The following is a 922746-nucleotide window of genomic DNA, read 5'->3' on the forward strand; positions in this document are numbered from 1 at the left end:
CGAAGGTCAGACATGCTGGCCTCCGGTGTTCGGGGAAAAGGGGGATTCACGGCCAGGCATGACGGGGCGCATGGGAGATCCTCGGGGCAGTTGGAGTTGTTATCGAGAACCCGCGTCTCTAAAGGACGGCTGAGTAGCTGGCGCTGTCAGTGCAGCGCGTGGCCAGAGTAGGGCGCTGCCGTATCAGGAAAAATTCATATTTGATTGGGCTGACATCAATGAAGGCTGATGTTTGTGGGCGGATTGCCGGAATGATGCCAGGGAACCGGTGTGGCGGGCAGCGGATTGCCCTGTTGCGAGCAGAGCTGCTGTCGATGCGGTTGGAGCTTGCAAGATGCACGAGCCGCTCTACGGCGCTGCCGCTCGGATCAGCGAGTAGGGCGTATAACCCGGAACGGGTTATCCGCCACTTCGGCGGATAACGCCCAGGCGTTATGCACCCTACGAAGGCGCTCAGGGCAGGCGCAGGGTATCGAGGCTTGTGGGTTCGGTCAGGGGATGCGGTTTGCGAGCAAGGCCCACGCGTTCCCCATGGTTCTACAAAAGGTGACGAGTTTGCCGGGGGAGGAACCGGGAGCGACGGCGCGCTCCCGGTGTGCAGCGCTATCAGCAGTGCTTGTCCTGCCCGGCCTTTTTCTCGGTGTCCGGCTGAGCGTTCTGCGCGGTCTGCTGCTCGGCGTCGGCCTTGGCGCGAGCGGCTTGCAGGGCCTGGTAGTTGGCCTCGGTCAGGCGGTTGGTCATCAGGGCAGATTCTTCGGCCATGGACGCCTGGCTGGCGAGCAGGGCGGCAAGGGTGAGGGCACTGGCAGTGAGCAGTTTCATGGAGATGTTCTCGGTAGGGAAGTGCAGTGGGGTGGTGCTCGCGAGTGGCCACAGTCTAGTGAGCGGCTGCCGCGGTGACCCATGAAGAAAACTGGTACGAATGATCGAATCGCTCGGGTGGCGGGTTTGATGCCAATCCCTGCCGAGTCGGGAATTGGCATGAAGCCCTTGAGCACCCTGGCCTCCGTCTTGGTCCCCGAAACTCCGCCATGGGTCATGAACTGATCGATTCTGAAGCTCCGCTAATGAGTCCAAGCAGGCAGCCTGATAAATGGCGACACGCCTCAGGCCTTGATATAGACCCACGCCTGGAGGCCGGACTGCAATTGCACGTTGACCCGCTGGTAGTCCGATACCTCGTACGCATCTGCCGCCAGCAGCTCCTGCGGGGTGATCTCGAAGACGGTTCCGGGTACCCGGTCGGCATCCGCTCCGCTGTACTGGACGATGGGGTGGTGGGTCTTGCCGCTGGTGGCGAGTACGGCAGGGTCGGTGATTTCCACCCAGTCCTGGCGGAACCCCACCAGGGCGTCGACATGTCCGTGCAGTTCGCGGCCGAAGCTGGCCAGTTGCACGGCCTTGTCCTGCAGGGTGCCGTAGGAGAACAGCAGTACGGTTTCGCTCATGGCTTGTGCTCCGCGTCAGGCCAGCAGGTCTTCGTAGAAGGCGCCGTAGGCCTTGCTCGGGTGGGCGAGCTGGATTTCCAGGATCCACAGGCCGCCGCCCGGATGCTCGGCGTAATCGCCCAGATCGCCGGCACGGTAGATGGCGTGGGGGAAGTCGCTGACGCGGTGGCCCTTGATGTCCAGGTTGAGCAGCCAGCCAAGTTCCCTGGCCCGTTCATGGGCAAAGTCGTACAGCGCCACGCCGCTGCAGCCGGTCTCGCGCCAGCGCGCCTCGACGCACTCGAACAGGGTTTTCGCCGCTGCCGCGCAGGCGGCCATCTCCGGATCGTTGCCGGTGACGAAGGTGGCGCCGGCATCGCCTTCATGGCCGCGCCAGACCACGCCCATGTCGATGAAGAAGATGTCGTTCTCGCCCAGCACCGGGTTGCCCTCGGAGCGCTGCTTGAAGGTCTTCAGGGTGTTGGCGCCGAAGCGGATCAACAGCGGGTGCCAGATGCGCTCCATGCCCCGCTCGGCGAGCACCTGCTTGCCGATGGCGACGGCTTCCAGTTCGGTCATGCCGGGGCGTATCTGCGCGGCGATGGCGTCCACGGCTTCCCAGGTGCGGGCCTGGGCGTATTGCATCGACTCCAGCGCGTAATTCGCGCCAACGGCTTCCTTGGCGTACACGGCGGTGTTCATGTCCTTTCCTCTGAGCGACAGGCTAATCGGCGTATATATTTCTACATAGCGATAGCGGAATTCAATCGGAGTTTCAGCAGCAGGACATGGCGCAGGCGATGAAGGCGGTAGTCAGGGTGGTGATGCTCAGCCCCACCAGGAACAGGGTGTCGGCTACGCGTTCCAGACGGTGATTGCGTTGCAGCTTGCGGGTCCGCAGGCCGAAGTAGGCGGTGAGGGTGGTCGCCAGGTAGATCACCGTGTTCAGCGCGAGCATGTCCTGGCCGATCAGGTCCACGCGGTGCTGGCCGACGATGATGCGCAGGATGCCGACCACTGTCAGGCAAACGCCGACCATGGCGCCGGACGCGGCGAAGATATGCACGCAGATGTCGTCGTCCAGTTGGGCGGTGTGGCTCTTGTGGCTCATGGCGGGTCTCCTGCGCCGGCCGCTGCGGTTCATCCGCTCGACTTGCCGGCCTCGATGTGGCTGCCATGATAGGTAGGACGCGACGCTTGCTGTACTCGCTTTCCCGGTGGCCCCAGGTGAACCGAAAAACAGCGGAAAATCAGCCAGATAGCCGTCGTCTGCCACGGCAGGCGCGGGCGCTGGAGAAGGTCGAACTCATATTGGAGGCGTCGCGGCGCATCCTGGAGCGCCACGGCCTGGAGGGCTTCACCACCAACCATGTGGCGGAGTTGGCCGGGGTCAGCGTCGGCTCGCTCTACCAGTACTTCCCCAACAAGGAGCGAATCCTCGACGAGCTGGCCCGGCGCGAACTGGCAGCGTTGGCTGCTGGCATCATGGGCGCGCTCACTGGTCGCCCGCCGGAGACGCCCGGCGAGCGCATCCGCGCAGTGATCCACGCCGCCGTCAGTGCCTATGGCGGGCGCACCGGCGCGCACAAGGCGCTGATGCACTACCTGATGACGCGCGGCGGCGGAAGCCCGCTGCCGGCCTTGCGCGGCAGCGTCATGACCCACCTGGTGACCCACGGCCTGGTCGACCACGACCAGCAATTGCGCAAGCTCGACGAGGCCGAGGTATTCGTCCTCGCCCATGCCGTGGGCGGCGTGCTGCGTGCCCTGTTGGAAGACCCCGGCGCCCTGGCCCCGGGACGGCGGGAGGGCATCGACGAAGCTCTGGTGCAGCTGGTGCTGGCGTACTACCGGTTATCCGCGACGCCGAACGGCTGATACGCGGCGCGATCAGTCACCGTTGGCCGGGTAGTCGAAGCAGGCGAACTGCTGGCCGCCGTACTCGTTCTGCTGCCGTTGGCAAGCGTTGTTCTGTGCTTCGCAGGCGGCCACCGATCTGGCGTCGGCGGCGGGCACCACGATGCGTACGCTGGGCAGGCCCTGCTCGTAGCCATGGGCGATGAGCAGCTCGCCAACGCGAGCCAGCAGGTCGGGGTCCTTGCAGCTTTCGGCCAGGTTGGCGCAGGCGTGGCCGACATCCCGGACCTGGCTGGCATCGGGCTCCAGTACGAGGCTGGCGATGCCGGACCGGTTCTGCTCGCCGTCCTTGAACACGTCATAGAAGATCACCGGGGCGCCGGTCGGTTTGAAGACTTTCACTTCCCTTGGCTGCAGGCTGAAGCCCTCGCCGTAGAGGACTTGCGCCTCGGCGAAGGTTTCGCCGGGCTGGATGGCGCGCAGATCTTTACCATTGACGACGGTCATGTTGAGTGCTCCGGCAAGAGTGGCCCCCCGCTCAGCCTAGCCCCCGCACCGCAGGCACTCATCATTCATTTGAAGGAAGTGGCCGCGCTACAGCCACCAGCGCAGCAGGTAGAACGCGCCCATGCTGAGGATCACGCTGAGCAGTACGTTGCGTGTCCAAAGCACCAGGGCCACGGCGACGATGGCGCCGAGCAGGTAGGGGTTGTCCACGCGCAGGTTCAACTGGTGTTCGGGGAGGAACACGATGGGGCCGCAGATCGCCGTGAGCATCCCCGGCACGGCGAAGCCCAGGAACTGCCGCACGTTGCTGCTCAGGCGGATCGGCAGGCGCGGTTCGAGGAACACGTAGCGGTTGAAGAACACGATCAGGCCCATGCCGAGAATCACTGCCCAGACCATCATGCGCGCACCCCCGAGAGTTTCTGGCAGAGAAAGCCGGCGAACATCCCCGCCAGCCCGGAAAGCACCAGCGCCGAGCCGACCTGCCAGTAGCTGAAGAGCACCGAGCAGAACAGCGAGACCGCGACGCAGACCACGGTGGGCACGTTCTTCACCACCGGCGCGATCAGTGCGACGAAGGTGGCGGCAATGGAGAAGTCCAGCCCCAGGTGCTCCAGCCCCGGAATGCTGCTGCCCACCAGTACGCCGGCCAGGGTGAACAGGTTCCAGGCGATATAGAACGTCAGCCCCACTCCCAGGGCGTACCAGCGGTTGAAGGTCTCGCGGTCGTGGCCGCTGGTCAGGGCGAAGAATTCATCGGTGAGCAGAAAGCCCAGGCCGGCGCGCCAGCGTCCCGGCAGGCCGGAGATCGTCGGGCGCATGGTCATCCCGTAGAGCAGGTGCTGGGAGGTCAGCAGCAGGGTGGTGATCATGATCGAGAAGAACCCTGCGCCACCCTTGAGCATGCCAATGGCCACCAGCTGCGCGGCGCCGGCGAAGACGATGGCGGACAGGCCCTGGCCTTGCAGTGGCGAAAGCCCGGCGTCGATGGCCAGGGAGCCGGCGAGCAGGCCCCAGGGCAGGACCGCGAGGGACAGCGGCATGATGTCGATGGCGCCCTTGAGGAAGGCGCGTGAAGGAAGCTGATCTTGGGACATGAACGTTTCTTGCAGGCAGATAAGTGCCTTCAGAGTGGCAGAGAAACGCGGCGCCTGGCTTGAACAATCTTGCTGTCGTGAGGGGGCTTCCGGGGAGCTGTCACGACGGCGGGCGAGACAGGAACGCCAGCAGGGTGGCTTCCTCGGCACTCAGGTTCTGCCGCTTGCGCGCTTTGCGCAGCCCGTTGAGTTCACCGGCGAGGAAGGCCTCGATCACCCGTGGATGTATGTAGCATTTGCGGCAGATCGCCGGGGTGTTGCCCAGCTCGTCGGCTACTTGCTGGATGATCGCCTTGAGCTGGCGGTTGGCGCTCTTCTCGTCTTCCCAGCGGGTCCTGCGGCAGTGCTCCAGGGCCAGGGTGGTGCCGGCCCAGGTGCGGTAGTCCTTGGCGGTGAACTCCTCGCCGGCGTGCTCGCGCAGGTAGGCGTTGATGTCGCGGGAATCGATCATGTGCCGCTGGCGATCTGCGTCCAGGTACTGGAACAGCTGTTGCCCGGGCAGCTCCAGGCAGCGCCGGAGGATGCGCGCCAGGCGCGGGTGTTCGATGTCCACGCTGTGGCGGATGCCGCTCTTGCCACGAAAGGCGAAGCGGATGCGCGTGCCCCGGACCTCGACATGGCGGTTGTTCAGCGTGGTGAGGCCGAAGGAGCGGTTCTCCTTGCGGTAGCGTTCGTTGCCGATGCGGATCAGGGTGCGATCGAGTAGTTCGACCACGGTCGCCATGACCTTTTCCGCACCCAGTCCGGGCTGCGCCAGGTCCCGCTCGATGCGCCTGCGCAGCGCCGGCAGGCTTTGCCCGAAGCGCAGCAAACGCTCGTACTTGGCGCCATCGCGCACCTCGGTCCAGCGTGGGTGATAGCGGTACTGCTTGCGCCCGCGCACGTCGCGCCCGGTGGCCTGCAGGTGGCCCAGGGGGTCGATGCAGATCCACACATCGATGTACGCCGGCGGAATCGCCAGGCGGTTGATGCGCTCGATCTCCGCTTCCACGCGGATGCGCTCGCCGCCCGGATCGAAGTAGGCGAAGCGCCCGCGCAGGCGACGCCGGCTGATGCCCGGCAGGCTGTCGTCGACATAGTGCAGGTCGGAGGGAAGGTCCAGCAGGTCCGGCGGTGTGCTCATGGCGGCTCCTCGAGGTCTCTTCCGCAATGGATCGCGGAAGGGCAGCAGGAGTGCGGTTTTTTTCCTCCGGCGGCATGGCGAAGCTCAAGTGCGACCATCTTCGGCGCCCAGGTGCGTGGGCGAGATCAGTCTCGGGTCGCTGCCGCCGAAGAGCGTGCGCAGGTAATCCTCCTGGCTTTGCAGGCCGTGACGCACCAGCCAGTTGCGACCGCCCGGTACAACGCGCAGCAGGCAGTGGCAGATGAAGCGGGGCGGAGCCGTCAGCAACGGATACCAGGGCAGGCTGCCGCGGGGCAGGCCGAGGGCGCGCTGGCCCTGGGCATCGATGAAGGTGCTGGCGATGCTCAGGTGGATCGCCCGGTTCAGGCGCCCGCGCAACCATGGGAAGTTGGCGTAATGGCGCTGCAGGGGTTCGTCCACCAGCGCGAAGCCCAGGATGCGGCTGCTCTCGTCCGGTGGCGCCTGGGATAGAAGATTGTGGTAGAGCGCGCGGATCGCGTCGTTTTCGCTGGCGCACAGCCAGCGTTCCTCGACGCCCATCAGCCAGGCGATGTAGCGCCAGAGGTGGATGATGGCTTCGCGGTCGCTGCGGCTCAGGGCAACGCCCAGCATGCGTTGGCCGATCAGGAAGATCGCCGAGAAGGCCAGGTAGGTCGCATGCATGTCGCCCTGGTTGACTGGTAGCCCGTAGTGGGCGAAGTCCCAGTCCGGCAGCCGTGAAACCCGCCGTCGCACCAGGGCATGCACCAGCCGTACATGCAGCGTGCTGCGATAACCCGCTGCGCCGTGCGTCATGCCGCCGGGGCGGGTGCAGTCGATCCACCATTTGGTGGTTTCGGCGATGCGCCGCTGCGGGCCTTTCTCCAGTGCGCCGGTGAGCACCAGGGTGCGGTTGATCGCGGAGGCCTGGTATCCGGCCAGCAAGCCAAGATCGCGCAGCACGCGCATGCCGGTCAGCCCGGAAAGTCCGCAGGCGCGGGCGCCCTCGTCGAGGCGCTGCGGGTCGACCCAGGCGGGCGGCGCCTCGACACGGGCGAAGAAGGTTTTCAGTGCCTCGGGTGCGTCGGGGATGGCGGCAATGCCCTGGTGCAGCGCCTGCTCATACAGGCGCATGCTCTTGCCGAGGCCGACTTCGAACATCCACTCCAGCAGCGCATCCATGGGAGCATCGCCCACCGTGAGGGATGCGCCGATGGCCTGCCAGGCCGCGGTATCCGGCTCGCTCGGGCCCTTGAGGAAACGCTTGACCGGCGCAGCGGTGCGCCGGGCACGCTGCAGGTCGGCGCCGTGGCGGGTGGGCAGGGCAGTTGCGCTCATCGATTCATACCTTGGTTTGGTTGCCGGGCGAAATCCTCCCATTACGCTATTGCGAGTATTTGCTCGCATTCAACTCGCATCCGGCTCGTACCAGGAGAGAGGCATGAGGAAGCAACCCAAGCAGCAGCGCGCCAGCGAGATGGTGGCCGTGCTGGTCGAGGCCGCGGCGCTGGAAATCGCTGAGCACGGCCTCGATGGGCTGACCACCAACCACGTCGCGCGCCGCGCCGGGGTGAGCGTCGGCTCGCTTTACCAGTACTTCGCGAACAAGGAGATGATTGTCGAGGCGCTGCTGATGCAGCGCGCCGGCACGCTGATGAAGGTGGTGCATGAGCGCGTGACGCCGATGCTGGGCGCGGACATCGGTAGTGTCACCCGGGCGGTGCTGGAGGGGATTTTCGAGCAGGTGGAGGGCGACGCAGCACAGCTGGAGCTGCTGCGTCACTGGCACCGACTCAATTCCGCACCGGTGTTCCGGACCCTGGAACAGCAGATGATGGAGGTGTGCCGGCAGTACCTGATGCGCCACTTCGACGACTACCGCATCGACAACCTGCCGGCGGTGCTCTTCGTGGTGATCAACTCCGTGCAGTACACCTGCGCGCGTTACCTGAGCGAGGCGCAGCCGCTGCTGGGGCGCGAGGAGGTGATCAATACCTTGGCGCGGATGGTTGAAACGCTGTGCCTGCCGCGCGCTGTGCGGCATCCGTAGGGACGACTGTCTTCTCCCGGCGAGCCTGCGCATGCAAGGAGTGAGGCAGGGTCCGTCCGTAAAAAAGCCCCGGAAGGCTCGCGCCAACCGGGGCTTTTGTTCAGCGCATCAGGCCACGACGGGGATCATCGGATCGGCCGCCGCCAGCGCGGTGGCGCGATCGGCGGCCGGCGGGTAGATCCACACGGTGTTGATCTCGGTCTTGATCTTCTTGCCTTCCTCGCGCTGGAAGCGCACCTGGCGGTCCCAGCCTTCGGTGAACAGTGCGCCCCAGGCGCCCAGGTCCAGGCAGGTCACGTACTTCTCCTGGCTGTAGGGGATGGGTGCTACGCCCAGCAGGTCGGCGGCAGCGTTGTTGCCGGCCGAGCGGCCCAGGGCGATGGCGTGCTGGCAGGTCATCAGCGCGTAGTTGCCGGCGTTGTCCACGGCGGCGTAGGCGACGTCGCCGGTGGCGAAAACCGCGTCCTGGCCGATCACCTGAAGGTTGCGATCCACATGCAGGCGGCCCTGGCGGTCACGTTCTCCGGCGACCTGTTCGGTCAGCGAGCTGGCGCGCACACCGGCGGTCCAGATCACGGTCTTCGCCTCGATGCGCTCGCCGCTGGAGAGCGTCACGCCGTTTTCGTCGATGGATTCCACCGAGGCCTTCAGGCGCCATTCCACGCCCAGTTCGGCGGAGGCTTCGGCCACCACGGATTGCGACGTGACACCCAGGGCGCCGCCGATCTCGGCGCCGCGATCAACCACGATGACCCGCACCTTGGCGTCTGCGCCCAGTACTTCACGCAGGCGCGCCGGCATTTCAGCGGCTGTCTCGATGCCGGTGAAGCCGCCGCCAGCGACGATCACGGTGTTGCGCGCTGCGGATTCCGGCAGCTGGTTCAGCGAGCGGATATGCGTTTCAAGGCGCACGGCCTGGTCGATGTCGTCGACGTCGAAGGCGTGTTCGATGCCCGGCAGGGCGGGGCGGGCGACCTTGCTGCCGCTGGCGAGGATCAGGCGATCGAAGCCCAGGGTGGCGATCTCGCCGCTGGCATCGCGGTAATCCAGCTGGCGGCCGTCGACGTCGATCTGCTCGGCGCTGCCCTGGATGAAGGTCACGCCCACGGCGCCGAACAGGTCGCCCAGCGACGCGGCCATCTGGTGCACGTTCGGCTCGTAGAAGCGCGGACGGATGCGCAGTTCGGCCTGGGGGGCGAGTACAGCGACTTCGACATCGCCGCGCTGGTGCAAGTCGAGCAGACGCGTGGCGCTCAGGGCGCTCCACATACCCGCGAAACCGGTGCCGACGATCAGGATGCGTTGTTTCATGGTCTCTCCGACGAAAAGAATGAATCCAGGTTGTAGGGTTCCCGAGTGCCTGACATCGGAGCGGTTCGCTTCCCGGCTCGCCTCGGATAACTGCGACTATATTTGTCGTAGTTATCCGGCGCAACTGATTTCTGCTCCAAACTCCGACCGTTCGTCACGCCTGGCGCGGAGACAATAGCTCTGCTTCTGTTTATTCAATGGACGCTTTGAAGTGCTGAAAGCCGTGCTCTGCGGGTTACAATTCGTCTGATCGCATGCTTGAGTGCTTGCCGGGCGCAGGCTTTAGCTTGAGAATAATGCGACTAACCTTGTCGGAGTTTGTGATGGCTTTATACAGCGCAGGGGTGGAGTACGGCATTCACTGCCTGCTCTTCCTGACGGATGAGAAGGGCGACAGCCGTGACTCCAGCGTGCGAGCGCTGGCGGAGCTGCAGGGTGTGCCCCAGGAATTGCTGGCCAAGGTCTTCACCAAACTGGCCAAGGCTGGGCTGGTAGCGGCCACCGAAGGCGTGCGCGGTGGTTTCCGCCTGGCGCGGCCGGCGGACGAAATCACCGTGCTGGACATCGTCAAGGCCATCGATGGCGACAAGCAGATTTTCGAGTGCCGCGACATCCGTGGCCGATGCGCGGTATTCGAAGGTTCGCCGCCGGAATGGGCGACCTGCGGTACCTGCTCGATCCACTCCGTCATGCTGACCGCGCAGAAGCGCATGGAAGAGGCGCTGGCCCAGCACACCGTGCTCGATCTCGCACGCCGCGTCGGGCGCAAGGCGCCGCCGGAGTTCGGCGAGGCCCTGGTGCGCTGGATGGATGCGCAGCGCGACGGCACCAGCGCCGTCAGCTAACGCGCATCGCCGCCGCGGGGCTTGTAGAAGACGAACTCGTCTGTCTCGGCCGTGCGGATGTATTCCTTCGCCCAGGACGGCGAGACGTGGCGGTCGTGGAAGTACATCGCGCCGCGCGTGCGGTCGCTCAGCTGCTGGTTCAGCGCCTTGCGGGCGATTTCCTTGGCGATGTCGTAGCGGTTCTTCTCCTCCACCTGGTCAGAGCGGCCGTCGCACCACCAGGAAAACTGGCAGTGTTTCTGCTCCTGCCCCTGCTTGACCACGCCGCACACGGTGTCGGGGAAGCCACCGTGGCCCATGCGGTTGAGCACCACATTGGCCACCGCCTCCATATCGGCGCGGCCGCCACCCTTGGCTTCCCAGTAGATGGTCCGCGACAGGCAGACGACGGCGTCGTCCAGCGGCGCCTTGCCGGCGGGGTCGACGGCTTTCACTTCGGCCTTGGTGATGGGGGCTGCGGTGGTTACCGCGGTAGCGGGGTGGGCGACCTGTTGTTCCAGGACTTCGCCCTTGGTCACGGCGGCCTGGGCTTTCTCATCGGTGGATGTGCCCAGCTCAGCGGCGATGGAAGAGGGTGCCCAGAGCGCGAGCAATAACAGCGGAAGCAAATGAAGGCGGCACATGATCGAACCTACCTGCGCGACAAAACCAGTCCGGCCGTTACGCAGGGCCCTTCCGGTACCCGCGCGACGGCGCCCTTGAGGCTGCTCCCTGGGAAAAGAAAGCGAAGCGACGGCGCCTGGTCGTTGTGACCGTCCTGCACGAACCCGGATTCAATTTTTCAGCCAGACGGTATTACCTGCGCCCCACGACTGACGGGACCTGGGGCACATGGCGCTGGAAAAACTCGGTCACCGCCTGCAGCACGGCAGGTTGCTGTTCGCGGTGCGGAACATGTCCGCAATCGGGCAGCAGCCTGAGCATCGTCGGTACGCCCGGTATCGAGGTGAGACGCTGCGGGTGGGCGGCCGAGCCGTACTCGTCCTGCTCGCCATGCAGGCTGAGGGTCGGGCACTTTACCTGCGCCAGTTCGGCGTCCAGGTTCCAGTCGCTGAAATCGTCCGACAGCCAGGTGTCGACCCAGGCGCGCAGCACCCAGAAAGCCTTGTCGCCATGGTACTTCTGCAGGCGTTGCAACTGCCCCTCGCGGGTGAATTCCAGTTCCGCGGCGCGGATGCCGTCGCGGGTCCGGTGCTCGACGAAGGCCTGCGCCGACTCGGTGACCAGCGCCTCGCAGGTTTGCGGATGCCGTGCCACGCACGTCACGGCCATGGCGCCGCCAACGCTATGGCCGAACACCACGCAACGTTCGAAACCGAAGTGCTGCTGCAGCAGAGGGAAGACGGTGCGCGCTTCCTCGTCGATGAAGTCCAGGGGCAGGGCGCCGGGGTAGCGCTCTGAACGGCCGAAACCGAGGCGGTCATAGGCGATGACCTGGCGGCCGGTGGCGCCGGCGAGACTTTCCGGGAAATCGCGCCACAAGGTGACGCAGCCCAGCGAATCATGCAGCAGCAGGATCGGCTCGCCGGTGTTCCCGGCGGGTGTCCAGTCCTGGGCGAACAGTTGGCCTTTCTCGCTGCTGATCCAGTGCTCGCGGGTGACGATGGCGGACGACATGACGTGTTCCTGATCGGGGCTGAGGCGCATGGTAGGGCCCTGGCCCGGCCAGTGCCAAGCATTGGCCGGGCACTAAGGAAACCTTAAGGCTGTTCGGGGATGATGACGACTCGCGGCCGGGGCTGTCCCGGGCAGTGCTCACACCGGGCCCGGTCGCTTTTTTTGAATCAATAGAGGAGTCCTGCCTTGGACACTTGCCCTGGTCGATTGCGACAGGTCTGAACAGCGAGCCGTCCGGCAGAACCCTGCCACTGTCTCGCTGCGTTGCGGACAGTGGCGATACGCATCCCGCCGCGGGATGACGTCTCACCATTCCCCTGCGGGGCCAACCGGCCCTTCGCTCCCTCGCAATCCACCACCCGAATGCGCGCCGGCATTGCCCGGCGCATGGAGCGGCCGAGCGCCGCGAACGAGGTGGAACATGGATTGGAAAATCTTCCTGCTGCGGGTTGCCGCGGCACTCATCCTGGGCGCCCTGATCGGCGCCGAACGCCAGCTGCGCCAGCGCCTGACCGGCCTGCGTACCAACGCGCTGGTCAGCACCGGTGCCTGTCTCTTTGTGCTGATGACCCAGGCCATGCCGGAGCTCTCGGCCGACGCTCCGCGCATCGCCGCTTATGTGGTGTCCGGCATCGGCTTCCTCGGCGGCGGCGTGATTATGCGCGATGGTCTGAACGTGCGCGGCCTGAACACCGCTGCCACGCTCTGGTGCACTGCCGCCATTGGTGTGCTGTGCAGCATGGGGCTGCTGCTGGAGGCCGCGCTGGGTAGCGTGGTGGTGCTCTGCGCCAACATCCTGCTGCGCGACATCGCCCAACGCCTGAACCACCAGGACGTGGTGCCGGCCAGTGAAGCGGAGCAGCGTTATGGCGTTGCCATCATCTGCCGCGCCGAGGACGAGATCCAGGTGCGCAGCCTGATGCTGCACAGCCTGGACAGCAGCGAACTGCGCCTGCAATCGCTGCACAGCGAGGATCAGCCCAACCCGGCGAAACTCGAAGTGCGCGCCGAACTGCTCGGCGGCCATGGCGCCGCCGGACAACTGGAGCGCATGGTCAGCCGCATCAGCCTGGAGAAGGGCGTCAGCTCGGTGCGCTGGCAGCTGTTCGAGCTGGCCAGCGATTGAACCCGAGCCAGCTTTTGGGTAGGAGCGAGCTTGCTCGCGAACAGCCTTGGCAGCGGACTTCAGCCAGTTCGCGAGCAAGCTCGCTCCTACAAGTGCAGGTTCTATCCCCTGCGTAGGAGCGGACTCGGTCCGCGATTGGCATCAGGCCACTGCGGACTCAACTCTCGCGGGCGGCACGACAACCACAGCGCGGCACCGGTGTGCGGGCTTCCTCGGCCACCACGCCGCGCCACCAGCGCTCGCCCTGGTGCGGAGACTGGATGTCGATGCGCTCGCCCATCATCGGCGTGGTGACGGGCAGGCCGCGTTCACCGGCAATCTCTAGCACGCGCTCGAAGGGTTCGTACCAGGCATGCATGGCCAGGTCGAAAGTGCCGTTGTGGATCGGCAGCAGCCAGCGCCCGTTGAGGTCCTGGTGCGCCTGCACAGTCTGTTGCGGGTGCATGTGCACGTAAGGCCAGTGCTCGTTGTAGGCACCGGTTTCCATCAGCGTCAGGTCGAAGTGGCCGAAGCGCCGGCCGATCTCGGCGAAGCCGTCGAAGTAGCCAGTGTCGCCGCTGAAGAAGATGCGCAGGCTGTCGTCCTCGATCACCCAGGAGCACCACAGGGTGCGGTTGCCGTCGCGTACACCGCGGCCGGAGAAGTGCTGCGCCGGGGTGGCGGTCAGGCACAGGCCGTCCACCGTGGTGCTCTGCCACCAGTCCAGTTGGCGGATCTTCTCTGCCGGTACGCCCCAGTCGAGCAGGCGGTCGCCCACGCCCAGCGGGGTGAGGAAGACCTCGGCGCGCTCGGCCAGCACGGCGATGGTCGCGCGGTCGAGGTGATCGTAGTGGTCGTGGGAGAGGATCACGCCGCGGATCGGCGGCAGGTCCCGCAGGGCAATCGGCGGTGCGTGGAAGCGCTTGGGCCCGGCGAAGCTGAAGGGCGACGCGCGTTCGGAGAACACCGGGTCGGTCAGCCACCAGCCGCCGCGCAGCTTGAGCAGCAGGGTCGAATGGCCGAGGCGATACAGGCTGCGGTCGGGCGCTGCGTCCAGCTCGTCCGGAGTCAGCGCGCGCACGGGCACCGGAGCGCGCGGCACGGTGTTCTTCGGTTTGTTGAACAGCACATCCCAGAGCACCCACGCGCTTGGCTCGGGCATGTCGGCCGGGCGCGGAGTGAGGTTGTGGAAGCGGCCTCCGCGCGATTGCGCAGAGTGGTCGTAGTCGCCGATGGGCGCGCGTTGCAGTGGGAGGCGGGGCAAGGCACTGATCCTCTGGTGGCGGAATCTGTCAGGACAACACGCTACAGGCTCCGCTGCCAGGGATCATTACCGGCATTTTGATTCAGAACATCACCGGCATCGATACAAGCCGCGCGCCACGGGGGAGGCCCTGCAGGAGTGAGCTTGCTCGCGAGCCCCTTGACGCCGGAGCCGCCTGGGACACATCGCGGACGGAGTCCGCTCCTGCGCAAAAGCACGCGCCGGAGTTTGCCTGCAGAAGCGCCCCATGGACGCGATCACTGGCATGGCCCAGCGCATCAATCCAGCTTCGAGAGGATGTCCCAGGCCAGCTTCACCCGTGCCTCGTTGGGGTAGTTGCGGTTGGCGAGGATGACGATGCCGCGCTGCTTCGACGGGACGAAGGCGACGTAGGCACCGAAGCCGCCGGTGGCGCCGGTCTTGTTCACCCAGACGTTCTGCTGCGGCGGCAGCGGCTTGCGCAGAGCCTTCACCGGCTGGCTGTCCAGTACCATCGAAGGACCGTTGTATTGCTGCAGTTCGGTGAGTTTTGGGGGGTAGGCATACTGCTCCCAGACCAGGTCCTGGGTCATCGGGCCGACCTGGTAATAGCCGGTGCGGGTGGCATCCACCGCCGCCTGCAACTTGGCACCGAGCTTGACCTCGCCCAGTTGCACCTGGACGAAACGCAGCAGGTCGCGGCTGCTGGATTTCACCCCGTAGGCCTCATCGGCGATCTGGTCCGGGTTCACCCGCACGGGCTGGTCGCCCTTGTCGTAGCCCTGGGCATAGACACCCTGGCGCGTCACGGGTACATCGATGTGGGTATTGCTCAGCCCCAGCGGGGCGAAGACGTTGCGTTGCATCGCGGTCTTGAACGGCACATCGAGGGCGCGCGCGGTGGCGATGCCGAGCAGGCCGATACTGGGGTTGGCGTAAGTCCGCTGGGTGTTGGCGGGATACTGCGGCTGCCAGTTCCTGTAGTAGTCGGTGAGCTGTTGGGGAGTCTTTACTTCATCGGGCAGTTGCAGCGGGAAACCGCCGGTGACGTGGGTGGCGAGCTGGATCAGCGTCACCTTGTCCAGGGCGCTGCCGCGTAGTTCCTTCAGATAATGTGTCGGGCTGTCCTGCAGCTTGAGCTTGCCGCTGGCCTGGGCGAAACCGGCGAGGGTGGCGGTGAAAGTCTTGCTCACCGAGCCGATCTCGAACAGCGTATCGCTGCTCACCGGCTGCTTGCTCTGCTTCGACGCCACGCCGAAATTGTAGAAATGCTGCTCGCCATGGTCGGTGATGCCGATGGCCAGGCCGGCGATGTTCTGTTCACGCATGACCTGCTGGGCGAGCTTGTTCACCTTCGCATCGAAGTCCGGCGGGGTGGCTTGGGCGAGGTTGGCGAATGCGAGTGCGGTGAGGCTGAACGCGAGGGGAGCGGTCCGGCGCATGAAGACGTCCTGTTACGGTGTAGAAGGACTGAACCTAGCACCACCCGCCCCGTCGCTCCAGCGGTAGGCGGGGCACGGTGCCCCGCCTGGCGTCGATCAACGAATGTTGTTGATGCTGCCTTTGTTGCCAGTGACCTTGACGTCCACCTTCTTGAAGATGAAGTAATCCTGCACGTTCACTTCGTAGCGCGGCGCGACGATCAGATCGGAACCGGAGCTTTTCACGGCCTTGTACGCGGCAGCGGCCTTGACCGAGGAAACCGGGTCGAAGGCAGCCAGGCTCATGCCCGAACCGCTTTCGGCGCCGTAGGTCACGCCATCGGCATACTGGCTGTCGCCGCCGAACTTGATGAAGCCGAACAGGATGTTGACCTGGGACTGGCCGCTGATCGGGCCACCGACGGCGACGTCCGCCTTCAGGTCGGTCTTGACGGCGCCGGCGATCGGAGCGATCGGCTGGCTGACGTTGTAGCTGGTGCAGCCGGTGGCGAGGGCGGCGACCGAGACGAGTGCGGCGGCGCTCAGGAACTTCTTCATGCTTACTCCTTGTATGCAAATGCCCCTTTTTGCATTGGATTGGGGGCGGCGGCACTGTAGGGCCCCGATGAACGGTTGCTGAATAAGACGAATCTCAAAGCAGGATGCGCGTTGTTGTCGCAGCGAGGCGTCTACGACGCACATTTCAGCGCCTTCGACCGGCAGCGCTACGCCGCATCGGCGCCGGGTGGTAGGATTCGCGCCCCATGCGAATCTCCGACCTCGACCAACGCCTTGCCGACCTTGGCGCGCTGCCCCTGCATCGCGCCCGGATGCTGCGTGCCTGGCTGCAGGGCAAGGCGCTGGATGCCGGCACCAAGCGGCAGGCGACCGAGGACTTCCTGCCGCTGAGCGTGCGCAACGGCGTGGCGCAGATCGCCGCCGAGCTGGATGCCCTGGCGACGGTTCATTCCCGCCATCCCGGCGGTGACAACTCCGAGCGCCTGCTGGTGCGCCTGGCCGACGGGCAAATGGTGGAAAGCGTGCTGCTGCCGCGCGGCGGTGTCTGTGTGTCCACCCAGGTCGGCTGCGCGGTGGGCTGCCGCTTCTGCATGACTGGTAAGAGCGGCCTGCTGCGCCAGCTTTCCACCACCGAGATCGTCGCCCAGCTGGTGCTGGCACGGCGCGTGCGGCCAGTGAACAGGGTGGTTTTCATGGGCATGGGCGAGCCGGCGCACAACCTGGACAACGTGCTGGAAGCCATCGACCGCCTCGGCACCGACGGCGGCATCGGCCACAAGAACCTGGTGTTCTCCACCGTGGGCGACCCACGCGTCTTCGAGCGCCTCCCGCAGCAACGGATCAAGCCGGCCCTGGCGCTATCGCTGCACACCACTGATGCCGAGCTGCGCGAGCACCTGCTGCCGCGTGCACCGAAGCTCACTCCCGAGGAACTGGTGGAGCAGGGCGAGGCCTATGCGCGCGCCACGGATTATCCGATCCAGTACCAGTGGACGCTGCTCAAGGGCATCAACGACAGCCAGGAAGAACTCGACGGCATCCTGCGGCTGCTCAAGGGCAAGTTCGGCGTGCTCAACCTGATCCCGTTCAACGCCCTGGAGGGCGACCAGTACCAGCGCCCGGACAGTGAACGCATCGTCGAGATGGTCCGCTACCTGCACAGTCGCGGCGTGCTGACCAAGGTGCGCAACAGCGCCGGGCAGGATGTCGACGGCGGTTGCGGCCAGCTGCGCGCGCGGGCGACCAATCTGATCGCTACCCACCGCGAGCGTCGTTCGCCGTAGAGCGCAGAAAGGGCAGGCCGGCAAAGGAAGGTGGAAGGCCCGGCCACCATGGAGGGGGCGCCTGCCGTGTTGTTGGTAAACTTCCACTCCCTGATCGTTCCCTCTGCAATAAGAGCAGCGAGCTCAACTCCACTCGTTCATAGGGTGGCGATCAAATAATAAAACCTGCGCCAGAAAGTATAATTGCGCTGAATTGTGGGATGCGTCTTGCGATAATCGGATAAGTGAAGCGAGTAGCCTGTCAGGAATTTGATTGCGAATAGGACAAATCCTACATGTAGGTTGGGATTGTACTACCTAATAAGGTTAAAGTTTCCCATAGAGTCGCCACCGTATTCTCTGCGGTCTTAAGTAACGGAAATTCTTTGTTTCCCACAGGTGGCCTCATGAAACTCAAACTTCTTGCTTATCCGGCTCTCCTGCTGGCGCTGGCCGGGTGCGGTCCGCACGAAGCGGCCGGCCCCTCGAGCACCAACTCACGGCTCAGCGTACCGGCGCTACCGGTGATCCAGGACGCCGTGCGCTCGCTGTATCCCACCTTCAACGGCAAGGACGTTCCGGCGCTGGTCCAGCAGTTGTGCGCGCTGGCCAATGGCGGCGTCACCGCGGAGCAGAACAAGGCTCGACTGCTGGCCCTGGGAATCAACCCTGCCGGCTTGCCCGCCAGCAGCCCTGACGCCGTTGCGCTGCTGGTCAATGCGGATACCGCCGGCCAGGCGACGGCCTGCGCTGCCTACCATGCGGTTTCCGCGCTGAAGCCTATTGACCCCACGGACATCCTGCGACCCTCTGCAGGGGGCGCGGGGGACATCGCGAAAGGCGATGGGGCGCAGAACAGTGGCCGTGGTGCGAAGAGTGAAAACGGAACGGGCAGCAATTCCTCCATTGAACTGGATAGCTTCGCCGCCGAACGGCTGATGGCCCTGCGGGTCGCCCAGAGCCGTGCCAATGCCGATATCTTCGCGCTCATCGCCAGGCGGCTGGCGACGACGCCGGGGCTCAGCGAGAGCGACTACCGGAATCGCGCCGCGAAGCTGTTCGGCGAACTGGCGCCGCGTTACCTGGATGACCTGAAACAGCAGATCCCACCGGCGGGCACGCGCTATCGCCTGGATCGACTGACCCCCGAGCAGTTCGCTTTCAGCTCCGACAGCGGGCTGCGCTACGTCGTGTCGAAGGTGGATGGCGTGTCCCTGAGCCGTGATGGCCAGCTCTGGTTTGGCCGCGGCGTAATGCTCGGCAGGACCTACTATCTGCCGGTTTCCGTCCACTGACCCGATGCCCGTTGTTCCCCACTCGCTGCTGCTCGGCAGCCGCAGTGGGTCCCCACACCTGGCTGGCGCACCGTCGCGAATACCGAGTCGCGGCTGGTTGCGCGCCAGGTGTTTTCATTGGCGCGTGCCTTCCCGGTGCGTTCGCTGTGATCTCTTCTGGTCGTTGATTCGCAAATAAGCGTACTTGTCTGCTGGGCTAAAAAATTGGCGCTGCGCATTCTTAGGGTGTTTCTCGTCGCAGTGTAAGAATTACATTAAGAATTCGCCTACACAGTGCCAAGAGTTCTCTGAATTCCTAGGAAGTTGCCCGCAAATAACATGGCCTCAATGTCGTCCCGATTCGATTTTTCCTAGGACGATTCCTAGTCATTGTTTGAGGGCAAATCTTATGAATCGCGCATATCGCAGTATCTGGAACGAGAAGACCGGAACTTATGTGGCGGCCGCCGAGACGACCAAGAGCCGGACCAAATCGGGCCGCACCCTCGGTCGAGTGATTTCCTTCGTCCTGATGAGTGCGGCCGGCTTTGCGTCGGAAGCATTCGCCGGTGTGTCACTCTCCGACGCCGGGGTAACGGTCAACGGCAACGCAACCTCGCGTGCGGCCGGATCAGCCGGTGGCTGGGGGGCACAGGCCAACGTCATTGGCATGGCGATGACTCCCGACGGCGACTGCCAGGACCTCGCCGCCAGCTACACGACCGGCCCATCGGCCTTGGCCAACATGAGCACCATGTTCTCCAGCCTGGCCCCGCAATACACCACCACGGCCGACTACACCACCCAGGCCAACAAAGGCTCGTCCTACGTGAACTGGGGCTCGAGCCAGTTCATCGGCGGTAGTGGTGTGATCGGTACCAACCCTGGTGGTGCGTCCATCTATAACGGTGCGACCCTGGCCTATGGCATGGACTCCACCGCCATTGGTTGCGCCACCCGTGCATACGGTTTTGGCTCCACCGCCATGGGCTTCGGCTCGATGGCACAGGACTCCGGCGGCATCGCCATGGGTGTCTACGCCACTTCCAAGGGCAATGGCTCCATCGCTCTGGGTACCCTGGCGTCGGCGGTGGCCGATCACGCCGTTGCGCTGGGTTACGGCGCCAGCGCCTCGGCTGCGGATAGCCTGGCGCTGGGCACGTCTGCAAAGGCAAGCGTCGCCAACAGCCTTGCCCTGGGTAACGCCGCCAGCGCAACGGCGACCAACTCCGTCGCCCTGGGCTCGAACTCCAGCACCTCTGCGAATCTCGCGGCTGCCGGCTTCAATCCGGGAGTCGCCACCTTGTCGGGCACGGCATCGGCCACCAACGGTGAAGTGTCCATCGGTGCGTCGACCAAGGAGCGTCGTCTGACCAACCTGGCGGCCGGTGCGGAAGCGACTGATGCGGTCAACGTCAGCCAGCTGCAATCCGAAGATGCCAAGGTCAACAACCTTGCCGCTACCGCAGCCGCGGTGCTGAGCACGACAGTGGGCGTCAACGGCACGATCAACGCCCCAAGCTACCTGCTGCAGAACGCCAATACGCTCGCCGGCGCCACTGGCGTCGCCGCCAGTGTCGGCTCGGGTTTCGACAAGGTCGATGGCGCCCTCGGCGCACTGGATGGCCGTGTCACCCAGAACGCCACGGACATTGCGGGCAACACCGCCTCGATCGGCGATCTGGACAGTCGCACCACCCAGAACACCGCTGAAATCGCCGGCAACACCGCCGCGATCACCGGCATCGACAGCCGCCTCACCAGCGTCGAAGGCAGCGTGACCAACCTCGACGGTCGCATGACCAACGTCGAAGGCGACATCACTAGTATCACCACCAACCTCAACAGCGGAACCATTGGCATGGTCCAGCAGTCCGCTGCCGGTGAAAACCTGACCGTGGGCAAGGACAGCGACGGCGCTGCCGTCGATTTCCTCGGCACCGCCGGTGCCCGCCAACTGATCAACGTGGCCGACGGCACCGTAGCCGCCGACAGCAAGGAGGCCGTGAACGGTGGCCAGCTGTTCACCACCAACCAGGACGTAGCGCAGAACACTGCGGACATCGCTGGCAATACCGCAGCGATCACTGGCCTGGACGGTCGTGTTACCCAGAACAGCTCCGACATCGCGAGCAACGCCGCCTCGATCACCAACCTCGACGGTCGCATGACCAACGTTGAAGGCGACATCACCAGCATCACCACCAACCTCAACAGCGGCACCATTGGCATGGTCCAGCAGTCCGCTGCCGGTGAAAACCTGACCGTGGGCAAGGACAGCGACGGCGCTGCCGTCGACTTCCTCGGCACCGCCGGCGCCCGCAAGCTAATCAACGTGGCCGACGGCACCGTGGCCGCCGACAGCAAGGACGCCGTGAATGGCGGCCAGTTGTTCAGCACCAACCAGGACGTAGCGCAGAACACTGCGGACATCGCTGGCAACACCGCCGCGATCACTGGCCTGGACGGTCGTGTTACCCAGAACAGCTCCGACATCGCGAGCAACGCCGCCTCGATCACCAACCTCGACGGTCGTATGACCAACGTTGAAGGCGACATCACCAGCATCACCACCAACCTCAACAGCGGCACCATTGGCATGGTCCAGCAGTCCGCCGCGGGTGAAAACCTGACCGTGGGCAAGGACAGCGATGGCGCCGCCGTCGATTTCCTCGGCACCGCCGGCGCCCGACAGCTGATCAACGTGGCCGACGGCACCGTAGCCGCCGACAGCAAGGAGGCCGTGAATGGCGGCCAGCTGTTCAGCACCAACCAGGACGTAGCGCAGAACACTGCGGACATCGCCGGCAACACCGCCGCGATCACCGGCATCGACAGCCGCGTCACCAGCGTCGAAGGCAGCGTGACCAACCTCGACGGTCGCATGACCAACGTCGAAGGCGACATCACCAGCATCACCACCAACCTCAACAGCGGCACCATTGGCATGGTCCAGCAGTCCGTCGCGGGTGAAAACCTGACCGTGGGCAAGGACAGCGATGGCCTGGCCGTCGACTTCCTCGGCACCGCCGGCGCTCGCAAGCTGGTCAACGTGGCCGACGGCACCGTGGCCGCCGACAGCAAGGACGCCGTGAACGGTGGCCAGCTGTTCAGCACCAACCAGGACGTAGCGCAGAACACTGCGGACATCGCCGGCAACACCGCCGCGATCACCGGCATCGACAGCCGCCTCACCAGCGTCGAAGGCAGCGTGACCAACCTCGACGGTCGCATGACCAACGTCGAAGGCGACATCACTAGTATCACCACCAACCTCAACAGCGGAACCATTGGCATGGTCCAGCAGTCCGCTGCCGGTGAAAACCTGACCGTGGGCAAGGACAGCGACGGCGCTGCCGTCGACTTCCTCGGCACCGCCGGCGCCCGCAAGCTGATCAACGTGGCCGACGGCACCGTGGCCGCCGACAGCAAGGACGCCGTGAACGGTGGCCAGCTGTTCAGCACCAACCAGGACGTAGCGCAGAACACCGCTGACATCGCTGGCAATACCGCCGCGATCACTGGCCTGGACGGTCGTGTTACCCAGAACAGCTCCGACATCGCGAGCAACGCCGCCTCGATCACCAACCTCGACGGTCGTATGACCAACGTTGAAGGCGACATCACCAGCATCACCACCAACCTCAACAGCGGCACCATTGGCATGGTCCAGCAGTCCGCCGCGGGTGAAAACCTGACCGTGGGCAAGGACAGCGACGGCGCCGCCGTCGATTTCCTCGGCACCGCCGGCGCCCGCAAACTGATAAACGTGGCCGATGGCACCGTGGCCGCCGACAGCAAGGAGGCCGTGAACGGTGGCCAGCTGTTCAGCACCAACCAGGACGTAGCGCAGAACACTGCGGACATCGCTGGCAATACCGCAGCGATCACCGGCCTGGACGGTCGTGTCTCCGGCATCGACAGCCGTGTGACCAGCGTGGAAGGCAGCGTGACCAACCTCGACGGCCGCATGAACAACGTCGAAGGCGACATCACCAGCATCACCACCAACCTCAACAGCGGCACCATCGGCATGGTCCAGCAGTCCGCTGCCGGTGAAAACCTGACCGTGGGCAAGGACAGCGATGGCCTGGCCGTCGACTTCCTCGGCACCGCCGGCGCTCGCAAGCTGGTCAACGTGGCCGACGGCACCGTGGCCGCCGACAGCAAGGAAGCCGTGAACGGTGGCCAGCTGTTCAGCACCAACCAGGACGTGGCTCAGAACACCGCCGACATCGCTGGCAACACCGCTTCCATCGGCGATCTGGATACCCGTACCACCCAGAACACCGCTGATATCGCCGGCAACACCGTGGCGATCAGTGGCCTGGATAGCCGTGTCACCCAGAACACCACGGATATCAGTGGCATCAACACCACTCTCGCCAACATGAGCGGCACACTGTCCGACGCCCTGGTCTACGACTCGGCGGCACACGACAAGGTGACCCTGGGGAATACCGGCAAGAGCGTCCAGTTGACCAACGTCAAGGCCGGCCAACTGTCCGAGGACAGCACCGATGCAGTCAACGGTGCGCAGCTGTTCGATACCAACAACAAGGTCGCCGTGATCGATGGTCGCGTCACCGGCCTGGAAAGCAGCGTCAGCAACATCGTCAGTGGCGGTGGCATCAAGTACTTCCACACCTCGTCGAGCCTGGCCGATTCGGTGGCCAGCGGCGCCAATGCCATCGCCGTCGGTGGCAATGCCAAGGCCAGCGGCGACGGTTCGGTCGCGCTGGGTGAGGGCGCCGAAGCTTCGGCCAAGGGCAGCGTGGCGCTGGGTCAGGGTGCGAGCGACGGCGGTCGCGGTGCGCCGGCCGAGGCTTACGTCGGGCAGTACTCGGGAGCGAGCAACGACAAGGTCGTGGGCACCGTGTCCGTCGGCAATGCCGCGACTGGCGAGACCCGCACCATCAGTAACGTGGCTGATGCCCAGGAGGCCGGCGATGCCGTCAACCTGCGTCAGCTGGATGGGGCGGTGGCTGCATCGAAGTCCTACACCGATAGCCGGGTTGAAGGGATCGCCGGGAGCGTCGCCAATGTCGATGAGAGCATCGCCAAGGTCGACAACCGGGTTGCCCAGGTCGAAGACAGCGTCGGCAGTCTGGGCGCGGTGAACAATACCGCGAAGCTGCAGAAACCGACTGCCACCGGTACCGACGCTGTCGCAGTCGCTCCGGGGGCGGAGGCCACGGGTTCCAGCAGCACGGCGGTGGGCTCCAACGCCAAGGCCAAGGGCAAGAACTCGGTGGCCGTCGGCGCCAACTCGGTGGCCGAGCGCGATAACAGTGTTGCTGTCGGTAGTGCCGGCAACGAGCGCCAGATCACCCACGTGGCGGCAGGCGTCGAGCGTACCGACGCCGTCAACGTCGGCCAGGTGGAGGATGCGCTGGGCAGCCTTGCGGGGCAGACCAACTCGCAGTTCAACAGCCTGCGCAGTGATCTGAAGGAGCAGGACGACCGCCTGAGTGCCGGTATCGCCGGTGCTATCGCCATCGCCAGCCTGCCTCAACCGATGAGCAACGGCGGTAGCACCACCTCCGCCGGTATTGGCAACTTCAATGGCCAGTCGGCTGTGTCGGTGGGCGTATCGCACATCTCCAACGACGGCAAGTGGACGACCAAGGTCGGCGGTAGCGTCGATACCCAGAGCAACTTCTCCCTCGGTGCGGGGGTGGGTTACAACTGGTAAATCAGTGGATACCTCCCGCTGGAAACTCGGCGGGAGGGGCTCTTGCAGGAAGCTCGAAAGAATGACGGGGCGCTCAGGCGCCCCGTTTTCTTGTCCGTTTTCACAGGGCTCCGGGCAATGCGGCGATACGCTGCCCCGACCACTGACAGCCGAGCTCTCCTTGCACCCGGCGTACGCCGGTTGGTAGCCTTCCCCATCTGAAAAAACCAGCAGGGCTGGGTATGGCGATCCGGGTTGTCGAAGCACAAGAAGTAGATCAGCAGCGAATTGCCATTCCTGGTTGGGAGCAGCAGTACACGCAGATGTCCGCCGGGCGCTTCGCCGGGCGCATTCTGCATGCCGAGGTCGAGGGGATCGAGCTCTACGAGGAGCAGATGAACCTGCGCGTGGAGCAGGAATTCCACGCTCCGCCCGGTGCGCTGGTGTTCAGCTTCGACATGTCCGACAACGCGCTCTACCTGCTCGACGGGGAAACCCGCAACGCCTGGGTCACGCCGGAGAACTACCGCGAGGTGGCGGTGGTGATCAAGGAGTCCGCACATTGGGGTCAGCCGGCGGATGCCTTCGCCGACCTGGTGCTGACGCCGCTGCGCTCGGGCCACTGCCAGTCGGTGGCGACCTCGTTGAGCAACCTGCTCACCGGCGCGACGACGGGTGATGACCCGATGGATGCACCGGGTGTGGCGCAGAGCATCGTCTCCAACTGTTTCTCGCTGCTGTGCGAGGCGCCCCTGGATGGCGAGCGCCGCGCGCGCTCCATCGTGCAGGCCAAGCGCGTGGTGCAGCGGGTCAAGGAAGTGGTGAACGATTGCCCCGACGAGCAGTTCGGCATGGCCGATCTCGCCGCCAAGGCGGGTGTTTCGCCGCGCACGCTGCAGCAGTCGTTCCTGCACTATGCCGGCATCCCGCCCATCGTCTGGCTGCGCAACCGCCGCCTGAACGCCGCGCGCCGCGACCTGCTGGCCGCCGCCGAATCCGGCATGACCGTGGCCGAGGTGGCGATGAAGTGGTCGTTCTGGCACCTGGGACGGTTTTCCCAGTCGTATTTCGCGTTGTTCGGCGAGTATCCGAAGACCACGGCCAAACTGGGCGGCCGGGTCTGAACCCATTGCCTGCAACGGAGCGGTAGCTGAGCCATCGCGGACGGAGTCCGCTCCTACGTAACCGGCGAACGTAGGAGCGGACTCTGTCCGCGATCGGCAACCGGCGGCGCTGGGACTGGTTCGCGAGCAAGCTCGCTCCTACAAAGTCAGCCCAGTAGCTCGCGCACCCGATACCACGCCATCCCCAACGCCAGCAGCGGCGAACGCAGCAGCTTGCCGCCAGGGAAGGTCAGGTGAGGCACCGCGCTGAACAGGTCCAGCCCCTTGCTCTCGCCCTGGTGGATGGCTTCCGCCAGCAGTTTGGCCGACCAGTGCGTGACGTTCAGCCCGTGGCCGGAATAGCCCTGGGCGAAGTACACATTGGGATGGGCCTTGAGCCGCCCGACCTGCGGGAAGCGATTGGCAGTGATGCCGATCATGCCACCCCACTGGTAGTCGAGCTTCACCTGTTCCAGTTGCGGGAACACCTTGAGCACCTTCGGCCGCATGTAGGCGCCGATGTCCGCCGGGTCGCGCCCGGAGTAGTGGCAGGCGCCGCCGAACAGCAGGCGACGGTCGGCCGTCAGGCGGTAGTAGTCCAACCCAACCTTCTGGTCGCACAGCGCCATATTCTGCGGGATCAGCTGCGCCGCCAGTTCCGTGGACAGCGGCTCGGTGGCCACCACGTAGCTGCCGGCGGGCAACACCTTGCCCGTCAGCTTCGGTTCCAGCTCATCCAGATGCGCATTGCAGCCGAGCACCAGGGTGTTCGCCAGTACGCGGCCCTGGGCGCAGTGAACGACGGCGGTTGCACCGTGCTCGATGCGCAGCACCGGGCTCTGCTCGAAGATCTGCGCGCCGAAGGCCTTGGCCGCACGGGCCTCGCCCTTCACCAGGTCGAGCGGGTGCAGGTGGCCCGAGCCCATGTCGATGTGCCCGCCCGCGTAGCAGTCGCTGGCGACCACTTCGCGCATGCGCTCCGGCGGTACCAGCCGGGTCTCGTGCGGGTAATCCGAAGTGCTCAGCGACTCCTGTTCGCGGACCATCGCAGCGTATTGCGCCGGGGTATTGGCCAGCTCGCAGAAGCCCCAGCGCAGGTCGCACTCGATATCCAGCTCGCGGATGCGTTCGGCGACCAAGGCCACCGAATCGACACCTGCCTGCTCGAGGTAGTGCACGCCTTCCTCGCCGACGTACTTGGCGAAGCCGCTGACGTCATGGCCGATGCCACGGATCAGCTGCCCGCCATTGCGCCCGCTGGCGCCCCAGCCGATGCGCCGGGCTTCCAGCAGCACCACGGAGTGGCCACGCCGGGCCAGCTCCAGGGCTGCGTTCACGCCGGTGAAGCCGCCGCCGATCACGCAGACGTCCGCCCGCACATCCCCGGTGAGGGAGGGGTACTGCTGACGGTCGCGGGCGGTCGCGGCGTAGTAGGACGCGGCGTGCTCCTCGGTGTGCTTCATGGGACTTTCTCGTTTCATTGGTTGAACTTGATCTTGCTCCAGCTGCGGGTCATCAGGCGCATGATCTTGGGCGGCGGCGCCTTGGCGATGTACAGCTTGTCGAGCACGGCCTGGCTCGGGTAGACCTCGGGGTTGTTCTGCATTTCCTCGGGCAGGAGGGTCTTGGCGTCAGCGTTGGCGCTGGGGTAGCCGACGTACTCGCTGATGCCGGCGATCACCTTCGGATCGAGGACGTAGTTGATGAACGCCAGCGCCTGTTCCGGATGGCCCGCATCCGAGGGGATCGCCATCAGGTCGAACCACAGGTTCGCGCCTTCCTTGGGAATGCTGTAGGCGATCTCGATGCCGTTCTTCGCTTCCTTGGCCCGCGCGGCGGCCTGGAACACGTCGCCGGAGTAGCCGAAGGCCACGCAGATGTTGCCGTTGGCCAGGTCCGAGATGTACTTCGAGGAGTGGAAGTAGGTCACGTATGGGCGCACCGCCACCAGCTTCGCCTCGGCCTTGGGATAGTCCTGCGGGTTGGTGCTGTTGGGGTCCAGGCCCAGGTAGTTGAGCACCGAGGGGATCATCTCGTCCGGCGAGTCCATGAAGGCCACGCCGCACGCGCTGAGCTTCTTGATGTTCTCCGGCTCGAACAGCACCGACCAGGAGTCGATCTTGTCGACGCCCAGCACCTGCTCGACCTTGGCGACGTTGTAGCCGATGCCGTTGGTGCCCCACAGGTAGGGCACCGAATGCTTGTTGCCCGGGTCGTTCTGTTCCAGCAGCTTGAGCAGCGTCGGGTCCAGGTGCTTCCAGTTCGGCAGCTTGCTGCGGTCGAGTTCGAGGAACACGCCAGCCTGCACCTGGCGGGTCAGGAAGTGGTTGGACGGCACCACTACGTCGTAGCCGGAACGGCCCGCCAGCAGCTTGCCTTCGAGGGTCTCGTTGGAATCGAAGACGTCGTACACCGGCTTGATCCCGGTGGTCTTCTGGAAGCCGGCGAGGGTGTCCGGGGCGATGTAGTCGGTCCAGTTGTAGATGCTGACCGTCGGTGCAGCGTGTGCGGCCGAGGCAAGGGCTGCCAGGGCAAAGGGCGCAAGGGTGCGCAGCAGTCTCATGGGGACTCCCGAATTGTTGTTGTGAAGTCGGTTGAGAGGGTCAGACGCTCAGCAGCAGGAACTCGCGCTCCCAGGAACTGATCACCCGCTTGAAGTTCTCGTGCTCGGTGCGCTTCACCGCCACGTAGCCCTGCACGAATTTCTCGCCGAGGAATTCCTTGAGCACGGCGCAGTCTTCCATCTGCTGCAGCGCGTCCTCGATGGTGATCGGCAGGCGCAGGTTGCGGCGCTCGTAGGCGCGGCCCTGGACGGCGGCGCTGGGATTGATCTGCTCGATCATGCCCAGGTAGCCGCAGAGCAGGCTGGCAGCGAGTGCCAGGTAGGGGTTGGCGTCGGCGCCCGGCAGGCGGTTTTCCACGCGCATGGCGATCGGCGGAGCGGCGGGGACGCGCAGGCCCACGGTGCGGTTTTCTTCGCCCCATTCGACGTTCACCGGCGCGGAGGTGTCCGGCAGGAAGCGGCGGAAGGAGTTCACGTTCGGCGCGAACATCGGCAGCACTTTCGGGATGTACTTCTGCAGGCCGCCAATGTAGTGCAGGAACAGCTGGCTCATGGAGCCGTCTTCGGCGGCGAAGATGTTCTTGCCGGTGGCGATGTCCAGCACGCTCTGGTGAATGTGCATGGCGCTGCCGGGCTCGTCGGTGATCGGCTTGGCCATGAAGGTGGCGCTGACGTCATGCTTGAGCGCGGCTTCGCGCATGGTGCGCTTGAACACGATGATCTGGTCGGCCAGGCTCAGCGCGTCGCCATGACGGAAGTTGATTTCCATCTGCGCCGGGCCGTCCTCGTGGATCAGCGTGTCCAGGTCCAGGCCCTGCAGTTCGCACCAGTCGTAGACGTCCTCGAACAGCGGGTCGAATTCGTTGGCGGCGTCGATGGAGAAGCTCTGGCGGCCGCTTTCCGGGCGGCCCGAGCGGCCCACGGGGGCTTCCAGCGGGAAGTCCGGGTCGCTGCTGCGCTTGGTCAGGTAAAACTCCATCTCCGGCGCCACCACCGGGCTCCAGCCCTTGTCGGCGTAGAGCTTGAGTACGCGCTTGAGGACGTTGCGCGGCGACAGTTCGATGGGATTGCCAACCTTGTCGAAGGTGTCGTGGATGACCATCGCGGTCGGCTCCAGCGCCCAGGGCACCAGGAAGATGGCGTCCGGGTCGGGGCGGCAGACCATGTCGATGTCTGCTTCGTCCAGCAGGTCGTAATAGACGTCGTCATCGACGAAATCGCCGGTGACCGTCTGCAGCAGAACACTTTCGGGGAGACGCATGCCCCCCTCGCCGAGGAACTTGTTGGTGGGGGAAATCTTGCCGCGGGCGATGCCGGTGAGATCGCTCACCACGCATTCGACTTCGGTGATTTTCTGTTGCTTCAGCCGTTGCTCCAGTTGCTCGGCGGGGGTGGTCATACAAGCCTCGGTTTTTGATTTTGTAATGGATGCGCACGCAGCGTCTTGCTGCCAGGCGGGGCTAGTGTCGGCTGGAGGCGCGGGGTCGTTCTATCCACTTTCCGCAAGGCTTGGGGATCGCCGTAAAAAAGGTATACCCGGAAACGCAAACAGCCCCGGACGCCATCGGCGGCCGGGGCTGTTGATGTAAAGGGAAGGACTCGGGAATCAGACCCCGGACTTGATCCGGCTCCAGTCCCGGGTGATCAGGCGCAGGATCGACGGGCTCGGCGGCAGGCTGACGTACATGCCCTTGACCAGTTCGGCGTTCGGGTAGACCGCCGGGTTTTCGCGGACCTTCTGCTCCATCAGCGCCTTGGCCGGCACGTTGGCGTTGGCGTAGTGCAGGTAGTCGCTGGTCCTGGCGATCACGTCCGGGCGCATCAGGTAGTTGATGAACGCGTGGGCGCCCTCGGGGTTGCGAGCGTCCTTGGGGATGGCCAGGTTGTCGAACCAGATGTTGGTGCCTTCCTTCGGCACGCTGTACTCCACCTGCACCGAACCACCGGCTTCCTGCGCGCTCTTCTGCGCCTGCAGCACGTCACCGGAGAAGCCGATGGCCACGCAGACGTTGCCGTTCGCGAGGTCGGCGATGTACTTGGTCGAGCTGAAGTAGGTCACCGAGGGCTTGAGGCTTTCGAGCAGCCTGGCGCCCGCCTCGTAGTCCGCCGGGTTGTTGCTGTTCGGGTCCTTGCCCAGGTAGTGCAGGGCCAGCGGCAGGATCTTCGCCGGCGAGTCGAGGAAGGCCACGCCGCAGCCCTTGAGCTTGGCGAGGTTCTCCGGCTTGAACACCAGGTCCCAGGAGTCCAGCGGCGCGTCGGCACCCAGCGCGGCCTTGACCTTGGCCGGGTTGTAGCCCACGCCGACGGTGCCCCAGAGGTAGGGCACGGCGAAGCGGTTGCCGGGGTCGGACAGCGCGACTCGGGCCAGCAGGTCGGGGTCGAGGTTCTTGCGGTTGGGCAGCAGCGCGTCGTCCAGCGGGCGGTAGACGCCGGCCTTGAGCTGGCGGGCGAGGAAGTCCGCCGAGGGCACTACCACGTCGAAGCCCGAATGCCCGGTGAGCAGCTTGGCTTCCAGCACTTCGTCAGATTCGAAGGCGTCGAGCACCACCCTGATCCCGGTTTCCTTCTGGAAGTCCTGCAGCACGGTCGGCCCGATGTAGTCGGCCCAGTTGGCGAAATGCACCTCTTGCGGCGCTGCCATCACCGGCAACGCGGCACCGGCCAGCAGGCCGGCCAGACAACCCAAAGCACGCTTGTTCATCTTCACTCCTGAGGGCGCCGGCTTGCGCAGCGCCAATGCAATCGGCAGGTGGGAATCGGGCCTTGTTCTGTTGTTTTCGGCCCTGGCCGAAAACTAGGCGTGGCGTGGTTTTGCGTCGTTCTTCCGTGCACGGGCGGAATCGGCGATGCTGCTGCGGACCCGCGGCACTGTGCAGCGCGATACTCGCGCCCTACGCTGCGGGCCTGGGCGGAGGGAAAACAATGAATGAAGAAACCGAGCGCACCCGCGAGGTGGTCACGCGCTACCACCAGTGCTGGATGAACCGCGACGTCGAAGGCGTGCTGGCGATGTTCCATCCGCAGGTGCAGTACTGCGACTTCTACAACGACCTGGAAATCCCCGCCAGCGAACTGCCCGGATACATCCGCACGGCCATGCCGCGCAGCCCGCAGCATCACATCGAGCATATCGACCAGATTCGTGCCGATGGCGACACCGCGTTCATCCAGTACCGCTCGCGCCTGACGCTGCGGCGCAGCAGCCGGCTGGCCTCGTTCCGCGCCAGCGAGGCGATCACCGTGCGTGACGGGCTGATCTGGCGTGTCCATGAGTATGCCACGCCCGTGCGCGAGCAGCGCGAGGAGGGCGTCAAGGACCAGCGCCGCCTGGGGCTTAACTCCGCGCAGGTGGGGAAGATGCTGCTGGATATCGAATCCTATTTCGGCAGCGCCCATCCCTATCTCGATCCAGAGATGGACCTGGAGCGCCTGGCACGGGCCACCGGCTACACGCGCAACCAGATTTCCTACCTGCTCAACCAGGTGCTCGGGCAGAGTTTCTACCGCTACCTGAACCAGGCGCGCATCGGCCACCTGCTGGAGCGCCTGCGCGAGGAGCCGGCGGCGCGCATCGACGAACTGGCGTTCGCGGTGGGCTTCAATTCGCTGTCGGTGTTCTATCGTTGCTTCCGCGAGCACACCGGGCAGCCGCCGCGTGCGTACCTGGCGGCCATGCAGGAGGGAGGCCCGGCCTGACGCAGGCGTCAGGCCGGGCTCGGTCAGAGGACCGCGTCGAGCAGCCGGTACCAGGCGATACCGACGCCGAGATAGAGGCGCTGCAGCCCGTGGAAGGGGATCGGCCGCACCGGCGTGACCGGGAAGGGGAAGTCCTTCTCGCGGTCGAGCAGGCGCTCGGCCAGGTGGCGACCCAGTGCGGAAGCCATGGCGATGCCGCGACCGTTGTAGCCCAGCAGGATGCTCAGGTTCGGCGCCGGTTCGTGCAGCCGCGGCATGAAGTCCGGCGTCAACGCCACGCGGCCACTCCATTGGTACTCGAACTCGACCTCGGCCAGCTGCGGGAACAGCCCCAGCAGCGAACGCTTCAGATGCAGCCAATCACCGGGCGAGCGCGGCTCGGCGAACGGGCCGCGGCCACCCAGCAACAGCCGGCCGCGGGCGTCCTGCTTGAAGTACAGCAGCAGGCGGCGCGCATCCGAGCAGACCTCGCCACCCGGCAGCACGCTGCGCCGCAGGTTCTCCGGCAGGGGTTTGGTGGCGACGATGAAGCTGTTGGCGGCGATCACCGTCTGCCGCAGCTTCGGCCAAAGGTCGTCGGTATAACCGTTGGTGGCGAGGACAACGCGCTCGGCAGTCACGCTGTGCCCAGTGGACGTGCTGAGCTGCCAGCCGCTGCCGTGGCGGCGCAGCCCGGTCACGCGGTTGTGGCCGTGGATCGTGGCACCTTCGGCCAGCGCGGCGCGGGCCAGGCCACGCACGTAGCTCAGCGGCTGCACGCTGCCGGCGCGCGGGTCGACCCAGGCGCCGAGGTAGTCGTTGCTGCCGATGCGCTGGGCGGCGCTGCTCTTGTCGAGCATCTCCACCGGCACGCCGCGCTGGCGCCACTGCTCGGCGCGTTTTTCGATGGCGCGCAGGGCGGCCGGGGAGGCGGCCGGTTGAATCCAGCCCTTGCGGGTGGCTTCGCAGTCGATGTCGTAGCGGCGGATCAGCTCGAAGACTTCATCGGCAGCGCCCCCGGCAACTTCGATCAGGCGCTCGGCCTGGTCGCCGCCGAACATCCGGCGGAGGTCGTCGGGATCATGCTTGAGGCCGGGAATCACCTGCCCGCCGTTGCGCCCGGAAGCGCCCCAGCCGGGCTCGCCGGCGTCCAGCACGCAGACGCGCACGCCATTGCGGGCCAGATGCAGCGCGGTGACCAGCCCGGTGTAGCCGGCGCCGACGATGGCGACGTCGACCTGCTTGTCTTCAGCCAGTGCCGGGTTTGCCGGGCCGGCGTTCGCGGTGGCCGCCCAGAGCGAGGGCGGCAGTGCCAGGGGCTGGGCGTTCATGCCTGGCCCCCGTCGGTGTTGAGCAGGCGGCGGAGGAATTCCTGGGTGCGCGGCTGGCTCGGCGCGCCGAGCACGTCCTTGGCAGCGCCTTCCTCGACGATGCGCCCGCCATAGAGGAAGCACACCTTGTCCGCCACTTCGCGGGCGAAGCCCATCTCGTGGGTGACCACGACCATGGTCATGCCTTCGTCGGCGAGCTTGCGCATCACCGCCAGCACTTCACCCACCAGCTCCGGGTCCAGCGCCGAGGTCGGCTCGTCGAAGAGGATTGCCTTGGGCCGCATGGCCAGGGCGCGGGCGATGGCGACGCGCTGCTGCTGGCCGCCGGAGAGTTCGTCCGGGTAGGCATCCATGCGATGGCTCAGGCCGACTTTTTCCAGCAGGGCGCGAGCGTGTTCGCGGGCTGCTTCCGGGCGCTCCTTCTTCACGTACACCGGGCCTTCCATCACGTTCTGCAGGGCAGTGCGGTGGGGGAACAGGTTGAAGCGCTGGAACACCATCGCCACCTGGGTGCGGATATCGTGGATGGAGTTGGCGTGGCGGTCGACACGCTCCTGGCCGACCAGGATGTCGCCACCCTCGTAGGTCTCCAGGCCGTTGATGCAGCGCAGCAGGGTGGACTTGCCCGAGCCGGACGGGCCGATCAGGCACACCACCTGGCCGCTCTCCACGGACAGGTCGATGCCTTCGAGGACGCGGGTGCTGCCGTAGCTTTTGTGCAGCGACTGGATGCGGATCATGCTTTCTTCCTCGTGGCGATGCGCGCTTCGAGGCGGCGCAGGGCGTACGACAGCGGCAGGCTCAGGGCCAGGTAGAGCAGGGCCACCAGGGTGTAGACGGTCATGTTCTCGAAGGTCGAAGAGGCGATCAGCTGGCCGGCGCGGGTCATCTCGGCCACGGTGATGGTGGAGACCAGCGAGGAGTCCTTGAGCATCATCACCAGGGTGTTGCCGTAGGGCGGCAGGGCGATGCGGAAGGCCTGCGGCAGCACGACCCGGCGCATGATCATCGGGCCGCGCATGCCGAGGGATTCGGCGGCTTCGATCTGCCCCTGCTGGATGGCCTGGATGCCGGCGCGGAAGTTCTCCGCCTGGTACGCCGAGTAGGCGATGCCCAGGCCGATGATGCCGGCCTGCATGGCGCTGAGCTGCACGCCGAAGTCCGGCAGCACGAAGTAGATGTAGAACAGCTGCACGATGATCGGCAGGCCGCGGATCACGTTGACCACGGAGATGCCGAACAGCGCCACGGCGCGAATCTTCGACACCATCATCAGGGCGAAGGCCAGGCCGATGAGCGAGCTGAGCAGGAACGACGCAATCGTGACCTGCACGGTGACCACCGCGCCACTCAGGAGAATGGGCAGGAAGTCCAGAGCATTCTGGAGAAACATGGGAAGTGTCCGTGAGCGGAAATCAGAGAGCGCCCGTGGCCGGGCGCAGGAGGCGCGCGAGAAGGGCGGACGTCAGTCCAGGTGCCACTTGTCGATGATGCCGGCGAGGGTGCCGTCGGCCTTGATGCTGGCGATGCCCTTGTTCACCTGGGCGAGCAGAGCCGGGTCGCCCTGGCGCAGGATCAGGCAGACCTCGCCCTTGATCTGCGGCTGGTAGCTGTCCACCAGGCGCACCTTCTTCAGGCTGCCCTTGGCCATCTGGTAGGCGAGGATCGGGTGGTCGCCGAAGCCGGCCTTGATGCGCCCCAGGGCCAGGTCGCGGGTGAGGTCGGCGAGGGAGTCGTAGCCGCGCACTTCCTTGAAGATGCCGCGCTGGTTGAGCTTGTCGATGAAGATGGTGCCGACCTGGGCGCCAACGATCTCGCCCTTGAAGTCATCCATGCTGGTGTAGGCCTTGTCGTCGTCGGCGCGTACCACCAGGCCTTCGCCGTACTCGAACACCGGGTCGGAGTACTGCACCACTTTCTCCCGCTCGGGAGTGCGCAGCATGGCGGCGGAGATCAGGTCGATCTTCTTCGCGGTAAGCGAGGGGATCAGTGCGGCGAAGGTGGTCTGGGCGATCTCCACTTCGAAGCCGCCGGCCTTGGCCACGGCCTGTGCGGAGTCGACCATCATGCCCTGGATGCTGTTGGTCTTGACGTCGAGGAAGGTGAAGGGAACGCCGGTGGCGGTGGCGCCGACTTTCAGAGGTTCGGCCTGGGCGGCCAGGGATGCGGCGCAGCTGGCGACGAGCGCGAGGGCGCAGGAAAACACGCGGAGGCGAGGATGCATGGATGAACTCCCATTTGACGCGGTTTGTTGTCTTTATGCGTTATGGATAGCCTCGAGTATCGGCAGGAGGCGTTGGCCGCAATATAAATGATTTACAAAAATCGTAAAGAGATTTATAAATATCGCATATCGATATTTACAGTCTAATAAGAACCTGATCCTTCGCAAGGACGAGACATGAGCGACAACGAAAACAGCCTGTTCAACCAGTCGCTGGAAAAGGGCCTGGCCGTGCTGCGTGCGTTCAACGCGCGCAACCGCACCATGAACCTGGCGGAAGTGGCGGAGGCCGCCGACATCACCAAGAGCTCCGCGCAGCGGATGATCCACACGCTCGAAGCGCTGGGGTATGTCAGCAAGCACCCGCAGACCAAGCGCTTCCAGCTGACCCCGCAGGTGATGGAGATCGGCTACAACTACCTCGCCGCCGACACCCTGGTGGACGTCGCCAACCCCTTCCTAGCGGAGCTGGCACAGACCACCGGCGAAACCACCAACCTCACCGAGCCGGTGCGCACCGACATGCTCTACGTGGCGCGCTTCGTGGGACCGAAATTCATCCCGATCCACCTGCCCATCGGCAGCCGCATCCCCATGTACTGCACCGCTTCGGGCCGCGCCTTTCTGAGTGCGCTGAGCGACGACGAGGTGCTGGAGCTGCTGCGGGACAGCGACCTGTCCAGCCACACCCAGTACACCCGCACTTCGCTGGAGGAAATCCTCGCCGAGATCGCCGAGATTCGCCGCAAGGGCTACGCGATCAACAGCGAGGAACTGTTCCTGGGAGACATGGCGGTGGCCGCGCCGGTGCGCAACAGCCAGGGGCGCCCGGTGGCGTCGGTGCACGTGGTGGCGCCTACCAGCCGCTGGACTCGCGAGGACGCCGAGCGCCGCTTGGCACCGGCGGCCATCGAGTGCGCGCGGGCGATCAGTACCTCGATCAGGACGCTTTGACGCGCCGCTCGGCCAGGGGCGGGACGGTCCGCCCTCAAGGGTGCACCTGAAGACTGGAGCGCTCGTCATCCAGCAGCCGCTGCAGATGCACCAGCGCCTGCTCGAAGTCGAAGCCTTCGATGGCCGCGGCCACCTCCTGCAGGTGAGCGGCCCTGGACCGATCCTGATAGAAGCCCTCCAGGCGGCCGACGAGGTCGCCGGCGCTGGTATCGCTGTGCAACAGCGCGTCCTGCAATCGGCGGAGCAGGGCGCTTGCCTCGGCATCCGCCATGCGAGGCTGGGCCGCGGGCGACTGTGGCGAGACCAGATGGCGTGCGAGACCGGCCAGCACCACCTCCAGCTCTGACCGCAAATCGAACAGCAGGCGCGAGATCGAGGCTTGTGGGGCTTGCGCCTGGCAGGCGTCCTCCAGTGCGGTGGCCGCCCTGGCCAGCGACTGGGCGCCAATGTTGGCGGCTGCGCCGCGCAGGGTATGCGCCGCCCTGCGTTGCGCCTGCGGATCGCTGCCCGGCTCCAGGGCGCGGAACTCGTCGACGAAGCCCTGATAACTGGTGTGGAAGCGGCGCAGCAGCCGTTCATAGAGCCCGGCCTTGCCGGCGCAGGTGGCAAGGCCTGCGCGGGTATCGATGCCGGGCAGGGCGAGCTGGCCGTCTCCCTGCTCGACGGCGACGGGGGCGCCGGCAACGGCCTCCGGCTGCCGCGGTTTTATCCAGCGCGACAGGGTGAGGAACATCGCAGGCGGGTCGATGGGTTTGGCGATGTGGTCGTTCATGCCCGCGGCCAATGCCAGCTCGCGGTCACCGGCCATGTTGTTGGCGGTCATGGCGATGATCGGCAGCTGTTCCAGCTCCGGACGCAGGCGTAAAGCACGGGTGGCCGCGTAGCCATCGAGCACCGGCATCTGGCAGTCCATCAGCACGCAGTCGAAACGCTGGTCGACGGCCAGCCTGTCCAGTGCTTCCTGGCCGTTGCAGGCGAGCACGATCTCGATGCCGGCGTCGCCCAGCAATTCCATCGCCAGCTCCTGGTTCAGCTCGTTGTCCTCCACCAGCAACATCCGGCTGCCGGCCACGCTGGCCAGGGCATCGTCGGTGGCGCTCTGCCGTTCCCGGCTGCGCGGTTCGACGAAGCTCTGCCTGCCCAGGGCGATGTTGATCGACTCCAGCAGGGTGGAGGGCGTCACCGGCTTGGTCAGCACGGTGCCCAGTTCGACACCGCGCTCCGCTGCGGCGTCCAGTGCTTCTTCGCGGCCGAAGGCGGTGACCATGATCACTGCCGGGACATTGTCGCAGTGGCCATCGTGCAGGCGCCCGACTACCTCGATACCGTCCATGCCCGGCATCTGCCAGTCCACCAGCACCAGCTGGTACGGCAAGTGCCGCTGTTCGGCCTCGCTGATCCACTCCAGTGCTTCACTGCCGTTGCGCGCGACGTCGACTTCCAGCCCGTAGCTCAGCGCCATCCCCGAAAGAATCTCGCGGGCCGAGGCGTTGTCGTCGACCACCAGCGCCCGCACGCCCAGCAGCTCGTCCGCCCGCAGCATGCGCCGGGGCGCAGCGGTCGAGGGGATGCCGAAGTGCGCATGGAAGTGGAAGACGGAGCCCTTGCCCGGTTCGCTGTCCACCCAGATGCTTCCGCCCATGAGTTCCACCAGGCTCCGGGAGATCGACAGCCCCAATCCCGTTCCGCCATAGCGGCGCGAGGTGGAGGAGTCGGCCTGGATGAAGGACTGGAACATGCGTCCGCTCTGCTCGGCGGTCATACCGATGCCGGTATCGCGCAGCCAGAAGTGCAGCTCCGCCTCCTGAGCGCCGAGCGCAACCGGCTCGATGCCGAGGACGATTTCCCCGCATTCGGTGAACTTCACCGCGTTGTTGCCCAGGTTCAGCAGGATCTGCCCCAGCCGCAGCGGATCGCCGATCAGCGAGGTCGGCAGTTCCTGGCTCAGCTGGAAGAGCAGCTCCAGGGACTTTTCCTCGGCCTTGAAGCCGACCAGGCCGGAGAACTGTTCGAGCACGTCTTCCAGGCGGAATTCGACGTGCTCCACGTTCATCATCCCGGCCTCGATCTTCGAGAAATCGAGGATATCGTTGATGATGCCGAGCAGCCCTTCGGCGGAACGGTTCACCTTCTGCACGTAGTTGTGCTGCCGGGCGTTCAGCCCACTCTTGAGTGCGAGGCTGCTCATGCCGATGATCACGTTCATCGGCGTGCGGATCTCATGGCTCATGTTGGCCAGGAACTCGCTCTTGGCCCGTGTCGCTTCCTCGGCCAGCTCCCTGGCGCGGTGGGTCTGCTGCTCGGCCTGCTTGCGCTGGGTGATGTCGTACAACCAGCCCAGCACGGCGAACTCGTCCAGGTGATGAATGGGCAGGAAGGTCGCGAGGATGTCCCGCTCGCTACCGTGGCGGTCGCGCAGTCGCATCTCGCGCTCAACCATTCGCTCTCCGGCCTGCATCGCGCTCCAGACCGCCTCGCGGTCCGCCTGCTCGACGTACAGCCCGGAGGTGGCGTCGCCGACCTTGAGTCCGAAGGTCTCGATGAAGGCGGGGTTGGCCAGGTGCAGATGGTCCCGGGTCGAGATGGCGACGCTGACCGGGCTGCAATCGAGGATGTACTGCAGGCGCTTTTCGCTTTCCTGCAGCGCGAGGGACTGCTGCTCCATCAAGTCGGCCTGGGTCAGGGTTTCCGCCAGCAGTTGCTCGGTGCGTAACGTGCGTTCGAGGATTTCCAGGTTCATCGCGAGCAGTGGGACGACTTCCTCGAGGAGGCTTTTGCGGCTGTGCTCGATGACCTCCAGGCTTTCCAGCGTCAGCACGCCGACCAGCCGTTCACCGTGGATCAGCGGCAGCACGTCGACGAACAGCGGCGGTGCGAAATCAGCTTCCTGGGTGGCCGCATCCCGGCGCAGATGGATCGCCTCGCGCCGCTTCGCGCACTGGCCGATCAGTTCCTGCCCCACGGCAACGCGCAGCGGCAGGTTCCCGTGCGCGGCGTAGCTGCCCAGCAGGACGAGTTCGGCGCTTTCCTCCTCGTGGACATGCACGCAGGCGCGCCGTAACGCCAGCAGGGGTGCCAGCGCCTCCAGGGTGCGGTCGCCCAGCTCGCGGGAGCCGGCGACGGACTGCATGGCGCTGCTGAGCGAGGCGACCTGGGTCTTTACCCAGCGCTGGTCGGCCATTTGTCTGGCTTCGGACTGCAGGGCGGTGATCGCCCTGGCCATTTCACCGATTTCGTTGGGGTAGTCCTGGAAGGGCACTTCCGTGTCCAGTTCGCCCTTGCTCAGCGCGTCGACCGAGAGCCGGAGCCGATCGGCCGGACGGCGAATGGAAAGGCTGATGAGGATGCCGAACAGGAAGCCGCCGCCCACGCACAGGGCGAGGAGCCAGAAGGTCAGTTCGACGCTGCGGCGAAAGTGCTCGGAGGCGCGATTGACCTCCAGGTCCGCCCCGGCGCGCTTGATCTGCGCCACTCCGGCCAGGGCCTGGTTGGCCACCTCGCCCGGCCGTTGCAACTGGGTGGAGGACAGCAGGGCGATGGCTGCCAGATCGGTCGAACGGCCCGCGCTGGCGGGCTGGTCATTGAGTTGCAGTACCCGTTCGACCTGGCCCTGATACTCCTCGTAGGCGACTTCGAAGCGAGTCAGGTCTTCCTGGGCCAGGGAGCGATAGATCAGCGGGCGTGCCTGTTCGATTTCCTCGCGCAGGGTTGCCTTGGCTTCCTTGAGTTGCTCCAGGGCCTGCTCCCGCGCGCCCGCGTCCGCGGCCAGCACTGCCTGGCGTACGTTCCTGCCGATGCTTGCCAGCGCAACACGGGCAGCATCGATATGCGAGAGGCCGAGCATCTCCTTCTCGTAGATCTGGGTGATCCGCTGGTTCTGCTCGCGCTGGACGTAGAGGCTGTACAAGCCGATGAACAGGGCGAACAGCAGGATGCCGCCAAACCCGATCACCAGCCGGGTCCTCAGCTTCAGCCGCTGTAGAAAACCGAGTGGGGTCACCATCGGGCCGCCTCCTGGCGGGTCTGCCCTGGATCGATGAGGAAGGAAATCAGCCGACCGCGCGTGGGGGAGTTTCGGTGTCTGCGAAGCGTCCGGCGATGCTGCGGAACTCGTCCTGCAGGGCGAGGAAGGCATCGACCACGTCGGGATCGAAATGCTGGCCGCGCTGGCCGTGGATGTACTCCACGGCTGCCTCGTGGGGCATGGCGTTCTTGTAGATACGGCGACTGATCAGCGCATCGTAGACATCGGCCACCGCCATCAGCCTTGCCGACAAGGGAATCGCGTCGCCGACCAGGCCCAGCGGATAGCCCGAGCCATCCCACTTCTCGTGGTGGCCGTAGGCGATCTGCTTGGCCAGGCGCAGGAAGGGCACGTCCATGCCCAGGCGCTCCTCGGCCTTCTCCAGGGCATCGAGCCCCAGCGTGGTGTGCGTCTTCATGACGTCGAACTCTTCGCTGGTGAGCCGGCCCGGCTTGAGCAGGATATGGTCCGGGATGCCGACCTTGCCGATGTCGTGCAGCGGCGCCGACTTGAACAGCAGCTGGCGGGTCGCCTCATCCAGCTCGGCGGCAAAGCGTGGGTGCTGCTGCAGGTGCTCGGCCAGCGCGCTGATGTAATGCTGGGTGCGGCGAATGTGGTTGCCGGTCTCGTTGTCGCGGGTTTCCGCCAGGGAGGCCATGGCGAGGATGGTCACATCCTGGATGGCAGCCAGCTCGCGGGTGCGACGCTGGACTTCCTGTTCGAGGAACTCGTTCTGGTCACGCAGGAAGTCGCCGGCGGCCTTGATGCGCAACTGGTTGTCCACGCGCATCAGCACGGTCGGTGGGTTGATCGGCTTGGTCAGGTAGTCCACCGCGCCAAGTTCCAGACCGCGAATTTCGTTGTCGGCGGTGCCCTGGGCGGTGATGAAGATCACCGGGATATGGCACGTCCGTGGGTCTTCGCGCAGGCGCCGGCAGACTTCGAAACCGTTCATGCCGGGCATCATCACGTCCAGCAGGATAATGTCCGGCGGTTCCTCGGAACGGGCGATCTGCAGCGCCTTCTCGCCCGTGCGGGCGGCCTTGACGCGGTACAGCAACTTGAGCAGCTCGGAGAGGAGCGTCAGGTTTTCGGGGGCATCGTCGACGATCAGGACTGTCGGACGAACAACGGGAGCAGGCGCATTCATTGACCATCCTCCGCTGAAAGGGGCGCGCCAGAGCAATTCCTTCTGCGCGTCGATTGAGTATAGACCGCGCCGTGCGGGCCTCTCGGCCAATCGGCGATCGATCCGGCAGTCCGCTCAGCCGTTGTGCTCGACCTCGACGAAGTGCCGTGTGCCGGCCTCGACATCGTAGATGTGGTAGTTGTTCATCATCCGTCCGTACAGGTGCAGGCTGACTGCCCGCGGGCGGTCGGCCGGGACTCCGGTGACGTGGATGTGGTCGGGGTTGGGCACGAAGCTGGTCACCGCACCCGGTGGCAGCAGGATCATGCCGCCCTTGACCAGTTCGATGCCGTCGTCGCGCGAGCGGTCGGCCGAGAGGCAGACGTAGCTGCGCTCCTCCAGTACACCCTCGACAATGCCGACTACTCCCCAGCTGCCGTGGTCGTGAACCGGCGTCCACTGGCCCGGAGACCAGACCAGGGCGTAGAGCGACAGGTTATCGTCCGGCGACTGGTAGATCAGGTTGCGCGCATAGTGGGCCGGGTCGCTCTGGAAGTGGTGCGCTTCGAGGAAGTCGCCGGCATTGGCGAGCAGTTCCATCATGAAGGGCGCCAGCGAGGCCACGCACTGGCAGGGCTCGGATTCCTCGCGGTTCAGGCGGGTGGCGTGGTCGATGAAGCGGGAGAGGGTGGCATGGGGCATGAGCGGTGCGCTCCGGCGGGTGTTGGCGACACAACGGAAATCACTCTAGCCGCTTTTGCCGAGCCTGCTCGGAACCGTCGGGCGCAAAACCCGGCACGGGTTGTCCGCCCAGCGTGGGGGCTCAGTCGCCCTTCGGCGCGCGCCGCAGCAGGTAGGTGTCCATGATCCAGCCGTTGGCCTCGCGGGCGTCGCAGCGGGTGCGCTGGATGTCTTCGCCAACCTCGACGAGCCGGCCGCTGCGGAGGATTTCATCGGGCGTGCCGACGTAGGCGCCCCAGTAGATTTCCAGCTGCGGGTCCGCCAGCTGGCGGTAGGTGTCCTCGGCGTCGAGCATCACCACGACACTCTCTGCGTTGTCCGGGAAACCTTCGGCCAGGCGCCGACCGGTGGTGATCTGCACCGACTGGCCGATGGCATTGAGCGGTACCCGGTGGCGCGCGGCTAGGGCCTGCACGCTGGTGATGCCGGGGATGACCTCGTAGTCGAACTGCACGCGCCCCTGGCGCAGGATCGCGTCGAGGATGCGCAGGGTGCTGTCGTACAGCGACGGGTCGCCCCAGACGAGGAAGGCGCCACACTGGCCGTCCGGCAGTTCATCGTTGATCAGCCGCTCGAAAACCTGCTGCTTGGCGTGGTTGAGGTCGCGCACCTGCCCGGTGTAGTCGCCTTCGCGCACGCGCTCGGGGCTGTCGGCCTCGACGATGCGGTAGTCGGAGTGGTTGACGTAGCGCTGCAGGATGTCCCGGCGCAGCCGGTTCAGCTTGTCCTTGCTCGCGCCCTTGTCCATGAGGAAGAACACGTCCGCGCGGTTCATCGCGTTGATGGCCTGGACGGTGAGGTACTCGGGGTCGCCTGCGCCGATGCCGATGATGAGCAGCTGCTTCATGTCTGGTCCTGCGTGCCGTGGATCGAAGGGCTTCAAGACTACGCCTGTCCGGCGACGTGCTCATCTGTCGGATCGACGCAGTAGCCGCAACGTAGGGCGCATAACCCGGCACGGGTTATCCGCCGTGGCGGATAACGCCTGGAGCGTTATGCGCCCTACGGGGCGTCATCGACCCGCGTTCAGCCCAGCAACGCCACGTCCCTGCGCAGCTCGCGGGCCGCGGCGACCATGTTCACCAGGGCCGCTTCCGTCTCCGGCCAGGCGCGGGTCTTCAGGCCGCAGTCCGGGTTGACCCACAGGCGTTCTGCAGGGATGCGCTGCGCCGCCTTGCGCAGCAGCTTGACCATCTCGTCCTTGCCCGGTACGAGCGGCGAGTGGATGTCATAGACGCCCGGGCCGATCTCGTTGGGGTATTCGAACTTCTCGAAGGCGTCCAGCAGCTCCATGTCCGAGCGCGAGGTCTCGATGGTGATCACATCTGCGTCCATGGCGGCGATGGACTCGATCACGTCGTTGAACTCGCTGTAGCACATGTGGGTGTGTATCTGCGTTTCATCGCGCACGCCCGAGGCGCACAGGCGGAAGGCTTCGGTGGCCCAGGCCAGGTAGCCGCCCCAGTCATTGCGGCGCAGTGGCAGGCCTTCGCGGAACGCGGCTTCGTCGATCTGCACGATGCGGATGCCGGCGGCCTCCAGGTCGACCACTTCGTCACGGATCGCCAGGGCCAACTGGCGTGCCTGCTCCTCGCGAGCGATATCCTCGCGCGGGAAGGACCACATCAGCATGGTCACCGGGCCGGTCAGCATGCCTTTCATGACCTTCGCGGTGAGGCTCTGGGCGTACCGGATCCACTCCACGGTCATCGGTTGCGGGCGGCTGAGGTCGCCGAAGATCACGGCCGGCTTCACGCAGCGCGAGCCGTAGCTCTGTACCCAGCCGAAGCGGGTGAAGAGGTAGCCGTCGAGTTGCTCGGCAAAGTACTCGACCATGTCGTTGCGCTCGGCCTCGCCGTGTACCAGCACGTCCAGGCCCAGATTTTCCTGGATCTCCACGGCATGGCGGATTTCGCTGTGCATCGCCTCGGTGTAGTCGGCGCTGCTCAGTTTGCCCTGCCTGAACGCCTGCCGCGCGAGGCGAATGGAGGCGGTCTGCGGGAACGAGCCGATGGTGGTGGTGGGGAAGTCCGGCAGGTCCAGGCCGGCGCGCTGCTTGACGATGCGCTGGGCAAAGGGCGACTGGCGCTGGCTGTCGGCGGCTTTCACAGCGGCCAGGCGGGCCTTCACCTGCGGCTTGTGGATGCGCGGCGAGGCGGCCCGGCTGGCTTGCACGGCGCGGCTCTGCTCCAGGGCGGCAAGGATATCCGGCGCCTGAGGTTCATTGACGGCGCGGGCGAGCAGGGCAACTTCGGCGCACTTCTGCACGGCAAAGGCCAGCCAGCTCTTCAGCTCGGTATCCAGCTTGTCCTCGCGCTCCAGGTCCACCGGGCTGTGCAGCAGCGAGCAGGACGGCGCGACCCACAGGCGTTCGCCGACACGCTCATGGGCGTAGCGCAGTACCTCCAGGCTTTTCTCCAGGTCGCAGCGCCAGACATTGCGGCCGTTGACCACGCCGAGGGAGAGAATCTTGTAGGCCGGCAGGCGGTCGAGGATGGTCGGGAACTGCTCGGGAGCGCGCACCAGATCGAGGTGCAGGCCATCCACCGGCAGGCCGGCGGCCAGCCCCAGGTTGTCGTCCAGGCCGCCGAAGTAGGTGGCCACCAGCTTCTTCAGCGGCTCGCTCTGCAGCAGGTTGTAGGTGCGCTCGAAGGCGTTCTTCCAGGCTTGCGGCAGGTCGAGGGCGAGGATCGGCTCGTCGATCTGCACCCACTCCACGCCTTGCGCGGCAAGGCGGCGGAAGATCTGGCCGTAGAGCGGCAGCAGGCGCTCGACGAGGTCGAGCTTGTCGAAGTCGCTGCCCTTGGTCTTGCTCAGCCAGAGATAGGTCAGCGGGCCGATTACCACGGGCTTTACGGCGTGACCGAGGGCATGGGCCTCTTCCACTTCCTCGAACAGTTGCTCCCAGCTCAGCTCGAAATGCTGGTCAGCGGTGAGCTCGGGGACGAGGTAGTGATAGTTGGTGTCGAACCACTTGGTGAGCTCCTGCGCAAGAAGGGGTTGCGCATGGGCGCCACAGCACCCCGTGCTGGCGCCCCGCGCCATGGCGAACAGGGTCTGCAGGGACGGCTTGGCGTCGCCATGGTCGCGGAAGCGCTCGGGAATCACGCCGAAGGTCAGCGAGTGGGTCAGGACCTGGTCGTACCAGGCGAAGTCGCCCACCGGCAGCAACTCGATCCCGGCGTTCTTCTGCACCTGCCAGTGGGCGGCGCGCAGTTCGCGGCCGACGGCGCGCAGGCCGGCTTCGTCCAGCTCGCCTTTCCAGAAGGCTTCCTGCGCCTTCTTCAGCTCGCGGTCGCGGCCGATGCGGGGGAAGCCGAGGTTGTGTGCCAACGCCATGTGAATCTCTCCAGTGAATCAACGATGGGGAAATTCTCCGTGGCGCGCCTTCATGAGACAAACTCAATGTTCTCGTGATGAACACAAGAAATATTCATGTTTGCTCGTATCAGCTTCCCGCACGCATCTGCCGCGCCAGGGCACCGGGCGAGGTCCTCAGTTGGCGCTGAAACAGTTCGATGAAGGCCGAGGTGGATTCATAGCCCAGCTCGCCTGCGATCAGCGTGACCGACTCGCCGCGCTCCAGGCGAGGTAGCGCCGCGAGCAGCCGTACCCGCTCGCGCCACTCGCGGAACGACAGCCCGGTCTCGTCGCGGAACAGCCGCGCCAGGGTGCGCCGCGAGGCGCCGACGCGCTGTGCCCAGTCTTCTATTCCCAGCCGCTCGCCGGGGTGTTCCTGCAGGTGATCGGTGACCCGCCGCAGGCGGGCATCGCGCGGCAACGGCAGGTCCAGGCCGGAGTCCGGCGCATTGTGCAGCTCATCCACCAGCACCTGCATCAGCCGGGCTTCCGGCCCATCGTCGGGGTAGTCACTGGCGAATTCGCTGGCGCGCTGGATGAGGTTGTCCAGCAGTGGCGAAATCTCCACGACGCGGCACGGTCCCAGCCCGGCGGCGATCTCCGGGGCCAGGTAGAAACTGCGGAACACCACGGCGGTGCGTGCTCGTACACTGTGCGTCACCCCCGCTGGCAGCCACATGGCGCGCCGGGGCGGGATGAGGCAGGCGTGCTGCTCGGTGCTGGCCTCCAGCACTCCGCTGGCGGCATACATCAACTGGCCCCAGGGATGGGTATGCGGCTCCACGCTGTGGCCAGCCGGCATGTCGAAGGCGCGCAGCCAGACAGGCCGGGGCAGGGCGGCGAAGCCGGGAAGCGCCAGAGGATCCTGTCCCGTTGACGGCATAGCTTGTCTCTCTCACGGAAGTGGGCCACTTGACGCCGATGGTAGCGTCTTCCCCGATCAATATCAGCCCGTGAAGAGGAAACCGCATGAGCAGCCATCGCCCGCAACAACGCCTGTCCACCCAGGAGGTTCGTCAACGCCGCGAGCCCGGCAGCCTCGTCGTGCTGACGGCCTACTCGGCCCCCATGGCGCGTTTGCTCGACCCGCACGTTGACGTACTGCTGGTGGGTGATTCACTGGGCATGGTGCTCTACGGCCTGCCGGACACGCTGGCCGTCAGCCTGGACACCATGATTGCCCATGGCGCCGCGGTGGCCCGTGGCTCGCAACGCGCCTGCGTGGTGGTGGACCTGCCTTTCGCCAGTTACCAGGCCTCGCCGCAGCAGGCCTTCCTGGCCGCCGCGCGGGTGCTTGCGGAAGGCGGCGCGCAGGCCGTGAAGCTGGAGGGCGGCGCGGAAATGGCCGAGACCATCGCCTTCCTGGTTGAGCGTGGCATTCCGGTGATGGCGCATATCGGCCTGATGCCGCAGAAGGTCAATGCCCTGGGCGGCTTCAAGGTGCAGGGCAAGGAAGAAGCCGGTGCGGCTCGGGTGCTGCGCGATGCCGAAGCGGTGGCATCCGCCGGGGCGTTCAGCGTGGTGCTCGAAGGCGTGCTGGAACCGTTGGCGCGACAGGTCTGCGAGCGGCTGGAGATCCCGGTGATCGGTATCGGCGCGTCCCCTGCCTGCGCCGGGCAGGTGCTGGTGAGCGAGGACATGCTGGGGCTTTCCGGCGAGCAGATCCCACGCTTCGCGCAGCAGTATGTGCGGGTGGACGAGCTGATCTCGGCGGCGGCGCAACGCTTTGCCCGCGAGGTGCGCGAGCGGCAGTTCCCGCAGGCGCGGCATTGCTTCGGGATGGCGAAGGATTGATGCCTGGGAGCGGGTCTCGTCCCTGCGGTCGGATCACGGCGGTGACCCGTTCCCGCAGGGTGTGCTAGAACCCGCTTTCGCGCAGGGCGACCGCCAGCAGGCGGGTGAAACCTTCGCCCAGCCAGCTGCGCCTGGCGCCCTCGATCTGCAGGTGCCCGCGGGTCTCGTGCAGGCCCGGCGGCGCGCCGTCGAGCTTCACCAGTACATGGAACAGCGCCGGGTTGGGCACCAGGGTATCGCCCTGCGGGTTGACGTTCAGCGGGCCGCCGTAGCGCGAAGCGAGCATCGGTTGTTCCAGCTGGCTGATGCGCGTGGTGCCGATCAGCACCACCTGGCCTTCGATGGGGCTCGGCACGCCTTCGGGGTAGAAGCGCACGTGGCCGCCGTCGGTGAGGCGCTGCACTTCGTCCTGCTTGACGTAGGCATCCACCAGCCAATGCTGCGGGTCCACCAGTACGCCGATGGGCTCGCGGGTGTTGATCCACTGGCCGGGCTTCCAGTCCGGGTTGACGTCCCGCCACTGGCCGGCAAAGGGCGCCTGGAGGTTCAGGCGCGCCATTTCATTGCGGGCGGCCCGCGCCTGCTGGTACTCCACACCCAGGCGCTGGCGGGTGACGGCTTCCTCGGCGAGGCCGGACGGGTCGGCCAGCATGCCGGCCAGGCGACCCTGGTAGCCGCGGATGCCGGCTTCGCTGCCACGCACCTTGGCGGCGATGTCGGGCTCTTCCATCACAGCGAGCGTTTCCCCCTGGCCGACCGCGCCGCCTGGGCGCAGGTCGCGCAGCAGCGCCGGGAAGGGCGCATAGACGTGCAGTTGCTGCGCCGCGCGGGCCACGCCCATGGCGTGCACCTGGGTGCGCCATGGGATGGCGAGCAGGAGCAGCACGCCGCCGAGCACGGCCAGAAAGACCAGCTTGCGGCGCGGCTTCACTTCCGCGCGGCGCTGCCACCAGACCTTGAGTTCGCGCCACACGGGCTGAACGATGAACCAGCTGATTTCCACGGCGAACAGGAAGATCCCCAGCAGTTTGAAGAAGAAGTAATAGACCGCCACGGCGATGCCGAGGAACAGCAGCAGTCGGTAGACCCAGGTGCCAAAGGCGAAGGCCACCAGCGCCCGGCGCTTGCCGGTGGGGAAGTGCTCCGGCCAGGGCTCGTCCAGCCCCAGCAGGTTGCGCCGCAGCGTGGTGCGCGCAAGCGCGCCGGCGCGTTCATGCAGGTTGGGGAAGTCCAGCAGGTCGGAGAAGATGAAGTAGCCGTCGAAGCGCATGAAGGGGCTGGCGTTCAGGGCCAGGGACAGCGCCCAGCTGGTGGTCGCCAGGTACAGCAGCGCATTGCGCAACGGGCCCGGATCGGCCAGCGCCCAGCCCAGCGTGGAGAGCCCGGCCAGTCCCAGTTCGGTGATGATCCCGGCGCTGGCGATCGCCAGGCGCTGGCGGTTGCTGCGCAGCTTCCAGCTTTCGCCGGTGTCGGTATAGAGCATCGGCCACATCACCACGAAGGCGATGCCCATGTGCGCCACCTTCAGCCCCAGGCGCGTCGCCACCAGCGCGTGGCCCAGCTCGTGGAGCGTCTTGGCCACCACCAGGGCGGCGGCGAAGCTGAGCAGGCCCTCGAAGGAGAAGGACTCCACCACGTCATGGGTGAAGGTGTCCCACTGGTGTGTCACCAGCACGATGCCGGCGAGGCTCAGGAGCAGCACCAGGATCGCCACGTAGCGATTGAACAGCCAGTCGAGGCTGCCGGCGATGGCGCGCAGGAAGCGCTGCGGGCGAATCAGCGGGATGCGGAAGAACAGGTAGTGGTGCAGCCACCAGTTCCAGCTCATCCAGGAGCCGCCCTCGCTGCGCGCCTGGAGCCGCGCCAGGGCTTCGGCACCGGGGCGGAGCAACTGGTGCTGTTCGAGGAACTGGCGAAAGCCCAGCACTTGCTCGGCCTCGGGCTTGAGCGCGGTCTGCTCGGCGATCTGCTCGCTGATCTGCCGGGGCGTCTGCTCCCAGCGCAGCAGGCATTCGAACTCCAGCCAGCCGATGCGGTAGAAGCGGTTGAGCACGCTGTCGTGAATCACCCACACCGGCTCGCCGTCCGGGCCGGGTGCTGCTTCGTCGAGGCGCAGGTCGTCACGCAAGGGCGGAGTGGGCAGGTCTTCGGCGGCAATGTCCATCGGAGCTACCAGCCCGTCCAGGCACGCAACGAAGCCAGGGGCCGCCGCAGCAGGTAGTAACCGAGCACCACACGCTCGCCGTAAAGCTTGGCGGTGCCGTGCAGGCCAAGACGGGCATGGGGCGGCGCGTTTTCCACGCTGGCCAGCAGGCGGTAGGAGGCGACGCCTTCGTCGCTGGGCTTGGCCTGGTAGCTGGTGTCGAGGATTTCCCCATGCAGCGGGTCGAGCGGATAGGCGGTGAGGAACAGCGCCACCTTCGCCCCCGGCTCCAGTGCTATGGCGTCGGCTACCGGCAGCTGGATGCGCATGCCCGGTGCCTTCGGGTCGGCGATCTGCAGGATGCGCTCGCCGGTAACCACCGGTTTGCCCAGCCAGTCGTTGGGGTCGCTGTACACGGCCACGCCGGCACGCGGGGCGAGCACGCGGGTACGTGCGAGCTGCGCCTGCACGGCGGCCAGTTCGGCGCGACGCTGGCGCGCGCGGCCGTCGAGCACCGTGAGTTCGCTCTTGCTCTGCGGATTGTCGAAGGCCCGCTGGCTGGCGGCCATCAGCTCGGCATCGGCCACCGCGACTTCCTTGGTCAGCACGTCGGCGCGGCTGCGCAGGGTGGTTTCGTCCAGTTCGAAGAGCGGAGTGCCGACCTCCACGCTCTGGTTGGGCCGAACCAGCATCTTGACGATGACCCCGTCGATGGGCGAGCTGATCACCTGGGCGTTGCGCGAGACGACCTCCGCCGGTGCCAGGGCCGTCTGCCGCACCGGGATCAGCAGCAGCGCGGCCAGCGCGACGACAGCGACCAGCACCTGGCGTTTGCTGGGCCGCCAGTAGCGCAGCTGGCTGCGCGGACCGAAGGAGGCCCAGGCGTGCGCCCAGGTCTGCCAGATGCCTTGCAGCAGCGGCTGCAGGTTGCGCGCCGGTGCTTCGTCGAGAAGGAACAGCACCAGCCCCAGGCGTTTGCCCGCACGGTTGTGCAGCGGCACGCACCAGAGGCCGGCCGGCCACCATTCGGCCCAGCCTTCGGCGATATCCGCCGGCGGCGCGGTGGTCTCACGGGCGAGCCAGGCGGGCGTGGCGTCGGGCAATTGCGTGGCAACCCAGCGGCTGGCGCGCTCCAGCCAGACCAGGTAGGGCGAATCCTCGGTGGGCTTGGCCAGGCCGGACACCGCCAGCAGTTCGTTGCGCGTGTCGTGGCAGGCGAACACCAGAGCCTGGTGGAAGCGCAGCAATGGGAACAGGTCGTTGGCGATGCTGAAGGCCAGGCCGCCGAGGGAGTCGGCCGCCAGCGCCTTGTCGCGCACATTGGCCAGGCTCAGCAGCAGCTGGGGTGGCGGCAGCAGCTCACTCATGGCTTTCGGGGAAGCGCGCGACCCCGCTCATGCCGGCGATCAGTTCCGGGTAGCTGGCATCCAGCTTCGCCTCCAGTTCCACCGTCTGCGCCACGGCGTCGACCCGCGCGTTGATCACGCTGACCTTGGCCGGGTAGTGCTTGCCGGTCTCGTGGATGTCCACCTCCAGCGGCATATCCGGACGCAGGTTGGGCAGCATCGAGGAGGGCACGTTGAGGCGCACTTTCAGCGCGCCGTCGCTGACCAGGTCGAACAGCGGCGTGCCGGCGGAAACGGTCTGGTACGGCTTGACGTAGACCTTGGCGATACGCCCGGAGAAGGGCGCATCGACCAGGCAGTAACCGGCCTGCGCCCGCGCCAGGGTGAGGGCGCCGTCGGCCTTCTGCAGCTCGGTGTTGGCCATGGCCACTTCCAGGTCGCCCACCGCGTCGAGCTTGCGCAGGTTCTGCTTGGCGGCGAGGCTGGCGCGGGCCATGTTCAGCTCGGCGGCGGCGACCTTGGCGCGGGCGTTGACTTCGACGCAGTTGAGCTGGGCCAGCTCGGCGTCCTTGGCGACCTTGTCGCCGAGGCTGGCCTTGAGCGCACCGAGGGTGCCGTTCATCTGCGCGGAGAGGGTGGTTTCCAGGGCGGAGACCAGCAGCACGCGGATGGCGCCGGGGTCCTGGTTGTCGGGCATCGGCGGCAGGCCGGTACTGGCATCGTCGGCCAGCGCCGGCTGCAGGAACATCAGGCACAACGGGAGAAGCAGGTACGACGTTTTACTGCGCAGGTGCGGCATTGGCGCTTCCTTGTTGACTGCTCGGGGTGCTGCTGGCGAGGAGGTTGGTGCTGGTCTGCTGTTCGAGGGTGCGCTGGATCTCGCGGGCCAGCGTCTTCACGTCGTGGTTCTCGATCTCCTTGGGCATTACCTCGAAGCCCACCGAGTTGTACAGGCGACCCCACGCGGCCTGGGCGTCGGAGTAGGCGGCTTCGCGCTGGTAGCGCGAGAGCAGGTAGCGACCTTCGGCGCGGATCAGCTCCAGCTCGCTGCCCAGGGCGGCGCCACGGGCGGACTGGGCGTAGCTGAGCAGGCTCTGGTCGACGCGCAGGCTTTCGTCGGCGAACTCCACTTCCTGCTTCGCCAGCTGGTAGCGCAGCAGGCCGACCCGGACCTGGGTGAGAATGGCCATGGACAGCGCGGTGCGGCGCATGTCGTCGGTCTTCTCCTGGCTGGCTTCGGCGGCCTTGATGTCCGGGTACTGCGCCAAGCGCAGCAGGTTCATCGAGACGTTGATGCCGGTCTGGTTCCAGTCGTTGTTGTACAGGTACTTGTTGGAGTCGTACTCGTAGCCGTAGTTGAAGCTCACGTTGGGCCACAGCTGGGCCTTGGCGATCTTCAGGTCGTTCATGTCGACGCGTTTGCGGTACCACTCCTCCATGATTTCCGGGCGGCGCTCAAGGGACAGGCGCTCGAGCTGGTCGACGTTGTTGGTCACCAGCGGCAGCGGCTGTTCGCCGACGTCGGCCAGGACCATTTTGGTATTCGGCGGCAGTGACATCAGCGCGGCCAGCTCGGCGCGGGCGAACTCCAGGTCCTGGCGGCGCACGGTGAGCATGTACACCGAGTCGAGCAGGGCGCGCTGGTAGGCGAGGATGTCCTGGCGTGGCAGCAGGCCCTTGCCTTCGGCCTCGCGGGCGGAGGTCAGGGCGCGGTGGGTGCGCATCAGCAGGCCGTCCACTTCCGGCAGCAGGCGCTGGGCGCCCAGGGCGCGCCAGTAGGCGTTGCGCACGTCCTGCAGGACGTTCTGCGCGACCTTCTCGCGGCGCTCTTCGGCCATCAGCATCTGGTCGTTCTTCTGCTGGGTGCGGAAGTAGGCGACGCCGAAGTCCAGCAGGCTCCAGGACAGGCCGAGGCTGTAGAGCTGGCGGTAGCGCTCCTCGGAAGTCGAAGGCCGCAAGCTGACCTGGCGGTCCTCGATGCCGATGGAGGTGCCACCGGAATCGTTGTTGCGCCCGGCGTAGCCGGCGGAGGCGACCACGCGCGGCAGCATCTCGTGGCTGGTGACGTCGCGCAGGTCGGAGGCCAGCGCGCTTTCCAGCAGCTTGAGGCGGTAGTCGAGGTTGTATTTCAACGCTCGCGCGGAGGCTTCGTAGAAGGTGATCGGCCCGCTGACCGGTTCCTGCTCTTTGTACATCCGTGCCTGGTCTTCGATCACCCGCTGGCGCATTTCCTCCTCGGTGTAAGGCTTGGGCTCGAACGCCGAACAGGCGCTGAGCAGAATACTCACGGTGATGGTGGCGCTCAGGCATTTCAGTGCATAGGCGGGCATGTTCTGTCCTTGATCGATCTGAATGGGTCGCATGTTCCTCATTGGCCACCGCTCCGGCGCTGGGCAGCCTCACGCAGCTGGGCACGGAAGCCTGGTGCGGTCTGCGCGGGTTTTTCCGCCTTGCCCACCATGTCGGCGGGGAAGGGCGCCCACAGCGATGGGTCGGGCAGCAGGCCGTCGGCGGTCAGGCTGATGACGCCGTGGCGGCCATCGACCCAGCGCGTGTCGAGGTTGGCGGCACGGCGGCTTTCGGCCACGGCGCGAGCGACGAACTGGCCTTTCACCTGGCCCAGTTGCGCGCCCAGCGACGGGCTTTCGATCTCCGGCGTGGCGAAGATGTCGATGTTGCTGCCGTCGGCACCCCAGGCCGACAGCGACAGCCGATCATCGATGCGCTCGACCACCGGTTGCACGAAGATCGCCGGGTCGACGTCGGGTATCCGGTCGCGCGGGTAGCCGTCGTCACCGAAGCGGTCGAAGTGTGGCCCTGCCGGGATGAAGGGCGTGGCGATGTTCAGGGTGATGGTCAGCTGCGCCTGGTCGGTCAGGCCGACCAGGTCGCTGATGGTGTAGGTGAAGTAGTCCTTGAGGATCTGCCCCAGGCCTGCAGCGGCGAGGACTTCGCGATTGCTCAGGTCGATGGTGTAGGTGTAACTGCCGTCGGCATTCAGCACCAGGGTGCCGTAGCGGCCGGCAATCGGCTGGCCGACGACGCCGGCCGTGCCGCTGGCGGTTTCCTCGCCGGTACGGATGCCCGAGACGGTCAGGCGGTCGCCGCCATCCACATCGCTGTCGTTGGGCAGTACGTTGCCGGTGGCCTGCGGCGCCGGGGTTTCGTCGCTGGCGACATTGTTGTCGTCGCGCGCCACCGGGTTGTCGTCGGCGCCCTGGACGGTCACCGTCAGGCGCGCGTCGGAGGTGGCACCGGCGGTGTCGCGCATGCGGTAGGTGAAGACCTCGCGCAGGGTTTCGCCGGCGGTGCGCAGGGCTTGCACCGTCGGGTTGGCGTTGTCCACGACGTACTGATAACTGCCGTCGGCGTTGATCGTCAGCTTGCCGTAGAGCCCCTGGAGCACCTGGCCGGCGCTGACGGTGTTGCCATTCTCGCTGGTGTAGTGGACGACAGTCCTGGTCTCGCCGTACTGCACGCCATCGACGTCGGTGTCGTTGTCCAGCACGTTGCCGCGCGGGTCGACGCCGGGGGTGCCATTGTTCACGCCGCCAGCCTCGACGGCGGTGGCGGTATCGTCACTGGCGATCGGGGTATCGTTGCGCCCGTCGATGGTGATGGTCAGCAGGCCGGGCGTGGCGCCGCCCCAGATGTCCGAGCCGAGGTAGGTGAACTTGTCCTGCAGGGTCTGGCCGCTGGCGCGCAGGGCTTCGACTTCCGGCAGGGTGTTGTCCAGGGCGTAGCTCCAGCTGCCGTCCTGGTTGAGCGTGAGCGTGCCGTACTGGCCGCGCAACGATTGGCCGGGCGCGGTGACAGTGGTGGACGTCGGGCTGTCGCCGGCCCAGAACGAAACCACGTGCATCACGTCCTGCGGGATGGTGGTGATGGTGTCCGGGTCGGTGTCGTTGGCCAGCACGTTGCCCGAAGGATTGCTGCCCGGCACGTTGTTGTGCAGGCCGCCGTCCTCCACCGCGGTGCCGAAGTCCGGCGAGGTGATCGGCGGGTCGTTCTCGCCGCGGATCAGGATGACCAGGGTGGCCTGGTCGCTGAGGTTGCCGTCATCGGTCACCTGGTAGGTGAATTCCTCGATGGCGAATGCCAGCGGGCCGAGCGCCCGGATGGTCGCGTTGTTGCTGTCGACGAAGTACTGGTAGCTGCCGTCGGCGTTGATCACCAGGGTGCCGAAGGCGCCCAGGATGGTCTGCGGGCTGCCCGGCACCACCGCGACGGTATTTACCTGCGCGCCCTCGGGGCCCTTGGCGATGGTGGTGACGCGCATGTGGTCACCGGCATCGACATCGGTGTCCTTGCCGATACCGTCGAAGATCCCGGTCAGGCCGGTGATCACGTTGCCGGTGGGGTTGCGCCCGCCGCTGCCGTCGAGGTTGGCCACGGCATAGTTGATGTCGTCGTTGGCCACCGGGGCGTCGTAGCTGCCCTGGATGGTGATGGTGATCCGCGCCAGCGAGCTGGCCCCCGCGGTGTCGTGCATGCGGTAGGTGAACGTCTCGACCAGTGTGTCGCCGGCCTTCAATGCCTGCACGGCGGCCAGGTCGTTGTTGACGACGTAGACGAAGTTGCCATTGGCATCGATGCTCAGGCTGCCATAGCTGCCGGCCGCCGCGGCTGTTCCTGTCGACACCTGGATGAAGCTGCCATTGGCGCCGAGCACGCCGAAGCCGATGCCATCGACGGTCTTGCTGTCGCCGGAGTCGACGTCGGTGTCGGCGCCGGCCCCGGTTCCGGGTACGCCGGTGAGGGCGTTGCCGCTGGCGTTCTGCCCGCCGCTGCTGTTGTTGGTGCCGCCGGCCTCGATGGCGGTGGCGGTGTCGTTGACCGCGATGGGTGTGTCGTTGCGGCCGTGGATGACCACGGTGAAGGTCGAGGTGACGGTCTTGCCGTTGCCATCGCTGACGCTGTACTGGAAGACTTCGGTCAGGCGATCGGCGTCGGTGCGCAGGGCTTGCACCGCGGCATTGGCGTTATTCACGACGTAGCGGTAGTTGCCCTGGGCATCGAGCACCAGACTGCCGTAGCGGCCGGCCAGGCTCTGGCCCACGGTGCCGTTGTTGCCGGTGGGGCTGATGACGCCGGTGATGGTCAGGGTGTCGCCGTCCGGATCGCTGTAGGACGAGCGGATGCTGCCGCTCGGGTCCACGCCCGGAATGTTGTTGTTCAGGCCACCGGCTTCGATGGCGTCGACCGTCACGGGGTTGACCACGGGCGGGTCGTTCACCCCGGTCACGGTGATCACCAGTTGCGCAAGGTCGGTCAGGTTGCCGGTGTCGTGGATGCGGTAAGTGAAGATGACGTCCAGGCTCTGCCCGGCGGTAAGAGCGCGGATGGCCGGATCGGCGCTGTTGACGATGAAGCTGTAGGTACCGTCCTCGTTGAGCGTCAGTTCGCCGAAGTTGCCGCTGATGAGGGTGCCGTTGGCCAGTCTTGCCACGGTGCCGAAGATATCGGCGGGTGTGCCGGTGGTGACTGGGGTGAGCGCTCCACCGGCGGTTTCCAGACCCGAGCGCACGCCGTCGACCTTGAGCTGGGTGGCGTTGGGCTGGTCGAGCCGATCGATGTCGGTATCGGCCCCGACGCCATTGCTATCACCGGTGATCACGTTGCCGTTGGCGTTGACCGCGCCCGGGGTGCCGTCGCTGGCGGCGGCGGTGGCGGTGTTGTGGTCGTCCACCGCCACCGGTGCGTCGTTGGCGCCCTGGATGGTGATGGTCAGGGTGGTGACGGAGCTGAGCCCGCCGGCGTCGGTCATCTGGTAGGTGAAGTCTTCGACCAGGGTATCGCCAGGGGAGAGCCGCTGCACGGCCGCCAGCGTGTTGTCGATGACGTAGCGGTAAGATCCGTCGGCATTGATCGTCAGGGTGCCGAATGCACCCTGGACGGACGTCGCAGCGCCGGTACTTACCGGGAATACGCGGCCGCCGCCGGGGCCGTCGTAGCGGATGAGGGTGACGGACTTGGTCTCGCCCAGGGCTACCGAGTCGACATCGGTGTCGGCGCCGGCGCCGGTGATGGGGTCGCCGGTGAGCACGTTGCCGGTGGCATCCTGGCCCAGCGTGCCGTTGTTGGTGCCGCCGGCCTCGATAGCGGTGCCGACATCGCCGTTGGCGATGGGGGTGTCGTTGGCACCGTGGATATCGATGGTCAGCGAGGTCGAACTGCTGAGGCCGCCGCTGTCGGTGATGAAATAGCCGAAGGATTCGCGCAGCACGTTACCGGGGGTGCGCAGGGCCTGGACCTCGGCATTGTTGTTGTCTACCACGTACTGGTAACCGCCGGTGGCGGTGATGGTCAGCGTGCCGTAACGACCGACGAGGCTGACTGGGCCGGCGGCCGGGACCGTGACGAAGCCGCCGATGGAGTTCTCCACCCGCGTGACCTTGATTACATCGCCGTTGGTGGCGATATCCACGTCGGTGTCGTTGTCCAGCACGTTGCCGGTCGGATTGACGCCCGGGTCGGCATTGTTCAGGCCGCCGGCCTCGATGGCGATACTGATGTCCGGGCGGGCGATGGGGGCATCGTTGACCGGGTCGATGATGATGGTCATCACGTCGGTGTCGGTCAGCGCGTCATCGGGGTTCTCGCCCGGGATGCCGTCGCCGTCCTTGTCGCCGAAGTTGCCCTGGTCGTTGGTGACCATGGTCAGGGTCTCGCTGTTGCGCGAGGTGTTGAAGTCCTGGTCGCCCTTGTAATAGATCTGGCTGAGCAGCACGTTGATCTGCTGCAGCGTACCGGTCAGTACCAGCGTGCGGCCTGCGCCGGCCGGTGGCGCGTCAGTGGCACCCGGTGCCGTGGCGCTCTGCCAGATCGTGCCATGCACCACCGTCAAGGTGACGGTCATCACGCCATTTGCGTTGCCTGCGTTGACGTCGACGTCGCTGGTGGCCAGGCCGACGATATGCAGCACGGTGTCCTCGACGCCGTGCTGGTTGGCCACGGTGTTGATCGGGGCTTCGTTGAGGTGCACGTAACCGGCATCCGCGGTGCCGATGGTGCCTTCGCCCAGGGCGAGGTTGATGCTGCCCAGGCCGGTGGTGGCGGTACCGGTGTCGGTGTCGATGCGCACCTGGAAGCGATTGTCGGTCGCCTGCTGGAAGTTCTGTGCCACGGCAACGAGGTAGTTGCCCGATGGCAGCAGGGCGAACTGGTAGGTCCCGTCGCTGGCGGTCACGGTGCTGAAGGTGCGGTCGTCGCCGTTGCCGAAGATGCCATCGTCGCCGGCCCAGGTGAGATTGACGGCGATGCCGCCCAGGCCCGGCCCGTCAGGTGTCACGCTGTTGGTGGCGGACTTGGTGTCGTCCCACAGGGTACCCCGGACCACGCCCATGCCGGCGCCGTCGGCGAGGATGTAGTTGTTCAACCCACTCGCACCGTCCGCGCCGGTCCGCTCACCGTCAGCGCCGCCAGCGGTCAGCGGCAACGAGCCGCCCCAACCGGCATTCTCGAAGCTTGTGGGCAGGCTGGTCCAGGTCAGCACCGCGGAGCTGTTGGCGTCGTCGGGGATCACGGTATTGGGCAGGGTGACGTTGTAGATCACCTGCACCTTGTCGTTGACGTTCAACTGGTCGAAGTTGAGCACCACCTGGCCGCCTACGACGCTGGCGGTGACGCCCGCCGGCAGGTTGCCGGTGGTGTAGCTGGTGCCGTTGATGATAACGCTCTGGATGGCGTAGTCGCTGCCGCTGGGGAACTGGTCACGCAGCACGACGTTGTAGGCCGGTACTTCGCCGTTCTGGGTAAAGCTGACGGAGACGGTGGCGTTGGTCGTGCCCGCCACACTGCCGGCGGCGATGTCGATGACCGACTTGTCCATGCCGGTGAAGCTGGGCTCGACTACGCGCTCGAAGATCGTATCGCTCTTGCCGCGATCGACCCCGTCGCCGAGGCCTACGTGCTCCACGACATTCATGCCCAATTGCGCGCCGGTCTGGTTGCTGGCGATGTTGGTGACGCGCACGTTGAATTCCAGGATCACGCCTTCCAGATCGCCGTCGTTCACTTCGGTGTTGGTCAGGTTGCCGAGGCTGAATGTGACGGTCTGGCGACCGGTGACGGGGTCGGTAACGATGTTCAGGCGGCCGCTGTTGATATTGAAAATACCGGTGGGGTGATCGCCGGACAGGTCCGGGTGGATCGCCTGCGCCACGTCGCTGGACTGGTTGCCGATCATGCCCAGGCTGCCGCCGCTGATCAGGTTGGTGGCATCCGTGGTGAGGCCGCCGATGGCGCTGGAACCCAGGGCAATGAGAATGTTGTTGAGGTTGGCGGGAATGAACTCCAGCCCGGCATCCAGCTCGATGCGGATCTGGTAATTGGGGTTGTCGCCGGTGGGCACCAGCACCGTCACGCGGTAGCGGACGATCTCGCCGACCACCACGGTTTCCTGCAGGCCGGTGGTGTCGATGGCGCCCGAGGAATTCGTGGCCGGCGGGGTGGCGTCGACACCGCCGATACGCGAGACCAGGATGCCGTTGGTGACCGGGATCAGCAGGGTGCTGATCTGCCGGTAGTCGTTGAGCACGCCGGAATTGAGCAGGCCGTCGTCGCCGCCACGCTCGCCGGCGCTGGTGTCGGTGGTGTTGCTGGTGCCGTCCAGGCTGGTCCAGCGCACCACGACATTGTTGGGGATCACTGCCAGGCCGGCAGCGCTGGCGTTCACCACCCCGGTCAGGTGAATGACGATGCTGCCGCCATTGGCGATGTCGATATTGGCGCCATTGGCGGTGATCAGTTGGCCGTTCTGGATGATGAAGTCGATGGTTCCATTGTTGGTGGCGCCATTGTTGTAGGTGATGGTGCCATTGAAAGCGATGTTGTCGATCTGGGTCGGCAGCACGTTCAGCAGGCTGATGTCGAAGGCATTGGTGCCGGAGTTGTTGGCGATGGTGATGTCGAAGGTGACGGTATCACCCTGGTCGAAACCGCCGAAGGCAGGTGTGGTGGTGATCTGTTGGGTCACCGCCAGGGTCGGCTCGACGATGGTCACGCTGGGCTGCTGGGCACTGTTCAGCGCGCGGTCGACGGCGGTGGCGCCGTTGGGCGTGTCGCCGTCGGGATCGCTGTAGACCAGTTGCGCGCCGTTATTCAGCACCACGCCCTGCTGGTTGCCGATCACATTGTTCGCCACCAGCACCAGACGGATGACGAAGGCGTTGTTGCCGGTGTTGTTGTCGGCGTTGGAGCCCGCCGTGCTGAATACCAGGTGCATGTCACCGCCGTCGCCAGCGTCGACGGAGAAGCTGGAGACGTTCAGGGTGCCACCGCCGAAGTCCTGGGCCAGCGCACCACTCCCGCCATTGGCGAGGGTAGTGGTAATGATCTGGTAGCCCACGCCGTTGAAGCTGGTGTCCAGGCGCATGCCCGGCGGGATCAGGTCGTTGATGCGCAGGTTGCCGGTGAAGCCCTCGGGCAGGGTGACGACGATGTCGTAGGTCATGCTCTCGCCGATCACCAGGTTGCTGCCGGTGGTGTGGCCGGCGCTGGAGTCGTCGGCGCTGAGGCTGCCGTCCTTGTAGCCCTTGACGATGGTCGGGGCGGCAACCTGCTGGTTGGCGATTTCCGTCAGGTCGGTCGGGGTGAAGTCCTGGCCGCCGTTGACGCTGGCGTAGTTGGTCAGCGAGGCGCTGGATTGCAGCGTGCGCGAGGCGAGGATGGCATTGTCGACGGTGACGTCGTAGGTGATCACCACCACGTTGCGGCCGGCAGCGTCGTTGCCGTCGGCGGCGCCGGCGCGGCCGGCGAGGAGGGTCGCCTGGCCGTTGGCGTCGAGGAAGGTGATGGTGTTGCCGTTGACGCTATAGTCCACCCCGGCGATCAGTTGGGTTCCATCGCCCCGGTATATCTGCAGGTTGGCAGCGCCCAGGCTGCCACCGACGAAAGTGACGCCGGCTGGCAGCGTGACGCTGGTGGTGACGTCGTAGGCGCCGCCGCCACCGGTGTTCTCTATCGCCGTGGCCAGGCGCAGCGTATCGCCGCCGTCGATGCCGCTGACGTTGCCATCCACCGCCGTGATAGCCGTGACGCTTCCGCCGAAGGGCACTCCGCTGGTGCCGGGAGCGGTCCAGCTGCCGGTGGTGCCGGTGACCGTACCGTTGCTGCTGGAAACCACGCCGTGCTTGATGTCCAGCACCGGCTCGGCGACCGAGACGATCTCCGCGACGTCGGAGGAGATCAGTACCGTCTTGTCGATGGTGGTGGTCTGGCTGGATTGCGCCAGTACATCCAGCGAACGATGGTCGGCATAGGGCTGGTCGCCCACGCGCATGGTGAATTGCACCTGCACCCGGCCGCCATTCAGGCCACCCGAGGCGAAGTTGCCGAAGTTGAAGATGATCGAGTTGCCCGGCCCGGTGGTGACGCTGTCGGGCACGTCGCCGATATTGTTGCCGCTGCCGAAGGTCCATTGGCCAACACCCGCGCCCTGGCTCCAGTTGATGCCATTGGCATTCAGCAGCGGCAGGGGCAGGTAGGCGGTGAGGGTGAAGTTCTCGTAGTCGGCGACCAGCAGGTCGTAGGTGATGGTGAAGGTCACCACATCGCCCGGACGCAGTTCCCCGTCTGCGGGCGGCACGTTGCCATTGACCGTGGTCAGGTCGATGTCGACGTTGGAGGTCTGGATGGTGCTGGTGGTGCTGGAACCATCGGTCTGGATGCCGCCGATGTTCACCGAGTCGCGCAGCACGGAGGCATCGACCGTGGCGTTATTGCCGACGCTGTCGCCTTCGTTGAGCTGGTCGTGGGGCGGGTGATCGGAGGTGTACGTGGTGTCGACGACCGCGTCATAGACGATGGTCAGACTGGTAGCGCCTTCGAGCGGATCGTTGCCCCACAGGTCGCCGTACAGCGCGTAGACACCCGGCCCCTGCACAGCGGCGGCGATGGATTGGGCGATGTCGAAGACCAGCGTCGTGCTGCCATCGGCGTTGACCGTGGCGGTGTAGATCAGCGGGATCACCTGGCTGCCGCCATGCATCTGGATGACGATGGTCGGCGGGTTGGTGGTGCTGAAGGTCTGGCCGTCGCTGAGATGGTCGGTGATGGTGAACTGGCCCTGGCCGAGGATGTTCTTGCCGAAGGCGAAGAAGTCGGAGATGGCCACTTCCATGTTGTAGCGCAGGGTATCGCCGGGGGTCAGGCCGGCCTGGCCGACGTCGTTCTGCAGGTTGACTTCCTTGAGCAGGGTGATGGATTTGGCGACGAAGGTGACGCCAGCGCCATTACCGGTCTCGGTGAAGGGATAACCGTTCGGATCGGTGGGGCGGTCGCGCGGGTCCAGCGGGTTCCAGTTGCCGTTGACGGTCGCGGTACCGAAGGTGATGGTCGTCGGATTGCCGGTGGCCGGGTCGATCACCGGGCGACCGTTGGCGTCGATCTCCGGCACGTAGAAGCTGACCTGGGTCGTGCTCGGGCCGCTCAGGGTGTCGTAGTGGATGGAGTAGCTGCTGACGAATACGTTGGGGTTGGCCAGGGCCGCGGCGATCAGCGCCGGGTTGGTCAGCACTGTGCCGTCATGCAGGGTGATCGAGGTCAGCGTGCCGCCAGCGCCGGGGGTGATCGCACTGACGTGCACCTGGTCGGGGACGGTCTGGGTAACGGTGACATTGGTCAGCGTCTGGCCGGTGGCGGGGGTGACGGTGACGGTCTCGGTGCGCGTGAAGTTCGGTCCGGTGACGGTTTCGCCTTCGGGCATGTCCACGGTCTGGGTCACCGACAGCAGCGTCGGGGTAATGATGAAGCTGTGCAGCGCGGCCTCGACGAGGGTCGGGTCCTGCGCCGGGTTGTTCAGCGAGTCGTTGCCGTACTCGAAGCCGCCGCGGGCGTTGATTGTGAGGTTGGGCGCGCCGTCGGAGTAGGTGGTGTCGGCAAGGTTGCTCAGGTGCGCGGTGACCTGGATGTCGATGCTCGGCTGGCCGTTGATCACGCTGGCGTAGGGCAGTTGCAGAACCACCATCTGGTCGCCCGGCTTCATGCCGACGCTGGCGGCGTTGATCACCAGCGGATTGCCGTTGGCGTCCTTGGCCAGGGGATGGGTGGCGTTGCCGCTGGCATCGAAGTTGAGCACCGTGGCGTTCACCGCACGGCCAAGGTAGGTCGCACTGACGAAGCTCGCGCCGTCGTTGCCGTCGCGGCCGGTGGCCGGCAGGAAGACATCGATGTAGGGGGCGTAGCCCACTTGCGTGGAGGTGTTGCTGAAGCTGACGGTGAAGGTCACGTCGTCGCCCAGGCGCACCGCCGATCCACCGCTGCCCATGCTGACGGTCGGACTGGCGTCGGCCAGCAGGCCCCGGAAGTCCACCAGCGTCGTGGCACTGAGGGCGATGGCCTTGTCGACGTCTCCCGAGCGCACTTCCAGGTTCCAGTCGCCACCGGCGCTGGTGGAACCCGTGGCATTGCTTGAGGCGCCGACATCGGCGCCGGTCCAGCGCGCCAGTTCATTGACCAGTGCCTGCCCGGAACTCCCCGCGCCGACGTCGCAGCCATAGAGCTGAATGTCCGCACCGGCGTTCAGTTCGCCGCGCCAGGCGCTGAGGCGATCGCCGAGCTGATCGACGCTCTGGCTGGTGAAGGTCTGGTTGCCCAGGGTGAACTGGCCAGTGGCGCCGTGGGAGAAGATCTGGATCGAGTCGACCTTGCCCAGTTGCGTCAGCGCGTTGCTGATCGCCGCGATGGCGTCCTGCCCGGCGTCGACCACCAGCGCGGTGGTGCCCACCGGCAGGTTGGCGGCCAACTGGTCGCGGTTCTCCAGGCGCGCATCGATGACCACCAGGTTGCGTGGCGCGGCCTGCGCGGGCGCCGCCGCCTGGGCCCGTGCTTCGACCGCGGTGGCCGGCTTGGCCGTGTCCTTGGCGTCGGCGCCCGCAGTGGCGTCATGATGCTGTTGATCGACAGCCGCTGCGGCAGCGCCGTCGAAGAGAATGCGTTGCTCCAGCGCGAGCGCGTGGGCGGCGGGCTGGAACAGTTTCGAACGGAATTTGGCCTGCATTTCCTAACTTCCGGCTAAGTAAGTCCCCGAGGAAAGCAGTCCTACGCATATCTGCTTACGCAATTTACGCTAGTACCAATCCGAATTATCGCAAGCAGAACAGCGACATAAGCGACAGTTAAGTATCAAAAATCTTACAGCCGAATGGATCAGTTCTGCGCCCGGCGCGGCTTCCGCAGTAACGACCGACAAATGGAGACGTTTCGCCGCATGTCCGGCGCAAATTCCGACTTTGGCTACGCTTGAGCGAGCGGTCCTTGAGAGGCCGGGACAGGGCGCCGGAGCGACGGGGGTTGGGGATGGGGAAAGTGCTGGGCAGGTGTCTGCTGCTGGTGTGGCTGGCAGGGCTGTGGGCGCAGGCAGGGATCGCCGCCGAGATGCCGGCCACGGCCGTACGCGCTGCCGACGATGCCGCGGCGGAACTGAAAGTCGAAAATCGCAACATCCTGGTGTTTCGCGCCACGCTGCTCGGCGAGTCACCGCAGGTGCGTGCGCACCGCGCCAAGGCGACCATCGAGGAAGCCCTGCAGGGTGGCGATGAGCTGAAGGTGAATCTCGACCCGATCCAGGACAGCTACATGGTCCTGCTCGGCTATAGCCGCGCCTTCATCGTTTCGCCCGAGGATGTCGACCCGCCGGGCAGTTCGGTGCGTGCCGCCGCCGAGGCAGCCGCCGCGAACCTGCGCCTTGCGGTGGCCGAGAATCGCGAAGCGGGCAGCGTGCGCTATCTGCTCAGCGCGCTGGGGCTGGCGGCGGTGGCCACCTTGGCCTATCTGTTGCTGCTGCGCGGCGTCGGTTATGTGCGGGGCAAACTGCTGGCTCGCCTGCCCGACGTGATGAGCCGGCACAGCGGCCGTCTCAAGGTTGGCCAGATGCCCCTGCTGGGCAGCCGCTACCTCTATTACCTGGTGGGGCGGCTGATCTGGCTGGTCTACTGGCTGCTGGTGTTCCTCTTCAGCTACCAGTGGCTGAGCTTCGTGCTGTCGCGCTTCCCCTATACCCGGCCCTGGGGCGAGAGCCTCAATGTGCATCTGATCAACCTCGCGCGATACCTGATCAACGGCATGCTCGACGCGCTGCCGGGGCTGGCAGTCGCCTTGTGCATCCTGATCATCGCCCGCGCCATCAGCGGCTTCTCCCGCCATGTACTGCAACGCATGGCACGGCCGGGCAACCTGCGCTGGCTGACCGAGGAAACCCTGCAGCCGACCACGCGGCTGACCTCCCTGGCGATCTGGCTGTTCGCCATTGTCATGGCCTACCCGTACCTGCCCGGTTCCGGCACCGAAGCCTTCAAGGGCCTTTCGGTGCTGGTCGGCCTGATGATTTCCCTCGGTGCGTCCAGCGTGATCGGCCAGGCTGCCTCGGGGCTGATCCTCACCTACTCGCGCACGCTGCGGGTGGGCGAGTTCGTCCGCATTGGCGACAACGAGGGCACGGTGACCGAGGTGGGCGTGTTCAATACCACCATCCGCACCGGCCTGGGCGAGGTGCTGACGCTGCCCAATTCGATGATCACCGGCTCCGTGACGCGCAATTATTCGCGCATCGTCCAGGGCCAGGGCTACGTGGTGGATACCGTGGTCACCATTGGCTACGACACCCCGTGGCGGCAGGTGGAAGCCATGCTCATCGAAGCGGCGCGGCGCACCGACGGGATACTGCAAACCCCGGCGCCGCAGGTGTTCCAGACCGCGCTGTCGGACTTCTACCCCGAATACCGCCTGGTCGCCCAGGCCATCCCCAGCGAGCCGCGCCCGCGCGCACTGCTGCTGAGCGTACTGCACGCGAATATCCAGGACGTGTTCAACGAATACGGCGTGCAGATCATGTCGCCGCACTACCTGGGCGACCCGCAGGAAGCGAAATGGGTCCCCAGGGAGCAATGGCACGCGGCGCCAGCGAAGCCTGAAACACCTTCCGACCACTGAGGCCTGCGCCTTGCGGGCCTTCATCTATCCTGTTCCGTCCACGGGCCCAGGTTGCGATGCCGCGCCCGCCCCATACTTCCGCCCCGGAGACACCCCATGAACCTGCATTTGTCCGACAAGCTCGCCCTGGTCAGCGGTTCGACCAAGGGCATCGGTTTCGCCGTTGCCCAGGGCCTGGCCCGCGAAGGGGCGAGGGTGATCCTCAATGGCCGCAGCCAGGCTTCCGTGGACGAGGCGCTGGGGCGCATCCGCGCCGCCCAGGCGGACGCCAGGGTGGAAGGCTTCGCCGGCGATCTTTCCGACCCGCAGCAGGTTGCCGCGCTGGTGCAGCGCTATCCGGCGGTGGACGTACTGGTGAACAACCTGGGGATCTTCGATCCCAAGCCCTTCGAGGAGATTCCCGACGAAGACTGGGTGCGCTTCCTCGACGTCAACCTGCTCTCCGGTGTCCGTTTGTCCCGCGCCTACCTGCCGGGCATGAAGCAGAAGAACTGGGGCCGGGTGGTGTTCATCAGCAGCGAAAGCGGCATGGTGATCCCGGTGGAGATGATCCACTACGGCGTCACCAAGACGGCCCAGCTCAGCCTGTCCCGCGGGCTGGCGGAGACCTGCGCCGGCACCGGCGTGACGGTGAACGCGGTGCTGCCGGGGCCGACCGCCTCGGAGGGCGTCAACGAGTTCGTCGAGAAACTCTCCGGCGGCCAGCCGTTCGCGGAGTTCGAGGCCGAGTTCTTCCGCAGTGCGCGGCCCAGCTCCCTGCTGCAGCGCTTCGCGCGCCCGGAGGAGGTGGCCAACCTGGTGGTCTACGTCTGCTCCGAGGCATCGTCGGCCACCAATGGCGCGGCATTGCGGGTGGACGGCGGCGTGGTGCGCTCGCCGTTCTGAGTCACTCGGCGCTGCGGCTCTCGAACTCCAGCCCCAGCGCCAATTCACCACTGCCGAGCCGGCCCAGCCACTGTTGTGCTTTCGGGCCGGACAGGTGCGCCTCCAGCTCGGCCTGGCTGGCCCAGCAGGTCGATACCTGCCAGCGGTCGGCGGCCAGCGCCTGCAGCTCGCCGGACTGGCAGCCCGGTTGGCGGCGCACCTGTTCGAGCAGCTCGCCCAGGTAGGAACCCAGCGCGCTGGCCTGGCCGGGGAATGCCTGGACGCGGACGATGGCAATGGCGGACGGGGACATGACGGGGCTCCTTCTGCAATGGATGGCCATTGAGCGCTGGCGCTGGCATCCGGTAAAGGCCGGAACCGGCTTTCAAAACCGATGCTGGAAGGTTACGGCCACGCCGCCTGCGCATGAACGGCCAATTCCCGGGAAAACCGTTGGGCCAATACGCCCCGCGTGACGGACCTGTAGGAGCGAGCTTGCTCGCGAACAAGCCCAGTGCCATGCGGTTCGCGAGCAAGCTCGCTCCTACGCTCGCTGGGCATGATGGTATGGCTCAGGTCAACTGCTGCAACAGGTCGCGCACCTTGTCCAGGGCCGGGTCGATATCCAGCGTGTCGATGGCGCCGAAACCCAGCAGCAGGCCGTCGCGCACCGGCACCTGGTGGTGGAAGGGCGCCAGGCCGTAGAGGCCGACTTCGACCTTGCGCGCCAGTTCGGTGAGCAGCGCCACGTTGGCTGGCTGGCGCAGCAGCGCGGTGAGGTGGAAGCCGGCCACCGAGGGCACCACCTCCAGCCAGGGCGCCAGGTCGCCGGTCAGCCGCGCGAGTATCCGTTCGCGGCGCCCGGCGTAGATGCCGTGGCAACGGCGGATGTGCTTGAGCAGGTAGCCTTCGGCGATGAACTTGGACAGCGCCCATTGCGGCAGGGTCGAGCTGTGCCAGTCGCTGATCTGCCGGGCGCGCACCAGCGCGGTGAACAGGCTGGGCGGCGGGATCAGATAGCCCAGGCGCAGCTCCGGCAGCAGCACCTTGGAGAACGTTCCGATGTAGGCCACCACGCCGTCCCGGTCGAGGCTCTGCAGCGCATCGGTGGGCCGGCCTTCGTAGCGGAACTCGCTGTCGTAGTCGTCCTCGATCACCAGCGCGCCCAGCTCCAGCGCCCGCGCCAGCAGCGCTTCGCGGCGCGCCGGGCTCATTGGCATGCCCAGCGGGAACTGGTGCGACGGGGTGGTGTAGATCATCCGCGTGCCTTCGGGAATCAGGTCAACGCAGATGCCCTCGGCGTCCACCGGCACGCTGGCCACGTCGGCACCCAGGGTCTGGAAGATCAGCCGCGCCGGGGTATAGCCGGGGTCTTCCATCGCGACCTTGTCACCCGGGCGGAGCATGACGCGGGCAAGCAGGTCCAGCGCCTGCTGCGCGCCATTGCAGACCATCACGTCGTCCAGTTGGCAGTTCACCCCGCGTGCGTAGGATATGTGTCGGGCAATGCCATCGCGCAACGGCGCGATACCCTCGGGGGCGCTGTAGTGCCCGCGCATGCCGGCCATCTGGCGCAGCGCATGGTTCACGCAGCGCCGCCATTCTTCCTGGGGGAACTGCAACTGGGTGGTGGCGCCGCCGATGAAGTCGGCCTTCGCCGTGCCGGCGGCGCCGGGGTGGCGCAGGCGGGTGTCGAGGCTGGACCAGCGCTCGATGTTTTCCTGGCTGGCGAAGCGCACGCCATCCTGGCGCCGGTCATGCCGCGGCAGGTGCGTGTTGACGAAGGTGCCGCTGCCGATCTTGCCCACCAGCACGCCTTCATAGGTGAGCTGGGCGTAGGTGTCGGAGATGGTCTTGCGCGAGATACCCAACTGCTCGGCAAGCAGGCGGCTGGGCGGCAGGCGGGTGCCGGCGGCGAGGCGGCCGGAGTCGATGGCTTCGCGCAGCTGGCGATAGAGTTGCCCGGCGAGATCTTTCTGGCCGTGGATGATCAGGTGCAGCTCCAAGGGCGAACTCCGGGGCAGGGCGGTCGCGCAAGCGTAGCGCCGGCATTGGCCGTGGTGAAGTTGCGCGGTGCAATTTCCGCGGATTGGCCACCTCTCAGGACGAGGCGCCGGCGCACAATGGCCGGGTCATCGTCTGGAGTTCCCGTCATGGAGCCGCGTCTGGATTACTACACTGCCTCGCCGGAAGCGCTGAAGGCAGTGCTGGCACTGGAAGCCGCCATCTTCGAGCTGTCGGTGGAGAAGCCACTGCTGGAACTGGTGCGCCTGCGCGTGTCGCAGGTGAACAACTGCGCCTTCTGTGCCGACATGCACGCCATGGAAGCGCGCCGCAATGGCGAGACCGAACGACGCCTGTTCGCCGTCAGCGTGTGGCGCGAATCGCCGTTCTTCACCGAGCGTGAGCGTGCGGCGCTGGCCTGGAGCGAGTCGGTGACGCTGCTGTCCGAGTCGAAAGTGCCGCTGGAGGTTTTTCAGCTCGCTCGCGAGCAGTTCAGCGAACGCGAACTGGTTGACCTCACCGTGGCCATCGGCGCCATCAACGTGTGGAACCGCCTGGGCGTGTCCTTCCGCCAGCAGCCGCCGGCCTGAACAGGCGCGACGTCGGCTGCTTTATGTAGGAGCGAGCTTGCTCGCGAAAGGAGTTCCAGGCAGCGGCAGTGTTGAGGCTATTCGCGAGCAAGCTCGCTCCTACAGGATATCGTGCGGCGCAGTGGCAGGCAGCACAGCGCGCCGATCAGCAGGGCGCTGGCGGCGGCGCCCAGGGCCGGAATGAAGCTGCCGGTCAACCCGCGCAACGCACTGGCGGCCAGCGGGCCGGCGATCTGCCCGACGCCATACAGCGCCGTCATCGCCGCCAGCATGTTGAAGCGCACCTGCGCGGCCACCGCGCGGGCCGCCGGCATGGCGATGGTCACGGTGCCCATGAAGCTGCCACCCACCAGCACCGCGCTGCCCAGATAAAGGAAGGCGGACTCGCCCAGTGCCGGCAGCATCACACCGACGGCCTGCACCAGCAGGTTCAGCGCCAATGCGCGACGGCCACCGAGCCTCACGTGCAGCCGATGCCAGAGGAAACACGACGGTGCCGCACCCAGGCCGAAGGCGGCCCAGACCTGCAGCGGGTCGATGGCGCCCAGGCCGCTCTTCATCAGCAATGGCAGGTAGGTGGCGGTGATGATGTAGCCGAAGCCGGCCAGGCCGTAGACCAGCAGGATGATCAAGGCGGACAGCTCGGGCATTGGCCCCGTACCGTTCGTTGTCTGCTGCGGCGCAGTCGGTGCTGCGCGGCCCAGCGCGGGGGTGGCCAGCAGCGACAGCACCAGCCCGGCCAGCGCCAGTACGCACCAGATCGCGGCGCTGCGCAGGCCGAAGGCGTTGCCGGCGACAATCAGTTCCGCCGAGACCAGGATGCCGACGCCCACACCGGCGAACATCATTGGTGCGCCATGGCTTTCGCCCATGCTCTGCAACAGCCATTGCGCCGCGCTGACCAGCACCATGGCCGTGAGCACGCCCGCCAGCAGACGCACGCCGACGGCAAACCAGACGGGTGCCGGAATGGCCATGGCGGCGAGAGCGGCCAAGGTGCCGACCAGGGCGATCAGGCAGATGCGTGCCGCATGTCGTTCGTGGCTGCGCGCCAGCAGCAGCGCGCCCAGCAGGTAGCCGGCGTAATTGGCCGAGGCCGCCAGCGAGCCGCCGGTGACGCTGAGCACGCCGTCGCGCACCATCAGCGGGTAGAGCCCGGTAAAGGCAAACCGGCCAAAGCCCATGCCCACGGCAAGGATCAGTGCTGCCGACAGCGCCGCGGGCAGGCGGCGGGTGCGGCTCACGGGCGTGCCTCGAGGGCTTCCCGCCAGCGCTGGAAGGCGCCGGTGGCATAGCCTTCGCGCCAGATCAGCAGGGTGTCCACTTCCAGCAGCGGCACCACCTGCAGGGCCGGCATATCCCGATGCAGCTCCAGCACTGAACGAGGCAGCACGCCAAAGCAGGAACCGGCGTTAACGCAGGCGAGGATGCCATGGTACGAACCGACCTCCTGCACGGCGAGCGACGCTCCCTTCAACCAGCGCTCCAGCAACTGCCGGTAAGTGCAACCACGGGCGAAGCCCACCAGCGTGCGGATCTGCACATCCTCGGGCCGGGTTACCGGTGGATGGTCGCCCGGCAGCACCAGCAGCAACTCCTCGCGGAACACCGGTTCGGCGCACAGGCCGCGCTCCAGCAGTGATTCGAAGCCGGGTTCGGCGTGGAGAATGTCCGGATGGGAGATCAGCGCGCAGTCGAGCTGACGGTTCAGCACTTCATTGATCAGCTTCTGGCTGTGGCCGGTGGTGATGTGCAGCTCCACGTCGGGATAGGCCCGGTGAAAGCGTGCCAGGATTTCCGGCAGCCGGCTGGCGGCGGCGGCTTCCATGCTGCCCAGGCGCAGGCTGCCGGTGGCGCTGCTCGGGTGCAGTGACTGGCGGGCTTCGGTGGCGAGGGCGAGCAATTGCTCGGCGTAGCGGAGGAAGTCGCGGCCCTGGTCGGTCAGCGTCATGCGCTTGCCGTCGCGCAGGAACAGCGCCGCGCCAAGGTCTTCCTCAAGCTGGCGGATGCGCGTGGTGACGTTCGATTGCACGCGCTGCAGGCGGGCCGCGGCGCGGGTGACGCTCTGTTCCTCGGCCACGCAACGGAAGATTTCCAGGCTGGAGAGATCCATGATTAATCTTCAATAGAGAATATGTTGCGACGAATATTCTCTTTATGAGATTTTAAGTCAAGCCATCACAGGCCAAACGGCGACTTCGCCGACCCTGACGTTGAGGACCCCGTCATGCGCATCACCGATCTGCTCGGCATCCAGTTTCCCATCATCCAGGCACCCATGGTTGGCGTGTCCACCCCGGCGCTGGCCGCGGCGGTCTCCAATGCCGGCGGCCTGGGTTCCATCGGCCTGGGCGCCAGCAACGCGACGCAGGCCCGCGCCTTGCTGGAGCAGACCCGCGCGCTGACCGACAAGCCGCTCAACCTCAACCTGTTCTGCCACCGCCCGGCGGTGGCCGATCCGGCACGCGAGGCGGCCTGGCTGGAGCATCTGCGCCCGCTGTTCGCCGAGTTCGATGCGCAGCCGCCGCAGCAGATCACCGAGATCTATCGCAGCTTCCTGGCCGATCCGGACATGCTGGAGTTCCTCATCGAGGCGCGCCCGGCCGTGGTCAGCTTCCACTTCGGCCTGCCGCCGCAGCGCTGGATCGATCGCCTGAAGGCCGCCGGTATCCGTCTTCTGGCGACTGCCACTTGCCTGGAAGAGGGCCGCTCCATCGAGGCAGCGGGCATCGATGCGATCGTCGCTCAAGGCTATGAGGCCGGTGGTCACCGGGGCGTGTTCGAGCCGGAGAAGGACGCCCGTATCGGCACCTTCGCGCTGGTCCGCACGCTGGTGAAAGGCACAGGCCTGCCGGTGATCGCGGCGGGTGGAATCATGGATGGGCAGGGCATGCGCGCGGTGTTCGAACTGGGCGCCCAGGCTGTGCAGATGGGCACGGCATTCATCTCCGCCAATGAGTCCTCGGCCAACGCCGCATTCAAGGCGGCACTGCGAGGCGAGCGTGGGGAGCGTACCGAGGTGACGGCGGCAATTTCCGGCCGTGCCGCTCGCGGGATGGTGAATCGGCTGTTCACCGACGTGGGCAGTGCCGATGCGCCGGCGTTGCCGGATTACCCGATCACCTATGACGCTGCCAAGGCGTTGACCGCCGCAGCCACCGCCAAGGGCAACAGCGATTTCGCTGTGCAATGGGCTGGGCAGGGCGCGCCGCTGGCGCGGGAGATGCCGGCGGCGGATCTGGTGGCGACCCTCATGGCCGAGTTCCGCACCGGCGTAAATTTTTAGGAGCGAGCTTGCTCGCGAACCGCCTGACTCCAGCGCCGCCAGGCGCTCCGTTCGCGAGCAAGCTCGCTCCTACAAGGGCCTGATGCCCCGCTTCGGACTGAGGTGATTGGTGGATGGCGCGCCTGGATCAGCGGGCGCCGATGACGGCGGGTTTCTCCCGTGGCCGCCAGAGTTCTGCCAGCAGCACGCCGCCCAGGATCAGCGCGCCACCGATCAGGTGGTAGCTGGTCAACTGCTCGCCCAGCACCACGGCGGCGATGGCGGCGGTGATCACCGGCAGCAGGTTGAAGAACAGCGCCATGCGGCTCGGCCCCATGCGCTGCACGCCCTGCATCCAGGCCAGCGCGCCGACGATGGAGGCCAGCAGCCCGGCATACAGCACCAGCGGCAGGTTGGCGGCGTTCAGGCCATGGTGCGGCGAGGCCAGGTACAGCGGCGCCAGCGCAACGATGGCCACCAGCACCTGCAGGTACAGCATCAGCAGCGGTGGCAGCGGCAGGTTCCATTTCTTCAGCAGCACGCCATAGATGCCGTAGGCGAGGGTGGCGACGATCATCATGCCGTCGCCCAGGTTCACGCCGTGGCTGATCAGCTGCCGCGGGTTGCCCTGGGTGATTACCAGCAGCACACCACCCAGCGAAACCAGCGCGCCGAGCAGCGCGGCGGCGCTCATCTTGTGGCGCAGCAGGATCGACGCCAGGGCGAGGGACATCAGCGGCATCAGCGACAGGATGATCCCCATGTTGGTCGCCGAGGTCAGCGCGGCGGCGTAGTAGGCCAGGCATTGATAAACAGCCATGCCGAGCAGGCCGAGAGTAACGATCCTGCCCAGGTTGGCGCGGATCACCGGCCAATGGGCGAGGGTGGCGCGCAGCAGGAAAGGAGTCAGCAGCGCGCCGGCCAGCAGCCAGCGGAAGAAGCCGATTTCCGCCGGGGCGATCTGCCCCACGGCGAGCTTGTTGACGACGGTATTGCCGGACCAGATGACCACGGCCAGCAGGGGGAACAGGTAATTCATGGGTTCTTGCGGGTCTCGGGTTTGGCTTCGGAGTGGGACTGTTTCCCTCTCCCTAACCCTCTCCCTGAAGGGAGAGGGGACTGTCTGGAGTTGCCGGAACGTCCAGTGTTAGCCGGCTGACTCCGTTATTGCGCTGACTGCCAAACGGCTCCCTCTCCCTTTGGAGCGGGGCGCGTAGCCAGGGCTGGGGGAGAGGGCTCCATAGATGGCACCCATTTTCGCTTCGTCCGAATCAAGACGTATAATGAAAACCGGACAATCCACCCCGGCTTTCGGACATGACCCGCGTATTGCCGCTTCCCCTTCCTGACATCGATCGGCTGCCGGCCGATCTGTACTTCCGCTACGACGAGTTCGATGCCGGTACCCACTCGCCCAGCCACCGCCACGCCTGGGGCCAGCTCAATTACGCTTCCCACGGGGTGATGGAACTGGAAGTGGACGGCCAGCGTTTCCTCTCGCCGCCGCAGTACGCCGTCTGGGTGCCGCCGGGGCGTTTACACAGCTGCTACAACCGCCAGGCCATCGTCTATCGCTCGCTGTACGTGTCCGCCGAACTGGCGCGCAAGCTGCCGGAGAACCCCTGCACCCTGGCGATCAGCGACATCCTCAAGGCGATCCTCTCCGACTTCGCCGCACGCCGGGTGAACATCCCGCAGAGCGCTGCCGACCAGCGCCTGGCCGAAGTGGTTTTCGACCAGCTGCATGCCGCGCAGCCTCACGACGATTACCTGCCGTACGCCAATGGCGGTGCGCTGGGCGAAGTGCTGGCCGCGCTGCAGGCCGAACCGGGCGACAACCGCACCCTTGCGCAATGGGCCGAGCGCGTGCACAGCACCGAGCGCACCCTGGCGCGGGCCTGCCAGCGGGAGTTGGGAATGTCATTCGGCGAATGGCGCCAGCGCCTGCGGTTTCTTGCCGCCATCGAGGCGCTGGCATCGGGAGAGGGGGTGCAGCAGATCGCCTTCAACCTGGGCTACAGCAGCCCCTCGGCATTCATCGCGATGTTCCGGCGGCTCTCGGGTACCACGCCGGAGCAGTATCGGCTGGTCAGAAAAGACCCGTAGCTCATCAATTCTAGAGCTTACGGCTATGAACCCCGAGCGAGGCATGCTCGCCTTACCAAATAGAAGTAGGTCTTTGCAACACCTGGCTGAGGGTTGTACTGTTTGCCCCTGCTTTTAAGTAAGCGGTCACAGATATTTAACGATTTTCAGACACTTTCAGATTGAGCCACCCAGCCGGGCTAGACATGGAGCGTTCCAATGAATGCATGCAGTGATTTTCATCTTGAAAGTCGGGGGTTCTGCCCGACCTGCGGAAAGGAATCGACGTTCGAAGCTTACAACCCATGGCTCAGGGATCATTTCCTCTGCACGCAATGCGGCAGCATTCCCCGTGAAAGGGCGTTGATGCGTGTCATCGAGCAGTTCATGCCAGATTGGCGAGAGCGAACTGTCCATGAGTCCTCTCCTTGCATGCGCGGTGCAAGCCTTAAGCTTCAAAACGAGTGTGGCAACTACATTGCATCGCAATTCTTCCATGACGACGACCTGGGGACGCTTGTCAACGGCGTGCGCAACGAGAATCTCGAAAAGTTGAGCTTCGGTGATAACTCGATTGATCTTCACGTCACGCAAGACGTCATGGAGCATATTTTCAATCCTGAGCAGGCATTCCGCGAGATACACCGGACTCTGCGGCCTGGCGGTATGCACATATTCACAGTTCCGTTGGTTCAGAAATTAGGCCCATCGCGAACGAGAGCTTTCAGTGCTCACGGCGAAATAGTGCACATAGAACCCGAGTACTACCATGGCAACCCGATTGGCGATGGGCGCGCGCTGGTGACGACGGACTGGGGTTATGACATCTGCCAGTTCATTCACACCTATACGGACAGTTTCACTCAGGTTATCAGCATCGATGACATGAGTAGTGGCATCCGAGCGGAGTACATCGAGGTTCTTGTGACCGTGAAACCTGTTGGACGGGTGGCACTGGAATCATCGGCCGTCGTTCGGCGTTCCGCTTGAAAACCTCGCTTTGAGAGGCTCGGCCTGCGCGTTGCGGCTTTGTCCGTGACGCCATGCTTCTTCAATCGCGCATCATCGCCTATTCTCCTTTTACTGCATCTCAGCTGCGACCTTCTTCCAGGCCCTTGAGGGTCTTGCGGCAGTGGATCAGCGCGTCACGCACCATGAAGTTCACCAGGGTCGGGGAGACGCCCAGTTCCTCGGCGATTTCCTTCTGCGTGCGGCCGTGCAGGCGGTACATCTCGAAGGCGTAGCGGGTGCGCTCGGGCAGCGTCTGCAGCGCGCTGGAGATGGCTTCCAGGGTCTGCCGGTCCTCGTGCTCCATTTCCGGTGACGCGGACGGCGTCGCGATGTGCATGCCTTCTTCCTCGCTACCCGAGTAGCGCTTCTCCAGCGCCTGGCGGCGATAGAGATCGATGGCCAGGTTGCGCACCACGCGCATCAGGTAGCCGCTCTGCGACTGGATGCCGGGGGTGAGGTCGCTCGCATTGAGCTTGATGTACGCATCGTGCACCACGTCTTCGGCATGGCTGCGGCAGCCGAGGATGCGTGCGGCCGCATTGATGAAGGTCTGCCGGTGGGTGGCGAACAGCTCGTGGAGAGCGGGGCGCGACTCGGCGGGCATTGGCTTGGACATGCAAGGTGTTCCTATGCGGCGGCGGAGGCGGGGACGTCCACATGGGTTGAGGCGGTCAATCTAGATCAAATGATAATTATTATCAATTTATTCGGAAGAGTCCGACACTCGCTCTGGAACAGGGTTCCCACACGAGTGTGAAGATTTTTCGTTCGCATCCATTCGTCAGAACTCTCGACTTACAGGTGAAGGACAAGCCAGGAAATTTCGCCGGTGCATATATTATGAGAATTAATCGCATCCGAGAACACTAACTATTTCATTGCCTCCCTCGTCTTCATGGCAGAGCTGGAAAAACTGGGTAGTGGCCCAGCGCCGGCATCGCCATCTGGAGAGAGGAGAAGAGCAATGGCTTTCGATCGCGAAGACGCGGTTTACAAGGTGCTGGTCAATGGCGAAGAGCAGTACTCGCTGTGGCCGGACTACAAGGAAGTCCCGGCCGGCTGGCGCGAAGCCGGCAAGCGGGGGAGCAAGGCCGATTGCCTGGCCTACGTCGAAGCGAACTGGACCGACATGCGCCCCTTGAGCCTGCGACAGAAGATGGACGCCCAGGCTGCGGGGCACTGACCCGTGCTGCGTCTGTTCTGCCTGCCGTATTCCGGGGCCAGCGCCATGCTCTATGCGCGCTGGAAGCGCCAGTTACCGGAGTGGATCGAGGTCTGCCCGGTGGAGCTGCCCGGCCGCGGCCGGCGCTTCGCCGAAAGCCTGCAGACCGACCTGCGCGCGCTGGCCGGCCAACTGGCCGACGAGATCGCCGGGCGCCTGGACCAGCCCTACGCGCTGTTCGGGCATAGCCTCGGCGGCCTGCTGATCTTCGAACTGGCCCATGCCCTGCGTGAGCGCGGCCTGCCGCTGCCGCAGGCCCTCTTCGCCTCGGCCGCCTCCGCGCCGTCACGCCGTGACAGCCACCGCGAACTGGCCCAGGAGCAGAGCGACGCGCAGTTGATCGAACGCATGCAGCGGCTGGGCGGCACCTCGGCGGCGGTGTTCGCCGATGCCGAGATGCTTGCCCTGACCCTGCCGGTGATGCGCGCCGACTTCCTCCTCTGCGGCCGCTACGACTACCGCCGGCACCCGCAGCTGACCTGCCCGATCCATGTGTTCGGTGGCAAGGGCGACCGGCTTTCGGTCGAGTCGCTGTCGGCCTGGCAGGACGAGACCTGCGCCGGTTTCTCCCTGGAGATGCTCGAAGGCGGCCACTTCTTCATCAACACCGACGAGGCGCGCCTGCTCGAACTGATGCTCGGCCGCCTGCAGCAACCGGGGAAACCGTCCAGCGCAGCGCTGGCCTGAGTGCCCCTCGCGGAGAATCCAGATGCCTACCTCCACTCTGTTCGATATCGCTTCCCTGGTTGAAGCGCGCAGCGGCCTGCCGTTGCTGGTGCAGGCGCGCGGCGAGGGTATCGGCCTGCTCGATGCTCTGGCCGAACTGCGCCCGCTGGTTGAAGAGCGCCTGCCGGTGTGCGCCGGCATTCTCTTCCGTGGTTTCCAGGTCGGTGCGGCGGAGCGCTTCCGCGAGTTCGCCGCCGGCTTCGGCCATCCGCTGCTCAACTATGAATTCGGCTCCACACCGCGCAGCAACGTCACCAGCGGCGTGTACACCTCCACCGAATACCCGCCGCACCAGCACATCCCGCTGCACAACGAGCAGGCCTACACCCGCGAGTGGCCGATGAAGATCTGGTTCTACTGCGTGCAGGCCGCGCAGAGCGGCGGCGAAACCCCTATCGCCGACAGCCGCGAAATCTACCGCCGGGTGGATGAAGGCATCCGCCGCCGCTTCACCGAGCGCGGGCTGATGTACACGCGCAACTTCGGCAACGGCCTGGACGTGGCCTGGGAGCAGGTCTTCAACAGCGACGACCCGGCCGTGGTCGAGGCCTATTGCAGGGCTCACAAGATCGGCTGGGAGTGGAAGGAAGACGGCGAGCTGCGAACCCGCCAGGTCTGCCAGGCGGTCGCGCAGCACCCGGTGACCCGTGACTGGGTCTGGTTCAACCAGGCACACCTGTTCCACGTCTCCAACCTGCCACCGGAAGTGCGCGAGAGCCTGCTGGAAATCGTCGACGAGGAAGACCTGCCGCGCAACGTCTACTACGGCGACGGCAGCCCCATCGAGCCCTCCGTACTCGACGAAGTCCGCGGCGTGCTGGAGGAGGCCAAGGTGAGCTTCCCCTGGTACAGCGGTGACGTGCTGATGCTCGACAACATGCTGGCGGCGCATGCGCGCTCGCCGTTCAGCGGGCCGCGCAAGGTAGTGGTGGCGATGGCGCAAGGGCATGGGGCGGATGCACAAGCCTGAACACCGCACGGATAGCTCCCTCTCCCCGAAGGAAGAGAGGAGGGCTCGGAGTCGTCAGAAGTACGCCGGACCTATCAGCCGGCACAGATAGCTCCCTCTCCCTTCAGGGAGAGGGCGGGGGAGAGGGCAGCGCCCAGCTCCGGAGTGGTCGGAAGCACCCTCTCCCTAACCCTCTCCCTGAAGGGAGAGGGAACAGTTCGGAGTACCGGGAAAGCCCATGCCAAGCAGGGGCCTCGGTAAGTCCCAAGAATTCCCTCCGGCAGGCCCCACACGCCCGCCGCCAGAACAGGTGATGTCATGAACGACCGTTACGAAGCCGCAGGAAACCTGGTCGAGGCCCTGCTGCAGCGCGCCTGCGAAATGCCGCGCAAGACTGCCCTGCGATTCATCGCCGAGAACGTCGAACAACCCATCAGCTTCCGCGAGCTGGACGAGCGCGCCCGCGCCATGGCCGCCTGGATGCTGCGCCACGGCCGGCACGGCGACCGCGCCGTACTGCTGCTGCCCAGCGGCCCGGACTACGTCACGGCGTTCTTCGCCTGCCTCTACTCGGGCATCATCGCCGTGCCGGCCTATCCGCCGGAGTCGGTGCGCCCGCAGCACCTGGCGCGCCTGCGCTCGATCCTCGATGACGCCGAGCCCAGCCTGGTGCTCACCGACTCCACACTGATCGAAGCCCTGCGCCCGGCCTGCGCCCGCGAGAACGGCGAGAGCCCGCTGCTGCTGGCGGTGGACCAGGCCGATCCGGCGCTGGCCGTCGAATGGCAGATGCCCGAACTGGCCGACGACGACATCGCCTTCCTGCAATACACCTCCGGCTCCACCTCGACGCCCAAGGGCGTGCAGGTCAGCCACGGCAACCTGGTCGCCAACGAGCGCCTGATCCGTCACGGTTTCGGCATCGGTGACGACGACGTGATCGTCAGCTGGCTGCCGCTGTTCCACGACATGGGCCTGATCGGCGGGCTGCTGCAGCCGATCTACAGCGGCATCGAGTGCGTGCTGATGTCGCCGCGCTACTTCCTCGAGCGCCCGCGCCGCTGGCTGGAAGCTATCGCGCGCTTCGGCGGTACCGTCAGTGGCGGCCCGGACTTCGCCTACCGGCTGTGCTGCGAGCGGGTCAACGAAGCCGCGCTGGAAGGCCTGGACCTGAGCAAATGGCGCGTGGCCTTCTCCGGCTCCGAGCCGATCCGCCCGGACACCCTGGAGCGCTTCGCCGCCTGGTTCGCCCCCGCGCAGTTCGACGCCTCGTCCTTCTACGCCTGCTACGGTCTCGCCGAAGCGACCCTGTTCGTCACGGGCGGCGTGCGCGGCGAGGGCATCGGCCAACTGGAAGTGGACCTCAACGCCCTGGGTGAAAACATCGCCCGCCCAGGCCGCGGTACTTCGCTGATCAACTGCGGCCGCACCCAGCCGGACCACGACGTGCAACTGGTCGACCCGGTGAGCGGCGAAACCCTCGGCCCGGACCGCGTCGGCGAAATCTGGAGCAGTGGCCCCAGCGTGGCGCTGGGCTACTGGCGCAACCCGGAAGCCAGTGCGCGCACCTTCGCCCTTAAGGACGGCCGCACCTGGCTGCGTACCGGCGACCTGGGCTTCCTGCACAACGGCGAACTCTTCGTCACCGGCCGGCTCAAGGACATGCTCATTGTTCGCGGGCAGAACCTCTACCCGCAGGACCTGGAACGCTGCGTGGAAGAAGAGGTAGACCTGGTGCGCAAGGGCCGTGTCTCCGCCTTCGCCATCGAACACCAGGGCCGCGAAGGCATCGGCATCGCCGCCGAGGTCGGGCGCAGCGTGCGCAAGCTGATTTCCGCCGAAGCCCTCGCCAAGGCCATCTCCGCCGCCGTTGCCGAGACCTTCCAGGAGGCGCCGCTGGTGGTGGCGCTGCTGGAACCGGGCGCACTGCCCAAGACTTCCAGCGGCAAGCTGCAGCGCTCGGCGTGCCGCGCGCAGCTGCTCGATGGCAGCCTGCAGGCCTACGCCATCCAGCGCGCTGGCGAACCGATCAGCGATGGCGCCAGCGCCAGGCCGGTTGCTGCACTGACTGCCGAGGAGCAAGCCATCGCTGCGCTGTGGAGCGAAGTGCTGGAGCTGCCTGCGATTCGCCGTGACGACAATTTCTTCGCCCTGGGCGGCAATTCGATCAAGGCCACCCAACTGATGGCGCGCCTGCGCGAGCGTCTCGGTCGCGCCGTGGAACTGCGCCTGCTGTTCGAAGCGCCGGAGCTGGGCGCCTTCGTTGCTGCACTGGCCGCACTGCCGACCACTCAGGTCGAGGCCGTGCCGCAGGTCCCGCGTGACGGTTTGCTGCCGCTGTCGCCGGCCCAGCGCCGCCTGTGGTTCCTCTGGAAGCTGGAGCCGGAAAGCGCCGTCTACCACATTGCCGGGCGCATGAACCTGCGCGGCGAACTGCGCCGTCCGGCAGTGGAGCAGGCGTTCGCCGTGCTGCTGGGCCGCCACGAAACCCTGCGCAGCCGCTTCATCGAACAGGCGGACGGCGAAGTGTCGTTGAGCCTCTCCAGCGACACGCTCGTAGAACTGACCGAGAGCGACTTCAGCTCCCTGGGCAACGCCCGCCGCGATATCGCCGCCCGCGAAGATGCCGATGCCTTTGCCGCCGAACCCTTCGACCTGGCCGCCGGCCCGCTGCTGCGCCTGCGCCTGCAGAACCTCGGTGGCGGCCGTCAGGCGCTGCTGCTCGGCGTGCACCACATCATCGCCGACGGCTGGTCGCTGAACCTGCTGCTGGATGAATTCGCCGAGTGCTACCGCGCCATCGTCGAGCAGCGCGAGCCGGTGCTGCCGGCGCTGTCGCGCCAGTACCTCGACCTTGCTGCCGCCCAGCAGAGCAAACTGGAAGCGGGCGAGGGCGCCCGTCTGCTGGACTGGTGGAGCGAGCGCCTGGGCACCGCCCATGCACCGCTGGAATTGCCGTTCACGACCGGTGAAAAAGGCCAGAGCGCCGCACTGATCGAACAGGAAGTCGATGCCGACCTGACGCGTCAATTGCGCGGCCTGGCCCAGGCCCACGGCGCCACGCTGCCGATGCTCCTGCTCAGCGCCTACAACCTGCTGCTGCAGCGCTATAGCGGCCAGCACGACCTGCGCATCGGACTGACCCAGGCAGGCCGCGAGCAGCTGGACAGCGAGCGACTGGTCGGCTTCTTCGTCAACCTGCTGGTGCTGCGCAGCGAGCTGCCCGAAGGCGCCAGCCTGCGCGGCGTGCTCCGCCAACTGCGCGACGACCTGCTGCAAGCCCAGGCGCACCAGGGCCTGCCGTTCGAGCAACTGGTGGAAGCCCTGCAACCCGAGCGCGGCCACGGCCGCCACCCGCTGTGCCAGGTTGCCTTCGACCACCAGTGGCAGCCGCGAGCCGGCAATGGCCTGCCGGGCCTGACCGTGGAAGCCCTGGAACAGCTCGATCTGGAAACCCCGTTCGACCTGGTGCTGCGCGTCCGCGAGGGCGAACACTCTTTGCGCGTGAGCTTCTGCTACGCGAAGGAACGCTACGCCGCCGCCGGCATGCAGCGCCTCGTCGGGCACTTCCTCGATCTGTTGCGCGCACTGCCGAAAATGAATGCCGACGCCGTCCTCGACGCCCGCGACTGGCTGCCCGCCAGCGACTGGAGCATCGCCGTGGCCGGCGAGGCACCGGCCCTCGAGGCGCTGAGCGAAACCATCGCCGCCCAGGCCCGCCGCTATCCGGCGAAGGTCGCGCTAATCGACGAGCAACGCGAGGTGAACTTTGCGGAACTGGAAGACCGCTCCAACCGTCTGGCGCAGCGCCTGATCCAGCGCGGCATCGGCCCGGAGCGCCGGGTTGCCGTGGCGCTGCCGCGCGGCGTGGATATCCCGCTGGCCCTGCTGGCCGTCATGAAAGCCGGCGGCGCCTACCTGCCGCTGGACGTCGACTATCCCGAGGAGCGCCTCGCCTGGCTGATGCAGGACGCCGGTGTGGACCTGCTGCTTACCAATGCCGCACTGGCCGAGCGCCTGCCGTTGCCCGAAGGCGTCGAGCGCCTGGTGCTGGAAGAAGCCGACCTCGCCAACGCCCTGGCCGTGCGCCCGCTGCTGCGCATCCAGGCGCAGAACCTTGCCTACCTGATCTACACCTCCGGCTCCACCGGCCAGCCCAAGGGCGTCGCCGTCGCCCACGGCGAGATCGCCGCGCACTGCCGCGCCATCGGCCAGCGCTACGCGATGACCAGCGAAGACCGCGAACTGATCTTCATGTCCTTCGCCTTTGACGGCGCCCACGAACGCTGGCTCACCGCGCTGTCCCACGGTGGCAGCCTGCTGATCCGCAACGACGCGCTGTGGACCGCCGAACAGACGCTCGACCAACTGCGCCGTCATGCAGTGACCGTCGCCGCCTTCCCGCCGGCCTACCTGCAACAGCTGGCGGAACAAGCAACGATCCACGGTCACGCGCCGAGTATGCGCATCTACTGCTTCGGCGGTGACGCGGTACCGGAAGCGGCCTACCAGCTGGCGCACCAGGCACTGAAGCCCGAACACCTGATCAACGGCTACGGCCCGACCGAAACCGTGGTCACCCCGATGCTCTGGAAGGCAGACGCGCGCACCGCGTGCGGCGCGGCTTATGCGCCCATCGGCGAAGTGGTCGGCGAACGCAGCCTGTATATCCTCGACGACCGCCTGCAACCGCTGCCGCGCGGCGTGGCCGGCGAGCTGTACATCGGCGGCCACGGCCTCGCCCGTGGTTACCACCAGCGCGCCGGCATGACCGCGGAACGTTTCGTGGCCGACCCCTACGCGGACGGGCTGCGCCTTTACCGCAGCGGCGACCGCGTGCGCTGGCGTGAAGACGGTGCGCTGGATTATCTCGGCCGCGTCGACCAGCAGGTGAAGATCCGCGGCTTCCGCATCGAGCCCGGCGAGATCGAAGCCCGCCTGCGTGCGCTGCCCGGCGTGCGCGAAGCGGCGGTGATCGCCCGTGACAGCGAGCGCGGCAAGCGCCTGCTGGGCTACGTGACGGGTGAAGGCGTCGCCGAAGACATCCTGAAAGCCGCGCTGCGTGCGCAACTGCCAGACTACATGGTGCCGTCGCGCATCCTTGTACTTGCCGAAATGACGCTCAACGCCAACGGCAAGATCGACCGCAAGGCGCTGCCTGAGCCACAGGACGCCGCCAGCACAACCGAAGCCCCGCGCGACGGCCTGGAAAGCCGCGTCGCCGCCGTCTGGGCCGAAGTGCTCGGCGTGCCGGCTATCGGCCGCGAGGATGATTTCTTCGAGCTGGGCGGCCACTCGCTGTTGGCAACCCAGGTGATCTCCCGCCTGCGTCGCGACCTGCATTGCGAAGTGCCGCTGCGCGACCTGTTCGAAGCCAGCCGCCTGGACGAATTCGCTGCCCGCCTGGGCGCTGCGAATTCCGCTACTCGCCCGCCGCTGCGCGCCGTGGCCCGCGACGGCGACCTGCCGCTGTCCGCCGCGCAGAGCCGCCTGTGGTTCTTCTGGCAGATGGAGCCGGCCAGCGCCGCCTACAACGTTCCCGGAGCACTGCGTCTGCGCGGTGAACTGGACGAAACCGCCCTGCGCCGTGCCTTCGATGCCCTGGTGGCGCGCCATGAAACCCTGCGCACCACCTTCGACGAAGTGGATGGGCAGGCCTTCCAGCGCATCCAGCCGGCGCAGCCGCTGGACCTGGCGCGGGTCGATCTGTCCGCGGAGAAAGATGCCGAAGTCACCGCACGCCAGTTGGCCGAGGAAGAAGCCGAGCGTCCGTTCGACCTGCGCAACGGCCCGCTGCTGCGCCTGACCCTGATGCGATTGTCTCCAAAAGAAGTGGCCGACGCCGACCACGTACTGCTGCTGACGATGCACCACATCGTCTCCGATGGCTGGTCGATCCGCGTGCTGGTGGACGAGTTCAGCCGCCTCTACGGCGCCTTCGCCGCTGGCGAGGAACTGCAATTGCCGGCGCTGCCGGTGCAGTACGCCGACTACGCCCAGTGGCAGCGCGAGCTGCTGGCGGGCGAGGAGGGGCAGCGTCAGCTGAACTGGTGGACCGAGCAACTCAGCCAGGAAACGCCTGTGTTGGAACTGGCCGCCGACCGCCCGCGTCCGGCCGTGCAGAGTTACCGCGGCGGCAGCCTCGGCTTCAGCCTGGACGCCGGGCTGGGCAGCCGCCTCAAGCAACTGGCCCGCGAGCAGGACGTTACCCTGTTCATGCTGCTACTCGGCGCGTACGCCGTGTTGATGCAGCGCTACAGCGGCCAGCGCGACCTGCGTGTGGCCGTACCCATCGCCAACCGCCAGCAACTGGAAACCGAAGGCCTGATCGGCTTCTTCGTCAACACCCAGGTCATGCCGTGCGCACTGGCGGATGACGAGTCCTTCGCCTCGCTGCTGGCCCGCCTCAAGCCGCTGGCCCTGGGCGCGCAGGCGAACCAGGACCTGCCGTTCGAACAGCTGGTGGAAGCGCTGCAACCCGAACGCAGCCTGGCCTACAACCCGCTGGTGCAGGTGAAGTTCAACTTCGGCTTCGACGTCAGCCGCCTGCCCGACGCCGGTGCGCTGAAGCTGGAGCTGTTCAGCGAGGAGCAGTACGGCGCGCGCTTCGACCTCGCTCTGGACATGGCCGAGGCACTGGACGCCAGCGGCGCGCCGGGCGATGAACTGCGCGGCAGCTTCGTCTATGCCCGCGACCTGTTCGACGAGGACAGCGTCGCCGCTATCGCCGGCCAGTTCGAGGCGCTGCTTCGCCAACTCTGCGCCGAGCCGCAACGCGCCATTGGCGAGCTGCCGCGCCCGGTGGCGTCGCGCCGTCGTGGCAAAGCGCGCCAGTGGCCGCAACAGGATGTGCTCGGCCTCTTCGCCGCGCAGGTAGCCGCACAGCCGGATGCCATTGCTTTGCAGGATGACCACATCCGCTATAGCTACTCCGAACTGGATCAGCGAAGCAACCGCCTGGCCAACGCGCTGATCGAAACCGGCGTGGAGCAGGGCGAGTGCGTCGCCATCTGCCAGGAGCGCAGCGCGCAGTGGGTTCTTCTGCTGCTGGGCCTGCTCAAGGCCGGTGCCACCTATGTGCCGCTGGACCCGGCGCAGCCGGCCGAGCGTCTGCGCCAGCTGCTCAAGGACAACGCCATCGGCCGCGTGCTGGTCAGTGATGCGGCGCTGGTAGAGACCTTCGGCGAAGCCGCCATGCTGATCCCGGCCGGTGGCCCGGAGCAGGGCATTGATGCCGCGCCCGCGCGGAACATCGATCCGCAGCAAGCCGCCTACGTCATCTTCACTTCCGGTTCCACCGGCCAGCCCAAGGGCGTGCGCGTCAGCCACGCGGCGCTGGCCAACTACGTGCAGGCCGTGCTGGAACGCCTGCAACTGGACCAGGGCCGCGCCCACGGTCTGGGCATGGCCATGGTCTCCTCGGTGGCCGCCGACCTTGGCCACACCACGCTGTTCGGCGCGCTGTGCGGCGGTGGTCGCCTGCACCTGGCGGATGCCCAGGCTGTGGCCGATGCCGAGCGCTTCGCCGCGTTCATGCAGGACGTGGACGTGCTGAAGATCGTCCCCAGCCATCTCGCCGGTCTGCTGGCCGCCGCGCCGAACGCTGCCGCCGTGCTGCCGCGCCGCCTGCTGGTGGTGGGCGGTGAAGCCTGCGACCGCGCGCTGCTGCAACCGCTGCGCGAGCTTGCACCCAAGCTGCGCATCGTCAACCACTACGGCCCCAGCGAGTCCACCGTGGGCGTGCTGACCCTCGAATGGTCGCTGGTGGATGATCTGCCGGCGGGCAGCCTGCCCATCGGTACGCCGCTGGCCAACACCGCCGTCCGCGTACTCGACGAGAACGGTCGCGACCTGCTGCCGGGTGTACCGGGCGAGCTTTACATCGGCGGTGCCGGCCTGGCGCTGGGCTACCTCGGCCAGCCGGAAATGACGGCCGAACGCTTCGTAGAGATCGAGGGGGAGCGCCTGTACCGCAGTGGCGACCGTGTGCGCCTGAACCGTCGTGGCGACGTGGAGTTCCTCGGCCGCGTCGACGACCAGGTGAAAATCCGTGGCTACCGCGTCGAGCCGGGCGAACTGGCACAAGCGCTCAAGCGCCTGCCGGGCGTGCGCGATGCCGTGGCGCTTGCCGAGCGCGAAGGCGACGGTCCGATGAAGCTGCTGGCCTGGGCCGTGGCCGAGGGCCAGAGTGTGGAAGCGCTGCGCGAAGCCCTGACCGGTGAAGTTCCGGAATACCTGCTGCCAGCCCAGCTCATCCTGCTGGAACGCCTGCCGCTGAACGCCAACGGCAAGGTTGACCGCAAGGCCCTGCCGCGTGCCGAGTCGGTCGCCAAGGCAGTGGACAGCGCGCCGCTGAGCGAACTGGAACAGCGCATCGCCGACATCTGGCAGGCCGTGCTGAAAGTCGAGCACGTCGGCGCCGAGGAGAACTTCTTCGAACTGGGCGGCGACTCGATCCTCAGCCTGCAGATCATCGCGCGCATCCGTAAGCTGGGTTACAAGCTCAGCCCGAAACAGCTGTTCGAGCGCCAGAGCGTCCGCCAACTCGCGCAATGGCTGGAAAGCCGCGCGCCGGCTGCCGCTGCGGCACCGGCTCCGGTGGCTGTCAGCGGCGAGGTGGTGTTGTCCCCGGTGCAGGCGCGCTTCTTCGAACGCGTGCCGAGCGCCCAGCGCCACCACTGGAACCAGGCGCTTCTGCTGCAACCGCGTGAAGCACTGGATGGCGACGCCCTGGCTCGTGCCCTGCACTGGCTGATGGGTCAGCACGACGCGCTGCGCCTGCGCTTCAACGGCAGCAGCCAGCGTTACGCTGAACAGGGTGCGCTGGACATGACCCTCCTGTGGCGCCGCCGCGCCGCCGATGCCCGCACCCTGGAGCGCCTGTGCGACGACACCCAGGCCAGCCTGAATATCGCCAACGGCCCGCTGCTGCGCGCCATGCACGTCACGCTGGAAAGCGGCGGCGAACGCCTGCTGCTGGTCATCCACCATCTGGCGGTGGACGGCGTGTCCTGGCGAATCCTGCTGGAAGACCTGCAGTACGCCTACCGCGAACTGCGCGCCGGCCGCACGCCCGCCACGCTGCCGCGCAGCGACAGCTACCAGGCGTGGAGCGCTCGCCAGCAGGCAGCCGCCAACAGCGCCGAAGTCGCTGCCGAGCTGGCTTACTGGCAAGGCGAACTGCGCGGTGCGCCGTCGCTCAAACGTGCCCACACCGATGCTCCGGGCACCTGGAAAGAAGCCGCCAATGCGCGCTTCAGCCTCGACGCCGAAACCACCCGCCAACTGCTCGGCCCGGCGCTGAAAGCGCAGCGCGTGCAGATCAACGACCTGCTGCTGACTGCCCTGGCCCGTGCACTGTGCGCCTGGACCGGCGAGTCCTCCGCGCTGGTGGAAATGGAAGGCCATGGCCGCGATGCCTTCGATAACCAGGCAACGCTGGACCTGAGCCGCTCCGTGGGCTGGTTCACCGCGCTGTATCCGCTCCGCCTGCAAGCCGGCGGCGAGCCGGGCGCGGACCTGCGCGCCACCCGCGAACACCTGCGCAACTTGCCGCGCGCCGGCATGGGTTACGGCCAACTGCGCTATCTCAGCCAGCACGCGGCCAGCCTGCGTGCCCTGCCGACGCCGCAGGTGACCTTCAACTACCTCGGTCAGCTCGACCAGGCCTTCGCCGACGCCGACTTCCTGCCGGCCTTCGAAGGCGTGGGCCGGAGCCAGCCGCTGAACGCCTCGCTGGGCAATGCGCTGGTCTACGCCGGCCGTGTGCTCGGCGGTGAGCTGAGCCTGGAAGTCACCTACAGCAGCGCCATGTTCGACGCTGCCGACATCGATGAGCTGCAAGCGCTGCTGCGCGGCGAATTGCAGGCGCTGGTGGCTTACTGCCTGGCCACGCCACGCAAGGTGGAAGCCGCCGAGCTGCCGCTGGTCGGTCTGGATCAGGCCCAGCTCGACGCGCTGCCGCTGCCGGCTGGTGTCGATGACCTCTATCCGCTGTCGCCGATGCAGCAAGGCATGCTGTTCCACGCCCTCGACGTGCCGGGCTCGTCGCTCTACGTCAACCAGCTGCGCGTCGACCTGGACGGTCTCGATGAAGTCCGCTTCCTCGACGCCTGGCGTGCGGTCATTGCCCGCCACGCCAACCTGCGCACCGGCTTCCTCGCCAGTGCGGATTCGGCGTCGTTGCAGTTCGTCCTGCGTGAGGTGCAGTTGCCGGTGCAGTCCTTCGACTGGCGCGACCAGCAGGTCAGCGAGCAGCAGTTGGAAAGCGTCGCCGACGCCCAGCGCAACCTGGGCTTCGACCTGGCTCAGCCGCCGCTGCAACGCCTGGCGCTGGTGCGCCTCGGTGAGCGCCGCTACCACCTGATCTGGACCTGCCACCACCTGCTGCTGGACGGCTGGAGCAGCGCGCGGCTGATCGGCGAAGTACTCGCCCTCTACCGTGGTGAGACGCTGCCGGCGCCCGTCGCGCAGTACGGCGACTACATCGGCTGGCTGCATGCCCAGGACGGCGCTATCGGTGAAACCTTCTGGCGCGAACGCCTGAAAGGCTTCGACGAGCCGACCCTGCTGGCCACCGCCTGCAGCGCGAGCTTCCGCGAGGAGCCGCTACGCGAGCTGCACAGCCGTCTCGACACGGCGCCGCTGCAACGCTTCGCCCAGGCCCAGCGCATCACCCTCAACACCCTGGTGCAGGGCGCCTGGGCGCTGCTGCTGCAACGCTACTGCGGCCAGCGCAGCGTGACTTTCGGCGCTACCGTCGCTGGTCGCCCGGCGACCCTGCCGGGGGCGGAGGAAAGCCTCGGCCTGTTCATCAACACGCTGCCGATCCTGCAGACCCCGGACGACGCCCAGCGCGTCGGCGACTGGCTGCGTGAGCTGCAGGCCTTCAACCTCGACGTGCGCGAGTTCGAGCACACGCCGCTGTACGACATCCAGCGCTGGGCTGGCCGTGGCGGCCAGGCGATGTTCGACAGCCTCATCGTGTTCGAGAACTTCCCCATGGACGCCGCGCTGTCGTCGTCCGCGAACGATGAGCTGCGCATCCTCGGCCATCGCCCGGTGGACGGCACCAACTACGCCCTGGCCCTGGTGGCGAGCGCCGGCGAGCAGCTGGACGTGCGCTACACCTACCGCGCCGACCGCTTCAGCGCGAGCCAGATCGAACAGCTGCGCGGCCATTTCGAGCGCTTGCTGCTGGCTCTGGTGGAAGACGCCGAGCGCCCGCTGGGCCGCGTCAGCCAGCTCTCCAGTGATGAGCGCAACAGGCTGCTGCAGCGGTTCAACGACACCGATGCCGCTTTCCCGGCAGACGTACAACTGCAAAGTCTGATCGAGCGCCAGGTTGCGGCGACTCCGGACGCGCTGGCCCTGCAATTCGGCGAGCAGCGCCTGAGCTACGCCCAGCTCAACGCCCGCGCCAACCAGCTTGCGCATTGGCTACGCGGCCAGGGTGTCGGCCCGGACGTGCTGGTCGGTGTGGCTGCCGAGCGTTCGGTGGAGCTGGTGGTTGCCCTGCTGGGAATCGTCAAGGCCGGCGGCGCCTATGTGCCGATGGACCCGGACTACCCGCAGGATCGCCTGCAGCACATGCTGAGCGACAGCGGCGTCAATCTGCTGCTGACCCAGCAGCACCTGTTGGAACGCCTGCCTCAGACGGCTGCGAAAACCCTGTGCCTGGACAGCCAGTGGAGCAAGATCGCCACGGCTTCCGAGCAGAACCCGGCAATCGAGGGCAGCCCGCAGAATCTCGCGTACCTGATCTACACCTCCGGCTCCACCGGCAAGCCCAAGGGGGCCGGCAACAGCCACCGCGCGCTGGTCAACCGCCTGCACTGGATGCAGAAAGCCTATGCGCTGGATGCCTCCGACCGCGTGCTGCAGAAGACTCCGTTCAGCTTCGACGTGTCGGTGTGGGAGTTCTTCTGGCCGCTCATGACCGGTGCGGCGCTGGTGGTCGCCGCGCCCGGCGCGCACCGCGATCCGGCAGCACTGCGCCAGGTGATTGAGTCAGGGCAGGTCACTACGCTGCACTTCGTGCCGTCGATGCTGCAGGCCTTCGTTGCTTCCGGCGAACTGGAGCGCTGCCCGTCGCTGCTGCAGGTGATGTGCTCCGGCGAGGCGCTGCCCTACGAGTTGCAACAGCAGTTCCGCCAGCGCAGCAGCGCGAAACTGCACAACCTCTACGGCCCCACCGAAGCAGCGATCGACGTCAGCTTCTGGGCCTGTGACGAGGAGAGTGCGCGGCAGGTCGTGCCCATCGGCCGGCCCATCGACAACCTGCGCCTGGTGCTGCTGGACGAGCGCCTGGAACCGGTGCCGCAAGGCGTGGCCGGCGAGCTGTACATCGGCGGCGTCGGCCTGGCGCGCGGTTACCACGCACGTCCCGGCCTGACCGCCGAGCGCTTCGTGGCCGATCCACACGGGCAGGGTGAGCGCCTGTATCGCACCGGCGACCTGGCTCGCCAGCGCGAGGACGGCGCCATCGAGTACCTCGGCCGCCTCGATCACCAGGTGAAGATTCGCGGCCTGCGCATCGAACTGGGCGAGATCGAGGCGCGCCTGCAAGCGCAGCCGGAAGTCACCGAAGCCGTGGTGGTCGCGAAGGACGGCGTACTGCTGGCCTATGTGGTCGCCAGCGCCGAGCCCGAAGCATTGCGCCAGACGCTGCTCGGCGAGCTGCCGGACTACATGGTGCCGTCGCGGATCATCACCCTCGATGCCATGCCGCTGTCGCCCAACGGCAAGCTGGACCGCAAGGCCCTGCCGGACCCGCAACTGAGCGCGAGCCAGCGTGAGTACGTGGCACCGCGCAGCGACCTGGAAGTGGAACTGGCCGGTATCTGGCAGCACGTATTGCAGGTGGAACGCGTCGGCCTGCACGACGACTTCTTCGAGCTGGGCGGCCATTCGCTGCTGCTCACCCAGGTCGGCTTGACCCTGCGTCAGCGCCTGGGGCTGGAGTTGCCGCTGCACCGTCTGTTCGAGCTGAGCAACATCGAATCACTGGCCGCCTGGATCGAAAGCCAGCGGGCAAGCTCCGCCAGCGCGGAAGAGGAACTGGACCTGATGGATGAACTGCTCGGCGAGCTGGAGAACCTGTAATGAGTCAACCGATGGACGCCCAGCTGAAACAGGTCGCGGAGCGCCTTGGTGCGCTACCCGAGGACAAGCAGATCGTCTTTCTGCGCCAGCTACGCGAGAAAGGCGTGAGCCTTTCGCGCCTGCCCATCCTGCGCGAGGGTCGCGAGCTTGCGCCACTCTCGGCGGCCCAGGCGCGCCTGTGGTTCCTCTGGCAGATGGAGCCGCACAGCGCCGCCTACAACATCCCGGCCGCCGTGCGCCTGCGCGGCGCGCTGGACGAGGGCGCGCTGGAGCGTGCTTTCACCGCGCTGATCGCGCGCCATGAAAGCCTGCGCACAGTCTTCCGCTCTGGTAGGGCGAATGACGCGCAGCGTCATCCGCCGCAACCTGGGCAGGATGCGACGGCGGATAACGCTGGCGCGTTATGCGCCCTACGGGAATCGGATGGCGAGGTCATGCAGTGTGTCCTGCCGCCGGTGCCGGCGCAGCTGGAGCGAAAGGACTTCGCGAATGAGGCCGAGGCTCGCCAATGGTTGAACCAGTGCGCGCAACGCTCCTTCGATCTCGCCGAAGGCCCGCTGCTGCGCCTGCACCTGGCGCGGCTGCCGAGTGAGGCGCTGCTGCTGGTGAACCTGCACCACATCATCGCCGACGGCTGGTCCATCGGCGTACTGATTGACGAGTTCGCGGTGCTGTACAGCGCCGAGGTGCAGGGCGCGAAAGCCGACCTGGCCGAGCTGCCGATCCAGTACAGCGACATCGCCCGCTGGCAGCGCCTGTGGCTGGCGGCCGGCGAGGGCGAGCGGCAACTGGCCTACTGGAAAGAGCAGCTGGGCGACGAATCGCTGCTGCTGACCCTGCCGGGCGACCGGCCGCGCCCGCTGGTGCAGAGCTACCGCGGCGCCACCCTGGACTTCGAGCTGCCGCGCGGGCTGAGCGATTCCCTGCGCGAACTGGCGCGGGGGCAGGGCGCCACGCTGTTCATGCTGATCCTCGCTGCGTACCAGCTGCTGCTGTCGCGCTACAGCGGCCAGCGCGAGCTGCGCGTCGGCGTGCCCATCGCCGGCCGTGGCCGCGCTGAGAGCGAGCGGCTGATCGGCTTCTTCGTCAACACCCAGGTGCTGTCCGCGCGTATCGATGGCGACGAATCCTTCAACGCCTTCCTCGCCCGCACCCGCGAAGCGGTGCTCGGCGCCCAGGCCAACCCGGACCTTCCGTTCGAACAACTGGTGGATGCGCTGCAACCCGAGCGCAGCCTGAGCTACAACCCGCTGTTCCAGGTGGCCTGCAACCACCAGCCGAGCCGTCGCGACGCGCTGCGCGAGCTGCCCGGCGGCCTGCAGCTGGAAAGCCTGGAACTGGACAGCGGCATCGCCAAGTTCGACCTGACCCTGAACACCGAGGAAAGCCGCGACGGCCAGGTGCGCGGGCAGTTCATGTACGCCACCGACCAGTTCGACGCGTCGACCATCGAACGCCTCGCCGGGCATTTCCTCAACCTGCTGCGCGGCATCGTCGCCGAGCCGCAATGCCCGGTCGCGCTCCTGCCGTTGCTCGACGGCCGCGAGCGCGAGCAATTGCTCTACGGCTGGAACGCCACCGACATCGATTACCCGCGCGACGCCTGCCTGCACCAACTGATCGAGCAGCAGGCGGCGCGCTCGCCGAACGACATCGCGCTGACCGATGGCCAGCGCAGCTTCAGCTACGCCGAGCTGAACAGCCGCGCCAACCGCCTCGCGCACTGGCTGCGCGAGCAGGGCGTTGGTCCGGACAGCCGGGTCGGCGTGGCGCTGGAACGCTCCGTCGAACTGCCGGTGGCTTTGCTCGCCGTGCTCAAGGCCGGCGGCGCGTATGTGCCGCTGGACCCGGAATTCCCCGCCGAACGCCTGGCGCACATGCTCGAAGACGGTGGCGTGCGCCTGCTGCTGACGCAGGAACATCTGCTCGGCGAGCTGCCGCAGACTGGCGCCCGCGCCTTCTGCCTGGACCGCGACTGGGCGCAGCTGGACACCTATGCCGACAGCGACCTGCACAACCTCGCGCGCCCGGACGATCTCGCCTACGTCATCTACACCTCCGGCTCCACCGGCAAGCCCAAGGGCGTGGCGGTGCGCCACGGCGGGGTGGTCAACTTCATGTTCAGCATGGCCCGCGAGCCGGGGCTGGAAGCGCAGGACCGCGTGCTCGCGCTGACCTCGCTGTCCTTCGATATTTCCGCGCTGGAGCTATACCTGCCGCTCCTGGTCGGCGGCCGCGTGGTGCTGGTGGACCGCGACGTCGCCCGCGACCCGGCGCGTCTGCTGGGCGTGGTGCTGGAGCAGGGCGTGACGGTGATCCAGGCGACGCCGAGCACCTGGACGCTGCTCGGCGGCCATGAAGACTTCTCGCGCCTGACCGGCTGCCGCTTCTTCTGCGGCGGCGAGGCGTTGTCCGCCGAGCTGGCGGACAAGCTCACCACGCAGACCGAGGCCCTGTGGAACCTCTACGGCCCCACCGAAACCACCATCTGGTCGGCGGCCTGGAAGATCGACAAGGGCGCCCGCGCTTTGCTCGGCAAGCCCATCGCCAACACTCAGCTGTACATCCTCGACGGCGAGCTGCAACCGGCGCCCATCGGCGTGGCCGGCGAGCTGTACATTGCCGGCGACGGCCTGGCGCGCGGCTACCACGGCCGACCCGAACTGACCGCCGAGCGCTTCGTCGCCGATCCCTACAGCAGGGATTCCAATGCGCGCATGTACCGCACCGGCGACCTTGCGCGCTGGCGGGCAGATGGTGTGCTGGAGTACCTCGGCCGCATCGACCATCAGGTGAAGATTCGCGGCTTCCGTATCGAACTGGGCGAGATCGAGTCGCGCCTGCTCGGCCAACCCGGCGTGCGCGAGGCAGTGGTGATCGCTCGCGATGCGGGGCAGGTCAAGCAACTGGTCGGCTACGTCACAGGGCAGATCGATATCGACCTGCGTGCCGCGCTGCTGGAAGAGTTGCCGGACTACATGGTTCCGGCGCAGATCGTCCAGTTGGAGCGCATGCCGCTCACACCCAACGGCAAGCTGGACCGCAAGGCCCTGCCGGAGCCGGATTTCAGCCTGCTGCAGAAGAGCTACCGCGCGCCGGAGAGCGAGCGCGAGCAGACGCTCGCGGCCATCTGGTGCGCCGTGCTGGGCCTGGAACGGGTCGGCCTGGACGACAACTTCTTCGAACTGGGCGGCGACTCCATCGTCTCCATCCAGGTGGTCAGCCGCGCGCGTGCCGCCGGGTTGCAGCTGAGCCCGAAGGACTTGTTCCAGCACCAGACGCTGCAAGCCCTGGCCCGTGTGGCAGGTGATGTCGTAGCGGTCGAAGCGCCGGCACGCAGCGCGGCCATCGATGCGCCAGATCATGTCCAACTGGCCGCGCTCGGTCTGAACCCCGGCGAGATCGAAGACCTCTATCCGCTGTCGCCCATGCAGCAGGGCATGCTGTTCCACGGCGTGGACGGCAGCGAAGGCGGGGTCTACGTCAACCAGCTGCGCGTGGAAGTGCAGGGGCTGGACGTCGAGCGTTTCCGCAGCGCCTGGCAGGCCGCGCTGGATGCCCATGACAACCTGCGTGCAGGCGTGCACTGGCAGGGTCTCGATAAACCGCTTCAGGCCGTGCACAAACGTGTCGAGCTGCCGCTGGAAGTTCTGGACTGGCGTGGCCGCGAGGACATGGATGCAGCACTGGACGATCTGGCTGCCGCCGAACGCCGCCGCAGCTTCGACCTGGAACGTCCACCGCTGCTGCGCCTGGTACTGGTACGCAGCGCCGAGGACAGCCACCAACTGGTCTACACCCATCACCACATCCTGCTCGATGGCTGGAGCAACGCCCAACTGTTCGCCGAGGCGCTGCGTCGCTACAACGGCGAGGCCATCGCCGAACAGGGCCGCTACCGCGACTACATCCACTGGCTGCAAGCGCAGGATCAGCAGCAGGCTCAGGACTTCTGGGGCGCGCGCCTGCAAGGCTTCGCCCAGCCCACCGTGCTCGCCGACAGCCTGGCGCGCCCGGCCGAGGGCAGCGGCCACGGCCTGGAATACAGCCGCTACGACGCGGCGGCTACCGAGCGCCTGAAAGCCTTCGCCCGCAGCCAGCGGGTGACGCTGAATACCCTGGTGCAGGCGGCGTGGATTCTCCTACTGCAACGCTACACCGGCCAGCAACGCGTGGCCTTTGGCGCCACCGTGGCCGGTCGGCCCGCGCAGTTGCCGGGTGCCGACAGCCTGCTGGGCCTGTTCATCAATACGCTGCCCATCGTCCAGGCGCCGGCGGAGCACGCCGACCTGGGCGACTGGCTGCGCGAACTGCAGGCCTACAACCTGGAAGTGCGCGAGTTCGAGCACACGCCGCTTTACGACATCCAGCGCTGGGCCGGCCAGGCCGGGCAGGCGCTGTTCGACAGCATCATCGTGTTCGAGAACTACCCGGTTGACGAGGTGCTGCGCAGCGCCCAGGGTCCGCGTTTCGGCGAGCTGAAATCCAAGGACGAGACCAGCATTCCGATGGACCTCGCGGTGCGCGTCGGCGACAGGCTGGAGATCGAGTACCAGTACCTGCGCGCGCACTTCAGCGCACCGGCCGTGGCGCGCCTGCGCGGCAACCTGGAACAGGTGCTGGACAGCCTGCTGCACGGCGCTGGCAAGCGCGTGGGCGAGCTGCAATGCCTGTCCGCCAATGATCGCGCAGCGTTGGCTGCCTGCCGTGGTCCGCACCAGACCTTGCCGCCGGCCGAGCCGGTGCATCTGGCCATCGCTCGTCAGGCCGCTCTGCGCGGCAACGAGGTGGCGCTGATCTGTGGCGACGAAGAGGTCGACTACACGGCGCTGGAGCGCGACTCCAACCGCCTGGCTCATCGGCTGATGGCGCTGGGGGTCGGCCCGGAAGTTCGCGTCGGTGTGGCGTTGCCGCGCAGCACGCGTATTCCCTTGGCGCTGCTGGCGGTGCTCAAGGCCGGCGGTGCCTATGTACCGCTGGACGCCGAGTACCCGCGCGAGCGCCTGGAATTCCAGATGGCCGATGCCGGCATCGCGCTGCTGATCACCGACAGCCGCTTGCGCGAGCGCCTGCCGCTGCCAGCGGGCGTGACTTGCCTCGAGCTGGATCACCTTGACCTCACCGGCGAAGACAGCGACCTGCCGGTGGTGGCGCTGGAACCGGAAAACCTGGCCTACCTGATCTACACCTCCGGCTCCACCGGCAAGCCCAAGGGCGTTGCGGTCAGCCATGGTCCCCTGGCCATGCACTGCGCGGCCATCGGCGAGCTGTACCGGATGCACGCGGCTAGCCGCGAGCTGCACTTCATGTCCTTCGCCTTCGACGGCGCCCACGAGCGCTGGCTGACCACCCTGGTCCACGGCGGCAGTCTGGTGCTGCGCGGCGATGAGCTGTGGACGCCGGAGCAGACGTACCGCGTGCTGCACGACAAACAGGTGAGCGTGGCGGCCTTCCCGCCGGTCTACCTGCAACAGTTGGCTGAGCATGCCCTGCGCGACGGCAACCCGCCGCCGGTGCGCATCTACTGCTTTGGCGGCGACGCGGTGCCCAACGCCAGCTTTGAACTGGCCAAGCGCGCACTGCGCGCCGAGCACCTGATCAACGGCTACGGGCCTACGGAAACCGTGGTCACGCCGCTGCTGTGGAAGGCTGATCGCGCCACGGCCTGCGATGCCGCCTATGCACCCATCGGCAAGGGTGTCGGCGCGCGCACGCTGTACATACTCGACGAGCAACTGCGCCAGGTTCCGCTGGGCGTAGCGGGCGAGCTGTACATCGGCGGCGACGGCCTGGCGCGCGGCTACCACGAGCGCGCCGGATTGACCGCCGAGCGTTTCGTGGCGGACCCGTTCGATGCTCGCGGTGGCCGGCTCTACCGCTCCGGCGATCTGGTGCGTGGCCGCGCCGATGGCGTGATCGACTATGTGGGCCGGATCGACCATCAGGTGAAGATTCGTGGCTTCCGCATCGAACTGGGCGAGATCGAGGCGCGCCTGCAGGATCACCCGCAGGTCAGCGAAGCGTTGGTGGTCGCTCGCGACGGTATTAGCGGCAAGCAACTGGTCGGTTACGTGGTCGGTGAAGTCGACGGTGACACGCTGCGCAGCTTCCTCCGCGCCCAGGTGCCGGACTACATGGTACCGGCGCAGATTCTCAAGCTTGCGCGCTTCCCGCTGTCGCCCAACGGCAAGATCGACCGCAAGGCACTGCCCGAGCCGACCTGGCAGGGGGAGGCCTACGAGGCTCCGCGCAACGAGCGCGAACAGGCTCTGGCGGCGATCTGGCAGGACGTGCTGCAAGTGGAGCGCGTCGGCATCCGCGACAACTTCTTCGACCTCGGCGGCGACTCCATCCTCAGCCTGCAGATCGTTTCCCGTGCGCGCCAGGCGTTGGGCGAGGGCGTGGAGATTCGTCTGCGTGACCTGTTGCAGTACCAGACCATCGCCGGTCTGCTGGAGCGCGCCGAGAGCGTGGCCGAAGCGGCCCCGATAACAGCCGTGGAAGTCGCCGATGATGGCGAATCCTTCGGCCTGGTGCCGATCCAGCAATGGATGTTCGAGCAGCAGTTGGAGGAGCCGAACCACTTCAACCAGGCGGTGTTGCTGGAGTGTCGTCAGCGTCTGGATGCCGATGCGCTGGAGGCGGCGTTGCAAGGCTTGCTGGCTGAGCATGGCAGCCTGCGCCTGTCCTTCGCCCGTGGCGCGGATGGCGTGTGGCGCCAGCGTTATCGCGACGCCAGCGAGATCACCGGCGCGTTGCTCTGGCAGCGCCAGGCGGCGAATGCCGAGGAGGCGCTGCTGATTGCCAACCAGGCGCAGCGCAGTCTCGACCTGAGCGAAGGTCGCCTGCTGCGCGGCGTGCTCACCGACATGGCCGGCGGCACCCAGCGCCTGCTGCTGGTGATCCACCACCTGGGCGTGGACGGTGTGTCCTGGCGCATCCTGCTGGAGGAACTGCAACAGCGTTACGCGGCGCAGCTCAACGGCGATCCGGCGCCACGCTTCGAGCGCACCAGCGCCTACCGCGCCTGGGCCGAAGGTCTGCGCGAGTATGCTGACAGCCAACTGGCGCAAGGCGACCTGCCGTACTGGCTGGAGCAGACCGATACCGCCGGCCTGGGCGAGCCGCAGCGCGACAACCCGCGCGGCACCGAGCGCATGGCGCACCTGGAGCAGACGTTCCTGCGCCTGGACCGCGAGCAGACCCAGCGCCTGCTGAAGGTCGCGCCCGAGGCTTACCGCACGCAGATCAACGACCTGCTGCTGACGGCACTGGGGCGCACGCTGTGCCAGTGGTGCGACAGCGAGTCGGTGCTGATCGGGCTGGAAGGCCACGGCCGTGAGGACATCCTCGACAGCGTCGACCACAGTCGCACGCTCGGCTGGTTCACCAGCCTGTTCCCGCTGCGCCTGACGCCGGGGCAGGGCAGTTACGCCCAGTCCATCCCGACGATCCGCCAGCAACTGCGCGCGGTACCGGACAAGGGCATCGGTTACGGCGCGTTGCGTTACCTGGGCGACAGCGCGCTGCGCCGCCAGCTCGCTGCCCGCGCCGAGCCGCGCGTCACCTTCAACTACCTCGGCCAGTTCGACCAGAGCTTCGATGACCAGGCGCTGTTCGTGCCCTTGCAGGAGAAGCCCGGCGACACCTACGCCGCCAGCACGCCGATGAACAACTGGCTGGAGATCGTCGGCCAGGTCTACGACGGCGAGCTGACCCTGCGCTGCATGTTCAGCCGCCGGGTGTTCCGCCCGTCACGCATCGAGGCGCTGATGGCAATGCTGCGCGAGGAGCTGGACGGTGTAATCGGCCATTGCTGCGCACAGGTCGAAACCGCCAAGGAAAAGGCCACGGTATGAACGCATTGATGACAGAGGTCGGCATGCTGCACCCGGAGATTTCCGCGTTTCTCGATATGGTCGACGAGGGCCGCCGCAGCGGTCGCCCGGCGCTGCATGAACTGCCGGTAGGGCAGGCGCGGGAGGACTTCGAAGCCTCGTCCGAGTCGCTCAAGGCCGGAGCGCCGTCGATGCCCGTGGAGGCATTGCGGATTCCTGTGCGGGATGGCCGCGAACTGCCCGCACGGCTGTATCGGCCCGCTTTCACCGGAAACGGAATGGGCGACGCGGCGATCCTGTATTTCCACGGCGGCGGCTACACGGTCGGTAGTCTGGATTCCCACGACGGCCTGTGCCGGTTGCTGGCGAAACACTGCGATTGCTCGGTGATTTCGCTGGGCTACCGACTGGCACCGGAGGCGCCTTTCCCGGCGGCTACCCACGACGCCCGCGATGCCTGGAACTGGCTGCTGGCTTCTGCCGCCAGCCTCGCCCTGAACCCGCGCCGCGTGGCGGTGGGCGGCGACAGCGCCGGCGCCACCCTGGCCACGGTGCTCTGCGCCGAACTGGCGGGCGAGGGCGTCGAGCAGCCCTGCGCCCAGTTGCTGTTCTATCCCGCTGCGGATGCCAGCAAGCGCAGCGAATCCCAGGAGTTGTTCGCCGAAGGTTATCTGCTGGAAACGGCCAGCCTGGACTGGTTCTACGAGCAGTACGTGCCCGATGCTGCGCAGCGCCGCGATTGGCGTTGCTCGCCGTTGCAGGCGGGCGCGGCCCTGCAAGGCAGCGCCCCGGCGCTGCTGTTCGCCGCGGAGTTCGATCCGTTGCTGGACGAAGGCCTGGCCTACGCCCATACGCTGGTAGCGCAGGGCGTGGAGGTGGAAGCCGAGCGCTGCTGCGGCATGACCCATGACTTTCTGCGGATGGGCAACCTGGTGCCGGAAGTTGACGGGTATTACCGGCGGGTGGCGGAGTTTCTTGCCGCTCGCTGGTGAGCTTCCCTGTAGGAGCGAGCTTGCTCGCGAACCCTCCGCCGCCCGAGCCGGGATATCGGCAGAGTGCGGTTCGCGAGCAAGCTCGCTCCTACGAAGAGCACGGGGCTGGCTATTGGAGTGCCGCCACTGGCTGCGAAGCCAAGTCGCGGCTGGCGGCGTCCTGCAGCGCCGGGCTGGCCCAGTCGGCGGCTTTGAATTCACGGCGGATCAGGCCGTAGTTCTTGGCTGCCGTGATGGACGCATCCAGGCGCCCGAGGAAATCGACGTCCAGCTTCGGTGACAGGACTTCCGCCAGCGGCCGGCCCTGGAATTCGCTCTTGAAGATCACCGTCGGGTAGCCGGCCTGCTGCGATACCAGGTCGATGAACGCATCACGGTTGCCTTCTGTGCTGGCCCACTGCACTGCTTGCAGCTGCACCTTGAGCAGGCGTTCGGTGATGTCCGGATGAGCGTCGACGAACTCGCCGTTGCCCACCAGCAGCGCTTGCAGGGTGCCGGCGCCACCGAGGTCGTGGGTGCTCAGCGGGATTTCCGCCAGGCCCTTGTCGCGCAGCGCGAACAGGCCGGCAAGACCCCAGGTGGCGTCGATCTGTTTGGCCGCCAGGGCGGCGAGGGCGGCGCTGAAGTCGAGGTTGATCACCTTCAGGTCCTTCTCGGATAGCCCGGCGCTGGCCAGGGCGTTGTCGAACGACAGCTGGCTGGCGGTGCCACGGAAGATTCCCACGCGTTTGCCCTTGAGGTCGGCCAGGGTCTTGATCCCCGAACCCGGCTGCACGCCCAGATAATGGTTGACGCCGCGCGCGGTGGCGGCCAGCACGCGGCTATCCAGCCCGCTGGACTTGCCGATGATCGCCGCCAGATCGCCCAAGTAGGCGAAGTCCACTTGGCCATTGGCGAAGGCTTCGTTGACCACCGGGCCCGCGCCCTTGAAGAAGCTCCACTTGATCTGGATGCCGTCGGCAGCGAATTCCTTTTCCAGGAGTTGGCGGGTGTAGAGGACGTCCACCACGCCTCCGCCGGAATGGTTCTGCCCGGCGCTGACGTCCGGCACGGCGATGCGGATTTCCTTCACCGGGTCGGCGGCCTGGGTCACCAGTGGATAGGCGCCGAGCAGGCCGGCCAGCACTGGCGCAGCGAAAAGGGAGAGCAATTGATCAGTGAGGGCCTTCATGGCGCCTGCCTCCTGCAGTGGGGGAGCGCATGTGGCTCCGGCGCCTGCACTTAAGGCATGGGGCTTTCCATCAACAAAATAATAAAAAGACATTTTTTAGTAATTTTTCGAGCTAAGCGAACAACCACAGGGCTTCGCCGGCAGATGCCCTGGCGGCATAAAAAATATTCGCCGAATGCATTGGATGAGTGCCGGGGGCTTCCCTTAAATGGCCTGAGTTAGCTCATTAATGCATTTAAAATACTATTAATATTCCAATGAAGAATATATCGAAGCCCTATCGCCTTGCTCTTCCCCCGCCGCGCCTGGGGTTCTCGCGGCCGTCCTGGCACTGGCTCCAGGCCGGCTTGCCGTGGTTGTTGCCGCTGACCCTAGGCGTCCTCTGGTGGATCGCCAGCCATCGCCACTGGATGTCCGCGCAGATTCTGCCGACACCGGAACTGGTCCTCCAGGCCGGCCGCGAGCTGCTCGCCGGCGAGCTGTGGCAGCAGTTGGGCGTCAGCCTCAAGCGCCTCGCCTGGGGTCTGCTGGCTGGCATTTTCAGCGGGCTCGCACTGGGCGCCTGGCTCGGCTTCAGCCGCCTTGCCGAGCGCCTGGTGCTGCCCACCTTCAGTGCCCTGGCGCAGGTCCCGACCCTGGCCTGGATTCCGTTGTTCATGCTGTTCTTCGGCATTGGCGAGTTGCTCAAGCTGGTGGTGCTGATCAAGGCCATTATCGTGCCGGTGACGCTGCACACCCTCGTCGGCGTGCGCGATGCCCAGCCGCGCCTGCGCGAGGCCGCCGCCGTGCTGCGCCTGCCGCGCCACCTGCTGCTGTGGCGGTTGATCCTGCCGGCGGCGCTTCCCGCGTTCCTTACCGGTGTGCGCCTGGCGCTGGCGCAAGGCTGGACCTCACTGCTGGCCGTAGAGCTGCTGGCTTCCAGCGAAGGCATCGGCTACCTGATGGTGCAGGCGCGGCAGCTGTTCATGCTCGACATCGTGTTCGTCTGCATCCTGGTCATCGGTCTGGTCGGCGCGGCGATGGACAGAGGTATCCAGGCCCTGGACCGGCGCCTGGTGCACTGGCCGCAGCAGGCCGCCGGGGAGCTCCGCCGGGGAGCGCTCCGTCGCAGCGGCGCAGGGCAGGGGTGGCAATTTCTGCAGCCGTGGCTGTTGCCGCTTGGCCTGCTGGCTATCTGGCAAGCAGCGAGCGCGGGGCAGTGGGTCGATCCGGCGATCCTCGCCAGCCCCGCGGCGGTGGCCGTCGCGCTGTGGGATGGGCTGCTGGACAACAGCCTGACCACTGCACTGTTCGCCAGCCTGCAACGCACGCTCGCCGGATTGCTGCTGGGTGGCTCGCTGGGCTTCCTGTTCGGCCTCGGGCTTGGCCTGTGGCGCCCGGCGGAGCGGCTGCTCGGCCCGTCCTTCGCGGCGCTGCGGCAAGTGGCAATCTTCGCCTGGGTGCCGCTGCTCACCGCCTGGTTCGGGCTGGGCGAGCTGGCCAAGGTGGTGTTCGTCGGCCTGGCCGCGTTCTTTCCGCTGCTGCTGGCGACCCAGCGCGGCATCGCCAGCCTGCCGGCGCAACTGACCGAGGCGGCCATCGCGCTGCGCCTGTCGCCCTGGCAACGGCTGCGCCGACTGGTGCTGCCCGGCGCCGCGCCTTCGGTGTTCGCCGGGGTGCGCCTGGCGCTGATCTACGCCTGGCTCGGCACCATCGGCGCCGAGTACTTCATGCCCTCGGACGGCGGTATCGGCAGCCTGATGATCGGCGCGCAACAACTCTTCCGCATGGACCTGGTCGGCGCCGGCATGTTGCTGGTGGGCCTGACCGGAGCTCTGCTGGCTGCCGTCGGCCAGCGCATCGAAGCGCGGGTGACGCGCTGGAGACACGCATGAACGCATTCGCTTCCCCGGCCCTGGTGAGCTTTCGCCAGGTCGCCAAGAGCTTCCCCGTGGACGGCCGCGAGCTGCAGGCCATCGAGCGCTTCGACCTGGAGATCGCCCACGGCGAGTTCATCGCCATCGTCGGTGCCAGCGGTTGCGGCAAGTCCACCTTGCTGCGCCTGCTGGTGGGGCTCGACCGCGAGTTCCAGGGCGAGATCCGCATCGACGGCACACCCATCGATGGCATCGGCGGGGAGCGCGGCATCGTGTTCCAGGAGCACCGTCTGTTCCCCTGGCTGACCGTGGAGCAGAACGTCGCCCTCGGTCTGGTCAACGAACCGCTGAGCGAGACCGGCAAGGCTGCCAGGGTCGCCGATTATCTCCAGCTGGTGGGCCTGACGGCCTTCGCTCGAGCCTACCCGCACCAACTCTCCGGCGGCATGGCGCAGCGCGTGGCCATCGCTCGCGGGCTGGTGGCCAGCCCGCGCATCCTGCTGCTGGATGAGCCATTCGGCGCCCTGGATGCGCTGACTCGCCAGCAACTGCAGGAGGAACTGCAGCGTATTCGCCAGCGCGAACGCATCACCACTGTGCTGGTGACCCACGACGTGGAAGAGGCGCTGTTCCTCGCCGACCGCGTGGTGGTGATGGCTCCGCGGCCGGGGCGGATCAAGCGCATCGTCGAGGTGCCGCTGGAGCACCCGCGCGAGCGCGGCGGCTACGACTTCCTGCGCCAGCGCGAGGCGCTGCTGCACGAGCTGACGGGAGAGGGCGACTACGTCGCGCCGCAGCTCAAGCGGGTGGAAGACCTGCCGTTCGAGTTCATTGCCTGCTGATCCAAACACCAAACCCTGTAGGAGCGAGCTTGCTCGCGAATCGCCCCGCAGCGGGGTTTCTTCGCGAGCAAGCTCGCTCCTACATAGAACACCCACCTACCGAGCCCGACCATGAGCAAACGCCCCAACTTCCTCGTCATCGTCGCCGACGACCTCGGCTTCTCCGACCTCGGCGCCTTTGGTGGCGAGATCGCCACGCCACACCTGGACGCGCTGGCCCTCGAAGGCCTGCGCCTGACCGATTTCCACACCGCGCCGACCTGCTCGCCGACGCGCTCGATGCTGCTCACCGGCACCGACCACCACATTGCCGGCATCGGCACCATGGCCGAGGCGCTGACGCCGGAGCTGGAAGGCAAGCCGGGCTACGAGGGTTACCTGAACGACCGCGTCGTGGCGCTGCCCGAACTGCTGCGCGAGGCCGGCTACCAGACGCTGCTGTCCGGCAAATGGCACCTGGGCCTGAAGCTCGAACAGGCGCCCCATGCGCGCGGCTTCGAGCGTTCCTTCTCGTTGTTGCCGGGCGCCGCCAACCACTACGGCTTCGAGCCGCCGTACGATGAGACCACGCCGCGCATCCTCAAGGGCACGCCGGCCCTGTACGTCGAGGACGACCAGTTCATCGAGGAACTGCCGGCGGACTTCTATTCCTCCGACGCCTTCGGCGACAAGCTGATCGACTATCTCAAGGAGCGCGACCAGAACCGGCCGTTCTTCGCCTACCTGCCGTTTTCCGCGCCGCACTGGCCGTTGCAGGCACCCAAGGAGGTGGTCGACAAGTACCGGGGCCGCTACGACGCCGGCCCCGAGGCGCTGCGCCTGGAGCGCCTGGAGCGGCTCAAGCAGCTGGGCCTGATCGACGCCGACGTGCAGGCGCATCCGGTACTGGCGATCAGCAAGGAGTGGGCGCGCCTGAGCGACGAGGAGAAAGCGAAATCGGCGCGCGCCATGGAGGTCTACGCGGCGATGGTGGAGCGCCTGGACTGGAACGTCGGTCGCGTCGTCGAGTACCTGCGCCAGCAGGGCGAGCTGGACAATACCTTCGTCCTGTTCATGTCCGATAACGGCGCCGAAGGTGCGTTGCTGGAGGCCTTCCCGCGCTTCGGCCCGGACCTGCTGAGCTTCCTCGACCAGCACTACGACAACAGCCTGGAAAACATCGGCCGCGCCAACTCCTACATCTGGTATGGCCCGCGCTGGGCCCAGGCAGCCACCGCACCGTCGCGGCTGTACAAGGCCTTTACCACCGAGGGCGGCATCCGAGTGCCGGCGCTGGTGCGCTACCCGGCGCTGAAACGCCAGGGCGAGGTCAGCCACTCGTTCTCCACCGTGATGGACATCACCCCGACCATCCTCGACCTGGCCGGCGTGCGCCATCCGGGCAAGCACTGGCACGGCCGCGAGGTCGCCGAAGTGCGCGGCAAGTCCTGGCTGGGCTGGCTCTCCGGCGAGACCGAACAGGCCCACGACGAGAAGACCGTCACCGGCTGGGAGCTGTTCGGCATGCGCGCCATCCGCCAGGGCGACTGGAAGGCGGTGTACCTGCCGGCGCCGGTCGGCCCGGCCACCTGGCAGCTCTACGATCTGGCCAACGACCCGGGCGAGACGCGGGACCTCGCCAAGAGCGAGCCTGCGCGCCTGGAGGCGCTGATCGAACACTACAAGCAGTACGTCAACGAGACCGGTGTGATCGACGCGCCGCCGCCGTTTCTGGCGCGCTGAAGGTCGGCACCCCAGCGCCCTTTCCTGCCTGCGGTCTGGCGGGAGGGGGCGTTGAAACGCATACGGCACGAAAAGCCGGTAGCCGCCCGACTGCTCGGACTGACGGCGGCACCGGCATGCGCTTCGAGCCGGGCTGGTCACTTCGCTGCTGTATCTTGCTCGCTCATGCGGGCCCATCCTTGAGGCCGTCCTGGTGGGCGGCGGACAGGTGGGGTTCCTGCCGGCTGTCCTCCGGTTCGATGTCCACCCATTCCTCCAGTGACTCCTCGCGGGTCACTTGCGGATCGGGGTCGGGGATATCCACGGGGTTTTTCATGCTCACCTCGCTTGCCGGGCCTGTTTGTCGGCAAGGGCGCGCAGGCGTACACCGGCCACCACCACCTTGCGCGGCCGGTGGGTCGGGTTGACGGGGACGAAGGTCTGCAACTCGATGCGCTTGAGGAACCAGTCGACGTTGTCCTCGTCCAGCGGCCCTTCCACGGTCATCAGGTCGCGGCGGATGCGCTCCACCAGGTTGTTCAGCAGCACGGCGCTGGATTGCTCTTCCTGCTGGATGACCCGAGAGATGAGGCGCTTGCCCGCGGCATTGCGCAGGTTGATCAGCAGCGTACCGTCGGGCCTGGTGGCGAATTGGGGACGGTAGTCACTGAACAGGTGGCTCAGGTGCTCGATGGCGGCATTGCGGCAACTGGACATGTCTTTCCCTCCCGGTGGTTGGCAGAGGCCGGAGCGCCGGCCTGAGCCAGGAACCTCGCATCAGCCATGCCAGGCCGGGGAAAGCTGTTTCATCCGCTTAACAGGTTGTTATTGCTGCAAATGCCCAGCGCATACTGGCCAATGGTCATTTGCAGGATGCAAGAGCGCACCAGCAGGGGGCTGGAAAATGCACGGCCCGGCGCATCGCCCGCCCTTTAGCTCGGCACGCCTTCCGTCTGAAACCCGCATCGATTTGAAGTGTGTATTCGGCCGCCAGTACCGCTTGCCATGGCTGGCGCTCCGCCCGCCATGGCCGGTGAGCCTTTGGTGCCTGGGCCAATCGCCAGCATTTCTCTCAGGCGCTCGGGCAGGCAGGGTTCAGCCAGAGGAGAGGAGGTGGCCATGACGCAGTTGCGACGCCTGGATGTGGAAGCGGTTCTCCACGAAGCCTATCCGCTGTTCGATTTCTCCTGCTTCCGGGAGGCAGGCGGCCGCTATTCGATCCGCTTCGGCAGCCAGTTGGCGGATATGCCCTGTGTCACCGTGGTCGGCATCCACGGCGATGAGTTGAGCAGCGCCGGACGCGTCCGCAGCCTGGGCCTGGAGCTGATCGACAGTTTCATCGATTCGTAGCGGACGTCACGCCTGCTTGAGCATCGGGACCGGCGCGCGGTGGCGAGCGAGCGGGCCGCTGACCACCGCTCGGGCATCAATGATGATTGCGGCTCAAGGCGCAGGCCGCAGCCAGCAGGCCTGCGGCTGCGGCCAGTATTGCCGCCGTCTGCCAGGGATGTTCGCCGGCATATTCGCTGCCGGCACGGATGGCCCGGCGACTGCGGTGGATCAGGTGTTCACTGGTCTCCCGGCTCTGGTCCACCAGATCGCGCAATTTCGCCTTGAACGCCGGGAGCTGGTCGGCCGTCAGGTCCCGGCCGCTGACCAGCAGGCTTTCCAGGTCATCGACCAGTGATTGCAGTTCCTGCACGCCGCTGGTGCGGCTGGAGGGGAACCATCGATAGCTGCCCATGGGGTGTCTCCTTGTCTGTTCGGGGTGGAAGGGGCGCGGAGGGGGCGTTCGGCTTCGCTGTGCTGCTCGACAGTATTCCGGCACCGCATGCGTCGAGCCCCGGACGCGCTACCTCGCGCTTTCGCCAATTGGCGGAGCCATTCGGAAGAGTCCGACGCTCGCCAGCCGTTCACTGATTCTGATGAGTGGAACCTGACGGTTGGCGCCCGGCGTGCTTGAGTGCAGGAGGCGCTTGCAGGCATCGGGTCACGGCGAAACGGGTGCGAGCAGGTGCGACAATTGGCGGCAGTGCGTGGGGGCGCGCAGCGATGATCCCTTGTGCGAGGATGCCGCCCGCCACGCCACGAGCACTTCAACGAACCGGGGGATTGCAGCCGATGATGATCCGCGACTTTCGCAACGACGACATGGACCGGGTGCTGGATATCTGGCTGCGAGCTTCGCAGCAGGCTCACGACTTCATTCACGCCGACTTCTGGCGTGAACGCCTGCAGGACATGCGGGAGATCTACCTGCCGGCCGCTGCCTCGCGGGTCGTCGAGAACGATGGCTGCATCTGCGGTTTCTACAGCCTGCATGAAGGCGCACTGGCGGCCTTGTTCGTCGCCCCGGAATGCCAGGGCAAGGGCATCGGCTCGGTCCTGCTGAGTGACGCCAAGATCCACCTGCCGATGCTGGAGCTGGCGGTCTACTCCAACAATTCCGGCGCCGTGGCCTTCTACCAGCGGCACGGCTTCGTCGTGCTGGAGGAGCGGCAGGACGAGCACACCGGCCACCCTGAAACCCTCATGGGCTGGACGGCGCGGGCGATTTCCTGCGGGTGCTAGGCGGGAGAGGTGCGCCGCGGGCTACCAGAAACTGCTGGCGTGCCGGCTGGACGCATAGTCCAGGTGCAGGGCGAATGCGCTCTGGAAGAACTCCAGGAGGCGGGTGTCCAGCACCAGTTCGTTGAGTGAGGCGATAGAGCCGATCACCTGCTTCACATCGGCGTCGGTTTCCCCGCAGCGGTTCTCATGGCAGAGACGCTGGGTCTGCGGGTCGGCGCTGATGCGGCAGATGCATTCGGTGGTGCGGCAGGAGTTGCGTACCTTCAGGCTCAGCTCCGGCAGGTCGCGGCGGCCATCCAGCAATTCCACGCTGCATTCCAGGCCATGCCGGCGGGCGAATTCGCTGGCACGTGCGAAGGCAGGCAGGGCCACTGCCACCAGGGCGTTCTGGTAGGTGTCGGCGAAACTCTCAGGGTCAGCGCTCATCCGGTTTCTCCTGGGCTCAATGCACAAATCCCGGCGCATGGCGGGCCGGGCTAGTGTGATGGACCACGGAAGGTGCGGCTTGCGCGATGGCTCGGCGGATTTTCCGCCGAGCGGTTGCACGGTTGGGCACCTCAGGCGACAGCCGGCATCTCTGCTTCGGCGCGCAACGCCTCGATCACCGCCGGGCGTGTTCCGACCGCCTGGCGGAAGCGGCGGATCGCCGGATAAGCGCCCAGGTCGACCTTCAGCTGTTCGGACCAGCCCAGCACGGTGAACAGGTACGCATCGGCAATGCTGAAGCTGTCACCGGCAACCTGGCCGTTCGCTGCCAGCACCTGTTCCAGGTAACCCAGGCGCCGGGCCAGTTTCGAGCGAAGAAGGTCCTTCACCGGATCGGGGATCTCGCTATCGAACAGCGGGCTCATCCCCGCGTGCAGTTCGCTGCCGATGAAGTTCAGCTGCGCCTGAAGGTGCGTGCGCGCAAGCGTGCCGTTGGCGGGTGCGAGGCCCGCATCGGGTTGCAGGTCGGCGAGGTACTGTAGAATCGCCGCGCCCTCGGTCAGCACAGTGCCGTCTTCCAGCTGCAGCGCCGCTACATAGCCCTTCGGATTGATGCGGTAGAAGTCCTGGCCATCGGCGGTGCGCTTGGTCCGGTTGTTCACGCGCACCAGCGAGAACGGCAGGCCCAGCTCGCGCAGAACGATGTGCGCCGCGAGAGAGCAGGCGTTGGGGGCGAAGTAGAGTTTCATCGGGTCGGGCCCTGGTTTGAAGTGGGCCGCCAGTATTCCCGACCCCGATGCGGCACGTAAGAACGCACTTTTTTGTGGCTTGGGCACAAAAAGGTTACCGGGAAGGACAGATGAAGAAGAACGTTTCGGGCTGCTCGGTCGAAGAAGCCATGCGTGTGATTGGCGGCCGCTGGCGCCTGTTGCTGGTGTCGTACCTGCTCGATGGCAGCAAGCGCTTCAACGAGTTGCGCCGCGACATGCCGGAGATTTCCCAGCGGGTGCTCACCGCCGAACTGCGTGCGCTGGAAGAGGCAGGGCTGGTGATCCGCACCGTCTACCCCGAGGTTCCGCCCCGCGTCGAGTATTGCCTGAGCGCCGACGGCGAGCGGCTGCGGCCGGTGGTGGAGGTGGTGAAGACCTTCGGTCTGTGGCTCAAGGCAAGGCCGGAGGCGCAGGAGGCTGTATAGCCAGATGGAGTGCTCCTGCAACTGAGCTGCGGGAATACTACGGGTTGCACCTTTTCCAGCGCTGGCACGAACACTGCTTTCTACCTGCCGTCCGGCCGGCCCTCGCGGGTTGCAGCCGGGCGAGGCCGTTGGTGTGCTCCGTTTGGTAGCGCCGGGTGTGGGAAATGTCACCGGTTGCACCGGATTCGCGCGTACGACCAAAGGCTTGTTTTTATTGGGTTGCACCTGGTTGCACCTTGTAATTCGGCGGTATAACCTTGCGCCGTTTTCAGGCACACCTTCTAACAACAGGAAGCCCCATGGCCACCACCACCCTTGGCGTGAAGCTCGACGACGCCACCCGCGAGCGCCTCAAGCTGGCTGCCCAGCAACTCGACCGTACCCCGCACTGGCTGATCAAGCAGGCCATCTTCTCCTACCTGGAGCAGGTGGAAGGCGGCCTCACCCCGGCCGAGCAATCCGGCCTGGCTGCGGCGGCGGGCGATGAGTCGCTGGATTCGCTGAACGAACAAGGGTTGCAGGTTTTCCTCGATTTCGCCGAGAGCATCCTGCCGCAGTCGGTGCTGCGCGCGGCCATCACCGCCGCCTATCGCCGCCCGGAAACCGAAGCGCTGCCGATGCTGCTGGACTTGGCCCGCCTGCCCAAAGAGCAGGCTGGCGCCGCCAACAAGATGGCGTTGGGCATCGCCGAGAAGCTGCGTAACCAGAAGAACGCCGGTGGCCGCCAGGGTCTGGTGCAAGGCTTGCTGCAGGAGTTCTCGCTGTCTTCCCAGGAGGGCGTGGCGCTGATGTGCCTGGCCGAGGCGCTGCTGCGCATCCCGGACAAGGCCACCCGTGATGCGCTGATCCGCGACAAGATCAGCAACGGCAACTGGAGCCAGCACCTGGGCCAGAGCCCGTCGATGTTCGTCAACGCCGCTTCCTGGGGCCTGCTGATCACCGGCAAGCTGGTCTCGACCCACACCGAGACCGGCATGTCCTCGGCGCTCAACCGCATCATCGGCAAGTCCGGCGAGCCGCTGATCCGCAAGGGCGTGGACATGGCCATGCGCCTGATGGGCGAACAGTTCGTCACCGGCGAGACCATCGCCGAAGCCCTGGCCAACGCGGCCAGCATGGAGTCCAAGGGCTTCCGCTACTCCTACGACATGCTCGGTGAAGCCGCGCTGACCGAGGAAGACGCCCGTCACTACCTGGCGTCCTACGAGCAGGCCATCCATGCCATCGGCAAGGCCTCCCATGGCCGTGGCATCTACGAAGGCCCGGGTATCTCGATCAAGCTCTCGGCGCTGCACCCGCGCTACAGCCGCGCCCAGTACGACCGCGTGATGGACGAGCTGTACCCGACCGTGCTTGGCCTGGTGAAAATGGCCCGCGACTACGACATCGGCATCAACATCGACGCCGAGGAAGCCGACCGCCTGGAAATCTCCCTCGACCTGCTCGAGCGCCTGTGCTTCGAGCCGTCGCTGGCAGGCTGGAACGGTATTGGCTTCGTCATCCAGGCCTACCAGAAGCGCTGCCCGTACGTGATCGACTACGTGATCGACCTGGCCAAGCGCAGCCGCCACCGTCTGATGATCCGCCTGGTGAAGGGCGCCTACTGGGACAGCGAGATCAAGCTGGCCCAGGTCAACGGCCTGGAAGGCTACCCGGTCTACACCCGCAAGCCGTACACCGACGTTTCCTACCTGGCCTGCGCGCGCAAGCTGCTGGCCGTGCCGGAAGCCATCTACCCGCAGTTCGCCACCCACAACGCCCACTCGCTGTCGGCCATCTACCAGCTCGCCGGGCAGAACTACTACCCGGGCCAGTACGAGTTCCAGTGCCTGCACGGCATGGGCGAGCCGCTGTACGAGCAGGTCGTGGGCAAGATTGCCGTCGGCAAGTTCAACCGCCCGTGCCGCATCTACGCACCGGTGGGCAGCCACGAAACGCTGCTGGCGTACCTGGTGCGCCGCCTGCTGGAAAACGGCGCCAACACCTCCTTCGTCAACCGCATCGCCGACCACAGCATTTCGCTGAAGGACCTGGTACTGGACCCGGTGCTGCAGGTTGAGCAGATGGCTGCGCAGGAAGGTACCCTGGGCTTGCCGCACCCGCGCATTCCGCTGCCGCGCGATCTTTATGGCGATGCCCGCCTGAACTCCGCCGGCATCGACCTGGCCAACGAACACCGGCTGGGTTCGCTGTCCTCGGCACTGCTGTCGAGCACCAACCATGCCTACGTCGCCGAGCCGATCCTCGGTCTGGCCGATGCGGCGCCGGGCGAAGCGCAACCGGTGCGCAACCCGGCCGACCTGCGCGACGTCGTAGGCCACGTGCGTGAAGCCAGCGAAGCCGACGTGAACAATGCCATCCTCGGCGCGCTGTCCAGCGCGCAGATCTGGCAATCGACCCAGCCGTCCGAACGCGGCGCCATCCTGATGCGCGCCGCCGACCTGATGGAGGGCGAGATCCAGTCGCTGATGGGCGTGCTGGTGCGCGAGTCGGGCAAGACCTTCGCCAACGCCATCGCCGAAGTGCGCGAGGCCGTCGACTTCCTGCGCTACTACGGCGCCCAGGCCAGCACCCACTTCGCCAACGACAGCCACCGCCCGCTGGGCCCGGTGGTCTGCATCAGCCCGTGGAACTTCCCGCTGGCGATCTTCAGCGGCCAGGTAGCCGCCGCTCTGGCCGCCGGCAACACCGTGCTGGCCAAGCCCGCCGAGCAGACCCCGCTGATCGCCGCGCAAGCCGTGCGCATCCTGCTCGAAGCCGGCGTACCCGCCGGTGCCGTGCAACTGCTGCCGGGCCGTGGCGAAACCGTCGGTGCCCGCCTGGTGGGCGACGAGCGCGTGCGTGGCGTGATGTTCACCGGTTCCACCGAAGTGGCCGGCATCCTCCAGCGCAACATCGCCGGGCGCCTCGACGCCCAGGGCCGTACTATCCCGCTGATCGCCGAAACTGGTGGCCTCAACGCGATGATCGTCGACTCCTCGGCGCTGGCCGAGCAGGTGGTGGTGGACGTGGTCAACTCCGCCTTCGACAGTGCCGGCCAGCGCTGCTCCGCGCTGCGCGTGCTGTGTGTGCAGGAAGACGCTGCCGACCGCGTGATCGCCATGCTCAAGGGCGCCATGGCCGAGTACCGCGTCGGTGCGCCGGAGCGCCTGCACACCGACATCGGCCCGGTGATCGACGAGGAAGCCAAGGGCAATATCGACAAGCACATCCAGGTGATGCGCGACAAAGGCCGCAAGGTATTCCAGAGCGCCCGCGTGGATGCCGAGGAAATCAAGCGCGGCACCTTCGTCGTGCCGACCCTGATCGAGCTGGAGAGCTTCAGCGAGCTCAAGCGCGAAATCTTCGGCCCGGTGCTGCACGTGGTGCGTTACGAGCGTGCCGAGCTGGACCAGCTGCTCGCGCAGATCAACGAATCCGGCTACGGCCTGACCCTGGGCGTGCACACCCGCATCGACGAGACCATCGCCCAGGTCGTGGGCAGCGCCCACGTCGGCAACCTGTACGTCAACCGCAACGTGGTTGGCGCCGTGGTCGGCGTGCAGCCCTTCGGCGGTGAAGGCCTGTCCGGTACCGGTCCCAAGGCCGGCGGCCCGCTGTACCTGTACCGCCTGCTCTCGACCCGCCCGCAGGAGGCGGTGGCCAACCAGCTCAAGGGTGACGGCGCGCAGGCGCTGCCGCGTCCGAAGGATGCCGAGAAGGCCCTGGAAGCACTCGCCCAGTGGGCGCAGAAGGACACCGCCCTGGCGGCGCAACTGGCCGGCTATGTCGCTCTCTCGCAGAGCTTCACCCAGCAGGTGCTGACCGGCCCGACCGGCGAGCGCAACAGCTACACCCTGCTGCCGCGCGAGCACGTGCTGTGCCTGGCCGAAGACCGCTCCGACCTGCTCACGCAGCTGGCCGCAGTGCTCGTGGTGGGTAGCCGTGCGCTGGTCGCTGAGGCCAATGCCGCCGTGGTGAAGGAACTGCCGAAGGAAGTCGCCCAGCGCATCGAGCTGGTCGCCGACTGGAGCACGACCGACAAGGTGTTCGACGCCATCCTGCACCACGGCGATTCCGATCAGCTGCGCGCAGTGTGTGAACTGGCTTCGCAGCGCAAGGGCGCCATCGTCGGCGTGACGGGGCTGAACCGCGGGGAAACCGATATCCCGCTGGAGCGCCTGCTGATCGAACGCGCGCTGAGCGTCAACACCGCTGCCGCCGGTGGCAACGCCAGCCTGATGACCATCGGCTGACGTCGATGCCGCAAGCGCCTCACCGGGCGCTTGCGGCAAGCTTTCGGCCGCGCCTGCGGCCATCCGGCCTGCCAGCCTTTCGGGTGGGGCTATCCGCTCCCGGCAGACCGTTCCCCTCGCGCCTTCGGCGCAAACCGTTTCGGGCTTCGTGCCCGGCACAACGGCGGAGCTACCCGCTCCGCCGCTTCCTTTCCCTGGGTTTCAGGCCGGCGCCGCGGTGCGGGTCAGTTGCTCCAGCAGTTCCAGGTCGGTACTCATGCCCGAGGTCTCGCGGATACGCGCGAGGATCTGCTTCTTCAGGGCGATGAATTCCGGAGCCATCTTCATGTCCTGATTCCGCTCGGCGGGCAGCGGCACCTCGTAGACGCTGTCGATGCGTCCGGGACGCGGCGCCATCAGCACCACGCGACCACCCAGATAGATCGCCTCGTCGACGTCGTGGGTGACGAACAGGATGGTGCTGTTCTCCAGCCGGTGCACGTGGCGGATCAGGTCGTGCATGACCTCGCGGGTTTGCGCGTCCAGCGCGCCGAAGGGCTCGTCCATCAGCAGTATCTGTGGCTTGGGCATCAGCGCGCGGGCAATCGCCACGCGTTGCTGCATGCCGCCGGACAACTGGCTGGGGTAGGCCTGGGCGAAGGCCGACAGGCCCATCAGGTTGAGCAGCGCGTCGGCGCGGCCGCTGGCCACTTCTATGTCCGCGTCGCCGCGCACGGTGTCGGAGACCACCTTGAGCCGGCGGCAGAACTTGATGTTCTCCATTACCCGCAGCCATGGGTACAGGCTGTAGTGCTGGAAGACCATGGCGCGGTCGATGCCGGGGCCGTCCACGGCGCGGCCGTCGACGAGGATTTCGCCGCCGCTGTGGCGCTCCAGCCCGCCGATGCTGCGCAGCAGGGTGGACTTGCCGCAGCCCGAGGCGCCAACGAAGGTGACGAACTCGTTGGCGCGGATATCCAGGTTGATGTCCTGCAGTGCCTGCACATGGCGGCCCTGGCTGCTGAAGACCTTGTCGACGTGGCGGATGGCGATCTTGCTCTGGCTCATGCCGGTTACCTCTTCATCCAGGGGAAGGCCGCCCGGCCGAGCCAGCGGAATGCCTGGTCGGTGAGCAGGCCGATGACGCCGATCAGCAGGATGCCGGCGAAGATCTTGTCGGTCTGCATGTAGCGCTGCGCCTTGAGGATGGCGTAGCCGAGGCCCGAGTTGGCGGCCACCAGTTCGGCCACCACCAGGTAGGTCCAGGCCCAGCCGCAGGTGATGCGCAGGGTGTCGAGCAGCGCCGGGCGCGCCGAGGGCAGTACCACCAGCTTGATGATTTCCGCGCGGCTGGCGCCCATGGTCTGCGCCGCCTCGATCTGCGCCATGGGCACCCGGCGCACGTCCTCGGCGACCATCAGCACCATCTGGAAGAAGGTGCCGATGAAGATGATCAGCACCTTGGAGCCTTCGTCGATGCCGACCCAGAGCATCACCAGCGGGATGAACGCCACCGCCGGCATGTAGCGGATGAAGTCGGTGAGCGGTTCGAGGAACGCCTGCACCGGGCGATAGGTGCCGATGTACAGGCCGATGGGAAGGGCGATCACCGCCGAGGCGAGGAAGCCGCCCATGACCCGGTAGACGCTGATGGCGATATCGCCGACCAGGCCTTCGTCGCTCCACCAGTGGCCCAGGCGTGCGAGCACGGCGTCGGGGCTGGGGAAGAACATCGGGTTGGTCAGCCCCAAGGCGCCGCAGGCCCACCAGAGCACCACGGGCAGCAGCAGGCCTGCGCTGGCCAATGCCCAGAAGGCGCCGCGCGGCAGGTCGCCGCGAATCACCCACCAGTGCTGGCGGGCAGGTTGCGCCAGTGGGCGCGGCAGGGGTTGGTGGGCGGTCATGGCGTCACCTCCTCGGGGAGCAGGGGCAGTTCGCAGGGTTGCCAGCCACCGACGGGCGGCGTGGCGCCGAGGCTGTTCAGCCAGGTGGCGTCGGCCAGCAGTTCGGGGTGGTCCGGATCGACTGTGGAGGACAGCAGGTCGGCGCCGATGCGGGAGGGCAGGGTGGACAGTTCGATCTTCCAGGGCGTTTCACCGCCGTGGTGGCGCCCGAACGACAGCTCGAAATCCAGCAACTCCGGGTGGTCGCTGTCCAGCAGGGCGGCCAGTGAGTCGGCCATCGGCAATGCCTGGCGGCGGCCGGCGGCGAACAGGAAACAGTCGCCGGCCAGCAGCAGGCAACCCTGGCGGCCATCTGCGGCGCTTAACCACACGCCGCGATTGCGCCCGATGGATTCCGGCAGGCGCTCCCAGACTTCGTGGTAGCTGCCATCCAGGCCGTCTTCCAGCACTTTTTCGCTGCTTTCGAAGTGCATCCGCCCGATGTCCTCGCCGCCATTGGGTGGCTGGAAGTCGATTGCCCGGTGCCACTGGCAAATGTCGCCGGTGATCTCGGTGATACCGGCGAATCCCGCCTGGGCGGCCATTGCGCTGGGTGATTGAGGCGCGGGCAGGGGAATGCGCAGGTCGGCGAACAGGCGCTCGGTCTGCAGCCAGTAGACGCGGGTGCTGGTGTCGCGGACGCCCGCCGTGGTGGTCAGCAGGGTGCGTTGCCAGACGCCGAGGTAGGCGGGCGGCACCGGGGAAACATTCAGGCCAGGCATGCGTTTTCCTCCCATTCGACGAGTACGCTCCGGCTGTCCAGCACCCGGCCGAACAGGCCGCCTTCCACCTCGACCATCGCCAGGGCGGCAGCGTGCAGTTCGGCACTGGGCGAGCCGCAGGCATCGCTCACCAGAGTACAGGCATAGCCCAGTTCCACCGCCGCGCGCAGGGTGGAGGAAACGCACACTTCGGTGGTCACCCCGCACAGCACCAGGTGGCCGATGCCGCGGCTGCGCAGCAGCAGGTCCAGGTCGGTGTAGGCGAAGGCGCTGTAGCCGGGCTTGTCGATCACCGGTTCGCCGGTCAGCGGGCGCAGTTCATCGATCAGGTCGTGGCCGTACTCGCCGCGCACCAGCAGGCGGCCCAGCGGACCCTGGTGGCCGATCGGCGCACCGGCGAACTCGGCGCGGTGGCGCTTGCTGGCGTGCAGGTCGCTGAGATCGGCGCGATGGCCTTCGCGGGTATGCACCACCAGCAGGCCAAGGCTGCGGGCGCTGTCCAGCAGCCGGGAGATGGCCGGAATCGGCGCGCGCAGGCGGTCGATGTCCAGCCCGGCCTGATCGGCGTAGCCGCCGGGGGCGCAGAAGTCGCGCTGCATGTCGATGACGATCAGGGCGGTGCTCACAGGCGGAACTCCTTGCGCACGGCCTGGGCGATGCCGCCAACGATGTCGCGGGCCATACGCAGGCCCTTGTCGGCGCTGGAGCCGCGCGCCGAGGAGAGCACGCCCGACGGCGGCACCCACTCGGTGCGGCTGGGGTACATGTCGTAGGGCGGGAAGTCGGCGGGGCCGTCGTCGGGGATCAGGTCCAGGCGCACGAGGTTGGGCAGGTAGTGCAGCATCAGCGAGGTCTCGATCACCGCCGCGTGCTCCAGGGCGAAGCCGGGGAAGCCGTCGGGGAAGACGTCATTCAGAGTGGTCTCGCTGCAGAAATCCCAGTGCTCCAGGCGCATCACTTCCAGCGGGCTGGAAGGCCCCAGTTCGCGCAGCGCGAGCTGGATGCCTTCGGTGACGAACCATTGGTTCTCGTAATGGCCGTCCACCAATACCAGGCGGGTCACGCCGTGGCGGGCGAACTCGCGCACGGCGTCGCGGACCAGCGCAATCAGCGTCTGCCCGTCGAGGCTGGTGGTGCCGCAGAAATGCTGGCCGCCGCCGCACTTGGGCTGCGACTTGTAGCCATAGGAGAGCGCGGGCGCGACCAGCCCGTCGACCTGCCGGGCGACGTCTTCGCACAGCGCGCTGGCCAGCAGCGCGTCGGTGCCCAGCGGCAGGTGCGGGCCGTGCTGCTCGGTGGCGCCGCAGGGCAGGAATACCACGGGGGATTGCTCGCGCACCCGGCGCGCGTACTCGACCCAGCTGAGCTGGTCCATCCGGACAGTCATGATTCGGCCTCGCAGAGAGTGGGGGAAGGTTCGGGTGAAGGGCGCGCGGCGATCAGTGCCGCGGCCAGTACCAGCGAGCCGCCGAGCCATTCGCGCATGCCCAGCTCGCGCTCGCCGATCCAGGCGGCGGTGAGCACCGCCACCAGCAGTTCGATCACCACCAGCACCGCAGCGCGGCTCGCCTCGACATGGCTGAAGCCGTATTGCGCCGCGCCCATGGCGGCCAGCCAGAACAGGCCGAAGGCGGCCAGTTGCAGCCATTGCTGCGCGTCTACGGCCGGTAGAGGTGTGCCTTGCAGCCAGCAGAACAACCCGCCCAGCACGGCGCTGCCGATGAAGCCGACCACCGCCTTGCTGGTCAGCGGCACCTGCTCGGCGGCGCGGGTGGCCAGGTTGTTCAGGGCGAAGGCAAAGCCGGCGGAGAGCGCCAGCCAGTCGCTGGCGCCCAGCGGGCGGAAGGTTTCGCGGCTGACGCCCAGGGTCAGAGCGATGCCGCACATGGCCAGTAGTAGCGCGCCGAGGCGTGGCGGGGTGAGGCGTTCGCCGAACAGCACTCGGCCGCCGATCAGACCCCATACCGGCGCCAGATAGAACAGCAGCATGGCGCGCACCACGTCGCCCTCGGACAGCGCCGCCACCAGCCCCGCCGTGGCCCAGCCGCCGAACATGCAGATAGCCAGCAGGGCATTGCGTTGTGGCCACCATTGCCGGCGCTGGCGCAGTACCAGCGGAATGGCGACGAGGCTGAGCAGCCCGTAGGTGCAGAGCACCACCGGCATGCCGGACAGGCCCTGGCCGGCGAAGTGCGCCAGGGGTATCCAGCCCAGGCCCCAGAGGCTGGCGCCGAGCAGCAGGACGACCTCCGCGCGCATCACGCGCCCATCCAGGCGCCGCCATTGGCGCCGAGCATCTGGCCGTGGAAGAAACTGGCTTCGGGCGAGACGAGGAACAGCACGGCCGCCGCGATTTCCTCGGGCTTGCCCAGGCGACCGGCGGGAATCGCCGTTTCGCGGGCGATCATCGCTTCGCTCATGTGCTCCACCGAGACCATCGGCGTGTCCACCGGCCCCGGCGCCACGCCGTTGATGCGGATGTGCGGGGCGAACTCGCGGGCCAGCGCCTTGGTCAGGCCGATCACTCCGGCCTTGGCCGCGCAATAGGCGGCGTAACGCTCGCGGCCGAGCTGGCCAAGTTCCGAGGCGATATTGACCACGCAGCCATCCTCGCGCGCCTGCATGTGCGCCAGGGCGTGGCGGCAGCAGCGATAGACCGCCGTGAGGTCGACGCCGAGCAGCGCGGCCCAGTCGTCCTCGCTGGTGTCGAGAAAAGGTTTCTCCAGGATGATCCCGGCATTGTTCACCAGGATGTGCAGGTCGCCCTCGGCAAGCACGCGGGCGAACAGGGTCTCGACCTGCTGCGGCGCGGAAACGTCAGCTTGCACCGCGTAGGCCCGTCCGCCCGAGGCGGTGATGCTCGCCACCAGTGCGGTGGCGGCTTCGGGTTGGTCGAGGTGGTTGATCCATACCGTCGCACCGGCTCCCGCCAGCGCCAGGGCGATGGCGCGGCCGATACCCTGGGTGGCGCCGGTGACCAGCGCGGTCTGTCCTTCGAGCGGTTTCATCAATGCATGACCTCGCCATGGCTGACCGACAGCGCCTGGCCGGTGAGGGCGGTGGCCAGCGGGCTGCCGAGGAACAGGAAGGTGCCGGCCAGGTCCGCCGGCGTCAGCAGTTCGGGCACTGCCTGGGCGGCGAGTATCTGCGCCAGTTCCTCGGTTTCGCTGCGCCCATTGGCGGCGGCCATCACCGCGAGCGAGCGCATGGCCGCCTCGGTGGCGATCCAGCCGGGACACACGGCGTTGACGCGGATACGCCGTGGCCCGAGCTCCCAAGCCAGCGAGCGAGTCAGGCCGATCACCGCGTGCTTGCTGGCGACATAGGCGGAAAAGCCCGGCACGCCCTTCAGGCCCCAGATCGAAGCCTGGTTGATTACGCTGCTGCCGGCCTTGAGGCTCGGCAGCAGGGCGCGGGTCAGGCGCAGCATCGAGGCGACGTTGTTGTCCAGCAACGCCTGCCAGCGGCTGTCCGCTTCGCCATCCGGGTCGTCCAGCGGCGTGGCGTATTCCACGCCGGCATTGTTGATCAGCACGTCCAGCGGCGTGTCTTCGCGACCTGCGGCGAAAGCAGCGATGGCCGCGCTGTCGCCCAGGTCCAGGGCGTGGCTGCGCACATCGCACAGCGCTGCCAAGTCGTCGACAACTGCCGCCAAGGCAGCGGCGTTGCGGTCCAACAGCTCCAGTGTCGCGCCCTGTTCGGCGAATGCCCGCGCCAGGCCCTTACCGATGCCGCTTCCGGCACCGGTGATGAGCACGCGTTTGCCCCGGTAGTCGATCATGCTCAGACCGCCGTCAGGAAGGAGACGCCCACGGCGCCGTAGAAGCCGTCGGCGCGGTCCTTGCCCTCGGGCGCCACCTCGCCGTAGTGGTCGTCGACCACGCGGCGCAAGCGGTGCCGATGGAAGCCCTTGAACAGCAGGTGCATCGGCAGAACCTGGGCGTAGCCGTCGCCATACAGCTCGTGGTGCAGTTTGCGCAGGCGGTACCAGGGCGCCACGGGCTTCTCGTGGTGGGCGTTGTGGTAGGCGAAGTTGAGCAGCAGCAGGTCGAGCACCGGCCAGCGCACCGAGACCACGTTGGAGTAGGTGTTCATCTGCTCGTAAGTGCGGTCGCGAGACTTGTCGTCGGGGATCTTGCCGCCGTCCTCCAATACCGCGAAGGCGTCGTAGGTGTGCTGGTAGGCGTCGGTGAAGCGCAGCACGATGATCATCAGCGTCCAGGCGACGAAGTACAGCACCAGCGCCTTCAGCGAAACTGCCGCCACCAGGGCGAACAGTGCGCCGCGTACCAGCAGGGTCAGCGCCACCCGGCGGCGGTTGGCGCGATGGCGCGGGTTGTCGGTGATGAAGGGCAGCAGGATCACGTAGTAATGCATGATCAGCTCCACCGCCGGCACGTAGGCCCATTCCGCGGCCAGTACCAGGCTGCGGGCCCACCGCGGGCAGCGGGCGAGGAAGGCCTTGGTGTCGAAGGTGATCACGTCGGCGCGGTCGACGTGGTGGCGCATGTGCTTGCGGCGCAGGTCCTGGAAGCCGGCGTAGCAACTGCCACAGAGCCAGCTGCAGGCCTCGCCGGCCCAGGTGTTGTGCGCCGGCTTGGCGAAAATGGTGCCGTGGGCGAATTCGTGGATCAGGTAGGCCGCGACGATCATCGCGTGGCCCAGCAGCAGGGTGCCGGCGGCGTTGAGCAGCCAGTTGTCGGCGAACAGCAGGGCGAAGCCGGCGGCATAGCCGCCAAAGGCATAGGCCAGGGCCAGGCTGTTGGGCAGTCGGCCATCGGCGTAGCGGTACAGGGACGCGGACATGGATACCTCCGTGAGCGCTCCCGCCGTCCTGGCGGGAGCGGTGGCTGAGCGTCTTACTGGGCGAGGGCCTGGACGAATTGCGCGTCGAAGGTCTGGGCGAGGTCGGGGATCGCCGGGATCTGGCTGTTGTCCTTGAGCAGTTGGGCGATCACCGCGCCGCTGCCGAAGAAGGAGCTGGTGGCGTCGGACTTCTCGAAGTTCTTGCCCATCTCCGCCAGCGGGATGTTGTAGACCCCGGCCATCTGCTCCTTGGCCTCGGCGGCGCTGACGCCCAGCACCTTGCCGATGATTTCGGCGGACTCGTCCGGGTGCGCCTTCATGTAGGCCAGGCCGTCGGCGTAGCCCTGGATCATCGCGCTGATCGCTTTCTGGCGTTTGCCGATCACCGCCTGGTTGAACACCAGCACGTCGGTGATCAGGCCCGGTGCGTCTTTCGACGAATACACGACGTGGAACTTGTCGCCCGGCATGCCGAGGATCTGCGAGACGTTGGGTTCGTAGGTCACGCCCACTGGCAGGCTGCCCGAGGCCATGGCGCCGGGGATGCCTTCGGGCGTCATGTTCACCGGGCTGACGTCCTTGTCGCTCAGGCCGTGGCTCTTGAGCGCGTAGGCGAGCAGGAAGTCGGACGGCGAGAGCGGGTTGAAGCCGATCTTCTTGCCCTTGAAGTCGGCGACCGACTTGATCGACTTGTCCGCGACGATGGCGTCGCCGCCGTTGGAGAAGTCGATGGGCATCACCACGCGGTACGGCTGGCCCTTGGCGACGCCGCCGACCACCTGGTCGTAGGTGAGCATGCCGCCATCCAGCGCGCCGCCGGTCATGGCGGTGGGGATCAGGGCGGGATCGTTGAAGAACTGCAGCTCCACCTTGAGGCCGTGGGGCTTGTAGAGGTCGAGCTTGTCGGCGACGTAGAAGGGCGCGTAACCGGCCCAGACGACGGTGCCGATCTTGAGCTTCTCGGCGGCTTGCAGAGTCAGCGGCACGACCCCGGCGGCAGCAACCAGACAGGCACCGAGCAGGGTCTTGCGCAGGGAACGCAGGGAAAGCGGCATGGTCATGGCATTGCTCCTAACGGTTGGAAATCGGCACGGGATGACATCACGTCTCCCGGGCTTTTCTCCCGCCGTGTAGCCCTGTCCCTAGGGCCGGAAAACTCTCGGACCAGACATCCCCTCACGGAGACCGGAACCCTAGTTCGCCTGTGGTGCAACTCCAGTGTGTGCCTTGCTGCGTTCGCTCACCCGGTGGCTACCTTGCCGTGGGCGATGCATCCCGTTGCAGGGGACAGAGCAATTGAAATGCCAGTTTTCGTGAAGCGGAAAAACCACTGGGGATTTCAATTGCTTAGCTGAAATTCCCGGTGGGGAGCGGGTATTGGTGCTGCACGCGGCGGCACCAAGTCGATGCGCCTTGCCTTCTATTGAGGCATCAGGCGGTGCGCACGCTGGCGCGGCGCAGCGAGGCGGCTGCGGTGGTGACGAACAGGCCGGCGGCCAGCGCCAGTGCCACCGGCACGCCTTGCGGGCCGAGGTCCATCAGGCTGCCGCTGAGCAGGGGGCCAAGCAGGCTGCCAACGCCCCAGAGCATGCCGGCGGCGGCGTTGGCGGTAACCAGGTCGCGGCCGCGGAAGCGCTGGCCGATCAGCACCAGCGCCAGGGTGTAGACGCCACCGGCCACCGCGCCGAGCACCATCAGCGCTGGCCATAGCAGCGCCGGCTGGCCGATCAGCCAGGGCAGGGCGAGGCCGATCAGCATGGCCGCCACGCCGCACAGCAGGTGCAGGCTGGAGCGGTCGAGTCGGTCGGAGAGCCAGCCCAGCGGCATCTGGAAGAGCATGTCGCCCAGCAGGATCACCGTCGCCATGAAGGCAGCGATGCCCACCGCATAGCCGTGGCTGGAGGCGTACACGGGGAAGAGCGACAACACCACGCTGTCGAAGAAGGAGAAGAACAGCACGCCCATGCACAGCGCTGGCGCCACCCTCAGGAAGCCGGCGAGGGAGAAACTGCGCGGCTCCTCGACGTGCTCGTGGATGCCGTCCTCGGGCATGGCGAGCGTCACGGTGGCCAACGCAATCAAGTGCCCGGCGCTGACCAGCAGCACGACCCAGGGCGTCTGTGCGCCGAGCAGCGCCACCAGGGTCGGGCCAAGTAGCTGGAAGGCGGTGAAGCTGGTGGCGTACAGCGCCACGATGGTGCCGCGGTTGTGCTCGCCGCACAGTTCGTTGACCCAGGCCTCGCCGAGGATGATCGCGATGCCCATGCCGACACCCAGCGCCAGGCGCGCAGCAGCCAGCAGCCACAGGGAATGGCTGCTGAATTCGATGGCGACGGTGCTGGCGGTGGACAGCACGAAGCACAGCAGATAAAGGCGGCGCCGGCTCATCAGCTGGCAGGCGCGGTCGACCAGTGTGGCGGCGAGGATCATGCCGGCGGCGGGTACGGCGGAGAGAATGCCGATCTGCAACGCGCTGGCGCCGTTCTCCAGCAAGCGCAGCGCCACCAGCGGCAGGGTGGCGCCCAGGCTCAGGCCGACGATGGAAACGGCGAACAGCAGCACCGCCAGCAGGGGCTTGTTGAGGGTAGTCGGGGTATTCATGGAAACCTTCTCTTGCCCGGGCGCTCAAGCTGCGGGCGTGCCAATGCAAACGAGCCCGCCGGGATTCACCGGTGGGCGGAGTCGAAATGCGGAATGACCGGCGCGAAGGCGCGCGGTATCCGGCTCAGTGGCCGGTAGGCGGGGAGAAGGTGAAGGCGAAGAGGACGCTGCGACGCAGGTTCAGCACGGCATCGACCTTGCGCACGCGCGGAGGCTCCCGCAAGAGGGCGAGCGACGAATCGGCGAAGCGGCAGAACGGGGTCATGATGCGGGTGCAGCGTAGGATGTAGGAAAGCGCGCACTCTAGAGCGTGCGCGGCAGAGCGTCAATCTCGGCCCGCCGCGCGGTTATTCGGTGTGGCTGGCGTCAATCGGGTTCGCGAGCAAGCTCGCTCCTACGAAGAGCACGCGCTCCGTGTAGGAGCGAGCTTGCTCGCGAACCACCAGCGACACTGATCTTACCGACCGTAAACCGGGCTGCCTGCCGACACCTCCTGCGGCCGGGTCAGCACATCGCGCCCCGGCAGGAAGGTGCCGAACACGCGCTCCTTGCCCAACGCTTCGGGGAAGCCGCTTTCACGCCGATACGCCACGCGGCCATTGATCAGAGTGGCGTCCACCGCATCGTCGTTGCGCTTCACCAGCCGCGTCAGCCCGATGACCTCCATGGGCGCCTCGCTGACTTCATCCAGCTCGTCGGTCAGCCCGGCCGGGTTGACCACCACCAGGTCGGCGCGGTCGCCGACGCGGATGTAACCGGCGTCGATCCCGGCGAAATCCGCCAGCTCGCCGGTCAGGCGGTGCACCGCCCGGCCGGTATCCATGAAGCTCTGCCCGGCCAGTTCGGCGTCGCGCACGTACTTGAGCATGCGCAGCGGGAAGTTGTACTGCGCATGGGAGGCCAGGTGCGCACCGGAGTCGGCGAAGCCCGGCTGGGTCCACGGGCTGGCCAGCAGCTTGCCCATGATCTCGGGGCGGTGGTTGCCGTAGCAGGTGGTCCATTTGAGCTCGTTGCGGTACTGACCGGCCAGCTCGAAGAAGGCGTCCACCGGGTCGAGTCCGCGCTCGCGGCCGATGTCCTCGAAATTGCGCCCGACCATCGATGTGTCCGGGCACTCGCGCACCCAGCAGTCGGACAGGTTGCGGTGCCACAGGCCTAGGCTGAGGGTTGCCTTGATGTCCTTCTTGAAGCGTTCACGGAAGGCCGGGTCCTGGATGCGCGTGTAGAGCTCTTCCGGGTCCTTGATGTCGCGCAGCACTTCGCCGGCGCCAAACTCCTCGAAGCCGTTCATGTTCAGCCCCTCGATGCGCACCACGAAGGGCGCTGGCAGGGTCTGCCAGCGGTAGCGGCCGCGCAGCAGGCGGTTGGCGACCCAGCCGGAGGCGCGGGTGATGCGGTGCATGAAGGGCTGGGACTTGAGGTCCAGCGCGGTGAGCATCGAGCACTTCAGCGGCCGGCGGAACCAGCCGTGGGCCTGGTAGAGGAAGGCGAACACGTTGATCTTGGTGACCGCGTTGGGCGCGCCCTGCATCAGCGCGTTGCGCCGGCGCAGTACAGCGAACAGGCGGGAGAATTCCTTCCAGCTGGCGAAGGTGGAGGGCAGCGGGCTGGACCAGGCGCGGTCACCGTCCATCTTGTCCAGGCGGGTGGTCATCACCGACAGGCCGAAGCAACCGGCATCCAGCGCCTGCTCCAGCAGCTCTTCCATGCGTTGCAGTTCGGCTTCGGTGGGCTTGGCGCCGCTGATGGCGCGCTCCAGGCCCATCACCGTGACGCGCAGCTCGGAGTGGCCGAGGAAGGAGCAGAGGTTCGGCCCCAACGGTTGCTGGTCATAGAAGGCGCGGTAGCCCTTGGCGTCCTTCCAGGTACGCTTGTCGCGCAGGATCGGCAGCACCTGCTCGCGCGGCACGGCTTCCACGCGGGTGAACAGGTCGGAACAGTCCTCGGCCTCGCCCAGCACCATGCTGATGGAGCAGGAACCGACGGAGACGGTGGTTACGCCGTGGCGCACCGATTCCTTCAGCGCCGGGGCGGCGATGGCCTCGGCGTCGTAGTGCGAGTGGATTTCCAGGAAGCCCGGGGTGACCCAGCGACCGCTGGCGTCGATGACTTCCGCGCAGCCGCTTTCGTCCAGCGGGCTGACGCTCAGGGTGTCGATACGTCCATTCTTGATGCCGACGTGGCGCAGGCTGCCGGGGGCGTCGCTGCCGTCGAAGTACAGGCCGTTCTTGATGATGATGTCGTAGCTCACAGGAGACTCCAGGGCGACAGCAGCAGGACGCCGCTGACCAGCAGCAGGCAGTGGATGGCGAGGCGGAAATGGTGTTCCTCGAAGCGGTGGTGCAGGCGTTCGCCCAGCCACACGCCGAGCAGCAGCAAGGGTGCGTAGGCGAGCACCTGCGGCAGCGCCGGGCGCAGGCGCCCGTCGAGGAGGAAGGCCAGGGTCAGCAGGCCGTTGAGGGTGAACCAGACGCAGACCAGCGTGGCGCGCAGGCGAGTCTTGTCCAGTGGGCGAGTAGAGAGCGCATAGACCAGCAGCGGCCCGCCGGAGGCGAAAAGTCCGTGGCAGACACCGGCGGCCCCGGTCGCCAGGCGTACCACCCAGCTGGGTGTGTGGCCGCGTGCCGGTGCACTGGCGCGCAGGCGCCACAGTTCGCGGCCGGCGAACCAGAGAATCAGCACGCCCAGGCCGCGCTTGAGCGGTTGCGGGTCCAGATGCGGCAGCAACAGGTAGCCGATCACCATGCCCACCAGCATGCCCGGCAACACGGTACGCAGCAGCAGACGGGTATCGATCAGGCGCCGGTGACGCCAGCACAGGTAGCCGGTCATGCCGATGTTCAGCGGCACCAGGATCGGCAGCAGCGTCTCGATGGGCAGCAGCAGCGCGCCGAGCGACAGGGCGATCACCACACTGCCGAAGCCGGTGATGGCTTCCAGGGTGTAGGCCAGCAGGATGAAGCCGCCGAGGGCGAAAGCCTGTGCGTTCACCGGCCCGCCCCATTCACTGCCGCGACGCCGCTGTCACGCGGCTCGCGGCGCGCCCACCATTGGGCCAGGAGCAGCCCGGAGAACAGCTGCCAGCAGCCCCAGAATGCGGCGATCAGCAGCATGCCGCCGGCCTGCGGGAAGAAGGTGAGGATCAGCGCCATGCCCAGCGCCGAGTTGTGGATGCCGCTTTCCAGGGTGACGGCGCGCACGTCGGCGTCCGGCAGTTTCCATAGCCGCGCGCAGGTGTAGCCCAGCAGCAGCGCCGTGCCATTGAGCAGCAGCACCAGCCAGAAGAACAGGTGGAAGTAGGCCATGAACTGCTGGAAGTTCTTGGCGAAGGCCATGCCGACGAAGCCCAGCATCACCAGCAGCGACAGTTGCCGCATGGGCTTCTCAAGGCGCCGCGCGAGCTGTGGCTTGTGCTTGCCCAGGGCCATGCCCAGCAGCATCGGCAGGATCAGCACCAGTAGCACCACACCGACCAGTTCCAGCGGGTCGATGTGGATCTGTGTGAGGCGGTCGCGGGTGGCCGGGTTGATGCCGGCATACAGGGCGAAGTTCAGCGGCGTGAAGATGCCCGCGCTGAGGCCAGACACCGCCGTGACGCTGGCCGACACGGCGACGTTGCCCCGCGCCATCCAGGTCATGATGTTGGAGAAGGTGCCACTGGGGCAGGTGGCGACCAGGATCATTCCCAGCGCCAGTTCCGGGTCGATGGGCAGGGCGATGGTCAGCAGGCAGGTGGCGGCCGGCAGCAGCAGGAACTGCACCAGCATGCCGATCACCGGCGCCTTGGGCTGGCGCAGGATGCGGGCGAAATCGTCACGGCGCAGTTCCAGCGAGACGCCGAACATCATCAGGGCGATGATGGCATTCAGCGCGATCATCGAACCGCCGGAGAACTCGAGATGGACTTCAGGCATCGCCGTTCTCCCGCAACTGGACAGTGGGGAATGGCGAACGGGCTGCAGCCGGCGGCACGGGCGCGGCTCCGGTGGGATTAGGCATGCAAGGCGACTCTTGTTTGTATTTATCGTTGTAATTGGCAAGCATAGGGCAGCGTTACCGCCCGGTAACGGCTCAATCGGGACCTTCGCCGGTTAATTCGAGACCATGCCGCACACCATTACTGTCCATTACGCCCAGGGCATCCTGCAGGCCGCCGAGCGCCTGGGGCTGCCGGTGCCTGCCGATCTGCAGGCGGCCAGCCTGGAGCCGCGCATTCCGTTGCAGCGCCAGGACGCCTTCTGGGAAGCCATCTGCGCCGCTTCGGGCGATCCGTTGCTGGGCCTGCGCCTGGGCAGTGCGCTGCAGGTCGGGCACCTGGACATGGTCGGCGCGCTGCTGATGAGCTGTGACCACTATGGTGAGGCGCTGGACGCCTTGCTGGAGTATTACCCGATCATCGCCGAGGGCAGCGAGTTCCAGCGCGAGCAGGACGCGACGCAGGTCCGCCTGGTTTATCGGCCGAGCTACGCCGTGCGCCGCGAGGAGCGTGTGGAGGCCGCTCTGGCCAGCCTGGTGCACCTGACCCGCTGGATCACCGGCGACCGGGTCAAGCCGCAGCGACTGACCCTGAGCCATGTCGCACGGGGCGAGCCGGCGCGGTATGTCGAGGTGCTGGGATGCCCGGTAACCTTCGAGGGTGCCGAGAATGCCCTGAGCTTTGCCGTGGCCGACCTCGACGTACCGCTGATTCAGGCCAACGCCCTGATGCGCGAGCACCTGCGTGCGCTGGCCGACGCGCAGCTAGAACGTCTGGGCGCGCAGAGTTTGGCCGCGCGCGTGCAGCAGCTGCTGCGGCAGAACCCACGCTGGGGCAAGGAGAAGGTCGCCGAGCAACTGGAGCTCAGTGGGCGCCACCTCAACCGCAAACTGGCGGAGGAAGGCACCAGCTTCAAGCTGCTGCGCGAACAGGTGTTGCATGGCATGGCCGAACAGCTGCTGCGCGAGTCCTCGCGGCTGGGCGAGGTGGCCGAGCGCCTGGGGTTCTCCGACGAGAGTGCTTTCGCCAAGGCTTTCCGCCGCTGGAGCGGGATGACGCCGGGGCAATTCCGTCAGGGCAACTGAGCCACCTACTGGCGGTCGCGGTCCAGCGACGCCAGCGCATGGGCGGCGGGCAGGTCGATGCGTTGGGGAATGCTGTGCGGGTGTTCGATGGCACCGGTGCCGGGCAGCTTCGACACGAAGAACTGATCGACGCCGAAGAACAGCAGGACCAGGGCGATAGCGCCAATCCAGCAGAGTACGTCGTAGTCCAGCGGCCAACCACGGTGCTGGCGCTGTGAACGGAGGGGAGGCTGGCTTTTCTTCATGGCGGTCACCGCGATCGGGTTGAGGATCGGCGAAGCCAGGGGAGTGCCTGGATTCGCCGACCATTGTCCGGTTGGCGGTGATGTCGGGAACTCAGGGAGCTCTGTAGGACGAGTAGGAATTTCCTCTGTCTGAAAATTCCAGGCTCGTAGGGCGTACAGGGTTCGACGTTATACGCCGTTTCGCTCAGGCGCCCGGCAGCGACTTGTCCTTGGGCCAGAGCAGCCACAGCTGACCGTCCTGCTTCATGTGCCCGGCGAGCTCCCCGGCGGCATCGCCGGTGCCCCAGAACAGGTCCGCGCGCACCTCGCCGACAATGGCGCCGCCGGTGTCCTGCGCTGCGACCGGGCGTACCACAGGCGCGCCATCCGGTCGGGTGGTGGAGAGCCACATCAGGCTGCCCAGTGGGATCACCTTGCGATCGATGGCCACGCTGTAACCGGGCGTCAGCGGCACGTTCAGCGAACCGCGCGGGGCTTCGTTGCTGTCCGGACGCTGGCTGAAGAACACGTAGCTGGGGTTGCTTGCCAGCAGTTCGTCGACGCGCTGCGGGTGGGCGCGGGCCCAGTCGCGGATGCGCGCCATGCTGACTTCTTCCTTGCTCAGCTCGCCCTGTTCCACCAGCCAGCGGCCCACCGGCTTGTACGGGCGACCGTTCTGGTCGGCGTAACCCAGGCGCAACTGGCGGCCGGAGGCGAGCTCCACCCGGCCGGAGCCCTGGATCTGCAGGAACTGCAGGTCCATCGGGTCAGGCAGCCAGGCCAGTACGGGCGCATTGACCCCATCGCGGCGGATGCCGGCGGCGTCAGCGTAAGGTACCAGGGTGTTGCCTTCGAGCTTGCCGCGCAGGCGCTTGCCCTTCAGCTCCGGGTAGACGCTGTCCAGTGCGACGGTGATCAGGTCTTTCGGCACGCCATAGACCGGTACGGTGTGCGTGGCGTCGCGCTGCTGGCTGCCACGGTAGACGGGCTCGTAGTAGCCGGTGATCAGGCCGTTCCTGCTGCCTTCGCCGGAACGCAGCTGGTAGGGCTGCAACCGGGCCTGCATGAATTGGCGGATCGCCGGGGCAGAAGCCGGCACGCTCGCCGCTTCGGCGCAGGTCGCGGCCCAGATGTCATCCTTCTTCAGGCGTACCGCGCAGGCCGAGCGCCAGGCGCTGAAGCCTTGCAGCACATCGGTGTCGGCGGTCTGGGGCAGGTCCGACCAGTCGGCCTTGGAATAGGTGGGCGCCTGGGCTTCTTCGGGCTTTTTGCCGAACAGGCCGCAGCCTGAAAGCAGGGTGGCGAAACACAGGGTGGCGAGGAGAGGGCGGGTCCAGTGGCGGGACGAGTCGGTCACGGGCGAGTCCTGGCAGGCAAACGAAAGCCCGCTAGCTTGGGCAGACGCGGGGCGTGCGTCAAACGCATCGGTCGGATTTACACGCCTTGCAACGAATCCGCGGCCGGACCGGTAGAATGACGTTCTGATTCGACAGACGGGTGGTTAGAGCGTGGAGGCAAGGCAGGGTTTCGTCCTGACCCGACATTGGCGGGATACGCCCGAAGGCACCGAGGTGGGCTTCTGGCTGGCCACCGATGAAGGGCCCCGGCATGTGCTGCTGCCGCCGCAGACCTCGGTGGCCTTCGTGCCGGCCGAGCAGCGCGCCCGCGCCGAGAAGCTGTTGGCCGGCGAGCGCGGTGCCGAACTGCGCCCGCTGGGCCTGCGCGACTTCCAGCAGCGTCCGGTGCTGGGCTTGTACTGCCAGCAGCACCGCCAGTTGATGAACCTTGAAAAGAAGCTGCGCGAGGCGGGCGTCGAAGTATTCGAGGCAGACATTCGTCCGCCCGAGCGCTACCTGATGGAACGCTTCATTACCGCTCCGGTGACCTTCAACGGTGAGCCAGGCGAGGGCGGCAGTATCCTCACGGCGCAACTGCGGCCCGCGCCGGATTATCGGCCAAGGCTGAAGCTGGCCTCGCTGGACATCGAGACCAACATCCGTGGCGACCTTTACTCCATTGCCCTGGAGGGCTGTGGCCAGCGCCAGGTGTACATGCTCGGTCCCGCCAATGGCATCGACGGCGAACGCGATTTCGAACTGGAATACTGCGAGAGCCGTGCGCAGTTGCTGGAGCGCCTGAACCAGTGGCTGGCCGAGCACGATCCCGACGCGATCATCGGCTGGAACCTTGTGCAGTTCGACCTGCGCGTCCTGCAGGAGCACTCCAAGCGCCTGGAGGTCCCGCTGCGTCTGGGGCGTGGCGGCGACGAGATGGGCTGGCGGCAGCATGCCTCGTCCAATCACTTCTTTGCCGCGGCGGCCGGGCGGCTGATCATCGACGGCATCGAAGCGTTGCGCTCGGCGTTCTGGAGTTTCCCCTCGTTCAGCCTGGAAAGTGTCTCGCAAAGCCTGCTGGGCGAAGGCAAGTCCATCGACAACCCCTACGACCGCATGGCCGAGATCGACCGCCGTTTCGCCGAAGACAAGCCGGCGCTGGCGAAATACAACCTCAAGGACTGCGAGCTGGTCACGCGCATCTTCGAGAAGACCCGCATCCTCGACTTCCTGCTGGAGCGCGCCAGTGTCACCGGGCTGCCGGCCGACCGCAGTGGCGGCTCGGTGGCAGCCTTCACCCACCTGTATCTGCCGCCGATGCACCGGTTGGGCTACGTCGCGCCGAACCTCGGTGGCAAGGCGCCGGAGGCGAGCCCTGGCGGATTCGTCATGGATTCGCGGCCGGGGCTTTACGAGTCGGTGCTGGTGCTGGATTACAAGAGCCTGTATCCGTCGATCATCCGCACCTTCCTGATTGACCCGGTCGGGCTGGTCGAAGGGCTGAGCGAGCCGTCCGACGAGGCCTCGATCCCCGGCTTCCGTGGCGGGCGCTTTTCGCGCACGCAGCATTGCCTGCCGGCCATCGTCGAGCGCGTCTGGCAGGGGCGCGACGCCGCCAAGCGCGATGGCAACGCGCCACTTTCCCAGGCGCTGAAGATCATCATGAACGCCTTCTACGGCGTGCTCGGCTCCAGCGGCTGCCGCTTCTTCGACCCACGCCTGGCATCATCGATCACCATGCGCGGCCACGAAATCATGCGTCGTACCCGAGAGCTGATCGAAGGTCAGGGACATCGGGTGATCTACGGCGACACAGACTCCACTTTCGTCTGGCTTGGCCGTGCCCATGGCGAAGAAGAGGCAGCACGGATCGGGCGCGATCTGGTGCACCACGTCAACCAGTGGTGGGCGCAGCACCTGCGCGAGGAGTACGGTCTGGAGTGCGCGCTGGAGATCCAGTTCGAGCGGCACTTCCGGCGCTTCCTGATGCCAACCATCCGTGGCGCGGAAGAGGGCAGCAAGAAGCGCTATGCCGGCCTGGTGCGGCGTGAGAACGGCAGCGACGAGATGGTCTTCAAGGGCCTGGAAACCGTGCGCACGGATTGGTCGCCGCTGGCCCAGCAGTTCCAGCAGGAACTCTACCTGCGCATCTTCCAGCGTCAGCCGTATCGCGATTACGTGCGCGACTACGTGAACCGGACCCTCGCCGGCGAGCAGGACGAGCTGCTGATTTTTCGCAAGCGCCTGCGCCGCCAGCTCGGTGACTACGAACGCAACGTGCCGCCCCACGTGCGCGCGGCGCGCATCGCCGACGACTACAACGAGCGCCAGGGGCGCCCGCGGCAGTACCAGCGCGGTGGCTGGATCAGCTACGTCATCACCGTCAACGGGCCTGAGCCGCTGGAAACGCTCAGCTCGCCCATCGATTACGACCACTACGTCAGCCGACAGCTGCAGCCGATCGCCGACGCCATCCTGCCGTTCGTGGACGACGACTTCGGTGGGCTGATCGACAAGCAGATGGGCCTGTTCTGAGTCCAGAGCTGAAACGAAAAAGGCCGGCGAATGCCGGCCTTTTCTGTACCTGCGAGGCGAATCAGTCGCCGCGGTATTCGCAACCGCTGGTGCAGGTCTCGTGCACGCGCACCTTGAACAGCTCCGGCAGCAGCGGCTTGAGCTGTTGCCAGATCCAGCGGCAGAGATTTTCGCTGGTGGGGTTTTCCAGGCCGGGGATGTCATTCAGGTAGTTATGGTCGAGCTGATCGTAGATCGGCTTGAAGATCTGCTTGATCTCGGCGAAATCGCGAATCCAGCCGGTATGCGGATCGACCTCGCCCTCGATGTAGATGGCAGCTCGGAAGGAGTGGCCATGCAGGCGGCCGCACTGGTGCCCTGCGGGAACGTGGGGCAGGCGGTGGGCGGATTCGAAGGTGAACTCTTTGAACAATTCCACGTGGTGCACTCTGTGACGATTGCCGGCCCGGGAGCGGGTCGGCCGGAAAATGGCTGCATAGTCTATCACCATCGTGCCGCTGGCCCCGCCAGCGGTTCATCCGATTTCCAGCTGCACGATCCGGCATTCGACATGGAGTTTTTCAACTGCTGGTTCGTCCTGCGGTGGAGCACTGCCCAGCCTATTGCCTCACGGTTTCGTCTCTCGTTCCTACAGCTCCAGCAGTGGCCAATCGCAGGTGCCGGTTTTGCGCTGTAGTCCTCTGTGATTGCAGTTGCGGCGAATCCCCATTGATCTGCCGAATTGTCCTACAAATGGCTAAAGGGCTCCCGCCTTAAGCTGGCCACCGCAGTTTTTTTATGTGGCTGGATAAGGAAAACACAGATGTCCGCTGAAAAAGTCCAACTGGTAGAAGTGTCCGAAAATGCAGCCCAGCGGGTTACGTTCAAGGATGGTGGCAAGGTCAAGGCAAAGATCGGTACCAAGTACCTCCTCAAGCTCGACAACAGCGAAGTGGCTCCGGAGAACGTCACGGTCAAGCGGGACGGCAAGGACCTGCTGGTCTTCTTCCAGGGCAGCGACAAGCCTGACCTGGTGATCCAGGACTTCTTCGCCGACGGCATGGACACCCAGCTCTATGGCGTATCCGAAGACGGCCAGATGTATGCGTACGTGCGTACCGACGGTGAAGGCTTCTACAGCCAGCTGTTGCTGGCCGATGGCGAGATGACCCCCATCGCCCTGGGCGGCAACCCGCTGGGTGCTGCGCCGGTGGTCAACGGCGAAATCGACGAATCCGCCGGCTTCCTGCTGTGGCCGCTTCTGGCGGGCGCAGGAGCGGTGGGTGGTGTGGCCGCAGCGACCAAGAGTGATGACAAGCATCACACCAAGACCAGCCCCTCCGTCACTGATACCCAGATCACCGATCATGTGGGGCCGAAGCAGGGCGTGATCGCCAATGGCGAAGCTACCGACGATCCGCGGCCGGTCATTTCCGGCAAGGGTGAGGCGGGCGCAATCATCCACATCTATGACAATGGTCAGGAAATCGGTAGCACCACGGTCGGGCCGGACCAAACCTGGACATTCACCCCCAATGTTGACCTCAACGACGGCAACCACAGCATTGATGTCGTCCAGGAAGGTAAAGGGGAAAAACCCAGTGCTCCCGTCCATGTCATCGACTTCGCCGTCGACACGGTTCCGCCTTCTGCTCCCACTGCCGAGATAAGTGGTGCCGTCGAGCACGATGGCCAGACTTACTCGCCCAGCAATGAACCTTCCATCCATGGTACCGGCGAACCCGGCGATACCATCATCGTCGTTTACCCGACAGGTGAAACCGTTACGGTTGACGTCAAGGACGACGGCACCTGGGTTGCCCCGCCGCCCACTCAGCCGCTCCCCGAAGGCAATAACGACATCAAGGTTATCGCGCAGGACCCAGCGGGCAACCAGACCGAAATCGTCATTCCGGTCATCATCGACACCATCGCTCCGGAAGCGCCGAAAGTCTGGCTGGACCCTGACTCGGACACTGGCGTCAAGGGTGACAACATCACTAATGACACCAGGCCGACCATCGATGGTCACACCGAGCCGGGCGCAGACGTCACGGTGAAGTTCCCGACCGGTGAAACTGTAGTTGTCACCGCCGACGCGAATGGCGATTGGTCCGTCACCCCGACGAAGCCATTGCCGGACGGAGCTGGCGACATCACTGTTGTTGCTACGGATCCCGCTGGCAACCCGAGCCAACCCACAGTCATTTCGCTGGATATCGACACCACAGCTCCCGATGCGCCCAAGGTTTGGCTGGATCCGGCATCCGACACCGGTATCAAGGGCGACAATATCACCAGCGATACCAAGCCAACTATTGACGGCAAGACCGAGCCGAATGCGGACGTCAAGGTGACGCTGCCAACCGGCGAAGTGATCAACGTCAAGGCAGACGGCGACGGTAACTGGTCAGTGACTCCGACCAAACCGCTGACGGAGGGTGACAACAGCATCAGCGTCACCGCGACGGATGCTGCAGGAAACGCCAGTCAGCCGACTGTGATTGTGGTCAACATTGACACGACCAATCCGCCCGAGCCGGTAATTGGTCCGGATGGCACACTCGACATGGTTTACGACAACGTCGAGCCCAAGGTTGGACCGCTCAATAGCGGTGACAGTACCAACGACACTCGGCCAACCTTCTCAGGTAACGGTGAGCCGAATCAGACCATCACCCTGTACGACGGTGGCAAGAAAATCGGCGAGGCAGTTGTCGGCCAGGATGGCAAGTGGAGCTATGAGGCTCCCCAGGATAAGCCACTGTCTGAAGGTGCTCATAACATCACGGTGACCGTGACCGATGTTGCGGGCAATGTCAGTCCGTCTTCGGCCCCGTTCGTCGTGGTAGTGGATACCATTGCCCCGGATGCTCCACAGGTCTGGCTGGACCCTGACTCCGATACGGGCGTCAAGGGCGACGGTATTACCAATGAGACCAGGCCGACCATCGACGGCCATACAGAGCCTCATGCCGATGTGACGGTTACATTGCCCACCGGAGAAGTCCTCACCGCCAAAGCGGATGACAACGGCAACTGGTCGGTTACGCCGAGCCAACCACTGCCGGAGGGTAACAACAACATCAGTGTCACTGCGGCGGACGCTGCTGGAAATACCAGTCAGCCGACCGTTATCGTGGTTGATATCGACACCACTCCACCGGACATTACCAAGCTGTTGATTACGGGTGTGGAAGACCATGTGGCGCCGATCACCGGTAATGTCCCGAATGGCGGCGAAACCGATGATGCGCGTCCGGAGATCAGCGGCAAGGGTACTGCTGGTGATACCGTCATCGTCTTCAGCAAGGACAGCACCGGCAACCATGAGATCGGTCGCGCCACTGTAGGTGCTGATGGTACCTGGAAGCTGACCCCCGCATTTCCACTGGTTTCTGGTACGAACGACCTGACTGCTGTCGAGATGGACGTAGCGGGCAACAAGACCGATCCGAGCGCGAAGTACAGCATTGACGTTGTGATTGGTACGCCGTCGGTGCCGACCATCATCAGCGTTCATGACGATGTCGGTCCATACCAGGGCTTCCTGCAGAAAGGTGATGTCACTGACGACAGCACACCGACCTTCAAGGGCTCCGCTGACGGCGGCAGCGTCATCAAACTGTATGACGGTAGCGCGCTGATCGGCAGCACCATGGCCGATGCCAGCGGTAACTGGAGCATCACCACCGATAAGCTGGCCGACGGTCCGCATGAGGTGATTGCCACCGCTACCAACAGCGTAGGTCAGAGCAGTGATCCGACGGGGGTGTGGAACTTCATCGTCGACACTACCGCGCCGGACAACGTGACGGGTTTGAGCGTCACCGATAACGTCGGCACGGTAACTGGTCCGCTGCATGCCGGTGATACCACCGACGACAACCGTCCGGTGTTCAGCGGTGGTGCCGAGCCAAACGGCAAGGTCATCATCTACGACAACGGCAAGGCAATCGGCGAAGCCGATGTGGGGGCCGATGGCAAATGGAGTTTCATCCCGACCGCCGCGTTGGCTAATGGCGACCATGCGTTCAGCACGGAGGTGCTCGACCGGGCTGGTAACAGCAGTGGTCAGAGCGTTCCACTGAACGTGATCGTGGACACGTCCAAGGTGCTGGTCTCGATCACCCACCTGATCGACGATGTCGGCAGCATCACTGGTGACATCAGTAACGGTGGCTCCACCGACGATACTCGTCCGACCATCCAGGGTACTGGCAAGGTCGGCAGCATCATCACCGTATATGACGGTTCTACCAAACTGGGAACCGCCGGGGTGATGGCTGATGGTAGCTGGACCTTCAAGCCAACGGCCTCTCTGTCCGAAGGTGCGCACACCATCAAGGCCACTGCAACCGATCTGGCAGGCAATGTCAGCGACCCAGCGACGTTCGTTTTCATCGTTGATACCACTGCGCCAGGCAAGCCGACTATCGACCAGGTTCTGGATGATGTGGGCGCGGTTCAGGGGCCGATCGCCAATGGCGGGGTGAGTGACGACCCGAACCCGACCCTCTCGGGGAAAGCCGAAGCTGGCTCCAGGGTGGCGGTCTACGATAACGGCGCCAAGCTGGGCGAAGTGATCGCCGACAAGTCGGGTCAATGGAGCTATACACCAACCACCCCGATCACCGAAGGTAAGCATGACTTCACCGTCACTGCGACCGACGCTGCTGGAAATACCAGCGCCAACTCGGACGTCTTCAGTATCACCACTGACTACAGCGCCCCCGTCAAGCCGAGCATCGATTCGGTGTACGACTATGTGGGCGAGATCCAGGGCGTGGTTGCCAGGGGTGGCGTGACCGATGACTCCAAGCCGGTCCTCTCCGGCGAGGCGGAGCCCGGTTCCAAGGTCATTATCTACGACAACGGCTCGAAGCTGGGTGAAACGGTCGCCGATGCCAATGGGGCTTGGAGCTACACACCCGCCATTGCGCTTTCCGAAGGTCATCATGACTTTACGATCACAGCGACCGATGCTGCAGGAAACGTCAGCGTCAAGTCCGATGTTTACGCGGTAGATACCGACTACACCCCGCCGGACTTTACCAAGCTGTCGATCACCGGTGTTGAAGATCACGTCGGCCTGATCACAGGCAACATCGTGAATGGTGGCGAGACCGATGACGCGCGTCCGGAGATCAGCGGTAAGGGTACCGCTGGCGATACCGTCATCGTCTTCAGCAAGGACAGCACCGGCAACCATGAGATCGGCCGGGCCACTGTAGATTCTGATGGCACCTGGAAGTTGACCCCGTCACTCCCACTGGTTTCCGGCGTTAACGACCTGACCGCTGTCGAGATGGATGCGGCAGGCAACAAGACCGCGCCATGCGAAAAGTACAGCGTCACCTTGGTGACGGTAGGCCCATCGGTACCAGCCATCGATAACGTGTACGACGATGTAGGGCCGTATACCGGCTTCCTGCAGAAGGGCGACGTGACCGACGACAGCCAGCCGACCTTCAAGGGCTCCTCCGATCCGGGCACCATCGTCAAGTTGTATGACGGCAGCACCCTGATCGGTAGTGCCGTTACCGATGCCAATGGCAAGTGGGAAATCACCACAAGTGTTCTGGCTGACGGTACGCACAATGTAGTTGCCACTGCGACCAATAGCGTGGGTCTGGTTAGCAGCCCGACGGGAGGCTGGAACTTCAGCGTCGACACCACGGCACCGGCCAACGTGACCGGCCTTACGGTGACCGACAACGTTGGCGCGGTAACTGGCCCGCTACACGCCGGTGATACCACCGACGACAACCGTCCGGTGTTCAGCGGTGGTGCCGAGCCGAATGGCAAGGTCATCATCTTCGACAACGGCGCGAAGATCGGCGAAGCCGATGTGGGTGCCGACGGCAAGTGGAGCTTCACGCCGACCGCCTCGTTGCCTGATGGCAACCATGCATTCAGCACGGAAGTACTGGACAAGGCCGGCAACAGCAGCGGTCAGAACAGTCCGCTGAACGTGATCGTGGATACCATTGGCATGCCGGTCTTGATCACACATGTGGTCGACGATGTCGGCAGCATCACCGGCGACATCAGCAATGGTGGCTATACCGACGATACCCGTCCGGAGATCCAGGGTGTCGGGAAAGCCGGTAGCATCATCAAAGTCTTTGATGGCAACGTCGAACTGGGCAGCACCACGGTGAAAGCCGATGGCACCTGGAGTTTCACCCCGGTCTCGGACTTGGGGCAGGGTGCGCACAGCATTACCGCCACCGCAACAGATAAGGCGGGTAACGTCAGCGATCCGACCACGGCGTTCACCTTCACCATCGATACCGTGGCACCGGTCAAACCGACCATCGACCTGGTAATTGATGACGTGGGCGCCATCCAGGGCCCGATCGCCAACCATGGCGTGACGGACGACCCGACCCCGACGCTGTCGGGCCAGGCCGAAGCCAACTCGAAAGTCACCATCTACGACAACGGCTCGGTGCTGGGCTCGGTGATGGCCGACGCCAATGGCGCGTGGAGCTACACGCCAACCACCGGTATCAGCGAGGGTGATCACAACTTCACCGTCGATGCGACCGACAAGGCTGGCAACACCAGCACCAAGTCGGATGTCTTCAGCCTCACCACCGACTACACCCCGCCGGACTACAGCAAGCTGGCCGTTACTGGCGTGCTGGACAGCGTGGGTGAAGTGACCGGTAACGTCGCCAACAATGGCAGCACCGACGACACCCGTCCGGTGATCAGTGGTACCGGCACGGCCGGTGACACGATCTTCGTCTACGACAAGGACTCCACTGGCAACCATCAGATCGGCAGTGCCATCGTCGATGCCAGCGGCCACTGGTCGCTGACCCCGACGGCCCCCTTGATCTCGGGGGTCAACGAGCTGACTGCGGTCGAGCGTGACGTGGCAGGCAACACCACGGCGCCGAGCGCGAAATACAGCGTCACCGTGGTGACGGTAGGACCAGCTGTGCCGACCATCGAAAGCGTCTTCGACGATGTAGGGCCGTATACCGGTTTCCTGCAGAAGGGCGACGTGACCGACGACAGCCAGCCGACCTTCAAGGGCACTTCGGATGCGGGCACTACCGTCAAGCTGTACGACGGCAGCACCCTGATCGGCAGTGCGGTGGCCGATGCCAATGGCAGCTGGAGCATTACCACCAGCGCGCTGGCGGATGGTCTGCACAACGTCACTGCCACGGCGACCGATCCTATCGGTCAGGTCAGTGCACCGACTGGAGGTTGGAACTTCAGCGTCGACACTACGGCACCGGCCAACGTGACCGGCCTGGCGGTGACCGACAACGTGGGCGCGGTAACTGGCCCGCTGCATGCGGGTGATACCACTGACGACAACCGTCCGGTGTTCAGCGGCGGAGCCGAGCCAAACGGCAAGGTCATCATCTACGACAACGGCAAGGCAATCGGCGAGGCCGATGTAGGTGCCGATGGCAAGTGGAGCTTCACGCCGACCGCCTCGTTGCCTGATGGCAACCATGCGTTCAGCACGGAAGTGCTGGACAAGGCTGGCAACAGCAGCGGTCAGAACGCCCCGCTGAGCGTGATCGTGGATACCTCCAAGGTCCTGGTCTCGATTACCCACCTGATCGATGATGTCGGTAGCATCACCGGCGACATCAGCAACGGTGGCTATACCGACGATACCCGTCCGGAAATCCAGGGTACTGGCAAGGCTGGCAGCATTGTCACGATCTCCGACGGCACCACAGTACTGGGCTCGGTGACCGTGGGTGCGAGCGAGAAGTGGAGCTTCACCCCGGCCTTCGATCTGGGGCAGGGTGCTCACAGCATTACCGCTACCGCAACGGATAAGGCAGGTAATGTCAGCGATCCGACTGCGCCGTTCACCTTCATCATCGATACCGTGGCACCGGTCAAGCCGACCATCGACCTGGTAATTGATGACGTGGGTGCCATCCAGGGCCCGATCGCCAACCATGGCGTGACGGACGACCCGACCCCGACGCTGTCGGGGCAGGCCGAAGCCAACTCGAAGGTCACCATCTACGACAACGGCTCGGTGCTGGGCTCGGTGATGGCCGACGCCAATGGCGCCTGGAGCTACACGCCGACCACCGGTATCAGCGAGGGTGATCACAACTTCACCGTCGATGCGACCGACAAGGCTGGCAACACCAGCGTCAAGTCGGATGTCTTCAGCCTCACCACCGACTACACCCCGCCGGACTACAGCAAGCTGGCCATTACTGGCGTGCTGGACAGCGTGGGTGAAGTGACCGGTAACGTCGCCAACAATGGCAGCACCGACGACACCCGTCCGGTGATCAGTGGTACCGGCACGGCCGGTGACACGATCTTCGTCTACGACAAGGACTCCACCGGCAACCATCAGGTCGGCAGTGCCATCGTCGATGCCAGCGGCCACTGGTCGCTGACCCCGACGGCCCCCTTGATCTCGGGGGTCAACGAGCTGACTGCGGTCGAGCGTGACGTGGCAGGCAACACCACGGCGCCGAGCGCGAAATACAGCGTCACCGTGGTGACGGTAGGACCAGCTGTGCCGACCATCGAAAGCGTCTTCGACGATGTAGGGCCGTATACCGGTTTCCTGCAGAAGGGCGACGTGACCGACGACAGCCAGCCGACCTTCAAGGGCACTTCGGATGCGGGCACTACCGTCAAGCTGTACGACGGCAGCACCCTGATCGGCAGTGCGGTGGCCGATGCCAATGGCAGCTGGAGCATTACCACCAGCGCGCTGGCGGATGGTCTGCACAACGTCACTGCCACGGCGACCGATCCTATCGGTCAGGTCAGTGCACCGACTGGAGGTTGGAACTTCAGCGTCGACACCACGGCACCGGCCAACGTGACCGGCCTGACGGTGACCGACAACGTCGGCGCGGTAACTGGTCCGCTGCACGCCGGTGATACCACCGACGACAACCGTCCGGTGTTCAGTGGTGGTGCCGAGCCAAATGGCAAGGTCATCATCTTCGACAACGGCGCGAAGATCGGCGAAGCCGATGTGGGTGCCGATGGCAAGTGGAGCTTCACGCCGACCGCCTCGTTGCCTGATGGCAACCATGCGTTCAGCACGGAAGTGCTGGACAAGGCTGGCAACAGCAGCGGTCAGAACGCCCCGCTGAGCGTGATCGTGGATACCTCCCAGGTGCTGGTCTCGATTACCCACCTGATCGATGATGTCGGTAGCATCACCGGCGACATCAGCAACGGTGGCTATACCGACGATACCCGTCCGGAAATCCAGGGTACTGGCAAGGCTGGCAGCATTGTCACGATCTCCGACGGCACCACAGTACTGGGCTCGGTGACCGTGGGTGCGAGCGAGAAGTGGAGCTTCACCCCGGCCTTCGATCTGGGGCAGGGTGCTCACAGCATTACCGCTACCGCAACGGATAAGGCAGGTAATGTCAGCGATCCGACTGCGCCGTTCACCTTCATCATCGATACCGTGGCACCGGTCAAACCGACCATCGACCTGGTAATTGATGACGTGGGCGCCATCCAGGGCCCGATCGCCAACCATGGCGTGACGGACGACCCGACCCCGACGCTGTCGGGCCAGGCCGAAGCCAACTCGAAAGTCACCATCTACGACAACGGCTCGGTGCTGGGCTCGGTGATGGCCGACGCCAATGGCGCCTGGAGCTACACGCCGACCACCGGTATCAGCGAGGGTGATCACAACTTCACCGTCGATGCGACCGACAAGGCCGGCAACACCAGCGTCAAGTCGGATGTCTTCAGTCTCACCACCGACTACACCCCGCCGGACTACAGCAAGCTGGCCATTACTGGCGTGCTGGACAGCGTGGGTGAAGTGACCGGTAACGTCGCCAACAATGGCAGCACCGACGACACCCGTCCGGTGATCAGTGGTACCGGTACGGCCGGTGACACGATCTTCGTCTACGACAAGGACTCCACTGGCAACCATCAGATCGGCAGTGCCATCGTCGATGCCAGCGGCCACTGGTCGCTGACCCCGACGACAGGGCTCAATTCGGGTCTCAACGAGTTGACCGCGGTCGAGCGTGACGTGGCGGGCAACACCACGGCGCCGAGCGCGACATACAGCGTCACCGTGATGACGGTAGGGCCGGCTGTACCGACCATCGAAAGCGTCTTCGACGATGTAGGGCCGTACACCGGCTTCCTGCAGAAAGGCGACGTGACCGACGACAACCAGCCGACCTTCAAGGGCACTTCGGATGCGGGCACTACCGTCAAGCTGTACGACGGCAGCACCCTGATCGGCAGTGCGGTGGCCGATGCCAATGGCAGCTGGAGCATTACCACCAGCGCGCTGGCGGACGGTCTGCACAACGTCACTGCCACGGCGACCGATCCTATCGGTCAGGTCAGTGCACCGACTGGAGGCTGGAACTTCAGCGTCGACACCACGGCACCGGCCAATGTGACCGGCCTGGCGGTGACCGACAACGTGGGCGCGGTAACTGGCCCGCTACACGCCGGTGATACCACCGACGACAACCGTCCGGTGTTCAGCGGTGGTGCCGAGCCGAATGGCAAGGTCATCATCTTCGACAACGGCGCGAAGATCGGCGAAGCCGATGTGGGTGCCGACGGCAAGTGGAGCTTCACGCCGACCGCCGCGTTGCCTGATGGCAACCATGCATTCAGCACGGAAGTACTGGATAAGGCTGGCAACAGCAGCGGTCAGAACAGCCCGCTGAACGTGATCGTGGATACCTCCCAGGTGCTGGTCTCGATTACCCACCTGATCGACGATGTCGGTAGCATCACCGGCGACATCAGCAATGGTGGCTATACCGACGATACTCGTCCGGAAATCCAGGGTACTGGCAAGGCTGGCAGCACCATCAAAGTTTCCGATGGGACTGTCGAGCTGGGCAGCACTACGGTGAAAGCCGATGGCACCTGGAGTTTCACCCCGGTCTCGGACATGGGACAGGGTGAACACAGCATTACCGCTACCGCAACGGATAAGGCCGGTAACGTCAGCGATCCGACAACGCCGTTCACCTTCATCATCGATACCGTGGCACCGGTCAAACCGAGCATCGATCTGGTGACCGATGACGTGGGCGCCATCCAGGGCCCGATCGCCAACCATGGCGTGACGGATGATCCGACCCCGACGCTGTCGGGGCAGGCCGAAGCCAACTCGAAGGTCACCATCTACGACAACGGCTCGGTGCTGGGCTCGGTGATGGCCGACGCCAATGGCGCCTGGAGCTACACGCCGACCACCGGTATCAGCGAGGGTGATCACAACTTCACCGTCGATGCGACCGACAAGGCCGGCAACACCAGCGTCAAGTCGGATGTCTTCAGTCTCACCACCGACTACACCCCGCCGGACTACAGCAAGCTGGCCATTACTGGCGTGCTGGACAGCGTGGGTGAAGTGACCGGTAACGTCGCCAACAATGGCAGCACCGACGACACCCGTCCGGTGATCAGTGGTACCGGTACGGCCGGTGACACGATCTTCGTCTACGACAAGGACTCCACTGGCAACCATCAGATCGGCAGTGCCATCGTCGATGCCAGCGGCCACTGGTCGCTGACCCCGACGACAGGGCTCAATTCGGGTCTCAACGAGTTGACCGCGGTCGAGCGTGACGTGGCGGGCAACACCACGGCGCCGAGCGCGACATACAGCGTCACCGTGATGACGGTAGGGCCGGCTGTACCGACCATCGAAAGCGTCTTCGACGATGTAGGGCCGTACACCGGCTTCCTGCAGAAAGGCGACGTGACCGACGACAACCAGCCGACCTTCAAGGGCACTTCGGATGCGGGCACTACCGTCAAGCTGTACGACGGCAGCACCCTGATCGGCAGTGCGGTGGCCGATGCCAATGGCAGCTGGAGCATTACCACCAGCGCGCTGGCGGACGGTCTGCACAACGTCACTGCCACGGCGACCGATCCTATCGGTCAGGTCAGTGCACCGACTGGAGGCTGGAACTTCAGCGTCGACACCACGGCACCGGCCAATGTGACCGGCCTGGCGGTGACCGACAACGTGGGCGCGGTAACTGGCCCGCTACACGCCGGTGATACCACCGACGACAACCGTCCGGTGTTCAGCGGTGGTGCCGAGCCGAATGGCAAGGTCATCATCTTCGACAACGGCGCGAAGATCGGCGAAGCCGATGTGGGTGCCGACGGCAAGTGGAGCTTCACGCCGACCGCCGCGTTGCCTGATGGCAACCATGCATTCAGCACGGAAGTACTGGATAAGGCTGGCAACAGCAGCGGTCAGAACAGCCCGCTGAACGTGATCGTGGATACCTCCCAGGTGCTGGTCTCGATTACCCACCTGATCGACGATGTCGGTAGCATCACCGGCGACATCAGCAATGGTGGCTATACCGACGATACTCGTCCGGAAATCCAGGGTACTGGCAAGGCTGGCAGCACCATCAAAGTTTCCGATGGGACTGTCGAGCTGGGCAGCACTACGGTGAAAGCCGATGGCACCTGGAGTTTCACCCCGGTCTCGGACATGGGACAGGGTGAACACAGCATTACCGCTACCGCAACGGATAAGGCCGGTAACGTCAGCGATCCGACAACGCCGTTCACCTTCATCATCGATACCGTGGCACCGGTCAAACCGAGCATCGATCTGGTGACCGATGACGTGGGCGCCATCCAGGGCCCGATCGCCAACCATGGCGTGACGGACGACCCGACCCCGACGCTGTCGGGGCAGGCCGAAGCCAACTCGAAGGTCACCATCTACGACAACGGCTCGGTGCTGGGCTCGGTGATGGCCGACGCCAATGGCGCCTGGAGCTACACGCCGACCACCGGTATCAGCGAGGGAGATCACAACTTCACCGTCGATGCGACCGACAAGGCCGGCAACACCAGCGTCAAGTCGGATGTCTTCAGCCTCACTACCGACTACACCCCGCCGGATTACACCAAGCTGGCGATCACTGGCGTGCTGGACAGCGTGGGTGATATCACCGGTAACATCGGTAACGGTGGCCTCACTGATGACTCGCGTCCGGTGATCAGCGGTACCGGTACAGCTGGCGACATCATCACGGTGTACACAAAGGACAGCAACGATAATCACAAGATCGGCAGCGCCATTGTTGATGCCAATGGCAATTGGTCCATGCAGCCCTCGGCCGCACTGGTCTCGGGCCTGAACGACCTGACTGCGGTGGAGTCCGACCCGGCTGGCAACAGTACGGCGCCGAGCTCGAAGTACAGCATTACGCTGGATTCGTCGGTACCGAGCAACCTCGCCACTATCACCGGGATCACCGAAGATACGGGGATTTCCGACCATGACTTCATCACCCGCGATCAGACTCTGGTGATCAATGGGAAGGTGGATACGGCGGTGTCGGCCGGTGAGAAGGTGCAGTTCTCCTCCGACGGGGGCGTGAGCTGGAAGGACGCCGTGCTGAGCGAGGATCGTCTGCGCTGGTCCTATGACAACACTTCGGTGACGATGGCGGCGGGTACCTATATCTTCGAGGCGCGCGTGGTCAGCCAGACCGGTATTGCCGGCCAGGTAACGACCCAGCAGGTGATCATCGACATCTCCGGGCCGAGCAACACCACGACGATTGACCTGGATCCGGGTAGCGACTGGGGTGATTACAACGACGACAACATCACTGGCGATGCCACGCCGACCATCAACGGCAAGGTAACCACCGGCAGCGATGCCTTCGACAAGCTCACCGTTACCCTGTTCGATGACAAGAACAACGATGGCAAGCTGGATGCGGGCGACACCGTCTTCGTCAGTGGCGTCAAGGTCAACTCAGATGGCACCTGGACAGTCGACCTGCCGAGCCTCAAGGACGGCACCTACAAGCTCAAGGCCGTGGTGGTCGACGAGGCGGGTAACGTACAGACACCGAATGCCGGCAAGCTGATCGGCGCCCATGGCGGTACCGACGACCTGGTGATCAACAGTGCTACGCGCAGTACGCTGGTCGGCGAGAAGCCGGGCGACAACGCTGGCTGGCTGATCACCAACGTGGGCGACTTCAATGGCGACGGCATCGATGACTTCTTCGTTACGGCGCCCAATGCCAACACCACCAGCAGCGATCTCGGCAAGTCCTACCTGATCTATGGCACTGGGAGCGGCCTACCGAACCTGGGGAACCTGGGAGCGTTGAAGCCGAGCCAGGGACTGATCATTACCAACACCGATCCGCGCTTCACGCAGGAAGGCATGGTTGCTTCGGCGCTGGCTGACTTCAACGGTGACGGTTACGCCGACATCGCGGTGGGCAGCCACTACCAGGACAGCATGTATGTGCTCTTCGGTGGGCCGAATGGCACCTACACCAATGGCACGCTGGACCTCAAGTCGATCAACGACGGCGATAACAGCCACGGCTTCCTGATCTCGACCCGTAACCCGGTCACCGGTCACGGCACCGACTCCTGGATGTTCTTCGGTTCGGCGGGCGGCGACATCGATGGTGATGGCTACACCGACCTGATCTTCAGCAACTGGGGCGGCTACACCAACGGCTCCGCGGGCTGGAAGCAGGGCTCGGTTCAGGTCATCTACGGCGGCGCTACCCTGGCCGACGGCAAGCCGTGGCAGAACATCTACATGAAGTACGTCGGGACCGATGCTCGATACCCCGACACCTTCGTGCCGACCACGGACCTGGCCAAGGAGACCATTACCTCGGACGTGCGCAACACCACGTTCGCCCTGGCGGCTGGCGACAAGGCGGCGATGGGCCTGTACATGGGCACTGTTGGCGACATCAACGGCGATGGTATCGAGGACATGTTCTTCGAGGGTAACGATGGCACCACCAGCTATCTGGTTTATGGCAAGGCGGGCGGCTTCGGGACCACGATGGACCTGGCGAAATTCCGCGATGGCATTGACGGTGTGCGCTTCGTCACCGCCGACAACAACATGCTGGTGGATCGCTGGTATGGCTACCACCCGGTTGCCCGCCTGGGCGACATCAACGGTGATGGCGTGGACGACTTTGCCTTCGGCATGCCGAACGCTGGCATCGACCGCACCGTAGTTATTTACGGCAAGAAGGGTGGTCTCGACGTTACCCAGCCAATCGGTCTGGCCAACTCGGCTACCGGTGCGGTTCCGGCCGGTAGCCGCGCGCTGACCAGCGCCGATGGCTTCACCATCCTCAACGACAAGTCCACGACGTCCAAATGGGTCGATGCGAACGAGTGGTTCGGTGCCGGCATTGTCGGCGGCGGAGACGTCAACGGTGATGGTATCGCTGACTTCATCATCGGTGCGCCGAAGGTGACCGCTAACGGCAAGAGCGAGTGTGGGGCGATCTACGTCATCTACGGCCGTGAGGAAAACTTCACCAACGGTGTTCCGGCGATCTCGATTACTGATCTGATCAGTGATCCGAGCAAGGGTTATGTCCTTTACGGCCAGACCGCCGGCGAACACCTGGGGCAGTCCGTGGCCATGGGTGACTGGAACGGCGACGGCATCATCGACATTGCCGGCAGTGCTCCAACCAGCAGCATCTATGGGACCTATCCGGATGGCAGCACCGACACCACTCACGGAGGCAGTAATTCCGGCGCGGCGTACATCTACTACTCGAAGGCCGACTTCACCAAGATGTACACCACCGGTGACGACGTGATCATCGCCGATGGCAAGGGTATCGACGGGAAGCCGGTCGACCACAACCTGATCCTGGGCGGTGCCGGCAACGACACCATCCTGAACATCGGCAAGGGCGACTTCGCCAACGGCGGTTCCGGTAACGACTCGATCCACGTCGTTTCCCTGGACTTCCGCGCAGTGGATGGCGGCACCGGTACCGACACCCTGGTACTGGACGGCAGCGGCCTGAACCTCAACCTGGGCGCCATGCAGGCCAAGGTCATGAACTTCGAGAAGTTCGACCTGGGCAGCGGGGGCAACTCGATGACGGTGAAGCTGGATGACGTTCTGCGCATGGGCCAGACCGACATGATGTTCAAGGACGGCAAGAAGCAGATGGTGATCGATGGGCAGACCGGCAGTGTCGACCTGACCAAGACCGGTATCGCCTGGACCGAGTCCACCGCCTCCAGCGATGGCCATAGCTACAAGGTTTATACCTATGGCTCGGCCGAGCTGCTGGTCGAGGACAAGCTGCAGGTTCACCTCGTCGGCTAAGGCCTGGCCGGAGTGCGGAAGCTTCCGCACTCCGGCGTTACCACCATTTCATTTGCACGCCTCGTTGTATCCACAACGAGGCGAAGGAGAGTCTTTCAATGGAATATCCCATTTACAGGGCTATGCACAGAGCGGCCCAACTGAGCATTCTCAGCGCGGCCATCAGCTGCAGCGCCTCCGTTCTGGCCAATCAGAACGAGTCCATCTTCGGCGCTGCCTACCACCCGGTGGAGTCTGTCGCTGCCGAGCAGTCCCAGGTCGTGTTCTTCCGCGGTGCCGACCAGGGTACGCAAGGCGCCAATGTGTATGTGGACCGCGAGCTGCAAGGTGCTTTGATGCCTGGCGGCTATACCGTGTTCTGTATCCCGGCGGGCGAACACACCCTGGAGTCCTATATAGGCGATGAACCGCTGTATGAGGGCAAGCTGAACCCTCGGGCGTCGGCAGTCTTCGAGGGCGGAAAGACCTACTTCCTCGAGGTTCCGGTAAACCCGAAATCAAGCACGCCGGTGGTTCAGGCTCGTCAGAGCGCCGAGCGGCAGTTGCAGAGCCTGCGCTTGCAGCGTCATGTCATCAATCGCGCCAGCGCGGTCGTGCCCTGCGAGACCGAGACGCGACTGAGTCTGCGCAGTGACGTGTTGTTCCACTTTGGCAAGAGCGGGTACTCGGACATTACCGATGTGGGGCACGCGGAGCTACGCAAGATCGCCGAAGCGATCAAGTCGCAGCATGTGGAAAGCGTGGAAGTGGGCGGGCATGCCGATCCCATCGGCAGCGTGCAGTCCAATCAACGCCTGTCGGAGGCTCGCGCGCAAACAGTGAAAAGCGTCCTGCTGCAACTGGGCGTAGGCACCGAGGCGATCCGGGCCGTAGGTTATGGCAGTAGCGAGCCTGTGGTGCAGTGTGATGGTGGTTCGCGTAACGATCGAATCAACTGCAACGCGCCCAACCGGCGCGTCGACCTGTTGATTCGCGGTAAGCGCTCCGATACCTGAGGATGGCCCTGTGAGGCAAGCTGGCTGAACAGTCATCAGCCGCCTCATCGGGGAAGAGTACCCTCCGGGCCTGCCCACGATTTCGCCCACCTAGCGTCGTGCGGGTCCGGTAGGGTTCATTTGATCGCCAGGCGTCTGGCCAGGCGGTTGAGGTTGGCACGATCCAGGCCCATGTCGCGGGCGACGGCAGCCCAGTTGCCGTCGTGCCGCTCCAGGCTCTGACTGATCATGCGCCGCTGGAAGGCATCCACCGCGGGACGCAGCCCTCCGGTCGGCACGCTGTCCGAATCGCTCGAAGTCTCTGCGGCGAGGTTCTCATCGGCACCCTTATGCAAGGAGTTGAGTGTCAGATCCTCGACACCCAGGCTTAGGATGCGCGAGCGCTGTGAGTGATTTGCGAGTGCTTTCAGAGATGCACGACCGATCAGGTGTTCCAGTTCCCGTACGTTTCCCGGCCACGGGTAGCCGACCAGCGCTGACTGGGCTTCGCGCGTGAGTCTCAGGCTGCGCAGCCCCAGGCGTGGCCGATTCTGTTCGAGGAAGTAGCCCGCCAGCAGCAGGATATCGTTCCCCCGTTCACGTAGCGGTGGCACGCGCAGCGGGTAGACACTCAGCCGGTGGTAGAGATCGGCGCGGAAGCGGCCGGTGCGGACCTCTTCGGCGAGATCACGGTTAGTGGCGGCAATCAGGCGTACATCCACGTGATGCTCTCGATCAGAGCCCAGACGTTGCAGCTGGCCGCTCTGCAGAACGCGCAGCAGCTTTGCCTGGATAGCCAGCGGTAGCTCACCGACTTCGTCGAGGAAGAGGGTGCCGCCATCGGCCAGCTCGAACTTGCCACGCCGTTCGCCCACAGCGCCGGAAAAGGCGCCGCGAACGTGGCCAAACAACTCGCTTTCCACCAGGGTTTCCGGCAGTGCTGCGCAGTTCAGGCTGATCAGCGGCTGGCTGCGACGCAGCGAGTTGGCGTGGATCGATTGGGCCACCAGTTCCTTGCCGACACCGGTCTCCCCGGTGATCAACACGCTCAGATCGCTGCCGGCCACCACCTGGATTTCGCCCATCAAGGCCTGGTGGGCCTTGCTCTGGCCAATCAGTTCTCTGGGCTGATCGCCGGAAGCGCGCTGATAGGCGTCCGCACGTTGCTGTTCCTGATCGGCGCGCAAGGCCAGATCAAGCATGCGCTGGCTGGCCTTGACCGTGGCCGCTGCCAGGCTGGCAAAGGCCTCCAGGTTGTCCAGGTCGCCCGTGGAGAACCGCTCAGGATCCAGTGCATCCAGGGTCAGAAGACCCCAGGGCTGCCCGTCGAGAAACAGCGGGCAGCCCAGGCAATCGTGGACTTCCAGGTGGCCGTGGAGTCCCTCCACCAGGCCGTCGTAGGGATCAGGCAGGCCGCAGTCGGCGGCGAAGTGTGTCGGCCCCGGATGTTCGATGAGGGCGCGCAGGCGAGGGTGCTCACTGATCTTGAAGCGGCGGCCGAGGGTGTCCTGACTGAGACCATCGACGGCCAGGGGCACCAGCTGGTCGCCTTCCAGGCGCAGCAGGGCAGTGGCATCGCAAGGCAGCAGGCCGCGAAGGGCTTCGAGCAGGCGGCGGTAGCGTTCGCCGTCCGGCAATTCGCGGGACAGATCGGCGACCAGTGGGAGGAGGGTGGCGAGTAGGGGGTTTCGAGTCATTTTGACCTCTGCGAAGTCTTTTTGACATCAGAAGATTCGGGTCATTATGACTCATTTTTAAGCGGAGTGACCGGAAATCAAGGGCTGCAAGCTTGGCACGCTTCCTGAAATACACCTTTCAGAAAGCACAGGCAGTCCCACTCGCTGTCTGGCCAACCCGAGGAGATCCACATGCTGTCCAACGAACACCGTACCCTGGTCAAGGCCACTGTCCCGCTGCTGGAGACCGGCGGAGAGACCCTGACCCAGCACTTCTACAAGATGATGCTCAGCGAGTACCCGGAAGTTCGTCCGCTGTTCAACCAGGCACACCAGGCCTCCGGGGACCAGCCCCGCGCGCTGGCCAATGGCGTGCTGATGTATGCCCGCCACATCGATGAACTGGAGCAGCTCGGCCCGCTGGTGGCGAAGATCGTCAACAAGCACGTTGCCCTGCAGATCCAGCCGGAACACTACCCGATCGTCGGCACCTGCCTGCTGCGCGCGATCCGCGAAGTACTGGGCGAGGAGATCGCTACCCAGGAAGTGATCGATGCCTGGGCCGCCGCCTATGGCCAACTGGCCGATATCCTGATTGGTGCCGAGGAGTCGGTGTATCAGCAGAATGCCGAGCAGCGCGGCGGCTGGCGAGGCGCCCGGCGCTTCCGCATCGCCCGCAAGGAAGCCGAGAGCGAGGAGATCACCTCGTTCTACTTCCAGCCGCTGGATGGCGAGCTGCTGCTGGACTTCCAGCCGGGGCAGTACATCGGACTTTCACTGGATATTGGCGGGGAAGAAGTACGCCGCACTTACTCGCTGTCCGATGCGCCCAACGGCCGTGAATACCGCATCAGTGTGAAGCGTGAGCCCGAAGGCAAGGTTTCGAACTACCTGCACGACCGCCTGAACGTCGGTGATGAACTGGACCTGTTCCCGCCGGCGGGTGATTTCGTCCTGCGCAGTGGCGACAAGCCGCTGGCACTGATCACTGCCGGGGTCGGCATCACCCCGGCGCTGGCCATGCTCAAACCGGCGCTGGAATCCGGCCGCGAAGTGCATTTCATCCACTGCGCTCGCCACGGTGGTGTACATGCGTTCCGCGAGTGGGTAGAGGCGCAGTCCGACGCGCATCCGCAGCTCAAGCATTACTTCTGCTACAGCGAGCCGCGTGCACAGGACGCCGCGCATGTCGAAGGCTTCCTCAGCCAGGAGTTGTTGGCCGACTGGCTGCCGGAAGACCGCGACCTGGACGCCTATTTCCTCGGTCCCAAGCCGTTCATGGCGCAGGTGAAGCGTCACCTGCGCGAGATCGGTGTACCTGAGCAACAGTCCCACTACGAGTTCTTCGGCCCGGCCAGCGCGCTGGAGGCCTGAACCTGAGCGCCGACCCGATGGCTGGCCGGCGCAACCCGAGGAGGTGTGTGATGGAAAGTCTTTTCGCTTGCCCGCAACGCAATCTTTCGATGTCCTGGTCACTGCTGACCGGCGGGCTCGTGTTGCTGCTTCTGGGAATTGTGGGAGCCTATTTCGTCGATGGTCATCTGAGCCTGCAAAGCGTTGTCGCAGCTCATGCCTTCACCATCCTCGGGCCCACATTATTGAAGCTGGGCTACGTGCTGCGGCTGGTGGCCCAGCATCAGATGCGCAAGGACGGCTGGGAGGCTTGCTGTGTTACTGGTTGATCGAAAGGCTCTGCTGACCATCGCGCCCTTGTGGCGCCTGGGGTTCCGCCCGTTCTTCCTCGGCGGCGCGGTGTTCGCGCTGATCGCCATCGCGGCCTGGGCGGCCGTGCTGCTCGGATTGTTGCCCACGTGGCAACCGTTGGGCGGCTGGCTGGGCTGGCATCGCCATGAAATGCTCTTTGGCTTCGCGGCGGCGATCATTGCCGGCTTCCTGCTGACCGCCGTGCAGACCTGGACCGGGCGCCCTGGCGTCAGTGGCAGACCGCTGATGGTGCTGTCGCTGGTCTGGCTGGCGGCGCGGGTGGGCTGGCTCGTCGGGGCGCCGCTATGGCTGGTCACCGTGCTGGAGTTGGCGTTCATGCCGGCACTGGCGTTCTTCATCGGCCGCAGTCTGTGGCAGGTCCGCCAGAAGCGTAACTACCCGATCATCCTGGTGCTGAGCCTGCTGACGCTCGCCGATGCACTGGTGATGGCCGGCGTCTGGATGGGTAACGAGAGCTGGCAGCGCGGTGGCGCGTTGGGTGCGCTTTGGCTGGTGGCGGCCCTGATGGGGCTGATCGGCGGCCGCGTGATTCCCTTCTTCACCCAGCGTGGGCTGGGCCGCACCGCTCAGGTGCCGGCCTGGAACTGGCTGGATAACTCACTGCTGGGCGGCACCCTGCTGGTGGCGGTGCTGACCGCAGTCGGTATCGGCCTGACCCCGCACCCACTGGTGGGCTTGCTGTTTGCTGCGCTGGCCGTGGGGCACCTGATTCGCTTGTGGCGTTGGTACGACAAGGGATTCTGGGGTGTGCCGCTGCTCTGGTCGCTGCACCTGGCCTACCTGTGGATGCTGCTGGCCCCGGCAGGGATGGCGCTGTGGAACTTCGCGCCGGCCTTCAACGTCAGCCTGGCGATCCACGCCCTCACCGTGGGCGGAGTGGGCGGTCTGATCCTGGCGATGATCGCCCGCGTCAGCCTGGGCCATACCGGGCGACCGCTGCAGCCGCCCAAGGCAATGGCCTGGGCGTTCGCTCTGCTCAACTTTGGCGTAGTCGCGCGGGTGCTGCTGGTGATCTGGTGGCCGCTGGAAGGCTTGAGCATCGCGGCTGCCTGCTGGGTCGTGGCTTTCCTGATGTTCGCCTGGCACTACGGCCCGATGTTCTGGAAGCCGCGGCTGGATGGGCAGCCGGGCTGAGTCTGTCGCTGCGGTCGGCTGATTCGCGCTGCAGATTTCTCAAGGGGGTGGTCGGAAAGCCATCGCGGACGGAGTCCGCTCCTACGAGATCAAGGACCCATTCCCCTAACCCGGACTGCGCGCCCCACTGCTCAAGCGGGGGATGGGGTCATTCGGTGCAGGATGAAACCATGGCGTCTGCTGGCACGGCCGGCTCCCTCTCCCTCTGGGAGAGGGCTGGGGTGAGGGGAAGTACCGGCACTAACTTTCCCAGGGAAGACAGTTGCTCCTACGCGCGCGGCTTGCTACGACGCGTTTTTGCAGGAGCGAGCCTCCTCGCGAACCGCCGGTGGCGGGGTGATAGCTAGAGCGGCAACAGGCGCTCGCCGAGCCGGCCGCTGTCCGCCAGTTCGAGAAACTCGTCGCCCATCCGCCGGCTTTCATCCATCGCCTTGCGCCAGTAGCGTTCGCGCCCTGCGTCGTCGCCGATGTAGCGGTGGAAGTCCTTGCGATCCGGCAGCTTGTTGTGCGGCAGGCGCGCCAGGTAATCCTTCGACGGGGCGAGCAGCAGTACATCCTGCAGGCGTCCGGCGTCACCACGGCGCCAGGGCAGGCCCTTGTCGAACCAGCCGGGGATGACCTTGTCGGTGAAGTGCGGGTAGAGCACCACGCCTTCGGGCTGGTAGGGCAGGTCCAGGTGATAGTCCAGCAGGCCTCCGTCGCGGTACGTGCCGGGGCCGGCGCCGGGAATGTCGCGCACGCCTTCCATGACCATGGGGATCGATCCGGAGGCAAGCAGGGCGTGGCGTAGATTGGCCAGGTCCAGGTGCAGGTAGCGCGAGGGGAAGTCCGACAGCGGCTCAAGCGGCGGTGCGCGGCGGGCGTCATGGATGATCAGCCGTTCGAAGTGCCGGCGCAGATGGCGGCGGCCGACCAGGTTGTCACGTATCACCGCACCCAGGCCCAGGCCGAGATTGGCCTTGCCGTCCTGCGCGAGGCGGCCGTGGCTCTTCACTACCACCACGTTGAGGCGGTACCAGGGGTTGTCCAGTACGCTGGTGTCGCGGCCGTCGAGCAGGTCGTCGAGCATTTTCGCGCAGCTCCTCGACACGTCGCTGATGCTCGCGTTGCGGGCGAAGCGTTGCTGGGTGTAGAGCTCGCCCAGCCGGCGAATGCCTTCGGCCGGGTCGGGCAGGCAGGCGCTGGCGAATCGCCAGGAGCCAATGGACGCCCCGATCAGCGAGCGTTCACGTGGTGCTCGCGGCAACCATTCGCCGAACAGCGCGAGGTCCAGGCCCTGGATTCCCAATGCCTTCGGACCGCCGGCAGCACCGGGAAGGATTCCTACATCGGCGGGGGCCAGCCCCTGTTCGCGGATGTGTTGGAGCGCGCGGGTTCCGGCCTTGAGGGTGAGAGAGGAAGTCTTGATCTGGATGGCGGTCATGCGGGCCTCGCTGTGGCAGGCCGCGATTATAGAGCCTGTGCGCGTGGAGCAAGGATACTTCACGGGGTGAATGATCGTTGCCGATTCAGCTTGAATTAAGTCCTTCACCTTAATCTGACAGCAGTGAAATTCTGACGAGGTACGCTCATGAAATGGCTGCTGATCCTGACCACGCTCTGCGCACTGCTGCTGGGTGCCGGCGTTGCCACGGCCCATGACATTGGCCCGGACGAGGCGTTGCGCCTGCGCGATGCGGGCACCATCCGCAATTTCGAGGAGCTCAACCGCACCGCACTGGCCAAGCATGCTGGCGGTTCGGTGTACGATAGCGAGCTCGAGCTGGAACATGGCCGCTATCTGTACAAGGTCGACATCAAGGACGCCCAGGGCGTGAAGTGGGATGTCGAACTGGATGCGGTCACCGGCGAAGTCCTCACCGATCACCAGGATGACTGATGAAGACCGTTCCGCTGCGCGCGATGCTGTTCGGCCTGGCGTTCACCGCCCTGGCCGGTGCCGCGCAGGCCCATGACCTGAGCCAGGACGAAGCCCTGCGCCTGAGCAAGGAAGGGGTGATCCGCCCCTTCGAGGAAATCCTCCCCGCCGCACTGAGCCGCTACCCTGGCTCGCGCCTGCTCGAAGCCGAGCTGGAGAAGGAGCACGGCAACTACATTTACGAAGTGGAGTTGCTCACCGTCGACGGTGTGGTGCGCGAACTGGAACTGGATGCCCGCGACGGCCGCATCCTCAAGGATAAGGAAGACGACTGATGCGCCTGTTGCTGGTGGAAGACCACGTACCTCTGGCCGACGAGCTACTGGCGACCCTCACGCGCCAGGGCTATGCGGTGGACTGGTTGGCCGATGGGCGCGACGCTGCGGTGCAAGGCGCCAGCGAGCCGTACGACCTGGTGATCCTCGACCTGGGCCTGCCGGGCCGTCCCGGGCTGGAAGTGCTGCAGGAGTGGCGCGGCATGGGTCTGGCGACGCCGGTGCTGATTCTCACCGCACGGGGCTCCTGGGCCGAGCGCATCGACGGCCTGAAGGCCGGCGCCGACGACTATCTGACCAAGCCGTTTCATCCCGAGGAACTGTTGTTGCGTATCCAGGCGCTGCTGCGGCGTGCCCGCGGGCTGGCCAACCAGAGCCAGCTGGAAGTGGCCGGGCTGAGCCTGGATGAATCGCGCCAGTGCGTGCAGCAGGGCGGCAAGGAAGTCGACCTGACCTCCGCCGAGTTCCGCCTGCTGCGGTACTTCATGCTGCATCCGGGCCAGTTGCTGTCGAAGTCGCACCTGGCCGAGCACCTGTATGACGGCGAGACCGAGCGCGACTCCAATGTCATCGAGGTGCATATCAATCACCTGCGCCGCAAGCTGGGCCGCGAGATCATCGAGACCCGTCGCGGGCAGGGCTATCGCTTCACCGGCAACGGAGCCGCCAATTGATATCGATCCAGCGCCGGCTCGGTCTCGGGCTGGGTGTGGTACTGGTGGTGGTTGGTCTCGTGCTCGCCCAGGCGGGCCTCTGGCTGTTCGACCAGGGTTTGCGCCGCTACCTGGTGAACGGCTTGCAGGACGAGGCGGAAAGCCTGCTGGTGGGTATCACCCGTGGCCCCGCAGGTTTGCAGCTTGACGGCCAGCGGGTCGATGCGGCCTATGAGCGGCTGTTCTCCGGGCGTTATTTCGTCATCCGTTTCGACGACCAGACCTGGCGCTCGCGCTCGCTGTGGGACAACGAGCTGAAGCTGCCCTCGCACAGGGGGCTGGCCAAGTCGCTGGAGAAAGGCCCTGAGGGCCAGCGGCTGCTGGTCTATCGCGGCGACTACAAGCGCTATGCCAAGAAAATCAGCATTGTCGTCGCCCAGGACTACACGCCCGTCCTGAAGAGCTTCAATCGTCTGCGCAATATCGGCCTGGGCGCCGGAACCCTGGCGTTGCTGCTGATCCTGGTGTTCCAGGGCTTCACCGTGCGCCGTGCGCTGCGCCCGCTGGAGCGGGTGCGCCAGCAGATTGCACAGTTGCAGGAAGGTCAGCGCAGCCAGTTGGACAGCCAGGTGCCCCGTGAGCTTGAGCCGTTGGTGGAACAGACCAACCACCTGCTGCAGCACACCGAGGATACCCTGCGCCGCTCGCGCAATGCGCTGGGCAACCTGGGCCATGCCCTGAAGACCCCGCTGGCGGTGCTCATCAGCCTTGCCGACCGCGAAGAGCTGCGTGATCACCCGGAGCTGCGGCGAGTGCTGCAGGAGCAACTGGAGCAGATCGAACAGCGCCTGGCCCGCGAACTGGGGCGTGCGCGGTTGGTGGGCGAAGCATTGCCCGGCGCGCACTTCGACTGTGATGCCGAGTTGCCCAGCCTGTGCGACATGCTCAAGCTGATCCATGGCGATCACCTCGCCATCGACTGGCAGGCACCGCCCGCCACGCGCTTGCCGTATGACCGGGAAGACCTGCTGGAGATGCTCGGCAACCTGCTGGACAACGCCTGCAAATGGGCCGATGCCCAGGTGCGGTTGACGGTGGAGAAGGGCCCAGACGCATACCGGCTGAGCGTAGACGACGATGGCCCCGGCATTGCCGAGGACCAGCGAGACAGTGTGCTGGAGCGTGGCACTCGGCTGGATGAGCAGGTGGCCGGGCATGGCCTGGGCCTGGGCATCGCGCGGGATATCGCGGCGGCCTGCGGTGGCAGCCTGAAGCTGGAAAGCAGCGAGCTGGGTGGGCTGCGCGTAGTGGTCGAGCTGCCACGGCGCGCGGTGTGACTAGTAGCTGTAGCCGGCTTTGTAGGAGCCGGCTGCGTCCGCGGTGGGGTATGTGCTGCACCGTGCCATGCGGTTCGCGAGCAAGGATTGGACGTCCCCCTCGCTCCTACAGAAAAGCGCCGGTGCCTCCCTGTAGGAGCGAGCTTGCTCGCGAACCGGATCTGGCGCTGGCCTTGCCAGCGGATCGCGGAGAAGCTCCGCTCCTACGAGAGCGATATGCGCCGAATCAAACGCGGAACTGATCCATCAACCCCTGCTGATGGTTCGCCAGCTTGTTCAGCGACTGGCTCACCTGCGCCGATTCCTGCGCCTGGCTCGACAGCGATTCGGTCACGTCGCGAATCCCCGCCACGTTGCGGTTGATCTCCTCGGCCACCGCGCTTTGCTCCTCGGCGGCGCTGGCGATCTGCAGGTTCATGTCGGTGATCACGCTGACCGCATCGCCGATGCGCTTGAGCGCGGCCACGGCCTGTTCGACCTGGGACACGCTGTCCTGCGCCTGGCGGTGGCTGTTGCTCATGGCGCCGACCACGTCGCGGGTGCCGTTCTGCAGGCCTTCGATGACCTGGCGGATTTCCTCCACCGAATCCTGGGTGCGTCGGGCGAGGTTGCGCACTTCGTCGGCGACCACCGCAAAGCCGCGCCCGGCTTCACCGGCGCGGGCCGCTTCAATGGCGGCGTTGAGCGCCAGCAGGTTGGTCTGCTCGGCGATGCCGCGGATGACTTCCAGCACCGAGCCGATCTGCTCGCTGCTCGCCGCCAAACCTTCTACCTGGCTCATGGCGCTGCTCATGTCGCTGGCCAGTTCGTCAATCAGGCGGGTGGTGTTATCGATCACGGTCAGGCCGTCGCGGGTCGCGCCGTCGGCGCCGCGTGCGGCGTCAGCGGCCATGGCGGCGCTGTTGGCGACGTCGTGGGCGGTGGCGCTCATTTCCTGGGAGGCGGTCGCCACCTGGTCGACTTCGCGGAATTGCTGTTGCATACCGGCACTGGTCTGGGTGGCGATTTCCGAGGACTGGTCGGCGGTGGCGCGGGCGTCGTGCACCGAGGATTTCACGTCGCGGATGATCGGCTGCAGCTTGTCGAGGAAGCGGTTGAACCAGCCGGCCAGCTCGCCCAGCTCGTCCTTGCCGGCGTAGTCCAGGCGCTTGGTCAGGTCGCCTTCGCCGCTGGCGATGTTGCGCAGCATGGCGGCCACGCCGAGGATTGGCCGGGTCACGCCGCGGGCGGTGAGCCACATGGCGAACAGGCCGATCAGGATGGCGACCAGGCCGAAGCCCAGCTGGGAAACGGTACCCTGCGTGCTCTGGTCGTCGAGTTCGTTCTGCAGCTCGATGGCCGGGCCGAGCAGGACGTTCTGCGGGACCTCCAGCAGCACGCCCCAGGGCTTGGAGCCGGGGATCGGTTGCAGCGGCTCGACCACGCGCAGCTGGTCGTCCTGGCGGAATACCTGCTCATGGTTGGCGGCGATGGCCTGTAGCAGGTCGGCACCCTGGTTCGGGTAGACCTCCTTGAGGTTCTTGCTCAGCTTCGAGGCATCCGCGCTGTGGCCGGCGAGCAGGCCAGCCGCGCTGACGATGCTGACGCGGCCCTGGCCGTCATAGAGTTCCTGGCTGCCTTCCTCGGCAATTTCCTGCAGCTTCTCCATGCTGATGTCCAGGCCCATGACGCCGATGACTTTGCCGTCCAGCTCCAGCGGGAAGGCAATGCTGGTCATCAGCATCTTCTTGCTGCCAACGTCGTCGAAATACGGGTCGAGCACGCAGGGCTGGCCGGTGGTCTTGGGGCAGGTGAACCAGGCGTTGTAGGCGCTGCCGCTGGGGCCGGGGCTGGTGTCGTTGAGCAGCGATTCGGCCATGGCCTCGGACTCGAGGTGACCCGGTGTGGCCTGGGACCAGTAGATGGAGAAGCGCCCGGCATCGTTGCTGCCCAGCTCGCCCTGGCCGGCGAAGAGCTTGTCCTTGCCATCCAGCGCGTCGGGTTCGAAGGCGACGTAGAGGCCAAGCAGCTCCGGGTTGCCTTCCAGCGCAGTCTTCACCTGGCGGGTCAGGTCCTCGCGCAGGTCGTAGGCGTCGAGGAAACGCTTCTGCGCCTGGTCACGCAGGAACAGCACCTGCCGTGAGAAACCCTTGCCATATTGATAGGCGTCCATGATGTAGCGCTGGATGCGCATGGCCTGGACCTCGCCGCGGGATTGCAGGCGGGCCTTGGCCGCTTCATCGAGCATCTGCGTGCTCGATTGCTTGACCAGCGCGGTGCTGTGCTGGGTGCGGTAAACGGAAAGCCCGGACAGCAACGAGACGACGCCGAGCAGGCAGAGCCCGGCAAGCAAGGTGATCTTCCACTGGATGGAAAGACGGCGCAGAAGCATGGAGGGGAATCCTTGTTTGAACTAAGCCTCGGGATGCCAGCTATATCGGCCTTTCCCGCATCTTCTTGACCCGCGACGGGGTGAAACGCCAGAAAACAGGCGATTCTGGCGTACCTGGCCGAGGGGCGGCGAAAAGCCAGGCAAGAAGCGTGCTCGTCTGCGTGAAAGTCCTGCCAGGTGAACTCGGAAACGTCTTGATTCGACTCAAATTTTGACACCCCGGCGAGCGTTTGGCAGAGTGCGCGCCTTTTGCCCGCGCCCTGGCGCGGCGAGCCCTGGAAGGAGTGCTGGAATGAATGCGGTGTTGATCGCCATTGGCCTGATGCTGGTGTTGAGCCTGTGTCGCGTGCATGTGGTGGTCGCGCTGATCGCCGGTGCAGTGGCAGGTGGCCTGCTCGGCGGCCTGGGTATGGACGGCACGCTCAAGGCGTTCAACGAGGGCCTGGGTGCTGGTGCGACGGTGGCGCTGTCCTACGCCATGCTCGGCGCCTTCGCCGTGGCCATCGCGCGCTCCGGAATGGCGCACGCCCTGGCCGATCGCGCCCTGGCGATGCTCGGCCGGCACGAGGCGAACGGTTCCAGTGCCTTCAAGTGGATGATGATTGCCCTGCTGCTGGTGGTGGCGATCTCCTCGCAGAACATCCTGCCGATCCACATCGCCTTCATTCCGCTGCTGGTGCCGCCGCTGCTCTACGTCCTGACGCGTCTGCAGATCGACCGCCGGTTGATCGCCTGCGTCATCACCTTCGGCCTGATCACGCCCTACATGTTCCTGCCGGTGGGTTTCGGCAACATCTTTCTGAACCAGATCCTGCTGGCCAACGTGGCCCGCGCGGGCGTCGACGTACAGGGGATCAACGTCACCCACGCCATGCTGATCCCGGCGCTGGGCATGGTTTGCGGGTTGCTGATCGCGGTGTGCTTCAGCTACCGGCGCAAGCGTGATTACGATCTGCAGCGCATCGAACAGGCTGAGCGGGTCGACACGCCCTATAGCAAGATGAGCCTCGCCGTGGCCGGCATCGCGGTCGCTGCAGCCTTCGCCGTGCAACTGCTGCTGGACTCGATGATCCTCGGCGCACTGGTGGGTTTCCTGGTGTTCTCGCTGTCCGGCGTGGTGCGTTGGAAGGAGGCGGACGACCTGTTCACCGAAGGCATGAAGATGATGGCGATGATCGGCTTCATCATGATCGCCGCCCAGGGCTTCGCCGCCGTGATGACTGCAACCGGGCAGGTCGCCAGCCTGGTGGACAGCGCTGCCGGCTGGATTGGCAGCAGCAAGGCGCTGGGTGCCTTCATGATGCTGCTGGTGGGGTTGCTGGTGACCATGGGTATCGGCTCGTCATTCTCTACGGTGCCGATCATCGCGGCGATCTTCGTGCCGCTGGCGGTGCACCTGGGCTTCAGCCCGCTGGCCATCGTCAGTATCGTGGGCACCGCAGGAGCGCTGGGTGACGCCGGCTCACCGGCATCGGACTCCACCCTCGGCCCGACCTCCGGCCTGAACGTGGACGGCCAGCACAATCACATCTGGGACACCGTGGTGCCGACCTTCCTGCACTACAACCTGCCGCTGATGGCCTTCGGCTGGGTCGCGGCGATGGTGCTGTGAGGCCTGGCGCGGGGAAATGCGCAGGTAAAGTTGCACTCGGCAGGCCATCTGCTGACTAATGAGCAGGTTTCCCACGCACGGACCCGCTCATGCTCGACTCGAAACTGGAATACCGGACGTTCCTCGCCCTGCTGGCGGTGGTGACCATCGCCTTCGCCTGGATACTGCTGCCGTTCTACGGCGCAGTGTTCTGGGGCACCATCCTGGCGATCATCTTCGCCCCCTTGCAGCGCCGCCTGCGGGTGCGCCTGAACGGGCGCAACAACCTGGCGGCGCTGATCACCCTGGCAATCTGCTTCCTGATCGTGATCCTGCCGGTGACCTTCATCGCTGGCGCGCTGGTGCAGGAGGGCGCCACGGTGTACCAGCGCCTGAAGTCCGGTGAGCTGAACTTCGTCACCTACTTCCAGCAGGCCGTGGCCGCACTGCCAGCCTGGGCACACCAATGGCTGGAGCGCTTCGACCTGGCCGACCTGTCCAGCCTGCAGGAGAAGCTCTCGTCGGGTGCGATGCAGGCGAGCCAACTGGTGGCGACCAAGGCGTTCAGTATCGGCCAGAACACCTTCGAGTTCGTCATCAGCTTCGGCATCATGCTCTACCTGCTGTTCTTCCTGCTGCGTGATGGCCCGGCGCTGGGGCGGCGGATCAAGCAGGCGGTGCCGTTGAGCATCGACCACAAGCAGCACCTGTTCACCAAGTTCACCACGGTGATCCGCGCCACGGTGAAGGGCAACATCGCCGTTGCCGCGACCCAGGGCGCACTGGGCGGGCTGATCTTCTGGTTCCTCGGCATCCAGGGCTCGCTGCTCTGGGGCACGCTGATGGCCTTCCTCTCGCTGCTGCCGGCCATTGGCGCGGGGCTGATCTGGGTGCCGGTGGCAGCCTACTTCCTGCTCACCGGAGCGATCTGGCAGGGCGTTGTGCTGACGCTGTTCTGCGTGGTGGTGATCGGGCTGGTGGACAACATCCTGCGCCCCATCCTGGTGGGCAAGGACACCAAGATGCCCGACTACGTGGTGCTGATCTCCACCCTCGGCGGCATGTCGCTGTTCGGCCTCAACGGCTTCGTCATCGGCCCGCTGATCGCAGCGCTATTCATGGCGTCGTGGGACCTGTTCACCGGACGTGAAGGTGAAGTGACCAAGGGCACGGAGTAGGGCGCCAGAACTGTAGGAGCGAGCTTGCTCGCGAACCGCCTGACGCCCTGTGCTGAGCAGGACACTGTTCGCGAGCAAGCTCGCTCCTACAAAAAAGACACCGCGCATGAATTGCGCCCAATAAAAAACCCCGCCGAAGCGGGGTTTTTCATGCCTGTCGATCTCAGCCAGCGACGGCTACCAGGCCGCTGTGCTGGAGGATGTCCAGCAACGGTTGCGGGTAGACGCCGAGGAAGAAGGCGAGCAGGGCGATGGCCACCAGCATGATGCCGCCGGCGCGCTGGGCCCAGTCCAGGGGCGCGTCGTGGCGCTTCATGTTGGGCTCGACCAGGAACATGGTCACCATCACGCGCAGGTAGTAGAACAGGCCGATGGCGCTGCCCAGTACCAGCGAGCCGACCAGCCACCAGTGCTGCGACTCGACGCCGGTGGCGACGATGTAGAACTTGCCGATGAAGCCGGCAGTCAGCGGGATGCCGGCCAGGGACAGCATCATCACGGTCATCACCGCGGTCAGCACCGGGCGGCGCCAGAACAGGCCGCGGTACTCGAACAGCGCATCGGCGTCGCGGCCGCTGTACGGAGTGGACATCAGGGTGACCACGCCGAAGGCGCCCAGGGTGGTGACCACGTAGGTGGTCAGGTACACGCCGACGGCTTCCACGGCCAGGCCCTTGCTCGCCACGAGGGCGATCAGCAGGTAGCCGAAGTGGGCGATGGACGAGTAGCCGAGCAGACGCTTGATGTTGCTCTGGGTCAGCGCCAGCAGGTTGCCGATCAGGATCGATGCAATGGCGATGACCGCGATGGCGTCATGCAGCAGGCCGTTGTTCAGGGCCGCCGGAGCGATCTGGAACAGGCGCAGCAGCACGGCGAACACGGCGACCTTGCTGGCGGTGGCGAGGAAGGTCGCTACCGGAGCCGGGGCGCCTTCGTAGACGTCCGGGGTCCACAGGTGGAACGGCGCAAGCGACAGCTTGAAGCCCAGGCCGACGACCATCATGCCGACGCCGATGGACAGCAGCGGACCATGGCTGGTGCCTTCGGCCAGCGACGCACCGATGCCGGCGAAGCTCAGGCTGCCGGATTCGGCGTAGAGCAGGGCCATGCCGAACAGCAGGAAGGCGGAGCCGGCGGCGGACAGTACGGTGTACTTGATGCCCGCTTCGAGGGTGCGCTTGTTGAAGAAGGCGTAGGCCACCATGCCGTAGACCGGCACCGACAGCAGCTCCAGGCCAATGAACAGGCCGGCAAGGTTCTGCGCGCTGACCAGTACCAGGCCGCCTGCGGTGGACAGCAGCAGGAGCAGGTAGAGCTCTTCGCGGTTGCCCGGGAAGCTCTCCATGTACGCATGGGCGAGCGTGGTGCAGGCGAGGGCGGCGACCAGGATAAGCGCCATGTAGAAGCAGGCGAAGTTGTCCACCAGCATCAGCGGGGTGACTTCGATCGGGGTGACTTTCAGCACCGGGAAGATCGACAGCAACGCCAGGTTCAGACCGATCACCGAGAGGGTGGCGGTCATCGAGTGGTTACGCTTCCAGGCCACGGCGAGCATCACCACCACCAGGGTGGCGCTGGTGATGAGCAGTGGCAGGAGCGCGATGAAGTGTTGAATCGTGAAGGTCATGTCGCGCTCACCGTACTGCCAGGGTGGAAAGGGCGGCACCCAGCCACTGCTGGACGCCGTGCATGGTGGCCGCGGAGGTGTCGAGAACCGGCTGCGGGTAAACGCCGAGCAGGATCAGCAGCACCGCCAGGCCGAGCACCATGGAGAGTTCGCGGAAGTTCAGGCCGGCAATCGGTGTGTCGGATTTGGCCGGGCCGAAGTAGGCGCGGTGGATCATGATCAGCGAGTAGACCGAGCCGAACACCAGGCCGAAGGTGGCGATCACGGTGATCACCGGAACGACCTTGAAGCTACCCAGCAGGATCAGGAATTCGCCGACGAAGTTGCCGGTGCCCGGCAGGCCCAGCGACGCGGTGGCGAAGAACAGCGCCACTGCCGGCAGGTACGGGATGCGCGACCACAGGCCGCCCATCTTGCGCATGTCACGGGTGTGCAGGCGCTCGTACAGCTGGCCACACAGGATGAACAGCGCGGCAGCGGAGAGGCCGTGGGCGATCATCTGCACCACTACGCCCTGCAGCGCCTGGGGGCTGCCGGAGTAGATGCCGATCATCACGAAGCCCATGTGCGACACGGAGGAGTAGGCCACCAGACGCTTGATGTCGGTCTGCGCGAACGACAGGAAGGCGCCGTAGAAGATGCCGATCAGACCCAGGGTCATGGCGATCGGGGCGAACTCGGCCGAGGCGTTGGGGAACAGCGGCAGGGCGAAGCGGATCAGGCCGTAGGCGGCGGTCTTCAGCAGGATGCCGGCGAGGTCTACGGAACCAGCGGTCGGTGCCTGGGCGTGGGCGTCCGGCAGCCAGGAGTGCACCGGCACGACCGGCATCTTCACCGCGAAGGCGACGAAGAAGCCGAGCATCAGGATCCACTCGGTGTGCGGCGGCAGCTGGGTCTTCAGCAGGTCGGCGTAGTTGAAGGTCAGCACGCCGGTGGTGTTGTAGTGCACGAACACCAGACCGAGGATTGCCACCAGCATCACCAGGCCACTGGCCTGGGTGAAGATGAAGAACTTGGTGGCGGCGTAGATGCGGGTCTTCTTGCCGTCGTCCGAGCTATGACCCCAGAGCGCGATGAGGAAGTACATCGGCACCAGCATCATTTCCCAGAAGAAGAAGAACAGGAACAGGTCGACGGCGAGGAACACGCCGATGACGCCGCCCAGGATCCACAGCAGGTTCAGGTGGAAGAAGCCGATGCGGCGCTGGATCTCGTTCCACGAGCAGAGGACGGACAGCACGCCGAGCAGGCCGGTCAGCGCGACCATCAGCAGGGACAGACCGTCCATTGCCAGGTGCACGCTGATGCCGAAGCGCTCGATCCAGGGTACCTGGAACTGCAGGGTCCATTGCGGCTCGCCACCCGGCGCCGGGGCCAGCTGGAAGTCACCGGTGTGCCACACCCACAGGCTCAGGGCGAGGGTGAGGACCATCGATCCCAGGGCGACCCAGCGAGGCAGGGTCTTGCTGGTGTACTCGGCGATCCAGCAAAGGAAGCCGCCGATAAAGGGGATCAGGATTAGCCAGGGCAGAATCATGTCGGGCTCAATCTCTTTCGTGAATTCATTAAGCCAGCAGCAGCGCGCCGAGGAGCAGCGCGGCGCCACCCACCAGGGAAGCGGCGTACCAACGCAGGCGGCCGTTCTCGGTGAGGCTGAGGAGTTTGTTGCCACCGCGGGCGGTGAGCGGGACCAGGACCAGGGTTTTGTCGATCGGGTCCGCGGCCAGCAGGCGGCAGATCAGCAGGTAGGGTTTCACGAACAGCTTGTCGTACAGCCAGTCGAAGCCCCAGGCGTGGTACCACCAGGTGCCGAAGAAGCGGCCCGGTGCGCTCTGGGCGACGGCGCTGACGAAGCGGCGCTTGCCGAGGAACAGCAGGCCCGCCAGCAGGATACCGGCGATGGCGATGGCGCCCGAGGCGATTTCCAGGCTGTGCTTGGCTTCACCACCGGCGTGACCGGCGCTTTCCGGCAGGACGCCGGCCAGCGGCGGAGTGATCAGCGCGCCGATGAAGGTGGAGAGCACGATCAGCACACCCAGCGGCAGCCAGTGGCTGATGCCATGGCCAGCGTGCGCTTCGGTCTTCGCTTCGCCGTGGAAGGCGATGAAGATCAGGCGGAAGGTGTACAGCGAAGTCATGAACGCGCCAACCAGACCGGCGATCAGCAGGTTCTGGTGACCACTGGCAAAGGCTTCCCAGAGGATCTCGTCCTTGGAGTAGAAGCCGGCGGTCAGGAAGGGCAGGGCAGATAGCGCCGCACCACCGACCACGAAGCTCGCATAGGCCAGCGGCAGCTTCTTCCACAGGCCGCCCATCTTGAAGATGTTCTGCTCGTGGTGGCAGGCAACGATCACCGCACCGGAGGCAAGGAACAGCAGGGCCTTGAAGAAGGCGTGGGTCATCAGGTGGAAGATCGCGCCACCCCAGGCGCCGACGCCCAGGGCCAGGAACATGTAGCCGATCTGGCTCATGGTCGAGTAGGCGAGGATGCGCTTGATGTCGGTCTGCACCAGGGCGGCGAAGCCGGCCAGGACCAGGGTCACGGCGCCGATGATACCGACCAGCTCCAGTACGTTCGGAGCCAGCTCGAACAGGCCGTGGCAGCGGGCGATCAGGTAGACGCCCGCGGTCACCATGGTGGCGGCGTGGATCAGCGCGGAGACCGGAGTCGGGCCGGCCATCGCGTCGGCCAGCCAGGTCTGCAACGGCAGCTGGGCGGACTTGCCGACGGCGCCGCCGAGCAGCATCAGGGTGGCCAGGTTGATCCACAGGTCGCCCTTGGCGAAGTGCTGCGGAGCCAGGACCAGCAGCTCCTGGATGTTCAGCGTGCCCAGGTGCTGGAACAGGATGAACATGCCGATGGCGAAGAACACGTCACCCACGCGGGTCACGATGAAGGCTTTGAGCGCCGCGTTGCCGTTCGGTACGTGGTTGTAATAGAAACCGATCAGCAGGTAGGAGCAGAGGCCCACGCCTTCCCAGCCGAAGTACATGAACAGCAGGTTATCGCCCAGCACCAGGAACAGCATGCTGGCGATGAACAGGTTGGTATACGCGAAGAAACGCGAGTAACCGGTTTCACCGCGCATGTACCAGGAGGCGAACAGGTGGATCAGGAAGCCAACACCAGTCACCACGCCGAGCATGGTGACCGACAGGCCGTCCAGATACAGGGTGAAGTTGGTCTTGAAGTCACCAACGCTCATCCATTGCCACAGCACCAGGCTGTAGGCGCCACCTTCGGGCGGGTTGCTGTGGAAGCTCCAGATCGCCCAGAAGGCGGAGAGGGCGGCGAGACCCACGGAGCCGACACCGACCAGAGCCGAGAGATTTTCCGACCACTTGCCACGGGAGAACGAGAGCAGCAGGAAGCCGACCAGAGGGAACAGGAAAGTAAGGGGCAGCAGGTTCATCCGCGCATCTCGCTGGCAGCGTCGATATCGAGGGTATGGAAGCGGCGATACAGCTGGAGCAGGATCGCCAGGCCGATGCTGGCCTCGGCCGCAGCCAGGCTGAGCACCAGGATGAACATCACCTGGCCGTCGGGCTGCGCCCAGCGGCTACCGGCGACCACGAAGGCCAGCGCGGCGGCGTTCATCATCACTTCCAGGCTCATCAGTACGAACAGGATGTTGCGTCGTACCATCAGGCCCACCAGGCCGAAGCAGAACAGCACACCGGCGAGCGCCAGTCCGTGTTCGAGAGGGATTGTGTTCATGGTGTTAGTCCTTCGCTTCGTGGCGGCCGAGGTGATAGGCGGCGACCAGTGCCGCCAGCAGCAGCATCGAGGCCAGTTCGACGACCAGCAGGTACGGGCCGAACAGGCTGATGCCCACGGCTTTGGCGTCCACCGTGGTATGACCGATGCCGGCGCCGCTCGGGGTGCGCGAAAGCATCCACAGCAGTTCGACCAGCAGTACTGCCGCCAGGGCGCCAGGACCGATCCAGACCTTGGGTGTGAGCCATTTGCGCTCCTGCTCGGCGATAGCCGGGCCGAGGTTGAGCATCATCACCACGAAGACGAAGAGCACCATGATCGCGCCGGCATAGACGATGATTTCCAGGGCGCCGGCGAACGGGGCGCCGAGGCTGAAGAAGGTCATCGAAATGGCCAGCAGCGAAATGACGAGGTAGAGCAGGGCATGCACCGGGTTACTGTTGGTGATGACCCGGAAGGTTGCCAGCACGGCGACGCCGGCGGCGAAGTAGAAAGCGAATTCCACGCGACGTCTCCTTACGGCAGCAGGCTCTTGACGTTGATCGGTTCGGCTTCGTTCTGCGCGGCGCCTTTCGGCTTGCCGGCGATGGCCATGCCGGCAACGCGGTAGAAGTTGTAGTCCGGGTTCTTGCCGGGGCCGGAGATCAGCAGGTCTTCCTTCTCGTAGACCAGGTCCTGGCGCTTGAACTCGCCCATTTCGAAATCCGGAGTCAGCTGGATCGCGGTGGTCGGGCAGGCTTCTTCGCACAGGCCGCAGAAGATGCAGCGGGAGAAGTTGATGCGGAAGAACTCGGGGTACCAGCGACCGTCGTCGGTCTCGGCCTTCTGCAGGGAGATGCAGCCGACCGGGCAGGCCACGGCGCAGAGGTTGCACGCTACGCAGCGCTCCTCGCCATCGGGGTCGCGGGTGAGGACGATGCGGCCGCGGTAGCGCGGCGGCAGGTACACGGCTTCTTCCGGGTATTGCAGGGTGTCACGCTTGCGGAAGGCATGGCCGAAGATCATCACCAGGCTGCGAAGCTGGGTGTAGGTGCCATGCACGACTTCGAAAATGTATTTGATCATTGTCTTGCTCCTTACTGGGTCGCCAGCACGACAGCGCCGGTCACCAGCAGGTTGATCAGAGTCAGCGGGAGGCAGAACTTCCAGCTGAAGGCCATCACCTGGTCATAGCGCGGGCGCGGAATGGACGCGCGCAGCAGGATGAACATCATGATGAAGAAGCCGGTTTTCAGGGCGAACCAGATGAACGGGATCTGCGGCAGGATACCGAAGGGCCCGTGCCAGCCGCCGAAGAACAGGGTCGCCAGCAGCGCGGACACCAGCACGATGCCGATGTACTCGCCGACGAAGAACATGCCCCATTTCATGCCGGCGTACTCGATGTGGTAACCGTCGGCCAGTTCCTGCTCAGCTTCGGGCTGGTCGAACGGGTGACGGTGAGTCACGGCGACGCCGGCGACGAAGAAGGTCATGAAACCGAAGAACTGCGGAATGATGAACCACATGTGCTCGGCCTGGTAATCGACGATGTCGCGCAGGCTGAACGAACCGACCTGGGCCACGATGCCCATCAGCGACAGGGCCAGGAACACCTCGTAGGAGATGGTCTGGGCCGAGGCGCGCAGGCTGCCGAGGAGGGCGAACTTGTTGTTGCTCGACCAGCCGGCGAACAGCACCGCGTACACGGTCAGGCCAGCCATGGCGAAGAAGAACAGGATGCCGATGTTCAGGTCCGCCACACCCCAGGTCGGGGTGATCGGGATGACGACGAAGGCGACCAGCAGCGCACCCATGGCGATCATGGGCGCGAGGGTGAAGATCATCTTGTCGGCGAACGGCGGGGTCCAGTCTTCCTTGAAGAACATCTTCAGCATGTCGGCGCCGAGCTGGAAGGCACCGAAGGGGCCGACCCGGTTCGGACCGTAGCGGTCCTGCCAGAGGCCGAGCAGACGACGCTCGACCCAGCTGAGCAGCGCGCCGCAGACGACCACAGCGAGCAGGATGACGATGGCCTTGATGACCTCGATCAGGATGTCGACGATGGCGGGTGTCAGCCAGCTCATTGGGCAGCCTCCTGCAGACCTTCAGCGACCGAGCCGATGACACCGGCGGGAATGCCTTGCAGACCGATCGGCAGGGCGACCAGACCGGCGCCGAGCTCTTCGCTCACGCGCAGCGGCAGGCGCAGTTCCTGGCCCTTGACGGTCAGGCGGATGATCGCGCCTTCGTTGACGCCCAGACGGTCAGCCTCGGACTTGGCCAGGGTGACGTAGGTCTGCGGGATGCGCTCCTGCACCGGGGCGGCCTTGGCGGAATTCTCCTCGCTGCCGAACAGGTGATAGAAGGGCACCACCTTGAACTGGCTGGCGGCGGTGTGGAACGGCGCAGGAATCTCGCTGAACCACAGGGCTTCGCCCTTGGCCTCGATCAGGCGTACGCCCGGATCGCCAGCGCGCAGGTGGCCGCCGACTTCGTCCTGGAACTTGTTCCAGGCCTGCGGGGAGTTCCAGCCCGGAGACCAGGCAAACGGAATCTGCTGACGCGGTTCGGCGCTGCCGGAGTAGCCTTCCATGGAGAAGGCGAAGGCGGAGTCGATGTCCTGCGGCTGACGCGGCTCGCTGACATTGATGTTGGCGCGCATGGCGGTACGGCCGGAATAGCGGTGCGGCTCGCGCGCCAGCTTCAGGCCTTTGATGCGGAACGCGGCGTTCGGCGCGGCTTCGCGGATGCCGGCCAGTTGCGGCTTGGCGGCGACGACGGCGTCGATCACGTGGTCCAGCTGGGTCCAGTCGACACGCTTGCCTTCGAGGGTGCTGTGCAGGGCGTGCAGCCAGCGCCAGCCTTCGCGGACCAGGTTGTCGGCGTTGTAGTAGGTCGGGTCGTAGACCTGGAAGAAACGCTGGGCGCGGCCTTCCTGGCTGACCAGGGTGCCATCGCCTTCGGCGAAGCTGGCGGCCGGCAGCAGGACGGTGGCTTTGGCGCTGGTGGCGGTCTGCTGGTGGTCGGCAACCACGACGATCTTGGCGGCGGCCAGGGCGGCGTCGACAACAGCGGCGTCGGCGCGGCGGTACAGGTCGTTCTCCAGGATCACCACGGCATCGGCGGCGCCAGAGGTCAGCTGCTCAAGGGCGGCTTCGACGGACTCACCACCGAAGAGGGCCAGGCCCAGGCTGTTGGCTTCCGGGACGACCAGGCTCAGCGAGCCGTTCTTCTCGCGGTTCTTCAGCGCGCTGGCGATGTTCGCGGCGGCCTCGATCAGGGCGTTGCTGCCCAGCGAGGTGCCGGAGATGACCAGCGGACGCTTGGCGGCAACCAGTGCATCGGCGATGCGCTGGGCCAGGGCGGCGGCTTCGGCATCGAGGCCGGCCACGGCCGGGGCGCTCGGATCGATGGCGTGGGCCACGGCAAAGCCCAGGCGAGCCAGGTCTTCGGTAGCAGCGTGTACGCACTCGGCGGCGACGTCGTCCAGGCGGGTTTCATCCAGGCTGGCGATGAACAGCGGGTTCATCTCGTGCTGGGCGATGGTCTTCACCGCGGCGTCGAGCCACGGCTGGATCTTCATCGCGGCGGCCATGTCCTCGCCCTTGCCTTTCACCGACTGGCGCAGGGCCAGGGCGATACGGGCAGCGGTCTGGGTCAGGTCTTCGCCAAGCACGAACACCGCGTCGTGGTCTTCGATGTCACGGATGGTCGGCACCGGCAGCGGGCCGTCCTGCATGACTTTCAGAACCAGTTGTAGGCGTTGCAGCTCGTCAGCGGAAATGCCGCTGTAGTAGTTCTGCGCGCCGACCAGTTCGGCCAGGGCGTAGTTGCTTTCCAGGCTGGCACGCGGCGAACCGATGCCGATGACCTTGCGACCCTTGAGCAGGGCTGCGGTCTGGTCGAGTGCGCCGTCCAGCGAGAGCTTCTGCTTGCTCAGCATCAACTGCGGCTGGCGCGGGCGGTCTTCACGATTGACGTAGCCGTAGCCGAAGCGGCCGCGGTCGCACAGGAAGTAGTGGTTCACCGAGCCGTTGTAGCGGTTCTCGATGCGGCGGATTTCACCGTAACGTTCGCCGGGGCTGATGTTGCAGCCGCTGGAGCAGCCATGGCAGATGCTCGGGGCGAACTGCATGTCCCACTTGCGGTTGTAGCGCTCGGAGTGGGTCTTGTCGGTGAACACGCCGGTCGGGCAGACCTCGGTCAGGTTGCCGGAGAATTCGCTCTCCAGCACACCGTCTTCAATGCGGCCGAAATAGACGTTGTCGTGCGCGCCGTAGACGCCCAGGTCGGTGCCGCCAGCGTAGTCCTTGTAGTAACGGACGCAGCGGTAGCAGGCGATGCAGCGGTTCATCTCATGGGCGATGAACGGGCCGAGTTCCTGGTTCTGGTGGGTGCGCTTGGTGAAGCGGTACCGGCGCTGGTTGTGGCCGGTCATCACCGTCATGTCCTGCAGGTGGCAGTGACCGCCTTCCTCGCAGACCGGGCAGTCGTGCGGGTGGTTGGTCATCAGCCATTCGACGACGCTGGCGCGGAACTGCTTGGCCTCTTCGTCCTCGATGGAAATCCAGGTGTTGTCGGTGGCGGGAGTCATGCAGGACATGACGAGACGACCGCGTTTGTCGTTCTCGTCGGTGTACTGCTTGACCGCGCACTGGCGGCATGCGCCGACGCTTCCGAGCGCCGGGTGCCAGCAGAAGTAGGGGATGTCGAGACCGAGGGAGAGGCAGGCCTGCAACAGGTTGTCCGCTCCGTCGACTTCTAACGTCTTGCCGTCTACGTGGATCGTGGCCATGGGTCTAAGTCTTCGTTGGCCCGTTGTCAGCGGGCGTGGCTAATAGAAATCACGGTTTCATCGGGCCGGCGGCACGCCGCGGCACTACAACGAAACAACGCCGGGCGCAGCGCCCGGCGATCAAAGCATCAAGCACCGACGGTCTGCGGTGCTTGTACGGCCTGAGCCTGGCGGGAAATGCCCGCTTCGAACTCGGGACGGAAATACTTCAGTGCGCTGCCCAGCGGCTCGACGGCACCCGGTGCGTGGGCACAGAAGGTCTTGCCGGGGCCGAGGAAGTTGACGAGCTGCTCGAGGGTTTCCAGGTCACCCTGGGCGCCTTCGCCTTTCTCCAGCGCGCGCAGGACCTTCACGCTCCACGGCAGGCCGTCACGGCATGGAGTGCACCAGCCGCAGGATTCGCGGGCGAAGAACTCTTCCATGTTGCGCAGCAGCGAGACCATGTTGACGCTGTCGTCCACCGCCATGGCCAGGCCAGTACCCATACGGGTGCCGACCTTGGCGACGCCGCCGGCGTAGAACAGGGCATCCAGGTGTTCCGGCAGGAGGAAGCCGGTACCGGCGCCGCCCGGCTGCCAGGCCTTGAGCTTGTAGCCGTCGCGCATGCCGCCGGCGTAGTCCTCGAACAGCTCGCGGGCCGGGAGGCCGAAGGGCAGTTCCCAGATACCGGGGTTCTTCACCTTGCCGGAGAAGCCCATGAGCTTGGTGCCCATGTCTTCGCTGCCCGGACGGGCCAGGCCCTTGTACCAGTCGACGCCGTGCTCGACGATCGCCGGTACGTTGCACAGGGTCTCGACGTTGTTCACGCAGGTCGGCTTGCCCCAGACGCCGACGGCGGCGGGGAAGGGCGGCTTGGAGCGCGGGTTGGCGCGGCGGCCTTCCAGCGAGTTGATCAGCGCAGTCTCTTCGCCACAGATGTAGCGGCCGGCGCCGGTGTGGACGAACAGCTCGAAATCGAAGCCACTGCCGAGGATGTTCTTGCCCAGCAGGCCTGCGGCCTTGGCTTCCTCGATGGCGCGGTTCAGGTTGCGGGCGGCGTCGACGTACTCGCCGCGCAGGAAGATGTAGCCGCGGTAGGCCTTGAGGGCGCGCGCGGAGATCAGCATGCCTTCCACCAGCAGGTGCGGCAGCTGCTCCATGAGCATGCGGTCCTTCCAGGTGTTGGGCTCCATCTCGTCCGCGTTGCACAGCAGGTAGCGGATGTTGAGGGATTCGTCCTTGGGCATCAGGCCCCACTTCACGCCGGTGGGGAAGCCCGCACCGCCGCGGCCCTTGAGGCCGGAGTCCTTGACGGTCTGGACGATGTCGTCGGTGGCCATCTCGGCCAGCGCCTTGCGCGCGGCGGCGTAGCCATTCTTCGACTGGTACTCCTCCAGCCAGACCGGAGCACCGTCGTCACGCAGGCGCCAGGTCAGCGGGTGGGTTTCGGCCGCGCGCGCGGTGCGGTTGGGCGTGCCGTAGGAAGTGAGGCGACTCATGCGTAAGCCTCCAGCAGTTTGGCGACGCCGTCGGGACGCAGGTCGCCGAAGGTGTCGTCGTCGATCATCATCGCCGGGGCCTTGTCGCAGTTGCCCAGGCAGCACACCGGCAGCAGGGTGAAGCGGCCGTCGGCGGTGGTCTGGCCGAGGCCGATGCCCAGCTGCTTCTGGATCTCGCCAACGACGGACTCGTGGCCGCCGATGTAGCAGACCATGCTGTCGCAGACGCGGATGATGTGGCGGCCGACCGGCTGCCGGAAGATCTGGCTATAGAAGGTAGCCACGCCTTCGACGTCGCTGTCCGGAATGCCGAGGATGTCGGCGATCGCCGGGATGGCGCCGTCCGGCACCCAGCCGCGCTGCTTCTGGACGATCTTCAGGGCTTCGATGGACGCCGCGCGGGAGTCCTCGTAGTGATGCATTTCGTGCTCGATGGCCGAGCGCTCGGTTTCGCTGAGTTCGAAACGATCAGTCTGGATAAGGGTACTCATGATCAGCGGTCCACGTCGGCCATAACGAAGTCGATACTGCCCAGATAGGCGATCAGGTCAGCGATCATGCTGCCGTTGATCACCGACGGAATCTGCTGCAGGTGCGGGAAGCTGGGCGTCCGGATGCGGGTCCGGTAGCTCATGGTGCTGCCATCGCTCGTCAGGTAGTAGCTGTTGATGCCCTTGGTCGCTTCCACCATCTGGAAGGCTTCGTTGGCCGGCATGACCGGGCCCCAGGAAACCTGCAGGAAGTGGGTGATCAGGGTTTCGATGTGCTGCAGCGTGCGCTCTTTGGGCGGCGGCGTGGTCAGCGGGTGATCCGCCTTGTACGGGCCTTCGGGCATGTTCTTCAGGCACTGCTCGATGATGCGCAGGCTCTGGCGCATCTCACCCATCTTGACCATGCAGCGGTCGTAGGCGTCGCCGTTGGCCGCCAGCGGTACTTCGAACTCGAAGTTCTCGTAGCCGGAGTAGGGGCGGGCCTTACGCAGGTCGAAATCACAGCCGGTGGCGCGCAGGCCGGCGCCGGTGGTGCCCCATTCCAGCGCTTCCTTGGTGTTGTACTGGGCAACGCCGATGGTACGGCCACGCAGGATGCTGTTCTTCAGGGCAGCGGTTTCGTACTCGTCCAGGCGCTTGGGCATCCAGTCGAGGAATTCGCGGACCAGCTTGTCCCAGCCGCGCGGCAGGTCGTGGGCGACGCCGCCGATGCGGTACCAGGCCGGGTGCAGGCGGAAGCCGGTGATGGCTTCGACGACCTTGTAGGCGCGCTGGCGGTCGGTGAAGGTGAAGAACACCGGGGTCATCGCGCCCACGTCCTGGATGTAGGTACCCAGGTAGAGGAGGTGGTTCAGGATGCGGAAGAACTCCGACATCATGATGCGGATGACGTCGACGCGCTGGGGCACCTTGATGCCGGCGAGCTTCTCGACCGAGAGCACGTACGGCAGGTTGTTCATCACGCCGCCGAGGTAGTCGATACGGTCGGTGTACGGAATGAAGCTGTGCCAGGACTGACGCTCGGCCATCTTCTCGGCGCCACGGTGGTGGTAACCGATCTCCGGAACGCAATCGAGGATCTCTTCACCGTCCAGTTGCAGGATGATGCGGAACGCACCGTGGGCGGACGGGTGGTTCGGGCCGAGGTTGAGGAACATGAAGTCCTCGTTCTCGCCGTGGCGCTTCATACCCCAGTCTTCGGGCTTGAAGCGCAGGGCTTCCTGCTCGAGGTCCTGCTTGGCGGCGGACAGCGCGTAAGGATCGAACTCGGTGGCGCGCGCCGGGTAGTCCTTGCGCAGCGGGTGACCTTCCCAGGTCGGCGGCATCAGCATGCGGGTCAGGTGCGGGTGACCATTGAAGGTGATCCCGTACATGTCCCAGACCTCACGCTCGTACCAGTTGGCGTTCGGCCAGATACGGGTGGCGGTGGGCAGGTTGAGGTCGCCTTCGGAGAGGGCCACCTTGATCATCACGTCACTGTTACGCTCGAGCGACATCAGGTGATAGAACACGCTGAAATCGGCGCCCGGCAGGCCGCGACGGTGGGTGCGCAGGCGCTCGTCCACGCCGTGCAGGTCATAGAGCATGACGTACGGCTTGGGCACATTGCGCAGGAAGGTGAGGACGTCGATCAGGCGCTCACGGGCGACCCAGAGCACCGGCATGCCGGTGCGGGTGGCCTGGACGGTGAAGGTCTCGGCGCCAAAGCGGGAATTCAGTTCGACGACGATATCTTGGTCGTCTGCCTTGTAAGGCGGGATGTACAGAGCGGAGTCTGCATTCATAGTCTTTAAGTCACTCGGTCAACGGTGGAGTGAAAGCGGGCCTCTCGTGGAGGGCCGGATCACACTTCGTCGGGGCTGCGCAGGTTGGTGACCGCAATGCGCTGTTCGCGCTTGAGATCCTTCTGGGCAGGCATGTCGGCGCGATAGACGCCTTGATCGCCTACAACCCAGGACAACGGACGACGCTCCTGGCCGATGGATTCCTGCAGCAGCATCAGGCCTTGCAGGAACGCCTCCGGACGGGGCGGGCAGCCGGGGATGTACACGTCCACGGGGAGGAACTTGTCGACCCCCTGAACGACCGAGTAGATGTCGTACATGCCGCCGGAGTTGGCGCACGACCCCATCGAGATCACCCACTTGGGTTCCAGCATCTGCTCGTACAGGCGCTGGATGACCGGAGCCATCTTGATGAAGCAGGTGCCGGCGATGACCATGAAGTCAGCCTGGCGCGGCGATGCACGGATCACTTCGGCGCCGAAACGGGCGATGTCGTGCGGCGCGGTGAACGCCGTGGTCATCTCCACGTAGCAGCAGGACAGCCCGAAGTTGTACGGCCACAGGGAGTTCTTGCGACCCCAGTTCACCGCACCGTTGAGAACATCCTCGAGTTTGCCCATGAAGATGTTCTTGTGGACCTGCCCTTCGATGAGCGGGTCTTCTACCGTTTCGCGTTCGCCGATCGGGTACTGATCATTGGGCGCATCCGGATCGATCCGGGTAAGTTTGTATTGCATCGCCAAAGCCTCATTGTTTTAGCTTCGCCTGCCGTGCGCGACGTGCCGCCGGCGCCCAATCGAGCGCGCCGATACGCCACAGGTAGACAAGACCTGCCAACAGAATTGCTATGAAAATGGTTGCCTCGATCAGACCGGCCCAGCCGCTTTCACGGACGGACACTGACCAGGCGAAAAGGAAGAGGGCTTCGACGTCGAAGATCACGAAGAGCATCGCGACCAGATAGAATTTTGCCGACAGACGCAGGCGTGCGCTGCCGGTAGGAACGATCCCGGATTCGAACGGTTCGTTCTTGCTGCGACCAAATGCCTTACTGCCAAGCAGGCTGGAAACCCCTAGCATGAAGCCGAGCAGGCCCAGCACTCCTAAAAGGAAGGCGGCGAGTCCCCAGTGTTGAGCTGCAAGTTCAGCTGGATTGGGCATGCCGATACTCCTTCCTACAAATTACGATTGTCTTGGGTTCCAGGCGCAACGCCTGACTACTGCGAACCCGACAACTCAAGGATAGTGAGCTAAGGGTTCAGGTCATCTTTCCAATTTTATGCCCAAAGCCTTCAGCAAGTAAATTTTTCCAACACAAACAGATGCTTCTAATTCGGGCAAAAGCCTTTTGCATTTCCCGTAGCGCCCTGTTTGCGCGGCTCTGGGCGCTTAGTGTGGCGGCACTTGGGCTTTGGTCGAATAGTACTTTCGAGGTATTTGGCCGCAATAAATTGCCAACCTATAAATGATAAGTATTATCATTTGCAGTGTCGTATATCCGTAACTTTACTACATATAAGCGGCGGCGCTTTTATTTCGCTCAATTCTCGGCATTCAATTATCCCCTGGCAGTTCCCTTTGGCGCCCCTCGTTCGGGGTGGTTCAATTTCCCTTCCGAGTCCACGCCCAGTGCATCTCGCAGCGCACCGGCTCTGCGCCGGAGTCGTCCAGGAGCGTCACCTGGATCATCGCTTCCCCCTTGTCGTGCTCGAGCATCGCACGGCGCTGCTCAGGCGCCAGTGTGGCGATAGCGCGCAGGCTGCCGCGGGCCCGGCGCAGGTAAACCACCTTGAGGTTCTTGATCAGCGGCAGCTTGTGATCGGGCAGATTCATGCCGACCAGGCAGCCGCTGGCGGATTCGGCCAGTAGCGCCATGGCCGCAGCATGCACGCCGCCGATGTGGTTGCGGGCGCGGCGGTGGTTGGCCAGGCTCATCCGCACTTCATCGCTGGAGAGCTTCTGGATGCGTATGCCCGCGGTGCCGGCGAAGCGCACCTGGGAGCAGAACAGGTGGCTGAGCAGCGACTCGTGGAGACGGTGCGGCAGGCGCTGGATGAGATGGGCGGCGAGGGCGAGGCGGTTGCGCTGGGGCATGGGCGATTCCATTCATATGGAGGAGGCCCGAGGCTGGCACGTGAATGCTGATCTGCCCTTGGCGGGCGGGGAGCGGGCGGCTGGCGATTCGGCCAAGCACCAAAAGCAAAACCCCGGCGAGTGCCGGGGTTTTGCGGTGCCTCCCGGCCCCGAGGGGCCGGTGAGCCAGTTCTTAGTGGAACTGGTTCATGGTGTTGTCTTTACCCGAGGCTTTCAGAGCGGCTTCGCCAGCGAAGTACTCTTTGTGGTTGTCGCCGATGTCCGAGCCAGCCATGTTCTGGTGCTTGACGCAGGCGATACCCTGGCGCAGTTCCTGACGCTGAACGCCTTTCACGTAGGCCAGCATGCCCTGGTCGGCGAAGTAGCCTTTGGCCAGGTTGTCGGTCGACAGAGCGGCGGTGTGGTAGGTCGGCAGGGTGATCAGGTGGTGGAAGATGCCGGCGTGGGCGGAACCATCGCGCTGGAAGGTGCGGATCTTCTCGTCAGCAACCTGGGCCAGCTCGGTCTCGTCGTACTCGACGCTCATCAGCTTGGCGCGGTCGTAGGCGGAAACGTCCTTGCCTTCGGCAACGAACGCGTCGAAGACCTGCTGGCGGAAGTTCAGGGTCCAGTTGAAGGACGGGCTGTTGTTGTACACCAGCTTGGCGTTCGGGATGACCTGACGGATGCGGTCAACCATGCCCTTGATCTGGCCAACGTGCGGCTTCTCGGTTTCGATCCACAGCAGGTCGGCGCCGTTCTGCAGCGAGGTGATGCAGTCGAGGACGCAACGGTCTTCGCCGGTGCCCTTGCGGAACTGGAAGAGGTTGGAAGCCAGGCGCTTCGGACGCAGCAGCTTGCCGCCGCGGTTGATCACCACGTCGCCGTTCTGCAGTTCGGCAGCGGAAACTTCTTCGCAATCCAGGAAGGAGTTGTACTGGTCGCCCAGGTCGCCCGGCTCTTTGGTCACGGCGATCTGCTTGGTCAGGCCTGCGCCCAGGGAGTCGGTACGGGCAACGATCACGCCGTCGTCAACGCCCAGCTCGAGGAACGCGTAGCGAACGGCGTTGATCTTGGCGAGGAAGTCTTCGTGCGGAACGGTCACTTTGCCGTCCTGGTGGCCGCACTGCTTCTCGTCGGAAACCTGGTTCTCGATCTGGATGCAGCAGGCACCGGCTTCGATCATTTTCTTGGCCAGCAGGTAGGTGGCTTCCGGGTTGCCGAAGCCGGCGTCGATGTCGGCGATGATCGGTACTACGTGGGTTTCGTAGCCATCGATCTGAGCCTGGATTTCGTCCTGCTTGGCTTTGTCGCCGGCGGCGCGGGCGCTGTCCAGGGCGGTGAAGAGCAGGTCCAGCTCACGGGCGTCAGCCTGGCGCAGGAAGGTGTAGAGCTCTTCGATCAGGCCGGAGACGGCGGTTTTTTCGTGCATGGACTGGTCGGGCAGCGGGCCGAAGTCGGAACGCAGCGCGGCAACCATCCAGCCGGACAGGTAGAGGTAGCGCTTGTTGGTGGTCTTCAGGTGCTTCTTGATCGAGATCAGCTTCTGCTGACCGATGAAGCCGTGCCAGCAACCCAGGGACTGGGTGTAGACGGAGGTGTCGGCGTCATACTCGGCCATGTCCTTGCGCATGATGGCCGCAGTGTACTTGGCGATGTCCAGACCAGTCTTGAAGCGGTTCTGAGCGCGCATACGGGCAACCGACTCGGGGTTGATAGCGCTCCAGCTGTTACCGGTTTTCTCTTTCAGAGCGGCAACGGCTTTGATGTCGTTTTGATATGCGGACATGGTCAATCCTTCAAAGTATGTGTTTGGTTGAGCACCGACTTACCCACTCAAAACCTGTATCGAAACGGAATTGGCTGCGGGTTGCTCGCCGCGGGATGGCGAAGGGGCGACCGAAAGAAGGAATGACGCTGGAGGAGTGGGGTGGCGCGGCGTACAGACTCGTGACTGCAGCGGTGACATCCAGAATCGCTTGCCGGCTCGTGGCAGCCGTTGGGCGATGGTGGACGGCTGAATCCGTCACTTCGTGCTGTTGCTTAGGCTTGCTTCCCCGTCCCTCAGGACAACCTCTTGCCAGTCGCAACCTCGTCGATCCGCCTTGTGGGCTTAACAACACGAACCGGCGCGACGGGTAGGCCGTTGGCACGATCCGGAGGGCTTTGAGGCCCTCTGGTTAGCGGGAGCGAGGCCATCATGCACTTTCAAACGAGCGTTCGTCAAACGTTTTGTAGTGTTTTTTTTGGACTACTACACGAAGGTCTAACGAGGACTGGCAGGTCACCTACGGAAGGATTAGTCGAGCACTTCGACCTTCACCCGCAGACTGCTGTCGTTACGGCCCTGGGTGCTGTACTGGCGGGTGTAGCCGCCCTGGGTACTCTGGTTGCTTTCGCTGACGCCGCCGATTTCGATCCACTGGCCAATCGGACCGCTGACCTGGGTGTCGGCCGAGCTGGTGTTCATCGATCCCTGGTAGTTGCCGTTGAAGCGGTCGTTGCGGGTGCTCAGGGTGATGTGCACAAGGTTCCCCGAGAGGCTCGCGGTCACGTACATGCCCTGGTTGGCGTCGCGGTACTCGGTCTGGCTGTAGACCTGGCCGTAGGGACCTACACCGGCGTTGGTCACCGGCTGGCTCTGGCCGACCTGGATGAAGGCGGGCGAACCCTCGGTGGCGCGCACCTGCTGGGTGCCGCCGCCGCGGCTACTGGTGGAGCGGTTGATGATGCGCACCTGGTCGCGGCCGTTCACTTCGCCGCGGCCGGACTGGATCTCCACATTGCCGGCGCTGACTGATCCATTCACCGAGTAGCCGCTCTGGCTGCCCTGGCTGCCGTCGACGGTGTCGAGGCTGATCAGCAGTTGGTGTGGGCGGGTATCCAGTTGTTCGAGCACCTGCTGCAGTTCGCGGATCTTCGCGAGTTCGGCATTTACGACCAGTTGGTTGCCGTAGGCGGTGACCCGGCCTTCGTTGCCCAATACCTGCTGTGCCACCGGCAGCACGTCTTCGGCAGTGCGGTAGTTGAGCGGGATGATCTCGGTGCGCGGCGCCGCGACGGCGCTGAAGCTGAAGCTGAAGGCGCAGGCAAGGATCAGGGGAAGTGGGTGTAGGCTCAAATCAGGAAACTCCGCAGGTTCGGGTCGAGGACGCTGGTGTTCCAGGTCTGTTCGAATTGCGCGATCAATTGACGGACGCGACCACTGTTGTTGTAGTGCGCGTAGCCGGCGTACTCGCCTGGCTCCGGGCGCAGCAGCAGGCCACGGTCGTCGGCGAGCAGGAAGGCGTGCTCCTCGCTCGGGTAGTCGGGGTTGATCCGGCGGATCTGGCAGTAGCTGGACAGGCGTCGGCTGAGGTTGAGCAGGCGATGGCCTTCCTTCACGGCGCGCGCGCTGTCGCGCACCAGGATCATCAGGCGGTTGCGCGGATTGCCCAGCAGCAGTTGCGTGCAGGCCTCCTGGATGCTGCTGTGATGGTACAGCCAGGGTTCCAGGTCGGGCGTATAGAGATAAAGCGTGCGGCGTGCCTGCTGGATCAGCGCCAGGGCGTGTGCGCGGGCGTCGTCCGGCTTGCTGAAGCGGTGCAGCTGATCGCCTTCGCCGAGGCGAAAGGGTGCCGGCTCCAGGGTGATGGGCGGCAGCGCTTCGCTGGGCGGGTTGTGGACGGCAAAACGCCCCGGTGACTGAAACTCGATGTCCGGCAGTTCTACCGGGAGGTCGTCTTTGTCCGGGGCGTTTTCCATATCGCTCCTTTCTGTCTGGCGCTTGCCTGGCAGGTGCTCAGGCGCTCTCGCGCACCATGTCCACGTGGGGCAGGCCGGCGTCGAGGAATTCGCCGCTGGCTACCTGGAAGCCTAGCCGTTCGTAGAAAGGAATGGCGTAGACCTGTGCCGTCAGCAGCTGGCGTTTCAGCCCCTGGCTTTCGGCCTGCTCGATGGCGGCGCGCATCAGCAGGTCGCCGACCTTCAGGCCGCGCCAGTCCTTGAGCACCGATACCCGGCCGATATGCCCGTCCGGCAGGAGGCGGGCGGTACCGATGGCGTAGTCGCCTTCGAAAGCCAGGAAATGCACGGCTTCGACGTCCTCGGCGTCCCATTCGAGTTCCGGCGGGACCGATTGCTCAGCGATGAACACCGCCTCGCGAATGCGCCGCAGATCGGCATTATCCTTCTGCCAGTCCGCCACGCGAACCCTGATCTTGCTACTCATCGGCAAACTCCAGACTGCCCTGTTTGATCAGTTCTCCGATGAGCTTACGCCCATCGTCGTCGGCCAGCCATTGGCCGAGATTCCCTTCGTGCAGCGATTCCGCCGAGCACACCAGCTTGAGCAGGTCGCGCAGTTTTTCCGGCAGCACCACGGTCTGGCCACTGGCGAACAGCAGCAGGCCGACGTCCACTTCGCTCCAGGCCATGCGGGCGCTGGGGTTGCGAATCAGGACCTCGCCCTCTTCGATGGCGGCGGTCAGGTCGGCTTCCTCGATCTCCTCACCGGCCACCAGTTCCGGGTAGCGCGGCTCGGTCATGAACTGGCCGAACCAGGTGAGCAGCAGGCGCTCGTCGCTCATGTGTTCCTGCAGCAGGTTCTTCAGGCGGTCGAGGGCGTCGCGCTGGATCTGGTGCTGGTCGAAATCACCTTTCATCGCGGCCATGCCGGCGTCGCTGTAACGCTCTTCGTCGGAAAGGAACTGGGCGAGGAAGTCGGTGAAGTGGGTCAGCACTTCGGCGGCGCTGGGGGCGCGGAAGCCAACCGAGTAGGTCATGCAGTCGTCTTCGGCGATGCCGTAGTGGGCGACGCGCGGCGGCAGATAGAGCATGTCGCCGGGCTCCAGGACCCATTCGGCGCTTTCTTCGAATTCGGCGAGGATGCGCAGGTCGGCGTGCGGCAGCATCGGGCTGCTGGCATCGCAGGTCTGGCCGACTTTCCAGCGGCGGTGGCCGTGGCCCTGCAGCAGGAATACGTCGTAGTTGTCGAAGTGCGGGCCGACGCCGCCGCCCGGTGCGGCGTAGCTGATCATCACGTCGTCGATACGCCAGCTGGGCAGGAACTTGAAGTGTTCCAGCAGTTCGGCGACTTCCGGGATGAACTGGTCGACGGCCTGCACCAGCAGGGTCCAGTCGCGCTCGGGCATCTGGCTGAAGGTGTCTTCCTGGAACGGGCCGCGGCGCAGCTCCCACGGGCTGTCGCCGTGTTCGACGACGATGCGCGATTCGATCATCTCTTCCAGGGCGAGGCCGGCCAGTTCGTCAGGGTCCAGCGGGCTCTTGAAGTCGGGGATGGCCTGGCGCACCAGCAGGGGTTTCTTCTGCCAGTAGTCGCGGAGGAATTCTTCGGCGCTGATGCCGCCCAAAAGCTGAAGAGGAATAGCAGGATTCATGTCTAAGTCCTTGAAACAAAAACGCCCGGCACAGCCGGGCGTGCAAAGTCGGGGCGAATCTCAGATGCGCTTGGCCTGGGCGGCAGCGTTACCAATGTAGCTCGCGGGGGTCAGTTTCTTCAGTTCGGCCTTGGCTTCGGCCGGCATGTCGAGACCTTCGATGAAGACCTGCAGGGCCTCGGCGCTGATGCCTTTGCCGCGGGTCAGCTCCTTGAGCTTCTCGTAGGGGTTCTCGATGCCGTAGCGGCGCATGACGGTCTGCACCGGCTCGGCCAGTACTTCCCAGCAGGCGTCCAGGTCTTCGGCGATGCGCGCGGCGTTCAGCTCCAGCTTGCCGATGCCTTTGAGACTGGCTTCGTAGGCGATGACGCTGTGGGCGAAACCAACGCCCAGATTGCGCAGCACGGTGGAGTCGGTCAGGTCGCGCTGCCAGCGGGAGATCGGCAGCTTGCTGGCCAGGTGCTGGAACAGTGCGTTGGCGATGCCCAGGTTGCCTTCGGAGTTCTCGAAGTCGATCGGGTTGACCTTGTGCGGCATGGTCGAGGAGCCGATTTCGCCGGCGACAGTCTTCTGCTTGAAGTAGCCCAGCGAGATGTAGCCCCAGACGTCGCGGTCGAAGTCGATGAGGATGGTGTTGAAACGCGCGATGGCGTCGAACAGCTCGGCGATGTAGTCGTGCGGCTCGATCTGGGTGGTGTAGGGGTTCCAGTTCAGGCCCAGGTCGCCTTCGATGAATTCGCGGGCGTTGGCTTCCCAGTCGACCTGCGGGTAGGCGGACAGGTGGGCGTTGTAGTTGCCCACGGCGCCGTTGATCTTGCCCAGCAGCTCGATCGAGGCGACTTGCTTGATCTGGCGCTCCAGGCGGTAGACGACGTTGGCCAGTTCCTTGCCCAGGGTGGTCGGGGAGGCCGGTTGGCCGTGGGTGCGCGAGAGCATCGGCACGTCGGCGAATTTCACCGCCAGCTCGCGGATGGAGTCGGCGATCTGGCGCATCAGCGGCAGCAGCACGGTGTCACGGCCTTCGCGCAGCATCAGGGCGTGGGACAGGTTGTTGATGTCCTCGGAGGTGCAGGCGAAGTGGATGAACTCACTGACCTTGGCCAGTTCCGGCAGTTTGGCCGCCTGCTCCTTGAGCAGGTATTCCACGGCTTTGACGTCGTGGTTGGTGGTGCGCTCGATGTCCTTGATGCGCTGTGCGTGCTCCAGCTGGAAGTCGTCGGCCAGTTGGTTCAGCACAGCGTTGGCTTCGGCGGAGAAGGGCGCTACTTCAGGGATGCCGGCATGGGCGGCGAGACGCTGCAACCAGCGGACCTCCACCAGGACGCGGAAACGGATCAGGCCGTATTCGCTGAAGATCGGACGCAGGGCGCTGGTTTTGCTGCCGTAACGGCCGTCAACGGGGGAAACCGCGGTAAGGGAGGAAAGCTGCATGGGGGCGTTCTCGTAGCTGTCGGTCAACGAAAAGGGCGCACATCATACACGAATGGCGCGAACCGGTCGCCCTTGCGGCGACCGGAAGGGCATGCTTCAGCTGCGCAGCAGGGGGCGCAGCTCGTTGAGCATTTTCTTTCGCGCAAACAGCATCTGCCAGCGGTTGCCGCCGAGCTGTCGCCACAGGCGCGCGGAGCGGATGCCGGCCAGCAGCAGGGCGCGGATGCGCGCGGCGTTGGCATTGATCTGCAGGTGACGCATGTCGCCGTGGACCTGGATGCGCTGACGGAAGGTGCTCAGGGTGTCCTGGTAGAGGCCGGCGCAGGAGGCGATGACGTTCTCGTGGACCAGCCCGAAGTGCTGTACCTGCTGCTGGATCTGGTCCAGGCGGGTGCCCATGATGTCGAGCATGTCGTCGCGCTTGTTCAGTTGGCGCTCCAGGCCTATCAGCGACAGGGCGTAGCGCAGCGGTTCGCGCTGCAGGCTGTTCGGGTCGCGCTCCAGAGCGCTGACCAGGGCGCGGAAGCCCTCGCGCAGGTTGGCGGTGTCGCCGCCGTAGACGTCGAGGGTGGTCTTCGGGTCGCGCACCAGCAGGCTGCCGAGCATGCAGCCCAGCGGCGCTTCGGGAACCTGGCCGGTGCGGGCGAGGCGGTCTACCAGGGCGGCGGCTTCGAAGACGCCGGAGAGTGCGATGATCTGGTCGTGCAGATCGCTCATGTAAGGTCCTTAGCGAACGCGGGTTCAGCGGATTCGATGACGCCGCCACCGAGGCAGACTTCGCCGTCATAGAAGACGACGGACTGGCCAGGGGTCACGGCGCGCTGCGGCTCGTCAAACACGGCGCGGTAGCCGCTCTCGGTGCGCTCGAGCACGCAGTCCTGGTCAGCCTGGCGGTAACGTACCTTGGCGCGCAGGGCCTTTGGCTGGTCCAGGTCGATGGGGTTGACCCAATAGATGTGCGAGGCGTGCAGGGCGCGGGAGAACAGCCATGGATGATCGTTGCCCTGGCCGACGATCAGGACGTTGCGCACCAGGTCCTTCTCCAGCACGTACCAGGGGCTGTCATCGGCATTCTTCAGGCCGCCGATGCCCAGTCCCTGGCGCTGGCCGATGGTGTGGTACATCAGGCCGACATGCTCGCCGATCACTGTGCCGTCGGTAGTCTCGATGTTGCCCGGCTGGGCCGGCAGGTACTGCTTGAGGAAGTCGCTGAAGCGACGCTCGCCAATGAAGCAGATGCCGGTGGAGTCCTTCTTCTTCGCGGTGGCCAGGCCGTATTTCTCGGCGATGGCGCGGACCTCGGGCTTTTCCAGTTCGCCAACCGGGAACAGGGTCTTGCCGATCTGCTCGCCGCCCACGGCATGGAGGAAGTAGCTCTGGTCCTTGTTCGGGTCCAGGCCCTTGAGCAGTTCGCTGTGGCCGTCGACGTCGCGGCGGCGCACATAGTGGCCGGTGGCGATCAGGTCGGCGCCCAGGGCGACGGCGTAGTCGAGGAAGGCTTTGAACTTGATCTCGCGGTTGCAGAGGATGTCCGGGTTCGGCGTGCGGCCGGCCTTGTACTCCTCGAGAAAGTGCTCGAAGACGTTGTCCCAGTATTCCGCGGCGAAGTTGGCGGTGTGCAGCTTGATGCCGATGCGGTCGCAGACCGCCTGGGCGTCGGCCAGGTCGGTCATGGCGGTGCAGTACTCGGTACCGTCGTCCTCTTCCCAGTTCTTCATGAACAGGCCTTCCACCTGGTAGCCCTGCTCCTTGAGGAGGAGGGCGGAGACGGAGGAGTCCACGCCGCCGGACATGCCGACGATGACGCGGGTGTTATGCGGGGCTTTCAGGGAGTCAGGCATGGTGGCGCATCACGGGTGCAGGTAAAGGCGGGGATTCTACCAGAGCCGAGCGGCAGAGGCTCGGGCTTGGCTCAGTCGCGGATCAGGGCCAGCGGGAAGCGCCCGCCTGCCAGGTAATCGTCGATGCAGCGCAGCACAAGGTGACTGCGCCAGCGTTCTGGCTGGGCAGCCAGTTCGTCGCGGGTCAGCCAGCGGGCGCCGAGGATGCCGTCGTCCAGCGTGCGTTCGGGGTGATGGCGCAGAGGGCGGGCGGCGAAGCAGACACGCTGGTAGGTCACGCCGTTGCTGGGGGCGGTATAGAGGTAGATGCCGGTGACGGCGGTCAACTCCACGTCCCAGCCGGTTTCCTCGAGGGTTTCGCGCACGGCGGCCTCGAGCAGCGTTTCGTTGGCTTCCAGGTGGCCGGCCGGCTGGTTGAACACCTGTTTTTTGTCAGCGGACATTTCTTCCACCAGCAGGAAGCGGCCCTGGTCTTCGACGATGGTGGCGACGGTGACGTGTGCTAGCCAGCGCATGAATCTGTTCTCGTGGTTCGAAAGGGCGCGAGTTTAACGTGGCGGGGCGTAGAAAGCAGAACCCCCGGGAGGGCCCGGGGGTTCTGGTGTCACGCGAAGTGGCTTACGCCAGTGCGTCGATCGCGGCGTTGAAGGTCGCGCTCGGACGCATGACTTGGCTGGTCAGTTCCGGGTTGGAGCGGTAGTAGCCGCCGATTTCCGCCGGCTTGCCCTGAACGCCGTTCAGTTCGGCGACGATGGCCGCTTCCTTCTCGGTCAGGGTCTTGGCCAGGGTGGCGAAGTGAGCCTTCAGCTCGGCGTCGTCATTCTGCTCGGCCAGGGCCTGCGCCCAGTACATGGCCAGGTAGAAGTGGCTGCCGCGGTTGTCGATCTCACCGATCTTGCGCGACGGCGACTTGTTGTTGTCGAGCAGCTTGCCAGTGGCGATGTCCAGGGTCTTGCCCAGTACCTTGGCCTTGGCGTTGTCGGTCTTGATGCCTTCTTCTTCGAAGGAGACGGCAAGAGCCAGGAACTCGCCCAGGGAATCCCAGCGCAGGTAGTTCTCTTCCACCAGCTGCTGTACGTGTTTCGGAGCCGAGCCGCCGGCGCCGGTTTCGTACATGCCGCCGCCCGCCATCAGCGGAACGATGGACAGCATCTTGGCCGAGGTGCCCAGCTCCATGATCGGGAACAGGTCGGTCAGGTAGTCGCGCAGGACGTTGCCGGTCACCGAGATGGTGTCCAGGCCGCGCAGCTGACGCTCCATGCTGGTGCGGATGGCTTCGTTGTAGCCCTTGATGCTGATGTCCAGGCCGGTCAGGTCGTGGTCCTTCAGGTACAGCTCGACCTTCTTGCGCAGCTCGTTGTCGTGGGCGCGCTCCGGGTCCAGCCAGAAGATGGCCGGGGTGTTGGAAGCGCGGGCGCGGGTAACGGCCAGCTTGACCCAGTCACGGATCGGGGCGTCTTTGGTCTGGCAGGCACGCCAGATGTCGCCGGCCTGCACTTCGTGCTGCATCAGGACCTTGCCGTCGGCGTCGACAACGCGCATCACGCCGTCAGCTTCCAGTTCGAAGGTCTTGTCGTGGGAGCCGTATTCCTCGGCCTTCTGCGCCATCAGGCCGACGTTCGGTACGCTGCCCATGGTGGTCGGGTCGAACGCGCCGTTGGTTTTGCAGAAGTTGATCATTTCCTGGTAGATGCGGGCGTAGGTGCTTTCCGGCATTACCGCTTTGGTGTCTTTCTGCTTGCCGTCCTTGCCCCACATCTGACCCGAGTTGCGGATCATGGCCGGCATGGAGGCGTCGACGATCACGTCGCTGGGGATGTGCAGGTTGGTGATGCCCTTGACCGAGTCGACCATCGCCATTTCCGGGCGGTGGCTGTACACCTCGTGGATGTCGTGCAGGATTTCTTCCTGCTGCGAGGCCGGCAGCGACTTGATCTTGTCGTAGACGCTGGAGATGCCGTTGTTCGGGTTCACGCCCAGCTCTTCGAACAGCTGGCCGTACTTCTCGAACACGTCCTTGTAGTAGACGGTGACGGCGTGGCCGAAGACGATCGGGTGGGAGATCTTCATCATGGTGGCCTTGACGTGCAGGGACCACATGACGCCGGTTTCCTTGCAGTCCTGCAGGGTCTTCTCGAAGAAGGCGCGCAGTTTGCTGCAGCTCATGAACATGCTGTCGAGGACTTCGCCGTCCTGCATCTTCAGGGTCTTCTTGGTCTCGACCTTGCCGTCCTTGCCGACGAACTCGATACGGACTTCACCGGCCTTCGGAATGGTGACCGACTGCTCGCTGGAGAAGAAGTCGCCGCCACGCATGTAGTCGGCGTGGGAGCGCGAAGCCATGCTCCACTTGCCCATGCTGTGCGGGTGCTTGCGGGCGTAGGCCTTCACGGCGGCCGGGGCGCGACGGTCGGAGTTGCCTTCGCGCAGGACCGGGTTCACGGCGCTGCCCAGAACCTTGGCGTAGCGGGCGCGGGTGTCTTTCTCTTCGTCGGTCTGCGGGTCTTCCGGGAAGTCCGGAATGGCGTAGCCCAGCTTCTGCAGCTCGGCGATGGCGCCCTTGAGTTGCGGTACCGAAGCGGAGATGTTCGGCAGCTTGATGATGTTGGCTTTTGCGTCGGTGGCCAGTTGGGCCAGGTAGGCCAGATCGTCTTCGATGGCCTTGTCGCCGAGCTTGTCAGCGAAGGAGGCCAGGATACGGCCCGAAAGAGAGATGTCGCGGGTCTCGACGTCGATGCCGGCGGAAGCGGCAAAGGCTTTTACGATAGGAAGAAGCGAATAGGTGGCAAGGGCGGGTGCTTCGTCGGTGAAGGTGTAGGTGATCTTCGAGCGGATGGACATCTCGTTCTAACTCTCTTCTTTGCTGGGCGCGCACAGAGTCTCGAATCGCGTTGGTACACGCTTGCGTTCAACGAAGTGGTTGACCGACCTTCGAGATTTGCCGCGGGGATATTGGGGCGCCAGTAGAGCGTTGTACGGCGGGATCCTGGTGGGGACGTGCGCCGCTGCGAGGAGAGAGTCTGGTCCCAGACTGCTCGGACCTCGATGACCATTAAGTCATGACGGCCAGTATACCACCCTAAAGGCAGGGTGAAGCGTGTCCCTTTTTTAGACTAAGGAATGATGTAGTTCGATTACCGACTTGTGAGCTACCCTCAGTGGCTGCAAGAAGGTTTCAACCAAAAAGCGGAGTTCAGCATGGGATACCAAAAGATCCAGGTGCCGGCCGGTGACAAAATCACCGTCAACGCCGATATGTCCTTGAATGTACCGAAGAACCCGATCATCCCCTTCATCGAGGGTGATGGCATTGGTGTCGATATCAGTCCGGTCATGATCAAGGTCGTCGACGCTGCCGTCGAGAAAGCCTACAAAGGCGACCGCAAGATTGCGTGGATGGAAGTCTACGCAGGCGAAAAGGCCACCCAGGTCTATGACCAGGACACTTGGCTGCCCCAGGAAACCCTGGATGCCGTTCGCGACTATGTTGTGTCCATCAAGGGCCCGCTGACCACGCCGGTCGGTGGCGGCATCCGCTCCCTCAATGTGGCCCTGCGTCAGCAACTCGATCTCTATGTCTGCCTGCGCCCGGTGCGCTGGTTCGAAGGCGTGCCCAGCCCGGTGAAGAAGCCCGGCGATGTGGACATGGTGATCTTCCGCGAGAACTCCGAAGACATCTACGCCGGCGTCGAATGGAAGGCCGGCTCCCCCGAGGCCCAGAAGGTCATCAAATTCCTCACCGAGGAAATGGGCGTCAAGAAGATCCGCTTCACCGACAACTGCGGCATCGGCATCAAGCCGGTTTCCCAGGAAGGCACCAAGCGCCTGGTGCGCAAGGCCCTGCAGTACGCCGTGGACAATGATCGTGATTCGGTCACCATCGTCCACAAGGGCAACATCATGAAATTCACCGAGGGTGCGTTCAAGGACTGGGGCTACGAGATCGCCCGCGACGAGTTCGGTGCCCAACTGCTCGACGGCGGCCCGTGGATGCAGTTCAAGAATCCCGCTACCGGCAAGAACATCGTGGTGAAGGACGTGATCGCCGACGCCATGCTGCAGCAGATCCTGCTGCGCCCGGCCGAGTACGATGTGATCGCTACCCTCAACCTGAACGGCGACTACTTGTCCGACGCCCTGGCGGCGGAAGTGGGTGGTATCGGCATCGCGCCGGGTGCCAACCTTTCCGATTCGGTGGCCATGTTCGAGGCGACGCACGGTACTGCGCCCAAGTACGCCGGTCTGGACAAGGTCAACCCGGGTTCGGTGATCCTCTCCGCCGAGATGATGCTGCGCCACATGGGCTGGCCGGAAGCGGCCGACCTGATCATCGATGGCGTGAACGGTGCCATTGCCGCGAAAACCGTCACCTACGACTTCGAACGTCTGATGGACGGCGCCAAGCTGCTGTCCTGCTCCGAGTTCGGCGACGCGATCATCGCCAAGATGTAACCGGGTGGTTCTTCACCCATGAAAAAGGCCGGCGTGCTGCCGGCCTTTTTCGTTTCGTCTGATCCTTGACGAATCAGGCTTCCGCCGTGAGGTTCTGTACCTCGCTGCTCGGGGCAGCTTGTGCGGATGGGGTGGATGCATTGGCGTTGACGGGCTGGATGTTCACTGCGTGCAACCCCTTCGGACCTTGCAGAATCTCGAAACTGACGGGTTGGCCGGCCTTGAGTGTCTTGTAGCCATCCATCTGGATTGCCGAGTAGTGAGCAAACAGGTCCTCATCTCGGCCATCAGCCAGGATGAAACCGTAGCCCTTGGCGTTGTTGAACCACTTGACCTTACCGCTGAGCATGCTGATATCCCTCTGCAAAGGACTCCATCGCTGGAGTATCATCCACTACTATTCCGCTATGCCTTTTTGTAAAGACTGGCGTCCGGAACTCCTGATACCCTCCGGGGGGTATCCTTTGGTTGTAACACCCTTTTGCCGTTAGTCAAGGCGGCGTCGTCTGGGCCTGAGAGGCGATTCAAACTCCGGCCGGCCCACTCATTCACCCACTCGCAAAGCTTTTATTCCAGCATGCATGCAAGTAGCCAGATTCGACTAACATTCAATCAGGACCGCCCGGATCCATTGGAAGACGGCGGAACGGGGTTGGCGGTTGAGGAAGCCAAGCCAGCTCTGAAAGCGCCGTCCATGTATCGGGTCATCATGTTCAACGATGACTACACCCCGATGGATTTCGTGGTTGAGGTGCTCGAGCTGTACTTCAACATGAACCGAGAGCAGGCAACCAAGGTCATGTTGACTGTGCATACCCAGGGCAAGGCGAACTGCGGGACCTTTACCCGTGATGTCGCGGAAACCAAAGCCATGCAGGTCAATCAATATGCGAGGGAGAGCCAACATCCACTGTTGTGCGAAATTGAGATAGAAGGTTGATGCGGATGTTTGGGAGCGAGGTGAAGTCATGTTGAATCGAGAGCTCGAAGTCACCCTCAATCTCGCCTTCAAGGAGGCGCGGGCGAAGCGGCATGAGTTCATGACCGTTGAGCACTTGCTGTTGGCGCTTCTTGATAATGAGGCTGCCGCGACGGTTCTGAAGGCGTGCGGTGCGAATCTGGACAAGCTGCGGAGAGACTTGCAGGAGTTCATCGATTCCACCACGCCGCTGATCCCCCAGCACGACGAGGATCGCGAAACTCAGCCAACCCTGGGCTTCCAGCGCGTCCTGCAGCGTGCCGTATTCCACGTGCAGAGTTCCGGCAAGCGCGAAGTCACCGGCGCTAACGTGCTGGTCGCGATCTTCAGCGAGCAGGAAAGCCAGGCGGTGTTCCTGCTCAAGCAGCAGAGCGTCGCACGGATCGACGTGGTCAACTACATCGCCCACGGTATCTCCAAGGTGCCGGGCCATGCCGAGCACCAGGACAGCGAGCAGGAGATGCAGGACGAGGAGGGCGGCGAGTCCTCCACTTCCAGTCATCCGCTGGATGCCTATGCCAGCAACCTGAACGACCTGGCGCGCCAGGGGCGTATCGACCCGCTGGTCGGTCGCGAGTCGGAAGTCGAGCGCGTCGCGCAGATACTGGCTCGTCGCCGCAAGAACAACCCGCTGCTGGTGGGCGAGGCCGGTGTCGGCAAGACCGCCATCGCCGAAGGCCTGGCCAAGCGCATTGTCGATGGCCAGGTGCCGGACCTGCTGTCCGACAGCGTCGTCTACTCCCTGGACCTGGGCGCGCTGCTGGCGGGCACCAAGTACCGCGGCGACTTCGAGAAGCGCTTCAAGGCGCTGCTCAATGAACTGCGCAAGCGTCCGCACGCGGTGCTGTTCATCGATGAGATCCACACCATCATCGGCGCCGGTGCAGCATCGGGTGGTGTGATGGACGCCTCCAACCTGCTCAAGCCGCTGCTGTCCTCCGGCGAGATTCGCTGCATCGGTTCCACCACCTTCCAGGAGTTCCGCGGCATCTTCGAGAAGGATCGCGCACTGGCGCGTCGCTTCCAGAAGGTCGACGTCACCGAGCCGTCCGTCGAGGACACCATCGGCATCCTCAAGGGTCTCAAGCCGCGGTTCGAGCAGCACCACCATATCGAGTACAGCGATGAGGCTCTGCGCGCTGCTGCTGAGCTGGCTGCGCGCTACATCAATGACCGGCACATGCCCGACAAGGCCATCGACGTGATCGATGAGGCGGGCGCCTACCAGCGTCTGCAGCCGGAAGAGAAACGCGTGAAGCGCATCGAGGTCCCGCAGGTCGAGGACATCGTGGCGAAGATCGCGCGGATTCCGCCCAAGCACGTCTCCAGCTCCGACAAGGAGCTGCTGCGCAACCTTGAGCGCGACCTGAAGCTGACTGTGTTCGGTCAGGCGGCGGCCATCGAGTCGCTGTCCACTGCCATCAAGCTGTCACGCGCCGGCCTCAAGTCGCCGGACAAGCCGGTGGGTTCCTTCCTCTTCTCCGGCCCGACCGGGGTCGGCAAGACCGAGGTGGCTCGCCAGTTGGCCAAGGCGCTGGGCGTTGAGCTGGTGCGCTTCGACATGTCCGAGTACATGGAGCGGCATACTGTGTCCCGCTTGATCGGCGCGCCTCCGGGCTACGTTGGTTTCGACCAGGGTGGTCTGCTCACCGAAGCGATCACCAAGACGCCGCACTGCGTGCTGCTGCTGGATGAGATCGAGAAGGCGCACCCGGAGGTCTTCAACCTGCTGCTGCAGGTGATGGACCACGGTACCCTGACCGACAATAACGGGCGCAAGGCGGACTTCCGCAACGTCATCCTGATCATGACCACCAACGCTGGCGCGGAAACCGCGGCGCGGGCCTCCATCGGCTTCACGCAGCAGGATCACACCAGTGACGCCATGGAAGTGATCAAGAAGAGCTTCACGCCGGAGTTCCGCAACCGCCTGGATACCATCATCCAGTTCGGTCGTCTGAGCCACGAGACCATCAAGAGCATCGTTGACAAGTTCCTCACCGAGCTGCAGGCGCAGCTGGAGGACAAGCACGTGCAGATCGAGGTCAGCGACTCGGCGCGCGTCTGGCTGGCGGACAAGGGCTACGACCCACAGATGGGCGCCCGCCCGATGGCGCGGCTTATCCAGGACAAGATCAAGCGGCCATTGGCCGAGGAGATCCTGTTCGGCGAGCTGGCTGAGCACGGTGGCGTGGCTCATGTGGATCTGAAGGATGGCGAGCTGGCCTTCGAGTTCGAGGTGATCGCTGCAGAACCGGCCTGACGTTGAAAAGTAAGGCCCAAACAAAAACGCCCGGCAATGCCGGGCGTTTTTCTGTGTGCCGGTTTGTACCGGCACCTACCGTCTATCAGCGAGCGCGGTAGGTGATGCGACCCTTGGAGAGGTCGTAGGGCGTCAGTTCAACGCGAACTTTGTCGCCGGTCAGGATGCGGATGTAATTCTTGCGCATCTTCCCGGAGATGTGCGCGGTAACGACGTGCCCGTTTTCCAACTCCACGCGGAACATGGTGTTGGGCAGGGTGTCGACGACAGTGCCTTCCATTTCGAAGCTGTCTTCTTTCGACATGCAGTAGAACCCTCGGTATCTAAGATTGCCTGAAGTGTTTCAGGTCATTAAAAAAGGCACATAGTGTGCCTGAAATCGCCCCACAACGCCAATGGGTGTTTTCGGGTCAGTTCAATGCGACCCAGCGCTGATTCACGAAAAGTTCGATCGGTCGGTACTGGGTCTTGTAGTTCATCTTGCGGCAGTTCTTTATCCAGTACCCGAGATAGACGGCGTGCAGGCCCAGTCGCTCGGTCTCGCCGACCTGCCAGAGGATGGCGAAGCGTCCCAGGCTGCGGCGTTCTTCGTCCGGGTCGTAGAAGGTGTAGACGGCGGAAAGGCCGTTGGGCAGCACGTCGGTCACGGCGACGGCGAGCAGGCGGCCGTGCAGGCGGAACTCGAAGAAACAGCTGAACGGCAGGTCGCGCACCAGGAAGGTGGCGAATTGGTCGCGGCTGGGTGGGTACATGTCTCCATCGGCGTGGCGCTGCTCGATGTAGCGCATGTACAGCGCATAGTACTCTTCGGTGAAGGCCGGGCGCTTGCGAATCACTTCCAGATCGGCGTTACGCTTGATGATGCGCTTCTGCTGGCGGCTCGGCTGGAATCCGGCTGCGGGGATGCGCGCGGGGATGCAGGCGGTGCAATGCTGGCAGTGCGGCCGGTAGAGGTGTTCGCCGCTGCGCCGGAAGCCAACCTCTGACAGCGAGGCGTACAACTGCGCATCCATGGGCTGGCTGGGGTCGAGGAACAGGGTGGTCGCCTGTTCTTCGGGCAGATAGCTGCATGGATGCGGTTGTGTGGCGTAAAACTTCAGGCGGGCGAGCTCGGTCATCTTCAACCCCTGCGAGGTCCCTCAGGCAAGTTTAAGACAGGCTGAGCAGGTCCGCTTGCGAAGTCCAGTCCTGCGAAGGTGTTTCGTCGAGATGACGGCGCAGGTAGCTGGCGAACTCGCCGCGGGAAATGGCTCGGGCGCCAAAGCTGTGCAGATGCTGGGTCGGCATCTGGCAATCGATCAGCACGAAGCCGGCTGCCTTCATGCGCTGCACCAGGGTCACGAAGGCCACCTTGGAGGCATTGTCGGCGCGGCTGAACATGGACTCGCCGAAGAACAGGCGGCCGATGGCCAGGCCGTAGAGGCCTCCGACCAGGTCATTGCCTTGCCAAGCTTCGGCCGAGTGGGCGACGCCCAGTCGGTGCAGCTGGCAATAGGCATCCTGCATCGGTGTGGTGATCCAGGTGCCGTCCGCGTAATCGCGCGGGCCGGCGCAGCCGTGGATGACCCGCTCGAAAGCCTGGTCGATGGTGACCTGGTACTGCTGCTGGCGGATGAACTTGGCGAGGCTGCGGGAGACGTGCAGTTCTTCGGGGAATAGCACGGTGCGTGGGTCGGGCGACCACCAGAGGATGGGTTGCCCGTCCTGGAACCAGGGGAAGCAACCGTGGCGGTAGGCCTGGATCAGGCGCTGCGGGTTGAGGTCGCCGCCGGCCGCGAGCAGGCCGTTGGGCTCGCGCAGGGCCTTGTCGAGGGGTGGAAAGTCGAAATTGCTGCGGGAAAGCCACTTGAGCATAGGGAGGAGGGGAGGGCGAGCCTCCCCTTGCACCGATCAGTTGTCGTCGAGGAACTTTTCGGCGTCCAGCGCGGCCATGCAGCCGGCGCCGGCAGAAGTGATCGCCTGGCGATAGACGTGGTCGGCCACGTCGCCAGCGGCGAACACGCCGTCGATGCTGGTCAGGGTCGCGTTGCCTTCGGCGCCGCCCTTGATCTTCAGGTAGCCGTCATGCATCTCCAACTGGCCCTTGAACAGGTCGGTGTTGGGTTTGTGGCCGATGGCGATGAACACGCCGGCGAGGTCAAGCTGGCGGGTTTCGCCGCTGTTGGCGTCCTTCAGGCGTACGCCCACGACGCCCATGTTGTCGCCCAGGACTTCGTCCAGGGTGGTGTTCCAGTGCAGGCGCACGTTGCCGTTCCTGGCTTTTTCGAACAGCTTGTCCTGCAGGATCTTCTCCGAGCGCAGCTTGTCGCGGCGGTGGATCAGGTGGACTTCCTTGGCGATGTTGGACAGGTACAGCGCTTCTTCCACGGCGGTGTTGCCGCCACCGACCACGCAGACGACCTGGTTGCGATAGAAGAAGCCGTCGCAGGTGGCGCAGGCGGATACGCCCTTGCCCATGAAGGCCTCTTCCGAGGACATGCCCAGGTACTGGGCTGAGGCGCCAGTGGCGATGATCAGTGCGTCGCAGCTGTAGGTCCCGCTGTCGCCCTTGAGGGTGAAGGGCTTCTGCTGCAACTCGGCGGTGTGGATGTGGTCGTAGACGATCTCGGTGTCGAAACGCTTGGCATGCTGCTCCATACGCTGCATCAGTGCGGGGCCGGTCAGGCCTTCGACGTCGCCGGGCCAGTTGTCGACTTCGGTGGTGGTGGTGAGCTGGCCGCCGGGCTGGATGCCGGTGATGACAACAGGCTTGAGGTTGGCGCGCGCGGCATACACGGCCGCGGTATAACCCGCGGGGCCGGAGCCCAGGATGATCAGGCGCGAATGCTTGACTTCACTCATAAAAAGACTCCATAAGCCTTTGTCACGTAAGAGAATGCATGCTCCAATTGAGCAGCCGAAAATCGGTGTTGGGCTATGCTACACCGAACCCCGGAAAGCCGGCAAAAGCGCAGTCAGGCACATCCGGGTTCGCTGGCATCGGCCGGCCAAAGCCGTACAATAGGCCCGTTTCGCGGCCCAACGACTCTCGGACGCGCGTATAGCGCAGGAATAGAAGCGTTTTGAAGGACACCACAGCAAGCCATGCCGCCGCATGGCGCCAGCAACTGCATTACCGTCTGAAGGAAGGAGCCCTGATCGCGCTTGGCGCGCTCTGCCTTTACCTGTGGATGGCGCTGCTCACCTACGATTCCTCCGATCCGGGCTGGAGCCACTCCAGCCACGTCGAGCAGGTGCAGAACGCCGCTGGCCGCCTGGGCGCGCTGAGCGCCGATATCCTGTTCATGGTGCTGGGCTATTTCGCCTACCTGTTCCCGCTGCTGCTGGCAGTGAAGACCTATCAGGTCTTCCGCAAGCGCCACATGCCCTGGGAGTGGAGCGGCTGGCTGTTCTCCTGGCGGTTGATCGGCCTGGTGTTCCTGGTGCTGTCCGGCTCCGCGCTGGCTTACATCCATTTCCACACCAGCGGTGCTCACATGCCGGCCACGGCTGGCGGCGCCCTTGGCGAGAGCCTGGGCCAACTGGGCATCAATGCCCTTAACGTGCAGGGCAGTACCCTGCTGTTCCTGGCGCTGTTCCTGTTTGGCATGACAGTGTTCGCCGATCTGTCCTGGTTCAAGGTCATGGACGTCACCGGCAAGATCACTCTCGACCTCTTCGAACTGATCCACAACGCCACCAACCGCTGGTGGAGCGCCCGCAGCGAGCACAAGCAGCTCGTCGCCCAGCTGCGCGAGGTAGACGAGCGCGTGGCGGAAGTCGCCGCGCCCATCGTCGCCGACCGTCGCGAGCAGGCCAAGGTCAAGGAACGCCTGATCGAGCGCGAGGAAGCGTTGGTCAAGAGTGTGCAGGAGCGCGAGAAGCGCGTCGCACCGAAGATCGATGTGCCGCTGCCACCCAGCAAGCCGGTCGAGCCGAGCAAGCGTGTGCAGAAGGAGAAGCAGGCGCCGCTGTTCGTCGACACCGCTGTGGAAGGCACACTCCCGCCGTTGTCGATCCTCGACCCGGCCTCGGAAAAGAAGCAGAGCTATTCGCCCGAATCCCTGGAGGCCATGTCGCGCTTGCTGGAGATCAAGCTCAAGGAATTCGGCGTCGAAGTCATCGTCGAGTCCGTGCATCCGGGCCCGGTGATCACCCGTTTCGAGATCCAGCCGGCTGCCGGCGTGAAGGTCAGCCGCATCTCCAACCTGGCCAAGGACCTGGCGCGTTCGCTCGCGGTGATCAGCGTGCGCGTGGTAGAGGTCATTCCTGGCAAGACCACCGTCGGCATCGAGATTCCCAACGAAGACCGGCAGATGGTGCGCTTCTCCGAAGTGCTGATGACGCCGGAATACGACGAGCACAAGTCCACCGTGCCGCTGGCCTTGGGCCACGATATCGGAGGTCATCCGATCATCACCGACCTGGCGAAGATGCCGCACCTGCTGGTGGCCGGTACTACCGGTTCCGGTAAGTCGGTGGGCGTGAACGCCATGCTGCTGTCGATCCTTTTCAAGTCCACGCCGGAAGAGGCGCGGCTGATCATGATCGACCCGAAGATGCTCGAACTGTCGATCTACGAAGGCATTCCGCACCTGCTCTGCCCGGTCGTCACCGACATGAAGGAGGCCGCCAACGCCCTGCGCTGGAGCGTCGCCGAGATGGAGCGCCGCTACAAGCTGATGGCGGCCATGGGCGTGCGTAACCTGGCCGGCTTCAACCGCAAGGTGAAGGACGCGGAGGAGGCCGGCACCCCGCTGACCGACCCGCTGTATCGCCGCGAGAGCATGGAAGACGAAGCGCCGCTGCTGCAGACCCTGCCGACCATCGTGGTCGTCGTCGACGAATTCGCCGACATGATGATGATCGTCGGCAAGAAAGTGGAAGAGCTGATCGCCCGTATTGCCCAGAAGGCGCGTGCGGCGGGCATCCACCTGATTCTGGCGACCCAGCGTCCGTCGGTGGACGTGATCACCGGCCTGATCAAGGCGAACATCCCCACCCGTATCGCCTTCCAGGTGTCCAGCAAGATCGACTCGCGCACCATTCTCGACCAGGGCGGCGCCGAGCAGTTGCTCGGCCACGGCGACATGCTCTACCTGCCGCCGGGCACCGGCCTGCCGATCCGTGTTCATGGCGCCTTCGTTTCCGACGACGAAGTGCACCGCGTCGTTGAGGCGTGGAAGCTGCGTGGCGCACCGAACTACATCGAGGACATTCTCGCCGGCGCCGATGAAGGCGGTGGTGGATCGTTCGAAGGTGGTGGTGGCGGCGAAGGCAGCGAGGGCAGCGAGGACGATCCGCTCTACGACGAAGCCGTGCGCTTCGTGACCGAAAGCCGCCGGGCTTCCATCTCTGCCGTGCAGCGCAAGCTGAAGATCGGCTACAACCGCGCCGCGCGGATGATCGAGGCCATGGAAATGGCCGGCGTGGTCACCGCGATGAATACCAATGGCTCGCGCGAAGTGATCGCGCCGGCCCCGATCCGTGATTGATTCGACTTCGAGGATTTCGATGCGTCTGATCCGCCTGTTGTTCGTTGCTGCGCTGGCCTTTGCCGGCGCCCAGGCCCATGCCGACGATGCTGCCGCCCAGCGCCTGAGCGGGATGCTCACCAAGGCCCAGACAATGACCGCGCGCTTCTCCCAGCTGACCCTGGACGGCAGCGGAACCCGCCTGCAGGAAACCGCCGGCACCCTGGGCCTCAAGCGCCCTGGCCTGTTCCGCTGGCACACCGATGCGCCGAACGAGCAGCTGCTGATCTCCAACGGTGAGAAAATCTGGCTGTACGACCCGGACCTGGAGCAGGTGACCATCCAGAAGCTCGACCAGCGCCTGACCCAGACCCCGGCGCTGCTGCTGTCCGGTGACGTGTCGAAGATCGGCCAGAGCTTCGATATCACCGCGAAGGATGGCGGCAACGTGGTCGACTTCACCCTCAAGCCCAAGTCCAAGGACACGCTGTTCGACAGCCTGCGGATTTCCTTCCGCAGCGGCGTGGTCAACGACATGCAGCTGATCGATAGCGTCGGTCAGCGCACCAATATCCTGTTCTTCGACGTGAAGATGAACGAGCCGATGGACGCCAAGCAGTTCGTCTTCGAAGTGCCCAAGGGCGTCGACGTCATCCAGGAATGACCGGCTGCGCGCCGGATTGATCGATAGGTAATACCGTGGACCTGTTCCGCTCCGCCCCCGTTTCCCAGCCCCTGGCCGCGCGGCTGCGCGCGACCAGCCTGGACGAGTACGTCGGCCAGGAGCATCTGCTCGCCCGTGGCAAGCCGCTGCGTGAGGCGCTGGAGCAGGGCGCGCTGCACTCGATGATCTTCTGGGGCCCGCCCGGAGTCGGCAAAACCACCCTGGCGAAGCTGCTGGCGCAGGTCACCGACGCGCACTTCGAGACCATCTCGGCAGTGCTCTCGGGCGTGAAGGAAATCCGCCAGTCGGTGGAAGTGGCCAAGCAGCATGCCGCGCAGTACGGCCGCCGCACCATCCTCTTCGTCGATGAAGTGCACCGCTTCAACAAGAGCCAGCAGGATGCCTTCCTGCCTTACGTTGAAGACGGCACGCTGATCTTCATCGGCGCGACCACCGAGAACCCGTCCTTCGAATTGAACAACGCGCTGCTCTCCCGTGCCCGCGTCTACGTGCTGAAAAGCCTGGACGAAGCGGCCCTGCGGCGGTTGGTAGAGCGTGCATTGACCGAGGAAAAGGGCCTGGGCAAGCGCAACCTGAGCCTGCCCGATGACAGTTTTGCGATCCTCATGGCCGCCGCCGACGGCGATGGGCGGCGCCTGCTCAACCTGCTGGAGAACGCTTCCGACCTCGCCGAAGACAACAGCGAGATCAGCGCCGAGCTGCTGCAGAACCTGCTGGGTGACTCGCGCCGGCGCTTCGACAAGGGCGGCGAGGCCTTCTACGACCAGATCAGCGCGCTGCACAAGTCAGTGCGTGGTTCCAGCCCCGATGGCGCGCTGTACTGGTATTCGCGCATGCTCGATGGTGGCTGCGATCCGCTGTACATCGCTCGCCGAGTGGTGCGCATGGCCAGCGAGGATATCGGCAATGCCGATCCGCGCGCGCTGACCCTGTGCCTTCATGCCTGGGACGTGCAGGAACGCCTCGGCAGCCCGGAAGGCGAGCTGGCGATTGCGCAGGCTATCGTTTACCTGGCCTGTGCGCCGAAGAGCAATGCCGTCTACAACGCTTACAACACGGCGCGCCGTGACGTGGCGGAGAGCGGTTCGCTTGAAGTGCCGCTGCATTTGCGCAACGCACCGACCAAGCTGATGAAGAACCTGGGCTATGGCGACGAGTATCGCTATGCCCATGATGAGCCGGATGCCTATGCGGCCGGAGAAGACTACTTCCCCGAGTCCATGGAACCGCGCCAGTATTACCAACCCGTGCCGCGCGGGCTCGAACTGAAGATCGGCGAAAAGCTGCGCCACCTGGCCAGCCTCGACAAGGCCAGTTCCCGCCGTCGCAGAAAATCCTGAAGTGGCGCCCTTGAGCGCCGCCTGACACTAGACACGAGAAGACACCATGCTCGATTCCAAACTGGTTCGTACCCAGCCGCAGGAAGTGGCCGAACGCCTGGCCACCCGTGGCTTCACCCTGGACGTGGCGCGCATCGAAGCGCTGGAGAGCCAGCGCAAGGCCGTGCAGACCCGCACCGAGACCCTGCAGGCCGAGCGCAACTCGCGCTCCAAGGCCATCGGCCAGGCCATGAAGAACGGCGAGGACGTCGCGCCGCTCAAGGCCGAGGTCAACCGTATGGCCGAGGAACTGGATGCCGGCAAGCGCGAACTGGATGTCATCCAGGCCGAGCTGGACAACCTGCTGCTGAATATTCCGAACCTGCCGCACGAATCCGTTCCGGTCGGTGCCGATGAAGAAGAGAACGTCGAAGTTCGTCGCTGGGGCACCCCGCGCACCTTCGACTTCGAGATCAAGGACCACGTCGCCCTGGGCGAGCAGCACGGCTGGCTGGACTTCGAGACCGCCGCGCGCCTGTCCGGCGCCCGCTTCGCCCTGATGCGCGGCCCGATCGCCCGCCTGCACCGCGCCCTGGCGCAGTTCATGCTCGACCTGCACACCCGCGAGCACGGCTACGAAGAGGCCTATACCCCGTACCTGGTACAGGCTCCGGCGCTGCAGGGCACCGGCCAGTTGCCGAAGTTCGAGGAAGACCTGTTCAAGATCCAGCGTGAAGACGAAGCCGATCTGTACCTGATCCCGACCGCCGAAGTCTCGCTGACCAACATCGTCGCCGGCCAGATCCTCGACGCGAAGGAGCTGCCGCTGAAGTTTGTCGCCCACACCCCGTGCTTCCGCAGCGAAGCCGGCGCGTCGGGCCGTGATACCCGCGGCATGATCCGCCAGCACCAGTTCGACAAGGTCGAGATGGTGCAGATCGTCGAGCCGTCCAAGTCCTGGGAAGCTCTGGAAAGCCTGGTTGGCAATGCCGAGAAGGTCCTCCAGGCGCTGGAACTGCCGTACCGCGCCCTGGCGCTGTGCACCGGCGACATGGGCTTTGGCGCCGCCAAGACCTACGACCTGGAAGTCTGGGTGCCGAGCCAGGACAAGTACCGCGAGATTTCCTCCTGCTCCAACTGCGGAGACTTCCAGGCCCGCCGCATGCAGGCGCGCTACCGCAACCCGGAAACTGGCAAGCCGGAGCTGGTCCACACCCTCAACGGCTCGGGCCTGGCCGTAGGCCGTACCCTGGTCGCCGTGCTGGAGAACTACCAGCAGGCCGACGGTTCGATCCGCGTGCCGGAAGTGCTCAAGCCGTACATGGCTGGCATCGAGGTAATCGGCTGAGATGGACTTCCTGCCGCTGTTCCACATCCTGCGCGGACGTCGCGCGCTACTGGTCGGCGGCGGTGATGTCGCACTGCGCAAGGCGCGCCTGCTGAGCGACGCCGGCGCAGTGCTGCGAGTCGTGGCACCCGAGGTGCATTCAGAGCTGCGTGAACTGGTCGAGGAGGGCGCGGGCGAATTGCTCTTGCGGCCATACGCCCAGGGTGACCTGCAGGACTGCGTGCTGGTCATCGCCGCCACCGACGATGAGCCGCTCAACGCCCAGGTTTCCCGCGACGCCAACGAGCGCGGCGTGCCGGTCAACGTGGTGGATGCACCGGCGTTGTGCAGCGTGATCTTCCCGGCCATCGTCGATCGTTCGCCGCTGGTGGTGGCTGTCTCCAGCGGTGGTGATGCGCCAGTGCTGGCGCGGTTGCTGCGCGCCAAGCTGGAAACCTGGATTCCCGCGACCTACGGCCAACTGGCCGGTCTGGCCAGCCGCTTCCGCGAGCGCGTGAAGCAGCGCCTGCCGGACCTGCAGCAGCGCCGCAAGTTCTGGGAAGACGTATTCCAGGGACCCATCGCCGAGCGCATGCTCGCCGGCCAGCCGAACGAAGCCGAGCGCCTGCTGGCGGACAAGCTGGAAGCGCCGCAGCCCGAATCCCGTGGTGAGGTCTATCTGGTCGGTGCCGGCCCTGGCGATCCGGACCTGCTGACCTTCCGCGCCCTGCGCCTGATGCAGCAGGCCGACGTGGTGCTCTACGACCGCCTCGTGGCGCCGGCCATCCTCGAGCTATGCCGCCGCGATGCGGACCGTCTGTATGTCGGCAAGCGCCGCGCGGACCACGCCGTGCCGCAGGATGAGATCAATCGTCAACTGGTCGAGCTGGCCCAGCAGGGCAAGCGCGTACTGCGCCTGAAGGGCGGTGATCCGTTCATCTTCGGTCGCGGTGGCGAGGAAATCGACGAACTGGCTGCCAACGGCATCCCGTTCCAGGTGGTGCCGGGCATTACCGCGGCAAGCGGCTGCGCGGCTTATGCCGGTATTCCGCTGACGCACCGCGATTACGCGCAGTCTGTGCGCTTCGTGACTGGGCACTTGAAGGACGGCACCACCGACCTGCCCTGGAACGATCTGGTCGCTCCGGGCCAGACGCTGGTTTTCTACATGGGCCTCGTCGGCTTGCCGGTCATCTGTGAGCAACTGGTGCGTCACGGTCGCTCCGCCGACACGCCGGCTGCTCTCGTTCAGCAGGGCACCACCGTGCATCAGCGCGTATTCACCGGCACCCTGGCGAACCTGCCGGGGCTGGTGGCCGAGCACGAAGTGCATGCGCCGACCCTGGTGATAGTCGGGGAAGTGGTGCAGCTGCGAGAGAAGCTTGCCTGGTTCGAGGGTCAGCAGTGAGAGCCGCGCGCGTAGTGATCCTGGGCGCTGTGTGCGTCCTGGGTTTCGCTGCGCTGCCGGTGTCCGCCGCAAGTTTCGATTGCAAGAAGGCCAGGCAGGCCGACGAGAAAGCCATCTGTGCGGATCGCCAGCTATCCGAGATGGATGTGCAGGTAGCAACTACCTACCGATTGTTGCGCGGCTTGTTCGCCATGGGCATGCGCGGCAACCTGGGCGACTCCCAGCTCGCCTGGCTGGAGCAGCGCCGCGCCTGCGGTGCCAACAAGGCCTGCCTGAAGCAGCGCTACCAGGAACGCCTGGACGCGCTGCAGAAGGTCTACGACGGCATCGAAAAGCCCATCTGATCCGCTTTTTCCCCTGTAGGAGCGAGCTTGCTCGCGAACCGCTTGACGCTGATGGTTTGCGTTGGATTCGCGAGCAAGCTCGCTCCTACAAATCTGGTGTTGCGCAGCTTTTGTAGGAGCGGATTCATCCGCGATGTTCGCAGCCGCTGATGAACATCGCGGACGGAGTCCGCTCCTACGATGTCTCAGCCCCTACGGAAAATACCCTTGGCCGGCACATGTTCCCGCCCGTGCGGCCCGGTGAAGTCCTGCTGCGGCCCCAGCGGCACCACGCCGGTCGGGTTGATGGTGCGATGGCTACCGTAGTAGTGATGCTTGATGTGCTGGAAATCCACCGTGCCGGCAACGCCGTCCAGTTGATATAGCTCGCGCAGCCAACCGGACAGGTTCGGATAGTCCGCCAGGCGCCGCAGGTTGCACTTGAAGTGACCGTGGTAGACCGCATCGAAGCGGATCAGCGTAGTGAACAGGCGCACATCGGCTTCGGTCAGGTATTCGCCCGCCAGGTAGCGCTGCTCGCCCAGGCGCTCCTCCAGCCAGTCCAGCTCATTGAACAATGTCTTGAAGGCTTCTTCGTACGCGTCCTGCGTCGTCGCGAAGCCCGCACGGTAAACACCGTTGTTCACGGCCGGGTAGATACGCTCGTTCAGCTCTTCGATCTGTGCGCGCAGCGCCTCCGGGTAGAGGTCCAGCGGATTGCCGGTGATCTCGTCGAAGGCGCTGTTGAACATGCGGATGATCTCCGCCGATTCGTTGCTGACGATGCGTTGCTCGTGCTTGTCCCACAGTACCGGCACGGTGACGCGGCCGGTGTAGTGCGGGTCGTCCCGGGTATAGCGCTGATGGAGGAAGTCCAGGCCGTCGAGTTTGTCTCCGGTGGAGCCGAGCGCCTTGTCGAAGGTCCAGCCGTTTTCCAGCATCAGCCAACTGACGACCGACACCTCGATCAGCGATTCGAGGCCCTTGAGCTGGCGGTATATCAGCGTGCGGTGGGCCCAGGGGCAGGCCAGGGAAACGTAGAGGTGATAGCGGCCGGCCTCGGCTCGGAAGCCGCCTTCGCCGGTAGGGCCGGGCTGGCCGTCGGCGGTGACCCAATGGCGGCGCTGCGCATTTTCGCGCTGGAAGCGGCCGTCCTTGCTGGTGTCATACCACTGATCTTGCCAGCGGCCATCAATCAACTGTCCCATCTTGAGTGCTCCAGAAAGCGGGAAGATGGGACCAGTCTATCGGCTCTGGCTCGATTGTTTAGCGCAAAAACAGGATTCCAGCTATCGACTAAATCGATCTGTTGCGCTCAGTCCAGCGTTTATCGGCCTCTGCGAAGGCTTCGTCTCGCTGTAGCCCTCGCGCGCGCAAGGCCAGGGCCATGGTTGCGCGGACGGCCAGTTCGCCATAGACGTCCTCCGCGTCGCCGCGCCAGACGGCGGCCAGATGCTGCGGGTCGAGGCTTTCCGGTTTGACGTGGCGCAGCGGTGAAAGCGCGGGCCATTCTTCGTCCCAGTCATTGCCATCGCGGCAGCCGTACAGGTGCGAAGTGGCGTCCGGGTTCACTTCGATCTCGCCGCCTTCGCCCTTGATGACGATGGCGTAGTCGCCCAGCAGGCGGCTGCCTTCGCGGTGCACGGCCTGGTAGCCGGGATGGAAGATGCTTTGCAGCACGCAGGTCGCGCCCAGCGGGTTGATCAGGCGCACCGAGGAATGAATGGGTGAGCGTAGGCCGAGGGTGTTGCGCAAGTCGATCATTCGCTGCAGTCGCGGCATCCAGTCCACCAGCGGGGCGAAGGCGAACCCTTGGGTATCCAGCGCCTGGCTGACTGCGCTCCAGTCGCGGCACAGCGGCAGGCCCAGCAGCTCAAGCAATTGCTCGGTGTAGAGACGGCCGGCGGTGTGGGCGCCCGCGCCATGCAGAAGTATGCGGGTGCCGCTGCCGCCCAGGCATTTCACCGCCAGCAGGTACCAGGGCAGGTGACGCTTCTTGCCGGCGTAGCTCGGCCAGTCCAGGTCCACGGCGATTTTCGGCGCTTGCAGGCGCTCGCGGACGGCCTCGGTGAAGCCGGCCAGCTCTTCGGCGCTTTCCTCCTTGTGCCGCAGCAGCATCAGGAAGGCGCCCAGCTGCGCCTCTTCGACCTTGTCGTCGAGGATCAGGCCCAGCGCTTCGCGGGCTTCTTCGCGGGTCAGTCCGCGCGCGCCGCGCTTGCCTTTGCCGAGGATGCGGACGAACTGGGCGAAGGGGTGTTCGGCGGGTGTCTGCAGGACGAGCGGGGCGGCGGTCATAGGCAATTGGTCGGCTTCGGCAGGCCGGCGAGCTTGGCAGCAAGCTTGGCCGGGGTGCCCTTGAACAGGAGGTTGAGGTGCAGGCTGCTGCCCTTTTCCGCGCCCAGCTTCTGGGCTACGTATTTGATCAGCGGGCGGTTGGCCGGGGAGAGCTGAAACTCGCCGTAGAACTCGCGCAGCAACAGGAGGATTTCCCAATGCTCGGGCGTCAGGTGGATGCCTTCGTTGTGCGCCAGGGCTTCGGCGGCGGCGTCGCTCCAGTCGTTGAGATCGACGAGGTAGCCGTCCTTGTCCAGCGGCAGGGCTTGCCCATTGACCAGGAGAGTGCTCATAACCAGGCGTTCACCTTGTCGAAGCGGGTGCAGAGTTCGACGAAGCGGGGGTAGTCCACGCTGTCGACTCGGGAGGTGACGGCGTCGAGCCCGCGCGCCTGCAGGTCTTCCTGCAGCGCAAACAGGGTATTGCTCGCCGGCAGTTGCTCCAGCGCCTGCGCTGGTTGCGTGCCCGTGCGGAGCGCATATACCGCGTCACCGGCCAGCATGATGCCGTCATTGACGCCCAGCAGGCGCAGGCAGCTGTCGAGCCGACCGTCATTGAAGGGGGAGTGCGAGAGCAGGTGGAGAGTAGCCATCAGATCGTGATCACCTGGTCGTGGGTTTGCAGCAGACCGCGAAGGGCGTTGTCATCCAGTACCTGTGTGGCCAGCGTGAGGCTGCTGGCGTCCAGGCCGCGCTCGGTCAGGCTGCGCGCGCTGGCATAGAGCTCCTCGACGCCAAAAAGCGGCAAGGCCTGCAGATTGGCTTGCAGGTCTTTTTGCTCAATACCGGCAGGGCGCTGGCCGGGTGCCAGCTGGAATACACCGTCATCGAGGAAGAGCATCGAGATCGGCAGGTCGAACGCGCCTCCGGCCAGGGCGATATCCAGCGCCTCGCGGGCAGCGGGGCCGGCCCAGGGGGCCTGGCGGCTGATGATCAGTAGGGACTTGGCCATCAGTTGCCTCCAAAGCAGACCAGGCGGTCCGCCTGTTGCGCTGCTTCATGCAGTTGGCCGAGGCCGGAAAGGTCCCAGGGTGCCTGCAGGTTGGCTGCGGGGCGGGAGTAGCGGCTTGCTTCCTCGCTATTCAGCACGCCGCGGCGCAGGGCTGCGGCGATGCAGACAACGCCGTCAAGCTGGTTGTCGGCAACGAAGCGCGTCCAGGCCGCCGCAACATCCAGTTCATCCTGGCTGGCCACGGTGTTGGCCGCGGCGCTGTGCACTCCGTCCTGATAGAAGAACAGTCGAGAGATTTCGTGGCCGCCGGCCAGCGCGGCTTCGGCGAAGCGCAGGGCGCGCCGGGCGGCTGGTGAGTGCGGTGGGGAGAAGAGGGCGATGACGAACTTCATGGAGCTGGCCTTGGCGGCGAATTTTCGCAGGATGATACGGCGCTGCGCCTTTTTTTGCCGCGCCTGAAATGAAAAAAGCCCGTCGAAACGGGCTTTTTCCTTGGTGCTGAGTTGATCAGTCGTCGCTGCCCATGATGCCGAAGATCTGCAGCAGGCTGATGAACAGGTTGTAGATCGACACATACAGGCTGATGGTCGCCATGATGTAGTTGCGCTCGCCGCCGTGGATGATCGCGCTGGTCTGGAACAGGATCATCGCCGAGGAGAACAGCACGAAGCCGGCGCTGATGGCCAGTTGCAGGCCGCTGATCTGGAAGAACAGCGAGACCAGCACGGCACCCAGCAGGACGAAGAAGCCTGCGGTGATGAAGCCGGACAGGAAGCTCATGTCCTTGCGGGTGGTCAGTACGTAGGCTGACAGGCCGAAGAACACCAGGGCGGTCATGAAGAAGGCGGAGGAAATGATGCTCGCGCCATTGGCCATGCCCAGGTACATGTTCAGGATAGGGCCGAGGGTGTAGCCCATGAAGCCGGTCAGGGCAAAGGTGCTGACCAGGCCCCAGGCGCTGTTGCGCAGCTTCACGGTGAGGAAGAACAGGCCATAGAAGCCCAGCAGCACCACGAAGAAGCTCGGGTACGGCAGGCGCATTTGTTGCGAGGCGAAGGCTACCAGGCCACTGAAGGCCAGGGTCAGGGCCAGCAGGCCGTAGGTGTTGCGCAGGACGCCGCTGACCTCTTTCTGCTCCACGGCTGTGGAGTCGAGATATTGCCGTTCTTGCATGTCGAGACACTCCTGTTAAGCGGGATACGGATCCATGACCGTAGTGATGCTCATCATAACAGAGCCAAAAGCGTGCCGAATCATCAGAGTTTGACAGTGTGTTGCGATCCGGTAATATTGCGGCCCGCTCATGTGGAAGCGTGGCCGAGTGGTTTAAGGCAACGGTCTTGAAAACCGTCGACGGGCAACTGTCCTAGAGTTCGAATCTCTACGCTTCCGCCACTATTACAACGTTGAAAGCCCCGCACTGCGGGGCTTTCGCGTTTCTGGGGCAGGACGTGATTGTGGGCTCGCCTTCCGATTACGCATTGCGCTCATCGCACAAGTTAAACAACGTAGGAAAAGTCAGTCATCCCGATAGATGTTTCTATAGGGCGTTGATCGTCTCAGTTAAACTTCAAGCTCCTCTCACCGGAAACCCTGAATGAACCAAGTCGAAGATCTCGAACGGCAGATGCGCGAAGCGCTGGGCGTTCCTCCGAAGAAAGTGAAAACCACTCGGGAAGTCAGTAATCCCATGAAGGGCTACCTGATTGTTCTCAGTGTGCGAGGCGCAAGCGGGCCCGCATTTCGCTTCGAGCATCGCTCGCGTTCGCTGAGCCGTACCGAGGCCATCCTGGAGGCGGAGAAAGCCGCGCGCACCGCAGGCTACAAGCCTTGGGCCCTGCTGGATGCCGTCGAGGCCTGAGTCGCACGAGCCCGGTGGCGGCAGCATGGAGCATCTGCCGGTTGCCGATATGGCGTGGCGATCCCGTGCGATGGACGTCGAGCCGATAGCGTCTATCAGTTGGAAAACTCCGACGACGGCTCCTGTTTCCCACAGCACAATAGATTACCGGTACGGCCGTCCTAGACGCTTTGCCAGGCATCTGTCAGCATTTAGCCCTCCTGCGCCACGTATCTCTGGCGCTTGCATTTTGGCGAACCGCTTCCAAGCTAGGTCGTAAGGCCGCTTTCTGTTAAGGTTCGGCAATTGTTCGAAGTCCCTTTTCGGGTCTCACCATTCCATTCTGCTCAAGGGGTGCTGCGTGATTAAGGTGCTGGTGGTCGATGATCACGATCTGGTGCGCACCGGAATTACCCGCATGCTGGCTGATATCGATGGCCTGCAGGTCGTTGGGCAGGCCGACTCCGGTGAGCGTGGGCTGCAGCTCGCTCGCGAACTCAAGCCTGATGTCGTCCTGATGGATGTGAAGATGCCCGGCATCGGCGGTCTCGAAGCCACCCGCAAGCTGCTGCGCAGCCAACCCGACGTACGCGTCGTGGTGGTGACGGTTTGCGAGGAAGACCCGTTCCCGACCCGTCTGATGCAGGCTGGTGCGGCGGGATACCTCACCAAGGGTGCAGCGCTGGATGAGATGGTCCAGGCGATTCGCCAGGTTTTTGCCGGCCAGCGCTACATCAGCCCGCAGATCGCCCAGAACCTCGCACTGAAGTCCTTCGAGCCGGAAAGGAACGCATCGCCGTTCGATACCCTGTCCGAGCGTGAAATCCAGATCGCGCTGATGATCGCCAACTGCCACAAGGTGCAGAGCATCTCGGACAAGCTGTGCCTCTCGCCCAAGACCGTGAATACCTACCGCTACCGCATCTTCGAGAAGCTCTCGATCACCAGTGACGTCGAGCTGGCGCTGCTGGCTGTCCGGCACGGCATGGTCGACGCCAGTAACTGATCATGGTGCAACCGTTCGATTCGGCGGCTTTCCTTGCCACCTGCAGCGGGCGGCCGGGCGTTTATCGCATGTTCGACGTCGACGCAAAGTTGCTGTACGTCGGCAAGGCGAAGGACCTCAAGAAGCGTCTTTCCAGCTACTTCCGCAAGACCGGCCTGGCGCCGAAGACGGCGGCCCTCGTGGCGAAGATCGCCCAGGTCGAGACCACCATCACCGCCAACGAAACCGAGGCACTGCTGCTTGAGCAGACGCTGATCAAGGAATGGCGGCCGCCCTACAACATTCTGCTGCGCGACGATAAATCGTATCCGTACGTCTTCCTGTCGAGTGAGGATCAGTATCCGCGCCTGACCATTCACCGCGGCGCAAAGAAGGCCAAAGGACGGTACTTCGGGCCTTATCCGAGCGCTGGCGCCATTCGCGAAAGCCTGGCATTGCTGCAGAAGGCCTTCTTCGTGCGCCAGTGCGAGGACAGCTACTTCCGCAACCGCACGCGCCCGTGTCTGCAATATCAGATCAAGCGCTGCAAGGCGCCCTGTGTTGGATTGGTGAGCGAGGAGGAGTACGCCGAAGACGTACGCCACTCGATCATGTTTCTCGAGGGGCGCAGCAATGTGCTGGCCGAGGAACTCTCCACCAATATGGAAGAGGCGGCGATGCGCCTGGACTTCGAAAAGGCGGCGGAGCTGCGCGATCAGGTGCAGATCCTGCGCCGCGTGCAGGACCAGCAGAGCATGGAGTTCGGCACCGGCAACGTCGATGTGGTGGCGGCCATCGTTACGCCGGGTGGCGCATGCGTGCACCTGATCAGCGTGCGGGGCGGTCGAGTGCTGGGAAGCAAGAACTTCTTCCCGCAGGTGGCAATCGAGGAGGAGGTGGGCGATGTGCTGCTGGCCTTCCTCGGGCAGTACTACCTCAGTCATCACGAGCGCGATCTGCCGAACGAGCTGATCGTCAATGCCGTACACGAAGACTTCCCCATCCTGGCTTCCGCCATCGAGGCGTCGCGTGGGCGGCTGCTGGAAATCAGTCACCGCGTGCGAACTACGCGGGCCCGTTGGCAGCAACTTGCCGTGACCAACGCCGAGCAGGCGCTGGCGGCACGCCTCGCCAACCGCCAGCACATGGCCGCGCGCTTCGATGCGCTGGGAGAGGCGCTGGATCTGCCCGAGCCGCCGCAGCGGCTCGAGTGTTTCGATATCAGCCATTCCAGTGGCGAGGCGACGGTGGCTTCCTGTGTGGTCTTTGGCCCGGAGGGCGCACTGAAGTCGGACTATCGCCGCTTCAATATCGAGGGCATCACCGGTGGCGATGATTACGCTGCCATGCACCAGGCGCTGACCCGGCGCTTCAGCCGATTGAAGGAAGGCGAGGGCAGGATGCCCGATATCCTTCTGGTGGACGGCGGCAAGGGGCAGTTGGCGATGGCCCAGGAAGTGCTCCAGGAGCTGGCCGTGGTTGGGCTGACGCTACTTGGCGTCGCCAAGGGCGTCACTCGCAAGCCTGGCCTCGAAACCCTGTACCTCAATGATGCCGAGAACGAATTCACCTTGCCCGCCGACTCGCCGGCGCTGCACCTGATCCAGCAGATCCGCGACGAAGCGCACCGCTTTGCCATCACCGGCCACCGTGCACGGCGGGGCAAGGCGCGGCGTACCTCCACACTAGAAGACGTCGCTGGCGTCGGACCCAAGCGCCGGCGCGATCTGCTCAAGCATTTCGGCGGGTTGCAGGAATTGGGCAGAGCCAGTATCGATGAAATTGCCAAAGCCCCCGGCATCAGCAAAAAGCTGGCAGAGCAGATTTATGCTGCACTGCACAGCGAGTAGAATGCCGGCTCAACTCGCAGACCTTCCGACCCGATGAATATCCCGAACCTGCTCACACTGCTCCGCGTTCTGCTCATTCCGATCTTCATCCTGCTGTTCTATCTCCCGTTCCCGGCCAGCCATCTGGCCGCCAGTGCCGTATTCGCCCTTGCCGCCGCCACTGACTGGCTGGACGGCTACCTGGCGCGGCGGCTGGGGCAGAGCACACCCTTTGGCGCCTTCCTCGATCCGGTGGCGGACAAGCTGATGGTCGCTACCGCGCTGGTGCTGTTGGTGGAGGAGCACGCGAATCTGTGGCTGACCCTGCCGGCCGTCATCATCATTGGTCGCGAGATCGTCGTTTCCGCGCTGCGCGAGTGGATGGCGGAGATCGGGGCGAGGGCACACGTGGCGGTTTCCAGTCTGGGTAAATGGAAAACGGCGGCGCAGATGCTGGCGCTGGTCATTCTCCTGGCCAATCCCCCGCTGATGACTTTCTGGGTCCTGGTGGGTTATGCGCTGCTCATCGTTGCCGCCATCCTTACCCTGTGGTCGATGCTGCACTATCTGCTGGCGGCATGGCCGCACCTGAACACCACCCCAAAAGAGAAATAAGTATTTTTGAATCAAGGAGTTGACAGGCATTTCCAAATCGTTAGAATGGCGCCCGTCAACACGACAACGCGGGAATAGCTCAGTTGGTAGAGCACGACCTTGCCAAGGTCGGGGTCGCGAGTTCGAGTCTCGTTTCCCGCTCCAGATTTTGATGATTTGCCTTGAGTCATCCGTGTTATGGCTGAGTAGCAGAGTGGTTATGCACCGGATTGCAAATCCGTGAACGCCGGTTCGATTCCGACCTCAGCCTCCAATAGAAAAGCCCTGTAAATCGAAGATTTACAGGGCTTTTTCTTTAACTGCCCTCTGCGGGAATCGCCAGTTTCGGCAACTTGCGCAGGGGAGTTGGGGCTGTATATAGTCCAGCCCTTTCCGGGTACATGCCTGGATACGCTGCAACGCGCTGCCGCCCGGATGGCGAAATCGGTAGACGCAGGAGACTTAAAATCTCTCGCCCTTTGGGCGTGCCGGTTCGATTCCGGCTCCGGGCACCATTTCTAAATCAACGGTCTCCGGGCCGTTGCGCTCAACCTCCCTCCTATCGTTTTGGTCCGCAATTCCGGATTCGGTCCGCAATTACTTCGTCGGCGTGACCTTCTTGCCTTTCCGATCTCGGATGTAGCGCTCGGTCATTGTGACGGTCGTGTGCCCGAGCTGGTCCCGAACTTTCAGGATGTCTCCGGTCGATTCCGACTTGTCGCTGCCGGCCTTCGCGCGCAGATCGCGGAGCTGGAACGCAGCTTTCTCGATGCCGGCAGCCTCCCTGGCCAGGTCGAAGCGATCGCGGAGCATGTACTTGGTCATCACCAAACCGGCCTCGGAAACAATCAGACGAGTGGGCCTGACCTTCATGCCGGCCTTCCGGGCCTTGATCCGATCGAGCAGGGTAGCCAGCTCGCCCTCAATCACAATGCGACGCTTCGCCTTGGTCTTGCCCTGGCGGACGTGCAGCATCCCGTCGCGGATATCCCGCTCATCCATGGCCAACACGTCCCCAGGCCGCTGGCCAGTGAGGTAAGCGAGGTCCATCGCCTCCTGCAGGCCGATCTCGGCGTGCTGGTAGACCAGCAGGTAGAGGTCGTCCTCGATGTAGACGTCGCGGCCGGTCTCCGGATTGCCGCTGATCCCGGAGCAGGGGTTGGCCAGCTTCGTGTAGCCCATCTTCCGGGCGTAGTTCCACATGTGGCTGAGCAGGGCCTTCTCCCGGTTTGCGCTGACCGGCGCGTCGCTACGCCACCGCATGTATTGGTAGACGTGCTGCGGCTCGATTGAATCCAACGGACCAGGCGGGTCATCGAAGAACTCCAACAGCCTCGCCAGGTACTGGGCGTCTTTCTTCTGGGTGCTTGGGGCCTTCCTTGGTACTACGTCCAGGAAGTACTGCGCCGAGACGTAGCGCAGGGTGACGATCTTCTCGGCCAGGTTGTCGGCGTTGCGATCCCGCTCCAACTCGGCGTACTTCATGATCGCCAGGCCGTAGTCGGAGCCGAGCGGTACCTCTTTCCGAGGCTTGCCGCCGGCATCGTAGTAGTAATAGGTCTTTCCGCTGGGCTTGGTGCGCTCGCGCAGGCGAGTGACCGCGCCTGGTTTCTTCGGTCGTCTTCCCATCAGCTGGCCTTCCGCGGCGTCCATTTCGGTGTTTCTTCAGCCTGGCGACCTTTCGCCGGCAGGAGGTTGGCGGATATCACACAGGGCCATCCGTTCATCTTGATGGTGTGCTTGATCCCATTCTGCTTCAAGACGCGCACTTGGCCGGCCTTCGTCCGGGCGCCGGTGAGCTGGCAAATCTCCTCATGGGTGAGGAAGACGATAGGTTCCATGAGCAATACCTCATCGCGCCAGCTCAGGCCGGCGATGTTGAAATGGGGGGGAGATTCAGTACAGGGGAGGGGCGCAGCGCGGAGCCGTTCTAATTCTTCGCGTCTTTGTGCTGGTCGTAGGCTTCGAATTGCCGGCATTTCAGCTCAGCGCTGGCGTCTGCCTGTTCCGGAGTTTGATTTCCTCGGTAACCGAAGCGTACGAAGTACCTGACGATCGTCTGAGTGTCCGGATCGAGTTGGGCGTTATGTTTGTCTGCTGCTGCGATTGCTTGCTGTTCGGTGCTTCCCTGATCGCGGTATGTGGCCCCCGCGTAAGCAAATAGGCCCACGCCAGTGCAGAAGTCAGACGCCTGGGCCTGGATGGAAAGAGACATGAGCAGGAATAACGCGGTGAGATTCTTCATTTGCCCTCACTCAGCCTGCGATTGCGCGCTTGGATTGAGTATGGAGCCTGCCGCAGAGGCCTGCCTGCTTCGAGGAAGCATTTAGCTTCCCACTGAATTGTTCGTATGGCTCGCTCCTGGAGGGCAGGCCTGCAGCGCAGGCAGTCGCATTTCTCGGAGGGTTGGCCGGTGCCGCGGCAGAAGGTGGGGCGGGTCATGCTGTAGCCTTCCTGCGCGGCGCCCCGCGATACTCCGGCTCTGCTTGGTGCTGAACCGGGCGGATCACTGATGCCAAGATCTGACTCCAGGTCGCCGCGTTGTTCGGCAGGCAAATGCCGAACTCCTTGGTGTCGTACTCGACCTCGCCGGCCAGCTGCTCGACCAAGGTGAGCGGAACCGCGATGTTCGTGCAGCCGCTGTTGTAGTAGCCGAGACGCTCGAGCACTCGCGCTTCCGCATAGCGCCCGGCACTCTCAAGCTTCCAGCAGTACCCGCGATCATCCGGACGCCAAAGGGTGATTGCCTTGTGGCGCCGCTTCGTGTGCTTGACGCTGATCACGATGAACTTGGTCATGCGGCGCTCCTTGCTGGTTCGGTGATCTGGCTGGCGGTGAGCACCGGCATGCCCAGTTCACTGGCAACGTGGTATTCGAGGCGGGCGCCCTTGGACTTGTCCCAGCCTGGGAGCATGGCGATCGCCTCACAGGTGATCAGCTTCTGCATGTCCAGGCGCAGGTAGTCGGCCCACTCGAAGCCATCGATAACGCCGTGGTCGGCCGGGTTCTCGACGTGGTAGCCGAGCTGGCGCAGGCGCGCGGCCTCGGCGTGGAAAGCGGGGTAGTTGAAGTCCTCGATCCCGGTCATGGGGCCGGCGAGGTAGATGCGGCCAACTCGCGGCACGCTCATCAGACGATCCATCGGCTGGCCGAAGACCTCGCGCGCCTGCTCGACGGTGACAGGGACCAGCACCAGGCCAAGGTCCAGGGCTTCGATAACGTCCTCGGGGTGGCGCCGGCCGACGAAGCGGCATTCACGGGTGGCGGGATCGAAGCCGGCCACGGCCGCCTGTTCATAATCTCGGGGCATGAGAAGTCCTTGCGCCATGTGGCGCGGAGAGATTTCGGGTGTGGTTTCCGCCTTTCCCCGTCGTTCGTCGGCTTTGTGCATCTTTCTCTGCGCACGACAAAGAACGATCTAACTTGGAGTTAGAGCGGGTGATGAACCTGGGGACAAAGGAGTGACGAAGGGAAGTGCGTGATGGAGATGAAGGCGGAGGGCGGAGTTCTGTAACTTCTCGCGCTTTCGTCCTTTACACATCAAAGAACGAACTAAAATTCATGCAGGCCCAAGGGGAATAAAAAGCCCCCGGCGCGCCAACGCCGAGGGCCTGTTTCGACAGACCATTGAGGAAATGATCTATGCATAAAGGTAGACCCTGCATACGTTGTTGCAAAGCCCTGGCGAAGGGCATGGTGCTGGTAGTTGCGCTGGTTGTATCGGGCGGGGAGGCTCCAACGGAAAGTGCTCCCTCGCAGTGTCAAATACAGCGCGTGTAGCTCTCTTGCAGCCCGGCAAATGCCGGGCTTTTTTGTGCCGTAGTGGCGCAATGGCATGGAGTGGGGTAGGTTCGGATGGCCCGGCATGGGGCCGGCGAGGGCTGTGCAATGACCATTTCCTGCGAAACGATCTTCAAGCTCACGAATGCTGTTGAAGCCTTGGTTATCACGGGCGGGAGTGCAATTGAACGCGCGAAGCTGGCGTTGCATTCATTGCGCGGAATCAAGAAGGAAGACTTCGGTGGCGATATTGCTGCGATTCCCTGGAACTACATCGCCTCTGTGTCAAAGGATATTGAGAGCGGTAGAGCCGATCACCAGGTCGCGGAGAAAGTCATCAGCTCTATTTGGCAGCTATTCGATGCATTCCGCCCCCGATCCTGAGCATTTGTTGTCAGTCGGCAGAGGTGGCGCAGTCGAACTCATAACGCCGAGCGGTCGATCTGCTCCAGCAGGCGCCGGCCAAGCCAGCGCACCACGGGAATAGCCTTGCTGTTCCCGATGGCCTTGTAGCGCGGCCCGTCAGGGCATTCCTCCGCCGGCTTACCGCGCCAGGGGATCAGCGTGTAGTCGTCTGGGAAGCCCTGCAGGCGCTCGCATTCGCGTGGGGTGAATCGACGAACAGCAGATGCAACCACGAGGCTGTCGGCCTGGGTAACTGGATTGCTGTGGCTCCGGAAATTTCCTGACCTAAGCGTCGGCGCCATTCCGCTGGAGAACATGACCGGCGCCTGGCTTGATGCTGGAAGGGTGTGGCAAATCCCCGGCGTTGGCTGACTGCGATTCGCGGCGCTGGTGATCTGGTTAGGATCGAACACTGCGTTTTCCTGGCCGTTGTTCCTCCCGAGGGTATGCGCCAGATCGTCCAGGCAATCTGGGTCTTGAGTACCGTGCACAGCAAGAAGATGGCTGTGACCGTGGTTCAGGTCCTGCCCGCTGCATCCCTGCAGCCGACCATAGGAGGCGTCGAGCGTTGCGGCCGTCAGTGGGATATCATCGAGGCTGTAGCCTCCGCCTTTTCTGCCGCCGCCGGCCAAGGTCGGCGCCACGCAGAAAGTCTCCGAAGCGAAGTCGTTCCGGACGCCGTGCGCAGTCAGCGCACCGGCCTGGAAGAGCGAGCGTATCTGGTTTTCTCCGCCGAAGGCCGGCACCCCGGCCAACACTTCGACGGCGGGCCCTTCGTCGCCCTCGCAGTTCGGGCAGCCCCAGGCGCCCAGGTTCATTCCGAAGAGGTAGCCGCACCCGCACTGGAGCGAAGGGCCGAAAGGAGCATGCCCGGCAACGTCTTGCCCCTCGCCTCGGCGCGGCGGATGATCCCGGCGCATGCCTTCGCGCTCAAAAAGTACCGCGGCTGGATCGAATCCTGCTCGAGCACTTGCGACAACGAACACACGGCGGCGTCGTTGGGCCAGGCCGAAATATTGGGCATCCAGAACCCGCCATGCGACTGTTCGCCGGGGTCCATACACACAACCAGCGTCCTTCCATTTTCCCCCTGGCGGCTGAAGTTCTTGGGATTCGCCCACCAGGGCGCCGAGGAAGCAGCCGAACGCGTTGCCCTTGTCGGAGAGGACGCCGGGGACGTTTTCCCAGAGGCAGGCGGCTTCAGGTTCGCCTCGCTGGGTTCGAACATGGTCAATTGCATCGAGGAGCTCCACGTATTTGATGGTGAGGGCGCCGCGCGGATCGGCCAGGCCTTCGCGCATGCCGGCGACGCTGAAGGCCTGGCAAGGAGTGCCACCTACCAGTAGGGGCGGTGCCTTGATGGCGCCGGACAGTACCTGGCGCGCGAGCTTCGTCATGTCGCCCAGGTTCGGCACTTCCGGCCAGCGGTGGGCGAGAACTGCGGAAGGAAAGGCCTCGATCTCGCTAAACCAATCGGCGCGGAAGCCCAGAGAGTGCCAGGCCACGCTCGCGGCCTCGATGCCGCTGCAGACCGATCCGTAGCTGATCATGCTGCGGGCTCCTTGGTGTCGTTGAAGATGTCGAGCTGGGCGGCGGAGCATTCTCTTGCTCCGTGAGGCAGCCGAGGTGGTGGGTAGAGCTCGGCAAGCCAGGCGTCGTAACGTCCGTCGGTGCTCAGGTGTCTTTCATGCTCCATCGCTTTCCACTGGTTCACGTGCTTGTTGCTCCAGATGATGAAGTCGACGTTCCCCTTGCCGAGTGCCTTGTACTGCTCCGGCGTCATGCCATGGGAGTGGCAGAACGCAACGAATCGCGGATTCCAGCCCATGGCCTTCTCCAGGTAGAGCGCCGCCGCGCCGCTGTCGTAGACTCGGCGATCTTTTGCGCTGCTTAGGGATGGTGGTGATGAGATTCGTGAAGGTGTTTCTGCTGCTGAGCCTGTTCGGCTTCTGCGTGATGTTTATCGATGCGGCCGGCGAGGAGATCAGAAAGAAGATCCCCATTTCGGTCTTCGGCTCCAGGGCGGAAGCTGCTGCCTTCACGACGAAAGTGGAGACAGCTCTGAAGGACGAAAGCGTTGGGTTTGAAGAGGCAAGGCGCCTTCAGCTGGAGTATTCAGAGCGGGTTGTGCCGCGCTACCGGCTTCTCTTCTGGGGGCAGATGGCGGCCTATGCTCTCGTCGTGCTGACGGCGACGCTGCTGTATCTCCGGTCCACACCGAAAAGGATCTGAGTACCGCTGCGCCGCGCTTAGGAAACGTCCTATTGCGGCAGTGGATGCTGGTCGTCAGGGTTCTCGCTCCAAACAAGGAGCGGATTTAGATGCGGATGTGGTGCAGGGCGATGGGACTTGCTGTTGTGGTGCTCAGCACGAATGGCTGTGCGAGTTCGCTGGGGCATCTGTTCGGCCCATGCCCCTATGTGGGGGTTCAGCTGGACGCGAAATCTTGGGATGTTGCCGGCCCTCTGATCTTCCTTGATATGCCGTTCTCCGCTGTCATGGACACGGTGCTGTTACCTCTCGACTTGGCCACTGGAAACAGCTGTAGCGGCTGGTAGAGCCCCGCCGCGCCGCGAGTGCAGCGGCTGGCTGATTGGTGGTGTGCTTAAGTGAAAGCTGGTGCTGCGCCTGGCAGCTGCTCGCGAGGGATTACCGATGGCTCTCGAAACTGGCCACAAGGTCCAAATTGCTATCGCCGTACTAGGGTTGGTCGGGACCTTGACCGTAGCGGGAATCGCGAACTGGGAGAGAATCTTCCCACCTCCACCGCCCCCACCACCCCCTAGTGTTGAGCTTGGCCTGCAGTACCTGGCTGAGGAGCGTTTTGAAGAGGCAGTTGCCATGCTGAAACCTTTCGCACGCAACGGTGATGCTCGCGCTCAGTACAGCGTGGGCCGCATATATGACATGGAGTTCATAGAAAGCGGTGATCCTACCGGCGACAAATTTAGGGCTTCCTATTGGTACAAGAAGGCAGCTGCTCAGAACTATAAAGATTCACAGTCCTCGTACGAGATGGTGGAGGAAAGCCTTCACGACATATCGTCATTAGACGCTGTGAGGAGATTTTCTATCGAGGAAAAGGAGTCTGGTCACCAAGCTGGCCTCTGATTCCCCTGACCTAAGCGTCTTGGCTGTCCATCCATTTGGCTTGCCGCGTTCCGGCTACCTCTAGCTTGCGCGCCACGAAATCGGATGGCGTGAAGTCGTGGCGCGGAATGGCGAGGAGGGGAGCGGAGCCTTCCGGCCCCAGGTCATGGGCATGCATGATCAGGAGCTGTATCGCCTCGGCCTTCTCCTCGATGCCATGCCAACGCATCAGGTTCTCCAGCATGGAGCGGGTACCGCGGCGCACCCGGTGGCGCAACTCCGTCTCGTCCAGGCGCTGGCGCTTCTCTGCGGAGGCCTTGCTGCGTTCCTTCTGGGACTTGGCCATTACCCTTCAGCCCCGATGTCATCGCGCTTGCGGATGGTCAGCTCCTCAGCGCGAGCAATTGCCTCCCGGTAATCACGGCGGAACCCGGCGACCTTGTCGGTGGCGGTGTCGACGATGTGGAAGAAGCCGCGACCAGTCGGACGGATCTGGTAGGCCGGCTTCTCCACCACGATGGTGCGGCGCTCCTCGAAGGCAGCGCGCGCGGCGGCGGTCAGCGGGAGCAGCTCGGCCAGTTGGGGGCGAATGTTCAGCTGTTGCATGGCGATCACCTCGTCTGGGTGGTGGCTTCCTTTGGGCAGCACTCCAGCGCGCGGCTATGCGCCGGTGGGCGCCGCGGAGGAGTGCTGTCGAAAGAGAGTCGTGGAAGGTAGGATTCAGCGGGAGACGCCCACCAAGGAGCAGGCATGGACTTCACTGAGTTCTATCGGGAATTGCAGCGGATCGGTTGCGTGGAAGAAGAGTTTCCTTCGCGAGTAGCCGCCGTTCTCTATGCCTGCTTCGACGCAGGCCTGAGCGTTGAGCAGACTCGCCGGTTCATGAGCCGCTTTATGCTTATCAAGTCGGTGGGGGAGTGCTTGGCGAGCGATCACCTCGGACCGGAAACGATCGAGAGAATTGTCGCGGCTGAGAGCCCTGGGCTCATGACCAAGGATCTGCTTTCGATATTCTCGTCCGATCAGCTGAAGCCGGAGTTCCGGCCGCATTCTTCTGGCGAGAGGTGAAAGGCCCTTCTGACAGGGCCTTTCAGGTCTCACAAACACCGCCGTATGTGAGTGTTTCGCGGCTCGCCCGGCTTGTTGCCGAACTACCAGGGCTGTCGGTTACATGGCTGCATCCTCCGGCTGAGTTACCCGCGAGGCGGGGCACGGGCGCCCGATCGTTAGCGATTTCCGGCCTGCGGCATGCTTAAATTGGGAATTCTTGTTGAGGCGAGGGAGTGCTGTGACGAAGTACGGTGCAGTAAGCAACTTTGTTCTGATCGCAATTGCTTTCCTGTTTAACGTTGGGCTGTTGCTCGTATTGACGGATGGACCTTTCACTCTTGAGGTCCTTCCGAAGGCGCTGTACTTAATTTTCGTTTATGCCCTAATTCCTGCCTTGCTGATGCTTGCTGCAACTGCATGGATCAAGCAATTCAGCGCGGCATTGTTGTTTTTTGTCTGCCTCACTATCGTCCCGGTATTGCTCATGACGCGCGGTCACCATTTGGATAGAGATGGTGCGGTTGTGATTTTTCTCATGCAGTTCCTTTTCTCCTACGGGAGCGCGATCCTGCTAGTGGTCTTTTCGTTTGCGCTCTGGATTCGGAACCGGCGAAGGTCTCGTAGGTACGCTGAAAGGTGGGCTTACGCACAAGAAGCAGAGGAAGATCGGCGAGAGGAAATCAGCTCGAACTAGCTCAGATACTATTGGCCCATTCCTCCCCGGCGCGCCGGGCGGCTTCGAGGCTTTCGAAGTTTTCGGTGTCCGGGGTGAGGCCGCAGCCTGGCTGCCACCGGCTCAGGACGTGTAGCGACTTTGCGTAGCTGCTCACCGTCGCCCAACGCCGGGCACCTGGAGTGCCGAGGCGGCAGACGTGCGGGAAGGGTTGTGTCCAAGTCTGGGCATTGGTTCCTAGCAAGGTCTTCTTCTTTCCGTCCCGCTCAGCGCATGCTCAGCTTTTCTGTTTAAATTCGAAGCACCGAATAGGCGCCGGGCTCAGGCGCAGGGAGCTTTAGGAGAAACATGGACGAGCGAGATAGAGCGGTAGGGAAGCTGCAATTGTCGGAGATGGTGTTGCGTAAAGCCGCTTTGACGTTCCTTCTGATCGGCCCCCCTGTCGGTGCCTTGGGCGCTCTGCCGCTTGCTTTAAGCGGGGGATTGGTCGGTTATGCGTGGGACCTCGCCATGCTTTTCTTTTTTGTCGTGTACTTTGTGGGTTCTATACCAGCCTTACTCTCCGGAATGCTCTATGGCACGTTCTTGCTGACGATAGGGAAGCGAGAACCGCTGGCGCTGCAATATAGGCTCATTGCCGGCGTGCTCTCGGGCTTAGGAGCAATCTCCTTCTTCTCCCTGTTTTTGTCTGTTGCCCCCATATTCTTCACAGCTGGAGCTATAGGGGGGGCTGCCTCTGCTGCCAGCTTGCGACAGCTGTCCTGTTCTTAGCTTCCCACACATCCCAAAGCGCCCTCGTGAGAAGACGCTTCAGTGATGCTTTCCGTCGGCGCCACCACTGTTGGCGCCGACCTTCACACCTGCTTGCCGGGTCATTCACACGGTTTGGCGTTTCGCCGCGTTCCACCCTTCAGCCCCTCAGTTGGCCTCTGGATGGGTGCGCCGGTCGCCGGTAGCGGCACCCTGGCCCGCATGTTGTTGGCCTTCCGCTTGCTCATGGCGCCTCTCCGCAGAACTTGTCCTCCACGTCCTTGATGGTCTGGGTGCGGAACGTGATCTGGTTTTCGTTGGCGATGCGCCGGGCGTAGTTGTAGGAGATGCCCATGGCCTTGGCGGATGCCTGAATCGACATTCCCTCTGCCGCCATCCGGCGCAGTTCCCGAGATTTCTGGACTCGGGTGAGCTGCGCCGCTTTCTTGTGGCCTTCGATGGCCAGGCTCATGTCATGGCTGCGGAACTGGCATGACTGCTTCTTCTCGTGGGCCCGGCGTTCTGGGTTGGAGAGGGCGTGATTGAAGGTTGGAGAGTCCTTGAAGCCCGACACGCCGTCCGGAATCTCCTGAATCGCCCCGCCGCAGGCCAGAAACTCAGCGATGCGGCCGGCGATCTCCGCCCGATTGATGTCGACCAGGGGAGTGGAGCGGTAGTCGATGCGGATCATGCTGCCTTCTCCCTGAGCTTGGTTTCGTACTGGTCGACCAGCAGCTTGAACTGCCACAGGTCGTCTTCCAGCGCCTCGATGTAGTCCTCGTCGCGCTTGAACTCCTGCCACCAGAGCTGACGGCCGACGGGCTCAAGGGCAGGGCAGTACATTCCGACGTGCCAGAACTTGCGGCCCGTGATCCACATGCAGCCTTGCACCTGGTCCATGATCCCGCTGGCGTCGTTGTCGATGTGGAAGGCGCGAAGCTTCTCGGGGGCCAGGAAGCACTTGTACTCGCTGCCCCCGTCCTCGCCGATCAGGCCATCAGCACTGGCGCCGAAACAGCCATCGTCGGTAGTCACGAAGCCGGCGCGCTGAACCATCAGGCCTGTCTGGATTTCGTGCTCAATTCTGGCCATCGGCTCCAGTTCGTGGCCGCGCTTCATCTGCCAGGTTTCGAAGCCACCATCCAGGGGCTCGCCAGCAATGCGCTCCACCGCCAGGCTGAAGGCGTAGTTCATGGCCACCTCTGATGGTTGACCGACGACCTCGCCGGCCATGACCTTGGTTATCGCTTCAGCCTTCGGGGCATGCTTGTAGCCAGCAATCTCGCGAGCGTCGAACTCACTACGACCGGCGAGAAGGGCATCGACATACTTCTTCTGCTGGTCGGTCAGGCAGCCAACCTTGGAGCGAGCCACTTCAAACATGCTGGCGGTTATCACGCCTGCGCGGGCGCGGTGCCATTCAGAGCTGCCCTGGTCACATGAGATGAGGATCATTTCGACTTCTCCAGTTCAGCTTTGCGTGAGGTAACGGCGGCGCGGAGTTCATCTGCCCCAGCCACATCTTTGGCGGCTTGCAGAACCTTCAAGCCGGACTGCCACACGCCCTGGAGCTCGGCGCCGGTCTTCGCCGCTTTTACCTTGGCTACCAGGTCGCCCAGCACGGCATTTCGAAGGTCGTCGTTGTCGGCGGCATTGCCGTCGTCGTCTTCCTCGCCGATGGCCACGTTGAAGATCATCTTCAGCAGGTAGCGCATCCCGTAGGAGGTGCCGGAGCCAAACGCGTGGGTCTTGGTCATCACGTCGCCGCCCTTGGCGCCCTTGCCGTCGGAGGGGACGTGCGCTCGATACTGGCGGGTGTGGCCGGAACGGTGGCTTACGAAGCAGATCATGCCGACCATGCCTTCCGGGGCTTCCTCGGTGCCAAACGACAACGAGAAGCCTTCGGCCGTGTACACGGGACGGAGGGCCTTATCCAACTTCCCGTAGGTGGCGTAGGCGCTGCGGGTCTGGTTATTGGTGGCATCAGCCGCCACTCGACCCATGTTCGCCTGGACGCGGGAAAGAGCATCGTTGAACTCGACCTCCGCTGCTCTGGCGTCCATCCGCTCCTTCATAGCCAGCAGGCGCTCCATCTTCTCGATGTCGCACTGCGGATCGGCAGCGGCGCGTTGGATTACCTGGAGAATGGTGGCCGACTCGGCCTGAACAACAACGGCAGATTCCTGCCGCTCTGCGATTGCTGTGGACATGGATATACCTCGCCGCGGTTGCCGCAGCCGGTTAAGGAAAGGGAAGGCGCTTACGGCGCCACTCGGCCAGATCGCACCCGCTGATGGTCACCGTCGTGCAGACCGGTTGGAGGGGCTAGATGCTCTGGCTGCCGGGGTTTTTCAGATAGTCACCCAGCAAACTCTGTTCTACAGAGCATCGGTGTCCGCAGGAACTTTGTCGTTCCTAATTAATATCTACTCTTATTCTTTCTGAGAGGTCGTTATGGGGTATTTCGTTGCGTTCGAGAAAGAGAATGGGAAGACGGTTGTTGCGTCTTTTGCCTGCGCGCAGGATGAATTGACTTGGCCTTATCAGGGTGAGATTGATCAGAATGACCCTAAATGGAGAGAGTATGTTAAGAACTTCCCATTCGGATCATTTCAAGATGTCATCGATTGACGATAGTGCGGACTAGCGGCGCAACTCTGGTGTACGTTTGCTTTGCTTTTATCCCGTAGAGTTGATCGCTTGGGTGGACGCAGTCGCTGTACAAGTCCTTCCAGTGAGGAAGCGTCTGGATGTAGTCGTAGAATGGCACCAGTGGTGCATTCATGTTTGTCGCTGACCCGCGCAGGGCAGTTACAAATCGAGCTAGATTCCCGATGGTAGGCTGATAGCAAGTTGGATTTGGCTCTTGCAGAACAACTAATTTTCCATTGTTGCGCGCAGTCTGAATTAGCCAGCCAATGATCATTGCATAACTTTCTGGTGTCTCTTGGTACATGTCGGGGGTAGGGTTAGCGTTATAGGACTGATCATTGAGTCCATAGTTGAAGATGACAATGTCAGCAGGTGATTTTGCCATCTGTTCAGCCCAGGGGCGATTCCGTCCATCTGTCCCGCTTAGAAGTTGATATGCCTGCGTGCCACCAACTCCATTATTCACGACTAGCACGCTCTTTCCGAACTCGGACTGTAGCAGGTCTTGGAGGGCGTTTGGCTCGTTGTTCGGTGTAGTTGTCAGCTTCTGGTTGATTGTCTGTGCGCCGAGCGTAGTCGAGTCGCCATACATTTCCACAATGATGATTCTTTCTTGCGAAATGGCTAGGTTGGAAAGCACGCATAGAAGGCAGGCAGTAAGAAGATGTATAGTTAGCGCTGCCCATCTTTGATGATCTGGTTGAATGCCCATCTTATATGTTCGACATGTCATTGCGTGGCGACCTCAGTTTGCTTTGTATTTGTCAGCCATTTCCCTGTGCGCATCATTGGGTTTTCAATGTATTTGTAGCTTGCATGCGAGAAAAGAATTGTTAATGTCACGGATAGCGAGATGGCTATGGCTGCATCGAATGGCGTGGGTGCGTGAATCTTGCTTGCTACATATATTGCTGTAATTACAAGTATCATGTGCAAGATATATATTGAGTATGATATTTGGCCTAGGTAGACGGCAGGCTTGCTGCGTAGAAGGCTGGATGCTGCTTGTTGTGCTGTTGACGTTTTTTTGCAGAGAGCGCAATAAGAAACAAGGGCCCATATGATTAGAGCGGCCGAGTGCTCAGGGGTTATTGGTGCGGCGAGTAAGGCTGGAATTAATGCGGCTGGCCATTTCTCTGAACTTAACTTGTAAGTATAGAAAGTGGCTATCCCTACAGCAAATAAAGGTAGATAATTTCCAATGTATCCGCCTCCCATGGATCTTCCGGTAATGGCCAGGATAATCAAGCCTGCGGAAAGCACAATGAGCTTGGCGATTCTTTTGGTCCGTCCCAAAAGGAAGTATGCGGCCGGAGCAAGCAAATAGAACTGCCATTCGACTGATACGCTCCATGCTTGTCCAACCAATGTGTATGCGGAATTCTCCAGAATTCTGTCAGGGACTAAGCCCTGAATTAGTAGTGCGTGTGATAAAAAACTCCATACGAGATTCTTTTCTGCAGAATCTATAAGTGAGATTCGCGCTTCTGTCATTGGGGCGGTAGGGGCTAGCTGAAGTATTTCCCTTGAAATAGGGAGCATCAGAGTGGATATGATGAGAGCTACGAGGTAAATCGGGAAGATCCTGAAGGCCCTTTGCGTCAGGAACTTTCTGTAGTTCTGATGCTCTCTATCGAGGAGGCTAAAGATTACAAATCCGCTAAGTATTATGAATACCTGAACTGGAACTGTATTCCATAGGCTTGGGCTTGCAAAATTAAAGCTGATTGGGAGTCCGGACATTACATGCCCTATCACAACCCATATCGCCAGAATTCCACGCAGGCCTTCATATTCTGGAATAAATCCTGAGTACTGACCTTTGAGTCTCGCATTGCTCATCTGGAAGCCATTTCCCGCCTCGGCATTGTGGCGTGCATTCTAACGATCTTGAGGCGATGAAGGATATTCAAATGTCCATCGCTCAGCAGCAGTTGCTGCGCATCTACTCCAACGCCGACCTCCGGGTCGGCATTGTCGTTTCTGGAGAACAGCCATGACTACCCGAGGTGTCCGCAACTGCAACCCAGGGAACATCGACTACAACCCGCGCAACGCCTGGCAGGGCCAACTCGGCCTGGAGCTTGGCGTGGCCAAGCCGCGCTTTGCGCGCTTCGACACCCCAGAGAACGGCATCCGCGCCCTAGGCAAGTTGCTGCTGGCTTACCGCGGCAAGGATGGCATGCCTGGGGTGGGCGCCCCTGGCATAGACACCGTGCGCGAGACTATCAGCCGCTGGGCGCCTGGCAACGAGAACGATACCGAGGCCTACATAGGCGCAGTTGCCAAGGCCCTGGGCGTGCAGCCCAACCAGGTGATCGACGTCCGGCTGCCGAAGACCCTGCGCGGCCTGGTGGTGGCGATTATCCGGCACGAGAACGGCGGTGTGCCGTACCAGGGCGCGGCGATCGATGAGGGTGTGCGGAGGGCGCTGGCATGACCTGGTTGGACAGCAACTGGAAGCCCCTGCTGTGTCCGCTGCTGCTGTTTCTGGCTGCCGCAGGTGGCTGGCACGAGGGCAGGGCGCGCTTGGACGCCGCATGGCAGTCCAGATGGGATGAACACGAGAAGCAGGACCAGCAGGCTGCAGCAGCATTCGCAGCGCGGGAGCGCACTGAGGAGCAGCGCCGCCAACAATCCATCAACAGGGTGATCGAGGATGGGCAGAGAAACATTGAACAGGTGCGCGCTAATGCTGATGCCGCTGCTAATCAGCGCGTGCGGGACGCAGGCATCTAATACGCCAACAGGATTGCTGCAGCTGAAGCCGGCCGCGATTCCTGCACTGCCGCCGCAGGCCAGGCAGCAGCCCAGCACTCCAGAGTGTTGGCCGAGCTGCTTGGAGAAGCTGACCGCCTGGCGGGTGTCTACGCAGAAGCAGCTGACGAATCCCGAGTGAGGGGACAGGCCTGCGAAAAGGCGTTTATTTCGCTTTCGTCGAGTGGACATTTCGATTGACGCGCCCGCCGAGAAGTTGACTATCCTGTGGATTGGCAGGAAGGCTAGCTGCCAGATTCTCAAAGGAAGATTAGTTTCGAACTATCAAGGACTGACATATGTTCACTGATAAAGACCTTGCTCAGGCAATGCTCGCTCTTATGGTTTCCAGTGGCCTCATAAATCAGGATGAACTGGAGTTGCTACGTCAGGGATCAACTGAAAACGATGTTCGCGAAACGCTAGGGGCAATTAGAATGAATAGGGCGTTCGCCAGATATTGGGCAGCACTCGGGGTGTGGATGCAGGCGAATGGTGGTGATCAAGGTAGCACGTCAGGAACTCAGGTTCCTGGTCGTGATAAAAGTCTAAAGCTCGACCTGTCGGCAAAGTCTCTTTATGAAGATACATTTGGTGGTGTGAATAGATATATCAGTTCGGCGACATTTTCACCTATCAAGGCAATCTCTAATCACATGCGTTTCGTGAATTTTTACCTTCATGAAGAAGATAGTGAAAGTGATAGCGGAGACTGACTAATCCGAACGCTTATAGAGTTCGCTTTTCAACGGTATAAGCGTATTCACTTCCACTTAAAGATCTGTTCTCAGCAAGGATTTTGAGGGGGAAAGGCTGCGCGTTTTCGCATGGTGGCAGGATGCAGGGTTATCTGTGGGGAGCGTCTGGCGTAGCAGAACTGTTCCCGTCGCCGCCAACTCCGAGATGTTCCCGAAGCTCCAGGCTGGCCGTCATGCAGCACTGCTACCGGCCAAGCCGAAGGAAGGACAGGAGGTGGAACTCTTCGCCATGCTGTCGCCGAACTCTCATCAGGAAGAGTGGAAACCGATCGGAAAGGGTGTGGCGCACTACCTCTAGATCGGCTCGATCAGTTGCGCGCCCTGGTTCCTGACGCTGCCGACGTCCGTTGATATGCGGTAGGCCTCGAAGTCCTGCCGGGCCAGGGCGATGGTGTCGTACGCCAGGTCCAGCGAGGTGTCTGGCGAGAGCCAGGTCTTCCACTGCTGGGGCGATAGGATCACCGGCATCCGGTGGTGGATGGCTGAAACTAGGCCCTCGGCCTCCTTCGTCAGTAGCGCGCAGGAGGTGATCGGCTCGCCTTCCGGTGGTGACCAGGTCGACCAGATCCCGGCAATCGCCAGCACGTCGCCGTCGATGGCGTGATGGCGCGGCCGGCGCTGTTCTTGACCGGCTCCTTCTCGTTCCACTCATACCAACCCGCCGCCGGCATCAGGCACCGCTTGTGCCGGATCGCGTCCCGCCACATCGGCTTCGTCGCCGCTTCCTCGCTCCGCGCGTTGAAGGTCAGCGCCGGCAGCTTGTCCTTCTTCCACCAGAACGGGATCAGCCCCCAGCGGGCGGCCACCACTTCCTGTTCTCCCGCCTCGTTCAGGAGCACCATCGGCACTTGACTGGTCGGCGCGACGTTGTACGCGCGATCAATCCAGCGCCCGGAGTTCCCCCGCCCGATATGCCAGTAGCGCTCCATGGCCGCTTCCTCTGGCGTCACGTACCGTCCGCACATCCCTCAACCTCCCGAGTACGGCCAGCGCTTGTCGCCGGCGCCGGCGGGAATCAATTCCCGCAATTCGAACAGCTCCTGGCCATCGCACATTATCCGCAGGCCCTCGGAGTCACCGGCATACTCACGGTCGAACTGGCCTACGCGCAGGTACAGCTTCGGCGGCCGCCCGTCGTGGATGTTGCCGAGGAGGTTCCTCTGCAGGTCTTGGTAGTGCCCTTCGATCCCGATCGAGCCAACCACCTTGCCACCGATCAGGACATGGTAGTAGCAGCCCAGGCACCAGTGGGTTTCCCGGGTGATCTTGTGCTCGACGTTCCAGGAGTAGGCGCCGAGCGCGCGGGTGACCATCTCCTGCCGCTCCGTCAGGCAGATCAGTCCGAGCTGGTAGGCCTCGTCCGCCTGAGCCAGCAGATAGTGGTAGTGCTCGTCAGTTCGGTAGAGGAAAGCGACGCGGTCGCGTAGCGCAGTCTCCCATCGCGACTTCAGCAGGCGCCGCTCATTTTCGTGTTCGGTGTAATACATGTTCCGCCTCCCGAGTCAGGGGAGGTGAAGGGTACTGTATGGATATACAGTTTCAAGGTGAGACGACGAGAGGGTAAAGAGGGTGCCCAGGACGGGGAGAGACGGGAGAATTTCGGTCCGCAATGAAATTTACCCCCTTGCCACCCGTGGCTCAGAAGGGAGCCTTGGGAATTCGGCTGCGGACCGGAAAGATGCGTAAGCTCTTCATATATAAAGGAAGGGCGAGTGACTTAAAATCTCTCGCCCTTTGGGCGTGCCGGTTCGATTCCGGCTCCGGGCACCATTTCCCATCTCCCCCGAATCATTGCAGTTTGCATGTCTGAATCGAGGCGAGCGCCATACATGAAAAAACCGGCCTAGGCCGGGTTTTTCATTTTCAACGATTCAGGGATTCAGGCGCCGATATGCGCCATCGAGCGCAGCTTTGCGCCGGCCTTGACGATTCGGCGTTGGCGCAGAGGCCCGCTGGCCTCATAAAAACTCTGCAGCGGCACTTCTTCCTTGAAGTGATCGGCGTCGTGCTGCTGCAGGGGGCCGTATTCGGTTGCCAGATCGCGGCGGATGCGGCCTACCAAGCTGGTCAGTAGCTCTTCGTTGCGTTGCTCTTCCAGTCGCACCACCCGACAGGCGATGTGTTCTCCCGCTTCCTTGCTCAGCGTCATGATCAGGTTGCCGTCCGGTCGAGCGGTGAAACTCACTTCGAAATCGGAAAAGACCTGGCAGAGATATTGGGCGGCAGGCAGGCGGTCGATTGGCATGGCGTCGTCCTCGGCAATGTGTGGGCGGGTTTATCCCTTTCATTGCAGGGTGCGTACCAATCTTGGATAAAATAAAAATCCTTTTAAATCAATAATTTAAAAATAATCTTTGCTTCGCCTTCCATGCAGCCTGCAAGGTATGGCGCGAATGCAATGGCATTTTGCACGATGGCGATTCTAGTGCGGGAGGAGGTGGCGCCTGGGTGAAGCGTTTTTTGCCTTGTGCTTGAACTTCTGCATGCGGGCGCGGCGCATGGGTACGCGCAGGATGGCCCACAGCGTAACCAGTGCCAGCAGGACCCAGCCGAGAATCATGAGTGTGACGAACGTGCCTGGATTCATCTTGATATCCTCACCCCTCCCTAAGGGTAGTCCACCGCCAAGGGCGTACTGTCCTTTCGGTTGAGCGGCAATCTCTGTGTAGGTTCCGTTCAATGGCTTGCCGGGCTGGCAGGTATCTGATATCTGTATGTGTATACAGTATTCGGAGAAAGGTCATGCAACAAGCCATTCTGGAAGTCCAAGATGTGATGCGGTCGGGCGCAGGCGCAGCGGCCACCGCAGTGCTTCTGCATACCTACATAGTCCGTGCGTGTGGCGAAGAGATGACGCAGGCGGGCATTCACGACAGCGACCTGTTGCTGGTCGACCGTTCCGAACTGGCGGCGCCGGGTGAAATCGTGGTGGCGGCACTGAACGGTGAGGCGCTGATTCGCCGGCTCGCCATCATCGATGGCTGTTTCGCGCTGCAGGCAGCGAGCGATGGCTTTCCCACCTTGAAGGTCGAGGAGGGGGATGAGCTTTCGATCTGGGGCGTGGTGCGTCAGCGGCTTTGCGGGAGCGAAGTGGCGCACGGAACCCGAGCGTAGAGAGGGTGCGGGCAGGACCGGGATGCTGACCATTTGCCAGTAAGTTCGAGAACTAAATCGGCAATCCGGTGGTCAGATGCGCGTGCCATCGGTTTCAACTGCGCGGAAGTGTCGTGCAGCTTGCAATCCGGGGCATTGTAAGGCGGACGCAGCCTGATTAGACTGCGCGCAACTCGCACCCCTGTCCCTCTCGAAGGACTCCCATGATCAAGAAATGTCTGTTCCCGGCCGCCGGCTACGGTACCCGCTTCCTCCCGGCCACCAAGGCCATGCCCAAGGAAATGCTGCCGGTGGTGAACAAGCCGCTGATCCAGTATGCCGTTGAAGAGGCGCTGGAAGCCGGTCTCGGCGAAATTGGTATCGTCACTGGCCGCGGCAAGCGCTCGCTCGAAGACCACTTCGACATCAGTTATGAGTTGGAGCACCAGATTCGCAACACCGACAAGGAAAAGTACCTGGTCGGTATTCGTCGCCTGATCGACGAGTGCACTTTCTCCTACACCCGTCAGGTCGAAATGAAGGGCCTGGGCCATGCGATCCTGACCGGTCGCCCGCTGATCGGCGACGAGCCCTTCGCTGTCGTGCTGGCGGACGACCTGTGCCTGAACCTGGAAGGCGACAGTGTCCTCAAGCAGATGGTCAAGCTGTACAACCAGTTCCGCTGCTCCATCGTGGCAATCCAGGAAGTGCCGCCGGAAGAGACCAACAAGTACGGCGTGATCGCCGGCGAGATGATCCGCGACGACATCTACCGCGTGAACACCATGGTCGAGAAGCCCAAGCCTGAAGATGCCCCGTCGAACCTGGCGATCATCGGCCGCTATATCCTGACTCCGGATATCTTCGACCTGATCGAGCAGACCGAGCCGGGCAAGGGCGGTGAAATCCAGATCACCGACGCTCTGATGAAGCAGGCCCAGGACGGTTGCGTACTGGCCTACAAATTCAAGGGCAAGCGCTTCGACTGCGGCAGCGCCGAGGGTTACATCGAGGCGACCAACTTCTGCTACGAGCACCTCTACAAGACTGGCAAGGCCTGGTAATTCCGGACTTTTCCGCTCTTTGAAAAAGCCACCTTCGGGTGGCTTTTTCGTTTGTGCAGCCGGGCATCACATCGAGCGCGGGATTGGCATGGCCTCCGATCCCGGCCCGAGCGGCTGCCCATAACTGAACTCGACGTAGTTGCCCGCCGGGTCGCGCAGTCCGCAGTAATAACCCACCGGGTAAGGTTCTTCCCGGGGTGCCCAGATCAGGCAGCCGGCCGACTCGGCGTCCCGGGCGATGCGGTCGACTTCTTCGTGGCTGTCCACGGCGAAGCCGAAGTGGCTGTAGTCATCGCTGGCCAGGTGTCGCGCCTGCCCGCCAGGCATGATGACGAAGATGAAGCTGTGCTCCTTGCCGGGCTCCGCCATCCAGACAATGCGTGAGCCCTTGCCTTCGCGCTGGTGGATGATGCGCATGCGGCAGAAGCGCTCGTAGAACGCAATGCAGGCCTCAAGGTCAGGTACGTGCAGGGCCAGATGGGTCAGGGATGGGCGCATGGCGAATCCTCCTTCGGCAGCGGCTGATGGCAGGATAGGTCAGGCGCCATGAGGTATGCTGCCTGACATATCCAAGCGGAGATCCATGATGTCTTTCGATTTCGACCTGTTCGTCATTGGTGCGGGTTCCGGCGGTGTGCGTGCTGCGCGCTTTGCCGCGGGCTTTGGCGCCAGGGTGGCCGTGGCGGAAAGCCGTTACCTGGGCGGTACCTGCGTCAACGTCGGTTGCGTGCCGAAGAAGCTGCTGGTGTACGGGGCGCATTTCCATGAGGACTTCGAGCAGGCTGCCGGATTTGGCTGGACCCTGGGCGAAGCGAAGTTCGACTGGCCGACCCTGATCGCCAACAAGAATCGCGAGATCCATCGCCTCAATGGCATCTACCGCAATCTGCTGGTGAACAGCGGCGTCACGCTGCTGGAGGGGCATGCCAGGCTGCAGGATGCACATACCGTGGAAGTCGACGGCCAGCGTTTCCGCGCCAAGCACATCCTCATTGCCACTGGTGGCTGGCCGCAAGTGCCGGACATTCCCGGCAAGGAGCACGCGATCACTTCCAATGAGGCCTTCTTCCTCAAGGAGCTGCCGCGTCGGGTTTTGGTGGTCGGCGGCGGTTACATCGCCGTGGAGTTTGCCGGCATCTTCCACGGCCTGGGGGCGCAGACTTCGCTGCTGTATCGCAAGGATTTGTTCCTGCGTGGCTTCGATCGCAGCGTGCGCGAGCACCTGCGCGACGAGCTGACGAGGAAGGGGCTGGACCTGCAGTTCAACAGCGACATAGCGCGCATCGACAAGCAGGCCGACGGTACCCTGGCTGCGACGCTCAAGGATGGTCGCGTGCTGGAGGCGGATTGCGTGTTCTACGCAACCGGCCGCCGTCCGCAACTGGACAACCTGGGCCTGGAGAATGTCTCGGTCGAGCTGGATGATCGTGGTTACATCAAGGTCGATGAGGCCTATTGCACCAGCGAGCCGTCGATCCATGCCATCGGTGATGTGATCGGCCGGGTGCAATTGACCCCCGTGGCGCTGGCCGAAGGCATGGCGCTGGCGCGCAAGCTGTTCCGCCCGGAGGAATACCGCCCGGTGGACTACAAGCTCATTCCCACTGCTGTATTCAGCCTGCCCAACATCGGCACGGTCGGCCTGACTGAAGATGAAGCGCGCAGCGCCGGACACCGGGTGAAGCTGTTCGAGAGCCGTTTCCGCCCGATGAAGCTGACGCTCACCGAGTGCCAGGAACGGACCCTGATGAAGCTGATCGTCGATGCCGACACCGATAAGGTGCTGGGTTGCCATATGGTCGGCCCGGAAGCCGGAGAAATCCTCCAGGGCATCGCCATTGCGCTCAAGGCCGGGGCAACCAAGCGGGTGTTCGATGAAACCATCGGCATTCACCCGACCGCGGCGGAAGAGTTCGTGACGCTGCGTACTCCGGTCGGTGCCTGACGGCACTGTCGGAAATGAAAAAGCCGGTGCATCTGCACCGGCTTTTTTGTGGGCGGGGCGCCGTCAGTTGGCGCGTTCCAGCGGTGCGTGGCCGTCTTCCTGGCGCTGGGAGTAGCGCTGGGCGAGCACGGCGCAGACCATCAGCTGGATCTGGTGGAACAGCATCAGTGGCAGCAGGATCACGCCGACGGTGCTGCTGGCGAACAGCACCGAGGCCATGGGGACGCCGGTGGCCAGGCTCTTCTTCGAGCCGCAGAAGATGATGGTGATCCTGTCTTCCAGGGAGAAGCCCAGCCAGCGCCCCAGCAGGTTGGTGGCGACCAGTGCCAGTGCGAGCAGCACGCAGCAGGCCACGACCAGGCCGGCCAGCGCCGGAAGCGGAACCTGGTGCCACAGGCCCTGAATGACGGCGGCGCTGAAAGCGGTGTAGACCACCAGCAGGATCGAGCCCTGGTCCACGTAGCGCAGGACCGGCTTGTGCCGCTCCACCCAGGCGCCGATCCACGGGCGCAGCAGTTGGCCGGCAATGAAGGGCACCAGCAGTTGCAGGGTGATCTTGCCGATGGCGTCCAGCGTCGACATTCCGGTATCGCCATGGGCGCCGATCAGCAGCTGCACGAGCAGCGGCGTGACGAAAACGCCCAGCAGGCTGGAGGCCGATGCGCTGCAGATGGCCGCCGGGATGTTGCCCCGTGCCAGCGACGTGAAGGCGATAGCCGATTGCACGGTGGCGGGCAGGGCGCAGAGATACAGCATGCCCAGGTAAAGGTCCGGGGTTACTAGGGGCGACAGTGCGGGCTTGAGCGCCAGGCCGAGCAGGGGAAAGAGGATGAAGGTGCAGGAGAATATCAGCAGGTGCAGCCGCCAGTGGGTGGCCCCGGCGATGATCGCCTGGCGCGACAGCTTGGCACCGTGAAGGAAGAACAGCAGCGCGATGCCCAGGTTGGTGATCCAGCCGAAAATCACGGCAGCGGTGCCTTCGCAGGGCAGCAGGCTGGCAACGGTCACGGTGGCGATCAGCGCCAGGGTGAAGTTGTCGGGGAGCAGGCGTGGGCGAGCCATGGGCACATCTCTCATCGTTGTTGTGTGTGAAAGACCGCGAGGGTCAGGTTCGCACTCTAAGCCTGCGAGGATGTGCCGGCTAACGCCAGAACGTCAGCTTATGTCGCTGAAAGGACAGTTTCTGCTCCCTGCACATGCAGGTCCACCGAGCACACGCTGACCATCCCGCGCATGCGCTGGGCGATCACCTCGGCGCGATAGCGCGGCAGCGTGTTCACGCGCAGGGCGATATCCAGCCAGTCCTCCCGGCGGGAGGATTCCACCTCGGCCGGCACGTGGCCCTGCAGTGCAAACTGGTTCAGTAGGCGACAGAGAATGTCGGCATCGATCTCGGCGCGAATCAGGTAGCGCACGTCGGCGGCCACTTCGGTGGGGACGGGGCGGTCTTGTGGGAGTTGGGGGAGTTCGACGAGATGAAGTGCGGGGAGCGTCATGGCGGCTGGCCGATGCAGGGGAGGTGACGGGTATTCTGCGGGCGCGCCGGAGGAATTATTTGCCTGATTTCTGCAATGGGTGACTTATTTGTGCATTAATAAGTCTTTATTGTCGATATTTGAGATTTGTATATGCCCATATCGCTGGATGCCCAAGACCGCAGGATCCTCGAGTTACTGCAGGAGGAGGCAACGCTTTCGACGGCCGAGATCGCTGAGCGCATCGGCCTGTCGCAATCGCCGTGCTGGCGTCGAATTCAGCGACTGAAGGACGAGGGTGTGATCCGCAAGCAGGTGACTCTGCTGGATCGCAAGAAGATCGGCCTGAATACCCAGATATTTGCCCAGGTGAAGCTCAACGCCCATGGGCGCAATCACCTGACGGATTTTGCGCAGGCCATGCAGGAGTTCCCCGAGGTGCTGGAGTGCCACGTCCTGATGGGCGCGGTCGACTTCATGCTGCGCATCGTGACGGAGGATGTGGAGGCTTACGAGCGCTTCTTCTTCGAGCGCCTGTCCCAGGTGCCGGGCGTGCAGGAGATCAACTCCATCGTGGCGCTCTCGGAGATCAAGTCCACCACCACGTTGCCCCTGCCGCGGGGCTGAAAAGGCGCCGGGGTGCCGGCGCTCAGGGCGGTCAGACGCCGCCGAGATAGTCCATCTTGCCGACTTCCACGCCGTTGTGGCGGAGGATGTCGTAGGCCGTGGTGATGTGGAAATAGAAGTTCGGGTTGACGAATCCGAGCAGGAAGTCCGAGCCCTTGAAGCTGACTTCGCGGGTACGCAGCTTCAGCTCGATGGTGCGACTTTCGGCGCCTTCGAACTGCTCGGGCTTCAGGGTCTTGAGGAAGTCGATGGTCTTCGCGATGCGTGCCTGCAGCTCTGCGAAGGTGGTTTCGTCATCGGCGAAGCTCGGAACCTCGACACCGGCCAGGCGCGCACCGGCGCCCTTGGCGGAGTCGGAGGCTATCTGCACCTGGCGCCCTAGGGCGAACATGTCCGGGGCGAGACGGGCGTTGATCAGGACGGAAGGATCGATGGATTTGGCTTCGGCATGGGCGGCGGCCTTGGCGAGAATCGCCGAGAGATTGCCGAGCATGCGGATGAAGACGGGAACGGAAGCCTGGTAGATCGAGAGGGACATGCTGCGTACTCCAGACAGATAAAGGTGGGCTCGTCACGGTGGACGGCCGTCGGAGTCTACTGCGGGTATCTGCGGCTGTCGCCAGGCTTCAGCGCCTGGCCACTTTCGGCGCCGGACAGCGATCGCTTTCGATCGGGCCGACATAGGGATTGCCCCAGCCCATTACGCAGCCAACCATCTGGTTGCGCTGGCGCTCCCAGGTTTCCACCGGGTACTGCTTGCTCCAGGCGGTGAACAGCTGGCGGTCCTGGTTGGAGAGCTTCAGGCCGTAGCGGTCGCTCATATAGAAGTAGGTGCGGGCGATCATGCCGCGAATCTGCGGGCGGGGCATGGCCTTGCGTGCCTTGAAGTCGACCACCATCGGACAGGCGCCGTACTGCGAGGGCTTTTGCTGCAGCCAGCCGAAGCTGTAGTTGGCGCGGTCGCCGTTCACCTCGCCGATGCTCGGCACCAGGTTGTGCAGGTCGGCCTCGGCCTTCTGGTACACCCGGTCATTGCGCGAACAGTTCTTGCGCCCGCCGTTCTGCCAGCATTGGCGCTGGTGGCCGATCACCCAGGCAGGAACAATGTGCTCCCACTCGATGCGCGAGGCGCGGTTGGCATTCTTGCGCGGGGTGTAGCCGCAGCTCTTCAGGTCGACCTTGGTGCCGTTGTAGCGGCAGCCGCAATAGAACTCCACCGATTGGCGGGCGTACAGCTTGCGTCCGACCTTCTTGGCTTCTTCGAAGGTGCGCGGGGCGGCGGCAGAGGCAACGGTGGGAACAGCGAGGATCAGCAGCAGGGCCAGGCAGCGTCCGAACATGAGGCATTCCTTACGAAAGTCGCTGCATCTTACTGATTGAGAAAGAATTGCCAATCGTGGCAATGGAATGGCAAGGCTGTGGCGTGACGAGAATGCCATGGCGTGGTGCGCAGGGCTTACGGCGGCTGGGAACGCTTCGCGATACAGCTTCAACTCCTTTCAATCTGCTTCATAAAGTTTTCATAAGTCTATGATTTTGAAGTGAATTTATTTCTATAAATCACTTTAAAGACAAGCGCTATCACGATGTTTTGATGAGTTTTTCCCTGCTGCGAATGGCGGCCGCACCTGTCGTGCATCTTGTGGGGCGGGTATTAGAGTTTCAACATTAATATTGGTGTGTAAGTCATTGATATATAGATATTGGTACTATCTTCCCGCGCGGTCTGCACGGGATGCGCAAGGCTTGGTAAGCTGAGCCTTTCCGTCATCCGGGAGATCGTCATGATTGAGCGCAGAACCCTGGCGGCCATCGCCTGCCTCGTATTGGCGATGCCAGCCTTCGCGCAGAAGTTCACCGGGCAGGAGGCGCAATCGCAAAGTGCGCCGCGCTATCAGAACCAGCCGCAATGGCAGCAGTCGCCGCCGGTGATCCAGCGCATCTATGTCAGCCCTGGGGCAAGCGGTAGCGTAGGCAGTTCGTCCAGCTGGCAACGCAATGACAGCTATGGTGGCGCGCGGGTGCCCAGTGGCTACGGCGAGACGCGTTCGAACACGGTCATCATCGACCAGGGCAGCGGCGGCATCCGACAGAGCATCGAATACCCCAATGGCGCGGTCTATCCGCGAGGTAACGGCAATTATCAGCAACAGTGAGCCGGGTCAGTCGACCAGGTCGTCGCGCGTCAGGCGGGATTTGCGCAGGCCGCCGTGGCTGTAGAACAGCCCGGTATCGCCGCGCCAATGGAAGAGTGTGGCGAGAAACGCCGAACTGACCCGGCCCACATCCCAGCTACGGAGTTTGCGGTAGGCCCAGAGCCAGCTGTCGTCGGAGGAGGAGTCGCTCATGGAATCGTCCTTGATTCGGCAAGCGTGAAAAGTGCATGGGACATTAGTGCGCCTGATAGGCCTTCGCAAGTCGCTGCTCCCGCAACCGCGACCTGCGAAAAAACCTGCGCACTCAGGCGGTGCTGAGCGCCTTCGATTCCTCGACGTACTCCTTCAGCCAGCGCAGCACCTCCACGGCGTCCCAGCGGCTGGGGTCGAACATGGCGTAGGCCTGGCCCTGGTAGCCCACCACATCCAGCGGGCGGTGATAGCCGGCGCGCTGCATCAGGGCCTCGATTTCCGCGAAGCACACGTTGAAGTGGGTGCGGCTGAAGGGCGTCTTGCCCTCTGTGACCAACCCCTCCAACAGCAGTTCCGCCACGGCTTCGCTGACTTCCTCGATGGCCATGTGGTTCACCGTGTACTTCAGCTGATGGATACTGACCATCGCTTGCTCCTCAATGGGTTTCAGGCCCATACCCTGTGATTCGAGGTGATCGACGTAGCCAATGGACTATGGCCTTTCGTCGAGGTTTAAAAAATTTTCGCAAAATACTGTATGCATGAACAGTATTTTCTCCTAATATCCCTCTCGCGGTCTGACAGAAACCTTGAAGTGCCCGTCGCCAGTGGCCTGGCGGGCATTGCTCGACGAACAGGAGCGATGGCGATGCTGCAGAAACTGATGCTTTGTGCCGGTGTGGCGATGCTCGCGGGTTGTGCCCAACCCCAGGCGGATGTCCCGCGCGCCAATGGCGCCTACCTCATCATCGAGGGCAAGGAGGCCTGGGCCGTTCTGGTGGCCGACGGCAAGCGCGTCGAGGAGCGAGGCACGGTACGCGATGCCATCCGTCTGCCGAAGGAGCGCTCGGCGATCGCTGCCAGCTACGTGATCGACACGCCCAACTGCGGTCGCCTGCAATGGCTGACCCAGGGCGAGGGCGACTCCACCGTGCGGCTGTCCTCGCAGGGCGACGCGGACGACCTGTCGGGTTGCCAGATCAGCGACGGACTCAGCCGCGTCTGGACTGCGCTGGACTATTCGAGCTGAGCATCAGCCCCGAGAAATCCGATCTCCGACAAAATGTTTCGGCTGGCCCTCTCTTCACGTTTTTTTCACACCCAGGGGCAGAGGATGAAAACCAGCTAAGGGATTAGCTCCCCATCGAAAAGCCCGCTTGATTGCGGGCTTTTTATTGCCTGTCGATCAAGGTCGGCTCGCCCGCCAGACGCTCTGCGGCTAAGGTGAAGCTCCACGGAAAGGCGGAGATAGAGATGCAGCGGGTTCTTGCGGAACGACTTTGGACAGCCCTCGGTGGCCAGGCCGAACGCCTGAGTCACCTGGCCTCTCGCAGCGAAGGCTCCCTGCCTTCGGCATTCTTCGTCACCGAACTGGCCGCCGCCAGCATAGCCAGCGCCGGACTGGCACTGGGCGAGTGGCTGGAGCCGGAAGGTGGCGCGGCGACCTCCATGGTCGTGGACCGCCGTTTGGCTTCCTTCTGGTTCTCCACCTCCTTGCGGCCTCAGGGCTGGACAGTGCCCGACCTCTGGGATGCGATCGCCGGTAACTACCGCACACGTGACGGCTGGATCCGCCTGCACACCAATGCTCCGCACCACCGCGCCGCCGCACTTCGAGTCCTCGGCGCCGAGAATCAGCGCGATCAGGTCGCCAGCGCCGTGGCCGGTTGGGAGGCGGGCGAGCTGGAGCTGGCGATCGTCAGGGAGGGCGGCTGCGCGGCCGAGATGCGCTCGTGGGATGCCTGGAAACAGCACCCGCAAGGCATCGCCGTGGCTCGCGAGCCTCTCGTGTTGCGCGATATCCAACTGGTGTCCGGGCCATCCCTGGACATCGAGATCGACCGCGAACGCCCGCTGGCCGGCCTGCGGGTGCTGGATCTGACCCGTGTACTGGCCGGCCCGGTCGCCACCCGATTCCTTGCCGGCTTCGGTGCCGAGGTACTGCGCATCGACCCGCCGGACTGGGATGAGCCCGGCGTGGTGCCGGAAGTCACCCTGGGCAAGCATTGCGCGCGGCTGGACCTGCGCCAGCCGGCAGGTCGGGAGCGTTTCCAGGACCTGCTCGGCAGCGCCGACGTTCTGGTCCACGGCTATCGGGCCGATGCCCTGGAGCGCCTGGGTTTCGGCGCCGACGTGCGCCGCACCATCGCACCGGGGCTGGTGGACGTCAGCCTGAATGCCTATGGCTGGTCCGGCCCCTGGAGTGAAAGACGTGGCTTCGACAGCCTGGTGCAGATGAGCAGTGGCATCGCCGAAGCAGGGCGCGTGTGGCGTGGCGAGGAAAAGCCCGTACCGTTGCCCGTTCAGGCGCTCGATCACGCGACCGGTTACCTGATTGCTGCCGCCGCTTTACGTGGGTTGGCCGAGCGCCGGCGCAGCGGCCGGGGTAGCCGTTGGAGGCTGTCGCTGGCGCGGACAGCGCAGTTCCTGCTGGAGGCGGGTGTTGCGCCGCCGAACCAGGCGGAGCTGGGTGCGGAAACCGCGGCCGATCTGGCGCCGGGTATCGAAGCCACTCCGTGGGGCCATGCGCGCCGCCTGCGCCCGCCGTTGCAGGTCGCCGGTTCGCCGCTCTTCTGGGAGTTGCCGGCCTCCGAGCTGGGCTGGGTGCCGGCCGTCTGGCAGCCGGTCAGCCCCGGCTGACCTGGAACGCCTCGCCGGTGGCGAAGAAGGCGCCGCCAGCCTGGTAATGGATGGTGCGCAACTCGTCGCTGGGGAAATGCCAGCGACCGTTGGAGAAGGCGCGCTCATCGGCGTAGGCGGCGACCACCTCGGCGATGAACAGGTCGTATTTCTCCTGGTTGTGCGGCTCGCTGATCACCTTGCATTCCAGATAGGCGACGCAGCCGTCGACCACCGGTGCGTCGACCTGCTTCGCACGCGAAACACCAATGTCCAGTTGCTCGAACTTGTTGCCCTCGCCGCCGTTGCTCGACCCTACCGCCAGGGTCAGCTCGGCCTGCTGGCGCGTCGGCAGCTGGATGACGAAAGCGCCGGAGCCTTCCACCAGATGACGTGACCAGGTGTTGCGGTCGAGCACCAGCATCAGCTTGGGCGGGTCGAAGTCCAGCGGCATGACCCAGGCGGCGGCCATGACGTTGGCCGTGCCCTGGTGCTCGCAGGTGACGATGGTGCTCGGGCCGTGGTTGAGCAGCAGGTAGGCCTTGTTCAGCGGTACGTCTTTCAGGTGACTCATTCTCGGGTCCTCAGGGCTGGCTCAGAGCAGCAGGCCATCCACCGGTTTCAGCGGTTCCGGCAGGTCGTTTTCACCGAGGATTTCCAGCACGGTGATTTCCAGGTTGCGGCTCATGGCGTCCAGCGGCAGGTCGTTGGGTTGGGTATCGAACGGGTCGGCGATCTGGTCGCCCAGGGCATCCAGACCGAAGAAGGTGTAGGCCAGCACGCAGACGGCCAGCGGGGTGAACCAGCCGATGCTGTCCACCAGGCAGAAGGGCAGCAGGAAGCAGTAGACGTGCACGATGCGGTGCAGCATCAGGATGTAGGGGTAGGGAATCGGCGTGTTGCTGATCCGCTCGCAGCCGCCCAGCACGTACGACAGGCGGGTCATCTGCTGGTCGATGGCTGCCAGGGTGATGTCGCTTGCGCCCGCCGCGCGGCCCTGGTCGGCGAAGCGCTGGCCAAGGTCTGCCAGCAGCGCGTTTGCCGGATTGCGGCGATGAGCGAATGCCGCGGCGTCGTCACCCAGCACACGTTTCACGTCGTCGCCTTGCTCGGTGCCGCGCAACTGGTCGCGCAGGGTGTAGCCGAAGGCGATCAGCGGCTTGCACAGCTGGCGGCGGCTATCGGCATCGAGGTCGGGCAGCAGCGAACGGGTCTGCCGCGCCAGGTTGCGCGTCACGATCAGCAGCTCGCCCCAGAGCGTGCGCGCCTCCCAGAAGCGCTGGTAGGCGACGTTGTTGCGAAAGCCGAGGAAGATCGCCAGCGTCAGCCCCCAGAGGGTGAATGGCGTAGAGGTGATGATCACCTTGTAGTGGTAGAGCGTGCCGTGGGTGGCCACCACCAGGGAGCTCAGCAGCACCGTGTAGAGCACCTTGCGCCAGATGGCCGGGATGATCGAACCCTTGAGCGAGAACAGCAGGACCCAGAGAGTCGGGGTTTGCGGGCGGAGGATCATGCGGCGGCATCCGGTGGGGCGGAGCGCGCATGATAGCCGAGATGAAGGCTCGGGCGACGTGTCGCGGAGTGGGACCTTTGTAGGAGCGAGCTTGCTCGCGAACCGGCCATGTACCGAAGAGATTCGCGAGCAAGCTCGCTCCTACAGAAAAGCGGAACGTCCTGGCGTACCTAGCCCTGTTCGTACAGCTTCACGATCGCCGAGAAGTCCAGCTGGCCGTTGCCCTGGTTGCTGAAGGTCTGGAACAGCTGCTGGGCTAACGCGCCAAGCAGCACCGGCTGGCGAATCTGTCGCGCGGCCTCGCTGGCCAGGCCCAGGTCCTTGAGCATCAGGTCGGTGCCGAAGCCGCCGCTGTAGCCGCGTGCGGCTGGAGCGCCGGTGAGCGGGTTGTTGATCTCCGAGGCCCAGCAGCGGCCGCTGGAGGTGTTGATGATGCCGGCCAGCACTTCGGCGTCCATGCCCAGCTTCACGCCCAGGGACATGGCTTCCGCCACGCCGATCATGGAGATACCCAGCAGCAGGTTGTTCGCCACCTTGGCCACCTGGCCGTTGCCGGCGCCACCGCAGTGCACGATGTTCTTGCCCATGGCGGCCAGCACCGGGCGGGCGCGCTCGAAGTCGGCCTGGTCGCCGCCGACCATGAAGGTCAGGGTGCCGGCCGCGGCGCCAGCCGTACCGCCGGAAACCGGTGCATCGAGCATGGGGTTGCCGTGGGCGAGGGCGGCGGCGGAGACCTCGCGGGCGTTCAGCGGGTCGATGGTGGACGAATCGATGAGCAACACGCCGGATTGCACGTTGGCCAGCAGGCCATCGTCGCCGAGGAACACCTGCTTCACATGGGCGGCGGCGGGCAGCATGGTGATGATCACCTCGACGTCGTCGCGCGCCACTTCGGCCGGCGAGCTGTGTGCGCGTGCGCCCGAAGCTACGGCGGCCTCCACGGCCTTGGCGGAAAGATCGAAGACGCTCAGGTCGAAACCGGCCTTGAGCAGGTTGGCAGCCATGGGGCCGCCCATGTTGCCGAGTCCGATGAAACCGATGCGCATGGGGATTTCCTCTTCTTCTTGTACTGGAAGCGCTCCGTGGTCGGAGCGCCGGAAAGGGTGCCCGCCCGCGTGGTGCCGAATCCGGACCAGCATCCATGCTGAAGTCCGGGTCGGCTCGGGGCAGGCGGGCGGGCAGGCTTTTCTAAGTGATCACTTGAGGTTGATGGTGGTGTTCACCGCACCGCCGACCTCGTTTTCATCGAACCAGCGCTCGGTGACGGTCTTGGTCTGGGTGTAGAACTGCACCACCTGCTTGCCGTACGGGCCGAGGTCGCCGAGCTTGGAGCCGCGCGAGCCGGTGAAGGAGAACAGCGGTACCGGCACCGGGATCGGCACGTTGATGCCCACCTGGCCGACGTCGATTTCCTCCTTGAAGTGCCGTGCGGCAGCGCCGGAGCGGGTGAACAGAGCGGTGCCGTTGCCGTTGGGGTTGGCGTTGATCAGCTCGATGGCCTCGTCGAAGGTCTTGACCGAGACTACGCAAAGCACCGGGCCGAAGATTTCCTCGCGGTAGATGGTCATCTGCGGGGTAACGCCGGAAAACACGGTCGGGCCGACGAAGTTGCCCTTGCCGTAGCCGGCTACTTGCGGATTGCGGCCGTCCAGTTCCAGCGTGGCGCCTTCCTGGGTGCCGCGCTCGATCAGGCCGCTGACGCGGTCCAGCGCCGCGCAGGAAACCAGCGGGCCGACGTCGGTGTTGGCCTCGGTGCCGCCACTCACTTTCAGGGTCCTGGCCTTGGCCACCAGGTCGGGAATCCACTCGTTGGCTTCGCCCACCAGGATTGCCACCGAGACTGCCATGCAGCGTTGCCCGGCGGCGCCGAAGGCTGCGCCGGCAATGGCGTTCAGCGTTTGTTCCTTATTGGCGTCGGGCAGCACCACGGCGTGGTTCTTCGCGCCCATCATGCACTGCACGCGCTTGCCGGCCAGCGAGGCGCGGTTGTAGACGTGGGTGCCGACACGGGTCGAACCGACGAAGGAAACGGCCTTGATGTCCGGGTGATCGCAGATGGCGTTCACCACGTCCGGGCCGCCATGGATGACATTGAGCACGCCCGGCGGCACGCCGGCCTCATGGGCCAATTCGACCAGGCGCATGGTCACCATCGGGTCCTGTTCGGAGGGCTTGAGGACGAAGGTGTTGCCGGTGGCAATGGCCATCGGGAACATCCACAGCGGGATCATCGCCGGGAAGTTGAAGGGGGTGATGCCGGCGCACACGCCGATGGGCTGCAGGATCGTGAAGGTGTCTACGCCACCGGCCACGTTATTGGCCAGTTCGCCCAGTTGCAGGTTGCCGATGGCCGAGGCGTGCTCGACCACCTCCAGACCGCGGAACACGTCGCCTTCGGCGTCGGGCAGGGTCTTGCCCTGTTCGGCGGTGAGGATGGCCGCCAGCTCCTTCATGTTCTCGCGGATCAGTTGCTGGTACTTGAGGAAGATGCGCGCGCGGGCGCCGATGGGGGTCTTCTTCCAGGTCTTGAACGCAGCCTTGGCGCTGGCCACCGCGCGCTCGACTTCCTCGGGCGTGGCGAAGGGCACACGGGCGAGGACTTCCTGGGTGGCGGGGTTGATCACGTCGCGCCATTCGGAGGTGGTGGACTCGACGGGCTTGCCATCGAGGAAGAGTTTGACGGTCGGGACGGCAGGTGCAGTCATCGTGGTTCTCCCAGCCTGAAGGCTTTGTTCTTGTGTGGTCCGATCCTAACAGTGCATTTTTGATGTGCTCAATGAGGTGATGTGCAAGTATGGTCTGCAAATTTGCACAATTGGCGGCACATGGACTGGGACAATCTGCGGTTTTTCCTCGAACTCTCTCGTGCCGGCAAACTCACCGTCGCCGCGCGGCGCCTGGGCGTGGACCACACCACCGTTGCCCGCCGCCTGCAGGCGCTGGAAAAAAGCATCGGCGCGCAATTGCTGGTGCGCGAGCCCGCCGGCTATCGGCTGACCGAAGCCGGGCATGGTCTGTTGCCCCAGGCCGAGGCAATGGAAAGCGCCTGCAAGGTGATCGAGAAACGCCTGGCCGGCACCGAGGACAATCTCTCCGGCAAGGTGCGTATCGGCGCTACCGAGGGCTACGGCTCGACGTTGCTGACCTCGCAGCTGGTAGAGCTGAACCAGCGCCACCCGCATCTGGGTGTCGACTTGCTGGCCGTGCCGCGCGCGCTGCAGCTGTCGCGCCACGAGGCGGATATCGTCATCACCCTGGAGCGGCCCGGGCGCGGCCCTTACCTGATCACCCGGTTGACCGACTACGTATTGCGGCTCTATGCCTCGAAGGCCTACCTCGCCGAACGCGGACCGATCCGCACGCGCGACGACCTGCGCGAGCACGCGCTGGTGGGCTATGTTGACGACCTGCTGTACAGCAAGGAGCTGCAATACCTCGACGAGATCGGCCGGCCGCTGCACATGGCGCTGCGCTGCACCAGCATCCTCGCCCAGCAGCGGGCGGTGGCGGAGGGCGCGGGTTTGGCGATCCTGCCGGCATTTGCAGCGAGCGAAGACCCGTCGCTGCAGCCAGTGCTGGCTGGCGAGATCGAGTTCGTGCGGACGTTCTGGATGCTGATGCCCACGGAGCTCAAGGACATCGCGCGGATGCGCACGACCTGGGATTTCCTGCGGGAGAAGGCCGAGAGCAGCCAGGAAGTGTTGATGGGGCGAGGACACAGGTAGAAGCGAGCTGCTCGCGAACCCGAACACATTTCACCTGCACATACAGGTATGAGGCGGATTCGCGAGCAAGCTCGCTCCTACAGTTCGTGTGCCCCTCAAAGAAAACGGGCGGCCAATGGGCCGCCCGTTCTGCGTTACGCCAGGCCGACGTAAAGGTTCTGCACGTCGTCGTTGCCGTCCAGGGCGTCGAGGAAGGCTTCGACTTCCTCCAGTTCCGCGCCGGACAGGCTGACCGGGTTTTTCGCCTTGTAGCCGAGTTTGGCCGAGGCGACGGTGAAGCCATGCTCGGGCAGGGCGCGGCAGACGGCGTCCAGATCGGTGGAGTCGGTGAGGAACAGGGTGTCGCCGTCTTCCTCGCCCGGCTCGAAGTCCTGGGCACCGGCTTCGATGGCGGCCAGTTCCGGGTCGGCGTCAGTGCTGGCCGGGGTGGCCTCGACCAGGCCCAGGTAATCGAAGTCCCAGGATACCGAGCCGGAAGCGCCCAACTGGCCCTTGCGGAACAGCACGCGGATTTCGGCGATGGTGCGGTTCACGTTGTCGGTCAGGCACTCGACGATCACCGGCACGCGGTGCGGCGCGAAGCCTTCGTAGACCACGCGCTCGAAGGTGGCGGCGCCGTCCAGCAGGCCGGCGCCCTTCTTGATCGCGCGCTCCAGGGTGTCGCGGGGCATCGAGGCCTTCTTCGCCTGTTCGACGACCAGGCGCAGTTTCGGGTTCATGTCCGGGTCGGCGCCATTGCGCGCGGCGATCATGATTTCCTTCGACAGTTTGCCGAACACGCGGCCCTTGGCGTTGGCGGCGACTTCTTTATGTTTGGCTTTCCACTGGGCGCCCATAGTCGATCTCTTGCTGGCGGTTGCTGATGGGCGGCAAGTCTAAGGCCTCGCGCGGACTCTGGCGATATTTGCGGCGATATCCGGCAGCTCAGCGCGGCGCCGGCACCGCGAAGACCGCACTGGCCTGGGCCACCACCTTGTCTCCCACCGACAGCAGCGCGTTGGCAAAAGCCATCTGCCGGCCGCGCCGGCTGTGCAGCAGGCGGATGCTCAGCCAGTCGCCGACCTGGGCGCTGGAAACGTAATCCAGGGTCAGGCTGGCGGTGACCAGCGGTTGCGGCGGCTGGCTGGAGAAGGCCATGGCGTAGCCCATGCCGATGTCCGCCAGGGTAGCGAGAATGCCGCCATGCACGCCGCCGCGGCTGTTGGTGTGGCGCTCGTCCAGCAGCAGGCCCAGCTCCAGCGAATCGCCTTCGCCACGCACCAGGAAGGGACCGAGCAGGTCGAGCAGCGGGTTGCGTCGTTGCAGCGGCTGGAAACCCTCGGGATAGCCCAGATCGGCGAAAGCGTTCATTGCCAGCCTCCGGTGTGCTGTTGCAGCACGGCGCGCACGGTTTCGATCACCCGTTGCGGCACCTGGTAGTCGGGGTGCGCGCGGAACACCGCCGCGGCGTCGGCCAGGCGGGTGAGGGCAAGCAGTTCGCTTTCGGCCTTGCGGGTGTCGTTCACGCCGGCCGGCAGGGCCAGCGCCTGGCGCTCGCAGGAGCAGGGCGCCTGGGGATTCACCAGCCCGCAATGCTGCTGCATGAAGTCATCCAGCCGCTGGCGCGCCCGCGACAGGCGCTTGCGGTAGGTCGCCGGTTCGACCTCCAGCACGGCGGCGGCGGTTTCCGAATCCAGGCCGAAGGCGATATCCAGCACGTAGGCCAGGCGCTGTTCACGCTCCAGGCACATCAGCATGCCCTGGGTGCAGGCCAGCGCGATGCGTTCGGCGGCCAGCTTGTCCGCCGGTTCCAGCGGGCGCTCGTTGGCCTCGGCCAGACGCAGGCCTAGGTCGAGCTTCTCCGCCAGGGCTTCCAGCGACACGGTGGGCGTCTCGCGGACCTTGGTGCGCGCGGTCAGCAGCGCATTGCTGGCGATGCGGAAGGCCCAGGTGGAGAACTGGCTGTCGCCACGAAAGCTGGCGAGGTGCGTGGTGATGCGCAGGAGGATTTCCTGGCTGGCGTCCTGGGCGTCTTCGCGGCGGCCGAGCATGCGCAGGGCGAGGTTGTAGACCGGCGCCTGCAAGGCCAGCAGCAGCGCGTCGAGGGCAGCGGGTTCGCCCCGCTGGGCACATTGCAGTTGCTCGGGTTCGATGGCTGGGAATTTCACGGTGTCCTCCTGACGTGGCCGGGGAAATTCCGGCTCTTCTTCCTTGGACTCGGCGTGCGCGAGTTTTGTGACCGCCCTCAGCCCTGCTGGGAAAGAAAAGCGTACAGCCGCTCGTCCAGGGAATGCGCCACGTTGAAGCGCATCCACGGCACGCTGCGGCCATCGGGCATGAACAGCTGGCCGGGGAACAGCAGAATCTTCGCCTCCTTGGCGCGGCTGGCGAGCAGGGTGGCGTCGTCCACCGCGCGGTGCCGGGCCCAGAGGAACAACCCGGCGCGGGGCTCGTGGAAGATTTCCAGGCCGGCCGCTTCCAGACGCCGCGCCACGCTGTCGTGGGCTTCGCCAAGCTGGTCGCGCAACTGCCGTACGTGCTTGCGGTGGCGGCCTTGCAGGAGGATGTCCAGGGCCAGGGTCTCGGTGAGTTCCGAGCTGGTCAGGCCGCTGACCATCTTCAGCGGCACCAGCTCTTCGATCAGCTCCGGGTGGGCGGCGATGAAACCGGTGCGCAGTGCGGGTGCAATGACTTTCGACAGGCTGCCGATGTAGATCACCCGCGCCAGCTGGTCGAGGTTGGCCAGCAGCATCTGGCCGGCCGGGTCGAGGTCGGCGTAGATATCGTTCTCGACGATGAGGAAATCGTACTTTTCCGCCAGTTGCAGCAGTCGGTGCGCGGCGGCCAGGGACAGGCTGCCGCCGGTGGGGCTCTGCAGGCGCGCCTGGGTGAAATAGACCTTGGGCCGGTGCTCGCGGGCCAGTTGCTCCAGGCGGTCGAGGTCCAGCCCGTCGGCGCTGCGCGGCACTCCGAGCAGTTGCGCACCTTGCAGGCGCAGGTTGAGGAACAGGTTGTGGTAGCCGGGTTCGTCCACCAGCACCGGGTCGCCGCGCTGCACCAGGTAGCGCACGGTGAGGTCCAGCGCCTGGCTGGCGCCAGCGGTCAGCAGGATCTGTTCGGGGCTGGCGGCGACGCCGGCGTCGCCCATGCGGTCGGCGAGCTTGCCGCGCAGCTTCAGGTTTCCCTTGCTGTGACCATAGTTGCCGAACTGGGTCGGTTCTTCCCGCGCCAGGCTGCGCAGCCCGCGCTGCAGGCCTTCGCCATCCAGCCAGTGTTCCGGCAGCAGACCGACGCCGGGGCGAATCTCCATGCCCAGCGGCTGGAAGACCTTGTGCAGCAGCAAGTGCGCGTCGAAGTCGAATTCCGTCGGTGCCTCGGCGCTGGCGCTGTCCTCGACCGCCGGGCCGCGCACGTAGAAGCCGGCATTGGGCACCGCGTTCAGGCAGCCGCGCGCCACCAGCCGGTCGTAGGCCTCCACCACGGTGAAGTGGCTGACGCCATTGGCCTGGGCGAACTTGCGGATCGATGGCAGCTTGGCGCCTGCGCGCAGGCGCTGCTCGTCGATGGCCTGGGCGATGCCGTCGACGATCTGGGTGACCAGGGGAATGTCCGAGGTGGGGTCGAGCAACAGCATCCGAAGGTCCGATTCTTGTGAGGAAGGATCTGTACAGGTCGATGGACCATAACAGCACTGCAAATTCTGCAGGGTGCCTGTGCATGGTGCGGGCGGGGCGCGCCCAGCACACTCGGTCCCAGACGGCGGCAATACGCCGCACAGCCTGACAGAACAACAAGGACCACCCGTCATGCGTGACACAGCTTACAACATCGATCCGTCGAGTATTTCCGCCGAAGAGTGGCAGGCCCGCTGCGACCTCGCCGCGCTGTATCGCCTGATCGCGCACTTCCGCTGGACCGACCACATCGACACCCACATCTCCGCGCGGGTGCCGGGCGAGCCGGGCCACTACCTGATCAACCGCTACGGCGTGCTGTTCCATGAAATGCGCGCCTCCGACCTGGTGAAGGTCGACCATGCGGGCGACGTCATCGACCCACGCTTTGGTCCGAAAAGCGTCAATCGTGCCGGCTTCAACATCCATTCTGCGGTGCACGCTGCTCGCGAAGACGTGGCTTGCGTGATCCACACCCACACCGCCGCCGGCATCGCGGTATCCGCCCAGGAAGACGGCCTGCTGCCGATCAGCCAGCACGCGCTGAAGTTCTATAACCGCCTGGGCTACCACGACTACGAAGGCATCGCCCTGGACCCGGACGAGCGCTCGCGCCTGGTCAACGACCTGGGCAGCCACATGGTGATGATCCTGCGCAATCACGGCCTGCTGGCCACCGGGCGTTGCATCGCCGAAGCCTTCAACCAGATCTACTTCCTCGAACGCGCCTGCCAGGCGCAGGTCCAGGCCCTGGCTGGCGGTCGCCAGTTGCGCTACCCGGCGCCCGCGGTATGCGAGCGCGTTGCCGTGCAGGAAGAGGAGGCGCTGGTCGACGGCCTGCACCTGCTGGCCTGGGAGTCGGCGCTGCGCCTGATCGAGGACGGTGAGGCGGTCTACCGCACCTGACCCTGTTATCGTGCCCCGGTCCGCAGAGGCCGGGCGCCTGCGTGCTTAAGCAATCTGCCAACAACAAAGCCAAGAGGTGGAAATGAAGAACCCGATTCTGGGAGCCCTGCTCATGGGCGTGGCGTCCGGCGCCATGGCTGCTGACCTGACCGTGATCTCCTTCGGCGGCACCAGCAAGGATGTACAGACCGAAGCCTTCTACAAACCCTTCGAGAAGAAGGAAGGCATGAAGGTGATCGCCGGCGAGTACAACGGCGAAATGGGCAAGATCAAGGCGATGGTCGACACCGGCAGCGTCAACTGGGACGTCGTCCAGGTGGAAGGCCCGGAGCTGCTGCGTGGCTGCGAAGACGGCCTGTTCGAACAGCTCGACCCGGCGATTCTCGGCAAGGCCGAGGACTACGTGCCCGGCACCATCTCCGACTGCGGCGCCGGCCTGCTGGTCTGGTCGATGGCCATGGTCTACGACGGCAAGCGCTTCGCCAACGGCCCCACCGGCTGGACGGACTTCTGGGATACCAAGAAATTCCCCGGCAAACGCTCGCTGCGCAAGGGCGCCAAGTACACCCTGGAGATCGCCCTGCTGGCCGACGGCGTGAAGAAGGAAGACCTGTACAAGGAGCTGGCGACGAAAGAGGGCGTGGACCGCGCGTTCAAGAAGCTCGATGAGATCAAGCCGTCGATCCAGTGGTGGGAGTCCGGCGCGCAGCCGATGCAGTTCATCGCCAGCGGCGACGTGGCCATGAGCACCGCCTACAACGGCCGCGCCTTCGCCGCCCAGGAAGAGGGCGCGCCGATGAAAGTGGTATGGAACGGCAGCCTCCTCGCCATCGATTCCTGGGCGATCCCCAAGGGCAGTCCGAACAAGAAGGCCGCCGAGGACTTCATCGCCTTCTCGCTCCAACCTGAGCAGCAGAAGATCCATACCGTGAAGCTGGGCTACGGCTCGGTGAACCTGGGAACGACCAAGCTCCTGGATCCGAAGCTGCTCGAACGCCTGAATACTGCTCCGGAAAACCTGGAGCAGGCGGTCCCGGTGAACTTCGAGTTCTGGGTCGACCACGGCGAGGACCTGGAACAGCGCTTCAACGCCTGGGCGGCGAAGGGCTGACCGCAGCGGCGCGGGTAATACTGCCCGCGCCGCGGAGGGGAACGTCTGGTATTCGGCCTGACGTCAGTCGGGTTCGCGAGCAAGCTCGTTCCTACAAGGTCGCACCGACATTTGCCTGTAGGAGCGAGCTTGCTCGCGAATCGCTTCCTGCCGTTGTAGCCGTCAAGCCTTGCGCCAGACGCTCGCCAGCCAGGGCTGCTGCTCGCGAGGCAGGCCGGCGGGGCGGTAGTAGTGTTCCAACTCGCGGAAACCCGCGGCTTCCAGCAAGCGCGTCCAGTTCTGCAGATCGTGGTAAGAGCCATAGCGCCCGCCATTCCAGCCCTCCTGGTTCTCCCCGCGCGGATTGGAGCTGAACAACACGCCACCCGGCTTCAGCGCCGCCTGCAACTGGCCGAGCACGCGTGGCAGTTCATTGCGCGGGACGTGGAACAGGCTGGCATTGGCATAGATGCCATCGAAGCGCCCGGCGGGCAGGTCGAGAGCCAGGAAGTCCTGCTGCCAGACCTCGCAGCCGCTGGCTTCGCGGGCCATGGCGACGAAGTCGGCGCAGCCGTCCAGGCCGACGGGTTCATGCCCCAGACGCTTCAGCGCACACAGGTCGCGCCCCGGGCCGCAGCCGAAGTCGAGCAGGGCGAAGGGCGCATCGCCCTGGATGTGCCGCAGCAGCGCGGCGATGTTCTGGGTGACATCGTGGTCCCAGGTACCTTCGCGAAACGCTTCGGCGCGCTCCTGGTAATGCTGCAGGGTCACGCGGGTGATATCGCGCAGGATCGGGTCTTCGGGGTTCATGGCGGTGATCGGTCAGGACGAGATATCTGATTCTACAGCGGCAATGCCCCTGCACGAATACGGGTCCAAAGGCGCCCGGATCGGCCCGCCTCCTGCGCACACAATTTGAAAGTCGGCCTCGGGGCGCGGTGCATTCAGGCGCGGCCCTAAACTGAGGCATTGCCTTCACGGATCACCGACATGCCCCAGCGCTGCAGCCCCATCGATCAACTTGCCAGCCTCCCCTGGCCCAAACTCGCCGCGCAGCTCGACGCCGACGGTCACGCGTTGATCCCAGGCCTGCTCGACAAGGCGCAATGCGAAGCCCTGCGCGCGCTTTACGAGCAGGACGCGCCGTTTCGCAGCCGGGTGATCATGGCCCGGCACAACTTCGGCCTCGGTGAGTACCGTTACTTTGCCTATCCCTTGCCGGCCCTGCTGCAGGCGTTGCGCGAAGCCTTCTATCCGCCACTGTGCGCCATCGCCAACTCCTGGCACGAGCGCATGGGTAGCGGCATCCATTACCCGCCGGAGCACGCCGACTTCCTCGCTCAATGCCATGCCGCCGGGCAGCGGCGGCCGACGCCCTTGCTGCTGCGCTATCGCTCCGGCGATTACAACTGCCTGCACCAGGACCTGTACGGGGAGCTGGCCTTCCCGCTGCAGGTGGCGATCCTGCTGTCGCAACCGGGCGAGGAGTTCGAGGGCGGCGAGTTCGTCCTCACCGAGCAGCGGCCGCGCATGCAGTCGCGGGTGGCGGTGGTGCCGCTCAGGCAAGGCGATGCCGTGGTGTTCGCCGTGGCCCAGCGGCCGGTACAGGGCGTGCGCGGCTACCACCGGGTCAACCTGCGCCATGGCGTCAGCCGCCTGCATACCGGCGAGCGCTTCACCCTCGGGGGTGATCTTCCACGATGCGCTGTGAGGAGTAGCATGGATCGGTCCAGGGAGCCGGGAGAAAGACATGCACTACGAAGTGATTCAACGCCATCGCAGCGAATACCCCGCGCCCATCACCTTCGCCAAGGGCGCGCCGTTGTTCGTCGGCGAACGCTACGAAGGCGCCGAGGGCTGGGAGGACTGGTACTTCTGCTCCACGCCGGGGCAGCGCGAGGGCTGGGTGCCGGCGCAGGTCTTCAACATGACCGCGCCGGGCGCCGGGGTGGCGATGGAGGATTACACCGCCCGCGAACTCGACGTGGAGGTCGGCGAGCGGCTCGAAGGCGGCCGCGAGCTGGGTGGCTGGCTCTGGTGCATCCGCTCCGGCGGCGAGGCCGGCTGGGTGCCGCTGGATTGCCTGCAGGAGGTCAGCGCCTGACCCGGTAACGGGGTCAGGCCTTGTAGCGGCGCCCGGCGTGCTGCCTGAGCCAGGCCATCAGCCCGCGCTGCTGTACCACCGTGGGTTGTTCGACCAGCAATGCGGCGCTGGCCTTCTGCCGGAAGTCCAGCAGTCGGCCCATGGCCTCGGCGATCTCCTGGCGCGCTTCCATGCAGGGCGCCAGGGTTTCCTTGTCGATGTAATAGGCAGCGCCGTCGCTGATGGCGGTGAATTGCGCCTGCCAGCCGGAGCCGGTGAGCACGCCGGCTTCGCCGAAGACTTCGCCCGGCCCCATGCGTCCGGCCTCGATGCTCTGGGCGTCCTGGGGCAGGGTGACGCTGACGACGCCCGAGTCGATGATCAGCAGGCGGTCGCTGACATCCCCCGGCGCCAGCAGCACTTCACCGCGTTTGAAGGGCCGGCGCTGCATGCGGTTCGCCAGTTCGTCACGCTCCTCGTCCCGCAGCGCATCGAACAGCCCCGAGCGCACCAGCAACGCCCGCGCCCGCGAGGCGCTTTCGCGCATCGGTGCGTCGGCTTCGGCCAGCAGGTTGATGCCGGCGGCCTGCAGGTGGCGGTAGGCAAGGTCGAACAGCTGGTTGCGTACCTCGCGCTTCTCGCCCATGGCGGCGACGAAGCCGCTCATCTCGTACTCCACGCCATCGGGCGCCGACTTGCGCACGCTTACTGCCGGCGCTGGGTTGGCCAGCAGGGCGCGGCAGCCGCCGAGGGCGTGCTCCAGCGCCTCGATCACCTTGCGCGGGCGAATATGCGGGCTGACCGTCAGGCTCACGCTGACGCCATACAGGTTCGCCGGACGGCTCAGGTTGAGCACCTTGGCCCTGGCGGCGAGGGAGTTTGGCACCACGGCCAGCGTGCCCTGGGAGGTCTGCAGGTAGGTGGAGCGCCAGTCGATCTCGGTGACCTTGCCCTCGATGCCGTCGATGGAGATCCAGTCGTCCAGCTGGTACGGCTTGGTGGTGTTCAGCACGATGCCGGAGAACACATCGCTCAGGGTGCTCTGCAGCGCGAGGCCGAGGACGATGGCGACCACCCCGGAAGTTGCCAGCAGGCCTTTCACCGGTAGCTCCAGTACATAGCCGGCGGCAGCGATGATGGCGACCAGGAAGATCAGCGCGCCGACCACGTCCTGCAGCAGCCGCCCGCCATGGCCGATGCGCTGCACCAGCAGGAAGCCCAGCACGACCGTCAGGCAGCGCGCGGAGAACAGCCACCAGATGATTTGCACGGCGGTGGCGACCATGTGGCTGGGCAGGTCGTCCGCCCAGGGCGCGGCGCGCAGCGGGTTCATCCCGGCGTTGAACAGCAGCAGGCTGAACAGCAGGAAGCCGACCAGCCGCACGGCCAGGCGCCAATGCGGATGGGCCGGACCGACCAGCCGCCAGAGCAGCAGGTCGATCAGCAGCAGGAAGGGAGCGGCGAACAGTGGGTGGCTAGTGAGCAGGGCGGGCATCGAGCCTCTCCTTGGAGCGATCGCAAGAAGATGGCACAGAAAGCGCTTTCTGGCAGCGGCCTCAGCTCGGGTTGTGCGGGTTCACCAGCTTCAGCCATTCATCGGTCTCGACTTCGCCGGCGATGCGCAACCGCGGCTGGGCCTCGTCGAACAGCACCAGCGCGCTGCCGTACTCGGGCGTGTCGGTCTCGCGCACCTTGAGGTTCTCGCGCAGCAGGTCGAAGCATTCGCTGTGGGTGACCAGCACCAGGTTGCGATGCGCGGCCTTGTGTTCGCGGATCTGCGCGGCGAGGTCGCCGTCCTTGCAGGTGAGCAGCCAGTCCTGGCGCGCCACGTCGCGGTCGAACATCAGGTCGGCGGTCTGCATGGTGCGGTTGGCCGGGCTGCTGTAGATGTCGGTGGCGGTCAGGCCCAGGCGGGCGATGCTCTCGCCCATGCTCCGGGCCAGGGCGGCGGCACGCGCGGTGATGCCGTCGGCGGCGCCCAGGCACTCGGCGCTGGAACGGTCGCAGCGCTCCATGTGGCGCACCAGCAGGACGACTCCGCCACGGGCCCAGTTCTGTGCGAACAGGCTGCTGCCGGGCACGTCCTCCAGTGGCGAGGGCAGTGAGCGCCAGGCCACCAGGGCGAGGGTGGTGCAGGTCAGCAGGGAAACGGCCAGAAGGCGAAGGCGGGGCAAGGGCGATCCTCGGCGGTGGCTGCCGCGCGGGATGCGGGAAGCTGGGTGCATGCTGCACCCGGCGGGTGACAATCACGCGATGGGTTGATGACGAGGCGGTGATGAAAGTTCCGCCTGCCCATCGGAAGCTTGGCCGTCAGCGTTCGCCCTCGACCACGCTGACGGTGGCGGTGGTACCGGCGCGCAGGCGGTCGCGGCCCTTGTAGTCCGGGTCGATGGCGATGCGCACGGGGATGCGCTGGGCCAGTTTGACCCAGGTGTAGCTCGGATTGATGTTCGCCAGCAGTCGCGCGCCAGGGGCGTTCTCGCGGTCGGTGATGGCGAAGGCGATGCTTTCGACGCGGCCGTCGAAGCGCTCGCCGCTCATCAGTTGCACGTTCACCGCGTCGCCCTCGCGGATTCGCGGCAGCTTGGTCTCCTCGAAATAGCCGCCGACATAAAAGGAATCGCTGTCCACCAGCGCCACCAGTGAATGGCCGGCGGTGGCGTAGTCGCCTGCGCGGGTCAGCAGGTTGGTCACATAGCCGTTCACCGGCGCCACCACCTGAGTGCGTTCCAGGTCCAGGCGGGCCTGTTTCTGCGCGGCTTCGGCCAGCGCCACGTTGGCCTGCGCCAGGCCCAGGTTGGCCTGTTCGCGCAGCAGCTGCGCCTCGGCCACGGTGACATCGGTATGGGCCTTCTCCCATTCCTCGTTGGAGATCGCCGAGCGCGCCTTCAGCTCCTTGCGGCGGACTTCCTCGCTCTGCCGCTGGCGCAGCAGTGCCTGGTTGGCGGCGATGGCTGCCTGGGACTGGCCGAGCGCGGCGCGAGCGACTTCCACCGCGCGATCGGCATGCAACACCGCCAGCTCGTAGCGCGCCGGATCGATGATCAGCAGCAGCTCGCCCTTGCTGACGTGCTGGTTGTCTTTCACCCGCAACTCGACGATGCGCCCGGTGACGTCCGCCGAGACTGTCACCACGTCGGCACGCACCCGGGCGTCGCGAGTCCAGGGCGCACGGGTGTAGTAGGTCCAGGCGAAGAAGCCGAGGACCAGGGCGAGCGCCACGACGGCCAGGGTGATCAGTGGCGGCAGGGCTTTGCGCAGGCCGGCCATTCAGTGCAGCGCTCCCATGAGCAGGATCAGGCCTGCACAGAGGCAGGCGTAGAGCGCTCCTTCGAACAGCGCCTCGTGCCAGACCAGGCGCAGTACGCCGAGTCGGCGCAGGCTCCAGTCCAGCAGCAGGAAGATCGGCAAGGCCAGCAGCAGGGCCTGGGCCAGCGGTGGCAGGTAGACCCCGCCCAGTTCGATATCAACGGGCATGCAGCGCGGGTTCCCCATGGTCGTCGTGGAAGGCGGTGGATTCGCCGTAAAGGTCGCGGAAGCGCTCCAGCAGGTCGGCGGCCACCAGCAGCGCCACGCCGCTGACGAACACCGGGCGCATGGCGTCGCCACTGGGGTAGCTGCCGTGGCTCTGCAGCTCGTCCAGTTCGTTGCCCAGCTCGCGCATGGCCGGCAGCACCCGGTGCAGCGGGGCGGCGGGTGGCTGGTCGAGGCAGGCGGCGAGCTCATCCAGCAGCAGTGACAGGCGCTCGCGCAGGGCTTGCGGTAGGCCACCGGGGTTGAGGCTTTCGCGGCGCAGCTGGTGCAGCACCACGCCCAGGGTCATGCTCGCCAGGCTGCACTGGAAGCGCTCGCCGGACTGGCTGTCGCGCGCCGCCGGCAGCAGCCCGAGCATGATCGCCAGGCGGTCCACCATGCGGCTCTCGAACAGGAACCGGCGCGCCTCGCTGGGTTTGGACAGCAGCACCGAGCGCACCTCGGCGCGGGTCCGCCGCGACTGGCGGCGCAGCCGGGCGTCGGCGTCGAAGGGGAACACCCAGGCATACACCAGCAGCGCCAGCACGCCGGCGCTGACATAGCCGCCGGCGAACTCGAACCATTGCAGCGACGTGTTGATCCACGCGCCCTGGTTCTGCGGGCCCACCAGCAGGAAGGTCGACAGCCCCAGGCCGATGCCGATCCCGGCGGTCTGCGGATTGGCCAGGCCCACCGCGATCACGTACAGCAGCGGCGTGAGGAACAGTGCGAGCATCTCGAAGTCGCCGACGCTGGGCAGCAGCAGGAATTGCAGCAACGCCGCCGCTACCAGCGCCATTGCCAGCCCGCGCATGTAGGCCAGGCTGGCCATGAGCGGGCGCGGGAAGGTGGCCAGCAGGGAGCAGAGGATGCCGATCAGGATCATCCCGGCGCGCGCGCCGTCCCAGGCGGTTTCCACCCAGATCCAGCCGGCGCAGCACAGCGCGACGAAAGCGCGGGTGGCGTTCATCGCCGCCAGGTGGAAGTCCAGGTGCAGCGCGTGGGCCTGGCTTTGCGGGTAGGAACTGCTGCCGGGGCGGCCCTCCTGGATCGCTTCGCTCAGTTCGATCATCTCGTCCAGCTGTTGCATCAGCCGTGCCTGCTCGAAGCGCAGGGCCCAGGCCAGGGAGCGCAGCGACGTGGGCAGGCCGTCGGCGAGTTCCTCGGCCTGCCGTGCGGCGGCGTCGAAGCGCTGGCGCAGCTGGGTGATGCGTTTGCGGGTGGTGCTGGGCAGGTCGCGGCCGAATTCGGCCAGTTCGGCAAGGCAGGCCAGCTCATCCTCGCGTAGCCGCCGCACGGATTCCGGCAGCGGGCCGGTCAGGCGCGCCTCGATCAGTTTGCGCTGGCGCCGCAGGATGGCCAGTCGCGACGTCATCAGCACCAGCTGGTTGGCCAGCTGCTGCACCAGTTCATCGGCGCCGCGCAGGCGCGGGGCGTCGAAGTAGAGGTGGCGGCGCAGCATCTCCAGGGCCGCGATCTCGCCCAGCAGTTGCTTCTGGCGTTGCTGGAAGTCCTCCTCCAGCTCTTCGCCACGGATGACCGCAGCGGCGTGCACAGCGATCAGGCGGATCAGCTGGTCGACCTTGGCGAAGTAGCCGCGCGCCACGCTCTGCGGGCGCGCGAAGAACAGGCTGACCAGCGTCACGCAGGCTACGCCCAGCAAAGTCTCGGTGACGCGGGTGATGGCCAGGGTATAGGTGGATTCGGGCGCCGGCTGGGCCAGCAGGGCGACTATCACGGCGGTGAAGCCGCTGAGAACGAAGGCGTGGGAGTGCGTGAAGCGCATCAGCGTGCCGCCGGCCGTGCAGATCGCCAGCCACAGCGCCAGGGTGACGATGAAGGGCAGGGGCGCCTGGGGGAACAGCGCCATGATCGCCACGGCGACCATGGCGCCGATGGTGGTGCCGATCACCTGGGCGAAGCTCTTCTGCAGCGTCATGCCGGCCAGCGGGGTGCTGATGATGACGACCGTCATGGTCGCCCACTTGGGCTGGTCGAGGTCGAGCAGGAACGCCAGGTACAGCGTCAGCAGACCCGCGACTACGGTGCGCAGGGCGAACAGCAGGGTGTCGCGGCCGGGATGGATGATGGCGCGCAGATACAGCAGCATGGGTGACATGCCGGGCCCTCGATCTTGGCGGGAGGACGCCCGTCGATGCGGTGCGTCGCGAACCCTGTTCAGTGTGGTCGAGGTTTTCCGGCTGTGGGAAATTTCTTAGGTCAGCCGGTGGCGTGCAGGGACTGCGCCAGGCGCTCCTGGATGAAGTCGAGGAAGCACTGGATGCGCAACGCCAGCTGCGAGTTGCGGTAGTACACCGCATGGATTGGCTGGCGGCGTTCGCTGGTCATTTCCGGCAGCACACGTACCAGCCGCCCGGCGCGGATGTCGTCGCAGGTCATGAAGCTGGCGAGGCAGGCGATGCCCTGGCCGCCGATGGCCAGTTGGCGCAGGGTCTCGCCGCTGGAGGCGGACAGTGACGGATTGACGGTCAGGGTATCGCCACCAGCGTGACGGATCGGCCAGATGTTCAGTGCTTCGGGCTGGGTGAAGCCCAGCAGCGAGTGGCCGAGCAGCTCTTCCAGGTTGCACGGCGTTCCGTGGCACTCCAGGTATTGCGGCGCCGCCAGCAGGCTCAACCGGCTGCTGCCCAGCGGGCGGGCGTGCAGGCTGGAGTCGGCGAGGTGGCCGATGCGGATGGCGATGTCGGTGCTCTGCTCCAGCAGGTCGATGTTGAGGTCGTTGGTGTTGAGCTGCAGCTCGATGTCCGGGTAGCGCTCGCGGAACGCGCCGATATGCGGCACCACGGCATGCAGCATGAAGGGCGAGGCGGCGTTGATCCGCAGGCGTCCGGCCGGGGATTGCTGGCGCAGGGCGAGGCGTTCCTCCAGGGCATCCATCTGTTCGAGGATGTGCCGGGCGTTCTCCAGGAAGAACTCGCCTTCCTCGGTCAGCTTCATCCGCCGCGTGGTGCGGTTGAGCAGGGTGGTACCGAGCTTTTCCTCCAGCTTCGACAACGCCCGGCTCACGGCCGAGGGCGTCAGCCCCAGTTGCTCGGCGGCGGCCGTGATGGAGCCGCAGTCGATCACCGTGGCGAAGGTCTTGAGTTCGTCGGAATGGGCTTTCATCGGTGGGCCTGTTCGGGAGCGGCGGGGTGGATTCTAGAGGTTTGGTCCAGGTGGGGGTCGCTTTTCTGTAGGAGCGAGCTTGCTCGCGAACCGCATCGCAGCGAAGGTTGGTTCGCGAGCAAGCTCGCTCCTACAGGCTGACTTCGGTGCTTCGGTTGTCGTAGGAGCGGACTCTGTCCGCGATCGACTCATCGCCACTCCGTTCAATCACGGAGCACGGCCAGCCAATCGCGGACGGAGTCCGCTCCTACGGGATATCGCGCCAGGGTGAGGTTAGCGTCAGTACGTCCCCGGATAAGCGCCGCCATCCAGCAACAGGTTCTGCCCGGTCAGGTAGCCGGCCTGTGCGCTGCACAGGAAGGCGCAGAACTGGCCGAACTCTTCCGCGCTGCCGAAGCGCCCGGCGGGGATTTCCTGCTTGCCGGCCTCCACCAGCTCATCTTCGTCGCGCCCGCTCAGCTGGGCGGCGCGCTGGAAGCCGCTGCGCAGGCGATCGGTATCGAAGGAGCCGGGCAGCAGGCCGTTGATGGTCACGTTCCTGCCCGCCACCTGCGGTTGGCGCGCCAGGCCGGCGATGAAGCCGGTCAGGCCGCTGCGCGCGCCATTGGACAGCCCGAGAGTGGCGATTGGCGCTTTCACCGAGCCGGAAGTGATGTTGACGATGCGGCCGAAACCACGCTCGGCCATGCCGTCCACCGTGGCCTTGATCAGCTCGATGGGCGTGAGCATGTTCAGCTCCAGGGCGCGCAGCCAGTCTTCGCGCTCCCAGTCGCGGAAATCGCCGGGTGGCGGGCCGCCGGCATTGTTCACCAGGATGTCCACCTGCGGGCAGGCGGCGAGCAGCGCGGCACGCACCTCCGGCTGGCTGATGTCGCCGGCCACTTCGCGCACTTTCACGCCCAGCTGGCGCAACTCGGCGGCGGTGGCGGCGAGGGTGTCGACGTCGCGGGCGTTGATCGCCAGGTTCACGCCCTCGCGGGCCAGCGCCCCGGCGCAACCCTTGCCCAGCCCCTTGCTGGCGGCGCAGACCACGGCCCAGCGGCCCTTGATGCCCAGATCCATGTTGTTCTCCTGTTCATTGCGAGTCGCCGGAGCGTCCGGCATCGGTAGACACAAGCGGACTCCGTCCGCGATAGGCTGGTCGTGCTCCAGGGTTGGCCGGAGCCGTGGCGAAACGATCGCGGACAGAGTCCGCTCCTACGCATGATCGTGCCGCGGCGCGGCACCGTCAGGCGATGACTGCCGGCACCGGCAGCAGACTGATCCATTTACCGCTGCCTTCGCCGGACTTCAAGCGCCGCAGCGCTTCGGGCAGTTCGGCGAAGTCGAACAACTGCTTCGCTGGCGCCTGCAGTTGGCCGTTGGCGACGCCCTGCATCAGGCTTGCTGCCGCCTGGTGCAGCTCCTGCCAGTCCAGCGCTTCGCCGTGGGCATGGATGCTGTTGAGCGCCACTTCGTGCAACGAGATGGCGGTGCTGAAGGCTGGCAGCGGGGCGCTTTCCTGGCGGTCCTGGATGCACACCAGGTGGCCGTTGTAGCCCAGCAGCGGGGCGAGGCTGGCGGCGTGGTTGCCGCTGACGGTATCGAAGATGCCCTGCAGGCGGCGCGGGCCGAGGGCTTCGCGCAGGTGCTGGGACCACTGCCCGTCGCGGTAGTCGAAGACCCCGGCGATACCTAGTTGCAGCAGGTGTTCGCGGTGTTTCGGCGCCGCGGTCACCCACACGCGCAGCCCGCGTTGCAGTGCCAGTTGCGCGAGCAGGTAGCCGACGGCACCACCGGCGCCAGTCACCAGCACATCGCGGTGGTTGCAGGTCGGCAGTTTTTCCAACGCCTGCCAGGCCGTGAGGCCGGGACAGGGCAGGCTGGCGGCGGTGGCGTCGTCTAGCGAGTCGGGCACCGGGTAGACAGCACGGGCGCGCAGCAGCGTGTACTCGGCAAAGCTGCCGCCGCGAGTCAGCGCCTGGTGGTAGGCGACGCGGGCGCCGGCACGCAGGTTCACCTCGCTGCCCACCGCAATGACGATGCCGACACCATCCACGCCAGGCACCTGGCCTTGCTGCCAGTCATCGCGGCCCCAGTCGATCATCTTCCAGTCCACCGGATTCAGCGCGATGGCGGTGTTGGCCAGCAACACCTCGTCCGGACCGGGCTGGGGAATCGGCAGGCGCGCCTGTTTCAGGCCATCGAGGCCGGCGCCGGGCGTCCAGGTCCAGGCGGCATAATCTGCAGTGATAGCGCTCATGAAGACTCCTTGGAAACGGGAAAGCCGCCCCCGGTGGGGCGGCTGTCGGTCAGCGGCGGATCAATCCCAGGCCGGGGCCAGGCTTTCCGGGCTGGTGATGCGTTCGTTGCGTTCCAGTGCAGCGATGGCGGCCATGTCGGCGTCGGTCAGGCGCAGGTCGACAGCGCGCAGGTTGCCTTCGAGGTTCTCGCGCTTGGTGGACGACGGGATCACCGAGTAGCCCAGCTGCATCGCCCAGGCCAGGGTGACCTGCGCTGGCGTGACGCCGTGGCGCTGGGCGATACCAATGATCACCTCGTCGCTGAGCACCTTGCCGTAGCCCAGGGTCATGTAGGAGGTGATGTGGATGCCCTGGCTCTGGGCGAACTCCACCACCTTGCGGTTCTGCAGGTAGGGGTGCAGTTCCACCTGGTTGGTGGCGATCTGGCCGGCGCCGACAGCGGCAATGGCCTCCTGCATCAGGGCGATGGTGAAGTTCGACACGCCGATCTCGCCGGTGAGGCCCTGGGCCTTGGCTTCGGCCAGGGCACCCATGAACTCGGCGACCGGTACCTGGCCCTTGGGCGACGGCCAGTGGATCAGGGTCAGCTCGACGCGGTCGGTACGCAGCTTGTGCAGGCTGTCCTTGAGGCTGGGGATCAGCTTGTCGGCGGCGTAGTTCTCGGTCCAGATCTTGGTGGTCAGGTACAGATCGTCGCGCTTCACCTTGCTGCCGGCGATGGCTTCGCCGACGTCGGCTTCGTTGCCGTAGATCTGCGCGGTGTCGATGGCGCGGTAACCCAGGTCCAGCGCGGTGCGAATCGAGTCGATGACGGTCTGGCCCTTGAGGCGGAAGGTGCCGAGGCCGAAGGCGGGAACGCTCATGGAAGAACTCCTTGTGGTCGATCAGTGAGTGGGAACCGCGCCAGGGGCAGCCGGTTCCATGGAATTGCGCCGGTCCAGACGACCGCTGAGGGCGGTCAGGCCGAAGGCGGCGAGGGTGACGACAGCGGCGATCCAGGGCGTATGGCCCAGGCCCATGTGGCTGACCACCAGGCCGCCGGCCCAGGAGCCACCGGCCACGCCGAGGTTGAACGCGGCGATGTTGAAGCCGGCGGCCACGTCCACGGCGTCCGGCGCCACGCGCTCGGCCTGCTGCACCACGTAGACCTGCAGCCCCGGCACGTTGCCGAAGGCGACGGCGCCCCAGGCGAGTACGGTCAACACCACCAGCCACGGGTTGCCGGCGGTGAAGGTGAGCACCAGCAGCACCGAAGCCAGCAGGCCGAAGATGATCTTCAGGGCGCTCACCGGGCCGCGTTTGTCAGCCAGGCGGCCGCCCCAGATATTGCCGATGGCCACCGAGACACCGTAGGCCAGGAGCACGGCGCCGACCATGTTCGGGCTGAAGCCGGCCAGGTCCTGGAGGATCGGCGCGAGGAAGGTGAAGGCGATCAGCGAGCCGCCGTAGCCCACTGCGGTCATCGCGTAGACCAGCAGCAGGCGCGGCTGCAGCAGCACGCGGGCCTGGCGCAGCAGCGGTGCCGGCGGCGTGTGCTGGATGTTCTTCGGCACGAACAGCAGGCTGCCGAGCAGGGCGATCACGCCAAAGGCGGCCACCACCAGGAAGGTCACGCGCCAGCCCAGGTGCTGGCCGATGAAGGTGCCCAGCGGAATGCCGGTGACGAAGGCCACGGTCATGCCGCTGAACATGGTGGCGATGGCGCTGGCGGCCTTGTCCTTGCTCACCAGGTTGGTGGCGATGATCGAGCCGACCGAGAAGAACACGCCGTGGGCGAGGCCGGTGAGGATGCGCGCGACGATCAGCGATTCGTAGCTCGGAGCCTGCCAGGCCACCAGGTTGCCGACGGTGAACAGCGCCATCAACCCGACCAGCAACGCCTTGCGTGGAATGCGCCCGGTCATGGCGGTCAGTAGCGGCGCGCCGATGGCGACGCTCAGGGCATAGAGGCTCACCAGCAGGCCGGCGGAGGGCAGGGTTACACCCAGGTCGCTAGCGATGGTGGGAATCAGGCCGACGATGACGAACTCCGTCGTGCCGATGGCGAAGGCACTGAGCGTCAGCGCCAGGAGGGCGAGGGGCATGGTGTGGGGCTCCGGACGAATGGGATGCGATGGGAGGCATTGTCCGGAAGTCAGCCCTTGAGAAAAACGCGGTGAAGGGCAAAGGATAGTTGATCCTGAATCACGAATAGGGCGAGGGTCTACGCTGCAGGCAGTGATCAAGGGCACCCAGGACGAGGACTCAGCCATGCACTACACCGGCACCTGCCACTGCGGCGCGGTGGCTTTCGCCTTCGACGCGGAACTCGACGAACTGGTGCGCTGCGACTGCTCGTTGTGCGGCAAGCGCAACGCGCTGATGGCAACCGTGCCGAAGGACAACTTCCGACTGACCCGCGGCGATCAGGCCTTGCGCCTGTATCGCTGGAACAGCGGCGTGGCGCTGCACTATTTCTGCGGAACGTGCGGGATCTACGTCTATCACCAGCGCCGCAGCAACCCGGCGCTGCTCAGCGTGAACGCCTGCTGCATCGACGGGTTCGACCCTGAATCGCTGCCGCTGCGGCGGGTGGATGGCAGGAGCATGACCACCGTGGCAGCGCCCGACCTGTAGGGCCCCGCCCGCGATGTAGCCACGCTGGCAACGGGATGTTGGCAGTGCGCGGGCATGAAAAAACCGGCCCGAAGGCCGGTCGAAGATGACAGCGGAATTGAGCGCTCAGCGCATCACGCGCGCTTGAGCACCAGGGTGAGGATGTCGTAGCTGGCCACCAGCTCGCCGAGCTGGTTGGTGACTTCCACGTCCCAGGCCACCACGCCCTGCGGTTCGCCCTTGGGGCTCTTCTTGCCCTGGTCGATCTTGCGCTTGCAGGTCAGGCGCGCCTGAATGGTGTCGCCGATGCCCACCGGGTTGATGAAGCGCAGGGTGTCCAGGCCGTAGTTGGCCAGCACCGGGCCGACGCCGGGCGAGACGAACAGGCCGGCCGCCGCCGAGAGCACGAAGTAGCCGTGGGCGATGCGCTTGCCGAACTGCGAATCCTTGGCTGCCAGTTCGTCGAAGTGCATGTAGAAGTGGTCGCCCGACAGGCAGCCGAAGTTGACCAGGTCGGCCTCGGTGACGGTGCGGCGGTGGGTCAGCAGCGACTCGCCGATCTTCAGGTCGTCGAAGTAGCGACGGAACGGGTGCACCTCGGTCTCGTAGACCTGGGCGCCGCGCACGTACTCGCCGGTGACGGCCATCAGCATGGTCGGCGAGCCCTGTACGGCGGTGCGCTGCAGGTAGTGCTTCACCGCGCGCACCCCGCCCAGTTCTTCGCCGCCACCGGCGCGACCCGGGCCGCCGTGCTTGAGCACCGGCAGCGGCGAACCGTGGCCGGTGGATTCGGCGGCGGACTCGCGGTCGAGGATGTGCAGTCGGCCGTGCAGGGCGCCCATCACCGGGACGACTTTTGCGGCGACCTGTGGATCACGGGTGATCAGGCTCGCTACCAGGCTGCCCTTGCCGCGGGCGGCTAGGGCGACGGCTTCGTCGATATCGTCGTAGGCCATCAGGGTGGTCACCGGGCCGAACGCCTCGATGTCGTGGGCGCCACCTTCGGCGTGCGGATCACGGCTGCGCAGCAGGGTCGGGGCGAAGAATGCGCCTTCGGCCACGCCGTCGCCGCGCGGGGCGAAGCCGTCCTTCGCGCCGAAGACCAGTTCGCTGGTTTTCAGCAGGGTTTCCACGCGCTCGGCGACGTCGGACTGCTGGGCATGGGAGGCCAGGGCGCCCATCTTCACGCCTTCCACCGACGGGTCACCGACCACCACTTTGGCCAGGCGGTCACGCAGGCGTTCGGCCACGGCGTCGATGTGCTTGGCCGGCACGATGGCGCGGCGGATGGCGGTGCATTTCTGCCCGGCCTTGACGGTCATCTCGCGGGCCACTTCCTTGACGAAGAGGTCGAACTCTTCATCGTCCGGGGTGACATCCGGGGCAAGGATGGCACAGTTCAGCGAGTCGGCCTCGGCGTTGAACGGCACCGAGTTGCGGATCAGGTTCGGATTGACGCGCAGCTTGGCGGCGGTGTCCGCCGAGCCGGTGAAGGTGACGATGTCCTGGCCCTGCAGTCGGTCCAGCAGGTCGCCGGTGCCGCCGATGATCAGTTGCAGACTGCCGGCCGGGAGCAGGCCGGATTCGTGCATCACGCGCACGGCGGCTTCGGTAATGTAGCTGGTGGCGGTGGCCGGTTTGACGATGCACGGCATGCCGGCGAGGAAACTCGGCGCGAACTTCTCCAGCATCCCCCAGATCGGGAAGTTGAAGGCGTTGATGTGCACCGCGATGCCGCCGCGCGGCACCAGGATGTGGCTACCGGCGAACTTGCCGGTCTTGCCCAGCGGCATGGCCGGGCCTTCGTGGACCACGTTGCCCGAGGGCAGCTCGCGGCCGCCGACTCCGGCGTAGGCGAACAGGGTGCCGGCACCGCCTTCGATGTCGATCCAGCTGTCGGCGCGGGTGGCACCGCTGTGGCGGGAAATCTCGTAGAGCTGCTCCTTGCGCTCGGTCAGGTACAGCGCCAGGGCCTTCAGGCGCTGGGCGCGCTGCTGGAAGTCCATGGACATCAGTTCCTTGAGGCCCTGCTCGCGGGCATGGGCGACGGCTTCGGCGAAGTCCAGCGCCTCTTCGTGGGTGCGCGCCACGGTCTGGCCATTGAGCGCGCTACGCAGCGCCTGGGCGCCGTGCTGGCCGACCCAGCGGCCGCCGATGAAACTTTGCAGGATAGGCTCTTGGGCCATGGTTGTTGTCCTCCGGATCGCTACGCAAGGGTGCCGGCTGCTGCCGGTGACCGCCGCGCCGGGTGGGCGGCGGCGGCGCGTTATGTATTGGCGGGACGATGCCGCCGGGTTAAGGCCGCCAGGGGTCTTGTGGGCCGCTGGCGGTGAAACGTGAACGACTCTTCGTGGGGCGTGGCCGATCGCGGACGGAGTCCGCTCCTACGCGGGGATCGGCTTCGGGTAGGAGCGGACTCCGTCCGCGATCGATTTCACCGCCACGCTGGCGTCAATCGGTTCGCGAGCAAGCTCGCTCCTACAAAAGCGCAGAGCCAGATCAGAGCTGGTCGAAATCGAGGACCACCTTGTCGCTGATCGGATACGCCTGGCAGCTCAGCACGTAGCCCGCTGCCACTTCGTAGTCCTCCAGCGCGAAGTTGCTGTCCATTTCCACTTCGCCGGAAACCACCTTGCACTTGCAGGTCGAGCACACGCCGGCCTTGCACGAGTAGGGCAGTTCGGCGCCCTGGGCGTTGCCGGCGTCGAGCACGCTGACGCTGTTGCGGGCCAGCTCGAAGGACAGCTCGCGGCCGTCGCTGATCACGGTGATCTGGCTCTTCGCGCTGTCGACCGCAGCGGCAGCCTGGCGGGCTTCGCGCTTGCTCTCGCTGCCGGCGGCGGCGAACAGTTCGAAGTGGATGCGTTCGGCCGGCATGCCATTGCCCTTGAGCTGGTCGCGCACGGTCTCGGTCATCGCCTGCGGGCCGCAGATGAAGGCAGCGTCCAGGCTCTTCACGTCGAGCCAGCGGCTGAACAGCTGGCCGCACTTGTCGGCGTCGATACGGCCGTTGTAGAGGTCGACGTCCTGCTGTTCGCGGCTGAACACGAAAATCAGGTTCAGGCGCTGCAGGTAGCGGTTCTTCAGGTCTTCGAGCTGCTCGCGGAACATTGCGGCGTTGCTGGATCGGTTGCCGTAGAGCAGGGTGACGCGGCTGTTCGGCTCGGTTTCGAGGGTGGTCTTGACGATCGAGAGGATCGGCGTGATGCCGCTGCCGGCGGCGACCGCCAGGTAGTTGCCATGGCGCGCCGGGTCCAGTTCGACATTGAAGTGGCCGGCCGGCGGCATGACTTCCAGGCTGGCGCCGACCTTCAGCGTCTCGTTGGCGTAGGCGGAGAAACGCCCGCCCGGCACGCGCTTGATCGCCACGCGCAGCTCGCCGTCATTCACGCCGCTGCAGATGGAGTAGGAGCGGCGCACTTCCTCGCCGTCGAGCTGGGTGCGCATGACCAGGTGCTGGCCATGCTGGAAGCGGAAGCTGTCGGCCAGGTCCGCCGGGACGGCGAAGGCGATGGACACGGCATCGCGGGTTTCCGCGCGCACTTCCTTGATTTTCAGGCTGTGGAACTTGCTCATTGTTCTTCTCCGGCGGCGGCGCCGCTCAGATGCACTTGAAGTAATCGAATGGCTCGCGGCAATCGATGCAGCGGTACAGCGCCTTGCAGGCAGTGGAGCCGAACTGGCTGAGCTGCTCGGTGTGCAGGCTGCCGCACTGCGGGCAGCGCACTTCCGGGGTCTCGCCAAGCAGGCTGCGCTTGCTGGTGCTGCCGGCCGGCGGGGCGATGCCGTAGTCGCGTAGCGCCTGGCGGCCGCTGTCGCTGATCCAGTCGGTGGTCCAGGCCGGGCTCAGGCGGCGCTCCAGTTGCGGCGCGGCGAAGCCGGCGTGCTCCAGGGCGTGCTGGATGTCCTGCTCGATGACTTCGGTGGCCGGGCAGCCGGAGTAGGTCGGGGTGACCACCACGTGCAGGTGCCCGTCCTGCCAGTCGAGCCCGCGCACGATGCCCAGTTCGACCACGCTGACCACTGGCACTTCCGGGTCCATCACCGCGCCGAGCACGTTCCAGGCGCGGCTGAGGTCGTCAGCCGTGCCGGCGCGCGCGCCGCGGTCGCTGGTAATCAGCTCACCAGGTTGCATCGGGGTAGGCCCGCTGGAGGAACTGCATCTCGGCCAGGAGGATGCCCAGGTGCTCGGTGTGCAGGCCACGGCGGCCGCTGAGGTAGAAGTTCACTGCGGGCTCCGGCAGCGGCAGAGTCGCGGCGGCGAAGATGTCGGCAACCTTGGCTTTCCAGGCGGCGGCGAGTTCTTCCGGGTTCGGCGCGACGCCTTCGGCGGACAGGCGCTGTTCCACTTCATCCGCGTTGCACAGCTCGACGGTGAAGCGCCATACCTGCGGGATCGCCGCGAGCATGCGCGCATGGCTTTCCTCGGTGCCGTCGCCCAGACGCTGCATCCACTCGGAGGAACGGCGCAGGTGGTAGGTGACTTCCTTCAGGCCCTTGGCAGCGATGGCGGCGATGCGCTCGTCGCTGGAGCTGCTCAGGGCGTGCAGCACGTGGAAGTGCCAGGCGTCATAGAGGAACTGCTTGGCGATGGTCACGGCGAAGTCGCCGTTCGGCTGCTCGACCAGCAGGAGGTTGCGGAAGGCGCGTTCGTCGCGGCGGAAGGCCAGGTGGTCGGCGTCGCGGCCGTCGTCCAGCAGTTCCACGGCGTACTCGTACCAGTTGCGCGCCTGGCCGACCAGGTCGAGGCCGACGTTCATCAGCGCCAGCTCTTCTTCCAGGGCCGGGGCGTGGCCGCACCATTCGCACAGGCGCTGACCCTGGATCAGGGCGCTGTCGGCGAGGCGCAGCAGGTATTCGATCTTGTCAGAATTCGGGTTCATCGCACGCGATCTCACATGTGGCCGACTTCGGGCGGCAGCTCGTAGAAGCTGGCGTGGCGGTAGACCTTGTCCTGCGCCGGGTCGAACAGCGGGTCCTTCTCGTCGGGGGAGGAGGCGGTGATCAGCGCGGAGGGCACGACCCACAGGCTCACGCCTTCGTTGCGGCGGGTGTACAGCTCGCGGGCGTTCTCGATGGCCATGGCGGCGTCGGCGGCATGGACGCTGCCGACATGCTTGTGGTTCAGGCCGTGCTTGCTACGGACGAACACTTCAAAAAGGGTCCATTCGGACATGGCTTCTGTCTCCTCGCGACTCAGGCGGCGTCTTTCTTCTGTTGTTGTTTGCGGGCGTAGGCGACCGCGGCTTCGCGGACCCAGGCGCCGTCTTCGATGGCCTTGCGGCGGGTGGCGACGCGCTCGGTGTTGCACGGGCCGTTGCCCTTGAGCACTTCGTAGAATTCTTCCCACTGGATGTCGCCGAAGTCGTAGTGGCCGCGTTCCTCGTTCCACTTCAGGTCCGGGTCCGGGGCGGTGCAGCCGAGCAGTTCGAGTTGCGGCACGGTCTGGTCGACGAAACGCTGGCGCAGTTCGTCGTTGCTCTGTCGCTTGATCTTCCAGGCCATGGACTGGGCGCTGTTGGGGGAGTCGGCGTCGCTCGGGCCGAACATCATCAGCGCCGGCCACCAGAGGCGGTTGATGGCGTCCTGGACCATGTCCTTCTGCGCCTGGTTGCCGTGGCGCATCATGGTCAGGAGGATTTCGTAGCCCTGGCGCTGGTGGAAGCTCTCTTCCTTGCAGATGCGGATCATCGCGCGCGAGTAGGGGCCGTAGGAGGTGCGCTGCAGCACCACCTGGTTGACGATCGCCGCGCCATCCACCAGCCAGCCCACCGCGCCCATGTCGGCCCAGTTCAGCGTCGGGTAGTTGAAGATGCTCGAGTACTTGGCCTTGCCGCTGTGCAGCTTTGCGATCTCGGCGTCGCGGTCGGCGCCCAGGGTTTCCATGGCGCTGTAGAGGTAGAGGCCGTGGCCGGCTTCGTCCTGGATCTTCGCCATCAGCTGCAGCTTGCGCTTCAAGGTCGGCGCGCGGGTCACCCAGTTGCCCTCGGGCAGCATGCCGACGATCTCGGAGTGGGCGTGCTGGGAAATCTGCCGGATCAGCGTCTGGCGGTAGGCGTCGGGCATCCAGTTCTTCGCCTCGATCTTGATCTCGGCATCGATCTTCTCCTGGAAGGCGCGTTCTTCCGGCGACATCTCGTCCAGCGCCTTGATGCGCTTCACGCCGGTCTCAACCAGTTGTGCGTACATGCTGTGTCTCCAGCCTTCTGTCTTGTTCGTGGGGCGGCCTTGGCCATGGCAGTAGTTTTAAATGATACAGAAATGAATGTCTAACACTAAATGATGTGTCGTAAATGGATTGTGTATCGCTTCGGCGGGCTTTTGGGGGTGGGTGGGCGCGCAAAGGAGCACGTTTCACCGAAATAATTCGGTAAAAAGTGAGAATTCTGCAGGGATTTATCGGAATTCTGCGGCGTATTTGTCTGGGCGTGAATGGCGCCTGCCATTCACCGGAAAGATGACAAAGTGATACGCAAATTAATTTTTATGAATGAATCATATGTGGTGGTTAGGAGGGGTTGTAGGAGCGAGCTTGCTCGCGAACCATGCTTGCCGATGACCAGGCGTCGAGCGGTTCGCGAGCAAGCTCGCTCCTACAGTAAAGCCACGGGGATCAGGCCTGGACGATCACCTGGAAGCCGCCAAAGATCATGCGTTGCCCGTCGAAGGGCATGTCGTTGAAGTCGGTCTTCATCCGGGCGTCCTCCATGAACTTCTTCATGCCTTCGTCCCGCGCCTGCTTGCTGGGCCAGGTGATCCAGGAAAACACCACGGTTTCGTCCTCCTTGCGCTTCACCGCCATGGGGAAGGAGGTCACCTTGCCCTCGGGTACGTCATCGCCCCAGCACTCGACGACGCTCAGTGCGCCATGCTCCTTGAACAGCGCCGCCGCCTTGCGCGCCACCTCTATGTAGCGTTCCCGGCTGGCAGTGGGCACCGGTACGAGGAAACCATCGACATAGGTCATCGCTCTTCTCCTGCGATTGGGCAGGCGGCTGGATGCCGCCTGCCTTTGAGGAATAGTCGAAGGAGAGACGGATAGATCGACAGGGATGAGGGGTGGGACGACGGATGGTTGTCGAATTCTGGAAAATGATTGCGCTGGATGCCTGCATGCCGACTTGCTTGCCGGCAAAGTGGAGGAGGTGGGGTGTCTTACGCATCCGGATAGAGACGATCGGCCACCTGGTCATGCGCTGTTCGGCATGGCCTGCTTCCTGGGCTGTGTCTGATCGGTACCAAGAGGGGGAGAAGCATGCAAGTCGATGAGCTGTACGCGCTGTTGGACAAATTGCAGATCGGTTTCGAGAAGGTCGAGCATCCGGCGTTCGGGTCCATCGCCGACTTTCACGAGGCGGGCATCGAGTTTCCGGGGCAGAACGTCAAATGCCTGTTCCTGCGTAATCGCAAGGGCAGCCGCTATTTCCTGCTGATCCTGGATGAGCTCAAGAGCGCCGATCTGGCTGCGCTGGCCGTGCAGATCGGCGAAAGCCGGCTGTCCTTCGGCTCCGAGGAAAGACTGATGGAGCTGATGGGGCTGACGCCGGGTTCGGTCACGCCGTTCGCCCTGGCGGATGACCGGGAGCAGCGCATCAGCGTCCTGCTCGACGATGGGATTCGCCAGGATGACCTGGTCGGCTTCCATCCGTTGATCAATTCCGAAACCTTGTGCATCCAGTACGCCGACTTGTTGAAGTTCCTTGCGCATACCGGGCATGTGCCGGTGCAGGTCACGATCTGAGGCAGGCGCGCCTGCAACCAGGCATCCGTCCGGAAACGACAATGCCCGCGCCGAGGGGGCGGGCATTGCGTTGGACTCAAGGTTTCTTCCGTTCTAACGAGGCCCGCGACGCTCAGCCCTTGGGCCGATTGTCATACACGTGGCAGGCCTTGCCTTCCGAGCGCTTGAGGCTGTGGGACGGCTGCACCAGCACGCGGGCGCTGACGCCGATGTGGGTCTTGATCTGCTTGCCCAGCTCGCTGCCGATGGCCTTCTGCTCGTCCGCCGACAGGTTCTGCTGGTCGTGGCGCAGCTCGACGTGGACGTCAATGCAGTCGAGGTTGCCGTTGCGGTGCAGGTGGATCTCGTAGCACTCGGCGAGTTGCCTGATCTTCAGCACCTGCTCCTCGACCTGGGTCGGGAAGACGTTGACGCCGCGGATGATCAGCATGTCGTCGCTGCGGCCGGTGATCTTGTCGATGCGCCGCATAGGCCGCGCGGTGCCGGGCAGCAGGCGGGTCAGGTCGCGGGTGCGGTAGCGGATCATCGGCAGCGCTTCCTTCGACAGCGAGGTGAACACCAGCTCGCCGTACTGGCCGTCCGGCAACACTGCGCCGGTCGCCGGGTCGATGATCTCGGGGTAGAAGTGGTCTTCCCAGACGGTCGGGCCGTCCTTGGTCTCGGCGCATTCCATCGCCACGCCCGGGCCCATGATTTCGGAGAGGCCGTAGATGTCCAGGGCGGTGATGCCCATGCGTTCTTCCACGGCGCGGCGCAGTTCGGCGGTCCACGGCTCGGCGCCGAAGATGCCCAGGCGCAGCTTGAGGCTGTGCGGGTCGACGCCCTGGCGCTCGATCTCGTCGGCGATGTTGAGCATGTAGGACGGGGTGACCATGATGATGTCCGGCTGGAAGTCGCGGATCAGCTGGACCTGCTTCTCGGTCTGGCCGCCGGACATCGGGATCACGGTGCAGCCCAGGCGCTCGGCGCCGTAGTGCGCGCCCAGGCCGCCGGTGAACAGGCCGTAGCCGTAGGACACGTGCACCTTGTCACCCTTGCGCCCGCCGGCGGCGCGGATGGAGCGCGCGACCACGTTGGCCCAGGTGTCGATGTCCTTCTGCGTGTAGCCAACCACGGTGGGTTTGCCGGTGGTGCCGCTGGAGGCGTGCAGGCGCACGATCTCGTTCTGCGGCACGGCGAACATGCCGTAGGGGTAGTTGTCGCGCAGGTCGTTCTTGCCGGTGAAGGGGAACTTGGCGAGATCGTCCAGGGAGGTCAGGTCGTCCGGGTGTACGCCAGCCTCGGCGAAGCGCTTCTGGTACAGCGGGACGTTGTCGTGGGCGTGCTTGAGGCTCCAGCGCAGGCGCTCCAGCTGGTGCTGGCGCAGCTCGTCGACACTGGCGGTCTCCATCGGGTCAAGCAGGGCACGTTCGGCATCATGGTACATGTTCATGGGTTCACTCGATTTGTTCTTGTACGCCAGCCCGTAAGCGGGCTGCGAGTGTCATGGGAGCAGCATAACGCCCCCGTTCGCGGAAGGATTCGAACCCCTGCCAGAGACTTTGCTCTGTCTGCCAGCCGGTGCACTTGGCGACTGGCGGTGCGGGGTCCGAAGCTCCCTGTGGATCAGATTCTTTCGATGATCAGGGCGATGCCCTGGCCGACGCCGATGCACATGGTGCACAGGGCGTAGCGGCCGCCGCGTTCCTCCAGTTCATGCAGGGCGGTGGTGACCAGGCGCGCGCCGCTCATGCCCAGCGGATGGCCGAGGGCGATGGCGCCGCCGTTGGGGTTCACCCGTGCGTCGTCATCCTTCAGGCCCAGCTCGCGCAGCACGGCAAGGCCCTGGGCGGCGAAGGCTTCGTTGAGTTCGATCACGTCCATGTCGTTCAGCGACAGGCCGGCCAGCTCCAGCACCTTGCGGGTCGCTGGCACCGGGCCGATGCCCATGATCCGCGGCTCGACGCCGGCGGTGGCCATGGCGACCACGCGGGCGCGGGCCTTCAGGCCGTGACGTGCGGCGGCGGCCGGGGAGGCCATCAGCAGCGCACAGGCGCCGTCGTTGACGCCCGAGGCATTGCCGGCGGTGACGCTGCCGTCTTCGCGGAACGGCGTGCCGAGCTTGGCCAGTTGCTCCAGGGTAGTATCGCCGCGCGGGTGTTCGTCCTGCTCGACCACCTTGGCCGGGCCTTTGCGCTGGGCAATCTCCACCGGGACGATTTCCTTCGCCAGGCGGCCATTGGCCTGGGCGGCGGCGGCCTTGTGCTGGCTGCGCAGGGCGAAGGCATCCTGGTCTTCGCGGCTGATGTGGAACTGTTCGGCGACGTTCTCGGCGGTTTCCGGCATGGAGTCGATGCCGAACTGCTGTTTCATCAGTTTGTTGACGAAGCGCCAGCCGATGGTGGTGTCGAAGATTTCCGCGCTGCGGCCGAAGGCCTGCTCGGACTTGCCCATCACGAACGGCGCGCGGGACATGGATTCCACGCCGCCGGCCAGCATCAGTCCGGCCTCGCCGCAGCGCAGCGCGCGGGCGGCGCTGCCCACGGCGTCCAGGCCGGAGCCGCACAGGCGGTTGAGCGTGGTGCCGGGCACGGTGACCGGCAGTCCGGCCAGCAGCGAGGCCATGTGCGCGACGTTGCGGTTGTCCTCACCGGCCTGGTTAGCGCAGCCGAAGATCACGTCGTCGATGGCGCTCCAGTCCAGCTCCGGGTGGCGCTGCATCAGGGCCTTCATCGGGATCGCCGCGAGGTCGTCGGCGCGCACGCCGGACAGGGCGCCGGCGTAGCGGCCAATCGGCGTGCGCACTGCGTCGATGATCAGGGCGTCAGTGAGGTCTGTCATTCGGAGGTCTCCTGCGCCAGCACGGTGCCGCGCACTTTGTAGGATTTGCCGTGGAACAGGGCGATCAACTGGCCCTGGGAATTCTCGATGCGCACGTCGTAATTGCCGGTGCGGCCGCTGCGGCTTTGCTCGAAGGCGCTGGCGATCAGCTCGTCGCCTTCGCGGGCCGGCGCCACGTAATCGATGCTGCAGCCGATGGCGACGGTGGCGTCGTTGTAGCTGTTGCAGGCGAAGGCGAAGGCCGAGTCGGCCAGGGCGAACAGGTAGCCGCCATGGCAGGTGCCGTGGCCCTGGATCATGTCTTCGCGCACACGCATCGACAGCTTGGCGTTGCCCGGGCCGGCATCCAGCAACTGGATGCCCATGCGGCGGGTGGCCTGGTCGCGCTCGTACATGGCTTCGGCGCAGTCTCGGGCCAGACGGGTGGCGTCAGTCATGAAAAGTTCTCCCCTCGGCATGCAGGCGGCGCAGCAGCAGGGACGGGCGATAGCGGTCCTCGCCGTAGGCGGTCTGCAGGTTGTCGAGTACGCGCAGCACGTTGCCGATGCCGATCTGCCCGGCCCAGGCCAGCGGGCCCTGCGGGTAGTTCACGCCGGCGCGCATGGCGAGGTCGATATCAGCGGCGCTTCCCACGCCTTGCAGCACGGCATCGGCGCCTTCGTTGGCAAGCATCGCCACGGTGCGCAGCACGGCGAGACCGGGTGTGTCGCTCAGGCGGCTGGTGGCGATTCCTGCCTTGGCCAGCAGGGCGACGGCCTGGTCCAGTGCTTCGGGCGTGGTGTCCGCCGAGCAGGAAATGCCCAGGCGCGAGGCCTTGGCGTAATCCAGCGCGAGGTCGATCAGCACCAGATTGCGCAGGCCGTCCTGCTTGGCGCGCTGGCTGGCGAGACGGCCATCGGACAGTGCGATTACCGCATCACCGACACGCAGCAGGCCATTGCCGGCGCGCTGGACGATCTCGATGCCGGCGTCTTTCAGGCGCTGCGCCAGCGGCTGGGCGACGCCCAGGTCGCCTTCCAGTACGCAGGCGCTGACATTCGAGGCGCTGCTCAGGCTGGCCGGCTGCGGGCGCTCGGCACCTTCGGCGTAGTCGTAGAAGCCGCGGCCGGTCTTGCGGCCGAGGCGACCGGCGTCCACCAGCTCCTTCTGGATCAGCGAGGGCTGGAAGCGGAAGTCGCCGTAATAGGCGGCGAACACCGAGCAGGTCACGGCGTAGTTGACGTCGTGGCCGATCAGGTCGGTCAGCTCGAAGGCGCCCATGCGGAAGCCGCCGGCATCGCGCATCAGCGCATCCAGCGTCGCGCAGTCGGCGGCGCCTTCCTGCAGCAGGCGCAGGCTTTCGGCGTAGAAGGGGCGCGCCACGCGGTTGACGATGAAGCCGGGGGTGGATCGGGTGTGAACCGGCTTCTTGCCCCAGACCAGCGAGGTGGCGTACAGGCTGTCGGCCAGCGCCGGATCGGTGGCGAGGCCGGAGACGACTTCCACCAGCGCCATCAGCGGCGCCGGGTTGAAGAAGTGCATGCCGACTACTTGCTGCGGGCGTTTGAGGCCGGCGGCGAGGCTGGTGATGGACAGCGAGGAGGTGTTGCTGGCGAGGATGCAGTCCTCTGCACACAGCGCTTCCAGCTGCTGGAACAGGCCGCGCTTGATCTCCAGGTTCTCGACGATGGCCTCGATCACCAGCTTAGAGTCGGCCAGCGCCTCGATGGCTTCCACCGGTTGCAGGCGGGCGACGATGGCGCTGCGAGCTTCGGCGCCGAGCTTGCCTTTTTCCACCAGCCGGCCGAGCTGGCGGTCGATGCCGTCGATGGCCTGGGCGGCGGCGCCGGGGCGGTTGTCGTAGAGCTTCACCGGGTGCCCGGCCTGGGCGGCAACCTGGGCGATACCCGCACCCATGGCGCCGGCACCGATGACCGCGACTTTCGCGTCTTGCTGAAGTGCGATCATCAATCAGCGGCCCTTGAAGCTGGGGGTGCGTTTTTCCATGAAGGCGGACACGCCCTCGCGGTAGTCCTCGCTGCGGCCGGCCAGGCGCTGCAGGTCGCGCTCCAGCTCCAGCTGCTCGTCGAAGCTGTTGTTCAGGCTGGCGTTGAGGCTGCGCTTGATCAGCGCCAGGCCGTAGGTCGGCTGGGTGGCCAGATGACGGGCGAGCTTGAGGGCTTCCTCGCGCAGGTTGGCGTCGTCCACCACCTGGTAGATCAGGCCCCATTGCTCGGCCTGCTCGGCGGTCAGGCGATTGCCCAGCAGTGCGAGTGCCTTGGCGCGGGCCATGCCGACCAGGCGCGGCAGCGTCCAGGTACCGCCGGAATCGGGGATCAGGCCGATCTTGCAGAAGGCCTGGATGAAGCTGGCCGAACGCGCCGCCAGCACCAGGTCGCAGGCCAACGGGATGTTCGCGCCAGCGCCGGCGGCCACGCCGTTCACCGCGCAGATCACCGGCAGCGGCAAGTCGCGCAGGGTGCGGATCAGCGGGTTGTAGAACTGCTCGATGGACTGCCCGAGGTCAGGCGCTTCCGCGCCGGGTGCGACGTTGCGGTCGGACAGGTCCTGGCCGGCGCAGAAGCCGCGGCCTTCGCCGGTCAGCAGCAGGACGCGGGCTTCCGGGTTCTGCCGAACCTGCTTGAGCGCCTCGCGGACTTCGCCGTGCATGGCGGCGTTGAAGCTGTTCAGCTGCTCCGGGCGATTCAGGCAGAGGAGGGCGACGCCGTCCTCGATGGAAAACAGGATGTGCTCGAAGTTCATGGGCGGGCTCGCTCCATCAATAGGCAGGCTTTTGCCGGATAAAAAGGGGTGCGCTCAGCGGCCTTCGTACGCCGGCTTGCGCTTTTCCTGGAAGGCGCGGATGCCTTCCTCGCGGTCGGCGGTTCCGGCCAGCAGGGTGAAGGCGTGGCGCTCGAAGCGCAGGCCGGTCGCAAGATCGGTGTCCTGCGCCTTGAGCAGCGCTTCCTTGGCCAGGCGCACGGCAAGCGGCGCCTTGGCAGCGATGAGCTTGGCGATCTGCAGGGCGCGTTCGACGGTGAATTCGGGTTGGGTGACTTCGCTGACCAGGCCGGAGCGCTGGGCGTGGCGCGCGTCGATGGCTTCACCGGTGAGCACCATCTGCATGGCCAGCGGCTTGCCCACGGCGCGCAGCAGGCGCTGGGTGCCGCCGGCGCCGGGCATGATGCCGAGGTTGATTTCCGGCTGGCCGAAGCGGGCGTCTTCCCCGGCGATCAGAATGTCGGCGTGCATGGCCAGCTCGCAGCCGCCGCCCAGGGCGAAGCCGTTGACGGCAGCAATCAGCGGCTTGGAGAAGGCGGCGATGCGCTGCCAGTGGCCGACGCGGGGGTCGTTGAGGATGCCGACCAGGTCGCGCTCGGCCATCTCCTTGATGTCGGCACCGGCGGCGAAGGCCTTGCGACTGCCGGTGAGCACCACGGCGCGGGTTTCGCTGTCCTGCTCGGCTGCGTCGAGTTCGGCGGCCAGTTCACCGAGCAGTTCGGTGTTCAGGGCATTCAGCGCTTCGGGGCGCTGCAGGGTGATCAGGCGAACGCCCGCTTCAGGCATCTGAACGGCAAGGGTGCGAGGCATGACATCGTCCTCAGGCTGCACGCACGGCTTCGTGGCCGGCTGGTATTGGAATTATGGGAGGCAGGCGTTGCCCGTCTCCGGCCTTTCCGCAGTATAGGCCTAAAGCGATACAGAAAAACAACTACGAAAGTTGTATCGCGTGTCTAAAATGTTTCTACCGTTGCCAATGGGATCATGACGATACCTGGCTCATGGAAGCGCTTTTGTGGCGTATTTACTGGTTTTATAAGGGTTTTTGAGTGCTATTCGACCCTTCTCAAAAGCGATACGGCAGATTTAGATTGGTCGGTTTTGATTTGATGTGATACAAGATTTTCAAAAGAACAAATCGCTTTGCGCAGAGATGCCGCAAAGCTGGAGAACCCGATGCCTTGCTACAGCCTCGAGGGCGTGCGCCCCGTCGTACACCCGACCGCCTATGTCCATCCCACCGCCGTGCTGATCGGCGACGTTATCGTCGGCCCTGGCTGTTACGTCGGCCCTCTGGCGGCACTGCGCGGTGACTTCGGGCGGATCGTCCTCGAAGAGGGTGCGAACCTTCAGGACACTTGCGTCATGCACGGGTTCCCGGACAGCGACACCGTCGTCGAGCGCAACGGCCACATTGGCCATGGCGCCGTCCTACACGGCTGCCGGATCGGCGAGGACGCCCTGGTGGGCATGAATGCCGTGGTGATGGATTACGCGCAGATCGGTGCTCGCTCCATCGTTTCAGCCGCCGCCTTCGTCAAGGCCAAGTTCGAGTGCGCTCCGCAAAGCCTGGTGATGGGCGCGCCGGCCAGCGTCAAGCGCAGCCTCAGCGACGAAGAGATTGCCTGGAAGCGCCGTGGCACCGAGGAATACCAGGCGCTGGCCAGGCGCTGCATCGAAAGCCTGGTGGAGTGCCAGCCGCTGGCAGAGATAGAAGAAGAGCGTCCGCGCCTGGGCGATTCCGGTTTCCGGCCCAAGACAGGGAAGGACGCATGAGTACTGGGGTTCGCTCCAATGGCCAGGCGGTGCGGCGGGCAGGTATAGTCGCCGCTCCTTCGCCTGCGCAACGTGCCATGACCGCTCTAGCACCGCTGAACCAGCTGATCAATCGCTTCCAGGAACAGACGCCGATCCGCGCCAGTTCGCTGATCATCACCCTTTACGGCGATGCCATCGAACCCCACGGCGGCACCGTCTGGCTGGGTAGCCTGATCAATCTGCTGGAACCGTTCGGCATCAACGAGCGGCTGATCCGTACCTCGATCTTCCGCCTGACCAAGGAAGACTGGCTGACCGCCGAGAAGGTTGGCCGCCGCAGTTACTACAGCCTGACCGGCACCGGCCGGCGGCGGTTCGAAAAGGCTTTCAAGCGCGTCTACAGCTCCAGCCTGCCGGCCTGGGACGGTTCCTGGACCCTGGTGATGCTCTCGCAGATCGCTGCCGACAAACGCAAGCAGGTCCGCGAGGAACTGGAGTGGCAGGGCTTCGGCGCGATCTCGCCGACGGTCATGGCCTGCCCGCGCGCCGACCGCAGCGATGTCATGGCCACCCTGCAGGACCTCGAAGTCGCCGACGATTGCATCGTCTTCGAAACCCGCGCCCAGGACGTGCTGGCCTCCCGCGCCATGCGCATGCAGGTGCGCGAGAGCTGGAAGATCGACGAACTCGGCGAGCACTACAGCGAATTCATCCAGCTGTTCCGCCCGCTCTGGCAGGCACTGCGCGAGCAGGACCAACTGCGCCCGGAAGACTGCTTCCTGGCGCGCACCCTTTTGATCCACGAATACCGCCGGCTGCTGCTGCGCGACCCACAACTGCCCGACGAACTGCTGCCGGGCGATTGGGAAGGCCGCGCCGCGCGACAGCTGTGCCGCAACATCTACCGACTGATCCACGCCAAGGCCGAGGACTGGCTGAACCGCAACCTGGAGACCGCTGACGGCCCGCTGCCGGACGTCGGGGAAAGCTTCTACAAGCGTTTCGGCGGATTGAACTGACAGGAGTTGGCGTGAAAAATGCCTCCCGCTCTGCAACGCTGTGGTTGCAGAACGGGGACACCGGCGCGAATCCTTCCTGAGAAGGCACGCGGCGGACGATGACGACAGGCCCATGAGGCCGTCGCTGAATAACAACAAACAATGCGTGTGAGGCTTTGCAGGTCATGAATTCTTCATCGACATTGAGGGATGACGCTTTCGAGGCGTGGCTGGGACAGGTCAACCGGGCGTGCGGTCGTTTCGATGCGCGTACCCTCGGCCCCCAGTTCCATGGACGGTTGCGCGAGTACCAGGGCGGTGCGATCAAGCTTTCCGTGGTCGACATGGCCCAGGTGCACCTGTACCGGACCAGCAAGGAGGTCGGCTCCAGCGCGGGCGGCCACTACTATGCGGTGTTCCAGCTCGAAGGGCGCTCGCGCCTGGAGCAGGGCGACAACCGCGTGGAGCTGTCGCGTGGCGACATCAGCCTGATCGATGCCAGCCGGCCCAGTGATATGACCTACCTGGAGGAATCCCGGCAGCTCTCGCTGATCCTGCCGCGCCAGGTGATCGAGCGCGGCCTGCGCATGTCGGAAGTGACCTGCGCCTCGAAGATCCCCGCCAGCTCGCCCATTGCCGTGCTCGCCAATCGACTGATCGTCGAGACCAGCCAGCAGGAAAGCCTCGGCATGCTGGAAAGCGAAGCGACCCTGGACGCCCTGGTGACTCTGCTGCGCCCGGCGCTGGCCAGCCACGACGCCGAGCAGGACAACCACGAGCGCATGTTCCGCAAGGCCACCGCCTTCATCGACCAGCACATCGGCGCCGAAGAGCTCTGCCCCGAGCTGATCGCCCGTGAAGTGGGCATCTCGGTGCGCGGCCTGTACCGGATGTTCGCCAAGAAGGGCCTGGTGGTGGCGCAGTACATCAAGAACCGCCGCCTGGACTTCTGCGCCGAAACCCTGCGCAACGCCCAGTTCGAGCAGAAGCTGTCGGCGCTGGGCTATGCCTGGGGCTTCTCCGATTCGAGCTACTTTTCCACGGCGTTCAAGGGGCGCTTTGGTGTGTCGCCGGGCGAGTATCGCAAGCGTTACGCCAATTGATTCAGCCGGTCGACGGCGATACCTGGCGGCTGGGTGCCGTGGATGATGGGTATCGCTGCGCTCCACGCCATCCTACGTTGAAGCCCATCTGCACCATTCCCCTCGACTGACACCGTTGTGGGATGGGTGGAGCGCAGCGATACCCATGCCGTGGGTTAGCACCGTGCCCATGCGGGTTCGCGAGCAAGGACCAGGCGTCCCCCTCGGTCCTACGAAGAGCGTGACGGTGCTACCTCTGTAGGAGCGAGCTTGCTCGCGAACGCTTTCGCACAATGATCCTCGTCACCTGAGCGCCATCCTGGCACTCCCGCCAACACGACTGGCACAGAGGAAAAGACCCTCCCGAGCGCCGCTGGCAACAATCACCTTCGATGACGCGCGCCATCCGGCCGCAAGCTGTACTCGAAGGTGATTTCCCGATGTCCCGCAACAAGCTCCGATTCGGCGCCCTCGGCCTGCTGCTGGCCGGCGCGCTGGTGCAACCGGTCCTGGCGTTCGCCGGGGACTGCCCGGCAAACGATGCGCAGAAAGGCGAAACCGTCTTCGCCCGCGACTGCTCGATCTGCCACACCGCCAAGGCCGATGGCCCCGGAATGATGGGCCCGAACCTGCATGGCGTGGTCGGCCGCATGGCTGGCTCGCTCGCCGGCTTCAGCTACTCCCAGGCCATGAAAGGCAAGGGCGCGGCCTGGTCGCGCGACAACCTCGACACTTTCGTCAGCCAGCCCCAGGCCGCCGTGCCGGGAACCTACATGCCCTTCGCAGGCCTGGCCGACGCGGCCGAGCGGCGGGCGCTCACCTGCTGGCTGAGCCAGCAGCACTGATATTCCAGGAGAGACCATGAACGTCACACAGACTCTGCCCAAGGTCACGGCCTTCCTGCAGCGCAAGCATGGCTGCTTCATCGACGGCGCCTGGGTGGTGCCCGAGGGCGCGCGTACCGACGTACTCAACCCGGCCACCGGCCAGGCGATTTCCAGCGTCGCCGACATCGATACCGACCTGCTTGATCGCGCGGTGAAGTCCGCTCACGCCTCCTACAAGTCCCGTGTCTGGTCCGACCTGCGCCCGGCCGACCGCGAGCGCATCCTGCTGCGCTTCGCTGACCTGGTGGAAGCCAACGGCGAAGAACTGGCCCAGCTGGAAACCCTCAGCCAGGGCAAGTCGATCAACATTGCACGCATGCTGGACGTGGGCGCCACTGTCGAGTTCATGCGCTACATGGCCGGCTGGGCGACCAAGATCGAAGGCCAGTCGCTGAACGTCTCCATCCCGCTGCCACCGGGCGCCAAGTTCACCGCCTACACCCGCCGCGAGCCGGTAGGCGTGGTCGCCGGCATCGTGCCGTGGAACTTCCCGCTGATGATTGCCGTGTGGAAGCTGATCCCGGCGCTGGCCACTGGCAACAGCGTGGTGATCAAGCCTGCCTCGGAAACTCCGCTGACCGCCCTGCGCCTGGCTGAACTAGCCTTCGAAGCCGGCGTGCCGGCTGGCGTGTTCAACCTGGTGACCGGTGATGGTCCGCGCATTGGCGGTGGGCTGGCCAGCCACAAGCTGGTGAACAAGGTCTCCTTCACCGGCTCCACCGCCGTGGGTCGCAGCGTCGGCCTGGCCGCCGTGCAGAACATGACCCGCTTCGCCCTGGAACTGGGCGGCAAGAACCCGATGATCGTCCTCGCCGACGCCAATATCGACAACGCCGTGCAGGGCGCGCTGCTGGGCGGCCTGCTGAACAACGGCCAGGTCTGCGCTGCGGCTTCGCGCTTCTACGTACATCGCTCGCGCTACGACGAGTTCGTCGAGAAGCTGGCCGCTGCCGTCGCTGGTATGAGTCTGGGCGAGGGCATGGACCCGTCCGCGCAGATCAACCCGCTGGTATCGGCCAAGCAGCAGCGCAGCGTGCTGGACCACATCGCCCGCGCCGGCGAGCAGGGTGCGCGCATCGTCTGTGGCGGTGAGCAGATCGCTGGCAATGGTTTCTACGTGCAGCCCACCGTGCTGGCGGACGTGACCATGCAGATGGCCGTGGCCCGTGACGAAGTCTTCGGTCCCGTGCTGGCAGTGCTGCCGTTCGACGATGAAGACCAGGCTATCGAAATGGCCAACGACAGCGAATACGGCCTGGGCGCGAGCCTGTGGACCAACGACCTGAGCAAGGCGATGAACCTGGTTCCGCGCATCGAGTCCGGCACCGTGTGGGTCAACGCCCATGTGCTGCTCGACCCGAGCATGCCCTTCGGCGGCGTCAAGCAGTCGGGCATGGGCCGCGAGTTCGGCCGCGCCGTGGTCGAGGCCTATACCGAGATCAAGTCGGTGTGCATCGCGCACTGATTGATAGTGAGAGCAACACCCTCGTTTAGCAGCGGGCCTTCGGGCCCGTTTTTTTGCGCAGAATTTGGATGGGGAACACCTGTAGGAGCGAGCTTGCTCGCGAACTGCCCAGACGCGGTGCCACCGGCGGTTCGCGAGCAAGGACTAGGTGTGTAAACCCAGTAGGTTGTTCAGTGGAATGCGGCTGATGGGTGGGCAGTAATGCAGACTGGAGTGAGGCCTGTGCCAGTTGTATTGGTGTAGCCAGAGGGCCAGATGCTGGGCGCGCTGCTCAGAGCTCTCGTAGCTACGGGCGTAGGCCCACTCCCGCAAGCTGGTTTGAATGAAGCGCTCAGCTTTGCCATTGGTACGTGGGGTGTAGGGTCTGGTGCGGATATGTCGTAAGCCCAGACGCCGGCATAGGCGGCGGAATAGACCTGATCGGTAGCAGGCACCGTTGTCAGTCATGACCCGAGTAAATCGAATCTTCAGCGAGCGGTAGTAGCGCAAAGCCTGGAGCAGAGCGCGACAGGCACTTCCACCTCGTTCATCAGCATGCAGGCTGGAGAAGGCGATGCGCGAGGCATCGTCGATGGCGACATGGACAAACTCCCAGCCCGCTCCGTCAGAGCCCATCAGTCGGGTTCCCGTAACTCGATGTCCCGGTCTCCAAAAGCGTGCGAGCTTCTTGATATCCAGATGCAGCAGATCACCTGGTTGAGCGTACTGATAACGCCTGATCGGCGGAGCGGGCTCCAACTCGGGGAGCCGATTGAGTCCGAGTCGTTTGAGGTGGCGAGCGATGGTACTGACTGCCAGCCCTAACTCGTTGGCAATTTGCCGGTAGGTTTGACGGGCGCTGCGCCGCTCAATCAGCCTTTCGAGCCGGGACTCGGGTGTGGCATGGGGGCAGGCGTGAGGGCGCGAAGTGCGATCCATCATGCCGGCCTCTCCCTCTTCGCGGTAACGCCGAAGCCATTTGTAGGCCGTACGTACGCTGACACCGGCCGCCTGCGCTGCCTCTTCAGCACGTAACCCCTGAAGCATGCGCTGGACTAAAAGGGCTCGACCGCGCGGTGTAAGACGGGCATGTTTATGCAGGTTCATTCGGGGCTCCTGGAAGGATTGGTTGGTCGCACTTCCAGTTTTCCGGGTAAGCCCCGGATGAACAACCTACCGAGAAATCACAACTAGGCGTCCCCCTCGGTCCTACGAAAAGCCTCGTGCGGTGGCGAGTCGTAGGATGGGTGGAGCGCAGCGATACCCATGCTGTGTGCGCACCAAATCGATGGGTATCGCTGCGCTCCACGCCATCCTACGCAGAGCGGAATGAGGTGTAGGGCGAATAACCTGGAACAGGTTATCCGCCGGCTACTCGGCGGATAACGCTGGCGCGTTATGCGCCCTACGGTCCGCGGTAATCGCCTTAGTGCGCTGGCAGAATTCGCCCACGGCACTCGCCGAAGCCGATGGAGGCATGCCCCTCGCGGCGGCACCGCGCCCGCAGGATGATCTCGTCGCCGTCTTCCAGGAAGCGCCGCTCCTCGCCATTACCCAGCACCAGTGCCTGCTTGCCGCCGCCGGTAAGCTCCAGCAGGCTGCCGAAGCTGTCCGGGGTTTCGCCGGACAGGGTGCCGGAGCCGAACAGGTCGCCCGCTTGCAGGCGGCAGCCGTTGACACTGTGGTGCGCGACCATCTGGGCGACCGTCCAGTACATGTTCAATGTGTTGCTCAGGGCAATGCGCTCGGGAGCCTGATGCTCGCGGCGCATGCGCGCGGTGTGCAGCAGGACTTCCAGTTCGATGTCCAGCGCGCCGCGCTGCTGGTCGCCTTCGTCGTACAGGTACGGCAGCGGCTGCGGGTCGCCTTCCGGGCGGGCCGGCTGGGCGACACGGAACGGCTCCAGCGCCTCGGCGGTGACCACCCAGGGCGACACGGTGGTGGCGAAGCTCTTCGACAGGAACGGCCCCAGAGGCTGGTATTCCCAGGCTTGAACGTCTCGCGCGGACCAGTCGTTGAGCAGGCAGAACCCGGCGATATGGCCGGAAGCGGCATTGATCGGAATGGCCTTGCCCTGGTCGTTGCCCTGGCCGATCCAGATGCCCAGCTCCAGTTCCAGGTCCATCCGCGCGCAGGGCCCGAACACCGGCACATCCACGCCGGCGGGCAGGGTCTGGCCGTTGGGCCGACGCACCTCGGTGCCGGAGGGCACGACGGTGGACGCGCGGCCGTGGTAACCGATGGGCACGTATTTGTAGTTGGGCAGCAGCGGGTTGTCCGGGCGGAACAGCTTGCCGACGTTCTTCGCATGATGGATGCCGACATAGAAGTCGGTGTAGTCGCCGACCTTGGCCGGCAGGTGCATGCGGCACGCAGCCTGGGGCTTGAGCAGCGCGGCGCCCAGGTGCTCCATGCGCTTCTGTTCGCCGCTGCCTTCGCTGAGCAGGTGGATCAGCGCCTCGCGCAGGGTGCGGCGGGCGGTGCCGCCGAGGGCGAAGAAGGCGTTCAGGCTGTCGCCGCTGGCCACCAGCGCGGCCTGGTGCGCGGCGCCGTGGAAGAGCCCGGTTTCGCAGGCGGTCTTCAGGTCGAAGATGTAGTCGCCAATGGCCACGCCGCCACGGGGCGAGTCACCCGGCGGGCTGAACACGCCAAGCGGCAGGTTCTGCAGGGGGAAATCCGGATGGCCGTTGGCCGATTCGATCCAGCTTTGTGTGCTGTGGGCGGCACTCATGTTACTGCTCCTGGGAAGGGTCGAAGGTCTTCTGCATGCCGCTCCAGCAGCTGTCGTAGTCACGCTGCAGCTGCGGGCAGTCGAGGGCGAAGCGGCTGGGGCGCAGCACGCGGCCGGTCTCGAACATGAAGGCCATGGTCTGGTCGATCTTGTGGGGTTTGAGGTCGGCGGCGATGGCCTGCCGCGTGGTGGCGTTGTCCGGGCCGTGGGCGCTCATGCAGTTGTGCAGCGAGGCGCCGCCGGGGACGAAGCCGTCGGCCTTGGCGTCGTATACGCCCTGGATCAGGCCCATGAATTCGTTCATCAGGTTGCGGTGGAACCACGGAGGGCGGAAGGTGCTCTCGGCCACCATCCAGCGCGGCGGGAAGATCACGAAGTCCATGTTGGCCATGCCCTGGGTGTCGCTGGGCGAAGTGAGCACGGTGAAGATGGACGGGTCCGGGTGGTCGTAGCTCACCGTGCCGATGGTGTTGAAGCGGCGCAGGTCGTATTTGTAGGGCACGTTGTTGCCGTGCCAGGCGACTACGTCCAGCGGCGAGTGGTCGAGCTGGGTGGCCCAGAGTTCGCCGAGGAATTTCTGCACCAGTTGCACTGGGCCTTCCACGTCTTCGTAATGCGCCACCGGGGCGAGGAAGTCGCGGGCATTGGCCAGGCCGTTGCTGCCGATGGGGCCGAGGTCGGGCAGGCGCAGGGCGGCGCCGTGGTTCTCGGCGATATAGCCGGCGGCCTCGGTGTCGAGCAGTTCGACGCGCAAGCGCATGCCACGCGGGATCACGGCGATTTCCAGCGGCTCGACCTCCAGCACGCCCAGCTCGGTGACCAGGCGAAGGCGGCCGGCCTGGGGCACGATCAGCAGCTCGCCATCGGCGTTGAAGAACACCCGGCGCATGGAAATGTTGGCGCGGTAGGCGTACAGGCTGACGCCGCTGCAGGCGTCCGCCTCGGCGTTGGCGGCCATGCATAGCAGGCCGTCGACGAAGTCGGTAGGCTCCTGCGGCATTCCAAAGCTGTTCCAGCGCAGGCGATTGGGCGTAACCGGGCCAAGCTCGGTGCCGGTGATCTGCCGCTCCAGGCGCTCGAAGCGCGGGTGTGCGGCGGACGGGCGGATGCGATACAGCCAGGTGCGCCGGGCTTCGCTGCGCGGGACGGTGAAGGCGGTGCCGGAGAACTGCTCGGCGTAGAGGCCGAACGGCACCTGCTGCGGCGAGTTCCTGCCTACGGGCAGGGCGCCCGGCAGGGCCTCGCTGGCGAATTCGTTGCCGAACCCGGATTGGTAGGCAGGAGAGGCGGTCATGGTGGTTTTACTCTTGTTATCGTAATTGAATTACGATTAACGTAATTTTGTGTCGACGGCCCGTCAAGTCCGTCTGGGAGTTCCTTTAAGTTGAAGACCATGAACGAGGCAGAAGACTCCGTCCCGACGAAGGGCGCAAAAGTGCAGTCCGCCGAGGTCGGCACGCAGATCCTCAAGGCCCTGGCGGACCTCGCGCCGAGCACCTCGCTCAAGCGCCTGGGCGAGTACCTGGACATGCCGGCGGCCAAGGTTCACCGCTACCTGCAGGCGCTGATCGCCAGCGGCTTCGCCGAGCAGGACCCGGTGACCAACCATTACGGCCTGGGGCGCGAGGCGCTCTATGTCGGCCTGGCGGCGATCCGTCGGCTGGACGTGGTGAAGGTGGCCAGTCCTGCGCTGGCGGAGTTGCGTGACACCCTCGGGCAGACCTGCTTCCTGGCCATCTGGGGCAGCCACGGGCCGACAGTGGTGCAGGTGGAGCCGGCGCAGGGGATGGTCACGCTGGTCACGCAAGTGGGCTCGGTGCTGCCGCTGCACGGCTCGTCCACCGGGCTGGTGTTCGCGGCGTTCAAGGCGGGGTTGGAAGAGGGTGCGGACCAGGCTGTGCTCGGCAGTATCCGTAGCGAAGGCCTGCATGCGATCCACGGCCTGTTGATGCCGGGGGTGAATGCGCTGTCGGTGCCGCTGTTCAAGACCGGCCGGGAGCTGGCTGGGGTGATTACCGTGGTCGGGTCGCAGGCGAGCTTTGCCGCCGAAGCTCATGGCGAGGCGGCGCGGACCTTGCTGGCGATGGCGCGGCAGGTGAGTTTGCGGATGGGGGGAGATATCTGGGATTACGACGCTCCGGGGGGCCCTCTCCCTAACCCTCTCCCTGAAGGGAGAGGGGACTGAATGGAGCGCTTTGAGAGAACCGCGCTCGCCGGCTGACTTGAGGCAACACTTCGTGCGGAACGGCTCCCTCTCCCTTCAGGGAGAGGGCTGGGGAGAGGGTGGTGGGCCAACCCCTGACTGTCCGAAGAAACGATTTTTTAGGAGCGCGCACCAAAGTTCGTTGCTGCAGAACCGTGTCACTCCCGCTCCATCCCCGCCCAGTCCGTCCCCTTCACCAGCACATCGCTCAGCGCCTGCGCGGCGCTGGAGAGCTTGTGCTCCGCCAGGCAGAACAGGCCGACGCGGCGCTCGATGCAGGGTTCTTCGAGCGCCACGCAGCGCGCACCCAGTTCCTCCATCTGCTGCCGGCACAGGCGCGGCACCGCACTGACGCCCAGCCCTTCGGCGACCATGCGGCCCACCGTCACCAACTGATGGCTTTCGAACGCCACCGGTAGCCGCCCGTGCCGTGACGCCAACTGGTCCTCCAGCAGCAAACGTACGGCGGATGGGCGCTGCAGGGTGATGAAGTGGTCTTCCAGCAACTGCTCCCAGGTGATTTTCGATGCGCCCGCGAAGGGCGAAGCGGCCGGCAGCACGGCGACGAAACGGTCGGTGTAGAAGGGCGTGAAAGTCAGCCCGTCCAGGCTGTCCGGCTCCAGGGCGATGCCCAGTTCCACACGGCGATTGCGCACCATTTCCAGTACCTGTTCGTTGATCACGTCGTGCACCGCCACGTTCACCTTCGGGTGGCGATCGCGGAAGGTGCGCAGTACGGCAGGCAGCAGGTTGCCGGCGAAGGAGGGCATGGCTGCGATGGATACCTTGCCCAGTTGCAAGGTGAAGTGCTGGTGCATCAGTTCTTCTGCGTTATCCCAGTCCGCCAGCAGGCGCCGGGCCACCGGCAGCAGCGTTTCGCCCTCCGGCGTCAGCGCCACATTGCGCGTGGTGCGCACCAGCAATTGCCCGCCAAGGGATTCCTCCAGGCTCTTGATCGCCAGGCTCAGCGCCGGTTGCGACAGGTGCAGGCGCTCGCAGGCCTGGGCGAAACTCAGGCTCTGGGCGACGGCGAGGAAGGCGCGCAGTTGCTTCACGGTCATTGATAAAAATACCAAATCAATCGATTGGAAAAACAAACTTAACAAATCAGTCTGTGCCGGTGAAGCTGCATTCGCTCTCTGACCGATGGGTCGGACACTCCAAATAAGAAAGAGGCAGCAACATGGCAGGACTCGACAAGCGTGTAGGCAGTTACGAGGAAGCCCTCGCCGGGCTCACCGACGACATGACGGTACTGGCGGGCGGCTTCGGCATCTGCGGTATCCCGGAAAACCTCATCGCGCACATCCGCAAGCTGGGCGTGAAGGGCCTGACCGTGGTCTCCAACAACTGCGGCATCGACGGCTTCGGTCTCGGCGTGCTGCTGGAGGACCGGCAGATCCGCAAGATGATCGCTTCCTACGTCGGCGAGAACGCCCTGTTCGAGCAGCAGTTGTTGTCGGGTGAACTGGAGGTCGAACTGACTCCACAGGGCACCCTGGCAGAAAAACTCCGCGCTGGCGGCGCCGGCATCCCGGCCTTCTTCACCGCCACCGGCTACGGCACTCCGGTCGCCGATGGCAAGGAAGTGCGTGAGTTCGACGGCCGCCATTACGTGATGGAGCGCGCCATCACCGGCGACTTCGCCATCGTCAAGGGCTGGAAGGCCGACCACTACGGCAACGTCATCTACCGCCACACCGCGCAGAACTTCAATCCCATCGTCGCCACCGCGGGCCGCATCACCGTCGTCGAAGTGGAAGAGATCGTCGAACCGGGCGAACTGGACCCCACCCAGATCCACACCCCCGGCATCTACGTCGACCGCATCATTCAGGGCTCCTTCGAAAAGCGCATCGAAAAGCGCACGACTCGCTAAGGATCGGCTGCGCGTCGGCCTGGCGGCGTTGGATTTGAAACGAGGCCTGCTCATTTAGGGCATCTAAACTCCGCGTCCTCGTTTCAAATCCGCCTAGCCAGTCGCTAGCTCGCTCGATCTTCAACCGCATTGAACAAGAGAAGAGATTCAGCCATGGCACTTACCCGCGAACAAATGGCTCAGCGCGTGGCGCGCGAGCTGCAGGACGGTTTCTACGTGAACCTGGGCATCGGCATCCCGACCCTGGTCGCCAACTACGTGCCCGAGGGCATGGAAGTGATGTTGCAATCGGAGAACGGCCTGCTCGGCATGGGCGCGTTTCCCACGGAAGACAGCGTTGACGCCGACATGATCAACGCCGGCAAGCAGACCGTGACCGCCGTGAAGGGCGCGTCGATCTTCGACTCCGCGCAATCCTTCGCGATGATCCGTGGCGGCCACGTCGACCTCACCGTGCTCGGTGCCTTCGAGGTGGACGTGCAGGGCAACATCGCCTCCTGGATGATTCCCGGCAAGCTGGTGAAAGGCATGGGCGGCGCCATGGACCTGGTGGCCGGTGCCGACAACATCATCGTCACCATGACCCACGCTTCGAAGGACGGCGAATCCAAGCTGCTTGACAAGTGCTCGCTGCCGCTGACGGGTGCCGGCTGCATCCGCAAGGTACTCACTGATCTGGCCTACCTGGAGATCGAGGACGGCGCCTTCATCCTGCGCGAGACCGCGCCGGGCGTCAGCATCGCCGAGATCGCCGAGAAGACCGCCGGCCGCCTGATCGTGCCGGACGATGTGAAGGAAATGACCTTCTGATCTGCTTTTCGTAGGAGCGAGCTTGCTCGCGAACCAGCCCGCACCCCAATGCAAGAGCGTTCGCGAGCAAGCTGGCTTCTACCAGCACATTCCGCTTTGGAGTGACACCCATGCAAGACGTAGTAATCGTTGCCGCCACCCGCACCGCCATCGGCGCCTTCCAGGGCAGCCTGGCGAACATTCCCGCCCACGAACTGGGCAGCCTCGTAATCCGCTCGCTGCTTGAACGCAGCGGGGTGAAGCCGGACCAGATCGACGAAGTCATCCTCGGCCAGGTGCTCACCGCCGGCGCCGGGCAGAACCCCGCGCGCCAGGCGTCCATCGGCGCGGGTCTGCCGGTTGAAGTACCCGCGATGACAATCAACAAGCTCTGCGGCTCGGGCCTGAAATCGCTGTTCCTCGGCGTCCAGGCGATCCGTTGCGGCGACGCCGACGCCATCATCGCAGGCGGCCAGGAAAGCATGAGCCTCGCGCCCTATGTGCTGCCCAAGGCTCGTACCGGCCTGCGCATGGGCCACGCCGAGCTACAGGACACCCTGCTGCGCGACGGCCTGATCGACGCCTTCAACGACTACCACATGGGCATCACCGCCGAGAACCTGGCGGAGAAGTTCGGCATCAGCCGTGAAGCCCAGGATGCCTTTGCCGCGCAGTCCCAGCTCAAGGCCGCCTCGGCCATCGAGGCCGGGCGCTTCAAGGACGAGATCACCCCGGTGCTGATTCCCCAGCGCAAGGGTGACCCGCTGTCCTTCGCCACCGACGAGCAGCCGCGCGCCGGCACCACTGCCGAATCCCTGGCCAAGCTCAAGCCGGCTTTCAAGAAGGACGGCACCGTCACCGCCGGCAACGCCTCCACTCTCAACGATGGCGCCGCCGCCGTGCTGCTGATGAGCGCCGAGCGCGCACGCAGTCTGAACCTGCCGGTTCTGGCGCGCATCAAAGCCTATGCCAGCAGCGGCGTAGACCCGTCGATCATGGGTATCGCTCCGGTGACCGCGACCCGTCGCTGCCTGGAGAAGGCCGGCTGGAGCCTGGACGAGGTCGAGCTGATCGAGGCCAACGAGGCCTTTGCGGCGCAGGCGCTGTCGGTCGGCAAGGAACTGGGCTGGAACGCCGAGAAGGTCAACGTCAACGGTGGCGCCGTCGCCCTTGGCCACCCGATCGGTGCTTCGGGCGCCCGCGTGCTGGTGACGCTGCTCCACGAAATGCTCCGCCGCGATGCGAAGAAGGGCCTGGCCACCCTGTGCATCGGTGGCGGCCAGGGTGTCGCCATGGCTCTTGTCAGAGACTGAGGACCACGCGACCAACGATTGATTGGCGAGCGCCGGTCGGCATGCACCCATGCCGGACCGGCAGGCGGATGGGAGGTGGGCACACCGACAGACGACATCCGCCAAGGTTCTGCGATGTCTCCCGGCATCCGCAGTAGCCCTTGCGTCACCGTCCGGCCCCACGCAGGCCGGGCGGTTTTTCTGTTCTGCAGATACAGACAAGCTCATCACAAATGAGCCATTACAAGAACAACGAGGTAGACCTTTATGAATTCCCACCTGCACACCCCCAGCAGCGCCTTGCAGGACAGCCGTTCGGCGCGCTTCGCCATGGCCTGTTCGAACTGGGCCGAACGCTGGTTCCCCGACTCCTGGGTCTTCGCCGCGCTGGCGGTGCTGATCGTCACTGTTGCCGCCCTGGCCATTGGCGCACCCGCCACCGAAACCGCCAAGGCCTTCGGTGACGGCTTCTGGAGCCTGATTCCTTTCACCATGCAAATGGCCTTCGTGGTCATCGGTGGCTATGTCGTAGCCAGCTCCGGCCCGGCTTCCCGGCTCATCGACCTGTTCGCCCGCGTGCCGAACAACGGCCGTTCGGCAGTCGCCTGGGTCGCGGTCATTTCCATGGTCGCTTCGCTGCTCAACTGGGGCCTGTCGCTGGTGTTCGGTGGTTTGCTGGTGCGCGCCCTGGCGCGCCGCGAAGACCTGAAGATGGACTACCGCGCCGCCGGCGCTGCCGCCTACCTGGGCCTGGGAGCCGTGTGGGCGCTGGGCCTGTCGTCGTCAGCCGCGCAACTGCAGGCCAACCCGGCCAGCCTGCCGCCGTCAATCCTGGCGATCACGGGCGTCATTCCGTTCACCGAGACCATCTTCCTCTGGCAATCCGGCGTGATGCTGCTGGCCCTGGTGCTGGTGTCACTGGTGATCGCCTACATGACCGCACCCGGCGCCGGCAGCGCCCGCGACGCCAAGGCTTGCGGCGTGGACGTCAGCTTCACCCCGCCGAGTGCGCCGAAGGCCACCCGCCCGGGCGAGTGGCTGGAGCACAGCCCGCTGCTGATCCTGATGCTGGTGGCCCTGGCCGGCGGCTGGCTGTATCACGAGTTCAGCACCAAGCCGGCGATCACCGCGATCTCCGGACTGAACACTTACAACCTGCTGTTCATCATGGTCGGTGCGCTGCTGCACTGGCGCCCGCGCAACTTCCTCGACGCCGTGGCGCGCGCCGTGCCGACCACCACCGGCGTGCTGATCCAGTTCCCGCTGTATGGCTCCATCGCCGCGATCATGACCACCGTGAAGGGCGGCGACGGCGCGACCATCGCCCACCATATCTCCACCTTCTTCGTGCAGATCGCTTCCCACGACACCTACGCGCTGCTGATGGGCGTGTACTCGGCGGTGCTGGGCTTCTTCATCCCGTCCGGTGGCGGCAAGTGGATCATCGAGGCGCCCTATGTGATGCAGGTGGCCAATGAGCTGCAATACCACCTGGGCTGGGCAGTGCAGATCTACAACGCCGCCGAGGCGCTGCCGAACCTGATCAACCCGTTCTACATGCTGCCGCTGCTGGGCGTGCTGGGACTGAAGGCCCGCGACCTGATCGGCTTCAGCTTCGTCCAGTTGCTGGTGCACATCCCGCTGGTGCTGTTCCTGCTCTGGGCGCTGGGCACCACCCTGCAGTACCTGCCGCCGGTCCAGCCGTAACCACGCATTCGGTCCCGGTAGCAGCGAGCCCGGATGTCGTAAGATATCCGGGCTTTTTCATGGTCAGCCGCGGCTGATTTCCACCGGGCCCAGTACGCGGACGTCCAGGTGCTCGCCGCTGAGTTGCGCGGCATCCTGGTCGAACACTTCGCGCAGCCAGTCGCTGACCGCCTGGAAGCGGCCGATGCGGCCGGCGTCGCGGTGGCTGAGCAGCCAGATTTCCCGCACGACCACCGGCCCGGACAGCCGCACCAACCCCTCGCGATCACCGAGGATGCACGGCAGCAAGGCCATGCCCAGGCCGCTCTGGCAGGCGTGGATCAGCGTGGTCACACTGCTGGCGCGCAGGGCGAGACTGGCCTCGGGCGCGAAGCGGCGTACCCAGGCCATCTCCGGCGTATCGTCGAGTTCTTCGCCGTAACCCAGCCAGGCCTGTTGTGGCCACAACTCCACCGGCACGCGGGAAAAGGACGTGGCCGCGTACACCGCGAAGCCGATGTCGGCGACTTTGCGCATCACCAGCGCGGCATCCTCTGCGGGGCGCGCCAGGCGCAGGGCGAAGTCGGCCTCGCGGCGGGTGAAGGACAGCGAGCGATTCGCCGGGATCAGTTGCAGCTGCAGGGCCGGGTAGGTCCGCGCCAGGTGGGGCATGTGCTGCACCAGCCAGTGGCTGAAGAGGAAGTCCACTGCCGTGATGCGTACGCAGCCGCTGATGGCGCTGGCTTCGTCGCGAGTCTCCAGCAGCATGCTCTGCACGTCGCCGAGAATACGCTCGGCATGGCTGAGGAAGGCCTCGCCGGCATCGGTGGCCTTGTAGCCGGAGTTGTCGCGGATGAACAGCCGGGTCTGCAGCGCGGCTTCCGCCGCCACCAGGCGCCGGCTCATGGTCGAGGGATCGACGCCCAGCGCGCGGCCGGCGGCGCTCATGCTGCCGTGGCGGGCGAGGGCGAGGAGGATCGGGATGTCGTTCCAGTCGAAGTTCATGGCGATCTCCTGGCGGGTTTCAGAAGCACACGTTGGCGGCCGGGACGATCCTGGCTCGCTGGCCGAAGCTGCTGATGCTGCCCAGCACCGCATTGTGGTGCGCGGTGATCTGCGCGGCGCTGAGCACGGCATTGTCGACGGTGGAATGCGCATCGCCCACCAGCGTCACCGCATAGCCCTGGGCCAGGGCGCGGCGGGTGGTGGTGTCGACGCAGTAGTCGCTCTGCAGGCCGCAGATCACCAGATGGTCGATGCCGCGCGATTGCAGCCGCTCGGCCAGGTCAGTGCGCAGGAAGGAATCCGGGGTGGTCTTGCGCACCTTCAGGTCGGAGTGATCGGTGAGCAGGCGCGTTTCCAGCTGCCAGCCGGCGCTGCCATACTGCAGGTCATCGTCCTCGTGCTGTACCAGCACCACTGGCACACCGGCCTCCCGTGCTGCACGGCTCATGCTGTTGATGCGCTGCAGGACGTTGTCGATGTCGAAACAGGCGGAGTCGCCGGAACACAGGTCGGACTGGACGTCGATGATCAGCAGGGCGGTGCTCATGGTCAGAGAATTCCGAAGGTTCAGTGAAGCTGGGAATGGTAGCCGCCCGAGTGCGGCGGGCCAATGCCGGCAGGCATTTGCTGCCAAAGCCGTATTCCCCTTTGCCCCGGCTTGGGCGATGGTGTCGGCCATGAACCGGACCGGATGCCGATGAACACATTCCCCGCCAAGACCCTGACCCTCGCCAACGGCCTGTGCGCCACGCTCATTCACGCGCCCGATGCGAGCCGAGCGGCGGCGCTGCTGCGTATTGCCCGTGGCAGCCACGACGAGCCCGAAGCCTTCCCCGGTCTTGCGCATTTCACCGAACACCTGCTGTTCCTCTGTGGCGAGCATTTCGTCGAGGGTGAGCGACTGATGCCCTGGGTGCAGGCTCGCGGCGGGCGGGTCAACGCCAGCACCCGCGCGCGGCAGACCGACTACTTCTTCGAGGTGCCGGCCGATGCACTGGGGGACGGACTGGCGCGCCTGGTGGACATGCTCGCGCGACCGCGCCTGGATGAAACCGTGCAGGTGGCTGAACGTGAAGTGCTGGAAGCCGAGTTTCTTGCCCGCGGCCGCGATCCCGACACCCTGATCGACGCCGCCCTGGCCTTGGCGGTGGCGCCGGGGCACGCGCTGGGGCGTTTCGTGGCCGGCCGGCGCGACACCTTGAAGGTGGAAAGCGCCGAGTTCCAGCAGGCGCTGCGTGATTTCATCCGCACCTGCCAGGTCGGCGGGGCGCTGGAGCTCTGGTTGCAGGGCCCGCAAACACTGGAAGAGCTGGCGGTATTGGCGGAGCGTGAAGGGAGTGTGTTTCCACTGGGCGCGGCCGTCGCAAGCGCTGACCGGGAATCCCTTCTGCCGCTCAGCGGTGAGGAACTGAAACTGCGCCTGCCGGGTGCGCCACGGCTGGTCCTGGCATTCGCCCTGGATGGCATGGCGGGCGAGGGCGGCGCGCTGCTGGAGCAACTGCAGGGCTGGCTGGCCGACGAGGCGCCCGGTTCGCTGCTGGCCTGCCTGGGGCAGAACGGGCTGGCCGACAGTGCTCGTGCGCGCCTGAGCCGCTTCGCCGACGGCCAGGCGTTGCTGCGTTTCGATTTCGAACTGGCCGAAGCGTCCACGGCCGATCTCGTGGAATCGGCCTTTCTCTCCTGGCTGGAGGCGCTGCGCAAGTTGCCGGCGGATGTGCTCGCTGCTGCGCCCGCCGACGGGGCAACCGGCTCATTGGAGCGGTTGCAGCGCAGAGCGCGCAGCGACGCGTCATCGGTCTGGCTTGGCCAATTGGTGGCGTCGCGAATGATCCGCCTGTTGGCTTCGGAGTCGGTGATCGGCGAATCCCTTACCTCGGCTGGCTTCGTTCTCGATGTCGTGCGCTGCCCGGAGCGCGCCGTCGAACCGCTGCGTGCCGAGCCCTGGTCCTTTACGCCGACGCAGCTCCCGGCCGACAGCGAGCCCGCGGCCCTGCACCTGCGCTGGCGCTTCTCCCAGGCGCCGGGTCGACAGGCCTTCCTCAGTGCGCGGCAGGCCTTGCGCCCCTTGGCCGGCGAGGCACGGCACGAAGGCGTCACGCTGCGCCTGGAATCCCTGGAAAGTGACTGGGCGCTGCTGCTGTCCGGCGCAAGAAACCAGCTCGCCGACCTGGCCGAGTGTGCGATCAACGTCCTCCAGCATCCTCCTGCCGCGGTACTGGGGCAGGGCGCACGCCTGCTGGCGGCCGAACGCCGTCGCCGCGAAGGCGAAATGCCCATCCGTCAGTTGATCGACCTGCTGCCGCAGGTGCTGGCGGGGGACAGCGAAGCGCTGCCGGACTGGTCGGCTGCCCACTGGGACGCCCTGGGCCTGGGCATCGAGTTGCCGGATACCCTGGCCGATCACTCGACCACCAGCGCGCTGCCACCGCGCAGCGGGCCGCCCGGCCGCCACCGCCAGGTGCTGGAGATGCCGGGCGAAGCAGCGTTGCTGCTGTTCTGCCCATTGGCCTCCCGCTCGGCGGCGGACGAAGCCGCGTGGCGCCTGCTGGCCCGTGTGCTGGAACCGGCTTTCTTCCATTGGCTGCGCGGTGAGCGGCAGTTGGCCTATGCCTTGTACTGTGGTTTCCGCCAGGTAGGCATGCGGCGCGGCATCCTCTTCGCGGTGCAGTCGCCGTTGCTCTCTGCCGTGGAACTGCAGGCCGAGGTGGACAGCTTCCTCTACCAGCAGGGCGAGGCCCTGCTGCGCATCGACCCGCAGCGTGTCGACAGCCTGCGTGCTTCGCTGGCTGCCGAGCTGGCCCGCGCGCCGGGAGATTTCGCCGAGCGCCTGCAGCAGGCCTGGAATGACCAGTTGGCAGGTGTCGCTCCGCCTCACCGGGAGCTCATGGTCGAGGCCCTGGACAGCCTCTGCGCCACCGAGCTACGCGCCGCGCATTCAGCGCTGAGCTCTGCCCAGGGCGGCCACTGGCTGCTGCTCAGCCGCGCCTGAGACTCGTACTTTCGACCTAGGGTACCGTCCGCAAGGCGGTCGCCCGGTCGACTTCTGCCTTACGCCCCGCGACCTGCTCCCAGGGTCGGGTCCCAGGTAGTGGCCCGGCGGTCGCGACCCTGCGCGACCATTGCCGCGAGCCTGAGGTAGGGGCGGTCGCAGAGCCTTGCGCAGCGCCCCCGCATAACGCCCGAATGGCCCGGTGAAATGGCGCCAAAGCAGCGTATGGCGCAGCTTTCGCCATTTCGATAATCGCCTCCGACACGACTGACCCGCAGTCGATCCCTTCATCCGGAGAGCGCCATGAACAAGAACAACATCGCCGTCCGCCGCCAGCTGCTGCCGTTGGCTTTCGTCACGTTGAGCGGACCGGCCTGCGCCGACATCACCCTGTATGACAAGGACGACACGACCTTTTCCACCGATGGCTACTTCAACGCCTTCTACGTGAACAGCGACGTCGACCGTAACGGCGACACCTACGACCGCCGCCAGTCGCGGGTGAAGATGGGCTTCCTGCCGAACTACATCGGCTTCAACTTCGGCAAGAAGATCGACGGCCTGACCCTCACCGGGCGCTCGTCGTTCTGGGTGACCATCAACGATAGCGAGCAGGACGGCACCGATACCGCCATCGACGTCCGGCAGTTCTACGGCAATGTCGCCGGCGACTGGGGCGAGGTGCTGATCGGCAAGGACTTCGGCCTGTTCTCGCGCTCCAACATCTTCCTCGACGAATTGCTCGCCGGCTTCGGCAACGCCAGCGACACCCTTGGCCTGGTGGATGGCAAGGGCGTGTCCTTCGGCAACATCGGCACCGGCTACCCGTACCCGTTCCCGACCTCGCAAATCACCTACCGCAACAACAACCTGGTGGACGGCCTGCGCGTCGCCGTCGGCATCATGGACCCGATCGACACCAACCAGATCGACAAGGACGCCAGCGACGGCCTCGACGACAAGGCCTACCAGGACAACCCGCGCTACGAGAGTGAGATCAGCTACCAGTTCGACGTCGGCGGCGCGCAGATCTACAGCTGGGTCAACGGCGCCTACCAGACCTCGAAGAACACCAACGACGAAGTCGACAGCGTGACTTCCAAGGGCCTGGGCTACGGCATCCAGGCGAAGATGGGCGGCCTTTCGCTGACCGGTTCGGGCTTCACCGCCAAGGGCATCAACCCGTTCTTCACCAACAACGCCGGCGAAGCCGCGCTGCGCGAAGTAGACAGCCGCGGCGTGCTGCTGCAGGGCTCCTACAGCTGGGGCAAGAACCGTGTGGCGCTGTCCACCGGCGAGACCCGCGACGACGGCAATGGCCTGGGCAGCGCAGCGGACTACTCCACCAAGGGCATCGCCTACTTCCGCACCATCAACGACAACCTGAAGCTGGTGGCCGAGTACAACGTCTACGAGATTGACGGGCGCAAGGGCTCCACCGTCAGCGAGGACACCGACACTTTCGCGGTGGGCGCCGTCCTCAACTGGTAACTCCGCAAACTCCTTTGGCTCCATTTCGGCGGGTCGGCACAGCGTGTCGCCCGCCTTTTTTCTTCACTTAAAGGAAGGCTCGTCATGATCGGATCGTGGAGCGCGCACGCGCAGACTTACCTGCTGGTTCTGTCCATCGCCACCACCCTGATGTTCGCCTTGCCCATCTTCCTGGTGCCGCTGCTGTGGGCGCGGGTGATGCAGTGGCAGTTGCCGGAACACACGGATCTTGCGGTGTATTTCGGGCGCTGCCTGGGGGCGTTCATCCTCATCGTCGAGGGGCTGATGTTGCGCGCGGCGTTGACCGGCGAGGCCCTGGTGACCACTTTCGAGGTGCTGGCGGCAGTGGCAGGGCTCATGGTGGCGGTGCACATCTACGGCGCGTTGCGGCGTATCCAGCCGTGGACGGAGACGCTGGAGACGGGGTTCTACGGCGGGATGCTGGTACTGACGCTGATGTTCTGGCCGGTGAGGTGATGCCGGCCTTTGGTGTATGGAGATTGCTCTCGTGGGAGCAGTAATTGTCCGCGATGCTTCTAGTTTGGATGTTTTGCGTCGCGTCGGCGTGAGCGCAGACTTCTTGTTTCGCCTCTCGGCGAGTCCCTTTTGTCAAACGCCACAAAAGGAACCAAAAAGTCTTGCCCCTCCATCCGGTTTTTCGCTTAGGCGAAAAATTCCCTCGTTGGATCGAAGTTTCAGGGGCACGCGGCGAAGGGCCATCCCTGGCCCATCGCCGCTCTCGCGACATCCATGTCGCTCAACCCCTGAAACTTCGATCCAACGAGGCCTCCTGAAAGGGGCGCTCGGAGTGCGCGGCTATTTCTCTTGAAGTCTTATAAGAGCCATATCTGGGGCATGCTTTTCGTGTAGGAGCGAGCTTGCTCGCGAACCTGGCCCTGCGAAGGTGCTTGTTCGCGAGCAAGCTCGCTCCTACAGACATCCCGCTACTTTCGGATAGACCCGCCGCGACCCAAGTAGCATGGGGCGCGCCCCGGCCGCTTCGTAGAATGCCAGCGTCGATATCCTGACTGGGCGTACGCCATGCACGAAACACAAGGAGTCGTTCGCGGCATGTCCGATGCCCGCGACGTCGAGGCGGTCGCCCAGGACCTGGCGCGGCAACTGATCCATCCGAACCTGGGCTTCGTGCTGTTCTTCTGCTCCGCCGAATACGACCTGCCGGCGCTGGCCGCCGCGCTGGAACAGTACTTCGGTGGCATCGACCTGGCCGGTTGCACCACCGCCGGCGAGATCACCCCGCAGGGCTATGGCCGTGGCTGCGTCACCGCTGTGGGCTTCGACCTGCGCAGCTTCGCCATCTCCTGCGCGCTGGTGGACGAGATGGAGCGCTTCAGCCTGATCGACGCCCAGCAGATGGTCGAATCCCTGGTGGCCGACTGTCGCAGCGCAGGACTGGCGCCGATCAAGGACCACAGTTTCGCCCTGACCCTGCTCGATGGTCTGTCCAGTCGCGAGGAAGTGGTGCTCGCCGCACTGAGCGCGGCGCTCGGCGCCATTCCGCATTTTGGTGGCTCGGCCGGCGACGACAACCACCTGACCCACACCCACGTCTACTACCAGGGCCAGTTCCACACAGGGGCGGCCGTCGTGGTGCTGTTCAACACCTGGCTGGACTTCGAGGTGTTCACCACCCACCACGTGCTGCCCAGCGAGGAGAAACTGGTGGTCACCCGCGCCGACAGCGACAGCCGCCGGGTGCTGGAGCTCAACGCCGAACCGGCCGCGCTGGAGTTCGCGCGGCTGGTCGGCGTGCCGCTGGGGCAGCTGGATTTCTCGCTGTTCCCGGCGCACCCGCTGGCGGTGCGGGTGCGCGACCAGTACTACGTGCGCTCGATCCAGCAGGTCAACGACGATCTCAGCCTGACTTTCTACTGCGCGGTGGAGAACGGCATCGTCCTCACCGCCATGAGCACCGGCCCGCTGTTGCCGGGGCTGCAGGAGCAGTTCCAGCGCCTGCACGAGCGCCTCGGCCCGCCATTGCTGACCATCGGCTGCGACTGCTTCCTGCGCCGCCTGGAGCTGGAAGTGGCCGGCGATACCGAACCCACCGCCGAGTTTCTCCGAAGCCAGCAGGTGATCGGCTTCAACACCTACGGGGAACAATTCAATGGCATGCATATCAACCAGACCTTCACCGGTGTCGCCATTGGCCGTCCTCGGGGCAACGCCGGAGGCTGAACTGCGCGCGCGGATCGACGAGCTGGAGCGCGACAACCACAAGCTGCAGCGGATCAACGCGGCGCTGATCGAGCGCGTGGAGTCCGCGACGTCCCGTGGTGACAACGCCTACGGCGCCTTCCAGCATTCCGTGGTGCTGGCCGAGCAGGTGCGCGAGCGTACCGACGCGCTGAGCGAGGCGATGGTCGAGCTGAAGTCCAGCAACCAGCTGCTCAGCGATGCCCGCCTGCGCGCCGAGACCGCGCACCAGCACCTGCTGGACGCCGTGGAGAGCATTTCCGACGCCTTCGTGCTGTTCGATCCTCAGCAGCGCATCGTCCTCTACAACGAGCGCTTCCGTGCCTTCTGGGCGCAGACCCGCGCCCGCGTCGGCACGGGAACGCGACTCGCCGAAGTGCGCCGGCTGGCACAGAGCAGCGGGCTGATCGTCGAGGAACAGCGCAGCAGCGATGACGAGCACACCCTCTATCGGCTGCGTAACGATCGCTGGGTCCGGGTGACCGAGCGGCCCACCCGCGATGGCGGCCTGGTAGTGCTCTACAGCGACATCACCGAGATCAAACAGAGCGAGATGGCGCGCCGCGAGCAGGCGGTAGCGCAGAAGTCGCACCTGTTGCAGCGTGCCGTGGACAACCTGTCCCAGGGCGTCGCCATGGTCAGTGCCGACGGCGCGCTGGATCTGTGGAACCGGCGCTTCCTGGAGCTTTGCGGGCTGGCGCCAATCGAGGCGCACCGGCCCTTCGCCGAGGTCATGGCCGACAGCGAGCTGCCGCTGCTGACTCCACGCAGCCGCGCTCGAAAGGGCGAGGCAGAAGGGGTGATCGAACAGCGCCTGTTCGACGGGCGCATGCTGGAGATCCGTACCCACGCGCTCCCCACCGGTGGCTTCGTCAACACTTTCACCGACATTACCGAGCGCTATCGCCACGCCGAGGCACTGCGCGAGAGCGAGCGCTGGATTCGCCTGATCACCGACCAGGTGCCGGCGCTGATCGCCTACCTCACCGCGGACCTGGACTACGACTTCACCAACAAGGTCTACGAGGAGTGGTACCGCTGGCCCAGTGGCTCGATGCTCGGGCGCAACCTGCGCGAGGTGCACAGCGAGGAGCATTGCCAGCGCCTGGAACCATACTTCGAACGGGCGTTGTCGGGCGAGAGCGTTACCTTCGAGATTGCCGAGACCAACCTGGCCGGGCAGGAGCGCTACATGCAACGCTCCTACGTACCGAACCGCCAGGCCGACGGCACGGTGAGCGGGCTGTTCGTGCTGATCCGCGACATCACCGAGCGCCGCCGCACCGCCGAAGCGTTACACCAGGCCTACCAGAACCTGGAGCAACGGGTACGCGAACGCACCGCCGAGCTGACCAGCCTCAACGACCAGCTCAAGCGCGAGATCGACGAGCGCAGCCAGGTTGAGGGGCGCCTGCGCGAGGCCAAGCGCGAGGCGGAGCAGGCCAACCTGTCGAAGACCAAGTTCCTCGCCGCCGTCAGCCATGACCTGCTGCAGCCGCTGAACGCCGCGAGGTTGTTCACCAGTGCCCTGCAGGAGCGCAGCGGCGAAGCCCTGGTGCGCAACATCAGCCAGTCGCTGGAGGACGTTGAAACGCTGCTCGGCACCCTGGTGGACATCTCCAAGCTGGACGCCGGGGTGATCAAGCCGGACATCGCCTCGTTCGACGTCAGTGAACTGCTCGGCAACCTCGCCGCCGAATACCGCCAGGTGGCCGCCAGCGAAGGCCTGGAACTGGATTTCGTGCCCTGTGGCGCGCATGTCCGCAGTGACCTGCAGCTGCTCGCGCGGATCCTGCGCAACCTGCTGTCCAACGCCATTCGCTATACGCCCAGTGGTCGTGTGCTGCTGGGCTGCCGGCGCCGGCGTCACAGCCTGTGGATCGAAGTCTGGGACACCGGCGTGGGCATCGCCGCGGACAAGCTCGGCGAGATATTCCAGGAGTTCAAGCGTGGCGATGTGCAGCGCTTTCACCAGGACCGCGGGCTGGGGCTGGGCCTGGCGATCGTCGAGAAGATCGCGCGCATGCTCGGTCATCGCATCCAGGTGGAATCGGTGCCGGGCAAGGGGTCGCGTTTTTCCATCGAAGTCCCCCTGGCTCGCCGTGTGGCGCGCACTGAACCGAAGCCGGAGCGCACCGCCGACGACCTGGTGGAGCGCCTGCGCGGGTCTCGCGTCTGGGTGCTGGATAACGATGCCGCGATCTGCGCCGGCATGCGCACGCTGCTGGAAACCTGGGGTTGTCAGGTAGTGACCGCGCTGTCGGAGGAGGACCTGGCGCGGCAGGTCGATAATTTCCACGCCGAGTCGGACCTGTTGATCGTCGACTATCACCTGGACGAGGGGCTGAACGGCGTCGATGCGGTTGCCTCGATCAATGCCCGGCGCGGCACGCCGCTACCAGCGCTGATGATCACCGCCAACTACAGCAACGAGCTCAAGCAGCAGGTGCGCGAACTGGGGCATACGTTGATGCACAAGCCGGTGCGGCCGATGAAGCTGAAGACGGCGCTGTGCCATCTGATCGATAACGCCCACTGAGTCGGGTGGCGGCGGTGTGTGCTTCTGCAGGGAAGTTTCGTCGTACGGGCTGGCCCTCACCCCACCCCTCTCCCAAGGGGAGAGGGGGCAGTCCGTGCTGGCTGATGTTGTGGTTGCATCCTGCACCATACGACCCACTCCCTCTGGGAAAGGGTAAGGGCAACAGCTTGCGCGGACCTTCCCAGGCGCACGAATTGTAGGAGCGAGCTTGCTCGCGAACGGACGCTGCTGCGGTGGCCAGGGTTCGCGAGCAAGCTCGCTCCTACAAAAAGACAGATTGAATCAGGCGCGCTGGGCGGTTGGAGCGCGCACCTTGGCCAGCAGGATCAGCGCGATCCCGCCCAGCACCGCCAGCGACACCAGCGCCAGGCGCAGGCTGATCGCTTCGCCCAGCAACACGGCACCGGATAGTGCGGCCAGGATCGGCACGCTGAGCTGCACTGACGCGCCCTGGATAGCCGATAGTCCCGGCAGCGCGCTGTACCAGATCGCATAGCCGATCCCGGAGGCCATCGCTCCGGACAACACGGCATAAACGACGCCCATCGTGTCCACCCGCAGATCGGAGTGAAAGGACGCGGCCAGCAACGCGGCAAACGCAATGGCACGAACGAAATTGCCGGTAGTGATCGCCAACGGGTCGCTGCCTTTGCGCCCAAGCAGCGAGTACAGCCCCCAGGCCACACCCGACAGCAGCATCAGCAGCGCACCGGCCAGCGGTGGAGCGCTGGCGCTGGGTAGCAGTTGGACGAGCAACCCGCCCAGGGCCAGCAGGAAGCCGAGCAAGGCCTGCCCGCGCAATCTTTCGCCGCGCAGCAGGCCGACCAGGATCATGGTCACCTGCACCGCGCCGAACAGCAGCAGCGCACCGGTGCCTGCATCCAACTGCACATAGGCGTAGGAGAAGGCTGCGGCGTAGACGAACAGCGCCGCTGCCGCGCGCCAGTTGCCGCCTTCGCTGGCGATGCGGCGGCGCAGTTTGAGCAGCAGGGCGAGCACCAGCGCGCCTGAGAAGATGCGGATTCCCGTGAAGCTCACTGCATCGATGCTGGTGGCTTTCAGGGCGAGACGGCAGAGGATGGAGTTGCCGGCGAAGGCGATCATCGCCAGGCCGGTGAGCGTCAGGGTGCGGGAGGAAGGCATCGAGTGGTTCCCGGTAGCGGTCTCGGCAGCACGGTGATGAAGGGTTCAGCGGCGCAGATAGGCCGCGAAGTCGATGTCGCCGGCACAGAGAATCGCCTGCACGCGGTTGTGCACCTTCAGCTTGCGCAGGATGGCGGAGACGTGGGCCTTCACCGTGGTCTCGGCAATTTCCAGGTTGTAGGCGATCTGCTTGTTCGACTCGCCCTTGGTCATTCGTTCCAGCACCAGCAGCTGCTTGCGGGTCAGTGCCTGCAGCAGCTCGGGCGGAATGCTGTGCTCCTCATGGCCGCTGCGGCGCGGCGAGGATTTCTGCGTGCGAATGATGTCCGACGGCAGGTAGACGTTGCCGTTGAGGATCTGCTCGATGGCCTCCGTCATCTGCACGCGCGGCGAGGACTTGGTGATGAAGCCCACGGCGCCGTAGGTGATGGCCTGCAGGACGACCTGCTTGTCCTGCTCGGCGGAGACGATCACCACCGGGATGGTCGGCGCCTCGTTGCGCAGGCTCATCAGGCCGTTCAGGCCATGCATGCCGGGCATGTTCAGGTCGAGCAGGATCAGGTCGAGATCGTCGTGTTCCTGGGTCAGGCCCAGCGCGCTGTCGAGGTCGGCGGTCTCCATCACTTCGCTGCCGGGGAAGCCGTCGGCGATGACGTTGTGGATCGCCTCGCGGAACAGCGGGTGATCGTCGGCGATCAGGATCTTGTACATGGCCTGCACCTCGTTGTTGTCGTTATGGGCGGTGATCGCAAAGTTATTTCACAGGTTGCGGCTGGGCGTCCTGCAGGGGCAGTCCTGCCTGTTCCCAGGCATCGATACCGTCACGGTACCAGTAGAGGCTGGCATAGCCCAGCGCATGCGCGCGGCGGATGGCGTTCCAGCTCATCCAGCAGTCGGAGCGGCAGTAGAACACCAGCGGGCGTTTGGCATCGCCCTCGGTGAGGCGGGAGAGATTCCGCTCGAAATAGGCCTGCCACTGCGGCTCCAGGGTGCCGGTGCCGACGTTGGCCAGCCACAGGCTGCCGGGCAGGTTGCGGTGCTTTTCGTCTTCGACGAACTGGCCGTTCAAGAAGGTGCGGCGGTAAACGTCGACCAGCCGGGCCTTCGGCTCGCGCTTGAGCAGCGCCTGCAGGGCGGGGGTGTCGAGGGTGACGGCGTGGTCGGCGGAAGGCGGCGTGGGGCTGCGGTACTGGGCCTGGCGATAGCCGTCTGCGGAGAACAGCGGCGTGTCGTCGGCCTGCGCGGCCGGGAGCGTCAGGCTGAGCAGGCACGCGGCGAGGCAGCCGCTCACGTGGCCGTACAGGGCAGTGGCAAGGCGAGGCATGGCGGTATCTCTGATAGTTCTTCTTGTAGTGGCCATTAGATGCCGGCGCTGCGGCTTTGGAAATTCGACGTCCGGAGGGGCGAACCAGTACCAAAGTAGGAGATTTCACCCCTTGCGCAGGGCGGCGTGCTGCGGGTTGAAGGTCAGTACGGCAAGGCCGGCGAAGAGCAGCGTCAGGCCCAGGCAGACGCCACTGGCCAGCAGATTGAAGCGCTCGTACAGGGCGAAGCGCACCAGTTCCACGGCGTGGCTGAACGGGTTCAGCGCGCACAGCCAGTACAGCCACTGGCTGGCCTCGCGCATCTTCCACAACGGGTAGAGCGCGGAGGAGAGGAAGAACAGCGGAAAGATGACGAAATTCATCACCCCGGCAAAGTTCTCCAGCTGGCGGATGCCGTTGGAAAGCAGCAATCCCAGCGCGCCCAGCAGCAGGGCGGCCAGCAGCAATGCCGGTAGCGCGGCGACCAGCCCCATCGGCGGCGGCTGCACGCCATACAGCCAGGCGATGAGCAGGAAGGCGTAGACCTGCAACAGCGACACCAGCGCGGTGGCCAACAGCTTGCTGGCGAGCAGGAAGGCGCGCGGCAGCGGGCTGGTCAGCAGCACGCGCATGCTGCCCATCTCACGGTCGTAGACCATCGACAGCGAGCCCTGCATGCCGTTGAACAACAGAATCATGCAGCACAGCCCCGGCACTATGTACGTCTCGTAGGTGACGTAGGTGTCGTACGGCTCGATGATCGAAATGCCCAGCGCGGCGCGGAAGCCGGCAGCGAACACCAGCAGCCAGAGCAGCGGCCGCACCAGCGCGCTGAGGAAGCGCGAGCGCTGCAGAACGAAGCGCAGCCATTCGCGCATGACGATACCGCACAGGCATTGCCAGTAGGCCGTGGGGCCTAGGCGCGGGTTCTCCAGGGCACTCATGCGCAGGCCTCCAGGCGGGTCAGACGGTGGAAGGTGCGCTCCAGGTTGCCGGCGTCCGCCGCGCAGATGTCCCGCGCCTCGCCACGGGCGACCAGGCGGCCGCGATCGAGCACCAGCAGCGCATCCTCGTCGCGCACCTCATCCAGCAGGTGTGTGGTCCAGAGCACCGCCAGGCCGTCTTCCCGGCACAGTCGGCGTACATGTTCGTTCAGTGCCTGGCGGGCGGCGGGGTCAAGGCCGACGCTGGCTTCATCGAGCAGCAAGAGGCGCGGGCGATGCAGCAGCGCGCGGGCGATCTCCACGCGGCGGCGATGGCCGCCATTGAGCGCGCGGACCTTGTCGCGACGGCGTTCCTGCAACTGCTGGCGGGCCAGTTCGGCCTCGATCCGTTCGTTAGCCACGCTGCGCGGCAGGCCATGCAGGGCGGCGTGGTAGCGCAGGTTCTGCTCTACGCTCAGGTCCAGGTCCAGGGTGCTCTGCTGGAACACCACGCCCAGCTGGCGCAGGGCCAGGCGCGGTTGCTGGCGCAGGCTGCAGCCGAGCACGTCAATCTCGCCCTGCTGCAGGTCGTAGAGGCGGGTGAGCAGGGCGACCAGGGTGGACTTGCCGGCGCCGTTGGGCCCCAGCAGGGCGGTGAAGCGCCCGGCGGGGAGCTCGAACTCCAGGCCGTCGAGGGCGCGGCGCGGGCCGTAGGAGAAGCCGAGGTCGCGGACCGTCAGCGCATTCATGGCGTCACCACCACGCCCCACGGATAGCGGCCCACCTTGATCGACTTGGTGACCTTGCGCGAGGCGACATCGATCACCGAGACATCGCCGCTGACGCCGTTGGTGGCCAGCAGGGTCTTCTCGTCCGGAGTGAACGCCAGGTGCCAGACACGGCGGCCCACCAGCAGGTAGTCGAGGACTTCTAAGGTCTTCGCATCGACCACCGCGACATGGTTGGCCGGGCCGAGGGCAACGAAGGCCAGCTTGCCGTCGGCGGTGAGCTGCACGCCCACCGGCTGCACCTTGTCCGGATGCACGCCCTGGATGGCGAAGCGCAGGGTCTTGAGGATCTGGCGGCTGGCGGCATCGACCACGCTGACGGTGCCGCCGATTTCCGCCGAGACCCAGACCTGCGAGCCGTCGTGGGTAAATTCGGCGTGGCGCGGGCGCTGGTCCACCAGGGTGCTGTCCACCAGCTTCTGGGTCGCGGTGTCGATCCAGTGCAGCATGTTGGTGGTCTCGCTGGTGTTCACCGCCCACTTGCCATCCGGGCTCACCGCCATGCCTTCGGGCTCGACGCCGACGTCGATCTGCCCGAGCACCTGGGCGGTCTGGGTGTCGACCACCGTGACCAGCGCATCGTCCTCGTTGGAGACGTACAGCCAGCGGTCGTTGGGGTGCAGGGCGAACTGCTCGGGATCGGCACCTGAGGGCAGTTGCTTGACGATCTTGCGGGTGGCCAGGTCGATCACCTGCACGGTGTCCGAATCGCTGGCGCAGACGTACAGCAGCTTGTTGTCGTGGGACAGCGCCAGCCCGCGGGGACGCTTGCCGGTGTCGATGGTCCCGGTGACGGCCAGCGTATCCAGGTCGATGACGCTGAGGTTGTTGTCCTTCTCGTTGGACACGTAGGCGGTGGCGGCGAAGGCCGTGGGTACCAGGCCGAGCGCAAGGCTGAGGCAGGAGAGGGCAAGCAGGCGGGGCATGGGCAGGGTCCTCGTGGAATGTTCTTGTTATGGCTTCGCGTCGGCGAGGTGGCACTGGCTTTCCGGTGCGTCCAGGCCGAGGCTGTCGAGTTCGCTGGCGGGGTGCAGGAAACCTTCCTGCGGCGAGGTGCTGACCAGGGCGCGCGGTTGCACCAGCGGGATCGGCTGGCGCAACTGGCCGTCCCAGGGGCGGAAGCCGAGCTTGTAGCCCTTGAAGCCGTCCAGCGGCAGGTCAGGGGAAAGCGACAGCTTGCGGATCGCCATGGGGTCGGCGTCGCGTAGCCTCGTCACCGCGCTGGCGATGCTGCGCACGGCGATCCAGGCGGCAAAGTCGCGGTCGTTCATCCAGCGCCCGGCGTGTTCCTCGAAGCGCTTCTGCAACTGCGCGGCGCCGTAGGTTTCCACGGTCTTGTGCCAACCTGTGGCGACCAGCCCCTGGGTGCCGGCGACCGGGCGCGGCAGCCAGGTGTTGTAGGGCACGTATTCGCCGAAGTCGCCGTGTTCATCGGCCACCAGCACGGCGTCGTAGTCCTCGCCGGACTGAGTGAACAGCGCCATGTCGGCCTGGGCGCTGCGGCGCTGGTCGTTGTCGAAGGTGAAGGGTTTCTCTTCGACTATCTTCGCGCCGAAGCGCTTGGCCGAGCGACGCAGGGCGTCGGCATACAGGGCGTCTTCCGGGCGCTGGCCGACGATCAGCAACCAGCGCGTCCACTTGCGCAGCACCAGGAACTGGGTGAGGGCGTCGGTCAGCATCAGCCGGCTGGGCAGCGTATGCAGCACGTTCGCCGCGCACTGGCTGGCGCGCAGTTCGTCATCGGCAGCGCCGGCGTTGAACAGCAGGCTGTCCGGCAGCGCGGCGGCGAGTTGGCGCAGCGTGTCTGCCGGGGCGTTGACCACGAACAGGCGCAGGCCGGCGTCGTGCAGGCGCCTGGCTTCGGCCAGCAGCTTTTCCGGGGTATCGGTACTGGCGGCTTCCAGGCTGTAGCGGTGCCTGAGGAAGCGCCCGGTGCTGTTGCTGTCGGTGATCGCCAGCTCGGCGCCGCGCAGGCCGGCGTCGGTGGGTTCGTGGATGACGTTGGACAGCAGCGGGCCCGGATCCGGCGTGTAGCCCAGATAGCCGATGCGTATCTCCAGCGCAGGGGATTCCTCGGCACGAGCCCCGAGGCTGAAGGCAGCGGCGCAGGCAACCGCGAGCAGATAGGCGACGCCATGAAGGACGAACTGACGCATGGGCGACTCCCTGTGTGGGCCGGCTTGTTGTTGTGCGGCCAGCATAGGAATCGCCCGCGGCGCGGCAAATATGCAGAAAGTACCAATGGGGCAGTACCAAGGTAGTAGGTTGCGCGCCGCGCCCGCGTCCTAGGATGGCGACACAAGAACCAGAAGAGGAGCGTCGCCATGCGTATCGCCGTCACTCTCGTCCTGCCGATCCTGCTGATGCTCAGCCTGTTCGGTTTCGATTTCCTCTACACGCGCCATGGCTACCTGCCGGCGGCGGAGCTGCGTGCGCCCATGGCGCCGATGGGCTGCATCACTACCTGTCGCGGCGCGCCCTAGATGTCCGCGTTGTGGCGGATCAATCTGCTGGTCGGGCTGTTCTTCGGCCTGCTCGCGGCCGTGTGCCTGGCCGTGCTGCTGCACCAGGGCAACGACGACGTGCGCCGCGAGATGGATGCCGCCCGCAGTGTGCTCGACTACCTGCGTGAAGCCGCGCAGCGCGACCCGGCCAGCCTGGCCCCCGACCTCACCGCCGGTCTGCGCCATGTGCGCGTGCACTGGCTGGATTCTGCCGCCCCCGCGCCGCCCGCCGCCCTGGACGACTGGCTGGTGACTCGCCTGTATCCCGACCTGCCGGCGCCGACTCTGCTCACGCTGGCCGATGGCCGACGCGTGCAATTGAGCCTGGACCCGCGCGACGAGATCGACGAAGTGCGCGATTCGCTGGTGCAACTGCTGGTGCTGTTCGGCATATCGCTGCTGGCCAGTCTGCTGGCGATCCGCTGGGCGGTGCAGGGGGGCTTGCGGGTGGTGGAGCAACTGCATGATGCCCTGGGGAATGTCTCCCGTGGCCAGTTCCAGGTACGCTTGCCGGACCATTCGTTGCCCGAGGCGCAGCGCCTAGCCAGCGGATTCAATGGCATGGCCGGCGAGCTGGAACGTGCCTGCGTGGAAAATGCCGAACTGACCCGCGCGCTGCTCGCGGTGCAGGAGCGCGAGCGGCAGCAACTGGCCCAGGCGCTGCACGATGACATCGGCCAGTACCTCGCCGGCATCCGCGCGCAGGTATTCCTGCTGCGCAGCCTGGAAAGCCAGGACGGTATCGGAGTCGTCACCCTTGATCGGCTGGAGCAGCATTGCCAGGGCCTCAACGAGAGTTTTCGCGCGCTGGTACGCGACCTTTACCCGGTGGTGCTGGAGCGGGTCAGCCTGGAAGAGGCGCTGCGACTGCATGTCGAGCAATGGCAGGCCAGCCAGGGGGTGGCCTGCAGCCTGCACCTGGAGCCACTGCCGACGCTGCCGACGGTGGCCAAGGCGCACCTGTACCGTCTCCTGCAGGAGGCACTGACCAACGTGGCGCGACATGCCGGCGCCCGCCGGGTTCGAGTGATCCTGCGACGCCATTGCGGACGGCTCTACCTGTGGGTTCGTGATGATGGGCGAGGTTGCAACGGGCTGACGCGGACAGGCATCGGCATGCGTTCCATGCGCGAGCGGGCCCGTTGCCTGGGCGGCGAGCTGCACCTGCGCCGTCGACCGGGTGGCGGCCTGGCCCTGCGCTTGTGGATGCCGTTGGCAGTCGGCGTGGTGGAAGGAGAGAGGGCGTGAAGATCCTGCTGGTGGATGATCATTTCGTGGTCCGCGACGGCGTCGCCGCACTGCTGCGCGGGCTGATCCCCGAGGTCGAGGTGAGCGAGGCCATCGATGGCGAGTCCGCCCTGGAGGCGGTGCAGCGCAGCGTACCGAGCCTGGTGATCCTGGATATCGGACTGCCCGGCATCAGCGGCCTGGAAGTCACCCGGCGGTTGCGCCAACGCCTGCCACAACTGCGGGTGCTGTTCTTCAGCATGCACGACGAGCTGCCGCTGGTACGCCAGGCGCTGGACGCGGGCGCGGCGGGCTATATCACCAAGGGCGCCTCGCCGGCGGTGCTGGTGGAGGCGGTCAGGCGAATATTGGCGGGGCATGCGTACATCGAGCAGCCGCTGGCGACCCAGCTGGCGCGCCAGCCCCAGGGCGCCGACGGCCAGGACCCGCGCCTGCAGGGCATGACCCAGCGCGAGTTCGAGATATTCGTGATGCTCGCCCGCGGCCTGCCGGTGCGGCAGGTGGCGGAACACCTGTGCATCAGCGCCAAGACGGTGTCGAACCACGTCACCCTGCTCAAGCAGAAGCTGCAGGTGGTGTCCCACGCCGAACTGGTGCACCTGGCGATCGATACCGGCGTGCTGCGGGTCGGTGGCGAAGCCATCGCCGGCTAGCGTCAGCGCTGGTAGAGGATCACCGCCGCGCGCAGCTTGCTGCGGCCGAAGCGGCTCATCTGCTCGAACTCCGCGTGGCTCACCGGGATGTGCTGGCAGTCCAGCGGCTCGCGGTGCTGGCTGTGGTCGACGTCGGGGTCGTGCAGGTAGACGAAGTCCTCGTCGCAGTCGGTGACCGTCACCCAGTGCGGCGCCTTGGAGCGGGTCAGGCGGTAGCTGCTGATCAGCACCATCGGCTGACCGCCAGCCTCCAGCGCGCTGTCGATATCCAGCTGGTTGAGGAGCAGTTGCTCCACGTCGCTGCGAGCCAGTTCGGCGGCAAAGTCCTCGTGGACCAGGCGCATGACTTCGCGCTTTTCCTCGCTGCGCACGCCATCGAGGAACAACGGGCCATCTTCTGACAGCTGCAATTGCACACGGAATCCCCGTCGGTGCGCCGCCAGCGCCAGGCCCTGCGGGCTGCAGCCGCCGTGGCCGGCGGTCATGTAGATGGTGGTCGCCTCGCGCCACAGGCGCAGTTCCTCGCTGCGCTCCAGGCGGCGCTGGGGTTCCAGCGCGCCCATGGCCATCAGCAGGGCCGAGGGGCCGCAAGTGAACTCGGTGGTTTGCCGGTAGTAAGGCACGTGACGGTGCGTGCGTTCGTTGATCTGGCGGATACGCTTCTCGAAGCGCAGCGCTTCGCTGTGGTCTTCGTAGTAGTCGCGCACCGTGGCGAACGGGCGGTAGCCGTTACGCTCATAGAGAGCGATGGCCCCGCGGTTGTCCGGGCGCACTTCCAGGCGCAGGTAGGCGCAGTCGTTCTCCAGCGCCTCGGCCTCGGCGCGGTCCAGCAGCTTCTGGCCCAGGCCGATGCCGCGCGCCCGCTCGTCCACGGCAATGGAGTACAGGCGCGCCAGTGACGTGCCCTGGTGGAACAGCACCAGCGCGTAGCCCAGCAGAACGCCGTCGGATTCGGCGACGGTGAGGCTGGCGTGGGCGCGGGTGATCATCCACTGGAAGTTGCGGCGGGACAGACGGTCGTGTTCGAAACAGCGGTTTTCCATCTCGACCAGGGCGTGCAGGTCGTCGGCGGAAGCGGCGCGGAACTGGAGTTTCATAGAGTAAGCATTCGTTAATCTGCGGGGCGCACCGTGTCGGTGCTGGCTGCGAACGGGCGCGGTTCAGTGCGGTCGAAGCAGCAACCAGTATTGTCCTGGCCTATCGGCGCGGCAAGCGCGGGGCAACTTCGGAGGTGTCGTGAGCAAGCTGTTCATCATCGTGGAGCGCAAGGAAGACTGGGCCTCCTACTATCCCAGTGAAGATGTGGTCAGCGCCCAGGAATACCTGGAGATGCCCATCGACGACGACAACGGCAAGCGTGTGCAGGTGATCAACCTGTGCCGCAACTACAAGTACCTGGGGCACGGCTATTACTGCTCGCTGCTGGCCGAGGCGCGCGGGCACAAGGTGATCCCGTCGGTGCGCAGCATCAGCGAACTGGCGAAGAAGTCGCTCTACAGCCTGGCCCTGGAAGACCTGGAGAAAACCCTCGACAAGGCGCTGGCCGATCACCCCTACGGCAGCACCGACGGTTTCACCCTGACGCTGTATTTCGGCCGCACCGACATCGAGCCGCTGCAGGACCTGGCGCGCCAGCTGTTCGAGGCGCTGCCGTGCCCGATGCTGCTGGTGGAGTTCCGCAGGAACCGGGGCTGGCATATCGAAGGCGTGAAGCCGGGGAACATCCACAAGTTGCGCGAGGACCAGGAGGAGCAGTTCGCCAATGCGCTGGATGGCTTCAGCCGGCAGATCTGGCGCAAGCCGCGCTCGCGCAAGCAGTACCGCTATGACCTGGCGATCCTGCACGATCCGGAGGAGGCCTTCCCGCCGTCCGATCGCAAGGCGCTGAAGAATTTCATCCGCGTCGGAAAGACCCTGGGTATCGACGTCGAGCTGATCGAGAAGAAGGACTACTCACGCCTGGCCGAGTACGACGCGCTGCTGATCCGCGAGACCACCAGCGTCAGCGACCACACCTATCGCTTCGCCAAGAAGGCCGAGAGCGAGGGCATGGTGGTGATGGACGACCCGGTGTCGATCCTGCGCTGCACCAACAAGGTCTACCTGGCCGACTTGCTGCGCAGCCACAAGCTGGGCATGCCGGCCACCGAGATACTCTACAAGGACAACCCGCAGGAGCTGGAGAGGGTTGGCGAGCGCCTGGGCTTCCCGCTGGTGCTGAAGATTCCCGATGGCAGCTTCTCGCGCGGGGTGATCAAGGTGGGCAACCAGGAGGAGTTGCTCAAGGCCAGCACCGAATTGTTCGAGCGCTCGGTGCTGCTGCTGGCGCAGGAGTTCTTTTATACCGAATACGACTGGCGGATCGGCGTCCTCAACCAGAAACCCATATTCGCCTGCCAGTACTTCATGTCCAAGGGACACTGGCAGATTTACGACCACAGCCCTGGCGCGCAGGAAGTGAGCGGCGATTTCCGCACCATGGCCGTGCACGAGGCGCCGCGCAAAGTGGTGGAACTGGCGGTGAAAACCGCGAACCTGATCGGCGACGGGCTCTACGGCGTGGACCTGAAACAGTCCGGGGAGCGGGTTGTGGTGATCGAGGTGAACGACAACCCGAACATCGATTGTGGGGTGGAGGACGTGTACCTGGGGGACGACCTCTACAAGCTGGTGCTGGAGGAGTTCGTGCGGCGGCTGGAAGTCAAGCGGCGAGGACAGGGGTGGTGAGATCGATTCGACATTGACCTTATAGGAAAACGGTCAATGGGCGGCGTCAATATATTGCTAGCTTTACAAACTGGAGCGCCAACCAACTGTTTTTTAAAGTTTTTCAAAATAATGGCGCCAAGGAAGGGAGCATGCTCGAGGCAGCCGCGAATACTCGTCGCCTGCTGGTGGTCGATCCATGCGACGACTGCCGCAGGTTATTACCCGGACTACGGGCAGCAGGGTGGGAGGTAGACAGTTGCGAGCTGGATAGCGCCAGCAATCGCGGCTGTGACGTCGGCCTGCTGCGCCTGCAACCCCGGCATCTTGAACGCCGGGAGTCCGTCAAGGAACTCATCAGCCGCAGCGGCACGGAGTGGATAGCCGTGCTCAGCCCGGAGGTCCTGCCCCTGAATGAGGTGGGCGACTTCGTCAGCGAATGGTTCTTCGATTTCCATACCTTGCCCTTCGATGTGGCGCGCGTGCAGGTCACCCTCGGCCGCGCGTTTGGCATGGCGCGCCTGCGCGGGCGCGGCAGCGTGCACAGCGATGAGCATGAACACGAACTGCTGGGCGAAAGCCGCGATGTCCGCGAGCTGCGCAAGCTGCTGGCGAAGTTCGCGCCGACCGAGTCCCCCGTGTTGATCCGCGGCGAGAGCGGCACCGGCAAGGAACTGGTGGCGCGCACGCTGCATCGCCAGTCGCGGCGGGCGATCCGGCCGTTCGTGGCGATCAACTGCGGGGCGATGCCGGAAGCGTTGATCCAGTCCGAGCTGTTCGGCCACGAGAAGGGGTCGTTCACCGGCGCGCACCAGCGCAAGATCGGTCGCTTCGAACAGGCCAACGGCGGCACGCTGTTCCTCGACGAAGTAGGCGACCTGCCGCTGGAGCTGCAGGCCAACCTGTTGCGCGTGCTGCAGGAGAAACAGATCGAAAGGGTCGGCGGCAGCCAGCCGATCGACGTCGATGTGCGGGTGCTGGCGGCGACCCACGTGGACCTGGAGCAGGCGATCCGCGCCGGCCAGTTCCGCGAGGACCTCTACTACCGGCTCAATGTCCTGCAGGTGTCGACTTCGCCGCTGCGCGAGCGCAACGGCGACCTGGCTTTGCTGGCCAATCACTTCGCCCACCTCTACAGCGTCGAAACCGGGCGACGGCCGCGCCGTTTCTCCGATGATGCCCTGGCGGCGATGGCCGAGCACGGCTGGCCCGGCAACGTGCGTGAACTGGCCAATCGGGTGCGCCGTGGCCTGGTACTGGCCGAAGGGCGGCAGATCGAGGCCCGCGACCTGGGCCTGGAAAGGGAGAAGGGGCGCTCGGTGCACCTGCCGTTGGTGACCCTGGAGGAATACAAGCTCGGCGCCGAGCGCCAGGCCATGTGCGATGCCTTGGCCCGGCACGGCGACAACCTGAGTGTGGCGGCGCGAGTGCTCGGCATCTCGCGACCGACCTTCTATCGCTTGTTGCACAAGCATCAGTTGCGCTAGGGCGGGGATACCGGTCGGGGCGGGAACGGACGCGGATCCGTTGTCCGTCACGATTCGGTGGACTCGGATAGGGCGTTTCGTGCTGGCGTAGGAGCGGACTCTGTCCGCGATGCTGTCCGGCGCAATTGCAGCCTATCGCGGACGGAGTCCGCTCCTACGAGATGCTTCTGCGCTTGGGTCGGCCCTCACCCCAACCCTCTCCCTCAGGGAGAGGGTTGGGGTGAGGGGGAAGACGCAGCGACGGACTATCCAGAGAAGACAGTTGCTCCTACGTACAGGTGACGATCTCTGGAAAAGACAAAGGCCCCGAAAGGGGCCTTTGCGTCTGGATTGCCGAGTCGTCAGAAGTAATACGGGAATTTCACGCTGAAGCTGAAATCCGGCGCATCCGGCGAGATACCGATGGACAGGTTCGGCACGATGGTCAGGTTGGGGCTCCAGGCGTAGGTCAGGCCCCAGTTGAAGTAGGCGGCATTGGCGTCGCTCCCGGTGACCGAAGTCCAGTCGCCGCCATCGGCCTTGACCTTGCTCTTCTGGGCAATCAGGTCGGAGAAGGAGAACGACATGCTGGTCTTTTCGTTGAGGGCGAAAGCCACGCCGGCACCGATCTGGAACCAGTCTCCGAGGTCGACCTTGCCACCTTGTTTCACACCCTCGGTGGGGCTGATATCGTCGAAAGACTCCTCGAAGTTGTAGGTATAGGAGAGGCTGCCGAACAGCACGGCCGGGTCGACGGTCTTGACCAGCGAGATGCCGGGAGTGACCGACCAGACGCCGTTGCCGGTGGGCAGTGAATCGGGGACGTTGAGGTTGTCGTTGTCCGAGGCGCGCTTGAGCTTGATGCCGTACGGGTCCTTGCCGGTGGGGGCCTTGACCCGCAGGCTGACCACGGCGTCGGGGCGCGACTCGGTCTCGTCCATGAACTTGTAGGCGATGCCGACGTTGACATCGCCCAGGGTCGGATCGCGGGTGACCTTCTCGTCCGTGGATTGTGCCGTGGAGTTGCCGGCGCCGGCCGATTCGAAGGTGCTTTCGCGGTAGACGACCGGAGCGTTGATATCGAACTGCCAACGGTTGTTCCAGTTGTAGCGGGCCGTCAGGTCCATCGTCCAGTTATCTGCCTTGATGTTGTCCACGCCGATGTTGCCCAGGAAGATCGTGTCCAGTGCCAGGAAACCGTTGAGGATCAGCTGCTTGGTATCGTAGTGGGTGTAGGTCAGGCCCGTCTCGAAGCTGAACGCGCCGTTGCCGAAGAAGCCGCTGGCCTCGTCGTAAAGGTTTTCCACGCTTTTGGGCGGGCTGGCATCATCCTTGAGCGACTCGCCGTAGGAGCTGCCGCTGGCGGCAACGGTGTTGCCGGTCCCTGGGGGAGTGGGTTTGCCGGTGGAAGTGACCAGACGCTTGGGCTGGGCTGGCGCAGCGGGTGCTTCTTCCACCTGCCTGACCCGTTGCTCGAGCACCATCAGGGCCTTCTGCTGCGACTCGTAGCGCTGCTTGAGCTCGAGAAGCTCCTGTTTCAAAGCCTCCACCTCGGCTTCCGTCGCAGCGGCGGCGAAAGACGGGGGGAGTAAAGCGGATACACAGATTGCAGTTCCTAGCGTTAGCGATCGGTGCATGGCGCGCTGTCCTTCTTATTAGGTTGGACTTCACAGTCGCACTGGAGCGTAGATCACATACCCATGGTGCGAAGCCCTTTGAGCTGGTCGAGATTGCAGTCCAGTGCTCCAGACGACGGAAGGTTGTTTTTCAGTACCACGCTGAGCTGCGCCAGGTTATTGACGGCATTACTTCCGCCGACCATCTGCGCGGCCTGGAGCAATCCGCCGGCCGCCAGTTGCTGCATCGAGGCGCCTTGTCCGTTGGCATTGATCGCCAACTGAATGCCGCCATTGCCCGGTGTCACGCTGACGGTGCCGGCGCCGTTGCTGGCGCTGATTGGCGCATTGTTCAGCGGGGTACCTTCCTGAGTTACGGCCGGTGCCTGGTTGGCTTCCTTCACGTCGATGCTGACGTTGTTCGAAGCGGTGTTGTAATCGCCGGCGGCGCGAACGCTCTGGGTGACCCCCTGGGTCTGGTTCAGGCCTGCGCCGCCGGTAACTGTGCCGGTGCCGGCGGCAGGCGGAGCGGGATTGCCACTGGCTTTCTCGTCAATGGTGGTGACGTAGAACTGCGGTTTGATGGTCGACTCCTGGACTTGCATGCTCACTTTGGCGCCGATGTTGTCACCCACGGCGTTCTTCCAGGTACTGCTCATGACAATGCCGAAGCTGATGACCCGGCCAGGCATCACGTACTTGCCGCGAAGTTGGGCCAGCTCCTGATCTTTCAGCTCGATCGGCTTGAATACGCTCTCCGCCTGGACCGGCAGGCAGGCCACGAAGCAGGTGGCGGCAAGCAGCGGGATCAGTTTCATGTTGTTCTCCCCGGAAGGATTCCTGCCTTCCGTTCTGGTGCGGTCAGAGGAAGTCGCTCTGGATGAAGCCGAATTCCATGAGCTCTGCGTCCTTGACCGGGCTGAACGCATTGATTCGGTCCTTGGCAGTCAGCGGGTCGGGTGGGCTCATCAGGGCGTTGGCCTGTTCGTAGCCCGGACCGATGACGGCGAAGATGATGCCGTTCCAGCCTTTGAGAAAATCCTCCTGGGTGAAGCGCTTGTGCCCCAACACCGGGTCGCCGATGTAGACGTAGCCTTTATAGGCTCGCTGCATCACGACAAAGTGTTTGTAGCCACGGATGTCCATCAGCACTATCACCGGGATCGTCAGCTTCTCCAGGGACGCAGCGGGGATTCGATACCCGCGTGCCCGCATGCCGATGGCTTCCAGGTAGGTCTTCATGTCGAGCATGGAGAAGCCCTGGGTGCGCACCAGGTCCGGGTCGGCCCGGACCAGCATCCCCTTGATCACGAATTCCTCGTCCACGTCCAGCGCATAGGCCTGGCGGAGGATCGTCGCCAGCGCGGCGGCGCCGCAGCTGAAGTCGGTCTTCTGCTGGACCAGGTTGCTGAACTTGCGCTCGCGGATGCTCTCGACGTGTTTGTAGGCCATGGAGCCGCCGGGAAGAATGGCGAAGGGGAGTTGCGCGGCCTGCGTCGTGAGCGAGAAGAGGGCGAGCAAAAGCAGGGCGGACGTACGCATGATCGTGACGCCTGGGGGTCGGCTCAGGAGAAAGGAGGCTCCGTTGCCGGAGCCTCCAGGTACTGCGCTGTGTCGCTTACAGGCAGGATTTGCAGCCTGCGGCGATGGACAGCGAGTTGCTCTGCTGGTTGCCTACGCCAGCTGCAACGTTCGCACCCAGGTTGCCCGACACATTGTTGAGCGAGTTGCTGATGGTGGCGTCGTTCTTGACCGGGTCTTTCCAGCCGGTGGGTACCAGCACCTGATAGGTAGCCTGGCCTTTCAGGTCAACAGTGCCGGCTTCGACGAAGAACAGCGGGTCCTTGTCTTCCTTGCTGCCGCCGCTGTTGCGGCTGTCGTGGCCACCACGGCCGCTTTCGTCCACGACGTAGCCAACGCCGGCGCCCTTGTAGGTGCCCTTGGCGCTGAAGGTGGACTTCAGGGTTTCCTTCTCGTAAGTCAGGAAGGCAACGTTGCCCACGGTATTGCCCGTGGAGGTCTGGGTGGCGCCGCTGTAGGAGTCGGCACTACGACCACCGGACACGGCGGCTGCCATGTCGTTTTTCTGTTGGTTGTAGTTACCCGAGGCGATGTTGATGCCGATGTTCCCGGAGGAGTTGCTGCCGGAGTTGTTCAGCGAAGCCTTGTTGGTGGTGGAGAGGTTCAGCGCCTTGTTGGCTTCATTGGTCTGGGTCACTTCGGTGGACGCATAGGCGGTGCCGAAGATGAACTTCTCGTCGGCGGTGGCCAGGGCGGCGGCGTTGGCCTGTTGGTTCATGTCACCGGCGGCCACGTTGACGCCCACGTTACCCGATGCGGTCCCCAGCGAGCTGTCGACCGTAGCGGTGTTCTTGGTGCCCATGTTGACCACGGTGTTGTCGCTGCTCTCCTGGGTGTCTTCCACCGTGGCGCTGGCGCCTGCTTCGATCCGCGGGTCCTTGTAGGGATCGTACGGAGGCTTGGGTTGTTGATGATGATGACCATGGTTGTCATGGCCACGACCACGATCGTTGTCGCGATTATCTGCGTGCACTGCTACAGCCATGATCGCTGCGACAGCGAATACCAGGGGCTTGAGAGCCATTGTGGGTTTCATGGTGTATCTCCTTTGCTTTGTTTGGCGTGTTTAGTGTTATAGGAGTTGGCTTGGGTCAATCCGCGACCCGGATGCTCAGGGTGTTGGCAATGCGATTGCCGACCCCGGCGCTCTGGCTCACCTGGACTACGCCACGACTGCCGGCAAAGGCCTGGTCGCTGGTGACGACCTGCCGGTTACCCGAGGTGGAGTTAGCTGGGCCTGAGTTCACTGGCAGCGCGACGTTCTGCTGGGAAAGCACGCTGTCGTCGACGCTCTGCGGTACGGCGCTGACGCTGATCCGCATGGCGTTCACTTGCTGGTTGGCGGCGCCAGCGGCCTGGTTCACACCCAGTGCGCCGTTGCCGTTGGTGAAGGCGTTGCCGGTGATGCTGGCGGACGCGGCCTGGCTGGGATCGACGAAGGCGTTGACCGTCTGCCGGAATTGGGTAGTGGCCTGGGCGTTGGTGCCGATGGCGATGGTGCGACCGTTGGCCTGCTGCTGCTCATCGCCGGCGGCCTGGTTCACGCTGGCCACGCCGTTGTAGTTGCGCACGGCGCTGTCGATGTTGGCGTTGTTGACCGTCGACGGATCGGCGGCAAAGGAAGAGGCTGCGCAGAAGAGCAGGGGCAGAGCGAGCAGGTGGGCTTTCATCTCAGCGATCTCCCGTCAGCATGCGCAGGGGGGAGAGGCCTTGCTGCACAGTGCGGTTCACCGAATTGGAGATGCCGCCGCCAGCGCCCATGCCGCCGCCTAGGCTGCCGTTGTTGAGGCTCTGGTTGCTACCGTTGTCCATGCCTACCAGAGTGCCGCCGGGAAGGATGTGGCGCTCCAGGGTGGAGCCACTGGTGACGCCGGCGAAATCGCTGTCGCTCAATTCGGCATTGCCGGTCTGGCGCACGACCTGGTCGGAGATGTTCGGGTTGACGGTGATCGGATTGGGATCGGGAATATCGGTGGGACGCGTAGCGACGCGTGGCTGCACCTGGCGCTGCAGAACGATGGTGCCGTCGCCAGCCTGGACGGTGGGGCACAGCGAAATGCTGGCCACCCCGCAAGCGAGCGTGACTAACAGACCGACGATCCTTGAGTCGATGTTCCCCATGATGGCGGTTCCTTCTTGGTGCGCTGAGCCCTAACCAGCGGTACCAAGGTGGAGCAGATGCCGTGCCGCTTTTGATCTGTCATTGAGAATCAATGACATAGCCGAAAGCGCCATGAGCCGTTGCGAGGCGAATGTCTCGGCGCTGATACAGGACCGTCGTACCAAAGCCCTCCAGAGGCCTTGGAACGGGGCCTTGATCACTGATGAAGCGGATTGTGTTGCAGTGTTGATACACAACTTTGGGTGGGGAGGGCGAGGTGCAGCCCGTAGGCGTTTGCGGTGATTCCGGTGTTTCAGCGCGCTAACACAATGGGCTGATTTGTAGGCTTTCTGGTACTTGAGTACTGCTGTCTTTTCAATGAATTAGGCATTTTGCATGATGGCGCGAACCGGCCTGGATCGTGGTTGTCTGCATCTTCCTGGCGCCGCTGGGAAGAGATTCCTTGCGAAAGTGCCAACGCTTCCTCTGCCGGAGCTGCGCAAGAGAAATTTTTGTGAATTTCATAGCGCCCGACGGCCAATGCATTAGCATGCGACGCCGTTGCGGCGCTTGCGCGCCTGGAGCAGGCAGCGGAAAAAACCATTAGAAATGTGCGAGCCAGCGTGCCTCGCGGGGGAAAGTAGTATGGATCTGTGGAGCGCCTTTCAGGCCTTCATTCTTGGCGTGGTCGAGGGGCTTACCGAGTTCCTGCCGATCTCCAGCACCGGCCACCAGATCATCGTGGCGGACCTCATCGGCTTTGGCGGCGAACGCGCCGAGGCCTTCAACATCATCATCCAGCTCGCCGCCATCCTTGCCGTGGTCTGGGAGTTCCGCCGCAAGATCCTCGACATCGTCTGCGGCCTGCCCACCCAGCCCAAGGCACAACGCTTCACCATCAACCTGCTGATCGCCTTCTTCCCCGCCGTGGTGCTGGGCGTGGCTTTCGCCGACTACATTCACCATTACCTGTTCAACCCGATCACCGTGGCCGTGGCCCTGGTGGTGGGCGGCGTGATCATGCTCTGGGCGGAGAAGCGCCAGCACGTGATCCACGCCGAAACCGTCGACGACATGACCTGGAAGGAAGCCCTGAAGGTCGGCTGCTGCCAGTGCCTGGCGCTGATTCCGGGCACCTCGCGCTCCGGCGCGACCATCATCGGTGGCCTGCTGTTCGGCCTGTCGCGCAAGGCCGCCACCGAGTTCTCCTTCTTCCTCGCCATGCCCACCATGGTCGGCGCCGCGGTCTACTCCGGCTACAAGTACCGCGATGTCTTCCAGCCAGCGGATCTGCCGGTGTTTGCCGTGGGCTTCGTCACTTCGTTTATCTTCGCGATGATCGCCGTGCGCGGCCTGCTCAAGTTCATCGCGAACCACAGCTATGCGGCTTTCGCCTGGTACCGTATCGTGTTCGGCCTGCTGATCCTGGCAACCTGGCAGTTCGCCCTGATCGACTGGAGCAGCGCCAAACCCTGATCCGATAGCGAGTGAACGTGGAAAAGAACGGCACCATCAGCCGCTGGGACGATGACAAGGGCTTCGGCTTCATCCACCCCCAGGCCGGCGGCAAGGAAGTCTTCCTGCACATTTCCGACTTCCGCGGCGACCGCCGCCCGGAAGCGGGCGACCAGGTGTGTTACGTCGAAGGCGCCGGCAAGGACGGCCGCCCCCGCGCCGATCACGCCCGCCTTGCCGGGCTGGCCATCGATACTCCGGCAATCCGCCGCAAGCCCGCCGCGGCGGCGACCCGCGAGCGCGCACGCAGCGGGCGCGAAGTGGCCTTCCCCAGCGCGCCGAAGCATTCGCTGGGGCGCGCGCTGGCGGTTCTTGCTGCACTGCTGGCGCTGCCCGTCATCGGCTCGCTGCTCTGGCTGAAGGACGGCTATTTCGTCTGGTTCCTGCTGCTCTATCCCGTCTTCAGCGTGCTGGCCTTCCTCGCCTACTGGCGTGACAAACGCAGCGCCGAGCGCAACGACTGGCGCACTCCCGAGCAGAGCTTGCACCTGCTGGAGCTGCTGGGTGGTTGGCCGGGGGCCTTCCTGGCCCAGCAGGTGTTCCGCCACAAGACCCGCAAACTGTCCTTCCAGGTGGTGTTCTGGGCCATCGTCGTGCTGCACCAGGTGTTCTGGATCGACTGGCTCAGCGGCGGCCGGCTGCTGGGCTGGATCGGGGCGTTGATGGGGCTGGGAACGAACCCGGCGTAATCGTCCCGCTCAGACCGGCCAATCGTCCTTCGAAAAACCCTCCTCGAGATAATCGAGCAAGGCCCGCACCGCCGGCAGGATGCCTCGTCGGTGCGGGTACACCGCCTGCAGGTAGGCCTCCGGTTCACTCCAGGCGGGCAGTACGCGCACCAGGCGACCGTCCTCCAGTTCCTCGGTGCAGTAGTGCAGCGGTAGAAGTGTCACGCCCAGCCCCGCCAGGGCGACGTTCTTGCGCAGATTGAAGTCCTCGACTGCCAGCCGTGCCTCCAGCGCGACTTCCTTGATCTCACCCTGCGGGCCGGTCAGCTTCATGTGCACGCGACGGTCGTTGTCGATGGCGCCGAGGACGGGCAGGGTGGCCAGGTCTTCCGGCACGCGCAGCTTGACGCCATTGAGCAGCGAAGGCGCAGCCACCAGCGCAGTCTTCGCCAGACGCAGGCGCCGCGAGATCAGCGACAGGTCTTCATCGCCCGGCGCCCGCACCCGCAGGGCGACATCGATGCTTTCGTTGAGCAGGTCGACGCGGCGGTTGGTCAGCATCAGCTCCAGGTTCACCTGCGGATAGGCCGCGAGAAAGCCCGGCAGCATCTCGTTCAGCGAGGTTTCCGCCAGCGCCACCGGGCATGACAGCCTCACCCGTCCGCGCGGTTCCGCGCTCAGTTGCGCGGCCACCTCGTCCGCCATCTCGGCTTCCACCAGCATCGCCTGGCAGTGCCGGTAATAGCGCTCGCCCAGGTCGGTGAGCGCCAGTTTGCGGGTCGTGCGTTGTAGCAGGCGCACATTCAAGCGCGCCTCCAGCTCTGCTACTCGCCGCGACAGGCGCGACTTCGGCAAGCCCAGCAGGCGTCCGGCGGCGGCGAATCCACCGGCCTCCACCACCTTGGCGAAATAGAAGAGGTCATTGAGGTCCTGCATGGGATTGTCCTGCTGGTGAGACGAATCATTGCATTTTTGCCGACTTATCGAAGATTGGCCACATGCGTAGTCTTGCCCTCAACGACGAATTGCTCCGCCAGACCCCCTGGCCACCTTCCCCGGAGAGAAAGACATGAAACTGCTGCACATTGATTCCAGCATCCTTGGCGACAACTCCACCTCCCGCCAGCTGAGCGCCGAACTGGTCGCCGCCTGGGCCGCCGCCGAGCCGGGTGTCGACGTCACCTACCGTGACCTCGCCGCCGACGCCATCAGCCACCTGTCGGCCGCCAGCCTGGTTGCCGCCGGCACTCCGGCAGAACTGCGCGACGCCGCGCAGAAGCACGAAGCCGCCCTGGGCGAGCAAAGCATCAAAGAGTTCCTGGCTGCCGACGCCATCGTCATTGGCGCGCCGATGTACAACTTCTCGATCCCCAGCCAGCTGAAGGCCTGGATCGATCGCATCGCCGTTGCCGGCAAGACCTTCCGCTACACCGAGAGCGGCCCGGAAGGCCTGGCTGGCGGCAAGAAGGTCATCATCGTCTCCACCGCCGGCGGCATCCATGCCGGCCAACCCAGCGGTGTAGCCCATGAGAACTACCTCGAGCTGGTGCTGAACTTCCTCGGTATCACCGACATCGAGGTCGTGCGTGCCGAAGGTCTGGCCTACGGTGACGAGCCGCGCCGCAACGCCATTGCCGGCGCCCAGGCGAGCATTGCCAGCCAGTTCGCTGCTGCCTGAGTAACGCCGCTGAAAAAAAGCCCCGCATTGCGGGGCTTTTTCTTTTGCCGTCCGTCTGCCGTTTCAGGGCGCTGAAAACTGGCGCGTACTATGCAGATATTTCCGTTTGGCGGTGCCCGGCGGCTTTTTTCCTACGACATGCCCCGTGGCGCCTGATCTGGATACGTTTCGGGACGGTGTGCACCATGGCGAGGCGCCTGCTCTGGGTTCTTCTGCTCGTTACTTTCGGTACCGCGGTCAGTACCTCCAGCTGGGCCTCTTCCGGTTGGGGCGTCGGATTCCATCGTCTTCAGGTGAGCGACCCGCTGGATCAGCAGCCGATGAAGGCCATCGCCTTCTACCCGACGCGCGCCGCCGAACAGCCTCTGCACCTGGGCAACTTCATCCTCGACGTCGCCTATGAAGGCAAGACCGCCAACGGGCGCTTCCCGCTGCTGGTGATGTCCCACGGCAACTACGGCACGCCGCTGGCCCATCGTGACCTGATCGAAGCGCTGGTGCGCAAGGGCTTCGTGGTGGTGACGCTGCTGCATCCCGGCGACAACCTGCATGACCACAGCCGCCTGGGCGCGCTAAGCAATCTGTACGGGCGGCCGCTGCAGGTTTCCGAAACCATCAGTGCCGCACTGCTCGATCCGCAGATCGCGGGCATCGTCGACCCGCGCAAGGTCGGTGTGATCGGCTATTCCGCCGGCGGTGAGACCGCTCTGATCCTGGCCGGCGCCCAGCCGCGCCTGGAACGGCTGATCAAGTACTGCCAGCAGCGCCCGGACGACCGTGACGCCTGCAGCGAGAAAGGCGAGGTGCGCGCCGACCGCAGCGACCTGGTACCCATGGCCGACCCGCGCGTTGGCGCCTTGCTCCTGCTCGCGCCGCTGAGCCTGATGTATGGCGCCCATGAACTGGAGGACGTGCAGGTGCCGGTTCTGCTCTACACCGGCAACGACGACCATATCCTCGACTGGAAGAAGAATGCCGGCGCGCTGGCACGCAAGCTGCCACAGCAGGCGGACCTGCGGGTGCTGGATGGGGCAGGGCACTTTGTCTTCATGTCGCCCTGTTCGGAAGAAGAGAAGGAAGCCACGCCGGACCTGTGCACCGACACCCAGGGCGTCGACCGCCAGGCCATCCACCGTGACCTGGCCGCCTCGGCGGCGGAGTTCTTCGACGTCAGCCTGGGTAGCGCAACGATGCAGACGTCGGGGCGTTGATCCGGGGCTGAGCAAAAAGGTGCCTCTTGTAGGAGCGAGCTTGCTCGCGAATGGGTTTCCCGGCTGCATTCGTGTCAGACAGGTTCGCTCCTACGAAGATCAAAAGAGCAAGAAAAAGCCCCGCACTGGGCGGGGCTTTTTCATTGCAGCTTGGCGTTGATCAGACGATCACACCCTGGCTGCGCAGGTAGTCATCGTAGGTGCCGCTGAAGTCGGTCACGCCGTTCTCCGACAGCTCGATGATGCGGGTGGCCAGGGAGGACACGAACTCGCGGTCATGGCTGACGAAGATCAGGGTGCCCGGATAGTTCTCCAGCGCCAGGTTGAGCGACTCGATGGACTCCATGTCCAGGTGGTTGGTCGGCTCGTCCATCACCAGCACGTTCGGGCGCTTGAGGATCAGCTTGCCGAACAGCATGCGGCCCTGCTCGCCACCGGAGATGACCTTCACCGACTTCTTGATGTCGTCGTTGGAGAACAGCATGCGGCCGAGGGTGCCGCGCACCAGTTGCTCGCCGCCCTGGGTCCACTGGGCCATCCAGTCGAACAGGTTGTAGTCGTCTTCGAAGTCTTCGGCGTGGTCCTGGGCGAAGTAGCCCACGTCCGCGCTGTCGGTCCACTTCACTTCACCTGCGGTGGGCGCCATGTCGCCGACCAGGGTGCGCAGCAGGGTGGTCTTGCCGATGCCGTTGGGGCCGATGATGGCGATGCGCTCGCCGGCTTCCACCTGCATGCTCAGGTTCTTGAACAGCGCGGTGCCATCGAAGCCCTGGCTGACTTTCTCCAGCGTCACTGCCTGCCGGTGCAGCTTCTTATGCTGCTCGAAGCGGATGAACGGGCTGACACGGCTGGACGGCTTGACCTCTTCCAGCTGGATCTTGTCGATCTGGCGTGCACGGCTGGTGGCCTGCTTGGCCTTGGAGGCGTTGGCCGAGAAGCGGCTGACGAAGGTCTGCAGCTCTGCGATCTGCGCTTTCTTCTTGGCGTTGTCCGACAGCAGGCGCTCGCGAGCCTGTTCGGCCGCGGTCATGTACTCGTCGTAGTTGCCCGGGAACAGGCGCAGCTCGCCGTAGTCCAGGTCCGCCATGTGGGTGCAGACGCTGTTGAGGAAGTGACGGTCGTGGGAAATGATGATCATGGTGCTGTTACGCGCCGTGATGATGTTTTCCAGCCAGCGGATGGTGTTGATGTCCAGGTGGTTGGTCGGCTCGTCGAGCAGCAGCAGGTCCGGATCGGAGAACAGTGCCTGGGCCAGCAGTACGCGTAGTTTCCAGCCCGGAGCGACGGCGCTCATCGGGCCGAAGTGCTGGTCCAGCGGAATGCCCAGGCCCAGCAGCAACTCGCCGGCGCGGGATTCGGCGGTGTAGCCGTCGAACTCGGCGAACTGGACTTCCAGCTCGGCCACGGCCATGCCGTCTTCCTCGCTCATCTCCGGCAGGGAGTAGATACGATCACGCTCGGCCTTGACCTTCCACAGCTCCTCGTGACCCATGATCACGGTGTCGATCACGCTGAAGTCTTCATAGGCGAACTGGTCCTGGCGCAGCTTGCCCAGGCGCACGCCGTTTTCCAGCATGACCTGGCCACCCGAAGGCTCCAGCTCGCCGCCAAGGATCTTCATGAAGGTGGACTTGCCGCAACCGTTGGCGCCGATCAGGCCGTAGCGGTTGCCGTTGCCGAACTTGACGGAAACGTTTTCGAACAGCGGCTTGGCGCCAAACTGCATGGTGATATTGGCGGTGGAAATCAACTGACTGACCCTTGGCTGGACATGGTGCGCGCCGGGCGCTGACGGCGCGGGCGGGCATGGAAGGCGCGGTCGTCGAACAAGACCGACAGGCGCCTGGCAAAGCCGCTCATTATGCCACGGCCAGGTCCGGGCTGCATGCTTTGCTGCTGCAGCGCCCAATCTGCGGGCATAGGTCGACATCCGACAGTTGAAACCCCCCATTGTCCTGCATCAGAATTCGGTGTTCAGAATTCTGGTGGGGGCTGTATGAAAATCCTAAACGCTCAACATTCGCTCAAGCAGTACCTGGAGCAGGTCAGCGGCAAGCTGATCACGGTCGTCTCGGCCTCCGCCAGTGAAACCGAGTCACTGATCGAAACCCTGGTGGGAAAGGGCAATCGCCTGGACCTGCTGGTGGGCACCATCAATTCCTTCACCTCGCCGGACTTCATCGACTTCTGCGTCCGCGACGCCGGCAAGAGCGTGACCCTGCATGTGGATTTTCGCGCACAGAACAGCGTGCACTGGAAGCTGGTGCTCATCGAGCCGGACGTGGTGATCCTCGGCAGCGCCAACTTCACCGAGATCGGCCTTAGCCTGACCCGCGACACCGTCACCGTGATCCAGGACGCGGCGCTGTATGCCGATTACCTGGCGCGAGTGACTGAGATCAAGGGCATGGACGGCGTGGTGCTGGGCGAGGACGTGCCGGCGTTCGACGAGCAACTGGAGGAGTACCGCCAGAGCCACCGCCGCGTGCAGGCGAGCCTGGCGCGCAGCGCGCAGTACCTGGACGGCGAGAGCTGGCTGGGTGACGAGACAAACCAGAGCATCCCGCTGTTCATCTGGTACAGCGACCACTCCGACGAATCCGAGGAACAGGCCGAAGCCTTCCTGCACGCCAGCAGCGATGGCGTGGACTGGGACGACGTGCGCGAGTTCTTCACCTACGAATGCGCAGAGGGCGTGCTGCCCTATGAGGAAGGCGACATGGTGCTGACCGCGCGCTGCAATGGCACGCACATCGGCTTCTATACCTTCGACCGCATCCTCTACCGCAACGGCACCTACTTCATCTATTCCTATCGCAAGAAGCGCTATACCCAGCCGTTCAAGCTGGAGGACGCCAAGGAGCGCCTGAAGGACGTGATCCCGGACTGGTACGAGGAAATGCGCACCTCCCTCAATCGCCACGACATCAACAGCGTGGTGCGCTGACGCCCCGCCATTCATCGGCGCGCAGCCGGCCTGTCGACGGGTCGCACCCTGCGCGCCTTGGCATTTTCCGCCGTGCCGGCTAGCATCCTGCCAGTATCTCGACGTCGCATGCTGCTGTTGCGTGAGCCTGTCAGAAACCTGTCAGGAGGCAAAGGATCATGCCGCAACTTCCCCCCGATGAAGTCCCCGTTCGCCGCCGCATGCGCTGGCACTGGCGGCTGTTGACGCTGAAGATCTACATCCTTTCGGTATTCCTGCTCGCCTGCATGCTCGGCGGCAGCGCGATGCTGTTCCTCAATACGCTCAACGAGACGCTGGAGCCCGCCCAACGCCTGGGCTCCTTCGCGGCCGGTGCGCTGATCCTGCTGTTGTGCGTCCACATCCTGCGCATGGGCTTGCCGCCGATGCCCTGGCTGACCAGGCGACGCAGCCTGGAATAGAGGCCGGAATGAAAAACGCCCCGTGGCATCGCTGCCACGGGGCGTTCTGCTTCGAGCCTGATCAGATCATCAGAAGATGTTGACCGGGTACTCGACGAAGACGCGCACTTCGTTGCCGTCGTCGTTGTAGGAGCGGGCGTCGTTGGACACGCGCAGCCAGGAACCGCGCAGCTTGACCGACAGGTCCTTGGCCGGGCCGTCCTGGACGACGTATTTCAGCTGGTTGAAGATTTCGCGCTCTTTGCCATTGCTGGTCTCGGCGGTCTTGATGTTGTCGCCGTAGACGTAGGCCACGGTGTAGCTCAGGCCCGGAACGCCGTACTCGGTGAGGTCCAGGCTGTAGCTGCCCTGCCAGGAGCGCTCGTCCTCGCCGTTGAAGTCCGACCAGTAGGAGTTGGCCAGCCAGATGGTGGTGCCGCCATCACCCAGGCCGCCTTCGTTCTGGTACCAGCCGTACTGGTAGCCGGAGTCGCCGTTGTTGCGCTGGTGCGCGACCATGAAGGTGTGGGCGCCGATGTTGTAGGCGGCCGACAGGCTCCAGATGGTGTTCTTGGTGCCGTCGATGCCGTGGTCGGCAGCGAAGTCTTCGTTCACGCGGGTGCGATAGCCGTTGAAGTCCAGGGTCAGGGACTGCTTGTCGGCCACCGGGATGACGTAGTTCAGGTTCATGTACTGCTTGCGAGCGACGTCTTCGCTCTCGTAGCCGTACAGCGAGCCGCTGAAGTTGTCGGTGAACTTGTAGCTGCCGCCGAATACGTCGATGCGTTTCAAGCCGCCGCTGTCACGCCCTTCGGCGCTCTTGCGGGTTTCCGAGGTGAAGCGGCCGACGTTCAGCTCCAGGCCTTCGATCTCCTTGGAGGTGATCAGGGTGCCGGTGAAGCTTTCCGGCAGCAGGCGGGAGTTGTCGTAGCTCAGTACCGGCAGGGCCGGCATCTGGTCACCGTACTTGATCACGGTGTTGGAGAAGCGAGCCTTCACCGCACCACCGGCGCGGGCCAGGTCGTTGGCGGCTTCGCCGCTGTCGCCCTGCTTGAAGAAGTCGATGCCGGCAGCGCCGCTCTTGCCTTGGCCGCCATCCAGACGCAGGGCGTACATGCCGAAGGCGTCAACGCCGAAGCCCACGGTGCCCTGGGTGAAGCCGGAGGTGAAGGTCGCGGTAGCGGCCTGGCCCCACTCGGCCTTGTCGTCGCGGCCGTGCTTGTAGTCGCGATTCATGTAGGCGTTGCGGAAGAACAGGTCCAGGTGGCTGTCTTCGACGAAGCCCTTGGCGGCGGACTGGTCTTCGGCCATGGCGGCGGTCGACGCGAGGATCCCCAGTGCGAGCAGACTGATCCGGTGGTTCAGCATCTTGATTTCCTTAATGGTGCAGCGCCAGCGAACAGAAAGAAAAAAGCTCTCCGCCCCGTGGTGCGTGAACGGGGTAGGTGGAGTCCTGTGCTGGCATGTTCTTTTGGTTGTATTCGGGGCGTGGTCGCCCCGGCGCCGCGGGATGATAACAGAGGATCGAACTTTTTCGTCCAGGCTCTGTCACGCGGATGTCATGATGACCTGATCAACGGTGATGGCTCCCGGATCACGGGTGCTCGAAGGCAATCAGCGCTGTTGCGCTTTAAGACCGCGCCGCGTCGTTCAGGGCTGCTGATAGGAACGCTGATAGAGCCACAGGCTGAGTATCAGCCCGCTGAATGCTGCGAGCGCGGCGCAAAGGAAGATCGAACCAAAGCCGAAGCCGTTGGCGACGGCGCCCATCAGCGGCCCGGTGACCCCCAGCGACACGTCGATGAACAACGAATAGGCACCCAGCGCGGCGCCGCGATTGGAAGCAGGCACCAGGCCGACGGCTTCCACGCCCAGCGCGGGGAACACCAGGGAGAAGCCGAAGCCGGTCAGTGCCGCGCCGGCCAGGGCGATCCAGGGAGTCGGTGCGCTCCACAGCAGGAGCAGGCCGAGGCTTTCCACGGACAGGCAGGCGATGGCGACACGAAAGCCGCCATGGCGATTGATCGCGTTGGCGAACAGCAGGCGCGCGCCGATGAAGCAGCCGCCGAAAGCGGTCAGGCAGTACACGGCGTCCTTCCAGCCGAGGCTGGCGTAGTAAAGCGTGATGAAAGTAGCGATGGTGCCGAAACCGATACCGCCCAGCGCCAGGCCCATGCCGTGGGGGAAAACCCGGCCGAGCACGTGGTGGAAGGGCATGCGCTCGCCGTGCACCAGCGCTGCCGCGCGCTTGGGCCAGGCCAGGGCGAAGCCGAGCGCCGCCAGCAGGACTACGCTGCCGCCGAGGCTGGCCAGCCCGAGTTGGCCGACCATCAGCACACCTAGCGGCGCGCCGATGGCCAGGGCGCCGTAGCTGGCGATGCCGTTCCAGGAAATCACCTTGGCGGTGTTCGCCGCGCCGACGCGGTCGATGCCCCAGGCGATCGAGGCACTGCCGACCAGGCTTTCCGAGGTGCCCAGTACCAGACGTGCGGCCATCAGCAGGCCGAGGCTGATCCACGGCAGGCCCTGCATCGCCCAGGAGCCGAGCATCAGCGCGCCACTGCCGGCGCAGCCGAGCATGCCGTAGAGCACGGCGCGCTTGGGGCCGAGAGTATCGATGACCTTGCCGGCGTAAGGACGAGTCAGCAGGGTAGCCAGGTACTGGACGCTGATGACCAGGCCCGCCATGACCGAACCGAAGCCCAGGTCGGTGTGCACGTAGCCGGGGAGCACGGCCAGCGGGATGCCGATGGTCAGGTAGGCAATGAAGGTGAACAGGACGACGGACACCACTTGCAGGGTGGACGCGGTGGAGCGGGTCTGGGCAGGCATGTGCAGCAGTTCGGTACGGCGGGTGGGTGCTACATGATGGACCGCGGTTGGCATGTAGGAAAGCTAGCTAACGAACTACCTTTCAGGTCCGGCGTGATGCAAACCGATCGCGGACGGAGTCCGCTCCTACGCTCCGGTCCGCGCACTGCCTGTAGGAGCGAGCTTGCTCGCGAACCGCTTGGCACGGGGCCGGCCGGATGAATCGTTCGCGAGCAAGCTCGCTCCTGCGAAAATCGGGTCAGGCGCGGCGGAAGAGGGTGGGGTAATCGATGACCAGGCCGTCATCATCCACCGTCAGGAGGGCCTGAAAGTCCGTGCCTTCCAGGTTTTCGTACCGGTAGTGAGTGGCGTCGATGCGTGTATAGCCCTGGCGCATCCGCACCGGCTTCAACTTCGGCGCTTCCAGATACACCACCACCAATTCGCGGCGATCGCCGTCAGCCAGTTGCAGGCGGCGGATCGGGAAGGTGTTGGTGAAGGGCGAGGGCCAGACGTCGATATCCAGGCAGCCTTCCAGCTCGCTCAGTAGCTCGCCGCTGCCGCTTCGCCACTGGCCTTCGCCATCGGCCAGCAGGTGTAGCTGATGCGCACCGCGCTCGCTCTCGACGGAGAAATGCGCCTCGCGCAGGCGCCATTGGCTGTCCCACTCCAGTTGATACTCCAACTGATAGGGCGGCCCGCCAGCCTCGTCGATGGCGCGCAGTTGGCTTTCCGCGCGGCCGTCGCCCAATTGCAGGGACTCCCAGCTGGAGGTCGGCGCGTGCCACAGGCCTTCCCAATTCAGCGTGCGCATCAGGGTGTCTCCAGCACGAGGCCCAGGCGCTGCCGCTTGGGCAGACGGGCGACCACCAGTTGGTGCGAACGGGTCAGGGCCTCGCGCAGTTCGGCATCGCCCATGGGGTAGGGGCGCTGTATGGAAATCCAGAAGGCCCGTGCCAGGTAGGGCGCCGGACGGATGCCGGGGCGGTCGACATAGCCCAGGAACAGCTCCGGGCCGACCTTGAAGGCCAGGCCGCCATTGCCGCTGTCGAGGAAGTCGAGAATGGCGAACATCTTGTTGCCGGCCACGGAGAACACCCGATTGCTGCCCCACTTGATGTCTTCGCGGGCGCCGGGCAGCTCCAGGCAGAAGTGGGCGATCTGTTGCGGCGTCATGACTCGGTTCCCTCAGTCCCGGAAATAGACCTCGACCAGATGGTAGCCGAACTGGCTTTTCACCGGGCCGTGGACCACGCCGACCGGCTTCTTGAAGATTACCTGGTCGATGGACTTCACCATCTGACCGGGGCGCACCTCCCCCAGATCACCGCCGCGCTTGCCGGAAGCGCAGGTGGAATGCTTGCGCGCCAGGGCGGCGAAATCCTCGCCCTTGGTCAGGCGCTGCTTGATCTGCTCGGCTTCGGCGGCGGTCTTGACCAGGATGTGGCGGGCCATGGCGACGGGCATTGTTTCGTGTCCTTAAATGAAAGCGTCTGGGCGCGATTGTACGGCAGCAGTGATGCAGGTCGCATTTCGCGATGGGTTGCATTGTCTGGCCTGGGGGCGCTCCATAGAGTCAATAAGCAAATTCTTATTTATAGGGCGCCGCTTACAGACGGCGTCCGCCGCCACCTTGCGTACGGATGCAGTTCAATGGATATCCAAGCGATGCTCAAGATCCTGGCCACCCAGGATGGTTCGGATCTTTACCTCTCCACCGGCGCGCCGCCCTGCGCCAAGTTCAACGGGGTGCTCAAGCCCCTGTCCAGCGAGCCGATGAAGGCCGGCGACGTCGCCCGCATCGGCTATGGGCTGATGGACGAGGAGCAGCGCGCGGAGTTCGACCGAGAGCTGGAGATGAACCTGGCGATTTCCGTGCCCGGCGTAGGCCGCTTCCGGATCAACCTGTTCAAGCAGCGCAACGAAGTGTCGATCGTGGCGCGCAATATCAAGCTGGATATCCCGCTGTTCGACGACCTGAAGCTGCCCGAAGTGCTGCTCAAGGTGGTCATGGAGAAGCGCGGCCTGGTGCTCTTCGTCGGCGGCACCGGCTCGGGCAAGTCCACTTCCCTGGCGGCCCTGATCGACCACCGCAACCGCAATAGCGGCGGCCACATCATCACCATCGAAGACCCCATCGAGTACGTGCACCGGCACCGCAAGTCGATCATCAACCAGCGCGAGGTGGGCGTGGATACCCGCAGCTTCCATGCCGCGTTGAAGAACACCCTGCGCCAGGCGCCGGACGTGATCCTGATCGGCGAGATCCGCGACCGCGAGACCATGGAGCACGCCCTGGCCTTCGCCGATACCGGCCACCTGGCGATCTCCACGCTGCACGCCAACAACGCGAACCAGGCGCTGGACCGCATCATCAACTTCTTCCCCGAGGAGCGCCGGCCACAGCTGCTCAACGACCTGGGCAACAACCTCAAGGCCTTCGTTTCCCAGCGCCTGGTGCGCACCCAGGACGGCAAGCGCCGCGCGGCAGTGGAAGTGCTGCTGGGCACGGCGACCATCAGCGACATCATCAAGCGCGGCGACTTCAGTTCGATCAAGGAGATCATGGACAAGTCCCGTGCCCTGGGCATGCAGACCTTCGACCAGGCGCTGTTCGACCTGGCGGTGGAAGGAGCGATCACCGAGGAAGAGGCGGTGAAGAACGCCGACTCGGCGAACAACCTGCGACTGAAGCTCAAGCTGTACAAGGACAACCCGGGCAGCGTCGGCAGCACTGCCACCCCCGCGGCCGCCAAGCCGGCCGCCCCGGCGCCGGTTGCTCCGCCGCCGGCCACCCAGCCGGTCGAAGCTTCCAGCTGGGGGCTGGAACTCGCTCTAGAGGAAATCGAGGCGGAAGACGCCGAGAAGCCGGGCGGGCAGTAAGTCGCCAGTTGAACGAAGAAAAAGCCCCGGCATGCCGGGGCTTTTTCATAAGAAGGGCCCACCTGTAGGAGCGGACTCCGTCCGCGATCGGTTCCTGACCACTCCGATGGGCCGGGAGTTTGGACAACCCTATCTCGGACGAAGTCCGCTCCTACGCTTCTCGGTGAGCTCGCTGCTTACAGCTGCGACAGCGGATAGCTGATGATCAGCCGATTCTCGTCGAAGCTGTTGGTGCTGGCCCAGTCCCGGCGCATGGTCGAGTTGCGCCACTTGACGTTCAGCGTCCTGAAGGTGCCGCTCTGCACCGTGTACGCCAGTTCGCTCTCGCGCCCCCATTCGCTGCCGTCGCGGGTGCTGGCGTTGTGCACGTTGTCGCCGTGGATGTAGCGGTTCATCAGGGTCAGGCCAGGAATACCGAAAGCGGCGAAGTCGTAGTCATGGCGCAGTTGCCAGGAGCGCTCCTTCGCGCTTTCGTAGCTGGCGTTGTAGCTGTCGTTGGCCAGGGTGCCGCCGCTGGTGCCGTTGACGCGGAACCACTCGTCCTCGCCCATGACCTTCTGCAGGCCGAGGTAGAAGGTACTCGCACCGTACTTGGCCGAGAACATCCCGGAGAATGTCCGGTTGTCGAGGTCTCCGGCCTTGGCACTGCCATCCTTCTTGCCCCAGAAGTAGCCGATATTCGCACCGAGTACCCAATTGCCCAGCGGCTGGCTGTGCTGCAGCTGCAGGTATTGCTGCTGGTAGATGTCCTTCAGCTGCGCATTCCACAGGCCGACCAGCGTGCGGTCGCCGTTGAAGCGGTATTCGCCACCGGCGAAGTTGAAGCGGTCCGAGGTGTAGGCGGGGCGGTTGAACAGTGACATGTCTTCCATGCTGGCGTCGTTGCGCGGGCTGTTCTGGCGGAACTGGCCGCCGTAGAGCGTCAGGCCGTCGATTTCCTTCGAGGTGACCTGGGCGCCCTGGAAGGTCTGCGGCAGCGAGCGGCCGTCGTCGGAGCGCAAGATCGGCAACACCACCATCCATTCACCGGCCTTGAGTTCGGTGTTCGACACCTTGGCCTTGCCGGCCATCGCCAGGCGACCGAAATCGTCGGCCGGGCGGCCGTCGTCGTGGGTCGGCAGCAACTGGGTGCCGGCCGTGCCCTTGCCGCCATCGAGCTTCAGGCTGTAAAGCCCGAGCACGTCCAGGCCGAGCCCGACGGTGCCCTGGGTGTAGCCGGAGCGGGCGTCGAGGATGAAGCTCTGGGTCCATTCCTCGGCCTTGTCCTGCCGGGCTTCGCCGACGTAATTGCGGTTCATGTAGAAGTTGCGCAGCAGCAGGCTGGCCTTGGCGTCATCGAGAAAGCCGCCTTCGTCGGCACTGGCCAGGGCGGGCAGGGCGGGTAGCAGGCAGACGCTGATGGTGAGATGCGGCAGGTGGCGGAGCATGGGTATTCCCTCGGCATTCTTGTCGTTGTTCGGGGCGAACGGAGGCCTCCGCGCGGCTCTTTGAGAAGCGGCGGATGGAGGTTGATGCGGTCAGCGCGTGTGGATCAGGCGATCAGCCAGGTGCGACAGGAATACGAGGGAGGGCGCGGAGAAGGGCGATGCACGCGCGCAGGCGTGCCAGGGTGAGCATGAGCATGTGAACGGACCTTTCTTATAGTTGTTGGCGCCGCATCGAGGCGGCGGCTGGGGTCATAGTGGTGCTCCCCAGCAGCCTGCTGCAATTCACCCGAGGCGTAAGCGTTCGCTGTTCGAACATGAATTAACCAAATGGAACATTCTTCCGCCGGTATTGCGCGTAGGATGCCTGGCACAACGCCGTGCGGGATATGTATCGCCCGGCCTTTCAGCGGACCCGCGAGGTGCTCGGGCAGCGGCGCGGCGGATTCTTTCTGCAGAGCCTCCTGCTAGGCTGTCCTGCTCTCCATGTCGGCCCGTGCCGGCCGCATCTGCCTATTGAATCCGTGAGTCGATGAGTACCAGCCAATCGCCGTTGTCCGGCGTCCACCAGCCCTTCAAGGGCATCCTGCTCATTGTCCTGGCGACCTTCCTGTTCTCCAGCCACGACGCGCTGTCCAAGTACCTGGCGAGCATCTATCCCATCGTCATGGTGGTGTGGGCGCGCTATGTGGTGCACACGCTGCTGATGGCGGGCATCTTCCTGCCGCGCGCCGGCCTTGCGGTGCTGCGTACCCGCCATCCGTTCCTGCAGACGCTACGGGCGCTGTGCCTGCTGGGCACCAGCTTCCTGTTCACCACGGGGCTGCAGTACATCCCGCTGGCCGAGGCGACTTCGGTGAACTTCCTCGCGCCGCTGCTGGTAACGGCGCTGTCGGTGCCGCTGCTGGGCGAGCGGGTCAGTTTCGGCCAGTGGGCGGCGGTGCTGGTGGGATTCGCCGGCGTGCTGGTCATCGTCCACCCCGGCGGCGACCTGTTCACCCCGGCGGTGCTGCTGCCGTTCGGCTCGGCGCTGTGCTTCAGCTTCTACCAGCTGCTCACCCGCAAGCTCAGCCAGGTGGACAGCCCGACCACCAGCAACTTCTTCGCCGGGTTGTGCAACACCCTGATCGTCAGCGCGCTGGTGCCGTTCTTCTGGCAATGGCCGGGACTGGTTCACGGGCTGATGATGCTGGCCCTGGGCACCTGCGGGATGACCGCGCACCTGTTCCTGACCCAGGCTTTCAAGCATGCCGCGCCGGCGCTGCTGGCACCGTTCAGCTATTGCCAGATCGTTTTCGCCGGGCTGCTGGGCTTGGTGATCTTCGGCCATACGCCGGAGCCGTCGGCGCTGCTGGGCATCGCGGTGATCTGCGGCAGCGGGCTGGCGGCGGCCTGGCTACAGAGCCGCAAGGGGTAGGGCGACACCGTTCCTACAGAAAGCAATAGCGCCGAGCAGGCTTACTCGATCTCGAACAACCCGTGGCGGATCGGCCCGGCCTGCAGGCGCTGGCGTACATCGTCGTCGATGCGCGGGTCGTCCGGCTGGTACAGCTTGACCTGGCGGTAGGCGCTGATGCGGTTGATCTCCGGCCCCAGGTATTCCCAGACCACGCGGGTGCAGGCCGGGGTGCGGCGGTCGCCGCTGGATACGCCGGTCTTCAGCCCGTTCAGGCGAGTGATGCGGCTCTTGAAGCTGGGGATGAGGATGGTCTGGCTCATCTCGTTGACGGTGAGCGACTCGTAGTCCATCAGGAACACCCGGTCCTGCAGTTGGAAAGCCGCGCCCAGGTAGCGGCAACGCACCCAGTCCTCGGCCTGTACGTCGGTACTGCTGGAGCGCTCCTGTCGCTCCTGCCGCTCGAAGAGGAAGTTGCCATCCTGTTCGTACAGATGGACCAGCGACAGCAGGGTCGAGCCGGGGACCGACATGCAGTTGGAATACTCGAAGTAGTAGCCGCAGTAGCGCGACAGGTTGCCCGCGTGGTCGCGCAGCGGGCGGAGCATTTCCAGCAACGGATCGTCGCGTTGCACGTTGGCCTGCGAGGTGCCGCGCGCGCCGATCAGCCGGGCGAACTGCTCGGGCGGCAATTGCAGCTCGTAGTCCTCGGCGCCGAAGAAATCTCCAATACGTTTGAGGTTGTACGCGGTGGGCTGGCTCTGACCGCCGAGGTACTTGTTGAACTGAGCGCGGTTGATCGAAAGCTTGCGGCAAACCTCCGAAATAGAGCGGTAGTGGGCGCAAAGCAGCTTGAGATTGGGGCCGAGGTTTTCGGACATTCGTGCCAGGTCCAGGTGATGCGACTGACGCAATTATAGCGTCAGGTCGCATCAATTCGTAGCAAGCCGCGAAATTGTTTCAGGAGGCTTCGGGCGCAACCATGCGCCCCTAGTGAGCGGACCAGCCCCAGGTCCGTGCTCCCACAATAACAATCGAGGCCCCAGCACATGCTCGACGCGATCAACGATTTCCTTTCCGGGAAAGTCCTCATCGTCCTCATCGTAGGACTCGGCGCGTATTTCACCATCCGCTCCCGTTTCGTCCAGTTCCGCCACTTCGGCCACATGTTCGGCGTGTTCAAGGAATCGATCCGTGGCCAGTCCGGCCAGCTGAGTTCGTTCCAGGCCCTGATGCTGAGCCTCGCCGGCCGCGTGGGCGCCGGCAATATCGCGGGTGTCGGCATCGCCGTGACCCTCGGTGGCCCCGGCGCCGTGTTCTGGATGTGGGTTACCGCGCTGGTGGGCATGTCCAGCAGCTTCTTCGAGTGCACCCTGGCCCAGGTCTACAAACGCAGCGACGGCAACGGCCTGTACCGCGGCGGCCCGGCCTACTACATCCAGCACGGCCTGAAGCTGCGCTGGATGGCCATGACCTTCGCAGTCCTGCTGCTGGTGACCTACGGCTTCGCCTTCAACGGCCTGCAAGCCTTCACCGTGACCCACTCGCTGCAGAATGCCTTCGACATCCCGGTCCTGTACTCGGGCATCGCCCTGGCCGTGCTGCTGGCCATCGTGTTCTTCGGCGGCATCCAGCGCATCGCCGCGGTCTCCGACCTGCTGGTGCCGGTCAAGACCCTGGCCTACATCGCGGTCACCCTGTACGTGATCGTCACCCAGATCGAACTGGTGCCGGGCATGCTGACCACCATCGTCAAGAGCGCCTTCGGCCTGGAACCGGCCTTCGCCGGCCTGCTGGGCAGCGCCATCGTGATGGGCGTGAAGCGCGGCGTGTTCGCCAACGAAGCGGGTCTGGGCAGTGCGCCGAACGTTGCCGCAGTCGCCGCCGTGCGTCACCCGGCCTCCCAGGGCGTGGTCCAGGCATTCAGCGTATTCCTCGACACCTTCGTCATTTGCACCTGCACCGCGCTGCTGATCCTGCTCTCGGGCTTCTACACCCCGGGCTTCGAAGGCGACGGCATCACCCTGACCCAGAACTCGCTGGCTGCCGTGGTCGGTGACTGGGGCCGCATCTTCGTCAGCGTCGCTCTATCGCTGTTCGTGTTCACCTGCATCACCTACAACTACTACCTCGGCGAGAATGCCCTGCAGTTCATTGTCGGCCGCAGCCGCGCCGCGCTGATAGCCTTCCGCATCCTGGTGCTGGGCCTGATTCTCTGGGGCTCGATGCAGAACCTGGGCACCGTGTTCGCCTTCGCCGACATCACCATGACCTGTCTGGCCTTCGTCAACCTGGTGGCCCTGGCGATGCTGATCAAGACCGGCCTGCGCGTGATGCGCGACTACGACGAGCAGCGCCGCGCCGGCATCGAGCGCCCGGTGTTCGACGCCAGCAAGTTCTCCGACCTGGACATCGACCACGACGCCTGGCGCGACGCGCACAAGATCAACTCGACCGCTCCGGCCCACGGCAGCCTGCCCGCCCAGGGCTGATCCGCTGACTTTGGTCTGATACGCAAGGCCAGGACTTCTCCCGGCCTCGCGGTTTATCCTGTGAACTTTCCTACAAGAGCACTGGCATGCGGCGCGTGAAGAACCTCTTCGTCCTCTATACCGGCGGCACCATCGGCATGCTGCAGACCGCCGAAGGCCTGGCGCCGGCTGGCGGTTTCGAAGCTCGCATGCGCGAACAATTGCATGGCCACGGCGAGACTCAACTCGACTGGTCATTTACCGAGCTCCAGCCGCTGCTCGACAGCGCCAACATGACCCAGGCCAACTGGCTGGCCATGCGTGACGCCATCGTCAATGCGGTGGAGCAGGGTGGCCACGACGGCGTGCTGGTGCTGCACGGCACCGACACCCTCGCTTATAGCGCGGCCGCGCTGTCGTTCCTGCTGCTTGGCCTGAATATCCCTGTGGTGCTCACCGGCTCCATGCAGCCGATGGGGGCGCCGGGCAGCGATGCACCGGCGAACCTGCTGGGTGCGCTGAACGTATTGGAGGCCGGCGTCGAGAAGGGCGTCTGGTTGTACTTCAATGGTGAGCTGATGCATGGCGCCCGCGTCACCAAGCTGCGCAGCGAGGCTTTCGATGCCTTTGCCGTGTTGCCGCGTGAGCGCAAGGGTGAGCGCGCGGAATCGCTTCCTGCCGAACTGAGCTACCGCCAGCCGCGCCAACCAGTGAACCTCGCCGTGCTGCCGCTGTTCCCCGGTCTGCGAGCCGAGCATCTGCGTGCGCTGCTAGGCAGTGGCGTGCAGGCGTTGCTGCTGGAGTGCTACGGCAGCGGCACCGGTCCGTCGGATAACGAGGAACTGCTGGCGGTATTGCGCGAGGCTCACGCTCGCGGCGTGGTGCTGGCTGCGATCAGCCAATGCCCGCAGGGGCACGTGGCGTTCGACGTCTATGCCGCGGGCAGTCGCCTGCGCGATGCCGGATTGGTGTCGGGTGGGGGAATGACCCGCGAAGCGGCGCTGGGCAAGTTGTTCAGCCTGATCGGCAGCGGCCTGGCCCCGGCCGAGACACAGCGCCTGTTCGCCCTCGACCTGTGCGGCGAGCGCGTCGAAACGAATTAAGGGAGAGCGCCCCGGTCAGGGGCGCGATTCTTCCAGCGGCACGTTGAGCACTTCGCGCACCAGCATGGCGATGCTGCTCACGCCCATCTTTTCCTTGATCTTGGTACGGTGCACATCGACCGTCTTGACGCTGATGTTCAGCTCGCGGGCGATGACCTTGCTGGCCTTGCCGTCCACCACCATCATCAGGATTTCCCGTTCCCGTCCGGTCAGCAGGTCCAGCTTGTGCTGCAGGACCTGCTTCTGCTCCTGCCCGGCATGCACCTGCACTGCGCTTTTCAGCGCCGCCTGGATGCGATCGAGCATCTGCTGCGGGTTGTAGGGCTTCTCGACGAAATCCAGCGCGCCGTTCTTCATCGCCTTCACCGACATGGGGATGTCGCCATGGGCGGTGACGAAGATGGTCGGCAGGGCGATGCCCTTGTCGTTGAGCATTTCCTGCAACTGGAACCCACTGGTCTCGGGCATGCGCACATCGAGCACCAGGCAGGCGGGGAGCTTGGGATCGTATTCGCGCAGGAACTCCTCGGCGCCGCCGTAGCACAGCGATTCGATGCTGACCGATTCGAGCAGCCAGGCGAGGGAGGTGCGCAGGTCCTTGTCGTCGTCGACGATGTAGACCACGGGTTTTCTAGCATCCATCAGGCGTTGCCACTTTCTTTTTTATCGTTGTAGAGCTGCACGTAGGCCGCGTACGCCGGGCTTTGGCCCGGTCGCCGCAATGGCATGCCCCGGAGCATACCCATAGTCGCCGAGGCTGACGATAAAGAAACCACCTAGATGACTAGCGGCCACCACCCTCCGGTGTGGTAATCGTCTGAATGTTTCGCGCCCTGACGCTGCCCTACGCTGGCCCCATACAAGAAAGGCCGGGCGTGCCGGCCACTCCAGCACAAGGGGCGAAGACATGGCCAACACCCTCAGCCAGACCCAGATCGACTTCCGCAACGCCATGGCGCAACTGCCGGCGGCGGTGAACATCATCACCACCAACGGCCCGGAAGGCCGCTGCGGCATCACTGCCAGCGCGGTCTGCTCGGTCACCGATTCGCCGCCCACCGTTCTGGTCTGCGTCAACCGCGGCAGCGCCACCCATGACGTGTTCCGCAGCAACGGCCACCTGTGCGTCAACGTGCTGTGCGGCGAGCAGGAAGAGCTGGCCAAGCATTTCGCCGGGATGACCAAGGTCTCGATGGAAGAACGCTTCGCCTGGGACCTCTGGGAAGACGGCTACGCCGGCCTGCCGGTGCTGCGCCAGGCGCTGGTCAGCCTGGAGGGTCGCATCAGCGACTGCAAGGAAGTCGGCTCGCACACCGTGATGTTCGTCGAATTGGAAAAGGTCGCTGTGCGGGAGCGCCAGGACAGCCTGGTGTACTTCAACCGCGTGTTCCATCGCGTCGACCGCGAGGCCGTGCGCTGCGCCAGCTGATGCCCGACTGACTTTCAAAACAACAAGAACGAGGTGATCAACGTGACCGTGAAGATTTCCCAGACTGCCGATATCCAGACCTTCTTCGAAGAAGCCAGCGGCGCCTTGAACGACCAGGGCAACCCGCGCGTGAAGAGCCTCGTCCTGCGCATCCTGCAGGACACCGCGAAGCTCATCGAGGACATGAACGTCACCCCCGACGAGTTCTGGAAAGCCGTGGACTACCTCAACCGCCTGGGCGCTCGCCAGGAAGCCGGCCTGGTGGTCGCCGGCCTGGGCATCGAGCACTACCTCGACCTGCTGCTGGACGCACAGGACGCTGCCGTCGGCATCGAAGGCGGCACCCCGCGCACCATCGAAGGCCCGCTGTACGTGGCCGGCGCGCCGCTGTCCGAAGGCGAAGCGCGGATGGACGATGGCCAGGATGCGGGCACCGTGATGTTCCTCTCCGGCCGCGTGTTCGACCTCGACGGCAAGCCGCTGGCCGGCGCCGTGGTCGACCTCTGGCACGCCAACACCAACGGCACCTACTCGTACTTCGACAGCACCCAGTCCGAGTACAACCTGCGCCGGCGCATCGTCACCGACGCCGAGGGGCGCTACCAGGCCCGCAGCATCGTGCCCAGCGGCTATGGCTGCCCGCCGGACGGCCCGACCCAGGAGCTGCTCAACCAGCTCGGCCGCCACGGCCAGCGCCCGGCGCACATCCACTTCTTCATTTCCGCGCCGGGGCATCGCCACCTGACCACGCAGATCAACCTGGCCGGCGACCAGTACCTGTGGGACGACTTCGCCTACGCCACCCGCGACGGGCTGATCGGCGAAGTGCGTTTCGTCGACGACGCAGCTGCCGCCAAGGCACGTGGAGTGGAAGGGCGCTTCGCCGAGATCGAGTTCGATCTCCAGCTGCAGCAGGCCGTTACCGCCGATGCCGAAGACCGCAGCAACCGTCCCCGCGCCTTGCAGCAAGCCTGATGCTGAATCTGTAGGAGCGAGCTTGCTCGCGAACCCACTCGGCGCCGGATCAGCCGGGAAACCCAGTTCGCGAGCAAGGACTGGGCGTCCCCTCGGTCCTACAAAGGACTCCTGCGATTGCCGGCAGAGTTCGATCCTGCTGGCATCCCCGCCGTAGGATGGCGTGGAGCGCAGCGATACCCATCGATCCATGCACCGACCGCAAAGGGTATCGCTGCGCTCCACCTATCCTAAGTAGAGCGACTCGTTGCGCCTGTGGCCCGCCTCAGCCCCGCCGCTCCCGATGCATCAGCCAGAGGAAGTACGGGCAACCGATGAACGCCGCCAGCAGGCCCGCGGAGACCGGCCAGGGATAGGCGATGTTCCGCCCCAGCCAGTCCGCCACCACCATGATCAAGGCTCCGGCCAGCGCGCTCAGCAGCAATTGCGGCGCAGCGCGGCGTACGCCCAGGTGGCGGGCGATGTGCGGGCCGATCAGGCCGACGAAGCTCAGCGGGCCGACGATGATGGTGGCGGTGGCGGTCAGCACGGCGGCAGTCAGCAGGATTGCCAGGTGACTCCCGCGCAACCGCAAGCCCAGCGCAGTCGCGGTGCCGTTGCCCAGGGTCAGCAGGTCCAGCGGGCGGGCCAGCAGCAGACTGACACCGATCATCAGTGCTCCGACGACCAGGCCGGTGCTCGCGGACGTCACATCCACCTGATAGGTCGAGCCGGTCATCCAGCTCATCATCGCGGTCATGCGCGGGTCACCGCTGGCCAGTAGCAACGTACTCAACGAGTGCAGCAAGGTGGTCAGGCACACGCCGGTCAACAGCAGCCGCTCGGCGTTGAAGGTCTTGCGCCAGGCGAACCACAGCAGCAGGCCTAGGGTCAGAAGCGCGCCGATGCTGGCGGCCGGCACCATGTAGGCCTGCGGCTGCGGGATTACCAGGAACAACACCAGCACGGCGATCGCCGCGCCGGAGGTCGCGCCGAGGACTTCCGGGCTGGCCATGGGGTTGCCGGTCAGGCGCTGCACCAGCAGGCCGGCGACGGCCAGCATGGCGCCGGCGGCGAGCGAGCCGAGTACGCGCGGTACACGCCATTGCGCTATGGCGTCGCTGAGCCCGGCGTCGCCCCAGTGCCAGCCGTTGGCGTCCACCGCGAAGTAGATTGCCGGCAGCGTCAGCAAGGCGAGCAGGATGGCCATGCCGATGATCAGTCGCCACGGATGCTCCCGCTGCGGCCTGGCCGGTGCCGGGCGCGGGATGATCCCGCCGCTGCGCTGGCGGCTGAGCAGCCACAGCAGCAGCGGAACGCTGAAAATGCCGGTGAGGATGCCGGCGGGAATTTCCCCGGCGAAGCGCGACAGCTCGCGGGCGATCTGGTCCACCACGCAGAGGAGCGCGGCGCCCAGCAGTGGCGCCCAGATCAGCCGTTGCTTCAGCGTGCGGGCACCACACAGGCGGGCAATGGCCGGTGCGGCAAGGCCGACGAAGGCGAGCATACCCACGGCACTGGTCACGAAGGCACTCAGCGCCACGGCCACGGCGAGGCCCAGCACGCGGGTCCGGCGCAGGTTGACGCCGACTGCCGCCGCGCCTTCATCTTCCAGGCCCAGGGCTGCCAGCGGGCGCACCATCAGCAGGGCGATGACCATGGCCACCGCCAGGCGCGGGGCGAGGTACAGCACGCCGTCCCAGCCACTCTGGTTCAGCGAGCCGGCCTGCCAGAGCAGCAGGTCGATCAGGTAGTCGTGGTTGAACAGCACCAGCAGCGCGTTGAGCGACATGCAATAGAGGCTGATGACCATGCCGGCGAGGATGAAACGCAGCGGTGACAGCGTGCGGCCCCAGGCAAAGGCGAACAGCAGGGCGGTGGCGAGCGCGGCGCCGGTCAGGGTGACGGCTTCCAGGCCATGCACCAGCAGCGTCGGGGCGAAGATGGTGGCGGCCGACAGTGCCAGGTTGGCGCCGGCGGAAACGCCCAGCGTCACCGGTTCGGCCAGCGGGTTACGGAGGATCTGCTGGAACAGCGTGCCGGCCAGGGCCAGTGCGGCACCAGCCATCAGGCTCACCGCCAGGCGCGGGAAGAAGCTGAAGTGCAGCAGCACCTGACGCACGTCGTCCAGGTCCGGCGACCACAAGGCCTGCCACCAGAGTTCGCGGGGCAGGGCGCCTTGCAGGCCATGGAACACCAGCAGCGCGGCGAGGAGCGCCAGCAGCAGCGTACAGAGCGTCGGGCCAATCGGCAGGCCGCGGCGTGGTGCGGCGAGTCCGAGGGTCGATTCAGGCATGGGCGACCTCCGTGGCGCTGTCCAGGTAGGCCGCGATGCGTTCGGCCAGGTCCAGCACGGAGGCGGCGCCGGCGTAGGGATAGAAGCGCTGCAGCGTCAGCGTGTGTCTCTGGCGCACGGCGGGCAGGTTGGCCCAGAGGTCGTTGGGCTGCCGCAGACTTTGCAGGCGCGCCGAGGTGGTGGGGATGTCGACGTAGACCAGGTGCGCGTCCGGGCGCTCGGCCAGCCGCTCGATGCTGACCATGGCCAGCCCCACCGGGCCGACCGGTCCCTGCCAGGCATTCTCGACGCCGAGGCGGTCGAGCACGTCCTGCACCATGCTGTTCCTGCCGTAGACAGCGGCGTGGCGGCCGTCCTGGTTGAGTACGGCGACGCACACGGGGGGCAGGCTGCGGTTGGCCAGTTTTGCGCGCAGTTCGGCCAGGCGCTGCTCGCCCGCGGCGATGTAGTCGGCCGCGACCTGCTCGACGCCCAGGCGGCGTGCCAGATCGTTCATGAAGTCGGTAGTGGCTTTCCAGGCGCCCTCGGGAGCGGGGTAGATGGCTACCTTTTCGGTCGGTGCAATGCCGTTGAGTCGACGCTGCAAGGTCGGCGTCATGGGGTCGCTGAGGATCAGTTGCGGCTGCAGTTGCTGGATCAGCTCTAGGTTCGGCTCCCAGTACGGGCCTACGTCACGCACGCTGTCGGGCAAGGCCATGGTTGGCATGCGCACCCGGTAGTAGCGGTCATCGGAAATCGCCAGGGGCGGCACGCCCAGGGTCAGCAGCGTTTCGGCCGCCACCCAGTTGAGTGCGACGATCCGCGTCAGGCGCTCGCCGGCGAAAACCGGCAGGCCGCAGGCGCTGGCCAGTCCGCCCAGGGCAAGGCCCTGCAGCAGGTGGCGACGGGTGAGGGACATGCACTACTCCTCGCGTGAAACAGCAACAACAGGCTCTTGAAACAACAAAGGCCCCCTGCGAACAGGGAGCCCGGAAGCAGCAGGCGGAAGCGGCGCGGGGCCGCTTCCGCCCGTGCCTTACCAGCTGTACTTCACGCTGGTCATGACGGTGCGGCGCAGGCCCGGGTAGCAGGAGATCGGGCTGTCGCAGGTGGCTGCGTATTCCTCGTCCAGCAAGTTCTGCGCGTTCACCGAGAGGGTCACGTTCTTGTTCAGCGGGTAGCTCACGCCGGCGTCGAACAGGGTGTAGTTGTCGACGTGGTAGGTGTTGGCGTTGTTGCCGTACAGCGAGCCGGTGTAGCGCACGCCGCCGCCGATGGAGAGGCCGTCGACCACGCCTTCGTGGAAGGTGTAGTTCAGCCAGCCGTTGGCCATGTGCTCGGGCACGTTGGCCGGGCGGTTGCCCTCGTTGGCGTCGTTGCTCTTGGTGATCTTGGCCTTGGTGTAGGTGTACGAGGCCAGCAGGTCCCAGTTCTGGTCCAGCTTGGCCTTCAGCTCTGCCTCGATGCCGCGCGAACGCTGCTCGCCGGTGGCTTCGCTGAAACCGGTCGGCACGCCGTTGGCGTTGAGCTGGTTGGTGAGGATGTTTTCCTTGGTCAGCTCGTAGGCGGCCAGGGTGATCAGCAGGGTTTCGTCCGGCTGGAACTTCACGCCCGCTTCGTACTGGTGGGCTTCGCTGGCCTTGAAGGCGCCGCCGTCGGAGCTGATGCCGGTGTTGGGCACGAAGGACTCGGAGTAGCTGACATAGGGCGCCAGGCCGAAGTCGGTCAGGTAGGTCAGGCCGACGCGGCCGGTAAAGGCGTTGTCCTTCTGCATGCTGTGGGCGCCGACGTGGTTGTCCAGGTCGTTGCGCACGTAGTCGTAGCGGCCGCCGGCGGTGAGGATCCAGTGGTCGTCGAACTTGACCTGATCCTGCAGGTAGGCGCCGATCTGTTCGATGTTCTGGTCGTAGTCGATCGCCTGGCCGGCGAGGGTGGTGTCCTTGGTCGGACGCGGAACGCTCTGGCCATACACCGGGTTATCCAGGTTCAGCGACGGGCCCAGGGTGCGCCAGCGGGCGATATTGGCGTCCTGCCAGCTGTAGTCCGCGCCCATCAGCAGGGTGTGCTTGAAGGCGCCGGTGTCGAAGTTGGCCTGCAACTGGTTGTCCAGATTGAAGGTGTCCATGTGCTGGTCGAAGCGGTCCGCGGTGCGGATGATGTTCCGGCCCACCTGCAGTTGCGGCAGCAGGTTGGCGAAGATCAGGTCGACCTGCCCGTAGCGCGCGTTCTGGCGGAATTCCCAGGTGTCGTTGAGGCGGTGGCGAAATTCGTAGCCCAGGGTGTACTGGTCCTGGTCGAAGTGGTTGTAGTTGTGGTCGCCGAGCAGGGTGCCGGTGGGGTGGCCGTTGACGCTGTAGTCGAAGATCGAGCCGGAGTTGCGGTCACGCAGGAAGTCGGTGAGGAGGGTCAGGCTGGTGTCTTCGTCCGGCGCCCAGGTGAAGGATGGGGCGATGTAGTAGCGGTCGTCCTCGATCTCGTGGCCGTCGTCGTATTCGGCCTGGGTGTTGGCGTCGCGGGCCAGGCCCACCACGCGGTAGAGGAACTGGTTCTGGTCGTCCAGCGCGCCGCCGAGGTCGAACTGGCCCTGCTTGCGGTCATGGTTGCCGCCGGTCAGTTCCACTTCGTTGATGTGGTTGGCGGTGGGCTTCTTGCTCACGCGGTTGACGATGCCGCCGGCGTCGCCCAGGCCGAACAGGCTGGAGGAGGGACCACGGACCACGTCGATGCGCTCGAAGGCATAGGGCTCGCTGCGAAAGAACGCGTAGCTGTTGTTCTGCTGACGCAGGCCGTTGAGGTAGTCACTGGTGGCCTGGGCGTTGAAGCCACGGATGTACATCCAGTCGAAGCCTTTCGGGTCCAGGCCATAGGCTTCCACCTTGACGCCGGGCACGTAGCGCAGCGCTTCGGTCACGGTCTGGGCGCCCTGGGCGTCCATCTGCTTGCGGGTGATCACCGAGATCGACTGGGGGATTTCCAGCAGCGGGGTGTCGGTCTTGCTGCCGCTGTTGGAGGTGCGCGGCACGTAGCTGTCTTCACCTTCAATGGCGCCGGTGATGACCTGGGCGGACATGTTCAGGGTGTCGCCGCTGGCGGCGTCGGCGCCCAGCAGGGTCACGCGGCTGCCTTCCACCTGGTACTTGATGCCGGTGCCCTGCAGCAGGCGCTCCAGCGCCGCGGTGGGCTCCATCTCGCCGCGCACACCGGGGGCGCGCAGGTTCTGCACCTGGGTCTGGTTGAAGACGATCTGCAGGTTCGACTGCGCGCCCAGGCTGGTCAGGGCGGAGGCCAGGGACTGGGCCGGGATATCGATGCGGACCGGCGCGGCCTCTACGGCGGAGGCGGTCAGAACCATGCCCAGGGCGGTGGCGCGGACCAGGCGGGCCAGGGGCTTCACCGGGTGCCGGGATTGCAGCGCATTGCGGGTGCGACTCACTTGTTAGCTCCTATGATCTTGTCAGCGTGATCTTGTAATGCAGTTTCTAATAAGAATGATTCAGCTTCATGTGACGCGCCGGTTGGAAAAAACCGGAAAAATCCGTTCGATCTTTTTTTGTTGTTCAACGACGACCGGGTGAAAGGTCGGCCGTCCGGGCCGCCCGGCGGTCAGTGCATCGCCACGCCGGAAGTGCCGGGCGGAGTCGCAGTGCGGTGGTCCTCGATTTCCACGATCTGCCCGGCGCGCATGCGCAGCAGGCGGTCGGCGACGTCGAAATAACGGTCATCGTGGGATATCACGATCAGCGTCTTGCCCTGGGCACGAAGCTCGGGCAGCAGTTCGGTGTAGAAGATGCGGCGGAATTCCGGGTCCTGGTCCGCGGCCCATTCGTCGAACACCAGCACCGGGCGCTTCTCCAGCCACGCCTGCACCAGGGCCAGGCGCTTGCGCTGGCCGGTGGAGAGATCGGTGGTGGAGAATTCCTGGCCCTGCAGGCTGACCTTGTGGGCGATCTCCAGGCGCTCCAGGTAACGGGCGGCTTCGGCCGGGATGTCCTGGCTGCCCTTGAGCAGGTCCTCAAAGAGGAAGTAGTCGGCGAAGATGGTGGTGAACAGCTGGCGGTAGTCGTCGCGCGTGCTATCTCCGACCGCTTCGCCATTGAGCAACAGTTCGCCGTCGCGCGGGACGTAGAGGCCGAGCAGCAGCTTGATCATCGTCGTCTTGCCGCAGCCGTTCTCGCCGGCGATGAAGAGGATTTCCCCGCGATTCACCTTCAGGTTCAGCGGGCCGACGCCGAAGCCGCGGGTGCCGTCGTCGGTGGGGTAGTGGTAGGCCAGGTCGCGCAGCTCGATGGACTGGAACTCCAGCGGCTGTCGGCCGTCGTCGGCCAGCAGCAGGTTCGGCTCCGGCGAGGAAAAGCGCACTGACAGTTCGGCGATGCGGCGGAAGGCGACCTGCGCGCGGGTCACCACCGGCAATTGGCCGATCAGCCCTTCCAGCGGGCCCTTCATATACAGGAGCACAAGGATGAAGCCGGACAGCGTCGCCTGGTCGGTACTCGGCCACAGCGACTGGTACGCCAGCGCCACGCCGATGACGATGAAGAACAGCGTGGAACCGAAGCCCTTGGCGACGTTGAACAGATTGATCGAGCGCAGCTGGATATCGCAGATTTCGTCGGCGGTGCCCTGCAGGCGCTCGCTGTAATGCTGGAAGCGGCGCGGGCGGCTGATGCGCAGCTCCTTGGCGCCCTCGGCGATGGCGCGGTAGTGCTTCTGTAGCTCGTCTTCCTTGTCCCGAGCCTCGAAGAAACCCTTGATGCCCTTGGCCCGCGCGACGTACTGCACGGCGCTGCCGACGACGATAGCGATAGCGGTGGCGAGGAACATCGGTGGCGACAGCCAGGCCAGGTAGCCCAGGCAGCCCAGTGTGGTGGTCAGGGCGACGGCCAGCGGCGCGAAGGCGAAGGCGAAGTCGCTGATGGTGTCGATGTCGTGGGTCAGCACCGGAATCAGCCGATGGCTGCGGTAGCGTTCGATCTGCTCGATGGGCGCGGAAATGATCTTGCTGCCCAGGTCCTTGCGCAGCCGCGCGATCACGTGCTGGCCGACGTAGTTGGTGCCCATGTCGGAAATGATCGAGCCCAGCAGTGCCAGCACGCACAGCCCCGTGAAGCCCAGCAGCAGTCCGGCGGGCATGCCACCCTGCGAGTGCAGGCTGTAGTTGATGGTGGCGAGCAGCGCGGTGATGGCCGAGCCGCCCAGAATCCCCAGCAGGGTGGCCGCAGTCAGCGGCAGCCAGTGCGGCCGCAGCAGTTTGAGCATTTCGCGCAAGGCGCTTGGAGCGGGAGTTGGCATCGTCTTTTCCTGGCCCCGGCCTACCAGAGGGCAGGCCGCACAACGGGACGAGACGGCGCGCGAATCAGGAGATCATCGGCAAATCCGAATCGTTCCTATCAAGACGAATGAGCCAGGAGAAAACTGAAGAGAATTTGCGAAACTTTCGCAAGTAGGAAGGCCGCAGATGGGTGGGGCGCCAGGTTGCGGCCTCTTTTAGGAGCGGGCGCCTGGTGTCGGCACCTGCGGATTCCGTCGCATTGGAGTTCGCGAGCAAGCTCTCTCCTACAGTTGCACGCTTCGCCCGCGGATAGCGGTGCGCCAGCCATTTTCTGCCCGGACCTTGGGGGCTTTTTGTAGGAGCGAGCTTGCTCGCGAACCTGCACGGCACGCCGCTACCCGGCATGCCCGCGTGGCGAGTATCAGAGCTGAACGTAGCGGCTGGCGAGAACCGTACGGCCCTGGTTGTCCTTGCGCAGCTCCAGCGGCAGGACCTTGGGCAGCGAATCCACCAGCGCCTGCAGGTCGTCCGTGCGGTAGATGCCGCCGATGCGCATGGCCGCGACCGTGGCGTCGTCGAGGAATACCGGCTGCTTGAGATAGCGATTGATCAGCGGGATGGCGGCCTGGAGCGTCAGGTCGTCGATCACAAGCTTGCCTTCGGTCCAGGCGATGGCTCCGGCGGGGGCTACCTGGGCCAGTTCGATACGCTCGCTGCCCTTCAGGTAGCGAGCCTGCATGCCAGGTGTGAGTTGCGCACTGTTGCCGTCGACGCTGTCGGGAGGGCTGACCACCACCGAGCCTTCGAGCAGGGTAACCAGCATCTGGTGGGAGTCGGTCCAGACGTTGAAGCGCGTGCCGGTGACCCGCACGCTGCCGTTTTCGGTCCACACCGAGAAGGGCTGCAGCGTGTCGTGGGCAACCTGGAAATAGGCCTCGCCGCCGCTTTTCAGCCAGGCGCTGCGGCGGTCACGGAAGTCGGCGAAGACCAGTTGCGAATTGCTGTTGAGCTCGACTTTCGAGCCGTCGGCCAGTTCGACCATGCGCGGCGCGGGTTGCGCAGCGTAATAGCCGACCCGCGAGGGCAGCAGCCCAGCGGACCAGCCCGCCGACCAGACGGCACCGATGGCGACCAGCAGGCCAGCGGCGATGGCGGCAATGCGCCTGCCGTTACGCGGACGACGCTGGCTGCGTGCGCGATGGCGTGCCGGTCTGACGACGAGGTTCGGCTGGACCTGCGGAGTAGGCGGCAGCAGTTCCGAGAGCTGCCAGATCTCCAGCATCGCCTGGTACTCCTCCTCGTGGCGCGGGTCGACTTCGAGCCACTGCGCGAATTCGGCGCGCTCGGCATCGCTGCACTCGGCATCGTGCAGACGCGCGCACCAGTGCGCGGCTTCGGCGCTGATGCGGTCATCGTCGAACGGGGCGGGGGAGCTGGTCATCAGGGATCTCGGTGAGGCCGTTTGCGGCCGATATCACACTTTCTTTTCGTGTTGATGCGAGTGATTATAAATAAGCCTGACTCGGACTGTCAGCAGGCGCCTGCAGCCTCGACTGTTTTTCATAGGATGCCCGACGGGGTGGAAAGCGCGTTCATCCGGTATTACAAGGAACTGGTCCTGTACCTCAATCGCAGCCTCGGCGACCGCCAGGCGGCTGCCGATGTGACGCAGGAAGCTTTTCTGCGCCTGCTCGACCGCAAGGGTGACGAGCATATCGAACAACCCCGCGCTTTTCTCTATCGCACGGCGGTGAACCTCAGTATCGACCTGCACCGGCGCGGACGCGTGCGCCGCACCGAAGAGCTGGAAACCCTAGACCGCGAAGGTTGCCTCGACGAGCGCTGCCCGCAGGAAGAGGCCAGCCGGCAGCAGCAACTGCAATTGCTCCAGCGTGCCCTTGGCGAGCTGCCCGAAAACTGTCGCCGCGCTTTCGTGCTGCGCAAGGTCGAGGGCTGCAGCCATGTCGAGATCGCCGAAACCATGGGCATTTCCCGCGACATGGTGGAGAAGCACATCGTCAACGCGATGAAGCACTGCCGGCTGCGGCTCAGGGCCTGGGGCGGGCAGGGCTAGGCGCGGTTCGTCAGCCGCTCCTACGCTGATGCATTTACATGGAAAGACGCGCCAGCTCCGCCGGGATTTAGTCCCACGCGGCCCGCGCGTGATTTCCTGCGCCTGATTGGCTGCCCGTCATTCTGAAATTTTCATGACTTAGTGAGAATCATTCTAAATTTCCCGAGGCCTGTCTCGTCTCTCCAGATAACGCGCTATCGACAGCGCAAATCATGGGCGACACGCAGGATCGAGTGCCGGCCGCCAAGCGGCGGGGCGCTCCTGGCAGGGCCGAGCAGTAGGCCGCCGGCTCCCGCGTCGTCATGCCCCACGGCCATCGCGACACAGGACATTGGCACCATGACTCAGATGATCACCCCGACCTACGACGTGCTCGGCATCGGTTTCGGCCCCTCCAACCTGGCGCTGGCGATCGCCCTGCAGGAGCAGGCGCGACGCGAGGGCCGCCATTACCACGCGCTGTTCCTCGACAAGCAGGCGGACTACCGCTGGCACGGCAACACCCTGGTGGCGCAGAGCGAGCTGCAGATTTCCTTCCTCAAGGACCTGGTGACCCTGCGCAATCCCACCAGCCCGTACAGCTTCGTCAACTACCTGCATGCGATGGGGCGGCTGATCGACTTCACCAACCTGGGCACCTTCTACCCGTGCCGCATGGAGTACAACGACTACCTGCGCTGGGTCAGCGACCAGTTCGCCGAGCAGCGCGTCTGCGGCGAGACGGTCAGCCGCGTGGAGCCGGTGCAGGGCCCGGACGGCATCGAGCTGGTCAAGGTGCTGTCCACCGATGCCCGCGGCCACGAGCGCTTCCGCCTGGCCCGCAGCGTGGTGGTGAGCACCGGCGGCACGCCGCGCTTCCCGTCCGCCTTCAGCCACCTGCGTGACGATCCGCGCGTGTTCCACCACGCCCGTTACCTGGAATGCATGGCCAAGCAGCGCTGCAACCAGAACGAGCCGATGCGCATCGCGGTGATCGGCGGTGGCCAGAGCGCGGCGGAAGCCTTCATCGACCTGAACGACAGCTTCCCCTCGGTGCAGGTCGACATGGTCCTGCGCGCGGCCGTGCTCAAGCCGGCCGACGACAGCCCCTTCGTCAACGAAATCTTCGCCCCGCGCTACACCGACCTGGTGTTCAACGAGCCCAAGGCCGAGCGCGAGAAGCTGATCCAGGAATTCCACAACACCAACTACTCGGTGGTGGACCTGGACCTGATCGAGCGCATCTACGGCATCTTCTACCGCCAGAAGGTGGCGGGCGTGGATCGCCACGCCTTCCTTTGCCGCCGCAATGTCGAGGCCGCCAAGGCCGACGCCGATGGTATCGAACTGACCCTGCGCGACAGCGCCACCGGCGCCGTGGAAACCCATCGCTACGACGCGGTGATCCTCGCCACCGGTTACGAGCGCAAATCGCACCGCGAGCTGCTCGCGCCGCTGCAGGATTACCTGGGCGATTTCGAGGTGGGCCGCGACTACCGCGTGCTGGCCGACGAGCGCCTGCACGCCGGCATCTACCTGCAGGGCTTCACCCAGGACAGCCACGGCCTGAGCGACACCTTGCTGTCGGTGCTGCCGATGCGCGCCGAGGAAATCGCCGCCTCGATGTTCGAGCACCTGCCGCCGCAGGAATCGGCACACAAGCCCTCGCGTCCGCTGACGGCCGAAAGCGCCTGAAGCCAACGGCCCGGAGATTTCTTCCGGGCCGACTAAATTCCTGCCGACCCTGCTCGTCATACGGGCGGGGTCGTTGCATTCACGAAAGGTTATCCATCATGACGCCCACTTTTTCCCTGCCGCTGCCCGATGGCCGCCAACTGTCCGCCGACCGCGGCGCCACAGGCCTGACCTTGCTGCTCGATGGCGAGCCGCTGCTGACTGCGCAACGCGAAGGCGAGTGCTGGCAGCTCAACGGTGCCGTCACCCGCGACGCCCTCTGGGCGCTGGCCTATTGGAGCTTTGCCGGCGAAGCGCAGTGTGAGCGCGTGCAGTTCGCTGCCGCCAACGTACCCGCCGAGGCCCTGGAGCAAGGCCTGGTGAGCCGTGATGAAGTCGGCGGGCGCCTGCAGGTCGAGCGTGCGGCCTTCTGGCAGCTGCCTGCTGCCTGGCACAAGGGCATCGCCAGTGCCGATTACCCGCAGGTCTATCGCATGAGCAGCGGCCGCCGTCATCCGCTGCGCGCACCCAAGCCGCAGGGTGAGGTCTATCGCCGCTTCGATGCGAAGTTGGGCCAATGGATTTCCCTGCGCACCCTGGACATCGAGCTGGACCTGGAGCGCTTCAACCGCTGGCAGAACAGCCCGCGCGTGCTGGAGTTCTGGCAGGAAGGCGGCACCCTTGAACAGCACCGCGTCTACCTGGAAAAAGCCGCTGCCGACCCGCACACCACCACCCTGATCGGCAGCATCGACGACGAGCCCTTCGCCTACTACGAAGCCTACTGGGCCAAGGAAGACCGCATCGCGCCGTTCTACGAAGTGGGCGACTACGACCGCGGCATCCACATGCTGGTGGGCGAGGAATCCCATCGCGGGCCGCACAAGGTGGAAAGCTGGATGACCGCCCTGGTGCATTACCTGCTGCTGGACGACCCGCGCACCCAGCGCATCGTCGCCGAGCCGCGCGCCGACAACGCGAAGATGATCGGCCACATGCAGCGCCTGGGCTTCTGGCGCGAGAAGGAATTCAACTTCCCGCACAAGCGCGCCGCGCTGATGGTGCAGAGCCGGGAAACCTTCTTCGAGCGTTGCGCCCTGTGCTGACAAGTTGGCGCTCCGTGGCTGAGGGCGGCGTGTGATCGCAGCCCTCGCGCCGTTGTATTTCGGCGAGTTCGTCAGCTACCGCGAGGTGCTGGTGACCCGCGACGATCCTCGTCCTTCGATACCGGTCCGCACGCTGCTCGAACGCGAGATGCTCGACAGCGTGCTGCGCCGCTTCGATCCGCCCCACGCCGATGGTGATCGCCGCGCCCTGGCCTCGCAGTGGTCCAAGTGGTACCTGGTGCGGATCATCCCGCCGGCCGTGGCCGCCGCGCTGGTGCTCGGCCGCACGCTGCCGTTGGACTTCGACGACGTGGAAGTGGTGCTGGATGCCCAGGGCATTCCCGAGGCTTTCAAATTGCCGGGGGAGGGTGGCCCTTTTGCGGCGCCGCCGGGTGATCCGTTCCAGCGCTTCGCCCACTTGCTGGAAGATCACCTGCAACCCTTCGTGCAACGGCTCGCCGCCGAGGTGCGCCTGTCGCCCAGGGTGCTGTGGAGTAACGCCGGGAATTACTTCGAGTGGTTCATCGGCGAGATGGGCAAGCTACCGCCGCTGGCACCGATGCTGGGGCACGGTCGGGAGCTGCTGGAGACCGAGCGCCGGCCGGATGGCATGCGCAATCCACTGTTCAAGCCGATCCAGTATGTCGAGGTGTCCTGCGCGCAGCGCCCCGACGGGCTCTGGCGGCAGCGGCGGACCTGCTGCATTCGCTATCGGCTGGGGGAGATTGGCAATTGCGATAATTGCCCGTTGATCGATGAGCCGCCGGCGGAGTTGAGCGACCTTTAACTCCCGAGTCTGTGGAGGCTTTGTTCGCGAGCAAGCTCGCTCCTACGAAAAGCACACCGGGCCTGTAGGAGCGAGGGGGACGCCTAGTCCTTGCTCGCGAACCTGTACGGCACATCGTCTCCTGGCACGAGAAGACCTGGCGACAGGCAAACACATCGCGGACAAAGTCCGCTCCTACGCCAAGGCATTGCATCGCCGCTCTTGGGGCGGAGCGGAAGTCCTCTTTCAAAAACGACGCGTCCCTTGAACGCCGACGCTTGCCCTCGCGTAGGAGCGGACTCCGTCCGCGATCGGTCCGACGCCGCTGTATGCCCGCGGCCGACATTCGAGGTCAGCCGTTCAGCGCAGATAACTGATCGGCGACCCATCCACCGGATTGCTCAGCACGCCCATGGGAATGCCGTAGATGTCTTCCAGCGTGTCCCCGCGCATCAGTTCGGCGGGGGAGCCCTGGGCCAGCAGGCGGCCGCCATGCAGGGCGATCAGGTGGTCGCAGTAGCGCGCCGCCATGTTGATGTCGTGCAGCACCACCAGCACGCCCAGGCCCAGCTCGCGGCTCAGTTCGTGGACGCGGGAGAGCACTTCCACCTGGTGGGCGATATCCAGCGCCGAGGTTGGTTCGTCCAGCAGCAGGTAGCGGCTGTTCTGCGCCAGCAGCATGGCCAGCCAGACGCGTTGGCGTTCGCCGCCGGAAAGCAGGTCCACCGGGCGGTCGGCGAAGGCCTGAGTGTCAGTCAGCTCCAGCGCGCGGTCGATCTGCTTGCGGTCTTCGCCGGTCACGCGGCCCAGCGCGCCGTGCCACGGGTACCGGCCGAAAGCGACCAGTTCGCGCACGGTCAGGCCGTCGGTCTGCGGCAGCTGTTGCGGCAGGTAGGCTACCTGGCGCGCGAAGTCGCGGTTGCCCCAGTCCTGCAGCGGCTTGCCGTCCAGGCGGATGCTGCCGCCACTGGCCTGTTGCTGGCGGGCCAGCAGCTTGAGCAGCGTGGATTTGCCCGAACCGTTGTGGCCGATCAGGCCGATCATGTTGCCGTCGGCCAACTGCAGGCTCAGCGGTTGCAGAAGGGTGCGACCGGGGACGCTGAAACTGACATTTTCCAGTTCGAACATGGGGTCATCCATCAGGGCGGCAAGGCCGGAAAAAGCGGGAGCCCGACTCTAATCCAATCGCTAATGGTTATCAATTTTCCAGAGGCTGGCGGAACCGCCGTATTGATTGCCTGTCCCTGACGTAAAGCGCTTATGATTCAACGTCGTACACGATCTGGTAGGGCCCATGGAGTCTGCTGTCGAACGCTACAAACGCCTGCTCGCCGAGGCCCTGACGCGTTATTTCCCCCGTACCACCGAATACCTGCGCGCCGAACGCGAAGCGGCGCAGCCGCAGCCTCGTGGACGCGGCAAGACCAAGGGCAATGCCAAGGCGCCCGCCAAGCGCACGGCGAAAACCAAGAAGGATGGCGAGGGGCCTGCGCCCAGGCGCCCGCGAGCTCCGGCCGCAGCCGGTATCTACGGCACCGCCAAGGCGCCCGATGAACAGCTCGCCCTGGACATGCGCCAGCGAGTGGCCCAGGCCGCCGCCCACGGCGTGATCAGCCAGCCATCGGACGAACAGTGGGCGATGATCGTCGCGCCCGAACCGCTGACCCGCATCTTCGCCGGCGCCGGCTCCGGCAAGTCGACGACCCTGGTCCTGCGCGTCGTCTACATGCTGTGCCACCTGGGCATCGACGCCGAGCGAGTGACGGTGATTTCCTTCACCAACGCATCCTGCGCCCAGCTGCGCGATCAACTGGTGAAAGTGCTCGGCTATTGGGGCCATCCCTTCGACGCTGCCCAGGCGCGTCAGTGTGTGCGCACCTTCCATTCGGCCATGGGCACGCTGGCGAAAGTCGCGCTGAAGAACCCGCGCTGGTTCGAGCAACTGGACGAGCGCGCCCCGGCAGACGAACTGGACAACCCCTTGCTGGCAGGACGCCTGCGCCCGGCGCAGCAGCGGCTGCTCAAGCAGGTCTACCAGCAGTGCTATGCCGACCGGCACGAATTCCGTGTCCTGGCGCATCAGCTGCTGGAGCTGCCGCCACCGCCTGAAGCCGGCGAGGATGGCAAGCTGCCGCGCATCGGCAAGGCGCCGCTGGATGCCTTCAAGTTGTCTGGAGAATTCACCGCGCTGCCGCTGTTCGAAGCCTTCTATGCCCAGGCCGGGTTCATCGAGAGCATCGGCCTGCGCATCGCCCAGCTGCAGCCAAAGAAGCTCGGCTGTCCGGCGCGCGAACGGCAGTTCGTCGAAGCGCTGCAACTGTTCTGGGTGGACTTCGAAAACGCGCTGCAGGAACAAGGCCTGCTGACCTTCAACCTGGCCTTCCAGCGCCTCACCGACCAGCTCGGTGACGGCAAGTTGCCGGCCGCAGCCTTGGCGCCGTTCCAGCACCTGCTGATCGACGAGTTCCAGGATGTCTCGCCGCAGATCGTGCAGTGGCTGCAGGCGCTGCACCGCGACCTCGCCAAGCGCGGCGAAGCCGTCAGCCTGATGGCCATCGGTGACGACTGGCAGTCCATCTACGCCTGGCGTGGCAGCTCGCCGGAGCTGTTCATGGACTTCGACCGGCATTTCCCCAGCAAGGGCCGGCGCAAGAGCCGCGTGCTGCTGCTGGAAACCAACTACCGCAGCATTGACCCGGTGATCCGTGACGGTGAGCGGGTGCTGGTGGGCGTGGCCAACAAGCAGGCCAAGACCTGCCGCGCCTTCAAGTCAGCGGAAGCGGGGGATCACGGCGTGAAGCTGGTGCAGCGTTTCGATGCGCGCAACAGCTTGCCGATCCTGTTGGAGGAAATCCGCAAGCAGTGCGAGCACGTTGTCGCACACGGATCGCGGGAGAAGACCGCCGTGTTGCTGCTCAGCCGGCGCAATGAAACCCTGCAGACGATCCTCGGCGAGCTGGACCGCAAGCTGCCGGTGAAGGGCATGACCATCCACCGCGCCAAGGGCCTGCAGGCGGAAGTAGCGATCATCGTCGACGACTGCGCGCCACCGGAAAAACATCCGCTGCGCAGCGCGCTGTACGCGGCTTCGGGCTTCTTCGCCAGCAGCTATGACCAGGCCCAGCAGGATGAGCAGCTGCGCCTGGCCTACGTGGCGATCACCCGTGGCGTGAGCCGGGTGTTCTGGTTCACGCGCAAGGCGCAGGGGCCGACGGCGATCCTGGCCATGCGGCGCAACGTGGAAGCTGCGCCGGCATGAGGCTCAATCGTCGCGGGTGAGGACTTCCAGCAGTTCGATCTCGAACAGCAGGTTGGAGTTGGGCTGGATGTGCGCGCCGACCTGGCGCTCGCCGTAGGCCAGATGCGCCGGGACGAAGAGCTTGCGCTTGCCGCCGACCTTCATGCCCATCAGGCCCTGGTCCCAGCCCTTGATCACCCGGCCGGTGCCGATCACGCACTGGAAGGGCCGGCCCTTGTCGTAGGACGAATCGAAGACGGTGCCGTCCTCCAGGATGCCCTTGTACTGGGTGGTGATCAGGGCGCCCTTGACCACGGCCTTGCCGTCGCCGACGACGATATCTTCGATCTGCAGTTCGTTGCTCATGGGGGTTCTCGTGTTGCGGTGGCGAAGGGCGTGCGTTTTCGCAGGAATGCGCGGCGCTGGCAAGCCTCATTCGGGCTTGGCGTAGAGACTCGCCTGCTGCCCGCTGCGGGCGCGCCCCCAGATTTCCTCGTCGCTCAGGCCGGTCTGGATCAGCTCCACCGGGACACCGCCGTCGATGATCACCGCGACGCGATAGTCGTCGATGGGCTCGTAAGGGCCGAGGATCACTTCCTTGCCCCGTACCGCACGTTCCAGGTCGGAAACCTTGAAGGCGGGATGTGGCTGAGTGCGCATGAGTGCGTGCAACGTGCTGCCAGGGCCGAATCGGTGGTACTGCACATGCAGCAGCTCGGTACTCGCATCGCTGGTGTACATGTCGTAAAGCGCGCTGTAGCGCTCGCCGTCGCGCGGCTGGTCGGTGGGGATGCCCATGTGGTGGAACTCGTAGGTGACGCCGTCGCACTCGAACATGCAGGGAGCCCTCGCTGAAGCAGGCGAGCAGTCTGCTCCCGCAGCGGGAGGCCGTCGAGCCTGACCGTCCGTCGTAAAACGCCACGGCGGCGGGAAATCCGCGGAATCCGGGCAATGCTCAGCAAGCTGGATGGCGCGCGCCATCGGGGTCGGCAATCGAACCTCACAAGGAGACCGACATGAAGCACCTCAAGCATGGATTCCTCGCCTGGCTCTGCGCGTTCCTGGTCGGCTGCGCCGCCATGGATGCCGGCGGGGGCGGTAGCGGCAACGGCGCGCCGGGAGAAATGGAGATTCGTACCGGGGTGGTCGAGCAGGTGACCGATACCCAGGTGAAGACCAACCATGACACGGGTGTCGGCGCCATTCTCGGTGGCCTCGGCGGTGTGGCGCTGGGCAGCCTGATCGGCCGCGGTACCGGGCGCGACGTGGCGATGATCGCGGGCGCGCTGGCCGGTGGCGTGGGCGGCAACTATGCCGAGCAGCGCCAGTACGACAAACCCCAGGAAGCGCAGCAGATCATCGTGCGGATGAAGAACGGCGTGCTGGTGTCGGTGACCCAGCCGGTGAACGCCGAGCTCAAGCCCGGCAGCAAGGTCTACATCGAAGGGCAGGGCGCCGGGGCCCGCGTGGTGCCGCAGAACGACTGAGTTCAGTCGACCAGCTCGGCCAGCGCCCAGTCGCGGAAGGCCTTCACCCGCGGGTCTTCTGCACTGGCCTGCGGGTAGACCAGGTTGTAGGCGTAGTCCTGGGCGACGCGCACGCCCAGCTCGAACGGCTGCACCAGCAGGCCCTGCTCCAGTTCGCGGGCGACCATGGCCTGGTCGGCCAGCCCGACCGCGCCGCCTTCCAGCACGGCCTGCACCACGTGGCTGGTGTCCTCGAAGGTCACGCAGTTGCCGGCGTCGAAGTCTTCCACGCCGGCGGCTGCCATCCAGCGCGACCAGTCCGGCCAGGCGGCGCCTTCGGTCTCGCACACCACATGGCACAAGGTATGGGCCTGCAGGTCGCGCGGCTCGTGCAAGGGCGGGCCTTCGGTGAGCAGGCTCGGGCAGCACACCGGCACTATCTGGGTATCGAACAGGCGCTCCGCGACCAGGCCGGGGTAGTGTCCGCTGCCGAAGCGGATGGCCAGATCGATGTCGTCGAAGGCGAAATCCCGCAACTCGTCGCTGACGTCGAAACTGAGCTTCAACCCCGGATGCAGGGCGCGGAATTTCGGCAGGCGCGGCAGCAGCCAGTGCGTGGCGAACCGGGCAGTCAGCGAGACCCGTAGTTGTTCCGAAGTCCGCGCCAACCGTCGGGCACGCACGGTGGCGCGGTGCAGCAGACCGAGGGACTCGACTGCCGCTTCGAGCAGCAACGCGCCTGCCGGGGTCAGCTGGATGCTGCGACTGGTGCGCACGAACAAGCCAAGGCCGAGCTGGTCTTCCAGCTCCTTGATCTGGTGGCTGACCGCGGCCGGCGTCAGGCCGACTTCTTCCGCCGCGCGGGTGAAATTGAGGTGACGGCCAGCCGCCTCGAAGGTGCGCAGGCTGCGGATACCGGGAAAGGAACGACTCATCGATCTTCAAATCCTGCTTGATGATCCGTCGAGAAATACTCGTTTCTCCTGGCTTCGTCAAAGGCCGATAGTGATCTCACCTGATGTTGAATTTGAAGATCACCGAGCAGAGGAAGCCACGCCATGTCAGCCGCCATCCATCCCTACATCACCCAGCGCAATGCCCAGCCGGCCAGCGCCGACGACCTCGCGCCCCTGGCTTTCGCCGGCTATGCACATTTCACCGCCATGCAGGTGCGTGACGGCGGCATTCGCGGCCTGGACCTGCACCTGGAGCGCCTGCGCAACGCTTCGCAGCGGCTGTTCGGCCAGAGCCACTCCGATGAGGAGATTCGTGCCGCCTTGCGTAGCGCACTGGAGCAGGCGCCGGAAGACGTATCCCTGATGGCGACGGTCTACTCGCCCGCCGGGGAATTCACCGTTGCCGGCCCTGAGCATCGCCCCGAGCTGCTGGTGCGCACCGCACCGCCTTCGGATGGCCCGCAGGGGCCGCTGGCTCTCGCCATCGCCGGGCACGAACGGGTGCTGCCGGAGATCAAGCACGTCGGCGAGATCGCCAAGACCTGGTATCTGCGCGAAGCAGTCTCCGCCGGCTTCGACGATGCGGTGTTCACCGATCACCGCGGTCGTTTCAGCGAGGCGACCATCTGGAACCTGGCGTTCTGGGACGGTGAAACCGTGGTCTGGCCCAGGGCTCGGATGCTTACCGGCACCACCATGGGCATCCTCCAGCGGCAACTGGAACGGCAGGGCGTGCGCCAGGTCACCCGTGCCATCGACCAGCAGGACCTGCCGCGCCTCACCGGCGCCGTGGTGATGAACTCCTGGACGCCGGCGGTACCGGTGAGCCGCATTGGTGATGTTGAGATCCCGCCGGCGCCGGAGTTCGTCGAGTTGCTGCGCAGCGCCTTTGAGGCCGAGCCGCGTGTTCAGCCCTGAGGACCCTCGCGGCGAAATTCGCTTCAGATGGGTAGCAGGTCGCTGCGTTGGCGATGCCGTGCCGGCGCTGGCCGGTCGCAGCGCAGGAACCGGCCGCGCCCTGACTGCAGGCGAGGTTGACCATCGAACACAACCTCGCCACGCGACAGCGTGAGCGCAGGCCAGGCCCGCAGGCGCATGCCCTCATACGGCGTGTAGTCGACGTTGTGGTGCAACATCTGATTATCCAGACGCAGGTCCAGGCCGTCGTTCCAGATCACCAGGTCGGCGTCGGCACCCACGGCGATAGTGCCCTTGCGTGGCGCAAGCCCATAGAGCTGCGCCGCATTGCTGGAGGTCAGAGCAACGAACTGCTGCGCAGTGATGCGACCTGTCAGGACACCTTCGGACCAGAGCAGCGGCATGCGCGTTTCCACGCCGGGAATGCCGTTGGCGATGCGTTCGAACGAGACGTCCTCGCCGAGGGCTCGCTTGCCGTCCGGGCCGTCGTAGCAGAAGGGCGCATGATCGGAGGAGAACACCTCGAAAGTGCCATTCTGCAAAGCTGTCCAGATCACCGACTGGTTCGCCGCATCGCGCGGTGGCGGGCTGCAGATGCATCTGGCCCCCTCGAAGCTGTCGTCGCAGCCCAGCGCTTCGGCGGTGAGGAACAGATACTGTGGGCAGGTCTCGGCATACACGCGCAGGCCCTGGCCCTGCGCCCGGCGAATCTGCTCGATGGCTTCGCGACCGGAGACGTGGACGATGAGGATGGGAACGTCCACCAGTTCAGCCAGCGCGATGGCACGGTGCGTGGCTTCGCGCTCCACCAGCATCGGCCGCGAAGTCGCATGGTAGCGAGGCGCCGTGCGTCCGGCCGCAAGCAGGCGCTCGGTCAGCCAGCCGATGCAGTCGCTGTTTTCAGCGTGCAGCATGACCATTGCGCCGTGCTCACGCGCGACGCTGAGGGTCTCGAGAATCTGTCGGTCGTCGAGCTTGAGCGCGTCATAGGTCATGTAGATCTTGAAAGAGCTGTAGCCTTCTTCGATCAGCGTGGGTAACTCATCGCGCAGCACCGTTGGCGTGGGATCGGTCACGATCAGGTGGAAGGCATAGTCGATAACTGCCTTTCCGTTGGCGCGGTGGTGGTAGTCCTCCACTGCGGCTCGCAACGACTGGCCCTTCTGCTGGCAGGCGAAGGGGATCACACAGGTGGTGCCGCCACAGGCTGCCGAACGCGTGCCACTGAGAAAGTCGTCGGCCATTCGCGAGCCATCGCCGGTAGGCTGGTCGAAATGCACATGACTGTCGATGCCACCGGGTGTTACGTAGCGCCCGGCGGCATCAACTTCGGATCTGCCCGCTGGCAGGTCCAGGCCCAGCGCGACGATGCTCCCGTCTCGCACAGCGATGTCGCAGGAAAACTCGTCAGCGGCCGTCACTGCCCGTGCATTGCGAATGACCAGGTCGAACGGCGTAGTGCTTCCAGCGCCGGAGCCGGGCATGTCAGGAACGCTCCAGCCAGGCTCGGGCGATCTGCTCGCGGGTGGTGAACCAGACGTCGCTGTGCTGTTGTGCGTACTCGATGAAACGCTTGATCGCCATTACCCGGCCCGGGCGGCCGACCATGCGTGGATGCAAGCCGATGGAGAGCATGCGCAGTCCCTGAGCTGATTCCTCGTAGAGCACATCGAAGCTTTCCTTCATGTATTCGAGGAAGTCGGAGGCCTGATTCAGTCCCGGCGTGTTCCAGTAACGGAAATCGTTGACGTCCGAGGTGTAGGGCACCACGAGGTGACGTTTTCCCTCGACTTCGACGAAGTACGGCACATCATCGTTGTAGGCGTCCGAGTCATAGAGGAATCCGCCTTCTTCGGCGACCAGGCGACGGGTATGCACACTGGCGCCATAGCGGCAGTACCAACCCACTGGGCGCTTGCCGCAGGTACGCTCGAATGACTCGATGGCCAGGCGGATGTGTTCACGCTCTTGGGCTTCGCTCAGGCGGAAGACTTCTTCCCAGCGATACCCGTGGCTGCATATTTCGTGGCCGAGCTCGACGGCGGCGCGAGCGACGTCGGGGTTCTGCTCGAAGGCGAGGGCACAGGCGTGAAACGTGGCAGGTACGTCGGCCGCCTGCAGGATATCCAGGATGCGCCAGATGCCCACCCGCGAGCCGTATTCGTACATCGACTCCATGGCAAGGTTGCGCACGCCGGGCGGGCACTGATAGCTGCCCCATTCGGTCATCGACTCCTGGTCCGGATCGCCCATGGCCAGGGAACGCTCGGAGCCCTCTTCGTAGTTGATCACCAGGCTGATCGCCAGGCGTGCGCCGTTCGGCCAGCGCCCGGTGGGGCGCTGGCGGCCATAGCCGACAAGATTGCGGGCAGGGTTGCTCATCCAGAGTTACTCCTGGCAGCGGCCACAGGGCCGCACCGTGAAAAGTGAAAATAAGGGGGGGTCAGCAGTCGATGTCTTCGAGTACCTGATGATCGATACTGCCGTCCGGAGCCTGGCGGTCCCTGAAGGCCAGGCCCATCGCCAGTGTCTGCGCCACGCAGAACGATGCGGTCAGTGAGCGGAAGCCGAGCAATTCGGCGTCGCTGACTTCAATCAGCACACAAGCCCCCTGGGCGATCGGGCTGAGCAGGCTGTCAGTGATTGCCAATACCCTGGCACCGGCGGCAAGCGCCTGCTGGCAGGCCTCGACGGTGTCGCTGGCATAGGGCGGGAAGCTGACCGCCACCAGCACGTCGTCGCTGCGAACCGCGGCGACCTGTTCGCGCAGCGTTCCGCCGAAACCGCCGATATGCACCGATGGACGGCCACCGCGGCTGATGGCATAGCTCAGATAGCTGGCCACTGGAAGGGAGCGGCGCATACCGATCACGAAGGCGGTGCGGGAGCTTTGCAGCAGCTCGATGGCCTCTTCGATGGCGGCTTGCTGCGTGCCTTCGGCCAGGTGTTCGAGCGAGACGATATTGGCGCGACTGAACTCGCGCAGGATGCCGCCGACATCGGTTGGATCCTCCAGCAGCTGTTCGCCCTTGTGGTGGCGAATGCGCTCGCTGAAGCTGCCTTGGCCAGCTTGCTGCAAAGGCTCCTTGAAGAGCTTCTGCAGTTCGCTGAAGCCATTGAAACCCAGAGCCTTTGCCAGACGGATGAAGGCCGTTGAAGCGATGCCCGATTGCTCGCTGAGCGCCGCGACGGTATTGAGCGCGACGTCATGGGGATGATCGGTCAGGTAACGTGCGGCATCGCGCATGCGCTGGGTAAGGTCGGCCTGCTGGGCGACGATGGCGGCACGCAGTTGCGTGAGATTCTTCGGGGCAGACATAAGAGGCTCGGTCAGGTGGAGGACGTCGATCAGCGCAGGCGATCGAGCGCGCAGTCGAGATGGTCGACCAGCCGGTCGATCTCCTCGACGGTGTTGTAGTGGGCAATCGAAACCCGCACCACTCCGCCATGCTGCGCCAGCCCGAGATGTTCGATCAGGCGACGGGCGTAGAAGTCGCCGAAGCGAATGCCGATGCGGTGCTCGTCGATGGCGCGCACGATGCTTTCCGAGGATAGGCCGTCGGCAACGAAACTGATGGTAGGTACGCGCCCGCGGTCTTTCACCTGCGCCTTGCCGATAATACGCACCCCGGGCTTTTCGCGGAGGAACTGCAGCAGGCGCTCGGCCAGCAGGTCCTCCTGCTGCTCGAACGCGTCGAAAGCCGCCTGCATGATCTGCCGGGGGCTGCCCTGGGCGCCGAGCCGAGCGCCGATGTCCAGCAGGTAGTCGTTGATCCCGGCGCAGCCATGGGACAGCTCGTAGTTGAGGTTGCCTGGTTGCAGCTTGTAGGGCAGCACCTCACGGCCGATGAAGAAGTGATTCAGGCTCGGCAACTCGAGCAATGCGTCCCGCTGGCCCCAGAGCACGGCGAAATGCGGGCCGAACACCTTGTAGAAGCTGAATACGTAGTAGTCCGCCGCGCTGGCCTGGACATCCACCAGGCGGTGCGGCGCATAGGCGACGGCGTCGACGCACAGCTTGCCGCCGATCGCATGGACACGCTGCGCGACCTCGGCTACCGGATTGACGCTACCCAGGATATTCGACGCATGGGTCATGCTGACGTAGCGGGTACGCGGGCTGAGCAGGCGGTCCAGGTCGGCCAGTTCCAGCTCCTGGCTGGCGCTGTCCACGTTCCAGAACTTCAGTGTTGCGCCGCGCTCTTCGGCCAGTCGCACCCAGGGGCCGATGTTGGCTTCGTGGTCACTGTTGGTGACGATGATTTCGTCGCCTGGCCCGACGCTCGGCGCCAGTGCGCGGCAGAGAATCTGCAGCAGGTGGGTGGTCGAGCCCCCCATGATCACTTCTTCGTGATGACGAGCGTTTATCAGTTGCGCGATGGCCCGGCGTGCTTCCAGGACCCGCTCGCCAGCCAGCGCCGAGCCACTGTAGGAGGCACCCAGTTGCACGCTGTTATTGAGCAGATAGTCTCGCACCCGGTCGGCGACGCGACCCAGCACGGCCGAACCACCGGCGTTATCGAGATAGGCGAAACCATCGGCCAGCATGGGGAACTGGGCGCGCACGTAATCCATGTCGAGCGCGTTATGACGAGGGGCAGAAGGCAGATTCACGTCGGTGCTCCATTATTCAGTGATGCAGAATGGCTTGGAGGAAAGCTTGGGTTCGCGCCTCACGGGGCTGGGTGAAGAATGCTTCGGGCTCGTTCTCTTCGACGATGCGCCCGCTTTCCATGAAGATCACCCGGTCGGCGACGCGCCGCGCAAAGCCCATTTCGTGGGTGACCACGATCATGGTCACACCCGTGCGGGCCAGTGCCTGCATGACATCCAGTACCTCGCCGACCATCTCGGGATCGAGGGCAGAGGTGGGTTCGTCGAACAGGATGACCTTCGGTTCCATCGCCATGGTGCGGGCGATTGCCACGCGCTGTTGTTGTCCTCCGGAAAGTTGCCCCGGCAGCTTGTGCGCGTGGCTGGCCATGCCGACCTTTTCCAGCAGCACCTGGGCACGAGCGTGGGCATCACGGCGCGACATCTTCCGTACACGGATCGGCGCCAGCGCCACGTTGTCCAGCACGCTCAGGTGCGGATAGAGATTGAAACCCTGGAACACCATGCCCACTTCGCTGCGGATATGCGCCAGGCGCGAGCCTGTCTCGACACGTTCGCCGGCCACCAGGATGTCGCCCTGCTGATAGTTCTCCAGCAGGTTGATGCAGCGGATCAGGGTGGACTTGCCGGAGCCGGAAGGCCCCAGGATCACCACCACTTCGCCTTCGACGACGTCGAGGTCGATGCCATACAGCGCCTGGAACTCGCCGTAGTGCTTGGACATGCGCTTGACCTGGATGATCGGCTTCATGCTGCTTTGCTCCCGCTGTGATTGCGCTGCTCGACCCAGCTCACCAGTTGCACCAGCGGCAACAGCAGCAGCAGGTACATGACGGCGGCACCGACCAGGGGCGTCGGGTTGGCCGCCAGCGCCTGTGCCTGGGTCGCCTGCTTGAGCAGGTCCGGCATCGCTACCACCGAGGCCAGCGCTGTGTCCTTCATCACGTTGATGCAGTTGCTGGTCATCGGTGGCATGACGATGCGCATTGCCTGCGGCAGGATCACGTCGCGCATGGTGTGGAAGAAGCCCATGCCCTGCGATGCAGCGGCCTCGAATTGGCCACGGGGGATGGCCTCGATGCCCGAGCGGAAGATTTCCGCGGCATAGGCGCAGGAAACCATGGACAAGGCTGCGGTGGCCGCGGCGAAGGACGACAGGCGAATCCCCATGAAGGGCAGTGCGTAGTAGATCAGCACCAGCAGCACCAATAGCGGGATTGAACGCAGCACATCGATATAGACGCGCGCCAGTGCGCGCAGCGGTGTGAGCGCGTAGAGCCGGATCATCGCCAGGGCCAGGCCGCCGACCAGGCCCAGCACAATGCTGAGGATACCCAGCATGACCGTCACGCCCAGCCCACGCAGCATCACCGGCAGGGCATCGACGAAGACACCCCAGTTGAAGAAGGTATGTAGCAGTTCCATCGGGACTTCCTGAGCGAAGCGGCGCCGTTGGTTGCCGCCGCATGGCAGGGATGGTTTCAGCGAGGTGCGTCGACCACTTCCAGGGTGCTGGAGCCGGCAGTCGCATCGGCACCGAACCACTTCTTGTGCAGGTCGGCGATGAAACCGTCCTGCTTCATCGTGCTGATGATGTCGTTGAGCTGCGCGGAGGCCGGCCAGTTCTTCGCATGCATGATCGCGTAGCGCTCACCGGTTGGGATGTGCGCGACCACGGCATACTGTGGCTTGTCCTTGATGTAGTAGAGGACTGCGGGGATGTCGCTGATGTAGCCGTCGATTCGACCGGAGGCAAGATCGAGCATGGCCGGGGACAGGCCCTCGTAGCGCGATACATCGCCAAACTTGTACTGTGCGCTGTGCTGGCCGACCCACATGTCCCCCGTGGAGCCGGTATCGACGCCGACGACTTTGCCGGGGAGGTCGTCCAGGCTCTTGATGGAGGATGTCTTGAGCACCGACAGGGATTGATCGCTGTCGTAGTACGGCTGGGCGAATCCAACTGACTCGAGGCGTTTGGGGGTGATGGTGATCGAGGAAATGGCCAGGTCCGCGCGCTGTGATTGAACGGCGCTGAAAAGGCCATTGAAGGGGATGTTGACGAACTCGACGGACTTGCCGGCGCGCTTGGCGGCTTCGCGTACGACGTCCACTTCGAAACCGACGATCTCACCCTTGGCATCCTGGAACTCCCAGGGCACGTTGCCGACGTTGGCGCCAACCGTCCAGTCAGCGGACCAGGCACAGGTGGCCCCGGTCGTGAAGGCTGCCGCCAGGGCTAAACCCGCTACACACTTTGCTTTCATTGCTGCTCCCCTCGTTCTTGTTTTGAAGAAGCCTGCGATCCCGTCTGAAGGAATCTGCAATCGAGGTTAAGCGTGTAAATCAAATAATTCAATAAGTAATTTTTCTGAATTAAATGGTTCCATTGTGGTGCGTTGTGCCTGTTTGCGGGGCAGCCGCCGCAAGCCTTCAGAGTCAGGCAGGACGTGCCCCGGAAGCCTCCCCCCGTCGGGGTTGCACCCGAATGCAGCAGGGTTCTGCAAGCAGTCCGTGTGCCCGTGCGCTCTCACTTCAGGTGCGCGTCGAAGCCGTTCGCCCGCGGGGCGATCTCATCGCGCAAGGTCAGCGCGGGAATCTGGTAATCGCCGCCGTTCTGCCGACGGAAGGGGATGGGCGTGGTGGTCTGGAGCGTGTCCAGGCGCTCGCCCAGCTCCCGTTCGATCTGCGCGTAGCGCTCGGTGTCGACGCGGCTGGTGCGGTAGACCAGGTACGGCGGCAGCACGTCGAAGCCGGGGTAGTACAGCATGCCGTGGTGGATCGGGAAGAGCAGGTCGTCGATCGGGCCGTTGATGCCGCGCGGGCTGTAGTGCGACTCCCAACCGCCGGTGGTGACCACCAGCATGGCGCGTTTGCCGGCAAGGTTGCCTTCGCCATAGCGGTCGCCCCAGCGGGCGTCGGAGTGCTCGCCGACGCCGTAGGCGAAGCCATAGGCGTATACCCGCTCGAACCAGCCTTTGAGGATTGCCGGCATGCTGAACCACCAGAGCGGGAACTGCAGGATCACGGTGTCGGCCCAGCGCAGCTTTTCCTGTTCGGCGGAGATGTCCGCGCTCTGCCGGCCAGCGGTGTAGGCGCGCTGGGAGTCCAGCGAGGGGTCGAAACGCGCTTCGGGATCGCGATCGAGGCTGTCGGAAGCGTCGATCGGGGCCTTCCAGTTCATCGCGTACAGGTCCGAGACCTGCACGGCATGGCCAGCATCCTGCAGGTGGCGCACGGCGAAGTCCTTCAGTGAGCCATTGAGCGAACGTGGTTCGGGGTGGGCGTAAACGATCAGTACGTTCATGAATGCCTTCCTGTGAGTCATCCGGTGAGAGGGGATGGGCGCAGGATGCGGATTGCCGGGGTATAGTGGAAATGAATAACCGGTATCCCAGGTATATCAATGAATAATCTGCGCAGGCTCGATCTGAATCTGCTGGTGACCCTCGACGTGCTGCTGCGCGAGCACAACGTCACACGCGCCGCCGAGCAGCTGAATTTTTCCCAGCCCTCGGTCAGCGTGCACCTGGCCAAGCTGCGCGACATCTTCGACGACCCGCTGCTCCTGCCCGGCCCACGCGGCATGCGCCCTACGGCGCGGGCGGAATCCCTTCGCGAGCCGTTGCGACTGGCCCTGGAAGCGCTGGAGCATGCAGTGGCGCCCTCAGCGCCTTTCGATCCGGCCCTGGCGGACAACACCTGGCGCATCGCCGCGACCGACTATGGCGAGTCGACCATCCTGTTGCCGGCCTTGAGCGCCATTCGCGGCAGCGCACCGGGCACTCGTCTGGCCCTGCTGGAACTGTCGCCGCCGCGCATCGCCCGGCAGGCAGAGCAGGGCGAGATAGACCTGGCGTTCCACACCACCGAGGGCAGCCCTCCGAACATGCGCCGGCGCACGTTGTTCAGCGAGCGCTACGTGCTGGCCGGGCGTGCCGGGCACCCGAAGTTGAAGCGCAAGCCGAGCCTGGCGCAGTTCTGCCAGTTGGAGCATGTGATGGTGTCGCCCGATGGCGGCGGCTTCAGCGGCGTGACCGACGAAGTGCTGGCGGCGGTCGGCCTGAGCCGGCGCGTAGCCTTGTCGGTGCCGCATTTCCTCTTCGTCATCTCGGCGCTGGCCAGCAGCGACCTGGTGGCCATGGTGCCGGCGCGGCTGGTGCGCAATAACCCGGCGCTGCGCGTGGTGGAGGCGCCGGTGGAGGTGCCGGGGTACGAGATGTCGATGCTCTGGGACGAACGCTCGCACCGCGACCCGGCGCACCGGTGGTTGCGGGAGCAGATCGCCGGGTCAGTCTGAGCGTCAACGCTTTTGTAGGAGCGAGCTTGCTCGCGAACAAACTCGCCGGCGAGTACGGCGCTGGGCGGTTCGCGAGCAAGCTCCCTCCTACAGGGCTAAGTCCTGCGTTGGGCCTTCCCTCACCCCAACCCTCTCCCAGGGGGAGAGGGGGCCATCCGTGCCGGCTGACGATGTGCTTCCATCCTGTGCCGATCAGTTCCCTCCCACTTTGCAGCGGGGTGCGCAGTCAGGGCTAGGGTGAGGGGAACACAGGTGACAGGGGCGTTCACCGTTACTGCGTAAATCGCATCCGCAATAGGTACTTCAGCGAAGCCTCCAGCGTCTGCCCGTGACTCATGCCGTCGAAGGCGTGGAACCGCGCCTGCAGGCCGGGCACTTTGCCCACGCTTTCTACCAATTGCTGGGCGGCGCGTGGCGCGCTGGGGGTGATGTCCTCGCGCGGCTTGAAGGGCTCCTTGCCGCCGCGCATCAGCAGCAACTGCGCAGAATGCCCGGCCAGGCGTTGGGCAAAGCCGTCCTGCTCCTTGAGGATGGCGCCATCACCCCACCACAGCGAAGGGCTGGCCGGCGCGTAGAAGCTGAACTGCTGCGGGCGGGTGAGCAGCGCGTGCAGTGTCAGCAGGCCGCCGTAGGAGTGGCCCCAGAGCGTCTGTTGCGAGCGGTCGATGGGCGCCTGGGCGGCCACCGCCGGGAGCATGCGGTCGCGCATCAGGTCGAGGAAGGCATCGGCGCCGCCGCTGGGGTCGCCGGTGAGCGGGTCTTTCTGCTCGGCCAGCTGCGGGCGCGGCGGGGTGTAGTCGCGGGTGCGGCCGCTGCGGTCGATGCGCAGGGGCGTCTGGTAACCCACGGCAACCAGCAATGGCGCCTTGCCGTTGTTCAAGTCGTTGAGCAGCTTCTCGTCCAGTGCGCCGACGGCGGCGTTGCCATCGAGCATCCATACCACTGGATAGCCGGCGGCCGGAGCAGGGTGGTTCGGCCGGGCAATCCACAGCTGGTAGTGGCGCTGGCCATCGGCGGAATCCAGCTTGAGTTCACTGAAGCGGTAGGCCAGGTCGCTGCGTTGCAGCAGGGTCGTGTCCATTTTCTGGTCGGGGGCAGGCGCAGCGTGCGCTGCCAGCCCCGGCACGGCGAATGCCAGTGCCAGGGCCAGGAGGCGAAATCTCATCAGGCTTTTCTCTAATCAAAACGACGCGGTGAGACTGGTGTAAAGGGTGCGGCCAGGTTCGTTGTAGGTGGCCGCGCCGGCGCCCTCGATGCCGTTCACGCCCTGGGCGTTGCCCTCGCGGAACAGGCGCTTGTCGAAGACGTTGTCCACCCCGGCGGTGAAGCTCAGGTTCTTGGTGAATACGTAGGTGCCGCTCAGCCCGGCGATGGCGTAGGGCGAGAGCTGGTTGTTGGCGCTGCCGGTGACGCGGTCGCCGTGGTAGTCGTACTTCTTCGGCTTCTGCTTGCCGTACCAGGCGACGCTGGCCTGCAGCGATAGGGCGTCGGTGGCCTGCCAGTCGAGCATGGAGTTCAGGGTGTACTTCGGCGTTACCGAGAGCACGTCGCCGGTTTCCTTGTTCTTCGATTGCAGCATGTAGGTGAAGTTGTTGCTCCACTTCAGCTGCTCCATCAGCGGGATGGTCAGGGTGCCTTCGAGGCCCTCGACCAGCGCCTTGGGCACGTTCTCCCACTGGTAGATCGCCGCGTTGGCGTAGCTGCCGCTGCCACCGGTGGCCTGGTCGATCGGCGACAGGCCCGACTCGATCTTGTTCTTGTAGTCATTGCGGAAGTAGGTCAGCCCGGCGATCAGGCCGTCCTGGTTGAACTCGATGCCCAGCTCCTTGTTGACGCTGGTTTCCGCCTTGAGGTCCTCGTTGCCCTGCAGGTAGCAGCTGGTGCTCTGGCCGTAGCAACCCTGGCCGCGGCTGTAGAGCAGGTAGTCGGGGTTGAGCTGGTACAGGTTCGGCGCCTTGTAGGCGCGGGCGATGCCGGCCTTCAGGGTGACGCTGTTGGTCAGCGCGTGGGAGATGTTCAGGGACGGGCTGAAGTTGTCGCCGACGATGCTGTGGTGGTCCCAGCGCAGGCCCGGGGTGAGCATGGTGCCGGGCAGCAGTTCGATGTTGTCTTCGGCGAACAGCGAGAAGATCTGCGCCTGCGAGGTGGTGTCGCGGTTGCTGCTGGTCAGGCCCGGTACGGAGCCGCCTTCGCTGGTGGTCTGGGTGTTGGCGCTGGGGTCGTCGAGTTTCTGCTGGACCCACTCGCTGCCCAGGGTCAGGGTCTGGTCACGCCAGGCGTGCAGCGGCAGGTTCACTTCGCCGTGGGCGGTCAGGTCGCGCAGCGTGGCGGTGTAGAAATCGGTGTTGCTGAAGATGCCCTCGGTGCCGCCGGCCAGACCTTCGTTGATGCGGCTGTTGCGGGTCTTCTCGTACTGCAGGTAGGCCATGGAGCTGCCGAAGTCCCACTCGCCGCGATGGGTGATCGAGTAGTTCTCGCGGTACATGCGGTTGGTCTCGTGACCGAGCATGGACTTCACGTTGGCGTTGCTGTTGGTGTTCTGGGTGTCGCCGGTATAGATGTTGCCCTGGCGGCTGAAGCCCGCTTCGAAATCGAGGGTCTGCTCCGGCGTCAGGTGCCAGCTGAGCAGGCCGTTGACGTCCTTGTTGCGCACGCCTTCGCGGCCGGCGGGGAGGGTGCCGACCTGGTTGCCGGTGCGGTTGGATTCGTGGCCGGCGTTGATGTCCCAGTCGTCCGAGTCGGTCTTGGCGACGTTGCCGTAGACGCGGTAACTCAGGGTGTCGGTCAGCGGGCCGTTGAGGCCGAAGGTCATGCGCTGGGTGGCGCCTTCGTCCTTGTGCTGCGGGAAGTTGCTGTAGACGGTGACGTCGCCGTGGGTTTCCTTGCCGGCCTGCTTGGTGATGATGTTCACCACGCCGCCCGCCGCGCCATTGCCGTAGCGCGCCGCCGCCGGGCCGCGCAGTACCTCGATGCGCTCTACCTGGTCGGCCGGCACCCAGTTGGTGTCGCCGCGCGAATCACGCTCGCCACGCCAGCCGTAGCGCACGGCGTTGCGGCTGCTGACGGGCTTGCCGTCCACCAGGATCATGGTGTTTTCCGGGCCCATGCCGCGGATGTCGATCTGGCGGTTGTTGCCGCGCTGGCCGCTGGTGGAGTTGCCGGTCAGGTTGACGCCGGGCATGGTGCGGATGATCTGCGACAGGTCGCTGGCCGGCGGGCGCTTCTTGATGTCCTCGGCGGTGATGATCGACACGCCCGGCATCTGCTTGGCTTCCTCCGCGGCGGTAGCGACGATGGTCTCGCTGTCGAATTCGACGACATCGGAATCGGCGCTGGCGGCCTGCACGGCGAAGGACAGCAGGCAGCTGGAAAGCAGCAGGAAGGGCGGAAGGAACTGCATCGGACGGGAGGACATCGGTGATCTCCGGCGGAGGGCGGTTACAAAGAGATCACAAATGATAATGAATGCTATTTGCCAGTAAAGCGCATTAACTTTCTAAACACTTGTGCGGGGAACTTTTCGCGGATAACGCAGGCAGCAGCAGGTGCAGGCACAGCCCGACCTGGCCATTCTTCGCGCCGTTCTCAGCCCACAGTCGGCCGTCCGCCAGCTCGACTCCGCGTCGAGCGATGGCCAGGCCGAGGCCGAAACCGCTGGACTCGGACGGCTGCAGGCGCTGGTAGGGTTGGAAGATGCGTTCCAGGTCCTCCTCGGCGACACCGGGACCATCGTCGCTGATGCACAGGTGCCAGAACCCGCCCTCGCTCCAACCATCGAGGCGCACCTTGCCGTCGCGGGGAGAGTGACGGATGCCATTGCGCAGCAGGTTCTCGATGGCCTGGGCGAAGCTGTCCAGATGCACCTGCACCACACAGTCGGTGCCCAGCGAGCAGGGCAGCCGTTCGGAGTCCCAGCCGCTCTCGAAGCACGCGTCCTCGCGCAGGGCTTCCCACACCGAAAGCACCAGCACCGGCTCACGTTCCAGCTGCGGGCGTTCGGTGTCCATCCAGGCGAGGTCGAGGGTATCTTCCAGCAGGCGCTGCATGTCGTTGATCTCCCGATCCAGCCGCTCGCGTAACTGCTCCGTTGGCAGATCGGTGTCGTGGGCGATGCGCAGGCGCGCCAGCGGTGTGCGCAGTTCGTGGGACAGGGTGCGCAGCAGCAGTCGTTGCTGGGCAAGGCTGTGGCGTAGCCGCTCGGCCATGTGATCGAAGGCCAGTGCCAGCTCGCCCAACTCATCGCGGCGATTGGCCAGTGGTGTGCCGGGACCTTCGCTGTCCAGATCGTCGGCCCGAAGGGCGTCGGCGCGGGCGCGCAGGCGATTGAGCGGCAGCACCAGGTGGCGGTAGATCAGCAGGCCGAGCAGGGCGGCCAGCAGGGTCGGCACCACGCCGTGGCTGAACAGGTGCGTCCAGGGCGTCAGGCCGCCAGGTAGCAGCCGCTCGGGCAGTTGCATGACCAGCCGGCCGCGTTCGGGATGCGCGGGAAACTCGATGCTGACGTAGGGCAGCTCGTCCTGCAGGCGTCGGCTCATCGGCCAGTCGAGCTTGCGCATGAACGTCAGGTGGCTGGATTCCTCCGCCGTCAGCGGCGTGGTGCCCAGGCTCTGCAGGTGGTCGCCTATCACCGCCACCCAGGTGTCTTCGGCGGCGGACAGCTCCTGGCGGAAGCGCTCGACACCTTCGGCGCCGTGCTGCTCGAAGACCATTTCCGCCTGCTCGGCATAGCGCGCCAGGTAGTCGCGATCGGCTTCGCCCAGGAAGTAGGTGCTGCGTTCCAGCGACAGGCCCCAGGTCCAGATCAGCCAGGTCAGCAGCAGGCAGAAGCCGACCTGCAGCGCGGCCAGTTTCCACAGCAGCGGATGTCGGCGCATCAGTGACGCTCCGCGTCCACCAGGATGTAGCCCTGGCCGCGCACCGCCTGGATCTGCACCTGCTGCGCGCCGATGGCGGCCAGCTTGCGGCGCAGGTTGCAGACATGTACGTCCAGGCCACGGTCGAGGCGGGTATAGGCGCGGTGCAACACGCTCTGGTAGAGGAAGGTCTTGCTCAACGCCTCGCCGGCATGGGCATTGAGCGTGGCCAGCAGGCGGTACTCGGAGTGCGTCAGACCTGCGTGTTCGCCTTTGCGGGAAACGTCCTGCAGTTCATCGTCGAACTCCAGCGAGCCATGTCGGAGCGGCTCGCGCGGCACTTCGCGGGCACGATCCAGACTGACCCGGCGCAGCAGCGCATCGATGCGCGCATCCAGTTCCGCCAGGCTGAAGGGCTTGGGCAGATAATCGTCGGCGCCACGGGTGAAGCCGGTGATGCGATCCTGCTCCGCGCCAAGGGCGGACATCAGCATGACCGGCGTAGCGCGATGGCTACGCAGGGTGTCGAGCAGGGAAAGGCCATCGACGCCGGGCAGCATGATGTCCAGCAGGACCAGGTCGAAGTCGCTCTGGTGAACGGCTACTAGGCCTTGGTCACCGTTGGCGCAGGTGGTGACGGCAAAACCGCGCTGACAGAAATGGCGTTCGAGGTCCAGGCGAAGACGGGAATCGTCCTCCACCAGCAGAAGCGAAGGGGACACGGTAAACCTTGATGAGAGTTTCTTTGATGAGAATGTTTAGCATTTGCAAATATCTCATCTCTCCCGGTCACAAGGCAATGGCAATCTGCCGCGAGGCCCTCAGACCCAGCGTCGCACCCGGCCGCAGAAAGCCTCGAACTCCGCGCCGAACAGCTCGCGCAACGCCCTTTCCTCAGGGCGGATCTGGAAGCGTCCGATGTACAGCACGAAGGCTGCGACGCCGAGCACCGCCAATGCGGATCCGAGGAACACGCACCAGCCCAGCAGGATGATGGCGAAGCCCAGGTACATGGGGTTGCGGGTGTGCCGGTAGATGCCGGCGATCACCAGGGACGAGGCGCTCTCGGGTTTCAGCGGATTGACCGTGGTGCGTGCGCGGCGGAATGACGCCACGCCCGCCAGGCATACCGCCGCCCCGGCCAGCACCACCAGCAGGGCCAGCCACAGGCGGCCGCCCAGAGGCGCAATCGGGCGTACCGCCAGCCACATCAGCAGGCCGCTGATGAGCGCCACCAGGGGTGGGGGAATACGGTGTTCCAGCCAATCCATGCTCGTTCTCCGGGCCAGTGCGGCCATCTCCAGTGAGGTGCCAACACTAGCCCAGATTGCCGCCCTTAGCGCGGCCGGCGTACCGCCCGGACCTTGCCGCTGTTGCCGCCGCCGCAGTAGAAGCGTTCGGCACCGTCGGCCTCCAGCCCGGAAACATGCACGCCCTCGGGCATGTCCAACTGCTCCAGAACCGCGCCGGACTGCGGGTCGATGCGGCGTAGCTCGCTGTAGGTCGCTTCCGGATCCCAGGTGCCATGCCAGAGCTGGCCTTCGACCCAGGTCACGCCGGTGACGAAACGATTTGAATCAATCGTACGCAGGACTTCGCCGCTTTCCGGGTCGATCTGATGAATCTTTCGTGCGCGATACTCGCCGACCCAGAGCGAACCCTCCGCCCAGGCCATGCCGGAATCGCCGCCATTGCCCGGTGCGGGAATGCTCGAGAGCACCTTGCCGCTGGCCGGGTCGATCTTCTGGATGCGGCTTTCGGCGATCTGGTACAGGTAGGTGCCGTCGAAGGCAGTGCCGGCATGGGCGGGGACTTCGATGGAACGCTCCAGATGACCGTTCTTCGGGTCGAGGCTCTGCAGGCGCTCGCCAACGGCGAACCAGACGTGCTGGCCGTCGAAGGTCAGGCCGTGGACGGTGCTCACGCCGGGGAAGGGGCCGTATTCCTCCAGCACCTGCGCCGGAGATTGCTTGTAGTGGGTGGTCATGGTGTCGCCCTGCACATAGTGGGTTGGAGCCTTCAGCCTATTCAGGCACCGAAGGGCGCGGGGAGTAACAAGGTCGTCGCGAATCCCGGTGCCGGCGGCAGCGTCCAGCGCCGCGCACGCCCTTGCCCCAGCGCCTGCACCCGGCCGGCTTCGGCCAATACTTCGAGGGCGCGCTGCACGCTGCGCTGGCTGGTATCCAGCGCCAGAGCCAGGGCCGAGCTGGACCAGGCCTGGCCATCGCTGAGCAGCGCCAGCACTTCAGCGTTGGCGTCATCCAGCGGCGGTGCAAGGACGACCGGATTGGCGGCGATCAGCAGATAACCGCGCGGTGTCGACTCGATGCCTGCCAGCGGCTGCAACAGGCGGCGCAAACGGCCGATTTCCACCCGCAGGCGGGCCCTATGGGTTTCGTCGGGATGGCGGGTGCGGAACACCCGGCCGATCAGCTCGCTGCGCGACACGTCGCCGGGCCAGGCTTCGGCCAGCGCGCGAGCGAGGGCGAAGAGCACCGGACGGCTGCCCAGCGACAGGCCGCCGACGCGGTTGCGACAGGCGTCCACCACCAGGGCATCGGAGTGCAGCAGGCTTTCCACTTCATCCAGTGACAGCACGCGCGTGATCTGCCGGTCGATCCGCCGGGCGGCCGGTGCATCGAGCAGGCGGGCCGCCTGCTCGACCTCCGCGCACAGGGCCGGAATGCCCGATGCCGCAGCGGCTTCGCCGGCCCTGCCCAGCGCGGTCCGCGCCTCACCCGCTTGCAGCCGGCGGACGGCGATGCCGGAAGCGATCAGCCAATGCACCGCGCGCAGGGGCGCCGGCAACGAGCTCGGTTCCAGCAAGCCCAGCGATGTGCTGGCGTCATCGAGCCTGCCGATCAGCAGCGCGCGGCGGATCAACAGGTAACGGGCATGGGCGGCGTTGATCGGATCGCCATGGCGCTGCAGCACCTGCGCCGCCTGTTCCAGCGGTTCGGTCGGCCAGTTCAGCTCACGGCTGGCCAGCGCCACTTCCGCCTCGGCCACCCGACAGCGGGCACGTTCCAGCGGCTCGTGGGCGCCGAAGGCTCGGGCGGCCTGGCGCAGCAAGGTACGTGCGCGGGAAAAATCACCTAGCTGCGCCATGGCGATGCCGCGCAAAGCCAGTGCCGGCGGGTCCTCGCGCAATGCCACGCGGTTCAGCGCAGCCAAGGGGTCGCCCGCCGCCAGGGCAGAGGCCGCGGCCGTGATCAGCGAATCCATGGAAGTCCCGCCACCTTTGTCACTCCCGCGGCCCTCGGCCCCCGGTCCGCTGCCTAGTCTAGGTCATGCCCAGCGTGCCGCCGCTGACGCAGGAGAACTGCCATCACCGCCCAGCGAGAGCCAGCCCGCGCCTCAGTTGGCGGCGCGGCGGAAGGCGCCAGGCTGCTGTCCGGTCGCCTTATGGAAGGCGCGAGTGAACGCGGCGATGGACTGGTAGCCGACGGCAGCGGCGACTTCCGCCACGCTCTGGTCGGCCTTCAGCAAGCGGCACGCCTGGCCCATGCGCAGGGCCAGCAGGACCTGGCCGGGCGACTGCCCGCAGGTTTCGTTGAAACGCTTGAAGAAGGCCGAGCGCGACAGCCCGGCACTGGCCGCCATGTCCTCCAGCGTCCAGGGCAGTTGTGGTTGCTGGATCATCCGCTCCAGCAGGCTGGCGAATTGCGGTTGGCGGGCGAGGGCGACCAGCCCGCCAAGGGACTCGTTGGCCACCACCTGCTGGCGCAGCACGTAGAGGAACAGCAGGTGACTCAGGCGTTCGAGCATCTGCTGCGAGGGCGCCGGCTGCCGCTGGCACTCCTCGAGGATCAGCTCGAACAGGCTGCGCGCGGCGCGCTGGGACGGCTCCTCGGCGCGCAGGACGAGGAAGGCGGGCAGGGCGTTGATGATCAGCGCCGACAGCCCCGAATCGAACTGGAAGAACCCGCACACCAGCCCCACGCCATCCTCGGCCTGCAGCTCCAGCGCGGTCATGTTCTGGCGCGGCTGGCAGGCGGCGTCCTCGGCGCTTGATTCATTCGAGAGGCGATACGGCACATCGCGCAGGATGAACACCGCATCGCCGCTGTCCAGCCGGCAGGGCGGCTCATTCTCCAGGTGCAGCCAGCAATGCCCCTGCACCACCAGGTGGAAACTGGCCCGCGCCATGCCGTGGGTCGAGGCGTGCCAGCCGCCGCAATAGCGCCCCACATGGAACAGGCTCGCGCTCAGTTCAAGGCTGTCTAATAACCAATCGACCAGGGGGCTGGATGAAATCATCTAATGGAAAGACTCATGAGCAAGTGATAGCGACTTTAGAATATTGAATGGATTTCTTATTACCAACAGACTTTTTCGACACCCCATTTCAACGGAGTCGAACCATGTCCCGCCTGCCCATCCAGACCCTCGACAGCGCCCCGGAAGCCGCCAAACCCTTCCTCGAGAATGCACTCAAGGGTTCCGGTTTCATTCCCAACCTGCTGGGCGTGCTGGCCAACGCGCCGGCCGCGCTGGAAACCTACGTGACCGTTTCCGGCCTCAACGGCAAGTCCGACCTTGGCCTGCCGGAGCGAGAGGTGGTCCAGCTGATCGCCGCCACCACCCATGGCTGCGACTTCTGCGTGGCCGGGCACACGGCGGTGGCCTTCAACAAGGCCAGGCTGCCTGAGGAAGTGATAGCCGCCCTGCGCGAACAGCGCGAGCTGCCTGACGCCCGCCTGGAAGCCCTGGCCGCGTTTGCCCGTGAGTCCATCGCCACCCGTGGCGCGGTCAGCGATGCAGGGCTGCAAGCCTTTCGCGCCGCCGGTTTCACCGATGGCAATGCACTGGAAGTACTGCTGGGTATCAGCCTGGCCACCCTGTGCAACTTTGCCAACGTGCTGGCCCAGACACCGCTGAACCCGGAGCTGGGCAAATACCGCTGGAAAAAGGCTTCCGCCTGATTCGTGTGACCGGGCGGCCCTGGCCGCCCCTGCAAGGAGAGCGATGATGCTCGACCCGACACTGAGCCGCTGGCTCGATGAGCACGCCGAGGGCCTCGACCTTGGCCATACCGACCCGCAGAGCGTGCTACCGCAGCTCGCCGCTGCCGGGCTGTTCGCCATTGGCGTGCCCGAGGAGCGCGGCGGCAGCGGCGGCAACGTGCTCGATGCCATCGATGCGATTGCCGATGTCGCCGGCCATTCCCTGACCGCCGCGTTTGTCTTCTGGGGCCAGCGCGCCTTCATCGAATACCTGCTGCAAAGCCCCAATCGCGCACTGGGCGACCGGCTGCTCGGCGAACTGCTGGACGGCAGTCTGGCCGGCGCCACGGGGCTGTCCAACGCCATGAAGTTCCTCTCTGGCATCGAGAGCCTGCAGGTGGCGGCGACACCGGCCGGCGACGGCTGGAACCTCGATGGCCGCTTGCACTGGGTAACCAACCTGCGCAAGGGCCGCTTCGTGGTGGCTGCCGCCATCGAGCGGGCCGGCGAAGCGCCGCTGGTGGCGGCAATCCCTTCCGACAGCGCCGGCCTGATCCGCTCGGACGACCTGCAACTGCTCGGCCTGCAATCGAGCAATACCGCTGCGCTGGACTTTACTTCGGTCGAACTGCCACTCGACTGGCTGCTGCACGACGATGCCCGCCAATACCTGCCACGCGTGCGCCCGGCCTTCCTCGGCCTGCAATGCGCGATGACCATCGGCCTTACGCGCAAGGCGCTGGAGGCCGTGCGTAGCCATCTCAGCGACCGCCGTTCGGTGTTGCGCGAGGAGGAACAGCGCCTGAGCACCGAGCTCGGCGAACTCGTTGTGCAACTGCGTGACGGTTTGTTGAGCGGTGTGTTCCTTACTGAGCCGGCCAGGTTGTTCCGTATCCGCATCGGCCTGGCCGAAGGCGCGGCCGCGGCGGTGCAGCTGGAACTGCAAGCCAGTGGCGGCAAGGCCTACCTCAGCGAACATGGCGCAGCATTCGCCCGGCGCTGGCGCGAGTCGGCCTTCGTACCCATCGTCACGCCGAGCCTGGTGCAGCTGCGCACCGAACTGCAGAAGCAGGCCAAGGCATGAGCGACACGATCCTGCAGGCCAGCGATGTTGCCCTCGGTTATCCGGGTGACAACGGCTGGCGCAGTGTGCTCGAAGGTTTTGCGTTGGACCTGGCGCCGGGAGAAGTGGTGTCGATCCTCGGCCCCAGCGGCGTCGGCAAGTCCAGCCTGCTGCGCGTACTGGCCGGCCTGCAGAAACCGGCAGCCGGCAGTGTGAAACTGCTCGGCCAGGCCATCGACGGGCCACACCCGCGAGTCGCCGTGGCCTTCCAGGACCCGAGCCTGCTGCCCTGGCTGAACCTTGTGAAGAACGTCGCCTTCGGCCTCGACTTCGCCCGCCAGCCGAAGCTGGACAAGGCCACGCTGCAAGCGCGGGTCGATGACGCCATTGCCTCTGTGGGCCTGGGCCACGCTCGCGATTTCATGCCGGCGCAACTCTCCGGCGGCATGGCCCAGCGCACCGCGTTGGCCCGCTGCCTGGCGCGCCAACCGCAGGTGCTGCTGCTTGACGAACCCTTCGGCGCGCTGGATGAAGTGACCCGCGCCGACATGCAGCAACTGCTGCTCACCGTCATCCACGAGCGGCGCACCGCCGCCGTGCTGATCACCCACGACATCGACGAAGCGCTGCTGCTTTCCGACCGAATCCTGCTACTGGGCGACACCCCGGCGCGAACGTTGGGCGAGTGGCACATCGACCTGCCGCAACCCCGTGCGGAGCTGGTCGAGGAACTGGGCGCACTGCGGGTCGAGATCCTCAAAACCCTACGGCGGGCAAGCCGCACCCACGCAAACACTACTTCTGCGCAGGAGCCTGCCCATGTGCCTGGACGACCCCACACACTCTCGACGTGACATCCTCAAACTCGGCGCGCTGCTCACCGCCGCCGGTGCGCTGCCGCTGCTGACCAGCCTGCAGGCGCGCGCCGCCAGCGAGCCGGACGCCCCGGTGCGCATCGGCTACCTGCCGATCACCGACGCCACCCCGCTATTGGTCGCCCACGCCAACGGCCTGTTCGACGCCGAAGGCATCAAGGCCGAGCGCCCGGTGTTGCTGCGTAGCTGGGCGCAGGTGATCGAGGCGTTCATCTCCGGGCAGGTCAACGTCATCCACCTGCTATCGCCGATGACCGTCTGGGCGCGCTATGGCAGCAAGGTGCCGGCCAAGGTGGTGGCCTGGAACCACGTGGGTGGCTCGGGCCTGACCGTGGCGCCGGACATCAGCGACGTGAAGCAGCTGGGCGGCAAGACCCTGGCGATCCCGTTCTGGTACTCGATCCACAACGTCGTGCTGCAGCAACTGCTGCGCGACAACGGCCTGCAAGCCGTGAGCAAGCCGGCCAACGCTGCGCTGGCGGCCAACGAGGTCAACCTGGTGGTATTGCCGCCGTCGGACATGCCGCCGGCCCTGGCTGCCAAGCGCATTGCCGGTTACATCGTCGCCGAGCCGTTCAACGCCCTGGCGGAGAACCTCAAGGTCGGGCGCATCCAGCGCTTCACCGGCGACGTCTGGCGCAACCACGCCTGCTGCGTGGTGTTCATGCACGAACACGACCTCAACAACCGCCCGGAGTGGTCGCAGAAGGTGGTCAACGCCATCGTCAAGGCGCAGCTGTGGACCCGCGACAACCGCGCCGAGGCGGCCAAACTGCTGTCCAAGGACGGCGAGAATCGCTACACGCCCCACGCGCCGGACGTGCTCAGTCGGGTACTGGCTCCTGCCGCCAGCGAACGCCAGCAGTACCTGGCTGACGGCGCCATCCGCCATGCCGACTGGCACGAGGAGCGCATCGACTTCCAGCCATATCCGTTCCCCAGCTACACCGAGGAGCTGGTGCGGCGCCTGAAGGACACGCTGATCCAGGGCGACAAGGGCTTCCTCGCGGCACTGGAGCCGACCCAGGTGGCCAAGGACCTGGTGGACGACCGCTTCGTCCGTAATGCCATCGCCAGCGTCGGTGGCCTGAGCGCCTTCGGCTTCCCGGACAGCTTCGAGCGCAGCGAGGAGATCACCACGTGACACCCGTTGTTCTTTCCACGCGCCGCCATTGGGCGCTGGGCCTGGCCGGGCTCGTCATCCTGCTCGGTTTCTGGTGGATCGGCGTGCAGCTGTTCGGTGGCGACGGCCTGGGACAGTTGTTCTCGCCCCAGGCCACCTTTGTCAGCCTGGGCGAGCTGCTGGCCCGCCCGGAGCTGTACGAGCACGTGCTGGTGAGCCTGAAGCGGGTGCTGCTAGGTCTGCTGCTGGCGTTGGCCGTTGGCGTGCCGCTGGGCTTGCTGGTGGGTGCGTCGCGTCATCTGGAGGCGGCGACCACGCCGGCCTTCCAGTTCCTGCGGATGATCTCGCCGCTGTCGTGGATGCCGATCGCGGTGATGCTGATGGGCGTGGGCGACTCGCCGATCTACTTCCTGCTGGCCTTCGCCGCGGTCTGGCCGATCCTGCTGAACACCGCCGCCGGCGTGCGCCAGCTCGATCCGCGCTGGCTGCAGCTGTCGAAGAGCCTCAGCGCGACGCCGTTCGAAACCCTGTGCAAGGTCATCCTGCCCGGCGTGCTCGGCCACGTACTGACCGGCGTGCGCCTGGCCATCGGCATCCTCTGGATCGTCCTGGTGCCCTGCGAGATGCTCGGCGTCAGCGCAGGGCTGGGCTACTACATCCTCGATACGCGGGACCGCCTGGCCTATTCCGAACTGATGGCCATGGTGCTGTTGATCGGCGTACTGGGGTTTGCCCTGGATGCGCTGGCGCGCAGCCTGTATCGGCGGCGGGGGTGATGGGGCCTTCTGAGTTCTCCTGATACAGCCCTCTCCCTAACCCTGGCTGCGCGCCCCGCTCCGAAGGGAGAGGGGACTGTCCTGAGTTTTCGGGTAGCCAGGCGCTCGCCGGCTGATTGCGGAACAACACCGAACGCCGAACGGCTCCCTCTCCCTTCAGGGAGAGGGCTGGGGAGAGGGCGTTCTGGAGCTGGCTCATAGGCATCAAATTGCCCCAGGCTCCCTATGTCACATCGCCCTGCGTAAGCCTGGCCAGCAGTGCTGCCACCAGATCCAGCATCGAGCACAGTACGAAGTACAGCAGCGCGACGAACAGGAACACCTCCGTGGGATGCACCATCACCCGGTTGCTCACCTGGGTGGCGACGAAGGACAGCTCGCCCACACCGATCACGTAGGCCAGCGAGGTGTCCTTGATCAGCGAGACCCACTGATTCAGGAACGACGGCAGCATGATCGGCAGCGCCTGCGGCAGGATCACCAGCGTAAGCACTTGCCATGGGCGCAGGCCCAGCGCGCGGGCGGCGTCCCACTGGCCCTTGGGCAGGCTTTCGATACCGGCGTGCACCGAGTGCGCGAGATAAGCCCCGCCGATCAGCGACAGCGCGCAGACCACCGTGCCGAGCGCCGGCACGTCGATGTGCAGGACGATGGGCAGCAGGAAGTAGACCCAGAAGATCAGCATCAGCACCGGGATGGCGCGGAAGAAACCGAGGAACGCCACCAGCAGCAGGCGCGGTTTTCCGCCCAATACTGACAACGCGATACCTAGTGCCAGGCCGATCACCGCCGAGGCAAGGCCGGAGGCCAGCGCGAGGATCACCGTGAGCGCCGCGCCGCCCAGCGGGCCGTCCGGGTAAGCGCCGATAAGGAAATAGGACAGGTTGTCCGAGATCACCGAGAAGTCCATGTCAGGCTCCCTGGCGATAGCGGCGCGTTTGCTGGATCGCCTGGCCCAGCGCCTCGATCAGCGCGATGGCGCCGATGTACAGCAGGGTGGCGATGCCGAACGCCTGGAAGGTCTTGAAGGTCTGCGTCTCCACCTGGCGCGAGGCGTAGGAAAGCTCCGCGAGGCCGATGGCCATGGCCAGCGAGGAATTCTTCAGCGCATTCATGTACTGGCCCATCAGCGGAGGCAGCGCGGTGCGCAGCGCCTGCGGCAGGACCACCCAGCGCCACACCTGCAGTGGGCGAAGGCCCAGCGCCATGCCAGCTTCACGCTGTTGCGCACTGACCGAGGCAATACCGGCGCGGAATTCCTCGGCGATGAAGGCAGTGGTGTAGAGCGTCAGCCCCCAGGCGGCGGCGAGAAACTCGAAGGACGGCCACGCCAGCCAGCCCAGCTCATGGGGCGAGTTGAGCCAGAACACCAGCTCCTCCGGGAGCAGGGCGGGCACGCCGAAATACCAGAAGAACAGCTGCACCAGCAGCGGCGTGTTGCGGAACAGCGCGAGATAGGCCTGCGCCGGCCACGACAGCCAGCGCGATTTCGCCTGCCGGGCGATGGCCAGCGGCGCGCCGAGCAGGGTGGCGATAACGCAGCAGAACAGGGAGATACCGAGGGTCAGCAGGAAGCCGTCGAGCAACCAGCGCAGGTAGGTCGGGGCGAGCAGTTCGCCGAACATGTCACGAATCCATCAGTGAAAGAAACGGACACGCCCCGGCGAGCCGGGGCGTGGGGTGGTGCGGAGTGCGCGGATCAGCTCTTGTCGCCGATCTTGTACAGGCGGGCCAGCGGCGTCTTGGTGTCCGGGCCGAACCAGGTGTCGTAGATCTTCTGCGCCTGGCCCTGGGCTTCCAGCTCGGTGAGGCTCTGGTTGACGAACTCGGCCAGGGCCTTCTCGCCCTTGGGAATGCCGACGCCGATCAGGTCATTGGAGATGGTGAAGGGCGGGACTTCGTACTTGTCCTTGTCCGGCACGTTGGCCAGCAGGCCGATCAGCTTGGGGCCGTCCTGGGTGATGGCCTGGACCTGGCCGTTGCGCAGGGCGGTGAAGGCGAACGGCGTGTCGTCGTAGGCGATGACCTTGGCGCCGGGGAATTTCTCCCGCAGCACGCCTTCGTTGACGGTGCCCTTGTCGACGCCTACGCGCCATTTGTTCAGCTGGTCAGGGCTGCTCAGGGAGCCTTTCCTGACAATGAACTGCTGGCCCGAGGAGAAGTAGGGAATGCTGAAATCGACTTGCTCGGCGCGCTCGGGGGTGATGGTGAAGTTGGCCAGCACCAGGTCGACCTTGTTGGCGGTCAGCAGCGGAATACGGTTGGCCGGGTTGGTCGGCAGCACCTGCAACTTGACGCCGAGCTTGTCGGCCAGCGCCTTGGCGTAATCCACGTCGAGGCCTTCGATCTGCTTGCTCTTGGCATCGACGAAGCCGAATGGCGGGTTGCTGTCGAACGCGGCGACGCGCAGCACGCCGGCCTTCTTGATGTCGTCCAGGCGGTCGGCATGGGCCAGTCCGGAGAGGACGGCCAGGGCGAGAGCGGTAACGGCAGTGAGTTTCTTCATGAACATCCAGCTCCTTGTCGGGCCACGCTCGTGTGACGGGGTCCCGGAATGATCGAGAGCGGGCGCTCGAGGGTGGGAGAAGCCCGCTGTAGAGCGGCGGGGGTCGCCCGCCGGCGAAGCCGAGTGTGGCAGCGCGGCGGGGTGGCGGAGAAGGAATGAATTCGTCTATCTAATAACCGGAAGAAATATAAAGTAACCGGTTAGATAACCATTTACATGAATCTCGCATGTGCGTGGGAGCGGACTCCGTCCGCGATTGCTACGCCCCAGGCATCTTGGCGCGGCTTGAAGACATCGCGGACGGAGTCCGCTCCTACGAGATCAAGAGTCGTGCTCAGCGTCGTAGGATGGGTGGAGCGAAGTGATACCCATCAGCGGAGTCGGCATGGAGACGATGGGTATCGCTTCGCTCCACGCCATCCTACGAAAACGATCAGGGCATCCAGCGGGCGGCGCTGATGTCGACGGCGCGCGGCAGGATGCGTTCGGCGAGGAACAGGTCGGCGGTGCGCTGTTGCGCGGCGATGTCGGCGGCGTCCAGCGGGCGGATGGGTGAGGGCGGGCGGTGCTTGAAGGTCTCCGCGATCACTTGCGGGGAGAGGCCGGTGACACGCGCCATGATTGCCACGCTGTCGGCCTCGTCGCTGCGGGTCAGGGCTTCGGCCTGGTTGAGGCTGTCCAGCACCTGGTGGATGAACTCGGGGTTTGCCCCGGCATACTCACGGCTGGACAGGTAGAACGGACCGCTCAGCCCCACCTCGGAACCATCCGCCAATAGCCGCGCGTTGCCGCCCAGCAGCAGCGCCGAGTACCACGGGTCCCAGATCGCCCACGCATCCACTTTGCCGCTCTCGAAGGCGGCGCGGGCATCGGCCGGAGTCAGGTACAGAGGCTGGATATCGCGCAGGGTCAGGCCGGCCTGCTGCAGCAGGCGCAGCAGCAGGTTGTGCGAACTGGAGCCCTTCTGGAAGGCCACGCGTTTGCCCTTGAGTTCGGCCACGCTGTGGATCGGGCTGTCCTTGGGCACCACCACGGTTTCCGCCTGCGGCTTGGGCGGCTCGACGCCGACGTAGAGCAGGTCGGCACCGGCCGCCTGGGCGAAGATCGGCGGGATGTCGCCGGTGGAGCCCAGGTCCAGGCTGCCGACGTTCAGCGCCTCGAGCATCTGCGGACCGGCGGGAAATTCGATCCACTGGATCTTCGTCTGCGAGAAGCGTTGTTCCAGCAGACGGTGTTCCTTGGCCAGCACCAGGCTGACCGAGGCCTTCTGGTAGCCGATGCGCAGTTGCGCCGGGTCCTGCGCCTGGGCGCTGCCGGCCACGAGCAGCAACAACCCGGCGAGCACTCGATGAAGCAGCTTCACAGGCTCATTCCTTCCAGTCGTGGGAGGGTTTTTCCCAGAGGTTGATCCCGCCTTCCACCGCGTAGCGATCGATCTCCGCCAGTTCTTCTGCGCTGAAGGTGAGGCTGTCCAGGGCGGCGACGTTCTCGACGATCTGCTCCGGACGGCTCGCGCCGATCAGCGCGGACGTCACGCGGGCATCACGCAGCACCCAGGCCAGCGCCAGTTGCGCGAGGTTCTGGCCGCGGCGCTGGGCGATTTCGCTGAGTGCGCGGGCGCGGCGCAGGTTGCCCTCGGACAGGTGATCCGGTCGCAGCGAGGCTCCGCCCGGTTGATTGATCCGTGCATCGGCCGGCACACCGTTCAGGTAACGATCGGTCAGCAGCCCCTGGGCCAGCGGAGTGAAGGCGATGACGCCGGCGCCCAGCTCGTCGGTGGTGGCGAGCAGGTCTTTTTCCACCCAGCGGTTGAGCAGGTTGTAGGCCGGCTGGTGGATCAGCAGCGGCACCTTCCATTCCTTCAGTAGCGCGGCCAGTTCGGCGGTCTTGCCGGCGGAATAGGAGGAGATGCCCACGTACAGCGCCTTGCCCTGCTGCACGGCGCTGGCCAGTGCTCCGGCGGTTTCCTCCAGCGGCGTGTCCGGGTCGAAGCGGTGCGAGTAGAAGATGTCCACGTAGTCCACGCCCAGGCGTTGCAGGCTCTGGTCGAGGCTGGATAGCAGGTACTTGCGCGAGCTGCCGCCCTGGCCGTAGGGGCCGGGCCACATGTCCCAGCCGGCCTTGGTGGAGATCACCAGTTCGTCGCGGTAGGCGGCGAAGTCCTCGCGCAGCAGGCGGCCGAAGTTGATCTCGGCGCTGCCGTAGGGCGGGCCGTAGTTGTTGGCCAGGTCGAAGTGGTTGATGCCCAGGTCGAAGGCGGTGCGCAGCAGGGCACGCTGGCGGTCCAGCGGCACGCTGTCGCCGAAGTTGTGCCACAGGCCAAGGGAAAGAGCGGGCAACACCAGGCCGCTGCGGCCGACGCGACGGTAGGGGACGCGCTGGTAGCGGTCGGGGTGGGCGAGGTAGGTCATGGATGCTCCTTTGCAAACGGGCCGCACAGGGGCGGCCCGTGAATCGTCAGGGGGTGTAGCGATTGGCCGGGCGCTTGAGCCCGAGGTGGTCGCGCAGGGTGCTGCCGCTGTAGTCGCGACGGAACAGTCCGCGACGCTGCAGTTCCGGCACCACGAAGTTGGCGACATCTTCCAGCCCGCCCGGCAGGTGCGGCACCAGTACGTTGAAGCCGTCGGCGGCGCCGCCTTCGAACCAGGCCTGGAGCTCGTCGGCGATCTGCGCGGGCGTGCCGATCAGGCTGTAGTGCCCGCGCCCACCGGCAATGCGCCGGCCGAGTTGGGCGAGGGTGAGGTTCTCGCGCCCGGCCAGTTCGGTGAGCAGCAACTGGCGGCTGCGCTGGCCGCTGTCGGTCAGCGGTAGCTCGGGCAACGGGCCGTCCAGCGGGTAGGCGGAGAGATCGAAGTTGCCGAGCATGCGCGAGAGCAGGGCGACGCCGACCTGCGGCTCCACCAGCTCCTGGAATTCCTCGAACTTCTCTTGCGCTTCGCTCTGGCTCTGGCCGACCACCACGAACACGCCGGGCATGATTTTCAGCTCATCCGGCGTACGGCCGAACTTGCCCAGGCGGCCCTTCAGGTCGCTGTAGAAGTCGCGGGCGGCGGCCAGCGAGGTCTGTGCTGTAAACACCACTTCGGCGGTCTGCGCGGCCAGCTCGCGACCAGTCTCGGAACTGCCGGCCTGGACGATCACCGGCCGGCCCTGGGGCGAGCGCGCGACGTTCAGCGGGCCTTGCACGCGGAAGTGTTCGCCCTCGTGGTTCAGCACGTGCAGCTTGGCCGGGTCGTAGTACTGCCCGCTGGCCTTGTCGCGGGTGAAGGCGTCGTCTTCCCAGCTGTCCCACAGGCCTGTTACGACCTCATGGAACTCCCGCGCGCGGGCATAGCGCTCGGCGTGGCCGAAGTGTTCCTGGCGGTTGAAGTTCAGCGCCTCGGCGGCAGCATCGGAGGTCACCAGGTTCCAGCCTGAGCGACCGCCGGAAAGATGGTCCAGCGAGGCGAACTTTCGTGCCACATGGTAGGGCTCGTTGTAGCTGGTGGTGACGGTGGCGACTAGGCCGATGTGCTCGGTCACCGCTGCCAGCGCCGAGAGCAGCGTGAGCGGTTCGAAGTGATCGGAGCGGGCCATGCGGCTGGCGATATCCGCCGTGGGCGCGGCCACGCTGTCGGCAACGAAGACGGCGTCGAATTTCGCCGCCTCGGCTATCTGCGCCAAGCGCTTGTACAGGCGGAAATCCAGGCCGCCGTCAGCCGGGACATCCGGGTGGCGCCACGCGGCGACGTGGTGACCGGTGGCCATGAGAAAGGCGCCGAGGGAAAGGGTTCGTGTCATGTCGGGTTTCCTGTGTGTCCATTGGGAGGACGCAAGGCAGCGGGTTCGATCTCATGGGCGGCGCCGGGGCGAGCCGGCGCCGTACTTTCTCGGGAGGCTCAGAAGTCCTTGCGTAGTTCCACGCCGAAGTAGCGCCCGTCGTCGCGCGGCACCATGCGGTAGATGTAGCTGCCGCCGGTCGCCAGCAGCGGCGAATAGGACTTGTCGGTGAGGTTCTTGCCCAGCAGGGCAACGCGCCAGCCGTCGTTGTAGTCGGCCAGGGCAATGCTGGCGTTCCACAGGCCGTAGGCGCCCTGGATGGTGTCGGGGTTCTGGCTGAGGTCGTACTGCACCTTGTCCTGCCAGCTGTAGTCGGTGCCCAACTCCACATCCAGGCCGCTGTCCAGCGGGATGCTGTAGTCGGCGCGCACGTAGCTCTTCCAGTCCGGGGTGAAGGGCAGCGGCTTGCCGTCGACGTTGCAACTGGATGCCGCACCCGGTGGGCAGGCGAAGCTGTCGACACGGGCCTTGGTGTAGGCAACCGCGCCGGAGAGCTTCAGTTGGCGGGTGGCCTGGTAGCTGAAGTCCAGCTCCGCGCCTTCGGTCTTCACCTTGCCGGCGTTGATCAGCCGGGTCACCACTTGCCCGGCGACGGTGTCGTAGAAGTTCGCCTGGTAGTTGTCGTAGACGGTGTGGAAGACCGCCAGGTTGGCGGTCAGGCGGTTGTCCAGCGCGGTGGCCTTCAGGCCGGCTTCCCAGGAGTTGGAAGTCTCCGGCTTGAGCGCGTCGGTATCGCGCGGCTGCATGTTGAAGAACACGTTGTACGCCGGGCCCTTGTAGCCGCGCGAGTAGGTGACGTAGCTGGTGAGCTGCTCGCTGAGGTCGTACTGCAGGCCGAGGCGGCCGGACCAGCCGTCCTCGTCGGTGGAGCCGGAGCTGGACGTGGACGGCTGGATGCCAGTCACCGCCGTGGCCGAGGTGGAGCGCCGGCGATGGTCGTACTCGAGGTCGTCATGGGTGTAGCGCAGGCCGGCGATACCTCGGAAGTCTTCGGTGAAGTTCAGCGTGCTCTCGCCGAATACCGCGTAGGTGTCGCTGCGCGTGCCGTAGTCCGCCACGCCGGTGTTCTGCGCGGTGGTGGAGGTCACCACGCGGCGGTAGGTCTCGTCGTCCACGGCGTGCATGTAGTAGAGACCGCCGACGTATTCGAGGAACTCCCCCCTGGGCGAGGCCAGGCGCAGTTCCTGGGAGTACTGGTCGTAGCTCAGCTCGCCCTTGTCGTGGGAACTGGGAATGCTCGCGGTGACCTGCGAAAGGCGGTCGCCATCCTGCCACTGGGTGTTGTCCCAACCACGCCACGCGCTGATGGACGTCAGGGTGTAGTCGCCGAGGTTCCAGTCCAACTGCGCCGACAGGCCCTTGTTGGTGTCGTCGACGTGGGTGCGGTAATCGCTGTTGATCTTGCGGTTGTCGCTGTCCGGTGTCACCGGGCGCAGGGCGTTGGCGAATGCCGCGCTGCTGGTGCTAGTGATCACGCCGCTGGGGCCGTCGTCGTTGCCCTTCATGTAGTCGGCGATCAGCGTGACCTTGAGATCGTCGTTCGGGGTCAGCTCGAACTTGGTGCGCGCGCCGGCACGGTTGTAGCCATTCACCTCGTGGCCGTTGTAGACGTTATCGACGTTGCCATCGTAGCTGCCCACCAGGGTGGTGACGCTGGCCTTGAGCTTGCCGGGGATCAGCGTGCCGCCGATGCCGAAGCGCGTGCGGTTCTCGTTGCCGCCGCCAAAATGCGAGTAGTCGACGTAGCCGGTGGTTTCGTCCGGCACCGCGCGGGTCACCACGTTGAGCACGCCGGCCGAAGCGTTCTTGCCAAACAGCGTGCCCTGCGGGCCGCGCAGCACTTCGATGCGTTCCACGTCGAGCAGATCCAGGGTCGCCTGGCCGGGGCGGCCGAGCACCACGCCGTCGATCACCGTCGACACGCTCGGCTCGACACCGGGAGAGGTGGAGATGGTGCCTACGCCACGCACGAACAGCGAGGTGTCCTTGTTCGAGGCGCCGGTGCGGAAATTCAGGGTCGGCACCTGCTGGACAATGCTCGACACGTTGTTGCGGTTGTCGCGCTCCAGCTGTTCGCCGTCGATCACCGAGACCGCAACCGGGACCTTCTGCAGCGACTCTTCGCGGCGGGTCGCGGTGACGGTCACTGCCTTGAGTGTCGGTGCCGAGTCGGCGGACTGGGTGTCGCTGCCGGTGGTTTCGGTCGCCTGCGCGTTGAAGGCAATTGCCCCGATCACGCTGGCGATGCCCAGGGCCAGCGCGCTGCGTCGGCCAGTGAATTGTGGACGGCCGAGCGTCCCCCGTTGTTGCGATTGCATAGCCACTCCTTCGTGCCCTGGTCCGCCCTCGGTTCTCTTTGCCGGGGCGCCTTTTTCTACGGGACTGTCACGAGCGCTCGCTCGTGCGAGTGGCTGGGGTCGTTGCGGACAGTTTGTGTTGTTAGCGCTAACATCGGCGAGTATCCTGAATTGCCAGATAGATCGTCAAATAATTAAAAATTACGTTTATATTCCTGAAATACAGAAACAGGAGTGCCGAATTGGCCAACCAGACACCGCGCAAACGCCGTGGCGCAGGGCGCGTGACGCTGACCGCCGTGGCACAGCTGGCGAGGGTTTCCGCTATCAGCGTGTCGCGCTACTTCAATCAGCCGGCGCAGCTGTCGGATGACCTGCGCGAGCGCATCGCTGCGGCGGTGGAAGAGCTGGGCTACGTGCCAAATCAGGTGGCCGGCGGACTGGCCTCGGCGCGGGGCAGGGTAGTGGGGATGGTGGTGCCGAACATCTCCGGACCGATCTTCGCTGACACCATCCAGGCGTTCAGCGACACGCTGGCCGCCCACAGCTACCAGTTGCTGCTGGCCTCCAGCTATTTTTCCGAAGACAAGGAAGAAAGCGCCGTGCGCGCCTTCCTCGGCTGGAACCCGGCGGCGCTGGTGCTGACCAGCCATTTCCACACGCCGGCCACGGAGAAGCTGATTGCAGCGGCGGACATGCCGGTCGTGGAAGTCTGGGATTACCAGCCCGAACGCGCGCCGATCCAGGTCGGATTCTCCCACTATCAGGTCGGCGTGGACGCTGTGCGCTACCTGTACGGCAAGGGCTACCGGCGCATCGCCTTCGTGCAGAACAGCGCGCCGGGTGACTTCAGCGCCCTGGATCGCCGCGATGGTTATGCCGACACGTTGCGCGGGCTGGGCGGTGAGCCGTGGATGTTCGTGCCCACCGAAAGCGCGCCCTTCGAGGCCGGTCGGCAAGCCATGGAAGCGCTGATGGCGCGCGGCGCGGAACGCCCCGAGGCGATTATCTTCGCCAACGACAACCTCGCTGCGGGCGGCCTGCTCGCCGGCCAGCGCGCGGGGCTGAAGATTCCCGATGATTGCGCGGTACTGGGGTTCGGCGATTATCCGTTCGCGCCGATGCTGCTGCCGAGCTTGTCCACCATCAAACCGCCAGCCCGCAAGATCGGTGAGATCGCCGCATTGCGGGTGCTGCAATCCATCGGCGTGGCGCCACTGGAGGGCGCGGTGGAGCGGCTGAACCTGCTTGGCTGCCGCGTGCTGGAGCGCGAAAGCGCCTGAGGCCCCCGCTGTACATCCACTGTAGGAGCGGGCTTGCTCGCGAACGAGTATCCCGGCGGCTCCGCAGTTGAGCGGTTCGCGAGCAAGCTCGCTCCTACGAAAAGCTCAAGCGCGCTTACTTGGCCAGCAGGTCGATCACTTCCTGGTCGCTGAGCTGGTGGAAATCCCGGTAGTAATCGCCAACGGCGTGGAAAGGCGCCGGCGTTTCCAGGCAGACCAGCGCATCCACTTCCGGGCGAAGCTTCTCCACAGTTTCCGCTGGGCCGACTGGCACGGCGAGGATCACCCGGTGCGGATGGTGCTCGCGCAGCCCCTTGAGCGCCGCGCGCACACTGCTGCCGGTGGCCAGGCCGTCATCGACCACGATGACGTCGCGATCCTCCAGTGCCGCGGGGGCCTTGGCGCCCCGATAGAGCAGGCGCCGACGTTGCAGTTCGCGCAGTTGCTCCAGCACCTGCTGCTCGAACCACTCCGGTGGTGGATCGAAGCGCTCCAGCATCTGCTCGTCCACCACCCAGTTCGGCTCGGGACCGTCGACAATCGCGCCCAGGGCGTACTCCTCGTTGCCGGGTGCGCCGATCTTGCGCACCAGCAGTACATCCAGCGGCGCGCCCAGCGCCCGGGCGATCTCCTTGCCGACTGGCACGCCACCGCGGGGCAGGGCAAGGATCAGCGGGTTCTCCAGCGGCATGTCGCGCAGGGCCATTGCCAGCGCCACGCCGGCATGGCGACGGTTGGTGTATTGCACTGAGGGCATCTGAACCTCCTTTCGCGAATCACAGCAGCCTGTCCCCGTGCCCGGCGCCATTTGCGGATGCGTTTGCCGGTTCAGGCTAGACGGACCTCGCTGCGACTGCGAACCGCTGGAAATCGATTGCGCCTGGCAGATCCAGGCTGACTGAGCCTGCACGGGTCTGCCATGGGCTGTGAGCCGCAGCCCTATCGAAGGTTCAGGAATTGCGCACGGACGGTCGCATTGGGAGCGTCTGCCACGCTCCTTGAACGACTGCCGGCCTTGCGACTCCCAGTATCAGGCCCATGCCGAAACGGTGCCGATCCCCGCTCTTTGCTGGAGCGGTGCCTATAGTTGCTCCTGCAAGTTCCGTCTGCCGCCAGCCAACCGAGGAGAGATCGCCATGCACGCGTACCTGATCCGCTACCGCCGCAACGGCCAACCCATGAGCACTGTGCTGGTGCAGGAGAGCCTGAGTCGCCAGCAGGCGCAACAGTTTGTCCGCGCACTGCATGGCCCGATCGGGCGTGATTCGCGCTCCGATATCCAGGTCAGCGAGGTACTCTGCACCCAGTGATCGGGGGGCGCCCGCCGCACTGATTGCAGCCAGCGAAAACGGCGCCCGTCCCTGGGCGCCGTTTTCGATGAAGAGAGCAGGGTGGATTCATCGGACCGGCGAACGCCGGGCACCACCCTCTGCCGGGTCAGTGATCAGCACGACTGCGCTGGCCTCCCTTGCGACCCGCCTCGGATGCACGCGCCGGGTCATTCTTGAAATTACCGCCGCTGTGCTGGCCGCCTTTCCTGCCGGCCTCGGATGCCCGCTGGGGGTCTTCCGCAAAGTTGCCTTTACCACCTCTGTGTTCGGCCATGGGGAACTGCTCCGTGGGAAGTGAATGGGCGAATGCGGTGCATTCACTTCATCCGAAACAAATCGATCAGCGGTGTTCGACTGATTTTAAGAACGATCAGTCATGAATCGGGCCGACGCTCGTTATATGGGGAGTCGCACGGCCGAGCCGAGTTTGCTTGCTGGCGGCGTCGATCAAACCACGCGCTTGCGGAGCCGGGCGATGAGCTTCTGCCGCTGCTCGGCGTCCGCTTCCCAGACCTTGCCATCGAGGGCGTGGCAGATCAGCCAGATTTCTTCGTTGTTGAGCATTACCGCGCCGCCGCCGGATTCCGCGCGGCGCTTGCGGTAGGCGGCCTGCTTTTCGGCGTTGGTCATGGCGCCTTCCTTGCGGGGGCGGCCTTTGCTCGGGGCTTCGAAAGCGTCGCGAGTGGCTCTGTCCTTGGCGTCTTTCATGCGGGTCTCATCAGGGATGGTAACGCGTTACCGTATTGGTTTGCTTTCGCTGGTAACGCGTTACCAATAATAGCCGAGCTCGCAGGCCGCGCCAATCGTCGGCTGGGGCGATGCGCTTGGCCAAATCGAGCTATTCCTCACAGGCGCACAGGGCCAAGGGAGGCTGACATGGAACGACTGCGAAAGGTATTGATGGCCTCGGCTTTCAACGAGACCTGCGTCGTCCAGGTGCTACGCGAAGCCGCGCTCAAGGCCGGCACTGCCGACACGGCATCGGCGCTGATGGCCGCGGCGCAGTTGCTGGAGCACGACGCGGAAGCCCTGCTTCATGCCGCCCACCGGATCGATCTCGTGCTGCACCATGCACCCGCTGAGGGAGGCACCATTTCATGGGTGGTCATGGATTGATCAGGCTCGAACGATCGATTTGAACCGCTGCTGCCGTCGCCCGGTCAGTGCTTGGGATAGAGCCAGAATCCGGAGGCACCATGCAGGACGAATCCCTGACCAGGCGGTACCACGTCTGCTTTGTGCGAGACGGGCGGGAATTCGAGTTCGAAGCCGAGGACGAATCCATGAGCGAAGCGCGGGCATGGAGCCACGTGGCGCGCCATCTGCACATCCCGATCCACGATCTGCGCGGCTACCAGAAGCGCTACCACACCATCCGGCGCAATGTGGAAGCCCACAACGTGCAGGACGTTACCTACCGTATTGCCAGGGCAGAAGATTAGGGCGACTCCTCAGTTCTGCGCCGAGACCAGGCGGACGTCGCTGATGGTGATGCCGCAGGCGCCCAGCCAGGACTCGACTTCGGCAGAGGAGTGCAATGGGCGGGGCTGCTCGGGGAATTCACGAACATAGATGGAGAAGGCGATCGCCTTGATGTGGGGGATAGTCCGCGATCGCATCAGCAGGTGGCGGTCCTTGCCGTTGAGTTGATACTCGATCAGCCATTGCATGGCGTGCGGCTTCCTTGGCAGGGTCGATCGGCAATGGCTGACAAGAGTAGCCCCTGATCGCTCAGGGGCAATACTGGTCATCGGACCGGCACTTGAGCTTGCCGATCAGGCGGCAGCGCCCTCGGCCTCCTCGCGCCCGGCGCGGACGTCGAAGGCGCCCCCGGTGAGCACGCCATCCACCGTCACACGCCCCTTGCCGGGCAGCAGCGGGAATACCAGCTCGGCAAAGCGGTAGGCTTCCTCCAGGTGCGGATAGCCCGACAGCACGAAGCTGTCGACTCCCAGCTCGGCATATTCCAGCAGACGCGCCGCTACGGTTTGCGGGTCGCCCACCAGCGCTGTGCCGGCACCGCCACGGATCAGGCCGACGCCGGCCCAGAGGTTTGGCGCGACTTCCAGCTTGTTGCGATCGCCACCATGCAGCGCGGCCATGCGCTGCTGGCCGACCGAATCCATCTTCGCGTAGTTCGACTGCGCAGCCGCGATGGTGGCGTCGTCCAGGTGGCTGATCAGTTCGTCGGCGGCGGCCCAGGCCTTCTCGTTGGTTTCCCGGACGATCACATGCAAGCGCACGCCGAACCTCACCGTGCGCCCCAGGCGCGCAGCCCGTTCGCGCACGTCGGCAATCTTCTCGGCCACGGCGGCGGGTGGCTCGCCCCAGGTCAGGTAAGCGTCCACATGTCTGGCGGCCAGTTCGTGGGCGGCAGGGGAGGACCCACCGAAGTACAAGGGCGGGTAGGGCTTCTGTATAGGAGGGAAGAAGTTCTGCGCACCCTTTACCTTCAGGTGCTCGCCTTCGAAGTCCACCGTCTCGCCTGACAGCAGGCGGCGCCAGATGGTGAGGAATTCATCCGAGGCGGCATAGCGTTCGTCGTGGCCGAGGAAAACGCCATCCGCCTCCAGTTCGGTGCTGTCTCCGCCAGGGACGACATTGAGCAGCAGCCGACCTCCACTGGCCTGATCCAGGGAAGCGGCCTGGCGCGCTGAGGCTGTGGGGTTGCCCAGCGAGGTGCGCAACGCCACCAGCAGTTTGATCCTCCGCGTGACCGGCACCAGGCTGGCAGCAGTGACCCAAGGGTCCAGGCAGCTGCTGCCCGTGGGAATCAGCAGGCCGTCGTAACCGAGTTGGTCGGCGGCGACGGCGATCTGCCGCATGTACTCGTTGGTCGCCGGGCGGCCACTGCCGGAATGACCCAGGTAGCGGGTGTCGCCGGACGTCGGCAGGAACCAGAAAATATCCAGACTCATAGGGGTGTCCTCGTTGCCATCATCGAAGTGGGGCGTCGCCCCGTCGGTGCACGCGTGGCAAGTCTTCATTGAAATGCGACCCGGCAGCCGGCACGGTTCGTGCGCTCGGTTCAGGCAGAAAAGGAAGAGGGCGGCTGCGCTGCGGTCCTGCAGGGCAGCAAGGCTTGTGCCAGCGTTGCGGTCCGCGAATATCGAGAGATTCGCCGCCGAGCAGGTGTTGCTGTGGCAGCAGTTCTGTTGATCGACTGTTGCTGCGCCAGCACCTGGTGCTGCGAAAAAGGCATTAGGTTATGCCTTCCGGCGATTTGTCCTCGGAAGCGCGACCGATCAGGATAGGCATTCGTGATCGAAGCCTCTGAATACCAAGGAACACAGCAAGCGATGAACGACGCCAATCGACTGAACGAGAATGGCCCGGTGAACTGGCAACTGGCGCAGATCGTCGAGGACCTGCGCGGAGCCCGTAACGAGTGGCGAGCCCGCACTGGGCGACATCCGGAGCAGGGCGGTCGTGAACTGCCTTCGCGGCACTCCATCGAGGAAGTGGTCGAACGCCTGGCGAGCGCATTGTTTCCCATGCGTCTCGGCCCGAACGACCTGCGCGAGGAAAGCGAAGACTTCTTTGTCGGCCATACGCTGGACGCTGCCCTCAATGCACTGCTGGTGCAGGCCCGCCTGGAGCTGCGTTACAGCGCGCGGCAGCGCGGCGATGTAGTGGATAGCCGGATCGACGAGCATGCCGTGCTGCTGGTGCGCGACTTCGCCCGTGCGCTCCCCGAAATGCGCAAACTGCTGGATGCCGACGTGCTCGCCGCCTATCAGGGTGACCCGGCCGCGCGCAGCGTGGATGAGGTTCTGCTGTGCTACCCGGGAGTCGTCGCGGTTATCCACCACCGCCTGGCGCATCACCTGTACAACGCCGGCTTGCCATTGCTGGCACGGATCATCTCGGAACTGGCGCACTCGGCCACCGGCATCGATATTCACCCCGGCGCGCAGATCGGCAGCAGTTTCTTCATCGACCATGGCACCGGCGTGGTGATCGGAGAAACCGCAATCATCGGCAAACAGGTGCGCATCTACCAGGCGGTAACCCTGGGTGCGAAGCGCTTCACCGCCGACGAAACCGGCCAGTTGCACAAGGGCGAACCACGCCACCCGATCGTCGAGGACGAAGTAGTGATCTACGCCGGCGCCACCATCCTGGGGCGCGTCACCATCGGCAAGGGCTCGACCATCGGCGGCAACGTCTGGCTGACCCGCAGCGTGCCGCCAGGCAGCCAGGTGAGCCAGGCCAGCCTGCAGCACGACGAGAGTCGCTGCGGCAAGGATTGAGGCGATGGAAACGGGGCAGGGGAGTTGACAGCTCCCTCGCTCCTTCAGCAGTATCTGTCAGACATTTAGCGCAACGGCATTTCCATGCTTCCCACTCACGATCATTCGCTTTCCGCTTCGGGCTTCCTTGCTCAGGCTGGCGCGTGCGTCGTCGTTGCCAAGAAATCGAAGAAACAGTCGCTCATTTGACCGGGGCGCTGTCCCGTCAGATGGGCTGACAGGACACAGGACACAAGGCGCAAGGTCGAACCTCCCTCCCGCTTGATTCCCGCACCCTCCCTGACGGCGACCCGACGGTCAGCCAACAGGAGTTTTTGCATGTCGAGTTTTCGTGGAATCTGGGTGGCGCTGGCCACGCCTTTTCGTGACGGCGCCGTCGATTTTCCGGCCCTGCAGCGCCTGGTAGCGAAGCTGCTGGAGGAGGGCGTCAGCGGTTTTGTCGTCTGCGGCACCACCGGCGAGGCGGCCGCCTTGAGCCACTCGGAGCAGCTGGAAGTACTCGACGCGGTACTGCAATGGGTGCCGTCACGGCAGGTGATCATGGGGTTGGCAGGCAACAATCAGCCTGAGCTCCTGGCCTGCCTGGAGGACATCCAGCGCCGCCCGGTGGCCGCGGTACTGGTGCCGGCGCCTTACTACATTCGCCCGTCGCAGGCCGGCCTGGAATCCTTCTTCCACACCATCGCAGACGCAGCCAGCGTCCCCGTCGTGCTCTATGACATTCCATATCGCACCGGGGTGCGCATCGAGCGCGAAACCCTGCGCCGCATCGTCCGCCATCCAAATATTGCCGCGATCAAGGACTGCGGCGGTGACCCGGAAACCACCATGGCGCTGATCGCCGACGGACACGTCGACGTGCTCACGGGCGAGGACCTGCAGATCTTTTCCAACCTGTGCCTGGGCGGCGCCGGCGCGATCTCGGCGTCGGCCCATGTGGGTGCCGAGCTCTACATGCAAATGTTCCGGCAGATGGAGGAAGGAAGTGTCATCGCTGCACGCGCCATTTTCTACCGCTTGCTGCCCTGGATGCAGGCCGCTTTCGCTGAGCCAAATCCGTCAGCCGTCAAGGGCGCGCTGGCACTGCAAGGACTGATTGCCAACGAGGTTCGCGAGCCGATGCAGGCGTGCACGCCGGCGACGCTGGAAAGGCTGCGTGGGGTTCTGGCAGCGCTGGCTGGATAGGCTCTGCAGAAGGACTGGTAACGCGTTACTAGAATGAGCCAGGAGATTTGGTAACGCGTTACTGGTGACTAGCGAGACGAATTCGGCTGCGGTGGAATGATTGGCGCATGACTCGTGCGGGCATGATCCTGAGGCGGCGAATTCCCAATTCGATATCTGCTCGAATGATTCGTAAGCCCTGAACGGAAACCTGTGCATTGAAATCTGACGCAACAGGCAACAGGCAACAGCATGAGCATGAGCATGAGCATCGACAGCACTGGCACGCGAAGCGCACAAACAAGAGAGTCGAGTCGCATCGGCGTGAACCGACCTGGCTTGAACTCGAATCGAAAGAAAGGCAGCAGAACTGTCCAGGTGAGGGATTTTGCAGATTGAAATCCGTGACACTCGATCCTGGCAACGCCATAGGTAACTTCGCATAATGCCCGGCCTTATGTTGAGCGCCGTCCGGACAATACGGCGGCTCCGGGCGGCGCGTAACATAGGGCCGATTATGCGCAAGCCGGCCTCTCTCCCTATCCCGCAACACTTGATCCATCAGGCGACGTTGTACGCGCCGTCTCGCGATCCTCTCGATGCCGTTTGCTACGTCCTGCACGATTACCCCAAGCTCGTTGCCGAGATCCGCCAGCTACGTCGTCGCCTTGCCGATCTGGATCAGGAGGGCGCGGATATGGATGCTCGGATCGAGGCCTTACAGTCAGCCTGCAGGGTGATCCTGGAGCTCTGATCGGCCCGGCTATTACCAGGGTAACTCGTTGCCCTGGTGATGGCTGGGAGACAAGCGAAGCGCGTCAGCGTCGGCGCGCGGTGCCGGCCGGGAGCGCAAGGCACGAGCGGTAGGCCGAAGCCGCGGCCGACGTCCCTGTAACACGTCAGACAAAGGGGCCTCAAACAGCTCATTATTGGGTGTTCGGCCTGAAAGCCGCGCGCCACTAGGCCTCCAGAAACGGTATTTTTACCGATAATTCTGTATGTCGAATGCATATAGCATGTAGAACATACATATATTTGCATGAGTCACCGGCTCGAAATCTGCTTCTGAGCTTGGTGCGACGACTCGACGCGACAGGCTCTTCTTTTATGTAGAACATATGTATGCCATATTGCTCTCAAAGCAACATACATAGGTTCACCATGAAGATTACCGCCGACCAAACCCGCGAGCTTCTCCAGCTTCTTGTTGAGGTGGATGGGCAATCAAAAGCTGCTGCCAAACAGGTCTTCAATGGAATCACTCCAGATGGCCGTTTAGCGCTGCTGCACGAATTACGTCGAAGAAAGTTGCTGGCGAAGTCTGCGCCGGCTCAGCAATTGCCAAAGGGCGAGGAGGAGGGTGAGAAGGTGCGCGCCGGCAAGGCTAAGAAAGTGCCTTACACGCTTCTGATGCCGCCAGATCAGCTGGAAGCTCTACGAAATCTCGCGGAAAAGGACGATACGTCCGTTTCGCACCATATCCGGCAAGCGGTCAGGTCTTACCTGCGCACGCGGCTGGTGTAATCGCTGGCTAAGGGAGCGCCAACTCCCAAAGCCAGCTAACCAAGATGATCGATAGGAGATCATGAATGGCTACTGCAAATTCTACTGAAACCCTCGTTTTTTCAGGTTGGTCGACCCTGTCGACCAGGGGTCGCCAGTGCGACCAACCTGAAAAAATATCAAGTTCAGTCAGCATCGAAAACGCGCTTTCACTCATCGGGAAGACGGTTCTTGTGGAACTGGTGTGGCCAGACGATCCTGAACCTCTGTGGTGCTGTGTCCGGATCGCTGGGGCGGTTCTGGCCCTGGAAGGCGTTTACGAGCATCCGCACTTCATGGTGTTCAGCCTGGCCAGACCGCAAACCTATCCTGATGAGATGTTCTGGTCGGACATTCGCACGTTGCGAGTGCTGAAGGACCGAGCTGGATAATCTGGCGATCGCCAGCCTAGAAACGAAGGAAACCCCGTAGAGCGATCTGCGGGGTTTTGTGCATCTGGGCTCAGCCGCAAATACCCTAGGCTTCGCATAATGCCCGGCCTTATGTTGAGCGCCGTCCGGACAATACGGCGGCTCCGGGCGGCGCGTAACATAGGGCCGATTATGCGCAAGCCGGCCTCTCTCCCTATCCCGCAACACTTGATCCATCAGGCGACGTTGTACGCGCCGTCTCGCGATCCTCTCGATGCCGTTTGCTACGTCCTGCACGATTACCCCAAGCTCGTTGCCGAGATCCGCCAGCTACGTCGTCGCCTTGCCGATCTGGATCAGGAGGGCGCGGATATGGATGCTCGGATCGAGGCCTTACAGTCAGCCTGCAGGGTGATCCTGGAGCTCTGATCGGCCCGGCTATTACCAGGGTAACTCGTTGCCCTGGTGATGGCTGGGAGACAAGCGAAGCGCGTCAGCGTCGGCGCGCGGTGCCGGCCGGGAGCGCAAGGCACGAGCGGTAGGCCGAAGCCGCGGCCGACGTCCCTGTAACACGTCAGACAAAGGGGCCTCAAACAGCTCATTATTGGGTGTTCGGCCTGAAAGCCGCGCGCCACTAGGCCTCCAGAAACGGTATTTTTACCGATAATTCTGTATGTCGAATGCATATAGCATGTAGAACATACATATATTTGCATGAGTCACCGGCTCGAAATCTGCTTCTGAGCTTGGTGCGACGACTCGACGCGACAGGCTCTTCTTTTATGTAGAACATATGTATGCCATATTGCTCTCAAAGCAACATACATAGGTTCACCATGAAGATTACCGCCGACCAAACCCGCGAGCTTCTCCAGCTTCTTGTTGAGGTGGATGGGCAATCAAAAGCTGCTGCCAAACAGGTCTTCAATGGAATCACTCCAGATGGCCGTTTAGCGCTGCTGCACGAATTACGTCGAAGAAAGTTGCTGGCGAAGTCTGCGCCGGCTCAGCAATTGCCAAAGGGCGAGGAGGAGGGTGAGAAGGTGCGCGCCGGCAAGGCTAAGAAAGTGCCTTACACGCTTCTGATGCCGCCAGATCAGCTGGAAGCTCTACGAAATCTCGCGGAAAAGGACGATACGTCCGTTTCGCACCATATCCGGCAAGCGGTCAGGTCTTACCTGCGCACGCGGCTGGTGTAATCGCTGGCTAAGGGAGCGCCAACTCCCAAAGCCAGCTAACCAAGATGATCGATAGGAGATCATGAATGGCTACTGCAAATTCTACTGAAACCCTCGTTTTTTCAGGTTGGTCGACCCTGTCGACCAGGGGTCGCCAGTGCGACCAACCTGAAAAAATATCAAGTTCAGTCAGCATCGAAAACGCGCTTTCACTCATCGGGAAGACGGTTCTTGTGGAACTGGTGTGGCCAGACGATCCTGAACCTCTGTGGTGCTGTGTCCGGATCGCTGGGGCGGTTCTGGCCCTGGAAGGCGTTTACGAGCATCCGCACTTCATGGTGTTCAGCCTGGCCAGACCGCAAACCTATCCTGATGAGATGTTCTGGTCGGACATTCGCACGTTGCGAGTGCTGAAGGACCGAGCTGGATAATCTGGCGATCGCCAGCCTAGAAACGAAGGAAACCCCGTAGAGCGATCTGCGGGGTTTTGTGCATCTGGGCTCAGCCGCAAATACCCTAGGCTTCGCATAATGTATATTATGTTAAATAACATATGTGAGTACTGGCAGTACTCCAGGCATTCTCTCTATCTGCTCGATCGGAACGCCAACCCCACTTTTAGGCTGACCACGCTATCGGCTGCCATGCCACCACAACGGCTTATGGCGTTGAACCAGGTCTGCGCAGACTCGAGGTGATCTGCCGAAGCGCCGTTCCACTATCTATTGACTCACTCAGCAAATGACGACGACAGCCAATCGGCTCGACTGTCCCGCGGGCGATCGGTTTCCTCCACGGCTGTACGTGCGTTTGCTTGGCTATTCGCTTGGCGTTCTGAGCGAGCCATGGACATCTCCATGGCTAAGGTGCTCATGCATAATCGCGAGCGAGCCGGCGCTTTGTCCCGACAAGGCCGACCGAACAGCTGTTTCGACGCGAGCAAAAGTGCACGCGACCTTGTGCCGCTCCAGTCGCTGGCTCTTCGGCCCCTCTTCTCTTTGGTTTCCAGGCCCCGTCGTCTCAAGGACGAACCGATGCAGGGCCGAAGACGACCCACCAGTTTCAAGGACTGGCCGGCCCACGCTGATCTTCTTTTTCCTCACGCTCGGCGACGTTTTGTGGCGAGCCGTCCTGCGCATTCTCCTCACCCATTTCCTCATAGGTCTTGCGCAGCTTCTGCAACTCCTCGCTGCCCATGTCGTCCAGCCCCATCAGCACCCGATGGGCGTGGTGAGTGGTACGCAGCAACTCGTCGATCTTGATGTGAAGCGCATCGGTGTCGCGGTTCTGGGTGCTCTGGATAAGGAAGACTATGAGGAAGGTGATGATGGTGGTCGAGGTGTTGATGACCAACTGCCACGTATCGTTGAAGTGAAAGAACGGGCCGCTGAGTGCCCAGCCCACCAGCAGCACGCAGGCCAGGGCGAAGGTCAGTGGGCGGCCGGCCCATTGCGAAAGGGCCTGGGCAAAGCGTGAAAAGCCCGCCCCGCCCTTCTTCCCTGCTGCTGGCTGCGTGGGATCGTGCGAAGGGGGATTTGCTTTCCGTTGATCCGCCGCTGACGGGGCGCCCCGCTGGGGCTGATGGTGGGCAGGTGAATCACTGCTCGGTCCTGTTCCGATCATGGCGTGCACTCCGCTGAAGTGGGGCCTGGCCGGTAGAGACGTGGCAGCCTGTGGAGTTCAGAAAACTGCTCGGAACCCACTCCGCCAGCGAACTGTTGAAACCCTGCATTGCCGCTGTTCCCGGCCGATGCGAAACACCGCGCATCGGCCAGGCGACAAGCGTCAGAAACGCGGGTCGTCGATGGGCTTGGTGCCGTAATAGTCGTGGATCTGCTGGCTCCAGGTAGGGTCCTGCATGTCCGGCCAGTCGTGTTTATCGAACCCCGGCGCACTGGACAGGCGCTCCTTGTCGACGTCCAGGACGAAGCGCTTGTTGACGGTATCCAGGCGCAGCGCGCTCCAGGGCACTGCAAAGAGTTTCTCGCCCATGCCGAGGAAGCCGCCGTAGGACAGCACCGCATAGGCGACTCGGCCACTCTGCGTATCCAGCATGATTTCCTTGATGTCGCCCAGGTCTTCGTCGCGGGTGTTGTAGACATCGTTGCCGATCAGGGTGTCGGCGCCCATCAGGTGCGGGCCCGGCCCACGACTGGAGTCGGCCTCGACGGCGACGGGGCGATTCTTGTACATGCCATAGGTATCGCGATCTTCGTAGTTCATGGAGTGCTCCTGGCCATTGGCCACGGAAGGCTGGAGCAGTTTCGCACCGGGTCGGTCGACTCTGCTCCAGGTGCGCACGGCACGGTTTGGGCCGTGCGCATCCAGCGCGGGACCGGGTGGTAGCCCGGCTCCGGCAGCTTCGGGTGAAGTGCCAGACTGGATCAGCAAGTTCCACGCCCGGTTTTCCTTGGACGAAAGAAGACGCCGTAGAGCGGCTGGGCCGGAAACTGATCGCACGGTGCAATCAGCAGAACGCCCGATCTCTCCCCGCGGCCTGTGCAAAACACCCGAGCGGCAGGAGGCAATCGGGCGCCTTCTGGCAGCGATGGTTTTCCGGTCGCACGTCACCGGATTGGCCGCAAGGCACGGGATAATTCGGTTTGAACCGGAAACCGCAACGCAAGGTCGGCATGGCATAGAGACTCCGAAAAGGGGGAATGTCATGAAACACGACCGCTCGCACGCCCTGTCTCATCTCCTGCGCGACTTCGAACTACCGCAGGATGCTTCGCAGCAATTGCCCTTTATCGGCGCCTCGCTGCGCCAATTGATCGACGATGGGCTCGACCGACTGCCATTGCCCGCCGGCGGCGCAACGCTGCAGCGCTGGCAGGCCCTGGCGGCCGTGGCAGGCAGCGATCTGTCCCTGCTCAAACTCTACGAGGGACACACCGATGCCCTGGCCATCCTGGCGGAGCTGGACAGCGAGCCCCTGGGCGGAATCTGGGCTGTCTGGGCAGCCGACCCGCCAAGCCCCTCTGTCGAAGTAGTGGCTCGCGAAGCGGGCCACGTACGCATCAGCGGGAGCAAACCCTGGTGTTCCGGCGCAGCCGTGGTGGATCACGCACTGGTCACGGTGAAGGATGAACAGCAGCGTTCCCAACTGGTCGCCGTCTCCCTCGCCCAGCCCGGCGTAAGCGTTGGAAGCGGCGGTTGGAACGCCGTGGGAATGGCAGCCACAGCCAGTGTGGCGGTGGCCTTCGACCAGGCGCTGGCCCGCTGCGTGGGCGGCCCGCAGGAGTACCTGGAGCGTCCTGGCTTCTGGCATGGTGGCGCGGGGATCGCTGCTTGCTGGTATGGCGCCGCGGGTCGACTGGCGGATTATCTTCGCCAGGGCCATAGCGATGACCCTCACGCCATGGCGCACCTGGGAGCCGTCGATGCAGCCCTCGCCGGGGCCGCCGGTGCTCTTCGCGAATGCGCCGCGTGGATCGACGAGAACCCCGCTGCCCCTTCGGAGCTGGCCGCCCGCCGAGTTCGTGCCCAGGTCGAAGGGGCTGTCGAGGCCGTGCAATGGCACGTTGGCCGGGCTCTCGGGGCAACGCCATTCTGTCGCGATCGACGCTTTGCACGGTTGGCCGCAGACCTGCCGGTCTTCCTCCGGCAGAGCCACGGAGAGCGCGACCTGGCGCACCTGGGCATGCACCTGAAACGTCTCGAAATCGAGTCGTGGGCGCTATGAGCCAGGCACAGAACCTCATAGGCGGCACCCGCGGCACGCCATCTTCGGTGTGGCGTGCATGCATCCAGCTCGATCGACTGCCGCGCATCCGCTGCGAAGAACTGGTGCCCACGGGGCGCCGGCTGGTCGTCGTCGCTCCGCATCCGGACGATGAAGTGCTCGGCTGTGGGGGACTTCTTGCCAGCTTGTCCGGACAGGACTGCGCAGGCCTGCTGGTTTCCGTGACGGATGGAGAAGCCAGCCATCCCGGTTCTTCACAGTGGACAGCAGACACGTTGCGGCAGACGAGAATCACGGAAAGCCGCACCGCCCTCGCCCGTCTGGGCATCGATCTCGGCCAATGGCAATGGCGACGCTTGCGGTTGCCCGACGGGGGCGTCGCGGCGGCAGAGCTTCGCGACCAGTTGCGCGCCTTGCTACGCCCCGGCGATCGACTGGTCAGCACCTGGCGACAGGACGGCCATTGCGATCACGAGCAGGTCGGGCTCGCCTGCGCGCAATTGGCGGCAGAGTGCGGCGCACGGCATTTCGAGACTCCGATCTGGGCGTGGCACTGGGCCTTTCCCGGTGACCCGCGCCTGCCCTGGAGCCGCGCACATCGCCTGGACCTCGATGACGATGCCCTGCAGCGCAAGCGCCAGGCCCTCGAAGCCCACGCCAGCCAACTGCAAGGTCGCGCGCCGATCCTCAGCGCCCAGTTGCTGGAGACCCTGCTGCAGCCCTTCGAGGTGTATTTCCTGTGAACGGCGAGACACAGGGCCTGCCTGCCGAGCATTTCGACCAGATGTACCGGGGTGACCCTGACCCCTGGTCGTTCCGTACCTCCTGGTACGAGAAGCGCAAGCGCGACCTGCTGCTCGCCAGCCTCCCCCGCATGCGCTTTCGCAGCGGCTACGAACCGGCCTGCGCCAATGGCGAAACCAGTGCCGAGCTGGCCCGGCGGGTCGAGCACCTGCTGTGCGCCGATTACAGCGCGGAGGCTGTCGCGCTGGCCCGCCATCGACTTGCTGCACTGAGCAATGTGCGGGTGCTGCGGCAGGCATTGCCCGAGCAATGGCCGCAGGCGAAGTTTGAACTCATCGTGCTCGGCGAGCTGGGCTACTACCTTGGCGCGCAAGCCTGGCAACGGACTTGCCGGAAAGCGGCGGCGAGCCTGGCGGAGGGCGGCGTACTGCTGGCCTGTCACTGGCGGCACCCGATCGAAGGCTGCACGCTGACCGGCGATGAGGTCCATGAGGCGATCACCCTGGCGATGGGCTTTGCGCCCAGCGTGCAGCATCTGGAGGACGACTTCCGTCTGGAACTCTGGTTCAGCGAGGCACCCGGATGATTGGCATCCTCGTACCGGCACACAACGAGGCTGCGCTGCTGGGGACCTGCCTGCGCTCCCTGCAGCAAGCAGCCTTGCATCCCGGCCTCGAGGGTGAGCCGGTCTGCATCCTCGCCGTGCTGGATGCCTGCACCGATGAAAGCGAAACCCTCGTCGCCTCGCTGGGTATCGCCATGCTGCAGGTCCACGAGCGCAATGTCGGACACGCGCGCAGAGCCGGCGCCGCGTGGCTGCTCGCCCAGGGCGCGCGCTGGCTCGCCTGCACCGATGCCGACACCTGCGTCAGCGATGACTGGCTGGTTCGCCAGCTGGCCTTCGGCGCCGAAGCCGTCTGCGGCACGGTGCAGGTATCGGACTGGTCGGGCCACGACGAACAGGTGCGCCTTCGCCATGAAGAGCATTACCAGTGCCGCGAGGACCACCGCCACATCCACGGAGCCAACCTCGGCATCTGCGCCCGTGCTTATCAGCGAGCCGGGGGATTCCGTCCCCTGCCCTGCAACGAGGACGTCTGCCTGGTTCGTGATCTGGAGCGAAGCGGTGCGCGGATCGTCTGGACCCACCAGACCTGCGTCACCACCAGCGCCCGCCTCGATTACCGGGCCACCGGCGGCTTCGGCGAGTTCCTCGCCAACCTGGCGGCACCCTGAACAGGCGAGCTCAACCGCTGCCCTTCGATCAGGGCAAACACAACCCACTCCGCGAAGCGCAGCGGCAAGGCGTATTGCAACCGGCTGCACGCCCGATCGTGCATTCTGCTGGTTGCACATCGCCAGTCGTCGGTGCGTTTTTTCTTTGCCTTCAGACACTTGATTCCAAGCCAGGGGCTGGTACGGACCCTGCTTGCAGCTTTATCGGGGCTTTCTTTCCGGCTGCGCCTTTTACCCCTGCCTGAGTGACAGAGCAACGAGCAGTTCCGGAGCCATCCCGGACTTTGGTTCGCTGGCTGGCGTCTGTCTGCTGGGAAGGAGCAAAAGGCTGCGGCCGACCACCGAGCCTGTTGGCGGAAAGACGAAACTTCGCCCTTCGCGCCCCTGTCACCTGAAGGACGGCACCCACCCACGGAGACTCGCAGGGCCGGCAGGTAAAGCCACGCCCTGGCCGACACAGAGAGGAACGAACGATGCGCAACCAGCTGGCCGATGTGCGTCTGGAAGACGCCACAATCAACCTCACCGCGGTACCCTCGGCCGATGGTGCGCCGCCGCAGCGACGCAAACGGATTCTCTTCGTCTCCTCGGAATTTTCAGACTTCGTCAAGGCCGGCGGCCTGGGCGATGTCTCCTCTGCCCTGCCCCGGGCCCTGCTGGGCGACCACGATATCCGCGTGCTGATCCCCGGCTACCCACAGGTGCTCAAGGGCGCCGTGGCGTGCAAGATGGTTGGCCGCCTGCCCGGCCTCGCGGCGCTGCCCGCCTGTGATATCGGCGAACTCAAGCTCGCCGACGGGCTGGTGGTATACGCGGTGATCTGCCCCGAGCTATACGACCGCCCCGGCACCCCCTATGTGGACCAGAACGGCCATGAGTGGGCCGACAACCATATCCGTTTTGCACGGCTGAGCCTCGCCGCTGCCGACCTGGCCGCCGGCATGAGCGAGCTGGGCTGGAGCCCGGACCTGCTGCACGTGAACGACTGGCCCACGGCCCTGGCTCCGGCCTACATGGCCTGGCGTGGACAGACGACACCCAGCGTACTGACCATCCACAACCTCGGTTACCAGGGCGCCTGCCCGCTGGGCTGCTGCGCCGAACTTGGCCTGCCGGAAGCGGCCGGCCTGCCGGAGAGCATGGAGTTCTACGGCAAGCTGTCCTTCCTCAAGGCCGGCATCAGCCACTCCAGCCACATCACCACGGTCAGCGAAACCTATGCCCGTGAGATCACCGGAGAAGAATTCGGCTGCGGCATGCAGGGGGTGCTCTCCCAGCGCCGCGACCGTGGCCAGCTCAGCGGCATTACCCACGGCATCGACGCCGGCTGGGACCCGTCCTGCGACCCGCACCTGATCGAGGGCTTCGATGTCACCCGGCTGGTCGGCAAGCGGCGCAATGCCGAGTACGTCGAGAAGCACTTCGGCCTGCTGCCCGGCCGTGGCCCGCTGTTTGCCGTGGTGTCGCGGCTGGTGCACCAGAAAGGCATCGACCTGACCCTGGCGATTGCCGACGAGATGGTCGCCGCCGGCGGGCGGCTGGTGTCCATCGGCTGTGGCGAACCGGAGCTGGAACTGGCCATGCGCGAACTGGCTGAGCGCTATCCGGGTCGGGTCGGCGTACAGATCGCCTTCGACGAAACCCTGGCCCGGCGCATCTACGCCGCCAGCGACTTCCTGCTCATGCCCTCGCGTTACGAACCCTGCGGCCTAAGCCAGATGTATGCCCAGCGCTTCGGCTCGCTGCCCATCGCGCGGCACACCGGTGGCCTGGCCGACACCATAGTCGATGGCGTCACCGGCCTGCTTTTCCGCGAAGAGACCTCGGCCAGCTACTACGACGCTGTGCGCCGTGCACTGAATATCTACCGCTATCCGGAACTGATGCACGCCATGCGCTGCAAGGCCATGGAGTCGCCGCTGACCTGGGACGACGCCGTTCGCCCCTACACCGCCCTCTACCAGCGCCTGCTGCACGCGCCCGCGCAGGCCGTACGATGACGCCACGGCACGGAGCGCAGGTCCTGCCCGGCGGCAAGGTGAGGTTCGCGCTGTGGGCCCCGGATGCGCAGCGGGTGGAAGTCGAATTGAGCGGCGGCCGCTTGTATCCGCTGGAGGCAGCGCAGGACGGTTGGTTCAGCGCCGAGCTGGCGGCCGTTGCCGGGCAGACCTATCGCTACCGCATCGATCACGAGCTGAGCGTGGCGGACCCGGCATCCCGCGACCAGGCCGGCGGCGTCGAGGGCGAAAGCCGGGTAGTCGACCCCACTGTATTCCGCTGGCGGCATCCGCAATGGCGCGGCCGGCCCTGGCATGAAACGGTGCTTTACGAGTCCCATGTCGGCCTGTTCGATGGCTACGCCGCACTCCAGGGACGCCTGGCGGAACTGGCAGAACTGGGCGTCACCGCCATCGAGCTGATGCCGCTGAACGCCTTTCCCGGTCGGCGCAATTGGGGCTACGACGGCGTACTGCCCTACGCGCCCTCCTGCGCCTACGGCGACCCGGACCGTTTGCGCCAGTTCATCGACGAGGCGCACGGCCTCGGGCTGATGGTCTTCGTCGACGTGGTCTACAACCACTTCGGCCCGCAGGGCAATTACCTGGGGAGCTACGCCAGCGCCTTCTTCCGCCGCGACCAGCAGACTCCCTGGGGGCCGGCCATCGACTTCCGCGATCCGGCGGTACGCGAGTTCTTCATCGGCAACACCGAGATGTGGGTACGTGAGTACCGCGTCGACGGCCTGCGCCTGGATGCCGTGCACGCCATTGCTGACAAGGACTTCCTCCGCGATCTCGCCACCCGTGCCCGCCACGCCGCCGAAGGCCGCGAACTGCACCTGGTGCTGGAGAACGAACACAACGAGGCAAGCCTGCTGCGCCGCAGCACTGAGGCAAACAACGACGGCTTCGACGCTCAATGGAACGACGACCTGCACCATTGCCTGCACGTGTTGCTCACCGGCGAGGATGAAGGCTACTACGCCGACTTTGCCCACGACCCCATCGGCCGCCTGTGCCGCTGCCTGAGCGAAGGCTTCGCCTTCCAGGGCGAGACCGACTACCGTGGCATCGCCCGTGGCGAACCCAGCGGTGCGCTGCCGCCGCAGGCATTCGTGGCCTTCACCCAGAACCACGACCAGGTCGGCAACCGCGCCCTGGGCGAGCGCCTGACCTGCCTGGCGCGCACCGACCCGCTGCGCGCCGCCACCGCGCTGGTGCTGCTCAGCCCGATGATCCCGATGCTGTTCATGGGCGAGGAATGGGGCGAGAGGCAGCCCTTCCTGTTCTTCACCGACTACCAGGGCGACCTCGCCCGCGCCGTCACCGAGGGCCGCCGCGAGGAGTTCAAGCGCTTCAGCCGGTTCGCCTCGCCCGGCGCCGCGGCCTGGATTCCCGACCCCAACGACTACCAGACCTTCGTCGCCTCGCGTCCGCGACCGGGCCAGGGCGATGACGCCTGGCGCGAGCACTACCGGCAATTGCTGCAGGTACGCCAGCGCTGGCTGGTGCCACAACTGCCCGGCAGCCGCGCATTGGAGGCGAAGCCACTGGGCGAGCGCGCCCTGAGCGCGCGCTGGCAACTGGGCGACGGCAGCCAGTGGCGCCTGGACCTCAACCTGGGAACGGACGACGTCGCCGTCGAGCCGCCGGCCGAAAGCGCCCAGCTGCTGTTCTGCTGCGGGCAGAGTGCGGCGTATTACCGTCATGGCTGGCTCGGCGCGGCGTCGCTGGTCGCAAGCCTGGAGGCGCGCCGATGAGCGATGCACAGCTGGAGCGCCTGGCGGCTGAAGCCGGGCTGATGATCGATTGGGTCGACGCCGATAATCGTCCCCAGCGACTCAGCGCCGAAGTACAGCGCAATGTGCTGCAGGCGCTGGGCTTCGCGGCGCAGAGCCCGGAGCAGATCCGCCAGAGTCTGAACGAGCTGGAGCAGCGCCGCGCCCAGGTGCCGCCGCTGCTTACCGCCGACTGCGGTCGGCCGGTCAGCGTGCCGGTCGCGCCGGGCACCCGTTACAAGCTGTTCAACGAGGACGACAGTGGCCACAGCGAAGGTCATGTCGATGAGCACGGGCAGATTCCAGCCCTCGAACACTGCGGCTATTACCCGCTGCACCTGGGCCCGCATGAACTGATCCTCGCCGCGGCGCCGCCGCGCTGCCCTTCGGTTGCCCAGTTTTGCGGCGGCCGTCGGCACGTCTGGGGCCTGGCGGCACAGCTGTACTCGCTGCGCAGCGAGGCGGACGGCGGCGCCGGCGACCTCCGCGCACTCGCCCAGCTGGTTCGCGCTGCCGCCGGGCAAGGCGCCGACGCTGTGGCGATCAGCCCGGTGCACGCCATGTTCCCTGCGGCGCGCGAGATTTACAGCCCCTACTCGCCCTCCAGCCGACTGCTGTTCAACGAACTCTATGCCGCTCCCGCCCTCGTGCTGGGCGAGGAGCCGGTGCGCCAGGCATTCACCGCCGCCGGCCTGGAGGCTGAGCGGGAGCGCCTGGAGCAATTGCCGCTGATCGACTGGCAGGGCGTCGCCCGCCTGCGCGATCGCTTGCTGGCACAGCTCTATGGGCAGTTCCAGCACGACAGCGGCGCGCTGCAGGAGGACTTTCTCGCCTTCCGCAACCAGGGTGGCGCCGAGCTGCTTCAGCACTGCTGCTTCCAGGTTCTGCAGTTGCGCCGCGTCGAGGCCGGCGATGGGCTCGACTGGCGTTCCTGGCCCGAGCCCTACCGCAATGCGGCAAGCGTCGAGGTCGGTCACTTCATGGTCGCGGAGGAACAGGCGATCAGCCAGCAGGCATTCGGCCAATGGCTGGTCGTCCGCGGCCTGCAGCAGGTGCAGCGACAGGCGCGCGAGGCCGGCATGGGCATCGGCCTGATCGCCGACCTCGCGGTGGGCGCCGAACCTTCCGGCAGCCAGGCCTGGATGCGCCAGGACGAGCTGCTCACCGGCGTCAGCGTCGGCTGCCCGCCGGACATCCTCAATCGCAGCGGGCAGAACTGGGGGATCTGCGCGTTTTCCCCGGACGGCCTGCGGCGCAACGGCTACCGCGCCTTCATCGAGATGTTGCGGGCCAACCTGCGCTACGTCGGCGGACTGCGCATCGACCATATCCTCGGCCTGCGCCGACTCTGGGTGATCCCGGCGGGAGCCGCCCCGCAGGACGGCGCCTACCTGGACTACCCCATCCAGGACCTGCTGCGGCTGGTCTGCCTCGAAGCACAGCGGGCCCGCGCCATCATCATCGGCGAGGACCTCGGCACGGTACCGCCGGGGCTGCGCGAAGCGCTGGCCGAACGGGGCATCCTGGGCATGCGCGTGCTGCTGTTCGAGCAGCAGCACGGCCACTTCATCGCTCCGCGCCACTGGCCCGATGCTGCGCTGGCCACCACCACCACCCACGACCTGCCGACCCTGGAGGGATGGCAGAGAGGCCGTGACATCGACTGGCGCGAACAGCTCGGCCAGCGCAGCCCCGAGAGTGCTGCCCAGGAGCGCAACAACCGCCAGTACGAGACCTTCGCCCTGCGCCTCGCCCTTGGCGAAAGCGCCATCCAGGCCGATGCACTGCTGGATGGCGCCATCGAGCTCCTCGGCCGCACACCGGCGCCCCTGGTGCTGCTGCCGCTGGAGGATGCGCTGGGCTGCGTCGAGCAACCGAACCTGCCCGGGCCGGGCGACAGGCATCCGAACTGGCGACGGCGCTTCGAGGAAAACTCTGCCCGGTTGCTCGATTCGCCACCTGTACGCGCCCGCCTGGAACGCCTGCGTCGCGCCCGCAACGGGGGCCACGAGCATGAGTGAAATCCGCGCCACGCTGCGCCTGCAGTTCAATCGCGAGTTCACCCTCGACGACGCCCTTCCCTGGCTGGGCTATTTCGCCCGCCTGGGGATCAGCCACCTCTACGCCTCCCCCTTGCTGGCCGCGCAACCGGGCTCGATGCATGGCTACGACGCCGTGGACCCGAGCCGCATCAGCGATGAACTGGGCGGCGACCCGGCGCTGCGGCGGCTGGTGGACGGGCTGCGGCAGCACGGCATGGGCCTGATCGTGGATACCGTGGCCAACCACATGCGCATCGGCGACGCCAATCCCTGGTGGCAGGACGTGCTCGAATGGGGGCTGGACAGCCCTTACGCGCATTTCTTCGACATCCGCTGGCACAGCGACGACCCGCTCCTCGATCAGCAGGTGCTGTTGCCCTGCCTCGGCGAGGACTATGTCGATGAAGTGAGCGGCGGGCGCATCCGCCTGGATTACGACCCCGCCAGCGCGCGCTTCCTGCTGCGCTATGGCGAACAGCGTTTCCCGGTCTGCCCCGCCAGCTACGGCATGATCCTCTGCCACACCGACTGTCCCGAGCTGCTGGCCCTGGCGCCACGTTTCGTCGAACTGCACCATCACCCCATGGCCCGCCACCTCGCCCAGAGCCTGTGCCGCCAGGCCGCCACGGCGTTGAGCGACAGTTCGCGGCTGGAGAACCTGCTGGATTCCTATCGCGCGGACTGGCACAGCCTGCACCGGCTCATCGAGCAGCAGCACTATCGCCTGGCCAACTGGCGCGTGGCGGCCGACGACATCAACTGGCGGCGCTTCTTCGACATCAACGAACTGGTCGGCCTGCGCGCCGAACGCCCCGACGTCTTCGAGGCCAGCCACGCCTACCTGCTGAAACTGATGGCCGAAGGGCTGATCGATGGTCTGCGCATCGACCACGTGGATGGCCTCGCCGACCCGCGCGGCTATTGCCGGCGCCTGTGGCGCGCCACCCACGGCGCGCCGGTCTTCGTGGAGAAGATCCTCGCCCCCGGCGAGACCCTCCCGGCGGACTGGAAAGTCCGGGGCAGCACCGGCTATGACTTCATGAATCAGCTTTCGCTGCTGCAGCACGAAGCGCGCGGCGAGCCGGTGCTTCGCCATCTGTGGCTGGAGTTCAGCGGCCGCCAGGACGGCTTCGCCGAGGAAGTCCGGCAGGCCCGCGAGCGCGTGCTGAACTCGCTGTTCGCCGGCGACGTCGAAGGCCTCGCCCTGCAGCTCTGGCAGATCGCCCGCTTCGAGCTGGCCAGCCGCGACATTCCGCTGGGCTCGATCCGGCGCGCGCTGTTCCAGCTGCTCGTCGCCTTCCCGGTCTACCGCACCTATACCCATGCCCTGGGCCGCTCGACGCAGGACCAGCGCTTCTTCACCCAGGCCCTGGAGCAGGCCCGGCAGCATCTGGAGCCGATGGACCAGCGCACCCTCGGCTGGCTCGACCGCATCCTGGGCAGCGAGCCCCTGCGCAGCCTGCCGCCGGGGCCATTGCGGCAGCTGCGCAAGCTGGCCCTGGACCGTTTCCAGCAGCTCACCCCGCCTATCGCCGCCAAGTCCCTGGAAGACACCGCCTGCTATCGCTCGGCGGCGGCGCTTGGGCGTAACGACGTCGGTTCCGACCCGCAGCAGATGGCGGGAGATGTTGCGGCTTTCCACCGGGCCTGCCAGGAGCGCCTGCGCGACTTTCCCAACGCCCTGCTTGCCACCGCCACCCACGACCACAAGCGCGGCGAAGACTGCCGCGCCCGCCTGGCAGTGCTCAGCGAGCGCGCCGAGTGGTTCGCCGAGCAGGCCTGGAACTGGTGGAAACTGGCCGCTCCACTGCGCCGGCAGACCGCCCGCGGCCCCGCGCCCAGTGGCGGCGACGAGCTGATTCTGTACCAGTGCCTGCTCGGCAGTTGGCCGCTGGAGCTGGCCGCCGATGACGGAGCGGGCCTGCGCCACTACCACCAGCGCATCGAGCAGTGGCAGCTCAAGGCCATCCGCGAGGCCAAGCTGGACAGCGACTGGAGCTCGCCCAACGAAGCCTACGAGCGGGGCTGCAGCGATTTCCTCGAAGCGCTGCTGCTCGATGCGCCCGGCTTGCCGTTGCGCCAGGCCATCGCCAGGGCGGCGTCCAGCCTCATGCCTGCCGGCGCGCTGAACGCCCTGGCGCAATGCGTGCTGCGCAACACCGTGCCGGGTGTGCCCGACCTTTACCAGGGCTGCGAATTCTGGGACTTCAGCCTGGTGGACCCGGACAACCGCCACATCCCCGACTTCCCGGCCCGCGAAGCGGCCCTGGATGGCCCGCCGGACTGGCCCAGGCTGCTGCGCGACTGGCGCAACGGACAGATCAAGCAGGCCCTGCTGGCCTGCGCCCTCGGTCTGCGCCAACGCTGGCCGACGCTTTTCGCTGCCGGCGACTACCTGCCGCTGGAGGTGCGCGGCGAGTTTTCCGCCGAGGTGGTGGCCTTCGCCCGCAGCCATGCAGGCCAGCATCTGCTGGTGGTGGTACCGCGCTGCGCCGCCGCGTTGCTGGGCCAATCCCCCCTGCCCCTGGTCGATGCGCCAGCCTGGCGGGACACCCGCCTGCACCTGCCTTCTTCCCTGGCTGCCATCCGCTGGAGCGGGCTGGCCGGCCCCATCGAACCGCACGACGGGGAGCCGCTGCTGGCCGAGCTGCTGGCCGAGGTCCCGGTCAACCTGCTGATATCCGGAGGTGAACGATGAACATCGACGAGCGAAGAGTCCGGGAGCTGGCCCATCAGATCTGGGAGTCCGAAGGACGCCCCGACGGCCAGCACGAACGCCACTGGCGCATGGCCCTCAGCCTTGCCGCCGCCGAAGCGGGCAAGTCCGCCCCTGAAAGCGAAGAGCCGGTGCAGCCGCGCTTCGAGGGTGAGGAGGAGCCGGAAAAGCCGGCAATCCTGCAGGAGCCTCCACGACGCAAGGGCCAACTGCCCAAGGCGACACCCGAGACTCCCGACGCGCCGCAAACCGCCGGTGAAACCGTGACACCGACTCCGTCGCCCGCCGAGCGCAGCTCGCCGCCCAAAGCCAGGCCGACCAGGAGCGCGCCGACCGTCACGCCGACCGACGAGCAGCGCAAGAGCAAGCCTTCCGCCGCCGAGAAGGCCATGCCCAAACCTTCGGGCTTGCGCCCGCCGACATCGAAGCCGTCCCAATCCGACTGATCCCTGGAGCCAGCCATGACCCGACGTGCACAGTCCCGCGTTACCGAAGGGCGCCCTTTTCCCCTGGGCGCCACCTGGGACGGCCTGGGCGTCAATTTCGCGCTGTTCTCCGCCCATGCCACCAGGGTCGAGCTGTGCCTGTTCGATGCGCAGGGCAAGCGCGAACTGGAACGTATCGAGCTGCCCGAATACAGCGACGAGATCTGGCACGGCTACCTGCCCGACGCCCATCCCGGGCAGATCTATGGCTACCGCGTGCATGGCCCCTACGAGCCGGACGCCGGCCACCGCTTCAACCCCAACAAGCTGCTGATCGACCCCTACGCACGGCAACTGGTGGGCGAGCTGCGCTGGTCGGAAACACTGTTCGGCTACACCATCGGCTCGGCGGATGCGGACCTGAGTTTCGACGAGCGCGACAGCGCCGCCTACGTGCCCAAGTGCAAGGTCATCGACCCCGCCTTCACCTGGGGCGAGCAGCAGCCGGTGCGTGTGCCCTGGGATGAAACGGTGATCTACGAGGCCCACCTGCGCGGCCTGAGCATGCGCCACCCGGAGGTGCCCGACCGCCTGCGCGGCACCTGCGCCGGGCTGATGAACAGCAGCCTGCTGGGGCACCTGCGGCAACTGGGTGTGACCAGCCTCGAACTGCTGCCGGTGCATGGCTTCCTCGACGACAAGCACCTGCTGGAAAAGGGCATGAGCAACTACTGGGGCTACAACAGCATCGCCTTCTTCGCGCCCCAGGCCCGCTACCTCGCCAGCGGGCATATCAACGAGTTCAAGGAAATGGTCGCGCACCTGCACGACGCCGGCATCGAGCTGATCCTCGACGTGGTCTACAACCACACCGCCGAAGGCAACGAGCTCGGCCCGACCCTGTGCATGCGCGGCATCGACAACATTTCCTACTACCGCCTGCAGGCCGACAATCGCCGTTACTACGTCAACGATTCCGGCACCGGCAACACCCTCGACCTGAGCCACCCTTGCGTGCTGCAGATGGTCACCGACTCGCTGCGCTACTGGGCCACCGAAATGCGCGTGGACGGCTTCCGCTTCGACCTCGCCTCGATCCTCGGCCGCTATGCCGACGGTTTCGAAGAGCGCCACAGCTTCCTCGTTGCCTGCCGCCAGGACCCCGTGCTGAGCCACCGCAAGCTGATCGCCGAGCCCTGGGACTGCGGCCCCGGCGGCTATCAGGTCGGTGGATTCCCGCCGGGCTGGGTGGAATGGAACGACCGTTTCCGCGACACCGTGCGCAGCTTCTGGCGCGGCGACGAAGGCCAGTTGCCCGACCTCGCCAGGCGCCTCACCGCTTCCGGCGACCTGTACGACCAGCGCGGGCGGCGCCCCTATGCATCGGTCAACTTCATCACCGCCCATGACGGTTTCACCCTGCGCGACGTGGTCAGCTACAACCACAAGCACAACCAGGCCAACGGCGAGGACAACCGCGACGGCCACGACGACAACCGTTCGTGGAACCACGGTGTCGAAGGCCCCACCGACGATGCCGGGATTCGCCGCCTGCGCGTGCAGCAGATGAAGAACCTGCTGGCCACCCTGCTGCTCTCCCAGGGCACGCCGATGCTGCTGGCCGGCGACGAGTTCAGCCGCACCCAGCAGGGCAACAACAACGTCTACTGCCAGGACAACGAACTGGGCTGGGTGGATTGGAACCTCGACGACGAGGGCCGCGAAATGCTGGCGTTCACCCACCGCCTGATCCGCCTGCGCCAGGCCTATCCGATCCTGCGGCGCGGGCGCTTCCTGGTCGGCGAATACAACGAGGAGCTGGGCGTACGCGATGTCACCTGGCTTGCGCCCGAAGGCGAGGAAATGACCGAGGATCATTGGCACGACGCGCAGCGACGCAGCCTGGGCATGCTCATGGATGGCCGCGCCCAGCCCACCGGCATCCGCCGCAGCGGCGGCGACGCCACCTTGCTGCTGCTGGTCAATGCCGGGCACGAAGGCCTGGATTTCATCCTCCCGAAAACCGCACAAGGCCGCGACTGGCAGTTCCTGCTGGACACCGCCGAGCTGCCTCGGGAGCACGAGCACAGCAGGGCGTTCGGTGCCGCCTACCCGCTGGGTGCGCGCGCCCTGGCTCTGTTCACCCTGCGTCGCAGCGAGGACTGACCGCTGGGCGATCCTGCGGAACGCCGCCCGGCGGCCCCCGGTCGGAACTTTCAGGAACCGGGCGTCAGCGAGCCGGAAAAACAACCACCGCCCAAGGAGAACCCGATGCCACCAGCCGCCTCCGCCCAAGCCTCCGCTACCCCGCGGGCTGAGCCGATGAAGGCCCTGCACATCGGCATTTCCGGCTGGCGCTATGCGCCCTGGCGCGGCGACTTCTACCCGCAGGGGCTGCGCCAGAAGGACGAACTGCGCTACGCCTCCCGCGCCTTCAACAGCATCGAGTTGAACGGCTCCTTCTACTCGCTGCAGAAGCCCGAGTATTACCGCCGGTGGGCGCAGGACACGCCCGAAGGTTTCGTCTTCAGCCTCAAGGGCCCGCGCTACATCACCCACATCAGGCGCCTGCGCGATGCCGAGGAAGGCCTCGCCAACTTCTTCGCCTCCGGCCCCCTGGAGCTGGGCGAGAAGCTCGGGCCGATACTCTGGCAACTGCCGCCCAGCCTGCAATACGACGAGGACGTAGTGGAAACCTTTCTGGCGCTGTTGCCGCGCACCAGCGAGGCCGCGCTGGACCTGGCGAAGGCCTCTGCCAGCCGCCGGCCGCCGCACTGGCCTCAGCCGCTGAAGCGGCGCCCGCTGCGTCACGCCATGGAAGTTCGCCATGTCAGCTTCGCCTGCGCGCAATTCGCCCGGCAGCTGCGTCAGCACGGCGTGGCCCTGGTCTTCGCCGATGCGCCGCGCAAGTGGCCTTACGGCGAAGACCTCACCGCCAGGGACTTCGTCTACCTGCGCCTGCACGGCGACAAGGAACTCTACGCCAGCGGCTATGGCGACGCCGCCCTCCAGCGCTGGAGCGAGCGTGTAGCCCGCTGGCGGCGCGGGCTGCAACCCGCCGACGCGGAGCTGTTCGACGGCGCCACCCGCGGCGATCGCCGGCAGCGCGAGGTGTTCTGCTATTTCGACAACGACATCAAGGTCCGCGCGCCCTATGACGCCAGCAAGCTGATGACGCTGCTCGATCTGCAGCTGACGGGGCGACAGGAACCCGGCCAAGCGGCGGGAGACTGGGCATGAGCCAGGCCGAGCGTGCTCCTCTGGTACCCGCCGCCGCGCAGGCCAATACGCTGCTGCGGGTGCTCACGGTGAACACCCACAAGGGTTTCAACGCCTTCAACCGACGTTTCATCCTCCACGAACTGCGCGATGCGGTACGCGCTACCTCGGCGGACCTGGTGTTTCTCCAGGAAGTCCACGGCGAACACCAGTTGCATGCCGAACGCCATCCGAACTGGCCGAGCGGGCCGCAGTACGAGTTCCTCGCCGACAGCATGTGGCCGGCCTTCGCCTACGGCCGCAACGCCGTCTATCCCGAAGGCCACCATGGCAACGCCCTGCTCTCGCGCCTGCCGATCCGCGGCTGGGACAATCGCGATGTCTCCGAGGCCGGTACCGAGGAACGCGGCCTGCTCCACGCACAGATCGACCTGCCCGGCGAGCGCGCCCTGCATGCGGTGTGTGTGCACCTGGGTCTGCACGAAGCGCAGCGGCAACGGCAACTGCAGCTGCTCTGCGCCCTGATAGGCGAACTGCCAGCCAACGACCCGGTAGTGGTCGCGGGCGACTTCAATGACTGGCGCTGCCGCGCCACCGGCGTTCTGGCCGGCTGCGGCCTGCAGCCGGCATTCCCGGCCAGTGGCGGCGAGCCGCGCAGCTTTCCGGCGCGCTGGCCCCTGCTGCGACTGGACCGCATCTATGTGCGGCACCTGCGGGTCACCCTGAGCGAGGTGCTCAACCGCAAGCCCTGGCCGCATCTGTCCGATCACCTGCCGCTGCTCGCCGAGGTTTCGCTATGAACGAGGTATGGCGCGACGGCAACCGGGTCGAACTGCTGATCAATGGCGAGGATTTCTTCCCCAGCGTCTTTCGCGCCATCGAGCAGGCGCGGCACGAGGTGCTGCTGGAAACCTTCATCCTGCGCGACGACAAGGTGGGCCGCGCGCTGCGCCAGGCACTGATCGACGCGGCCAGTCGCGGAGTGCGTGTGGAAGTGATCGCGGACGGTTACGGCACGCCGGACCTGGACGCGAGCTACCTGGGCGGCCTGCTGGACGCCGGCGTACGCCTGCACCTGTTCGACCCGCAGCCGCTGCTGCTGGGGATGCGCACCAACCTGTTCCGCCGCCTGCACCGCAAGCACGTGGTGGTCGATGGCGCGCTGGCCTTCGTCGGCGGGATCAACTACTGCGCCGACCACCTGGCCGACTTCGGCCCCATGGCCAAGCAGGACTACGCAGTGCGCATCGAGGGCCCCGGCGTGGAAGACGTCCGCCGCGCCTGCCTGGAGCTGCTCAGCCAGTACGGCGACATTCCAGCTGCCGACGCCGTGCATCCTGGCGGCGTGGCCGGCCCGTGCCGAACCTGCCTGGCGATCCGCGACAACCTCTACCGCCGCACCGAGATCGAGCAGCACTACCTGCGCGCCATCGGCCAGGCGAAGGAGCGGCTGCTGATCGCCAACGCCTACTTCTTCCCCGGCTACCGCCTGCTGCGCGCCCTGCGTGATGCAGCCAGGCGCGGGGTCAGGGTACGGCTGATCCTCCAGGGGCTGCCGGACATGCCGCTGGTGCGGCTGTGCAGCAAGCTGCTCTACGACACCCTGCTGCGCGATGGCGTGGAAATCCATGAGTACTGCGACCGCCCGCTGCACGGCAAGGTCGCGGTGGCGGACCGGCGCTGGGCGACGGTGGGCTCGAGCAACCTCGACCCGCTGAGCCTGTCGCTGAACCTGGAAGGCAACCTGATGATCGAGGACGGCGACTTCTGTGCTGGGCTGGACGACCACCTGGAGCAGCTGGCCAACCAGAGTTGCCGCCGTGTCACCCGCCAGTATGCGCGGCGTGGCTACTGGTGGCGGGCGCCGCTGATATTCGCCAGCTTCCACTTCCTGCGCCACTTCCCGGCGATCGCCGGGCAATTGCCGGCGCACCGGCAGATTCTCAGCCCCGCGAGCCTCGACGAAGAACCCGGCCAGTCGCAGGTGCAGCCATGAACCGCAAGCGTTTCTGGAAGCGCGCCAACCGCGTTTTCAATATTGCCCTGCTGATCGCCCTGCCGGTGCTGTTGTTCCTGCTGCTGCGCGCCACCGACTGGGACGAGGTGTTCCGCCTGCTGCGCGAGTACAAACCAAGCACCCTGGCGCTGGGCATGCTGATTGCCCTTTGCAGCTACGGCATCTTCAGCAGTTTCGACGTGCTCAGCCGCTTCTATATCGGCCATCCGCTGCCGGTGCGGCGGGTGTTCACCGTGGCCTTCGTCTGCAATGCCTTCAACCTCAACCTCAGCTCCTGGGTCGGCGCCATCGCCCTGCGCTACCGCCTCTACGGGCGACTGGGCATGAGTACCGGGGACATCACGCGCATCCTCACCTTCAGCCTGATCACCAACTGGTACGGCTACCTGCTGCTGGCCGGCGGTCTGTTCGTCTGCGGCTTCCCCGACCTGCCGCAGAGCTGGTCCCTCGGCCAGGGTGGCTTGCGTGCCATCGGCGCACTACTTCTGGTGTTGGGCGCGGCCTACCTGCTGGCCTGCCGCTTTGCCCGCCGCCGCGCCTGGGGCTGGAAGCGCTACCGGCTCAAGCTGCCGAGCTGGCGGCTGGCCGCCCTGCAGGGCCTTTTCGGAGCCAGCAACTGGTCGATGATGGCGCTGCTGATCTACAGCCTGCTGCCCGCTTCGGCGAGCTACCCGGAGGTACTGGCGACCCTGATGATCAGCAGCATCGCCGGTGTCGTCCTGCACGTGCCGGCCGGGCTGGGGGTGATTGAGACCGTGTTCATCACCGTGCTGCGCGACCACTTCTCCCGCGGCGAACTGGTGGCGGCGCTGATCGGGTATCGGCTGCTGTATTTCCTCATACCGCTGCTGCTGGCCTGCGCGATCTACCTGTGGCTGGAGCGCCATGCGAAGAAGCTCAAGCGTCGAGACGAGCGACGGGAGGCGGCGCGGGCTTCGTGACGTCGGTACGATCCGACGATCACTCACCGTGCCTTTCAATACGCCACGACCCAATGCTCCAGGGAGAGGGGGCTTGTAGGAGCGGACTTCGTCCGCGATTTCTTCACGCCGTGCCGCGGTGCATGGAACGTAGCAATCGCGGACGGAGTCCGCTCCTACGAAAACCGCCGCGCCGAATTCGCCGGCTGCGTAGGAGCGGACTCTGTCCGCGATCGTTATCAGGCCACCCTAGGGCTGACCATGCCCTTCGGGCCGAAGGATCAGGCAGCCCAGCGGCGGCAGGTCCAGCGCCAGGGACTGGATCTGCCCATGGGATTCCTGCGGATCGCTTTCCACCACCCCACGACTACCCGCGCCGGAGCCGCCGAAGGAGTCGGCGTCGCTGTTGAGCAGCACTTGCCAACGCCCCGGCAGCGGCACGCCAACGAGATAGTGCGGGCGCGGCACCGGAGTGAAGTTGTGAACGACGAGTACCGGCGCGCCGTCGCCAGCCAGGCGCAGCCACGCGTAGACACTGTTGCGCTGGTCGTCGCCGATCAGCCAGTGGAAGCCCTCGGCACGGTCGTCGAAGGCGTGCAGCGCGGGTTCCTCGCGCAGCAGCCGGTTGAGCTCGCGGATCAGCGACTGCGCGCCGAAGTGCTCGGCGTAGCGCAGCAGGTACCAGTCCAGCTGGCCGTCGTGGTCCCACTCGCGCCACTGGCCGAACTCGCAGCCCATGAACAGCAATTTCTTGCCCGGATGGGTCCACATCAAGGCCAGGTACAGGCGCAGGTTGGCGAACTGTTGCCAGCGGTCGCCCGGCATCTTGCCCAGCAGCGAACCCTTGCCGTGCACCACCTCGTCGTGGGAGATCGGCAGGATGAAGTGCTCGGAGAAGGCGTAGTGCAGGCCGAAGGTCAGCTTCTGGTGGTGGTAGCCGCGGTTGATCGGGTCCTCGCGGATGTACGCCAGGCTGTCGTGCATCCAGCCCATGTTCCACTTGTAGGCAAAGCCCAGGCCGCCCTCCTCGGTGGAGCGGCTGACGCCCGGCCAGGCGGTGGATTCCTCGGCAATCACCAGGGCACCCGGCGCCTCGGCCTGTACCACGCTGTTGAGGTGGCGGAGGAATTCGATGGCCTCGAGATTCTCGCGTCCACCGTGCTGGTTGGGGATCCATTCGCCGTCCTTGCGCGAATAGTCGCGATAGAGCATCGATGCCACGGCATCCACCCGCAGCCCGTCGATGTGGTACTCGCGCAGCCAATGCAGCGCCGAGGCCAGCATGAAACCGTGCACCTCGTTACGGCCGAGGTTGTAGATGTAGGTATCCCAGTCCTGGTGAAAGCCCTCGAAGGGATGCGCGTATTCGTACAGCGCGGTGCCGTCGAAGTGCGCCAGGCCGTGGGCGTCGGTGGGGAAATGCGCCGGCACCCAGTCGAGGATCACGCCGACTCCGGCCTGGTGGCAGCGGTCGACGAAGCGCGCGAAGTCCGCCGGGCTGCCGTAGCGTGCGGTGGGCGCGAACAGCGAGAGTGGCTGGTAGCCCCAGGAGCCGCCGAAGGGGTGCTCCATGATCGGCATCAGTTCGATGTGGGTGAAGCCCAGGTCGCTGATGTAGGGGATCAGCCGGTCGGCCAGCTCATCCCAGGTCGGCGCGCGGTTCTCCACCCATTGCCAGGAGCCGGCGTGAAGTTCGTAGATCGACAGCGGCCGCTCCACGCCCTGTCGCTCGCCGCGCTGCTGCATCCAGGACTGGTCCTGCCAGGGGAAAGGCGTCGGGTCCGGCACCCGCGAGCCGGTGGCAGGCGGCATTTCGGTATCCAGCGCCACGGGGTCGGCCTTGAGCGGCAGCAGGCCATCCGGGCCGAGCAGTTCGTACTTGTAGACCTCGCCCGGCTGCAGGCGTGGAATGAACAGCTCCCAGACGCCAGCGGGGTAGCGCAGGCGCATCAGGTGGCGGCGGCCGTCCCAGCCATTGAAATCGCCGACCACCGACACCCGCCGCGCATTCGGCGCCCAGACGGCGAAGCGCACGCCGGGCACGCCGTCGATCTGCATCGCCTGGGCGCCCAGGCATCTGCCCAGTTGGCGGTGGTTGCCCTCGGCGAACAGGTAGAGATCCAGTTCGCTGATCGACGGCCCGAAGGCGTAGGGATCTTCGCTGACCTGCTCGTGCTCCGGCCAGTGGATTCGCAGGCGATACGGCGCCTTGGCCGGTAGGCGAGCGACGAACAGCCCGCTGGCGTCCACCGCGTCCATGGCGGTGAGGGTTTCGTCCTGCGGCGACAGCAATTCCACTGCCAGCGCACCCGGCAGCCAGGCGCGCACCTGCTCGCCGCCTTCGTCGCGGTGCGGGCCGAGGAAGGCAAAGGGATCGGCGTGATCGCCACGCTGCAGGTGGTCCAGATCGCTGCGCAGGGTCATGTGCGTCCTCCGAGTAAGTGTCGCGCCAGTTCGAACAGCCCCTGCAAGGGGACTTCCAGCCAGTCGGGGCGGTGGCCGGCTTCGTAGAGCACTTCATAGGCGGCCTTTTCCAGGCTGAACAGCGCCAGGGCGGCGCCCTCCCCCTCACGACCATGCCACTCATGGGGCAGGTCGGCAGCGGCCGCCCGGTAGGCTTCGAGGAAGGCGTCTCGGGCATCGCGACGGTAGCGCAGGGCCAGTTCCGCCCTGGCCGCCTGGACTTCGACCGGCGCTTCGGTGCCCTGGGTGCTGCGCAGGGCCATGGCGGCGGCGTAGTCGAAGGAGCGCAGTACACCGGTGACGTCCTTCAACGGGCTGTGGCGCTGACGGCGTTCGACCAGCGGCCGGTTGGGCTCGCCCTCGAAGTCGATCAGGAAAGCATCGCCCTGCACCACCAGGACCTGCCCCAGGTGCAGGTCGCCGTGGACGCGGATCATCACGCCGCCCTCGGCCAGCCGCGCCAGGTTGCCGATGGCCTGCAGCAGTTCCCCGCGATGTTCCAGCAGCCAGTCGGCCATCACGCCGCCCTGCTCGTCCAGGCTCGCGCGGGCGTGGCGCAGGGTCTCCAGCGCCTGTTCGAGTTGCGCGCCGATGCTGTTGGTCCAGGCCCCACTGTCGACAGCTCCACTGCGGTGCAGGCCGAACTCCGGCTCGTCGGTGGCTTCGGCGAGCAGCTGGTGCATTTCACCCAGGCGCTGGCCAAGCCGTCCGGCGAACAGGCGCAGTTCCTCCATGACATCGAACTCCGGTCCGGGTGTTTCCACTGCCGGCGACAGGCCGTCGCGCATGGCGCGCTCCAGCTGGTTCAGGGTCCAGCTCCAGGCATCGCCCTGGTTGCTCAGGTAGCCCTGCAGCAGCAACAGGGTGTGCGGTTGGCCCAAGGCGTCGATGCGGCGCACCTCGCCCAGCAGCGGCGCGATGTTGGCAAAGCCGCGGCGGCTCAGGTAACCACCCATCTCGGCTTCCGGGTGCACGCCGGGGAACACCCGGCGCAGCAGCTTGAGCAGCAGCTTGTTGCCGATCAGCGCGGAGCTGTTGGACTGATCGACGCTGAGCACGCGGATTTCCGCTTCATCGTCGATGTCGCCGTACTGCAGCAGCCCCGGCTGTGGCAGGAACTGCAGCTCGCCCGCCGGGCCCTGCATCGTCGAGGTCTCGCGCAACAGGCGCAGCACCAGGCGGCTGAACGCCGACAAGGAGAAGGCATCGGTGAGCAGGCCGACCTTGCGCCCGCGGCGCAGCCGGGCCAGGGCCAGTTGCTGGGGCAGATCGTTGCCGGCGGCGCCCTTCTCCGGCACGGCGGCCAGCGGCAATTGGTAATGCTCGGCGCCGTCCGCGCCATTGACCTCCACTTCCGCCAGCAGCGGTGCGGCATCGGCCTCACCCAGTGGCATGGCATAGAGCAGATGGGCGCTGCCGGCCTCCAGGCGCCCCCCGGAGAACCAGCGACGCTTGGGCAGGTAGCGTGGCAGCGAGTCGCTCTCCAGCAGTTCGCGCGGCGCACCGCTGGCGATCTCCGCCAGGCGCTGGGCCAGTACCAGGGTCGGCAGTTCGGGCATGCGTTCCACCGGCTTCACGTGCCACGCCGGCATCTGTTGGCTGTCGGCCAGGTAGAACCAGTAGAAGCCATAGGGCGGCAAGGTCAGCAGGTAGGTCATGCGCCCGATCGGAGGGAAGGACGAGCCACCGAGCATTTCCACCGGGACTCGGCCGTCAAAGGCCGACAGGTCCAGCTCGACCGCCTGGGCGGCACTGGACAGGTTGGCGACACAGAGGATGCTCTCCTCGCTGGCACCCTCGCCCTCCGGACGGTACTGCCGCAGATACGCAAGAATGCGCCGGTTGGGCGGTGACAGCATGCTGATGCTGCCGCGACCGAAGGCCTTCTGCTGCTTGCGGACACCCAGCATGCGGCGCATCCAGTTGAGCAGCGAATGCGGGTCGCGCGCCTGGGCCTCGACGTTGACGCTCTGGTAGCCGTAGAGCGAGTCGAGAATCGGCGGCAGCACGAGGCTGGCCGGATCGGCGCGGGAGAAGCCGCCATTGCGGTCCACCGACCATTGCATCGGTGTGCGCACGCCGTCGCGGTCGCCCAGGTAGATGTTGTCGCCCATGCCGATCTCGTCGCCGTAGTACAGGGTCGGCGTGCCGGGCATCGACAGCAGCAGGCTGTGGAGCAGTTCGATGCGCCGGCGATCGCGCTCCACCAGCGGGGCGAGACGGCGGCGAATACCCAGGTTGATGCGCGCGCGGCGGTCGGCGGCGTAGTAGTTCCAGAGGTAGTCGCGCTCGTCGTCGGTGACCATCTCCAGGGTCAGCTCATCGTGGTTGCGCAGGAAGATCGCCCATTGGCAGTTGTCCGGAATCGACGGCGTCTGGCGCAGGATATCGGTGATCGGGAAGCGGTCTTCCTGGGCGATCGCCATGTACATGCGCGGCATCAGCGGGAAGTGGAAGGCCATGTGGCATTCGTCGCCGGTGCTGCCCTCGGTGGCACCGTCCACGCCTCCGAAATACGGCCTCGTGTCCTCCGGCCACTGGTTGGCCTCGGCCAGCAGCATGCGGTCTGGGTAGTGCGCATCCAGCTCGGCGCGGATGCGCTTGAGCACCACGTGGGTCTCGGGAAGGTTCTCGTTGTTGGTGCCGTCGCGTTCGATCAGGTACGGGATGGCATCCAGGCGCAGGCCGTCGACGCCCATGTCCAGCCAGTAGCGCATGACCCCGAGCACCGCGCGCAACACCTGGGGATTGTCGAAATTGAGGTCCGGCTGGTGCGAGTAGAAGCGGTGCCAGAAGTACTGCTCGGCCACCGGGTCCCAGGTCCAGTTGGACTGTTCGCTGTCGATGAAGATGATCCGCGTCTGCTCGTACTTGCCGTCATCGTCGGACCAGACGTACCAGTTGCGCGCCTGCGAGCCCTTCTTCGCCCGCCGCGCGCGCTGGAACCAAGGGTGCTGGTCGGAGGTGTGGTTGATCACCAGTTCCGTGATCACCCGCAGGCCGCGCTGGTGCGCCGCGTCGATGAAGCGGCGGGCGTCGGCCAGGGTGCCGTAGTCCGGGTGGACGCCCTTGTACATGGCGATGTCGTAGCCATCGTCACGCCGTGGCGAGGGGTAGAACGGCAACAGCCAGAGGGTGTTCACGCCCAGCTCGGCGATGTAGTCGAGCTTCTCCATCAGGCCGCGGAAATCGCCGATGCCGTCGTTGTTGGCATCGAAGAAGGACTTTACGTGCAACTGGTAGATGACCGCGTCCTTGTACCAGAGCGGGTCATCGAGAAAGGGGCGGGTCTTGCGCTTGGCCATGGTCGCGCTCCTGGAAGTCATTGCTCGGGATGCAGGCGCCAGATGCCGAACGGCAGGTGCCAGGGCTCGATGCGCATCCACTGGCGCTTGCCGTGCCAGGTCCAGCGGTGACCATTCATCAGGTCTTCGCCGCCCATGGGCGCGTCATCGGGCAGGCCGAATTCCCACAGCGGCAACTCGAAGTCCGCCTCCTGGGCGTTCTCCGGATCGAGGCTGACCGCCACCAGGATGAAGTTGGACAGGTCGGCGCTGCGCTTGCCGAACAGCAGGATGTTGTCGTTGAAGACGGAATAGGCCTGGAAGCCCAGGTGGCTGTGCAACGCCGGGTTCTCGCGGCGGATGCGATTGAGCCGGGTGATCTCGCCGACGATGTTGCCGGGCGCGTGGTAGTCGCGCTGGCGCAGCTGGTACTTCTCCGAGTCGAAGTACTCTTCCTTGCCCGGCACCGGGTCGGCCTCGCACAGTTCGAACCCCGAATACATCCCCCACAGCCCCGAGCCCATGGTCGCCAGGGCCGCACGGATGAGGAAGCCGGCGCGGCCGGAGCGCTGCAGGAAGTAGGGATTGATATCCGGCGTGTTGACGAAGAAGTTCGGCCGGTAGCAGTCGCGCAGCGGCGGCTCATTCAGTTCGGTGAGGTATTCCTCCAGCTCCGCCTTGGTGTTGCGCCAGGTGAAGTAGGTGTAGCTCTGGCTGAAGCCGACCTTGCCAAGGCGCGCCATCATCGCCGGCCGGGTGAAGGCCTCGGCGAGGAAGATCACCTGCGGGTGCTCGCGGCGCACTTCGGCGATCAGCCATTCCCAGAACGGCAGCGGCTTGGTGTGCGGGTTGTCGACGCGGAACAGGTTGACGCCCTGCTCCACCCAGCCCTGCACCACACCCAGCAGGCCGAGCCAGAGATCGGGAATGGCGTCGGCGGCGTAGAAGTCGACGTTGACGATGTCCTCGTACTTCTTCGGCGGATTCTCCGCGTGGCGGATGCTGCCGTCCGCGCGCCAGCTGAACCAGCCGGGGTGCTCGCGCAGCCAGGGGTGGTCCGGCGAGCACTGGATGGCGAAATCCAGGGCGATCTCCAGGCCATGCCCGCGGGCGGCGTCCACCAGTGCGCGGAAGTCTTCAAGGCTGCCCAGCTCGGGGTGCACGGCGTCATGGCCGCCCTCCTTGCTGCCGATGGCGTAGGGGCTGCCAGGGTCGTCGGGACCGGCCTGCAGGCTGTTGTTGCGGCCCTTGCGGTGGGTGCGGCCGATGGGATGGATGGGCGGGAAATACAGCACGTCGAAGCCCATGGCGGCGATCTCCGGCAGCCGCCGGTGAACATCGGCAAAGGTGCCGTGCTGGCCGGGTGTCGGGCTTTCCGAGCGCGGGAACAGCTCGTACCAGCTGGCGAACCCGGCCAGCGGGCGCTCCACGTCCAGCTCGAAGGTAAGGCTGCGGGTCAGGTGCGGACGGTGTGCGGCGCGCTGCATCAGCTCCAGGGTCCGCGGCGCCATGAACAGGCCGAAGCGCGCCTCCCGCTCGGTGGTGTCCTGCAGGCTGCGGAGGATTTCGCCCAGCTCCGCTGCGCAATCCTGTGGCGCGTTGTCCAGTACCTCCTGGAACAGGTCGAGGCCCTCGCGGAACTCCAGGTCCAGCAACTGGCCGGCGGCGTATTTCTTCTCCAGTTCGTAGCGGAAGCTGGCGTAGCTGTCGATCCAGGCCAGGACGATGAATTCCGTACGGCCAACTCGGGTCGGCAAGATATCCGCCTCCCAGTGATCGTTGCCCAGGTGCTGCAGGGACGTTTTCTGCCAGGGCTGGCCCTTGCCTTCGCGCCAGGCGACCTCGGCGGCCAGCTTGTCGTGGCCATCGGCAAAGATCCGCGCATGGATGCGCGAGGCCCGGTGGACGATGGCCTTGGCGGCGAAGCGTCCACCTTCCAGGCGCGGCGCTACCTCTTCGATGACGATGCGCGCCTCGTTGGCGGCAACCTCGGCCCGCTCGGCCGGATTCTCCAGTTCCATCGCGGCGCCCTCCTCGCTGCGGTGCGCGCCGGATGCGCGCTCGTGGGTGGATTGCTCGCTACAGGCATTGGGAACGACAGGGCTTCGGCAAGTTCAGGCTAATTGCGCCAGTGGTTGTTTCAGGAGCTCTTGCGCCTGGGCGCGGCCTTGCTCGTGGCACTCTTCTTCGCCGGCGTAGCGGTCGTTTTCTTCACGGAGCTGGCGGCGCTGCGCGGTTTTGCTTCGCCCTTGAGGCTGCGCTTGAGCAGTTCGGTGAGGTCGATGATGTCGGCGCCTTCGCCGGCTTTCGCTTGCGCCTGCGGCACGTTTTCCAGCTGGCCCTTGGCGGCCTTCTGCTCCACCAGGCGGTGGATTTCCGCGCTGAATTCGTCCTGGTAATCCTCGGGCGACCAGCGGCCACTCATGTCCTTGACCAGGCGTTCGGCCATTTCGGTTTCGCGCTTGTCCAGCTTGACCTTGTCCAGCGCCAGGCCCAGTTCGTCCACCGCGCGCACGTCCGCCGGCCAGCGCAGGGTCATCAGCAGGATGGCGTCGCCGTCGTCGCGCAACATCGCCAGGTGCTGACGGCTGTGCATCACCAATTGGCAGACCGCCGCCTTGCCGGTCTTCTTCAGGGTATCGCGCAGCAGCACGTAGACTTTCTCGCCGCGCTTCTCGGGCGTCAGGTAATACGGGGAGTCGTAGAACGCCACGGGGATCTCGCCGATCTCGATGAAACCGAGGATGTCGATGGTCTGGGTCGCCTCGGGCCGCGCGGCGCGAATCTCCTCTTCGCTGATCACCACGTAGCGGCCCTTCTCCAGCTCCACGCCCTTGACGATGTGTTCCCTGGGCACCTCCTTGCCGGTGATCTTGTTCACCCGTTTGTAGCCCACCGGTTCCAGGCTGCGCTCGTCCAGCCAGTCGAAGTCGGTGGCGCTGGAACGCGCGGCGCTGTTGAGCGCCACCGGGATGTGCACCAGGCCGAAGCTGATGGCGCCTTTCCAGATCACACGGGCCATGGGTAACTCTCCTGCAGGGTGATGCCGTCGTCGAAATGCACGCGACCGGTGCTGTCGATGTCGCTGATCCGCTCGAGCATGCGCTGCGCCTGCCACTCGGCCTCCGACACGTTGCGGCTGCCGGGCGCATAGACCCAGAGCACCTCGACCGGCGCGCCCTGGCGGGTCACCTGGTACTCGATCAGGCCGGTGTAGCGGCCGTTCTCCAGCATCGCATCGGTCCAGGCACAGGCCTGGGCGAATTCACGGAACATCGCGGTCCTCTCTCGCCGCCTGCTCGGCAGGCGGACGGTTGCGTTCCAGCCAGCGTGGCAAAACATGCAGCACCAGCAGCGCGAGCAGCGTGCCCAGCACCGCCGTAGCCGAGTGCCCGAGCCCGACGCTGATACCAATGGCCGTGCTCAGCCACAGCCCGGCGGCGGTCGTCAGCCCCTTCACCTCGGACACTTGGCTGCCCTTGAGGATGGTGCCGGCGCAGAGGAAGCCGATGCCGGCGGCGATCCCCTGGATCACCCGGCTGACCGCATCGGCCTGCGCACCGCCCTCGTGGATCGCCATCACGAACAGCGCAGCGCCCAGGGTGACCAGCATGTGGGTGCGCAAGCCGGCGGCCTTGCCCTGGCTTTCCCGCTCGTAACCGACCACGCCGCCCAGCACCACGGCGAGCGTCAGGCGCAGCGAGGCTCGGGTGATCTGCTCGACTTCACTCAGGTCGGAGAATTCGGCGACCAGCGTCACCCAGATGCGATCCAGCGTGTCCATGACAGGCTCCGCAGTCCCTCTTAAGGGTGCAGACCCGCCGACCGCGCAATTGGTTTGCTGAAAATTCGCCGGCGACTCCACCGCCCGGCGGAAAATCCGCGCACCTCGCCACTGACGGGGTCCATCGCTCATTCCCGGCGTCCCGCCGGCCAGCGCACCTTCAGCACAGGAGACCGGAATGAGCATCGACCCCAAGCGTTTTGCCAACGAGTACCAGAACGCCCTCGTGGAGGTCGCCCTGCCGGCCTTCGCCCGAGCCGGCGAGTTCGCCCGCGACCACGGCCTGGAGTGCAGCGTCGAGCTGCGGGAGGGGCGGCGCGACCTGCCCGAACTGGTGTTGTCCGTGCGCGATGCCTGCCAGGCAGCCGAATGCGTCTGCCGCATCAGCGCCGACCCGCGCACGCAGCGGCTGTACCATGAGAACCGCTGCGGCGAGACCGATGCCGACGTGCAGCGGGTAGTCGGCTCCATCGCTTCGCTCAACGAGATGGTGCTCGACACCCGTCTGCTGGAGTTCTTCCAGGACGCTTTCGCGCTGCACCTGGACTACGCCTCCCGCCGGCATGCCGGCGGTTTCTGGTGAAGGCTCAGTCCTCCCCGGCCTGCACCTTCCAGATATCCCTGGCGTACTCGCGGATGGTCCGGTCCGAGGAGAACCAGCCGACCCTGGCGGTATTGAGCATGGAGGCCTTCCACCAGCGCGCCGGTTTGCGCCAAAGCTCCTCGACCTTTTCCTGGGCGTCCCAGTAGGCGTCGAAATCGGCGCAGACCAGGAAGCGGTCGTCGCTGACCAGCGCATCGACCAGGCCGGTATAGCGCTGCGGATCGTCCGGTGAGAACACCCCGGAGCTGATCGCCCGCAGCGCCTCCTCCAGGCGCGGCGAGGCGGCGATCTCGGCATGCATCGACAGGTCGCCAGTGCGTTTGCGTGCCTCCACCTGCTTGGCCTTGAGGCCGAAGATGAACATGTTTTCCGCGCCGATGCGCTCGCACATCTCGACGTTGGCGCCGTCCAGCGTGCCAATGGTCAGCGCGCCGTTGAGGGCGAACTTCATGTTGCTGGTGCCGGAGGCCTCCAGCCCCGCCGTGGAAATCTGCTCGGACAGGTCCGCCGCCGGGATGATCGATTCCGCCAGGCTGACGTTGTAGTTGGGGATGAATACCACCTTGAGCCGGCCGCGCACCGTGGGGTCGCCGTTGATCATCCGGCTGATGTCGTTGGCCAGCTTGATGATCAGCTTGGCCACCGTGTAGCTGGGCGCGGCCTTGCCGGCGAAGATCTTCACCCGTGGCACGCGGTCGGTGGTGGGGTCGTTGCGGATGTCCTGGTAGAGCGCCACGGTATGCAGCAGGTTGAGCAACTGGCGCTTGTATTCGTGGATGCGCTTGACGTGGACGTCGAACAGCGCGTCCGGGTCGATGCGCACGCCCAGGCGCTCCTCGACCAGTGCCGCCAGGCGTTCCTTGGCATTGCGCCGCTGCTGGGCGAAGCGCTGGCGCACTGAGGACTTCTCCACCAGCTCGGCCAGCGCCGGCAGGTGTTGCTCGGGCTCGTCGAGTACCTCGTCGCCGAGGTTTTCCATCAGCAGACGGGTCAGCTCCGGGTTGGTCTGGAACAGCCAGCGGCGGAAGGTCACGCCGTTGGTCTTGTTGCTGATCCGCTCCGGGTAGAGCCGGTGCAGGTCGCGGAACACTGTCTCGCGCATCAGGTCGGTGTGCAGCGCCGACACACCGTTGACGCTGTGCGAGCCGAGGAACGCCAGGTTGCCCATGCGCACGCGGCGGCCGTGGTCCTCCTCGATCAGCGAGACCGAGCGCAGCAGGGCGAAATCGTGGATGTCCTTGGCGCGCAGCGCGTCGATATGGAAGGCATTGATCAGGTAGATGATCTGCATGTGCCGTGGCAGCAGGCGCTCCATCAGGCTCACCGGCCAGGACTCCAGCGCCTCGGGCAGCAGCGTGTGGTTGGTATAGGACAGGGTCGCCACCGTCAGCGCCCAGGCGTCGTCCCAGTCCAGGCTGCGCTCGTCCAGCAGCAGGCGCATCAGTTCGGCAACGGCGATGGCCGGGTGGGTATCGTTGAGCTGGATGGCCACCCGCTCGGGCAGGCCGAAGACGTCCTCGCCCTGCCCCAGGTGACGCTGCATCAGGTCCTGCAACGAGGCGCTGACGAAGAAGAATTCCTGGCGCAGGCGCAGTTCCTGGCCCGCCTCGGTGCTGTCTGCCGGGTAGAGCACCCGCGAGATGCTTTCCGCACGCACCGTATCCGCCACCGCACCCAGGTGGTCGCCGGCATTGAAGCGGTCCAGCCGCAGGGTTTCCTCGGCACGGGCGCGCCACAGGCGCAGGGTGTTCACGCTGGCGGTACGCCAGCCCACTACCGGCATGTCGTAGGCCACCGAGCGCACGCGCTCAGCCGGTTCCCAGCGTTGCCGCTCGACCCCGTGGGCGTCGCGCTCGCTGTGGACGCTGCCGCCGAAGCCGACGCTGAAGCTGCACTCGGGCCGTTCGAATTCCCAGGGGTTGCCGAAGTCGAGCCAGGTTTCGGTGTGCTCCTGCTGCCAGCCGTCGCCGATCACCTGCTTGAACAGGCCGTGCTCGTAGCGGATGCCGTAACCGTGGGCGGGGATGTCCAGCGTCGCCATGCTCTCCATGAAGCAGGCGGCCAGCCGCCCCAGGCCGCCGTTGCCCAGCGCGGCGTCGGGCTCAAGCAGGCGCACGCGGTCCAGGTCCACACCCAACTCCGAAAGAGCTTGATGCGCCACCCCCAGCAACCCAAGGTTGCTCAGGTTGTCGATCAGCAGGCGGCCGATGAGGAACTCCAGCGACAGGTAGTAGACGTGCTTGCGGGCGCTGCGGTCGATGGCGCGGGTGGTCTCCTCCCAGTTGTCGACCTGGTATTTGCGTGCGGCCAGTGCCACTGCCTCGAACCAGTCGTGGTCGTAGGCGTCCGCCGGGTCCTTGCCGACTGCGTAACGCAGGCGGGTGAGCACCGCATGCTTGAAGGTCTCGACTTCCGACTGATCGGGAATGCTGTCCAGGGCCATTGCCGTCTCCTCTGGTTGCCGGTGGCTGCGGGTACGCGAGGTGCCCAGTGCATCAGTCCCCGGCGAAATCCATGAGTTCAGACCTTTTCTCCCGGCGGCACGGCCCGTTCATCAGAAACGCCGAACCATCGGCGACGAGCGGTTTCTCCCCTCATGTGGCCCTTGGCAAAGGGCTGCCAGGTAATCAGAGACAGGAGAACCGCCATGCCACGCGGCGACAAAGGCAAGTACACCGAGAAGCAGAAGCGCAAGGCCGAGCACATCGAGGAAAGCTACGAAGAACGCGGCGTACCCAAGGCGGAAGCCGAGGCGCGAGCCTGGGCGACCGTGAACAAGCAGTCCGGCGGCGGCGAGCGCAAGGGCGGTTCGGGCCAGCAGAAAAGCGCCACCGCCAAGGCCGCTGCACGCAAGAGCTCGGCCCGTCGAGCCGTTGCCAGCAAGCAAGGCGTGCCGCGCCCTGACCAGCCGCTGGAATCCATGACCAAGGCCGAGCTGCTCAATCGTGCGCGCACCCGGCACATCGCCGGGCGCTCCAGCATGCGCAAGCAGCAACTGATCGACGCCTTGCGAAAAGCGGCCTGAGCCGGTGGGGCGCTGAATTCGCCTCCTCAGCCGTCCAGCTTGCCGCGCATTTTCGCGCTCAACCGTTGCCGGGTCTTCGCCCATTCGGCCCAGGGGTCGGAGCCTGCCAGACGCTCGTCGACATTCGCGAGGGTCCATTGGTTTGCCGACTTGAGCGTGGGAAGCTCATCGCGGCTGATCGGCACCGAGACCGGCAGCCCCTCTCTCGCGCGCACCGACCATACGCACACCGTGCTGGCGCCCCGGCTGTTGCGCAGGTAATCGATGAAAATCTTCCCGACACGATTCTTCGGCCCCGATACGGCGCTGAAGCGGTCCGGCATCAGGCGGGCCATGTATCGGCTGATGGCATGGGCGAAGTCCTTCACTTCATCCCAGCCATGGTGCCGCTGTAGCGGCACGAGGATATGCATGCCCTTGCCGCCGCTGGTCTTGAGGAAGGCCGTCAGGCCCAGTTCATCCAGCAACGTGAGGGTCAACTGGGTCGCCTCGATCATCCGCTGCCAGGGCAGCGCCGGATCGGGGTCGAGGTCCAGGACGAAGCGGTCGGGTTTCTCCAGGTCATCGAGCGCGGCGTTCCAGGTATGCAGCTCCAGCGCGCCCATCTGCGCGGCACCCACCAACGCCTTGGCCGAGGCTATGCGCAGCAGCGGTGCGTGGCCAGGATCAAGCTGCGGGTCCAGTTGTTCGGCGCCGGGAATCCCGGTACGCGAGGCATGGCGCTGGAAGAACTGCTCGCCCGCCACACCATCGGGCGCCCGCACCAGGGACACCGGGCGGTCGGCCAGCCAGGGCAGCAGGCATTCCGCGGCTTTGTCGTAGTAGCGCGCCACATCGATCTTGCGCAGCTTGCTGGTGGGATCGACCACTCGCTCGGGATGGGTAACGGTCACGCCTTCCAGGACATTGCCGCTGTTCGAGCGTGACGGGCTGGCAGCGTCGGCGCGGCCAGCCTTGTTCGGTTTTTCCTCGACTATCGCCTGCGCCGGCTTGTCACTGCGCAGGCCGTGGAACACCGCCTGGCGCACCCTGCCTTCGCGGGTGATCTCGGCGAAGGCGACTTCGCCCAGCAATTCCGGACGCAGCCAGGTCACGCCCTTGGCGTCGGCTCCCTTGGGCGGCTCCCGCAGCGGGCAGGTCTTGCGCTGCAGCGGCTGGAACTGCTGATGCAGTCTCTTCAGGCTGGCCGCGCTGAAACCGGTGCCTACTTTGCCGGCGTAGCGCAGTTCGCCGTTCTCGTCGTGCAGCGCGAGCAGCAAGGCGCCGAAATACGAGCGCGAGCCCTTGGGTTCGCTGTAGCCGACGATCACGAACTCCTGCCGGCGCTTGCACTTGAGCTTGATCCAGTCGGAGGAGCGTTTTTCCGTATAGAGGCTGCCCGCACGCTTGCCGATCAGCCCTTCCAGGCCGAGCCGGCAGGCGCTGTCGAGGATGCTGCGCGGGTCGTCGGTGAAGTCCTCGGAATAGCGCAGGCAGTCATTGCCATTACCGCGCAGGACCTGTGCCAGCGCCTGGCGCCGCTGCTCCAGGGGCTTGTTGCGGTAATCCTCGCCATCCAGCCAGAGCAGGTCGAACAACGTGTAGTGGATGGGCGCCGAGACCGCGGCATCGAAGGCATTCTGCAGGCGCTGGAAGTCCGGGCGGCCCTCCTCGTCCATCACCAGTATCTCGCCGTCCAGCCAGCCGGACGACACCGGCAGTGCCGACAGCGCCGCGCACAGTTCGGGCAGCTTCTTCGACCAGTCGTGGCCGTTGCGGGTCAGCAGCTTGACCTGGTCGCCGTCGAGTCGGGCAAGCAGGCGGTAGCCATCGAGCTTGATTTCGTAGCGCCAGTCGCCTGCCGGTGGCGCGTCCACCAGAGTGGCGAGCTCGGGAGAAACAGCCGCCGGCAGGCTGGCCTTGCCGGGCGTTTTCCTCGTGGCCGGTTTCTTCACAGCCGCCCCAGGCCTGGCGTGCTTTGGCGAGGCCGGCCTGGCTCCGACCGCCTCGCTGGGCAATGCCTGCCCGGAGACCACGCTCAACGGCTGCTCGGTGAGGATGTCGTAGCGCGGGTAGTCCCGTGCCTGGTCATCCCGCCCCTTGATCAGGAACCACTGCGGCTGCCGTCCGGCCATGCGGGTGCGGATCAGGTTCCAGCTGCCGGTGAGCTTGCTGCCCACCAGGCGGAACTTGAGGTGGCCACTGCCGAGGCCTTCGTGGGGATCGCCGATGGGTATCCAGCGGCCCTCGTCCCAGACGATCACGTCGCCGGCACCGTAATGACCTTCCGGGATGTGACCTTCGAAGCCCGCGTAGTCCAGTGGATGATCCTCCACCTCGATGGCCAGGCGCTTCACGCTGGGATCGAGGCAGGGGCCCTTGGGCACCGCCCAGCTCTTGAGCACACCATCGAGTTCGAGGCGGAAGTCGTAATGCAGGTGGCTGGCGTCGTGCTTCTGCACGACGAAGGCAGCCTCCCCCTCCCGGTACGCCGGTGATTCGCCGCGTGGCTCGGGAGTGCCGCTGAAGTCGCGTTTGCGCGCGTATTCCTTCAGGGTGCTGTCCTTGACGGCTTTGGCCCCGGCCATGGATCACTGTTCCTCGTCAGGGTCCGAGGCGTCCCAGGGTTTGCCGTCCAGCGGGTGCACACGGCTTTCCTCCGCCTCGTCCAGCCCGCCGCCCGCGCCGATCTCGTTGCCGCGGACGATGCGCAGGTCGCGGTCTGCCGGCTTGCCGGACGGCGGATCGAGCGGGGATTCGGTCCCGTCCTCGTCGATCAGGGTTTCCGGTGCCAGGTCATCCATGCTGACGCCATCCTCGACGGCGCTGTCGCCCAGCGTCTCGCCGCCGGTCATGCCCATCTCGCGGCGGCGCTGCGGTGGGAATTCGCCCTCCACCTCCTGCGGCGAGCGCTCGTCGCCAATGCGGCCTTCCGGCTGTTTCTCGAAGTCGAGTTCGCGCACGCTGCCCATGCGGTCCTCGGTATCGTCGATCTCGATGTGTTGCTGGCGTCGTTCAGTCATGGCGTGCATCTCCTCCGGTTGAAGAGCTCAGGCTGTCAGGCGGTTGAGCCGAACCCGGCGTACGAGTTCAGGTTCAGTGCCCGACGGGATCGCAGCGGCGGCGCCGGCCGCCGCTGCGCAGCCAGTTACGCGGGGATCTTCCCGGCATGGGCTTCGCGCGCCCAGATACGGTGTTGCAGCAAGGCTTTCTGCAAACTCCCGAACACCTCCTTGGCGGCTTTGCCTTCGATGACGCCATCATCCGACGTCAGACCGAGCTGTGCCGGCAAGTCCTTCGCGGCGCCGGCGAAAGCCAGCGGCTTGAGGTGCTTGTACGCCTCCAGCAGGTAGTGCAGCGCGCGGCCGTCATTGCCGATGGCCTGCACGGATTTCGCGCCGCCGGGCACGAACACCGCGTCGAAAGCCACCGACGGCAGGCCATCCCAGCTGGCATCGGGCACCAGCGCCGAGCCTGCTTCGGACTTGACCGGGGCGGCACTGGGGCCGATCAGCTTGGCGCTCGCTCCCGCCTTCTTCAGCGCATCCTGCAGGCCCTTGACGTCGCTTTCGTTGACGCCATCGGCGATCAGGATTGCCACCTTGCGGGAGCGGATGTTGCCGGCCAGCAGGTTCGTCTGGCTCAGGGCCGGTGACGGCTTGGGCTGTGGAGCCTTGGCCTTCCTGTTGGTGACTTTCACCCCGATACGCTGGGCCACGCGCTCGGCGAGTTGCAGATTGATGTTGGCAAGGATCTGGTTGACCTCGCGCTCGCGGATCGCCATGCGCTCGACCTTCGACAACTCGAACGCATAGGCCGAAACCACGTGGCCTTGCTCCGCCTCACTGAGGCTGTTGTAGAACAGCGCGGCCTGGGTGAAATGGTCGGCGAAGGAATCGGCCCGCACGCGGACCTTGGTGCCGGTCATGGTCTCCGGGTAGCTGGCGAAACCGCCGTGGCGCGCGGCGGGCGGGGTTTCCTTGGGCCAGCCGTTGTCGATGGAATTGGGTTCGTAGGCGGCGCGCCCCTTGTGCAGCATGTGCTGGTGCAGGCCGTCGCGCTGGTTGTTGTGGAACGGGCACAGCGGCTGGTTGATCGGAATCTGGTTGAAGTTCGGCCCGCCAAGGCGCGACAGCTGGGTGTCGGTATAGGAAAACAGCCGCCCCTGCAGCAGTGGGTCATTGCTGAAATCGATGCCCGGCACCACATGGCCGGGGTGGAACGCCGCCTGCTCGGTTTCAGCGAAGAAGTTGTCCGGGTTGCGGTTCAGCACCATGCGGCCCAGCAGCTTCACGGGAACAAGCTCCTCGGGCACCAGTTTGGTGGGATCGAGCAGATCGAAATCGAACTTGTCCTGATCGGCTTCGGCGATCACCTGCACGCCCAGCTCCCATTCGGGGTAGTCGCCGCTTTCGATGTCGTCCCACAGGGTGCGGCGATGGAAGTCCGCATCCTTGCCGGCCAGCTTCTGCGCCTCGTCCCAGACCAGCGAGCAGACGCCGGACTTCGGCCGCCAGTGGAACTTGACGAACACACTGTCGCCCGCCGCATTGACCAGGCGGAAGGTATGCACGCCAAAGCCCTGGATATGCCGCAGGGAGATGGGGATGGCGCGGTCCGACATGGCCCACATGACCATGTGCGCGGACTCGGGCGTCAGCGAGACGAAATCCCAGAAGGTGTCATGGGCCGAACCGCCGGTGGGAATCTCGTTGTGCGGCTCGGGTTTCACCGCGTGGACGAAATCGGGAAACTTGATGGCGTCCTGGATGAAGAACACCGGCATGTTGTTGCCAACCAGGTCGTAGTTGCCCTCCTCGGTATAGAACTTCACCGCGAAGCCGCGCACATCGCGCACCGTGTCCGCCGAGCCGCGCGGCCCCTGCACGGTGGAGAAACGCACGAACACGGGCGTCCGCAGACCCGCCTTGCCGAGAAACGCCGCCTTCGTCAGGGCGCTCCAGTCCTCGTAGCTCTCGAAGTAACCATGGGCCGCTGCGCCGCGCGCATGCACGATGCGCTCGGGAATCCGCTCATGGTCGAAGTGGGTGATCTTCTCCCGCAGGATGAAGTCTTCCAGCAGCGAAGGTCCGCGCCCCCCTGCGCGCAGGCTGTTCTGGTTATCGGCGATGCGCACGTTGGTATTGGTGGTGAGCGCCTCCCCCGTGGCGTCCTCGCGGTAAGGCTCCAGTTGCTCGATCTTCTCGTTGCGGTTGCTGCGGTCGGTGGTGTCGGTGCCAGCCAGATCGCTTCGCTTTACGGTGGGTTTCTTGGCCACGGCAGGGTTCTCCTCATCAGGATGCAGAATGGCGCCCTGTTGGGATGGACGTCGGCGCCGGGTTCTACCTGTTGGGACAGACCTCGGGCGCAGAGTTCAGATATTTGCCGCGTGGAGCCCTGATCATTAGCGTACCGTTCGGCGTTCAATCTCACCCGGAAGTTGGTGGAGCTGGGATTGCCATCGGCCACCAAGCGTCGTGGGAACGATCAGAGAGGGCCCCGTCGCCCTTCATGAGAAGCCGATTCCTGTCTCGCCATCTGGCAGGCGCATGCTTCATTTCAGACGTGCCATAACGTTATAGTTAAATGTTATGCAAGATTTTCCTGCCTCGCTCCACAGACATCTCAGCGGACCTTCCTGACGGTCCGAACCCACGGAGCTGTCTGGGAGGCACCATGTCACTTTTTCCGCCTATTGGTACGCCGTCAGCGCATGACTGGCAGCAACTGCGCGATGCCCTGGAGCGCGACCGCCTCGGGATCGGTGAGTGGCCGACCTGGCTGCTGCTCATCGGCGTCCAGGCAAGCTGGTTCGCCCTGCTGCTGGCCAGCCCCTGGCTGGGGTTGTGGCCGACCACGGTGCTGTTGGTTCCGGTCGTCGCGCTGTGGATGTCGGTACAGCACGAGCTCATGCACGGCCACCCGACCCGCCTGCCCTGGCTGAACAAGCTGCTGGGCTACGGCCCATACGCACTCTGGTATCCCTATGCGCTGTACCGCGACAGCCACCTGGCCCATCACCGTGACGAGCAACTGACCCTGCCGGGCATCGACCCGGAAAGTCGCTACATCGGCCATGCCGGCTGGCACCGCCTGCCCGTGCCGGCGCGCGTGTTGCGCTGGGCTGACAAGACAGTGCTGGGTCGCCTGCTGATAGGTGCGCCTATAGCCCTGGGTGGCCTCGCCGTCGAGGAAGGCCGCCGACTGCGGCGCGGCGATCGCCAGGCGTGGCTGATGTGGTCGACCCATGGGGCGCTGTGCGTGCTGCTGCTGGCCTTCGTGGAGCATTTCAGCGCGATATCCGCGCTGCACTATGTCGTCTGGGTCAGCGTACCGGCGCTTGCCCTGGGCATGCTGCGCTCCTTCTACGAGCACCGCCCCGCCAACGCTCCGGAGCAACGCAGCGTGCTCAATGAAGCCGGCTGGCCTTGGCGTTGGCTGTTCCTCAATCTCAACCTGCACCTGGTCCACCACGACCTGCCCTGGGCTCCCTGGTACCGCCTGCCGCAGCTGTACTTCGCGCACCGCGACTACTGGCTGCAGCGCAGTGGCGGCTTCCTCGTACGCGGCTACGGTGAGTTGATCCGCCGCCACGCCGTGCGGCCCGTGGATAGCCCGCGCCACCCCTTCGCCGGAACGGAGCCGATAGCATGACCCTGGCCATTGCCGAACTGCCGATGTACACGGCGCCCGAAGTCGTGCGCAACGCCAGCGAAGAGTGGATCGCGCACACGCTGGAGCTGCTTGGGGTTCGCCGTCAGCGCTGGCAGGGCGATGACCTGCACGCCCTGTTCCTGACCCCGGACCTGCTCTTCACCCATACCTGCGGCTACCCGCTGATGACCGCCTTGCGCGGCCGGGTCCGGCTGGTCGGCCGGCCGGACTTCGACCTCCCCCACAGCGCCGGCGGCCAACATTGCAGCCTGCTGCTGGTGCGCGAAGACGAGCCCCGCAACGATCTCGAATCCCTGCGCGGCTGCCGGGGCGCAGCCAATAACCCCGACTCGAACACCGGGATGAACCTGCTGCGTCATGCGCTGGCTCCCTGGCAGCGCGACGGCCGCTATTTCAGCGAGCTGCAGTGGAGCGGCAGCCACCGCCAGAGCCTGGCATGGCTGCGCGCAGGCAGGGTCGACCTGATCGCGGTGGACAGCGCCACCTTCGCCTACCTCGCGCTCCATTCGCCGCAGGAAACCAGCGGCGTCCGCCTGCTGCAACGCAGCGCGCAGAGCCCCACCCTGCCCTACATCACCGCCGCCGACGAGGCACTGGCCAAGGACGTCCGCGATGCCATGAACCTGGTCCTGGAACAGCATCCGCACCTGTCGAGCGCACTGCGCATCCGCCGGGTGCTGTCGGCAATCGAGGCGGATTACCAGGTGCTGCTGGATTACGAGCGCGAGGCGACCTCACTAGGCCTGGCTGCGCTGCATCCAGCTCAGTGAGTGTGGGTTTGCAGCGCTCGCGAAAACCATATTTTGGTTATAAACATCTTTTACAAAGCTATTTTTAAAGAATAAGACGCCTTGCTAGGATGCCTCCACCGGAACACCGGACTCCCCCGCATCACTCAAGTTTCTGGAGCCGTCATGTCCGGTGCTGACAATTCCCATGGCCAGTATGTTGGCCTGCTGTTCCGCCAGCACTACGACTGGCTGCAAGGCCGCCTGCGACGGCACCTTGAATCCGGCGCCAGCGCCGAGGACCTGGCCGCGGAAACCTTCGTCCAGTTGCTGGCCAGCCCGGTACTGGCGCCGATCCGCGAACCGCGCGCCTTGCTTACCACCATCGCCCGCCGCCTGCTGTTCCAGCTGTGGCGACGCCGCGACCTGGAGCGCGCCTACCTGCAAAGCCTCGATCCCGAAGCCGCTGACGAGCGCTCGCCCGAGCAGATCGCCGAGTTGCTCGAGGCGCTGCAACGCATCGACCAGTTGCTCGACGGCCTGCCGGCCAAGGTGAAGGCGACTTTCCTGCTGTCGCAGATCGATGGTCTGACCTATCCGGAAATCGCCCGCACCCTGGGCATCTCCCAACGCTCGGTGAGCGACTACATGGCCAAGGCCCTGCAACGCTGCCTCAAGGCGAGCCTGTCATGAACCGCGAACAGGAACAGGCACTGCTGATCGAGCAGGCCACCCGCTGGCTGGTCCTGCTGCGTTCCGGCCACGCTAGCCGCGACGACTGGCAGGCGTTCATGGCCTGGCGCGAGCAGGACCTGCGTCACCAGCAACTCTGCGAACGACTGGAGCACACCCTTGGCGCATTCCGCGTGGCTCAGGCCCAGGGCGTGCGCGGCGAACAACTGCAGCGCACGCTCGGCGCCGCCGGCGCGAGCCGCCGACGGCTGCTGCAGGGTGCATTGGCAGGTGCCGGGGTGATGCTCTGCGCCGGGCTTCTGGCCGATCGACAGCTGCCGCTGGAAGAACTGAGTGCCGACCTGCACACCGCTACCGGCAGACGCCAGCGCGTCACCCTCGACGACGGCAGCGAACTGGTGCTCAACGCACGCAGCGCCGTGGACATCGACTTCACTGCGCAGCGCCGCCTGTTGCGCCTGCGACGCGGGGAAATCCAGCTGCGCGTAGCCGGTGATACGCGGCCGATGCTGATCGCCAGCGCTTTCGGCCAGGTGTTCAGCCAGGGCGGCCGCCTGCAATTGCGGCTGGACGAAGAGCGTTGCGCGGCCTCTGCACTGGAAGGTTCGCTGGAGCTGGCCACCCTGACCGGCGAGCGCCTGCAACTGCCGCGTCGCCAGCAGGTGAGCTTCGACCGCTACGCCTTCGCCCCGCCGGCGCCCTTGGAGGGCGGCGAAGGTGCCTGGGTGGACGGCCTGCTGGAAGTACGCAACCAGCGCCTGGCGGACGTTCTCGATGCGCTGCGCCCTTACCGCAGCGGCGTGTTGCGCGTCGATCCGGCGGTGGCCGGGCTGCGCGTCAGCGGGCTGTTCCGCCTGGACGACAGCGACCAGGCCCTGGACGTCCTCGCCCGAACCTTGCCGATCCGCGTCGCGCGGCGCACGGCTCTGTGGGTGAGCGTCGGGCCGGCCTGAATCCGCGCCGCCTGCCAGGGCGGTTCTAAGGACATAACCAATCGATCTGCAAGGTTCCCGCGTACCGCTGCACAGAGATGACGTAAGCGCCGCCCTTTGCGGCGCATCTTCTGGGGGAGTCATGTCGCGTCATTCCGTTTTCACCCGCAAGGCCGGGGCCTTCGGCCTGGGTTCACTCGCCGCCCTGTTCCTCGGTTCGGCGTTGGCCGCCGGGCCGTCGCAGGCCTACCACATCGAACCGGGGCCGCTGGACGAGGTGCTGCTGTCGATCAGCCGGCAGAGCGGCCAGGTCATCTCCTTCACACCGGAAGTGGGTCGCTACTCGTCGGCAACGGTCGACGGCACCTACTCCCCGCAACAGGCGGTGGACGCCGCGCTGCGCGGCACCGGCCTGCAATTGCAGGTCAGCGAGGACGGCGCCTTCGTCGTACGCAAGGCCGGCAACGGCGCCCAACGGGCCACTGGAGCGGCGGCGGATTCGACCATCCCGACGCTGGACCGCGTGGTCGCCATCGGCACTCGCCGCCAGGACGCTACCGCGCTGACCAGCAGCGCGCCGGTGGATGTGATCGACGCCAAGGAGCTGGTGCAGACCGGCGCCACCAGCCTGAACCAGGCGTTGTTCCAGTTGCTGCCTTCGTTCAACTTCCCGCAGAACCAGAGCGCCACCCGCGGCCAGGACCCGAAAGGTGCGTCGCTGCGCGGACTGTCGCCGGACCAGACCCTCGTGCTGGTCAACGGCAAGCGCCGGCATGCCTCGGCGGTGGTGAACATCTCCGGCGGCGTGCCCTTCATCGGCGCGCAATCGGTGGACCTGGACATGATCCCGATCAGCGCCATCGACCACGTCGAAGTGCTGCGCGACGGTGCCTCGGCCCAGTATGGCTCCGACGCCATCGCCGGGGTGATCAACATCGTCCTCAAGGAACGTGACAGCGGTGGCCAGGCCAGCGCGCAACTGGGCAAGTACAGCCAGGGCGACGGCTTCAGCAAGTCCGCCGATGGCTGGTACGGCCTGGCGCTGCCAGGGGATGGCTTCCTCACCCTGAGCTTCAACGGGCTGAACAACAAGCCCGACGACATCGGCGAGAAGTACTATGCCGACGGCGAACTGCAGGACCCGCGCTGGGGCGGCGCGAGCCGGGAGAAATTCAACCTGGCGGCCAACGGCGAAATCGGCCTGAGCGACGCCTGGCGCCTCTACAGCTTCGGCACTTTCGGCCGCGACACTTCCTACAACAACACGCCACCGCTGCTCGCCAGCAGCCCGAACAACGTGCCGCAGATCTACCCTGACGGCACCATCCCGCAGTACCGCTACCACTACGAGGACGCCTCGCTGACCCTGGGCTCGCGCTACGAGGACGAGGCCCTCGGGCGCTTCGACCTGTCCGCCACCTATGGTCGCGACAAACACACCGAGCGTGCCTCGGACACCGTCAACCCGAGCTATGGCGTGGCCAGCCCGACCAGCTTCGACGTCGCCACGCTGATCAACGAGCAGACCAACCTCAACCTCGACTACAGCCGCGACGTAGCCGTGGACTGGGCATTCAAGCCGCTGACGCTGTCGGCCGGGCTGGCCTGGCGCGATGAGCGCTATCGCCTGGAGGACGGCGACTTCGCCTCCTACTCCTATGGTGGAATCGATGGTGTGCAGGTCGGGGCGGTGCAGGCCTCGGGGCTGACCCCGGACGACGCCGCCACCTACACCCGCCAGGTTCGCGGCCTCTACCTGGGGCTGGAAAACCAGTTGACCGAGCGCTTCCAGTTCGGCCTTGCCGCACGCACCGAGCACTACTCGGACTTCGGCGACACCACCACCGGCAAGCTTTCCGCACGCTACGAGCTGACCCCGCAACTGGGCCTGCGCGCAACCATCAACAATGCCTACCGCGCGCCCACCCTCGGGCAGATCGGCACCTCCTGGACCACCACCACCAACGTCGGCGCCGACGGCAACCCGGTGCTGACCCGCATGCTGCCCGTCGACAACCCGGCGGCGCGCGCCCTGGGGGCACAGGCGCTGAAGCCGGAGAAATCCGACAACTACTCGCTGGGCCTGGTATGGCGTCCCAGCGAGCAGGCGTCGTTGACCGTGGACGCCTACCAGATCGATATCCGTGACCGCATCCTCTACAGCGGCGGCATCTATGGCCCCGAGGCCGAGCGCATCCTCACCGAGGCGGGCTACGGGCAGTACAGCTGGGCGCAGTTCATGACCAACGCCGCCGACACCCGCACCCGGGGCGTCGATGTGGTGGGCAAGTACAACCTGGAACTGGGCGCCTACGGCAACCTGGCGCTCTCCGCCGGCTACACCAAGACCCGCACGCGGGTGCAGAAAATCCACGAGAACCCCAACGGATTCGTCACCGTCACCCGTGAATCCGAGGGCTACCTGGAGCACGGCTACCCGGAAGACAAGCTGGTGTTCGGTGCCGTGCACAGCTTCGGCCCCTGGACCCTCAGCCTCTACGAAACCCGCTTCGGCCGCTATCGCAAGTACGCCGCCGACGAAAGCGCTGCGCAGTACGACCAGACCTTCTCCGCGCAATGGGTCACCGACCTCGATCTGAACTACGCGTTCAACCGCAGCCTCAAGGTCTCGGTGGGTGCCAACAACCTCTTCGACAGCCGCCCGGACAAGTACAACGATCAACTGCGCCAGACACCGGCCCAGCAGTACAGCTACCTCTCCCCGGCCGCTCCGGAGGGGACCTTCTACTACACCAAGCTCACCTACGACTTCTGAGACGGAACGGGCGCGCCCAAGGCGCGCCCGCTACCTCACCTTCCACGAGGAAACTTTGCATGCAATCGTTCAAACGCTGGTTCGGCGGCGCGGCACTCGCCCTCGGCCTGCTCGTCACCGGGGCCCAGGCCGCCGACGAGAAAGCCCCTATCCATTTCGGCGAGCTCACCTGGGAGAGCGGCAGCCTGATCACCGAAGTACTGCGTCTGCTGGTGGAACAGGGCTATGGCTACCCTACCGACAGCTTGCCCGGCAGCACCGTCAGCCTGGAAGCTGCCTTGGCACGCAACGACGTCCAGGTCATTGGCGAGGAATGGGCCGGGCGCAGCCCCGCCTGGGTCAAGGCGCAGGCCGAGGGCAAGGTGTTCGGCCTGGGCGATACGGTGAAGAACGCCGACGAAGGCTGGTGGGTGCCCGAGTACGTGATCAAGGGCGACCCGGCACGCGGCATCGCACCCCTGGCGCCCGAACTGCACTCGGTGAGCGACCTGCCGCGCTACCGCGAAGTGTTCCGCGACCCCGAATCGCCGGACAAGGGACGCTTTCTCAACAGCCCCACCGGCTGGACTTCGGAAATCGTCAACTCGCAGAAGCTCAAGGCCTACGGTCTGACCGACAGTTTCACGAATTTCCGCACCGGCTCCGGCGCGGCACTGGACGCCGAGATCGCCTCGTCGATCCGGCGCGGCAAGCCGGTGCTGTTCTACTACTGGTCGCCCACTCCGCTGATGGGCCGCTACAAACTGGTACGCCTGGAAGAGCCAGCCTTCGATGCCGAGGCCTGGAAGACCCTGAGCGACGCGAAGAACACCAACCCGCGCGGCACCCGCTCGATGCCGGCGCGGCTGTCGGTCGGCGTTTCCGCGGCCTTCCACCGGGACTATCCGGAACTGGTCGGCGTATTCGAGAAGGTCGACTTCCCCATCGGCCTGCTCAATGCCTCCCTGGCGAAGATGAGCGAGACACGCCAGGCGCCGCGCGACGCCGCGCGTGATTTCCTCAGGGCCAACCCACAGGTCTGGCACCCCTGGGTCAGCGAAGCGGTCCGCGTGAAGGTAGAGGCGGCACTGTGAGTTCGAGTTTCCCGCAAGGCCTGCATCACTCCATCGCCGGGCCGGTGAACCAGTTGGTGGACAGCCTGGTGCTGAACTACGGCGACCAGCTGCGGCAGCTGTCCGACAGCCTGCTGCAACTGGTGACCCTGCTGGAAAACCTCCTGCGTCTGCCGCCCTGGTGGCTGCTCCTGGCACTGCTGGGCCTGCTCGCCTGGCACGCCGGACGCAGCTGGAAGCGCGCACTGCTGCTGGTGGCTCTGCTGTTCCTGATCGGCGTGGTCGGGCTCTGGGACAAGCTGTTGCAGACTTGCGCCCTGGTGCTGGTCGCCACCGGGCTCTGCGTGCTCATCGGCGTCCCGCTGGGCGTGCTGCTGGCTTACCGGCCCATGGCCCGCCGCATTCTGATGCCGTTGCTGGACGTCATGCAGACCCTGCCCAGCTTCGTCTACCTGATTCCCGTGCTGATGCTCTTCGGCCTGGGCAAGGTACCGGCGATCTTCGCTACGCTGATCTACGCGCTACCGCCACTGGTTCGTCTCACCGACCTGGGCCTGCGCCAGGTCGATCCGTCTGTTCGCGAAGCAGCACGCTGCCTGGGCGCCAACCGCTGGCAGCGCCTGCGCCACGTCGAACTGCCGCTGGCCCTGCCAAGCCTCATGGCCGGGCTCAACCAGACGGTAATGATGGCGCTGTCCATGGTCGTGGTGGCGTCGATGATCGGCGCACGCGGCCTGGGCGAAGATGTACTGGTGGGTATCCAGACCCTGGATGTGGGACGCGGCGTTGAAGCAGGGCTGGCGATCGTGGCGCTGGCGGTAGTGATAGACCGTGTAACGCAGGGATACGGGCGGCCTGATCGCTAACGGGGCGACGATGCATGGGGAGCACATTGCGCCGTACGCACGGCGCATATACCCGGCATCTGTACACGGTCAATAAGGCAGAAGTGGCGGTCTGACAGTCCGCTATGGATCGTGGGGACAGCCCGTCGACGCAACAGTGAGGTCAAGTCACTCGGCAGGAGTCGAGGAGGTCAGAGTTTTCCTGGGGCGTTCGTTCAACGCCCGAAGAGCCTGCAACAGGACCTCTTTGGAACGTTGGTGGGAGGGCCCCTTGCAACTCCTATTCATTCTCGTACCCAAAAAATAGTCTGTTCCATGCACCGTCTGACAGCAGCGCACTGGGTGCGCCCCCAAGAGTGGTAGACGGCAAGTTGCAGTAATACCTTTTCAAGAAGAAGCCAGGGGAAGCCCGCAGGCAGGGCCTTTCGCTTTCCTGTACGAGCACGAGCCGGGCGCCGCCGGCCACTTCCGTTGATCGCTGCGCCCGTCCACCGCCCTGCCACGGCTTGCCGAATGACTCTAGCCTCCCTGAAACACCCCTCCACGGAGCCCTTGGTGCCGCCAAATGAACGTCGGCCGTATCGGGAGTCAGGGTTTCCAGTCCACCCCGGAATCGGCCAGGTAGGCCTCCACGGCGGCGCCTACAGTCGGATGGAAGGCGTTCTCGCCCAGGCCCTCGAACAGCTCGAACTGCTTCATCTTGTCCTTCACCGGGTCCTTCATCTCGGCGAACTGCAATTCCACCCCGCGTTGCTCCAGGATCTTGTCCAGCTCGGCAAGCATGTCGGCGGAGGTGATATCGATGCTGGTCACCGGGCTGGCCGCGATCACCAGGCGCTGCACGGGCGTGGGGGACTGGTTCAGCGCCGCCAGTACCTGGTTCTGGAACTGCTCGGCATTGGCGAAGAACAGCGGCGCATCCCAGCGCAGCAACACCAGGCCGGGGATGCGCCGCGCATTCGGGTAACGCGTTACGTCGTGATAACCACGCACGCCGTCCACCCTCCCCAGCACGGCATGGTGCGGTCGCCAGCCATCCCAGAGGAACTCGATCACCGCGATCACCACGGCGATGCAGATGCCCGGAATGGCCCCGAATACCGCCACGCCGGCAAAGCAGCCCATGGACAGCCAGAACTCCCATTGTTGCAGGCGGAAGATGCGCCTGAGGTCGGTGAACTCGAACAACCCCAGGGCCGCGGCGATCACCACCGCGGCCAGGGCACTGGTGGGCAGGTGCTGCATCAGGTTGGGCGCCGCCAGCAGCAACAGGGTCACCGCCAGGGCTCCGACGATGCCGGTGAGCTGAGTCCTCGCCCCCGCAGCCTCGGCGACCGGCGTACGCGAGGAGCTGCTGCTGATGGGGATGCCCTGGAACAGCCCGGAAGCGAAGTTCGCCACGCCCAGGCCGAACATTTCCTGGTTGGGGTTCACCGGCGTCTTCAACCTCGCCGCGTAGGTACGCGACAGCACACTGGTGTCGGCGAATGACACCAGCGCCACGGCGATACCGCCCAGCAGCACTTCCACCAGGTCGATGCCGCTCACCCAGGGAAACGAAAACCCTGGCAGCCCCTGGGGCAACTCGCCGAGCACCTTGACGCCCCGGCTGCCGAGGTCGAACAGGCTGACCGACAGGGTCGCCAGCACCACCGCGATGAGAATGCCCGGAAGGCGCCGGTAGCGCTTGAGTACGAGGATCAGCACCAGGCAGCCGCCACCCACTGCGAAACTCGGCCAGTTGGCCTGCCCGCCCAGCAGCGCCCGGCCCAATGACCAGAGGTCCTGCAGCGGCCCCCGGCTCTCGACGGAAAGATCGAACAGCTTGGGCAACTGGCTGATCAGCACCGTCAGCGCGATGCCGTTCATGTAGCCGTAGCGGATCGGTTTGGACAGCAGTTCGGTGATGAAGCCCAGGCGCAGCAGCCCGGCGACCATGCAGACCACGCCGGAGACCAGCGCCATCAGGCTGGCGACGGCGATGGCCCGCTGCGGATCGCCCGCCGCCTGCACCAGCACTACCGCGAGAATCGGCGCGGCCAGCGCGGAGTCCGGGCCAAGCACGAGGATGCGGCTCGGGCCGAACAGCGCATAGGCCAGCAAGGGAATGATGGTCGCGTACAGCCCGTAGATGCCCGGCACGCCGGAAGCCTCGGCGTAGGCGATGCCCACTGGCACCAGCATGGTGGTCAGCACCAGGCCGGCGGCCAGGTCCCTGGGCAGCCAGCTCGCCTGGTAGTTGCGCAGGGTGGCGAGCCCTGGCAGCCAGCGCTGCCAATCAAAGCCGGAACGCTCTCGCGGCGGGGTTTCGGACATCGGGGAGTCACTCCAGGCGAAGACGGCGCAAGACTCACGCGAGGCAGCGAACTTGCCGTCATGCAGCGTAGTTCAGCATGTGAGCGGCCAGTGGCCCTGGCTTGCCGTCGGTTTGTCGATTCGCACCTAAACTCATTGCTGCCAGACACGAGCCTGGAGACGCCCGGCCATGAGCAGTTTGTTCGACGCTATCCTACTAGGGCTGCTCGCCTTGCTGCCCCTGATCAATCCGCCGACGACTGTGGCTCTGTTTCTCGCCTTGTCCCAGGGTTTCAGTCGCGAAGAGAAAAACCAGCAAGCGCTGCTCACTGCCTGCTACGTGTTCATCATCATGACGCTGACCTACTACATCGGCGAGTTCATCATGGGGGTGTTCAGCATCTCCATCCCGGGGCTGCGCATCGCCGGGGGCGGCATCCTCTGCATCATCGGCGCACGCATGCTGTTCCCCAATCCCGTCCCCTCCCCCGACCCCAACGAAACCGCGCCCGAGCGCACCAGCTTCGCCTTCATCCCGCTGGCCATGCCCAGTACCGCCGGGCCCGGCACCATCGCGATGATCATCAGCTCCTCGGCCAGCATCAAGCACAGCACCAACTTCCCCCAGTGGGTGGTGTTGGTGGCGCCACCGCTGATCTTCCTCTGCACCGCGCTGATCCTCTGGGGCTGCCTGCGCGCCTCGGACCTGATCATGAAAGCCACTGGCAAGTCCGGCATCGATGCCATTTCGCGGCTGATGGGTTTCCTGCTCGTGTGCATGGGCGTGCAGTTCGCCATCAACGGCTTGGTGGAGGTCGTCCAGGGCCTCATCACAGCCCATGCGCAGTAACAGATGAGTTCCGAGCGGATGGCTACCTTGTAGGAGCGAGCTTGCTCGCGAACGCATGGCACCGGATGCCCCGGTGTGAAGTGAGGTTCGCGAGCAAGCTCGCTCCTACAGGAAAGCAGTCAGTTGCCGGCGCTGGCCAGCAATCGCCGGGCGCGGGCCAGCACCGGCGCGTCGACCATCTGTCCGTCGACCTGGAAGGCCGCCGCGCCGCCTTGCGCGGCCTCTACCACCCGCCGTGCCCAGTCCAGTTCGTCGGCGCCGGGGGCCAGCGCCGCATGGACCACAGCGACCTGTCGGGGATGGATGCACAGGGCGCCGAGCAGGCCGAGGTCGCGACCATGACGGAGGGTCGCGGCGAACCCTTCGGCATCGTCGAAGGCGGGGAACACGGTATCCAGCGGCGGCTGCAGGTCGTTCACCCGCGAATGCAGCAGCAGGCTCAGGCGTACCTGGTCGTAGACCACCGCGGCGGCCTGGGTGCCGCTGCTCATGCCGATATCCAGCGCCAGGTCGAGGCCGCCGAAGGTCAGGCGCTCCACTCCCTCGCAGGCGGCGATCTCGCCCAGCGCGAGCAGGCCGCGGGCGCTCTCGATCAGCGGCCACACCGGCTTGCCGGAGGAAGCGGCGATGCGCACCTGCATCGCACGCTCGGCCTTGGGCAGCAGGATGCCGATGACGCCAGGCAGGCGGCCGCACAATTGGAGATCGGCCGCCTGCTCCGGGTCACCAGCGGCGTTCACCCTCACCCGCACGCGGGCTTCAGGGTTGGCGCCGAGGAAGGCTTCCAGATTGTCGCGGGCCTGGGCCTTGAGGGACGCCTCGACGGCGTCCTCGAAGTCGACGATCACTGCGTCGGCGCCGCTGGCCAAGGCCTTGGCGAAGCGCTCCGGGCGGCTGCCGGGGACAAACAGCGCGGTCCGTACGATGGAATCCGCCGGGGTATCCTGAATCATTGGGCTCTCCTGGGTCATACCGCGCCCTGCTCGTGCAGGCGCTGGATATCACCGGGGGTATACCCCAGTTCCCGGAGCAGGTCATCCGTCTGTTCACCCAGCGCCGGCACGGCGTCCATTCGCGGTGCATAGGCGTTGCTGTTCACCGGCGGCAACAGCGCCGGCAGGCGGCCGGCCGGGCTGTCGATCTCGCGCCAGCGGTCACGGGCCGCCAGTTGCGGGTGCTGCCAGAGGCCGCGCATGTCGTTGACATGGGCATTGGCGATCTGCGCCTGCTCCAGGCGCTCGACCACCTGCGCGGCGCCCAGGGCCGAGAAGGCTTCGATTATGGATTCGCGCAGGGCATCGCGGTTGGCCACGCGCAGGCTGGTCGCGGTGAAGCGCGGATCGGTTGCCAGCTCCGGGCGCTGCAGGACGATCTCGCAGAACAGCTTCCACTCGCGCTCGTTCTGCACGCCGAGCATCACACTGCCGCCATCGCCGGTGGGGAACGGCCCGTAAGGGTAGATGGTGGCGTGGGCGGCGCCAGCGCGCGGCGGCTGCGACTGGCCCTCGAAGGCGTAGTACATGGGGAAGCCCATCCACTCGGCCATGCCTTCGAGCATCGACACCTCGACGCGACTGCCCTCCCCGGTCCTGCCACGCAGCAGCAGAGCCGAAAGGATGCCACTGTAGGCGTACATGCCGGCGGAGATATCGGCGATCGAGCATCCGGCCTTGGCCATCTCGTCGGCGCCGGGGCCGCCGGTGACCGAGAGGAAACCACTTTCGCTCTGGATCAACAGGTCATAGGCCTTCTTCTGCTCGTAGGGGCCGCCTTCGCCGTAACCGGAAATATCGCAGACGATCAGCCGCGGGAAGCGCTCGTGCAGCGTTTCGAACGACAAGCCCAGGCGCGCAGCGGCGCCTGGGGCAAGGTTCTGCACCAGCACGTCGGCCTGCTCCAGCAACTGCTCCAGCACGGCCTGCGCCGGCTCCTGCTTGAGGTCCAGCGACAGGCTTTCCTTGGACCGGTTGGTCCAGACGAAATGCGAGGCCAGGCCGCGCACGCGCTCGTCGTAACCGCGGGCGAAGTCGCCGACGCCGGGGCGCTCGATCTTGATCACGCGGGCGCCGAGGTCGGCCAACTGGCGGGTGCAGAACGGTGCGGCGATGGCGTGTTCCAGGCTGACGACGGTAATCCCGTCGAGGGGACGCGAACTCATGGGCAACTCCAGACGCCGGCCGGGTGGCCGACGCTACGATTCGGTGGGATCGGGCGGCCTGGCCGCCCGCGAGCCTGTTTCAGTGGAAGTCGTCGAGGTTCGACAGCTGGTGCAGCCGCCAGCTGGCCTGCACCAGCCGATCCGCTTCGGCGCTGCCGCGCTGGCCGGCGAAGGCCAGCAGGCGGCGGAACTTGTCTTCCAGTTCTGCACGGCTCAAGCCATTGCCCGGATCGCCCTTGGGCTCGTCGATGGCGCCGTGCAGCTGGCGACCGTCGGTGGTGAGCACGTCGACGCGGCCCAGCCAGCGTTGCGGGTAGGCGCCGTCCACTTCCGCATCGAGCTGCATGGCGACCTTCTCGCGGAAGGCCGCGACGTTTGGATCCTTCAGGGAAAACTCCTCGAACTCCACCAGCCCGGCCTTGCCATGCACGGCGATCAGGCCCAGCACGGTGCCCATGGAGAACTTCGCCTGATGCACCGTCTGCGGCACCACCACGCGGCCGAGCACATCGATGGCGCCCTGGTGCACGCGGGTGGTGACCTTGGCGATATCGCCGTGCGCCAGCCCTTCGCGCTGCATCAGGCCGAGCAGCGCGTCGGCGGCAGGATGGGTATGGCGGCAGGAGGCGTGGAACTTGTAGGAGGTCTCGCACAGTGCCCAGCGGGTGCCCAGGCCGTCCACCAGACGGCTCGGGTCGGCGTCGCTGGACATGCCGGCCGCCATGCCCTGCTCGCCTTCGAGAATGTTCTGCGCGCCGGTCAGGCCGTCGGCCGTCAGGTAGGCAGCGAGCAGGCCGTCGGCAGCCGCCTTCGCGGTGTGCAGCTGCTTGGAGTCGGCAGCGTCGCGCAGGAATTCCCAGAGGCCGGCGGCCTGGGTGCCGGCGCTGCCCAGGCAGTTGACGAACTGGCGGCTGTCCAGCCCCAGCAGCTTGCCCACCGCCACCGCGGCGGCCAGGGTGCCGACCGTGGCGGTGGTGTGGAAGATGCGGTAATGCGAGCGACCGAGGAACTCGCCGATGCGGATGCCCGCCTCGTAGCCGGCGACGCTGGCGAGGATCAGCTCGCGGCCGGACTTGCCCAGTTCCTGCGCGGCCGCCAGGGCCGCCGGGAAGACCACGGTGGCCGGATGCAGCACGGAGCTGTTGTGCAGGTCGTCCTGCTCCACCAGGTGTGAACTGGCACCGTTGACCAGCGCGGCGAAGTACGCGGAGGTCGAGCTGCCGTCCACCAGCACGCGGCTCTTCCCGGTCGCCGGGCCCATGCGCTGGGCATAGCGCTGGAACAGCGGGATCGGGTGGCGGTTCTGGCTGGCCAGGGCCGAGCCGAGCCAGTCGAGGAACAGCTCTTCGGTGTACTCGACCACTGCCGCGGGCAGGTCTTCGTAACGCAGGCCGGCAAGGAATTCGGCCAGGGCGTGGGTATTGTTCATCGCTTGTCGTCCCGGTTCGTCAGAAGGAACGCGGCAGTTCGAGCAGGTGCTCGGCCACGTAGGACAGGATCAGGTTGGTGGAGATCGGCGCCACCTGGTACAGGCGCGTCTCGCGGAACTTGCGCTCGACGTCGTACTCGTTGGCGAAGCCGAAGCCACCGTGGGTCTGCAGGCAGGCGTTGGCGGCCTCCCAGCTGGCCTTGGCCGCCAGGTACTTGGCCATGTTGGCGGCGGCGCCAGCGTTCTTGCCGCTGTCGTACTCTTCGCAGGCGCGCCAGCGCATCAGGTCGGCGGCCTCGATCTCGATGTGCGCCTCGGCGATGGGGAACTGCACGCCCTGGTTCTGCCCGATCGGGCGGCCGAACACCACGCGGTCGCGGGCGTACTGCGCGGACTTCTCGGTGAACCAGCGGCCATCGCCGATGCACTCGGCGGCAATCAGCGTGCGCTCGGCATTGAGGCCGTCGAGGATGTACTTGAAGCCCTTGCCTTCCTCGCCGATCAGGTTGCCGGCGGGGATTTCCAGATTGTCGAAGAACAGCTCGTTGGTCTCGTGGTTGACCATGTTGGCGATCGGCTGCACGGTCAGGCCGTTGCCGATGGCCTCGCGCAGGTCGACGAGGAAGATCGACATGCCTTCGGACTTCTTCTTCACCTCGGCCAGCGGCGTGGTGCGGGCCAGCAGGATCATCAGGTCGGAATGCTGGATGCGCGAGATCCAAACCTTCTGGCCATTGATCACGTACTTGTCGCCCTTGCGCACGGCGGTGGTCTTGATCTTGGTGGTGTCGGTGCCGGTGGTGGGTTCGGTGACGCCCATGGATTGCAGGCGCAGTTCGCCGTTGGCGAGCTTGGGCAGGTAGTAGGCCTTCTGCTCGGCGCTGCCGTTCCGCAGCAGGGTGAACATGTTGTACATCTGCCCGTGGATGGTGCCGGAGTTGCCGCCGCAGCGGTTCACCTCCTCCAGGATCACCGAGGCCTCGGCCAGGCCCAGGCCCGAGCCGCCGTACTCTTCCGGGATCATCGCGGAGAGCCAGCCGGCTTCGGTCATGGCGCGGACGAAGTCCTCGGGGAAGCCTTTCTCTTCATCGATCCGGCGCCAGTACTCGGCGGGGAACTCCGCACACAGGGCGCGTACGCCTTCACGGATGGCCTGGAGTTCTTCGGGGGTGGAAGTCATCGAATCACCTTTGCTCTTTTCTTGTTGGGAGGGCACCGCAGGGGTGCGATCAGTCGAATTCCACTTCGCCGCGCTGGGCGATGCCGGCACCGTTGCCAGCCCAGACTTCGGCCTTGCCGGGGCCGCTCAGGCGGCCGCCGACTGCGAAAGGTTCGGGGCTGATCAGCGGGCGCAAGCCACGGTAGGCGTAACGGCGCAGGCGTGCTTCGGGGTTGGCGCGGCAGAACGCACGCAGGTTCAGGGTGCCGATCAGCGGGCCGTGCACCACCAGGCCGGGGTAGCCCTCGGCTTCGGTGACGTAGGGCCAGTCGTAGTGGATGCGGTGGCCGTTGAAGGTCAGCGCGGAATAGCGGAACAGCAGGATCGGTGTCGGCTCGACGGCCTCGCTCCAGTCGCCGGCCGGCAGCACGTCGCCGCTGGAGAGCCGGGGCGGCGTCGGTTCGCGGTAGACGATGTCCTGCTCCTCGCTGAAGGCCAGGCGGCCGTCCTGATGGAATTCATGGCGCAGGGTGACGAACAGCAGCGAGCCGGTGCGGCCGTGCTTTTCCTCGACATTGAGGATGGTCGTGGTGCGCTTCGCCAGCCCGCCGACGCGCAGCGGCTCATGGAACTCCAGGCGGCCGCCGGCCCACATGCGGTTGCGCCCATCGGCCGGCGGCAGGAAGCCACCGCGCGCCGGATGGCCATCGGCGCCCAGGCCCGGCTCGGTCACTTCATCCTGGAAGAACATCCAGTGCCACAGCGGCGGCAGCGCATCGCCCGCGGCCGGTACGTCTTCCGCGAGGGTCACGGCCAGACGGCGGACCAGCACGGCACTCAATTCTTCCTCGCGTTCCTGGGAACGGCCGATCCAGTCGGCGTACGGCGAATCGCTCATGGGTGACCTCTTGGCAGAGTGGATGAGCCGAGGATGCAACAGGGGCTTGCGTTCAGCGAATCCACATTTTCATAATCCAGCGTTAAGCAGAAACGAACGCCACTCCCATCCCCAAGCCTAGCGGGAACCCGTTGCATGCATTTCGATCTCGCCGACCTGCGTCTCTTCACCCATATTGCCGAAGCCCCCAGCCTCACCCAGGGGGCGCGCCGTGCCCATCTTTCCGCCGCTGCCGCCAGCGCGCGGATCAAGGCACTGGAGGGGCAACTCGACTGCCGACTGTTGTATCGGGACAACCGGGGGGTCGAGCTGACCCCTGCCGGCGAGCGCCTGCTGCAGCACGCACGGCTGATCCTGCGCCAGGTGGACCACCTGAAAAGCGACTTCAGCGGCCAGGCCGGCGACCAGGTCGGGCATATCCGCATCTTCGCCAACACCACCGCGTGCACCGAGTTTCTCCCCGAGCTGCTGGCGGACTTCCTCGCGGAACGCCCCGGCGTCAGTGTCGACCTGCAGGAACGGCTGAACCGCGACATCGTCCGTGCCATCCTCGATGGCTCGGCGGACCTGGGCATAGTCGCCGGCCCGGTGCGTGCCGAGGGCCTGCAGATCGTCCACTTCAGCACCGACCGGCTGGTGCTGGCCGTGGCCCCGGACCACCCTCTGTGCGCCCTGCCCCGCCTGACCCTGGCCGATACCCTGGATTACCCGCACATCGGCCTGCACGAAGGCAGCACCCTGCAAAGCTTCCTGCGCGAGCGGGTTGACCGCATGGGGGGCGAGCTCAACCTGCGCATCCAGGTGGCCAGCTTCGAGGCGATCTGCCGGATGGTCGAGGCCGGGGTCGGCATCGGCGTCATCCCGGAAACGGCCGCCGTGCGCCACAGCCGCACCATGAACCTGCGAATACTGTCGCTGGACGAACCCTGGGTGGTCCGCGAACGCAGCGTGCTGCTGCGCGACCGCGAGGCCCTGCCCGCCTGCGCGCGCGCACTGGTGGATCTGTTGCGGGATCTGCAGGACGACACCACGGTTCAGCCGTCTCGCTGAATGCAGAGTGGCGAAGCTCTTTTGCATTAGCCCGGCAGGCGCAATATGATTGGCATGTGTTTTGTTATATTTCATATAGCCGGAGTTAAACCTGCATGGGCATCATCAACCTGGACGACGAGTTGCACGACCAGTTGCGCCGCGCCAGCTCCGTCGCCTGCCGTTCGATCAACGCGCAGGCGGCCTTCTGGATCAAGATCGGCATGCTCTGCGAGCTGGAGCCGACCCTCAGCTTCAACGAGATCGTCACCCGCGAACTGCAGGAAGCCGGGGTGAAGTACCCGGCCACGGCAGGCGCGAAATGATCAAGAGCGAGGCGGAACTGGCGCTGATGGCCGAGTCCGGCCGGCTGCTGGCGAAGGTCTTCGGCTTCGTCGACGGCCTGCCGCTGGAAGGCATGACGACGCTGGAAGTGAACGACCGGGTCGAGCGCTACATTGTCGACGAACTACAGGCGCGGCCGGCCAGCAAGGGCCAGTACGGCTTCGCCTACGTACTCAATTCCTCGCGCAACCAGGTGGTCTGCCACGGCGTTCCCTCCGAGGCGGACCGCCTGCAGGACGGCGACATCGTCAACTTCGACATCACCCTGGAGAAGAACGGCTTCATTGCCGACTCGAGCAAGACCTACCTGATCGGCAAGGTTTCGCCGGCCGCAAAGCGCCTGGTGGAAATCACCTACGAAGCCATGTGGAAAGGCATCCGCGCGGTGAAGCCCGGCGCACGCCTGGGCGACGTCGGCCACGCCATCGAGCGGCACGCCCGGCAGCACGGCTACAGCGTGGTCGAGGACTACTGCGGCCACGGCATCGGCCGCGAGATGCACGAGCCGCCGCAGGTACTGCATGTCGGCCGTCCGCGCACCGGGCAGATCCTCAAGCAAGGCATGGTCTTCACCATCGAGCCCATGCTCAACGAGGGACTTTCGGGCGTGAAAACCCTGAAGGACGAGTGGACCGTGGTGACCCTCGACGGCAAGCTCTCCGCGCAGTTCGAACACACCGTGGCGGTGACCGCCACGGGCTTCGAAGTGCTCACGCTGCGCCCCGAGGAACGCAACGCCAGGCATTGACCTGCGTCTCAGCCGTCGGTGGATCGGGTGAGCGCCTCCCAGCGGGTGAACTCCTCGTCCAGCGCTGCAAGCTTCTGCCGAACCAGACCCAGCGCATCGCTGCCCAGCAGGAGGTGCCGCGGCGGCACGGGTGCCTCGATGGCCACCAGCATCGCCTGTGCAGCTTTCACCGGGTCGCCCGGCTGCTTGCCGCTCTTTTCCTGCCGCGCCTGACGTACCGGGTCGAACAGTGCGTCGTAATCGGCAATCGAGCGAGGACTGCGGACCATGGAGCGCCCCGCCCAATCGGTGCGGAAGGACCCTGGTGCCACGGCCGTGACCGCGATGCCGAAGCCTTCGACTTCCTTGCCCAGCGCATCGCTGATGCCCTCCAGGGCGAACTTGCTGCCGCAGTAGTAGGCGATCCCCGGCATCGTGATATAGCCGCCCATGGACGTGATGTTGAGGATGTGGCCGCGACGCCGCTGGCGCAGGTACGGCAGTACCGCCCTGATCATCGCCACGGCGCCGAAGACGTTCACCTCGAACTGCCGGCGCATCGCCTCCAGTGGCGATTCCTCGAGGATGCCTTCGTGGCCGTAGCCGGCACTGTTCACCAGCACGTCCAGCGGGCCGACGCTGGCCTCGATCTCCGCGACCAGGCCTGGAATGGCATCGAAATCGGTCACGTCGAGCAGGCGCCCGAAGATTTGCCCGGGTGCCAGGGCTTCAAGTTCGGCGCGGGCCTGTTCATTGCGCACCGTGCCTACCACACGATGCCCGGCGGCGAGCGCCTCACGGGCCAGTGCGAGGCCGAAGCCACTGCTGGCGCCGGTGATCAGCAGGTTCTTGCGAGGTGACATGGGGTGACTCCGTTGCTGGGGAATTGAGTGCACAATACTCAGCGTCACCGCTATTTCGCAGACCTCAAACTCTGACTTTATTGCCTGATTCTATGAAGACGGAAATCGATGCAAGCTGCGCCGAGCAGGCACACATGGCCGCCCTGCTCGCCGCACTGGCGCCCCAGGAGGGCTACAACCTCACCGCGCTGCCAGGCGTGCGGCTGCTGCGCTCGAATCGTCCGCTGGCGCGCACCCCGGTGCTCTACGATCCCGGCATCGTGATCGTCTGCCAGGGCTGCAAACGCGGCTATTTCGGCGATGAGATCTACGTCTACGACGAGCAGCACTACCTGGCCGTTGCGGTGCCCGTGCCCTTTACCATGGAAACCGACGCCACGCCCGAGCGCCCGCTCCTGGCCATCTACCTGCACCTGGACTTCCAGCTCGCCGCCGAGTTGATGTTGCAGATCGAGCAGATGGGCCACGCTCCCACCACGGACGCGCCGCGCAGCCTGTTCTCCAGCCCGATGGCCCCGCCGCTGAAGCAGTCGGTGCTGCGTTTGCTCGAAGCGTTGGGCGAGCCGCTGGAAGCGGCAATCCTCGCGCCGGCGCTGCTGCGCGAACTGTATTTCCGCGTGCTCACCGGCGCCCAGGGCAATGCCATGCGCGCGGCGCTGGCCATGCGCGGCCGCTTCGGCAATATCGCCAGGGCCCTGCAGCGCATCCATACGAGCTACGCGCACCCCATCGACCTGCCACAACTCGCGAGCGAAGCCGGCATGAGCGTTCCGTCATTCCATAGCCACTTCAAGGCCGTCACGCGCACTTCGCCCATGCAGTACCTCAAGTGCACGCGGCTGCACCAGGCTCGGCTGCTGATCGTGCGCCAGGGCATGACGGCGCAGGCAGCGAGCCTGGCCGTCGGTTATGCCAGTGCCTCGCAGTTCAACCGCGAATTCAAGCGCCTGTTCAGCCGGACGCCATTGGCCGAGGCCAAGCGCATGCGGGAAAACTTTGCGATTCCCCCCGCGCAGGAAGCGTCAGGTTATGTCTCCTCTCACTGAAAAGAGAAAAACTTGTCGAAAACGCCAAGCGCCTGCTGATTTGTGATGATTTATTGCGGTTTAATTATTGTCTCGACAATACAACGCCAAATTATGTCGGATAGCCTCATTTAGAATGCTGACTCAACTAGGAGTCCCGCATGACGCCGCTCGATACTCCCACCCGCCGCGCAGGTCGGCCAGCATGACCTGCGCCATGTCCCTCGAAGCGCTGGCCTACGACCACCAGGATGGTGAGGAAATCCTGCCCCACTGCCACACCCAGGCACAGCTGATCCACTCGATTTCCGGTGTGATGCTGGTCGGCGCTGCGCAGAAGAACTGGGTGGTGCCGCCTGGCCACGCACTCTGGGTGCCACCGGGCACCGAGCACCAGATCCGCATGTTCGGCAGTGTGCGGATGCGCACCCTGTTCATGCCCGCTTCGAGCTGGCCCTGGGGCGGCCAGCACTGCCAGCTGATCGCCGTGACGCCCCTGCTGCGGGAGCTGCTGGTGGCCGCCAGTGCCGTGCAGGCCAGCGAGGGCAACGAGCACCGCCGCCGCTGCCTGCACGAACTGCTGCTGGTGGAAATGGACGCAGCGCAGACGGTCGGCATTCACCTCGCCATGCCAAGGGACGCGCGCCTGCTGCGATTGTGCAACGCGGTGATCGGCGCACCGGCGGATGAAACCGGCATGGAGGACTGGGCGCAGCGGCTGAACATGAGCAGCCGTACCCTCGCCCGCCTGTTCCAGCGCGAGCTGGGAATGAACTTCGGCGATTGGCGCACCCGCGTGCGCATGGTACTCAGCCTGCAACGGCTGATCGCCGGCGCCTCGGTACTGGAAGTGGCCCTGGAGCACGGCTACCAGAGCCCGAGCGCCTTCTCCCAGACCTTCAAGCGCATCCTCGGGCAATCGCCCAGCCATTATCAGGCGGCCTGTTCCTGAGCCTGGGCGCAGGCCGGTTGTCATTTTCGCGAGGCTGGTTGTCGGCCGTGCGAGAGAGCTGCGCCGACTGAATCCCTAACCTGCGGGAGTCCGAAACCAAGTGACTTCCCGACATGCCCATACCCGCATTCAACCCGCGACATTCGCTGCTCGTACTGGCCGGCGCCGGCCTGCTGCTGACTGGCTGTTCGGCGGTCAGTGATCATCAAGCGCCCACTTCCCGGCTTTCACCCGGCGCCGACTGGCAAACGCTCGCCACCGGTACCAACCCGCAGGAGCCGCCCGCCCGCTGGTGGCGGCTGTACCAGGACCCGCAGCTGGACCAACTGGTAACCCGGGCCCTGCAACACAACCAGGACCTGCGGGCGTCCCTGGCCCGTGTCGACGAGCTGATGGCCCTGCTGGGACAGGCGCGGGCGCAGCGCTGGCCGAGTACCACGGCGAGCTGGCAGACCTTCTACGGCCGCACCAGCGATGACCAGACCGAAGCCAAGGCCAGCGGCGGCCGCGCTGGCTCGCAGTGGAACCAGGTGCCGGGGTTCGCGCTGGACTACCAGCTCGACCTCTGGGGCCAGGTGCGCCAGTCGATTCTCGCCGCCCAGGCCAACGCCGAGGCGGCGCAAGCAGCCCATGACCAACTGCAGGTGAATGTCGCCGCCGGTACCGCCCGCGCCTATGCCAATGCCTGCGCCTATGCCGCGCGGGCCAGCATCCAGCAGCATTCGATCGCGACCGTGGCGCGCAGCCTCGATCTCACAGTCCGCCAGCGCCGCGCCGGGCTGGTCACCGACCTGGAGGTCGACCGGGTGCGCAGCCTGCTGGAGGAAACCCGCGCCCAGCTGCCACGCCTGCAGGCCGAACACCAGGCCGCGCTGGAAGAGCTCAGCGTGCTCACCGACAGCGAGCCGGGACAGCTGCCCCCAGCCGTCACCAACTGCCGCAGCGTGCCTCGCTTGAGTCAGGCGCTTCCGGTCGGCGATGGCTGGGCGCAGCTGCAGCGCCGCCCGGACATTCGCGCCGCCGAGCGCGCACTGGCAGCCGCCGCACATGAAGTCGGCGTGCGCCAGGCTGACTTCTACCCGAGCGTGTCCTTCGGTGCGTCGATCACCGCCTCCGCCGAGCGCATGCACGACCTCGGCGAGCACGAGGCAATCACCTATGCCGTCGGGCCGCTGATCAGCTGGAGCTTCCCCAACCTGCTCACCACCCGCGCCCGCCTCAATGGCGCGCAGGCCCACGAGCGCCAGCAACTCGCACGCTTCCAGCAGCAGGCATTGGTGGCACTCAAGGAAGTTCGCCAGAGCCTGGCGCGCTACAGCGGCGAGACCGCCCGCCGCGAGGCACTGGGCAGTGCACTGGATAGCAGCCGCAACGCCTTCCGTCTGGCGCAGGTGAACTACCAGGCCGGCGCCCTCGACTTCCTCGACGTGCTCGACAGCGAACGCGCCATGGTCCGCCTCGAAGCGGACAAGGCCGAGGCCGACCGGCAACTGGTCGAGCGCCAGATCGAACTCTTCCATGCCCTCGGCGGCGGCTGGCAGGACGTGCCAGCCAATGAGCTTGCCGAACATTCCACCACTGCCAAGGGACCTGTGCGATGAACATTGCCGTCGATGACCAACAAGCCGAATCTGCCGAACGGGCGGCCCAGGTCGACAGGAAGCGAAACCAGCGCCGCCTGCTGTGGCTTGGCGGCGGCGCCCTCATCGTTGCCGCTCTGGGCTACGGCCTGTACTGGGCCAGTGTCGGCCGCTACCTGGAGGAAACCGATGACGCCTATGTGCGCGCCGACTGGATCACCATCAGTCCGAAGGTTTCCGGCTACGTCGCCGAGGTGCTGGTGGAAGACAACCAGAAGGTTGCCGCCGGCACACCCCTGGTGCGCATCCAGCCTCGCGATTACCAGGCTCGCCTGCTGCAGGCTCGGGCGCGGCAGGCCGAGGCTCGGGCCGCCATCTCCGCACAACAGGCTGCGCTGGTGACACTCGACGCGCAGTTGAAGGAGCAGCAGGCGCTGATCGACCAGGCCGCTGCCGATATCGACAGCACCCGTGCCGAACGCCAGCGCGCGCAACTGGACTTCCAGCGCTACCGCGACCTGGTCGCCCAGCAGGCCGCCAGCAGCCAGCGCCTGGAGAGCGTCACCGCCGACTTTGCCCGTGCGCGCTCGGCCGTCAGCCGCGCTGAGGCCGCTGCCAGCCGCCAGCGCACGCGCCTGGGCGTGCTCCAGGCCAGCCGCGATCAGGCCTTGGCGCTGCTCGCCCAGCAGCAGGCACGTGCCGCCGAGGCCGATGCCAGCCTGGCCCTGGCCGAGCATGAAGAGGAAGACACGCTGATCCGCGCGCCCATCGCCGGCGTGGTCGGCCAGCGCCGGGTACGCCAGCGCCAGTACGTCACGCCCGGCTTGCCGTTGCTGGCACTGGTGCCGGTGGAACAGTCCTACGTGGTGGCCAACTACAAGGAAACCCAACTGCGCCGGATGCGCCCCGGCCAGCCGGTGGAGGTGCGCGTGGACAGTTTCCCCCAGGTGGTTCTGCACGGCCGGGTGGACAGCTTCTCGCCGGGCTCGGGGGCGCTCTTCGCCCTGTTGCCGCCGGACAACGCCACCGGCAACTTCACCAAGATCGTCCAGCGCTTCCCGGTGAAGATCGCGCTCGCTGCCGACGCCCGCCAGCAGGTGCCGATCCTGCCCGGCATGTCGGTGATCGCCGAAGTGAATACGCGCCAGAACAGCGAGGCCGACCGGCATGACCAGTGAGGCGGAAAAGACTTCGCTGAAGGCCTGGGTAGCGGTCATCGGCGGGCTGTTCGGCTGCTTCATGGCCGGCATGAACGTCCACGTCACCAGCGCCGCCCTGCCGGAAATCGAAGGTTCGCTCGGCGCGACCTTCGAGGAAGGCTCGTGGATCTCCACCGCCTACCTGGTCGCGGAGATCGTGATGATCCCGCTCACCGCCTGGCTGGTGCAGGTTTTCTCGCTGCGCCGGGTGATGCTGGTCGGCTCCGGCATCTTCCTGGCGGCCTCGGTGGCCTGCTCGTTCGCGCCCAACCTCGCGAGCATGATCAGCATCCGGGTGATCCAGGGCGCGGCGGGGGCGGTGCTGATTCCGCTGTCCTTCCAGCTGATCATCACCGAACTGCCGGCTTCGCGGATGGCCATGGGCATGGCGCTGTTCAGCCTGTCGAACAGCGTTGCGCAGGCCGCCGGGCCCTCCATCGGCGGCTGGCTCACCGATGCCTACAGCTGGCGCTGGATCTTCTACCTGCAACTGATCCCCGGCGTGCTCCTGCTCGCCGCCGTGGCCTGGGCCATCGCCCCGCAGCCCATGCAGTTGCAGAAGCTGCGCCAGGGCGACTGGCTGGGCATCGCCAGCATGATCGTCGGCCTGGGGGCGATCCAGATCGTGCTGGAGGAAGGCGGCCGCAAGGACTGGTTCGGCTCCGACTTCATCGTCTGGATGCTGGCCATCGGCGTCATCGCCCTGCTGCTGTTCATCCATACGCAGTTGTTCGGCCGACGCTCGTTCATCAACCTGCGCCTGCTGGCAGGCTACAACTTCGGCGTGGCCAGCGCGGCGATGTTCATCTTCGGCGCGGCGACCTTCGGCCTGGTGTTCCTGGTGCCGAACTACCTGTCGCAACTGCATGGTTACAACGCCCGCGAGATCGGCGTCAGCCTGATCGCATACGGCCTCGTGCAACTGGTCCTGGCGCCGCTGATGCCGCGCCTGATGCGCTGGCTGAACCCCAAGCTGATGGTCGCCAGCGGCTTCGCCATCATGGCCCTGGGGTGCTACCTGGGGGTCTACCTGGACGCCGACAGCGCTGCCAACGTGATCATTCCGTCAACCGTGGTGCGAGGCATCGGTCAGCCCTTCATCATGGTGGCGCTGTCCGTGCTGGCGGTGTCCGGCCTGTCGAAGCAGGAAGCCGGCTCGGCCTCGGCGCTGTTCTCGATGCTGCGCAACCTGGGGGGCGCGGTCGGCACGGCGGCACTGACGCAGATCGTCTCGCAACGCGAGCGCTTCCATTCCGAACGTATCGGCGAACAGGTGGATGTCTTCTCGCCGGCTCTGCAGGAGCGCCTGCAGAACGAACCCGGCGGCGCCTTCGCCATCAACGAATGGTTGCCGACACAAGCCGAAACCCTCGCCCGCCTCGCCGCGCACGTCCGCCATGAAGCCTTCCTCATGGCCTATGGTGATGCCTTCTATCTCTCTTTCATCGCCCTGCTGGCCTGCGCGGTTGCCGCGTTGGCACTGCGCGGCAACAAGACTTCCTGAGGAGCCTGCATGCCCACCTTCCTGGCGACCTGGGCCGAGAAGCCCTGAGTCGCCCGGAAGGCGGCCCGGTGTTACTCGATGGCGAAGTGGATGCTGTAGTTCACCGTTTCGCCGCGCCGCGCGCTGGCGCGCATCTGGTAGACCTGCACGCTGTAGGTTCCCGAGGCTGGCAACGCAGCGCTCCAGTCCTGGCCGACGGAGCCAGCGCCCAGGGCGGTCGATTCGCCGGGCTTGTCGCCCGGAGCGAAGAGGTTGAAGTTGGCGTTGCTGCTGCCCGTGACGCCAACTTTCATGTGTTGCCCGGCCTTGGCCGAGAGGGTGTAGAGGACCGTGTCGTAGCCCTTGAAGCTGCCTTTGACGGCGGTGCTGCTCGCGCCCTTGGCGAAGTGCACCGGGACCGTCGTGACGGCGTCGGCAGCCTGCGCGAACGCAGGAGTGGCAGTGGCAAGGCAGAACAGCAGCAGGGAAGCTTTCATGGTGATCATCCTGTGTTCAGGGGACGGGGAAATCATGACGCAGCCTGCCAGCCGTGGCCGGCTACGAAGGTCAAGAATGCATCCAGCGGCATCGCCTGGCCGAACAGCCAACCCTGACCATACTGCACGCCACGCTGGCGCAGGTACTGCAGTTGCTCGTCGGATTCGATGCCTTCAGCCACCAGCAAAAGCTTCAGCTGGCGCGCCATGGCGATGGTGTGGTCGGTCACCGGGCAAGGCGTGCCGGCCGATAGCGGCTGGACGAAGGAGCGGTCGATCTTCAGCAGATCCAGCGGCAGCCGCCTGAGGTATTGCAGGCTGGAGTAGCCGGTGCCGAAGTCGTCCAGGGCAATCGGGTGCCCTGCCGCGCGGCTCTGCGCCAGTGTCCGGTGCGCCGCATCGATGCTCAGCAGGCTGTTTTCGGTCACTTCCAGCCAGATGCACTGGGCGGCGATGCCGGCGTGCTGCCGCTCCTGCGTCAGGTGCGGGAGGAAGGCGCCGCTGGCTACGTCGCGCGCCGACAGGTTGATCGACACGTGCTGCAACTGCCCCGAGACGAGGCTGGAGCCCAGCTCGCGGCAGACGCCGGAGATCACCTGAGCGGTGATCGGCTCGATCAGGCCGCTGGACTCGGCCAGCGGAAGAAAGCTGTCAGGCATGCCCACCGAACCGTCCGCCCGGCGCCAGCGCACCAGCGCTTCGGCGCCGATGCAGCGGCCGTCGCGCAGGTCGAGGATGGGCTGGTAGAAGGCGTGGAACTCGCCCCTTGCCACCGCCCGTGACAGCACGGCCAAGGGCGACAGCCATGCCCGCACGCGGCGCGCCACCAGCCAGCACCACAGGCCCGAAAGCAGCAGGGCCAGCGGTGCGAGCATCAGCATTTCGCGCCACAGGTCGACGAGAATTTCCTGGTGGGTGACTGCCGCGACGGTCTGCCAATTGCCGTGCGCGACCCGCGCGTACACGTAGCCGTCCCGCAAGCCGGAGTGCGGTTCGCCATGGATGCGCGTCAGCACCTGAGCGAAGCCGGCGGCAGGCGTGCCCAGCCAGTGCCCCGTGGGCGTGCCCAGCGCCAGGCTGACACCGGGCGCCAGAGAGGTCTCGAGGAAGTGCTCCGGCTCGATCAGCAGGTTGAACGCGGCATCGCGCAGGGCCAGCATGGGTTTGGCCGGCGCAACGAAGGGCTGCACGTTGATCGACACGCCAAGGCCCTCGCGGGTGCGGAAGTCTTCCGGCCAGCGCTGTGCCGGGGACGTGACGGCGCCCCAGGAGCTGCAGACGAACACCTCTTCCTCGACATAACCGACCGCCTTCACCGCCAGCGTGTCGATGGCCACCAGGCGCATCTGCTCGATGCCCTCCACCGAGCAGGGCGGCAACGGCGAGCGGTTCAGTTGCCGCAGCGCGGTCGCGGCCTGGGCCAGGGTTCGGTCCGCGCGTTCGGAGGCAAGCCTTGCCAGGCTTTCCAGGCGTTCAGCGGTGTGTTGGATGACCAGGTGCCAGGCGAGGAAGCCGCTGCCGGCCATGACCAGAGCGACACCCAGCGAGCCGGCGAGGATGCCGGCCCTGACGATTCGAGTGCGACTCATGTGGGTCACCTTGAGGGGAATGGGGAGTCTTTGCAGGCATTCTTTCCCAGTGGCTATGAACTGAGGATGCGAAATCCAGTCACGACTTGTAGGAAAATGACTACACGAAAGCCGCCGCCATGCCCTAGAGTGGAGAGCAGACCAGAGGGATAGAGATGGCGCGGATACTGATCGCGGACGAACACCCGATGACCCGCTACGCCGTGCGCATGCTGCTGCAGGCGGAGCGCCACACGGTAGTCGGGGAAGCCTGCAACGGCCTCGAAGCCCTGAGCCTGGCCACGCGCCTGGCCCCGGACCTGCTGATCATCGATATCGACCTGTCGCAGCTCACCGGCCTGGATGTCATCGCGCGTCTGCGCGCACGGGGGCTGACGTTGCCGATCCTGGGTTACAGCACCCAGGACTCGGAGCACTACGTCGGCCGCTTCCTGCAGGCAGGCGCCTCGGGGTTCGTCAGCAAGCACCAGGACATCGAGCGCCTCAAGGAAGCACTGAGCGTTGTCCTGCGCGGGCACAGCTACTTCCCGGCCGAAATGCTCGGCAGCGTGCACCGCGGCAGCCTGCACGAGAACGACGCCGAGCGCGTGGCCTCGCTGTCCAACCGTGAATTGAGCGTGCTCAGCCTGCTCGCCAGCGGCTACAGCAACCAGGAGATCGCCCACGAGCTGACCATCAGCGAGAAGTCCGTCAGTACCTACCGGGCGCGCATGCGCAGCAAGCTCAACCTTTCCAGCATGCTCGAACTGATCGACTTCGCCCGCCGCAACCACCTTGCGGCACCCGCCAGCGATGCCCATGGCACCGATGCCGATACCGGCGGAACGCCCCTGTGGCGCTCCATGGTCGAAAGCCTGCCGGCGGCCTTCTACGTTCGCGATACCGAGGCACGTCTTGTCTATGCCAACCCGGCGCACCTGGAGCTGTACCAGGCGCAGCTGGACGACGTGCTCGGCACCCGCACCACCGAGGTGGACTGGTACTCGCCCAGCGACGCCCGCAACATGCTGCGCTTCCTGCAGCGCGCCATCAGTGCGGAGCAGTCCTTCAACAAGGACATCGAAATCACCGTCCACGGTGAGCGCCGTGTGCTGCATCACTGGGGTACGCCCTACCGGGATGGCGAAGGCAACCTGCTCGGGATGATCTGCTGCAGCACCGACATCACCGAGCGCTACGATCAGCTCGAAGAGTTGCGCAGCCGCGCCGAAGCCGGCGAACTGGCGCACCAGCAACTGACCGACCTGTTCACCAGCGCGACTACCCACCTGAACGAACGCATCCAGGCGCTGACCGATACCCTGGAGCAGCCTGACGGCCCGGCCCTCGACCAGGCCAGGGCAATCCTCGACGAGCTGCGAGTCCATGGCGCCTCGCTCAAGCGTGCGCTCATCGCCCAGGATGAAGTACCGCTGCTGCCCACGCGGCTTGACGAGCTCGCCAGCGAGGTGCTCGAAGCCCTGCACGGCCAGGCCGGGCAGAAGCAACTGGCGCTGAAGCTGGAAACCGACAGTCGCTCGCGCAAGCGGCTGCTGGTCGACGCCAAGTCCCTGCGCGAGGCTTTGCGGCACCTGGGCCTGTACGTGATCGACCTGACCGATGACGGCAGTGTCCGGCTATGCATTGCCGCCACCCCGAAGCAGGAACAGATGGCCGTGCGCATTACCGTCGAAGGCCTGCCGGGCAGCAGACGCCGCGAAATGCGCGCGTACTCACTCTCCGAGCTGACCCGCGACTACCCCGCCCGCAACCCGGCGCGCAGCAGCCTCAGCCTGAGCATCGCCCAGCACCTGATCAACAGCATTGGCGGCGAGCTGCAGGTGTCCCACCTGCCCGGCCAGGCCTGCAGCGCGACGGTGCACCTGTTGCTTCAACCCGCCGGCTGAAACCCGCGGTGGGCGCAACAACGGGCGCTCATACGATCGTACAGGCCCCTACGCGGCGCTTCTTACCTTGGGTGGATTGTCCGCCCTGACCCACCCCTGCAACCTTTGCCTCCCCTTGCCGGCCGCTGAACGCGGGCTCCTGCCGCCCGTTGCCGACTCTCGGCAGCCGCCTGCCCGGCCACTTATAAATTCAACAAAGGTTGTACCCATGAGCGTGTTTGATGTCATTGAACATTCCCCGGTATCGAAATTTCACCGCAAGCTGCTGCTGGCCTGCTGCGGCGGGCCGTTCCTGGACGGCTATATCCTCAGCCTGATCGGCATCGCGCTGATCGGCTTCGGCCAGGACATCGCCGCCACTTCGGTGGAAACCGGCCTGATCGGCGCCGCCTCGCTGCTGGGCATCTTCTTCGGCGCGACGGTGTTCGGCGCCATCACCGACCGCATCGGCCGGGAAACCATGTACGCCCTGGACCTCACCATACTGGTGATCGCCTGCGGCCTGTCTGCCTTCGTCACCGAGGCCTGGCAACTGATCGTGCTGCGCTTCGTCATCGGCCTGGCGGTCGGCGCGGACTACCCCATCGCCACCTCGCTGCTGACCGAGTTCACCCCGTCCAAGCGCCGCGGCTTCATGATCGGCGTGTCCGGCCTGGCCTGGTCCTGCGGCGCCATGACCGCCTTCATCGTCGGCTACCTGATGGTTTCCTGGACGGGCGACCATTCGCTGTGGCGCTGGATGCTGTTCAGCGGCGCGGTGGTCGGCATCATCGTCGTACTGATCCGCCGCGGCATCCCGGAATCGCCGCGCTGGCTGGCCAGCAAGGGCCGTATCGAGGAAGCGCAGAAGGTCATCAAGCTGGTCTACGGCAAGGACGTGGTGATCACCCCGGCCGACGTCGCCGAGTTGAACGACGGCGGCCGCCATCGCTCGTGGAAGAGCGACCTGAAGATGATTTCCTCGGGCGGCTACCTCAAGCGCACCATCATGTGCGGCATGCTCTACTTCGCGCAGATCACCCCGCAGTACGTGCTCTACACCTTTGGCAGCATGATCCTGCTGACCGCCGGCATCAAAGGCGAGAACTCCTCGACCCTGGGCGAGCTGATGATCGCCATCCTCTTCGCCATCGGCGTGATCCCGGCGCTGAAACTGGTGGAAACCTGGGGTCGCCGCCCCATGGTGGTGGTGCCCTTTGCGCTGATGGCGCTGCCGCTGCTGGCCCTGGGCCTGTGGGCGGACGCGCCGGCCTGGTTCATCGTCGGCGCCTTTGCCTTCTATGCCTTCGTCTCCGGCGGGCCGAGCATCCTGGAATGGATCTACCCCAACGAGCTGTTCCCCACCTCCGTGCGTGCCACTGCCGTGGGTGTGGCCGTGGGCTTCAGCCGCATCGGCGCTGCGACCGGCACCTACCTGATGCCGATCGGCATCGAGTCCATCGGCTTGCAGGCAACCCTGCTGATCGGTGCGGCGATCACCCTGCTGGCGTTCTTCATCTGCCTGGCCTGGGCGCCTGAAACCAAGGGTCGCTCGCTGCAGCAGTCGGCGTCGCTGAGCCTGGCGACCTGATCCGTTATCCAGCGTGACCCCAAAGCCCATCGGTGACCCCGATGGGCTTTTTTTGTGGGCGAGTTACCGGCGTTCCCGCAAGAGCGGACCTTGTCCGCAAGCCGTTCCCGGCCGTGCAGGCCCTGGTTCGCGAGCAAGCTCGCTCCTACAAAAAATGCCAGGCCCATCTGCAGGGCCGAGGGAGACGCCTGGTCCTTGCTCGCGAACATCGAAGGCGCCGGTCTCCGGTTCGCGCAGGCGAAGCCTGATCGCGTGCGCAGCTCCCTTCAAGGTCCGGCCCATCCGCCCACAAAAAAGACCACCCGAAGGTGGCCTGAAAGTGCGGGCGGGACCGCACACTGGGAAGACTTACTGCTTGGCGGCCCAGGCGTTGAAGCGCTGCTCCAGCTGCTCGCCGTGGTCGGCCCAGAAGGCCGCGTTCATCGCCACCTGGCCGGCCAGGTTGGCCTCGTCGGTGGGCATATTGCTGCGGCGCGCGGCATCCACCAGCGGAACGGCAGCACGGTTCACCGGGCCGTAGGCGATCTGCTGCGCGTAGTTCTTCTGCTGCTCGGTCTGCAATACGTACTGGATGAAACGCAGCCCTTCCTCGGTGTTCTTCGCGCCCTTGGGAATGGCGAAGGCGTCCATGTCGTAGATGCCACCGTTCCACACCACGCGCAGCTGGCTTTCGTCCTGCACGGCGGCGATCCGGCCGTTGTAGGCGGAGCTCATCACCACGTCACCGGACGCGAGGTATTGCGGCGGCTGAGCACCGGCTTCCCACCACTGGATGCTCGGCTTGATCTGGTCGAGCTTGCGGAAGGCGCGGTCCTGGCCTTCCTTGGTGCCGAGCACGGCGTACACATCCTTCGGCGCCACGCCGTCGGCCATCAGGGCGAACTCCAGGGTGTACATGGCGCCCTTGCGCAGGCCGCGCTTGCCGGGGAATTTCTGCGTGTCCCAGAAATCCGCCCAGCCGGTGGGCGCGCTCTTGAGCTTTTCGGCGTTGTAGGCCAGCACCGTGGACCAGACGAAGAAGCCCACGCCGCAGGGTTGTACCGCGCCTTCCAGCAGCTCCGGGGCGAGTTTGGCAATGCCCGGCTGCTCGCCAATCTCCTGCAGCAGGCCTTCGTCGCAGGCCCGCGCCAGTTCTGGCATTTCCATCTCCACGACGTCCCAGGAGACGCTGCCGGTGTCCACCTGCACTTTGACCTTGGCCATCTCGCCGTTGAACTCGTCGGCGATCAGACGGCTGCCGCTCTGCTGCATGTAGGGCTGGTAGAAGGCCTTGACCTGGGCGGCCTTGTTGGCGCCGCCGTGGGAGACCACGGTGAGGTCGGCGACGGCAGGGAAAGTCGCCGCGCAACCCAGGGCGCAGGCGATGGAGGAACTCAGGATCTTGTTCATTGTTATGGTCTCCGGTGAGTAGACGGCCCGCCTTGCGGCAGGCGGCGCCATCCGGGGCCTTCAAGGGCCCGCATGGCGCACTGCCAGCTAGTCTTGGGGCACGCGAGCAAGCTCCACAATCAGACGGAACTACAATTCGGCAGAGCCCGCTCGTATCCCGGTACGAAGCCTGTGATCCCCACTCAAGCCAGGCGCGACAAGGCCTCGCGCTTGGTGGCATGCTTGCCGGCCGTTTCTCTTCGCTGCGGACCCGCCATGCCTTTCCATATCCAGGACATCCTCGACAACACCTCCCTGCGCACCCGCCTGCTCGGCGGCAGCGAAGGCGTTGGCCGGCGCTTGCGCTGGGCGCACGTGTGCGAGCTGGCGGACCCCACCCAATGGCTCGGCGAAGGTGACCTGCTGATGACCACCGGCATCGGCATTCCCGCGCAGGCGCAGGCGCAGCGCGACTATCTGCAACGCTTGGCCGGGGCACGCATCTCGGGGCTGATGATCGGCGAGAACATGCAGGCGCCGGCGGATATCCAGGCGCTGCAGGACGAAGCCTGCCGGTTGGGTTTTCCGCTGCTGATGACCGACTACGCGGTGCCCTTCTCCGCCGTCACCCGCGCCATCGTCGATGCCAGCAAGCAGGAAGAACACGAGCGTCGCAGCGCCGTCACACGCATCTATGAAAGCGCACGCATCGGCCTGCGCGGGCTGGGGCTTGCCGGGTTGCTGCGGCGGCTGTGCAGCGACGTGCGCGCCCAGCTCTACCTGTTCGATACGGCCACCCTGCAACCCTGGCAGGAGGGTTTGCCGCCACTGCCGGACAGTTGGCGGGCAACCCTCGCCCAGCGCCGCTCGGTGCCGGACACCGTGACCCGCTGCAGCAATGGCGAGCAGGAAGCGCTGGTGATGCCACTGCCGTCGCTGGCCACCTGCGAGATTCTCGCTACCGGCGGCGAGCTGCTCGACTACGGCCTGCTGCACCACATCGTCGCGGTGCTGGGCATCGAGCTGGAACGCGCCCAGGTCGAGCACGAGCGCATGCTGCGCCTGGGCTCGGAGCTGCTGGATGACCTGCTGCAGCAGCGTCTCACCGAACGCGCCGCGCAGGAGCGCCTGGCGCAGTTGAACTGCCCGGTGGATGCCGCCTGCCTGGTACTCGCGCGCGCCGCCGGCGAACTGCCGATGCACTGGCAGCAGCGCCTGCAGCGGCTGGGAATGGGGCTGCTGGTGCGCCACCAGGGCAACGAGCTTATCCTGCTGCTGAACGATCCAGCACAGGCCCAGGCCCTGCAGGCCGAGCTGGACTGCATGCTCGGCCATAGCAACCCGCTGGGTCATGCATTGCGGGCGGTGGAGGCGCTGCGCGAGGCACGCCTGGCGCTGTCCCATGCCAACCGCCAGCGACCGCTGGTGGCTTACGCCGATGCGCAGGGCGAGCAGTCCTGGCTGCCGGCGAGCCTGGAGGAAGCTCGCCGCGTGCATCGCCGGGTGCTGGGTGCGCTGGCGGATTACGACGCGCAACAAGGTGGCCAGTTGCAGCACACCCTGCGCGTCTTCCTCGAACAGAACCGCTCCTGGCAGAAAGCCGCGCAGCTGCTCAACGTGCACAAGCAGACGCTGGTCTACCGCATCCGCCGCATCGAGGAAATCACCGAGCGCTCGCTGGATTCCACCGAGGACGTCGCCGTCCTCTGGATCGCGCTGCGCTCGGCGCAGATTGCCGGGATGGACCTGGGGATCAGGGAATGATCACGAAGCTCTTGCGCACCGTCTCGCGGATATCCCAGGTGCCCTGACAGTTCGCCGGGAACAGCACGGCGTCGCCGGCGCGCAGTTCGATGGGTTCGCCGTCGTCCGGGATGAACAGGCAGTGGCCGCTGATGAAATGGCTGAACTCCCGTGACAGCACCTGGCGCCGCCAGCGGCCGGGCGTGCATTCCCAGACGCCGGTGAGCAGCCCACCCTCGCCTTCTTCGGCGTGGGTCGCGGTGCTGGACACGGGGGTGCCCAGGGGTTCCTTCACCGGCTGCGGCGCCGGCAGTTCGAGTCCGGCGGTGCCGGTGAGCAGAATCGGTTGGGGCATGGGGCTTTTCTCCTAGAGGTCCTTGTCTTCGAGGCCCGCCGGAGCGAAGCCGGCCAGGGTGCGGTCAAGCCAGGCGCCCTTGCGGTTCTGCGCCTCGGCCTGTTCCTTGCGTTGCACCGCACCGCGCACCATCCGGCCGCCGATGTAGCGCACCGGTTCGAGCGGGAAGCGCTTGGGCTGACGGCCGACCAGGCCGCAACGGCTCCATTCGTCATCGATGCCCAGCGCGAGACTGGCGAGGATGCGCCCGCCGAGGCGGCTCGGACCGACACCGTTGCCGCTCCAACCGATGCCGTAGACGATATGCGGCGCGTCGTTCAGGTGGCCGAACACCGGCAGGCTGTCGTAGGTGCGGTCGATGGGGCCGGACCAGCTGTGGGTCACCGGCACGTCGTCCAGTTGCGGGTAGGTGCGGCGCAGGTCCTGTTCGGTGTCGTCATTGAGCTGCGGGTTGTGGTCGTAGCTCTCGTCGATGCGGCTGGCGAAGCTGATCATCCCGGTGCCCTTGCCAAAGGCGATGCGGCCGTCCCGGGTGGTGCGGTAGTAGTCGACCATCAGCTGCGAATCGGTGACGGCTTCGCCGCCGGTCCAGCCGATCTGCTCCAGGCGCTCGGGAATCGGCGCGGTGGCGACCACCGTGCTGGTGACCGGCAGGATGGTGCGGCGCAGCTCGGGAATCGCCGCCGCCCAGGCGTTGGTCGCCATCACCACCTTCGGTGCACGCAATTCACCTCCGGGCGTGCGGATCACGGCCGGCTGGCCGCGATCCAGGCTGAGCATCGGGGTGTTCTCGAAGATGCGCACGCCCTTCTCCAGCGCCACCCGACGCAGACCGCGCACCAGGCGTGCCGGTTGCACGGTGGCGTTGCTGGCTTCCAATACGCCTTCCAGGTGCTTCGGCGAGCCGGCGCGGCGGGCCACTTCACTGTTGGAAAGCGATTGGAAGACCGGCTCGCCGAGGCGCTCGCAGGTCTGCTGCACGCCCTTCCAGGCGCCGCGTTGCGCGTCGGTGGTGGCAGTCCATAACCAGCCGGCGCGGCGGAAATGCGCGTCGATAGCGTGGGCCTTGCAGAATTCCTCGATCTCGCCAATGGCCGCCGCCGAGGCACGAGCCAGGCGCAGCGCCTCGTCCTTGCCGCACTGCGCGGCCAGCGAGCTGATCTTCGGCCACCAGGACATGACGAAGCCGCCGTTGCGCCCCGAGGCTCCGCCGCCGCAGATGTCGCGTTCGAGGATGGCGATACGGCAGTCAGGCTTGAGCTCCAGCAGGCGCAGCGCGGTCCAGAGGCCGACAAAGCCGCCGCCGACGATGGCTACGTCGACCTCGAGTGGGCCGTCCAGCGCGGGCAATGGAGTCAGCTCGGAGGCGATTTCCTCCAGCCACAGGGAACGTTTCATGTGCGGATTCCAGTTTGAACGGTAGTGCGCCACTGTCCTGTGTCAGGCCGGTGGCGAACAATCGTCCGTTCCATGCAATCCGGGGGAAGGCCTCATACGAAGATATGAAGCCATTGGGTGCGCATCCATGCCATTGCGCCTGAAGGGACCGTCCGCCGGACTCCGCGCCTGCGTTTACTCCCCTCACCCCAGCCCTGGTTGCGCGCCCCGCTCCGAAGGGAGAGGGGGCAGGCCGTGCCAACTGACGCCGAGGTTTCTCCTGCATCGAACGGTCCCCTCTCCCTCTGGGAGAGGGTCAGGGTGAGGGCCGACCAGAGCACAGGACTCAGTTGTAGGAGCGGACTCCGTCCGCGATGAGCCCGCCGCGCTCCTTGTCTGGTCGGAGCAACGGCAAATCGATCGCGGACGGAGTCCGCTCCTACGCTCAGTTGCGGGTCTTTTTGGGCGCGAGGCCCGGCTTGGCGAACTTCACGATCAGCCAGTTCTCCGACTTGCCGTGCTTCACCGTGACCTCGGCCACGCGAATGCTCGCCGGCACCGTCGCCAATACCTGGCGGGCGTCCAAACCTGGCTTGATGTACTTGTCGAGCTGCTCGTAGAGGCGGTAGCTGATCATGCCGCTGCGAAGCGCGTGGGTCTCGAAGTCGCCGATGGCCTTGGCGTCGGCCTCGGTACGGTTCGGGTTCAGGGTATGCGCGAGGACGTCGACCACGTTCTTGTCGTCGGCAATGGCCACCAGCATGAAGCGCTTGGCCACCTCCTGCAGCACACGCCGGTACGCGGCGTCGTTGTATTCGCTGTACAGCACCGCTTCGACCAGCTTCTGCTTGTCGAAGGTCAGCGCCAGGCGGAAGCGCGTGCCGGCGTAGTCGACGCCATCCTTGCAGCGCGCGGTGACGCCCATGGGCTGCAGGCATTCGACGAAGCCCTGCTGCTTGCCGAAACCCTTCTGCGCCGCGCCGTAGTTGTACTTGCCGAACAGCGGGTCAGCCGCCGACGCCCAGCCCGCCACGCACATCAACAATGCCCCGATTGCCCATTTGCCCATTACGAACTCGTCTCACGAAATGCAAAGGAGGCGAGGATAGAGGATTCACAGGACCTATGGTCACCGGATGCCGATGATCGGCCACGGAGGAATGCAGGTTCGCGAGCAAGGACTAGGTGTGTAAACCCAGTAGGTTGTTCAGTGGAATGCGGCTGATGGGTGGGCAGTAATGCAGACTGGAGTGAGGCCTGTGCCAGTTGTATTGGTGTAGCCAGAGGGCCAGATGCTGGGCGCGCTGCTCAGAGCTCTCGTAGCTACGGGCGTAGGCCCACTCCCGCAAGCTGGTTTGAATGAAGCGCTCAGCTTTGCCATTGGTACGTGGGGTGTAGGGTCTGGTGCGGATATGTCGTAAGCCCAGACGCCGGCATAGGCGGCGGAATAGACCTGATCGGTAGCAGGCACCGTTGTCAGTCATGACCCGAGTAAATCGAATCTTCAGCGAGCGGTAGTAGCGCAAAGCCTGGAGCAGAGCGCGACAGGCACTTCCACCTCGTTCATCAGCATGCAGGCTGGAGAAGGCGATGCGCGAGGCATCGTCGATGGCGACATGGACAAACTCCCAGCCCGCTCCGTCAGAGCCCATCAGCCGGGTTCCCGTAACTCGATGTCCCGGTCTCCAAAAGCGTGCGAGCTTCTTGATATCCAGATGCAGTAGATCACCTGGTTGAGCGTACTGATAACGCCTGATCGGCGGAGCGGGCTCCAACTCGGGGAGCCGATTGAGTCCGAGTCGTTTGAGGTGGCGAGCGATGGTACTGACTGCCAGCCCTAACTCGTTGGCAATTTGCCGATAGGTTTGACGGGCGCTGCGCCGCTCAATCAGCCTTTCGAGCCGGGACTCGGGTGTGGCATGGGGGCAGGCGTGAGGGCGCGAAGTGCGATCCATCATGCCGGCCTCTCCCTCTTCGCGGTAACGCCGAAGCCATTTGTAGGCCGTACGTACGCTGACACCGGCCGCCTGCGCTGCCTCTTCAGCACGTAACCCCTGAAGCATGCGCTGGACTAAAAGGGCTCGACCGCGCGGTGTAAGACGGGCATGTTTATGCAGGTTCATTCGGGGCTCCTGGAAGGATTGGTTGGTCGCACTTCCAGTTTTCCGGGTAAGCCCCGGATGAACAACCTACCGAGAGATCACAACTAGGCGTCCCCCTCGGTCCTACGAAAAGCGCTGCGGAGCTGACCTGTAGGAGCGAGCTTGCTCGCGAACCCGCACGGCACCGGACCGTAGGGCGCATAACCTGGAACAGGTTATCCGCCGACCAATTTGCGGCGGATAACGCTGTCGCGTTATGCGCCCTACGCAAAACCTCGGTCAGGACGCTCAATCGAAGCGATACTCCAGCCCCGCCCCCGCATACCACGACCGCCCCGGCGCCGCCTCGTAGTAACGGCCGTTGCTATCGCCGACGATCACCGAACCGACGTACTGGCGATCCAGTAGGTTGTCCAACCGCACCAACTGGTGGAAGGTCCAGGGCCCGACATGCTGCTCGAAGCGGGTGCGCCAGTTGAACACCGCGTAGCTGGGCGCGGGCTTGTCCTCGTTGCTGTCTTCGACGTAGACCTTGCTGCGGTACTGGCCTTCGAAGCCCATGCTCACGCCGTCCCGGGGTTTCCACACCAGCTCGCCGAACAGGCTGCTGCCGGGCACGCCGGGCAGGTGGTTGCCCTTTTCGATCACGCTGCCGCTCTCGACGAAGTCCTCGTCGTAGGTGGCATCCAGGCGCGTGTAGGCGAGATTGGCCTGCCAGTGTTCGGAGAGGTCGCTCTGCACGCCCAGCTCGAAGCCCCGGCGCAGGGTCTTGCCGGCGTTCTGGTAGCTGGTACGGCCGTCGGTGGAGCTGGCCACGACGATCTCGTCGTCGGTGCGAATTTCGAATATCGCCGCGTTGACCCGCGTATTGCCGGCGACTTTCGCCTTGAGGCCGACTTCGTACTGGGTGCTGGTGGCCGGATCGAGGCCGAAGTTGAAGCTTTCCGCCAGCCCTGGCGCGTAGGCCATTTCCGCCTGGGTCGGCGTCTCGAAGCCCTTGCCAGCACTGGCATAGCCATGCAGGTTCGGGGTAAAGGCGTACATCACCGAGAGCGACGGGTTGTTCTGCTGGTACTTCTTCGAGCCGCTGGAATCGCCGTTGCTCAGGTAATGGTCGTCCACTTCCATCTTCATGCTGCTGTGGCGCAGGCCGGCGTCGAAAGTCCAGTTGCCCAGTTCCCAGCGCGCCTGTACGTAGGGGTCGAGGCTGGTGGCGATGTCGTTTTCGTTGCGGCGCATCTCGCCCTTCACGCCGAGCTGGTCGCCGCTGAAATTCTGGAAGCCCTTGCGGTCGTCTTCGCTGCGGTCGTAGTCCACCCCAGTGGTGACGGTCAGCTCGCCCGGCACGCCTTGCACCGGCTGGATCCAGCGCAGGGTGCCGCCGTGGAATTCGCGGTCGAAGTCCACCACCCCGCCGCCACGTTGGGCATTGGAAGCCACGCCCCTGGGGATCGACAGGTACTGCACCACGCTGCGCTGGCCGGCGTAGAGGTTGAACTGCAGGGTGGCGTCGCCGAAGTAGCGCTCGTAGTTCATGCCCAGTTGCTGGTGGTCGATGCTCTTGCGCGTGTTGTAGGTCTCGGCCGCCGCTGCCACCGAGCGCGGGTCGTGCTGGTACGCGTCCCAGGTCTGGCCCAGCGGGTCCTGCGTGCCGTTCTGCTCCAGGCTGCTGTAGATCAGCGCCAGGCGGCTGTCTTCGTCGGGCTTGAAGTTGAGCTTGGCGAAGGTCTGGTCGCGGCGCGCGGCGCTGTGGTCGCGGTAGCCGTCGGTGTCCATGCGCGAGGCGTCGAGCAGGAAGCCGGCCTGCTCGGTGCCGCCTTCGGCATAGAGGTGGTTCTTGTTGAAGCCGTCGCTGCCGAAGGTGGTTTCCGCACCGACTTTCGGCGGGCCGTAGCCGTCGCGTGAGAACATCTGGATCACCCCGCCGCTGTTGCTGCCATAGAGCGTCGAGGCCGGGCCACGGAGTACTTCGATGCGGTCGGCGACATCCAGATTCAGCGTCGCCGCCTGGCCCTGGCCGTCCGGCGTGCTGGCCGGTATGCCATCGCTGAGCAGCTTCAGCCCGCGAATGCCGAAGGCTGAGCGCGCGCCATAGCCGCGGGAGGAAATCTGCAGGTCCTGGGCGTAGTTCTGGCGGTTCTGCACCACCAGGCCGGGTACCCGCTGCAGCACTTCGGAAGCATTGACGCCGAGCTGGCCATCGCTGAGCTGCGGTTGCTGCACAGTATCGATGGAGAACGGCAGGTCGAAGCTCGACACCGGGGCATAGGCGCCGGTGACCACCATGGGGGCCAGCAGCGTTTCGTTGTCCGCTTCCGCCGGTTCAGCGCGAGCCAGTTGGCCGTGGGCAACACCGCAGATCAGCAACGGCAGCAGTTTGAGTTTGGTGGGTACGACTGAGCGAGTAGCGGGCACGGTGACTAGGATTCTTCTGTAGGACCGATCAGCGATGCTGCCAGTCTCGGCAGCCGCTGCACAGGGCTTTCGTGGGTCGGGATATTGCGGGTTATCGAGTATGCAAAGGCTATTTCATTCGTCCGCTTTTGCCTCTTCGACGATTGTACTATCTAGTTAATTAGCATGCTAAGCGTATAATCGGCGAATCCAACAGCGAGAACCTTCTGTATGAAACCGGTACAGCGCGCCTCCCGCGCGAGCATATTCATCCTCCTCGGCCTGGGCGTGATCATCGCCCTCCTCGGCCTCGCCCTGGCCGCTGGCGGCATCCGCCTGGTCAGCCTTGGCGGCTCCTGGTACTTCCTCGTCGGTGGCCTGGCCATGGCGCTCTCGGGTCTGCTGATCGCGTTGCGCAAGCCGGTCGGTGCCTGGTTGTTCGCCGCCTTCCTGATTGGCACCGCGCTATGGGCCGTGTCCGACACCGGCCTGGTGTTCTGGCCGCTGTTCTCGCGGCTGTTCATGTTCAGTGCCATCGGCGTGGTGGTCGCGCTGGTCTATCCGCTGCTGGCCCGCTCGGCAGGCCGCAACGCTGGTCGTGGCGCCTATGGCATCGCCGCAGTGCTGGCGGTGCTGGTGGCCATCGCCGCCGGCAACATGTTCGTCGCCCATCCCAGCGTCGCCCCCACCGGCAAAGGGCCTGGCCTGACGCCGGTGGACCCGGCCCATGCGCAGAAGGATTGGGCGCACTACGGCAACACCGAGGGCGGCAGCCGCTTCGCCGCGCTGGACCAGATCAATCGCGGCAACGTCGACAAGCTCAAGGTGGCCTGGACCTACCACACCGGCGACGTGGCGATCAGCGACGGCAACGGCGCGGAAGACCAGCTGACCCCGCTGCAGGTCGGCGACAAGGTGTTCATCTGCACCCCGCACAACAACCTCATCGCCCTTGATGCGGACACCGGCAAGGAGCTGTGGAAGAACGAAATCAACGCCCAGTCCAAGGTCTGGCAACGCTGCCGTGGCATGGCCTATTTCGATGCCACCAGGGAAATCATCCAGCCGAGCCAACCGAACAGCACGCCGGTCATCGCCGCCAGCGTTCCTGCCGGCGCCAACTGCCAGCGTCGCCTGCTGACCAATACCATCGACGCGCGCCTGATCGCGGTGGACGCCGACACCGGCGAGTTCTGCCAGGGCTTCGGCAACAACGGCCAGGTCGACCTGAAGGCCGGCCTGGGCGATGTACCCGACTCCTACTACCAGCTCTCCTCCGCCCCGCTGATGGCCGGCACCACCGTGGTGGTCGGCGGCCGCGTCGCGGATAACGTCCAGACCGACATGCCCGGCGGCGTGATCCGTGGCTTCGACGTCATCACCGGCGCCATGCGCTGGGCCTTCGATCCGGGCAACCCGGAAGACAAGCAGGCCCCGGCGGACGGCAAGAGCTACGTGCGCAGCACGCCCAACAGCTGGGCGCCGATGTCCTACGACCCGGCGATGAACACCGTCTTCCTGCCCATGGGCAGCTCCTCCACCGACATCTATGGCGTGGAACGGACGAAACTCGACCACACCTACGGCGCCTCGATCCTTGCCGTGGACGCCACCAGCGGCGCCGAAAAGTGGGTCTACCAGACCGTGCACAACGACCTCTGGGACTTCGACCTGCCGATGCAGCCGAGCCTCGTTGACTTCCCCGTGGCCGACGGCAAGACCGTTCCGGCAGTCGTGATCGGCACCAAGGCCGGGCAGATCTACGTGCTCGACCGCGCCACCGGCAAGCCGCTGACCGAGGTGAAGGACGTTCCCGTCAAGCCGGGCAACATCCCCGACGAGCCCTACTCACCGACCCAGCCGAAGTCCGTCGGCATGCCGCAGATCGGCGCGCAGACCCTCAGCGAGTCGGACATGTGGGGCGCCACGCCCTATGACCAGCTGCTGTGCCGCATCGACTTCAAGAAGATGCGCTACGACGGCCTCTACACCGCGCCGGGCACTGACCTGTCGCTGAGCTTCCCCGGCTCCCTGGGCGGCATGAACTGGGGCAGCCTGTCCACCGACCCGGTGCACGGCTTCATCTTCGTCAACGATATGCGCCTGGGCCTGTGGATCCAGATGATCCCTTCGACCAACAAGGGCGCGGCCGCCGGCGGTGGCGAAGCACTGAACACCGGCATGGGCGCCGTGCCGCTCAAGGGCACACCCTACGCGGTGAACAAGAACCGCTTCCTCTCGGTGGCCGGCATCCCGTGCCAGGCGCCGCCGTTCGGCACCCTCACCGCCATCGACCTGAAGACCCGCCAGGTGGCCTGGCAGGTGCCGGTGGGCACCGTGGAAGACACCGGCCCGCTGGGTATCCGCATGCACCTGCCGATCCCCATCGGCCTGCCGACCCTTGGCGGCACGCTCTCCACCCAGGGCGGCCTGGTGTTCATCGCCGGCACCCAGGACTTCTACCTGCGCGCCTACGACAGCAGCAACGGCAAGGAAATCTGGAAATCCCGCCTGCCCGTCGGCAGCCAGGGCGGCCCGATGACCTACGTGTCGCAGAAGACCGGCAAGCAGTTCGTCGTCATCACCGCCGGCGGTGCGCGCCAGTCCACCGACCGTGGCGACTACGTGATGGCCTACGCGCTGCCCGACACCCCGAAAGCCAGCCAGTAACCCTCCCATCGCGCCTGCCTCGTGCGGGCGCCTCCTTCCGGCGCGGCACACCCACCGCGCCTTTTTTATTCGCTTCAAGCTCAGGAAATTCCATGCGTACTTCCCTTCGCCTCACGCCCGGCCTGCTGCTGTGCGTCGCCTCGCTGCCTGCGCTGGCCGAAGAAGGCCTGCTCGAACGATCCACGATGACCGGCGACTGGGGCGGCCTGCGCCATCAGTTGGAAGAAGATGGCGTCAAGTTCACCGGCGACTACAGCGGCGAGACCGCGTACAACGCCCATGGCGGCCTGCACCGTTCCGCGCGCTACTCGCAGAACATCAAGCTGGGCGTGCAGTTCGACCTATCGAAACTCTACGGCCTGGACAACGGTGGCAAGGTCCAGCTGACCATCAACGACCGCCGCGGCAACAGCGCCTCGGAAGACCTGGTGGGAAACCGCCTGCCGGTCCAGGAAAACTACGGCGGCCTCTACACCCGGCTGACCGAGCTGAGCTACGAGCGCGAGCTGGGCCAGGCGGTGAACCTCAAGCTCGGCTACATGGCCATGGGCAATGACGTCGGCGGGCTGGACAGCGGCATCCTCTGCAACTTCATGAACGCCGGCTTCTGCGGCCACCCGCTGAACATGTCCGGCGGCAGCGGCTGGACCAACTACCCCAACGCGCACCTGGGCGCGCGAGTGAAGTACAGCTTCGCTCCGGACTGGCAGCTGCGCATCGCCGCCTTCAACGTCGACCCGGAAAGCAACGGCAACTCCAGCCGCGCCTGGCACCTCACACCCAAGCACACCACCGGCACCGTGGTGCCCATCGAGCTGGTCTACAAACTTCAGGGCGAATTGCCCGGTGAGTACAAACTGGGCTGGTACTACGACAGCTCCAACGTGCAGCGCATCGGTAGCAACAAGGAAGAACCCGGGCGCAGCGGCCACTACCTGCTGGTCGACCAGGCGGTGTGGAACGATCCGGCCTCCGAGGGCCGCAGCCTGCACCTGTTCGGCCAGGCCTCGGCCGCCAGCAGCGCCGCCTCGCCCTTCACCAAGTGGTATGGCGCGGGTGTCGTACTCTACAAGCCCTTCGAAGGCCGCCCGAAAGACAGCCTCGCGCTGGGTTACGGCCGCGCCGTACCCAACCCACGCAGCCGTGAACTGCAGGAGAACAACGCCCTCGCCAAAGGGCAGGGCTACCCGAACCTGGACAGCGGCGAACAGCTCATCGAGCTGAGCTACGGCTACCAGGCCACGCCCTGGCTGACCCTGCGCCCGGACCTGCAGTACGTCATCGAGCCGGGGGCCTTCTCCGGCCAGGACATCGACAACGCCCTGCTGCTCGGCCTGCAGGTGAAAGCCAGCTTCTGAAAAAAGCGATCCTGAGACAAATTGATACAGTAACCCCATGATTCATAGGACTTTTCCTATACAAATAGAACGCCCGTACTCCTAAACTGGCCTGTCACCCTGCGGGAACACCCGCAGGACGTTGACACCGGTTATATGGAGCTACACATGCCCGGTTGGTATGAAATCAAGGAACTCAGCAGCGGCAACCGTCGCGTTCTGCTCAAGAACACTGCCCACGGTACTCTGCTGGAAACTCTGGCCTACCCGACACAGGAGGCAGCCGAGCAGGCCATCAACAGCCTCCGCAGCTCCTGTGCGGCCGTCGAGCGCTACAAGCGCCAGATGTCCCCCGGCGGCAAGAATTTCTTCGTGATCCGCGATAACACCGGTGCAGAACTGCTGACCAGCAAGCTGTACGACTCCGAGGCCGCACGTGACCAGGCGATCGCAACGATCGCCCAGGCCGGCCTCAGCTCGGAGCTGCGTGCGCACGCCTGAGTGACGAGTGAATGAAAGAGCCCCGCGCAATGCGGGGCTTTTTTGTGGGCGACTGGTTTTGCGCATAGCCATCCCCCGCTGCGCCGAATCGGCCGGCAACGCCAGCGCCCGCGTCTTTGCGGAATTCTGATATCGCCCCACCCCGCCCCCTTCGTACCTTCTGCCTGCCCGGCGCATCCGACGCTGGGAGCGTGCAACCCACAAAACAACAAGAAGGGCCGCTCCATGACTCCACGCATCCAACCGTCGGCAATCGCCGGCGTCCTCCCTTGCCCGCTGCGCTCCGGCGCGCGCGGCTGACTGCCGTTCACCCCTCATCACTCACAGGCAAGGGACACTCAACATGCTCAAACAAGGCGTACTCCGCTGGCCCCAGATCGCCGGGCTCGGCATTTCACTGGTCATCGCCGGGCAGTTCTCCGGCTGGAATTACGGCCTGGCCAGTAGCGGCTGGGCCAACATGCTCGTCGCCACTTTGCTGATGGCCGTGCTCTGCGGCGGCCTGGCGCTGTGCGTATGCGAACTCTCCACCGCCCGGCCCCATGCCGGCGGCGTGTTCGCCTACGCGCAGCTGGCTTTCGGGCCCTTCGTCGGCTACCTGGTCGGCGCGGCGTGCGCGCTGGCGCTGACCATCGGTACCGGCGCTGCGGCCAACTTCCTCGCCGCCTATATGGAGTCGGTATTCGGCTTCGGCGGCTGGCCGGTGCGCATCGGCCTGTTCGCGGTGATCATCGGCATCCACATCATCGGCGTCGGCGAGGCCCTGGGTCTGACTCTGCTGGCCGGCGCCGTGGCAGCCATCGCCCTGCTGGCCTTCGGCGGCGCCATGCTGCCCCACGTGCACTGGGAAAACCTGCTGCCCACGGCTGGCAGCACCTTGCCGGGCGTGAGCGTCGCCGGCGTGTTCGCCTGCGTGCCGTTCGCCATCTGGATGTTCATCTGCCTGGAGCAGGTCGCCTCCGCTGCCGAGGAAGCCGCAGACCCCGGCCGCAGCATGCCGCGCGGGATCATCGCCGCTGTCGGTACCCTGCTGCTGACGGCCCTGACCGTGGTGATCAGCGCGCCGGGCGCCGCCGGCGTGGAAGTGGTCGGTAACGCCGGCGATCCGCTGTACGCCGCCATGACCCACGGCGGGCTGTACGGCGAGCGCGACTGGCTGCCGCTGCTGGTCGGTTCCGGCGCCGTGTGTGGCCTGCTGGCGACCTTCTTCTCGGTGGTGTTCTCCGCCTCCCGTCAGTTGTTCGCCCTGTCCCGCGACGGCTTCTTCCCCGCCGCGCTGGCTCGCACCAACCGCCGAGGCGCGCCCTACGTCGCCCTGCTGGTACTGACGCTGATCGGCCTGCCGCTGACCCTGGTGCCGCCGGAGAAACTCCTGCTGTGCATCGTCCTGCTGCTGGGCAGTTGCCACCTGGTGCTGTTCGCCGCGTACCTGCGCCTGCACCGCAGCCAGCCCGGCCTGGCCCGCCCGTTCCGCCTGCGCGGCGGCCCTGTGATTGCCAGCGTCGGCATGCTGCTGACCCTGGTGGTGATCGCCGCCTGCTTCCAGCTGGAAGTGGCCATGCTCAGCGCCCTGGCGCTGGTGGTCGCCGCACTGATCATCAACTACCTGCTGCGCGCTGCCACCCGCGCCGGCAAGCCCCTGGAGAATGTCGAGAATGTCTGAACCAACCCTGCTGCAACGCCGCCACCAGGTCATGGGCGATGCCTCGCCGCTGTTCTACGACGAGCCGCTGGAGCTGGTGAAAGGCGAAGGCGTCTGGCTCATCGACGCCAACGGCAAGCGCTACCTGGACTGCTACAACAACGTGCCCTGCGTCGGCCATTGCCACCCGAAAGTGGTCGCGGCCATGGCCGAGCAGGCGGCGACGCTGAACATTCATACCCGCTACCTCAACGAGCGTGTGGTGCGCTACGCCGAGAACCTCACCGCGACCTTCGCCGAGCCACTGGACAGCCTGATGTTCACCTGCACCGGCAGCGAGGCCAACGAGCTGGCCCTGCGCATGGCGCGCTTCGTCACCGGCAACAAGGGCGTGATCGTCAGCGACTACAACTATCACGGCAACACCACCTCGCTGGCGGCAGTGACCACGGCACTGCCCAGCTCCGAGCCCTTTTCGACCCATGCGCGGGCGGTGCCGATTCCCTGCCTGTATCAGGCAGACGGTGCGCCCGAGCAAGTCGCCGACCGCTACGTGGCCAAGGTCGCCGAAGCCATCGCCGAGCTGCAGGCCGCCGGCGTCGGACTGGCCGCGATGCTGATCGATACGCTGTTCGCCAACGAAGGTATTCCGCGCCTGCCGGTCGGCTACCTGGAGCGCGTGGCCAAGCTGGTGCGCGATGCAGGCGGCCTGCTGATCGCCGACGAGGTGCAATCGGGCTTCGCCCGCACCGGCGAGCACCTGTGGGGCCATCAGGCACACCCGTTCGTGCCGGACATCGTCACCCTCGGCAAACCCATGGGCAACGGCTTCCCCCTGGCCGGGCTGGTGACCTCGCGCGAGCGCGTCGAGACCTTCGGCCGCGCCAACCTGTACTTCAATACCTTCGGCGGCTCGCCAGTGGCCGCCGCCGTCGGCCAGGCAGTACTCGACGTGATCGCCGAGGAAGACCTGCAAGGCAACGCCCTGCGTCAGGGCGCGAAGCTCAGCGCCGAACTGCATCGCCTGGCCGAGCGCCATTCGATCATCGGCGACGTGCGCGGCAAGGGCCTGTTCTTCGCCGTGGAACTGGTGCGCGACCGCACCAGCCGCGAGCCGGCCGGGCTCGAAGCGCGGCGTATCGTCAACGCCATGCGTCAGCGCGGCGTGCTGATCAGCAAGATCGGTGGCGCCGACAACATCCTCAAGATCCGCCCGCCGCTGCCCTTCCAGGCCGAACACGGCGAGCTGTTCATCGACACCCTGGGCCAGGTCCTGAGCGAACTCTGAGGAATACTGCATGAACGACTTCCCGAAGGCCAATTTCGCCGCGCTCGACCACGACCAGCAAGTCGCCTGCCTGCGCGACCTGGCGCTGGATGCCCTGCGCCACTGGGACGGCGACTTCGTCGGCCTGGAACTGCTCAAGTACCGCGAGAACGCCGTGTTCTGCGCCACCCGCAGCGACGGCACGCGCAGCGCCCTGCGCGTGCACCGCGGCGGTTATCACAGCGAAGCGGCGCTGCGCTCCGAGCTGACCTGGATGGAGCAACTGGCCGCCGGCGGCATTGGCGTGCCGACCATCATCCGCACCCGCGACGGCGAGCACCTGGCCGAAGTGCGCAGCGCAGCGCTCGATGAGCCGCGCTACGTCGACATGCTTGGCTGGCTGTCCGGCAGCACATTGGGTTCGGCGGAACAGGGCCTGAGCGCCGACGGTGACATCGAGGCGCTGTTCCACAAGGCTGGCGCCGTGGCGGCGCGCATCCACCTGAATTCGGCCCAGTGGCGACAGCCCAACGAGTTCACCCGGCACGCCTGGGACGAAGAGGGATTGGTCGGCGCCAATCCGTTCTGGGGCCGTTTCTGGGAACTCGACCTGCTTGCCGACGATCAGCGCGAGCTGCTCCAGCGCGCCCGCCAGGAGGCGCGCATGGATTTGCGCCGCTACGGCCGCAGCCTGGGCAACTTCGGCATGATCCATGCCGACCTGGTGCCCGAGAACCTTCTGCTGGAGGCGGGCGAGCTGCAGCTGATCGACTTCGACGATGCCGGTTTCGGCTGGCACATGTTCGAGCTGGCCACGGCGCTGTACTTCTGCCAGGACGACCCGCGTCTGGCGCAGATCGAAGCCGCGCTGCTGGCCGGCTATCACTCGGTCAAGCCGCTCTCCGCCGCGGACCGCGCCGCCCTGCCGCTGTTCCTCGCCCTGCGTGGCACGACGTACCTGGGCTGGGTGCACACCCGACGCAACAGCCAGACCGCGAAGGAGCTGGCGCCGATGCTGATCGAGCGCGCCTGCGCCCTGGCCCGCGCCTACCTGGCGAGCCGCTGAATCTGGCAGAGCGCCACAAGCCCCTGGCGTGCAGGCACAATCCTGCACGCCAGCGCTGACCGATACTCGGCGCACAACCGAGGTGAACCGTCATGACCGGCATAGCCCGCCACCAGGCAACCGACTCCGATGAACTGGCCTGCGCCCTCGCGGGCTGGAGCCAGGACTACACCCAGCTCGGCCACGGCCGCCTGCAGGCGGAGCTGCTGCATGTGCAGTTGCCGGACGCCTCGCTGATCTACGAACACTCCAACCTGCACCTGCATGAGAACATGGCGCCGCCTGCCGGCCACCTGGTGATCGGCATTCCCCTGCGCGCCAGCGACGACTCGCGCTTCAACGGCCAGGCGCTGCACGACGACACCCTGCTGGTACTCGAAGGCGGCCGCGAGCTGGAAATCTGCGCCGTCGGGGAAATCCACATGCTCGGCCTGACCTTCAGCCAGCCGCAGCTGGAACGCCTGCTCGGTGCCGAGGAGCGCGAGCTGTTCGAGCGCGCACTGTCCGAGCGTCGCCTGCAACTCTCGCCCAGTGGCGCCGGCAACCTGCGGCGCAGCCTGTGCGGCGCCATCGCTTCCTTCGAAGAGGAGCCCTGGCGCACCGCCGACCCACAACAGGCCGGCCACGCCGTCGCCCGCGTGCTGAGCCATGTCCTGCAGGCGCTGGAGGAAATCCTCCCAGGCACCGCCCGCGATGGCGCGCCCCGTTCGCTGCCGCAGCATCGCCGGCTGGTGCTCGCGGCCATCGACCGCATGCAGGCGGACCTCGCCCAACCACTGTCGCTGCTGGAACTGAGCCAGAGCCTGAACACCAGCCAACGCACCCTGCAATACTGCTTCCGGCAGATCTGCCAGAGCACGCCGCAGCAGTTCTTCCTCAGCCTGCGCCTGGCCGAGGCGCGCCGCCGGCTCAAGCAGGAGCCGCAGCAGAGCATCACGAACCTGGCGCTGGACCTGGGCTTTGCCAGTTCCAGCCACTTTTCGACCCTGTACAAGCGGTTGTATGCAGAGCAGCCGTCGGTGATTTCAAGAGCGCGTTGAGGCTGCTGGAAGACGCTCGCACACCCTCTCCCCAGCCCTCTCCCTGAAGGGAGAGGGAGCCGCCCGTGCCAGCTGAAACCCAGGGGTCATCCTGCTTTGGGCAGCCGCACGGGGCCCGATTTTTCCGGCTGAAACTGCGGCGTCCGTTTGCTCTGACCGGTCCCCTCTCCCTTCAGGGAGAGGGTTAGGGAGAGGGGCCTTCGGCACGCGAGAGGATCACCGGTATCCAGCCAACCCATCTGGCAACCACACCCAATCACTTGGCAGACACACGCAACGGCACAACGCCAGCCCTTACTTAGCATCGGCAGAAGTCACATCCCCCCAATCGACAATAACGAAACGGATGCCTTCGCCATGACCCACGCCGCCGTGCTGCGCCCCACCCTGCTCGCCCTGCTCATCGCCGGCGCCAGCAGCTCCGCCAGCGCCTACCAGCTGTACGCCACCGACGACACGCACCTGAACGCCGATCTTTCAGCGACCTTCGGGCTATTCCACAGCCAGGAGCGCTACAACATGACCGGCACCCTGGATGAGGGCTCGTCCTCCTGGCAGGAAGGCTTCATCAAGTACGGCCTGAGCGGCGACCAGAAGTTGGGCGGCGCGGGCACCGCCTACGGAGCCTTCAACCTGCTCAGCTCCGGCACCTGGGGCGACGGCGACGCCGCCGGCTTCAGCGATGGCTCCGAGCGCACCACCAAGATCGAGGATGCCTACGCCGGCTGGCGCTCGGGCGGCCTGTTCCCGGTGTTGGGCGATGACGGCATCGACCTGTCCTTCGGCCGCCAGAACATCGTGGTCGGCGACGGCTTCCTGATCGACGGCGACGCCCTGAACATGGGCAAGGGCCTGGCCGATGGCGAGTACAACCGTGGCGGTGGCTACTACCTGGCTGCGCGGCGTGACTTCGACGAGACTGCCGTGCTGCGCATCGGCGGCAAGGAAGGCTGGCGTGGCGACCTGATGCGCCTCAAATCCGACAACCGCGCCCAGGCCAACTCCGAGCTGTACGTTGCCACCCTCGAGCACGTCGCTCCGGAAGCCACCTTCGGCCTGACCTACATCGACGTCACCGACGTTGACGAGCGCTACGCCTCGCCGATCCAGCTCGACCGCAAGGACATGAAGACCTACAGCCTGCGCGGCACCGGCAACGCCGGCGTGGAAAACCTGTTCCTCTCCGGCGAATATGCCTGGCAGGACAAGGACAATGCCCAGTACACCGACGACACCGCCAATGCCTGGTACCTGGAAGCCGGCTGGACCTTCTCCGACGTCACCTGGAAGCCCTACGTCAGCTACCGCTTCAGTCGCTTCTCCGAAGGTTACGACACGCTCTTCTACGGCTTCAGCCGTGGCTTCGGCACCTGGTTCCAGGGCGAGGTGGCAGGTAACTACTCCGGGCCGTTCAACAACAACACCCGCGTGCACAACGTCGGCGCCAAGGTCACCCCGCTGGAGAACCTCTCCATCGGCGCGCAGTTCTTCGACTTCCACACCCTGGATACCGACCTGGGCAACACCGACGGCCGCGAGCTGGACCTCTACGCCGAGTGGGCAATCAACGAGCACCTGGTGATCATCCCGCTGGTGGGCCTGTACCAGCCGAAGAAGAGCGCGGCCGAAGGCGGCACCCAGATCGGCAACGACAACAGCAACCTGTACAGCCAGCTGCTGTTCTCCACCACCTTCTGATCCAACGAAAGCGAGCTCGCCATGCCCAGCCTCCTGACTTCGATCCAGGGCCGTATCACCTGGCTGGCGGGCCTCTGCCTGATCCTTGTCGCCAGCGTCCTGATCGGCCTCTCGCTGTACCAGGCGCGGCAGGACAGTCGCATCATCCAGCACGACAGCGGCGAGCTGTTCGCCGTTGCCGCGCAACACAACCTGGAAACCCAGGGCCAGGTACAGGCCCTGCTGATCCGCGAACGCCTGCAGAACAACCTGCTGCTCGGCGAAGGCCTGCTGCGCACCGTGCAGACCCTGCGCGCGCAGCAGCGCCAGGGCGTCCTCGACCCTGCTGCGCTGCGCGCCGCGCTCAACCAGTCGATGGCCGAAGCCCTCGGCGCGCACCCGGAGCTGCTCGGCCTGTTCCTGGTGTTCCAGCCCGATGCGCTGGACGCCGCCGACCACCAGTTCACCTCCCGTGAAGACCTGGGCAGCAACGAAACCGGCCGCTTCGCGCTCTATCTGCTGCAGAACGGCAAACACACCCAGCGGGTAATCGGCACCGAACAGGTGCTCGGCGACACCACGCCCGGCCCCAGCGGCCAGCCGTACAACGCCTTCTTCACCTGCTCCACCGGGCACGCCCGCCCCTGTGTGCTCGACCCCTATTTCGACGAAGCCTCCGGCCAGCGCCGGCTGGTCACCAGCGTCACCCTGCCCTTGCTGGAAAACGGCAAGGCGATTGCCGCCATCGGCTTCGACATCGACCTCGCCACCCTCCAGCAAAGCAGCGTGGACGGCAGCCGCAGCCTGTTCGACGGCCAGGGTCGTATCCGCATTCTGAGCCCCAACGGGCTGGTCGCCAGCGACAGCGGCGATGCGTCGAAGCTGGGGCAGAAGTTCGACGACAAGGCCATGCTCGCCGAGATCGCCGCCGGCCGTTCGCAATCCAGCGATGACGGCGAATCCATCAGCGTGCTGCACAGCCTTGCACCAGTGCCCGATGCCGCGCCCTGGGGCATCCTGCTCAGCGTACCGCGCGCGGTGATGCTCGCCCCGGCAGAGCGCCTCAAGGGCACGCTGGACGACCTGCGCTGGCGCAGTACCGCACTGGAGATCGGCATTGGTATCGCCGCCGGCCTGCTCGGCATGCTGCTGGTGGCGCTCACCGCGCTGGGCATCAGCCGGCCGATCCTGCGCCTGGCGCGAATGCTCGAAGACATCGCCGATGGTGAAGGCGACCTGACCCGCCGCCTCGACTACCCGCGCCGCGACGAACTGGGCCGCCTCGCCACCGCCTTCAACCGCTTCCTCGACAAGCTGCAACCGAGCATCGCCGCCGTGCAGTCAGCGACCCGCGAAGCCCATGCCACAGCCGACCGCTCCGCGCAGATCGCCCGGCAGACCAGCGACGGCATGCAGCAGCAGTTCCGCGAAATCGACCAGGTCGCCACCGCGCTGCACGAGATGTCTGCCACCGCGCAGGATTCGGCGCGCAGTGCCGCTCGCGCCGCCGAAGCCGCGCGCACCGCGGAGCAGGCCTGCGATGACGGCTTCCGCACCCTCGACGCGACCAACAGCGGCATCGACCTGCTGGCCAGCGGCATGCACCAGGCTATGGCCGAACTGCAACAACTGGCAGCGAGCAACGAGCAGATCGGTTCGATCCTGGAAGTCATCTGCGGCATCGCCGCGCAGACCAACCTCCTCGCCCTCAACGCCGCCATTGAAGCGGCGCGCGCGGGCGATGCCGGGCGCGGCTTCGCAGTGGTCGCTGACGAGGTGCGCGGGCTGGCCCGGCGCACCCAGGAGTCCGTGGAGGAAATCCGCGAGGTGATCGAGAACCTGCAGGCGCGCGGCCACTCGGTGACCAGCGCGATGCAGGGCAGCTTCGCCCAGGCCCAGGGCAACGTCGATCAGGCACGCCAGGCCATCGACGCGCTGCGGCGCATCGGCGAGGCGGTGAACCTGATCAGCGAGATGAACCTGCAGATCGCCAGCGCGGCAGAAGAACAGAGCAGCGTCGCCGAGGAGATCAACCGCAACATCGCCGGCATCCGCGACGTCACCCAGACCATTTCCGATCACGCACAGCAGGCCGCCGGCGCCAGTCGTTCGCTGAACGAACTGGCCAGCCGGCAGCAGGGATTGGTGGAGCAGTTCCGCGCCTGACTCAGATGTCGCTGCAGCGCGGGGTCTGGCGCAGGTATTTGAGGGTGTGCTGCTGGCCCTGGGAGTCCAGATAGACCATGGTGGCCTGGCTGACTTCGCAGCGCTCGTTGGGTTGGCTGATGCTTAGCACCTTGGCCACGTCCAGCGGCATGCCGTAGTGGTAGACGGCCGCATCATCGGCAAAGGCAGTGAAGGACAGCAGCAGGGCGGGGACGGCGAATAGCACGCTAAGGGTGGATTTCATGGCAGGAACCTCAGGGATCACGCGGGTCGCGTCGATCGTGGCCCACTGCCATAAATCTAGCTGATGAGACTCTTCCTACACAGACCGACTTCGACAACGGATTTCTTCAATTCACGCAACAATATTGCCTTGCGGGCGTACCCCTGGCTGTGATTGTGACGCCCTCCGTTGCCAGAATGGCAGCATTCGTTCCCATCGGCCGATTGCAGCCAGGCCGCTCCGCCGCAAGAATGAACGCCATCGATCGGATCGGGAGACACCATGAAACGCGTGGCCATGCTGCTGTTCCCCGGCGTGCAGGCGCTGGATGTTTCCGGGCCGCTGGATGTATTCGCCGAGGCCAATGCCTTCGTGCCTGCCGGCCAGGGTTATCAGGTGGTGACTCTCGCCGCGCAGCCCTTCCCCTTGCGCGCCTCCAACGGCCAGCTGCTGGGGGCGGATTCCGCCATCGACCAGGGTGACGGCGCGGCCGATATCCTGTTGGTGCCGGGCGGCCCGACACTGCCTGAGGACTCACCGCCAGCGGAGTTGCTGGACTGGCTGCGCACGGCCTGCGCCAAGGCGCCGCGCTACGGGTCGATCTGCACCGGCGCCTTCCTGCTTGGCCACGCCGGGCTGCTGGACGGCAAGCGCGTGACGACGCACTGGAGCGACGCCCGGCGACTGGCGGAGTTGTTCCCTCTGGCGCAGGTCGAGCCGGATCGAATCCACGTCCGCGATGGCGCGCTGGTGACCTCGGCGGGCGTCACGGCGGGCATCGATCTCGCGCTGGCGCTGGTGGCGGAGGATCACGGCGCGGCGGTGGCGCTGTCCGTTGCGAAGCGCCTGCTGGTGGTCGCCCAGCGCCAGGGCGGGCAATCGCAGTTCAGCCCCTTCCTGCAGGCGCCGGCGGACGAGGCTTCGCCAGTGGCACGCATCCAGCGCTATGTGCAGGAGCATCTGGATCAGCCGCTGGGCGTGCCGCAACTGGCTGCGGAAGTGGCAATGAGCCCGCGCAGCTTCGCCCGCATCTTCGTCCGCGATGCGGGGGTGACGCCGGCAGAGTTCGTCCAGCGTGCCCGCATCGACGCAGCCCGCGGATTACTCGAAGGCAGTGATCTTGCGTTGAAGGTGATCGCCTGGCGCTGCGGTTTCGGCAGCCCGGCGCGGATGCGCCTGGTGTTCGTACAGCGCCTGGGCGTGACGTCGACGCAGTATCGCGAGCAGTTCCGCCGCAACGGCTGATGCGCAGGTCCGTGACGCTCTTCGTAGGAGCGAGCTTGCTCGCGAACCGCGCTCCGCCGATGTTTCAGTGCCTGCGGCGAGCCATCGCGGACGGAGTCCGCTCCTACGCCCGGCGGGAGGGGTGCTGGCTGCTGTAGGAGCGGATTCATCCGCGATCGGGTCGAAGTAATGCCGGGCCGCAGGTTCGCGAGCAAGAACCAGGCGTCCCCCTCGCTCCTACACCGAGGTATCCGGCTAGATCGGCGGCGCCGACCGCAGCATCACCGATTTCAGCGCAAAGGCCGACTTGATCCCCGCCACGCCGGGAATCTGCGTCAGCGTATTGGTCAGGAACAGCTGGTAGGCCGACAGGTCCTTCACCACCACCCGCAGCATGTAGTCGGCGTCGCCGGTCATCTGGAAGCAGCTCATCACCTGCGGCGCCTGGACGATGCGTTCTTCGAACCGGGCGAGGTAGTCGCCGGTCTGTTTTTCCAGGGACACCGAGACGAACACACTCATGCCGCCGGACAGGCGCTCCTCGTCGAGCCGGGCGAAATAGCCCTGGATGTAGTGCTCCTCCTCCAGACGGCGGACCCGGCGCAGCGTCGGGGTCAGCGACAGGCCGATGTTCTGCGCCAGATCGCGCCAGGACAGGCGGCCATCGTCGGCCAGGGCGCGGAGGATTTTCAGGTCGGTGCGGTCGAGATCAGCCATTTTCTGTCGTACTACTCAGTGCTGTTTTTATAGTGCAAACACACTAATCCGTAAGCTCTGAGCTAGTCAATTTGGAGCAAAAAACCAATCGGTCACACCTATACTGAAACCACAACTACAACAACCGAGGGCCTCACCATGAGTGATGTCACCACCCGCTGCGCGACCCCGTGCGGCACTTGCACCGTAGCCCGACCCGGCCGGGTGCGCCCGCCAGGCATGGCTTCTTCCGTCTGTTGATCCACACCCCACGATCACAACTGGAGACCCGCCATGACCGACTACGCCCCACTCCGCCTGCACGTCCCCGAACCCACCGGACGCCCGGGCTGCAAGACCGATTTCTCCTACCTGCATCTCTCGCCGGCCGGCGAGGTGCGCAAGCCCGCTATCGACGTTGAACCGGCGCAGACCACCGACCTGGCGTTCAGCCTGGTGCGCGTGCTCGATGAGGACGGCAACGCCGTTGGCCCCTGGGCCCCGGAGCTGAGCCACGAGCAGTTGCTGCGCGGTATGCGCCTGATGCTCAAGACGCGCATCTTCGATGCGCGCATGCTCACCGCCCAGCGCCAGAAGAAGATGTCCTTCTACATGCAGTGCCTGGGTGAAGAGGCCATCGCCACCGCCCACACCATGGCCCTGCGCGACGGCGACATGACCTTCCCGACCTACCGTCAGCAAGGCATCCTGATCACCCGCGACTACCCGCTCAAGGACATGATCTGCCAGCTGCTCTCCAACGAGCAGGACCCGCTCAAGGGCCGCCAGCTGCCGATCATGTACTCCAGCCGCGAGAAGGGTTTCTTCTCGATTTCCGGCAACCTCGCCACCCAGTTCATCCAGGCCGTTGGCTGGGGCATGGCCTCGGCGATCAAGGGCGACACCAAGATCTCGTCCGCCTGGATCGGCGACGGCGCCACCGCCGAATCCGACTTCCATACCGCCCTCACCTTCGCCCACGTCTACCGCGCGCCGGTGATCCTCAACGTGGTCAACAACCAGTGGGCGATTTCCACCTTCCAGGCCATCGCCGGCGGTGAAGGCACTACCTTCGCCAACCGTGGCGTGGGCTGCGGCATCGCCTCGCTGCGGGTGGACGGCAACGACTTCCTCGCGGTCTACGCCGCCTCGCAATGGGCCGCCGAGCGCGCCCGCCGTGGCCATGGCCCGAGCCTGATCGAATGGGTCACCTACCGCGCCGGCCCGCACTCCACCTCGGATGATCCGTCCAAGTACCGCCCCGCCGACGACTGGACCAACTTCCCCCTCGGCGACCCCATTGCCCGCCTGAAGCAGCACCTGGTCGGTCTCGGCATCTGGTCCGAGGACCAGCACGAAGCGCTGAAGAAGGAACTGGAAGCCGAAGTGATCGCCGCGCAGAAAGAGGCCGAGCGCCACGGCTCCCTGGTCGACGGCCACGTATTCAGCGCCGCCAACCTGTTCGACGACGTCTACAAGGACCTGCCGGAACACCTGCGCCGGCAGCGCCAGGAGCTTGGGGTATGAATGCCATGAACCCGCAACACGAGAACGCCCAGGCCGTCACCAGCATGACCATGATCCAGGCGCTGCGCTCGGCGATGGACGTGATGCTCGAGCGCGACGACAACGTCGTGGTGTTCGGCCAGGACGTCGGCTACTTCGGCGGCGTGTTCCGCTGCACCGAGGGCCTGCAGAAGAAGTACGGCACTTCGCGCGTATTCGACGCGCCGATCTCCGAGAGCGGCATCATCGGCGCCGCCGTGGGCATGGGCGCGTATGGCCTGCGCCCGGTGGTGGAAATCCAGTTCGCCGACTACGTCTACCCGGCCACCGACCAGTTGGTCTCGGAAGCCGCGCGCATCCGCTACCGCTCGGTGAACGACTTCACCGTGCCGATGGTGGTGCGCATGCCCTGCGGCGGCGGCATCTACGGCGGGCAGACGCACAGCCAGAGCCCCGAGGCGATGTTCACCCAGGTCTGCGGCCTGCGCACTGTCATGCCCTCCAACCCGTACGACGCCAAGGGCCTGCTGATCGCCTGCATCGAGAACGATGACCCGGTGATCTTCCTCGAACCCAAGCGCCTGTATAACGGCCCGTTCGACGGCCACCACGACCGCCCGGTAACGCCCTGGTCCAAGCATCCGGCCAGCCAGGTGCCCGAGGGTTACTACAGCGTGCCGCTGGACAAGGCCGCCATCGCCCGCCCCGGCTCCGAGCTGACCGTGCTGACCTACGGCACCACCGTCTATGTGGCCCAGACCGCCGCCGAGGAAACCGGCATCGACGCCGAGATCATCGACCTGCGCAGCCTCTGGCCGCTGGACCTGGACACCATCGTCGAGTCGGTGAAGAAGACCGGCCGCTGCGTCATCGTCCACGAGGCCACCCGCACCTGCGGCTACGGCGCCGAGCTGATGTCGCTGGTACAGGAGAACTGCTTCCACCACCTCGAAGCCCCGATTGCCCGCGTCACCGGGTGGGACACGCCCTACCCGCATGCCCAGGAATGGGATTACTTCCCCGGCCCCGCCCGCGTCGGCGCGGCCTTCAAGCGCGCCATGGAGGTCTGAATGGGCACTCACGTCATCAAGATGCCGGACATCGGCGAAGGTATCGCCGAGGTCGAGCTGGTGGAGTGGCATGTCCAGGTCGGCGACGAGGTCCACGAGGACCAGTTGCTGGCGGAAGTCATGACCGACAAGGCCACCGTGGAAATCCCCTCGCCGGTGGCCGGCAAGATCCTCGCCCTGGGCGGCGTACCGGGCCAGGTGATGGCCGTGGGCGGCGAACTGATCCGCCTGGAAGTGGAAGGCCACGGCAACCACAAGGAAGCTGCGCAGCCCAAGCCACACGAAGAAGCACCGACCCAGCCGGCGGCCAGGCCTGAACCGGTAGCCGAGGCGCCCAGGCCGGCGCCGCGCGTCGAGAGCAAACCCGTCGCCCCGGCCGCGCGCCCTGCTCCTTCTCCGGCTCCGCGCCGCGCGCCGGGCGAGAAGCCACTGGCTTCTCCGGCTGTGCGCCAGCGAGCCCGCGACCTGGGCGTGGAACTGCAGTTCGTCCAGGGCAGCGGCCCGGCCGGACGCATCCTCCGGGAAGACCTGGAGCACTTCCTCGAACACGGCGGCGCGACCATTGCGTCCGGCTATGCCGCGCGTCATGACGAACACCAGATCCCGGTGATCGGCCTGCGCCGCAAGATCGCGCAGAAGATGGCCGAGGCCAAGCGGCGCATCCCGCACTTCAGCTACGTCGAGGAAATCGACGTCACCGACCTGGAAGCCCTGCGCGTCCACCTCAACACCAAGCACAGCGCGGCGCGCGGCAAGCTGACCCTGCTGCCCTTCATTGCCCGCGCCATGGTCGTTGCCCTGCGCGACTTCCCCCAGCTCAATGCACGCTATGACGACGATGCCGACGTGATCACCCGCTACGGCGCGGTGCACCTGGGCGTCGCCACCCAGAGCGACAACGGCCTGATGGTGCCGGTGCTGCGCAACGCCGAATCCCGCGACCTGTGGGGCAACTCCGCGGAAGTCGCGCGCCTCGCCGAAGCCGCGCGCCACGGCAAGGCCAGCCGCGAGGAACTGTCCGGCTCGACCATCACCCTGAGCAGCCTCGGCGCGCTCGGAGGGATCGTCAGCACGCCGGTGATCAACTACCCGGAAGTGGCCATCGTCGGCGTCAACCGCATGGTCGAGCGCCCCATGGTGATCAATGGGCAGATCATCGTGCGCAAGATGATGAACCTGTCCTCGTCCTTCGATCACCGGGTGGTCGACGGCATGGACGCGGCAGCCTTTATTCAGGCCGTGCGCGCCCTGCTCGAACATCCCGCCACCCTGTTCATCGACTGATGAGTGGAGCCAGAGACGTGAAACAGAACCAGACTCTCGAAACCACCCTGCTGGTGATCGGTGGCGGCCCCGGCGGCTACGTCGCGGCGATCCGCGCCGGCCAGCTGGGCATCCGCACCGTGCTGGTGGAAGGCGCCTCACTCGGTGGCACCTGCCTGAACATCGGCTGCATCCCGTCCAAGGCGCTGATCCACGCCGCCGAGGAATACCTCAAGGCCCGCGAGTTTGCCGGCAAGTCGCCGCTGGGCATCAGCGTGCAGGCGCCGAGCATCGACATCCAGCGCACCGTGGAATGGAAGGACGGCATCGTCGACCGCCTGACCACCGGCGTCGCCGCGCTGCTGAAGAAGCACGGCGTCACCGTGGTCAACGGCTGGGCCAGGATCGTCGACGGCAAGACCGTGGAAGTCGACCTCAGCGAAGGCGGCACCCAGCACATCCACACCGAACACCTGCTGCTGGCGGCCGGTTCGAAATCCGTCGAGCTGCCCTTCCTGCCGGTAGGCGGCAACGTGATTTCCTCCACCGAAGCCCTGGCGCCCAAGGCCTTGCCCAAGCGCCTGGCGGTGGTTGGTGGCGGCTACATCGGCCTGGAACTGGGCACTGCCTACCGTAAGCTGGGCGTCGAGGTCACGGTGGTGGAGGCGCAGCCGCGCATCCTGCCGACCTATGACGAGGAACTGACCAAGCCGGTGGCCAATGCCCTGCGCAAGCTCGGCATCGAGCTGTACCTGGGCCACAGCGTGATGGGCCTGGAGCCGGACGGCAAGGGCCTGCGCGTGCAGGACGGCGCCGGTTCGCAGCGGGTGATCGAGACCGACCAGGTGCTGGTCGCCGTCGGCCGCCACCCCAATACCGCCGGCTGGAACCTCGACACCCTGCGTCTGGACATGAACGGCCGCGCGGTGCGCATCGACGACCAGTGCCGCACCTCCATGCGTGACGTCTGGGCGATCGGTGATATCGCCGGCGAGCCCATGCTGGCCCACCGCGCCATGGCCCAGGGCGAGATGGTCGCCGAGATCATTGCCGGCAAGCGCCGCGCCTTCACCCCCACGGCGATCCCGGCGGTGTGCTTCACCGATCCGGAAGTGGTGGTGGTCGGCCTGTCGCCCGAGCAGGCCCAGGCCGCTGGCTACGAGGTGCTGACGGCGAACTTCCCGTTCGCCGCCAACGGCCGCGCCATGACTCTGGAATCCAGCGATGGCTTCGTCCGCGTGGTGGCGCGCAAGGACAACCACCTGATCCTCGGCTGGCAGGCGGTAGGCAAGGCGGTCTCGGAGCTGTCCACGGCCTTCGTGCAGTCCCTGGAAATGGGCGCCTGCCTGGAAGACATCGCCGGTACCATCCACGCCCACCCAACCCTTGGCGAAGCAGTGCAGGAAGCTGCACTGCGCGCGCTGGGGCATGCCTTGCACGTCTGAAGCCGCGCTCTCCAACGGGCTTCCCCCTCCTGACCCGCCGATTGGCGGGTCTTTTTTTGCGGTCGGCTCTTTTGCAGGACCGAGGAGGACGCCTGATTCTTGCTCGCGAACCTGTGGCCCTGCTGCGGGAGTTTGTTCGCTCCTACAGGGGAGTCGTGCTCCCTTGAAGTCCTCGGCGGTCTTGAACCGATCGCGGACGGAGTCCGCTCCTACGCATGGTCGATCACCGCACGGAATATGCAGTTTCCAGGTTTCCGGATAGAAATGTGAAATCTGGAAAATCAGCGACGTTGCCTGCGTAATGACAACCGTCATGAGACTTTTCTCCGCCATATCCGTTGATTCTCCAGCACATTGACCAAATTAACCATTTGGTACATTTTGCTCCTACAGGCCTTTCAATCATGGCCATACAAGAACAACGGAGCCCTCCTAATGCCTCACATCCTGCTCGTGCTCAACGGGCCGAACCTCAACCTGCTCGGCACCCGTGAACCGGCCACCTACGGCCACGAAACCCTCGACGACATCGCCGCGCTCTGCCAGCGCACGGGTGCCGAATGTGGCCTGGAGATCGAATTCCACCAGACCAACCACGAAGGCCAGCTGATCGACTGGATCCACCAGGCGCGCGGCCGCTGCGCCGGCATCCTGATCAACCCCGCCGCCTGGACGCACACCTCGGTGGCGATCCGCGATGCGCTGGCCGCCGTGGAATTGCCGGTGATCGAAGTGCACCTGTCCAACGTGCACAAGCGGGAAGAATTCCGGCACCACTCGTTCATCTCCGCTATTGCCGTAGGCGTGATTGCCGGACTGGGAAGCGACGGTTACCGCGCCGGCATCCAAAACCTCGCCAAGCTGCTGCAGGAGTGAGCCTGATGAGCGAGCACCGCACCGTTCTGGCCGGCCTGATCGGCGCCGGTATCCAGGCTTCGCGCACCCCGGCGCTGCACGAGCGCGAAGGCGACGCGCAGGGCTTTCGCTACCTCTACCGGTTGATCGACCTGGACACCCTGGGCGTCGACTCGGGCGCCCTGCCCGATCTGTTCTCCGCCGCCGAGCGCATGGGCTACACCGGGCTGAACATCACCTTTCCGTGCAAGCAGGCGGTAATTCCGTTACTGCATGAACTCTCCGACGAGGCCCGCGGCATCGGCGCGGTGAATACCGTGGTGCTGCGCGACGGCAAACGCATCGGTCACAACACCGACTGCCTGGGCTTTGCCGAGGGCTTCCGGCGCAATCTCAGCGATGCGCCGCGCGAACATGTGGTGCAACTGGGGGCCGGTGGCGCGGGTGCTGCAGTGGCCCATGCGCTGCTCAGCGAAGGCGCGGGACAACTGACGATCTTCGAGGTGGACGCAGCTCGCGCTCAGGCGCTTGCGGACAACCTCAACGCCCACTTCGGCGGACAGCGCGCGCGGGTCGGTCACGACCTGGCCAGGTCGGTCGCCGAGGCTGACGGACTGGTCAACACCACACCCGTTGGCATGGCGAAGCTGCCCGGCACGCCGCTGCCGCTGGAGTTGCTGCACTCGCGCCTGTGGGTGGCGGAGATCATCTATTTCCCGCTGGAGACCGTACTGCTCCGCCATGCCCGCAGCCTGGGCTGCCGCACGCTGGACGGTGGCAACATGGCGGTGTTCCAGGCAGTGAAGGCGTTCGAGTTGTTCAGTGGCGTCGCAGCGAACGCCGAGCGAATGCTGGCGCATTTCGCGACGATGTGATTTCGCACGGAGCGTAGGAGCGGACTCTGTCCGCGATGGGTTGGCCCAGCCTCAAGGTCGACCGGCGCGGCGACGAGTCGATCGCGGACGGAGTCCGCTCCTACACCTGACCTTAATCGAGCGGTTCCCGTAGGAGCGAGCTGGCTCGCGAACGATTCCCGCTCCAACTCCGTCCGGCTTAAGGCTGCACGTACCGCAACACCGCCTCGATGATCATTTCCTTGTGCCGCGCCTTGATCGCCGGGTCTTCCAGCTCGACCTGGAACAGCGACCCGACCGTATGGCGGTTGGACACACGATAGAAGCAGAATCCGCTGATCAGCATGTGCACATCGATTGCCGGCAGGCCGCCACGGAAGGCTCCGCTGGCGGCACCACGCTGGAGGATGTCCTCGATGGTGCGCAGGATGTTGCTGTTCATCGAGCGGATCGCCTCTGAACCGCTGGCGAACTGGCCGTAGTGGATGTTCTCGATGCTGACGATGCGCACAAAATCGACGTTGCGGTCGTGGTGATCGAAGGTGAAGTCCACCAGCCGGCGCATGGCTTCCAGCGGTTCCAGCTCCGCCAGGTGCAGCGTCTGCTCGGTGCCGCGAATGTCACCGTAAAGCTTCTCCAGCACCGCCTGGTAGAGCTGCTCCTTGCTGCCGAAGTAGTAGTAGATCATCCGCTTCGAGGTATTCATGCGCTCGGCGATGGCATCCACCCGCGCACCGGAAAGGCCCTGCTGGACGAACTCGACGATGGCTGCCTGGAGAATATCCTCGCGGGTCTTCTCCGGGTTGTTCTTGCGGCCCCGGCGGGCGGTTTCGGCAGGAATAGGCTGGGTGGCGCTGTCGGCTGTCATGGGCTTGGGCATCGGTCCGCCGGCGCCAGGGCGCCGGCTGTGCGGTGAAAGGATGCGCGGATTATGCGCGCCCCCGCGCCCTTCAGGCAAAGCGCAGCGGGCTCAGACCTTCGGCCGGCGCGTGGTGCCGTTGCGTGCCTGCGCCATGGCCGCCAGGCGCACGGCGACGTTGGCTGCGCCGTATCCCGCATAGCCGCCGCGACGCTGGATGATCTCGAAGAAGAAGCGCCCCTCGAACGGTTCGGTATAGACGTGGAACAGCTCGCCGCCGTTGGCATCGCGGTCATAGAGCACGTTGAAATAGGCCAGTTCGCTGAGGAACTCGTCGTCGAAGTCGAAACGCGCAGCGAGGTCGTCGTAGTAGTTGAGCGGGATTTCCAGCAGCGGCACTCCGGCGTCCTTCGCCCGCGCCACCTCGGCGAAGATGTCTTCGCAGGCGAAGGCGATGTGGTGCACGCCGGAGCCGCGATAACTGGACAGCGCGTGCGAGATGGCGGTGTTGCGGTTCTCCGAGATATTCAGCGGCAACCGCACGCTGCCATCGGCGCTGCGCAGGGCGCGGCTCTTCACCAGGCCATAGGGGTCGGGCAGCACCACTTCATCATCGGCCTCGAAGTCGAACAGGCCCTTGTAGAACAGCACCCAGCTGTCCAGCCCATCCGCCGGCAAGGCCATGGCCATGTGGTCGATGCGCTGCAAGCGGCCGCTCGGCTTGGCCTCGGGATCGAGACGAAAGTCCACGTCATAGATGGTCTGCCCGCTGGCACTTTCTTCAACCAGGTAGATCAGGCTGCCATCCGGCGCTCGCACGGCGGGAATTTCGCGCTCGTTGGGGCCGACCAGCCCGCGATACGGCTGGCCCTTGTAGTCCTGCGCACGCTCCAGCGCGCTGGCAGCATCCCGCACGCGCAACGCGGTGGCGCACAGCGACGGGCCGTGGGCCTCGAAGAAGCTGTGGCCGAAGGAATAGGGTTCGGCGTTGAGCACGATATTGATATCACCCTGGCGTAGCAGGCTCACCGCCTTGGAGCGGTGTTCGCCGGCGCGGGCGAAGCCCAGGCGCTCCAGCCAGTTGCCCAGGCGCGCGCCAAGGGCTTCGTCCACGGCGAATTCGAGGAACTCCACACCCTCCAACTGGCTGGCCGGTGGCGGCGCGAACAGGTAGTCCAGCTGTTCCTGCGGCATGCCTTCGCCGAGCAGGCGTGCGCGGGTCTTCTCTTCCAGGTACAGCAACGAGCGCAGGCCATCGGCGGCATTGGCGCGCGGCGGCGCGGCGCGGAAGCCATCGTTGAAGATTTCCAGCGACAGCGGGCCGCGATAGCCACTCTTGAGGATCGGCGCGAGGAAGCCCGGCAGGTCGAATTCACCCTGGCCGGGAAAGTTGCGGAAGTGCCGGCTCCACTCCAGCACGTCCATGGCCAGGATCGGCGCGTCGGCCATCTGCACGAAGAAGATCTTCTCCCCCGGAATCTGCGTTATGCCCGCCGGGTCGCCCTTCAGCGACAACGTGTGGAAGCTGTCGAGGATCACACCCAGCGCCGGGTGGTTTACCTCGCGCACCAGGTCCCAGACCTGCTGCCAGGTGTTCACATGACGTCCCCAGGCCAGCGCTTCATAACCCACACGCAGGCCACGCGCCCCCGCGCGCTCGGCGGCGAGGCCGAGGTCCTCGAGGAGGAGTTCGCGTACGCCCAGGGAGTCCGTGGCGACGTTGCTGCACATCAGCACCAGGTCGGTGCCCAGCTCCTGCATGAGGTCGAACTTGCGCTCCAGGCGGTCGAGGTTGCGCGGCAGACGATCGCGGCGGCAGCCCTCGAAATCGCGAAACGGCTGGAACAGGGTAATCGCCAGCCCCAGGTCGGCGCACAGGCGGCGCACATCGCGCGGGCTGCCGCCATGGTAGAGAAGATCGTTCTCGAAGATTTCCACGCCGTCGAAGCCGGCGGCGGCAATGGCTTCGAGCTTGTCCGGCAGGGTTCCGCTCAGGGAAACGGTAGCGATCGAACGTTGCATCGGTGGACTCCTGCCGGGCGGGGTGAGGGGCTTGTTGGAATCGGTCTCCGGCTGAGTCTGATTATTCTGGCGGTCCGGGCGGGCGGCAATTTAAAGTGTACTAACTGGTTAGTTTTGTGTTCGATTACCGAACCAAAGGCCGTTTATCGAATTGACGCTGTTCCGGCCGCTGCTCAAGATTTAGCCACGTCGACGCAAACCGGCTACCCGGGGACCTGCCGCAATCCCTGGAACAACGACAGCCGCTGCGAGATGGCCTGCGTGTCATCCATAACAATTTCAAGAACGGGTACCTGCTCATGTACATCACTTCTCCTCGCCTCGCCGCCTCCATTGGTCATCGCCAAACCACCCTGGCCCGCCCGATGCCAGGTTTGTGCACACTGCTCGGCCACTGCCGCGCGCACTGATTTTCGCCAGCCACCGCACGTCATTCCTGCAGCCCTCGCCGATCGGCGGTGGAGCACGCGGGACGCCTGCGGCACGACAATAATTCCCGAGGCTGCGCGTCAGCCCGATAACGGATGGCCCGATCATGATCCATACGCAATCCGCTCCCCTCGCTGCGGTCGCTCCGCACGGTTCCTCCCTCTTCGGCAAGGTGCGTGGCGCCATGGCCGTCGGCAAGGTGCGCTGGGGCATGCTCGCCCTGGTGTTCTTCGCCACCACCCTGAACTACATCGACCGCGCCGCCCTCGGCGTGATGCAGCCGATCCTCGCCGAGAAGATGGCCTGGACGGCCATGGACTACGCCAACATCAACTTCTGGTTCCAGGTCGGCTATGCCATTGGCTTCGTGCTGCAGGGCCGGTTGATCGACCGTATCGGCGTGAAGCGCGCGTTCTTCTTCGCCGTGCTGCTGTGGAGCTTCGCCACCGGCGCCCACGGCCTGGCCAGCTCGGCGGCCGGCTTCATGGTCTGCCGCTTCATCCTCGGCCTCACCGAAGCAGCCAATTACCCGGCCTGCGTGAAGACCACGCGGCTGTGGTTCCCCGCTGGCGAGCGGGCCATGGCCACCGGCATCTTCAATGCCGGCACAAACGTTGGCGCCATGGTCACCCCCGCCCTGCTGCCGCTGATCCTCTCGGTCTGGGGCTGGCAGGCGGCATTCCTCTGCATGAGCGCGCTGGGCTTCGTCTGGGTGGTGCTGTGGAGCCTGAAGTACTTCAACCCTGAGGAGCACCCGACGGTGAAGCAGAGCGAACTGGACTACATCCAGGATGCCGTCGAACCGCCGGCCGAGCGCGTGCCCTTCTCCACCATCCTGAGCATGCGCGGCACCTGGGCCTTCGCCGTGGCCCTTTCGCTGACCGCACCGGTGTTCTGGTTCTACCTCTACTGGCTGCCGCCCTTCCTCAACCAGCAATACGGCCTGGGGATCAGCGTCACCCAGATGGGCATCCCACTGATGCTGATCTGGTTGACCGCCGACTTCGGCAGCATCGGCGGCGGCATCCTGTCGTCCTGGCTGATCGGTCGTGGCATGAAGCCCATCCATGCACGCCTGCTGTCGATGTTCATCTGCGCCTGCTGCATCATCGGCGTGATCTTCGCCGCCAAGGCCAGCGGCCTGTGGATCGCCGTGGCCGCCATCGCCCTGGGGGTGGGTGCGCACCAGGCCTGGACTGCGAACATCTGGAGCCTGGTGATGGACTACACGCCCAAGCACATGATGAGCACGGTGTTCGGCTTCGGCGGCATGTGCGCGGCGATTGGCGGCATGTTCATGACCCAGATCGTCGGCTACATCCTCACCGTCACCCACAACAACTACGCGATCCTCTTCACCTTGATCCCGACCATGTACTTCCTGGCCCTGACCTGGATGTTCTTCATGGCCCCGCGCAAGGTGCCCGGAGCGCCGGAGTGATCCGCAAGCCACGACGAAGAACCCCGCCAACTGGCGGGGTTCTTCATTCGGGCATTCACTTCTTCAACGGCGTGAGCACCGGTGCGCCTTCGTCCAGCAGCATCCACACCAGCAACTTGGCCGGCTTCTTGTCGCTGGCGTTGCGCGAGACCAGGTGCGGCGTGTTCGGTGCTTCGTACCAGGACTGGCCGGCCTGGTAAGTCACCGGCTTCTGCCCTTCGAGCTGGGAGATCACCGCGCCCTCGAGTACGTAGGCAAACACCGAGCCGCTGTGCACGTGTGCACCGGACGCCTGGCCCGGCTGGTAGGCAACCGTGATCATCAGGCCCTTCTTGCCGGCGGCGTCGGGGAGCTTCTGCTCCTGCTGGACTTCGATTTTCTCCGGATTGGCACTGTCGCCATGGGCGAACACCGGCAGGCTCAGGGCCAGGCCGAGGCCGGCGAACAACAGTTTCAGGGAGGTGGATGCATGCATGGCGGGTACCTCGGGCAGTGGGAACGTGGGGTTCACGCTACGCCTCGGGGGGCATCTGACCAACAACCAATTCCGCCAAAGATCGGGGTGCCATTGCAGCGGGTGACGGTGCCGTGCTGTTCGCGAGCAAGCTCGCTCCTACAAGGGATACACCGAGGCTCTTCTGTAGGAGCGCGCTTGCTCGCGAACCAGCGCGCCAGCGCCCACAAAAAAGCCCCGCACGCTGGCGGGGCTCTCGGGGACAGCGGCGGATCAGCCCAGCAGCGCGCTCAGGTCCAGCAGCCCGTCCTTGCGCGGCGGGCACCAGTAGTAGCCGCCGGTGAGCGGGCGGCTGAAGCGGTACAGCGCGTCGGTGATGCCGTCTTCCAGGCCGCTCATGCGGCGCAGCTGCACCTCGAAGGCGTCCAGGGTGCGACCGAAGGCGAGGAACATCAGCCCGGCGTCCTGGCCCTGGGTCCAGGGCATGGAGCGGCGCACGATGAAGGCTTCGGGCTCGAAGCTCTCCTGGGCGGTGCGCTTGACGTGGGCGGACTCAGGCGCGTCGTCCAGTTCCTCGTTGTCGCTCAGGCGGCGACCCATGATGTCGTCGCGCTCGTGCTGCGGCAGCGCGGCAAAGTCCTGCAACTGGTGACGCCACTGCTGGATCGCGGCGAAGCTGCCGCCGACCAGGCCCGCTGCGTCGCCCTCGACGATGGCGGCGGCGATGGCGTCGTCATCCTGCGGATTCTCGGTGCCGTCCTCGTAACCGGTCAGGTCGTGGCCGCTGCCATGGCGGAAGGCTTCTGTCAGGCTGGTCAGCTCCAGGGCCGGGGCCAGCAACGCCTGGAGTTCCTGGGTGCGCAGCAGCAGTTCGCCGCGTTCCTCACCGCGCAGCCAGACCCACAGCGCGTGCGGTGTGGATGGGTTGTCGACGCCCACGCCGGAAATCGCCGGGAATTCGCGCAGCCCCTCGATGCGGCGGCCCAGCGCGCGCACCAGCGACTCGCCCAGCCCCACCACCGCGCGCTCACCATCGGCGACCTGCAGCAGGCGATCCAGCGCGGCGGGCAGGTCCTGCAGCGATTTCACATCGAAGAACAGATGGCGGGCGTGGGCGGGAACCGGGGTGGCGAGAATGCCGGGCTGGTAAAGGCTCATGACAGCGTCCTTGATCGAAAGAGCGGCGATTCTAATCGCGCTGAGCGCGAATCCAAACCGCTCTGTATCAAGGCTTGTGCAAACTTTCCCGCGATGAGCCTGAATGCGCCTTGCGCCGCTGTCGATGGCGCCGCCAAAGCTCCAGTCCGCCAACCAGCACCAGCACTGCGAGGAAGATCGGCAGCCGATAAGGCCGCAGATTGCCCAGCCAGCGCTCCAGCACTTCGCCCGCCCAGTAGCCGGCGCTGGCGAACAGCAGCGCCCAGCAGAAGGCACCGAGCAGGTTGATCAGCAGAAAGCGCAGCGGCCCTACCCGGCTCGCGCCGATCAGCAATGGCCCGGCCAAGCGCATGCCATAGAGAAAGCGCACGGAGAAGATCGCCAGCAGCGGATGTCGCTCGATCAGCCCGGTGACCCGCTCGACGGCCAGCCCGCGCCGCTGCAGCCAGGGCACCGCGCGGTCGCCGGCGCGCCGGCCGGTCCAGTAAAGCAACTGGTCACCCAGGGTACCGGCAACGGTCGCCCAGAACACCACCGGCACGTAGCCCAACAGGCCCTGGTGGGCCGCCAGGCCGGCCAGGATGAGGATTGTCTCACCCTCCAGCAGGCAACCGATGAACAGCGCCAGGTAGCCGTATTGGGAAAGCAATTGCGCCAGGTCGAAATGCTCGAACATGAAAGTCCTTGAAAACGTGCCGTGCCAAGAGCCTAGCGGCTCCCAAGCTGTTCTGCTTATCGAACATCGACTGTAAAAAATAAAAGACTAAACAGTCACTTTCGATCGTTAGCAACCAATCAAATCAATCCTTTAGCGTAACCATTCGTCCAGCAATGTAATTTTTTTCGCTCATGGGCGATTCAAGTGTTTGACATATTTAACGGATTTGGCAGACTGCGGCCCGTTGTCGCAACTGGTTACGTTTTTCCGGATTCACTGCCTGGTGCACCGGATGACCTCGGCCGCGCAACCCAACAAAAACAACTTTGTCAGTCGTGGCCTACCTGCCCGAGCTTCGTCTCGGCAGCATGGTTCCCGGCGAGCCAACGGAACGAACAAATGCTGATCTGGTTTGTAGCGGTGTATCTGGTAATCACCGTAGCTGTCGGTTTCTACGCCACCACCCGCGTGCACAACTCCTCGGACTACGCCGCCGCTGGCCGGAGCATGTCCTTCCCCCTCGTCGTGACCATGGTGTTCGCCACCTGGTTCGGCTCCGAAGCCGTGCTGGGTATTCCGGCCACCTTCCTCGAAGAAGGCTTCGCCGGGATCATCGAAGACCCGTTCGGTTCCTTCGGTTGCCTGATGCTGGTCGGCGTGGTCTTCGCCCGCCCGCTGTACCGCCTCAACCTGCTCACCATCGGTGACTTCTTCCGCAAGCGCTTCGGCCAGCACGTGGAAATCTTCACCAGCCTGGTGATCATCATTTCCTACATGGGCTGGGTCGCCGCGCAGATCACCGCGCTGGGCGTGGTCTTCAGCGTGCTCTCCGACGGTGGCCTGACCACCACCCAGGGCATGATCATCGGCACCATCATCGTCCTGCTGCACACCCTGTTCGGCGGCATGTGGTCCGTGGCGCTGACCGACTTCCTGCAGATGATCATCATCGTCTGCGGCCTGTTCTACCTGGTCTGGCTGATCGGCGACATGGCCGGCGGCCCGGTCAACGTGATCAGCCACGCCGCCAGCGAAGGCAAGTTCACCTTCCTCCACGGCACCTCGGCGAAGGACATCGTGGCCTTCCTCGGCGCAGCGGTGACGATGATGTTCGGCTCGATTCCGCAGCAGGACGTCTATGCCCGCGTGATGTCGGCCAAGACCGAGAAGATCGCCCAGCGCGCCACCATGACCGGTGCTTGCTGCTACCTGGTCTTCTGCATGCTGCCGATCTTCCTGATCTACGCCGCCTCGATGATCGAGCCGGAGATGGTCAAGCACTGGCTGGCCGAAGACTCCCAGCAGATCCTGCCGCACCTGATCCTGGAACGTACCCCGCTGTTCGCCCAGATCATGTTCTTCGGCGCCCTGCTCTCGGCCATCATGTCCTCCGCCTCGGGCGCCCTGCTGGCCCCGTCGGTGACCCTGACCGAGAACATCGTCAAGCACTTCCTGCCCAACATGAACGACCGCCAGGCCCTGCTGGCCATGCGCTGCAGCGTACTGGCGATGACCGTCGCCACCTGCCTGTTCGCCCTGCTGTCCAACGCCAGCATCTACGAGATGGTCGGCAACGCCTACAAGGTGACCCTGGTCGCCGCCGTGGTGCCGCTGTTCTTCGGCCTGTTCTGGAAGCGCGCCACCACCCAGGGCGCCCTGACCGCCATTGCCTGCGGCCTGATCGGCTGGGTGTCGCTGGAGTTGGGCCACCAGGAAGGCGACTTCTGGCCGCCGCAGCTGGTGGGCCTGATCTGCAGCGCCATCGGCATGGTTGTTGGCTCGCTGGCTCCGCAGTTCAGCGCTCACCGTGGCGAGAGCGTGTCGGAGATGGCCGCTGCCGCAGCCGCCAACTGATCGCACCGTAGCTGAAGAAGAAGCCCCGCCTGTGCGGGGCTTTTTCATGGCTGGCGAATCTGCAGAGGTGATCCCTGTGCCTGCCGCCCAATCGAACAGCCAGGAAGGTGCTGGGCCAGCTGAACTGGCCGGGACTCTTCCCGCGGAGCGAGGCTTTCGGGGCACATCGGACGCCTGCGCCGACAGGCGTGACCACACCTGCCTGCCGGACGCGCCGATTCGCCTGCGTGGCTGAACCGGCCCCGAACAGGTGACTGCCGGCTCATCCCTGCCTATCCTGAACCTCGACCCGTCGAGGACAGACGGACCAGGCAGCCCGCCCCAGCACGGAGCCCGGCCCCATGGACAGCCACCTGACATCGCGCCACGGCGCAGAGAACTGCCCCCTCGACGGAGCTTCCGGAGCGCTTCGCCCACCCGCGGTGGCCGCATGAAGCGCTGGAGTCGCAAGCCACTGACCCTGCGGCTGCTGATCCTGGTCTTCGTCCTGCTCGCCGCCCTGGCGACCCTCGGCAACAGCCTGGTCGTGGCCTATACCGTGCAGCGCTCAGCGCTGATCCATACCACCCTGGAAGCCAACCGCGCCTATGCCGCCAAGGTTGCCTCCAGCATCAGCGAGTTCATCGATTCGGCGCAGCGCAACCTAGCCTTCAGCGCCAATATCCTCGCAACACACCAGGGTGATCGCGGGGTATTGCGCGCCGAAGCGATGCGCCTGCAATCCCAGGACACCTACTTCAACTCCATTGCCATCGTCGACGCCCACGGCAAGGTCCTGGAGGCCTACCCGGACTCGCTGCAGATCGTTGGCACGACGTTGCGTTCGGTGGGCGTGCAGCAGGCCCTGCAACTCAAGCAGCCGGTGGTCAGCCAGGCGTATGTCTCCATCGCCGGCAACCTGGTGGTATTCATCTCCCAGCCCATCGTCAGCCCTTCCGGCGAGTACCTCGGACTGGTTGGCGGCTCGGTCTACATCCTCAAGCAGAGCGTGCTGCACACCATCATCGGCAGCCACTTCCACCACGAGGGCACCTACGCCTTCGTCGCCGACGCCAACCGCCGATTACTGCACCACCCCGAGGCACAGCGCGTCGGCGAGCTGCTCAAGGGCAGCCCGACGGTGGAAGCCGCGTTGCGCGGAGAAACCGGCGCAATGGAAGTACCCAACACCCAGGGCGTGGAGATGCTTGCCGGCTATGCCCAGGTGCCCGGCGCCAACTGGGCCGTCGTGGCGCAGCAGCCCCGCGACCTGAGCCTGGCGCCACTGGGCCTGCTGATGAAGGACATGTTCTTCGGCCTGATCCCCGCCAGCCTGCTGGGCGTGCTGCTGATCTGGGGCGGCGCGCTGTTGATCACCCGGCCGTTGCGGCAACTGGCCTACAGCGCGGAGCGCCTGTCGGCTCCGGAAACCCCAGGCGAGCTGCGTGCCATCAGGACCTGGTACCGCGAGGCCGCCGCCATACGTCAGGCGCTGCTGACCGGGGTCGGGCTCATGCAGCAGAAGCTCGGCCGGCTCAGCCAGGAAGCCCAGAGCGACCCCCTCACCGGCCTGGCCAACCGCCGCGCGCTGGCCGCCTCCCTGGCGACACTGGAGCAGTCCGGCCTGCCCTATGCGGTGCTGCTGCTGGATATCGACCACTTCAAGCAGGTCAACGACAGGTGGGGTCACGACGCCGGCGACGAGGCCCTGCGCCGGGTCGCCGGTGTGTTGCGCGACTCCTCTCGGGCAGAAGACCTGGCGTGCCGCTCCGGCGGCGAGGAGTTCGTCCTGCTGTTGCCGGGCACCCGCCTGGAAGCGGCCCGCAATATTGCTGAGCGCATCCGCGAAACGGTCGCCAGCACGATGATTCCCCAGGTGGGCAAGGTCACGCTGTCCATCGGCGTGGCGGAGAGCGGCAGCGCGCCGACGTCCACCGAGACCGTGCTCAAGCGCGCCGACCAGCGCCTGTACAGCGCCAAGCAGAGCGGCCGCAACCGCGTTGTCAGCAGCGAGAAGCCCTAGCCGGGGCGACCCGTTGGCGAACCGTTCGTCCCTCCCGCTGAACACCCGGGTTGGCCGCCAGTCTCTGTTGAACACGGCGCGCGCTCTTCGGTCCACCTGCGCCACCCGGTCATCGGAGTAGTCAATCGAAGGAGGTACCGACGATGGGCTGGAACGATCATCAGGACGCGGAACTTACCGATGGGCTTCATCGCCTGCTCGACGAAGGCAAGCTGGACGCCAACGGCGACCCGGCAATCCTCGCCCAGTACATCCTCAACCACGGCTTTGCCGCCCTCTCCGAGGAGCAGCAGCAACAGTTCCAGAGGGAGCTGCTGCCCCTGCTCAACTGCCGGGCTCGCAGCGAAGGCCTGATGCCCCAGGGCGACCTGGCCCCGCTGATCAACGATCCCGGCAACGAAGACCCCGGCTCGCTGATCGAGGTGGAAGTCGAGGAAGGCTTGCGCCCGCGCCGCTGACAGCCTGCGACCCGTGGCGCGGGCAGGCTACTCCCCGCCCTTCACCCTCAGCAGGAGCACCAGCAGTTGATCCCGGTCGAACGGCTTGGGCAGCCGTGGCACCGAATCGGCGAGGGTGTCCGGCCGCCCGGCGTAGCCTGTGGTCAGTACGCAGGCCAGCGCCGGCTGAAGCAGCCGGACCTGCTGGATGAGCTGCATGCCGTCCATGTCCGGCATGGCGAAGTCGGTGATCAGCAGGTCGAAGGACGACTGCTCCAGGAGGCCGAGCGCCGTGCGCGCCGACTCGGCGCGGGCCACCTGGCAGCCCAGGTCGGCCAGCAGCGCGCTGGTGCCGGCCAGCACCAGCGCATCGTCATCCACCACCAGCACCCGCAGGCCCAGCGGCTCGTTCAGGTCGGCGCTCGCTTCAGCGGGGACCGCCACCTCCGGTACAGGCGGCTCGGACCTGGGCTTGACCGCCGGCAGCCAGATCTCCGCCGTGGTGCCTGTGCCGAGCGTGCTGCGCAGCAGCAATGCACCGCCCTGCTGCTGGGCCAGCCCATGAACAATGGAGAGCCCCAGCCCCGTACCCTTGCCGGTGGCCTTGGTGGTGAAGAAGGGCTCCGCTGCGCGGCGCAGGGTGTCCTCGTTCATGCCCTGCCCGGAATCGGTGACGGCCAGGCATACGTATTCTCCCGGCGCCAGCTTGCCGCTCTGGTGCGGCCCGATCTGCGCGTTGCGCGCCGAAAAGGTGATGCTGCCGCCGCCGGGCATAGCATCGCGGGCATTGGTTGCGAGGTTGATGATCGCCAATTCCAGCTGGTTCTGGTCACTCATCACGCAATCCAGTTGCAGCGGGAAGCGGGTTTCCAGGGTGATGGTGGGCCCCAGCGAGCTGACCAGCAGCTCGCTCATGTCCTGCAGCAGCGCCGGCAGCTGGATCGGTTGCGGGAACAGCCGCTGCTTTCGGGCGAAGGCCAGCATCCGCTGGGTCAATTGGGCACCGCGGCGGGTCGCTTCCAGGGCGTTGCGCCAGATACCCTGAACCTTCTCGTTGTCCCGCGGCAGATGCCGTTCCAGCAGTTGCAGGCCACCGAGGATCACGGTCAGCAAGTTGTTGAAGTCGTGGGCGACGCCGCCGGTGAGCTGGCCGAGGGACTCCATCTTCTGCGACTGGATCAGTTCGTCGCGGGCGCGCTCCAGCTCTTCCTGCGCACGGCGCTTGTCGGTGATGTCGCGGGTGATCTTGGCAAAACCCAATAGCTTGCCGGTGTCGTCAAACACCGGGTCGATGACGATGTTGGCCCAGAAGCGCGAGCCGTCCTTGCGCATCTGCAGGCGCTCCTCCTCGTACCGCCCCTCGATTAGAGCAGTATCCAGACTGGCCTTCGGGACGCCGCCCTGGCGGTCCTCGTCGCAGTAGAAGCAATCGAAGCGGCAGCCAATGATCTCCTCCGGATGGTAGCCCTTGATTCGTTCCGCCCCGGAGTTCCAGCTGGCGACGTTGCCCTCGGCATCGAGCATGTACAGGGCATAGTCGGTCACGCCATTGACCAGCAGGCGGAACTGCTGCTCGCTGCGCCGCAGGGCCAGCTCGGTCTCATGTTGCTCGGTGCGGTCACGGGTGATCTTGGCGAAGCCCAGCAACTCGCCTTCGCTGCTGCGGATGGCGTCGATCACCACGTGGGCCCAGAACGAACTGCCATCGCGGTGCAGGCGCCAGCCTTCGCTCTCGTAGCGGCCGACCCGCGCCGCTTCGCCCAGTGCCAGCTCGGGCAGGCCGGCCTCGCGGTCGGTGGGCGTGTAGAAGCGCGAGAAGTGCTCGCCGAGGATTTCATCCGCGGCATAGCCCTTCAGCCGCTGCGCACCGGAGCTCCAGCTACTGACCCGGCCATCGGGGTCGAGCATGTAGATGGCGTAGTCGGTTACCGCCTCGACCAGCAGGCGGTAGCGCGCGTCTTCGACGAGTTGGGCGGTGCTGGCAGTCGTTTCGGGCATGAAATCTGCTCTCTTGGCTCATTGGAGCAAAGCATAGGCGCAGGCACGTCACTGCGAATGCCGCCGGACGGCGCTCAGTCCAGCGGCAGGTAGACACTGAACGCCGCGCCCTGACCCGGCTCGCTGCGTACTTCGATACGACCGCCATGGGCCTGGACGATCTGTTCGGAGATGTACAAACCCAGCCCCAGGCCGGCGACGCGGGCTGCACCGGCGCCGCGCTCGAACTGCTGGAAGATGCGCCGCTGCTCGTCGGCACTGATACCGTCGCCATGGTCGCGCACGCCAAGTTGTGCCTGGCCATTCTGCGCCGCGACGCTCACCTCCACCGGCTGGCCGGGCCCGTAGCGCAAGGCGTTGCTGACCAGGTTGCTGATCACCTGCTCCAACCGATAGGCGTCCCAGACACCCTCCACCGCCTCCGGCGCGCTCAGGCTCAGCTCACAGCCCGCCGCCTGGGCCTGCACCGCAAAATTGCCCAGCACGCGGTGGGCGATCTCCGTGAGATTGGCCGCTTCCGGGCGGATGGACAGCTTGCCGGTGCGGATACGCGACACGTCGAGCATGTCCTCGATCAGCCGGATCAACCCGGTGAGCTGCCGCTCGTCGCGCTCGAACAGCACGCCAAGCCGATCCTGGGCGAAGTGCTCCAGCTTGCCCTTGGCCAGGTGCAGGCGGCGCAGCTGGGTATCGAGCATCAGGCCATTGAGCGGGGTGCGCAATTCGTGGGAGACGATGGACATGAAGTCGTCGCGCATCTTCACCGCGCGCTGCAGCTCCACCTGGGTTTCGCGCAGCTCGGCGAGCAGCGCGTCCTGCTCGGTGCGCGCCTGCTCCAGCGCTTCCAGCTGCCGGGCCAGCACCTTGCGCTGGCGGTAGAGGTCGACGAAGACGTTCACCTTGCTGCGCACCGCCTGGTTGTCCAGCGGCTTGTAGAGGAAATCCACCGCGCCGCTCTCGTAGCCCTTGAAGGCGTAGTTCAGCTCGCGCCCGGCGGCGGTGACGAAGACGATGGGGATGTTCTTGGTGCGCTCGGTGCCGCGCATCAGCTCGGCCAGCGCGAAGCCGTCCATGCCCGGCATCTGCACGTCGAGGATGGCGAGGGCGAACTCGTGTTCCAGCAACAACGACAGCGCCTCGTCCGCGGAAGAGGCCTTGAACACCTCGCGCCCTTCGCCCTTGATCAACGCCTCCAGTGCCAGCAGGTTCTCCGGCAGGTCGTCGACGATCAGCAGTTTGCTTCCCTGGTTACGCAGCATGTTGGGTGCCCATTCGGGTCAGGAGTGCGTGAATCTCACGCAACGGCAGAATGTAGTCCGGGGCGTGCAGCGCAATGGCCGCCTCCGGCATGGTGGACACGGCGGCTTCGGCCGGGTCCTGAACGATACTGAGCCCGCCCTGGCGCTGGATTCGCGTCAGCCCCTCGGCGCCGTCCTGGTTGGCCCCGGTGAGCAGGATGCCGGCCAGCTTGTCCCGGTAAGCGTCCGACGCCGAGTCGAAGAGGATGTCGATCGAGGGCCGGGAGAAGTTCCTCGGCGCCTCGCGGCTCAGGGCGAAGGTGCGATCCTGCTCGATGGACAGGTGGTAACCGGCGGCAGCGAAGTAAAGCCTGCCCGCCTCCATCGGCGCCTTGTCGCGGGCCTCTTCCACGGGGATGGCCAGGCGTCGGGCGAAGAGTTCCACCAACTGGCTCTCGTGGTTCTCCGGCAGATGCAGCACCGCCACCATGGGCAGCGCGAAGTCCGCGGGCAACCCGCCGAACAGCTGGAACAGCGCATCCACGCCGCCCGCGGAGGCGCCGATGACTACGGCCTGGATATCGCGCTGCCTGTTCATCGTTTGCGGAACACCCGTTCGCGACGGTTCACCACCTCGAACTCCGAGGCGAAGTCGGTGAAATCCAGGCTTTCCTTGCTGCCCAGGCCGAGGAAGCCCCGGTGGCATAGCGATTCGTGGAACAGGCCGATGGCGCGGTTCTGCAACTGGCGATTGAAATAGATCAGCACGTTGCGGCAGGACACCAGGTGCGTCTCGGAAAACACACTGTCGGTGGCCAGGCTGTGGTCGGCGAAGGTCACGTTGGCACGCAGCATCTTGTCGAACAGCGCGCCGTCGTAGGCCGCCGTGTAGTAGTCCGAGAGCGAGCCCTTGCCTCCGGCAGCGCGGTAGTTCTCGCTGGCCTGGGCCAGGTCGTCCACCGCATAGATGCCACGCCGCGCCTGCTCCAGCGAGCGCGGGTTGATGTCGGTGGCGTAGATCAGCGTGCGTTCGAGCAGGCCTTCCTCGTGCAGCAGGATGGCCAGCGAGTGCACCTCTTCACCGGTACTGCAGCCTGCAACCCACAGGCGCAGGGATGGATAGGTACGCAACACCGGCACCACTTCCTGGCGCAGTGCGAGGAAGTAGCTGGGATCGCGGAACAGCTCGCTCACTGAGATGGTGAGGTACTGCAGCAGTTCGTGGAACGCGTGCGGGTCGTGCAGGATGCGCTCCTGCAGCGCGGAAATACTGCGGCACTCGAACAGCTTAGTGGCATGCAGCACACGACGTTTTAGCGAGGTACCGGAATAGTCCCGGAAGTCGTAGCTGTACTTCAGGTAGATCGCCTCGATGAGGAGGCGCAGCTCGATGTCCTGGCTGCGATCAGGCATTTCAGATGCGCTCCAGCTTGGGTAGCCATACACGGATCAGGGAGAACAGGCGGTCCAGGTCGATGGGCTTGGCCAGGTAGTCGTTGGCGCCTGCGCGCAGGCACAGCTCGTGGTCGTCCTTCATCGCCTTCGCGGTCACGGCGAGGATCGGCAGCTTCTTCCAGCGCGGGTCCTGGCGGATCAGGCGCGTCGCCTCGTAGCCGTCCATCTCCGGCATCATCACGTCCATCAGCACCAGGTCGATATCACCGGCCTCGCCAAGCTTCTCGATGGCCTCGCGGCCGTTGCGCGCCACTTCCACGCGGGCGCCCTTGTGCTCCAGGGCGCTGGTGAGGGCGAAGATATTGCGCACATCGTCGTCCACCAGCAGGATGCGCCGCTCCTCGAAGGCCCGGTCGCGGTTGCGCGAGGTGCGCAGCATGCGCTGGCGCTCGCTGGAGAGTTGCGACTCGACCTTGTGCAGGAACAGTGTCACCTCGTCCAGCAGGCGCTCTGGCGAACGCGCGCCCTTGATGATGATCGAGCGCGAGTACTTGAGCAGCTCGGCCTCCTCGTCGCGGGTCAGGTTGCGCCCGGTGTAGACGATCACCGGCGGGAAGGAACAGATGTCCTCCTCGCCCATGCGCCGCAGCAGTTCATTGCCCTGCATGTCCGGCAGTTTCAGATCGATGATCATGCAGTCGTAGATGTTCTTGCGCAGCAGCTCCAGGGCCTGCTCGCCCTGCTCCACCGCAGTGATCTCGATGTCGTCGTCGCCGATCAGCCGCGAGACGCTGTCGCGTTGCAGCGGGTCGTCCTCCACCAGCAGGATGCGCTTGACCTCCTGGGTCAGCTTGGCCTCCAGCTTGCCGAACACCTCGCGCAGCTGCTCACGGGTGGTGGGCTTGAGGGCATAGCCGATGGCACCCAGGTGCAGGGCCGCTTCGCTGCGGTCCTCCACCGACACCACGTGCACCGGCACATGGCGGGTACGCGGGTTGGCCTTCAGGCGTTGCAGCACGGCGAGGCCGGATTCGTCAGGCAGGTGCATGTCCAGCAGGATGGCGTCGGGAGCGTGCTCGTCGGCCAGGCGCAGGCCTTCCGCGGCGCCCATGGCCACCAGGCAGCGGTAGCCCAGCTCGCGGGCCAGGTCATAGAGAATGCGGGCGAACTTCGGTTCGTCCTCCACCACCAGCACGCAGCGCTGGCCGACATTAACCTGCTCGCGATCGTCGGCGAAGGCAGCAGCAGCCGGCGCACGCACCACCGGCGGAGCGACGGGAGCCGCCTTCGCCACGATCGGCGCGGGGGCGCTGGCGGCTTCCTCTTCGGCCGGCGCCTGGTAGTTCAGCGGCAACAGCAAGCTGAAGACACTGCCCTTGCCCGGCTCGCTGCTGACGATGATGCTGCCGCCCAGCAGGTGCGCCAGGTCGCGGGAGATCGACAGCCCCAGGCCGGTGCCGCCGTAACGGCGGTTGGTGGCGCCATCGGCCTGCTGGAAGGCTTCGAAGATGCGCTGCAGCTGGTCCTCGGCGATGCCGATGCCGCTGTCGCGCACGTCGAAGCGCAGCCCCTCGGGCGCGGCACTCACGCGCAGGGAAACTTCGCCGGCATCGGTGAACTTGAAGGCATTGGACAGCAGGTTCTTGAGAATCTGCTCGACCCGCTGGCGGTCGCTGAACAACTGTGCCGGGGCGTCCTGGGCGACTTCGGTGACGAAGCTCAGGCCCTTGTCGTCCGCCTGCGGACGGAACATCGTTTCCACCGCTTCCACCAGGCGGCGCACGCTGGCGTTCTCCGGGCGCACCTCCAGCTTGCCGGCCTCGACCTTGGAGATATCGAGGATGTCGTTGATCAGGTTGAGCAGGTCGTTGCCGGCGCCGTAGATCGACTCGGCGAACTTCACCTGCTCGTCGTCCAGGTTGCCCTGTTCGTTGTCCGCCAGCAGGCGCGCGAGGATCAGCGAGCTGTTGAGCGGCGTACGCAGTTCGTGGGACATGTTGGCCAGGAACTCGGACTTGTAGCGGCTGGCGCGTTGCAGCTCGTCCGCACGGCCCTGCAGGTCCAGGCGTGCCTGGTTCAGTTCGGTGTTCTTGCCGTCCAGGTCGTCGCGCTGGGCGGCCAGTTCCTGGGTCTGCTCGGCCAGTCGCTCGTTGGTCTGTTCCAGCTCGGCCTGCTGGGCTTCGAGGTGCGCCTGGGACTCCTTGAGCACCCGCGACTGTTCTTCCAGCTCCTCGTTGGCGGTCTTGAGTTCCTCCTGCTGCACCTGCAGTTCTTCATTGAGCTGCTGGGTCTCCGCCAGCAGGTCCTGCAGGCGCTGGCGGTGCAGCGCTGCGGCCACGGCACTGCCGAGCGTTTCCGCCACGCCCTGGAGGAACGCCTGCTCGCGCTCGCTCAGCGAACGCAGGAAGCCCAGCTCCAGGACGCCCACCACGCCACCCTCGTTGAGCAGCGGCAGCAAGGCGACGCTGACCGGCGAGCCGTTGCCCAGCGCCGAGTTGACCTTCAGGTAATCCGCCGGCAGGCCCTCCATTACGCGCAGTTTGCGCTGCCGGGCAGCCTGGGCAATCAGGCTCTGATCGGCGGCGAAATACTGCGTGCCCTCTTCCTCGCGGGCGAACCCGTAGGTGGCGCCGCGCAACAGGCCACCATGGTCGTCGCGCACATACAACGCACCGATGGGCGAGCCGACGAAGTCACCGAGGAACTCCATCAGGCTGCGCCCCAGCGAGGGCAAGGATTGCTGGCCGATCAACTGGTCGCCCAGTCGGTTCTGGCCGTCGCGCAACCATGCCTGCTGCTGCAACTGTTCATTGTGCAGCACCTGCCGGCGCAGGGATTCGGAATAGGACTCGGACAGGCTCACCAGCTGCCGGCGTCCGAAATAGGCCAGCAAGGTGCCGACCACGATGCTGAACACCAGGTAGAGAATCACCACGCCGGTGGACAGGCTGGAGGCGAACTGGTTGCGCTCGTGACGCAGCTGCTGCTCGGTATTGATCAGCGAGCCGTACTGGGCGCGAATGGCATCCATCATGCTCTTGCCGCGCCCGGCCTTGATCGCGTCGGCAGTGTCCTGGCCCTGGCGGCGCTGCTCGATCATCTGCTGGGCGAAGGTCATCCACTCGTCCTGCATCGAGGTCAGGCGCGAAACCCGGTCCACTTGCGGCGGGTTGTCGGCGACCAGCTCCGAGAGGCTCTTCAGCCCGGCGTTGATCCGCGGCCGTGCCTGTTCCAGCGGTTCGAGGAAGCGCGGATCGCCGGTGATCAGGAAACCGCGCAGGCCGCTCTCCTGGTCGACGCTCAGCCGCTGCATCTCGTTGGCGCTGGAAATCACCCGGTCGGTGTGCTCGACCCAGCCCAGCACATTGAGCATGTAGAGGATCAGACCGATGAACAGCACCGCGCCCAACAGGCAGATGCCCAGCGGCAGCGCCATGTTGCGCGCCAGGATGCGGCGGAAGGCGCTTTCGTCGGCGATGGCTTTCTGGTTCATCGATGGATTCCCTGATGGCGGACCTTCCCTGGAAGCGATCGGCCGGTGTGGCGGCGTCGACGACATGAACCAGGTAAGTGTTTGAAGTTATTGTAAGAATGCTCTTGAAACAGCAGAAATAATAACCTGAAGCGTTGTAGGCTACACACCGGCTGGCCAATTGACAGCCGATCCCGCGCGAGCGTTCGAATTATTTGCCGTCGCCGGGGATAAAAGTGGAATCTTCTGTCAAAGGGCCTTTCCAACGTCCGACAAGGAACAGAAGATCAATCGGCCGCAGGGTTTGCTCGATGCCAAGCTCCCAGGGGAATCCCCCCATTTCGCCAGGCAGTTTCCTCAACAGCAGTAGCGCCATGGCACCGCTGATCCGTCAGCATGACTGGGCAGCCTCCCCGCTCGGCCCCATGGACCAGTGGCCGGCCATCCTCAAGGGTATCCTCGAAGTCGGCCTCAATTCGCGCCTGCCGGTATGCATCTACTGGGGCCCGGAATTCATCCTGCTGTACAACGATGCCTGGAGTGCGATTCCCGGCGACAAGCATCCCGCCTGCCTGGGCCAGCCGGCACGCGAGGCCTGGTCGGATATCTGGTCGATCCTCGACCCCATGTACAACGGCATCCTGCAGACCGGCGTGGCCGCCCACGAGGAAGATCGCCTGCTGCCCATGGTGCGTTTCGGCTATGTCGAGGAGGCCTACTTCACCTACAACGTCAGCCCGATCTTCGGCCAGGACGGCAAGCCCATAGGGCTGTTCAATACCGCGGTGGAAACCACCGGCAATGTCATCGAGCAGCGCCGCCAGCGCCTGCTCACTCGCCTCGCCGAGCGCCTGGGGCAGGTCGACGACAGCGAGCAGATCTGCGCCCAGGCCTTCACCCTGCTTGCCGAAGCCAGCCATGACGTGCCGTTCTGCCTGCTCTACCGCGCCGGCACCCTGCTCGGCGCCTGCGGCACCGACACCAACGACCGCTTCGCGCCCGCGCAACTGACGCTCGAAGACGACCCGCTGCACCTGTTCAACGGCTTGAAGGAGGCTCACCAGTCGCCCCTGGGCAGCCAGCACGTGCGCGCCTTCGCGCCCTGGCCGGAGGTACTCGACAGCACCTACGCCACCCCCCTGAACGGTCACGGCGACAGCCTCGCGGTCTTCGGCATCAGCCCGCGCCGGCGCCTGGACGAAAGCTATGCGACCTTCTTCAACGAGCTGGCCGCCCTGCTCGGCCACGCCCTGGCCGCCGCCACCCAGCGCACGGAAGAACGGCGGCTGAAGGAAGCGGTGCAGGAAGAAGCCCGCCAGCGCACACTGGAACGCGATCGCGTATGGACGGTGAGCCAGGACCTGCTCTGCGTGCTCGATCACCAGGGTCACCTGCGCAACGTCAACCCGGCATGGAGCAGCCTGCTGGGCTGGAGCGAGGAGCAGCTCATCGGGCGTAACAGCGAAGAGCTGGTGCATCCGGATGACCTCACGCCCAGCATCGACATCCGCGCCACGCTGGCCCGTGGCGAGCGCCTGCAACACTTCGAGAACCGCATGCGCCATGCCGATGGCAGCTACCGCTGGATTTCCTGGCACGCCACCGAGGAAAACGGCGTGATCTACGGCTGCGGCCGCGACATCACCGAGCACAAGCGCGGCGTCGAGCTGCTGGAGCAGGCGCAGGCCGCGCTGCACAATGCCCAGCGCATGGAGGCTGTCGGCCAGTTGACCGGCGGTATCGCCCACGACTTCAACAACCTGCTGGCCAGCATCCGCTTCAGCCTCGACCTGATCACCCGGCGTGCGCCGGCCAATGCACAGCCGGAACTGGGCCATATCCTCCATGCCGCCACCCAGGCTACCGAGCGCGCCGCCGAGCTGACCCACAACCTGCTCGCCTTCGCCCGTCGCCAGGCCCTGGCCATGCATCCGGTGGACCTCGGCCAGCAATTGCGCGACTGGCAGGGCGAGCTGCTTGAACGCGCCGGCCCGGACGTCGCCCTGACGCTCGTCCTGGCTGACGAGCCAAGCGTGCTGACCGACAGCGACCAACTGCACAAGGCGATGCTTCACCTGGTAGAAAACGCCCGCGACGCCATGCCCGGCGGCGGCAGGCTGGAGATCACCCTGCAGCGGCAGGAGATCGCCGTCGGCGACCATGACGTGCCGGCCGGCGACTACCTGGGGCTGACCCTGCAGGACAGTGGCCAGGGCATGAGCGAGTCGACCCTGGCGCACGTCTTCGACCCCTTCTTCACCACCAAGGGCATCGGCCCGAACAGCGGGTTGGGCCTGTCGATGGTCTATGGCTTCATCAAACAGTCCGGCGGTCATATCCGCCTGCGCAGCGAGCCTGGCCAGGGCACCTGCGTCACACTTTACTTCCCGAGAGGCAGTTCCGTGGTCAATATCCCCGACGTTCCCGTCATCCCCACCGAGTCGACCAGCCAGCAACTCTGCGTGCTGGTGGTTGAGGACAACGATCTGGTGCGCATGCTCACCGTGGAAGTGCTGGAGGAGATCGGCTACCAGGTCCTGCAGGCCGAAGACGCCGAACAGGCGCTGCCGATCCTGCAGGGCGACAGTGCCATCGACCTCCTGCTCACGGACGTGGGCCTGCCAGGCATGAACGGCGAGGAACTGGCCGCCGCCGCGCGGGAATCGCGGCCGGAGCTGCCGATCCTGTTCGCCACCGGCTTCGCGGAGATCGTCCAGATCGATGGCAGCGAGCTGGCCACGCGCATGTCGATGATCGCCAAGCCCTTCTCCATCGACGCCTTGCGCGACAAGGTCAACGGCATGCTTGGACGCAAGGACGGCTGACCGGCACTCCTGCCGTCAGTGGCTCAGCAGAAGGCTCAAGGCGGCGCGCAACTTGCCCGGCTTCACCGGCTTGTTCAGCAGCGGCATCCCCAGCCTCTGCAGTGCCCGGCGGCAATCGTCGCTGCGGTCAGCGGTGATCATCACCGCCGGCAGCTCGCGGCGAAAATGCTCGCGTAGCCCGCGCACCGCCTCGCAGCCGGTGCGGCCATGGTCCAGGTGGTAATCGGCCAGGATCACCTCCGGCGCCTTGCCATCCAGCGCCTTCAGCGCTTCCTCGTAGCTCGTCGCCACCAGCACCTCGCAGCCCCACTGCCCGAGCAGCGCGGCCATGCTGAGGAGGATCGCCTCTTCGTTATCGATCACCAACAGGCGCCGACCGGGCAATGGATCGCCGGTGACCGGGCGTGGGCCATTCTCGACCGGGCCGGGCTGCGGCAGGTCGCGTACCAGCGGTACCTCGATGGCGAACACCGAACCACGCCCCGGCACCGAGCGCACCTGCACGCGGCAACCGAGGATGCCGGCGATGCGGTCGACGATCGCCAGCCCCAACCCGACACCCCGGCGCTCCGCCGCACGGCCGGCATCCAGCTGATTGAATTCTAGGAAGATGGCTTGCAGCTGATCCGCCGGAATCCCGCGCCCGGTGTCCCAGACCTCCATGCGCACCTTGTCGCCGCGTCGGCGAGCCGCCAGCATCACGCTGCCACGCTCGGTGTACCGGCAGGCATTGCTGAGGAAATTACGCAGGATGCGCGACAGCAGGCGGTGATCGGTGCGCACCGCCAGCGCCGGTATCCGTGAACGCAGGCGCAACCCCGCCGCGCGCGCCACTTCGTCGAACTCCGAAACCAGCGGACCGAGCAGCTCATCCAGCGGATGGACATCCAGGTCCGGGCGGATCGCGCTCTGGTCCAGGCGGGCGATATCCAGCAGGTCGGTGAGCAGGTCCTCGGCGCCTTCCAGCGCCTGGTGCGTACGCTCGACCAGCACCTGCTCGGAGCCCGGCAACTTGCGTTCGCGCAGGGTGGAAACCAGCAGGCGCGCGGCGTTCAGCGGTTGCAGCAAGTCGTGGCTGGCGGCGGCGAGGTACTTGTCCTTGCTGTTGTTGGCGGCCTCGGCAGCGTCGCGGGCCTCGCGCAACTGCTGGTTCAGCCCTTCCAGCTCGCGGGTGCGGGCGGCGACGCGCTGTTCCAGTTCCTCGTTGAGGCTCTGCAGGCGCTGCTGGGCCAGCACGCGCTCGGTGATGTCGGCAACGAAGCCTTCCACCAGCCCCTCTTCATCGGGCTTGATCAGCAGGTTCATCAGCACGATGACGTGGCTGCCATCGCGGCGACGCAGGCGAGTCTCATAACCGAACAAGCCATCGCGCTCGCGCAACAGCGCCAGGATGCGGCGCATCTCCGCTTCGCCCTCGACGAACAGCTGGCTGGCCATATCGGCGAGGCTCCACAACACCTGTTGCGGATCGTCGTAGCCGAGCATCCGCGCCAGCGCAGGGTTGGCGGCGCGCAGGCCCTGGCTCAGGCTGGCCTGGAAGATGCCGTGGACGGCGTGCTCGAACAGCCATTTGTAGCGGTTGCGCTCGGCTTCCAGCTCGTCCAGGCGCGCCACCAGCTCGGGATAATGGCTCTTGCGCGCGGAATGGCTGCCCAGCCCGAGCAGCCCGGCCAGGGCTTGTTGCTGCTGCTCGTCAGAGGGCCTCGCCATACACCACCTCGACATCGCGCAGGCTGGATTCGCGAGGGTTGGTAAGGATGCACGGGTCCTGCATGGCGTGGCGCGAGAGGAACGGAATGTCCGAGCTGCCGACACCGTGCAAGCCGAGGCTTTCGTGGAAGCCCACAGCATTCTTCAGGGCGATCAGGTGTTCCACCAGACGCTGGCGAATCTGCGCGTGGGTCATGCCCCGGCAGTCGATGCCGAAGGTCTCGGCGATCACCTTGAAGCGCTCGGGCGCGGCGCTGTAATTGAACGCCACCACGTGCTCCACCAGCACGGCATTGCACAGCCCGTGCGGCAGGTCGAGGTAGCCGCCCAGGCTGTGGGACATGGCGTGGACCGCGCCGAGGATCGCGTTGGAGAACGCCAGCCCGGCCTGCATGCTGCCCAGCATGATCTTCTCGCGCAGGGCGATGTCCGCCGGATTGGCGATCATCTGCACCAGATTGCCGTTGATCAGCCGCATCGCCTCCAGCGCGTGGGGGTCGGTGAGCGGGCCGTGGCCGGTGGAGACGAAGGCCTCGATGGCATGCACCAGGGCGTCAATGCCGGTGCACGCGGAGAGAAATGGGTCCATGGTCAGGGTGGTTTCCGGGTCGATCAGCGACACATCGGGCACCACGGCCTTGCTGACGATGGAGAACTTCATCCGCTCGTCCTGGTTGGAAATGATCACGAACTGCGAGACGTCCGCCGAAGTACCGGCGGTGGTCGGGATCAGGATCAGCGGCGGGCTGGGCACACGCAGGGTGTCCACGCCTTCGAACTCGAGGATGTTGCGGCCGTGGGCGGCGACGATGCCGATGCCCTTGGCGCAGTCCATCGGGCTGCCACCGCCGACCGCGACTATCACGTTGCAGCCTTCGCTGCGGTAGACCTCGGCGCCGCGCATCACCTCCTCCACGCGCGGGTTGGGCGACACATCGGTGTAGCGGCAGAAGGGGATGTCCTGGGCGGCCAGGCTGGCCTCGATATCGGCGACCCAACCGGCGGCGACTACCCCTGGGTCCGACACCAGCAGCACCTTGCGCGCACCGAAGGTTTTCACGTAGTTGGCGACATTGTGCCGGCATCCGGCACCGAAAATGATCTCAGGCGAGACGAATTTGCGCAGTTGGCTGAGCTCGTGAGGCATCGGGGGCTCTGTCGTTATTGTTATGGGATATTTCCGGCAGCCTACTGTATCCGTCAGGTATTGCAATGCGACCTTGGAAGACGGTTCAGACCTCCAGCAGCGCCTGGTAGAAACGCCACTCCGCCTCCAGCGCGTGGGCAAGATTGGCGGCCTGGCGGAAGCCATGGCGCTCCCCGGCATAGCGATGCACTTCCACCGGCACGCCGCGCCGGCGCAGGGATTCGACCATCGCGTCGGTCTGCGCCGGTACCACCACCGCGTCCAGTTCGCCCTGGAAGAAGATCACCGGCACCTTGATCTGCCCGGCCAGCAGCACCGGAGTTCGCTCGCGGTAACGCCCGGCGTCCTGCTGCGGATCTCCGATCAGCCAGTCCAGGTAGTCCGCCTCGAACTTGTGGGTCACCCGCGCCAGTGCCTGCGGATCGCTGACGCCATACAGGCTGGCGCCCCCGCGCAGACCGTCCAGCCGCGCCAGCGCCATCAGTGCGCTATAGCCGCCGGCACTGGCGCCACGCACGAAGACACGCTGCCGATCGATGCGCCCGGCGTTGCCGAGGCAATCCAATGCTGCGCCGATGTCTTCCACTTCCACCTGGCCCCAGCCCAGGTGCAGGCGCTCGCGATAGGCGCGGCCGTGGCCGCTGCTGCCACGGTAATTGAGATCCGCCACGGCAAAGCCGCGGCGGGTCCAGAACTGGATGCGCCCGTCGAACACTGGGTAACAGGCGGAGGTCGGACCGCCGTGTAGGAATACCACCAGCGGCGGCGCCGGCCGGTTGCCCTGCGCCGGATAGAAGAACCCGTGCCCGCACTCGTCTTCGCCCACCGGATAGTGAAATGCCTCGCCGCGGGACAATTCGGATTCCGGCAGCGGCCGTTCGCCACCGGCGAGTACCTGGGTGGAACCGTCCACCCGGCGGATCGCCAGCAGCGTCGGCAAGCGATCCGGTGCAGCGGCGATGCAATAGAAGTGGCGCTCATCCGCCGCCAGCGAGCGAAAGCGGCTGTACTCCGCCGCCAACCGGCGCTCGCCGCCACGTCCGTCATACAGCACCAGCACCCCGCGCCCCTCTTCGTAACGGGTCGCCAGCAGATTGCCGCGCAGCAGCGGCAGGAAGGTGTGCCCGCCCAGTTGCCAGGGAGCGCTGGCGTGATCGGCGGCGGCGCACGGCAAGGCCCCCAGGACCTCGTGGTACGGCTGCCAGTAGCCGGCGCAGTCGCTCAGCCAGTGCAGGCGCCCATCCTCGGCAAAGCGCGGCTGCTGGATGGACTCGTGGCGGGCCTGCCCGGCCAGACAACGCTCTTCGCCGGCGAAGGATTCGCACAGGCGGGTGCGCGTCCAGGGCTGGTGCGGGCGATCCCACTCCACCCAGGCGATACGTTCGCCATTGCGCTCCGCCACCGGCGATGCGTAGAAGTCCGCGCCGAAGGCTATCACCCGGCGCCGGCCATCGGCGTCGAGACGAACAATACGATGGCTCACCCCGGCGCTGCCGTTCTCCTCTTCCACCGCCAAAAGTGCATTCCATGCCGGAACGAAGTGGAGGTCGCCGTAGCGACAATCATCGCGGTGGGTAATCGGCCTTGGCGTGCCGCCCAGGCGCAACCAGTACACCTGCTGGTCACCCTCTTCCACCCAGGCCACGCCATCGGTAGTTGGGCAGCAGGAGCCGCCGCCGTATTCGTAGACGCGACTGCGTACCGAAGAGCCCGGTGGCGTCAGTTCGCGGCTCTGTCCTTCGCGGCGCAGGAACAACCGGCAGCGCGCACTGACAGGGTCGAAGGCGGCCCACAGCAATCCGCCGTGGGCCACGTGCAGCTCGGCAAAGTCCCCCGCGGCGGCTACCGCGCGCTCGGCGCTCCAGTCGCTGCCGTGCATCCTCAGGCCTTGCAGATCAGTTGCGAGGCCCGCTCGTTGCGCAGGGTCAGCGCGCTGAGTGGCATGGAGGCGGTTTCCGCCTCGCGGCGGGCATCGAGGATGATCCCGTGGTGGGCCGATTTGGCGCACACCGGGTCGGTGGCTTCGGCATCGCCGGTAAGCATGAAGGCCTGGCAGCGGCAGCCGCCGAAGTCGCGTTCCTTTTCGTCGCAGGAACGGCACGGCTCAGGCATCCACGCATCACCGCGGAAACGGTTGAAGCCGAAGGACTCGTACCAGATGTGCTGCAGGCTGTGCTCGCGCACGTTGGGGAACTTCACCGGCAGTTGTCGTGCGCTGTGGCACGGCAGCGCGGTGCCGTCCGGGGTGACATCGAGGAACACACTGCCCCAGCCCCCCATGCAGGCCTTGGGACGTTCCTCGTAGTAGTCCGGCACCACGAAGATCAGCTTGCACGGGTTACCTGCGGCGGCCAGGCGCTCGCGGTATTCGGAGGTGATGCGCTCGGCCCGCTGCAGCTGCTCGCGGGTCGGCAGCAGGCCGGCACGGTTCAGCTCGGCCCAGCCATAGAACTGGCAGGTGGCAAGTTCGACGAAGTCCGCCTCCAGTTCGATGCACAGCTCGATGATGCGATCGATGCTGTCGATGTTGTGCCGGTGGGTAACGAAGTTGAGCACCATCGGGTAGCCATGGGCCTTTACCGCGCGGGCCATGGCGAGCTTCTGGGCGAACGCCTTGCGCGAGCCGGCCAGGAGGTTGTTCACCTCCTCGTCGGCGGCCTGGAAGCTGATCTGGATATGGTCGAGCCCGGCGTCGGCGAACTCCTTCAGGCGTTTCTCGTTGAGGCCGATGCCGGAGGTGATCAGGTTGGTGTAGAAACCCAGCCCACGCGCCGCGGCGATCAGCTCGGCGAGGTCCTGGCGCACCAGCGGCTCACCGCCGGAAAAGCCCAGCTGCGCCGCGCCCATCTCGCGGGCCTGGCGGAACACCTCGATCCATTGTGCGGTGGACAGCTCCTCGCCGCCCCTGGCGAAGTCCAGCGGATTAGAGCAGTACGGGCACTGCAGCGGGCAGCGGTAGGTCAGCTCGGCCAGCAGCCAGAGCGGCGGCCCTACCGGCGCCTCAGCGCAGCTCGATCCAGAATTGCGCATAGGCCACCTCGAGGAATGCCAGGATGTCTTCGTCGATGCCCGGCACGCCGGGGAAATCGGCACGCAGGCCATCGATGATGCCGGCGACGTCGGCTTGCCCGTCGACGCGGCCGAGAATCGCCCCGGCGCTGTCGTTGAGCTTCACCATCCCTTCAGGATAGAGCAGCACGTGGCAGCCCTGGGCCGGTTCGAATTGCAGGCGAAACCCCCGGCGCAGCGCCGGTACGCTGTCCAGCGAAGGCAGACTCATCACAGCAACCCCCTGTGCCATACGCGCTCGCTCGTCACCGTGTGGTACGGCGGGCGCTGCAGTTCATAGGCCATGCTCATGGCGTCGAGCATGCTCCAGAGCACATCGAGCTTGAATTGCAGGATCTCCAGCATGCGCTCCTGGGCCTCGCGGGTGCGGTAGTGCTCCAGGGTGATACGCAGGCCGTGCTCGACATCGCGGCGCGCCTGCGACAGGCGCTTGCGGAAGTAGTCGTAGCCGCTGGCGTCGATCCACGGGTAGTGCTGCGGCCAGCTGTCCAGGCGCGACTGGTGGATCTGCGGGGCGAACAGTTCGGTCAGCGAGCTGCTGGCCGCTTCCTGCCAGCTGGCGTGGCGGGCGAAGTTGACGTAGGCGTCCACGGCAAAGCGCACGCCGGGCAGCACCAGCTCCTGGGACAGCACCTGCTCGCGGTCCAGCCCCACGGATTCAGCCAGGCGCAACCAGGCCTCGATGCCGCCCTCCTCACCTGGAGCCCCGTCGTGATCGAGGATGCGCTGCAGCCATTCGCGGCGCACCTCGCGGTCCGGACAGTTGGCGAGGATCGCCGCGTCCTTCAACGGAATATTCAGCTGGTAGTAGAAGCGGTTGGCCACCCAGCCCTGGATCTGCTCGCGGGTCGCGCGGCCTTCGTACATGGCCACGTGGTACGGGTGGAAGATGTGGTAGCAGGCGCCCCTGGCGCGCAGGGCCTGTTCGAATTCGGCGGGGCTCATGGCTTCGCGGGTCATCGCGAGGCTCCTTCTGAAAGGGCCGTCACAGGAAGATGCCCATGCCGTCGAACGCCACCTCGATGCCGCGCGCGTCGAGTTCGGCGCGTTCGGGCGAGGCGATGTCGAGGATGGGATTGGTGTTGTTGATATGGATGAGCACCTTGCGCGGCCCGTCGATGCCGTCGAGCACCTCGATCATGCCGCCGGGGCCGCTCTGGGCCAGGTGGCCCATCTCGCTGCCGAGCTTGTCGCCCACCTCGCAGACGCGCATCTCGTCGTCGCGCCAGAGCGTGCCGTCCACCAGTAGACAGTCGGCGCGGCGCATCCAGGCCAGCAGGCCGTCGTCCACCTGCCCCAGGCCCGGCGCATAGAACAGCTTGCCGCCGGTAGCGGTGTCTTCGACGAACAGGCCGATGTTGTCGCCCGGATGCGGATTGCCCCGGTGCGGTGAGTACGGCGGTGCACTGCTGCGCAGGGCGATGGCGGTGATGCGCAGGCCCGGGCAGGCCGGGATGACGAAGGGCTCGGCATCCAATTCGATGAGCTGGTGCTTCAGCCCGCCGTTCCAGTGCGACAGCATGGGGAACAGCGGAAAGCCGGTGGACAGGTCCTGGTGGACCATCTCCGTACACCACACCTCGTGCGGGCAGCCTTCGCGCAGGCTGAGCAGGCCGGTGGTGTGGTCGATCTGGCTGTCCAGCAGGACGATGGCGGCAATTGCCGAATCGCGCAGGCGCCGCGCCGGCTGCAGGGCCGGGAAGGACGCCAGCTGGGCGCGGATGTCGGGGGATGCGTTGCAGAGAATCCAGTTCTCGCCGTCGTCGGACAGCGCGATGGAGGATTGGCTGCGTGGCTGCGCGATCACGCTGCCGTCGCGTACGCCGCGACAGTTGCGGCAATTGCAGTTCCACTGGGGAAAGCCGCCGCCGGCGGCCGACCCGAGAATTCGGATGTGCATGACAGTGCCCCGTGGGCAGGGGCCCCGGCGGACCGGGGCCGAGTGGATCAGCGGTTGGCGAAGTACAGGGTCACTTCGAAGCCAAGGCGCAGGTCGGTGAAGCTAGGCTTGGTCCACATGGGTCTGTCCTCTTTTTGTTAGGCATGGTGCCGGCAAAACCGGCAGGTCGAGTTAAACACCAGGGGGGAAGGCTCCGAATGATACTTTCGAAGGAGATTCCCCCCTGATTTGGTAGCGGGCCGGCGACAGCTGTCGCGCCCCGCCGCTACAACTGTCCCATCGCTGCGACAGCCATTGCCCGGTTGCGCCCGCGCCCTTGGGCGGCGGGCGGTCTGGCGCGGGGTTCGGCGCCCCACGCCATGTGATTCGGCACAGGCCTTGCTCGGGCTCTCGTCGCCCGTGACCGACCGGTCTAGACTGTCCAATCCCAAGAGCCTCAGTCCTAGGATCGGTCCCACACGAAGCCGATCCCCTACAAAAACAATGCGCCGCAGTCCGACTGACGGCCGCCGGGAGTGACCATGCACCCGCAATCCCTGGAAAACTGCCCGAACGACCTTGCCGCCTTCATCGCCGATCACTTCGGCGAACGTGATATCCAGCCCGAGGGCGCCATCGCGCGCTCCTGGTACCGCAGTGTGATGGAGCACCATCTCGACCCCCGCGCACGGGCGGAAAAACACATCCTCACCGCCGGGGAAATCCGCGAGCACCAGAGCCTGCACCAGGACTACCTGGCCATCGCCAGCCAGGGCGTCACCGGCCTCGCCCGGCGCGTGCTGCCGGCTGGCTTCGCGGTGCTGCTCAGCGACGAAAACGGCATCACCCTCGATGCGCGCCTGCCCAGTGAACGCGACCGCTACACCCAGGCCGGGCTGATCGTCGGTGCGCGCTGGGACGAATCCATCGCCGGCACCAACGGCATCGGCACCGCCCTGGCTGCCGGCGAGGCGCTGACCATCCACCGCCAGGAGCACTTCCTGGTCAGCAACTTCCGCCTGAGCTGCTCGGTGGCGCCGATCTTCGATGCGCAACACCAGCTGCGCGGCTGCCTGAACGCCACCTGCCTGTACAACGACGGGCCCAAGGACGCGCAGTACCTGACGCTGCAACTGGTGATCCTGTATGCCCGGCTGATCGAGAACGCCAGCTTCCGCCAGCGCTACCGCGACCGCCTGACCCTCTCGGTGAAGGCCCGCGACGAGGTGTCGGACCTGGCGAACGAACAGCTCATCGCCCTCGACGAACAGGGCCGGGTGATCGGCGCCAACCACGCCGCCTTCACCGCCAGCCGGGGCGAGCTGCTGGGCAGCCGCATCGAGCAGTTGCTGGAGGCGGATGTCGATCAGTTGCTGGACCTGAGCAAGGGCGGCGCGCGCGGCATCCGCCTGCGCACCCTGGCCGACCATGCGCTGGTGGACGTCGGCCTGCGCACACCGGCCAGCCCTCCACGCCGCAGTACGCCCCTGCGTAGCGGCTCGAACAGCCCGGAACATCCCGATCTCACCCGCCTCGCCGGCACCGACCCGCGCCTGCAGGACGGCGTGCACAAGCTGCGCAGGGTGCTCGACAAGGGCATTTCCATCCTGGTGACCGGCGAGACCGGCACCGGCAAGGAAGCCTTTGCCCGTGCCATCCACCAGGCCAGCGCGCGGCATGCCGGGCCCTTCGTCGCGCTGAACTGCGCGGCAATCCCGGAAAGCCTGATCGAGAGCGAACTCTTCGGCTACCGCGGCGGCAGCTTCACCGGCGCCAGCAAGAAAGGCATGAAGGGCAAGCTGGAGCTGGCCAATGGCGGCACCCTGTTCCTCGACGAGATCGGCGACATGCCGGCTCACCTGCAGACGCGCCTGCTGCGCGTGCTGGCCGAGCGGGAAATCCTCCCGCTGGGCGCTGAAGCGCCGGTGGCGCTGGACGTGCAAGTGGTCTCCGCCACCCACCAGAACCTGGCCGAGATGATCCGCACCAAGGGCTTCCGCGAAGACCTGTTCTACCGCCTCGCCGGCATGACCCTGCAGTTGCCGGCCCTGCGCGAACGCAGCGACCGCGAGGCGCTGATCGACAGCCTGCTGGCTGGCCTGGGCGGCAACCTGCGCCTGGACGCCGGCGTACGCGAACAGCTGCGCAGCCATCCCTGGCCGGGCAACATCCGCCAATTGCTGAACTGCCTGCGCTATGCCGCCGCCCTCGCCGAGGACGGCCGCATCGACCTGGACTGCCTGCCGATGGAATTGCATCAGGCGACTCCCGCCGTCATGGCCATGCCGGAACCGCAGAATGGCGCCCTCGCCGCCCGCCTGGACGATGACGAAGCCCGCCACTTGCTGGCCGTGCTGCGCGAGCGACAATGGAACATCAGTGCGGTAGCGGAACAGTTCGGCATTGCCCGGTCGACCCTGTATCGGAAGATGAAGAAGCACGGCATCGTGCAGCCCAATGCGCTGTATTGATCCTTTCCCTTTTCCCTTTTCCCTGCGTCCGCTGATCAGCTGGCTAACCCGCTCTACGCAACGGCCACCTGCAGGCGCAGGGAAAAAGGAGCGGACCGCACCTGGCAAGGACGGCCCGCCCAGTCGAAACGGTGATGCATTTACGGAGACAGCATTCCCTTTCCCAGGAAACTCTGTGCGCGTCTTGACACCCTCTCCCCCGCCCTCTCCCTGAAGGGAGAGGGGGTATTCGAGGGAAGCGTCCCCGCCGTGTTTTCCTGGCACGTTTGGATCAGGAAAAAACCGTGGTTGCGCCTCACACTGATCCAGTCACCTCTCCCTTCAGGGAGAGAGTCCAAGCCCGGGCTCGAGATAGCCGTCAGCTCACTCCTGCGCATACACCACATGGGTATGCGTGTACTCGTACAACCCATGCTTGCCGTCCGCGCCGCCGATGCCGGACTTGCGCGTGCCGGCATGGAAGCCCTGCATCGCCTCGAAGTTCTCGCGGTTGATGTAGGTCTCGCCGAAGTCCAGCTCGCGGCTGGCCTTGAGCGCGGCGCCGAGGTTGCGGGTGTAGATCGACGAGGTCAGGCCGTAGTCGCTGTCATTGGCCAGGGCGATGGCCTCGTCGAGGTCGTCCACTACCTGGATCGGCAGCACCGGGCCGAAGATTTCCTTGCGCATGATCTCCATGTCGCCCTTGCAGCTAGCCAGCACGGTGGGCTGGTAGTGGAAGCCCTGGCCCAGGTCGGCCACCGCGCCGCCGGTGATGACCTGGGCGCCCTGCCCGGTCGCCGTGCGGACCATCTGCGCAACCTTGTCCAGGCCGATGCGGTTGACCAGCGGGCCCATGTCCAGGTCGGCCTGCACGTTCGGGTCGCCGAATCGGGTGGCGGCCATGGCGGCAGCGATCTTCTCGATGAACTGGTCGGCCACCTGGCGCTGCACGTAGACGCGCTCGGCGCAGTTGCACACCTGCCCGGTGTTGATCACCCGCGAGGCCTTGATGGCGTTTACCGCCAGCTCCAGGTCGGCGTCGGCAAGGACGATGGCCGGCGCCTTGCCGCCCAGTTCCAGGTTCAGCTTGGTGATGTTCGGCGCGGCCGCGGCCATGATCCGCGAACCGGTGGCGACGCTTCCGGTGAAACTGATCAGGTCGACGCCGGCGTGGCTGGTCAGCGCACTGCCGGCGCTGGCCCCGGTGCCGCCGACGACGTTGAACACGCCGGTGGGCAGGTCGGTTTCCGCCACCAGGCGGGCGAACTCGAAGCAGTTGATCGGCGTTTCTTCACTGGGCTTGACGACGATGGTGTTGCCGGTCAGCAGCGCCGGCGCCATCTTCCGGGCGATGAGGAAGAACGGGAAGTTCCACGGCAGGATGCCGGCTACCACACCCAGCGGCTTGCGCAGCAGGAAGATGTGCTCGCCGGCGCGGTCGCTGGTCAGCACCTCGCCTTCCAGGCGGCGCGCCCATTCGGCCATGTAGTCGAGGTAGTCGGCGGTGAAGTTGACCTCCACTTCCGCCAGTGCCGGCACCTTGCCCTGCTCGGCGGTGATGATCTTCGCCAGGCGCGGCGCGTTGGCACGTACCTTCTCGGCAATCCGGCGCAGGTAGCCGGCACGCTCGATGGCAGGCTTGGCTGCCCAGCCCTTCTGCGCCTTGCGGGCGGCGTCGATGGCGCTGTCCACCTGGGCAGCACTGGCCTCGGGGATGCGTGCCAGCAGCTCGCCGTTGGCCGGGTTGTGCACCTCGATCAACGGCTCGCCGGCGACGAAGCGGTTGTCGATGTAGTGCTGGTAGGTCGTTACTTCGGTCATGAATCAGTCTCCTGCTGGGCTGTTTCTTGGGGAGCCATCACTTGGCAGCGGTCTTCTGCGCGCCGGCCAGTTGTTCCTTGAGGTCGTAGGCGCGCTTGATCAGGTACTGGTGCACGGCCTCGGCCTGTTGCAGGTCGAGATGGCCCTGGAACGAAGGCATGCCGTCGGGGATACGGCCGCCATAGACGATGCCGAGGAAGCGCTGGTGGTTTTCCGCGCTGAGGGTGCGCAGGTCGGGCACCACGCCGCCGCTGATGGCGTTGATGCCGTGGCACTGCGAGCAGCTGGAATTGAACAGCTCGCGGCCCTGGTCGATCTGCGCGGTGGTGCCGGTCAGCTCCGGCGGCTCGGGCTTGCGGTCGGCCCACTTGTAGTTGATGTCCGGCAGCTTGGCGGTGCCGCCGAGCTTGTAGGTCAGCACCTGAGCGTTGGGCTTGACCCCGGCGCGCAGCGACAGGGCGCCGGCGAAGGTGGAGAAGGCGCCGCCCCAGCCGGCCATGAAGGTCACGTACTGCTCGCCGTCCACTTCATAGGTGATCGGCGCAGCCATCACGCCGGTGTTCGCCGGGGACTCCCAGAGCTTCTTGCCAGTCTCGGCGGCGTAGGCCACCACGCGGCCGTCGGCGGTGCCTTCGAATACCAGGTTGCCGGCGGTGCTCAGGGTGCCGCCGTTGAAGATGGTGCTGTAGGGCACTTCCCAGCGTTTTTCCTGTTTCACCGGGTCCCAGGCGATCAGCTTGCCGGTCCAGGTGTCGGCGATCTTGCGCAGGCCCTCCGGGTCCTCAGGCATCATCCCGGTGTTGACGTCGAGCTGGTAGATGCTCTTGAACTTGGAGCGCGGCGGCGCGCCGTCGACGTCCTGATACATCGCCGACATGATGTGCGCCGGGATGTAGACCAGCCCGGTATTGGGGTTGTACGACATCGGTTGCCAGTCGTGGGCGCCCCAGAACGCCGGCTGGATCAGCCGCGCCTTCTTCTGCGGGTCCTTCCAGTACTCGGCGACCTTCTCATTGCGGATCGGCCGGCCGGTCTTAATGTCGATGCCGGTGGCCCAGTTGATCGGGATGAAGTTCTTCGCCGAGAGCAACTCGCCGGTCTCGCGGTCGATGACGTAGAAGAAGCCGTTCTTCGGTGCCTGCATCAGCACCTTGCGCTGCTTGCCGTCGATTTCCAGGTCCACCAGCATGATGTGCTGGGTGGCGGTGTAATCCCAGGCGTCGCCCGGCGTGGTCTGGTAGTGCCAGACGTATTCGCCGTTGTCGGGGTTGATCGCGACGATGGACGAGAGGAACAGGTTGTCACCCTTGCCTTCGCTGCGGATGCGCGGGTTCCACGAGGAGCCGTTGCCGACGCCGATGTACAGCAGGTTCAGCTCGGGGTCGTAGGACATGGAATCCCACACGGTGCCGCCACCGCCCTGCTTGTAGAAGTTGTCGCCGAACCAGGTCTTGGCGGCGATCTCCATGCCCTTGCCCTTGGGCATTTCCTTGGGGTCACCGGGCACGGTGAAGAAGCGCCAGTCCTGCTTGCCGGTCTCGGCGTCGTACGCGGTGATGTAGCCGCGCACGCCGAACTCGGCGCCGCCGTTGCCGATGATCACCTTGCCCTTCACGATGCGCGGCGCGCCGGTGATGGTGATGCTGCGCGATGGATCGGTGCGGGTATCGACGCTCCACACGCGCTTGCCGGTCTTGGCGTCGATGGCCTCCAGGCGACCATCGAGCACGCCGACATAGACCTTGCCCTTCCACACCGCCACGCCACGGTTCACCGCGTCGCAGCAGGCCTCGCCGGCACGGCTGCGGTCGGACTGCGGGTCGTACTTCCAGAGTTGCTCGCCGGTGCGGGCGTCCAGCGCATAGACGATGGAGAACGGCCCGGTGGTGTACATGACGCCATCGACCACGATGGGCGTGGCTTCCACGCCGCGGTCGATGTCCAGCTTATGGCTCCAGGCCAACCCCAGGCCGCCGACGTTGCTCTGGTCGATCTGCTTGAGCGGGCTGTAGCGCTGCTCGTCGTAGGTGCGGCCGGTGGTCATCCAGTTGCCCGGCTCCTTGTCGGCGGCAGCGATGCGCTGGCCATCGACGTTGGCCGGCTTCTCGGCGGCTTGCAGGTTGGCGGACAGACCGGCCATCAGCAGCGAGGCGGTCAGCAGGGAATGACGCAGGGCGGGTTGCAGGCGAACGGAAGGCACAGACAGGCCAATCGATCTCATGGAGGTTCTCCGATTCTTGTTGGTGCCGCGGATCGTTCGCCACGGCTTGCAAGGCTCAGAGCAACCGCTGTGCCAGGCTTTGCGAATTGGGCTGGAGGGCTTGCGGTTCGGGGCTTCTGGCGTTGCCTGCCGGATGCGAGGCGGGTGTTGCGGGCGCTACAGGTGTTGCGCAGGACAGATGCAGGTGTTGCGGAGACGGGACGCTTCGACAGCCCTTGTAGGATGGGTGGAGCGCAGCGATACCCATGCGAACGGCGCGCGAGATTGATGGGTATCGCTGCGCTCCACCCATCCTACGGAACCTGCATGTCCGGACATTTCGGCGCATGGGCGGGTTCGCGAGCAAGCTCGCTCCTACAGAAGAGCTGTGGACCCAACCTGTAGGAGCGAGCTTGCTCGCGAACAACGACTCATCCGGAAAAAAGAAAACGCGGCCGGAGCCGCGTTCGACGAAGGCCGTCACCCGTGGAATAGGTACGGAAGCGGACGGCCGCCCGAACGGGCGCGTCGACACAAGGGATGCCTGGTGGAGTGCCAGGCGGGGTACAGCGCAAAGGGCCGGCGAACCTGATGGGGGAAGGTCCGCCGGGTTACTGCAAGCTTTAGAAGAAGCCCAGCGGATTGATGTCGTAGCTCACCAGCAGGTTCTTGGTCTGCTGGTAGTGGTCGAGCATCATCTTGTGGGTTTCGCGGCCGACGCCGGACTTCTTGTAACCACCGAACGCGGCGTGGGCCGGGTACAGGTGGTAGCAGTTGGTCCACACGCGGCCGGACTGGATGCCACGACCCATGCGCCAGGCGCGATTGATGTCGCGAGTCCAGACGCCAGCGCCAAGGCCGAACTCGGTATCGTTGGCAATCGCCAGGGCCTCGGCTTCGTCCTTGAAGGTGGTCACGCCCACCACCGGCCCGAAGATTTCTTCCTGGAACACGCGCATGCCGTTGTGCCCTTTGAGCAGGGTCGGCTGGATGTAGTAACCGCTGGCCAGGTCACCCTCCAGGCGCTCGCTTGAGCCGCCGGTGAGCAGCTCGGCGCCTTCGCCCTGGGCGATGTCGAGGTAGGACAGGATCTTCTCGTACTGCTGCTGTGAAGCCTGGGCGCCCACCATGGTCTCGGTATCCAGCGGGTTGCCGCGCTTGATCGCCTTGATCTTCTTCATCACCTCGACCATGAACGGCTCGAAGATCGACTCCTGCACCAGCGCCCGCGACGGGCAGGTGCAGACTTCGCCCTGGTTGAAGAAAGCCAGCACCAGGCCCTCGGCGGCTTTCTCGATGAACGCCGGCTCGGCGTTCATGATGTCCTCGAAGAAGATGTTCGGGCTCTTGCCGCCCAGTTCCACGGTGGACGGGATGATGTTCTCCGCCGCGCAGTGGAGGATGTGCGAGCCGACCGGGGTCGAGCCGGTGAAGGCGATCTTGGCGATGCGCTTGCTGGTGGCCAGCGCCTGGCCGGCTTCCCTGCCAAAGCCCTGGACGATGTTCAGCACGCCCGGCGGCAGCAGGTCGCCGATGATCTCGGCCAGCAGCATGATCGACAGCGGGGTCTGCTCGGCCGGCTTGAGCACCACGCAGTTGCCGGCGGCGAGGGCCGGGGCCAGTTTCCACGCAGCCATCAGCAGCGGGAAGTTCCACGGGATGATCTGCCCGACCACGCCCAGCGGTTCGTGGATGTGGTAGGCGACGGTGTTCTCGTTGATCTCGGCGGCGCCACCTTCCTGCGCGCGGATGCAGCCGGCGTAGTAGCGGAAGTGGTCGGCGGCCAGCGGCACATCGGCGTTCAGGGTCTCGCGCACGGCCTTGCCGTTGTCCCAGGTTTCGGCGACGGCGAGTTGCTCGAGGTTCTGCTCGATGCGGTCGGCGATCTTCAGCAGGATCAGCGCGCGGTCCTGCACCGACGTGCGGCCCCAGCTGCCAGCGGCGGCGTGGGCGGCGTCCAGCGCCTTATCGATGTCTTCGGCGGTGGAGCGCGGGAACTCGGCGATGATTTCGCCATTCACCGGCGAGGTGTTGCTGAAGTACTGGCCCAGCACCGGCGCGACGAACTCGCCGCCGATGTAGTTGCCGTAGCGCGGTTTGAGGGTGACGACGGCGCCTGGGGTTCCGGGTGGGGCGTAGATCATGGGGATGCTCTCCTGTCGGGTCCTGGCCTCCATCGGCCAGGTCATGGAGCGATCTTAGGCAGCGCCCTTCCCGGCCCGGAATGCACCCATGGGAGGGGTGGGTTCCTCATTTGGTAGTAGATGCCGGGAGATGGTTGTTCGTAGGAAGGGCCATGCCCGCGAGCGAGCCCGCTGAGTGCTCCTGCTGGCTTGCCACGGCTCTTGAGCTCTCGTAGGAGCGGAGCTTCTCCGCGATGCTCTTGTTCGTGCTTGGGCGTTTCAACGTCGCTTGGGAATGCACAGGCCGTAGGAGCGAGCTTGCTCGCGAACCGCTGGCAAAGAGCTGACCGCTTTGGCTTTGGAGTTTCTGCGCCGCTTCGGCGTGCGCTGAGATGCTCTGTTTCGCCCCCTCGGGCGAGTCACTTTTCCAAACGCCGAAAAGTAACCAAAAGGCTCGCCCCTGCATCCGGCTTTTCGCTTCGCGAAAAGTACCCTTGGTTCTTCGGAGTTCCAGGGGCCCGCGTTGACGGGCCATCCCTGGCCCGACAACGCTCTCGCGACATCCATGTCGCTCAACCCCTGAAACTCCGATCACCTTCGGCCTCCTGAAAGGGGCACTCCGGAGCGTGCGGATGTTTCTCTGGAAGTCTTGAAGAACCAAAGCCAGAGCCATAGCTGGAGCTGACTTTGGCGCTGAATGCATGAGCGGGCCATGCCCGCGAACAACATCGACAGCCGCGCCAAAACAAAGGCCGACACAATGGCCGGCCCCTGTTCACCTCACAGGCACATCACTTCTTCGCCACCAGATCCTTCGGCAGCTTGAAGGTCCAGATCATCCCGCCCTGGTCCAGGTCCTTGATCCGCTTGGCCACCTCGCCGCCCCACAGCGGCACCGCGCCGCCCCAGCCGGAGAGAACGGTCACGTACTGCTCGCCGTCCATTTCCCAAGTGATCGGCGAGGCGATCACGCCCGAGCCGGTGTTGAACTGGTAGAGCTTCTTGCCGGTCTTGGCGTCGAAGGCCATCAGGTAGCCCTCGGGGTTGCCGGTGAACACCAGGTTGCCATGGGTGGCCAGCACGCCGCCCCACAGCGGCGCGTAGTTCTCGTAGCGCCAAACCTGCTTGCCGGTCTTCGGATCGATGGCGCGCAGCACGCCGATGTACTTCTCGTTCAGCGGCTTGATGGTGAAGCCCGCGCCGAGGTACGCCGCACCTTTCTTGTAGGCGATGTTCTCGTTCCACATGTCCATGCCCCACTCGTTGGACGGCACGTAGAACAGCCCGGTGTCCTGGCTGTAGGCCATGGGCATCCAGTTCTTGCCACCGAGGAAGGACGGCGCGACGAACACCGACGTGCCCTTCTCGCCACCCTCACCCGGCGCGCCCGGACGGTGGGCGTCGTCGTAGATCGGCCGGCCATTCTCGTCCAGGCCCTTGGCCCAGGTCACCTTGTCGACGAAGGGGAAGCCACGGATGAACTTGCCGTTGGTACGGTCGAGCACATAGAAGAAGCCGTTGCGGTCAGCGGTGGCAGCAGCCTGCACGGTCTTGCCGCCGTCCTTGTAGTCGAAGGACACCAGCTCGTTGACACCGTCGAAGTCCCAACCGTCGTGCGGGGTGGTCTGGAAGTGCCACTTGATCGAGCCGTCTTCCGGGTTCAGCGCCAGGCGCGAGGAGGAGTACAGGTTGTCGCCGGGGCGCAGGTGCGAGTTCCACGGCGACGGGTTGCCGGTGCCGATGAACAGCGAATCGGTGCTCGGGTCGTAGTAGCCGCCCAGCCACGGCGCCGCGCCGCCGGTCTTCCACAGGTCGCCCGGCCAGGTCTTGCCCGCCTCGCCGCCGGAGATGCCGTTCTCCACCGGCTTGCCGTCCTTGTAGACGTAGCCCATGTGGCCTTCCACGGTCGGGCGGCTCCACAGCAATTCACCGTTGGTGGGGTTATAGGCCTCGATCTTGCCGACCACGCCGAACTCGCCGCCGGCCACGCCGGTGATCAGCTTGCCCTTGGCGATCAGCGGCGCCGCGGAGATGGAGTAGCCGGCCTTGTAGTCGGCCACGGTCTTCTTCCACACCACCTTGCCGGTGTCCTTGTTCAGGGCGACCAGCTTGGCGTCGAGGGTGCCGAAGATCACCAGGTCGCCGTACAGCGCCACGCCACGGTTGATCACGTCGCAGCAGGGCATGATGCCGTCGGGCAGGCGCGCGTCGTATTGCCAGAGTTTGCGCCCGGTGCGCGCGTCGGCGGCGAACACCCGCGAGTAGGAGGCGGTGACGTACATCACGCCGTCCTTGATCAGCGGCTGCGCCTGCTGGCCACGTTGCTTCTCGCCGCCGAAAGACAGCGCCCAAACCGGCCGCAGCTCCTTCACGTTATCGCTGTTCAGGGTATTCAGCGGGCTGAAACGCTGGCCCTGCTGGTTGATGCCGTTGACCACGATCTGGTCGGTGCGCTTGGCGGCATCACTGATGTCCTGGTCAGTGACGCCGGCGTGGGCGCCAAGGCTGGCCAGGCCGATGGCGGTGAACAGCACGGTGCGGGCGAAAGGTTGAAGCTGTCTCATGGCGGTGCGCCTCTGCGATTGTTGTTGTACCCGGGAAAATTTCCCGGTCTGTCGCAGATTCTTGGTTTGGCACGGCAGGCCAACAATTGAACGCAGTGCCGAATTCACTAGTTCCTTGGTAGCAATACCGGGCTGCAGCGGTGCGAAATTCGGGCTTTTTCAGGCTGGATGGGCGAGCCTTGTCCCTGTAGGAGCGAGCTTGCTCGCGAACCGGATTTCCCGGCGGCGGCATGGCCTGAGTGGGGTTCCGAGCCCCTCACCCCAGCCCTCTCCCGAGGGAGAGGGAGCAGTTCGGCGCGAGGGGCGAAAACAGGAATGCATCCTGCTGGAAGGTTCGCGAGCAAGCTCGCTCCTACAGGAAGAGCAGATCGGAGCGACGAACAGCAAAGCCGCTCCAGACAGCCCTCTCCCAGAGGGAAAGGGAACCGTTCGGCGCGAGAGGCGAAAGCAGGAATACATCCTGCTGGAAGGTTCGCGAGCAAGCTCGCTCCTACAGGAAGAGCAGATCGGAGCGACGAGCAGCAAAGCCGCTCCAGACAGCCCCCGCTCCCTCCGGGAGAGGGTTGGGGTGAGGGCCTGCCCGCGCACCGAAACCTCTGCAGAAATGGCTATTGCTCATCGACGCGCGGCAGAGCCTTCTGCTCATAGCGCGGATACAGGTGGCTGACGCTGCGGATCAGCTCATAGCGCGTCAGGCTGATGCCGGCGAAGCGTTCGGGGATCGGCGTGCGCAGCAGGTCGTTCATGTCCGCACCCTGGGCAATTCCATCACCCATCACAGTGTCGAGCCAGCCCAGGTAGTCGCGCATCTGCGCAAAGGGCGCAGCATCCGTGGCGATGGGACCATGGCCGGGGACGATCTGTTTCCACGGCAACTGCTGCAGGGTATCAAGATCGGCCAGCCACACATCCAGGCCGGGGCTGTTCGGCGTAGTCAGGGCGCGCTGGTAGAAGACGATATCCCCGGCGAACAGCACGCCGGTGGTTTCATCGAGAATCGCCAGGTCCGCGCCGGTGTGCCCGCGCAACCCCAGCAGGCGGAAGCGGTGGCTGCCCATCTGCCATTCACCGGGTTCGACCGTCTCGGTGGGCAGTACGACCTCAGTGCCACGCATCCAGTCACCCACCAGGCGGTACATGTTCTCCGCCATGGCATTGCCCTGCTCTTTCAGCAATTTGCTGGTGCCGGCCAGCGCGCCGATGGGCACGTCGGTGAAGGCCTGGTTGCCCAGCACATGGTCGGGGTGATGGTGGGTCAGCAGCACGCGCTTCACCGGCTTGCCGGTGGTCTGCTGGATCAGCGCACGCAGGGTTTCGCCATAGCGCTTTGACGGGCCGCTGTCGATCACCAGCACGCCGTCGCCGGTGTCGATGAAGGCGACGTTGACGATGGCGCCACCGTTGTCCTTGGCGAAGTTGTCGGTGCTGCCTTCCACCACCCAGGTGCCCTCGGCGATCTGCCGGGGCTGGAGGTGGTACTGCAGGTCGGCCAGTGCCGGCAGGCACAGGCACGCGAGGGCAATCAGGAGGAAACGCATGGGCACCTCGATATTGCTGTGCGATGTCAGCGCAGTGCGGCGTCAGCGCAGAGCGGCCTGGAATTCGTTGCCGTTGTTGTCGTGCAGCCAGAGTTCGGTGCGCGGATGGCCGCGCACCTCGAAGGTGAAGGTCGGGTTCTCGCTGACCGCCGGGAACAGGTCCAGTCGGGCGAAGACCTCGCCTTCCGGCCCCCGCAGTTCGGCATGGTCGAGGTAGAACTCGGGGATGCCGCCGACCAGGCCGTTGTCCATCGGATGGGACACCGAGAGCCGCACCCGGCTGAATTCACCCTTGGGATAAGCTTCGCCATGGACCTGGCCGAGCCGGTCCTCCCAACCCGGTTGCGCACGCACCACGCTGGGCGCTGTGCATCCGCCACCCGCAGCGTCGATCCACGCCGAGCCGACATGCCAGACACCCTTCTCGTCCCGCAGCGCAGCACGGATCGGCGTGGCCTGTTCGATACGGATGCGCACCGCCAACAGCGGCTCCAGGTGCTCGCCAGGATAGAGCGTCAACACATGGGGAATCGGGTTCAGCTCGGCCCACAGCAGCAGGCGATCGAAGCGCCCCGGCAAGGCGCGAGCGTCCACTTCCACCGGCACCTGTCGCGAGTCCTCGGCGAACGGCGGCACACCCAGCCTGACCCGCTCGTCGAAGACGTAGGGCTCGCCATTGAGCAGGCGCTTGTGGTGGTACTCCCACATCACCGAGGGCATCGGGTCGCCCTCCACCGCCGCGGCCAGCAGCGGCAAGCCGCACAGCCCGAGCAACATCTGGCGCCTGCGCATCATTTCTCCCTCACTGCACGTCCTGGTAGAGCCCTGGCAGCTCGTAACGCACGCCGTAGGCCGCATAGAGCTTCTCCATCTCACCGCTGCGCACCAGTTCCTCCAGTTCGCCGTCCAGGGCATTGGAGAGCTGGCGATTGCTTTCATGCACCGCCATGCCGATGTCCCACTCGGGCTGGCCGAGGTTGGGGTAGGTGTTCTCGGCGTTCTTCAGGTGCTCGTCGGCGGCTTGCGCGCGCATCCAGTCCAGCTCGCCGCGCAGGGCCATCACCGCATCCACCTTGCCCGCGCGCATGCCGTCGAAGGCCGCCTGGGTGCTGGGGAAGTGGATGGTCATGCGGCTGAGCTGGCCGCCCAGCACCGAGGTCAGGTAGAACGAAGGCACACTGTCCAGTTCGACGCCGATGGGGTGTTCGCGGAACGCCGCGATGGTGTCCACTTCCGCCAGCCGACGGTCATCGCTGACTACCTGCCAGCGCTCGCGCTGGTAGGGGCCGAACATCACCACCTGCTCGTTGGCGAACTCGCCGACATCGTTGCGCCGGTTGGCGTACTGGCGGTCGTAGGGCACGCGCAGCATCATGTCGGCGACCACGCCGGGGCGCAGGTAGTGGCCTTTCCAGATGAAGTTGCGCAGGTCATCGTCCAGGCGTTCGCCGGGGGTTACCCAGAGGAACTCCGCGCGCACGCCCAGGCCGCTGGCCAGGTGCTGCGCGAGATCGATATCGACCCCGCGCGGCTGCCCGTCCTGCATGAAGCTGTAGGGCGGGAAGTTCTCGTAGACGGCGACCCGCAGGACACCGCTGGCGACCATGTCCTCGTAGGGGCGCACACCGGCCTGCGCCTGCCCCAGCAGCAGGCACAGGGCCGCACTCAGCAGCAGGCCGATCAGCAGATTGGGCAGGCGCATGGCGATCACTCGTCCACGTGCACGCTGTCCAGGTAGGTGCGGATTGCCCAGAGGCCTTCCTGGCTGATGAAGTCGGCCATCTTCGGCATGTACACCGCACCGTCGCGTACCGCGCCGTTGATCACCCGCTCCTTGAACCACTCGTCACCCTCGGCGCCCACGTCAAGCATGCGCAGGTCGGGGGCGATGCCGCCGGACTTGGCCTCCAGGCCGTGGCAGCGCGCGCAGTTCTGGTTGTAGGCCGAAGCGCCGATCTCCACCGCCTTGGCGTGATTGGCGTAGGGCTCGCGGTAGGGGTTGGTCTCGCGCCATTCCTTGCCCAATGGTTCCAGCCCCGTGGTATCCACTGCCTGGGGCGTCACATTGCCGTGGGACAGGGCCAGGCCCGAGACACCCAGGCCGGCCATCAACAGCAGGCCGCACAGCACGTTCTTGTTGTTCATCACTTCATCCTCTCATCGAGATGCTTGGCAAGGCACGGCGCCCGGAAAGACGCCAGTGATGACGATGGTAAGAACGCGCGACCGACGGCCGAATCCTGCTTTGGATGCTCCCGTCTACTCCCTTCGTACTAGAACGGCGGTCGGCCACTGCCGGCGCTTTGGCAGCAAGCCCAAGTCATGCCCGGACCGGGAAATAGTCCCGGCATCGCCGGGAGCTTTTCCGTTCCCCGCTACCACGCCCTCCTCCCACCATGGATTCGCCGCGGCACGTGCAGCGGCCTGCCGCCATCCATCACGGGAAACCCACCATGAGAACAACAACAGCCCCCCTGCACCTCGTCCTCAGCAGCCTCGCCTGCGCCATCGCCCTTACCGCCGGCGGCTCCGCCCTGGCCAAGGATGTGACCTGGGGCGACATCGCCAACGACCACAAGACCACCGGCGACGTGCTGCAGTACGGCATGGGCACCAATGCCCAGCGCTGGAGCCCGCTCAAGCAGGTCAATGCCGACAACGTGTTCAAGCTGACCCCGGCCTGGTCCTACTCCTTCGGCGACGAGAAGCAGCGCGGCCAGGAGTCCCAGGCCATCGTCAGCGACGGCGTGGTCTACGTCACCGCCTCCTATTCGCGCCTGTTCGCCCTTGACGCGAAGACCGGCAAGCGCCTGTGGACCTACAACCACCGTCTGCCCGACGACATCCGCCCGTGCTGCGACGTGGTCAACCGCGGCGCTGCCATCTATGGCGACAAGATCTACTTCGGCACCCTCGACGCCTCGGTCGTGGCGCTGAACAAGAAGACCGGCAAGGTGGTGTGGAAGAAGAAGTTCGGCGACCACGGCGCCGGCTATACCATGACCGGCGCACCGACCATCGTGAAGGACGGCAAGACCGGCAAAGTGCTGCTGATCCACGGCAGCTCGGGCGACGAGTTCGGCGTGGTCGGCCGCCTGTTCGCCCGCGACCCGGACACCGGCGAAGAGGTGTGGATGCGGCCCTTCGTCGAGGGCCACATGGGCCGTCTCAATGGCAAGGACAGCACTCCCACGGGCGACGTGAAGGCACCCTCCTGGCCGGAGGACAAGAACTCCCCCACCGGCAAGGTCGAGGCCTGGAGCCACGGCGGCGGCGCCCCGTGGCAGAGCGCGAGCTTCGATGCCGAGACCAACACCATCATCGTCGGCGCCGGCAACCCCGGCCCGTGGAATACCTGGGCACGCACCGCCAAGGGCGGCAACCCGCACGATTACGACAGCCTCTACACCTCCGGCCAGGTCGGCGTCGACCCGAGCACCGGCGAGGTGAAGTGGTTCTACCAGCACACGCCCAACGACGCCTGGGATTTCTCCGGCAACAACGAACTGGTGCTGTTCGACTACAAGGCCCAGGACGGCAAGATCGTCAAGGCCACCGCCCACGCCGACCGCAACGGCTTCTTCTATGTGGTCGACCGGACCAACGGCAAGCTGCAGAACGCCTTCCCCTTCGTCGACAACATCACCTGGGCCAGCCACATCGACCTGAAGACCGGCCGCCCGGTGGAGAACGAAGGTCAGCGTCCGCCGCTGCCGGAGCCTGGGCAGAAGCACGGCAAGGCCGTGGAAGTCTCGCCTCCGTTCCTCGGCGGCAAAAACTGGAACCCCATGGCGTACAGCCAGGACACCGGGCTGTTCTACGTCCCCGCCAACCACTGGAAGGAGGACTACTGGACCGAGGAAGTGAACTACGCCAAGGGCAGCGCCTACCTGGGCATGGGCTTCCGCATCAAGCGCATGTATGACGACCACGTCGGCACGCTGCGCGCCATGAACCCCACCACCGGCAAGGTCGAGTGGGAATACAAGGACCACCTGCCGCTCTGGGCCGGCGTGCTGGCCACCGCCGGCAACCTGGTGTTCACCGGCACCGGCGAGGGCTTCCTCAAGGCCTTCGACGCCAAGACCGGCAAGGAGCTGTGGCAGTTCCAGACCGGCAGCGGCATCGTCTCCCCGCCCATCACCTGGGAGCAGGACGGCGAGCAGTACATCGGCGTGACCGTCGGCTACGGCGGCGCGGTGCCGCTGTGGGGCGGCGACATGGCCGAGCTGACCAAGCCGGTGGCCCAGGGCGGTTCCTTCTGGGTCTTCAAGCTGCCCATCTGGGACAACAAGACCGCCAGCCGTTGATGCACAGGCCCGCGCCAACTCCGGCGCGGGCCTTTCTCATTTTCCCAGGAGATCGCCATGCGCCTGCTTGCCTGCTTGCTCTTCCCCCTCTCCGCCCTCGCCTTCGCCACCAGCCAGCCGGCCGAGGTACCCGAGGACGACGTGGCCACCGTCATCGCTGGCTGCCGTATCGAGCCGGACAGCCAATGTCCCAACGCCGACCTGCGCGGTGCCGACCTGCGCAACCAGGACCTGACCCGCATGAACCTCTCCGGCGCCAACCTCGCCGGAGCAGACTTACGCCACGCCAAGCTGGACCTGGCGAACCTGCAACAGGCGCACCTGAACGGTGCCGATCTCACCCGCGCCAGCCTGCAGCAGTCCAACCTGCGTGGCGCCGACCTGAGTGGCGCCAAGCTGGTCGCCATCCAGGCCTGGGGGCTGTTCGCCCAGGGCGCGCAATGGCAAGGCGCAGACCTCACCGCCGCGTACCTGGAGTTCGCCCGCCTGAGCGGCGGCAAGCTGCACCAGGCCAACCTTCGAGCTGCCGACCTGGAAATGACCTGGCTGTCCCGCGCCGACCTCAAGGGCGCCGACCTGCGCGACGCCAACCTGCAGGAAGTGAAGCTGGCCGAAGCGAATCTGGAAGATGCCGACCTGCGCGGAAGCCGCCAGCGCTTTGGCAACTTCCAGGGCAGCAACATGGCGGGCTGCAAGGGTTGCCCGGGCGGTTGGGACTGAGCGCCCGGCGCATAGCCGGGATTGGCTCCATTGGTCTGCCGGTATTGCCGGGAATTGGCTATTCGAACGCCGGGGAGTCGGCGTTACCTTAGCTCCATTCCCGCACTACCGCGGGCCCCACTGGAGACCACCATGAGCGCACGTATCGAATGGGCCAAGGCCGCCCCCGACGCCTACAAGGCCATGATCGGCCTGGAACAGGCACTGGCCAAATCCGGCCTGGAAACCTCGCTGCTGGAGCTGATCCGCCTGCGCGCCTCGCAGATCAACGGCTGCGCCTACTGCGTGAACATGCACGCCAACGACGCCCGCAAGGCCGGCGAGACCGAGGCACGGCTGCAGACCCTGAGCGTGTGGGAGGAAACCCGCTTCTTCACCGAGCGCGAACGCGCCGCGCTGGCCTGGGTGGAAAGCCTCACCCGCCTGCCGGAGAAGCACGCCCCGCAGCACCAGTTCGACGCCCTGCGCGAGCACTTCAGCGACGCCGAGATCGCCAACCTGACCCTGGCCATTGCCACCATCAATGCCTGGAACCGCTTCGGCGTGGGCATGGCGATGGTCCCCTGAGAAGAGAGTTCTGACACCCGTAGGATGGGTGGAGCGCAGCGATACCCGTGCGGTCGGTGCACGGAACTGATGGGTATCGCTTCGCTCCACGCCATCCTACGAATTACATCTGTGGCTCACGTAGGGCGCATAACCCGGAACGGGTTATGCGCCAGATGGCGGATAACGCATGCGGCGTTATGCGCCCTACAGGGCTAGTGAAGAGGGATTTTGATCTCGCAGGACCGAGGGGACGCCCAGTCCTTGCTCGCGAATGGCCCGGCAGCGGGGCCAAGGTTCGCGAGCAAGCTCGCTCCTACAGGAAGCCGATCAGCCCTCGGCCAGCTCAACCTGCTCCGGCTCGCGCTTCATCAGCACGCGGCCATTGCGGATCGAGTACAGCGCCTTGGTCTGCTGGCGCACCGCTTCGTAGTCACTGTCCACGCCCAGCACCAGCAGGTTCGCCGGACGGCCGGCGGCAATGCCGTAGCGCGCCCCCAGGTTCAGCGCGCGGGCGCTGTTGTCGGTGACCAGGTCCAGCGCGCGCTGCAGGTCATCGAAGCCCATCATGTGGCAGATGTGCAGGCCGGCATCCAGCACGCGCAGGATGTTGCCGTTGCCCAGCGGGTACCACGGGTCCTTGATCGAATCCTGGCCGAAGCAGACGTTCATGCCGGCGCGGTCGATCTCGGCCACGCGGGTCACACCGCGGCGTTTCGGGAAGGTGTCGAAGCGGCCCTGCAGGTGGATGCTCTCGGTCGGGCAGGAGACGAAGTTGATGCCCGAGCGCTTGAGCAGGCGGAACAGCTTGGAGCAGTAGGCGTTGTCGTAGGAACCCATGGCCGTGGTGTGGCTGGCGGTGACGCGACCGCCCATGCCGCGCACGCGGGCTTCCTCGGCGAGCACTTCGAGGAAGCGCGAGTTCGGGTCGTCGGTCTCGTCGCAGTGCACGTCCACCAGGCAACCGGTGCGCTCGGCGAGATCCATGAGGAACTTGATCGAGCTGACGCCCTGCTCGCGGGTGTTCTCGAAGTGCGGGATACCGCCGACCACGTCGGCGCCCAGGCGGATCGCCTCTTCCATCAGCTCGCGGCCGCCCTCGTAGGACTCGATGCCTTCCTGCGGGAAAGCGACGATCTGCAGGTCCACCAGGTGCCGCGCCTCTTCGCGCACTTCCACCATGGCCTTGAGCGCCGCCAGGGTCGGATCGGTCACGTCGACGTGGGTGCGCACGTGCTGGATGCCATGGGCGGCCAGCATGCGGATGGTGGTGTGGGCGCGGGACTTGGTGTCCTCATGCGTAATGGTTTCCTTGCGCTGGGCCCAGCGCTCGATGCCTTCGAACAGTGTGCCGCTCATGTTCCATTCCGGCTCGCCGGCGGTCAGGGTGGCGTCCAGATGGATGTGCGGCTCCACCAGCGGAGCGATGGCCAGGTTGCCGCGGGCGTCGATGTCGTCGCCGCTGGCGGCCAGGGTGCCGGCTTGCTGCACGACTTCGGCGATGACGTCGCCTTCGCAGCGGATGGTGAACAGGCCGGTCTGCTTGCGCAGGGAGGCGTTGATGATTTTCATGGGATCAAAGGTCCTCTTCAGGCTATTCGTGGCGCGGCGCGCTGGACATGCGCCAGATGAGCAGCGCCACGGAGGTATTCAGGCGGAACTGCGCGTCGTCCAGGGACTGGCCGCTGAGGGTCTCGATGCGCGCAATCCGCTGGTTCAGGGTGTTGCGATGGATGCCCAGGCGTTGTGCCGCCTTGAGCGCGTTGCCGCCTTCCTGGACCAGCGCGTCGAGCGTCTCGATCAGCAGGTGCGGCTGTTTGCGGCCCGCATCGTTGAGCGGGCCGAGGGTGTCCTTCATGAACTGCTCGATCACTGCGCGATCGGGGATCGCCCGCAACAGGCGCAGCACGCCCAGCTCACGGTAGTCGCAGAAGCCACCGGGCGCCTGCATGCCTTCGGCGACATCCAGCGCCTGGCGGGCTTCGAGCAGCGCGCGGGGATATTCCGCGCAGGAATCGGCGCGGGCAGACAGCCCGAGGTAGGCGCGCAGCGGAGCCAGATCCTGCTGCAGTTCGGCGGCCAGGGCGTGCAGTTCGGGGCGCTCGGCACTTTCGGAATCGGCCAGCAACAGGACGAACAGGTCGCCCTGGATCACCACCGGCAGGCGCTCGGGGCGTTCCTGCTGCCAGCTTTCCAGATGGTCGAGCAGTCGCTGGCGGGTGCGTTGCAGTGCGCGCTCGGCCTCTTCCGGTTCGTGCTGCTGGAATAGTCTGTCAACGCCGGACAGCCGCAGCGCCACCAGGCGCCGCGGGGCTTCCAGCGGCAACTCCAGGTGTTGCGCACGGCGACGGACGATCTCCAGGCTGGGGAAGTCGCCGCTCAGCAGCTGGCCGAGGATGTCCCGACGCGAGGTCTTCACCTGGGTCATCTGCACCAGCGCCGTGCCGATCAGGTGGGTGACGATGACCATCTTCAGCGCGTAGGGCTGCTCGATCAGCGGCAACCCTTCCACCTCGGCCAGATGCACCACGGACTCGGGAATGCGCTGGATGAACTCGTCGCCGGTAAGAATGACGATGCCGGCAATGCCGCTGGTGACGCCTTCGCGCACCAGCTGCAGCAAATTGGCTTCGTCACGGGTGTGGTTGATGCCGGTGACGAACACCAGCTCACCGCCCATCACCCAGTCGGCAATGCCGACGTTCTCCGCCACGTAGGACCAGCGCACGCTGCGATGCACATTGCGCGCGCCAGCCCGCAGCGCGAGGCTTTCCAGCCCCGGCAGACGGAGGATTTCCTCGACGCTCAGGCTCAAGCGCGCGGCTCGGCCACCGGCGCGCGGGCACGGGTGACTTCGGTGAGGACGATGTAGCAGATGGCCGAGGCGGCGATGCCCACCAGCGGTGCGATCCACGGCGAGGCGTAGGCCAGGCCCGCGCCGACGGCGTAGGACACCAGGCCGGAGACGTTGAACGCCGGGATGTGGGTGCCCACCAGCGCCGGGTATTCACCGCGGTTGCGGTACCAGTAGTCCGCCATGATCACGCCGCCCAGCGGCGGGATGATCGAGCCCAGCAGCACCAGGAACGGGATCAGCCATTCGTACATGCCGCCGATGGCCAGGATGATGCCGATACCGGCGGCCAGCAGGGTCATGGTGCGGCGGCGCTCGCTGCGCACCAGGTGGCAGGCGGCGGCGGAGACGTTGTAGATGGTCGGGCCCTGGATGGTCCACAGGTTCAGGCAGAGCATGATCACCGCGGCGAAGGACAGGCCCTGCAGCACCATCACTTCGACGATGTCGGCGTTCTGGTAGACGATCGCGCACCAGGCGCCGGCGACGATCATCAGGCCGTTGCCGATGAGGAAGGCGACCACGCTGGCGATGACTGCGATGCGCCCGCTGCGGGCCATGCGGGTCCAGTTGGTGGCCTGGGTCGCGCCGCTGGCGAAGGTGCCGAAGACCATGGTCACGGCGGCGGAGAAGGTCAGCGTCTGGCTTGGTTCCTTCGCCAACAGGCCGCTCCAGCCGCCCGCGTGGTTGGTCGCGATGACCATCGAAGCTACCAGCAGGATGAACATCAGCGGTACCGAGACGCGGGACATGATGTCCAGCCCCTTGAAGCCGATGATCGCGGTGACCGAGAACAGCAGGCCGAACACCACCATCAGCGGGATGTTCAGCCACTCGGGCAGGCTCAGCATCTTCACCAGCACGATGGCCACGGTGGCAGTGCCCCAGGCGTACCAGCCCAGTTCGGCGAAGCCGAGGAGGAAGTCGGACAGCTTGCTGCCGCGCTCGCCGAAGCAGAAGCGCCCCATCAGCACGGTGTTCAGGCCGCTGCGCGAGGCGATCAGGCCCAGGGCGGCGGCGTAGATGGCGAGCAGCACGTTGCCGATGAAGGCGACCCAGAGCATGTCGACGAAGTCGAAGGCCATGCCGATCTTGCCGCCGGCGAACATGGTGCCGGTGAAGAAGGTGAAGCTGAACAGGACCATGGCGATGGGCAGCAGGCCTTTGCGCCCTTCCCTGGGCGTCGCGCTCAGGGGGAACTCACTGGGGGAACTCATCGAGGCATTTTTCATCGGGAGGCATTCCGCGAGGATTGGTTGAGGACTCCCGGCACAACGCAAATAGCGGGCCGGAAAAGCCAATCAGGAACGACGCGGAAATTTTGAGCATGACGAACATTGTGAACTGTTCACAATGCACACTTCCGGTGGGTGTAACGGCGTTTCAAGATAGCTCAAATGTGCATTGTGCGGATTTTCGGGGCACGATGCAGCTTTTTCGCACCAAAACTGACGAAAGCCTTGATCCATGTCTGTGCCGTTCGGCGGATTTTCTCCTTCCAAACGCCACGGACGTCTGCACTTTCTCCCTGCGACACCCTGTCACCCCCAGACAAGGAAATGGCACGGACAACAAGTCCGGCGCACCCCGACACAGGCAGACTCTCCTCAATCTTCCGTCCGCCATCCACTCCCCGTGGCTGGCGGACAAGCCACGAAAAGCCCGCCAACACAAGAATAGGGAGTAACCCAATGAGCGTCGCCAGGTTCCTCGCTCCATCGGTCCTCGCGCTGGGCACGTGCCTCGCGATGGGCGCAGCCCACGCCGAGCTGCCGACCGAGAGCATCGGTGAGAACGTCTTGCCGTTCCCGCCCTCGCCGCACCGTGCGTACATCGTCGACGTGGAGTTCGAGAACTTCATCGCCGGCCGCGTCACCGTGGTCGACCCCGAGCAGAAGAAGATGCTCGGCATGGTCAGCACCGGCTTCGTCGCTCCGTCCACCCTGAGCCACGACGAGAAGACCCTGTACTCCGCCGACACCTTCTACTCCCGCGGCACCCGCGGCGTGCGCACCGACGTGCTGACCGCCTGGGACACCTCGAACCTGCGTCCGAAGTGGGAAGTGGAAATCCCGGCCAAGCGCGCCTCGATCCTGACCCAGAAGTACGCCCTGGGCGCGAGCTCCGACGACCGCTTCGTCTACATCTACAACTTCACCCCGTCCACCTCGGTCACCGTGGTCGACACGCAGGAGAAAAAGGTCGCCAGCGAAATCGCCATCAGCGGCTGCGTACTCAACTACCCGGTGGGCAAGCGCAGCTTCGCCTCGCTGTGCGGTGACGGCCAGTTGCAGATCACCAGGATCGGCGACGACGGCAAGGAAGTCGGCCGCAGCCAGACGCCCTTCTTCGACCCGAACAAGGAAAAGCTCAACGAACGTGGCCTGGCCGTGGGCGAGACCTACTTCTTCGTGACCACCGACGGCATGGTCAAGCCGGTGGACGTTTCCGGCGACAAGCCGAAGATGCTGCCGAGCTGGTCGCTGACCACCGACGAAGAACGCAAGAAGGGCTGGGGCACCGGTGGCTGGCAGTTGATGGCCGTAGCGCCCAAGCTGAACCGCATGTACGTGCTGATGCATGAAGAGCACAGCGCCGGCAAATGGGAAGACCCGAGCCCGTTCATCTGGGTCTACGACCTGAAGACGCAGAAGAAGATCGGCACCCTGGAAGCGCCCAAGCCGGTGTGGAGCCTGCACGCCACCACCGACGACAAGCCGCTGCTGCTGGGCACCGACATCGAAGGCGGCCTGCAGATCTTCGACCTGAAGACCGGCAAGTACAACGGCAGCATGGACAAGATCGCCAAGACGCCGATCCTGGTCCTGAGCCACTAAGCCTTTTAGCAAGTCATCCCCGAGAGGTACGGATATGTTTTCCGATCCGATCCTGATCATCGCCAGTGCGGTGGCCGTTGCGGTGCTGCTCGCCAGCGCCGCCAGCCACAAGCTGCGCGCGCCGATGCGCTTCGCCCGTCAGGTCGAAGACTACGGCCTGCTGCCAGCCTCGCTGGTCGGCCCGGTGGCCCGCGTGCTGCCGGTGGTCGAGGGCGTCATCGCCTTCGCCCTGCTGGTGCCGGCGAGCCGTCATATGGCGGCCCTGGCCGCTACCGCGCTGATCCTGTTCTATGCCGGCGCCATCGGCATCAACCTCTGGCGCGGTCGTCGTGACATCGACTGCGGCTGCTCCGGCCCCGGCCAGATGCAACCGCTGCGCCCGGTGCTGCTGCTGCGCAACGCGATCATCGCGGCGCTCGCCCTGCTCGCCGCCGGCGCTCCGCAGGCTCGCGAGCTGGGCGTGTTCGACGCCTTCGTGATCCTCGCGGCCAGCGCCGTCACCCTGCTCCTGTACGCCGCGGCCGACAGCCTGCTGGCGAACCATCCCCGTCTGCTCAAACTCATCGGAAGGTGAACAAATGGAAGGCCTGATCGTTTCCAACATTCTTCTCTGGGTGCTGCTCATCGCCCTCGCCTTCACCGTGATGGCGCTGGTGCGCCAGATCGGCGTCCTGCATGGCCGCATCGCTCCGGCCGGCGCGCTGATGGTCGACAAGGGCGTGGCCGTCAACGAGCCCGCGCCGAAAGTCACCGCCGCCGACCGCCACGGTCGCCCGGTCAACTTCGGCTATGAAGGCGAGCGCGGCCAGCTGCTGTTCTTCCTCTCGCCGACCTGCCCGATCTGCAAATCGCTGCTGCCGGCAATCAAATCCATCGCCAAGGACAAGGCCGGCGAACTTGAAGTGATCTACGTCAGCGACGGCGACATGGCCGCCCAGCAGGCGCTGATCGCCGAGCACGGCCTGGAAAAAGCCGCCTACGTGGTCGGCCCTGAAGTCGGCATGACCTACCAGATCGGCAAGCTGCCCTACGCCGCGCTGATCGACAGCAGGGGCGTGCTGCGCGCCAAGGGCCTGGTGAACTCCCGCGAGCACCTGGACAGCCTGTTCGAGGTCGAGCACCTGGGCAGCGCCACCCTGCAGCAGTACATGAATGGCCACAGCCACAACGGCGTGCACACCCACGACGCCAGCCACGGCCACAGCCACTGATCACGGAGAGAACAAGAATGAAATTCCTCGACAACCTGTTCGAGCGCTCCTCCCGCCAGGTGGCCAACGTCACCTCGCGGCGCAAGCTGCTGGGCCGCTTCGGCTCGCTGCTGGTGGCCGGCGCGGCGCTGCCGATCATCCTGCCGATCGACCGCACCTCCAAGGCCCTGGCCGCCGAGGCGCCGAAGGCCGGTGATCCGGGTGATCCGAACAGCTGCGACTACTGGCGCTACTGCTCCATCGACGGTTTCCTCTGCACCTGCTGCGGCGGCACCACCACCTCCTGCCCGCCCGGCACCGATGCTTCCCAGGTGACCTGGATCGGCACCTGCCGCAACCCGGCGGACGGCAAGGACTACATCATTTCCTACAACGACTGCTGCGGTAAGCACAGCTGCTCCCAGTGCGCCTGTACCCGCAACGAGAGCGAGGAACCGCTGTACCGTCCGTTCAACAACAACGACGTCAACTGGTGCCTGGGCGCGGAATCGCGCATCTACAACTGCACCGTCACCATCATCCGCGGCGTCGCGGTCTAGGTCGGGAGAAGTCCATGCGTAGTCTCGTTGTCGGCGCCCTGCTCTGCAGCCTGGTCGCCCCCATTGCCCAGGCCCGCGCGATCCCCGATCCGCACCAGCGCCCGGCACCCGGCAACGAGGCGGTGCAGAAGCCGATCTCCCAGCTCAGCTACACCCCGGCCACCAACTACCAGTTGCAGTGCGCCGGCTGCCACCTCACCGAAGGCAGCGGCAGCAAAGCCAACGACACGCCGCGCCTGCACGGCTTCGTCGGCAACTTCCTCAAGGTGGACGGAGGGCGGCAATTCCTTGTGCGTGTGCCGGGCATGTCGCAGTCCGCGCTGAACGACGCGCAACTGGCCGACCTGCTCAACTGGCTGCTGCGCAAGGAAGGCATGGCTGGCGACAGCATGCCCGCCGAGTTCAAGCCGTACACCGCCGAAGAAGTGAAAGCCACGCGCTACCAGGCCCTGATGAACCTGCCCGGCACCCGCGCCGGGTTGATCCAGGAAATGCGCAAGCAGGGCATCACCATCACCGATGGGATGAGCGATGCGTATTGAGTGATTGCTCCGGCGGCTTGCCCGCCGGATTGTTTTGCCTCCGCATTCAGCCCGCCGCTCCAGCGGGCTTTTTTATGCGCGAGATATCTGCGGGAACCTGCTTTTTGTAGGAGCGAGTTTGCTCGCGAACCGCTTGACGCCAGCGCAGCCAGGGGATCTGTTCGCGAGCAAGCTCGCTCCTACAAGGCACCCGCGCGCCGCCATTTTCCGTAGGGCGAATAACCTGGAACAGGTTATCCGCCGGATGCCTCACGGCGGATAACGCTGGCGCGTTATGCGCCCTACGAAAGCGCTGGAGTCAACTGCTCTCCCGCACCATCAACTCGAACCCCAGGTCCATCACCGGTTCGCTCACCGGCTTGTCGTTGATCAGGTCGAGCAGTCGCTCCGCCGCATGGGTGCCGATGGCCTTGCGTGGGGTGCGGATGCTGGAGAGGCGCGGCACCATGAACTCCGAGCTGGGCAGGTCGTTGAAGCCCAGTACCGCCACCTGCTCAGGGATGCGGATGCCGTGGCGCATGGCTTCGAGCAGCGCACCGTGGGCCAGGTCGTCGTTGCCGAAGAAGATGCCTTCCACCTGCGGCTGGCTGGCCAGCAACTGGCGAAACAGCTCGCCGCCCAACCCCACCGACGACGGGCGCGGCGTGAGGATTTCCAGTGCCGGGTCGTAGCAGCCCGCCTGCTGCAGTGCGCGGCGATAACCCTCGCCGCGCAGCAGCGTGCGCTGGTCCAGCTGCGCACCGATGTAGGCCAGGCGCTTGCGGCCGCTCTTGAGCAGATGTCTGGCCGCCGCCTCCCCCGCGCGAATCTGCGAGAAGCCCACACAATGCAGCCCCGCGCCGGGGTCCAGGTCCATCATGTAGACGCTCGGCACGCCGCTCGCCTCGATCATCCGTCGTGCGCTTTCCGTGCGATCGAAGCCGGTCAGCAGCAACCCGCGCGGTTGATAGGCAAGGTAATTGCGCAGCAGGTTCTCTTCTTCGTCGCGGGAATAGTGGTAGTTGCCGATCAGCACTTCGAGGCCGCGCGGGTGCATCACCGCGTGGATGGCTTCCAGCGTTTCGATGAACAACTGGTTCGCCAGCGACGGCACCAGCACCACGATGTTGTGGCTCTGCTTGGAAGCCAGCGCGCGGGCGGCCGGGTTGGCGACGTAGCCCAGTTCGCTGGCCGCCTGTCGGACCTTTTCCGCCAGTTCCTCGGCCACCGTGCTCACCCCGCGCAGCGCCCGCGAAGCGGTGATCGGGCTTACTCCGGCGCGGCGCGCTACTTCATCCAGTGTTGGCCTGCCAGTCGTTCGGGAGCTTTTGTCGTTCTTCTTGTCATTCTTCTTGACGGTCATCGGGCGTATTGCCAAACAAAAATCGAGGCACTAAGGTAGCGCTGTCTTGCGACCAGGGCAATTGCCTGAGACCAGCTCCGCTGACCCTCGCCCGCCGGTCCCTTGCTCGTTATCAGAGCACCGCCGAAACCGCCGAGACAGACCGACTAGAATGACAAGAATACGGAGGCAGCCGATGCTTTTCGTTATGCCCAACAAAGACAGCGCTGTCTCAGCAATGAGGCTCTCCATGACCCCTTCCATCGATGCCGTCCTCATCATGGGCGTCTCCGGATGCGGCAAATCCAGCGTCGGCGAGGCGCTGTGCCTGCGCAACGGCGCGTTCGCCATCGAAGGCGACTCCTTCCACCCCGCCGCCAACATCGAGAAGATGAGCGCCGGCATCCCGCTCACCGACGAAGACCGCGCCGGCTGGCTCGATACCCTCGCCGCCGAACTGCAGAAGGCCATCGCCGCCGGCCAGCGCCCGGTACTCACCTGCTCCGCACTCAAGCTGATCTACCGCGAACGCCTGCGCCGCGCGGTGCCCGGCCTGGGCGTGGTGTTCCTGGAGTTGACCCGTGACGCCGCCGCCGAGCGCGTCGCCACCCGGCCCGGTCACTTCATGCCGGCCAGCCTGATCGACAGCCAGTTCGCCGCCCTCGAACCGCCGCTGAGCGAACCGCTGACCCTGCACCTGGATGCCACCCGCCCGGTCGACGACCTGGCCGAAGCCGCGCACCTGTGGTGGCGACAGCATTCCAGCGACTGACCTTGGTAGCGCCTGCCTGCTCAAGATAGCGCTATCTCAACCTAAAGCCGCTCCGGCACACAACGACAACAACAGGAGAGCCCCATGCTCGGCATGTCCCACGAGACCTATCTGCTGCTGGATGCGGTGGTCACCATCATCGGCCTGATCCTGCTGATCACCCGCTTCAAGATCCATCCCTTCGTCGCCCTGATCATCGCCGCCGGCTTCCTCGGCCTGACCTCCGGCATGCCGGTGGCGACCATCGTCAAATCCTTCCAGGACGGTTTTGGCGGCGTGCTCGGCTTCGTCGGCATCATCCTTGCGCTGGGCACCATGCTCGGCAAGATGATGGCCGAGTCCGGCGGCGCCGATCAGATCGCCCGCACGCTGATCCAGGCCTTCGGCAAGCAGCGCGTGCACTGGGCGATGATGTTCGCCGCCTTCCTGGTTGGCATCCCGCTGTTCTTCGAGATCGGCTTCATCCTGCTGGTGCCGCTGGTGTTCATCGTCGCCCGGCGCAGCGGCGTGTCGCTGATCAAGATCGGCATCCCGCTGCTCGCCGGCCTCTCTGCCGTGCACGGCCTGGTGCCGCCGCACCCGGGCCCGCTGCTGGCCATCGGCGTATTCGGCGCGGATATCGGCAAGACCATTTTCTATGGCCTGCTGGTCGCCCTGCCCACCGCCGCCATTGCCGGCCCGATCTTCGGTGCCTGGATCTCGAAGATGATCCCCGGCCAGCCCAATGAAGAGCTGGTCGCGCAGATCGCCCACGAGCCGGACACCAGCAACCTGCCCAGCTTCGGCGTCACCCTGTTCACCGTGCTGCTGCCGGTGTTCCTGATGCTGCTGAAAACCTTCGCCGACGTCATGCTCGCCGATGGCCATGTGGTACGCGCCTGGCTGGACATGATCGGCCACCCGATCACCGCCCTGCTCCTGGCACTGCTGCTGTCGCTCTACACCTTCGGCCATGCCCGTGGGTTCGACTCGAAGAAGATTCTCAAGCTGCTCGACCAGAGCCTCGCGCCCACCGCCGCCATCGTGATGATCATCGGCGCCGGCGGCGGCTTCAAACAGATGCTGGTGGCCAGCGGCGTGGGCGACGTGATCGGCCACATGGCAGTCCACGCGCAGATTTCGCCGATCCTCCTGGCCTGGCTGGTCGCCGCGGTGATCCGTATCGCCACCGGCTCCGCCACCGTTGCCACCATCACCGGCGCAGGCATCGTGGTGCCGGTGATCGACCTGATCCCCGGCGTGAATCGCGAACTGCTGGTACTGGCGACCGGCGCCGGCTCGCTGATCCTTTCCCACGTCAACGACGCCGGGTTCTGGCTGGTGAAGCAGTACTTCAACATGAGCGTGATGGAGACCTTCAAGACCTGGACGGCCATGGAGACCATTCTCTCGGTGGTCGGCCTGGGCTTCATCCTGCTGCTGTCGCTGTTTGTCTGATGTCCTGATCGATGGGTATCGCTACGCTCCACCCATCCTACGCACGAAGCTCATCGGGGCTCCCGTAGGATGGGTGGAGCGTAGCGATACCCATCAATACCCCCGATTCGTAGGGCGCATAACGCGGCACGCGTTATCCGCCAAACCCTGTGCACCGAACCCGGCGGCGGATAACCGCAAGCGGTTATTCGCCCTACATAGGCGCGCCCTGTACTCTCAAAGCTGAATCGATTTATCTGAATACCGCTACGCTCTGAAACAGACCAGTCGCCCACCTTCCCCGAGGGATGAGTCATGCCCGACAACAACAAGCTCGACCATCTGTTCCCCCGCCTCACCGACATCCCCGACGCCTGGCGCCCCGATGCCCCTGTCGAGCAACGCGAATACCTGGTCAACGGCGAACTGCTCCGCTGGGACGGCCCGCTGGCTCCCGTGCGCAGCCCGATCTTCCTCGCCACCGATGAAGGTGATCAACAGGTGACCCTCGGCAGTACGCCGCTGCTGGATGCCGACGCCGCCCTCGCCGCGCTGGATGCCGCCGTGGCCGCCTACGACAACGGCCAGGGCGAATGGCCGAACCTGCGCGTGGCCGAGCGCATCACCCACGTCGAGCGCTTCCTTGCCCGCATGCGCGAGCAGCGCACCGCCGTGGTCAAGCTGCTGATGTGGGAGATCGGCAAGAACCTCAAGGACTCGGAGAAGGAGTTCGACCGCACCTGCGACTACATCGTCGACACCATCGAGGCGCTCAAGGCGCTGGATCGCCGCTCCAGCCGCTTCGAACTGGAACAGGGCACCCTCGGGCAGATTCGCCGCGTGCCGCTGGGCGTCGCGCTGTGCATGGGCCCGTACAACTACCCGCTGAACGAAACCTTCACCACCCTGATCCCGGCACTGATCATGGGCAACACTGTAGTCTTCAAGCCCGCCAAATTCGGCGTGCTGCTGATCCGCCCGCTGCTCGAAGCCTTCCGCGACAGCTTCCCGCCGGGGGTAATCAACGTCATCTACGGGCGCGGCCGCGAGACCGTCAGCGCACTGATGGCCAGCGGCAAGGTCGACGTCTTCGCCTTCATCGGCACCCACTCCGGCGCCGCAGACCTGAAGAAGCTCCACCCGCGCCCGCACCGCCTGCGCGCCGCTCTCGGCCTGGACGCCAAGAACCCCGGCATCGTCCTGCCCAGCGTCGACCTCGACAACGCCGTCAGTGAGGCCATCACCGGCGCCCTCTCCTTCAACGGCCAGCGCTGCACCGCGCTGAAGATCCTCTTCGTCCATGAGGATGTGCTGGACAGCTTCCTCGACAAGTTCAGCGCCAAGCTCGCCGAACTCAAGCCCGGCATGCCCTGGGAGCCAGGCGTGGCGCTGACGCCGCTGCCCGAACCGGGCAAGGTTGATTATCTGAAGGGTCTACTGGAGGACGCCCTGGCCAAGGGCGCCAAGATCATCAACGCCGGCGGCGGCGAGAGTCGCGAGAGCTTCTTCTACCCCGCGCTGCTCAGCCCTGTGCGTGCCGACATGCGCCTCTACAACGAAGAACAGTTCGGCCCGCTGGTGCCCGTGGTGCCGTACCGCGAGCTGGACGAGGTGATCGACTACGTCCTGCAATCCGACTACGGCCAGCAGCTCAGCCTGTTCGGCAACGATCCGGCGCAGATCGGCCCGCTGGTGGACGCCTTCGTCAACCAGGTGGGCCGCATCAACATCAACGCCCAGTGCCAGCGCGGCCCGGACAGTTATCCCTTCAACGGCCGCAAGAACTCCGCCGAAGGCACCCTCTCCGTCCATGACGCCCTGCGCACCTTCTCCATCCGCACCCTGGTCGCCACGCGCTTCACCGACGCCAACAAGGAGCTGATCAGCCAGATCATCCGCGACCGCGATTCGAGCTTCCTGACAACTGACTATATCTTTTAGTAGTCCCCAAGAGCCCCTCTCCCCAGCCCTCTCCCTGAAGGGAGAGGGAGCCGTCAGTGCCGGCTGAAGTTGCGGGCACTCCCTGCACAGGACAGTCCCCTCTCCCTTCAGGGAGAGGGTTAGGGAGAGGGAGACGCCCCGGCACGGCATTCCCATGAAACGCACTGACTCCGCTTCAAGCCCTCCCAGCCCCCCTGCAAACCATCCCGACTAACGCTCATCGCCAATTGAAACAACCCGGTAAGAAGACCCCACTACGCTTGCCTTAAGTCAAAGGGGTCACCCCTGGAGACTCGATAGTCTGCGCGCCTCTCGACGAGTTCGATATCCGTCGTCTGAATGAACAGTGGCAACGACCGATAACGAACCGGACTGAGCCTTTGCCACGAAACCCACGGATTCCCAGCAAACCAGGGAGCACCCTATGAGTGGCTACAACGCAGTACTGGCAAGAAATACCGACAAGGCACCCCAGGGCACCGGCCCTTACTCGCAAACCGTCGCTTTCTCCCACTACAACAACCTGTCGGCGCAACTGCCCATCGACCCTGCCAGCGGAAAACTGGTCGCCGGCGGCGTGAAAGAACAAGCCGAACAGTGCTACAGAAACCTCAAGGCCGTGGTGGAAAGCATCGGTCACAAACTGGACGACAGCGTCCGTATCTCGATCTTCCTGACCAACATCGCGGACGCCGAAGCCGTCGGCAAAGTCCACGCCAGCTTCTTCCCGGACTACGTCCCGACCCTGACCACCGTTGGCGTGGCAGCGCTGCCACTGGGCGCCCAGGTGCAGGTCGAAGCCCTCATCACCTGCGGTGAAGGCACCATCCCCAACGCCCCGCAGGCCGGCGACCTGATCAAGGTCGAAGGCAGCACCGAAAATGCGCCGCTGAACCCGCTCTCGACGCAGTCCGTGGCCTTCTCCCACTACAACAACCTGTCCGCGCAGCTGCCCATCGACCCGCGCACCGGCAAGCTGGTATCCGGTGGCATCAAGGAACAGACCGCGCAGTGCCTGCGCAACATCAAGAACATCCTCGAAGGCATCGACGTGCCCTTCGATGACATCGTTCGGATCACCGTCTTCGTCAAGAACCTCGCCGACATGGAAGCGGTGAACCAGGTCTACACCACCTTCTTCCCTGACTCCGCCATTGCCCGCGCCGTCGGCTACTTCCCGGCGCGCACCGTGGCGACGGTGAAAGCCCTGCCGCTGGACGCGCTGGTACAGGTCGAAGCCGTGGTCTCCCACGGTGACGGCACCCCGCCGCAAGCGGTGGAAGACCGCCACGGCATCGTCATCAAGGCCCACAACACCGACGCCGCGCCGCGTTGCCCCTACTCCACCCAGACCGTCGCCTTCTCCCACTACAACCACATCTCCGCCCAGCTGCCGCTGGACGTACGGACCGGTGAGCTGGTGGCAGGCGGTGTGAAGGAACAGGCCGCGCAGTGCTTCAAGCACCTCAAAGCCATCGTCGAAAGCATCGACCATGCCCTGGCGGATGTGGTGAAGGTCAACCTCTTCCTGACCAACATCGACGACATCGCCGCAGTGGATGAGGTGTACGCCAGCTGCTTCCCTGGCGGCACGCCGGCGCGCCGCACCGTGGGCGTCTCGGCCCTGCCCAAGGGCGCCTCGATCCAGATCGACGCCGTGGTCGCCAACGCCGAAGGCACCCCGCCGGCCGCGTGACGGCTGAGCGAAGGCAAACTCTTCCGTCTGGCTCCGTCCCCTCCCCAGCCCTCTCCCTTCAGGGAAAGGGCTGGGGTGAGGGCAACGTCCAACACCGAGCCACCCTCGACAGTACGCCCCGCCTAGACCGCAGGACGAACAGCCTGTAACCGCTTATCCGCCAGCCCCTGGCGGCGAATTGCGCTATCGCGTTTTCCGCCCTACCCAGCTACCCCGCAGGAGCGAGCCCGCTCGCGAACCCGCTGCCACCGCCCAATCCCGAAGCGACCAGCCGCTAGGCAACAACCCCTTCCACGCGATTGCGCCCCGAAGTCTTGCCCCGGTACAGCGCCGCATCGGCCTGCTGCAGCACGCCATCCAGCGCATGCGCGCTGCTGAATTCAGGCGAAACACCGATGGTCGCCGTACAGCGGATCGGCTGACCCGCACCGACGCCGGGCACCTGGCTGTGCTCAATCGCCACTCGCGTGCGCTCCGCCAGTTGCAAGGCACCCGCTCCGTCCGTGTTCAGGGCAATCACCACGAACTCCTCGCCGCCCAGGCGGCAGATCAGGTCGCCCTGGCGCGCCGTGCTCTTGAGGACTTCCGCGACATGGCAGAGCACGAGATCGCCCACCTGATGGCCGTGGGTATCGTTGATGCGCTTGAAGTGGTCGATATCCACGATCAACAGGTAAGCCGCACCGGCACGCCGGGAGCGGAAGTGCGCCTCCAGCCCGTCGAGCAAGCCCCGCCGGTTGAGCAGATGAGTGAGCGGGTCATGGGCAGCCATGGTGCGCAGCTCATCCGTCAGGCGGCGCAGCACCAGCCAGACGGCGCACGGAGGCAGCACCGTCCCCAGGAAGGACATGTAGATGTAGAAGGTGCGCTGGAAGCTGCTGTTCATATCCAGCGCGCCCATTCCTCCCTGGAGAATCATCACGAACTTGATCGCATTCAGCGCACAGATGCCGCCGATCAACACGGCAAACACCACCATCTCCACGCGAAGATCCCTGGCAACGGTTCGTCCGGCATACAACACCGCCACGGTCATGGTCAGGAACAGCACCGCGCAGGATCCCGCCAGCAGCGCGTGGCGCGCCGCCGAGCCGAACAGCGTCTGCACCAGCACCTGCGCCAACAGGTAGCCGGCGGCCAGCGTCAGCAGTGGGCGCCACACTGGCGTGGGGCGGTCGAAGAAACGCAGCGCACCCAGCACATAGGCCACCGGCGCGCAGAGCGTCAGCGTGTGGTTGACGACACTCATCAGCCCCCAGCTTGCCGGGCCGCCCAGCAGTTGCAGGATATAGGCGAGCCCCAGCAACAGATTGCCCAGCGCAAACACATCCATGCCCATCTTCCGGCCATTCAGTCGCCTGCTGATCAGCAGGAACATCACGCAGAAACAGAGCAGGTGCACGCAGAGCATGCTGAGGATGACAGTCGTGACCATAGGTTCGCGCTAGTGGAGGGATGGCAACGGGAGCCGAACATTGCAGGAGCGGCGCAAGCACGCGCCTTTGATACTCCTGGAGTGCCAGCGCATAGGGCATGGCTATTTACAATCACGGATCGTAGTCACACGGAGCAACGGAAGGCAATCTCCGCGCCACGCACAACGCAGGCCCAGTTCGACGGCACTGAATCGCCGGAGCGGGTGGCCTACCTCATCCTGCCCAGCGCGGTCCTCTCCCGCTTGCGGGAAGCGGACTCCCGGGACTCGGTCGGACAGGAGCCCGCCGCTGCTCCACCGCAACCGGCTACTCCCTGCGCCACCAACGCCCGCGCCGCTCCTCACGCATCAATCTCGGCACCTCATGCATCGGCACCCACAACTCACCCTGCCAATCCAGCACCGCCAGCGCACGGCCGTCCCGTCTTGCCTGCATGCGCTGCGGGAATCCCGCCCTGCCAGGCTCCTGATCCCTCAACACCGGCAACACATGCCCGGTGATCCACCGGCGCAACTCCCGATGCTCCGGGTCGCGATATCGATGCAGCACATGGAAAGCGCCAAAATCATTCACCAGCAACGCGACCTCCTCGCCGCCGCCCGTCACCAGGCGCGCTTCGCGAAACAGGTCTTCATCCAGACGAAGAACATAAGTCTCGACCCGCTCGCGGATCAGATAGCCCAGCTCGCGGGCGACCAACCAGGGCTGGTTGTCGATCAACACGCCGCGCAGGGAACGGTTGTAGCGGTGGAAAACGGTGGGAACGTAGAGGTCGTCCATGTGCTTTTCCTAGGTAGTTTCAAGAAACCACCGCCCTGATCGTCGCCAAACGATGAGGGAGGCGGAGCCACACAGGGTTGGCGAACCGGCTACCTAGGTCCCGGCAGACCCGAAGGTCTCCCTGTGCGGCCCGCCATAGCACAGAACCGTGGACGTATTGACACGCCACGGTCTGACGAAGCGTCACCGCGCCTAGGTAGTTTTTCGAGTCGCCAAACCCGTCCCCCGTCGCTTTCACAGGGGCGTCGGGAGGTTATGGGGAAGGCTTGCAGCGGTCAAGCAAGGCCGGTTGGCAAATGCAAACTTCGTTGTTGCCGATGGCAGGTTCCGGCCCGAAGCGGACATGTGCTTGGCAAAAAACAGCCCCGTTGTTTCGAGGGCGGCTCCTGCTGCCTGATACAACTACCAGTCGTACTTCACTCCAATTTGTACCTCAGATGCCTTGTGAACTTCCTACCCCGTCTCCGCAGCGACGCTACCCCAGACGCTGGTGTTCTTGCTGACCTGCCCTTGCTGGCCGACCTTTAGCTCGTATCGATCGCCCGGCAGTCGGTCTTTCACCTTGTCGGAATTGAACGACATCGTCTGGCTGGATAGCCCATGCCACCAGTTGAGTTCATCGAATGGCCGCAGCACGTCCCAGCGATCGCTAGTGGTCTATATATTTCATAAGTTCAAGAATGGCATTATATTGTCAGATGGAAAAATTGAAGCTCTAGATTCGAAGTGGCGTTGTAACCATGAAGGGATTAATTGGTGATGAGGAAGTTTTTAAATTTCCGAATAATTGATGTCAAGGGCTACTGGGAAGCCAGGAAGCTAATGGCTAAAACACAATTTAGCTATCGAGCAAATAAGCACGTTGTGAAGGAAGGAGTTAGGAGGGGGATCGATGATACTCGATCACTTATCGTAACGCTTAAAAGTACGCTGCTCTCAATTGCTATCGCTGCAATTACTGTAGGCGCGTTGGTTGCCGTCGATCATTTGGCCGCGCCAAAGCTCGAAAATTGGGGTTGGAAATTCCCGAGTGACGCGGACTATATAACCTTTCTTGCCGCGGTGGCGGGCATGGGCGGTGTGTTCATTGGCTTATATTATGCTGCGCTTACCTCAGTAGGTAGTGCGATTTACGCGAAAGTCCCTAACAACATTAGAGTGCTACTTGCTAGAGAGCGTTCTGGTAGTGTTTACATGAGGTTTTTGTCAACTCTAACCGTGTTGTGCGTGATGTTGATAGCGCTGCGCTTAGTAGGACTTTCAAAGATACTAGTGGCGATCCCTCTAATTGCAGTTCTTGCAGGAATGGGAGTGATAGCATTTGTTAGGCTTGGAAAGACGGCGTTTAATTTTTTCCCACTGCCTTGTCTTACCATATATTTGAAGATTTCAATAAGGCGATTTCAATTGTAATGGCGGGCAGCCCGTATTGGAGTGATCAATCTTTTCAGAAGCATGCCAATAGATCGGCAAATATAAGCATTGAGACGTTGAGGGTTCTGTTTGATATTACGATAAAGGAGAATCACTTAAATGGAAAGTCGCTTATTCAACTTTCAGGCCGAATATTGGGTTTTCTGTCCAGCTATCAATATCTTAAGATGAAAATACCGACAGATAGCGATTGGTATCCATTGCAGTTCAAACATAGAGACTGGTACTCAACTGCTGGCCATAACGTCATGATAGCGCATAAAACCGGCACGGCACTGCAACCGGAAATGACAAGGTCGCAGTTTTGGATGGAAATTCAATTGCAGAGAGATGTCCTTCAGGCACTGTCAGTCTCTATTGAGGGCGGTAGATTTCTTGAGGCAAAAAGTCTCTTGAACTACCTAGATCAATATATTCAGGTTCTCGTTATAAGTGGATTTCTTGAAAGAGCCTTTGATTTTGCCGAGGAGATATCAGAGACCGTATCTGAGGCGGTAAAGTCTCAATCCCCTGCATCATCTCAACTTGTAGATTTGGAGAGGCTGTCGATCATAGAGGGGATCGCCACTATCCCTATATCTATTGCTCTTGCACTGGCGAATCACAGTGAAAGCGTAAATGTAACCGCCTTTTCCGAGTCTTTAAAAAGAATAAATTGGGGGAGCAAGGGCAGCCTGTATGGAGTTGGGCTTCCATCATATCTTGTCTCTCAAGGAGAGTGGTTGTTTGATCGGATTGCAGTAGAAAAGCTTTCAGAAGGGCGCGTGATATCGCCGACATAGTATCAAGTCGATATTTTGAATCTCGGATTTTCGAAAGCTTTAGCAGGACATATTTCACAGCTTTCAAATAGATCAAAAGCTTTATATGCTGGTCTTTCTGAAAAATTCTCGACATATGAATTTAGGTGGTTGAAGGCTTGTATTCATAGTAGAGAGCACGAGTTCTGGTACAAGGCTGACCGCACTATAGAGATCCTAAAGACAACATGGGAAGACTCGGCGAGTGCCAGATGTTTGCTTGGCCTTCCGTGGGCTTCCGTAGATCTAGATGCAATGGAAAAAAATGTCGCGGATAGAAAAGCTGAGCTTGCCAAATCAATTGCAAATCAAGCAATTCTCATGCTTGCTGATAAGAATGAAAACTATCCAGACTATGCTGGGCAGTTTTATTTTATAACGGGCGAGTCATTTTTGAAGGCCTTGTGTGAAAATGATGGCACGCTCACCGGCGCTATTTTTCATACATACTTAGCTGGGTGTATTACGCGCTTTGAGCAGTTGAGGCCAGTTGCTATTGTTCCTGCAACCTTGGAGGATGACTTCAGGATTGCAACGTCAGTTCTATTGGATCTAATGGAACTCAGTGGGTATGCCAAGTTATTGGCGGAGTTCCACCAGAATCCCGCCCTGTGGGAGGGTGTTGAGAATGCGTGGACTAATTTGATAATAGGCAAGGCGGGCGACGCTGTTAAAAAGTATTTGGCGTTAACCACTCATATTAATAATAATGGCTTTGGATTACCCCTCAGGTCGGAATTGCGATTTGAGTGGGAGCGGCAGATATTTGAATTATTCAAACAACTGCCTGTGGAGGCAGTTGATAAGCATTTTGGCATGGATACGAATTATCATTTTGTACACCCCAGCCCATTGATTCGATCGATTAAGACAGATCATTTTGACAGATTGCCAAGTGGGTACGATTTATTTCTCGTAACTTGGTATAAGGATTTCGTGAACCCTGAGGGGTTAGACCTCAATTGGAAACAAGAGGCTCTTCTGAGAGCGATTAACAAGGCTGATAATCTGCCTAATTCTGGGGAGGGAGGATGAGAAGGAATAGAGATCTTAAGTTGGCCCCTTTTTTTCTATCCCATAGGGCCGAGCGGGAGAATGGCCTATATGTGCAAATGCTTCGAGAGGATATTGTAAATGGGATCATTCCGCTGGATGGAAGAAGCGATAGAAACCCTAGCTTTATAGTGGAAGTTAATGGCGATGCACGGGATATAAAAGAGGCTAAGTTCTTAATGGACTCTTTCTTAGGTGGTGGGTCGCGAGATTTTACGCAATCATTTTGCCGAGCACTTGAGAAAATTGCACGGCACCTGGTCTGGGATGCAATCTCTACTTATGAGCTTGTAAAAGAAGAGAGCGGAGTTTCAGCACATCATGTTTCTCCTCAGTGCATGCTTAGATTGCCTTTTTATACACTGCAGCTTGTGCCAAGTAAAGAGCGAGAGAAGTGGTCGGCTCGTTATTTATACTGCCCCAATCGTAGGATTTGGAGGTGTACATTCCCCGACTCTCTTGGGGGTAGTTCCGGGTATAAGCGCATGATCAGGAGATTATCTAAGACACCGCCCGGATCGCTTCCGGAGTTTGCAGTCCAGGAGGTTTCCGAAGGTAGAGGGGGATCTGGTTTTGATTTTAATTCATACATGACAAAACATATAGTTTATATAAATAAGGTAACCGCGCAGTGGAATTGGCATCGACGCGACTGGTCGGATGACAGGCAATGTGAATATTGGAGAACTTACAAGAGAGCTATGTTTAAGCGCTCTCAAATACTACTCAGAGAGCATCTGACCAAGGAGGTTAATTGTCTATTTAAAATGTGCGGAATAAAATGCATGGTGGCGGTGAGGGGATTGTCAGGCGTATCAGATGTTGCAGAGTCTCTTGAAAAGCTTAATTCGGGCGAGATTGATTTTAGGCAGGTATATGATCGGATATTTAATTAGGTGCTAGTTGGTGCGGTGTGGATGCCTTCCGGCAACCGAACGCATCTGCATCCCTCGGCACTGCCGAGTGACCGTAACTTTTTATTACTCAGCGTGCTCATCGAACAGAGGTGCGATTCCCCGCCCCTGCCCTGAAATGGCCGCCAGCCACGGCGGGGAGCAGCTGCGAATTCACCTGACGCGCATCGCTGAAGCCCGGAGATATGCCAGTCGAGCCGGCGAGCCAGAGCGCTTGCCACCGCACTGTCATAAAAATTTCACAGGACCAGATCACAGTATGGCAGCCCGATATCAAAAGGATTGCCCTCGATGAAAAGCTTTGTGAAATCTGCTGCGATCGCCGTTACGCTGTCCATGTGTGCCACTTCCGTCACCTTTGCCGACGAAAGCGTCCGCCTGACCGGCTCTGGCGCCAGCTTCCCCGCTCCGATCTACCTGACCTGGTTCAAGGACTTCAGCAAGAAATCCGCTGGCGTCACCGTGGATTACCAGTCCAAGGGCAGCGGTGCGGGCGTACAGGATTTCCTCAACAAGACCGTGGACTTCGCGGCCAGTGACTCGGCCATGAAAGACGAGGACATCGCCAAGGTTGCCGAAGGCGTGCAACTGCTGCCGATGACCGCCGGCGAAATCGTCCTGGCGTACAACCTGCCGGGCAGCCCCAAAGGGCTGAAACTGCCGCGCGACGTTTACTCCAACATCTTCCTGGGCAAGATCACTCAGTGGAACGACCCGCAGATCGTCGCGGCCAACCCTGAGCTGAAGCTGCCGGCCCTGCCGATCACCGTTGTCGTGCGTGCGGATTCCAGTGGCACCACCGCTGTGTTCACCAAGCACATGTCGACCATCAACCCGGAGTTCAAGACCGCCCTGGGTGAAGGCAACACCGTCAACTGGCCGGCCAGCGACAAATTCATCAAGTCGCCGAAGAACGATGGCGTGACCGCTACCGTTCGCCAGACCCCTGGCGCCATCGGCTACATCGAGTACGGCTTCGCCAAGCTGGCCAAGGTCGACTTCGCCCAGCTGCAGAACAAGGCCGGTCAGTACGTCGTACCGAACGCAGAAAGCGGTGCCGCGGCGCTGGCTGCCGTGAAGTTTCCGGAGAACCTGGTGGCCTGGCTGCCCGATCCGGACGGTGCCCAGTCCTACCCGATCACCTCCTACACCTGGATGATCTTCCGCAAGCACAACGAGAGCCCGGCCAAGGCCAAGGCCATGCGTGAAATGGTCGAGTATGGCCTGACCGAAGGGCAGAAGATCGCTGATTCGATGGGCTACATCCCGCTGCCGCAAGCAGTTGTCGATCAGGTTCGCAAAGCTTCCGCCAACATCCAGTAACGCCTGCGAGTCTTCATCCGGCGTGGGCTGTCAGCCACGCCGGATGAGATTTCCACCTGTTCCGGAACTCCCCCCATGACCCAACCTTTTGTCGTACCGGTAAATCCGGACTCTGCCTGCCAACCGCCATCCGCGAAGGATTTCCTGGTTGACCGGACCTTCCGTGCCATTGCACGTCTGGGTGTGGTCCTGATTCTGGTGCTGGTCGTTGCCCTCGTGTTCGAAGTCGGCCGCAAGGCCTTTCCGGGCATGGAGAAACATGGCCTGGACGTTCTCCTGGGTTCGGTCTGGGACGTCAACCAGGGCAAGTACGGCATTTTGCCGGCCATCTGGGGCACGCTCTACAGCGCACTGATCGCTCTGCTGATCGCAGGCCTGTTCGGCGTCAGCATGGCGATCTTCCTGACCCAGGATTTCCTCCCCGCCAAGCTTGCGGCGGTGTTCCGTACCATCGTCGAACTGCTCGCCGCCATCCCCAGCGTCGTTTATGGCCTGTGGGGGATCTACGTGGTGATCCCGGCCATTCGCCCGCTGACGGCGTGGTTGAACAGCGAACTCGGCTGGATACCCTTTTTCGGCACATCGTTGAGCGGGCCAGGGTTGCTGCCCGCCTCTCTGGTGCTTGCCATCATGATTCTGCCCACTATTGCCGCGGTCTCGCAGGACGCTCTTGCCAGCGTGCCGATGAAGACCAAGCAGGCCGCCTACGGCATGGGGACCACCCATTGGGAAGCGATCCTCAAGGTGATGGTGCCCTCCGCTGCCACCGGCATCTTCGGCTCCCTGGTTCTGGGCCTGGGCCGCGCACTGGGTGAAACCATGGCCCTGGCCATGCTGGTCGGCAACGCGAACACCATTTCCCTGTCGCTGTTTGCACCGGCCAACACGCTGGCAGCCTTACTGGCGCTGAACTTCCCCGAAGCCGGGCCGAACGAGGTTGAAGTGCTGATGTATGCCGCACTGGTGCTGATGTTCATCACGCTGATCGTGAACGTACTCGGCTCCATGATCATGCTTTACGCCCAGCGGGGGACCAAGTAATGACCAGCCTCACTCCTACCGCATCTGCCCTGCCGAGCCTGCAGCGCAAACTCGAGGGCCGTGCCCTGCGCAGCCTGGTGCTGACCACGCTGGTCTGGCTGGGCGCCCTGCTGGCCAGCGTGCCGCTGATCTCCGTGCTCTACATGCTGATCACCCGTGGTGGTGCGCGCCTGAGCCTGGAGGTCTTCACCGAACTGCCACCGACCGGCTTCGAGACGGGCGGCGGCTTCGGCAACGCGCTGGCCGGCACCTTCGTCATGGTCGGTATCGCCGCCGCCATTGCCGTTCCGGTTGGCATCATGGCAGCCGTCTTCCTGGCTGAACTGGGCCCGGACAGCAAACTGGCAAGCGCCGCGCGCTTTGCCGCCAAGACGCTCACCGGCCTGCCCTCCATCCTGGCCGGGGTCTTCGCCTACGCCCTGGTCGTGATGACCACCGGTACCTACTCGGCACCGGCGGGTGGCGTGGCACTGGCCGTGCTGATGCTGCCGATCGTCGTGCTCACGGCCGAAGAGTCGATGAAGATGGTGCCCAAGATCATGAAGGATGCCGCCTACGGCATGGGCTGCACCCGCGCCCAGGTCATCTGGAAGATCGTCCTGCCTACCGGCCTGCCGGCGATTCTCACCGGCGTCATGCTGGCCGTGGCGCGCGCCGCAGGCGAGACCGCGCCGTTGCTGTTCACCGCGTTGTTCAGCAACTACTGGATCTACCACGACGGCAGCCTGGCAGTGATGAACCCCACGGCCTCGCTTTCCGTACTGATCTACAACTTCTCCGGCATGCCCTTCGACAACCAGCTCGAGCTCGCGTGGGCCGCATCGCTGGTGCTGGTGATGATCGTGCTGGTCGTGAACGTCATCAGTCGCATTTTTGGCAAGCCCAAGTTTTGAGATACGGAGCATCCGAATCGTGAACACAGCTACTGCACAGAAAGTCGCCCCGGTTGGCTCCGAGACCCAGGTGGTCATGGACTGCAAACTGGACAAGATTTTCTACGGCAATTTCATGGCGGTACGTGACAGCCACGTGCCGATCGAAAAGAACAAGATCACCGGATTCATCGGCCCTTCCGGCTGTGGCAAGAGCACCGTGCTGCGCAGCCTGAACCGGATGAACGATCTGGTGCGCGGCTTCCGCTTCGAGGGCCACGTGCATTTCCTCGGGCAGGACGTCTACGGCAAGGGTGTGGACCCTGTCGTCGTGCGCCGCTACATCGGCATGGTGTTCCAGCAGCCGAACCCGTTTTCGATGAGCATCTTCGACAACGTCGCGTTTGGCCTGCGCCTCAATCGCTACAAGGGCGACATCGGCGACCGGGTCAAGCATGCCCTGCAGGGCGCTGCGCTGTGGGATGAAGTGAAGGACAAGCTGAAGGTGAGCGGCCTGTCGCTCTCCGGTGGCCAGCAGCAACGCCTGTGCATCGCTCGCGCCATTGCCACCGAACCGGAAGTCCTGTTGCTGGATGAGCCGTGCTCGGCACTCGACCCGATCGCTACCCGCCGTGTCGAGGAGCTGATGGTCGAGCTGAAGAAGGACTACACCATCGCGCTGGTCACCCACAACATGCAGCAGGCCATCCGTGTCGCTGACACGACGGCGTTCTTCTCGGTGGACATTTCCCAAGGTACGCGCACGGGCTACCTGGTCGAAATGGGCGCGACGAAGCAGATCTTCGAAAGCCCGCGGGAAAAAATGACCGAGGACTACATCAGCGGCAAGTTCAGCTGAGTCGAATCTACAGTCGTATGAAGCCTCTCACCTCTTCTTCAGGGTTGCCCATGCCTGCCACGCGCCGTCTTGATCTGCCAGCGATTGAACGTGCGCTGCGTGAGGTGCAAGGCCGTTTCGGCGAGCTCAGCCAGTGCTTTACCGAGCCGCGTGATCCGTTCACCGATGAAGTGCTGCACAACGTGCTGGAGGGCTACGCCCTGATCGACGACTACGTCGCACGGGGCGTCGACCTGTTCGATCTGCAGCAGGTAAACCTGATGCTGGAGATCAACGCCACCGTGCTGTGCGGCCGGGACCCTGCCCGTCGGCTGGAATTCGCGCCGCACCTGGCGGCCACCGAGGCGCACTTCTTCAACAACGTGGAAGGCGGCATCAAAGACTTGTTCAACTGGTACTGCGCGTATCACAGCGAATCGGTGTGGAAGCGCGCGGCCGGGGTCTATGTGCGGATTCTGAGCAAACCGCAGTTGTTCATCGAAGGTAACCATCGCAGCGGCTCGCTCATCGTCAGCTATCTGCTGCTACGTGCCGGGCTGCCGCCGTTCGTGCTGACCCTGGACAACGCCAAGGGTTACTACAACCCGTCATCGGTCATCCGCAACTCTGCCAAGCATGGCGTAAAGGCGCTATTCGAATTGCCCAAGATCAAGAAAAAGTACGCAGCCTTCCTCGAAGATCAGGCAGCGGATTCGCAGCGATTCTTCCTTGGCGAAAAACACACCTCCGCCCATCAGGGAGGTGCCTGATGACCACCCAGCCCATGCTCGCAACCTGCCTGGCCATCAAGGATCAGCTGTGGGACGCCATGAAGGGCTCACTTGCGCCCTACCGGTTCGGACGGCCGCGCATACGAATTTCGTTCGATATCGATGACACCCTGGCCTGCCTCCCCCACCACAGCGACGTCGAACCCAGCAGGCTCCCAGTGTTCATTCATCGCTGGCTCGGCGAACCACTGCGTATCGGCACCCGCTCCCTGACCCGGGAACTACGCCGCCAGGGCTGCAGCATCTGGGTCTACACGTCCTCCGGCCGCACACCGTCCTATATCAGGCGCTGGCTGTTGTTGTACGGCATCCACGTCGACGGCGTGGTCAACAGCGTTCGGCACAACCAGGCCCTGACCGAGCGCGGGCTGGCGAACTCCCCCTCGAAACTTCCGCCGGCATTCGATATCGACCTGCATGTCGATGATTCCGAAGGCGTGAAGAGCGAAGGCCATGACCACGGTTTCCGCGTCGTTGTCGTACGGCCGGACGATGAGCGCTGGGCGCAGAGAGTCCTGGACTCAGTGGCTGAGCTCCAGGAAATGCTGGATCGACAACAGCAGCCAATGGCTACAGCGGCGTAAGCCATCAATCACGCGGCTCGTTGCTGACTGGCAAACGTCTTCACCCTGCCCGTCGCGCGGAGCCTGCAGCTTCACGGATGTCGGTCCCTGGCTGATTCCCTCAAGGTTACGCCCTGGCTTGGTGCACAGTGCGGGCGCCTCCCCACCTCATCGATGGATTCTCCCGCTCCGCGGGCCATTTCAGGCCAATCCAATCGCCTCCGCACACCAGGCAGCTGACGACCCCCTGTCGAATTGCCCCGCCCCGGCGCCGCTGAATTTTGACAGTGTGATCCCCCAGGTCCCATGCTGAGCGAACACATGACGCCCCGTGAGTAGCCAGCGCCTCAGCGCCGTGGGCGATCACTCGTAGCACAAGTACACCTGACTTCCGGCGCAGCGCCCATGCCTGACCTCTCGCACCTTCACAGCCAAGTCTCCGAGTGGGTAATCGGCCCCATCACCACCCAGCTTTCCGGCCTCTTCGACCTCAGTGGCCGCGTCGGCGTGCTGTTCCTGCTGTGTTCCTACGCCATCGCCTACGCGCTGTTCCGCTTCCGCCGGCAACGCGGGCTGACGCAATCGACGTCGTTCTGGCAGTTCATCGGCGGCGCGCGGGTTAATTTCCATCGCTCGGCGCTGCTGGATTACCGCTACTACCTGGTGCGCGGCATCCTCAATGTGGTGTTGCTGGTGCCCATCATCGGGCTGGTCGATCCGTACATCCTGCGCTCGGGTGATTACATCGCCTTCTTCACCAACCTCTGGGGCGCACGGCCGCAGGTGGGCGAGAACCTTGGGCTGTCGCTGCTCTATGGGCTGGGGGTGTTCCTGGTCAGCGACTTCAAGAACTACTGGGTGCACCGGGCCTTCCACTCGCACTGGCTGTGGGCGTTCCACAAGGTGCACCACTCGGCGGCGGTGCTGACGCCGATCACGGCGAGCCGCGTGCACTTCGTGGAGAAGCTGGCGGCGAACCTGGCCGGGACCGTGCTGCTGGGTGCCTACGCCGGCGCCTTCTGGTACGTCTGTGGCGGGCAGGTCAGCGCCTATACGCTGTTCGGTGTGACCTACCTGATCCTGCTGTTCAACGTGCTGGCGACGAACCTACGCCACAGCCATGTGTGGCTATCGTTCGGGCCACTGGTGGAGCACGTGATCAACAGCCCTGCCCAGCACCAGATCCACCACAGCGACGCGCCCCGGCACTTCAACAGGAACTTCGGCATCAACCTGTCGCTATGGGACTGGCTGTTCGGCACGCTCTACGTCACCCAGCGCACACCGGAGCCGATCCAGTTCGGTGCCGGGGAGCATGACGATGCGAAGTATTCGTCGCTGTGGAGCCTGATCGTGACTCCGTTTGTGGAGACGGTGCGGAAGGTGAGGCTGACAATGCACCAGAAGCGCTTGCGGCCTAAGCACTCCTGACGACCGGACCTCAGTGCCAAGCGCCAGATCGTAGCCACTTATTCCAATGCAGCAGGGACATAACTTGTTCGAATGGCGGGAGAAGTGCCGACCAAGCGCCCGATTCTCCCGCTCCGACGCCGATGTCGGATTATCGATACCAAGTTGACGTTCAGTCGCATGACTCCAGGCGGACTCCTCTTTAGCTTACGTGCGCTAAACGCACAGGCCGGAGGTTGACCATGGATCATTTGCTGTCGGACCGCGTCGTAGCTATCACCGGGGCTTTCGGGGACCTTGGCGAGGCGCTGGCGAACCTCTTCGCGGGGTGTGGCGCCAGGCTGGTGCTGATCGACCGCACGCCCTGCCCGGTACCCTCCTCGCCAACCCTGCTGGTCCTGCCCCGCGTAGACCTGACCGTAGCGCCCACCTGCCTGGAGATCATCCAGCAAGTCGAGAAGCATTTCGGGCGTCTCGACGCACTGGTGAACATCATCGGCGGTATCACCTGCCGACCCATGCCGCTGGGAGATCGCAACCTGGCGAAATGGCTGTATGGCGTGCACCTGCGTACCGCGCTGAACATCAGCAAGGCCGCGTTTCCCCTGCTGCTGCAATCGCCGGCCGGGCGCATCGTCAACATCGGTTCAGGGGTTGCCGCCCGGAAGGGCCAGGCCAACGGAGTCTATGGGGCGACCAAGGCCGCCGTGCTGAACCTGACCGAGGACCTCGCCGAGGAACTGAAGGGAAAGGCGATCACCGTCAATGCGGTGCTCTCCAGCGTCCTCGACACTCCGCAGAATCGCGCGGCGATGCCAGGTGCCGAGTACGGTCGCTGGGTGGCACCGGAGCAGCTTTGTGCGGTGATCATGTTCCTGCTATCCGAAGCCGCCACGCAGATCACCGGCGCCGGTGTGCTGGTCAGCGGCCGGGCTTGACGCTGCCGACGGATGCCACTCGCCGCCCCAGCGTTGCCCCTGCTAGATTCGCGCCCAATTTTACCGGACCCAGACATTCTTATGCGCCCTGCTACCGTCAGCGCCACATTCGTCAATCACGCGTTACGAGTCGCTGAACAGCATGGATGCCAGGTTGAGCAACTTCTGCGCGAGGTCGAACTGCCCCAGGATTGGCTCCGTGATCCGATCCAGCGGATTCCCCTTCACTATCTGTGCGGTCTGCTGGAGCGCTCCGCCTGCCTGACCGGGCTACCGCATTTCGGACTGGTGGTGGGCTCGAAGGTGCATGTCAGCAGCTATGGCGTGCTCGGCTACATGATGATGACCAGTTCGACGCTGGGCGAATCGCTCAGTCTGGTTCACCGCTATGCGGCGATAGTCCTGGATCTGCCGTCCAGCCAGACGCATATCAGCATCGACAACGATGTGGTGATGGTGGAGGACGTACTCGTCGACGATCGGGAGCCCTGCAACGGCTACCTGCTGGAAGCGCTGATTGCCGGCCGGGCGGCCTTCGGGCGTTGGCTCATCGGCTGCAACGTGCCGTTGCTGGGAGTGAAGATGATGCACTCGGCGATGGGTGATCCGGCTCTCTACGAACGCTACTTCGGGTGCCCGGTGGAATTCGGCGCGGGCAGCAATGTGCTGACGTTTTCCGAGTCGCTGCTTTCCATGCGGATCATGGGCGCAGACCCGAGCACCCATAAAAGCCTGCTGCTCGAAGCCGACCGGCAACTGGGGCGCACCCATACCCCCCGATCGGTAACCGGCCGCCTGCGCGCGCTGCTGGCCGAACGCATTCCCAACGGGGATTTCAGCCTCGAAGGTCTGGCCTGCCAGCTCGCCATGTCGCCGAGAACACTGCAGCGCAAGCTCACCGCGGAAGGCCAGGGCTTCAACCAGGTTCTGGAGTCGGTACGGATGGACCTGGCCGAGCGGCATCTGCGGCATACCAACTCCAGCGTCCTGGAGATTGCCCTGCTGCTCGGCTTCTCCCAGGCCAGCGCCTTCAGCCACGCCTTCCGCCAGGCACGCGGGATGTCCCCGGCGGACTTCCGCAAATCTCTGCGCGCGCACCCGCTGCCTTCTCGATAGCTGAGACTGACTTTCGCCCACAGGGCATGCCAATAGCATTCACGTCCAGGACCACCCGAGTACTGCAACCCCAGATGAAGCAAGTAACTGTTCCACGACCGGTTCCCCGCCTGAGCCTTCAGTTCTCATTTCCACACCCCTGCCCCCACACCGGATACCGCAGCGTATGCCGCTGCCCGGCGCTGTCCTCGTAGATCATCTCCACCTCGCGAATCCCGCAGAAATCCAGCTCTGGTGCCTGCACCACGCGCTTGATGTCGAGTTTCTGGCCGAAGTGATAGTCCTCAACTGGTGGTGCGTCCTGCGCGGCGAGGGCCGCGCAGGAGGTGAAGAGGCAAGCCACGGCGAGCAATCGCTTCATGGCCGCTCTCCCGAGGAAGTGGTACGCGGCATCGGGGCGCCAGTCATGCTCGGAAGCACTTCATCGCGACGAATGAGCCCGTGGAACAGCGCGGCGGCGAGGTGCACGAGGATGGTCGCCAGCAAGGCGTAGGCGATAACGCTGTGAGCGCTGCGCAGGATGGCGTGGAGCTGCACCGAGGGCGCGACCAGCGCCGGTAGTTCGAAGCCGCCCCACAGCACCACCGGGTAACCACCGGCCGATTGCATGGTCCAGCCCACCAGCGGCTGGGCCAGCAGCAGGCCATAGAGCGCGAGATGCGAGAGATGCGCGGCGCTGCGTTGCCAGCCGGGCATGTCGCTGGGCAGCGCGGGGATGCGATGGGTCAGGCGCACGAGGATGCGCAACAGCACCAGCACCAGCAGCGCGGCGCCCAGGGGTTTGTGGATGGCGACCAGCGCAGCATGGCGCGGAGAGACACTGGCGACCATGCCCAGGCCGATCAGCAGCATGGCGAGTACCAGCACCGCCATGAGCCAGTGCAGCACGCGCAGGGAGAGCGGGAAGTAAGTCGGTTTCATCAGTGGGTCTCCTGGGCCTGCTCACGGGTGCGGCGGTTGAAGGATTCCGAGTAGGCGGCCGAGCGCGCGCTGAGCAGCGGGTCGTCGGAAGCGCGGATGCCGTCGGGGAGGATCAGCGGGTCGTAGTTGACGTCGCGGCAGTCGCCGCCGATTTCCGGCTGCAGGCGCTCGATCACCAGTTCGCCGGCATCCACCGTGCGGCGGCCGGCAGGCCAGGCCTGGGTGGCGTCGCTGGTGCTGTCGCCGGGCTCGCCGAGGGTGAATTGCAGGCGCCAGCGCAACGGGCCGGCGGCAATGCGCTGGGCCAGTTCGTCGGCTAGGAAGTCGGCGTCGCCGCGCTTTTCGGCGGCCAGCGGTTCGACCGGCGCTTCAGGCTGCACGGACCAGCGCACGGGCTGCTCCTTGCCGTCCTTGTTCACCAGGTAGAAGGCGTTGAGGCCGTAGTAGGCGCTGTTGGCGTAGCTGGAAGATGGCGTGGAGGATTTCACCCATTGCAGGAAGGGCTGGGTTTCCGGGTGTGTCTTGAAGAAGGCACCGGCTTTTTCCGGGTCGGGCTTGCCGGTGCCCGGTTGCGGTGCGGTGGCCTGTTGCAGGGCAAAGAAGCTGGCGACGTCGCGGACGACGAAGACCGGCATGGCGTTCATGCCGGTACGCCATTCCTGGCCGTCCTTGGGCAGGAAGCGCAGCGCCAGGCTGCGGATCGGGGCCGCACCGTCACTGGCCTTGGGGTTGCCACCGGGAATGGCCAGGCGCCCCACTACCGGCACGCGGCCGACGGAGAACAGGCTGGCGCGGGACAGATCGGCCAGCCCGCCGTTGCTGTCGAAGTGTCCGATCACGCACAAGCCCTTGGCGTGGTTGCGCCGATAGCCGGGATAAACGCCGCCGTTGTGCTCCAGGGTGTTGATGACCTTGTCCGGGGTGAGGCGCTGCGGGTCGAGCCAGCCGGCGACGTAGGCGAAGACGGCGGCCACGCCGAGTACCACGGCGCCGATGGCGGCCAGGCGCAGGGGCACGTTGGGTGTGGGTGTTTCTGTCATTTCCAGCTCCTCAGGCTTAGGCTGAATGCGTTGAGCCGGTACGACGCACCGTGCGCCGGGTTATTCCCGATCACTGCCAAAGAATTATTTTTTCGCAGGCAGGGAATAGATTGCCGCCGTAGTCGTCTTTCTCGCTCGAACCCACCCACTCCCGGCGCCCCGATGCATTCACTGGACGACCATTCACTGCGCGAACTGCTGCCCCGGCTGCGGCGCTTCGCCCTGTCGCTGACCCGCAGCGCGAGCAGCGCCGACGACCTGGTGCAGGCCACGCTGGAAAAGGCGCTGTCGGCCTGGACCGGCCGCCGCGATGACGGCGACCTGCGCGCCTGGCTGTTCTCGATCCTCTACCGGCACTTCATCGACGGGCAGCGCCGCGCGAAGCGCCACGCGCGCCTGCTCAGCCTGTTCGGCGCGGACAGCGCGGTCAGCGCATCGCCCGAGGACATCGTCAGCGCACGCTCGACGCTGGAGGCCTTCGAGCGCCTGCCCGCCGAGCAGCGCGCGCTGCTGACGCTGGTCAGCGTCGAAGGCCTGAGCTACCGCGAGGTAGCCGAGGCACTGAACATTCCCATGGGCACCGTCATGTCCCGCCTGTCGCGCGCCCGCACGGCGCTGCGCGCGCTGAGCGAAGGACAGGCGGCGACTCCTTCTCTGCGGGTACTGAAATGAACGAACGCATTCCCGATGAGCACGATCTGCACGCCTACATCGACGACCAGCTCGACCCGGCGCGCCGCCAGTGGGTGGAAGCCTGGCTCGCCACGCACCCGGACGACGCCCGCCGCGTCGAAGGCTGGCGACAGGATGCGCAGCAACTGCGCGCGGCCTTTGCCGGGCAGGCGCGTAGTGCAATTCCCGAACAGCTGGACCCGGCGCGGATTCGCCGTCAGCTCCAGCAACGCCGGCGAACCCGGCTGGCCACGGCGGCGGCGCTGCTGGTGGCGCTGGGCGTCGGCGGCATGGGCGGCTGGCAGATGCGCGGCGACGCGATGATGCGCGGCATGGTGCCGATGCAGGACGCCGTGCAGGCTTACCGGTTATTCGCGGATGCCAGCCAGAGCGGGCTCGACCTGCGCGATGGCGGCGACCTGAACGGCTGGCTGGCCCGTTACCTGAAGAACGCGGTGCCGCCACCGGCGCTGGAACAGGTTGGTTTGAAGACCGTCGGGGCGCGTCTGCTGGCGACGGAACAGGGGGCGGCAGCGCTGGTGATCTACGAAGATGGGCAGGGCCGCCGGCTGACCTTCTTCATCCGCCCGCCGGGCCCGCGCCATGAAATGTTGCCGCAGGGGCAACGCACGGATGGGGACCTGCTGGCACGTTACTGGAGCCAGGGTGGCTACAACTACGCACTGGTGAGCCGCAGCGATGATCCGCAGGCGCAGGCCGTGGGGCAGTTGGTGGGGTTCTAGCGGAAGAGACAAGGTTGAGGCGCGCGCAGGAGCGCACCGAAGCACCCTGTAGGAGCGAGCTTGCTCGCGAACCACCCAACACCAATTCGATCTGGCGTGAAGCGGGTTCGCGAGCAAGCTCGCTCCTACAGAAGGGCTTAAGAGCGGCCTCCGGCCATTGAGGTCGGAGTCCGCAACGCCAGCGTCAGAACGCGAAGCAGGAACAGCCGAAAGCGCCCCAGAAACCCTGGAAGTCACTCACCGGCACGCTCGATTGCCGGGCGCGCTCGTGGCTGTGGCCATGCACGCCGCAGGAGCCGGCGCACTGGTGCACGGCCTGCTGCAGCGGGCCCTGCGGGCGCCAGTGGCCGGGGACCTTGGCCACGGGAGACCAGTCCGGCAGCACGGGAATGGCCGTCGGTGCCTGGCGCTCGAAGTCGCCGCTGCCGAACACCACGCGGCCGTCCACCACGGTCAGCACCGATTCGATGGCCTTGATTTCTTCCTCCGGCACGTTGAAGTAGTCCGCCGAGAGCACGGCCAGGTCGGCCATCTGCCCGACCTTGATCATCCCTTTCTTGCCCTGCTCGTTGGAGAACCAGGCGCTGCCGTGGGTGTACAGCTGCAGCGCGGTGGCACGGGACAGGCCCTCGGGGTACAGCGCCATGCCGCCGACGGTCTTGCCGCTGACCATCCAGTACAGCGAGGTCCAGGGGTTGTAGCTGGAAACGCGGGTGGCATCGGTACCGGCGCCGACGGGGACGCCTTCGGCCAGCATGCGCTTGATCGGCGGGGTCGCTTCGGCGGCCTGCTTGCCGTAGCGGTCGACGAAGTACTCGCCCTGGAAGGCCATGCGGTCCTGGATGGCGATGCCGCCGCCCAGCGCCCTCACCCGTTCGATGTTCTTCGGCGAGATGGTCTCGCAGTGGTCGAAGAACCAGTGCAGGCCGTTGAAGGGAATGTCCAGGTTGACCTTCTCGAACACGTCGAGCATCCGCGAGATGGATTCGTCGTAGGTGGCGTGCAGGCGGAACGGCCAGCGCTGCTCGACCAGGTGGCGCACCACCGGTTCCAGTTCGGCTTCCATGCTGCCAGGCAGGTCCGGACGTGGTTCGAGGAAGTCCTCGAAGTCAGCGGCGGAGAACACCAGCATCTCACCGGCACCGTTGTGCCGCAGGAAGTCGCTGCCTTGCCCGTATTTCACGCTGCTGGTCCAGTTCTTGAAATCGGCCAGCTCTTCCTTGGGTTTCTGGGTGAACAGGTTGTAGGCGATGCGCACGGTGAGCTGGTTTTCTTTTTCCAGTTGCTCGATCACCTGGTAGTCGTCCGGGTAATTCTGGAAGCCGCCACCGGCATCGATGGCGCTGGTCACGCCCAGGCGGTTCAGCTCGCGCATGAACTGGCGGGTGGAGTTGACCTGATACTCGAAGGGCAGCTTCGGCCCCTTCGCCAGGGTCGCGTAGAGGATCATCGCGTTCGGCCGGGCCACCAGCATGCCGGTGGGCTCGCCCTTGCTGTCGCGCACGATCTCGCCGCCGGGCGGGTTCGGGGTGTCCTTGGTGTAGCCGACGACGCGCAGCGCGGCGCGGTTGAGCAGCGCACGGTCGTACAGGTGCAGGACGAAGACGGGAGTGTCCGGCGCCGCCTGGTTCAGCTCTTCGATGGTCGGCATGCGCTTCTCGGCGAACTGGAATTCGTTCCAGCCGCCAACGACGCGCACCCACTGCGGCGACGGCGTGCGCAGGGCCTGTTCCTTGAGCATGCGCAGGGCGTCGGCCAGGGACGGCACGCCCTCCCAGCGCAGTTCGAGGTTGTAGTTCAGCCCGCCGCGGATCAGGTGCAGGTGCGAGTCGTTGAGGCCGGGGATCGCGGTGCGCCCCTTGAGGTCGATGACGCGGGTGGCGCCGGCGCGCAAGGCCATGGCCTCCGCCTCGGTGCCCACGGCGATGAATTTGCCGTCGGCGATGGCCACGGAGGTGGCCTCGGGTTTCTCACGGTCGACAGTGTGGAAGCGGCCGTTGGTCAGGATCAGGTCGGCGTACATGGCAATGTTCCTCTTTCGATCAGCGGGCGTTGAGCCAGGCGGAGAACAGGCGCGTGGCCCGTGGCATGAAAACGTAGACCACCAGCAGGACGATGGTCGCGACGATGAGCATGTTGGCCGGCACGAAGCCACCCAGCAGCGGGATTTGCGTGAACAGCGGGCGCCAGAGCTGCGGCACCAGCATCACCAGCGGCAGGATCACCAGGTAGGAGACGGCCGCCTGTTTCCAGCGCGGCGGCTGCTTCTGCGGGTTGTCCGGGACGGTGAACCAGAACTCGTGGGCGCGGTGCAGTTCTTTCTGCTCGCCGTCGATCAGGTGCGGGTCGGCACGTTCGATCAGCTCGCGGCGCTGCGGCGAGTCGAGCCAGGCCTGCAGTTCATCGGCGCTGGCGAAACGCAGGACCGAGGTGAAGTGGTCGCCCTGGCGCATCACGTCCACGCCCAGGTGGCCGGGGAACTCGCTGGCAGCGCGGGTCAGCTCACGCAGGATGGTTTCATAGGCGGCGACGCTGTCGGGGCGGGCGCGGTGGCGGATGATCAGGGTGACGGATTCTTGCTGAGTGGTCTGGTTCATGTGGGTTCCCTCCAGAGAAGTGGCCTCCCCCGCCTGGTGGCGAGGGAGGCAAGCGGCTGGTTCGACAGACGGCTTACTTCAGATGAACCTTCAGCTCTTCACCGGCCTGGCGCATGGCGGCCTGTACCGCCGGAACCTGGCTGACGACGTTGAGCAGACCGTAGTCGTGGATCATTCCGTTGTAGCGCACGGAAGTGACAGCCACACCGGCGGCATTCAGCTTGCGACCGTAGGCTTCGCCTTCGTCACGCAGCACGTCGGACTCGGCGGTCTGGATCAGCGTCGGCGGCAGGCCCTTGAGCTGGTCGGTGCTGGCACGCAATGGGGAAGCGTAGATCTCGGCGCGCTGTTTCGGGTCGGTGGTGTAGCTGTCCCAGAACCACTGCATCATCGGCTTGGTGAGGAAGTGTCCCTGGGCGAACTGGTTGTACGAGCCGGTCTCGAAGCTGGCATCGGTCACCGGCCACAGCAGCGCCTGGAAGCGCAGCTTGGGCGCGCCCTTGTCCTTGGCCATCAGTGCGACCACCGCCGCCATGTTGCCGCCGACGCTGTTGCCGGCCACGGCCAGGCGCTTGCCGTCGACGTTGATATCCTTGCCGTGCTCGGCGACCCACTTCGTCGCGGCGTAGGCCTGGTTGATCGCCACCGGGTAATGCGCCTCGGGGGACGGGGTGTAGTCGACGTAGACCGCCACCGCGCCGGAGTTCACCACCAGGTCGCGGATCAGGCGGGCGTGGGTCGGGTAGTCACCGAGCACCCAGCCGCCGCCGTGGAAGTACATGAACGCGGGCAGCGTGCCCTTCACCCCGACCGGGCGGACGATGGTCAGCTTCACCGGGCCAACGTCGGCCTGGATGGTCTTCTCGCTGACCTGGGTGCCGGAGAGATCGACTTTCACCGAGGCCTGGGCGCCGGTCAGAACAGCGCGGGCGTCCTTGGGCGAGAGCGTTTCCAGCGGCTGGCCCTTGCCGGCTTCCAGGGCTTCGAGGAAGGCCTGGGTGTTGTGTTCGACAGTCGGGTTGCCGGCGGCGAAGGCGTTGCCGATGGCCAGGGCGAGAGAGGCGGCGAGCAGGGATTGCTTGGCGTTCATGATTCGGTTCCTTGAAAGTGGGGGGAGGTGTTCCGAAGGGACGAACGAATCTTGATTCATGCCCGCAAAGCGCGGAATAGACAGGGTTGCAGGGTCGCTTTGCAGTTTTGCAAGGGCACCGCCCTGCCCTGTGCAAGGCTGCATGTGCGGCGGTTTGCGCACCTTCATGGCCGGTGCGTATTGATGCAGATCAGGCGCGATCTGGCCTTCTCATGACGTTTCTCAATACCCATGCCGGATTCGAAATCTTTCTGACATAACTCAACGGTGCTTCCCGGCCCGTCGGTCGACAATCGCTCCGACACCAACCCCCGTGAGCGACTCACAGTGCCAGGACACCACCACTGAAACCCACCTTCCCACCCCTTCTCGCCGGCAACCGGCCGACGCGGCACACGGAAAACGAGCACCCGGGTTCTCTTCACCCATCCCGCCGAGAGGCGGTAGGAAACCGTGATGAAGAACACTCCATTGATGCTTCTGCTGGCCAGCCCGCTGGCCGTGGCTACCGCAACGGCAGCCAACAGCGTCACCGAAGCCGACCAGCGCTACACCGCCAACCAGAGCGGCCAATACGAAGACTTCACCCAGGTCGGCACCATCAAGACCTTTGCCGTGAGCAACGGCGCGATCATCACCATGACCGGGCCCAGCGGCTCGCCCCTGGTGCTGGCAGGCGTCAGCGGCAAGGTCGACGGCAACACCCTGGATATCAAGGGTGCCAACAGCCAGGTCACCGTCAACGGTGACATCAGCTACAACTACGGCAGCAATACCAACTCCAACAGCAAGTACGTCTACAACGGAATCGCCGTCACCGGCGGCGGGCGTTTCGTGCTCAACGGCAACCTCACCGCCACTTCGACCAGTTCGGGCTACAACAGCCCGAAAAGCGCGATGTACGTGGACGGTGCAACCTCCAGCGCCGAGCTCAACGGCAACGCCAACCTGACCATCGCCGGCGGCAAGGGCCTGTTCGCCGCCAATGGCGGGACCATCGACATGACCTCGAAAGACGGCACGCCCTATGTGCTGACGGTCACCAACAAGTCCAGCCAGCGTTCGGTGGAAGCCAACAATGGCGGCACCGTGACCCTCGACCTGGTGGACATGAACGGCACCGGCTTCAGCAACGGTGTCGGCCTCTATGCCACGGCGAACTCGTCGATCACCTTCATGGGCGGCGACTTCAACCGGGGCAGCAACAGCCGCTACGGCGCCAATGCTCTGTTCGCGCTGAACCACTCCAGCGTTACCGCCACCGGCTATGACGGCGGCCACCTGCGAATCAAGACCGCCGGCACCAACGAGATCGGCGCCTGGGCCACCGGCAACTCGCAGGTCACGATCAACAGCGAGCAACATCAGGACTTCCAGACGGTGATCCACACCACCGGCACCGGGCAATCCCATGGCCTCGCCGCAGGCTCGCTGGGCGGCGGCAGCGCCAGCGCTCCGGCCAACAGCACCGGCCACGCCGGCTCGCAATACGGCAATTCCGAAGTGACGGTATACGGCAAGGTCGATATCACCACCGAAGGCAAGGACTCCGCTGGCCTGCGGGTGATGGGTGACGGTGCGAAGATCACGCTCACACCGCTGGTGGCCGGCGTGCGCAACAGCATCACCTCCGCCGCCAGCGCGATCCGCTACTCCTTCGCCAACGGCTACAGCCTCGCCAGCAACGGCGATCGCCTCGAAGGCGGCCAGGTGATCGACCTGACCGACACCGACATGGCGCACCTCGACGGCGCCACCGGCACCGCCGGGCTGATCGAAGTCGGCGGCCTCGCCGGGCGCACCAGCGACGGGCAGAACAGCGGCATCATGAACGTCGCCGATGCGGTGAAGGACGCCACCCTGAACCTCGCCAACAGCAGCGCCACCGCCCAGGACGGGCGCAGCCTGGTCAACGTCAACGCCAGCCAGAACAGCGCCGACGGCGTGTTCGCCAGCAGCTTCACGCTCAACGCCGAGAACAGCGAACTGGTAGGCCGCGCAATGACCGACAGCACCGTTGCCGGCGATGGCAGCGTCAGCAGCGCCACGCTCAACCTCAAGGGCTCGCGCTGGTTCCTGCTGGACAAGAACAGCAGCGAGGCCAACCACTACGCCACCTCGAACCTCACGGCGCTGGACCTGCAGGACGACTCGCAGGTCTACCTCAACAGCCGGGAGTCCTGGCAGAACGGCTTTGCCGCCAACCAGCCCGAGCACTACGGCAGCCTGCAGCTGGGCTCGCTGAGCGGCGCCGGGGCGTTCCACTTCTACACCGACATCGTCAACCAGCTGACCGACAAGCTGACCATCACGGGCACCAACGGCAGCACCGGCAGCCATTCGGTCCTGGTGGCCAACGACGGCTCGCAGAGCACCCTGGGTGACGAGCGCATCGAGATCATCGAAACCAACGGCGGCAGCGGCCAGTTCGGCCTCTACGAAGGCGCGCTGGTGGAGTTGGGCGGCAATACCTATGCCCTGCGCAAGAACGAGGACGATAACTGGGAACTGTATGGCTACACCGCGCCGCCGGTTGATCCGGGCCCGACCGACCCGGTCGATCCAATCGACCCGACACCGCCTGGCCCGGTCGACCCCGAAGACCCGACACCGCCCGGCCCGGTCGAACCGAGTGATCCGGTCGAGCCGGTACCGCCTGCGCCGGGTCCTGGCCCCGGCACATCGACCACCCGCGCCTTCCACGCCCAGGTGCACACCAACTACCTGCTGTCCTACCTGGACATGCAGACCCTGCTGCAACGCATGGGTGAGCTGCGCTACACCGAGCGCGACACCGACGGCAACGTCTGGCTGCGCACCAACGGCGGCCGCCTGCACTCCTTCGCCGGCAGCAACTTCGACGGCTACCGCCTGAGCTACCAGGGTATCCAACTCGGCGTCGACCGGCGTGTGCCGGTCAGCAGCGGCGACCTGTTCGTGGGCGCCATGCTTGGCCACACCGAGGCCGACCAGAGCTTCGACGAAGGCAGTGGCGGCGCACGCAACACCCACGTCGGCATCTACGGCACCTGGCTGCGAGAGAACGGCTTCTACATCGACGCCGTGCTCAAGGCTGCGCACCTGAAGAACAACTTCAGCGTCAACGACACCCAGGGCAACCGCGTGAAAAGCTCCGGCAGCAGCAACGGCTACTCTGCCTCGGTGGAAGCCGGCAAGCGCTTCACCCTGCACCGCGAGAAGGACAGCCAATGGTTCGTCGAACCCCAGGCACAACTGGTCTACACCGACCAGGGTGGTTTCTCCTCGCGGGCCAGCAACGGCCTGAAGATCCACTACGACGACTACGATTCGCTGCTGGCCCGCGCCGGTGGCATCGTCGGCTATGAGCTGAGCAACGCGAAACACAAGTCCGAGGTGTACCTCAAGGGCGGCTATGTCCGCGAACTGATGGCCGATGACATCGGCTATCGGATCAACGGCACGCCCAAGCAGAGTTCGGACTTCAGTGGCGGCTGGCGCGAGGCGGCCGTGGGCGTCTCCACACGCCTTACCGACGGCCACAGCCTGTTCATGGAAGTGGGTTACCGCGACGGCGACAACTTCGACCAGAACCACGCCAACGTCGGCTACCGGTTCGAATACTGAGCCACCCGGGGCGGCTGGTAACGGCCGCCCTGTTCTTTACAGGCGTACCCCTGCGCACCGTCCGGCACACCACGGATGCCGGCGCGGCGTTTGACCGGTACAATGCGCGATTGCCCGTTCCGTACCTGATAAGCACGCCTGATAAAGAAGAAACCATGTCCTTGCCCAAACACCATCTGGAACTGCTCAGCCCTGCCCGCGATGTGCATATCGCCCGCGAGGCCATCCTGCATGGCGCCGACGCCGTCTACATCGGCGGCCCGAGCTTCGGCGCGCGGCACAATGCCTGCAACGAGGTGAGCGATATCGCCCAGCTGGTGGAGTTCGCCCATCGCTACCACGCGCGGGTGTTCACCACGATCAATACCATCCTCCACGACAACGAGCTGGAGCCGGCGCGCGCGCTGATCCACCAGCTCTACGACGCCGGTGTCGACGCGCTGATCGTGCAGGACCTGGGCATCATGGAACTGGACATCCCGCCGATCGAGCTGCACGCCAGCACCCAGACCGACATCCGCACCCTGGGCCGGGCGAAGTTCCTCGACCAGGCCGGCTTCTCCCAGCTGGTATTGGCCCGCGAGCTGAACCTGCAGGAAATCCGCGCCATCGCCGACGAGACCGACGCGGCCATCGAGTTCTTCATCCACGGCGCGCTCTGCGTGGCCTTCTCCGGCCAGTGCAACATTTCCCACGCCCAGACCGGCCGCAGCGCCAACCGTGGCGACTGCTCCCAGGCCTGCCGCCTGCCCTACACCCTGAAGGATGACCAGGGCCGCGTGGTGGCCTTCGAGAAGCACCTGCTGTCGATGAAGGACAACAACCAGAGCGCCAACCTCAGCGCCCTGGTGGACGCCGGCGTGCGCTCCTTCAAGATCGAAGGGCGCTACAAGGACATGGGCTACGTGAAGAACATCACTGCCTATTACCGCCAGCGCCTGGACGGCATCCTCGCCGAGCGCCCGGACCTGGCACGCGCCTCCAGCGGCCGCACCGATCACTTCTTCGTGCCGGACCCGGACAAGACCTTCCACCGCGGCAGCACCGACTACTTCGTCAGCGACCGCAAGATCGACATCGGCGCCTTCGACTCGCCGACCTTCACCGGCCTGCCGGTGGGCACCGTGGAAAAGGTCGGCAAGCGCGACCTGCTGGTGGTGACCAAGGACCCGCTGTCCAACGGCGACGGCCTCAACGTGCTGGTCAAGCGCGAAGTGGTCGGTTTCCGCGCCAACATTGCCGAGCCGAAGGGCGAGTTCGAGGAAGACGGCGAGAAGCGCTACCGCTACCGCGTCGAGCCCAACGAGATGCCGGAAGGCCTCTACCGCCTGCGCCCGAACCACCCGCTGTCGCGCAACCTCGACCACAACTGGCAGCAGGCGCTGCAGAAGACTTCCGCAGAGCGCCGTGTCGGCCTGTCGTGGGTCGCCAAGCTGCGTGAAGAGCGCCTGGAGCTGACCGCCACCAGCGAGGAAGGCGTCAGTGCCAGCGTCGCCCTGGACGGCCCCTTCGGCGTCGCCAACAAGCCGGAACAGGCGCTGGACCAGTTGCACGACCTGCTCGGCCAGCTGGGCACCACCCAGTACCACGCCGACCAGATCGAGCTGGACGCCCCGCAGGCGTTCTTCATCCCCAATTCCCAGCTCAAGTCGCTGCGCCGCGAGGCCATCGAGGCGCTGACCGAAGCCCGCGTGCAGGCCCACCCACGTGGCGGCCGCAAGGCCGAGACCAACCCGCCGCCGGTGTACCCGGAAGCGCACCTGTCCTTCCTGTTCAACGTCTACAACGAGAAGGCCCGCGCTTTTTACCACCGCCACGGTGTGCAACTGATCGATGCCGCGTACGAAGCCCACGAGGAAACGGGCGAAGTGCCGGTGATGATCACCAAGCACTGCCTGCGCTTCTCCTTCAACCTGTGCCCGAAACAGGCCAAGGGCGTCACCGGCGTACGCACCAAGGTGCAGCCGATGCAACTGATCCACGGCGATGAAGTGCTGACCCTGAAGTTCGACTGCAAGCCGTGCGAGATGCACGTGATCGGCAAGATCAAGGGCCATATCCTCGGCCTGCCGCAGCCGGGCAGCGAGGGCGTGAACACCATCGTCGGGCAGATCAGCCCTGAAGACCTGCTCAAGACCATTCGCAAGCCGGCGCACTGAGCCGCTTTTTGTAGGAGCGAGCTTGCTCGCGAACCCTGGCCCCGCAGCGGGGTTTGTTCGCGAGCAAGCTCGCTCCTACAGTTAACCCCCTGCGCAATTCCCCGATCCCCCGCTATGATCGGGAGCATGCCCACCACTCCCCCACTCCGCCAGCAATGCCCACCCGGTGCCTGCGACTGCGACCGGGAACGGCTGCTGGCTGATCCCGGCGCCGACCTGCGCATTCTCCTGCTGACCCGGCATGAAGAGCAGCGCCTGCTGGAGCGCCTGGAGAACCTCAAGGACCTGGCCGACCTTGAGCGCATGCAGGGCAAGCTCTACGAGCAGCTCGGCATCCGCCTGCACATCGCCCCTGGCTTCAATGAAGTGCGCACCATGCGCGGCATCGAATTCGGCTTCGACGAGCAGCCCGGCCTCTGCCGCAAGACCCGCCAGGCCATCCCCGCTGCGATTCGCCGGGGCCTGGAGAAGAACCCGGAAATCGCCTGGCGCCTGCTGGATTCCCACGATCTGCTGGGCGGCTTCTGACCTGTGCCAACTTTCGGGGTCTTCCTGTAGGAGCGAGCTTGCTCGCGAACGGATTCCCCGGCAGTTCCGCTGCCAAGGCGGTTCGCGAGCAAGCTCGCTCCTACAACCGGCCTGCAATCCTGGTTATCACTTCACGTCCGTCGAGCTGACCATGGCCTCGGCCAGCGCGGTGTTTCCGCGCTGGCCGAGCGCTTCAGCCGCCCCCAGCCGATCCCGGTCTTCCTTGTTCTGGCTGAGCTTGGACTTGCCGACGATCTCGCCGATCTCCACCTCGATGCCGACGATGTTGGCCAGCATGCCGCTGATGAATTCCGGCGTGGAGTCGCTCATCTTCCATGGCTTCGCTTCACCGGCCTCGTGGGTGCGGGTCAGGCGGCCGACCACACCGCGCACGAAACGCTCCTCATCCATGACCTTGAGACGGCCGCGCACATGCACCACCTGATAGTTCCAGGTCGGCACCTGGCGGTGCGCCTCGTGCTTGCTCGGGTACCAGTTGGGCGACACATAGGCGTGCTCGCCACGGAAGATCACCAGCACTTCCTCGCCATCAGCCTCCTGCCACACCGGGTTGTTGCGGGCGACATGGGCGCGCAGCAGCGGCTGCTCGCCGGACAGTTCCATCTCGAACGGCAGATGGTTGGCGTCCAGCAGGCCATCGTGGCCCGTGACCAGGATGCCCAGGGGATAGTCGCGGATGAGCCGGTGCAGCTCGTCCGGGCGGGTTTCCTCGAAATGCGCAGGTACGTACATGCAAGACCTCGACAGCAGGTAACAGCGGACATCATGCCGCCGTATTGGCACCCTATAAAGATCCATTGCGGGCCCTGGCGACAGAACCAATCCCGGATGACCGAAGATTTGGTACACCCTATGCATCGCCCCGCTGGACGGCAATGGTGCCGCACCCTACTCTAGCCCTTGGCCAGCATTCGCCCTGGATGGCAGACACAGGCTCCCACTCTCGATGACCGCACCCGAGTTTCCCGCCGCTCCTCCCCGGCAGTCCCAGGGGAGAATTCCGCCGCGCCTGCAGGATGCCTACAAGGCGTACGTGGTCCAGCATTACCGGCGCTTCCTGCTGGCGATCAACTTCATCGCCATGGCCGCCTACGATTCCTACGTGCTGGCCGACGCGCTGCTGATCCCGGACATGGCCAAGGAGTCCCTGCTGCTGCGCAGCGGCCTGAGCCTGATCGGCCTGCTCAACATCTTCCTGGTGTTCCGCTTCAGCCGCAGCGTGCTGGTGATGGACATGCTGATGCCGTTGCACGACATCGTCTCCACCATCGCCTGGTTCGAGCTGCTCAAGCGCAGCGCCTCGCCGGACGTGCCCTTCTTCCTCTATGCCTCGGTGGTGTTCATCCTGCTGGGCAACCTGGGCGTGCGCTATTCGTTCAAAGGCATAGCGCTGGTCTCGGCGACCATCTCGGCGATCATTCTCTACAACGTCTGGCTGATCCATGACGGCGCGGCCAAGCCGCTGCTGATCTTCACCCTGGTCTACCTGCCCATCGCCCTGTTCAGCCTGTTCATCAGCTGGACCAACATCAAGGGCGTGCGCCAGGCCTTTCTCGCCGACCTCGAGGGACGCCGCCAGCGCGCGGAACTGGCCTCGCTCAACCTGCGCCTGCAGGAGCTGGCCACCACCGACGGCCTCACCGGCGTGGGCAACCGCCGGGCCCTGGACCTGCAGCTCAACGAAAGCTGGCACGGCATGCGCGCCCACGGCCGGCCCTTCGCCCTGCTGATGGCCGACATCGACTACTTCAAACCGTACAACGACCATTACGGGCACCAGGCCGGCGACCGCTGCCTGTGCCAGGTGGCCGAGAACCTGGTCGGCACCCTGCGCGGCGGGCAGGCCAACGTCTATCGTTATGGCGGTGAGGAATTCGCCATCCTGCTGGAGGCGACCAACGCCGAAGACCTGCGCTGCGTCGCCGAACGACTGCGCGAACAGGTGGCGAGCCTGGGCATCGAACACCTGCACCGGCCCGACAGCCTGCGCCAGCTGACCATCAGCCTCGGTGCGGCAATGGCCAACGAGGGCGGCCTGCATGAACCGCGCGAGTTGCTCGCCCGCTGCGACCGCCACCTGTACATCGCCAAGCAGAAAGGTCGCAACCGTGTGCAACTCAGCGGCATGCCAGGCGTCTGACCACCATAGCCAACCCGGCACGTGCTGCCGGCGTCTCCCTGGACTCGCCGGGCGATGCCCGCCCTGCGTGACGACCGCCACAGGGAACGCCCCAACGAGGCCAGTGTGAAACGCGACATCCGCCTTGCCATCCTCCTGCTGTCGATCATCAGCCTGACCGTCGCCATCGCCACGGTCTGGGAGCTGTGGTCGGCCCGCGAGCGCACGCTGGCGGAAACCACCACACACAATCTCAACCTCACCCAGGCGCTGGATACCTACGTCGAAGGCATAGTCACGCAGAGCTCCATGCTGCTGCTCGGTATCGCCGAACGCCTGGAGCACGAAGGCCTCGCCGCTGCGCAGCTGCAACGCCTCAATGAGCTGGTGCAACGGCAGCAGCACCTGCTCGTGCAGCTCAACGGCGTCGGCATCTACGACGCCCAGGGCAACTGGCTGATGACCTCTACCGGCCCCTTCCCGCCCGGCTCCAACAGCGCCGACCGCGCATACTTCATCCACCATCGCGACAACCCTTCGCTGGAGGCCTATATCGACGGGCCGATCCACAGTCGCTCCACCGGCGTCTGGGTGATCACCGTCAGCCGCCGCTACAACGACGCCCAGGGCAACTTTGCCGGGGTGATAGTGGCGGCGCTCGGCGTGCAGGATTTCCTGCGCCTGTTCGGCAAGATCGATATCGGCAAGACCGGCGCCATCGGCGTTGCCACCAGCAGCGGCCAGGTGCTGGTGCGCTACCCCTTCCGCGAGAGCGACATGGGCCGCGTGCTCTCGCGCTCGCCGATCTTCACCCAGTACCTGGAGAACGCCACGGTCGGCAGCGCGACCTTCGCCTCCTCGCTGGACGGCATCGAGCGTATCTACGCCTTCCGCAAGAACGAGCGCTACCCGCTGGTGACCTCGGTCGCCCTGGGCAAGGACGAAGCCCTCGCCGCCTGGCGTGCCGACGCCTTGCGCACGGTCGCCATCGCCTTCGGCCTGCTGATGGTCATCGTGGTGATCGGCAGCCTGCTGATCCTCGCCATCCAGCGCCGCATCGGCACCGAACGCCTGCTGCGCGACGCCCGCGAGGACCTGATCAAGGCCAACCGCCAACTGGAAGTCCTCGCCTCCCGCGACCCCCTCACCGGCCTGGAGAACCGCCGCAGCTTCGACGACCACCTGATCGCCGAGCTGCGCCGCGCGCACCGCGAGCGCACGCCGCTGGGGCTGCTGCTGATCGACGTCGACCACTTCAAGCGCTTCAACGACACCTACGGTCACCCGGCTGGCGACGACTGCCTGCGTCGCATCGGCCGCGTCCTCGCCGACAGCGTGCGCCGCCCCGGCGACCTCGCTGCACGCTACGGCGGCGAGGAGCTGGCGGTGATCCTGCCCAATACGGCAGCGGACGGTGCCCTTGCCGTCGCCGAACAGTTCATGAAGCGCCTGCAGCAGGCCAATCTCACCCACGCAGGCAGTCCGCTGGGCCGCATCACCGCGAGCATCGGCATTGCCACGTTGCCCGGCGGCAGCGACAACTCCGCCGCCACGCTCATCGAGGCCGCCGACCGCGCGCTGTACCGCGCCAAGGCGGCCGGCCGCAATCGCCTGGAAAATGCCCCCACGCTGCCGGGAACCGCACCGTGATATTCGAACCCGCCCTGCTCGACGCCCTGCGCAAAGCCCACCACGTGGTGGTATTCACCGGTGCTGGTGTTTCCGCCGAGAGTGGTGTCCCCACCTTCCGCGACCGCCTCAGCGGGCTGTGGCAGCGTTTCGACGCCGCATCCCTGGCCACTGCCCAGGCCTTCCGTGCCGACCCGCCGCTGGTCTGGGGCTGGTATGAATGGCGGCGCAGCGTCGTCCATCGCGCGCAGCCCAATCCCGCTCACCTGGCCATCGCAGCGCTGGCGGGCAAGGTGCCGAGGCTCACGCTGATCACCCAGAACGTCGACGATCTCCACGAACGCGCCGGCAGCCACGACGTCACCCACCTGCACGGCCAACTGGAGCGCCCGCGCTGTTTCGACTGCCAGCGCGAACCCGACGCAGCGCTGCCGGTACCGGATGAGCCTGAGGCAGGGCGCCGCGTACCGCCGCCGGCCTGCGCCCATTGCGGCGGCCCGCTGCGCCCCGGCGTGGTGTGGTTCGGCGAAGGCCTGCCGATGAATGCCCTCAACCACGCCTTCCAGGCCGCCGAAGACTGCGACCTGCTGATCTCCGTGGGCACCTCCGGCGTGGTCTACCCGGCGGCCGAAGTCCCGCAGATCGCCTGGCGCGCCGGGGCCACTGTCCTGCACATCAACCCCGCACCGGGCCCGCTGCACGGCGAACGCGACTTCGCCCTCGCCTGCGCGGCGGGTCTTGCCTTACCAGCCCTGGTGGATGCTGCTTTCGCCGTGCACTGATCTCACCACACCGTAAGGCCAGCCTGACGACTGGATCGCAGGATCAACTCCAGCGCCGACTTTGTAGGAACGAGGGGGACGCCTAGTTCTTGCTCGCGAACCCGATTGACACCGGTGCTGTCGGGGAACGCTGTTCGCGAGCAAGCTCGCTCCTACGAAGAGCCATCAGCACCGACCGCTAAACCGCCGGCATCTGCAACGTCACGCAATGGATGCCGCCGCCACCGGCGGCAATCGGGTCGATGTTCAACTGCACGATCTCGCGGTCCGGGTACAGCTCGCTGAGCAAGGCATGGCAATGCTCGTCCGCCGCCGCATCACCGAACTTCGGCGCAATCACTCCGCCATTCACCGGCAGGTAGTTGATGTAACCGGCCGCGAAATCCGGGTTGTCGCGGTTGTAGGCGCTGGGCTTGGGCTTCATCGGCGGCGGCAGCGTGTGCAGCTTCAGCGCGCGGCCATCGGCATCCGTGGCGGTCTTGAGGATCTCCAGGTGGCGACGGGTGACAGCGTGGTCATAGGACTGCGGATCGTTGTCCAGGTTGACCACCACCACGCCCGGCTCGACGAAGCGCGCATAGAAGTCCACGTGCGCATCGGTGATGTCCTTGCCGCGAATGCCCGGCAGCCAGATCACCTTGCGCAGCCCCAGCACGCGCTTGAGTTCAGCCTCGACGCGAGGACGCGACCAGCCCGGATTGCGGTTGTCGTTGACCCAGCAGCTTTCGGTGAAGATCGCCGTGCCGTGGCCATCCACTTCAATGCCGCCGCCCTCCCCGCACAGCTCGCTGACGATGGCCTTGGCCTCCAAGTCCTCGGCCAGTGCCGCCGACACTTCACGGTCGCGCTCGGCGTGCTGCTTGCCGCCCCAGCCGTTGAAGTTGAAATCGGCCAGCGCCAGGCCGCCCGGCGTGCCGTCGACGAGGAAGCAACCGCCGTAGTCGCGCACCCAGATGTCATCCACCGGCACCGGCAGGAAGTCGACATTCTGCCCACCACAGGCGCGCTTGGCCTCTGCCTGTTGTTCCGGCCGGCAGAGCACCGTCACCGGCTGGAATTCGGCGATGGCGCGGGCAAGCCGCGCCACCGTGGCGTTGACGTCCGGGGCGAGGTCTTCCCAGACGTCGGCGCTCGCCGCATAGGCGACGAACACCCGCTCCTGCTTGCGGTGCTCGTCAGGCATGGTCCACTTGCCCGAGGCCAGGGCAACGCGCCCCAACCCCAGGCCGAGCCCGGCGGCCAGCGTGATGCCGGTGCCGAGCAGGTTCCTGCGTGTCATCATCCTCGCCTCCTCAGCCGCCGGTGCCGGTCTTGAAGCTGGTCCAGGTGCGCATCCGCGCACGCATGTCGCGCTGGGGGATGTCCTTGCCAGGGAACAACCGCGCGTAGGCCTTCTCATCAAGATAGATGTCCGGGTTGTCGCGCATGCTCGCCTCGACCATCGGCCGTGCCTTGGCGTTGGACGTCGGGTAGCCGGTGGCGTTGCTGATCGACGCCATCACCTCCGGGCGCATCAGGTAGTTGATCAGCGCGTAGGCGTACTCGGGGTGCGGCGCGTCGGCGGGGATGGCCATGGTGTCCATCCACACCGAAGTGCCTTCGCGCGGCACGCGGTACTCGAAGCGCTCGGGCTTCTTCGCCTCGTCGGCGGCGCGTTGCGACTGGATCACGTCGCCGCTGTAGCCCAGCGACAGGCACAGGTCCCCATTCACCAGCTGGGTCACCGGCTGCGACTGGAACTTGCGGATATACGGGCGGATGCCGTTGAGCACCGCCAGCGCGTCCGCCATGTCCTGTGGCTTGCCGCTGCGCGGGTCGCGCCCCATGTAGTTGAGCACCACGGCCAGAACTTCGTCCGGCGAGTCGATCATCGAAATGCCGCAATCGGCGAAGTGCTTGGCCATCTCCGGCTTGAACAGCAGATCGAGACTGTTCACCGGCGCGCCAGGCATGCGCTGATCGATAGCCGCGCGGTTGAAGGTCAGGCCGATGCTGCCCCAGGTATACGGCACCACCGCATGCCGCGAGTACGGGTACTTGGTCTGCAGGGTTTGCAGGCCACCTTCGATGTCGCCCAGGTGTTCGAGCTTGCCGTCGTCCAGCTTCTGCAAGGCGCCGGCGCGCATCAGCCGTTCGGCCACGGTGTCGCCGGGGAAGATCAGGTCATAGCCGCTGTGCCCGGCCATCATCTTGGCCTCCAGCGTCTCGCTGCTGTCCATCACGTCGTAGATGACGCGGATGCCGGTTTCCCTGGTGAAGTTGGCCAGGGTGTCAGGAGCGAAGTAATCCGCCCAGTTGAACAGACGCAGGACCTTCTCCTCCGCCGAGGCCGGTTGCAGGGTGCACGCCAGGGACAACCCCAGCGCGCCGATCAGCAGGTGCTTGTTCATGTTCAGACTCCTTGCCAGCGTGGATGCAGGTGGCGGCCATCGAGGCCGAGCAGAGGGCCGTATATTTCCGGGCGGCGGTCGCGGTAGACGCCCCAGGTCAGGCGCTCCTCGCGGGCCAGGTCGAGGTCAAGCTCGCGGACCAGTACGGCGGCCTCGTTGCGCCCGGCTTCGCCCAGCAGCGCGCCCTTGTGGTCAGTGATGAAGGACGAGCCGTAGAAGCGCATGCGCAGTGCGTCATCGCTGGGTGCGACCTCCTCGCCGATGCGGTTGGCCGCCAGCACCGGTAGCAGGTTGGCGGCGGCGTGGCCGCGCTGGGCGGTCTGCCAGTGGTCGCGGGAGTCCAGCTGCTCGGCACCCGGCTCGGAGCCGATGGCGGTGGGGAACAGCAGCATTTCCGCGCCCTGCAGTGCCAGGCAACGGGCGGTCTCGGGGAACCACTGGTCCCAGCAGATGCCCACGCCGATACGGCCGACGGCGGTGTCCCAGACGCGGAAGCCGGTATCGCCGGGGCTGAAGTACTCCTTCTCCTGGTAGCCGATGGCGTTGGGGATGTGCGTCTTGCGGTACACGCCGAGCAGGCTGCCGTCGGCGTCGGCCACGGCCAGCGAGTTGAAGTAGGCGTTGCCGGCGCGCTCGAACCAGCTGATCGGCAGCACCACGTTCAGCTCCGCCGCCAGGCTGGCGAAGCGCTGCAGCAGCGGGCTGTCGTCGTAGGGCTGGGCCAGCGCGAGGTGGGCGTGGTCCTGCTCGATGCAGAAGTACGGGGTGGCGAACAGCTCGGGCAGGAGGATCAGCCTTGCCCCGGCGGCCGCCGCCGCGCGCACGTGGCGCTCGGCTTCGGCAAGGTTGCGCAGCAGGTCCCAGCTGCAGGAGAACTGCAGCACGGCGACGGTCAGCTTGCTCATCACAGGCCTCCCAGCGGCCACGCCGGCTGCTGCTGGGTAATGCAGTGCACGCCGCCGCCACCGTGGGCCAGGTTGTTGATGCGCACCGGCACCACTTCACGACCGGGGAAGGCGCGGGCCAGCACGGCAGCGGCTTCGTCGTCAGCAGCGATGCCGTAGGCCGGCATGATCACCGCACCGTTGGCCAGGTAGAAGTTGGTGTAGGAAGCACAGAACACTTCCGCTTCCGGGTCCACCGCCGCGCTGGCTTCGAACAGTTCGATCAGCTCGAAGGAGCGGCCCTGGGCGTCAGTGGCCAGCTCCAGCGCACGACGGTTCTCGCGGGCCACTTCGGCATAGGTGCTGGAGGCGTCATGGGTGGCGTCAACCAGCAGCACGCCGGGGCGGGCGAAGGCACACACGCCATCGACGTGGCCATCGGTCATGTCGCCGGTGACGTATTGCGGGTCGCCCGGCAGCCAGATGGTCTTGGTCACGCCCAGCAGACGGGAGAAGATTTCCTCCATCTCGCGCTTGCTCACGCCGGGGTTGCGGTTGGGGTTGAGCAGCACCGACTCGGTGGTGATCAGCGTGCCCTCGCCGTCCACGTGAATCGCCCCGCCCTCGTTGGCCAGTGGCGTGCCGAAGCAGTCCAGGCCGAGGTGGTTGAGGATGCGCCGGCCCAGGCCTTCGTCCAGGGTGTGCTCGGACTTGCCGCCCCAGGCGTTGAAGCGCCAGCTCACACCGGCCGCGCCGTGCTGCGGATGGCAGACGAAGGTCGGCCCGGAATCGCGGCACCAGCTGTCGTCGATGGGCAGCGGCACCAGCTCGACATTCGGCCCGCAGAGTTCAGCGGCGCGGGCCACGGCGGACGGGTCCACCACCAGTTTCACCGGCTCGAAGCGGGCAATGGCGTTGGCAACGCGGGCGAAGTCTTCCTGCACCTGTTCCAGGGTGACGCGCCAGCCGCCCTCCCAGAGCGGACGGTTGTGCGGGAAAGCCATCCAGGTCGCCGCGTGGTTGACCCATTCGGCAGGCATGCGCCAGCCGTTCTGCATGTCGTCGTTGCGATGCATACTCAAACCTTTGGTAAGGAATTTTTATCGGAAGAAAAGGGTTCAGCGGCGCCTGATCACAATGCTAGGCCTGTAAAAACGCGACAACAAACGATAGATTTTGCGTAAATCTGATTAGGCGAACTTATCGATCATGCTCAAGCACTGGCCACCCCTGAACGCCCTGCGCGGGTTCGAAGCCGCCGCCCGCCTGGGCAGTTTCCACAAGGCCGCGGAGGAGCTGCACCTCACCCAATCCGCCATCAGCCAGCAGATCCGCAGCCTGGAAAGCTTCGTCGAACAGCCGCTGTTCTACCGCTCCGGACGCAAGGTGGCGCTGACCGACGCCGGCGCCGACCTGCTCAGCACCACACAATCCATGCTGCAGCAACTGGCCGTGGGCATCCGCCGCCTGGACCAGTACCGCAAGCCCAACCAACTGGTGGTCAACACCACCCCGGCCTTCGCCCGCCACTGGCTGGTGCCGCGACTGGGCGACTTCCACGCGCGTCACCCACAGATCGACCTCTGGCTGCTGACCACCGACGAAACCCCGGACATGTCCACCCAGACCATCGACATCGCCGTGCGCGACGACCTCACCGCCCAGGCAGAATGCCGCTTCCGCGTGCTGCTGGAGGATCGTCTCTACCCGGCCTGCCATCCTTCCGTACTGGCACAGGCGGAGCCGTCGCGTACCACCCTGCACGGTGAACGGGAAATGGACTGGGCGCACTGGCAGGTGCAGGGCGGCGCGGATGTCGGCCAGCGCAGCGAAGGGCTGAACTTTTCCGACCCCGGATTGCTGCTCGACGCGGCGAGCCAGGGCCTGGGCATTGCGCTGGTAAGCCAGTTGCTGGCGGGGGATGCTCGGCAGAATGGCTTGCTGGCCCCACTCAGCGAACAGACCGTGCGCGGACCGAACTGGTCGCTGCTGGTGCATCAGCAGAGCGAAAGGAATGCGCAGGCGCTGGGGTTCTGCGAGTGGCTGGAAGCCGCGCTGGAGCTCCCCCTGTAGGAGCGAGCTTGCTCGCGAACCATGTCGGCCGGTTACATCAATGTTGGGCGGTTCGCGAGCAAGCTCGCTCCTACGGAAAGCCTCTCTCAGAGGGAATTTTCCGTGCCGGCTGACGCCATGTTTTCATCCCGTACCGTACAGTCCCCTCTCCCTCTGGAGCGGGGCGCGCAGCCAGGGTCAGGGTGAGGGCGAGCCCCGCACAGGACTTTCACCTCCGTAGGGCGGATAACCCGTTCCGGGTTAATCGCCCTACGAAAGCGCAACGGGTCAGACCTTCCCCTTACTCAACCGCCCCCGCTCCTTCTTCCCCTCCAGCGCACTCTTCGCCGCCGCCTTCACCAGGCGCTGGAAGGTCGGGCACTCGGCGTGGCTGGGCGCCGGGCAGGCCGCCGCATGGCGCAATCCCCGGCTCATCGCTTGCAGGCGTCTGATCGTGGCATCCAGCTCATCCGCCTTGGCCGCCAGCATCGCCCGGTCGATATGGGTCCCACCGTCCGCTGCAAACATCGAGCGGATATCTTCCAGGCTGAAACCCGCCGACTGCCCCAGGGTGATCAATGCCAGCTGGTCGAGAATCTGCGGGGCGAACTGGCGGCGTGCGCCGGGCTTCGCCAGGGAGACGATCAACCCCTTCTCCTCGTAGAAACGCAGGGTAGATGCTGGCACGCCGGAGCGTTTTGCCACATCGGCGATGTCCATGGATCACCTCTTGACTTCAAGTTCACTTGAACTTGTAGGGTCACGCCAAAGCCCATCCCGGTCAACCCGGGATGTGGCTTTCACCTTGCGTGCACCCACGGAGAAGCCATGAAAACCATTGCCATCGTCTACCACAGCGTCAGCGGCCGCACTGAGCGCATCGCCCAGACCATCGCCAGCGGAGCTAGCCTTGTCTCCCGCTGTGAAGTGCAGCTGCTCAGGGCCCAGGAGCTGATCGAGCGCCCGGATGCCCTTCTCGCCTACCACGGCCTGATCTTTGGCTCCCCCACCTACCTGGGCGGCGTCTCGGCACCGCTGAAAGCCCTGATGGATGCCACCGGCCCGCTCTGGCGTCAGCAGAAGCTACGCGGCCGCCTCGCCGCCGGGTTCACCGTCTCGGCACTGCCGGCGGGCGACAAGCAATCCACGCTGATCTCGCTGTTCACCTTTTGCATGCAGCACGGGATGCTCTGGGCCGGCAACCCGATCCTGCCCGAGCAGCACCTGGGCGTACCGTTCGAGGAGGCCGCCAACCGCCTGGGTTCCTGGTCCGGCCTGATGGCCCAGGCCGACAAGGCCGCCGCGGACTTCTGCCGCGGCGATCTGAAGACCGCACGGCTGTTCGGCCAGCACTTTGCCGAAACCCTCAGCCGCCTTCACCAGCCACAGCTCGAACAGGAGGCCCACGCATGATCCCGCGCCGATACGCTCCGCTGCTGTTCGCGCTGATTCTGTCCGGGGTGATGAGCCTGCTGGTCTCCGGCCTCGCCACCGGGCGCGCCATCGGCCTGGCAGCGGACTTCGCCCATCTCTGGCTCGGCGCCTGGCTCACCAGTTGGGGTATCGCCTTCCCGCTTGTGCTGGTCATCGCCCCGCTGACGCGCCACCTCGTAGAGAAGCTGGTTCGCGCGTAGGAGCGGGCTCCGCCCGCGATGTGCTGTCGACCCCTCCGTGAATGAGCCAGGCGCGCGGATCAACCAATCGCGGACGGAGTCCGCTCCTACGAAACCTAATACCTGGGTAGGAGCGGACTCCGTCCGCGATCGCCATCCGCCCGCAGAGGTCCAGCCAGGAATCCCCGCCGCCTTACTGCCGAATCCCGTCAGTGAACCGGCAGAAGCCGTCACGCACCGCGCCTTCGGTGGTGTACATGCCACCCAGGGTGACGAAGACATAGCTTACCTTGGAGCCGGAGCCCGCCTTTTCCACCACAATGTTCAACGGTGCGTTCCGGCTGCTCAGGATCACGCCCTGGTAAGCGGAGATGGTGCCGCTCTTCTCGTCGGCGGTCTGGATGGTGAAGCCCTCCTTCACCAGGGTCTTCTGCGCCCGGTCGAAGACCTTGGCGTAAGGCATGTCCAACTGCACATTGGAGGTGAAGGTCTTGCCGGCGATGAAGCCGCCTTCGGTGTTGAAGTTGTCTTCGCACTGGTTGCCGGTCTTCTGGTGCGCGCAGCCCTGCAACAGGGCGGCGGCGAGCAGAATCATCGTGATTCGTCGCATCATCGTTCCTTGATCTGGTGGGGCCGCCATCCTTGCGGGTCTACAGCGGCGAAGGGGTTTTATAAGCCGAGGGCCTGCGCCCTGACCAGACTTTTCCTTGCCCGGTGAGAGGTTCGACACGGGAAAAATCGCCAATAACCCCCTCAAGCGCGCACTTTCGTGCCATTCGTCCCGGAATTTTCCCAGCAGAGGATTCATGCTCGCCTACGCTTTGTCCGGCCCACCCCCACAAGGAAAAGACATGTCGGAGCACTTCGATAGCAGCCGCCGCGACCTGATGCGCCTGGCAGCGGTAGCACTCGCCGCCACCCAATTGCCAGCCGTCGCCCTGGCTGCCAGCGAGAAGAGCAAGGCCACCGCGTCGCTGAAGGCCGGTACACACACCACCTTCAAGGCGCTCAAGCAGATCGATGCCGGCCTGCTCAATGTCGGCTATGCCGAAGATGGCCCGGCGGATGGCCCGGTGGTGATCCTGCTGCATGGCTGGCCGTACGACATCTACAGCTTCGTCGACGTAGCGCCGGCGCTGGCCGCACAAGGCTTCCGGGTGATCGTTCCGTGGCTGCGCGGTTATGGCAGCACGCATTTCCTCTCCGACCGGACGATGCGCAATGGCCAACCCGCCGCGGTAGCCAGCGACATCATTGCGCTGATGGACGGGCTGAAGATCGACAAGGCCGTGCTCGCCGGCTTCGACTGGGGCGCGCGCACCGCCGATATCATCGCCGCCCTCTGGCCCGAGCGCTGCAAGGCGCTGGTGGCGGTCAGCGGCTACCTGATCGGCAACCAGGCCGCTGGCCAGCAACCGCTGCCGCCGGAAGCCGAGTTCCTCTGGTGGTACCAGTTCTACTTCGCCACCGAGCGCGGCGCCGCCGGCTACGCGAAGAACACCCGCGACTTCACCCGACTGATCTGGAAGCAGGCCTCACCCAAGTGGGACTTCGATGAAGCCACCTTCGAGCGCAGCGCCAAGGCGTTCGAAAACCCCGACCACGTCGCCATCACCCTCCACAATTACCGCTGGCGGCAGAACCTGGCGGCAGGCGAAGCGCAGTATGACGAGCTGGAACAGAAGCTCGCCAAGGCCCCACCGATCAGCGTGCCGACCATCACCCTGGAAGGCGACGCCAACGGCGCGTTCCATCCGCCACCCAAGGCCTACGCGGCCAAGTTCACCGGCCACTACGAGCATCGCACGCTGACCGGAGGCATCGGCCACAACCTGCCGCAGGAGGCGCCGGAAGCATTCGCCAAGGCCGTCGTCGACGTCAGCAAGTGGTAAGGCCCGGATCGAACGCATGAAAAAGCCCCGCCTGAGCGGGGCTTTTCGGTGCTGCCTGGCGCCTTACCAGATCGGCAAGGTGTAGCTGACGATGAAGCGGGTCTCGTCCATGTCATTGCCGAAGCTGCTGCGGAAGGTGCTGTTGCGCAGCTTGAAGCCGACGTTCTTCAGCGGGCCGCTCTGCACGAGGTAGCTGACGTCGGTGTCGCGCTCCCACTCCTTGCCGTTGCCCTGGCTGTTGAGCAGGTCGATGTTGTCGCCGCGCAGGTAGCGGGTCATCAGGCTCAGGCCGGGCAGCCCGTAGGAGGCGAAGTTGAAGTCGTAGCGCAGTTGCCAGGAGCGTTCGTCCTTGTTGGCGAAGTCGCCGATCTGCACGTAGTTGACCAGGTACGGATCGGTGCCCGACAGGTAGGCGAAGCCGGTGTCGCCGGACATGCGCTGCAGGCCCAGGCCGAACGCCTGGTTGCCCAGCTTGTAGGTGAACATGGCGTTGAGCGCGCGGTTGTCGACGTTGCTCCCGCCATCGTCGGTGGAACGTGCCCAGCGGACGTCGGATTTCAGCGACTGGCCCTCGGCAATCGGCAGCGTGTGCACCAGGCTCACGTAGTGCTGGCGATAGAGGTCTTCGAGGTTGGCGTAGTGGTAGCTGGTGCTCAGCTGGCTGTTCCAGCGGTAGGTGCCGCCGGCGATGTTGAAGCGGTCGCTGGTGAGGTGGCTGCCGGCGACGATATTGCGCTTGTTGCCGCGGGTCATCGACAGGTCTTCGTTGTTGGACGAATCGCGCTGCTTCACCTCGCGCAGCTGGCCGAGTTGCGCGGTGAGTCCGTCAATCTCGTTGATCTCGGCGAGGCCGCCCTGGAAGGTCTGCGGCAGCAGGCGGGTGTCGTTGTACTGCACCACCGGCAGCTTGGGCAGCAAGGTGCCGACCTTCAGCGTACTTTTGGAGGCGCGCAGCTTGGCGGTGAGGCCGAGGTCGCTGTAGTCGTCGGCGGCGCGCTTGTCACTGGCCGAGTACGGCAGCAGACCGGAGCCGGAACGGTCCGGGCTGGAATCCAGTTTCAGGCCCAGCAGGCCGAGGGCATCGACGCCCACGCCGACTGTGCCCTCGGTGTAGCCCGACTCGTAGCGCAGCAGGAAGCCTTGGGCCCACTCCTCGGATTTGGACTGCGCGGCGCCGCTCTGGCGGTAGTCGCGGTTGAAGTAGAAGTTGCGTGCTTCGATGCTGGCCTTGCTGTCGGTGAGGAAATCGGCCTGGGCGAACGGGGGCAGCAGCGCCAGTCCGGAGACCAGCACAGGGAGTCGACGAGTATTCATTGTTCTTGTTTCTTTCTACTGAGGTGTTGGCAAAACGCCGGGCCGCTGTCGACTGGCCCGGCAAGAGGAAGAACTGGATCAGATGGCCTTTTCCAGCTCCGGTACGGCTTCGAACAGGTCGGCGACCAGGCCGTAGTCGGCGACCTGGAAGATCGGCGCCTCTTCGTCCTTGTTGATCGCAACGATCACTTTCGAGTCCTTCATGCCCGCCAGGTGCTGGATGGCGCCGGAGATACCGACGGCCACGTACAGCTGCGGAGCGACGATCTTGCCTGTCTGGCCGACCTGCATGTCGTTCGGCACGAAGCCGGCGTCAACGGCGGCGCGGGAAGCACCGACGGCAGCGCCCAGCTTGTCAGCCAGGGAGTAGAGGATGCTGAAGTTGTCGCCATTGCCCATGCCGCGGCCGCCGGATACGACGATCTTGGCAGCAGTCAGTTCCGGACGGTCGGACTTGGCCAGCTCTTCGCCGACAAAGGCGGACTTGCCGGCATCGGCCGGGCCGGAAACAGCTTCAACAGCGGCGGAGCCACCTTCGGCAGCAACGGCGTCGAAGCCGGTGCCACGCACAGTGATCACTTTCACGGCGGCCGAAGACTGCACGGTAGCGATGGCGTTACCGGCATAGATCGGGCGCTTGAAGGTGTCGGCGCTGACGACTTCGATGATCTCGGAGATCTGGTCGACGTCCAGCAGGGCGGCAACGCGCGGCAGGAAGTTCTTGCCGTTGGTGGTGGCCGGAGCCAGCACGTGGCTGTAACCCTTACCGAGCTCAGCGATCAGCGGAGCAACGTTCTCCGGCAGCTGGTGAGCGTAGGCGGCGTTGTCGGCGACAAGCACCTTGGAAACGCCTGCGATCTTGGCAGCGGCTTCAGCCACGCCACCGACGTTCTGGCCAGCGACCAGGACAGCGATGTCACCACCGATCTTCTGCGCGGCAGCGACAGTGTTCAGAGTGGCAGCGCCCAGTGCGCCGTTGTTGTGCTCAGCGATTACCAGGATAGCCATCAGATTACTTTCGCCTCGTTCTTCAGTTTCTCGACCAGTTCGGCAACGGACTTGACCTTGATGCCAGCGCTGCGGGCAGCCGGAGCTTCGACTTTCACGGTCTTCACGGTGGAAGCGGTGGAAACGCCCAGGGCGTCCGGGGTCACCACGTCCAGCGGCTTCTTCTTCGCTTTCATGATGTTGGGCAGCGACGCGTAGCGCGGCTCGTTCAGGCGCAGGTCGGTGGTGACGATTGCCGGCAGGTTCAGGGCAACGGTCTGCAGGCCGCCGTCGATTTCACGGGTGACGTTGACCTTGTCGCCAGCGACTTCGACCTTGGAGGCGAAGGTGCCTTGCGCATAGCCGGTCAGCGCGGCCAGCATCTGGCCGGTCTGGTTGTTGTCGCTATCGATGGCCTGCTTGCCGAGGATGACCAGCTGCGGCTGCTCTTTGTCGACCAGGGCTTTCAGCGACTTGGCGATGGCCAGGGAGCTCAGTTCTTCGTTGGTTTCAACGAGGATGGCGCGATCAGCACCCAGAGCCAGCGCGGTACGCAGTTGCTCCTGGGCAGCGGTCGGGCCGACGGAGACCGCAACGATCTCGGTGACGACGCCTTTCTCTTTCAGGCGTACGGCCTCTTCCACGGCGATTTCGCAGAAGGGGTTCATGGACATCTTGACGTTGGCGAGATCGACGCCGGAGTTGTCCGCCTTGACGCGGACCTTGACGTTGTAATCGACCACGCGTTTTACCGCGACCAGTACTTTCATCAGTTGTTTCCTTGGCTGACGCCGGTTTGCATCGGCGCTGCGGTTGGTTTGGGTTCGCGAGCAAGCTCGCTCCTACAGGTCCAGGCTTGCGCCGGTGCGTTTTTTGTAGGAGCGAGGGGGACGCTTAGTTCTTGCTCGCGAACCGCTTCGGGTGAAGGCCTCAGGATTCTCCCAACTGCTCGATCACACCCTCGGCCTTCAACTGCGCCAGGCGCGCGTCATCGATCCCCAGGCGGCGCTTGAGCACCTCGTCGGTGTGCTCACCGAGCATGGGCGCCGGGCGCTGGTATTCCACCGGCGTCTCGGACAATTTCAGCGGGCTGCCGACCATGCGGAACGCCGGGTTCTGCGCGTGGGGAATCTCCACCAGCATGTCGCGGGCGACCACCTGCGGCTCATCCAGCGCGCGACCGATATCGTTGATCACACCGACCGGCACCTTCATCGCGTGGATGCGCTTCACCCAGTTGTCGGCGGTGTCGCCCTGGAAGTGCTCGGCCAGCTTGCCGACGATGATGTCGCGGTTGCGCACGCGGTCGGCATTGCGGGTGAAGCGCGGGTCCTTGGGCAATTCCGGCAGGCCGATGGCATCGCACAGCGAAACGAACTGGCTGTCGTTGCCGCAGGCGATGATGAAGTCCATGTCCTTCGCGCTGAACACCTGGTACGGCACGATGTTGACGTGGGCATTGCCCTGGCGGCCCGGCGAGCGTCCGGTGGCGAGGTAGTTCTGGCTCTGGTTGCCGAGCATGGCGACCTGCACGTCGAGCAGCGCCATGTCGCAGTGCTGGCCGCGACCGGTCTTCTCCCGCGCCAGCAGCGCGGCCTGGATGGCGACCACCGAGTAGAGGCCTGTCATCACGTCCGACACGGCTACACCGACTTTCTGCGGGCCGGCGCCGGACACGCCGTCCTTCTCGCCGGTGATGCTCATCAAGCCGCCCATGCCCTGGATGATGAAGTCGTAGCCGGGCTCCTCGGCGCGCGGGCCGGTCTGGCCGAAGCCGGTGATGGAGCAGTAGACCAGGCGCGGATTCACTTTCGACAGGCTCTCGTAGTCCAGCCCGTACTTGGCCAGCGAGCCGGCCTTGTAGTTCTCGATCAGCACATCGCATTCGCAGGCCAGGGCGCGCACCAGCGCCTGCCCTTCTTCGGTGGCCAGGTTCAGCGCCACCGACAGCTTGTTGCGGTTGGTGGACTGGTAGTACGCCGCCTCGGAGCTGTCCGATCCGTCGGCGGCTTTCATGTAAGGCGGGCCCCAGCCACGGGTGTCGTCACCCACGCCGGGACGTTCGATCTTGATCACTTCCGCGCCCAGGTCGGCCAGCACCTGGCCGCACCAGGGGCCGGCCAGCACGCGGCTGAGGTCGAGTACGCGGTATCCGCTCAAAGCACCCATCTTCAACTCCTCACTGGCGCTCAGGCGCGCTCGATAACCATGGCGAGCCCCTGGCCCACGCCGATGCAAAGACTGATCACCGCATAGCGTTGACCTGTGCGCTGCAGTTGTCGCGCCACGCTCAGCGCCAGCCGCGCGCCGGAAGCGCCCAGCGGGTGGCCGACGGCGATGGCACCGCCATTGGGGTTGACCCGCGCATCGTCGAAATCGACACTCAGACCGTGCAGACAACCGAGCACCTGGGAAGCGAAAGCCTCGTTGATCTCGATAATGTCCATATCAGCCAGGGTCAAGTTGGCGCGGGCCAGCGCCTTGTTGATCGCCTCGACCGGGCCGACACCCATGATGCGCGGCTCGACGCCGACCGCCGCCGCCGAAAGAATCCGCGCCAGCGGCTTGAGGCCGTGGCGTTCGCCCGCCTCTGCCGAGCCGATCAGCAATGCGGCGGCGCCGTCGTTGACGCCGGAAGCGTTGCCCGCGGTGACCACCCCGCCTTCGGACAGCGGCTTGAGGCGCGCCAACGCGGACTCATCGGAAGACGGACGCGGATGCTCGTCCTGCTCGACCACATTCGGCGGCGTCTTGCGCCCGGTAGGTACGCTGACCGGGAGGATTTCCCCGGCGAAGAAACCGGCCTGACGGGCGGCTTCAAAGTTGGCCTGGGAACGGGCGGCGAAGCGGTCGGCCTGCTCACGGCTGATGCCGAATTCACGGGCTACGTTGTCGCCAGTCTCCGGCATGCTGTCGTTGCCGAACCCGGCGACGATCTTCGGGTTGGGGAAGCGCGCACCGATAGTGCTGTCGAATACTGTCAGGTCGCGGCTGTACGCCGCCTCGGCCTTGGCCATGACGAAGGGCGCGCGGGACATGCTTTCCACGCCGCCGGCAACAAACAGCTCGCCTTCGCCACAAGTCACGGCGCGCGCCGCATCGATTACCGCAGCCAGGCCGCTGGCGCACAGGCGATTCACCGTCTGGCCCGGCACGGTCACCGGCAGGCCGGCGAGCAGCGCGGCATGGCGCGCAATGTTGCGGCTGTCTTCACCGGCCTGGTTGGTGTTGCCGAGGATCACGTCCTCGATGGCTTCACCCGGCACCTTGGTGCTGACCAGCAGCTCGCGGATCACCTGAGCGATCAGATCGTCCGGGCGCACCGGCGCCAGGGCGCCGCCATGGCGACCGAAGGGCGTGCGCAGTCCGGCGTAGATATAAGCATTGAGCATCGGTATCTCCTTGAAACGGTAGGCGCCGGGCTTCAGCCCAGCGCAGGCTCGGCGTGGCGTAGCGACAGGCCCAGCGCAGCGCGGCGGCGCAGCCACGGGCCGGGGCGGTAGCGGGCATCGCCGGTCAGGTCGGTCATGCGTTCGAGAATGCTCAGCAGGCGCGCCGGGCCGACGCTGTCGCCCCAGGCCAGCGGACCTTGCGGATAGCCCAGGCCACGGCGCACGCCTTCGTCGAGGTCGTCGACGCTGGCGATGCGCTGCTGGACGATGTCGCCGGCCAGGTTGACGATCAGCGCCAGTACGCGCTGGGCGACGAAGCCGACGCTGTCATTGATGACCGTGACGCCTACACCGTCAACCGCCAGCAGCGCATGGGCGGCATCGCGCATGGCCGGGGCAGTCGCCGGGTTCTGCATCAGGCAGCGGTGGCGCTGCAGGTCCAGCAGCAGGTCGATGCACAGGGTCCGCGCCGGGTCGGTGCCGAAGTTCTGGCAGGCCGTGGTTGCGTCCACACCATAAGGTGCGAGCAGGCACAGAGCCTCGCTACTGGGGTGGCCGCCCTGCTCCAGGGTCGCACCGAGTTTCTTCAGCAGTTCGCCGAGCAACTCGCGGTCCTGGTCGTTCTCCGCACCGATCCACACCGGCGGCAGCGCGGCCACGCTCGGTACCGGTTGCGGCGCCGGCGGGTCGATCATCTTGCCGTCTGCATAGCGATAGAAGCCGCGGCCGACCTTGCGGCCGACGAAGCCGGCCTCGAGCATCTGCCGGGTCAGCGCCGCCGGGCGATAGCGCGGTTCCTGGTAGAACTGGTTGTAGATGGACTCGATCACCGGGTGGGAAACGTCCAGCGCGGTGAGGTCGAACAGCTCCAGCGGCCCCATGCGGAAGCCCAGGCCCTCGCGCAGGATGCGGTCGATATCGGCCGGTTCGGCGATGGCTTCCTTGAGCATCTGCAGGGCTTCGGTGCTGTAGGCACGGCCGGCGTGGTTGATGATGAAGCCGGGGGTGTCCTTGGCGCGGATGCCGCGATGGCCCATGCGCGCGGCCAGCGCCACCAGGCTGTCGCCGACCATCGGGTCGCTGGCCAGGCCGTCGATTACCTCGACCACCTTCATCAGCGGCACCGGGTTGAAGAAGTGGAAGCCCGCCACCCGTTCCGGATGCTGGCAACCACGGGCGATGCTGGTGACCGACAGCGATGAGGTGTTGGTGGCGAGGATGCAGTCGGCGCTGACCACGGCTTCCAGATCGGCCAGCAGCGCCTGCTTGGCATCGAGACGTTCGATGATCGCCTCGACCACCAGATCAGAATCGACCAGCTCGCCCAGGGAACCGGCAACCAGCAAACGAGCCAGGGTGGCGTCGGCTTCGGCTGCAGTGATCTTGCCCTTCTCCGCCAGCTTGGCGAGGGTGCGACCGAGGTTTTCGCGCGCGGTTTGGGCCGCACCGTCACGGGCATCGAAGAGTTTCACCTGGATGCCGGCCTGGGCGGCGATCTGGGCGATACCGCTGCCCATGACACCCGTACCGACGATTGCCATACGTTCAATACCGAAAGAAAGGGTCATGCTCATTCCCCCAGGAAACTGGCTTTGCGTTTTTCGAGGAAGGCGGCGGCGCCCTCTTTCTGGTCTTTCGAGTCGAACAGCAACTGGAAGGCCTTGCGCTCGAGCGTCAACGCACTGTCCAGCGGCAGGTCGGCACCGGCGAGCATCACTTCCTTGATCTGCGCCACGGCCAGCGGCGGCAGCGCGGCGATCTCAGCGGCCAGCTCCAGCGCGCGGGGCAGCGTGCGCGAGTCTTCCACCACTTCACTGAGCATGCCGATGGCCAGGGCTTCGGGCGCCTTGACCAGGCAGCCGGTCAGGGCGATGCGCATTGCCTGGAACTTGCCGACGGCGCGGATCAGCCGCTGGGTGCCACCGGCGCCGGGCATCAGGCCGAGTTTCACTTCCGGCTGACCAAAGCGCGCCGACTCGCCGGCGACGATGATGTCGCAGTGCATTGCCAGCTCGCAGCCGCCGCCCAGGGCAAAACCGTTCACCGCAGCGATCACCGGCTTGGGGCAACGGGAAATCGCTTCCCACAGCAGTTCGGTGTGGCGACGGTACATCTCGATGGGGCTGGCCTGGGCGAATTCACGGATGTCAGCGCCGGCGACGAAGCACTCCTCTCCCCCGGTCAGCACCACCGCGCGAACCTCGGGGTTATCGCTCAGGGCGCGGAAGTGCTCGGCCAGTTCCTGGCGCACCGCAGCGTTGAGGGCGTTTTTGGCTTCCGGGCGGTCGATGCGGACAACCGCCACACCGTTGGCCTGGATATCGAGATGAACCACGCTGGTACTCATGAAAGCTGTGACCTCACTTTTGTTTCGTCTGCCGAAACTACATTCCGTATTTCGATTTCATCATAGTTACACCCAATCCAGCCTGTAAACGGTGAAGATCGAAATGACCTCTAGAGGCCAGTTATTACGCGGGTATGGATATTTTTAAAGGTATGTCTGTACTAACGGATTCAGACCCACTACAATTTCGCCTGACGAAACTGAATTTTATTTTATTGATTTTCCGTGAATAGGGGTTCTACCATGCGCCGCAACAAGACGGAGATGGACTCGGCTGCGCCGACGAAAAACGAAGGTGAAATCGGCCTGCTGGAACGCGGCCTGTACGACCCGGCCACGGCACTAAGCGAAGAGGAAAACAGCGGCCAGTTCGTCACGGCGCTGGCGCGCGGCCTGGAGATCCTGCGTTGCTTCACGCCACGGGAAAACGTGCTGAGCAACCAGGACCTGGCCCGCAAGACCGATCTGCCCAAGCCGACGGTGACGCGCCTGACCAACACCCTGATGCGCCTGGGTTGCCTCAAGCGCGAGGTGCACTCGGGCAAGTACCAGCTGGACGTCGGCGTGCTGGGCTTCGGCTACGCGATGCTGTCGAACCTGTCGATCCGCGCGGTGGCCCATCCGCTGATGGAGGAACTGGCCAACCACGCCCGGGCGGCGGTGGCCATGGCCGCCCGCGACCGTCTGCAGATGGTTTACCTGGACGTGGTCCAGGGACAGGGAAACATGACGATGCGCCGGCAGATCGGCAGTTACCTGCCGCTGGCGGCGAGTTCGGTGGGCCGCGCGTGCCTCGCGGCGATGCCGGAAAACGAGCGGGAGTTCCTGCTCGAACACATTCGCGAACGCGAACCGGACACCTGGCCGGCCATCCGCAAGGGTCTGGACCGCGCCTTCAGGGACTACACCGACTACGGCTACTGCCTGTCGATCGGTGAATGGCACCGCGACGTCAACTCCGTCGCCGTGCCCTTGGTACACCCGCAGTACGGCCTGCTGGCCTTCAACTGCGGCGGTCCGAGCTTCCAGCTGACCCGCGAGAAGCTCGAGGACGACATCGGGCCCCGCCTGATCAACATGGTCAACAACATAGGTGCCGCCGCTCGCTGAATCTCGGGTGACGGTGCCTCGCCAGACTGGCCCGCTCGCGGGCCTTGTGAGGAGTGCACATGATCCGAGACCCAGAAACGCTGCAGATACTTCTGGACTCCATCCACCAGTTCGTCGGCGAAGTGCTGATCCCGCGGGAGAACGAGGTTGCCGAGACCGACGCGATCCCGCAGGACATCGTCCAGCATATGCGCGAGATGGGCCTGTTCGGCCTGACCATCCCCGAAGAGTTCGGCGGCCTGGGTGTGACCATGGAAGAAGAGGTGAACATCACCTTTGAACTGGGCCGCACCTCCCCCGCCTTCCGCTCCTACATCGGCACCAACAACGGCATCGGCTCCATCGGCATCCTTATCGACGGCACGCCGGAACAGAAAGCCCACTACCTGCCCAAGCTCGCCAGCGGCGAACTGCTCAGCGCCTTCTGCCTGACCGAGCCTGACTCGGGCTCCGACGCCGCCTCGCTGAAGACCACCGCCGTGCGCGATGGCGACTTCTACGTGCTCAACGGCACCAAGCGCTTCATCACCAACGCCCCGCACGCCGGCATCTATACCGTGATGGCCCGCACCAACCCGGCGATCAAGGGTTCCGGCGGCATCAGCGCATTCATCGTCGAACGCGGCACGCCGGGCATTTCCCTCGGCAAACCGGACCACAAGATGGGCCAGAAAGGCGCGCACACCAGCGACGTGATCTTCGACAACGTGCGCATCCCGGCCAGCCAGCTGATCGGCGGCGTCGAGGGCGTCGGTTTCAAGACCGCCATGAAGGTGCTCGACAAGGGCCGCCTGCACATCGCCGCGCTGAGCGTCGGCGCCGCCGAGCGCATGCTCGCCGATGCGTTGCAGTACGCCCTGGAGCGCAAGCAGTTTGGCCAGCCGATCGCCGAGTTCCAGCTGATCCAGGCGATGCTCGCCGACAGCAAGGCCGAGATCTACGCCGCCCGCTGCATGGTGCTGGACGCCGCGCGCAAGCGCGACGAGGGCCGCAACGTCAGCACCGAGGCCTCCTGCGCCAAGATGTTCGCCACCGAGATGTGCGGCCGCGTCGCTGATCGCTGCGTGCAGATCCACGGCGGCGCCGGCTACGTCAGCGAGTACGCCATCGAGCGCTTCTACCGCGACGTCCGCCTGTTCCGGCTCTACGAGGGCACCACGCAGATCCAGCAGGTGATCATCGCCCGCAACATGATCCGCGAAGCCCAGGCCTGATCCCCCTCAGGCGGCGCGGGGCCACGCACTCCGCGCCCGCCAACCCAAAAGCACCTGCCACACGCTTACCGAGGATCGGCACGCCGGTCCGCCAACAACTACAACAGGTAATTCGTTCATGGAAAACACTGCTTCCGCTCCGGCGGCAACCGCCGCCACCCAGGACAAGACCTGGGTGCTCGTCTTCGCCTTCTGCTTCATCGGCCTGCTGATCGATGGCGCAGACCTGATGCTGCTCTCCTACAGCCTCACCAGCCTCAAGGCCGAGTTCGGCCTGAGCAACCTCCAGGCCGGCAGCCTGGGCAGCGTCACCCTGGCCGGCATGGCCTTCGGTGGAATCTACGGCGGCTGGGCGTGCGATCGCTTCGGCCGGGTCAAGACGGTGGTCTGGACCATCGTGCTGTTCTCCGTCGGCACCGCTGTTCTTGGCCTAACCCACAACTACTGGCAGTTCGCCGCGGCACGCTTCGTCGCGTCGCTCGGCCTCGGCGCCCTTTACGTGGCCTGCAACACGCTGATGGCCGAGTACGTGCCAACCAAATACCGCACCACCGTACTGGGCACCCTGCAGGCCGGCTGGTCGGTCGGCTACATCGTCGCCACCCTGTTGGCCGGCTGGATCCTGCCGGATCACGGTTGGCGCTACCTGTTCTACATCGCCATCATCCCGGTGGTGCTGGCCATCGCCATGCGCAAGCTGATCCCCGAACCCGCCGCCTGGGTCCAGGCGCAGGCCGAACGCCAGCAGCGCAAGGCCGACGCTCCTGCCGGAACGGTTGCCGCTCCACGGCAGAACGCCTTCCGCCAGATCTTCGCCGACCCGAAGGCCAGCCGCATGTTCCTGTTCTGGGCGCTGACCGCCGGCTTCCTGCAGTTCGGCTACTACGGCGTGAACAACTGGATGCCGTCGTACCTGGAAACCGAGATGGGCATGAACTTCAAGGCCATGACCTCGTATCTGGTGGGCACCTACGCCGCGATGATCCTCGGCAAGGTCCTGGCCGGCGTTGCCGCCGACTGGTTCGGCCGCCGCACCGTGTTCTCCTTCGGCGCCCTGGGCACCGCGGTGTTCCTGCCGGTGATCGTGCTGTTCCACAGCCCCGAGAACATTCTGTGGATGCTGGTGGTGTTCGGCTTCCTCTACGGCATTCCGTATGGCGTGAACGCGACCTACATGACCGAAAGCTTCGCTGCGGCGTTCCGCGGTACGGCCGTGGGCGGCGCCTACAACATCGGTCGCATCGGCGCGGCCATTGCGCCGGCGGTGATCGGTTTCCTCGCGACCCAGATGTCCATCGGCGTGGGCTTCCTGGTGATGGGCGCGGCCTACTTCATCTGTGGAGTGATTCCCGCCCTGCTGATCCGCGACAAGCAGTTCGACCCGCAACAGGAATGATCGGGAGCCAGTGAGCCCGCTTCGGCTGGCTCACCCCCTTCAAAACAAAAACGCCCGGTGCACTGCACCGGGCGTTTTTTATTGCGCTGTCGAATGGCGCGGAGCAAATCGAACAGGCAAAAAAAAGCCCCGCCTAAGCGGGGCTTTCTTCGTCAGCGATGTCGATTAGACAGCGCGAACTTGTTCAGCTTGCGGGCCTTTCTGGCCGGCAGTCACAACGAAGCTGACCTTCTGGCCTTCGTCGAGGGACTTGTAGCCGTTGCCTTCGATCTGACGGAAGTGAACGAATACGTCCGGGCCGCTTTCCGGGGTGATGAAGCCGAAGCCCTTCTCAGCGTTGAACCATTTGACGATGCCGTTTTGACGATCGGACATGATGTTGTCTCCTAAAAAAATGCTAAAGGCCGGCCGAAAGCCGACCGGCGATGAGCTGAATGCGTAGTGAAGAGGTGCCGAGGAGATGGAGCATCTTGTAGAAGAACATCAAGTCGCGGAACTCGTTACTGGGCAGGCAGCCCATGCAGAATACAAGGTTTGGCGCATATTCATAGCTTTTTTTCACGACCAGTGGTGATTTTGACAAATGGTCGAGCTATCGCGGCGCTTTCGACGAAACAGGTGTAGTCTGCCGGTGCCGGTTTGGCGCCCCAACGCATAGGTGACTTCATGACTGATTCACAGCTGATTCGCGAACGTTCGGAGCTTGATGAAAAGATTGCTGCCTTCCTCTCCCGGGGCGGTGAAATCCAGGAAATCCCCGTTGGCCAACTGGCGGTGAAGGTCGAGAAAAAGTCGCAGTGGGCGAAGTCCGACAGCAAGAAACCAACCGCCTGAGCGAATCTGCCCGCTCGAAGAAAGCCCCGCCGAAGCGGGGCTTGTTGTTTGCGTCAGTGACTCAGGTAGTGATTGGACAACCAGTTCAGCGCCCTCCCCGGCCGGGTCAGCGCATCGATGAAGCTGGGCCCCCAGAAGCGGATGTCGTTGGCTTCCAGCACCGCGTACATGTCGCGGTGGCGCGCCTGGCGCTCCTTCAGCGGCATGCGCAGCGCCTGCGCCATGGCATCGGCCAGGGCGCCACGATCATGGGGATTGATGATCAGCGCGCCACCCAGTTCGGCGGCCGCGCCGGCGAACTGGGAAAGAATCAGCACGCCGGGATCGTCCGGGTCCTGGGCGGCGACGAATTCCTTGGCAACCAGGTTCATTCCATCGCGCAGCGGCGTCACCAGGCCGATCCGCGCGTGGCGCATGACCATGGCGATGTCTGCTCGCTGGTGGTTGCGCGCCACATAGCGCAGCGGCACCCAGGACACCGCGCCGAATCGCCCGTTGATATGCCCCACCCGCGCGCTGACGGCGGCGTCGATGTCGGCGTACTCGGGGATGTCCTGGCGGCTGCCCGGTGAAATCTGCAGGCAGGTGACGCGGTTGTGCCAGTCCGGATTGAGCTCGAGGAAGCGCTCGTAGCCATCCAGCCGGTTGACGATGCCCTTGGAATAGTCGAGCCGATCCACCCCCACCATCAGCGCACGACCGCCCAGGCTCTCACGCAGGTCTTCGGCGGCCTGGCTCTGCGAGGCCTCTTCGGCAAGACGGCGGAAACCGGCGGCATCCACGCCCACCGGGAACACACCGACGCGAAAATGCTGGTCCTCCAGGTGATAGCGCCGGCCATCGGGGGTCGCCGCGCCGACCACGCGCGTGAGGTAACGGGCGAAGTTGCTGGCGTCGTTCTCGGTCTGGAAACCGATCAGGTTGTATTCGGTGAGCGCGCGGATCAGTTCGTCGTGGTGCGGCAACGCGGTGATGAGGTCGGCCGGCGGCATCGGGATGTGCAGGAAGAAGCCGATACGGTTGCCGTGCCCGCGCTGCCTCAGGGCCGAGGCCAGGGGGATCAGATGGTAGTCGTGGACCCAGAGGACATCGTCCTCTTCCAGTAGCGGGCTCAGGCGTTCGGCGAAGAATTCGTTGACGCGCTGATAACCGCCGAACTCGGCCTCGTTGAACTCGGCAAGATCCACCCGGTAATGCAGGATCGGCCAGAGCACGCGGTTGGCGAAGCCGTTGTAGTACTCGTCGAAATCCTGCGGGTGCAGGTCGGTGAGGATGTACTGCAGGTTGTCGCGCTGGACCACGGTCAGCGGGCCCGGCTCCTCGGCCTTCTCGCCGCTCCAGCCGAACCAGATGCCCTCGCGGTTGCGCATGGCGGCCTCTACCGCCACGGCCAGCCCGCCCGGCGCCGGGCCGTTCTCATCGGGGATCGCGACCCGGTTGGATATCACCACGAGGCGCGGCATAGGCCTTCCTCCCAGCCAATGGAAAGACGCATGGCCGAGTTGATCAGCCCCGCCATGGAATAGGTCTGCGGAATGTTCCCCCAGAGTTCGCCGGTATGCGGGTGCAGGTCCTCGGAGAGCAGGCCGTAGCGGTTGCGCGCGGCGATGAGCTCTTCGAACAGCTGGCGCGCCTCGTCCATGCGGCCGATGGCGGCCAGCGCGTCGAGATACCAGAACTTCACCACCAGAAAGGCGGTTTCCGGCACGCCAAAATCGTCCGCCGCGGCGTAGCGCAGCAACTGCCCGTTGACGTTGAGTTCACGACCGATGCACTCGACCGTGGCAATGAAGCGCGGATCGTCGGCTTCGATGATCCCCAGCTCGTTCATCAGCAGCACGCTGGCGTCGAGGTCGTCGTGGCCGAAGGCGCCGGTAAAGCACTGTTTCTGCTCGCTCCATGCCTTGGCGAGGATGTGTTCGCGCAGGTTGGCCGCCTTGTCCATCCAGCCAGCGGCTTCCTCGCTGCGCCCCAGGCACCTGGCGATGCGACCGACGCGGTCGCAGGCGACCCAGCAGAGCAGCGCGGAATGCGTATGGACGCGCTGGCGGCCGCGGTACTCCCAGATGCCGGCATCCGGCTCGAAAGCGGCGTGCACCGCCTTGGCGGCGAGATTTTCCAGCAAGTGCAGCATGCCCTCGCTGCTCGGGTTGGGCAGGCGCTCGTCGACGAAGCTCTGCAGGACAGCGAGGGCAACCGAGCCGAACACGTCGTGCTGGTTCTGCTCCACCGCCTGGTTGCCGACGCGCACCGGCGCGTGATTGAGAAAACCGGCAAGGTCCGGCTCGACGCGTTCGCTGGTGTCCTGGTTGGGAATGATCCCGTACAACGGCTTGAGCTCGGCGTCGCCGCTGGCCACGGTGGTGATGAAGTCGATGTAGCCCTCCATGGTCCGCGTCGCACCCAGGCGGTTGAGGGCGAGGATCACGAAGTAGGCGTCGCGCAGCCAGCAGTAGCGGTAGTCCCAGTTGCGCTGGGAATCAGGCGCCTCCGGTACGGAGGTGGTGGCGGCGGCGATGATCGCGCCGGTGTCCTCGAAATTGCACAGTTTCAGGGTGATGGCCGAGCGGATCACCACCGTCTGCCACTCGAAGCAGACCGCCAGGCCACGTACCCAGTCGTGCCAGTGGTTCTGGGTGCGCTTGAGGTAGTCGCGGACGACCTCGCCGGGAGCATTGTCCAGCGGTTCGTCGAGGCCGATCACCAGGCTCACCGGGTGGCGCAGGGCGAAGGGTGTTTCGTGCTGGATGTAGGCCAGCGGCGCGTCAGTGGTCAGGCGCAGCGGCTCTTCGCCCTCCAGGTAGCGGATATGGCTGGAGCCTGTGGCGCCCTGGCTGGGCTTGCCGTAGCCGTGGGTCGGACGCACCCGCAGGATGATTTTCGGCACGCCTTCGATGGGTTCGATCAACCGGCACAGCTGCGCCGGGCGGTAGACGTGGCCGTGCTGCAGGAAGCGCGGGGCGAAGTCGGTGATACGCACCGCGCCACCGCTGTCATCGCGCAGCACGGTAGTGATGATCGCCGTGTTGCGCTGGTAATCGGACGTGCTGCTGACCTGGTTCTCCAGCACCACATCGGCGAAACCTTTTTCGTCGTCCCCGGCCAGCAGCCGGGAGAAGGTCGGGTCGCTGTCGAAATTCGGGTAGCACCACCAGACCAGTCGCGCCTGCGGGTTGACCAGGGCGGCCACCCGGCAGTTGCCGATCAGGCCCAGTTCCAGAGCACCCTCGTGCTGGTTCGTCATCGGTGGTTTCCTCCTGCTTGCATCAGTGCGTGACGGACTTGCTCCGCATCGCTGAATACGGCGCTGGCGCCAGGCAAGGCACGCCCGACGGAGAGCCCGAGGCCGCCCAGCGTCGGCATCAGCGCGATGGCGGGCTCGTCGGTGACGTCGTCGCCGATGTACAGCGGCAGCCGCTCGGCGAAGGCCGGCATTTCCAGCAACCGCTGGACGGCGCGGGCCTTGTCGACGCCTTCGCTGACGACTTCGTAAACCTGCTTGCCATTGAGCAGCCGCAACCCGGCACCTGCCGGCGAGCGCAACAACGACTGCAACTCGACGCGCAGATCGGTGGCCAGCGCGGGCACGGAGCGGTAGTGCAGTGCGAAGCTGCTGCCCTTGTCCTCGACATGGATTCCGACATGCCGGTTCGCCAGGGCGTTCAACTGCACCCGAACGCTGGCGGGCAGGTCCCTGGCAGTGCGGCGCAAAGGGCTGTCGCCGCTCTCGCGCCAGTGGGCGCCATGGCCGCCGCTGGCGGCGAGGCGCAGGGGTTGGAAGAGCCGGTCGAGTTCTTCGACCGGGCGGCCGCTGATCAGGGCCAGGGCACCATCGAGTCGGCGATGCAGGTGCATGAGCGCATCGAGCAGCCCGGGCGGTACGACGACCGCGCCGGGCGATTCGGCGATGTCCAGAAGGGTTCCGTCGACATCCAGGAACACTGCGGTCTGCTGAGGTCGGCTGAGCCAGAGGTTCAGCAGCGCAGTGGCTGAGGCCTCGCTTTGCGGGACCATGGCCGTGTCGACAGGTCCCCTCGATGCGGGACGTGACATGAGCCATTTCTCCTTGTTCAGGGCGTGCCGCGCGGCCGTGGGTAGCCTGTGCGGACGTGAAAGGGAGCACAAGGACCCTAACATGGGCGACCACGAGGGTCGACCTCGGATTTCCCTGGCGTCCCTGCCGGGAAGGCTCAGGCCAGAGCTGGAGGCACCTGCGCTACAGCGAACTGCCGCCGGCCTGCCGGTGGCCGCCATGATCGGGGGACGAGGAGCTACCGGTGGGCATCGCCCCTCGACGTCGGTGCTGCTTGGCAGCGCCTGTCGATCGTGGCATTGGCCGTGGCGATCAACCGCTTCCGCAAGGGATACGGAAGGAGCTGACAAACCGGAAGCAGTTCCGATGGGATTTCCCTGACAGAAGAACTGGAATCCTCCGCCTCACATCGAGGGCGGCGTTCTTGAGAATGCACAGGGCCAATCTTCCGTGAGAAAAATCCATGCCTCCGCTCTCCGCGCTGGTACTCCAGGCTTCCGGCCTGCACCGTTCGACCGCCGTCACCGCTCTGCACCATCTGGGCTACAGCTTTCTGTCCGAAGTTTCCAACAATGCATTCGCACTGGATCGGCTGCGCACCCAGGGGGGCGTCCACCTGCTGATCTGCGATGTGCGCATCGATCCGGTGGCCCGTCTGGAATTCCTTCAGACGGTTGCCCGCGAGCGCCTGGCCCATGGCGTGGTGGTCAGCGGGGAAATGGCCCCGGGCACCTGGAGCGCCCTCTCGCACCTCCTGCAATTGCAGGGCATGAAAGTTTTCTGGCTGGGCAACGACGCCGCCACTCTGGAGCGCCTGCGCGCGCTGCTCAGCGACTTCCAGCCAGCGAGCGGCCAGCTCGGCCTGCCGCTGGCGGAGAACGGCGCGGCGGACGATGGCGAACCATCAGGCCTGCCGGCGCGGGGGAAATTGCGCGCCTACCTGCAACCCAAGGTCAACGTCGCCACGGCCCAGGTCTATGGATTCGAAGTGCTCGCACGCTGGCAACTGGAAGACGGCGAGGTGCTGCTGCCCGCTGAATTCCTGCCCGCCCTGCGTCGCGCCGGCAAGCTCGACGGCATGCTCTTCGAGCTGATGACCCAGGCCGTCGAAGCGCTGCGCGCACTGGGCAGCAACGAGCTGAAGCTGTCCTTCAACCTGGAAGCCGAGCAGATCGCCCAGATCGACTTTGCCGCCACCGTGGAGAGGAATCTGCGCGGGCTGGAGATCGAGCCCCAGCGGATCACCTTCGAGCTGACCGAATCCTCGCCACTGCATGCTCCGCCGCTGAGCCTGGAGAACGTGCTGCGCCTGCGCCTGCTGGGTTGCGGCCTGGCCATCGATGACTTCGGTTGCGGACACTCCACCCTGCAGCGCCTGATGGAGCTGCCCTTCACCGAGATGAAACTCGACCGCCACCTGGTGGCCGACGTGAACAATGGCGACCCGCGCCGCCTGATCGTGCTGCGCAATGCGCTGGCACTGGGCCGCGAGCTGGGGCTGAAGGTGATCGCCGAAGGCGTGGAGAATGCCGTCCAGCTTCGCCAGTTGCAGCAGCTGGAATGCGATTGCGCGCAGGGCCATCTGTTCGGCAAGCCGATGGATGCCAGCCAGATCAGCACCTTCCTGCGCGGTGCGCCGCTGCGGCTGCAGAAGCTGGAAGCGGTTCCGGCGATGCGTCCGGCGCAATAAAGCGCAGAAAAGAAAACGGCTGTTGCGGACTTCCTGTCCGCAACAGCCGTCTGGATTGTCCTCAGCAAAGGACACGGGAATTGTAGGCCATTGGCCATCAAACCGTCTTCCCAGTTCTCCCGCGTGGCCGGCAAATAGACACAAACGCGGCAAACAGCCGCAATTACACCAGCGATAGCCACCCTTTCGCTGCACATTCGTTCCAATAGTGTCGGCCAAACGACACTTGCTCCTGCGTCAGCCTCTTCAGCGACGTGACGAGCATCACTGCTTTTCGCCCTAGCCCGTCGATGAACTGTCTGGTTACCATGCCGGCCCGCACGCTGGATGCCAGGAAGGCACACAACCACAAGGACCACCCCCAGCGCCGCCCACCTCTGTATTGGCAGCCGATACATGTCCCAGACTTCCGCGCGTCCGTCCCGTCGCCCGCTGTTCCGCCTGGCCCTGACCGGCGCCAGTTTCGTCATCGCCGCCGCCCTTGCCTTCTTCGCCTGGCAGGATTTCTACCCCGTGCAGGCAGCCGAGGGCTGGTCCGTCACGGTTCTGCACCAGAACGTGCAGAAGGCCGCATCGCTGGTACCACTTGCCGATGGCGGCCTGCTGGTCAGCCAGGAGCTGAAGAAGGACAAGGGCAACATCCTGCGCATCGCCGCCGACGGCCAGCGCCGGATCATGGTCGACGGGTTATCCAAGCCTGACGGCATGATCGCCGCACAGGGCGGCTGGGTGTTCAGCCAGGAGTCCGACGGCAGGCCGGTGCAACTGCTCAGGGATGGCAAGATCTCGGACCTGTTCATGGGCCAGTCGGTACAGGGCCTGTGGGACGACGGCGAGAATCTCTACGCCATCGAGGACCGCCGCGAGGATGGCCGTCTGCTGCGCTACCGCTGGAGCGACGGCGAGCTGACCGTGCTGCGCGACAAGCTGCAGGAGACCGAATCCGTCACCCGCTGCACCGACGGCAAACTGCTCTACACCGAGAAGAAGAAAGGCGTGGTGCACCAGTTCAGCGATGACGGCAAGGACCCCATCCTGCTCTCGGGCCTGAACCAGCCGACCTTCCTGATGTGCGACGCCCGCGGCCTATGGATCAGCGAAGACTCCACCCACCGCGCCCGCCTGCTGCTGTGGGACGGCAAGGCGGAACCGCGCACCATCCTGTCGTTCCTCAAGGCCCCGCAATCCATCGTGCCGGACGGCAAGGGCGGCTACCTGCTCGCCGAAGGCGGCCGCGACCGCGTCCTGCAACTCACGACGGGCAGATGACGCCGCCGGGCGGTCTCCAGGGCCGCCCTATTCCTGCCCTGCCGGCATGACCAGGCCGGGTATCACTTCGATCAGCGCATCGATCGCCAGGCGCACCTTGCGCGGCAACTGAGTGGTCTGCAGCCACGTCGCGTGCACGTCGTAGAGGAAACCCGGCCGCCCTGGCAGCAACTCCTCCAGCGCCCCCTCCGCGATGACTTCGCGTACCAGCCAGTAAGGCAGCCATGCCAGCCCCATGCCGCGTACCGCCGCGTCGGCGATAGCGGCCAGGTCGTCGAAGCGCAACCGGGAGCTCGGCGCGAACTCCTCCGGCGCCTGCCCCTCGCGGGGGAACAGCCAGGGATTGATCCGCCCGGAGCGGTGGTAGACCAGCAGACGGTGGGCCGCCAGCTCCGCGATGCCCTCCGGCCGCCCATGTACCGCCAGATAGGCTGGCGCAGCGCAGACCACCATGCGCTGCCGGCCGATGCGGCGCGCGATGATGCCGTCCCTGGGCTGCGGCTCGCCGGTGCGGATCGCCAGGTCGATCTGTTCTTCCGCCAGGTCCGTCAGACGGTCGCTGAAGCGCAGGTCCAGCTCCAGTTGCGGGTAGCGCTGCGCCAGCTCCAGCAGGAGCGGCGCCACGCAGCGCCGGCCGAAATGCACCGGCATGGCCACCCGCAGCCTGCCGCGCGGCTCGGCCACCTCCCCGGCGGCGAGGATGTCCGCCGCCTCGGCATCGGCCAGCAGCGCGCGACAGCGCTCGTAGTAGATTCGCCCCGCCTCGGTCAGGCTCTGCCGGCGCGTGCTGCGCACCAGCAACTGGGCGCCCAGGCGTTCTTCGAGAAAGCGCACATGCTTGCCCACCATCGGAGCGGACATTTCCAGGGCATCCGCCGCCGCGGCGAAGGACCCGAGGTCCACCGCGCGGACGAAGACTTCCATGCTGGTCAGACGATCCATTCGAAACTCCTGATTTCGACTGACCCTTTCTATACGCCATTTATTGCGCGAAACCCATGGCTGATAGTCGCTTTACGTCAAATCAATTACGTATGGGAGCATCACATGGAAAGCATCAAGACCCGCGCCGTGCGTTTCCACCAGTTCGGCGGCCCGGAGGTCCTGCGCATCGAGCCGGTGGAGGTTCGCCAACCCGGCGTGAACGAAATCAGCATCCGGGTCAAAGCCCTGGGGCTGAACCGCGCCGAAGCGCTGCTGCGTACTGATCGCTACATCGAGAGCCCGCAGTTCCCCTCCGGGCTCGGGCTGGAAGCCACGGGCGTGATCGAGGCCGTGGGCAGCGCGGTGCGCGGGTTCGCGCCGGGCGACGCGGTAAGCGTCCTGCCGCCGACCTCGATGCAGCAGGACCCGACCCACGCCGAGCGCCTGGTGGTCCCGCAAGCTCGCGTGGTGAAGAATCCGCCGGGGCAGGCCTGGAGCGACGCCGCGGCCACCTGGATGCAGTACCTCACCGCCTATGGCGCGCTGGTCCAGGTAGCCGGGCTGCGCGAGGGAGACTTCGTCGCCATCACCGCCGCGTCGAGCAGCGTCGGCCTGGCCGCCATCCAGATCGCCCGCCGCGCAGGCGCGGTGCCCATCGCGGTCACCCGTACTTCAGCCAAACGCGAAGCCCTGCTGCAGGCCGGTGCCGCCGAGGTCATCGCCAGCGAGGAGGAGAACCTGCGCTCGCGCCTGCTCGATATCTCCGGCAAGGCCGGTGTACGGGTCGTGTTCGACCCGGTGGGCGGCCCGATCTTCGAACCGCTGACCGCAGCCATGGCCGAAGGCGGCATCCTCATCGAGTACGGCGGCCTGAGCCCCGAGCCCACGCCCTTCCCGCTCTTCGAGGTACTCAGCCGCTCGCTGGTCCTGCGCGGCTATCGGGTCTACGAAGTGCTGGAAGATCCCCTGCGCCTGCAGGGGGCCAAGGATTACATTCTCGCCGGCCTTGCCGATGGCTCGCTGCGCCCGGTAATCGCCCGCACCTTCGCCTTCGACCAGATTGTCAAGGCCTACCGCTACCTGGAGTCCAACCAGCAGTTCGGCAAGGTGGTGGTCACGCTGTAGGCGCAGCAGGCAACCAGGCGACTCGGATACACTGCATCGGGCGCGGCCCCCTGCCGCGCCCGATGCCGCGGAGCCGAGATGCCAAGGGAAAACTTCAACGACCTGATCGCCTTCGTCACCGTGGCGCGCGAAGGCAGCTTCACCAAGGCGGCGGCGCAGCTGGGCGTCTCCCAGTCGGCGCTGAGCCACACCATCCGCGCGCTGGAAACCCGCCTGGGCCTGCGCCTGCTCAGCCGGACCACGCGCAGCGTCTCCCCCACCGAAGCCGGTGAGCGACTGCTCACTACCCTGGCTCCGCGCTTCGAGGAGATCGAGGCGGAACTGGCGGCCCTCAGTGACTTCCGCGACAAGCCGGTCGGCACCCTGCGCATCACCGCCGCCGAACACGCGGCCAGTACCGTGCTCTGGCCGAAGCTGTCGCAAGTGCTGCCGGACTACCCCGACATCAAGGTCGAGGTCAGCATCGACTACGGCCTGACCGACATCGCCGCGGAGCGCTTCGATGCCGGCGTGCGCCTGGGCGACCAGGTGGCCAAGGACATGATTGCCGTGCGCATCGCCCCGGACCTGCGCATGGCGGTTGTGGCGAGCCCCGGCTATCTCGCGCGCAAGGGCCAACCAGCCGATGTGCCGGCGCTCGCCGGGCATGATTGCCTGAACCTGCGGCTACCGACTTACGGCGGGCTGATGGCCTGGGAATTCAGCAAGGACGGTCACGAGGTGAAGGCCCGCGTCGAGGGGCAACTGACCTTCAACAGCAGCCCGCACATTCTGCGCGCTGCCCTGGATGGCTTCGGCCTGGCCTATCTCCCCGACGACATGGTTACCGAGCATGTCGCCGCCGGGCGCCTGGCGAAGGTACTGGAAGACTGGTGCCCGATCTTCCCCGGCTACCACCTCTACTACCCGAGCCGGCGGCAGAAGTCCCGCGCCTTCTCGGTGCTGGTAGAAGCACTGCGCCACCGGCAATGAGCGCCGGCCGCCAAACGCGACCGGCGCAGCGCCTCAGGCCAACGTCGCGAGATCAATGACGAAGCGGTAGCGCACGTCGGAGCGCTCCATGCGCTCGTAGGCGTGATTGATCTCGTCCATGCGGATCATCTCGCACTCCGGCAGGATGTTCTTCCTGGCGCAGAAATCGAGCATCTCCTGGGTTTCGGCAATGCCGCCGATGGGCGAGCCGGCGATGCGCCGACGTCCCAGCAGCAACGGCACGGTGCTGATCTCGTCCACCGGACCGACCTGGCCGACCAGCACCAGGGTACCGTCGACGTCCAGCAGCGGCAGGTAGGGCTTGAGATCATGCTTCACCGGCACGGTGTCGATGATCAGGTCGAAGCCGTTGGCGGCGGCCTTCATCGCATCGGCGTCGGAGGACGCCAGCAGCGCATCCGCACCCAGGTCCAGGGCATCCTGGCGCTTGTCCGCGGTGCGGCTGAGCACGGTGACGCTGGCGCCCAGGCCGACCGCCAGCTTCACCGCCATGTGTCCCAGCCCGCCGAGACCGACCACGCCCACGCGGCTGCCCGGCCCGACGTTCCAGGTGCGCAGCGGCGAATAGGTGGTGATGCCGGCGCACAGCAGCGGCGCGGCCTTGCTAAGGTCCAGGCCGTCCGGCACGCGCAGGACAAATTCCTCGCGCACCACAAGCTGCTTGGAGTAGCCGCCCTGGGTCGCCTCGCGGGTCACGCGGTCACGGTCGTTGTAGGTCTGGGTATTGCCTTCGCGGCACAGCTGTTCCTCGCCCTTGCGGCACTGGTCGCACACCTGGCAGGAATCCACCATGCAGCCCACCGCCACGGCGTCGCCGACCTGGTAGCGCGTGACTTTCGAGCCGACGGCGCTGACCCGGCCGACGATCTCGTGGCCCGGCACCATCGGGTAACGGCTGAAGCCCCAGTCGTTGCGGGCCTGGTGCAGGTCGGAGTGGCAGACGCCGCAGTAGAGGACGTCCATCGCCACATCGTTATCGCGCAGCGAGCGGCGTTCGAAGGTAAAGGGAGCGAGCGGGTCCTGCGGGTTCTGCGCAGCATATCCAAGGGTCTTCATCGGCATTGCTCCTCAAGGTTATTCAACGGGCCGGACGGCCTTCGACGGGATAGGCAGGATCGCTGTAGCCGGGAGTGGAGGCGTGGCCGGGCGGCACCAGGCTGTCCACCAGTGCCTCGTCTTCGGCGGTCAGTTGCAGGTCCAGCGCCGGCAGATAGCCGTCCCAGTGCTCCTCGGTTCGCGGCCCGGCGATGATCGAGCTGACCAAGGGGTTGTTCAGCACCCAGGCCAGAGCGAACGCGGCCGGCGTGGTACCGCGGGCCACCGCGTGCTCGGCGATACGCTGGGCGATCTGCAGGGATTCGGGACGCCACTCGGTCTGGTGAATGCGTTTGTCGCCACGGCCAACGCGGGAGTCCACTGGCGGTTCGGCACCGGGCCGGTACTTGCCGGTGAGTATGCCGCGGGCCAATGGGCTGTAGGGCACCACGCCGATGCCGAAGTGGCCGGCGACGGGCAGTTGCTCGACCTCGGCGGTGCGGTCCACCAGGTTGTACAGCGGCTCGCTGCAGATCGGCCGGTCCATCCCCAACTGGTCGGCCAGGCGTACCACCTCGGCGATGCGCCAGCCGCGGAAGTTGGACAGGCCGTAGTAGCGCACCTTGCCCTGGCGGATCAGCTCGCCCACCGCGCGCAGGCCCTCTTCCAGCGGCGCGGCGACGTCGGTGCGGTGGAAGTAGAGAATGTCCAGGTAGTCGGTGCCCAGGCGCCGCAGGCTGTCCTCCACCGACTGGTAGATCCACTTGCGCGACTGGCCACGCTGGTTCGGGCCATCGCCCAGGGCATTGCCGAACTTGCTGGCGATCACCCAGTCATCCCGGCGCGCGGCGACCGCGCGGCCGACCACTTCTTCGGAACGGCCCTTGTGGTAGACGTCGGCGGTATCGATGAAGTTGACGCCCTGCTCCAGAGCCTTGTCGATGATGCGCCGCGAGGTCGGCTCGTCGGTCTCGCCGCCGAACATCATGGCGCCCAGGCACAGGGGTGAGACTTTCAGGGCGCTGCGGCCCAGGTAACGGTATTCCATGCAGTACTCCTCAGGCGGCATCGCGCTCGGCAAATACACGGCGGGCGACGCCCAGTGCGGTGGAGGCCGTGGGCCAGCCGGAATAGAAAGCCAGGTGGGTGATGGCCTCGATCAGCTCCTCGCGGGTCAGGCCGTTGTCCAGCGCCTTGCCCAGGTGGAAATGCAGTTCGTTGGCCTGATAGCGCGCCACCAGGCTGGCCACGGTGACCAGGCTGCGGTCACGCGGCGAGAGGCCCGGGCGTTGCCAGACATCGCCGAACAGCACGCGGTCGGTGTAGTCGGCCAGCGCCGGGGCGATGTCGCCGAAAGCCTTGTGGGCGGTAGAAGCTGGTTCGCTCATGGGGTACTCCACTTTGCTGTTCGATAGGCGAACCATGCTAGGTCGCCGCGCGCCATCGATTAAGTGGGGAAACGCGTTTGGACCTATGAAGGACTCTCATGAATGACCCGGCATAATCCATGAGCCACACTCATAGGCGAATGCGCTTCCAGCCGTCTAATCACGCTGAAAGTCCTTGAGTAAAGTCCATTCCAGACGTTTCGCCGGGCAATTCTGCCCTTCCCGCTTCAGGACTGACTTTCGATTGGAGAGACCTCGATGGACAAGCGCACACTGGGCCGCAGCGGCCTGCAGGTATCGGCACTGGGCCTGGGCTGCATGGGCCTGAGCTACGGCTATGGCCCGGCGGTCGATCGCTACGATGGCATCCGTTTGTTACGCCGTGCCTTCGACAGCGGCGTGACCTTTTTCGACACCGCCGAGGCCTACGGCCCCTTCGCCAACGAAGAGCTGCTGGGCGAGGCCCTGGCACCGGTCCGTGACGAAGTGGTGATCGCCACCAAGTTCGGCTTCGCGAGCGGTGACGTCGGCCTGGGCCTGGACAGCCGCCCAGAGAACATCCGCGCCATGGCGGAGGCATCGCTCAAGCGCCTGAAGACCGACCGTATCGACCTGTTCTACCAGCACCGCGTCGATCCGAACGTGCCCATGGAAGACGTGGCCGGCGCCGTCGGCGAGCTGATCCGCGAGGGCAAGATCAAGCACTTCGGCCTCTCCGAAGCCGGCCCGCAATCCATCCGCCGCGCCCACGCGGTACAGCCGGTGGCGGCGCTGCAGAGCGAGTACTCGCTGTGGTGGCGCGAACCGGAGAAGGAAATCCTCCCGCTGCTGGCCGAACTGGGCATCGGCTTCGTGCCCTTCAGCCCGCTGGGCAAGGGCTTCCTCACTGGCGCCATTGACGAGCGCACGCAGTTTGCGGCCAACGACTTCCGCAACATCGTCCCTCGCTTCTCGGAAGAGAACCGCAAGGCCAATGCCGGGCTGATCGAGGTGCTCGGCCGCATCGCCGACAGCAAGGGCGCAACCCGCGCGCAGATTGCCATTGCCTGGCTGTTGGCCCAGCAACCCTGGATCGTGCCGATTCCCGGCACCACCAAGCTGCATCGCCTGGAGGAAAACCTCGGCGCGGCCACGCTGGCACTGGACTCCACCGACCTTGCTGCCATCGAAGCCGCGCTGCGGCAGATCGAGATCGTCGGCGAGCGCTATCCGGCACACCTGCAGCAACGGGTCGGGCGCTGACGCAGAGAAAGCCCGGTGCCGGGTGGCACCGGGCATTGGCGGTCAACCCTCGAAAGTGACCGGGCGCAAAGGCGCGGTATTCACCTTCAGCTCGAACACGTCCGGCCGCGCGTAGTGGCCGCACACGTCGAAATCGAGGTTGCCCTGGTTGAGCTGGCCCATGTCGAGGTCGGCATAGAGCTCGGTCTCGCAGTCGAACACCGGCCCGGCCAGCACCTCGCCCAGCGGGCTGACGATCATGCTGCCGCCGCGCATCACGTATTCGTCGTCCTTGAAGTCCAGGCCGAACGCCTCGCGGTGCTGCTGCGGATACTCGCCCAGGCGGATCGCCTGGCATGCGGAGAGCACGAACACTCGCCCCTCCAGGGCGATGTGCTGCATGGAGCTGGCCCAGGACGGCCGATCATCGGCGGTCGGTGCGCAATACAGCTCCACGCCCTGGGCGTACATGGCCTGGCGCAGCGCCGGCATGTAGTTCTCCCAGCAGATGACGCTGCCCAGCACGCCGATCTCGCTGTTCACCGGCTCGATCGTCGAACCGTCGCCGAAGCCCCACACCAACCGTTCCTGGCCCGTCGGCATGAGCTTGCGGTGGTAGCCGGCGATCCCACGCCCCGGCACCAGCGTCACGGCGGTGCAATACAGGGTGCGACCAAAGCGCTCGATGATGCCGACCACGGTGATCACGCCGGTCTGTTCGACGATCTCGGCCAGCGCCGCCAGCTCGGGACCGTCCAGCGCCACGGCGCCTTCCACGTAGCGCTGGTACAACTCGCGCCCGGCGCCGCTGCGGTTGCCGATCACGCTGCCGAAGCTGGCGCCCTTGGGATAGCCGCCGATGTACGCCTCGGGGAAGACCGCCAGCCTGGCGCCCTGCTCCGCCACGCGGCGCAGGATGCCGCCGGCCTTCTCGACGCTGGCCATGGGTTCGTAGGGAACAGAGGCGGCCTGGATGATTGCTACACGGGTCATGGGGACTCCTGACTGCTGGTGAAAAGGGACTAGAAGCGGCTGATGTCGTTGTCGCGGGTTTCCGGCAGGGTCTTCCACAGCACCAGCAGGCACGCCAGGGAGACCACCGCGAGATAGGCCGCGGGCAGATTCGCGTCGCCGGTCTGGCGGATCAGCGCGGCGGCGATGAAGGGGCCGGGGCCGGCGAGAATCGCGAGCGCCAGGTTGTGGCCGAGCGCCGCGCCAGTGGAACGGATCGAGGCCGGGAAGACTTCCACCAGCAACACCACGTCCATTACCGCGGTGATCGCCACCAGCACGCCCATCACCGTGAGCCCGACCAGGATCGCCAGCGGATTGCCGGTGTTGAGCAGCAGGAAGATCGGATAGGCGAGCACCGTCAGAGCGGCGGCTGCGCCGAGCAGCAGCTTGCGCCGGCCGATGCTGTCGCTGAGGCGACCGATCAGCGGGTTGACGATGACGTAGACCACCAGCGCGATGCTGCACAGCCACAGCGCACTGCTGCGCGGCAGGCCGACGGTGCTGACCAGGTGGTTGTTGGCGTAGGTGATGAAGTAGTACAGCGAGACGCCAAACAGCGCGGAGAAGGCGAAGGTAGTGATGAACGCGCGACGGCGCACGGCCTTGCTCGGCGCGTGGACCTGGTGCGAATCACGCTGGCGCACCATTTCCTCGTAGACCGGCGTATCGCCCAGCTTGCGGCGGATGAACACGGCGATACCGGTCATCACGATGGACGCCACGAACGGCAGGCGCCAACCCCAGGCCGCCAGTTGCGCATCGTCCAGCGCCGAGGAAATGCTCGCCGCGGTGAAGGTGCCGAACAGGAAGGCCAGCCCCGCCGTGCCGGTGATCACGCTGGCGGCGGTGGCGCGGCGGTTCGACGGCGCGCTCTCGACGATGTAGATGCCGGCGCTCGACCACTCGCCGCCGACCATCATGCCCTGGATGAAGCGCATGGCGATCAGCAGGATCGGCGCGGCGATGCCGATTGCCTCATAGGAGGGCAACAAGCCGATGATGGTGGTGCACACGCCCATGCCGAAGACGGTGATGATCAGCACCGCGCGGCGGCCGAAGCGGTCGCCGACAGGGCCGAGGATCAGCGCGCCGAAAGGCCGCGAGAGAAAGCCGACGGCGAATACTGCCAGCGATGACAGCAGCGACACGCCCGGCGCGCTGGAGGGGAAGAACAGCATGCCGATCACGGCGGCGAAGTAGCCGTAGATGGCGAAGTCGAACCACTCCATGAAGTTGCCGATGCCGACCGCGATGGCCCGCTTGCGGATATCCGACTGCCCTTTGCTGGTATGGATACTGCTAGCACCCACGCTTTGCGAAATCGCGTCCACAGGACTCTCCATCCCTTGTTATGTTTGTGTGGACGCCAGACTAGGAAGCCCCACGACCGCAGGGCAAACGATTAGGAAATATGAGCCGGATTAACATACGTAATATCGCGCGGATCGACCTGAACCTGCTGCTGACCTTCCACTGCCTGATGACCGAGCGCAGCGCCACTCGCGCCTCGGCCATGTTGCACGTGACCCAGGGCGCGGTGAGCTCGGCCCTGCGCCGGCTGCGCGAGCACTTCGGCGATGAGCTGTTCATCCGCACGGCCTCCGGCATGCAGCCCACGCGCAAGGCGATGGAGCTGGCACCGAAGATCGCCGAGGCGTTGACGTCGATTTCCGGGGTGCTGGGCGCCGAGCCGGATTTCTCGCCGCGCGACTCCAGCTACGTGTTCAACATCGGCCTGTCCGACGACATCGAGGCCTACCTCGCCCCGCGCATCGTCAATGCCGCAGCCGCAGAAGGATTGGGTGTGAGCTTCGCCTTCCACCAGAGCAACAGCTCGCTGTGGAAGCAGTCCCTGCAGGACCCGGACATGGACCTGGTGATCTGCAGCGAACCCAAGGACTTCAACACCAGCTATTCGTCGCAGGTGCTGTTCTCCTCGTCCTACGCCTGCCTGTTCCGCTCCCGGGGCCGTGCGGCGGACGAGCCGATTGCCCTGGAGGAATACTTCGCCGCCAACCACGTGCGGGTGTCCTACGACGGCAGGCGCGGCTTCATCGATGACATGTTCGAAGCGGCAGGCTACGCGCGGCGCGTGACCGCCTCTTTCACGCACTTCAGTGGCGCACTGACGACGCTGATGAGCAGCGAGGTGATCGCCACCATCCCCAGCTTCGCGGCCGAAAGCTACGCGGCAATGACCGACCTGAGTGTCAGCCCGGTGCCGTTCCCGGTGCCCTCTTTCCGCTGTTTCATGGTCTGGGACATCGCCCGCCACAACAAGCCGCACCACGAGTGGCTGCGGCAGTTCATCGGCGAACTGGCGCAGAAGCTCGGCTGACGGGAGCTTCTGATCTTGTAGGAGCGAGCTTGCTCGCGAACAGTTTTCCCGACGACTCGGGCGTCAAGCGGTTCGCGAGCAAGCTCGCTCCTACAGTTTGTCCAGCGCCAGGGGTCGATACAGCGGCTCGCTGCTCAGCACCTTGATGCCTTCGGGAGAACTCTCCAACAGGCGGCGCTCGCTGTCGGCCACCAGCAGTTCCAGGCCATAACCCAGATCGCCCAGACAACCGGCAATGCTGCTCACGGCCTCCTTCGCCCACGGCAGGTCGGAATCGAAATGGCCGAGCAACTGGCCATGGCGCTGAATGATCAGACGGTACTTCTGCATGGAAATCTCTCGATGAAGAATCGGACTTGAATAAATTCTGGTATCGAATCGAAACATTGACAGAGCCTACCGATCTGGCAGATTTTGTCCAGGTAGTTTTTGATCGATACCATATTCACCCGCTTCACCAGGAGTGTTCCGCGATGAACCTGCCCTCCATCCGCCTCGATGCCCTTCTCACTGGTCGCGCCGTGCCTTTCACCCGGCCAGGCTCGCGCAGCGCCATTGCCAAGCTGCCGCGCCAGGCGGCACTGAGGGTGACCAGGCTGGGCCTGGAAAGCGACGAACAAGGTGATCTGCGTGTGCACGGCGGGGTGGAAAAGGCCATTCACCACTACCCCCGCGAGCACTACGCCGACTGGTCTGCCGAACTAGGTGAACACCCGCTGCTGAGCCAGCCCGGCGCATTTGGCGAGAACTTCAGCAGCACAGGCTGGACCGAGCGTGATCTCTGCCTGGGCGACCGCATACGCGCCGGCACGGCGTTGCTGGAGGTGTCGCAGGGGCGCATGCCCTGCTGGAAGCTCAACGACCGCTTCGACGTGGTGCAAATGGCCCTGCGGGTGCAGGAGTCGGGACGTACCGGCTGGTACTACCGGGTACTGGAGGAAGGCTCCGTCGCTGCGGGTGCGACACTGGAAGTGGTCGAGCGTCCGTATCCCGACTGGTCGCTGCAACGGCTCTCCGCCGTACTGTTCGACAAGCGCGTGGATGCCGATGTCCTGCGCGAATGCCTGGAACTGCCGCTCCCGCCGAACTGGCGCCGCACCCTGTCGCGGCGCCTGGAGAACGGCGCGGTGGAAGACTGGAGCCCGCGACTGGAAGGCGCGCCGAAAGCCTGACTCAGGACTCCATGGCACGAGCCGGAACCTGCGCCGGCGCGCGGTGCAGGCCGATGGCCCAGAGCACGCCAACGGTGAGCAGGACAATCGCCAGCGCTTCCACCGGACCGGGCAACCGCTGCTCGTTGATGTACGCATAGGCGCAGGCGAACAACGTCTCGAAGACGATCAGCTGCCCGCCCAGGCTCATCGGCAGGCGGCGCGTCGCCGCGTTCCACAGGCCATTGGCGACCCAGGAACCAAACACGGCGAGGAACAGCGACACCCAGAGGAACGCCATCCAGCGCTCCGCGGCAACGCCACTCGGCACTGCCTGCGGCGCAATCAGCACGCCAACGCCCGCCAGTATCACGGCCATCACGCCCGTCACCACGCCGATCAGCGTCGACCATTCGTGACTGTTGAAGTGGCTGGCCTTCAGGTAACGCGCGTTGGCGCTGGCGTACCAGGACCAGCAGGCCACGCCACAGAAACCGCAGACGATGCCGAGAATGCGCTCGCCCGGCGTACTCCCGGCGGCCATCAGCGCCGAAGGGTCGAGGTTGATGCAGAGGATGCCCAGGGCCACCAGCGCCAGCGGCAGCTTCATTCGCGACAGCGGCAGCGAATCATGTTCCGAACGGCTCTGGTAGGCGATCGCCAGCGGCATGATGCCGTTGATCAGCGAGGCCGCCGCCACTCCGGCGAACTGCACCGCCGCCGAGAGCAGCGCGAAGTACAGCAGGTTGCCGGCCAGCGACAGGCGCATCAGCATCGAAAGGTCTTCGCGGCTGACCCGGCGCAGCAGGCCGAGGGCCACCGGCAAGGCGACCAGCAACGAGATGGCGCCATACAGCGCGAAACGCACGGAGCTGATCAGCAGCGGGTTGAATTCCGGCACCAGCGACGGCGCCAGGATCACTCCGCCCCAGATTGCGCCTGCCATGCCTGCGTAGACCACCCCGCGTTTCATCTCCAACGACCTCGATACTGCAATGAATGCCTAGAAAGTGCCGCCACGGTAGCGGCTGTGCTAGCTTCTGACCAAGGATAAATCCGCACCGAGGCATTCCCCGGAGGAATGCCTGACGCTTTCACCGGAGCCCCGTCATCAGCCGATATCTACGCACCCTGCCGCCCCTGGAAACCCTCATCACCTTCGAGGCCGTTGGCCGCTGCGGCAGCTTCACCCAGGCCGCCACTGAGCTGTTCCTCACGCAGAGCGCGGTGAGCAAGCAGATGCGGGCGCTGGAGAGCAGCCTCAAGGTGCCGCTGTTCGAACGCAAACCGCGTGGCGTCACCCTCACCGCTGCCGGCGCGGAGTTGCTGAGCACCGTGGACATGCTGCTGGAGCGCCTGCAACACAGCGTGCGGCGCATCCGCAACGTGCACCAGAGCAACGCCGTGTCGGTACTGGCGACCCACGCCATGGCGCAGTTCTGGCTGTTTCCCAGGCTGATCGAGTTCAACAAGGCGCATCCCGGCATTGCCGTGCACGTGCACGCGATCAACGAGATGGACGAAGCCAGCCTGGTGGATTTCGACCTGGGCATCCTCTACGGCGCGGGCGACTGGACCACGCTGGACAGCCGCTTCGTGCTGCCGGAAGTGGTCTATCCGGTCGCCCGCCCGGACTTCGACGCCTCGCGTATCACCAGCCTCGACCAGCTTGCCGCCGCGCCGCTGGTGCAACTGGATACCTCGGCCTGGAGCTGCCTGGACTGGCACGATTGGTTCGGCCACTTCGGCAAGGATTACCAGCCAGCGGAAAGCGACCCGGTGTTCAACCAGCTCACCCTCGCCTACCGCGCCGTGCAGCAGGGCATGGGCATCGGCCTGGCCTGGGGCTTCATGGCCGACGAAGCCGTGGCCAGCGGCGAGATGCAACGGGTGACCGACCTGGCCATGGTCACCGAGCGCGGCGAATACCTGGTGTCGCTGCGCCATCGAGAGCTGTCGCCGGCCGCGCAGCTGTTCCATGACTGGCTGCTGGCATCACTGGGCCTGGATGAAGCGGCTGCGTAGCAACTCGATCACCTGCCCGATCGACGGCCCCTGCACTGCTGGGGGTACGGGCGCCTCGCCGAACTCGCGCCAGACGAACAGGGTCAGCTCGGCGCCGTCGGTCTGGGTGGCGGCATCCTCGATATGGGCGAACTGGCTCAGCGTGCGATAGCGCTCATCGGCCCAGAACAGCTCCTCCACCCAGGCGTACACCGGGATGAAATGGAAGTGGATCGGGAAGCCCGGCGAATGACCGAAGCGGCCGATGTACAGCCATTTGGGTTGCAGCGTCTGCTCGAGGATGCGCTGGACCTTCGCCATCAACCCGCCCATTTCAGCCAGCGCGGCTTCCGGCAGGTCGGCCAGCGAGTCCGCCGGCTGCTTCGAACCGAGCATCAGGTAACCCGGCAAGGCGGACGCCAGATGGTGGTTGAGCAGCCAGTGCTCAGTCTGGTGAATGACGTGGGAGGAAGGAATCTGCATCGATTGGCGTCCGGCGAAACGGGACGCCAATCTAGCAGACACAGCTCTTGCAAGGGCGCTCAGGCGAGCGCGACCCAGCCGCGGAAGGCGAAGCCGACATAGAAGGCCTCGATGCGGCTGAAGCCGGCTTCCCAGAGCAGCGCTTCGTCCTGCTCGGGAGTGAGGATGTTCAGGTGCGCGTCCACGGCGCTGCGAGCCTGCTGGGCGTTGGCCGGTTCCATCCCCGAGCTGACGGCGAAATCGGCATAGCGCGATAGCCAGCGCGCCCGTTCGCCAGCGCCTTGCGGTACGCACAGGTGAGCCATGACGAAGGCAGAGCCGGGCTTGAGCCGGGAGTGGATCTCACGCAGCGTGCGCAAGCGCTCCGCCTCGGGCAGAAAGTGCAGCGTCAGCAGGCAGGCGCCACCGTCGAACGGGCCAGGCGGTGCGTCATCGATATAGCCCTGCAGCAGTTCGGCCCGGCGTGCGTGCGGCCCCAGCATCTGCGCGGCCACCGCGAGCATCTCGGCGGAAGGGTCGACGCCTGTGAAGCGCCAGGACGGCTGGGCTTCGGCGAAGGCTCGCAGCTCCATGCCGCCGCCCGCGCCGAGTACCAGCAGGTGGCCGTCGGGCGGCGCATTCTCGGCCAGCAGGATGGCGGCCATGCGGTGCAGGTCGAACAGGCCGGGGACGAAGCGCGGCGGATTTTCCGCATAGCGCGCGGCGGCGTCGGGATCGTGGAACGGGGCCATCAGTTCGGAGTGGTTCACGGCGAGTCCTTTCAACGTCATTCGGAAGCGAACAGCTTTTTCAGTTCCCGCTCGCGGACGGCCTTGGCCATGGCGGTGAGGAACACCTTGAACAGCAGGCCGCAGAACAGAGCGGTCAAGGCGACGGTGAAGAAGGTCGCCACCAGCCAGTCGGCCGCCGCCCAACCGCTGGCGATCACTACCGGACGGTAGACCAGGGTGCCGGCGATCACCACCCAGTGACTGAAGCAGTAGAAGCACTGGAACAGGTGGCCGACCTGCGGGTGGACCTTCCAGGCCAGCGCGCGCAGGGGTGCGAAGAGCTCGGTCTGGGTGACGGTCATGGACAGGGCGGATGCGGCGATGGCCAGCGCCAGGCAGGTCCACAGCACACCGGCCAGTGGCGAGTTCAGAAGGTCGATCATGGGAGGGTTCCTGGTGGGTTCGGATTCTTTCGTTACTTTTAAAGTATCGTGATTGAACACACAGGGTCAACGCTCGGTATCGAGCGATGTTCATCGAGGGAGGGTCAGCGGTCCTGCGGGTAAAGTGTGCTGAAACGCTCGGCGAGATCGGCCAGCGACACGGCGCCCAGGCGCTCCAAGAGGATGGCGGTGGCCTGCTCCATGGCGTCCTGCAAGGCGGCGTTGACCACCTTTTCCACCAGGCAGCCCGGGTGTGCGTTGTCGAAACCCATGGCGAACAGGCGTTCGCTACCCACCGCGCGGTAGACGTCCAGCAGCGTCACCTGGCCAAGGTCGCAGTCCAGCGTCCAGCCGCCACCGTGGCCCTTCTCCGAGCGCACGTAGCCGGCCTCGCGCAGGCCGCCCATGGTCCGCCGCACCACGGCCGGGTTGGTGCCGAGCATCCGGGCGATGCGTTCGGAGGTCACGGGCTGGTCGTCGCGGGCCATGTGCAGCAGCACGTGGAGCATGCGCGAGAGGCGGCTGTCGGTTCTCACTGCGGAATCTCGAAGGGAAATGCGACAGCATCATCGCACCCCGCCGCTGCGCGGTTCAAACCCGCCCGCCAGTGGAATTGCCATGGGAATGGGCGACAATGGCGGTCACGCGCCCTCCTCCGACTCGCCGCGAGCCTCCCGAACATGAACGATCTTTCCATCCAGCTGGTGCAGGCCGGCCCCGAACACCAGGACCTGATCCGCAACCTCTACCAGTACTACGCCTACGAGTCATCGGACTGGGAGGACGAGGACGTGGAGGTCGACGGCCGCTTCTACATCCACGAAGAGCACCTGGCGCGCTATTGGAGCGAGCCGGAGTGGAGCGCCAACCTGATCCTCGCCGACGGCTTCATCGCCGGCTTCCTGCTGGTGGAAGGCAGCGAGCTGCCCGGCATCGATGCGCTGGAGCTATCGGACCTGTTCGTCCTGAAGAAGTACCGCCGCCTCGGTATCGGCCGCGCCCTGGCCAACCAGGTGCTGCTGGGCAACCCGGGCCCCTGGCTGGTGCGTTTCTACGCCCAGGACGAGGTCGCGGCAGCTTTCTGGAAGGCCGTGTTCGCCGACCTGCCGCGCCCGGTGCAGAGCGTCGAGCCAGGAGACGATCCGCAGCTGATGAGCTACCTGATCAACCCGGCCACGCACTGAGGGTGCTGTGCGCCAGGATCAGTCTTCTGTCATTTCCGATCATTGAGCGACTCGCCAACCCGGCCGTATCGTCCTGAGCGAACAACAAGAACCCTCCGGAGGTATTCCCGTGACCGCACTGAACCTGTATCCCCAGGCCGCCGCTTCCCTGGCCAGCTGGCACCAGATGGTAGCTGCCAAGAACCTGTCCAACCTGCCGCAACTGCTGGCGCCCAACGCGGTGTTCCGCTCGCCCATGGCGCACACGCCCTACCCCGGCGCGCCGGTGGTCTCGACCATCCTCAACACCGTGCTGCAAGTGTTCGAGAACTTCACCTACCACCGCGAACTCGCCACCGGCGACGGCCTGAACGTCGTGCTGGAATTCAGCGCCACCGTCAGCGGCAAGGAGCTCAAGGGTATCGACATGATCCGCTTCGACGAAGCCGGCAAGATCGTCGAGTTCGAGGTGATGGTCCGTCCGCTCAGCGGCCTGCAGGCCCTGGGCGAGGAAATGGGCCGGCGCCTGGCGCCCTACCTGGCGGCAGCCAAGGCGCAGACTGCCAAGAGCTGATTGCCGGCCACGGGGATTTCTGCTGGGATGAGCCCATCACCCGTTTCAAGGAAATCCCCATGGCCTCCTATGAGGAACTGTTCGCCATCGGCGAAGGCTTCGACGCCTTCGTCGCCCACGGCCTGCCCGACGAGATCGCCGGCGTGCGCAAGGTCCAGCAGCAACTGGCCGAGCCCGGTTCGATCAGCGCCGAAACCCTGCGCCGCATCCTGGCCATCGAAGGCCGCTACCGCCTGCTGATCGCTGGCGAGATGTGGTGCCCGGACTGCCAGATCAACGTCACCGTGATGGACCATCTGCAGCGCCTGCAACCGCGTGTGGAGCTGGCCGTGATCACCAAAGGCCGCGCCGAGGACGATCTGCGCGAGCGCATGGCGCTGGACCGTATCCTGATTCCTGTCGTCCTGGTGCTGGATAGCGATTTCCAGCCAGTGGGGCGTTTCATCGAACGGCCGCTGGAAGTGGTGGCCGGTGGCGATGCGCTCAAGCCGGCCTACCGCGCGGGTGAGTATCTGGAGAGCACGCTGACGGACCTGCTGGAGCTATTCGAAAGAGCCGAAGCGCGCACCTGATCCAGCCTTACCTGTAGGAGCGAGCTTGCTCGCGAACAGAGTTAGGGGCTACTCCGTTTTCAGGCGGTTCGCGAGCAAGCTCGCTCCTACGAAAAGCAGAGTCGAACGACCGGATGCACCGAGGACAATTGGCCCCGGCGGTAGAATGAACCGCAAGAAAAAGCCCCGCGCTGCGGGGCTTTTTCGTGTCGCTCATCCGGCCAGGCGGATCACATCGAGTACTTCACCGTGAACATCAGATTGCGCGGCTCGCCGTAGTTCAGGTTGCCGAAGCTGATGCCGCTGTAATAGTACTTGTCGAAGATGTTGTTGAAGTTCACCCGGGTGTCGATGTTCTCGTTGACCTTGTAGCCGAGCATGGCGTTGGTCACCGTGTAGCCGCCCTGTTGGAAGCCGGTGCTGGTGTCCTCGGTCTGGCTCTGGGTCACGAGGTTGCCGCCGACGCGCCATTTGTACAGTTCGCCCGGCAGGTTGTAGCTGGTGGCGAGCTTGAACAGGTGGCGCGGCTTGCTCGGGTCGAAGGGCTTGCCGACATTGTCCTCGTTGCTGTCGTGCTTGTACTTGGCGTCGACGTAGGTGTAACCCACCATGGCCTGCCAGTTCTCGGTCAGCGCGCCACTCACTTCCATGTCCACACCCTGGCTGCGCACCTTGCCCGAGGCGCGGGAGCAGTACATGGAGGTTGGCGAACTGGGGCAAGGTGAGGGGCCGCTGGTATCGTCGGTGGCGCGGTTTTCCTGGTCGATCTGGAATAGCGCGATCTGGGTGTTCAGGGTGCCGCCGAAGTGCTCGCCCTTCAGGCCGATCTCGTAGTTCTTGCCGGTGATCGGGTCGAGCAGGCTGCCGCTGGCGTCGAAGTTGCTCTGCGGCTTGAAGATGTCGGTGTAGCTTGCATAGACCGAGTACACGTCGTTCAGATCATAGACCACGCCGGCGTAACGGGTGACATTGCGGGTGACCTTCTGGGTGCCGGTCTCGTTGTGCGGGTCGGCCTCGTACCAGTCCAGGCGGCCGCCGAGGATCACCTTGAGCGGGTCGGCGACGTTCAGGCGGGTGGTGACGTAGGCGCCCTTCTGCTCCTGGTCGAGCTTCATGCCCCACAGGTTCATGTCAATGTCCGGCTTGGCCACCGAGGACGGGTCCCATTTGGTCGGGTCGAACGGCGTGACCGGCGAGCCATCCTTGTAGTACAGGTCGCCCCAGCCGCCGTGGCCGTCGAAGCGCTCTTCCCGGTAGCTGCCGCCGAACACCAGCTCGTGCTCGCGACCGAAGGCCTGGAACGGCCCGTTGGCGAAGGCGTCGTAGCTCTGGTGGTCGTCGGTGTAGGAGTACTGGCCCGGCCCCTGGATCATGGTCGGGCAGCCTTCGGTGTAGTAGCAGCTGTTGTACAGGCCGAGCATCTCGATGCGCGCCCACAGCTTGTCGGCGGCGACCTTCATCTGCCAGCCGTTGTCGAAGCGGTGCACCACGTCGCCGAACAGGTGGGTGGTGGTGGTATCCCAGTAGGACCAGTCGGCGCCGTAGTAGTCGGAGCGCTTGAGGTCCAGGTGGCGGCCGCCGAGCGGCGCCGGCAGGCCCACCCAGTTGTCGTTCTTGTTGTCGTTCTGGTAGGACGCGCCCAGGGTCAGGGTGGTGTCCGGGTTCAGATCGGCTTCGGTGATGCCGTAGAGCACGCCGCGCTCGCCGCTGACCACGTCCTGGAAGCTGTCGCGGGTCTCGTAGGCGGCCACCGCGCGGCCGCGCAGGGTGCCTTCGCTGTTCAGCGGGCCGGAAACGTCGACCTGGCTGCGGTAGCGGTCCCAGGTTCCGGCGCTGCCTTCCAGGCTCATGTGGAAGTCCTGGGTCGGGCGTTTGCGCACCATGTTGACGGCGGCGGCCGGGTTGCCGGCGCCCTGCATCAGGCCAGTGGCGCCGCGCACCACTTCGACACGGTCGAAAATCGCCAGGTCCGCCGCGGAAATCACGTCCTGGGTGTAGGTGGAAATGCTGGTGGCCAGGCCGTCGTACATGATGTTGTCGACGTCGAATCCGCGCGCGGCGTAGCTCACCCGCGCCGGGCCGTACTGCTGCACGGTCATGCCGGTGACGCCGCGGATCGCGTCGTCCAGATCCTGCATGTTCTGGTCTTCCATCTGCTGGCGGGTCACCACGCTGACCGACTGCGGCGTCTCGCGGACGGTCATGTTCAGCTTGGTGGAAGTCTGCATCACACCAGTAGTGTAGGAGCCGGTGCCTTCGGTGGTGCCGGGCGCCACGCTGGCGGCACCGACGATTTCGGTCGCGCCCAGATCAACGCTGTCGTTGCCCGCCGCCTTGCTGCGCACGGTGCCGCTGACCTGCGCGCTGTTGCCGTCGACCGTGCCTTGCAGGCCGCTGTCCGCCAGCAGACGGTCGAGCGCCTCGCCCGCCTCCATGTTGCCCTTGAGTGCCGGCGCGCCAACCTTGGCGACCTGGGCACGATCATAGGAAATCCGCATTCCGCTTGCGGACTGCAATTGCTCCAGGGAAACAGCCAGGGGCTGCTTGGGCAGGTCGATGGCCACGGGGGCGGCGACCGCGGAGAGAGCAAAGGTGGAGAGACCGAGCAGGAGCGCTCCCGACGCTACGTCTTTCATCTGCTGAAGGATCCTTGGTGCGAGGTTTTGCGCTCTGTCGGCGCAATGACTCGGGTTGGCGAATGCCAGCGTGGTGGGACGCCGGCGGGGAGCCAAAGTGTATGCAGATGTAAATTATCTGTAAATGCGAATTGTTTGTATCTTAAATCTCACCCTACCCATGCCTCCTTCGCGATGCCGACGCATCCTTCAAAAAGCCGCACCGTGGTTGGGTACAGCGTAGGAGCGGACTCCGTCCGCGATGGCTTCGCCCAGCTCCCCGCCCCGTCGGAGAGGTGATGAATCGATCGCGGACAGAGTCCGCTCCTACGCGCGCGCCTCGAGCATGAACTCGATGAAAGCCCGCACCCGCGACGGCATATGGCGCGCGTGGGGGTAGATCAGCAGGAATGGCCGTGTCGTCTGGCCGTAGTCCTTCAGCACTTCCACCAGATCGCCGCGCTTCAGTTCCTCCTGCACGGTGAAGCGATAGGCCTGCATCAGCCCGCCTCCGCACTTGGCCAGGGTGGCGGTGGCCAGGTAGTCCTCCAGCACCGTGAGGCTGCCGGACGTCTCGATCTCGACCGGCTGGCCGTCGACCCGGAACGACCAGGGCACGCGCCGCCCGGTACTGGGCAACTCGAACTGGATGCACTCGTGATGAACCAGTTCCTCCGGCGTCTGCGGCGTACCCGCGCGCGCCAGGTACTCGGGCGTGGCGACTATCACGTTCTCCGCGTCTTCGAGGCGCCGCGCCACCAGGGTGGAATCCGCCGGGTCGCGGCCACGGATGGCCAGGTCATAGCCCTCGTTGGCGAAGTCGATGTTGCGGTTGCTGACATGCACATCCACCTGCACATGCGGGAAACGCCGGCGGAACTCGGGCAGCAACGGGAACAGCCGGTAGTGCGCATAGGGCGTGGGCACGCTGATGCGCAAACGCCCGGACACGACGCTCTGGCCGCCGCTGACAGCGCGCTCGGCGTCCACCAGTTGGGTCAGCGCCTGGCGGCATTGCTCGAAGTAGTTGCGGCCGTCATCGGTCAGGCGCATCTGCCGCGTGGTGCGCACGAACAGCCGCGCGCCCAGGCGTTCCTCCAGTCGCGCCACCGAGCGGCTGACCGCCGCCGGGGTAATTCCCGCCTCGTTGGCGGCGGCAGTGAAGCTGCCGGTTTCCGCAGCGAGACAGAACAGCTCGATGCTGCCCAGCTGCAGATCGTCGAAGTGGCGAGTCATGGTGCTGTCCAATTGATTACATGAGGTATCAATTCAAATGCCATGAGCCTCATTTTTCAAGCAGCGAATGCAGCCTAGATTGGCCTCCAAGACGCGGGCACACCGCCCCGCCCCACTCTCGGAGAATCCACCATGAGCAAGACCGTCATCGTCACCGGCGCCTCCAGCGGCCTCGGCTTCGCCATCGCCCGCGCCTACCTGGAACGCGGCTACAACGTGGTCGGCAACGCCCGCACCCAGGCGCGCCTGGAGGAAGCCGCGGCGAAGCTGGGCAACCCGCACAACTTCCTCGCCGTGGCCGGCGACATTGCCCGGCCGGAAACCGCCAGCCGCCTGTTCGGCCAGGCCATCGAGGCCTTCGGCGGTGTGGACATCCTGATCAACAACGCCGGCATCTTCATTCCCAAACCCGTCATCGATTACACCGAGGAAGAGGTCAACGCCATCGTCGGCACCAACCTGATGGGCTTCTTCTACCCATCCCAGGCGGCCGCCCGGCATATGTCGGCCAATGGCTCCGGGCATATCGTCACCATCACCGCATCCATCGCCATGCAGCCCAACGTGAAGGTCCCGGCGTTGCTGCCGGTGCTGATCAAGGGCGGCCTGAACAGCGCGGTGCGCGGCCTGGCCCTGGAGTTGGCGGCTTCCCAGGTGCAGGTCAACGCCGTGGCGCCGGGGATCATCGAGACGCCGCTGCACGCCAATGACGAAGGCACCCACACCTTCCTCCGCAGTTTGTCCCCCAGTGGCCAGATCGGCAGCCCGCAGGATATCGTCGACGCCGTGCTCTACCTGACCGACTCGACCTTCGTCAGCGGCACCCTCCTCAACGTCGACGGTGGCTCCACCACCGGCGTCTGGTAACTCGCCCCTCGATCAACAACGGAGAATCGCAATGCCCTACGTGAACATCCAGGTCACCGACGAAGGTGTCACCGCCGACGAACGCCGCCAGCTCATCGAAGGCGTCACCGAACTGCTGGAGCGCGTGCTGCGCAAGCCGCCGTCCACCACCTACGTGGTGATCCAGGAAATCGCCACCGACAGCTGGGGCGTGGGCGGCAAGACCGTCGCCGAGCTGAAGGCCCAGGGCAAGCACGGCAGCAGCTGACCCAGCGGGCACGCCGGGGGCTCGCCAGAGCCTCCGGTGCTTGCCATGCACCAAGCTGGTGCTGATAGGATCGGGAGCCCAACCGCTCCTATCGACAACCGAGGCATGGAATGCTCGCCGCGCTCAAGCGTTATCCGCTACAGGTCAACCTGCTGCTCGGCGGCACATTCCTGCTGACCATGGGCCGGGCCATCACCCTGCCCTACCTGGTCATCTATCTCTCCACCCAGTTCGGCCTGCCGGTTAGCCGCATCGGCCTGATCATGGGTGGCGCATTGTTCGGCGGCTCGCTGCTCAGCCTCTATGGCGGCTTCCTGATCGACCGGATGCCCGGCTTTCGCCTGATCCTCGGCTTCGGCACCTGCTTCGTCGCCGCCTTCGCCGGCATGCTGCTGACCAGCCAGCTATGGCTGTTCTTCCTGTTCCTGCTGGGCTTCAACTTCGCCTACTCGGTCACTGACGTGGTGGTGAAGACCCTCTTCGGCCGCCTGCTGCCGGCGGAGGAACAAGGCCGCGCCTTTTCCATCCGCTACACCCTGATCAACCTCGCCTACGCCATCGGCCCCTTCGTCGGCGCCTACCTCGCGCAGGGCAACCCGCACCTGCCCTTCATCATTTCGGCCAGCCTTGGCGCGCTGTTCCTGCTGGCCTTCGCGCGCCTGGGCGACCGTCATATGCGCCCCGCCGCCAGTGTCTCGCCGCCATCCTTCCTGGCAGTGCTGGGCGTGCTGGCGAAGGACCAGCGGCTGATGTACTTCACCATCGGCGGCGTGCTCACCGCCGTGGTGTTCGGCCAGTTCTCCGCCTACCTCTCGCAGTACCTGGTGGCCACCGGGACGGCGGAGTACGCCTACCAGGTGATCCAGACCCTGCTCGGGGTGAACGCGGTGACGGTGATCGCCCTGCAGTACCTGCTGGGCAAGCGCATTGGCAACGAGCACCTGCAGCGCTGGCTGATCGTCGGCCTGGGGCTGTTCGTACTCGGCATCGTCGGCTTTGGTCTGTCCCACAGCCTCTGGCACTGGGGACTGGCGATGGTGGTGTTCACCCTGGGCGAGATCATCGTGATCCCCGCCGAGTACATGTTCATCGACCGTATCGCCCCGCCGCACCTGCGCGGCGTGTACTACGGCACGCAGAACCTGGCCAACCTCGGCGGCGCCTTCGGGCCGATCCTGGTGGGCTACTTCCTGGCGCTGTTCGCCCCGCACTGGGTGTTCGTCATGCTCGGCGCCTTCATCGTCGGCGGCGGGGTGTTCTATGTGATCGGCTCGAATCTGAGCCGGCGCAGCGCCAGCGGGGCTTGACCTCAAGTCCACTTGAACCGGGATGCTGGGCTCCATCGACTCGCTCAAGGAGCCCCGCATGCCCTACTCCCCCGTTACCCCGCTGCACATCGCCGCCATCGGCATCGGCGCCACCCTGCTGATGGACGGCTGGAGCATCCTGCGCAAGCGCCTGCTGGGCATGCCGTCGCTGGACTATGCGCTGGTCGGCCGCTGGGTCGGCCACATGCCGCGCAGGCGGTTCCGCCACGCCGCCATCGGCAAGGCCGAGCCGATCACCGCTGAGCGCGCGCTGGGCTGGTTAGTGCATTACCTCACCGGCATCCTGTTCGCCGTGCTGCTGATCGGCGCCGCCGGCCGTGACTGGCTGTGCGCGCCAACGCTGCTGCCGGCGCTGGTGCTCGGTCTGGCCACTGTCCTGCTGCCCTTCCTGGTGATGCAACCGGCGTTCGGCCTGGGTATCGCCGCCGCGAAAACGGCCCATCCCGGCAAAGCTCGCATCCACAGCGTCCTGACCCACCTGATATTCGGCGCAGGGCTGTACCTGGCCGCGCAGATCGGCCTGCTGTTACCGGCGACCTGCACCAACTGAATCGCCGGACTACCCTTGCAGCGAACCTATCGCCGCGCAGGAAGCCAGCGAATGAGCCGAATCCTCATTGCCGATCCACAACCCTTCACCCGCGCCGCCTTGCGCCAGCGGCTGGTCGCGGCCGGGCATGAGGTGGTCGGCGAGACTGGCGACGGGCGCGAGGCCCTGGCGCTGGTGCATCGCCTGCACCCGGACCTGCTGGTCCTCGACCTGGACCTGCCGCGCCTGGGCGGCGTGGAGCTGCTGCGGCGCTTCAGCAGTGCGGCAGCGCGGCAGAAGACACTGGTGTTCACCAACCTCTCGGGCGCCTACTACCACAGCCTATGCCTGCAAGCCGGCGCGTCCGGCTTCGTCCACAAGGGCGACCTGCCCGAGGAATTCGACGAGGCGGTGAAACTGGTGCTCAGCGGGCGCAAGGTATTTCCTGCGCGATTGCCCGACGTGCTGGCCGACGGTAGCGAGCAAGGCATCTCACCGGAGAGCATCACCCCCCGCGAACTGACGGTGCTGAAGTATCTGGCCCAGGGTTATCGGGTCAAGGACATCGCCGAACAACTGGCGATCAGCGATAGAACGGTCAGCACCTACAAGACCCGCCTGCTGGAGAAGACCCAGACCGAGTCGCTGATCGATCTGGTGCAGGCAGCCAGGCAGCGCGGCCTGCTGGACGACGGCGTGATCCGCGACCTCGCCCGTGCGCCCGGCGCGCAGCCCCATACGCCGGACCAGCTCGCCCAGCTACTGGACATCCTCCCCAATCCCGTCAGCCTGTGGAGTGTCGACGGCACCCTGCTGGCCTGCAATCCACGGTTCGCCGAGTACTACGACAAGAGCGAATCGGAACTGCTGGGCACCCCCATCTTCTCGTTGGGCAAGATCAACCCGCAGAACACCGAGCAAGCGCGCCGGGAGTTTCTCAAGGGCACCGCTTCGGGCGAGCCCTTCACGCTGATTGTCGATGCTCGTGCCGGAGCGGACCAGCGCATCATCCGATTGATCGGCGTGCCGATGAAGGATGAGTCAGGGAAGCTGATCGGTGTGCTGCTTTCAACCGTCGACATCACCGAACACGAGCGTTACGTCGAGCGCCTGCAGGAATCCAAGACCTACCTCGAATCCCTGTACGCCAGCCGCACGGGGTTCCTGACGACGTCGGGCCGGGACCTGCTCGTCGAGCTCGACTCACTCGACGCGCTACTGGCGGCGAGCCGCGCCAGGCATCCCAAGGATGCGAACCTGAGCCAGTCCAGCGCACACGTGAGCAAGATGCGCGACAAGATCGAAGTGCTCCTGGAGCTGACGCGACTGGAACAGGGCGCCGTGTTGACCATTCCGCAATCGGAGAACCTCAACGAGCTGACCCAAAGGGCGCTGGACTCCGCGCACCCGCGACCCAAGCTGCACCCCTGCGCCGACGCGCCCTGGGGATGGATCGATCCGAACCGCTACCTGCGACTGATCCACGTACTGATCCGCAGCTTCGAGAAGGCCGGGCTGCCGCCGCTGGAACTGACCGCAGACTGCACCACGCTGCCCCACGGCGAACTGCGCTGGCAACTGGTATTCCGGGCCGCACAGGCCGAAGACGTCCAGCCGTCGCTGATCGATATCGAACAGCAGGCACGCATCCACCTCGCGCGCTGGTTGTGCCGCCTGCTTGGAGGAGAACTGAGGATCGGCAGCGCAACCGATGCTGCCATCGCGGCATTGATCCAGCTCAAGCTGCCGAAAGGAAGTCCGCGCTTCTAGTGCATCCACTACAGCAGTATCAGTCGCCCCCGATGGGGCGCACCTCCGCCTGACCCGATGCTTGCGCCATAGCCCCCTCGCTATGGAGAAGCATCATGAAAATCGCACACGCCGCTCGCCGTTCACCCACGCCGGAAACCTCCCTCTCGCATTTGCGCCGCTCGCACCTGGCCCAGGCCATCAGCCTGATCCTGGCCAGCCTGTTCAGCCTGCGGGTGATCGAGGCGGAAGCCGAAGACAGCGTCACCGAAGCCGATACCGACGACCTCAACCAGCCCTCCGAGGCCGGCGCGGTGTTCGACCCCGCACCAGCTTCGTACCTCGATATCGCCCTGCAAGCCGTTCAGCAGGCTCCGGCCGCCTTTGCCAGCCGCGCCCTGCTTGGCGCGCCGCCGCCGATCAGTGTGACCACCACCGGCGGCATCGGCATCGCCACCACGGGCAGCCATACCGAGCCCACGGTCAGGCTTCTCGCCGCCAACGCCACGGGCGTGAAGGCCAGCGGATCCGTCAGCATCAGCCAGGGCCGCATCGAGAACTCCGCCACCACGGCCGCGGCTGCCAAGGGCCAGACCGGTTCGCAGGTCGGTGCCGGGGATACGCTGACGATCACCGATAGCAGCATCGTTCTCGACCCGAAAACGGCTGCCAGCGTGGCAATCACCACCAATGACCTCACTGGCGTGCGCGTCGACGCCAATGGTACGGCGCAACTGAGCGACACCCAGGTACTGATCGGCGGCGGTGCCAAAGGCAACAACAATCGCGGGATCGTGGTCACCAACGGCCAGTTGGACATGCACCGCGGCTCGGTGGGCACGCAGTCCTGGGGTGGCGTCGGCGTCACCCTGGAGAATGGCGCGCAGGCACGGCTGGACGACGTCGCCGTCACCACCACGGGCGTGCGCAGCACCACGACCGGCGGCGCCCACGGCGTACTGGTTACTGGCGCGAGTTCGCTCACCGCCAGCGGCGGCACGATCGATACCAGCGGCGGCTCGGCCTACGGGCTGCGGGTCGACGGAGGATCCTCCGCCAACCTCAGCGGCACTGCCGTCACCACTGCCGGCGGCAACGGCCACGGCGTCCTGGCCGATGCTGCGCGGGTCGATTTCGACGGCGGATCGATCACCACGACCGGCAAGGGCTCCGTCGGTGTCTGGGCGCGCAATGGCGCGACCGTCCACCTGACTGGCGATACGCAGATTCATACCAGCGGGGCGGCAGTCTCCTCCGCCAGCCCGGTGGATGACGAGAAATCCCTGAGCCTGAGCCACGGCCTGCTCGCCGGGGGCAGTGGCACGCTGATCGACGCCGAAGGCGTCAGCCTCGATATCGCCGCCGGCAGCGCCAGCGCCGCACGAGCCGAGGACGGTGCGCAGATCGCCTTGCGCAATGCGGACATCGCGGTCACCGGCAGCGCCACCACCACCACTACCACCGCGGCGCTGCACGCCTTGTCCGGCAGCTCCATCACCGCCACCGGCTCCTCCCTCGACATTTCGGGTACCAACGTCGGCGGCGCCCGTGCCGAAGGCAGCGGCAGCCATGTCCTGCTCAGCCACTCCAGCGCCAGGATCAGCGGCTCCGGCAGCGTCGCCAACCCGACCGCCGGTGCGCGCGCCATGGGCGGCGGCAGCGTGGCGCTCGATCACGCCACGCTGGACGTGCATGGCCTGCTCTACGGCCACGGGGTCTCCATCGAGGGCGCGGGTTCCAGCGGCAGCCTGAGCCACTCCACGGTGAGCGTGGACGGCAACCGCTCCATCGGCCTCAATATCACCGGCGGAGCCACGGCGACAGTCGATGCCAGCAGCCTCTCGGTGGATGCGCCGGCCGGCGCCGTCGGCCCCTGGTCGCCGGGCGTGCTGGTAGACGGCGCCGGATCGAGCCTGCAGATGACCGGCAGCGATGTGCACACCACGCCCAAGACCAGTTACGGCGTGCAGATTCGCGAAGGCGCCGGCGCCACCATCAGCAACGGCAGCATCACCACCCAAGGCAACTACTCCACGGCACTGGCCGCCGGCAGCTCCTCCAGCGCCGCGCCGGGCTCGACCCTCACCGCCAACAACCTGACCGTGACCACCCACGGCAACGACAACGCCATGGGCATAGTCGCCGACCTGGGTGCCACGGTGATCGTGCATGGCGGCTCGGTCACCACCACCGGCAACGGCTCGCCGGTGGCCAGCAACCTCACCTTTCCTCACGGCCTGGCCGCGCGCAATCCCGGCGCCCTGCTGGTGGCCGACGGCACCAGCGTGCTGACCCAGGGTTCGCAAGCCTACGGCGCCGCCGTGGACGATGGCGGCAGCATGATCCTCGACAACCTGAGCGTGAAAACCGAAGGCCAGTACTCGGTCGGGCTGTACGCCGGCATCGGCTCCGCCAAGCCCGGCACGGTCGGCCTCTCCGCCAGCCACGTCACCGTGCAGACTTCCGGCGACCACGCCGCCGGCGCCATGGTCAGCCGACAGTACAAGAGCGAGACCGCGACGCTTGACCTCAGCGACAGCAGCATCTCCACCCTGGGCGCCAGCTCCCACGGCCTGCGGGCTGAATCCGGCGGTGCGCTGAGCGCCACCAACAGCGCCGTCAGCACCCAGGGCGAACAGGCCGTGGGGGTGTTCGCCAACAACACTGCCAGCGCCCGCCTGGATGGCGTCAGCGTGAATACCCAGGGCGACTTCGGCCACGGCGTGGTGGCCCGCCAGGGCGGCAGCGTCGACGCCGAATCCGTCGTGGTGGCCGTACAGGGTGCGCAATCCGCAGCGCTTTATGTGCAGGGAACCGAAGCGCTTCCGGGCCAGGTCCGCATGGACCGCGCCACACTGTCCAACCGCGACGGCGCCACCATCGCCACCGCCGGTGTCGCCGATATCGCCCTCAGCCGTTCCCTCGCCGGCGGCAGTGGCCAGTGGCTGAACGTGGACCGCTCGGTGGCCAGCGATGGCAGCAGCGTTCCGGACATGGGTACCGGCCAGTGGCAAGGCATCGGCACCAGCCAGGACGCCGCTGGCGACGCCCGACTGGACCTGTCGTCCTCCCTGGTCACCGGCACGGCGAAAACCGCGGCCGGCAGCCACTCGGACGTGACCCTGCGTGACACCAGCCTGTGGCAGCTCACCGGCGATTCGAACCTGAGCAGCCTGCGCAACGACGCCAGCCTGATCGACTTCAGCGCCGACGGCGGCTACAAGCAGCTCAGCGTCAATGACTACCACGGCGCAAACGGCACCCTCGCGCTGAACACCTACCTGTACAAGGACGACTCGCCCTCCGACCAACTGGTGATCGACGGCGGCCAGGCCACCGGCGAAAGCAACCTGCGGATCAAGAACGCCGGCGGCCCCGGCGCGCTGACCGAAGGCAACGGCATCAAGGTGGTCGATGCGGTGAACGGCGGCACCACCGATGCCGAGGCTTTCCGCCTGCTCAACCGGGTCAAGGCCGGCCCGTACGAATACACGCTGCACCGCGCCAGCCTCGACGACAGCAATGGCGAAGCCTGGTACCTGCGCTCGACGAAGGATGCTGCTCCGGTCGATCCAGTTGATCCGGTCGATCCCGTCACCCCTGTCGATCCAGCCGACCCGGTCGCTCCCATCGACCCCATCACCCCCGTCACTCCCGACGCACCGACCGACCCGGCCCCTGCGCCTGCGCCGCAGGTACCCAACTACCGCGCGGAAACCTCGCTGTACAGCGCCCTCCCCGCCATGGCACTGAACTACAGCCGCGCCCTGGTCGACACACTGCACGAGCGAGTGGGAGAAGAACGGCGCAACGCCACCGATCCTCTGCCCAGCGAAGCAACCGATACCTACGGCCCGTCCCTGGGCTGGGGCCGGCTGATCTACCAGAAGGGCAAGGACGGCCTGCCCGGTGGCGCCGATTACGACTACCGCATCCAGGCCTTCCAGGTGGGCGCCGACCTCTACCGCAACGAGGACAGCGACGGCAGCACCAACCAGGCCGGTCTGTCGCTGCAGGCCGGGCGCATCAAGGGCAATGTAGAGCATACCGACGGCCAGGGCGCCGGCGACGACACCCTGCGCTCCTACGGCATCGGCGGCTACTGGACGCACTTCGGCCCGAAAGGCTGGTACCTGGACGGCGTGCTGCAGTTCAACCGCTTCGACATGCAGGCCCGCGCCAACGACGCCGACTCCCTGAAGAGCCGCGGCCATGGCGTCACCGCATCGCTGGAAGGCGGCTACCCGTTCAAACTCAACCGTGACAAGACCCTCCACCTCGAGCCGCAGGCCCAGCTGATCGCCAGCCGGCTGAAACTCGATGACAGCCACGACGACGCCGCCGACGTGCACTTCGAGGACGTCGACTCCCTCACCGGCCGCCTGGGCGTGCGGGTCGACAAGGACTGGTTCCGCGAGGATGACAAGGGGCGTATCCATCGCACCAACGCCTGGGTACGGCCGAGCGTCTGGCACGAGTTCAAAGGCAAGGCCAAGACCGAGTTCTCCTCGGCCAACGGCTACATCCCCTTCGGCACCGACATGGACGGCACCTGGGGCGAACTGAACCTGGGGGTGGACTACCAGCTCGACGACCGTACCAGTCTGACCGGTGGTCTCGGCATTCAGAAATCCTTCGATGGTGAGGGCCGCAGCTACGAAGGCATCCTGGGTATCAAGGTGAAATTCTGAACATTGATCACTGACCGGCGAGGCCCCCTCCGGGCGCCTCGCTGTTTTTATTCATGCCCCTGAGGGAGAGCGCCATGCAAATCCATGACAACCAGATCCTGCGCGCCGTGCGCACCACATCCTTCAACAACGAGGTCGCCGCCGAGCTGCTTCGCGAACTGTGCTCCTGCAACGTCACCGACGAACAGGCCCGGCGCATCCGCTGCGCCGCGCGCCAACTGCTGCTGGATGCGGATGCGCTCGAATGCGTTTGGCAGGAGCTCAACGGCGAACCCGCGTAGCTTTTGCAGGAGCGAGCTTGCTCGCGAACCGCCCAGCTCCAGCGCCCCCGGATACTGCGTTCGCGAGCAAGCTCGCTCCTACAGGTTCAGGCACCCTGCTGGCAGTTGAACGTGGCGTGGAAACGGACTCCGTCCGCGATCGCCGTCAGGCCGCATCGCGGATGAAATCCTGCGCCGAAACTCAGGCGTGTTGCGCGCCGGCTCGCTTGAGCAACTGCTTGCAGCGCTCGGACAGGTGCACCACGCGCAGGTGCTTGCCAGCCTTGGCGTAGCGCTCGCGCAAGGTTATCAGCGCCGCGATGGCCGAGTAGTCGACGAAGCTCAGGTGCGCGCAGTCCAGCGTGACCTGCTGCGGGTCACCCGCCGGGTCGAACTGGTTGAGGAAGGGCGTGGTGGAGGCAAAGAACAGCGTGCCGTGGACGCGGTACAGCTTGCTGCCATCGGCTTCTTCGTGCACATCGGCGTACAGCTCGCGGGCATGCTTCCAGGCGAAATCCAGTGCCGCCAGGATGATCCCGCAGAACACGGCGGTGGCCAGATCGGTGGCGACAGTGATGGCGGTCACCGCAATGATCACCAGCACATCGCTCAGCGGCACCTTGTTCAGTACCCGCAGCGAGGCCCAGGCGAAGGTCTGCTGGGACACCACGAACATCACGCCCACCAGCGCCGCCAGCGGAATCCGCTCGATCAAGGGTGAGAGGAACAGCACGAACAGCAGGATCATCACCCCGGCGACAACGCCGGAAAGCCGACCACGGCCACCGGAGCTGAGGTTGATCACCGTCTGGCCGATCATCGCGCAGCCGCCCATGCCGCCGAATAGACCGGAAACGATGTTGGCGCCACCCAGCGCCACACACTCGCGGTCCGGGAAGCCGCGGCTCTCGGTGATCTCGTCGGTGAGGTTGAGGGTCAGCAGGGTTTCCAGGATGCCGACCATGGCCATCAGGAAGGCATAGGGCGCAATGATCCGCAGGGTATCCAGGTTCCAGGGGATGTCCGGCAGCGCGAACGGCGGCAGGCCGCCGGCGATGTGCGCCATGTCGCCCAGGGTGCGGGTCGGCAGGCCCAGCAGGTAGACCAGCAGACCCACGCCGAGGATCGCCACCAGCGCCGGCGGCACCGTGCGGGTCAGCTTCGGCAGCAGATAGACCACTGCCATGGTCAGTGCAACCAGCCCCAGCATCACATACAGCGGGTTGCCGCTGAGCCAGTGCTCGCCGTCCTTGAAATGCTCCAGTTGCGCCATGGCGATGACGATCGCCAGGCCGTTGACGAAGCCGAGCATCACCGGGTGCGGCACCATGCGCACCAGTTTGCCCAGGCGCAGCACGCCGAACAGGATCATCACCACACCACCAAGCAACACCGTGGCCAGCAGGTACTGCACGCCGTGCTGCACCACCAGTGCAACGATCACCACCGCCATCGAGCCGGCAGCGCCGGAAACCATGCCGGGACGGCCACCGAACAGTGCTGTGAGCGTGCAGAGGATGAAGGCGCCGTACAGCCCCATCAGCGGGTTGAGGTGGGCGACCAGGGCGAAGGCGATGCACTCGGGCACCAGCGCGAAGGACGTGGTGAGTCCGGCCAGGACATCGGCACGCAGGCGGGCGGGTTTCATTTAGCTACTCGGAACGGGGACTTCGAAGGGCCGGCAATGGTACGGAAAACCGCCCTGCCCAGCCACCCGCCAGTCCCGCGCCCTTCCCTGCACCGCAGGTTCAGGTAGGGGTCTTGACCAGCGCCCCGTTGAGGAACAGCTGCTCCAGCACATGGGCGGAGCTGGAGCTGGCCGCGCGGCCATAGCGCTCGGCGTCGACCATGCCGTAGAGCATGGAGAGGAAGAGTTCGGTGAACACGGCGGCGGTGATGTCGATGCGGAACCTGCCGCTCTGCTGGCCGCGCAGGAAGAAGGCATCCACCGCCTCGGTGTAGTAGCCCCAGCGCTCGGTCGTCGCCTGCATGTCGAGGTTCTCGGCGCGGTACTGGAACAGCAGGAAGTTCAGCATGTCGCGGTGCCGAAGGTGCTCTGCGATAAGTTGGCGCAGCGCCTCCAGGGGTTCTGCCTGTTGCAGCTGCGAAGCCTCGAGGATCTGCCGGATCACCACATGGCCATAGTCCTCGAGCATCTCCATCAGCCCGTCGCGGGTACCGCAGAAGCGATGCAGCGTGGCCTTGCTCACCCCCGCCGACTCCGCCAGCTCCTTGAGCGTCGCCCGCGGGCGGTCGACGATGGCGACGGCCAGCGCCTTGAGCAGACGTTCATCGTGGGCGGAGAGAGTCATTCGGGGCCTCGTGTCAGGTGGCGGATCGTCTCATTGTGCAGAAAAAGACCTCTCTTTTGAAAGGTCATGACACATTTTATACACCACGGAAGCAAATGAGACATTATTGACTCATTTTGAGTTTAAAAGGATCATACGCACCTTTCCAGATAGACAGACCCGGGTGAATCATGGGCAGGTTGCGTGCAGTAGGGACAATCAGTGCGTTGGTGGCAGCGCTGGCGCTGGCGGGTTGCGGACAATCCGGCGAACCTCAGGCGGCCGACGAAACGGCACGCCCGGTGGATGTGGTAGCGGTCGCGACCGAACCCCTCACCCTGACCTCGGAGTTGCCGGGACGCATCGAGCCGATGCGCGTCGCCGAGGTGCGGGCGCGGGTGGCGGGCATCGTGATGCAGAAGCGCTTCGAGGAAGGCGCCGACGTCAAGGCCGGTGACCTGCTGTTCCAGATCGACCCGGCGCCGCTGAAGGCCGCTGTGTCCCGCGCCGAAGGCGAACTGGCGCGCGCCCAGGCCGCGCAGCAGGAAGCCCAGGCACGGGTGAAACGCTACGAGCCGCTGGTGAAGATCGAAGCGGTCAGCCAGCAGGACTTCGACACCGCCACCGCCGACCTGCGCAGTGCCCAGGCCTCCGTGCGCTCGGCCCAGGCCGACCTGGAAACCGCGCGCTTGAACCTGGGCTACGCCTCGGTCAAGGCGCCGATCTCCGGGCGTATCGGCCGCGCGCTGGCGACCGAAGGGGCGCTGGTCGGCCAGGGTGACGCCACGCTGATGGCGCGCATCCAGCAACTCGACCCGATCTATGCCGACTTCACCCAGCCGGTGGCCGATGCCCTGCGCCTGCGTGAAGCGCTGAAGAGCGGCAACCTCCCCGCTGGCCAGAGCCAGGCGCTGAGCCTGCGCGTGGAAGGCACGCAATACGAACGCAAGGGCGAACTGCTGTTCACCGACATCTCGGTGGACCGCGGCACCGGCCAGGTTTCGCTGCGCGGCAAGTTCGACAACGCCGACGGTCTGTTGCTGCCAGGCATGTACGTGCGCGTCACCGCCCCCCAGGGTACCGACGCCAAGGCCATCCTCGTGCCGCAGCGCGCCGTGCAGCGTGCCACCGATGGAACCGCACACGTGCTGGTGATCGGTGCCGAGAGTCGTGTCGAGACGCGCCAGGTACAGACCGGCGCCATGCAGGGCGCGCGCTGGCAGATCAGCCAGGGCCTGGCCAGCGGCGACCAGGTGATAGTCGGCGGCCTCACCGGCCTGCAGCCCGGCGCCAAGGTCGAGGCCCGTCACGCCCCTGAGCAACAGCAGGCGTCGCGTCAGTAAGGCGAGCATCGTCGCGAGGAATTCCCCATGTCACTGTTCTTCATCAAGCGCCCCAACTTCGCGTGGGTGGTGGCGCTGTTCATTTCCCTGGCCGGCCTGCTGGCGATTCCGCTGCTGCCGGTTGCGCAGTACCCCAGCGTGGCGCCGCCGCAGATCACTGTCACCGCCACCTACCCCGGCGCCTCGGCGCAGGTGCTGGTGGACTCGGTCACCAGCGTGATCGAGGAGGAGCTCAACGGCGCCAAGGGCCTGCTCTACTTCGAATCCACCAGCAACTCCAACGGCATGGCCGAAGTGGTGGTCACCTTCCAGCCCGGCACTAATCCCGAGCTGGCCCAGGTGGACGTGCAGAACCGCCTGAAGAAGGCCGAGGCACGCATGCCCCAGGCCGTACTCACGCAGGGGCTGGAGGTCGAGCAGACCAGCGCCGGCTTCCTGCTGATCTACGCGCTGAATTACAAGGAAGGCTCCCAGCGCACCGATACCACCGCCCTGGGCGACTACGCCGCGCGCAACATCAACAACGAGCTGCGTCGCGTCCAGGGCGTCGGCAAGCTGCAGTTCTTCTCCTCCGAAGCCGCCATGCGCGTGTGGATCGACCCGCAGAAGCTGGTCGGCTATGGCCTCTCCATCGATGACGTGGGCAACGCCATTCGCGGGCAGAACGTGCAGGTACCGGCCGGCAGCTTCGGCGCCTCCCCCGGCAGCACCGAGCAGGAGCTGACCGCCACCCTCGCCGTGAAGGGCACCCTGGACGACCCGGCGGAGTTCGGCCGCATCGTCCTGCGCGCCAATCCGGACGGCTCCAGCGTGAAGCTGGCCGACGTGGCTCGCCTGGAAGTCGGCAGCGAAAGCTACAACTTCACCGCCCGTCTGGACGGCAAGCCCACCGTGGCCGGCGCCATCCAGCTCTCCCCCGGCGCCAACGCCCTGCAGACCGCCGCCCTGGTGAAGGAGCGCCTGGCCGAGCTGTCGGTGAACTTCCCCGACGACGTCGAGTACTCGGTGCCCTACGACACCTCGCGCTTCGTCGACGTGGCCATCGAGAAGGTCATCCACACCCTGCTCGAAGCCATGGTGCTGGTGTTCCTCGTGATGTTCCTGTTCCTGCAGAACGTGCGCTACACCCTGATCCCGGCCATCGTCGTGCCGGTGTGCCTGCTGGGCACGCTGACGATGATGTACCTGCTGGGCTTCTCGGTGAACATGATGACCATGTTCGGCATGGTGCTGGCCATCGGCATCCTGGTGGACGACGCCATCGTCGTGGTGGAGAACGTCGAGCGGATCATGGCCGAGGAAGGCCTGTCCCCGGCGAAGGCCACGGTCAAGGCGATGGGCCAGGTCTCCGGTGCGATCATCGGCATCACCCTGGTGCTCTCGGCGGTGTTCCTGCCACTGGCCTTCATGGCCGGCTCGGTGGGTGTCATCTACCAGCAGTTCTCCCTGTCGCTGGCGGTGTCGATCCTGTTCTCCGGCTTCCTCGCCCTGACCTTCACCCCGGCGCTGTGCGCCACGCTGCTCAAGCCGATCCCGGCAGGCCATCACGAGAAGCGCGGCTTCTTCGGCGCCTTCAACCGTGGCTTCACGCGCCTGACCGAGCGCTACACGCGGCTCAACAGCGCGCTGGTGAAACGCGCCGGGCGCTACATGCTGATCTACGCCGGCATCCTCGCCCTGCTCGGCTACAGCTACCTGCGCCTGCCGGAATCCTTCGTGCCGGTGGAAGACCAGGGCTACATGATCGTCGACATCCAGCTGCCGCCGGGCGCCACCCGCGCGCGGGCCGACGTCACCGGCCAGGAGCTGGAGAAGTTCCTCGCTTCGCGTGAAGCCGTGGCCTCGTCCTTCCTGGTGATGGGCTTCAGCTTCTCCGGGATGGGCGAGAACGCCGCGCTGGCCTTCCCGACCCTGAAGGACTGGTCCGTGCGCGACAAGTCGCAGTCGGCCGAGGCGGAAACCGCCGCGGTGAACGAGCGTTTCGCCGGCATCAGCGACGGCGCGATCATGGCCGTGACCCCGCCGCCGATCGACGGCCTGGGCAACTCCGGTGGCTTCTCGCTGCGCCTGCAGGACCGCGCCGGCCTCGGCCGCGAGGCACTGCTGGCGGCCCGCGACCAGTTGCTCGGACAGGCCAACGGCAACTCGAAGATCCTCTACGCGATGATGGAAGGTCTCGCCGAGGCGCCGCAGCTGCGCGTCGAGATCGACCGCGAGAAGGCACGCACCCTGGGTGTCAGCTTCGAGTCCATCAGCAGTGCGCTGTCCACTGCCTTCGGCTCCTCGGTGATCAACGACTTCGCCAACGCCGGCCGCCAGCAACGTGTGGTGGTGCAGGCCGAACAGGGCGACCGGATGACCCCGGAAGCCGTGCTCAAGCTCTACGTGCCCAATGCCAGCGGCGAACTGGTGCCGCTGTCCGCCTTCGTCAGCACCCGCTGGGAAGAAGGCCCGGTGCAGCTGGCGCGCTACAACGGTTACCCGTCGATCCGTATCGCCGGCGACGCCGCACCCGGTGTGAGTACCGGCGAAGCCATGGCCGAGATGCAGCGCCTGGCCTCCGAGCTGCCGGCCGGCATCGGCTACGAGTGGACTGGCCTGTCCTACCAGGAGAAGGTAGCCAGCGGCCAGGCCAGCCAGCTGTTCGCCCTCGCCATCCTCGTAGTGTTCCTGCTGCTGGTGGCGCTCTACGAGAGCTGGGCGATCCCGCTGTCGGTGATGCTCATCGTGCCCATCGGCGCCCTCGGCGCGGTATTGGCGGTCACGGTCACCGGGCTGCCCAACGACGTGTACTTCAAGGTCGGCCTGATCACCGTCATCGGCCTCGCAGCGAAGAACGCGATCCTCATCGTCGAGTTCGCCAAGGAGCTCTGGGAACAGGGCCACAGCCTGCGCGACGCCGCCATCCAGGCCGCGCGCCTGCGCTTCCGCCCGATCATCATGACCTCCATGGCCTTCATCCTCGGCGTGGTGCCGCTGGTGGTCGCCAGCGGCGCCGGCGCAGCGAGCCAGCGCGCCCTGGGTACCGGGGTGATCGGCGGGATGCTCAGCGCCACGCTGCTGGGGGTGATCTTCGTGCCCATCTGCTTCGTCTGGCTGCTGTCGCTGCTGCGTCGCCAACCTAAACCTGCGCAACAACCGTCGGAGGTCGCGCAATGACCGCCCTGCATAAACCTGCCTGCGCCTTGCTGCTGGCGCTGAGCCTGGCCGGCTGCTCGATGGCGCCCACCTACGAACGCCCCGAAGCACCGGTGGCGTCGAGCTGGAACAGCCCGGCCGCGAAGACCGGCCAGGCCGCCAGTAACCTCGACTGGCAGACCTTCATCGTCGACAGCGAGCTGCGCAATCTGGTGGGCGTCGCCCTGGACAACAACCGCTCGCTGCGCCAGACCCTGCTGGACATCGAACAGGCCCGCGCGCAGTACCGCATCCAGCGTTCGGAGCGCGTGCCGGGGCTGAACGCCGCGGCCAACGGCAATCGCCAGCGGCTGCCGGGCGATCTGTCCAACACCGGTAGCTCGGCGGTGAGCAGCAGCTATCAGGTCGGCCTCGCACTGCCCGAGTACGAGCTGGACCTGTTCGGCCGGGTGAAGAGCCTGACCGACGCCGCGCTGGAGCAATACCTCTCCACCGAGGCAGCCGCCCGCAGCGCGCGCATCGCACTGATCGCCGAGGTCAGCCAGGCCTATCTCACCTATGACGGTGCACAGCGCCGTCTGCAGCTCACCGAGCAGACCCTGGCCAGCCGCGAGGATTCGCTCGGCCTGATCAGCCAACGGCGCTCGGCGGGTGCGGCCACCGCGCTGGACTACCAGGAAGCGCTGGGGCTGGTCGAGCAGTCGCGCGCCGAGCTGGAAAGCAATGCCCGGCAGAAACAGCAGGCGCTCAATGCCCTGGTGCTGCTGCTCGGTACCGCCGATGCGGCCAAGCGCATCCCGCAGCTGCCGCAGGACAAACCGATGCTGATCCAGGACATCGCCCCCGGCACGCCTTCGGAGCTGATCGAGCGGCGCCCGGACATCCTCGCCGCCGAGCACGTGCTCAAGGCGCGCAACGCCGACATTGGCGCAGCCCGCGCGGCGTTCTTCCCGCGCATCAGCCTGACCGGCAGCTTCGGTACGTCCAGTGCGGAAATGTCCGGGTTGTTCGACGGTGGCTCGCGTTCGTGGAGTTTCGTGCCGACCCTGTCGCTGCCGATCTTCGACGCGGGGCGCAACAGCGCCAACCTCGACCTGGCCAAGGTGCGCAAGGACTCCGCCGTGGCCGCCTACGAAGGGACCATCCAGACGGCGTTCCGCGAAGTCGCCGACGCGCTCGCGGCGACCGACACCCTGCGCCGCGAGGAAGCGGCACGCCGCGCACTGGCCAACACCACCAACGAGACGCTGAAGCTGGCCAAGGCGCGCTATGAAGGCGGCGTGGACAGCCACCTGCGCTACCTCGACGCGCAGCGCAGCAACTTCGTCAACGAGTCGGCCTACATCGAGACCAGCACCCAGCGGCAGATTGCGCTGGTGGACCTGTTCCGCGCCCTCGGCGGTGGCTGGAGCGGCGAGGTAACGGCGCGGCGCTGATTCACCACCTTGGTTCCGCTTCACGTAGGGCGCATAACCCGGAACGGGTTATCCGCCGCCATGGCGGATAACGCCTCCGGCGTTATGCGCCCTACGATGCTGCTCCTCTGCCGGCAGATGGCGATCGCGGACAGAGTCCGCTCCTACCGAACCTGATACCCGTGTAGGAGCGGACTTCGTCCGCGATGAGTCCAGTCACGGGATACCGGCCGAATGACTCCGTGCCCGCTCCTACAGGGTGCTCCACCGGCAAGGCCGACGCATGGCGAACAGCTATTTCGCAGACTGATCAGCCGCCGAACACTGGCCGGAAGAAACTCCGCTCGTAGCTGAGGATGCAGCGAGTTTCCTCGGCGTAGCGGAACGCGGCCTGGCAGTCGGCATCGTCCATGGACTGCTGCCGGTAGCGCTCGTAGTCGGCCAGGCTGGGGAAGGTGAACATCGCCAGGGCAATGTTGCTGGCCCCTTCGGAGGGCAGGAAGTAGCCGTGGTGCTGGCCGCCGAAGCGTTCCACCAGCGGAATCCACAACCGGCCGTAATGTTCGAACTCCTTGAGCTTGTACGGGTCCAGCACGTAGCGCAGGTAACAGGTGACCATCTTGCCAACTCTCTTCCGGTGAAAGGGACCGCCACTCTACCCATTCCCCACCCGAACGCCCAAACCGGTCGCATCCGCCACGCCGCGCATTTGTGGGAGCGAGCTTGCTCGCGGACCGCTCAACGCCGGAGTTGCCGGCAGCGGCATTCGCGAGCAGGAACCAGGCGCGCCCTCGCTCTGCAGGCTGCTGCCACCCTGCGCAACATCAGCCTGCAACACTGCGCGGCCCGGTAGACTGGCCGTATCTTCAACCATCGCAGGGGGCACGCACCCTCCCCACGGGCGCCGGCGCAAGGCCGGCGCGGAGCACAACGGCATGTACTTCGACATCATCCTCGACCTCTTCGCAGCGCTCTGCTTCGGCGCGCTGATCGGCATGGAGCGCCAGTGGCGTCAGCGCTTCACCGGGGTCGCCACCCACGGGCTGGTCTCCCTCGGCGCCGCTACCTTCGCCACCCTGCCCTTCCTCATGGGCGCGGAGGACCAGGTGGTGCGCATGTCGGCACAGGTGGTCACCGGCATCGGCTTCCTCGGCGCCGGCGTGATCATGCGCGACGGCCTCAGCGTGCGCGGCCTGAGTACCGCGGCGACGATCTGGTGCACCGGGGCGGTGGGCGTGCTGGCCGGCAGCGGCTTCCTCGCGGCAGCGCTGGTCGCCACCCTGCTGATTGTGCTGTGCAACCTGACACTGCCCTCGGTGACACGCTGGATCCAGCGTCACGCGCAGATAGAACCGAGCAGCGAGCGCTACTACACGGTCGAGGCCGTCACCGAGGCCCACCAGGAAGCGCTGGTGCGTTCCACCCTGCTACGCCGCCTGAGTGCCAACGGCCTGGCCCTGCAAAGCCTGGAGAGCCACGCGCGCAAGACCGGCGGCGAAGTGGAGGTGGCCGCGCTGGTATTGGCCCCCAGCGACAAGGACAGTCTGCTGGAAGCCCTGGTCGGCGAACTGGCACTGGCGCCCTATGTATCGGCGACCAGCTGGTCGGTCAGCGACGGCCCGCAGTGAGCCGTCCAATACGCAAAAAGGGAGCCTGTCGGCTCCCTTTTTCATACCCGCGTGGTCAGGCGAAGACGAAGTACTTGCGAACCGTCTCCACCACTTCCCAGGTGCCCTTCATGCCCGGCTCGATGACGAAGACATCGCCGGCGCGCAGATGGATCGGCTGCTCGCCCTCGGGGGTGATGACGCAGTAGCCGTCGAGGAAATGGCAGTACTCCCACTTCTCGTAGTTCACCTCGAACTTGCCGGGGGTGCAGATCCAGGTGCCCATGATCTTGCTGCCGTCCGCCGACAGGTAGGCGTTGAGGTTGACGGTGTGCGGGTCACCGCCGATGCGTTGCCACCTGGTGGCATCCAGCACGGGCGTCGGGCAGGTGTCGCGCAGCACGGTAATGAAATCGGACATGTCGGCTCCAGATCGTTTCGGTGAGGGTTCGCCACCCTAGGCATCGACCGCCGGGAACGATTGCCTGGTTCCGACATCGGTTTGCCTGCCAGCGCTGCCCCGCCGCTACCTGACAGATTTGTCATCCGCCGCTCACCGGGTCGTTATCCACGCTCCTACACGATGCCCGTGGCCCTCGCCACGCCTGGGCGAAAACAACAACAGCAGGCGGTAACCAAACCACCCTGCCCTTGGGAGCACATCCATGTATCGCACGCATCAAAAGTACCGACACAAGTTCCCGCTGGCGGCTTCGCTGCTGGCACTGGGGGTCGCTTCGCCGACCGTCTTCGCCGCGGCGAAAACCGAAGAGAAGCCCGAAGGCTTCATCGAAGGCGCCAGCCTGGAAATCCTCAACCGCAACCTCTACTTCAACCGCGACGCCCGCCATGGCCAGTCCGTACCGCCGCGCGGCAACGGCTACTCGGAAGTCTGGGCGCACGGGATCATCGGCAGGTTCGAATCCGGCTTCACCCAGGGCACGGTCGGCGTCGGGGTGGACGCCTTCGCCATGCTAGGCTTCCAGCTCGATACCGGTGACGGTCGCAACGGCGCCGGCAGTTCGGTGGATGTGCTGCCCACCGACAACGACGGCCGCACCGAAAGCGACTACTCCAAGGCCGGCGGCGCGGCCAAGGTGCGCCTGTGGGACACGGTGCTGAAGGTCGGCGACGTGTTCCCGGAGACACCCGTGGTGCACTACGGCGACTCGCGCCTGCTGCCCGAATCCTTCCGTGGTTTCACCCTGCAGAACACCAGCCTCGAAGGCCTGACCCTGCAGGGTGGCCGCCTGCACTCCATGAGCCAGCCGCAATCACGGCAGATGGACGACGGCTTCGCCACCTTCTACGCCGGCCCGGTGGATTCGTCCTGGCTTGCCTACGGCGGCGGTGACTACGCGATCAATGACAATGCCAGCGTCAGCCTCTACAGCAGCCGCCTGAAGGACGCCTGGAACCAGTACTACTTCGGCACCGCGCTGAACTTCCCGCTCAGCGAGGCGGTGGAGCTGTTCGGCGGCTTCAACTACTACAAGTCGCAGGACGAGGGGCGCGAGCTGCTCGGCGAGTTCAACACCAATATCTGGAGCGCCAGCGCCGGGCTGCACTTCGGCGCCCACCGCATCGCCGTCAGCCACCAGCGCAACAACGGCAACAACGACTTCGACTACCTGCGCCAGGCCGACTCGATCTACCTCGACAACTCCATCCAGTACAGCGACTTCAACTCGCCGAAGGAGCGCTCCTGGATGGTCCGCTATGACCTCGACATGGCTACCTACGGCGTGCCCGGCCTGAGCTTCATGACCCGCTACGCACGCGGTTCCGACGCCGACTATTCCAATGCCAACGCCGTGTACATGCGCCGGGACGACAACGGCGACCCGCTGACCGACCAGAAGCGCTGGGAGCGCGACATCGAGGCCAAGTACGTATTCCAGGAAGGCCAGCTCAAGGACCTGTCCCTGCGCGTACGCCAGGCAACGACTCGCGCCACCGCCTTCGAATCGGACCTGGACGAAGTGCGGCTGATCATCGAATACCCGCTGGCCGTGCTGTAGGGCCGGCGCCTGGCGGGCGGATGACGGAATTGTCAGCTGCGCATCAGCCTGCCGTTAGGCGCCCCTGGGTATAACGGAAGGCATCACCGCCCCCCAAGGCTTCTGGTGATGATTTCCCCCGCAAGACTGCTCCGCTTCCTGGCGCTCCACGTGCCCCTTTGGAGGAAGAGGAACCCTCGGCGCCCGCAAGGGCGCCTTTTTTCGTGCAGCCTGGAAGGTGCGATGTCAGAAGCGCTCGTCTCGAATCGCCGGCAGGATCAGCTCGCGGACGAACGAAGCTCCCGAAAGCTGCAACAACGCATCGACCATTCGCACCACATCATGCACTGGAACCTGATGGCCTCCTCCTCGGCGAGCGGCATCCGCCAAGGGCGTGGTCAGCGGATCATCGGTGTTCAGGTAACCCAGCTGGAGCACGCTCACCGCCAGCCTTCTGTCCCTGAAGCCCTCGCGCAACGCATCGGCCATGCCATTGAGGGCAAACTTCGAAGCACCGAAGGCCACCTCGGGACGTCCGCTCTGGCGCAAGCCGGATGTCGACCCGGTCAGGATCAGTTGCGGCCGTGACGAGTCCAGCAGCCTGGGAACCAGACGCCTGAGCAGGAACAGCGTGGCGGTGATGTTCACGTCGACCAGCCTGCCGATGGACTCATCGGAATCGGTGAGGAAGCAATAGCGTTCGCTGAAGGCCTCCTCTTCCCAGATGCCGACATTGCAGATCAATACATCCAGCTCGGCAGGCGCCTGCGCTTCGATGGCTGACGCGGCCTCTCCGGCGACCGACAGGTCGGCTTCGATCCACTCGAGCTGGACGCCTTCAGCGGCCGCCAATGACTCCGGCTGCCTGCGCGACACGCCCACCACGGTATCGCCCGGCCGTCCCAGACCCTCGGCCAGCGCGCGGCCCAGCCCCCGGCTCGCGCCGACAATCATGATGTTCATCGAACGTCTCCCCAGCGCCTGCCTGTCCAGTGTGCTTTTGCGCAGGGGTGGATTCGCCACCGCGCAAAGGTTCGGGGCGGACTCTAAAACCTCAACCTAGCCTGAGGTCAATAGAAGCAATCGCCCAGAGATGGGCCGGAATTGCTGCGCGGAGTTCGTTGTTCCGCTTGGAGCGAGGAATAGGCGGGATAGCCAGCGAACAGGCTGGAAGACTGCCAGTCGCATCGGCAGTCTGGTGCACAGGCGGACAAGTCTGTGTACCGAAAGAAAGCACGTCTCCGACTGCTACGGCCAGGAGCGAGCGGCAGCGCTGGAAATGACATCCGACCGCTGGCGGGCCGACAAAGTGGGATTGATCCGTGCGATGCCTGGGGCGGGCATTTTCAGGAGCCCACACCAGGCATCCGCCACGGTTACCGCCGCTCTTTCGAGTCGTCCTCCGGGCGGTCGTTTTTCTCATGGGGCTCTTCGATCACGGGGCCTGGACGCGCAGGATCAGGCTCGTCCTTGCGCACCGGTGTCCTGGGCGGCCTTTCGCCCGGCTTGTCGTGTTCGGCGATCGGCCCCGGCCGAGGCTCGGGTACAATTTCCTCTTTCACGCTGCATCTCCCGGGACAGTCCTGCCCCTGTACGCTGGTGGCTCGGGGCACAGGCAGGCGGCCAGAGCCGCTGCCACCCCTCTGCCGGACAGAGCGTCGGAGTGGCGGACGCTCCATCGATGGAAACATCCCGGCCGGGATAGTTCAGAGCATTTCCCGACCGTACATCCGCCCGTTCCTCCAGAACCTTGTGCCGCACGGCAGTGTTCCTCGCGGCGACTCGCTAGCGACCGAGGCCAGCTCCCTCCCGCTGCACCCGGGCATCCTCATCCCGCCGATGCATCCATCGATACAACGCCGGCAGCACCAGCAGCGTCAACGTGGTCGATGAGAGGATGCCGCCGATCACCACAGTCGCCAGCGGCCGCTGCACTTCCGCACCCGTGCCGGTGGCCAGGGCCATGGGCACGAAGCCCAGCGAGGCCACCAGCGCGGTCATCAGTACCGGGCGCAAGCGGGTCAGCGCCCCCTCGCGGATCGCCGCGTCGAGGCCACGCCCCTCCTCCCGCAGGCTGCGGATGAAGGAGATCATCACCAGGCCATTGAGTACCGCCACGCCGGACAGCGCGATGAAACCGACGCCTGCCGAGATCGACAGCGGAATATCCCGCAGCCACAGCGCGACCACCCCACCGGTGAGGGCAAAGGGAATCCCGGTGAAAACCACCAGCCCGTCGCGCACGTTGTTGAACATCATCAGCAGCAACGTGAACACCAGCAGCAGCGCCACCGGCACCACGATCTGCAAACGCTGCGCCGCCGACTGCAACTGCTCGAACTGGCCGCCCCAGGTCGTCCAGTAGCCGGCCTGCAGCTTCACCTGCTGCTCGATGTTGCCGCTCGCCTCGGCGACGAACGAACCGATATCCCGCCCGCGCACGTTGGCGCTCACGACCACCAGGCGCTTGCCGTTCTCGCGGCTGACCTGGTTCGGCCCCTGCACCAGTTCCAGGCGTGCCACTTCGCCCAGGGTGATGAAGCCGATGCGCGAATCCGTGGCATTGGCCGGGGCCGGCACCGGGATGAGCATGCGCGACAGGGCGTCGATGTCGCTGCGCAGGCTTTCCGGCAGGCGCACGATCAGGTCGAAGCGGCGGTCGCCCTCGAACAGCGTACCCGCCTCGCGACCACCGATGGCCACGGAGACGTTGTCCTGGATGTCGCCGACATTCAGCCCGTAACGCGCGGCACGCTGGCGGTCGATGTTCACGGTGAGCACCGGCAAGCCGCTGGTCTGCTCGACCTTCACCTCGGACGAGCCCTGCACCTGGCGCAGCACGCCGGCAATCTGCTCGGCGGTCTGGTTCAGGACCTCCATGTCGTCGCCGAAGACCTTCACCGCCACGTCGCTGCGCACCCCGGAAATCAACTCGTTGAAGCGCAGCTGGATCGGTTGCGACAGTTCATAGGCGCTGCCCGGCACGCCATTGGCGGCCTCCTGGATTTCCGCTTCCAGCTGCGCGCGGCTCTTCTTCGGATCGGGCCACTGCTCCTTGGGTTTCAACATCACGTAGGCGTCGGAGATGTTCGGCGGCATCGGGTCGGAGGCGATCTCCGCGGTACCGGTGCGGCTGAACATGCGTTGCACCTCCGGCACCTTGTCCAGCACCTGGCGCTCCAGGGCCTCCTGCATGGCCACCGATTGCGACAGGCTGGTGCCCGGCGTGCGCAGCGATTGCAAGGCGAAGTCGCCCTCGCCCAGGCTGGGCACGAACTCGCTGCCCATGCGGCTGGCCAGCAGGCCGGAGAGCAGCACCAGCACCGCGGCGCAGGAGAACACCAGCGCGCGCCGCGCCATCACCCAGTCCAGCACCGGTTCATAGGCGCGGCGCGCGCCACGCATGAGCAGGTTTTCCTCTTCCTTCACCTTGCCGCTGATGAACAGCGCGATGGCCGCCGGCACGAAGGTCACCGAGAGGATCATCGCGCCCAGCAACGCCAGCACCACGGTGAAGGCCATGGGGTGGAACATTTTTCCCTCGACGCCGGTAAGGGCGAAGATCGGCAGGTACACCACCATGATGATCAATTGCCCGTAGATCAGCGCGCGGCGCGCTTCCTTCGACGCGGCGAAGACTTCGTGCATCCGCTCGCTGCGGGTCAGCAGGCGGCCGTGGTGCTGCTGTGCGTGGGCCAGGCGGCGGATGGCGTTCTCCACTATCACCACGGCGCCATCGACGATGATGCCGAAGTCCAGCGCGCCGAGGCTCATCAGGTTGGCGCTGATGCGGTTGCTGAACATGCCGGTGAAGGTGAACAGCATCGCCAGCGGGATCACCATGGCGGTGATCAGCGCCGCGCGGATATTGCCCAGGAACAGGAAGAGTACCGCCACCACCAGGATCGCGCCCTCGGTGAGGTTGCGCTTGACCGTGGCGATGGCCTTGTCGACCAGTTGCGTACGGTCATAGACGGTCACCGCCTTGACCCCGGCCGGCAGCGTGCGGTTGATCTCGTCCAGCTTGGCCGCGGCGGCCTTGGCGACGGTGCGGCTATTTTCGCCGATCAGCATGAACACCGTGCCGAGCACCACTTCGCGGCCATCCTCGGTGGCGGCGCCGGTGCGCAGCTCGCGGCCCAGGTCGACCTCGGCGACATTGCGCAGGCGGATCGGCGTGCCGTCGACATTGGCCACGACGATGTTGGCGATGTCCTGCAGGCTTCCCACCTGCCCCGGCGCGCGCACCAGCAGCTGCTCGCCGTTGCGCTCGATGTAGCCGGCGCCGACGTTGGCGTTGTTGCGCTCCAGCGCGGCGATCACATCGGCCAGGGTCAGCCGATACGCGGCCAGCCGGCGGGTATCCGGGGCAACCTGGAACTGCTTGGCGAAGCCGCCGATGGTGTTCACCTCGGCCACGCCCGGCACGTTGCGCAATTGCGGCTTTATCACCCAGTCCTGGATCACCCGCAGGTCGGTCGGCGTGTACTCGCTGCCGTCCTCCTTGCGCGCGCCCGGCTCGGCCTCGATGGTCCACAGGAAGATCTCGCCCAGGCCGGTGGAGATCGGCCCCATGGCCGACTCGACGCCCTCGGGGAGTTGCTCGCGCGCCTGCTGCAGGCGTTCGTTGACCAGTTGGCGGGCGAAGAACAGGTCGGTACCGTCCCTGAAGATCACCGTCACCTGCGACAGCCCCGAGCGCGAAATCGAGCGCGTCTGCTGCAGGCCCGGCAAGCCGGCCATGGCGGTTTCCACCGGGTAGGTGATGCGCTGCTCGGTCTCCAGCGGCGTGAAGCCCGGCGCCGAAGTGTTGACCTGCACCTGCACGTTGGTGATGTCGGGCACCGCGTCGATGGGCAGCTTCTGGTAGCTGGCGATACCCAGGCCGGCCATGCCGAGGACGGCGAGCAGCACCAGGTAGCGCTGCTCGATGGCGAAACGAATGATGCGTTCGAACATGCTGGCGCCCCGTCAGTGAGCGTGGGACGCCGAGCTCTTGCCCAGCTCCGACTTGAGAATGAAGCTGCCTTCGGCCGCCACCTGATCACCCGCCGAGAGTCCCGCCAGCACTTCTACCTGGCCGGCGCTGCGCAGCCCAAGGTTGACCGGGCGCGGGTCGAAGCCTTCGGCGTTGCGCACGAATACGCTCGGCTGGCCCTCCACCTCCTGGACGGCCTGCTCCGGCACCGCGACCGGCACCTGGCGTGCCGAGCTGCTGACCCGCACGTTGACGAACAGGCCCGGGCGCCAGGCGCCATCGGGATTGGCCAGGGTCACGCGGGCCACCGCGCTGCGGGTCTGCTCGCCGAGCAGGTTGCCGACGTAACTCACGCGACCGTCGACCTGCATGCCCAGGTCCGCCGCTTCAACCCGTGCCGGCTTGCCCACCTGAACCCGCGCAAGGTCCTGCGGCGCGACACTGAAGCTGGCCCAGACCCGCGACAGATCGGACAGCGTGAACGCCGCCGTGGTCTCGCTGACCACTTCGCCGGGCACCAGGTGCTTCTCCACCACCACGCCATCGAACGGCGCCCGCAGCTCGTAGCGATTGCCGCCGGCGCTGGCCGACACGCCGCTCAAAGCGTTGGTCTTCTGCTGCGCATTGGCCAGGGCGATGCGGGCTTCCTCCAGGTCCTGGCGGGCCTGGAGATAATCCTGCTCGGCGGAGATCTTCTCCTGCCACAGCTCGCGTTCGCGTTCGAAGGTCTTGCTCGCCAGGCTCGCCCGGCGCTGGGCGGCGGCCAGCTCGCTGCGCAACTCGGATACCTGCTGGCTGGCGATCACTGCCAGCAGCTCGCCCTTCTTCACGTTCTGCCCGAGTTCAACCGCCACCGCCTCAACGACTCCCGGCGTGCGCGGTACGACATGGGCAGTGCGGTCCTGGTCGAAGCCGATCTCCCCGGGCAGGCTGAATGCTTCGTCCAGCGCCTTTGGGCCGGCCGTGGCCAGTTGGATACCGGCAGCTTCGATCTGTGCCGGGCTCAGATGCAGGCCTTGCTCTTCGGTTTCGGCTTCCTGGGCGGCGTGATGCTCAGTGTCGGCATGGCTCGCCGCTTCAGCATGACGGGTCGGCGCCGCGCTGTTGTGGTGCTCTCCGTCCGCGTGGGTCGCATCGTCGAGGTGGTTGCCGCCGGTCTGTTCGCTGCCCATCCAGGCATAGGCGCTGACGCCCAGCGCAGAGGCCAGCAGCACGGCGGCGGCGAGAGGGGTTTTGTTGATCATGGAAGCTCCGGGAAATATCCGCCGGCGCCGCGCCGTGGCGCTGGCACCGCAAGGTGATGGAGGGTGCTGAAGAGGTCGTGGACGCACCAATGCACCGGCAGGCCCACGGTCGGCGCAGCGGCAGACGGCGTCAGGGTCACCAGCAGCAGGGCGAGCCAGGCGCGGCGAGCCTTAGCGGGCCGCGCCGACATCGCCGTAGACCCGTTCGATGCGGCCCCAGGCATCGCTGACCTGGGCCAGCGCGCGCAGGTACTGGTCGCGCGCGGTGATGAGGGTGCGTTGGGCGTCGAGTACTTCGAGGAAGCCGAACTTGCCCATCTCGAAACCGCGAGTGGCGCTTTCCACGGCGGTCTGGGCAGTGGGCAGGATGGTCTGGCGGAAGGCGTTCACCTCGCCCTGGGCGGTGCTCCACTGCTGCCAAGCCTGCTGGGTCTCCTGGCGCAGGCGCAGCTCGACGGCGTTGCGCAGGTCGCGAGCCTGGTCGGCCCGGCGCGACTCGGCGAGGATGTTGCCCTGGTTGCGGTCGAACAGCGGCAAGGGCAGGCTCAGGCCGATCGCCGCGATGCGGTCGCGGTTGCCGTCCTCGATGGCCTCCTGGCTGCCCAGGCTGACGTCGAGGTCGGGAATCCGCTGCGTCTTCGCTAAGCGCACGGCGGCTTCGCCTTCATCGATGCGACTCTGCGCCAGGCGCATTTCTGCGCTGTCGCCCAGACGGCGCAACAGCTCTTCGCTGGAGGGCAGGCCGGGCAGTGAACGGCCTGTCTCGCTGCGCACGCCGGTGAAGTCCGGCGAGGCAAGCCCCATCAGGCTGGCCAGCGCCTGGTTGGCGTCGGCGCGGTCGCGGCGGGCGCGATCCTGCTCCAGGCGCACTTCGGCCAGCTGTACCTGGGCGCGATCGGCCTCCAGGGGCGGAGCCTTGCCGGCGCGGACACGCCCGTCAGCCGCGGCCACTCCACGCCGCGCCAGATCGACGGACTGCAGTGCCAGCCGTTCACGTTCCTGGGCGCGCAAGGCCGTGAAGAAGGCTGCGATCACCTCACCGCGTAGCTGGTTGCGCCGGGCCTCCAGGCTCAGCGCAGCGACGGCCTGGCCGCGCTCTGCGAGTTCCACCCGCGCGCCCCGCTTGCCGCCCAGCTCCAGCGGCTGGCTGATGCCCACAGTGGTGGTGCGGTTGCGCGATTCGGTGCCTTCCTGCTCCCAGGACAGCGTCGGGTTGCGCAGCAGGCCGGCCTGCTCGCGCAAGCCCTGGGCGATGCCGATCTCACGGGCGCTGGCGGACAGTTCGGGATTGCCATTGGCCGCAGCCAGCAGTGCCTCCTCGATGCCGATCTCTCGGCTTTGCGTCCAGGCAGGCGACTGCCAGAGCAGCAAGGCGAGCAACCCCGCCCATGGAACGAACCCAGTACGTCTTGCAAACACGGCGAACCTCGCACAATGGAGTCAACTTCGACGGCATGCCGTCATTTCCATCGGCGAATCTAGGGGCGCCTCTCTAGCGACAAGGTGACTGGATAATTACAAACATGTAATTAGTCAGCCGGGGAGTTCTCGTTGTATGTATTTAAAAAGGCCTCGCACCTCTTCCAGGTAACTTCAGGAAACAATTCGCGAAATTCCCGGCAGCCCTGCATTCCCCAGAAAACCCTTCAAGAGCAGTCACCTGCAGAACTTCCCCGGTTTTCTGAATAACGCCGAATACAACACCGCCACGATTGACCCTGAAGTCGCTACAGCTTCTAGACTGCGCGCGCTTTACAGGGCTCGGCGAACTTTCCTGTGTCCCTGGCATTATTTCTCACGCAATTACCGAGTAACTATTCATGAAAATCCTGCTCATCGAGGACGACCACAAGACGGCCGATTATCTGCAACAGGGGCTGAGCGAAAGCGGCTATGTGGTCGACCGCGCCGATAACGGCGTCGATGGCCTGCACCTGGCCCGGCAGTGCGCCTACGACCTGGTCATCCTCGATGTGAACCTGCCGCAGATGGATGGCTGGGACGTACTCGCCAGCCTGCGCCAGCACAGCGATATCCGCGTGATGATGCTCACCGCCCGCGGGCGCCTCACCGAACGGGTGAAAGGCTTCGACCTGGGCGCCGACGACTACCTGCTCAAGCCCTTCGAGTTCCCCGAACTGCTCGCCCGCGTGCGCTCGCTGATGCGCCGCAGCGAACGCATCGACCAGCCCCAGGTGCTGGAGATCGGCGGGCTGGAGCTTGACCCCGGCCGCCACCGCGCCTACCGCGACAGCCGCCGGATAGACCTGACCAGCAAGGAGTTCGCCCTGCTGCACCTGCTGATGAGCCGCAGCGGCGAGGTACTCTCGCGCACACAGATCATCTCGCTGGTCTGGGACATGAATTTCGACTGCGATACCAACGTGGTGGAAGTCACCATCCGCCGCCTGCGGGCGAAGATCGACGACCCCTTCGCCGACAAGCTGATCCACACCCTGCGCGGGGTCGGCTACGTGCTGGAAGCGCGCGCATGAAGCCGGCCAGCCTGTCGCTGCGCATCGGCCTGTGGGTCGGCGTACTGGGTTCGGTGCTGATGGTCCTGTTGCTCACCCTGGCCTACCTCGCCCTCGACCACCAATTGGACCAGCGCGCCCACCGTGAGCTGGAAGACAAGCTCGGGCAGCTGCGTCACGCGCTGGACGCAGACCCCGGCCTGGCCGCCCTGCCCTTGCGCGGCCATGCCCTGCAGGACCAACTGATGGGCCACGACAACCTGAGCGCCGCGCTGCTCGACGAGCAACGCGGGCAGCCCGCGCTATTCAGCAGCGGGCCGACGGGCGACGCAGCGGCGCTCGATGAGTTCGCCGGCAGTGGCCGCGCCTTCGGCTGGACCTCGGAGGACGGTCGCCGCCTGCTGACCGAGCGGGGCCTGGTCCGCTTGCGCGACGGCAATACCCTGCGGGTGTTCCTGACCCTGGATCGGCGCGACGACGATGCCCTGCTCGGCGCCTTCCTGCGCTCGGCCTGGCTGGCGGTACCGCCGCTGCTGCTGCTCATCGCCCTGGGCGCACGCCTGGTGGCCAAGCGCGGCCTGCAACCCTTGCGGCAGTTCGGCCAGGTAGCCTCGCTGGTCACCACCCAGGACCTCAGCCACCGCATTCCCGTGCAGGACCTGCCACGGGAACTGGGCAAGGCCGCACGGGCGCTGAACCTGATGCTGCACCGGCTGGACGGCGGCGTGCAGCAGCTCACGCAGTTCTCCGACGACATCGCCCACGAGCTGCGCTCGCCCATCGGCAATCTGCTGGGCAAGGCGCAGGTGACGCTGTCGCGGCCGCGGGAAAAGGAAGAGTACGAAGCGGTGCTGGCCGCCAGTACCGAGGAGCTGGAACGGGTCGGCCGGATCGTCAGCGACATGCTGTTCCTCGCCCAGGTCAGCCACCCGCGCGCGCTGTTGCCGCAGGAGCCGGTGCAGCTGGAGGAGGAAGCGGCGAAGGTCGCCGAGCTGTTCGATTTCAGCGCCGAGGAAAGGTCGTTGCGCATCGCCATCGAGGGGCATGGGCAGGTCGTGGGCGACCGCCTGATGATCCAGCGCGCCATTTCCAACCTGCTCTCCAACGCCATCCGCCACACGCCCGAGGGCGAATGCATCAGCGTGCAGGTGCGGGACGATGGCGCAGCAGTGACGCTAGAGGTGCAGAACCCCGGAACGGGCATTGCCGCCGAGCACCTGCCGCACCTGTTCGAGCGCTTCTACCGGGTGGACAAGGGCCGCTCGCGAGCGCAGGGCGGCACGGGCCTGGGGCTGGCCATCGTGCGATCGATCATGGAGCTGCACCTGGGCGCGGCCAGCGCGCAGAGTTCGGAGGAAGGGCCGACGCGCTTCCTCCTGAAATTCCCCGCCTCGCCGGACTGAATCAGCGGGTAGCACGGCAGGCGACGCGCTCGGTGCGGTACTCGATGGCCTGCTCCTCGCCGAAAGAATCCTTGTAGCGCAGTTGCACCGGAACCACGCCGCAGTCGGTGCTCATCGGCGTCACCGCCACGACTTCGGCGATATCCAGGTTCATCCCGTAGGTGTACTGCTTCGCCTCGGCGATCTGTGTCGGCGACGGCGCGCCCTCGCGAGCCTGCATGGCTTGCTGGCGGGCCTGCTCCATGCGGGCGAAGGTGATGTCGCCGCCACCGTCGGCCAGCGCCAGGGAGGAAGTGCCCAGCAGGGCGGTGGTCAGGAGGAAGCGGGAGAGTTGCATGGCAGTCACCTCATGGGTGGTTGAAAGTGACTCCACCTTACGAGGCCGCCGCTAACGGGAAGCTGAGGCACGGATGACGATTCGGTTATCCAGCCGACACCGCCGTTGACCTTGCCCCAGGGGAAGGTTCTAAACTGCGCGGCATGATTCGTCGCCTGCGGCTCTTCATCATCCTGTTGCTCAGCCTTGCGCTTCCCCTCACCGGGATGGCGGGCTTCGAGGCGCCGGCCGAACCCTGCCCGATGCAGGAACAGGGCATGAGCCAGATGGCCGGCATGGACCAGGATTGCTGCCAGGACGCGGGCAAGATGACCCCGCACGGCAAGAAGGCCTGCAAGACCGGCCAGGAGTGCAAGACCAGCAGCCTGCTCCAGGTCAGCCTCCTGAGCGCCCCGCACCACCCTGTCGCACCGCAGACTCCATCCCGCTACAACCACCTCTTGCTCAGCCAGGCGCCCGCCGATCTCTGGCGACCTCCCTGCGCCTGATTCCTCTCCCGACCTGAACCCCGCCCGCGGCCCTGAAGGCTGCCGGGTGGCTTGCGCCCGTGCGCTGGTTTTCCAGAGGAATCCCCATCGTGACCCACGTCCGACTCCACTCGGGCTGGCTGCTGCTCGCGCTGCTGTCCAGCCTGCCCGCCCAGGGTGCGTCCCTGTCGCTGGACGACGCCCTGTTGCTGGCCGAACGCAACGCCCCTTCCCTGCTCGCCGAGAGCGAAAAAGTCGCGGCGGCCAAAAACGCCGCCATTCCGGCCGGGGAATTGCCCGACCCCAAGCTCAACCTCGGCCTGCAGAACATCCCCATCGAGGGGCAGGAGCGCTGGACCACCCAGCGCGACAACATGAGCATGCAGATGGTCGGCCTGATGCAGGAGGTGCCCAATCGCGACAAGCGCAGGGCCCGCATCGAGACCGCCCAGGCCGCTGTCGAACGCGCCGACGCCGAAGCCGGCGTGGAGCGCCTGAAGGTCCACAACGCCCTCGCGCAGGCCTGGATCGCGGCCTACACGCTGCAACGCAAGCTGGCGATGTTCGATGATTTCTACCGCGAAAACCGGCTGCTTGACGCGAGCGTCCGCGCTCGCCTGGCCAGTGGCGGCGCCAGCACCGTGGACGCGGTGCTGCCGCGCCAGGAAGCCGCGCTGCTGGATGAACGCAAGGACGATCTGCTGAGCCAGCAGGCCCGGGCCCGCGCGACGCTCAAGCGCTGGATCGGCCAGGACGCGCCGCAGACACTCAGCGGAGACTTCCCGCGCTGGTCGATCGAAGCCCCCCACTACCTGCAGGCGCTGCACCAGCACCCGGAGCTCGCCGCCTACGGGCCGATGACCCGCGAGGCCGAAGCGCTGGTCCGCGAAGCCGTAGCGGAGAAGAAGCCGGACTGGAGCTGGGAGGTGGACTACCAGCGCCGTGGCCGCGAATTCGGCGACATGATGACACTGCAGGTCAGCTTCGACCTGCCGCTGTTCAGCGGTACCCGCCAGGACCCGAAGATCGCCGCCCGCCGTGCGCAGGTTCGCCAGCTGGATGCCGAGCGCGAGGCCCAGGCCCGCGAGCATGAGCAACAACTGGAGGAGGGCCTGGCCGAGTACCGGCGCCTGCAGCGCGCCGTCGAACGCAGCAGCGGCACGCTGGTGCCGCTGGCCGAGGAGAAGGCAAGCCTGGCCACCGCCGGCTATCGCGCTGGCAAGCTCCAGCTCGACGAGGTGCTCGGTGCGCGCCAGCAACTGATCGAGGCGCGGCTCCGGCAGCTCGACCTGCTGGGCTCCCTGGCGCAGGTCGCGGCACGCCTCTATTTCACCTACGAGGAGGCACACGCATGAGTCGGCTTCCCGTGAAGACATCCACACTGCTGCTCCTCGCACTGGCCACGGGCGCTGCTGGCGGCTACTGGTTCGCCCAGTGGCCACCGGCCCCGGTGCCAGAAACCGGCGGTGCAGCCTCGCAGCGCAAAGCGCTCTACTGGTACGACCCGATGGTCCCGCAGCAGCGCTTCGATGCTCCGGGCAAGTCGCCGTTCATGGACATGCAACTGGTGCCCCGTTACGCCGACGATGACAGCACCAGCGGTCCGCCGGCGGTCCACCTCGAACCGGGCATCCAGCAGAACCTCGGCGTGCGCCTGGCCTCGGTCAGCCGCGGCAGGCTCGATCGAAAGCTGCAGGTCACCGGCCTGCTGACCTTCAATGACCGCGACGTGGCGGTGCTCCAGGCGCGTGCCGGCGGCTTCGTCGAACGCACCTACGCCCTGGCGCCCGGTGACGTGGTAAAGGCCGGGGCGCCGGTGGCCGACATCCTGGTGCCGGAGTGGGCCGGACTGCAGGAGGAATACCTTGCCCTGCAGGCCATGCCGGACCAAAGCTTGCGCGAAGCGGCGCGGCAGCGCCTGCTGCTGGCGGGGATGCCGCCCGCGCTGGTCGCCCAGGTCGCGCGCAGTGGTCGGGCGCGCCCGGTGATCACGCTCGGTTCGCCCATCTCCGGGGTGATCCGCGAGCTGGATGTACGCACCGGCATGGCCCTGCCCGCCGGGGCACCGCTGGCGCGGATCAACGGCCTCGGACAGGTCTGGCTGGAAGCGGCGGTACCGGAGACTCAGGCCGCTGGCCTGAAGATCGGCCAGCCGGTCACCGCTCGCCTGCCGGCATTCCCGGATCGTCCGGTGACGGGCACCCTGGCCAGCATCCTGCCGGAGAACGACCAGCAGAGCCGCACCCTGCGCCTGCGCATCGAACTGCCCAACCCGGATGGCCAACTGCGCCCGGGGATGACCGTGGAGGTCAGCCTCGATCTCGCTGGCGAGTCCGACGTCCTGCAGATTCCCAGCGAAGCAGTGATTCGCACCGGCAAGCGCAACCTGGTGATGCTCGCCGAGGACCAGGGTCGCTTCCGCCCGGTTGAGGTGCGCCTCGGGCAGGAGAACGCCGGCCTGGTGGCTGTGCTCCAGGGCCTGGAGGAAGGTCAGCGGGTGGTTGCTTCCGGGCAGTTCCTGATCGATTCGGAAGCCAGCCTGAAAGGCATCGAAGCCCGCACGGAAGACGTGCCCGTCACAAAGGCAAACGCGCCCGCGCTGCATGAAGCCGAAGGCAGGATCGTGGCCATCGACGCCCAGGGGATGACGATCAGCCACGGCCCCTTCAACACCCTGGGCATGCCTGGCATGACCATGACCTTCCCCCTGGCCCGAGCCGGGCTGGCGGACGGGCTGAAGGTCGGCGAGCGCATCCGCTTCGAAGTCAGCCAGGGCGATGCCGGGCTGGTGATCGAACAGGTGAGCCGGCAGGAGGCGCAGCCATGATCGCGAAGCTGATCCGCTGGTCGGTGGCCAATCGCCTGCTGGTGCTGCTGGCCACCCTGTTCATCGTCGCCTGGGGCCTCTGGTCGCTGCGCAGCACGCCGATCGACGCGCTGCCGGACCTCTCCGACGTCCAGGTGATCATCCGCACCAGCTATCCGGGGCAAGCGCCGCAGATCGTTGAAAACCAGGTCACCTACCCGTTGGCGACCACGATGCTGTCGGTGCCGGGAGCGAAGACCGTGCGCGGTTTTTCCTCCTTCGGCGACAGCTTCGTCTATGTACTGTTCGACGACGGCACCGACCTCTACTGGGCCCGCTCGCGGGTGCTGGAATACCTGAATCAGGTGCAGTCGCGCCTGCCACCCACGGCGAAGCCGGCGCTTGGGCCGGACGCCACCGGGGTCGGCTGGATCTACCAGTACGCCCTGGTGGACCGTACGGGGCGGCATGACCTGGCCCAGCTGCGAGGGCTGCAGGACTGGTTCCTGAAGTACGAGCTGAAGACAGTGCCGGACGTGGCCGAAGTCGCCACAGTGGGCGGCATGGTCAAGCAGTACCAGGTGCTGCTCGACCCGGTTCGGCTGGCCAGCCTGGGCATTACCCAGGGCCAGGTGATCGAGGCCATCGGCAAGGCCAACCAGGAAACCGGCGGTGGTGTGCTGGAGCTGGGCGAGGCGGAATTCATGGTACGCGCCTCGGGCTACCTGAAGAGCCTGGCCGACTTTCGTGCCATCCCGTTGCGCCTGTCCGGCAATGGCAGCCCGGTCACCCTGGGCGACGTCGCGAGTGTCCAGCTCGGCCCGGAAATGCGCCGCGGCATCGGCGAGCTGGACGGTGAAGGCGAAGCCGTGGGCGGAGTGATCGTCCTGCGCAGCGGCAAGAACGCCCGCGAAGCCATCACGCGGGTGAAGGACAGGCTGGAGGAACTGAAGAAGAGCCTGCCCGAAGGCGTGGAGATCGTCACCACCTATGACCGCAGCCAACTGATCGACCGCGCAGTGAGCAACCTCAGCCACAAGCTGATCGAGGAATTCCTCGTGGTAGCGCTGGTGTGCGCCGCCTTCCTCTGGCATCTGCGCTCGTCACTGGTGGCCATCGTGTCGTTGCCGGTAGGCGTGCTGATCGCGCTGATCGTCATGCGTCACCAGGGGATCAACGCCAACATCATGTCGCTTGGCGGTATCGCCATCGCCATCGGTGCGATGGTCGACGCGGCGGTGGTGATGATCGAGAACGCGCACAAGCGCGTCGAGGCCTGGCACCGGCAGCACCCCGGCGTCCCTCTGGTCGGCGAGCAGCACTGGAAGGTCATGACCGAGGCCGCCGTGGAAGTGGGGCCGGCGCTGTTCTTCAGCCTGCTGATCATCACCCTGTCGTTCATTCCGGTGTTCACCCTGCAAGCCCAGGAGGGCCGATTGTTCGGCCCGCTGGCCTTCACCAAGACCTACGCCATGGCCGGCGCCGCCGGGCTGTCGGTGACACTGGTGCCGGTACTGATGGGCTACTGGATTCGCGGGCGGCTGCCACCGGAGCAGCGCAACCCGCTCAATCGCTGGCTGATCCGCCTCTACCAGCCGGCCCTGGATGCGGTACTGCGCCGGCCGCGGAGCACGCTGGCAGTGGCGGCGCTGGTGTTCCTCTCCGGGCTCTGGCCGCTGTCCCACCTGGGCGGCGAGTTTCTCCCGCCGCTGGACGAAGGCGACCTGCTGTACATGCCCTCGGCCCTGCCTGGCCTCTCCGCGCAGAAGGCTTCGGAGTTGCTGCAGAGCACCGACCGCCTGATCCGCAGCGTGCCGGAAGTCGCCAGCGTTTTCGGCAAGGCCGGGCGCGCCGAATCCGCTACCGATCCGGCGCCACTGGAGATGTTCGAAACCACCATCCGCTTCAAGCCCAGGGACCAGTGGCGACCCGGCATGACCAGCGAAAAGCTGGTGGAGGAACTGGACCGCGTGGTGAAGGTGCCGGGCCTGACCAACATCTGGATCCCGCCGATCCGCAACCGTATCGACATGCTCGCCACCGGCATCAAGAGCCCCATCGGGGTGAAGATCGCCGGCACCGACCTGGCCGAGATCGACCGTGCGACCCAGGCGGTGGAGCGGGTGGCGAAGACGGTGCCGGGCGTCAGCTCGGCGCTGGCCGAACGCCTGACCGGCGGGCGCTACATCGACGTCGACATCGACCGCCAGGCGGCGGCGCGCTATGGCATGAACATCGCCGACGTGCAGGCCATAGTCGCTAGCGCCATCGGCGGCGAGAACATCGGTGAAACGGTGGAAGGGCTGGCCCGCTATCCGATCAATGTGCGCTACCCGCGCGAATGGCGCGACTCGGTGGAGGCCCTGCGCCAATTGCCGATCTACACCGCACAGGGCGGCCAGATCACCCTCGGCAGCGTGGCACGGATAGGCATCAGCGAGGGGCCGCCGATGCTCAAGAGCGAGAACGCCCGGCTTTCCGGCTGGGTGTATGTCGACGTCCGCGGCCGTGACCTGGCCTCGGTCGTGGCGGACCTGCGTCACGCAGTGGAGCGCGAGGTGAGGCTCGCTCCGGGCATGAGCCTGGGCTACTCCGGACAGTTCGAGTACCTGGAACGCGCCAACGCCCGCCTCAAGCTGGTCGTCCCGGCGACCCTGGCGATCATCTTCGTGCTGCTCTACCTGACGTTCGGGCGCATCGACGAGGCCCTGCTGATCATGGCGACCCTGCCCTTCGCGCTCACCGGTGGCGTATGGCTGCTGTACCTGATGGGTTTCAACCTGTCGGTGGCCACGGGTGTCGGCTTCATCGCCCTAGCCGGCGTGGCGGCGGAGTTCGGCGTGATCATGCTGGTCTACCTGAAGAACGCCTGGGCCGAGCATCCCCTGGCCAACCAGCCGTCCTCGCTGCTGGCGGCGATCCGCGAGGGCGCAGTCCAGCGGGTACGTCCCAAGGCCATGACCGTGGCGGTGATCGTCGCCGGCCTGCTGCCGATCCTCTGGAGCAGCGGCACCGGCAGCGAGGTCATGAGTCGCATCGCCGTGCCCATGGTCGGCGGCATGATCACCGCGCCCCTGCTTTCCCTGTTCGTCATTCCCGCCGCCTACTGGCTGATGCGCAGTCGTCAGCTCCCGGCAGCCAGCCAAACCCAACCTGGAGACATCCCATGAAAACCCCGTTGATCACCCTGGGCGCCCTGCTGCTCGCCCTGTCTCATTCCGCCCTGGCCGAAGACTACGCTGGCATGAAGATGGACGGCATGAACATGGACAGCGCCCAGCAGACGCCCATCGCGAGCGCCGAGGGCAGCGTTCGCGCCATCGACGCCGAGCGCCACCTCGTCACCCTCGCCCATGGCCCGGTGGCGGCGCTGCACTGGCCACCGATGACCATGGCCTTCAAGGCCTCCGCTGCACAACTCGAGGGCCTGAAGGTGGGCGACAAGGTGGCCTTCGAGTTCCGCAACGCCAGTGATGGCGCCACCCTGGTCAACATCCGCAAGCCTTGAAGCCAGCCCCATGGACGCCTCGCCATCACGGCGAAGCGCCCATGGGCGGCCTGGGCCTTCGCATTTTCCACCACTCATCCGTGCAAATTCCTACCGGTGAACTCTCGGCGTCCGTCGACTGTCTGTGTGCTGTCGGCCCACCGGGTGGGATTCCTGGCCATTGGCCACCCGGCTGGTTCTGAACCCTTCGATTCAAATAAAACGCCCGGCCGACGTTTTCGCTCCCGCAAGGCGGGTTTCGTTTCAAGTCATGTGAAGATTGCCCATGTCCCTATCGCGTCGTTTCCCTGCACGAGTTTCTCCCCTCCAGACCCGCGCCCTCGGCGCCTGCCTGTTTGCCGGCCTGCTGGCAGCCGGCGCCCCGGCCCAGGCCGAGGAGCCCACCAGCAGTGCGCGCTGGGTGAACGACAGCCTGAGCACCTACGTGCGCAGCGGCCCCACTGATGGCTACCGCATCGTTGGCACCCTGACCTCCGGGCAGAAGGTCCAACTGGTCAGCACCTCCGGTGACTACAGCCAGGTACGCAGCGACAGCGGCAACAACGTGTGGATCGCCAGCAAGGACCTGCAGGAAAAGCCCGGCCAGGCCGAACGCCTGCCGGCGCTGGAGCAGAAGGTCACCGAACTGACCACCCAGTTGCAGACCATCGATGACAGCTGGAAAAACCGTGTCCAGGGCATGCAGGAAACCCTGGACGCGCGCAAGAAGCTCATCGACGAACTGCAGGCCGCACGCACCGCGCTGGATAGCGAGCTGAACGAAGCCCGCTCGCAATTGCGCGATGCCCAGGCGCAACTGGGCGACGAGAACAAGCAGGTGCTGATGCGCTACATGGCCTACGGCGGCAGCATCGCCGGCGCCGGCCTGCTCGCCGGGCTGATCCTGCCGACCATGCTGCGCGTGCGGCGCAAGCGCAGTACCGAGTGGGTCTGACGCCTCAGTCGATCAGCAATTCGTACTGCCGATAGCCCAGGGCGTCGCTGCCCCGTGGCTGGAACCCGGCGCGCTCATACAGGCGCCGCGCCGGGTTGTCGGGGCGCACACTGAGCTTGAGTCGCGTGTAGCCTTCCTGCCGGGCATCCTCGATGTAGCGCTGCAACAACGCTGCACCTACGCCCCGGCCCCGCCACTCCATGCTGACGCCCAGGGTGCAAAGTTCCGCGATGCCATCTTCCGGCATCCACAGGCTATAGCCCACGCTTTCGCCGGCGTGCTCGGCAATGGTCAGATGCTCGAAGTGATCGAGCCAGCGCGCCAGATGCTGGTCGAAGCCTTCCCGCCAGCGCGCCTCATGGGCGGGCTCCCATTGACGGATATAGGCCTCTTCACCGCGCTGGACGTAGGGGACATCGGTGATCCGGGCGGGGCGGAGCGTAAGGGTCATTGCGGGCGTCCTTGTCCGGTTAGCTGCCAAGATTGAAGCTAACGGCTACCCGAGGCCAATGCCGAGAGTCACTTCGTCGACGAAGGCAGCGATGCATCCAGTTGCTCACGTGCCTGGGTCTCGAAATTTTCCAACTTGCGTACCGCTTCCGCTCGGGCCTCCAGCAGTTGCCCGATACGCCTGTCGTAATCCGCCTTCACATTGATCATCTCCGTGACGATGGTGTTTTCCCAGATCGCCCCAGCCAGGTTGTTGTTGGCGCGACTACGTTCGTAGCGCAACCAACTGAGCCGCTCATCGCACTTCTCGCGCAAATCCTCGATGGTCTCATCGACCTCCCGTATGAGATTTCTCATCCGGGTCACCTGACTGACGTACTGCATCTGCAGCGTCGAGTTGACGACAGAGCGGTTGGCCTGTTTCTGCTGGGCGACGTCTTCCTCGCTCGGCTGCCAGGCATTGGGGATGACCTGAATATCATCGGTGCCACAAGGGGTCTGGGCAAAGACCGGCCGACCTTCCACGGTGCACTTGTAAATCTCGGCCTGCGCGGTATTGAAACCCAGCGCGGCCAGCAGGACCACGACGAATGGGAAGCGCATGATGCAATGCTCCTGACCACTCCATTGGTATGCCTGAGAACAGGACCCTTGGGATTGCCATCAGATTGACATGCACTGTTGCAGCAAGTTTTCCGGCGCTCTGTAAAGGTTCGGTAAATCCTCGCCAGGCCTGTCCGTTGGGAGTCAAACCGGTCTCGAAAGCCAAACGGACTGAACCAGCGCCAGGAGAGCCAGGCTTACGGCGGAGCCCGCCTCACGCCACCGCGCTCTCCACCCCAGCGTCCAGGTCCACCAGCAATTCGATCATTGCCCGCGCCGCTGCCGAGAGGCGGTCGCCGCTGCGGGTGACGATCCCGCAACGGGCCTGGAGGATGTCGACGTTGTTGGGCAGGTTGCGGAAGTGCAGGCGCACCAGTTCGCCGCGCGCCATGGGTTCGCTCAGCGCTTCCTCCACGGCGATGCCGATGGCGTCGGTCTGGCTGACGATGCGCACCAGCGAGGCCATGTCCTCGCACTGCACATTGGTGGTGATGTCGATCTTGCCGCTGAGGTTGGCGAGCATCTTCCGCGCGCTGGGTGGGATCAGCGTGGCGGCCAGCGGGTAGGCGAACATGTCGTTGGTGGAGAGACTTTCCTTGGCCAGCAGCGGATGCCCGTTGCGGCAGAAGAACAGGCCGCTGCGAGGCTTCAGGGCGCGCGTCTGGAAGTTCGGGTCGGCTTCGAAATGGCGGATATCGGCGACGAAGAACTCGATCTCCTCGCGGCTCAGGCTGCGCGCCAGGCGCTCCCAGTTGTCCACGCCGAACTGGATGTGGATGCGCGGGTAGCGCTGGACGAAGCGCGACACCGCGTCGGACACCAGCTTCTGCGCCGGGGCCGGGCCACTGCCGAAACGCAACTCTCCCGAATCCAGCTTGTTCAGTCTCGCGACCGCATGGCTCAGGTTGTTCGCGCCCTGCACCAGGCTCAGTGCGTGCTGCAGCACCACCTGGCCTTCCGGAGTCGGCCGCAAGTCCTTGCTGCCACGGTCCACCAGGCGGCAGCCCAGCTCCTGCTCCAGGCCCTGGATGCTGCGGCTGAACGCCGGCTGGGTAATGCCCATGGCGTCGGCCGCGCGAACGAAGCTGCGGTGTTCGTTGAGGGCGATGAAGTAGCGGAGTTGGCGCAGATCCATGATGCATTTCCGGCATTGAAAATAGTGGGCAAAGGCATTTGCCGCTCGTTATGCGCTGGTTTTAAATGCAAGCTCTTATTCCGTCAATGAAGAATAAAACAAACATCTATTCTTTTATGAACTAAGAATATAGCTCAGACCAGGAGTCGCCCGATGCCAGCCTTGCCCCTCCTTTCCTCGCGAATGTGTCAGCCGCGCTGTCGCTGACAGCAAACGCCGCAGACCCCATAGAGAAAACGTCGCTCGCCACTTTCGTGTGGTGCGGCCCCCTTTTGCCCGCGATCGGCGCGGACAGACAAGGACACAGCATGATTTCGAGACATTCGCCCTTCCCCTTCGCCCCGCGCCGGCTGCGCGCTCCGGACTACGCAGTGGTCCTGCTGCTGGCACTGGGCGGCGCCCTGCCGGTGCTCGCCGAGGAAAGCGAGGACAGCACGACTGCCGCTCAAACCGATAAGGCCGTAAGCGCCGCGCCGGCCAAGGCCGATGCCACCCTGGGCAAGGTCACCGTCACCGCCCGCCGTCGCGAGGAGGATTCGCAGAAGGTCCCCACGCCGATCACCGTAGTCGGCGGCGAAACCCTGGAAACCCAGCGCGTCTACAAGGTGCAGGACCTGCAGCAGATCCTGCCCAGCGTGAACGTCGCCTTCATCCACGCGCGGCAGTCGAGCATCGCCGTGCGCGGCATCGGCAACAACCCGGCCAGCGACGGCCTGGAAGGCAGCGCCGGGGTCTACCTGGACAACGTCTACCTGGGCCGCCCAGGCATGGCGGTGTTCGACCTGCTGGATATCGAGCAGCTGGAACTGCTGCGCGGACCGCAGGGCACACTGTTCGGCAAGAACACCACGGCCGGCGTGCTGAACATCAGCACCCGCGCACCGACCTTCAGCCCCGAGCGCAGCGTCGAGGTCTCCGGTGGCCAGGACGGCTACTTCCAGGGCAAGGGCACCGTCTCCGGCGCGCTGACCGACACCCTGGCCGGGCGCGTGTCCGCCTACCGCACCCGCGACGACGGCTACATCAAGAACGTCCATGACGACAACTACCTGAACGGCGGCGAGCGCCAGGGCATCCGCGGGCAATTGCTGTTCAAACCCAACGAGGACTTCGACCTGCGCTGGATCAACGACTACAACGAGGAGGATTCGAGCAACGGCAGCATGGTGGTCTATGGCGCCGCCGACCGCTTCTGGCAGCGCGCCGCCACAGTAGGCGCTTCTCCGATCCGCGATCCGGACCGGCACAAGGTCAACATCAACAGCCGCCAGCACGTCAGCGTGCACCAGGGCGGCAGCTCGGTGGAGGCCAACTGGAACCTCAACGGCGGCTACAAGCTGACCTCCATCAGCGCCTATCGCTACTGGCACTTCACCCCGGCCAACGACGAGCAACTCAACGTCTCGGCGATCAACAACACCGGCGTGGAAGTCCACGACCGCCAGTTCTCCCAGGAAATCCGCCTGGCCTCGCCCACCGGCGGCTTCTTCGACTACGTGCTGGGCGCCTATGCGTTCAACCAGAACCTGGGCAACAAGACCTTCACCGACTACGGCCCGCTGGCCGACCCGTACCTGCTGGGGGCGAACCTCAACGCCCTGAACAACACCTACTCCAAAGCCAACGGCAAGATCGAGACCGACAGCTTTGCGCTGTTCGCCCAGGGCACCTGGCACCTCACCGACAAGCTGGACTTCACCGCCGGCCTGCGCGGCACCTACGAGGAGAAGGACGCCAAGGTCGAGCGCTTCGCTCCGGTCGGTGGGGCGCCGGTCAGTGGCATCGGCGCAGTGGTCCGCAACAACCAACTGGGCGCCTACGACTCGGGAGACCTCAGTCTCTACAGCTTCGCGCCCTCGGCCCTGCTGAGCCTGAGCTACCAGTTCACCGATGACCTGCTCGGTTATGCCTCGCTGTCCCACGGCGAGAAGTCCGGCGGCGTGAACCTGGCCGTGGCCAGTGCGCCAACGGCCGGCGCCGACTCCCTGCTGGTCGGCCCGGAGCGCGCCAACGACGCCGAACTGGGGATCAAGACGACCCTGTTCGACAACCGCCTGCAACTCAACACCAACATCTTCTGGACCGGCATCCACGGCTACCAGGCGACCACGCTGTACCAGCCACCGGGCTCAACCCAGCTGGTCTCGGTGCTCTCCAACGCCGGCAGCGTGCGCTCGCGCGGCCTGGAATTCGAGGCCACTGCACTGCCCATTCGCGGCCTGACGCTGAACTTCAACGGCTCCTACAACGACGTCACCTACCTGTCGTTCAAGGACGCCCCGTGCCCGGCGGAAATCTCCACCCAGCCCGGTGCGCCCGCCACTTGCGACCTCACGGGGCAACGCGTGGTCGGCGCCTCGAAATGGATCGCCAACCTCAATGGCGAATACGCCTGGAACCTCGACGACGGCATCCGCCCCTACGTGACCGGCAGCTACTCCTACCGCTCCGAGGCCGAGGGCACGCTGGACAACTCCGACCTCTCGAAGATCGACGGCTACGGCCTGGCGAACTTCTCCGTCGGCCTGCGCAAGGACCTCGGCGACGGCCAACTGGACGCTTCCGTCTGGCTGAAGAACGCCTTTGAAAAGGACTACTACCTGGCCGCCTTCGCCAGCATCAACGGCTCCTACACCGCCTCGGTGGGGCAGCCGCGGACCCTGGGCGCGTCGGTCCGTTACGACTTCTGATCCCCATCCGCCGCGCTCCCGGGCGCGGCGCTATTGCCACAGCAAGAGGACGATGAGATGAGCACTGCAGCACAAGCCATTCAGCAAGACCTGGTACACCTGGACATCCACCCGGTAGCCGGCCGCATCGGCGCGGAAATTCGCGGCGTGACGCTTTCCGGCGATCTCGACGCCGCCACCATCGAGGCCATCCAGGCTGCGCTGGTGCAGCACAAGGTGATCTTCTTCCGTGGCCAGACCCAGCTCGACGACCAGGGCCAGGAAGCCTTCGCCAAGCTGCTCGGCGAGCCGGTGGCGCACCCCACCGTGCCGGTGCAGGAAGGCACCCATTACCTGCTGGAGCTGGACGGCGCCCAGGGCCGCCGCGCCAACTCCTGGCATACCGACGTGACCTTCGTCGACGCCTATCCCAAGGCCTCGATCCTGCGCAACGTGGTCGCACCAGAGTCCGGCGGCGACACCGTCTGGGCCAATACCGCCACCGCCTACGACGACCTGACGCCGGAGCTGAAGGCACTGGCCGACTCGCTCTGGGCCGTGCACAGCAACGAATACGACTACGCCAGCGTGCGCCCGAACGTCGACCCGGCGCGCCTGGAGGAATACCGCAAGGTGTTCACCTCCACCGTCTACGAGACCGAGCACCCGGTGGTGCGCGTACACCCCATCAGCGGCGAGAAGACGCTGCTGCTCGGGCACTTCGTCAAGCGCTTGAAGGGTCTGTCGCAGCACGACTCGGCGCACCTGTTCGCCGTACTGCAGAGTCACGTCACCCGCCTGGAGAACACCGTGCGCTGGCGCTGGCAGCCGGGCGACGTGGCCATCTGGGACAACCGCGCGACCCAGCACTACGCCGTCGACGACTACGGCACCCAGCCGCGCATCGTGCGCCGCGTGACGCTCAACGGCGAAGTGCCGGTGGGCATCGACGGGCAGCGCAGCCGGACGATCAAGAAGGTTTGAACCTTAACGCCAAAATCTGAAAGCCCCTCTCCCTAACCCTCTCCCTGAAGGGAGAGGGGACTGGGTAGGCGTGAAGTGCAGTCATGATTTCCTCCTGACACCGAAGTGCCAGGAGAACCCAACAGGCACGCCTCATTCGAATACTCCCTCTCCCTTCAGGGAGAGGGTTGGGGAGAGGGAATCCCCTACTCAGGACCATACCGATGACCCAATCCAACGCTCTCCAACAACCCACCCCCGAACCCTTCGCCATCGTCCCCCTCGACGCCCCGCTGGGCGCCGAAGTGCGCGGCCTCGACGCCCGCGAACCGCTCACCCCTGAGCAGATCCTGGCAATCAAGCAGGCCCACCGCGAACACCACATCCTGATCTTCAAGAACCAGGACCTGGACGACCAGCAGTACCTGCGCTTCGCCACCCTGTTCGGCGCGGTGTTCCAGCCGCCGTCGGATATCCCGGTGCTGTCCTCCGGTGCCGACGGCAAGGCCCCGGACATCGTCAAGGTGGCCAACACCGAGGACGGCGAGCTGGGCAACTTCGCCCTGCCGGCCCACGTCGACCACCAGTGGACGCCGGTGCCCTCTTCCGGCTCCTTCCTCTACGCGCTGGAGGTGCCCAGGACTGGCGGCGAAACCCAGTTCACCAACCTCGCCCGCGCCTACGAGACACTGGATGAAGCAACTCGCGCCGAGATCGACCCGCTGCGCCTGATCAACTACAACCCGTTCATCCGCCTGAAGAGCGGCGGCTACAACGGCACCTTCGTGCGCTACCGCACCCCGGATATCGAACCGATCCAGGGCACCGAGCATCCACTGGTGCGCACCCACCCGGAAAACGGCAAGCGCGTGCTGTTCCTTTCCGTGCACACCGAGGTGGAAATCCCCGGTGCCGATCCCGTGCAAGGAGCCGCGCTGGTGGAGAAGCTGCGCGAACACCTGCAGAAACCCGAGCTGATCTACAGCCACAAATGGTCGGTGGGCGACATCGTCTGGTGGGACAACCAGGCCGTGCTGCATGGTCGCAACGCCTTCCCGGCCAGCGAGAAGCGTCGTTTGAAGCGCATCAGCCTGTCCGGTAGCCGGCCGTTCTGAGGTTATGTCCGCCCTATGGGGCGGAAATCTCCGCGCGAGGGCTTTTGACCCTGTAGGAGCGAGCTTGCTCGCGAACGGATTACCCGGGCGCTCTGGCGTCAGGTGGTTCGCGAGCAAGGACTGGGCGTCCCCCTCGCTCCTACAAAAGGTCGCTCTTTGGAATCCCTGCTGACAACGCTTTCTATGCTTATGCGAAATCGTTTCTTGTCCTGAATCAGCTATTCCTTTTATAGTTTCAGCAACTCGTCATAACAAGTTATGAACTATGGCCGAACTACTCCCCCTCTCCCCCGTTCCCCTGTACAGCCAGCTGAAGGAAATCCTCCGCACGCGCATCCTCGACGGCACCTATCCGCCGCTCAGCCGCATGCCGTCCGAGGCCGAGCTGGGCAAGGCCTTCGAGGTCAGCCGCATCACCGTGCGCCAGGCGCTGGGCGACCTGCAGAAGGAAGGGCTGATCTTCAAGATCCACGGCAAGGGCACCTTCGTCGCCAAGCCCAAGGCCTTCCAGAACGTCAGCACCCTTCAGGGCCTGGGCGAATCCATGACCCAGCGCGGCTACGAGGTGATCAACCGCCTGCGCAGCTTCAAGACCGTGCCCGCCAACGCCCAGGTTGCCGCCCGCCTGCGAGTGGCCGAGGGCGAAAGCGTGGTGCAGATCAAGCGTGCCCGCCTGGTCAATCGCGAGCTGGTGTCGATGGAGATTACCTGGCTGCCCGAGGCCGTCGGCAAGCGGCTGGAAAAGGCCGACCTGGTCAGCCGCGACATCTTCCTGATCCTGGAAAACGACTGCGCCCTGCCCCTGGGCCATGCCGATCTCGCCATCGACGCCATCCTCGCCGACGCCGAACTGGCCCGTGCGCTGGAGGTGGAAGAAGGTTCGCCGGTGATGCGCATCGAACGCCTGACCCACACCGCCGACGGCGCGCCGCTGGACTACGAACACCTCTACTACCGCGGCGACGCCTTCCAGTACCGCCTGCGCATCGACCGCCACAAGGGACAGCACCAATGACCCAGTTCGATCTCTCCCAGATCCCCGAGGACAAGGAACTCGCCTACGACATCGTGGTGATCGGCGGCGGCACCGCCGGCCCCATGGCGGCGATCAAGGCCAAGGAAGCCAACCGCGAGCTGCGCGTGCTGCTGGTGGACAAGGCCAACGTCAAGCGCAGCGGCGCCATCAGCATGGGCATGGACGGCCTGAACAACGCCATCATTCCCGGCCACGCCACGCCCGAGCAGTACACCAAGGAAATCACCGTCGCCAACGATGGCATCGTCAACCAGGCGGCGGTCTACGCCTACGCCACCCACAGCTTCGAGACCCTGCAGCAACTGGACCGCTGGGGCGTGAAGTTCGAGAAGGACGAAGTCGGCGACTACGCGGTGAAGAAGGTCCACCACATGGGCGCCTACGTGCTGCCCATGCCCGAGGGCCACGACATCAAGAAGGTGCTGTACCGCCAGCTCAAGCGCGCACGCATCGAGATCACCAACCGCCTGGTGGTGACCCGCCTGCTCACCGATGAAGAAGGCGCGGTCAACGGCCTGCTCGGCTTCGACTGCCGTACCGCGCAGTTCCAGGTCATCCGCGCCAAGGCCGTGGTCCTCGCCTGCGGCGCCGCCGGGCGCCTGGGTCTGCCCTCGTCGGGCTACCTGATGGGCACCTACGAGAACCCCACCAACGCCGGCGACGGCTACGCCATGGCCTACCACGCGGGCGCGGAGCTCTCGAACCTGGAGTGCTTCCAGATCAACCCGCTGATCAAGGACTACAACGGCCCGGCCTGCGCCTACGTCACCGGTCCGCTGGGTGGCTACACCGCCAACAGCAAGGGCGAGCGCTTCATCGAGTGCGACTACTGGAGCGGCCAGATGATGTGGGAGTTCCACCAGGAACTCGAAGGCGGCAACGGCCCGGTGTTCCTCAAGCTCGACCATCTGGCCGAGGAAACCATCCAGACCATCGAGGAAATCCTCCACAGCAACGAACGCCCCAGTCGCGGCCAGTTCCACGCCAACCGTGGCACCGACTACCGCCAGCAGATGGTGGAGATGCACATCTCCGAGATCGGCTTCTGCTCCGGCCATTCGGCTTCGGGGGTGTGGGTCAACGAGAAGGCCGAGACCAGCGTCAAGGGCCTGTACTCGGCCGGCGACATGGCTGCGGTGCCGCACAACTACATGCTTGGCGCCTTCACCTACGGCTGGTTCGCCGGCGCCAACGCCGCGCAGTTCGTGGCCGGCCGCGAGTTCAGCGAGGTCGATGCCGCCCAGGTGGAGCGCGAGCGTGAACGCGTCTTCGCCCCTTTGAAACGCGAGCACGGCCTGCCGCCAGCGCAGGTGGAGTACAAGCTGCGGCGCATGGTCAACGACTACCTGCAGCCGCCCAAGGTGACCAGGAAGATGGAGATCGGCCTGCAGCGCTTCGCCGAGATCGCCCGCGACCTCGACCAGCTCAAGGCCAACAACCCCCACGAGCTGATGCGCGCCATGGAAGTCAGCGTGATCCGCGACTGCGCCGAGATGGCCGCCCGCGCCTCGCTGTTCCGCACCGAGAGCCGCTGGGGCCTGTACCACCACCGCGTGGATTATCCGCTGCGCAACGACGCCGACTGGTTCTGCCATGCGCACTTGAGGAAGGGCGAGGACGGCGAGATGACCAGTTTCAAGAAGCCCATCGAGCCTTATGTGATCTCCCTGGATGAGGACGAGCAGCAGGCTTACGAAAAATTGCGGGTGAAGAGCGAGGCGGCTTGATGGGTTTCGGCTGCTCGCAGAGCCCCTCTCCCCCGGCCCTCTCCCGCAAGCGGTAGAGGGAGCTGTCCGGCGCGAGCGGCAACCGCGGAGTCACCTGGCGAGCACAGAAACATCCAACACTCCGAACGGCCCCCTCTCCCTTCAGGGAGAGGGCTGGGGAGAGGGAAACCCCGAGCACCAGTACCACCCCGGAACCACCGAACAGAATCAGCCCGCCGCTACGACGGCCGGCAAGCAACACGATGAGGACCGCGTGCAATGGCCTACCAACCCCAGGAAATCTTCTTCCGCTCCAGCGCCCCGGTGACGGTGGACGAGGACAAGTGCATCGCCGACAAGGGCTGCACCGTCTGCGTCGAGGTCTGCCCGATGGACCTGCTGGCGATCAACCCCGCCACCCAGAAGGCCTACATGGCCTTCGACGAATGCTGGTACTGCATGCCCTGCGAGAAGGACTGCCCGACTGGTGCGGTGCGCGTGGAGATTCCGTACCTCCTGCGTTGAGCTCCCGCAACGAAGTTCCCCTGTAGGAGCGAGCTTGCTCGCGAACCAACTCCTGCAGCAGGGCTGTTCGCGAGCAAGCTCGCTCCTACGAAAAGCCCGAACAACCCATAAGAAACGCCATCCGGCCCCACCGCCGGACGCCTGATGCACCGCCCCTCGTTTCCCACCGCAAGGCCTGCGGCGGAGACGATTCCAACACTCACGATTCGAGGGGAACACCCATGACCTTGCGCACTACCCTGGCCGGCCTCGCGCTCGCCATTGCCAGTATCACTGCCCACGGCGAGACCATCCGCGTCGCCATCGGCACCCAGGACACCACCATCAACTGCGCCGCCGGCGGCCTGTTGATCCGCGAACTCGGCCTGCTCGACAAGTACCTGCCGCACGACGGCAAGTACAAGGACGGGCAGTACGACGTGCAGTGGAAGAACTTCACCAGCGGCGCGCCGCTGACCAACGAGATGCTCGCCGGCAAGCTCGACTTCGGCGCCATGGCCGATTTTCCGGGCTCATTGAACGGCGTCGCCCACGAGGCGGCCGGCAAGCGCAGCCTGTTCATCAGCGTGCTCTCGGGCAGCATCGAGGGCAGCGGCAACGGCATCGTCGTGCCCGCCTCGTCCAAGGTGCAGTCGCTGGCCGAACTCAAGGGCCAGACCATCTCCGTACCCTTCGCCTCCACCGCCCACGGCCTGCTGCTGCGCGCCATCGCCGCGCAGGGCTGGGACCCGGAGAAGGACGTGACCATCATTGCGCAACCGCCGGAAGTCGCCGGCTCCGCGCTGCAGGCGAACAAGATCGCCGCCCACGCCGACTTCGTGCCCTTCGCCGAGCTGTTCGAGAGCCGTGGCATCGCCCGCAAGATCTACGACGGCTCCCAGGCCAAGGCACCGACCTTCCACGGCGCGCTGGTGGAAGCCGACTACGCGCAGCAGTACCCGGAAATCGTCGAGGCCTACCTGCGCGCCACCTACGAAGCCAACCAACTGCTGGCGAAAGACCCGGAGAAATACAGCGAGCTGATCGAAAAGGTCGCCGGCATTCCCGCCGAAGTGAACTACCTGTTCCACGGCCCGCTCGGCCTGCAGACCCGCGACCTGACCTGGAAGCCCGAATACCGCCAGGCCGTCACCACCGCCATCGACACGCTGAAGCTGCTGAAGAAGGCCGACCGCGGACTGAACGTCGAGCAGTTCGTCGACGACCGCTACATCCGCGCCGCCTTCAAGGCTTCCGGCGCCGACTACGACGCGGCGCTGAAGAACTACGCGCAGCAGCCGCTGCTGGGCAACGATGCGCTGACCGACAAGCCGATCAGCGATACCCGCAAGGTCGCGCAGATCTGGGTGCGCGGCGAACCGAAAGTGCGCAGCTACGCGACCGCCAGTGAAGCGCTGGGGCAACTCGCCGAGCTGAAGAAGCAGGGCAAGGACATCCGCGCGGTGTACGCCCAGGCCAGCGACAGCGGCATCAAGCTGCTCGCCGGGCAGGCCTGGTTCGTGCGTGGCAAGGATGGCGCGCTGGATGCCTTCCTGCTGCGCGAACAGGCCGACGCCTTTGCCCGCCAGCACGGCGGTGAAGTCGCCGACTTCGCCGCTGCCAGCCAGCAGGCGGTCGCCAGCCGCTGAGGTGCAGCCCCGGTGCCCCGCGCACCGGGGCTCGACGGAGAACGATGATGAACACCACCACCCTCACCCGCTGGAGCCTGCGCCTGGCCTCGCTGCTGGTCTGCCTGGCGCTGTGGCAGGTGCTCAGCGCGCGCCACGTGAACCTCGGCGTGGTCACCTTCGCCAACGTGCCCGGCCCGCGTGACGTGCTGGAAGCAGCCTGGAACCTGGCGCAGTCGAGCAAGCTCGGCCGCCACCTGGGCAGCAGCCTGCTGCGGGTACTCGCCGGCTACCTGCTGGCGGCCTTCGCCGGCATCGCCCTGGGGCTGCTCATCGGCCGTGGCCGCTGGGCGCGCGACAGCCTGCTGCCGCCGCTGGAAGTGCTGCGGCCGATTCCGGCGGTGGCGTGGATTCCGCTGGCGATCCTGATGTTCCCCAGCTCCGAGCTGTCGATGATCTTCATCACCTTCACCGGTGCGCTGTTCCCCATCCTGCTCAATACCATCCACGGTGTGGAAGCGGTGGACCCGCGCCTGCTCGCCTCCGCCCGCAGCCTCGGTGCCGGGCGCCTGGCGCTGCTGCGCGAGGTGGTGCTGCCGGGTGCTGCGCCGAGCATCGTCACCGGTCTTGCCATCGGCATGGGCACCTCGTGGTTCTGCCTGGTGACCGCCGAAATGATCTCCGGCCAATGGGGCATCGGCTACTACACCTGGGAGTCCTACACCTTGCAGAACTACCCCGACATCGTCGTCGGCATGCTGCTGATCGGCGTGCTCGGCATGGCCAGCAGCCTGCTGGTGCGCCAGCTCGGCAGCCTCGTCACACCCTGGCAGCGCCAGGCCGGAGGCAAGCCATGACCCTGCCCGCCAGCGCACCGGGGCGCGTGCGCGTCGACGGCCTGTCGATCCACCTCGGCAGCGGCCGCGACGCCTTCGAGGCCGTGCAGTCCCTGAGCTTCTCCATCGAGCCCGGCGAATTCGTCTGCGTGCTCGGCCCGTCCGGCTGCGGCAAATCCACCCTGCTCGGTGCCCTTGCCGGCCACCTGACGCCCAGCGCCGGCAAGCTGGAAGTGGACGGTAGTCCTGTCACCGCCCCCTCGCCCGAGCGCGGCATGGTGTTCCAGCACCACACCCTGCTGCCCTGGCGGCGCGTGCGCGACAACGTCGCCTTCGGCTTGAAGATGCGCGGCGTGCCCCGCGCGGAACGCCATCGCCAGGCGGATGAAATGCTCCAGCTGGTCGGCCTCAACGGCTTCGCCAATCGTTGGCCGTCGCAGCTCTCCGGCGGCATGCAGCAACGCGTGGAAATCGCCCGCGTGCTGATCAACCAGCCGCGCCTGCTGCTGATGGACGAACCCTTCGGCGCCCTTGACGCGCAGACGCGGATGATGATGCAGGAACTGCTGCTGGACATCTGGACGCGCCTGCGCACCAGCGTGCTGTTCATCACCCACGACATCGACGAGGCGCTGTTCCTTGCCGACCGCATCCTGGTGATGAGCCCGCGCCCCGGGCGCATCCTCGAAGACATCCGCCTCGACTTCCCGCGCCCACGCCACGCCGACCTGCTCACCAGCCCGGAATTCTCCCGCCTCAAGCGCCACTGCCTGGAACTGCTGCGCCACGAAGACGGCCGCCAGCTGCCACGCCTGACGCCGCTGGGCCTGCCCACTCAACAACGGATACCGCGATTCGCCATATGACCGACTTCAGCCTGACTACCGATAATCCTGACATCCTCGACCTGCGACCACGACTGCAGGACGCCGACGCCGGCGTGCGCCGCATCGCCCTGATCGAACTGGCCGACCTTGAAGACCCTGACGGCCTGCCCTGGCTCGCCCACGCGCTGACCCATGACGACGCCGCCAGCGTGCGTGCCGAAGCCGCACGCCTGCTGGAAGCCTGGGAAGAGCCCGACGTGGTGGACGCGCTCTGCCAGGCCCTGGCCGACAGCGCCGAGGACGTGCGCGAAGCCGCTGCCCAGAGCCTCAGCGAGCTGAAGACCGCCGAGGCCGGCGCACGCCTGCTGCCCTGGGCTGCGCACAGCGATATCTTCGTCCGCCGTAGCGCCCTGCGCGCCTTGCGCGAACTGCGCCTGGAAGCGGCCGCCGAACCGGCGCTTACCGCGCTGGCGGACTCCGACGCCGGCGTGCGCCGCGAAGCCGTGGGCATCCTCGGATGGCTCAAGCGCACCGACGCCCTGCCACACCTGGCTCGGTTGACCCGCGATGATCCGGACGCCGAAGTCCGCCGCGCTGCCGCCGGCGCCCTTGGCCTGGCCATCGACGCCAGCGTACTGCCGGCCTTGCAGGCCGCCCTGGCCGATCTGGCCTGGCAAGTGCGCGAGGAAGCCGCCGGCACCCTCGGCAAGCTGGCCCTGCCCGAAGCCGGCGAAGCCCTGGTGCAGGCGCTGGAAGACGACTTCTGGCAGGTGCGCCTGCGCGCCGCCCGTTCGCTGGGCAAGCTGCGCTACCTGCCGGCGCTGGAGGGTTTGAAGGTCGTGCTCGGCCACGGCATCAGCAACCTGCGCAAGGAAGCCGCGCTGGCCCTGGGCGAACTGGGCAGCGGCGATGCCATCGACGCCCTGCGCAACGCCGAGCACGACGGCGACCCGGAAGTCCGCAAGGCCGTGCGTATCGCCCTGACTCAGCTGGGCCAGTCGACATGAACATGCCGGTCGCGCTGCACCGCTCCAGCGCAGACGGCGAACTGCGCATCCGCTGGAACGACGGCGTCGAGCAGTGCATCGCCTTCGTCCGCCTGCGCGGTGCCTGCCCCTGCTCGCAATGCCGGGCAGCGCGGCTGCAGGGTCGCATCGAGCTGGTAAAGGCCGGCGTAGTCCTGCAACAGCTGAACCTGCAGGGCTACGGCGTGCAATTGGTGTTCGACGACGGCCACGACAGGGGCATCTACCCCTGGGATTACCTGCGCACACTGGCCTGAATCCACACCGATCAGTCGAACAGATGACGCGCTGCCGCATCCAATCTGGCGCGCAGGAACATGCCGCGCGGCGGCAGGGTGATTAGCGTTCGCAGCATACCCACAAGAACGTCAACCACCGAGCGCCATTCATCATGCCTTTATCGCTTTCCCAACGCGTCATCGCCATCACCGGAGCCTTCGGCAACCTCGGTGCGGCGCTGGCCATCCAGGCCGCCGAAGCCGGCGCACTGCTTGTGCTGATCGACCGGGCCGAAGCGCCGCCCGCGGACTTCCACACGCCCGACGGCGCCCTGCTGCTGACCGGTATCGACCTCGCCTCGCTGGCCGACGCCCAGGCCGCAGCGCGCCAGATCGACGAACGCCTCGGCCGGCTCGACGCGCTGGTGAACGTCGCCGGTGGCTTTGCCTGGCAGACCCTGGCCGAAGGCGATGTCGAGTGCTGGGACCGTCTCTACACCCTCAACCTGCGCACAGCCCTGTGCGCCTGCCAGGCGCTGCTGCCGCTGATTCGCCAGTCCGCCGCCGGGCGCATCGTCAACCTGGGCGCCGGCGCAGCCAGCCGGGCCGGCTTCGGCATGGGCGCCTACACCGCTTCCAAGGCCGGCGTGCTGCGCCTGACCGAAAGCCTCGCCGAAGAGCTCAAGGACCAGGGCGTCACGGTCAACGCGGTACTGCCGAGCATCATCGACACGCCGCAGAACCGCGCCGCCATGCCGGAGGCGGACTTCGGCCGCTGGGTCACGGCCGAACAGCTGGCGGGGGTGATTCTCTTCCTGCTCGGCGATGCGGCCGCCGCCATCACCGGCGCCGGGATTCCGGTCAGCGGCCGCGTCTGAGCGTGCCGACGGACGCCGCTGGCCTCGGCGGCGTCCGACTTGCTAGATTGCACCCGCTCTCCAACCGGACCACCGGATCGCCCCACACGCCATGCATCCCGCCACCGCCAGCGCCGCCTTCGTCAACCACGTGCTGAACACTGCCGAGCAATATGGCTGTGACGGCGAACTGCTGCTGAACGAAATCGGCCTGCAGCGCGAGCGCCTCGCCGACCCGATCCTGCGCATCCCCATGCACCAGCTGCGGGCCCTGCTGGAGCTGGCGGTGCGCATGAGCGGCCTGCCGCACTTCGGCCTGCTGGTGGGCGCAGCGGTACGCCCCGGCAGCTACGGCGTGCTGGGGGCAGTGTCGATGACAAGCGCCACGCTGGGCGAGTCCATGAGCATGATCCGGCGCTTCGGCAAGATCGTCTTCGACAGCCCGTCGAGCCAGACGCATATCGTCATCGGGGACGGCCGGGTACTGCTCGAAGACCAGCGCATCACCGAGCTGGAACCCTACTGCGCCTGCCAGCAGGACGCCGTGCTGGCGGGCTGGACGGCTTTCGGCCGCTGGCTGATCGGCAGCAGCGCACCGCTGCTGGAAGTGCAGATGATTCACGCCGCGCAGGGCGACGCCGCACTCTACGACGAGTTCTTCGGCTGCCCCGTCCAGTTCAACGCCCCGCGCAACGCACTGGTCTTCCCCGAGGCGATGCTCGCCGCGCGAATCCAGGGCGCCGACCCGCGCACCCACAAGAGCCTGCTGCTGGAGGCTGACCTGCAGTTGGGCCGCTCCTACGCCCCATTCTCGGTGATCGGACGGCTGCGGGCGCTGCTGATCGAGCACATGCCCGGCGGCGAAGTCAGCCTGGAGGGACTGGCCAGCGAGCTGGCCATGTCGCCGCGCACCCTGCAGCGCAAGCTGGCCGCCGAAGGCGAAAGTTTCTCCCAGGTGCTGGAGACCATGCGCATGGAACTGGCCGACCATTATCTGCGGCGCACCGATTCCAGCGTCATGGAGATCGCCCTGATGCTCGGTTTTTCCCAGGCCAGCGCCTTCAGCCATGCCTTCCGCCAGTCGCGCGGCATCTCCCCGGCAGACTTCCGCAAGACCCTGCGCAGCGCCTGACCACCGGCGCTGGGGCCCTTGTAGGAGCGAGCTTGCTCGCGAACCGCTCTCCTGATATCCCGCGCAAGGCTCGGCAATGTTCGCGAGCAAGCTCGCTCCTACAGGTAATGCCGTTCCTGGCGTCTATGGGTCGCCATCACCCAATCGAATGCGCCGCCGATTGACGCCACTGGACATGCGCACTGGCGCCCTGCATCACGCCCGCCCTGGCGCATCGCGTTAGCCTCCGTGCAACAAAAAAAGGAGGCAGAAACATGCCCAACATGATCGTCTACGCCGTGCCGGCATTCCTCGTGCTGCTGCTGGTCGAACTACTCTGGAGCGTCTGGCGGCGGCGCCAGACCTTCGCCCTTTCCGACAGCCTGTCGAGCGCGTCGCTGGGGCTCAGCGGCCAGGTGATCAACCTGTTCGTGCGCGCCCTGAACTTCGGTGTCTACCTGCTCGCCTACCAGTACCTGGCGCTGTTCGACCTCTCCACCTCGCACTGGTGGGTCTGGGTCATCGGCCTGCTCGGCTACGACTTCTGCTACTACTGGCATCACCGCATGGGGCACGAGGTCAACCTGGTCTGGGCGTCCCACGTGGTGCACCACTCCAGCGAGGAATTCAACTACTCCACAGCGTTGCGGCAGACCAGCACGGGCTTCCTCACCAACTGGTTCTTCTACTGGCCGCTGGCGCTGATCGGCATTCCGCCGACCGTGTTCATCGTCGCCGGCGCGGTGATCCTCGGCTACCAGTTCTGGATTCACACCCGCCACATCGGCCGCCTCGGCTGGTTCGACTACTGCTTCGCCTCGCCGTCCAATCACCGCGTGCACCATGGCCAGAACGCCTACTGCGTGGACCGCAACTACGGCGGCGTATTGATGCTCTGGGACCACCTGTTCGGCACCTTCGCCAAGGAGCGCCCGGAGTCGGAAGAGCCGATCATCTACGGCATCCACGGCCAGCTGAAGACCTTCGATCCGCTCAAGGCGAACTTCCACAAGTACCGCGACCTGCTCGCCGACGCCCGCCTGGCCGATACCTGGGCAGACAGGATTCGCGTCTGGTTCGCCCGCCCCGGCTGGCGCCCGGCCGCTGCCGAACGGCTCGATCCGAAGCCGCCCCACGACATCAGCGCATTCCGTATCTACCGCCCGCGCATTTCCGCTGCAACGGCCTTCTACTGCCTGCTGCAGATGCTCCTGCTGATGGTGCTGGGCATGGGCTTCCTGGCCTTCGCCTACCAGCTGCCGCTGGCCTGGAAAGTGGTCGGAGCGCTGTGGATCATCGCCTCGCTGTGGGTACTGGGCCGCAGCCTCGAGGGTGCTCCCGGCAATGGCCGCTGGCAGTTGCTGTGGCTGTGTTCGCTGGCGATTCCGGCGGCCATCGGCCACCTGCAATGGGGCCTGCCGGTGGCCTGGGCAGTAGCGCTGTTCTTCGCTGCGACGCTGACCCTGTTCGGCATGCTGCTGCGCTCGCTGCGCCAGCCGCAATCGCTGGAGGTCTGAGATGAATTCCAGCGTGCTCTGCGAACTGTTGCTGTGCGCCGCAAGCGTCTGGGCAGCGGCGGACAGTCTTAAGAACGGACACGGCTGGCGCTTCGCCGGATTCGCCCTGATCGCCTTCACCGCGTTGCTCGGCGCAATGGTCTATGGCGGCTTGGAGACGGCACGACCGGCGCACCAGACCATGACTGGCATCTCCGGGCGCATCAGCCTGCTGCTGATCGCCATCGGCAGTCTGCACGGCGCGCCCCGCCATCTGCTGCTCGCCGCCCTCGCCGCGCTGATGCTCTGGCTGCCGGACAACCTCGCGCTGGCCGGCAACCTGCTGGCGCTGATCGCCATCGCCTGGCCCGGCCGCTCGCAGCGCTGGCCGCTGGCAATCGCCGGCGCCCTGCTGTTCGTCCTCGCCGGTCTGGGTATCGCCGGTCGTGGCGAATGGTGGGGCATCCCGCGCGTGGACCTCTACCACCTCACGCTGATGCTGGCGACGCTGTGCTGGACGCTCGCACGGCTGCGCGGCACGCGCTGGCTGCTTGGCACGCCAGCTTCCCTCGCCCGCTGAATACGGGCGCCACCGACCACCGGAGACCAGCACCCGGCGTGAACCCAACACGCCCATTTGCCTTCGCAGAGCACTATCCGAAGGGGCGCCGCCACGAGGCCCCATCTGATGACACACACAATAAGAACCAGTCGTTGGAGTAGCCTCACATGACCACCAGATCCCGCAAGCGTCGCTTGCAGACCGGGTCCGCCTTTGCCTGCGTTTTACCCCTGATGCTCAGCGGCCAGTCGAAGGCCGTCGAATTCAGTTTCCTCGACAACCAGCTCAGCGGTTCGCTGGACACCACGGTGTCCTATGGCGCGCTGTGGCGCGTGCAAGGTCAGGACAAGACCAACAACGACGTCAACAGCAACGACGGCAACCGCAACTTCAGCACGGGACTGGCCTCGGAGGTGTACAAGATCACCTCGGACCTGGAGGCCACCTACCAGAATTACGGCCTGTTCATGCGCGGCTCGGCGTTCTACGACACGCAGATCATGGACAAGCGCAACGACTACTACGACCACAACGAACCGCCGCAGCCCAGCCAGAGCTACCCGCACAACGACCACTTCACCGACGCCACCCGCGACACCGCCGGGCACCGCGCGGAAATCCTCGACGCCTACCTGTACGGCAACTGGGACGTCGCCGACCATCCGCTGAGCGCGCGCCTGGGCAACCAGGTCTTCAACTGGGGCGAAGGCGTGTTCTACCGAGGCGGAATCAACACCACCAACCCGGTGGACGCCGCCAAGTTCCGCCTGCCCGGCTCGGAGCTCAAGGAAGTGCTGATGCCGGTGGAGGCGGTCAGCTTCAACGTCGGCCTCACCGACAACCTGTCGATGGACGCCTTCTACCAGTGGAACTGGAAGGAAACCCGCCTCGACCCGGCCGGTACCTTCTTCTCCGAGACCGACCTCTTCGCCGACGGCGGCAACACCGGCTACACGCGGGTGAAAGCGCTGTCCGATCCGCTGTTCCAGACCCTCTATCCGCAGCTCTCGGCCAGCCATTTCGCCGGCCTGCAGGGCACCGACTACCTGGACAGCAACGGCTACTTCAAGGTCTCGCACATCGGCAAGGACATCAACGCGAAGAACGACGGCCAGTTCGGCGTGGCCTTCCACTACATCGCCGAGCAGCTCAACTCCACCGAATTCGGCTTCTATTTCGTCAACTACCACGCCAAGGACCCGGTGATCTATGCCGACCTGAACAAGAGCTACGCCGGGCTGGACATGGACCAGCTCGCACAGCTGGTCGGCTCGCCGTCCTATGACGCGCTGGTGCAGAACCGTGGGCAGATGCTCGGCCTGATCAACGCCGCCGCGGCGGTGGACATGGCCAACCAGGCCAACGCCCGCCGGGAGTATGTCGAGAACATCCGCATGTACGGCCTGAGCTTCAACACCACGCTGGGCGACGCCTCGCTGTTCGGCGAGATCGCCTACCGGCCCAACCTGCCCATCGGCGTGGCGACCACCAACGACCTGCTCGGCGACATGCTCGCCCAGGCCGGCAAGATCGCCGACGGGCAGAAGGTCAATGTCGGCGGGCAGATGGTCGGCCTGGGCGGGGCGGTGCACGACTACGAGCGCGTCGAGTCCTTCAACAGCTCGCTGGGGACCATTTACAACTTCGGCCCGTCGCTGTCCTTCGACTCCTTCATGGGCGTGTTCGAAGTGGCCGCCGAGCAACTGCGCGGCAGCAGCCTGCAATACACCGCGTATGACGGCAGCACCCGCTACTACTCCGGACGCAGCAACGGCGCGTACGTCTCCGGCTTCGACCGCGGCGACCAGGTCAACCGCAATGCCTACGGCGCCACGCTGCTGCTGACCGGCACCTGGAACGACGTGTTCGCCGGGATCAACCTCTCGCCCTACGCCGTCTACAAGGACGACTTCAGCGGCAACTCGCAGCAGGCCGGCAACTTCATCGCCGGGCGCAAGGCCTACACCCTGGGCCTCAAGGCGACCTACCTGAACAGCCTGGAAGCCGAGCTGCAGTACACAGAGTTCTACGGCGCCGGGCAGGAAAACGCCGCCCGCGACCGCGACAACGTCGGCTTCAACGTCAAGTACTCCTTCTGAGCGGAGAACCACCATGGGCAACATTCGTACCTTGGTCAGCGCCGCTGTCGCGCTGGCCCTGTCCGCCGGCAGTGCGCTGGCGGCGGTTTCCCCGCAGGACGCAGCCAGGCTGCAATCCACTCTCACTCCGCTGGGCGCGGAAAAGGCCGGCAACGCCGCCGGCAGCATCCCCGCCTGGACCGGTGGCATCACCCAGGCCCCGGCCGGCTACAAGCCCGGCCAGCATCCGATCGACCCGTACGCGGCGGACAAGCCGCTGTTCACCATCACCAAAGCCAACCTGGAGCGGTACAAGGCCAACCTCACGCCCGGCCAACTGGCGATGTTCAACAACTACCCGGACACCTTCCAGATTCCGGTGTACCCAACCCGGCGCAGCGGCTCGGCGCCGCAGTGGGTGTACGACAACACGTTGAAGAACGCGACCAGCGCCAAGCTGGCCGAGAACGGCAATGGCTTCGTCGATGCGTTCGGCGGCATTCCCTTCCCGATCCCGCAGAGCGGCGTGGAAGCGGTGTGGAACCACATCGCCCGTTACCGTGGCACCTTCATCGTGCGCCGCGCCGCCGAAGCCGCCGTACAACGCAACGGCGACTATTCGCCGGTGGTCACCCAGCAGGAGGCGCTGTTCAAGTACTACCAGCCGGGCGGCAATTTCGAAGGTCTGGGCAACCGCATGTTCTACTTCCTCGCCTTCACCAAGAGCCCGGCGCGCCTGGCCGGCAGCGCCGCACTGATTCACGAGACGCTGGACCAGGTGAAGGAACCGCGCCAGGCCTGGGCCTACAACGCCGGCCAGCGCCGCGTGCGTCGCGCCCCCAGCCTGGCCTACGACACGCCCATCGCCTCCTCCGATGGCCTGCGCACCGCCGACGACACCGATATGTACAACGGCGCTCCGGACCGCTACGACTGGAAGCTGCTGGGCAAGAAGGAGATCTACATCCCCTACAACAACTTCCGCCTGGCCAGCTCCGAGGTGAAGTACAAGGACCTGCTCACGCCCAACCACCTCAACCCGCAGTACACCCGTTACGAGTTGCACCGCGTGTGGGTAGTGGAAGGCACGCTGAAGCCGGGTGCGCGGCATATCTACTCCAAGCGCGTGCTGTTCCTCGACGAGGACAGCTGGGGCGCCGCCGAAGTCGACCAGTACGACGGCCGTGGCGAACTGTGGCGCGTATCGATGGCCTACCTGCGCAGCTACTACGAGCTGCCCACCACCTGGACCTCCATCGACGTCTTCCACGACCTGCAGGCGCGCCGCTACGTGGCGATGAACCTCGACAACGAAGAGCCGGCCAGCATCGACTTCACCCAGGCGCTGCCGGACGGCGAGTACTTCAGCCCGTCGGCCCTGCGTCGGCGCGGCACCCGCTGACCCTCAGCCCATCGCGGGGCGCTCGGCCCCGCTTCCCCGCAAGGAAACCTGAACGATGTCCAGACCCGCCCTCACCCTCAAATGGTTCGGTTGCTACCTGATGCTGCTGGGCCTGGCGCTGATGCTGGTGCCCAACCTGCTGCTCGGCCTGTTCCACGTCGCCACCACGTCGGAGGTGTGGATACGGGTCGTCGGCGTGCTGGCGTTCAACATCGGCGTCTACTACCTCGCCGCCGCCCGCAGCGAATCCCGGCCGCTGTTCCTCGCCTCGGTGTATACCCGCGCCCTGGTGCTGGCCGGCTTCGCCGCCTTTGCCCTGCTGCAATTGTGCGAACCGATAGTGGTGCTGTTCGGCGCCGTGGACTTCTGCGGTGGCCTCTGGACGCTGCAAGCCTTGCGCACGGAGAACAGCGCTCGCGCTATCCGGAACTAGACTTGCTGATTCCCGTGCCGCTACCGGAGGTCGCCGCCATGAAACCTGTCACGCTCACGCTTGCCGCCTGCGTCCTGCTCCTGGGCGCTTCGGTCGGGTACGTCCACGCCGAGGGCGATGTCGCGAAGGACGTCCGCGACCTGCATCGCGATATCGACAAGGGCGTCGACCACGACGCCAAGGAGATCGACAAGGGCTACAAGCACGACAAGCACGAGGTGGAAAAGACCGATGACCACCTCGACAAGGAGCGTCACAAGGAAGACAAGCACCTGGACAAGGAGATCAAGAAGGACCTCTGAGCCTGCCTAGGACAGCGCGCCCTGCAGGTGCTGGATCACCCTCTCCACTGCCTGTTCCAGGCAGTCCTTGAAGAAGTGATCGGCGCCGGCGTAGAGCACCACTTCGCGCTGCTGCGGCCGCGCCCAGTCCAGCAGGTTGGCCAGCGGCGCCATTTCGTCCGCCTCGCCGTGCAGCAGCAGGCAATCGGCCGGCACCGCCTGTGCTTCGTAGTCGCGGCCGCCGGGGACCGTGCCCACCGGCAAACCCATCAGCGCTATCGCATCCGCCGCGGGTGACAGCTCACTGGCAACACGGGCGAACACATAGGCGCCGAAGGAAAAGCCCACCAGCGCCAACGGCAGATCGGGATACTCGCTACGCAGATGCTCGATCACCGCCAGCATGTCCTGCGCCTCGCCGATGCCTTCGGCGTACTCGCCTTCGCTACCATCCACGCCACGGAAGCTCGGCCGCACGGTCAGCCAGCCGGCGCCGCAAAGCTTGCGCGAAAGGGTCAGCGGCACACGGTGCTTCGGGCTGCCACCGAGCAAAGGCTGCGGATGGCTGATCAGCGCGATCCCCTGCGGCGGCACACCCGGCCGGTCGATCAGCAGTTGCAGCTTGCCCACCGGGCCATCGATCAGTTGGGTGCGGCGCTCTTCTTCGGACATCGACTCTTCTCGCGGAACGGGAACGGGAACGGAGCGCCGATTGTAGCGCTCCGCCCGCACTCCAGGCTCGCAGAAGACAGCCCTCGCAGGGCGGATGACGCTGGCGCGTTATGCGCCCTGCGAACCGGGATTATCTGCGCGTGACGACGGGTCCTGTAGGAGCGAGCTTGCTCGCGAACCGCTTGACGCTGGAGCGGCCGGGTAATCCATTCGCGAGCAAGCTCGCTCCTACGAAGAGCCCCCAAGGGCAGCACCCAGCAAGGTGCTGCACTGGCGTTACAGGATCGACAGCGGGTAGTCGACGATCAGGCGGAACTCGTTGACGTCACCCTCGGCCTGGTCGGCATTGCCGCGGTGGATCGCCTCGCGCAGGCGCAAGGACAGGTCCTTCGCCGGCCCGGACTGCACCACGTACTTGGCCTCCAGGTTGGTCTCGTGGTGCTTGCCGTCATCGCCGTAGCCATAGCCGCGGTAGGGGCTGTCGGCGGCCATCTTGCTGCCGTCGATGCCGTGGCCGTTGACGTAGCGGGCCATGAAGCTCAGGCCGGGAATGCCGTAGGTCGCCATCGCCAGGTCATAGCGCAGCTGCCAGGACTTCTCCTCCGGGCCGTTGAAGTCCGAGTACTGGATGGAGTTGGCGAGGAAGATCGAGTCGCCGGTGTCGCCAGGGCCGTTGACGCCGAACGCCACGTAGTCGAACGGCGTGTCGCCGTGGACCTTCTGGTAGGCCAGCGTCAGGGTGTGGGCGGTGAGGAAGGTGTACGCGGCGGCGGCGGACCAGGTGGTGTTGCTGATCTCGCCGGCCTTGGCGCTGCCGTCGTCGTTGGTGCGGTAGATATTGAAATCGAGGTTCAGCGACTGGTCGTCCGCCAGCGGCAGCGTGTAGTTGGCGTTGCCGTAGTACTGGCGCCACACGTCCTCCAGCTTGGAGGCATAGAGCGAGAAATTCAGCGCGTCGTTGACCGCGTACTTGCCGCCCACGTAGTCGATGCTGCTGGCTTCGACGTTGGCGTAGGACGCCCAGATGCCATGGTCGCCGTTGGTGGTCACCGGGCCATTGCCGCCGGTGAAGTGGCCGCCGTCCAGGTCCAGCCCCTCGATCTCGCTGCTGAGCACGTTGAAACCGGTGGCGGTCTGCGGGAACAGCCGCGTGCCGCCGGCGGCGAACACCGGAGCGGTGGGCTGCAGGTCGCCCCAGCGCAGTTCGGTCTTCGAGACACGCAGCTTCACGGCACCGCCGGCGCGGCCGTATTCGCTTTCCGGCGAGCCATCGTCACGTACCGGCAGGTTACCGGTGCCGGAGGTTCCGGCGCCGCCATCCAGGCGGAGACCCCAGTTGCCGAAGGCTTCCACGCCGAAACCGACGGTGCCCTGGGTGAAGCCGGAGCTGTAGTTCAGCGTGAAGCCCTGGGTCCAGTCCTTGCGGTCCCCGGCACCGGACTTGCGGTCGCTGTTGTAGTAGTAGTTGCGCATCAGCAGCGAAGCCGTGCTGCCTTCGATGAAGCCGGTGGCTTCGGACTGATCGGCAACGGCGGCGGCATGCGCCAGCTGGAACGGAATGCCGGCGACGATCGCCCCCAGCATGGAAAGACGGAAAACAGACATCTTCTACCCCTTTGTTGGACTTGTCTTGGCAGGCGTATCGATTGAATCCTGAATAACTTTCTTATGTTTCCCCGCCATAGGCAGAGCGAGCGAAGAGATAACAATCCGCCGCCTCGCCCTCCAACCAGCCTTGTCGATAGTCGATATCGAGACGAATGATTAAGCATTTGTCGCTATCGCTATTAAGCTTGCGCCCCGATGAAGAACATGAGTCCCGGATGCCCGCTCCAGAGCATCCGGAGGATTGCTCCACTTCATCATCCTTTGGTTTGGCCGCCTCCCCAGGCGGCCTTTTTTTGCCTGCAGGAAAGTTATGGAACAAGTGTTCCAGGCCATTCCCGGATAATTCTCCTGGCCAATTTCAAACTCTTCCAAAGAGGGTTTCAGGGCAACTTCCCAGAACTTCTCCGGGAAACTTCCGCAGAATTGGGCAACTCTTTGCGCAGCGGTGATATCTCCTCGGTATACCGCTCATCCCCACGCCCGTTTCCCCTTCGATGAGTCACTTGCGCAAAGCAAGCGACCCCATTAGATTACAACCATAATCTTTATAGCCGCCTTTGGCCTGACGCCCTGCCAGGCCCGTGGCAAGGCGGCCTTATTAGATGACGACGCTCATGTAAAGAGAGGCCACCATGCGCAGATCCAGCTTCGAAAACCTCCCCTGCCCCGTGGCCCAGGCGCTGGACCTGATCGGTGACAGCTGGAACGTGCTGATCCTGCGCGAAGCCTTCTACGGCTCCACGCGCTTCGACCAGTTCCTCGCACGATTGGGCATCGCCAGCAACGTCCTCACTCGTCGGCTGCGCGCACTGGTGGACAGCGGCCTGCTGCAACGCCGCCAGTACAACGACCATCCGCCGCGCTTCGAATACCTGCTCACCGATCGCGGCCGCGACCTGCGCCCGGTACTGCTCACCCTGTTGCAGTGGGGCAAGCGCCACGCCGGCATGGCCAGCGCCGCCGAGCTGGTGGACACCCGCACGGGCCGGCCAGTGCGTATCGCCCTGGTGGATGCCGACAGCGGCGAAGTCATCGGCCCGCAGCACCAGATCCATCGCCGCGAGGGCGACCAGCTCGTCCCCGTCCACATCCCACAAGCCGATCACGCCTGAGCGAGGCCGCCATGAACCAGCCCGTCACCCTTCCCGCCACGCCAGCCGTCGACACGGCAAAACCGAAGTCGCGCAAGGCTCTCAAGCTCGCTGTCGCAGCGGCAGCCGTTCTCGGTGCGGGCACTTACGCCGGGCACTGGTGGCTCGACGGTCGCTTCCTGGAGAAGACCGACGATGCCTATGTCGGCGGCGACGTGACGGTGATCAGCCCGCGCGTGGCCGGCTATATCGCCGAATTGAAGGTGAGCGACAACCAGCGGGTGCATGCCGGCGACCTGTTGGCACGCATCGATGACCGCGACTACCGCGCTGCCCTGGCCAAGGCAGACGGCGCCGTGCATGCCGAGGAAGCGGCGCTGACCAATGTCGATGCGCAGGCCTCGCTGCAGGATGCGCTGATTCGCCAGAGTCAGGCGGAGATCGACGCGGCAGCCGCCGAAGAAGTACGCACCCGCGACGACCAGCACCGCTATGCCACCCTGGTGCGGACCAACGCCGTTTCCGTGGAGGCCGCGCAGCGCGCCGACGCCAGCTTCAAATCCGCCCGCGCCAACAGCGACAAGGCTCGCGCCAGCCTGCTTGCCGCGCGCCGCCAGCTCGACGTGATCCAGAGCCAGCGGCAACAGGCCCAGGCCGCGCTGGAGCAAGCCATCGCCGCGCGCGACCTGGCACGCCTGGACCTCAGCTACACCGAACTGCGCGCCCCGGTGGACGGCTACATCGGCAACCGCCGCGCACGGGTCGGCAGCTACGTCGCCGCCGGCACCCAATTGCTCGCCGTGGTCCCCGCGCAAGGCCTGTGGGTGGACGCCAACTTCAAGGAAGACCAGCTGGCCCGCATGCAACCTGGCCAGGCGGTGACCATCGAGGCCGACATCCTTCCCGGCAAGGTCTTCCACGGCCACCTGGACAGCCTCGCCCCGGCCACCGGCGCGCAGTTCAGCATCCTCCCGCCAGAAAACGCCACCGGCAACTTCACCAAGATCGTCCAGCGCGTGCCGGTGCGCGTGCACCTGGACGACGCCGACGGTCGCCTCGGCAATCTGCGCCCCGGCCTGTCCGTGCTGGTGGAAGTGGACACCCGCGCCCATGACCATGGCGATGCCGACCAGCGCGTCGCCCAGGGCAGCCGGCCGTGAGCCTCTGGAGCAACGAGGTGGTACCGGTGGAAAGCCTTTCCACCGGGCGCAAGGTGATCTCCTTCGCCTGCATGTGCCTGGGCATGTTCATCGCCCTGCTGGACATCCAGATCGTCTCCGCCTCGCTGCGCGACATCGGTGGCGGACTATCGGCCGGCGCCGATGAACTCGCCTGGGTGCAGACCAGTTACCTGATCGCCGAGATCATCGTCATCCCGCTCTCCGGCTGGCTGTCCAAGGTACTGTCCACGCGCTGGCTGTTCGCCGCCTCGGCACTGGGCTTCACTCTCACCAGCCTGCTCTGCGCCATGGCCTGGAATATCCAGAGCATGATCGCCTTCCGCGCGCTGCAGGGCTTTCTCGGCGGCTCGATGATCCCCATGGTGTTCACCACCGGCTTTCTCTACTTCGACGGCAAGCAGCGGGTGATTGTCGCCGCCACCATCGGCGCAATCGCCTCCCTCGCACCTACCCTCGGCCCGGTGGTCGGCGGCTGGATCACCGATATTTCCTCCTGGCCCTGGCTGTTCTACATCAACCTGGTGCCGGGGTTGTTCGTCGCCATCGTGGTGCCGATCATGGTGCGCATCGACAAGCCCGACCTGTCGCTGCTCAAGGGCGCCGACTACCCGGCGATCCTGCTGATGGCGCTGTTCCTCGGCTGCCTGGAGTACACCATGGAGGAAGGCCCGCGCTGGAACTGGTTCAGCGACGACACCATCCTCGCCACCGCCTGGATTTCCGCGCTGTGCGGCGTCGCCTTCATCTACCGCAGCCTGACCGCGACGCACCCCATCGTCGACCTGCGCGCCCTGAAGGAACGCAACTTCGCCCTCGGCTGCCTGTTCAGCTTCGTCACCGGCATCGGCATCTTCGCCACCATCTACCTGACCCCGCTGTTCCTTGGCCGTGTGCGCGGCTATGGCGCACTGGACATCGGCCTGGCGATCTTCTCCACCGGCATCTTCCAGATCATGAGCATCCCGCTCTACGCCGCGCTGGCCCGACGCTTCGACCTGCGCTGGATCCTGCTGCTGGGGATGGTGATGTTCACCTTGTCGATGTACGAATTCGCGCCGTTGACCCATGACTGGGGCGCGGCGCAGCTGATGTTCCCGCAGGCCCTGCGCGGCATGGCCCAGCAGTTCTGCGTGGCGCCCACCGTGACGCTGGCTCTGGGCTCGCTGCCGCCGGAACGCCTGAAGCTCGCTTCCGGGCTGTTCAACCTGATGCGCAACCTCGGTGGCGCCATCGGCATCGCCGCCTGCGCCACGGTGCTCAACGACCGCGCCAACCTGCACTTCCTGCGCCTGGCTGAGCACCTGAACAGCAGCAACGAGGCGCTCAACCAATGGCTGGCTCCGTCTCTGGAGTTCAATGGCGAACCGAGCCAGCAGGCGCTCAGGCACCTGTGGGACCTGACCTGGCGCGAGGCGCAGACACTGACCTTCGCCGACGCCTTCCTGCTGGTCGGTGCGTGCTTCGCGGTGACTCTGCTGCTGGTGCCGCTGATGAAGAAGATCGCGCCGCCCGCGCAACCCAGCGCGGACAGCCACTGAGCCATCAGACCATGTCGCTTTCGCCGAACTCCTCGGCGAGGAAATCGATCAGCGTGCGTACCGAGGGCAACAGGCCGCGGCGCGACGGGAAGATCGCGTGGACTATGCCGCACTTGGGCGACCAGCCCGGCAGCAATTCCACCACCCGGCCGGCGGCCAGGTCCTCGCGTACCGCCACGCGGGGCACGTGGGCGATGCCGACACCGGCCAACACGGCGTTGCGCAGGGCCAGCAGGTCGTCGGTCACCATGCGCGGCTTGTGCGAGATCAGCAGGCGCTCGCCTTCCTGGTTGAACAGCTCCCACTGGTATTCGCGCTGCATGCCGCCCCAGTGCAGGCTCGGCAGCTGGCCCAGGCCCATGGGGGAACTGTCGCCGGGCATGCGATCCAGCAACTGCGGGCTGCCCACCAGGCACTGGGTGCTGTTGGCCAGCACCTTCATCACCATGTCGGTGTTTTCCAGCGGCGGGAAGCGCACCCGCAGGGCAATGTCGAAGCCCTCGTGGAGCAGGTCGACGCGGCGGTTGGTGCTCTCGATGAACAGCTCCACCAGAGGGTACTTGAGCAGGTAGCGGGTGAGCATCGGCCCGACCCAGGAGTTGAGCAGCGTCGTCGGACAAGCCAGCCGCACCAGGCCGCGCGGCTCGGCGCGGTTGCGCTCGATCACCTCGGAAGCGCCTTCCGCCTCGATGCGCATGGCGACGCAACGCTGGTAATACTCCTGGCCGATCTCGGTCAGCGAGCAGTGCCGGCTGGTGCGGTGCAACAGGCGCACGCCCAGGCGCTCCTCCAGTTGGGCGATGCGGCGGCTGAGCTTGGACTTGGGGATGTCCAGCGCGCGGCCGGCAGCGGCGAAACCACCCTGCTCCACCACCTGGGTGAAGTAATAGAGGGTGTTGAGGTCTTCCATGGATCGTTCTCCGGATGGAACGCTGGGCAAGGCCTGGCAGCTTACCGTATCGGCCGGGAGCAGATGAAAGACATGGCAACAACCTGCGGGTTGATCGTCCTCCTGCCCGGCGCCTAGAATTGCCGCGCCCACTTCCGGGCATTCCACTGATCCGTTGAGACAGGTTTCATGTTGGAGATAGCAGTAATCCGATAACCCTCCGGCGCCTTGCCACAAGGCGGGACGGTTATCGATGCGCACAAACGCTGGCGGACACAACCTCGTGTCTGCGGTTTTTTCGCACCTACTGCATACAGGTTTCCACCGTGAACATTTCCAGACCGGAACAACGGACCCTGCACGTCCTGGCCAAGGGCGGCCACATTTCCTTCCAGCGCGACGACTCCGGGCGCGTCATCTTCGTCGAGTGCTATACCCGTGACGGGTACGTACTGGCCGACTGCACCCTGGCAGTCTTCAAAAAGCTCAGGAACAAGCGCCTGATCGTCTCGCGCGGCGGCGCGCCCTATCGCATCAACCCCACCGGGCTGGGCGCCGTGCGCCCACAACTGGACAACCGCTGACGCTCGCCGGCCGGGTCGCCATTGCGCCCGGCCGCACACCAGAGGAATTGCAGCATGCATTACGACATCGAACCCGAACGGACCCAAGACGCGGGCAGCATCCGCCAGGTAACCGAAGCGGCCTTCGCCGTGGCTGAACACAGCGACGGTACCGAAGGCGCCATCGTCGACGCGTTGCGTGCCGCCGGCGCGTTGAGCGTGTCGCTGGTCGCCCGGCATGGCGACGAACTGGTTGGCCATGCGGCCTTCTCGCCCATCACGCTCGACGGCGAAAGCCGCGACTGGTACGGCCTTGGCCCGGTTTCCGTGCGCCCTGACCTGCACGGCCAGGGCATAGGCGCGGCACTGATCCGCACAGGACTGGAACAACTCAAGGCGCTCGGCGCCCGGGGCTGCGTGGTACTCGGCGACCCGCGCTACTACCGCCGCTTCGGCTTTGCCGTGGACCCGGCGATCCGCTACGAAGGCGTACCGCCGGAGTACTTCATGGCACTTCAACTGGGCAACATTCCGGCAACCGGCATGGTCGCCTATCACTCGGCCTTCTCCGCGTCCTGATGCGGAAGCGGCGGCACCTCCCGAAAGGTGTCGCCGCTGTGGCCACCGAGGCAAGGAAGACACATGACACCCAGGATTCGTCGCGCGACGGTCGCCGACATCGACACCCTCTTCGACATCCGCACCAGCGTGCGGCAGAACCACCTGAGCCGCGAGCAGATGGCCGAATTAGGCATTACACCGGCAGTGCTGAAGGAGGCGCTGGAGGCAGGCCCCTGCGCCTGGATTGCCGAGGTGGACGGCAGCGCCGGGGGCTTCGCCATGGTGGATAGGGCATCGGCAGAGGTCTTCGCCCTGTTCGTCCGGCCAGAATGGGAAGGCCGCGGGCTGGGCAGCGTCCTACTGAGGGCTGCAGAGGCCGAGCTCTTCCGCGAACACGAGCGGATCTGGCTGCTGACGGATGGCGGCGACGAGATTCGCGCCAACGGGTTCTACCTGAAGCAGGGCTGGGAGCGGGTCGCGCGCGTGGATGAGCGCGACGTGCGGTATGAGAAAACGCGTCCCGCGTAGGAGACCGGAGCGATCGCGGACTAAGTCCGCGATGATTTCCGTGCAGTGCGCAGGCCTTGTCAGAGCAGCGACTTGCCCTGGCTGAGGACCTTGTCGCACACCTGCTTGGTGACCTTCTCCTTGATGCCGCTGCCGGAGAGGTCGAGGCTCTTGCCGTCGCTGCCGGTGAGGATGCCCTTGGCGCCGTCCTTGTAGCCGCTGTCGCTGGTGGTGGTGTTGCCCGGCAGCTTGCCCAGCAGCTTGTCCTTCACCTGGGTCGCCGCATCGGCGTTGAGGTAATTGTTCTTCGCGCAGTACTCCAGCAGGCCGGCGACGTTGCTACTGCTGCTGGAGGACACCGACGACAGGTTGCCGAGGCCGCCCAGGCTACCGGCGACATCGCCGAGGGACGCAGCCTGCACCAGCGACCAGGGCAGCAAGACGGCAGTAAGGACGGCAGTAAGGACGGCGGGGATCAGTTTGCGGGCGTTCATGGAGTACTCCTTGATACGAACCAGACGTGAAGGGCCACTGCGAGTGTAGTTCTCGACTGCTCATCGCTATTCAATAACCGACCGACTTCAGCACCTCGCCAACCTCCTGGCTCGGCGGACGGCCGAGGAACTTCAGCAACTGGTCGGTGCGGTTGGTGAAGAAGCCGTCCACCCCGGTCTTGCTGAGCTTGTCGAAGTCCACCGAGTCGTCGACGGTGTAGGCATGCACGAACAGGCCTCGTTCATGGGCGGCCTGGTTCATCCACGGCTGCACCAGGTCCATGTAGCTCTGGTCGCCTCGCGCGGTCAGGGTCGCCGATGGCCCGGTGCCCATTGCGCCGTGGGCCTTGGCCCAGTCGAGCCAGGCGAAGAACTCTTCCTTGGATTTCACTTCCTGCTGCGCATAGAAGTCCGCCTTGATCTTCTCCCCGGACTGCGCAAAGGAGGTTGGCTTCTTCGCCGCCATGTAGCCATCACCGACCCACAGCAGCAGGACCTTGGGCACCTTCGGCATGCTCTTGTGCAACAGTTCCAGGCTGCTCTTCTCGAAGGTCTGCAGCACGATCCTGCCCTGGGGCTCGCCGTCTGCATTGAGCCAGCCACGATTTTCCAGGACCTTGCGCAGGTCTTCCTCGATGCCGGGGAACTGCCCCGGCGCCTTGGTTTCCAGGTACAGGCCGGGCGTCTCGCCGCCGCCTTCGGCGATATCGATCAGCTCGTCGAGCGTGAGAATGCGTACACCCGCGTACTTGGAGCGGGCGCGCTCGGGATAGGTGGTATTGAACCAGCTGCCGGCGTCCAGGCGCTTGAGCTCCGCCAGGGTGAACTGGCTCACCGGAGCCTTTTCGCGGCCGGGGAAGACCTTGGCGACATCAGTGGTGCGCTCAAGGGTGTCATCGTGCACTGCCACCAGCACGCCATCCTTGGTCCGCTGCAGGTCCGCCTCCAGATAGTCCGCACCCAGGTCACGGGCGGCGAGATAGGCCGGCGCGGTTTCCTCCGGGGCATCGTGGGAGGCGCCGCGGTGAGCGATCACCGTCGGCCAGGGAGCGCCGGCGGCCTCGCTCAGGGCGCGGCCGGGCGACTCCTCGGCGCTGGCGGTGAAGCTGGCGGCAGCCAGCGCGAAGGTGCCCAGTACAGCGATGAGTCGACGGCGCATAGGCGAAAGCCCCCCTTTCCCGGTTAAGCGGCCCAGTCTGCCGGCGGCCTGTGAACATCCTGCGACGGCCGGAACGACAAGGCCCGCGGACGATCGCTCGTCCGCGGGCCTTTGCTCATCCCTGCCCGATCAGCGCGGCAGGTCGAAGCGGTCGAGGTTCATCACCTTGGTCCAGGCCTTGACGAAGTCACTGACGAACCTGCGTTCGCCATCCGAGCAACCATAGACCTCCGACAACGCCCGCAGCTGGGAGTTTGATCCCAGTAGCAGGTCGATGCGGCTCCCGGTCCACTTCGCTTCGCCGGTCTTGCGATCGCGGCCCTCGAACTGGTCATTGGCGTCCGAGGTCGGTTTCCACACCGTACCCATGTCCAGCAGGTTGACGAAGAAGTCATTGCTCAGGGTGCCGGGACGCGAGGTGAACACACCGTTCTGCGAGCCACCGGTGTTGGCGCCCAGCACGCGCAGGCCGCCGATCAGCGCGGTAACTTCCGGCGCGGTCAGGGTCAGCAGTTGCGCCTTGTCGATCAGCAGCGCTTCGGCCGGAACCGAGAACTTCGACTTCTGGAAGTTGCGGAAGCCGTCAGCCACCGGCTCCAGCATGCCCACCGAGTGCACGTCGGTCTGCTCCTGGCTGGCGTCCATGCGGCCGGGCGCGAACGGTACGCTGACGCTGTGGCCACCCTTGCGCGCGGCCTCTTCCACAGCGGCATCGCCGGCGAGGACGATCAGGTCCGCCAGGGAGATCTTCTTGCCGCCACCGGCCGAGGCGTTGAACTCGGACTGGATTTCACTCAGCACGCCCAGCACCTTGGCCAGCTGCTCCGGCTGGTTCACCGGCCAGTCCTTCTGCGGTGCCAGGCGAATACGCGCGCCGTTGGCACCGCCGCGCTTGTCGGAACCACGGAAGGTGGAGGCCGACGCCCAGGCGGTGGACACCAGTTCGGGGACCGACAGACCCGAGGCCACCACCTTTGCCTTGAGCGCAGTGATGTCCTTCTCGTCCACCAGCGGGTGGTCGACCGCCGGAATCGGGTCCTGCCAGATCAGTTCCTCTTTCGGCACTTCCGGCCCCAGGTAGCGGGCCAGCGGGCCCATGTCGCGGTGGGTCAGCTTGAACCAGGCGCGGGCGAAAGCGTCGGCGAACGCCTCGGGATCTTCGTAGAAACGACGGGAAATCTTCTCGTAGGCCGGGTCCACGCGCAGGGAGATGTCAGTGGTGAGCATCGACGGGGCACGGCGCTTGGACTTGTCGTGCGCATCGGGAATGCTGCCGGCACCGGCGCCGTTCTTCGGCTGCCACTGGTGCGCGCCGGCCGGGCTCTTGGTCAGTTCCCACTCGTAGCCGAACAGGTTCCAGAAGAAGTTGTTGCTCCAGCGCGTCGGCGTCGACGTCCAGGTGACTTCCAGGCCGCTGGTGATGGCATCGCCACCGGAGCCGCTGCCGAACTTGCTGACCCAGCCCAGGCCCTGGTTCTCCAGGCCGCCGGCTTCCGGGTCGACCCCGACGTTGTCCGCCGGGCCCGCGCCGTGGGTCTTGCCGAAGGTGTGGCCGCCGGCGATCAGGGCGACGGTTTCCTCGTCGTCCATGGCCATGCGGGCGAAGGTCTCGCGGATATCGCGGGCGGCAGCCACCGGGTCGGGGTTGCCGTTGGGGCCTTCCGGGTTCACGTAGATCAGGCCCATCTGTACCGCCGCCAGCGGGTTCTCCAGGTCGCGGTCGCCGGTGTAGCGCTTGTCGCCACCCAGCCAGGTGGTCTCTTCGCCCCAGTACACGTCCATGTCCGGTTCCCAGACATCCTCGCGGCCGCCGGCAAAGCCGAAGGTCTTGAAGCCCATGGACTCCAGGGCGACGTTGCCGGTGAGAACGATCAGGTCGGCCCAGGACAGCTTGGCGCCGTACTTCTGCTTGATCGGCCAGATAAGCCGGCGGGCCTTGTCCAGGCTGACGTTGTCCGGCCAGCTGTTGAGTGGCGCGAAGCGCTGCTGACCACGGCCGGCGCCGCCACGGCCATCGCCGATGCGGTAGGTGCCGGCGGCGTGCCAGGCCATGCGGATGAACAACGGGCCGTAGTGGCCGAAGTCGGCCGGCCACCAGTCCTGGGAGTCGGTCATCACGGCGCGCAGGTCGGCCTTCACCGCTTCCAGGTCGAGGGTCTTGAAGGCCTCGGCGTAGTTGAAGTCCTCGCCCATGGGGTTGGACTTGGAAGAATGCTGGTGCAGCAGGTCCAGCCTCAGCTGGTTGGGCCACCAGTCACGGTTGGAAGTACCACCACCAGCGGTCTGGTGGAACGGGCAGCTACCTTTCTTTTCTTCACTCATTGCAGGCTCCTTGGGGGCGCCTATCGTTGGCGCCTTGTATTCGCACAACCCATCAGAAGATAGATCAAACGGGGCGGGCTGCTATTGCAGTTTTCGATTGGCTGAAGCGGTAAAAGGCTATCGATGGGGTGGCCAAAGGCCTCATCGCGGGAGACGGCAACGGACGCAGTTGTCATCGATAGTGCAGGAGCGAGCTTGCTCGCGAACCCGCTTCACGCCGGGTTGATCCGGTACAGGGCGGTTCGCGAGCAAGCTCGCTCCTACAAAGAGCCTCGCCCATGGATGAACGATTACAGTCCGGCCCTCACGGGCCGGACTCTCACACCGTCAGAATGCGAAGCACGAACAGCCGAACGCGCCCCAGAAGCCGGCGAAGTCGCTCACCGGCACGTCCTTCGTGCGCGCGCGTTCATGGCTGTGGCCATGCACGCCGCAGGAACCGACGCACTGGTGCACGGCCTGCTGTAACGGGGCCTGCGGGCGCCAGTGGCCGGGAACCATGGCCACCGGGGACCACTCCGGCACCACCGGGATGCTCGGCGGGGCCAGCTTGTCGAACTCGCGGTCGCCGTGGACGATCCTGCCGCCGACGACGGTGAGCACGGACTCGATGGTCTTGATCGCCTCTTCCTCGACGCTGAAGAAGTCCTCCGACAGCACCGCCAGGTCCGCCAGTTGGCCGGCCTTGAGCATGCCCTTCTTGCCCTGCTCGCTGGAGAACCAGGCGCTGCCGTGGGTGAACAGCTGGATCGCCACTTCGCGCGACAGCCCTTCCGGGTACAGGCTCAGGCCGCCCACGGTCTTGCCGCTGACCATCCAGTACAGCGAGGTCCAGGGGTTGTAGCTGGAGACGCGGGTGGCGTCCGTGCCGGCGCCGACGGGAACGCCCTCGGCCAGCATGCGCTTGATCGGCGGCGTGGCCTCGGCGGCCTGCTTGCCGTAGCGGTCGACGAAGTACTCGCCCTGGAAGGCCATGCGGTCCTGGATGGCGATACCGCCGCCCAGGGCGCGGACGCGCTCGATGTTCTTCGGCGTGATGGTCTCGGCGTGGTCGAAGAACCACGGCAGGCCATTGAACGGGATATCGCGGTCGACCTTCTCGAACACGTCGAGCATGCGCGAAATGGACTCGTCGTAGGTGGCATGCAGGCGGAACGGCCAGCGTTGCTCGACCAGGTGGCGCACCACCGGTTCCAGCTCGGCTTCCATGGTGCCGGGCAGGTCCGGGCGCGGTTCGAGGAAGTCCTCGAAATCGGCCGCCGAGAACACCAGCATCTCGCCCGCACCGTTATGGCGCAGGAAGTCGGTGCCCTGGCCGTAGGTCACGCTGCTGGTCCAGCTCCTGAAATCCGCCAGCTCTTCCTTGGGCTTCTGCGTGAACAGGTTGTAGGCGATGCGCACGCTGAGCTGGTCGGCGTCGGCCAGTTGCTGGATCACCTGGTAGTCGTCCGGGTAGTTCTGGAAGCCGCCGCCGGCATCGATCACGCTGGTCAGGCCCAGTCGGTTCAGCTCGCGCATGAACTGGCGGGTGGAGTTGACCTGGTATTCCAGCGGCAGCTTCGGCCCCTTGGCCAGGGTCGCGTAGAGGATCATCGCGTTGGGACGGGCGATCAGCATTCCGGTGGGCTCGCCATTGCTGTCGCGAACGATCTCGCCGCCGGGCGGGTTCGGCGTGTCCTTCGTGTAGCCGACGACGCGCAGTGCGGCGCGGTTCAGCAGCGCGCGGTCATAGAGGTGCAGGACGAACACCGGGGTATCCGGCGCCGCCTTGTTCAGCTCCTCGATGGTCGGCAGGCGGCGCTCGGCGAACTGGAATTCGTTCCAACCGCCGACCACCCTCACCCACTGCGGCGACGGAGTGCGCTGGGCCTGCAGGCGCAGCATTTCCAGGGCGTCGTGCAGCGACGGCACACCTTCCCAGCGCAGCTCCAGGTTGTAGTTCAGGCCGCCGCGGATCAGATGCAGGTGCGAGTCGTTGAGGCCGGGGATGACGGTGCGGCGATTGAGGTCGACCAGTTTCGTCGAAGCGTCGCGATAGGCCATCGCCTGGGCGTCGGTGCCCACGACGAGAAACTTGCCGTCGGCAATGGCCACGGCGGTGGCGCGCGGGCGCTCAGGGTCGACGGTGTGCAGCTTGCCGTTGAACAGGATCAGCTCTGCGTTGCTCATGCTCGGGTACCTCAGCGTTGCAGGAAGGCCAACAGGTCTTCGTTGAGTTGCTGTGTGTGGGTGACGGCAAAACCGTGGGGCGCACCGGCGTAGACCTTCAATTCGGCGCCCGGGATCTGCTCGGCAGCCAGCTTGCCGGTGGTCTCGAACGGCACAATCTGGTCATCATCGCCGTGGATCACCAGGGTCGGCACGTCGACCTTGGCGAGGTCCGCGCGGAAGTCCGTCTCGGAGAACGCAGTGACGCAATCCACGGTGCCCTTGAGCGAGGCCAGCAGGGCGATGTTCAGGGTCTGGGTCAGCACGCCCTCGGAGACCTTCTGGCCGTGGTTGGTGCCGTAGAACGGCGCGGCAAAGTCGGCGATGAACTGCGCACGATCCTGCAGCAGGCCGGCCTTGATGCCGTCGAACACGCCCTTCTCCACCCCCTGCGGGAAGTCGGCGGCTTCGCCGAAGATCGGAGTGACGGCGCCCAGCAGCACCAGGCCGGCGACGCGGGAGGTACCGTGGCGGCCGATGTAGCGGCTGACGTCGCCGCCGCCCATGGAGAACCCCACCAGCGTCACCTCGCGCAGGTCCAGGTGCTCGATCAGGCCGGCGATGTCGTCGGCGAAGGTGTCGTAGTCATAGCCGCTCCACGGCTGGCTGGAACGTCCGAAACCGCGGCGGTCGAAGGCGATGGTGCGGTAGCCGCGGCTGCTCAGGTACTGCATCTGGTATTCCCACATGTCGCCGTCCAGCGGCCAGCCGTGGCTGAACAGCACGGGTTTGCCGCTGCCCCAGTCCTTGTAATAGATCTCGGTGCCGTCGCGGGTGACGAAAGTGCTCATGGAAACTCCTCTGCCTGCCATGCAGGACGATGTGGGGACGGGCACCACGCGGGCGCCGCGGGAGGGAAAAGTCAGGGGAAGGCTCAGTCCGCGTTGAGCCAGCCGGCGCAACGCCGGGTCACCCACGGCATGATCAGGTAGACCACCGGGAGGACGATGCACAGGGTCACCAGCAGGTTGCTCGGCACCACGCCGGCCAACACTGGGAAGCGCTCGAACGCGGGCGCCCAGAGAGGTGGAATGACCATGGTCAGCGGGCTGATCACCAGATAGGTGAGCAACGCCTGCTTCCATTTCGGTGGCTGGCGCACGCTGCCGTGCTCGGGGGTGAACCAGAACTCGGCATCGTTGTGGATCAGCGGGTGGTCACCCTCTTCCAGCAGCGGCAGGACCTCGGCGACCAGCTCGGCGCGCTCGCGGGAGTCGATCCAGGCCTGCAGCTGGCCGGCACGGGCGAAGCGCACCACGGTGGTGAACATCGCGCCCTCGCCGTCCGGGCGGATCACGTTGACGCCCAGGTGCCCCGGCTGCCGCCGCGCGGCAGCGACGGTGCGGCGCAACCAGGCCTCGTAGCTGGGCAGCGCTTCGCAACGCACCTTGTGGTGAACCACCAGCGTCACCACGCTGTTCAGATCGATGGCTTCGGCGCTCATGGGTGTTCCGGGCTCGGGGTTGAGGTCCGGTCACTATGGCCTCGGCCGCGGCGGTCCTATTGGACGCATGTGCTGGGTTGGGGCTTTTGCTTTCGCAGGGCGCATAACCCGGAGCGGGTTATCCGCCCCACAGTGGTGATGGGGCAACCTGTAGGAGCGAGCTTGCTCGCGAACGCTCTTCACTGGCCGTTCCGGTGCTGGGCGGTTCGCGAGCAAGCTCGCTCCTACGAAAAGCGCCAGCGTGCGCGATGTAAGGCACGGGATGCACGGATTTGGCCTCAGCCGCGGCTGGCCTATTGGACGCATGTGCTGGGTTGGGGCTTTTGCAGGGCGCATATTCCGGCATGGGTTATCCGCCCGACAGTGATGATGGGGCGACCTGTAGGAGCGAGCTTGCTCGCGAACGCTCTTCCTGGCCGTTCCGGTGCTGGGCGGTTCGCGAGCAAGCTCGCTCCTACGAAAAGCGCCAGCGTGCGCGACGTTCGACACGGGACGGAGGGCTTTTGCAGGAGCGGACTTCGTCCGCGACAGGTCCGCAGTGCGCCGAAAATTATCGCGGACGGAGTCCGCTCCTACGTGCCTTCAGGCTGCAGTGCTGGCCATGTCGACCTGCCGCATGTACGCGCGCGCCGTGTTCGGCACGCGATAACGAACCTCACACTCACCCTGCTCCACCCATAGCAGCGACTTGTCCGCCAGTTGGCGTACGGTCGCGAACGCGCAGTCGCGGCACAGGCGGTCGCCGTCGAGCGAGGCCACCGCCGTGTCGAGGGTGAAGTCCTCGCCCAGTTGCGCAAGCAGGCGCAGGCAGCGCTGCTCGGCAACGTCCAGCAGGCCGTAGCTCCAGTCATAGGTCGCGCGCAGGCTCTGCTGCCGCGCCGGCGCGGTGCGGCGGCCAGGCATCAGCAGTTGCATGGGCGTATCCAGCAGGGCCGGCAGACCGGCGAGACCGAGGATGCCCACCTGCCGCGCCGCCATCTCGATGGCCAGGGGAATACCGTCCAGGCGCCGGCAGATATCGATGATCGCGCGCACCTGGCCCGGCTTGAGCTCGAAGCGGTCGCAGACCTCCCGCGCGCGCATCACGAACAGCTGCACCGCCGAACTGCACATGGCCAGTGCCAGCGGCGCGTCGTCCTGCGCGGGCACCTCCAGCGGCGGCAGGCGCAACACGTGTTCGCCCTCCGCGCGCAACGGCTCGCGGCTGGTGGCGAGAATGCTCAACGCCGGATGCAGGCGCAACAGGTGCTCCACCGCCTCGGCGCAGCGCTCGGCGAGGTGCTCGCAGTTGTCCAGCAACAGCAGGGTCGGCTCCTGCGCCGGCTCGCGCAGGAGGACGGCGAGGTTCTGGCTGAGGGAGATGCCGTCCGGGTCGATGGACAGATCGAGGAAGCGCACCTGGCTGAACTGTTTGTGCAGCAACTCGGCGCAGTGGATCGCCAGCGAGGTCTTGCCCATGCCGCCAGGGCCGACCAGAGTCAGCAGGCGCGTCGCGGGCAACTGCTTCACCACCCGCTCCAGCAGCGCCTGGCGGCCGACCAGGCCCATCAGCAGCACCGGCAGGTTGCTGGCGCGCACCTCACAGGGCAGTGCGGCGGCCTGCTGCGGAGCGATGACGGTTTCCACCACGCCGACGAAGCCATAGCCTCGCAGCGGCACGTTGGCGATGTAGCGCTCGCCGGTGCGGCCTTCGCCGAGGGCACGACGCAGGGCGGCGATGTGTACGCGCAGGTTGATCTCTTCGACCACGGTATCGCCCCAGACCTGGGCAATGATCCTGTCCTTGGCGATGATCTCGCCGGGCTGGCGGATCAGCACCTGGAGAATGTCCAGCGCCCGGCTGCCGATGCGTACCGGGCGGTCCCCCTGCAGCAGTTGGCGCTTGTAGGGGTGGAACTGGAAGCGACCGAACTGCAGGACGGTCTCGGTGCGGTTTTCCGTGCTATCGCTCATGTCCTGCTCACGTCTGCGGATCTGACGGATCGCTCTACAACGGCTCCTCCAGGCGATCTGGCCATTACCGAGGTGACGCGCCCCTGATTGGTGGTCAGGGTATTTTCCCGTCCTCGTGTGACAGCGCAATTCCCGCAGGGGGAAGGATTCGGCCAATCAGGGTGCGCCGGACGGTCAACTGGCGTGAAATGCGGCGTACTGCCATCAGGCGAAGCCAAACTGCTCACGGTACTGGCTCGGCGTCATGCCGATGCGTTCGCCGAATACCGTGCGCATGTGCCGCGGACTGCCGAAGCCGCTGCGGCAGGCCACCTGCTTGAGTGGCAGGTCGCTGCTTTCCAGCAGCTTGCGCGCGTGGTCGATGCGCGCGCTCTGCACGTACTGCATGGGCGTCATGCTGGTTTCGCGCTGGAAGGCTCGGGCGAAGTTACGCGGGCTCATGGCCACCTGCTCGGCCAGACGGTTCACCGTCAGCGGCTCGTCGATGTGGTCCACCACGTAGGCCTGTGCGCGGGCGATCACCGAGCCGTCGCGCACCACCGACACCAGCAGCGGGCCGAACGGCGTCTGCCCGCCCTGGCGCTTGAGCACCACCAGCAGCACCTTGGCGACTTCCAGTGCGACATCCTTGCCGTGGTCCTCGGCCACGACCGCCAGCGCCATGTCGATGCCGGCGGTGACGCCGCCAGAGGTAATCAGGTTGCGGTCGATGACGTAGATGCGCTCGGCCTGCACCTGGGTGCGCGGGTACAGCTGTGCCAGGCGCTCCAGGTAATTCCAGTGGGTGGTGCAGCGGTAGCCGTCGAGCAACCCGGCCGCGCCGAGCAGGAAGGCTCCGGTGCACACCGCGCCATAGCGTTTCGCCGCGCGCGCCGCTACCGGCAGCCAGGCCGTGAGCGCGTCGTTGCGACCGTTGTAGGCGCCCGGCCCGCCGGGAACCAGCAGCAGGTCGACGCCCGCGAGCAGCGCTTCCAGCGGCAGGTCGGCGCTCATCTTCAGGCCGCTGGAGGCGCGCACGCCCTCGGGCTTCGCCGCCATTGTCAGCAACCGGTAATGCTGCTCCGGCGGCAGGTAGCGGTTGGCCATGGAGAACACCTCCATCGGCCCAGTTACATCCAGCGCCAGCACATCGTCGTACAGCACCATGGCCACTGTTTTCATTCTTCTACTCGCACGCAAACGGGGCTTGGCGGTCTCGCGTGCCCCGGTATGGGAAAGAACCACTGTACCGATTCGCCACGCCGGCGAATCGCACGCTTGCATCATTCTCCGCCAGGCGGGCCGAGCACACAGGTCCAATAAATGCCGGGACGGCGGAACCATAGTCTGCTCATCAAAGCCTTCGGACGGGTCTTGCAGAACTGCAAAGTGGCCGTGCAAGGCTGTCTGTTCCGCGCCTTTCGCCGATCGGCAAAGATGCGTCCACGGTTCGGCACCGGCTACGGCAGTCCGAGCCCACCGAGCACTCGAACCTCATCCACCCACGCCATTCACAAGGACCATCGCCATGACCGCCATCGCCAAAGCCGTTCCCGGCAAGACCCTGCTCAACCCCACCGACCACACCCTGATCATGATCGACCACCAGTCGCAGATGTCCTTCGCGACCAAGTCCATCGACGCGGTGACCCTGCGTAACAACGCCGCCCTGGTGGCCAAGGCAGCCAAGGAGTTCGACGTCTCCACCATCCTCACCACCGTCGCCGAGAAGAGCTTCTCCGGCCCGATCTTCGACGAGATCAAGTCGGTCTTCCCCGAGCACAACGTCATCGACCGCACCAGCATGAACACCTGGGAAGACCCGCGCATCGCCGTGGAAGTGAACAAGTTCGGCAAGCAGAAGATCGTCCTGGCCGGCCTCTGGACCTCCGTGTGCATCGTCGGCCCCGCCCTGTCGGCCATTGACCAGGGCTTCGAGGTCTATGTCATCGCCGACGCCTGTGGCGACGTCTCCACCGAGGCCCACGAAATGGCCCTGCAACGAATGATCCAGCTGGGCGCCCGCCCGATGACCTCCCTGCAGTACCTGCTGGAACTGCAACGCGACTGGGCCCGCGGCGAGACCTACGATGCCACCGTGAAGACCTCCATCGAGCATGGCGGCGCCTACGGCCTGGGCCTGATCTACGCCAAGACCATGTTCAACGCCAGCGAAGGCCACTGAGCCCGGGCACCGGAAAGGGGCGGCATTGCCGCCCCTTTTCATTCGCAGGATTGAAGACCCCATGCCGACTCACGACCGCTCCGGCGCGCTAGCGCTTCTGTTCATGCGCGTTGCCGCCGCCCTGCTGCTGCTCCAGGTACACGGGCTGCCCAAGCTGCTGCACTGGCAAAGCGAGCTGCAGCGCATCGAAGACCCCTTCGGCCTCGGCGCTGCGCCAACCCTGGCGCTGGCGGTATTCGCCGAAGTGCTCTGCCCGATCCTGCTGATCCTCGGCGTGTTCGCCCGCCTCGCCTGCCTGCCGGTGGTCGCCGTGCTGCTGGTGGCACTGGTGTTCGTGCACCCGCAGTGGTCGCTGGAAGAAGGCCAGTTCGCCTGGTGGATGCTGATTCTCTTCGCCGGCCTGGCGATTGCCGGGCCGGGAAGCTATCGCCTCGCCCTGCCCCGCCCTGGCGCCCTCCACACGGAGCCCAGACCGTGAGAAACGCCCTGCTTCCCTGCGCCCTGGCGCTCGCCTGCGTTCCGGTCCATGCCGCCGACTGGTCGTTGCTGTCGCGCAATTACTTCCTCGACAACGACTACCGCAGCCCCGGCCCCAACGGCCAGAGCCTGCGCCGTGAATGGGCGCAGGGCTTCATCGGCAAGTTCAGCAGCGACGTCACGCCCGGCACTATTGGCCTGGGCGTCGATGCCCATGCCTTCCTCGGCCTGAAGCTCGATGGCGGGCGCGGCCACGCCGGCACCGGCCTGCTGCCGCTGGACAGCGACGGTCGCAGCGAGAGCGAGTACTCCGATGCCGGCGCCGCGCTGCGCCTGGTGCATGAAAACACCAGCCTGGCCTGGGGCGAGATGGAAGTGGAAACCCCGGTGTTCGACACCGGCGACAAGCGCCTGCAACCCGAATACGCCACCGGCTGGTTCCTCGACGACAGGAGCCTGCCGGGCCTGCGCCTGCAAGCCGGGCGCTTCACGGCCTTCAAGAACCAGGACTCCAGCTCCAGCCACGGCGAATTCGAAGGCTACGGCGCCAGCACCCGCTTCGGCGGCCTGAGCCTGGCCGGCGCCACCTGGAGCGCACCAAATGCGAACTGGGGAGGTGCACTCTATGCCAGCCAACTGGACGACGTCTGGCGCCAGGGCTACGCCAACCTCAATGGCCGTGTCGGTCGCTGGTCGGTGGACGCCAACCTGTACAAGACCGGCGACACCGGCAGCGCCCGCGCCGGTGACATCGACACCCTGGCCTGGAGCCTGCTGGGCAAGGTCGCCCTGGGCAGCCATGCATTGAGCCTCGCCTACCAGAAGATCAACGGCGACACGCCCTTCGACTTCGTCGGCGGCGACTCCATCTACCTCGCCAACTCCATCAAGTACGCCGACTTCAACGGCCCCGGCGAGCACTCCTGGCAGGCGCGCTACCAGTGGGATGGCGCCAGCGCCGGCGTTGCCGGCCTGACCCTTTCCGCACGCTACGTACGCGGCAGCGGCATCGACGGCACCCATGCGCCTTGTGGCGGCGCCTACAACCCCATGCAGGGCGGCACCTGCCAGCCTGCCTATGGCGACGGCGGCAAGCACTGGGAGCGCGACCTCGACGTTCGCTACGTGGTGCAATCCGGCCCGGCCAAGGACCTGGCGCTGAGCTTCGCCCAGGTCTCGCACCGCGCCAACGACGCCCAGGGCGGAGCGGACATCGACCGCATCTACGTGATCATCGAGTACCCGCTCAAGGGTGTGTTCTAGATCAGGCGGCCTCCGGACCTCCGTAGGGCGCATAACGCGCCAGCGTTATCCGCCGCAACCGAGCCGGCGGATAACCTGTTCCAGGTTATTCGCCCTACGTGACTGAGCCCCCTCCGGCGCCTCAACGAGCCTGTAGGAGCGAGGGGGACGCCTAGTCATTGCTCGCGAACCGACTCCCGCGTGAGGGTTGTTCGCGAGCAAGCTCGCTCCTACAAGGGCAAGCGATCTACTGCAGCGGCGCGCTCATGTATTCCACCATCCGCTCGCGCAACCAGCGCTCGGCCGGATCGTTGTCGTGGGCGGCACTCCAGACCATCGACAGCTCCGCCGGCTTGATTTCCAGCGGTGGATCTTCGGCGCGCAGGCAGCTGTCCTCCACCAGGGCGCAGGCGGCGTAGTCCGGCACGGTGGCGATCATCTCGGTGTTGCGCAGCAGCGCGCGCAGGCTGCCGAACTGCGGCACGGCAAGCACCACGCGACGGCGGCGCTCGATACGCTCAAGGTCGAGGTCGATGGCGCCGTTCAGGTCGCCGGAGAAGGACACCATCACGTGCGGCCGCGAGCAGTATTCGTCCAGGGTCAGCGAGCCGGGGCGGTCGTCGCCGCGCAGCACTTTCACGCCGATATCGCGCAGCTTGCGGCGCTTGGCGTTGGCCGGCAGGTCGGTGGTGTAGCTGACGCCAACGGTGATCTCGCCGGACGAGAGCAGCGCCGGCATCAGCAGGAAATTCGCCCGGCGCACCACCACCGTGACATTCGGCGCATCCTGCTGCAGCCGCGCCAGCAACGCGGGAAACAGGCCGAACTCGGCATCGTCGGAAAGGCCCAGGCGGAAGATATTGCAGCTGGTCTCGGGCTCGAAGGACTTGGCCCGGCTCACCGCCGCGGAGATCACATCCATCGCCGGGCGCAGCTCCTCGAAGATGTGCAGCGCCCGGCTGGTGGGCTCCATGGCGCGGCCGGCGCGCACCAGCAGCGGGTCGTCGAACAGGTCGCGCAGGCGCGCCAGGGCGGCGCTGACGGTGGACTGGGTGATGAACAGCTTCTCGCCGACGCGGGTGAGGTTCCGCTCCAGCATCAGGGATTCGAAGATCACCAGCAGGTTCATGTCCAGGCGGCGCAGGTCGTTACGGTTCATGGCTGGTCGCTCGGGGCTGTGGGAATGGGCATCTTGGCACAAGACGAGGGTCGCGCCAGTCGACCATGCCCCACGAGGTTTTTCTTGGACGGATGTGCTTGAAAGCGCTGCCTCCGGCGAATTCGATTGAGCATCGGATCACCTTGATTTACCTTGAATTTTTCATTTATTCAGACGGCTTTTGTCGCCACTGGAAGCCGACGAGAAGAGAGACATCATGCCCGCACCTGCCCACCAGGTAGCGACCATGCTCGCCCCCGCGACACACCGCCTGGTCCTGCAGCTCATGGAGCAACTGCAGTCCTCCGGCGAAGGGCTGCACGAAGCCAGCCAGCGCCTCTGCCGGCATCTGCTGGAGCACTACCGCATGCCGGAACCGTGCAACGACGCGCGCAGCGATGGCGAACGCCTCGCCCTCGCCCCCTGGCAGGAGCGCAAGGCCAAGCAGATCCTCGCCGGCTGCCTGCTCAGCCGCCTGTACATCGCCGATGTCGCCGAACAGTGCGGCATGTCGCGCAGCCACTTTTCCCGTGCGTTCAAGCAGGCCACCGGCCTCTCGCCGCGGGAATGGGCGCTGCGCCTGCGCATCGACCGCGCCCGCGAGCTGCTGGCCAGCGGCGACGCGCCGATTTCCCAGGTCGGCCAGGAATGCGGCTTCGCCGACCAGTCACACTTCTGCCGCAGCTTCCGCAAGCTCGTAGGCTGCACGCCGAACCGCTGGCGGCAAGCCAGCCGGGTCGGCGGAACGCGGGAACTGGAGCCACCGGCCACGTAGGAGCGGACTCCGTCCGCGATGGTTTGCCCCACTCCGGGACGGGTCGGAGCGATGCTGAGTCGATCGCAGACGGAGTCCGTTCCTACGCCAATCGCCACCTCTGATGACAATTCCTACGCTGTTCAGCAAAGGTTCAGCGAGGACCCGCCGAACCTTGAGATATGACAGGTCCGGCGCAATCCCCACCGTCTAGTCTGGGTGCAGTCCCACTTTCCCACCAGGCAGCAGCCGGGAGTCAGAGCATGACTGCACCGCAAACCACCGACCACAAACCGCAAGCCACCGACTGGTACCGCAAGAGCATCGAGCAGACCATGGCCGACCTGCAGACCAGCGCGGAAGGCCTTTCGCCAGACGACGCCGGCGCACGCCTGCTGCGCGTCGGTCCCAACGCGCTGCCGGCCAAGGACGTCGATCCCCTCTGGCTGCGTTTCGCCCGGCACTTCAACGACGTGCTGATCTACATCCTCCTGGCCGCCGCCGTGGCCACCGCGCTGATGGGCCACTGGACGGACACCATCGTCATCCTGCTGGTTGCGGTGATCAACGCCGGTATCGGCTTCTTCCAGGAGAACAAGGCGGAGAAATCCCTCGCCGCGCTGCGCGGCATGCTCAGCAGCACCGCCCACGTGGTGCGCAACGGCAAGAAGATCGAGATGGACGCCGCCCAGTTGGTACCCGGCGACATCGTCATCCTGCGCCCCGGCGACAAGATTCCCGCCGACGTGCGCCTGTTCGACGTGCACCACCTGCAGGTCGAGGAATCGATGCTCACCGGCGAATCCCTCACCGTCGGCAAGCAGGCCGGCGCGCTGGACAAGGAGGCGCTGCTGGCCGACCGCCTGAACCTCGGGTTCTCCGGCACCAACGTCAGCGCAGGCAACGCGCGCGGCGTGGTGATCGAGACCGGAGCGAACACCGAGCTGGGCCGCATCAACAAGCTGATCGCCAACGTCGATGAAAGCGAAACCCCGCTGCTGCGGCAGATCGCCGAGCTGGGCAAGCGCATCTTCCAGCTGATCGTCGGCATGATGGTGGTGCTCTTCATCATCGGCTTCTTCTGGCATGACTATCCGTTCGGCGAGCTGCTGCTGTCGCTGATCAGCCTGGCCGTGGCCTCGGTGCCCGAGGGCCTGCCGGCCATCGTCTCGATCATCCTGTCCCTGGGCGTGCAACGCATGGCGCAGAACAAGGCGATCATCCGCAAGCTGCCGACCGTGGAAACCCTGGGCGCCATGAGCGTGATCTGCTCGGACAAGACCGGCACCCTGACCATGAACGAGATGACCGCGAAGAGCGTGCTGCTCGCCAACGGTCTCTACAGCGTCGGGGGCCAGAGCTACGAGCCCAAGGGCCGTATCACCTTCGGCAGTACCAGCGATGAACTCGACTGCTCGCAACACGGCTCGCTGGAAGCCTTCATCCGCGCGGTGGACATCTGCAACGACAGCAGCCTGCAGCTCAATGAAGAAGGCCGCTGGGGCGTGGTCGGCGGGCCCACCGAGGGCGCGCTGAAGGTGCTGGCGCGCAAGGCGAACCTGCCGGAGGTCGAGTTCCAGAAGTTCGGCAAGATTCCCTTCGACTCCGCCTACAAGTACATGGCCCGCCGCTGCGACGTCGCCGGGCAGAGCCTGGTCTACCTCAAGGGCGCGCCGGACGTGCTGCTGCGCATGTGCAACCAGCAACTGGGCGCGAACGGCGCCGAGCCGCTGGACCGCGAGTACTGGGAGCGCGAGATGGGCTTCATCGCAGGCCAGGGCCTGCGCATGCTCGCCGCCGCCTACAAGCCGGTGCAGCCCGATGACGGCGTGATCGACCACGAGGATGTGCAGGACGGCATGATCTTCCTCGGCGTCGCCGGCCTGCTCGACCCGCCGCGCCCGGAGGCCATCGAGGCCATCGCCCTGTGCAAGCGCGCCGGCATTCAGGTGAAGATGATCACCGGCGACCACCCGGACACCGCCGTCGCCATCGCCGGCATGCTCGGCATGGGCAACGACCTGCGCGCCATGACCGGCCAGGAACTGGAGCAGGCCGATGATACGCAGCTGAAATCCCTCGCCCTGCAGTATTCGGTGTTCGCCCGCACCAGCCCCGAACACAAGCTGCGCCTGGTGCGCGCGCTGCAGGCCAACGAGGAAGTGGTCGGCATGACCGGCGACGGGGTCAACGACGCCCCGGCGCTGAAGCAGGCCGACGTCGGTATCGCCATGGGCATCAAGGGCACCGAGGTGACCAAGGAAGCCGCCGACATGGTGCTCACCGACGACAACTTCTCCACCATCGCCGGCGCCGTGCGCGAGGGCCGCCGGGTCTACGACAACCTGAAGAAGACCGTGCTGTTCATCCTGCCGACCAACATGGCCCAGGGCCTGCTGATCGTCATGGCGATCCTTGCCGGCGCGGTGATCCCGCTGGCGCCGCTGCAGATCCTCTGGATGAACATGGCGACCTCCACCACCCTGTCCTTCGCCCTGGCCTTCGAGCCCGGCGAGCCGGGGATGATGCGCCGGCCGCCGCGCAACGCGAAGGAGTCGATCCTCAACGGCTTCGCCGTCTGGCGGGTGCTCTACGTCGGCGGCCTGCTCACCGCCGCGGCCTTCCTGCTGGAAGCCTGGCTGGTCAGCAACGGCCACGATACCGACTACATCCGCACCATGATCCTGCACACGCTGGTCACCGCGCAGTGGGCGTACCTGTTCAACTGCCGCCTGCAGGAGGAGTTCTCGCTGAACTGGGCGCTGCTGCGCAATGGCGCGCTGCTCACGGTGACCCTGGCGCTGATCCTGCTGCAGTGTTTCGTGATCTACGTGCCCTTCATGCAGACCGCCTTCCATACCGTCGCCCTGCCCTTCAGCGGCTGGCTGATCTCGCTGGGCATCGGCATCGCGGTGTTCTTCGCGGTGGAGTTGGAGAAGCTGGTGATCCGCCGCTGGAAAGCCTCGCGCGGCTGAAACGGCGCGCGCAGGAGCGAGCCTGCTCGCGAACCACCCTGAGCCCCTCTGCCACAGAGGGGCTTTTCTTTGGGGCCGCGGCTGGAGCCTCGCTCGTGGGAGCGGACTCGGTTCGCGATGATTGCGCCCAGCTCCCTGGTCGATTGGATCGGTGTTGGGTCGATCGCGGACGGAGTCCGCTCCTGCGCTCGGCCGTGCATCTGTAGGAGCGAGCTTGTTCGCGAACGAGTTTCCCGGTGACTCCGGCGCTGGGCGGTTCGCGAGCAAGCTCGCTCCTGCAGGAAGAGCCAGAGTGGCGGGTGCGAGGATCGATCGGCCGCCGTAGGAGCGAGCCCAGCGGCAAGCCCCGCCCGGATACCATGGCCGGCGGGCTCGCCCCTACAGTGCCACGCCTTGCCCTCCCCAGGTCCCCGGCCCTTTCCTGTCGCGGAAAGGAGGCGCACGCCGGGTGTTCCGATTGCTGCCAATAACCAGACTTGCGTAGGAGCGGACTCTGTCCGCGATCGACTCATCCCCGCTCCGACCAAACCCGACGCAGGGCGAAACCATCGCGGACAGAGCCCGCTCCTACCTGGGCGATCCGTGCCCGATAGCCGCTACATCAACCGCGCCTTCAGCAACGGCCGCAGCAGGTAGTTGAGCACGCTGCGCTTGCCGCTGAGGATGTCCACCTCGGCGACCATGCCGGGAATGATCGGCAAGACCTCGCCATTGCGCTTGAGCTGGCTGCCATCGGTCTTGATCAGCACCTGGTAGTAGTACTCCTTGCCGTGCACGGTATCTTCTTCGATCGTGTCGGCGCTGATCTGTTCCAGGGTGCCCTTGAGATCGCCGTAGATGCTGTAGTCATAGGCGGTGATCTTCACCTTGGCCGGCATGCCCGGCACCAGGAAGGCCACGTCACGCGGCTTGACCTTGGCTTCCACCAGCAGCCGCTCTTCCACCGGGATCACTTCCATGATCGGCTCGCCCGGCTGCACTACGCCGCCGCGGGTGCTGATCAGCACAGTGTTCACCCGCCCGCGCACCGGCGAGAGGATTTCCGTGCGGCGCAACTGGTCCTTGCGTTGCTGGACGATGGGTTCAATCTGCGCCAGCTGGGCCTTCTTCTCCTGGCGTTCGGTGTAGGCGTCCTGGAAGTAGCTGTTCTTCAGCTCGGTGAGCTTGCCACTCAGGGTGGCGATGTCCTGGCTCAGTTTGAGTGCTTCCATCTGGCTCACCGCGCGGCGCTCCACCAACGGTTGCACCAGCGCCAGCTGGCTCTGCGCCAGGCGGATCTGTTTCTGCAGCGAGCGGGAGTTCTCCTCCAGCTTGTCGCGGCGCGACTTGAACAGCTCACGTTCGGAGCGTGCCACCGGGCCGTCGGCAGGCATGCCATCGGGGAAGACGATGTGGTCCTGGCCCATCACCTCGGCGTCCAGCCGGGCGATCGCAGCGCCGAGCACCTCGGCCTGGTTGGCCGCCTCCTGCCAGGAGGTCTCGAAGTGCGTGCGGTCCAGGCGTACCAGCGGCTGGCCGACCTGCACCAACTCGCCCTCCTGCACCAGCAGGCGATCGAGGATGCCGCCCTCCAGGCTCTGGATCTTCTGCATGCGGCTGAAGGGCACCACGCGGCCGTCACCGCGGGTCACTTCGTCCAGCTCGGCCCAGGCCGCCCAGGCAATGGCGGCGATCAGGCTCAGCAACAGAGCCCAGAGCAACGGCCGCGATACCGGGTGGCTGGCGGCCAGCAACGGGTCCTGCAGCTCTCGGCGCAGGCGTTCGGCGGCGCGGGATTCACTGGCCATGGACGGCTCCTTCCTGTCCGGGGATATGCACGGTGCGGTCCTTGACGATCTGGTCCAGGGTGCCATCCATGACCACCTTGCCCTGGCTGAGCACCACGGCGCGGGTCGCCACGGCGAGCATGGTCTTCTTGTGTGTGGTCATCACCAGCGTGCGACCTTCCAGCCAGCGCTGCAGGTAGCCGATGACGTGCAGTTCGGTGCTCTGGTCGAAGCTCGCGGTGGGCTCGTCGAGCAGCACCACGGGCGGGTCCTGCAACAGCACCCGGGCCAGACCCACGGCCTGGCGCTGGCCGCCTGAGAGGCTGCCGTTGCCCAGCAGCGGCAGGTCCAGCCCCAGCGGATGGGAGCGGATGAAATCGCCCAGGCCGACACCGTCCAGCGCCTCGAACATTTCCTCGTCGCTGATTGCGGCGCCCTCCAGGTTGAGGTTGTCGCGCAAGGTGCCGTAGAACAGCGCCACATCCTGCGGCAGATAGCCGACGTGGCGGCGCCGGTCGGATGGATCGATCTGCGCAATGGCCACATCGTCCAGCAGCAGGCGGCCGGAGTCCGCGTCGTAGAGCCCGGCCAGCAGGCGCAGGAGGGTGGACTTGCCCGCACCGTTGCCGCCCAGCAGCGCGATGCGTTCGCCGGGGCGGATTTCCAGTGCGGCGATGTCCACCGCCGGCGGGTTCTCGCCGTGGGCCAGCTTGAGGGCTTCCAGGCGGTAGTGCCCGGCCAGGCGCTCCTTGCGCACGAAACGCTTGTCCTGCGGGCGCTCCATCGGTGCCTGCATCAACTGGTCGAGCCCTTCCATGGCCACCCTGGTGTGCTGCCAGCGGCCTAGGATGCCGGCAGCCTGGGAGAGCGGCGCCACTGCGCGGGACGCCAGGATCGAACAGGCCACCAGCGCCCCGACGCTCAGCTCGCCCGCACTGATGCGGTACACGCCCAATACCACGACGCCCACGTAGCACAGCTGCTGCACGATGCTTGCGCCGTAGGACAGCGCCGTGGTCAGCGTATGGGTGCGCATGGCGTTGCCGGCCAGTTGCGCGGTGAGCGTTTCCCAGAGGTGCAGGCAACGGCCTTCGGCACGGGTGGCCTTGACCGATTCGAGGTTCTCGATGGATTCGAGGAGGATGCCGTTCTTCACCGCGCCCTCGCGCAGGTTCTCCCGCGACAACCGCGCCAGCAGGCCCTGGCAGAACAGCCCCGGTAACAGCATCAGCAGTGCCGCCACTGCCGGCACCCAGACCAGGTGTCCGCCGATCAGCGCGATGATCAGCAGGAACAACAGCACGAAAGGCAGGTCGCTGATCATCGCCGCGCTGGAAGCAGTGAAGAACTCGCGCACACCCTCGAACTCTCGCACCTGCGTGCTGAACGCCCCCACCGAACCGGGCTTGGCGGCCAGCCGGGTATTCAGCACGCGCTCGAACAGCAGGGTCGAGAGCTGCAGGTCGATGCGCTTGCCCATGGTGGTCAGCAGGTGGCCGCGCAGGGCGCGGATCACCCCCTCCAGCACGATCGCCAGGCCCACGCCGGTGGCGAGGATCCACAGCGTGTCCATGGCCGCGTTGGGTACCACGCGGTCATACACCTGCATGGCGAAGAGCGCCGAAGCAATCGCCAGCAGGTTCGCCATCATCGCCGCCATGGCCACTTCGAAATAGGAGCGCCATAGCCTCCGCAGCGGGCCGAAGAACCAGTGGTCCGGCTCGCGCCTGGCAAAATCGCCGACGCGCCCGTCCGCGCGATAGCGGCACTTGGCGAAGATCGCCACGCCGCTGTAGCGATGCTGCAACTCGGCCAGGGCTATCCGCTCGACCCCGCCATCGCTGTGCGGCACCAGTACGCTCGCGGTTTCGCCATCAAGCTCGCAGAGCACCAGGGTGCCGCCGTCCTCCAGGAGCAGCAGCGCCGGGAGCAGGTAGCTGTCCATTTTCGCCAGGGCCAGGCGCTCGACCCGCGCGATGATGTCCGCCCGGCGCAGCGCTCGGGGTACGAAACGCAGCGGCAGATGCCCCTGGTGCAGCGGCATGCCCTCCCCCAGTTCGGCCACGCCCAGCGGCCTGCCCAGCTGGTGACAGAGCAGCGAAAGCCCCTGGCGTAGCGGATCGGCTTCGGCCTCGTGTTGCGCCAGCAGTACCACGTTATCGGCGTTCATCAGGATGCTCCCGGAGCCAGGTGGTTTTCCAGCAGCGGCCCGAGCAGGCCGATCTGCGCGGCGGCGCGATACTCCACGCGCTTGCGCTCGAAGCGCAGGTTGGCGAGCTGGCGCTCGGCCTCGAAGCGCTCGCGCTGCACGTTGAGCAGGTCGATCACGTCGCGCCGGCCGACCTCGAACTGGTCGCGGTAGACACCGCTGACCTGGTCCGACTCGTGCACCTGCTGCACCAGTGAATCCTGCCGCCAGCGCAGAGTGTCGTCGGTGTCGAACAGGGTCAGCAGCTTGCGCTTGATGTCGCGCTGCATCGCGTCACGCGTCCAGCGGGTGGACTCCAGGTGCTGCTGGGCGGCGGTGGGCCGGCGGAAGTTGGAGAGGCCTTCGAAGGTGTCCATGCGCAGGCGCAGCGAGACCACCGAGTCGTTCTCCAGGTGCCCGCCGATCTCCCGGCGCAGGGAAGACGCCTCAAGGTTCACCTGCGGCAACAGCGAGGCCTTGCTTTCGCGCAGCTTGGCTTCGGCCACCTCGGCATCTTCGGCGGCCTTGCGGTACAGCGGGCTGTCGACAATCAGCCGGTTCATGTCGGTGCCGACCAGGTAGCGTTGCATGGACAGTGGCTCCGGTTCGGCGAGATCGGCCGGCGGCCTGCCGACCAGCACCTCGTACTGGTTGCGGGCGTCCTGCAGGGCGCCCTTCTCCAGGGACAACTGCTCCTGCGCGCGGGACAGTTCCAGATTGGCGCGATCCAGCTCGCTGCGGTCGGAGTAGCCGTCGCCGCCACGTGCCCGGGTCATCTCGCGGATGTCGCCCAGGCGCTGGATATGCTCGCGCACCGTGTCGATCCGGGCCTGGGCCGCGAGCACATCGAGGTAGGTCTCGACTATGTCCAGCGCCGCATCCTCGCGGCTCACCAGCGCACTCTCGTCGAGCTGGCGGTGGGTGGCCCTGGCGCTGTCCACCTTGCTCTTCATCCTGCCCCAGTCGTAGAGCATCTGGGACGCGGTGAGGTCGTAGACCACCTCGCCGAAGTCGAACTCGTTGGGCCCGCCGGACATGCTCACCTGCGGGTAATAGCCGCCCTTGCTGATCTCCACATCGGTCTTGCCGCGCTCCGCTTCGGCCACTGCGGCGCGGACTTCGGGATGGATGGCGAGGCCGGCGCGCACGGCCTCTTCCAGTGTCTGCCCCTGGCCTGCCGCGCTCGCCAGCAGCAGGCCATACAACCAGGCGTTGCGTAATGTCATGCAGTACTTTCCTTGTTCAGGACACGACGACGTGGACGGTGTTCTCCTCCACCAGCAGCGTGGTGTTGCCAAAGGTATAAACGTCGTAGCTGATGCCGCTGTGGACCTGGTTGACCCCGGTGTCCACCGCTCCCCGCACGGTGAGGGTGTCGTTGCTGTCGCCGGTGACCTGCAGGACGTTGTTGCCATCGGTAACCGCATCGACCTGGGCGGCGGTGAGCGTGAGGCTGCCACCGGCATCGCCCTTGCCCATGTCGACCCGCTCGATGTTGGTCCAGGTACCGGTGCCCACGGCGCCATAGTTGAGGCTGATGCCGTGGTCGAGCATGACGGTGTCAAAGCCGTTGCCGCCGTCGATGCTCTTGAAGTTGGTCGCCTGCAACTGGATGGTGTCGTTGCCGTCGCCAGCCTGGACGATGTCGCCCGTACCGACGTGGAGGAACAGGTCCGCCCCGGCATTGCCGTAGAAGTGCTCGGCGCCGTTCTGCCCGAGGAACACATCGGCGCCCGCGGTACCGGTGACGCTGACCTCGCCGATAGCCAGGGTCAGGCCGGACCCCGTCAGCGAGATGCCGTAGATCGCGCTCTGGTGGCCGCTGGCGTCGTAAGCGATCAGTTGCAGGCTGAGCTGGCTGCCCAGGTTGAGTATCTGGGTGACGGACAGGCCCAGTTGCCCCAGCAGGTCCGCTGCCAACAGGTTGATGGTGAAATGCCCGGTGGCGTCGACGATGGGGTGCAGGGTCACATTCACCGCCGGGGTGATTACCTGCACCGCCAGGCTGCCGCCGGCAATGGCCGTACCGCTGATACCCAGGGTCGGTGGCAGCAGTCCGACCGCGAGCCCCAGGCCACCGATGGTCACGGTGTTCTGCGTCAGCACGTTCTCCAGGTTGATGCTGGCGACATTGCCGACGTTGCCGGCAGCATCGCGTGAGGCCACCGAGACACTGGCGTCGAGCAACTGGTCCCAGGTCAGGCTGACGCCGGTGAGGCCGCTGAGCAGGTCCAGGGAACCGATGCCCGTGCTGCCGGCCGACAGCTCGGTGTGCGAACTCAGGCCGGCGACATTGACGTCTACCAGCAAGGTGCTGTTGACCTCGCCGCCGATGCCCAGCACGTTGCCCGCCAGCGAGAGTACTGGCGCCCCCGGAGCCAGCGTGTCGACGGTGAAGCTGGCCGGCGTCGCGGCCAGCCCTCCGTTGACATCGGCGGTGAGGGTCGCCGTGCCCTGCGGGATCACCCCCACCCCGGCGGCAGGCAGCAGGGTCACCAGCACGACGCCAGCGAGGACTTCCGCCGCCGTGAGTACATGCGCCTGGGTATAGGTGAAACCACCCGCGCCGCTGTAGCGCAGGGTCAGGGTCTGCCCGACCTGCGCACCGGCAGTCAGGCCCACACGCACCTGGATGCCGTCGGAGAGTTCGGTCTTGTTGATGTAGCCGTCTGCCGCTTCGGCAATGGTCAGGACCGGCCGGGTCAGGTCCGGCGCCTGGATCTGGATCGCCGAACCGACGTTGCCGGCGGTATCCACCGCGTTCACCGTCAGCACCTGGCCGGCCGTCAGCGCCGGGCTGAGGTTGACCGTGAAGTTACCGCTGCCGTTGGCCTGTACGGTGATCGGGTTGTTCGTGTCGCCGTTGATGATCACCTTCACCGTGCTGTTGGCTTCGGCGATGCCGGTGAGCACCGTGCCGTTGGCGCTCACGCTCAAGCCGCTGGGCGCCACCGGGGCAACGCTGTCGATACTGACCGTAGTCGCCACGCTGACGTTGCCGGCGGCGTCCTTGGCGGTAACGCTGACCTGGGTGTTGTTGGCCAGCGCCGTACCCGGCGTGAAGCTCCAGTGCCCGGTGCCATCGGCAGTGACCTGCGCGATGACCGCGCCGCCGACCTTGAGAATCACCGTCGAACCGATTTCCGCCGTACCGCTGAGCAGCGTGCCGTTGCTCGGCGCGACGATCGGCGCGGTGGGCGCCACGGCATCCACCGTGACGCTGGCGGCGACACTGGTGTTGCCTACCGCGTCCTTGGACACGATGCTCACCTGGGCGTTGTTCGCCACTGCCGTGCCCGGTGCGAAGCTCCATTGGCCCTGGGCATTGGCGGTGACCTGGCCGATCACTGCGCCACCGACGCTGAGGATCACTGTCGAACCCGCCTCGGCGGTGCCGCTGAACACGGTGCCGTTGCTCGGCGTCACCACTGGCACGCTTGGCGCCACGGCATCCACCGTGGTGCTGGCGGCGACGCTGACATTGCCTGCGGCATCCTTGGCGACCACGCTGACCACCACGCCGTTGCCCAGCGGAACGCCGGGCGTGAAGCTCCAGATGCCGCTGGCATTGGTGGTGACCTGGCCGAGCAGCGCGCCGTTGGCGCCGGTGATGATCACCGTCGAGTTGGCTTCGGCGGTACCGCTGAAGGTGACACCATTGCTGGCAGCGATGGTCGGGGCGTTGGGCGCGACGCTGTCCACCGTGACACTGACGGCACCGCTGGTATTGCCGGCGGCATCGCGCGCCACGACGCTGACCTGCACGCCGTTGGCCAGCGCAGTACCCGGCGCATAGCTCCAGTGGCCGCTGGCATCGGCAGTGACCTGGGCGATGGGAACTCCGCCCACGCTGAGAATCACCGTTGCACCCGCCTCGGCGGTACCGCTCAGGACACTGCCGTTACTCGGTGTCACCACCGGCACCGCCGGTGCCAGTGCATCGACCACCGCGGTGGCCGTGCCGCTGAGGTTGCTGCTGGCGTCGCGCGCTATCGCACTGACCACCGCACCATCGGCCAGCGGCACGCCGGGAACATAGCTCCAGCTGCCATCGCCATTCACGGTCACCTGCGCGACCTGGACACCGTTGACACTGATCAGGACCGTCGCATTGGCCTCCGCCGTACCGCTGATGGACAGGCCGTTGCTCGGGTTGATGACCGGGATGGCCGGAAGGCTGGCGTCGACCGTGACATCGCCTGGCAGCCCGACATTGCCCGCGGCGTCCCGCGCACTGGCGCTCACCAGCACACCGTCGCCCACCGGAACCGCCGGGACGTATTGCCAGTTGCCGTTGGCGTCGACCTTCACCTCGGCCAGCACACTGCCGCCGATGCTCAGCAGCACGGTGGCGTTAGCTTCGGCAGTGCCAGCGAAGACCGTGCCATCGCTCGAGGCGATGACGGGCGCCGGCGGTGCCACGGCGTCGACCGTGACGTTCACGGCGCTGCTGAGGTTGCCAGCCGCATCGCGCGCCACCACGCTTACCTGGACGCCATCCTGCAGCCCGATAGGTGGCGCATAGTTCCAGTGGCCGCTTCCATCCACCTGCACTTGCGCCAGCGTTACCCCGCCGACACTGATCAGGATGGTTGCCCCCACCTCGCCGGTGCCGCTCAGCAGGGCACCGTTGCTCGGGTCGCAGACCGGCGGATTGGGCGCCTGGCTGTCGACCACGGTGGACGCCGCGCCGCTGGTGTTGCCGGCGGCATCCTGGGCCACGGCACTCACCGTGGTGCCGTTGGCCAGCGCCGGGCTCGGGGTGAATGACCAGTGGCCGCTGCCGTCTGCCTGCGTCGTGCCGATCAGGTTGCCGTTGCCATCGTGGAGGATGACCGTCGCGCTGCTCTCGGCGGTGCCGGCCAGTTGCGTGCCATTGCTCGGGTCGATGGTCGGCGTCGGCGGCGCTACCGAATCCACCGTGGTAGTGACGATACCGCTGCTGTTGCCGGCGGCATCGCGAGCCTGCACGTTCACCACGGTACCGTTGGCCAGTGCCGTGCCGGGGTTGAAGCTCCAGTGACCGCTGCCATCGGCAGTGGTCTGGCCGATGGGATTGCCGCCACCATCGGTGAGAATCACCCTGGCGCCGGCTTCGGCGGTACCGGCCAGGTGCGTGCCGTTGCTCGGCTCCACCGTCGGTGTCGGCGGCGGCAAGGCATCCACGGTGGTAGTGGCCACACCGCTGCTATTGCCCGCGGCATCGCGCGCGACGACGTTGACCACGGCGCCGTCTGGCAGCGCAACGCCGGGCGTGAAGCTCCAGTTGCCACTGCCATTGGCGGTGGTCTGGCCAATCGGATTGCCGTTGCCGTCGGTGAGGATCACCGTGGCATTGGCTTCGGCCGTACCGGACAGCAGCGAGCCGTTGCTCGGGTCGATGGTCGGGGTAGCCGGCGCCACGCTGTCGATGGTGGTGCTGGCGGCGCCACTGGTGTTGCCGACCGCATCGCGCGCCACCGCGTTGACCACGGTGCCGTTGGCCAGCGCAGTGCCCGGGGTGAAGCTCCAGACGCCACTGCCATTGGCAGTGGTCTGGCCGATGAGGTTGCCATTGCCATCGGTGAGGATGACCGTGGCATTGATCTCCGCGGTGCCATGCAGCTCGTTGCCGTTGCTGGCGGCGATGGTCGGGTTGGCGGGAGCCACCGAATCGATGGTGGTGCTCACCGGGCCACTGGTGTTGCCAGCGGCATCCCGGGCCACGGCGTTGACCAGCGTGCCGTTGGCCAGCGCCGGGCTGACCGTCAGGCTCCAGTTGCCGGCGCCATCAGCGCGTACCTGGCCAATGGGATTGCCGTTGCCATCGGTGAGTATCACTGTGGCATTGGCCTCGGCGGTGCCGCTGAGCAACGTGCCGTTGCTGAGGTCGATGGTGGGGTTGGGTGGCGACACCGCATCCACGGTGGTCGAGGCAACGCCACTGGTGTTGCCGGCGGCATCGCGCGCCACCACATCCACCACCACGCCATTGGCCAGCGGTGTGCCGGGCGTGAAGCTCCACTGTCCGCTGCCATTGGCTACGGTCTGGCCGATGGGGTTGCCGTTACCGTCGGTAATCAGAATGGTGGCATTGGCCTCGGCGGTGCCACTGAGTACGACGCCATTACTCGGATCGACGGTGGGCACGCCCGGCGCGACGCTGTCGATGGTGGTGCTGCCGAGCACACTGGTATTGCCCGCGGCATCCCGTGCCACGGCATTCACCACGGTGCCATTAGCCAGCGCCGCAATCGGGGTGAAGCTCCAGTTGCCGCTGCCATCGGCAGTGGTCTGGCCGATGACGTTGCCGTTGCCATCGGTCAGCAGGATCGTGGCGTTGGCCTCGGCGGTACCGGCCAGCACGCTGCCATTGCTCGGCGCGACGACTGGTGCAGCAGGCGCCACTGCGTCGATGGTGGTGAGCCCCGGGATGCTGGTGTTGCCTGCGGCATCCGTCGCCAGCACCTGGACCTGGGTACCGTCAGCCAGCGGGGACCCGGGGCTGAAGCTCCACTTCCCGGCTGCGTCGGCGGTGGTCGAGCCGATCAGTTGGCCGCCACCATCGAGCAGGGTAATGACGCTGCCGGCCTCTGCGCTCCCACTGAGGAGGATTCCATTACTGGGCTGGACCACCGGCTGAGCCGGGGGCAGCGCATCGATGATGACGCTGCTGACGCCGCTGACGCGCGTCCCGTCCACCACCACGGCGCGCACCTCCACGCCGTTGGCCAATGGCGCGCTCGGCGTCCAGCTCCAGTGGCCGGAGCCATCCGCGTTGACCTCGATCAGCACGTTGCCACCGGCGTCGAGGATCCGCACCAGCGCCAGGGCGTCAGCGGTCCCGCTGATCGTCGCGCCGTTGCTCGGCTCGATGACGGGCGGGTTGGGCAACGCCGTATCGACCACAACACTGGCACTCGGGCCGGTGTTGCCCGCGGCGTCCTGCGCCACGGCAGTCACACTCGTACCGTTGGGCAGCGGCACGGGAGGCGTGAAGCTCCAGTGGCCGGAGCTATCGGCGGTGGTCTGGCCGATGGCAGTGCCACTGCCGTTGGTGAGGATGACCGTGCTGCCCGCCTCCGCCGTGCCGATCAGCAGGGTGCCATTGCTGTCACTGATAGTCGGCGCACCTGGAGCGACGGCATCGATGGTGACCGTGGTGGGCGCGCTGGCATTACCCGCGGCGTCCACTGCCACCACACTCGGCTGCGTGCCGTCGCCCAGGGTCGGGCTGAGCGGAAGCGTCCAATGACCGTTGATGTCGGCCTGGACACGCCCCAGTTCCACGCCGCCCAGGCTGACGATCACAGTGCTGCCCGCCTCCGCGGTGCCGCTCAGGCTGCTGCCGTTGCTCGGCAAGACGGTGGGCGCCGGCGGAGAGATGCTGTCGATGACGATGCTGGCCGCGTTGCTGGTATTGCCGGCGGCGTCCTGGGCAACCACGGTGATGACGGTGCCATCGGGCAGCGGCGGGCTCAGGCTGAAGGTCCATTTGCCGCTGGAGTCGGTGGTCGCCTGGCCGATCAGCACATTGTTCGCGTAGACCAGGGTAATGGTGCTGCCGATCTCCGCCGTACCGCTGACGCTGGTGCCATTGCTCGGGTTGATCAGCGGTGCCGCGGGCGCATCGGCATCCACAGTGGTGCTGGCGGCGCCGCTGCTGTTGCCCGCCGCATCGCGCGCTATTGCGTTGACCACGGTGCCGTCGGGCACCTGGGTGCCGGCGCTGAAGGTCCATCGGCCATCAGCATCGGCGGTGGTCTGGCCGATCGGATTGCCGCCAGCGTCGGTGAGGATCACCATCGCGCCTGCTTCGGCGGTGCCGGAGAAGGTGAGGCCTTCGCTGGGGAGAATGGTCGGGGTCGGCGGCGCCACACTGTCGATGACGCCACTGACTGTCTGGCTGCTGTTGCCGGCAGCATCCACAGCCACCACGGAGACGTTGGTGTTGTTCGCCAGCTGGCTGCTCGGGGTGTAGCTCCAGTGGCCGTCGTTTCCGACCACGACGCGCGCTACTTCGCTGCCGGCGACGCTGATGATCACCGTGCTGCCGATCTCGCCGGTGCCGGTGAGCGACACGCCGTTACTCGGGTCGAGTGTCGGGTTGGCCGGCGGAGCCGCATCGACCGTGATTTGCGCCGTGCCGCTCTGGTTGCCTGCCGCATCCTTGGCAACGACCGTCACCACCGTGCCATCGGCCAACGGCTGGTGCGGCGTGAACGACCAGACGCCGCCCGCCCCCACAGTGGTCTGGCCGAGGGCGTTGCCGCTGCCATCGGTGAATACCAGCGTGCTGCCCTCCTCGCCGGTACCGCTGAGGCTGGTGCCGTTGCTCGGATTGACCACCGGTGTGCTCGGCGCACTGGAGTCCACGACGGTGCTGGTGCCAATGCTCGGGTTACCGGCGGCGTCGGTGGCGACCACGGTGACTGTGCTGCCGTTGGGCAACGACGTGGTCGGGGTAATGCTCCAGTTGCCCTGGCCGTCAGCGGTGGTCTGCCCGACCGGGTTGTTACTGCCATCGGTGGCGGTCACCGTGCTGCCCGGCTCGGCGGTGCCACTGATGCTGGCGCCATTGCTGGGGTTGACCAAGGGCGCGGCTGGCGGCGTGCTGTCCACCGTAATGGTCGTGGTGCCGCTACGGTTGCCGGCAGAGTCCACCGCAACGACGCTCAGGGTTGCGCCATCCGGCAACGGGCTGCTCGGCGTGTAGCTCCAGGTTCCCCCTGGGCTGACCGGCACCTGGGCGATCACCTGGCCGTTGGCGGATATGATCACCACCTCGGCGTTGGCCTCGGCGGTACCACTCAGCTCGCTACCGCTGCTGGGCTCGACCACCGGCGCGGCCGGTGCCTGGGTATCCACCGTCACGCTGGCGGTACCGCTTTCATTGCCGGCGGCATCACGGGCCTGCACCGTCAGTTGCGTACCGTTGGCCAACGCCGGCTGCGGTGCGAATGACCAGTGGCCACCACCATCGGCCGTTACCTGGCCGATCACGTTGCCGCCGGCATCACGCACCACGATGGTCGCGCCCGGCTCGGCACTGCCTTCGACCAGCGCCCCATTGCTCGGGTCCACCGTTGGCGTCGGCGGTGCCACGTTGTCCACCGTGGTGCTGGCTGGCGTGCTGGCGTTGCCGGCGGCGTCGCTGGCCACGGCGTTGACCACTGTGCCATTGGGCAGCGGGCTGGCCGGGGTGAAGCTCCAGTGGCCAGTGCCATCGGCGCTGACCTGGCCGATGAGGTTGCCGCTGCCATCGCGCAGCGTCACCGTCGAACCGGCTTCGGCACTGCCGCTGAGGGACGTGCCGTTGCTGCCATCGATGGTCGGCGCGGCCGGGGCGACCGAATCCACCGTGCCGCTGACCGGCACGCTGCTGCGGCCACTGCCGGGGTCGACCGCGACCACCTGGTAGGCCGCACCGTTGGCCAGCGCGGAGCCAGCCGAGAAGCTCCAGTGGCCATTGCCGTCAGCGGAGGTCTGGCCGATAAGGTTGCCGTTGCCATCGCGGATGACGATCTGCTGGCCCGCCTCCGCGGTGCCGCTGAAATCCACGCCGTTGCTGGCGTCCACCTGCGGCGGCGAGACCAGCGCGCTGTTCACCGTAGTACTGGCAGCGATGCTGGTATTGCCCGCGGCGTCGCGCGCCGTGACCTGCAGGAGCGTACCGTCCGGCTGTTGCTGGCCGAAGGTGAATGACCAGGCGCCATTCACGCCCACCGTCACCTGCCCCAGCGGATTACCGTTGCCATCGCTGATCAGCACGATGCTTCCCGGCTCCGCGGTACCACTGAGCTGCAGGCCGTTGCTCGGATTTACCTGCGGCGCCGGCGGCGCCACGGCATCCACCGTGGCCTGTGCCGACGTGCTGGTATTGCCGGCGGCATCGCGCGCCACGGCATTGACCACAGTGCCGTTGGCCAGCGGGACGCCCGGAGCGAAGCTCCAGTGGCCACTGCCATCGGCGGTGACCTGGCCAATCGGATTGCCGCTGCCATCGGTGAGAATCACCCTGGCGTTCGCCTCGGCCGTACCGGAAAGCACGCTGCCGTTGCTCGGAGCGATGACCGGCACGGAAGGCGCCAGGCCGTCCACCGTGACGCTGCTGGCCAGGCTCGGGTTACCCGATGGATCGACGGCGACCACACTCAGCACTGAACCATTGGGGATCTGCGTGGGCGGCGTGAACGACCAGTTGCCGGAGCCATCCGCGCTGGTCTGGCCGATCAGGTTGCCGCCGGCATCGAGAATCCGCACGATGGCGCCCGCCTCGGCGGTGCCGGTCAGGACCAGGCCATTGCTGGGCGCCACGATAGGCGACGGTGGTGCAATAGTGTCGACGGTCACCGTGCCGGCCAAGCTGGAGTTGCCGGCGGCGTCCCGGGCAATGGCATTGACCAGCGTGCCATTGGCCAGCGGCGTTTGCGGGCTGAAAGTCCAATGTCCATTCGCATCGACGGTGGTCTGGCCGATCGGATTGCCACTGCCATCGAGCAGGATAATCGTCGCGCCGATTTCGCCGGTCCCAGCGATCACGCTGCCATTGCTCGCATCGATGTGCGGCGCGGCAGGTGCCATGGAATCCGTGGTCACCAGGACCACCGTGCTCTGGTGGTTGTTCGTCGTGTCGACCGCCGTCACCTGCAGTTGCGTGCCATTGGGCAATTGCGCGCCGGGGGTATAACTCCAGCTGCCGTTTCCGTCGGCGGTAACGGCAGCGAGGAGAGTACCGTTGGCATCGCGGATCTCCACCCGCAGCCCGGGTTCGGCATGGCCGAAGATCATATGACCGTCGCTGGGTTCGACGACGGGAGCAGGCACAGTGCCGTCGTCGACCACGACCGTGGACGGAGCGCCGACATTGCCGGAAGCGTCCTTGGCAAGGACTTTCACCTCGCTGCCGTTGGCCAGCGGCGGGGAGAAGGTGAACGACCAGGCGCCGTTGCCGTCGGCCTGGGTCTGGCCAATCTGTTGGCCATTGCCATTCAACAGCAGGATCGTCGCGCCGGGCTCGGCGGTGCCGGAAAACAATCCGCCATCGCTCGGGTTGACCAGTGGAGCCGCAGGCGCCAGCGCATCGACGGTGACGTGCCCCGGCAGGCTGGTGTTGCCAGCGGCATCGCATGCCGTGGCGGTCACCTCGGTACCGTTGGACAATGCCGAACCCGGGGTAAAGCTCCAGTGGCCGTTGCCGTCGGCCCGCACGGTGCCGATCGGAACTCCGCCGGGCCCGGTCAGGACCACGGTACTGCCCGCCTCCGCGGTACCCTCCAGCAGGCTGCCATTGCTCGGGGCGATGGTTGGCGCAGTGGGCGCGACCGAGTCCACCGTCACACTCGATGTGCCGCTGGTGCCCATCGGACCGCGCGCAATGGCATTGATCACCGTACCGTCGGGCAGCGGTACGGTTGGCGTAAAGCTCCAGTGCCCGTCGCCGCCGACCAGCGCAACGCCGATCACCCCGCCCTGCGCATTGGTCAGGTACACCGTCGTACCGAAGGTGGCCGTGCCCTGGATGACGTGGCCGTTGCTCGCTTCCATCACCGGCGACGGCAGGCTGCTCGGGTTCGGCGCGATCACTTGAACCAGAGGGCTGGCGTTGCCGGCCGCATCGTGGACGATTACCGAGACGGGCTGGCCGCCCAGCAGTGGCGGGTTCAGCGTGAGACTGAAACCACCGTCCGCGCCCACCTGCACAGTGATGTCCGGCACCCCATCATTGTTCAGGTCAATCGTGAGGGAACTGCCCGGCTCGGCATGGCCGGTCAACTGGCTGCCGTCGGCGCTGATGGCCAGGCCGCTGGCCGGCGCCGGTGGCGTGGTGTCCGGTGCGCTGACCACGGTGGCAGGGCCGGTGTTGCCGGCGTGATCGGTCACCGTCACCGTGACGCTCTGGCCATTGTTCACCGGGGTGGGCAAGGTGATCTGGAAAGTCCCATCGGAACCGGCAACCCCACTGGCATCGGGTATGCCATCGCCGTTGGTGTCGACCTTCACAGTAGCGCCCGGCTCGGCACTGCCGCTGACCTTGCTGCCGTCTTCGGAGACCGTCACGCCTGTTGCGGCGCCCGGCGCCGTGGTGTCCGGTGCGGTGACCGTCGTGCCGGAACTGCCACTGCCGCCATTGGGGCCGCGCACGATGACGGTGACAGTCTCGCCATTGCTCAACGGTGGGCTGACCGGGACCTGGAAGTTGCCATTGCCGTCCACCGGCGCACTGTAGTCCGGCTGGCCGTCGCCATTGACGTCGACTTCGACGGTGCTACCGGGCGCGGCACGGCCGGAGATCGTGCTGCCGTCAGGGCTGACCGCGACATCGGTCGCTGGCGCCGGCGTCGCGGGCGGGTTGCTTCCGCTGCCACCACCGCCACCGCCCCCTCCGCCGCCGCTGGCAATGGCCGCACCGCCGGCGATTACCGCGGCAGCGGCGAGAATGGTTCCTGTCACGCCCAGGCCAGCGATACCGCCGGCAGCTCCGGCGCTACCCGCAGCAGCGGCCTCGGAGCCAGTAAGGGACTCGAACCCGGCGTCGATCGGCTCGGAGGCATAGGTGGCCGTGAGGGTGCCATCGGCGGCGACCTGGTCGAGCTCGGTCACCACCAGGTCACCCTTCTCGTTGACCAGGTAGAGCTGGCTGGGCGGCTGATCCGGGGCGTAGAAGTTGGCGATACGGATGGTTTCGCCATCCTTGAGGTGTACCACCAGATCCGCACCGACCTGCTGGTAACTGGCAACCGCATCAGCGGTGACATCCAGGGCCACGTTGCTGGCCTGCTGAAGAACGATGCTTCCTTGAACCGTCTGCTGCGTGGCGGTGGCTACCTCCACCTGAGATGCCACGACCTTCGCCTGGATCGCCATGCTGACTTCCTCTGACCGGAACTGTTGTTGTTTATGGCCTGAAAGAAATAGCAGCTTCTGTACAAGGCGCCGGAGGCACTCCAACGAGCTCTTGGACGAAAGGTTTAATCGAAAGGTAGTAACCTAAGCACCCGCTGGAAAGTTCAGATATCGGCCATCAATGGCAGATATAGGCGCTGGCCTCTACTCAATTAATTTTCGACAATTAATTGACATACACCGCAAGCAGCGTCAGTCCGGGAACACACTCTTCTCATTGCGAGTCATCGGCTGCACTTCGCCGCCACAGCCCCTTCATGACAATATTCAGTCGCTTGCCTGACTATCGCCAACAGCTTACACCCATGTAATCCATGGCTTACAAGAATACCGTTCGTCGGAAAATCTGATCATGCAATCCTGTCCGGACGGTCATGCCGATTTCCAGCCCAGCCAGCCCGCCGAGGCCCGCTCCAGAGCGAAGCGGCGGAATAGACAGGCTGACATGCAAAATCGAATGTAAATTCCCGTTCTCCAACGACACGGCTGGAAGATCGTCACCGCTGAATACGCGAGCGCGAAACTTCGGCAAAGGGGTGTATTACCGGGTTTCGTTATCCAATCGGATCACATCGGCACTTTCAAAGTTGTCTTTTTTCTCGCAAGGAGAATCCCAGCGACAGGGCAAAGGCAGGGATATGACGCGAGGACCGGGACTATTTCCCGGCAATTGGCGCCGAACTTTAGTTCGGCCAATAGAAGAGTGAATGAACAGGAAGAAAGTGGTTCCGAAGACCGGGATGGAAGTCCGGCCCTCGGAACTTGCTTATTCAGCGCGGCAACTTAAAGCGCCATGTCGCTGGAAGCTTTTTCCGCAGCCGGGGCGACGGCGGTCGGCTGCGCGGCCGGTGCCTGGTCGATGGCTGGCGGCGGGTCCAGTTGCAAGACCTTGGCGGTGTAGCTCCACTCGGCGAAGGTCTTCTCCGGGCTGTCGTTGAGCTTGGTGCCATAGCTCGGGACGATCTGGTGGACCTTGGCCTGCCACTCGGGCGTGGCGAGCTTGTCCTTGAACACCTTCTCCAGCACGTTGAGCATGATCGGCGCGGCAGTGGAAGCGCCCGGCGATGCGCCCAGCAGGCCGGCAATGCTGCCGTCGGCGGAAGCGACGATCTCGGTGCCCAGTTTCAGCACACCGCCCTTCTCTTCGTCACGCTTGATGATCTGCACGCGCTGGCCGGCCTGCCACAGGCGCCAGTCCTCGGCCTTGGCTTCCGGGAAGTATTCGCGCAGCGCGGCGAGACGGTCGTCATCGGAGAGCATCAGCTGGCCGGCGAGGTATTCCACCAGCGGGTACTCGTCGATGCCCACGCGGGTCATCGGCCAGACGTTATGCACGTTGGTGCTGCCCAGCAGGTCGAGGTAGGAGCCTTCCTTGAGGAACTTGGTGGAGAAAGTGGCGAACGGCCCGAACAGGATCACGCGCTTGCCGTCGAGCACACGGGTGTCCAGGTGCGGCACGGACATCGGAGGTGCGCCAACCGACGCCTTGCCGTAGGCCTTGGCCAGGTGCTGCTGGGCGATGGTCGGGTTCTCGGTGACCAGGAACGAACCACCCACCGGGAAGCCGGCGTAGTCCTTGGCTTCCTCGATACCGGACTTCTGCAACAGGCGCAGCGCGCCGCCGCCAGCACCGATGAAGACGAACTTGGCGTCGGTCTCGGTAACGCTGCCGTCCTTGAGGTTCTTGTACTCGACGCGCCAGGTGCCATCGTCGTTACGGGTGATGTTCTCGACTTCGCTGGAGAGCTTCAGGCTGAAGTTCGGCCTGGTCTGCAGGTAGCCGGCGAACTGGCGGGTGACCTCGCCGAAGTTCACATCGGTGCCGATGGGCGTCCAGGTGGCGGCGATCTTCTGCGAAGGATCGCGGCCCTGCATCATCAGCGGCACCCACTTGGCGATCTGCGCCGGGTCTTCCGAGTACTGCATGCCGCGGAACAGCGGGCTGGCCTGCAGCGCCTCGTAGCGCTTCTTGAGGAAGGCGATGTTGTCATCACCCCAGACGAAGCTCATGTGCGGGGTGGAGTTGATGAACGAGCGCGGGTTCTTCAGCACGCCGCTCTGCACCTGCCAGGCCCAGAACTGACGGGAGATCTGGAACGACTCGTTGATCTCCACCGCCTTGGCGATGGTGACGTTGCCGTCCTTGTCTTCCGGCGTGTAGTTCAGCTCGGCCAGGGCCGAATGGCCGGTGCCGGCGTTGTTCCAGCCGTTGGAGCTTTCCTGGGCAACGCCGTCGAGGCGTTCGACCATTTCCATCGACCAACCCGGTTCCAGCTCATTGAGCCAGACGCCCAGGGTGGTGCTCATGATGCCGCCGCCGATCAGCAGCACGTCGACTTTCTTGGTTTCCGCGAAGGCGGGCGCGCAATTCACTGCCAGGGCGAGGCCCAGCAGCGCCCCGCTAACTTTCTTGATCATCGAAAGGTTTCTCGTCGTTAGGGCTTGGCCTTCCCCACCGGCGTCATTCAGCGTGAAGGCCGCGCCCCGCGCAAATAGCGCGAACGATGGGCAAGGCGACAGATGACGAGGATGAGTCGGGACTCAGTTCCCTCCTCCGCCGGCTCTGAGGCCTGCTTGATGGAATGAGGGACGTCCTGCGCAGAGAGACACGCAAAGCCTTCGGCTTTGGCTTTTGTTGTGGGAGGGATGCATGGTCTGCTGAAACGTTTGTGCATTCTATAGAAAGCCGCGGCTATTCACCAAGCGTCCTGGTCAACTATCGACCAGCCGGTTTGTATGTATGTGTGTTCTCAAGTTGCACGCAGAGCGCGGCCCGAAGCTGTAGGAGCGAGCTTGCTCGCGAACCGACCTCAGCGCCGGTATCGCCGGGTAATCCTTCGCGAGCAAGCTCGCTCCTACAAAATGCGGCGCCCTTGCTACACCGGCCCTGCACCACAACGTTACCGAAGCGCACCGCGAGCGCGCGCTATCCGCCCCATCCGTTACCGTTTCGCCCCTTTGCCCACCACGGTTCCTGCGTCAATTTCCGCCGCCCGCCGCTCTACCCCGGCTACTTCCAATCACTTCGCCATCATTGGCACGGCATCTGCTTATTTGCATGCATGGATAATTGGATCCAAGAATCCACGAGGAAACATCCCCATGCGCCTGGTGCCCACTGCCCGCCCACCGATGAGTGCCGAAGACGAGGCCTACGACCACCTCCTCCAGGCCATCTGCACCGGCCATTACAAGACCGGCGACCGTCTGGTGGCCGAAGACATCGCCAGCGAGATCGGCATGAGCCGGATGCCCGTGCGCGGCGCCTTCAAGCGCCTGGACGCCGAGGGCCTGGTGACCTTGCGGCCCAATCGCGGCGCCATCGTCAGCGGCCTGAACATCGAGGAGATGCGTGAAGTCTTCGAGATGCGCAGCGCCCTCGAAGGCCTGGCCATCCGCATTGCCGTGCCGCAACTGACCGACCGCGACATCTCGCGCCTGGAGCGCATGCTCGACGAGATGGACGACTACCGCGACGACAGCGCCGAGTGGGTCAGCCGCCACCGCGCCTTCCACGAATACCTCTGCAGCCTCGCCGGGCGCCCTCGCCTGCTGCGCCAGATCACCGCGCTGTATTCGGTGATCGAGCCGCACATGCGCCTGTGGCTGCAGCACGTCGACAAGCCCATGAGCGCCCGCGAGGAACACGCCGTGATCCTCGACGCACTGCGCTCGGGCGATGCCCGCGAAGCCGAGCGGGTGATCTGCGATCACATCGAGGGGACGATTCCGTCCCTGGCCAAATTCCTGGAGGCGCAAGCCACCTGAGCCGCAATCCACCGAAGAGAATCGAAGCAACGGGCGCCTAGACCCGTACTTCTGTGTCCCTGAACTGCCCCTGGCAACCCCACCCCGGAGAGCAACATGTTCGAACGCAGGATCCCGCAGTGCCTTCTCGCCCTTTGCCTGGCCGCCCCGCTGGCGCACGCCGATGTGAAGATTCCCGACCGTTTGCAGAACGCCAGCAAGGTGACCTTCTGCGGCGGCATGGACTCCCCGCCCATGGGCTTCTATGACGCCAACCAGAAGCTCACCGGGGTCACCATCGACCTGGGCGAGGCCATCGCCAAGCGCCTGGGCGACAAGAAGATCGACTGGCGCATCACGCCCTTCTCCGGGCTGATCCCGGCGCTGCTCGCCGGCCAGTGCGACATGCTGGTGGACCAGTTGTTCGACAAGCCCGAGCGGCGCGAAGTGATCGACATGGTCAACTACATGTACTCCAGCCAGGCGGTGGTCGTCGGCAAGGGCAACCCCGAGGGCATTCACACCCTGGACGATCTCTCCGGCAAGAAGGTCGCGGTGCTCAACGGCTCGACCATCCGCACCCTGCTCGAAGCCCACAACGAGAAACTGGCCAAGGCCGGCAAGCCGCCGATGAAGGTGGTGGTCTACAACACCGACACCGACGCCTTCCAGTCCCTGCGCATCCGCCAGACCGACGCCTACGGCACCACCGTGGAAACCGCCGGCTACTACCAGAGCATGGCCCCGGACCTGTTCGAGATCGGCGTGCCGGCCTTCGCGCGCATCCTCACCGGCCTGGGCATCCGCAAGGAAGACAAGCAACTCAGCGAAGCCGTCACGCAGATCATCAAGGACATGCAGGCCGACGGCAGCTACGCCGCGCTCCTGGCCAAGTGGCACATCGAAGGCGACAAACTGGACTGAGGTAACGAGACATGAACTTCAGTTGGGACGTGTTCTGGCAGTACCTGCTACGGCCGAGCGATATTTACCTCTACGGCCTCTGGTTGACCTGCGTGATCGCCGTCAGCGCCATGCTCCTGGGCTGCGTGCTCGGGCTGCTGGCGGCGCTGATGCGCCTTTCCACCAACCCTCTGCTGCAATACCCGGTGCGTTTCTACGTGTGGCTGATGCGCGGCACGCCACTGCTGGTGCAGATCGTCTTCCTCTACACCGCACTGGCCGCTGGCGGCCTCTTCCGCTTCGAGGACCTGGACCTGGGGCTGTTCATCCTGCCGGGCAACATCCAGGCAGCGATCATCGCCCTGGGCCTCAACGAAGGCGCGTACATGGCCGAGATCATCCGTGCCGGCATCGGTGCGGTGGACAAGGGCCAGTATGAAGCCGGCAAATCCCTCGGCATGACCTTCCCCAAGCTGATGCGCCGCATCGTGCTGCCGCAGGCCTTCCGGGTGATCGTGCCGCCGCTGGGCAACGAGTTCAACGTGATGCTGAAGAACACCACGCTGGTCAGCGTGATCGGCGTGCAGGAACTGCTGCTGAGCACCCAGATGGTTACTTCGGCGACCTTCCGCGTGTTCGAGCTGTACCTGGTTGTGGCGATCTACTTCCTCGCCCTGACCACCCTGTGGGGCTTCTTCCAGCGCTGGCTGGAAGTGCGCTTCGGCAAATCCGACGGCCAGGCCGCCGCACCGAACCGCATGTTCGGCCGCCAGGCGATGAAACTGCTGAGGGGGCGTTGAGATGATCCCGGACATGAAAGACGTGGTGATCCAGGCCCGCGACGTGCACAAGGCCTTCGGCGAGCTGGAAATCCTCAAGGGCGTTTCCCTGGAAGTGCACCGCGGGGAAGTGGTGGTGCTGATCGGCGCCTCCGGCTCGGGCAAGACCACCTTCATCCGCTGCATGAACCACCTGGAAGACATCCAGGGCGGCAGCATCCGCGTCAACGGCGAGCTGATGGGCTACCGCGAGCGCCCCGACGGCAAGCTGGTGCGCGACTCGGAAAGCAATATCGCCCGCCGTCGCCGCGACATCGGCATGGTGTTCCAGCGCTTCAACCTGTTCCCGCACATGACCGTGCTGGAAAACATCATCGAAGCGCCGACCCAGGTGCTCGGCATGCCCAAGGGCGAAGCGCTGGAGCAGGCGCGCCGGCTGCTCGCCCGCGTGCGTCTGTCGGACAAGGCCGAGCACTATCCCGGCCAGCTTTCCGGCGGCCAGCAGCAGCGCGTGGCCATCGCCCGCGCCCTGGCAATGAAGCCCCAGGCGATGCTCTTCGACGAACCCACCAGCGCCCTCGACCCGGAAACCGTTGGCGAAGTGCTGCAGGTGATGAAGGAGCTGGCCGACGAAGGCATGACCATGGTGGTCGTCACCCACGAAATGGGCTTCGCCCGCGAAGTGGCCGACCGCGTGGTGGTCCTGCACCAGGGCGAACTCATCGAAGAAGGCCCGCCCGCGCAGGTCTTCGGCAATCCGCACCACCCGCGTACGCGGGAATTCCTCAGCCGTGTTCTCTGACTAATGAAGAAAGGAAAGCTCATGCGTAATGGAGTTCTGCTGTTCACCCTTCTCGCCTGCGCCACCGCCGCGCAAGCCGACGACAAGCTGGTGCGCTTCTACAACTGGTCCGACTACATGGGTCCGGACACCCTGAAGAACTTCGAGAAGGACACCGGCATCAAGGTCCAGTACGACGTCTTCGACACCAACGAGATGCTCGAAGCCAAGCTGCTCTCCGGGCACTCGGGCTACGACCTGGTGGTGCCGTCCAGCCAGTTCCTCACCAAGCAAATCAACGCCGGCGTCTACCAGAAGCTCGATCGCGCCCAATTGCCCAACTGGAAGCACCTCGACCCACGCCTGATGAAGCGCCTGGAAGCCGCCGACCCGGGCAACCAGTACGCCGTGCCCTACATGTGGGGCACCGTGGGCATCGGCTACAACTACGACAAGGTCAAGGCCGCGCTGGGCGACAGCGCTCCGCTGGACTCCTGGGACCTGATCTTCAAGCCGGAGAACCTCGCCAAGCTGCACGGCTGCGGCGTGGCCTTCCTCGACGCACCGGTGAAGATTATCCCGCAGGCGCTGCACTACCTGGGCCTGGACCCGAACAGCACCAACCCCGAGGACTACACCAAGGCCTCGGCGCTGCTGCAGAAGCTGCGCCCGTCGATCACCTACTTCAACTCCTCGAAGTACACCACCGACCTTGCCAACGGCGACATCTGCGTGGCCGTCGGCTACTCGGGCGACGTCATGCAGGCGCAGACCCGCGCCCAGGAAGCCGGCAAGAAGATCGACGTGCGCTACGTGATCCCCAAGGAAGGCGCCAACCTGTGGTTCGACATGCTCGCCATCCCGCGTGACTCGAAGAACCCCAAGGGCGCCCACGCGCTGGTGAACTACCTGCTGCGCCCGGAAGTGATCGCCCCGGTGAGCGACTACGTCGGCTACGCCAACCCCAACCCGGACGCCACCCCGCTGCTCGATGCAAAAGTGCGCGACAACCCCGGCATCTACCCCAGCGACGCGGTGATCGAGAAGCTCTACGTCTCCGCCGACCTGCCGCCGAAAATCCAGCGCGTGATCACCCGCGAATGGACCCGTATCAAGACTGACCGCTGAACCGAAGAGAGTTTTCCATGCTGAGCTTCTCTGCCCACGAGTACCCCTACGCTTCCCAGCGCCAGAGCGTGTTCGCCCGCAACGGCATGGTCGCCGCCTCGCAGCCCCTGGCTGCCGAGGCCGGCATCGCCATGTTGCGCGCTGGCGGCAACGCCATCGACGCCGCCATCGCCACCGCCGCCGCGCTGACCGTGGTCGAACCCACCGGCTGCGCCATCGGCGGCGACGCCTTTGCCCTGGTCTGGGTCAAGGGCCAGCTGCACGGCCTTGACGCCAGCGGCCACGCGCCGGCCTCCATTTCCATCGACAAGGTGAAAGCCGCCGGGCACGACAAGATGCCCGTGCACGGCTGGCTGCCGGTCACCGTGCCGGGCATCCCCTCGGCCTGGGCCGAGCTGTCCGCACGCTTCGGCAAACTGCCCTTTGCCGACCTGCTGCAACCGGCCATTGCCCTGGCCCGCGACGGTTTCCCGGTGTCCCCGGTGGTCGCCCACCAATGGGAAATCGCCCGCCGCGAATACCAGGAAAGCCGCGCCGACGTACCGGTTCTGGAAGCCTGGTTCGACACCTTTACCGTCAACGGCGAAGCGCCGCGCGCCGGCCAGCTGTTCCGCAACCCGGCCCAGGCGAAAACCCTCGCCGAACTGGCCCAGACGAAGTGCGAAAGCTTCTACCGTGGCGCCCTCGCCCAGCGCCTGGCCGCGCACTCTGCCGCCACCGGTGGCGAGCTGAGCGCCGCTGACCTGGCCGGCTACATGCCCAAGTGGGTCGAGCCGATCAAGACCAACTACCGCGGCTACGACGTCTGGGAAATCCCGCCGGCCGGCCAGGGCCTGATCGCCCTGATGACCCTGAACATCCTCCAGGGCTACGACTTCGACCAGCGCGACAGCCAGCTCACCTGGCACCGCCAGCTTGAGGCGATGAAGAAGGCCTACGCCGACGGCCTGCACTACATCACCGACGCCGAGCACATGCGCGTCAGCACCGCCGCGCTGCTGTCCGATGACTACGCCGCGCGCCGCCGCGCCGAGATTGGCGAACACGCCGCCGAACCCAAGCATGGCGACCCGCACTCCAGCGGCACCGTGTACATCGCCACCGCCGACGGCGAAGGCAACATGGTCTCCTTCATCCAGAGCGCCTACCATGGCTTCGGCTCCGGCGTGGTGCTGCCCGACAGCGGCATCGGCCTGCAGAACCGCGGCTCGGAATTCAGCCTCGACCCGGCGCACTCCAACGCCCTGGCGCCGGGCAAGAAGACCTTCCACACCATCATCCCCGGCTTCCTCAGCAAGGATGGCGTGGCCGTCGGCCCGTTCGGCGTGATGGGCGGCTACATGCAGCCCCAGGGCCACGTGCAGATGGTGATGAACCTGGTGGACTTCGGCCTCAACCCGCAGGCCGCGCTGGACGCCCCGCGCTGGCAATGGCTGGGCGGCATGAAGGTCGGCATCGAGCAGCACGCCAACCGCGACCTGGCCTTCAGCCTGGCGCGGCGCGGCCACGAGGTGGAGATCGCCTGCGACCTCACCGACTACGGCCGCGGCCAGATCATCGTCCGCGACCCGCAGACCGGCGTGCTCTGCGGCGGAACCGAGCCCCGAGCGGATTCGCACATCGCGGTTTGCTGAGGAGAAAGCCATGCATGCTCGTGACCTCAACCTTTCGCCACTGATACTGGGCGGCAACGTGTTCGGCTGGACGGTGGACGAAGCCATTTCTCGACGCCTGCTGGACGCGGCGTTCGACGCGGGGCTGAGCAGTATCGACACCGCGGATATGTACTCGGTCTGGGTACCGGGTCACGAGGGCGGCGAGTCGGAGGCCATCATCGGTCGCTGGCTCGCCAGCCAACCAGGCCGGCGGGCGGAGGTGACGCTGTGCACCAAGGTTGGAGCCGAGTTGTCGGCCCATCGGCGCGGCTTGTCGCGCCGATGGATTCTGCAGGGAGTCGAGGACTCCCTTCGGCGCCTGGGCACCGACTACATCGACCTGTACTTCAGTCATTACCCGGATGACAGCACGTCCCACGAGGAAACCCTGCGTACCTACGAAGAGTTGATCGCCTCGGGAAAAGTGCGCGCCATCGGTGCGTCCAACTTCAGCCGAAATCAACTGGAGGCGGCCGCGGCAACTGCGCGCAGTAACGACCTCCCCGCGTACTCGGCGCTCCAAGTCCAGTACAACCTCTACGACCGAGCAGGCCACGAAACGGAAACCGCAACCATTGCTGCCGAGCACGGCAACGTCGTGGTGACCTACTTCAGCCTCGCCTCGGGCTTTCTCACCGGCAAGTACCGCGCCCCCAGCGACCTCACTGGAAGTGCTCGTGGCGAAGACCTGGAGGGCTACTTCGATGTTCGAGGGTTGAAGATTCTCGCGACGCTTGACCAGGTCGCCGAGGAAACCCAGTCGTCGCCGGCCGAGATCGCCCTCGCCTGGCTGCGCCAACAGCCGGGCATCACCGCCCCCATCGCCAGCGCCACCAGCGAACACCAGCTAGCCAGTCTGGTGCGAGCGACCCGACTGAGCCTTTCAGACTCCCACCTGGCAATGCTCGACCTCGCCAGCCGAATATCCTGAGCAACTGTCACAAGCGCGCCTCCTTCCGGGGGCTTGTGAGCAGGCCTTGGCAACCACTATCATGAGAAGCATTCTCAAATGATAAAAGTTCTGCCATGCCTTCGGTCGACGCTCCGCTCCACGCTGCTGTCAGTGACCTCTATCAGCACCATCACGGCTGGCTGCAGGGCTGGCTGCGTCGCCGCCTGGGCTGCCACGAACAGGCGGCGGACCTGGCCCAGGACACTTTTACCCGCCTGCTCTCCTCACGCCGTGTGCTGGAGGCTCGCGAGCCGCGAGCCTATCTCGCCACGGTGGCCAAGGGGCTGATGATCAACTGGTTCCAGCGCCAGTCGCTGGAACGCGCCTATCTCGAAGCCCTCGCCAGTATCCCCGAAGAACTCGCGCCTTCGCCGGAGCAGCGCTACCTGGTGCTGGAAACCCTGCACGAGATCGACACCCTGCTCTCGCGCCTGCCCGACCCGGTGCGCCAGGCCTTCCTGCTGGCGCAGGTCGAGGGGCTGAAGTACGAGGCTATAGCCGAGCGCCTGGGCGTATCCCTGGGATCGGTGAAGCGCTATATGCAGCAGGCGTTCCGCCATTGCCTGGAGCTGATGGAGTGAGCGCTACCGAGCCCATCGCCCCGCGCATTCTCGATGAAGCGGCCGACTGGCTGGTGCGCCTGCATCAGGACACCAGCGAGGAAACCCGCCGCGCCTGTGCCGACTGGCAACGCCAGAGCCCCCAGCACGCCCGCGCCTGGGATCGTGCCGAGCGTCTGATGGGGCATCTCGGCAGCCTGCCGCCCGCACTGGCCATGCCGACCCTGGGCCGTGAACGCCAGCTCGACCGCCGCCGGGCGCTCAAGCAGCTTGCCCTGCTGCTGGCCGTAGCGCCGGTCGGCCTGGCCGCCTGGCGTACGCAGCCCTGGCAGGACTGGAGCGCGGACCAAACCACCAGCGTCGGCGAGCAGCGCAGATGGCCGCTGCCCGATGGCAGCCTGCTGACGCTCAACACCGACAGTGCCGTGGACATCGCCTTCACTCCGGCGCAGCGCCTGGTGCGCCTGTTGCGGGGGGAAATCTTCCTCGACGCATTCGTGGACAGCCGACCTTTCCTGGTCACGACCCGCGAAGCTCGCATGCACACCCGCGAAGCGCGCTTCAATGTGCGCCAGGACGAGGGGGCGACCCGCGTCGCCGTCCTCCAGGGCCGCGTCGAAGTAGTGCCGTCGCACGGAGCCGGCCAATGGCTGGGTGCCGGGGAGTCCGTGCTGCTGTCGGCACTCGGCATCACCTCGGTCGCCCCCTCGCCGGCCCCGGACGCCTGGACCCACGGCATGCTGATGGCCGACCGCATGCCCTTGCAGACGCTGCTGAGCGAATTGGGCCGCTACCGCCGCGGCGTGCTGCGCTGTGATCCAGCGGTGGCGCAACTGGCTGTTTCCGGGGCCTTCCCGCTGCTGGACAGCAACCTTGCGCTGTCGATGCTGCAGTCCACCTACCCCCTGCGAATCCGTCGGGTGACGGACTTCTGGATCACCCTCGCAGCGGCCTGAAGACAAGCGCTGGGCGTTGATGCAAAATATTTTCAAAAAGAAGTGAGACTTTTTCTCACTTCAGCTGGCAACAGGGGAACATCTCCCGACACGAAGCCCGCAGAGGCCCGAAGGTACCCCGTCCATGTCCAGCAGCAGACACGTCCAGCCCTCTTCGCTTTCCCTGGCGGTGCGCACCGCCCTCTTCTCCCTGGCGGTTGCCGTCGCGGCCCCGGCGGTGATGGCCGCATCAGCCCCCGGTGAAGTGCGCAGCTACAGCATCGCCCCCGGCCCACTCGGCCGCGCCCTCGCGTCGTTCGCCGCCGAGACCGGCGTGCGCCTGTCCTTCGAACCGACCCTCACCGACGGCCTGCAGAGCCCGGGCCTGAGCGGCAACTACTCGACCCAGGGCGCCCTGGAGCGCCTGCTGCAAGGCAGTGGCCTGGAACTGGAGCAGCGCGGCGACGGCACCTTTACCCTGATCCGTTCGCCCAGCCCCGATGCGTTGCAGATGCAGCCCTCGCTGATCACTGGCCAGGCTGCCGGCCCGGAGGACCTGCCGGCCGAGTACGCCGGCGGCCAGGTAGCACGTGGCGGCCGCCTGGGCCTGCTGGGCAATACCGACCTGATGGACGCGCCCTTCAGCATCACCAGCTACACCGAGAAGACCATCCAGGACCAGCAGGCGCGCAGCGTCGCCGACGTCCTGAGCAACGAGCCTTCGGCGCAGATCGGCAGCGCCCGCACCAACCTCAACGAGGACTTCTCCCTGCGCGGCTTCCCGGTAGTCAGCGCCGATGTCGCGCTCAACGGCATGTACGGCCTGGCGCCGTTCTTCCGCGTGCCGGTGGAAATGGCCGAACGCGTGGAAGTGGTCAAGGGCCCGAGCACCATGCTCAATGGCATGCCGCCCAGCGGCAACGTCGGCGGCGCGGTGAACCTGGTGACCAAGCGCGCTGGGGATGAGCCGCTGAACCGCGTGACCGTGGACTACCTCTCCGACTCGGTGTTCGGCACCCACCTGGACATCGGTCGCCGCTTCGGCGAGGGCAAGGAGTTCGGCGTGCGCTTCAACGGCGTGTACCGCAACGGCGATACCACGGTGGACAAGCAGGAACTCGAAGACAGCCTTGGCTCCCTCGGCCTGGACTACACCGGCGAGCGCCTGCGCCTGTCCGCCGACTACATCCACCAGCGCGAGGACATCACCAATGTCGTGCGCCAGTTCACCGCCGGCCCTGGCGTGACGAAGATCCCCCACGCCCCGGACAACGACCTGAACTACCCCGGCTACGGCGATTCGGAAATGACCGACCGCACCCTGGTCGTGCGCGGCGAATACGACATTGCCGACTGGCTCACTGGCTACGCCGGTTACGGCGACCGCCGCAGCGAGATGGACGCCCTGGCCGGCAACCCGGTGCTGACGGGCAACGACGGCGACTTCGTCTCGTCTCCGGCCTGGCAGGTCTACGACGTCGGTTCGCACTCCGCCGAAGCCGGCCTGCGCAGCACCTTCAACACCGGCCCGGTAGAGCACAAGCTGAACTTCGGCGCGACCCGCGTGGTGCAGAACTCGGACATCTTCTTCCTCTACACCGCCTTCCCGTCGCGGGCGTCGAACCTCTACAACCCGATCTACTCGGGCACGCCGAGCACCGACGACTATCCGAAGAACGTGCAGAAGTACACCGCTGCCACGCTCACCAGCTACGCGCTGGCCGACACCCTGTCGGTTCTCGACGGTCGCGTCGAGCTGACCGTCGGTGCGCGCAAGCAGCGTGTGGAGTCGCAGAACTACGAGATGAACGTCGGCACTCCGGCCGGCGCCGGCTACGACGAGGAAGAGACCACCCCGATGGCCGGCGTCGTGGTCAAGCCATGGGAGAACATCTCGCTCTACGCCAACTACATCGAAGGCCTGAGCCCGGGAGAAACCGCGCCCATCGGCACCGCCAACGCCGGGGAAATGCTCTCGCCCTATGTCTCCAAGCAGAAGGAAGTCGGCATCAAGGGCGAATGGGACGGCTTCGGCGCCACCCTCGCCGCCTTCGAGATCAAGCGCCCGAGCAGCGTCAACGACAATGGCCGCTTCACCCGCGGCGGAGAACAGCGCAACCGCGGTCTCGAACTGAGCCTGTTCGGCGAGGTGGCCGAAGGTGCACGCCTGCTCGGTGGCGCCTCCTACACCCAGGCCAATCTGACCAAAACCCAGGACGGCCAGTACGACGGCAACAACGGCATCGGCGTGCCACGCCGGCAACTGAACCTCGGCGGCGAGTACGACATCGCCCAGGTGCCGGGCCTGACGGTGACCGCGCGGACGATCTACACCAGCGAGCAGTACGTGGACCAGGCCAACAGCCTGAGCATCCCCGACTGGTGGCGCCTGGACCTGGGCGCGCGCTACCGCTTCGAGACCCTCGGCAAGCCGGTGGTGCTGCGCGCCAACCTGGATAACGCGCTCGACAAGGACTACTGGGGCACCTCCACCGCCGGGTACCTGTACCTGGGCGAGGGGCGCACCCTGCAGCTGTCCGCGAGCGTGGACTTCTAACGAAAAGAACGAGCCTGACGATGACCGCCAAAGCCCTTCGCACCTGGTACCTGGTGCACAAGTGGACCAGCCTGATCTCCACGGTATTTCTGCTGATGCTCTGCCTCACGGGCCTGCCGCTGATCTTCCATGAAGAGATCGAGCACACCTTCGAGCCGCACCCGGAGCTCAAGCCGCTCACCGAGCAGTCGCCGAAGATCGACTACGACGACGTGGTGGCCCGCGCCCTGGCGAAACGGCCCGGCGAAGTGGTGCGTTTCGTGTTCTGGGAACAGGACGATCCGCTGGGCGCGGTCCTCACGGCTCCGACCCTGGTGCCGCCGCCGGAGGATGGCCACATCCAGCCCTTCGACGCTCGCACCGGGGAGTTCTTCGACCCGCTGCCGCCGCCGGGCGGCTTCATGCACATCATGTTGAAGCTGCACACCGACCTGTTCATGGGCCTGCCCGGCTACCTGTTCCTCGGTTTCATGGGCCTGCTGCTGGTGGCGTCGCTGGTCTCGGGCGTCGTGGTCTACACGCCGTTCATGCGCAAGCTGGACTTCGCCACCGTGCGCTCCCAGCGCAGCTCGCGACTGAAATGGCTGGACCTGCACAACGTGCTGGGCATCGTCACCCTCGCCTGGGTGCTGGTGGTCGGGGTCACCGGAGTGATCAACACCCTGGCGCTGCCGATCCTGATGCTCTGGCAAGGCGGCCAGCTGGCCGAGATGACCGCGCCGTACAAGGACGCGCCGCCGCTGGAGAGCCTCGGCTCGCTGCACAAGGCCATCGATACCGCCCGCAAGGCCGCGCCGGACATGGAAATCAGCTTCGTCGGCTTCCCCGGCACGCAGTTCAGCAGCAAGCACCACTACGCCGTGTTCATGCGCGGCAACACGCCACTCACCGAGCGCCTGCTCAAGCCCGCACTGGTGGATGCCGAAACCGGCGAACTGACCGACATGCGCGAGATGCCGCTGTACGTGAAGACGCTGCTGCTGTCCCAGCCGCTGCACTTCGGCGACTACGGCGGCATGCCGCTGAAGATCGTCTGGGCGCTGCTGGACATAGTCAGCATCGTCATCCTCGCCAGCGGCCTGTACCTGTGGCTCGGCCGGCGCCGCACGCCCATCGAGAAACGCCTGGCGGAACTGGATTCCGGCGGCCTGAACACGGAGATCAAGGCATGAGACGCGGACTCTGGATGATCTTCCGCTGGCCCCTCGCGCTGGCCGTGTTGAGCACCTTTGGGCTGCTCTCCGCGCTGCTCGGCGATGGGGTTTTCGACGTGCTGTCGTGGATTTCCCTTGGTGTTCCGCTGCTGCTGATCGTCTTTGTAGGGATGAGAATGCCCCGTCGACCCAAGGAGCCCCGCTGAAATGACCGCCATGCCACCCCAGGCGCCGACCCTGAACCTGCGCCCACTGATGTTCGAGACCTTCGTCTGCACGGTGGCAGTGATGTCCTTCGTCGCGCTGATCGGCCCGGTGGCGCGCACCCTGGGCCTGGCGCCCTGGCAAGCGGGCATGACCGTGACCGTCGGCGGCATCGCCTGGATGCTCATGGCCCGCGTCTGGGGCATCGCCAGCGACCGCCTGGGCCGCCGCCGCGTGCTGCTCAGCGGCCTGGCCGGCTTTGCCTTGACCTATGCCCTGCTCTGCGCCTTCATGGCCCTGGCGCTGAACACCTCGATGTCACCGCTGCCGGCATTCATCGGCATCGTTGCACTGCGAGGGTTGGCGGGCGGTTTCTACGCCGCCGTGCCTGCCTGCTCGGCGGCGCTGGTGGCTGACCATGTGAGCGCCGACAAACGCGCCTCCGCTATGGCCGGGCTCGGCGCGGCGAGCGCCGTGGGCATGGTGGTCGGCCCGAGCTTCGCCGGCCTGCTGGCCATGCTCGGTCTGGCCCTGCCGCTGCTGCTGACCTGCCTGCTGCCATTGCTGGCCCTGGCCGTCCTGTGGAAGTGGCTGCCCGACAGCCAGCGCCTCAGCGAACGCAAGGGCCCTGCCCTGGCAATTACAGACCGGCGCCTGCGCCGCTCGCTGACCCTGGGCTTCATCGCCATGGTCTGCGTCACCGTCGCACAGATGACCGTCGGCTTCTTCGCCCTCGACCGCCTGCAACTGCCACCCGCTGATGCCGCCCGCGTCGCCGGCATCGCCTTGACCTCAGTGGGTGTGGCGCTGATCTGCGCGCAGATGCTGGTACGCAAGCTGAACTGGGCACCTCTGCGGCTGATTGGCGTGGGCGGCGTGATTTCCGCACTGGGCTTTGCCTCGGTGTGCATCGCCGTCGCACCGTGGATGCTCTACGCATCCTGCTTCGTCGCTGCTGCCGGCATGGGCTGGGTCTTCCCCGCCGTCTCGGCGCTGAACGCCAACGCCGTGGAGGCCGACGAACAGGGCGCCGCCGCCGGCAGCCTGGTCGCCGTGCACGGCCTGGGCATGATCACCGGCCCGCTGCTGGGCACCCTGCTGCACCAGGTCGATAGCCGCGCGCCTTACCTGCTGATTGCCGTGCTGCTGGTCCTGGGCGTGGCCTGGACCGTGCTGCCGCGCAAGGGCACCGTTGCATGATGATCGCCGACGGCCTGCTGCTGGTGCTGCTCGCCGTCGCCCTGCTGGGTTGGTGGCTGCGCCGCCGCCCGCTGGCGCTCGGCTCTGCCCTGCTGGCGCTGGTCGTGGCGCTCTACGACGTCTGGGATGATCGCTGGCAAGCCGGCATGGCAGCCGCCACCGCCCTGCTGCTGATCCTCGGGCTGCTGTTGCGGAGAAAGCGCCCGGCTCGGGTACCGGTCTGGTCAGGGATATTCTTCACCCTGCTGGTGGGTGTGGCCGGCGCCGCCTTGTCCTTCTTCCCGGTGTCACCGATGCCCAAGCCCAGCGGGCCCTATCCGGTGGGCGTGCGTGACTTCGAGCTGATCGACCCCAGTCGCACCGGCCTGCTCGGCGCCTCCGCCGGCAAGGCTCGCCGGCTGCTGGTGCGTGTCTGGTACCCGGCGACGCCGGCCGTGGGCGCGCAACCGCGCAACTATTTCAGCGACGCCGAAAGCCGCAGCACCGCACGCGGCTTCGGCGAGCTGTTGCATTTTCCACCGCTGCTCACGCACCTTCGCCACCTGCGCACCAATTCCTACGAGAGCGCCCCGCTGCGGGATGCCCCTGGCCGCCTGCCCGTGGTGTTCTACAGCCATGGCTATGGCTCCTTTGCCGGCATGAACGGACGGATCATGGAGGAACTCGCCAGCCACGGTTATGCGGTTTATTCCGTGCAGCACACCGGCGACGCCTCGCCCACGCTGTTCCCCAACGGTGAAGTGGCGCCCACCGACCCGGCGCTCTACGACCACCTGCGCGATGCCTTCGACCACGGTTTCTCCCCGCTCCTGTTGCAAGGCTACGGCGAAGACGACCAGGGCCGTCGCCTGGACGGCCAGTTGCGCTTCGCCACCGAGCTCAAGCCACCGGCGGACCGCGCCATCCACCTCAGCGCGCCGATCTGGCTGGCCGACCGGTTGTTCGTCCACGATCGCCTGCAGTCAGGTGAAGTGCCGCCAAACGTGGCCGACCTGGTAGCCGCCAGCGATTTCAGCCACGTCGGCGAGATGGGCATGTCCTTCGGCGGCTCGACCACCGGCGCGGTGTGCATGGTCGACAAGCGCTGCGCCGCGGCGGTGAACCTCGATGGCGGCGACTTCGACTTCACACCGTTCGACGAGGACCTGCCGGTGCCGCTGTTGATGCTGCATTCGGACCTGTCGTTGTTCTATCGCATGCTGGGGCTCACCCCACCGGCACAACTTCGTAGCTTCAACGACTTCTCCTACGAACGTATCGAGCACGCCGGGCAGAATCCGCGCATCCATCGTCTGGTCATGCGCGATGCGTTGCACGCCGGCCTCACCGACAATGCGCTGTACCTGCGCCGGCCACTGCGCGACAGGCTGATCGGCAGCGCACCCACCGACGTGCTGATCGAGGCCCCCGCGACGCTGGTACTGGGCTTCTTCGATCACTATCTGCGCGGCCGCGACAACGGCTTCCCGCAGGCGCAAATGGCGCCGTATGCCGACTGGCTGACGCCCTACAGCAATCGCGCGGTGAGCCAATGGTGGGCGGGCCTGCCGGAGGCCGAACGGGCACGGTTGCAGGAGCGCATTCGCGCGATGCAGGCCCAGCGGCGGGCACTGGACAAATAGGTCCGATCACGGATCGGCATGTGCGGGCACCCATCGCGGACGAAGTCCGCTCCTACAGGAACTTCCATGAGCGTAGGAGCGGACTCCGTCCGCGATAGTCGGGTCTGGCTCAGAAGGCCAGCATCGAATCACGCATGCCAGCAGCGATACCAGCCATCCTGCTCGGTCACTTTCAGCGGAGCCTGGTACAGCGCCGACAGGTTTTCGCTGGTCAGAATCTCCGCCTTCGGCCCGTCGGCCACGACCTTGCCGTTGGCGATCAGCACCACCCGTTCGATTTCCGGAATGATCTCGTCGAGGTGATGGGTAGTGATGATCATCGCGTGCTCCGGGCCGCAGAAGCGTCGAAGCAGGGTGAGCATCTGCAGGCTGGCGCCCATGTCCAGGCCATTGGCCGGCTCATCGAGGATCAGCGCACGGGGTTCGTGGATGAGCGCGCGGGCCAGCAGCAGGCGGCGCTTCTGCCCGGTCGACAGGCGCTGGAACATGCGTTCGGCGTAGCCGTCCATCTCCACCTGGGCCAGCATCTCGCGCGCCTTCTCCGCCTGTTCCGGCGTTGGCTGCAGATGACCGTGGCTGCCGATGGCGCCGAAGAAACCGGAGATCACCACGTCCAGCGCCTGGGTGAAGGGTGTGTAGTCTTCCTGCAGGTCCTGGGAGACGAAGCCGATGCGGCTGCGCAGGTCCCACAGGGTGACGTTCTGCAGACCGAACAGGTTCAGCGAGCTGTCCGGGCGATCCACCGGATAGAGTTCGCGGCTGATCAGCTTGAGCAGCGTGCTCTTGCCAGCGCCGTTGGGGCCGAGGATGGCGACCTTCTCGCCTTCGCCGATATGCAGGGAAAAACCATCCAGCACGCGGGTCTGCTGCTGGTAGGCGGTGACGTTGTTGAAGTCGATCATGGGGCGTTTCATGTCCGGGGCTGGGGCAGCCGCTGACAGTAGGCTCCTTGGGCGAGCGACTCAAGCCCTGGTTGAATCGGAACTACGCTTTCCAGACTTCCCACGACAGCGAGCGCGCGTCATGAACGAGCCGGAAACGCCCTCCCTGGACGACGACATCTGCGTCCACATCTTCTCCGTCTCCGCCACCATGGTCGGCGTGTGCCTGACCGTGATCGGGATCATCCGGGTGATCCTCACCCTGCGCCGGGAAGACCTGATCATCGATGACATGGTGGCCGTCAACATGATGTTCTATGTGGTCTCGGCCTTCTGCTCCTACTGGAGCCTGCGCACCCACCGTACCCTTCGCGGCCGGCGGATGATGCACATCGCCGATGCGGTGTTCCTGTTCGCACTGGTGTTCACCGGCTTCAATGCCGGCTTCATCACCTGGGCGATGACCTCCACCCCGACACCCTGAAAAAAGGGCCACCCGCGGTGGCCCGAGAAGGGACGTCTGGACGCTTGCCTCAGTCTGCCGGCGCCATCAGTTCGCTGAAGACCTGAAGGTGATGATCATCGTCGCCGAACTGACGCGCCACCATCCACAGGTGCTTGGCGTGGTGCGACAGCTGGTACTCCCAGGTCAGGCCGATGCCCCCGTGCAGTTGCACGCTTTCGTCGGCGATCAGGCGCGCGGCGCGGCTGACGATGTACTTCGCCGCGGCCAGCGCCCGGCTGCGCTCATCGCTGTCGGGCTCGTCCGCCATGCAGGCCGCGAGCAGTGCCATGGAGCTGGCCTGGTCCAGTTCGATTCGCATATCCACCATGCGGTGCTGCAGCGCCTGGAACTTGCCGATGACGCTGCCGAACTGCTGGCGGGTCTTGAGATAATCGAGCGTCAGCGCGCAGGCGGCTTCCATGCTGCCGACCGCTTCGGCGCACTGCGCCGCGACGGCCCGCCCCTGCTGGTAGCGCAACGCCGGCAGCGCCTCGCCCTCGAGGCCCAGCAGCGCGGCACGCGGGACGAAGACCTGGTCCAGGTAGAGCTCGCAGGCCATGCGCCCATCGAGCGTGGGAAATTCGCGCCGGACGATGCCCGCGCTGGCCGGATCAACCAGGAACAGGCTGATGCCCTGTTCGTCCCGAGCGCCGCCGGCGGTGCGTGCCGACAGCAGGATCAACCCGGCGCTCTGGCCACCGAACACCACGCTCTTGCGCCCGTCCAGCAACCAGCCGCCGGCGGTCGGGCTCGCGGTGCAGCAAACATCGTGCAACTGGTAGTGGCTCTGCGGCTCCTCCAGGGCGACCGCCAGTTGCAGCTCGCCCGCGGCCACGCGCGTCAGCAGGTCGTCACGCTGCGCAGCGCTGCCCAGTTGCGCCACCAGGCCGCCGCCGAATATCACCGACTGCAGGTACGGCTCCAGGCACAGGCCACGACCAAGCTCGGCGCAGATCAGGCCCATTTCCACACCCTGGCCGCCGAAGCCGCCATGGGCCTCGTCGAACGGCACCGCGCACAGGCCCAGCTCGCCAAGCCGGGCCCAGAATGCCCGGCTGAAACCGCCAGGCTCGCGCCGATAGGCCTCGCGCTGCTCGAAAGCATAGTTGTCACGCACCAGGCGGGCTGCGGTGTCCTGCAGCATCTGCTGCTCTTCGGTCAATTTGAAGTCCATACGGTGGGCTCCTTACAGCTCGAGGATCATCTTGGCGATGATGTTCTTCTGGATTTCGTTGGAGCCGCCATAGATCGAAGCCTTGCGCGAATCCAGGTACTGGTAGGTGGCGGTGGCGCTGTCGGCGCTGTGCAGCACCGGTTCGTGCGATGCCTCGAAGCCCAGCTCATCCTCCAGGAACGGCAGCGCATAGGCGCCCACCGCCTTGGTCAGCAGATAGACGATCTGCTGGCGCACCTCGGTGCCCTTGATCTTGAGGATCGAGCTTTCCGCCCCGGGCACCCCGCCATCGCGGGCGGCGACCAGTGCGCGCAGGTTGCTCATGTCCGCCGCCATCAGTTGCATTTCGACAGCGGCCACCTGGGCGCGGAACAATGGGTCATCCAGCAATGGCCGGCCGTCTCGCAACTCCTGCGCCGCCACCTGCTTGAGCTTGCGCAGCAACACCTTGGTCTGGTTGATGCCGCCGATGCTGGTGCGTTCGTGGGTCAGCAGGTACTTGGCGCAGGTCCAGCCTTCGTTTTCGCGGCCCACCAGGTTTTCCGCCGGCACGCGCACATTGTCGAAGAACACCTCGTTGACTTCGTGCTCGCCATCCAGGGTGATGATCGGCCGCACGGTGATGCCCGGCGTCTTCATGTCGATCAGCAGGAAGCTGATGCCGCGTTGCTGCGCGGCATCCGGGTCGGTGCGCACCAGGCAGAACATCCAATCGGCGTAATGCGCCAGGGTGGTCCAGATCTTCTGGCCGTTCACCACATAGTGGTCACCCTCACGCACCGCGCGGGTCTTCAGCGATGCCAGGTCGGAGCCTGCCCCCGGCTCGGAATAGCCCTGGCACCACCAGTCGGAGCTGTCGAGGATGCGCGGCAGGAAACGCGCCTTCTGCTCGGGCGTGCCGAACCGGATCAGCACCGGCGCCACCATCTTCACCCCGAAGGCGACTACTCGCGGCGCCCCGGCGGCGAAGCACTCCTCCTCGAAGATATGCTTCTCCACGGCACTCCAGCCGGGGCCGCCGTATTCGGCCGGCCAACCTGGCGCGAGCCAGCCACGTGCGTTCAGTTTGCGCATCCACAGCACCTGGTCCTGCTTGCCCAGGCGCTTGCCCTGGAGGATGCGGCTCGCCAGCCGCTCGGGCAGCTCGGCACGGAGGAAGGCACGCGCCTCCTCGCGGAAAGCCTGTTCCTCAGGCGTGAAATGGATATCCATCAGCTAACTCCTGGCAGGGGCTCGCCCGCTTGGGGGCGGCCCGTGCGGGTCATTGGTCGAAAACGATCACCGAACGCGCCAGCTCGCCGCGCCGCAGTTCGTCGAAGGCATCGTTGATCTGCTCCAGGCGGATACGCTGGGAGATCATTTCATCGAGCTTGAGGCGACCGGCCATGTAGAAATCCACCAGCGCCGGCATGTCCACCGGAAAGCGGTTGGAGCCCATAAGCGAACCCTGCAGCCGGCGCTCGTGGAGCAACTGATAGGGGTCGACCTCGATCTTAAGGCCGGGCTTGATCATGCCGATGATGGTCGCGGTGCCGCCGCGCGCCAGCATGGCGAAGGCCTGCTCGGCGGTCTGCTTGAGGCCGATGCACTCGAAGGAATGCTGGACCCCGCCACGGGTGAGCTCCTGCACCTGCTTCACCGCATCGCCCGATTTCGCGTTGACCACGTCGGTGGCGCCGAACTGGCGGGCCAGCTCCAGCTTGGAGTCGAGCATGTCGATAGCGATGATCCGCCCTGCCCCGGCCAGCGCCGCACCATTGATCGCAGCGAGGCCGATGCCGCCGCAGCCGATCACCGCGACCGTCTCGCCGGGCCGCACCTTGGCCGTGTTGAACACCGCGCCGGTGCCTGTGGTGACAGCGCAGCCCAGCAGCGCCGCACGGTCCAGCGGCATGTCGCGGCGGATGGCCACGCAGGCGTTCTCATGCACCAGCATCTGCTCGGCAAAGGCCGACAGGTTGACGAACTGTGGCATCGGCTTCTGCACGTAGGTCAGGCGCGATTCCTCGTCCTTGCCGCGTTTGGTTTCCGGCGAAACACAGCGCGACAGGTGGCCCGTCACGCAGTGTTCGCAATGGCCGCAGAAGACCGTCAGGCAGGTAACGACATGGTCGCCGGGCTTGACGGTACGGACCTCCGCACCGACCTGCTCGACGATGCCGGCCGCTTCGTGGCCGAGCACCATCGGGCCCGGATACGGATAGGACCCGTCGATCACGTGCAGGTCGGAATGGCAGACGCCGACGGCGACGGTGCGGATCAGGACCTCGCGCGGCCCCGGCTTGCTGATACCGACTTCCTCGATGCTCAGCGGCGCGCCGACCTGATGGAATACAGCTGCTTTCATGATGTTCGTTCTCGAGTAGGGGAAATCGACAGGGGAAAGTCGCAGCGGTCAGCCCGCGCGATAAACCGCCCTGGCGTGGCTGAAAGTGCGGAAGCCGTCGATGCCGTGATAGGCACCCATGCCACTGGGGCCGACGCCACCAAAGGGCAGGCTTTCCAGGCCGGCGTGGTGCATCACCTCGTTGAGCGTCACGCCACCGGAGCAGGTGCGCTCGAGCACCTGGCGCTCCTCGTCGGCATCGCTGCCGAACCAGTACAGGCCGAGCGGGCGCGGGCGCGCGTTGATGCAGGCAATGACCTCGGCGAAGTCGCGGTAGGGCCTGATCGGCAGCAGCGGGCCGAAAATCTCGTCCTGCATGACCTGCAGTCGATCGTCCGGATTGCGCAACAGGGTCGGGGCAATCAGGCGGCGCGCAGGGTCGAGCACTTCGCCGGCCGGGTTCAGCTCGACCACGGCGACGCCTGCGGCACGCGCCTCCTCCAGATACCCCTGCAGGCGCTGGTAATGCCGGTCGTTGAGGATCGCGGTGTACTCGGGGTTGCCAGCCAGGGTCGGGAACACCTTGCCCACTACCGCGCGGGCGATCTCGACGAAGGCATCCATCGACTCTTCGGGGACGAATACGTAGTCCGGTGCGACGCACAGCTGCCCGGCGTTCATCAGCTTGCCAACGATGATCTTGCTCACCGCACTCTTCAGGTCCGCCGAACGGGAAATGATGGTCGGCGACTTGCCGCCCAGCTCCAGGGTCACCGGCACCAGGTTTTCGGCCGCGGCCCGCAGTACGTGGCGGCCGATGCTGGCGGCCCCGGTGAACATCAGGTGGTCGAAGGGTTGCCGGCAGAATGCCTGGCCGGTCTCCGCGGGGCCGGTGACGACCGCCACTTCGTCCGGGGCGTAGGCCTCACCGATCATCTGTGCGATCAGCGCCGAAGTCTGCGGGTTGAACTCCGACGGCTTGATCATTACCCGGTTGCCCGCCGCGAGAGCGCCGGCGAGGCCCTTGAAGACCATGTTGGCCGGTACGTTCCAGGCAGTGACTATGCCCACCACGCCCAGCGGCTGGTATTCCACCCAGGCCTCGCCACGGGGTGCCGGGCGACGCTCGGGCTGCATCCAGCCGGCCAGTTCTGCGCGGGTCTGTTTGAGGGTCGCCAAGGGCGACAAGACGTCGCTGTGTCGGGAGAAAGTCGGGCTGCGCTGGCCGAAGTCTGCATTGAGCGCTTCGATCAGGGATTGCTCATGGCGCACCAGCAGGTCGATGGCGCGGTCGATCAGTTCGCCGCGCTGCTCGGCGCTCGGCGGCGCGCTGGCCTGGCTCGCGGCGCGCTGGCGCTCCAGCAAGGCGCGAATCGCAGCCTCGTCCAGGTACTCGTGGGTGCTCATTGCAGAAACTCCTGTTGTGCATGATCGGCCGGCATCCGCCGCCGGGGAGTGGCTGCAATGGTTGGGGTTTCGTCTGTAGGAACACGCCACCCGGATCAGGTGGCATGCCACTCAGGCCAGCAGGCCCCGGGCCTTGGCGCAGGCGATGGCCTGGGTGCGCCGGGTGGCGCCGAGCTTCGCGTTGATGTTCTTGGCGTGGTACTTGACGGTGTTCACCGAGAGGAAAAGCGCGTCGGCAATTTCCTGGTTCGACAGCCCCTCGGCCAGCAGTTCGAGCACCGCCACCTCCCTCACGGTAAGCTCCTCCTGGTAGCCGCATGCGTCCGCACCTTCGTCTTCATCCGCACCGCCACACTGCCGAAGGAACGCCAGCACCTCGGCCTGCAACTGACGGAAGCCAGCCACGCGGCAGTGTTCGGCGAGCACCTGTAGCCGTGCCCGCGATTGCTCCCGAAGCCCCAGGTTGTGTTCCGCCATCGCCGCAAACCACTGGACATGGTGAGGCACGGTTGGCGGCAGCACGATGGAGAAGACGCTCCCAACCGGATACTCGAGCGCCAATCGGCGGGAGGCTTCCAGCGCCGCCCGCCAGTCCTGCGCGTGAACCAGCAACTTCAACTGTTGCAGTGCCAGGGCCGCCTGGTACAGGCCTTCATCGATCCGCCCGCAGTGCATCGCGCGCTCTCCACGCTGGATCTGCGCCTGCGCCAGTGCCAGGTCTGCGTGCCGCCCCGCCACCTCGGCCAGCCCCAGGTAGCCGTACAGCACAAAGGGCGCCGAGCAGTCGCGGAGGTAGGGCTGAGCGGCCAACAGCACGGCTTCGCTCTCGTGCAGTCGCCCCTGCTGCAACAACAGGTCTGCCCTGGCGATCATCAGTCGCCCGCGCACCGGGTCGCGTTCGAGCCCAGTGGCAGCGCGGCTGACCAGGCAATCCTGGAGCAGCAGGTCCGCCAGCGCAGCCTCATCGGCCAGCATCAAGGCGCGCAGACGCTCGCCCTGGAACAACGCCTCGCTGTCCTGGCAACCTTGCCGCCGCGCCTGCTCCAGGGCGGCGCGCCACAGCAATTGCGCTTCATCGCCACGCTCGCTGGCCAGCATGATCCGCCCCAGGGTGAACTGGCACAGCAACTGCGAGAGGCATTCCCTGGGCGCCGAACCCAGATGCCCAAGGGCTTCGCGACAATGCTGTTCGGCCTCGAGCAATTCACCTCGAAACGCCAGCGCACTGCCCTTCAGGGCCTGCCAATGGGCGAGCAACAGCTGATTGTCCGCCGCATTGGCGGCCGGCAGGAAGCGCGAGAGGCCGTGGAGACCGCGCTCCGCCTCGCTAACCCGGCCGCTGAGCAACAGGGCCAACGTGCTCAGATAGATCAGCCGGGGCGTGCCTTCCATCAGGTAGGAGGGCAATTGCCGATGCCAGTCCAGCACGCGGCGCAGGTGCAGGTCAGCGAGTTGCCAGCTCGGTTTCAGGCGCTCGATGTAGCTGGCCGCCACTTCCGGCTGGTGCACATGCAGGGCCTGATCGATGGCGTCATGCAGATGACCGGCGAGGCTCAGCAGACGGCAGGCGTGCAGGCGCAGACGGGTCAGTTCCGGCGCGGCGATGCCATCCTGCAGCGTCGCCGCCACCAGCGGGTGCACGCGGTACCAGCCGCCATCCTGCTCCACCGGCTGAATGAAGACCTGCTGCCGCAGCAGGCGATGGAGAACCTGATCGCCTGAGTTGCCTTCCCAGAGCTGAGCGCAGAGATCGACGGAGAAGCGCGGCAGATTGCACAGCCCGTAGAACAGGCGACGCTCCTCATCGCTCATGCGCCCTACCAGTTCGCGTTCCAGATAGTCTCGCAGCAGTGCCCTGCCCTGCTGCTGGCCCGCCAGCAAAAGGCGCGCACCACTCCACCAGTCGCCGCATTGCATGCCGATTTCTTCGCGTCGTGCGTCTACGGTATCGCCGGCAATCCGAGCGCTGATCGCAGCGTATTCACCGCGTGTCATGCCCAGCGAATCGGTGCCCAGTTCGAACAGTTCGCCCTTGAGCAGCAGCGACGGCAGATCCCACGCCGGCCGTTGCCGACAGCTGACGATCAGGCGTACACGGCTCTCCGGCAGGTTGAGCAGTTGCTCGAACCAGGTGTTCACTTCGATGGGCAGGTTAGCCGGGAGGTCATCCAGCACCAGATGCAGGGTGTGCCCGCCGCGGCCGAGCTGGCGCAGGAGCGCCTGCGGAGCGAGCAGAGACGGCAGGCCGAGGCCGGATGCAACCTGGGCGCAAAGTTGCGTCAGCGACAACGATTCCCCTCTGCAGGCCAGCCAGAACAGTTCGTTGCCGGATGGCGCATCGGCAAGGCTCTCGGCCAGCAGGGTGCTCTTGCCATAGCCCGCCGGGGCGCACAGCAGGGTCAGGCGTTGACGGCTGCCACGTACTGCAGCGGCCAGCCGCGGACGCGGCACATGGTGCTCCGGCAGTCGCGGAGCGCTGGCAAGAGGCGCTTGCGCGCTGCTCGAACTGACACCCAGACCTTGCATGATGAGCCTCGATCCACGGCGTTTCAGGGACAGCGGCCGGCGCAGACGCACGTCGATCCGCTGAGTCGGAAACGATGCTGCAAAACACCGTGGAAAAAGGCGCCCCCCATGTCAGGTGGCATCGAGACAAGCGTGCCTCGTGAGAGCGAGATCACGATAAAAGAGGCCGGGGCAGGAGCCGTGCCCCGGCAGAAAAGCGGCGTTGGACGCCCCCACGCCGCCTTCAAGCGCCTTGTTTCAGCGGATACCGGCGTTGCGCAGGGCCGCGGGAGTGAAGTCGTTCATGCTGTAGTTCTGGTCGTACTGGGTGGCCTTCTTCGATTCGTTGGTCATGCCGAACACCAGGTAGCGACCGGCGATCAGGTCGTACAGCGCCTGGGCGGCGTACAGGCTGATGCCATGCTGGTAGTCGTTGACCTGGTAACCCTCACCCACACGCCAGAGCTGGCCACGACCGTCGTAGTGATCCACCTCCAGCAGGGACCAGGTGTCCTCGTCGAAGTACATGTGGCGCTTGGCATAGATATGGCGCTGGCCGGGCTTGAGCGTACCCTCCACTTCCCAGACCCGGTGAAGCTCGTATCGCGTCAGGTCCTGGTTGATGTGGCCGGGCTTGAGGATGTCGGCGTACTTCACCTGAGGCGACCACAACTTGTAGTTGTTGTACGGCACATACATCTCGCGCTTGCCGATCAGCTTCCACTGGTAGCGATCCGGCGAGCCGTTGTACATGTCGGCGTTGTCGGCGGTACGCAGGCCGTCGGCGGCTGTACCCGGACCGTCGTAGGCCACCTGCGGAGCGCGGCGCACACGGCGCTGGCCGGCGTTGTAGGACCAGGCGCTACGCGGTTCCTTGACCTGATCGGTGGTTTCATAGACCAGCAGCACGTTGCCGGCCATGCGCGACGGCGCGGTCACTTCCTGGCGCAGCAGGAACAGGTAATCGCCCACCTTTTTCGGATCGAAATCCTTCATCAGGGAAGGGACGCCGACATTCTGCTGCAGCGACACGATGGTGTAATCGCCATTGACCTGGGGAGTGGCCTGGGCAATCTGCTGGGTGTAGTTGGTACCGCGATAACGGGTCTCGTGGTTCCACACCACCTCCACACCATTCTTCGGAATGGGGAACGGGTAGTAGCGCCCACTGACATTGGCGATACCGTCGCCACCGCTGACCAGTTCGGCGCTGGCTGCACTCTTCTTCGCCGCCTCGTACACGGATTCGGGAGAGGAAGCACTGCGACGGGTCGGATACACCGGGATCTTGTAGGTATCCGGATAGCGCTTGAACATCGCCAGCTGACCGGGTGTGAGCTTGTCCTTGTACTGATCGACGTTGGCAGGGGTGATGACGAACAGCGGCTTGTCGCTGGCATAGGGATTGCCCAGGAACCCGTTGCCATCCAAAGGAGCGGCGCCAGGCTGCAGGCCACCGGTCCAGGCGGGAATGCTGCCATCCGCATTGCCAGCCTTTTCGCCGCCCAGCGGAGTCAGGCTGGTGCCGAGCTTGGCGACTTCCTCGGGAGAAATGGCCGCCATCACACCGGTGGCCAGCAGGGACAGCGCCAGAGCGCCGGTTTGCAGGAATACGATCTTTTTCATGCGAGTTTCTGCCTGTGCTCAATCAGAAGTTCACGCCGAAACTGAGCGAGACGAAGTCCCGGTCGGTCAGGGTGTTGTATTCGCCATCGAAGTAGTTCGTGTAACTGAGGCTGGCGGTGTAGGTGTTCAGGTAGTCGGCGTCCAGGCCGAGGCTGATGGCCTTGGCGCCCTCCTCGAAGTTCGGGCCGCGTCCTTCGACGTCGTGGGACCAGGCCAGGTTGGGCTTGAGGTTTATTCCGGCGAAGACGTCGGGATAGTCCAGTACGCCGCGCAGGCGGTAGCCCCAGGAGTTGGTGGAATAGAAACCGTGGCTGTTGCACTTCTGCGCCGGGTTGCTGGCGTTGGCCTGCCCTACCGCAGTGCCGGCACAGGTCGTTGCGCCCGCGGCAGTCGGCAGGATGCCGGAGCCGAACGCCGGGTTGCGGCCGAAGCGGATGTCGGTTCCATCGGAGTCGCCCAGTCCGTTGATACGGTTGTAGCCGACCTCGCCGATCAGGGTCAGGCGCTCGGCGCCCATTACCTGGTCGATGAACTGAGTGGCGGTGACCTGGGCCTGCAGCACCGGCATGCGTTTGTAGCCATTGATCACACCGCCACCGGGAATGCCGCTGATGTAGCCGGTGGTGACCAGCGGGTTGAGGCTGGGAGTGCCCGGAACGTTGGTGGTGGCGCTGAGCAGGTCCGGGGTGCTGATCTGCAGCGGCATGTTCGGCCGGTAGCTGACCTCGCCACCGAGGGAAGTACCGGCGATATTGGTCTGGAAGCTCACGCCGTAGAGGCGGATGTCTTCCGGATAGTCGATGAAGTAGCCAGCATTGCGCGGCACATTCAGCGCACTGGGCGGCGTACCGGCTCCGGTGGTGCGAATGGTGCTGAGGAAGGGGTTGCGGCTGTGGTAGTTCATGGCGTAGGCCGCCAGCTCGGTATCGTTCCAGTCTGGAATGAACCAGCGCAGCGCCAGGCCGAACTGCCCGCTGTCGCGCGCGTCATTGTCCTTCTGCCGGCGGATGTAGACGTCATCCAGGCCCCGGGCTATCGCCAGGGCGCCGCCGGTATTCTTCGCCACGCCCGGCGCCAGGTCCTGGCCGGAGACCACGAGGCGGTCGTTGCAGCCCTTGGGGATGCCATCGGTGCCGAAGAAAGTGCCGCAGTTGTCGGTCACCGTCTTGTCCCACTCGAGCTGGTAGAAAGCTTCGGCGTTGACGTTCTCCATCAGCCCCTGGGAGAGGTAGAACATGTTGACCGGCACCAGGCCTTCCTTGATCTCCGACCCGGGGCGGCGCAACGCGGCGACGTCGATCGGGTTGATCGAGTTGATGCCGTTCTGGATGAAGGTGCTCTCGCCCCAGCTCACCACCTGCTTGCCCAGGCGCACGTTGCCCGGCAGGTCGCCGAGCTGGTAGTTGTGGTAGAGGAAACTGTCGAGGAACATCGCTCCGGACGACTTGGCCGCACGGTCGCGCCCATGGTCATCGATGTCGTAGTAGTGCTGGTTGCCATCCTTGAGCTCGGAGTCGTACCAGTACTTGCCGCGGACGAAGGCGCCGCTGTCGCCGTACTTCAGCTCCAGATCATGCAGGCCCTTGAAGATGGTCGAGAAGTTCTCCCCGCTCTTGAAGTTCAGGCGGCCGTCATCCACGGTGCGCGACGACGACTTGCCGCCCTTCACGCCCACGGAGTTGAAGTTGGAGATGAACTGTTTGTCCGGCGACTGGGTGGACCAACTGCCCCCGATGGACAGCGAAGAGTCGAACTTGCCCTCGATCTCCCCGATGTTGAAGTCGACTGCCTTGGCCTGCGAGCCGACGCCCAGGGCGACGGCGGCAGCCAGCAGGTGCGGCTGAAAAACTCCGCGTTTTCTTATTGTTCTCATGCGGCGCTCCGAAAGCGGATCAGTGTTGGGAGACCTGATGCTATCGAGGCACTCGCCGGGGCCAATTCACCCGATCGGGTAATTCTTTCAGTCCCTTTTCGGCGGCGACCGGCGCGATCTCTCCGGACCTGGGAAAGTGCGTTACCAAGAGTGACAAATTCCGCGAAAAGCCTTGTGCCAGAGCCATTTCACGAGCTCTTTCCGTAACCCCTGAAATGCCAGCGCCCCGTCGGTTGGCCGACGGGGCGCTGGGTATCGCGGGGAACAATAACCGTCAGGTTCTGCCGGGTAGCTTGCCCTTCCAGATGGTAAAGATGCCGGTGGCGCGCAGCACCGTGCGTTCACCAACTTTCAGCAGGCAATCGGCGTTGGCGAAGCTGCCGCCGAACTTGAGTATCTGCACGTGAGCCTCCAGCCAGTCACCTTCACGCACCGCGCCAAGGTAGTCGAGGTTCAGGCTGACCGTGATCGGCGGCACCTCGAGGCCATATTCGCGCTTGAACACCACGCCAAAGGCAGTATCGGCCAGCGTGGCGAGGAAGCCACCGTGGACGATGCGCACGGAGTTGAGCAGGTGACTGCCAATCCGCACGCCGAGCACGGGCAGTTCGTCATGCAGGTAGAACCCCCCACAGAAGCGTACGAACCCGGGCGGAGTCGGCAGGACCGAGAAACTTCCGGGCGCCGGCTGCACCACCTCATCGGTCGTCATCATCAGTTCACCGCCCGGCTCTTGCCCGCCCAGAACGGTTCGCGCAGTTCGCGCTTGAGAATCTTGCCGGCCCCGGTGAGTGGCAGTGCTTCACGGAACTCCATCGATTTCGGGCACTTGTAGCTGGCGATGTATTCGCGGCAGTAGCCACGCAGTTCGTCCTCGCTGACCTGCGCACCGGGCTTGCGCACCACGATGGCATGAACCGCTTCGCCCCACTGCTCGTGCGGCACGCCGATCACCGCGCACATCAGCACCGCCGGATGGCGGGCGATGATGTTCTCGACCTCGGCGGAATACACGTTCTCGCCACCGCTGACGATCATGTCCTTGAGGCGGTCGACGATGAACAGGTAGCCCTGCTCGTCCATGTAGGCGCCATCGCCGGTGAACAGCCAGCCATCGCGCAGGGCCTTGGCGGTTTCTTCCGGCTTGTTCCAGTAGCCGGCCATGATGTTCGGACCGCGGACAATGATTTCACCCACGGTTCCGCGCGGCACCTCGACGCCGGATTCGTCGACGACCATCACGTTGACTCCCAGGCCGCCGCGCCCGACGGAGCGGATCAGGCCGCTTTCGCGTGCCTCCGGCCCGTGGTTCTGCGGCGGATTGGTGGAGACGATGGGGCAGGCTTCGGTAAGACCATAGGAGTGCGACAACTGCAGGTGCGGCAGTTTTGCCAGCACCTGTTCGATCATCTCCCCGGCGGTCGGAGAGGCGCCATAAGTGAGGCGCTGCATTGAGCTCAGGTCGTACTGGTCGAATTCCGGATGCGCCAGCAGGCCGAGGATCATGGTCGGCACCAGAATGCTGTCGGTCACGCCCTCTTGCGAGATGGCCTTGAGCACTGCCGTGGCATCGAAGGTCGGCTGAATCACATGCGAGCCGCCGGCGATGAAACCCGACACCACACGGGCCAGGCCGGCGATATGGAACAGCGGCATCACATGCAGATCGCGCTGTTCGGCGCTCTGGTGGATTTCCGCCATACGCTGGATGCAGGCGGACCACAGGTTCAGGTGGGTCTGCCTCACTCCCTTGGGGAAACCGGTGGTGCCGCCGGTGTACATGATGCAGGCGAGGTCCTCACCACCACGGCCGGCATCCGCCACGGAGCTGGCTTCGGCGAGCAGGGTCTCGTAATCGAGCAGGCCGGCCGGTGCCTGTTTCTCGCCAGCGTAGATCAGCGTCAGTGGGCCACGAACCTGGCGGCGAATCTCCTCCACCATCGGCAGGAAGTAGTCATCCACCAGCAGGAAGCGGGTGTGGCAATCGTCCAGGGAGTAGGCGATCTCCGGCACAGCCCAGCGAATGTTGATGGGGTTGAGTACGCCACCGCCCCACCAGGTGCCCTGCATGTACTCCAGGTAGCGGTCAGAGTTCAGCGCCAGCATGCTGACCCGGTCGCCAGGTACCATGCCCAGCTGTTGCAGCGCGCCGGCCAGGCGCGTGACGCGCTCGCCGAATTCGCGGAAGGTACGGCGACGGGCGCCGAACAGGGTGACGATCTTGTCAGGCGTTTGCTGCAGCGAACGCTGCAGACCTTGCGTCAGATACATGGTGAGAGTCCTTGGAATTGTTGTTATCGGACCCGCGCGCTCAACTGGCGCAGCGGGCCATCTCCTGTTCCTGCAGCTCGCGCCAGGCGATCTTGCCGGTGGCGTTCTTCGGCAGGCTGTCGACGATCTGCACCACTCGCGGCGCCTTGTAGACCGCCATGTGCTCGCGACACCAGGCGAGCAGCTCGTCGCTGCCCAGGAGGGAGCCGGGCTTGAGGGTGACGACAGCCTTCACCGTTTCCCCCCGATGCGGGTCGGGAGTGGCGATCACGCAAGCCTCGGAAATCGCCGCATGCGTATGCAGCATCGCTTCGATCTCCGCCGGCCAGACCTTGAAACCCGACGCATTGATCATCCGCTTGAGGCGGTCGCGCATGAACAGGTAACCGTCCTCGTCCATGCTTGCCAGGTCGCCCGTGCGCAGGAAGCGCTTGCCGTCGATGACGATGAAGGTATCGGCGTTGGCCCTGGGATTGTTCCAGTAGCCGAGCATGATCTGCGCGGCATGCGCGACGATCTCGCCGACTTCGCCCTGGCGCACCGGCTGCAGTGTTTCCGGATCGAGCAGGCGCAGGTCCACGCCATAGGTCGGAATGCCCAGGCAACCGCGCTTGGGCCTGAACAACGGATTGGTGCAGAGGAACGAGGCGGTCTCGGTCAGGCCATAGCCTTCGATGTAGTCCAGGCCGTAGCGATTCTTCAGCAGGTCATTGATGTGCTGCGGTGTCGCCGCCCCGCCGCCGGTGATGATTGCCAGGCTAGACAGGTCGCGCTGCTCGATGCCCGGCAGGGCAAAGAAGTCCACCAGCATGGTGGGCAGCGCCGCCCAGAAGGTCACCCCATGGTGCTCGATCAGCGTGGCAGCGGTCTCGCGGTCCCAGCGCGGCATCAGCACGATGGTGGCGCCATTGAAGATCGCCGCGTTGACGTTGGTCTGCAGGCCCAGCAGGTGGAACAGTGGGGCCACCGCGAGGAACACCGAGGAAGCATTGGTGGGCCGCCAGAGGCTCCCCCCGACGAACGAGGTGCTGACGGTGCGGTGCGTATGCACACACGCCTTGGGTTTGCCGGTGGTGCCCGAGGTATAGGGCAGCATGCACAGATCGTCCGGCCCGGCCCGGTGTGGCGCCGGCGCGTGCTCCTGGGCCAGGGCGGCCGTCCAGCGCTCGCCACCGGCGAACAGGGACTCGGTCGATGACGGCCGACGCACCCAGTCCGGCACAGCCAGGCCCGCGTCATCTTCGCCCAATGCATCGCCGTAGGCATGCACGATCACATGGCGCAGCGAGGTGCGACCGATCAGCGGCGCGACCTGCTCCACCAGCTCTTCGGCGACGAAGGCCGCCACCGCGCCGCTGTCGCTGACGATATGGTCCATTTCGTCGAGCCGGAGCATGGCATTGGCCGGTACCAGCACGGCATCGGCGCGCAGGATGGCGAAGTACGCGGCGATGAACTGCGGGCAGTTCTGGCTGAACACCACGACCCGGTCGCCGCGCTCCACCCCGCAGACGTTCTGCAGGTAGCCGGCCATCCGCTCGACGTCACGCAGCAGGTCGGCGTAGCGATAGGCGGCGCCGAAGAACTGCACCGCGGTCTTGCCTGGATAGCGCCGGGCAGCGGTTTCCAGGTGCGAGAAGATACTCGTCTCGGGAATGTGCACCTGGCGCGTCGGAAGATTCGCGGCGTGGCGCGGGTCGACGCGCAGCGGTCCGGACGGGCGCTCGATCACCCCGGGCGCCGTTGGGCAGGGATGGCTGTAGGCCATGAAGAAAGCCTCCTATCGCGGGTTGTGGCCCGCTTGTTGGAATTATCGGTCAGAAGCGCGTATCGCCATCGAGCAGCCGTCGGGCGATGGTGCGTCGCTGGATTTCCGAGGTGCCGTCGGGAATACGCATGGTGCGAGCGAAACGGAAACCTTCCTCCAGGCGCAACTCGTTGGTCAGCCCCATGCCGCCGTGGATCTGCATGCAGCGGTCCATCACGCGGCACAATGCCTCGGTGGAGGACGCCTTGACGATGGAAACCTCCTTGGTCGCCGGCTGGCCCTCGTCGATCAGCCAGGCACAGTGGCGCACCATGCTCTTCACCGCGTAGATGTCCATCGCGCAGTCGGCGAGCATGGCCTGCACCATCTGGTGCTCGGCGATCGGCTTGCCGAAGGTCTTGCGTACCTTCGCGTAGTCCAGTGCCTGGTCCAGCGCCCAGCACGCCAGGCCCAGGCAGGACGCGGCCATGCTCAGGCGCCCGGCGTTGACACCTTCCAGTGCAGCCTGAAGCCCGCGATCGACCGGGCCGATACGGTGGCTGTCGGGCACTCGCACATTGTCCAGCGCGATGATGCCGATGTCCGCCCCCAGGTGGCCCATGGTCGGGATCACGCTGGGTACCGAGAAACCAGGGGTTTCGGTGGGCAGGAAGAAACCGGTGATGCCGCCCTTCCCCGCCTTGACCTTTTCCTCGTCGGTGACGGCGAAGATCATCGCGTAGGCAGCGTAGGGCGCGTTGGTGATCCATTGCTTGGTGCCGTTGAGCACCCAGTGGTCACCGTCGCGCACCGCCCGGGTGCGCATGGCCAGGACGTCGGAGCCGGCATCCGGCTCGCTGAGGCCGAAGCACAGGGTGTCTTCGCCACTGGCGATGGCCGGCAGGTATTCCTCCAGCACCGCCGGCTGCATGTGCTTGAGCACTGGGGTCAGGCCGTTGGTGAAGGGCGACGGCAGGATCACCGTCTGGATCAGGTGCCGCGATGGGCCGACGTAGGCGTTCAGCCGCTCCTGCAGGTAGACCGCCGCCTGCGCGCCCAACCCGGCGCCGCCCAGTGTCGCATCGCCCAGGGCGGTGTAGAAACCGGCCTGCGCGGAGAGCCGACGCACCTGGGCGCGCAGCTCCATCACCTGCGGCGCATAGCGACCATTCTCCGCGTAGAGCTTGCGCTCGTTGTGCAACAGGTCGGCGTGCTGCTTTTCCAGCGGCTCCACTTCCTGCTGGATGAAGCGGATCAGCGCATCGCCAACCGCGACCCAATCCTCGGATACGTTGAAGTCCATGGGCATGCTCTCCTCAGACCGGGTCCCAGCCGAACACGTCGGCCGATACTTCCAATGGCGGGAACGACGGCCTGAAGGCCGGCAGCAGGTGCTCGGCCAAGGCTTCCGGTGTCCAGCCCTCGGCGCGGTGCAACGAACGGATCGGCCGCGGCTGGTTCATCAGGAACACCTCGTTGCGGCGCACGGTGAAGATCTGCCCGTTGACGTCGGCGGCCGAATCGCTGGCGAGGAACACCGCCATGGCAGCGATCGGCGCCGGCGTCATCGACTTGATCTTTTCCACCCTTGCGGCCTGGGCCGGATCGGCAGCGGGAATCGAGCCGACCATGCGGCTCCAGGCGAAGGGCGCGATGCAGTTGGAGCGCACGCCGTAGCGCGCGCCGTCCAGGGCGATCGACTTGGAGAGCCCGACGATGCCCAGCTTGGCCGCGGCGTAGTTGGCCTGACCGACGTTGCCGACCAGGCCGGAGGTCGAGGTCATGTGCACGAAGGCGCCGGACCTCTGCTCGCGGAATCGGGTGATCGCCGCACGGCTCATGTAGAAGCTGCCGTAGAGGTGAACCTTGATCACCGCGTCGAACTCCTCCGGGCTCATCTGGTGGAAGATGCGGTCGCGCAGGATACCGGCGTTGTTCACCACCGCATCGATGCGGCCGAAACTGTCCATCGCCAGCTGGACGATACGCTGGGCGCTATCCCAGTCCGACACGCTGTCGCGACTCAATACTGCCTCGCCACCCGCAGCGCGGATCGCGTCCACCACTTCGCGACCCGGATCCTCGTCGTCGGCCTCGCCACTGACACTCACCCCGACGTCGTTGACCACCACACGGGCACCCTGGGCGGCCATCTGCAATGCCATCTCACGGCCGATACCCCGGCCTGAACCGGTGACGATGACGACCTTGCCTTCCATCATCTGCGAACTCATCGCTTGCTCCTTCGAATTCTTGTTCTGTAAGGCTCAGCGGAACGCGCTGATGCCTGTGATCTCGCGCCCCTGGATCAGCGCCAGGATGCCGTTCATGCCGTCTGGCACCTGGAACATGCGGGCGTCGCGCCACATGCGTTCGATACCCAGTTCCTCGGTGATGCCCATACCGCCGTGCAATTGCATCGCCAGTCCGAGCGCGCGTTCGCAGGCCTGGGTGGCGTAGCGCTTGGCCATGGCCGAAGTGCCGTTGGCGCGCTGCCCGCGGTCCATGGCGTCCAGCGCCTGGTAGCAGAGCAGGCGCGAGGTGACGATCAGCGTTTCCATGTCCGCCAGGTCCTGCTGCACCAGCTGGTGCGCAGCCAGTGGCTTGCCGAACTGCTCGCGCACGCGGGTGTATTCGATGCACATCTCGAAGGCCTTCTGCGCCAGGTGCACGCACATCAGACCGATCAGCGGACGGTTGCCGTTCCAGCCGACGGTGAGGGTCCTGGCCGCGTCCCCGGCGTCGCCGATCAGGTGGCTGCGCGGGATGCGGGTTTCCTCGAAGACCACCTCGCTGAGGTGACCCTGCTGCAGGCCGGTGACGCCGATCTCGCGCACGTCCACCGTTGACTGGCTGCGGTCCACCAGGGCGCGTTGGGCGACGGGCCGGCCGCGCCCGTCGTTGCCAAGGGTGCAGGAGACGTTGAACAGGTCGCAGACCGAGGCGTTGGTGATCCAGATCTTGCGGCCGGTGATGTACGCGCTGTCGCCCTCGACCCGGATACGGGTCTTCACCGCGTTGGAGTCGGAGCCGGCGTTCACCTCCGAGTTGGCGGTGCAGACGATCTTGCGTCCGGCGATCAGGTCGGGCAGGTATTGCGCGGCAATCTCCGCCGGGCACCCGGAGTAGATGCGCGCCACAGTGCCCTCATGGGATATCAGCGACAGCGCGACGATGGCCGGCAACTGTTCGAGGATCAGCCCGTAATCGAGCATCTTCAGCCCACCGCCGCCCACCTCCACCGGCAGGCGCGGCGCGGTGATGCCCAGCTCGGCCAGTGCGGCGTAGATGTCCAGCATGGCGCTGCGCGGCAGCGGCTTGTCGACGGGATGGCGCGCCAGCACCGGGGCGATACGGTCGCGCACCATGCGCCGCGCCGCGTCGATCATCATTTCCTGGGATTCGTTGGGAGCGAAGTTCATCGAAGGGCTCTCGGGACTCAGGCGCCGGTGAATTTCGGCGGACGTTTTTCGGCGAAGGCCTTGCGGCCCTCGATTCGGTCGCGGCTGTCACGCAGCAGGCCCCAGTAAAGGTTGGCCTGGGCGACGAAGTCGCGCGGCGCCAGGTGACTGGTTTCCACCGCCAGGCGCTTGATCGCCTGGACCGCCAGCGGGCCATTGGCGGCGATGCGCTCGGCCAGTTGCATGGCCAGCGGCAGCAGGCCTTCGCGCGGCACGCAATCGCTGACCAGGCCGATGCGCAGGGCCTCTTCCGCGCCGATTCGCTCGCCGGTCAGCGCCAGCTTCATCGCATGGGCTGCGGGCACGGCACGCATCAGGTACTGCACGCCACCGACCGCCGGCACGCTGGCCACCTTCGCCTCGGGCAGGGCAAAGGATGCTTCGTCGCTGGCGATGCGCAGGTCACACTGCAGCGCCAGCTCCAGGCCACCGCCCAGGCAGTAGCCATGGATCGCGGCGATCATCGGCTTCCAGATCTCCAGGTCGCCGAGATCGATCAGCCGCGTGTAGCCGCCCTCCTCGGCTTCCGCCGCGCGGCTCTTGAAGTGGCCGCTGGCGAATCCGCTGGACGGCGGCAGCGTCGCCTTGAGGTTCGCGCCGGTGCAGAAAGCCTTGTCGCCCGCGCCGGTGAGGACGATGGCCCGCACCTGGTCGTCGTCCTGCGCCGTGTTCAATGCCTTGCGCAGGTGGCGCAGGTCGCCGATGGTCAGCGCGTTCATGGATTCGGGCGCATCCAGGGTGATGAGCGCCACATGGCCGATGATCTGGAACTGGATCGCCACGACTCAGGCACTCGGACTGGACAGGGAACGGCCGCCACAGACGTACAGCGTCTGGCCGGTGATGTAGGACGCCTTCGCGTCGGCGAACATCAGTACCGCATGGGCGATATCCTCGGGCTTGCCGATGCGGCCCACGGGAATGGTCGCCATGATCTTCGCCCGTTGCTCGTCGGAGAGCGGCGCGAGGATCGGCGTGTCAATGGCGCCCGGAGCGATGGCGTTGGCGGTGATGCCATGTTTGGCCAGCTCGATCGCCAGGGTGCGCGTGAGGCTGATCACGCCACCCTTCGCCGCCGAGTAGTTGGCCTGGCCGAAACCACCGAGCCAGGCGCGCGAGGAGATGTTGACGATGCGCCCGAAGCCCTGCTCGATCATGCCCGGCACCACGGCCTTGGCGCAGAGGAACTGGGACTTGAGGTTGACGTCCAGCACCAGGTCCCAGTCCGCCTCGCTCATGTTCACCAGGCGCTTGTCGCGGGTGAGGCCGGCGTTGTTCACCAGCAGGTCCGGGGTCTTCCAGCGGGCGGCGACCTGCGCCACGGCAGCGCTGACCTGTTCGGCGCTGGTCACATCGACCTTCACGCCCATCAGGCTTTGTGCCTGGGCGCCCGCTTCGGCGACCAGCCTGTCCATGGCCTCGCCATTGAGGTCGAACATCGCGACCGCATAACCGGCATTCAACAGCGCTCGGGTCAGACCCAGGCCGATACCCTGGGCACCGCCGGTGACGATTGCAACTTGCTTGCTCATGGAAATACCTCAAACACCCAGAATGTGTACGGCGGACGCCGCGTGATCGACACCGGCGATGCCGCCGCCGGTGCATTGGGTCAGCGCCAGCTCGGCGCCTTCTGCCTGGCGTTCGCCGGCGCGCTGCTGCAGCTGCCAGACGGCCTCGACCATCTGCGCCACGCCGGTGGCGCCCAGCGGATGGCCCTTGGCGAGCAGGCCGCCGGAAGGGTTCACCACGGTCTTGCCACCCAGTCTGGTGAAACCGCTTTTCAGCAGCTCGTGGGCCTCGCCACGGCCGCACAGGCCAAGGGCGTTGTAGTAGATGAGCTCGGCAATGCTGAACGCATCGTGCAGCTCGATAACGTCGATATCGGCCGGCTTCACGCCGGCGTGTTGGTAGGCCAGCGTGGCAGCGCGGGCGGTGATCTCGGCGCTGAGGATGTCGTCGTCCGGCTCCTCGGCACGGCCGGACTGGATGACGGAAGCCATCACCCGTACCGGGCGTGCCTGCTGCGGTTTGCGGGTGGTCAGCACCAGCGCCGCCGCGCCGTCCACTGCCGACGGGCAACACTGCAGCAGCGTCAGCGGGTCGAAGACCATCCGCGAGTTCATCACCTCATCGAGGGATACCTCGGTACGGCTCTGGGCGTAGGGATTGAGCGCACCATGGCGACGGTTCTTCACCGCGACCTCGCCCAGCACCTCGGCGCTGACGCCGAATTCGTGCAGGTAGCGTGTGGCACGCATGGCGTAGATCGCCGGCAGCGCCATGCCGGCGCGGGCATAGAGCTCGGTCATGTAGTCGTTGCGCTGCAACGGAATGGTGCCCCCACCCAGGGCGGTGAGCTGCTCCACGCCGAATACCACCACGGTGTCGTAGATGCCCGCCTGCAGCGCGTGGCAAGCCAGGTGCACGCCGGTGGCACCGCTGGCGCAGGCGTTCTCGACGTTGTAGATCGGCAGGCCGGAGAGCCCGAGATCGCGCAGCAGCACCTGGCCCAGGACCATGCCGCCGAATACGTTGCACGCATAGAACGCCTGCGGCTCGTGCAGCTCGACGCCAGCGTCGGCCAAAGCCTGCAATACCGCCTGCTGGGTGAGGTCCTGCATCGAGGCGGCAGGACGGCCGAACGGCGTCATGGCCACGCCGGAGATGTAGACGGGCTTGTTCATGCGTCCTCCTGCGGACGGAAGGCGTAGATCGGGCCGCTGTCGGACTCCACCAGGCACAGGCTCAGTGCTTCACCGATGCGCGGCCGGCGGCCGGCGGGATAGTCCAGGCGGGCGAACACCCGCAGGCCCTCGGGGAAGTCGGCCAGGCCCAGCGGCTGTGGCGGCTTGTTCGCCTTCGGGCTGAAATGCACGACGGTGAAGCTGTACAGGCGCGGCGTGGAATCCAGTTCGACCAGTTCGCTGCCCTCGCGCAGCGGCGAGGTTTCCGGCAGCGGCGGAAAGTGCAGGCCAGCATGGCCGGCACGCCGGCTGGCGAGCAGAACCACACGGCCATCGCGCTCGCGCCAGGGTTGTTCGGCGACGCTGGGTGCCGCCTCGTGGTGTGCACTCATGGGAGCTCCTTGGCTTCAGACGCGTTCGAACACCGCGGCAAGCCCCTGCCCGCCGCCGATGCACATGGTTTCCAGGCCGTAACGGACCTTGCGGCGCTGCATCTCGTGGAGCAGCGAGGTCATGATGCGCAGCCCGGTGGCGCCGATCGGATGCCCCAGGGAAATACCCGAGCCGTTGACGTTGATTCGCGGGTCATCCTCGAGCTGCCACTCGCGCAACACCGCGAGCACCTGCCCGGCGAAAGCCTCGTTGACCTCGATCAGGCCCATGTCCGGCATTTCCAGGCCCAGTCGTTTCAGCAGCTTCGCCACCGCCGGCACCGGGCCGATGCCCATGCGCAGCGGGTGGCAGCCGGCCGAGGCCCAGCCCGCGAAGCGCGCCATCGGGCGCAGGTCGTTCTGGATGACGAAGCGCTCGGACACCACCAGGCATCCCGCCGCCGCATCGTTCTGCTGGCTGGCGCTGCCGGCGGTAACAGTGCCGCCCTTGATGATCGGCGCCAGCCTGGCCATCGCCTCGTAGCTGGCGTCTTCGCGAATACCCTCATCGCGCCCGACCACCAGCGGCTCGCCCCGGCGCTGCGGCACTTCCACCGGCAACACTTCGGCGTCGAAGCAGCCCTGGCTCCAGGCCGTCGCGGCTTTCTGGTGGCTGCCCACCGCCCAGCGGTCGCAGGCTTCGCGGCTGATGCCGTAGTCGCGCACCAGGTTCTCGGCGGTTTCGACCGCACCGCCGGCACACTCGCCATAACGGCTGATCGGTTGCGAATTGACCCGCCCGCGGTCCAGGCGATCATGCAGCTTCACGTCACCCAGGCGCGCACCCCAGCGCATGCTGGTGCTGTAGTACTCGATATTGCTCATGCTCTCGACGCCGGCCACCAGCAGGCAGTCGGCAGCCCCGGTCTGGACCTGCATGGCAGCGTCGATCAGCGCCTGCAGGCCGGAGCCGCAGCGACGATCCACGGTGTAGCCGCCGACCTCGTCCGGCAGCCCCGCCAGGGACGCCGCATAGCGCCCCATGCAGGGCGCCTCGCTGGACTGGTAGGACTGCGCGACTATCGCTTCGTCGACCTGCGCGGCATCGACACCGGTGCGGCGCAGGACCTCCTGCAACACCAGCGCAGCGAGGTTGGCGGCTGGGATGGCGGCCAGCGCGCCGCCGAACTTGCCGATCGGCGTACGCACGGGAGAAAGGATGTAGGCGTTGGACATGGCTGTCTCTTCTTGTCGAATCGAGTCGTGGGGATTCAAGGGCTGTCAGGCATCCACGCCCAGGCCGCTGTGGCGTAGCCGGCCGATCAGCTCGTCGGTCAAACCCCAGTCGCGTAAGGCGTGCAGCCCGCCCGCACCGCGGGCCGGCGCCGGCTGGGGAATGGGACTGGGAGTGCCGAGGAAGCGAGGCGCCGGCGCAGGCTGCACCACGCCATTGATTTCCATGAAGCTGCCGCGCGCCCTGGCGTGCGGATGGTCCGTGGCCTCGGCAAAGCCAAGTACGGGCGCGACGCATGCATCACTGTCGGCGAAGACCTCGCACCATTGCTCACGGGTGCGCTGGATGAACGCCTGCATGAAGGCCTCGCGCAGGCGCGGCCAGCCTTGTCGATCATGCTGGGGCGGCAGCTGCGCTGCATCGAGGCCGAGCCTGGCCAGCAGCTCGGCGTAGAAGCGCGCCTCCACCGGGCCGATGGCCATGTAGCCGCCATCCAGGGTGCGATAGGTGTCGTACCAGGGCGCGCCGCCGTCCAGCAGGTTGCTGCCGCGTTCCTCGCGCCAGTTGCCGGAGGCCAGCAGCCCCCAGATCACCGAGCCAAGCTGGGCAGCGCCTTCGGCCATGGCGGCATCCACCACCTGGCCCGCACCGCCGCGCAGCACGTTGACCAGCGCCGCCAGCACGCCCATGGCCAGCAGCATGCCGCCACCGCCGTAGTCGCCCAGCAGGTTCAATGGCGGCACGGGCCGGCCGGCCACCGGACCGATACCGGAGAGCACGCCGGACAGCGCGATGTAGTTGATGTCATGGCCTGCGCGCTGTGCCAGCGGGCCATGCTGCCCCCAGCCGGTCATGCGGCCGTAGACCAGCTTCGGATTGCGCGCGAATGCCTGCTCGGGGCCAAGCCCCAGGCGCTCCAGGGTGCCGGGGCGAAAGCCCTCGATCAGCACGTCGGCATGCTCCATCAGCTCCAGAGCAACGGCCGCCGCTTCCGGACGCTTCAGGTCGAGCGTGACCGAGCGGCGGCCACGACCGGTGATATCCACCTTTGGCCCGTTCATCTTCGGCCCCAGGTCGTCGTGCGCCTGTGGCCGGTCGATGCGTATGACGTCCGCGCCCATGTCGGCCAGCAGCATGGTGGCGAAGGGTGCCGGGCCAATGGCCTCGAACTCCAGAACTCGAATACCGCTCAACACACCCATCGACGTAGTCCCATTGATCTGCAGCGCAAATGGCCCGCGCATCGGCAATGCCGCGCTTTTGCGGCTTTTCATCAATGGAACATTCCAGGCTCGTGGGGGCCGCCACCCGCGTTGGGTGGCAACCTTCCACCCGGTCATCGAGCTCCCGAAGGGCTCTGGTGAAGGACCTGGCAACTGGGGCATGCTCTGAACGACGCCCGCCTATGCCGAAAACAATCACGGGCGCATGAAACTGCCTCGGAAGCGCCATGGACAAGCCAAGCAGCACAACAACAAACGTCTCAGCTCCGCACGACCGCCCCGCCGAACCGGCACTGACCACGGCCCTGGATCGCTCGAAGCTGGTCCCTCCGCGCAGCGGCAGCCGCACCATCAGCCGTGACCGCCTGCTGCAGCAGCTGGTGGAAAACCGCCGGCGCCGCTGCACGGTGATCAAGGGCCCTGCCGGCTGGGGCAAGACCACCCTCCTGCTCGCCTGTCGCCAGCAGTTGCTCTCGCTGGGTTTCGAAGTCGCGTGGCTGAGCCTGGGCCCGGAGGACAACGACCTGGGCCGCTTCATCGACTACCTGCTCGGCAGCCTGGCGCAGATCGACCTGCAGATGGTGCAGCACGCATCCCTGATGGAGGCTCACGGGTTCGACAGCGAATCGGTGGAGCGCACCATCATCACCCTGGTGCAGGGCGTCGCCAGCAGCCAGCGCGAAGTAGTGCTGGTGCTCGATGACCTGCACAGCCTGACCGACGTTGGCATCCACCAGGCCCTGCAATGGCTGCTCGACTACGCGCCGAGCAACCTGCACCTGGTGCTCGGCACCCGCAGCGCGGTGCCGCTGTCGCTTGCCCGCCTGCGCAGCCAGGGGCAGGTCCTGGAGCTGGATCTACGCGACCTGAGCTTCACCCTCGAGGAAACCCGGCAGTTCCTGCAGCAGCAACTGGGCGAACTGGCTACCGATGAGATACGTCAGATCCACGAATTGACCGACGGCTGGATTGCCGGCCTGCAACTGCTCGCCGCCAGCCGGCGCAAGCCATCCCAGGGCAGCAACGGCGCACCCTCTCCCCTGCGCGACCACCAGGCCTTCGCCAGCTATTTCGAATCGACCGTGCTGGCTCGCCTGCAACCCGACGATGTCGAACTGCTCCTGCACACCGCCGTGTGCAATCGCTTCTGCCCCAGCCTGTGCGCAGCACTCGTCGATCGCCCGGAGGCCATCGCCGAAGCCGTGGAACTGCTCGCGCGCCTGGAGCAGGACAACCTGTTCCTGATTGCCCTGGAGACGCCCGATCAGGAAAACTGGTATCGCCTGCACCCCCTGCTGCGGGAGACGCTCCTTGGCCTCTTCGCCCGCCTGCCCGCCCAGCAGCAGAGCGCGGTACACAGCCGCGCCTGGCAATGGCAGCGCGATCGCGGGCAACTGGTCGAGGCCGTCCGCCATGCCGTAGCCGGCGGCCAGGCCGCAATGGCGGCGCAACTGGTCGAGGATCAGCTCGAAGCGCTGTATGCCCAGGGCGACCTGCGCATCCTCATCGAACTGGCGCGCCTGCTGCCCAGGGAGCAGATCCAGACCAGCATCCGCCTGCGCCTGCTGCTGGCACGCATGCAGGTTTTCGCCCGCGACTTCAACGCCTGCGAAAACAGCATCTCCAGCCTGGAACGAGACCTGCCGGTCGATGATGAAGATTCACGCTTCCGCCTCGCGATGCTGCGCGCCGTACTGGCGGTGCAGCGCGACGATACCGACGAGGCACTGGCGATCCTGCCACAACTGCTCAACCCGCCACCGGGCGTCAACTCGGTGATGCTCGGCGGCAGCCTGAACATCCTCTCCTGGCTGTACATGAACCGCGGTGAGTACGAGCGGGCGCGGCAGGTACAGCTGGATCGCCCGCCGCTGCTGGTCAACGGTGCGCCGTTGCTCGGCACTGCCGGCGGGACATTGCAGGGCCGTTGCCTGATCGGCCTGAGCCTGGCGATGGAGGGCCAGATCAGCCAGGCAGAGCGCATCTACCGCGAGGTCATCTACGAAGCGCAGCGCCACGGCCGCTCCTGTGCGGACGCGCTGCACCTGGCCACCGCCCTGCTGGGCGACACGCTGTACGAAAGCAACGAGATCGAAGCCGCGCTGGCCCTGCTGGAACCGCAGATCGATGTACTGGAGCGCATCTCGATTCCCGACTCGGTCCTGCGCGCCCTGGAGGTACTGGGCAAGGCGCACTGGGTCGCGGGCAACCGCCGCGAAGCCTTCGCCTATCTCGAACACCTGGAGGAATACGGCCGCCGCAACAAGCTCGACCGGCTCATGGCCCACGCACTTGTCTGGCAAGTGCACTGGCACCTGCTGCTGGGTGAAGTGGTCGCCGCCGAGACCAAGCTGTCACGCCTGGACGTCATCGCCGCGCGGCACCCCGATGCCGTCACCAGCCGCCGCAAGGACATCTTCATCCTGGTCGAGAACGCCCACCTGCGCTGGGACGCCGCCCACGGTGACCTGCATAGCGCGACCCTGCGCCTGAACAGGATGATCGAGGCCGGCGAACAGTACGGCCGCCAGTTGGCGGTGACCCGCCTGAAGATGCTCAGTGCGGTCTTCGACGCCCAGCGCGGCCATCTGGACGCGGCGCGGGAAAAGGTGCTGTCGCTGCTGCGCACCGCCCAGCGCTTCGGACAGCTGCGCAGCGTGATCGACGCCCACCCCGATGCGCTGGACCTGATCGAGACACTGACCCGCGACCAGCCGCTGGACCCCTTGCTGGCGTTCTACGTCGAACGCTTGCAGAACACCCGCCGCGCGCCAGCCACACAGGCCTGCGCCGATCCCGCACCCCGAACCACCGGCCTGCAACTGGGCGCAGGCATGGAGCCACTCAGCGAGCGTGAACTCGAGGTGCTGCGCCTGCTGGCCCAGGCCCTGCCGAACAAGAAGATTGCCCGCGCACTGGGCCTGTCCCATGAAACGGTGAAATGGCACCTGCGGCACATCTACAGCAAGCTTGGCGTCGGCAGCCGCGACGAAGCCGTAGCCCGCCTGCGGGACGCGGAGACCGCCGACGACGCCACCCGCTGACCCCACCGCGCCGCCACCCGCAATGGGTGGCGGCGCCGGCTGCAGCGCAGCCGAGCATGGCTGGAACCTTTCCCGAGGATCCGCCATGAGCGCCGAAGTGATCGAGTTTCGCGAGTCCCAGCTGGCCATTGCCGACGGCATCGCCACCTTCACCCACCAGAAGCCCACCGCGCGCAACGCGCTCTCGCTGGAGCTGCGGGCAGACTATGCGCAGATGCTCGATCGCGTGGAGTCCGACCGCAGCCTGCGCGCACTGATCCTCACCGGTTCGGGTGGCAGTTTCTGTGCCGGCGGAGACATCAGGTCACTGAAGGAGCGCCAGCTCAGCACCGACCCCGAAATCAATTCGGCCAATGCCATGCGCCTGCGTATCCGGCGCCTGCATGGCTGGCTGGAACGCCTGCGCGGCCTGGAGCTCCCGGTGATCGCCGCCGTCGACGGACCCGCCTACGGCGCCGGATTCGCCATTGCCCTGCTGGCGGATTTCATCGTCGCCTCCGACCGCGCCTCGTTCTGCATGCCCTTCGCCAAGCTCGGCCTGGTACCGGACTCCGGCGCGCTCTACACGCTGCCCCGCGCCGTCGGCCTGCCGAAGGCCAAGGAGCTGCTGTTCAGCGCACGACGCGTGTCGGTCGAGGAAGCTTGCGAGCTGGGGATCGTCCATTCGATTCACCCCCAGGATGAGCTGCCCGCCGCCGCCCAGCAGCTGGCCCGTCGCTTCCTGGACTCGCCGCGCGACGCCATCGCCATGAGCAAGCGCCTGCTCAATCAGAGCTACGAGACCCACTGGGACGCCATGGCCGAGCTGGAAGGCCTGGCGCAGGGCATCGCCTCCACCGCGCCGTATCACGACGAAGCCGTATCGACCTTCCTGCGTGGCGAACCTTCGCGCTTCGACTGGGACCGCGACTGAGCCACCCGGCCAGGGTGGAGTAACCGCGCGATACCTGCCCCTAACGTAGCCAGCGAGACCCTGCGCTTCTCGCGCAACACGACAACCGCGACCGGCAGTGCCGGTCGGCATCAGGAGCCTTCCGTGCATATCGAGCGCAGTGTTTTCCGCGACGACCATGAGATCTTCCGCACCACCGTGCGACGCTTTTTCGAGCGCGAATGCGTGCCACGCCAGGAAGCCTGGAACCAGGCCGGGCAATGGGACCGCGATATCTGGCTGAAGGCCGGCCGCGAAGGGCTGCTGTGCATCACGTTGCCGGTCGAGTACGGCGGCGGCGGCGGCGACTTCGGCCATAGCGCGGTATACAACGAGGAGTTCAACCGGGCCGGGCTGTCCGGCAACGGCCTGGGCATGCACTCGGACATCATCGCCCCGTACATCGCCCGCTGCGGCAGCGAAGAACAGAAGCAACGCTGGCTGCCCGGCGCCTGCTCCGGTGAACTGATCCTCGCCATCGCCATGACCGAACCGGGCACCGGCAGCGACCTCAAGGCGGTGCGCACCAGCGCCGTGCGCGATGGCGACGAGTACGTCATCAACGGCAGCAAGACCTTCATCAGCAATGGCCTGACGGCCGACCTGGTCATCGTGGTCTGCAAGACCGACCCGGACGCCGGCTCCAGGGGCATCAGCCTGATCGCCGTAGAGACCGACCGCCCCGGCTTCCAGCGCGGCCGCAAGCTGGACAAGGTCGGCCAGCACGCCCAGGACACTGCCGAGCTGTATTTCGACAACGTCCGCGTCCCCGTCGGCAACCGCCTCGGCGAGGAAGGCAAGGGCTTCGCCTACCTGATGGGCGAGCTGCCACAGGAGCGCTTCTCCATCGCCGTCTCCGCCGCCGCCCGCCTGGAGACCGTGCTCGAACACACCCTGGACTACGTGAAGAGCCGCCAGGCCTTCGGCCAGACCGTCTGGGACTTCCAGAACACCCGCTTCAAGCTGGCCGACATCAAGGCCCAGGCCACCGCCGTGCGCCTGATGATCGACCACTACCTGGGCGAGCACATGCGTCGGCGCCTGACCCTGGAAGAAGCGGCGATCGCCAAGCTGTTCGCCACCGAGACCCTGGGCAAGGCGCTGGACGAGATGGTCCAGCTGCATGGCGGCTACGGCTACATGCTCGAGTACCCGGTGGCCCGCGCCTTCGTCGACATGCGCGTCAACCGCATCTACGGCGGCACCAGCGAAGTCATGCGCGAACTCATCTCGCGCAAGCTCTGATCACACAAGGACAACAACCATGAGCCAGAAAGCATTCGTCGCCGGCGTCGGCATGATCCAGTTCAAGAAACCGGGTACCAGCGACTTCTACGATGTCATGGCCGCCCAGGCCATCCAGCAGGCCCTGGCTGACGCGGGCATCGACTATCGCCTGGTACAGCAGGCCTACGCCGGCTACGTCTACGGCGACTCCTGCTGCGGGCAGAAGGCCGTGTACCACGCGGGCATGACCGGCATCCCGGTGCTCAACGTCAACAACAACTGCGCCACCGGCTCCTCCGCCCTGTTCCTCGCCCGCCAGGCGGTACAGAGCGGCGCGGTGGACTGCGCCCTGGCAGTGGGCTTCGAACAGATGAACCCCGGCGCCCTGAAATCGGCCTGGACCGACCGGCCGGCTGCGCTGGAACGCGCCAACGCCGTCGTCAGCGAGCTGGTGACCGGCATCGATGTGCCGAGCAACGCCATCCGCCAGTTCGCCGGCGCCGGCCGTGCACACATGCAGAAGTACGGCACCAAACTGGAGACCTTCGCGTCTATTCGCGCCAAGGCCAGCCGCCACGCCGCACGCAACCCGCTGGCGGTGTTCCGCAACGTGGTCACCACTGAACAGGTGATGAACGACGTGGTGCTCTGGCCCGGCGTGCTGACCCGCCTGATGGCCTGCCCGCCAACCTGCGGCGCTGCCGCGGCCATCGTGGTCTCCGAAGCGTTCGCGAAAAAGCACGGCCTGCGCACCGACGTGCTGATCGCCGGCCAGTCCATGGCCACCGACATTCCCGCCTCCTTCGACACCCGCGACATGATCCGGGTCGTCGGCTTCGAGGTCACTCGGCTTGCGGCTCAGCAGGCCTACGAGCAGGCCTGCATCGGCGTGAACGATATCGACGTCATCGAACTGCACGACTGCTTCGCCCAGAACGAGCTGCTCACCTATGAAGGCCTCGGCCTGTGCGCCGAGGGCGAAGGCGAGCAACTGGTGGAAGACGGTGACAACACCTATGGCGGCAAGTGGGTAGTCAATCCGTCCGGCGGCCTGCTCTCCAAGGGCCACCCGCTGGGCGCCACCGGCCTTGCGCAATGCTACGAGCTGACCCACCAGTTGCGCGGCAGCGCCGGTGATCGCCAGGTGGAGAACGCCCGCATCGCGGTGCAGCACAACCTCGGCCTCGGCGGTGCCGGTGTGGTCACCGTGTACCAGAAGAACTGACTTCGGAGCGCCTACCAGATGATCGACAAGAAACACATCGGCAAGGTCCTGCCGTCCTTCAGCGCCACCGCCGAAGCCGGCCAGCTGCGCTTCTTCGCCAGGAGCATCGGCGAAACCGATCCGATCTACCTCGACGAGCAGGCGGCGCGCGACGCCGGGCACCCCGCCCTGCCACTGCCGCCGACCTTCCTGTTCTCCCTGGCCTTCCAGATGCCGAACCAGGCCTGGCGCGACGAGCTGGGCATCATTTCCTCGCGCATCCTGCACGGCGAGGAGTCCTTCACCTACCAGCGCATGGCCTACGCCGGCGACACCCTGCATTACGACGTGCGCATCACCGACATCTACGACAAGAAAGGCGGTGCACTGAGCTTCGTGGTGCGCGAGTCGAAGGTCACCAACCAGCGCGGCGAGCACGTGGCGACCCTGCGCACCACCCTCGTCCACCGCAACGGCTGAACCGGAGACCACCCATGACCCTAGTCCGCTTCGATTCCGTCCAGGTCGGCGACAGCCTGCCGCCGCTGACCCTGGCACCGATCAACCGCACCACCCTGGCGCTGTTCGCCGGGGCCTCGGGCGATCACAACCCGATCCACATCGACATCGATTACGCGCGCAAGGCCGGCATGGCCGACGTGTTCGCCCACGGCATGCTGTCCATGGCCTATCTGGGCCGGTTGCTGACCCAGTGGGTCGACCAGCGCCAGCTGCGCGGCTTAGGCGTGCGCTTCGCCGGTATCACCCACCTCGGCCACCAGATCACCTGCACCGGCAAGGTGGTGGAGAAGTTCGAGGCCGAAGGCGAGCGTCGCGTGAAGCTGGAAATCCAGACCGCCAATCAATACGGCGAAACCAAGATCGTCGGCGACGCCATCGTCGCCCTGCAGTGAGGAACAACAACATGGCAAAACTCGACGGCAAGGTAGCCCTGGTCAGTGGTTCCGGACGCGGCATCGGCCAGGCCATCGCGCTGAAGCTGGCCAGCGAAGGCGCGCGCATCGTGATCAACGACCTGGACCTGGAACCGGCAAAGGAAACCGCCGCGATGATCCGCGACCTCGGCGGCCAGGCGGCGATCTGCCATGGCAACGTCAGCGCACCGGACTTCGCCGAGCGTTACATCCGCACCGCGATGGAGCACTTCAAGGCCATCGACATCATCGTCAACAACGCCGGCTACACCTGGGACGACGTGGTGCAGAAGATGAGCGACGAGCAGTGGTACGCCATCCTCGACTGCCACATGACCGCGCCCTTCCGCATCTTCCGTGCGGCCTACCCGATCATCAAGGCGCAGGCCCAGGCCGACGCCGAGGCCGGCCGCGAGGTGTTTCGCAAGGTGGTGAACATCTCCTCGGTGTCCGCCCTCAACGGCAATGCCGGGCAACTCAACTACAGCGGCGCCAAGGCCGGCGTCGCCGGCATGACCCGCGCGCTGGCCCGCGAGTGGGGGCGCTTCAAGGTCAACGTCAACGCCGTGGCCTTCGGTTTCATCGAGACGCGCATGACCCGTGCAGACGCTCACGCCGGCGCGACGGTGAACATCGAAGGGCGCGACATCCGCGTCGGCATCAGTCCGGAAGCAGCGAAGTCCTTCGCCCAGCGCAATCCGCTGGGGCGCCCGGGCACGGTGCAGGAGGCGGCCGACGCCGTGTACCTGTTCTGCTCGCCGGAGTCGAACTACATCACCGCGCAAACCGTCGCCGTGGCCGGGAACCTGCAGTAACCGCCGCGCCACGAAAACCGCGCCCAGTCGAATACAAGAACAAGAACACGGAGTCAGCCATGAAAGCCCGGATCACCCGCTACCTGCCCTGTACCCTGCTGGCCAGCATCCTCGCTGCCGGCATCAGCCCGTCGCTGCACGCCGAGGAATCTGGCGGTAGCCAACCGGCGAGCCCGATCACCGCGCAGAAGAACGCCGCGGTGCTGAAGGTACTGCCGTTCAGCGACCGTACCGACTACGAGTCGGTCACCCGCGGGCTCATCGCGCCCTACAAGGGCCAGGTGAAGAACGCGGCAGGCAAGGTGATCTGGGACTCTCAGGCCCACGACTTCCTCGACAAGGACCAGGCCCCGGAGACGGTCAATCCGAGCCTCTGGCGCACCGCCCAGTTGAACAACCATGCCGGCCTGTTCGAGGTCGCCGATGGCATCTACCAGTTGCGCGGGATGGACGTGGCCAACATGACCATCATCGAGGGCAAGGACGGCCTCTTCATCATCGATCCGCTGATGTACGCCGAGACCGCCCGTAACGCGCTGGACCTCTACTACCAGCACCGCCCCAGGAAGCCCATCGTCGGCGTCGGCTACAGCCACAGCCACGGCGACCACTTCGGTGGCGTGCGCGGCATCGTCGACGAAGCCGACGTGAAGAGCGGCAAGGTGAAGATCTTTGCGCCGTCCGGTTTCATGGAACATGCCATCAGCGAGAACATCTTCGTCGGCAACGCCATGAGCCGCCGCTCGCAGTTCCAGTTCGGCACCTTCCTGCCGCGCGGCGAGCGTGGCCAGGTCGACATCGGCATGGGCAAGGCGCTGCCCTCCGGCGGCACCTTCACCCTGATCGCACCGACCGACCTGATCCGGAAGGAGTACGAAACCCACACCGTCGGCGGCATCGAGATCGAGTTCCAGCTCACCCCCGGCACCGAAGCGCCGGCGGAAATGAACTTCTACTTCCCGCAGCACCGCGCGCTGTGCATGTCCGAGAACAGCACGCAGATGATGCACAACATCCTCACCCCGCGCGGCGCGCTGGTACGCGACGCCAAGGCCTGGTCGCAATACCTGGATGCCAGCCTGGAGCGCTATGGCGAGAAGACCGACGTGATGTTCGTCTCGCACAACTGGCCGACCTGGGGCGGCGAACGCATCCGTACGCTGCTGGCTGACCAGCGCGACATGTACGCCTTCCTCAACGATCGCACCGTCCACCTGATGAACCAGGGTCTGACCTCCACCGAAATCGCGCAGAAGATGGACAAGCTGCCCGGCGACCTGGAGAAGAAGTGGTACACCCGCGGCTACTACGGCTCGCTCAGCCACAACTCCCGTGCCGTCTACCAACGCTACCTGGGCTTCTACGACGGCAACCCGGCGAACCTCGACCCGCTGACGCCGGTGGATGCGGGCACCCGCTACGTCGAAGCGATGGGCGGCGCCGATGCCGTCCTCAAGCTGATCCGCGCCGCCATCGACAAGGGCGACTACCGCTGGGCCGCAACCCTGGGCAACCACCTGGTCTTCGCCCAGCCGCAGAACGAAGAAGCGAAGAAGTTGCAGGCCGACGCCCTGGAGCAGTTGGGCTACCAGTCCGAGAACGCGCTGTGGCGCAACATCTATCTGACCGGTGCCATGGAGCTGCGCCATGGCGTTCCGGTCTATGACGCTGGCGCCACCAAGGCCGACGTGGTCAAGAGCATGGAGCCCGGCCAGTTCTTCGACTTCCTGGCGATCCGCCTGGATTCGGACAAGGCCCAGGGCCACGACATGGTGATGAACTGGGTATTCACCGATCTGGCCAAAGACTATGCCGTGACGCTGCGCAACGGCGTGCTCACCCATCGCGATAACGAGAAGAACGCCAGCCCCACGGTGACCATCACCCTGGCCAAGGCCACGCTGGATCAGATCAGCCTGCGCAAGCTGGACTTCCCCACCGCCATCAGGCAGGGCGACATCAAGCTGGACGGTGACGGCAAGGCCCTGGGCGTATTCCTGGGGATGATCGACAGCCCCGCCCCCCAGTTCAACATCGTCACTCCCTGACGCCCGCCCCTTCGACACAGGACACAAGGCATGAAGCAACTTACCCCCATGGATGCACAGTTCTTCTACTCCGATGCCCCCCATCAGCCGATGGTCATCGGCGGCCTGTGGATCTGCGACCAGAACTCCGCACCCAATGGCCTGGTCCGGCACAAGGACATCATCCGCTACATCAACAGCCGCCTGAGCAGCACCTCGCTGTTCCGCCGGCGACTGCAACACGCGCCACTGCGGCTCGACGACCCCTACTGGCTGGAAGACAAGAACTTCGACCTGGAGTACCACATCCGCCATGTCGGCCTGCCGCAACCGGGCGACTGGCGGCAACTGTGCATCTTCACCGCCCGGGCGATGTCGCGGACCCTGGACATGGAGCGCGCGCCCTGGGAAATCACCATCATCGAGGGCCTGAACAACGTCGAGGGCGTGCCACCCGGCAGCTTCGCCCTGCTGCTGCGCCTGCACCACGCCTATGTCGACGGCAAGTCGGGGGTGGAGATCACCACCCTGCTGATGGACGACCAGATCGACTTCGACGAGAACACCTACCGCCTACCCGTCAGCGACCGCATGCCCACGCGCACACAGATGTGGGCCAAGACCATGCCGCGCCTGCTCGGCCAGTCCCTGCGCAGCGCCAGGGCCAGCCTGAGCATCGCGCGCAAGAGCCTGCAACTGGCGGCCCAGCTGCGTGGCGATGCCAGTCCGGACCAGAGCCGCGTGCCCACCACGCTGTTCAACGCGCAGATTTCCCCGCACCGCAGCTATGGCGCCACCCAATGGCCGATCGCCGACCTCAAGCAGATCCGCCGCTGCGCCGAGGGCGCCACCCTCAATGACGTGATCATCGCCATCATCGCCGGGGGGCTGCGGCGCTACCTGCTGCGGCGCGAGGCGCTGCCGGTGGAGCAATCGCTGGTCGCCCTGTGCCCGGTGGCGATGCGTCCGGAAAGCGCCCGGCGCGATATGGGCAACCTGATCTCCATGATGCTGATCGGCATGGGTACCGACATGGCCGATCCGCAACTGCGCCTGCAGGCCATCACCGAGCGCACCCAGCGCGGCGCACCGCTGGCCAAGGAGGTGATGCACGAGCTGATCACCTCCGTGGGCGAAGTACTGCCCGCGCCGATGCGCATGCTCGGCGGCTGGCTGCAGAACCAGGTCCGCTACGTGAGCCGCTTCCACCTGCAGAACACCCTGATCACCAACGTGCCCGGCCCAACCAACGGCGCGGAGAAGAAGTACTTCGCCGGTGCCGAGATCCTCGCCACCTACCCCATAGTGCCGGTGTTCGACGGCATGGGCCTGAGCCACGGCATCACCAGCCTGTACGGCAACATCATCCTCGGCGTGCTGGCCGACCGGCAGATGCTCCCGGACATGGATGTGTACATGGCGAGCCTGCAGGAATCGACCGAGGAGTACCTGGCCCTGGCACACCGGCGCGAAGCCGAGGTGATGGCCAGCGAGCCGGCCAGGCGCCCTGCCGCCTCTCGCAGGCGCCCGGCTTCGCAATCGGCCGAGCCGAGCGTCGAGTAATACCAGGGTGGAGCGTGAAAGGCAGGGAGGCCCCGCGCGCCGCCGTCAACCATCAGCGAACAGGGAGAGTCCCGATGTTCAGGCAGAAGTCAGCGGTGCGGCAATTGAGCGACAAGATGGACCATGCCCACAGCTACCAGGAATGGGCGGAGCACGCCGCCGCCCTCGATCACGCGACCGGCATGGACGACTGGCGCGGCAACGAAGTCTCCGGCGACTACGACTACCGCACGGTGCGGCAACGCATGGAGCGCCTGCGCGGTATGCGCAACGCCGGTTCCTATGCCAATCTGATGTTCGCCCTCAACGAGGGTATCCACGGCAACCTCGCCGGCATGGGCAAAGCCGTGCTCTACGGCCACGCCAACCTGGGCACCAAGCACCTGATCCACCAGTACATCGAAGAAGTCTGCCTGGCGCTGCAGGCCATTGACGACCTCGACGAGAGCGTCATCGCGCTGGACGAGCGCAAGGACTTCTTCCTCCGCGCCAGCCAGTGCTTCGGCCGCTCCGCCCTGATGCTCAGCGGCGGCGCAGTGCTGGGTTACTTCCATGCTGGCGTGCTCAAGGCACTGTTCGAAGAAGGCATGCTGCCGAGCATCATCTCCGGCTCCAGTGCCGGCTCGATCCTGGCCTCCATCGCCTGCACCCACGCCAACTCGGAGATGCTCGACAAGCTGCAGCCGGAACTGCTGCTGATGCAACCGCAGGGCGACTCGCGCAAGCGCCGGCGAAGGACTCGCCCAGCCCTGGAAGCCGGCGACCTGGCCAGCTACCTGGAGCGCCTGATTCCCGACCTGACCTTCGCCGAAGCCTACAAGGTCAGCGGTCGCCACCTGAACATCACCGTCACGGGACTGGAGCCGCGCCAGGCGCCGCGCCTGCTCAATGCCATCACCGCGCCAACGGTGCTGGTGCGCTCGGCAGTCATGGCCTCCTGCGCCATTGCCGGCATCTATCCACCCGTGACCTTGCAGGCGAAGAACGCAGCGGGCCTCCAGGTGCCCTACCTGCCGGAGCAGCAGTGGATCGACGGTTCCTTCCTCGACGACCTGCCCGCCAAGCGCCTGGGTCGCCTGTACGGGGTAAACCACTTCATCTCCAGCATGGCCAATCCCGCCGCGCTGCTGTTCACGCCCAACCCGAACGCCCAGCCGAACCTGTTGCAGAGTGCATTCAACCAGCAGATACGCCTCAGCAAGGGCGTCGCCACCCACCTGCTGCGACTGGGCCGCGACCACCTGCGCATCCGCAATCCCACCCTCGCCCGCTGGCAACACCTGAGCTACAGCGTGCTGGTGCAGGACTACATCGCCGACATCAACATCTTCCTCGGCAAGCGCTGGCACAACCCGCTCAAGCTGCTGGCCCCTATGCCGCTGGGCGAGCTGCGCCAGTTGCTGCGCGAGGGTGAACAGGCGACCTGGGAACGCATGGAGATGGTGCGCAACTGCACCGCCATCAGCCGCACCCTGGACGGCATCCTGCGCGCCCGCCACTGGACGGCCTGACGCCTCGTACCGAAGGCGGCGGCTTTGAATCGGCACCTTCGGCGAGTTTCACCGGTCTCAACCTTTACGCACCGCCTGTCGACCGGCGGATGACCCTGCGCGGCGGCCGGTGGCCAACCCACTACCGGCCACGCCAGCCGGCCGCTGATCGGCCCCGCAACAGGAGCACCAGCATGAGTGATTACCTTGCCCCGCTGCGCGACATGCAGTTCGTTCTCCGCGAGCTGCAACTGATCGATTCGCTGAACCAGCTACCCGGCCAGGAAGACATGAGCGGCGAACTGATCGACGCCATCCTCAACGAAGCCGCCCGCTTCGCCCAGGGCGTACTGGCGCCGCTGAACGTTAGCGGCGACCGCCAGGGCGCGAGGTGGAATGACGGCACTGTCCATACTGCCGACGGCTGGCGCGACGCCTACGGAAAGTTCGCCAGCAATGGCTGGAACGCCCTTTCCTGCCCGCCCGACTTCGGTGGCCAGGGGGCGCCGCGACTGGTGTCGGCGCTGGTCGAGGAGATGTGGAATGCCGCCAACGTCGCCTTCGGCCTGTGCCCGATGTTGACCCGCGGCGCCATCGAGGCCATCGAGCTGCGCGGCTCCGACGAACTGAAGCGGACCTGGTTGCCCAGGCTGGTCAGCGGCGAGTGGACCGGCACCATGAACCTTACCGAGCCCCAGGCCGGATCCGACCTCGCCGCCGTGCGCACCCGTGCCGAGCCACAGGGTGACGGGACTTACAAGCTGTTCGGGCAGAAGATCTTCATCACCTACGGCGAGCACGACCTCACCGACAACATCGTCCATCTGGTGCTGGCCCGAGTGCCCGGCGCACCCGAAGGAGTGAAAGGCATCTCCCTGTTCGTGGTGCCCAAGGTATTGCTGGATGCCGATGGCGGCCTGGGCGAGCGCAATGACGTGCACTGCGTTTCCATCGAACACAAGCTCGGCATCCACGGCAGCCCCACCGCCGTGCTGGCCTTCGGCGACCAGGGCGTTGCCCGCGGCTGGCTGGTCGGCGAGGAGAATCGTGGCCTGGAGTACATGTTCATCATGATGAACGCGGCACGCTTCTCCGTCGGCATCGAAGGCATCGGCCTGGCCGAGCGCGCCTACCAGCGCGCCGCGGCCTATGCCCGCCAGCGCAACCAGGGCACGGAGATTGGCGTACAGGGCCGGGAAAAGGTCGCGATCATCCGCCACCCCGATGTTCGCCGGATGCTCATGTCCATGCGATCGCGAGTGGAAGCCATGCGCGCGCTGGCCTGTGAAGTAGCGCTGGCCACCGACCTGGCCCACGGGCATCCGAACGACACGGTGCGCCGCGAGCAGCAGGCCTTCGTCGAGCTGATGATCCCGGTGATCAAGGGCTGGTGCACCGAGAACGCGGTGGATATCGCCTCCCTCGGCGTGCAGGTCCACGGCGGCATGGGTTTCATCGAGGAGACCGGCGCCGCCCAGCACCTGCGTGATGCGCGGATCACGTCGATCTACGAAGGCACCACGGGCATCCAGGCGCTCGACCTGATCGGTCGCAAGATCGCCCGCGACAAGGGCGCAGCTGCCTTTGCCCTGATCGCCCGACTACGTGAAGCGCAACTCGCGCTGCCGGATGATGACCCGCAACTGGCCTCGATTCGCCATCGCCTGTTCCTGGCGATCAACGCCCTGGACGATGCGGTGAACCATGTGGTGAGGCACTACGACGATCAGGTCCGCCAGGTGGCGCTGGGCTCGGTGCCACTGCTGGAACTGTTCGGCATCGTCACCGGCGGGTGGCAGTTGGCCCGCTCCGCCCGGATTGCCCGCGGATGCCTGGCCAGCAATAGCGGCGACGCCGCCTTCTACCGGGCCAAACTGCGCACCGCGCAGTTCTACGCCGGGCACTTCCTGACCCGGGCACCGGGATTGGCCCAGACGATAGTCGAGGGCGGCGACGCCGCTTTGACGATGGAGGATTTCGCCTTCTGACGTCGAATGGCCGCCTGTCCGAAGTCTTGATGGGCGGCCCGGCCCCGTAACGAGCTCTTTACACCAGACTCCGATCCTGCCACTCGAGGCCTGACGCACCCAACACCCGCCATGTGCATGCTTGGCTATTGTGGAGGGTCGCCGTTATGCACGAATGCTCGTTGACAGTCCTCCCGCGGTTCAGTGAGATGGCCTTTCGTTCAGGCAAATGGCATTGCCGACCGACTGTGTGCGTTGTGTCCGCAATGCCGCGATGACGAAACTTCGGCGATCCCGACGGTCGCTTCCGGACGTTTCATGGCTTCATCGACACAGGAGATGCCGGCGATGTTGAACCAGGCACCCCGCGATACCCAGGACGTTGAATTCGACGAGCAATTCTTCCTCGCCTTCGAGATCCAGGTCCTGCAGAAGGCCCTGCCGGCCTTCGAAGAGGCCTCGCGCTTCGCCCGCGACCGAGGTCTGCGCTGCAGCGTGGAGTTGATCACCAATGCCGAAGGGCACCCCGAGCTCAGCCTGTCAGCCACCCAGCGCGACGACCTGCCGGACAGTTGCTATCGCCTGATTGCCGACCCGGCCGCCCAGGGCATAGTCCACGAGGAGTTCACCGCCGTGAACCGCCGCACGCGCCGCCAGGGCGCGCGCCTGGCGACCCTGACCTCGCGCTCGCTGGAGCTGCAGCTGGAGGCCTTCTTCATGCACGCCTTCGGCATGCGCCTGGACTACAACGTCCTGCGCCTGGACTACTCTTACGAGCATGCCTCCGGGCTCTAGGCCATTTCCGACACCACCGGTCGTCGGTTCGGCCGGTGGCGGACAAAGCGTTCCGTCGGACAGTTCCTGCAAAGGATGATTTATGGCAACGATGAACGCGCCGAAGCCGCTATTATTCGCGCCCTGTGCGCCACCTCGTGCGTGTTTCCTCGTTGTCGCTTCGCCATGAATGAATTCCTCGTGCATTTTCAGGACGGTCATTGCCTGGGCAAAACCGTGCTGCGCTCGTTTTCCCGTCAGATGACCCTCTCCGAGGCGCGCGTGCGCCTGCAGGCCTGCTACCCGCTGCGAGTTCCGCACCTGCTGAACATCCTGCACCTGACGCCGATGCTGCCCGGCCGCTGATCCGGCCCCACCCGTACAGTTTTCCTGCGCCACTGTGCCTGCAACCGGGCATCGACCGTGGCTAGAGTCGTTCGTCCCGACTTCCAGGAACACGCCATGGCCAACCTGCAGATTCGCCCCGCCCACGCCGACGACGTGCCGGGCATGCTGGAACTGATCTTCGAGCACGGCCCCAACGACTGGAACTTCCTGCCCGAAGGTCCGGTACGCGAGCATTTCCAGGGCATCGCCGAGGGAGCGATATGGGCGCTGGTCGCAGTGGATGGCGACGAGTTGCGCGGCCTGGTGACTTATCATGAAAGCGATGCCTTCGGCCGCTTCCAGCAGAATGGGCAGTCACGCCATGCCTATATAGCCGAGGCCACTGTGCACCGTGACGAAGCCGGCCGCGGCCTGGGCACCCGCCTGCTGCACGCCACCATCGCCGATCTGGTCGCCCGCGGCCTGCCCGACATCTACATCGAGCGCCACGAAGAGAACCCCGGCTCCGCCGGCATGATGCGCAAGGCCGGTTTCCTCGAACTGGAAACCTTCGCCGACCCGCAGCGCCGGCCCAATGGGTCACGGCGCACGACGATCTGTTACCTGGACGCGCGAGCCAGCGCCGGCTGACCCTCGCCCAGCCCGGCGAGAGCTTGCCGCGCCGCTTCGCCGGCCTGTTCCAGCACCTGGCGCTTCCAGCCATCCTCGTCGACGTAGAAGGCATCGCGCAGCTGGCGATGGATACGCCGAGCCTTGTCCGGCGGCACGTCGGGATTGTTGGCCAACCACTGGTCCGCGCGCAGCGCCTTGAGGACCTTGAGCCCCGGCAGCGTGCCGTACTCCAGGGCGATGGCGGTCAGCTCGGCCTGCGGGCATTCACTGGCGGCGGCCAGGATCATCTGCCCCTGCAGCTGCACCGACACCGATCCCCCTTCGTGCGCCGAAGTCACCTCATCACCCCACCAGCGGCGCGTACGCGCCAGGGTCTGCGGATCGTTGCCGCCAACATAGATGCGCTCGCCGTGGCCCTTGGGACCCAGGCCGGTGTGCACGTCGATCCAGCCCAGTCGGGCGCAGTCGCGGGCGTGCTGGCGCAGCACCTGGCGCACGGCCTGGTTGCTCCAGGTCGGCTTGGCGCCGATATAGAACAGGCCGTTGGGGTGGCTGTCCTGGCCGCTGGAAATGGCCGCCTGCAATCGCTTGCGGCCATGGCGCATGGCGTAGCGCAGCAGACGCAAGTGGCTGGCGAAGGACGGCCAGCGACGCGGTATCAGGATCGGGTCCAGGGTTGCGTAGGCCTGGTTGCGCTGGCGCAGCAGGGAGAAGTCGATGAAGTTGCGGTTCAGGTCGACGTTCTCATGGGTCCAGCGCCGCCACCATGAAAAACCGTAGGGGTTGGCCGCATGCAGGTAGAGCACCGCGCAATCGGCCTTGGCGCAGAGTTCCAGCCAGTCGGGGTCGTTGAGCAGCGCGACCTGCACAGCCGAGCCGCAGAAGCCCTCCACGCCGTGGCAGCCGCTGCTGATGATCAGCAGGTTCTGCGCGTCGGCGCGGCCGCTGCGCGCCACGTCCAGCGCCAGGGGCTCACCGTCGCGGCCCGGCAGTGGATGGCGATGGGACTCGACGACCAGGCCGGCGGAGAGGCAGGCGGCGAGGAACTTGCCACGCGCTTCGGCGTAGCTCTGGGAAAAACAGGCAGACGGGGTCATCACCACTCCGGATGATTGGATTCGAGTCAGGAAATCGGGCCCGACGTGCGGGCCCTTCGAGGAATATCAGGCGTGACCGACAGCACCGGGCAGCGGCGCTTCGCTTTGCTCGCCCTGCAGGGACTGGCGGGACCGCTCGGGGGCGATGATCCGGCAGCCGAGGATGGCGCAGACCACGGTGAGCACGCCGAACAGGCCGAGCGCGGTCTCGAAGCCATGGGCGATGTCGCCACCGCGCAGCTCGACCAGTTGGCCGACTATCCACGGCGCGAGCATGCCCGCGCTGGTCATGCCGCCGATATGGATCGCCAGCATCGAACCGCGCTGTGCGCTCGGCGCGATATAGGCGACCAGGGTGTTGCAGAAGGTCGGCAGGACGTTCACCAGGATCGCGCCCAGGGCGTAGAGCACCAGGATCGCCAGGCGATCGCCGTGCAGCAGGGTCAGCGCGCAAAATGCCACGCCGGCAACCGCCGCGAAGAGCATCGGCGGCAGCACCATGGCGCGCTGCACCGAAGCGCCGCGTTTCATGGCCCGTTGCGACAGCGTGGAGAGCAGCAGGTTGGCCAGTATCACCCCGACCGTCACCACCATCACGGTGTAGCCCGATTGCATGGGCGTCATGCCCTGGCCCTTCTGCAGGTAGACCGGCACCCAGCTGTACACCAGCGCGGTGGGCAGGTAGCTGAGGAAGCCCATCAGGGTGATCCAGAGGAAACTGCGGTTGAGCAGCAGCCGGCTGTAGGGCAGGCGCAGCGTCGATCCCGGCCCTTCCTCCGCGGTCTGCTGCCCTTCGCGGCCGAAGATCAGCCAGACGACCAGCCAGACCAGCCCGAGCAGTGCCAGCAGGAAGTACGCGGTGCGCCAGCCAAAATGCTGGATCGCCAGCGGCAGGCTCAACGCACCGAGAACGGCGCCGAGCATGATCGATACCTGGATCAGCGCCGAGGGCAGCACGCGCTCCTTGGGGCCGAACCACTTGAAGCAGGCGTGCTGGGTGACCGCCGTGCCCGGCCCGGTGCCGGCGCCCAGCAACAGGCGCCCGGCAACCAGTGCGGCAAAGCCGCTGGACAGTGCCACCAGCAGTTGCGAGGCCATCCACACCACGGACATGCCGGCCAGGATCCAGCGTGTCGGGAAACGGTTGGCGAGGAAGCCCACCAGCACGCCGGAGATCGAATAGAGGAAGAAGAACGCGCTGCCGATGAAGCCGAACTCGGTCGGCGAGAGCTTCAACTCGTCGATGATCTGCGTGCCGGCGAAGGCGAAGATGGTCTTGTCCAGGACGCTGATGACCATCACCAGCATCAGCAGGATGAGGACTACGGTGCGCTGTTTCATGCCTGCTCCCCTCTCGACAGCGAAGTCTCCACCAGCCGCACCCAGAGCGCCGCGCCGAAGGGAATCGCCCCGTCGTTGAAGTCGTAGCCGGGGTTGTGGACCATGCAGCCGCTGGGGCCGCTGTTGCCGTTGCCCAGGGCGATATAGCAACCGGGGCGGCGTTCCAGCATCCAGGCGAAGTCCTCGCTGCCGAGGAAGCCCGAGGGCACTTCGGAGAGCAGGCGCTGCGGGCCGACCAGCTCGGTCAGCACCTGGCGTGCGAGGCGGGTTTCCTCTGGCGTATTCACCAGCACCGGCACCAGCTCCTCGTATTCGTAATGCAGCTCCATGCCGTGCACGGCGGCGACGCCACGGGTGATCTCGCCGATGCGGCGCTTGAGCAGTTCGCGCACTTCGGGCTTGGTGGCGCGCACGCTCAGGCGCAGGTCGGCGTGGTCGGGAATCACGTTGGCCGCCTCCCCCGCCTTGAGCATACCCACAGTCACCACGCCCACTTCGGTGGACGGCACGTTGCGCGCAACGATGCTTTGCAGCGCCAGCACCAGCTCGGCAGCGGCGACTATCGGGTCCCTGGTCAGGTGCGGCATGGCGCCGTGGCCGCCGACGCCGGTCAGGCGAATCGATACGCGGTCGGACGATGCCGTCAGCGCGCCTTCGCGGGTCAGGAAGCAGCCTACCGGCAGGCCCGGCGCATTGTGCAGCGCGTACACCGCATCGCAGGGGAAGCGTTCGAACAGGCCGTCTTCCATCATCGCCACGGCGCCGCCGAGGGTTTCCTCGGCGGGCTGGAAGATCAGGTTGAGGGTACCGTCGAAGTGGCGCTGCTCGGCCAGATCACGGGCGGCGCAGAGCAGGATCGCGGTGTGGCCGTCGTGGCCGCAGGCATGCATGCGGCCTGCGTGCTGGCTGGCGTAGGGAACGCCGCTGGCCTCGTCGATGGGCAGTGCATCCATGTCGGCGCGGATGCCGATGCTGCGCGCGCTGTTGCCCTGGCGCAGTACACCAACCACGCCGGTGCCGCCGACGCCCTCGTGGACTTCATAGCCCCATTCGCGCAGGTAACCGGCGACGATGGCGCTGGTGCGCGCCTCCTCGAAGCCCAGTTCGGGATGCTGGTGGAGGTCCCGGCGAATCCGCGCGAAATCCTCGGTGCTTGCCGCAAGCCTTTCTATCGTGGGGTGCTGACTCATGCCGCATCCTGCCCATTGTTCTGATGTGGCCGGCAGGATGCCCCACGCGCGCGATGCTGAATAATGACCTTCACGCATGCTTATCGAGGCTGGTTATCGACGCCTGCTCTCGAACCTGAATCAGTCGGCCTTGCGCAGGTGCGGTCCCTTGAAGGTGTAGACCAGTTCGTCCACCAGGGTCTGCGCCTCGCGGGTCATCAGCTCGGGCGGCCGGCAGACCAGCGAGATGTCGGTGCCCGGCACGGTCTCGGCGATATCCAGGGCATCCAGCGTGCTGGAAACGATGGGCAGGTCGAACACTCGCCGCGACCAGAAGCTCACCGCATCGGTGTTGGCCGCCAGCTCCGCGTAGAGCACCACCGAGGCGCACTCGATGACACGCTCGGGATGGCGCACCTGATACTGCTCGAACATCTGCCCGGCGAGGGAGATATCCAGCGAGTCGGGTACCAGCCATTCCTCGTCGAGCAGTTCGTGCAGCGAGCGGGCGTTGCGCAGTGGATGCCCCTTGCGCACCGCCAGCGTGGTGGGCTGGGCATAGAGCTCCTGCCAGTGGAAACCATCGACGTTGCGCGAGGACGGTTGCGAAGTCAGCACCAGGTCCAGCTGACCTTCGCGCAGGCCTTCGAGCAGCTTGGCCGGGCGCAGTTCGCTGATCTGCAGTTGCACCTTGGGGTAGCGCTTGCGGTAACGCAGCAGGCAGCTGGCGAACTGCTGGCTGGGCGTCACTGGCGACACGCCGATGGCCACGCGGCCATCCATGGCGCCCTTGAGCGTCTCGATCTCGTCACGGGCGCGGCGCACCTCCTCCACCACCAGGCGGGCACGGCGCACCAGGCGTTCGCCATACTCGGTGGCAGTGATGCCGCGGTTGGAGCGCACCAGCAGCGGCACGCCCAGCTCGGCCTCCAGCTCCTTGATGCTCTTGGACAGGGCGGGCTGGGAGATATGCAGCAGGCGCGAAGCCTCCTGGATACTGCCGCTCTCGCAGATGGCGACGATGGCGCGGAGTTGATGCAACTTCATGGCGTGGACGACGGCTCGGAGATCGGTAACAGGTCGGAACATAAAGCAAAATCGAGGCCGGCGTGAGTAACGGTTGGTAAACGGAGGCGGACCGGCGGGTCGCGTTCGCATGAATTTGCAGGAGCGAGCTTGCTCGCGAACGGAGTCAATCGAATCGCCGAGACCATGCGGTTCGCGAGCAAGCTCGCTCCTACGAAGAGCCGCCTGCCCGCGAGATAGACACAAGCGAAAAAAGCGGCCCGAGGGCCGCTGAGTCAACACAAGGAGCGCCGGTGAGCGCCAGTAAAGCCCGCCGTCAGCGGATGCCGGTGGCGCGCAAGGCGTTGGGGGTGAAGTCGTTGCTGCTGGACTTCACCGCGAAGTCATAGCTGCTCTTCTCCTCGTTGCGCAGGCCGGACACCGTGTAGCGGCCGGACAGCACGTCATAGTGGGTTTCCGCCGTCAGCCAGGTGAACTGCTGGTCGTAGAACGGCCGCGCGTGGCCTTCGGACACGCGCCAGAGATCGCCGCGACCGTCATAGGCATCGGCCTCGGCGATCTGCCAGCTGTCCTCGTCGATGTACAGGTCGCGCTTGCTGTAGATGTGGCGCTGGCCCGGCTTCAGGGTCGCCACCACGTGCCAGACGCGGTGCAGCTCGTAGCGGGTGTGGTCCGGGTTGAGGTGGCCGGGCTTGACGATGTCGTCGTACTTCAGCGTCGGCGAGTCGAGCTTGAAGCTGTTGTAGGGGATGTACAGCTCCTGCTTGCCCACCAGCTTCCAGTCATAGCGATCCGGCGCGCCGTTGAACATGTCGAAGTCGTCGTAGGTGCGCATGCCTTCCGCGCCGGGGCTGTCGTAGCCCACTTGCGGAGCGCGGCGCACGCGGCGCTGGCCGGCGTTGTACATCCACGCCATGCGCGGTTCCTTGACCTGGTCGATGGTCTCCAGCACCAGCATCACGCTGCCCGCGCGGCGCGGCGGCGAGAGGATTTCCTGGCGGAAGTAGTAGAGGATGTTGTTCATCTTCGCCGGGTCGTAGTCCTTGAGCCCGAACGGGAAGGCGAACTGCTCCTTCATGTAGCTGATGGTGTAGTCGCCATTGGTCTGCGGGTTCATCTGCGCGGTGGTGCGCAGCATGGCATTGCTGCGATAGCGGGTGACATGGTTCCAGATCACCTCCAGGCCGTTCTGCGGGATCGGGAACGGAATGGTCATGGTGAAGTTGTTCAGCCCGTTGCCGCCCTCGGCCAACGAGGTCGCAGTGGCGTTCTTCTTCGCCGCGTCGAGCACCGTTTGCGGATAGCTCGCACTGCGGTGGCTCGGGTAGACCGGGATGCGATAGGTCTCGGGGAAGCGCTGGAACATCGCCAGCTGGCCGGGCGTGAGCTTGTCCTTGTACTGGCTGGCGGTCTGCGCGGTGATGGTGAACAGCGGCTGGTCGGCGGCGTAGGGATCGGCGAGGAAACCGCCGGCATCGACCTTGCCGGCGTTCGGCGCCAGGCCACCGGTCCAGGCCGGGATGCTGCCGTCGGCATTGGCGGATTTCTCCGCGCCGATGGGGGTGAGTTCATTGCCCAGGCGCGCGGCCTGGTCGGCGCTCACCGCGGCCATCACTTGCCCGGCGAGCAGGCTCAGGGTCAGGCAGCCGGCCTGCAACCATTGCTTGTTGTTCATGCTGATACCTCTGGGACTGAGAGTGGAGCAGGCGGCGTCAGAAGCTGACGCCCAGGCTGACGGCAAGGAAGTCGCGGTCGGTGTTGACGTTGTAATCACCGCCGAAATAGTCGGTGTAACTGATGCTCGCGGTGTAGCGGCTCAGGTATTCGGCATCGACGCCGACGCTCACCGATTTGTCGCCCTCGTTGAAGGTCGGGCCGTAGCCCTCCACGTCGTGGGAGAACGCCAGGTTCGGGCGCAGCGAGATGCCGCCGATGAGGTCGTTGTATTCCAGGCCCGCGCGCAGGCGATAACCCCAGGAGTTCTGGGTGTAGAAGCCTTTGTCGTTGCACTGCCCAGGATTGGCGGTATTCACCACCTTCTCGCACAGCGCGTTGCCCGACAGGCCCAGCAGCGACGAGCTACCGGCGCTGGCCAGCTCACCGTTGCCGTAAACGCTGCTGCGGCCAAAGCGCAGGTCGGAGCCATCGGTGGAACCCAGGTCGTCGATATGGCCAAAGCCGATTTCGCCCACCAACGTCAGGCGTTCGGCGCCGATTACCGGGATCTGGTCGAAGGTGTTGGTGAAGGTCATCTGGGCCTGGGTGTAGGGCAGGCGCTTGTAGCCCTGGATCAACGAGCCGTAGCTCGAATCCGCCCAGCCGCTGGCGAAGATCGGCAAGCCGGCGTTGACCATCGCGTTGGTGGACGCCGAGCCAAGGGTGGCAGCGCCGGAGACGTCGCTGGAGTTGATGCCCATCGGCATGTTCGGCCGGTAGCTGATCTCGCCCTGCACCGCGGTGCTGCCCCAGGTGGTGTTGAAGCCCAGGCCGTAGAGGCGGATGTCTTCCGGATAATCCAGGTACCAGCTGGCGGTACTGCGTCCGCCCTGCCCGATCAGGCCGCCCACCGGATCGGCCAGCGCGCCCTTGCCCACCACCCAGTTACTGGTCGGGGTGCGGCTGTGATAGTTCATCGCGTAGGCGGAGAATTCCGTGTCGTTGACCATCCAGCGTAATGCCACGCCGAACTGGCCGCCGTCGCGGGCGTCATGGTCGCCGGTGCGCGGCACGTAGCCGTAGCCGCCCCTGACGCCGGTGCCGTCAATGTCGCGGTCGAAGTCGCTGCCGTTCACCGCCATGTTGATGTCGCAGCCCTTGGCCGCCACGTCGCTGCCGAAGAAGGTGCCGCAGTTGTCCGGCACGGTCTTCTCCCATTCGAGCTGGTAGAAGGCCTCCATGGACAGCGTGTCGGTCAGCCCCTGGTTGAAATACAGCATGCTCACCGGGATCAGCGCTTCCTTCACCTCGGAGCCCGGCCGGCGCAGCGCGGAGACGTCCACCGGATTGATCGAGTTGATGCCGTTCTGGATGAAGGTGCTCTCGCCCCAGCTCACCACCTGGCGGCCCAGGCGCACGGTGCCGGGCAGGTCTCGGAAGTCGTAGTTGTGGTAGATGAAGGCGTCGAGCAGCTCGGCACCAGAGGAGCGCGCCGCCATGTCGCGGCCGTTGTCGTCGATGTCGTAGAGCGGGCGGTGCTCGTCCTTCAGCTCGAAGTCGTACCAGTACTTGCCGCGCAGGAACAGGCCGCTGTCGCCGTACTTCAGCTCCAGGTCGTGCAGGCCCTTGAAGATCTTGGAGAAGGTTTCGCCCTTCTTGAAGTTCAGTCGACCGTCATCGGAGGTCTGGCTGGAGGCCGTGCCGCCGTTGCGCGACCCGATGAACTTCTTGTCCGGGCTGTCCATCGCCCAGCTCGCGCCGATGGACAGGGTCGAGTCGAAGCGGCCCTCGATTTCCCCCACGTTGAAGCTCACTGCCTGAGCCGAAGATGCCCCACCTAGGGCCATGCTGGTAGCCAGCGCCAGCGCGTGCGGCCTGAAGCCTGCGGCGCCGGTTATTGTTTTTTTCATGCTGATCTCCGCCTGGATCGTGCTGGTCACGGCTAGCCGTGCCACCCCTGCCCCGCGGCCGGCTGGCCGGGAGGCGATCGCATGGTAAGAGCGCTGTCACAAAGCTGACTGCTGAAAAAAAGTGATGCCCATAGCCAGAATCGAAACGCCCGCGACCGGCAGCCCGTGAGGTTTTTCGGGTGATAACCGGCAGCTATCGCGATACCCAGGATTCAGCCGACCGCGCCTGCGCATTGGCCTAAAGTCCGCCGCCATCAGCGACTCCCAACGATGAGGTGGACCATGAAGATTGCGTTGACCGGCGACAGCATCCTGCAGCGCCGCCTGAACAGCCGCGACGATGAAACCCTGCGCCCGCTGTTCGACCTGCTGCGCGGCGCCGATGTCAGCTTCACCAACCTGGAAGTACTGCCCAACGACTTCCAGGGCGACGCCGTGCTGGAAAGCGGCGGCTCGCACTTCGGCGCTCCGTCCTGGGTCCTCGATGAGCTGGTGGACGGCGGCTTCGACCTGTTCTCCACCGCCAACAACCACAGCCTGGACTACGGCATTGCCGGCCTGCACGCCGCCCACGCGCAGCTGGAGAAACGCGAACTGCTGTTCGCCGGCACCGGCCGCAACCTCGAGGAAGCGCGCCGCCCGGTGTACTGCACCAAGCCCGCCGGCACCGTCTCGCTGCTCGCCTGCACCTCCACGTTCGGCAAGGGCCAGGAGGCCAGCGAACAGACCCGCGACATGCCTGGCCGCCCCGGCCTCAACCCGCTGCGCTACGACACTGTGCACCAGCTGGACGGCACGCAGATGGAAGCCATGCGCGGGATCATCGCCAGCCTCGGCCTGGACCGCCTCTACCAGGGCGCGGTGGACCTGGGCTTCGCCCACCCGATCCCCGATCCGTCGCTGGCGGTTTTCGGTCCCTTCACCCCGCTGCTGTTCCGCCAGGGCGAGAGTTCGCGCCTGCGCACCCTGCCGCGCAAGAAGGATATGGACGACATCCTGCGCTGGGTCGAGGAGGCACGGACGTTGTCCGACATCGTCGTACTGAGCATCCACGCCCACGAACTGGGCCATGACGCCACCGGCGACTGGAACCTGGAAGCCGCCGCCGAGTTCATCCAGCCGGTCGCGCGACGGATGATCGACGCCGGCGTCGACATCGTGGTCGGCCACGGCCCGCACCTGCTGCGCGGCATGGAGATCTACAACGGCAAGCCGATCTTCTACAGCCTGGGCAACTTCATCGGCCAGAACGAGCTGGTCGAGCGCCTGCCGGCGGACAGCTACGAGCAGTTCCGCGTCGACCGCAACCAGACGCCGTCCAGGGTCTTCCTGCAACGCACGCAGAACGACACCCGCAGCTTCCCCTCCGACTCGCGCTTCTGGGAAAGCCTGGTGCCGGTCTGCCAGTTCGATGGCCGCCGTCTCACCGGCATCGAGCTGCATCCGGTGAGCCTGGGCCTGGGCGAAGCGGTCCACCGCCGTGGCCGCCCGCGCCTGGCCGAAGGTGAGCACGCACAAGCAATCCTGCAGCGCTTTGCCGCGCTGTCGGAGCCCTACGGGACGCGACTGGTGCTGGAGGGGAACGTCGCTCGCGTGGCGCTCTGACCGTCGTCCCACACCGTCCTCTTTGTAGGAGCGAGCTTGCTCGCGAACAGCCTTTCGCCGGGACCACCTCTGCCGTGCGGTTCGCGAGCAAGCTCGCTCCTACGAAAAGCCTGCTGCATACGGTAGGCTTCGGGTTCGTTTCACCCAGAGCCCAACAGCATGCCCGCCCTCACCTGCCCCCACCTCATCGGCCAGCACGTCGAACTCATTCCTCTGCGCGCGGAACACCGCGACGCACTGCTCAATGCAGCCACCGACGGCGAACTGTGGAACCTCAAGGTCACGGTCGTGCCCGGCCCGGACACCGTGGATAGTTACATCGCCAAGGCCGAAAAGGGCCTGGAGGAAGGCACTGTCCTGCCCTTCGCCATCCTCGACCGGCGTACCGGCCAGATCGTCGGCAGTACCCGCTTCTGGAAGGTCGACCGCGCCAACCGCAAGCTGGAGATCGGCCACACCTGGCTTGCCCTGTCGGCGCAGCGCACGCCGATCAACACCGAGGCCAAACTCCTGCTGCTCAGCTACGCCTTCGAGGAACTCAACTGCGTGCGTGTGCAGTTCACCACCGACGAGTTGAACGAGAAGTCCCGCGCCGCCATCCTGCGTCTGGGTGCGGTACAGGAAGGCATCGTCCGCCATGAACGCATCATGCCCGACGGACGCAAGCGCAACTCGGTGCGCTTCAGCATCATCGACAGCGAGTGGCCAGAGGTGAAGGCGCGGCTGCTGGAAAGGCTCGGCCGCGCCACGACCTGAGAGCCACTCAGCCCTGGTAGAACACCTCGTCGCTGTACGGATACCACCAGGAGTGGATCTGCGGCTGGTGATCGATGATCACCATCTTCGACCGGCGGAACGCGTCCAGGCCCTGGCGGCCCAGTTCGCGGCCCATGCCGGACATCTTCCAGCCGCCGAACGGCAGCGCGTCGTTGTCGATCAGCGGGTTGTTCACCCAGACCATGCCCGCTTCCAGGCGGTCCGCCGCTTCCATGGCTTCGGCCAGGTCAGTGGAGAACAGCGAGGCGCCCAGGCCGAAGGGTGAATCGTTGGCCAGGCGCACGGCCTCGTCGAAATCCTTCACCTTGCAGATCGCCGCCACCGGGCCGAAGCACTCCTCGTGGAAGATCGCCATGGCTGGGGTGACGTCGGTGAGGATGGTCGGCTCGTAGTACCAGCCCACCGGGAATTGCGGCGGAATACGCCCGCCGCAGACCAGCGTGGCGCCCTTGGCGATGGCGTCGTCAACCAGACGAATCACCTTGGCACGAGCCGCTTCGCTGACCATCGGGCCGATCTCGGAGCGCTCCAGCCCGTGACCGATGCGCAACGCGCGAGTCCGCTCGGCGAAACGCGCGACGAACTCGTCGTGCACTTCGTCGACCACATAGAAGCGCTCGGCCGAGGTGCAGATTTGCCCGCTCAGGTGGAACGCCGCGGTCACCGCGCCGGCCGCCGCGACTTCCAGCGGTGCATGGCGGGAGATGATCATCGGGTCGCTGCCGCCGGCCTCGATCACCGCCGGTTTCATCCGCTCGGCACAGGCCACCGCCACTGCCTTGCCGGCAGCGACGCTTCCGGTGAAGGCCACGGCATGGGTGCGCTCGGATTGCACCAGGCGCTGCGCGGTGCTGGCATCGCCCGGCACGCAGCTGACCATCCCCGCCGGCAGCACCTTGAAGTGCTCCATGAATTTCAGCGTGCACAGCGTGGTACTTTCCGCTGGCTTGACGATGCAGGCGTTGCCCGCCGCGAGCGAGGCTGCCAGGGTCCAGCACATCAGCAGGATGGGGAAGTTGAATGGCATGATGTGCACGCTGACGCCATAGGGTTCGTAGCGCACATGCTGGAACGAGCCGAGCTGAGTGGTGCCGGCCACCTTGCCCGCTTCGTCGCGGGCCATCTCGGCGTAGTAGCGGAAGATCGGCGCACAGTTGGCCAGCTCGCCCATGGCCTCGGGGAACGGCTTGCCCATCTCCAGCGTCATCAGCCGCGCTACTTCGCGCTGGGTCGCCTGGTCGGTCTCGATGGCGTTGGCCAACTGGTGAAGGATCGCCGCGCGGGATTTCGCATCGACACGCTTCCACTCGCGCTGGGCGGCGTTGGCGGCATCGATGGTGGCGTCCACGTCCTCGGCATCGCACAGGGCAATGCGGCCCACGGGCGTGAGGTCAGCGGGGTTGATGATGTCGCGCCGGCGCTGCGTGGCCACGCCCTGGTAGTGAGGGCCGATGAAGCGCAGGGCCGATTCGGGATGGAAGGCGCTGTGGAAGTCGGTCATGGAATGCTCCGCAGGGATTCGGATGAAGCCAGGCGCTGGGCGATCACGTCGCTCTCCAGCGGCTGGCGCCAGTTCGGCAAGTGAGAGTCGAGCAGCGCAGCCAGCGGGCGCAGTTGCTGGTTATCCAGCGCGCGCTGGAACAGCCGCAGTACGCGCGGCAGATGCTTGAGGTAGCCATGCTTGCCATCGCGTTTGGCCAGGCGCACGAAGATGCCCAGCACCTTGGCGTGGCGCTGTGCGGCGAGCACCTGGAAGTCGGCCAGGAAGCGCCGGCCGTCCACCTCCGGGCGCTGGCTGAGGTAATGGGTGAGCAGGGTCACGCGCAGCGTTTCGGGAATGTCGCGCCGCGCATCTTCGAGCAGGGACATGAGGTCATAGGCCGGTGCGCCGAACAACGCGTCCTGGAAGTCCAGCAACCCGCAGGCCGCCACGTCCTCCCTGCCCTCCAGCAGCATCAGGTTGTCGACGTGATAGTCGCGCAGCACCAGTACTTCGCGGCGCATCGAGGCGTCTCGCCAGAGCGCGGCGAACTCGGCAAGAAAGCGCTCGCGGAGCTGCGCGGCAGCCTTCTCGCCGATGAGTAGCGGCGCGTACCAATCGATGAACAGCGCCGCTTCCTCACCCAGCTTCTGCCCGTCGTAGGCCGGCACACCCTCTGCCGCTTGCGGGCCGGCGCGATGCAGGCGCACCAGGGCATCCACGGCGAGACGGTACAGCTCCGTTTCGCTGTGGCCGGCCGCGAACAGCCGGGTATAGGTGGCGTCACCGAAGTCCTCGATCAGCGCCAGGCCCAGCTCGCGGTCGGCGGCCAGCACGTTCGGCGCCGACAGCCCGCAGTCGCGCAGCAGTTGTGCCACCCGCAGGTACGGCGCCAGCGGTTCGGCGCCGGGTGGCGAATCCATCAGCAGCAGGCCCTTGCCGTCGACACGGAAGTAGCGCCGCGCCGAGGCGTCGGCCGGCAGCGCGGTCAGCGTCTCTCCGGCCAGGCCGCTGCCGGCGAGAAAGGTCTCGCGGGCGGCGGCGCGGGTGGTTTCACAAGGCAGGTTCATGGCATCACCGGATCATGTAGACCTTCTTGATGGTCTCGTGCACGGTGCACACGCCCTTCCAGTCCTTGGGGAAGAAGGCCGCGGTGTCCGGCTCGATCTCGATCACCTCGCCGGATTCGTGCACATAGGTGCAGCGGCCTTCGAGGAAATGGCAGAACTCGTCGCTGGTCACATGGCAGAACCACTTGCCCGGCGTGCAGTGCCAGATGCCGCACTCGGACTGGCCATCGGGCCCCTTGTGCAGAACCACGCCGCTGACGTGGGACTCGCCCTCGAGCATGGTCGGGATGACGCCCCAGTCCTTGAGTTCGGTGACTTGCAGTGGGCGATGGATAGCGGGGGTCTTCATGTCTTTCTCCAGCAATGGCCACCCTCTCGGGCGGCCGGATAAGGCGTAGGGCGAATAACCGCTTGCGGTTATCCGCCGATGGGTTCGGCGCAAAACTCGACGGCGGATAACGCTTGGGGCGTTATGCGCCCTACGGGTTCAGGCGAGCATGTAGAGGTTGCGAAGTGTGGTGTGCACGGTGCACTCACCAGTCCAGCCGGCGGGGAACAGCACCAGGGTGTCGGGCTCGACCTCGATCACCTCGCCCTCGTCCGAGCGGTAGGTAGCGCGCCCGGAAACGAAATGGCACAGCTCGTCGCGCGGGATCGACAGCCGCCAGCGGCCGGGCGTACAGACCCATAGGCCGGTCTCGGGGCTGTTGTTCGGCCCCTTGAACAACAGGCGTCCGCTGGAGTGCGACACACCCTCCAGCGCGTCGGACTGCACCCCCCAGTCCACCAGGTCGTCATAGTCGCGGGCGCCACGGATGTGCGGAGCGGTGCTGTCGCCTTTGAACTCAGCCATGGTTCACCGCCTTGCCGCCCATCAGTTGGTCGAGGATGCGCGCGGCATCCTCCGGGCCCTTGCGCGAGCGCATGTAGTCGCTGGTGCGCGCCAGGCGCTCCTGCATCAGGTCGTCGCCGAGCAATTGGGCGATGTTGCGCGCCAGGTCCTGCTCGCTCCAGTCGTAGCGATCCATGCGCAGGCCGTGGCCGCTTTCCTGGGCACGCATGGCGTTGTCGTGGCCGTCCCAGACATAGGGCATGACGATGGCCGGTTTGCCGAAGAACAGGCACTCGGTGAAGCTGTTGTTGCCGCCGTGGTGGATCACCCCGTCGACCTGGGCGATCACCGAGGGCTGCGGGTACCAGTTGGAAACGATCACGTTGTCCGGCAGGTCGTCGTATTTCTCCACGTGCTCGCCGACATTGAACAGCGCGCGGTACGGCAGCTTGCCGATAGCGGTGACCAGGCGCTTGAGCAGGTCGACATCGCCCGAGCCGAGGCTGCCGAAACTGACGTAGAGCAGCGGCTTGTCGTTGTGCGCCTTGAACTGCGGAATCTCGTAAGGCTTGTCGGTACGCACGCAGCCCTGCAGGTAATGGAACTGCCGCGCCGGCAGCGGATGGCGGCGTTGGAACTTAACCGGATCCGGATACAGCAGCAGGTTCATGTAGGGCGACTCTTCGAAGAAGGTGCCCAGCGGATACGGCCGCTCGCCACACTCGGCGAGGAAGTCGTTGAAGTCGGCGTGGATCGGCGCGATCACTTCCTCGAAGCGCTTCTGGAAGCGCGCGTGGCCTTCCTTGTCTTCCACGCTCATGCCCGACAGGTACGGTGGGATGTCCGGGTCATGCACCTCGTTCTCCGAGCAGGAGATGATCCGCACCCACGGCTTGCCGTAGTGCTTGATCGCCGGGAAGAGGATCACGTTGTCCACGCAGATCAGGTCTGGCTTGATCCGCTCGAGGATCGCCGGCAGCTCCTTCTGCGCCCACTTGGAGGTGGAGACGATGGCCTCCCAGCACTCCTTCACGTAGTTGTCGAGCTGGTCGATGGGCGCCTTGCGGAAGTTGGGGATGTGGCCGTTGATGAAGTCGGTCCAGTAGCGCGCCATCTCCTCCGCCGGCATCGGCTCGGACATGTTCACGTAGTGCTCCTCGAAGCCGTAGGCCGAGTACACCCCGGTCATCCCCGGATCGGTGAGGAACACCGCCTTGTGCCCCAGCGCCTCGCAGGCCTGGGCGATGCCGACGGAGTTGAGGGCCGGGCCGTAGGCGGCCTCGGGGAAGAAGGCGATGACCTTGCGTTCACTACTCATGGTGCTCTCCTGTAAGTCTTGTTCTTGAAGCAATCAGTGAGTCAGCACGCGGCCGTGCCGCGCATCCCAGCCCAGGCGCACCGGCATGCCGGCGGCGAGGCGCAAGAAGTCGTAGTCCGAGGACGGCACGCGGACGATCAGCGGCTTGCTGGACAGCGCCGTGTTCACGTGCAGGTTGGTGTCCAGGCCGTGGTAGGCGACTTCCGCCACCTGGCCGTGGATCTGGTTGTCAGTGGCGGGCGTGGCATCGGTCAGCACGCGCAGGCGCTCCGGGCGCAGCGCGAGGGTCACGCTCTCGGGGCTTGACTCGGCGGTGGTCTCGATGTTCAGCACCTGATCGCCGGCCTGCAGGCGGTTGGTGCCCACGCGGCGGCCCTCGATCAGGTTGCTGACGCCGATGAAGTCGGCGACGAAGCGGCTGCCCGGGTTCTCGTAGAGTTCGCTGGGGCTGCCGCACTGGCAGACCTTGCCGTCACGCAGCACGGCCATGCGGTCGGACATCACCAGGGCTTCTTCCTGGTCGTGGGTGACCATGATGAAAGTGATGCCGCTCTCGTGCTGCAGGCGCTTGAGTTCCAGCTGCATCTTCTCGCGCAGCTTCTTGTCCAGCGCGCCGAGCGGTTCGTCCAGCAGCAGCACGCGCGGGCGCTTGACCAGCGCGCGGGCCAGGGCGACGCGCTGGCGCTGGCCGCCGGAGAGCTGGTCCGGGCGACGGTTGGCCAGCGAGCCGAGCTGCGCGGTTTCCAGCACTGCATCGACGCGCTGGCGAATCTCGCCGGTGGGCAGCCTCTCCATCTCCAGGCCGTAGGCGATGTTGCTGCGCACGGTCATGTTGGGGAACAGCGCATAGGACTGGAACATCAGGTTCAGCGGGCGCTTGTTCGGCGGCAGCGGCGAGATGTCCTGGCCGTTGAGGTAGATAGCGCCGGAGCTGGGCGTCTCGAAGCCGGCGATCATCCGCATCAGCGTGGTCTTGCCGCAGCCGGACGGGCCGAGCAGCGCGAAGAACTCATTCTCGCGGATCGCCAGGGACACCTGGTCCACCGCCGTCAGGCCCTCGCCGTAGGATTTGCTGACCTGGTCCAGCACCAGCAGGTCGGAAGACTTAGTCATGGGCTTTGGGTACCTTGTTCAGACGTTGGGAGGCGAACAGCGCGGTGAAGCTGACCAGCATCACCAGGGTGGCGAGGGCGTTGATTTCCGGGGTCACGCCGAAGCGGATCATCGAGTAGATCTGCATCGGCAACGTGGTGGAGGCGCTGCCGGAGCCGGAGTTGAAGAAAGCGATGATGAATTCGTCCACCGACAGGGTGAACGCCAGCAAGCCGCCGGCCAGTACACCGGGGAAGATCGCCGGCAGCAGCACCCGGCGCGCGGTGGTGAACCAGCCGGCGCCCAGGTCGATGGAGGCCTCGAGGATCGAATAGTCGAAATGCTTGAGGCGCGTGCGCACCACCGCGCAGACGAAGGCGATGTTGAACACCACGTGGCTGAGGATGATCGAGTGCAGCCCCAGGCTCATCTTCAGCAGGTTGAAGAAGCTCAGCAGCGCGATGGCCAGGACGATGTCGGGGATGATCATCGGCGCCATCAGCAAGGTGTCGGCGATGTTGCTGGCCTTCTTGCCGCTGCTGCGGGCGCGCATTTCCACGCCCAGCGCAAGCAAGGTGCCGAGCACGCAGGCGATGAAGGTGGAGGTCAGTGCAACGATCAGCGTGTTCAGCGCCGCATGCTGGATCGACGCATTGGCCAGCAGCTTGGCGTACCACTTCAGCGAGGCACCGCCCCACGCGGTGGGCAGGCCGCTGGCGTTGAACGACAGCAGGATCAGCACCAGGATCGGTACATAAAGGAAGGCGTACACCAGCCACAGGTGCGTGCCGAGTGCGATACCGGAAGAGTTACGCATGGCGTTCGCCCTCCGCGCCCTGGGCCCGGCGCGAGACCATGGCCTGGATGAACAGCAGGAGCAGCATGATGCCGATCAGGAAGAAGCTCAGCGCCGCGCCGAACGGCCAGTCCCGCGCGGTGAGGAATTGCGCGTAGATCAGGTTGCCGACCATCTGCACCTGCTTGCCGCCCAGCAGGTCGGCGGTGATGAAGTTGCCGATGGAGAGCACGAAGACAAACACCGCGCCGGCCGCCACACCGGGCACCGACAGCGGCAGGATCACTCGGCGGAAAGTGGTCCAGCCGGACGCGCCAAGGTCCCGCGAGGCTTCCCAGAGTTCGTTGTCGATGCGCGACAGCGAGCTGTAGATGGCGAGGATGACGAAGGGGATGTAGTTGTAGACCAGCCCGAGCACCACGGTGGCGTCGGTGTACAACAGGTTGATCGGTTCGCCGCTGTAGCCCAGCAGGTTGAACAGGCGGTTGAGCAGGCCTTCGCGGTTGAGCAGGACGATCCAGGCGTAGGTGCGGATCAGGTAGTTGCTCCAGAACGGCAGCATCACCAGGAACAGGTACACCGCCTGCCGGCGCGGCGTAGTGCGGGTGATGGCGTAGGCCGCCGGGTAACCGATGATCACCGCGAAGAGCATCGCCAGGCCGGCGATCTTCGCCGAGCGTAGGAGGATGTCGAGGTACAGCGGGTCCACCGCACGGCGGTAGTTTTCCCAGGTGAACACGTAGTCGATGCCGCCATAGGCACCGCGCTCGAGGAAGCTGTAGACCAGCACCAGCAGGCACGGCAGCAGCAGGAACAGGGCCAGCCAGCCCAGACCAGGCGCGAGCAGCCAGGCCGACAATTTGCGGTCGGCGGATAAAGCGGTCATGCGTAGTTCCCCCAACCCCACGCCAGGCGGGGTGCTTCAGGGTTATTCCGGAGAGAATTGCGGGGCGCCGTCGCGACGCCCCATCGGCCCTACTGAGCCGCCATGATCTCGGTCACGGCGCGGGTATAGGCCTTCTGCGTGGAACCGCCGACATCACGCAATTGCTGTTGCTTGACCAGCTCGGCCGGCGTGGTGGTGAGGTTGGGATACTTGGCCAGCAAGTCCGGCTTCAGGGTCGCCATCGCCGCCTGATTGGGCACCTTGTAGAGGATGTTCTCCGCGACCCAGGCGTGGTTCGCCGGCTCCAGCATGTAGTTGATGAAGCGGTAGGCGGCGTCGGGGTTCTTCGAGCTTTTCAGCACGACCATGGTGTCCACCCAGAGGTCGGAACCCTCCTTGGGCACGACGAACTTGATCGACTCGTTGGCCTGGGTACCGTAGTTGCACCAGCCATCCCAGGCGTGGGCCATCAGCGCCTCGCCCGAAGCCAGCTTGGAGTAGAAGGTGGTGTCGTCGAAGGACAGCAGGCGCTTCTTGGTGGCGATCAGCTGGTCGCGCACCGCGTTGATCTGGTCCGGATTGCCGTCGTTGACCGACCAGCCGTTGGCCAGGAAGCCGGCGCCGAGCAGCCAGCGGTCGGTGGCGAGCATGGTGGTCTTGCCCTTAAGGGCGTCGGAGGGCTTGAGCAGATCATTCCAGCTCGAAGGCGCCGGGCTGACCTTGTCCGAGCGGTAGCAGATGCCGGTGGTACCCCAGGTGTAGGGCACGGAGAAGTGGTTGCCCGGGTCGTACTCGAGCTTCTGCGCTTCGGGGTAGAGATTCTTGAGGTTCGGCACCTTGGCCGGATCGATCTCGGCGAGCAGGCCCTGCTTGTGCAGGATTTCGGCGAAGGGCGAGGAGACGAACACCACGTCGTAGCCTTCGCCGCCGGAAGCCATGAGCTTGCCCATGATCTCTTCGTTGGTGGCGTGGAGGGACTTGTCGGCTTCCAGGCCGGTCGCCTTCTGGAACTTCTCCAGGTTATCCGGGGCCATGTAGCCGTCCCAGATGGAGATCACCAGATCCTTGGCACTGGCCGTGGTGGCGGACAGCGTGAGCGCGAGGGTCGCCCCTGCGTAGAGCATGGTCTTCAGCTTCATCTTGCGCACCTGACGATGGTTGTTTTTGTGTGTCAACGGCAGCGGAACGAAAAGCGTACTACATGTCTTTTTTTCAAAATAAAAACCGAACCACTGGCGAAGTCAACACTTTCTTGCATTCTTGTTGGACCACCCACGCTGTGGCATAAGGGGCTCGCCCCGTGCCACGGGCCCGCTGGAGAGCATCGGCTTGAGCAACGTCACTGAGAAAAAACCGCGCACCAACCACCTGGAACTCGCCCGGCGCGTCATCGAGCACGCCCAGGACAGCGGGCTGGGCGAAGGCGATGCGCTCTCGGAACAACAGCTGGCGCGCACCTTCGGTGTGTCGCGCACGCTGATCCGCGCAGGCCTGGACCTGCTGCTGGAACAGCAACTGGTGGCCCACGAACCGGGCAAGGGATATCGCCTCGCCGCCGATCCGTCCGCCCAGGTGCTCGGCTCCGCCCTGCCCCAGGCCGAGGAAGAGGCGCTGGCCGCCTCGGTCCTGCGCGACCGCATGGCCGGGCGGCTGGGCAACAGCCTCAGCGCCAGCGAGCTGATGCGCCGCTACGACATCAACCGAGTCGCCGCGCAGAAGGTGCTGGCGCAGCTCAGCGAGGACCAGGTACTGGAACGCGGCGCCGGGCAGAGCTGGTCGTTCCGCCCGCTGCTGAACAACCTCGCGGCACTGGAGGACAGCCTGCGCTATCGGCTGATCCTCGAGCCCGAAGCCCTGCTCGCCCCCGGCTTCGACCCGGACCTGGCGCGCCTCGCCCTGCTGCGCGGGGCCATGGAGGAGCTGCTGGCGGCGCCCATCGAACGCTTCGACGTGGCCCAGTTCCGCGAGCTGGACATCGGCTTCCACGAGCTGATCGCCCAGGGTTGCGGCAACCGTTTCGTCGGCGACGCCCTGCTGCAGCACCAGCGCCTGCGCCGCCTGCCCAACCTGCTGCCGATGGTCAGCGTGCACCGCCTGCAGGAAGCCCTGCGTGAGCACCTGCGGATCATCGAGCAGATCGAACGCGGCCAGCTGGAAGTCGCCGCCGACCTGATGCGCCTGCACCTGCGGCTGTCCTTCGCGCAGCGCCCACAGACCGCCAACCGCGGGATTCCGCAGTCGTTCGCCCTGGGCCGTCGCTGATTATTTTTCTCACACGGTGTTTTTTTTAACGAAAAAATGCAGTATCAGTTTCACGCAGTGCCCGTGAGCAACACCCGGATGTGCCCATGACGCAAAGAACAAGAACCATCGCCTTCTTCCCCGAGGCCAGCTTCGGCGCCGCGCTGAACTGCATCGGAATCGCCCAGGCCCTGCGCGAACTCGGCGCACGCCCGGTGTTCATCTGCCATGCACATTTCCAGGGCATCTTCGCCGAGTACGGCTTCGCCGAGTACCCGTTGCAACTGGACTCGCCGCTCTCCGCCGCCGACCACCAGCATTACTGGGAGCGCTTCATCGAGCGCAACGTGCCCTACTTCGACCAGCCACCCCTAGCGCAGATCGACAGCTACGTAGCGCCGGCCTGGGAAGCCATCATCGACACCGCCATCGAGTCGGAAAAACCGCTGCAGCAGTTGCTCGCCCGGCTCAAGCCCGATGCCATCGTGCTGGACAACGTGGTCAGCTTCCCGGCCATCTCTGCCGCCGGCTGCCCCTGGGTGCGGATGATCTCCTGCGCGGAAACCGAACTGCCCGACGACGCCGTGCCGCCCTATCTGTCCGGCGCCAGCAGCGACGATCCGCAAGCCTGCGCGATCTACCGCGAGCACTACCTGCAAGCCACCCAGCCGGCGCACGAGCGCTTCGCCCGCTTCCTCACCGAGTGTGGCCACCCCGCCCTGCCCGCCGGCCAGTTCCTCGAAGATTCGCCCTGGCTCAACCTGCTGCTGTCGCCCACGCCCGTGCGTTACGAGCGCCAGAATCCGCTGCCGGCCGAGCGCTATCTGTACCTCGACGGCTGCGTGCGCAGCGAGGCGCCGTATATCCCGCCGCAGTTCCCGCGGCACGACGATGCTGCGCTGATCTATGTGAGTTTCGGCAGCCTCGGCGCCGCCGATATCGAGATGATGCGCAAGCTGATCGATGCCGTCGCGCAACTGCCCTACCGCTTCCTGATCAATGTCGGCGCCTACCGCGAGCACTACGACAGCGTGCCCGACAACGTCTACCTCGACAGCTGGTATCCGCAGCCGGCGGTGCTGCGCGAATGCCAGTTGTTCATCCATCACGGCGGCAACAACAGCTTCTGCGAGGCTCTGTATTTCGGCCTGCCGTCGGTCATCATCCCCTACTGCTGGGACGGCCACGACAACGCCCGGCGCGCCGAGGAAGTCGGCGTGGCGCGCTACCTGCCACGCTTCGAGAACCCGCTGGCGGCGCTGCCCGGCACGCTGGCCGAACTGCTCGCCGACAAGGCCATGCAGCAACGGCTGGCCGGTGTGCGCGAACAGATGCAGGCCTCACGCGGCACAGCGTCGGCCGCGCAGGCGATTCTCGGCATCTGCAGCGACTAAGCAGCCAATGGCACCGCGCAAGTACGTGCCATTGGCTCTCTGCAAGGTTCCGCTCCGCCCTTAAGCTGGGCTCCACTGTCCCTGGAGCCCAGCATGACCACCTTCGATGACCAGCCGACCCTGCTCGGCGATTCCCTGCAGCTTCGCCCGCTGTGCAGCGAGGATTTCGACGCCCTCTACGGTGCCGCCAACTCACCCGAAACCTGGGCCGGGCACCCGGCGAAGGATCGTTACCACCGCGAGGTCTTCGAGCCCTACTTCCAGTTCCTGGTGAATTCCGGTGGCTGCCTGCTGATCCTCGACCGGGCAACCGGCCAGGCCATCGGCTGCTCGCGCTACTACCCGGTGCCGGACCAGCCGGAAGACATCGGCATCGGCTTCACCTTCATCAACCACCGCTACTGGGGCGGCGCGACCAACCACGAACTGAAGACCCTGATGCTCGACCATGCCTTCCAGTGCTTCGAGCGCGTGTGGTTCCACATCGCGCCGAGCAACATCCGCTCGCAGAAAGGTACGGCAAAGCTGGGCGCCAGGCTGGCGCACGACGCTGAACTGGATCTCTCGGGCACTCCCGCGCAATGGCTTTGCTTCGAGCTTTCGCGCGAGCAGTGGGCCAGCCATGGCGCCGAATAGGCGAGACACTCGCGGCCTGCCTGGCCGCAGTCCTGCGGCCGGGCGATCCGCAGCGGATCGGCGGCCGAGGTGTCGTCAGGCTTTGCGCAGCGGAACTTCCTGCAGCAGCCACGACAGCGCGAAGGCCACGGCACTGACCATGCACGCTACCAGGAAGACCCAGTGCATCGATCCGGAAAAGGCTTCCAGGTAAGCCTGTTGCAACGCTGCGGGCAAGGCATGCACAGCGGCCGGCGACAGGTTGGCCGGTGAGCCGACGCTGGCCGGGAAGGCACTTACGAGCCGACTCATCAGCTCGTGGGAGAACAATGCGCCGAACACCGAGACGCCAATGGAGCCGCCGATGGAGCGGAACAGGGTCGCCCCGGAGGTCGCCACGCCCATGTGGCGGAATTCGACGCTGTTCTGCACCGCCAGGATCAGCACCTGCATCACCATGCCCAGCCCCGCGCCGAGCAAGGCCATGTAGAGATTCATCTGCAACATCGACGATTGCAGGTCCAGACGGCTCAGCAACGCCAGGGCGATGACCTGCAGCAGCGTGCCAAGGATGGGGAATACCCGGTAACGCCGCCAGCGGCTGATCAGGCGACCGGTAATAGCCGAAACGACCAGCATTGCACCAATCAGGGGCAGCATCTGCAGGCCCGCACTGGTCGGCGTGGCATCCTTGACCACCTGCATGTAGAGCGGCAGGAAGGTCACCGAGCCGAACAGCGAAACACCCACGGTGAACCCGATCAGCCCGGCGAGCACGAAGGTTCGGTGGCGGAACAGGTGCAGCGGCATGATCGGTTCCGCGGCGATGCGCTGCTCGTGGACGAAGCCGATCACGCCGACAACGGCAAAGAACGACAGGCACAGGATGTCGATCGAGGTCCACTCGAGCGTGCTGCCGCCCAGGCTGGTGATCAGTACCAGCGAGGCCAGGGCCAGGGTCAGGAAGAAGGCGCCGAAGTAGTCGATGACGTGTTTCACCCGGGCGACGTGGGGCTTGAACGCGCTGCCGATCACCAGCAGGGCGAGCAAGCCCAGCGGCAGGTTGATGTAGAAGATCCAGCGCCAGGACAACTGCTCGACCAGGAAGCCGCCCACCAGCGGACCGACCACCGTCGCGAGGCCGAATACGCCACCGAACAGCCCCTGGTAACGGCCACGTTCGGCCGGCGGAATGACGTCGCCGATGGCCGCCATCGCCACCACCATCAAGCCGCCGCCGCCCAGACCCTGGAGCGCGCGCAGGAGGATCAGCTGGGTCATGTTCTGCGCCAGCCCGCAGAGCGCAGAACCCGCCAGGAACAGCACGATGGCGGTCTGCAGCACCAGCTTGCGGCCGTACAGGTCGCCGAATTTCCCGTACAGCGGGACCACGACCGTGGAGGCCAGCAGGTAGGAGGTCACCACCCAGGACAACAGGTGCAGGCCGCCCAGTTCGCCGACGATGGTAGGCAACGCGGTGGACACGATGGTCTGGTCCAACGCCGCGAGGAACATCACCAGCAGCAACGCCGCCAGCAACAGGGGAATGGATGGCTGCGTCGCCTGAGCGTCGTCCGAGGGGCTCAGGTTCGTGGCCAGGGGTTGTTCGGAAGCCGTTTGCATGGAGCGGACCTGATGAGATGAGGCGTCGTGGGACAGAGAAGGAATGGAAGCCGGGTTCATTCGCCCGCGGTGGGCGCACGCAGACGGTGCTGCCGCCCCACTTCCTGCAGGCCGGCCAGGGTGAAGCTATAGAGCTGGGCGACGACCACCGGACCTGGCATGTCGAGAATGTCGCGCAGGGCGCCATGCCCGCCACGAGGCCCGATCAGCAGCATCGCCCATGGCGCCGTGACGCTGAGGATGCAGGGCACCAACGCGGGGTCGTCGGGCGGAATTCCGGTGATCTCGCTGAACAGCTGCTTGAGCAACGTCAGCTTCAGCGCCTTCTCGGGGTGCAACACTTCCTGGCCGTGGCTGCTGGGCGCCAGGGCTTCGGCCGCCAGCACCCGCAGGTGCCAGCTCTCCCGCCCGCGCGCGGCCTTGCGCACGACCAGTTCGGTCAGCGCGAGCAGCTTGTCCGGCGCCGACTGCCCGCCCTGGATGATCCGCTGCAGGTCGGCGATGTCGAGAAAGCGTCGGCGGGCCTCCCCCAGCACGGCCTGATAGAGACCGTTGCGGCTGCCGAAGTGGTAGTTGATCGACGCCAGGTCGACCTCCGCCTTGGCGGCGACGGCCTTGTTGCTGGTTTCACCGAAGCCGAGCGTCGCGCACAGCTCACCGGCGGCTTCAAGAATGCGCAGGCGGGTCGCTTCACCATCTTTTCGAGCTTCGCGGGAGGCCATGGTTTTTCCTGAATAGCGGAATAGTGCGGACAAGCCTGAAGCAGGTTAAATCTAAATTCAATTTAAATTTAGGGATTGCGACGAACTGCTCTCTCCGCTGGGGTCAGCTTCCGGGGCTTGGTTGGCGCCCTTCTGAGCGGACCATTGGAGGTGCGTTCTGCCCAAATCGTCGATTGCCGTCGACGCTGGCGCCAACGGCGGTTGGCCAGCCGCAACAACTCGTTTGCCGGAGCGGCCGGGCGCTAGCCGGCCACTCCATTTTTCTTGCCTGCCTGATGGCGCGCACATTAAGATGAGATTACTTCGCAACTGCAAGACGTTATCACGCAAGGATTCGCGTTGCCCCCACCCGCTGCTTCCAGCCCTCGACACGCTGACGTACAGGCCTTGTATCTTGATCACCATGCCTGGTTGCTGGGCTGGCTGCGCAAGCGGTTGCGCCATCGCGATAACGCGGCCGATGTGGCCCATGACACCTTCCTGCGCATACTGACCTCCCGAGACCTTCTGGGACTGCAGGAACCGCGCGCCTTCATCTGCACCATCGCGCGGCGGCTGCTCATCGACCGCGCGCGCCGGCAAGCCATCGAGCAGGCCTACCTGGACGAACTGGCGCGCGTCCTCGACGAAGCAGATGGTCACCCTTCCGCCGAGCAGGTTGCCGAGGCAATCGACGCGCTGGAACAGATCGCCCGTGCCCTGCTCGGGCTCAACGCCAAGGCGCGCATGGCGTTTCTGCTGCGCCATCTCGACGGCCTGACTCACGAGCAGATCGCGGAACGCCTCGGAGTCTCCACGCGCATGGTGCAGAAGTACCTGGTGCAGGCTCTGCTGCACTGCCACCGGCAACTGGGCGGAGCATGATGAGCCGGCACGAGGACGCCGTTCTCCAGCAGGTTGCCGAATGGCTGGTGCGCCTGGAAGCCGAGCCACAACGGCAGGCCGAATTCGATGCATGGTGCGCGAGCGATGCTCGTTGCGCAGCGGCGGCAGCCAGCCTGACGAGCACGTTGCGGCGCTTCGACAGGCTGTCCGCAGCACCCGCGCATGCAGCACTGGATGCAGCACACAGCCTGGACCGGCAACGCCAGAGGCGTCGCACCGGCGGGGTCGCACTGGCCCTGGCGGCGCTATTGCCACTGGGCTTGTTCCTGCACGCCAATCCGCCGGCCTACCTGCTCGCCGACCTGCGCACCGGAACCAGCCAGTGGCAGGAAACACGTCTCGACGATGGCAGCCAGGTCTTCCTCGACGGCCGCTCGGCAGCAGACCTCGACTTCGACACCCATCGCCGCACCGTGCACCTTATCCAGGGCGACATCCTGGTGCAGGTGGCCCATGACGCCGCCCGCCCCTTCGTCGTCGAAACCGCCCACGGCAGCATCCGCGCGCTGGGTACGCGCTTCATCGTCGAACGCCGCGACGACGCCACCTGGCTGACGATGCTCGAATCCCGCGTCGAGGTGCGCAGCCGCTCTGGCGCCAGCGTGGAAGTGGCGGCCGGCCAGCGCCTGCGCCTGCGCCTGGACGATCAGGGACTCGGCCAGCCGCAGCAGGTGGACAGCAGCACCTTCGAGCGATCCTGGCGCAACCACCAGTTGGTGGTCTGGGACCGGCCGATGCCCGAAGTGCTCGAGGAGCTGGATCGCAACTTCAGCGGCTACCTGGCCTACGACGCCAAGGCGCTGGCCGGCCTGCGGGTTTCCGCGGTGTTGCCGATGGACGACCCGCAACGCGCACTGCGCCTGCTGGCGCGCAGTTTCCCGCTGCAAGTGAAGTCCTACGGACCGTGGCTGCTGCAGGTGACCCGGGAAAATCCACGCGAATAATTATTTTTCAATGCCGGTTCCAGTTTGGCCGAGTGGCCCGTCCTGAATGACATAAGCCAACCCAACAGGAATCTTCATGAACCGCTCCTCGCGTCGCCTCTCTCCGCTGGCCCTGGCCCTGCAACTGGGCCTGGCCGCCTCCCTGGGCCTACCGGCGCTGTCGCTGGCAGCCCAGGCGGACAGCCGCAGCTTCGATATCCCCGCCGGCCCCCTGGGCACCGCCCTGAACCGCTACGCCAGCCAGGCTGGCGTGGCACTGTCCTTCGATGCCGGCCAGGTACGCGGCCTCCAGGCGTCAGCGTTGAACGGCAGCTATTCGCTGGAGGAAGGCTTCGCCCAGCTGCTGCACGGCAGCGGCCTGCAGGCCCGGGCGGTGGCCGACGGATACGTGCTGGCTCCCGCCGATGACGCACTGGAGATGTCACCGACCACCATCAATGGCGCGAACCTTGAATCGGCCTGGGGACCGGTGCAAGGCTACGTGGCGACCCGCACCGGCACCGCCACCAAGACCGACACACCGATCCTGGAGGTCCCGCAGACCATCAATGTGATCAGCGCCGACCAGATCCAGGCCCAGGGCGCGCAGAACCTCACCCAGGCGCTGCGCTACCCCCCCGGCCTGGGCGTCAACGGCTACACGGACCGCAACTCCATCGCCGACGAGATCACCAGCCGTGGTTTTGCGCCGACGCCGCTGTACCTCGACGGCGCCTACCTTCCCTACGCCGGCAGCCTGGGCGGCGCCCCGCAGATCGATCCCTACACGCTGGAACGTGTCGAAGTGCTCAAGGGCCCGTCCTCGGTGCTGTACGGCCAGAACCAGCCCGGCGGGCTGGTCAACATGGTCTCCAAGCGCCCCACCACCGAGCAGCGCAGCCAGGTCAGGTTCGGTCTGGGCAGCTACCACCGGGTCAATGGTGCGTTCGATACCAGCGGTCCGCTGGATGAGCAGAAAGCCTTCTCCTACCGCGTCATCGGGGTCGCCAAGAAGGGCAATGAGCAGGTCGACCACACTCACAGCGAGCGAATGCTGCTGGCTCCCAGCCTGACCTGGGCGCCCACCGAGGACACCGCCCTTACCCTGCTCGCCCAGGTCCAGCGCGACGATGGGCTGGAGGACTACCAGTCGCTGCCGCGCATCGGCAGCCTGGTGCGCGGCCCCACCGGCCAGCGCATCGACCGCGACTTCTTCTCCGGCGACTCGCGCTACAACGACTACAAGCGTGATCAGTACATCCTCGGCTACGACTTCAGCCACCGTTTCGATGAAGACCTGCAGTTCCGCTCCACCGCCCGCTACACCGACGTGGATGATCGCTACCGGGGCTTCTACCTGCGCAGTTTCGTTACCGACGCCAACGGCGTCACCGACTACACCCGTGCCAACCGGACCAAGGTCGACTGGCGCCAGCACAACAGCGCCTACACCCTCGATAACAACCTGGAATACCGCTTCAACACCGGCGCCCTGCAGCACACCACGCTGGCCGGCGTCGACTACCGGCATTTCAACCGCAAGTACGACGGCTACAACGCCTACAACGCGGAACCCGTGAACCTCTATGGGAAGAACAACACCGACACCGGCAACGTGCGCCCGGAGCTGACCACCAAGTGGGATAACACCGTTCGCCAGACCGGGCTCTACCTGCAGGACCAGATCAAGCTGGACCAGTGGATCCTCACCATCGGCGGACGCCAGGACTGGGCCGAGGTGGAGAACAAGGACCTGCTCGCGCGCAGCATCACCGAGCAGCGCGACAACAAGTTCACCGGACGCATCGGCCTGACCTACGTCACCGACTTCGGCCTGGCGCCCTACATCAGCTATTCCGAGTCCTTCCTGCCAACGGTAGGCACCGCAGCGCCGGAGCGCGGCGGCAATGCGTTCAAGCCCACCGAGGGCGAGCAGTACGAAGTGGGTGTGAAGTACCAGCCGTTCGACAAGACCCTGCTGACCGCCGCGGTGTTCCAGATCAAGCAGAAGAACGTGCTCACCGGCGACGTCGACTATCCGCAGTACGAGAACCAGTCCGGCGAGGTACGTTCGCGCGGCGTCGAACTGGAGCTCAAGTCCAGCATCGAGCAGTTCGACGTGCTCGCCGCAGCGACCTACATCGACTCGTTCTACACCAAGGAAAACTACGGCAACGAAGACAATCGTAGCGAGTCCCAGGCTCCGGTCTCCGCCACCGCCTGGGTGGATTACCACTTCAGCCAGGCCACAGTCGACGGTCTCACCTGGGGCGTCGGCGCACGCTACACGGGCAGGAAGCCGGGTGACGCGGCGAACAGCTTCCATACCCCCGCCTATGTCGTCTACGACACCACCCTCGGCTACGACTTCAGCCGCTTCTCGCCAAGCATGGCGGGCCTGCAAGCGCGCCTGAACGTGCAGAATCTCTTCGACCGCGAGTACGTATCCGACTGCAACTACGCATTCGGCTGCTACTACGGCCAGGAGCGTGTGGCCTCGCTGGAGATGAGCTACGACTGGTAGCCACGACGCGGAACCGAAGCGATGCCCGGTGCCGGCCTCATCGACGGCCGGCTCCAGTCATCCATGCCTCATCGCATTGCTGGGGAATGCGCGTTCACCTGGAGCCCAGGCCTTGGCCATGTCCGCCAGCCAGGCGCACTGGAATGCCGTCGTCACGCGCCACTCGTGACGACGGCCCAGGGGTGAGGTTCCGCCTTATCGCAACGGGATGTAGACGTCCGTCTGCCACTGCTCCAGCGGTGTTTGCGGATAGACACTCAGATAGTGGAAGAACAGGGGATGGTCGCGGAGCTCTTCGTTGCTTGCGGGTAACCAGTCTCTATAAACCGGGTAGATGCTCTCGCCAATGTGATCGGGCGAGCCGACGTGGCGCACGACGACGCAGCGGCCGCCGGGGATGACAAGTTCGCGAACGCCGTAGTCGTTCGGCGCCACCTCCCCGTCGATCTCGCCGCAGATGGCGAAGCGAAATTCCTCCGCCGGTGTCGTGTCGGGGTTGCCGTAGGGGATGCCAAAGGTGCGACTCGATGCGACGGGCGAGCAACCGCTGCCCATGCGCCATTCGATGAACCGATTCACGCTCTCGTCGAGCTGTGCGGGAGGACCGCAGTGCTCGAGGGCTGCGACCCGGACTTCGGCGAAATCGACGATACGTACTTGCATGGTAATGCTCCTGGAGAAGTGGGGAATGGCGAAGACCGCATGCCAGGCCCGCCAGTCCGGCTGCTGCCGGAAGGCCCTGGGAGTCATGCCAAAGTCCCGGCGAAAGGCCCGGCTGAAGGCCTCGGGGCTGTCGAAGCCGGCGTCGAGCGAGGCCTCCAGAACCGAGTACTGCGCGCCGGCCACCAGGCGATGCGCCGCTCGCCGCAACCGCATCAACTGCACATAGCGGGCAACGGGCACACCCACATAGGCGGTGAACTGCCGGTGGAAGTGGTACACCGAGAAATGGGCCACCTCACTCAACGCCTTTACCGAAAGATCACCTTCAAGGTGGCCATCGATATAGGCGAGCACCGCGTCGAAGCGTTTGGCGTAAGCAATCGGGATATCGGACACCGGACGGCAGCTCCTGGTTATGCGGTCGGCGACAGGATCCCCCAATCCTGCAGGGACACACCTAGCCGGGCTTGCTCAGATCAGGCCCGGAGCATGCCAGCTTTGTGCGATAGCAGCAGCTCGCGCCACGAAAGTGGGGTAAGTGCCCGGAGACCAGCCGCGGCCCTGCCCGCCTGCCGGAAAGCGATGACCTTCATCGAACGACTTTCGGAAGCTCGGCCGCAGGGCCGCAGGGCCGTTGGTCGGCGTAGCCGGGCGAGGAGCCGGCGATTGGCCGGATGTCGCGCAGGCCGCCATCGTCCGCGATGTAACCCGCCCAGGCCGGCGTGACGCCAGTCAACAGCTGCGCCGTCTGCAAGCAGCATTTCTCCGCCTTGCGCGCGCTGAAGGCCTTGTGGTCCAGCGCCCACTCCAACCAGAAGCCATCGATCAGCGCGGTGATGATCAGTGCGCCGCAGGAGAAACGGATTTCCCGCCAGCAGGCGTGCGTGACAGACAGCTCGAAAGGTACCTCGCGCCTGCGGTGCACAACTGTCCGTTGCAGATGTTCGGGCTCCGGAAGCTTGCGCAGGATATATGGAAAAACGTATATTCGTTTTTCCATATATCCAGATAAAGCCATGATCACTCCACCCGAAGTTTTCAAGAACCTGGCCGACGAGACCCGCGCTCGCGCCACCCTGCTCATCGCCAGCCTGGGCGAGCTGTGTGTCTGCGAGCTGATGTGCGCGCTGGACGACAGCCAGCCGAAGATCAGCCGCCACCTGGCACAACTGCGCAGCAGCGGCCTGCTGCTGGATCGCCGCCAGGGGCAGTGGGTGTATTACCGCCTCAACCCCGAGCTGCCCGCCTGGGTGCACGAGATGCTGCAGGTCACCCTGCTGGCCAACGGGCAGTGGCTGGCCGACAACACCCTGCGCCTGCAGAACATGGACGGCCGCCCCGTCCGTGACGCCGCCTGCTGCTGATCCCCGTCGAGCGAGTCTTCCATGCTGGTCGCCATTGCAGTCTTCATCTTCACCCTCGTCCTGGTCATCTGGCAGCCCAGGGGCCTTGGCGTCGGCTGGAGCGCCGCCCTGGGCGCGGTCATCGCCCTGGCCGCCGGCGCGGTTTCGCTGCACGACATCCCGGTCGTCTGGGCCATCGTCTGGAACGCCACCGCCACCTTCATCGCGGTCATCGTCATCAGCCTGCTGCTGGATGAGGCCGGTTTCTTCGAGTGGGCCGCACTGCACGTGGCGCGCTGGGCGAACGGCAGCGGCCATCGCCTGTTCGCCTTCTGCGTGCTGCTCGGCGCGGCCGTTTCGGCACTGTTTGCCAATGATGGTGCGGCACTGATCCTCACGCCCATCGTCATGTCGATGCTGCTCGCCCTGCGCTTTTCCCCCGCCGCGACCCTGGCCTTCGTCATGGCCGCCGGCTTCATCGCCGACACCGCAAGCCTGCCGCTGGTGGTGTCCAACCTGGTGAACATCGTTTCGGCGGATTACTTCGGCCTGGGCTTCGCCGAATATGCCTCGGTGATGCTGCCGGTGAGCCTTGCCAGCATTGCCGCCACCCTGCTGGTGCTGTTCCTGTACTTCCGCCGCGACATCCCGAGGCAGTACGCGCTCCATGGGCTGAAGGAACCCAAGGCCGCCATCCATGATCGCGCCACCTTCATTGTCGGCTGGTGGACGCTGCTGGCGTTGCTGGTCGGCCTGTTCGCCCTGGAGCCGCTGGGCATTCCGGTCAGCGCCGTGGCCGCCGCCTGTGCCGCGCTCCTCTTCGCCGTCGCCGCCCGCGGCCAGCGCATTTCCACCCGCCGCGTACTGCGCGAAGCGCCCTGGCAGGTCGTGATCTTCTCCCTCGGCATGTACCTGGTGGTCTACGGCCTGAAGAACGCCGGCCTCACGGACTTTCTTGCACAGTTGCTCGACCGTCTCGCCGGACAGGGGCTGTGGGTCGCCGCCCTCGGCACCGGCCTGCTCTCGGCGCTGCTGTCCTCAGTGATGAACAACATGCCCAGCGTGCTGGTCGGGGCTTTGTCGATCCAGGCCAGCGGCGCGGAAGGCCTGGTGCGCGAGGCGATGATCTACGCCAACGTCATCGGCTGCGACCTCGGCCCGAAGATCACCCCCATCGGCAGCCTCGCCACGCTGCTCTGGCTGCATGTGCTGGAACGCAAGGGCGTGCGGATTACCTGGGGTTACTACTTCAAGGTCGGCATCCTCCTGACCTTGCCGGTTCTGCTGATCACCCTTTCGGCCCTGGCGTTGCGCCTGAGCCTCTGACGTCCCGCCCAGAAGCGGAGGAGCCTTCCATGCGAGTCCTGTTCATGTGCACGGCCAACAGCTGCCGCAGCATCCTCTCCGAGGCGCTGTTCAATCACCTGGCGCCCGAGGGCTTCGAGGCGGTCAGCTCCGGCAGTTTTCCCAAGGGCCGGGTATTGCCCCGCAGCCTCGCTACCCTTGAGCAGGCCGGCATCTCCACCCAAGGCCTGAGCAGCAAGGGCAACGACGCCTTCGAAGGCAACCCGCCGGATATCGTCATCACCGTCTGCGACAAGGCCGCCGGCGAGGCCTGCCCGGTCTACTTCGGCCCCGCGCTGAAATCCCACTGGGGCCTGGAAGATCCTTCGCATGCCGAGGGTGACGAGGCCGAGATCGACGCCGCCTTCCGCACCACGCTGGCGCGCATCGAGCTGCGCTGCCGTGCCTTCTTCGCCCTGCCCTTCGCCACCCTCGGCCGCGACGAACTCAAGCGCGAGCTGGATCGTATTGGCGCCCTTTGATCAGGAGGACACATGTCCGAACAACTGCCCAACCTCGACCTGTCGCTGATCGATCCGCTACCGGCAGCCGCCGATGCCAGCGAACACAAACCGCGCATCCTGCTGCTTTACGGATCGACGCGCGAGCGCTCCTTCAGCCGCCTGCTGGTGGAGGAAGCCGCACGGCTGCTGCAGCACTTCGGTGCCGAGACGCGCATCTTCAATCCCTCATGCCTGCCGCTGCCGGACGATGTGCCGGTGGAGCATCCGAAGGTGCAGGAACTGCGTGACCTGGTGCAGTGGTCGGAGGGCCAGGTATGGTGCTCGCCGGAACGCCACGGCGCACTCTCGGCGGTGTTCAAGGCACAGATCGACTGGATTCCCCTGGCCCTCGGCGCCGTGCGCCCCACCCAGGGCAAGACGCTGGCGGTGATGCAGGTCTGCGGCGGCTCGCAGTCGTTCAACGTGGTCAACCAGTTGCGCGTACTTGGCCGCTGGATGCGCATGTTCACCATCCCCAACCAGTCCTCGGTACCCAAGGCCTACCTGGAGTTCGACGAGGCGGGCCGGATGAAGCCCTCGGCGTACTACGACCGCGTGGTCGACGTCATGGAGGAGCTGGTGAAGTTCACCCTGCTGCTGCGGGACCGCCAGGAGTTCCTGGTGGATCGTTATTCGGAGCGCAAGGAGAGCGCCGAGCAACTGTCCGCCCGCGTGAACCAGCGCTCGATCTGAGGTGACCATGCCCATCGAAATCAGGGAGGCGCAACCCGAGGATGCGCGAGCAATCCAGGCCATCTACGCACCGATCGTGAGTGGAACGGCGATCTCCTTCGAGGGGGTACCACAGAGATTCGGCAGAGGATCTGCACGACTCTGCAGACCTACCCGTATCGGATTGCCCTGCGCGATAAGCACGTATCAGGGCAACGAGGCGCTGCAATGAGTACGTGAAAATCCATAGTTACGGCCCCCGTACGGCGCCACCGCCAGCTCAGGACTACCAGACCCAGGCAGGGCCAGTAGTGCAGGCAGGCGGAAAAACCTCGGCGTGCTGCCTTCCCAAGCGTCAAGCGCGCCCGGCAAGATAGCGGCATTCGCCGCCACGCTTTGGCGGCCCTCTGCTGCCTTGTGCCACCGGAGTCGTATGCAACCGCGCGACCTTGCCGCCTACCTGTTCCTCGCCATCGGCTGGGGGCTGTCCTTCCTCGTACTGCTCAAGGCCATCGCCGGCTTCGGCTGGGTCGGCGCGGTCAGCTTCCGCGCGCTGATCGCCAGCTTCACGCTGTTCGCCGTGGCACGGCTGTCCGGGCGCAAGCTGAACTTCGAAGGGCTGTGGAAGCCGCTGTGCGTTATCGGCGCCACCACGGTGGCCGGCCAATTGATCGGCATGACCTATGCCACCCCGCGCATCGGCACCGCCATGGCGGCGATCTTCGTCGCCGGGATTCCGCTGTTCTCCATGCTCATCGGTCGCCTCTGGGGCCTGGAACGCATCACCTGGAGCGGCCTCGGCGGGCTGGTGCTGGGCTTCTTCGGCATGGTGCTGCTGGTGGGCTTCCCGGCAGTCCCGATTACCCACGAGTTCATGCTCGGCAGCGCAGCCTCCGTGTTCGGCGCCGTCTGCGCGGCCTTCGGCAGCAATTACGCCAGCCTGAAGCTGCGCACCGCCGGCCCCTGGGAAGTGACCTGCGGCGCCTTCGGGATCGGCGGGCTGCTGACCCTGCCCTTGCTGATCTGGGTGCCGGTGCCCGGCACGCCACAACCGATCGATGTGTTCTTCCTGCTGATCTGCGGCTGCATATTCAGCGCGGTGAACTACGTCGTCTACTTCCAGCTCGTCTCGCGAATCGGCGCCACCAGGACCATCAGCGTGGAGTTCGTCGTCACCGTGGTCGCCGTCCTGATCGGCGCCCTGGTGCTGGGCGAGAGCCTGTCGCTGGTGCAGGGCGTGGGCGCGCTGATCATCCTGATCGGCTGCGCCCTGGTGCTCGGCCTGGTGCCCGGCACCAAAGCCCGCGCCGTGACTTAACCAACCTGAGCCTGGGCGACACCCGGCGAGGCGTCGTCACGGTCGATCAGTTCCATCGGCAGATGCGAGGTTTCGCGCAACAGCCAGGAGCAGATCGCTACCAGCAATAGCGCTGCCGCGCCGTAAAGCGCGACGCCGAACGGGTTGCGGCCGGTGGCGATAAGGATGGCGGTGGCGACACTGGAGGCCGTGCCGCCCCCCAGTGCCGCGCCGATCTGGTAGCTGAAGGAAATACCCGAATAACGCATCTCGCGCGGGAACTGCTCGGCAAGGAAAGCCGGGATAGGCCCCTGGGTCGCGCCCATGAAGAAGCCCACGGCGACGTAGGCCAGCAGCGCCAGCGGCAGGTTATGCAGGCCGATCAGCGGGAAGAAGGCGAACAGCCCGAGCGCCATGATCGCCGCGCCGAAAATCATCACCGCACGACGGCCGAAGCGATCAGACAAGTGACCGAAGAACGGCGCCGAGGCAACGATCGCCACTGACAGCGAGAAGTCGAACAGCAAGGCGTGGCTGCTGCTGTAGCCAATGTCGGTGGCGTAGGCGAGGAAGAAGGTGCTGCCGATGTAGGCGATGGTGACGTAGCCGAAAGCGATGCCGATACACAGCATCAGCTCGCGCGGGCGGCGGCGGAAGGCTTCCATCAGCGGCATGCGCGCCTCGGCTTTCGACACGACCCTGGGCTGCGGCGCGGTGTTCTGCAGGCGCGCATAAAGGCCGATCAGCACCAGCAAGCCGCCGAGCCAGAACGGGATGCGCCAGGCGATGCCGCTCAGGTCATCATCGAAGGCGAAGCTGACGATGGCAAACACCACCGAGCCGAAGATGCCACCGATACCGATGCCCATGCTGGTGAAGCTGCCCCACAGGCCACGGCGGCCCCTGGGCGCAACCTCGATGCCAAACAGCGCCGCCCCACCCCACTCACCACCAGCGGCGAAGCCCTGCACCAGGCGCAGAAGCACCAGCAGGATGGGCGCGGCGGCACCGATGCTGGCGTGGGTCGGCAGGAAGCCGATCAGCAAGGTGCTCGCGCCCATCAGCACCAGCGTGGCGACCAACGCCTTCTGCCGGCCGTAGCGGTCGCCCAGGTGGCCGAACACCACACCGCCCAGCGGCCGGGCGAAGAAGCCGGCGCCGAAAGCGGCGAAGGCGACCAGCACGGCGGTCAGGCGATCCATGCCGGGAAAGAACAACTGCGGGAAGATCAGCGCGGCGGCGTAGCCGTAGATGACGAAATCGTAGAACTCCAGCGCGGTGCCCATGCCGGAAACGCAAAAGGTGCGAAAGGCCGAGCGCGAGCCGGGAGCTGCGGGCGTGTGGTCGATCATGGCGGTTCACTCTTGTTTTTGTGGCAATACGAAGCCCGCGCGGCGGCCGGCGGGCTGCCACGGGGGCGTTAACGAGCAGAAAAGATTGCAGCGTGCCGGAAAGATCGGAGCCTGGTCGACTCCCTCACCCCAGCCCTCTCCCAAGGGGAGAGGGAGCAGTACGTGCTGGCTGACGCTGTTGTTTCAACCTGCGCCGATCAGTCCCCTGTCCCTCCGGGAGAGGGTTAGGGTGAGGGGGCTTTCAGGACCTGCGCGACTCCCGCCAATTCTGCTTCTAGAAGCGCAGGAAACCCTCATCAGCCAGCTTCTTCGGCGTACCGGCGACGTATTCCAGGGCACACCCAACGGTGTCGAGGCCGATGCTCAGCAGGGTCTCCCAGCGTTCGGTATCCGGTTCGGACATGTCCGGGTGGAAGCAGACGATGGCCTGGTCGCCCTCGGCGCCGCAGAAGGCATCGGCGCGCTCGCGCAACGCCTTGCCAGTCATGCCGGCAGTAGCGGCCTTGAGGTGTTCCAGGCGCGCGTAGGTGGTGGACACGTCCGCGGTGCGCTCACCCCAGCTCAGTTCGCCGTCGAGGAAGTGGTTGGTGTGCAGCAGCCAACCATCCTCGCGCGGCACCACCACGGCGGTGTGCGCCGGGCTCATCTCGATGCTGGCGGCGCGGGCGCGCACGTCGTCGCGGGTGAATACGCTGAGCACGGTGGACGCGCTGACCCGCGCCGAGCGAGCCATGTCGATGGCCTCGGTGACGCTGGTGGCTTCTTCCAGTACGCGACGGGCGATGGCATGCACCGGCACGCCAGCGCTGCCGTCATCACTGGCGTGGTGCAGGATGTTGAAGTGCACGCCCAGGCCGGCGCTGTTCACGCCGATCTTGCCGAGCATGCCGAACTCGGTGAACAGCTTGGCAGTCAGGCCGGTGCTGCCGGTGAAGCCCAGCAGCAGGCCGTGGGGTACCAGGCTGTCGTGCCAGTCCCAGGTCTGCAGGCTGCGCGGTGCGATGGCGCCGGCGGGCGCATAGACAGAAGTGGAGCACTCGCCTTCCACCGGCTGCTCGGGCATCACCGCCAGCACTTCGGTGCGGGCGTTCAGCGCCGCCAACTGCCACAGTGGCAGGCCGACGCCCAGGGCCAGGCCTTCGACTTCCCTGGCTAGCGCCGGGCACCAGTCGGCCAGCGCGGACAAACTGCCCTCACCAATGGCCCGTGCCTTGTCGATCTCCACACCGACGCGGGGGAAGAAGTCCAGGTACAGCGCCACGCTCTGGCGGATCTGCTCGGCGAAGGTTTCGCCGATCTGCCGGCCACGCTGCAGCGGGTCGCGGATGTCGGTGGTGAAGGTGTGAAGAATCACGGCAAGGCTCCTGTTGAACTATCGAATCAAATCACAGAGTGCTTTGTTAACAACGATCACGGTTTGTCGCTCGGACGACTATAGACTTCGCGGCCGGCAAACCAGGTCTTGAGCACCTGGGTGTCGCGCAGAGCCTCCGGCTTGACGGTGAACACGTCGCGGTCGAGCAGGATCAGGTCGGCCTGCTTGCCCGGCTTCAGCGAACCGATGCTCCCTTCCAGGCGCAGGGTGCGCGCGGCGTTGAGGGTGTAGGCCTGGAACATGGTCTGCCGGTCGATGTCCTCGGCGGCGTTGAGTACGCCCTTCGGGCCGACACGCTGGATCGCCTGGTAGATAGCCTTCCACGGATCAGGCGTGGTGATCGGCCAGTCGCTGGCGCCGGAGATGGTCGCGCCGTTCTTCAGCAGCGAGCGCGCCGGGTACATGTGCAGGAAGGCCATGGCGCTGACGTAGGGCTTGACCAGGTCGACGCTGTTCTCGTCGGCGGCGGCCCAATAGAGCTGCATGGCGGCGATCACGTCGAGCGCCTTGAAGCGCGCGAAGTCCTTGGGATTGACCATCTGCAGATGGGTGATCGAATGCGGGATGTCACTGTGGCGATCCTTGCGCGCCTGCTCGATGCCGTTGAGCGATTCGCGCACCGCGCGATCGCCAATGGCGTGGATGTGCACCAGCCAGCCACGGGCGTCGGCGGCGCTGACCAGCTCGCCGAAGTGTTTGGGGTCGATCAGCAGTTCGCCGTACTTCTTCGAGTTGCTGTACGGCTCAAGCATCGCCGCGCTCTGCGCCGGCACCTCGGCCACGCCGTCGGCGAACACCTTGATGCCCGGCAGGGTCAGGTTGGGGACATCGATGAACTGCTGGCGTACCTTGTCCAGCTCGTCGAGGTCGGCCGGGGTCGCCTTGGAGTCAGCCATCAGCAGCGCGGCGACGTGTGCGGTCAACCCGCCCTGCTCCGCCAGCAGCTTGTAGGCCGGCAGCACGCCAACGGAATCGTTGTGGATGTCACCACCGGGGTTCTCGTTCGCCAGGGGCTCCATCCAGGCGGTAATACCCAGCTCGTGGTAGTAGCTCTGCGCGCCTTTCAGGGCCTTGAGCAACTCGTCATCGGTCGGCAGCGGCAGCAGCGCCTGCACCGGGTAGAGGCCGGCATCCACCAGGAAACCATTGGGCTTGCCGTCGGCGGAGTGGCCGATGGTGGCCTGCTCCTCTCCCTTGAGCGACCTGACCTTGGCAGAGTCGATCCCGGCCAACTCCAGCAGCGCCTGGTTGGCCCAGCCGGTGTGGTAGTCACCACCGGCCAGGAGGATCGGCTGCTTCGCCCACTCGCCCTGGTTGAAGCGCTGCTGCAACTCGCCGATCTCGTCCCAGTACGCCGTGGGCACGCCGCCGACATAAAGGAACTGGCCACGCCGCGCGCGGCCGTCGTCACGCCATTGGCGCAGCTTGCTTTCGAACTCGGCGAGCGGCAGGTCCTGGTTATCCAGGTTGGCCTGGAGCATCTGCAGGCCGCCCTTGACCAGGTGGGTATGGGCATCGATGAAGCCGGGCATCAGCACCTGGCCATGCAGGTCGATGACCTTGGTCGCCGGTTGCTGGAGCTTGAGGATCTGCGCGTCGGAGCCAACGGCAAGGATGCGACCGTTCTCCACTGCAACTGCCTGTTGCAAGGCCTGGCCGGGTTCGGCGGTGTAGACCTTGCCGCCGTGGAAGATGAGATCGGCGGCGGCCATAGTTTCCATCGAGGAAAAAGCGCAAGCCGCGGACACCAGCGCCGGAATCAGTAGTTTCATCGCAGAGCCTTCGTTATTGTTGATCTGTGACGAAGGTTAAGCAAAAGCCCCGGCGGCTTTAACACTAACTTCCCGCACAACTTCTGTTCCTGTCAGGAAGCAATCCATGGACAAGATGACCGCCCTTACCATGTTCGTCGCCACCGCCGACCATGGCGGCTTCAGCCGCGCTGCCGAACAGCTGGGCAAGACGCCATCGGCGATCACCAAGGGCGTGGCGCAGCTGGAAGCCGACCTGGGCCAGCGCCTGTTCGAGCGCACCACGCGGCGCATGGCGCTGACCGAAGCCGGGCACATCTATCTGGAAGGTGCGCGCTCGGCGCTGATGCAGTTGCAACGCGCCAGCGAAGAAGTCGATCAGTTGCAGACCGAGCTGCGTGGCAGCCTGCGCATCGTCTCGCCGCCCTCCTTTGCCCCGGCCTTCTTCAACGCGGTGTGCTGCCGCTTCCTGCGCGAGCACCCGCAGGTGCGCCTGGAGGTGGACCTGCTGGACGAGTTCGTCGACCTGGTGGAAGGCGGCTACGACATCGCCCTGCGCGACGGCCCCATCGACCTGCCGGACGTGATCGCCCAGCCGCTGCTCGAGAACCGCCTGATGCTCTGCGCCAGCCCCAAGTACCTGGCGGAAAAGGGTCTGGAGGTGACGCTGGAGAACTACGAGCAGCACGACTGGCTGATCTTCCGCCACCCGCTGCTGAACCGGAATTTCTGGTGGGTGCAGAAGGACGGCGAACGCATCCGCATCCGCCAGCCGGTGCCGCGCATCGCCAGCGACAACTACGACTTCCTGCTCTCCTGCCTGCTGGACGGCCAGGGGCTGCAGTTCCTGCCGCAGTGGAGCGCACTGCCCTACCTCGACAGCGGCGAGCTGGTGGAGCAGCTACCCGACTGCTGGCGCGACCAGAGTGCCTTCGGGCCCTGGGTGCATGTGCTCTACCTGCCGCACCGGCGCAGTACGCGCAAAGTGCGGGTATTCATCGAGTACCTGCGCGAGCACTTGCAGGGGAAGGGGTTGGTCTGAGGTGGCGTCGATATCGCTGGCCGGCTCCTGCAAAGGAAACTCGCGCTCTGACGAGCTACCTGGCGAGCGTAGGAGCGGACTGCGTCCGCGATGTGCCACCGGCCAGCTCGGAGCCGCCGGGAATCGATCGCGGACGAAGTCCGCTCCTACACCAATGCTCGACCTTGTACCGGTCCTCAGACTTACTTAAGGTACCAACCCCAAGGCTGATCGCTGAGGTACTCGGTGACCTGCTTGGTCTCCAGGTAGTTGTCCAGCCCCCACACGCCCAGTTCACGGCCGATGCCGCTCTGCTTGTAGCCGCCCCAGGGCGCCTGGGTGAAGGTCGGCTGCGAGCAGTTGACCCAGACGATGCCGGCGCGCAGGCCACGGCTCACGCGCTGGCAACGCGCCGGGTCGGCGGACATCACCGCAGCCGCCAGGCCGAACTGGCTGTGGTTGGCCAGGCGCAGCGCCTCGGCTTCGTCCTTGAAACGGCGCACGGCGAGCACCGGGCCGAATATTTCCTCGCGCCACAGGGCGCTCTCCAGCGGAGCGTCGATGAACACGGTCGGTTCGACGAACCAGCCCTTGTCCCGATGCGGCGGACGCTTGCCGCCAGTGGCGAGTTTCGCGCCATCGCGCACGCCGGCTTCGATGGCCTGCAGCACCTTGGCGTGCTGGCCGGCACTGACCAGCGGGCCGAGCAGCACACCCGGCTCCAGACCGTTGCCGATGGTGATGCGGCGGGTTTCCTCCACCAGGCGTTCGATCAGCCGGTCGTGCAGACCGTCCTGCACCAGCAGGCGCGAAGTGGCGCTGCATACCTGGCCCTGGTTCCAGAAGATACCGAACAGGATCCACTCCACGGCGGCCTCGACATCCGCGTCATCGAAGACGATGAAGGCCGACTTGCCGCCCAGCTCCAGGCTGACGTTCTTGATGTCCTGGGCCGCCGCCTGCATGATCGCGCGCCCGGTGGGCACGCTGCCGGTGAAGGCCAGCTTGTCCACGCCCGGATGCGCCGAAAGCGGCGAACCGGCATCGCGGCCCAGGCCGGTAACCACGTTGAGCACGCCTTTGGGCAGGCCCACGGCATCGGCGGCAGCGGCCAGTTCCAGAGAGGTCAGCGGAGTCAGTTCCGAAGGCTTGAGCACGGCGGTGCAACCGGCAGCCAGCGCCGGAGCGACCTTCCACGAAGCCATCAGCAGCGGGTAGTTCCAGGGGATGATCTGCCCGGCAACACCGACCGGCTCGCGCAGCACACGGCAGGCGAAACGCTCGTCGGGCAGCGCGACCAATTCGCCCTCGCCGTTCAGCCCCTCGGCCAGTTCGGCGTAGTAGTCGAAGCAGCCGATGGCGTCGTCGATATCCCACTGCGCTTCGGGCAGCGGCTTGCCGTTGTCCTGCACTTCCAGGCGAGCCAGGTCTTCGCGGCGGCCACGCAGGTTGTCGGCGATGGCGCGCAGGTAGCCGGCGCGCTCCTTGCCGGTGCTACGGCCCCATTCGCCTTCATCGAAAGCCCGACGCGCAGACTGCACGGCGCAATCCACATCCTCACCGGTAGCGGCGGCAACCTCGGTCAGCACCGTTTCGCTGGACGGTTCGTACACCTCGAAGCGGCCGCCCTGTGCGGGTGCCTGCCACTGGCCATCGATATAGAGCTGGTCGCGCATGCGAAGGTCTCCTGAGCTTGTTGGAATGCTTGTCGGGCGAGCATAGGGAAATGAGCACGGGGTTGATAACGCGGGCGCCGTGCATGCGGGCACGCGCGGAGCGGGCAGCAAGGTAATCGACCGCGTTGCGATATCAGGACCACTCCCGTAGGAGCGGATTCATCCGCGATGACTTGAAGCGGCTCCAGACCATCGCGGACGGAGTCCGCTCCTACACGAACGTCACGTCCGCTGCTGCTCCAGATACGCCTTGGGCGACAGCCCCGTCTCCTCGCGGAAGCAGCGGTAGAAGGTCGACAGCGAACGGAACCCTGCGGCCCGCGCCAGTTCGTCGATGCGCGTGACGCTAGTGGCGCCGTCGAGCTGGCCGAGCAGGTGGCGCAGGCGCAACTGGTTCAGGTACTGGTAGAAGCTCAGGCCCAGCACCTGGTTGAGGAAGTAGGAAATCTGGTTGCGCGTATAGCCGGTAGCCGCTGCGACCTGGGGCATGTCCAGGTCGGGATTGAGGAACGGCCGGGTCTGCTGGAAATACTGCTGGATATCGCCGCCGAGCTGACTCAGCTGCCGCGCTGAAAGCCCCAGCCGGCTATCGGCCATGCGCGGTTGCGGCTCACTGGCAGCCTTCTGCGGCTGACCGATCAACGCGGCGTGCTCGTTGACCCGGATGATCCGGCCATCGCGCACGGTATAGGCCTCGGTGGTGCGGAAGGACACCAACCCCTGCGTGCCGCGCAGGGTCACCTGGTACTGCAGGAAGGCCGTGTCACCGTCCACCCGCAGGCGATCAGTGTAGACCTGCGACTCATCTCCCGCCGCCGGCATGCTGGTCTGCAGGTACTCGCGCAGCTCGCTCGACGCGATCCGACGCCCCTGGAAGAAATCGTTGTACTCCACCTGCGGGTCGAACAGCGCCATCAGCGCCTCGATGTCGTGCCGGCGCCAGGCCTGGTGGTAACGCATGACCACCGCGTGAGTAGCGGCGCTGGCCGGGTCGGGCTGGTGAATCGTGCCGTCGAGCTTGGAGCTCCAGCCCTGTTCTTCGATCATTGTTTTCCCCTGCCGGTCTCGGCCGGCATTTCCTGCTCCGGGCGTGCCCGCAAAGAGCAGCGGACCGTATGCCTGGCCCCCCGGAGCGATTACAAAACTCGGACGCGGCCCGAAGACCGCTTTTTCTTCCGACATTCTGCCGGAGTTTTCCGATGACATCCGCCCCACTTGCGCACGCCACTCCCAGACCCTACTGGCTCGACACCCTCGACCCTGCTCCCGCCGCACCGGCGCTGGAAGCGGATCGCCGCTTCGACCTGGTGGTGGTCGGCGGCGGCTTCACCGGTCTCTGGACCGCCCTGCACGCCCGGCTGCGCTGGCCCGGCGCGAGCATCGCGGTGGTCGAGGCGCGTCGCTGCGGTGGCGAGGCCAGCGGGCGCAACGGTGGCTTCTGCGCACCGAGTATTTCCCACGGTGTAGGCAATGCCCTGCGCCGCTGGCCGGAAGAAGCCGAGACTCTTGTACGCCTGGGTCGTCAGAACCTCGATGAGTTCGAGGCAGACCTGAAGCGCTTCAGCATGAACGTGGAGTTCGAGCGCCGCGGCAAGCTCAGCGTCGCCGCCCAACCCTGGCAGGTCGACGGCCTGCGCAGCATGCAGCGCAACTACGAGCGCTTTGGCATCGCCTCGGAGTTCCTCGACAAGGCGCAACTGGCCGGCAAGCTGGACTCACCCGCCTATCAGGCCGGCGTATTCGAGCCCAACTATGCGCTGCTCAACCCGGCGAAAATGGCCGCCGAGCTGCGCCGGGTGTGCCTGGAACAAGGCGTCGAGCTGTTCGAGAACACCCCCGTGCACGAGTTGCACCAGCGCAGCGACCGCCTGATGCTGCGCTGCGACCGTGGCGAGCTGGAGGCCGGGCAGATCGCCCTGGCGACCAACATCGCGCCACCGCTGCTCGGCCACCTGAATTCCAGCGTGATCCCGGTGTACGACTATTCGCTGGTCACCCAGCCGCTCACTGACGAGCAGCTGCGTGCCATCGGCTGGGTCGAGCGCTACGGTATCGCCGACGCCGGCAACCAGTTCCATTACCTGCGCAAGACCGCCGATAACCGCATCCTCTGGGCCGGCTTCGACGCCATCTACCACTTCGGCAACCGCCGCGACGAAGCCCTGACCCAGCGCCCGGAAAGCTTTGAGCGCCTCGCCGGGCAGTTCCGCGAGGCTTTCCCTCAGCTCGGTCCGGTCGAGTTCAGCCATGCCTGGGGCGGCATCATCGACACCTCGGCGCGCACCACGCTGTTCACCGGCTGCGTGCTCAACGGCCGCGTCGCCTATGCGCTGGGCTTCACCGGCCAGGGCGTGTCGGCCAGCCGCTTCGCCGCGCTGAACATGCTCGACCAGCTGGGCGGCGAACGCACCGAACGCACCCAGTTGCGCATGACCTCGCAGAAACCCTTCCCCTTCCCGCCCGAGCCGCTGCGCTACCTCGGCGTGCGCCTGGCCCAGCGTTCGCTGGCCAAGGAAGACCGCACCGGCCGCCGCGACCTGCTGCTCAAGACCTTCGATGCCTTCGGCGTCGGTTTCGATTCCTGATGGAGAACTTCATGTCCACCCTGCCCCGCCACGTCATCGACTTCGCCAACCCCGCCCTCGCCCCGCAGGAGCGCGAGATCAACGACCCGGCCATCGTCGATGCGCCCTATCAGAGCCGCAGCTGGCGGCACTTCGCAGCGCCCGAGAAGAACGCCATCGCCGGCATCTGGGAAGCCGGCGTGCACCTGGAGCGCTGCGAGTGTGACTACGACGAGCTGTGTCACATCCTCGAGGGCACCGTGCGCCTGACCGACGCCGACGGCGTGGCAAAGACCTTCGGCCCGGGGGATTCGTTCGTCGTGGCGGCGGGTTTCAAGGGCACCTGGGAAAACCTCACGCCAGTACGCAAGGTGTATTTCATTCTCGGTTGAATCGCTGCTGCATAGGTTCGCGAGCAAGGACTAGGTGTGTAAACCCAGTAGGTTGTTCAGTGGAATGCGGCTGATGGGTGGGCAGTAATGCAGACTGGAGTGAGGCCTGTGCCAGTTGTATTGGTGTAGCCAGAGGGCCAGATGCTGGGCGCGCTGCTCAGAGCTCTCGTAGCTACGGGCGTAGGCCCACTCCCGCAAGCTGGTTTGAATGAAGCGCTCAGCTTTGCCATTGGTACGTGGGGTGTAGGGTCTGGTGCGGATATGTCGTAAGCCCAGACGCCGGCATAGGCGGCGGAATAGACCTGATCGGTAGCAGGCACCGTTGTCAGTCATGACCCGAGTAAATCGAATCTTCAGCGAGCGGTAGTAGCGCAAAGCCTGGAGCAGAGCGCGACAGGCACTTCCACCTCGTTCATCAGCATGCAGGCTGGAGAAGGCGATGCGCGAGGCATCGTCGATGGCGACATGGACAAACTCCCAGCCCGCTCCGTCAGAGCCCATCAGCCGGGTTCCCGTAACTCGATGTCCCGGTCTCCAAAAGCGTGCGAGCTTCTTGATATCCAGATGCAGTAGATCACCTGGTTGAGCGTACTGATAACGCCTGATCGGCGGAGCGGGCTCCAACTCGGGGAGCCGATTGAGTCCGAGTCGTTTGAGGTGGCGAGCGATGGTACTGACTGCCAGCCCTAACTCGTTGGCAATTTGCCGATAGGTTTGACGGGCGCTGCGCCGCTCAATCAGCCTTTCGAGCCGAGACTCGGGTGTGGCATGGGGGCAGGCGTGAGGGCGCGAAGTGCGATCCATCATGCCGGCCTCTCCCTCTTCGCGGTAACGCCGAAGCCATTTGTAGGCCGTACGTACGCTGACACCGGCCGCCTGCGCTGCCTCTTCAGCACGTAATCCCTGAAGCATGCGCTGGACTAAAAGGGCTCGACCGCGCGGTGTAAGACGGGCATATTTATGCAGGTTCATTCGGGGCTCCTGGAAGGATTGGTTGGTCGCACTTCCAGTTTTCCGGGTAAGCCCCGGATGAACAACCTACCGAGAGATCACAACTAGGCGTCCCCCTCGGTCCTACAGCCGCGTGGCAAGCGCCGTAGGAGCGGACTCCGTCCGCGATCGACTCACCGCTACTCTGATCGACCCGGGAGCCGGGGGGGGCCATCGCGGACAGAGTCCGCTCCTACTAAATGGCTGCCGTCAAACACCTCGATCTGTTCCGCCTTCCGCAGTACCGGCAGGCCGTACGTCTGCACAAACTCCGCTGCAGGTGGAAAGGGCTATAACTAGCGAACCGAAACGGCGAGCTGCCCGGAATAAACCCTGCAACAGCCGCCCCTATTGGCATTTCCCATTTGCCCGGATCAGGCGCCCCAGCCTGATCGGCGCCCGCGGCGCGGAGCGGTTTGATGAGTTCCAGAACCTGGCGATGGGCTCGCAGGAGCCTTCCTGGCTGCATCGGACTGGCATTGCTGGTCGCGCCGCTTTACGCCAACGCCCTGTTCAAGTGCCACGCACGGGACGGAACCGTCAGCCTCAGCAGCCAGGCCATCGCCGGCTCGCACTGCACTCGCCAGAAAAACTCGGCGAGCGCCGCTGGCGGCACGCGGGCAAAGACCGCATCCACGCTGGAGCGAGGCAACAGCCAGGGGGCAGATCGGATTCGCGTGTACACCTTCGTTCACAAGGGCGTTCGCCAGTATGTGAGCCGACGCCCCGTCGGGATCACCGCGCGGGTCGATGTGATCGAGGTGTATTACATCAAGGGCTGCTACCTGTGCATGGCGCCGAAGGATTTCAACGTCGCCACACTGCGCCTGGACACCCGCTCCTATCGCCGGGAGATCGAAGCCGCATCGGTGCGCTACGGTGTCGACCGGGCGCTGGTGCGCGCCGTCATCCATGCCGAATCGGCATTCCAGCCCAACGCCATTTCCATTGCCGGCGCCCAGGGCCTGATGCAGTTGATGCCCGACACCGCCGAGCGCTTCAACGTGAGCGATCCATTCGACGCACGGCAGAACATCCGTGGTGGCGTGCGCTACCTGGCGTGGCTGCTCAAGCGCTTCAACGGCAACCAGAGGCTGGCGCTGGCCAGTTACAACGCGGGTGAAATGACGGTCGACAAGTACAACGGGATACCGCCCTACGCCGAGACGCAAACCTACGTCGCCCGCGTGCAGTCCCTGACCGAGCGGTATCGCAATCATCCGTAGGGCGGCCCGCTCGAACGGTTAATCCGTCCCACCTTTGCAAAAGCGGGTACGGCCTTCTAAGCGGGCGTAGGAGCGGACTCCGTCCGCGATGGGTTTGCCCGCGCTCCGTGGTCTGCCGGAGCGGTGGTGAATCGATCGCGGACGAAGTCCGCTCCTACGCCAAGCCCACTCCTGCGCCCTACCGCTCAGCCGAACTTCCACCCCGCCGCCGCCAATCGCGTATCCAGCGCGGCCAGGTCAGCCTCTACCCGCACCGCCGGTTCCGGCATGTACGCCAGCGGATCGGGTAGAGAGGACGGCTGGCCGAGGAAGCCTTCGGTCGCCGCGTGCAGGCAGTACGCGCTGTACGCCGGGTTGTAGCCGCCCTCCTGCACCACCAGCAGCCGCCCAGCACACAACTCGTCAGCCAGCGCACGGGCGCGGCGGGCCAGGCGGTTGAAGCCCTGCATGGTCACCAGTTGGCGGCCGTTGGGGTCGAACTGCGAGGCGTCCAGGCCGTTGGCGATGATCAGCAGGTCCGGCTTGAACGCGCGCAACGCCGGCTCGACAAAGCGGCTGAAGACCATCTCGTAGAGCTGATCGCCCGAACCCATCGGCAGCGGCAGGTTGAGATTGCTGCCCAAGCCCGCGCCAAAGCCGCGCTCGTCCACCGCGCCGGTCTGCGGGTGGCTCGGGCCCCAGGCGCCGTGGTCCATGTGCAGCGAGACGGTGAACACCGAGGGATCGTCGTAGAAGCCTTCCTGCGTGCCGTTGCCGTGGTGTACGTCCCAATCAACGATGGCGACGCGTTCCAGGCCGGCCGCCTGGGCCGCACGTGCGGCAATCCCGGCGTGGTTGAAGAAGCAGTAGCCGTCCGCCATGGCTGGCGCGGCGTGGTGACCCGGCGGGCGCACCAGGGCCATGGCCGGATGGCCGCTGGCCAATACGCTTTCCAGCGCCGCCAGGCTGGTGCCGGCAGCGGCCAGTAGCCCGGCGAGACTGCCAGCAGACATCAGCGTGGTGCTGCTGAAGCGCTTGCCGGCGGCATCCGCCGCGAAGATGCCGCGCAGGTAGTCGGCATCGTGGAAGCTCAGCAGATCTTCTTCGCAGGCGTGGCGGCCTTCGTGCCAGCGCAACGAGCCGGCGACCGGCCCGCGCTGAAGGATGGCGCGCATGTTGAGCAGCCGGGGATTGCTCTCCGGGTGCAGCAGCTGTTCGGCCAGCAGGTCGCTGGGCGGCGCCTCGAACACGCCGGCGGCGGTGTCGTGACGCAGCACGTCGTCGTGCCAGAAAACATCCATCGTGTGACTCATCAGAAGCCCTCGGTTTACTTCACTGCGCGCGCAGGCGCAGACACGCAACACGGCTTCGCCCCCGGCGGTACGCAGACCGGGGGCGAACCTCCATCAGTCGATAATGGTCAGCTCGGGCGGTATCTCCGACAGGCTCGCCGAGCCCTTCTCGCCGCACAGCACGGTGTCGCCGAGCTTGATGCCGAAGCCTTCGTTGTACAAGGACAGGTTGGGCTCGATGGAGAACGACATGTTCGGCTCGAACACGTGGTCGTCGGCCTCGTCCACCATCATCGCTTCCAGCCAGGTCGGCGGGTAGGCCAGGCCCAGGCTGTAGCCGATGCGGTGCACGCGGGTGCGCGAGAGGTCGATGCGGTCGAGGATCTGGTTGCACACGCGGTTGGCCTCGCCCACCGGGGTGCCCGGTTTGGCGATCTCGATGGCGGCGTTGAAGGCCTCGGTGAGCAGGGTCGCGACTTCCTTCACGCGCGGGCTGGGTTTGCCGATTACCGCGGTGCGCATGAGGATGGCGTGGTAGCGGTTGCACACGCCGGCGTGTTCGAGGATCACCACGTCGCCATGGCTGATGGTCTGGCGGTGCGGCATGGCGTGGGTCATGGTGCTGCGGCGGCCGGTGGCGCACATCGGGCTGATCGCCGAGTACTCGCTGCCGGCGCGGCCCAGGGCGTTGGCGACGATGCCGGCCACTTCCACCTCGGAGATGCCCGGGCGCAGCGCCTCGAAGGCGGCCAGCATGCCCTGGTCGGCCATGCGCGCGGCGCTGCGCTGGTACTCGATTTCCTCGGCGGTCTTGATCAGGCGGTTCTCGGCGACCAGCGGGCCGGCGTCTTCGAAGCGTGCCTCGGGCATGTAGCCCAGCAATGCGTTGTACTGCGCCGGAGAGAAGGTCGAGGCGGTCATTTCCAGGCCGATGCGCGCCTGGGACAGGCCGGCCTGGGCCAGCACGTCGGCGACGATCTTCAGCGGGTCCTGCTTGGCGATGTCATAGAAGATCGCCTCGTTGATGCACGACAGTTCCCAGGTGCAGGGCTCCTCGCTGGTGCGGGTGAGGAACACCGGCTCGGCCAGCTTCGGCGAGATGATAAGCGCCTGGTACCAGAGGAAGCCCAGGCTGTCGAAGCCGGTGAGGTAGTTGATGTTGTCCGGGTAGTTGACCACCAGGGCATCCAGGCCACGGTCGGCCATGCGGCGTTTGACGGCTTCGACGCGTTGACGGTAGGTGCGAGCGGGGAAAGCAGTAAGCATGGGGACTCCCTCCTCAGGGACAAGGTGCAAGCGACACAGGTGTTTTTGTTTGGGGCCGCCATCGGGCGGCCGTATGCGGGGTTGAAACAGTCAGCTGGGTGGTTGCTGTCGCGCCAGGTACAGGCGCACCAGCATCACCACCAGGGTGAGGACGATCATCAGGGTGGACACGGCGGCAATCGCCGGGTCGAGGTTGTAGCGCAGGCCGTCCCAGATGCGCTTGGGCAGCGTCACCACGTTCAGGCCGCTGGTGAACAGGGTCACCACCACCTCTTCCCAGCTCATCACGAAGCCCATGAAGAAGCTGCCGAGCACGCCGCCGCGCACGTTGGGCAGCAGCACGTTCCACAGCGTCGGCCAGAGCCCGGCACCGAGGGAGCGCGAGGCCTTGTACAGGCTCTGGTCGAGCCGCGCGTAGGCCACCAGCATGGCAATCACCGAGTACGGCAGCGCCATCAGCAGGTGGCCGAAGCCGACCCCCAGCAGGCTGTCGAGCACGCCCAGGCGCGCATCGAGGTAGTAGATCGACATGGCCGAAACCACCTGCGGCACGATCATCGGCAGCAGCACGATGGCGGTCAGCAGCGTGCGGTGCCGGCGCTGCAGCCAGATGCCGGTGGCGAACAGGAAGGCCAGCGCCGTGGACAGCGCACCGACCACCAGGGCCAGGCCCAGGCTCTGCAGGATCGACACCAGCCAGGCGCCATCGAACAGCGTCGCATAGTGGCGCAGCGACCAGCCGCCGTCCGGGAAGGCCAGGTAGCGCTGGTTGCCGAACGACAGCGGGACGATCACCAGGATCGGCAGCAGCAGGAACAGCGCGGACAGCGCCAGAGCGGCCCAGGACAGCCAGCGGCCGACCTGCGGGCGTGGCAGTTGCGGCTTTTTCACGCCCTTGGGCATGGCGGAGAGATAGGTTCCCTGCGGAGTCACAGCTCAGCCCTCCCGAGCAGGCGGCGGTAGCCGATGAGTTGTCCGAACAGCAGCGCGCAGCCCACCACCAGCAGCATCAGCACGATGCTCAGCGCGGCGCCCAGGCCCCAGTTGGAGAGCTGGAACATCTGCACGTAGATGTACTCCGCGAGCATCGCCGCCTTGCCGCCGCCCAGCAGCGCCGGGGTGACGAAGCAGCCGAGGCTGAAGACGAAGACGATGGCCGATGCGGCGACCACACCGGGCAGCGTCAGCGGGATGAAGATGTCCTTAAGCGTCTGCCAGTGGCTGGCGCCCAGGCTGCTGGAAGCGCGCAGCAGGCTGTCGTCCACCTGCTTGAGCGAGGACAGCAGCGGCAGCACCGCATACGGCACCATGAAGTGCACCATGCCGATCAGCGCGCCCAGTTCGTTGCGCACCAGCGGCGGCGGCGCATCGAACCAGCCGGTGGCCATCAGCCCCTGGCTGACCAGGCCGCCGTTGCGCAGCAGCACCAGCCAGGCGAAGGCGCGGATCAGCATCGACAGCCAGAACGGCAGCAGCACGAACAGCTCGATCAACTGCCGGCCGCGCGGCGTCGCGAACCGCCAGCGATAGGCAATCAGGTAGGCGATGGCCACGCTGATCGCGGTGGTCAGCAGGCAGATGCGCAGGGTGCGCCAGATCACTGCCTGCAGGTTGGCGTTGTCGGCGATCGCCGCGTAGTTCTGCGTGCCCCACTCCGGCAGGCTGAAACTCCAGCCCAGCACGCCGAGGGTCGGCAGCAGGTAGCCGACCACCACGAGCAATGGCAGCGGCAGGATCAGCAGGCCGTAGACCGGCAGCACGCCCGGTGCGAAACGTCGCATCTCAGCCACCGATCAGCGCGAGGTAGCGCTCCAGGGTTTCGCCGTAGTGTTCGGCATGCCACTTGTTGTTCAGCGACACCTGTTTCTTCAGGTTGTCCGGCGCGGTGGGGTTGATCGCCTGCAGCTGGGCGCTGAGCAGGTCGTTGGCCGCAAGGTTCACCGGGCCCATGTTGTAGACCTCCATGAGCTTGGCCTGCACTTCCGGCCGCAGCGCGTAGGCGATGAACTCCATGGCCGCCTTGGCGCCGGCCGGGTTGCCTTTGGGCACCATCCACACCGAAGGCGAGACGATGCCGCCGTCGAAGCTCCAGTCGATCTTGCCGCCGGTGTCGTTCTTCACCAGCTCGGCGCGGGTGTGCCACATCTGCGCCATGCTCACTTCGCCATCGCGGATCAGCTGCTGCGACTCGGCACCGGTGGACCAGTGGGTGGCGATGTGCGGCAGCAGTTCCTCGATCTTGCGCAGGGCGCGGTCCACGTCCAGCGGGTAGAGCTGCTCCGGCGGCACGCCGTCGGCCAGCAGCGCGCATTCGAGGTTGGCACTCATCCATTTGTAGAGGGTGCGTTTGCCCGGGTACTTCTTCACGTCCCAGAAGTCGGCCCAGGACTTGGGCGGGTTCTTGCCAAACTGCTCGTGGTCGTAGCCGATCACGTAGCTGTAGGTGTAGTTGGCGAGGCCGAAATCATGCACGTCGCCGTAGCCGATCAGCGACTTGTCGACGATGCCGAAGTCGATGGGCGCAAGGAACTTGTCCTTGCCCAGGCGATAGGACGAATACATCTCGCCGTCGCACACATCCCAACGCACCGCGCCGCTGCTGACCTGGGTCTTCAGCGCACCCTCGGTGGGGCCGCTGCCATCGATCTTCAGCGCCAGCCCGGCCACCTCGTTGAAGCCGCCGAAGCTCTTCTCGAAGGCCGGAACCGCATCACCACCCCAGTTGGCCACCACCAGGTTGCCGCCGGCAGCGAAGGCGCGGCCACCGGTGCCGAACGGCAAGGCGCTGGCGGCGGCGAGCAGCAACAGGCTGCGGTTGAAATCGCGGCGGCTGATGCCGGCGCGCTCGCCCTTCTGGGCGGCGATTTCGATGGCGTCTTCGATGAAGCCTTGGCGTTCTTTCATGGTGATTGCTCCCCGATCGTTGTTTTCGTTATGTGGTTATCAGGCGGACAACAGGTGGCAGTGTTGTGGCGACCAGCTGCACCAGTAGCGCTGGCCGCTGCGCAGATCGGCCAGCAGCGGGTGCGCAACCGGCAGGCGCAGGTCGAGGCGCTCGCCCTGCTCCAGGGTCAGTTCGAGGTTGACGTGGGCACCCTGGTAAGTGGCATTGCCGACGGTGGCGCACAGGCCGTTGTCGCGGCCGGCGTCCTGCAGCGGGCGCAGGTCGATATGCTCCGGGCGCACTGCCAGCCAGCTCTTGCCGCCCTGGCTCGCCTGGGCCGAATGGGCCACGCGCAGGTGCTGGCCACGGAAATCGCAGAGCGTGGCCTCGGCTTCGCGTCGTACCACGCCAACCTCCAGCAGGTTGGTGTCGCCGAGGAAGTTGGCGACGAAACGGCTGGCTGGGCGTTCGTAGACTTCGCGCGGGGTGCCGACCTGCTCCAGGCGGCCCTTGTTGAACACGGCGATGCGGTCGGAGAGCGCCAGGGCTTCTTCCTGGTCGTGGGTGACGAAGACGAAGGTGGTGCCGAAATCCTTGTGCATGCGCGCCAGTTCGCCCTGCATTTCCTGGCGCAGGCGGCGGTCGAGGGCGGACAGCGGTTCGTCGAGCAGCAAGAGCCTGGGTTTGAACACCAGCGCACGGGCCAGCGCCACGCGCTGCTGCTGGCCGCCGGAGAGCTGGGCGATGCCGCGATTGCCCATGCCGGCCAGGCCGACGCGCTCCAGCACCTCGGCCACCCGGCGCTCGATCTCCGCGCCCGGCACCTTGCGGATGCGCAGCGGGTAAGCGACGTTCTGCGCCACGCTCATGTGCGGGAACAGCGCGTAGCCCTGAAACACCACGCCGAAATCGCGCTGATCCGGCGACAGCTGGGTGATGTCGCGGCCGTCCATCTCGATATGCCCTTCGCTGGGCTCGACGAAACCGGCGAGCATCATCAGCGTGGTGCTTTTACCAGAGCCCGAGGGCCCCAGCAGCGTGAGGAATTCGCCCTGGCGAATGCTCAGGCTGAGGTCGCTCAGGACCTGCAGGTTGCCGTAGCGCTTGCCCAGGCCGAGCAAGTCGACGAAATGCTGCATGGCGGGTCTCCAGCCGTTTTTCTTGTTGATCGGTGTTGGCTTGGGGACATCTTCTGTGCAAATTTAACTAACGACAATTCAATAGATTTCCGCCTGAATCGTTAGTCAAATTCACACAAAAAGGTCTTCCATGCGTCAGAACAGTGCGTTCCGAATGCCCTCCCTCATCGCCCTGCGCGCTTTCGAGGCGCTGGTCCGGCAAGGCAGCATCAGCCGTGCGGCGCTGGAGCTGCACGTCACCCACGGGGCGGTCAGCCACCAGGTGAAGAAGCTGGAAGAAGAGCTGGGCATGGCCTTGGTGGAGCGCCAGGGCAAGGGCGTGAAGCTGACCGCCGCCGGGCGCCAGCTGAGCCAGCAGATCAGCAGCGCCTTCGACCAGTTGCGCGACATCCGCCGCGCCCTGCCCAGCGAGGAACCCGCCGGCGAACTGCGCATTGCCTGCGCCCCGGCGCTGCTCGCGCGGGTGTCTTCGCTGCTGGAGAAATTCCTGCGCAATTACCAGGAGGTCGCCCTGCACCTGCTGCCGATGAGTAGCGACCTGGGCCAGGTGGACATGGTGATTTCCTTCGGCGAGACGCACATCGAGGGCCAGCGCTTCGCCGCGCTGGGCGACATCCGCTACTTCCCGGTATGCAGCCCGCGCCTGCTCAACACCCAGGAACACCTGCGCAAACCGCGCGACCTGGCGCGCCAGGTGCTATTGCACGAGGACGATGGTTTCGACTGGAGCCGCTACTTCCTCGCCGCGGGCGTGCCCGGCCTGCAGGCGCGGCAGAACGTCTTCCTGCCCGACGCCTACCTGACCATCCGCGCCGCGCTGGCCGGCGGCGGCGTGACCATCAGCGACCACATCCTGGCCGGCGAGGAGCTGGCCGAGGGCCGCCTGGTGCGCCTGTTCGATATCGACTTCCCGGCGCCCCACCCCTACTTCTTGATCATCCCGCCCCACGGTAACCAGGCCCTGGCGCGGGAGTTCGCGGATTGGTTGCTGCACGAACTGGAGGCGATTCCGGCGTTTGACTGAGTAGCGCATCCGGGTCGTCTTTCGCACAGAAAGACAGGAGGAACACCTCGTAGGATGGTGTGGAGCGCAGCGATACCCATCGATTCCGTGCGGCGACAGCATGGGTATCGCTGCGCTCCACCCATCCTACGTTGGAGACTATCCGGCAAGGCCTGCGTTGGGCGTTCGCGAGCAAGCTCGCTCCTACAAAGAGCACCATGGCGCACCCTGTAGGAGCGAGCTTGCTCGCGAACAAAGACCCGCTGTGGCGGGCGGCTATGTCCTCAGAGCTTCCGCCCGCCGAGGAGGAAATGCGACAACGCCGGAATCAGGATCAGCGCCCCGAGCATGTTCCACAGGAACATGAAGGTCAGCAGGATGCCCATGTCCGCCTGGAACTTGATCGGCGACCAGGCCCAGGTGATCACCCCTGCCGCCAGGGTCACGCCGACCAGCGCGACCACCTTGCCGGTGAACGCTACGGCCTGCTGGTACGCCACCGACAGTGGCAACCCGGCCCGTTGCAATTGCAGCTGCACGCTGAGCAGGTAGAGCGCGTAGTCCACCCCAATCCCCACGCCCAACGCGATCACCGGCAGCGTGGCGACCTTCACGCCAATGCCCATCATCACCATCAGCGCTTCGCAGAGAATCGAGGTCAGCACCAGCGGTAGCAGCGCCACCAGGGTTGCGCGCCAGCTGCGGAAGGTGATCAGGCAGAAGATGCCCACCGCCGCATAGACGTAGAACAGCATGCGGTGGTTGGCCTCGCGCACCACGCGGTTGGTCGCCGCCTCGATGCCGGCGCTGCCGGCGGCCAGGAGGAACTGGCGGTCCGGCGTGCTGTTGGCGCGGGCGAAGTTCTCGGCGATGCCGGCCACTTCGTCCAGGGTCTGCGCCTTGTGGTCCTTGAGGAAGGCGATCACCGGCATCAGCGAGCATTCGGTGTTGAACAGCTCCGGAGTGTTCACCGAAGCCTGCTGGGCGGCATAGTTGAGCACGTCCTGATTGCGCTGCAGGCTGGCGAACTTGGGGTTGCCCTCATAGGTGCCGGCGGTGATCTGGCGCACCGCGTTGACCAGCGAAGTCGTCGCCTGCACACCTTCGTGCTGTTGCAGCGCCCAGCCGAGGCGGTCGGCGAGGATCAGCGTGCGGTAGTTCAGGCAGCCTTCCGGAGCGGTTTTCACCATCACCGCGAAGAGGTCGCTGGAGAGCGCGTAATGGCTGGTGATATAGGCGTTGTCGCGGTTGTAGCGCGAGTCCGCGCGCAGTTCCGGCGCGCCAGCGTCGAGGTCGCCGATCTGCAGGTGCTGGCTGACCAGCAGGCCGCCCACGCCCAACAGCGCCGCCACGGCCAGCGCGACAGTAGCCCAGCGCCGCTCGGTGAAGTGGTCCAGCATTGCCCACAGCTTGCCAAGCCCCTGCTGGCGATCCACCTGGCGTTCCTCGCGCAGGGCTCGCTCGGCGGCCCGCTGGCTGACGCCGACATAGGACAGCGCCACCGGCATCATCAGCAGCGAAGTGAAGATCAGCACCGCGACGCCGATGCTGGCGGCGATGGCCAGGTCCTGGATCACCGGGATGTCGATCAGCATCAGCACGGCGAAGCCCACGGCGTCTGAGAGCAGCGCGGTGACGCCGGCGAGGAACAGGCGGCGGAAGGTGTTGCGCGCAGCCACCTGCTTGTGGGTGCCGCGGCCAATGTCCTGCATGATGCCGTTCATCTTCTGAGTGGCGTGGGACACGCCGATGGCGAAGATCAGGAACGGCACCAGGATCGAATACGGGTCCAGCGCGTAGCCCAGCCAGGCCACCAGACCGAGTTGCCAGACCACCGCCATCAGCGAGCAACCGATCACCAGCAGGCTGCTGCGCAGGCAGCGGGTGTAGAAGAAGATGATGACGAAGGCAGTGACCACCGCCAGGCCGAAGAACAGCATCACCCGCAGCAGGCCGTCGATCAGGTCGCCCACCAGCTTGGCGAAGCCGATCACGTGCAGGCGCACCGGGCCCTTGCCCTCCTCGCCCGCGGCAAAGGCGCGGGCATCGCCCAGGTACTCGTACTTCAGGCGCAACTCGTCGAGGGCACGGGAGAATTCTCGGTAGTCGATCCCCTTGCCGGTGGCCGAGTCGCGGTCCAACAACGGCACCACCAGCATGCTGGAACGGAAATCGTTGCCTACCAGGCTGCCGACGATGCCGGCGCGGGCAATGTTCTGGCGCAACTGGCCGATGGCCTCGGGCTTGCCATCGTAGCCGTCGGGCATCACCGGGCCGCCCTGGAAGCCTTCTTCGGTGACCTCGGTCCAGCGCACCGCCGGCGACCACAGCGACTTCATCCAGGCGCGGTCTACACCGTGGCTCAGGAACAACTGGTCACTGATCTGCCGCAGGCTGTCGATGTAGGCTGGGTCGAAGATGTCGCCGCTGGGGTTCTCCACCACCACCCGCACCGAGTTGCCCAGGCCGCGCAGCGCGGCACGGTTGTCCAGGTAATTGCGGATGTAGGGATCACCGTGGGGGATCATCTTCTCGAAGGCCGGGCGCATCTCCAGGCGGGTCACGGCCATGTAGCCCAGCACCAGGGTGACCAGGGCGATCAGCGCGATGAACAGCGCGCGGTGGTTGAACACCAGGCGCTCCAGCAGGTTGCCGCTGTGGGCGTCGAAGTCCCGCAGTTCGCGGACTACAGGCATCTCACCTTGCTTGAGGTCGACCATGAGGCTGTCTCTCTTTCTCTTGTTCTTATGAAGGGCCGGCGCGCTCAGCGCACCGGCATGGCGTTCTCGCGAACGCCGCGGGTGCCGACCAGCAGCAGGCGGCCGGGGCCGGCCACGGCGCCGCTGACGGGCAGGCGCTCGGCCAGTTCCAGGGCTTTGAAGCTGGCGCCGCGGTTATCGCTGACCAGTCCCTGGCCAGCCTGGCTGAACAGGTACAGCCGGCCGTTGGCGTCGAAGCTGGCGGCGGTCAGGCTCACCGGCAGGCCGGTATCCACCGCGCTCCAGCTCTCTCCGCCGTCGACACTGCGCACCGCGTGCCCGCGCAGGCCGTAGGCGAACACCAGGCCAGGCTGCGCGACCACGCCGAAGAAGCTGCCGGCATAGGGCGACTGCAGGGCGACGAAGCGCTCCTGCTGGCGGTCGAGGCGCAGCAACAGCCCCTGCTCGCCGACGATGAACAGCCCGTCACCGCTTGCCGCCATGGCGGTCAGGTGCAGGGACTGCGGGTTGTCAATGCGATGGTTCCAGGGCTCCCAGGTGCGCCCGCCATCGGTGGTACGCAGGATCAGGTTGAAGGCACCGACCACGAAGCCTTCGTTGGCATCGCGGAACCACAGGTCGAGGAAAGGCTTGTCGGCGCCCTCCTCCTTGAATCGCCGCGCCTGCTCCAGCCAGGTAGCGTTGTCCGGCTGCGGGTGGGCGTTGTAGTAATCGATCATCAACTGGCCGATCTGCCGGCCATCGAGTTGACGCTGCCAGTGCACGCCGCCATCGGCGCTATGCAGGACTACGCCGTCGTGGCCCACGGCCCAGCCATCCTGCGGCGTCGGGAAACGCACGGCGGTGAGGTCCGAACTGACCGGCACTTCGGCCTGGCGCCAGTCGCTGCCGCCGTCATCCGAGTAGAGAATGTGGCCGCGCTGGCCGACGCTCACCAGGCGTTTGTCGACGCGGGTGATCGCCAGCAGCGGCACGCGGCTGGGGACGTTGCTGTAGGCCGCCGGCAGGTCGAGCACGTCGACGAATCCGTCGGCGCTTTCATCTGCCTGGGCAGCGCCCGCCAGCAGCAAGGCGCCCAGGAGCATCAGGCGCTTGAAGGGGATCTGCATGGAGCTTTCCTCAGGTAGAGCAGCGGCGGCTCCGCAGGGAGCCGCCGCTTCTTTCGTCAGCGAATGCCGCTGCCGGCCAGCGCCTCGGGGGACCACTGGGTCTTGGCCAGCGGATCGATGTAGCTGATGCCGCCGTACGGGCCGACCACGCCGTTGATGTTGTAGGAACCGGCGGTGAGGTCGTAGATCATGAACGGCGTGGCGTCCGGGATGCGCTTGTCGTAGCTCTGGCTGAGGAAGGCGAAGGAGCCACGGTAGAGCTGGCCGCGAGCGTCATACTGGTCGGAGGCCAGGGCCACCCAGCTGTCTTCGTCGAGGTAGAAACGACGCTTGGCGTAGATGTGCCGCGCGCCGGATTTCAGCGTGCCTTCGACGACCCACACGCGGTGTTTCTCCCAGCGTACGTAGTCGGGCGAGAGGTGGTTGGGCGTGACCACCGGCTTGATGTCGCTGGCGTAGGTGAGGCGGTAGGTGTTGTAGGGCACGATCATTTCCTGCTTGCCCACCAGCTTCCAGTCGTAGCGGTCCAGCGCGCCGTTGAAGACGAACACGTCATCGTAGGTGCCGGCGCCGGCCATGCCGGGGTTCGGGGTGTCGTAGGCGAGGTTCGGTGCGAGCTTCACGCGGCGCTGGCCGGGCAGGTACTGCCAGGCGCGGCGCGGCTGCTGCAGCGGGTTGGCGGCGTCCTTGAGCATCATCGCCTCGCCGGCGCGACGGGCCGGGCCGCTGTAGTACAGCTTCATCTGGTAGTAGACCTCGGAGCCTTTCACCGGCTGGGTGAGGTCTTCGTACACCGGGTAGTTGATGAAGGCCTGGCCGGTGGTGGCGAGGTTGGCGCTACCGGAGGCGTCGACGTTCCAGGAATCGTACTTGGCCTTGATGTTCACGCCCTGGTAGCGCAGCAGGAAGTTCCACATGGCTTCCGCGCCAGTCTGCGGAATCGGGAACGGCACGCCCGGCAACGCGTTGTCGATGGCCGTGCCGCCTTCCAGGGACTGCGCGGTGACGGCGTTCTTCTTGCTGTTTTCCAGCACGGTGTCCGGCAGCGCGGCGCTGCGGTGGGTCGGATAGACGTCGACGCGGAAGGTCGGATAACGCTTGGCCAGCTCGACGGTGGTGGCGGAGAGCTCGTTCTTGTACTGGTCGACGTTCTTGCCGTCGATCACCAGCACCGGCTTGTCACTGGCGAACGGGTCCGGGCGCATGGAGTCGCCGGCCTTGAAGCCGGCCGGGGCGCTGGTCAGGCCGCCGGCGTAGGCGGGAATCGAGCCGTCGCTGCTGGCGGCTTTCTCGGCGCCGACCAGGGTCAGGGTGCTGCCAAGCTGGGCGGCGTCCTGCGGGGAAACGGCGGCCTGGGCCAGACCGCAGAGGGTCAGGCCGAGGGCGGTGGCGATCAGGGTGGGTTTGAAGTTCATGCTGGGTTTCTCCTGCTTCGAGAGCGAAGCCTGGGGTGAAATCAGAAGGTGGCCTTCAGGGAGGCGGTGACCATGCCGCGGTCCTTCAGCAGGGGCGCGAGGCCGCCTTGCGAGGTGATCTGGCCGGGAATGCACTGGTACTGGCCGTTGGCGCCGGGGGTGTTGTTGTCGCGGCCGCTCTCGCAGGTATCGAAGGGGCCGAAGGCGTCGACGTACTTCAGGTCCAGGCGGTACTTCTGGTGGAAATCCGCGGCCACGCCCACCGAGTAGCTGCCGGCGTCCTCGTTGCCGCCCAGTTGCACCGCCGAGTTGCCGTGCAGACCGACGTTGTAGGACATGGGCATGGACAGGTCGACGCCGGGGAAGGCCTGGTACCAGGTCGGAGTGAAGTTGGCCGACATGGCGTAGGCGTTGGTGGTGACCTTGTCGACGCCGCGGTAGCTGGAGTCGCCCTTGAAGGTCTGCTCGCCTTCGGTGACGTCGATCAGGTGCGTCAGGGTGCCTTCCACTGCCAGCGACGAGGCGTCCCACAGCGGGGTGGCGCCGAAGGTCACCAGGCCGTTGAGCACGACGTGGAAGGTCTTGCCGCGGGCGAGGCCCGTGTCACCGTCGCTGGGCAGTTCGCCGATCAGGTTGGCGCCGTTGATCGCGCCGCGCTTGGCCGCTGCGTAGAGCGTGGAGTTGACCGTGGTGAAGTTGCTCGCCAGCGGCATGTTCTCGCGGTAGTTCAGGTCCATGCCGACGCTGACGCCGCCGATTTCCTTGGACAGGCTGAGGCCATAGATGTCGATGTCGTCGGCGTAGGCGGTGAAGTAGTTCATCCCCGGCAGGCCGGCCAGACCCGGCTTGTGCAGGTTCGGTGCATCCACCAGCACGGCCGGCAGGGTGTCGGATGTCTTGCGGTAGTAGAAGCCCAGGGTGCCGTCGAGCCATTCCGGGCTCCACTTGGCCATCAGGCCGAAGTCACCGGTGTTGTCGGGCTTGCGGTCATGGCCGCGCGCGGCGCCGTAGAAGGCGTTCTGCGCGGGCAGCGGCAGCCAGAAGACGTTGCCGCCGTCGTTGAGCATGTCGTAGGGGCCCATGTAGGTGCCGCCTTCGGGGAAGCGCGAGTTCTCGAACTCGAGGAAGTACTGCGCGGCCAGGGTCAGCTCGGGGTTCACCGTCAGCGAGGCGGACAGCTGGTTGCGCGGCATGAACAGCTCTTTCGCCTCGGTGCCGGGCACGTTGTACAGCTTGCCCAGGTCCAGGGCCGACTGGCCGTAGTTGATGCCGTTGGCGGCGCTGAACAGCGTCTCGCCCCAGTAGATGGTGTGGCGGCCGAGCTTGCCGCTGAGCTGCATGTCGTCGCCGACCTGGTGGCTGGCGAAGACGAAGGCATCGAGCAGCTCGCCGGACGGACCGTTGTAGTAACGGTCGGCGAAGTTGCTCAGGCCATGGGTGGCCGGCTGTGCGCCACGCGGGGAAACCACCGTGCCGTTGCGGGTGACCAGATGGCCGGCGTTGCCTTTCTGGCCGGGGAACGGGTTGTCGGAACCGACATCATCGTAGGCATGGTCGTACCAACCGGCGGCGCTGAGACGGAAGCCCATGCTGTCGCGGTAGACGAAGTCCAGTTCGCTGAGCAGGTCGAAGCGCTGGGTCACCGGAGTACCGGACGAAAAGTTGCGGTCGCCGTCGTTGGTGTTGGCGGTGCCGGCGATCTTGCTGTTGGGTGACTCGACCCTCTGCCCGTAGCTGAGCTTGACGGTGTTGTCGAAGCGGATCGACAGGTCCGGGTTGCCGGTGTCCAGCTCGAAGGCCTGCAGGGGCTGGCCGGCCATGGCGGCGAGGACTGCAGTCGCCAGCAGGCAACGCTGCAGGGGACGATTCGGATTGCTCTGGTGATGCATGCGTGTGCTCCGTTTCTTGTTGTGGTCGGGACGCTTTCCGGGCCCGTCCCGCGGCCCTCTATTGGCGATTGAAGAGTCCTGCGCCGGGGCGCACGAGGACCCGCCCCGGCGCGAACGCCGGAACCGGGGTTGCTCTTGAATCAGTTGGTGGTTGGATCGGTTGCCTGGGTGAGTCAGTTGTCGAGCATCTGGATCAGCGCCTCGGCCTCTGGCCAGTCACCGAATCCCGAAGCCGGGTTGAGGTGGCCGACGCGGCCCAGTTCCACCAGGCTGGCGCGCCAGTGGCGAGCCATGCGCTGCACAGCCTCGGGGCTCGCCAGCGGGTCGTTGTCGCTGCTGGCCACCAGTGTCGGGAACGGCAGCGGCTCAAGTGGCAGCGGCGCCCAGCCCATCTCGGCAAGGACCGTCGGCTTGGGGTAATGGGCCGGCCAGTCGCCGTCCAGGTCCGGCGGAGTGGCCAGCAATGCGCCCTTGATCGGTCGGCTGTAGCGTGCCGCCCAGTGAGCGACCATCAGCACACCGGCACTGTGGGCGACCAGGATCACGTCGCCGTCAATGCTTTCCAGCTCACGCTGGATGGCTTCGACGCGGGCATTCAGGTCCATCTTGTTCTCAGTCAGCGGCGGTACGCTGCGGACATTGGGCAGGCGCTGCTGGAGCAGGGTCTGCCAGTGTTCGGCCACGTGGTCGCGCAGGCCGGGAACCATGAGGACGGTGGTGGAAGATTTATTGTTGTTCACCGGTTCACCTTTCAGTGATTTCGAACTTGTTGGACAGACAGTAGAGATGCCCCGGTGGCGGTGCTTTGCATTGAGCGTCAGGCACTTCGCATTTGATGACAGCCTGCGCTCCGCCCGGCACACCGCCGCTTCTCCAGGGGCCGTGCGTTACGGGACGTACGGTGCATTCCAGAGCGCTGGAAGCACTGGCCGAAGCATGAACTTTCGTACACGCTTGGTTACAGCTGTCGCTAGAATCTGAGGTCATCGACCCAGCCAGCGTGCACCCCGGTCGCCAGGCGTCCATGAACCCTGCCGGCACGGAGCAACCACAAGAACAAGAAGGCGATCGGCATGACCCCAATGGTTCGCATTGCGGCCCTCACCAACTATCTGGAAGTGGCCCGACACCTGGGCCTCAACCCGCAGCAGCAACTCAGTGCGGTGGGCCTTTCCCAATCCATGCTCGAGCACCCGGAGCAGCGCATTCCCGTTGCAACGGCGGTGACCCTGCTGGAGGAATCGGCGCGCATCAGCGGCTGCGAGACCTTCGGCCTGCGCATGGCCGAATCGCGCCAGCTCGCCGATTTCGGCGTGATCAGCCTGCTGCTGTCGCACCAGGCGACGCTGCGCGAGGCGATGGATACCATCATTCGCTACCGCCACCTGCTCAACGAATCCCTGGCGCTGTACGTCGACCAGGAAGGCAAGATGGCGATCCTGCGCGAAGAGCTCCTCACCGTGCCGCCGATGCCCATGCGCCAGGGCCTGGAGCTGGCCCTGGGCACGCTGTACCGCCTCTGCGCCGCCCTCCTCGGCCCGCACTGGCGACCGGTCAGCGTCAACTTCAGCCACGACGCCCCGGCGGACCTGCAGGTGCACCGCCGGCTGTTCGGCTGCAAGATCGAGTTCGGCAGCGAGTTCAACGGCATCGTCATTCCCGCCGCTGACCTCGACGCCGCCAACCCCATGGCCGACCCGGCCATGGCCCGTCACGCACGCAGCTTCGTCGACTCCCTCCCCGGCGCCACCGACGGCAGCACGTTGAACGAAGTGCGCAAGTCGATCTACCTGCTGCTGCCCATGGGCCGCGCGACCATCGAGCAGATCGCCCAGTCGCTGGGCCTGAACGTGCGCACGCTGCAACGGCGACTGGAAGACAACGGGGTGACCTTTTCCGACCTGATCAACGAGGTCAGGCGCGAGCTGGTGCTGCGCTACATGGAAAACCCGCGCTATTCGCTGGGGCGCATCGCCGATCTGCTGGGGTACTCGATGCCCAGCTCATTCACCCGCTGGTTCGCCGTGCAGTACGGGATGTCACCGGCGGCGTGGCGCAAGGAACATCTGGGGCGGGAGGGGGAGTGATTTTTCCCTGAGGGGAACGGTGCCGTGCGGTTCGCGAGCAAGCTCGCTCCTACAAGAGCACGCCCTGGCTTTGGCTTTGGCAAGATTTCCAGATAAACGTCAGCGCACTCCGAACGCCCCGTTCAGGAGGCCTCGTTGAAGCGGAGTTTCAGGGGTTGAGCGGCATGGATGCCGCGAGAGCTGCGATGGGCCAGGGATGGCCCTTCGCAGCGTGCCCCTGAAACTTCGCTTCAACGAGGGAATTTTTCGCCTAAGCGAAAAACCGGATGTCCGGGGCGAGCCTTCTTGGTTACTTCTTTGGCGTTTGAAAGAAGTGACTCGCCCGAGGGGGCGAAACCCAATACATCCGAACACGCAAATGCGACGCTAAACACCAACTCAAAACATCGCGGGCATGGCGTGCGCCTACAAATTGGCTCCCCCAGGAGCGGACCTTGTCCGCAGTGCTTTTGCTTGGGGTTGAGTGTTTCCGCGCCGCTTCGGCGTACGCGCGAACGTCTTGTTTCGCCCCCTCGGGCGAGTCCCTTTTGGCAAACGCCCCAAAAGGAACCAAAAAGTCTCGCCCCTACATCCGGTTTTTCGCTTCGCGAAAAATACCCTCGGTTCTTCGAAGTTTCAGGGGCCCGCGGCGAAGGGCCATCCCTGGCCCATCGCCGCTCTCGCGACATCCATGTCGCTCAACCCCTGAAACTCCGATCACCTTCGGCCTCCTGAAAGGGGCACTCGGCGCGTGCGGATATTTCTCTGGAAGCCCTCAAAAGCCAAAGCCAAAGCCAAAGCCAAAGCCAAAGCCAAAGCCAAAGCCAAAGCCAAAGCCAAAGCCAAAGCCAAAGCCAAAGCCAAAGCCAAAACAGGATTCTTTGCGTAGGGCGGATAACCCGGAACGGGTTATCCGCCGATAGCCACGTCGGCGGGTAACGCTGGCGCGTTATGCGCCCTACGGCTTACGACCGACGCAGCGGGCTCAACCCGCGACCTTCAACATCCCCAGCACCAACAGGGCCAGAAACACCGTCTCCCCCACCATCAGCAGGATCGGCTTCACCCCCACCGTCGCCAGCGCCTTGAGCTGGGTCTTCATACCCAGCGCCGCGATGGAAATCACCAGGCACCACTGCGACAGCTTCCCACCGGCTTCAACCAGCATCGACGGCAGATAGCCGGTGCTGTTCACCGCCGCCAACAGCACGAAGCCCACGGCAAACCACGGCAAAAGCGGTGGACGTTTGTCGCCCGGTTCCACGCCGCGTGCGCGGGTGATCATCGCCGCGCAGAGAATCACCGGCAGCAGCATCGCCACGCGCATCAGCTTGACCACCGTGGCGCTGTCACCGACTTCCTTCGACAGGCTGTAGCCAGCGCCGACCACCTGGGCCACGTCGTGGATAGTGCCGCCGAGGAAGATGCCCGCCTGCAGCGGCGGCAGACCCAGGGACCGGACGATCATCGGGTAGAGGATCATCGCCAGGGTCGAGAGTGCCGACACGCCGAGCACGGTGAACAGCGTGGCCTTCTCCTTCTGCGTGTGCGCCGGCAACGCGGCCGCCAATGCCAGGGCCGCCGAAGCGCCGCAGATGGCGGTGGCGCCGCCGGTGAGCAGGCCGAAGAGGAAGTTGAAGCCCATGGCGCGCGCCGCCGCGATGGACACCAGGATGGTCACCGTCACCAGCACCACCACCATGACCACCGGCTGCCAGCCCAGCTCGGCGATCTGCCCGAAGGTAATGCGGATGCCGAGCAGCGCCACGCCCAGGCGCAGGATTTCGCGGGCGGTGAATTCGATGCCGGCCTTGCACACGCTGTCGGCGGCGAGGAAGTTCATCGCCAGGCCGAGCAGCAACGCGAAGAGCATCACCGGCGCGCCGTAGTGCTCGGACAGAAAGGTCGCGGCAGCCGCCACCATGGCGCTGACCAGCAGCCCCGGCAGCAGCGTACGGCTGCGCGTGCCGAGCGCGGAAATCATCAGCGCGGTCATGCTGGCATCTCCTGATCAGCGATCACCACGTGGCACTCGCCGGCGATCCAGGAAATCCCGTGCCGGCGCAAGCCGAAACCCTTGATCCCCGCCGGGCAACCCGTGGCCACGTCGAAGCGCAGGCCATGGGCCGGGCACTGCAACCAGGGGCCATCCAGGCGGCCGCTGAACAGCGAGGCACCGGCGTGGGGGCAGCTGTCTTCGATGGCGTGCAGTTCGCCGTCGATATCGAACAGCAGGAAGATGCCTTTCTCGTGATGGAACAGGCTTCTGCCACCGCGCGCCGGCAGGCGTTCGGCGGGAATACGGACCACACCGCTCATGCCGGAATCGCCTCCGGGAACTGTCGTTCCAGCGCACGATAGAGCGCCGCCAGCAGCTGCTCCGGGCTCTGCCCGCCGAGGGCGAAAGCGCGGCCTTCGAGGAGGAACATCGGCACGCTGGAATCGGCCAGGGCCACGCGGCGGCCGATGAACTGGCGCGCGCCGTCGGCCAGGGCTTCGTCGAAGTCAGCCACGTCGAAATCACAGGCGCGCAGCAGGCGGCGCAGGGTATCGCGCTGGCCGATGTCCTGGCCGAGCTGGAAGTGCGCGCGGAAGATCATCTCCAGCAACTGCTCCTTCTGGTTCTCGCTGCCCACATGCGCCGCGCGCTGAAACACCCGGTGCGCATAGGTGGTGTTGGGCATCGTGAGGATGCGTTCCAGATCGAGGTCGATCTTGGCGCCCTCCGCCGCCCGCCGCACTTCGCCCATGCGCGCCTTCACAGCACGCTTGCCGCCCAGGCGGCGCTGGTAGAACTCGGCGAAGGGCTCGCCCTCCATCGGCAGCTGCGGCAGCAGCTGCAAGCCGAGCCAGTTAACTCGCACCTGCAGTTCCGGGCGCTGGCGCGCCAGCAGGCGCAGCGCCACATCGAGGTTGCGCTTGCCGATCAGGCACCAGGGGCAGATGAAGTCGAAGGTCATTTCCAGGTTGAGAGTCGGCATCACGCGCCCTCCTCTTCGCCGCGCAGGCGGCGGATATCGCTGTGGTAGTGGCGCCGGGCGTAGAGGAACACCAGCGCGGCAAGGATGCTCAGCAGCGGCACGAGCTGGAAGGCGCGGTCCAGACCGATGCGGTCGGCCAGCACGCCGGTGAGCAGCGGGCCGGGGGCCAGGCCCAGCAGGTTGTTGGCCAGGGTCAGGGTGGCGAAGGCGGTGCCGTGTACCGCCGGCGCGGTGAGATTGGCGACCATGGCGCCAGACGGCCCGGAAGTGCCGGCGGCGACCAGCATGCCCAGGCAGATCAGACTCAGCTGCGCGGTGCCCGGCGGCAGGTGGAAAGCGATGGACAACAGCACGCAGCTGACCAGGCAGAAGCCGATGGCGAGGATGATCTTGCGCGGCGGATTGGCGCGGCCCAGGCGGTCGCAGAGGATGCCGCAGAGCACCATGCCGCTGCCGCCGACCAGCACGATCACCGCCGAGATCAGCCCGGCCTTGCCGGTGTCCAGGTGGTAGTAGCGGTTCAGGTAGCTGGGAATCCACACCATCACGGCGGCGGCGACAAAGAGTTGCAGCCCGCTGCCCAGGTAGGCGGCGATCACCGAACGGCTGCCGAACAGGCTGCGCAGCGAGCGCCCGCCGACCTGGCGCGGCGCTTCGGCGGCGGCTACCGGGGCGATACGCTTCTCACTGACGATCAGCGGATAGAGCAGCGCCAGCAGCAGGCCGAACAGTGCCATGCCGGCGAAGGCCCAACGCCAGCCCAGGTGCGCGGCCAGCACGCCGCCCATACCCATGCCAAGGACGGAGCCGAACATGCCACCGGCCATGAACGCGCCGGTCAGGGTGGCGCGCAGGTGCGCCGGGAAGACCGAGATGACCACGGCGATGCCGACGCTGCCATAGGCGGCCTCGCCGACGCCGACGAAGAAGCGCGCGGCGAACATCTGCGGGAAGGTCTGCGCCAGGGCGCAGGCCAGGGTAGCCACGCTCCACAGCATGGCCATCAGCGCCAGGCTGCGTACGCGGCCCCAGCGGTCGGCGAGCAGCGACAGGGGGAAGGTCAGCAAACCGACCATCACCGCGACGATTCCGCTGAGCAGGCCGAGCTGCGCGTCGCTCAGGGCCCATTCGACCTTGAGCAGCGGGAACACGGCGTTGAGCACCTGGCGCGACATGTAATCGGAGATCAGCAGGCCGAAGGTCAGGGCGAACACCACCCAGGCATAGCGGCGCGGCACGCTGGGCACGGTAGCAGAGATGTCGCCCAGGGCGACGGAGTGGATGGCCATTGCGCTAGCTCTCCGGGTGAGTCAGTGGATTCTTGTTGTTGTGGGTTGAGGTTTCTCATTGCACAGCCCCTCTCCCCCGCCCTCTCCCTTAAGGGAGAGGGAGTTGTCCGTGCCGGCTGACGCCATGGTCTCTTCCTGCACCGAACGGTCCCCTCTCCCTTCAGGGAGAGGGTTAGGGAGAGGGCCGTTTCGATACAAATACGAAAAGATCATGGGGTAGCCCTTGCTACAGCAAGCCTGTCACGCGCGAAGCGGGACGGACTTCTGGCCCGGCTGGCGGTTGGGCGCCATGCCGTTCATGCGCAGGGTTTCCTCGACGCTGTCGTACTGCACGCCGATCTTGTAGATGGCGCGCGCTTCCTTGCCGCTGGCGACTTCGCGACCCAGTTCGTGGGCAACACGGACGCACTGCTGAATCTGCTCGACCGAAGTCATGCGCTGGCCGTGCTGGCCGATGATGGTGTCCTCGATGCCGCAACGCGGGTGGAGCCCCATGGCCATCGCCATCATGTTGAACGGCAGGACGTTCTTGAGCAGCGACTCGGCGGTGACGGTGGCGCCGTCCGGTGCACGGTGCACGAAGTTCATGAAGTTGAACGGGTTGGGGCCGTCGAAACCGCCGCCGATGCCGATCCAGGTCAGGTTCAGCGGGCCCTTGTAGACACCCTTGCGCACCAGGCGCTCGAGGGTTTCCAGGGCATGCATGCCGGTGAGCTGGAAGTGCGGCTGGATGCCCGACGCCTGCAGGCGCTTGAGGTGCTCCTCGACCCAGGCCGGGCCGGCCGGCACGGTCATCTCGCTATAGGCCGCCTGGTAGAGCGGGTTCTCCAGGGAAGTGCCCTTGAGGTACTCCGGATAGAGCAGCTCCATGATGTTCATCTGGGTGGTGTTGATCGCCACCGTCACCTGGTCGGGCTTGGGGGTCAGCTCGGCGAGCATGTGGCGGGTGTCGTCGGACAGCCACTTGGCCGCCTCGCCGTCGCTTTCCGGGGCGAAGGAGATCGAGCCGCCGACCTGGATGATCATGTCCGGCACCGCTTCGCGCACGCCGGCGATCAGCTCGTTGAACTTGGACAGGCGCTTGGAGCCCTTGCCGTCGAGTTCACGCACGTGCAGGTGGAGCACGGTGGCGCCGGCTTCGTAGCAGTCCACGGCCTTCTGCACCTGCTCGTCCATGGTCACCGGGATGTCTTCGGGGAAGTCCTCGGGCATCCATTCCGGGCCATAGGGAGCGGTGGTGATGACCACCTTTTCCTGGTTCTCGGGGTGCAGCGAATCGTCGAAGAATTGCATGTCTGTCTCCTGGAATTGTTGTTGTCGAGAGGGCTCAGAACGGCTTGTCGCCGATGATTCCGGCGCGCTCCATGCGGCGCACGCAGGGCGGGTAGTCCATCACCGCGTAGTGCTGGGTACAGCGGTTGTCCCAGATCGCCACGTCGTTCTTCTTCCAGCGCCAGCGCACCTGGAATTCGGGGATGTACACCTGGCTCACCAGGTAGCGCAGCAGGTCGGACGCACCGGGGTTGGCGTCCTGGCCGAAGCGCACGTTCTGCGGGGTGTGGTAGTTGGTGAAGTGAGTGGTGAAGGCGTTGACGAACAGCACCTTCTCGCCGGTTTCGGGGTGGGTGCGCACCACCGGGTGCTCGGCGTCCGGGTACATGGCCTTGAGCGCCAGGCGCTTCTCGATCGGCATGGCGGCGCCGAAGCTGGCCTCGATGCTGTGGCGGGCGCGCAGCTTTTCGATGCGCTCCTTGATCTCGGCCGGGAGCATGTCGTAGGCCAAGGCCATGTTCGCCCACATGGTGTCGCCGCCTACCGGCGGGCACTCCACGCAGCGCAGGACGCAGCCCAGGGGCGGCGCCTCGCGCCAGGTGGCGTCTGTGTGCCAGGCGTTTTCGTAGCGGTCGTTGGGCAGGTCCGGGGTCTTGTAGATGCGCACCAGGCCCGGATGCTCCGGGTCGCTGCCGGCCACCGGGTGGTCTTCCAGCTCGCCGAAGCGGCGGGCGAAGGCGACGTGCTCGGCGCGGCTGAAGTCCTGGTCGCGCAGGAACAGCACCTTGTGCTTGAGCAGCAGCTCGCGCAGCTCGGCGAACAGGCCTTCGTCGCGCGACGCATCGCCCAGGTTCACTCCTGAAATCTCGGCGCCGATGCTGCAGGTCAGACGTTCTACGTGCATGGCGGCGCCCTCAGATGACGAAGATCGACGAGCCGGTGGTCTTGCGCGACTCGAGGTCGCGGTGCGCTTGCACGGCATCTTCCAGCGCGTAGTGCTGGTTGATCTCGATGCGGATGTCGCCGTTGCCCACGTGGGTAAACAACTCATCCAGCAACGCCGCCTTCTCCGCCGGGTCGGCGATGTAGTCGGCCAGGGCCGGGCGAGTGAGGAAGATCGAGCCCTTCATCGCCAGCAGCACCGGATCGAACGGCGGGATCGGGCCGGAGGCGGTGCCGACGCAGACCATCAGCCCGCGGCGCTTGAGCGACTCCAGGGAGGTCATGAAGGTGTCCTTGCCGACGCTGTCGAACACCACGTCCACGCCACGTCCGTCGGTGAGCTCGCGCACGCGCTCGGCGACACTCTCGTGGCTGTAGTTGATGACGTGTTCGCAGCCGTGGGCGAAGGCCACTTCGGCCTTGGCATCGCTGGAAACGGTACCGATCACCCGCAGACCGAGCAGCTTCGCCCACTGCACAACGATCAGCCCGACGCCACCGGCGGCGGCGTGCAGCAGGATGCTCTGGCCCGGCTTGAAGTCGTGGATGCGGCGCAGCAGGTAGGCCGAGGTCAGGCCGCGCATGGTCATGGCGGCGGCGGTCTCGAAGGCGATGTTCTCCGGCAGGCGGATCAGCGGCGCCGCCGGAACCAGACGCTCGGTGCTGTAGGCGCCGAGGGTGTTGATGAAGCCGGTGTAGGTCACACGGTCGCCGGGCACGACGTTGGTCACGCCCTCGCCCACCGCGACCACTACGCCGGCGGCTTCCACGCCCATGCCGCTGGGCAGCGGAACGGCGTAGGTGCCATTGCGGAAGTAGGTGTCGGCGTAGTTCAGGCCCACCGCCACATGGCGGATGCGCACTTGCCCCGGGCCGGGCTCGCCGACCTCCACGTCCTCGTAACGCAGGACTTCGGGTCCCCCTGTTTCATAGAAACGAACGGCTTTGGCCATGGCCGGAATCTCCAGTTGTCTTGTTGTCGTGGGCGCTTTCGTTTGGAGCGGGCAAGCGCCCTTTGAGCGGACAATAGGCAGGGGCCGGGCGGGAAGCTTCACATCGTGCGACAGGGGCTTTTCATTTCATGACAGGCCGTAAGGCTCAGGACTCAGGCGTGCCTGTGGGAGCGAGCTTGCTCGCGAACCGTGTCTGCCGGCAGCTCCAGGCATCAAGCGGTTCGCGAGCAAGCTCGCTCCCACAATTTTTGGGGTGACTGCGGAGGAAATGGCTGCGGCCGGACGGCCGCAGCGCGGGGTGGATCAGTGGAACGGGAAGATGTAGTTCATCCAGGCCGCCATGCGCAGGAGAATCTTGCGCATGATCGCCACGTGGTGGAAGTGCTGGCTGTAGATCGCCGCCTGGCCGTAGGCACCGCCAGGCATCAGGTTGGCGTACTGGGCATAGTCCGGGTCGGTAATCTCGATGATCACCGGTACGCGCCCCGGCGGCGGTGATCCCGTATAGCTGAGCAGAGTACCCGAGGGCTGTATCTGGCCCTCGCCGATCACACCGATCGCCTGTTTCACCCTGCCGGTGAAGACCTTGCCGGGGATCCCGTCGAACGCCACCTCAGCCTCGTCCCCCGCAGTCAGGCGCAGCTGGCTGTTCTGCCGCATCCAGGCGGCGAAGTAGTGCCCCTCGTCCGGCACGAAGACCATCGAGGGGCGCAACGGCAGGCGTGTCGCCATCATCCCCGGACGCAGCGACACATGGGTGACGAACCCGCGGGACGGCGCCCGCACCACCGTGTTGTCGAGGTTGAACTGGGCCAGTGCCAGTTGGGCATTCAGGTCATCGACGCGCGCGGTGGTCAGATCGACATCGCGCTTGTTGCCGACGTTGCGCAGCGCCAGCTCGCGCGCGCGGGACTGGTCGGCACGGGCCGACACCAGTTGCGCCCTGATCGAGTCCAGCTTCAGCTGGAAGGGTTTGGGGTCGATACGGAATAGCACCGTGCCCTTCTCGATCATCTCGTTGCCTTTCACCGGCACTTCGATCACCTGGCCGGTCACCACCGGGATCACCGGCGTGGAAACGAAATAGGAGCGCGCCACCTCGGAGTACGGGTGGTTGTAGTTCATCGTGAAGATCAGCGCGCCGATCAGCACCACGCCGCCGAGCACGGCGGTGGGCACTGTCCACTTGTTCAGCGGGATGCGGAAGATCTTGAAGATGGCGATGCAGATGGCGGTGTAGGTGAGGATCAGCAACAGGTCCATGGCTCAGCCCTCCCCGCCGGGTCTAGACGGCGCGGCTGCTGGCGGAACTGGCGGCGGTTCGGCAATGACGGCGGGAGTACGACCTTCCAGTACCTCCAGCCGCTGGCGCAATTCCGCCAGTTGCCCTTCGAGATACTCCGCCTCGGCCTGTGGCGTGCTGCCGTGGTGGAAGCCCCAGCCGCGGTCCTTGCGGTACAACATGGCCCAGATCCAGAGGAACGGCCACAGCGCGTGCAGGGTGAACAGGCTGACCCAGCCCGCCGCATGGATCGCGTCCTGATGCGGATGATCGCGGTGTACGGCAATCTCGTAGGGAATGTCGTGCAGCACGATGATCCCGTAGAACAGCACCACGGCGGCGAAAATCAGTATTCCCAGGGCAACGTAATCGAGCATCCCACACTCCTTGATCCCGGGCCCGATGCCTGGGAGGTCCGGATGAGTATGGCTGAGCCCTGGCGATCTGCACGATAGCGCTCAGGCCCGTGTGGCAGAGTTTCGAGCAATCGCCAGGCCAGCCTGGCCGCTACGTTGCAACGGCTCCCATTCGTCAGGCCAGCCGTCCCCGTGCGGGGATTTCGCTTTCACTGAAGGTAAGGATCACCGGGGAGAAACGACATGCGAAAGTCCACCTTCCTGCTGCTGATCGGCGCGCTGGCCGTGCTGCTCGGCGGCTCGTCCTGCGGCGGTCACAACGACCGCCACGATGCACCGGCTCCACCGCCCATGGAGGATGGCCAGATGGGCTACCAGCGGATTCCGCAGCAGCAGATCCAGCCGCAGGTGCAGTCCATTCCGCGACGCTGATGCGCTCTCCTGGCCGTGGCGGAGTCGCCCCCTCACTCCAACCCTCTCCCAGAGAGTTGGGGTGAGGGAAAGCCCTGGCGCAGAAAGTGGCGGCAGTTTGGATAACAAGACGACGCTCAGGAATGCCGCGCCCGCATCCTTCCCGCAGGGCTCAGCAGGATCACCCGTGCCACCACCAGCGCCAGCAAACCCGCCACGGCGAAAGCGATAATGGTCGCCACACCGCCGTCCTGCTGCAGAAAGTCGGTCAACGCCGCAAGGGCCGCGGCCAGGAACAGCAACACCACGCCGAACCATTGCATCCGCAGGGCACGCAGGCGCCAGGAGCTGGGGTGCTCGGTCAGGAAGGTCTTCTCGGTGCCCATGGCGGTACCTCCATGAGGGGGTGTCACTCCACGCTATCAGGCAATCCGGCCAGTGGCGCGGCAACTGACGAAGCGCGCCCGCGCTCCACGGCCTCATCCATCGTAGGGCGCATAACCTGGAACAGGTTATCCGCCGGCAATCTCGCGGCGGATAACGGGTCAGGGCGACAGATGTGCGCTGACCCGCTGGATAATCTCCTCTTCCCTCAGGCCCCGACCGAAATGGTCCAGGTAGGCGCCGTCCTTGCCGACCAGGAAGAGCATGGTCGAGTGGTCGACCATGTAGTCGCCGGGCTTATCGCCATAGGGCACCTTCTTGTAGAACACGTGGTACTCGTCCGTGATGCTGGCGATTTCCTGCGCGGTGCCAGTGAGGCCGACGAACTCCGGGTCGAAGTGCGTGACGTAACCTTTGAGCTGCTGCGGCGTGTCACGCTCAGGGTCGAGGGTGACGAAGATCGGCCGCGGCTTGATGCCCTTCTCCTGCTCCACGGCGCGGGCGATGCGCGCCATCTTCGCCAGGTCAGTCGGGCAGATGTCCGGGCAGGAGGTGAAGCCGAAATACAGCAGCGCCGGTCTCCCCTCATAACTGCGCTCGGTGACGCGCTGGCCGTCCTGGTCGGTCAGGCTGAACGGCCCGCCGACATCGCTGCGGGTCGCAGCGCCAGCCGTGCCCGTCAGCAGTGCCAGGCAAAGTATCCAGAGCCGCATGCTCAATAGCCTCCCGAATAGGTCAGCGCCAGGCCGACGATATTGGAGTTCTCGCCCTGCTGCTTCTGCGTACCGGCGGAAACATCGAGCTTGAGCTGCCCGGTGATGTTGTAGACCACGCTGAATTCGTTGAGGTAGTCGTCCGGTGTATCGCTCAGGCTGTAACTCTTGTCGGTGCGGGTCAGGCCAAACGCCCACAGCCCCCAGTCGAAGGTCAGCGAGGTGGTCAGATACTGGGTGTCGTTGCCCTTGATGGCATCCTCGCTGTCGACATCGGCGTATTCGATGAATGGGACGATATCCATGTATTCCCGGTCCAGCGTCGGCCCGAGGGTGTTGCCGCGGAAGGCCCAGATATAGCGCGCCGAGGCCAGGCGGATGACCTCGTCGTCCGGCTCGCCCTGCCCCACCACCTCGTCGCCCTCGCGGCTGCGGGCATAGCCGGCCTGCAGCTCCAGGTAGGGAATCGCCGGGATCGCCAGCCAGTTCACCATCACTGCATAGGAGTCCAGCTTGCCGGTGTTGGCCGGGCCGCCGTCGTCCTTCTTGAGCATCTCGCCATGGCGGAAATACGGTCGGCCCAGATAGGAGTTGTCGGCGGTGTAAAGGCTCAGGTTCGGCTCGATGTTACCCAGCGTCTGGCTGAAGAACCGGTAGGAGTAGGTACCGCCGAGCATGCCGTCCATGTCGTAGGTGTCGACGAAATCGCTGGTATAGAGGCCCGGCGCCTGGTCCATGGCGCGGCCGATGGGTACGTGGTACTTGCCGACGACGAAGGCCTGCTTGTCGAACTGCTGGTAGTAGTCCAGCTCGTTGATGACCATGCCGACATCCTCGAAGAAGCGCTTCTCGCCGTTGTTCGGCGGGTCGATCGGGTTGATCTCGGTGGAGAAGCGGATCTGCGCATCGCGGCTGAAGCGGAAGTAGAAGGTGCTGTTGATGTCCGGATAGCCGTCCAGCGTCTCGCGGCCACCGGGCTGCGAGTGGTCGGCGCGGGTGTAGTCGTACTGGAAGGTGGCGTCGTAATCCAGGCCGACGTTGGGGTATTGGCCGTCGTCGGCGTGCGCGGTAGGCGCGGCCAGCAGCGCACCGAGGATCGGCAGGGTCAGGCGATTGGGGTTCATGGCGGCGCCCTCCGTCACTGGGCCAGCGGGTTGGCTTTCTTGTCAGCCTCCCGCCCGGTGTTGCGCAGATAGGCGCACATCTGGTTGTCGCCGTAGATACCGCCCAGCGGCTCGAGCTTCACCGCCTGCTCGTAGTCCTCCGGGCGCACCACCTGGATCGCCTGCATCATCCCGCCGTCCTCGTGTTCGAGGATGTGGCAGTGGTAGACGAACTTGCCGAGCATCACCGGATCGCGGAACGGAATGCGCAGGGTGATCGAGCCGGTGGCGGGGATGTAGACGTTGTCCCGGTAGCCGCTGAAACGCACCGGTTTGCCGTTGATTTCGACGACCTGGAAGTCGGTCTGGTGGATATGGAACTGGTGCAACTCCTGGGACGGGTTGTACAGCCGCCACTCCTCCAGGTCGCCCAGCTTCACCGTGGTATTCACCTTGCCGGCGTCGAAGCGCGTGCCGTTGATGTAGAAGGTATTGGGGTCGCTGTCCGAATCCTGGAAGGCGAACTGGCGAACCCTCGCCACCTTCTCCTGGCGGAAATCCTCGGCCTGCGGATAAGGGCTGGTGATCTGCTTCGTCGCCACCGCCGCGCCGCTGGAGTCGAGGATGGCCAGCCGCTGCGCCGGATAGGTATCCCCCGCCGGCCCGGTGTTGGCGGCGCCCATGGTGACGTCGTGCCGCCCGGCCGCCGGCCCCACCACCAGCACGCTGAAGCGCGCCGACGGGCCGATCAGCACCTCTTTCGCGTCGACCCGACGGGTTACCGTGTTGCCGTCGCGGGACAGCACCTGCATCGACTGCCCATCGATGGCAATGCGGAAGTACTGGTTGGCGGCGATGTTGATGAAGTGCCAGAGCTGCGTCTCGCCGGGCTGGATATCGATGGTCGGTTCGAACTGGCCATTGATGGTGCGGATCGACGGCGCGCTGGTGATGACCTCTGTAGCGTTCCTGCCGGTAAGCGTCTTCTGGAAGTTGCGCAACACCAGCACACGCTCCCTGATGCCCTTGAGCTCGGGGAACGGATCGAGAATGCCATCGACAATGATCGGCCCGGCGATCCCCGCAGACACCTGGTACTGCGCGCCGCCATGGAAGTGGCTGTGGTACCAGTACGCACCGGGGCTGTGGTTGGCGGGAATGGCGAAATGGTATTCGCCCACCTCGTGGGACTTGGTCTCGCGGAAAATGCTGTCGCCACCGTCCAGCGGCGTGACGGTCATGCCGTGGAAATGCAGGTTGGTGATGTCGTCCATGCGGTTGTCCAGGCGCAGGGACAACGCACCGCCCGGCTTGAGCCGCAGCAAGGGCGAATCGTACTGGCCGTTGAACACCAGCGTGTCGTATTGCAGATTGCCCACCGCCACCTTGTGGCGCTGCGCCGTGAGCGTCGCCGTCGTGGTGCCCTGGGCGTCGTAGCTGAATTCAGGCGAAGGCTGGAGCGGTGCCGCCGGCGCTCCGTCGATGAAAAACGCGGCGAGCGGGCACAGTACGGCGAGCGGCAGGCGCAGTCTGGACATGGTTGACCCCACGTAGCGTTTTTCCAGGGCATAACGCAAGACCGGAGGACTTGCCTCCAGCCGTCGCCCGAAAAAGTCGAAACATCGCTGCGTGTGACGGCTACTGAAAATCTGTATAGACGCCCGCGCCAATCAGTTGAAACCTTCGTCCCAGGTAGCTGCCGAACGGTCATCGAAGCGGCCGGGCCTGCAGGCCAGAGCGTTTCGCCATTGATACAGGTCCGCATGCTCGGCGTGGAACTGTCTATCCTTCATCGGGCTGTCACGAAACAGGGAAGGCCTGCATGCCTAAGAAGCTGGTGCTGGTAGCGCTGGTTGCGCTGCTGCTGGGGGGCGGAGTGTGGTGGTACCTGCACTCGCGCGAAAGTGATGACAAACGCCTGGTGCTCTACGGCAACGTGGACATCCGCCAGGTGTCGCTGGCCTTCACCGGCAGCGAGCGCATCGCGAAGATGAATGTCGAGGAAGGCGACCAGGTGAAAGCCGGCGACGTGCTGGCCAGCCTCGACACGCGCACCCTGAGCCTGCAGATCGACAAGGCCCAGGCGCAGATCGCCGCCCAGGAGCAGAACCTGCTGCGCCTGAAGAACGGCTCGCGCCCTGAGGACATCGACCGCGCCAAGGCACAGGACAAGGCAGCCCGCGCCCAGCTTGACCTCGCCAACACCCAACTGCGTCGGCTTGAGAGCATCCGTGCCAACAGCCCCGGCGGCCGCGCCGTGAGTCAGCAGGACATCGACAGCGCCACTTCGCAGCAGAAGGTGGCGCAAGCGGAACTGGAAGACCGCCAGAAATCCCTGCGCCTGGCGCAGATCGGCCCGCGGGCGGAAGACATCGCCCAGGCCGAAGCCCAGCTCGCCGCCGCCCGCGCCGATGTGGCGCTGCTGCAGCACAACCTCGACGAGGCCGACCTCAAGGCCCCGCAGAACGCCACCGTGCGTTCGCGCCTGCTGGAGCCCGGCGACATGGCCTCGCCGCAGCGCCCGGTGTACTCCCTGGCGCTGACCGACCCGAAATGGATTCGCGCCTACGTCAGCGAAACCAACCTGGGGCGGATCAAGCCGGGCATGAAGGCCCAGGTGTTCACCGACAGCCACCCGGACCAGGCCATCGACGGCCACGTCGGCTTCATCTCCTCGGTGGCCGAGTTCACCCCGAAATCGGTGCAGACCGAAGAGCTGCGCACCAGCCTCGTCTATGAAGTGCGCGTGCTGGTGGCCGATCCGGACAACCGCCTGCGCCTGGGCATGCCGGCCACGGTGCGCTTCGCCGACGAGCCGCGTTGATGGCCTCGACTCAGGGAACCCACCCCGAAGGCCCGGTCATCCGCGCCGAGGGCCTGGCCAAGCACTTCCTGGTGAAGGAGTCGGGCAAGACCGTGCAGGCACTCAAGGACATCAGCCTGGACATTCCGCGCGGCCAACTCACCGCACTGGTTGGTCCGGACGGCGCCGGCAAGACCACCTTCCTGCGCCTGGTCGCCGGGCTGCTGCAGGCCAACGCCGGCACGCTGACCGTGCTCGACCTGGACGTCCACACCCACCCACAACAGGTACAGGACCGCATCAGCTACATGCCGCAGCGCTTCGGCCTCTACGAAGACCTGAGCGTGCAGGAGAACCTCGACCTCTACGCCGACCTCCACGGCGTACCGCACAAGGAACGCCAGGAGCGCTACCAGCGCCTGCTGGAAATGACCGACCTGGCACGCTTCACCGACCGCCCGGCGGGCAAGCTCTCCGGCGGCATGAAGCAGAAGCTCGGGCTGGCCTGCACCCTGGTGCGCTCGCCGGACCTGCTGCTGCTCGACGAACCCACCGTCGGCGTCGACCCGCTGTCACGCCGCGAGCTGTGGGAGATCATCCAGCAGCTGATCGAGCAGGAGCAGCTCAGCGTGCTGGTTTCCACTTCCTACATGGACGAGGCCGAGCGCTGCGCCGAAGTCTTCCTGCTGCACCAGGGCCAACTGATGGCCAAGGGTGACCCGGCATCGATCCGCGAGCACGCCGACAACCTCTGCTTCATCGCCACCCCGCCCCCGGACGAACCCGCGCGCACCTTGCAGGCGCGGCTGCTGGACGACCACCAGAACATCGTCGATGCCGTGCCGCAATCGGGCGAAGTGCGCTTCATCCGCCAGCCCGACGCGGATCAGGGCAAGCTCGACCAGCTACTCGATGGCGCGCCGGTACGCCAGGTGGACGCACGCCTGGAAGACGGCTTCATGTTCCTGCTGCGCGCCCGCAGCGACGCCGAACAAGTCGACATGGAATCGCTCAAGGCCGGCACCCGTCGCCACGGAGAGAGCCACGCCGACAGCGACGAAACGGTGATCGAAGTGAAGGACCTGGTGCGCAAGTTCGGCGACTTCACCGCCGTGGCCAGCACCAGCTTCAGCGTGCACCGTGGAGAAATCTTCGGGCTGCTCGGCCCCAACGGCGCCGGCAAGACCACCACCTTCCGCATGCTCTGCGGGCTGTTGCCCGCCACCAGCGGCACGCTGCAGGTGGCCGGGGTCAACCTGCGCAATGCTCGGGCCCAGGCACGGCGCAAGGTTGGCTACGTGTCGCAGAAGTTCTCCCTCTACGGCAACCTATCGGTGGCGGAAAACCTGCGCTTCTTCGGCGGCGCCTATGGTCTGGGCGGCAAGCAGCTGAAGCAGCGGATGGAAGAGGTTTCTCACCAGTTCGACCTCGCCGGCCAGGAGGACTCGCCCAGCGGCCAGCTCCCCGGCGGCTTCAAGCAGCGCCTGGCCATGGCCGTAGGCCTGCTCCACGAGCCGGAAATCCTCTTCCTCGACGAACCCACCAGCGGCGCCGACCCCCTCGCCCGCCGCGGCTTCTGGCAGCGCATCACGGCGCTGGCGGCCTCCGGCACCACCATCATCATCACCACCCACTTCATGGAAGAGGCCGAGTACTGCGACCGCATCGTCATCCAGGACGCCGGCAAGCTGCTGGCCATGGGCACGCCGCGGGAAGTACGCGAGCAGGCCGGCGGCCAGGGCAGCACGCTGAACATGGAGCAGGCGTTCATTGAAATAGTCGAAAGCAACCGCCAGCACGCCAAGGCAGGCGCCGCATGAGCGCCGGCGGCTTCTGGCGGCGCCTGGCCTCGCTGACCCGCAAGGAAGTGCGACAGCTGGTACGCGACCGCAGCAACCTGCTGATCGGCATCGGCCTGCCCATCGCGCTGATCCTGATCTTCGGCTACGGCCTGTCGCTGGACGTGAAGCGCGCCATCGTCGCCATCGTCCTCGACGATCCCTCGCCCGTGGCCCGCGACGTGGCCGCCGGGATCAGCCGCACCGAATACCTGGAGCCGCACCTGGTGCGCTCCTACGCCGAGGGCGAGAAGCTCATGCGCGCCCGCGAGGTGGATGCGGTGGTGCAGTTCCCCTCTGATTTCACCCGCCGCCTGAACGACGGCAACGCGCAGATCCAGGTGCTGGTGCAGGGTTCGGACGCCACCCGCGCCGCCAGCGTCTCCACCTACGTCAGCAGCGCGCTGGCGGGCTACGCCGAGAAGCAGGCCGACCGTGGCGCCGGCTCAGCGAGCCAGGCTGGCGCGGTCACCATCGTCCAGCGCATGTGGTTCAACGCCGCCAACACCAGCACCTGGTACCTGGTGCCGGGCCTGATCGTGCTGATCATGACGCTGGTGGGCGCCTTCCTCACCGCCCTGGTGATGGCCCGCGAATGGGAACGTGGCACGCTGGAGGCGCTGTTCGTCACGCCGGTGCGCCCGGTGGAAATCCTCCTGGCGAAGATCATCCCCTGCTTCGGCATCGGCATGATCGGGCTGGCGCTGTGCCTGCTCGCGGCGCGCTTCCTTTTCGACGTGCCGATCTACGGCTCCTTCATCGTGCTGGTGATCTCTTCCATGCTCTACATGCTGGTGGCGCTGGGCATTGGCCTGCTGATCTCGGCGGTGACCAAGAACCAGTTCCTCGCCAGCCAGATCGCCCTGCTCGCCAGCTTCCTGCCGGCGATGATGCTCTCGGGCTTCATCTTCGACCTGCGCAACGTACCGACCGCCATCCGCGTGATCGGCAACCTGCTGCCGGCGACCTACTTCATGGAGCTGGTGAAATCCCTGTTCCTGGCCGGCGACTTCTGGCCGATGATCTTCAAGAACTGCGCCATCCTCGCCGCCTACGCCGTCGCCCTGCTGGGCCTGGCGCGGCTGGTGACGCGCAAGCGGCTGGACTGACTCGCATGGAATTTCTCTGGCGCATCCTCAACCTGTGGCGCAAGGAACTGCTGGTGATCCTCAAGGACCCGGCCAACCGCATCGTGCTGGTAGCGCCGGTGCTGATGCAGAGCGTTCTGTTCGGCTACGCCGTGACCTTTGACCTCAACGACGCGCCCTACGCCATCCTCGACCTCAGCCACAGCGAATCCTCGACGCGGCTCATCTCGCGCCTGGACGGCAGCGGCATCTTTCACCGGGTGGCGACCCTTACCCGCGTCGAGGAAATCCAGACGGTGATCGACGAGCAGAAGGCGCTGCTGGTGATTCACATCCCGTCGGACTTCCAGACCCGCCTGACCCAGGGCGACCCGGCACCGATCCAGGTCATCCTCGACGGCCGCAACTCCAACACCGCCGGCTCCGCCGCCGCCGGCCTGGCCGTGGTGGTGGACCAGTTCAACCGCGAACAGGGCCTGGCCTCGGCGCCGATCAGCGTGGTCAGCCGTTCCTGGTACAACCCCAACCTGGAAACCCGCTGGCCGCTGATCCCCGCGCTGATCGCCACCCTGAGCATGATGCAGACGCTGATGCTCACCGCCCTCTCGGTCGCCCGCGAGCGCGAACAGGGCACCTTCGACCAGTTGCTGGTGACGCCCTACACGCCGCTGGAAATCATGTTCGGCAAAGCGATCCCGCCGCTACTGATTGGCCTGGTGCAGGCCACGCTGGTGCTGCTGATGGCGCTGTTCTGGTTCCGAATACCCATGGCCGGCTCGCTGTTCAACCTCTACGGCGGGCTGACGGTCTTCACCATCGCCTGCGTCGGGCTGGGCATGTCGATCTCCGCCGTGTCGCTGAACATGCAGCAGGCGATGCTCTACACCTTCGTGCTGATCATGCCGCTGACGCTGCTCTCCGGCCTCGCCACGCCGGTACGCAACATGCCCGAGTTCCTGCAGATCGTGACCTACGCCAACCCGCTGCGCTTCGGCATCGACCTGATCCAGCGGGTGTACCTCGAAGGCGCGACCCTGGCCGACGTGGGGCTCAACCTGATCCCCATGCTGGTGGTCGCTGCCGTCACCTTGCCGCTTGCCTCGTGGCTGTTCCGCCACCGGCTTGCGTAACGGATCACCCGGCATGGCGAGCGAATGCAATACCTTGACGAGGACCTATTTCGGAAATGGACAGCCATGAGCGACACCAGCAGCTTTATCGTCTTCCTCGTCACCCAGCTTCTGCTGCCGTTCTGGATGGGCCACCGGTACTGCCGCAAGAAAGGTATTCCCACCCAGTCCTGGCGTGCGGGCGGCATCTACCTGATCGCCTTGTCGGTGGCGATGCTGTTCTTCTTCGGGCTGCTCGGCCTGCCCACCCACGTGAAGAACGTCGGCATGGTGACCAACCGCTCCATGGGCCTGGCCTGCGGCGTGATCGGCATCGTCGGCGGCCTGGTGATGGGCTATGTCGCGCGACGCTTCGAGGGCACTTCGGATGACTAGGTCTGCAAGAGGGTGTCACCCATGAACCTTACTTCCCGTTTCTTCTCCCTGGCCTTGCTGGGCAGCAGCCTTGCAGGCTGCGCCGTCGGACCCGACTACGAAGCGCCGAAAACCCAGGCGCCGGCGAGCTGGCAGGCCGCCCACGCCGGCGCCGGACAACTGCATCCGGTGGAGGGCAATACCCGGCTCAGCGAGGACTGGTGGACCCTGTTCAACGACCCGGTGCTGAACAACCTGCAACGCCGCGCCGACAAGGCCAGCCCGGACCTCAATACCGCCGTGCTGCGCTTCGCCCAGAGCCGCATGCAGCGGCAGATGGTGGCGGCCCAGCGCGGCGTCGACGTCAACGCCTCGGCGGCGGTGAATCGCCAGCGCCTGAGCGAGAACGGCTCCAACGCGCTGATGATCCAGCGCATCGCACCGACCGGTGACAGCGGCCAGATCGCCAAGGTCCTGGCCGAGCCCTTCACGCTCTACCAGGCTGGTTTCGACGCTTCGTGGGAGCCCGACCTGTGGGGCCGCATCCGTCGCTCCATCGAGGCCGCCGATGCCAGTGTCGATGCGCAGCAGGCGATGTTCGAGGAAACCCGCCTGGGCGTTTCGGCGGAACTGGCCCGCAGCTACTTCGAGCTGCGCGGCGTGCAGCAACAGATTGCGGTGGCGCAGCAGGACATCGCCGCCACCGAGGAATCCATGCAACTGATCCAGGTGCGTGCTGATGGCGGGTTGGTGGACGATTTCGATGTCGAACGCCAGCGCGGCCAACTCGCCGAGCTGCGCTCCAGCCTGCCGCAATTGCAGGCCAGCGAGAGCGCGGCCATCAATCAGATCGGCGTACTGATCGGCGCCAAGCCGGGCAGCCTGCGCGATGACCTGAAACCCGTTGCGCAGACTGCGCCGCAAACACCGGACCTGAGCCTCGGCCTACCCTCGGAAGTCGCCCGCCGCCGCCCGGATATCCGCGCCGCCGAAGCCCAACTGCACGCCGCCACCGCCAACATCGGCGTGGCCGTGGCCGACCTCTATCCGACCATCCGCCTGGGCGCGCATTTCGGCTACGAGTCGGTGGAAGACAGCAAATTCGGCGATTGGGGAAGCCGGACCTGGACGGTCGGCCCGAGCCTCTCGCTGCCGATCTTCGACAACGGCCGGCGCCGCTCGCAGATCAACCTGCGCAAGCTGGAACAGCAGGAAGCCGCCGTGTCCTACCAGCAGACCGTGCTCAAGGCCTGGCAGGAAGTCGACGACGCGCTGAGCCACTACGGCGCCGAACGCCAGCGCAACCAGCGCCTGCAGGAAAAACTGCACAGCAGCGACGCCGCCTACGGCATGGCCAAGGCGCGCTACGCCGGCGGCATGACCGACTTCCTGGTGGAACTGGACGCCCAGCGCGCCTACCTGCAATCACGCCGCGACGTAGTCGACAGCGACACCCAGCTGCGCCTGACGCTGATTGCCCTGTGCAAGGCTCTGGGCGGCGGTACGCCGGAGCCGGAGGCCAGCGCCAGTCGCTGAGGTCAGTTCTTCTGCGCGGAGACCTTGCCGTCGCGCAGGTCCTTCGCAACCCGGCGCTGCATCTCGTAGGCCGGCGCCTCCACAGCATCGAAGTTTTCCGAGTAGCGCGTAGCGAAGCCCTGCACGCCCCACTCCTGGTACTGCTTCACGTGCCACAGCTCGTGGGCCCAGAGGGCGACGTCCTTCTGCGCGTCTTCCTCGCTGCGGAAGACGATCACATCCACCAGCGTGACGGCCTCGGTGTCCGGGTTCTGCATGATCGCCTGACCGGCATTCAGGTCATCCAGCGCTCCGACGGAATAACGCGCCGCCATCAGCACATCGTCGGGGTAGTAAGGCTGCAGCTGGGCGCGAATAGCCAGCGGAATCGGCTCGGTGCCGCCCTGCACGGCCTGATCGCGAGACTGCTGCAGCCAGACGGCCAATGCCTGGGCGGCCATCTTGCGAGTATCCGACAGCACCGGACCGAGCACGGCACCCAGGTCTGGCAGGCACATGCAGGTGTCCAGGCAGACCTGGCGCTGCCCCGCAGGGCAAGTCGCGGCCAGGGTATCGACGGACGCGGCCAACCCGGCGAGCAACGCCACGGCGTGCAGGAAGCGGGTTGCGAGGGGGGATGGCATGAAAAGGCTCCGCTACAGCGTGGAGAAAGACATGGTGCTCAGACAATGGCGCGGCGCGATCATGCCATGCCGCCAGCAAAAAAGAGCGCTGGCGCGACGTATGAAACTTCTGCTAGCTTCTGACCCATGAATGCCGCCAACCGCACCTTCCAGCAGATTATTACCACCATCGCTCCGATGGTGGGTTAGCGCATTCCGCGAACAACCAAACCCGCCTCCCGGCGGGTTTTTTAATGCCCGCCGTCCGAGGCTCCCGATCGAGGAGACACTGATGGACCAGGCACTTTCCGCCGAGCAGCACCCGCTGCAAGCGCTCATCCAGGCTGCCGACGAGGCCATCGGCCGCGAGGATTTCGACGCGCTGATCGACTTCTATACGGAAGACGCGCTGCTGGTGGTCAAGCCCGGCCTGCTGGCGCGCGGCAAGGAACAGATCCGCCGCGCCTTCGTCGCCATCGCCGAGCACTTCGGGCACAACCTGCGGGTGCGCCAGGGCCGCCTGGAAATCCTCGAGACCGGAGACACTGCTCTGGTCGTGGCGCAGACCCTGCTCGACACCAGCCACGGCAAGCTGACTCGCCGCGCCACCTATGTCTTTCGCCGCGAGGCCGATGGCGCCTGGCGCTGCGCCGTGGACAACTCCTACGGCACCGACCTGCTGGAGGCCACGACATGAGTACAGGCACATTGCACCTGCTGTGCGGCAAAGCGGCGTCGGGCAAGTCCTGCCTGGCGCGGGAGCTGGCCGAAGCACCGGGCACCGTGATGCTGGCCGAGGAACAGTGGCTGGCCGAGCTGTTCCCCTGGGGCATCAGCTGCCCCGACGACTACCAGCTCTACGCCCGTCGCGTGCGCAAGGTGATGGGGCCGCACGTGGTCGGCCTGCTGCGCGCCGGCACCAGTGTGGTGCTGGATATTCCCGCCAATACCCTGGCCGACCGCCGCTGGCTGATCGACCTGGCGCAACAGGCCGGCGCGGCGCATTGCCTGCACTTCCTCGACGTCGACCCGGCCACATGCCGCAGCCGCCTGCTGGCGCGCCATGCCATCGCACCACTGGCTGCGCCGCTGGACCCGGCCGGCTACGAGGCGCTCAACCGCTACTTCGTCGCCCCGCGCCCGGAGGAAAAACTGCGGGTGCAGCGCCATGGCGCCTGAGCGCGTAGAATCGCCGCCCCGATCCGCCGAATCAGCCTGTGTAGAAAGACCCGAAGCATGAACACCGACGCCATCGCTACCCTGCGCGAGCAACTGCTTGCGGCCCTGAACCCCGCCCCTGCGGAGACCCGCCGCCTGTTCCACGGCCGCGGCCGGCGCTGGCCGGGGCTGGAGCACGTGACTGCCGATTGGCTGGAAGGTGTGCTGCTGGTTTCGCTGTTCCGCGAGCCCGCCGAAGACGAGCTGGCGGCACTCAGGGCGATGCTGGTCGAACTGGCGCAAAGCGAAACCTGGCGCGCCACCGGCGCCCGCAGCCTGATGCTGCAGCACCGCTACACCCTGGAAAGCACGATGGAAGTCCTCCACGGCGAGGCATTCGATGGCTGGCAGATCACCGAGCACGGGCTGCGCTACCAGCTAGACCTGGGGCGCAAGCAGAACAACGGCCTGTTCCTCGACATGCGCTACGGCCGCCAGTGGGTACAGGCCAACGCCAGCGGCCTGCGCGTACTCAACCTGTTCGCCTACACCTGCGGCTTCTCCGTGGCGGCCATCGCCGGCGGCGCGCAGAAAGTGGTCAACCTCGACATGGCCCGCGCCGCGCTCAGCCGTGGCCGCGACAACCACCGCCTGAACGGCCACGACCTGTCGAAGGTCAGCTTTCTCGACCACGACCTGTTCAAGTCCTGGGGCAAGGTGAAGAAATCCGGCCCCTACGACCTGATCATCATCGACCCGCCGAGCTTCCAGAAAGGCAGCTTCGTCCTCGACAAGGACTACGCCCGCGTCCTGCGCCGCCTGCCGGAACTGCTGGACGGCAGCTGTACCGTACTGGCCTGCGTGAACGATCCGGCCGTTGGCGTCGACTTCCTGCTCCAGGGCATGGCCGCCGAGGCGCCGCAACTGCGCTTCGTCGAGCGCCTGGAGAACCCGCCGGAATTCGTCGACATCGAGGAAGACAGCGGCCTGAAGGCGCTGGTATTCCGCCTGGATTGATCGTAGGGCGGATAACGCCTACGGCGTTATCCGCCAACCACGACGGGCATGGTTTCCCTGTAGGAGCGAGCTTGCTCGCGAACCCCGCCTGACTCCGGATCAGTCCGGTGCAATGCGTTCGCGAGCAAGGACTGGGCGTCCCCCTCGCTCCTACAGAAAAGCCTGGCATCTCCCGATGAAAGGCCGCCATAACCCTTGCGGCCAAGCCACCATCGCGCCATCCTTGGCACTGTATGTAAAACCAGTGCCCGCCGATGTCCGCGCCGCTCGACCCCAGCCTCTACTACCTGACCAACTTCCACCGCGCCCTCGACTGGATCGACGAACGCTACGCCGACCTGCTCGACGCCGAGGAAGCCCGGTTCATCGCGGACTTCCGCGCGCTGCCGCTGCCCTCGCGGGCGCTGTTGGTGCGGCTGGTCATGCGCAAGGGGCCGCACTTTCGCGCCGGCAAGCTGAGCTACGTCGAGATCGGCGATATCCCCGAAGCCGCCGCGCCGCTGCTGGAGCTGGGCTGGCTGAGCGATGACTACCCGCTGACGCTGGACGAACTGCTACCACTGCTGATCAAGGACGAACTGCTCGCGCGCTTCCGCGACGAACTGCCACGCGGCTCGCTGAAGAAGGCCGAGTTGTACGAGCACCTGCACGCCTATCACCAGCAGGTGCAGCCGTTCGACAGCTGGTACCCGGACCTCGACCGCCTCTATACCCTCATGGCGACGCCGCTGTGCGACCGCCTGCGCCTGCTGTTCTTCGGCAATCTGCAGCAGGACTGGTCCGAATTCGTCCTCGCCGACCTCGGCATCTTCCGCTACGAAACCGTCCCCTTCACCCCCGATTCCCGCGCCTTCCGCCGCCGCGACGAACTGGAGGCCTACATACACCTGTGGAACGGCGCCGTCCGCTTCGAAACCGGCGAGCCCATCGCCGATCTGCTGGCCGAACTGGGCGACTTCCGCAGCGACAACGTCTACCTGCAAGCCCGCCACGGCCGCCTGTTGTACCGCATGGCCTATCAGCTGGAGCGTGAAGGCGAGCTGGACGCCGCCCTGGCGCTCTATCAGCGCACCGCCGCCGGTGGCTCGCGGCAGCGGCAGATCCGCGTGCTGGAACGTCTACAGCGCTTCGAGGATGCGCATGCCCTGGCCCAGGCCGCGCTGGCCGCGCCGGAAAGCGACAGCGAGTTGCAGCTTGTGGAGCGTGCGTTGACTCGGCTGGTCCGCCAGCTTGGCCTGCCGAAGGAAAAAGCGGCCAAGCCCGTACCGCCGTTGCGTATCGACCTGGAACTGCCGCGCCCCGACGTCAACGTCGAGTTCGCCGTGCAATCCGTGCTCCACGAGGAAGAGGCGCCAGTGCACTACGTGGAAAACGCGCTGGTCTGCAGCCTGTTCGGCCTGCTCTGTTGGGACGTGATCTTCGCCCCGCTGCCCGGCGCCTTCTTCCACCCCTTCCAGGCCGGGCCGAGCGATCTGTATCGCGGCGATTTCGTCAGCCGTCGCGCCGAGGCCTTCGCCGCGCGCCTGACACTGCTGGACAGCGACGCCTATCTGGCCGCGATCCGTGAGACTTACGCCGCCAAGCACGGCATCCTCTCGCCCTTCGTGCACTGGGAGCTGCTCGACGAGAGTCTGCTGACACAGGCCCTGCGCTGCCTGCCGGCGGCGCACCTGAAGCTGTGGTTCGCGCGCCTGCTGGCCGACCCGAAGGCCAACCGCGCCGGCATGCCCGACCTGATCCAGTTCTGGCCCGGCGAGGCGCGCTACCGAATGATCGAAGTGAAAGGCCCCGGCGACCGCCTGCAGGATAATCAGAAGCGCTGGCTGGCCTTCTGCGCCGAGCACGGCATGCCGGTGGAAGTCTGCTATGTGCGCTGGCAGGACGAGGCGGACGAAAGCCAATGAGCTACGCCGTCGCCGTGCGCGCGCTGTGCGAATTCACCGCCAAGGAAGGTGACCTCGACCTGCGCTTCACCCCCGCGCCCACTGCCCAGGAAGGCATGGCCGGGCACGCCACGGTGGTCTCGCGCCGGGGCCTGGGCTATATCGCCGAGCTGCCGCTGCGCGGGGAGTATCCGGGGCTGGTGGTCAGCGGCCGCGCCGATGGCTACGACCCCGACGCCAACCTGCTGGAAGAGATCAAGACCCACCGTGGCGACGTCGCGCGCATCCCGCAGAACCACCGGCTGCTGCACTGGGCGCAGGTGAAGGTGTACGGCTGGTTGCTGTGCCAGACACTGGAGATCGACGCCATCGATCTCGCCGTCGTCTACTTCAACGTCATCACCCAGAAGGAAACGGTCTTCCGCGAGCGCTTCGCCGCCGATGACCTGCGCACCTTCTTCGAGCTGCAATGCAGCCGCTTCGTGAAATGGGCCGAGCAGGAAAGCGCCCACCGCATCGAACGCGACCAGGGCCTGGAGGCGCTGCGCTTCCCCTACCCAGACTTCCGCCGGGGCCAGCGTATGCTCGCCGAATCGGTGTACCGCGCTGCCCGCGACGGCCAGACACTGATGGCCCAGGCCACCACTGGCATCGGCAAGACCCTCGGCACCCTGTTCCCGCAGCTCAAGGCCTTCCCAGGGCAGAAGCTGGACCGCTTGTTCTTCCTCACCGCCAAGACGCCGGGCCGGCGCCTGGCTCTAGATGCCCTGGCGACCTTGCGCCAGCAGGACGCCGCCCAGCCGCTGCGGGTGCTGGAGCACGTCGCCCGCGACAAGGCCTGCGAGCACCCGGACAAATCCTGCCACGGCGACTCCTGTCCCTTGGCCAAGGGTTTCTACGACCGCCTGCCCGCCGCCCGCGAGGCCGCGCTCAAGCACCGCTGGCTAACCCAGGAAGCACTGCGCGACGTGGCGCTGCAGCACCAGGTCTGCCCCTACTACCTGAGCCAGGAACTGTGCCGCTGGGCCGACGTGGTGGTGGGCGACTACAACTACTACTTCGACATGAGCGCCCTGCTCTACGGCCTTACCGTGCTCAACGACTGGAAGGTCACCCTGCTGGTGGACGAGGCGCACAACCTCATCGAGCGCGGCCGCGGCATGTACAGCGCCGAGCTGGACCAGTCCGAGTTCAACGCCCTGCGCAAGGTCGCCCCGGCCGGGCTGAAGGGCGTGCTGGAGCGCGTCGGCCGGCACTGGAACCAGATGCACCGCGACCAGGAGGTCGATTACCAGATCTACCCGACGGTGCCGGACCTGTTCATCGCCGCGCTGCAGAAAGCCGTCAGCGCCATCACCGACCACCTCACCGACCAGCCCACCGGCAACGAGGCCGAACTGCTGCGCTTCTACCTCGACGCCATGCTGTTCTGCCGGCTGGCCGAAGCCTACGGACCGCACTCGCTGTTCGACATCACCCGCCACTACGGCAGCGGCCAGCGCACGCTCTCCACCCTGTGCCTGCGCAACGTGGTGCCGGCGCCCTTCCTCGAACCACGCTTCGAGGCGGCCCACAGCACCACGCTGTTCTCCGCCACACTGAACCCGGCCAATTACTACGCCGACCTGCTCGGCCTGCCGGAAGGCACCACCTGGCGCGAAGTGGAATCGCCCTTCCGCGCCGAGCAATTGGAAGTCCACGCGCTGAGCAACCTGTCCACCCGCTACCAGCACCGCGAGGCCAGCCTGTCGCCGATCAGCACGCTGATGGCCCGGCAGTTCCGCGCACGCCCCGGCAACTACCTGGCCTTCTTCAGCAGCTACGCCTACCTGCAGCAGGCGCTGGAACGCTTCGCCGCCGAGCACCCGGACATCCCGCGCTGGGTGCAGTCGCGCAGCATGAACGAGATCGAGCGCCAGGCCTTCCTCGACCGCTTCACCCCGCACTCGCAGGGCATCGGCTTCGCCGTGCTCGGCGGCGCCTTCAGCGAGGGCATCGACCTGCCGGGCGACCGCCTGATCGGCGCCTTCATCGCCACGCTGGGCCTGCCACAGGTGAACGAGGTCAACGAGGAGATCAAGCAGCGCATGCAAGGCATGTTCGGCGATGGCTACGACTACACCTACCTGTTCCCCGGCCTGCAGAAGGTCGTCCAGGCCGCCGGCCGGGTGATCCGCACGCCGACGGATTCGGGGGTGATCTACCTGCTCGATGATCGATTCAACCAGCCGGCGGTGCGGCGGTTGTTGCCGGGGTGGTGGAAGCCGGAGCGGCTGAGGTTCGTTGCCGATCCGCCGCGCTCGAAAGAGCCGCAAGGTTTTTTGCTGCTGTAACGCATTGCGCGGATTTTCACTTGGGGAATGGCCTTGTGCCGTGCGGTTCGCGAGCAAGCTCGCTCCTACGAAGAGTGCACTGGCTTTACCTGTAGGAGCGAGCTTGCTCGCGAACCCGCTCAGCGCCAGCTTTGCCGGCTGATCGCGGAGAAGCTCCGCTGCTACGAGAACAGAAATACTGGAGTCGACCTATCGAAGGGCTCCGTCGCGTCCGAATGGCCGTCAGACCAACCGCCATTGACGGCATCACCCCATCAGATAAACTGTATATACATACAGTTATTTCCGAGCAATCCCATGCGACACCCACCCATCCTCCTCCCCTGCCCCTCCTGCCGGGCGCATGACCGTCGCCGCTCGCCGGCCGGGAGGCCGTAATGGGCAGCGTGGTTGCGCTCGACACCCTGTTCCACCAGCGCCAGGTCTGGAAAGGCCAGCCCCAGGGCCTGCCACCCAGCCAGCAGCCCACCGGCCACTCCGTGCTGGACCAGGCCCTGCCCACTGGCGGCTGGCCGGAAGCCGCCCTCAGTGAAATCCTCCTGGCCCAGGAAGGCGTCGGCGAGCTTCAGCTGGTCTGGCCAACCCTCGCGCGGCTCAGCGCAGCCGGCGAACGCATCGTGCTGGTCGCCCCGCCCCACGTGCCCTACCCGGCCGCGTGGCAAGCAGCCGGCGTAGCGCTGGACCAGCTAGCCATCGTGCAAGCCAGCGGCCGCGATGCGCTCTGGGCCGCCGAGCAGTGCCTGCGCTCGGGCAGTTGCGGCGCCGTGCTGTGCTGGCCGCAGCAGGCCGACGACCGCGCCCTGCGCCGCCTGCAGGTGGCTGCCGAGACCGGGCAGACCCTGGCCATCGCCTACCGCTCGCAGCGCGAAGCGCTCAACCCATCGCCCGCCGCGTTGCGCCTGGCGCTGGACGCCACCCCGGCGCAGCTGCGCGTACTCAAGTGCCGTGGCGGTCTGGCGCCGGCGCGGCCCATTCCGTTGCCCTGGCACTGAGGCCGCCATGCTCTGGGCCTGCATTCTCCTGCCTCAGCTGGCGATGGACGGCACGCTCCGTGGCCGTCCCGAACCGGACGCCGCCCTGGCACTGCTCACCGGACCAGCGCAACGCCGCGTGCTGCAGGCGGTGAACCCGGCGGCACGGGCGCTGGGGCTCAAGCCCGGCCAGTCGCTCACCGCCGCCCAGGCCCTGAGCCGCGATTTCGAAACCGCCGAGTACGACCTGCGCGAAGTGCAGCGCTGGCAGGACCTGCTGGCCGCCTGGGGCTACGGTTTCAGCTCGCAGGTCAGCCAGCACTACCCGCGTGCGCTGCTGATGGAAGTACAGTCCAGCCTGCAACTGTTCGGCCCCTGGCCACGCTTCGAGGCGCGCCTGCGTGAGGAGTTGAACGCCCTGGGTTTTCGTCACCGCATCACCGCTGCGCCCAATCCGGCCGCCGCGCGCATCCTCGCCAATGGCCACGACGGCGTGGCGATCCACGACAACGCGCAACTGCGCCAGTACCTGGGCAGGATGCCCCTGGAGCGCCTCGGCCTGGAGCGCGACGCCGCCACCTCGCTGGGCCGCATGGGCCTGCGCAGCCTGCAGCAACTGCTCGCCCTGCCGCGCGAAAGCCTGGCCCGGCGCTTCCCGCCGCAGGTACTGCGCCAGGTTGACACCCTGCTCGGCCAGCGCCCGCTGGCCCTGGAGTTCTACCGGCCACCGGACAGCTTCGAGTCGCGCATCGAGCTGAACTTCGACGTGGAATCCACCCAGGCCCTGCTCTTCCCGCTGCGCCGCCTGACCGCTGACCTCGGCGCCTTCCTCGCCGGGCGCGACAGCGGCGTGCAGCGCTTCGTCCTGCACCTGGAGCACCACGACGGCCCGGACACCCAGATGCCGGTCGGCCTGCTCAGCGCCGAGCGCGAAGCGGCGATGCTCTTCGAGCTGAGCCGGGGCCGCCTGGAACAACTGCAACTGCGCGCCCCGGTACACAGCGTGCGACTCATCGCCGACGACTTGCCGCCCTTCGTGCCGCAGCACCGCGAGCTGTTCGACGACCGCCCGCAGCAATCCCAGCCCTGGGAACAATTGCGCGAACGCCTGCGCGCGCGATTGGGCGACGACGCCGTACACGGCCTCGGCGGCCTCGCCGAGCATCGCCCGGAGCGCGCCTGGCAAGGCAACTCCACACCGCGTCTGTCCATTACCGAGGTCCCGCGCCCCGGCTGGCTGCTGGCAGAACCGCAACCGCTGCGCGAATTCGCCCCTACCCTGCTCGCCGGCCCAGAACGCATCGAGTCCGGCTGGTGGGACGGCGAGGACATCCGCCGCGACTACTACCAGGTGCGCACCCGCAGCGGGCAGCGCGCCTGGGTGTTCCGCCCGGTGGGCGACGACGGCCCGTTGCTGCTGCACGGCTGGTTCGCATGAACGCGCCGGATGAAGACCCCGGCTACGCCGAATTGCACTGCCTGTCCAACTTCAGTTTCCAGCGCGGCGCCTCCAGCGCGGCCGAGCTGTTCGAGCGGGCGAAGAAGCTCGGCTACCGCGCCCTGGCGATCACCGACGAATGCAGCCTGGCCGGCATCGTCCGCGCCTGGCAGGCCTCGAAGGAAACCGCGATTCCCCTGATCACCGGCAGCGAACTGAGCATCGAGCAGGGCCCGAAGCTGGTGCTGCTGGCGGAGAACCTCGCTGGCTACGAAAACCTCTGCCGCCTGCTCACCCACGCCCGGCGCCGCGCCGAGAAAGGCAGCTACCGTCTGGTGCACACGGACTTCGACGGCAACCTCGACCACCTGCTGGCGATCTGGCTGCCGCGAGACGACCAGGACGATGACGGCCTGTGGCTGCGCGAACGCTTCCCCGAGCGCCTGTGGCTGGGCGTCGAGCTGCACAAGGGCCCGGACGACGCCGGCAAGCTGCATCGCCTGCGCGAACAGGCCGCGCGCCTGGAGATTCCCGCCGTGGCCTGCGGCGACGTGCACATGCACATCCGCGGCCGCCGCGCCCTGCAGGACTGCATGACCGCCATCCGCCAGCACCTG

The 922746-nt window shown here is 65.4% G+C and carries 785 protein-coding genes, 4 tRNA genes, 4 pseudogenes and 1 riboswitch (2 of these 794 only partly in view); of the genes and pseudogenes, 364 read left to right on the forward strand and 429 right to left on the reverse strand.

The window, feature by feature from the left end; translation table 11 throughout:
* From G4G71_RS13725 to G4G71_RS13745, 5 genes are all read right to left on the reverse strand, one after another.
* A protein-coding gene (locus tag G4G71_RS13725; protein WP_169938393.1) for an APC family permease crosses the window boundary here: on the reverse strand, positions 1-14 show its start. It extends 1492 nt beyond the left edge of the window; 14 of the gene's 1506 nt are visible here — the first part of the coding sequence; the start codon lies at positions 12-14; its stop codon lies off the left edge, out of view.
* A 592-nt stretch (positions 15-606) separates the two neighbouring features.
* On the reverse strand, positions 607-822 hold the full coding sequence (locus G4G71_RS13730; protein WP_054907130.1) for a hypothetical protein: 216 nt from the start codon (positions 820-822) through the stop codon (positions 607-609).
* A gap of 284 nt (positions 823-1106) precedes the next feature.
* Positions 1107-1448: a gamma-glutamylcyclotransferase family protein gene (locus G4G71_RS13735; protein ID WP_169938395.1), complete on the reverse strand. Its 342-nt coding sequence runs from the start codon at positions 1446-1448 to the stop codon at positions 1107-1109.
* A 15-nt stretch (positions 1449-1463) separates the two neighbouring features.
* The gene (locus G4G71_RS13740) at positions 1464-2129 is read right to left on the reverse strand and encodes a M24 family metallopeptidase (protein WP_169938397.1); all 666 of its coding nucleotides are present in this window, start codon (positions 2127-2129) and stop codon (positions 1464-1466) included.
* Between the two features lie 73 nt (positions 2130-2202).
* On the reverse strand, positions 2203-2538 hold the full coding sequence (locus G4G71_RS13745) for a P-loop NTPase family protein (RefSeq protein ID WP_169938399.1): 336 nt from the start codon (positions 2536-2538) through the stop codon (positions 2203-2205).
* A 116-nt stretch (positions 2539-2654) separates the two neighbouring features.
* Between G4G71_RS13745 and G4G71_RS13750 the strand changes: the two genes are divergently transcribed.
* On the forward strand, positions 2655-3305 hold the full coding sequence (locus tag G4G71_RS13750; RefSeq protein ID WP_205896265.1) for a TetR/AcrR family transcriptional regulator: 651 nt from the start codon (positions 2655-2657) through the stop codon (positions 3303-3305).
* 12 nt (positions 3306-3317) lie between these two features.
* Here the strand turns inward: G4G71_RS13750 and G4G71_RS13755 are convergent, their stop codons facing one another.
* The 5 genes from G4G71_RS13755 to G4G71_RS13775 form a co-directional block, all read right to left on the reverse strand.
* Positions 3318-3791, reverse strand: a complete 474-nt coding sequence (locus G4G71_RS13755) for a hypothetical protein (protein WP_169938403.1) — start codon at positions 3789-3791, stop codon at positions 3318-3320.
* 87 nt (positions 3792-3878) lie between these two features.
* Entirely contained in the window at positions 3879-4193 is a 315-nt protein-coding gene (locus G4G71_RS13760) for an AzlD domain-containing protein (RefSeq protein ID WP_169938405.1), read from the reverse strand.
* Complete coding sequence (locus tag G4G71_RS13765; protein ID WP_169938407.1) at positions 4190-4888, reverse strand: AzlC family ABC transporter permease; 699 nt, start codon at positions 4886-4888, stop codon at positions 4190-4192. Before G4G71_RS13765 ends, G4G71_RS13760 begins: the two co-directional genes overlap by 4 nt.
* Positions 4889-4988: 100 nt before the next feature.
* On the reverse strand, positions 4989-6011 hold the full coding sequence (locus tag G4G71_RS13770; protein WP_169938409.1) for a DNA topoisomerase IB: 1023 nt from the start codon (positions 6009-6011) through the stop codon (positions 4989-4991).
* 84 nt (positions 6012-6095) lie between these two features.
* The gene (locus G4G71_RS13775) at positions 6096-7328 is read right to left on the reverse strand and encodes an oxygenase MpaB family protein (RefSeq protein ID WP_169938411.1); all 1233 of its coding nucleotides are present in this window, start codon (positions 7326-7328) and stop codon (positions 6096-6098) included.
* 103 nt (positions 7329-7431) lie between these two features.
* Between G4G71_RS13775 and G4G71_RS13780 the strand changes: the two genes are divergently transcribed.
* Positions 7432-8040, forward strand: a complete 609-nt coding sequence (locus G4G71_RS13780) for a TetR/AcrR family transcriptional regulator (protein WP_169938413.1) — start codon at positions 7432-7434, stop codon at positions 8038-8040.
* Positions 8041-8148: 108 nt separating this feature from the next.
* On the opposite strand, the gene G4G71_RS13785 is transcribed toward G4G71_RS13780, so the two are convergent.
* Entirely contained in the window at positions 8149-9351 is a 1203-nt protein-coding gene (locus G4G71_RS13785; protein WP_169938415.1) for an NAD(P)/FAD-dependent oxidoreductase, read from the reverse strand.
* 323 nt (positions 9352-9674) lie between these two features.
* Here G4G71_RS13785 and G4G71_RS13790 point away from each other — a divergent pair, with 323 nt between their 5' ends.
* The gene (locus G4G71_RS13790) at positions 9675-10196 is read left to right on the forward strand and encodes an RrF2 family transcriptional regulator (protein ID WP_169938417.1); all 522 of its coding nucleotides are present in this window, start codon (positions 9675-9677) and stop codon (positions 10194-10196) included.
* On the opposite strand, the gene G4G71_RS13795 is transcribed toward G4G71_RS13790, so the two are convergent.
* Complete coding sequence (locus G4G71_RS13795) at positions 10193-10819, reverse strand: cell wall hydrolase (RefSeq protein WP_169938419.1); 627 nt, start codon at positions 10817-10819, stop codon at positions 10193-10195. The genes G4G71_RS13790 and G4G71_RS13795 overlap by 4 nt on opposite strands.
* 172 nt (positions 10820-10991) lie before the next feature.
* Complete coding sequence (locus G4G71_RS13800; protein ID WP_169938421.1) at positions 10992-11813, reverse strand: alpha/beta fold hydrolase; 822 nt, start codon at positions 11811-11813, stop codon at positions 10992-10994.
* Positions 11814-12234: 421 nt separating this feature from the next.
* Here G4G71_RS13800 and G4G71_RS13805 point away from each other — a divergent pair, with 421 nt between their 5' ends.
* Entirely contained in the window at positions 12235-12939 is a 705-nt protein-coding gene (locus tag G4G71_RS13805) for an MgtC/SapB family protein (RefSeq protein WP_169938423.1), read from the forward strand.
* A 157-nt stretch (positions 12940-13096) separates the two neighbouring features.
* On the opposite strand, the gene G4G71_RS13810 is transcribed toward G4G71_RS13805, so the two are convergent.
* The 3 genes from G4G71_RS13810 to G4G71_RS13820 all read right to left on the reverse strand — a co-directional run bounded on the left by G4G71_RS13810 (position 13097) and on the right by G4G71_RS13820 (position 16140).
* Positions 13097-14182 carry an MBL fold metallo-hydrolase gene (locus G4G71_RS13810; RefSeq protein WP_169938425.1) on the reverse strand — a complete coding sequence of 362 codons (1086 nt, stop codon included), beginning with the start codon at positions 14180-14182 and terminating at the stop codon, positions 13097-13099.
* Positions 14183-14460: 278 nt separating this feature from the next.
* Positions 14461-15603 carry a class C beta-lactamase gene (gene ampC / locus G4G71_RS13815; RefSeq protein WP_169938427.1) on the reverse strand — a complete coding sequence of 381 codons (1143 nt, stop codon included), beginning with the start codon at positions 15601-15603 and terminating at the stop codon, positions 14461-14463.
* A 96-nt stretch (positions 15604-15699) separates the two neighbouring features.
* The gene (locus G4G71_RS13820; RefSeq protein ID WP_024763830.1) at positions 15700-16140 is read right to left on the reverse strand and encodes a hypothetical protein; all 441 of its coding nucleotides are present in this window, start codon (positions 16138-16140) and stop codon (positions 15700-15702) included.
* Positions 16141-16346: 206 nt separating this feature from the next.
* On the opposite strand from G4G71_RS13820, the gene G4G71_RS13825 reads away from it, so the two are divergent.
* The 4 genes from G4G71_RS13825 to G4G71_RS13840 all read left to right on the forward strand — a co-directional run bounded on the left by G4G71_RS13825 (position 16347) and on the right by G4G71_RS13840 (position 25435).
* Entirely contained in the window at positions 16347-17384 is a 1038-nt protein-coding gene (locus tag G4G71_RS13825) for an RNA methyltransferase (protein ID WP_169938429.1), read from the forward strand.
* Between the two features lie 386 nt (positions 17385-17770).
* Positions 17771-18658 (forward strand): hypothetical protein, encoded by an 888-nt coding sequence (locus G4G71_RS13830; RefSeq protein WP_169938431.1) that lies wholly within the window; start codon positions 17771-17773, stop codon positions 18656-18658.
* Positions 18659-19046: 388 nt separating this feature from the next.
* Positions 19047-24332, forward strand: coding sequence for an ESPR-type extended signal peptide-containing protein (locus tag G4G71_RS13835; protein ID WP_169938433.1), 5286 nt, complete (start codon positions 19047-19049; stop codon positions 24330-24332).
* Between the two features lie 302 nt (positions 24333-24634).
* A complete protein-coding gene (locus G4G71_RS13840) occupies positions 24635-25435 on the forward strand; it encodes a helix-turn-helix domain-containing protein (protein WP_240964923.1) in 801 nt (266 codons plus the stop codon).
* 146 nt (positions 25436-25581) lie between these two features.
* Here G4G71_RS13840 and G4G71_RS13845 read toward each other — a convergent pair whose 3' ends face one another.
* The 4 genes from G4G71_RS13845 to G4G71_RS13860 form a co-directional block, all read right to left on the reverse strand.
* The gene (locus tag G4G71_RS13845; protein WP_169938437.1) at positions 25582-26877 is read right to left on the reverse strand and encodes an NAD(P)/FAD-dependent oxidoreductase; all 1296 of its coding nucleotides are present in this window, start codon (positions 26875-26877) and stop codon (positions 25582-25584) included.
* A gap of 14 nt (positions 26878-26891) precedes the next feature.
* Positions 26892-27977 (reverse strand): polyamine ABC transporter substrate-binding protein, encoded by a 1086-nt coding sequence (locus G4G71_RS13850; RefSeq protein WP_169938439.1) that lies wholly within the window; start codon positions 27975-27977, stop codon positions 26892-26894.
* Between the two features lie 40 nt (positions 27978-28017).
* Positions 28018-29376 (reverse strand): glutamine synthetase family protein, encoded by a 1359-nt coding sequence (locus tag G4G71_RS13855; protein WP_045214542.1) that lies wholly within the window; start codon positions 29374-29376, stop codon positions 28018-28020.
* Positions 29377-29583: 207 nt separating this feature from the next.
* Positions 29584-30678 (reverse strand): polyamine ABC transporter substrate-binding protein, encoded by a 1095-nt coding sequence (locus G4G71_RS13860; RefSeq protein WP_169938441.1) that lies wholly within the window; start codon positions 30676-30678, stop codon positions 29584-29586.
* Positions 30679-30899: 221 nt separating this feature from the next.
* Between G4G71_RS13860 and G4G71_RS13865 the strand changes: the two genes are divergently transcribed.
* Entirely contained in the window at positions 30900-31673 is a 774-nt protein-coding gene (locus G4G71_RS13865) for an AraC family transcriptional regulator (protein ID WP_038803620.1), read from the forward strand.
* A gap of 23 nt (positions 31674-31696) precedes the next feature.
* Here G4G71_RS13865 and G4G71_RS13870 read toward each other — a convergent pair whose 3' ends face one another.
* The 4 genes from G4G71_RS13870 to G4G71_RS13885 all read right to left on the reverse strand — a co-directional run bounded on the left by G4G71_RS13870 (position 31697) and on the right by G4G71_RS13885 (position 35207).
* Positions 31697-32983: an NAD(P)/FAD-dependent oxidoreductase gene (locus G4G71_RS13870; RefSeq protein WP_169938443.1), complete on the reverse strand. Its 1287-nt coding sequence runs from the start codon at positions 32981-32983 to the stop codon at positions 31697-31699.
* Positions 32980-33723 carry an amino acid ABC transporter ATP-binding protein gene (locus G4G71_RS13875; protein WP_169938445.1) on the reverse strand — a complete coding sequence of 248 codons (744 nt, stop codon included), beginning with the start codon at positions 33721-33723 and terminating at the stop codon, positions 32980-32982. The genes G4G71_RS13870 and G4G71_RS13875 overlap by 4 nt, the downstream gene beginning before the upstream one ends.
* Positions 33720-34376 (reverse strand): amino acid ABC transporter permease, encoded by a 657-nt coding sequence (locus G4G71_RS13880; RefSeq protein WP_038803618.1) that lies wholly within the window; start codon positions 34374-34376, stop codon positions 33720-33722. The genes G4G71_RS13875 and G4G71_RS13880 overlap by 4 nt, the downstream gene beginning before the upstream one ends.
* Before the next feature lie 72 nt (positions 34377-34448).
* Positions 34449-35207, reverse strand: coding sequence for an ABC transporter substrate-binding protein (locus G4G71_RS13885; protein WP_054907100.1), 759 nt, complete (start codon positions 35205-35207; stop codon positions 34449-34451).
* 177 nt (positions 35208-35384) lie between these two features.
* Here G4G71_RS13885 and G4G71_RS13890 point away from each other — a divergent pair, with 177 nt between their 5' ends.
* Positions 35385-36161: an IclR family transcriptional regulator gene (locus G4G71_RS13890; protein ID WP_169938447.1), complete on the forward strand. Its 777-nt coding sequence runs from the start codon at positions 35385-35387 to the stop codon at positions 36159-36161.
* 34 nt (positions 36162-36195) lie between these two features.
* Here G4G71_RS13890 and G4G71_RS13895 read toward each other — a convergent pair whose 3' ends face one another.
* The 6 genes from G4G71_RS13895 to G4G71_RS13920 form a co-directional block, all read right to left on the reverse strand.
* The gene (locus G4G71_RS13895) at positions 36196-40164 is read right to left on the reverse strand and encodes a response regulator (protein ID WP_169938449.1); all 3969 of its coding nucleotides are present in this window, start codon (positions 40162-40164) and stop codon (positions 36196-36198) included.
* Positions 40165-40210: 46 nt separating this feature from the next.
* Positions 40211-41335, reverse strand: a complete 1125-nt coding sequence (locus G4G71_RS13900; RefSeq protein ID WP_169938451.1) for a response regulator — start codon at positions 41333-41335, stop codon at positions 40211-40213.
* A gap of 114 nt (positions 41336-41449) precedes the next feature.
* A complete protein-coding gene (locus G4G71_RS13905; protein WP_169938453.1) occupies positions 41450-42016 on the reverse strand; it encodes a cysteine dioxygenase family protein in 567 nt (188 codons plus the stop codon).
* A 121-nt stretch (positions 42017-42137) separates the two neighbouring features.
* Positions 42138-42902, reverse strand: coding sequence for a precorrin-6A synthase (deacetylating) (gene cobF / locus G4G71_RS13910; protein WP_169938455.1), 765 nt, complete (start codon positions 42900-42902; stop codon positions 42138-42140).
* Between the two features lie 179 nt (positions 42903-43081).
* A complete protein-coding gene (metE, locus tag G4G71_RS13915; protein ID WP_169938457.1) occupies positions 43082-45394 on the reverse strand; it encodes a 5-methyltetrahydropteroyltriglutamate--homocysteine S-methyltransferase in 2313 nt (770 codons plus the stop codon).
* Positions 45395-45503: 109 nt separating this feature from the next.
* The gene (locus G4G71_RS13920) at positions 45504-46298 is read right to left on the reverse strand and encodes an AraC family transcriptional regulator (RefSeq protein WP_169938459.1); all 795 of its coding nucleotides are present in this window, start codon (positions 46296-46298) and stop codon (positions 45504-45506) included.
* Positions 46299-46384: 86 nt separating this feature from the next.
* Here G4G71_RS13920 and panB point away from each other — a divergent pair, with 86 nt between their 5' ends.
* The gene (panB, locus tag G4G71_RS13925) at positions 46385-47209 is read left to right on the forward strand and encodes a 3-methyl-2-oxobutanoate hydroxymethyltransferase (RefSeq protein ID WP_169938461.1); all 825 of its coding nucleotides are present in this window, start codon (positions 46385-46387) and stop codon (positions 47207-47209) included.
* Positions 47210-47273: 64 nt separating this feature from the next.
* Here panB and G4G71_RS13930 read toward each other — a convergent pair whose 3' ends face one another.
* Genes G4G71_RS13930 through G4G71_RS13950 form a run of 5 tightly spaced genes read right to left on the reverse strand, consistent with a single transcriptional unit; the run spans position 47274 to position 63698 of the window.
* Positions 47274-49373 (reverse strand): site-2 protease family protein, encoded by a 2100-nt coding sequence (locus tag G4G71_RS13930; RefSeq protein WP_169938463.1) that lies wholly within the window; start codon positions 49371-49373, stop codon positions 47274-47276.
* Between the two features lie 5 nt (positions 49374-49378).
* Positions 49379-50719: an efflux RND transporter periplasmic adaptor subunit gene (locus tag G4G71_RS13935; protein ID WP_169938465.1), complete on the reverse strand. Its 1341-nt coding sequence runs from the start codon at positions 50717-50719 to the stop codon at positions 49379-49381.
* Complete coding sequence (locus G4G71_RS13940; RefSeq protein ID WP_169938467.1) at positions 50712-51497, reverse strand: efflux RND transporter periplasmic adaptor subunit; 786 nt, start codon at positions 51495-51497, stop codon at positions 50712-50714. The genes G4G71_RS13935 and G4G71_RS13940 overlap by 8 nt, the downstream gene beginning before the upstream one ends.
* On the reverse strand, positions 51478-53028 hold the full coding sequence (locus G4G71_RS13945; RefSeq protein ID WP_169938469.1) for a TolC family protein: 1551 nt from the start codon (positions 53026-53028) through the stop codon (positions 51478-51480). The genes G4G71_RS13940 and G4G71_RS13945 overlap by 20 nt, the downstream gene beginning before the upstream one ends.
* Positions 53029-53066: 38 nt before the next feature.
* Positions 53067-63698: a VCBS domain-containing protein gene (locus G4G71_RS13950; RefSeq protein ID WP_169938471.1), complete on the reverse strand. Its 10632-nt coding sequence runs from the start codon at positions 63696-63698 to the stop codon at positions 53067-53069.
* A 377-nt stretch (positions 63699-64075) separates the two neighbouring features.
* Between G4G71_RS13950 and G4G71_RS13955 the strand changes: the two genes are divergently transcribed.
* Together G4G71_RS13955 and G4G71_RS13960 are read left to right on the forward strand one after the other, a co-directional pair.
* Positions 64076-65629, forward strand: a complete 1554-nt coding sequence (locus G4G71_RS13955; RefSeq protein ID WP_240964949.1) for a mechanosensitive ion channel family protein — start codon at positions 64076-64078, stop codon at positions 65627-65629.
* Positions 65630-65725: 96 nt separating this feature from the next.
* Complete coding sequence (locus tag G4G71_RS13960; RefSeq protein WP_169938475.1) at positions 65726-66514, forward strand: SDR family NAD(P)-dependent oxidoreductase; 789 nt, start codon at positions 65726-65728, stop codon at positions 66512-66514.
* A gap of 1 nt (position 66515) precedes the next feature.
* Here G4G71_RS13960 and G4G71_RS13965 read toward each other — a convergent pair whose 3' ends face one another.
* Complete coding sequence (locus G4G71_RS13965) at positions 66516-66806, reverse strand: putative quinol monooxygenase (RefSeq protein ID WP_169938477.1); 291 nt, start codon at positions 66804-66806, stop codon at positions 66516-66518.
* Between the two features lie 259 nt (positions 66807-67065).
* Positions 67066-68499 (reverse strand): MocR-like pyridoxine biosynthesis transcription factor PdxR, encoded by a 1434-nt coding sequence (pdxR, locus tag G4G71_RS13970; protein ID WP_169938479.1) that lies wholly within the window; start codon positions 68497-68499, stop codon positions 67066-67068.
* 147 nt (positions 68500-68646) lie between these two features.
* Here pdxR and G4G71_RS13975 point away from each other — a divergent pair, with 147 nt between their 5' ends.
* A complete protein-coding gene (locus G4G71_RS13975; protein WP_054907083.1) occupies positions 68647-69087 on the forward strand; it encodes a carboxymuconolactone decarboxylase family protein in 441 nt (146 codons plus the stop codon).
* 77 nt (positions 69088-69164) lie between these two features.
* Here G4G71_RS13975 and G4G71_RS13980 read toward each other — a convergent pair whose 3' ends face one another.
* Positions 69165-70331, reverse strand: coding sequence for a YbfB/YjiJ family MFS transporter (locus G4G71_RS13980; RefSeq protein ID WP_169938481.1), 1167 nt, complete (start codon positions 70329-70331; stop codon positions 69165-69167).
* The gene (locus tag G4G71_RS13985; protein ID WP_054907082.1) at positions 70328-71200 is read right to left on the reverse strand and encodes a LysR substrate-binding domain-containing protein; all 873 of its coding nucleotides are present in this window, start codon (positions 71198-71200) and stop codon (positions 70328-70330) included. The genes G4G71_RS13980 and G4G71_RS13985 overlap by 4 nt, the downstream gene beginning before the upstream one ends.
* A 114-nt stretch (positions 71201-71314) precedes the next feature.
* On the opposite strand from G4G71_RS13985, the gene G4G71_RS13990 reads away from it, so the two are divergent.
* Entirely contained in the window at positions 71315-72373 is a 1059-nt protein-coding gene (locus tag G4G71_RS13990; protein ID WP_169938483.1) for an NAD(P)H-dependent flavin oxidoreductase, read from the forward strand.
* Positions 72374-72500: 127 nt separating this feature from the next.
* On the opposite strand, the gene G4G71_RS13995 is transcribed toward G4G71_RS13990, so the two are convergent.
* The gene (locus G4G71_RS13995; RefSeq protein ID WP_169938485.1) at positions 72501-73391 is read right to left on the reverse strand and encodes a DMT family transporter; all 891 of its coding nucleotides are present in this window, start codon (positions 73389-73391) and stop codon (positions 72501-72503) included.
* A gap of 278 nt (positions 73392-73669) precedes the next feature.
* Between G4G71_RS13995 and G4G71_RS14000 the strand changes: the two genes are divergently transcribed.
* Together G4G71_RS14000 and G4G71_RS14005 are read left to right on the forward strand one after the other, a co-directional pair.
* Positions 73670-74458: an AraC family transcriptional regulator gene (locus tag G4G71_RS14000; RefSeq protein ID WP_169938487.1), complete on the forward strand. Its 789-nt coding sequence runs from the start codon at positions 73670-73672 to the stop codon at positions 74456-74458.
* A 198-nt stretch (positions 74459-74656) separates the two neighbouring features.
* Positions 74657-75427, forward strand: coding sequence for a class I SAM-dependent methyltransferase (locus G4G71_RS14005; RefSeq protein ID WP_169938489.1), 771 nt, complete (start codon positions 74657-74659; stop codon positions 75425-75427).
* Positions 75428-75527: 100 nt separating this feature from the next.
* On the opposite strand, the gene G4G71_RS14010 is transcribed toward G4G71_RS14005, so the two are convergent.
* Positions 75528-76064, reverse strand: a complete 537-nt coding sequence (locus tag G4G71_RS14010; RefSeq protein WP_169938491.1) for an RNA polymerase factor sigma-70 — start codon at positions 76062-76064, stop codon at positions 75528-75530.
* Between the two features lie 348 nt (positions 76065-76412).
* Here G4G71_RS14010 and G4G71_RS14015 point away from each other — a divergent pair, with 348 nt between their 5' ends.
* The 6 genes from G4G71_RS14015 (at position 76413) to G4G71_RS14040 (ending at position 100279) form a co-directional block, all read left to right on the forward strand.
* On the forward strand, positions 76413-76631 hold the full coding sequence (locus tag G4G71_RS14015; protein WP_169938493.1) for an MbtH family protein: 219 nt from the start codon (positions 76413-76415) through the stop codon (positions 76629-76631).
* 45 nt (positions 76632-76676) lie between these two features.
* Complete coding sequence (locus G4G71_RS14020) at positions 76677-77357, forward strand: thioesterase II family protein (protein WP_233297978.1); 681 nt, start codon at positions 76677-76679, stop codon at positions 77355-77357.
* A 22-nt stretch (positions 77358-77379) separates the two neighbouring features.
* Positions 77380-78366 (forward strand): TauD/TfdA family dioxygenase, encoded by a 987-nt coding sequence (locus G4G71_RS14025; RefSeq protein WP_169938497.1) that lies wholly within the window; start codon positions 77380-77382, stop codon positions 78364-78366.
* Between the two features lie 297 nt (positions 78367-78663).
* Positions 78664-91449: a non-ribosomal peptide synthase/polyketide synthase gene (locus tag G4G71_RS14030; RefSeq protein WP_169938499.1), complete on the forward strand. Its 12786-nt coding sequence runs from the start codon at positions 78664-78666 to the stop codon at positions 91447-91449.
* Positions 91449-99308 carry a non-ribosomal peptide synthetase gene (locus G4G71_RS14035; RefSeq protein ID WP_169938501.1) on the forward strand — a complete coding sequence of 2620 codons (7860 nt, stop codon included), beginning with the start codon at positions 91449-91451 and terminating at the stop codon, positions 99306-99308. Before G4G71_RS14030 ends, G4G71_RS14035 begins: the two co-directional genes overlap by 1 nt.
* The gene (locus G4G71_RS14040; RefSeq protein ID WP_169938502.1) at positions 99305-100279 is read left to right on the forward strand and encodes an alpha/beta hydrolase; all 975 of its coding nucleotides are present in this window, start codon (positions 99305-99307) and stop codon (positions 100277-100279) included. Before G4G71_RS14035 ends, G4G71_RS14040 begins: the two co-directional genes overlap by 4 nt.
* 109 nt (positions 100280-100388) lie before the next feature.
* Here the strand turns inward: G4G71_RS14040 and G4G71_RS14045 are convergent, their stop codons facing one another.
* Entirely contained in the window at positions 100389-101450 is a 1062-nt protein-coding gene (locus tag G4G71_RS14045) for an ABC transporter substrate-binding protein (RefSeq protein ID WP_169938504.1), read from the reverse strand.
* A 257-nt stretch (positions 101451-101707) separates the two neighbouring features.
* Here G4G71_RS14045 and G4G71_RS14050 point away from each other — a divergent pair, with 257 nt between their 5' ends.
* The 3 genes from G4G71_RS14050 to G4G71_RS14060 all read left to right on the forward strand — a co-directional run bounded on the left by G4G71_RS14050 (position 101708) and on the right by G4G71_RS14060 (position 105870).
* Positions 101708-103324, forward strand: coding sequence for an ABC transporter permease (locus G4G71_RS14050; protein ID WP_240964924.1), 1617 nt, complete (start codon positions 101708-101710; stop codon positions 103322-103324).
* Positions 103321-104148: an ABC transporter ATP-binding protein gene (locus G4G71_RS14055; RefSeq protein WP_169938506.1), complete on the forward strand. Its 828-nt coding sequence runs from the start codon at positions 103321-103323 to the stop codon at positions 104146-104148. Before G4G71_RS14050 ends, G4G71_RS14055 begins: the two co-directional genes overlap by 4 nt.
* A gap of 111 nt (positions 104149-104259) precedes the next feature.
* The gene (locus tag G4G71_RS14060) at positions 104260-105870 is read left to right on the forward strand and encodes an arylsulfatase (RefSeq protein WP_169938508.1); all 1611 of its coding nucleotides are present in this window, start codon (positions 104260-104262) and stop codon (positions 105868-105870) included.
* 163 nt (positions 105871-106033) lie between these two features.
* On the opposite strand, the gene G4G71_RS14065 is transcribed toward G4G71_RS14060, so the two are convergent.
* Together G4G71_RS14065 and G4G71_RS14070 are read right to left on the reverse strand one after the other, a co-directional pair.
* Positions 106034-106186, reverse strand: coding sequence for a hypothetical protein (locus tag G4G71_RS14065; RefSeq protein WP_169938510.1), 153 nt, complete (start codon positions 106184-106186; stop codon positions 106034-106036).
* 2 nt (positions 106187-106188) lie between these two features.
* Positions 106189-106566: a DUF3509 domain-containing protein gene (locus G4G71_RS14070; protein WP_169938512.1), complete on the reverse strand. Its 378-nt coding sequence runs from the start codon at positions 106564-106566 to the stop codon at positions 106189-106191.
* Between the two features lie 402 nt (positions 106567-106968).
* On the opposite strand from G4G71_RS14070, the gene G4G71_RS14075 reads away from it, so the two are divergent.
* The gene (locus G4G71_RS14075; protein WP_024764727.1) at positions 106969-107199 is read left to right on the forward strand and encodes a hypothetical protein; all 231 of its coding nucleotides are present in this window, start codon (positions 106969-106971) and stop codon (positions 107197-107199) included.
* 76 nt (positions 107200-107275) lie between these two features.
* Here G4G71_RS14075 and G4G71_RS14080 read toward each other — a convergent pair whose 3' ends face one another.
* Positions 107276-107593, reverse strand: coding sequence for an ElaB/YgaM/YqjD family protein (locus G4G71_RS14080; RefSeq protein ID WP_169938514.1), 318 nt, complete (start codon positions 107591-107593; stop codon positions 107276-107278).
* A 377-nt stretch (positions 107594-107970) separates the two neighbouring features.
* Between G4G71_RS14080 and G4G71_RS14085 the strand changes: the two genes are divergently transcribed.
* Entirely contained in the window at positions 107971-108420 is a 450-nt protein-coding gene (locus G4G71_RS14085; protein ID WP_401031499.1) for an N-acetyltransferase, read from the forward strand.
* A 21-nt stretch (positions 108421-108441) separates the two neighbouring features.
* Here G4G71_RS14085 and G4G71_RS14090 read toward each other — a convergent pair whose 3' ends face one another.
* Both G4G71_RS14090 and gstA read right to left on the reverse strand, forming a co-directional pair.
* The gene (locus G4G71_RS14090) at positions 108442-108846 is read right to left on the reverse strand and encodes a hypothetical protein (protein WP_169938516.1); all 405 of its coding nucleotides are present in this window, start codon (positions 108844-108846) and stop codon (positions 108442-108444) included.
* A 131-nt stretch (positions 108847-108977) separates the two neighbouring features.
* Positions 108978-109595, reverse strand: coding sequence for a glutathione transferase GstA (gene gstA / locus G4G71_RS14095; protein WP_169938519.1), 618 nt, complete (start codon positions 109593-109595; stop codon positions 108978-108980).
* A gap of 110 nt (positions 109596-109705) precedes the next feature.
* Here gstA and G4G71_RS14100 point away from each other — a divergent pair, with 110 nt between their 5' ends.
* Both G4G71_RS14100 and putA read left to right on the forward strand, forming a co-directional pair.
* The gene (locus tag G4G71_RS14100; protein WP_169938521.1) at positions 109706-110041 is read left to right on the forward strand and encodes a winged helix-turn-helix transcriptional regulator; all 336 of its coding nucleotides are present in this window, start codon (positions 109706-109708) and stop codon (positions 110039-110041) included.
* Between the two features lie 299 nt (positions 110042-110340).
* On the forward strand, positions 110341-114276 hold the full coding sequence (gene putA, locus G4G71_RS14105; RefSeq protein WP_169938523.1) for a trifunctional transcriptional regulator/proline dehydrogenase/L-glutamate gamma-semialdehyde dehydrogenase: 3936 nt from the start codon (positions 110341-110343) through the stop codon (positions 114274-114276).
* A 201-nt stretch (positions 114277-114477) separates the two neighbouring features.
* Here the strand turns inward: putA and G4G71_RS14110 are convergent, their stop codons facing one another.
* The 15 genes from G4G71_RS14110 to G4G71_RS14180 form a co-directional block, all read right to left on the reverse strand.
* Positions 114478-115323: an ABC transporter ATP-binding protein gene (locus G4G71_RS14110; RefSeq protein WP_169938525.1), complete on the reverse strand. Its 846-nt coding sequence runs from the start codon at positions 115321-115323 to the stop codon at positions 114478-114480.
* Positions 115324-115328: 5 nt separating this feature from the next.
* On the reverse strand, positions 115329-116159 hold the full coding sequence (locus G4G71_RS14115) for an ABC transporter permease (RefSeq protein ID WP_169938527.1): 831 nt from the start codon (positions 116157-116159) through the stop codon (positions 115329-115331).
* Positions 116156-116920 (reverse strand): hypothetical protein, encoded by a 765-nt coding sequence (locus G4G71_RS14120; protein WP_169938529.1) that lies wholly within the window; start codon positions 116918-116920, stop codon positions 116156-116158. The genes G4G71_RS14115 and G4G71_RS14120 overlap by 4 nt, the downstream gene beginning before the upstream one ends.
* Positions 116908-117519, reverse strand: coding sequence for a cysteine hydrolase family protein (locus G4G71_RS14125; protein WP_169942665.1), 612 nt, complete (start codon positions 117517-117519; stop codon positions 116908-116910). Before G4G71_RS14125 ends, G4G71_RS14120 begins: the two co-directional genes overlap by 13 nt.
* Positions 117520-117542: 23 nt before the next feature.
* The gene (locus G4G71_RS14130; RefSeq protein ID WP_024764738.1) at positions 117543-118307 is read right to left on the reverse strand and encodes a creatininase; all 765 of its coding nucleotides are present in this window, start codon (positions 118305-118307) and stop codon (positions 117543-117545) included.
* Positions 118304-119179 carry a DMT family transporter gene (locus tag G4G71_RS14135; protein WP_169938531.1) on the reverse strand — a complete coding sequence of 292 codons (876 nt, stop codon included), beginning with the start codon at positions 119177-119179 and terminating at the stop codon, positions 118304-118306. The genes G4G71_RS14130 and G4G71_RS14135 overlap by 4 nt, the downstream gene beginning before the upstream one ends.
* Positions 119179-119928 carry an SDR family NAD(P)-dependent oxidoreductase gene (locus tag G4G71_RS14140; protein ID WP_169938533.1) on the reverse strand — a complete coding sequence of 250 codons (750 nt, stop codon included), beginning with the start codon at positions 119926-119928 and terminating at the stop codon, positions 119179-119181. Before G4G71_RS14140 ends, G4G71_RS14135 begins: the two co-directional genes overlap by 1 nt.
* Positions 119928-120701, reverse strand: a complete 774-nt coding sequence (locus tag G4G71_RS14145; RefSeq protein ID WP_169938535.1) for an SDR family NAD(P)-dependent oxidoreductase — start codon at positions 120699-120701, stop codon at positions 119928-119930. The genes G4G71_RS14140 and G4G71_RS14145 overlap by 1 nt, the downstream gene beginning before the upstream one ends.
* 2 nt (positions 120702-120703) lie before the next feature.
* Positions 120704-121726: a fatty acid desaturase family protein gene (locus G4G71_RS14150; RefSeq protein WP_169938537.1), complete on the reverse strand. Its 1023-nt coding sequence runs from the start codon at positions 121724-121726 to the stop codon at positions 120704-120706.
* Between the two features lie 53 nt (positions 121727-121779).
* The gene (locus G4G71_RS14155; protein ID WP_240964926.1) at positions 121780-122787 is read right to left on the reverse strand and encodes an ABC transporter substrate-binding protein; all 1008 of its coding nucleotides are present in this window, start codon (positions 122785-122787) and stop codon (positions 121780-121782) included.
* Positions 122788-122831: 44 nt separating this feature from the next.
* Positions 122832-122934, reverse strand: a riboswitch (guanidine-I (ykkC/yxkD leader).
* Positions 122935-123157: 223 nt separating this feature from the next.
* A complete protein-coding gene (locus G4G71_RS14160; RefSeq protein ID WP_169938539.1) occupies positions 123158-124327 on the reverse strand; it encodes an MFS transporter in 1170 nt (389 codons plus the stop codon).
* A 124-nt stretch (positions 124328-124451) separates the two neighbouring features.
* Entirely contained in the window at positions 124452-124592 is a 141-nt protein-coding gene (locus G4G71_RS14165; protein ID WP_169887160.1) for a hypothetical protein, read from the reverse strand.
* Between the two features lie 192 nt (positions 124593-124784).
* On the reverse strand, positions 124785-126578 hold the full coding sequence (locus G4G71_RS14170; RefSeq protein WP_169938541.1) for an N-acyl-D-amino-acid deacylase family protein: 1794 nt from the start codon (positions 126576-126578) through the stop codon (positions 124785-124787).
* On the reverse strand, positions 126575-127318 hold the full coding sequence (locus tag G4G71_RS14175; RefSeq protein WP_169938543.1) for a sulfite exporter TauE/SafE family protein: 744 nt from the start codon (positions 127316-127318) through the stop codon (positions 126575-126577). Before G4G71_RS14175 ends, G4G71_RS14170 begins: the two co-directional genes overlap by 4 nt.
* Positions 127315-128241: a bile acid:sodium symporter family protein gene (locus G4G71_RS14180; protein WP_169938545.1), complete on the reverse strand. Its 927-nt coding sequence runs from the start codon at positions 128239-128241 to the stop codon at positions 127315-127317. The genes G4G71_RS14175 and G4G71_RS14180 overlap by 4 nt, the downstream gene beginning before the upstream one ends.
* A 190-nt stretch (positions 128242-128431) precedes the next feature.
* Between G4G71_RS14180 and qhpR the strand changes: the two genes are divergently transcribed.
* Positions 128432-129388, forward strand: coding sequence for an AraC-like transcriptional regulator QhpR (gene qhpR / locus G4G71_RS14185; protein WP_169938547.1), 957 nt, complete (start codon positions 128432-128434; stop codon positions 129386-129388).
* A 5-nt stretch (positions 129389-129393) separates the two neighbouring features.
* On the opposite strand, the gene G4G71_RS14190 is transcribed toward qhpR, so the two are convergent.
* Both G4G71_RS14190 and mltA read right to left on the reverse strand, forming a co-directional pair.
* Positions 129394-129633: a hypothetical protein gene (locus G4G71_RS14190; protein ID WP_169938549.1), complete on the reverse strand. Its 240-nt coding sequence runs from the start codon at positions 129631-129633 to the stop codon at positions 129394-129396.
* Positions 129634-129817: 184 nt separating this feature from the next.
* Positions 129818-130969, reverse strand: coding sequence for a murein transglycosylase A (gene mltA, locus G4G71_RS14195; protein WP_169938551.1), 1152 nt, complete (start codon positions 130967-130969; stop codon positions 129818-129820).
* A 151-nt stretch (positions 130970-131120) separates the two neighbouring features.
* On the opposite strand from mltA, the gene G4G71_RS14200 reads away from it, so the two are divergent.
* On the forward strand, positions 131121-133481 hold the full coding sequence (locus tag G4G71_RS14200; RefSeq protein WP_169938554.1) for a DNA polymerase II: 2361 nt from the start codon (positions 131121-131123) through the stop codon (positions 133479-133481).
* Between the two features lie 61 nt (positions 133482-133542).
* On the opposite strand, the gene queD is transcribed toward G4G71_RS14200, so the two are convergent.
* Positions 133543-133899, reverse strand: coding sequence for a 6-carboxytetrahydropterin synthase QueD (queD, locus tag G4G71_RS14205; RefSeq protein WP_169938556.1), 357 nt, complete (start codon positions 133897-133899; stop codon positions 133543-133545).
* Between the two features lie 384 nt (positions 133900-134283).
* Between queD and G4G71_RS14210 the strand changes: the two genes are divergently transcribed.
* Positions 134284-149601 (forward strand): Ig-like domain-containing protein, encoded by a 15318-nt coding sequence (locus G4G71_RS14210; protein WP_169938558.1) that lies wholly within the window; start codon positions 134284-134286, stop codon positions 149599-149601.
* 98 nt (positions 149602-149699) lie between these two features.
* Complete coding sequence (locus tag G4G71_RS14215) at positions 149700-150596, forward strand: OmpA family protein (RefSeq protein WP_169938560.1); 897 nt, start codon at positions 149700-149702, stop codon at positions 150594-150596.
* 116 nt (positions 150597-150712) lie between these two features.
* Here the strand turns inward: G4G71_RS14215 and norR are convergent, their stop codons facing one another.
* Positions 150713-152272, reverse strand: coding sequence for a nitric oxide reductase transcriptional regulator NorR (gene norR / locus G4G71_RS14220; RefSeq protein ID WP_169938562.1), 1560 nt, complete (start codon positions 152270-152272; stop codon positions 150713-150715).
* 171 nt (positions 152273-152443) lie between these two features.
* Here norR and hmpA point away from each other — a divergent pair, with 171 nt between their 5' ends.
* The 3 genes from hmpA to G4G71_RS14235 are packed head-to-tail and all read left to right on the forward strand — an operon-like array spanning position 152444 to position 155110.
* Positions 152444-153625 (forward strand): NO-inducible flavohemoprotein, encoded by a 1182-nt coding sequence (gene hmpA, locus G4G71_RS14225; RefSeq protein WP_169938564.1) that lies wholly within the window; start codon positions 152444-152446, stop codon positions 153623-153625.
* A gap of 50 nt (positions 153626-153675) precedes the next feature.
* The gene (locus G4G71_RS14230; RefSeq protein ID WP_169938566.1) at positions 153676-153933 is read left to right on the forward strand and encodes a transmembrane sensor/regulator PpyR; all 258 of its coding nucleotides are present in this window, start codon (positions 153676-153678) and stop codon (positions 153931-153933) included.
* A complete protein-coding gene (locus tag G4G71_RS14235; RefSeq protein ID WP_169938568.1) occupies positions 153920-155110 on the forward strand; it encodes an NnrS family protein in 1191 nt (396 codons plus the stop codon). The genes G4G71_RS14230 and G4G71_RS14235 overlap by 14 nt, the downstream gene beginning before the upstream one ends.
* A 343-nt stretch (positions 155111-155453) precedes the next feature.
* On the opposite strand, the gene G4G71_RS14240 is transcribed toward G4G71_RS14235, so the two are convergent.
* Complete coding sequence (locus G4G71_RS14240) at positions 155454-156533, reverse strand: patatin-like phospholipase family protein (protein ID WP_169938571.1); 1080 nt, start codon at positions 156531-156533, stop codon at positions 155454-155456.
* A gap of 147 nt (positions 156534-156680) precedes the next feature.
* Between G4G71_RS14240 and G4G71_RS14245 the strand changes: the two genes are divergently transcribed.
* Genes G4G71_RS14245 through G4G71_RS14260 form a run of 4 tightly spaced genes read left to right on the forward strand, consistent with a single transcriptional unit; the run spans position 156681 to position 159293 of the window.
* Complete coding sequence (locus G4G71_RS14245; protein ID WP_169938573.1) at positions 156681-156989, forward strand: PepSY domain-containing protein; 309 nt, start codon at positions 156681-156683, stop codon at positions 156987-156989.
* Positions 156990-157012: 23 nt separating this feature from the next.
* Positions 157013-157303, forward strand: coding sequence for a PepSY domain-containing protein (locus G4G71_RS14250; protein ID WP_240964951.1), 291 nt, complete (start codon positions 157013-157015; stop codon positions 157301-157303).
* On the forward strand, positions 157303-157977 hold the full coding sequence (locus G4G71_RS14255) for a response regulator transcription factor (RefSeq protein WP_169938577.1): 675 nt from the start codon (positions 157303-157305) through the stop codon (positions 157975-157977). The genes G4G71_RS14250 and G4G71_RS14255 overlap by 1 nt, the downstream gene beginning before the upstream one ends.
* Positions 157974-159293: an ATP-binding protein gene (locus G4G71_RS14260; RefSeq protein WP_169938579.1), complete on the forward strand. Its 1320-nt coding sequence runs from the start codon at positions 157974-157976 to the stop codon at positions 159291-159293. Before G4G71_RS14255 ends, G4G71_RS14260 begins: the two co-directional genes overlap by 4 nt.
* Before the next feature lie 226 nt (positions 159294-159519).
* On the opposite strand, the gene G4G71_RS30325 is transcribed toward G4G71_RS14260, so the two are convergent.
* A complete protein-coding gene (locus G4G71_RS30325; protein WP_169938581.1) occupies positions 159520-161664 on the reverse strand; it encodes a methyl-accepting chemotaxis protein in 2145 nt (714 codons plus the stop codon).
* Between the two features lie 292 nt (positions 161665-161956).
* On the opposite strand from G4G71_RS30325, the gene G4G71_RS14270 reads away from it, so the two are divergent.
* Both G4G71_RS14270 and G4G71_RS14275 read left to right on the forward strand, forming a co-directional pair.
* On the forward strand, positions 161957-163276 hold the full coding sequence (locus G4G71_RS14270; RefSeq protein ID WP_169938583.1) for a Na+/H+ antiporter family protein: 1320 nt from the start codon (positions 161957-161959) through the stop codon (positions 163274-163276).
* Between the two features lie 89 nt (positions 163277-163365).
* Positions 163366-164433 carry an AI-2E family transporter gene (locus G4G71_RS14275; RefSeq protein WP_169938585.1) on the forward strand — a complete coding sequence of 356 codons (1068 nt, stop codon included), beginning with the start codon at positions 163366-163368 and terminating at the stop codon, positions 164431-164433.
* A gap of 163 nt (positions 164434-164596) precedes the next feature.
* On the opposite strand, the gene nuoN is transcribed toward G4G71_RS14275, so the two are convergent.
* From nuoN to G4G71_RS14395, 24 genes are all read right to left on the reverse strand, one after another.
* A complete protein-coding gene (nuoN, locus tag G4G71_RS14280; protein WP_054909449.1) occupies positions 164597-166060 on the reverse strand; it encodes an NADH-quinone oxidoreductase subunit NuoN in 1464 nt (487 codons plus the stop codon).
* Between the two features lie 7 nt (positions 166061-166067).
* Positions 166068-167597 carry an NADH-quinone oxidoreductase subunit M gene (gene nuoM, locus G4G71_RS14285; RefSeq protein WP_169938587.1) on the reverse strand — a complete coding sequence of 510 codons (1530 nt, stop codon included), beginning with the start codon at positions 167595-167597 and terminating at the stop codon, positions 166068-166070.
* 28 nt (positions 167598-167625) lie between these two features.
* Complete coding sequence (nuoL, locus tag G4G71_RS14290; RefSeq protein ID WP_054909447.1) at positions 167626-169473, reverse strand: NADH-quinone oxidoreductase subunit L; 1848 nt, start codon at positions 169471-169473, stop codon at positions 167626-167628.
* Entirely contained in the window at positions 169470-169778 is a 309-nt protein-coding gene (gene nuoK / locus G4G71_RS14295; protein ID WP_024765121.1) for an NADH-quinone oxidoreductase subunit NuoK, read from the reverse strand. Before nuoK ends, nuoL begins: the two co-directional genes overlap by 4 nt.
* A gap of 4 nt (positions 169779-169782) precedes the next feature.
* Complete coding sequence (gene nuoJ / locus G4G71_RS14300; RefSeq protein WP_169938589.1) at positions 169783-170283, reverse strand: NADH-quinone oxidoreductase subunit J; 501 nt, start codon at positions 170281-170283, stop codon at positions 169783-169785.
* 11 nt (positions 170284-170294) lie between these two features.
* A complete protein-coding gene (gene nuoI / locus G4G71_RS14305) occupies positions 170295-170843 on the reverse strand; it encodes an NADH-quinone oxidoreductase subunit NuoI (protein ID WP_024765123.1) in 549 nt (182 codons plus the stop codon).
* A gap of 11 nt (positions 170844-170854) precedes the next feature.
* On the reverse strand, positions 170855-171844 hold the full coding sequence (gene nuoH, locus G4G71_RS14310) for an NADH-quinone oxidoreductase subunit NuoH (RefSeq protein ID WP_054909469.1): 990 nt from the start codon (positions 171842-171844) through the stop codon (positions 170855-170857).
* Positions 171841-174555 (reverse strand): NADH-quinone oxidoreductase subunit NuoG, encoded by a 2715-nt coding sequence (nuoG, locus tag G4G71_RS14315; protein WP_169938591.1) that lies wholly within the window; start codon positions 174553-174555, stop codon positions 171841-171843. The genes nuoH and nuoG overlap by 4 nt, the downstream gene beginning before the upstream one ends.
* A gap of 128 nt (positions 174556-174683) precedes the next feature.
* Positions 174684-176033, reverse strand: coding sequence for an NADH-quinone oxidoreductase subunit NuoF (gene nuoF / locus G4G71_RS14320; RefSeq protein ID WP_169938593.1), 1350 nt, complete (start codon positions 176031-176033; stop codon positions 174684-174686).
* Entirely contained in the window at positions 176030-176530 is a 501-nt protein-coding gene (nuoE, locus tag G4G71_RS14325) for an NADH-quinone oxidoreductase subunit NuoE (protein WP_169887231.1), read from the reverse strand. The genes nuoF and nuoE overlap by 4 nt, the downstream gene beginning before the upstream one ends.
* Positions 176527-178308 carry an NADH-quinone oxidoreductase subunit C/D gene (nuoC, locus tag G4G71_RS14330; protein ID WP_169938595.1) on the reverse strand — a complete coding sequence of 594 codons (1782 nt, stop codon included), beginning with the start codon at positions 178306-178308 and terminating at the stop codon, positions 176527-176529. The genes nuoE and nuoC overlap by 4 nt, the downstream gene beginning before the upstream one ends.
* 59 nt (positions 178309-178367) lie before the next feature.
* Positions 178368-179045, reverse strand: a complete 678-nt coding sequence (locus tag G4G71_RS14335) for a NuoB/complex I 20 kDa subunit family protein (protein WP_045214755.1) — start codon at positions 179043-179045, stop codon at positions 178368-178370.
* A gap of 10 nt (positions 179046-179055) precedes the next feature.
* Positions 179056-179469 carry an NADH-quinone oxidoreductase subunit A gene (ndhC, locus tag G4G71_RS14340; protein WP_015477476.1) on the reverse strand — a complete coding sequence of 138 codons (414 nt, stop codon included), beginning with the start codon at positions 179467-179469 and terminating at the stop codon, positions 179056-179058.
* 441 nt (positions 179470-179910) lie between these two features.
* Entirely contained in the window at positions 179911-180402 is a 492-nt protein-coding gene (locus G4G71_RS14345; protein WP_169938597.1) for a DUF4442 domain-containing protein, read from the reverse strand.
* A gap of 172 nt (positions 180403-180574) precedes the next feature.
* Entirely contained in the window at positions 180575-182170 is a 1596-nt protein-coding gene (locus G4G71_RS14350) for an isocitrate lyase (RefSeq protein WP_054909443.1), read from the reverse strand.
* A 510-nt stretch (positions 182171-182680) separates the two neighbouring features.
* Entirely contained in the window at positions 182681-183502 is an 822-nt protein-coding gene (locus G4G71_RS14355) for a secretin N-terminal domain-containing protein (RefSeq protein ID WP_420825999.1), read from the reverse strand.
* Complete coding sequence (locus G4G71_RS14360; RefSeq protein WP_169938599.1) at positions 183499-184125, reverse strand: DUF7931 domain-containing protein; 627 nt, start codon at positions 184123-184125, stop codon at positions 183499-183501. Before G4G71_RS14360 ends, G4G71_RS14355 begins: the two co-directional genes overlap by 4 nt.
* A 37-nt stretch (positions 184126-184162) precedes the next feature.
* The gene (locus G4G71_RS14365) at positions 184163-184591 is read right to left on the reverse strand and encodes a GNAT family N-acetyltransferase (protein ID WP_054909440.1); all 429 of its coding nucleotides are present in this window, start codon (positions 184589-184591) and stop codon (positions 184163-184165) included.
* Positions 184584-185759 (reverse strand): ribosomal protein uL16 3-hydroxylase, encoded by a 1176-nt coding sequence (locus G4G71_RS14370; protein WP_169938601.1) that lies wholly within the window; start codon positions 185757-185759, stop codon positions 184584-184586. Before G4G71_RS14370 ends, G4G71_RS14365 begins: the two co-directional genes overlap by 8 nt.
* Positions 185760-185819: 60 nt before the next feature.
* A complete protein-coding gene (gene purB / locus G4G71_RS14375) occupies positions 185820-187190 on the reverse strand; it encodes an adenylosuccinate lyase (RefSeq protein ID WP_169938604.1) in 1371 nt (456 codons plus the stop codon).
* Between the two features lie 96 nt (positions 187191-187286).
* A complete protein-coding gene (hflD, locus tag G4G71_RS14380; RefSeq protein WP_169938606.1) occupies positions 187287-187907 on the reverse strand; it encodes a high frequency lysogenization protein HflD in 621 nt (206 codons plus the stop codon).
* On the reverse strand, positions 187904-189031 hold the full coding sequence (gene mnmA, locus G4G71_RS14385; RefSeq protein ID WP_169938608.1) for a tRNA 2-thiouridine(34) synthase MnmA: 1128 nt from the start codon (positions 189029-189031) through the stop codon (positions 187904-187906). Before mnmA ends, hflD begins: the two co-directional genes overlap by 4 nt.
* A gap of 71 nt (positions 189032-189102) precedes the next feature.
* Entirely contained in the window at positions 189103-189546 is a 444-nt protein-coding gene (locus G4G71_RS14390) for an NUDIX hydrolase (RefSeq protein WP_169938610.1), read from the reverse strand.
* A 103-nt stretch (positions 189547-189649) separates the two neighbouring features.
* Entirely contained in the window at positions 189650-191872 is a 2223-nt protein-coding gene (locus G4G71_RS14395) for an NADP-dependent isocitrate dehydrogenase (protein WP_054909437.1), read from the reverse strand.
* 357 nt (positions 191873-192229) lie between these two features.
* Between G4G71_RS14395 and icd the strand changes: the two genes are divergently transcribed.
* The gene (icd, locus tag G4G71_RS14400; RefSeq protein ID WP_169938612.1) at positions 192230-193483 is read left to right on the forward strand and encodes an NADP-dependent isocitrate dehydrogenase; all 1254 of its coding nucleotides are present in this window, start codon (positions 192230-192232) and stop codon (positions 193481-193483) included.
* 73 nt (positions 193484-193556) lie between these two features.
* On the opposite strand, the gene cspD is transcribed toward icd, so the two are convergent.
* The gene (gene cspD, locus G4G71_RS14405) at positions 193557-193832 is read right to left on the reverse strand and encodes a cold shock domain-containing protein CspD (RefSeq protein ID WP_054909436.1); all 276 of its coding nucleotides are present in this window, start codon (positions 193830-193832) and stop codon (positions 193557-193559) included.
* 228 nt (positions 193833-194060) lie between these two features.
* Here cspD and clpS point away from each other — a divergent pair, with 228 nt between their 5' ends.
* Positions 194061-194423 carry an ATP-dependent Clp protease adapter ClpS gene (clpS, locus tag G4G71_RS14410; protein ID WP_169938613.1) on the forward strand — a complete coding sequence of 121 codons (363 nt, stop codon included), beginning with the start codon at positions 194061-194063 and terminating at the stop codon, positions 194421-194423.
* A 28-nt stretch (positions 194424-194451) separates the two neighbouring features.
* Positions 194452-196725, forward strand: coding sequence for an ATP-dependent Clp protease ATP-binding subunit ClpA (gene clpA / locus G4G71_RS14415; protein ID WP_169938615.1), 2274 nt, complete (start codon positions 194452-194454; stop codon positions 196723-196725).
* 85 nt (positions 196726-196810) lie between these two features.
* On the opposite strand, the gene infA is transcribed toward clpA, so the two are convergent.
* The 4 genes from infA to trxB form a co-directional block, all read right to left on the reverse strand.
* A complete protein-coding gene (infA, locus tag G4G71_RS14420) occupies positions 196811-197029 on the reverse strand; it encodes a translation initiation factor IF-1 (protein WP_002553999.1) in 219 nt (72 codons plus the stop codon).
* A gap of 106 nt (positions 197030-197135) precedes the next feature.
* Positions 197136-197843, reverse strand: coding sequence for an arginyltransferase (locus G4G71_RS14425; protein ID WP_169938617.1), 708 nt, complete (start codon positions 197841-197843; stop codon positions 197136-197138).
* A gap of 31 nt (positions 197844-197874) precedes the next feature.
* Positions 197875-198579, reverse strand: coding sequence for a leucyl/phenylalanyl-tRNA--protein transferase (gene aat, locus G4G71_RS14430; protein ID WP_169938619.1), 705 nt, complete (start codon positions 198577-198579; stop codon positions 197875-197877).
* Positions 198580-198615: 36 nt separating this feature from the next.
* Positions 198616-199566: a thioredoxin-disulfide reductase gene (trxB, locus tag G4G71_RS14435; RefSeq protein ID WP_169938621.1), complete on the reverse strand. Its 951-nt coding sequence runs from the start codon at positions 199564-199566 to the stop codon at positions 198616-198618.
* 221 nt (positions 199567-199787) lie between these two features.
* On the opposite strand from trxB, the gene ftsK reads away from it, so the two are divergent.
* Genes ftsK through G4G71_RS14465 form a run of 6 tightly spaced genes read left to right on the forward strand, consistent with a single transcriptional unit; the run spans position 199788 to position 207261 of the window.
* Positions 199788-202199: a DNA translocase FtsK gene (ftsK, locus tag G4G71_RS14440; protein ID WP_169938623.1), complete on the forward strand. Its 2412-nt coding sequence runs from the start codon at positions 199788-199790 to the stop codon at positions 202197-202199.
* Positions 202200-202218: 19 nt separating this feature from the next.
* Positions 202219-202842 carry an outer membrane lipoprotein periplasmic chaperone LolA gene (gene lolA / locus G4G71_RS14445; RefSeq protein ID WP_169938625.1) on the forward strand — a complete coding sequence of 208 codons (624 nt, stop codon included), beginning with the start codon at positions 202219-202221 and terminating at the stop codon, positions 202840-202842.
* Positions 202843-202877: 35 nt separating this feature from the next.
* Positions 202878-204203: a replication-associated recombination protein A gene (locus tag G4G71_RS14450; RefSeq protein WP_045214802.1), complete on the forward strand. Its 1326-nt coding sequence runs from the start codon at positions 202878-202880 to the stop codon at positions 204201-204203.
* A gap of 46 nt (positions 204204-204249) precedes the next feature.
* Entirely contained in the window at positions 204250-205530 is a 1281-nt protein-coding gene (gene serS, locus G4G71_RS14455) for a serine--tRNA ligase (RefSeq protein WP_169938627.1), read from the forward strand.
* Between the two features lies 1 nt (position 205531).
* Positions 205532-206917 (forward strand): siroheme synthase CysG, encoded by a 1386-nt coding sequence (cysG, locus tag G4G71_RS14460; RefSeq protein ID WP_169938629.1) that lies wholly within the window; start codon positions 205532-205534, stop codon positions 206915-206917.
* Positions 206918-206931: 14 nt separating this feature from the next.
* Positions 206932-207261 carry a lysozyme inhibitor LprI family protein gene (locus G4G71_RS14465; protein ID WP_420826013.1) on the forward strand — a complete coding sequence of 110 codons (330 nt, stop codon included), beginning with the start codon at positions 206932-206934 and terminating at the stop codon, positions 207259-207261.
* 185 nt (positions 207262-207446) lie between these two features.
* On the opposite strand, the gene G4G71_RS14470 is transcribed toward G4G71_RS14465, so the two are convergent.
* The 7 genes from G4G71_RS14470 to G4G71_RS14500 all read right to left on the reverse strand — a co-directional run bounded on the left by G4G71_RS14470 (position 207447) and on the right by G4G71_RS14500 (position 211698).
* A complete protein-coding gene (locus G4G71_RS14470; RefSeq protein WP_169938631.1) occupies positions 207447-208448 on the reverse strand; it encodes a glutathione S-transferase family protein in 1002 nt (333 codons plus the stop codon).
* Between the two features lie 88 nt (positions 208449-208536).
* A complete protein-coding gene (locus G4G71_RS14475; RefSeq protein WP_169938633.1) occupies positions 208537-209535 on the reverse strand; it encodes a glycosyl transferase family protein in 999 nt (332 codons plus the stop codon).
* On the reverse strand, positions 209532-209867 hold the full coding sequence (locus tag G4G71_RS14480; protein WP_169938635.1) for a TusE/DsrC/DsvC family sulfur relay protein: 336 nt from the start codon (positions 209865-209867) through the stop codon (positions 209532-209534). The genes G4G71_RS14475 and G4G71_RS14480 overlap by 4 nt, the downstream gene beginning before the upstream one ends.
* Positions 209864-210166, reverse strand: coding sequence for a sulfurtransferase complex subunit TusB (gene tusB, locus G4G71_RS14485; RefSeq protein ID WP_169938636.1), 303 nt, complete (start codon positions 210164-210166; stop codon positions 209864-209866). The genes G4G71_RS14480 and tusB overlap by 4 nt, the downstream gene beginning before the upstream one ends.
* Complete coding sequence (tusC, locus tag G4G71_RS14490; RefSeq protein ID WP_169938638.1) at positions 210166-210525, reverse strand: sulfurtransferase complex subunit TusC; 360 nt, start codon at positions 210523-210525, stop codon at positions 210166-210168. The genes tusB and tusC overlap by 1 nt, the downstream gene beginning before the upstream one ends.
* Entirely contained in the window at positions 210525-210917 is a 393-nt protein-coding gene (gene tusD, locus G4G71_RS14495; RefSeq protein WP_169938640.1) for a sulfurtransferase complex subunit TusD, read from the reverse strand. Before tusD ends, tusC begins: the two co-directional genes overlap by 1 nt.
* A 115-nt stretch (positions 210918-211032) precedes the next feature.
* Entirely contained in the window at positions 211033-211698 is a 666-nt protein-coding gene (locus tag G4G71_RS14500) for a Bax inhibitor-1/YccA family protein (RefSeq protein WP_024765156.1), read from the reverse strand.
* A gap of 134 nt (positions 211699-211832) precedes the next feature.
* On the opposite strand from G4G71_RS14500, the gene G4G71_RS14505 reads away from it, so the two are divergent.
* The 8 genes from G4G71_RS14505 to G4G71_RS14540 all read left to right on the forward strand — a co-directional run bounded on the left by G4G71_RS14505 (position 211833) and on the right by G4G71_RS14540 (position 216288).
* Positions 211833-211920: transfer RNA gene (locus tag G4G71_RS14505), tRNA-Ser, on the forward strand.
* A 202-nt stretch (positions 211921-212122) separates the two neighbouring features.
* Complete coding sequence (locus G4G71_RS14510) at positions 212123-212386, forward strand: hypothetical protein (protein ID WP_240964927.1); 264 nt, start codon at positions 212123-212125, stop codon at positions 212384-212386.
* A gap of 340 nt (positions 212387-212726) precedes the next feature.
* Positions 212727-213371, forward strand: a complete 645-nt coding sequence (gacA, locus tag G4G71_RS14515; RefSeq protein ID WP_017517075.1) for a response regulator transcription factor GacA — start codon at positions 212727-212729, stop codon at positions 213369-213371.
* Between the two features lie 2 nt (positions 213372-213373).
* Positions 213374-215200, forward strand: coding sequence for an excinuclease ABC subunit UvrC (gene uvrC / locus G4G71_RS14520; protein ID WP_169938642.1), 1827 nt, complete (start codon positions 213374-213376; stop codon positions 215198-215200).
* A 33-nt stretch (positions 215201-215233) separates the two neighbouring features.
* On the forward strand, positions 215234-215794 hold the full coding sequence (gene pgsA, locus G4G71_RS14525; protein WP_024767418.1) for a CDP-diacylglycerol--glycerol-3-phosphate 3-phosphatidyltransferase: 561 nt from the start codon (positions 215234-215236) through the stop codon (positions 215792-215794).
* Positions 215795-215862: 68 nt separating this feature from the next.
* A tRNA-Gly gene (locus tag G4G71_RS14530) sits at positions 215863-215938 on the forward strand.
* Positions 215939-215973: 35 nt separating this feature from the next.
* Positions 215974-216047 (forward strand) — tRNA-Cys (locus G4G71_RS14535).
* 155 nt (positions 216048-216202) lie between these two features.
* Positions 216203-216288: transfer RNA gene (locus tag G4G71_RS14540), tRNA-Leu, on the forward strand.
* An 82-nt stretch (positions 216289-216370) separates the two neighbouring features.
* Here the strand turns inward: G4G71_RS14540 and G4G71_RS14545 are convergent.
* The 5 genes from G4G71_RS14545 to G4G71_RS14565 all read right to left on the reverse strand — a co-directional run bounded on the left by G4G71_RS14545 (position 216371) and on the right by G4G71_RS14565 (position 219083).
* Positions 216371-217402, reverse strand: coding sequence for a tyrosine-type recombinase/integrase (locus G4G71_RS14545; RefSeq protein WP_169942673.1), 1032 nt, complete (start codon positions 217400-217402; stop codon positions 216371-216373).
* Positions 217402-217614 carry a DUF4224 domain-containing protein gene (locus G4G71_RS14550; RefSeq protein ID WP_169938644.1) on the reverse strand — a complete coding sequence of 71 codons (213 nt, stop codon included), beginning with the start codon at positions 217612-217614 and terminating at the stop codon, positions 217402-217404. Before G4G71_RS14550 ends, G4G71_RS14545 begins: the two co-directional genes overlap by 1 nt.
* A gap of 89 nt (positions 217615-217703) precedes the next feature.
* Entirely contained in the window at positions 217704-218018 is a 315-nt protein-coding gene (locus G4G71_RS14555; protein WP_169938646.1) for a hypothetical protein, read from the reverse strand.
* A gap of 193 nt (positions 218019-218211) precedes the next feature.
* A complete protein-coding gene (locus tag G4G71_RS14560) occupies positions 218212-218571 on the reverse strand; it encodes a hypothetical protein (RefSeq protein ID WP_169938648.1) in 360 nt (119 codons plus the stop codon).
* Entirely contained in the window at positions 218568-219083 is a 516-nt protein-coding gene (locus G4G71_RS14565; RefSeq protein ID WP_240964928.1) for a DUF4406 domain-containing protein, read from the reverse strand. The genes G4G71_RS14560 and G4G71_RS14565 overlap by 4 nt, the downstream gene beginning before the upstream one ends.
* Positions 219084-219661: 578 nt before the next feature.
* Between G4G71_RS14565 and G4G71_RS14570 the strand changes: the two genes are divergently transcribed.
* Positions 219662-219937: a hypothetical protein gene (locus tag G4G71_RS14570; protein ID WP_169938650.1), complete on the forward strand. Its 276-nt coding sequence runs from the start codon at positions 219662-219664 to the stop codon at positions 219935-219937.
* A 38-nt stretch (positions 219938-219975) separates the two neighbouring features.
* On the opposite strand, the gene G4G71_RS14575 is transcribed toward G4G71_RS14570, so the two are convergent.
* Both G4G71_RS14575 and G4G71_RS14580 read right to left on the reverse strand, forming a co-directional pair.
* The gene (locus tag G4G71_RS14575) at positions 219976-221508 is read right to left on the reverse strand and encodes a DNA cytosine methyltransferase (RefSeq protein ID WP_169938652.1); all 1533 of its coding nucleotides are present in this window, start codon (positions 221506-221508) and stop codon (positions 219976-219978) included.
* Positions 221505-221786, reverse strand: a complete 282-nt coding sequence (locus G4G71_RS14580; RefSeq protein WP_169938654.1) for a hypothetical protein — start codon at positions 221784-221786, stop codon at positions 221505-221507. Before G4G71_RS14580 ends, G4G71_RS14575 begins: the two co-directional genes overlap by 4 nt.
* 77 nt (positions 221787-221863) lie before the next feature.
* On the opposite strand from G4G71_RS14580, the gene G4G71_RS14585 reads away from it, so the two are divergent.
* The 3 genes from G4G71_RS14585 to G4G71_RS14595 all read left to right on the forward strand — a co-directional run bounded on the left by G4G71_RS14585 (position 221864) and on the right by G4G71_RS14595 (position 223069).
* Positions 221864-222190, forward strand: coding sequence for a hypothetical protein (locus G4G71_RS14585; RefSeq protein WP_169938656.1), 327 nt, complete (start codon positions 221864-221866; stop codon positions 222188-222190).
* Between the two features lie 248 nt (positions 222191-222438).
* Complete coding sequence (locus G4G71_RS30245; protein WP_420826014.1) at positions 222439-222516, forward strand: YceK/YidQ family lipoprotein; 78 nt, start codon at positions 222439-222441, stop codon at positions 222514-222516.
* A gap of 97 nt (positions 222517-222613) precedes the next feature.
* Entirely contained in the window at positions 222614-223069 is a 456-nt protein-coding gene (locus G4G71_RS14595; RefSeq protein ID WP_169938660.1) for an SEL1-like repeat protein, read from the forward strand.
* Positions 223070-223079: 10 nt separating this feature from the next.
* Here G4G71_RS14595 and G4G71_RS14600 read toward each other — a convergent pair whose 3' ends face one another.
* Positions 223080-223394 (reverse strand): hypothetical protein, encoded by a 315-nt coding sequence (locus G4G71_RS14600; protein ID WP_169938662.1) that lies wholly within the window; start codon positions 223392-223394, stop codon positions 223080-223082.
* Positions 223394-223654 (reverse strand): hypothetical protein, encoded by a 261-nt coding sequence (locus G4G71_RS14605; protein WP_169934897.1) that lies wholly within the window; start codon positions 223652-223654, stop codon positions 223394-223396. The genes G4G71_RS14600 and G4G71_RS14605 overlap by 1 nt, the downstream gene beginning before the upstream one ends.
* Before the next feature lie 144 nt (positions 223655-223798).
* On the opposite strand from G4G71_RS14605, the gene G4G71_RS14610 reads away from it, so the two are divergent.
* The 3 genes from G4G71_RS14610 (at position 223799) to G4G71_RS14620 (ending at position 225542) form a co-directional block, all read left to right on the forward strand.
* Entirely contained in the window at positions 223799-224116 is a 318-nt protein-coding gene (locus tag G4G71_RS14610; protein WP_169938664.1) for a hypothetical protein, read from the forward strand.
* Between the two features lie 220 nt (positions 224117-224336).
* Entirely contained in the window at positions 224337-224792 is a 456-nt protein-coding gene (locus G4G71_RS14615) for a hypothetical protein (RefSeq protein WP_169938666.1), read from the forward strand.
* A 327-nt stretch (positions 224793-225119) separates the two neighbouring features.
* The gene (locus G4G71_RS14620) at positions 225120-225542 is read left to right on the forward strand and encodes a hypothetical protein (protein ID WP_169938668.1); all 423 of its coding nucleotides are present in this window, start codon (positions 225120-225122) and stop codon (positions 225540-225542) included.
* 223 nt (positions 225543-225765) lie between these two features.
* Here G4G71_RS14620 and G4G71_RS14625 read toward each other — a convergent pair whose 3' ends face one another.
* The 5 genes from G4G71_RS14625 to G4G71_RS14645 form a co-directional block, all read right to left on the reverse strand.
* A complete protein-coding gene (locus G4G71_RS14625; RefSeq protein WP_169938671.1) occupies positions 225766-226212 on the reverse strand; it encodes a hypothetical protein in 447 nt (148 codons plus the stop codon).
* Entirely contained in the window at positions 226209-226976 is a 768-nt protein-coding gene (locus tag G4G71_RS14630) for a lambda exonuclease family protein (protein ID WP_169938673.1), read from the reverse strand. The genes G4G71_RS14625 and G4G71_RS14630 overlap by 4 nt, the downstream gene beginning before the upstream one ends.
* The gene (locus G4G71_RS14635) at positions 226973-227731 is read right to left on the reverse strand and encodes an ERF family protein (RefSeq protein ID WP_169938675.1); all 759 of its coding nucleotides are present in this window, start codon (positions 227729-227731) and stop codon (positions 226973-226975) included. Before G4G71_RS14635 ends, G4G71_RS14630 begins: the two co-directional genes overlap by 4 nt.
* A 410-nt stretch (positions 227732-228141) precedes the next feature.
* Positions 228142-228885, reverse strand: coding sequence for an SGNH/GDSL hydrolase family protein (locus tag G4G71_RS14640; protein WP_169938677.1), 744 nt, complete (start codon positions 228883-228885; stop codon positions 228142-228144).
* 17 nt (positions 228886-228902) lie between these two features.
* On the reverse strand, positions 228903-230015 hold the full coding sequence (locus tag G4G71_RS14645) for an acyltransferase family protein (protein WP_169938679.1): 1113 nt from the start codon (positions 230013-230015) through the stop codon (positions 228903-228905).
* A gap of 154 nt (positions 230016-230169) precedes the next feature.
* On the opposite strand from G4G71_RS14645, the gene G4G71_RS14650 reads away from it, so the two are divergent.
* The 3 genes and pseudogenes from G4G71_RS14650 (at position 230170) to G4G71_RS14665 (ending at position 231646) form a co-directional block, all read left to right on the forward strand.
* Positions 230170-230613 carry a structural protein P5 gene (locus tag G4G71_RS14650; RefSeq protein ID WP_169938681.1) on the forward strand — a complete coding sequence of 148 codons (444 nt, stop codon included), beginning with the start codon at positions 230170-230172 and terminating at the stop codon, positions 230611-230613.
* Positions 230610-231131, forward strand: a pseudogene (locus G4G71_RS29950) (DUF2514 family protein). Before G4G71_RS14650 ends, G4G71_RS29950 begins: the two are co-directional and overlap by 4 nt.
* Before the next feature lie 98 nt (positions 231132-231229).
* Positions 231230-231646 carry a hypothetical protein gene (locus tag G4G71_RS14665; protein WP_169938685.1) on the forward strand — a complete coding sequence of 139 codons (417 nt, stop codon included), beginning with the start codon at positions 231230-231232 and terminating at the stop codon, positions 231644-231646.
* 336 nt (positions 231647-231982) lie between these two features.
* Here the strand turns inward: G4G71_RS14665 and G4G71_RS30055 are convergent, their stop codons facing one another.
* The 5 genes from G4G71_RS30055 to G4G71_RS14685 form a co-directional block, all read right to left on the reverse strand.
* On the reverse strand, positions 231983-232273 hold the full coding sequence (locus tag G4G71_RS30055) for an SOS response-associated peptidase (RefSeq protein WP_277352233.1): 291 nt from the start codon (positions 232271-232273) through the stop codon (positions 231983-231985).
* Positions 232198-232617: an SOS response-associated peptidase gene (locus G4G71_RS14670; protein WP_277352234.1), complete on the reverse strand. Its 420-nt coding sequence runs from the start codon at positions 232615-232617 to the stop codon at positions 232198-232200. Before G4G71_RS14670 ends, G4G71_RS30055 begins: the two co-directional genes overlap by 76 nt.
* Positions 232618-232656: 39 nt before the next feature.
* Complete coding sequence (locus G4G71_RS14675; RefSeq protein WP_169938687.1) at positions 232657-233175, reverse strand: hypothetical protein; 519 nt, start codon at positions 233173-233175, stop codon at positions 232657-232659.
* Positions 233176-233567: 392 nt separating this feature from the next.
* Positions 233568-233933: a DUF3509 domain-containing protein gene (locus tag G4G71_RS14680; RefSeq protein WP_169938689.1), complete on the reverse strand. Its 366-nt coding sequence runs from the start codon at positions 233931-233933 to the stop codon at positions 233568-233570.
* Positions 233934-234110: 177 nt separating this feature from the next.
* Positions 234111-234275, reverse strand: coding sequence for a hypothetical protein (locus tag G4G71_RS14685; RefSeq protein ID WP_169938691.1), 165 nt, complete (start codon positions 234273-234275; stop codon positions 234111-234113).
* 155 nt (positions 234276-234430) lie between these two features.
* Between G4G71_RS14685 and G4G71_RS14690 the strand changes: the two genes are divergently transcribed.
* Together G4G71_RS14690 and galU are read left to right on the forward strand one after the other, a co-directional pair.
* Positions 234431-234802: a LexA family protein gene (locus G4G71_RS14690; RefSeq protein ID WP_169938694.1), complete on the forward strand. Its 372-nt coding sequence runs from the start codon at positions 234431-234433 to the stop codon at positions 234800-234802.
* A gap of 203 nt (positions 234803-235005) precedes the next feature.
* Complete coding sequence (gene galU, locus G4G71_RS14695; protein WP_024767166.1) at positions 235006-235845, forward strand: UTP--glucose-1-phosphate uridylyltransferase GalU; 840 nt, start codon at positions 235006-235008, stop codon at positions 235843-235845.
* A gap of 66 nt (positions 235846-235911) precedes the next feature.
* Here galU and G4G71_RS14700 read toward each other — a convergent pair whose 3' ends face one another.
* The gene (locus G4G71_RS14700) at positions 235912-236343 is read right to left on the reverse strand and encodes a VOC family protein (protein WP_169938696.1); all 432 of its coding nucleotides are present in this window, start codon (positions 236341-236343) and stop codon (positions 235912-235914) included.
* A gap of 88 nt (positions 236344-236431) precedes the next feature.
* On the opposite strand from G4G71_RS14700, the gene gorA reads away from it, so the two are divergent.
* Positions 236432-237790 (forward strand): glutathione-disulfide reductase, encoded by a 1359-nt coding sequence (gene gorA, locus G4G71_RS14705; RefSeq protein WP_169938698.1) that lies wholly within the window; start codon positions 236432-236434, stop codon positions 237788-237790.
* 63 nt (positions 237791-237853) lie between these two features.
* Here the strand turns inward: gorA and G4G71_RS14710 are convergent, their stop codons facing one another.
* Together G4G71_RS14710 and G4G71_RS14715 are read right to left on the reverse strand one after the other, a co-directional pair.
* Positions 237854-238852, reverse strand: coding sequence for a bile acid:sodium symporter family protein (locus G4G71_RS14710; protein ID WP_065085207.1), 999 nt, complete (start codon positions 238850-238852; stop codon positions 237854-237856).
* 98 nt (positions 238853-238950) lie between these two features.
* Positions 238951-239205 carry a hypothetical protein gene (locus G4G71_RS14715; RefSeq protein WP_064979825.1) on the reverse strand — a complete coding sequence of 85 codons (255 nt, stop codon included), beginning with the start codon at positions 239203-239205 and terminating at the stop codon, positions 238951-238953.
* Positions 239206-239418: 213 nt separating this feature from the next.
* Here G4G71_RS14715 and G4G71_RS14720 point away from each other — a divergent pair, with 213 nt between their 5' ends.
* Positions 239419-239892, forward strand: a complete 474-nt coding sequence (locus G4G71_RS14720) for an Lrp/AsnC family transcriptional regulator (RefSeq protein WP_037009888.1) — start codon at positions 239419-239421, stop codon at positions 239890-239892.
* 31 nt (positions 239893-239923) lie between these two features.
* Here G4G71_RS14720 and G4G71_RS14725 read toward each other — a convergent pair whose 3' ends face one another.
* Together G4G71_RS14725 and G4G71_RS14730 are read right to left on the reverse strand one after the other, a co-directional pair.
* Positions 239924-240430: a DUF1993 domain-containing protein gene (locus tag G4G71_RS14725; protein WP_169938700.1), complete on the reverse strand. Its 507-nt coding sequence runs from the start codon at positions 240428-240430 to the stop codon at positions 239924-239926.
* An 88-nt stretch (positions 240431-240518) separates the two neighbouring features.
* Positions 240519-241232: an endonuclease gene (locus G4G71_RS14730; protein ID WP_169938701.1), complete on the reverse strand. Its 714-nt coding sequence runs from the start codon at positions 241230-241232 to the stop codon at positions 240519-240521.
* A gap of 444 nt (positions 241233-241676) precedes the next feature.
* Here G4G71_RS14730 and G4G71_RS14735 point away from each other — a divergent pair, with 444 nt between their 5' ends.
* A complete protein-coding gene (locus tag G4G71_RS14735) occupies positions 241677-242048 on the forward strand; it encodes a hypothetical protein (protein ID WP_240964929.1) in 372 nt (123 codons plus the stop codon).
* Positions 242049-242054: 6 nt separating this feature from the next.
* Here the strand turns inward: G4G71_RS14735 and G4G71_RS14740 are convergent, their stop codons facing one another.
* The gene (locus tag G4G71_RS14740; protein WP_054909405.1) at positions 242055-242240 is read right to left on the reverse strand and encodes a hypothetical protein; all 186 of its coding nucleotides are present in this window, start codon (positions 242238-242240) and stop codon (positions 242055-242057) included.
* A 112-nt stretch (positions 242241-242352) separates the two neighbouring features.
* Positions 242353-242667 carry a hypothetical protein gene (locus G4G71_RS14745; protein ID WP_054909464.1) on the reverse strand — a complete coding sequence of 105 codons (315 nt, stop codon included), beginning with the start codon at positions 242665-242667 and terminating at the stop codon, positions 242353-242355.
* A 222-nt stretch (positions 242668-242889) separates the two neighbouring features.
* On the opposite strand from G4G71_RS14745, the gene G4G71_RS14750 reads away from it, so the two are divergent.
* Positions 242890-243270, forward strand: coding sequence for a hypothetical protein (locus tag G4G71_RS14750; protein ID WP_169938702.1), 381 nt, complete (start codon positions 242890-242892; stop codon positions 243268-243270).
* A 224-nt stretch (positions 243271-243494) separates the two neighbouring features.
* Positions 243495-244880, forward strand: coding sequence for a CoA transferase (locus G4G71_RS14755; RefSeq protein ID WP_169938703.1), 1386 nt, complete (start codon positions 243495-243497; stop codon positions 244878-244880).
* Here G4G71_RS14755 and G4G71_RS14760 read toward each other — a convergent pair.
* From G4G71_RS14760 to G4G71_RS14775, 4 genes are all read right to left on the reverse strand, one after another.
* Positions 244867-245433, reverse strand: coding sequence for a flavin reductase family protein (locus G4G71_RS14760; protein WP_169887184.1), 567 nt, complete (start codon positions 245431-245433; stop codon positions 244867-244869). The genes G4G71_RS14755 and G4G71_RS14760 overlap by 14 nt on opposite strands.
* A gap of 21 nt (positions 245434-245454) precedes the next feature.
* Positions 245455-246372: a bestrophin family protein gene (locus G4G71_RS14765; RefSeq protein WP_169938704.1), complete on the reverse strand. Its 918-nt coding sequence runs from the start codon at positions 246370-246372 to the stop codon at positions 245455-245457.
* A gap of 170 nt (positions 246373-246542) precedes the next feature.
* Complete coding sequence (gene mmsB / locus G4G71_RS14770; protein ID WP_169938705.1) at positions 246543-247418, reverse strand: 3-hydroxyisobutyrate dehydrogenase; 876 nt, start codon at positions 247416-247418, stop codon at positions 246543-246545.
* Between the two features lie 150 nt (positions 247419-247568).
* A complete protein-coding gene (locus G4G71_RS14775) occupies positions 247569-249077 on the reverse strand; it encodes a CoA-acylating methylmalonate-semialdehyde dehydrogenase (RefSeq protein ID WP_169938706.1) in 1509 nt (502 codons plus the stop codon).
* A 120-nt stretch (positions 249078-249197) separates the two neighbouring features.
* Here G4G71_RS14775 and G4G71_RS14780 point away from each other — a divergent pair, with 120 nt between their 5' ends.
* Complete coding sequence (locus tag G4G71_RS14780) at positions 249198-250097, forward strand: LysR family transcriptional regulator (RefSeq protein WP_169938707.1); 900 nt, start codon at positions 249198-249200, stop codon at positions 250095-250097.
* A gap of 134 nt (positions 250098-250231) precedes the next feature.
* Here G4G71_RS14780 and G4G71_RS14785 read toward each other — a convergent pair whose 3' ends face one another.
* The 4 genes from G4G71_RS14785 to G4G71_RS14800 all read right to left on the reverse strand — a co-directional run bounded on the left by G4G71_RS14785 (position 250232) and on the right by G4G71_RS14800 (position 253710).
* Positions 250232-250933, reverse strand: coding sequence for a YebC/PmpR family DNA-binding transcriptional regulator (locus tag G4G71_RS14785; protein ID WP_169938708.1), 702 nt, complete (start codon positions 250931-250933; stop codon positions 250232-250234).
* A gap of 88 nt (positions 250934-251021) precedes the next feature.
* Positions 251022-251447 carry a PaaI family thioesterase gene (locus tag G4G71_RS14790; RefSeq protein ID WP_169938709.1) on the reverse strand — a complete coding sequence of 142 codons (426 nt, stop codon included), beginning with the start codon at positions 251445-251447 and terminating at the stop codon, positions 251022-251024.
* A complete protein-coding gene (locus G4G71_RS14795; protein ID WP_169938710.1) occupies positions 251444-252244 on the reverse strand; it encodes an RNA polymerase sigma factor in 801 nt (266 codons plus the stop codon). The genes G4G71_RS14790 and G4G71_RS14795 overlap by 4 nt, the downstream gene beginning before the upstream one ends.
* Positions 252245-252321: 77 nt before the next feature.
* Positions 252322-253710 carry an aminotransferase-like domain-containing protein gene (locus tag G4G71_RS14800; protein ID WP_169938711.1) on the reverse strand — a complete coding sequence of 463 codons (1389 nt, stop codon included), beginning with the start codon at positions 253708-253710 and terminating at the stop codon, positions 252322-252324.
* 172 nt (positions 253711-253882) lie between these two features.
* Between G4G71_RS14800 and G4G71_RS14805 the strand changes: the two genes are divergently transcribed.
* Complete coding sequence (locus tag G4G71_RS14805) at positions 253883-254656, forward strand: class II aldolase/adducin family protein (RefSeq protein WP_024764407.1); 774 nt, start codon at positions 253883-253885, stop codon at positions 254654-254656.
* Positions 254657-254738: 82 nt separating this feature from the next.
* Positions 254739-255767 (forward strand): ABC transporter substrate-binding protein, encoded by a 1029-nt coding sequence (locus tag G4G71_RS14810; protein ID WP_169938712.1) that lies wholly within the window; start codon positions 254739-254741, stop codon positions 255765-255767.
* Positions 255768-255929: 162 nt separating this feature from the next.
* On the opposite strand, the gene G4G71_RS14815 is transcribed toward G4G71_RS14810, so the two are convergent.
* Positions 255930-256556: a class I SAM-dependent methyltransferase gene (locus G4G71_RS14815; protein ID WP_169938713.1), complete on the reverse strand. Its 627-nt coding sequence runs from the start codon at positions 256554-256556 to the stop codon at positions 255930-255932.
* A gap of 180 nt (positions 256557-256736) precedes the next feature.
* Between G4G71_RS14815 and G4G71_RS14820 the strand changes: the two are divergent.
* Together G4G71_RS14820 and G4G71_RS14825 are read left to right on the forward strand one after the other, a co-directional pair.
* Positions 256737-257457: pseudogene (locus tag G4G71_RS14820) on the forward strand (2OG-Fe(II) oxygenase).
* A gap of 39 nt (positions 257458-257496) precedes the next feature.
* Positions 257497-257850, forward strand: a complete 354-nt coding sequence (locus tag G4G71_RS14825) for an SH3 domain-containing protein (RefSeq protein WP_169938714.1) — start codon at positions 257497-257499, stop codon at positions 257848-257850.
* Between the two features lie 13 nt (positions 257851-257863).
* Here the strand turns inward: G4G71_RS14825 and G4G71_RS14830 are convergent, their stop codons facing one another.
* The 10 genes from G4G71_RS14830 to G4G71_RS14875 form a co-directional block, all read right to left on the reverse strand.
* Complete coding sequence (locus G4G71_RS14830) at positions 257864-259324, reverse strand: mechanosensitive ion channel domain-containing protein (protein WP_169938715.1); 1461 nt, start codon at positions 259322-259324, stop codon at positions 257864-257866.
* A gap of 61 nt (positions 259325-259385) precedes the next feature.
* Positions 259386-260003 carry a lipopolysaccharide core heptose(II)-phosphate phosphatase PmrG gene (gene pmrG, locus G4G71_RS14835; RefSeq protein WP_169938716.1) on the reverse strand — a complete coding sequence of 206 codons (618 nt, stop codon included), beginning with the start codon at positions 260001-260003 and terminating at the stop codon, positions 259386-259388.
* Between the two features lie 136 nt (positions 260004-260139).
* Entirely contained in the window at positions 260140-261099 is a 960-nt protein-coding gene (locus tag G4G71_RS14840) for an HlyD family secretion protein (protein ID WP_169938717.1), read from the reverse strand.
* Positions 261100-261306, reverse strand: a complete 207-nt coding sequence (locus G4G71_RS14845) for a DUF1656 domain-containing protein (RefSeq protein ID WP_037010560.1) — start codon at positions 261304-261306, stop codon at positions 261100-261102.
* A complete protein-coding gene (locus G4G71_RS14850) occupies positions 261296-263461 on the reverse strand; it encodes an FUSC family protein (protein ID WP_169938718.1) in 2166 nt (721 codons plus the stop codon). The genes G4G71_RS14845 and G4G71_RS14850 overlap by 11 nt, the downstream gene beginning before the upstream one ends.
* Before the next feature lie 101 nt (positions 263462-263562).
* On the reverse strand, positions 263563-264468 hold the full coding sequence (locus G4G71_RS14855; RefSeq protein WP_169938720.1) for a LysR family transcriptional regulator: 906 nt from the start codon (positions 264466-264468) through the stop codon (positions 263563-263565).
* A 279-nt stretch (positions 264469-264747) separates the two neighbouring features.
* Positions 264748-265530, reverse strand: coding sequence for an SDR family oxidoreductase (locus tag G4G71_RS14860; RefSeq protein WP_169938723.1), 783 nt, complete (start codon positions 265528-265530; stop codon positions 264748-264750).
* Between the two features lie 166 nt (positions 265531-265696).
* Positions 265697-266701 (reverse strand): zinc-binding dehydrogenase, encoded by a 1005-nt coding sequence (locus tag G4G71_RS14865; protein WP_169942681.1) that lies wholly within the window; start codon positions 266699-266701, stop codon positions 265697-265699.
* Positions 266702-266770: 69 nt separating this feature from the next.
* Positions 266771-267574: a 2,5-didehydrogluconate reductase DkgB gene (gene dkgB, locus G4G71_RS14870; protein ID WP_169938725.1), complete on the reverse strand. Its 804-nt coding sequence runs from the start codon at positions 267572-267574 to the stop codon at positions 266771-266773.
* Positions 267575-267595: 21 nt separating this feature from the next.
* Complete coding sequence (locus G4G71_RS14875) at positions 267596-268795, reverse strand: MFS transporter (protein WP_169938727.1); 1200 nt, start codon at positions 268793-268795, stop codon at positions 267596-267598.
* Between the two features lie 166 nt (positions 268796-268961).
* Here G4G71_RS14875 and G4G71_RS14880 point away from each other — a divergent pair, with 166 nt between their 5' ends.
* On the forward strand, positions 268962-269327 hold the full coding sequence (locus tag G4G71_RS14880) for a GFA family protein (RefSeq protein ID WP_169938729.1): 366 nt from the start codon (positions 268962-268964) through the stop codon (positions 269325-269327).
* 113 nt (positions 269328-269440) lie between these two features.
* Here the strand turns inward: G4G71_RS14880 and paaZ are convergent, their stop codons facing one another.
* The 7 genes from paaZ to G4G71_RS14915 all read right to left on the reverse strand — a co-directional run bounded on the left by paaZ (position 269441) and on the right by G4G71_RS14915 (position 276273).
* Positions 269441-271492 carry a phenylacetic acid degradation bifunctional protein PaaZ gene (paaZ, locus tag G4G71_RS14885; protein ID WP_169938731.1) on the reverse strand — a complete coding sequence of 684 codons (2052 nt, stop codon included), beginning with the start codon at positions 271490-271492 and terminating at the stop codon, positions 269441-269443.
* Positions 271493-271805: 313 nt separating this feature from the next.
* Positions 271806-272882, reverse strand: coding sequence for a 1,2-phenylacetyl-CoA epoxidase subunit PaaE (gene paaE / locus G4G71_RS14890; protein WP_169938733.1), 1077 nt, complete (start codon positions 272880-272882; stop codon positions 271806-271808).
* Between the two features lie 25 nt (positions 272883-272907).
* Positions 272908-273441, reverse strand: coding sequence for a 1,2-phenylacetyl-CoA epoxidase subunit PaaD (gene paaD, locus G4G71_RS14895; protein WP_054907023.1), 534 nt, complete (start codon positions 273439-273441; stop codon positions 272908-272910).
* Positions 273428-274189, reverse strand: a complete 762-nt coding sequence (gene paaC, locus G4G71_RS14900) for a 1,2-phenylacetyl-CoA epoxidase subunit PaaC (RefSeq protein WP_169938735.1) — start codon at positions 274187-274189, stop codon at positions 273428-273430. Before paaC ends, paaD begins: the two co-directional genes overlap by 14 nt.
* An 11-nt stretch (positions 274190-274200) precedes the next feature.
* Positions 274201-274482 carry a 1,2-phenylacetyl-CoA epoxidase subunit PaaB gene (paaB, locus tag G4G71_RS14905; protein WP_024764426.1) on the reverse strand — a complete coding sequence of 94 codons (282 nt, stop codon included), beginning with the start codon at positions 274480-274482 and terminating at the stop codon, positions 274201-274203.
* Between the two features lie 20 nt (positions 274483-274502).
* Entirely contained in the window at positions 274503-275495 is a 993-nt protein-coding gene (paaA, locus tag G4G71_RS14910; RefSeq protein ID WP_054907021.1) for a 1,2-phenylacetyl-CoA epoxidase subunit PaaA, read from the reverse strand.
* Between the two features lie 424 nt (positions 275496-275919).
* Positions 275920-276273: a DUF1428 domain-containing protein gene (locus G4G71_RS14915; RefSeq protein WP_024764428.1), complete on the reverse strand. Its 354-nt coding sequence runs from the start codon at positions 276271-276273 to the stop codon at positions 275920-275922.
* Between the two features lie 288 nt (positions 276274-276561).
* Here G4G71_RS14915 and G4G71_RS14920 point away from each other — a divergent pair, with 288 nt between their 5' ends.
* The gene (locus tag G4G71_RS14920) at positions 276562-277047 is read left to right on the forward strand and encodes a prolyl-tRNA synthetase associated domain-containing protein (protein WP_169938737.1); all 486 of its coding nucleotides are present in this window, start codon (positions 276562-276564) and stop codon (positions 277045-277047) included.
* Between the two features lie 112 nt (positions 277048-277159).
* Here G4G71_RS14920 and paaK read toward each other — a convergent pair whose 3' ends face one another.
* The 6 genes from paaK to paaF all read right to left on the reverse strand — a co-directional run bounded on the left by paaK (position 277160) and on the right by paaF (position 283437).
* Complete coding sequence (paaK, locus tag G4G71_RS14925; protein ID WP_169938739.1) at positions 277160-278479, reverse strand: phenylacetate--CoA ligase PaaK; 1320 nt, start codon at positions 278477-278479, stop codon at positions 277160-277162.
* Between the two features lie 173 nt (positions 278480-278652).
* The gene (gene pcaF / locus G4G71_RS14930; protein WP_169938741.1) at positions 278653-279867 is read right to left on the reverse strand and encodes a 3-oxoadipyl-CoA thiolase; all 1215 of its coding nucleotides are present in this window, start codon (positions 279865-279867) and stop codon (positions 278653-278655) included.
* Positions 279864-280304 carry a hydroxyphenylacetyl-CoA thioesterase PaaI gene (gene paaI, locus G4G71_RS14935; RefSeq protein ID WP_169938743.1) on the reverse strand — a complete coding sequence of 147 codons (441 nt, stop codon included), beginning with the start codon at positions 280302-280304 and terminating at the stop codon, positions 279864-279866. Before paaI ends, pcaF begins: the two co-directional genes overlap by 4 nt.
* Positions 280297-281814: a 3-hydroxyacyl-CoA dehydrogenase PaaH gene (paaH, locus tag G4G71_RS14940; RefSeq protein WP_169938745.1), complete on the reverse strand. Its 1518-nt coding sequence runs from the start codon at positions 281812-281814 to the stop codon at positions 280297-280299. The genes paaI and paaH overlap by 8 nt, the downstream gene beginning before the upstream one ends.
* A gap of 3 nt (positions 281815-281817) precedes the next feature.
* Entirely contained in the window at positions 281818-282609 is a 792-nt protein-coding gene (gene paaG, locus G4G71_RS14945; RefSeq protein ID WP_169938748.1) for a 2-(1,2-epoxy-1,2-dihydrophenyl)acetyl-CoA isomerase PaaG, read from the reverse strand.
* Positions 282610-282663: 54 nt separating this feature from the next.
* Positions 282664-283437: a 2,3-dehydroadipyl-CoA hydratase PaaF gene (gene paaF / locus G4G71_RS14950; RefSeq protein WP_169938750.1), complete on the reverse strand. Its 774-nt coding sequence runs from the start codon at positions 283435-283437 to the stop codon at positions 282664-282666.
* Between the two features lie 366 nt (positions 283438-283803).
* Here paaF and paaY point away from each other — a divergent pair, with 366 nt between their 5' ends.
* From paaY to G4G71_RS14975, 5 genes are all read left to right on the forward strand, one after another.
* The gene (paaY, locus tag G4G71_RS14955; protein ID WP_169938752.1) at positions 283804-284403 is read left to right on the forward strand and encodes a phenylacetic acid degradation protein PaaY; all 600 of its coding nucleotides are present in this window, start codon (positions 283804-283806) and stop codon (positions 284401-284403) included.
* A gap of 77 nt (positions 284404-284480) precedes the next feature.
* The gene (paaX, locus tag G4G71_RS14960; protein WP_054907013.1) at positions 284481-285404 is read left to right on the forward strand and encodes a phenylacetic acid degradation operon negative regulatory protein PaaX; all 924 of its coding nucleotides are present in this window, start codon (positions 284481-284483) and stop codon (positions 285402-285404) included.
* Between the two features lie 164 nt (positions 285405-285568).
* The gene (gene feaR / locus G4G71_RS14965; RefSeq protein ID WP_054907012.1) at positions 285569-286486 is read left to right on the forward strand and encodes a transcriptional regulator FeaR; all 918 of its coding nucleotides are present in this window, start codon (positions 285569-285571) and stop codon (positions 286484-286486) included.
* Positions 286487-286905: 419 nt separating this feature from the next.
* A complete protein-coding gene (locus G4G71_RS14970; protein WP_169938754.1) occupies positions 286906-287310 on the forward strand; it encodes a c-type cytochrome in 405 nt (134 codons plus the stop codon).
* 16 nt (positions 287311-287326) lie between these two features.
* Positions 287327-288817, forward strand: coding sequence for an aldehyde dehydrogenase family protein (locus G4G71_RS14975; protein WP_169938756.1), 1491 nt, complete (start codon positions 287327-287329; stop codon positions 288815-288817).
* Between the two features lie 144 nt (positions 288818-288961).
* Here the strand turns inward: G4G71_RS14975 and G4G71_RS14980 are convergent, their stop codons facing one another.
* The 3 genes from G4G71_RS14980 to hmgA form a co-directional block, all read right to left on the reverse strand.
* The gene (locus tag G4G71_RS14980) at positions 288962-289903 is read right to left on the reverse strand and encodes an IS481 family transposase (protein WP_169934965.1); all 942 of its coding nucleotides are present in this window, start codon (positions 289901-289903) and stop codon (positions 288962-288964) included.
* Positions 289904-290222: 319 nt separating this feature from the next.
* Positions 290223-291527, reverse strand: a complete 1305-nt coding sequence (gene fahA, locus G4G71_RS14985; protein WP_169938758.1) for a fumarylacetoacetase — start codon at positions 291525-291527, stop codon at positions 290223-290225.
* A gap of 1 nt (position 291528) precedes the next feature.
* Positions 291529-292821: a homogentisate 1,2-dioxygenase gene (hmgA, locus tag G4G71_RS14990; RefSeq protein WP_169938760.1), complete on the reverse strand. Its 1293-nt coding sequence runs from the start codon at positions 292819-292821 to the stop codon at positions 291529-291531.
* A gap of 99 nt (positions 292822-292920) precedes the next feature.
* Here hmgA and G4G71_RS14995 point away from each other — a divergent pair, with 99 nt between their 5' ends.
* Positions 292921-293712, forward strand: coding sequence for an IclR family transcriptional regulator (locus G4G71_RS14995; RefSeq protein WP_169938762.1), 792 nt, complete (start codon positions 292921-292923; stop codon positions 293710-293712).
* A gap of 176 nt (positions 293713-293888) precedes the next feature.
* Here the strand turns inward: G4G71_RS14995 and G4G71_RS15000 are convergent, their stop codons facing one another.
* The gene (locus G4G71_RS15000; protein ID WP_169938764.1) at positions 293889-294791 is read right to left on the reverse strand and encodes a LysR family transcriptional regulator; all 903 of its coding nucleotides are present in this window, start codon (positions 294789-294791) and stop codon (positions 293889-293891) included.
* A gap of 122 nt (positions 294792-294913) precedes the next feature.
* Between G4G71_RS15000 and G4G71_RS15005 the strand changes: the two genes are divergently transcribed.
* The 4 genes from G4G71_RS15005 (at position 294914) to G4G71_RS15020 (ending at position 299397) form a co-directional block, all read left to right on the forward strand.
* Complete coding sequence (locus G4G71_RS15005; RefSeq protein ID WP_169938766.1) at positions 294914-295609, forward strand: CoA transferase subunit A; 696 nt, start codon at positions 294914-294916, stop codon at positions 295607-295609.
* 153 nt (positions 295610-295762) lie between these two features.
* On the forward strand, positions 295763-296419 hold the full coding sequence (locus G4G71_RS15010; protein WP_169938768.1) for a CoA transferase subunit B: 657 nt from the start codon (positions 295763-295765) through the stop codon (positions 296417-296419).
* A gap of 110 nt (positions 296420-296529) precedes the next feature.
* A complete protein-coding gene (locus G4G71_RS15015; protein ID WP_169938770.1) occupies positions 296530-297711 on the forward strand; it encodes an acetyl-CoA C-acetyltransferase in 1182 nt (393 codons plus the stop codon).
* 246 nt (positions 297712-297957) lie between these two features.
* Positions 297958-299397, forward strand: coding sequence for a short-chain fatty acid transporter (locus G4G71_RS15020; protein WP_169938771.1), 1440 nt, complete (start codon positions 297958-297960; stop codon positions 299395-299397).
* A 63-nt stretch (positions 299398-299460) separates the two neighbouring features.
* On the opposite strand, the gene G4G71_RS15025 is transcribed toward G4G71_RS15020, so the two are convergent.
* The gene (locus G4G71_RS15025; protein WP_169938773.1) at positions 299461-300381 is read right to left on the reverse strand and encodes a LysR family transcriptional regulator; all 921 of its coding nucleotides are present in this window, start codon (positions 300379-300381) and stop codon (positions 299461-299463) included.
* Between the two features lie 19 nt (positions 300382-300400).
* Positions 300401-300928 (reverse strand): cysteine hydrolase family protein, encoded by a 528-nt coding sequence (locus G4G71_RS15030; protein WP_169938775.1) that lies wholly within the window; start codon positions 300926-300928, stop codon positions 300401-300403.
* A 150-nt stretch (positions 300929-301078) separates the two neighbouring features.
* Between G4G71_RS15030 and pqqF the strand changes: the two genes are divergently transcribed.
* The 5 genes from pqqF to nahK all read left to right on the forward strand — a co-directional run bounded on the left by pqqF (position 301079) and on the right by nahK (position 309617).
* Positions 301079-303370 carry a pyrroloquinoline quinone biosynthesis protein PqqF gene (pqqF, locus tag G4G71_RS15035; protein WP_240964783.1) on the forward strand — a complete coding sequence of 764 codons (2292 nt, stop codon included), beginning with the start codon at positions 301079-301081 and terminating at the stop codon, positions 303368-303370.
* A gap of 303 nt (positions 303371-303673) precedes the next feature.
* Complete coding sequence (locus G4G71_RS15040) at positions 303674-304861, forward strand: porin family protein (RefSeq protein ID WP_169938780.1); 1188 nt, start codon at positions 303674-303676, stop codon at positions 304859-304861.
* Positions 304862-304945: 84 nt separating this feature from the next.
* The gene (locus tag G4G71_RS15045) at positions 304946-305338 is read left to right on the forward strand and encodes a hypothetical protein (RefSeq protein ID WP_169938782.1); all 393 of its coding nucleotides are present in this window, start codon (positions 304946-304948) and stop codon (positions 305336-305338) included.
* A gap of 564 nt (positions 305339-305902) precedes the next feature.
* Positions 305903-307060: a nitric oxide-sensing protein NosP gene (nosP, locus tag G4G71_RS15050; protein WP_169938784.1), complete on the forward strand. Its 1158-nt coding sequence runs from the start codon at positions 305903-305905 to the stop codon at positions 307058-307060.
* Positions 306990-309617, forward strand: coding sequence for a hybrid sensor histidine kinase/response regulator NahK/ErcS' (gene nahK / locus G4G71_RS15055; RefSeq protein ID WP_169938786.1), 2628 nt, complete (start codon positions 306990-306992; stop codon positions 309615-309617). Before nosP ends, nahK begins: the two co-directional genes overlap by 71 nt.
* Positions 309618-309899: 282 nt before the next feature.
* On the opposite strand, the gene G4G71_RS15060 is transcribed toward nahK, so the two are convergent.
* The 7 genes from G4G71_RS15060 to G4G71_RS15090 all read right to left on the reverse strand — a co-directional run bounded on the left by G4G71_RS15060 (position 309900) and on the right by G4G71_RS15090 (position 315931).
* On the reverse strand, positions 309900-310760 hold the full coding sequence (locus G4G71_RS15060; protein ID WP_169938788.1) for a DMT family transporter: 861 nt from the start codon (positions 310758-310760) through the stop codon (positions 309900-309902).
* Between the two features lie 45 nt (positions 310761-310805).
* Positions 310806-311471: a response regulator AgmR gene (gene agmR, locus G4G71_RS15065; RefSeq protein ID WP_169938790.1), complete on the reverse strand. Its 666-nt coding sequence runs from the start codon at positions 311469-311471 to the stop codon at positions 310806-310808.
* Between the two features lie 43 nt (positions 311472-311514).
* Entirely contained in the window at positions 311515-312084 is a 570-nt protein-coding gene (locus tag G4G71_RS15070) for a PQQ-dependent catabolism-associated CXXCW motif protein (RefSeq protein WP_169938792.1), read from the reverse strand.
* A gap of 105 nt (positions 312085-312189) precedes the next feature.
* Positions 312190-313008, reverse strand: a complete 819-nt coding sequence (locus G4G71_RS15075; RefSeq protein ID WP_169938793.1) for an ABC transporter permease — start codon at positions 313006-313008, stop codon at positions 312190-312192.
* Positions 313005-313736, reverse strand: coding sequence for an ABC transporter ATP-binding protein (locus G4G71_RS15080; protein ID WP_169938795.1), 732 nt, complete (start codon positions 313734-313736; stop codon positions 313005-313007). The genes G4G71_RS15075 and G4G71_RS15080 overlap by 4 nt, the downstream gene beginning before the upstream one ends.
* On the reverse strand, positions 313733-314701 hold the full coding sequence (locus tag G4G71_RS15085) for a YVTN family beta-propeller repeat protein (RefSeq protein ID WP_169938797.1): 969 nt from the start codon (positions 314699-314701) through the stop codon (positions 313733-313735). The genes G4G71_RS15080 and G4G71_RS15085 overlap by 4 nt, the downstream gene beginning before the upstream one ends.
* A 27-nt stretch (positions 314702-314728) precedes the next feature.
* Positions 314729-315931 (reverse strand): ABC transporter substrate-binding protein, encoded by a 1203-nt coding sequence (locus G4G71_RS15090; RefSeq protein ID WP_169938799.1) that lies wholly within the window; start codon positions 315929-315931, stop codon positions 314729-314731.
* Positions 315932-316099: 168 nt separating this feature from the next.
* Between G4G71_RS15090 and G4G71_RS15095 the strand changes: the two genes are divergently transcribed.
* Genes G4G71_RS15095 through G4G71_RS15105 form a run of 3 tightly spaced genes read left to right on the forward strand, consistent with a single transcriptional unit; the run spans position 316100 to position 318180 of the window.
* Positions 316100-316258 (forward strand): hypothetical protein, encoded by a 159-nt coding sequence (locus G4G71_RS15095; RefSeq protein ID WP_169938801.1) that lies wholly within the window; start codon positions 316100-316102, stop codon positions 316256-316258.
* Positions 316259-317527, forward strand: coding sequence for a HAMP domain-containing sensor histidine kinase (locus tag G4G71_RS15100; protein WP_169938803.1), 1269 nt, complete (start codon positions 316259-316261; stop codon positions 317525-317527).
* Positions 317524-318180, forward strand: a complete 657-nt coding sequence (locus tag G4G71_RS15105) for a response regulator transcription factor (protein WP_054906949.1) — start codon at positions 317524-317526, stop codon at positions 318178-318180. The genes G4G71_RS15100 and G4G71_RS15105 overlap by 4 nt, the downstream gene beginning before the upstream one ends.
* A gap of 2 nt (positions 318181-318182) precedes the next feature.
* Here the strand turns inward: G4G71_RS15105 and G4G71_RS15110 are convergent, their stop codons facing one another.
* Positions 318183-319277 carry a GNAT family N-acetyltransferase/peptidase C39 family protein gene (locus G4G71_RS15110; protein ID WP_169938805.1) on the reverse strand — a complete coding sequence of 365 codons (1095 nt, stop codon included), beginning with the start codon at positions 319275-319277 and terminating at the stop codon, positions 318183-318185.
* 139 nt (positions 319278-319416) lie between these two features.
* Here G4G71_RS15110 and G4G71_RS15115 point away from each other — a divergent pair, with 139 nt between their 5' ends.
* Together G4G71_RS15115 and G4G71_RS15120 are read left to right on the forward strand one after the other, a co-directional pair.
* A complete protein-coding gene (locus G4G71_RS15115; protein ID WP_169938807.1) occupies positions 319417-320907 on the forward strand; it encodes a RimK family protein in 1491 nt (496 codons plus the stop codon).
* A gap of 131 nt (positions 320908-321038) precedes the next feature.
* Positions 321039-322373 (forward strand): sigma-54 dependent transcriptional regulator, encoded by a 1335-nt coding sequence (locus G4G71_RS15120; RefSeq protein WP_169938809.1) that lies wholly within the window; start codon positions 321039-321041, stop codon positions 322371-322373.
* Between the two features lie 341 nt (positions 322374-322714).
* On the opposite strand, the gene G4G71_RS15125 is transcribed toward G4G71_RS15120, so the two are convergent.
* From G4G71_RS15125 to G4G71_RS15150, 6 genes are all read right to left on the reverse strand, one after another.
* Positions 322715-323989 carry a transporter family protein gene (locus tag G4G71_RS15125; RefSeq protein ID WP_169938811.1) on the reverse strand — a complete coding sequence of 425 codons (1275 nt, stop codon included), beginning with the start codon at positions 323987-323989 and terminating at the stop codon, positions 322715-322717.
* A gap of 53 nt (positions 323990-324042) precedes the next feature.
* The gene (locus G4G71_RS15130; protein ID WP_169938813.1) at positions 324043-324786 is read right to left on the reverse strand and encodes a hypothetical protein; all 744 of its coding nucleotides are present in this window, start codon (positions 324784-324786) and stop codon (positions 324043-324045) included.
* A gap of 43 nt (positions 324787-324829) precedes the next feature.
* Positions 324830-325510, reverse strand: a complete 681-nt coding sequence (locus G4G71_RS15135) for a C39 family peptidase (protein WP_169938815.1) — start codon at positions 325508-325510, stop codon at positions 324830-324832.
* A gap of 76 nt (positions 325511-325586) precedes the next feature.
* Positions 325587-326585: a heme utilization protein gene (locus G4G71_RS15140; RefSeq protein ID WP_169938817.1), complete on the reverse strand. Its 999-nt coding sequence runs from the start codon at positions 326583-326585 to the stop codon at positions 325587-325589.
* Positions 326586-326640: 55 nt separating this feature from the next.
* Entirely contained in the window at positions 326641-327219 is a 579-nt protein-coding gene (locus tag G4G71_RS15145) for an adhesin (RefSeq protein WP_169938819.1), read from the reverse strand.
* Position 327220: 1 nt separating this feature from the next.
* Positions 327221-327670: a hypothetical protein gene (locus G4G71_RS15150; RefSeq protein ID WP_169938821.1), complete on the reverse strand. Its 450-nt coding sequence runs from the start codon at positions 327668-327670 to the stop codon at positions 327221-327223.
* 625 nt (positions 327671-328295) lie between these two features.
* Between G4G71_RS15150 and G4G71_RS15155 the strand changes: the two genes are divergently transcribed.
* Both G4G71_RS15155 and G4G71_RS15160 read left to right on the forward strand, forming a co-directional pair.
* Positions 328296-329126 carry an undecaprenyl-diphosphate phosphatase gene (locus G4G71_RS15155; RefSeq protein WP_169938823.1) on the forward strand — a complete coding sequence of 277 codons (831 nt, stop codon included), beginning with the start codon at positions 328296-328298 and terminating at the stop codon, positions 329124-329126.
* 11 nt (positions 329127-329137) lie between these two features.
* The gene (locus tag G4G71_RS15160) at positions 329138-329854 is read left to right on the forward strand and encodes a DUF1294 domain-containing protein (protein WP_169938825.1); all 717 of its coding nucleotides are present in this window, start codon (positions 329138-329140) and stop codon (positions 329852-329854) included.
* Positions 329855-329863: 9 nt separating this feature from the next.
* Here G4G71_RS15160 and G4G71_RS15165 read toward each other — a convergent pair whose 3' ends face one another.
* Entirely contained in the window at positions 329864-330769 is a 906-nt protein-coding gene (locus G4G71_RS15165) for a LysR substrate-binding domain-containing protein (protein ID WP_169938827.1), read from the reverse strand.
* Between the two features lie 133 nt (positions 330770-330902).
* Between G4G71_RS15165 and G4G71_RS15170 the strand changes: the two genes are divergently transcribed.
* Entirely contained in the window at positions 330903-331511 is a 609-nt protein-coding gene (locus G4G71_RS15170) for an FMN-dependent NADH-azoreductase (RefSeq protein ID WP_169938829.1), read from the forward strand.
* 185 nt (positions 331512-331696) lie between these two features.
* Positions 331697-332722 carry an alpha/beta hydrolase family protein gene (locus G4G71_RS15175; protein WP_169938831.1) on the forward strand — a complete coding sequence of 342 codons (1026 nt, stop codon included), beginning with the start codon at positions 331697-331699 and terminating at the stop codon, positions 332720-332722.
* A gap of 160 nt (positions 332723-332882) precedes the next feature.
* On the opposite strand, the gene G4G71_RS15180 is transcribed toward G4G71_RS15175, so the two are convergent.
* Positions 332883-334472, reverse strand: a complete 1590-nt coding sequence (locus tag G4G71_RS15180; RefSeq protein ID WP_169938833.1) for an ABC-F family ATPase — start codon at positions 334470-334472, stop codon at positions 332883-332885.
* Positions 334473-334718: 246 nt separating this feature from the next.
* On the opposite strand from G4G71_RS15180, the gene G4G71_RS15185 reads away from it, so the two are divergent.
* Positions 334719-335669: a phospholipase D family protein gene (locus tag G4G71_RS15185; protein ID WP_169938835.1), complete on the forward strand. Its 951-nt coding sequence runs from the start codon at positions 334719-334721 to the stop codon at positions 335667-335669.
* 158 nt (positions 335670-335827) lie between these two features.
* A complete protein-coding gene (locus tag G4G71_RS15190; RefSeq protein WP_169938837.1) occupies positions 335828-336109 on the forward strand; it encodes a hypothetical protein in 282 nt (93 codons plus the stop codon).
* Positions 336110-336178: 69 nt separating this feature from the next.
* Here G4G71_RS15190 and G4G71_RS15195 read toward each other — a convergent pair whose 3' ends face one another.
* From G4G71_RS15195 to G4G71_RS15215, 5 genes are all read right to left on the reverse strand, one after another.
* Complete coding sequence (locus tag G4G71_RS15195) at positions 336179-337456, reverse strand: OprD family porin (protein ID WP_169938839.1); 1278 nt, start codon at positions 337454-337456, stop codon at positions 336179-336181.
* A gap of 282 nt (positions 337457-337738) precedes the next feature.
* Positions 337739-338920, reverse strand: coding sequence for an MFS transporter (locus tag G4G71_RS15200; protein ID WP_169938841.1), 1182 nt, complete (start codon positions 338918-338920; stop codon positions 337739-337741).
* Positions 338921-339158: 238 nt separating this feature from the next.
* Complete coding sequence (locus G4G71_RS15205) at positions 339159-339713, reverse strand: putative glycolipid-binding domain-containing protein (RefSeq protein WP_169938843.1); 555 nt, start codon at positions 339711-339713, stop codon at positions 339159-339161.
* Positions 339713-340075: an MmcQ/YjbR family DNA-binding protein gene (locus G4G71_RS15210; RefSeq protein WP_169938845.1), complete on the reverse strand. Its 363-nt coding sequence runs from the start codon at positions 340073-340075 to the stop codon at positions 339713-339715. The genes G4G71_RS15205 and G4G71_RS15210 overlap by 1 nt, the downstream gene beginning before the upstream one ends.
* A gap of 12 nt (positions 340076-340087) precedes the next feature.
* Entirely contained in the window at positions 340088-340366 is a 279-nt protein-coding gene (locus G4G71_RS15215) for a peptidylprolyl isomerase (RefSeq protein ID WP_169938847.1), read from the reverse strand.
* Positions 340367-340552: 186 nt separating this feature from the next.
* Here G4G71_RS15215 and G4G71_RS15220 point away from each other — a divergent pair, with 186 nt between their 5' ends.
* Entirely contained in the window at positions 340553-341782 is a 1230-nt protein-coding gene (locus G4G71_RS15220) for a PilT/PilU family type 4a pilus ATPase (protein ID WP_169938849.1), read from the forward strand.
* Between the two features lie 176 nt (positions 341783-341958).
* Here G4G71_RS15220 and G4G71_RS15225 read toward each other — a convergent pair whose 3' ends face one another.
* Entirely contained in the window at positions 341959-343209 is a 1251-nt protein-coding gene (locus G4G71_RS15225) for an OprD family porin (protein WP_169938851.1), read from the reverse strand.
* 529 nt (positions 343210-343738) lie between these two features.
* On the opposite strand from G4G71_RS15225, the gene G4G71_RS15230 reads away from it, so the two are divergent.
* On the forward strand, positions 343739-344623 hold the full coding sequence (locus G4G71_RS15230; protein ID WP_169938853.1) for a DMT family transporter: 885 nt from the start codon (positions 343739-343741) through the stop codon (positions 344621-344623).
* Between the two features lie 41 nt (positions 344624-344664).
* Here the strand turns inward: G4G71_RS15230 and G4G71_RS15235 are convergent, their stop codons facing one another.
* Positions 344665-345483, reverse strand: coding sequence for an XRE family transcriptional regulator (locus G4G71_RS15235; protein WP_169938855.1), 819 nt, complete (start codon positions 345481-345483; stop codon positions 344665-344667).
* A gap of 168 nt (positions 345484-345651) precedes the next feature.
* Between G4G71_RS15235 and G4G71_RS15240 the strand changes: the two genes are divergently transcribed.
* Both G4G71_RS15240 and G4G71_RS15245 read left to right on the forward strand, forming a co-directional pair.
* A complete protein-coding gene (locus tag G4G71_RS15240; RefSeq protein ID WP_169938857.1) occupies positions 345652-347094 on the forward strand; it encodes an alanine/glycine:cation symporter family protein in 1443 nt (480 codons plus the stop codon).
* A gap of 86 nt (positions 347095-347180) precedes the next feature.
* Positions 347181-348176: an asparaginase gene (locus G4G71_RS15245; RefSeq protein ID WP_169938859.1), complete on the forward strand. Its 996-nt coding sequence runs from the start codon at positions 347181-347183 to the stop codon at positions 348174-348176.
* A gap of 15 nt (positions 348177-348191) precedes the next feature.
* On the opposite strand, the gene G4G71_RS15250 is transcribed toward G4G71_RS15245, so the two are convergent.
* Positions 348192-348818, reverse strand: coding sequence for a response regulator transcription factor (locus G4G71_RS15250; RefSeq protein ID WP_024767262.1), 627 nt, complete (start codon positions 348816-348818; stop codon positions 348192-348194).
* A 265-nt stretch (positions 348819-349083) separates the two neighbouring features.
* Here G4G71_RS15250 and hpaC point away from each other — a divergent pair, with 265 nt between their 5' ends.
* The gene (gene hpaC, locus G4G71_RS15255) at positions 349084-349605 is read left to right on the forward strand and encodes a 4-hydroxyphenylacetate 3-monooxygenase, reductase component (protein WP_169938861.1); all 522 of its coding nucleotides are present in this window, start codon (positions 349084-349086) and stop codon (positions 349603-349605) included.
* A 42-nt stretch (positions 349606-349647) separates the two neighbouring features.
* On the forward strand, positions 349648-350580 hold the full coding sequence (gene catA / locus G4G71_RS15260; RefSeq protein ID WP_169938863.1) for a catechol 1,2-dioxygenase: 933 nt from the start codon (positions 349648-349650) through the stop codon (positions 350578-350580).
* Between the two features lie 265 nt (positions 350581-350845).
* Here the strand turns inward: catA and fhuB are convergent, their stop codons facing one another.
* From fhuB to G4G71_RS15285, 5 genes are all read right to left on the reverse strand, one after another.
* A complete protein-coding gene (fhuB, locus tag G4G71_RS15265; protein ID WP_169938865.1) occupies positions 350846-352855 on the reverse strand; it encodes a Fe(3+)-hydroxamate ABC transporter permease FhuB in 2010 nt (669 codons plus the stop codon).
* Complete coding sequence (locus G4G71_RS15270; protein ID WP_169938867.1) at positions 352848-353753, reverse strand: ABC transporter substrate-binding protein; 906 nt, start codon at positions 353751-353753, stop codon at positions 352848-352850. The genes fhuB and G4G71_RS15270 overlap by 8 nt, the downstream gene beginning before the upstream one ends.
* A 117-nt stretch (positions 353754-353870) precedes the next feature.
* Positions 353871-356267: a TonB-dependent siderophore receptor gene (locus tag G4G71_RS15275; protein ID WP_169938869.1), complete on the reverse strand. Its 2397-nt coding sequence runs from the start codon at positions 356265-356267 to the stop codon at positions 353871-353873.
* A gap of 170 nt (positions 356268-356437) precedes the next feature.
* A complete protein-coding gene (locus G4G71_RS15280; protein WP_169938871.1) occupies positions 356438-358126 on the reverse strand; it encodes a cyclic peptide export ABC transporter in 1689 nt (562 codons plus the stop codon).
* Between the two features lie 401 nt (positions 358127-358527).
* Positions 358528-359547 carry a FecR family protein gene (locus G4G71_RS15285; RefSeq protein WP_169938873.1) on the reverse strand — a complete coding sequence of 340 codons (1020 nt, stop codon included), beginning with the start codon at positions 359545-359547 and terminating at the stop codon, positions 358528-358530.
* Positions 359548-359673: 126 nt separating this feature from the next.
* Between G4G71_RS15285 and G4G71_RS15290 the strand changes: the two genes are divergently transcribed.
* The 4 genes from G4G71_RS15290 (at position 359674) to fhuF (ending at position 363726) form a co-directional block, all read left to right on the forward strand.
* Positions 359674-360180 (forward strand): sigma-70 family RNA polymerase sigma factor, encoded by a 507-nt coding sequence (locus tag G4G71_RS15290; RefSeq protein WP_169938875.1) that lies wholly within the window; start codon positions 359674-359676, stop codon positions 360178-360180.
* A 339-nt stretch (positions 360181-360519) separates the two neighbouring features.
* Complete coding sequence (locus G4G71_RS15295; protein ID WP_054906920.1) at positions 360520-361854, forward strand: lysine N(6)-hydroxylase/L-ornithine N(5)-oxygenase family protein; 1335 nt, start codon at positions 360520-360522, stop codon at positions 361852-361854.
* Positions 361855-361952: 98 nt separating this feature from the next.
* On the forward strand, positions 361953-362939 hold the full coding sequence (locus G4G71_RS15300; RefSeq protein ID WP_169938877.1) for a GNAT family N-acetyltransferase: 987 nt from the start codon (positions 361953-361955) through the stop codon (positions 362937-362939).
* A gap of 31 nt (positions 362940-362970) precedes the next feature.
* The gene (fhuF, locus tag G4G71_RS15305; protein ID WP_169938879.1) at positions 362971-363726 is read left to right on the forward strand and encodes a siderophore-iron reductase FhuF; all 756 of its coding nucleotides are present in this window, start codon (positions 362971-362973) and stop codon (positions 363724-363726) included.
* A gap of 339 nt (positions 363727-364065) precedes the next feature.
* On the opposite strand, the gene G4G71_RS15310 is transcribed toward fhuF, so the two are convergent.
* A complete protein-coding gene (locus G4G71_RS15310) occupies positions 364066-364833 on the reverse strand; it encodes an ATP-binding cassette domain-containing protein (RefSeq protein WP_045217429.1) in 768 nt (255 codons plus the stop codon).
* Positions 364834-364999: 166 nt separating this feature from the next.
* Here G4G71_RS15310 and G4G71_RS15315 point away from each other — a divergent pair, with 166 nt between their 5' ends.
* Entirely contained in the window at positions 365000-366964 is a 1965-nt protein-coding gene (locus tag G4G71_RS15315; protein ID WP_169938881.1) for a DEAD/DEAH box helicase, read from the forward strand.
* A gap of 3 nt (positions 366965-366967) precedes the next feature.
* On the opposite strand, the gene G4G71_RS15320 is transcribed toward G4G71_RS15315, so the two are convergent.
* On the reverse strand, positions 366968-367309 hold the full coding sequence (locus G4G71_RS15320) for an FKBP-type peptidyl-prolyl cis-trans isomerase (RefSeq protein WP_169938883.1): 342 nt from the start codon (positions 367307-367309) through the stop codon (positions 366968-366970).
* A 66-nt stretch (positions 367310-367375) separates the two neighbouring features.
* The gene (locus G4G71_RS15325) at positions 367376-367780 is read right to left on the reverse strand and encodes a hypothetical protein (RefSeq protein WP_169938903.1); all 405 of its coding nucleotides are present in this window, start codon (positions 367778-367780) and stop codon (positions 367376-367378) included.
* 179 nt (positions 367781-367959) lie between these two features.
* Here G4G71_RS15325 and G4G71_RS15330 point away from each other — a divergent pair, with 179 nt between their 5' ends.
* On the forward strand, positions 367960-368430 hold the full coding sequence (locus G4G71_RS15330; protein WP_169938905.1) for a glycine zipper 2TM domain-containing protein: 471 nt from the start codon (positions 367960-367962) through the stop codon (positions 368428-368430).
* A gap of 2 nt (positions 368431-368432) precedes the next feature.
* Here the strand turns inward: G4G71_RS15330 and G4G71_RS15335 are convergent, their stop codons facing one another.
* A complete protein-coding gene (locus G4G71_RS15335) occupies positions 368433-369344 on the reverse strand; it encodes a LysR substrate-binding domain-containing protein (RefSeq protein ID WP_169938908.1) in 912 nt (303 codons plus the stop codon).
* A gap of 123 nt (positions 369345-369467) precedes the next feature.
* On the opposite strand from G4G71_RS15335, the gene G4G71_RS15340 reads away from it, so the two are divergent.
* The gene (locus G4G71_RS15340; protein ID WP_169938910.1) at positions 369468-370283 is read left to right on the forward strand and encodes an aminotransferase class IV family protein; all 816 of its coding nucleotides are present in this window, start codon (positions 369468-369470) and stop codon (positions 370281-370283) included.
* 23 nt (positions 370284-370306) lie between these two features.
* On the opposite strand, the gene hydA is transcribed toward G4G71_RS15340, so the two are convergent.
* The 8 genes from hydA to G4G71_RS15380 form a co-directional block, all read right to left on the reverse strand.
* On the reverse strand, positions 370307-371767 hold the full coding sequence (gene hydA / locus G4G71_RS15345) for a dihydropyrimidinase (RefSeq protein ID WP_169938912.1): 1461 nt from the start codon (positions 371765-371767) through the stop codon (positions 370307-370309).
* A gap of 1 nt (position 371768) precedes the next feature.
* Positions 371769-372665: an allantoinase PuuE gene (locus tag G4G71_RS15350; protein WP_169938914.1), complete on the reverse strand. Its 897-nt coding sequence runs from the start codon at positions 372663-372665 to the stop codon at positions 371769-371771.
* 61 nt (positions 372666-372726) lie between these two features.
* Positions 372727-373602, reverse strand: a complete 876-nt coding sequence (locus tag G4G71_RS15355) for a MurR/RpiR family transcriptional regulator (protein WP_169938916.1) — start codon at positions 373600-373602, stop codon at positions 372727-372729.
* Between the two features lie 29 nt (positions 373603-373631).
* A complete protein-coding gene (locus G4G71_RS15360; RefSeq protein WP_240964786.1) occupies positions 373632-374897 on the reverse strand; it encodes a cysteine desulfurase-like protein in 1266 nt (421 codons plus the stop codon).
* A gap of 16 nt (positions 374898-374913) precedes the next feature.
* Positions 374914-375648, reverse strand: coding sequence for an amino acid ABC transporter ATP-binding protein (locus G4G71_RS15365; protein WP_169938919.1), 735 nt, complete (start codon positions 375646-375648; stop codon positions 374914-374916).
* Positions 375645-376322, reverse strand: coding sequence for an amino acid ABC transporter permease (locus G4G71_RS15370; protein ID WP_169938921.1), 678 nt, complete (start codon positions 376320-376322; stop codon positions 375645-375647). The genes G4G71_RS15365 and G4G71_RS15370 overlap by 4 nt, the downstream gene beginning before the upstream one ends.
* A gap of 56 nt (positions 376323-376378) precedes the next feature.
* Positions 376379-377164: a transporter substrate-binding domain-containing protein gene (locus G4G71_RS15375; RefSeq protein ID WP_169938923.1), complete on the reverse strand. Its 786-nt coding sequence runs from the start codon at positions 377162-377164 to the stop codon at positions 376379-376381.
* A 263-nt stretch (positions 377165-377427) separates the two neighbouring features.
* On the reverse strand, positions 377428-378204 hold the full coding sequence (locus tag G4G71_RS15380) for an NAD(P)H-dependent oxidoreductase (RefSeq protein ID WP_169938925.1): 777 nt from the start codon (positions 378202-378204) through the stop codon (positions 377428-377430).
* 99 nt (positions 378205-378303) lie between these two features.
* Between G4G71_RS15380 and G4G71_RS15385 the strand changes: the two genes are divergently transcribed.
* Entirely contained in the window at positions 378304-379197 is an 894-nt protein-coding gene (locus tag G4G71_RS15385; RefSeq protein WP_169938927.1) for a LysR family transcriptional regulator, read from the forward strand.
* Positions 379198-379468: 271 nt separating this feature from the next.
* Here the strand turns inward: G4G71_RS15385 and G4G71_RS15390 are convergent, their stop codons facing one another.
* The 8 genes from G4G71_RS15390 to G4G71_RS15425 form a co-directional block, all read right to left on the reverse strand.
* Complete coding sequence (locus tag G4G71_RS15390; protein WP_169938929.1) at positions 379469-380362, reverse strand: alpha/beta hydrolase; 894 nt, start codon at positions 380360-380362, stop codon at positions 379469-379471.
* Between the two features lie 15 nt (positions 380363-380377).
* Positions 380378-382612 carry a TonB-dependent siderophore receptor gene (locus G4G71_RS15395; protein WP_169938931.1) on the reverse strand — a complete coding sequence of 745 codons (2235 nt, stop codon included), beginning with the start codon at positions 382610-382612 and terminating at the stop codon, positions 380378-380380.
* 73 nt (positions 382613-382685) lie between these two features.
* Entirely contained in the window at positions 382686-384071 is a 1386-nt protein-coding gene (locus tag G4G71_RS15400) for a HAMP domain-containing sensor histidine kinase (RefSeq protein ID WP_169938933.1), read from the reverse strand.
* Positions 384071-384772 carry a response regulator transcription factor gene (locus G4G71_RS15405; protein ID WP_169938935.1) on the reverse strand — a complete coding sequence of 234 codons (702 nt, stop codon included), beginning with the start codon at positions 384770-384772 and terminating at the stop codon, positions 384071-384073. The genes G4G71_RS15400 and G4G71_RS15405 overlap by 1 nt, the downstream gene beginning before the upstream one ends.
* A gap of 99 nt (positions 384773-384871) precedes the next feature.
* Complete coding sequence (locus G4G71_RS15410) at positions 384872-385321, reverse strand: methyltransferase family protein (RefSeq protein ID WP_169938937.1); 450 nt, start codon at positions 385319-385321, stop codon at positions 384872-384874.
* 65 nt (positions 385322-385386) lie between these two features.
* Positions 385387-386037: a Vgb family protein gene (locus tag G4G71_RS15415; protein WP_169938939.1), complete on the reverse strand. Its 651-nt coding sequence runs from the start codon at positions 386035-386037 to the stop codon at positions 385387-385389.
* Positions 386038-386078: 41 nt separating this feature from the next.
* Positions 386079-387275, reverse strand: a complete 1197-nt coding sequence (locus tag G4G71_RS15420) for an ATP-binding protein (protein ID WP_169938941.1) — start codon at positions 387273-387275, stop codon at positions 386079-386081.
* A 132-nt stretch (positions 387276-387407) separates the two neighbouring features.
* On the reverse strand, positions 387408-388310 hold the full coding sequence (locus G4G71_RS15425) for an AraC family transcriptional regulator (protein WP_169938943.1): 903 nt from the start codon (positions 388308-388310) through the stop codon (positions 387408-387410).
* A 104-nt stretch (positions 388311-388414) separates the two neighbouring features.
* Between G4G71_RS15425 and G4G71_RS15430 the strand changes: the two genes are divergently transcribed.
* Genes G4G71_RS15430 through G4G71_RS15450 form a run of 5 tightly spaced genes read left to right on the forward strand, consistent with a single transcriptional unit; the run spans position 388415 to position 392833 of the window.
* Positions 388415-388975, forward strand: coding sequence for a carboxymuconolactone decarboxylase family protein (locus G4G71_RS15430; RefSeq protein WP_169938945.1), 561 nt, complete (start codon positions 388415-388417; stop codon positions 388973-388975).
* A 46-nt stretch (positions 388976-389021) separates the two neighbouring features.
* Entirely contained in the window at positions 389022-390080 is a 1059-nt protein-coding gene (locus G4G71_RS15435) for an acyl-CoA dehydrogenase family protein (protein ID WP_169938947.1), read from the forward strand.
* Positions 390077-390913 (forward strand): ABC transporter ATP-binding protein, encoded by an 837-nt coding sequence (locus G4G71_RS15440; protein WP_169938948.1) that lies wholly within the window; start codon positions 390077-390079, stop codon positions 390911-390913. The genes G4G71_RS15435 and G4G71_RS15440 overlap by 4 nt, the downstream gene beginning before the upstream one ends.
* Entirely contained in the window at positions 390879-392078 is a 1200-nt protein-coding gene (locus G4G71_RS15445) for an ABC transporter substrate-binding protein (protein ID WP_169938950.1), read from the forward strand. The genes G4G71_RS15440 and G4G71_RS15445 overlap by 35 nt, the downstream gene beginning before the upstream one ends.
* A complete protein-coding gene (locus tag G4G71_RS15450; protein WP_169938952.1) occupies positions 392075-392833 on the forward strand; it encodes an ABC transporter permease in 759 nt (252 codons plus the stop codon). Before G4G71_RS15445 ends, G4G71_RS15450 begins: the two co-directional genes overlap by 4 nt.
* 223 nt (positions 392834-393056) lie before the next feature.
* Here the strand turns inward: G4G71_RS15450 and G4G71_RS15455 are convergent, their stop codons facing one another.
* The 7 genes from G4G71_RS15455 to G4G71_RS15485 form a co-directional block, all read right to left on the reverse strand.
* On the reverse strand, positions 393057-393743 hold the full coding sequence (locus tag G4G71_RS15455; RefSeq protein WP_169938954.1) for an amino acid ABC transporter permease: 687 nt from the start codon (positions 393741-393743) through the stop codon (positions 393057-393059).
* Position 393744: 1 nt separating this feature from the next.
* Positions 393745-394458 (reverse strand): amino acid ABC transporter permease, encoded by a 714-nt coding sequence (locus tag G4G71_RS15460; RefSeq protein WP_169938956.1) that lies wholly within the window; start codon positions 394456-394458, stop codon positions 393745-393747.
* Between the two features lie 74 nt (positions 394459-394532).
* Positions 394533-395339 carry an ABC transporter substrate-binding protein gene (locus tag G4G71_RS15465; protein ID WP_169938958.1) on the reverse strand — a complete coding sequence of 269 codons (807 nt, stop codon included), beginning with the start codon at positions 395337-395339 and terminating at the stop codon, positions 394533-394535.
* A gap of 433 nt (positions 395340-395772) precedes the next feature.
* Positions 395773-396702 (reverse strand): sulfonate ABC transporter substrate-binding protein, encoded by a 930-nt coding sequence (locus G4G71_RS15470; protein ID WP_169938959.1) that lies wholly within the window; start codon positions 396700-396702, stop codon positions 395773-395775.
* 4 nt (positions 396703-396706) lie between these two features.
* Complete coding sequence (gene mgrA / locus G4G71_RS15475; RefSeq protein WP_169938960.1) at positions 396707-397750, reverse strand: L-glyceraldehyde 3-phosphate reductase; 1044 nt, start codon at positions 397748-397750, stop codon at positions 396707-396709.
* A gap of 46 nt (positions 397751-397796) precedes the next feature.
* Complete coding sequence (locus G4G71_RS15480; RefSeq protein ID WP_169938961.1) at positions 397797-399119, reverse strand: LLM class flavin-dependent oxidoreductase; 1323 nt, start codon at positions 399117-399119, stop codon at positions 397797-397799.
* A 98-nt stretch (positions 399120-399217) separates the two neighbouring features.
* Positions 399218-401476 (reverse strand): TonB-dependent receptor, encoded by a 2259-nt coding sequence (locus G4G71_RS15485; RefSeq protein ID WP_169938962.1) that lies wholly within the window; start codon positions 401474-401476, stop codon positions 399218-399220.
* A 221-nt stretch (positions 401477-401697) separates the two neighbouring features.
* Here G4G71_RS15485 and G4G71_RS15490 point away from each other — a divergent pair, with 221 nt between their 5' ends.
* On the forward strand, positions 401698-402738 hold the full coding sequence (locus G4G71_RS15490; RefSeq protein ID WP_169938963.1) for a LacI family DNA-binding transcriptional regulator: 1041 nt from the start codon (positions 401698-401700) through the stop codon (positions 402736-402738).
* A 115-nt stretch (positions 402739-402853) separates the two neighbouring features.
* Here G4G71_RS15490 and G4G71_RS15495 read toward each other — a convergent pair whose 3' ends face one another.
* Positions 402854-403495: a phosphoribosyltransferase gene (locus G4G71_RS15495; RefSeq protein WP_169938964.1), complete on the reverse strand. Its 642-nt coding sequence runs from the start codon at positions 403493-403495 to the stop codon at positions 402854-402856.
* Positions 403496-403874: 379 nt separating this feature from the next.
* Between G4G71_RS15495 and G4G71_RS15500 the strand changes: the two genes are divergently transcribed.
* Positions 403875-404048, forward strand: a complete 174-nt coding sequence (locus tag G4G71_RS15500) for a hypothetical protein (RefSeq protein ID WP_099051252.1) — start codon at positions 403875-403877, stop codon at positions 404046-404048.
* Between the two features lie 127 nt (positions 404049-404175).
* Here G4G71_RS15500 and G4G71_RS15505 read toward each other — a convergent pair whose 3' ends face one another.
* Both G4G71_RS15505 and G4G71_RS15510 read right to left on the reverse strand, forming a co-directional pair.
* Positions 404176-404343, reverse strand: coding sequence for a con-10 family general stress protein (locus G4G71_RS15505; protein ID WP_081754103.1), 168 nt, complete (start codon positions 404341-404343; stop codon positions 404176-404178).
* A gap of 173 nt (positions 404344-404516) precedes the next feature.
* The gene (locus G4G71_RS15510) at positions 404517-404699 is read right to left on the reverse strand and encodes a hypothetical protein (protein WP_065085275.1); all 183 of its coding nucleotides are present in this window, start codon (positions 404697-404699) and stop codon (positions 404517-404519) included.
* A gap of 246 nt (positions 404700-404945) precedes the next feature.
* On the opposite strand from G4G71_RS15510, the gene G4G71_RS15515 reads away from it, so the two are divergent.
* On the forward strand, positions 404946-405185 hold the full coding sequence (locus G4G71_RS15515) for a hypothetical protein (RefSeq protein WP_169938965.1): 240 nt from the start codon (positions 404946-404948) through the stop codon (positions 405183-405185).
* An 80-nt stretch (positions 405186-405265) separates the two neighbouring features.
* Positions 405266-405511, forward strand: coding sequence for a hypothetical protein (locus tag G4G71_RS15520; RefSeq protein WP_169938966.1), 246 nt, complete (start codon positions 405266-405268; stop codon positions 405509-405511).
* 9 nt (positions 405512-405520) lie between these two features.
* Here the strand turns inward: G4G71_RS15520 and G4G71_RS15525 are convergent, their stop codons facing one another.
* Together G4G71_RS15525 and ssuD are read right to left on the reverse strand one after the other, a co-directional pair.
* Complete coding sequence (locus G4G71_RS15525) at positions 405521-405739, reverse strand: hypothetical protein (RefSeq protein ID WP_169938967.1); 219 nt, start codon at positions 405737-405739, stop codon at positions 405521-405523.
* A gap of 105 nt (positions 405740-405844) precedes the next feature.
* The gene (gene ssuD / locus G4G71_RS15530) at positions 405845-406987 is read right to left on the reverse strand and encodes an FMNH2-dependent alkanesulfonate monooxygenase (protein ID WP_169938968.1); all 1143 of its coding nucleotides are present in this window, start codon (positions 406985-406987) and stop codon (positions 405845-405847) included.
* A gap of 381 nt (positions 406988-407368) precedes the next feature.
* On the opposite strand from ssuD, the gene epsC reads away from it, so the two are divergent.
* The 8 genes from epsC (at position 407369) to G4G71_RS15570 (ending at position 413008) form a co-directional block, all read left to right on the forward strand.
* On the forward strand, positions 407369-408322 hold the full coding sequence (gene epsC / locus G4G71_RS15535) for a serine O-acetyltransferase EpsC (RefSeq protein WP_169938969.1): 954 nt from the start codon (positions 407369-407371) through the stop codon (positions 408320-408322).
* 318 nt (positions 408323-408640) lie between these two features.
* A complete protein-coding gene (gene dapA, locus G4G71_RS15540; RefSeq protein ID WP_169938970.1) occupies positions 408641-409507 on the forward strand; it encodes a 4-hydroxy-tetrahydrodipicolinate synthase in 867 nt (288 codons plus the stop codon).
* Between the two features lie 496 nt (positions 409508-410003).
* Positions 410004-410240 carry a 3-deoxy-7-phosphoheptulonate synthase gene (locus G4G71_RS15545; protein ID WP_138215675.1) on the forward strand — a complete coding sequence of 79 codons (237 nt, stop codon included), beginning with the start codon at positions 410004-410006 and terminating at the stop codon, positions 410238-410240.
* A 407-nt stretch (positions 410241-410647) separates the two neighbouring features.
* Positions 410648-411010, forward strand: coding sequence for a ribbon-helix-helix protein, CopG family (locus G4G71_RS15550; protein ID WP_169938971.1), 363 nt, complete (start codon positions 410648-410650; stop codon positions 411008-411010).
* A gap of 65 nt (positions 411011-411075) precedes the next feature.
* On the forward strand, positions 411076-411420 hold the full coding sequence (locus G4G71_RS15555; protein ID WP_169938972.1) for a hypothetical protein: 345 nt from the start codon (positions 411076-411078) through the stop codon (positions 411418-411420).
* A 171-nt stretch (positions 411421-411591) separates the two neighbouring features.
* Positions 411592-411828 (forward strand): 3-deoxy-7-phosphoheptulonate synthase, encoded by a 237-nt coding sequence (locus tag G4G71_RS15560; protein ID WP_138215675.1) that lies wholly within the window; start codon positions 411592-411594, stop codon positions 411826-411828.
* Between the two features lie 407 nt (positions 411829-412235).
* Entirely contained in the window at positions 412236-412598 is a 363-nt protein-coding gene (locus tag G4G71_RS15565) for a ribbon-helix-helix protein, CopG family (RefSeq protein WP_169938971.1), read from the forward strand.
* Positions 412599-412663: 65 nt separating this feature from the next.
* A complete protein-coding gene (locus G4G71_RS15570; protein ID WP_169938972.1) occupies positions 412664-413008 on the forward strand; it encodes a hypothetical protein in 345 nt (114 codons plus the stop codon).
* 631 nt (positions 413009-413639) lie between these two features.
* On the opposite strand, the gene G4G71_RS15575 is transcribed toward G4G71_RS15570, so the two are convergent.
* Both G4G71_RS15575 and G4G71_RS15580 read right to left on the reverse strand, forming a co-directional pair.
* On the reverse strand, positions 413640-414011 hold the full coding sequence (locus G4G71_RS15575; RefSeq protein WP_240964954.1) for a low affinity iron permease family protein: 372 nt from the start codon (positions 414009-414011) through the stop codon (positions 413640-413642).
* 351 nt (positions 414012-414362) lie between these two features.
* Positions 414363-414800 (reverse strand): PRC-barrel domain-containing protein, encoded by a 438-nt coding sequence (locus G4G71_RS15580; RefSeq protein ID WP_169938974.1) that lies wholly within the window; start codon positions 414798-414800, stop codon positions 414363-414365.
* A gap of 442 nt (positions 414801-415242) precedes the next feature.
* On the opposite strand from G4G71_RS15580, the gene G4G71_RS15585 reads away from it, so the two are divergent.
* The 14 genes from G4G71_RS15585 to G4G71_RS15650 all read left to right on the forward strand — a co-directional run bounded on the left by G4G71_RS15585 (position 415243) and on the right by G4G71_RS15650 (position 433380).
* Complete coding sequence (locus G4G71_RS15585; RefSeq protein WP_169938975.1) at positions 415243-416262, forward strand: acyl-CoA dehydrogenase family protein; 1020 nt, start codon at positions 415243-415245, stop codon at positions 416260-416262.
* The gene (locus tag G4G71_RS15590) at positions 416259-417005 is read left to right on the forward strand and encodes a PIG-L deacetylase family protein (RefSeq protein WP_169938976.1); all 747 of its coding nucleotides are present in this window, start codon (positions 416259-416261) and stop codon (positions 417003-417005) included. The genes G4G71_RS15585 and G4G71_RS15590 overlap by 4 nt, the downstream gene beginning before the upstream one ends.
* Positions 417002-417592, forward strand: a complete 591-nt coding sequence (locus G4G71_RS15595; protein ID WP_338110188.1) for a methyltransferase domain-containing protein — start codon at positions 417002-417004, stop codon at positions 417590-417592. The genes G4G71_RS15590 and G4G71_RS15595 overlap by 4 nt, the downstream gene beginning before the upstream one ends.
* Positions 417589-418242: a glycosyltransferase family 2 protein gene (locus G4G71_RS15600; RefSeq protein ID WP_169938977.1), complete on the forward strand. Its 654-nt coding sequence runs from the start codon at positions 417589-417591 to the stop codon at positions 418240-418242. The genes G4G71_RS15595 and G4G71_RS15600 overlap by 4 nt, the downstream gene beginning before the upstream one ends.
* Before the next feature lie 473 nt (positions 418243-418715).
* The gene (glgA, locus tag G4G71_RS15605) at positions 418716-420242 is read left to right on the forward strand and encodes a glycogen synthase GlgA (protein WP_169938978.1); all 1527 of its coding nucleotides are present in this window, start codon (positions 418716-418718) and stop codon (positions 420240-420242) included.
* Positions 420239-422002, forward strand: coding sequence for a malto-oligosyltrehalose trehalohydrolase (gene treZ / locus G4G71_RS15610; protein WP_169938979.1), 1764 nt, complete (start codon positions 420239-420241; stop codon positions 422000-422002). Before glgA ends, treZ begins: the two co-directional genes overlap by 4 nt.
* Positions 421999-424041, forward strand: a complete 2043-nt coding sequence (gene malQ, locus G4G71_RS15615; RefSeq protein ID WP_169938980.1) for a 4-alpha-glucanotransferase — start codon at positions 421999-422001, stop codon at positions 424039-424041. The genes treZ and malQ overlap by 4 nt, the downstream gene beginning before the upstream one ends.
* Positions 424034-426760 (forward strand): malto-oligosyltrehalose synthase, encoded by a 2727-nt coding sequence (gene treY / locus G4G71_RS15620; protein WP_169938981.1) that lies wholly within the window; start codon positions 424034-424036, stop codon positions 426758-426760. The genes malQ and treY overlap by 8 nt, the downstream gene beginning before the upstream one ends.
* Positions 426757-427224, forward strand: a complete 468-nt coding sequence (locus tag G4G71_RS15625) for a DUF2934 domain-containing protein (protein ID WP_169938982.1) — start codon at positions 426757-426759, stop codon at positions 427222-427224. Before treY ends, G4G71_RS15625 begins: the two co-directional genes overlap by 4 nt.
* Positions 427225-427239: 15 nt before the next feature.
* Positions 427240-429369 carry a glycogen debranching protein GlgX gene (glgX, locus tag G4G71_RS15630; RefSeq protein ID WP_169938983.1) on the forward strand — a complete coding sequence of 710 codons (2130 nt, stop codon included), beginning with the start codon at positions 427240-427242 and terminating at the stop codon, positions 429367-429369.
* 156 nt (positions 429370-429525) lie between these two features.
* Positions 429526-430443 carry a DUF72 domain-containing protein gene (locus G4G71_RS15635; RefSeq protein WP_169942687.1) on the forward strand — a complete coding sequence of 306 codons (918 nt, stop codon included), beginning with the start codon at positions 429526-429528 and terminating at the stop codon, positions 430441-430443.
* Positions 430440-431222, forward strand: coding sequence for an endonuclease/exonuclease/phosphatase family protein (locus G4G71_RS15640; RefSeq protein ID WP_169938984.1), 783 nt, complete (start codon positions 430440-430442; stop codon positions 431220-431222). Before G4G71_RS15635 ends, G4G71_RS15640 begins: the two co-directional genes overlap by 4 nt.
* On the forward strand, positions 431219-432418 hold the full coding sequence (gene clsB / locus G4G71_RS15645; protein WP_169938985.1) for a cardiolipin synthase ClsB: 1200 nt from the start codon (positions 431219-431221) through the stop codon (positions 432416-432418). Before G4G71_RS15640 ends, clsB begins: the two co-directional genes overlap by 4 nt.
* Positions 432415-433380, forward strand: coding sequence for a lysylphosphatidylglycerol synthase domain-containing protein (locus tag G4G71_RS15650; protein ID WP_169938986.1), 966 nt, complete (start codon positions 432415-432417; stop codon positions 433378-433380). Before clsB ends, G4G71_RS15650 begins: the two co-directional genes overlap by 4 nt.
* A gap of 228 nt (positions 433381-433608) precedes the next feature.
* On the opposite strand, the gene glgB is transcribed toward G4G71_RS15650, so the two are convergent.
* The 6 genes from glgB to G4G71_RS15680 all read right to left on the reverse strand — a co-directional run bounded on the left by glgB (position 433609) and on the right by G4G71_RS15680 (position 442890).
* Positions 433609-435783, reverse strand: coding sequence for a 1,4-alpha-glucan branching protein GlgB (glgB, locus tag G4G71_RS15655; protein WP_169938987.1), 2175 nt, complete (start codon positions 435781-435783; stop codon positions 433609-433611).
* A complete protein-coding gene (treS, locus tag G4G71_RS15660; RefSeq protein ID WP_169938988.1) occupies positions 435780-439127 on the reverse strand; it encodes a maltose alpha-D-glucosyltransferase in 3348 nt (1115 codons plus the stop codon). The genes glgB and treS overlap by 4 nt, the downstream gene beginning before the upstream one ends.
* A 17-nt stretch (positions 439128-439144) precedes the next feature.
* Positions 439145-441127 (reverse strand): alpha-1,4-glucan--maltose-1-phosphate maltosyltransferase, encoded by a 1983-nt coding sequence (locus G4G71_RS15665; protein WP_169938989.1) that lies wholly within the window; start codon positions 441125-441127, stop codon positions 439145-439147.
* 119 nt (positions 441128-441246) lie between these two features.
* Positions 441247-442128, reverse strand: a complete 882-nt coding sequence (gene ku / locus G4G71_RS15670) for a non-homologous end joining protein Ku (RefSeq protein ID WP_169938990.1) — start codon at positions 442126-442128, stop codon at positions 441247-441249.
* Complete coding sequence (locus tag G4G71_RS15675) at positions 442116-442382, reverse strand: hypothetical protein (RefSeq protein ID WP_169938991.1); 267 nt, start codon at positions 442380-442382, stop codon at positions 442116-442118. Before G4G71_RS15675 ends, ku begins: the two co-directional genes overlap by 13 nt.
* The gene (locus tag G4G71_RS15680) at positions 442372-442890 is read right to left on the reverse strand and encodes an MgtC/SapB family protein (protein ID WP_024762551.1); all 519 of its coding nucleotides are present in this window, start codon (positions 442888-442890) and stop codon (positions 442372-442374) included. The genes G4G71_RS15675 and G4G71_RS15680 overlap by 11 nt, the downstream gene beginning before the upstream one ends.
* Positions 442891-443068: 178 nt before the next feature.
* On the opposite strand from G4G71_RS15680, the gene G4G71_RS15685 reads away from it, so the two are divergent.
* Entirely contained in the window at positions 443069-443473 is a 405-nt protein-coding gene (locus tag G4G71_RS15685; RefSeq protein ID WP_169938992.1) for a hypothetical protein, read from the forward strand.
* Between the two features lie 4 nt (positions 443474-443477).
* Here the strand turns inward: G4G71_RS15685 and G4G71_RS15690 are convergent, their stop codons facing one another.
* Positions 443478-445937: a glycogen/starch/alpha-glucan phosphorylase gene (locus G4G71_RS15690; RefSeq protein WP_169938993.1), complete on the reverse strand. Its 2460-nt coding sequence runs from the start codon at positions 445935-445937 to the stop codon at positions 443478-443480.
* Between the two features lie 204 nt (positions 445938-446141).
* Here G4G71_RS15690 and G4G71_RS15695 point away from each other — a divergent pair, with 204 nt between their 5' ends.
* Entirely contained in the window at positions 446142-446519 is a 378-nt protein-coding gene (locus G4G71_RS15695; protein ID WP_169938994.1) for a Rho termination factor N-terminal domain-containing protein, read from the forward strand.
* A 26-nt stretch (positions 446520-446545) separates the two neighbouring features.
* Here the strand turns inward: G4G71_RS15695 and ligD are convergent, their stop codons facing one another.
* The 3 genes from ligD to katE all read right to left on the reverse strand — a co-directional run bounded on the left by ligD (position 446546) and on the right by katE (position 451803).
* Entirely contained in the window at positions 446546-449086 is a 2541-nt protein-coding gene (ligD, locus tag G4G71_RS15700) for a DNA ligase D (protein WP_169938995.1), read from the reverse strand.
* A gap of 3 nt (positions 449087-449089) precedes the next feature.
* Entirely contained in the window at positions 449090-449521 is a 432-nt protein-coding gene (locus G4G71_RS15705) for a phosphotransferase system, HPr-related protein (protein WP_169938996.1), read from the reverse strand.
* A 125-nt stretch (positions 449522-449646) separates the two neighbouring features.
* Positions 449647-451803, reverse strand: coding sequence for a catalase HPII (katE, locus tag G4G71_RS15710; RefSeq protein WP_240964955.1), 2157 nt, complete (start codon positions 451801-451803; stop codon positions 449647-449649).
* A 371-nt stretch (positions 451804-452174) separates the two neighbouring features.
* Here katE and G4G71_RS15715 point away from each other — a divergent pair, with 371 nt between their 5' ends.
* The 7 genes from G4G71_RS15715 (at position 452175) to G4G71_RS15745 (ending at position 460220) form a co-directional block, all read left to right on the forward strand.
* A complete protein-coding gene (locus tag G4G71_RS15715; RefSeq protein ID WP_169938997.1) occupies positions 452175-453152 on the forward strand; it encodes a fatty acid desaturase in 978 nt (325 codons plus the stop codon).
* On the forward strand, positions 453149-453943 hold the full coding sequence (locus G4G71_RS15720) for a phosphate/phosphite/phosphonate ABC transporter substrate-binding protein (protein WP_169938998.1): 795 nt from the start codon (positions 453149-453151) through the stop codon (positions 453941-453943). Before G4G71_RS15715 ends, G4G71_RS15720 begins: the two co-directional genes overlap by 4 nt.
* Positions 453944-454087: 144 nt before the next feature.
* The gene (locus tag G4G71_RS15725) at positions 454088-454594 is read left to right on the forward strand and encodes a sigma-70 family RNA polymerase sigma factor (RefSeq protein WP_169938999.1); all 507 of its coding nucleotides are present in this window, start codon (positions 454088-454090) and stop codon (positions 454592-454594) included.
* Positions 454591-455547 carry a FecR domain-containing protein gene (locus G4G71_RS15730; RefSeq protein ID WP_169939000.1) on the forward strand — a complete coding sequence of 319 codons (957 nt, stop codon included), beginning with the start codon at positions 454591-454593 and terminating at the stop codon, positions 455545-455547. The genes G4G71_RS15725 and G4G71_RS15730 overlap by 4 nt, the downstream gene beginning before the upstream one ends.
* A gap of 121 nt (positions 455548-455668) precedes the next feature.
* Positions 455669-458302 (forward strand): TonB-dependent receptor, encoded by a 2634-nt coding sequence (locus tag G4G71_RS15735; RefSeq protein WP_169939001.1) that lies wholly within the window; start codon positions 455669-455671, stop codon positions 458300-458302.
* Between the two features lie 59 nt (positions 458303-458361).
* A complete protein-coding gene (locus tag G4G71_RS15740; protein WP_169939002.1) occupies positions 458362-459375 on the forward strand; it encodes an ABC transporter substrate-binding protein in 1014 nt (337 codons plus the stop codon).
* Entirely contained in the window at positions 459372-460220 is an 849-nt protein-coding gene (locus G4G71_RS15745) for an ABC transporter permease (protein WP_169939003.1), read from the forward strand. The genes G4G71_RS15740 and G4G71_RS15745 overlap by 4 nt, the downstream gene beginning before the upstream one ends.
* 567 nt (positions 460221-460787) lie before the next feature.
* On the opposite strand, the gene G4G71_RS15750 is transcribed toward G4G71_RS15745, so the two are convergent.
* Positions 460788-462515 carry a SulP family inorganic anion transporter gene (locus G4G71_RS15750; protein ID WP_169939004.1) on the reverse strand — a complete coding sequence of 576 codons (1728 nt, stop codon included), beginning with the start codon at positions 462513-462515 and terminating at the stop codon, positions 460788-460790.
* A gap of 169 nt (positions 462516-462684) precedes the next feature.
* Between G4G71_RS15750 and G4G71_RS15755 the strand changes: the two genes are divergently transcribed.
* Positions 462685-463344, forward strand: a complete 660-nt coding sequence (locus G4G71_RS15755) for a MarC family NAAT transporter (protein WP_169939005.1) — start codon at positions 462685-462687, stop codon at positions 463342-463344.
* A gap of 119 nt (positions 463345-463463) precedes the next feature.
* Here the strand turns inward: G4G71_RS15755 and G4G71_RS15760 are convergent, their stop codons facing one another.
* The 5 genes from G4G71_RS15760 to G4G71_RS15780 form a co-directional block, all read right to left on the reverse strand.
* On the reverse strand, positions 463464-464297 hold the full coding sequence (locus G4G71_RS15760; protein ID WP_169939006.1) for an HpcH/HpaI aldolase/citrate lyase family protein: 834 nt from the start codon (positions 464295-464297) through the stop codon (positions 463464-463466).
* A gap of 14 nt (positions 464298-464311) precedes the next feature.
* Positions 464312-465502 (reverse strand): CaiB/BaiF CoA transferase family protein, encoded by a 1191-nt coding sequence (locus tag G4G71_RS15765; RefSeq protein ID WP_169939007.1) that lies wholly within the window; start codon positions 465500-465502, stop codon positions 464312-464314.
* Between the two features lie 79 nt (positions 465503-465581).
* Positions 465582-466931: an MmgE/PrpD family protein gene (locus tag G4G71_RS15770; RefSeq protein ID WP_169939008.1), complete on the reverse strand. Its 1350-nt coding sequence runs from the start codon at positions 466929-466931 to the stop codon at positions 465582-465584.
* A 19-nt stretch (positions 466932-466950) separates the two neighbouring features.
* Positions 466951-468111 carry an acyl-CoA dehydrogenase family protein gene (locus G4G71_RS15775; protein WP_169939009.1) on the reverse strand — a complete coding sequence of 387 codons (1161 nt, stop codon included), beginning with the start codon at positions 468109-468111 and terminating at the stop codon, positions 466951-466953.
* 49 nt (positions 468112-468160) lie between these two features.
* Positions 468161-468988, reverse strand: coding sequence for an HTD2 family dehydratase (locus tag G4G71_RS15780; protein WP_169939010.1), 828 nt, complete (start codon positions 468986-468988; stop codon positions 468161-468163).
* 135 nt (positions 468989-469123) lie between these two features.
* On the opposite strand from G4G71_RS15780, the gene G4G71_RS15785 reads away from it, so the two are divergent.
* The 3 genes from G4G71_RS15785 (at position 469124) to map (ending at position 471110) form a co-directional block, all read left to right on the forward strand.
* Positions 469124-470038: a LysR family transcriptional regulator gene (locus G4G71_RS15785; protein WP_169939011.1), complete on the forward strand. Its 915-nt coding sequence runs from the start codon at positions 469124-469126 to the stop codon at positions 470036-470038.
* A 95-nt stretch (positions 470039-470133) separates the two neighbouring features.
* Positions 470134-470343 carry a ParD-like family protein gene (locus G4G71_RS15790; protein WP_054910709.1) on the forward strand — a complete coding sequence of 70 codons (210 nt, stop codon included), beginning with the start codon at positions 470134-470136 and terminating at the stop codon, positions 470341-470343.
* Positions 470340-471110 (forward strand): type I methionyl aminopeptidase, encoded by a 771-nt coding sequence (gene map / locus G4G71_RS15795; protein ID WP_169939012.1) that lies wholly within the window; start codon positions 470340-470342, stop codon positions 471108-471110. The genes G4G71_RS15790 and map overlap by 4 nt, the downstream gene beginning before the upstream one ends.
* A gap of 8 nt (positions 471111-471118) precedes the next feature.
* Here map and G4G71_RS15800 read toward each other — a convergent pair whose 3' ends face one another.
* Positions 471119-471952, reverse strand: coding sequence for an oxidoreductase (locus G4G71_RS15800; protein WP_169939013.1), 834 nt, complete (start codon positions 471950-471952; stop codon positions 471119-471121).
* Between the two features lie 92 nt (positions 471953-472044).
* Here G4G71_RS15800 and G4G71_RS15805 point away from each other — a divergent pair, with 92 nt between their 5' ends.
* The 5 genes from G4G71_RS15805 (at position 472045) to G4G71_RS15825 (ending at position 478212) form a co-directional block, all read left to right on the forward strand.
* A complete protein-coding gene (locus G4G71_RS15805) occupies positions 472045-472998 on the forward strand; it encodes an AraC family transcriptional regulator (protein WP_169939014.1) in 954 nt (317 codons plus the stop codon).
* Positions 472999-473194: 196 nt separating this feature from the next.
* The gene (locus G4G71_RS15810; RefSeq protein WP_169939015.1) at positions 473195-473929 is read left to right on the forward strand and encodes an AraC family transcriptional regulator; all 735 of its coding nucleotides are present in this window, start codon (positions 473195-473197) and stop codon (positions 473927-473929) included.
* Between the two features lie 113 nt (positions 473930-474042).
* Complete coding sequence (locus G4G71_RS15815; RefSeq protein ID WP_169939016.1) at positions 474043-475530, forward strand: efflux transporter outer membrane subunit; 1488 nt, start codon at positions 474043-474045, stop codon at positions 475528-475530.
* Positions 475527-476687, forward strand: coding sequence for an HlyD family secretion protein (locus tag G4G71_RS15820; protein ID WP_169939017.1), 1161 nt, complete (start codon positions 475527-475529; stop codon positions 476685-476687). Before G4G71_RS15815 ends, G4G71_RS15820 begins: the two co-directional genes overlap by 4 nt.
* Positions 476677-478212: an MDR family MFS transporter gene (locus G4G71_RS15825; RefSeq protein ID WP_169939018.1), complete on the forward strand. Its 1536-nt coding sequence runs from the start codon at positions 476677-476679 to the stop codon at positions 478210-478212. The genes G4G71_RS15820 and G4G71_RS15825 overlap by 11 nt, the downstream gene beginning before the upstream one ends.
* A 71-nt stretch (positions 478213-478283) precedes the next feature.
* On the opposite strand, the gene G4G71_RS15830 is transcribed toward G4G71_RS15825, so the two are convergent.
* Both G4G71_RS15830 and G4G71_RS15835 read right to left on the reverse strand, forming a co-directional pair.
* Positions 478284-478688 (reverse strand): g-type lysozyme inhibitor, encoded by a 405-nt coding sequence (locus tag G4G71_RS15830; RefSeq protein WP_169939019.1) that lies wholly within the window; start codon positions 478686-478688, stop codon positions 478284-478286.
* 32 nt (positions 478689-478720) lie between these two features.
* A complete protein-coding gene (locus G4G71_RS15835; protein ID WP_169939020.1) occupies positions 478721-480277 on the reverse strand; it encodes an EAL domain-containing protein in 1557 nt (518 codons plus the stop codon).
* A 155-nt stretch (positions 480278-480432) separates the two neighbouring features.
* Between G4G71_RS15835 and G4G71_RS15840 the strand changes: the two genes are divergently transcribed.
* Together G4G71_RS15840 and G4G71_RS15845 are read left to right on the forward strand one after the other, a co-directional pair.
* Positions 480433-482163 carry a response regulator gene (locus G4G71_RS15840; RefSeq protein WP_169939021.1) on the forward strand — a complete coding sequence of 577 codons (1731 nt, stop codon included), beginning with the start codon at positions 480433-480435 and terminating at the stop codon, positions 482161-482163.
* A 208-nt stretch (positions 482164-482371) separates the two neighbouring features.
* Positions 482372-483733, forward strand: a complete 1362-nt coding sequence (locus tag G4G71_RS15845; protein WP_169939022.1) for an MFS transporter — start codon at positions 482372-482374, stop codon at positions 483731-483733.
* A gap of 348 nt (positions 483734-484081) precedes the next feature.
* On the opposite strand, the gene G4G71_RS15850 is transcribed toward G4G71_RS15845, so the two are convergent.
* Entirely contained in the window at positions 484082-485122 is a 1041-nt protein-coding gene (locus tag G4G71_RS15850; protein WP_169939023.1) for an ABC transporter substrate-binding protein, read from the reverse strand.
* 255 nt (positions 485123-485377) lie between these two features.
* Here G4G71_RS15850 and G4G71_RS15855 point away from each other — a divergent pair, with 255 nt between their 5' ends.
* Positions 485378-486865, forward strand: a complete 1488-nt coding sequence (locus G4G71_RS15855; RefSeq protein WP_169939024.1) for a PucR family transcriptional regulator — start codon at positions 485378-485380, stop codon at positions 486863-486865.
* On the opposite strand, the gene G4G71_RS15860 is transcribed toward G4G71_RS15855, so the two are convergent.
* From G4G71_RS15860 to G4G71_RS15880, 5 genes are all read right to left on the reverse strand, one after another.
* A complete protein-coding gene (locus G4G71_RS15860) occupies positions 486855-487199 on the reverse strand; it encodes a cupin domain-containing protein (RefSeq protein ID WP_169939025.1) in 345 nt (114 codons plus the stop codon). The genes G4G71_RS15855 and G4G71_RS15860 overlap by 11 nt on opposite strands.
* A gap of 12 nt (positions 487200-487211) precedes the next feature.
* Entirely contained in the window at positions 487212-488597 is a 1386-nt protein-coding gene (locus G4G71_RS15865) for an NAD(P)/FAD-dependent oxidoreductase (protein WP_169939026.1), read from the reverse strand.
* 424 nt (positions 488598-489021) lie between these two features.
* Entirely contained in the window at positions 489022-489645 is a 624-nt protein-coding gene (locus G4G71_RS15870) for a hypothetical protein (RefSeq protein ID WP_169939027.1), read from the reverse strand.
* 112 nt (positions 489646-489757) lie between these two features.
* Complete coding sequence (locus G4G71_RS15875; protein ID WP_169934965.1) at positions 489758-490699, reverse strand: IS481 family transposase; 942 nt, start codon at positions 490697-490699, stop codon at positions 489758-489760.
* 267 nt (positions 490700-490966) lie between these two features.
* The gene (locus G4G71_RS15880) at positions 490967-492964 is read right to left on the reverse strand and encodes a TonB-dependent receptor family protein (RefSeq protein ID WP_169942691.1); all 1998 of its coding nucleotides are present in this window, start codon (positions 492962-492964) and stop codon (positions 490967-490969) included.
* A 339-nt stretch (positions 492965-493303) separates the two neighbouring features.
* Between G4G71_RS15880 and G4G71_RS15885 the strand changes: the two genes are divergently transcribed.
* The 10 genes and pseudogenes from G4G71_RS15885 (at position 493304) to G4G71_RS30255 (ending at position 506438) form a co-directional block, all read left to right on the forward strand.
* Positions 493304-495742, forward strand: a complete 2439-nt coding sequence (locus tag G4G71_RS15885; protein ID WP_169939028.1) for a glucose/quinate/shikimate family membrane-bound PQQ-dependent dehydrogenase — start codon at positions 493304-493306, stop codon at positions 495740-495742.
* A gap of 92 nt (positions 495743-495834) precedes the next feature.
* Positions 495835-497100, forward strand: coding sequence for a carbohydrate porin (locus tag G4G71_RS15890; RefSeq protein ID WP_169939029.1), 1266 nt, complete (start codon positions 495835-495837; stop codon positions 497098-497100).
* A gap of 147 nt (positions 497101-497247) precedes the next feature.
* Positions 497248-497580 (forward strand): DUF1508 domain-containing protein, encoded by a 333-nt coding sequence (locus G4G71_RS15895; protein ID WP_054910576.1) that lies wholly within the window; start codon positions 497248-497250, stop codon positions 497578-497580.
* Between the two features lie 343 nt (positions 497581-497923).
* Positions 497924-499243, forward strand: a complete 1320-nt coding sequence (locus tag G4G71_RS15900; RefSeq protein ID WP_169939030.1) for an amino acid permease — start codon at positions 497924-497926, stop codon at positions 499241-499243.
* Positions 499236-500510, forward strand: a complete 1275-nt coding sequence (locus tag G4G71_RS15905) for an aspartate aminotransferase family protein (RefSeq protein WP_169939031.1) — start codon at positions 499236-499238, stop codon at positions 500508-500510. The genes G4G71_RS15900 and G4G71_RS15905 overlap by 8 nt, the downstream gene beginning before the upstream one ends.
* A 10-nt stretch (positions 500511-500520) precedes the next feature.
* A complete protein-coding gene (locus G4G71_RS15910; RefSeq protein WP_169939032.1) occupies positions 500521-501555 on the forward strand; it encodes a phosphotransferase enzyme family protein in 1035 nt (344 codons plus the stop codon).
* 92 nt (positions 501556-501647) lie between these two features.
* Positions 501648-502595, forward strand: a complete 948-nt coding sequence (locus G4G71_RS15915; RefSeq protein ID WP_169939033.1) for a helix-turn-helix domain-containing protein — start codon at positions 501648-501650, stop codon at positions 502593-502595.
* 357 nt (positions 502596-502952) lie between these two features.
* On the forward strand, positions 502953-504293 hold the full coding sequence (locus G4G71_RS15920) for an alginate export family protein (RefSeq protein ID WP_169939034.1): 1341 nt from the start codon (positions 502953-502955) through the stop codon (positions 504291-504293).
* Between the two features lie 1182 nt (positions 504294-505475).
* Positions 505476-505532: pseudogene (locus G4G71_RS30250) on the forward strand (hypothetical protein); the annotation flags it as partial.
* 201 nt (positions 505533-505733) lie between these two features.
* Complete coding sequence (locus G4G71_RS30255; protein WP_420826017.1) at positions 505734-506438, forward strand: methyl-accepting chemotaxis protein; 705 nt, start codon at positions 505734-505736, stop codon at positions 506436-506438.
* Position 506439: 1 nt separating this feature from the next.
* Here G4G71_RS30255 and G4G71_RS15930 read toward each other — a convergent pair whose 3' ends face one another.
* The gene (locus tag G4G71_RS15930; protein ID WP_169939036.1) at positions 506440-506682 is read right to left on the reverse strand and encodes a DUF2790 domain-containing protein; all 243 of its coding nucleotides are present in this window, start codon (positions 506680-506682) and stop codon (positions 506440-506442) included.
* A gap of 261 nt (positions 506683-506943) precedes the next feature.
* On the opposite strand from G4G71_RS15930, the gene G4G71_RS15935 reads away from it, so the two are divergent.
* On the forward strand, positions 506944-507906 hold the full coding sequence (locus G4G71_RS15935) for a GlxA family transcriptional regulator (protein WP_169939037.1): 963 nt from the start codon (positions 506944-506946) through the stop codon (positions 507904-507906).
* Positions 507907-508140: 234 nt separating this feature from the next.
* Here G4G71_RS15935 and G4G71_RS15940 read toward each other — a convergent pair whose 3' ends face one another.
* Positions 508141-508602 (reverse strand): Lrp/AsnC family transcriptional regulator, encoded by a 462-nt coding sequence (locus tag G4G71_RS15940; protein ID WP_024762520.1) that lies wholly within the window; start codon positions 508600-508602, stop codon positions 508141-508143.
* A 273-nt stretch (positions 508603-508875) separates the two neighbouring features.
* On the opposite strand from G4G71_RS15940, the gene G4G71_RS15945 reads away from it, so the two are divergent.
* The 6 genes from G4G71_RS15945 (at position 508876) to G4G71_RS15970 (ending at position 515595) form a co-directional block, all read left to right on the forward strand.
* A complete protein-coding gene (locus tag G4G71_RS15945) occupies positions 508876-510108 on the forward strand; it encodes a 3-methyl-2-oxobutanoate dehydrogenase (2-methylpropanoyl-transferring) subunit alpha (RefSeq protein WP_169939038.1) in 1233 nt (410 codons plus the stop codon).
* A complete protein-coding gene (locus G4G71_RS15950) occupies positions 510105-511157 on the forward strand; it encodes an alpha-ketoacid dehydrogenase subunit beta (protein ID WP_017518320.1) in 1053 nt (350 codons plus the stop codon). Before G4G71_RS15945 ends, G4G71_RS15950 begins: the two co-directional genes overlap by 4 nt.
* Positions 511158-512441 carry a dihydrolipoamide acetyltransferase family protein gene (locus G4G71_RS15955; RefSeq protein WP_169939039.1) on the forward strand — a complete coding sequence of 428 codons (1284 nt, stop codon included), beginning with the start codon at positions 511158-511160 and terminating at the stop codon, positions 512439-512441. It abuts the gene before it with no gap.
* Positions 512441-513865: a dihydrolipoyl dehydrogenase gene (lpdA, locus tag G4G71_RS15960; RefSeq protein ID WP_169939040.1), complete on the forward strand. Its 1425-nt coding sequence runs from the start codon at positions 512441-512443 to the stop codon at positions 513863-513865. Before G4G71_RS15955 ends, lpdA begins: the two co-directional genes overlap by 1 nt.
* Before the next feature lie 435 nt (positions 513866-514300).
* Positions 514301-514741 (forward strand): type II 3-dehydroquinate dehydratase, encoded by a 441-nt coding sequence (gene aroQ, locus G4G71_RS15965; RefSeq protein WP_169939041.1) that lies wholly within the window; start codon positions 514301-514303, stop codon positions 514739-514741.
* A gap of 5 nt (positions 514742-514746) precedes the next feature.
* Positions 514747-515595 carry a shikimate dehydrogenase gene (locus G4G71_RS15970; RefSeq protein WP_169939042.1) on the forward strand — a complete coding sequence of 283 codons (849 nt, stop codon included), beginning with the start codon at positions 514747-514749 and terminating at the stop codon, positions 515593-515595.
* Positions 515596-515773: 178 nt separating this feature from the next.
* Here the strand turns inward: G4G71_RS15970 and G4G71_RS15975 are convergent, their stop codons facing one another.
* Positions 515774-516442, reverse strand: a complete 669-nt coding sequence (locus tag G4G71_RS15975) for a TetR/AcrR family transcriptional regulator (RefSeq protein ID WP_169942693.1) — start codon at positions 516440-516442, stop codon at positions 515774-515776.
* A gap of 102 nt (positions 516443-516544) precedes the next feature.
* Positions 516545-518455, reverse strand: a complete 1911-nt coding sequence (gene quiC, locus G4G71_RS15980; RefSeq protein ID WP_169939043.1) for a 3-dehydroshikimate dehydratase QuiC — start codon at positions 518453-518455, stop codon at positions 516545-516547.
* Positions 518456-518990: 535 nt separating this feature from the next.
* Between quiC and G4G71_RS15985 the strand changes: the two genes are divergently transcribed.
* Positions 518991-520325: an MFS transporter gene (locus tag G4G71_RS15985; protein WP_169939044.1), complete on the forward strand. Its 1335-nt coding sequence runs from the start codon at positions 518991-518993 to the stop codon at positions 520323-520325.
* A gap of 55 nt (positions 520326-520380) precedes the next feature.
* Here the strand turns inward: G4G71_RS15985 and G4G71_RS15990 are convergent, their stop codons facing one another.
* From G4G71_RS15990 to G4G71_RS16000, 3 genes are all read right to left on the reverse strand, one after another.
* On the reverse strand, positions 520381-520800 hold the full coding sequence (locus G4G71_RS15990) for a cupin domain-containing protein (protein WP_169939045.1): 420 nt from the start codon (positions 520798-520800) through the stop codon (positions 520381-520383).
* Between the two features lie 252 nt (positions 520801-521052).
* Positions 521053-521937, reverse strand: a complete 885-nt coding sequence (locus tag G4G71_RS15995; RefSeq protein ID WP_169939046.1) for a Dyp-type peroxidase — start codon at positions 521935-521937, stop codon at positions 521053-521055.
* Positions 521938-522004: 67 nt separating this feature from the next.
* Positions 522005-522613: a DedA family protein gene (locus G4G71_RS16000; protein WP_169939047.1), complete on the reverse strand. Its 609-nt coding sequence runs from the start codon at positions 522611-522613 to the stop codon at positions 522005-522007.
* A 381-nt stretch (positions 522614-522994) separates the two neighbouring features.
* Here G4G71_RS16000 and G4G71_RS16005 point away from each other — a divergent pair, with 381 nt between their 5' ends.
* The 3 genes from G4G71_RS16005 (at position 522995) to G4G71_RS16015 (ending at position 526909) form a co-directional block, all read left to right on the forward strand.
* Complete coding sequence (locus G4G71_RS16005; protein ID WP_169939048.1) at positions 522995-524449, forward strand: high affinity choline transporter 1; 1455 nt, start codon at positions 522995-522997, stop codon at positions 524447-524449.
* Between the two features lie 430 nt (positions 524450-524879).
* On the forward strand, positions 524880-526451 hold the full coding sequence (locus G4G71_RS16010; RefSeq protein WP_169939049.1) for a sensor domain-containing diguanylate cyclase: 1572 nt from the start codon (positions 524880-524882) through the stop codon (positions 526449-526451).
* A gap of 143 nt (positions 526452-526594) precedes the next feature.
* Complete coding sequence (locus G4G71_RS16015) at positions 526595-526909, forward strand: hypothetical protein (protein WP_169939050.1); 315 nt, start codon at positions 526595-526597, stop codon at positions 526907-526909.
* Between the two features lie 27 nt (positions 526910-526936).
* On the opposite strand, the gene G4G71_RS16020 is transcribed toward G4G71_RS16015, so the two are convergent.
* The 6 genes from G4G71_RS16020 to G4G71_RS16045 form a co-directional block, all read right to left on the reverse strand.
* Positions 526937-528886 carry a hybrid sensor histidine kinase/response regulator gene (locus tag G4G71_RS16020; protein ID WP_169939051.1) on the reverse strand — a complete coding sequence of 650 codons (1950 nt, stop codon included), beginning with the start codon at positions 528884-528886 and terminating at the stop codon, positions 526937-526939.
* A gap of 74 nt (positions 528887-528960) precedes the next feature.
* Entirely contained in the window at positions 528961-530145 is a 1185-nt protein-coding gene (locus G4G71_RS16025) for a hybrid sensor histidine kinase/response regulator (protein WP_169939052.1), read from the reverse strand.
* A complete protein-coding gene (locus G4G71_RS16030) occupies positions 530135-530722 on the reverse strand; it encodes a chemotaxis protein CheB (protein WP_169939053.1) in 588 nt (195 codons plus the stop codon). Before G4G71_RS16030 ends, G4G71_RS16025 begins: the two co-directional genes overlap by 11 nt.
* The gene (locus tag G4G71_RS16035; RefSeq protein WP_169939054.1) at positions 530719-531537 is read right to left on the reverse strand and encodes a CheR family methyltransferase; all 819 of its coding nucleotides are present in this window, start codon (positions 531535-531537) and stop codon (positions 530719-530721) included. The genes G4G71_RS16030 and G4G71_RS16035 overlap by 4 nt, the downstream gene beginning before the upstream one ends.
* A gap of 1 nt (position 531538) precedes the next feature.
* Positions 531539-535012, reverse strand: coding sequence for a response regulator (locus G4G71_RS16040; RefSeq protein WP_169939055.1), 3474 nt, complete (start codon positions 535010-535012; stop codon positions 531539-531541).
* A 190-nt stretch (positions 535013-535202) separates the two neighbouring features.
* A complete protein-coding gene (locus G4G71_RS16045; RefSeq protein WP_169939056.1) occupies positions 535203-535367 on the reverse strand; it encodes a hypothetical protein in 165 nt (54 codons plus the stop codon).
* Between G4G71_RS16045 and G4G71_RS16050 the strand changes: the two genes are divergently transcribed.
* Positions 535366-537816: an ATP-binding protein gene (locus tag G4G71_RS16050; RefSeq protein WP_169939057.1), complete on the forward strand. Its 2451-nt coding sequence runs from the start codon at positions 535366-535368 to the stop codon at positions 537814-537816. The two genes, G4G71_RS16045 and G4G71_RS16050, sit on opposite strands and share 2 nt — an antisense overlap.
* Positions 537817-537831: 15 nt before the next feature.
* Here G4G71_RS16050 and G4G71_RS16055 read toward each other — a convergent pair whose 3' ends face one another.
* From G4G71_RS16055 to pqqA, 8 genes are all read right to left on the reverse strand, one after another.
* A complete protein-coding gene (locus tag G4G71_RS16055) occupies positions 537832-539526 on the reverse strand; it encodes a PAS domain-containing hybrid sensor histidine kinase/response regulator (RefSeq protein WP_169939058.1) in 1695 nt (564 codons plus the stop codon).
* Positions 539510-540673 carry an alcohol dehydrogenase-like regulatory protein ErcA gene (ercA, locus tag G4G71_RS16060; protein WP_169939059.1) on the reverse strand — a complete coding sequence of 388 codons (1164 nt, stop codon included), beginning with the start codon at positions 540671-540673 and terminating at the stop codon, positions 539510-539512. The genes G4G71_RS16055 and ercA overlap by 17 nt, the downstream gene beginning before the upstream one ends.
* An 85-nt stretch (positions 540674-540758) precedes the next feature.
* On the reverse strand, positions 540759-542552 hold the full coding sequence (locus tag G4G71_RS16065) for a S9 family peptidase (RefSeq protein WP_169939060.1): 1794 nt from the start codon (positions 542550-542552) through the stop codon (positions 540759-540761).
* 2 nt (positions 542553-542554) lie between these two features.
* Complete coding sequence (gene pqqE / locus G4G71_RS16070; protein ID WP_169939061.1) at positions 542555-543703, reverse strand: pyrroloquinoline quinone biosynthesis protein PqqE; 1149 nt, start codon at positions 543701-543703, stop codon at positions 542555-542557.
* Complete coding sequence (gene pqqD / locus G4G71_RS16075; RefSeq protein ID WP_169939062.1) at positions 543675-543953, reverse strand: pyrroloquinoline quinone biosynthesis peptide chaperone PqqD; 279 nt, start codon at positions 543951-543953, stop codon at positions 543675-543677. Before pqqD ends, pqqE begins: the two co-directional genes overlap by 29 nt.
* Positions 543953-544702 carry a pyrroloquinoline-quinone synthase PqqC gene (gene pqqC, locus G4G71_RS16080; RefSeq protein WP_169939063.1) on the reverse strand — a complete coding sequence of 250 codons (750 nt, stop codon included), beginning with the start codon at positions 544700-544702 and terminating at the stop codon, positions 543953-543955. The genes pqqD and pqqC overlap by 1 nt, the downstream gene beginning before the upstream one ends.
* Positions 544703-544727: 25 nt before the next feature.
* Entirely contained in the window at positions 544728-545642 is a 915-nt protein-coding gene (pqqB, locus tag G4G71_RS16085; RefSeq protein ID WP_169939064.1) for a pyrroloquinoline quinone biosynthesis protein PqqB, read from the reverse strand.
* Positions 545643-545689: 47 nt separating this feature from the next.
* Entirely contained in the window at positions 545690-545761 is a 72-nt protein-coding gene (pqqA, locus tag G4G71_RS16090; protein WP_003106462.1) for a pyrroloquinoline quinone precursor peptide PqqA, read from the reverse strand.
* A 402-nt stretch (positions 545762-546163) separates the two neighbouring features.
* On the opposite strand from pqqA, the gene G4G71_RS16095 reads away from it, so the two are divergent.
* Positions 546164-548092, forward strand: a complete 1929-nt coding sequence (locus tag G4G71_RS16095; RefSeq protein WP_169939065.1) for a sigma-54-dependent Fis family transcriptional regulator — start codon at positions 546164-546166, stop codon at positions 548090-548092.
* 363 nt (positions 548093-548455) lie between these two features.
* Here G4G71_RS16095 and aldA read toward each other — a convergent pair whose 3' ends face one another.
* The 8 genes from aldA to pedF all read right to left on the reverse strand — a co-directional run bounded on the left by aldA (position 548456) and on the right by pedF (position 560462).
* Positions 548456-549892 (reverse strand): aldehyde dehydrogenase, encoded by a 1437-nt coding sequence (gene aldA / locus G4G71_RS16100; protein WP_169939066.1) that lies wholly within the window; start codon positions 549890-549892, stop codon positions 548456-548458.
* 37 nt (positions 549893-549929) lie between these two features.
* Positions 549930-552113 carry a PQQ-dependent dehydrogenase, methanol/ethanol family gene (locus tag G4G71_RS16105; protein WP_169939067.1) on the reverse strand — a complete coding sequence of 728 codons (2184 nt, stop codon included), beginning with the start codon at positions 552111-552113 and terminating at the stop codon, positions 549930-549932.
* A gap of 602 nt (positions 552114-552715) precedes the next feature.
* On the reverse strand, positions 552716-554236 hold the full coding sequence (gene exaC, locus G4G71_RS16110; protein ID WP_169939068.1) for an acetaldehyde dehydrogenase ExaC: 1521 nt from the start codon (positions 554234-554236) through the stop codon (positions 552716-552718).
* Between the two features lie 770 nt (positions 554237-555006).
* A complete protein-coding gene (locus G4G71_RS16115; RefSeq protein WP_169939069.1) occupies positions 555007-556779 on the reverse strand; it encodes a methanol/ethanol family PQQ-dependent dehydrogenase in 1773 nt (590 codons plus the stop codon).
* Between the two features lie 608 nt (positions 556780-557387).
* Positions 557388-558317, reverse strand: coding sequence for a quinoprotein relay system zinc metallohydrolase 1 (locus tag G4G71_RS16120; RefSeq protein WP_169939070.1), 930 nt, complete (start codon positions 558315-558317; stop codon positions 557388-557390).
* Positions 558318-558359: 42 nt separating this feature from the next.
* Positions 558360-559109, reverse strand: a complete 750-nt coding sequence (locus tag G4G71_RS16125; protein WP_169939071.1) for a quinoprotein dehydrogenase-associated SoxYZ-like carrier — start codon at positions 559107-559109, stop codon at positions 558360-558362.
* Between the two features lie 10 nt (positions 559110-559119).
* Positions 559120-560019: a substrate-binding periplasmic protein gene (locus tag G4G71_RS16130; protein WP_169939072.1), complete on the reverse strand. Its 900-nt coding sequence runs from the start codon at positions 560017-560019 to the stop codon at positions 559120-559122.
* A 5-nt stretch (positions 560020-560024) separates the two neighbouring features.
* A complete protein-coding gene (pedF, locus tag G4G71_RS16135; protein ID WP_169939073.1) occupies positions 560025-560462 on the reverse strand; it encodes a cytochrome c-550 PedF in 438 nt (145 codons plus the stop codon).
* Between the two features lie 308 nt (positions 560463-560770).
* Here pedF and exaA point away from each other — a divergent pair, with 308 nt between their 5' ends.
* From exaA to G4G71_RS16150, 3 genes are all read left to right on the forward strand, one after another.
* Positions 560771-562627 carry a quinoprotein ethanol dehydrogenase gene (exaA, locus tag G4G71_RS16140; RefSeq protein ID WP_169939074.1) on the forward strand — a complete coding sequence of 619 codons (1857 nt, stop codon included), beginning with the start codon at positions 560771-560773 and terminating at the stop codon, positions 562625-562627.
* A gap of 57 nt (positions 562628-562684) precedes the next feature.
* A complete protein-coding gene (locus G4G71_RS16145) occupies positions 562685-563347 on the forward strand; it encodes a pentapeptide repeat-containing protein (protein WP_169939075.1) in 663 nt (220 codons plus the stop codon).
* Between the two features lie 132 nt (positions 563348-563479).
* Entirely contained in the window at positions 563480-563914 is a 435-nt protein-coding gene (locus tag G4G71_RS16150) for a carboxymuconolactone decarboxylase family protein (protein ID WP_054910252.1), read from the forward strand.
* 309 nt (positions 563915-564223) lie between these two features.
* On the opposite strand, the gene codA is transcribed toward G4G71_RS16150, so the two are convergent.
* From codA to codB, 3 genes are read right to left on the reverse strand one after another with little or no spacing between them, the layout of a single operon-like run.
* Positions 564224-565465: a cytosine deaminase gene (gene codA / locus G4G71_RS16155; protein ID WP_169939076.1), complete on the reverse strand. Its 1242-nt coding sequence runs from the start codon at positions 565463-565465 to the stop codon at positions 564224-564226.
* 22 nt (positions 565466-565487) lie between these two features.
* Positions 565488-566708, reverse strand: coding sequence for a PucR family transcriptional regulator (locus tag G4G71_RS16160; RefSeq protein ID WP_169939077.1), 1221 nt, complete (start codon positions 566706-566708; stop codon positions 565488-565490).
* Positions 566705-567964 carry a cytosine permease gene (gene codB / locus G4G71_RS16165; protein WP_054910255.1) on the reverse strand — a complete coding sequence of 420 codons (1260 nt, stop codon included), beginning with the start codon at positions 567962-567964 and terminating at the stop codon, positions 566705-566707. Before codB ends, G4G71_RS16160 begins: the two co-directional genes overlap by 4 nt.
* Positions 567965-568438: 474 nt before the next feature.
* Between codB and G4G71_RS16170 the strand changes: the two genes are divergently transcribed.
* Genes G4G71_RS16170 through G4G71_RS16190 form a run of 5 tightly spaced genes read left to right on the forward strand, consistent with a single transcriptional unit; the run spans position 568439 to position 571876 of the window.
* Positions 568439-569584 carry an amine dehydrogenase large subunit gene (locus tag G4G71_RS16170; RefSeq protein ID WP_169939078.1) on the forward strand — a complete coding sequence of 382 codons (1146 nt, stop codon included), beginning with the start codon at positions 568439-568441 and terminating at the stop codon, positions 569582-569584.
* A 34-nt stretch (positions 569585-569618) separates the two neighbouring features.
* Positions 569619-570158 (forward strand): MauE/DoxX family redox-associated membrane protein, encoded by a 540-nt coding sequence (locus G4G71_RS16175; RefSeq protein WP_169939079.1) that lies wholly within the window; start codon positions 569619-569621, stop codon positions 570156-570158.
* Positions 570159-570162: 4 nt separating this feature from the next.
* Positions 570163-570795 (forward strand): methylamine dehydrogenase accessory protein MauD, encoded by a 633-nt coding sequence (gene mauD / locus G4G71_RS16180; RefSeq protein WP_169939080.1) that lies wholly within the window; start codon positions 570163-570165, stop codon positions 570793-570795.
* A 17-nt stretch (positions 570796-570812) separates the two neighbouring features.
* A complete protein-coding gene (locus G4G71_RS16185) occupies positions 570813-571334 on the forward strand; it encodes a methylamine dehydrogenase light chain (protein ID WP_045217996.1) in 522 nt (173 codons plus the stop codon).
* 14 nt (positions 571335-571348) lie between these two features.
* Positions 571349-571876 (forward strand): c-type cytochrome, encoded by a 528-nt coding sequence (locus G4G71_RS16190; RefSeq protein WP_169939081.1) that lies wholly within the window; start codon positions 571349-571351, stop codon positions 571874-571876.
* A 298-nt stretch (positions 571877-572174) separates the two neighbouring features.
* On the opposite strand, the gene gntR is transcribed toward G4G71_RS16190, so the two are convergent.
* Entirely contained in the window at positions 572175-573218 is a 1044-nt protein-coding gene (gene gntR, locus G4G71_RS16195) for an HTH-type transcriptional regulator GntR (RefSeq protein ID WP_169939082.1), read from the reverse strand.
* A gap of 229 nt (positions 573219-573447) precedes the next feature.
* On the opposite strand from gntR, the gene G4G71_RS16200 reads away from it, so the two are divergent.
* The 4 genes from G4G71_RS16200 to G4G71_RS16215 all read left to right on the forward strand — a co-directional run bounded on the left by G4G71_RS16200 (position 573448) and on the right by G4G71_RS16215 (position 579022).
* Complete coding sequence (locus tag G4G71_RS16200) at positions 573448-573969, forward strand: gluconokinase (protein WP_024762474.1); 522 nt, start codon at positions 573448-573450, stop codon at positions 573967-573969.
* 84 nt (positions 573970-574053) lie between these two features.
* Entirely contained in the window at positions 574054-575406 is a 1353-nt protein-coding gene (locus G4G71_RS16205) for a GntP family permease (RefSeq protein WP_024762473.1), read from the forward strand.
* A gap of 294 nt (positions 575407-575700) precedes the next feature.
* Positions 575701-577326 carry an NADP-dependent glyceraldehyde-3-phosphate dehydrogenase gene (locus tag G4G71_RS16210; RefSeq protein ID WP_169939083.1) on the forward strand — a complete coding sequence of 542 codons (1626 nt, stop codon included), beginning with the start codon at positions 575701-575703 and terminating at the stop codon, positions 577324-577326.
* Positions 577327-577750: 424 nt separating this feature from the next.
* Positions 577751-579022 (forward strand): RidA family protein, encoded by a 1272-nt coding sequence (locus G4G71_RS16215; protein ID WP_169939084.1) that lies wholly within the window; start codon positions 577751-577753, stop codon positions 579020-579022.
* Between the two features lie 274 nt (positions 579023-579296).
* On the opposite strand, the gene G4G71_RS16220 is transcribed toward G4G71_RS16215, so the two are convergent.
* The 3 genes from G4G71_RS16220 to G4G71_RS30260 all read right to left on the reverse strand — a co-directional run bounded on the left by G4G71_RS16220 (position 579297) and on the right by G4G71_RS30260 (position 581820).
* A complete protein-coding gene (locus G4G71_RS16220; protein WP_169939085.1) occupies positions 579297-580457 on the reverse strand; it encodes a GGDEF domain-containing protein in 1161 nt (386 codons plus the stop codon).
* Between the two features lie 307 nt (positions 580458-580764).
* Complete coding sequence (locus G4G71_RS16225) at positions 580765-581238, reverse strand: BRO-N domain-containing protein (protein WP_169939086.1); 474 nt, start codon at positions 581236-581238, stop codon at positions 580765-580767.
* A 453-nt stretch (positions 581239-581691) separates the two neighbouring features.
* A complete protein-coding gene (locus G4G71_RS30260; RefSeq protein WP_420826018.1) occupies positions 581692-581820 on the reverse strand; it encodes an autotransporter outer membrane beta-barrel domain-containing protein in 129 nt (42 codons plus the stop codon).
* Between the two features lie 177 nt (positions 581821-581997).
* Here G4G71_RS30260 and G4G71_RS16235 point away from each other — a divergent pair, with 177 nt between their 5' ends.
* The 13 genes from G4G71_RS16235 (at position 581998) to G4G71_RS16295 (ending at position 594331) form a co-directional block, all read left to right on the forward strand.
* Positions 581998-582651, forward strand: a complete 654-nt coding sequence (locus G4G71_RS16235) for a hypothetical protein (protein ID WP_169939088.1) — start codon at positions 581998-582000, stop codon at positions 582649-582651.
* Entirely contained in the window at positions 582651-583454 is an 804-nt protein-coding gene (locus G4G71_RS16240) for a hypothetical protein (RefSeq protein WP_169939089.1), read from the forward strand. Before G4G71_RS16235 ends, G4G71_RS16240 begins: the two co-directional genes overlap by 1 nt.
* 273 nt (positions 583455-583727) lie before the next feature.
* Complete coding sequence (locus tag G4G71_RS16245; protein ID WP_169939090.1) at positions 583728-584507, forward strand: hypothetical protein; 780 nt, start codon at positions 583728-583730, stop codon at positions 584505-584507.
* Between the two features lie 71 nt (positions 584508-584578).
* Complete coding sequence (locus G4G71_RS16250; RefSeq protein ID WP_169939091.1) at positions 584579-585421, forward strand: vacuolar protein-sorting-associated protein 25; 843 nt, start codon at positions 584579-584581, stop codon at positions 585419-585421.
* Between the two features lie 309 nt (positions 585422-585730).
* Entirely contained in the window at positions 585731-586762 is a 1032-nt protein-coding gene (gene pstS / locus G4G71_RS16255) for a phosphate ABC transporter substrate-binding protein PstS (RefSeq protein WP_169939092.1), read from the forward strand.
* A gap of 75 nt (positions 586763-586837) precedes the next feature.
* The gene (gene pstC, locus G4G71_RS16260) at positions 586838-587803 is read left to right on the forward strand and encodes a phosphate ABC transporter permease subunit PstC (protein ID WP_138526868.1); all 966 of its coding nucleotides are present in this window, start codon (positions 586838-586840) and stop codon (positions 587801-587803) included.
* Positions 587803-588696 carry a phosphate ABC transporter permease PstA gene (gene pstA / locus G4G71_RS16265; protein WP_169939093.1) on the forward strand — a complete coding sequence of 298 codons (894 nt, stop codon included), beginning with the start codon at positions 587803-587805 and terminating at the stop codon, positions 588694-588696. Before pstC ends, pstA begins: the two co-directional genes overlap by 1 nt.
* 76 nt (positions 588697-588772) lie before the next feature.
* Positions 588773-589534 (forward strand): phosphate ABC transporter ATP-binding protein PstB, encoded by a 762-nt coding sequence (pstB, locus tag G4G71_RS16270; protein ID WP_054911197.1) that lies wholly within the window; start codon positions 588773-588775, stop codon positions 589532-589534.
* Positions 589535-589584: 50 nt separating this feature from the next.
* Entirely contained in the window at positions 589585-590283 is a 699-nt protein-coding gene (locus tag G4G71_RS16275; RefSeq protein ID WP_054911192.1) for a hypothetical protein, read from the forward strand.
* Positions 590284-590342: 59 nt separating this feature from the next.
* Positions 590343-590888, forward strand: coding sequence for a hypothetical protein (locus tag G4G71_RS16280; protein ID WP_054911196.1), 546 nt, complete (start codon positions 590343-590345; stop codon positions 590886-590888).
* 384 nt (positions 590889-591272) lie between these two features.
* Positions 591273-592298 carry a sterol desaturase family protein gene (locus tag G4G71_RS16285; protein WP_169939094.1) on the forward strand — a complete coding sequence of 342 codons (1026 nt, stop codon included), beginning with the start codon at positions 591273-591275 and terminating at the stop codon, positions 592296-592298.
* A 221-nt stretch (positions 592299-592519) separates the two neighbouring features.
* On the forward strand, positions 592520-593215 hold the full coding sequence (locus G4G71_RS16290; RefSeq protein ID WP_169939095.1) for an SDR family NAD(P)-dependent oxidoreductase: 696 nt from the start codon (positions 592520-592522) through the stop codon (positions 593213-593215).
* A gap of 12 nt (positions 593216-593227) precedes the next feature.
* Positions 593228-594331: an AraC family transcriptional regulator gene (locus tag G4G71_RS16295; RefSeq protein WP_240964788.1), complete on the forward strand. Its 1104-nt coding sequence runs from the start codon at positions 593228-593230 to the stop codon at positions 594329-594331.
* 118 nt (positions 594332-594449) lie between these two features.
* On the opposite strand, the gene G4G71_RS16300 is transcribed toward G4G71_RS16295, so the two are convergent.
* From G4G71_RS16300 to G4G71_RS16310, 3 genes are read right to left on the reverse strand one after another with little or no spacing between them, the layout of a single operon-like run.
* Complete coding sequence (locus G4G71_RS16300; RefSeq protein ID WP_169939096.1) at positions 594450-594692, reverse strand: DUF2790 domain-containing protein; 243 nt, start codon at positions 594690-594692, stop codon at positions 594450-594452.
* Complete coding sequence (locus G4G71_RS16305; protein ID WP_205896242.1) at positions 594689-595252, reverse strand: cytochrome b; 564 nt, start codon at positions 595250-595252, stop codon at positions 594689-594691. Before G4G71_RS16305 ends, G4G71_RS16300 begins: the two co-directional genes overlap by 4 nt.
* A complete protein-coding gene (locus G4G71_RS16310) occupies positions 595252-596292 on the reverse strand; it encodes a catalase family peroxidase (RefSeq protein WP_169939097.1) in 1041 nt (346 codons plus the stop codon). The genes G4G71_RS16305 and G4G71_RS16310 overlap by 1 nt, the downstream gene beginning before the upstream one ends.
* Before the next feature lie 162 nt (positions 596293-596454).
* On the opposite strand from G4G71_RS16310, the gene G4G71_RS16315 reads away from it, so the two are divergent.
* The gene (locus tag G4G71_RS16315; RefSeq protein WP_169939098.1) at positions 596455-596964 is read left to right on the forward strand and encodes a sigma-70 family RNA polymerase sigma factor; all 510 of its coding nucleotides are present in this window, start codon (positions 596455-596457) and stop codon (positions 596962-596964) included.
* Entirely contained in the window at positions 596961-597707 is a 747-nt protein-coding gene (locus G4G71_RS16320) for an anti-sigma factor family protein (protein WP_169939099.1), read from the forward strand. The genes G4G71_RS16315 and G4G71_RS16320 overlap by 4 nt, the downstream gene beginning before the upstream one ends.
* A gap of 184 nt (positions 597708-597891) precedes the next feature.
* On the opposite strand, the gene G4G71_RS16325 is transcribed toward G4G71_RS16320, so the two are convergent.
* The 3 genes from G4G71_RS16325 to G4G71_RS16335 all read right to left on the reverse strand — a co-directional run bounded on the left by G4G71_RS16325 (position 597892) and on the right by G4G71_RS16335 (position 601394).
* Entirely contained in the window at positions 597892-599730 is a 1839-nt protein-coding gene (locus G4G71_RS16325) for an amidohydrolase (RefSeq protein ID WP_169939100.1), read from the reverse strand.
* 19 nt (positions 599731-599749) lie between these two features.
* The gene (locus tag G4G71_RS16330; protein ID WP_169939101.1) at positions 599750-600304 is read right to left on the reverse strand and encodes an antibiotic biosynthesis monooxygenase; all 555 of its coding nucleotides are present in this window, start codon (positions 600302-600304) and stop codon (positions 599750-599752) included.
* A gap of 73 nt (positions 600305-600377) precedes the next feature.
* The gene (locus tag G4G71_RS16335) at positions 600378-601394 is read right to left on the reverse strand and encodes an alpha/beta hydrolase (protein ID WP_169939102.1); all 1017 of its coding nucleotides are present in this window, start codon (positions 601392-601394) and stop codon (positions 600378-600380) included.
* Positions 601395-601850: 456 nt separating this feature from the next.
* Here G4G71_RS16335 and G4G71_RS16340 point away from each other — a divergent pair, with 456 nt between their 5' ends.
* The 3 genes from G4G71_RS16340 (at position 601851) to G4G71_RS16350 (ending at position 607687) form a co-directional block, all read left to right on the forward strand.
* Positions 601851-605000 carry an autotransporter outer membrane beta-barrel domain-containing protein gene (locus G4G71_RS16340; RefSeq protein WP_169939103.1) on the forward strand — a complete coding sequence of 1050 codons (3150 nt, stop codon included), beginning with the start codon at positions 601851-601853 and terminating at the stop codon, positions 604998-605000.
* Between the two features lie 155 nt (positions 605001-605155).
* Positions 605156-607159, forward strand: a complete 2004-nt coding sequence (locus G4G71_RS16345; protein WP_169939104.1) for a peptidase U32 family protein — start codon at positions 605156-605158, stop codon at positions 607157-607159.
* A 126-nt stretch (positions 607160-607285) separates the two neighbouring features.
* Positions 607286-607687, forward strand: coding sequence for a hypothetical protein (locus G4G71_RS16350; protein ID WP_169939105.1), 402 nt, complete (start codon positions 607286-607288; stop codon positions 607685-607687).
* A gap of 126 nt (positions 607688-607813) precedes the next feature.
* Here the strand turns inward: G4G71_RS16350 and G4G71_RS16355 are convergent, their stop codons facing one another.
* Complete coding sequence (locus tag G4G71_RS16355; RefSeq protein ID WP_169939106.1) at positions 607814-608440, reverse strand: FMN-binding negative transcriptional regulator; 627 nt, start codon at positions 608438-608440, stop codon at positions 607814-607816.
* A 214-nt stretch (positions 608441-608654) separates the two neighbouring features.
* Here G4G71_RS16355 and G4G71_RS16360 point away from each other — a divergent pair, with 214 nt between their 5' ends.
* The 3 genes from G4G71_RS16360 (at position 608655) to G4G71_RS16370 (ending at position 612238) form a co-directional block, all read left to right on the forward strand.
* The gene (locus G4G71_RS16360) at positions 608655-609848 is read left to right on the forward strand and encodes a GGDEF domain-containing protein (protein WP_169939107.1); all 1194 of its coding nucleotides are present in this window, start codon (positions 608655-608657) and stop codon (positions 609846-609848) included.
* 105 nt (positions 609849-609953) lie between these two features.
* Positions 609954-611477, forward strand: coding sequence for a sensor domain-containing diguanylate cyclase (locus tag G4G71_RS16365; protein ID WP_169942699.1), 1524 nt, complete (start codon positions 609954-609956; stop codon positions 611475-611477).
* Positions 611477-612238, forward strand: a complete 762-nt coding sequence (locus G4G71_RS16370; protein ID WP_169942701.1) for an SIR2 family NAD-dependent protein deacylase — start codon at positions 611477-611479, stop codon at positions 612236-612238. The genes G4G71_RS16365 and G4G71_RS16370 overlap by 1 nt, the downstream gene beginning before the upstream one ends.
* 178 nt (positions 612239-612416) lie before the next feature.
* Here G4G71_RS16370 and G4G71_RS16375 read toward each other — a convergent pair whose 3' ends face one another.
* Genes G4G71_RS16375 through G4G71_RS16390 form a run of 4 tightly spaced genes read right to left on the reverse strand, consistent with a single transcriptional unit; the run spans position 612417 to position 616588 of the window.
* Positions 612417-613520, reverse strand: coding sequence for an agmatine deiminase family protein (locus G4G71_RS16375; RefSeq protein ID WP_169939108.1), 1104 nt, complete (start codon positions 613518-613520; stop codon positions 612417-612419).
* A 10-nt stretch (positions 613521-613530) separates the two neighbouring features.
* Entirely contained in the window at positions 613531-614628 is a 1098-nt protein-coding gene (locus G4G71_RS16380) for an extracellular solute-binding protein (protein WP_169939109.1), read from the reverse strand.
* A 2-nt stretch (positions 614629-614630) separates the two neighbouring features.
* Complete coding sequence (gene aguB / locus G4G71_RS16385) at positions 614631-615533, reverse strand: N-carbamoylputrescine amidase (protein WP_169939110.1); 903 nt, start codon at positions 615531-615533, stop codon at positions 614631-614633.
* Positions 615533-616588: an agmatine deiminase family protein gene (locus G4G71_RS16390; protein ID WP_169939111.1), complete on the reverse strand. Its 1056-nt coding sequence runs from the start codon at positions 616586-616588 to the stop codon at positions 615533-615535. The genes aguB and G4G71_RS16390 overlap by 1 nt, the downstream gene beginning before the upstream one ends.
* 133 nt (positions 616589-616721) lie before the next feature.
* On the opposite strand from G4G71_RS16390, the gene G4G71_RS16395 reads away from it, so the two are divergent.
* Positions 616722-617585, forward strand: coding sequence for a LysR substrate-binding domain-containing protein (locus tag G4G71_RS16395; RefSeq protein WP_169939112.1), 864 nt, complete (start codon positions 616722-616724; stop codon positions 617583-617585).
* A 267-nt stretch (positions 617586-617852) separates the two neighbouring features.
* Here G4G71_RS16395 and G4G71_RS16400 read toward each other — a convergent pair whose 3' ends face one another.
* Positions 617853-618284 carry a helix-turn-helix domain-containing protein gene (locus G4G71_RS16400; protein WP_169939113.1) on the reverse strand — a complete coding sequence of 144 codons (432 nt, stop codon included), beginning with the start codon at positions 618282-618284 and terminating at the stop codon, positions 617853-617855.
* A 108-nt stretch (positions 618285-618392) separates the two neighbouring features.
* On the opposite strand from G4G71_RS16400, the gene G4G71_RS16405 reads away from it, so the two are divergent.
* Complete coding sequence (locus G4G71_RS16405; protein WP_169939114.1) at positions 618393-618977, forward strand: flavodoxin family protein; 585 nt, start codon at positions 618393-618395, stop codon at positions 618975-618977.
* Positions 618974-619198 carry a DUF2798 domain-containing protein gene (locus G4G71_RS16410; protein WP_169939115.1) on the forward strand — a complete coding sequence of 75 codons (225 nt, stop codon included), beginning with the start codon at positions 618974-618976 and terminating at the stop codon, positions 619196-619198. Before G4G71_RS16405 ends, G4G71_RS16410 begins: the two co-directional genes overlap by 4 nt.
* Before the next feature lie 172 nt (positions 619199-619370).
* Here the strand turns inward: G4G71_RS16410 and G4G71_RS16415 are convergent, their stop codons facing one another.
* Entirely contained in the window at positions 619371-619787 is a 417-nt protein-coding gene (locus G4G71_RS16415; protein WP_139093031.1) for a hypothetical protein, read from the reverse strand.
* 241 nt (positions 619788-620028) lie between these two features.
* On the opposite strand from G4G71_RS16415, the gene G4G71_RS16420 reads away from it, so the two are divergent.
* Positions 620029-621069: an alpha/beta fold hydrolase gene (locus G4G71_RS16420; RefSeq protein WP_169939116.1), complete on the forward strand. Its 1041-nt coding sequence runs from the start codon at positions 620029-620031 to the stop codon at positions 621067-621069.
* 63 nt (positions 621070-621132) lie between these two features.
* On the opposite strand, the gene G4G71_RS16425 is transcribed toward G4G71_RS16420, so the two are convergent.
* The 7 genes from G4G71_RS16425 to G4G71_RS16455 all read right to left on the reverse strand — a co-directional run bounded on the left by G4G71_RS16425 (position 621133) and on the right by G4G71_RS16455 (position 629109).
* Positions 621133-622383: an OprD family porin gene (locus tag G4G71_RS16425; protein ID WP_169939117.1), complete on the reverse strand. Its 1251-nt coding sequence runs from the start codon at positions 622381-622383 to the stop codon at positions 621133-621135.
* A gap of 78 nt (positions 622384-622461) precedes the next feature.
* Positions 622462-623391, reverse strand: a complete 930-nt coding sequence (locus G4G71_RS16430) for an electron transfer flavoprotein subunit alpha/FixB family protein (protein WP_169939118.1) — start codon at positions 623389-623391, stop codon at positions 622462-622464.
* Positions 623391-624140, reverse strand: a complete 750-nt coding sequence (locus tag G4G71_RS16435; protein WP_026078867.1) for an electron transfer flavoprotein subunit beta/FixA family protein — start codon at positions 624138-624140, stop codon at positions 623391-623393. Before G4G71_RS16435 ends, G4G71_RS16430 begins: the two co-directional genes overlap by 1 nt.
* Positions 624141-624300: 160 nt before the next feature.
* Positions 624301-625539 carry a CaiB/BaiF CoA transferase family protein gene (locus G4G71_RS16440; protein WP_169939119.1) on the reverse strand — a complete coding sequence of 413 codons (1239 nt, stop codon included), beginning with the start codon at positions 625537-625539 and terminating at the stop codon, positions 624301-624303.
* Positions 625540-625559: 20 nt separating this feature from the next.
* Positions 625560-626762 carry a 3-oxoadipyl-CoA thiolase gene (locus G4G71_RS16445; protein WP_169939120.1) on the reverse strand — a complete coding sequence of 401 codons (1203 nt, stop codon included), beginning with the start codon at positions 626760-626762 and terminating at the stop codon, positions 625560-625562.
* 32 nt (positions 626763-626794) lie between these two features.
* Positions 626795-628336, reverse strand: coding sequence for a 3-hydroxyacyl-CoA dehydrogenase (locus G4G71_RS16450; RefSeq protein WP_169939121.1), 1542 nt, complete (start codon positions 628334-628336; stop codon positions 626795-626797).
* Positions 628333-629109, reverse strand: a complete 777-nt coding sequence (locus tag G4G71_RS16455; protein WP_169939122.1) for an enoyl-CoA hydratase — start codon at positions 629107-629109, stop codon at positions 628333-628335. The genes G4G71_RS16450 and G4G71_RS16455 overlap by 4 nt, the downstream gene beginning before the upstream one ends.
* A gap of 243 nt (positions 629110-629352) precedes the next feature.
* Here G4G71_RS16455 and G4G71_RS16460 point away from each other — a divergent pair, with 243 nt between their 5' ends.
* The 3 genes from G4G71_RS16460 to G4G71_RS16470 all read left to right on the forward strand — a co-directional run bounded on the left by G4G71_RS16460 (position 629353) and on the right by G4G71_RS16470 (position 632829).
* Positions 629353-630219 carry an IclR family transcriptional regulator gene (locus G4G71_RS16460; protein ID WP_169939123.1) on the forward strand — a complete coding sequence of 289 codons (867 nt, stop codon included), beginning with the start codon at positions 629353-629355 and terminating at the stop codon, positions 630217-630219.
* 59 nt (positions 630220-630278) lie between these two features.
* Positions 630279-631433, forward strand: a complete 1155-nt coding sequence (locus G4G71_RS16465) for an acyl-CoA dehydrogenase family protein (RefSeq protein ID WP_169939124.1) — start codon at positions 630279-630281, stop codon at positions 631431-631433.
* Between the two features lie 118 nt (positions 631434-631551).
* On the forward strand, positions 631552-632829 hold the full coding sequence (locus G4G71_RS16470) for an MFS transporter (RefSeq protein ID WP_169939125.1): 1278 nt from the start codon (positions 631552-631554) through the stop codon (positions 632827-632829).
* 165 nt (positions 632830-632994) lie between these two features.
* Here G4G71_RS16470 and G4G71_RS16475 read toward each other — a convergent pair whose 3' ends face one another.
* Entirely contained in the window at positions 632995-633204 is a 210-nt protein-coding gene (locus tag G4G71_RS16475) for a cold-shock protein (protein ID WP_017518411.1), read from the reverse strand.
* 291 nt (positions 633205-633495) lie between these two features.
* On the opposite strand from G4G71_RS16475, the gene G4G71_RS16480 reads away from it, so the two are divergent.
* Positions 633496-633663: a hypothetical protein gene (locus tag G4G71_RS16480; RefSeq protein WP_169939126.1), complete on the forward strand. Its 168-nt coding sequence runs from the start codon at positions 633496-633498 to the stop codon at positions 633661-633663.
* Between the two features lie 53 nt (positions 633664-633716).
* Here the strand turns inward: G4G71_RS16480 and otsA are convergent, their stop codons facing one another.
* From otsA to otsB, 3 genes are read right to left on the reverse strand one after another with little or no spacing between them, the layout of a single operon-like run.
* On the reverse strand, positions 633717-635126 hold the full coding sequence (otsA, locus tag G4G71_RS16485) for an alpha,alpha-trehalose-phosphate synthase (UDP-forming) (protein ID WP_054909220.1): 1410 nt from the start codon (positions 635124-635126) through the stop codon (positions 633717-633719).
* Positions 635108-636907: a glycoside hydrolase family 15 protein gene (locus tag G4G71_RS16490; RefSeq protein ID WP_169939127.1), complete on the reverse strand. Its 1800-nt coding sequence runs from the start codon at positions 636905-636907 to the stop codon at positions 635108-635110. Before G4G71_RS16490 ends, otsA begins: the two co-directional genes overlap by 19 nt.
* Positions 636904-637716: a trehalose-phosphatase gene (gene otsB / locus G4G71_RS16495; RefSeq protein ID WP_240964790.1), complete on the reverse strand. Its 813-nt coding sequence runs from the start codon at positions 637714-637716 to the stop codon at positions 636904-636906. The genes G4G71_RS16490 and otsB overlap by 4 nt, the downstream gene beginning before the upstream one ends.
* Before the next feature lie 443 nt (positions 637717-638159).
* Between otsB and G4G71_RS16500 the strand changes: the two genes are divergently transcribed.
* Both G4G71_RS16500 and G4G71_RS16505 read left to right on the forward strand, forming a co-directional pair.
* Positions 638160-639386: an EAL domain-containing response regulator gene (locus G4G71_RS16500; protein ID WP_169939128.1), complete on the forward strand. Its 1227-nt coding sequence runs from the start codon at positions 638160-638162 to the stop codon at positions 639384-639386.
* Between the two features lie 396 nt (positions 639387-639782).
* Entirely contained in the window at positions 639783-640655 is an 873-nt protein-coding gene (locus G4G71_RS16505) for an SMP-30/gluconolactonase/LRE family protein (RefSeq protein WP_169939129.1), read from the forward strand.
* Positions 640656-640682: 27 nt separating this feature from the next.
* Here G4G71_RS16505 and G4G71_RS16510 read toward each other — a convergent pair whose 3' ends face one another.
* On the reverse strand, positions 640683-641597 hold the full coding sequence (locus G4G71_RS16510) for a LysR family transcriptional regulator (protein WP_169939130.1): 915 nt from the start codon (positions 641595-641597) through the stop codon (positions 640683-640685).
* Between the two features lie 105 nt (positions 641598-641702).
* Between G4G71_RS16510 and G4G71_RS16515 the strand changes: the two genes are divergently transcribed.
* Both G4G71_RS16515 and G4G71_RS16520 read left to right on the forward strand, forming a co-directional pair.
* The gene (locus tag G4G71_RS16515; RefSeq protein ID WP_169939131.1) at positions 641703-642704 is read left to right on the forward strand and encodes a zinc-dependent alcohol dehydrogenase family protein; all 1002 of its coding nucleotides are present in this window, start codon (positions 641703-641705) and stop codon (positions 642702-642704) included.
* A gap of 78 nt (positions 642705-642782) precedes the next feature.
* The gene (locus tag G4G71_RS16520) at positions 642783-643676 is read left to right on the forward strand and encodes a LysR family transcriptional regulator (protein ID WP_169939132.1); all 894 of its coding nucleotides are present in this window, start codon (positions 642783-642785) and stop codon (positions 643674-643676) included.
* Positions 643677-643709: 33 nt separating this feature from the next.
* On the opposite strand, the gene G4G71_RS16525 is transcribed toward G4G71_RS16520, so the two are convergent.
* From G4G71_RS16525 to G4G71_RS16535, 3 genes are read right to left on the reverse strand one after another with little or no spacing between them, the layout of a single operon-like run.
* The gene (locus G4G71_RS16525; protein WP_054909228.1) at positions 643710-644753 is read right to left on the reverse strand and encodes an NAD(P)-dependent alcohol dehydrogenase; all 1044 of its coding nucleotides are present in this window, start codon (positions 644751-644753) and stop codon (positions 643710-643712) included.
* A gap of 22 nt (positions 644754-644775) precedes the next feature.
* Positions 644776-645780 carry an aldo/keto reductase gene (locus G4G71_RS16530; protein ID WP_054909229.1) on the reverse strand — a complete coding sequence of 335 codons (1005 nt, stop codon included), beginning with the start codon at positions 645778-645780 and terminating at the stop codon, positions 644776-644778.
* A 10-nt stretch (positions 645781-645790) separates the two neighbouring features.
* On the reverse strand, positions 645791-646120 hold the full coding sequence (locus G4G71_RS16535; RefSeq protein WP_169939133.1) for a carboxymuconolactone decarboxylase family protein: 330 nt from the start codon (positions 646118-646120) through the stop codon (positions 645791-645793).
* A 258-nt stretch (positions 646121-646378) separates the two neighbouring features.
* On the opposite strand from G4G71_RS16535, the gene G4G71_RS16540 reads away from it, so the two are divergent.
* Complete coding sequence (locus G4G71_RS16540) at positions 646379-647362, forward strand: aldo/keto reductase (protein WP_169939134.1); 984 nt, start codon at positions 646379-646381, stop codon at positions 647360-647362.
* Between the two features lie 42 nt (positions 647363-647404).
* Here the strand turns inward: G4G71_RS16540 and G4G71_RS16545 are convergent, their stop codons facing one another.
* Positions 647405-648334 carry a carbon-nitrogen hydrolase family protein gene (locus G4G71_RS16545; protein WP_169939135.1) on the reverse strand — a complete coding sequence of 310 codons (930 nt, stop codon included), beginning with the start codon at positions 648332-648334 and terminating at the stop codon, positions 647405-647407.
* Between the two features lie 29 nt (positions 648335-648363).
* Positions 648364-649686, reverse strand: a complete 1323-nt coding sequence (locus G4G71_RS16550) for an MFS transporter (protein ID WP_169939136.1) — start codon at positions 649684-649686, stop codon at positions 648364-648366.
* An 80-nt stretch (positions 649687-649766) separates the two neighbouring features.
* On the opposite strand from G4G71_RS16550, the gene G4G71_RS16555 reads away from it, so the two are divergent.
* On the forward strand, positions 649767-650693 hold the full coding sequence (locus G4G71_RS16555; RefSeq protein WP_169939137.1) for a LysR substrate-binding domain-containing protein: 927 nt from the start codon (positions 649767-649769) through the stop codon (positions 650691-650693).
* A gap of 90 nt (positions 650694-650783) precedes the next feature.
* Here G4G71_RS16555 and G4G71_RS16560 read toward each other — a convergent pair whose 3' ends face one another.
* Positions 650784-651023 (reverse strand): cytoplasmic protein, encoded by a 240-nt coding sequence (locus G4G71_RS16560; protein WP_169939138.1) that lies wholly within the window; start codon positions 651021-651023, stop codon positions 650784-650786.
* 143 nt (positions 651024-651166) lie between these two features.
* On the opposite strand from G4G71_RS16560, the gene G4G71_RS16565 reads away from it, so the two are divergent.
* Positions 651167-651865 carry an MOSC domain-containing protein gene (locus tag G4G71_RS16565; protein ID WP_169939139.1) on the forward strand — a complete coding sequence of 233 codons (699 nt, stop codon included), beginning with the start codon at positions 651167-651169 and terminating at the stop codon, positions 651863-651865.
* 1 nt (position 651866) lies between these two features.
* Here the strand turns inward: G4G71_RS16565 and G4G71_RS16570 are convergent, their stop codons facing one another.
* Positions 651867-652817 (reverse strand): DMT family transporter, encoded by a 951-nt coding sequence (locus tag G4G71_RS16570; RefSeq protein WP_169939140.1) that lies wholly within the window; start codon positions 652815-652817, stop codon positions 651867-651869.
* Positions 652818-652954: 137 nt separating this feature from the next.
* Between G4G71_RS16570 and G4G71_RS16575 the strand changes: the two genes are divergently transcribed.
* Positions 652955-653869 (forward strand): LysR substrate-binding domain-containing protein, encoded by a 915-nt coding sequence (locus G4G71_RS16575; RefSeq protein WP_169942706.1) that lies wholly within the window; start codon positions 652955-652957, stop codon positions 653867-653869.
* Here the strand turns inward: G4G71_RS16575 and G4G71_RS16580 are convergent.
* The 4 genes from G4G71_RS16580 to G4G71_RS16595 all read right to left on the reverse strand — a co-directional run bounded on the left by G4G71_RS16580 (position 653840) and on the right by G4G71_RS16595 (position 656020).
* A complete protein-coding gene (locus G4G71_RS16580) occupies positions 653840-654331 on the reverse strand; it encodes an HIT family protein (RefSeq protein ID WP_169939141.1) in 492 nt (163 codons plus the stop codon). The genes G4G71_RS16575 and G4G71_RS16580 overlap by 30 nt on opposite strands.
* A gap of 59 nt (positions 654332-654390) precedes the next feature.
* Positions 654391-655062 (reverse strand): class I SAM-dependent methyltransferase, encoded by a 672-nt coding sequence (locus G4G71_RS16585; RefSeq protein ID WP_169942708.1) that lies wholly within the window; start codon positions 655060-655062, stop codon positions 654391-654393.
* Positions 655063-655097: 35 nt separating this feature from the next.
* Complete coding sequence (locus G4G71_RS16590) at positions 655098-655484, reverse strand: DUF1360 domain-containing protein (protein ID WP_169939142.1); 387 nt, start codon at positions 655482-655484, stop codon at positions 655098-655100.
* Positions 655485-655588: 104 nt separating this feature from the next.
* On the reverse strand, positions 655589-656020 hold the full coding sequence (locus tag G4G71_RS16595) for an Rrf2 family transcriptional regulator (protein ID WP_064979827.1): 432 nt from the start codon (positions 656018-656020) through the stop codon (positions 655589-655591).
* A gap of 144 nt (positions 656021-656164) precedes the next feature.
* On the opposite strand from G4G71_RS16595, the gene G4G71_RS16600 reads away from it, so the two are divergent.
* The 3 genes from G4G71_RS16600 (at position 656165) to G4G71_RS16610 (ending at position 657793) form a co-directional block, all read left to right on the forward strand.
* Positions 656165-656668, forward strand: a complete 504-nt coding sequence (locus tag G4G71_RS16600; protein WP_169939143.1) for a GNAT family N-acetyltransferase — start codon at positions 656165-656167, stop codon at positions 656666-656668.
* Between the two features lie 109 nt (positions 656669-656777).
* Positions 656778-657221: a nuclear transport factor 2 family protein gene (locus G4G71_RS16605; RefSeq protein ID WP_169939144.1), complete on the forward strand. Its 444-nt coding sequence runs from the start codon at positions 656778-656780 to the stop codon at positions 657219-657221.
* A gap of 59 nt (positions 657222-657280) precedes the next feature.
* The gene (locus tag G4G71_RS16610; RefSeq protein ID WP_169939145.1) at positions 657281-657793 is read left to right on the forward strand and encodes a thioredoxin family protein; all 513 of its coding nucleotides are present in this window, start codon (positions 657281-657283) and stop codon (positions 657791-657793) included.
* A gap of 209 nt (positions 657794-658002) precedes the next feature.
* Here G4G71_RS16610 and G4G71_RS16615 read toward each other — a convergent pair whose 3' ends face one another.
* A complete protein-coding gene (locus tag G4G71_RS16615) occupies positions 658003-660408 on the reverse strand; it encodes a TonB-dependent siderophore receptor (RefSeq protein WP_169939146.1) in 2406 nt (801 codons plus the stop codon).
* 306 nt (positions 660409-660714) lie between these two features.
* Complete coding sequence (locus G4G71_RS16620; protein WP_169939147.1) at positions 660715-661623, reverse strand: LysR family transcriptional regulator; 909 nt, start codon at positions 661621-661623, stop codon at positions 660715-660717.
* A gap of 132 nt (positions 661624-661755) precedes the next feature.
* On the opposite strand from G4G71_RS16620, the gene G4G71_RS16625 reads away from it, so the two are divergent.
* The 7 genes from G4G71_RS16625 to G4G71_RS16655 all read left to right on the forward strand — a co-directional run bounded on the left by G4G71_RS16625 (position 661756) and on the right by G4G71_RS16655 (position 671315).
* Complete coding sequence (locus G4G71_RS16625; RefSeq protein ID WP_169939148.1) at positions 661756-662490, forward strand: SDR family NAD(P)-dependent oxidoreductase; 735 nt, start codon at positions 661756-661758, stop codon at positions 662488-662490.
* Positions 662491-662521: 31 nt separating this feature from the next.
* Positions 662522-662737 (forward strand): tautomerase family protein, encoded by a 216-nt coding sequence (locus G4G71_RS16630; RefSeq protein WP_045207268.1) that lies wholly within the window; start codon positions 662522-662524, stop codon positions 662735-662737.
* A gap of 110 nt (positions 662738-662847) precedes the next feature.
* Complete coding sequence (locus tag G4G71_RS16635; RefSeq protein WP_169939149.1) at positions 662848-664044, forward strand: MFS transporter; 1197 nt, start codon at positions 662848-662850, stop codon at positions 664042-664044.
* Between the two features lie 58 nt (positions 664045-664102).
* Complete coding sequence (locus G4G71_RS16640; protein WP_169939150.1) at positions 664103-664615, forward strand: DUF2938 domain-containing protein; 513 nt, start codon at positions 664103-664105, stop codon at positions 664613-664615.
* A 51-nt stretch (positions 664616-664666) separates the two neighbouring features.
* Positions 664667-666364 (forward strand): response regulator, encoded by a 1698-nt coding sequence (locus tag G4G71_RS16645; protein WP_169939151.1) that lies wholly within the window; start codon positions 664667-664669, stop codon positions 666362-666364.
* Positions 666365-666459: 95 nt separating this feature from the next.
* The gene (locus tag G4G71_RS16650) at positions 666460-671034 is read left to right on the forward strand and encodes an autotransporter outer membrane beta-barrel domain-containing protein (protein ID WP_169939152.1); all 4575 of its coding nucleotides are present in this window, start codon (positions 666460-666462) and stop codon (positions 671032-671034) included.
* A 74-nt stretch (positions 671035-671108) separates the two neighbouring features.
* On the forward strand, positions 671109-671315 hold the full coding sequence (locus G4G71_RS16655; RefSeq protein WP_169939153.1) for a hypothetical protein: 207 nt from the start codon (positions 671109-671111) through the stop codon (positions 671313-671315).
* 181 nt (positions 671316-671496) lie between these two features.
* Here the strand turns inward: G4G71_RS16655 and G4G71_RS16660 are convergent, their stop codons facing one another.
* Together G4G71_RS16660 and G4G71_RS16665 are read right to left on the reverse strand one after the other, a co-directional pair.
* Positions 671497-672942 carry a SulP family inorganic anion transporter gene (locus G4G71_RS16660; RefSeq protein ID WP_169939154.1) on the reverse strand — a complete coding sequence of 482 codons (1446 nt, stop codon included), beginning with the start codon at positions 672940-672942 and terminating at the stop codon, positions 671497-671499.
* 100 nt (positions 672943-673042) lie between these two features.
* Positions 673043-673606, reverse strand: coding sequence for a TetR/AcrR family transcriptional regulator (locus G4G71_RS16665; RefSeq protein ID WP_169939155.1), 564 nt, complete (start codon positions 673604-673606; stop codon positions 673043-673045).
* Positions 673607-673776: 170 nt separating this feature from the next.
* On the opposite strand from G4G71_RS16665, the gene G4G71_RS16670 reads away from it, so the two are divergent.
* From G4G71_RS16670 to G4G71_RS16680, 3 genes are read left to right on the forward strand one after another with little or no spacing between them, the layout of a single operon-like run.
* Positions 673777-674928 (forward strand): MexC family multidrug efflux RND transporter periplasmic adaptor subunit, encoded by a 1152-nt coding sequence (locus G4G71_RS16670; RefSeq protein ID WP_169939156.1) that lies wholly within the window; start codon positions 673777-673779, stop codon positions 674926-674928.
* A 27-nt stretch (positions 674929-674955) separates the two neighbouring features.
* A complete protein-coding gene (locus G4G71_RS16675; protein ID WP_169939157.1) occupies positions 674956-678087 on the forward strand; it encodes an efflux RND transporter permease subunit in 3132 nt (1043 codons plus the stop codon).
* Between the two features lie 5 nt (positions 678088-678092).
* Positions 678093-679502 carry an efflux transporter outer membrane subunit gene (locus G4G71_RS16680; protein ID WP_420826019.1) on the forward strand — a complete coding sequence of 470 codons (1410 nt, stop codon included), beginning with the start codon at positions 678093-678095 and terminating at the stop codon, positions 679500-679502.
* Between the two features lie 289 nt (positions 679503-679791).
* On the opposite strand, the gene G4G71_RS16685 is transcribed toward G4G71_RS16680, so the two are convergent.
* Positions 679792-680100 (reverse strand): NIPSNAP family protein, encoded by a 309-nt coding sequence (locus G4G71_RS16685; RefSeq protein WP_169939159.1) that lies wholly within the window; start codon positions 680098-680100, stop codon positions 679792-679794.
* Positions 680101-680416: 316 nt separating this feature from the next.
* On the opposite strand from G4G71_RS16685, the gene G4G71_RS16690 reads away from it, so the two are divergent.
* Positions 680417-681109 (forward strand): MgtC/SapB family protein, encoded by a 693-nt coding sequence (locus G4G71_RS16690; protein ID WP_169939160.1) that lies wholly within the window; start codon positions 680417-680419, stop codon positions 681107-681109.
* A gap of 55 nt (positions 681110-681164) precedes the next feature.
* Here G4G71_RS16690 and G4G71_RS16695 read toward each other — a convergent pair whose 3' ends face one another.
* Entirely contained in the window at positions 681165-681509 is a 345-nt protein-coding gene (locus G4G71_RS16695) for a cupin domain-containing protein (protein ID WP_169939161.1), read from the reverse strand.
* A gap of 244 nt (positions 681510-681753) precedes the next feature.
* Between G4G71_RS16695 and G4G71_RS16700 the strand changes: the two genes are divergently transcribed.
* Positions 681754-683109 carry an OprD family porin gene (locus G4G71_RS16700; protein WP_169939162.1) on the forward strand — a complete coding sequence of 452 codons (1356 nt, stop codon included), beginning with the start codon at positions 681754-681756 and terminating at the stop codon, positions 683107-683109.
* A gap of 225 nt (positions 683110-683334) precedes the next feature.
* Here G4G71_RS16700 and G4G71_RS16705 read toward each other — a convergent pair whose 3' ends face one another.
* The 4 genes from G4G71_RS16705 to G4G71_RS16720 form a co-directional block, all read right to left on the reverse strand.
* Positions 683335-684051 carry an SDR family NAD(P)-dependent oxidoreductase gene (locus G4G71_RS16705; RefSeq protein ID WP_169939163.1) on the reverse strand — a complete coding sequence of 239 codons (717 nt, stop codon included), beginning with the start codon at positions 684049-684051 and terminating at the stop codon, positions 683335-683337.
* A gap of 822 nt (positions 684052-684873) precedes the next feature.
* The gene (locus G4G71_RS16710) at positions 684874-688047 is read right to left on the reverse strand and encodes a CusA/CzcA family heavy metal efflux RND transporter (protein ID WP_169939164.1); all 3174 of its coding nucleotides are present in this window, start codon (positions 688045-688047) and stop codon (positions 684874-684876) included.
* 12 nt (positions 688048-688059) lie between these two features.
* Positions 688060-689310: an efflux RND transporter periplasmic adaptor subunit gene (locus G4G71_RS16715; RefSeq protein ID WP_169939165.1), complete on the reverse strand. Its 1251-nt coding sequence runs from the start codon at positions 689308-689310 to the stop codon at positions 688060-688062.
* Between the two features lie 171 nt (positions 689311-689481).
* Positions 689482-690690, reverse strand: a complete 1209-nt coding sequence (locus G4G71_RS16720) for a TolC family protein (RefSeq protein ID WP_169939166.1) — start codon at positions 690688-690690, stop codon at positions 689482-689484.
* A 440-nt stretch (positions 690691-691130) separates the two neighbouring features.
* Between G4G71_RS16720 and G4G71_RS16725 the strand changes: the two genes are divergently transcribed.
* Together G4G71_RS16725 and G4G71_RS16730 are read left to right on the forward strand one after the other, a co-directional pair.
* Positions 691131-691805, forward strand: a complete 675-nt coding sequence (locus tag G4G71_RS16725; RefSeq protein WP_054909263.1) for a heavy metal response regulator transcription factor — start codon at positions 691131-691133, stop codon at positions 691803-691805.
* Positions 691802-693187, forward strand: a complete 1386-nt coding sequence (locus G4G71_RS16730; protein WP_169939167.1) for a heavy metal sensor histidine kinase — start codon at positions 691802-691804, stop codon at positions 693185-693187. Before G4G71_RS16725 ends, G4G71_RS16730 begins: the two co-directional genes overlap by 4 nt.
* A gap of 1 nt (position 693188) precedes the next feature.
* Here the strand turns inward: G4G71_RS16730 and G4G71_RS16735 are convergent, their stop codons facing one another.
* Positions 693189-693524, reverse strand: coding sequence for a DUF2790 domain-containing protein (locus G4G71_RS16735; RefSeq protein ID WP_169939168.1), 336 nt, complete (start codon positions 693522-693524; stop codon positions 693189-693191).
* A 143-nt stretch (positions 693525-693667) separates the two neighbouring features.
* Here G4G71_RS16735 and G4G71_RS16740 point away from each other — a divergent pair, with 143 nt between their 5' ends.
* The 6 genes from G4G71_RS16740 to G4G71_RS16765 all read left to right on the forward strand — a co-directional run bounded on the left by G4G71_RS16740 (position 693668) and on the right by G4G71_RS16765 (position 701239).
* Positions 693668-694012 (forward strand): hypothetical protein, encoded by a 345-nt coding sequence (locus tag G4G71_RS16740; protein WP_169939169.1) that lies wholly within the window; start codon positions 693668-693670, stop codon positions 694010-694012.
* Positions 694013-694101: 89 nt separating this feature from the next.
* A complete protein-coding gene (locus G4G71_RS16745) occupies positions 694102-695346 on the forward strand; it encodes a TolC family protein (protein ID WP_169939170.1) in 1245 nt (414 codons plus the stop codon).
* The gene (locus tag G4G71_RS16750; RefSeq protein ID WP_169939171.1) at positions 695343-696818 is read left to right on the forward strand and encodes an efflux RND transporter periplasmic adaptor subunit; all 1476 of its coding nucleotides are present in this window, start codon (positions 695343-695345) and stop codon (positions 696816-696818) included. The genes G4G71_RS16745 and G4G71_RS16750 overlap by 4 nt, the downstream gene beginning before the upstream one ends.
* A complete protein-coding gene (locus tag G4G71_RS16755; RefSeq protein ID WP_169939172.1) occupies positions 696815-699967 on the forward strand; it encodes an efflux RND transporter permease subunit in 3153 nt (1050 codons plus the stop codon). The genes G4G71_RS16750 and G4G71_RS16755 overlap by 4 nt, the downstream gene beginning before the upstream one ends.
* The gene (locus tag G4G71_RS16760) at positions 699964-700305 is read left to right on the forward strand and encodes a copper-binding protein (protein ID WP_169939173.1); all 342 of its coding nucleotides are present in this window, start codon (positions 699964-699966) and stop codon (positions 700303-700305) included. The genes G4G71_RS16755 and G4G71_RS16760 overlap by 4 nt, the downstream gene beginning before the upstream one ends.
* Positions 700306-700570: 265 nt before the next feature.
* Positions 700571-701239: a TIGR04211 family SH3 domain-containing protein gene (locus G4G71_RS16765; protein WP_169939174.1), complete on the forward strand. Its 669-nt coding sequence runs from the start codon at positions 700571-700573 to the stop codon at positions 701237-701239.
* Between the two features lie 4 nt (positions 701240-701243).
* Here the strand turns inward: G4G71_RS16765 and G4G71_RS16770 are convergent, their stop codons facing one another.
* The 3 genes from G4G71_RS16770 to G4G71_RS16780 form a co-directional block, all read right to left on the reverse strand.
* Positions 701244-701690 (reverse strand): GNAT family N-acetyltransferase, encoded by a 447-nt coding sequence (locus tag G4G71_RS16770; protein ID WP_169939175.1) that lies wholly within the window; start codon positions 701688-701690, stop codon positions 701244-701246.
* A gap of 68 nt (positions 701691-701758) precedes the next feature.
* Positions 701759-702292 (reverse strand): DUF4124 domain-containing protein, encoded by a 534-nt coding sequence (locus G4G71_RS16775; protein ID WP_169939176.1) that lies wholly within the window; start codon positions 702290-702292, stop codon positions 701759-701761.
* Positions 702293-702506: 214 nt separating this feature from the next.
* The gene (locus tag G4G71_RS16780) at positions 702507-703427 is read right to left on the reverse strand and encodes a LysR family transcriptional regulator (protein WP_169939177.1); all 921 of its coding nucleotides are present in this window, start codon (positions 703425-703427) and stop codon (positions 702507-702509) included.
* A gap of 322 nt (positions 703428-703749) precedes the next feature.
* Between G4G71_RS16780 and G4G71_RS16785 the strand changes: the two are divergent.
* The 19 genes and pseudogenes from G4G71_RS16785 to G4G71_RS16875 all read left to right on the forward strand — a co-directional run.
* Positions 703750-706117, forward strand: a pseudogene (locus G4G71_RS16785) (TonB-dependent receptor); the annotation flags it as partial.
* Between the two features lie 57 nt (positions 706118-706174).
* Positions 706175-707080, forward strand: coding sequence for a TauD/TfdA dioxygenase family protein (locus tag G4G71_RS16790; RefSeq protein ID WP_169939179.1), 906 nt, complete (start codon positions 706175-706177; stop codon positions 707078-707080).
* A 203-nt stretch (positions 707081-707283) separates the two neighbouring features.
* Positions 707284-708174, forward strand: coding sequence for a TauD/TfdA dioxygenase family protein (locus G4G71_RS16795; RefSeq protein WP_169939180.1), 891 nt, complete (start codon positions 707284-707286; stop codon positions 708172-708174).
* Positions 708175-708439: 265 nt separating this feature from the next.
* Complete coding sequence (locus tag G4G71_RS16800) at positions 708440-709189, forward strand: GntR family transcriptional regulator (protein ID WP_169939181.1); 750 nt, start codon at positions 708440-708442, stop codon at positions 709187-709189.
* Positions 709186-710937: a fumarate reductase/succinate dehydrogenase flavoprotein subunit gene (locus G4G71_RS16805; RefSeq protein WP_169939182.1), complete on the forward strand. Its 1752-nt coding sequence runs from the start codon at positions 709186-709188 to the stop codon at positions 710935-710937. Before G4G71_RS16800 ends, G4G71_RS16805 begins: the two co-directional genes overlap by 4 nt.
* Positions 710938-711195: 258 nt before the next feature.
* Positions 711196-711441, forward strand: a complete 246-nt coding sequence (locus G4G71_RS16810; RefSeq protein ID WP_024767017.1) for a 4Fe-4S dicluster domain-containing protein — start codon at positions 711196-711198, stop codon at positions 711439-711441.
* Between the two features lie 221 nt (positions 711442-711662).
* Positions 711663-713069, forward strand: a complete 1407-nt coding sequence (locus G4G71_RS16815; RefSeq protein ID WP_169939183.1) for an ABC transporter substrate-binding protein — start codon at positions 711663-711665, stop codon at positions 713067-713069.
* A gap of 47 nt (positions 713070-713116) precedes the next feature.
* Positions 713117-713905, forward strand: coding sequence for an ABC transporter permease (locus tag G4G71_RS16820; protein WP_037018010.1), 789 nt, complete (start codon positions 713117-713119; stop codon positions 713903-713905).
* A complete protein-coding gene (locus G4G71_RS16825; RefSeq protein ID WP_169939184.1) occupies positions 713902-714750 on the forward strand; it encodes an ABC transporter ATP-binding protein in 849 nt (282 codons plus the stop codon). Before G4G71_RS16820 ends, G4G71_RS16825 begins: the two co-directional genes overlap by 4 nt.
* Complete coding sequence (locus G4G71_RS16830) at positions 714747-715718, forward strand: HEAT repeat domain-containing protein (protein ID WP_169939185.1); 972 nt, start codon at positions 714747-714749, stop codon at positions 715716-715718. The genes G4G71_RS16825 and G4G71_RS16830 overlap by 4 nt, the downstream gene beginning before the upstream one ends.
* Positions 715715-715993, forward strand: a complete 279-nt coding sequence (locus G4G71_RS16835) for a DUF971 domain-containing protein (protein WP_169939186.1) — start codon at positions 715715-715717, stop codon at positions 715991-715993. The genes G4G71_RS16830 and G4G71_RS16835 overlap by 4 nt, the downstream gene beginning before the upstream one ends.
* A 134-nt stretch (positions 715994-716127) precedes the next feature.
* Positions 716128-716832: an SDR family NAD(P)-dependent oxidoreductase gene (locus G4G71_RS16840; protein WP_169939187.1), complete on the forward strand. Its 705-nt coding sequence runs from the start codon at positions 716128-716130 to the stop codon at positions 716830-716832.
* Positions 716833-716923: 91 nt separating this feature from the next.
* A complete protein-coding gene (locus G4G71_RS16845) occupies positions 716924-717943 on the forward strand; it encodes an AraC family transcriptional regulator (protein ID WP_169939188.1) in 1020 nt (339 codons plus the stop codon).
* 254 nt (positions 717944-718197) lie between these two features.
* Positions 718198-719439 (forward strand): sterol desaturase family protein, encoded by a 1242-nt coding sequence (locus G4G71_RS16850; protein ID WP_169939189.1) that lies wholly within the window; start codon positions 718198-718200, stop codon positions 719437-719439.
* Between the two features lies 1 nt (position 719440).
* Positions 719441-719998 carry a hypothetical protein gene (locus G4G71_RS16855; RefSeq protein ID WP_169939190.1) on the forward strand — a complete coding sequence of 186 codons (558 nt, stop codon included), beginning with the start codon at positions 719441-719443 and terminating at the stop codon, positions 719996-719998.
* Between the two features lie 149 nt (positions 719999-720147).
* Positions 720148-722079, forward strand: coding sequence for a DUF1302 domain-containing protein (locus G4G71_RS16860; protein ID WP_169939191.1), 1932 nt, complete (start codon positions 720148-720150; stop codon positions 722077-722079).
* A gap of 13 nt (positions 722080-722092) precedes the next feature.
* Positions 722093-723460: a DUF1329 domain-containing protein gene (locus tag G4G71_RS16865; protein ID WP_169939192.1), complete on the forward strand. Its 1368-nt coding sequence runs from the start codon at positions 722093-722095 to the stop codon at positions 723458-723460.
* Between the two features lie 55 nt (positions 723461-723515).
* Positions 723516-723893, forward strand: coding sequence for a hypothetical protein (locus tag G4G71_RS16870; RefSeq protein ID WP_169939193.1), 378 nt, complete (start codon positions 723516-723518; stop codon positions 723891-723893).
* Positions 723894-723931: 38 nt separating this feature from the next.
* Complete coding sequence (locus G4G71_RS16875; RefSeq protein WP_169939194.1) at positions 723932-724195, forward strand: hypothetical protein; 264 nt, start codon at positions 723932-723934, stop codon at positions 724193-724195.
* 6 nt (positions 724196-724201) lie between these two features.
* On the opposite strand, the gene G4G71_RS16880 is transcribed toward G4G71_RS16875, so the two are convergent.
* Together G4G71_RS16880 and G4G71_RS16885 are read right to left on the reverse strand one after the other, a co-directional pair.
* Positions 724202-724846, reverse strand: a complete 645-nt coding sequence (locus tag G4G71_RS16880; RefSeq protein ID WP_169939195.1) for an alpha/beta hydrolase — start codon at positions 724844-724846, stop codon at positions 724202-724204.
* A gap of 276 nt (positions 724847-725122) precedes the next feature.
* Positions 725123-726451 carry an OprD family porin gene (locus G4G71_RS16885; RefSeq protein ID WP_169939196.1) on the reverse strand — a complete coding sequence of 443 codons (1329 nt, stop codon included), beginning with the start codon at positions 726449-726451 and terminating at the stop codon, positions 725123-725125.
* A gap of 635 nt (positions 726452-727086) precedes the next feature.
* On the opposite strand from G4G71_RS16885, the gene G4G71_RS16890 reads away from it, so the two are divergent.
* The 3 genes from G4G71_RS16890 (at position 727087) to G4G71_RS16900 (ending at position 730264) form a co-directional block, all read left to right on the forward strand.
* The gene (locus G4G71_RS16890; protein WP_169939197.1) at positions 727087-727566 is read left to right on the forward strand and encodes a winged helix-turn-helix transcriptional regulator; all 480 of its coding nucleotides are present in this window, start codon (positions 727087-727089) and stop codon (positions 727564-727566) included.
* A gap of 11 nt (positions 727567-727577) precedes the next feature.
* Positions 727578-728705: an HlyD family secretion protein gene (locus tag G4G71_RS16895; protein WP_169939198.1), complete on the forward strand. Its 1128-nt coding sequence runs from the start codon at positions 727578-727580 to the stop codon at positions 728703-728705.
* Positions 728706-728776: 71 nt separating this feature from the next.
* A complete protein-coding gene (locus G4G71_RS16900; RefSeq protein ID WP_240964958.1) occupies positions 728777-730264 on the forward strand; it encodes a DHA2 family efflux MFS transporter permease subunit in 1488 nt (495 codons plus the stop codon).
* Positions 730265-730268: 4 nt separating this feature from the next.
* On the opposite strand, the gene G4G71_RS16905 is transcribed toward G4G71_RS16900, so the two are convergent.
* The gene (locus G4G71_RS16905) at positions 730269-731174 is read right to left on the reverse strand and encodes a LysR substrate-binding domain-containing protein (protein WP_169939200.1); all 906 of its coding nucleotides are present in this window, start codon (positions 731172-731174) and stop codon (positions 730269-730271) included.
* A gap of 305 nt (positions 731175-731479) precedes the next feature.
* On the opposite strand from G4G71_RS16905, the gene G4G71_RS16910 reads away from it, so the two are divergent.
* The 3 genes from G4G71_RS16910 (at position 731480) to G4G71_RS16920 (ending at position 732805) form a co-directional block, all read left to right on the forward strand.
* Complete coding sequence (locus G4G71_RS16910) at positions 731480-731737, forward strand: YjhX family toxin (RefSeq protein ID WP_169939201.1); 258 nt, start codon at positions 731480-731482, stop codon at positions 731735-731737.
* A gap of 54 nt (positions 731738-731791) precedes the next feature.
* Positions 731792-732295: a GNAT family N-acetyltransferase gene (locus G4G71_RS16915; protein WP_169939202.1), complete on the forward strand. Its 504-nt coding sequence runs from the start codon at positions 731792-731794 to the stop codon at positions 732293-732295.
* 63 nt (positions 732296-732358) lie between these two features.
* Positions 732359-732805, forward strand: coding sequence for a GNAT family N-acetyltransferase (locus G4G71_RS16920; protein WP_169939203.1), 447 nt, complete (start codon positions 732359-732361; stop codon positions 732803-732805).
* A 59-nt stretch (positions 732806-732864) separates the two neighbouring features.
* Here G4G71_RS16920 and G4G71_RS16925 read toward each other — a convergent pair whose 3' ends face one another.
* The 8 genes from G4G71_RS16925 to G4G71_RS16960 form a co-directional block, all read right to left on the reverse strand.
* Positions 732865-733278, reverse strand: coding sequence for a YjjA family protein (locus G4G71_RS16925; protein ID WP_169939204.1), 414 nt, complete (start codon positions 733276-733278; stop codon positions 732865-732867).
* 70 nt (positions 733279-733348) lie between these two features.
* Complete coding sequence (locus G4G71_RS16930) at positions 733349-734437, reverse strand: glycerophosphodiester phosphodiesterase (RefSeq protein WP_169939205.1); 1089 nt, start codon at positions 734435-734437, stop codon at positions 733349-733351.
* Between the two features lie 129 nt (positions 734438-734566).
* Complete coding sequence (gene katG / locus G4G71_RS16935) at positions 734567-736759, reverse strand: catalase/peroxidase HPI (RefSeq protein WP_169939206.1); 2193 nt, start codon at positions 736757-736759, stop codon at positions 734567-734569.
* Positions 736760-737086: 327 nt separating this feature from the next.
* Positions 737087-738928, reverse strand: a complete 1842-nt coding sequence (locus G4G71_RS16940) for an amidohydrolase (RefSeq protein WP_169939207.1) — start codon at positions 738926-738928, stop codon at positions 737087-737089.
* An 11-nt stretch (positions 738929-738939) separates the two neighbouring features.
* Positions 738940-739758 (reverse strand): alpha/beta fold hydrolase, encoded by an 819-nt coding sequence (locus G4G71_RS16945; RefSeq protein ID WP_169939208.1) that lies wholly within the window; start codon positions 739756-739758, stop codon positions 738940-738942.
* A gap of 83 nt (positions 739759-739841) precedes the next feature.
* A complete protein-coding gene (locus G4G71_RS16950; RefSeq protein ID WP_169939209.1) occupies positions 739842-740411 on the reverse strand; it encodes a putative antibiotic biosynthesis monooxygenase in 570 nt (189 codons plus the stop codon).
* 582 nt (positions 740412-740993) lie between these two features.
* Positions 740994-742364, reverse strand: coding sequence for an ATP-binding protein (locus G4G71_RS16955; RefSeq protein WP_169939210.1), 1371 nt, complete (start codon positions 742362-742364; stop codon positions 740994-740996).
* Between the two features lie 204 nt (positions 742365-742568).
* A complete protein-coding gene (locus tag G4G71_RS16960; protein WP_169939211.1) occupies positions 742569-743525 on the reverse strand; it encodes a GlxA family transcriptional regulator in 957 nt (318 codons plus the stop codon).
* Between the two features lie 346 nt (positions 743526-743871).
* On the opposite strand from G4G71_RS16960, the gene G4G71_RS16965 reads away from it, so the two are divergent.
* The 3 genes from G4G71_RS16965 (at position 743872) to G4G71_RS16975 (ending at position 746268) form a co-directional block, all read left to right on the forward strand.
* Complete coding sequence (locus tag G4G71_RS16965; protein ID WP_024762844.1) at positions 743872-744528, forward strand: hydrolase; 657 nt, start codon at positions 743872-743874, stop codon at positions 744526-744528.
* Between the two features lie 61 nt (positions 744529-744589).
* Positions 744590-745006, forward strand: a complete 417-nt coding sequence (locus tag G4G71_RS16970; protein ID WP_169939212.1) for a DoxX family protein — start codon at positions 744590-744592, stop codon at positions 745004-745006.
* Positions 745003-746268 carry an OprD family porin gene (locus tag G4G71_RS16975; protein ID WP_169939213.1) on the forward strand — a complete coding sequence of 422 codons (1266 nt, stop codon included), beginning with the start codon at positions 745003-745005 and terminating at the stop codon, positions 746266-746268. The genes G4G71_RS16970 and G4G71_RS16975 overlap by 4 nt, the downstream gene beginning before the upstream one ends.
* Positions 746269-746494: 226 nt before the next feature.
* Here G4G71_RS16975 and G4G71_RS16980 read toward each other — a convergent pair whose 3' ends face one another.
* Positions 746495-747406 (reverse strand): LysR substrate-binding domain-containing protein, encoded by a 912-nt coding sequence (locus tag G4G71_RS16980; protein WP_169939214.1) that lies wholly within the window; start codon positions 747404-747406, stop codon positions 746495-746497.
* 217 nt (positions 747407-747623) lie between these two features.
* Between G4G71_RS16980 and G4G71_RS16985 the strand changes: the two genes are divergently transcribed.
* Positions 747624-748181: a helix-turn-helix transcriptional regulator gene (locus G4G71_RS16985; RefSeq protein WP_169939215.1), complete on the forward strand. Its 558-nt coding sequence runs from the start codon at positions 747624-747626 to the stop codon at positions 748179-748181.
* Between the two features lie 242 nt (positions 748182-748423).
* Positions 748424-751135 (forward strand): cation-transporting P-type ATPase, encoded by a 2712-nt coding sequence (locus tag G4G71_RS16990; protein WP_169939216.1) that lies wholly within the window; start codon positions 748424-748426, stop codon positions 751133-751135.
* A gap of 596 nt (positions 751136-751731) precedes the next feature.
* On the opposite strand, the gene G4G71_RS16995 is transcribed toward G4G71_RS16990, so the two are convergent.
* From G4G71_RS16995 to mqo, 5 genes are all read right to left on the reverse strand, one after another.
* The gene (locus G4G71_RS16995; protein WP_169939217.1) at positions 751732-752922 is read right to left on the reverse strand and encodes a beta-barrel domain-containing protein; all 1191 of its coding nucleotides are present in this window, start codon (positions 752920-752922) and stop codon (positions 751732-751734) included.
* On the reverse strand, positions 752912-755071 hold the full coding sequence (locus G4G71_RS17000; protein ID WP_169939218.1) for a type I secretion system permease/ATPase: 2160 nt from the start codon (positions 755069-755071) through the stop codon (positions 752912-752914). The genes G4G71_RS16995 and G4G71_RS17000 overlap by 11 nt, the downstream gene beginning before the upstream one ends.
* Positions 755071-756315 (reverse strand): TolC family protein, encoded by a 1245-nt coding sequence (locus G4G71_RS17005; protein WP_169939219.1) that lies wholly within the window; start codon positions 756313-756315, stop codon positions 755071-755073. The genes G4G71_RS17000 and G4G71_RS17005 overlap by 1 nt, the downstream gene beginning before the upstream one ends.
* A 16-nt stretch (positions 756316-756331) precedes the next feature.
* Positions 756332-767935, reverse strand: a complete 11604-nt coding sequence (locus G4G71_RS17010; protein WP_169939220.1) for an Ig-like domain-containing protein — start codon at positions 767933-767935, stop codon at positions 756332-756334.
* Positions 767936-768757: 822 nt separating this feature from the next.
* Complete coding sequence (gene mqo, locus G4G71_RS17015; RefSeq protein ID WP_169939221.1) at positions 768758-770392, reverse strand: malate dehydrogenase (quinone); 1635 nt, start codon at positions 770390-770392, stop codon at positions 768758-768760.
* Positions 770393-771076: 684 nt separating this feature from the next.
* Between mqo and G4G71_RS17020 the strand changes: the two genes are divergently transcribed.
* The 14 genes from G4G71_RS17020 to G4G71_RS17085 all read left to right on the forward strand — a co-directional run bounded on the left by G4G71_RS17020 (position 771077) and on the right by G4G71_RS17085 (position 786151).
* Positions 771077-771742, forward strand: coding sequence for a GntR family transcriptional regulator (locus G4G71_RS17020; protein ID WP_169939222.1), 666 nt, complete (start codon positions 771077-771079; stop codon positions 771740-771742).
* 96 nt (positions 771743-771838) lie between these two features.
* Positions 771839-772645 (forward strand): ABC transporter substrate-binding protein, encoded by an 807-nt coding sequence (locus G4G71_RS17025; protein WP_169939223.1) that lies wholly within the window; start codon positions 771839-771841, stop codon positions 772643-772645.
* Between the two features lie 11 nt (positions 772646-772656).
* Positions 772657-773424 carry an amino acid ABC transporter permease gene (locus tag G4G71_RS17030; protein WP_054909322.1) on the forward strand — a complete coding sequence of 256 codons (768 nt, stop codon included), beginning with the start codon at positions 772657-772659 and terminating at the stop codon, positions 773422-773424.
* Position 773425: 1 nt separating this feature from the next.
* On the forward strand, positions 773426-774205 hold the full coding sequence (locus G4G71_RS17035; RefSeq protein ID WP_169939224.1) for an amino acid ABC transporter ATP-binding protein: 780 nt from the start codon (positions 773426-773428) through the stop codon (positions 774203-774205).
* Positions 774206-774226: 21 nt separating this feature from the next.
* On the forward strand, positions 774227-775312 hold the full coding sequence (locus G4G71_RS17040) for a polyamine ABC transporter substrate-binding protein (protein ID WP_169939225.1): 1086 nt from the start codon (positions 774227-774229) through the stop codon (positions 775310-775312).
* Positions 775313-775329: 17 nt separating this feature from the next.
* Positions 775330-776946, forward strand: a complete 1617-nt coding sequence (locus G4G71_RS17045) for a gamma-glutamyltransferase family protein (protein ID WP_169939226.1) — start codon at positions 775330-775332, stop codon at positions 776944-776946.
* A gap of 10 nt (positions 776947-776956) precedes the next feature.
* Positions 776957-777898 (forward strand): aldo/keto reductase, encoded by a 942-nt coding sequence (locus tag G4G71_RS17050; protein ID WP_169939227.1) that lies wholly within the window; start codon positions 776957-776959, stop codon positions 777896-777898.
* A 95-nt stretch (positions 777899-777993) separates the two neighbouring features.
* Complete coding sequence (locus G4G71_RS17055) at positions 777994-778500, forward strand: sigma-70 family RNA polymerase sigma factor (RefSeq protein ID WP_169939228.1); 507 nt, start codon at positions 777994-777996, stop codon at positions 778498-778500.
* The gene (locus G4G71_RS17060; protein WP_169939229.1) at positions 778497-779435 is read left to right on the forward strand and encodes a FecR domain-containing protein; all 939 of its coding nucleotides are present in this window, start codon (positions 778497-778499) and stop codon (positions 779433-779435) included. Before G4G71_RS17055 ends, G4G71_RS17060 begins: the two co-directional genes overlap by 4 nt.
* A 124-nt stretch (positions 779436-779559) precedes the next feature.
* Positions 779560-781971 (forward strand): TonB-dependent receptor, encoded by a 2412-nt coding sequence (locus G4G71_RS17065; RefSeq protein ID WP_240964794.1) that lies wholly within the window; start codon positions 779560-779562, stop codon positions 781969-781971.
* A gap of 20 nt (positions 781972-781991) precedes the next feature.
* On the forward strand, positions 781992-783143 hold the full coding sequence (locus tag G4G71_RS17070; protein WP_169939230.1) for a PepSY-associated TM helix domain-containing protein: 1152 nt from the start codon (positions 781992-781994) through the stop codon (positions 783141-783143).
* Positions 783140-783331, forward strand: a complete 192-nt coding sequence (locus G4G71_RS17075) for a hypothetical protein (protein WP_037011902.1) — start codon at positions 783140-783142, stop codon at positions 783329-783331. The genes G4G71_RS17070 and G4G71_RS17075 overlap by 4 nt, the downstream gene beginning before the upstream one ends.
* A 1-nt stretch (position 783332) precedes the next feature.
* Complete coding sequence (locus tag G4G71_RS17080) at positions 783333-784529, forward strand: MFS transporter (protein ID WP_169939231.1); 1197 nt, start codon at positions 783333-783335, stop codon at positions 784527-784529.
* The gene (locus G4G71_RS17085) at positions 784526-786151 is read left to right on the forward strand and encodes an alpha/beta hydrolase family protein (RefSeq protein ID WP_169939232.1); all 1626 of its coding nucleotides are present in this window, start codon (positions 784526-784528) and stop codon (positions 786149-786151) included. Before G4G71_RS17080 ends, G4G71_RS17085 begins: the two co-directional genes overlap by 4 nt.
* Positions 786152-786279: 128 nt before the next feature.
* On the opposite strand, the gene G4G71_RS17090 is transcribed toward G4G71_RS17085, so the two are convergent.
* Complete coding sequence (locus G4G71_RS17090; RefSeq protein WP_024762825.1) at positions 786280-787053, reverse strand: ABC transporter ATP-binding protein; 774 nt, start codon at positions 787051-787053, stop codon at positions 786280-786282.
* Positions 787054-787174: 121 nt separating this feature from the next.
* Here G4G71_RS17090 and G4G71_RS17095 point away from each other — a divergent pair, with 121 nt between their 5' ends.
* Positions 787175-787516, forward strand: coding sequence for a hypothetical protein (locus G4G71_RS17095; protein WP_024762824.1), 342 nt, complete (start codon positions 787175-787177; stop codon positions 787514-787516).
* A gap of 49 nt (positions 787517-787565) precedes the next feature.
* On the opposite strand, the gene G4G71_RS17100 is transcribed toward G4G71_RS17095, so the two are convergent.
* The 19 genes from G4G71_RS17100 to G4G71_RS17190 form a co-directional block, all read right to left on the reverse strand.
* Positions 787566-788711: an acyl-CoA dehydrogenase family protein gene (locus tag G4G71_RS17100; protein ID WP_169939233.1), complete on the reverse strand. Its 1146-nt coding sequence runs from the start codon at positions 788709-788711 to the stop codon at positions 787566-787568.
* A gap of 12 nt (positions 788712-788723) precedes the next feature.
* The gene (locus G4G71_RS17105) at positions 788724-789923 is read right to left on the reverse strand and encodes an acyl-CoA dehydrogenase family protein (RefSeq protein WP_169939234.1); all 1200 of its coding nucleotides are present in this window, start codon (positions 789921-789923) and stop codon (positions 788724-788726) included.
* Between the two features lie 49 nt (positions 789924-789972).
* Positions 789973-791058 (reverse strand): Zn-dependent alcohol dehydrogenase, encoded by a 1086-nt coding sequence (locus G4G71_RS17110; RefSeq protein ID WP_169939235.1) that lies wholly within the window; start codon positions 791056-791058, stop codon positions 789973-789975.
* A gap of 48 nt (positions 791059-791106) precedes the next feature.
* On the reverse strand, positions 791107-792444 hold the full coding sequence (locus G4G71_RS17115; protein ID WP_169939236.1) for a coniferyl aldehyde dehydrogenase: 1338 nt from the start codon (positions 792442-792444) through the stop codon (positions 791107-791109).
* 111 nt (positions 792445-792555) lie between these two features.
* A complete protein-coding gene (locus tag G4G71_RS17120) occupies positions 792556-794970 on the reverse strand; it encodes a LuxR C-terminal-related transcriptional regulator (protein ID WP_169939237.1) in 2415 nt (804 codons plus the stop codon).
* Positions 794971-795207: 237 nt separating this feature from the next.
* Positions 795208-796575, reverse strand: coding sequence for a DUF1329 domain-containing protein (locus tag G4G71_RS17125; protein ID WP_169939238.1), 1368 nt, complete (start codon positions 796573-796575; stop codon positions 795208-795210).
* A 22-nt stretch (positions 796576-796597) separates the two neighbouring features.
* Positions 796598-798448 carry a DUF1302 domain-containing protein gene (locus G4G71_RS17130; protein ID WP_169939239.1) on the reverse strand — a complete coding sequence of 617 codons (1851 nt, stop codon included), beginning with the start codon at positions 798446-798448 and terminating at the stop codon, positions 796598-796600.
* A gap of 274 nt (positions 798449-798722) precedes the next feature.
* Positions 798723-799163 (reverse strand): PaaI family thioesterase, encoded by a 441-nt coding sequence (locus G4G71_RS17135; protein WP_240964795.1) that lies wholly within the window; start codon positions 799161-799163, stop codon positions 798723-798725.
* Entirely contained in the window at positions 799163-800719 is a 1557-nt protein-coding gene (locus G4G71_RS17140; protein WP_169939240.1) for a long-chain-fatty-acid--CoA ligase, read from the reverse strand. Before G4G71_RS17140 ends, G4G71_RS17135 begins: the two co-directional genes overlap by 1 nt.
* Positions 800720-800759: 40 nt before the next feature.
* Complete coding sequence (locus G4G71_RS17145; protein WP_169939241.1) at positions 800760-802487, reverse strand: long-chain-fatty-acid--CoA ligase; 1728 nt, start codon at positions 802485-802487, stop codon at positions 800760-800762.
* Between the two features lie 49 nt (positions 802488-802536).
* Positions 802537-803769 carry an acyl-CoA dehydrogenase family protein gene (locus tag G4G71_RS17150; RefSeq protein ID WP_169939242.1) on the reverse strand — a complete coding sequence of 411 codons (1233 nt, stop codon included), beginning with the start codon at positions 803767-803769 and terminating at the stop codon, positions 802537-802539.
* 13 nt (positions 803770-803782) lie between these two features.
* Positions 803783-804700, reverse strand: coding sequence for an SDR family NAD(P)-dependent oxidoreductase (locus G4G71_RS17155; RefSeq protein ID WP_205896243.1), 918 nt, complete (start codon positions 804698-804700; stop codon positions 803783-803785).
* A gap of 33 nt (positions 804701-804733) precedes the next feature.
* On the reverse strand, positions 804734-805888 hold the full coding sequence (locus G4G71_RS17160) for an acyl-CoA dehydrogenase family protein (protein ID WP_169939243.1): 1155 nt from the start codon (positions 805886-805888) through the stop codon (positions 804734-804736).
* 17 nt (positions 805889-805905) lie between these two features.
* Positions 805906-806709: an enoyl-CoA hydratase/isomerase family protein gene (locus G4G71_RS17165; RefSeq protein WP_169939244.1), complete on the reverse strand. Its 804-nt coding sequence runs from the start codon at positions 806707-806709 to the stop codon at positions 805906-805908.
* A gap of 3 nt (positions 806710-806712) precedes the next feature.
* Entirely contained in the window at positions 806713-807459 is a 747-nt protein-coding gene (gene fabG / locus G4G71_RS17170) for a 3-oxoacyl-ACP reductase FabG (RefSeq protein ID WP_169939245.1), read from the reverse strand.
* Between the two features lie 9 nt (positions 807460-807468).
* On the reverse strand, positions 807469-808614 hold the full coding sequence (locus G4G71_RS17175; protein ID WP_169939246.1) for a thiolase family protein: 1146 nt from the start codon (positions 808612-808614) through the stop codon (positions 807469-807471).
* A complete protein-coding gene (locus G4G71_RS17180; protein WP_169939247.1) occupies positions 808611-809006 on the reverse strand; it encodes a Zn-ribbon domain-containing OB-fold protein in 396 nt (131 codons plus the stop codon). The genes G4G71_RS17175 and G4G71_RS17180 overlap by 4 nt, the downstream gene beginning before the upstream one ends.
* Positions 809007-809021: 15 nt before the next feature.
* Complete coding sequence (locus G4G71_RS17185; protein WP_169939248.1) at positions 809022-810221, reverse strand: acetyl-CoA C-acetyltransferase; 1200 nt, start codon at positions 810219-810221, stop codon at positions 809022-809024.
* Positions 810222-810266: 45 nt separating this feature from the next.
* Entirely contained in the window at positions 810267-811421 is a 1155-nt protein-coding gene (locus G4G71_RS17190; protein ID WP_169942714.1) for a CaiB/BaiF CoA transferase family protein, read from the reverse strand.
* A gap of 248 nt (positions 811422-811669) precedes the next feature.
* Between G4G71_RS17190 and G4G71_RS17195 the strand changes: the two genes are divergently transcribed.
* The 14 genes from G4G71_RS17195 (at position 811670) to G4G71_RS17260 (ending at position 828397) form a co-directional block, all read left to right on the forward strand.
* A complete protein-coding gene (locus G4G71_RS17195) occupies positions 811670-814486 on the forward strand; it encodes a winged helix-turn-helix domain-containing protein (RefSeq protein WP_169939249.1) in 2817 nt (938 codons plus the stop codon).
* 85 nt (positions 814487-814571) lie between these two features.
* Complete coding sequence (locus G4G71_RS17200; protein WP_169939250.1) at positions 814572-815399, forward strand: enoyl-CoA hydratase/isomerase family protein; 828 nt, start codon at positions 814572-814574, stop codon at positions 815397-815399.
* A 123-nt stretch (positions 815400-815522) separates the two neighbouring features.
* Positions 815523-816662 carry an acyl-CoA dehydrogenase family protein gene (locus G4G71_RS17205; protein WP_169939251.1) on the forward strand — a complete coding sequence of 380 codons (1140 nt, stop codon included), beginning with the start codon at positions 815523-815525 and terminating at the stop codon, positions 816660-816662.
* Between the two features lie 19 nt (positions 816663-816681).
* Entirely contained in the window at positions 816682-817869 is a 1188-nt protein-coding gene (locus tag G4G71_RS17210) for a lipid-transfer protein (protein WP_169939252.1), read from the forward strand.
* A gap of 18 nt (positions 817870-817887) precedes the next feature.
* Positions 817888-818328 carry a MaoC family dehydratase N-terminal domain-containing protein gene (locus tag G4G71_RS17215; protein WP_169939253.1) on the forward strand — a complete coding sequence of 147 codons (441 nt, stop codon included), beginning with the start codon at positions 817888-817890 and terminating at the stop codon, positions 818326-818328.
* Positions 818329-818342: 14 nt separating this feature from the next.
* The gene (locus G4G71_RS17220; RefSeq protein ID WP_169939254.1) at positions 818343-818762 is read left to right on the forward strand and encodes a MaoC family dehydratase; all 420 of its coding nucleotides are present in this window, start codon (positions 818343-818345) and stop codon (positions 818760-818762) included.
* 11 nt (positions 818763-818773) lie between these two features.
* Positions 818774-819598: an SDR family NAD(P)-dependent oxidoreductase gene (locus G4G71_RS17225; RefSeq protein WP_169939255.1), complete on the forward strand. Its 825-nt coding sequence runs from the start codon at positions 818774-818776 to the stop codon at positions 819596-819598.
* 59 nt (positions 819599-819657) lie between these two features.
* Positions 819658-821646 (forward strand): alkyl/aryl-sulfatase, encoded by a 1989-nt coding sequence (locus G4G71_RS17230; protein ID WP_169939256.1) that lies wholly within the window; start codon positions 819658-819660, stop codon positions 821644-821646.
* A 30-nt stretch (positions 821647-821676) separates the two neighbouring features.
* Complete coding sequence (locus tag G4G71_RS17235; RefSeq protein WP_169939257.1) at positions 821677-823188, forward strand: wax ester/triacylglycerol synthase family O-acyltransferase; 1512 nt, start codon at positions 821677-821679, stop codon at positions 823186-823188.
* A gap of 74 nt (positions 823189-823262) precedes the next feature.
* Positions 823263-824699 (forward strand): patatin-like phospholipase family protein, encoded by a 1437-nt coding sequence (locus tag G4G71_RS17240; RefSeq protein ID WP_169939258.1) that lies wholly within the window; start codon positions 823263-823265, stop codon positions 824697-824699.
* A gap of 173 nt (positions 824700-824872) precedes the next feature.
* Complete coding sequence (locus tag G4G71_RS17245) at positions 824873-826666, forward strand: acyl-CoA dehydrogenase (protein WP_169939259.1); 1794 nt, start codon at positions 824873-824875, stop codon at positions 826664-826666.
* Between the two features lie 297 nt (positions 826667-826963).
* Positions 826964-827440, forward strand: a complete 477-nt coding sequence (locus G4G71_RS17250; RefSeq protein WP_233298526.1) for a hypothetical protein — start codon at positions 826964-826966, stop codon at positions 827438-827440.
* Between the two features lie 165 nt (positions 827441-827605).
* Positions 827606-827785: a hypothetical protein gene (locus tag G4G71_RS17255; RefSeq protein ID WP_024762799.1), complete on the forward strand. Its 180-nt coding sequence runs from the start codon at positions 827606-827608 to the stop codon at positions 827783-827785.
* A gap of 96 nt (positions 827786-827881) precedes the next feature.
* Positions 827882-828397 (forward strand): GNAT family N-acetyltransferase, encoded by a 516-nt coding sequence (locus G4G71_RS17260; protein ID WP_169939260.1) that lies wholly within the window; start codon positions 827882-827884, stop codon positions 828395-828397.
* Here the strand turns inward: G4G71_RS17260 and G4G71_RS17265 are convergent.
* The 6 genes from G4G71_RS17265 to G4G71_RS17290 form a co-directional block, all read right to left on the reverse strand.
* Entirely contained in the window at positions 828367-829476 is a 1110-nt protein-coding gene (locus G4G71_RS17265) for a M14 family metallopeptidase (RefSeq protein ID WP_169939261.1), read from the reverse strand. The two genes, G4G71_RS17260 and G4G71_RS17265, sit on opposite strands and share 31 nt — an antisense overlap.
* A gap of 66 nt (positions 829477-829542) precedes the next feature.
* Positions 829543-830817 carry an MFS transporter gene (locus tag G4G71_RS17270; RefSeq protein ID WP_169939262.1) on the reverse strand — a complete coding sequence of 425 codons (1275 nt, stop codon included), beginning with the start codon at positions 830815-830817 and terminating at the stop codon, positions 829543-829545.
* On the reverse strand, positions 830814-832007 hold the full coding sequence (locus G4G71_RS17275; RefSeq protein WP_169939263.1) for a M20 aminoacylase family protein: 1194 nt from the start codon (positions 832005-832007) through the stop codon (positions 830814-830816). The genes G4G71_RS17270 and G4G71_RS17275 overlap by 4 nt, the downstream gene beginning before the upstream one ends.
* A 120-nt stretch (positions 832008-832127) precedes the next feature.
* Positions 832128-833033, reverse strand: a complete 906-nt coding sequence (locus tag G4G71_RS17280) for a LysR family transcriptional regulator (RefSeq protein ID WP_169939264.1) — start codon at positions 833031-833033, stop codon at positions 832128-832130.
* A 295-nt stretch (positions 833034-833328) separates the two neighbouring features.
* Positions 833329-834687: a DUF1329 domain-containing protein gene (locus tag G4G71_RS17285; RefSeq protein WP_169939265.1), complete on the reverse strand. Its 1359-nt coding sequence runs from the start codon at positions 834685-834687 to the stop codon at positions 833329-833331.
* A gap of 37 nt (positions 834688-834724) precedes the next feature.
* Entirely contained in the window at positions 834725-836578 is a 1854-nt protein-coding gene (locus G4G71_RS17290) for a DUF1302 domain-containing protein (protein ID WP_169939266.1), read from the reverse strand.
* Positions 836579-836860: 282 nt separating this feature from the next.
* Here G4G71_RS17290 and G4G71_RS17295 point away from each other — a divergent pair, with 282 nt between their 5' ends.
* Both G4G71_RS17295 and G4G71_RS17300 read left to right on the forward strand, forming a co-directional pair.
* On the forward strand, positions 836861-838183 hold the full coding sequence (locus G4G71_RS17295; protein WP_169939267.1) for a CapA family protein: 1323 nt from the start codon (positions 836861-836863) through the stop codon (positions 838181-838183).
* 159 nt (positions 838184-838342) lie between these two features.
* A complete protein-coding gene (locus G4G71_RS17300) occupies positions 838343-838939 on the forward strand; it encodes a GNAT family N-acetyltransferase (RefSeq protein WP_169939268.1) in 597 nt (198 codons plus the stop codon).
* 7 nt (positions 838940-838946) lie between these two features.
* Here the strand turns inward: G4G71_RS17300 and G4G71_RS17305 are convergent, their stop codons facing one another.
* From G4G71_RS17305 to G4G71_RS17345, 9 genes are all read right to left on the reverse strand, one after another.
* The gene (locus tag G4G71_RS17305) at positions 838947-840461 is read right to left on the reverse strand and encodes an aldehyde dehydrogenase family protein (RefSeq protein ID WP_169939269.1); all 1515 of its coding nucleotides are present in this window, start codon (positions 840459-840461) and stop codon (positions 838947-838949) included.
* Positions 840458-841510, reverse strand: a complete 1053-nt coding sequence (locus G4G71_RS17310; RefSeq protein ID WP_169939270.1) for an aminoglycoside phosphotransferase family protein — start codon at positions 841508-841510, stop codon at positions 840458-840460. Before G4G71_RS17310 ends, G4G71_RS17305 begins: the two co-directional genes overlap by 4 nt.
* 4 nt (positions 841511-841514) lie before the next feature.
* On the reverse strand, positions 841515-841859 hold the full coding sequence (locus tag G4G71_RS17315) for a cupin domain-containing protein (RefSeq protein ID WP_169939271.1): 345 nt from the start codon (positions 841857-841859) through the stop codon (positions 841515-841517).
* Positions 841860-841997: 138 nt separating this feature from the next.
* Positions 841998-842363, reverse strand: a complete 366-nt coding sequence (locus G4G71_RS17320; RefSeq protein ID WP_045207599.1) for a cupin domain-containing protein — start codon at positions 842361-842363, stop codon at positions 841998-842000.
* Complete coding sequence (locus tag G4G71_RS17325; RefSeq protein ID WP_169939272.1) at positions 842356-843660, reverse strand: nucleotide disphospho-sugar-binding domain-containing protein; 1305 nt, start codon at positions 843658-843660, stop codon at positions 842356-842358. Before G4G71_RS17325 ends, G4G71_RS17320 begins: the two co-directional genes overlap by 8 nt.
* A 33-nt stretch (positions 843661-843693) precedes the next feature.
* Positions 843694-844773: an ABC transporter ATP-binding protein gene (locus G4G71_RS17330; RefSeq protein ID WP_169939273.1), complete on the reverse strand. Its 1080-nt coding sequence runs from the start codon at positions 844771-844773 to the stop codon at positions 843694-843696.
* Positions 844766-845569 carry an ABC transporter permease gene (locus tag G4G71_RS17335; protein ID WP_169939274.1) on the reverse strand — a complete coding sequence of 268 codons (804 nt, stop codon included), beginning with the start codon at positions 845567-845569 and terminating at the stop codon, positions 844766-844768. The genes G4G71_RS17330 and G4G71_RS17335 overlap by 8 nt, the downstream gene beginning before the upstream one ends.
* A complete protein-coding gene (locus tag G4G71_RS17340) occupies positions 845562-846434 on the reverse strand; it encodes an ABC transporter permease (protein ID WP_054909749.1) in 873 nt (290 codons plus the stop codon). The genes G4G71_RS17335 and G4G71_RS17340 overlap by 8 nt, the downstream gene beginning before the upstream one ends.
* An 89-nt stretch (positions 846435-846523) precedes the next feature.
* Positions 846524-847573 (reverse strand): polyamine ABC transporter substrate-binding protein, encoded by a 1050-nt coding sequence (locus G4G71_RS17345; protein ID WP_169939275.1) that lies wholly within the window; start codon positions 847571-847573, stop codon positions 846524-846526.
* Between the two features lie 190 nt (positions 847574-847763).
* On the opposite strand from G4G71_RS17345, the gene G4G71_RS17350 reads away from it, so the two are divergent.
* The 3 genes from G4G71_RS17350 to G4G71_RS17360 all read left to right on the forward strand — a co-directional run bounded on the left by G4G71_RS17350 (position 847764) and on the right by G4G71_RS17360 (position 850705).
* The gene (locus G4G71_RS17350) at positions 847764-848696 is read left to right on the forward strand and encodes a GntR family transcriptional regulator (RefSeq protein WP_169939276.1); all 933 of its coding nucleotides are present in this window, start codon (positions 847764-847766) and stop codon (positions 848694-848696) included.
* A gap of 86 nt (positions 848697-848782) precedes the next feature.
* Positions 848783-850069: a glycosyltransferase gene (locus G4G71_RS17355; protein ID WP_169939277.1), complete on the forward strand. Its 1287-nt coding sequence runs from the start codon at positions 848783-848785 to the stop codon at positions 850067-850069.
* A 93-nt stretch (positions 850070-850162) separates the two neighbouring features.
* A complete protein-coding gene (locus G4G71_RS17360; protein WP_240964796.1) occupies positions 850163-850705 on the forward strand; it encodes a GNAT family N-acetyltransferase in 543 nt (180 codons plus the stop codon).
* A 75-nt stretch (positions 850706-850780) separates the two neighbouring features.
* Here the strand turns inward: G4G71_RS17360 and G4G71_RS17365 are convergent, their stop codons facing one another.
* Both G4G71_RS17365 and G4G71_RS17370 read right to left on the reverse strand, forming a co-directional pair.
* Positions 850781-852307 (reverse strand): MDR family MFS transporter, encoded by a 1527-nt coding sequence (locus G4G71_RS17365; RefSeq protein WP_169939278.1) that lies wholly within the window; start codon positions 852305-852307, stop codon positions 850781-850783.
* A 56-nt stretch (positions 852308-852363) separates the two neighbouring features.
* Positions 852364-853029, reverse strand: coding sequence for a TetR/AcrR family transcriptional regulator (locus G4G71_RS17370; protein ID WP_169939279.1), 666 nt, complete (start codon positions 853027-853029; stop codon positions 852364-852366).
* Between the two features lie 387 nt (positions 853030-853416).
* Here G4G71_RS17370 and G4G71_RS17375 point away from each other — a divergent pair, with 387 nt between their 5' ends.
* From G4G71_RS17375 to G4G71_RS17385, 3 genes are all read left to right on the forward strand, one after another.
* Positions 853417-853893: a sigma-70 family RNA polymerase sigma factor gene (locus tag G4G71_RS17375; protein WP_240964797.1), complete on the forward strand. Its 477-nt coding sequence runs from the start codon at positions 853417-853419 to the stop codon at positions 853891-853893.
* A complete protein-coding gene (locus tag G4G71_RS17380) occupies positions 853893-854858 on the forward strand; it encodes a FecR family protein (protein ID WP_240964798.1) in 966 nt (321 codons plus the stop codon). Before G4G71_RS17375 ends, G4G71_RS17380 begins: the two co-directional genes overlap by 1 nt.
* A gap of 76 nt (positions 854859-854934) precedes the next feature.
* Complete coding sequence (locus G4G71_RS17385) at positions 854935-857361, forward strand: TonB-dependent siderophore receptor (protein ID WP_169939282.1); 2427 nt, start codon at positions 854935-854937, stop codon at positions 857359-857361.
* A 195-nt stretch (positions 857362-857556) separates the two neighbouring features.
* Here the strand turns inward: G4G71_RS17385 and G4G71_RS17390 are convergent, their stop codons facing one another.
* Positions 857557-858420 carry an AraC family transcriptional regulator gene (locus tag G4G71_RS17390; RefSeq protein WP_169939283.1) on the reverse strand — a complete coding sequence of 288 codons (864 nt, stop codon included), beginning with the start codon at positions 858418-858420 and terminating at the stop codon, positions 857557-857559.
* Positions 858421-858613: 193 nt separating this feature from the next.
* The gene (locus tag G4G71_RS17395) at positions 858614-859042 is read right to left on the reverse strand and encodes a hypothetical protein (protein ID WP_169939284.1); all 429 of its coding nucleotides are present in this window, start codon (positions 859040-859042) and stop codon (positions 858614-858616) included.
* Here G4G71_RS17395 and G4G71_RS17400 point away from each other — a divergent pair.
* The 5 genes from G4G71_RS17400 (at position 859041) to G4G71_RS17420 (ending at position 863204) form a co-directional block, all read left to right on the forward strand.
* Complete coding sequence (locus G4G71_RS17400) at positions 859041-859388, forward strand: metalloregulator ArsR/SmtB family transcription factor (protein ID WP_169939285.1); 348 nt, start codon at positions 859041-859043, stop codon at positions 859386-859388. The genes G4G71_RS17395 and G4G71_RS17400 overlap by 2 nt on opposite strands.
* Positions 859389-859409: 21 nt before the next feature.
* Positions 859410-860693 carry an arsenic transporter gene (locus tag G4G71_RS17405; RefSeq protein ID WP_169939286.1) on the forward strand — a complete coding sequence of 428 codons (1284 nt, stop codon included), beginning with the start codon at positions 859410-859412 and terminating at the stop codon, positions 860691-860693.
* Positions 860694-860722: 29 nt separating this feature from the next.
* A complete protein-coding gene (locus G4G71_RS17410) occupies positions 860723-861193 on the forward strand; it encodes an arsenate reductase ArsC (RefSeq protein ID WP_169939287.1) in 471 nt (156 codons plus the stop codon).
* A gap of 12 nt (positions 861194-861205) precedes the next feature.
* Entirely contained in the window at positions 861206-861907 is a 702-nt protein-coding gene (gene arsH / locus G4G71_RS17415; protein WP_169939288.1) for an arsenical resistance protein ArsH, read from the forward strand.
* Between the two features lie 412 nt (positions 861908-862319).
* Positions 862320-863204 carry a DMT family transporter gene (locus G4G71_RS17420; protein ID WP_169939289.1) on the forward strand — a complete coding sequence of 295 codons (885 nt, stop codon included), beginning with the start codon at positions 862320-862322 and terminating at the stop codon, positions 863202-863204.
* Here the strand turns inward: G4G71_RS17420 and G4G71_RS17425 are convergent.
* From G4G71_RS17425 to G4G71_RS17435, 3 genes are all read right to left on the reverse strand, one after another.
* Complete coding sequence (locus tag G4G71_RS17425) at positions 863201-864535, reverse strand: MFS transporter (protein WP_169939290.1); 1335 nt, start codon at positions 864533-864535, stop codon at positions 863201-863203. The two genes, G4G71_RS17420 and G4G71_RS17425, sit on opposite strands and share 4 nt — an antisense overlap.
* Positions 864536-864809: 274 nt before the next feature.
* Positions 864810-865889 (reverse strand): C45 family autoproteolytic acyltransferase/hydrolase, encoded by a 1080-nt coding sequence (locus tag G4G71_RS17430; protein WP_169939291.1) that lies wholly within the window; start codon positions 865887-865889, stop codon positions 864810-864812.
* A gap of 56 nt (positions 865890-865945) precedes the next feature.
* The gene (locus G4G71_RS17435) at positions 865946-867682 is read right to left on the reverse strand and encodes an amidohydrolase (protein WP_169939292.1); all 1737 of its coding nucleotides are present in this window, start codon (positions 867680-867682) and stop codon (positions 865946-865948) included.
* A 106-nt stretch (positions 867683-867788) separates the two neighbouring features.
* Here G4G71_RS17435 and G4G71_RS17440 point away from each other — a divergent pair, with 106 nt between their 5' ends.
* Complete coding sequence (locus tag G4G71_RS17440; protein ID WP_169939293.1) at positions 867789-868703, forward strand: LysR family transcriptional regulator; 915 nt, start codon at positions 867789-867791, stop codon at positions 868701-868703.
* A gap of 182 nt (positions 868704-868885) precedes the next feature.
* On the opposite strand, the gene G4G71_RS17445 is transcribed toward G4G71_RS17440, so the two are convergent.
* Both G4G71_RS17445 and G4G71_RS17450 read right to left on the reverse strand, forming a co-directional pair.
* Positions 868886-870358, reverse strand: a complete 1473-nt coding sequence (locus G4G71_RS17445) for an aldehyde dehydrogenase family protein (protein ID WP_169939294.1) — start codon at positions 870356-870358, stop codon at positions 868886-868888.
* 222 nt (positions 870359-870580) lie between these two features.
* Positions 870581-871405, reverse strand: coding sequence for a nuclear transport factor 2 family protein (locus tag G4G71_RS17450; protein WP_169939295.1), 825 nt, complete (start codon positions 871403-871405; stop codon positions 870581-870583).
* A gap of 152 nt (positions 871406-871557) precedes the next feature.
* Here G4G71_RS17450 and G4G71_RS17455 point away from each other — a divergent pair, with 152 nt between their 5' ends.
* Positions 871558-872943, forward strand: a complete 1386-nt coding sequence (locus G4G71_RS17455; RefSeq protein ID WP_169939296.1) for an NAD(P)/FAD-dependent oxidoreductase — start codon at positions 871558-871560, stop codon at positions 872941-872943.
* A gap of 11 nt (positions 872944-872954) precedes the next feature.
* Positions 872955-873314 (forward strand): cupin domain-containing protein, encoded by a 360-nt coding sequence (locus G4G71_RS17460; RefSeq protein WP_169939297.1) that lies wholly within the window; start codon positions 872955-872957, stop codon positions 873312-873314.
* A 30-nt stretch (positions 873315-873344) separates the two neighbouring features.
* On the opposite strand, the gene G4G71_RS17465 is transcribed toward G4G71_RS17460, so the two are convergent.
* Positions 873345-874286 (reverse strand): IS481 family transposase, encoded by a 942-nt coding sequence (locus tag G4G71_RS17465; protein WP_169939298.1) that lies wholly within the window; start codon positions 874284-874286, stop codon positions 873345-873347.
* Between the two features lie 437 nt (positions 874287-874723).
* Between G4G71_RS17465 and G4G71_RS17470 the strand changes: the two genes are divergently transcribed.
* Positions 874724-875530: a lytic transglycosylase domain-containing protein gene (locus tag G4G71_RS17470; protein ID WP_169939299.1), complete on the forward strand. Its 807-nt coding sequence runs from the start codon at positions 874724-874726 to the stop codon at positions 875528-875530.
* 185 nt (positions 875531-875715) lie between these two features.
* Here G4G71_RS17470 and G4G71_RS17475 read toward each other — a convergent pair whose 3' ends face one another.
* From G4G71_RS17475 to G4G71_RS17500, 6 genes are all read right to left on the reverse strand, one after another.
* On the reverse strand, positions 875716-876822 hold the full coding sequence (locus G4G71_RS17475; RefSeq protein ID WP_240964799.1) for an arginase family protein: 1107 nt from the start codon (positions 876820-876822) through the stop codon (positions 875716-875718).
* A gap of 93 nt (positions 876823-876915) precedes the next feature.
* Complete coding sequence (locus tag G4G71_RS17480; protein ID WP_169939300.1) at positions 876916-878067, reverse strand: M24 family metallopeptidase; 1152 nt, start codon at positions 878065-878067, stop codon at positions 876916-876918.
* A gap of 90 nt (positions 878068-878157) precedes the next feature.
* Positions 878158-879000, reverse strand: coding sequence for an ABC transporter permease (locus G4G71_RS17485; RefSeq protein WP_196913645.1), 843 nt, complete (start codon positions 878998-879000; stop codon positions 878158-878160).
* The gene (locus tag G4G71_RS17490; protein WP_054909776.1) at positions 878997-879848 is read right to left on the reverse strand and encodes an ABC transporter permease; all 852 of its coding nucleotides are present in this window, start codon (positions 879846-879848) and stop codon (positions 878997-878999) included. The genes G4G71_RS17485 and G4G71_RS17490 overlap by 4 nt, the downstream gene beginning before the upstream one ends.
* Before the next feature lies 1 nt (position 879849).
* Positions 879850-880971, reverse strand: a complete 1122-nt coding sequence (locus G4G71_RS17495) for an ABC transporter substrate-binding protein (RefSeq protein ID WP_169939301.1) — start codon at positions 880969-880971, stop codon at positions 879850-879852.
* Positions 880972-881010: 39 nt separating this feature from the next.
* Positions 881011-882090: an ABC transporter ATP-binding protein gene (locus G4G71_RS17500; RefSeq protein WP_169939302.1), complete on the reverse strand. Its 1080-nt coding sequence runs from the start codon at positions 882088-882090 to the stop codon at positions 881011-881013.
* A 154-nt stretch (positions 882091-882244) separates the two neighbouring features.
* Between G4G71_RS17500 and G4G71_RS17505 the strand changes: the two genes are divergently transcribed.
* Positions 882245-883114 (forward strand): LysR substrate-binding domain-containing protein, encoded by an 870-nt coding sequence (locus G4G71_RS17505; protein ID WP_045207678.1) that lies wholly within the window; start codon positions 882245-882247, stop codon positions 883112-883114.
* A 263-nt stretch (positions 883115-883377) separates the two neighbouring features.
* Here G4G71_RS17505 and G4G71_RS17510 read toward each other — a convergent pair whose 3' ends face one another.
* The 5 genes from G4G71_RS17510 to G4G71_RS17530 all read right to left on the reverse strand — a co-directional run bounded on the left by G4G71_RS17510 (position 883378) and on the right by G4G71_RS17530 (position 890933).
* Positions 883378-885813 (reverse strand): efflux RND transporter permease subunit, encoded by a 2436-nt coding sequence (locus G4G71_RS17510; RefSeq protein WP_169939303.1) that lies wholly within the window; start codon positions 885811-885813, stop codon positions 883378-883380.
* A 44-nt stretch (positions 885814-885857) separates the two neighbouring features.
* Positions 885858-886922 (reverse strand): WD40/YVTN/BNR-like repeat-containing protein, encoded by a 1065-nt coding sequence (locus G4G71_RS17515; protein WP_169939304.1) that lies wholly within the window; start codon positions 886920-886922, stop codon positions 885858-885860.
* Positions 886923-886978: 56 nt separating this feature from the next.
* Entirely contained in the window at positions 886979-888337 is a 1359-nt protein-coding gene (locus tag G4G71_RS17520) for a DUF1329 domain-containing protein (protein WP_169939305.1), read from the reverse strand.
* A 41-nt stretch (positions 888338-888378) separates the two neighbouring features.
* Positions 888379-890226, reverse strand: coding sequence for a DUF1302 domain-containing protein (locus tag G4G71_RS17525; RefSeq protein ID WP_169939306.1), 1848 nt, complete (start codon positions 890224-890226; stop codon positions 888379-888381).
* A gap of 173 nt (positions 890227-890399) precedes the next feature.
* Entirely contained in the window at positions 890400-890933 is a 534-nt protein-coding gene (locus G4G71_RS17530) for an RBBP9/YdeN family alpha/beta hydrolase (RefSeq protein WP_401035565.1), read from the reverse strand.
* Between the two features lie 375 nt (positions 890934-891308).
* Between G4G71_RS17530 and G4G71_RS17535 the strand changes: the two genes are divergently transcribed.
* Positions 891309-892313: an AraC family transcriptional regulator gene (locus tag G4G71_RS17535; protein WP_169942717.1), complete on the forward strand. Its 1005-nt coding sequence runs from the start codon at positions 891309-891311 to the stop codon at positions 892311-892313.
* 964 nt (positions 892314-893277) lie between these two features.
* Here the strand turns inward: G4G71_RS17535 and G4G71_RS17545 are convergent.
* The 9 genes from G4G71_RS17545 to G4G71_RS17585 all read right to left on the reverse strand — a co-directional run bounded on the left by G4G71_RS17545 (position 893278) and on the right by G4G71_RS17585 (position 901388).
* A complete protein-coding gene (locus G4G71_RS17545) occupies positions 893278-894288 on the reverse strand; it encodes a YeiH family protein (protein ID WP_169939308.1) in 1011 nt (336 codons plus the stop codon).
* Positions 894285-894611, reverse strand: coding sequence for a Rieske (2Fe-2S) protein (locus tag G4G71_RS17550; protein WP_169939309.1), 327 nt, complete (start codon positions 894609-894611; stop codon positions 894285-894287). Before G4G71_RS17550 ends, G4G71_RS17545 begins: the two co-directional genes overlap by 4 nt.
* Complete coding sequence (locus G4G71_RS17555; protein ID WP_169939310.1) at positions 894608-895273, reverse strand: DsbA family protein; 666 nt, start codon at positions 895271-895273, stop codon at positions 894608-894610. The genes G4G71_RS17550 and G4G71_RS17555 overlap by 4 nt, the downstream gene beginning before the upstream one ends.
* Positions 895273-896562 (reverse strand): MFS transporter, encoded by a 1290-nt coding sequence (locus tag G4G71_RS17560; RefSeq protein WP_169939311.1) that lies wholly within the window; start codon positions 896560-896562, stop codon positions 895273-895275. The genes G4G71_RS17555 and G4G71_RS17560 overlap by 1 nt, the downstream gene beginning before the upstream one ends.
* 240 nt (positions 896563-896802) lie before the next feature.
* Positions 896803-897855, reverse strand: a complete 1053-nt coding sequence (locus G4G71_RS17565; RefSeq protein WP_169939312.1) for a beta-keto acid cleavage family enzyme — start codon at positions 897853-897855, stop codon at positions 896803-896805.
* Between the two features lie 34 nt (positions 897856-897889).
* Positions 897890-898738, reverse strand: coding sequence for a TauD/TfdA dioxygenase family protein (locus tag G4G71_RS17570; protein WP_169939313.1), 849 nt, complete (start codon positions 898736-898738; stop codon positions 897890-897892).
* Positions 898739-898748: 10 nt separating this feature from the next.
* Positions 898749-899729: a quinone oxidoreductase family protein gene (locus G4G71_RS17575; protein WP_169939314.1), complete on the reverse strand. Its 981-nt coding sequence runs from the start codon at positions 899727-899729 to the stop codon at positions 898749-898751.
* Positions 899730-900032: 303 nt separating this feature from the next.
* Positions 900033-900992, reverse strand: a complete 960-nt coding sequence (locus G4G71_RS17580) for an HlyD family secretion protein (protein ID WP_169939315.1) — start codon at positions 900990-900992, stop codon at positions 900033-900035.
* 3 nt (positions 900993-900995) lie between these two features.
* A complete protein-coding gene (locus G4G71_RS17585) occupies positions 900996-901388 on the reverse strand; it encodes a DUF3302 domain-containing protein (protein ID WP_169939316.1) in 393 nt (130 codons plus the stop codon).
* A 222-nt stretch (positions 901389-901610) separates the two neighbouring features.
* Between G4G71_RS17585 and G4G71_RS17590 the strand changes: the two genes are divergently transcribed.
* On the forward strand, positions 901611-901799 hold the full coding sequence (locus G4G71_RS17590) for a hypothetical protein (RefSeq protein ID WP_169939317.1): 189 nt from the start codon (positions 901611-901613) through the stop codon (positions 901797-901799).
* 116 nt (positions 901800-901915) lie between these two features.
* Here G4G71_RS17590 and G4G71_RS17595 read toward each other — a convergent pair whose 3' ends face one another.
* From G4G71_RS17595 to G4G71_RS17610, 4 genes are all read right to left on the reverse strand, one after another.
* Positions 901916-902164: a hypothetical protein gene (locus G4G71_RS17595; protein WP_169939318.1), complete on the reverse strand. Its 249-nt coding sequence runs from the start codon at positions 902162-902164 to the stop codon at positions 901916-901918.
* Positions 902165-902323: 159 nt separating this feature from the next.
* Positions 902324-902875 (reverse strand): SCO family protein, encoded by a 552-nt coding sequence (locus G4G71_RS17600; RefSeq protein WP_169939319.1) that lies wholly within the window; start codon positions 902873-902875, stop codon positions 902324-902326.
* A gap of 2 nt (positions 902876-902877) precedes the next feature.
* On the reverse strand, positions 902878-903999 hold the full coding sequence (locus G4G71_RS17605) for a hypothetical protein (protein ID WP_169939320.1): 1122 nt from the start codon (positions 903997-903999) through the stop codon (positions 902878-902880).
* Between the two features lie 14 nt (positions 904000-904013).
* Positions 904014-905516 (reverse strand): multicopper oxidase family protein, encoded by a 1503-nt coding sequence (locus G4G71_RS17610; RefSeq protein ID WP_169939321.1) that lies wholly within the window; start codon positions 905514-905516, stop codon positions 904014-904016.
* Between the two features lie 284 nt (positions 905517-905800).
* Here G4G71_RS17610 and G4G71_RS17615 point away from each other — a divergent pair, with 284 nt between their 5' ends.
* From G4G71_RS17615 to G4G71_RS17640, 6 genes are all read left to right on the forward strand, one after another.
* Complete coding sequence (locus G4G71_RS17615; protein WP_169939322.1) at positions 905801-906802, forward strand: HlyD family secretion protein; 1002 nt, start codon at positions 905801-905803, stop codon at positions 906800-906802.
* Positions 906802-908601, forward strand: a complete 1800-nt coding sequence (locus G4G71_RS17620; protein ID WP_169939323.1) for an ATP-binding cassette domain-containing protein — start codon at positions 906802-906804, stop codon at positions 908599-908601. The genes G4G71_RS17615 and G4G71_RS17620 overlap by 1 nt, the downstream gene beginning before the upstream one ends.
* Positions 908598-909728, forward strand: coding sequence for an ABC transporter permease (locus tag G4G71_RS17625; RefSeq protein WP_054910178.1), 1131 nt, complete (start codon positions 908598-908600; stop codon positions 909726-909728). Before G4G71_RS17620 ends, G4G71_RS17625 begins: the two co-directional genes overlap by 4 nt.
* A 5-nt stretch (positions 909729-909733) precedes the next feature.
* Positions 909734-910837, forward strand: a complete 1104-nt coding sequence (locus tag G4G71_RS17630; protein WP_169939324.1) for an ABC transporter permease — start codon at positions 909734-909736, stop codon at positions 910835-910837.
* 66 nt (positions 910838-910903) lie between these two features.
* Positions 910904-911212, forward strand: coding sequence for a hypothetical protein (locus G4G71_RS17635; RefSeq protein WP_169939325.1), 309 nt, complete (start codon positions 910904-910906; stop codon positions 911210-911212).
* Between the two features lie 21 nt (positions 911213-911233).
* A complete protein-coding gene (locus G4G71_RS17640; protein WP_169939326.1) occupies positions 911234-912727 on the forward strand; it encodes an efflux transporter outer membrane subunit in 1494 nt (497 codons plus the stop codon).
* A gap of 2 nt (positions 912728-912729) precedes the next feature.
* On the opposite strand, the gene G4G71_RS17645 is transcribed toward G4G71_RS17640, so the two are convergent.
* Positions 912730-913350 (reverse strand): eCIS core domain-containing protein, encoded by a 621-nt coding sequence (locus tag G4G71_RS17645; protein ID WP_169939327.1) that lies wholly within the window; start codon positions 913348-913350, stop codon positions 912730-912732.
* A gap of 271 nt (positions 913351-913621) precedes the next feature.
* Here G4G71_RS17645 and G4G71_RS17650 point away from each other — a divergent pair, with 271 nt between their 5' ends.
* The 8 genes from G4G71_RS17650 to G4G71_RS17685 form a co-directional block, all read left to right on the forward strand.
* Positions 913622-914026 (forward strand): YybH family protein, encoded by a 405-nt coding sequence (locus G4G71_RS17650; protein ID WP_169939328.1) that lies wholly within the window; start codon positions 913622-913624, stop codon positions 914024-914026.
* Positions 914023-914508: a P-loop nucleotide/nucleoside kinase family protein gene (locus tag G4G71_RS17655; protein ID WP_169939329.1), complete on the forward strand. Its 486-nt coding sequence runs from the start codon at positions 914023-914025 to the stop codon at positions 914506-914508. Before G4G71_RS17650 ends, G4G71_RS17655 begins: the two co-directional genes overlap by 4 nt.
* A 57-nt stretch (positions 914509-914565) precedes the next feature.
* Positions 914566-915504 carry a class I SAM-dependent methyltransferase gene (locus G4G71_RS17660; RefSeq protein ID WP_169939330.1) on the forward strand — a complete coding sequence of 313 codons (939 nt, stop codon included), beginning with the start codon at positions 914566-914568 and terminating at the stop codon, positions 915502-915504.
* Positions 915505-915758: 254 nt separating this feature from the next.
* On the forward strand, positions 915759-917408 hold the full coding sequence (locus tag G4G71_RS17665; protein ID WP_169939331.1) for a VRR-NUC domain-containing protein: 1650 nt from the start codon (positions 915759-915761) through the stop codon (positions 917406-917408).
* Positions 917405-919720 (forward strand): ATP-dependent DNA helicase, encoded by a 2316-nt coding sequence (locus tag G4G71_RS17670; protein WP_169939332.1) that lies wholly within the window; start codon positions 917405-917407, stop codon positions 919718-919720. Before G4G71_RS17665 ends, G4G71_RS17670 begins: the two co-directional genes overlap by 4 nt.
* A gap of 377 nt (positions 919721-920097) precedes the next feature.
* Positions 920098-920712, forward strand: coding sequence for a translesion DNA synthesis-associated protein ImuA (gene imuA / locus G4G71_RS17675; protein WP_169939333.1), 615 nt, complete (start codon positions 920098-920100; stop codon positions 920710-920712).
* Positions 920713-920719: 7 nt separating this feature from the next.
* On the forward strand, positions 920720-922129 hold the full coding sequence (locus tag G4G71_RS17680; RefSeq protein WP_169939334.1) for a Y-family DNA polymerase: 1410 nt from the start codon (positions 920720-920722) through the stop codon (positions 922127-922129).
* Positions 922126-922746: the beginning of an error-prone DNA polymerase gene (locus tag G4G71_RS17685; RefSeq protein WP_169939335.1), read on the forward strand. It continues 2469 nt past the right edge of the window; only the first 621 of its 3090 coding nucleotides appear in the window; the start codon lies at positions 922126-922128; the stop codon falls past the right edge of the window. Before G4G71_RS17680 ends, G4G71_RS17685 begins: the two co-directional genes overlap by 4 nt.

It is taken from the genome of Pseudomonas multiresinivorans, assembly GCF_012971725.1.
Lineage (GTDB): Bacteria > Pseudomonadota > Gammaproteobacteria > Pseudomonadales > Pseudomonadaceae > Pseudomonas > Pseudomonas multiresinivorans.

Bases quoted from the DNA above. Each gene is read 5' to 3' on its own strand.
- G4G71_RS13730 (WP_054907130.1), bottom strand. From the start codon at position 822: ATGAAACTGCTCACTGCCAGTGCCCTCACCCTTGCCGCCCTGCTCGCC.
- G4G71_RS13735 (WP_169938395.1), bottom strand. From the start codon at position 1,448: ATGAGCGAAACCGTACTGCTGTTCTCCTACGGCACCCTGCAGGACAAG.
- G4G71_RS13740 (WP_169938397.1), bottom strand. From the start codon at position 2,129: ATGAACACCGCCGTGTACGCCAAGGAAGCCGTTGGCGCGAATTACGCG.
- G4G71_RS13745 (WP_169938399.1), bottom strand. From the start codon at position 2,538: ATGAGCCACAAGAGCCACACCGCCCAACTGGACGACGACATCTGCGTG.
- G4G71_RS13755 (WP_169938403.1), bottom strand. From the start codon at position 3,791: ATGACCGTCGTCAATGGTAAAGATCTGCGCGCCATCCAGCCCGGCGAA.
- G4G71_RS13760 (WP_169938405.1), bottom strand. From the start codon at position 4,193: ATGATGGTCTGGGCAGTGATTCTCGGCATGGGCCTGATCGTGTTCTTC.
- G4G71_RS13765 (WP_169938407.1), bottom strand. From the start codon at position 4,888: ATGTCCCAAGATCAGCTTCCTTCACGCGCCTTCCTCAAGGGCGCCATC.
- G4G71_RS13770 (WP_169938409.1), bottom strand. From the start codon at position 6,011: ATGAGCACACCGCCGGACCTGCTGGACCTTCCCTCCGACCTGCACTAT.
- G4G71_RS13775 (WP_169938411.1), bottom strand. From the start codon at position 7,328: ATGAGCGCAACTGCCCTGCCCACCCGCCACGGCGCCGACCTGCAGCGT.
- G4G71_RS13780 (WP_169938413.1), top strand. From the start codon at position 7,432: ATGAGGAAGCAACCCAAGCAGCAGCGCGCCAGCGAGATGGTGGCCGTG.
- G4G71_RS13785 (WP_169938415.1), bottom strand. From the start codon at position 9,351: ATGAAACAACGCATCCTGATCGTCGGCACCGGTTTCGCGGGTATGTGG.
- G4G71_RS13790 (WP_169938417.1), top strand. From the start codon at position 9,675: ATGGCTTTATACAGCGCAGGGGTGGAGTACGGCATTCACTGCCTGCTC.
- G4G71_RS13795 (WP_169938419.1), bottom strand. From the start codon at position 10,819: ATGTGCCGCCTTCATTTGCTTCCGCTGTTATTGCTCGCGCTCTGGGCA.
- G4G71_RS13800 (WP_169938421.1), bottom strand. From the start codon at position 11,813: ATGTCGTCCGCCATCGTCACCCGCGAGCACTGGATCAGCAGCGAGAAA.
- G4G71_RS13805 (WP_169938423.1), top strand. From the start codon at position 12,235: ATGGATTGGAAAATCTTCCTGCTGCGGGTTGCCGCGGCACTCATCCTG.
- ampC (WP_169938427.1), bottom strand. From the start codon at position 15,603: ATGCGCCGGACCGCTCCCCTCGCGTTCAGCCTCACCGCACTCGCATTC.
- G4G71_RS13820 (WP_024763830.1), bottom strand. From the start codon at position 16,140: ATGAAGAAGTTCCTGAGCGCCGCCGCACTCGTCTCGGTCGCCGCCCTC.
- G4G71_RS13825 (WP_169938429.1), top strand. From the start codon at position 16,347: ATGCGAATCTCCGACCTCGACCAACGCCTTGCCGACCTTGGCGCGCTG.
- G4G71_RS13830 (WP_169938431.1), top strand. From the start codon at position 17,771: ATGAAACTCAAACTTCTTGCTTATCCGGCTCTCCTGCTGGCGCTGGCC.
- G4G71_RS13835 (WP_169938433.1), top strand. From the start codon at position 19,047: ATGAATCGCGCATATCGCAGTATCTGGAACGAGAAGACCGGAACTTAT.
- G4G71_RS13840 (WP_240964923.1), top strand. From the start codon at position 24,635: ATGTCCGCCGGGCGCTTCGCCGGGCGCATTCTGCATGCCGAGGTCGAG.
- G4G71_RS13845 (WP_169938437.1), bottom strand. From the start codon at position 26,877: ATGAAGCACACCGAGGAGCACGCCGCGTCCTACTACGCCGCGACCGCC.
- G4G71_RS13850 (WP_169938439.1), bottom strand. From the start codon at position 27,977: ATGAGACTGCTGCGCACCCTTGCGCCCTTTGCCCTGGCAGCCCTTGCC.
- G4G71_RS13855 (WP_045214542.1), bottom strand. From the start codon at position 29,376: ATGACCACCCCCGCCGAGCAACTGGAGCAACGGCTGAAGCAACAGAAA.
- G4G71_RS13860 (WP_169938441.1), bottom strand. From the start codon at position 30,678: ATGAACAAGCGTGCTTTGGGTTGTCTGGCCGGCCTGCTGGCCGGTGCC.
- G4G71_RS13865 (WP_038803620.1), top strand. From the start codon at position 30,900: ATGAATGAAGAAACCGAGCGCACCCGCGAGGTGGTCACGCGCTACCAC.
- G4G71_RS13870 (WP_169938443.1), bottom strand. From the start codon at position 32,983: ATGAACGCCCAGCCCCTGGCACTGCCGCCCTCGCTCTGGGCGGCCACC.
- G4G71_RS13875 (WP_169938445.1), bottom strand. From the start codon at position 33,723: ATGATCCGCATCCAGTCGCTGCACAAAAGCTACGGCAGCACCCGCGTC.
- G4G71_RS13880 (WP_038803618.1), bottom strand. From the start codon at position 34,376: ATGTTTCTCCAGAATGCTCTGGACTTCCTGCCCATTCTCCTGAGTGGC.
- G4G71_RS13885 (WP_054907100.1), bottom strand. From the start codon at position 35,207: ATGCATCCTCGCCTCCGCGTGTTTTCCTGCGCCCTCGCGCTCGTCGCC.
- G4G71_RS13890 (WP_169938447.1), top strand. From the start codon at position 35,385: ATGAGCGACAACGAAAACAGCCTGTTCAACCAGTCGCTGGAAAAGGGC.
- G4G71_RS13895 (WP_169938449.1), bottom strand. From the start codon at position 40,164: ATGGTGACCCCACTCGGTTTTCTACAGCGGCTGAAGCTGAGGACCCGG.
- G4G71_RS13900 (WP_169938451.1), bottom strand. From the start codon at position 41,335: ATGAATGCGCCTGCTCCCGTTGTTCGTCCGACAGTCCTGATCGTCGAC.
- G4G71_RS13905 (WP_169938453.1), bottom strand. From the start codon at position 42,016: ATGCCCCATGCCACCCTCTCCCGCTTCATCGACCACGCCACCCGCCTG.
- cobF (WP_169938455.1), bottom strand. From the start codon at position 42,902: ATGAAGCAGCTGCTCATCATCGGCATCGGCGCAGGCGACCCCGAGTAC.
- metE (WP_169938457.1), bottom strand. From the start codon at position 45,394: ATGGCGTTGGCACACAACCTCGGCTTCCCCCGCATCGGCCGCGACCGC.
- G4G71_RS13920 (WP_169938459.1), bottom strand. From the start codon at position 46,298: ATGCCGTCAACGGGACAGGATCCTCTGGCGCTTCCCGGCTTCGCCGCC.
- panB (WP_169938461.1), top strand. From the start codon at position 46,385: ATGAGCAGCCATCGCCCGCAACAACGCCTGTCCACCCAGGAGGTTCGT.
- G4G71_RS13930 (WP_169938463.1), bottom strand. From the start codon at position 49,373: ATGGACATTGCCGCCGAAGACCTGCCCACTCCGCCCTTGCGTGACGAC.
- G4G71_RS13935 (WP_169938465.1), bottom strand. From the start codon at position 50,719: ATGAGTGAGCTGCTGCCGCCACCCCAGCTGCTGCTGAGCCTGGCCAAT.
- G4G71_RS13940 (WP_169938467.1), bottom strand. From the start codon at position 51,497: ATGCCGCACCTGCGCAGTAAAACGTCGTACCTGCTTCTCCCGTTGTGC.
- G4G71_RS13945 (WP_169938469.1), bottom strand. From the start codon at position 53,028: ATGCCCGCCTATGCACTGAAATGCCTGAGCGCCACCATCACCGTGAGT.
- G4G71_RS13950 (WP_169938471.1), bottom strand. From the start codon at position 63,698: ATGCAGGCCAAATTCCGTTCGAAACTGTTCCAGCCCGCCGCCCACGCG.
- G4G71_RS13955 (WP_240964949.1), top strand. From the start codon at position 64,076: ATGCCGGCCACGGCCGTACGCGCTGCCGACGATGCCGCGGCGGAACTG.
- G4G71_RS13960 (WP_169938475.1), top strand. From the start codon at position 65,726: ATGAACCTGCATTTGTCCGACAAGCTCGCCCTGGTCAGCGGTTCGACC.
- G4G71_RS13965 (WP_169938477.1), bottom strand. From the start codon at position 66,806: ATGTCCCCGTCCGCCATTGCCATCGTCCGCGTCCAGGCATTCCCCGGC.
- G4G71_RS13975 (WP_054907083.1), top strand. From the start codon at position 68,647: ATGGAGCCGCGTCTGGATTACTACACTGCCTCGCCGGAAGCGCTGAAG.
- G4G71_RS13985 (WP_054907082.1), bottom strand. From the start codon at position 71,200: ATGGATCTCTCCAGCCTGGAAATCTTCCGTTGCGTGGCCGAGGAACAG.
- G4G71_RS13990 (WP_169938483.1), top strand. From the start codon at position 71,315: ATGCGCATCACCGATCTGCTCGGCATCCAGTTTCCCATCATCCAGGCA.
- G4G71_RS13995 (WP_169938485.1), bottom strand. From the start codon at position 73,391: ATGAATTACCTGTTCCCCCTGCTGGCCGTGGTCATCTGGTCCGGCAAT.
- G4G71_RS14000 (WP_169938487.1), top strand. From the start codon at position 73,670: ATGACCCGCGTATTGCCGCTTCCCCTTCCTGACATCGATCGGCTGCCG.
- G4G71_RS14005 (WP_169938489.1), top strand. From the start codon at position 74,657: ATGAATGCATGCAGTGATTTTCATCTTGAAAGTCGGGGGTTCTGCCCG.
- G4G71_RS14010 (WP_169938491.1), bottom strand. From the start codon at position 76,064: ATGTCCAAGCCAATGCCCGCCGAGTCGCGCCCCGCTCTCCACGAGCTG.
- G4G71_RS14015 (WP_169938493.1), top strand. From the start codon at position 76,413: ATGGCTTTCGATCGCGAAGACGCGGTTTACAAGGTGCTGGTCAATGGC.
- G4G71_RS14020 (WP_233297978.1), top strand. From the start codon at position 76,677: ATGCTCTATGCGCGCTGGAAGCGCCAGTTACCGGAGTGGATCGAGGTC.
- G4G71_RS14025 (WP_169938497.1), top strand. From the start codon at position 77,380: ATGCCTACCTCCACTCTGTTCGATATCGCTTCCCTGGTTGAAGCGCGC.
- G4G71_RS14030 (WP_169938499.1), top strand. From the start codon at position 78,664: ATGAACGACCGTTACGAAGCCGCAGGAAACCTGGTCGAGGCCCTGCTG.
- G4G71_RS14035 (WP_169938501.1), top strand. From the start codon at position 91,449: ATGAGTCAACCGATGGACGCCCAGCTGAAACAGGTCGCGGAGCGCCTT.
- G4G71_RS14040 (WP_169938502.1), top strand. From the start codon at position 99,305: ATGAACGCATTGATGACAGAGGTCGGCATGCTGCACCCGGAGATTTCC.
- G4G71_RS14045 (WP_169938504.1), bottom strand. From the start codon at position 101,450: ATGAAGGCCCTCACTGATCAATTGCTCTCCCTTTTCGCTGCGCCAGTG.
- G4G71_RS14050 (WP_240964924.1), top strand. From the start codon at position 101,708: ATGAAGAATATATCGAAGCCCTATCGCCTTGCTCTTCCCCCGCCGCGC.
- G4G71_RS14055 (WP_169938506.1), top strand. From the start codon at position 103,321: ATGAACGCATTCGCTTCCCCGGCCCTGGTGAGCTTTCGCCAGGTCGCC.
- G4G71_RS14060 (WP_169938508.1), top strand. From the start codon at position 104,260: ATGAGCAAACGCCCCAACTTCCTCGTCATCGTCGCCGACGACCTCGGC.
- G4G71_RS14065 (WP_169938510.1), bottom strand. From the start codon at position 106,186: ATGAAAAACCCCGTGGATATCCCCGACCCCGATCCGCAAGTGACCCGC.
- G4G71_RS14070 (WP_169938512.1), bottom strand. From the start codon at position 106,566: ATGTCCAGTTGCCGCAATGCCGCCATCGAGCACCTGAGCCACCTGTTC.
- G4G71_RS14075 (WP_024764727.1), top strand. From the start codon at position 106,969: ATGACGCAGTTGCGACGCCTGGATGTGGAAGCGGTTCTCCACGAAGCC.
- G4G71_RS14080 (WP_169938514.1), bottom strand. From the start codon at position 107,593: ATGGGCAGCTATCGATGGTTCCCCTCCAGCCGCACCAGCGGCGTGCAG.
- G4G71_RS14085 (WP_401031499.1), top strand. From the start codon at position 107,971: ATGATGATCCGCGACTTTCGCAACGACGACATGGACCGGGTGCTGGAT.
- G4G71_RS14090 (WP_169938516.1), bottom strand. From the start codon at position 108,846: ATGAGCGCTGACCCTGAGAGTTTCGCCGACACCTACCAGAACGCCCTG.
- gstA (WP_169938519.1), bottom strand. From the start codon at position 109,595: ATGAAACTCTACTTCGCCCCCAACGCCTGCTCTCTCGCGGCGCACATC.
- G4G71_RS14100 (WP_169938521.1), top strand. From the start codon at position 109,706: ATGAAGAAGAACGTTTCGGGCTGCTCGGTCGAAGAAGCCATGCGTGTG.
- putA (WP_169938523.1), top strand. From the start codon at position 110,341: ATGGCCACCACCACCCTTGGCGTGAAGCTCGACGACGCCACCCGCGAG.
- G4G71_RS14110 (WP_169938525.1), bottom strand. From the start codon at position 115,323: ATGAGCCAGAGCAAGATCGCCATCCGCCACGTCGACAAGGTCTTCAGC.
- G4G71_RS14115 (WP_169938527.1), bottom strand. From the start codon at position 116,159: ATGACCGCCCACCAACCCCTGCCGCGCCCACTGGCGCAACCTGCCCGC.
- G4G71_RS14120 (WP_169938529.1), bottom strand. From the start codon at position 116,920: ATGCCTGGCCTGAATGTTTCCCCGGTGCCGCCCGCCTACCTCGGCGTC.
- G4G71_RS14125 (WP_169942665.1), bottom strand. From the start codon at position 117,519: ATGCAGCGCGACTTCTGCGCCCCCGGCGGCTACGCCGATCAGGCCGGG.
- G4G71_RS14130 (WP_024764738.1), bottom strand. From the start codon at position 118,307: ATGACTGTCCGGATGGACCAGCTCAGCTGGGTCGAGTACGCGCGCCGG.
- G4G71_RS14135 (WP_169938531.1), bottom strand. From the start codon at position 119,179: ATGCGCGCGGAGGTCGTCCTGCTGCTCGGCGCCAGCCTCTGGGGCCTG.
- G4G71_RS14140 (WP_169938533.1), bottom strand. From the start codon at position 119,928: ATGAAACCGCTCGAAGGACAGACCGCGCTGGTCACCGGCGCCACCCAG.
- G4G71_RS14145 (WP_169938535.1), bottom strand. From the start codon at position 120,701: ATGATCGACTACCGGGGCAAACGCGTGCTCATCACCGGTGCCGGAAGC.
- G4G71_RS14150 (WP_169938537.1), bottom strand. From the start codon at position 121,726: ATGTCCGCGTCCCTGTACCGCTACGCCGATGGCCGACTGCCCAACAGC.
- G4G71_RS14155 (WP_240964926.1), bottom strand. From the start codon at position 122,787: ATGACCATGCCGCTTTCCCTGCGTTCCCTGCGCAAGACCCTGCTCGGT.
- G4G71_RS14160 (WP_169938539.1), bottom strand. From the start codon at position 124,327: ATGAATACCCCGACTACCCTCAACAAGCCCCTGCTGGCGGTGCTGCTG.
- G4G71_RS14165 (WP_169887160.1), bottom strand. From the start codon at position 124,592: ATGACCCCGTTCTGCCGCTTCGCCGATTCGTCGCTCGCCCTCTTGCGG.
- G4G71_RS14180 (WP_169938545.1), bottom strand. From the start codon at position 128,241: ATGCCTGAAGTCCATCTCGAGTTCTCCGGCGGTTCGATGATCGCGCTG.
- qhpR (WP_169938547.1), top strand. From the start codon at position 128,432: ATGCCGCACACCATTACTGTCCATTACGCCCAGGGCATCCTGCAGGCC.
- G4G71_RS14190 (WP_169938549.1), bottom strand. From the start codon at position 129,633: ATGAAGAAAAGCCAGCCTCCCCTCCGTTCACAGCGCCAGCACCGTGGT.
- G4G71_RS14210 (WP_169938558.1), top strand. From the start codon at position 134,284: ATGTCCGCTGAAAAAGTCCAACTGGTAGAAGTGTCCGAAAATGCAGCC.
- G4G71_RS14215 (WP_169938560.1), top strand. From the start codon at position 149,700: ATGGAATATCCCATTTACAGGGCTATGCACAGAGCGGCCCAACTGAGC.
- norR (WP_169938562.1), bottom strand. From the start codon at position 152,272: ATGACTCGAAACCCCCTACTCGCCACCCTCCTCCCACTGGTCGCCGAT.
- hmpA (WP_169938564.1), top strand. From the start codon at position 152,444: ATGCTGTCCAACGAACACCGTACCCTGGTCAAGGCCACTGTCCCGCTG.
- G4G71_RS14230 (WP_169938566.1), top strand. From the start codon at position 153,676: ATGGAAAGTCTTTTCGCTTGCCCGCAACGCAATCTTTCGATGTCCTGG.
- G4G71_RS14240 (WP_169938571.1), bottom strand. From the start codon at position 156,533: ATGACCGCCATCCAGATCAAGACTTCCTCTCTCACCCTCAAGGCCGGA.
- G4G71_RS14245 (WP_169938573.1), top strand. From the start codon at position 156,681: ATGAAATGGCTGCTGATCCTGACCACGCTCTGCGCACTGCTGCTGGGT.
- G4G71_RS14250 (WP_240964951.1), top strand. From the start codon at position 157,013: ATGCTGTTCGGCCTGGCGTTCACCGCCCTGGCCGGTGCCGCGCAGGCC.
- G4G71_RS14255 (WP_169938577.1), top strand. From the start codon at position 157,303: ATGCGCCTGTTGCTGGTGGAAGACCACGTACCTCTGGCCGACGAGCTA.
- G4G71_RS30325 (WP_169938581.1), bottom strand. From the start codon at position 161,664: ATGCTTCTGCGCCGTCTTTCCATCCAGTGGAAGATCACCTTGCTTGCC.
- G4G71_RS14270 (WP_169938583.1), top strand. From the start codon at position 161,957: ATGAATGCGGTGTTGATCGCCATTGGCCTGATGCTGGTGTTGAGCCTG.
- G4G71_RS14275 (WP_169938585.1), top strand. From the start codon at position 163,366: ATGCTCGACTCGAAACTGGAATACCGGACGTTCCTCGCCCTGCTGGCG.
- nuoN (WP_054909449.1), bottom strand. From the start codon at position 166,060: ATGACCTTCACGATTCAACACTTCATCGCGCTCCTGCCACTGCTCATC.
- nuoM (WP_169938587.1), bottom strand. From the start codon at position 167,597: ATGATTCTGCCCTGGCTAATCCTGATCCCCTTTATCGGCGGCTTCCTT.
- nuoL (WP_054909447.1), bottom strand. From the start codon at position 169,473: ATGAACCTGCTGCCCCTTACTTTCCTGTTCCCTCTGGTCGGCTTCCTG.
- nuoK (WP_024765121.1), bottom strand. From the start codon at position 169,778: ATGAACACAATCCCTCTCGAACACGGACTGGCGCTCGCCGGTGTGCTG.
- nuoI (WP_024765123.1), bottom strand. From the start codon at position 170,843: ATGATCAAATACATTTTCGAAGTCGTGCATGGCACCTACACCCAGCTT.
- nuoH (WP_054909469.1), bottom strand. From the start codon at position 171,844: ATGAGCTGGCTGACACCCGCCATCGTCGACATCCTGATCGAGGTCATC.
- nuoG (WP_169938591.1), bottom strand. From the start codon at position 174,555: ATGGCCACGATCCACGTAGACGGCAAGACGTTAGAAGTCGACGGAGCG.
- nuoF (WP_169938593.1), bottom strand. From the start codon at position 176,033: ATGAGTCGCCTCACTTCCTACGGCACGCCCAACCGCACCGCGCGCGCG.
- nuoC (WP_169938595.1), bottom strand. From the start codon at position 178,308: ATGAATGCAGACTCCGCTCTGTACATCCCGCCTTACAAGGCAGACGAC.
- G4G71_RS14335 (WP_045214755.1), bottom strand. From the start codon at position 179,045: ATGCAATACAAACTTACCCGGATCGATCCGGATGCGCCCAATGATCAG.
- ndhC (WP_015477476.1), bottom strand. From the start codon at position 179,469: ATGCCCAATCCAGCTGAACTTGCAGCTCAACACTGGGGACTCGCCGCC.
- G4G71_RS14345 (WP_169938597.1), bottom strand. From the start codon at position 180,402: ATGCCCCAGCGCAACCGCCTCGCCCTCGCCGCCCATCTCATCCAGCGC.
- G4G71_RS14350 (WP_054909443.1), bottom strand. From the start codon at position 182,170: ATGTCCGCATATCAAAACGACATCAAAGCCGTTGCCGCTCTGAAAGAG.
- G4G71_RS14360 (WP_169938599.1), bottom strand. From the start codon at position 184,125: ATGGAAAACGCCCCGGACAAAGACGACCTCCCGGTAGAACTGCCGGAC.
- G4G71_RS14365 (WP_054909440.1), bottom strand. From the start codon at position 184,591: ATGAGTAGCAAGATCAGGGTTCGCGTGGCGGACTGGCAGAAGGATAAT.
- G4G71_RS14370 (WP_169938601.1), bottom strand. From the start codon at position 185,759: ATGAATCCTGCTATTCCTCTTCAGCTTTTGGGCGGCATCAGCGCCGAA.
- purB (WP_169938604.1), bottom strand. From the start codon at position 187,190: ATGCAGCTTTCCTCCCTTACCGCGGTTTCCCCCGTTGACGGCCGTTAC.
- hflD (WP_169938606.1), bottom strand. From the start codon at position 187,907: ATGAGCGATCTGCACGACCAGATCATCGCACTCTCCGGCGTCTTCGAA.
- mnmA (WP_169938608.1), bottom strand. From the start codon at position 189,031: ATGCCTGACTCCCTGAAAGCCCCGCATAACACCCGCGTCATCGTCGGC.
- G4G71_RS14390 (WP_169938610.1), bottom strand. From the start codon at position 189,546: ATGCGCTGGCTAGCACACGTCACCGTCGCCACCATCGTCGAAGACCAG.
- G4G71_RS14395 (WP_054909437.1), bottom strand. From the start codon at position 191,872: ATGTCCATCCGCTCGAAGATCACCTACACCTTCACCGACGAAGCACCC.
- icd (WP_169938612.1), top strand. From the start codon at position 192,230: ATGGGATACCAAAAGATCCAGGTGCCGGCCGGTGACAAAATCACCGTC.
- cspD (WP_054909436.1), bottom strand. From the start codon at position 193,832: ATGCTCAGCGGTAAGGTCAAGTGGTTCAACAACGCCAAGGGCTACGGT.
- clpS (WP_169938613.1), top strand. From the start codon at position 194,061: ATGCATGCAAGTAGCCAGATTCGACTAACATTCAATCAGGACCGCCCG.
- clpA (WP_169938615.1), top strand. From the start codon at position 194,452: ATGTTGAATCGAGAGCTCGAAGTCACCCTCAATCTCGCCTTCAAGGAG.
- infA (WP_002553999.1), bottom strand. From the start codon at position 197,029: ATGTCGAAAGAAGACAGCTTCGAAATGGAAGGCACTGTCGTCGACACC.
- G4G71_RS14425 (WP_169938617.1), bottom strand. From the start codon at position 197,843: ATGACCGAGCTCGCCCGCCTGAAGTTTTACGCCACACAACCGCATCCA.
- aat (WP_169938619.1), bottom strand. From the start codon at position 198,579: ATGCTCAAGTGGCTTTCCCGCAGCAATTTCGACTTTCCACCCCTCGAC.
- trxB (WP_169938621.1), bottom strand. From the start codon at position 199,566: ATGAGTGAAGTCAAGCATTCGCGCCTGATCATCCTGGGCTCCGGCCCC.
- lolA (WP_169938625.1), top strand. From the start codon at position 202,219: ATGCGTCTGATCCGCCTGTTGTTCGTTGCTGCGCTGGCCTTTGCCGGC.
- serS (WP_169938627.1), top strand. From the start codon at position 204,250: ATGCTCGATTCCAAACTGGTTCGTACCCAGCCGCAGGAAGTGGCCGAA.
- cysG (WP_169938629.1), top strand. From the start codon at position 205,532: ATGGACTTCCTGCCGCTGTTCCACATCCTGCGCGGACGTCGCGCGCTA.
- G4G71_RS14470 (WP_169938631.1), bottom strand. From the start codon at position 208,448: ATGGGACAGTTGATTGATGGCCGCTGGCAAGATCAGTGGTATGACACC.
- G4G71_RS14475 (WP_169938633.1), bottom strand. From the start codon at position 209,535: ATGACCGCCGCCCCGCTCGTCCTGCAGACACCCGCCGAACACCCCTTC.
- G4G71_RS14480 (WP_169938635.1), bottom strand. From the start codon at position 209,867: ATGAGCACTCTCCTGGTCAATGGGCAAGCCCTGCCGCTGGACAAGGAC.
- tusB (WP_169938636.1), bottom strand. From the start codon at position 210,166: ATGGCTACTCTCCACCTGCTCTCGCACTCCCCCTTCAATGACGGTCGG.
- tusC (WP_169938638.1), bottom strand. From the start codon at position 210,525: ATGGCCAAGTCCCTACTGATCATCAGCCGCCAGGCCCCCTGGGCCGGC.
- tusD (WP_169938640.1), bottom strand. From the start codon at position 210,917: ATGAAGTTCGTCATCGCCCTCTTCTCCCCACCGCACTCACCAGCCGCC.
- G4G71_RS14500 (WP_024765156.1), bottom strand. From the start codon at position 211,698: ATGCAAGAACGGCAATATCTCGACTCCACAGCCGTGGAGCAGAAAGAG.
- G4G71_RS14510 (WP_240964927.1), top strand. From the start codon at position 212,123: ATGAACCAAGTCGAAGATCTCGAACGGCAGATGCGCGAAGCGCTGGGC.
- uvrC (WP_169938642.1), top strand. From the start codon at position 213,374: ATGGTGCAACCGTTCGATTCGGCGGCTTTCCTTGCCACCTGCAGCGGG.
- pgsA (WP_024767418.1), top strand. From the start codon at position 215,234: ATGAATATCCCGAACCTGCTCACACTGCTCCGCGTTCTGCTCATTCCG.
- G4G71_RS14545 (WP_169942673.1), bottom strand. From the start codon at position 217,402: ATGGGAAGACGACCGAAGAAACCAGGCGCGGTCACTCGCCTGCGCGAG.
- G4G71_RS14550 (WP_169938644.1), bottom strand. From the start codon at position 217,614: ATGGAACCTATCGTCTTCCTCACCCATGAGGAGATTTGCCAGCTCACC.
- G4G71_RS14555 (WP_169938646.1), bottom strand. From the start codon at position 218,018: ATGAAGAATCTCACCGCGTTATTCCTGCTCATGTCTCTTTCCATCCAG.
- G4G71_RS14560 (WP_169938648.1), bottom strand. From the start codon at position 218,571: ATGACCAAGTTCATCGTGATCAGCGTCAAGCACACGAAGCGGCGCCAC.
- G4G71_RS14565 (WP_240964928.1), bottom strand. From the start codon at position 219,083: ATGCCCCGAGATTATGAACAGGCGGCCGTGGCCGGCTTCGATCCCGCC.
- G4G71_RS14570 (WP_169938650.1), top strand. From the start codon at position 219,662: ATGACCATTTCCTGCGAAACGATCTTCAAGCTCACGAATGCTGTTGAA.
- G4G71_RS14575 (WP_169938652.1), bottom strand. From the start codon at position 221,508: ATGATCAGCTACGGATCGGTCTGCAGCGGCATCGAGGCCGCGAGCGTG.
- G4G71_RS14580 (WP_169938654.1), bottom strand. From the start codon at position 221,786: ATGGGCTGGAATCCGCGATTCGTTGCGTTCTGCCACTCCCATGGCATG.
- G4G71_RS14585 (WP_169938656.1), top strand. From the start codon at position 221,864: ATGAGATTCGTGAAGGTGTTTCTGCTGCTGAGCCTGTTCGGCTTCTGC.
- G4G71_RS30245 (WP_420826014.1), top strand. From the start codon at position 222,439: ATGCCGTTCTCCGCTGTCATGGACACGGTGCTGTTACCTCTCGACTTG.
- G4G71_RS14595 (WP_169938660.1), top strand. From the start codon at position 222,614: ATGGCTCTCGAAACTGGCCACAAGGTCCAAATTGCTATCGCCGTACTA.
- G4G71_RS14600 (WP_169938662.1), bottom strand. From the start codon at position 223,394: ATGGCCAAGTCCCAGAAGGAACGCAGCAAGGCCTCCGCAGAGAAGCGC.
- G4G71_RS14605 (WP_169934897.1), bottom strand. From the start codon at position 223,654: ATGCAACAGCTGAACATTCGCCCCCAACTGGCCGAGCTGCTCCCGCTG.
- G4G71_RS14610 (WP_169938664.1), top strand. From the start codon at position 223,799: ATGGACTTCACTGAGTTCTATCGGGAATTGCAGCGGATCGGTTGCGTG.
- G4G71_RS14620 (WP_169938668.1), top strand. From the start codon at position 225,120: ATGGACGAGCGAGATAGAGCGGTAGGGAAGCTGCAATTGTCGGAGATG.
- G4G71_RS14625 (WP_169938671.1), bottom strand. From the start codon at position 226,212: ATGATCCGCATCGACTACCGCTCCACTCCCCTGGTCGACATCAATCGG.
- G4G71_RS14630 (WP_169938673.1), bottom strand. From the start codon at position 226,976: ATGATCCTCATCTCATGTGACCAGGGCAGCTCTGAATGGCACCGCGCC.
- G4G71_RS14635 (WP_169938675.1), bottom strand. From the start codon at position 227,731: ATGTCCACAGCAATCGCAGAGCGGCAGGAATCTGCCGTTGTTGTTCAG.
- G4G71_RS14640 (WP_169938677.1), bottom strand. From the start codon at position 228,885: ATGGGCATTCAACCAGATCATCAAAGATGGGCAGCGCTAACTATACAT.
- G4G71_RS14645 (WP_169938679.1), bottom strand. From the start codon at position 230,015: ATGAGCAATGCGAGACTCAAAGGTCAGTACTCAGGATTTATTCCAGAA.
- G4G71_RS14650 (WP_169938681.1), top strand. From the start codon at position 230,170: ATGACTACCCGAGGTGTCCGCAACTGCAACCCAGGGAACATCGACTAC.
- G4G71_RS14665 (WP_169938685.1), top strand. From the start codon at position 231,230: ATGTTCACTGATAAAGACCTTGCTCAGGCAATGCTCGCTCTTATGGTT.
- G4G71_RS14670 (WP_277352234.1), bottom strand. From the start codon at position 232,617: ATGGAGCGCTACTGGCATATCGGGCGGGGGAACTCCGGGCGCTGGATT.
- G4G71_RS14675 (WP_169938687.1), bottom strand. From the start codon at position 233,175: ATGTATTACACCGAACACGAAAATGAGCGGCGCCTGCTGAAGTCGCGA.
- G4G71_RS14680 (WP_169938689.1), bottom strand. From the start codon at position 233,933: ATGCCAATCGACCGCCTGCCTGCCGCCCAATATCTCTGCCAGGTCTTT.
- G4G71_RS14685 (WP_169938691.1), bottom strand. From the start codon at position 234,275: ATGAATCCAGGCACGTTCGTCACACTCATGATTCTCGGCTGGGTCCTG.
- G4G71_RS14690 (WP_169938694.1), top strand. From the start codon at position 234,431: ATGCAACAAGCCATTCTGGAAGTCCAAGATGTGATGCGGTCGGGCGCA.
- galU (WP_024767166.1), top strand. From the start codon at position 235,006: ATGATCAAGAAATGTCTGTTCCCGGCCGCCGGCTACGGTACCCGCTTC.
- G4G71_RS14700 (WP_169938696.1), bottom strand. From the start codon at position 236,343: ATGCGCCCATCCCTGACCCATCTGGCCCTGCACGTACCTGACCTTGAG.
- gorA (WP_169938698.1), top strand. From the start codon at position 236,432: ATGTCTTTCGATTTCGACCTGTTCGTCATTGGTGCGGGTTCCGGCGGT.
- G4G71_RS14710 (WP_065085207.1), bottom strand. From the start codon at position 238,852: ATGGCTCGCCCACGCCTGCTCCCCGACAACTTCACCCTGGCGCTGATC.
- G4G71_RS14720 (WP_037009888.1), top strand. From the start codon at position 239,419: ATGCCCATATCGCTGGATGCCCAAGACCGCAGGATCCTCGAGTTACTG.
- G4G71_RS14725 (WP_169938700.1), bottom strand. From the start codon at position 240,430: ATGTCCCTCTCGATCTACCAGGCTTCCGTTCCCGTCTTCATCCGCATG.
- G4G71_RS14730 (WP_169938701.1), bottom strand. From the start codon at position 241,232: ATGTTCGGACGCTGCCTGGCCCTGCTGCTGATCCTCGCTGTTCCCACC.
- G4G71_RS14735 (WP_240964929.1), top strand. From the start codon at position 241,677: ATGATTGAGCGCAGAACCCTGGCGGCCATCGCCTGCCTCGTATTGGCG.
- G4G71_RS14740 (WP_054909405.1), bottom strand. From the start codon at position 242,240: ATGAGCGACTCCTCCTCCGACGACAGCTGGCTCTGGGCCTACCGCAAA.
- G4G71_RS14745 (WP_054909464.1), bottom strand. From the start codon at position 242,667: ATGGTCAGTATCCATCAGCTGAAGTACACGGTGAACCACATGGCCATC.
- G4G71_RS14750 (WP_169938702.1), top strand. From the start codon at position 242,890: ATGCTGCAGAAACTGATGCTTTGTGCCGGTGTGGCGATGCTCGCGGGT.
- G4G71_RS14755 (WP_169938703.1), top strand. From the start codon at position 243,495: ATGCAGCGGGTTCTTGCGGAACGACTTTGGACAGCCCTCGGTGGCCAG.
- G4G71_RS14760 (WP_169887184.1), bottom strand. From the start codon at position 245,433: ATGAGTCACCTGAAAGACGTACCGCTGAACAAGGCCTACCTGCTGCTC.
- G4G71_RS14765 (WP_169938704.1), bottom strand. From the start codon at position 246,372: ATGATCCTCCGCCCGCAAACCCCGACTCTCTGGGTCCTGCTGTTCTCG.
- mmsB (WP_169938705.1), bottom strand. From the start codon at position 247,418: ATGCGCATCGGTTTCATCGGACTCGGCAACATGGGCGGCCCCATGGCT.
- G4G71_RS14775 (WP_169938706.1), bottom strand. From the start codon at position 249,077: ATGACTGCACCTGCCGTCCCGACCGTCAAACTCTTCCTCGATGGCAAG.
- G4G71_RS14780 (WP_169938707.1), top strand. From the start codon at position 249,198: ATGGACTGGGACAATCTGCGGTTTTTCCTCGAACTCTCTCGTGCCGGC.
- G4G71_RS14785 (WP_169938708.1), bottom strand. From the start codon at position 250,933: ATGGGCGCCCAGTGGAAAGCCAAACATAAAGAAGTCGCCGCCAACGCC.
- G4G71_RS14790 (WP_169938709.1), bottom strand. From the start codon at position 251,447: ATGAACGCTTTCGCCGATCTGGGCTATCCCGAGGGTTTCCAGCCGCTG.
- G4G71_RS14800 (WP_169938711.1), bottom strand. From the start codon at position 253,710: ATGCTGTTGCTCGACCCCACCTCGGACATTCCCCTGGTCACCCAGATC.
- G4G71_RS14805 (WP_024764407.1), top strand. From the start codon at position 253,883: ATGCGTGACACAGCTTACAACATCGATCCGTCGAGTATTTCCGCCGAA.
- G4G71_RS14810 (WP_169938712.1), top strand. From the start codon at position 254,739: ATGAAGAACCCGATTCTGGGAGCCCTGCTCATGGGCGTGGCGTCCGGC.
- G4G71_RS14815 (WP_169938713.1), bottom strand. From the start codon at position 256,556: ATGAACCCCGAAGACCCGATCCTGCGCGATATCACCCGCGTGACCCTG.
- G4G71_RS14825 (WP_169938714.1), top strand. From the start codon at position 257,497: ATGCACTACGAAGTGATTCAACGCCATCGCAGCGAATACCCCGCGCCC.
- G4G71_RS14830 (WP_169938715.1), bottom strand. From the start codon at position 259,324: ATGCCCGCCCTGCTCACTAGCCACCCACTGTTCGCCGCTCCCTTCCTG.
- G4G71_RS14840 (WP_169938717.1), bottom strand. From the start codon at position 261,099: ATGGCCGGCCTGCGCAAAGCCCTGCCGCCACTGATCACCCTGGCCGTC.
- G4G71_RS14845 (WP_037010560.1), bottom strand. From the start codon at position 261,306: ATGCCCGTTGATATCGAACTGGGCGGGGTCTACCTGCCACCGCTGGCC.
- G4G71_RS14850 (WP_169938718.1), bottom strand. From the start codon at position 263,461: ATGTCACCCATGCTGCTGTATCTGCGCGCCATCATCCATCCCGGCCGC.
- G4G71_RS14855 (WP_169938720.1), bottom strand. From the start codon at position 264,468: ATGAAAGCCCATTCCGACGAACTCAAGACCTTCGCCACGGTGATCGAC.
- G4G71_RS14860 (WP_169938723.1), bottom strand. From the start codon at position 265,530: ATGGATCTGGGCATCAAGGGCCGCTGGGCCGTGGTCTGCGCCGCCAGC.
- dkgB (WP_169938725.1), bottom strand. From the start codon at position 267,574: ATGAGCGTTCCCGCCTTCGGCCTCGGCACCTTCCGCCTCAAGGGCCAG.
- G4G71_RS14875 (WP_169938727.1), bottom strand. From the start codon at position 268,795: ATGCCCCTCGCCCTCCTGGCGCTGACGCTCAGTGCCTTCGCCATCGGC.
- G4G71_RS14880 (WP_169938729.1), top strand. From the start codon at position 268,962: ATGCACTACACCGGCACCTGCCACTGCGGCGCGGTGGCTTTCGCCTTC.
- paaZ (WP_169938731.1), bottom strand. From the start codon at position 271,492: ATGGCCCAAGAGCCTATCCTGCAAAGTTTCATCGGCGGCCGCTGGGTC.
- paaE (WP_169938733.1), bottom strand. From the start codon at position 272,882: ATGAGCAAGTTCCACAGCCTGAAAATCAAGGAAGTGCGCGCGGAAACC.
- paaD (WP_054907023.1), bottom strand. From the start codon at position 273,441: ATGCAACCTGGTGAGCTGATTACCAGCGACCGCGGCGCGCGCGCCGGC.
- paaC (WP_169938735.1), bottom strand. From the start codon at position 274,189: ATGAACCCGAATTCTGACAAGATCGAATACCTGCTGCGCCTCGCCGAC.
- paaB (WP_024764426.1), bottom strand. From the start codon at position 274,482: ATGTCCGAATGGACCCTTTTTGAAGTGTTCGTCCGTAGCAAGCACGGC.
- paaA (WP_054907021.1), bottom strand. From the start codon at position 275,495: ATGTACGCACAACTGGTTGAGACCGGCGTGAAGCGCATCAAGGCGCTG.
- G4G71_RS14915 (WP_024764428.1), bottom strand. From the start codon at position 276,273: ATGACCTATGTCGATGGTTTCCTCGTACCGGTGCCCACTGCCAGCCGG.
- G4G71_RS14920 (WP_169938737.1), top strand. From the start codon at position 276,562: ATGCAAGTCGATGAGCTGTACGCGCTGTTGGACAAATTGCAGATCGGT.
- paaK (WP_169938739.1), bottom strand. From the start codon at position 278,479: ATGAACATGTACCATGATGCCGAACGTGCCCTGCTTGACCCGATGGAG.
- pcaF (WP_169938741.1), bottom strand. From the start codon at position 279,867: ATGACAGACCTCACTGACGCCCTGATCATCGACGCAGTGCGCACGCCG.
- paaI (WP_169938743.1), bottom strand. From the start codon at position 280,304: ATGACTGACGCCACCCGTCTGGCCCGAGACTGCGCCGAAGCCATGTAC.
- paaH (WP_169938745.1), bottom strand. From the start codon at position 281,814: ATGATCGCACTTCAGCAAGACGCGAAAGTCGCGGTCATCGGTGCCGGC.
- paaG (WP_169938748.1), bottom strand. From the start codon at position 282,609: ATGAACTTCGAGCACATCCTGTTTTCCATCGAGGACGGCGTCGCCCTC.
- paaF (WP_169938750.1), bottom strand. From the start codon at position 283,437: ATGCCTCGCACCCTTGCCGTTCAGATGCCTGAAGCGGGCGTTCGCCTG.
- paaY (WP_169938752.1), top strand. From the start codon at position 283,804: ATGCCTTGCTACAGCCTCGAGGGCGTGCGCCCCGTCGTACACCCGACC.
- paaX (WP_054907013.1), top strand. From the start codon at position 284,481: ATGACCGCTCTAGCACCGCTGAACCAGCTGATCAATCGCTTCCAGGAA.
- feaR (WP_054907012.1), top strand. From the start codon at position 285,569: ATGAATTCTTCATCGACATTGAGGGATGACGCTTTCGAGGCGTGGCTG.
- G4G71_RS14970 (WP_169938754.1), top strand. From the start codon at position 286,906: ATGTCCCGCAACAAGCTCCGATTCGGCGCCCTCGGCCTGCTGCTGGCC.
- G4G71_RS14975 (WP_169938756.1), top strand. From the start codon at position 287,327: ATGAACGTCACACAGACTCTGCCCAAGGTCACGGCCTTCCTGCAGCGC.
- G4G71_RS14980 (WP_169934965.1), bottom strand. From the start codon at position 289,903: ATGAACCTGCATAAACATGCCCGTCTTACACCGCGCGGTCGAGCCCTT.
- fahA (WP_169938758.1), bottom strand. From the start codon at position 291,527: ATGAGTGCCGCCCACAGCACACAAAGCTGGATCGAATCGGCCAACGGC.
- hmgA (WP_169938760.1), bottom strand. From the start codon at position 292,821: ATGACCGCCTCTCCTGCCTACCAATCCGGGTTCGGCAACGAATTCGCC.
- G4G71_RS14995 (WP_169938762.1), top strand. From the start codon at position 292,921: ATGAACGAGGCAGAAGACTCCGTCCCGACGAAGGGCGCAAAAGTGCAG.
- G4G71_RS15000 (WP_169938764.1), bottom strand. From the start codon at position 294,791: ATGACCGTGAAGCAACTGCGCGCCTTCCTCGCCGTCGCCCAGAGCCTG.
- G4G71_RS15005 (WP_169938766.1), top strand. From the start codon at position 294,914: ATGGCAGGACTCGACAAGCGTGTAGGCAGTTACGAGGAAGCCCTCGCC.
- G4G71_RS15010 (WP_169938768.1), top strand. From the start codon at position 295,763: ATGGCACTTACCCGCGAACAAATGGCTCAGCGCGTGGCGCGCGAGCTG.
- G4G71_RS15015 (WP_169938770.1), top strand. From the start codon at position 296,530: ATGCAAGACGTAGTAATCGTTGCCGCCACCCGCACCGCCATCGGCGCC.
- G4G71_RS15020 (WP_169938771.1), top strand. From the start codon at position 297,958: ATGAATTCCCACCTGCACACCCCCAGCAGCGCCTTGCAGGACAGCCGT.
- G4G71_RS15025 (WP_169938773.1), bottom strand. From the start codon at position 300,381: ATGAACTTCGACTGGAACGACATCCCGATCCTCCTCGCCCTCGCCCGC.
- G4G71_RS15030 (WP_169938775.1), bottom strand. From the start codon at position 300,928: ATGAGCACCGCCCTGCTGATCATCGACGTCCAGTCCGACCTGTGTTCC.
- pqqF (WP_240964783.1), top strand. From the start codon at position 301,079: ATGAACACATTCCCCGCCAAGACCCTGACCCTCGCCAACGGCCTGTGC.
- G4G71_RS15040 (WP_169938780.1), top strand. From the start codon at position 303,674: ATGAACAAGAACAACATCGCCGTCCGCCGCCAGCTGCTGCCGTTGGCT.
- G4G71_RS15045 (WP_169938782.1), top strand. From the start codon at position 304,946: ATGATCGGATCGTGGAGCGCGCACGCGCAGACTTACCTGCTGGTTCTG.
- nosP (WP_169938784.1), top strand. From the start codon at position 305,903: ATGCACGAAACACAAGGAGTCGTTCGCGGCATGTCCGATGCCCGCGAC.
- nahK (WP_169938786.1), top strand. From the start codon at position 306,990: ATGGCATGCATATCAACCAGACCTTCACCGGTGTCGCCATTGGCCGTC.
- G4G71_RS15060 (WP_169938788.1), bottom strand. From the start codon at position 310,760: ATGCCTTCCTCCCGCACCCTGACGCTCACCGGCCTGGCGATGATCGCC.
- agmR (WP_169938790.1), bottom strand. From the start codon at position 311,471: ATGTACAAGATCCTGATCGCCGACGATCACCCGCTGTTCCGCGAGGCG.
- G4G71_RS15070 (WP_169938792.1), bottom strand. From the start codon at position 312,084: ATGCCTCGCCTTGCCACTGCCCTGTACGGCCACGTGAGCGGCTGCCTC.
- G4G71_RS15075 (WP_169938793.1), bottom strand. From the start codon at position 313,008: ATGAGTGCCCTGGAGAACCCGCGCCTAGGCCCCACGGCCTACTGGCAA.
- G4G71_RS15080 (WP_169938795.1), bottom strand. From the start codon at position 313,736: ATGAATGCGCTGACGGTCCGCGACCTCGGCTTCTCCTACGGCCCGCGC.
- G4G71_RS15085 (WP_169938797.1), bottom strand. From the start codon at position 314,701: ATGCCCCGCCTGCTTGCCCTCTCCTGCCTCAGCCTTGCGCTCGGCCTG.
- G4G71_RS15090 (WP_169938799.1), bottom strand. From the start codon at position 315,931: ATGCGTCAGTTCGTCCTTCATGGCGTCGCCTATCTGCTCGCGGTTGCC.
- G4G71_RS15095 (WP_169938801.1), top strand. From the start codon at position 316,100: ATGCGTATCGCCGTCACTCTCGTCCTGCCGATCCTGCTGATGCTCAGC.
- G4G71_RS15100 (WP_169938803.1), top strand. From the start codon at position 316,259: ATGTCCGCGTTGTGGCGGATCAATCTGCTGGTCGGGCTGTTCTTCGGC.
- G4G71_RS15110 (WP_169938805.1), bottom strand. From the start codon at position 319,277: ATGAAACTCCAGTTCCGCGCCGCTTCCGCCGACGACCTGCACGCCCTG.
- G4G71_RS15120 (WP_169938809.1), top strand. From the start codon at position 321,039: ATGCTCGAGGCAGCCGCGAATACTCGTCGCCTGCTGGTGGTCGATCCA.
- G4G71_RS15125 (WP_169938811.1), bottom strand. From the start codon at position 323,989: ATGCACCGATCGCTAACGCTAGGAACTGCAATCTGTGTATCCGCTTTA.
- G4G71_RS15130 (WP_169938813.1), bottom strand. From the start codon at position 324,786: ATGAAACTGATCCCGCTGCTTGCCGCCACCTGCTTCGTGGCCTGCCTG.
- G4G71_RS15135 (WP_169938815.1), bottom strand. From the start codon at position 325,510: ATGCGTACGTCCGCCCTGCTTTTGCTCGCCCTCTTCTCGCTCACGACG.
- G4G71_RS15140 (WP_169938817.1), bottom strand. From the start codon at position 326,585: ATGAAACCCACAATGGCTCTCAAGCCCCTGGTATTCGCTGTCGCAGCG.
- G4G71_RS15145 (WP_169938819.1), bottom strand. From the start codon at position 327,219: ATGAAAGCCCACCTGCTCGCTCTGCCCCTGCTCTTCTGCGCAGCCTCT.
- G4G71_RS15150 (WP_169938821.1), bottom strand. From the start codon at position 327,670: ATGGGGAACATCGACTCAAGGATCGTCGGTCTGTTAGTCACGCTCGCT.
- G4G71_RS15155 (WP_169938823.1), top strand. From the start codon at position 328,296: ATGGATCTGTGGAGCGCCTTTCAGGCCTTCATTCTTGGCGTGGTCGAG.
- G4G71_RS15165 (WP_169938827.1), bottom strand. From the start codon at position 330,769: ATGCAGGACCTCAATGACCTCTTCTATTTCGCCAAGGTGGTGGAGGCC.
- G4G71_RS15170 (WP_169938829.1), top strand. From the start codon at position 330,903: ATGAAACTGCTGCACATTGATTCCAGCATCCTTGGCGACAACTCCACC.
- G4G71_RS15175 (WP_169938831.1), top strand. From the start codon at position 331,697: ATGGCGAGGCGCCTGCTCTGGGTTCTTCTGCTCGTTACTTTCGGTACC.
- G4G71_RS15185 (WP_169938835.1), top strand. From the start codon at position 334,719: ATGAAAATCCTAAACGCTCAACATTCGCTCAAGCAGTACCTGGAGCAG.
- G4G71_RS15190 (WP_169938837.1), top strand. From the start codon at position 335,828: ATGCCGCAACTTCCCCCCGATGAAGTCCCCGTTCGCCGCCGCATGCGC.
- G4G71_RS15195 (WP_169938839.1), bottom strand. From the start codon at position 337,456: ATGCTGAACCACCGGATCAGTCTGCTCGCACTGGGGATCCTCGCGTCG.
- G4G71_RS15200 (WP_169938841.1), bottom strand. From the start codon at position 338,920: ATGCCTGCCCAGACCCGCTCCACCGCGTCCACCCTGCAAGTGGTGTCC.
- G4G71_RS15205 (WP_169938843.1), bottom strand. From the start codon at position 339,713: ATGCGCACGCTGAATTGGGAAGGCCTGTGGCACGCGCCGACCTCCAGC.
- G4G71_RS15210 (WP_169938845.1), bottom strand. From the start codon at position 340,075: ATGACGCCGCAACAGATCGCCCACTTCTGCCTGGAGCTGCCCGGCGCC.
- G4G71_RS15215 (WP_169938847.1), bottom strand. From the start codon at position 340,366: ATGCCCGTCGCCATGGCCCGCCACATCCTGGTCAAGACCGCCGCCGAA.
- G4G71_RS15220 (WP_169938849.1), top strand. From the start codon at position 340,553: ATGGATATCCAAGCGATGCTCAAGATCCTGGCCACCCAGGATGGTTCG.
- G4G71_RS15225 (WP_169938851.1), bottom strand. From the start codon at position 343,209: ATGCTCCGCCACCTGCCGCATCTCACCATCAGCGTCTGCCTGCTACCC.
- G4G71_RS15230 (WP_169938853.1), top strand. From the start codon at position 343,739: ATGAGTACCAGCCAATCGCCGTTGTCCGGCGTCCACCAGCCCTTCAAG.
- G4G71_RS15235 (WP_169938855.1), bottom strand. From the start codon at position 345,483: ATGTCCGAAAACCTCGGCCCCAATCTCAAGCTGCTTTGCGCCCACTAC.
- G4G71_RS15240 (WP_169938857.1), top strand. From the start codon at position 345,652: ATGCTCGACGCGATCAACGATTTCCTTTCCGGGAAAGTCCTCATCGTC.
- G4G71_RS15245 (WP_169938859.1), top strand. From the start codon at position 347,181: ATGCGGCGCGTGAAGAACCTCTTCGTCCTCTATACCGGCGGCACCATC.
- G4G71_RS15250 (WP_024767262.1), bottom strand. From the start codon at position 348,818: ATGGATGCTAGAAAACCCGTGGTCTACATCGTCGACGACGACAAGGAC.
- hpaC (WP_169938861.1), top strand. From the start codon at position 349,084: ATGGCCAACACCCTCAGCCAGACCCAGATCGACTTCCGCAACGCCATG.
- fhuB (WP_169938865.1), bottom strand. From the start codon at position 352,855: ATGCCTGAATCGACCCTCGGACTCGCCGCACCACGCCGCGGCCTGCCG.
- G4G71_RS15270 (WP_169938867.1), bottom strand. From the start codon at position 353,753: ATGTCCCTCACCCGTCGCCACCTGCTGCAGGGCCTTGCCCTGGGCGGA.
- G4G71_RS15280 (WP_169938871.1), bottom strand. From the start codon at position 358,126: ATGCCAACTCCCGCTCCAAGCGCCTTGCGCGAAATGCTCAAACTGCTG.
- G4G71_RS15285 (WP_169938873.1), bottom strand. From the start codon at position 359,547: ATGACCAGCTCCCCCGCCCCGTTCGACGATGACCGCATCAGCGCCGAA.
- G4G71_RS15290 (WP_169938875.1), top strand. From the start codon at position 359,674: ATGCCCGACGGGGTGGAAAGCGCGTTCATCCGGTATTACAAGGAACTG.
- G4G71_RS15295 (WP_054906920.1), top strand. From the start codon at position 360,520: ATGACTCAGATGATCACCCCGACCTACGACGTGCTCGGCATCGGTTTC.
- G4G71_RS15300 (WP_169938877.1), top strand. From the start codon at position 361,953: ATGACGCCCACTTTTTCCCTGCCGCTGCCCGATGGCCGCCAACTGTCC.
- G4G71_RS15310 (WP_045217429.1), bottom strand. From the start codon at position 364,833: ATGTTCGAACTGGAAAATGTCAGTTTCAGCGTCCCCGGTCGCACCCTT.
- G4G71_RS15315 (WP_169938881.1), top strand. From the start codon at position 365,000: ATGGAGTCTGCTGTCGAACGCTACAAACGCCTGCTCGCCGAGGCCCTG.
- G4G71_RS15320 (WP_169938883.1), bottom strand. From the start codon at position 367,309: ATGAGCAACGAACTGCAGATCGAAGATATCGTCGTCGGCGACGGCAAG.
- G4G71_RS15325 (WP_169938903.1), bottom strand. From the start codon at position 367,780: ATGTTCGAGTGCGACGGCGTCACCTACGAGTTCCACCACATGGGCATC.
- G4G71_RS15330 (WP_169938905.1), top strand. From the start codon at position 367,960: ATGAAGCACCTCAAGCATGGATTCCTCGCCTGGCTCTGCGCGTTCCTG.
- G4G71_RS15335 (WP_169938908.1), bottom strand. From the start codon at position 369,344: ATGAGTCGTTCCTTTCCCGGTATCCGCAGCCTGCGCACCTTCGAGGCG.
- G4G71_RS15340 (WP_169938910.1), top strand. From the start codon at position 369,468: ATGTCAGCCGCCATCCATCCCTACATCACCCAGCGCAATGCCCAGCCG.
- hydA (WP_169938912.1), bottom strand. From the start codon at position 371,767: ATGCCCGGCTCCGGCGCTGGAAGCACTACGCCGTTCGACCTGGTCATT.
- G4G71_RS15350 (WP_169938914.1), bottom strand. From the start codon at position 372,665: ATGAGCAACCCTGCCCGCAATCTTGTCGGCTATGGCCGCCAGCGCCCC.
- G4G71_RS15355 (WP_169938916.1), bottom strand. From the start codon at position 373,602: ATGTCTGCCCCGAAGAATCTCACGCAACTGCGTGCCGCCATCGTCGCC.
- G4G71_RS15365 (WP_169938919.1), bottom strand. From the start codon at position 375,648: ATGAAGCCGATCATCCAGGTCAAGCGCATGTCCAAGCACTACGGCGAG.
- G4G71_RS15370 (WP_169938921.1), bottom strand. From the start codon at position 376,322: ATGGAACTGCTACATACCTTCTTCAACTGGGGTGTCTTCGTCGATGCC.
- G4G71_RS15375 (WP_169938923.1), bottom strand. From the start codon at position 377,164: ATGAAAGCAAAGTGTGTAGCGGGTTTAGCCCTGGCGGCAGCCTTCACG.
- G4G71_RS15380 (WP_169938925.1), bottom strand. From the start codon at position 378,204: ATGAACGTACTGATCGTTTACGCCCACCCCGAACCACGTTCGCTCAAT.
- G4G71_RS15385 (WP_169938927.1), top strand. From the start codon at position 378,304: ATGAATAATCTGCGCAGGCTCGATCTGAATCTGCTGGTGACCCTCGAC.
- G4G71_RS15390 (WP_169938929.1), bottom strand. From the start codon at position 380,362: ATGAGATTTCGCCTCCTGGCCCTGGCACTGGCATTCGCCGTGCCGGGG.
- G4G71_RS15395 (WP_169938931.1), bottom strand. From the start codon at position 382,612: ATGTCCTCCCGTCCGATGCAGTTCCTTCCGCCCTTCCTGCTGCTTTCC.
- G4G71_RS15400 (WP_169938933.1), bottom strand. From the start codon at position 384,071: ATGCGCCGACATCCGCTGCTGTGGAAACTGGCCGCGCTGCAGGTCGGC.
- G4G71_RS15410 (WP_169938937.1), bottom strand. From the start codon at position 385,321: ATGGATTGGCTGGAACACCGTATTCCCCCACCCCTGGTGGCGCTCATC.
- G4G71_RS15415 (WP_169938939.1), bottom strand. From the start codon at position 386,037: ATGACCACCCACTACAAGCAATCTCCGGCGCAGGTGCTGGAGGAATAC.
- G4G71_RS15420 (WP_169938941.1), bottom strand. From the start codon at position 387,275: ATGGATTCGCTGATCACGGCCGCGGCCTCTGCCCTGGCGGCGGGCGAC.
- G4G71_RS15425 (WP_169938943.1), bottom strand. From the start codon at position 388,310: ATGATTTCATCCAGCCCCCTGGTCGATTGGTTATTAGACAGCCTTGAA.
- G4G71_RS15430 (WP_169938945.1), top strand. From the start codon at position 388,415: ATGTCCCGCCTGCCCATCCAGACCCTCGACAGCGCCCCGGAAGCCGCC.
- G4G71_RS15435 (WP_169938947.1), top strand. From the start codon at position 389,022: ATGCTCGACCCGACACTGAGCCGCTGGCTCGATGAGCACGCCGAGGGC.
- G4G71_RS15440 (WP_169938948.1), top strand. From the start codon at position 390,077: ATGAGCGACACGATCCTGCAGGCCAGCGATGTTGCCCTCGGTTATCCG.
- G4G71_RS15445 (WP_169938950.1), top strand. From the start codon at position 390,879: ATGTGCCTGGACGACCCCACACACTCTCGACGTGACATCCTCAAACTC.
- G4G71_RS15455 (WP_169938954.1), bottom strand. From the start codon at position 393,743: ATGGACTTCTCGGTGATCTCGGACAACCTGTCCTATTTCCTTATCGGC.
- G4G71_RS15460 (WP_169938956.1), bottom strand. From the start codon at position 394,458: ATGTTCGGCGAACTGCTCGCCCCGACCTACCTGCGCTGGTTGCTCGAC.
- G4G71_RS15465 (WP_169938958.1), bottom strand. From the start codon at position 395,339: ATGAAGAAACTCACTGCCGTTACCGCTCTCGCCCTGGCCGTCCTCTCC.
- mgrA (WP_169938960.1), bottom strand. From the start codon at position 397,750: ATGACCTACCTCGCCCACCCCGACCGCTACCAGCGCGTCCCCTACCGT.
- G4G71_RS15480 (WP_169938961.1), bottom strand. From the start codon at position 399,119: ATGACACGAACCCTTTCCCTCGGCGCCTTTCTCATGGCCACCGGTCAC.
- G4G71_RS15485 (WP_169938962.1), bottom strand. From the start codon at position 401,476: ATGCAATCGCAACAACGGGGGACGCTCGGCCGTCCACAATTCACTGGC.
- G4G71_RS15495 (WP_169938964.1), bottom strand. From the start codon at position 403,495: ATGCCCTCAGTGCAATACACCAACCGTCGCCATGCCGGCGTGGCGCTG.
- G4G71_RS15500 (WP_099051252.1), top strand. From the start codon at position 403,875: ATGCACGCGTACCTGATCCGCTACCGCCGCAACGGCCAACCCATGAGC.
- G4G71_RS15505 (WP_081754103.1), bottom strand. From the start codon at position 404,343: ATGGCCGAACACAGAGGTGGTAAAGGCAACTTTGCGGAAGACCCCCAG.
- G4G71_RS15510 (WP_065085275.1), bottom strand. From the start codon at position 404,699: ATGACCAACGCCGAAAAGCAGGCCGCCTACCGCAAGCGCCGCGCGGAA.
- G4G71_RS15515 (WP_169938965.1), top strand. From the start codon at position 404,946: ATGGAACGACTGCGAAAGGTATTGATGGCCTCGGCTTTCAACGAGACC.
- G4G71_RS15520 (WP_169938966.1), top strand. From the start codon at position 405,266: ATGCAGGACGAATCCCTGACCAGGCGGTACCACGTCTGCTTTGTGCGA.
- G4G71_RS15525 (WP_169938967.1), bottom strand. From the start codon at position 405,739: ATGCAATGGCTGATCGAGTATCAACTCAACGGCAAGGACCGCCACCTG.
- ssuD (WP_169938968.1), bottom strand. From the start codon at position 406,987: ATGAGTCTGGATATTTTCTGGTTCCTGCCGACGTCCGGCGACACCCGC.
- epsC (WP_169938969.1), top strand. From the start codon at position 407,369: ATGAACGACGCCAATCGACTGAACGAGAATGGCCCGGTGAACTGGCAA.
- dapA (WP_169938970.1), top strand. From the start codon at position 408,641: ATGTCGAGTTTTCGTGGAATCTGGGTGGCGCTGGCCACGCCTTTTCGT.
- G4G71_RS15545 (WP_138215675.1), top strand. From the start codon at position 410,004: ATGCGCAAGCCGGCCTCTCTCCCTATCCCGCAACACTTGATCCATCAG.
- G4G71_RS15550 (WP_169938971.1), top strand. From the start codon at position 410,648: ATGAAGATTACCGCCGACCAAACCCGCGAGCTTCTCCAGCTTCTTGTT.
- G4G71_RS15555 (WP_169938972.1), top strand. From the start codon at position 411,076: ATGGCTACTGCAAATTCTACTGAAACCCTCGTTTTTTCAGGTTGGTCG.
- G4G71_RS15560 (WP_138215675.1), top strand. From the start codon at position 411,592: ATGCGCAAGCCGGCCTCTCTCCCTATCCCGCAACACTTGATCCATCAG.
- G4G71_RS15565 (WP_169938971.1), top strand. From the start codon at position 412,236: ATGAAGATTACCGCCGACCAAACCCGCGAGCTTCTCCAGCTTCTTGTT.
- G4G71_RS15570 (WP_169938972.1), top strand. From the start codon at position 412,664: ATGGCTACTGCAAATTCTACTGAAACCCTCGTTTTTTCAGGTTGGTCG.
- G4G71_RS15580 (WP_169938974.1), bottom strand. From the start codon at position 414,800: ATGAACTACGAAGATCGCGATACCTATGGCATGTACAAGAATCGCCCC.
- G4G71_RS15585 (WP_169938975.1), top strand. From the start codon at position 415,243: ATGAAACACGACCGCTCGCACGCCCTGTCTCATCTCCTGCGCGACTTC.
- G4G71_RS15590 (WP_169938976.1), top strand. From the start codon at position 416,259: ATGAGCCAGGCACAGAACCTCATAGGCGGCACCCGCGGCACGCCATCT.
- G4G71_RS15600 (WP_169938977.1), top strand. From the start codon at position 417,589: ATGATTGGCATCCTCGTACCGGCACACAACGAGGCTGCGCTGCTGGGG.
- glgA (WP_169938978.1), top strand. From the start codon at position 418,716: ATGCGCAACCAGCTGGCCGATGTGCGTCTGGAAGACGCCACAATCAAC.
- treZ (WP_169938979.1), top strand. From the start codon at position 420,239: ATGACGCCACGGCACGGAGCGCAGGTCCTGCCCGGCGGCAAGGTGAGG.
- malQ (WP_169938980.1), top strand. From the start codon at position 421,999: ATGAGCGATGCACAGCTGGAGCGCCTGGCGGCTGAAGCCGGGCTGATG.
- treY (WP_169938981.1), top strand. From the start codon at position 424,034: ATGAGTGAAATCCGCGCCACGCTGCGCCTGCAGTTCAATCGCGAGTTC.
- G4G71_RS15625 (WP_169938982.1), top strand. From the start codon at position 426,757: ATGAACATCGACGAGCGAAGAGTCCGGGAGCTGGCCCATCAGATCTGG.
- glgX (WP_169938983.1), top strand. From the start codon at position 427,240: ATGACCCGACGTGCACAGTCCCGCGTTACCGAAGGGCGCCCTTTTCCC.
- G4G71_RS15635 (WP_169942687.1), top strand. From the start codon at position 429,526: ATGAAGGCCCTGCACATCGGCATTTCCGGCTGGCGCTATGCGCCCTGG.
- G4G71_RS15640 (WP_169938984.1), top strand. From the start codon at position 430,440: ATGAGCCAGGCCGAGCGTGCTCCTCTGGTACCCGCCGCCGCGCAGGCC.
- clsB (WP_169938985.1), top strand. From the start codon at position 431,219: ATGAACGAGGTATGGCGCGACGGCAACCGGGTCGAACTGCTGATCAAT.
- G4G71_RS15650 (WP_169938986.1), top strand. From the start codon at position 432,415: ATGAACCGCAAGCGTTTCTGGAAGCGCGCCAACCGCGTTTTCAATATT.
- glgB (WP_169938987.1), bottom strand. From the start codon at position 435,783: ATGACCCTGCGCAGCGATCTGGACCACCTGCAGCGTGGCGATCACGCC.
- treS (WP_169938988.1), bottom strand. From the start codon at position 439,127: ATGGCCAAGCGCAAGACCCGCCCCTTTCTCGATGACCCGCTCTGGTAC.
- G4G71_RS15665 (WP_169938989.1), bottom strand. From the start codon at position 441,127: ATGGAACTGGAGAATCCGGCCGAGCGGGCCGAGGTTGCCGCCAACGAG.
- ku (WP_169938990.1), bottom strand. From the start codon at position 442,128: ATGGCCCGTGTGATCTGGAAAGGCGCCATCAGCTTCGGCCTGGTGCAC.
- G4G71_RS15675 (WP_169938991.1), bottom strand. From the start codon at position 442,382: ATGTTCCGTGAATTCGCCCAGGCCTGTGCCTGGACCGATGCGATGCTG.
- G4G71_RS15680 (WP_024762551.1), bottom strand. From the start codon at position 442,890: ATGGACACGCTGGATCGCATCTGGGTGACGCTGGTCGCCGAATTCTCC.
- G4G71_RS15685 (WP_169938992.1), top strand. From the start codon at position 443,069: ATGAGCATCGACCCCAAGCGTTTTGCCAACGAGTACCAGAACGCCCTC.
- G4G71_RS15690 (WP_169938993.1), bottom strand. From the start codon at position 445,937: ATGGCCCTGGACAGCATTCCCGATCAGTCGGAAGTCGAGACCTTCAAG.
- G4G71_RS15695 (WP_169938994.1), top strand. From the start codon at position 446,142: ATGCCACGCGGCGACAAAGGCAAGTACACCGAGAAGCAGAAGCGCAAG.
- ligD (WP_169938995.1), bottom strand. From the start codon at position 449,086: ATGGCCGGGGCCAAAGCCGTCAAGGACAGCACCCTGAAGGAATACGCG.
- G4G71_RS15705 (WP_169938996.1), bottom strand. From the start codon at position 449,521: ATGACTGAACGACGCCAGCAACACATCGAGATCGACGATACCGAGGAC.
- G4G71_RS15715 (WP_169938997.1), top strand. From the start codon at position 452,175: ATGTCACTTTTTCCGCCTATTGGTACGCCGTCAGCGCATGACTGGCAG.
- G4G71_RS15720 (WP_169938998.1), top strand. From the start codon at position 453,149: ATGACCCTGGCCATTGCCGAACTGCCGATGTACACGGCGCCCGAAGTC.
- G4G71_RS15725 (WP_169938999.1), top strand. From the start codon at position 454,088: ATGTCCGGTGCTGACAATTCCCATGGCCAGTATGTTGGCCTGCTGTTC.
- G4G71_RS15730 (WP_169939000.1), top strand. From the start codon at position 454,591: ATGAACCGCGAACAGGAACAGGCACTGCTGATCGAGCAGGCCACCCGC.
- G4G71_RS15735 (WP_169939001.1), top strand. From the start codon at position 455,669: ATGTCGCGTCATTCCGTTTTCACCCGCAAGGCCGGGGCCTTCGGCCTG.
- G4G71_RS15740 (WP_169939002.1), top strand. From the start codon at position 458,362: ATGCAATCGTTCAAACGCTGGTTCGGCGGCGCGGCACTCGCCCTCGGC.
- G4G71_RS15750 (WP_169939004.1), bottom strand. From the start codon at position 462,515: ATGTCCGAAACCCCGCCGCGAGAGCGTTCCGGCTTTGATTGGCAGCGC.
- G4G71_RS15755 (WP_169939005.1), top strand. From the start codon at position 462,685: ATGAGCAGTTTGTTCGACGCTATCCTACTAGGGCTGCTCGCCTTGCTG.
- G4G71_RS15760 (WP_169939006.1), bottom strand. From the start codon at position 464,297: ATGATTCAGGATACCCCGGCGGATTCCATCGTACGGACCGCGCTGTTT.
- G4G71_RS15765 (WP_169939007.1), bottom strand. From the start codon at position 465,502: ATGAGTTCGCGTCCCCTCGACGGGATTACCGTCGTCAGCCTGGAACAC.
- G4G71_RS15770 (WP_169939008.1), bottom strand. From the start codon at position 466,931: ATGAACAATACCCACGCCCTGGCCGAATTCCTTGCCGGCCTGCGTTAC.
- G4G71_RS15775 (WP_169939009.1), bottom strand. From the start codon at position 468,111: ATGACTTCCACCCCCGAAGAACTCCAGGCCATCCGTGAAGGCGTACGC.
- G4G71_RS15780 (WP_169939010.1), bottom strand. From the start codon at position 468,988: ATGAGCGATTCGCCGTACGCCGACTGGATCGGCCGTTCCCAGGAACGC.
- G4G71_RS15785 (WP_169939011.1), top strand. From the start codon at position 469,124: ATGCATTTCGATCTCGCCGACCTGCGTCTCTTCACCCATATTGCCGAA.
- G4G71_RS15790 (WP_054910709.1), top strand. From the start codon at position 470,134: ATGGGCATCATCAACCTGGACGACGAGTTGCACGACCAGTTGCGCCGC.
- map (WP_169939012.1), top strand. From the start codon at position 470,340: ATGATCAAGAGCGAGGCGGAACTGGCGCTGATGGCCGAGTCCGGCCGG.
- G4G71_RS15800 (WP_169939013.1), bottom strand. From the start codon at position 471,952: ATGTCACCTCGCAAGAACCTGCTGATCACCGGCGCCAGCAGTGGCTTC.
- G4G71_RS15805 (WP_169939014.1), top strand. From the start codon at position 472,045: ATGAAGACGGAAATCGATGCAAGCTGCGCCGAGCAGGCACACATGGCC.
- G4G71_RS15810 (WP_169939015.1), top strand. From the start codon at position 473,195: ATGTCCCTCGAAGCGCTGGCCTACGACCACCAGGATGGTGAGGAAATC.
- G4G71_RS15815 (WP_169939016.1), top strand. From the start codon at position 474,043: ATGCCCATACCCGCATTCAACCCGCGACATTCGCTGCTCGTACTGGCC.
- G4G71_RS15820 (WP_169939017.1), top strand. From the start codon at position 475,527: ATGAACATTGCCGTCGATGACCAACAAGCCGAATCTGCCGAACGGGCG.
- G4G71_RS15825 (WP_169939018.1), top strand. From the start codon at position 476,677: ATGACCAGTGAGGCGGAAAAGACTTCGCTGAAGGCCTGGGTAGCGGTC.
- G4G71_RS15830 (WP_169939019.1), bottom strand. From the start codon at position 478,688: ATGAAAGCTTCCCTGCTGCTGTTCTGCCTTGCCACTGCCACTCCTGCG.
- G4G71_RS15835 (WP_169939020.1), bottom strand. From the start codon at position 480,277: ATGAGTCGCACTCGAATCGTCAGGGCCGGCATCCTCGCCGGCTCGCTG.
- G4G71_RS15840 (WP_169939021.1), top strand. From the start codon at position 480,433: ATGGCGCGGATACTGATCGCGGACGAACACCCGATGACCCGCTACGCC.
- G4G71_RS15845 (WP_169939022.1), top strand. From the start codon at position 482,372: ATGAGCGTGTTTGATGTCATTGAACATTCCCCGGTATCGAAATTTCAC.
- G4G71_RS15850 (WP_169939023.1), bottom strand. From the start codon at position 485,122: ATGAACAAGATCCTGAGTTCCTCCATCGCCTGCGCCCTGGGTTGCGCG.
- G4G71_RS15855 (WP_169939024.1), top strand. From the start codon at position 485,378: ATGCCTTTCCATATCCAGGACATCCTCGACAACACCTCCCTGCGCACC.
- G4G71_RS15860 (WP_169939025.1), bottom strand. From the start codon at position 487,199: ATGCCCCAACCGATTCTGCTCACCGGCACCGCCGGACTCGAACTGCCG.
- G4G71_RS15865 (WP_169939026.1), bottom strand. From the start codon at position 488,597: ATGAAACGTTCCCTGTGGCTGGAGGAAATCGCCTCCGAGCTGACTCCA.
- G4G71_RS15870 (WP_169939027.1), bottom strand. From the start codon at position 489,645: ATGGGCAAATGGGCAATCGGGGCATTGTTGATGTGCGTGGCGGGCTGG.
- G4G71_RS15875 (WP_169934965.1), bottom strand. From the start codon at position 490,699: ATGAACCTGCATAAACATGCCCGTCTTACACCGCGCGGTCGAGCCCTT.
- G4G71_RS15880 (WP_169942691.1), bottom strand. From the start codon at position 492,964: ATGGTGGTCACCGGCGCCTATGCCCCGGTGTCGAGCTTCGACCTGCCG.
- G4G71_RS15885 (WP_169939028.1), top strand. From the start codon at position 493,304: ATGAAACCGGTACAGCGCGCCTCCCGCGCGAGCATATTCATCCTCCTC.
- G4G71_RS15890 (WP_169939029.1), top strand. From the start codon at position 495,835: ATGCGTACTTCCCTTCGCCTCACGCCCGGCCTGCTGCTGTGCGTCGCC.
- G4G71_RS15895 (WP_054910576.1), top strand. From the start codon at position 497,248: ATGCCCGGTTGGTATGAAATCAAGGAACTCAGCAGCGGCAACCGTCGC.
- G4G71_RS15900 (WP_169939030.1), top strand. From the start codon at position 497,924: ATGCTCAAACAAGGCGTACTCCGCTGGCCCCAGATCGCCGGGCTCGGC.
- G4G71_RS15905 (WP_169939031.1), top strand. From the start codon at position 499,236: ATGTCTGAACCAACCCTGCTGCAACGCCGCCACCAGGTCATGGGCGAT.
- G4G71_RS15910 (WP_169939032.1), top strand. From the start codon at position 500,521: ATGAACGACTTCCCGAAGGCCAATTTCGCCGCGCTCGACCACGACCAG.
- G4G71_RS15915 (WP_169939033.1), top strand. From the start codon at position 501,648: ATGACCGGCATAGCCCGCCACCAGGCAACCGACTCCGATGAACTGGCC.
- G4G71_RS15920 (WP_169939034.1), top strand. From the start codon at position 502,953: ATGACCCACGCCGCCGTGCTGCGCCCCACCCTGCTCGCCCTGCTCATC.
- G4G71_RS30255 (WP_420826017.1), top strand. From the start codon at position 505,734: ATGTCTGCCACCGCGCAGGATTCGGCGCGCAGTGCCGCTCGCGCCGCC.
- G4G71_RS15930 (WP_169939036.1), bottom strand. From the start codon at position 506,682: ATGAAATCCACCCTTAGCGTGCTATTCGCCGTCCCCGCCCTGCTGCTG.
- G4G71_RS15935 (WP_169939037.1), top strand. From the start codon at position 506,944: ATGAAACGCGTGGCCATGCTGCTGTTCCCCGGCGTGCAGGCGCTGGAT.
- G4G71_RS15940 (WP_024762520.1), bottom strand. From the start codon at position 508,602: ATGGCTGATCTCGACCGCACCGACCTGAAAATCCTCCGCGCCCTGGCC.
- G4G71_RS15945 (WP_169939038.1), top strand. From the start codon at position 508,876: ATGACCGACTACGCCCCACTCCGCCTGCACGTCCCCGAACCCACCGGA.
- G4G71_RS15950 (WP_017518320.1), top strand. From the start codon at position 510,105: ATGAATGCCATGAACCCGCAACACGAGAACGCCCAGGCCGTCACCAGC.
- G4G71_RS15955 (WP_169939039.1), top strand. From the start codon at position 511,158: ATGGGCACTCACGTCATCAAGATGCCGGACATCGGCGAAGGTATCGCC.
- lpdA (WP_169939040.1), top strand. From the start codon at position 512,441: ATGAGTGGAGCCAGAGACGTGAAACAGAACCAGACTCTCGAAACCACC.
- aroQ (WP_169939041.1), top strand. From the start codon at position 514,301: ATGCCTCACATCCTGCTCGTGCTCAACGGGCCGAACCTCAACCTGCTC.
- G4G71_RS15970 (WP_169939042.1), top strand. From the start codon at position 514,747: ATGAGCGAGCACCGCACCGTTCTGGCCGGCCTGATCGGCGCCGGTATC.
- G4G71_RS15975 (WP_169942693.1), bottom strand. From the start codon at position 516,442: ATGACAGCCGACAGCGCCACCCAGCCTATTCCTGCCGAAACCGCCCGC.
- quiC (WP_169939043.1), bottom strand. From the start codon at position 518,455: ATGCAACGTTCGATCGCTACCGTTTCCCTGAGCGGAACCCTGCCGGAC.
- G4G71_RS15985 (WP_169939044.1), top strand. From the start codon at position 518,991: ATGATCCATACGCAATCCGCTCCCCTCGCTGCGGTCGCTCCGCACGGT.
- G4G71_RS15990 (WP_169939045.1), bottom strand. From the start codon at position 520,800: ATGCATGCATCCACCTCCCTGAAACTGTTGTTCGCCGGCCTCGGCCTG.
- G4G71_RS15995 (WP_169939046.1), bottom strand. From the start codon at position 521,937: ATGAGCCTTTACCAGCCCGGCATTCTCGCCACCCCGGTTCCCGCCCAC.
- G4G71_RS16000 (WP_169939047.1), bottom strand. From the start codon at position 522,613: ATGTTCGAGCATTTCGACCTGGCGCAATTGCTTTCCCAATACGGCTAC.
- G4G71_RS16005 (WP_169939048.1), top strand. From the start codon at position 522,995: ATGCTGATCTGGTTTGTAGCGGTGTATCTGGTAATCACCGTAGCTGTC.
- G4G71_RS16010 (WP_169939049.1), top strand. From the start codon at position 524,880: ATGAAGCGCTGGAGTCGCAAGCCACTGACCCTGCGGCTGCTGATCCTG.
- G4G71_RS16015 (WP_169939050.1), top strand. From the start codon at position 526,595: ATGGGCTGGAACGATCATCAGGACGCGGAACTTACCGATGGGCTTCAT.
- G4G71_RS16020 (WP_169939051.1), bottom strand. From the start codon at position 528,886: ATGCCCGAAACGACTGCCAGCACCGCCCAACTCGTCGAAGACGCGCGC.
- G4G71_RS16025 (WP_169939052.1), bottom strand. From the start codon at position 530,145: ATGCTGCGTAACCAGGGAAGCAAACTGCTGATCGTCGACGACCTGCCG.
- G4G71_RS16030 (WP_169939053.1), bottom strand. From the start codon at position 530,722: ATGAACAGGCAGCGCGATATCCAGGCCGTAGTCATCGGCGCCTCCGCG.
- G4G71_RS16035 (WP_169939054.1), bottom strand. From the start codon at position 531,537: ATGCCTGATCGCAGCCAGGACATCGAGCTGCGCCTCCTCATCGAGGCG.
- G4G71_RS16040 (WP_169939055.1), bottom strand. From the start codon at position 535,012: ATGAACCAGAAAGCCATCGCCGACGAAAGCGCCTTCCGCCGCATCCTG.
- G4G71_RS16050 (WP_169939057.1), top strand. From the start codon at position 535,366: ATGGCACCGCTGATCCGTCAGCATGACTGGGCAGCCTCCCCGCTCGGC.
- G4G71_RS16045 (WP_169939056.1), bottom strand. From the start codon at position 535,367: ATGGCGCTACTGCTGTTGAGGAAACTGCCTGGCGAAATGGGGGGATTC.
- G4G71_RS16055 (WP_169939058.1), bottom strand. From the start codon at position 539,526: ATGGCGAGGCCCTCTGACGAGCAGCAGCAACAAGCCCTGGCCGGGCTG.
- ercA (WP_169939059.1), bottom strand. From the start codon at position 540,673: ATGCCTCACGAGCTCAGCCAACTGCGCAAATTCGTCTCGCCTGAGATC.
- G4G71_RS16065 (WP_169939060.1), bottom strand. From the start codon at position 542,552: ATGCACGGCAGCGACTGGAGCGCCGAGCGCGCGGTAGCCGCCGCGGGG.
- pqqE (WP_169939061.1), bottom strand. From the start codon at position 543,703: ATGCGCAATTCTGGATCGAGCTGCGCTGAGGCGCCGGTAGGGCCGCCG.
- pqqD (WP_169939062.1), bottom strand. From the start codon at position 543,953: ATGAGTCTGCCTTCGCTGGACAGCGTACCGGCGCTGCGCCGGGGGTTT.
- pqqC (WP_169939063.1), bottom strand. From the start codon at position 544,702: ATGACCCGCGAAGCCATGAGCCCCGCCGAATTCGAACAGGCCCTGCGC.
- pqqB (WP_169939064.1), bottom strand. From the start codon at position 545,642: ATGCACATCCGAATTCTCGGGTCGGCCGCCGGCGGCGGCTTTCCCCAG.
- G4G71_RS16095 (WP_169939065.1), top strand. From the start codon at position 546,164: ATGCACCCGCAATCCCTGGAAAACTGCCCGAACGACCTTGCCGCCTTC.
- aldA (WP_169939066.1), bottom strand. From the start codon at position 549,892: ATGACCGAAGTAACGACCTACCAGCACTACATCGACAACCGCTTCGTC.
- G4G71_RS16105 (WP_169939067.1), bottom strand. From the start codon at position 552,113: ATGAGATCGATTGGCCTGTCTGTGCCTTCCGTTCGCCTGCAACCCGCC.
- exaC (WP_169939068.1), bottom strand. From the start codon at position 554,236: ATGATCTACGCCCCACCCGGAACCCCAGGCGCCGTCGTCACCCTCAAA.
- G4G71_RS16115 (WP_169939069.1), bottom strand. From the start codon at position 556,779: ATGAGACAGCTTCAACCTTTCGCCCGCACCGTGCTGTTCACCGCCATC.
- G4G71_RS16120 (WP_169939070.1), bottom strand. From the start codon at position 558,317: ATGCGTTTCCTCCTGATTGCCCTCGCGTGCCTGTGCCTGCCGGCACTG.
- G4G71_RS16125 (WP_169939071.1), bottom strand. From the start codon at position 559,109: ATGCGCAGGCGCCAGATGTTGCTCGGGCTGTGCGGCTTGCCGCTGCTG.
- G4G71_RS16130 (WP_169939072.1), bottom strand. From the start codon at position 560,019: ATGCGCCTGCCCAATCTGCTGATCGGCCTGCTGCTGAGTGCGGCCCTG.
- pedF (WP_169939073.1), bottom strand. From the start codon at position 560,462: ATGAACAACAAGAACGTGCTGTGCGGCCTGCTGTTGATGGCCGGCCTG.
- exaA (WP_169939074.1), top strand. From the start codon at position 560,771: ATGAGAACAACAACAGCCCCCCTGCACCTCGTCCTCAGCAGCCTCGCC.
- G4G71_RS16145 (WP_169939075.1), top strand. From the start codon at position 562,685: ATGCGCCTGCTTGCCTGCTTGCTCTTCCCCCTCTCCGCCCTCGCCTTC.
- G4G71_RS16150 (WP_054910252.1), top strand. From the start codon at position 563,480: ATGAGCGCACGTATCGAATGGGCCAAGGCCGCCCCCGACGCCTACAAG.
- codA (WP_169939076.1), bottom strand. From the start codon at position 565,465: ATGAAAATCATCAACGCCTCCCTGCGCAAGCAGACCGGCCTGTTCACC.
- codB (WP_054910255.1), bottom strand. From the start codon at position 567,964: ATGAGTTCCCCCAGTGAGTTCCCCCTGAGCGCGACGCCCAGGGAAGGG.
- G4G71_RS16170 (WP_169939078.1), top strand. From the start codon at position 568,439: ATGAGCGTCGCCAGGTTCCTCGCTCCATCGGTCCTCGCGCTGGGCACG.
- G4G71_RS16175 (WP_169939079.1), top strand. From the start codon at position 569,619: ATGTTTTCCGATCCGATCCTGATCATCGCCAGTGCGGTGGCCGTTGCG.
- mauD (WP_169939080.1), top strand. From the start codon at position 570,163: ATGGAAGGCCTGATCGTTTCCAACATTCTTCTCTGGGTGCTGCTCATC.
- G4G71_RS16185 (WP_045217996.1), top strand. From the start codon at position 570,813: ATGAAATTCCTCGACAACCTGTTCGAGCGCTCCTCCCGCCAGGTGGCC.
- G4G71_RS16190 (WP_169939081.1), top strand. From the start codon at position 571,349: ATGCGTAGTCTCGTTGTCGGCGCCCTGCTCTGCAGCCTGGTCGCCCCC.
- gntR (WP_169939082.1), bottom strand. From the start codon at position 573,218: ATGACCGTCAAGAAGAATGACAAGAAGAACGACAAAAGCTCCCGAACG.
- G4G71_RS16200 (WP_024762474.1), top strand. From the start codon at position 573,448: ATGACCCCTTCCATCGATGCCGTCCTCATCATGGGCGTCTCCGGATGC.
- G4G71_RS16205 (WP_024762473.1), top strand. From the start codon at position 574,054: ATGCTCGGCATGTCCCACGAGACCTATCTGCTGCTGGATGCGGTGGTC.
- G4G71_RS16210 (WP_169939083.1), top strand. From the start codon at position 575,701: ATGCCCGACAACAACAAGCTCGACCATCTGTTCCCCCGCCTCACCGAC.
- G4G71_RS16215 (WP_169939084.1), top strand. From the start codon at position 577,751: ATGAGTGGCTACAACGCAGTACTGGCAAGAAATACCGACAAGGCACCC.
- G4G71_RS16220 (WP_169939085.1), bottom strand. From the start codon at position 580,457: ATGGTCACGACTGTCATCCTCAGCATGCTCTGCGTGCACCTGCTCTGT.
- G4G71_RS16225 (WP_169939086.1), bottom strand. From the start codon at position 581,238: ATGGACGACCTCTACGTTCCCACCGTTTTCCACCGCTACAACCGTTCC.
- G4G71_RS30260 (WP_420826018.1), bottom strand. From the start codon at position 581,820: ATGTCGTTCAATTCCGACAAGGTGAAAGACCGACTGCCGGGCGATCGA.
- G4G71_RS16235 (WP_169939088.1), top strand. From the start codon at position 581,998: ATGAGGAAGTTTTTAAATTTCCGAATAATTGATGTCAAGGGCTACTGG.
- G4G71_RS16240 (WP_169939089.1), top strand. From the start codon at position 582,651: ATGGCGGGCAGCCCGTATTGGAGTGATCAATCTTTTCAGAAGCATGCC.
- G4G71_RS16245 (WP_169939090.1), top strand. From the start codon at position 583,728: ATGGAAAAAAATGTCGCGGATAGAAAAGCTGAGCTTGCCAAATCAATT.
- pstS (WP_169939092.1), top strand. From the start codon at position 585,731: ATGAAAAGCTTTGTGAAATCTGCTGCGATCGCCGTTACGCTGTCCATG.
- pstC (WP_138526868.1), top strand. From the start codon at position 586,838: ATGACCCAACCTTTTGTCGTACCGGTAAATCCGGACTCTGCCTGCCAA.
- pstA (WP_169939093.1), top strand. From the start codon at position 587,803: ATGACCAGCCTCACTCCTACCGCATCTGCCCTGCCGAGCCTGCAGCGC.
- pstB (WP_054911197.1), top strand. From the start codon at position 588,773: ATGGACTGCAAACTGGACAAGATTTTCTACGGCAATTTCATGGCGGTA.
- G4G71_RS16275 (WP_054911192.1), top strand. From the start codon at position 589,585: ATGCCTGCCACGCGCCGTCTTGATCTGCCAGCGATTGAACGTGCGCTG.
- G4G71_RS16280 (WP_054911196.1), top strand. From the start codon at position 590,343: ATGAAGGGCTCACTTGCGCCCTACCGGTTCGGACGGCCGCGCATACGA.
- G4G71_RS16285 (WP_169939094.1), top strand. From the start codon at position 591,273: ATGCCTGACCTCTCGCACCTTCACAGCCAAGTCTCCGAGTGGGTAATC.
- G4G71_RS16290 (WP_169939095.1), top strand. From the start codon at position 592,520: ATGGATCATTTGCTGTCGGACCGCGTCGTAGCTATCACCGGGGCTTTC.
- G4G71_RS16295 (WP_240964788.1), top strand. From the start codon at position 593,228: ATGCCACTCGCCGCCCCAGCGTTGCCCCTGCTAGATTCGCGCCCAATT.
- G4G71_RS16300 (WP_169939096.1), bottom strand. From the start codon at position 594,692: ATGAAGCGATTGCTCGCCGTGGCTTGCCTCTTCACCTCCTGCGCGGCC.
- G4G71_RS16305 (WP_205896242.1), bottom strand. From the start codon at position 595,252: ATGAAACCGACTTACTTCCCGCTCTCCCTGCGCGTGCTGCACTGGCTC.
- G4G71_RS16310 (WP_169939097.1), bottom strand. From the start codon at position 596,292: ATGACAGAAACACCCACACCCAACGTGCCCCTGCGCCTGGCCGCCATC.
- G4G71_RS16315 (WP_169939098.1), top strand. From the start codon at position 596,455: ATGCATTCACTGGACGACCATTCACTGCGCGAACTGCTGCCCCGGCTG.
- G4G71_RS16320 (WP_169939099.1), top strand. From the start codon at position 596,961: ATGAACGAACGCATTCCCGATGAGCACGATCTGCACGCCTACATCGAC.
- G4G71_RS16325 (WP_169939100.1), bottom strand. From the start codon at position 599,730: ATGTACGCCGACCTGATCCTGACCAACGGCCGCTTCCACACTGTCGAC.
- G4G71_RS16330 (WP_169939101.1), bottom strand. From the start codon at position 600,304: ATGAACCAGACCACTCAGCAAGAATCCGTCACCCTGATCATCCGCCAC.
- G4G71_RS16335 (WP_169939102.1), bottom strand. From the start codon at position 601,394: ATGAACGCCAAGCAATCCCTGCTCGCCGCCTCTCTCGCCCTGGCCATC.
- G4G71_RS16340 (WP_169939103.1), top strand. From the start codon at position 601,851: ATGAAGAACACTCCATTGATGCTTCTGCTGGCCAGCCCGCTGGCCGTG.
- G4G71_RS16345 (WP_169939104.1), top strand. From the start codon at position 605,156: ATGTCCTTGCCCAAACACCATCTGGAACTGCTCAGCCCTGCCCGCGAT.
- G4G71_RS16350 (WP_169939105.1), top strand. From the start codon at position 607,286: ATGCCCACCACTCCCCCACTCCGCCAGCAATGCCCACCCGGTGCCTGC.
- G4G71_RS16355 (WP_169939106.1), bottom strand. From the start codon at position 608,440: ATGTACGTACCTGCGCATTTCGAGGAAACCCGCCCGGACGAGCTGCAC.
- G4G71_RS16360 (WP_169939107.1), top strand. From the start codon at position 608,655: ATGACCGCACCCGAGTTTCCCGCCGCTCCTCCCCGGCAGTCCCAGGGG.
- G4G71_RS16375 (WP_169939108.1), bottom strand. From the start codon at position 613,520: ATGATGACACGCAGGAACCTGCTCGGCACCGGCATCACGCTGGCCGCC.
- G4G71_RS16380 (WP_169939109.1), bottom strand. From the start codon at position 614,628: ATGAACAAGCACCTGCTGATCGGCGCGCTGGGGTTGTCCCTGGCGTGC.
- aguB (WP_169939110.1), bottom strand. From the start codon at position 615,533: ATGAGCAAGCTGACCGTCGCCGTGCTGCAGTTCTCCTGCAGCTGGGAC.
- G4G71_RS16390 (WP_169939111.1), bottom strand. From the start codon at position 616,588: ATGCATCGCAACGACGACATGCAGAACGGCTGGCGCATGCCTGCCGAA.
- G4G71_RS16395 (WP_169939112.1), top strand. From the start codon at position 616,722: ATGCTCAAGCACTGGCCACCCCTGAACGCCCTGCGCGGGTTCGAAGCC.
- G4G71_RS16400 (WP_169939113.1), bottom strand. From the start codon at position 618,284: ATGGACATCGCCGATGTGGCAAAACGCTCCGGCGTGCCAGCATCTACC.
- G4G71_RS16405 (WP_169939114.1), top strand. From the start codon at position 618,393: ATGAAAACCATTGCCATCGTCTACCACAGCGTCAGCGGCCGCACTGAG.
- G4G71_RS16410 (WP_169939115.1), top strand. From the start codon at position 618,974: ATGATCCCGCGCCGATACGCTCCGCTGCTGTTCGCGCTGATTCTGTCC.
- G4G71_RS16415 (WP_139093031.1), bottom strand. From the start codon at position 619,787: ATGCGACGAATCACGATGATTCTGCTCGCCGCCGCCCTGTTGCAGGGC.
- G4G71_RS16420 (WP_169939116.1), top strand. From the start codon at position 620,029: ATGTCGGAGCACTTCGATAGCAGCCGCCGCGACCTGATGCGCCTGGCA.
- G4G71_RS16425 (WP_169939117.1), bottom strand. From the start codon at position 622,383: ATGAATACTCGTCGACTCCCTGTGCTGGTCTCCGGACTGGCGCTGCTG.
- G4G71_RS16430 (WP_169939118.1), bottom strand. From the start codon at position 623,391: ATGGCTATCCTGGTAATCGCTGAGCACAACAACGGCGCACTGGGCGCT.
- G4G71_RS16435 (WP_026078867.1), bottom strand. From the start codon at position 624,140: ATGAAAGTACTGGTCGCGGTAAAACGCGTGGTCGATTACAACGTCAAG.
- G4G71_RS16440 (WP_169939119.1), bottom strand. From the start codon at position 625,539: ATGGGTGCTTTGAGCGGATACCGCGTACTCGACCTCAGCCGCGTGCTG.
- G4G71_RS16445 (WP_169939120.1), bottom strand. From the start codon at position 626,762: ATGCTCAATGCTTATATCTACGCCGGACTGCGCACGCCCTTCGGTCGC.
- G4G71_RS16450 (WP_169939121.1), bottom strand. From the start codon at position 628,336: ATGAGCATGACCCTTTCTTTCGGTATTGAACGTATGGCAATCGTCGGT.
- G4G71_RS16455 (WP_169939122.1), bottom strand. From the start codon at position 629,109: ATGAGTACCAGCGTGGTTCATCTCGATATCCAGGCCAACGGTGTGGCG.
- G4G71_RS16460 (WP_169939123.1), top strand. From the start codon at position 629,353: ATGCGCCGCAACAAGACGGAGATGGACTCGGCTGCGCCGACGAAAAAC.
- G4G71_RS16465 (WP_169939124.1), top strand. From the start codon at position 630,279: ATGATCCGAGACCCAGAAACGCTGCAGATACTTCTGGACTCCATCCAC.
- G4G71_RS16470 (WP_169939125.1), top strand. From the start codon at position 631,552: ATGGAAAACACTGCTTCCGCTCCGGCGGCAACCGCCGCCACCCAGGAC.
- G4G71_RS16475 (WP_017518411.1), bottom strand. From the start codon at position 633,204: ATGTCCGATCGTCAAAACGGCATCGTCAAATGGTTCAACGCTGAGAAG.
- G4G71_RS16480 (WP_169939126.1), top strand. From the start codon at position 633,496: ATGACTGATTCACAGCTGATTCGCGAACGTTCGGAGCTTGATGAAAAG.
- otsA (WP_054909220.1), bottom strand. From the start codon at position 635,126: ATGCCGCGCCTCGTGGTGATATCCAACCGGGTCGCGATCCCCGATGAG.
- G4G71_RS16490 (WP_169939127.1), bottom strand. From the start codon at position 636,907: ATGACGAACCAGCACGAGGGTGCTCTGGAACTGGGCCTGATCGGCAAC.
- otsB (WP_240964790.1), bottom strand. From the start codon at position 637,716: ATGTCACGTCCCGCATCGAGGGGACCTGTCGACACGGCCATGGTCCCG.
- G4G71_RS16500 (WP_169939128.1), top strand. From the start codon at position 638,160: ATGCCTCCGCTCTCCGCGCTGGTACTCCAGGCTTCCGGCCTGCACCGT.
- G4G71_RS16505 (WP_169939129.1), top strand. From the start codon at position 639,783: ATGTCCCAGACTTCCGCGCGTCCGTCCCGTCGCCCGCTGTTCCGCCTG.
- G4G71_RS16510 (WP_169939130.1), bottom strand. From the start codon at position 641,597: ATGGATCGTCTGACCAGCATGGAAGTCTTCGTCCGCGCGGTGGACCTC.
- G4G71_RS16515 (WP_169939131.1), top strand. From the start codon at position 641,703: ATGGAAAGCATCAAGACCCGCGCCGTGCGTTTCCACCAGTTCGGCGGC.
- G4G71_RS16520 (WP_169939132.1), top strand. From the start codon at position 642,783: ATGCCAAGGGAAAACTTCAACGACCTGATCGCCTTCGTCACCGTGGCG.
- G4G71_RS16525 (WP_054909228.1), bottom strand. From the start codon at position 644,753: ATGAAGACCCTTGGATATGCTGCGCAGAACCCGCAGGACCCGCTCGCT.
- G4G71_RS16530 (WP_054909229.1), bottom strand. From the start codon at position 645,780: ATGGAATACCGTTACCTGGGCCGCAGCGCCCTGAAAGTCTCACCCCTG.
- G4G71_RS16535 (WP_169939133.1), bottom strand. From the start codon at position 646,120: ATGAGCGAACCAGCTTCTACCGCCCACAAGGCTTTCGGCGACATCGCC.
- G4G71_RS16540 (WP_169939134.1), top strand. From the start codon at position 646,379: ATGGACAAGCGCACACTGGGCCGCAGCGGCCTGCAGGTATCGGCACTG.
- G4G71_RS16545 (WP_169939135.1), bottom strand. From the start codon at position 648,334: ATGACCCGTGTAGCAATCATCCAGGCCGCCTCTGTTCCCTACGAACCC.
- G4G71_RS16555 (WP_169939137.1), top strand. From the start codon at position 649,767: ATGAGCCGGATTAACATACGTAATATCGCGCGGATCGACCTGAACCTG.
- G4G71_RS16560 (WP_169939138.1), bottom strand. From the start codon at position 651,023: ATGCAGAAGTACCGTCTGATCATTCAGCGCCATGGCCAGTTGCTCGGC.
- G4G71_RS16565 (WP_169939139.1), top strand. From the start codon at position 651,167: ATGAACCTGCCCTCCATCCGCCTCGATGCCCTTCTCACTGGTCGCGCC.
- G4G71_RS16570 (WP_169939140.1), bottom strand. From the start codon at position 652,817: ATGAAACGCGGGGTGGTCTACGCAGGCATGGCAGGCGCAATCTGGGGC.
- G4G71_RS16580 (WP_169939141.1), bottom strand. From the start codon at position 654,331: ATGCAGATTCCTTCCTCCCACGTCATTCACCAGACTGAGCACTGGCTG.
- G4G71_RS16585 (WP_169942708.1), bottom strand. From the start codon at position 655,062: ATGGCCCCGTTCCACGATCCCGACGCCGCCGCGCGCTATGCGGAAAAT.
- G4G71_RS16590 (WP_169939142.1), bottom strand. From the start codon at position 655,484: ATGATCGACCTTCTGAACTCGCCACTGGCCGGTGTGCTGTGGACCTGC.
- G4G71_RS16600 (WP_169939143.1), top strand. From the start codon at position 656,165: ATGAACGATCTTTCCATCCAGCTGGTGCAGGCCGGCCCCGAACACCAG.
- G4G71_RS16610 (WP_169939145.1), top strand. From the start codon at position 657,281: ATGGCCTCCTATGAGGAACTGTTCGCCATCGGCGAAGGCTTCGACGCC.
- G4G71_RS16615 (WP_169939146.1), bottom strand. From the start codon at position 660,408: ATGAAAGACGTAGCGTCGGGAGCGCTCCTGCTCGGTCTCTCCACCTTT.
- G4G71_RS16620 (WP_169939147.1), bottom strand. From the start codon at position 661,623: ATGACTCGCCACTTCGACGATCTGCAGCTGGGCAGCATCGAGCTGTTC.
- G4G71_RS16625 (WP_169939148.1), top strand. From the start codon at position 661,756: ATGAGCAAGACCGTCATCGTCACCGGCGCCTCCAGCGGCCTCGGCTTC.
- G4G71_RS16630 (WP_045207268.1), top strand. From the start codon at position 662,522: ATGCCCTACGTGAACATCCAGGTCACCGACGAAGGTGTCACCGCCGAC.
- G4G71_RS16635 (WP_169939149.1), top strand. From the start codon at position 662,848: ATGCTCGCCGCGCTCAAGCGTTATCCGCTACAGGTCAACCTGCTGCTC.
- G4G71_RS16640 (WP_169939150.1), top strand. From the start codon at position 664,103: ATGCCCTACTCCCCCGTTACCCCGCTGCACATCGCCGCCATCGGCATC.
- G4G71_RS16645 (WP_169939151.1), top strand. From the start codon at position 664,667: ATGAGCCGAATCCTCATTGCCGATCCACAACCCTTCACCCGCGCCGCC.
- G4G71_RS16650 (WP_169939152.1), top strand. From the start codon at position 666,460: ATGAAAATCGCACACGCCGCTCGCCGTTCACCCACGCCGGAAACCTCC.
- G4G71_RS16655 (WP_169939153.1), top strand. From the start codon at position 671,109: ATGCAAATCCATGACAACCAGATCCTGCGCGCCGTGCGCACCACATCC.
- G4G71_RS16660 (WP_169939154.1), bottom strand. From the start codon at position 672,942: ATGAAACCCGCCCGCCTGCGTGCCGATGTCCTGGCCGGACTCACCACG.
- G4G71_RS16665 (WP_169939155.1), bottom strand. From the start codon at position 673,606: ATGACTCTCTCCGCCCACGATGAACGTCTGCTCAAGGCGCTGGCCGTC.
- G4G71_RS16670 (WP_169939156.1), top strand. From the start codon at position 673,777: ATGGGCAGGTTGCGTGCAGTAGGGACAATCAGTGCGTTGGTGGCAGCG.
- G4G71_RS16675 (WP_169939157.1), top strand. From the start codon at position 674,956: ATGTCACTGTTCTTCATCAAGCGCCCCAACTTCGCGTGGGTGGTGGCG.
- G4G71_RS16685 (WP_169939159.1), bottom strand. From the start codon at position 680,100: ATGGTCACCTGTTACCTGCGCTACGTGCTGGACCCGTACAAGCTCAAG.
- G4G71_RS16690 (WP_169939160.1), top strand. From the start codon at position 680,417: ATGTACTTCGACATCATCCTCGACCTCTTCGCAGCGCTCTGCTTCGGC.
- G4G71_RS16695 (WP_169939161.1), bottom strand. From the start codon at position 681,509: ATGTCCGATTTCATTACCGTGCTGCGCGACACCTGCCCGACGCCCGTG.
- G4G71_RS16700 (WP_169939162.1), top strand. From the start codon at position 681,754: ATGTATCGCACGCATCAAAAGTACCGACACAAGTTCCCGCTGGCGGCT.
- G4G71_RS16705 (WP_169939163.1), bottom strand. From the start codon at position 684,051: ATGAACATCATGATTGTCGGCGCGAGCCGGGGGCTGGGCCGCGCGCTG.
- G4G71_RS16710 (WP_169939164.1), bottom strand. From the start codon at position 688,047: ATGTTCGAACGCATCATTCGTTTCGCCATCGAGCAGCGCTACCTGGTG.
- G4G71_RS16715 (WP_169939165.1), bottom strand. From the start codon at position 689,310: ATGATCAACAAAACCCCTCTCGCCGCCGCCGTGCTGCTGGCCTCTGCG.
- G4G71_RS16725 (WP_054909263.1), top strand. From the start codon at position 691,131: ATGAAAATCCTGCTCATCGAGGACGACCACAAGACGGCCGATTATCTG.
- G4G71_RS16730 (WP_169939167.1), top strand. From the start codon at position 691,802: ATGAAGCCGGCCAGCCTGTCGCTGCGCATCGGCCTGTGGGTCGGCGTA.
- G4G71_RS16735 (WP_169939168.1), bottom strand. From the start codon at position 693,524: ATGCAACTCTCCCGCTTCCTCCTGACCACCGCCCTGCTGGGCACTTCC.
- G4G71_RS16740 (WP_169939169.1), top strand. From the start codon at position 693,668: ATGATTCGTCGCCTGCGGCTCTTCATCATCCTGTTGCTCAGCCTTGCG.
- G4G71_RS16750 (WP_169939171.1), top strand. From the start codon at position 695,343: ATGAGTCGGCTTCCCGTGAAGACATCCACACTGCTGCTCCTCGCACTG.
- G4G71_RS16755 (WP_169939172.1), top strand. From the start codon at position 696,815: ATGATCGCGAAGCTGATCCGCTGGTCGGTGGCCAATCGCCTGCTGGTG.
- G4G71_RS16760 (WP_169939173.1), top strand. From the start codon at position 699,964: ATGAAAACCCCGTTGATCACCCTGGGCGCCCTGCTGCTCGCCCTGTCT.
- G4G71_RS16765 (WP_169939174.1), top strand. From the start codon at position 700,571: ATGTCCCTATCGCGTCGTTTCCCTGCACGAGTTTCTCCCCTCCAGACC.
- G4G71_RS16770 (WP_169939175.1), bottom strand. From the start codon at position 701,690: ATGACCCTTACGCTCCGCCCCGCCCGGATCACCGATGTCCCCTACGTC.
- G4G71_RS16775 (WP_169939176.1), bottom strand. From the start codon at position 702,292: ATGCGCTTCCCATTCGTCGTGGTCCTGCTGGCCGCGCTGGGTTTCAAT.
- G4G71_RS16780 (WP_169939177.1), bottom strand. From the start codon at position 703,427: ATGGATCTGCGCCAACTCCGCTACTTCATCGCCCTCAACGAACACCGC.
- G4G71_RS16790 (WP_169939179.1), top strand. From the start codon at position 706,175: ATGAGCACTGCAGCACAAGCCATTCAGCAAGACCTGGTACACCTGGAC.
- G4G71_RS16795 (WP_169939180.1), top strand. From the start codon at position 707,284: ATGACCCAATCCAACGCTCTCCAACAACCCACCCCCGAACCCTTCGCC.
- G4G71_RS16800 (WP_169939181.1), top strand. From the start codon at position 708,440: ATGGCCGAACTACTCCCCCTCTCCCCCGTTCCCCTGTACAGCCAGCTG.
- G4G71_RS16805 (WP_169939182.1), top strand. From the start codon at position 709,186: ATGACCCAGTTCGATCTCTCCCAGATCCCCGAGGACAAGGAACTCGCC.
- G4G71_RS16810 (WP_024767017.1), top strand. From the start codon at position 711,196: ATGGCCTACCAACCCCAGGAAATCTTCTTCCGCTCCAGCGCCCCGGTG.
- G4G71_RS16815 (WP_169939183.1), top strand. From the start codon at position 711,663: ATGACCTTGCGCACTACCCTGGCCGGCCTCGCGCTCGCCATTGCCAGT.
- G4G71_RS16820 (WP_037018010.1), top strand. From the start codon at position 713,117: ATGAACACCACCACCCTCACCCGCTGGAGCCTGCGCCTGGCCTCGCTG.
- G4G71_RS16825 (WP_169939184.1), top strand. From the start codon at position 713,902: ATGACCCTGCCCGCCAGCGCACCGGGGCGCGTGCGCGTCGACGGCCTG.
- G4G71_RS16830 (WP_169939185.1), top strand. From the start codon at position 714,747: ATGACCGACTTCAGCCTGACTACCGATAATCCTGACATCCTCGACCTG.
- G4G71_RS16835 (WP_169939186.1), top strand. From the start codon at position 715,715: ATGAACATGCCGGTCGCGCTGCACCGCTCCAGCGCAGACGGCGAACTG.
- G4G71_RS16840 (WP_169939187.1), top strand. From the start codon at position 716,128: ATGCCTTTATCGCTTTCCCAACGCGTCATCGCCATCACCGGAGCCTTC.
- G4G71_RS16845 (WP_169939188.1), top strand. From the start codon at position 716,924: ATGCATCCCGCCACCGCCAGCGCCGCCTTCGTCAACCACGTGCTGAAC.
- G4G71_RS16850 (WP_169939189.1), top strand. From the start codon at position 718,198: ATGCCCAACATGATCGTCTACGCCGTGCCGGCATTCCTCGTGCTGCTG.
- G4G71_RS16855 (WP_169939190.1), top strand. From the start codon at position 719,441: ATGAATTCCAGCGTGCTCTGCGAACTGTTGCTGTGCGCCGCAAGCGTC.
- G4G71_RS16860 (WP_169939191.1), top strand. From the start codon at position 720,148: ATGACCACCAGATCCCGCAAGCGTCGCTTGCAGACCGGGTCCGCCTTT.
- G4G71_RS16865 (WP_169939192.1), top strand. From the start codon at position 722,093: ATGGGCAACATTCGTACCTTGGTCAGCGCCGCTGTCGCGCTGGCCCTG.
- G4G71_RS16870 (WP_169939193.1), top strand. From the start codon at position 723,516: ATGTCCAGACCCGCCCTCACCCTCAAATGGTTCGGTTGCTACCTGATG.
- G4G71_RS16875 (WP_169939194.1), top strand. From the start codon at position 723,932: ATGAAACCTGTCACGCTCACGCTTGCCGCCTGCGTCCTGCTCCTGGGC.
- G4G71_RS16880 (WP_169939195.1), bottom strand. From the start codon at position 724,846: ATGTCCGAAGAAGAGCGCCGCACCCAACTGATCGATGGCCCGGTGGGC.
- G4G71_RS16885 (WP_169939196.1), bottom strand. From the start codon at position 726,451: ATGTCTGTTTTCCGTCTTTCCATGCTGGGGGCGATCGTCGCCGGCATT.
- G4G71_RS16890 (WP_169939197.1), top strand. From the start codon at position 727,087: ATGCGCAGATCCAGCTTCGAAAACCTCCCCTGCCCCGTGGCCCAGGCG.
- G4G71_RS16895 (WP_169939198.1), top strand. From the start codon at position 727,578: ATGAACCAGCCCGTCACCCTTCCCGCCACGCCAGCCGTCGACACGGCA.
- G4G71_RS16900 (WP_240964958.1), top strand. From the start codon at position 728,777: ATGTGCCTGGGCATGTTCATCGCCCTGCTGGACATCCAGATCGTCTCC.
- G4G71_RS16905 (WP_169939200.1), bottom strand. From the start codon at position 731,174: ATGGAAGACCTCAACACCCTCTATTACTTCACCCAGGTGGTGGAGCAG.
- G4G71_RS16915 (WP_169939202.1), top strand. From the start codon at position 731,792: ATGCATTACGACATCGAACCCGAACGGACCCAAGACGCGGGCAGCATC.
- G4G71_RS16920 (WP_169939203.1), top strand. From the start codon at position 732,359: ATGACACCCAGGATTCGTCGCGCGACGGTCGCCGACATCGACACCCTC.
- G4G71_RS16925 (WP_169939204.1), bottom strand. From the start codon at position 733,278: ATGAACGCCCGCAAACTGATCCCCGCCGTCCTTACTGCCGTCCTTACT.
- G4G71_RS16930 (WP_169939205.1), bottom strand. From the start codon at position 734,437: ATGCGCCGTCGACTCATCGCTGTACTGGGCACCTTCGCGCTGGCTGCC.
- katG (WP_169939206.1), bottom strand. From the start codon at position 736,759: ATGAGTGAAGAAAAGAAAGGTAGCTGCCCGTTCCACCAGACCGCTGGT.
- G4G71_RS16940 (WP_169939207.1), bottom strand. From the start codon at position 738,928: ATGAGCAACGCAGAGCTGATCCTGTTCAACGGCAAGCTGCACACCGTC.
- G4G71_RS16945 (WP_169939208.1), bottom strand. From the start codon at position 739,758: ATGAGCACTTTCGTCACCCGCGACGGCACCGAGATCTATTACAAGGAC.
- G4G71_RS16950 (WP_169939209.1), bottom strand. From the start codon at position 740,411: ATGAGCGCCGAAGCCATCGATCTGAACAGCGTGGTGACGCTGGTGGTT.
- G4G71_RS16955 (WP_169939210.1), bottom strand. From the start codon at position 742,364: ATGAGCGATAGCACGGAAAACCGCACCGAGACCGTCCTGCAGTTCGGT.
- G4G71_RS16960 (WP_169939211.1), bottom strand. From the start codon at position 743,525: ATGAAAACAGTGGCCATGGTGCTGTACGACGATGTGCTGGCGCTGGAT.
- G4G71_RS16965 (WP_024762844.1), top strand. From the start codon at position 743,872: ATGACCGCCATCGCCAAAGCCGTTCCCGGCAAGACCCTGCTCAACCCC.
- G4G71_RS16970 (WP_169939212.1), top strand. From the start codon at position 744,590: ATGCCGACTCACGACCGCTCCGGCGCGCTAGCGCTTCTGTTCATGCGC.
- G4G71_RS16980 (WP_169939214.1), bottom strand. From the start codon at position 747,406: ATGAACCGTAACGACCTGCGCCGCCTGGACATGAACCTGCTGGTGATC.
- G4G71_RS16985 (WP_169939215.1), top strand. From the start codon at position 747,624: ATGCCCGCACCTGCCCACCAGGTAGCGACCATGCTCGCCCCCGCGACA.
- G4G71_RS16990 (WP_169939216.1), top strand. From the start codon at position 748,424: ATGACTGCACCGCAAACCACCGACCACAAACCGCAAGCCACCGACTGG.
- G4G71_RS16995 (WP_169939217.1), bottom strand. From the start codon at position 752,922: ATGGCCAGTGAATCCCGCGCCGCCGAACGCCTGCGCCGAGAGCTGCAG.
- G4G71_RS17000 (WP_169939218.1), bottom strand. From the start codon at position 755,071: ATGAACGCCGATAACGTGGTACTGCTGGCGCAACACGAGGCCGAAGCC.
- G4G71_RS17005 (WP_169939219.1), bottom strand. From the start codon at position 756,315: ATGACATTACGCAACGCCTGGTTGTATGGCCTGCTGCTGGCGAGCGCG.
- G4G71_RS17010 (WP_169939220.1), bottom strand. From the start codon at position 767,935: ATGGCGATCCAGGCGAAGGTCGTGGCATCTCAGGTGGAGGTAGCCACC.
- mqo (WP_169939221.1), bottom strand. From the start codon at position 770,392: ATGATCAAGAAAGTTAGCGGGGCGCTGCTGGGCCTCGCCCTGGCAGTG.
- G4G71_RS17020 (WP_169939222.1), top strand. From the start codon at position 771,077: ATGCGCCTGGTGCCCACTGCCCGCCCACCGATGAGTGCCGAAGACGAG.
- G4G71_RS17025 (WP_169939223.1), top strand. From the start codon at position 771,839: ATGTTCGAACGCAGGATCCCGCAGTGCCTTCTCGCCCTTTGCCTGGCC.
- G4G71_RS17030 (WP_054909322.1), top strand. From the start codon at position 772,657: ATGAACTTCAGTTGGGACGTGTTCTGGCAGTACCTGCTACGGCCGAGC.
- G4G71_RS17035 (WP_169939224.1), top strand. From the start codon at position 773,426: ATGATCCCGGACATGAAAGACGTGGTGATCCAGGCCCGCGACGTGCAC.
- G4G71_RS17040 (WP_169939225.1), top strand. From the start codon at position 774,227: ATGCGTAATGGAGTTCTGCTGTTCACCCTTCTCGCCTGCGCCACCGCC.
- G4G71_RS17045 (WP_169939226.1), top strand. From the start codon at position 775,330: ATGCTGAGCTTCTCTGCCCACGAGTACCCCTACGCTTCCCAGCGCCAG.
- G4G71_RS17050 (WP_169939227.1), top strand. From the start codon at position 776,957: ATGCATGCTCGTGACCTCAACCTTTCGCCACTGATACTGGGCGGCAAC.
- G4G71_RS17055 (WP_169939228.1), top strand. From the start codon at position 777,994: ATGCCTTCGGTCGACGCTCCGCTCCACGCTGCTGTCAGTGACCTCTAT.
- G4G71_RS17065 (WP_240964794.1), top strand. From the start codon at position 779,560: ATGTCCAGCAGCAGACACGTCCAGCCCTCTTCGCTTTCCCTGGCGGTG.
- G4G71_RS17070 (WP_169939230.1), top strand. From the start codon at position 781,992: ATGACCGCCAAAGCCCTTCGCACCTGGTACCTGGTGCACAAGTGGACC.
- G4G71_RS17075 (WP_037011902.1), top strand. From the start codon at position 783,140: ATGAGACGCGGACTCTGGATGATCTTCCGCTGGCCCCTCGCGCTGGCC.
- G4G71_RS17080 (WP_169939231.1), top strand. From the start codon at position 783,333: ATGACCGCCATGCCACCCCAGGCGCCGACCCTGAACCTGCGCCCACTG.
- G4G71_RS17085 (WP_169939232.1), top strand. From the start codon at position 784,526: ATGATGATCGCCGACGGCCTGCTGCTGGTGCTGCTCGCCGTCGCCCTG.
- G4G71_RS17090 (WP_024762825.1), bottom strand. From the start codon at position 787,053: ATGATCGACTTCAACAACGTCACCGCCTACCAGCAGCAGACCCGCGTG.
- G4G71_RS17095 (WP_024762824.1), top strand. From the start codon at position 787,175: ATGAACGAGCCGGAAACGCCCTCCCTGGACGACGACATCTGCGTCCAC.
- G4G71_RS17100 (WP_169939233.1), bottom strand. From the start codon at position 788,711: ATGGACTTCAAATTGACCGAAGAGCAGCAGATGCTGCAGGACACCGCA.
- G4G71_RS17105 (WP_169939234.1), bottom strand. From the start codon at position 789,923: ATGGATATCCATTTCACGCCTGAGGAACAGGCTTTCCGCGAGGAGGCG.
- G4G71_RS17110 (WP_169939235.1), bottom strand. From the start codon at position 791,058: ATGAAAGCAGCTGTATTCCATCAGGTCGGCGCGCCGCTGAGCATCGAG.
- G4G71_RS17115 (WP_169939236.1), bottom strand. From the start codon at position 792,444: ATGAGCACCCACGAGTACCTGGACGAGGCTGCGATTCGCGCCTTGCTG.
- G4G71_RS17120 (WP_169939237.1), bottom strand. From the start codon at position 794,970: ATGCAAGGTCTGGGTGTCAGTTCGAGCAGCGCGCAAGCGCCTCTTGCC.
- G4G71_RS17125 (WP_169939238.1), bottom strand. From the start codon at position 796,575: ATGAAAAAGATCGTATTCCTGCAAACCGGCGCTCTGGCGCTGTCCCTG.
- G4G71_RS17130 (WP_169939239.1), bottom strand. From the start codon at position 798,448: ATGAGAACAATAAGAAAACGCGGAGTTTTTCAGCCGCACCTGCTGGCT.
- G4G71_RS17135 (WP_240964795.1), bottom strand. From the start codon at position 799,163: ATGATGACGACCGATGAGGTGGTGCAGCCGGCGCCCGGAAGTTTCTCG.
- G4G71_RS17140 (WP_169939240.1), bottom strand. From the start codon at position 800,719: ATGTATCTGACGCAAGGTCTGCAGCGTTCGCTGCAGCAAACGCCTGAC.
- G4G71_RS17145 (WP_169939241.1), bottom strand. From the start codon at position 802,487: ATGGCCTACAGCCATCCCTGCCCAACGGCGCCCGGGGTGATCGAGCGC.
- G4G71_RS17150 (WP_169939242.1), bottom strand. From the start codon at position 803,769: ATGGACTTCAACGTATCCGAGGATTGGGTCGCGGTTGGCGATGCGCTG.
- G4G71_RS17155 (WP_205896243.1), bottom strand. From the start codon at position 804,700: ATGAGTTCGCAGATGATGGAAGGCAAGGTCGTCATCGTCACCGGTTCA.
- G4G71_RS17160 (WP_169939243.1), bottom strand. From the start codon at position 805,888: ATGAACTTCGCTCCCAACGAATCCCAGGAAATGATGATCGACGCGGCG.
- fabG (WP_169939245.1), bottom strand. From the start codon at position 807,459: ATGAGCAAGCAAGTTGCAATCGTCACCGGCGGTGCCCAGGGTATCGGC.
- G4G71_RS17175 (WP_169939246.1), bottom strand. From the start codon at position 808,614: ATGAACAAGCCCGTCTACATCTCCGGCGTGGCCATGACGCCGTTCGGC.
- G4G71_RS17180 (WP_169939247.1), bottom strand. From the start codon at position 809,006: ATGAGTGCACACCACGAGGCGGCACCCAGCGTCGCCGAACAACCCTGG.
- G4G71_RS17185 (WP_169939248.1), bottom strand. From the start codon at position 810,221: ATGTCCAACGCCTACATCCTTTCTCCCGTGCGTACGCCGATCGGCAAG.
- G4G71_RS17190 (WP_169942714.1), bottom strand. From the start codon at position 811,421: ATGGGTGTGTTGAGCGGTATTCGAGTTCTGGAGTTCGAGGCCATTGGC.
- G4G71_RS17195 (WP_169939249.1), top strand. From the start codon at position 811,670: ATGGACAAGCCAAGCAGCACAACAACAAACGTCTCAGCTCCGCACGAC.
- G4G71_RS17200 (WP_169939250.1), top strand. From the start codon at position 814,572: ATGAGCGCCGAAGTGATCGAGTTTCGCGAGTCCCAGCTGGCCATTGCC.
- G4G71_RS17210 (WP_169939252.1), top strand. From the start codon at position 816,682: ATGAGCCAGAAAGCATTCGTCGCCGGCGTCGGCATGATCCAGTTCAAG.
- G4G71_RS17215 (WP_169939253.1), top strand. From the start codon at position 817,888: ATGATCGACAAGAAACACATCGGCAAGGTCCTGCCGTCCTTCAGCGCC.
- G4G71_RS17220 (WP_169939254.1), top strand. From the start codon at position 818,343: ATGACCCTAGTCCGCTTCGATTCCGTCCAGGTCGGCGACAGCCTGCCG.
- G4G71_RS17225 (WP_169939255.1), top strand. From the start codon at position 818,774: ATGGCAAAACTCGACGGCAAGGTAGCCCTGGTCAGTGGTTCCGGACGC.
- G4G71_RS17230 (WP_169939256.1), top strand. From the start codon at position 819,658: ATGAAAGCCCGGATCACCCGCTACCTGCCCTGTACCCTGCTGGCCAGC.
- G4G71_RS17235 (WP_169939257.1), top strand. From the start codon at position 821,677: ATGAAGCAACTTACCCCCATGGATGCACAGTTCTTCTACTCCGATGCC.
- G4G71_RS17240 (WP_169939258.1), top strand. From the start codon at position 823,263: ATGTTCAGGCAGAAGTCAGCGGTGCGGCAATTGAGCGACAAGATGGAC.
- G4G71_RS17245 (WP_169939259.1), top strand. From the start codon at position 824,873: ATGAGTGATTACCTTGCCCCGCTGCGCGACATGCAGTTCGTTCTCCGC.
- G4G71_RS17250 (WP_233298526.1), top strand. From the start codon at position 826,964: ATGGCTTCATCGACACAGGAGATGCCGGCGATGTTGAACCAGGCACCC.
- G4G71_RS17255 (WP_024762799.1), top strand. From the start codon at position 827,606: ATGAATGAATTCCTCGTGCATTTTCAGGACGGTCATTGCCTGGGCAAA.
- G4G71_RS17260 (WP_169939260.1), top strand. From the start codon at position 827,882: ATGGCCAACCTGCAGATTCGCCCCGCCCACGCCGACGACGTGCCGGGC.
- G4G71_RS17265 (WP_169939261.1), bottom strand. From the start codon at position 829,476: ATGACCCCGTCTGCCTGTTTTTCCCAGAGCTACGCCGAAGCGCGTGGC.
- G4G71_RS17270 (WP_169939262.1), bottom strand. From the start codon at position 830,817: ATGAAACAGCGCACCGTAGTCCTCATCCTGCTGATGCTGGTGATGGTC.
- G4G71_RS17275 (WP_169939263.1), bottom strand. From the start codon at position 832,007: ATGAGTCAGCACCCCACGATAGAAAGGCTTGCGGCAAGCACCGAGGAT.
- G4G71_RS17280 (WP_169939264.1), bottom strand. From the start codon at position 833,033: ATGAAGTTGCATCAACTCCGCGCCATCGTCGCCATCTGCGAGAGCGGC.
- G4G71_RS17285 (WP_169939265.1), bottom strand. From the start codon at position 834,687: ATGAACAACAAGCAATGGTTGCAGGCCGGCTGCCTGACCCTGAGCCTG.
- G4G71_RS17290 (WP_169939266.1), bottom strand. From the start codon at position 836,578: ATGAAAAAAACAATAACCGGCGCCGCAGGCTTCAGGCCGCACGCGCTG.
- G4G71_RS17295 (WP_169939267.1), top strand. From the start codon at position 836,861: ATGAAGATTGCGTTGACCGGCGACAGCATCCTGCAGCGCCGCCTGAAC.
- G4G71_RS17300 (WP_169939268.1), top strand. From the start codon at position 838,343: ATGCCCGCCCTCACCTGCCCCCACCTCATCGGCCAGCACGTCGAACTC.
- G4G71_RS17305 (WP_169939269.1), bottom strand. From the start codon at position 840,461: ATGACCGACTTCCACAGCGCCTTCCATCCCGAATCGGCCCTGCGCTTC.
- G4G71_RS17310 (WP_169939270.1), bottom strand. From the start codon at position 841,510: ATGAACCTGCCTTGTGAAACCACCCGCGCCGCCGCCCGCGAGACCTTT.
- G4G71_RS17315 (WP_169939271.1), bottom strand. From the start codon at position 841,859: ATGAAGACCCCCGCTATCCATCGCCCACTGCAAGTCACCGAACTCAAG.
- G4G71_RS17320 (WP_045207599.1), bottom strand. From the start codon at position 842,363: ATGGCTGAGTTCAAAGGCGACAGCACCGCTCCGCACATCCGTGGCGCC.
- G4G71_RS17325 (WP_169939272.1), bottom strand. From the start codon at position 843,660: ATGAGTAGTGAACGCAAGGTCATCGCCTTCTTCCCCGAGGCCGCCTAC.
- G4G71_RS17330 (WP_169939273.1), bottom strand. From the start codon at position 844,773: ATGACTAAGTCTTCCGACCTGCTGGTGCTGGACCAGGTCAGCAAATCC.
- G4G71_RS17335 (WP_169939274.1), bottom strand. From the start codon at position 845,569: ATGCGTAACTCTTCCGGTATCGCACTCGGCACGCACCTGTGGCTGGTG.
- G4G71_RS17340 (WP_054909749.1), bottom strand. From the start codon at position 846,434: ATGACCGCTTTATCCGCCGACCGCAAATTGTCGGCCTGGCTGCTCGCG.
- G4G71_RS17345 (WP_169939275.1), bottom strand. From the start codon at position 847,573: ATGAAGCTGAAGACCATGCTCTACGCAGGGGCGACCCTCGCGCTCACG.
- G4G71_RS17355 (WP_169939277.1), top strand. From the start codon at position 848,783: ATGACGCAAAGAACAAGAACCATCGCCTTCTTCCCCGAGGCCAGCTTC.
- G4G71_RS17360 (WP_240964796.1), top strand. From the start codon at position 850,163: ATGACCACCTTCGATGACCAGCCGACCCTGCTCGGCGATTCCCTGCAG.
- G4G71_RS17365 (WP_169939278.1), bottom strand. From the start codon at position 852,307: ATGCAAACGGCTTCCGAACAACCCCTGGCCACGAACCTGAGCCCCTCG.
- G4G71_RS17370 (WP_169939279.1), bottom strand. From the start codon at position 853,029: ATGGCCTCCCGCGAAGCTCGAAAAGATGGTGAAGCGACCCGCCTGCGC.
- G4G71_RS17380 (WP_240964798.1), top strand. From the start codon at position 853,893: ATGAGCCGGCACGAGGACGCCGTTCTCCAGCAGGTTGCCGAATGGCTG.
- G4G71_RS17385 (WP_169939282.1), top strand. From the start codon at position 854,935: ATGAACCGCTCCTCGCGTCGCCTCTCTCCGCTGGCCCTGGCCCTGCAA.
- G4G71_RS17400 (WP_169939285.1), top strand. From the start codon at position 859,041: ATGATCACTCCACCCGAAGTTTTCAAGAACCTGGCCGACGAGACCCGC.
- G4G71_RS17395 (WP_169939284.1), bottom strand. From the start codon at position 859,042: ATGGCTTTATCTGGATATATGGAAAAACGAATATACGTTTTTCCATAT.
- G4G71_RS17405 (WP_169939286.1), top strand. From the start codon at position 859,410: ATGCTGGTCGCCATTGCAGTCTTCATCTTCACCCTCGTCCTGGTCATC.
- G4G71_RS17410 (WP_169939287.1), top strand. From the start codon at position 860,723: ATGCGAGTCCTGTTCATGTGCACGGCCAACAGCTGCCGCAGCATCCTC.
- arsH (WP_169939288.1), top strand. From the start codon at position 861,206: ATGTCCGAACAACTGCCCAACCTCGACCTGTCGCTGATCGATCCGCTA.
- G4G71_RS17420 (WP_169939289.1), top strand. From the start codon at position 862,320: ATGCAACCGCGCGACCTTGCCGCCTACCTGTTCCTCGCCATCGGCTGG.
- G4G71_RS17425 (WP_169939290.1), bottom strand. From the start codon at position 864,535: ATGATCGACCACACGCCCGCAGCTCCCGGCTCGCGCTCGGCCTTTCGC.
- G4G71_RS17435 (WP_169939292.1), bottom strand. From the start codon at position 867,682: ATGAAACTACTGATTCCGGCGCTGGTGTCCGCGGCTTGCGCTTTTTCC.
- G4G71_RS17440 (WP_169939293.1), top strand. From the start codon at position 867,789: ATGGACAAGATGACCGCCCTTACCATGTTCGTCGCCACCGCCGACCAT.
- G4G71_RS17445 (WP_169939294.1), bottom strand. From the start codon at position 870,358: ATGCGCGACCAGCTCTATATCGATGGCCAGTGGCAGGCACCCGCACAG.
- G4G71_RS17450 (WP_169939295.1), bottom strand. From the start codon at position 871,405: ATGATCGAAGAACAGGGCTGGAGCTCCAAGCTCGACGGCACGATTCAC.
- G4G71_RS17455 (WP_169939296.1), top strand. From the start codon at position 871,558: ATGACATCCGCCCCACTTGCGCACGCCACTCCCAGACCCTACTGGCTC.
- G4G71_RS17460 (WP_169939297.1), top strand. From the start codon at position 872,955: ATGTCCACCCTGCCCCGCCACGTCATCGACTTCGCCAACCCCGCCCTC.
- G4G71_RS17465 (WP_169939298.1), bottom strand. From the start codon at position 874,286: ATGAACCTGCATAAATATGCCCGTCTTACACCGCGCGGTCGAGCCCTT.
- G4G71_RS17470 (WP_169939299.1), top strand. From the start codon at position 874,724: ATGAGTTCCAGAACCTGGCGATGGGCTCGCAGGAGCCTTCCTGGCTGC.
- G4G71_RS17475 (WP_240964799.1), bottom strand. From the start codon at position 876,822: ATGAGTCACACGATGGATGTTTTCTGGCACGACGACGTGCTGCGTCAC.
- G4G71_RS17480 (WP_169939300.1), bottom strand. From the start codon at position 878,067: ATGCTTACTGCTTTCCCCGCTCGCACCTACCGTCAACGCGTCGAAGCC.
- G4G71_RS17490 (WP_054909776.1), bottom strand. From the start codon at position 879,848: ATGCGACGTTTCGCACCGGGCGTGCTGCCGGTCTACGGCCTGCTGATC.
- G4G71_RS17495 (WP_169939301.1), bottom strand. From the start codon at position 880,971: ATGAAAGAACGCCAAGGCTTCATCGAAGACGCCATCGAAATCGCCGCC.
- G4G71_RS17500 (WP_169939302.1), bottom strand. From the start codon at position 882,090: ATGCAGCATTTCGTCGACTTGCTCGGCCTGGGCAAGCGCTACGGCAAC.
- G4G71_RS17505 (WP_045207678.1), top strand. From the start codon at position 882,245: ATGCCCTCCCTCATCGCCCTGCGCGCTTTCGAGGCGCTGGTCCGGCAA.
- G4G71_RS17510 (WP_169939303.1), bottom strand. From the start codon at position 885,813: ATGGTCGACCTCAAGCAAGGTGAGATGCCTGTAGTCCGCGAACTGCGG.
- G4G71_RS17515 (WP_169939304.1), bottom strand. From the start codon at position 886,922: ATGCAGATCCCCTTCAAGCGCCTGATGCTCCTGGGCGCCTTGCTGCTG.
- G4G71_RS17520 (WP_169939305.1), bottom strand. From the start codon at position 888,337: ATGAACTTCAAACCCACCCTGATCGCCACCGCCCTCGGCCTGACCCTC.
- G4G71_RS17525 (WP_169939306.1), bottom strand. From the start codon at position 890,226: ATGCATCACCAGAGCAATCCGAATCGTCCCCTGCAGCGTTGCCTGCTG.
- G4G71_RS17530 (WP_401035565.1), bottom strand. From the start codon at position 890,933: ATGGTTCCCGGCCTGCGCGACCACGTGGCCGAACACTGGCAGACCCTG.
- G4G71_RS17535 (WP_169942717.1), top strand. From the start codon at position 891,309: ATGGTTCGCATTGCGGCCCTCACCAACTATCTGGAAGTGGCCCGACAC.
- G4G71_RS17545 (WP_169939308.1), bottom strand. From the start codon at position 894,288: ATGACCGCGCTGATGATTTCCGCGCTCGGCACGCGCAGCCGTACGCTG.
- G4G71_RS17550 (WP_169939309.1), bottom strand. From the start codon at position 894,611: ATGAGCGGTGTGGTCCGTATTCCCGCCGAACGCCTGCCGGCGCGCGGT.
- G4G71_RS17555 (WP_169939310.1), bottom strand. From the start codon at position 895,273: ATGCCGACTCTCAACCTGGAAATGACCTTCGACTTCATCTGCCCCTGG.
- G4G71_RS17560 (WP_169939311.1), bottom strand. From the start codon at position 896,562: ATGGCCATCCACTCCGTCGCCCTGGGCGACATCTCTGCTACCGTGCCC.
- G4G71_RS17565 (WP_169939312.1), bottom strand. From the start codon at position 897,855: ATGCAATTCTTCGACGATTCGCTGCACCCCGAGAACCAGGAAAAGGTG.
- G4G71_RS17570 (WP_169939313.1), bottom strand. From the start codon at position 898,738: ATGCACGTAGAACGTCTGACCTGCAGCATCGGCGCCGAGATTTCAGGA.
- G4G71_RS17575 (WP_169939314.1), bottom strand. From the start codon at position 899,729: ATGGCCAAAGCCGTTCGTTTCTATGAAACAGGGGGACCCGAAGTCCTG.
- G4G71_RS17580 (WP_169939315.1), bottom strand. From the start codon at position 900,992: ATGGACCTGTTGCTGATCCTCACCTACACCGCCATCTGCATCGCCATC.
- G4G71_RS17585 (WP_169939316.1), bottom strand. From the start codon at position 901,388: ATGCTCGATTACGTTGCCCTGGGAATACTGATTTTCGCCGCCGTGGTG.
- G4G71_RS17590 (WP_169939317.1), top strand. From the start codon at position 901,611: ATGCGAAAGTCCACCTTCCTGCTGCTGATCGGCGCGCTGGCCGTGCTG.
- G4G71_RS17595 (WP_169939318.1), bottom strand. From the start codon at position 902,164: ATGGGCACCGAGAAGACCTTCCTGACCGAGCACCCCAGCTCCTGGCGC.
- G4G71_RS17600 (WP_169939319.1), bottom strand. From the start codon at position 902,875: ATGCGGCTCTGGATACTTTGCCTGGCACTGCTGACGGGCACGGCTGGC.
- G4G71_RS17605 (WP_169939320.1), bottom strand. From the start codon at position 903,999: ATGAACCCCAATCGCCTGACCCTGCCGATCCTCGGTGCGCTGCTGGCC.
- G4G71_RS17610 (WP_169939321.1), bottom strand. From the start codon at position 905,516: ATGTCCAGACTGCGCCTGCCGCTCGCCGTACTGTGCCCGCTCGCCGCG.
- G4G71_RS17615 (WP_169939322.1), top strand. From the start codon at position 905,801: ATGCCTAAGAAGCTGGTGCTGGTAGCGCTGGTTGCGCTGCTGCTGGGG.
- G4G71_RS17620 (WP_169939323.1), top strand. From the start codon at position 906,802: ATGGCCTCGACTCAGGGAACCCACCCCGAAGGCCCGGTCATCCGCGCC.
- G4G71_RS17625 (WP_054910178.1), top strand. From the start codon at position 908,598: ATGAGCGCCGGCGGCTTCTGGCGGCGCCTGGCCTCGCTGACCCGCAAG.
- G4G71_RS17630 (WP_169939324.1), top strand. From the start codon at position 909,734: ATGGAATTTCTCTGGCGCATCCTCAACCTGTGGCGCAAGGAACTGCTG.
- G4G71_RS17635 (WP_169939325.1), top strand. From the start codon at position 910,904: ATGAGCGACACCAGCAGCTTTATCGTCTTCCTCGTCACCCAGCTTCTG.
- G4G71_RS17640 (WP_169939326.1), top strand. From the start codon at position 911,234: ATGAACCTTACTTCCCGTTTCTTCTCCCTGGCCTTGCTGGGCAGCAGC.
- G4G71_RS17645 (WP_169939327.1), bottom strand. From the start codon at position 913,350: ATGCCATCCCCCCTCGCAACCCGCTTCCTGCACGCCGTGGCGTTGCTC.
- G4G71_RS17650 (WP_169939328.1), top strand. From the start codon at position 913,622: ATGGACCAGGCACTTTCCGCCGAGCAGCACCCGCTGCAAGCGCTCATC.
- G4G71_RS17655 (WP_169939329.1), top strand. From the start codon at position 914,023: ATGAGTACAGGCACATTGCACCTGCTGTGCGGCAAAGCGGCGTCGGGC.
- G4G71_RS17660 (WP_169939330.1), top strand. From the start codon at position 914,566: ATGAACACCGACGCCATCGCTACCCTGCGCGAGCAACTGCTTGCGGCC.
- G4G71_RS17665 (WP_169939331.1), top strand. From the start codon at position 915,759: ATGTCCGCGCCGCTCGACCCCAGCCTCTACTACCTGACCAACTTCCAC.
- G4G71_RS17670 (WP_169939332.1), top strand. From the start codon at position 917,405: ATGAGCTACGCCGTCGCCGTGCGCGCGCTGTGCGAATTCACCGCCAAG.
- imuA (WP_169939333.1), top strand. From the start codon at position 920,098: ATGGGCAGCGTGGTTGCGCTCGACACCCTGTTCCACCAGCGCCAGGTC.
- G4G71_RS17680 (WP_169939334.1), top strand. From the start codon at position 920,720: ATGCTCTGGGCCTGCATTCTCCTGCCTCAGCTGGCGATGGACGGCACG.